At 69.5% G+C, this 648,923-nt stretch carries 501 protein-coding genes, 19 tRNA genes and 4 pseudogenes; 269 read left to right on the plus strand and 255 right to left on the minus strand.

The window, feature by feature from the left end; genetic code table 11:
* Positions 1-14,835 (plus strand): non-ribosomal peptide synthetase (locus tag HUA75_RS23450; protein WP_174487680.1); only part of this gene is annotated, 14,835 nt, incomplete at its 5' end.
* Here HUA75_RS23450 and HUA75_RS23455 read toward each other — a convergent pair.
* The 3 genes from HUA75_RS23455 to HUA75_RS23465 are packed head-to-tail and all read right to left on the minus strand — an operon-like array spanning position 14,801 to position 18,957.
* The gene (locus HUA75_RS23455) at positions 14,801-15,604 is read right to left on the minus strand and encodes an outer membrane lipoprotein-sorting protein (protein WP_141647753.1); all 804 of its coding nucleotides are present in this window, start codon (positions 15,602-15,604) and stop codon (positions 14,801-14,803) included. The two genes, HUA75_RS23450 and HUA75_RS23455, sit on opposite strands and share 35 nt — an antisense overlap.
* On the minus strand, positions 15,604-16,908 hold the full coding sequence (locus tag HUA75_RS23460; protein ID WP_174487681.1) for an ABC transporter permease: 1,305 nt from the start codon (positions 16,906-16,908) through the stop codon (positions 15,604-15,606). The genes HUA75_RS23455 and HUA75_RS23460 overlap by 1 nt, the downstream gene beginning before the upstream one ends.
* A gap of 3 nt (positions 16,909-16,911) precedes the next feature.
* Entirely contained in the window at positions 16,912-18,957 is a 2,046-nt protein-coding gene (locus tag HUA75_RS23465; protein ID WP_174487682.1) for an FtsX-like permease family protein, read from the minus strand.
* 189 nt (positions 18,958-19,146) lie between these two features.
* Between HUA75_RS23465 and HUA75_RS23470 the strand changes: the two genes are divergently transcribed.
* Positions 19,147-20,634: a class I SAM-dependent methyltransferase gene (locus tag HUA75_RS23470; protein ID WP_174487683.1), complete on the plus strand. Its 1,488-nt coding sequence runs from the start codon at positions 19,147-19,149 to the stop codon at positions 20,632-20,634.
* Positions 20,635-20,805: 171 nt separating this feature from the next.
* Positions 20,806-21,738 carry a fatty acid desaturase gene (locus HUA75_RS23475; RefSeq protein WP_371746177.1) on the plus strand — a complete coding sequence of 311 codons (933 nt, stop codon included), beginning with the start codon at positions 20,806-20,808 and terminating at the stop codon, positions 21,736-21,738.
* A 2-nt stretch (positions 21,739-21,740) separates the two neighbouring features.
* Here HUA75_RS23475 and HUA75_RS23480 read toward each other — a convergent pair whose 3' ends face one another.
* From HUA75_RS23480 to HUA75_RS23495, 4 genes are read right to left on the minus strand one after another with little or no spacing between them, the layout of a single operon-like run.
* A complete protein-coding gene (locus HUA75_RS23480; protein ID WP_141641571.1) occupies positions 21,741-22,907 on the minus strand; it encodes a pyridoxal phosphate-dependent aminotransferase in 1,167 nt (388 codons plus the stop codon).
* A 21-nt stretch (positions 22,908-22,928) separates the two neighbouring features.
* Positions 22,929-24,422, minus strand: a complete 1,494-nt coding sequence (locus tag HUA75_RS23485) for a class I SAM-dependent methyltransferase (RefSeq protein WP_174487685.1) — start codon at positions 24,420-24,422, stop codon at positions 22,929-22,931.
* 10 nt (positions 24,423-24,432) lie between these two features.
* Positions 24,433-25,461, minus strand: a complete 1,029-nt coding sequence (locus tag HUA75_RS23490) for an ABC transporter permease (protein WP_174487893.1) — start codon at positions 25,459-25,461, stop codon at positions 24,433-24,435.
* Entirely contained in the window at positions 25,461-26,411 is a 951-nt protein-coding gene (locus HUA75_RS23495; RefSeq protein ID WP_174456480.1) for an ABC transporter ATP-binding protein, read from the minus strand. Before HUA75_RS23495 ends, HUA75_RS23490 begins: the two co-directional genes overlap by 1 nt.
* Before the next feature lie 117 nt (positions 26,412-26,528).
* On the opposite strand from HUA75_RS23495, the gene HUA75_RS23500 reads away from it, so the two are divergent.
* The 10 genes from HUA75_RS23500 to HUA75_RS23545 all read left to right on the plus strand — a co-directional run bounded on the left by HUA75_RS23500 (position 26,529) and on the right by HUA75_RS23545 (position 39,385).
* Positions 26,529-27,332 (plus strand): lysophospholipid acyltransferase family protein, encoded by an 804-nt coding sequence (locus HUA75_RS23500; protein WP_217440436.1) that lies wholly within the window; start codon positions 26,529-26,531, stop codon positions 27,330-27,332.
* Positions 27,329-28,273 (plus strand): NAD-dependent epimerase/dehydratase family protein, encoded by a 945-nt coding sequence (locus HUA75_RS23505; RefSeq protein ID WP_174462793.1) that lies wholly within the window; start codon positions 27,329-27,331, stop codon positions 28,271-28,273. Before HUA75_RS23500 ends, HUA75_RS23505 begins: the two co-directional genes overlap by 4 nt.
* Positions 28,274-28,341: 68 nt before the next feature.
* Entirely contained in the window at positions 28,342-29,541 is a 1,200-nt protein-coding gene (locus HUA75_RS23510) for a cupin-like domain-containing protein (RefSeq protein WP_174487686.1), read from the plus strand.
* A 183-nt stretch (positions 29,542-29,724) separates the two neighbouring features.
* Complete coding sequence (locus HUA75_RS23515) at positions 29,725-30,987, plus strand: endonuclease domain-containing protein (protein WP_174487687.1); 1,263 nt, start codon at positions 29,725-29,727, stop codon at positions 30,985-30,987.
* Positions 30,974-31,978 (plus strand): hypothetical protein, encoded by a 1,005-nt coding sequence (locus tag HUA75_RS23520; RefSeq protein WP_174456485.1) that lies wholly within the window; start codon positions 30,974-30,976, stop codon positions 31,976-31,978. The genes HUA75_RS23515 and HUA75_RS23520 overlap by 14 nt, the downstream gene beginning before the upstream one ends.
* A gap of 21 nt (positions 31,979-31,999) precedes the next feature.
* Entirely contained in the window at positions 32,000-35,884 is a 3,885-nt protein-coding gene (locus tag HUA75_RS23525; RefSeq protein ID WP_174487688.1) for a helicase HerA-like domain-containing protein, read from the plus strand.
* Positions 35,885-35,929: 45 nt separating this feature from the next.
* Positions 35,930-37,375, plus strand: a complete 1,446-nt coding sequence (locus tag HUA75_RS23530) for an anthranilate synthase component I family protein (protein ID WP_174487689.1) — start codon at positions 35,930-35,932, stop codon at positions 37,373-37,375.
* Positions 37,372-37,941, plus strand: a complete 570-nt coding sequence (locus HUA75_RS23535) for an aminodeoxychorismate/anthranilate synthase component II (protein WP_174487690.1) — start codon at positions 37,372-37,374, stop codon at positions 37,939-37,941. The genes HUA75_RS23530 and HUA75_RS23535 overlap by 4 nt, the downstream gene beginning before the upstream one ends.
* A 21-nt stretch (positions 37,942-37,962) precedes the next feature.
* Positions 37,963-38,787 carry an aminotransferase class IV gene (locus tag HUA75_RS23540; protein ID WP_174487691.1) on the plus strand — a complete coding sequence of 275 codons (825 nt, stop codon included), beginning with the start codon at positions 37,963-37,965 and terminating at the stop codon, positions 38,785-38,787.
* A gap of 16 nt (positions 38,788-38,803) precedes the next feature.
* Entirely contained in the window at positions 38,804-39,385 is a 582-nt protein-coding gene (locus HUA75_RS23545; protein ID WP_174487692.1) for an alpha/beta hydrolase, read from the plus strand.
* 4 nt (positions 39,386-39,389) lie between these two features.
* Here the strand turns inward: HUA75_RS23545 and HUA75_RS23550 are convergent, their stop codons facing one another.
* Positions 39,390-40,202: a pseudouridine synthase gene (locus HUA75_RS23550; protein ID WP_174487693.1), complete on the minus strand. Its 813-nt coding sequence runs from the start codon at positions 40,200-40,202 to the stop codon at positions 39,390-39,392.
* A 149-nt stretch (positions 40,203-40,351) separates the two neighbouring features.
* On the opposite strand from HUA75_RS23550, the gene HUA75_RS23555 reads away from it, so the two are divergent.
* Positions 40,352-41,599 (plus strand): threonine/serine exporter ThrE family protein, encoded by a 1,248-nt coding sequence (locus HUA75_RS23555; RefSeq protein ID WP_141641586.1) that lies wholly within the window; start codon positions 40,352-40,354, stop codon positions 41,597-41,599.
* Between the two features lie 4 nt (positions 41,600-41,603).
* Here the strand turns inward: HUA75_RS23555 and HUA75_RS23560 are convergent, their stop codons facing one another.
* Positions 41,604-42,020, minus strand: coding sequence for a DoxX family protein (locus tag HUA75_RS23560; RefSeq protein ID WP_141641587.1), 417 nt, complete (start codon positions 42,018-42,020; stop codon positions 41,604-41,606).
* 120 nt (positions 42,021-42,140) lie between these two features.
* Between HUA75_RS23560 and HUA75_RS23565 the strand changes: the two genes are divergently transcribed.
* A complete protein-coding gene (locus HUA75_RS23565; RefSeq protein WP_141641588.1) occupies positions 42,141-43,319 on the plus strand; it encodes an AI-2E family transporter in 1,179 nt (392 codons plus the stop codon).
* A gap of 61 nt (positions 43,320-43,380) precedes the next feature.
* Here the strand turns inward: HUA75_RS23565 and HUA75_RS23570 are convergent, their stop codons facing one another.
* Complete coding sequence (locus HUA75_RS23570; RefSeq protein ID WP_246137050.1) at positions 43,381-45,093, minus strand: lamin tail domain-containing protein; 1,713 nt, start codon at positions 45,091-45,093, stop codon at positions 43,381-43,383.
* A gap of 159 nt (positions 45,094-45,252) precedes the next feature.
* Positions 45,253-45,723, minus strand: a complete 471-nt coding sequence (locus HUA75_RS23575; protein WP_141641589.1) for a YqaA family protein — start codon at positions 45,721-45,723, stop codon at positions 45,253-45,255.
* Positions 45,724-45,994: 271 nt separating this feature from the next.
* On the opposite strand from HUA75_RS23575, the gene HUA75_RS23580 reads away from it, so the two are divergent.
* Together HUA75_RS23580 and HUA75_RS23585 are read left to right on the plus strand one after the other, a co-directional pair.
* Complete coding sequence (locus tag HUA75_RS23580; RefSeq protein WP_141641590.1) at positions 45,995-47,146, plus strand: hypothetical protein; 1,152 nt, start codon at positions 45,995-45,997, stop codon at positions 47,144-47,146.
* A gap of 87 nt (positions 47,147-47,233) precedes the next feature.
* The gene (locus tag HUA75_RS23585; RefSeq protein WP_217446243.1) at positions 47,234-48,247 is read left to right on the plus strand and encodes a serine/threonine-protein kinase; all 1,014 of its coding nucleotides are present in this window, start codon (positions 47,234-47,236) and stop codon (positions 48,245-48,247) included.
* Here HUA75_RS23585 and HUA75_RS23590 read toward each other — a convergent pair.
* Together HUA75_RS23590 and HUA75_RS23595 are read right to left on the minus strand one after the other, a co-directional pair.
* The gene (locus HUA75_RS23590) at positions 48,231-48,905 is read right to left on the minus strand and encodes a hypothetical protein (protein ID WP_141641592.1); all 675 of its coding nucleotides are present in this window, start codon (positions 48,903-48,905) and stop codon (positions 48,231-48,233) included. The two genes, HUA75_RS23585 and HUA75_RS23590, sit on opposite strands and share 17 nt — an antisense overlap.
* Position 48,906: 1 nt before the next feature.
* The gene (locus HUA75_RS23595; protein ID WP_174462810.1) at positions 48,907-49,614 is read right to left on the minus strand and encodes a DUF2339 domain-containing protein; all 708 of its coding nucleotides are present in this window, start codon (positions 49,612-49,614) and stop codon (positions 48,907-48,909) included.
* 770 nt (positions 49,615-50,384) lie between these two features.
* Between HUA75_RS23595 and HUA75_RS23600 the strand changes: the two genes are divergently transcribed.
* Positions 50,385-51,548: a DUF2380 domain-containing protein gene (locus tag HUA75_RS23600; RefSeq protein WP_306440862.1), complete on the plus strand. Its 1,164-nt coding sequence runs from the start codon at positions 50,385-50,387 to the stop codon at positions 51,546-51,548.
* Positions 51,545-52,015, plus strand: a complete 471-nt coding sequence (locus HUA75_RS23605) for an NUDIX hydrolase (RefSeq protein ID WP_141641595.1) — start codon at positions 51,545-51,547, stop codon at positions 52,013-52,015. Before HUA75_RS23600 ends, HUA75_RS23605 begins: the two co-directional genes overlap by 4 nt.
* A gap of 51 nt (positions 52,016-52,066) precedes the next feature.
* Here HUA75_RS23605 and HUA75_RS23610 read toward each other — a convergent pair whose 3' ends face one another.
* Positions 52,067-53,431 (minus strand): MFS transporter, encoded by a 1,365-nt coding sequence (locus HUA75_RS23610; protein WP_141641596.1) that lies wholly within the window; start codon positions 53,429-53,431, stop codon positions 52,067-52,069.
* A gap of 70 nt (positions 53,432-53,501) precedes the next feature.
* On the opposite strand from HUA75_RS23610, the gene HUA75_RS23615 reads away from it, so the two are divergent.
* The 5 genes from HUA75_RS23615 (at position 53,502) to HUA75_RS23635 (ending at position 57,336) form a co-directional block, all read left to right on the plus strand.
* Positions 53,502-54,446, plus strand: a complete 945-nt coding sequence (locus tag HUA75_RS23615) for a LysR family transcriptional regulator (RefSeq protein ID WP_141641597.1) — start codon at positions 53,502-53,504, stop codon at positions 54,444-54,446.
* Positions 54,447-54,497: 51 nt separating this feature from the next.
* Positions 54,498-55,286, plus strand: coding sequence for an endonuclease/exonuclease/phosphatase family protein (locus HUA75_RS23620; RefSeq protein WP_141641598.1), 789 nt, complete (start codon positions 54,498-54,500; stop codon positions 55,284-55,286).
* A 63-nt stretch (positions 55,287-55,349) separates the two neighbouring features.
* Positions 55,350-55,871, plus strand: coding sequence for a hypothetical protein (locus HUA75_RS23625; RefSeq protein WP_141641599.1), 522 nt, complete (start codon positions 55,350-55,352; stop codon positions 55,869-55,871).
* A 22-nt stretch (positions 55,872-55,893) separates the two neighbouring features.
* On the plus strand, positions 55,894-56,691 hold the full coding sequence (locus HUA75_RS23630) for an AraC family transcriptional regulator (protein WP_141641600.1): 798 nt from the start codon (positions 55,894-55,896) through the stop codon (positions 56,689-56,691).
* Between the two features lie 108 nt (positions 56,692-56,799).
* Positions 56,800-57,336 (plus strand): TfoX/Sxy family protein, encoded by a 537-nt coding sequence (locus HUA75_RS23635; protein WP_141641601.1) that lies wholly within the window; start codon positions 56,800-56,802, stop codon positions 57,334-57,336.
* On the opposite strand, the gene HUA75_RS23640 is transcribed toward HUA75_RS23635, so the two are convergent.
* Positions 57,323-58,966: an AMP-binding protein gene (locus tag HUA75_RS23640; RefSeq protein ID WP_141641602.1), complete on the minus strand. Its 1,644-nt coding sequence runs from the start codon at positions 58,964-58,966 to the stop codon at positions 57,323-57,325. The two genes, HUA75_RS23635 and HUA75_RS23640, sit on opposite strands and share 14 nt — an antisense overlap.
* 304 nt (positions 58,967-59,270) lie before the next feature.
* On the opposite strand from HUA75_RS23640, the gene epsC reads away from it, so the two are divergent.
* On the plus strand, positions 59,271-60,116 hold the full coding sequence (epsC, locus tag HUA75_RS23645) for a serine O-acetyltransferase EpsC (RefSeq protein WP_141641603.1): 846 nt from the start codon (positions 59,271-59,273) through the stop codon (positions 60,114-60,116).
* Between the two features lie 50 nt (positions 60,117-60,166).
* The gene (gene cysK / locus HUA75_RS23650) at positions 60,167-61,090 is read left to right on the plus strand and encodes a cysteine synthase A (RefSeq protein ID WP_141641604.1); all 924 of its coding nucleotides are present in this window, start codon (positions 60,167-60,169) and stop codon (positions 61,088-61,090) included.
* Between the two features lie 6 nt (positions 61,091-61,096).
* On the opposite strand, the gene HUA75_RS23655 is transcribed toward cysK, so the two are convergent.
* Positions 61,097-62,233, minus strand: coding sequence for an aminotransferase class V-fold PLP-dependent enzyme (locus HUA75_RS23655; protein ID WP_174487694.1), 1,137 nt, complete (start codon positions 62,231-62,233; stop codon positions 61,097-61,099).
* A 148-nt stretch (positions 62,234-62,381) separates the two neighbouring features.
* On the opposite strand from HUA75_RS23655, the gene HUA75_RS23660 reads away from it, so the two are divergent.
* The 4 genes from HUA75_RS23660 (at position 62,382) to HUA75_RS23675 (ending at position 66,707) form a co-directional block, all read left to right on the plus strand.
* On the plus strand, positions 62,382-63,842 hold the full coding sequence (locus HUA75_RS23660) for a c-type cytochrome (protein WP_174487695.1): 1,461 nt from the start codon (positions 62,382-62,384) through the stop codon (positions 63,840-63,842).
* Between the two features lie 209 nt (positions 63,843-64,051).
* Complete coding sequence (locus HUA75_RS23665; RefSeq protein ID WP_174487696.1) at positions 64,052-65,338, plus strand: LamB/YcsF family protein; 1,287 nt, start codon at positions 64,052-64,054, stop codon at positions 65,336-65,338.
* Positions 65,335-66,225: a biotin-dependent carboxyltransferase family protein gene (locus HUA75_RS23670; protein ID WP_254627720.1), complete on the plus strand. Its 891-nt coding sequence runs from the start codon at positions 65,335-65,337 to the stop codon at positions 66,223-66,225. Before HUA75_RS23665 ends, HUA75_RS23670 begins: the two co-directional genes overlap by 4 nt.
* Before the next feature lie 5 nt (positions 66,226-66,230).
* A complete protein-coding gene (locus HUA75_RS23675; RefSeq protein ID WP_254623775.1) occupies positions 66,231-66,707 on the plus strand; it encodes a GNAT family N-acetyltransferase in 477 nt (158 codons plus the stop codon).
* Positions 66,708-66,710: 3 nt separating this feature from the next.
* Here the strand turns inward: HUA75_RS23675 and HUA75_RS23680 are convergent, their stop codons facing one another.
* Positions 66,711-67,937: a GAF domain-containing sensor histidine kinase gene (locus HUA75_RS23680; RefSeq protein ID WP_141641609.1), complete on the minus strand. Its 1,227-nt coding sequence runs from the start codon at positions 67,935-67,937 to the stop codon at positions 66,711-66,713.
* Between the two features lie 692 nt (positions 67,938-68,629).
* Between HUA75_RS23680 and HUA75_RS23685 the strand changes: the two genes are divergently transcribed.
* From HUA75_RS23685 to HUA75_RS23700, 4 genes are read left to right on the plus strand one after another with little or no spacing between them, the layout of a single operon-like run.
* Positions 68,630-69,127, plus strand: coding sequence for an RNA polymerase sigma factor (locus HUA75_RS23685; protein WP_254627721.1), 498 nt, complete (start codon positions 68,630-68,632; stop codon positions 69,125-69,127).
* A complete protein-coding gene (locus HUA75_RS23690; protein ID WP_371746179.1) occupies positions 69,124-69,858 on the plus strand; it encodes a hypothetical protein in 735 nt (244 codons plus the stop codon). Before HUA75_RS23685 ends, HUA75_RS23690 begins: the two co-directional genes overlap by 4 nt.
* Before the next feature lie 50 nt (positions 69,859-69,908).
* A complete protein-coding gene (locus tag HUA75_RS23695) occupies positions 69,909-70,448 on the plus strand; it encodes a hypothetical protein (protein ID WP_254627722.1) in 540 nt (179 codons plus the stop codon).
* Positions 70,423-73,362 (plus strand): CHAT domain-containing protein, encoded by a 2,940-nt coding sequence (locus HUA75_RS23700; RefSeq protein ID WP_174487697.1) that lies wholly within the window; start codon positions 70,423-70,425, stop codon positions 73,360-73,362. The genes HUA75_RS23695 and HUA75_RS23700 overlap by 26 nt, the downstream gene beginning before the upstream one ends.
* A gap of 5 nt (positions 73,363-73,367) precedes the next feature.
* On the opposite strand, the gene HUA75_RS23705 is transcribed toward HUA75_RS23700, so the two are convergent.
* The 3 genes from HUA75_RS23705 to HUA75_RS23715 form a co-directional block, all read right to left on the minus strand.
* The gene (locus HUA75_RS23705; RefSeq protein ID WP_174487698.1) at positions 73,368-74,447 is read right to left on the minus strand and encodes a hypothetical protein; all 1,080 of its coding nucleotides are present in this window, start codon (positions 74,445-74,447) and stop codon (positions 73,368-73,370) included.
* A gap of 92 nt (positions 74,448-74,539) precedes the next feature.
* A complete protein-coding gene (locus HUA75_RS23710; RefSeq protein WP_174487699.1) occupies positions 74,540-75,274 on the minus strand; it encodes an amino acid ABC transporter ATP-binding protein in 735 nt (244 codons plus the stop codon).
* An 8-nt stretch (positions 75,275-75,282) separates the two neighbouring features.
* Positions 75,283-76,752, minus strand: a complete 1,470-nt coding sequence (locus tag HUA75_RS23715) for an ABC transporter permease subunit (RefSeq protein WP_174487700.1) — start codon at positions 76,750-76,752, stop codon at positions 75,283-75,285.
* Between the two features lie 118 nt (positions 76,753-76,870).
* On the opposite strand from HUA75_RS23715, the gene HUA75_RS23720 reads away from it, so the two are divergent.
* Positions 76,871-78,229 (plus strand): hypothetical protein, encoded by a 1,359-nt coding sequence (locus HUA75_RS23720; protein WP_141641617.1) that lies wholly within the window; start codon positions 76,871-76,873, stop codon positions 78,227-78,229.
* Positions 78,230-78,268: 39 nt separating this feature from the next.
* On the opposite strand, the gene HUA75_RS23725 is transcribed toward HUA75_RS23720, so the two are convergent.
* Positions 78,269-79,873: a sigma 54-interacting transcriptional regulator gene (locus HUA75_RS23725; RefSeq protein ID WP_141641618.1), complete on the minus strand. Its 1,605-nt coding sequence runs from the start codon at positions 79,871-79,873 to the stop codon at positions 78,269-78,271.
* A 214-nt stretch (positions 79,874-80,087) separates the two neighbouring features.
* On the opposite strand from HUA75_RS23725, the gene HUA75_RS23730 reads away from it, so the two are divergent.
* From HUA75_RS23730 to HUA75_RS23750, 5 genes and pseudogenes are all read left to right on the plus strand, one after another.
* On the plus strand, positions 80,088-80,642 hold the full coding sequence (locus HUA75_RS23730) for a peroxiredoxin (RefSeq protein WP_141641619.1): 555 nt from the start codon (positions 80,088-80,090) through the stop codon (positions 80,640-80,642).
* A gap of 6 nt (positions 80,643-80,648) precedes the next feature.
* Positions 80,649-81,173: a carboxymuconolactone decarboxylase family protein gene (locus tag HUA75_RS23735; protein WP_141641620.1), complete on the plus strand. Its 525-nt coding sequence runs from the start codon at positions 80,649-80,651 to the stop codon at positions 81,171-81,173.
* Positions 81,174-81,269: 96 nt separating this feature from the next.
* Positions 81,270-81,782, plus strand: a pseudogene (dps, locus tag HUA75_RS23740) (DNA starvation/stationary phase protection protein Dps); the annotation flags it as partial.
* A 176-nt stretch (positions 81,783-81,958) separates the two neighbouring features.
* On the plus strand, positions 81,959-82,765 hold the full coding sequence (locus HUA75_RS23745; RefSeq protein ID WP_141641622.1) for a hypothetical protein: 807 nt from the start codon (positions 81,959-81,961) through the stop codon (positions 82,763-82,765).
* A gap of 46 nt (positions 82,766-82,811) precedes the next feature.
* Positions 82,812-84,077, plus strand: a complete 1,266-nt coding sequence (locus HUA75_RS23750; RefSeq protein ID WP_141641623.1) for a pyridoxal phosphate-dependent aminotransferase — start codon at positions 82,812-82,814, stop codon at positions 84,075-84,077.
* Between the two features lie 66 nt (positions 84,078-84,143).
* Here HUA75_RS23750 and HUA75_RS23755 read toward each other — a convergent pair whose 3' ends face one another.
* A complete protein-coding gene (locus HUA75_RS23755; RefSeq protein ID WP_174465846.1) occupies positions 84,144-84,296 on the minus strand; it encodes a hypothetical protein in 153 nt (50 codons plus the stop codon).
* Positions 84,297-84,506: 210 nt separating this feature from the next.
* Here HUA75_RS23755 and HUA75_RS23760 point away from each other — a divergent pair, with 210 nt between their 5' ends.
* A complete protein-coding gene (locus HUA75_RS23760; protein WP_141641624.1) occupies positions 84,507-85,781 on the plus strand; it encodes an MFS transporter in 1,275 nt (424 codons plus the stop codon).
* Between the two features lie 161 nt (positions 85,782-85,942).
* Complete coding sequence (locus HUA75_RS23765) at positions 85,943-86,722, plus strand: hypothetical protein (protein WP_141641625.1); 780 nt, start codon at positions 85,943-85,945, stop codon at positions 86,720-86,722.
* A gap of 7 nt (positions 86,723-86,729) precedes the next feature.
* On the opposite strand, the gene HUA75_RS23770 is transcribed toward HUA75_RS23765, so the two are convergent.
* The 6 genes from HUA75_RS23770 to HUA75_RS23795 form a co-directional block, all read right to left on the minus strand.
* On the minus strand, positions 86,730-89,024 hold the full coding sequence (locus HUA75_RS23770; protein ID WP_174487702.1) for a hypothetical protein: 2,295 nt from the start codon (positions 89,022-89,024) through the stop codon (positions 86,730-86,732).
* A gap of 156 nt (positions 89,025-89,180) precedes the next feature.
* A complete protein-coding gene (locus tag HUA75_RS23775; protein ID WP_174456520.1) occupies positions 89,181-89,573 on the minus strand; it encodes a hypothetical protein in 393 nt (130 codons plus the stop codon).
* A gap of 18 nt (positions 89,574-89,591) precedes the next feature.
* Positions 89,592-90,740 carry a zinc-dependent alcohol dehydrogenase gene (locus HUA75_RS23780; RefSeq protein ID WP_141641627.1) on the minus strand — a complete coding sequence of 383 codons (1,149 nt, stop codon included), beginning with the start codon at positions 90,738-90,740 and terminating at the stop codon, positions 89,592-89,594.
* Positions 90,741-90,850: 110 nt separating this feature from the next.
* Positions 90,851-91,522 carry a DNA-3-methyladenine glycosylase gene (locus HUA75_RS23785; protein WP_141641628.1) on the minus strand — a complete coding sequence of 224 codons (672 nt, stop codon included), beginning with the start codon at positions 91,520-91,522 and terminating at the stop codon, positions 90,851-90,853.
* Between the two features lie 68 nt (positions 91,523-91,590).
* Positions 91,591-92,079, minus strand: coding sequence for a hemerythrin domain-containing protein (locus tag HUA75_RS23790; protein ID WP_141641629.1), 489 nt, complete (start codon positions 92,077-92,079; stop codon positions 91,591-91,593).
* A gap of 54 nt (positions 92,080-92,133) precedes the next feature.
* Positions 92,134-93,645: an FAD-dependent oxidoreductase gene (locus HUA75_RS23795; RefSeq protein WP_174487703.1), complete on the minus strand. Its 1,512-nt coding sequence runs from the start codon at positions 93,643-93,645 to the stop codon at positions 92,134-92,136.
* Between the two features lie 448 nt (positions 93,646-94,093).
* Here HUA75_RS23795 and HUA75_RS23800 point away from each other — a divergent pair, with 448 nt between their 5' ends.
* From HUA75_RS23800 to HUA75_RS23810, 3 genes are read left to right on the plus strand one after another with little or no spacing between them, the layout of a single operon-like run.
* Positions 94,094-96,208 (plus strand): PAS domain-containing hybrid sensor histidine kinase/response regulator, encoded by a 2,115-nt coding sequence (locus HUA75_RS23800; protein ID WP_174487704.1) that lies wholly within the window; start codon positions 94,094-94,096, stop codon positions 96,206-96,208.
* Positions 96,205-96,615, plus strand: coding sequence for a response regulator (locus HUA75_RS23805; protein ID WP_141641633.1), 411 nt, complete (start codon positions 96,205-96,207; stop codon positions 96,613-96,615). The genes HUA75_RS23800 and HUA75_RS23805 overlap by 4 nt, the downstream gene beginning before the upstream one ends.
* A 9-nt stretch (positions 96,616-96,624) precedes the next feature.
* Positions 96,625-97,602 (plus strand): GvpL/GvpF family gas vesicle protein, encoded by a 978-nt coding sequence (locus HUA75_RS23810; protein ID WP_174487705.1) that lies wholly within the window; start codon positions 96,625-96,627, stop codon positions 97,600-97,602.
* On the opposite strand, the gene HUA75_RS23815 is transcribed toward HUA75_RS23810, so the two are convergent.
* From HUA75_RS23815 to HUA75_RS23835, 5 genes are read right to left on the minus strand one after another with little or no spacing between them, the layout of a single operon-like run.
* Positions 97,585-98,676: a hypothetical protein gene (locus HUA75_RS23815; protein WP_174487706.1), complete on the minus strand. Its 1,092-nt coding sequence runs from the start codon at positions 98,674-98,676 to the stop codon at positions 97,585-97,587. The two genes, HUA75_RS23810 and HUA75_RS23815, sit on opposite strands and share 18 nt — an antisense overlap.
* Positions 98,673-100,544, minus strand: a complete 1,872-nt coding sequence (locus HUA75_RS23820; protein WP_174487707.1) for a Gldg family protein — start codon at positions 100,542-100,544, stop codon at positions 98,673-98,675. The genes HUA75_RS23815 and HUA75_RS23820 overlap by 4 nt, the downstream gene beginning before the upstream one ends.
* Entirely contained in the window at positions 100,541-101,263 is a 723-nt protein-coding gene (locus HUA75_RS23825) for an ABC transporter permease (RefSeq protein WP_141642288.1), read from the minus strand. Before HUA75_RS23825 ends, HUA75_RS23820 begins: the two co-directional genes overlap by 4 nt.
* Positions 101,260-102,189: an ABC transporter ATP-binding protein gene (locus HUA75_RS23830; protein WP_141642287.1), complete on the minus strand. Its 930-nt coding sequence runs from the start codon at positions 102,187-102,189 to the stop codon at positions 101,260-101,262. Before HUA75_RS23830 ends, HUA75_RS23825 begins: the two co-directional genes overlap by 4 nt.
* A 52-nt stretch (positions 102,190-102,241) precedes the next feature.
* Entirely contained in the window at positions 102,242-103,660 is a 1,419-nt protein-coding gene (locus tag HUA75_RS23835; RefSeq protein WP_174487708.1) for a TIGR01777 family oxidoreductase, read from the minus strand.
* A gap of 31 nt (positions 103,661-103,691) precedes the next feature.
* On the opposite strand from HUA75_RS23835, the gene HUA75_RS23840 reads away from it, so the two are divergent.
* The 3 genes from HUA75_RS23840 (at position 103,692) to HUA75_RS23850 (ending at position 106,927) form a co-directional block, all read left to right on the plus strand.
* Positions 103,692-104,663 (plus strand): L-threonylcarbamoyladenylate synthase, encoded by a 972-nt coding sequence (locus HUA75_RS23840; protein ID WP_141642285.1) that lies wholly within the window; start codon positions 103,692-103,694, stop codon positions 104,661-104,663.
* A gap of 351 nt (positions 104,664-105,014) precedes the next feature.
* Complete coding sequence (locus HUA75_RS23845) at positions 105,015-105,596, plus strand: hypothetical protein (RefSeq protein ID WP_254627723.1); 582 nt, start codon at positions 105,015-105,017, stop codon at positions 105,594-105,596.
* 296 nt (positions 105,597-105,892) lie between these two features.
* On the plus strand, positions 105,893-106,927 hold the full coding sequence (locus HUA75_RS23850) for a hypothetical protein (RefSeq protein WP_217446262.1): 1,035 nt from the start codon (positions 105,893-105,895) through the stop codon (positions 106,925-106,927).
* Here the strand turns inward: HUA75_RS23850 and hemH are convergent.
* The 6 genes from hemH to HUA75_RS23880 all read right to left on the minus strand — a co-directional run bounded on the left by hemH (position 106,863) and on the right by HUA75_RS23880 (position 115,224).
* Positions 106,863-107,966: a ferrochelatase gene (gene hemH, locus HUA75_RS23855; RefSeq protein ID WP_141642283.1), complete on the minus strand. Its 1,104-nt coding sequence runs from the start codon at positions 107,964-107,966 to the stop codon at positions 106,863-106,865. The genes HUA75_RS23850 and hemH overlap by 65 nt on opposite strands.
* A complete protein-coding gene (apaG, locus tag HUA75_RS23860; protein ID WP_141642282.1) occupies positions 107,966-108,352 on the minus strand; it encodes a Co2+/Mg2+ efflux protein ApaG in 387 nt (128 codons plus the stop codon). Before apaG ends, hemH begins: the two co-directional genes overlap by 1 nt.
* Positions 108,353-108,417: 65 nt before the next feature.
* Complete coding sequence (locus HUA75_RS23865; RefSeq protein WP_141642281.1) at positions 108,418-109,368, minus strand: TerC family protein; 951 nt, start codon at positions 109,366-109,368, stop codon at positions 108,418-108,420.
* 111 nt (positions 109,369-109,479) lie between these two features.
* On the minus strand, positions 109,480-111,618 hold the full coding sequence (gene glgX, locus HUA75_RS23870; RefSeq protein WP_141642280.1) for a glycogen debranching protein GlgX: 2,139 nt from the start codon (positions 111,616-111,618) through the stop codon (positions 109,480-109,482).
* Positions 111,615-114,716 (minus strand): malto-oligosyltrehalose synthase, encoded by a 3,102-nt coding sequence (gene treY, locus HUA75_RS23875; protein ID WP_141642279.1) that lies wholly within the window; start codon positions 114,714-114,716, stop codon positions 111,615-111,617. The genes glgX and treY overlap by 4 nt, the downstream gene beginning before the upstream one ends.
* A gap of 190 nt (positions 114,717-114,906) precedes the next feature.
* The gene (locus HUA75_RS23880; protein ID WP_141642278.1) at positions 114,907-115,224 is read right to left on the minus strand and encodes an SWIB/MDM2 domain-containing protein; all 318 of its coding nucleotides are present in this window, start codon (positions 115,222-115,224) and stop codon (positions 114,907-114,909) included.
* A 385-nt stretch (positions 115,225-115,609) separates the two neighbouring features.
* Here HUA75_RS23880 and HUA75_RS23885 point away from each other — a divergent pair, with 385 nt between their 5' ends.
* The 5 genes from HUA75_RS23885 to HUA75_RS23905 all read left to right on the plus strand — a co-directional run bounded on the left by HUA75_RS23885 (position 115,610) and on the right by HUA75_RS23905 (position 124,413).
* A complete protein-coding gene (locus tag HUA75_RS23885; RefSeq protein ID WP_174487709.1) occupies positions 115,610-116,590 on the plus strand; it encodes an NAD(P)-dependent oxidoreductase in 981 nt (326 codons plus the stop codon).
* Positions 116,591-116,676: 86 nt separating this feature from the next.
* Positions 116,677-117,342 carry an HAD family phosphatase gene (locus HUA75_RS23890; protein WP_141642277.1) on the plus strand — a complete coding sequence of 222 codons (666 nt, stop codon included), beginning with the start codon at positions 116,677-116,679 and terminating at the stop codon, positions 117,340-117,342.
* Positions 117,343-117,356: 14 nt separating this feature from the next.
* Positions 117,357-118,967: a lactate racemase domain-containing protein gene (locus tag HUA75_RS23895; RefSeq protein ID WP_174456535.1), complete on the plus strand. Its 1,611-nt coding sequence runs from the start codon at positions 117,357-117,359 to the stop codon at positions 118,965-118,967.
* Between the two features lie 8 nt (positions 118,968-118,975).
* The gene (locus HUA75_RS23900) at positions 118,976-123,388 is read left to right on the plus strand and encodes an AMP-binding protein (protein ID WP_141642275.1); all 4,413 of its coding nucleotides are present in this window, start codon (positions 118,976-118,978) and stop codon (positions 123,386-123,388) included.
* Complete coding sequence (locus HUA75_RS23905) at positions 123,385-124,413, plus strand: NAD-dependent epimerase/dehydratase family protein (protein WP_141642274.1); 1,029 nt, start codon at positions 123,385-123,387, stop codon at positions 124,411-124,413. The genes HUA75_RS23900 and HUA75_RS23905 overlap by 4 nt, the downstream gene beginning before the upstream one ends.
* A gap of 48 nt (positions 124,414-124,461) precedes the next feature.
* On the opposite strand, the gene HUA75_RS23910 is transcribed toward HUA75_RS23905, so the two are convergent.
* The 3 genes from HUA75_RS23910 to HUA75_RS23920 all read right to left on the minus strand — a co-directional run bounded on the left by HUA75_RS23910 (position 124,462) and on the right by HUA75_RS23920 (position 127,437).
* A complete protein-coding gene (locus tag HUA75_RS23910; protein WP_217441794.1) occupies positions 124,462-126,048 on the minus strand; it encodes an MFS transporter in 1,587 nt (528 codons plus the stop codon).
* Between the two features lie 349 nt (positions 126,049-126,397).
* Positions 126,398-126,556: a hypothetical protein gene (locus tag HUA75_RS23915; protein ID WP_174487710.1), complete on the minus strand. Its 159-nt coding sequence runs from the start codon at positions 126,554-126,556 to the stop codon at positions 126,398-126,400.
* A 2-nt stretch (positions 126,557-126,558) separates the two neighbouring features.
* Positions 126,559-127,437 (minus strand): GGDEF domain-containing protein, encoded by an 879-nt coding sequence (locus tag HUA75_RS23920; protein ID WP_141642273.1) that lies wholly within the window; start codon positions 127,435-127,437, stop codon positions 126,559-126,561.
* A gap of 227 nt (positions 127,438-127,664) precedes the next feature.
* Here HUA75_RS23920 and glgC point away from each other — a divergent pair, with 227 nt between their 5' ends.
* Together glgC and HUA75_RS23930 are read left to right on the plus strand one after the other, a co-directional pair.
* Positions 127,665-128,894 (plus strand): glucose-1-phosphate adenylyltransferase, encoded by a 1,230-nt coding sequence (glgC, locus tag HUA75_RS23925; protein ID WP_141642272.1) that lies wholly within the window; start codon positions 127,665-127,667, stop codon positions 128,892-128,894.
* A 7-nt stretch (positions 128,895-128,901) separates the two neighbouring features.
* Entirely contained in the window at positions 128,902-129,435 is a 534-nt protein-coding gene (locus HUA75_RS23930; RefSeq protein WP_141642271.1) for a GNAT family N-acetyltransferase, read from the plus strand.
* On the opposite strand, the gene HUA75_RS23935 is transcribed toward HUA75_RS23930, so the two are convergent.
* The 4 genes from HUA75_RS23935 to add form a co-directional block, all read right to left on the minus strand.
* The gene (locus tag HUA75_RS23935; protein ID WP_141642270.1) at positions 129,428-129,895 is read right to left on the minus strand and encodes a hypothetical protein; all 468 of its coding nucleotides are present in this window, start codon (positions 129,893-129,895) and stop codon (positions 129,428-129,430) included. The genes HUA75_RS23930 and HUA75_RS23935 overlap by 8 nt on opposite strands.
* A gap of 124 nt (positions 129,896-130,019) precedes the next feature.
* Entirely contained in the window at positions 130,020-131,444 is a 1,425-nt protein-coding gene (locus HUA75_RS23940) for an RtcB family protein (RefSeq protein ID WP_174487711.1), read from the minus strand.
* A 278-nt stretch (positions 131,445-131,722) separates the two neighbouring features.
* Positions 131,723-132,502 (minus strand): SDR family NAD(P)-dependent oxidoreductase, encoded by a 780-nt coding sequence (locus tag HUA75_RS23945; RefSeq protein WP_141642268.1) that lies wholly within the window; start codon positions 132,500-132,502, stop codon positions 131,723-131,725.
* Between the two features lie 104 nt (positions 132,503-132,606).
* A complete protein-coding gene (add, locus tag HUA75_RS23950; RefSeq protein ID WP_141642267.1) occupies positions 132,607-133,770 on the minus strand; it encodes an adenosine deaminase in 1,164 nt (387 codons plus the stop codon).
* Positions 133,771-133,871: 101 nt separating this feature from the next.
* Between add and HUA75_RS23955 the strand changes: the two genes are divergently transcribed.
* Positions 133,872-134,915, plus strand: a complete 1,044-nt coding sequence (locus tag HUA75_RS23955) for a PQQ-binding-like beta-propeller repeat protein (protein ID WP_254625219.1) — start codon at positions 133,872-133,874, stop codon at positions 134,913-134,915.
* 221 nt (positions 134,916-135,136) lie between these two features.
* Here the strand turns inward: HUA75_RS23955 and HUA75_RS23960 are convergent, their stop codons facing one another.
* Positions 135,137-137,458 carry an ATP-dependent helicase gene (locus HUA75_RS23960; RefSeq protein ID WP_141642265.1) on the minus strand — a complete coding sequence of 774 codons (2,322 nt, stop codon included), beginning with the start codon at positions 137,456-137,458 and terminating at the stop codon, positions 135,137-135,139.
* Positions 137,459-137,572: 114 nt separating this feature from the next.
* Here HUA75_RS23960 and HUA75_RS23965 point away from each other — a divergent pair, with 114 nt between their 5' ends.
* The 4 genes from HUA75_RS23965 to HUA75_RS23980 all read left to right on the plus strand — a co-directional run bounded on the left by HUA75_RS23965 (position 137,573) and on the right by HUA75_RS23980 (position 140,554).
* The gene (locus HUA75_RS23965) at positions 137,573-138,058 is read left to right on the plus strand and encodes a PaaI family thioesterase (protein WP_141642264.1); all 486 of its coding nucleotides are present in this window, start codon (positions 137,573-137,575) and stop codon (positions 138,056-138,058) included.
* 123 nt (positions 138,059-138,181) lie between these two features.
* Positions 138,182-138,826, plus strand: coding sequence for an RNA polymerase sigma factor (locus tag HUA75_RS23970; RefSeq protein ID WP_254627724.1), 645 nt, complete (start codon positions 138,182-138,184; stop codon positions 138,824-138,826).
* Entirely contained in the window at positions 138,819-139,376 is a 558-nt protein-coding gene (locus HUA75_RS23975) for a zf-HC2 domain-containing protein (RefSeq protein WP_141642262.1), read from the plus strand. The genes HUA75_RS23970 and HUA75_RS23975 overlap by 8 nt, the downstream gene beginning before the upstream one ends.
* Positions 139,377-139,387: 11 nt before the next feature.
* The gene (locus HUA75_RS23980; protein ID WP_174456544.1) at positions 139,388-140,554 is read left to right on the plus strand and encodes an AraC family transcriptional regulator; all 1,167 of its coding nucleotides are present in this window, start codon (positions 139,388-139,390) and stop codon (positions 140,552-140,554) included.
* 54 nt (positions 140,555-140,608) lie between these two features.
* Here the strand turns inward: HUA75_RS23980 and HUA75_RS23985 are convergent, their stop codons facing one another.
* Both HUA75_RS23985 and HUA75_RS23990 read right to left on the minus strand, forming a co-directional pair.
* Positions 140,609-141,796 (minus strand): hypothetical protein, encoded by a 1,188-nt coding sequence (locus HUA75_RS23985; protein ID WP_141642260.1) that lies wholly within the window; start codon positions 141,794-141,796, stop codon positions 140,609-140,611.
* 46 nt (positions 141,797-141,842) lie between these two features.
* Positions 141,843-142,514, minus strand: a complete 672-nt coding sequence (locus tag HUA75_RS23990) for an RNA polymerase sigma factor (RefSeq protein ID WP_141642259.1) — start codon at positions 142,512-142,514, stop codon at positions 141,843-141,845.
* 428 nt (positions 142,515-142,942) lie between these two features.
* Between HUA75_RS23990 and HUA75_RS23995 the strand changes: the two genes are divergently transcribed.
* The 4 genes from HUA75_RS23995 to HUA75_RS24010 all read left to right on the plus strand — a co-directional run bounded on the left by HUA75_RS23995 (position 142,943) and on the right by HUA75_RS24010 (position 147,199).
* Positions 142,943-143,650, plus strand: a complete 708-nt coding sequence (locus tag HUA75_RS23995) for a metallophosphoesterase (protein WP_174487712.1) — start codon at positions 142,943-142,945, stop codon at positions 143,648-143,650.
* 340 nt (positions 143,651-143,990) lie between these two features.
* Positions 143,991-145,757 carry a VWA domain-containing protein gene (locus tag HUA75_RS24000; protein WP_174487713.1) on the plus strand — a complete coding sequence of 589 codons (1,767 nt, stop codon included), beginning with the start codon at positions 143,991-143,993 and terminating at the stop codon, positions 145,755-145,757.
* A 29-nt stretch (positions 145,758-145,786) separates the two neighbouring features.
* Positions 145,787-146,806 carry a hypothetical protein gene (locus tag HUA75_RS24005; RefSeq protein WP_174487714.1) on the plus strand — a complete coding sequence of 340 codons (1,020 nt, stop codon included), beginning with the start codon at positions 145,787-145,789 and terminating at the stop codon, positions 146,804-146,806.
* Positions 146,807-146,827: 21 nt separating this feature from the next.
* Positions 146,828-147,199 (plus strand): hypothetical protein, encoded by a 372-nt coding sequence (locus tag HUA75_RS24010; RefSeq protein WP_174487715.1) that lies wholly within the window; start codon positions 146,828-146,830, stop codon positions 147,197-147,199.
* Positions 147,200-147,206: 7 nt separating this feature from the next.
* On the opposite strand, the gene HUA75_RS24015 is transcribed toward HUA75_RS24010, so the two are convergent.
* The 3 genes from HUA75_RS24015 to nfi form a co-directional block, all read right to left on the minus strand.
* Positions 147,207-147,704 (minus strand): DUF2267 domain-containing protein, encoded by a 498-nt coding sequence (locus HUA75_RS24015; protein WP_141642254.1) that lies wholly within the window; start codon positions 147,702-147,704, stop codon positions 147,207-147,209.
* A 104-nt stretch (positions 147,705-147,808) separates the two neighbouring features.
* On the minus strand, positions 147,809-150,151 hold the full coding sequence (locus HUA75_RS24020; RefSeq protein WP_174487716.1) for a GMC family oxidoreductase N-terminal domain-containing protein: 2,343 nt from the start codon (positions 150,149-150,151) through the stop codon (positions 147,809-147,811).
* 194 nt (positions 150,152-150,345) lie between these two features.
* The gene (gene nfi / locus HUA75_RS24025) at positions 150,346-151,047 is read right to left on the minus strand and encodes a deoxyribonuclease V (protein ID WP_174462842.1); all 702 of its coding nucleotides are present in this window, start codon (positions 151,045-151,047) and stop codon (positions 150,346-150,348) included.
* Between the two features lie 299 nt (positions 151,048-151,346).
* Here nfi and HUA75_RS24030 point away from each other — a divergent pair, with 299 nt between their 5' ends.
* The 17 genes from HUA75_RS24030 to HUA75_RS24110 all read left to right on the plus strand — a co-directional run bounded on the left by HUA75_RS24030 (position 151,347) and on the right by HUA75_RS24110 (position 161,075).
* On the plus strand, positions 151,347-152,378 hold the full coding sequence (locus tag HUA75_RS24030; RefSeq protein ID WP_174487717.1) for a hypothetical protein: 1,032 nt from the start codon (positions 151,347-151,349) through the stop codon (positions 152,376-152,378).
* Between the two features lie 80 nt (positions 152,379-152,458).
* The gene (locus HUA75_RS24035) at positions 152,459-153,766 is read left to right on the plus strand and encodes a hypothetical protein (protein WP_254627725.1); all 1,308 of its coding nucleotides are present in this window, start codon (positions 152,459-152,461) and stop codon (positions 153,764-153,766) included.
* 89 nt (positions 153,767-153,855) lie between these two features.
* Positions 153,856-154,998 (plus strand): hypothetical protein, encoded by a 1,143-nt coding sequence (locus HUA75_RS24040; RefSeq protein WP_246137132.1) that lies wholly within the window; start codon positions 153,856-153,858, stop codon positions 154,996-154,998.
* A 152-nt stretch (positions 154,999-155,150) separates the two neighbouring features.
* Positions 155,151-156,440, plus strand: a complete 1,290-nt coding sequence (locus HUA75_RS24045) for a S8 family peptidase (RefSeq protein WP_246137131.1) — start codon at positions 155,151-155,153, stop codon at positions 156,438-156,440.
* 196 nt (positions 156,441-156,636) lie between these two features.
* Positions 156,637-156,885 carry a hypothetical protein gene (locus HUA75_RS24050; protein ID WP_141642248.1) on the plus strand — a complete coding sequence of 83 codons (249 nt, stop codon included), beginning with the start codon at positions 156,637-156,639 and terminating at the stop codon, positions 156,883-156,885.
* A gap of 9 nt (positions 156,886-156,894) precedes the next feature.
* Positions 156,895-157,476 carry a ThiF family adenylyltransferase gene (locus HUA75_RS24055; RefSeq protein WP_174487720.1) on the plus strand — a complete coding sequence of 194 codons (582 nt, stop codon included), beginning with the start codon at positions 156,895-156,897 and terminating at the stop codon, positions 157,474-157,476.
* A 71-nt stretch (positions 157,477-157,547) separates the two neighbouring features.
* Positions 157,548-158,441 carry a nucleoside hydrolase gene (locus HUA75_RS24060; RefSeq protein WP_246137130.1) on the plus strand — a complete coding sequence of 298 codons (894 nt, stop codon included), beginning with the start codon at positions 157,548-157,550 and terminating at the stop codon, positions 158,439-158,441.
* Between the two features lie 41 nt (positions 158,442-158,482).
* Positions 158,483-158,641 carry a hypothetical protein gene (locus tag HUA75_RS24065; protein WP_174487721.1) on the plus strand — a complete coding sequence of 53 codons (159 nt, stop codon included), beginning with the start codon at positions 158,483-158,485 and terminating at the stop codon, positions 158,639-158,641.
* Positions 158,642-158,736: 95 nt separating this feature from the next.
* Positions 158,737-158,822, plus strand: a tRNA-Tyr gene (locus HUA75_RS24070).
* A 47-nt stretch (positions 158,823-158,869) separates the two neighbouring features.
* Positions 158,870-158,940: transfer RNA gene (locus HUA75_RS24075), tRNA-Ile, on the plus strand.
* Positions 158,941-158,947: 7 nt separating this feature from the next.
* Positions 158,948-159,018 (plus strand) — tRNA-His (locus HUA75_RS24080).
* A gap of 79 nt (positions 159,019-159,097) precedes the next feature.
* Positions 159,098-159,168, plus strand: a tRNA-Lys gene (locus tag HUA75_RS24085).
* 20 nt (positions 159,169-159,188) lie between these two features.
* Positions 159,189-159,259: transfer RNA gene (locus HUA75_RS24090), tRNA-Gly, on the plus strand.
* A gap of 19 nt (positions 159,260-159,278) precedes the next feature.
* A tRNA-Gln gene (locus HUA75_RS24095) sits at positions 159,279-159,351 on the plus strand.
* A gap of 19 nt (positions 159,352-159,370) precedes the next feature.
* Positions 159,371-159,442, plus strand: a tRNA-Asn gene (locus tag HUA75_RS24100).
* A 468-nt stretch (positions 159,443-159,910) separates the two neighbouring features.
* Positions 159,911-160,108 (plus strand): two pore domain potassium channel family protein, encoded by a 198-nt coding sequence (locus HUA75_RS24105; RefSeq protein WP_174462848.1) that lies wholly within the window; start codon positions 159,911-159,913, stop codon positions 160,106-160,108.
* A 109-nt stretch (positions 160,109-160,217) separates the two neighbouring features.
* On the plus strand, positions 160,218-161,075 hold the full coding sequence (locus HUA75_RS24110; protein ID WP_174468728.1) for an SMI1/KNR4 family protein: 858 nt from the start codon (positions 160,218-160,220) through the stop codon (positions 161,073-161,075).
* A gap of 393 nt (positions 161,076-161,468) precedes the next feature.
* On the opposite strand, the pseudogene HUA75_RS24115 reads toward HUA75_RS24110, so the two are convergent.
* The 9 genes and pseudogenes from HUA75_RS24115 to HUA75_RS24155 all read right to left on the minus strand — a co-directional run bounded on the left by HUA75_RS24115 (position 161,469) and on the right by HUA75_RS24155 (position 170,468).
* Positions 161,469-162,940 (minus strand): annotated as a pseudogene (locus HUA75_RS24115) (IS66 family transposase).
* Between the two features lie 83 nt (positions 162,941-163,023).
* Positions 163,024-163,338, minus strand: a pseudogene (gene tnpB, locus HUA75_RS46905) (IS66 family insertion sequence element accessory protein TnpB); the annotation flags it as partial.
* Positions 163,338-163,694 carry a hypothetical protein gene (locus tag HUA75_RS24125; RefSeq protein ID WP_174487722.1) on the minus strand — a complete coding sequence of 119 codons (357 nt, stop codon included), beginning with the start codon at positions 163,692-163,694 and terminating at the stop codon, positions 163,338-163,340. The pseudogene tnpB and the gene HUA75_RS24125, both read right to left, overlap by 1 nt.
* Positions 163,695-163,785: 91 nt before the next feature.
* A complete protein-coding gene (locus tag HUA75_RS24130; RefSeq protein WP_174487723.1) occupies positions 163,786-164,175 on the minus strand; it encodes a hypothetical protein in 390 nt (129 codons plus the stop codon).
* Positions 164,176-164,623: 448 nt separating this feature from the next.
* Positions 164,624-164,938, minus strand: coding sequence for a transposase (locus HUA75_RS24135; RefSeq protein ID WP_371746180.1), 315 nt, complete (start codon positions 164,936-164,938; stop codon positions 164,624-164,626).
* A 415-nt stretch (positions 164,939-165,353) separates the two neighbouring features.
* Positions 165,354-166,592: a hypothetical protein gene (locus HUA75_RS24140; RefSeq protein WP_174487725.1), complete on the minus strand. Its 1,239-nt coding sequence runs from the start codon at positions 166,590-166,592 to the stop codon at positions 165,354-165,356.
* Between the two features lie 617 nt (positions 166,593-167,209).
* Complete coding sequence (locus HUA75_RS24145; RefSeq protein ID WP_174487726.1) at positions 167,210-169,084, minus strand: hypothetical protein; 1,875 nt, start codon at positions 169,082-169,084, stop codon at positions 167,210-167,212.
* A complete protein-coding gene (locus HUA75_RS24150; protein ID WP_141647606.1) occupies positions 169,081-169,902 on the minus strand; it encodes an anti-sigma factor in 822 nt (273 codons plus the stop codon). Before HUA75_RS24150 ends, HUA75_RS24145 begins: the two co-directional genes overlap by 4 nt.
* Positions 169,899-170,468: an RNA polymerase sigma factor gene (locus HUA75_RS24155; protein ID WP_174487727.1), complete on the minus strand. Its 570-nt coding sequence runs from the start codon at positions 170,466-170,468 to the stop codon at positions 169,899-169,901. Before HUA75_RS24155 ends, HUA75_RS24150 begins: the two co-directional genes overlap by 4 nt.
* Positions 170,469-171,719: 1,251 nt before the next feature.
* On the opposite strand from HUA75_RS24155, the gene HUA75_RS24160 reads away from it, so the two are divergent.
* From HUA75_RS24160 to HUA75_RS24240, 17 genes are all read left to right on the plus strand, one after another.
* Positions 171,720-174,635: a cell wall anchor protein gene (locus tag HUA75_RS24160; RefSeq protein ID WP_174487728.1), complete on the plus strand. Its 2,916-nt coding sequence runs from the start codon at positions 171,720-171,722 to the stop codon at positions 174,633-174,635.
* 478 nt (positions 174,636-175,113) lie between these two features.
* Positions 175,114-175,272: a hypothetical protein gene (locus HUA75_RS24165; RefSeq protein WP_174454832.1), complete on the plus strand. Its 159-nt coding sequence runs from the start codon at positions 175,114-175,116 to the stop codon at positions 175,270-175,272.
* A gap of 287 nt (positions 175,273-175,559) precedes the next feature.
* Positions 175,560-175,630, plus strand: a tRNA-Lys gene (locus HUA75_RS24170).
* Between the two features lie 91 nt (positions 175,631-175,721).
* A tRNA-Asn gene (locus HUA75_RS24175) sits at positions 175,722-175,793 on the plus strand.
* A gap of 19 nt (positions 175,794-175,812) precedes the next feature.
* Positions 175,813-175,882 (plus strand) — tRNA-Cys (locus tag HUA75_RS24180).
* A gap of 13 nt (positions 175,883-175,895) precedes the next feature.
* Positions 175,896-175,968 (plus strand) — tRNA-Phe (locus HUA75_RS24185).
* A gap of 100 nt (positions 175,969-176,068) precedes the next feature.
* Positions 176,069-176,142: transfer RNA gene (locus HUA75_RS24190), tRNA-Thr, on the plus strand.
* Between the two features lie 31 nt (positions 176,143-176,173).
* Positions 176,174-176,245 (plus strand) — tRNA-Ala (locus tag HUA75_RS24195).
* A 6-nt stretch (positions 176,246-176,251) separates the two neighbouring features.
* Positions 176,252-176,325, plus strand: a tRNA-Arg gene (locus HUA75_RS24200).
* Positions 176,326-176,346: 21 nt separating this feature from the next.
* Positions 176,347-176,421 (plus strand) — tRNA-Arg (locus tag HUA75_RS24205).
* Positions 176,422-176,440: 19 nt separating this feature from the next.
* Positions 176,441-176,511 (plus strand) — tRNA-Met (locus HUA75_RS24210).
* Positions 176,512-176,611: 100 nt separating this feature from the next.
* Positions 176,612-176,685, plus strand: a tRNA-Leu gene (locus HUA75_RS24215).
* 55 nt (positions 176,686-176,740) lie between these two features.
* Positions 176,741-176,814 (plus strand) — tRNA-Leu (locus HUA75_RS24220).
* 20 nt (positions 176,815-176,834) lie between these two features.
* Positions 176,835-177,377, plus strand: a complete 543-nt coding sequence (locus tag HUA75_RS24225; protein WP_141646017.1) for an HNH endonuclease — start codon at positions 176,835-176,837, stop codon at positions 177,375-177,377.
* A gap of 253 nt (positions 177,378-177,630) precedes the next feature.
* Positions 177,631-177,715, plus strand: a tRNA-Ser gene (locus tag HUA75_RS24230).
* A gap of 256 nt (positions 177,716-177,971) precedes the next feature.
* Positions 177,972-178,589: a cytochrome C gene (locus HUA75_RS24235; RefSeq protein WP_141646016.1), complete on the plus strand. Its 618-nt coding sequence runs from the start codon at positions 177,972-177,974 to the stop codon at positions 178,587-178,589.
* 123 nt (positions 178,590-178,712) lie between these two features.
* Entirely contained in the window at positions 178,713-181,532 is a 2,820-nt protein-coding gene (locus tag HUA75_RS24240; RefSeq protein ID WP_141646015.1) for an AAA family ATPase, read from the plus strand.
* A 63-nt stretch (positions 181,533-181,595) separates the two neighbouring features.
* On the opposite strand, the gene HUA75_RS24245 is transcribed toward HUA75_RS24240, so the two are convergent.
* Positions 181,596-185,642, minus strand: coding sequence for a CARDB domain-containing protein (locus tag HUA75_RS24245; protein WP_174487729.1), 4,047 nt, complete (start codon positions 185,640-185,642; stop codon positions 181,596-181,598).
* Positions 185,643-185,955: 313 nt separating this feature from the next.
* On the minus strand, positions 185,956-186,528 hold the full coding sequence (locus HUA75_RS24250) for a hypothetical protein (protein WP_174487730.1): 573 nt from the start codon (positions 186,526-186,528) through the stop codon (positions 185,956-185,958).
* Between the two features lie 223 nt (positions 186,529-186,751).
* On the opposite strand from HUA75_RS24250, the gene HUA75_RS24255 reads away from it, so the two are divergent.
* The 7 genes from HUA75_RS24255 (at position 186,752) to rimO (ending at position 197,299) form a co-directional block, all read left to right on the plus strand.
* Positions 186,752-187,966, plus strand: a complete 1,215-nt coding sequence (locus HUA75_RS24255; RefSeq protein WP_174487731.1) for a polysaccharide deacetylase family protein — start codon at positions 186,752-186,754, stop codon at positions 187,964-187,966.
* A 1,179-nt stretch (positions 187,967-189,145) separates the two neighbouring features.
* Positions 189,146-191,947: a tetratricopeptide repeat protein gene (locus tag HUA75_RS24260; RefSeq protein WP_371746181.1), complete on the plus strand. Its 2,802-nt coding sequence runs from the start codon at positions 189,146-189,148 to the stop codon at positions 191,945-191,947.
* 139 nt (positions 191,948-192,086) lie between these two features.
* Entirely contained in the window at positions 192,087-192,527 is a 441-nt protein-coding gene (locus tag HUA75_RS24265) for a hypothetical protein (protein WP_174487732.1), read from the plus strand.
* 58 nt (positions 192,528-192,585) lie between these two features.
* Positions 192,586-194,226, plus strand: a complete 1,641-nt coding sequence (locus HUA75_RS24270; RefSeq protein WP_174487733.1) for a ribonuclease J — start codon at positions 192,586-192,588, stop codon at positions 194,224-194,226.
* Positions 194,227-194,250: 24 nt separating this feature from the next.
* On the plus strand, positions 194,251-194,748 hold the full coding sequence (locus HUA75_RS24275) for a YajQ family cyclic di-GMP-binding protein (RefSeq protein WP_141646009.1): 498 nt from the start codon (positions 194,251-194,253) through the stop codon (positions 194,746-194,748).
* 8 nt (positions 194,749-194,756) lie between these two features.
* The gene (locus tag HUA75_RS24280; RefSeq protein ID WP_174487734.1) at positions 194,757-195,869 is read left to right on the plus strand and encodes a hypothetical protein; all 1,113 of its coding nucleotides are present in this window, start codon (positions 194,757-194,759) and stop codon (positions 195,867-195,869) included.
* A 32-nt stretch (positions 195,870-195,901) separates the two neighbouring features.
* On the plus strand, positions 195,902-197,299 hold the full coding sequence (rimO, locus tag HUA75_RS24285; RefSeq protein WP_217446266.1) for a 30S ribosomal protein S12 methylthiotransferase RimO: 1,398 nt from the start codon (positions 195,902-195,904) through the stop codon (positions 197,297-197,299).
* 103 nt (positions 197,300-197,402) lie between these two features.
* Here rimO and HUA75_RS46910 read toward each other — a convergent pair whose 3' ends face one another.
* The 6 genes from HUA75_RS46910 to rplU all read right to left on the minus strand — a co-directional run bounded on the left by HUA75_RS46910 (position 197,403) and on the right by rplU (position 203,138).
* Positions 197,403-199,238 (minus strand): hypothetical protein, encoded by a 1,836-nt coding sequence (locus tag HUA75_RS46910; protein ID WP_254627726.1) that lies wholly within the window; start codon positions 199,236-199,238, stop codon positions 197,403-197,405.
* Positions 199,210-200,106 carry an outer membrane lipoprotein carrier protein LolA gene (locus HUA75_RS24300; protein ID WP_174487736.1) on the minus strand — a complete coding sequence of 299 codons (897 nt, stop codon included), beginning with the start codon at positions 200,104-200,106 and terminating at the stop codon, positions 199,210-199,212. The genes HUA75_RS46910 and HUA75_RS24300 overlap by 29 nt, the downstream gene beginning before the upstream one ends.
* Positions 200,107-200,183: 77 nt before the next feature.
* Positions 200,184-200,864 carry an RNA methyltransferase gene (locus HUA75_RS24305; RefSeq protein ID WP_141646006.1) on the minus strand — a complete coding sequence of 227 codons (681 nt, stop codon included), beginning with the start codon at positions 200,862-200,864 and terminating at the stop codon, positions 200,184-200,186.
* 4 nt (positions 200,865-200,868) lie between these two features.
* Positions 200,869-202,389: a GTPase ObgE gene (gene obgE, locus HUA75_RS24310; protein WP_174454824.1), complete on the minus strand. Its 1,521-nt coding sequence runs from the start codon at positions 202,387-202,389 to the stop codon at positions 200,869-200,871.
* 129 nt (positions 202,390-202,518) lie between these two features.
* On the minus strand, positions 202,519-202,791 hold the full coding sequence (gene rpmA, locus HUA75_RS24315) for a 50S ribosomal protein L27 (RefSeq protein ID WP_141646505.1): 273 nt from the start codon (positions 202,789-202,791) through the stop codon (positions 202,519-202,521).
* Positions 202,792-202,829: 38 nt separating this feature from the next.
* Positions 202,830-203,138, minus strand: a complete 309-nt coding sequence (gene rplU, locus HUA75_RS24320) for a 50S ribosomal protein L21 (protein ID WP_141646506.1) — start codon at positions 203,136-203,138, stop codon at positions 202,830-202,832.
* 260 nt (positions 203,139-203,398) lie between these two features.
* Here rplU and HUA75_RS24325 point away from each other — a divergent pair, with 260 nt between their 5' ends.
* Positions 203,399-203,758 (plus strand): hypothetical protein, encoded by a 360-nt coding sequence (locus HUA75_RS24325; RefSeq protein WP_141646507.1) that lies wholly within the window; start codon positions 203,399-203,401, stop codon positions 203,756-203,758.
* A 38-nt stretch (positions 203,759-203,796) separates the two neighbouring features.
* On the opposite strand, the gene HUA75_RS46915 is transcribed toward HUA75_RS24325, so the two are convergent.
* Positions 203,797-206,400, minus strand: a complete 2,604-nt coding sequence (locus HUA75_RS46915) for a protein kinase (RefSeq protein ID WP_371746191.1) — start codon at positions 206,398-206,400, stop codon at positions 203,797-203,799.
* A 328-nt stretch (positions 206,401-206,728) separates the two neighbouring features.
* On the opposite strand from HUA75_RS46915, the gene HUA75_RS24340 reads away from it, so the two are divergent.
* Positions 206,729-207,691, plus strand: coding sequence for an isopenicillin N synthase family oxygenase (locus HUA75_RS24340; protein ID WP_174454823.1), 963 nt, complete (start codon positions 206,729-206,731; stop codon positions 207,689-207,691).
* Positions 207,692-207,753: 62 nt separating this feature from the next.
* A complete protein-coding gene (locus tag HUA75_RS24345; protein ID WP_174487737.1) occupies positions 207,754-208,818 on the plus strand; it encodes a carbon-nitrogen hydrolase family protein in 1,065 nt (354 codons plus the stop codon).
* On the opposite strand, the gene gatB is transcribed toward HUA75_RS24345, so the two are convergent.
* From gatB to HUA75_RS24365, 4 genes are read right to left on the minus strand one after another with little or no spacing between them, the layout of a single operon-like run.
* Positions 208,819-210,258 (minus strand): Asp-tRNA(Asn)/Glu-tRNA(Gln) amidotransferase subunit GatB, encoded by a 1,440-nt coding sequence (gene gatB / locus HUA75_RS24350; RefSeq protein ID WP_174487738.1) that lies wholly within the window; start codon positions 210,256-210,258, stop codon positions 208,819-208,821. It abuts the gene before it with no gap.
* A 29-nt stretch (positions 210,259-210,287) separates the two neighbouring features.
* Positions 210,288-211,748, minus strand: coding sequence for an Asp-tRNA(Asn)/Glu-tRNA(Gln) amidotransferase subunit GatA (gene gatA, locus HUA75_RS24355; RefSeq protein ID WP_174462891.1), 1,461 nt, complete (start codon positions 211,746-211,748; stop codon positions 210,288-210,290).
* A 20-nt stretch (positions 211,749-211,768) separates the two neighbouring features.
* On the minus strand, positions 211,769-212,056 hold the full coding sequence (gene gatC, locus HUA75_RS24360) for an Asp-tRNA(Asn)/Glu-tRNA(Gln) amidotransferase subunit GatC (RefSeq protein WP_141646512.1): 288 nt from the start codon (positions 212,054-212,056) through the stop codon (positions 211,769-211,771).
* 25 nt (positions 212,057-212,081) lie between these two features.
* Complete coding sequence (locus tag HUA75_RS24365) at positions 212,082-212,411, minus strand: zf-TFIIB domain-containing protein (protein ID WP_141646513.1); 330 nt, start codon at positions 212,409-212,411, stop codon at positions 212,082-212,084.
* A 203-nt stretch (positions 212,412-212,614) separates the two neighbouring features.
* Between HUA75_RS24365 and HUA75_RS24370 the strand changes: the two genes are divergently transcribed.
* From HUA75_RS24370 to HUA75_RS24380, 3 genes are all read left to right on the plus strand, one after another.
* Positions 212,615-215,686 (plus strand): DNA translocase FtsK 4TM domain-containing protein, encoded by a 3,072-nt coding sequence (locus HUA75_RS24370; protein ID WP_174487739.1) that lies wholly within the window; start codon positions 212,615-212,617, stop codon positions 215,684-215,686.
* Between the two features lie 105 nt (positions 215,687-215,791).
* A complete protein-coding gene (locus HUA75_RS24375) occupies positions 215,792-216,076 on the plus strand; it encodes an antibiotic biosynthesis monooxygenase (protein WP_141646515.1) in 285 nt (94 codons plus the stop codon).
* 51 nt (positions 216,077-216,127) lie between these two features.
* Positions 216,128-217,375 (plus strand): class I SAM-dependent RNA methyltransferase, encoded by a 1,248-nt coding sequence (locus HUA75_RS24380; protein WP_141646516.1) that lies wholly within the window; start codon positions 216,128-216,130, stop codon positions 217,373-217,375.
* On the opposite strand, the gene plsY is transcribed toward HUA75_RS24380, so the two are convergent.
* Together plsY and HUA75_RS24390 are read right to left on the minus strand one after the other, a co-directional pair.
* The gene (plsY, locus tag HUA75_RS24385; protein WP_141646517.1) at positions 217,292-217,870 is read right to left on the minus strand and encodes a glycerol-3-phosphate 1-O-acyltransferase PlsY; all 579 of its coding nucleotides are present in this window, start codon (positions 217,868-217,870) and stop codon (positions 217,292-217,294) included. The genes HUA75_RS24380 and plsY overlap by 84 nt on opposite strands.
* A gap of 9 nt (positions 217,871-217,879) precedes the next feature.
* A complete protein-coding gene (locus tag HUA75_RS24390; protein ID WP_174487740.1) occupies positions 217,880-218,311 on the minus strand; it encodes a DUF2752 domain-containing protein in 432 nt (143 codons plus the stop codon).
* Between the two features lie 89 nt (positions 218,312-218,400).
* On the opposite strand from HUA75_RS24390, the gene HUA75_RS24395 reads away from it, so the two are divergent.
* Both HUA75_RS24395 and HUA75_RS24400 read left to right on the plus strand, forming a co-directional pair.
* A complete protein-coding gene (locus tag HUA75_RS24395) occupies positions 218,401-218,979 on the plus strand; it encodes a DUF4920 domain-containing protein (RefSeq protein WP_174487741.1) in 579 nt (192 codons plus the stop codon).
* 3 nt (positions 218,980-218,982) lie between these two features.
* On the plus strand, positions 218,983-219,684 hold the full coding sequence (locus tag HUA75_RS24400) for a hypothetical protein (protein ID WP_254627728.1): 702 nt from the start codon (positions 218,983-218,985) through the stop codon (positions 219,682-219,684).
* Positions 219,685-219,960: 276 nt separating this feature from the next.
* Here HUA75_RS24400 and HUA75_RS24405 read toward each other — a convergent pair whose 3' ends face one another.
* The 4 genes from HUA75_RS24405 to HUA75_RS24420 all read right to left on the minus strand — a co-directional run bounded on the left by HUA75_RS24405 (position 219,961) and on the right by HUA75_RS24420 (position 226,620).
* The gene (locus HUA75_RS24405; RefSeq protein ID WP_174487742.1) at positions 219,961-220,878 is read right to left on the minus strand and encodes a hypothetical protein; all 918 of its coding nucleotides are present in this window, start codon (positions 220,876-220,878) and stop codon (positions 219,961-219,963) included.
* Between the two features lie 94 nt (positions 220,879-220,972).
* On the minus strand, positions 220,973-222,517 hold the full coding sequence (locus tag HUA75_RS24410) for a radical SAM protein (protein WP_174454815.1): 1,545 nt from the start codon (positions 222,515-222,517) through the stop codon (positions 220,973-220,975).
* Positions 222,518-222,654: 137 nt separating this feature from the next.
* Positions 222,655-223,371 (minus strand): hypothetical protein, encoded by a 717-nt coding sequence (locus tag HUA75_RS24415; RefSeq protein WP_174487743.1) that lies wholly within the window; start codon positions 223,369-223,371, stop codon positions 222,655-222,657.
* Between the two features lie 36 nt (positions 223,372-223,407).
* Positions 223,408-226,620 carry a TonB-dependent receptor gene (locus HUA75_RS24420; RefSeq protein ID WP_174487744.1) on the minus strand — a complete coding sequence of 1,071 codons (3,213 nt, stop codon included), beginning with the start codon at positions 226,618-226,620 and terminating at the stop codon, positions 223,408-223,410.
* A gap of 231 nt (positions 226,621-226,851) precedes the next feature.
* On the opposite strand from HUA75_RS24420, the gene HUA75_RS24425 reads away from it, so the two are divergent.
* From HUA75_RS24425 to HUA75_RS24445, 5 genes are all read left to right on the plus strand, one after another.
* A complete protein-coding gene (locus HUA75_RS24425; RefSeq protein WP_174454812.1) occupies positions 226,852-227,604 on the plus strand; it encodes an energy transducer TonB in 753 nt (250 codons plus the stop codon).
* A 68-nt stretch (positions 227,605-227,672) separates the two neighbouring features.
* Positions 227,673-228,356, plus strand: a complete 684-nt coding sequence (locus HUA75_RS24430; RefSeq protein ID WP_141647756.1) for a MotA/TolQ/ExbB proton channel family protein — start codon at positions 227,673-227,675, stop codon at positions 228,354-228,356.
* 128 nt (positions 228,357-228,484) lie between these two features.
* On the plus strand, positions 228,485-228,898 hold the full coding sequence (locus tag HUA75_RS24435) for a biopolymer transporter ExbD (protein ID WP_141647757.1): 414 nt from the start codon (positions 228,485-228,487) through the stop codon (positions 228,896-228,898).
* Entirely contained in the window at positions 228,898-229,404 is a 507-nt protein-coding gene (locus HUA75_RS24440) for a biopolymer transporter ExbD (protein WP_174487745.1), read from the plus strand. Before HUA75_RS24435 ends, HUA75_RS24440 begins: the two co-directional genes overlap by 1 nt.
* An 80-nt stretch (positions 229,405-229,484) precedes the next feature.
* Positions 229,485-230,108, plus strand: a complete 624-nt coding sequence (locus HUA75_RS24445) for a DUF2378 family protein (protein ID WP_174487746.1) — start codon at positions 229,485-229,487, stop codon at positions 230,106-230,108.
* On the opposite strand, the gene HUA75_RS24450 is transcribed toward HUA75_RS24445, so the two are convergent.
* Positions 230,009-230,599 (minus strand): hypothetical protein, encoded by a 591-nt coding sequence (locus tag HUA75_RS24450; RefSeq protein WP_254627729.1) that lies wholly within the window; start codon positions 230,597-230,599, stop codon positions 230,009-230,011. The two genes, HUA75_RS24445 and HUA75_RS24450, sit on opposite strands and share 100 nt — an antisense overlap.
* 285 nt (positions 230,600-230,884) lie before the next feature.
* On the opposite strand from HUA75_RS24450, the gene HUA75_RS24455 reads away from it, so the two are divergent.
* On the plus strand, positions 230,885-232,513 hold the full coding sequence (locus tag HUA75_RS24455) for a YifB family Mg chelatase-like AAA ATPase (protein WP_174487748.1): 1,629 nt from the start codon (positions 230,885-230,887) through the stop codon (positions 232,511-232,513).
* 12 nt (positions 232,514-232,525) lie between these two features.
* On the opposite strand, the gene HUA75_RS24460 is transcribed toward HUA75_RS24455, so the two are convergent.
* Complete coding sequence (locus tag HUA75_RS24460) at positions 232,526-233,908, minus strand: NAD(P)/FAD-dependent oxidoreductase (RefSeq protein ID WP_141647762.1); 1,383 nt, start codon at positions 233,906-233,908, stop codon at positions 232,526-232,528.
* 511 nt (positions 233,909-234,419) lie between these two features.
* Here HUA75_RS24460 and recA (HUA75_RS24465) point away from each other — a divergent pair.
* The gene (gene recA / locus HUA75_RS24465) at positions 234,420-235,448 is read left to right on the plus strand and encodes a recombinase RecA (protein WP_174487749.1); all 1,029 of its coding nucleotides are present in this window, start codon (positions 234,420-234,422) and stop codon (positions 235,446-235,448) included.
* Here recA (HUA75_RS24465) and HUA75_RS24470 read toward each other — a convergent pair.
* The 4 genes from HUA75_RS24470 to pssA form a co-directional block, all read right to left on the minus strand.
* The gene (locus tag HUA75_RS24470; protein WP_174487750.1) at positions 235,445-235,948 is read right to left on the minus strand and encodes a DUF1285 domain-containing protein; all 504 of its coding nucleotides are present in this window, start codon (positions 235,946-235,948) and stop codon (positions 235,445-235,447) included. The genes recA (HUA75_RS24465) and HUA75_RS24470 overlap by 4 nt on opposite strands.
* A 58-nt stretch (positions 235,949-236,006) precedes the next feature.
* The gene (locus HUA75_RS24475; RefSeq protein ID WP_174487751.1) at positions 236,007-237,473 is read right to left on the minus strand and encodes a hypothetical protein; all 1,467 of its coding nucleotides are present in this window, start codon (positions 237,471-237,473) and stop codon (positions 236,007-236,009) included.
* Complete coding sequence (locus HUA75_RS24480; RefSeq protein ID WP_174487752.1) at positions 237,470-238,732, minus strand: CinA family nicotinamide mononucleotide deamidase-related protein; 1,263 nt, start codon at positions 238,730-238,732, stop codon at positions 237,470-237,472. The genes HUA75_RS24475 and HUA75_RS24480 overlap by 4 nt, the downstream gene beginning before the upstream one ends.
* A 246-nt stretch (positions 238,733-238,978) precedes the next feature.
* A complete protein-coding gene (gene pssA / locus HUA75_RS24485) occupies positions 238,979-239,839 on the minus strand; it encodes a CDP-diacylglycerol--serine O-phosphatidyltransferase (protein ID WP_141647767.1) in 861 nt (286 codons plus the stop codon).
* A gap of 119 nt (positions 239,840-239,958) precedes the next feature.
* On the opposite strand from pssA, the gene HUA75_RS24490 reads away from it, so the two are divergent.
* The gene (locus tag HUA75_RS24490) at positions 239,959-241,083 is read left to right on the plus strand and encodes an alpha/beta fold hydrolase (RefSeq protein ID WP_174487753.1); all 1,125 of its coding nucleotides are present in this window, start codon (positions 239,959-239,961) and stop codon (positions 241,081-241,083) included.
* Here HUA75_RS24490 and HUA75_RS24495 read toward each other — a convergent pair whose 3' ends face one another.
* Positions 241,084-242,748: a proline-rich domain-containing protein gene (locus tag HUA75_RS24495; RefSeq protein WP_217446246.1), complete on the minus strand. Its 1,665-nt coding sequence runs from the start codon at positions 242,746-242,748 to the stop codon at positions 241,084-241,086.
* Between the two features lie 495 nt (positions 242,749-243,243).
* On the opposite strand from HUA75_RS24495, the gene HUA75_RS24500 reads away from it, so the two are divergent.
* On the plus strand, positions 243,244-243,513 hold the full coding sequence (locus HUA75_RS24500) for an HU family DNA-binding protein (protein ID WP_002635502.1): 270 nt from the start codon (positions 243,244-243,246) through the stop codon (positions 243,511-243,513).
* Between the two features lie 113 nt (positions 243,514-243,626).
* Here HUA75_RS24500 and HUA75_RS24505 read toward each other — a convergent pair whose 3' ends face one another.
* Both HUA75_RS24505 and ltaE read right to left on the minus strand, forming a co-directional pair.
* Entirely contained in the window at positions 243,627-244,535 is a 909-nt protein-coding gene (locus HUA75_RS24505; protein ID WP_217442604.1) for a M23 family metallopeptidase, read from the minus strand.
* 227 nt (positions 244,536-244,762) lie between these two features.
* A complete protein-coding gene (ltaE, locus tag HUA75_RS24510; RefSeq protein WP_174454803.1) occupies positions 244,763-245,788 on the minus strand; it encodes a low-specificity L-threonine aldolase in 1,026 nt (341 codons plus the stop codon).
* 48 nt (positions 245,789-245,836) lie between these two features.
* Between ltaE and nth the strand changes: the two genes are divergently transcribed.
* Entirely contained in the window at positions 245,837-246,559 is a 723-nt protein-coding gene (nth, locus tag HUA75_RS24515) for an endonuclease III (protein ID WP_246137809.1), read from the plus strand.
* Here the strand turns inward: nth and def are convergent.
* The 5 genes from def to HUA75_RS24540 all read right to left on the minus strand — a co-directional run bounded on the left by def (position 246,513) and on the right by HUA75_RS24540 (position 260,508).
* The gene (gene def / locus HUA75_RS24520) at positions 246,513-247,046 is read right to left on the minus strand and encodes a peptide deformylase (RefSeq protein WP_141648714.1); all 534 of its coding nucleotides are present in this window, start codon (positions 247,044-247,046) and stop codon (positions 246,513-246,515) included. The two genes, nth and def, sit on opposite strands and share 47 nt — an antisense overlap.
* An 88-nt stretch (positions 247,047-247,134) precedes the next feature.
* Positions 247,135-254,121 carry a DnaJ domain-containing protein gene (locus HUA75_RS24525; RefSeq protein WP_174487501.1) on the minus strand — a complete coding sequence of 2,329 codons (6,987 nt, stop codon included), beginning with the start codon at positions 254,119-254,121 and terminating at the stop codon, positions 247,135-247,137.
* A 15-nt stretch (positions 254,122-254,136) separates the two neighbouring features.
* Positions 254,137-256,530, minus strand: coding sequence for a primosomal protein N' (gene priA / locus HUA75_RS24530; protein WP_174462901.1), 2,394 nt, complete (start codon positions 256,528-256,530; stop codon positions 254,137-254,139).
* A 213-nt stretch (positions 256,531-256,743) separates the two neighbouring features.
* Positions 256,744-259,800, minus strand: a complete 3,057-nt coding sequence (locus HUA75_RS24535) for a sensor histidine kinase (protein ID WP_174487755.1) — start codon at positions 259,798-259,800, stop codon at positions 256,744-256,746.
* A 156-nt stretch (positions 259,801-259,956) separates the two neighbouring features.
* Positions 259,957-260,508 carry a GNAT family N-acetyltransferase gene (locus HUA75_RS24540; protein WP_174487756.1) on the minus strand — a complete coding sequence of 184 codons (552 nt, stop codon included), beginning with the start codon at positions 260,506-260,508 and terminating at the stop codon, positions 259,957-259,959.
* Between the two features lie 128 nt (positions 260,509-260,636).
* Here HUA75_RS24540 and HUA75_RS24545 point away from each other — a divergent pair, with 128 nt between their 5' ends.
* Positions 260,637-261,296 carry an N-acetyltransferase gene (locus HUA75_RS24545; RefSeq protein WP_174487757.1) on the plus strand — a complete coding sequence of 220 codons (660 nt, stop codon included), beginning with the start codon at positions 260,637-260,639 and terminating at the stop codon, positions 261,294-261,296.
* A gap of 68 nt (positions 261,297-261,364) precedes the next feature.
* Here the strand turns inward: HUA75_RS24545 and HUA75_RS24550 are convergent, their stop codons facing one another.
* The 3 genes from HUA75_RS24550 to galU form a co-directional block, all read right to left on the minus strand.
* A complete protein-coding gene (locus HUA75_RS24550; protein ID WP_174487758.1) occupies positions 261,365-261,991 on the minus strand; it encodes a glutathione S-transferase family protein in 627 nt (208 codons plus the stop codon).
* A gap of 182 nt (positions 261,992-262,173) precedes the next feature.
* A complete protein-coding gene (locus HUA75_RS24555; RefSeq protein ID WP_141648655.1) occupies positions 262,174-262,929 on the minus strand; it encodes a hypothetical protein in 756 nt (251 codons plus the stop codon).
* On the minus strand, positions 262,926-263,828 hold the full coding sequence (gene galU / locus HUA75_RS24560) for a UTP--glucose-1-phosphate uridylyltransferase GalU (RefSeq protein ID WP_141648656.1): 903 nt from the start codon (positions 263,826-263,828) through the stop codon (positions 262,926-262,928). Before galU ends, HUA75_RS24555 begins: the two co-directional genes overlap by 4 nt.
* 60 nt (positions 263,829-263,888) lie before the next feature.
* Between galU and HUA75_RS24565 the strand changes: the two genes are divergently transcribed.
* The gene (locus HUA75_RS24565) at positions 263,889-264,740 is read left to right on the plus strand and encodes a hypothetical protein (protein ID WP_141648657.1); all 852 of its coding nucleotides are present in this window, start codon (positions 263,889-263,891) and stop codon (positions 264,738-264,740) included.
* 3 nt (positions 264,741-264,743) lie between these two features.
* Here the strand turns inward: HUA75_RS24565 and HUA75_RS24570 are convergent, their stop codons facing one another.
* Together HUA75_RS24570 and HUA75_RS24580 are read right to left on the minus strand one after the other, a co-directional pair.
* Complete coding sequence (locus tag HUA75_RS24570; RefSeq protein WP_174487759.1) at positions 264,744-268,718, minus strand: lipopolysaccharide assembly protein LapB; 3,975 nt, start codon at positions 268,716-268,718, stop codon at positions 264,744-264,746.
* Positions 268,719-271,551: 2,833 nt separating this feature from the next.
* On the minus strand, positions 271,552-272,472 hold the full coding sequence (locus HUA75_RS24580) for an RluA family pseudouridine synthase (protein ID WP_174487760.1): 921 nt from the start codon (positions 272,470-272,472) through the stop codon (positions 271,552-271,554).
* Positions 272,473-272,646: 174 nt separating this feature from the next.
* Here HUA75_RS24580 and HUA75_RS24585 point away from each other — a divergent pair, with 174 nt between their 5' ends.
* Positions 272,647-274,167, plus strand: a complete 1,521-nt coding sequence (locus HUA75_RS24585) for a peptidase M3 (protein ID WP_141646489.1) — start codon at positions 272,647-272,649, stop codon at positions 274,165-274,167.
* An 18-nt stretch (positions 274,168-274,185) separates the two neighbouring features.
* Here HUA75_RS24585 and HUA75_RS24590 read toward each other — a convergent pair whose 3' ends face one another.
* The 3 genes from HUA75_RS24590 to HUA75_RS24600 form a co-directional block, all read right to left on the minus strand.
* Positions 274,186-274,530: a hypothetical protein gene (locus HUA75_RS24590; protein WP_141646503.1), complete on the minus strand. Its 345-nt coding sequence runs from the start codon at positions 274,528-274,530 to the stop codon at positions 274,186-274,188.
* Positions 274,531-274,676: 146 nt separating this feature from the next.
* On the minus strand, positions 274,677-275,204 hold the full coding sequence (locus tag HUA75_RS24595) for a hypothetical protein (RefSeq protein ID WP_141646490.1): 528 nt from the start codon (positions 275,202-275,204) through the stop codon (positions 274,677-274,679).
* A 388-nt stretch (positions 275,205-275,592) separates the two neighbouring features.
* Positions 275,593-276,630: a hypothetical protein gene (locus tag HUA75_RS24600; protein ID WP_141646491.1), complete on the minus strand. Its 1,038-nt coding sequence runs from the start codon at positions 276,628-276,630 to the stop codon at positions 275,593-275,595.
* A gap of 106 nt (positions 276,631-276,736) precedes the next feature.
* On the opposite strand from HUA75_RS24600, the gene HUA75_RS24605 reads away from it, so the two are divergent.
* Complete coding sequence (locus HUA75_RS24605) at positions 276,737-277,636, plus strand: DUF2058 family protein (protein WP_174462907.1); 900 nt, start codon at positions 276,737-276,739, stop codon at positions 277,634-277,636.
* A gap of 70 nt (positions 277,637-277,706) precedes the next feature.
* On the opposite strand, the gene HUA75_RS24610 is transcribed toward HUA75_RS24605, so the two are convergent.
* On the minus strand, positions 277,707-278,888 hold the full coding sequence (locus HUA75_RS24610; protein ID WP_174487761.1) for an acyl-CoA dehydrogenase family protein: 1,182 nt from the start codon (positions 278,886-278,888) through the stop codon (positions 277,707-277,709).
* Between the two features lie 109 nt (positions 278,889-278,997).
* Here HUA75_RS24610 and HUA75_RS24615 point away from each other — a divergent pair, with 109 nt between their 5' ends.
* Together HUA75_RS24615 and HUA75_RS24620 are read left to right on the plus strand one after the other, a co-directional pair.
* On the plus strand, positions 278,998-279,804 hold the full coding sequence (locus tag HUA75_RS24615; RefSeq protein WP_141646494.1) for a sterol desaturase family protein: 807 nt from the start codon (positions 278,998-279,000) through the stop codon (positions 279,802-279,804).
* Between the two features lie 51 nt (positions 279,805-279,855).
* Positions 279,856-280,617, plus strand: coding sequence for an SDR family NAD(P)-dependent oxidoreductase (locus HUA75_RS24620; RefSeq protein WP_141646495.1), 762 nt, complete (start codon positions 279,856-279,858; stop codon positions 280,615-280,617).
* Between the two features lie 298 nt (positions 280,618-280,915).
* Here HUA75_RS24620 and HUA75_RS24625 read toward each other — a convergent pair whose 3' ends face one another.
* The gene (locus HUA75_RS24625) at positions 280,916-282,742 is read right to left on the minus strand and encodes a methyl-accepting chemotaxis protein (RefSeq protein ID WP_174487762.1); all 1,827 of its coding nucleotides are present in this window, start codon (positions 282,740-282,742) and stop codon (positions 280,916-280,918) included.
* Positions 282,743-282,889: 147 nt separating this feature from the next.
* Entirely contained in the window at positions 282,890-283,636 is a 747-nt protein-coding gene (locus HUA75_RS24630; protein WP_174487763.1) for a PP2C family serine/threonine-protein phosphatase, read from the minus strand.
* 335 nt (positions 283,637-283,971) lie between these two features.
* Between HUA75_RS24630 and HUA75_RS24635 the strand changes: the two genes are divergently transcribed.
* Positions 283,972-285,129, plus strand: coding sequence for a hypothetical protein (locus tag HUA75_RS24635; protein WP_174487764.1), 1,158 nt, complete (start codon positions 283,972-283,974; stop codon positions 285,127-285,129).
* A gap of 70 nt (positions 285,130-285,199) precedes the next feature.
* On the opposite strand, the gene HUA75_RS24640 is transcribed toward HUA75_RS24635, so the two are convergent.
* The 3 genes from HUA75_RS24640 to HUA75_RS24650 all read right to left on the minus strand — a co-directional run bounded on the left by HUA75_RS24640 (position 285,200) and on the right by HUA75_RS24650 (position 288,717).
* A complete protein-coding gene (locus HUA75_RS24640; RefSeq protein ID WP_174487765.1) occupies positions 285,200-286,498 on the minus strand; it encodes a choice-of-anchor X domain-containing protein in 1,299 nt (432 codons plus the stop codon).
* Between the two features lie 21 nt (positions 286,499-286,519).
* Entirely contained in the window at positions 286,520-287,404 is an 885-nt protein-coding gene (locus tag HUA75_RS24645) for a hypothetical protein (RefSeq protein WP_141646498.1), read from the minus strand.
* A gap of 194 nt (positions 287,405-287,598) precedes the next feature.
* Positions 287,599-288,717, minus strand: a complete 1,119-nt coding sequence (locus HUA75_RS24650; RefSeq protein ID WP_174487766.1) for an aminotransferase class I/II-fold pyridoxal phosphate-dependent enzyme — start codon at positions 288,715-288,717, stop codon at positions 287,599-287,601.
* A gap of 165 nt (positions 288,718-288,882) precedes the next feature.
* Here HUA75_RS24650 and HUA75_RS24655 point away from each other — a divergent pair, with 165 nt between their 5' ends.
* Positions 288,883-289,359, plus strand: a complete 477-nt coding sequence (locus HUA75_RS24655) for a peroxiredoxin (RefSeq protein WP_174454787.1) — start codon at positions 288,883-288,885, stop codon at positions 289,357-289,359.
* Positions 289,360-289,380: 21 nt separating this feature from the next.
* Entirely contained in the window at positions 289,381-290,430 is a 1,050-nt protein-coding gene (locus tag HUA75_RS24660; protein WP_141646501.1) for an SDR family oxidoreductase, read from the plus strand.
* Positions 290,431-290,439: 9 nt separating this feature from the next.
* Here HUA75_RS24660 and HUA75_RS24665 read toward each other — a convergent pair whose 3' ends face one another.
* The gene (locus HUA75_RS24665; protein ID WP_141646502.1) at positions 290,440-291,549 is read right to left on the minus strand and encodes an MJ1255/VC2487 family glycosyltransferase; all 1,110 of its coding nucleotides are present in this window, start codon (positions 291,547-291,549) and stop codon (positions 290,440-290,442) included.
* Positions 291,550-291,612: 63 nt separating this feature from the next.
* Between HUA75_RS24665 and HUA75_RS24670 the strand changes: the two genes are divergently transcribed.
* Both HUA75_RS24670 and HUA75_RS24675 read left to right on the plus strand, forming a co-directional pair.
* Positions 291,613-291,906, plus strand: a complete 294-nt coding sequence (locus tag HUA75_RS24670; protein WP_174487767.1) for a hypothetical protein — start codon at positions 291,613-291,615, stop codon at positions 291,904-291,906.
* Positions 291,907-292,055: 149 nt separating this feature from the next.
* The gene (locus tag HUA75_RS24675; protein WP_174487768.1) at positions 292,056-292,961 is read left to right on the plus strand and encodes a LysR family transcriptional regulator; all 906 of its coding nucleotides are present in this window, start codon (positions 292,056-292,058) and stop codon (positions 292,959-292,961) included.
* 3 nt (positions 292,962-292,964) lie between these two features.
* On the opposite strand, the gene rsmB is transcribed toward HUA75_RS24675, so the two are convergent.
* The 4 genes from rsmB to HUA75_RS24695 are packed head-to-tail and all read right to left on the minus strand — an operon-like array spanning position 292,965 to position 296,829.
* The gene (rsmB, locus tag HUA75_RS24680; RefSeq protein ID WP_141648465.1) at positions 292,965-294,281 is read right to left on the minus strand and encodes a 16S rRNA (cytosine(967)-C(5))-methyltransferase RsmB; all 1,317 of its coding nucleotides are present in this window, start codon (positions 294,279-294,281) and stop codon (positions 292,965-292,967) included.
* Positions 294,278-295,234 carry a type II 3-dehydroquinate dehydratase gene (locus HUA75_RS24685; protein ID WP_141648467.1) on the minus strand — a complete coding sequence of 319 codons (957 nt, stop codon included), beginning with the start codon at positions 295,232-295,234 and terminating at the stop codon, positions 294,278-294,280. Before HUA75_RS24685 ends, rsmB begins: the two co-directional genes overlap by 4 nt.
* Positions 295,235-295,283: 49 nt before the next feature.
* A complete protein-coding gene (fmt, locus tag HUA75_RS24690) occupies positions 295,284-296,219 on the minus strand; it encodes a methionyl-tRNA formyltransferase (RefSeq protein WP_174454784.1) in 936 nt (311 codons plus the stop codon).
* Positions 296,220-296,247: 28 nt separating this feature from the next.
* Positions 296,248-296,829, minus strand: a complete 582-nt coding sequence (locus HUA75_RS24695; protein ID WP_141648463.1) for a signal protein — start codon at positions 296,827-296,829, stop codon at positions 296,248-296,250.
* Positions 296,830-297,080: 251 nt separating this feature from the next.
* Here HUA75_RS24695 and HUA75_RS24700 point away from each other — a divergent pair, with 251 nt between their 5' ends.
* Entirely contained in the window at positions 297,081-298,529 is a 1,449-nt protein-coding gene (locus tag HUA75_RS24700) for a HEAT repeat domain-containing protein (RefSeq protein ID WP_305794740.1), read from the plus strand.
* A 296-nt stretch (positions 298,530-298,825) separates the two neighbouring features.
* Here HUA75_RS24700 and HUA75_RS24705 read toward each other — a convergent pair whose 3' ends face one another.
* Positions 298,826-300,946 (minus strand): FUSC family protein, encoded by a 2,121-nt coding sequence (locus HUA75_RS24705; protein WP_174487770.1) that lies wholly within the window; start codon positions 300,944-300,946, stop codon positions 298,826-298,828.
* A gap of 22 nt (positions 300,947-300,968) precedes the next feature.
* Positions 300,969-301,685, minus strand: a complete 717-nt coding sequence (locus tag HUA75_RS24710) for a dienelactone hydrolase family protein (protein ID WP_174487771.1) — start codon at positions 301,683-301,685, stop codon at positions 300,969-300,971.
* Between the two features lie 310 nt (positions 301,686-301,995).
* Between HUA75_RS24710 and HUA75_RS24715 the strand changes: the two genes are divergently transcribed.
* Positions 301,996-302,199, plus strand: a complete 204-nt coding sequence (locus tag HUA75_RS24715) for a hypothetical protein (RefSeq protein WP_141648459.1) — start codon at positions 301,996-301,998, stop codon at positions 302,197-302,199.
* 75 nt (positions 302,200-302,274) lie between these two features.
* Here the strand turns inward: HUA75_RS24715 and HUA75_RS24720 are convergent, their stop codons facing one another.
* On the minus strand, positions 302,275-303,600 hold the full coding sequence (locus tag HUA75_RS24720) for a TerB family tellurite resistance protein (protein ID WP_254627731.1): 1,326 nt from the start codon (positions 303,598-303,600) through the stop codon (positions 302,275-302,277).
* A 225-nt stretch (positions 303,601-303,825) separates the two neighbouring features.
* Positions 303,826-304,686, minus strand: coding sequence for a metal-dependent hydrolase (locus HUA75_RS24725; RefSeq protein WP_141649427.1), 861 nt, complete (start codon positions 304,684-304,686; stop codon positions 303,826-303,828).
* 228 nt (positions 304,687-304,914) lie between these two features.
* On the opposite strand from HUA75_RS24725, the gene HUA75_RS24730 reads away from it, so the two are divergent.
* The 3 genes from HUA75_RS24730 to HUA75_RS24740 all read left to right on the plus strand — a co-directional run bounded on the left by HUA75_RS24730 (position 304,915) and on the right by HUA75_RS24740 (position 308,488).
* Positions 304,915-306,771: an HSP90 family protein gene (locus HUA75_RS24730; protein ID WP_174487773.1), complete on the plus strand. Its 1,857-nt coding sequence runs from the start codon at positions 304,915-304,917 to the stop codon at positions 306,769-306,771.
* Positions 306,771-307,889 (plus strand): hypothetical protein, encoded by a 1,119-nt coding sequence (locus HUA75_RS24735; RefSeq protein WP_174477383.1) that lies wholly within the window; start codon positions 306,771-306,773, stop codon positions 307,887-307,889. Before HUA75_RS24730 ends, HUA75_RS24735 begins: the two co-directional genes overlap by 1 nt.
* Positions 307,890-308,197: 308 nt before the next feature.
* Complete coding sequence (locus HUA75_RS24740; RefSeq protein ID WP_141649472.1) at positions 308,198-308,488, plus strand: hypothetical protein; 291 nt, start codon at positions 308,198-308,200, stop codon at positions 308,486-308,488.
* 98 nt (positions 308,489-308,586) lie between these two features.
* Here the strand turns inward: HUA75_RS24740 and HUA75_RS24745 are convergent, their stop codons facing one another.
* The 5 genes from HUA75_RS24745 to HUA75_RS24765 all read right to left on the minus strand — a co-directional run bounded on the left by HUA75_RS24745 (position 308,587) and on the right by HUA75_RS24765 (position 316,246).
* Positions 308,587-310,983, minus strand: coding sequence for a Tex family protein (locus HUA75_RS24745; RefSeq protein WP_174487774.1), 2,397 nt, complete (start codon positions 310,981-310,983; stop codon positions 308,587-308,589).
* Between the two features lie 45 nt (positions 310,984-311,028).
* A complete protein-coding gene (locus tag HUA75_RS24750; protein ID WP_174487775.1) occupies positions 311,029-311,574 on the minus strand; it encodes a GNAT family N-acetyltransferase in 546 nt (181 codons plus the stop codon).
* A 295-nt stretch (positions 311,575-311,869) separates the two neighbouring features.
* The gene (locus HUA75_RS24755) at positions 311,870-314,026 is read right to left on the minus strand and encodes an alkaline phosphatase (protein ID WP_246137822.1); all 2,157 of its coding nucleotides are present in this window, start codon (positions 314,024-314,026) and stop codon (positions 311,870-311,872) included.
* Between the two features lie 237 nt (positions 314,027-314,263).
* A complete protein-coding gene (recA, locus tag HUA75_RS24760; protein WP_141648877.1) occupies positions 314,264-315,355 on the minus strand; it encodes a recombinase RecA in 1,092 nt (363 codons plus the stop codon).
* 117 nt (positions 315,356-315,472) lie between these two features.
* Positions 315,473-316,246, minus strand: a complete 774-nt coding sequence (locus tag HUA75_RS24765; protein WP_174487776.1) for a hypothetical protein — start codon at positions 316,244-316,246, stop codon at positions 315,473-315,475.
* Positions 316,247-316,330: 84 nt separating this feature from the next.
* Here HUA75_RS24765 and HUA75_RS24770 point away from each other — a divergent pair, with 84 nt between their 5' ends.
* From HUA75_RS24770 to HUA75_RS24785, 4 genes are read left to right on the plus strand one after another with little or no spacing between them, the layout of a single operon-like run.
* Complete coding sequence (locus HUA75_RS24770) at positions 316,331-316,933, plus strand: RNA polymerase sigma factor (protein WP_246137821.1); 603 nt, start codon at positions 316,331-316,333, stop codon at positions 316,931-316,933.
* Positions 316,930-317,406, plus strand: a complete 477-nt coding sequence (locus HUA75_RS24775; protein WP_174487777.1) for an anti-sigma factor — start codon at positions 316,930-316,932, stop codon at positions 317,404-317,406. Before HUA75_RS24770 ends, HUA75_RS24775 begins: the two co-directional genes overlap by 4 nt.
* Positions 317,403-317,897: a DUF3106 domain-containing protein gene (locus HUA75_RS24780; protein WP_141648873.1), complete on the plus strand. Its 495-nt coding sequence runs from the start codon at positions 317,403-317,405 to the stop codon at positions 317,895-317,897. The genes HUA75_RS24775 and HUA75_RS24780 overlap by 4 nt, the downstream gene beginning before the upstream one ends.
* On the plus strand, positions 317,894-318,343 hold the full coding sequence (locus HUA75_RS24785; RefSeq protein WP_174487778.1) for a hypothetical protein: 450 nt from the start codon (positions 317,894-317,896) through the stop codon (positions 318,341-318,343). The genes HUA75_RS24780 and HUA75_RS24785 overlap by 4 nt, the downstream gene beginning before the upstream one ends.
* Positions 318,344-318,445: 102 nt before the next feature.
* Here HUA75_RS24785 and glmS read toward each other — a convergent pair whose 3' ends face one another.
* Together glmS and glmU are read right to left on the minus strand one after the other, a co-directional pair.
* Positions 318,446-320,281: a glutamine--fructose-6-phosphate transaminase (isomerizing) gene (gene glmS / locus HUA75_RS24790; RefSeq protein ID WP_141649119.1), complete on the minus strand. Its 1,836-nt coding sequence runs from the start codon at positions 320,279-320,281 to the stop codon at positions 318,446-318,448.
* A 109-nt stretch (positions 320,282-320,390) separates the two neighbouring features.
* Entirely contained in the window at positions 320,391-321,800 is a 1,410-nt protein-coding gene (glmU, locus tag HUA75_RS24795; protein WP_220137960.1) for a bifunctional UDP-N-acetylglucosamine diphosphorylase/glucosamine-1-phosphate N-acetyltransferase GlmU, read from the minus strand.
* Between the two features lie 551 nt (positions 321,801-322,351).
* On the opposite strand from glmU, the gene ggt reads away from it, so the two are divergent.
* The 3 genes from ggt to HUA75_RS24810 all read left to right on the plus strand — a co-directional run bounded on the left by ggt (position 322,352) and on the right by HUA75_RS24810 (position 327,077).
* Positions 322,352-324,061 carry a gamma-glutamyltransferase gene (gene ggt, locus HUA75_RS24800; RefSeq protein ID WP_174487900.1) on the plus strand — a complete coding sequence of 570 codons (1,710 nt, stop codon included), beginning with the start codon at positions 322,352-322,354 and terminating at the stop codon, positions 324,059-324,061.
* 4 nt (positions 324,062-324,065) lie between these two features.
* On the plus strand, positions 324,066-324,848 hold the full coding sequence (locus HUA75_RS24805; RefSeq protein ID WP_174454768.1) for a TatD family hydrolase: 783 nt from the start codon (positions 324,066-324,068) through the stop codon (positions 324,846-324,848).
* 333 nt (positions 324,849-325,181) lie between these two features.
* Positions 325,182-327,077, plus strand: a complete 1,896-nt coding sequence (locus HUA75_RS24810; protein ID WP_174487901.1) for a M3 family metallopeptidase — start codon at positions 325,182-325,184, stop codon at positions 327,075-327,077.
* A gap of 111 nt (positions 327,078-327,188) precedes the next feature.
* Here HUA75_RS24810 and HUA75_RS24815 read toward each other — a convergent pair whose 3' ends face one another.
* Positions 327,189-327,467, minus strand: a complete 279-nt coding sequence (locus HUA75_RS24815; RefSeq protein WP_141642683.1) for a hypothetical protein — start codon at positions 327,465-327,467, stop codon at positions 327,189-327,191.
* 296 nt (positions 327,468-327,763) lie between these two features.
* On the opposite strand from HUA75_RS24815, the gene HUA75_RS24820 reads away from it, so the two are divergent.
* The 4 genes from HUA75_RS24820 to HUA75_RS24835 all read left to right on the plus strand — a co-directional run bounded on the left by HUA75_RS24820 (position 327,764) and on the right by HUA75_RS24835 (position 331,067).
* Positions 327,764-328,006, plus strand: coding sequence for a hypothetical protein (locus tag HUA75_RS24820; RefSeq protein ID WP_141642684.1), 243 nt, complete (start codon positions 327,764-327,766; stop codon positions 328,004-328,006).
* A 141-nt stretch (positions 328,007-328,147) separates the two neighbouring features.
* The gene (locus HUA75_RS24825) at positions 328,148-328,525 is read left to right on the plus strand and encodes a response regulator (RefSeq protein ID WP_141642685.1); all 378 of its coding nucleotides are present in this window, start codon (positions 328,148-328,150) and stop codon (positions 328,523-328,525) included.
* Between the two features lie 71 nt (positions 328,526-328,596).
* On the plus strand, positions 328,597-329,415 hold the full coding sequence (locus HUA75_RS24830; RefSeq protein ID WP_141642686.1) for an ABC transporter ATP-binding protein: 819 nt from the start codon (positions 328,597-328,599) through the stop codon (positions 329,413-329,415).
* Positions 329,412-331,067 carry a hypothetical protein gene (locus HUA75_RS24835; protein ID WP_174454767.1) on the plus strand — a complete coding sequence of 552 codons (1,656 nt, stop codon included), beginning with the start codon at positions 329,412-329,414 and terminating at the stop codon, positions 331,065-331,067. The genes HUA75_RS24830 and HUA75_RS24835 overlap by 4 nt, the downstream gene beginning before the upstream one ends.
* 66 nt (positions 331,068-331,133) lie before the next feature.
* On the opposite strand, the gene HUA75_RS24840 is transcribed toward HUA75_RS24835, so the two are convergent.
* A complete protein-coding gene (locus HUA75_RS24840; RefSeq protein WP_174487779.1) occupies positions 331,134-332,381 on the minus strand; it encodes a VWA domain-containing protein in 1,248 nt (415 codons plus the stop codon).
* Positions 332,382-332,659: 278 nt separating this feature from the next.
* On the opposite strand from HUA75_RS24840, the gene HUA75_RS24845 reads away from it, so the two are divergent.
* The gene (locus tag HUA75_RS24845) at positions 332,660-333,364 is read left to right on the plus strand and encodes a hypothetical protein (protein ID WP_174466611.1); all 705 of its coding nucleotides are present in this window, start codon (positions 332,660-332,662) and stop codon (positions 333,362-333,364) included.
* 87 nt (positions 333,365-333,451) lie between these two features.
* Here HUA75_RS24845 and HUA75_RS24850 read toward each other — a convergent pair whose 3' ends face one another.
* On the minus strand, positions 333,452-334,147 hold the full coding sequence (locus HUA75_RS24850; RefSeq protein WP_141642689.1) for a pirin family protein: 696 nt from the start codon (positions 334,145-334,147) through the stop codon (positions 333,452-333,454).
* A 161-nt stretch (positions 334,148-334,308) separates the two neighbouring features.
* The gene (locus HUA75_RS24855; RefSeq protein WP_141642690.1) at positions 334,309-334,857 is read right to left on the minus strand and encodes a YceI family protein; all 549 of its coding nucleotides are present in this window, start codon (positions 334,855-334,857) and stop codon (positions 334,309-334,311) included.
* A gap of 256 nt (positions 334,858-335,113) precedes the next feature.
* On the opposite strand from HUA75_RS24855, the gene HUA75_RS24860 reads away from it, so the two are divergent.
* The 6 genes from HUA75_RS24860 (at position 335,114) to HUA75_RS24885 (ending at position 342,693) form a co-directional block, all read left to right on the plus strand.
* Entirely contained in the window at positions 335,114-335,488 is a 375-nt protein-coding gene (locus tag HUA75_RS24860) for a peptide chain release factor-like protein (RefSeq protein WP_141642691.1), read from the plus strand.
* Between the two features lie 212 nt (positions 335,489-335,700).
* The gene (locus HUA75_RS24865) at positions 335,701-339,942 is read left to right on the plus strand and encodes a hypothetical protein (RefSeq protein WP_174487780.1); all 4,242 of its coding nucleotides are present in this window, start codon (positions 335,701-335,703) and stop codon (positions 339,940-339,942) included.
* On the plus strand, positions 339,939-340,520 hold the full coding sequence (locus tag HUA75_RS24870; RefSeq protein WP_174487781.1) for a type II secretion system protein J: 582 nt from the start codon (positions 339,939-339,941) through the stop codon (positions 340,518-340,520). Before HUA75_RS24865 ends, HUA75_RS24870 begins: the two co-directional genes overlap by 4 nt.
* A gap of 14 nt (positions 340,521-340,534) precedes the next feature.
* A complete protein-coding gene (locus tag HUA75_RS24875) occupies positions 340,535-341,593 on the plus strand; it encodes a PilW family protein (protein WP_254627732.1) in 1,059 nt (352 codons plus the stop codon).
* 5 nt (positions 341,594-341,598) lie between these two features.
* Positions 341,599-342,216, plus strand: coding sequence for a hypothetical protein (locus tag HUA75_RS24880; protein WP_141642695.1), 618 nt, complete (start codon positions 341,599-341,601; stop codon positions 342,214-342,216).
* A 54-nt stretch (positions 342,217-342,270) separates the two neighbouring features.
* Entirely contained in the window at positions 342,271-342,693 is a 423-nt protein-coding gene (locus tag HUA75_RS24885) for an HD domain-containing protein (RefSeq protein WP_141642696.1), read from the plus strand.
* Positions 342,694-342,789: 96 nt separating this feature from the next.
* Here HUA75_RS24885 and acnA read toward each other — a convergent pair whose 3' ends face one another.
* From acnA to HUA75_RS24910, 5 genes are all read right to left on the minus strand, one after another.
* Positions 342,790-345,522, minus strand: coding sequence for an aconitate hydratase AcnA (gene acnA / locus HUA75_RS24890; protein ID WP_141642697.1), 2,733 nt, complete (start codon positions 345,520-345,522; stop codon positions 342,790-342,792).
* Between the two features lie 209 nt (positions 345,523-345,731).
* Complete coding sequence (locus HUA75_RS24895) at positions 345,732-346,982, minus strand: phosphatidylserine/phosphatidylglycerophosphate/cardiolipin synthase family protein (protein ID WP_246137169.1); 1,251 nt, start codon at positions 346,980-346,982, stop codon at positions 345,732-345,734.
* Between the two features lie 137 nt (positions 346,983-347,119).
* The gene (locus tag HUA75_RS24900) at positions 347,120-348,712 is read right to left on the minus strand and encodes an FHA domain-containing protein (RefSeq protein ID WP_141642698.1); all 1,593 of its coding nucleotides are present in this window, start codon (positions 348,710-348,712) and stop codon (positions 347,120-347,122) included.
* A 7-nt stretch (positions 348,713-348,719) separates the two neighbouring features.
* Positions 348,720-349,649, minus strand: coding sequence for a WYL domain-containing protein (locus HUA75_RS24905; RefSeq protein WP_174462931.1), 930 nt, complete (start codon positions 349,647-349,649; stop codon positions 348,720-348,722).
* A complete protein-coding gene (locus HUA75_RS24910; protein WP_174487782.1) occupies positions 349,646-350,674 on the minus strand; it encodes a YafY family protein in 1,029 nt (342 codons plus the stop codon). The genes HUA75_RS24905 and HUA75_RS24910 overlap by 4 nt, the downstream gene beginning before the upstream one ends.
* A gap of 247 nt (positions 350,675-350,921) precedes the next feature.
* Here HUA75_RS24910 and HUA75_RS24915 point away from each other — a divergent pair, with 247 nt between their 5' ends.
* Positions 350,922-351,386, plus strand: coding sequence for a hypothetical protein (locus HUA75_RS24915; RefSeq protein WP_141642701.1), 465 nt, complete (start codon positions 350,922-350,924; stop codon positions 351,384-351,386).
* Between the two features lie 22 nt (positions 351,387-351,408).
* Here HUA75_RS24915 and proB read toward each other — a convergent pair whose 3' ends face one another.
* On the minus strand, positions 351,409-352,536 hold the full coding sequence (proB, locus tag HUA75_RS24920) for a glutamate 5-kinase (protein WP_371746183.1): 1,128 nt from the start codon (positions 352,534-352,536) through the stop codon (positions 351,409-351,411).
* A 164-nt stretch (positions 352,537-352,700) separates the two neighbouring features.
* Here proB and hflX point away from each other — a divergent pair, with 164 nt between their 5' ends.
* Together hflX and HUA75_RS24930 are read left to right on the plus strand one after the other, a co-directional pair.
* Positions 352,701-354,353 (plus strand): GTPase HflX, encoded by a 1,653-nt coding sequence (gene hflX / locus HUA75_RS24925; protein ID WP_174454758.1) that lies wholly within the window; start codon positions 352,701-352,703, stop codon positions 354,351-354,353.
* Positions 354,354-354,405: 52 nt separating this feature from the next.
* A complete protein-coding gene (locus HUA75_RS24930) occupies positions 354,406-354,849 on the plus strand; it encodes a hypothetical protein (RefSeq protein WP_371745662.1) in 444 nt (147 codons plus the stop codon).
* Between the two features lie 75 nt (positions 354,850-354,924).
* On the opposite strand, the gene HUA75_RS24935 is transcribed toward HUA75_RS24930, so the two are convergent.
* Positions 354,925-358,938 carry a non-ribosomal peptide synthetase gene (locus HUA75_RS24935; protein WP_174487783.1) on the minus strand — a complete coding sequence of 1,338 codons (4,014 nt, stop codon included), beginning with the start codon at positions 358,936-358,938 and terminating at the stop codon, positions 354,925-354,927.
* Positions 358,939-359,042: 104 nt separating this feature from the next.
* Between HUA75_RS24935 and HUA75_RS24940 the strand changes: the two genes are divergently transcribed.
* Positions 359,043-362,807 carry a type I polyketide synthase gene (locus HUA75_RS24940; RefSeq protein ID WP_174487784.1) on the plus strand — a complete coding sequence of 1,255 codons (3,765 nt, stop codon included), beginning with the start codon at positions 359,043-359,045 and terminating at the stop codon, positions 362,805-362,807.
* Here the strand turns inward: HUA75_RS24940 and HUA75_RS24945 are convergent.
* The 3 genes from HUA75_RS24945 to HUA75_RS24955 form a co-directional block, all read right to left on the minus strand.
* Complete coding sequence (locus HUA75_RS24945; protein ID WP_174487785.1) at positions 362,804-377,662, minus strand: non-ribosomal peptide synthetase; 14,859 nt, start codon at positions 377,660-377,662, stop codon at positions 362,804-362,806. The genes HUA75_RS24940 and HUA75_RS24945 overlap by 4 nt on opposite strands.
* A 154-nt stretch (positions 377,663-377,816) precedes the next feature.
* Positions 377,817-378,083, minus strand: a complete 267-nt coding sequence (locus tag HUA75_RS24950; RefSeq protein WP_141642707.1) for a phosphopantetheine-binding protein — start codon at positions 378,081-378,083, stop codon at positions 377,817-377,819.
* Between the two features lie 30 nt (positions 378,084-378,113).
* Positions 378,114-379,799 (minus strand): AMP-binding protein, encoded by a 1,686-nt coding sequence (locus HUA75_RS24955; RefSeq protein ID WP_174487786.1) that lies wholly within the window; start codon positions 379,797-379,799, stop codon positions 378,114-378,116.
* A 174-nt stretch (positions 379,800-379,973) separates the two neighbouring features.
* Here HUA75_RS24955 and HUA75_RS24960 point away from each other — a divergent pair, with 174 nt between their 5' ends.
* The 8 genes from HUA75_RS24960 to HUA75_RS24995 are packed head-to-tail and all read left to right on the plus strand — an operon-like array spanning position 379,974 to position 387,401.
* Entirely contained in the window at positions 379,974-380,783 is an 810-nt protein-coding gene (locus HUA75_RS24960; RefSeq protein WP_141642709.1) for a 1-deoxy-D-xylulose-5-phosphate synthase N-terminal domain-containing protein, read from the plus strand.
* A complete protein-coding gene (locus HUA75_RS24965) occupies positions 380,780-381,820 on the plus strand; it encodes a transketolase family protein (protein ID WP_174466046.1) in 1,041 nt (346 codons plus the stop codon). Before HUA75_RS24960 ends, HUA75_RS24965 begins: the two co-directional genes overlap by 4 nt.
* The gene (locus HUA75_RS24970) at positions 381,817-382,668 is read left to right on the plus strand and encodes a RimK family alpha-L-glutamate ligase (protein ID WP_254614608.1); all 852 of its coding nucleotides are present in this window, start codon (positions 381,817-381,819) and stop codon (positions 382,666-382,668) included. The genes HUA75_RS24965 and HUA75_RS24970 overlap by 4 nt, the downstream gene beginning before the upstream one ends.
* Positions 382,665-383,705: an N-acetyl-gamma-glutamyl-phosphate reductase gene (argC, locus tag HUA75_RS24975; RefSeq protein WP_174487787.1), complete on the plus strand. Its 1,041-nt coding sequence runs from the start codon at positions 382,665-382,667 to the stop codon at positions 383,703-383,705. Before HUA75_RS24970 ends, argC begins: the two co-directional genes overlap by 4 nt.
* 17 nt (positions 383,706-383,722) lie before the next feature.
* On the plus strand, positions 383,723-384,721 hold the full coding sequence (locus tag HUA75_RS24980) for a sulfotransferase (protein ID WP_174487788.1): 999 nt from the start codon (positions 383,723-383,725) through the stop codon (positions 384,719-384,721).
* A complete protein-coding gene (locus tag HUA75_RS24985; RefSeq protein ID WP_141642713.1) occupies positions 384,699-385,478 on the plus strand; it encodes an SDR family oxidoreductase in 780 nt (259 codons plus the stop codon). Before HUA75_RS24980 ends, HUA75_RS24985 begins: the two co-directional genes overlap by 23 nt.
* Complete coding sequence (locus tag HUA75_RS24990; RefSeq protein ID WP_174487789.1) at positions 385,475-386,341, plus strand: [LysW]-aminoadipate kinase; 867 nt, start codon at positions 385,475-385,477, stop codon at positions 386,339-386,341. Before HUA75_RS24985 ends, HUA75_RS24990 begins: the two co-directional genes overlap by 4 nt.
* Complete coding sequence (locus tag HUA75_RS24995; RefSeq protein ID WP_174487790.1) at positions 386,328-387,401, plus strand: M20/M25/M40 family metallo-hydrolase; 1,074 nt, start codon at positions 386,328-386,330, stop codon at positions 387,399-387,401. Before HUA75_RS24990 ends, HUA75_RS24995 begins: the two co-directional genes overlap by 14 nt.
* Before the next feature lie 18 nt (positions 387,402-387,419).
* On the opposite strand, the gene HUA75_RS25000 is transcribed toward HUA75_RS24995, so the two are convergent.
* The 3 genes from HUA75_RS25000 to HUA75_RS25010 form a co-directional block, all read right to left on the minus strand.
* On the minus strand, positions 387,420-388,658 hold the full coding sequence (locus HUA75_RS25000; protein WP_174487791.1) for an MFS transporter: 1,239 nt from the start codon (positions 388,656-388,658) through the stop codon (positions 387,420-387,422).
* 77 nt (positions 388,659-388,735) lie between these two features.
* A complete protein-coding gene (locus HUA75_RS25005; RefSeq protein WP_141649486.1) occupies positions 388,736-389,737 on the minus strand; it encodes an NAD(P)H-dependent glycerol-3-phosphate dehydrogenase in 1,002 nt (333 codons plus the stop codon).
* A gap of 54 nt (positions 389,738-389,791) precedes the next feature.
* Positions 389,792-390,730: a hypothetical protein gene (locus HUA75_RS25010; protein ID WP_174487792.1), complete on the minus strand. Its 939-nt coding sequence runs from the start codon at positions 390,728-390,730 to the stop codon at positions 389,792-389,794.
* 186 nt (positions 390,731-390,916) lie between these two features.
* Here HUA75_RS25010 and HUA75_RS25015 point away from each other — a divergent pair, with 186 nt between their 5' ends.
* Positions 390,917-391,492 (plus strand): hypothetical protein, encoded by a 576-nt coding sequence (locus HUA75_RS25015; RefSeq protein ID WP_174462943.1) that lies wholly within the window; start codon positions 390,917-390,919, stop codon positions 391,490-391,492.
* Positions 391,493-391,499: 7 nt separating this feature from the next.
* Here HUA75_RS25015 and HUA75_RS25020 read toward each other — a convergent pair whose 3' ends face one another.
* The gene (locus HUA75_RS25020) at positions 391,500-393,494 is read right to left on the minus strand and encodes a c-type cytochrome (RefSeq protein WP_174487793.1); all 1,995 of its coding nucleotides are present in this window, start codon (positions 393,492-393,494) and stop codon (positions 391,500-391,502) included.
* A gap of 259 nt (positions 393,495-393,753) precedes the next feature.
* Between HUA75_RS25020 and HUA75_RS25025 the strand changes: the two genes are divergently transcribed.
* Both HUA75_RS25025 and HUA75_RS25030 read left to right on the plus strand, forming a co-directional pair.
* Positions 393,754-395,286 carry a cell wall metabolism sensor histidine kinase WalK gene (locus HUA75_RS25025; RefSeq protein ID WP_141649041.1) on the plus strand — a complete coding sequence of 511 codons (1,533 nt, stop codon included), beginning with the start codon at positions 393,754-393,756 and terminating at the stop codon, positions 395,284-395,286.
* Positions 395,283-395,975: a response regulator transcription factor gene (locus tag HUA75_RS25030; protein WP_174487794.1), complete on the plus strand. Its 693-nt coding sequence runs from the start codon at positions 395,283-395,285 to the stop codon at positions 395,973-395,975. Before HUA75_RS25025 ends, HUA75_RS25030 begins: the two co-directional genes overlap by 4 nt.
* A gap of 16 nt (positions 395,976-395,991) precedes the next feature.
* Here the strand turns inward: HUA75_RS25030 and HUA75_RS25035 are convergent, their stop codons facing one another.
* Positions 395,992-396,648, minus strand: coding sequence for a bifunctional 2-polyprenyl-6-hydroxyphenol methylase/3-demethylubiquinol 3-O-methyltransferase UbiG (locus HUA75_RS25035; RefSeq protein ID WP_246137849.1), 657 nt, complete (start codon positions 396,646-396,648; stop codon positions 395,992-395,994).
* A gap of 279 nt (positions 396,649-396,927) precedes the next feature.
* On the opposite strand from HUA75_RS25035, the gene HUA75_RS25040 reads away from it, so the two are divergent.
* Positions 396,928-398,508 (plus strand): hypothetical protein, encoded by a 1,581-nt coding sequence (locus HUA75_RS25040; protein WP_254627733.1) that lies wholly within the window; start codon positions 396,928-396,930, stop codon positions 398,506-398,508.
* Between the two features lie 78 nt (positions 398,509-398,586).
* On the opposite strand, the gene HUA75_RS25045 is transcribed toward HUA75_RS25040, so the two are convergent.
* Entirely contained in the window at positions 398,587-401,151 is a 2,565-nt protein-coding gene (locus HUA75_RS25045) for an amidohydrolase family protein (RefSeq protein ID WP_371746184.1), read from the minus strand.
* Positions 401,152-401,405: 254 nt separating this feature from the next.
* Between HUA75_RS25045 and HUA75_RS25050 the strand changes: the two genes are divergently transcribed.
* A complete protein-coding gene (locus HUA75_RS25050; protein WP_174454871.1) occupies positions 401,406-402,770 on the plus strand; it encodes a sigma 54-interacting transcriptional regulator in 1,365 nt (454 codons plus the stop codon).
* 3 nt (positions 402,771-402,773) lie between these two features.
* Here the strand turns inward: HUA75_RS25050 and HUA75_RS25055 are convergent, their stop codons facing one another.
* Entirely contained in the window at positions 402,774-403,607 is an 834-nt protein-coding gene (locus tag HUA75_RS25055) for a M15 family metallopeptidase (RefSeq protein WP_371746185.1), read from the minus strand.
* A gap of 138 nt (positions 403,608-403,745) precedes the next feature.
* On the opposite strand from HUA75_RS25055, the gene HUA75_RS25060 reads away from it, so the two are divergent.
* The gene (locus tag HUA75_RS25060) at positions 403,746-404,390 is read left to right on the plus strand and encodes a DUF3332 domain-containing protein (RefSeq protein ID WP_174487902.1); all 645 of its coding nucleotides are present in this window, start codon (positions 403,746-403,748) and stop codon (positions 404,388-404,390) included.
* A gap of 77 nt (positions 404,391-404,467) precedes the next feature.
* Here HUA75_RS25060 and HUA75_RS25065 read toward each other — a convergent pair whose 3' ends face one another.
* Together HUA75_RS25065 and HUA75_RS25070 are read right to left on the minus strand one after the other, a co-directional pair.
* Positions 404,468-405,022 carry a hypothetical protein gene (locus HUA75_RS25065; protein ID WP_141641906.1) on the minus strand — a complete coding sequence of 185 codons (555 nt, stop codon included), beginning with the start codon at positions 405,020-405,022 and terminating at the stop codon, positions 404,468-404,470.
* Positions 405,019-406,383 carry a hypothetical protein gene (locus HUA75_RS25070; protein ID WP_174487798.1) on the minus strand — a complete coding sequence of 455 codons (1,365 nt, stop codon included), beginning with the start codon at positions 406,381-406,383 and terminating at the stop codon, positions 405,019-405,021. Before HUA75_RS25070 ends, HUA75_RS25065 begins: the two co-directional genes overlap by 4 nt.
* An 81-nt stretch (positions 406,384-406,464) precedes the next feature.
* Between HUA75_RS25070 and HUA75_RS25075 the strand changes: the two genes are divergently transcribed.
* Positions 406,465-407,172: a gluconate 2-dehydrogenase subunit 3 family protein gene (locus tag HUA75_RS25075; RefSeq protein ID WP_254627734.1), complete on the plus strand. Its 708-nt coding sequence runs from the start codon at positions 406,465-406,467 to the stop codon at positions 407,170-407,172.
* Entirely contained in the window at positions 407,169-408,839 is a 1,671-nt protein-coding gene (locus tag HUA75_RS25080) for a GMC family oxidoreductase (RefSeq protein WP_141641908.1), read from the plus strand. The genes HUA75_RS25075 and HUA75_RS25080 overlap by 4 nt, the downstream gene beginning before the upstream one ends.
* On the opposite strand, the gene HUA75_RS25085 is transcribed toward HUA75_RS25080, so the two are convergent.
* Positions 408,836-409,324: a hypothetical protein gene (locus tag HUA75_RS25085; protein ID WP_246137092.1), complete on the minus strand. Its 489-nt coding sequence runs from the start codon at positions 409,322-409,324 to the stop codon at positions 408,836-408,838. The two genes, HUA75_RS25080 and HUA75_RS25085, sit on opposite strands and share 4 nt — an antisense overlap.
* 48 nt (positions 409,325-409,372) lie before the next feature.
* On the opposite strand from HUA75_RS25085, the gene HUA75_RS25090 reads away from it, so the two are divergent.
* A complete protein-coding gene (locus HUA75_RS25090) occupies positions 409,373-409,810 on the plus strand; it encodes a hypothetical protein (RefSeq protein ID WP_141641910.1) in 438 nt (145 codons plus the stop codon).
* Positions 409,811-410,144: 334 nt separating this feature from the next.
* On the opposite strand, the gene HUA75_RS25095 is transcribed toward HUA75_RS25090, so the two are convergent.
* The 6 genes from HUA75_RS25095 to HUA75_RS25120 form a co-directional block, all read right to left on the minus strand.
* Positions 410,145-412,550, minus strand: coding sequence for a hypothetical protein (locus HUA75_RS25095; protein WP_174487799.1), 2,406 nt, complete (start codon positions 412,548-412,550; stop codon positions 410,145-410,147).
* A gap of 14 nt (positions 412,551-412,564) precedes the next feature.
* Positions 412,565-414,313, minus strand: coding sequence for a VWA domain-containing protein (locus tag HUA75_RS25100; protein ID WP_174487800.1), 1,749 nt, complete (start codon positions 414,311-414,313; stop codon positions 412,565-412,567).
* Positions 414,310-416,298: a vWA domain-containing protein gene (locus HUA75_RS25105; RefSeq protein WP_174487801.1), complete on the minus strand. Its 1,989-nt coding sequence runs from the start codon at positions 416,296-416,298 to the stop codon at positions 414,310-414,312. The genes HUA75_RS25100 and HUA75_RS25105 overlap by 4 nt, the downstream gene beginning before the upstream one ends.
* 34 nt (positions 416,299-416,332) lie before the next feature.
* On the minus strand, positions 416,333-417,658 hold the full coding sequence (locus tag HUA75_RS25110; protein ID WP_174487802.1) for a thrombospondin type 3 repeat-containing protein: 1,326 nt from the start codon (positions 417,656-417,658) through the stop codon (positions 416,333-416,335).
* 170 nt (positions 417,659-417,828) lie between these two features.
* A complete protein-coding gene (locus HUA75_RS25115; RefSeq protein WP_141641915.1) occupies positions 417,829-419,424 on the minus strand; it encodes a thrombospondin type 3 repeat-containing protein in 1,596 nt (531 codons plus the stop codon).
* Positions 419,425-419,567: 143 nt separating this feature from the next.
* Positions 419,568-421,868: an MtsA protein gene (locus tag HUA75_RS25120; RefSeq protein WP_174487904.1), complete on the minus strand. Its 2,301-nt coding sequence runs from the start codon at positions 421,866-421,868 to the stop codon at positions 419,568-419,570.
* 294 nt (positions 421,869-422,162) lie between these two features.
* Here HUA75_RS25120 and HUA75_RS25125 point away from each other — a divergent pair, with 294 nt between their 5' ends.
* Genes HUA75_RS25125 through HUA75_RS25160 form a run of 8 tightly spaced genes read left to right on the plus strand, consistent with a single transcriptional unit; the run spans position 422,163 to position 433,508 of the window.
* Positions 422,163-422,564: a hypothetical protein gene (locus HUA75_RS25125; protein WP_254627735.1), complete on the plus strand. Its 402-nt coding sequence runs from the start codon at positions 422,163-422,165 to the stop codon at positions 422,562-422,564.
* Positions 422,565-422,603: 39 nt separating this feature from the next.
* A complete protein-coding gene (locus HUA75_RS25130; RefSeq protein WP_174487803.1) occupies positions 422,604-424,820 on the plus strand; it encodes an AgmX/PglI C-terminal domain-containing protein in 2,217 nt (738 codons plus the stop codon).
* 53 nt (positions 424,821-424,873) lie between these two features.
* On the plus strand, positions 424,874-425,509 hold the full coding sequence (locus HUA75_RS25135) for an outer membrane beta-barrel domain-containing protein (protein ID WP_141641918.1): 636 nt from the start codon (positions 424,874-424,876) through the stop codon (positions 425,507-425,509).
* A complete protein-coding gene (locus HUA75_RS25140; RefSeq protein ID WP_174487804.1) occupies positions 425,506-427,167 on the plus strand; it encodes a hypothetical protein in 1,662 nt (553 codons plus the stop codon). The genes HUA75_RS25135 and HUA75_RS25140 overlap by 4 nt, the downstream gene beginning before the upstream one ends.
* Complete coding sequence (locus tag HUA75_RS25145; RefSeq protein ID WP_174487805.1) at positions 427,164-430,439, plus strand: tetratricopeptide repeat protein; 3,276 nt, start codon at positions 427,164-427,166, stop codon at positions 430,437-430,439. The genes HUA75_RS25140 and HUA75_RS25145 overlap by 4 nt, the downstream gene beginning before the upstream one ends.
* A complete protein-coding gene (locus HUA75_RS25150) occupies positions 430,436-430,954 on the plus strand; it encodes a hypothetical protein (protein ID WP_141641921.1) in 519 nt (172 codons plus the stop codon). Before HUA75_RS25145 ends, HUA75_RS25150 begins: the two co-directional genes overlap by 4 nt.
* On the plus strand, positions 430,951-431,589 hold the full coding sequence (locus tag HUA75_RS25155) for a hypothetical protein (protein WP_174487806.1): 639 nt from the start codon (positions 430,951-430,953) through the stop codon (positions 431,587-431,589). The genes HUA75_RS25150 and HUA75_RS25155 overlap by 4 nt, the downstream gene beginning before the upstream one ends.
* Entirely contained in the window at positions 431,589-433,508 is a 1,920-nt protein-coding gene (locus HUA75_RS25160; protein ID WP_174454729.1) for a tetratricopeptide repeat protein, read from the plus strand. The genes HUA75_RS25155 and HUA75_RS25160 overlap by 1 nt, the downstream gene beginning before the upstream one ends.
* A gap of 60 nt (positions 433,509-433,568) precedes the next feature.
* Here HUA75_RS25160 and HUA75_RS25165 read toward each other — a convergent pair whose 3' ends face one another.
* From HUA75_RS25165 to HUA75_RS25215, 11 genes are all read right to left on the minus strand, one after another.
* Positions 433,569-434,417 carry an EamA family transporter gene (locus HUA75_RS25165; protein WP_254627736.1) on the minus strand — a complete coding sequence of 283 codons (849 nt, stop codon included), beginning with the start codon at positions 434,415-434,417 and terminating at the stop codon, positions 433,569-433,571.
* Positions 434,418-434,873: 456 nt separating this feature from the next.
* The gene (locus HUA75_RS25170) at positions 434,874-435,434 is read right to left on the minus strand and encodes a hypothetical protein (protein WP_174487807.1); all 561 of its coding nucleotides are present in this window, start codon (positions 435,432-435,434) and stop codon (positions 434,874-434,876) included.
* A 480-nt stretch (positions 435,435-435,914) separates the two neighbouring features.
* The gene (locus HUA75_RS25175; protein ID WP_254627737.1) at positions 435,915-437,582 is read right to left on the minus strand and encodes a hypothetical protein; all 1,668 of its coding nucleotides are present in this window, start codon (positions 437,580-437,582) and stop codon (positions 435,915-435,917) included.
* A 304-nt stretch (positions 437,583-437,886) separates the two neighbouring features.
* Complete coding sequence (locus HUA75_RS25180; protein WP_141641926.1) at positions 437,887-438,690, minus strand: heme ABC transporter ATP-binding protein; 804 nt, start codon at positions 438,688-438,690, stop codon at positions 437,887-437,889.
* On the minus strand, positions 438,687-439,784 hold the full coding sequence (locus HUA75_RS25185; protein WP_174487808.1) for an iron ABC transporter permease: 1,098 nt from the start codon (positions 439,782-439,784) through the stop codon (positions 438,687-438,689). Before HUA75_RS25185 ends, HUA75_RS25180 begins: the two co-directional genes overlap by 4 nt.
* Positions 439,781-440,698 carry a hemin ABC transporter substrate-binding protein gene (locus HUA75_RS25190; protein ID WP_174487809.1) on the minus strand — a complete coding sequence of 306 codons (918 nt, stop codon included), beginning with the start codon at positions 440,696-440,698 and terminating at the stop codon, positions 439,781-439,783. The genes HUA75_RS25185 and HUA75_RS25190 overlap by 4 nt, the downstream gene beginning before the upstream one ends.
* Positions 440,695-441,786, minus strand: coding sequence for a hemin-degrading factor (locus HUA75_RS25195; protein ID WP_174462958.1), 1,092 nt, complete (start codon positions 441,784-441,786; stop codon positions 440,695-440,697). Before HUA75_RS25195 ends, HUA75_RS25190 begins: the two co-directional genes overlap by 4 nt.
* Before the next feature lie 32 nt (positions 441,787-441,818).
* Positions 441,819-442,541 carry an HmuY family protein gene (locus HUA75_RS25200; RefSeq protein WP_174487810.1) on the minus strand — a complete coding sequence of 241 codons (723 nt, stop codon included), beginning with the start codon at positions 442,539-442,541 and terminating at the stop codon, positions 441,819-441,821.
* Positions 442,542-442,568: 27 nt separating this feature from the next.
* Positions 442,569-444,707 (minus strand): TonB-dependent siderophore receptor, encoded by a 2,139-nt coding sequence (locus tag HUA75_RS25205; RefSeq protein WP_254627738.1) that lies wholly within the window; start codon positions 444,705-444,707, stop codon positions 442,569-442,571.
* A 137-nt stretch (positions 444,708-444,844) separates the two neighbouring features.
* Positions 444,845-445,024, minus strand: coding sequence for a hypothetical protein (locus tag HUA75_RS25210; protein ID WP_174454862.1), 180 nt, complete (start codon positions 445,022-445,024; stop codon positions 444,845-444,847).
* A 112-nt stretch (positions 445,025-445,136) separates the two neighbouring features.
* Complete coding sequence (locus HUA75_RS25215) at positions 445,137-445,775, minus strand: hypothetical protein (protein ID WP_141641931.1); 639 nt, start codon at positions 445,773-445,775, stop codon at positions 445,137-445,139.
* A gap of 56 nt (positions 445,776-445,831) precedes the next feature.
* Here HUA75_RS25215 and HUA75_RS25220 point away from each other — a divergent pair, with 56 nt between their 5' ends.
* On the plus strand, positions 445,832-446,674 hold the full coding sequence (locus tag HUA75_RS25220) for an LEA type 2 family protein (protein ID WP_174487811.1): 843 nt from the start codon (positions 445,832-445,834) through the stop codon (positions 446,672-446,674).
* Positions 446,675-446,686: 12 nt separating this feature from the next.
* On the plus strand, positions 446,687-447,385 hold the full coding sequence (aat, locus tag HUA75_RS25225; RefSeq protein WP_174454721.1) for a leucyl/phenylalanyl-tRNA--protein transferase: 699 nt from the start codon (positions 446,687-446,689) through the stop codon (positions 447,383-447,385).
* A 2-nt stretch (positions 447,386-447,387) separates the two neighbouring features.
* On the opposite strand, the gene HUA75_RS25230 is transcribed toward aat, so the two are convergent.
* Positions 447,388-448,380 (minus strand): WD40 repeat domain-containing protein, encoded by a 993-nt coding sequence (locus HUA75_RS25230; protein WP_174487812.1) that lies wholly within the window; start codon positions 448,378-448,380, stop codon positions 447,388-447,390.
* Positions 448,381-448,438: 58 nt separating this feature from the next.
* The gene (locus HUA75_RS25235; protein WP_141641935.1) at positions 448,439-449,446 is read right to left on the minus strand and encodes a hypothetical protein; all 1,008 of its coding nucleotides are present in this window, start codon (positions 449,444-449,446) and stop codon (positions 448,439-448,441) included.
* Positions 449,447-449,690: 244 nt separating this feature from the next.
* Here HUA75_RS25235 and HUA75_RS25240 point away from each other — a divergent pair, with 244 nt between their 5' ends.
* Positions 449,691-451,250: an LVIVD repeat-containing protein gene (locus tag HUA75_RS25240; protein WP_254627739.1), complete on the plus strand. Its 1,560-nt coding sequence runs from the start codon at positions 449,691-449,693 to the stop codon at positions 451,248-451,250.
* On the opposite strand, the gene HUA75_RS25245 is transcribed toward HUA75_RS25240, so the two are convergent.
* The gene (locus tag HUA75_RS25245) at positions 451,247-452,032 is read right to left on the minus strand and encodes a pilus assembly protein N-terminal domain-containing protein (RefSeq protein ID WP_174487813.1); all 786 of its coding nucleotides are present in this window, start codon (positions 452,030-452,032) and stop codon (positions 451,247-451,249) included. The genes HUA75_RS25240 and HUA75_RS25245 overlap by 4 nt on opposite strands.
* A gap of 54 nt (positions 452,033-452,086) precedes the next feature.
* On the opposite strand from HUA75_RS25245, the gene HUA75_RS25250 reads away from it, so the two are divergent.
* A complete protein-coding gene (locus HUA75_RS25250) occupies positions 452,087-453,430 on the plus strand; it encodes a hemolysin family protein (RefSeq protein WP_174454716.1) in 1,344 nt (447 codons plus the stop codon).
* Positions 453,431-453,570: 140 nt separating this feature from the next.
* Here the strand turns inward: HUA75_RS25250 and HUA75_RS25255 are convergent, their stop codons facing one another.
* Genes HUA75_RS25255 through glgA form a run of 3 tightly spaced genes read right to left on the minus strand, consistent with a single transcriptional unit; the run spans position 453,571 to position 456,442 of the window.
* Entirely contained in the window at positions 453,571-454,056 is a 486-nt protein-coding gene (locus HUA75_RS25255) for an LEA type 2 family protein (protein ID WP_141641939.1), read from the minus strand.
* Complete coding sequence (locus HUA75_RS25260) at positions 454,056-454,973, minus strand: serine/threonine-protein kinase (RefSeq protein WP_141641940.1); 918 nt, start codon at positions 454,971-454,973, stop codon at positions 454,056-454,058. Before HUA75_RS25260 ends, HUA75_RS25255 begins: the two co-directional genes overlap by 1 nt.
* 35 nt (positions 454,974-455,008) lie before the next feature.
* Complete coding sequence (gene glgA / locus HUA75_RS25265; protein WP_141641941.1) at positions 455,009-456,442, minus strand: glycogen synthase GlgA; 1,434 nt, start codon at positions 456,440-456,442, stop codon at positions 455,009-455,011.
* Between the two features lie 77 nt (positions 456,443-456,519).
* On the opposite strand from glgA, the gene pdxH reads away from it, so the two are divergent.
* Complete coding sequence (gene pdxH / locus HUA75_RS25270) at positions 456,520-457,104, plus strand: pyridoxamine 5'-phosphate oxidase (protein WP_141641942.1); 585 nt, start codon at positions 456,520-456,522, stop codon at positions 457,102-457,104.
* 22 nt (positions 457,105-457,126) lie between these two features.
* Here pdxH and HUA75_RS25275 read toward each other — a convergent pair whose 3' ends face one another.
* Positions 457,127-457,825 carry an SDR family oxidoreductase gene (locus HUA75_RS25275; protein ID WP_254614616.1) on the minus strand — a complete coding sequence of 233 codons (699 nt, stop codon included), beginning with the start codon at positions 457,823-457,825 and terminating at the stop codon, positions 457,127-457,129.
* A gap of 97 nt (positions 457,826-457,922) precedes the next feature.
* Here HUA75_RS25275 and hemG point away from each other — a divergent pair, with 97 nt between their 5' ends.
* The 4 genes from hemG to HUA75_RS25290 all read left to right on the plus strand — a co-directional run bounded on the left by hemG (position 457,923) and on the right by HUA75_RS25290 (position 461,387).
* Positions 457,923-459,308: a protoporphyrinogen oxidase gene (gene hemG / locus HUA75_RS25280; protein ID WP_174454715.1), complete on the plus strand. Its 1,386-nt coding sequence runs from the start codon at positions 457,923-457,925 to the stop codon at positions 459,306-459,308.
* Between the two features lie 102 nt (positions 459,309-459,410).
* Positions 459,411-459,533 (plus strand): hypothetical protein, encoded by a 123-nt coding sequence (locus tag HUA75_RS47555; protein WP_256433504.1) that lies wholly within the window; start codon positions 459,411-459,413, stop codon positions 459,531-459,533.
* Positions 459,534-459,564: 31 nt separating this feature from the next.
* Complete coding sequence (locus tag HUA75_RS25285; protein WP_174487814.1) at positions 459,565-460,620, plus strand: sensor histidine kinase; 1,056 nt, start codon at positions 459,565-459,567, stop codon at positions 460,618-460,620.
* A complete protein-coding gene (locus HUA75_RS25290) occupies positions 460,617-461,387 on the plus strand; it encodes a response regulator (protein WP_174487815.1) in 771 nt (256 codons plus the stop codon). The genes HUA75_RS25285 and HUA75_RS25290 overlap by 4 nt, the downstream gene beginning before the upstream one ends.
* 151 nt (positions 461,388-461,538) lie before the next feature.
* Here the strand turns inward: HUA75_RS25290 and HUA75_RS25295 are convergent, their stop codons facing one another.
* The 3 genes from HUA75_RS25295 to HUA75_RS25305 form a co-directional block, all read right to left on the minus strand.
* A complete protein-coding gene (locus HUA75_RS25295; RefSeq protein ID WP_246137096.1) occupies positions 461,539-462,294 on the minus strand; it encodes a hypothetical protein in 756 nt (251 codons plus the stop codon).
* Between the two features lie 205 nt (positions 462,295-462,499).
* The gene (locus tag HUA75_RS25300) at positions 462,500-463,927 is read right to left on the minus strand and encodes a hypothetical protein (RefSeq protein ID WP_174487816.1); all 1,428 of its coding nucleotides are present in this window, start codon (positions 463,925-463,927) and stop codon (positions 462,500-462,502) included.
* A 285-nt stretch (positions 463,928-464,212) separates the two neighbouring features.
* Positions 464,213-465,703 (minus strand): glutamate--cysteine ligase, encoded by a 1,491-nt coding sequence (locus HUA75_RS25305; protein ID WP_174466111.1) that lies wholly within the window; start codon positions 465,701-465,703, stop codon positions 464,213-464,215.
* A gap of 164 nt (positions 465,704-465,867) precedes the next feature.
* Between HUA75_RS25305 and rlmN the strand changes: the two genes are divergently transcribed.
* Together rlmN and HUA75_RS25315 are read left to right on the plus strand one after the other, a co-directional pair.
* Positions 465,868-466,947: a 23S rRNA (adenine(2503)-C(2))-methyltransferase RlmN gene (rlmN, locus tag HUA75_RS25310; RefSeq protein WP_174462973.1), complete on the plus strand. Its 1,080-nt coding sequence runs from the start codon at positions 465,868-465,870 to the stop codon at positions 466,945-466,947.
* A 197-nt stretch (positions 466,948-467,144) separates the two neighbouring features.
* Positions 467,145-467,528: a hypothetical protein gene (locus HUA75_RS25315; RefSeq protein WP_141641950.1), complete on the plus strand. Its 384-nt coding sequence runs from the start codon at positions 467,145-467,147 to the stop codon at positions 467,526-467,528.
* On the opposite strand, the gene HUA75_RS25320 is transcribed toward HUA75_RS25315, so the two are convergent.
* Together HUA75_RS25320 and HUA75_RS25325 are read right to left on the minus strand one after the other, a co-directional pair.
* Positions 467,518-469,140 carry an adenylate/guanylate cyclase domain-containing protein gene (locus HUA75_RS25320; RefSeq protein WP_174462974.1) on the minus strand — a complete coding sequence of 541 codons (1,623 nt, stop codon included), beginning with the start codon at positions 469,138-469,140 and terminating at the stop codon, positions 467,518-467,520. The genes HUA75_RS25315 and HUA75_RS25320 overlap by 11 nt on opposite strands.
* A gap of 31 nt (positions 469,141-469,171) precedes the next feature.
* Positions 469,172-470,026 (minus strand): metallophosphoesterase, encoded by an 855-nt coding sequence (locus tag HUA75_RS25325; protein ID WP_141641952.1) that lies wholly within the window; start codon positions 470,024-470,026, stop codon positions 469,172-469,174.
* A gap of 194 nt (positions 470,027-470,220) precedes the next feature.
* Between HUA75_RS25325 and HUA75_RS25330 the strand changes: the two genes are divergently transcribed.
* Both HUA75_RS25330 and HUA75_RS25335 read left to right on the plus strand, forming a co-directional pair.
* The gene (locus HUA75_RS25330) at positions 470,221-471,288 is read left to right on the plus strand and encodes a hypothetical protein (protein ID WP_174487817.1); all 1,068 of its coding nucleotides are present in this window, start codon (positions 470,221-470,223) and stop codon (positions 471,286-471,288) included.
* Between the two features lie 418 nt (positions 471,289-471,706).
* Positions 471,707-472,561: a hypothetical protein gene (locus HUA75_RS25335; RefSeq protein ID WP_174487818.1), complete on the plus strand. Its 855-nt coding sequence runs from the start codon at positions 471,707-471,709 to the stop codon at positions 472,559-472,561.
* 7 nt (positions 472,562-472,568) lie between these two features.
* On the opposite strand, the gene HUA75_RS25340 is transcribed toward HUA75_RS25335, so the two are convergent.
* Positions 472,569-474,578 (minus strand): AsmA family protein, encoded by a 2,010-nt coding sequence (locus tag HUA75_RS25340; protein ID WP_254627740.1) that lies wholly within the window; start codon positions 474,576-474,578, stop codon positions 472,569-472,571.
* Positions 474,579-474,885: 307 nt separating this feature from the next.
* Between HUA75_RS25340 and HUA75_RS25345 the strand changes: the two genes are divergently transcribed.
* From HUA75_RS25345 to HUA75_RS46920, 8 genes are all read left to right on the plus strand, one after another.
* On the plus strand, positions 474,886-475,185 hold the full coding sequence (locus tag HUA75_RS25345) for a DUF378 domain-containing protein (protein ID WP_141649079.1): 300 nt from the start codon (positions 474,886-474,888) through the stop codon (positions 475,183-475,185).
* Between the two features lie 103 nt (positions 475,186-475,288).
* Positions 475,289-476,500, plus strand: a complete 1,212-nt coding sequence (locus HUA75_RS25350) for a PEGA domain-containing protein (RefSeq protein WP_217446248.1) — start codon at positions 475,289-475,291, stop codon at positions 476,498-476,500.
* On the plus strand, positions 476,497-477,444 hold the full coding sequence (gene gluQRS, locus HUA75_RS25355; protein WP_141649078.1) for a tRNA glutamyl-Q(34) synthetase GluQRS: 948 nt from the start codon (positions 476,497-476,499) through the stop codon (positions 477,442-477,444). Before HUA75_RS25350 ends, gluQRS begins: the two co-directional genes overlap by 4 nt.
* Before the next feature lie 135 nt (positions 477,445-477,579).
* Positions 477,580-478,524 (plus strand): hypothetical protein, encoded by a 945-nt coding sequence (locus HUA75_RS25360; protein ID WP_141649077.1) that lies wholly within the window; start codon positions 477,580-477,582, stop codon positions 478,522-478,524.
* Between the two features lie 188 nt (positions 478,525-478,712).
* Positions 478,713-480,551: a patatin-like phospholipase family protein gene (locus tag HUA75_RS25365; RefSeq protein WP_174487820.1), complete on the plus strand. Its 1,839-nt coding sequence runs from the start codon at positions 478,713-478,715 to the stop codon at positions 480,549-480,551.
* Between the two features lie 63 nt (positions 480,552-480,614).
* The gene (locus tag HUA75_RS25370) at positions 480,615-481,241 is read left to right on the plus strand and encodes an AgmX/PglI C-terminal domain-containing protein (protein WP_174487821.1); all 627 of its coding nucleotides are present in this window, start codon (positions 480,615-480,617) and stop codon (positions 481,239-481,241) included.
* A gap of 42 nt (positions 481,242-481,283) precedes the next feature.
* Positions 481,284-482,120, plus strand: a complete 837-nt coding sequence (locus HUA75_RS25375; protein ID WP_174454700.1) for a GNAT family N-acetyltransferase — start codon at positions 481,284-481,286, stop codon at positions 482,118-482,120.
* A gap of 42 nt (positions 482,121-482,162) precedes the next feature.
* The gene (locus HUA75_RS46920) at positions 482,163-482,786 is read left to right on the plus strand and encodes a tRNA-(ms[2]io[6]A)-hydroxylase (protein WP_141647126.1); all 624 of its coding nucleotides are present in this window, start codon (positions 482,163-482,165) and stop codon (positions 482,784-482,786) included.
* Here the strand turns inward: HUA75_RS46920 and HUA75_RS25380 are convergent.
* A pseudogene (locus HUA75_RS25380) lies at positions 482,787-484,598 on the minus strand (SLC13 family permease); the annotation flags it as partial.
* A 260-nt stretch (positions 484,599-484,858) separates the two neighbouring features.
* Here HUA75_RS25380 and HUA75_RS25385 point away from each other — a divergent pair.
* The 3 genes from HUA75_RS25385 (at position 484,859) to HUA75_RS25395 (ending at position 489,051) form a co-directional block, all read left to right on the plus strand.
* Complete coding sequence (locus tag HUA75_RS25385) at positions 484,859-486,652, plus strand: phosphoenolpyruvate carboxykinase (GTP) (protein ID WP_141647128.1); 1,794 nt, start codon at positions 484,859-484,861, stop codon at positions 486,650-486,652.
* 144 nt (positions 486,653-486,796) lie between these two features.
* Complete coding sequence (locus HUA75_RS25390) at positions 486,797-487,618, plus strand: tetratricopeptide repeat protein (protein ID WP_174454698.1); 822 nt, start codon at positions 486,797-486,799, stop codon at positions 487,616-487,618.
* Positions 487,618-489,051 carry an ABC transporter substrate-binding protein gene (locus tag HUA75_RS25395; RefSeq protein WP_141647130.1) on the plus strand — a complete coding sequence of 478 codons (1,434 nt, stop codon included), beginning with the start codon at positions 487,618-487,620 and terminating at the stop codon, positions 489,049-489,051. Before HUA75_RS25390 ends, HUA75_RS25395 begins: the two co-directional genes overlap by 1 nt.
* A gap of 10 nt (positions 489,052-489,061) precedes the next feature.
* Here HUA75_RS25395 and HUA75_RS25400 read toward each other — a convergent pair whose 3' ends face one another.
* From HUA75_RS25400 to HUA75_RS25425, 6 genes are all read right to left on the minus strand, one after another.
* Positions 489,062-490,228, minus strand: coding sequence for a pyridoxal phosphate-dependent aminotransferase (locus tag HUA75_RS25400; RefSeq protein WP_174487823.1), 1,167 nt, complete (start codon positions 490,226-490,228; stop codon positions 489,062-489,064).
* A complete protein-coding gene (locus tag HUA75_RS25405; RefSeq protein ID WP_141647132.1) occupies positions 490,225-490,503 on the minus strand; it encodes a hypothetical protein in 279 nt (92 codons plus the stop codon). Before HUA75_RS25405 ends, HUA75_RS25400 begins: the two co-directional genes overlap by 4 nt.
* A gap of 131 nt (positions 490,504-490,634) precedes the next feature.
* The gene (bioD, locus tag HUA75_RS25410; RefSeq protein WP_174462983.1) at positions 490,635-491,309 is read right to left on the minus strand and encodes a dethiobiotin synthase; all 675 of its coding nucleotides are present in this window, start codon (positions 491,307-491,309) and stop codon (positions 490,635-490,637) included.
* Between the two features lie 169 nt (positions 491,310-491,478).
* Entirely contained in the window at positions 491,479-492,690 is a 1,212-nt protein-coding gene (gene bioF / locus HUA75_RS25415) for an 8-amino-7-oxononanoate synthase (protein ID WP_174487824.1), read from the minus strand.
* Between the two features lie 10 nt (positions 492,691-492,700).
* Positions 492,701-493,735 carry a biotin synthase BioB gene (gene bioB / locus HUA75_RS25420; protein ID WP_174454693.1) on the minus strand — a complete coding sequence of 345 codons (1,035 nt, stop codon included), beginning with the start codon at positions 493,733-493,735 and terminating at the stop codon, positions 492,701-492,703.
* A 171-nt stretch (positions 493,736-493,906) separates the two neighbouring features.
* On the minus strand, positions 493,907-494,173 hold the full coding sequence (locus HUA75_RS25425; RefSeq protein ID WP_141647136.1) for a GlsB/YeaQ/YmgE family stress response membrane protein: 267 nt from the start codon (positions 494,171-494,173) through the stop codon (positions 493,907-493,909).
* A 225-nt stretch (positions 494,174-494,398) separates the two neighbouring features.
* Here HUA75_RS25425 and radA point away from each other — a divergent pair, with 225 nt between their 5' ends.
* Complete coding sequence (gene radA / locus HUA75_RS25430; protein WP_174487825.1) at positions 494,399-495,760, plus strand: DNA repair protein RadA; 1,362 nt, start codon at positions 494,399-494,401, stop codon at positions 495,758-495,760.
* 6 nt (positions 495,761-495,766) lie between these two features.
* On the opposite strand, the gene HUA75_RS25435 is transcribed toward radA, so the two are convergent.
* Positions 495,767-496,195, minus strand: a complete 429-nt coding sequence (locus HUA75_RS25435; RefSeq protein ID WP_174487826.1) for a helix-turn-helix domain-containing protein — start codon at positions 496,193-496,195, stop codon at positions 495,767-495,769.
* Positions 496,196-496,301: 106 nt separating this feature from the next.
* On the opposite strand from HUA75_RS25435, the gene HUA75_RS25440 reads away from it, so the two are divergent.
* Positions 496,302-496,715, plus strand: coding sequence for a DoxX family protein (locus tag HUA75_RS25440; protein ID WP_141647139.1), 414 nt, complete (start codon positions 496,302-496,304; stop codon positions 496,713-496,715).
* A gap of 65 nt (positions 496,716-496,780) precedes the next feature.
* Here the strand turns inward: HUA75_RS25440 and HUA75_RS25445 are convergent, their stop codons facing one another.
* Together HUA75_RS25445 and HUA75_RS25450 are read right to left on the minus strand one after the other, a co-directional pair.
* On the minus strand, positions 496,781-497,377 hold the full coding sequence (locus tag HUA75_RS25445; RefSeq protein ID WP_141647140.1) for a hypothetical protein: 597 nt from the start codon (positions 497,375-497,377) through the stop codon (positions 496,781-496,783).
* Positions 497,378-497,406: 29 nt separating this feature from the next.
* Complete coding sequence (locus tag HUA75_RS25450) at positions 497,407-498,099, minus strand: STAS domain-containing protein (RefSeq protein WP_141647141.1); 693 nt, start codon at positions 498,097-498,099, stop codon at positions 497,407-497,409.
* Between the two features lie 428 nt (positions 498,100-498,527).
* Between HUA75_RS25450 and HUA75_RS25455 the strand changes: the two genes are divergently transcribed.
* Both HUA75_RS25455 and HUA75_RS25460 read left to right on the plus strand, forming a co-directional pair.
* Positions 498,528-499,202: a hemolysin III family protein gene (locus HUA75_RS25455; protein ID WP_174487827.1), complete on the plus strand. Its 675-nt coding sequence runs from the start codon at positions 498,528-498,530 to the stop codon at positions 499,200-499,202.
* A gap of 173 nt (positions 499,203-499,375) precedes the next feature.
* Complete coding sequence (locus tag HUA75_RS25460) at positions 499,376-499,987, plus strand: ABATE domain-containing protein (RefSeq protein ID WP_141647143.1); 612 nt, start codon at positions 499,376-499,378, stop codon at positions 499,985-499,987.
* On the opposite strand, the gene HUA75_RS25465 is transcribed toward HUA75_RS25460, so the two are convergent.
* Positions 499,984-500,940 carry a YafY family protein gene (locus tag HUA75_RS25465; RefSeq protein WP_174487828.1) on the minus strand — a complete coding sequence of 319 codons (957 nt, stop codon included), beginning with the start codon at positions 500,938-500,940 and terminating at the stop codon, positions 499,984-499,986. The two genes, HUA75_RS25460 and HUA75_RS25465, sit on opposite strands and share 4 nt — an antisense overlap.
* A 449-nt stretch (positions 500,941-501,389) precedes the next feature.
* Here HUA75_RS25465 and HUA75_RS25470 point away from each other — a divergent pair, with 449 nt between their 5' ends.
* Positions 501,390-502,025: a LysE family translocator gene (locus HUA75_RS25470; RefSeq protein ID WP_141648468.1), complete on the plus strand. Its 636-nt coding sequence runs from the start codon at positions 501,390-501,392 to the stop codon at positions 502,023-502,025.
* A 10-nt stretch (positions 502,026-502,035) separates the two neighbouring features.
* Here the strand turns inward: HUA75_RS25470 and HUA75_RS25475 are convergent, their stop codons facing one another.
* Positions 502,036-502,305 (minus strand): GlsB/YeaQ/YmgE family stress response membrane protein, encoded by a 270-nt coding sequence (locus tag HUA75_RS25475; RefSeq protein ID WP_141648469.1) that lies wholly within the window; start codon positions 502,303-502,305, stop codon positions 502,036-502,038.
* A gap of 195 nt (positions 502,306-502,500) precedes the next feature.
* Here HUA75_RS25475 and HUA75_RS25480 point away from each other — a divergent pair, with 195 nt between their 5' ends.
* The gene (locus HUA75_RS25480; protein WP_174454687.1) at positions 502,501-503,811 is read left to right on the plus strand and encodes a chitosanase; all 1,311 of its coding nucleotides are present in this window, start codon (positions 502,501-502,503) and stop codon (positions 503,809-503,811) included.
* Between the two features lie 29 nt (positions 503,812-503,840).
* On the opposite strand, the gene HUA75_RS25485 is transcribed toward HUA75_RS25480, so the two are convergent.
* The gene (locus HUA75_RS25485) at positions 503,841-506,258 is read right to left on the minus strand and encodes a YfhO family protein (RefSeq protein WP_174487829.1); all 2,418 of its coding nucleotides are present in this window, start codon (positions 506,256-506,258) and stop codon (positions 503,841-503,843) included.
* A gap of 90 nt (positions 506,259-506,348) precedes the next feature.
* On the opposite strand from HUA75_RS25485, the gene HUA75_RS25490 reads away from it, so the two are divergent.
* Entirely contained in the window at positions 506,349-507,827 is a 1,479-nt protein-coding gene (locus tag HUA75_RS25490; protein ID WP_174459650.1) for an ATP-binding protein, read from the plus strand.
* On the opposite strand, the gene HUA75_RS25495 is transcribed toward HUA75_RS25490, so the two are convergent.
* From HUA75_RS25495 to HUA75_RS25505, 3 genes are all read right to left on the minus strand, one after another.
* On the minus strand, positions 507,811-509,601 hold the full coding sequence (locus HUA75_RS25495; RefSeq protein WP_174487830.1) for a methyl-accepting chemotaxis protein: 1,791 nt from the start codon (positions 509,599-509,601) through the stop codon (positions 507,811-507,813). The two genes, HUA75_RS25490 and HUA75_RS25495, sit on opposite strands and share 17 nt — an antisense overlap.
* Before the next feature lie 211 nt (positions 509,602-509,812).
* Complete coding sequence (locus HUA75_RS25500; RefSeq protein WP_141648474.1) at positions 509,813-510,589, minus strand: TenA family transcriptional regulator; 777 nt, start codon at positions 510,587-510,589, stop codon at positions 509,813-509,815.
* Positions 510,590-510,835: 246 nt separating this feature from the next.
* Positions 510,836-511,411 (minus strand): NUDIX hydrolase, encoded by a 576-nt coding sequence (locus tag HUA75_RS25505; RefSeq protein ID WP_141648475.1) that lies wholly within the window; start codon positions 511,409-511,411, stop codon positions 510,836-510,838.
* A 155-nt stretch (positions 511,412-511,566) separates the two neighbouring features.
* On the opposite strand from HUA75_RS25505, the gene HUA75_RS25510 reads away from it, so the two are divergent.
* On the plus strand, positions 511,567-512,973 hold the full coding sequence (locus tag HUA75_RS25510) for a sigma-54 dependent transcriptional regulator (RefSeq protein WP_141648476.1): 1,407 nt from the start codon (positions 511,567-511,569) through the stop codon (positions 512,971-512,973).
* A 173-nt stretch (positions 512,974-513,146) separates the two neighbouring features.
* Entirely contained in the window at positions 513,147-514,214 is a 1,068-nt protein-coding gene (locus tag HUA75_RS25515) for a TetR family transcriptional regulator (protein WP_174487831.1), read from the plus strand.
* Here HUA75_RS25515 and HUA75_RS25520 read toward each other — a convergent pair.
* A complete protein-coding gene (locus tag HUA75_RS25520; protein WP_141642235.1) occupies positions 514,211-514,750 on the minus strand; it encodes a hypothetical protein in 540 nt (179 codons plus the stop codon). The genes HUA75_RS25515 and HUA75_RS25520 overlap by 4 nt on opposite strands.
* A 99-nt stretch (positions 514,751-514,849) precedes the next feature.
* On the opposite strand from HUA75_RS25520, the gene HUA75_RS25525 reads away from it, so the two are divergent.
* Positions 514,850-515,920: a hypothetical protein gene (locus tag HUA75_RS25525; protein ID WP_141642234.1), complete on the plus strand. Its 1,071-nt coding sequence runs from the start codon at positions 514,850-514,852 to the stop codon at positions 515,918-515,920.
* A 36-nt stretch (positions 515,921-515,956) separates the two neighbouring features.
* Here HUA75_RS25525 and HUA75_RS25530 read toward each other — a convergent pair whose 3' ends face one another.
* Positions 515,957-516,268, minus strand: a complete 312-nt coding sequence (locus HUA75_RS25530; RefSeq protein ID WP_254613951.1) for a tetratricopeptide repeat protein — start codon at positions 516,266-516,268, stop codon at positions 515,957-515,959.
* A gap of 61 nt (positions 516,269-516,329) precedes the next feature.
* On the opposite strand from HUA75_RS25530, the gene rsfS reads away from it, so the two are divergent.
* The 4 genes from rsfS to gpmI all read left to right on the plus strand — a co-directional run bounded on the left by rsfS (position 516,330) and on the right by gpmI (position 520,243).
* Positions 516,330-516,908, plus strand: a complete 579-nt coding sequence (gene rsfS, locus HUA75_RS25535; protein WP_174454681.1) for a ribosome silencing factor — start codon at positions 516,330-516,332, stop codon at positions 516,906-516,908.
* Entirely contained in the window at positions 516,905-517,369 is a 465-nt protein-coding gene (locus tag HUA75_RS25540; protein WP_141642232.1) for a 23S rRNA (pseudouridine(1915)-N(3))-methyltransferase RlmH, read from the plus strand. Before rsfS ends, HUA75_RS25540 begins: the two co-directional genes overlap by 4 nt.
* Before the next feature lie 93 nt (positions 517,370-517,462).
* Complete coding sequence (locus HUA75_RS25545) at positions 517,463-518,614, plus strand: RNA ligase RtcB family protein (RefSeq protein ID WP_174478165.1); 1,152 nt, start codon at positions 517,463-517,465, stop codon at positions 518,612-518,614.
* A gap of 87 nt (positions 518,615-518,701) precedes the next feature.
* Positions 518,702-520,243: a 2,3-bisphosphoglycerate-independent phosphoglycerate mutase gene (gene gpmI / locus HUA75_RS25550; protein ID WP_174478166.1), complete on the plus strand. Its 1,542-nt coding sequence runs from the start codon at positions 518,702-518,704 to the stop codon at positions 520,241-520,243.
* A 3-nt stretch (positions 520,244-520,246) separates the two neighbouring features.
* Here gpmI and HUA75_RS25555 read toward each other — a convergent pair whose 3' ends face one another.
* A complete protein-coding gene (locus tag HUA75_RS25555; protein WP_174487832.1) occupies positions 520,247-521,173 on the minus strand; it encodes a LysR family transcriptional regulator in 927 nt (308 codons plus the stop codon).
* Positions 521,174-521,240: 67 nt separating this feature from the next.
* Here HUA75_RS25555 and HUA75_RS25560 point away from each other — a divergent pair, with 67 nt between their 5' ends.
* Positions 521,241-522,188, plus strand: a complete 948-nt coding sequence (locus HUA75_RS25560) for an NAD(P)-dependent alcohol dehydrogenase (RefSeq protein WP_141642228.1) — start codon at positions 521,241-521,243, stop codon at positions 522,186-522,188.
* Positions 522,189-522,298: 110 nt separating this feature from the next.
* Here HUA75_RS25560 and HUA75_RS25565 read toward each other — a convergent pair whose 3' ends face one another.
* Positions 522,299-522,775, minus strand: coding sequence for an NUDIX hydrolase (locus HUA75_RS25565; protein ID WP_174487833.1), 477 nt, complete (start codon positions 522,773-522,775; stop codon positions 522,299-522,301).
* Between the two features lie 164 nt (positions 522,776-522,939).
* Between HUA75_RS25565 and HUA75_RS25570 the strand changes: the two genes are divergently transcribed.
* From HUA75_RS25570 to HUA75_RS25585, 4 genes are all read left to right on the plus strand, one after another.
* A complete protein-coding gene (locus HUA75_RS25570; protein WP_174454675.1) occupies positions 522,940-523,641 on the plus strand; it encodes a ComF family protein in 702 nt (233 codons plus the stop codon).
* A 253-nt stretch (positions 523,642-523,894) separates the two neighbouring features.
* Positions 523,895-525,166: an SBBP repeat-containing protein gene (locus tag HUA75_RS25575; RefSeq protein WP_174487834.1), complete on the plus strand. Its 1,272-nt coding sequence runs from the start codon at positions 523,895-523,897 to the stop codon at positions 525,164-525,166.
* Positions 525,167-525,264: 98 nt separating this feature from the next.
* Positions 525,265-527,988, plus strand: coding sequence for a M1 family metallopeptidase (locus tag HUA75_RS25580; RefSeq protein ID WP_174487835.1), 2,724 nt, complete (start codon positions 525,265-525,267; stop codon positions 527,986-527,988).
* A 116-nt stretch (positions 527,989-528,104) separates the two neighbouring features.
* A complete protein-coding gene (locus tag HUA75_RS25585; protein ID WP_174487836.1) occupies positions 528,105-528,848 on the plus strand; it encodes an arylamine N-acetyltransferase in 744 nt (247 codons plus the stop codon).
* A gap of 13 nt (positions 528,849-528,861) precedes the next feature.
* On the opposite strand, the gene HUA75_RS25590 is transcribed toward HUA75_RS25585, so the two are convergent.
* Positions 528,862-529,833 (minus strand): DUF6624 domain-containing protein, encoded by a 972-nt coding sequence (locus HUA75_RS25590; protein WP_174487837.1) that lies wholly within the window; start codon positions 529,831-529,833, stop codon positions 528,862-528,864.
* A gap of 302 nt (positions 529,834-530,135) precedes the next feature.
* Here HUA75_RS25590 and HUA75_RS25595 point away from each other — a divergent pair, with 302 nt between their 5' ends.
* Positions 530,136-533,795, plus strand: coding sequence for a DUF3857 domain-containing protein (locus HUA75_RS25595; RefSeq protein WP_174487838.1), 3,660 nt, complete (start codon positions 530,136-530,138; stop codon positions 533,793-533,795).
* Between the two features lie 53 nt (positions 533,796-533,848).
* Here HUA75_RS25595 and HUA75_RS25600 read toward each other — a convergent pair whose 3' ends face one another.
* The 3 genes from HUA75_RS25600 to HUA75_RS25610 all read right to left on the minus strand — a co-directional run bounded on the left by HUA75_RS25600 (position 533,849) and on the right by HUA75_RS25610 (position 538,548).
* Positions 533,849-535,057 (minus strand): serine hydrolase, encoded by a 1,209-nt coding sequence (locus HUA75_RS25600; RefSeq protein WP_141642189.1) that lies wholly within the window; start codon positions 535,055-535,057, stop codon positions 533,849-533,851.
* 159 nt (positions 535,058-535,216) lie between these two features.
* A complete protein-coding gene (locus HUA75_RS25605; protein WP_174487839.1) occupies positions 535,217-537,385 on the minus strand; it encodes a bifunctional alpha,alpha-trehalose-phosphate synthase (UDP-forming)/trehalose-phosphatase in 2,169 nt (722 codons plus the stop codon).
* Positions 537,386-537,399: 14 nt separating this feature from the next.
* Positions 537,400-538,548: a hypothetical protein gene (locus HUA75_RS25610; protein ID WP_174487840.1), complete on the minus strand. Its 1,149-nt coding sequence runs from the start codon at positions 538,546-538,548 to the stop codon at positions 537,400-537,402.
* 144 nt (positions 538,549-538,692) lie between these two features.
* Here HUA75_RS25610 and HUA75_RS25615 point away from each other — a divergent pair, with 144 nt between their 5' ends.
* Positions 538,693-539,904 carry a PAS domain-containing sensor histidine kinase gene (locus HUA75_RS25615; protein ID WP_174454668.1) on the plus strand — a complete coding sequence of 404 codons (1,212 nt, stop codon included), beginning with the start codon at positions 538,693-538,695 and terminating at the stop codon, positions 539,902-539,904.
* Positions 539,901-541,253 (plus strand): sigma-54 dependent transcriptional regulator, encoded by a 1,353-nt coding sequence (locus HUA75_RS25620; protein ID WP_174487841.1) that lies wholly within the window; start codon positions 539,901-539,903, stop codon positions 541,251-541,253. Before HUA75_RS25615 ends, HUA75_RS25620 begins: the two co-directional genes overlap by 4 nt.
* A gap of 22 nt (positions 541,254-541,275) precedes the next feature.
* Here HUA75_RS25620 and HUA75_RS25625 read toward each other — a convergent pair whose 3' ends face one another.
* Positions 541,276-541,770: an SgcJ/EcaC family oxidoreductase gene (locus HUA75_RS25625; RefSeq protein WP_371746186.1), complete on the minus strand. Its 495-nt coding sequence runs from the start codon at positions 541,768-541,770 to the stop codon at positions 541,276-541,278.
* A 184-nt stretch (positions 541,771-541,954) separates the two neighbouring features.
* Here HUA75_RS25625 and HUA75_RS25630 point away from each other — a divergent pair, with 184 nt between their 5' ends.
* The 5 genes from HUA75_RS25630 (at position 541,955) to HUA75_RS25650 (ending at position 547,752) form a co-directional block, all read left to right on the plus strand.
* Complete coding sequence (locus HUA75_RS25630; RefSeq protein ID WP_174487842.1) at positions 541,955-543,412, plus strand: DUF6209 family protein; 1,458 nt, start codon at positions 541,955-541,957, stop codon at positions 543,410-543,412.
* The gene (locus tag HUA75_RS25635) at positions 543,409-543,720 is read left to right on the plus strand and encodes a hypothetical protein (RefSeq protein ID WP_174487843.1); all 312 of its coding nucleotides are present in this window, start codon (positions 543,409-543,411) and stop codon (positions 543,718-543,720) included. The genes HUA75_RS25630 and HUA75_RS25635 overlap by 4 nt, the downstream gene beginning before the upstream one ends.
* A gap of 233 nt (positions 543,721-543,953) precedes the next feature.
* Positions 543,954-546,632 (plus strand): hypothetical protein, encoded by a 2,679-nt coding sequence (locus tag HUA75_RS25640; protein WP_217446251.1) that lies wholly within the window; start codon positions 543,954-543,956, stop codon positions 546,630-546,632.
* 14 nt (positions 546,633-546,646) lie between these two features.
* A complete protein-coding gene (locus tag HUA75_RS25645) occupies positions 546,647-547,243 on the plus strand; it encodes a hypothetical protein (protein WP_254627741.1) in 597 nt (198 codons plus the stop codon).
* 170 nt (positions 547,244-547,413) lie between these two features.
* Entirely contained in the window at positions 547,414-547,752 is a 339-nt protein-coding gene (locus HUA75_RS25650) for a hypothetical protein (RefSeq protein ID WP_254627742.1), read from the plus strand.
* Positions 547,753-547,759: 7 nt separating this feature from the next.
* On the opposite strand, the gene HUA75_RS25655 is transcribed toward HUA75_RS25650, so the two are convergent.
* Positions 547,760-548,773: an NADP-dependent oxidoreductase gene (locus tag HUA75_RS25655; RefSeq protein ID WP_174487846.1), complete on the minus strand. Its 1,014-nt coding sequence runs from the start codon at positions 548,771-548,773 to the stop codon at positions 547,760-547,762.
* Positions 548,774-548,860: 87 nt separating this feature from the next.
* On the opposite strand from HUA75_RS25655, the gene HUA75_RS25660 reads away from it, so the two are divergent.
* A complete protein-coding gene (locus HUA75_RS25660; RefSeq protein WP_174487847.1) occupies positions 548,861-550,027 on the plus strand; it encodes an acyl-CoA dehydrogenase family protein in 1,167 nt (388 codons plus the stop codon).
* Positions 550,028-550,102: 75 nt separating this feature from the next.
* Here HUA75_RS25660 and HUA75_RS25665 read toward each other — a convergent pair whose 3' ends face one another.
* The 7 genes from HUA75_RS25665 to speD form a co-directional block, all read right to left on the minus strand.
* On the minus strand, positions 550,103-552,460 hold the full coding sequence (locus HUA75_RS25665) for an arylsulfatase (protein WP_141647616.1): 2,358 nt from the start codon (positions 552,458-552,460) through the stop codon (positions 550,103-550,105).
* Positions 552,461-552,648: 188 nt separating this feature from the next.
* Positions 552,649-554,280: an FAD-dependent oxidoreductase gene (locus HUA75_RS25670; protein ID WP_174487848.1), complete on the minus strand. Its 1,632-nt coding sequence runs from the start codon at positions 554,278-554,280 to the stop codon at positions 552,649-552,651.
* Complete coding sequence (locus HUA75_RS25675) at positions 554,271-555,767, minus strand: polyamine aminopropyltransferase (protein ID WP_141647618.1); 1,497 nt, start codon at positions 555,765-555,767, stop codon at positions 554,271-554,273. Before HUA75_RS25675 ends, HUA75_RS25670 begins: the two co-directional genes overlap by 10 nt.
* Before the next feature lie 41 nt (positions 555,768-555,808).
* Positions 555,809-556,036 (minus strand): DUF350 domain-containing protein, encoded by a 228-nt coding sequence (locus HUA75_RS25680; protein ID WP_141647619.1) that lies wholly within the window; start codon positions 556,034-556,036, stop codon positions 555,809-555,811.
* A complete protein-coding gene (locus tag HUA75_RS25685; RefSeq protein WP_174454657.1) occupies positions 556,036-556,197 on the minus strand; it encodes a hypothetical protein in 162 nt (53 codons plus the stop codon). Before HUA75_RS25685 ends, HUA75_RS25680 begins: the two co-directional genes overlap by 1 nt.
* Positions 556,198-556,226: 29 nt before the next feature.
* Positions 556,227-558,125 (minus strand): DUF4178 domain-containing protein, encoded by a 1,899-nt coding sequence (locus tag HUA75_RS25690; RefSeq protein ID WP_141647620.1) that lies wholly within the window; start codon positions 558,123-558,125, stop codon positions 556,227-556,229.
* Entirely contained in the window at positions 558,122-558,421 is a 300-nt protein-coding gene (gene speD, locus HUA75_RS25695; RefSeq protein ID WP_246137686.1) for an S-adenosylmethionine decarboxylase, read from the minus strand. Before speD ends, HUA75_RS25690 begins: the two co-directional genes overlap by 4 nt.
* A 326-nt stretch (positions 558,422-558,747) precedes the next feature.
* On the opposite strand from speD, the gene HUA75_RS25700 reads away from it, so the two are divergent.
* The gene (locus HUA75_RS25700) at positions 558,748-559,602 is read left to right on the plus strand and encodes a lipase (protein ID WP_254625019.1); all 855 of its coding nucleotides are present in this window, start codon (positions 558,748-558,750) and stop codon (positions 559,600-559,602) included.
* 16 nt (positions 559,603-559,618) lie between these two features.
* On the opposite strand, the gene HUA75_RS25705 is transcribed toward HUA75_RS25700, so the two are convergent.
* Together HUA75_RS25705 and HUA75_RS25710 are read right to left on the minus strand one after the other, a co-directional pair.
* Positions 559,619-560,707 (minus strand): peptidylprolyl isomerase, encoded by a 1,089-nt coding sequence (locus HUA75_RS25705; protein WP_174487849.1) that lies wholly within the window; start codon positions 560,705-560,707, stop codon positions 559,619-559,621.
* Between the two features lie 55 nt (positions 560,708-560,762).
* Positions 560,763-561,728, minus strand: coding sequence for a hypothetical protein (locus HUA75_RS25710; RefSeq protein ID WP_174487850.1), 966 nt, complete (start codon positions 561,726-561,728; stop codon positions 560,763-560,765).
* Positions 561,729-561,903: 175 nt separating this feature from the next.
* Between HUA75_RS25710 and HUA75_RS25715 the strand changes: the two genes are divergently transcribed.
* Genes HUA75_RS25715 through HUA75_RS25725 form a run of 3 tightly spaced genes read left to right on the plus strand, consistent with a single transcriptional unit; the run spans position 561,904 to position 563,765 of the window.
* Positions 561,904-562,602, plus strand: coding sequence for a peptidylprolyl isomerase (locus HUA75_RS25715; protein WP_141647427.1), 699 nt, complete (start codon positions 561,904-561,906; stop codon positions 562,600-562,602).
* Positions 562,602-563,348 (plus strand): alpha/beta hydrolase, encoded by a 747-nt coding sequence (locus tag HUA75_RS25720; protein ID WP_174468127.1) that lies wholly within the window; start codon positions 562,602-562,604, stop codon positions 563,346-563,348. Before HUA75_RS25715 ends, HUA75_RS25720 begins: the two co-directional genes overlap by 1 nt.
* Positions 563,349-563,351: 3 nt before the next feature.
* The gene (locus HUA75_RS25725; protein WP_174487851.1) at positions 563,352-563,765 is read left to right on the plus strand and encodes a secondary thiamine-phosphate synthase enzyme YjbQ; all 414 of its coding nucleotides are present in this window, start codon (positions 563,352-563,354) and stop codon (positions 563,763-563,765) included.
* A 3-nt stretch (positions 563,766-563,768) separates the two neighbouring features.
* Here the strand turns inward: HUA75_RS25725 and HUA75_RS25730 are convergent, their stop codons facing one another.
* Both HUA75_RS25730 and HUA75_RS25735 read right to left on the minus strand, forming a co-directional pair.
* The gene (locus HUA75_RS25730) at positions 563,769-565,535 is read right to left on the minus strand and encodes a L,D-transpeptidase family protein (protein ID WP_371746187.1); all 1,767 of its coding nucleotides are present in this window, start codon (positions 565,533-565,535) and stop codon (positions 563,769-563,771) included.
* 918 nt (positions 565,536-566,453) lie between these two features.
* Positions 566,454-567,086 carry a TetR family transcriptional regulator gene (locus HUA75_RS25735; protein ID WP_174487852.1) on the minus strand — a complete coding sequence of 211 codons (633 nt, stop codon included), beginning with the start codon at positions 567,084-567,086 and terminating at the stop codon, positions 566,454-566,456.
* A gap of 76 nt (positions 567,087-567,162) precedes the next feature.
* Between HUA75_RS25735 and HUA75_RS25740 the strand changes: the two genes are divergently transcribed.
* On the plus strand, positions 567,163-568,080 hold the full coding sequence (locus HUA75_RS25740) for an SDR family oxidoreductase (RefSeq protein ID WP_174487853.1): 918 nt from the start codon (positions 567,163-567,165) through the stop codon (positions 568,078-568,080).
* Between the two features lie 163 nt (positions 568,081-568,243).
* Here the strand turns inward: HUA75_RS25740 and HUA75_RS25745 are convergent, their stop codons facing one another.
* From HUA75_RS25745 to HUA75_RS25760, 4 genes are all read right to left on the minus strand, one after another.
* A complete protein-coding gene (locus HUA75_RS25745; protein ID WP_371746188.1) occupies positions 568,244-569,362 on the minus strand; it encodes a C39 family peptidase in 1,119 nt (372 codons plus the stop codon).
* 550 nt (positions 569,363-569,912) lie between these two features.
* Positions 569,913-571,253 (minus strand): sigma-54 dependent transcriptional regulator, encoded by a 1,341-nt coding sequence (locus HUA75_RS25750; protein ID WP_141647433.1) that lies wholly within the window; start codon positions 571,251-571,253, stop codon positions 569,913-569,915.
* Complete coding sequence (locus HUA75_RS25755; protein ID WP_141647434.1) at positions 571,250-572,683, minus strand: ATP-binding protein; 1,434 nt, start codon at positions 572,681-572,683, stop codon at positions 571,250-571,252. Before HUA75_RS25755 ends, HUA75_RS25750 begins: the two co-directional genes overlap by 4 nt.
* A gap of 48 nt (positions 572,684-572,731) precedes the next feature.
* On the minus strand, positions 572,732-573,181 hold the full coding sequence (locus HUA75_RS25760; RefSeq protein WP_141647435.1) for a hypothetical protein: 450 nt from the start codon (positions 573,179-573,181) through the stop codon (positions 572,732-572,734).
* 302 nt (positions 573,182-573,483) lie between these two features.
* On the opposite strand from HUA75_RS25760, the gene HUA75_RS25765 reads away from it, so the two are divergent.
* The 7 genes from HUA75_RS25765 to HUA75_RS25795 all read left to right on the plus strand — a co-directional run bounded on the left by HUA75_RS25765 (position 573,484) and on the right by HUA75_RS25795 (position 586,122).
* The gene (locus HUA75_RS25765; protein WP_174487855.1) at positions 573,484-573,732 is read left to right on the plus strand and encodes a hypothetical protein; all 249 of its coding nucleotides are present in this window, start codon (positions 573,484-573,486) and stop codon (positions 573,730-573,732) included.
* 301 nt (positions 573,733-574,033) lie between these two features.
* Entirely contained in the window at positions 574,034-574,624 is a 591-nt protein-coding gene (locus HUA75_RS25770; RefSeq protein WP_141647437.1) for a GAF domain-containing protein, read from the plus strand.
* A gap of 118 nt (positions 574,625-574,742) precedes the next feature.
* A complete protein-coding gene (locus HUA75_RS25775; RefSeq protein WP_174487856.1) occupies positions 574,743-576,596 on the plus strand; it encodes a serine/threonine-protein kinase in 1,854 nt (617 codons plus the stop codon).
* An 85-nt stretch (positions 576,597-576,681) separates the two neighbouring features.
* A complete protein-coding gene (locus HUA75_RS25780) occupies positions 576,682-580,461 on the plus strand; it encodes a DUF3858 domain-containing protein (RefSeq protein ID WP_174487857.1) in 3,780 nt (1,259 codons plus the stop codon).
* 181 nt (positions 580,462-580,642) lie between these two features.
* Positions 580,643-581,713 carry a YXWGXW repeat-containing protein gene (locus HUA75_RS25785; RefSeq protein WP_174454646.1) on the plus strand — a complete coding sequence of 357 codons (1,071 nt, stop codon included), beginning with the start codon at positions 580,643-580,645 and terminating at the stop codon, positions 581,711-581,713.
* 137 nt (positions 581,714-581,850) lie between these two features.
* Entirely contained in the window at positions 581,851-584,481 is a 2,631-nt protein-coding gene (locus HUA75_RS25790) for a PQQ-dependent sugar dehydrogenase (protein ID WP_254627743.1), read from the plus strand.
* A gap of 294 nt (positions 584,482-584,775) precedes the next feature.
* Positions 584,776-586,122 (plus strand): sorbosone dehydrogenase family protein, encoded by a 1,347-nt coding sequence (locus tag HUA75_RS25795; RefSeq protein ID WP_141644441.1) that lies wholly within the window; start codon positions 584,776-584,778, stop codon positions 586,120-586,122.
* A gap of 31 nt (positions 586,123-586,153) precedes the next feature.
* Here HUA75_RS25795 and HUA75_RS25800 read toward each other — a convergent pair whose 3' ends face one another.
* Complete coding sequence (locus tag HUA75_RS25800; protein WP_141644442.1) at positions 586,154-586,783, minus strand: TetR/AcrR family transcriptional regulator; 630 nt, start codon at positions 586,781-586,783, stop codon at positions 586,154-586,156.
* 117 nt (positions 586,784-586,900) lie between these two features.
* On the opposite strand from HUA75_RS25800, the gene HUA75_RS25805 reads away from it, so the two are divergent.
* Entirely contained in the window at positions 586,901-587,791 is an 891-nt protein-coding gene (locus HUA75_RS25805) for a DUF6463 family protein (RefSeq protein WP_174487859.1), read from the plus strand.
* Positions 587,792-587,814: 23 nt separating this feature from the next.
* Here HUA75_RS25805 and HUA75_RS25810 read toward each other — a convergent pair whose 3' ends face one another.
* The 3 genes from HUA75_RS25810 to HUA75_RS25820 all read right to left on the minus strand — a co-directional run bounded on the left by HUA75_RS25810 (position 587,815) and on the right by HUA75_RS25820 (position 590,939).
* Entirely contained in the window at positions 587,815-589,176 is a 1,362-nt protein-coding gene (locus HUA75_RS25810) for a S9 family peptidase (RefSeq protein ID WP_174487860.1), read from the minus strand.
* A 128-nt stretch (positions 589,177-589,304) separates the two neighbouring features.
* Positions 589,305-589,682 carry a hypothetical protein gene (locus tag HUA75_RS25815; RefSeq protein ID WP_174454641.1) on the minus strand — a complete coding sequence of 126 codons (378 nt, stop codon included), beginning with the start codon at positions 589,680-589,682 and terminating at the stop codon, positions 589,305-589,307.
* Between the two features lie 132 nt (positions 589,683-589,814).
* Positions 589,815-590,939, minus strand: a complete 1,125-nt coding sequence (locus HUA75_RS25820) for an isoaspartyl peptidase/L-asparaginase family protein (RefSeq protein ID WP_174487861.1) — start codon at positions 590,937-590,939, stop codon at positions 589,815-589,817.
* 196 nt (positions 590,940-591,135) lie between these two features.
* On the opposite strand from HUA75_RS25820, the gene HUA75_RS25825 reads away from it, so the two are divergent.
* Positions 591,136-591,834, plus strand: coding sequence for a type 1 glutamine amidotransferase domain-containing protein (locus HUA75_RS25825; protein WP_141644447.1), 699 nt, complete (start codon positions 591,136-591,138; stop codon positions 591,832-591,834).
* A 116-nt stretch (positions 591,835-591,950) separates the two neighbouring features.
* Here HUA75_RS25825 and sufT read toward each other — a convergent pair whose 3' ends face one another.
* Genes sufT through HUA75_RS25860 form a run of 7 tightly spaced genes read right to left on the minus strand, consistent with a single transcriptional unit; the run spans position 591,951 to position 598,266 of the window.
* A complete protein-coding gene (sufT, locus tag HUA75_RS25830; protein WP_141644448.1) occupies positions 591,951-592,493 on the minus strand; it encodes a putative Fe-S cluster assembly protein SufT in 543 nt (180 codons plus the stop codon).
* A gap of 18 nt (positions 592,494-592,511) precedes the next feature.
* Positions 592,512-592,973 carry a Fe-S cluster assembly sulfur transfer protein SufU gene (gene sufU / locus HUA75_RS25835; protein WP_141644449.1) on the minus strand — a complete coding sequence of 154 codons (462 nt, stop codon included), beginning with the start codon at positions 592,971-592,973 and terminating at the stop codon, positions 592,512-592,514.
* Positions 592,970-594,193, minus strand: coding sequence for a cysteine desulfurase (locus tag HUA75_RS25840; RefSeq protein ID WP_174487862.1), 1,224 nt, complete (start codon positions 594,191-594,193; stop codon positions 592,970-592,972). Before HUA75_RS25840 ends, sufU begins: the two co-directional genes overlap by 4 nt.
* On the minus strand, positions 594,190-595,524 hold the full coding sequence (gene sufD, locus HUA75_RS25845; RefSeq protein ID WP_174487863.1) for a Fe-S cluster assembly protein SufD: 1,335 nt from the start codon (positions 595,522-595,524) through the stop codon (positions 594,190-594,192). Before sufD ends, HUA75_RS25840 begins: the two co-directional genes overlap by 4 nt.
* Entirely contained in the window at positions 595,521-596,312 is a 792-nt protein-coding gene (gene sufC / locus HUA75_RS25850) for a Fe-S cluster assembly ATPase SufC (protein ID WP_141644452.1), read from the minus strand. Before sufC ends, sufD begins: the two co-directional genes overlap by 4 nt.
* A gap of 2 nt (positions 596,313-596,314) precedes the next feature.
* The gene (gene sufB / locus HUA75_RS25855) at positions 596,315-597,751 is read right to left on the minus strand and encodes a Fe-S cluster assembly protein SufB (protein ID WP_141644453.1); all 1,437 of its coding nucleotides are present in this window, start codon (positions 597,749-597,751) and stop codon (positions 596,315-596,317) included.
* The gene (locus tag HUA75_RS25860) at positions 597,748-598,266 is read right to left on the minus strand and encodes an SUF system Fe-S cluster assembly regulator (protein ID WP_141644454.1); all 519 of its coding nucleotides are present in this window, start codon (positions 598,264-598,266) and stop codon (positions 597,748-597,750) included. The genes sufB and HUA75_RS25860 overlap by 4 nt, the downstream gene beginning before the upstream one ends.
* Positions 598,267-598,449: 183 nt before the next feature.
* Between HUA75_RS25860 and HUA75_RS25865 the strand changes: the two genes are divergently transcribed.
* Entirely contained in the window at positions 598,450-599,691 is a 1,242-nt protein-coding gene (locus tag HUA75_RS25865; RefSeq protein WP_174487864.1) for an ABC transporter substrate-binding protein, read from the plus strand.
* Between the two features lie 21 nt (positions 599,692-599,712).
* Here HUA75_RS25865 and HUA75_RS25870 read toward each other — a convergent pair whose 3' ends face one another.
* The 10 genes from HUA75_RS25870 to HUA75_RS25915 all read right to left on the minus strand — a co-directional run bounded on the left by HUA75_RS25870 (position 599,713) and on the right by HUA75_RS25915 (position 610,120).
* A complete protein-coding gene (locus HUA75_RS25870; protein ID WP_174487502.1) occupies positions 599,713-599,895 on the minus strand; it encodes a hypothetical protein in 183 nt (60 codons plus the stop codon).
* Entirely contained in the window at positions 599,889-600,956 is a 1,068-nt protein-coding gene (locus HUA75_RS25875; protein WP_141644457.1) for a hypothetical protein, read from the minus strand. Before HUA75_RS25875 ends, HUA75_RS25870 begins: the two co-directional genes overlap by 7 nt.
* A 5-nt stretch (positions 600,957-600,961) precedes the next feature.
* Positions 600,962-602,521: a hypothetical protein gene (locus HUA75_RS25880; RefSeq protein ID WP_174487865.1), complete on the minus strand. Its 1,560-nt coding sequence runs from the start codon at positions 602,519-602,521 to the stop codon at positions 600,962-600,964.
* Positions 602,497-603,300 (minus strand): TadE/TadG family type IV pilus assembly protein, encoded by an 804-nt coding sequence (locus HUA75_RS25885; RefSeq protein WP_174466481.1) that lies wholly within the window; start codon positions 603,298-603,300, stop codon positions 602,497-602,499. The genes HUA75_RS25880 and HUA75_RS25885 overlap by 25 nt, the downstream gene beginning before the upstream one ends.
* 462 nt (positions 603,301-603,762) lie before the next feature.
* A complete protein-coding gene (locus HUA75_RS25890; protein WP_141644460.1) occupies positions 603,763-603,951 on the minus strand; it encodes a hypothetical protein in 189 nt (62 codons plus the stop codon).
* 20 nt (positions 603,952-603,971) lie between these two features.
* Complete coding sequence (locus tag HUA75_RS25895; RefSeq protein ID WP_174466480.1) at positions 603,972-604,823, minus strand: hypothetical protein; 852 nt, start codon at positions 604,821-604,823, stop codon at positions 603,972-603,974.
* Positions 604,823-605,887: a hypothetical protein gene (locus HUA75_RS25900; protein ID WP_141644468.1), complete on the minus strand. Its 1,065-nt coding sequence runs from the start codon at positions 605,885-605,887 to the stop codon at positions 604,823-604,825. Before HUA75_RS25900 ends, HUA75_RS25895 begins: the two co-directional genes overlap by 1 nt.
* A 56-nt stretch (positions 605,888-605,943) precedes the next feature.
* A complete protein-coding gene (locus tag HUA75_RS25905) occupies positions 605,944-607,512 on the minus strand; it encodes a hypothetical protein (RefSeq protein ID WP_141644461.1) in 1,569 nt (522 codons plus the stop codon).
* Positions 607,488-608,276 (minus strand): TadE/TadG family type IV pilus assembly protein, encoded by a 789-nt coding sequence (locus tag HUA75_RS25910; protein ID WP_141644462.1) that lies wholly within the window; start codon positions 608,274-608,276, stop codon positions 607,488-607,490. The genes HUA75_RS25905 and HUA75_RS25910 overlap by 25 nt, the downstream gene beginning before the upstream one ends.
* Before the next feature lie 299 nt (positions 608,277-608,575).
* The gene (locus HUA75_RS25915) at positions 608,576-610,120 is read right to left on the minus strand and encodes a DUF4388 domain-containing protein (protein WP_174487866.1); all 1,545 of its coding nucleotides are present in this window, start codon (positions 610,118-610,120) and stop codon (positions 608,576-608,578) included.
* A gap of 311 nt (positions 610,121-610,431) precedes the next feature.
* Between HUA75_RS25915 and HUA75_RS25920 the strand changes: the two genes are divergently transcribed.
* Positions 610,432-610,731, plus strand: coding sequence for a hypothetical protein (locus tag HUA75_RS25920; RefSeq protein ID WP_141644464.1), 300 nt, complete (start codon positions 610,432-610,434; stop codon positions 610,729-610,731).
* 72 nt (positions 610,732-610,803) lie between these two features.
* Here the strand turns inward: HUA75_RS25920 and HUA75_RS25925 are convergent, their stop codons facing one another.
* From HUA75_RS25925 to HUA75_RS25935, 3 genes are read right to left on the minus strand one after another with little or no spacing between them, the layout of a single operon-like run.
* Positions 610,804-611,637: a hypothetical protein gene (locus HUA75_RS25925; protein WP_174487867.1), complete on the minus strand. Its 834-nt coding sequence runs from the start codon at positions 611,635-611,637 to the stop codon at positions 610,804-610,806.
* A 33-nt stretch (positions 611,638-611,670) separates the two neighbouring features.
* Positions 611,671-612,876, minus strand: a complete 1,206-nt coding sequence (hemW, locus tag HUA75_RS25930) for a radical SAM family heme chaperone HemW (protein WP_174478192.1) — start codon at positions 612,874-612,876, stop codon at positions 611,671-611,673.
* A 13-nt stretch (positions 612,877-612,889) separates the two neighbouring features.
* Positions 612,890-615,607: a plectin 1 isoform 8 gene (locus HUA75_RS25935; RefSeq protein ID WP_174487868.1), complete on the minus strand. Its 2,718-nt coding sequence runs from the start codon at positions 615,605-615,607 to the stop codon at positions 612,890-612,892.
* Between the two features lie 195 nt (positions 615,608-615,802).
* Between HUA75_RS25935 and HUA75_RS25940 the strand changes: the two genes are divergently transcribed.
* Positions 615,803-618,403 (plus strand): pitrilysin family protein, encoded by a 2,601-nt coding sequence (locus HUA75_RS25940; RefSeq protein ID WP_141649113.1) that lies wholly within the window; start codon positions 615,803-615,805, stop codon positions 618,401-618,403.
* Positions 618,404-618,537: 134 nt separating this feature from the next.
* Here HUA75_RS25940 and HUA75_RS25945 read toward each other — a convergent pair whose 3' ends face one another.
* Both HUA75_RS25945 and HUA75_RS25950 read right to left on the minus strand, forming a co-directional pair.
* Positions 618,538-619,503: a hypothetical protein gene (locus tag HUA75_RS25945; RefSeq protein ID WP_174487869.1), complete on the minus strand. Its 966-nt coding sequence runs from the start codon at positions 619,501-619,503 to the stop codon at positions 618,538-618,540.
* Positions 619,500-619,862 carry a hypothetical protein gene (locus HUA75_RS25950; RefSeq protein WP_141649112.1) on the minus strand — a complete coding sequence of 121 codons (363 nt, stop codon included), beginning with the start codon at positions 619,860-619,862 and terminating at the stop codon, positions 619,500-619,502. Before HUA75_RS25950 ends, HUA75_RS25945 begins: the two co-directional genes overlap by 4 nt.
* 40 nt (positions 619,863-619,902) lie before the next feature.
* On the opposite strand from HUA75_RS25950, the gene HUA75_RS25955 reads away from it, so the two are divergent.
* Positions 619,903-620,769, plus strand: coding sequence for a 50S ribosomal protein L11 methyltransferase (locus HUA75_RS25955; RefSeq protein ID WP_141649111.1), 867 nt, complete (start codon positions 619,903-619,905; stop codon positions 620,767-620,769).
* A 420-nt stretch (positions 620,770-621,189) separates the two neighbouring features.
* Here HUA75_RS25955 and HUA75_RS25960 read toward each other — a convergent pair whose 3' ends face one another.
* Entirely contained in the window at positions 621,190-622,314 is a 1,125-nt protein-coding gene (locus HUA75_RS25960; protein ID WP_174487870.1) for a metal-dependent hydrolase, read from the minus strand.
* 138 nt (positions 622,315-622,452) lie between these two features.
* Here HUA75_RS25960 and HUA75_RS25965 point away from each other — a divergent pair, with 138 nt between their 5' ends.
* The 4 genes from HUA75_RS25965 to HUA75_RS25980 all read left to right on the plus strand — a co-directional run bounded on the left by HUA75_RS25965 (position 622,453) and on the right by HUA75_RS25980 (position 625,237).
* A complete protein-coding gene (locus HUA75_RS25965; RefSeq protein WP_141649109.1) occupies positions 622,453-622,968 on the plus strand; it encodes a DUF1993 family protein in 516 nt (171 codons plus the stop codon).
* A gap of 46 nt (positions 622,969-623,014) precedes the next feature.
* Positions 623,015-624,073 carry an AraC family transcriptional regulator gene (locus HUA75_RS25970; RefSeq protein ID WP_174487871.1) on the plus strand — a complete coding sequence of 353 codons (1,059 nt, stop codon included), beginning with the start codon at positions 623,015-623,017 and terminating at the stop codon, positions 624,071-624,073.
* A gap of 136 nt (positions 624,074-624,209) precedes the next feature.
* On the plus strand, positions 624,210-624,698 hold the full coding sequence (locus HUA75_RS25975) for a DUF962 domain-containing protein (protein WP_141649278.1): 489 nt from the start codon (positions 624,210-624,212) through the stop codon (positions 624,696-624,698).
* 23 nt (positions 624,699-624,721) lie between these two features.
* The gene (locus tag HUA75_RS25980) at positions 624,722-625,237 is read left to right on the plus strand and encodes an Mpo1-like protein (protein WP_141649277.1); all 516 of its coding nucleotides are present in this window, start codon (positions 624,722-624,724) and stop codon (positions 625,235-625,237) included.
* Between the two features lie 191 nt (positions 625,238-625,428).
* On the opposite strand, the gene HUA75_RS25985 is transcribed toward HUA75_RS25980, so the two are convergent.
* Positions 625,429-626,763 carry an adenylate/guanylate cyclase domain-containing protein gene (locus HUA75_RS25985; RefSeq protein ID WP_141649276.1) on the minus strand — a complete coding sequence of 445 codons (1,335 nt, stop codon included), beginning with the start codon at positions 626,761-626,763 and terminating at the stop codon, positions 625,429-625,431.
* A 248-nt stretch (positions 626,764-627,011) separates the two neighbouring features.
* On the opposite strand from HUA75_RS25985, the gene HUA75_RS25990 reads away from it, so the two are divergent.
* The 4 genes from HUA75_RS25990 (at position 627,012) to HUA75_RS26005 (ending at position 632,812) form a co-directional block, all read left to right on the plus strand.
* Positions 627,012-627,746 carry a 16S rRNA (uracil(1498)-N(3))-methyltransferase gene (locus HUA75_RS25990; RefSeq protein ID WP_141649275.1) on the plus strand — a complete coding sequence of 245 codons (735 nt, stop codon included), beginning with the start codon at positions 627,012-627,014 and terminating at the stop codon, positions 627,744-627,746.
* A 110-nt stretch (positions 627,747-627,856) separates the two neighbouring features.
* Positions 627,857-628,123, plus strand: coding sequence for a GlsB/YeaQ/YmgE family stress response membrane protein (locus HUA75_RS25995; protein ID WP_141649274.1), 267 nt, complete (start codon positions 627,857-627,859; stop codon positions 628,121-628,123).
* Between the two features lie 195 nt (positions 628,124-628,318).
* The gene (locus HUA75_RS26000; RefSeq protein ID WP_254627744.1) at positions 628,319-629,578 is read left to right on the plus strand and encodes an RDD family protein; all 1,260 of its coding nucleotides are present in this window, start codon (positions 628,319-628,321) and stop codon (positions 629,576-629,578) included.
* A gap of 51 nt (positions 629,579-629,629) precedes the next feature.
* Positions 629,630-632,812 (plus strand): FrgA protein, encoded by a 3,183-nt coding sequence (locus HUA75_RS26005; RefSeq protein WP_174487872.1) that lies wholly within the window; start codon positions 629,630-629,632, stop codon positions 632,810-632,812.
* A gap of 46 nt (positions 632,813-632,858) precedes the next feature.
* Here the strand turns inward: HUA75_RS26005 and HUA75_RS26010 are convergent, their stop codons facing one another.
* A complete protein-coding gene (locus HUA75_RS26010; protein WP_141647113.1) occupies positions 632,859-633,260 on the minus strand; it encodes a hypothetical protein in 402 nt (133 codons plus the stop codon).
* 237 nt (positions 633,261-633,497) lie between these two features.
* On the opposite strand from HUA75_RS26010, the gene HUA75_RS26015 reads away from it, so the two are divergent.
* Together HUA75_RS26015 and HUA75_RS26020 are read left to right on the plus strand one after the other, a co-directional pair.
* On the plus strand, positions 633,498-635,039 hold the full coding sequence (locus HUA75_RS26015; RefSeq protein ID WP_174459695.1) for a nitrogen regulation protein NR(II): 1,542 nt from the start codon (positions 633,498-633,500) through the stop codon (positions 635,037-635,039).
* Positions 635,036-636,445: a sigma-54 dependent transcriptional regulator gene (locus tag HUA75_RS26020; protein ID WP_174487873.1), complete on the plus strand. Its 1,410-nt coding sequence runs from the start codon at positions 635,036-635,038 to the stop codon at positions 636,443-636,445. Before HUA75_RS26015 ends, HUA75_RS26020 begins: the two co-directional genes overlap by 4 nt.
* A gap of 9 nt (positions 636,446-636,454) precedes the next feature.
* Here the strand turns inward: HUA75_RS26020 and HUA75_RS26025 are convergent, their stop codons facing one another.
* The 5 genes from HUA75_RS26025 to HUA75_RS26045 form a co-directional block, all read right to left on the minus strand.
* Entirely contained in the window at positions 636,455-637,831 is a 1,377-nt protein-coding gene (locus HUA75_RS26025; protein ID WP_174454613.1) for a wax ester/triacylglycerol synthase family O-acyltransferase, read from the minus strand.
* Positions 637,832-637,934: 103 nt separating this feature from the next.
* The gene (locus tag HUA75_RS26030) at positions 637,935-638,756 is read right to left on the minus strand and encodes a hypothetical protein (protein WP_371746189.1); all 822 of its coding nucleotides are present in this window, start codon (positions 638,754-638,756) and stop codon (positions 637,935-637,937) included.
* Positions 638,757-638,824: 68 nt separating this feature from the next.
* Positions 638,825-639,823, minus strand: coding sequence for a class I SAM-dependent methyltransferase (locus HUA75_RS26035; RefSeq protein ID WP_141647116.1), 999 nt, complete (start codon positions 639,821-639,823; stop codon positions 638,825-638,827).
* Between the two features lie 165 nt (positions 639,824-639,988).
* Complete coding sequence (locus HUA75_RS26040) at positions 639,989-640,792, minus strand: ABC transporter ATP-binding protein (RefSeq protein WP_174454612.1); 804 nt, start codon at positions 640,790-640,792, stop codon at positions 639,989-639,991.
* A gap of 314 nt (positions 640,793-641,106) precedes the next feature.
* Positions 641,107-644,190: an aminotransferase class I/II-fold pyridoxal phosphate-dependent enzyme gene (locus tag HUA75_RS26045; RefSeq protein ID WP_174487874.1), complete on the minus strand. Its 3,084-nt coding sequence runs from the start codon at positions 644,188-644,190 to the stop codon at positions 641,107-641,109.
* A gap of 207 nt (positions 644,191-644,397) precedes the next feature.
* Here HUA75_RS26045 and HUA75_RS26050 point away from each other — a divergent pair, with 207 nt between their 5' ends.
* A complete protein-coding gene (locus tag HUA75_RS26050) occupies positions 644,398-644,814 on the plus strand; it encodes a hypothetical protein (protein ID WP_174454610.1) in 417 nt (138 codons plus the stop codon).
* Between the two features lie 156 nt (positions 644,815-644,970).
* Here the strand turns inward: HUA75_RS26050 and HUA75_RS26055 are convergent, their stop codons facing one another.
* Complete coding sequence (locus HUA75_RS26055) at positions 644,971-645,312, minus strand: hypothetical protein (RefSeq protein WP_174487875.1); 342 nt, start codon at positions 645,310-645,312, stop codon at positions 644,971-644,973.
* A 310-nt stretch (positions 645,313-645,622) separates the two neighbouring features.
* Between HUA75_RS26055 and HUA75_RS26060 the strand changes: the two genes are divergently transcribed.
* Positions 645,623-647,011, plus strand: a complete 1,389-nt coding sequence (locus HUA75_RS26060) for a hypothetical protein (protein ID WP_174487876.1) — start codon at positions 645,623-645,625, stop codon at positions 647,009-647,011.
* 19 nt (positions 647,012-647,030) lie between these two features.
* Here the strand turns inward: HUA75_RS26060 and HUA75_RS26065 are convergent, their stop codons facing one another.
* Complete coding sequence (locus HUA75_RS26065; RefSeq protein WP_174487877.1) at positions 647,031-647,759, minus strand: double-CXXCG motif protein; 729 nt, start codon at positions 647,757-647,759, stop codon at positions 647,031-647,033.
* A gap of 447 nt (positions 647,760-648,206) precedes the next feature.
* Here HUA75_RS26065 and HUA75_RS26070 point away from each other — a divergent pair, with 447 nt between their 5' ends.
* The gene (locus HUA75_RS26070) at positions 648,207-648,776 is read left to right on the plus strand and encodes a carboxypeptidase-like regulatory domain-containing protein (RefSeq protein WP_174487878.1); all 570 of its coding nucleotides are present in this window, start codon (positions 648,207-648,209) and stop codon (positions 648,774-648,776) included.
* The last annotated feature ends 147 nt before the right edge of the window (positions 648,777-648,923 follow it).

The raw sequence follows: 648,923 nt of genomic DNA on the forward strand, positions 1-648,923 counted from the left end.
CAGCAGAACGTCGTCCACTGCTTCGACGCCTTCGACTCCCTCTACTCCACTTCCCCCGGCCACACCTGGGCCGCCTCCGGCAGCCTCTCCTTCGACATCCACCAGGAGGAAATCCTCTTCAGCCTCTCGCGCGGCGCTCGCGTCATCCTCCGCGACGTCGGCCCCCTCGGCCTCGCGCGCGACATCCTCCACCACCGCGTCTCCCACGTCGTCATCACCCCCTCCTCCCTCGCCTCAGCCCTCGAGGAGCCCGGTGCCTTCGACGCCTTCCGCTCCCTCTCCGTCCTCGTCACCGGCGGAGAAGTCCTCCCAGACTCTCTCGTCCAATCCCTCGCGCTGACTTCCACCCGTCTCGTCAACACCTACGGGCCCACTGAAGCCAGCATCAACGTCGCCGCCGAAATCTCCCTCCCCCACCGTCCCGTTCGTCTCGGCCGCCCTCTTCCTCGCTGCCGCCTCTACGTCCTCGACGACTCCCTCCAGCCTCTCCCCCCAGGCGTCCCAGGCAAGCTCTTCATCGGCGGCATCTGCCTCGCTCGCGGCTACCACTCCCTTCCTCACCTCACCGCTGAGCGCTTCATCCCAGACGCCTTCTCTTCCTCCCCTGGCTCCCGCCTCTACGACACTGGCGACAGGGCCCGCTGGAATGACGACGGCTCCCTCTCCTTCCTCGGCCGCTCCGACTTCCAGCTCAAGCTCCGCGGCGTCCGCGTCGAAGTCGAGGAAATCGAAGCCGCTCTCCTTCGCCTCCACGGTGTCCGTCAGGCCGCGGTCCTCCCCTTCCGCCCCTCTCGCGACACCTTCCTCGTCGCCTTCCTCGTCCTCGACGACTCCTCTCCCTCTCTCTCTTCTCTTCGCGACGCGCTGGCTTCCTCTCTTCCCGAAGCCCTCGTCCCCTCTCGCTTCCTCTCCCTCCCCTCTCTCCCCTTCACCACCAGCGGCAAGGTCGACAGGACGGCCCTCTCCTCCTTCGACATCTCCTCCGCTGTCGCCGCCGAGTCCTCTTCCGACTCCGCTCCTCGTGGCCAGGCAGAGGCCCTCCTCTCCCAGCTCTTCGCCGACGTCCTCTCCCTCTCCGTCGTCCCTCGCGACGCTGACTTCTTCTCCCTCGGTGGCCACTCCCTCTCCGCCACCCGTCTCGTCTCCCGCATCCGCCTCGCCTTCGGCGTCGAGCTTCCTCTCGCTTCCCTCTTCGCCTCTCCCTCCGTCGCGGGGCTGGCCGCCGCACTCGCTCAGCACCACGCTCCTTCCCTCCCTCTCCCCAACCCCACTCCCTCCTCTCTCCCTCCTCGCGCCTCCTTCGCTCAGGAGCGCCTCTGGTTCCTTCACCAGCTCCAGCCGGACTCCGCCGCGTATGTGATTCCCGAAGCGCTCGAGCTGACGGGCGCGCTGGACACCGAGGCTCTTGAGACAGCGCTGCGGCTGTTGCCGGAGCGCCACACGTCCCTTCGCGCCGTCTTCGGCTCGTCGGAGGGACAGCCTCGGATGGCGTTCCAGCCCGTGTCCGAGCGCGTGCTCGACGTGGAAGACCTGCGGGCGAGTGCTCGGGGTGAAGAGTCGTTGCGCGCACTGCTCACGCGGCGCCTGGAGGAAGAGAGTGCTCGCCCGTTCTCACTGGAGCACGGGCCGCTCTATCGCTTCCGCCTGTTCAGGCTGGCCGCTGACCAGCATGTGCTGTTGATGGTCATCCATCACATCGTCGTGGACGGCCTGTCCATGGATCGGCTCCTGGTGGAGCTGGCACAGGGATACTCGGAGCTGAGTCAGCGACGGTCTCCGGTGCTGCCCACTCCGCTCCTGTCGTACGCGGATGTCTCCGCGTGGCAGCGCGCGCCCGAGGTTCGTGCGCGTGAGGAGGTCCACCTCGACTACTGGAAGCAGCAGCTCGCTGATGCCCCGGCGTTGCTCGCGCTTCCCACCGACAAGCCTCGGCCGCCTGTCATCACGGACCAGGGTGGCTTCTCACGTCACCACGCCCTGCCCCGTGACGTCCGTCAGCGCCTGGAGGCCCTGTGCCGACAGCATCAGGTGACGCCGTTCATGGCGCTCTATGCCGTCTTCGCCACCCTGCTCCACCGCTACTCCGGTGAGCGGGAGCTGTGCATCGGCACGCCTGTCTCCGGCCGGACCCTCGCCGCCACCGAGGACATCGTCGGCCTCTTTCTCAACACGCTGGTCCTTCGAACCCAGGTCCCCGCGGGGATGACCTTCGCCGCGTTGCTGGCCCAGGTCCGGAGCACGTCGCTCGACGCCTTCAGCCACCAGGATGTGCCCTTCGAGCGGGTCGTCGATGCGCTCCACGTCGAACGCAGTCTGAGTCACGCGCCGCTGTTCCAGGTGATGTTCGACCTGCGCCGCGTCGACTCGGCCCTCTCCTTCTCCGGCCTGTCTTCGCAGCACGTCTTCGTCGACAACGGCACCAGCCAGCTCGACCTCGCGCTCACCGCCACCGAGCTGCCGGACTCCTCCCTCCAGCTCTACTTCCAGTTCCGCACCGACCTCTTCGAGCACGCCTCCGTCGAGCGGATGCTCTCCCACTTCGTGCTCCTGTTGGAGCAGGCCCTCGCCGCTCCCCAGCTTCCCCTCTCCGAGCTCTCGCTTCTCGACGCCGACGAGCGACGACGCGTCCTCCTCGACTTCAACGACACCGAGCGGGCCTTCGACGCAGACGGCACTGTCGCTTCTCTTCTTGAAGCCGCGTTCGCTCGCACTCCCGACGCTGTCGCGCTCGTCGCCCCGGATGCCACGCTCACCTTCGCGCAGCTTCACGCGCGCGCCTCGCGTCTCGCGTCCCACCTCGCCGCGCTGGGGGTCCGTCCCGAAGCCGTCGTCGGCGTCTGCGTCGAGCGTTCCTCCGAGGCCGTCGTCTCGCTGCTCGCCGTCCATCTCTCGGGCGCGACGTGTCTTCCGCTGGAGCCGTCTCATCCGCCAGCACGCCGGGCACTGCTGCTTCAACAGTCCCGAGCCTGCCTCGTCATCTCCTCGCCTTCGCTGTTCGAGGGAACGCAGCTTGGGATTGTGGTCATCGAGCCGGGCGCCGCGCAGCAGCCGCATGCCGCGCTGGCCGAGCCACTGCGCGCGCACCCGGACAACCTGGCGTACATCCTCTACACCTCGGGCTCCACCGGCGTGCCCAAGGGCGTCCTCTCCACTCAGCAGAACGTCGTCCACTGCTTCGACGCCTTCGACTCCCTCTACTCCACTTCCCCCGGCCACACCTGGGCCGCCTCCGGCAGCCTCTCCTTCGACATCCACCAGGAGGAAATCCTCTTCAGCCTCTCGCGCGGCGCTCGCGTCATCCTCCGCGACGTCGGCCCCCTCGGCCTCGCGCGCGACATCCTCCACCACCGCGTCTCCCACGTCGTCATCACCCCCTCCTCCCTCGCCTCAGCCCTCGAGGAGCCCGGTGCCTTCGACGCCTTCCGCTCCCTCTCCGTCCTCGTCACCGGCGGAGAAGTCCTCCCAGACTCTCTCGTCCAATCCCTCGCGCTGACTTCCACCCGTCTCGTCAACACCTACGGGCCCACTGAAGCCAGCATCAACGTCGCCGCCGAAATCTCCCTCCCCCACCGTCCCGTTCGTCTCGGCCGCCCTCTTCCTCGCTGCCGCCTCTACGTCCTCGACGACTCCCTCCAGCCTCTCCCCCCAGGCGTCCCAGGCAAGCTCTTCATCGGCGGCATCTGCCTCGCTCGCGGCTACCACTCCCTTCCTCACCTCACCGCTGAGCGCTTCATCCCAGACGCCTTCTCTTCCTCCCCTGGCTCCCGCCTCTACGACACTGGCGACAGGGCCCGCTGGAATGACGACGGCTCCCTCTCCTTCCTCGGCCGCTCCGACTTCCAGCTCAAGCTCCGCGGCGTCCGCGTCGAAGTCGAGGAAATCGAAGCCGCTCTCCTTCGCCTCCACGGTGTCCGTCAGGCCGCGGTCCTCCCCTTCCGCCCCTCTCGCGACACCTTCCTCGTCGCCTTCCTCGTCCTCGACGACTCCTCTCCCTCTCTCTCTTCTCTTCGCGACGCGCTGGCTTCCTCTCTTCCCGAAGCCCTCGTCCCCTCTCGCTTCCTCTCCCTCCCCTCTCTCCCCTTCACCACCAGCGGCAAGGTCGACAGGACGGCCCTCTCCTCCTTCGACATCTCCTCCGCTGTCGCCGCCGAGTCCTCTTCCGACTCCGCTCCTCGTGGCCAGGCAGAGGCCCTCCTCTCCCAGCTCTTCGCCGACGTCCTCTCCCTCTCCGTCGTCCCTCGCGACGCTGACTTCTTCTCCCTCGGTGGCCACTCCCTCTCCGCCACCCGTCTCGTCTCCCGCATCCGCCTCGCCTTCGGCGTCGAGCTTCCTCTCGCTTCCCTCTTCGCCTCTCCCTCCGTCGCGGGGCTGGCCGCCGCACTCGCTCAGCACCACGCTCCTTCCCTCCCTCTCCCCAACCCCACTCCCTCCTCTCTCCCTCCTCGCGCTTCCTTCGCTCAGGAGCGCCTCTGGTTCCTTCACCAACTCCAGCCGGAGCTGCGCGCCTACAACATCCCCGAGGCCGTAGAGCTGCGCGGTCCACTCGATGTGCCCGCGCTCGATGGCGCGCTGCGGTTGCTCCTGGAACGCCACCCGGTGCTGCGGACCACGCTCGTCGCGGAGGACGGACGACCGGTTCCTCGACGGGGCTCCATTCCCGTGGAGGTGCTCCAGGTCGAAGACCTTCCAGCGTCGGACGGTGACAGCCCCGTGCTCCATCAGCGGCTGCGCGAAGAAGCGACTCGCGCCATGTCACTGGAGCGGGGCCCGCTCTATCGCTTCCGCCTGTTCCGCCTCGCGCCGGAGCAGCATGTCCTCCTGCTCGTGCTGCACCACCTCGTCGTGGACGGACTGAGCATCGACATCCTCCTGAACGAGTTGTCCCAGGCCTACGCGGCCCTTGGTCAGCAGCAGGTGCCCGCGCTGCCCCAGCGCCAGCTCGACTACGCCGACGTCGCGGCCTGGCTGCACTCCGCACCTGTCCGGGAGCGCGAAGGCGTGCACCTCGAGTACTGGAAGCGCCAGCTCGCCGGTGCCCCAGCGTTCCTGTCCCTGCCCACCGACAAGCCCCGGCCCCCTGTCCTCGGAGACACAGGCGCACTCAGTCGCTTCCACCGACTGTCCCCCGCGCTGGAGCAGGCGCTCACGAAGGTGAGTCGCGAGCACCAGGTCACGCCCTTCATGGTCCTCGGCGCGGCGCTCAGCGCGTTGCTTCATCGGCACTCGGGACAGGATGACGTGTCCGTGGGCACGCCGGTCTCCGGTCGCCCCCATCCCGCGCTCGAAGACCTCGTCGGCCTCTTCACCAACACCGTCGTCCTGCGCACGCGGTTCTCTCCGGGGACGACCTTCGCGGAGTTGCTGGCGAGTACGCGGACCACGGCCCTGGAAGCCTTCACGCACCAGGACGCGCCCTTCGAGCGAGTCGTCGAGGCCCTCCAGGTCGAGCGCAGCCTCGCGCACTCCCCGCTGTTCCAGGTGGGCTTCTTCTGGGAGCGCTCGGAGAACACGCTCGCCGACACCTTCCCCGGGCTCCAGGTCCGCCCCCTCGTCGTCGACGGACTGAACACCCAGTCCGAGCTGGCCCTCACCGTCACGGAGAGCCCCCAGGGCCACGAGCTGTCCTTCCAGTACAGCACCGACCTCTTCGAGGCGCCCACCGTCGAGCGCCTGCTGTCCCACTATGTCCACCTGCTCGAGGACGCACTCGGGCTTCCGAGCCGGCGGGTCGCCCACCTCTCGCTCCTCGATGTCGAGGCACGCCGACAGGTGCTCCGCGACTTCAACGACACGCGGAGGGAGTACGACGCGAACGCGACGCTCGTCTCGCTCATCGAAGCCCAGGCGGAGCGTACTCCCGACCTGTGCGCGCTGAGCTTCGAGGGACACCACGTCACGTACGGCGAGCTGGAGGCGCGGGCCAATCAGCTCGCGCGGCACCTCCAGTCCCTCGGCGCGGGCCCAGAGGTCCTCGTCGGCGTGTTCCTGGAGCGCTCACTCGAGCTCGTCATCGCCCTGGTGGGCATCCTCAAGTCGGGCGCCGCGTACCTGCCACTGGACCCGGAGCTTCCTCGCGAGCGACTGGCCGGCATGCTCGAGGACGGCGCGGCTCCGGTCGTCATCACCCGCCAGGACCTCGTCAGCCACCTTCCGCTTCACGAAGGACACACGGTCCTCCTCGATGCGGAAGCCCCGCGGCTCGCGAGCCTCCCGAGCACGCGGGTCGCGAGCCGGCCGCACCCGGACTCGCTCGCGTACGTCATCTTCACCTCGGGAAGCACGGGCCGTCCCAAGGGCGCGATGAACGCGCACCGCGCGGTCGTCAATCGCCTGACGTGGATGCACCAGGTCCACGCGCTCGCCCCGGGTGACAGCGTCCTCCAGAAGACGCCGACCAGCTTCGACGTCTCGGTCTGGGAGCTGTTCTGGCCGCTCACCGTGGGCGCGCGGCTGGTGTTGGCGCGGCCGGGTGGACACCGCGAGCCCGCCTATCTCGCGCGGCTGCTGGCCTCCGAGCGCATCACCATCGCGCACTTCGTCCCCTCCATGCTCGGGGCCTTCCTCGAAGAACCCTGGCAGGAGTCCCTCAAGGACCTGCGCGTGCTGGTGTGCAGCGGCGAGGCCCTCTCCGCGGACCTGGTCCAACGCACACACGCGCGGCTGCCCGCGACGGAGGTCCACAACCTCTACGGCCCCACCGAGGCCGCGGTGGACGTGACGCACTGGAGCTGCCGCCGAGCCGACACGCGGACGAGCGTGCCCATCGGTCGCCCGGTGGCGAATACCCACCTCCTCGTCCTCGACTCCTCGGGACGGCCCGTCCCCGTGGGTGTGCAGGGTGAGCTCTTCATCGGCGGCCTCCAGGTGGGGCGCGGGTACTGGCGTCGTCCGGAGCTCAGCGCCGAGCGCTTCATCCCGGACCCGTTCAGCGACCTGCCCGGCGCCAGCCTCTATCGCACGGGAGACCTGGCCCGCTGGCGCGGCGACGGCACGCTGGAGTACCTCGGCCGCACCGACTTCCAGGTGAAGGTGCGCGGGCAGCGCATCGAGCTGGAGGAGATTGAAGCCACGCTGCGGCGGCTGCCTTCCGTGCGTGACGCCATCGTCCTGGCGCGGGCAACGGCGCAAAACGATGCGCGCCTCATCGCCTACGTCGTCGCGCGTGAGGGGCAAGCGGAGCAAGCCGCGGCGTCGCGCGCCGCGCTCAAGACCCTGCTCCCCGAGGCCATGGTTCCCTCGGTCTTCGTCGTGCTGGACGCGCTGCCGCTGACGCCGTCAGGGAAGGTGGACCGGAGGGCGCTCACCGGGCTCCCGATCCCGGAGACCGAGTCCACGAAGGGAGCCAACGAAGCGCCACCGAAGGGTCCGCTGGAGCAGCTGCTCGCGAGCTTCTTCTGCCAGGTGCTTGGCCTGGAGAGCGTCTCTCGCGACGCGGACTTCTTCGCGCTGGGAGGCCATTCGCTGAGTGCCACGCGGCTGGTGTCGCGAATCCGGAAGGCCCTGGGCCAGGAGCTGCCGCTCAAGGCCCTCTTCCTGGCACCCACGGTGGCGGGCGTCGCACGGGCGCTCTCGGAGCTGTCTCCGGGACAGACCCATGCGCTTCCCGAGCCCCTGCCTCGGACCGGTGATGCGCCCACCGTGTCGTCGTTCTCGCAGGAGCGCATGTGGTTCCTCCATCAGCTCATGCCCGACTCGGCGTCCCTCGCCATTCCGGAGGCCACCGAGCTGCGTGGGCCGCTGGACGCCGAGGCCCTGGAGTCCGCGCTGGTCTTCCTGCTCGAGCGCCACGCCGCGCTGCGCTCCACCTTCACCCCCGCGGAGGGTGGGCCGCGGGTGAGCTTCCAGCCCGTACCGCCGCGAGTGCTCGACCGTGAGGACCTGTCGACGGTGGCGGGCGGTGACGAGGCCACGCGCCAGGTCCTCCTGTCCCGATTGAAGGAGGAGTCGGAGCGACCCTTCCCGCTGGACACAGGGCCGATGTGCCGCTTCCACCTGTTCCACCTCGCGCCGGAGCATCACGTCCTGCTGCTGGTGTTCCACCACATCGTGGTGGACGGCCTGTCCATGGACATCCTGTTGCGCGAGCTGGCGGACGCCTACGCGGCCTTCGTCGAGAACCGCACGCCGACACCCCCTCCCCTCGCGCTCGACTTCGCGGACGTCGCGGCCTGGCAGCGTTCGCCCGCCCTGGTCGCACGTCAGGACGTCCACCTGGAGTACTGGCGGCGCAAGCTGGAGGGAGCCTCCACTGTCCTGGAGCTGCCCACGGATGTGCCTCGGCACCCCGGGCGCAGTCACGAAGGCGGCTTCACGCGGCACCATCCCCTGCCGGAGCACCTCGCCGAGGCGCTGCGGACGCTGTGCCGCGAGCAGCAGGTCACCCCCTTCATCGCGCTGTACGCGGCCTTCGCCGCCCTACTCCACCGGTACACCGGCCAGCTGGATTTGTGCGTGGGCACGCCCGTGTCCGGTCGGGTCCATCCGTCGGTGGAGCCCCTGGTCGGCCTGTTCATCAACACCGTGGCGCTGCGCACGGAGATCGCCCCCGAGGCGTCCTTCCTCACGCTGCTGAACCACGCGCGGACCACGGCGTTGGAGGCGTTCGCCCATCAGGAGGTTCCCTTCGAGCGAGTCGTGGATGCCCTCCAGGTGGAGCGCAGCCTCTCTCACGCGCCGCTCGTGCAGGCGATGTTCGAGCTGAACCCCAGTCCCCGTGTTCTCTCGGATGGCTTCCCGGGCCTGAAGGCGAACCAGATTCGACTCGGCTCGGCGGCCAGCCTCTATGACGTGATGCTCACCGCCGAGGAGTTCCGCGACCGCTTCGGCTTCTACCTCGAGTACCCCACCGCGCTGTTCGAGGCCGAGAGCGCGGAGCGGATGGTGTCGAACTACGTGAGCCTGCTCGAGGCCGCGCTGCTCGCGCCCACGACGCCCGTGAGCCAACTGTCGCTCTTCACGGAGGAGGAGCGCCGAAAGGTGCTCGTCGACTTCAACGACTTCGCACGCGCCCGGGACGCACACGACACCGTCCTCTCGCGGTTCGCCGCGCAGGTCTCTGCCACGCCGGACGCGGAGGCCCTCTGCTACGAGGACCAGACGCTCTCGTACCGGGAGCTGCATGTACGCTCCACCCAGCTCGCCCACTTCCTGAGGGAGCTCGGCGCGGGGCCCGAGGAGCGCGTCGCCCTCTGCCTGGAGCGCGGCCCCGAGCTCATCGTGTCCATGCTCGCCGTGCTGAAGGCCGGCGGAGCCTACGTGCCGCTGGACCCCGTGCATCCGCCGGAGCGGCTCACCCAGCTCCTCGTCGACTCGGGCGCGCGGGTCCTGGTGACGCGCGAGTCCCTGGGGCACGTCTTCTCCACCGTCCCCATCATGGCCGCGTACGTCGACACCGACGCGGCGGAGGTCTCCCGCAAGCCGGTGGAGGACCTGCCACCGCCCGTGTCGGTGGACCAGCTCGCATACGTCATCTTCACGTCGGGCTCGACAGGTCGCCCCAAGGGCGCGCTGCTGACGCACCGGGGCCTGTGCAACACCGCCCTCGCGTCGCTCGCCGCGCAAGGGCTCCGGCCCGGCCGGAGGGTCCTCCAGTTCGCCTCCGTCACCTTCGATGGGTCGGTCTGGGAGATCTTCCCCACGCTGCTCGCCGGCGCCACGTTGGTGATGGCCCCCCGAGAGCGACTGATGCCCGACCTGCCGCTGCGCACGCTGATGCGAGAGCAGCGCATCACCGACTGCGCGCTCACACCGACGGTCCTCGCCCAGCTCGAAACCGAGGGGTTGGAGAACCTCCAGTCCATCGTGTCCTGCGGCGAACCCCTGTCCGTCGACCTGGCCCGACGCTGGGCCCCGGGCCGCGCGCTGCTCAACTCCTACGGCCCCACCGAAGTCACCGTGGCCGCCACCATCACGACCTTCCCCGGCTTCGGATGTCCGTCCGGCGCGGCGGCGGAAATCGCGCGCGTCACCGTGGGCAAGCCCCTGGACAACAACATCCTCCTCGTGCTCGACGCGCGACTGGAGCTGAGTCCGATTGGCGTGCCGGGTGAGCTGTACGTCGGAGGCATCGGACTGGCGCGTGGCTATCTCGAGCGCCCGGACCTGACCGCCGAGCGCTTCATCCCGAATCCCTTCACCACCACTCCCGGCGAGCGGCTCTACCGCACGGGAGACCGCGTGCGCTGGCTCGGGGACGGCCAGGTCGAATACCTGGGCCGACTGGACACCCAGCTCAAGATACGTGGCATGCGCGTGGAGCCCGGCGAAATCGAGGCCGTGCTCGCGCGTCACTCGGACGTGCGTGAGGTCGCCGTGGTGCCTCGCGACGACCTGGGGGGCGGCAAGCGACTGGTGGCGTTCCTCGTGTCCGCCAGCTCCGGCACCATCGCGCTCGACGAGCTTCGCGCTTGGCTGCGTCAGCGCCTGCCCGAGCACATGGTTCCCTCGGCCTTCATCCCCCTCGACGCACTGCCCCTCACGACGTCGCGCAAGGTGGACCGCAAGGCGCTGTCACAGCGGGAGCTGCCTCGACAGGAGCTGTCCGCCCTGGGCGACGACGCGCCCCGCGGCGCCACGGAGCAACAGGTGGCGAGCATGTTCCAGGACGCGCTGGGACTGGAGCAGCTCTCCCGCGAGGGGAACTTCTTCGAGCACGGCGGACACTCGCTCTCGGCGACCCGACTCGTGGCGCGGCTGCGTCAGGCCTTCGGAGTCGAGCTGCCCCTGGGGGTGTTCTTCGCGAACCCCACCATCGCCTATGTGGCGGCGCTCATCGACGCGGCGCCTCGCGCGACGCAGCAGGGCCCCACCGTCGTCACCCGGCCGGAAATCCTGCCCCCGTCCCTCGTCCAGGAGCGGCTCTGGTACGCGCTCCAGCTTCCGCAGGCGCCTCCGTATGTCCTCACGCTCGGCCTGCTGCTGGAGGGCGCGCTGGATGCGGACCGGTTCGAGGAGGCTCTCGCGGCCGTGGTGGAGCGCAACGAGACGCTGCGCTCCACCTTCTTCCAACACGGCGATGCGCTGCGCATTCGCGTTCTGCCTTCGCGCGCCACGGTCCTCACACGCGTGGACCTCTCGCACCTGTCCGCCACGCACGCCCTGGAGTCCGCACGCGAGGCCGTGGTGCGACTGGACCGCGAGCACTTCGACCTGGAGCACGGCCCGCTGTATCGCTTCGAGCTGCTGAAGCTGGACGCGACGGGCACCCGCCACGCCGTGGTGTTCGCCTTCAGCCACACCGTGAATGACGGCGTGGGCCTGGGCACCTTCGCGGAGGAGCTGGCGACCGCCTGGAACGCCGCGGTCCACGGGCGCACCGTGGCGCTGGCTCCGCTGGAGCTCCAGTACACCGACTACGCCGTCTGGCAGCGGCAGCCCGAGCAACTGCGGCGACTCGAAGAAGGACTCGCGTCGTGGAAGCAGGCCCTGGCGAATGCGCCGCCGCTGTTGGACCTCCCGCTGGACTTCCCGCGCCGCGCGCCCGCGCTCAACGACAACATGCGCGCCGTGGCGGTGTCCCTCTCGGTGGAGCACTCGGACACCATCCGCGCGCTCGCCCGGAGCGAAGGCGTCTCCTCCTTCAGCGTCCTGCTCGCGCTGACGCAGGCGTGGCTGCACCGGCTCAGCGGACAGGCCCACGTCGTCGTCGCCACGCCCTTCTCCGGCCGGGCCACGCCCCAGGTGGAGAGGCTGCTGGGCTACTTCGCCAACGTGCTTCCGCTCTGCACGGACGTGTCAGGCGCACCGTCGCTGCGAGGACTGCTCGGCCGCGTGCGCGACGTCGTGGCCCACGCCACCACGCACCAGGAAGTGCCCTTCAAGCGCATCGCGGACACGGTGCAGCCGGATGGAGACCGGTCCGCACCCCGACTCGCGCAGGCGCTGCTCCAGGCCGAGCGTCCCGGCCTGCCCGAGCTGGAGGGACTGTCCGTGGCGGAGCTGGACGTCGACGGCGTCATCCCCGCGTATGACGTGGTGGTGAGCGTCACCCTGGGTGATTCGGGCGCGCTGGCGGGCTTCGTCGCCCTGGACGGTGCCCTCTTCACGCCGGAGACAGGGGAGCGCTTCGCGCGCGCCTTCGAGCAGCTCGCCGCCTCCGCCCTGAGCGAGCCGGATGTGTCGCTGCCCCGGCTGTCGATGCTGTCACCGGCCCAGCGCGCCGACGTGCTCGCCGCGCTGGCGGGCCCCTCGCAGGACATCGCGCCGGGCACCTGCATCCACACCCTGTTCGAGGCCCAGGTGCGCCGCACGCCGCACGCACCCGCTGTCGCGCACGGTGACGTTACGTGGAGTTATGCCCAGCTCAACGCTCGCGCCAACCTGCTGGCCTCGCGTCTGCTCGCGCGGGGACTGGTACCCGAGGAGCGCGTGGGCGTGGTGATGGAGCCGTCCACGCAGGCCATGGCGGTGCTGCTCGGCATCCTCAAGGCGGGCGGAGCCTACGTGCCGCTGGACGCGGACTGGCCGGAGCCTCGCAAGCGCGACGTGCTGGAACGCGCCGAGGTGCGCCGGCTGTGGGTGGATGAAAACGTGCTGGAGGCCCACGTGCCGCTCGTCGCGGATGTGGAGGTGGCGCCCCAGCCCGCGTCCGTAACGGATGACCTGGAGCCCGGGCCGCGTCGCGTCCTCGACTCGCAGACGGCGTACATCGTCTTCACCTCCGGCTCCACGGGCGAGCCCAAGGGCGTCATGGTGGAGCACCGCTCCGTGGTGAACCACAACGTCGCCATCGCCAAACGCTTCCGGCTGGTGGAGGGCGACCGGATGCTCCAGTTCGCGCCGCTCACCTTCGACGCCGCCGCCGAGGACCTGTACCCGCCCCTGGCCGTGGGTGGCACGGTGGTGATGCGCAGCGGGCTCGTCCCCGCGCACACGATGACGCCGTATCTGGAGGAGACGGGCATCACCATCATCAGCCTGCCGCCCACGTACATCGAGGAGTGGATTCGGCAGATGGAGGCGCTCGGCCAGCGCGTGCCCGCGCGATTGAAGCTGCTCGCTCCGGGCGGTGACGTCCTCAAACAGGAGACCTTCGAGGCCTGGGTGCGCGTGGGCGGTGGACACGCGCCGTGGGTCAACGTCTACGGCCCCACCGAGTGCACGATTACCTCCGCCACCTGCGACATCCCCGGTGAGGAGGGCCTGGGCACGGCGGCCACGTTCCCCATTGGCCGGCCCATGCCGCGCGTGTGCTTCTACCTGCTGGACGAGCACCTGGAGCCGGTGCCTCCGGGCCTGCCCGGCCGCGTGTACATCGGCGGGGCGGCGCTGTCGCGCGGCTACCTGCTCGCGCCGCACCTCACCTCCGAGCGCTTCCTGCCGGACCCGTTCTCATCCACGCCCGGCGCGCGCATGTACCACACGGGAGATTTGGCCCGGCTGCTGCCGGATGGACGCCTGCGCTTCCTCGGCCGCGCCGACCACCAGGTGAAGATTCGCGGCTTCCGCATCGAGCTGTCGGAGATTGAGAACTGCCTGCGACGCCAGCCCCAGGTACAGGAGGCCGTCGTCGTCGCGCGCGTGTCCTCCGCGGGCACGACATCGCTGTGCGCCTACGTCCAGGCGCCCGGCGTCACGCGCTCCGACGTGTTCCGGCAGCACGTCGCCTCCCAGCTCCCCGGCTACATGGTGCCCGCCACCTTCGTGGTGATGGACGCGCTGCCCATCAACGCCAACGGCAAGGTGGACCGCAAGGCGCTGCCGGACCCTGACGTGCTGGTGGCTCCCGAGTCGTCCGAGCCCGCCTCCGAATCGAAGCTGGAGACGCCCTTCCGCACCACGCTGGAGATGGTGCTCCAGCGACTGTGGAAGGAGGCGCTGGGGCGCGCCGATGTGCAGGCCAGCGACGACTTCTTCGCGCTGGGCGGAGACTCCATCCTGGCCATGCGCCTTTTGGCGCGACTGGAGGAGGAGCTGGGCCTGCCGCTGCCGCTGGCCACCCTCTTCCAGAGCCCCACATTGGGCGAGTCCGCCGAGGCCATCCTCGCGCTGATGCGTGAAGGCCCCCGGCGCACCAGCGCGGTGCGGCTGGCGAGTCCCCACGTGCCGGAGGGCACGCCGCTCCTGTTCCTCTTCCACGCGGGCGACGGCGAGGTTCACCACTATCGGGACCTGGTGCCTCGGCTGGAGCCACACTTCCGCTGCTACGGCATCCAGGCTCCGGAGACGCTGGCGTCAGGCCACGGCCACGCGACGATGGAAGCACGCGTGGAGGCCTATACCCGAGACATCCGCGCCCTCCAGCCTCAGGGCCCCTACCGTCTGGTGGGCTTCTCCTACGGCGGCTATCCAGCCCTCGGTGTCGCCGCCGCGCTGGAGGCCCAGGGCGAGACGGTGGAGCTGCTCGGCATGGTGGACACCGCCACGTCCGAGGCCATCCAGGCCGTGACGCCGTCCTCCGGCGAGGACCCGGTGCTCGTGCTGGCCAGCGAGTTCGGCGTAAGGGACGAGACGCTCGAAGAGGAGCTGTCCACGATGCCCCGGCCCGAGCAGTGGGAGCACGTGGCCTTGCGCGCCCGCGAACGAGGCACGGCGGCTCCGCACTTCCGGGGCAGTGACTTCGCTCGCATCTGGCGCGTGCTGGGCGAGGTGCTGACGCCTCAGGCCCGCGCGTGGAGCATCCCGCTGACTCGGGTGCGGCCGCGCCTGCTCACCAGCCGGGCCGTGCGTCAGCAGGTGGGTGACGTGTTCCTGGGTTGGACGCGCCACCTCCCCGCCGAGCACCTGGACGTCGTGGAGCTGGAGGGTGAACACGCCACGGTGCTTCACCCGCCAGAAGTGGACCTCCTGGCGGAGGGACTCCTCAGCGGAAGCGGCCTTCCAACCACGTCTTCGTGAAGATGTTGGGGCTGAGCGGCGCCAGCTCCACCTCGTCGTAGCGCACGGTGAGCTGGGTGCCCTCTGCCTCTTCCACCTCGAGCACCTCGCGCATCAGGAACACCGGCCGGTTGTCCGCGGCCGGATCCTTGATTTTCTGGTAGCCGCGAATGATGTCGGTGCGCAGGGTGCGGCCCGAGGGCGCGTAGCCCACGCGCTTGACGATGTTGAAGTCGGGGTCCACCCAGATGCGCAACTGCGGGAAGGACGCCTCCATGCCCGGCCGCACCTTGAGGAACAGCTTGCGGAACTTCGTGCCCGCCGCCGCCTCCTCGCCCTCGTCCTGCACCTCGTAGGTCTCCAGCAGGTGCGAGCGGTCGAAGTCCTCTTCACAGGAGATGGTGTTGACGATGTTGCCGCGCGACGTGGTGCGCTGCCAGTGGCCCACGGACGGGTCGTACTCCCACAGGTTGCGGCCGATGCGCAGGTATCCGCCACCCGCCATGTTGCGCGGCTTGGTGATGTAGATGAGCAGGTCCCGCGAGGAGTCGCGGCGGAACACCAGCATCTCCAGGAGCGCCTCCGAGCCGTCCTTGCGCTTCTCGCGCAGGCGCACCGTGCTCTTGAAATCGCTCTTGAGCGCCATGCGCTCGTCCACGCGACGAATCACGTCCTCCGCGGACAGGGCGGCCTTCGTCTCCGGCGGTTTTGGAGCCTTCTCCTCGGCCCCAGCCAGGGGGGCGAGCACGACGGCGAGCAGGACGGCGAGACGGCGGACGGACGTCGGCATCACAGGGCCTCCATGGCGGACCGCGGGGTCAGCGAAGCGGCACGCGCCGCGGGAACGATGGTGGCAAGCCCCGCGCCGAGGGTGACGAGCACCACCGACAGCAGGCCCAGGCCCAGACCAGGCGCCAGGGGCAGCGTGCCACTGAAGAACAGGTTGGAAATCTCACCCTGCAACGGCACCGCGCCGCGCAGCGCCACGCACAGGCCGGAGGCCAGCACGGCCCCCAGCGTCGAGCCCACCAGCCCCAAGAGCAGCCCCTCCATGAGGAACAGGGCCACCACGCTCCGGCGATGCATGCCCATGGCGCGCAGCGTCCCAATCTCCCGCGTGCGCTCCCGCACCGCGACGCTGAGCGCGACGAACAGGCCAATCACCACCAGCACCAGCACCACCGCGCTCACCAGCACCGCCAGCGCCGCCAGTCCCAGCGTGACGAAGGACAGGAAGGAGGACTCGTCCTCCCAGGTGCTGACGTCCAGCCGCTGCCCGCGCCAGCCCTCGCGCAAGAGGGGCATCTGCTTCTCCGCGTAGGATTCGTTCGTGGCGGGGAGCACGTCGAAGCCCGCGCCGCGCAGCGACTCGCGCAGCGTGTCTCCCAGCGCGTCCACGTCCACCGGCGTGTCGCCGCACACCAACTGCAACACACCCGCGGAGCCCGGCTTGTAGCCGTCCAGTTCGCGCAGCGTGTCGTTGGAGACGAGCAGGCCCGCGGACTCGCCCAAGAGGCCCGCCTTCTCGGTGATGGCCACCACCTCCACGTCCAGCGCGTTGCGGCGACCGCCGCCCACCGGCTGCGCGAAGAGGGTGGCGATGTCGCCTGGCTTGACCTGGAGGCGCTCGGCCAGCGTGGTGGAGATGGCCAGGGTGCGCGGCCGGGCCAGCGACTCCAGGCTGCCGGATGCCACCCGGAAGCGCTCCAGCGCCCCGCGCTCTCCCACGACGTCCATGCCCACCAGGAAGGAGCCCGTGCGACGACGGCCCGCGCCCGCCAGCGCGAAGCTGCGGCCACGCTCGCGCACGGAGCAGCCCTCCGGGACGCTCTTCGCCAGCACGCCCCGCACCTTCGCCGCGTCGCCCACCACCGGGGCGATGGAGTCCGGGTGCACCTTGAAGAAGCCACCGACATTCAGGTCGCCACTGATGAACGTGGTGATGGCCTCGCGCTGGGCCTCCGCCACACCGGCCGACAGCGACGACACGGAAACGATGACGCCGCTGGCCGCGGCGGCGATGCCCAGCAGCAGGAGCGCCCGCTCGCGGTGGGCGAAGAGGTTGCGCAGGGCGAGTTGGATGAGGGAGAGCATGGGTCAGTCCTCCCTCTTGCGCATCGCCACGGCGGGAGGCACCGAGCTGCCTCGCCACGCGGGCACCAGGGACGCCACCACCACCACGCCCACCACGCCCAGCCACACCGCCGCGCCCTGCCCCAGGGACAGCCGGGGCATCAGCACCGGGCCGCCCATGAAGAACTGGAGGGACTCATCCGTGACGCCGATGCCGTCTCCCATCATCCCGAACAGCAGCGCCGCGGCGATGGCCAGGCCCACGCCCGCGCCCAGCCCGCCCAGCAGCAACCCCTCGGTCAACAACGAGCCGAAGACGTCGCTCCGCTGCATTCCCACCGCGCGCATCGTCCCCACCTCACCCACGCGCTCCTGCGCGAGGAGCAGCAGCGTGCCGGCGGAGACCAGCACGACGAACAGACACAACATGACGGAGAAGCCGAGCAGCACCACCCGCGTCAGGCCCACCACCTCGCTGACGAAGCCGCCCGCCGCCTCCCAGTCCACCGTCGTCAGCGGCACCGACGCGCTCGTCGCCCGCTGGACGACGTCCAGGGCCACCGCCTCCGGGTTCGCCTCCGGCGTCACCACCACGGCGGCCTGGAGCACGCTGCCTCCGCGCAGCTCCGTCGCGGAGAACGTCTCCGGCCAGGCGCGGGCGCGCGGGAAGTCGGGCACCTCCGACGAGGGCTTCTCCGGCGTTTCGACCTCCACCACGGTGGCCGGCTTGAGCAGGTCCACCTCCGACTCCGGCAGGAAGTCCAGGCCGAGCGACTGGGCGTCGCGCTTCGCCTCCTCCATCAGCTCCGGCGACAGGCGGCCCGACAGGTAGCGCGCGCTCACCAGGTCCATGAGGCTGAGCGTGTTGACGCGGCTGGAGTCTCCGCCGAGCCCCCGGAAGCGGTACGTGCCCCAAATCTTGAGCGGCACGCCATTGACGAGTGAGTCCAGGCCCTTGAGCACCACGGTGTCCCCGGGCTTCACGCGGTACAGCGGCAACAGCGGCGCCAGCTCCGCGTAGAAGAGCTGGTGACGCGTGGCGAAGTTGGCGTCATCGAGTTGCAGGAATTCGCGCCACAGGGCCTCCGCCTCGCCAGGGTGTCCCAGCACGCGGGTGAGCACCGCGCGCGCGGCATCCGAGCGCTCCGCGTCCACGCGGGCCAGCAGGTCCGGCAGCTCCGCCGACGCGCGGTCCACCAGCGTGCGCAGCCGCTCGTCCTCCGCGAGCAACGCGCCCCGGTCCAGCTCCCGCTTCAGCTCATCCAGCCGCGCGGCGACCGGCAGCTTGAAGCGCTGCTCGTACAGGCCGTGCCCCAGGAGCAGGCCCCGGTGTCCCGGGGGTGGCAGCGTGCCCGTCACCAGCTCGAAGCGGGGGAAGGCGCGGACGAACTGATTCAAATCGCTGCCCAGGTACTCGATGTCGATGGACTCGCCCTCGCCCACCTGCCGCGCGACGTGGTTCTCCAGGTACTCGAGCGCGGCGAGCGGCTGGGCGCCAAAGCGCTCCCAGAACGCGGGCGTCGTCGCCGCCTCCAACGCCGCGCGGTCCATGCGCGCCTCGTCGGCGGTGAGGAAGGCCTCCGCCTGCCGGTCCGCGTCACGCGCCACGTCCCGCAGCGTGCGTTGCAGATCCGCCGCCAGCCTCGCCAGCCGCGCGTCGCGCTCCGGCGAGGGGGGCTGACGCGCCACGGCACGCGCGGTGGAGAGCTTGTCGTCCAGGTAGTTGCCCCGGAACGTGGCGCCCATGCCCACTTCCAGCGGCACGACGTCACTCACCCCGGGCGTCTCGCGCACACGGGCCTCGGTGGCGGGATAGTCCGGCAGGGGCACCAGCACGGGTGCGCCCGTGGGCCCCGTCACCACCACGGCGGACTCGGTGGACTGGGAGTTGTAGACGAGGAAGTGGCCCGCGCCACTCTCGATGACGCTGCGCTGGGTCCCCTCGGAGATGCCCGCCACCATCGCCAGGCCCAGGGTGAGCAGCAGCGCGGAGCCGAGCGCCAGCAGGGCCACCACCCAGCTCCGAGGTCGGGCCACGACGCTCTGGAGCGCGAACGACAGCAACGTCACTGGAGACTCCTCGCGATGCGGACCCTGCACACTCGCCCCGGCGGGGCGGGCGGCGTCCTCGACCGGACGTGGAGGCCGGACGATAGAGAACCCCTTCGAGCGATACAAGCCACACGCCCTGGATGGTTGCGCGACGCGAGAAGGACAGACCAAGCTGCACGCCGCCTCCTCCCTCTCCCGAGACAGCGCATGACGGCCTCCCCCAGCCCCTCCCTCGCGCAGTCACTCCACTTCTGGGCGCGCAACGCCGCCAACGAGTCCGCGCTCCTGCGAGCCTCCCTGCGCCTGGGCCTCTTCGACGCACTTCCGGTGCAGGGCAGCTCCACTCCGTGTTCCGTCGAAGCGCTCGCCACCGCGACGGGGACCTCCGCCCGAGGACTGAGGGCCCTGCTCGAGCTGCTGGTGTGTCTGGGTTACGTCTCCCAGGATGACGCGCGGCGCTTCGCCCTGACGCAAGGCGCGGCGGCGTTCCTGCGCGACAGCGCCTTCCTCCAGCGGCTCGAGGCCGAGCAGGAGTGGGGGGGCCCGGTGGCCCTGCTCGACGAGGCGGTGAAACACGGCGAGCCCGTGCAGCACGCGGGAAGGCGCTGGGACGTGCTCGGACACTTGCGCGCGCTGTTCCTGGAGGCCGCGGCGCCCGCTTCCAGCACGGAGGCGGAGGACTTCTTCGACCGCTTCGCCCGGAGCGGCGCGCGCACGCAGGTGCTCATCACCTCCGGGCGGCTGGGCCTGCTGGAGCTGCTCGCGTCGGCACCGCGCACGTTGCCGGAGCTGGGCGCGGCCACCTACCTGAGTACGGGCGGGCTGCGCGTCGTGGTGGAGGTGCTGGAGAAGCTGGGCCTCGCGACGCGGGAGGGCGAGGCCTTCGGGTTGAGCGCGGAGGCGCGGAGGCTGCTGGACGGCAAGGCGCTGGCGTACATGGTGCGCTCGCTGAGCGTGTCCGCGCAGTACACGGAGGCGCTGGAGCGACTGGACGAGACGGTGCGCGAGGAGCGCTTCATCCTGGACCTGAAGGACCCGGAGGTGAGCCGGCGCTTCTACGCGGACAACTCCAATCAGATTACGGCGGTCTTCGCGTCGCACTTCCAGCTCAGTCGCAAGGCGGCCACCACGCTCTCGAAAGCGCACCCGCTGGAGGGCGCGGCGGTGCTGGACATCGGCACCGGCTCCGGCGTGTGGGGCGCGGCCTTCGCGCGCGCGACGCCGACGACCCACGTCACATACTTCGACCAGGCGGTGGTGCTCGAGCAGGTGCGCGCAAACCTGGAGCGGCTCCAGGTGGCGGACCGGGCGCGCTTCTGGCCCGGGGACTTGTTCACCCACGACTTCGGGGAGGCCGCCTTCGACGTCATCATCCTCCCCCAGGTGCTCAACGTCCTGCGGCCGGAGAGCCTGCCCGGCCTGTTCGCGCGCGTGGCCCGGGCCCTCAAGCCCGACGGCGTGCTGCTCATCGCCGAGTACGTGCTCAACGAGCGCCGTGACGGCCCCCTGGACCACCTGTACTTCGGCCTGCGTCGGTTCATGACCAACGAGGGCGACCTGCTGTCCGCCTCCGAGTACGCGCGGCTGCTGGAGGTGGTGGGCCTGTCCTCTTCCGTCTGCATCCCCCTGCCCACGCAGGAGATGATTTTCGCCGCGCGCCCCGGGGTGAACCTGCCCACGCGGCTGGCGGACTGAGCACGCACCGCGTCACGGGCCTTCCTCCCAGGGCCTGTCCCCGTGGGAATCCGGGCCGCTCGCTTGCTCGTGGCGCGGCACCCCGACTAGCGTCGCTCCTCCCTCGCGTTCGAGTCAGACCCCTGAAAGGTCCCGATGCGCGCCGTGCCGAAGGTGGACAGTCCAGGCTCCGTGGCCTTGCCCGAAATGGGCGAGCGCGGCACGTCCATCGCCACGAAGCTGCGCGGTCGGTTCGCCCGGCGGGTCGCCGCGCTGGGCTACCACTCGCACTCGTTGCCGTCGGGCGTGGGACATCTCCTCTTGCACGTGGGCCTGGCGGCAGCCGCGGCCCTGGGCACGGCGCGGTTGATGGCGGACCACCCCTTAGCGGGCTGGGTGCTCTACCCGCTGGCGGCCTTCTTCATCGGCACGCGCTTCCGAGCGCTGGGCAACATGCTGCATGAGGCCTGTCACGGCATGTTCGTGCGCGGCAAGCGCCGCAACCGCGTCTTCGGCCACCTGCTGGCCGTCATCGACCTGACAGCGCTGGAGCCGTACACGCGCGAGCACTTCACGCACCACCTGCACCTGGGTGACGCACAGAAGGATTTGGACTTCGCTTCCCGGCGCCGCTTCGGCTTCGCGGAGGCGGACCGGCCGTTCGTGAAGGACCATCTGCTGCGGCCCCTGTCGCTGATGCACCTGCCCGCCTTCCTGCGGCCGGTGTTCTTCCACCGCACGGACCCGTGGGCGGTGACACTCACCCGGTGGGCCTTCCTCGCGGGGCTGGTGGCGCTGGCGCAGTGGGGCATCGGCTGGAAGGCGTTCGCCCTCTTCTACGCGCTGCCGTACCTGGTGCCGTATCAGGTCATCCGCTACTGGTCGGACGCGGTGGACCACGCGGGCGTCATCGGCTCGCCGGACGAGTTCCACCGCTCCCGCAACCACGTCTTCGCGTGGGGCTGGCTCAACCGGGTGCTGTTCCCCCGGCATGACCAGTACCACCTGACGCACCATCTGTTCCCCGCCGTGCCCACCGCGTTTCAGGGCCGCGTGCACCAGATGCTGCTGGAGGACGCGGACTACTCCGCCCGCGACCACTCCTTCGCCGCGCTGCTGCGGTAGCGCTACCGGGCCGTCGCCCGCTCAATCACCTCGAGCGCCTCCGCGAAGTGCGCCGGCGCCGCGCCCAACCCCAGCCGGAAGCCGTGCCCCCGCTCCAGGGGATGCGCGCCGTGGGGCTCGCCAACCTCCATGGCGCTCAGCGGCAGCACGAACACGCCCGCGGCCGCCAGGGCCTCCAGCCGGGCAGAAAACGCCGCCGGCTCCATGGCGTCCCGCACGCCGATGCAGGTGACGAGGCCGCCCTGCGGCGCGGTGCCGTACACGCCCCGCGAGCGCTCCAGGAACGCGGCCAGCGTGCGCCGGTTCTGGAGCCAGTCCTCCCGCGCGCGATGCAGCGCGGGGCTGTGCAGGTCCTTGAGGACTTCGTACGAAATCCACTCCGTCACCGGGTTCACCGTGTGCGTCGTGTAGTTCTTCTCGTTCTGCATCAGCGCCAGCATCTTCGTGTCGCCCACGCACCAGCCGATGCGCAGCCCCGGACACCCCAGGCACTTGATGAACGAGCCCGTGACGAACGAGCGCGTGCCCGGCCGCCAGACGGTGGGACCCAGCACCGCGTCCTCCGAGGACAAGAAGCGGTAGTGCTCGTCGCCCACCACCGTGGCGCCATGGGCTTCGGCCCACGCCGTCACCGCGCCCAGCAGGTCCGCGTCCAGCACCAGGCCGCTCGGGTTGTGGGGGGTGTTGATGATGACGGCGTCCGGGCGCTCGCGCTCCAGGCACTCCAGCCACTCGGCCGCGTCGATGGACGGCTGGCCCTGGGCGTTCCAACGCACGGGCAGCTTCACCCACTGCGCGCCCTGCTGCATGGGCAGCTCATAGAGGAGCTGGAACGCGGGCCACGCCAACGCCACCTTGCGCGGACGGAGCTGGCGGAACAGCAACAGCAGCGCCTCGCTGGTGCCGGTGGTGATGAGCACGTTGTCCCGCGTGGCACCCGGGTGCATGGCGGCCACCAAATCCCGCAGGTCCGCGCGCCCCCAGTTCGGACTGTCGCGCAGGAGCGTGGATAGGAAGACCTCCGACGCCTGGGCGGCACTCACCCCCGAGCCCGTCAAGAGCTCGCCCACCGTGACGGGACGGCCTCCGGACTCTCCCAGGTTGTAGCGCGCGGTGAACCGCGAGCCCTCCAGGTAGTCCTCCATGAAGAATGAACGCAGCGGTTCCATCTCGACTCCGGAAGTGAAGACTCAGGCGGCCGTCACGGCGGCGCTGGGGACCACGGGCCAGGCGACATCACCGCGATGGGCGACGACGACTTGCTGGATGGGCATGTCGAAGCCTCGCGCGGACGACAGTCCCACGGGCGTCAGGAGCGCGCGGAACTCCGGCAGGGACAACACGTCGCCCTCGTTGGACACGTAGCGCCGCAGCGAGAAGTAGAGCGCGTCGAGCGGCCCATCCCGCCGGTCCGTGAGCAGGTAGCCCGAGATGAGCAGCAGCCCTCCGGGCCGCAGCGCCCGCGCGAGCTTCGCGAAGAAGCCCGGCAGGGCCTCGGGCGGCAGCGCGGGGATGATTTGCGGCAGGAGGATGACGTCGTACTCCGCCTCGCCGTAGTCCACCGTGAGGCAGTCGCCCTCCCACAGCCGAGAGCGAGCCTCCAGCTTCAGCTTCGTCAGGTGCGGGCGCACCGCGTCCAGCACGTGGGGCGAGTCCAGGTACGTCACATGCGTCGTGGGCGCCGCCAGCCCGAAGGCCGCGCCCCACACGCCGGAGCCCGTGCCCACGTCCAGCACCCGCGCGCCCGCGAGCGAGCGCATGGAACCCACCAGCTCCGCCGCCTTGCGACTCAGCCGCAGATGCGAGGCGAAGATGCTGGAGATGCGCGACGCGTTCTCCTGGTAGATGCGGCGCGCCGTCTCGGGCTGCCTCAAGTCCAACCGGAAGCGATGCTCACGCACCGCCTCGTCCAGGTGCCCGAAGGCCTCCCAGTAGGCCATGGTCGCCGGCAGCGCGCGCTGGAAGTACGGCAGGCTCGTCGCATCCAGCATCCGCGCCGCGGACTCCGTGAAGCCCCAGCGGCCGTCCTCTTCGCGCGTGACGTCCAGCGTGGCCAGCACGCCCAGCAGCACACCCAGCCCCTCCGGATGCGCGCCCAGCTCGGCCGCCAGCGTGGCCTTCGGCGCGGATGACTCCACCAGGCGCGCCAGCAGGCCCAGCTCCGCCGCCGTCACCAGCGCCTGGGTGCGCGCGAAGTTGCGAGCGAAGCGGTCATGAAAGTCCTCCGCCTCCGGGCCGGGCGCGGGCGGCAAGGGCTCCAGGAACAGCGCGCGGTACCAGCCGAGCAGGTCGCGCCCATCCACCGGGCCACCCGTGCGCACCGCCTCCGGCAGCTTCGCCACCACATGCCACCAATCGAGGACGTTCCGCAGCCGCGCGGTGAAGGCGTCCTGCGCGAGGAACGCCGCGGTGGCATCCGCGAGCGAGTAGCCCCGCACCTCCTCCAGCCGCACGAAGCCCAGGCCCACCAGGGGCTCGATGACGGCGCGCACTCCGCGCGCGTTCGCTCCCAGCTGTCGAGCCAGAACGTCCAGCGACACGGGCACCGCGCCGGGTCCCCGGGGAAGCTTGTCGAGCAACCCGAGCGAGAATGCGGCCTGGAGCGCCGCGGACTCGTTGCTCGCGTCACGGGCCAGGAAGTTGAGCTGCTGGACGAAGGCGGGCGACACGGCGGGCTTCGACATGGACTCTCCTTCAGACCCAGCGGAACCAGCGCAGCGCGGCCACCATCGGAAGCACCGTCCAGGCGGCGAGCACCGCCATGGGCATGCCCAGCGTCATCAGCGACGTGCCTTCCAGCATGATGGAGCGCAGCGAGTCATTGAGCGCCGTCAACGGCAGCGCGCGGATGAGCGGCTGCATCCAGCCGGGGAAGTTCTCCGACGCGAAGAAGACGCCGGACAGGAACATCATCGGCATGGAGACGAGGTTGACGAGGCCGCCCACCGACTCCTCGTTGCGCGCCCGGATGGACACCAGCAGCGCCAGCGAGGCGAAGCACATGGCCCCCAGCAGCCCCACGCCCAGGAGCGCGAAGTAGCTGCCGAACATGGGCACGCCGAAGAGCCAGCGAGCGAAGGCGCAGAAGAAGGCGACCTCCAGCACCGCGAAGACCGTGCGTCCCAAGAGGAAGGCGAGGAAGAAGTGCGAGCGGGACATGGGCGTGCCCGCCAGGCGCTTGAGCAGCTTGCCGCCGCGCATCGACACCAGCGGCACCGCCAGCGCCCACAGGCTGGAGGACATCAACGACATGCCGAGCAGCCCGGGGATGAGGAAGTCGATGTAGCGATTGCCCGGCTCCGACACCGGCGTCGTCTTCACCGCCTCCAGTCGAGGTGCGTCCGGAGCCCGCGCCAGGGCCTGGGACACCAGCAGCCGCGCGGTGCGTCCCTCGGGCTGGCTGGGGTCCACCAGCGCCTCGGGACTCAAGTCACCGGGCACGAGCACCAGCGACACCCGCCCTCGGGCGAGCATGCGCCGTGCCTCGGCGGCGTCCAGGACCTGGGCCTCCAGCTCCGGCGTCCCCTCCAACCGGGCGAGCAGCGCCGGGGCCCCCGGCCCGCCGGTGACAGCCACGCGCACGGGCGACAGCGACTCGTTGCGGAAGGCCAGCCCCAGCACCAGCGTGGTGACGATGGGGAAGATGAACGTCCAGAAGAACACCTCGGGCTGGCGCCACAGCACCCGCAGCCGCATCAGCACCAGTTGTCCCAGCGAGCCCATCACGCCGCCTTCTCCTCGGTGCCCTCGCGAAGCGAGCGCCCCGTCAATCCGATGAACACGTCATCCAGCGTGGACCTGCGCGTGGACAGGTGCCGCAGCCGGGCGCCCGACAGCTCCACCTCGCGCAGCACCGAGGGCAGCGCCACATGCAGCTCCTTCACCCGCAGGGAGAGCCGGTCCGCGTGGAGCTGCGCCGAGACGACCGCCGGCAGCGGGCGCAGCCGCTCCAGGTCCAACGCGGGGTCCGCCTCCAGCTCGATGACCTGATCGGCCCCCAGCGAGGCGATGATTTCCCCGGGCGTCCCGCGCGTCATGACCCGGCCCTTGTCGATGATGACCAGCCTGTCACAGAGGACCTCGGCCTCGTCCATGTAGTGCGTGGTCAGCACCACCGTGCGGCCTCGCGCCTTGAGCGCCACCACCACGTCCCACAGCGCCCGGCGCGACTGTGGGTCCAACCCCGTCGTCGGCTCGTCCAGGAAGAACAGGTCGGGGTCTCCCGCCAGGCCCAGCGCCAGGGCCAGCCGCTGCCGCTGACCGCCTGAGAGCTTGCCCACCCGCGCCCCGCGCTTCTCGCCGAGCTGCACCATGCCAATGAGCTCCTCGACGGGGAGCGGGCGTGGATAGAAGGAGGCGAACATCTTCACCGTCTCCTCCACCGTGAGGTGTTCCACCAGCCGAGTCTCCTGGAGCGTCAGGCCGATGCGCTGGCGCAACTGCGTGGCGGAGCGCTTCCAGTCCAGGCCGAGCAGGCGCACGTGACCGGAGGTGGGCTCCTGGAGTCCCTCGAGGATTTCGACGGTGGTCGTCTTGCCGGCGCCGTTGGGGCCGAGCAGACCCACGCACTCGCCCCGGCGGATGTCGAGGTCGATGCCATCCACGGCGACGACGTCACCGAAGCGCTTGACCAGTCCCTTCACCTCGATGGCGAGTTCGTCTGGGGATGTCATAGGGGGGTGGCGGCAGTATGGCCCAGGCAGGGGTCGGGGCCCAATGCACTCGGCGCGGAATGCAGCGGGACTCATCCGGGGGTGCTACGGTCCCGCGCCGTGGCCCTGAGCGACGGATTGGAAGCGCGGGTTGACCGGCTGGAGTTGCCGTTCAACGAGTACGGCGTGGACCCGTACGGAATCTCCAAGAAGCACGTGAGGGACGCGCTGCGCCTCTTCACGCTCATCTACCGGTATTACTTCCGGGTGCGCTGCCATGGCATCCACCACATCCCCGCCCGAGGCCGCGGGATGCTGGTGGGCAACCACTCCGGCGGCGTGGCGGTGGACGGCGCCATGGTGCTGACGTCCACCATGCTGGAGATGGACCCGCCCCGCCTGTCGCAGGGCATGGTGGAGCGCTTCCTCCACAAGTTCCCCGTCTCCTCCCTCTGGGCCAGCCGCACCGGCCAGTTCACCGGCCTGCCCGAGCATGCGAAGCGGCTCTTGGAGGATGACCGGCTGTTGATGATCTTCCCGGAAGGCGCGCGCGGGACGGCCAAGCTGTATCCGGACCGGTACTCGCTGGTGGACTTCGGCACGGGCTTCGTGCGGCTGGCGTTGCAGACGCGCTCGCCCATCATCCCCTTCGCGTTCCTGGGGGGCGGCTCGGCCATCCCCACGGTGTTCAACGCATACACGTTGGGCAAGCTGCTGGGGGTGCCGTACATCCCGCTGACGCCATACCTGCTCCCGTTGCCGTTGCCGGTGCAGTTGGAGATTCACTATGGCGAGCCGCTCGTCTTCCACGGCACCGGGGACGAGGACGACCACGTCATCGAGGGGTATGTGGCGAAGGTGAAGGAGCGCATCGCGGGTCTCATCGAGCTTGGCCGGGCGGGGCGACAGCACCGCGGGCTGGCGAGGAAGCTGCTGCCATGAGGGTGCTCATCCCGGGTATCGCCGGAGGTATCGCGCGCAAGCTGGCGCTGCGGCTGAAGCTCGCTGGCCACGACGTGGCGGGGGTGGACATCCGCCCATGGGAGAACGCGCGGGAGGCGGGCATCGAGGTGTTCCGGGGTGACGTGCGCAAGCGCGTGGCCGAGGACGTCTTCCGCCGCTGGCGCCCGGAGGCGGTGGTGCACATGGCCACCGTCACGGCCTTCACGGTGCCGGGGGCGGAGCGGGGGCGCATCAACCTGGATGGCACCAAGGCGGTGTTCGACCACTGCGCGACGCACGGGGTGAAGCAGCTGCTCTTCGTGGGACGGCACACGTTCTACGGCGCGGCGCCGGACTCGCCGCTGTACCACTCCGAGGACGAGCCACCGCGCGCGCTGGAGGCCATCCCTGAACTGGCGGACCTGGTGGCCGCCGACCTGTACGCGGCCACGGCGCTGTGGCGACTGCCGGAGGTGACGACGGGGGTGCTGCGGCTGCCGTACACCCTGGGCGCGCCGGGCACGGGGACGCTGGCGTCGTTCCTGAAGGGCCGGCGGGTGCCGTTGGTGCTGGGGTATGACCCGCTGTTCCATGTGATGCAGGAAGAGGACGTGGTGACGGCGTTGCAGCTCGCGCTGGAGAAGAAGGTGCGGGGCATCTTCAACATCGCCGGGCCCGCGCCGATTCCGCTCTCCGTCATCGTCCGGGAGACGGGGCGCACGGGGGTGCCGTTGCCTTCGAGGGTGTTGTCGTTCCTCCTGGGGCGGGCGGGCTTCCCTCGACTGTCGGTGGGGGCCTTGGACCACCTGCGTTATCCCATCGTCGTGGACAACCGGCGCTTCCTGGAGGCGACGGGCTTCGAGTTCCAGCACAGCGTGGCGGACACGCTGCGCCTCTACCGCGAGGCGGCGCCGGTGCCCGTGTCGGGGGGACTGCTCTAAGGGGTGCTCCGGAGGGCTTCGGGAGACATGCTAGCGTGGAGGCCCCCTCGTGCCCCGAGTCGGAGCCCATGCCCCTGAAGCCCCTGCCCTTTTCCGCCCCATCGGTTCGCAGGTTGGAGCGACCTTCACTGGAGGAACTCCGGGAGTGGCATTACCGGGAGCCCGTCATCGTGCGGGGGTTGCTGGAGGACTCGGGGCTGCTCGGGGAGCTGCGCTCGCGGTCGACGTTGGACGGCAAGCTGGCGGCGCTGGAGGCGCAGCTTGGGGAGCGCCCGCACTACTTCTGCGTGTTGCCGCCGGAGTCGCGGGGGCAGTACCGGCCGAAGCTCGTCGAGAACCACGCGGATGGGGGGGCGGCGGCGGTGCCGGAGGGGGGCACGTTCGCGGACTTCGCGGGGCGGCTGAAGGCGGCGGTGGAGACGGGCGAGTACGTCTACATGCAGAACGGGATGCTGGAGCAGTCGCACGTCCGGGAGAAGCTGCGCTTCGACTTCCTTCGGTTCACCGAGCCGCGTGGGGTGGAGAGCAAGTTCTGGATTGGGTCGGATGGGCAGGTGGTGAACCTGCATTACGACGACTGCATCAACTTCATCTGCATGTTCGAGGGCACCAAGCGGGTGACGATGTTCCCGCCGGAGCAGTTGGCGAACCTGTACCACGCGCCGTTCGACGTGCTGGCGGGAGGCGCGCCCACGACGAGCGTGCAGTTGTTGAACATGGATTTGGAGCGGCATCCGAAGTTCCGCACGGCGTTGGAGCATGCGTGTGTCGCGGTCGTCGAGCCCGGGGATGCGCTGTTGATTCCGCCGTTCTGGTGGCACCACGTGGAGTCGTTCGGGGCGATGCATGTGATGGTGAACAGCTTCATCACGACGATTCCGTCCTCGGCGACGTTGGAGTTGTGGAAGGACCTGTCGGCGGGAATGAGGGCGCTGGCGAGGGCCACACCGGAGGAGCGGAGCCGGGAGCGGGACATCTTCCGGCGGCGCGTGTTCGGGAACGAGGAGGGTGGGGACACGTCACCGCTGGCGGAGCAGGCGCGCAAGACGTTCCAGGCACTGCCTCGCTCCTGGCGGGAGCACGTGGCCAGGTTGTGGGAGGCGTTCGCCTTCCAGGTGCATGGGACGCCGTTCGAGGCGACGCCGGGAGGGATTGAGGGACTCCTGGAGCGACAGGCGGGACAGCTCACGCTCTACCCGAACGCCAACATGCTCGCGGAGATGCCGGATGTGCTGGAGCTGCCTCAGGGAGACCCGGACCCGCGGTAGCTGAAGCGCATCCCGGCACAGCAACCGGCTAGATGACTGGGTATGGATGTCGTGTCCGACCCGGCCGCGCAGGTTGTGCGCCATTGGATGGAGCTCGGCCCCCCCTGGCTTGCCAGCGGTGTCTGTGCGGGAGCAGGCTTCCATCCCAGCGTGACGGGTCCAGCTCAGGAGACCCGTGGGGGAATGGCCTTGCTGTCACCGGCGGACACCGCGCTCCTGGACTCGCTGGACCGGCATGCCCGGCGGCGCGCGGAGGGTATCCCCACGCTGAGCGTCCTCGTCGGCCCTCAAGACCGCGCCCTCCTCCTCTGGGATGAATGGCTTCACCGCAGCGGATTGAAAGCCACCTCCTCGAGCAGCGAGGACCTTCGCACCACCGTCTCCGCCTGGGCCTCCGCCCTCGCCACCGAGCGCAATCTCTCTCGTGACGCGGAGAGCTACGTCGTCCTCTCCCAGCGAGCCTTCTCCCCTCGCGAGCTGCACTTCGAGGGCAAGACGCCTCACGAGCGCCACGTCCTCTTCGAGCGACTGGAACCTCCCCACTCAGAGCCCGTCACCTGGGCCCTGTGCCGACAGCTCCTCGTAGCCCCTTCGCCTGCCACCCCCGGCGAACTCTCGGCCGAGGTTCGCGAGGCCATCACTCGCGATCCGCTCCGCATCCTCCACGCCCTCCTCTGCCTCATCCCAGAGGGCCGCGCTCCCGCCCTCCATCTCCGCGTCTCCACTTCCGACCCGCGCAGCCTGCGCACGGCGACCGCCCTCTGCTCCGCGGCTCCGATGCTCCATGTCGCCTGCATGCTGCCCCCCGAGGCCCTCGGCGAACCGCGTGGCCGCAAGGAGTCTCATGCCCTCGCCATGCTGCGTGAGGGCCTGCTCGAACTCCCGGACCCCGGCAGCGTGTCCGCGCCAGTCGCAGTGACGTCCGACGCGGTGCCGCACCCTCCCGCGCTACCACCCCGCACCCCGCGCAAGACTCCGCGCGCGAAGGACGACGAAGCCGAGCCCGTCCTCCTCGAACGCTTCCGTGAAAGCGCGCAGGCCGTCCACGTCGCCCGACAGAAGGACGAAGCCCGCGCCCGCAGCAAGGCCGAGCGCTTCCTCTACAACAAGATCCTCCAGGTCCACCCCGCCACCCGGGGCCTCTTCGCCCTCAATGCCACCCTGGACCTCGGCGACGGCAGTCGCCCCCTCGAAGTGGACTTCCTCTGCCGTGAGCTCCGGCTCGCCGTGGAGATCGACGGCTACCACCACTTCCTCGACACCGAGCGCTTCCGCCGCGACAGACGCAAGGACCTCGCGCTCCAGCGCGCCGGGTACTGGGTCGTCCGCTTCCTCGAGGAGGACGTGGTGCCTCGCTACGAAGAGATTCTCAAGACAATCGAAACGCTGATGGCCGCCCGGCGGCAAGAAGCCGCCTCGCAGAGGACAACGCATGGACAGCGCTGACAACCGGTTGGCGGGACTCACTCTCACCTGGCTCGCTCCCCGTCCCCACCGCACCGGCACCCGAGCGGAACTCGACAAGGCCCTTCGCCCCTTCGTGGAACACCGACTCAGCCGCGCCGAGTGGAAGACTCTCCTCGACTCCGTGCTGGAGCACCTGCTCCAAGAACAGCTCGTGGCCCGGAAGAACAAGGCCGGCCTGGAGCTGACCAGCGCCGGCCTCACCCGCGTCCTCCAGTTCCTGCGCCTCGAACAGCTCCCCAAGGGCCTGACCTGGAAGAAGCTCAAGGCCACCTACCTGCTCGCCAACAGCCTGGAGCTCACTCCGTCCAAGGCCGTGCTGACCCGACTCGCTGACGCCGATGGCGTGCGCGCCGCCGTACTCGGCCGGCAGTACCCCGCCGTGAGCGCGGGAGACCCTTCCCTCCCCCAGCTCCGCGACCGGCTCCTCTGGCGACAGCTCGGCGTCGACACCGAGCGCCCCTTCTCCCTCGCCGCCGTACAGGCGCACCTCCTCGGCAAGCTGCTCGGCACGGAGGTGAAGGACCCTCGCAAGGCCGTGGAGCAGCTCACCGCCCGCGTCGCGGGAGCCACACGTGCCGACGCGGAAGCCGTGCGTCTGACCCTCCTGCGCAAGTGGTTCCTCCCCGAGCAGCCCGCTGTTCCCACCGTGGTGTCCACTGCGCCGACAACCCGGGACGCGAAGCCACCGGCCCCACGCACGGAGGACTTCGCCGACCACGTCCTCTCGGTGGCCCGAGCCCTGCCCACCGGCCGCTTCGGCCGCGACAAGGTGTTCATCTCCCACGTGTGGAAGGCCCTCCAGCCCGAGTGGCCCCACCGTGAGGCATTCGAGGCCGCTCTGCTGGAAGCCAACCGCACCCAGCGCCTGTCCCTGACTCGCGCCGACCTCGTCTCCGCCATGAACCCCACGGACGTCGCCGAGTCCGAGGTGCGCTCCTACGGCGCCAGCTTCCACTTCGTCGTCGTCTGATTCGCCCTTCCAGGAGCGCGCATGTCCAGCGACCCTCGACTCAAGGTCTTCCTCTCCGACAGCGGAGAGGTCTTCAGCGGCGTCCAACAGGGCCAGTACCTCTGGCAGCCCGACCCGTTCGACGTGGAGACGCTCAACGCGCCCGCGCGCCGCGCCTTCAAGCGCCTGCTGGACCGCGCGACGACCACCCCTCCTCCCGACACCGGCAAAATCCTCCTCCTGCTCGGCGAGTCCGGCAGCGGCAAGACGCACCTGGTGCGCGCCTTCCGCAACCACGCGCACGGACAGAAGCGCGGCTTCACCGGCTACATGCCGATGACCGTCGATGCCTCGCACTACGACCGCTACATCCTCTCCAGCCTCATCGACTCGCTGGACCACCCGTACGACGTGGCCCAGGGCGACGACAGCGGCCTGATGCACCTGTCCAACACCCTGATGAGCCAGTGCACCAGTCTCTTCGCGCCGCTCATCGAGCACGAACAGAAGATCCTCGAAGACGATGAACTGCACGGCACCGTCCGAGCCGTCGCGGACGAACTGCTCGCGGACGCGCGCTTCCGGAACGTGGAGGTGGACCTGCTTCGCGCGCTCATCTACTTCCAGCGCAGGGACCCTCGCATCAACCGCCGCATCTTCAACTGGCTGCGCTGCGAGGAGATTTCGACCGAGGACCGGAAGGTCATCGGAGAGCTCATTCCGCGCACATCAGATGACGGCCCCGCGCGGATGGTGGAGCACCTGGGCCGACTCATGGGCGCGCTGGGCCATGCGCTGGTGCTCTGCGTCGACCAGGTCGAGGACATCAGCGACTTCGACCAACGTCCGCAGATGGAGAACTCGTTCCGCCGGGCGATGAACACGCTGGCCGCCATCGCGGGCAAGGTGCCCAGGGCCGTGGTCGTCGTCTGCTGCCTCTCCGACTACTGGGAGAAGATGCGGCCCCTGCTGACGCGCTCCATGGTCGACCGCATCGAGACCGACCCGGAGCCCGGAACGCTGGAGCGCACCGTCACCGCGAGCACCGCGCGGGACATCGCGGCACGCAGGCTCCGCTCCCTTTATGAGCAGCGCGGCGTGGCCTTCGACCCCAGCACGCCTACCTATCCCATTCCTCCCGAGGGCTTCGAGGCACTCGGCGGCCAGCGGGCACGAGATGTCTTGAACGAGTGCCGCCGGTATCGAGAGCGGGCCATAGACCTGCAGCGGCTCCCGGATTCCTTCCCGCTCCCGTCTCCGAACAAGGGCCTGGGTGGGGACCTCGTGAAGCCTCCGGTTGGACCAGGCATTGACATGGACCAGGCGTGGACCGATTTCCGCGCCGCCTACAAGGAGAAGCTGCCCGAGGACCCGTCCGACGTGACGGCCCTGCTCGCCTGGGCCATCGAGATGGGCAGCGAGGAACTGAACGGCTCGCCCCGCTTCATGGTGAAGACGCGCAACGGCGACGACCTGCTGGACGTCGGCGTCCACCCGTCGGGCAACAAGCTCATCCTCGCGCTGTGTGAGCACAGCTCCCGAGGTGGTCATCTGGGTCGACAGATGGCGGAGGCCCTCAAGGCCGCGGCCGGCAAGACACCTGTCCTGGTCCGGACCTCCGAGTTCCCGGCCACGAAGGGGACCGTGGTGGAGGACCAACTGGGACATCTCTTCCGTCAGGGTGGGCGTCGCGTGGTCCTGGGAGACAGCGACCTGAGAGACCTGTCGGCCCTGCGAGACTTCCGCGCCCAGCACGTGGGGCAGGCGGCCCTCGCGGAGTGGAGTCGCACCGCGCGGCCCGTCACGCGACTGAAGTCGATGGGTGACATCCTCGGGCTGGAGCGACTCGGGCTCCCGCCTCCGCCCACGGGGCCCACACGTCCCAAGTCAGAGGGCGAGCCCACGAGCCGTGCCATGAAGAGCGCCGACGTCCCGCCCACTCCATCGCGCGCCAGGACGGAAAATGGATTCATTCCCAGGCAGGCAGGGTTCTTCGATGGCTCGGTGACTTCTCCCTTCGGGAAACCGCTTCGCGACGCCGCAACCGAGGACATCGCTTCGCCCCCTCGTTCGGAAGCCGCGCGTGGCACCACGGAGTCGCGCACTCCGGACAAGGCCGCATCGAGTCCAGCCACTAGCCCCAACGCACCGCACCCCCTGGACACCGTCTCATTGAGTCCAGCCACTAGCCCCAGCCCCACCGCACCACGCGCCCCGAGCCAGCCACCGGTCTCCGTGGGCGATGACGTCGAAAACGCCACCCAGCACATGGAGGCGGTGAGTGAGCTTTTGACCGGGCACGAGAGCCGGCCGGCCGCGCGGGCTCCCCTCGCCACCGTTCCAGGGCTCACGCGGAAGCCTCGCGTCACTCCCCCATCCGGCACTCCGGTGGCTCGGGTCGCGCCCCTGTCCGCTACCCCCGGGGCTCGCGTCACTCCCCCATCCGGCACTCCGGTAGCTCGGGTCACGCCCCTGTCCGCTCCCCCCGGGGCTCGCGTCACGCCCGCAGCCGGCACCCAGGTGCCTCATGTCACTCCTGACTCCGGCCCCCCAGTGCCTCGCGTCACTCACGCATCCCTCCCCCCAGTACCTCGTGTTGCTCCCGCATCAATCCCTCCAGTGCCTCGCGAGGTGCTCACGGGCCCCCTGGGAATAGGCGCGTCCGAAGGGCTCCTCACCCAGCCCATCTCCATCGACCCGTCCGAGCTGACGCGGCACAGCGCCTTCCTGGGTGGCTCGGGCAGCGGCAAGACGACGCTCGCGCTCAACATCTTGGAGCAACTCCTGCTGCGCGGCATCCCCGTCATCCTCGTGGACAGGAAGGGCGACCTCGCCACCTATGCCCGCCCCGAGTCCTGGAACGAGCCACTGGAAGATGCCGTGCTCCAGGAGCGGCGCCGGCTGCTGCGCGAGCGCGTGGACGTGGCGCTGTACACGCCGGGGCGCTCGGATGGCAGACCCCTGGCCATTCCCATCGTCCCTCACGGCATGGAGACACTGCCCGCCGAGGAACGCGAGCAGGGCGTTCAGCAAGCGGCGGATGCCATCGCCGGGATGCTCGACTATCGAACCAGCCCCAATGACAAAGCCGCGAAGGCCCTGCTCGCCCAGGCCCTCCGCCTGCTGCTGGGCCAGTCGTTCGGCAAGGAAGTCACCCTCGAACTCATCCAGCAGTTCGTCACCTCTCAGGACCCCGCGCTCCTGGAGGCCACGGATGGGATTCCCCAGAAGACCTTCGCGAAGCTCGCCCAGGACCTCAGCGTGCTGCGCATCAACCTGCGCTCACTGCTGACGTCCGGAGGCGAGCGGCTCGACCTGGATGAACTGCTCGGACGCGGCGTCCACGGCATTCCCGGGCGCACGCGACTGAGCATCATCAGCACGAAGTTCCTGGGGGACAATCCGCGCGTCCTCTTCTGGGTCTCCCAACTCCTGCTGGAGACCCACCGCTGGGCCAGTCAGCACCCCTCGCCCCAGCTTCAGGCCGTGCTCCTCTTCGACGAGGCGGACCTGTACCTGCCCGCGACGAGCAAGCCCGCGACCAAGGAGCCCATGGAGAGCCTGCTCAAGCGAGCGCGCTCGGCGGGCGTGGGCATCATGCTCGCCACGCAGAGCCCCGGAGACCTCGACTACAAGTGCCGGGAGAACGTGCGCACCTGGTGCGTGGGGCGGGTGAAGGAAGACAACGCCATCCGGAAGGTCAAACCCATGTTCACCGAGGCCCGCGTCGATGCCGAAGCCAGGCTCCCCGGGCAGAAGCCGGGACAGTTCCATGTGCTGCGCGAAGGCAAGGTGCAGCAGCTCAAGGCCGACCGCTCCGTCATGCGCACCGACCAGCTCTCCGAGGACGAGATTCTCCGGTTCGCTCGCCAGACACGCGAGCAGCAGGCCATGCCAGGTCCATCCAGGCCCACCGGGACGGACTGAAGTCCCGCGAAGGACTCTCGACTTCCTGCTAGGAAGCGCCCCGGAATGAGCACCCGGCCGCATCCACCTCCGCTGGACCGAGCACGCTTCGACGCGCTCGTGGCCCAGGGCTTCAATCAAGTCCCCGTGGTCCGACGGTTGGAGCCCGGCGCCCTGCGTCCCGTGGACCTGCTGCGCGCCCTGCCCTCCGGACATCGGTTCCTGCTGGAGAGCACCCGGGTCAGCGAGGAGGGGCGCTATTCCTTCCTGGGCTCGCGGCCGTTCCTCCGCTTCTCCGCCAAGGGTGACCAGTGCTTCATCAACGACGAGCCCCAAGTGGGCGCGCCACTGGACACCCTCCGCGCGCTGTTCAAGCAGTGGCGGGGGGTGAGCCTTCCCGGCCTGCCCCTGTTCCTCGGCGGCGCGGTGGGCTTCTTCGCCTACGAGGCCAATCACTACTTCGAGAAGCTCCCGCGACATCCCCACGATGACCTGAAGGTGCCGGACATCGCCTTGTCCTTCGTGGACACCTTCCTCGCGGTGGACCACCTCGAAGGACACCTGCTCGCCATCGCCACGGGCTCCGACTGGGTGGACTGCGCGCGACGATTGGACGCACTCGAAGCCCACGTGCATCGAGCCGTCCCCACCGAGCCCCCGTCACCACCGAGCACCTCCACCGTGGAGCCTCGCTCCAACTTCACGCAGCAGGGCTACCTGGACGCGGTGGAGCGAGTGCGCGAGTACATCCGCGCCGGGGACACGTATCAGGTCAACCTCTCGCAGCGCCTGGAGGTCGACTTCCCCGGCGACCCGCTCGCGCTCTACGAGACGCTGTCCGCCACGAACCCCGTCCACTTCGCCAGCTACCTCGAAGGCGACGGCTTCCACGTCGTGAGCGCGTCACCCGAGCGACTGGTCCGCGTGGAGCAGGGCCGCGCCATCACCCGCCCCATCGCCGGCACCCGACGCAGAGGCACACCCGAGGAGGACGCTCGCTTCGTTCAGGAGCTGCGCACCAGCGAGAAGGAACTCGCCGAGCACGCGATGCTCGTGGACCTGGAGCGCAATGACCTGGGCCGCGTCTGCGCCTACGGCTCCGTCGAAGTGACGAAGCTGATGGAGATCGTCGAGTACGCCCACGTCCTCCACATCGAGTCCGAGGTGACGGGCCAGCTCGCCCCGGGCATCGAGCCGCTCGACGTGGTGGGCGCGCTGTTCCCCGGTGGGACGATTACCGGCGTGCCGAAGATTCGCACCATGCAGCTCATCACCGAACTGGAGCCTCACGCGCGGGGCCTCTACACCGGCTCTCTCGGCTACGTGTCCTTCACCGGCGACCTGGACCTGAACATCGTCATCCGCACGCTGCTCGTGAAGGGCGGCCGAGCCTACGCACAGGTGGGGGGTGGCATCGTCCACGACTCGCAGCCGCGCCAGGAATACAAGGAGACGCTCAACAAGGCGCGCTCGCAGCTCCTCGCCCTCTCCGCGACTCGAGGCGCGCGATGATTCTCCTCATCGACAACTTCGACTCGTTCACCTTCAACCTCGTCCAGGCGCTCGGAGCCCAGGGCGCGCGACTGAAGGTGGTGCGCAACGACGCCATCACCGTGGCCGACATCGAGTCGCTCCAGCCCGAGCGCATCGTCATCTCTCCGGGCCCGGGCACTCCCGAGGACGCGGGCGTCTCCCTGGACGTCATCCGCGCGTTCGGTGGGCGCGTGCCGTTGCTCGGCGTCTGTCTGGGACACCAGTGTCTGGGGCAGGTGTTCGGCGCGAAAGTCGTGCGCGCCCCCGTGCCCGTCCACGGCAAGACGGCGGAGGTCGAGCACGCGGAGCAGGGCGTCTTTCATGGGCTGCCCCGGCCCTTCACCGCCGCGCGCTACCACTCGCTCGTGGTGGAGGGAGAGGGGCTCCCGGACTGCCTGGAGGTGACGGCCTGGCATGAAGGGCTCATCATGGGCATGCGTCACCGCACCCTGCCCGGGCTGGAGGGCGTGCAGTTCCATCCCGAGTCCTTCCTCACGACGCACGGCCCGCGGCTGCTCGCCAACTTCCTGGCGGCTCGACGCTAAGGCACGACGGAGCCCGCACGCATGTTCTCCACGGTGGCGGTGAATGGCGAGGTGAGGCGCTGGGAAGACCTGCCCCTGCACGACTTCGCGCAGGGCTTCTTCTTCGGCGCGGGCTTCTTCACCACCTTCCGCATCGACGACGGTGTCCCGCTCTTTCTCGCCCGGCATCTGAAGCGCCTCGCCGCGAGCGTCGCGTCCTTCCCCGAAACCGTCCGCGCGCCACCGTCCGAGCTGCTCCACCCCGACGCCATGCGCGAAGTCCTCCGTCGATGCCTGGAGTCAGACTCCGCGCTCGGTCCGCGCTTCACCGGCATCGGCAAGCTGACCGCGAGCGATGGCCGGCTCCTGCTCACCTTCCGGGCTCCCTCGCCGGACGCCGAGCGACTCCAGCGCGAAGGTCGCGCCGTGGACACCGTGGAGGCCGGTGCCTACCGCCACGGTGAGCCCATGCCGAACCACAAGGGCCTCTCATACTTCCGCCAGTACTCGCTCATGCAGCGGCTCCCAGTGCTGGCCAATGACCTGGGGCACGCGTGCGAGCTGCCCACCGCGAACCTCTTCGTGCTCCTGGACGGCGCGCTCGTCACGCCTCCACTGGATGCACCATGCCTGCCCGGCATCATCCGCGAGGTGCTCCTGGACGCGGGGCACCTCGACGACCTGCCCGTCGTGGAGCGCGCGCTCCCGCTCGCGCGCCTCTCCGAGGCTCGGGCCTGCGTCTTCACCAACTCCGCGGTGCTGGCCACCGGTGTGTCGAGCCTGCTGGGCCGCGCCCTCCCCGACAGCCTGTCACTGGCGGCGCGAATCCGGGAGCACGTCCTGGCCATGGCGTCGCGCGAGGGTTGAGGCAGACTGAGCGGCCATGAGCCGTTCCCTCGTCGTCGTTCACCGCTGGGCAGGACGTCCGAACACCGACTTCTATCCCTGGCTCGAGGAACGACTGCGTCAGCCCCCGGCGCCCTTCGACTCCATCGTCACGCTCGACATGCCCGAGCCCGCCGCGCCCACCATCGAAGGCTGGGGGGCCGCGCTCACGCAATCCCTGGGGCCGGTGCCTCCACCGTCCACGGTGTTCCTGGGCCACAGCGTGGGCTGTCAGACCATCCTCCGCTACCTCGCCGCGATGCCCGAGGGACACCGCGTGGAAGGCGCCGTCCTCGTCGCGGGCTGGTTCGAGGTGGACAAGACGTGGGGCTCGCTGCGGCCCTGGCTCGACACGCCCATCGACTTCGCTCGCGTCCGCGCGGCGATGGGCCACTGCGTCGTGGTCCTCTCGGACGGAGACCCGTTCACCTCCGACTGGCGCCGCAACCGTCAGCTCTGGGAGGAGCGCCTCGGCGCGGAGGTCCTCGTCGTCCCCGGTGGCCGTCACTTCAACAACCCGCGCGAGCCCGCGGTGCTGGAGGCGCTGCTGTCACGCTTCGGCACGCGCCCCACGCCGTAGTCACTCAGGCCACCTCGGGCGCCTCCGGACGAAAGCCCAGCCCCTCTGAGACCTCCTCGTCCCGCAGCGCTCGCCACGTGCTCTCGGCCACGTCCAGCACCACGGTGCCCACGGCCTCCCGGTGCAGCGCGAGCACCGGATGTCCCACGGCCGCCAGCATCCGCTTCACCTGGTGGTGCCTCCCTTCCGTCAGCGTCAGCTCCACCACGTCGGGCTCGAGCAGCCGAGCCTCCGCCGGACGCGTGAGCCCATCCTCCAGCTCCACGCCCTCTCGCAACCGCTGGAGCGCCGCCGCCCCGGGCCGCCCCGACACGCGCGCGACATAACGCTTGGGCAGGTGCGTCTCGGGCGCCGTGCCATGCCGCACGAACCGCTCGTCGTTCGTGAAGAACAACAGGCCCGTGGTGTCCCGGTCCAAGCGCCCCACCGCGTACCACTCGAAGCCTCGCAGGGACTCGGGCAGCACCGCGCGCAGCCGCTCGAACACCGTGCCCACGCCCTCCGGGTCCGAGCCATGCACCACCGGCCCCGCGGGCTTGTGAAACATCAACACCCGCGTCGACGCCGCGAGCGAGCACTCCCGCCCATCCACGCGCACCACCCCACCGGGCCGCACCGGCGCGAAGGGCTCCAGCTCCACGCGTCCGTCCACCTCCACCCGTCCGGCACGAATGGCCGCCTCCGCCTCGGCCCGAGGCAGCACCCCGGCGCGCCCCAGCGCCCGCGTCAGCCAGTCCGAGCGCCCGTCCTCCGACGCCTCCGCCCCCCTGCGCCGCGCCGCCTCCAGCCACCGGGGCGTCTTGCTCCTTCGCGCCATCCTCTCGCCTCCTCCCTTCGTCACCCCGACATCCCATGTCCACCTTGGAGAACCAACGAGCACCTTCTCCCGAGGGAGAGGCAGCGGACAGGCGCACGTCACGGCACCGCCATTTGACTCCACCCGGGCGCCTCTGCCATTGCGCCGCCGTGGCCGTCCCTCCCGAAATCGCCGCTTCGCTTCAACATTTCCCGCCGCCCCCGGGGCCTTCCGTCGCCTTCACGCTGCGACTGGCCGAAGCGCTGCACCGCTACGGCACCCCCGCGCACCGGCTGGAGGGGCTGATGCAGCGCGTGTCGGAGCGGCTGGGCCTGGAGGGCCGCTTCTTCTCCACCCCCACGTCCCTCTTCGCGTCCTTCGGGCCTCCGGAAGCGCTGCGCACCAGCCTCATCCGCGTGGAGCCCGGGGACATGGACCTGGAGCGGCTCACCCTGCTGGACGTGCTCGCCGACGACGTCATCCAGGCACGCCTCACGCCCGCCGAGGGCGCCCTGCGCGTGGAGGCCATCCTCGCGCGTCCGCAGCGCTTCGGGCCGGTGCTCCAGGTCCTCTGCTGGGCACTGGCCGGCGGGGCTGGCGCTCGACTCTTCGGCGGTGGGCTGAAGGAGATGGCGGTGGCGACGGTGAGCAGCCTGCTCATCGGCCTGTTGAGCGTGGTGACGCAGCGACAGCCCTCCACCGCGCGAGTGCTGGAGCCAGTCGCCGCCATCCTCTCCTCGGCGCTCGCCGTGCTCGCCGCGAGCGTCATCGGCCCGCTATCGATTCAGATCGCCACGCTGGCGGGGCTCATCGTCCTCTTGCCCGGCCTGACGCTGACGGTGGCCCTCAACGAGCTGGCCACGCGCCACCTCATCTCCGGCACCTCGCGACTCACGGGCGCGGCGGTGGTGTTCCTCCAGCTCGGCTTCGGTGTCGCGCTGGGCAGCCGACTGTCCGAGCTGCTTCCACCACCTGTCGCGCCGACGGTCGCCGCGCTGCCCGCATGGACGCAGGCCGCGGCCCTGGCCGTGGCGGGCGTGGCCATTGGTGTGCTGTTCCGCGCGCGCCCTCGCGACTGGGGCTGGATTGCCGCCGCGGGCACCTTCGCCTTCACCGGCGCGCGACTGGGCTCGGAGTTCCTGGGGCCGCAGCTCGGCGCCTTCGTGGGCGCGCTGCTCCTGGGCATCGGCGGCAACGCGCTGGCGCGACTGAGGAACAAGCCCTCCGTCACCATCGTCGTGCCGGGACTGATGTTGCTCGTGCCCGGCAGCGTGGGCTTCCGCAGCCTGTCCTCGCTGCTGGAGCGGGACGTGGTGGCGGGAGTCGACACGGCCTTCAACATGCTGATGGTGGCCGTGGCGCTGGTGGCGGGCCTCTTGTCCGCCAACGCGCTCGTCCCGCCACGCAAGGTGCTGTGAAGCCTCAGCCCAGGCGCGTGAAGTAGATGGCCGCGAGCGACAGCAGGAAGTACGGCACCAGCCCGCCCGCGCCCGCGTAGTCCTTGGCCATGCGCTGACCGAAGAACAGGCCCACCAGCGACACGGCGGACACCAGCGCGCCCCAGAAGGCCAGGGTCGCGCTGCCCGTGGCGACGAGCGCCACCAGTCCGGCGGCACTGAGCGCGCCCGCGGCCAGCTCCATCAGGGTGATGACACCGAGCATCAAGGGGACGACACCCCGCAGGGGGCTCTTGGCGAAGTGACCGGTGAGCCAACCCAGGTTGCCCTTCCAGTCGATGACCTTGTCGAGCCCGGACTGGAGGAACAGGATGGCGAGGAAGGCGGAGCACAGCGCCTGGAGCAGCCACGCGGTGAACTGAGTCGATTCGAAAGCCGGCATGGCGCGGCACTCTAGCCGCCTGGGGCCCGGGCCCAAGTCTTCTCCGCTGGAGACCGGGCGGGCAGCCATGGGGGCCGCTCCCCCCTTCCCTCCTGGGGAACCCGCCCTAACTTCACGGGTATGGCATCCGAGCAGACCGCCCGGCGCGTCTTCACCGGTCTCATCCTGCTGTCCATCGTGCTGCTGGCGCTGGTCATCCAGCCCTTCGCCAAGGGCATCTTCCTGGCCGCGGTGCTGGCCGGAGCGCTCTACGGCATCCACAGCCGGCTGACGCGCAAGCTGCGCGGGCGCAAGAACATCTCCGCCGGACTCATCTGTACGATGGTCGTCCTCGCGCTGCTGCTGCCCCTGGGAGGGCTCACGGCCTTCGTGGTCGCCGAGGTGTCGTCGGGTGCGCAGTTCGTCACCAAGACGGTGCAGCAGGAGGGCGTGGAAGGCCTGGTGCAGAAGCTGCCGGGGCCGGTCCGCAAGGGCGTGGAGCGCCTGATGGAGCGGCTCCCCCTGGAGGAAGCGCAACTGGACGAGAAGCTCCAGGAGCAGGTGAGCAGCCAGGGCGGAACGGCCGCGCGCGCGGTGACGGGAGCGGTGGCGGCCACGGGCTCCATCGCCTTCCAGACGGTGATGATGCTCATCGCCCTCTTCTTCCTCCTCACGGATGGGCGAGAGCTGGTGCAGTGGATAGAGAGCGTGTCCCCGCTCAGGCGCGGCGAGACGCTGGAAATCATGCGCGAGTTCCGCAGCGTGTCGGGCGCGGTGCTGCTGTCGTCGCTCGCCACCGCGGGCGTGCAGGCCTTCGCGGCGCTCATCGGCTTCCTGCTCGCGGGAGTGCCCGCGCCCCTGTTCTTCGCGGGCGTCGCCTTCTTCCTGGCGCTCATCCCCGCCGTGGGCGCCGCCCTCGTCGTGCTGGTGGCCGCGGCGTTGATGTTCTTCAGCGGACACCCTTGGGCCGCGCTGTTCCTGGCCATCTGGGGCACGGTGGTGGTGGGCCTGGTGGACAACATCGTCAAGCCGCTGCTCGCCAAGCGCGGCATGCACCAGCACGGGGCCATCGTCTTCTTCTCGCTGCTCGGCGGCCTGGCGGCGTTCGGCACGGTGGGCCTGCTGCTGGGCCCGCTCATCGTCGCCTTCTTCCTGGCCCTGGTCCGCATCCACGAGCGCGACTACGGCCGCAACCACCCAGGCCCCGACAGCCCGACGACGCCCGGCCCCAGCGATGGGCGCGGTCCAGACGCTGCACTGTCGACGAAGACCTCGAGCCCGGAAGGCGCGCTCACGTCGACGGTCCGCGAAAGTCACTGAGGCACCCGCGCCCCTGCCTCCCGCCTGAAGCAGGAGCCAGGAGCGCGGTGCCAGGGTTACATCAGAACGACGCGCCGCTCGCGCGCCGACCCGGCGAGGTCGACAGGCTGGACAGGCTGGTGTGCAGCACGAACGTCGCGCTCGAGCCCACGTCCGGGCTGCGGTTCGCGGAGACGCCGTCGGTGCCCGCCATGGAGGAAGACAACGTCGCCGTGTCCACCACCGTGCCGGACGCGTTCTTCACCGTCACGGTGTCACCGCTGTTCGACAGGCCCAGCGTGCCCGTGGTCGCGGCCACCGCACCCGGCGTGCCCGAGGGGATTCCCGCCGCGCCGCCGAACACCACCAGCACGCCGCCCGCGGGCACCGAGGTGCCGCTGGGGAACGTGTGCCGCACGCTGGCGGAGTCGGACACCGTCCACCCCGCCACGCTCAGCGCCGCCGTGCCCGTGTTCACCAGCTCCACGAACTCGCCATTCACATCGGAGCCGGCCTCGTTCACCAGCACCTCGTTGATGATGAGGGTGCCCGTGCCGCCACCGCCGCCCGTGGTAATCGAGAACGTCGCATTGCTGGTATCCGTGATGCTGGCGTCGGACGTGTCCGTCACGCGCACCCGCGCGGTGGTGCTCGCGGTGGCCGGCAGCGTCCACGACAGGCTCCCCGCCGAGGCGGGCGTGCTCGACGACAGCGTCGTCCAGGTGCTGCCGTTCAGCGTGTACTCCACCCGCACGTTCGTCACGTTCGACGACGTCCACGCAATCGTCCGCGCGCTGCTCGTCGTCCAGCTCTCACCACCGTTGGGCGACGTCACCGTCACGCTGGACGCCACCGCGTCCCCGGGAACGAGGAAGTCCTTGATGATGCCCATGTGCTGCATGCCGGTCGCGCCGCTGTCGCCCGCGAGCGCGGGGGACAGGTCGCCGATGGGCGAGTACACCCGCGTGTCCACGACGAGGCCGTTGGCGAACGAGCTGCTCCCGATGACGACCGACGTCTGGTACTGCCGCAAATCACTGTCCACCAGCACGTGGTCATAGGGGCTGTTGCGGCCCGCGTTGGTGTTGGTGTTGCCATTGCGGTCCGCCGGGTAGGGGCTGGCCGTGGAGACCACCTGCGAGAAGGTGCTGAAGCTCGCCTCGGAGCGGCTGCTGGTGTTGAAGTCGCCGCCGATGACCAGGTAGTCCCCCGTGGGGATGTTGGCCTGGATGCGGCTGACCAGGCTGGCCGCCTCCGTGTTGCGCGTGCTGGCGTTCGACGTCAGCAGGTGCACGCTCACCGCCCACAAGTCCCTGGGCCCCGGGATGTCGATGCGCGCCCAGGCGAAGTCGCGGTTGGTGACCTGCGGGTCATCCCACTCGCCCGAGGCGATGATGGGGTAGCGGCTGATGATGCCGTTGGGAATCTGCGCGCCGGCCTCGCGGTAGTACGAGAAGCCCGCGCCGAACGCCGTGTTCACGAAGCTCCGGATGTCCGCGGCGGAGTCCGTCAGGTAGTTGAACTCCTGAATCATCACGATGTCGGCGTCCGTGCCCTGGAAGATGCGGATGCCGTGGCCCGGGTCATAGTCCTGCCCGTTGCCACTGGAGATGTTCGCCGCCATGAGCCGGATGCGCACGTTGGCCAGCGAGTCCTGGCGCTCACCGAGCGAGGACTCCCCGGTGGTGGGCTCCACGCCCTCGCCACCGCAAGCTGCGAGTCCCAGGAAGAGCGCCACGAGCCATTGGCGCCACGACGACAGCACACGCGTTGGTACGGCGAGGTTGTTTCGCACGAAGTCCGGTCCTGCTCCCAGACGGGAGCTGTTGAGGTCGGCAACGACTGCTGAACGGGTGGTCCAGGCAATCCGCACCCAAATCCACAGCCTCAACTTATCCGGATGTCGCGCAAGGAAGGCGCGTGAAACACGATTGAAACATGACGCGGCATCGCCCTACAGGGATGCGGCAGTGGACAGGGCGACGAACACGTAGCGCAGGCCCTTGCCCAGCGTGACGAACACGACGAAAGGCAGGGGCTTCACGCCCACCACGCCTCCGGCGATGACGAACGCGTCACCGATGATGGGGACCCACGACATCACCAACGCGGGCGCGCCCCAGGTGCGAAGCCGCGCTTCGACCTTCTGCATGCGCGGGCCCTCGCTGGCGCGCCGCCGTGCATACCAGCGACCCAGCGGACCGCCTCCGCCGCGCGCCACCCACAGACCCAGCACGTAGAGCGACAGCGCGCCCAGCACGTTGCCCACGGTCGCCACGGCCGTGGCCAGCATCGGCGGCGTGCCGCCATAGATGAGCGCGGCGAGCAGCGCCTCGGACGGCACCGGCACCACGGAACCCGCCAGCATCGCGACGAGGAAGAGACCTGGGAGCCCCCAGGTGGAGAGAATGGCTGCGTCGGGCATGGTGGTGGGTGCGAGCGGCCCCAGCAGTGTGCCACGCGCCTGGAAGCGGACGCGCGAAAACCTCGAAGCCGCCTGCTCCCACCTCGCGTGCGAGCGCTCGATGCACCACGAGGCTCGCGGCCCCCCCGCATGAACTGCGCGGGCATGCCGCGGTGCGCAGACCTTGCGCGCGACGAGCGCCCACGCCACGCATGCCGAGGGGACACGGGCCGCGGCGCACCCCTTGCTATGGGCCGGGGGACCTCACTCCACCGCGAAGGACCTCCGCGTCATGAGCAGCAGCGACCTCCCCGCCCCGGGCCTGAGCAACGACCTCCGCATCGTTCCCGTGGAGATTGCCCCCGAGACGTTCTGGGTGGGCAAGCGAGAGCCCGGGAACATCTTCTACGCCAACCCCTACCTCCGACGGTTCCGAGGCACGGACACGAAGACGCAGCGGGCGTCGGAGTTCAACCTCCTCATCGACCCGGGCTCCAGCAGCGACTTCTCCACCATCCACACCAAGGTGACGTCGCTCATCGGTGGCATGGAGCGGCTGTCGGCCCTGTTCATCAACCACCAGGACCCGGACGTGGGCTCGTCCGCGAGCATCATCTCCGCGCGGTATGCGCCTCGTGCGGGCCTCTTGTGCTCGGAGGACACCTGGCGGCTCATCGTCCACCAGAACCTGCCGCGCAACCGCTTCATCCCCACGGAGAAGTTCGCGCAGGGACTGAGCGTGCCCACCGGGCACAAGCTGTTGCCGGTGCCCTCGCCCTTCTGCCACTTCCGGGGCGCGGTGATGCTCTATGACCCGCAGACGCGGGTGCTCTTCACGGGTGACTTGTTCGGCGGCCTCACCGACGCCAACGCGAAGGGCCTGTGGGCGGACGAGTCCGACTGGTCGGGCATCCGCGCGTTCCATCAAATCTACATGCCGGTGAACGCCGCCCTGGCCCGCGTGGTGGCCACCATCCGCAAGCTCACGCCGGCGGTGGAGATCATCGCGCCGCAGCACGGCCGCGTCATCCGAGGCCCGCTGGTGCAGCAGTTCCTGGAGCGCATGGAGAAGCTCCAGGTGGGGCTGGACATCATGGACGAGGCGCAGGACCGCACGCATCTCCAGGCGTGGAACTCGGTGGTGGACCGGGTGCTGGCGCTGGCGCGGGGCTACCTGGGCGACTCGGTGGACGTGAAGCTCGGGGCCAGCGAGGACCTGTCGGACACGTCGACGTTCGACGGGAATCGACTGGTCGTGAACCGGCTGGGCAAGTGGACCGTGGAGCACGTGGTGGACGTGTTGTGCAAAGGCGAGCCGCCAGAAATCGCGGGGCCCATCATGGTGGAGGCCACCAGCGCCGCCGCCGAGTACAACCTGCCCACGCCACACCTGGACATCGAAGGCGCGGGAGCGCCGTCGCACATCTCGCTGTTGGACCCCTGAGCCAAGAGCACGGGGCCAACGGACACCGAGGGAGGCGCGGTGGGCTCGACGGAAGAAGACTCCGGAGGCGTGGTGTACCTCGGAGGGATGTCCCTGGAACCCGCGGCGGTGGTGGCGCGGACACCGACTCCCGCGCCCGTGACGCCCCCGCCTCCCGTGTCGCTGGCGGAGACGCTGCGCGCGGTGACGCCCATGTCACCGCACGGGACGTGGCTGCAAGGCATCCCCACGCCCGCGCCTGCTCCGGCCGCGACGGTGCGCGGACTGGTGCCAGGACAGCTCGTGGGCGAGCGCTACCGGGTGGAGCGCTGGCTCGGCGCCGGAGGCAGCTCCACGGTGTACGAGGCGGAGGACCTGCGCCAGGGCCAGCGGGTGGCGCTCAAGGTGCTTGCGACACCGCATGCGGAGCCGTCGACGGTGGCGCGCTTCCGTCAGGAGGTGGAGCACGCGCGGGCGCTGGAGCACGTGAACATCCTGCGCGTCTTCGACGTGGGCCTGGATGGAGACCGGCACTTCCTCACCGTGGAGCTCCTCGACGGCATGGACCTGCGCCAGCGGATGCTGGAGCGACGGCCCACGCTCGCGGAGACGTTGCGCTGGCTCACGCACGCGGCCGTCGCGCTGGAGCACGCGCATGGCCGGGGGGTGCTGCACCGGGACGTGAAGCCCGCCAACCTCTTCATCACCCGTGCGGGCGTGCTGAAGCTGATGGACTTCGGCCTCGCCAAGAGCACCCATGTGGTGGGGACGACGGCGCAGGGCACGGTGCTCGGAACACCGGAGTACATGGCGCCCGAGCAGGTGATGGGCAGTCCTCCGCTGTCGCCCACCACGGACCTGTACGCGCTGGGCGTGGTGGCCTACGAGCTGTGCACGGGACAGCTCCCCTTCCGTCACACCGAGCCCGTGCCGTTGATGTTCCTGCACGTGCAACAGGCCCCGGTGCCGCCGACCACGTTGCGCCCGAGCCTGCCCGGCCCGTTCGAGCGCGTGGTGCTGAAGCTCCTGGAGAAGCGGCCCGAGGACCGCTACGCCAGCGCGGGTGAGCTGCGCTCCGCGCTGGCGAAGCTGTGGCCCTGGGCGCTCAAGGAGTCGGCTTGAGCGCGACGGTGACGAGTCGCAGTCCCAACTGGGGCCAGCGGGACGTGCGCGGGGTGAGGTCCGGTTGCTGGCACAGCGTGAGGACGCGGCCTCCGCCAGGGTGGAAGAAGTAGAGCGAGCGCGCGGCCTTGAACTCGCCGGGGAGCGCGGCATCCCGCTCGGGCCAGACGCGGCGGGTCGCCCACCAGGACTGAACCACGGGCCGATCGCGCAGGTGGTAGTGGACCTCCACCACCACCGCGCTCACCTCCTCCGAGCCCCACTCCAGCATGAGGCTTGAACCCGGGATGCGTCGCTCGTCGAGCAGGTGCAGGGGGCGAGGCCCCGCGTAGGCGGTGGCGTCCACCTTGGCGCCACGCAACGAGCCGAGGAAGTCCAGCTCCAGGCGCGTCGTGCCGGGCTGCACCTGGAAGCGGAAGGCCATGCGGCCCGTGCCCACGTGCTGGCCGCCGAAGTACGTCCCCACGTTGGCCACCCGGACGAGGACGGGCTCGCCCGAGCGGAACTGGTCCACGTCCGCCGGCGCGGCCAGTTGGGGCGCGGACGCAGGAAGCTCCACGCGCTTCCAGCCCGGAGTCGGGTCCTCATGCGACCAGCACGCCACGGGCGCCGCCTGCGTCAGCCACAGCGCGCCCATCCAGGAGAGCAGGGGCCCCATGTCACGAGCTCCGGGGAGTGGCCGGGGTCGACCGCGCCGAGAGCCACGCGGTGCCGAGCATCAGCGCACCGGCCGCGGCGAGCCCCGCCACGCGCAGGGAGCCGTCGAGGTGGGCGGTGTCATAGAGGAGCGTCTTGCCCACGGAGATGGCGACGAAGCAGAAGCCCGCGTCGCGAATCACGGGAGCGCCCCGCTTGCGGCCCAGGAACACGAGCACCACGCCGATGACGAGCCAGCCCAGCGTGAGCACGAGCCGACGCGCGATGTGGTCCTCCGCGACGCCCAGGGTGAGGAAGTGGAAGTAGAAGGTCCACGACGTGGCGATGGTCGCGGCGGTGAGGCCGAACCAGACGAGCACGTCACGGATTCGCTCCAGTTGCGTGTCACCGCGACGCAGCGAGCGCGGCAACATGATGACGGACGCGATGAACGTCAGCGCGAGTCCCACGAGCAACAAGGGTTGCTTCGTCGCCGCGTACCACAGGCCTCCTGTCACGGAGGTGGCGAGCACTGCGATGGGGAAGATCAGCAGTCCTCCGCGAGGAACCGCCAGGAAGCCCAGGGCCAGCGTCGCGACCGCCGCCAGAATGAGGAGCGCCTCCACGGGCATGTGGAGGTCCCGCCAGAGGAACACCGCGGCCAGGGCCAGCAATGCGCCGCCGAGCCCACCCAATACCTTCACGTCCCACTTCGCCATCATCTCCGTCATCGCCAATCCTCCACCGCCAACCCGTGGCGTGTGGGGAGGCTCCGATTGCATCGGACCTGCCAACCGCTGACGCACGGCATCACGCACGTTTGCGCGGTGGGGCGGGCTCACGGTGTGCAGCGCGCGGCACACCGTGGGGAGGCCGCTGCACAGCGCGCACGAGCGCTACCGGCTCACGGCTCTTTCCCTGAACTGAGTCTGCCCCAGTTCGGTGGCCCTCTTGCGCTTCGGTTTCATGGTTGTTGGACCCACCACGTCGTTCAAGTCCAGACGGGCTGGCAGTACCTTGAGTCTGCCTTTGCGCGAACCCCTCTCGCGCGGCGCTCGGAGATTCCTGCCCATGCCCCATCCCTCTGGGAGCGTTGTCCTATTCACGAATGGCGAGACCTCCTGCGAATTCTTCCAAGACTTGGGGAGGGACACGCTGCTGTTGCCCGCGCTGAAGGTCCCGTTGCGACCGGGGGCCTTCGCCTCGATGGGCCTGCGGGTGGACGATGCGCGTTGACGCTCTGCTCTGGGTCGTGGCGTTGCTGACCGCGGGATGCTCCTCGGTGACGCAGGTTCCCGGGCGTGGCGAAACGCTGAGCTACACACCCCGACAGTGGCGACACGCGACTCCACGAGCTGACGCGACGCGCGCGGGACCTGGCACAACCACGGGCGCCGTCGGGGGCGAAAGGCAAAGCGCTGAACGAACGCATCAAGCCCTCCTCGACTCCATCAACGAGGCGAAGGGCTCGCTGAAAGGAGTCGAGTCCGCGTTGTCCAAGATGGTGACGCGTCGGCCTGGCTTCGATGGCCGGAGCATCAACGGCGAGGTGTTCACGCGCTTTCTCCATCATGGCGACAAGCAGGCGACGTGGATTCGCGGCGCGCTCGAGAGTACGACCGGACTGACGGAAGTGGCCTCGGAGGTGGGGGATCCGGCCATGGAGCTGGGGATTCTTCGCATGACGGGGCCCAAGCTCCAGGCCGCGATGTTCGGGACGCTGCTGCTGGCAACCTGGGGCGACTTCCTTCAGCTCTCCGACGCCTTGCTCCGAGAGTGTTTCATGTGCGGCATCGAGAAGCAGTTCGTGGACCTCAACCGCGTTCGGGGCTTGATGGAGACCGCGCTGGCGGACCTCGCCTCCCAGGACCCTGACCGTGTCGAGGCGGCGGCCCTCGGGATGCCCGAACTGATGGGGACATTGACCCGGGAGTTCAACACGCTTCGTTCGGATGGACTGTCGGCCATAGAGGATGGAGGCAAGGTCCTGGTGGCCATGCAGGTGTTGGAGATGGTCACCCTGATCTCCTCGCTGAAGATGTCGCTGCCACGGCTGCCCCCGGCCACACCTGCGACGCTCGGCGTGGGCCTCACGATGAGTTCGGGGGGAGTCATGGCGGGCTCGCGAATCGTCGTCTCCGCTGAGTGGGTGGAGATGATGCGAAGGCTCGTGCAGGCGGGCGTCATCTCCGTTCCGGCAGTGAGCGCGGCCGTCCGCATCCACGGCGGTCAGGTCATGATGGCGCAGGCCCACCAAGGCCTACCCAAGGGTGTGCGCGACGCGCTGGGGGACAGTCCCGAGGTGCGCGGCATGCAGGTGACGGGCAGAGCGGGAGCGGGCATGTCCGAGGCTCCGAAGCACCACGTCATGCCCAAGGAGCATCGCGAGTGGTTCGAGCAGCGCGGCTTCAAGGGTGACCTGGACATCGACCAGTTCTGTGTTCGACTGGAACGGGCCCACCACGAGGCGATTCACGGCGGGGGGAACTGGAAGCTGGGGCGCATATGGCCCGACGAATGGAACAGGAGGATCATGCGCACCCTGAATGATGCGGAGTTGTCGGCAGGGCAGAAGTTGACGCGCAATGAGGTGCTGAGCATCGTCGCGGAGAACATGAGGCTCTACGACATTCCGATGAAGTTCACCAAGGGGCGCAGCCGATGACCGACGGACGTTCATGGCAGGGGGATTGGAAGGCCCGCCTCTATGAACGGGTCCGCGAGCGTGGCTTCGACTCGCTGACCGCCTTCGCGGATGCACGTCCTGCTGTCCCGCTGTACGCCCTGGCCGAAGAGCTTGGCAAGGATGACGTCGCAGGGGTGCAGGTGTTGACCGGGTTGCGCACTGAAGCGGAACGACGGAAGCAAGTCACACGACTTGTTCGAGACTTGCTCGCGCGGGAGTTGGCAGCAGGCCTTCCCAACGGGTGGCCAGCCGAACTTGATGATGTGACCCGCTTCCAGGTCGCCAAGGCGCTTGGCCTCTGGTCGGGCTCCACTCCAGAAGCCTATTCGGAGCGCACTCGACAGGTGATTGTCGCGCTCCGCGCGAATCCGCCCCCCGCGAGCTGGCGCCCGCTCGGCCCTGACGACGAGCTTCTCCGGGCGCTGCTGCCGGACGACGAAGCCTGAGCGGAACCAGCGCGTCCTGCTCCGGATTTTCGACCGCCCTATCAGGTGAACTCAGGGCTCGCTGGCCATCTTGCCGGGGGCGACCACGGCCAGCAGCAGCGCCACCGTTCCCGCGAGCGCACCCGCGATGGCGAACTGGAGCGCGAAGTGGCCTCGGGCGAGCGCCAGCGCGGCCACCGTCAGTGAGCCTCCCAGCAACCGCGTCGCATAGAGACTGCTGGTCACGATGCCCCGGTGGTGCCACGGCGCGCGTGACTGCGGGCCGATGAGCGACGTGCTCGCCGCCGGCCCCAATCCCATGCCGAGCACCGCGAGCGAGACGAGCGCCGGGAGCGTGCCCCAGTCATACGCGGCGGTGAGCGCCAGGAGCCCCGCCCCCGTCGCGGCCACCGCGAAGCCCACGCCCGCGCTCAAGCGCATGCCTCCGCGCACCAGCAGCTTCACGCCAAACGTGGAGCCCACCGACCAGCCCAGCAACATCGGCAGGAGCGTCAGCCCCGCGACGATGGGCGTCTGGCCGCCCTGCTCCGTCATCCACAGCGGCACCCACGCGGCCATGCTGTAGAGCAACGCCCCGCCCGCGATGCCTCCCGCCACGCCACTGAGCACGGTGCGGTCCTTCACCAGCTCCATCGGCAAGAGCGGCGCCTCCGACCGACGCTGCTGGAACACCAGCGCCGCGGCCCCCACCACCGCGCCCAGCAGGCACAGCCAGCGCAGCTCCGCGTGACCCGGCTCCAGCGAGAACAGGAGCATCGCCGCCGACGAACCCGCGAGCACCGGCCCCCAGCGGTCCAGCTTCACGTCCGTGCGACGCGGCGGGTCTCGATAGGAGAGGTACAGCAGCAGCGCGGCGAACAGGCCCACTGGCACGTTGACCAGGAACACCCAGCGCCACGAGGCGTGCATCACCAGCCATCCACCGATGAGCGGCCCCACCGCGTTTCCCGCACCCCAAGCACCGGTGAAGAGCCCCTGAACGGCGGCGCGCTCGCGCAGCGTGTAGAGGTCCGCGCTGATGGTGAGCGTGGTGGGCTGAAGCGCGCCCGCGCCCAACCCCTGCAACACGCGGAAGGCGATGAGCCCCTCCACCGAATGGGCGAGCCCGCACAGCGCGGAGCCGACAAGAAACAACCCCATGCCGGCGAAGAAGACGGGCTTGCGTCCCAGCCGGTCCGCCAGCTTCCCGGAGATGAGCACGCCCACGGTGGACGCGAAGAGGAACGCGGAGAAGACCCACGAGTAGAGGTGCTGTCCGCCCAGCTCCCGGGTGATGGTGGGCATGGCGCTGGTCACCACCGTGCCCTCGAAGGCACTGACCACCAGGGCCAGCAGCACCGCGCCAGTGGCCATCCGCCGCGCCGCTCCAGGCCGTGCGGAAGACACCGGCTCCACCGTCAAGCCGCTTCCATCCATGGCACACGTGTAACCGGGGGCTCCCCATGCGGAAATCGCAACTTCCGCATAGACTTCATGCGGAATCCGCATGACCCACGAACAGCTCCAGGCATTCCTCCGCGTGGCCCAGGAAGGCCGCCTCTCCAGGGCCGCCAAACGGTTGGGGCTGTCCCAGTCCGGGCTGTCCCGCCAGCTCCAGTCGCTGGAGGCGGCGCTGGGCACTCGCCTGCTCGTCCGCACGCCCGGGGGCGCCGTGCTGACGGACGCGGGAGAGCGGTTCCTGCCCCACGCACGGCGCGCGCTCGATGCCCTGGCGGCGGGTACCTCCGAGCTGGAGCGGCTGTCGAACACCCCTCGCGGGCCGGTGTCGCTCGGCACGCTGCACACCGTGGGAGCGTACCTGCTGCCGGACATCATCCCGGCCTTCGCGCAGCGGTTTCCGGACGTGCGTCCCCGGCTCAGCGAGGCCATGGCGTCGACGCTGGAGGAAGGCGTGGCCCGTGGCGCGCTGGACCTGGCCATCCTGTCGCTGCCCGTGCGACGGGCGGACCTGGTGTCGCAGAAGCTGTGGGAGGAAGTGCTGATGCTGGCGGTGCCGCGCGGACACCGACTCACGAAGAGCAGCCGGCCGGTGACGCTCGGAGACGTGGTGGAAGAGACGTGGGTGGTCATCCCCAGCATGAGCGGCACGCGCGCGCTGGAGGCGGAGTGCGAGGCGCGCGGGGTGACACCGAAGGTCGCGATGGAGACGGACAACGCGGAGGCGATGCGGCGCATGGTGGAGCGCGGACTGGGCATCGCGCTGGTGCCAGAGCTGATGGCCAGGGACCACGCGGCGCGCGGCTTCGACGTGGTGCCGCTGGCGAAGAGCGGCCTGAAGCGACAGGTGGCGCTGGTCCACCGGGGCGAGGGCTACCTCACGGCGGCGGCGCGCGAGCTCAAGTCCTTCATCGTGGAGAGCGTGCGCGCGATGCCGGAGCCCTGGGGAGCGGGCAGGCGTGGAGGAGCGCCCTCGGGGCAGCGGGTGCGGTAGCCTGTCGCGCGTGGGCGGATGACGGGAGCCCACGGGTGAGAGGGCTGTCGCATGTCGCTGAAGGTGATGACGTTCAACGTGTTGCAGGGAGGCGAGGAGCGGTTCGACGACATCGCCACCTTCCTCTCCCGGGCCTCACCGGACGTGCTGGTGCTCCAGGAGTGCCTGGGCTGGGAAGACGGCGGGCGCCTGCGTCGGGTGGCCGAGGCACTGGACGTGCCGCAGGACGACGCGCACGTGGTGCTGGGTCAGTCCCGCTCGCGCCCCAGTGGGCGCAGCTACCACGTCGCGGTGGTGAGCCGCCCTCCCCTGCGCTCGCTGCGCATCCACAATGACCGCCACTTCCTGGGCCACTGCATCGTCGAGTGCGAGCTGGAGGCCAACGGACCGGTGACGCTGTTCGGCACGCACTTCGACGCGCACCACGAGAGGCTCCGCTACGTGGAGGCGCGCTACCTGCGCTCGCTCATCGACCCGGCGAAGTTCCGGGACGGGCAGTACCTGCTCGCCGGAGACCTCAACTCGCTGTCGCGCAGGGACCCGTACCCGGTGGACCTGGAGGACAGGCTGCGTCGCGCGGGGACGGACAAGTACGGACACCCGCCGCGCTTCGACGTCATCGACGACGTGGAGGACTTCGGCTGGGTGGACACGCTGCCGACGCGGGCCGGGTCCACGAAGTGGGTGACGGCGCGGCGCAACCGGGGTGGCGTCACCATCGACTACCGCACCGACTACGTCTTCGCGTCACCGCGCATGGTGGAGCGACTGGTGTCCGCGGAGGTCATCGACGTGGGCGACACGTCCGACCACAACCCGTTGGTGGCCACGTTCCGCTGACACGCGGTCGTCCGCGCAAGATCCTGATAGCGCCAGCCCCGGGAGGACTCCGATGGTATGTCCATGCGAACCACCCTCCTCAGCCTGCTGCTCGCCCTGACCGCATGCGCCCATGCGCCGCCTTCCGTCCCCGTGGAGACGATTCCCGCCCGCCCCGAGGACGTGGCCTCCATCGATGGGGTGATGAAGGCCTTCTACGAAGTGGTGAACCTCGCCCCCGACGCACCCCGGCAGTGGGCACGCGACAGGACGCTCTACAGCCCATGGATTCACTTCGTGTCGATTGGCCAGAAGGTCTCCATCTGGGACCACCAGGGCTTCGTGGAGGCCACGGAGCCACTCGTCCGCGCCGGGTTTCGCGAATGGGAAATCAATCGCGTCACGCGCCGGTACGGCAACATCGCGCATGTGGCTTCGACCTACGAGACGCGGACGGGCCCCGGAGAAGGCTCGCTCTCGCGGGGCGTCAATTACCTCCAGCTCTACTTCGACGGCGCGCGCTGGTGGGTGACGAGCGTGGTGTGGCAGTCGGAAGACGCGGCGCATCCCATTCCACCGGAATTGCTTCCCGCCTCGAGTCCTTGAGCATGACCGCGCGGGCGAGAGAATGAGCTGGGACCTCCCCAGTCCGATGCGCCCGCTCGTCGAGGGAAACGAACTCTTCGTGGGCGAGTGGACGTGTCCCGGAGCGCGCCAGGCTCGGACGCTGGAGCAGGCGCACTACGTCGAGCTGGACCTGCTGCGCGCGGGGATGCATGTGCGGACCCTCGGTCGGCAACGGAGCGTGGTGGACCCGACGACCGCCGCGCTGCAGGTTCCGGGTGACGAGTACTGGATGGCCTCGACCGGGGAGCAGCCACAGCGCAGCACACTGCTGCTCCTGCGTGGCGCGCTGGCGGAGGAGCTGGGCCCGCACGTTCGAGCCCAGGTCCTCCAGGTCTCCGCGGAGGTGGCACGCCTGCACTTCAAGCTCTTGCGGGACACGGACCCGCTGGCGCGAGAGGAAGTCGCGCTGGCCCTGGTCCATCGCTTCGTTCGGGACGCCGTGCCCGAGCGGACGCGAGCAGCCTCCGTCACGCCCGCGTGGCGTCAACTCACGGAGGAGTTGCAACACCAGGTGGCCACGCGCTTCGCGGAGCGGCTGACGCTGGAGGCGCTCGCTTCAAAGGTCCACGCATCCCCCTTCCACGCCAGTCGCGTCTTTCACGCGGTGACAGGGGAGACGCTGCATCGACACCTCACCCGCGTGAGGCTGCGCGCCGCGCTGTTCGAGTTGGAGGAGGCATCAGGCCGCCTCACGGACGTCGCGCTCGGAGTGGGCTTCTCCTCGCACAGTCACTTCACCAGCGCGTTCCGGCAGGAGTTCGGGTGCACGCCCTCGGCGCTTGCACGCGGGCGCGGCTGAGCGCGCGTCACCTCCGCTACGCTCCCCCTTTCGATGCCCTACGACAAGACGCGCGGGGATGTTATCCCTCCAGCGTTTCATCGGGACGTGGTGCGAAGGAGGAGCAGCGTGGCTCGGACGGACAGCTTCGTGGAGTACGTGGTGGAGTTGCTGGAGAAGCTCGGACCGGTCCAGGCTCGGCGGATGTTCGGCGGGTGGGGCCTGTACTTCGGAGGGCGGATGTTCGGCCTCATTGGAGACGGACAGCTCTTCCTGAAGGTCGACGATGTCACCAGGCCCGACTTCCAGGCCGCCGGCTGCCGCCCCTTCATCTTCGAGGGCGGCGGGAAGACGGTGGCGCTGGGCTACTGGACGCCGCCCGCCGACGCGAGCGATGACGCCTATGAGCTGCTGCCCTGGGCTCGCCGTGCCGTCGACGCGGCGGCGAGGGCCGCGCTGAAGAAGGCTCCGAAGAAGAAGCCCGCCGCGGCAGCGAAGAAGGCCCCTGCCGAGAAGAAAGCGCCAAAGAAACAGGCCCCCGCGAAGAAGACCCCGGCCCCAAGCAAGCCGAAGCCGAAGTCCCTCTCGACGAGGTCGACGCCCCCGAAAAAGCCCGCCGTCGCCAAGAAGACCGCGCGCAAGAGCCCCCGCCTCAAGCGGTCTTGATGGACGAGGCCGACTCCAGGCCCAGCTCGGCCACGGAGACCTCCCGCATCCGGAACTTCTGCACCTTGCCCGTCACCGTCATCGGGAACGCGTCCACCAGCTTCCAGAAGCGCGGCACCTTGAACGTGGCGATGCGGCCCGTGCAGTGCTTCCTCAGCTCCTCGGGCGTGAGCGTCACGCCCGGCTTCGGCTTCACCCAGGCCATCACCTCCTCGCCGTACTTCGCGCTCGGCACACCGATGACCTGCGCCTCGCTCACGCCCGGGTGCGTGTGCAGGAACTCCTCCACCTCGCGCGGAGAAATGTTCTCCCCGCCCCGGATGATGAGGTCCTTGATGCGCCCGACAATCCGCACGTAGCCATCCACGTCCATCGTCGCCAGGTCGCCGGTGTGCATCCACCCCGCCGCGTCCACCGCCTTCGCCGTGGCCTCCTCGTTCGCCCAGTACCCCAGCATGACGCTGTAGCCCCGCGTGCACAGCTCTCCCGCCGCCCCGCGAGGCACCACCGCCCCCGTCTCCGCGTTGATGACCTTCACCTCCAGGTGCGGATGCACGCGCCCCACCGTGGACACCCGCTTGTCGAACGGGTCATCCAGCGAGCTCTGCGTGGACACCGGAGACGTCTCCGTCATCCCGTAGCAGATGGTCACCTCGCGCATGTTCATCCGCGATTGCACCTGCTTCATCACCTCCACCGGACACGGTGAGCCCGCCATGACGCCGGTGCGCAGCGTCGTCAAATCGAACTCACCGAAGCGCGGGTGGTCCAGCTCCGCGATGAACATCGTCGGCACGCCGTACAGCGACGTGCAGCGTTCCAGTTGCACCGCCTGGAGCACCGCCAGCGGGTCGAACGCCTCGCCCGGAATCACCATCGTCGAGCCATGCGACGTGCAGGCCAGGTTCCCAATCACCATTCCGAAGCAGTGATAGAAGGGCACGGGGATGCACACCCTGTCCTCCGGCCCGTAGCGCAGCGCCTCGCCGATGAAGTACCCGTTGTTCAGCACGTTGTGGTGCGACAGCGTGGCGCCCTTGGGGAAGCCCGTCGTCCCGGACGTGTACTGGATGTTGATGGGGTCGTCGAACTGGAGCGACGCCTCGCGGTCCTCCAGCGTGTGCTCGCTCACGTGCTTCGCGTTGGAGAGCAACAGTTGCCAGTCGTCGTCCAGCACCAGCGCCACGCGGAGCTGAGGACAGCGGGGGCGGACCTCCTCCAGCATCGCCCGGTAGTCCGTCTGGCGGAAACCCCGCGCCAACAGCAGCACGCTGGTGCCCGACTGGTTGAGCGAGTACTCCAGCTCCGCCGTGCGATAGGCCGGGTTGAGGTTCACCAGGATGGCGCCAATGCGCGCCGCCGCGTACTGCGTCACCACCCACTCGAAACGATTGGGAGACCAGAGGCCCACGCGGTCCCCCTTCTCCACGCCCATCGCCAGCAGGCCCTTCGCCACCTGCGTGGTGGTTTCCCACAACTCGCGGTACGTGGCCCGATACCCCTGCGAGACGACGACCAGCGCCTCGCGGTCCCCATGGCGCTCCACCGTTCTTCGCAGGTTCTGCCCGAGGGTCTCACCGAGGAGCGGCGTGGCACTGGTGCCATGGACATACGAGGGAGCCTGGCTCATGCACCCATCGTCACGCCGTCAAGAAGGTCGAGCAAGCGCCCCTGGGGCGAGTCCGCTGTGGAGCGCCCGCCCGACAAGCGGTCCTAAACCCGGGCGACCCGGTGGATGCTGTTCCCTTCAGGCCCCCCGTTGGGTCACCGGAGGCCACTCCCCGCGCCCTCGGGCCCCCCCCGGCCGGCGCCAGCCAGGGCAGCCCCTGGGCATCCCCCGCTGTCCACTTGTCCCACACTCACCCGAACTTCCGAGCCATCCAGGGATTCAGGTGGTGCGGCCCCACCACGCACCGCATTAAATGGAGGGGTTCATGGATGATTCCAACGCCAGGCTGGTCGCGGCACTGCTGGAAGCCCGACAGCGCCACTGCTTCCCCCCGGACGTGCGCCGGGCGGCCCCCGAGTTCGTCGCACAGGTCCTCGGGCTGCTGTTCCCTCACTTCGCGGAGCGCCTGGAGTGTACCGCCGCCGCTGTCCGCCGGGACGTCACCACCGTGGAGGCCAGCCTCCACCGGCTGCGCGAGACGCTCGCGCCCCTCTACCCGGACATCAACGCCAGCATCCCCGCGCGCTTCATGGAACGGCTGCCGGAGCTCTACGACTGGCTCCGTCAGGACTCGCAGGCCATCTTCGACGCGGACCCCGCCGCCCGCTCCGTGGACGAGGTCATCCTCACGTACCCGGGCTTCCAGGCCATCGCCATCTTCCGCGTGGCCAATGCGCTGCACATGCTCGGCTTACCGCTCCTGCCACGGCTGCTCACCGAGTTCGCCCACCAGCGCACCGGCGTGGACATCCACCCCGGCGCCACCATTGGCCGGCGGTTCGTCATCGACCACGGCACCGGCGTCGTCATCGGTGAGACGACGCTCATCGGCGACAACGTGAAGCTCTACCAGGGCGTCACGCTGGGCGCCCTCATGGTGGAGAAGGCCCTGGCGGACAAGAAGCGCCACCCCACGATTGAGGACGACGTGGTGGTGTACGCCAACGCCACCATCCTCGGAGGGGAGACGGTGGTGGGCCACGGCAGCATCATCGCCGGCAACGCGTGGCTCACGCAGAGCATCCCTCCGGGTTCCGTCGTCACCCGACGCAGCGAGATTCGTCCCCGTGGAGCCGACGGCGTGCTGGACGCCATCGAGTTCCACATTTGATGACGCCTTTGCGAAGCACCTACCCCGCGCAGCCCCCGACGAGGCCCGACATGAAGGTCAACAACATCCTCGAGACCATCGGCAACACGCCGCACGTACGCATCAACCGGCTGTTCCCGTCGCGCGTCACGGTCCATATGAAGCTGGAGCGCGCCAATCCGGGCGGCAGCATCAAGGACCGCATCGCCCTCTCCATGATTGAGGACGCGGAGAAGCGCGGCATCCTCAAGAAGAACAGCGTCATCATCGAGCCCACCAGCGGCAACACCGGCATCGGTCTGGCCATGGTCGCCGCGGTGAAGGGCTACAAGCTGGTGCTCGTCATGCCGGAGTCGATGAGCGTCGAGCGCCGCCGCCTGATGGCCGCCTATGGCGCGACGTTCGAGCTCACCCCGCGCGCCCAGGGAATGAAGGGCGCCATCGCCCGCGCCAACGAACTGCTCTCCCAGGTGCCCGACTCGTGGATGCCCCAGCAGTTCGAGAACGAGGCCAACATCGAGGTGCACAAGCGCACCACCGCCCAGGAAATCCTCAAGGACTTCCCGGACGGGTTGGACTACCTGATTACCGGCGTGGGCACCGGCGGCCACATCACCGGCTGCGCCGAGGTGCTCAAGCAGCACTGGCCCAAGCTGAAGGTCCTCGCGGTGGAGCCCACCAAGTCGCCCGTCATCAGCGGCGGCCAGCCCGGCCCCCACCCCATCCAGGGCATCGGAGCGGGCTTCATCCCGAAGAACCTCCACACCGAGGTGCTGGACGGCACCGTGCAGGTCACCGAGGAAGACGCCTTCGAGTTCACCCGCCGCTCCGCGCGCGAGGAGGGCATCTTCGTGGGCGTCTCCTCCGGCGCCGCGCTGTCCGCGGTGAACCAGAAGCTGGGTGAGATGTCGGATGGCAGCCGCGTGCTGTGCTTCTGCTACGACACCGGCGAGCGCTACCTGTCCATCGACACGCTCTTCTCGCCCCAGGGCTGAGCGCCGTCAGCCGCCGTATCCCCGCACCAATTCCACCAGCCGGTCCATCTCCTCCGGCAGGTTGTAGAAGTGCGGGGACAGGCGGATGCGCCCCCGGCGCACGGAGTGGGCGACGTGGTGCTCGGACAGATACGCCCCGAGCGCCCGCGCCTGCGCCCCGGGCGGCAGGAAGGTGAGGATGCCCGCGCGATGCTCCGGCGCGGGCCCCACCTCGCAGCCCAGCGCGAGCAGGCCCTTCTCCAGATACGCGAGCAGCTCGCGGATGCGCGCCTCGATGTTCTCCACGCCCACCTCCTGCAACAGCTCCAGCGCGGCGCCCAGCGCGTAGAGGCCCGGGTACGCGGCGCTGCCCTCCTCGAACTTGCCCGCGTCGGCGCGCAGCTCGAAGTGGGTGCGGTTGAAGTTCCACGCATCGGTGGTGCTGCGCCAGCCCACCAGCACCGGACGCAGCCGGGGCAGCACCTCCTTCGCCACGTACAACAGGCCAATGCCGGAGATGCCGAGCATCCACTTGTGACTGTCCGCGCTCAGGAAGTGGATGCGACACTTCTTCACGTCCACCGGCACACAGCCGACGCTCTGGATGCCGTCCACGCAGAAGAGGACGCCCGCGCGCTCACACACCCGGCCCACCGCCTCCAGGTCCGTTCGGTGCCCCGTGGCGAACTGCACGGAGGACACCGCCACCAGCCGCGTGCGCGGCGTCAGGGCCTGCTCCACCGCTTCGGGGGTGACACCTCCGGAGGGCACCTGGATTTCGCGCACCGCGACGCCTCGGTCCTTCAGGTGCAGCCACGGGTAGACGTTGGAGGGGTACTCCAGCGACGTGGCCACGGCCACCTCGTCCCCCGGCTTCCAGTCCAGGCCCTCCGCCACCAGACCCAGGCCGTGGCTGGTGTTGCGCACAAAGGCCACCTCGCCGGGCTCGGCATGGAGCAGGCGCGCCGCCAACGCGCGGATGCGCTCGCAGTGGGCCTCCCAGCCTCGCTCGTGGCGGATGCCATGGTAGACGAGGTCGTCCATCCACTCGCGCACGGCCTCGGCGGCGCGCAGGCTGGTGGGCGCGACTCCGGCATGGTTGAAGTAGAGCTGCTCTTGCAGCACCGGGAAGAGGGCGCGGTAGGACTCGAGGGAGCGCGTCATGCGTCCGAGTCTAGCCACCCGCTTCCCAGTCAGGCGGACGACGTGTGCGGGGAGGCGTGCCCGCGTTCACCCGCCATCAGGGGCCCCCTCCCCTGACGGTGAGCGGATGGGCTATACCTCCGGCCCTCATCAGCGGGGAGCGCAGTGCATGCGTCGCGAGGTTCGCGGTTCCGTGAGGAGCACGTTGCTGCTGGGCCTCCTGTTGGCGGGCTGTGCCGGCACCGTCAAGGCCCCCTATCCGCCCATTCGCGCGGACACCTCTCCAGCGGCGCTCGCGCGCGGGGCGGTCATCTTCCATGCGAGCTGCGAGGCGTGTCACCGGAGCGGTGACGCGGAGACGGCCTCCGGCGCGCCGCTGCACGAGCTGCCGTCGTACATGGGCGACTTCCACTCGTCCAACCTCACCGCGCACCCCACGGCGGGCATCGGCGCGGCGACGGACGAGGAGCTGGCGCGCGTCATCCGCTACGCGGTGAGTCGAGACGGACGGCTGATGGTGATGCCCAGCTATGGCATGGGGGACAAGGACCTGGCGGCGGTGCTGGGCTTCATGCGTTCGGGGCATCCGCTCTTCACGCCGGACGCGACTCCCGCGCCGCGCTCCGACTTCAGCTTCATTGGCGGACTGGGCTTCCGCGTCATCACCGGCAACGAGCCGGTGCAGCGGCCCGTCGTCGGCATCCCCGTGCCGCCCAAGGGCCCCACGCTGGAGTACGGCCGGTACATGGCCCAGGACGTCTACGACTGCGCCTCCTGTCACACGCCGGGCTTCAGTCCGGACAAGACGCAGGGCGATGACGTCTTCTCGGGAGGAATGTCCTTCAAGGACCCGGAGGGCCAGGAGGTCCACTCCAGCAACATCACCTTCCATGAGACGGGGCTCGCCCACTGGACGCGGGCGGACTTCATGCGCGCGGTGCGGGATGGGATTGCGCCGGATGGCTCCGCGCTGCGCTCGCCCATGCCCCGCTTTCGCGGCATGGATGAGGAGGAGGCCCAGGCCCTCTATGACTATCTGCGCTCGATGCCGCCTCGGAAGAACGCCGTGGACGGAGCACGGCCCCGACTCACCGCCACGACGCCCCGCCCGGAATGGGTAGCGCCAGTCTCGTTGACCGAAGACGTCCGTGAAGTGGAAGCGCCCGAGGAGGCCGCACCGACGGGCGAGGTCGCCCACGCGCCCGCTCCAACGAGCGGACACGGCGTTGTGACTCCGGCCGAGGCCACCTCGGCACCAACAAACGTCGCGACCACTGGAGCCACGGCGGCGCCGAGCAGCAGTGCCTCCGCATCGGCGCCACCGAAGGTCGCCACGCCCGCGCCGCGCAAGCCCCGAGTCGTGCCGGCCCGGGTGGATGCGCCCAAGCTCTTCACGCAACTGGGTTGCGCGGGCTGTCATGCGCCGGGGGCCCGCTACCATGACCGGATCGCGCGCGCCTCCCGACGAGGCGACGCGGAACTGGTGCGCTGGGTGCGCAACCCGGAGCAGTTCCAGCCGGGGACGACGATGCCCACCTACGCGGAGCTGCTCGACGTACCGACCGCGCTGGCGCTCGTCCGCTGGGTGAAATCCGGAGGCCCCGCGACCCTGCCTCCCGTCTCCCACTGACCCGCTGAAATTCGCGGGAAATGACCGGAGAAAGGGAGCCCCCACGTATCTGGGGTGGAAGTTCCTCGGGGTGTCCTTCGACACGCCGGGGCACGTGCCACCCCGGTGCCAACCGGCCCCTGCCCCGGGGTGGTGCGTGTAATCTTCCAAGCCTTCCGCCCCGTGGGGAGAAGGCTGCGTCCGGGACGCGGCTCGCATAGCGTGGACGCATGACGGAGTGCCTCCTCAACATCGACCTGGGTGAGCTGCCCGACGAGGACGCGCGGCTCTATGCGCTCGCCCAGGTGGCCAACATCGCCTGTGGTGGACACGCCGGAGACGACGCCTCCATGCGCCGAGCGCTGGAGCTGTGCGCGCGCCATGGCACCCGGGTGTGCGCGCATCCGTCCTACGAGGACCGCGAAGGCTTCGGACGGAGAGCGCTCGACGTGACACCGGACGTCCTGCACGGACAGGTGGCGAGCCAGTGCGCGCGCCTCTCCAGGCTGGCGCAGGAGCAGCGGGTGCCTGTCGTCTACGCCAAGCTTCACGGCGCGCTGTACCACGCGGCCAACACCTCGCCCGTGCTGGCGCGCGCGGTGGTGGAGGGAATCGTCGAGGCGCTCGGCACGGGCGTCACCCTCATCGCTCCCGCCGAGGGCTCGCTGCGAGACGCGGCGAGGAACGCGGGGCTGGCCCATGCACGCGAGGGCTTCGCGGACCGGGGCACGCTTCCGGATGGCTCGCTGATTCCCCGGGGGCAACCGGGCGCGGTGCTCACGGAGGCTGCGAAGGTGCGGGAGAACACCGTGCGGCTGGCGACCCAGGACACCGTCGACACGGTGTGCGTGCATGGCGACACGCCCGGGGCGGTGGAGCTGGCCCGCGAGGTGCGCGCCACGCTGGACGCGCTGTCGCTCCACGTGGAGCCGCTGGGAGACGGCGCGCTGCGGCTGACGCTGCCCGACAGCCTGGAGCGGCGGGCGGCGCGCGAGGTGCTGCGGGCCCTGCCCGGTGTGGTGGACGCCGTCGTCACCGAGGAACACGCCTGCGTGTACTTCGACCCCTCCGCGCCTCCCGATGAACCCCGCCTGGCGCTGGCGCGACTGCTGCGCGAGACGGTGGCCCCGCCGGAGCAGACGCTCATCACGTTGCGCGTGCGTTACGACGGGCCCGATTTGGAGAAGGTCGCCACGCGCGCGGGCCTGTCCGTGGACGAGGTGGCCCGGCTCCATGCGGCGCGCGAGTACTCGGTGCGCTGCGTGGGCTTCCTCCCGGGCTTCGCGTACCTGGGCGAGTTGGACCCCCGCATCGTCGTGCCGCGCCTTCCCACTCCGCGCATGCGCGTGCCGGCGCTCGCGGTGGGCATCGCGGGAGGACGCACGGGCGTGTATCCCTTCGCGTCACCGGGGGGCTGGAACCTGATTGGCACGGCGCTGGACTTCACGGCCTTCCACCCGGACCGGGGCGCGGTGTTGCAACTCGGTGACCGGGTGCGCTTCGAGCGGGTGGGATGATGGCGGGCTGGCTGGAAATCGTGGGGATGGGAGGGCCCGCCACGGTGCAGGACGGCGGGCGGCCGGGGCAGATGCACCATGGCGTCCCACCCGGTGGCGCGCTGGTGCCGGAGCTGCTGGCGCTGGCCAACCGCGCCGTGGGCAACGCCTGGGACGCGGCGGCGCTGGAGTGCCTGGGGTCCCTGGAGCTGCGCGCGCGAGGCAGGCCCTTGCGCGTCTCGGTGGATGGGAGAAGCGCACAGGTGGTGTCCGACGGGGAGAGCCTCCGCGTGCCCGCCCCGGAGCACGCCAGCATCCGCTACGTCGCGGTGGACGGTGGACTGGACGTGCCGGAGGTGCTGGGTGGGCGCGGCACGCTGCTGGTGGCGCGACTGGGTGGACACGAAGGGCGCGTGCTGCGCCCCGGGGATTCGCTTCCCGTGGGAGCGCCGCGAGGGCCCTCGGAGCAGGTGGACGCGGAAGGCATCTGGGATGACACGGCACCCATCCGGCTGATGCTCGGACCGGACACGGAGAGCTTCGACGCGCTGATGGCGGCCTCGCTGCTGGGCAGCACCTTCACCGTGTCGAGCGCGAGCGACCGCGTGGGGATGCGCCTGCAGGGTCCCGCGCTGGCGCATGGCGATGAGGGCGCGAGCACGTCGCGGCCCATGGTGCGCGGCGCCATCCAGGTGACGCTGTCGGGTGAGCCCATCATCCTCGGGCCGGACCACCCCACCACGGGCGGTTATCCACTCATCGCCACCGTCATCCGCGCGGACTGGGGTCGGCTCGGAGCACGGCGCCCCGGAGCCACCGTCGAGTTCCACGCCGTCAATCCAGACGAAGCACGCGAGGCCTGGCGACAGCACCTGCGGCGCTTTCGTGGCGGAGCCCGAGCAGGGTGAACCGCATGGAGCTGCGCACCGAACGGCTCGTCCTCCGGGACTTCCAGCGCGAAGACACCCCGAGCGTCTTCGCCTACCACTCCAAGCCCGCGTACCTGGAGCACTACCGCCAGCCGCCACCGACCCAGGAGGACGTACGCGCCTTCGTCGCCATGCTGTGTGGCTGGGCGCAAGAAGTCCCCCGGGCGAAGTACCAGCTCGCCATCACCCTGGACAGCCGCGTCATCGGCACCTGCGGCGTGCGCAAGCAAGCGCCCGAGGACACCTCCGCGGAATACGGCTGCGAGCTCGACCCGGCCTTCTGGGGTCACGGCTACGCACGCGAGGCGTCGCGGGCCCTGCTCGAGTTCGGCTTCCAATCGCTCGGCCTGAAGAGGCTGTTCGCCCTCACCCAGCCCGGCAACCTCGGCGCCATCCGGCTCGCGGAGTCACTCGGCTTCCACCGCGTCACCGAAGGCCGCTACGAGCGACTCCACCCCTGACGCTCAGCCCTCCATCGGCAGCGTGAAGGTGAAGGTCGTCCCCTGCCCGAGCTCGCTGCGCACGCGCACCGCGCCACCGTGCGCCTCGACGATGCCTCGGGTGATGGAGAGCCCCAGCCCCACGCCACTCCCAGGCACTCGCGTCGGCCGCTGGAGCCTGTCGAACAAGACGGGCAAGACCTCCGGCGCAATCCCCGCCCCCGTGTCCTCCACGCTCAGCTCGACCCAATCCGCATGGACCTCCGCCATGACGGTGATGCGCCCACCCGCGGGCGTGAAGCGGACGGCATTGCCCACCAGGTTGGAGAACACCTGATGGATGCGGTCCGGGTCACATCGCACGTCGACATCCCGCTCGGGCACGCGCAGCTCCAGCCCGATGCCCCGCTCCTGTGCCAGCGGCCCCAGCTCCGACGCCTGCTCCAACAGCCGCGAGAGCGCCAACGGCACGCGGCTCACCCGGAAGCCCCCGCCCTCGATGGCCGCGAAGTCGAGCAGGTCATGGATGAGCCGCTCCATCCGCAGCGCCGAGCGGTTGAGCGTGTCCAGATGATGCCGCGCGCGCCCGTTGAGCGGAGACAGCAGCGGCGCCAGCAGCGATGACGTCATGGCGATGACGCCCAGCGGATTGCGCAAGTCATGGGACACCATCGCCAGCAGCTCCCGGCGCAGGCGCGTCTCCGACTCGGCGGCCCGCCGCGCCGCGCGCTCCGCTTCGTACAGCCGCCCGTTCTCCACCGCGACGGCCGCGGAGTCCGCGAGCGACTGGAGGAGGGACACTTCCCGAATCCCCGGCACCCGGCGCTCCGCCCAGTACGCGCCAATGGCCCCCACGGGGTCCGCGCGACGCACCGGCACCATGACGAGGCTCTTCACGAACGTCGCGCGGTAGACGTCGTGAGGGATGCGGTCATCCGCGTAGATGTCCTCGATGACCACGGGCTCCCGGTTCAAGATGGCCCACCCGGAGATGCACGACTCGATGGGGAACCGATGGCCCTTCCATAAGGGGGCAATGGCCTCCTCATCCGCGTAGTGCACGAGGTTGCCTTCGCGCAGGACGAACGTGACCCCATCCGCGCCACTGAGCTGTCGTGCCGCCCGGCGCACCAGCGCCATGACGTCTTCCAGCGTCCTCAGGTGCGCCAGCTCCTGCACCACGTCCAGCAAGACCAGCGCGTCGTCGAATGTCAGCGCCTCCAGTGGCAGGCGCTCCTGAAACCTTCGCAAGGGACGGCCTCCTTGTGAGAAGGACTCAGCCAACACACCTGGGAAACAGGACGTTCATTCGCTCGTCGTGTCCGCCCGGAGAGCATCCTGGCGACCTGCCTCCTGTCGACCTCATCTAGATATAGGAACCCGCGACCCGCCCGGCCACGCCGCGCGCCCAGGGAGCACCCGACGTCACGGGCTTTGCCCACGCGTCGACATCCGCCCACCACCTGGCGTTTCCACCTGAATGGAAAATAGCACCCGCTCGCCCCTTCAGGTGGGAGGCGCCGGTGTGGGTGCGTGCCCCTCCCGAAAAATCAGCGCACGGGGGTGAGGGGAAAAAAGCGCGGGGGCCGTCCCGGAAGACAGGCGCGCACCAGGAACCGTCATGTCGACGGACTCGCGCCACCTCCGAGAGACGCCTTGCGAAAGACCGAGGACAACACGGGGCTGAGTTCGTGGCGAGGCCGCCCGGTCAAGAAGTCGCTTCCCGTGGCGCACGACAGCTCACGAGGCGTGTCCTTGCCGGAGTCGTCCGCCATCCCAGGAAGGCACCGAGCCTTCGTTGCCAGCGAGATACCCATCGAACAGAGCGTCACACTTGCCGGGGGAGGGACCTTTCGATGACCATGAGCGCTTCCTGGAGGACCTTCCGCGTGGAGTCGCAACCAAGGCCAACCCTGGCCGCGAGTCCTCTGTCAGGTCACGAGTTGGAGAAGCTCCGCAGGGAGCTGACCCAGGCCGTCGCCCGCGTGTGTCCCCCGCGCCTGGCCAACCGCCGTGATGACCTGGTGCAGACGGCGATGATGCGCGTCATGGAGCTCCAGCGCCGCGAGCCCGACCGCTCCCGGCTCTCCCCCTCCTACCTGTACCGCGTCGCGTACACGGCGCTGGTGGACGAGCTGCGCAACGTGGATCGCCGCCGCGAGGTCCCCATCGAAGAGGTGGAGTCGCTGCCTCAACAGCCGGTGGCGTCGGGAGACCCGGAGAAGTCCGCGAGCGCGTCGCAGATTGCCCGGGCGGTGCGCGACTGCCTGCGCCAGCTCGCACAGGACCGCAGGCTCGCGGTGACGCTGTACCTCCAGGGACACACCGTGCCGGAAGCAGGAGAGCTGATGGGCTGGGACGGCAAGCGGACCGAGAACCTCGTCTACCGCGGGCTGAGCGCGCTGCGCGTCTGCCTCTCCACGAAGGGATTCGAGCCGTGAGCGAGCATCGACGCGACGACGAAACGAAGCCCGATGAGGCCACCGTCGAGCGCCTGCGCGCCGCGGTGCGCGACGAGGAGCTGGTTGCGGGAGACGAGCCGGTGGACGCCGACCTCGTGTGGCGAGCGGTGAGCGGGGAGCTGCCCATGGAGGAGCGGAAGGCCGTCGTCGCTCGCGTGGCGGACGACCCCGCATGGGCCGCCGCGTGGCGACTGGCCCTGGAGCTGACGCGCGCGGCCAGGGAGGCCGAGGCACCCGAGCGTCCCGAGGCGGCGGGCCCTCACGCGAGGAGGCAGGCCGACGAGGCGCGGGAACGGCGGCGGTTCCGCTTCGCCTGGAGCCGTCCCCTGCTGGGCGCGGCGGCGACGGCGGCGCTGGCGCTGGTCGTGGTGGGGGTCGCGATGAGGGAGGACACCTTGTCTCCCAGGCTGCGCGGAGCGGACCCGTCGGGGCTGGTGTCCCAGGTGCCAGAGGACGCGCCGCTGAAGCGGGAGGATTGTGTCTTGCGCTGGAGCGGAGGCCCCGCCGGCACGCGCTGGTCGGTGCGGTTGTCCACGGAGGACCTGAGCTGGGTGCACCGCTCGGACTCGCTGGAGCAGAGCGAGTACCGGGTTCCCGCCTCCGTCCTCGCGCCGTTGGAGTCGGGAACGAAGCTGCTGTGGCAGGTGGAAGCGCGGTTGCCGGACGGACAGGTGCTTCGCGGCATCACCTTCGTCAATCGGTTGGAGTGAGGCATGGGGAGCGAAGTCAGGGGAGGAACGTCATGAAGGCAGGCATTCAAATGAAGACGCAACGATGGATGCAGGGGGGGCTGCTGGCGCTCGCGGTGCTGGTGGGCGGATTTTCTGGAGCGGCGGGAGCGCAGGCGCCTCCACCGGTCATTTCGGTGGTGCGGTCCACGCCCGTCGAGGGCGAGGCGCGCGACCTGGTGGTGGCCTCGGTGGTGGAGAACGGCGTGCGCACCAGTGTCAATCAACTGGTGACCCTCCAACTCGTCAACAGTGTCACCGGAGTCGTGGTGGCGCAGACCCACGGCGTGCTGACCGAGACCACGCCCCTGAGACTGAGCTACCGCGCGCCGGTCGCCGACACATTGTACGCGCGCGCCATCGCCTATCAGAGCAGCACGCCACGCTCGGTGGCCATCCTCACCGTGGAGCGCTGGTCTCCCGTGGCGCCATCCCCGTGGACCGAGCCGGGCGTCTGCCGCTGGGTGCTGGAGGAGATGGAAGAGAGGGAGATGCCCGAGCCGAGCCGGCCGACGGGGCCGACAACGGTGCGGGTGCTCAAGTGCGATGTCGAAATCCAAGCGCCGCACTGATATCCCCGACGTGACGTTCCGGAAGCGACGACCCGAGGGCTGTCACTGGAGCATCCTCGCCCTCGCGGCGGGGGTGCTCCTCGTCGTGTGTCCGGACGATGCTTTCGCGACGGGGGCGGAACTTCCCCCGCCCCCCACGCTCGTGGAGTGCCGGGAGCGATTCGAGGCCCACCCGGAGGAGCAGTCCTCCGCGATGTGCTTCTACCAGTGCGCGCAGGCCGCGCCCGCGCGCGACACCGTCCGGCGCGAGCTGAAGGCCCTGATGGAGCGCCATCCCGACAACGGCTGGCTGGCCCTGGTGTCCGGACACGTGGAGTACCTGGCCGACGGGAAGGCCGCGGAGGCGCCCTATCACCGTGCCGCATTGACCTTCCGTCGACTCAAGAACGCGGAGGGCGAGGTGCTGGCGGGTATCAACCTGCGCTCCATCCTCCTGCTGAAGGGGCGCGGCAGCGAGGCCCAGGAGTGGACGCGACGCGTGGTCGAGGTGGCCCAGGCCTCCGGGCGGGCGGATCTCCACGCGCGCGCGCTCCTCGTCGAGGCCAGCCAACTCTACGAGGTGGAGCACGACCTGGGCCGGGCCTTTCGCGTCCTCAAGCGCGCCGAGCCGCTCACCTTTCCGGACGGCAGCCCTGGGCTGAAGGCCCAGTACCTGACCGTCATGACCGGCGTCAGCGAGCGGCTGGGCCGGCTGGAGGAAGCCACGGAGGCCAACCGCCGCCTGGCGGAGCACGCCCACGGCACGCGAGGCCTCGCCCTGGAGGCGCAGGCGCGGTTCACGCTCGCCAACCTCGCGCTGCGGCGGCTGGATAGGGACCGCGAGCCGGGCGGCAAGGTGCGGGTGCTGGCCCTCGCCCGCGAGGCGCTGGTCGCCGCGGAGAACACGGGGAGCAAGGAGCTGGTGAGTCGCGCGCTGCGCCTGGTCGTGGACGTGCTCGGCCCATCCCCGGAGGAGCAGCTCGAGGCCGAGGCGCTGCTGGAGCGTTGCATGGAGCTGGCGGAGGAGCTGGACTCCAACCAGCGGCGAATCGCCTGTCTCTGGACGCGCGCGGAGCGGCGGGCCGGCCAGGACCCCGCCGCCGCGCTCCGGGACTCCGACACTTCGCTGCGACTGGCCTACGCGCATGGCGAGCCGCAGTACCTGGCCCTGGCCCTGCGCGGCCGAGGCACGGTGGCCTACCGGACACAGCCCCTGCTGGAGGCACTGGTGCATGTCGAGCGGGCCCTGGACGCGGTGGAGGCCCTCCGCCAATCACAGACCGATGCCTCCAGCCAGGCGGAGCTGTTCTCGAACTGGGCACGCGACTACCACCGCCTCGCGGGCTGGACGCTGGAGGCGGGCGGCGCGACGGGAAATGCCGCTGTGTTGCCCGAGCGGGAGGCGCTGCGCAGGGCCTTCGGGGTGAGCGAGCGCCTGCGGGCGCGGACGCTGCTCGACGCCCTCATGGCTTCCCGTGCGTTGTCTCCGTCCAAGCCCACACCCGAGCGCCAGGAGGTGCAACGGCGACTGACGGCCGTGCAGCGACGACTCCTGGAGCCGAACCTCTCCGCCCCGGAGCGCGAGAAGACCCTGCGTGAGCTGCAGGCGCTGGAGCACAGCGAGCGCGACCTGCGTCCCGCGCCGCGACACGGCGCGACGGAGTTCGCATCACTGGAGGCCGTCGAGCAGGAACTGGCCGAGGACGAGGCCCTGCTGGCCTTCCTCGTGGGCGACGACAAGAACCTGTCCGACGTCTCGGGGGGCGGCGCGTGGGTGCTGGTGGTGACACGGGGCGGGGCGCGCGCGCACCGCATCCCCGAGCGCGCGCGGCTCGCGCAGGCCGTCACGCTGTTCTCCGGTCTGCTCGAGCGGCGCGACGGCTCAGAGGTCGGCGCGGCGGCGGCCCTCCACGCGCAACTGATTGGCCCGGCGCTCGCGGCGCTGCCTCCGGGCGTGCGCAAGCTATTGCTGGTCCCGGATGGACCGCTGCATGACCTGCCCTTCGCCGCGTTGCGGGAGCGTCCGGGCGACGAGCCCCTGGTGGCGCGTTACGAGCTGGCCCTGGTGCCCTCCGCCAGCCTGTGGCGGCACTGGCGTCTGGAGTCCCCGCACGACCCCGGGGGAGAAGCCCTGGTGCTGGCGGACCCCGACCGCACCAAGTCTCCCCTGGATGGAGCCATCGCCGCGGCGACAGAGCGCGGCGGCGTCTTCGCGGAGGCGGCGCGGCTCGGAGCACTTCCCGAGGCCCGGCGCGAGGGGCATGCGGTAATGGAGGCGCTGCGCACCACCCAGGTGACACCCCACCTCCTGGTGGGCACCGAGGCCTCCGAGCGCGCCCTCAAGAACACCGACCTCGCGCGCGTGAAGGTGTTGCATCTGGCGGCCCATGCCGTCGTCGACGCGGAGGCTCCCGAGCGCTCCGCGCTGGTGCTCGCGCCGGGCTCCGACGAGGAGGACGGCATCCTCCAGCCCCGTGACATCGTCGACCTGCCCCTAAAGGGCGCGCTGGTGGTGCTCTCCGCCTGTCGGAGCGCCTCTGGAGCGGTGCTGGCCGGAGAAGGGGTGCTGAGCCTGGCGCGCGCCTTCTTCGAGGCCGGCTCGCGCGCGGTGGTGGCCAGCTTGTGGCCCCTGCAGGACGCGGAAGCCGCGGACCTGGTGGAGCGCTTCTACCGGCACCTGGCCACGGGGGCGAGCACGTCGGCGGCGCTGAGAGCCGCGCAGTTGGAGGCCATCGATGACGGGCTGCCCCCGGCCGCGTGGGCAGGACTGGTGGTGCTGGGAGATGCGTCGCTCGTGGTCACCTCGCCGCGCGAGGCCCCGGCCCGCTTCCCAGTCGGAGTGGGAAGCAAGGCGGTGCTCGTCATCGCGACGGCGCTCCTCATCGGCCTCGCGCTCGGGGCCCGCCATCGAACTCGCGGCGGGCCCCGTCCCTGACGGGCTCAGCAGCCGAACGGCGTCCCGTTGCCGCCCGCGCTGAAGGGCGTCCAGATGTAGTTCGGGTCCAGCCCCTCATACGACTGCGAGTTGCAGTACAGGTTCGTCTGCTGGAAGTTGATGAAGCAGCCGCCAGCCAGGCTCGACAGCCAGTTGGTGCGCGTCTTCCAGTCGCTGCACGTGGACACGTGGTGCTGGTGGACACCGTTGTTGTTGAGCGTGGTGGCGCGGCTGTGGGCCTTGAAGTCGTTGTTCACGTTCACGTAGGGGAAATACCAGACGTGCCCCTGGGGAATGGTCTTCTTGAAGAGAACGCCCCAGTCGCACCAGCTCTTCAGGCAGTTGCGCTTCTGGATGTCCCAGAAGACGCCGCCGTTGATGGCGCGCACGTAGGCGCCATACCCAATCATGTCCGTTGAAATCCACTCGGTGACCTCGTCGATGTCCCGGTGCCAGTCCTCGCAGCGGCCCGCGTTGTCGTGCATGGTGCCCTGCCCACCGGCCTTCAAGCCGCCGCACGTGCCCAGGGAGCGCGGTGCACCCGAGCCGAGGGCCGGCTCGGAGACGGACGGCGACGTGCTGCCCTGCTTCCAGTTGCCAGCGGCGACGACCACGTCGCTGTGGGCCTGGAGCGTGCGAGGCACCATCGTGCCCGTGGGAGACAGCGCGAGGTAGAGGGCCGCGGGGCTCGCGGCGGCGGACATCTGCGTCATCACCCGGTTGATGGACGTGGTGGACGTCTCGGGCCCGCCCACTGCGACGGCGATGGACTCTTCGTCCACCCGGATGAACTCGACGGTGACGTCATCGGGGGCCCGGAGCGTGGTCAGCACCGGCGCGGTGACGGCGTCGCCCGCGGGGCTCTGCACGACGGCGAGCGTCAGCGGCGGCAGACCATCATCCGGGTATTCCGGCTCGGGCGGGTTCGTGACGGACGACGCACTGGCACTGTCCAGCGCGGGCGGTGACTCCTCCACGCTCGAGGTCGGGGAATCACAGCCGACGGAAAGAGACCACAGCAGACACAGGGGAGACAGACGCACGCCCCAGGACAGGGGGCGACGCGACACGAAGCGAGGGGACATCGAGGCTCCACCACGGGCGCCCGGTCGCCATCATGGCGAGCCAGCCAATCGCGCCAGTGCCTCCACCCAACGTCCCCCGCGGGGGAATCCCCTCACCGATTGAGCAGCCGCGCGAGGAACTCACGGGTGCGCGGGTGCTGGGGCTCGCGCAACACCTGTTGAGGCGGACCCTCCTCCACCACCTTCCCCGCGTCCATGAACACCACGCGGTGCGCCACGTCCGCCGCGAAGCCCATCTCGTGCGTCACCACGCACATCGTCATGCCCTCGCGCGCCAGCTCGCGCATGACCTCCAGCACCTCGCCCACCAGCTCCGGGTCCAACGCGCTGGTCGGCTCGTCGAAGAGCATCAACTCCGGCTTCATCGCCAGCGCCCGGGCAATCGCCACCCGCTGCTGCTGCCCACCGGAGAGCTGTCCCGGGTACGCGTCCGCGCGCGAGTCCAGCTGGACCATGGCCAGCATGCGCCGCCCCAGGGCCTCCGCCTCCGCGTCCGACAGCCCCAGCACCTTGCGCGGCGCTAACGTCACATTCTCCAGCGCGCTCAGGTGGGGGAACAGGTGGAAGCGCTGGAACACCATGCCCACGCGTCGGTGCAGCGCCTGGAGCGCCTTGGGCTCATCGCTCACCTGCGTGCCCCCGACGACGACTTCGCCCTCGGATGGGACTTCCAGGCCGCACAGGCACCGCAGCAGCGTGGACTTGCCACAGCCGGACGGGCCCACGAAGACCACCACCTCTCCGGGCTGCACCGTGAGGTCCACGCCCTTGAGGACCTCCAGCGCCCCAAAACGCTTGTGCAGATTGCGAACCTCGACGAGCGCCATGGCTTTCCTCACCCCTGACGGTGGAGGCGCTTCTCCAGCGCCGAGGCCAGCCGTGTCAGCGGCAGCGTGGCCAACAGATAGAACAACGCGACGAGCGGCCAGACAGCCAGCGGCGCGGCGAGCTGGCTCGCCAGCTCCTGCCCCGCCCGCGTCAGCTCCGCCATGCCGATGATGGACACCAGCGAGGAGTCCTTCAGCAGCGCGATGCCCTCGTTCGTCAAGGGCGGCAGCACGTTGCGCACCGCCTGCGGGAGGATGACGTAGCGCATGACCTGCGCGCGGCCCATCCCCAGCGCCCGCGCGGCCTCCTCCTGCCCCGCGTCCACGGAGGCGATGCCCGCCCGGAAGATTTCCGCCACGTACGCGGCGCTGTTGAGCGTCAGCGCCAGCACCGCCGCCAGCATCGGCGCCAGGTCCACGCCCAAGAGCTGCGGCAGCGCGTAGTAGATGAAGATGATTTGCACCAGCAACGGCGTTCCACGAAGTCCCTCGACGTACGCGGCGCACAGCCACGCCAGCGGGCGGAAGCGCACCCGCCGCCCCAGCGCCACGGCCAGTCCCAGGGGCAGCCCGGAGATCAACGCCAGCACGGTGAGCCCCAGCGTCAGGCCCAGGCCCTGAACGAGCCGCCAGGTCACCTTGCCCCAGGGCACGGCCTGCGGCGTCGCCTGGGCCTTCTGGGCCGCCTCGCCGAAGTAGCGCTCCTCCAGCGCGGCGAACTTCCCGCTGTCGCGCAGGCGCTGGAGCGCGGCGTTGACGGCCTCGCGCAGCGCGGGGTCATCCGGCCGCATCGCGATGCCGTAGTGCTCCTCCGTCAGCAGCCCGCCCGCGGCGCGCAGCCCCTGGAAGCCGTGGGCCAGGAAATAGCGCAGCGTCGGCCCATCCCCCACCACGCCCGCCAGGTTGCCGTTGCGCAGGTCCTGGAGCGCCAGGTCGATGCTCGGGTACTGCCGCACCTCGATGTCCGGGAACTTCTCCAGCACCAGCGAGGCACTGGTGTTGATTTGAATGCCCGCCGTCTTCCCGCGCAGGCTCTCGATTCCGGTGACGGCCGTGTCCGCCTCCCGCGCCACCACGAGCTGTCCCGCCGTGTAGTACGGCGCGGAGAAGCCCAGCCGCTGCTGGCGCTCGGGGGTTATCGTCACGGCCGAAATCACCAGGTCGAACTTCCCCGCCATCAGCGCGGGAAACACCCCGTCGAAGGACGTGTTCGTCCACGCCGCCTTCGCGCCCAGCTCTTCCGCGATGAGCGCTCCCAGCTCGATGTCGAACCCCACCAGCTCGCCGTCCTTCACGGACTCGAACGGCGGGTAGGTGGCATCCGTCCCGATGCGCAGCGTCCGCCCCTTCCAATCCCCCCGGGAGCCCGGCGCCTCACCCCGGCCACAGCCGAGCAGCACCAGCACCCCCCACACGAGGCACAGCAAGGCCAGCCCGGGAGTGTGGGCCTGGCGACACGAAAGGCGGCGGCGCGACATGGAACGAACAGCTCCCATGCCCAACTATCCCTGAGGCATCAAGGGTTTCCACCGGGACCGGACAACCCGTGACAGCCACGCAACTTCCGCCCTCTCCGGGCCGATACTCTTCCACACCATGAAGACCCCCAGCTCCGGCCCCCGCGTCCAGCCCCGTCCGCTCGAGACCCCCGCCACCCCGGCGCCCGTCCGCAACGAGGTGAAGCCCCAGGCGCCCGTGGTGCGCGGTGACGCTCGCGACGTGTCCCTGTTCGACACGGGAGCCGCTCGCAAGCCGACGGTGGCGCTGACCACGCCCGTCGCCCCCCAGGGCACGAACGTCGCCCCGGGCACCTACCCCAGCGTCGCGGACGTGAAGGCCATTGCCTCCATCCAGGACCCGGTGGCGCGCAACTACGCGATTACGCAGGGCTACGCGGACCTGTCCAACGGCCTGGGTCAGATGCTTGGCAAGGAGAACGCCAACTGGTCCACCTTCGCGACGTGGGCGTCCAAGCAGGCGGGCGTGAGCATCCGCAACGAGGACATGCCCAAGTTCTTCACCGACGCGCTCAAGGGCGCCGGTGACATGGCCGGTCCGCTGAAGAAGGTGGACGACGTGCTGCGCAAGGTGGGCCTGCCCGCGCTGCCACTGGCGGACATCGCCGCCGCGGGCAGCGAGGCGCTCAACAACGTCAGCAAGTCGATTGCCGACGGCAACCAGTTCGTCTTCAACGAGGTGGGCCAGGAGTTCGCCCGCTTCATCGAGACCTTCCAGGGCGACACGTCCTACGACGCCGCCAAGACGCAGAAGTACCTGGACGGCTTCGGCAAGGACAAGCCGCTCCTGAAGGAGGCCTTCGGCCACTACACCAAGGCCATGTTCGAGAAGGACCCGAACAAGAAGGCGGAGCTGATGCTGCTGGCCAATGACCAGATTGGCCTGCACGAGCAGACGCAGCTCCAGCAGCACGTGGAGAAGGCGCTCAACGCGCCGGTGAAGGACACCTTCCGGAGCATCCTCAAGCAGAGCATCGAGTCCGGCATCAACGCGCTGCCCTTCCCCGCCAACCTCGCGGGCAAGGCCGCCCTGAAGACGGGCCTCGTGGACGCGGCGCTCAACCCCCTGGTCGACGCGACGGCCTCCGTGTTCCGCCGGCTCGCCACCGAGCACATGATGAAGCTCGCGGTGCCGGGCGGCGCGCTGAAGCTGGGCAACGACCTGCCCCCGCCTCCGGGGATGGAGAGCACGCTCTTCCCGCCGCACCTGCGCGCCATCGAGAACCCGGAGCTGCGCGCCCTGCTGGGCAAGCTGGACTCCAGCTCCGACAGCCTCAAGGGCACCGCGGCCAAGGACTGGAGCAAGCTGGACCAGCGGATGAACTACATCATCGACCTGTTCCGCACGCGTCAGTCGGACCCGCACCTGTTCGACGCGCCGTTCGGCAAGACGGGCACCACCTACCCGCTGCCGGCCACCCAGCAGCGCGCGGGCTGAAGTCCCTCGGGGCGCCGTCACCTCGGCGCCCCGTCGTCGTCACACCTCGTCCACCACGAACTGCTCCTGCCGGGCGATGCCCAGCTTCTTCATCCGGCTCTGGAGCGTGGAGGGCTTGAGGCCCAGGAGCGCCGCCGCCCCACCCGGCCCGTAGACGCGCCCCCGCGTGAGCGTCAGCACCCGCAGGATGTGCTCCCGCTGCACCGCCGCCAGCGTCAGCACCGAGCCGGGCTTCATCGTCGCATCCAGCACGCTCGGCACCGCCGGCTCCACCTGCGCCGCCGGGTGAGCGCTTCCACCGTGCGCCACCACGTCGAACGAGGAAGGACCCAGCTCCGTGCCCTTCGTCAGGATGGTGGCGCGCTCCAGCGCGTTGCCCAGCTCGCGCAGGTTGCCCGGCCAGTCATACGACTCCAGCCTGGCCAGCCCCGCCGGCGACACGCGCATGCCGCGCCGACCCGTGCGCCGCGCCTGCTCCTCCAGGAGGAACGTGCACAACTGCGCCAGGTCCTCGCGCCGCTCGCGCAGGGGCGGCAGCCGCAACGGGAAAACACTCAGCCGGTAGTAGAGGTCCTCGCGGAAGCGCTTCTCGGCGATGGCGCGGTGCAGGTCCACGTGCGTGGCCGCGAGGATGCGCACGTCCGAGCGCACCGTCTTGTCGCTGCCCACCGGCTCGAAGGCCTTCTCCTGGAGCGCGCGCAAGAGCTTCGCCTGGAGTTCGACGGGCAGCTCGCCCACCTCGTCCAAGAGCAGCGTGCCTCCGCTCGCCATCTGGAAGCGGCCCGCGCGGTCCTTCGTCGCGCCGGTGAACGCACCCTTCACGTGGCCGAACAACTCGCTCTCCAGCAGGCCCGCCGGAATCGCCGCGCAGTTGAGCGTGACGAAGGGCTGGTCCGCGCGCGAGCTCCACTTGTGGATGGCCCGCGCCAGCCGCTCCTTGCCCGTGCCCGTCTCGCCGGTAATCAGCACCGGCGTGTCCGTCTCCGCCACCTGCCGCGCCCGCCGCGCGAGGTCCCTCATGACGGGGCTCAGCGACGCCTCGAGGATGCCCTCCGACTCTCCGCTGAGCTGCGCCTCCAGGAGCTTCGCGTGCTCGTGGTCCTGACGGTGCAGCCGCTCGAACGTCGCGCGCTGCTCGGCCGCCTGGAGCGCCGTCGCCAGCATCTGGCCGTACACCTCCACCAGGTCCACCACCGGCTGCGGGTACGTCTCGCACTCGGCGCGGTCCAACGTGAGCACGCCATAGGTGCGCTCGCCCGCGCACAGCGGCACCACCATGCACGCGTGCCCCGGCGGCAAATCCAGCACGCCGTCGAACGGGTCTCCGTCACCGTGCGAGTGGTCCTCTTCCGTGAAGGCTCGCGCGCGCCGTGTCTCCAGCGCGTGACGCAGCGAGGGGAACTCCGACAAGGTCAACGCGTGGTGGCGCACCTTCGCGTTCGCCAGCGGACCACGCGCCGCCACCGACACCAGCTTGCCGTCCCTCAACAGGAACAGCGTCGCCAGGTCGAAGCGCACCACGCGCGTCAACCAGTCCAGTCCTCGACGAAGCAGCTCATCCACCGAATCTTCGGTGGTTGCCAGCTCGACCAGGTCCCGAGCATCCTTCGCGCCCTCGGTTGGCGCTGACAGTTCATCCGACATGAGGCATGAATAATAGCGCTCCACCGAAATTGCAGTGGCGGTCGTCACCGATATTTCGTTATTCACCGTCCCAGCAACACCGGCCAGTGGGGGCCTGAAGTCAAGTCCCTGGAATCATTGAAGTCGATTGACTGGCACGAGGTCTGCTGTAGCCGTTAGCAGAAGACACCTTCCCAGGGGCCCCCCGCGGGTCCCTCAACCCAAGGAGCAGTACATGCTGACCGTTGGCGACAAGATTCCGAGCTTCAAGGTCAAGGCCACCGTGAGCCTGGAGAAGGGCAAGGAGTTCCAGGAGATCACGAACGAGACCTACAAGGGCAAGTGGCTGGTGCTGTTTGCGTGGCCCAAGGACTTCACGTTCATCTGCCCCACGGAGATCGCGGAGTTCGGCAAGAAGAACAAGGACTTCAATGACCGTGACGCGCAGGTGCTGGGCCTGAGCACGGACAGCGAGTTCGTGCACCACGCGTGGCGCACGCACCACCCGGACCTCAAGGGCCTGCCGTTCCCGATGCTGGCGGACCTGAAGCACGAGCTGTGCAACGCGCTGGGCATCCTCCACAAGGAGGAGGGCGTGGCGCTGCGCGCGACGTTCATCGCGGACCCCGAGGGCATCATCCGCCACGTGACGGTCAACGACCTGTCCGTGGGCCGCAACGTCTCCGAGACGGTCCGCACCCTGGACGCGCTCCAGACGGACGAGCTGTGCCCGTGCAACTGGAGCAAGGGTGAGGAGACCCTGACCCAGAAGCTGGCGAAGGCGGGGTAACGCGTCATGGCCTCGCTCGAAGTCGTCCGCTCTGAACTCGCGGACGCCCACAAGGACACCCGCCTCAACCTCCAGGCAGTCCTGGAAGGTGGCAGCCTCACCCCCGAGCAGCGTTGGGGCGTGGCTGTCGCGTCGGCCTACGCCGTTCGGAATGACCGGCTGAAGGAAGCGATGCTCAACGAGGCGCGGAAGGCACTCGCGAACCCCGAGCCCATCATCGAGGACGCGCGTGCTGCGGCGTCGCTGATGGCGATGAACAACGTGTACTACCGCTTCCGGCACATGATCGGGAAAGAGTCGTACTCGACCAAGCGCGCCGGACTGCGGATGAACAGGCTCGCGCAGGTGCTGACCAACAAGGTGGACTTCGAGCTGGTCTGCCTCGCGGTCAGCGCCATCAACGGCTGCGAGATGTGCATGCAGTCCCACGAGAAGGTCGTCCTCGAGGGCGGCCTCTCCGAGGACCAGGTGCACGACGCGGTGCGAGTCGCGGCGGTCATCCACGCCGCGGCGGTGGGCCTGGAGTCTTAAGCCTCGCACCCGCGAGTCATTCACTGTGCTTCACCCGCGCCCTCCGGTGGAAACACCGGGGGGCGCTCCATTTGTGGGCGACGCGCATCTGAATGAGCGTCCGCACCGCTTAAGAACGAAAGGAAGTCCCTCATGTACAAGAGCCCCAGCCCCCTCCCCGAGAAGACCCGCGCCTCCCTCGTCGAATCGCTCAACGCCCGCCTGGCGGACGGCCTGGACCTGCACTCGCAAATCAAGGTGGCCCACTGGAACATCAAGGGCCCGCAGTTCGCGGCGCTGCACCCGCTGTTCGAGACCTTCGCCGTCAGCCTCGCCAACCACAACGACTCCATCGCCGAGCGCGCGGTGACGCTGGGGGGCAAGGCGTTTGGCACCACCCGCCATGTCAGCAAGTCCAGCCGCCTGCCTGAGTATCCGCAGGAGACGACGCGTGACATGGAGCACGTGAAGCTGCTCGCCGAACGCATCGAGGTCTACCTGGGAGGCCTGCGAGACAGCCGCAAGCTCTTCGTCGAGGTGGATGACGCGGATTCCGAGGACCTGGCCACCGGCATCATCGTGGAGTTCGAGAAGCACGTCTGGTTCCTGCGCGCCTCACTGGAGACCTGAGGCCGGCGACACCCGGGGCGAAGGCGCCGTGAGTGTGCATGGCGCTATACGCTCCCGGCACGTTTGCCGGAGCCCTTGTGCCTGTTTTCGCCACGTTGCGAAGGGCACGAGGGTTGCTCTACCAGGGAGCACCCCGCCCGCGACGATGCGGTCCGGGAATCCCTGGAGAAGTCCCCGTGCGAACCCTCATTGGCCTGTCTCTCTCCGCCCTCCTCGTCGCGTGTGGCCGCGACGTGCCCCCGGATGAAGTGATTGAAGCCGCCAAGGCGCGCGTGGAGCGCGTCGTCGCGGCGGGGCACCTGACGCGGGGCGCGCTGGAGGTGCTCGGGTTCATGCCCGTGTACACCTGTGGCGAGCCGCGCCGGGCGTTCCTGGATATCGCGGCGCCCGACGTGAGCGCGCGCCTGTCCTGCGCCACGGCCACGGTGGAGCAGCTCGACGCGGTGACGGATGGCGTGGTGCTGAGCTTCAACGGGCCGGACTGCGAGGTCCACGGCCTGCGGCTCGAAGGCCGTGCCTTCTTCAAGTACAGCGGCGGTGTGGACCGGATGGACGTCTCCGTGGACCTGCGCCAGCTGCGCGTGGACGGCGCGGTGCTGCCCGCGGAGGTCGGCTATGGCACCTGTGGAGACCAGACGAGCGTCTGGGCGAAGGCGGCCGGCGACGTCCCGGGGCGCCCGGGCCACACGCTGCGCGTGGATGCGCGGGTGGGCAAGCGCGCGGGCCTGCCGCTGTTGGGTGGCTCCTCGCTGGTGCTCGACGGTGAAGGGGAGCTCACGGGCCCCGACGGCGTGGACACGATGACGCTCGACACCCTCCAGTACGAGGTGGGCGAGTACCTGCCCAAGGAGGGCACGGCCATCCTGGAGACGTCGGACGGACACCGCGTGGAGGCGAACTTCCAGCCGGGCCTGTGGCGGCTGGGCAAGGTGGAGGTGACTGTGGATGACCACGCCTCCGTGACGGTGCCCATCATCCGGTAGCAAGGGATTGCGCGCGCGTCGTCGCTTTCCGCTAGGGTTCCCGGCCGTGAGCGACGACGTCACGATTCCCGCATTCCGCTCCGTGCCCCGCACGGGCGTCATCTACGTCACCGCCGAGGCCACGCGCCGAGGCTACCGTTCCAGCGACCCCGACTGGTGCAACCTGGGCCAGGGGCAGCCGGAGACGGGAGATTTGCCCGGCGCACCGGCCCGCCTGAACACGGTGAACATCGACGTGGCGGACATGGAGTACGCGCCGGTGGCGGGGCTGTGGGACGTGCGAGAAGCCATCGCCAGTCTCTACAACCGCCTCTACCGCAAGGGGCTGCCCAGCCAGTACAGCGCGGAGAACGTGTGTCTCTCCGGTGGCGGGCGAGCGGCCCTCACCCGCGCCGCGGCGAGCCTGGGCTCCATCAACCTGGGCCACTTCCTGCCGGACTACACGGCCTACGAGGAGCTGCTGGACGTCTTCAAGGCGTTCACCGCCATCCCCATCCTCCTGGAGGGTGAGCGCGGCTACGCCTTCACCCACGAGGACCTGCGCCGCGAGGTGCAGGGCCGCGGGCTGTCCGCGCTGCTCTTCTCCAACCCGTGCAACCCCACCGGCAAGCTGGTGCAGGGGGACGAGCTGGCGCGGTGGGTGGGCGTGGCGCGTGAGCAGGAGTGCGTGCTGCTCATCGACGAGTTCTATTCGCACTACATCTGGACGGGCCGCCCCGGGCACCTGCCGGTGGAGAGCGCCGCGCGCTACGTGGAGGACGTGAACCGCGACCCCGTCGTCCTCTTCGACGGCTTCACCAAGAACTGGCGTTATCCGGGCTGGCGCATGACGTGGACGGTGGGGCCCAAGCAGGTGATTGAAGCGGTCTCCAGCGCGGGCAGCTTCCTGGACGGAGGAGGCAGCCGGCCCTTGCAGCGCGCCGCCATTCCCCTGCTCCAGGAGGAGCCCGTCATCGCGGAGACGCTGGCCATCCACACGGCCTTCCGCGAGAAGCGGGACAAGTTCCACTCGCGCCTGGAGCGGCTGGGCATCCGCACGGACCGCGCGCCGGATGGGACGTTCTATGTCTGGGGCAACGTGTCCGGACTGCCCGCGCCGCTCAACGACGGCATGGGCTTCTTCCGCGCCGCGCTGGAGCAGAAGATCATCACCGTGCCGGGTGAGTTCTTCGACGTGAATCCAGGCAAGCGCCGCGCGCGGCCATCCCGCTTCCGCGGCTACGTGCGGCTGTCTTTCGGGCCGTCCATGGAAGTGCTGGAGAAGGCGCTGACGCGACTGGAAGCCATGGTGCTGCAGCACAGCCGCACCTGACGCGCGCAACCACCTTCCGGAGCCGACGCGTCCCTGGCGGCTCCGGAAGGCGATGACACGCATCCGCTAGAAAATCTCCGCCAGCCCTTCCGCGCCCAGGGTGTTCCACTCCACCTCGAACTCGACGGGCGCGCCCACCAGCTCGTTGAACTTCTGCTGCCACATCAGGAAGACGCTCTGCTGATACAGCGCGATGGCCTTCCGTTCCGGCAAACCCATGCATGCCCCTCGGATGTGATTCCAGTGATTGGAATTGAAGGGCGACACGACTCTACTGAGAGAACGAGCTTTCAAGCACTCCGAGTCTCAAGAAACGAGACACGCCTGTCTTGAAATGACTCACCAGACCTGGAGGCCGAGCGACAGGTCCCGGAACGACCCGGGGCCCCGCGTGACGCGCGCCTGGAGGCCGTATGCTTCCCGGCGCCCATGAAACTCCCCTCCTCCCGGCTCGCGCTGCTCGGCGTCCTCTACTTCGTGCAGGGCCTGCCCTTCGGTTTCCAGGCCACCGCGCTGCCCGTGTATCTGCGGGAGCAAGGGGTGTCGCTCACCGCGCTGGGCTTCGCCGGGGTACTCGCGCTGCCCTGGGGGCTCAAGGCGCTCTGGGCGCCGCTGGTGGACCGATATCACTCCGCGCGGCTCGGGCGTCGCAGGTCATGGATTCTGCCGATGCAAGCAGGCCTGACGCTCACCTGCGCGGCGGCGGGGTTCATGGTCTCCGAAGGGGGTTCGCTGAAAGTCCTCCTGGGACTCATCCTGGTGATGAACCTCTTCGCCGCCACCCAGGACATCGCGGTGGATGGGCTCGCGGTGGACACGCTGAGGCCAGAGGAGCTGGGCCTGGGCAACTCCGTGCAGGTGGTGGGCTACAAGCTGGGGATGCTCACGGGCGGCGGGCTCCTGGTCTGGGCCAGCAAGTCCATTGGCTGGTCGGGGCTGTTCCTGTCCATGGCCGCGCTGTGCGCGGGCGCGCTCGTGGTGACGCTGCTCACCCGTGAGCCACCTCCGCGTGAGGATGCGAGCGGACGCGACACCGCGTCGCCCCCGGAGACACGCCTGAGCTGGCGGCAACTGCGCGAGCGCTTCGCTTCGGTGATGATGAAGCCGGGCACGCTCTGGCTGCTGCTCTTCATTGGCACGTACAAGTTCGGCGAGACGATGGCGGACGTGCTCTACAAGCCCTTCCTCCTCGACGCGGGCATCCCCGCCTGGCAGATAGGCCAGTGGGTGGGGACGTGGGGGAACGTGGCCTCCATCCTCGGCTCCCTCGCGGGAGGACTGCTCGCCACGCGCCTGCCCATCGTCGGAGCCCTGACGCTCACCGCCTCGCTTCGCGTGCTGCCGCTCATGGGCCGCTGGTGGCTGGCGACCCACGGCGTCAGCGACGCGGGCGTCATCGGCGTCACGCTCGCGGAGGAGCTGGTGGGCGGCGCGCTCACCACGGTGATGTTCGCGTTCATGATGTCTCGCGTGGACCGGCGCATCGGCGCCACGCACTACACGCTGCTGGCCAGCCTCGAGGTCTGGGGCAAGGCCCCCGCGGCGCCACTCGCGGGGTGGCTCGCGGACCCGGCTCACGGACTGGGACTGGGCTATGCGCCGGTCTTCCTGCTCGGTGCCGCACTGTCCGTGGCCTTCCTCGCACTGCTGATTCCCATCCGCCACCAGCGCACGAGTCCCACCTCCGTCGCCTCCACCGGCTGACGCGCGCGGGCGCACGTCACGATTCCGTAACAGCCGCATTTCCTCGATTGGCTGTACTCATTTGTTATCAAGACAGATGTGTCAGACGCGCGTGTTAAGTGCGGAGCCGCAGTTCCCCCCTTCTCACGCGCGGGAGAAGTTGCCCGCGAGAGGTCCACCCTTTGTTTTCTACATCCCTGAAGTCGTTCCTGGGCGGCGTCGCGCTGTTGGCCGCGCCCCAGGCCCTCGCGGACAGCACCACCACGATTCCCGCCTTCAACGCGGCGATTGCCACGGCCCGGACGTCGAACAGCCCCGGTGGCACCACCGTGCGCCGTGCGGAGATGAAGAACGCGGTCAACCTGTTCCTCTACGACGACGGCCGCGTGGACGCCGCCGAGCGCACCTTCCTGGGCGCGCGCATCAACGACCTGGTCTTCAACATCGGCGTCACCGCCACCGCCAAGAAGTACATGATTGATGTCCACGAGCTGAACGACGGCGCCACCACCTATGCGCCGCTGTGGCTCGACGACATGGCGCAGACGCCCGAGCAGCTGTTCGGCGCGACCGGGCCGCTCACCACGTCCTCCTCCATCAAGGAGGGCTACATCCCCAACGGGCAGGGCGTGGCGAACCAGGAGACGCTGTCCTACAAGGCCGCCGCGGCCTTCGGGCTGCGGGGCGTGGGGGCGTTCACCCCCATCACCGTCCAGGAGCTGCTCGCGAAGCTCTCCGCACAGGTCATCAGCGGCACCCCGAACTCGGATGAGGTGGATGGCGCGCTGGCGCTCATCACGCAGGTTTCGCGCAACAGCAACCGGCTCTACACCACGGGCTGGTCGTGCCAGACGTACTGCGGCGGTGGCGGCCCTGGGGACATGGGTGGCTACTTCATCGCCGCGGTGAGCACGGACCGCCAGTTCGTGCGCATGGTGCGCGTGACGACCTGGTCGGACTAATCGTTCCTCAGCGCCGTGCGCGCAGCTCGAGCCCCGCGGGAGGGAAGGTTCCTCCCACGTGGGTCCACTCGAGCCGGACCTGACGGCGGCCCTCGGGCGGAAGCTCGAGGACCGCCAGCACCCTGCCCTCTCCGCGCTGGTTGACGCGGACGTCCACGCGTTGGCCGTCGACCTTCATCGCCAGGTTCAGCACTCCGGCCTGTGGGAAGAAGCGTTCTGAGGGATGGAGTCGCGGCGAGGTGAGCAGCAATTCCACCTCGCGCGGCTCGCTGTCCTCGTTCTCCAGCGTGTACGTCAGCTGGTACGAGACGCCCCGGGCACCGTCGTGCGTCCTGTCGTCCCGAGCGGATGCGGCGCGCGAGGCGGAGGTCCCCGAGGTCGGCGTCAACGTCGGCGCGTCAGGCCCCGTGCCCGCGCGCCTGCGGGGCATGGACATGACGAGGTCGCCCGCGAGCGTTCCTGGAGACAGGCGCAGCGTGCGCTCACCCACGAAGAGGCTGCCTGCTTCGCTCACCCCCTGGAGTGAAGGGAAGGCCGTCGTGCCCGCATCCCCGGCGGTGGCCAGCGGATGCTCGCTCCGGGAGATGGCGGCGAGCTCGTCGGGAGTGAGCGGCAGGGGGCTGGACACGGTGGCCAGACGGAACCGCGCGCCGGGGTCCACATGTCCCTTCGAGTCCAAGGCCGTGAAGTCCAGGAGGGCGCAGAGCGTGCCCGACTTTTCGTGACGCGCATCCAGGACGACCACCGTCGCGCCAGGCGGCACGGTGAGAGAGCCCTCGAAGGCGCCCCGGGTTCCCAGGCGCACGTCGTCCAGGTGGGACAGGTCGAGGTCGTCACGGACGAGCGGACGGGACTGGCGCTCTGATTCGTCACGGGCATCGAGAACGGCATCGAGGAGGCCCGAGGCGAGGACCGCATGCGGTCCTCGGAAGAACAGGCCCTCTGGGTCTGGTTCCTTGCCTTGCCCTGCCTGCGCGTCGACCAGTCCCGTGAGGTCCTCGTCGATGGGCTCCTGGCTCAACGGGTTGAAGGGCGCGCCCGTGGTGCTCGGCGGGAACTGGGCCGTGAGGTACTTGGAGAAGAGGCCACCCTTGACCTGGAGCTGGATGGGACGCCCCGACGTGTTTCGCAGCACGACGGAGCAACGCCCGGTTCCCTCGGAGGCTGCTTCCACGCGGTTGATGGCGCGCACGTACAGCCGGGCCTGACCGGAGAAGGTGTAGCCGCCCTCGCTCTTTCCCGGCACGAGCCGACTCATCGTGGAGCCGAGGACACCCCAGGTCCGAATCGTCTCGGGGTTGGAGTGGACAAGGAGTGGCGCGCCCGTGAAGGCGCCCTCGATGGGAGCGAGGGCGGAGATGGGGAGCACCTCCGAGTCGAGGTCACCCACGGACAGCGGCGGTCGCGTGTGCGGGCGCGCTTCGTAGCGAGGAAGCGGGGCTTCGTCCTCGATGGGGGGCACCTCCGCGATGATCACATCGTCCGAGGAGGACTCCTCCGACTCCACGCTGGGTTCCCGAGATGAAACCAGCGTGAGCCCACGCCGCGAAGGAGGCTTCGCGGGAGCTTCGGACGGGGGACTCGCGACGGAGTTCGCCCGTGGCTTCGCCGCGTGAGTCGCCTCGACGACCTTCACGTGCGACTTCGCCTCATGCGCTGTCTCGATGGGCGTTGCTTGCGGATTCGTCTCTTGCGCGGTCTCGATGGACGTTGCTTGCGGCTTCTTCTCTTGCGCTGTCTCGATGGGCGTTGCTCGCGGCTTCGCCTCGTGCGCTGTCTCGATGGGCGTTGCTTGCGACTTCACTCCCTCGACACTCTTGAGGGACATCTCTTGCGGCGTGACGTCGGCGGAGCGTTCAGCGGACTTCGCCTGTCCCTTGCCCACGGGCTTCGCTTGGGGCTTCGCGGATTCAGAAGTCCCGGTGGCCTTCGGCTGTCCCTTCAGGGCCTGCGCATCTCCCGCCGACTTCACCTGTGCCTTCGATGCCTGCGTATCTCCCGCCGAGTTCCCCTGTGCCTTCGTCGCCTGCGCATCTCCAGCCGACTTCGCCTGCGCCCTTGGGGCCTGTACATCGCCAGCAGCCTTCGCCTGTGCCTTCGAGGCCTGCGTATCTCCCGCTGACTTCCCCTGTGCCTTCGAGGCCTGAGCATCTCCAGCGGCCTTCGCCTGCGCCCTCGGGGCCTGAGCATCTCCAGCGGCCTTCGCCTGCGCCCTCGGGGCTTGTGCTCCCCCCGCCTGCTTCGCCTGTGCCCTCGGGGCCTGCGCGGCTCCAGGCGACTTCCCCTGCGCCTTCGGAGCCACGGCGGGCTCCGGCTTTCGTGCGGGCTTCTTCGCGGACTCCGCCCCTTGCCCCGCAGAGGGCTTTCCCCCGGCGGACGCCCCACGGGTCGTCGGAGGGGCGGGTTTCGAGGACGAACGTCTGGGCGGCGGCTTCGGGGGCGGCATGGAGAGATCCTCTCACGCCCGCGACCACTTCCTCCAGGCAAGGCCCGTCAAGGCGAGCACCCCGACGGTGGGCACGGCCCACGGCCCCACCCTCGCGAGCCGGTGCTCCCAGACATCCACCCGGTCCGCCAGGAGCAAGATCATCCAGTGGCGCGCCAGGTGGTCCGGGTAGCCATAGGCCACCTTGCGCAACAGTCCGCTCACCCCGTGAGGCGGCTGCGCGGTGCCGAACACCGGGGGGAACCCGGCACGGCCCTTGTGCTTGAACACGCGCACGTCCGAGTGCTGCACACGGATGGGCACGCGCGCCCCCGGCATGGGTTGAGGCGTTCTCTCCATCGGCACACCCGGACGACTGGAGGGTTCCAGGTCCACCGCGGCGTCAGGAATGGGTCTATCCGGCATGGTTCGGCTCCTTGCTCGTCACGCGTGCCCAGGGGTGAGGACGCACTTGACGCAGCCGTCCTGCTTCTGGGCGAACAGGTGGTACGCCTTGGGTGCCTCCTCCAGCGGGAAGCGGTGGGTGATGATGCCCTTCGCGTCGATGCGGCCCTCACGGATGTGCTGGAGCAGATGCGGCATGTAGCGACGCACGTTGCACTGGTTCATCCGCAGCGTGAGTCCCTTGTTCATCGCGGTGCCAATGGGCATCAGGTTCCACGGCGGGCCGTACACCCCGACGATGGAGACGTTGCCACCCTTGCGCACGACGTCGATGCACCAGGTGAGCACCGTGGGCGCGCCCGCCTCCAGCTTCAACCCCAGCCCCAGCACGCGCTGCCCCAGCGAGCCCTCGGCCTCCATGCCCACCGCGTCGATGCACACGTCCGGCCCGCGCCCCTCGAACAGCTCCTTCAGGTAGAGGACGATGTCGTCCACCTCCCGGAAGTTCACCGTCTCCACCTTCGCGTACCGCTCCGCGAAGTCGAGCCGGTACTGCACGCAGTCCACCGCGATGACCCGGCCCGCGCCCATCAGCCACGCGGACCGCATGGCGAACAGGCCCACCGGGCCCGCGCCGAACACCACCACCGTCTCGCCGCCCTTGATTTCACCCATCTCCGCGCCCATGTAGCCGGTGGGCAGGATGTCTCCGAGGAAGAGCGCCTCCTCGTCCTCCATGCCGTCGGGAATCTTCAGTGGCCCCACGTCCGCGAAGGGCACGCGCACGTACTCGGCCTGCCCGCCGTCGTAGCCGCCCGTCGTGTGCGAATAGCCATACACGCCGCACGCCACGTCGCTCGATGGGTTGCTGTTCTCACACGAGGCCGTCAGCCCTCGCTGACAGTAGAAGCAGGTGCCACAGGAGATGTTGAAGGGCACCACCACCCGGTCGCCCTTGTGCAACTGGCTCACCTCGGAGCCCAGCTCCTCCACCACACCGGTGAACTCATGACCGAACGTGTGGCCCACGCGGGTATCCGGCACCAGGCCGTGCAACAGGTGCAGGTCCGAGCCACAGATGGCCGTGCGGGTCACCTTGAGGATGACGTCCTGCGGGTGCTCCAACCGAGGGTCTGGCTTGTTCTCCACCCGGACCTTGAACGGCCCCTGGTACGTCAGTGCACGCATGTGAGTCCTCTCCCGTTGCACATACGGGTGAGGACTCCGACGCCTCGCGGCAAGACGCTCGACAGCGAGCCCCTGCCTGCCATGCCGCCTTGTGGCGCGGACACCGCCGCTCAGCCGACCACGGGCTCCACGGGAAGCTCCGTCGCCCGCCAGAGGTACCAGCTCACCACGGTGCGCCAGGGCCGCCAGCGCTCACCGTATTCCAGCAGCGCCTTGGGGCGCGGCATCTCCGGAAGCCCATACGCGAGCATGAAGCCCTTGCGCACGCCGAAGTCGTCCACCGGCAGCACGTCCGGCCGACCGAGCCTGGAGATGAGCAGCATCTCCACCGTCCACTGACCGATGCCTCTCACCTGCGTGAAATGCTCGATGAGCGAGGCGTCGTCCATGCGCCGCACGCGGGACAGGGGAGGAACGGTGCCGTCCAGTGACTTGCGCGCCAGGTCCTGGAGCGCGGCCAGCTTGTTGGCGGACAGGCCCGCCTCGCGCAGCACCGGCTCCGACACGGACAGCAGGGCCTGGGGCGTGAAGCGGCGGCCCTTGCCCACGCGCTCGCTGACGCGCTCGAAGATGGCGGCGGCGGCGCGGCCGTGGAGCTGCTGATAGACGATGGACTCCGCCAGCGCGGCGAAGGGACTGTGCAGGGGGCTCAACTGGAGGCGGAAGGAGCCCACGCGCTTCATCAGCGCGCCCAGCTTCGGGTCCTCGCGCGCCAGGGCACGGCGGACCTCGGGAGTGAAGGCTTCGGGCAGGCGCGGGGCGGTGGGAGCAGGACGCGGCATGGGAGGGGTGACATGCTGCCGCTCCCAGCGCCCCGCGCAACCCGATTCTTGTCACGAAGAACCGAGACTCAGAGTGGCGCGGCCTTGTCCGTCTCGGAGGGCACCTGGCGCCGGGGCTCGCCCTCCATCAGCTCGTCGAACTCCTCCTCCATCTGGAGGCCCAGGTCCTCGAGCTGCTCCTTGGAGACGAGCTTGCGGACCTTCTTGAAGAGGTCACCCTCCTCTTCCTCCACGTGGTGCTCTATCTGCTCCTGGAGCACCTTCATCTTCGCGTCGAAATCCTCGTCGTGCGGCTCCATCTCCATCAGGTCGGCGATGATGCGCTTGGCGGACAGGTGCTCCTCCACGGCCTCGCGCAGCAGGTCCTCGGTGTCGTTGGCCTTGGACGCCGGATAGAAGTACTGCTCCTCGATGGTGGTGTGCGCACTGAGCCGGTCGGCGATCATCTCGAACAACTCCCGGCGTTTCGCATCGGCGTGGTCCGGGAGCTTGCCGTACTGCGTGAAGAGCTTCTTCACCTCGGCGTGTTGCTGCTTCAGGAGGTCCAACGCGTTCATGGGTGTATCTCCGTGTCCGACGGGGTTCTTGTCATCAAACGAAGAAGCCGGGGCTCAGCGGGGCAGCTTGCGGGAGGGCAGGTCCTTCACCGCGGGCCCATTGAGCACCTTGCCGGTGGGGCTGTAGCGCGCGCCGTGACAGGGGCAGTCCCACGAGCGCTCCGCGCCGTTCCAGTGCACGTGGCAGCCCAGATGCGTGCACACCGGAGACACCGCGTGAGAGGTTCCGTCCGCCTCGCGGTAGACGGCCACCTTCTGCCCTTCGACTTCCAGAATCTTCGCCTCGCCGGGTGCCACCTCGGACAGGTGCTTGCCCTCGGGCTTCGCCAGCCGGTCCGCGACGAAGCGGAAGGCCGTCTCCGCGTTCTCCTGGATGAAGTCCTTCGCGCCCGCCAGCGGTTTGACGCGCGTGGCGTCATACAGCGCGGCATAGGGACTCTGCCGACCCAGGATGAGGGCGCTGATGAGCATCCCCGCCAGCGTGCCGAACGTCATGCCCGTCCCGGAGAAACCCGTCGCCACGTAGACATGGCGGCTGGCGCTGTTGCGGCCGATGTACGGCAGCCCGTCCGTGGACTCGATGACCTGACCGGACCAGCGATACGTGAGCTGCTTCACCGGGAAGTGCTTGCGCGCATAGTCCTCCAGCGCCGCGTAGCGCCGCCCGGTGTCCTCCTCCGCGCCGACCTTGTGGTCCTCGCCACCGACGATGACGTACGCGCGGCCCTCGACGGACTGCGTGCGGATGTAGTGATAGGGCTCCTGCGAGTCGTAGTACTGCCCGGGCTCCAGCGGACCTTCGAGCGGACCCGCCACCGTGTAGCTGCGATACGCGGACAGCTTCGTCTGCAGCAGCACCCGGTTGAGCGGCGAGTGGGTGGCCTCCACCACGGCCGCGGCGGTGACGGTGCCCCGGTCCGTGACGATGCGACAGGGCGCGCCGTCGTGGACCTCCGTCACCCGCGTGTTCTCGAACAGGAAGCAGCCCTCGCCTATCAGCGAGTCCACCAGCCCGAGCAGGTACTTGCGCGGATGGAACAACGCCTGGTCTTCCACGCGCAGCGCGCCCTTCACCGGAAAGGGCAGCGGCACCGCGTGGGTGAGGGAGGCATGAAGGCCCGCGTCGCGCGCGGCGGAGAGTTCCTGCTCCAGCGACGCCCACTGACGCGCGGTCTCCGCGTAGCGGAACGAGGGGACGCGCTGGAAGTCACAGTCCAGGGAGAGTTCCTGGACGAGCGAGGCCACCTGCTCCATCGCCGCGCGGCTGGAGGACGCCGCCAGTCGGGCACCCTTCTCCCCGAAGTCTCGCCGCAGCGTGGCGTAGGGCGTGTCGAGCAACTCCGTGAGGTGGGCGGTGGTCTGCCCCGTCTGGCCCGACAGGATGCGGTTCATCTCCAGCACCGCCACCCGCTTTCCCGCGCGCTTCAGCAGCCATGCCGTGGTGAGTCCGGTGATGCCCGCACCGATGACGACGACATCCACCACCAGGTCGCCCGCAAGCGCCGGGAAGTCACGCGGCGGGGCAGTCAAGGTCCAGAGCGACCGGTTCGTCCGCGTCTCATCCATGTCCTCAACCTAGGAATGCGCCGGAGGTGCGATAACCCGCCGAGTCGAAGCACGGGCCTGCCCGGCTGCCCGGCTTGGGAGTCACTCGGGATGTGCACGAGCGGACAGAGCCGGGGGCCGGGTGTTGGCAAGTCACGTCGACGAGGAAGCGGTTCTGGGGTGGGCAGACCCGCCGCGCTAGAAAAGGGCTGGGTCGGCCCCCCCGAACCCTGCCGAAAGACCAGGGAGCCACAAAGGATGCCCGTGGAAAGAATGGCTGGGAGCACCAGCCTCGTCGATGTCATGGACCGGGTCCTGGACCGCGGCCTTCGCTGGGACGATGTCGTCCACGCGGACCGCCTCTCTCCCGAGCATGCCGCCCGTGTCGTGGTGACCTACCTGGAGGTTCGGACCGACGACACCCCGCGCCCTGGCGAAACACCTCGTCCCACTCCTGGAGCCTGACGCATTGGCCTCTCCCGTCCCTCTCGCCCTGGACCCCACCTCCTCCGCCGATGCACGTCTGGCCCTGGCCGAGCAACTGCTCGCCTGCGACACGGCACGCGCCTGCGCCGAGGCCATGGTGGAGTGGCTGCCCCGGCATGCCCAGGCCGCCGCCGCGGCCTGTCTGGCGCGCGAGGAGCCCGGTGGAAGGATGAGCTGCCTCGCCGCGAAGGGGCTGTCCGAGGCGCAGCACGCCGCGCTGCAGGCGTGGTCCGATGACGACAAGGCCCACCCGCTGACGGACGCGCTGGCCCAGGCCGCGCCGCGCTTCTTTCCGAGTGCGCGCGCGCCCCTGCCCGCGCAAGGCACGGGAGGCCTGTTCGCGGTGCCGCTCGGACGCGCCGACGCGCCTCCGGTGGGGCTGTTGCTCGTCTGGGCGAGCGGACCCACGCTCCCCCCGGAGGTGACGTGGGTCGCGGGACACGCGGGGCCCTTCCTCGCGCGGCAGGCCACGTCGGGGCCGCTGGGCACGACGGGCAGCGCGCTGCTTCGCCGCATCATCGACGCGGTGACGGACCCGGTGCTGCTGACGGACCTGAGGGGACGTCCGCGACTGGCCAACGCGCGCGCGGAGGCCCTGTTGGTCGCCCATCCCGACGCGAGCCACGGCCACCGGCGCGCCGTCCACCTCAACCAGAGCGTGTTCGCCACCGCGGTGGCCAGCACCGCCAGCGGCGGCGCGCCGGGTGTCAGCTGGCGCGAGATACCGCTGGTGGACCCCATGGAGGGGATGGACCTGCTCTTCGAGCTCGTCAGCACCCGCGTGTACGAGCCCGACGGCCGCGAGGCCATGGTGAGCGTGCTGCGCAACGTGACGGACCTGGGACGGGCGACCCAGGCGCTGGGAGAGAGCTACCGCCGCCTGCGCGCCACCGAGCGAGAGGCGCGCAGCGAGCGGCACCGGTTGGACCGGGTGCTGGACTCCGTGGCGGACCCCATCATCCTGTCGGACCCTTCCGGCGGCACGGTGATGATGAACGAGCCCGCGGAGAAGCTCTTCACGCCGCCTTTGGATGGAGGCCGCGCCGCGCAGCGCCGCGTGCGCTCCAACCACGCGACGTTCGCCTCGTTCCTCGCGCACCTGCTGGACGCCGGGGGCAGCCTGCGCTGGCGCGGGCAGCTCAGCCTGATGGACCCGGCCAGCGGCGACACCCTCCCGGTGGAGGCGGTGGCCAGCAAGGTGCTGGGAGAGAGCGGCGAATTGACGGGCATCGTCACCCTCTTCCGCGACAGGGGCGAGGCCCTGGCGAAGGCGCGGCTGTTGGAGCGGCTCAAGGAGGTCTCCACGCTGCTGGAGGCGCGCGTGCAGGTGGCCACCGCGGAGCTGGCGGAGCAGAACGAGAAGCTGCGCCGGCAGGCCATCCAGTTGGAACAGGCGAGCGCGGCCAAGTCGCAGTTCCTGGCCAACATGTCCCACGAGTTCCGCACGCCGCTCAACGCCATCCTCGGCTACACCAACATGCTGCTGCAGGGCGTGTCCGGTGAGCTGACGCCGCCGCAGAAGCGCAACCTGGCGCGCATCGACTCCAACGGGCGGCACCTGCTGGAGGTCATCAACGAAATCCTGGACATCACCCGCATCGAGGCGGGGCGGATGCCGTTGCATCTGTCGGACTTCGGAATCGCCGAGCTGCTCCAGGAAGTCATGGCGGAGATGGACCCCATCATCGCGCGCAGCAAGCTGACGGTGACGACGCACCTGGGCGCGAAGCTGCCGCCGGTGCACAGCGACCGACAGAAGGTGAAGCAGGTCGTCCTCAACCTGCTGTCCAATGCCCTGAAGTTCACGCACGAGGGCGTTGTGAAGGTCCTGGCGGAGTACGTTCCGTCGACCTCCATGCTCACCATCTCCGTGGAGGACTCCGGGATTGGCATCGACCCGGCCTACCAGGAGAAGATTTTCGAGGACTTCCAGCAGGTGGATAGCTCGCCCACCCGGGCCTATGGCGGCACCGGGCTGGGATTGTCCATCTGTCGCCGTCTGGCCGACATGCTGGGGGGACGCGTCTCCCTCCAGAGCACCCCTGGGCAGGGGTCGACCTTCACGTTGCACTTTCCACGACGCCCGAGGCGGACATGACGAATCCCTCCCCGAACCTCAAGCCGCTCGTACTCGTCGTGGACGACTACGACGACGCGCGGGAGATGTACGCCGAGTACCTGGAGTTCTCCGGGTTCCGCGTGGCGCAGGCGAGGAACGGCCAGGAGGCACTGGACCAGGCCTTCGCGCTCACACCGGACATCATCCTGATGGACCTGTCGTTGCCCATCATCGACGGGTGGGAGGCGACGCGGCGGCTGAAGAACGATGACCGCACGCGCACCATCCCCGTCGTCGCGCTCACCGGCCATGCGATGACGGGCCAGTCGGACGAGGCGAAGGGCGCGGGGTGCGACTCCTTCGTCACCAAGCCGTGCCTCCCCGACGAGCTGGTGGCGGAGGTCCGGCACATCCTCGCTCAGCGCGGAGCCGCCGTGTCCCACTGAGACGTGCCCATGCCACGGACCTCTCGCCCTCCCAACAAGTCCAAGGCCTCCGGTCGGCGCGGCGCCCCGGCACGCAAGAGTACTCCCGCGCGCAAGGCGCCCCGACGCACGACCTCCGCCGAGGAAACCCGTCCCCCCACCCCACCCCCGCCCCGGGAGGGACGCGGCAAGCGCAACACGGTGAAGAACACTCCGAAGGGCAAGCCCCGGGCGCGCATCACGCGGACGCCGGAGGAACTCGCGGGTCCGCACTACCTCTATGGCGTGGTGCGCACCGAGGGCCCGCTGGACTTCGGTCCCATCGGCCTGGGGATGCCGCCGGCCCACGTCCACGCGGTGCGCGAAGGAGCGCTCGTCGCGCTGGTGTCGTCAGCCCCCGCGCGCGTGGTGGACCCGACGAGAGCCAACCTGCTGGCCCACCAGCGCGCCGCCGAGGTGATGCTGCGTGAGCACACGCTGCTGCCCGTGGCCTTCGGGACGGTGCTGGGCTCGGAGGCCGAGGTGCGGCGGTTGCTCCGCTCCGCCCAGGACGCGCTCACCCGGACCCTGGTGGCACTGGAGGGCAAGGTGGAGCTGGGGCTCAAGGTGCTCTACCACCGCGAGCACCTGGCCCGACGCATGGAGTTCGAGGACGCGGGCCTGCGTCGCCGGGAGAACGAGCTGGAGACCGAGCACGAGCGACGGCTGGGGCAAGCCGTGGAGCTGCGCGCGTCGCTGGACATGGCCGCGATGCTGGAGGGCCTGCACCCGCTGGCCAGCGCGACACGCACGGACGCGCCCGTGGGCGAGCGGATGCTGCTCAACGCGGCCTTCCTCGTCGCCAGGGACGCGGTGCCCGACTTCGAGGCGAGGGTCCGGATGCTCGCCGCGCGCTCGGACCTCTACGCCTTCCGCTTCACCGGCCCCTGGGCGCCGTACAGCTTCGTCGACGTGCGACTGGGGCTGGATGACAGCCCCGAGCCGCCCGATTCACGGCGCGCCCGCTGACGACACCGGCGTCGTCACACGCGCGGCCTCCGCGGCCAACGGGTCCACGCCCGCGTGGAGGCGGACCCAGCCGGGGGTGTGCTCGGTGCGCGCGAAGAAGCCGTCCGTGCCCCGCGCCACCGTCAGCTCGCCCACGGACTTGCCGCCGCGCCGGTACTCCACGCGGAAGGCCTCCTTGGGCTCGCCTCCCGTCGGCTGCTCGTCGCGGCCCAGCAGGTCCAACGGCATCAGGCGCCACACGCGGTCATGCCAGTTCCGGGTGAACTCGTCCGGCTTGTCCGGCGCCTCTTCTGGCGCCAACGCGACGGGGTTGGGTGCCTTGCCGGTCGCCGTGAAGGTCCGCGACGCGCCCCCGGAGGAGATGACCACCGCGTCGAAGTCACCCAAATCAAACGTGTGCAGCCGCCGGTCCACCAGCCGGCTGGTCGCGTTCTCCAAATCGGGCAGCAGCGCGGGGCCCAGCAGGAACACCTGGCCGTCCGACTCGCGACGCAGGTAGGGCGTGCCCCAGCCTCCCGTCGTCGAGGCGAGCGTGAAGGTCTCCACCTTGCCCCCCAGCGTCAGCGTCAGCTTGCGCTGCGACGTGGTCAGCCCCACCTCTTCCACCTTCTTCGCCTCGAGCACGCCGAGCGCCCGCGTGGCCCGCAGCGGGGCGAAGCGCGGGAAGAGCTTCGCCGCCACCTCGTTGGCCCGAAGCTCGCGCGGAGGCGGCTGCGGCGGCGTGGCGGCCAGGGGCGGCGTACCCGCGTCCTGTCCACCTTGAGCCACGGTGCCGGAAGCCCCGCCATCCGTGCCCGGCGCGGAGCCCGCATCCGTGCCCTCCGCCGCGGGGAGGCCCTTCGAGGGCTTGTAGCCCAGGCGGACCCACAGCATGTCCCGCGACTGCGCGTCGCGATACAGCTCCACGTAGCGCGCCTCATCCTCGTAGCGCACCTTGTCCAGGGCGCGTGCCGGCAGCTCCACCACCGTCACGTCACCGGGAGCACCCGAGGGCGCCCGCTGCCACACGAGATAGGCGGCCACCAGCGCCACCACCGCGAGGGCGCCCTGGAGCGCCAGGTCCCGCGCCTTCATTGCTCACCTCCCGCCGCCACCGGGGCGCGCGGAGCACGACGGCCTCGCCGCCGCGTCGTCACGAAGCCCAGCGCCAGCACCAGCGCCGGGGCCACGAACACGGTGGCGTAGAACCACGCCACGTCCTGCTCCCGCGTGTGCTGGATGGGCACGTCTTCCTCCGAGGACACCGCGCCGGACACGGACTCCTCGCCCGTCAACCACCGCAGCGTGTCCACCGCGAGGTAGGCATTGCCCATGTTGGACAGCACCACGTCGCTCACCACGTCCGCGTCCGCCATGACGACGGCGCGCATCGACTCCTTGCCGGCAGCCGCGGGCTGCTCCACCGCCACCACCAGCGGCCACGTGCGCCGCGTCTCTCCGGCGTCCGGGGTGAAGTTCCCGTTGGCGTCGGCGAACGTCGCGCCATGCGCGCGCACGGAGATGTCGTGCATGACGCCGTTGGGCAGCGGCTGCACCTGGTCCAACGCGCCCGCGCCCAGGAAGGCCACCGGCGACTGGCCGCCCATCGCCGACAGCGACGTGACGGACGGATGGGAGCTGAACGTCGCCGCGCCCAGGTTGCCCCGGTCGCTCTGCTGACGCGTGGTGCGGAAGTACACCTGGTCATTCGCCAGCGGCGTGCCCGCGTACTTCAAGCCCAGGGGCTCCAGCAGCTTCTCGAAGCGAGGGCCCTCCGGCTCCAGCGCCACCCACAACCGGCCGCCACGCTCCAGGTATTCGCGCACCGCCGCGAGCTCCTCGGGGAGGAAGTCGCGCGTGGCACCCACCACCACCAGCGCCCCCGCGTCGCGAGGCACCTCACGGCCCAGTCCCTCCGCGACCCCCAGCGACCGCACGTCCACGTTCTGCGCGCGCAGCAACTCCTTGAACTGGGCCACGGACGGCTGCGGCATCTCACCGGGCACCGGACGCGTCTCCGCGCGCTCGCCATGGCCCGCGGTGAAGTAGACGACGCGTTGGGGCTTCGCCACCGTCAGGAGCCGCCGTTGGACCTCCTGGTCCAGCCGCTGGAGCTGCCCTCGCGCGCGGTCCAGCTCCAACCCCACCGTGAAGGGCTCCTTGCGCTCACCCCGGGCCACGACGACAGTGCCGTTGTTGTGCACGCCCAGCGTCCTCGCGCGAGCGGGCTCCACCGCCTGGTCCAGCCGCTCCACGTTGAGCAGCTCCGGGCTCTCCACGGACAGGTCCTGGAAGTACTGGCGCACCGCCTCTCCCACCTCGTTCGCGGGCGGGAAGAAGAGCGTCACCTGCAGCGGCTCGTTGAGTCCGCGTACCACCTTGCGCGTGGAGTCGCCGGGCTTCGCGGTGCGGAAGTACGACAGGTCCCACGTCGTGTTCGCCTGCGTGACGATGTACATGGTCGCGAAGGCGAAGATGAGCACGAAGGACAGGCCCAGGCCGGAGAACAGCGCGCTGCGAGCGCGGCCCGTCTCCAGCACCGGCGCCCGCGTCATCGCCTGCGCCGCCGTCTCCACCAGCGCCAGCGGCACCAGGCAGCACGTCAAGAGCGCGGGGAACAGCGCCGCCAGCATCACCGCCAGCTTGGGCGCCTTCTGCGACAACGGCCCGCCGAAGAGGGCCGTGCCCACATCGGACTGGAGGAAGTAGAGCGCCAGCGCGAGCAGGCCCAGGCCATAGAGGCCCAACACCCAAACATCCACCGTGCGCCGGTCCGCGCCCGTGCCACGGGAGCGCGCGAAGCGCCAGATGACCGCGCCCACCGCCGCCACCGCGCCCAGCCCGGAGAAGGCCGCGCGGCCCGTCCCCACGCCCAGGATGCGCTCGCCGATGAAGACCGCCACCAGCCCCGCCACGAAGACCAGCGTCGCCGCCAGCCCATTGCCCACCGGACGGGTGCTCATCGCCACCTCCGCGCTTCGAGCACCCGGGTGGCCGCGAACAGCGCCACGTAGGTGACGACCAGGTAATAGACGACGTCACGCACGTGGATGAGCCCCGATTGGAACGGCGGGAAGTGCTGGTTCCACAGGGACATCGCGCTGAAGACATCCGACAGCGGCTGCTCGGTGATTCGCGCCAGCAGCCAGCAGAGGATGAGCGCCACCAGCATCACCGCGGAGGTAATCGCCGCGAGCAACTGATTGCGTGCCAGCGCCGAGCCGAACGTGCCGACGGCGAGAGAAGCACTGCCCAGCAGCAGCAGTCCCAGATAGCCCGCCGCCACGTGGCCGAAGGACACCTTGCCGTTCACCAGCACCAGCACCGGCATGTACAGCGTGCACAACACGTACAGCGACAGGAAGGCGAGCCCCGCCAGGAACTTGCCCAGCACGATGTCGCGGTCTCGCAGCGGCGACGAGTACAAGAGGGGCAGAGTGCCCGTCTGCCGCTCCTCCGCCAACAGCCGCATGGAGATGAACACCGAGGCGACGATGGTGAAGCCGCTCGAGTAATAGAAGAACTGCGACAGCACCTCGGCGGAGCGCTTGCTCGCGCCGCCCAGGGCGTACGCGTTGAAGAACAGGCCGTTCAACGCGAGGATGACCGCGATGACGACGTAGCCGCTGAGCGTGCGCAGGTAGCCGGACAGCTCGCGACGGGCGATGAGCAGGGCCTTCACGCGCGCACCTCCTGACCGTGCGTCAGCCGCAGGAAGATGGACTCCAACTGGCCCGCGCCCTGGTCCAACCGCAACAACTCCAGCCCCGCGCCCACCACCGCCTGCGCCACGCGCGGACGCTCGTCCGGAGAGGCCCGCAGCGTCAGCGACACCACGCCGTCCGCCGCCCGGTCCACGTCCACCGCGCCAAACGGCTTGAGCACCTCGAGCGCACGCGCCCGGTCTCCCCGCACCTCCACCTCGATGGAGCCGCCGCCGCCCATCTTCCGTCCCAGCTCCTCCTCCGTCCCCTGCGCCACCAGCGTCCCCTTGTGGATGATGAGGAGCCGGTCACACGTCTGGGAGATTTCCGGGAGGATGTGGCTGGAGACGAGCACCGTGTGCGTGCCCTTGAGCCCGCGGATGACGTCGCGCATCTCGACAATCTGCCGAGGGTCCAGGCCGCTGGTGGGCTCGTCGAGGATGAGCAGCGCGGGCTTGTGCACCAGCGCCTGCGCCACGCCCACGCGCTGACGGTAGCCGTGGCTGAGCGTGGAGATGAGCTCGCCGTCCACCTCGCGAAGGCCCGTCTTCTCCTCCGCCTCGCCCACGCGCGCGGTGGTGTCCCGGGCCGTCACGCCGCGCAAGCGCGCGACGTAGGCCAGGTACTCGCCCACCGTCATCTCCTCGTAGAGCGGCGGCACGTCCGGGAGGTAGCCAATGCGCTGCCGCACCTCGTGGGCGTTGCTCACCACGTCATGGCCGTCGATGACGACACGGCCGGCGGTCGGCAAGAGCACGCAGCCGAGGACCTTCAACGTCGTCGACTTGCCCGCGCCATTGAGGCCGAGGAAGCCGATGACTTCACCCTGGCCGATGGTGAAAGCCAGGTCCCGGATGGCCGCATGCTCACCGTAGTACTTGGTCAGCCCTTCGACCTGAATCATAGGGGGCCATTCCATCAGTCCCCCCAGGGGGCATTGTCAAGCGCCGAACCGCTCAGTCATGGCGGAACTCCGGCCCCGCCGTGGTGCGGCCGAGCGTGAAGCGCAGCGCCCCTTCCAGGTCCGGCAGGAGGAAGGAGTAGCCAAGCCGCTCGGCGGTGGAGGGAAGCACCCGGGCACCCGCCAGCAGGGCCTCCTGCCCCATCTGCCCGAAGAGGGCGCGGATGACCGCGGCGGGCATCGGCAGGAAGGCAGGCCGTCTCAGCACCCGACCCAGCGTCTTCGCGAAGTCCGCCTGTCGCACCGCTCCCGGCGCCACGGAGTTGATGGGGCCACGCGCCGCCTCCGTGAAGAGGCTGAAGTGGAAGAGCCCGAGGATGTCCTCCATCGACACCCAGCTCATCCACTGGCGACCGGAGCCGATGGGTCCACCGCCGCCCGCGAGGAAGGCGGGCAGCATCTTCGCCAGCGCGCCATCGCGAGCGTCCAGCACGGGGCCGATGCGCAGGTGCACCACGCGAATGCCAGCGGCCTCCGCGGGCGCCGTGGCGGCCTCCCAGGCGCGGCACACGTCCGCGAGGAAGCCGGTGCCCGGGGCGCTCTCCTCGGTAAGCGGCTCGTCACCCCGGTCGCCGTAGATGCCACTGCCCGCCGCGCACACCAGCACCCGAGGCTTGCGCTTCATGCGCGCCAGCGCCTCCGACAACGTGAGCGTGCCCTCGGTGCGGCTCTTGAGGATGGCGTCCTTGTAGTCGGGGGACCAGCGCTTGCCCGCGACATTGGCGCCCGCCAGATGCACCACCGCGTCCACGCCTTCCAGCGCGGCGGTGTCCACCTCTCCCTTGTCGGGAGCCCAGGACACTTCGTTCCGGGAAGCATCGGCGCGGCCGCGCACCAGGCGCTTCACGCGATGGCCACCGGTGGAGAGGAACGGCACGAGCGACGAGCCAATCGAGCCCGACGCTCCGGTGATGGCCACGGTGAGGGGGCCAGCGTGCGCGAAGGCGGCGTGGCGCCGCAGGTCTTCCAGTGTCACCCGGTGGCGATAGGCGAACATCCGCTCCAGCGTGCGACGCGCGGTGCCTCCACCGAAGAGGCCGCCCAGCGGGCCCATGGGCAGGACGTACTCCACCTCGTCCTCCAGGACGGAGGAGTTCGTCGCGGGCTCGGGCCACATCCGGTGGGTGTGGACCCACTTCGAGAACGGGCCGGACACCTGCGTGTCCTGGAAGAGCGAGTCCTGCACGTACGCCGTGTGCTCGGCCACCCAGCGGCGGGGGAAGGGGCCCAGGCGCATCCGCATGGTGACGCGGGCGCCGGGGTGGATGCCGTCGCCCGAGCGCTCCAGCAGCTCCATCCGCTCCCAGGGGGGCGTCAGCCGTGCGAGCGCCCCTTCCCGGGCATGCCAGGCGAACAACTCGGAGGCCGATACCGGCATCCGACTGCGCGCATCGAAGACGTGCGACTTGCCCATGCTTCCTCCCGGCGCGACAGTGCGGCCACGCATGCTAAATCCGGAGCTCGTCGAGCGCGCGGTGGAATTGCTGCGGCACGGCGGTGTCATCGCCCTGCCGACGGAAACGGTGTACGGCCTCGCGGCCAACGCCGAGGACGAGCTGGCGGTGCGCCGTGTCTTCGCCATCAAGGGCCGCCCCGCCACCCACCCGCTCATCGTCCATCTGTCTGGCGCCGAGCACCTGTCTTCCTGGGCCCGGGACATCCCCGACGCCGCGCACCGTCTCGCCGAGGCCTTCTGGCCTGGACCGCTCACGCTCGTGTTGCCTCGCACGCCCCGGGCCACGGACGCCGTGACGGGCGGCCAGGACACGGTGGCGCTGCGCGTGCCGGGACATCCGGTGGCGCTCGCGGTGCTGAAGGCCCTGGGCGGAGGCGTGGCCGCGCCGAGCGCCAACCGCTTTGGCCGGGTGAGCCCCACCACGGCGGAGCACGTGCGCGCGGACCTGGGCGCGGACGTGGATCTGGTGCTGGACGGTGGACCGAGCACCGTGGGCGTGGAGTCCACCATCGTCGATTTGAGCTCCGGCGCCCCCGCCATCCTGCGCCCTGGTGGCCTGTCCGCCGAGGACGTCGAGCGCGTGCTGGGACATCCGGTGCCCGTGCGTGCCGTATCCAAGGTCCGCGTGTCGGGCTCGCTCGCGTCGCACTACGCGCCGCGCGCGGGCGTGGTGCTCGCCGAGCCGGGAGAGGCCGGAGCACGCGTGCGGGCATTGAGGGAGCAGGGCCTGCGCGTGGGCGTGCTGGGACCGGAGAGCCTGGAGCTGCCGCCGGACGTGCCTCGCTTCGACGTGCCCGAGGACCCGACCGGAGCCGCGCGCGTGCTCTACGCGAGGCTGCGTGAAGCGGACGAGCGGGGACATGACGTGCTCGTCGTCTGTCTCCCCGCCGCCAGTGGGCTGGGCATCGCGGTGCGAGACAGACTCTCCCGCGCCGCCGCGCCTCGCGACCCTCAGCCCTGAACAGCAACGGAAGGCGAGGTATCGCGTCGAGGGGCCCGCCTCCCGAGCCTCCACGCGAACACGGAGTCTCGCGGGCCCCCATCACCGAGCAGCAACGGCCGCCGAGCAATCGGCTCGAGTTGGGTCCTTCTCGCGCGCCCAACGCTTGAGCGACATGCGCGGTGGAGGTGTCGCGACGCCAGCCGCCGGCTGGCATGCACCGAAGGGGAGTTACCTCGTGACTCCAGGCACCACGCGGCAACGAGTGCTCGCCCAAGGCGATATGCCCCGAAACATCCCTCGTTGTTTTCGCTGCACCGCGCGCACGACTCCCTTTGCGTCGCGCGGTCCACTCCAGCGGACGAGGCGACGATGATGGTGCGGAAGCAATGGCTCGCGGCAATGACGAGCATCGTGGCGGCGTTGTGCTTCGCGGGATGCGCCGCCCCCCAGAAGGTGCTGTTGGAGCGGACCAGCAGCCTCGTCGTGTATGACCTGCCGGCCATGGAGGTCATGAAGGCCGCCGAGAAGGTCATCGCGGACCGTGGCTATGACCTGCTGCCGAGCACCGACCCCTACTTCCTGCTGACCCCCTGGAAGGTGACGGGCAGCTTCGACATCGGCACGCGCTGGTCCCGCCTGTACGTCGAGGGGCACATCCGCGCCGATGGCCGCTTCTCCGTGCGCGCCTATGAGATGGCCGCCACGACCTTCGGCCGGACCCAGGCCCTCCCCGGCCTCGTCCACACGGGCTACGACACCGTGCACAACACCCCCAACGCCACTCCCGCCGCCCTGGTGGGGACGGAGCCGGAGATGCAGACGCGCTCCGCCCGCCCCAACATCCGCAGGCTCCTGGAGCTGGAGTGGAACATCCTCGAGCGCCTCAACCCAGAATTCGCCGGGCGCGTGAAGGAGCAGGTCGACTTCTACGTGGCGCACGCGCCCCAGTGAGCACCCGGGCGCGACGGACCTGAGTGCGCCGGCGCGCCCCTCGACTCCACGACCGCGAGGAGTCCCGGGGCGCCAGCCACCTCGCATGACGCACCCGGCCACAGAACGCGATGCAAGGAGTTGGTGCTGCAAGGGATGAGGCCGGGCACCGCAACCCCGACTTCATCGGGCGCGTCAAGCGAGCCCGTGGAGGAAACTCACGCAAGCATTCGACAGACGCGGCCGGGTGACGGACTTGAAATGCCCTCCTGGGCTCCGGTATCCCGCATGTCCTCGCAGAGGAGCGTCCCCGCGTGATGCGAAGCCTGTTCGGCCTGGTCGTTGCCCTGTCTTTGTTCGCCTGCAAGGAAGAGCCCCGAGGGCAGCTCGAGCCCATTCCCCGGCCTCCGGGCCTGAAGGACACCCCCAAGGAGGCGGGTGCCGCCCAGCCCGCGGCCGCGCCCACGGCGGACCCGTCCAAGGTGGTGTTGCGCTGGAAGCCCGCCGCCGGTGCGCCCGTGGCCTACCGCCTCACCCTGGACCGAGCGGGCTCCGCGCCCGCCGCCGTCGAGGAGGTGGAGGAGGCCAAGCCCGCCAAGGGCAAGAAGGGCCGCGACAAGGAAGCGCCGAAGCCCGAGCGCGCCGCCGCCCCCTCCCCCGCGTTCCCCAGCGCCTTCACCTATGTGCTGGAGCACGGCGACTCGGGTGACTTCCGGCTGCGTGTCATCCCGGAGGGCACCAACGCCGCCGAGGACACCGGCACCGTCAGCGAGCGCGGCTTCGTGCTCGACGGCCTCCAGGGCATCACCCGCAACACGGCCTCGCTGGTGCTGGAGCTGCCCCTGTCGGCGGTAGGCCCCAACGACACCTGGGCGCTGGGCACGGAGCTGCTGACGCACGACGCCCTGGGCCCCACGTTCACCATCGTCAAGACGGAGCGCCGCAACCGCGTGAAGCTCACCGCGCTCACCCCCGCGGACGGCGGCGAGCAGGTGGCCACGCTGGAGTATGACTTGCTGGACCAGCTCGCGGGCAAGGTCGCCACCCGTCGCGCGATGCCCGCCGTGCCCGCGCGCGCCGCCATCCCGGAAGAAGGCGGAGACGAGCCGGAGGGCGCCCCGCCCACCGCGACGGACGCCAGCGCGGAGGTGCGCATCGTCGGACGTGGCGAGTTCCTGGTGAAGGCTGGCAAGTGGCGCTCGTGGGAGGGCAGCATCACCTCGTCGACGCGAGGCACCGTCTCCCCCACCGCGCTCCAGGTGCCGCCCGGCACGGTGAAGCTGAAGCTCACCGCGCTGGAGTCGGCTCCCGCTCCGGCCGCGCCCCAGCCGACGGCGAAGCCGCAGCAGTAGGCGCTCCGTCGGACTCGCGCACCAGCCGCACCACGGCGTCCACCCAGGCCGGGTGGGCGTTGAGCGAGGGGACGAGCGTCAACGACTCGCCCCCCGCCTCGACGAACTGCTCGCGGGCCCGCAGGCCCACCTCCTCCAGCGTCTCCAGGCAGTCCGCGACGAACGACGGGCACATCACCGCCAGCCGCTTCACGCCCTGCTTCGCCAGCTCCGGCAGCACCAGGTCCGTGTAGGGCTTCACCCACGGCGTGCGCCCCAGCCGCGACTGGAAGGACACCGTCCACCCGCTCGCGGGCAACCCCAGGCGCTCGGCCAGCCCTCGCGCGGTGGCGAAGCACTGGGCCCGGTAGCAGTGCCGGTTGGCGTCCGTGAGCGCGTCACAGCAGCCCGCGGAAGCAAAGCAGTGCTGGCCCGACGTGTCCGTCTTGCGCACGTGCCGCTCCGGCACGCCGTGGAAGCTGAACAGGACATGGTCCGCGCGCGCCTCGGCAATCACCGGCCGGGCCACCACGGAGAACGCGTCCAGGAAGGACGGGTGCCCATGAAACGCGGGCACCGCGCGCACGTTGGGCACGTCCCAGCCCTCCGTCATCACCTCGTACACCCGGGCCAGCGACGAGGCCGAGGACGACGTGGCCTCCTGCGGGTACAGCGGCAGCACGGTGAAGTCCGTCACGCCGCGCGCGCGCATCCGAGCCACCGTGTCGGGGATGGACGGGCTGCCGTAGCGCATGGCGAGTTCCACGTCGTACTCCCCCGCCAGCTTCTCGCGCACCGCCGCCTCCAGCTCCCGGCTGTACACCAGCAGGGGCGAGCCCTCCTTCATCCACACCTTGCGGTACGCCTCCGCGCTCTTCGCGGGCCGCGTCGGGAGGATGAAGAGGTTGAGCAGCAGCCAGCGCCCCACCGGGTGGATGTCCACCACGCGCGCGTCACTCAGGAACTCGCGCAGGTAGCGCCGCACCGGCCCGGACTCGGGCGCGTCCGGCGTGCCCAGGTTGATGAGGAGCAGCCCCCGCTTCGGGTCCGGAGTCATCATCAGTGCAGGGCGTTGGGCAGGGTGAGGGCGAACTCCGCGATGCGCGCCTCGAAGTGCGTACCGTCCGGCCGCTCCATCTCATAGCTGCCGCGCATGGTGCCGAACGGCGTGCGCAGCATGGCCCAGCTCGTGTACTCGAAGCGCTCGCCCGGGGCCACGCGGGGCTGACGGCCGACCACGCCCTCCCCCTTCACCTCTTCCACCTTCCCGGTGGCATCGGTGATGACCCAGTGCCGCGACTTCAGCTGCGCGGGCGCCTCGCTCTCGTTGACGATTTCCACCGTGTACATGAAGGCGTACTGCCCCGACTCGGGCGAGCTTCGCTCCGGCCAGTAGGCCGGCTTCACGGTGATGCGGAGGCCATCAGTGGTGGCGCTGGAAGACATGCCTCCACATTTGAAGGCAAGGCCCCCGGGTTGCAAGGAAAACCCCGGAGGCCGTCCGTCTGGGTTCAGGTTTTCGCGCTCTCCCGGTCATGACCGGGCTCCGGGCTCTTGGGCCAGATGAGCGACGCGACGATGGCGGCCAGGAGGATGCCGCCAATCACACCCAGCGACAGGGCGATGGGGAGGTGGATGTCAAAGTACGTAATCAACATCTTCACGCCCACGAAGGCCAGGATGCCGCTCAGCCCCAGCTTCAGGAAGTGGAACTTGTCCATCAGGCTGGCCACCACGAAGAACAGCGAGCGCAGGCCCAGAATCGCGCACACGTTGGACGTGTAGATGATGAACGCGTCCTGGCTGATGCCCAGCACCGCGGGGATGGAGTCCAGGGCGAACAGCAGGTCCGTCGCCTCCACCACCAGGAGGACGATGAACAGCGGCGTCACCTTTCGGCGGCCATCCTCGGTGAGGAAGAAGCGGCTGCCCTCGCCCAGCCGGGCCACCGGCAGCACCCGGCGCGCCAGCTTGACGATGCCCTTCTGCTCCGGGTCCATCTCCTCGTCCTTGGAGACGAGCATCTTCACCGCGGTGAAGACGAGGAAGGCGCCGAACAGGTAGATGAGCCAGTGGAAGCGCTGCACCAGTGCGGCGCCGGCGATGATGAGCACCGCGCGCATGATGAACGCGCCGATGATGCCCCAGAACAGCACCCGGTGCTGGTGCTCCGCCGCCACCCGGAAGTAGCTGAACACCATCAGGAAGACGAACAGGTTGTCGACGGAGAGCGAGTACTCCACGACATACGCCGTCAGCCACTGGAGCGCCGGGGTGCTCCCCGAGAAGTGCCAGATGCCCCCGCAGAACGCGAGGCTGATGGAAATCCACACCAGCGTCCAGATGCCCGCTTCCTTGGGCGTCACCGCGTGGTCCTTGCGGTGGAACAGACCAAGGTCCACGGCGAGCATCGCCAGGACGAAGAGGTTGAAGCCCACCCAAAGCGCGACTTGCGTATTCACGTATGAATCCTGTTTCAGAAACAGCCGGCGCACCCTAGCGGTGGCGCGTCCGGGCGTCGACACTTCCGTACAACCAGGGCCCCTCCCACCTTCAGGGGCCCGGCCACCCCATCACTCCGTCGCGGGTCGGCGCAGCACCATCAGCGAGCGCCCCGCCACCTGCACCTTGCCGCCAGCGGGTGTGTGTGTGTGCTGGGACTCCGCCGCCGTCGAGGTGTCCACCACCTGCTCCCAGTCGGCGCCCCACTCCAGGGCGGGCAGGAGGAAGGAGATGGGCTCGTGGTGCGCGTTCATCAGGACGAGCACGGTGTCGCCGACAATCCGGTTGCCCTCGTCATCCGGCGTGGCGATGGCGTCGCCGCCCAGAAGGAAGGCGAGGGAGCGGACGTAGGGCTTCTCCCAGTCGTCCTTCTTCATCTCCTTGCCGTCGGGGCGGAACCACGCCAGGTCCTTCAGCTCGCTGTCCCACATGTGCGCGCCGCGGAAGAAGCGGCGCTTGCGCAACACGGGCTGCTCGCGGCGCAGGCGGGTGAGGCGGCTGGTGAACTCCAGCAGGGAGCGCTGCGTGTCGTTCAGCTCCCAGTCCACCCACGACAGGGCGTTGTCCTGGCAGTAGGCGTTGTTGTTGCCCTTCTGGGTGCGGCCCATCTCATCGCCGGCCACCAGCATGGGCACGCCCTGGGACACGAAGAGCGTGGCCAGGAAGTTGCGCTTCTGCTGCTCGCGCAGGGCGTTGATCTTCGCGTCGGTCGTCTCGCCCTCCACCCCGCAGTTCCAGGAGTGGTTGTCGTTGGCGCCGTCGCGATTCTCCTCGCCGTTGGCCTCGTTGTGCTTGTCGTTGTACGTGACGAGGTCGTGCAGCGTGAAGCCGTCGTGCGCGGTGACGAAGTTGACGCTCGCGGTGGGCTTGCGGCCGGACAGCGCATACAGGTCCGAGCTGCCGGTGAGCCGGTAGCCAATCTCCGCCGCCTGCCGGTCGTCACCCTTCCAGTAGCGGCGGATGGTGTCGCGGTACTTGCCGTTCCACTCGCTCCACAGCACCGGGAAGTTGCCCACCTGGTAGCCGAAGTCGCCCACGTCCCAGGGCTCGGAGATGAGCTTCACCTGGCTGAGCACCGGGTCCTGGTGGAGAATCTGGAAGAAGGCCGCGCGCGTGTCGTAGCCGTGCCTGTCGCGGCCCAGCGTGGTGGCCAGGTCGAAGCGGAAGCCATCCACGTGCATCTCCTCCACCCAATAGCGGAGCGAGTCGGCGACGAGCTTCAGCGCGTACGGGTGCGTGGCGTTCCACGAGTTGCCCGTGCCGGTGACGTCCAGGTAGTAGCGCGGGTCCTTCTCCGTGAGGCGGTAGTACGCGCCGTTGTCCACGCCCTTGAAGGACAGCGTGGGGCCCAGGTGGTTGCCCTCGCAGGTGTGGTTGTAGACGACGTCGAGGATGACCTCGATGCCGGCGCGGTGAAGCGCCTTCACCATGGCCTTGAACTCGTCCACCTGTCCGCCCCGGGAGCCCGCGGCGCTGTAGCGCGAGTCCGGCGCGAAGTAGCCCAGCGTGCTGTAGCCCCAGTAGTTCGTCAGCTTCCGCTCGGCGAGGAAGGGCTCGTCGACGATGTGGTGGATGGGCAGGAGCTCCACCGCGGTGACGCCCACCTTCTTCAGGTGTTCGATGACGGCCGGGTGGCCCAGCCCCGCGTAGGTGCCCCGGAGGTCCTCCGGCACGCGCGGGTGCAGCTTGGTGAAGCCCTTGACGTGCAGCTCGTAGATGACCGTCTGGTGCCAGGGCACGCGGGGATGGGTGTCGCCTCCCCAGTCGAACGAGTCCGCCAGCACCACGCCCTTGGGCACGGCCGCGGCGTCGTCCTGCTTGTCCTGGACCAGGTCCTCTTCCTTGCCGCCGGCCACGTACCCGTAGATGGCGCCGCGGTAGTCCACGCCGCCGTGGATGGCGCGGGCGTACGGGTCCACCAGCAGCTTGTGCGGGTTGAAGCGCAGGCCCTTCTTGGGCTCGAACGGCCCGTGGACCCTGAGGCCGTAGAGCGTCCCCGGCGTCAGGTCCGGCACATAGCCGTGCCACACCTGGTGCGTGTTCTCCAGGAGCGGGAAGCGGCGCGTCTCCTTCGACGGCTCGTCCGCGTCGTAGAGGCAGATCTCCACCTTCTTCGCATGCTCACTGAAGACCGCGAAGTTGACCCCATGCCCGTCGTACGTGGCGCCCAGGGGGAACGGCTTCCCTGGAAGCACCTCGGCCCTCCTCATCCAGTGCTCCTCTCCAGCAGCACCACCGGGAACCCCGACAGGAGCGGCGCGAGAGGCAGCACCACGCCACCCGACCCACGCTCGGGCCGTACCTGTCGCCCGGTGAAGACATCGCGGAACATCATGCCCGCATATGCCTCCGGAAGGTCGAGGAACGTGTTCTCATACGCACCGGCCAGCCCCTCGGAGGACTCCAGCGCGGACAGGGTGTAGCGCGGCGAGCACACCAGGATGACGGAGTCCTCCAGCTCACGCACGAAGGCCACCGCCGCCTGGGCCCGGGGCCCGGACAGCTCCAGGGCCTTGTAGCCTCCGTTGCGGAACAACTCCGCGTGACGCTGTCGCAGCCGCAACACGCGCGACAACAAGAAGAGCTTCGCCTGGCCGTCGTCCAGGGTCTCCACCAGTCGCGCGCACAGCCCCACCCGGTCCTCCTTCGCCCGCGCGTCCAACGCGTCCAGCAACTGAGCGCGCACGGCGAAGTCCACCGGCCGGCGGTTGTCCGGGTCCACCAGCGACAAGTCCCACAGCTCGCAGCCCTGGTAGGTGTCCACCACGCCGGGCGAGGCCAGCTTCAAGAGCAGCTGGCCCAGGGCGTTGTGCTGTCCCGCGCGCTCGATGCGGCGCTTGAAGCGGCGCACTTCCTCCAGGAAGGTGGCGCCCTTGTCCCCGTCGAAGCAGGCGTCCACGAAGCCGGCCACCGCGTCGTCATAGGCGCCGTCCGGGTTGGTCCACGAGGTGCGGACCTTGGCCTCCTTGATGGCCTTGGCCATGTACTCGCGCACCCGGCGGTGGAAGTCCTCCATCGCCTCCGGCGACTGGGACTCGCCCATGGGCCACGCGCCCACCACCGTCTGGAGGAAGAGGTAGACGTCATTGGGGCTGGGCGCGGGTCCGGAGGGCAGCGGCGTCACGAACTTCTCGGTGAGGCGCATCCACCGCCGCGCCAGCTTGCGCCAGTCCTCGGGCACCTCCGTCACGACGTTGATGCGGGCGCGCACGTCCTCGCTGCGCTTGGTGTCGTGGGTGCTGGACGTGAGCTGGCTCGCGGGCCAGTGCTCCGCGCGCTCCTGGTTGCGCAGGTGGAAGGTGTTGGCGCGCACCCCGAAGCGCTCCGGCTCGCCGCCCACCTCGTTGAGGCTGACCAGCCGGTTGTAGATGTAGAAGACGGTGTCCTCCAGGCCCTTGGCCATGACCGGCCCCGTCACCTGCTGGAGCTTCATCGCGAAGCGGAGCATGACGGCGCGCTCGCGCTCGTCGGACTGCTCCGGGTAGCGACCCAGGATGATGTCGCGCAGGAAGTCGAAGATGGAGGCGTTGGTGGTGGCGTTGCGCTCCTTGGCGCGCTGAATCGTCCACTCCACGTACTGCACGTCGCGCGCGTCCAGCCCCGGCCGCCAGCCATCCACGTAGGTCCGGTACACGGGAAACAGCGCGACGAACTCCACCAGCGCGCGCCGCAGCGAGTTGAGCGTGAAGTCGCGCGTGCGCCGGCTCATCTCGGAGATGCGGTTGAGCTCGTGGGCCAGCACGTTGATTTCACTGGCCATGGACACGCGCATGATGAGGAGCTTCTTCTGGTAGACGAGCTCCGCGAAGTCGCCCTTCTCCCCGGTGAGCCGCTCGTACGTCTCCGTCAGGTGTGTCTCCGCCGCCGGGTGCACGAAGAGGCCGCTCACCGCGTTGGCGAAGCGGTAGCCGGTGGTGCCGTGCACCGCCCACGCCTCGGGAATCCGCTCGCGACCGCCTTGTATCTTCTCCACCACCACGTACAGCGCCTTGCGCAGGGGACTGGACGGGTTCTCCGTCACCTCCGCCCGCCAGCGCTCGCGCAGCGCGGCCTCCACGCCGGGCCAGCGCGTGTCGTCCCCCGCCTGCTCCTGGAGGAACAGCGCGTGCGCGCGCTCCACGAAGTAGCGCTCCTGCAAGTCCAGGAAGTACGCGGTGGGGTCGAACAAACCGTCCGGATGGTCGATGCGCAACCCGGTGACGCAGCCCTCGCGCAGCCAGCGGAAGATGAGCGCGTGCGCCTCCTGGAAGACCTCCGGGTCCTCCACGCGGATGGCGGCCAGCCCGTTGATGTCGAAGAAGCGCCGGTAGTTGATCTCCTCGCCCGCCACCCGCCAGTGCGCCAGCCGGAAGCTGCACGAGGCCAGCACCGCGTCCAGCAGGTCGAACGAGCGCGGGTTGCCCGGCTCCCCGTTGAACACGCGGACGTTGTCCTCGATGTACAAGAGCGCCTCTTCGCTGGACGCCGCCACCGCGGCCAGGCGCCGCTTGATGACCTCCTTCTCGCGGTGCCGCTCCACGACGCGGGCGCGCTCAATCTCCGTGCGCAGCGGCAGGTGGTCTATCGCGGTGAGGATGGAGAGCAGCTCCACCATGGGCGCGGCCTCGGTGCCCAGCCGGGCCTCCAGTCGCTCCAGGCCGTGGCGGAGGATGCGGCCGTACTGCCGGGGCGCCACCGGCAGCAGGTGGTCGTAGTAGTGGATGAAGAAGGCGCCCTCGCGGAAGGACAGCTTCAGCTCCCCGCGCTCCAGGACGATGCCGTACTGGTCTCCCAGAATCGGCAGCAGCACCTTGTCGTGCAGCTCGTCCTTCACCGGCGACCAGTCGATGTCGAAGTACTTGGCGTAGACGGACGAGGGGCCGTTCTCCAACACGTCGAACCACAGGCGGTTGTCGCGCTCGATGCCCATGTGGTTGGGCACCACGTCCAGCACCTGCCCCAGGCCGTGCTCACGCAAGCTGGCGCACAGGGCCGCGTGGTCCTCCGGCGAGCCGACCTCCGGATTGAGCCGCGTATGGTCCACGCAGTCGTAGCCGTGGGTGCTGCCCGGCGTCGCCTTGAGGTAGGGCGAGGCGTAGAAGTCGCTCACGCCCAGGCGGGCGAGGAACGGCACCACCTCGCGCGCCTGCTGGAAGGTGAACCCTCGGTGCAGCTGGACCCGATAGGTGGACAGCGGCGTGCGGGGACGCGGCCCCAGCTCCTGCTTCACGCGAGCGAACAGTCCCTCCGCCAGGGACTCCGCGCTCAGGGTGGCACCCGACGCCCCCGTGGGAGCGGTTCCCTCTTCTTCCAGTCCGTCGAGCAACATGGGGACCAGAGGTAGGGCTCCCGCGCGCCTGACGCCAGCGTGGGGTGTGACTTCCGCCCTCTATCCAACGCTCCAAGAGCCTGGATTGACGTGCGCACGGCACACGCGCGCGCGCCAAAAAGCAGAGGGCTCGCCGAAACTTCCGGAGAGCCCTCGGGGATGCAACTGCCGGGTGGCCCCGGCGACGGTGTCAGCTCAGCTGCTTGTTCACCAGCGAGGTCATCTCGAACATGGTGACGTTCTTCTTGCCGCCGAAGATCGGCTTGAGCTTGTCGTCGGCGTTGATCTGCCGCTTGTTCTTCGCATCCTGGAGGTTGTTCTTCTTGATGTAGGCCCAGAGCTTCTTGACGACCTCGGTGCGCGGCAGCGGCTTGGCGCCGACAATCTCAGCCAGGGCGGCGGAAGGAGTCATCTCCTTCATGAACGACGCATTGGGCGCACGCTTCTTGGCAGCAGGGGCCTTCTTGGCGGCGGGAGCCTTCTTCGCAGCAGCTTTCTTGGCGGCCATTCGTCTTGAGTCTCCTCCCCTCCGAAGGGGACGTTGTGCGGCCTCGCTTGATTTTAAGCCAGTGCCGGTGGGGCGTAGGTAGCACGCCCAAGCCCGAAAAACAGCCCTCTCCTGCGTTTTTCCCTCTAGAAACGCCCTACGCAACGCGTTTCATGCCCGAGAAACCGGCTCCGCAACACGGTTCTCGCTCGGACGGCCCCCTCTCGCGGCGCATCCCGCCCCGAGAATCCGGCCCCAGCGCCACTTTTCCCTCGGGAAGAGCCTCGCGGGACGACTCCGGAGGCCGACCATCCGGCCTCGCGCAGTGCCCTCCCTCGCGGGTTCGCGACAGGGGACGTGGGATTCCTCTTGCGGACGAGGTGTACTTTTTCGGATGAAACGACCCATGCGAGCCCTCATCACCGGAGCCGGTGGCTTCCTTGGAATCTGGTTGGCCCGTGCCCTGGCGGCACGCGGCGACACCGTGACGTGCCTCTTGCGCCCTCGGGGAGACGCCTCGGGACTGGCCGGCATCTCCTATAAGCGCGTGGAGGGAGACGTGACGGACGCGGCCTCGCTGCGCCCCGCCGTGGAGGGACAGGACGTCGTCTTCCACCTCGCTGGAGTTCGCCGCGGCGCGACACGCGAGGACTTCCTGCGCGTCAACGCGGAGGGCACGCGCCTGTTGTGCGACGCCATGGTGGCCTCGGGGCACCGTCCGCGCCTGGTCCTGGTCGGCTCGCTGGCGGCCATGGGGCCCTCCTCCCCCACCCGCCCGCACGTCGAGGAGGACGCCTTCCAGCCGCACGAGTGGTACGGCGAGAGCAAGGCGGAGGCGGAGCGCATCGCCTTCTCCTATGGAGACCGGCTGCCGGTGACGGTGTCCCGCCCGCCGCGCATCCTCGGCCCCGGTGACCACGAGAACCTCACCTTCTTCAAGCTGGTGAAGAAGGGCATCCGTCTGGAGCTGGTGGGCGGCCCCCGTCCCCTCACCATGGTGGACGTGGAGGACGTGGTGGACGCGCTGATTCTCCAGGCCGAGCACCCCAACGCCGTGGGCCAGGCCTTCTTCTGCGCGGGCCCGGGCGCTCCTCTTTCCCTGGAAGCCGTGCAGGACCTGGGAGCGAAGGCGCTGGGGCTTCAACCCCGCACGGTGCGCGTGAGTCCCTGGGTGCTGAGCGCCCTCGCCTCGGCGGCGGACGGCGTGTCGCGGGTGACGGGCAAGATGCTCCCCCTGAATCGGAAGCTGGCCCGACAGCTCCTCGCGCCCGCCTGGACCTGCTCCAGCGCGAAGGCCGAGCGCCTTCTGGGGTTTCACCCTCGGAGGGATTTGGAGGACTCCATCCGCCGCAGCGCCGAGTGGTACCGCGAGCAAGGCTGGCTCTAGCCATGCTAGCAGGGGTGGGGGAGCCTTCCCCCGTCCCAGCGTCGTTGACCTCACCCCCCTTGGAGTGTCAGGAAGCCCGCTGCCACATGCCCTCGAAAGCCGCCTTTTTCGATGTCGACGGGACGCTCGTGAAGACGAACGTCGTCCACGTCTACGCGTACTACGCGATGAACCGGGGCTCCGTGCTGGGCATCGCGGGACGGACCTTGAGCACCGCCCTCAGCGTGCCCCTCTTCGGTGCCATGGACACGCTGGACCGCAAGACGTTCAACGAGTTCTTCTACCGTTATTACGCGGGGTTGACCGAGGACCGCCTCGTCACCATCGCCGAGGACATGTTCGAGGACGTGCTGCAGCCCGCGCTCTTCGAGCAGTCCCAGGACCTCATCGACCAGGCCCGCCGCAGCGGGTGCAAGGTCGTGCTGGTGACGGGGGCGCTGGACTTCACCATGCGTCCGCTCGCCCGGCACCTGGGCGCCGATGACCTGATCGCCAACAAGATGCAGTTCGTGGGCGGCAAGGCCACCGGCAAGGTGATTCCGCCCATCATCGAAGGCGCGAACAAGGCCAACTCCATCCGTGCCTATTGCGCCAAGGAGGGCCTGACGCTGGACAAGTGCCACGGCTACTCCGACAGCGCCTCCGACTACGCCATGCTCGCGGTGGTGGGTCGTCCCACCGCGGTGAACCCGGACCTGCGGCTGCGCTCCATCGCGCGCGCCTACAACTGGCCCATCCTCGACCTCAAGTAGTCCCCTTGCCCGCCATGCGCCCGTTCAAGACGCTCCAGAAGCTGTACGACGAGGAAAGCCAGGTCGTCATCACCGAGAAGGGCAGCCCTCCGCGCGCCCTCTTCTACGGTGAGGGCTTCCTCCAGGAAGACCTGCCCGTGGGTACCCGGGTCATCTTCCCCCGCCCCCCCATGGCCGGCGTGCCCAACGTCAAGGCCGCCATCCGCTGGGCCATCAACCACCCGGACGGGATGGACCCGCTGCACGCGCTGCTCAAGCCGGGCATGCGACTGACGTGCGTCATCGACGACATCAGCGTGCCCCTGCCGCCCATGGTGACGCCGGACGTGCGCCAGTCCATCCTGGAGGTGGTGCTGGAGCTGGCCGCCGACAGCGGCGTGGATGACGTGCACCTGGTCATCGCCAACGCGCTGCACCGTCGCATGACGGAAGCGGAGATGAAGCGGATGGTGGGCGAGAAGATCTACGACGCCTACTACCCGGACCGATATTACAACCACGACGCGGAAGACCCGGACGGCATCGTCGCGCTGGAGCGCACGTCCCACGGCGAGGAAGTCTCCGTCAACCGCCGCGTCGCGGAGAGCGACCTCATCGTCTATGTGAACGTGAACTTCGTGCCCATGAATGGCGGGCACAAGTCCATGGGCACCGGCGTGTCCAACTACGCGTCGCTGCGCCACCACCACAATCCGAAGACCATCCGCGAGTCGGACAGCTACATGGAGCCGAAGGCGAGCGCGCTGTACCGCAGCAACGAGCGCATCGGCCGCAACATCGACAAGCACCTGAAGGTCTTCCACATCGAGACCACGCTGAACAACCGCATGTTCGGCGCGCCCACGGACTTCCTCGCCAAGCGCGAGGAGGACTACACCGAGGGCGACCGGCTGAAGTTCCAGGCCATGCGCTACGCGTTGTCCAAGCTGCCGCGCGCGGCGGCGCGCAAGATTCTCAACGCCGTCCCCGCGCCCTACGACGTCACGGGCGTGTACGCCGGGGCCACCGAGCCCGCGCACGCCAAGACGCTGGAGACCAGCTGGAAGCAGTACGTGGTGCCGGTGGAGGGGCAGAGCGACATCGTCATCTTCCCCATCCCCTTCGTGTCTCCGTACAGCGTCAACTCCATCCTCAACCCGCTGCTCGTGCAGGTGATGGGGCTGGGCTACTTCTTCAACCTGAACCGCGGCGTGCCGCTGGTGAAGAAGGGCGGCGTGCTCATCCTGCTGCACCCGGCCTACGACGAGTTCGACCCGGAGCACCACCCCAGCTACATCGAGTTCTTCCACCGGCTGCTTCCCGAAACGCGTGACTCCATGAAGCTGGAGCACAAGTACGAGAAGGAGTTCGCGGAGAACCCCAGCTACGTGCACCTGTACCGCAAGAACAACGCGTACCACGGCGTTCACCCCTTCTACATGTGGTACTGGGGCGAGAACGGTCGTCAGCACGTGGGCAAGGTCATCGTCGCGGGCGCGGAGAACAACCACGTCCCCGCGCTGCTCGGGTGGGACCGCACCGACACGCTCACCGAGGCCATCGAGGAAGCGCGCGGCTTCATGGGCCGCTCGGCCACCATCAGCCTGTTGCGCATTGCCCCCACGGTGATGGTGGACGTGAAGTGAGGCCGGACATGTCACCGCAACCCGAGCTGAACGTCTCCCAGGTCTTCACCGGCAAGCGCCTCTTGTTCGCGGGCGCCACGGGCTTCGTGGGCAAGGTGACGCTGTCCATGCTGCTGCACCGCTACGGGCAGGAGCTGGAGCGGGTGTACGTGCTCGTCCGCAAGGGCAGCGCGGCCTCCGCCGAGCGTCGCTTCTTCGACAAGGTCGCCACCAGCGAGCCCTTCCAGCCCCTGCGCGACACGTATGGGGAAGAAGGCGCGCTCGAGTTCCTGCGCAAGAAGTGCCACGTCCTCGACGGCGACATCACCGACCCGTGGGTGGGCCTGGAAGAAGCCCAGGTGGCGGAGCTGACGGGCAAGGTGCACGCCTTCGTCAACTGCGCGGGCCTGGTGTCCTTCAACCCGTCGCTGGAAGTGGGCCTCAACGTCAACACCCACGGCGTGAAGTACGCGGTGGAGCTGGCGCTGCGCTGGGCGGTGCCCCTCATCCACATGTCCACGTCCTTCGTCGCGGGCAACCGCAGCGGGCTCGTGTTCGAGGACGAGGAGGTCCGCGGCTACTTCCCGAAGAAGGAGGAGCTGGACGGGCGCGACTTCAGCCTGGAGCAGGAGCTGAAGGACGCGGAGCGCATCGTGGCGCGGCTGCGCGAGCAGGCCGACGACCGGGCGCTGACGTCCACCTTCCGCAAGAAGGCGTTGGACCGGCTGGCCGAGGAAGGCCGCGACGTCAACGACGAGAAGACGCTGCGGCTCGCGGTCGGCCGTGAGCGCAAGCTGTGGCTGAGCGGCGAATTGGTGCGCGCGGGCATGGAGCGCGCGGCGCACTGGGGCTGGCCCAACACGTACACGTACACGAAGTCCCTGGGCGAGCAGGTCATCGCCGGTACGCCGGGGCTGCGCTACGCGATTGTGCGGCCCTCGATTGTGGAGAGCGCGCGGCACTTCCCGTTCCCGGGTTGGAATGAGGGCTTCACCACGTCCGCCCCGCTGGCCTTCGCCGGCATCAAGGGCCCGGGTGGCATCCCCGCGGGCGAGAACACCATCCTGGACATCATCCCGGTGGACCAGGTGGCGGGCGCGACGATTGGCATCACCGCGCAGTCCATCGACGTGGAGGAGCGGCGCGTCTACCAGCTCGCCTCGGGCGACGTGAATCCGTTCTACGCCAGCCGCTCCGTGGAGCTGGTGGGCCTGTACCGGCGGCGCTACTACCGGAACAAGGAGTCGGGCAACAAGGTGCTCAACTCGCTGCGCTCGCGCCTGGAGCCGCAGCCGGTCAGCAAGCTCGAGTTCGAGTGGATGAGCGCGCCCATGCTCGTCCGGGGCGCCAAGTTCCTGAGGAAGGCCATCGACGAGGTGCGGCCCGCGTGGGGCGCGCCCGCCGTGCAGGCGATGCTGGACAAGGCCAAGGTCTCGCTCGAGGAAGTGGAGACGAGCAACGCGGGCCTCATCGCGATGACGGACCTGTTCCTCCCCTTCCTCTACGAGAACCGGTACGTCTTCCGCTGTGACAACACGCGCTCGGTCTACACGCGCATGGTGCACTCGGACCGGCTGAAGATTCCGTGGGACCCGGAGCACATCGACTGGCGCGCGTACTTCATGGAGACGCACCTGCCGGGCCTGGAGAAGTGGGTGTTCCCCGGCCTGGAGGAGGAGCGCGAGAAGCGCACCGTCATCCCCGCGCACAGAGACTTGCTGGAGCTGTTCGAGGCGACGGTGCATGCGTACCGGCACCGGGTGGCCTTCCGGATGGTGGCGGGCGAGAAGGAGGAGCGCTTCACCTTCGGCGAGGTGCACCGCTATGCCGCGCGCGTGGGCAGCTTCCTGGTGCGCTCGGGCGTGAAGCCTGGAGACCGGGTGCTGCTGGTGTCGGAGAACCGGCCCGAGTGGGGCACGTGTTTCTTCGGCATCCTGCGCGCGGGCGCGACGATGGTGCCGGTGGACCCGGGGCTGAGCGAGGCGGAGGTCATCAACATCGCGAAGCGGGCGGAGGCGAAGGTCTGCCTGATGTCCGAGGACGCGACGCGGGACTTCTCCGGCCTGCTCGGCGCGCTGGGTGACAACGTCATCATCGCCAGCCTCGCGGAGGCGATGACGGGCGACCCGGCGTACCCGGAGGACCGCATCGGGCCGGTGCGCAAGTCCGCGTCGGCGGATGACCTGGCGAGCCTCATCTTCACGTCGGGCACGACGGGCACGCCCAAGGGCGTGATGCTCACCCACCGCAACTTCTCCTCGCTGGTGGCGAAGCTGGCCGGCGTGTTCAACGTGGGCGTGGGCGACGGCGTGTTGTCCGTGCTGCCCCTGCACCACACGTTCGAGTTCTCCGCGGGTTTCCTCACCCCGTTCTCACGGGGCGCTGAAATCACGTACATCGACGAGCTGACGTCGGACCGGCTGGGCGAGGTCTTCGAGACGGGCCGCATCACCGCGATGATTGGCGTGCCGGCGCTGTGGCAGCTGCTGCACCGGAAGATGACGCAGGAGTTCGCGAGTCGTCCGCCGCTGGTGGAGCAGGCCATCAAGGCGATGATGGCCACGCACGGCGAGCTGCGGAACCGCGCCAACGTCAACCTGGGCAAGCTGCTGTTCTGGCCCGTGCACCGCAAGTTCGGCGGGCGCATCAAGGTGCTGGTGTCCGGTGGCTCGGCGCTGCCCGAGGAAGTGCACAAGGCCTTCCACGAGCTGGGCTTCAACATCACGGAGGGCTACGGCCTGACGGAGGCCGCGCCGGTGCTCGCCGTCGCGTCGCCCGGCAACAAGCGCACGCCCGGCTCGGTGGGCAAGCCGCTCACGGGCATCGAAGTGCGCATCCTCCATCCGGACAACGACGGCATTGGCGAGGTGCTGGCCAAGGGCCCCAACGTCATGGCGGGCTACTTCGGAGACCGCGAGGCGACGGAGGCGGTGCTGAAGGAAGGCTGGCTGCACACCGGCGACCTGGGCCGCGTGGACGCGGAGGGCCGGCTGTACCTGGTGGGTCGAGCCAAGGACGTCATCATCGACCACAACGGGAAGAACATCTACCCGGACGAGTTGGAGGAGCTTTACCAGGAGCACCCGCACGTCAAGGAGCTGTCCATCGTCGGGCTGCCGGACGACGCGGGTGGCGAGAAGGTGGCGTGTCTGTGCGTGCCGGACTACGGCGACCGCCCCCGCGAGGAGGTGCGCCGCGACCTGGAGGAGCACTTCCGCAAGGTGGGCGCGGGCATGCCCTTCTACCGGCGCATGAAGGTGCTGCGCTTCTGGGATGGCGAGCTGCCGCGCACCTCCACGCGCAAGGTGAAGCGCAAGCAGGTGGTGGAGGAGCTGCAGCGGCTGGAGCGCGTGGCGGCCAGCGCCACCAAGGCGCGTGAGAAGGTCGCCGCCACGGTGGCGGGCACCGGCGGCGCGTCCGAGTGGCTCTACCCGCTCATCGCCGAGGTCTGTCACAAGCCACTCGCGGACGTGCGTCCGGAGACGCACCTCACCGGGGATTTGGGCTTCGACTCGCTGATGCTCACGGAGCTGTCGTCCGCGCTGGAAGGCGCGGGTGTGCCGCTGCCGGCGATTGAGGATTTGACGCAGGTGCAGACGGTGGAGGACCTGCGCAAGGTGGTGGTGGCGTCGGGTCGCAGGCCGTCCGCGGAGACCCGGGCGAAGGAGATCTCCAAGGAGAACGCGAAGGCGGAAGAGGTGGAGATTCCGGTGCCGGACGTCGTCGCGGACGTGGGCCGGCAGTTGCTGTCCTTCGGACAGAAGGTCCTCTACGGCGGCGTCTTCGACGTGAAGGTGACGGGCCGTCCCTTCATCCCGATGAACCGCAACTTCCTGGTCATCGCCAACCACGCCAGCCACCTGGACGCGGGGCTGGTGCGCGTGGTGCTGGCGGAGCAGGGAGACCGGCTCGTCTCGCTGGCCGCGCGCGACTACTTCTTCGACACGCCGCTCAAGCGCGCGTGGTTCGAGAACTTCACCAACCTGGTCCCCATCGAACGGCACGGCTCGCTGCGCCAGTCGCTGCGCCAGGCGGGCGAGGCGCTGCGTCAGGGCTTCAACGTCCTCATCTTCCCGGAGGGCACCCGCTCACCCACCGGAGAGCTGCAGGAGTTCAAGTCCACGCTGGGCTATCTGGCGTTGACGTACCGGGTGGACGTGCTGCCGCTCTACATCCACGGCGCCTTCGACGCGCTGCCCAAGGGGAGCGTCTTCCCCAAGTCCAAGGACCTCAAGGTGAGCATCGGCCCCGCGCTGGGACACGAGGCGCTGCGTGCTCGCACGCAGGGCATGGCGCGCTCGGAGAGCTACCGCTACGCCACCCGCATCGCCGAGGACGCGGTGCGCGAGCTGCGTGACGGACGCGTCCTCAACCTGGGCGGACCGCCCTCGACGGACGTGGATGTCCTGCCCGCGCTCCCCTCGGGAGGGAAGAACTCGTGAAGCTGCTCGTCACTGGAGGCACGGGATTCCTGGGCACGCATCTGGTGCCCAAGCTGGTGGCGGCGGGCCACACGGTGCGCCTCATCGGGCGCTCGCGTCCGACGGGGCCGGCGTATGCGGGCACGGAGTACGTCGCGGGTGACTTGAAGGACCGGGACGCGGTGCGCCGCGCGCTGGACGGCGTGGAGGGCGTCTATCACCTCGCCGGGCTCGTCTCCTTCCAGCCGAAGGACGCCCGGAAGATGTTCGAGCTGCACGTGGACAGCACGCGAGAGCTCTTGCGCGACGTGCGCGAGGCGGGCGTGAAGCGCGTCGTCCTCGCGTCCACGTCCGGCACCACGGCGGTCTCGAAGGAAGAGGCGGTCTTCGACGAGTCCGCTGACTATCCGATTACCGTGGTAGCGCGGTGGCCGTACTACATCTCCAAAATCTACGAGGAGAAGCTGGCGCTGGAGTACTGCCGCAAGCACGCCATTCCGCTCGTGGTGCTCAACCCCAGCCTGTTGATGGGGCCGGGAGATGACCGGCTGTCGTCGACGTGGACGGTGGTGAAGTTCCTCAACCGGGAGATTCCAGCGATGCCGGGTGGCGGCATCTCCTTCGTGGACGTGCGCGACGCCGCGGAGGCGTTCCACCAGGCGCTCACCCGGGGCGAGCTGTACGGCCGCCACCTGATGGGCGTGAACATGACGACCCGGGAGTTCTTCCAGCGGCTGGAGCGCCTCACCGGCGTGCCCGCGCCCCGGCTGCGGCTGCCCGCGCAGATGAACATCCTGGGCGGCCAGTTGCTGGAGCGCTGGGCGAAGCTGCGCGGCACGCCCGCGCCGTTGGATCCGCAGGAAGTGGAGATTGGCGAGCACTACTTCTGGCTGGACGCCGGCAAGGCGGAGGCCGAGCTGGGCTTCCGCGCGCGCGACGTGCAGGAGACGCTGGTCGACACCGTGAAGCACATCTACGGGAAGCTGCCGCCCGGGAGCCTGCCCGGCACCAAGGGCCGGCTCGGCGACCTGCGCGAAGGCACCTGAGCGTTTCGCGCACGGTGAGGAGCGCCGCCCCACACGAAGGGCGGCGCTTCACCCATCTCCGGTGTGGTGCCCCGGACGGACGTTCCGCAACGTCACGGCCGCGAGCACCGAGAGCGCGAGGAAGACCCCCGCGCCAATCGCCGCGGCGGTGTTGAGTCCCACGGTGAAGGACTCCCGCGCGGCCCCCAGCAGGGAAGCCTGGAGCAACGGTGGGAGCGAGGGCACCACGGCCGCCGTGCCAATGAGGCTCTCTCGGACGCGGTCGGCGACCTCCATCGGGATGTCGGGCATCACCACCGTGTCCATCCGCTTCCGGTAGATGAAGGTGCCCAGGCTACCCATCAGCGCGACGCCCAGGGCGAAGCCCAGCTCATTGGCGGTCTCCGAGGCCGAGGCCGCGGAGCCTGCCTTCTCCGGGGGCGCCGAGCCCACCACCAGGTCCGTGCCCAGGACGGCCATGGGCGCGAAGCCGATGGCCGCCACGACGGTGCCGACCACCAGCAACATGCCTCCACCCACGCTGTCCGCCTGGGTCATCACCGCATAGCCCAGGCTCGACAACATCAGCCCCGCGGCCATGATGAAGCCCGGGCGCATCCGCCGGATGATGAAGGGCCCCAGCAGTGAGCTCGCCATCATCCCCACCATCTGCGGCACCATCCGCAGCCCTGCGTCCAGGGGCGACAGCCCCGCCACCAACTGGAAGTACATGGGGACGAGCAAGGCCATCCCGCCCGAGCAGATGGCCATGAACAGCATGATGACCAGCGTCGCGCTGAACGCACGGTTCGCGAACAGCCGGGGGTCCAACAGGGGATGGGCCAGCCGCCCCTGACGCCGGACGAACACCACACCCAGGGCGAGTCCTCCCAGCAGCACGGCGGCGGGCAGCGGATGCCAGCCATATCGGGCCAGCTGCTTGAGGCCGTAGACGGTGGGGAGAATCGCGGCCAGCGACAACACCACGCTGGTCAGCTCCACACGGCCTCCCGCGGGGTCCTTGTACTCGGGGAGCAACAGCGGCGCCGCCACCAGCAACACCCCCATCACCGGGACGCCCATCAGGAACGCGGCGCCCCACCAGAAGTGTTGCAACAGCAGCCCGCCGAGCAGCGGCGCGACGACCATGCCCAGGAGGAAGCAGTTGAGCCACACGGCGATGGCCAGCGAGCGCTGCCGTGGCACCTGGAACATGTTGCTGATGAGCGCCAGCGTGGAGGGCATCAGCGTCGCGCCAGCCATGCCCAGCGCGGCACGCGAGGCGATGAGCATCTCCGGAGTGCGGGAGTACGCCGCCGCCACCGACGCGAGACAGAAGGCCGAGGCCCCTATCAGCAGCAGCTTGCGCCGGCCGATGCGGTCTCCCAGCGTGCCCATCGTCACGAGCAGGCCGGAGAGCATGAAGCCGTAGATGTCCATGATCCACAGCTGCTGCACGCTGCTCGCCCCCAGCTCCGCGCTCAGGTGCGGCAGCGCCAGATAGAGCACGCTGACATCCACGGAGATGAGCAGCGTGGGGAGCGCGAGCACCACCAGACCAATCCACTCCTTGCGTCCCGCCAGGGGAGGCGCTCCGCCCACCGCATCCTGGGACTTCATCATCACGTCACCCTCTCCCACTTTCAGTGCTTCCATCCAGGGGACTCACGCTTCCCCATCGTCGATTCCAACCCGTGGAGCCCAGACGCCATGCACGTGCGTCCATGACACCGGGGTGGCCTACCAGGCACAGGGGGCTGCCTGCCTGGAGCGTCGTCGCCGCACACCAGGCGCACGCCTGCGTGACACGCCGGCCACGGCGCATCATCCACGGGCGTGCCGTCTCGACCTCAGCGCTCTCTAGCGCGCCTGACACCTGGACGGGCCCGAGCACGCCGTGACGGCGAGCCAGGGCACACTCCAAGCCTCGCACAGCGGCCGGGGCTCCGAGCCGTCAGCAGGGAATCGGGAGCAACCGGAGCCGCGTCGCGCGATTGAGGCGGACCTAGCGTTGCCCCACCGACTCGCGGGCGCGGTCCACCATCTTCCCCGCCCAGGGCTCCGAGCGGTGACTCCACACCCACGCGGCGCCCAGGAAGCTCAACCCGAGCAGCACGAGCACCAGCCGCGCCAGCTTGGAAGGTCCCTGTTCGCCCTGCGCCATGACTAGCCCACCACCCGGTTGCGGCCCGTCTTCTTGGCCTTGTACAGGTTGGCGTCCGCCACCTTGATGAAGTGGGTGGGCTCCGTCATGTCCACCGCCATCTCCGCCACGCCGATGGAGATGGTCACCGGAATCTCCTTCTCGTCGTAGACGAAGGACTTCTCCGCGATGAGCTTGCGAATCTTCTCCGCGAACAGGAGCGCCTTGTCCGGCCCGTCCTCGGGCATGACCACGGCGAACTCCTCGCCGCCGTAGCGCGCGAAGCACTGCTCACGGCGCACCAGCCGCTTGACGGACTGAGCCAGCTCCCGCAGCACGTAGTCCCCGGCCAGGTGCCCGTGGACGTCGTTGATCTGCTTGAAGTGGTCGATGTCGAACATCATCAGCGACAACGTGCGCTGGTACCTGCTGGAGCGGCCCATCTCCCGCTCGAGGTACTCCAGGAAGAAGCGCTTGTTGTTCACGCCGGTGAGGCCGTCGGCGATGGTCAGCGTGTAGATGGTCTCGTGGTACTGGGTCTCGATGTTGTCGCCATCGAGGAACTTGAAGATGGAGCCCCCTACCTTGATGAGGTCGCCGCTGCGAAGCGGCTGGGCCTGGAGCACTTCCTGGTCGTTCAGGTAGGTGCCGTTGGTGGAGCCCAAATCCTCCACCAGCATCTTCCCGCCTCGCCCCAGCACGCGGGCGTGCCGACGGGAGACGTTGTCCAGGTCCACCACGATGTGGTTGTGCTGGTCCCTGCCAATGGTCAGCTCGGAGTCGACAAGGTACTTCTTGCCGAGCTCCGGGCCGTGAATCTGGACGAGGCAGCACTCGGTGCTGCGCTCAGAGCGCAGATCCAGGGAGGAAATCTTGGTGACGCGCGTTTCGTCGCCTGACATCGCCGCCAAGGCTATCACGACCCCCTTTTCGGAAGCCAAGTAACCCCTGCGGGAACCGTGCTTCCCGTCGCTCCCAGGAAGACCCCGACGGCGACCATGTCCCACATCTGGGGAGTCCGGCCCGGAGTGGAGGACGTGGGCGGGCGGTTGGGCACTCAACGAAGGCAACCGAGCAGGCCTCGGCGGCCTTGTCGCCCGAGGGGGGCGGACTAACGTCCGGCCCAACTATGTCCAAAGTCCTGGCGATGATTCTGGCGGGCGGCGCGGGTACGCGTCTGGAGCCCCTCACCCGTGAGCGGGCCAAGCCCGCCGTCCCCTTCGGGGGACGCTACCGCATCATCGATTTCGCCCTCTCCAACTTCACCAACTCGGGTGTCTACCGGGTCAAGGTGCTCACCCAATACAAGAGCGATTCGCTCAACAACCACCTGTCCCGCGCCTGGCGGATGTCCGCCTTCCTGGGCCACTACGTGGAGGCGGTGCCCGCGCAGATGCGCACCGGCGTGGACTGGTACAAAGGCAGCGCCGACGCCATCTACCAGAACCTCAACATCATCACCGACGAGGAGCCGGACTTCATCTTCGTCTTCGGCGCGGACCACGTGTACCGGATGGACACGCGGCAGATGCTCGACTTCCACATGTCCAAGCGGGCCGCGTGCACCGTGGCGGCCATCCCCGTCCCGATTGAGCAGGGGCGCGAGTTCGGCATCATCGACGTGGGCCCCGACGGGCGCATGCGCGCGTTCCTGGAGAAGCCCAAGGACCCGCCGCCCATGCCGGGCAACCCGAAGATGTGCCTGGCCTCCATGGGCAACTACCTCTTCACCACCGAGGTGCTGGTGCAGGAGGTGGTGCGCGACGCGGCCAACGAGACCAGCGCGCACGACTTCGGCAAGTCCATCATCAGCCAGATGTACAAGACGGCGCCGGTGTACGTGTACGACTTCGCGCAGAACGAGATCGCCGGGCAGGAGGGCAAGGAGCGCGGCTACTGGCGGGACGTGGGGAACATCGACGTGTACTACCAGTCCAACATGGAGCTGGTGGAGGTGGACCCCGTCTTCAACCTGTACAACGACCGCTGGCCCATCCACACGCAGTCCAACAACTACCCGCCGGCCAAGTTCGTCTTCGCGGACAAGGACAACCAGCGGGTCGGCCACGCCACGGACTCACTGGTGGCCGAGGGATGCATCATCTCCGGCGGGCACGTGAATCGCTCCGTGCTGTCCCCGAAGGTGCGCGTCAACTCGTACTCGGAAGTGGAGGCGTCCATCCTCTTCGAGAACGTCACCATCGGCCGCCGCAGCCGCATCCGGAAGGCCATCATCGACAAGAACGTGGAGATTCCGCCGGGGACGACCATTGGCTACGACCCGGTGGAGGACAAGCGGCGCTTCCACGTCACACCGGATGGCGTCGTCGTGATTCCCAAGGGCATGAAAGTGGTGTGAGGCGACCATGGGCTCATCGGGGGGCCTTCACCTGCGGCCAGCGCGCGACTCGGACCGTCGCGCGCTGTGGCGTGTCCACACCGAGGCGGTGGAGACGCTGTGCCAGGGTGTCTATGCCCCCGATGAGCTGAACACCTGGGTGAGCCTGCTGCGGCCAGAGGGTTACCTCCGGCCGGACCGGCCTCGCACGGTGCTGGTGGCGGAGCGAGGCCGACGGCTGGTGGGCTTTGGCCAGCTCGATTCCCGCGCCGGAGAGCTGGAGGCCCTCTACGTGGTGCCAGACGAGGTGGGCCACGGCGTCGGCTCCCGTCTGCTCGCCGCGCTGGAGTCGGTGGCCTGGGGGGGCGGCACGCCGCTGTTGGGCCTGGATGCCAGCCTCAACGCGGAGGACTTCTACCGGCACCGCGGCTACGTGTCGCTGCACCCGGCCAAACGGCCGTTGACACAACGGGTGCAGCTGGCCTGCGTGCGGATGCAGAAGCGCAGGCCCATGCTCTCCTCGCGACGCGAGCCAAGCGCCGGGGCGATGACGTCTACCTGAAGGCGGCCTTGACCTCGGGCTTGGCCAGCACCACCAGCGCCCAGATGCTGATGGGCAGGGCAAGACAGCCGCAGGTGCCACAGCATGGCACGAGCGACGCGATGGCACCCGCCATGGCCAGTCCACGGCTCTGGAGCTGCCGCATCTTGAACGCACCGAAGAAGGTGAGCGCATTGAGGAGGACGACGGGGCCGAACGTCGCCAACCGGCCGCCCATGGAGACGAACCATTCGATGGTCTCCCTGTTCTGATCAATCGCGTCCCGGTAACGCGCCAGGTTCGGGTCGTTGTAGATCTGGTCCAGTTGCTCCGGGCCCACGGGCGTCGCCATGTTGGTGAGCGCCCACAGGAACGTCACCGCGGAGGTGACCATCAGGAGGATGGCCGGCAGGGACACGGCCTCTTTCGGGTTCGTGCCAGGGAAGCCGTCTCCCGCGGGGGCTCCGTATACGTTCTCCATGTTTCCAGCTCCCATGACACGTGAAGGGTGCGCGGGCCCACGGCCCGGGACGGCGCGCATTCCAACCAGGAGGCGGTGCGGGCACCAAGCGAAATGGCGCCGCACCGTCCCCCAGTCGTCATGCTCACGCCTTGAAGGTGAGCAGGGGCGCCAGCCGCGCCACCTCGCGGACGATGCCCGCCTTCACCTGCGAGTCCACCACCGGACGGATGGGCTTGTAGGCGGCCGGGGCCTCCTCCACCCGCCGCTCCGAGCGCAGGGTGATGCAGTCCACGCCCTTGAGCCCCAGCGCCGCCTCGCTCTGGTCCGCCCCGCCGCGAGACAGGGAGAAGCGCGAGCGCGCCCGCCCCGCCCCATGTGACGCGGACTCCATCGCCCGCGCATCGCCACACCCCACCATGAGGAAGGACGTGGCGCCCATGGAGCCGGGAATGATGACAGGCTGTTCGGCGCCCGCGGGGCAGGCCCCCTTGCGCGCCAACCAGCCCCCCTCGTACGGGAGGGTGAGGTTGTGCGGAACGTCGTAGACGAGCGGTGCCTCCACGTCTCCGAACAGCTCGCGCAGCGTCTGTCGCAGAAGCTCCGCGAGCAGCAGGCGGTTGAGGAAGGCGTAGTTGGCGGCCGTGGCCTCCGCCTCCAGGTAGCCGGAGACGAGCGCCTCGTCGGCCAGGGGGAGGATGCCGCTCTCCGGAAAGGGAGCCCCTTGTGGCCACGCCTTGCGGGTGCGCTCACGCCAGGCGACCCCGACGTGTTTGCCCACGTCGCGGCTGCCGGTGTGAATCATGAACGCGAGCTGCCCCTCTCGCACGCCCCACTCCCAGGCTCGGGCCCGGTCCTCGACGGCCTCCACGCGCTGCACCTCGACGAAGTGGTTGCCTCCGCCAATGGTGCCCAGGCCCGCGTCGCGCACCACGCCCTCACGGGTGAGTGCGTCCGGTGCCCAGCTCGGGTTTCCTCTCAGCGCGCCGCCCAGGTGGATGCGGCCCACCTCCTCGTCGAGCTGCCCCAGGTCCGCCGTTCGCGCGCAGCCCAGCGGTGCGTCCAGCGTCTCCAGGAGCCAGCCTGGGATGCCGTCGCGCAGCAGGGCCGTGGACGCACGCGAGGACATCGCCACGTCCCTCGTGCCGAAGAAGTAGTGGCCCTTCATGCGCTCGACGAAGTCGTCGCGTCGAGCCAGGAAGTCCTCCACGGAGAGGTCCGCGACGTGCAAGCGCATGCCGCAGTTGATGTCGGTGCCCACGGCGCCCGGGACGACGAGACCCCGCGTGTGCAGCACCGAGCCGATGGCCACACCGGCGTCGCCCGGGTGGAAATCAGGGGTGGCGCGCACGCGCAGCACCTCGCCACCGCCCGGGTGCTTCAGGGCCGCGAGCTGTGCGAGTTGTTGGAAGGCCTTGCCCTCGACGGGCAGGTCCGAGGGAAGAAGCACCTCGGCGGGTGGCGCGTTCGCGTCACCGTGGAGGCGCACGGTGTAGAGGTGACCGTCATAGGTCACCTCGAGCCCCTCGCGGGCAAGCGCCCGCAGGAGCCGATTCAGTTTCGGCTGCATGACCCAACTCAGGGAATGCCCCGGTGCTCGCATGCGAGCGGCTCGGGGAGACGTGGCGAAGAGAGATGGTGGACCTTGGGTCAGCAGCCGCGGTCGCCGGACGGCTCGAAAGCCATCCTCACCGCGCAGGGACGCAGGGCGCCCCGGGGCCTGACGAAACAGTCCACCGGAGCGGCCACGCCTCATCCAAGGTCGCGGCTCTCTTCACAGGACGGCCTTGCCCGCGCGACGAAGAGCCATGCGGCCGCGAGCAGCACGTCGCCGTCACTCCGTCGGGACTACACCGCCCCGGACAGGCCACCGTCGACGTTGATGGCCGCGCCACTGATGTAGCCGCCCCGAGGCGACAGCAGGAAGGCGACGACGTCCGCGAACTCCTCCGCGCGGCCCACCCGCCCCAGGGGAATGCCCGCGTTGCGCGCCATCTCCGCCTGGAACGACTCCACCGACTTGCCCAGCTCCTGCGCCCGGCGCACCCACTGGCCACTCTCGATGATGCCCACGAGCACGGCATTCACGCGGATGTTCTTCGCCCCCAGCTCCTTCGACAGCGCCTTCGTCAGCGCCATGCCCGCCGCGCGCGAAACCGAGGACGGCGTGGACTGCGCCCCCGGAGACTTCGCGCCAATCGAAAGCACGTTGACGATGGACCCTCCCCCGGACTCGCTCAGGTGAGGCAGCACGTGCCGCGACGCTCGCACCGCCGCGAACAACTTGAGCTGGAGGTCCGTTTCCCACTCCGCGTCCGTCACCGAGGAGAACGGACGGGCCGAGGCGGTGCCGGCGTTGTTCACCAGCGCGTCCACCCGCCCCCACCGCGCATGGGCCGCATCCACGAAGTGCTCGACCTCCCACGCCTTGGACACGTCCGCCTGCACCGCGAGGACATCGCCACCCTCCGCGCGCAGGGCCGTGGCCGTGGCCTCCAGCCGCTCCGCGCCCCGGGCACACAAGGCCACTCGCGCCCCTTCCCGGACGAGCCGTCGGGCCACCGCCGCCCCCAGCCCGTCCGAGCCGCCCGTCACCAACACCACCTTGCCACCCAGCTCCAGGTCCATGTGCGCCTCCTTCGCGGTCCACGGCACCGGAGGCTCGCGAGAGCCTCCGGTATGGACACCGGCGCGCGACCGATGACGCCGCGCACGCAGCGGAGGCTACGCCATCACGCGGGCTGCTTCACGGGCACATGCCGCTTCTTGTCGAAGGCGGCCAGCGTGGTGGCGATTTCCTCGTTCACCAGCCGCAGCATGTCCTGCTTCTCGCGGAAGGGGAGGAAGGCGCTCTTGAAGCCGGAGACGATGATGGTGGCCAGGTCATCGAGCGACAGCCCGAGTTCCTTGTGCGCCACCCACAGCTCCTTCGTCACCGTGGTGTCGGTGATGAGGCGGTTGTCGGTGTTGATGGTCACCCGCAGGCCGTAGTCGAAGTAGAACTTCAACGGGTGCGCTGCGAGGCTCGACACCGCGCCCGTCTGCACGTTCGACGTCGGACAGACCTCCAGCGGAATCCGGTGGTCGTTGACGTAGTTGAGCAGGTCCCCGTCCTCGCGCAGCCGCGTGCCGTGGCCGATGCGGTGCGAGCCCAGGTTGTGGATGGCCTGGGAGATGGACTCGGGGCCATACGCCTCGCCGGCGTGGGCGGTGCAGTTGACGTTGTTCTTCAGGATGAGCTGGAAGGCGTCCTTGTGGTCCTTGGCCGGGAAGCTGGCCTCGGCGCCCGCGAGGTCGAAGCCGATGACGCCCCGGTTCTTGTAGGCCACCGACAGCTCCGCCAGCCGCATGGACGTCTGCGGATTGATGTGGCGGATGCCGCAGACGATGACGCCGCACTTGATGCCCGTCTCGCGCTTGGCCACCCTCAGGCCCTCGAGCACCGAGTCGATGACGGTGGTCATCTTCAGGCCCTTCTGCAGGTGCAGCGCGGGCGAATAGCGCACCTCCAGCCACCGCACGTTCTCCGCCGCCGCGTCCACCGCCAGCTCATAGGCCGCGCGGTAGAGGGCATCCGCCGTCTGGAGCACGGAGAGCGTCACGTCGAACGCGACGAGGTACTCCTCCAGGCTCTCGCAGACCTCACCCATGTGGATGGCCTTGGCCAGTCCGTCCACGGTGTCCGAGGGCAGCTTGACCTTCTGCTGCTCGGCGAGCTCGAGAATGGTCTTCACCCGCATCGAGCCATCCAGGTGGCAGTGCAGGTCCGTCTTCGGCAAAGCGTGCAGCAGCTCTTCGGTCACCGCCAGCGTGGGGGGCGGGACGAAGTCCGTCCGCCGGGCTCCAGAAGGGATGCCGGTGGCGCTGGGAATCTCGTCGTCACGAATCGTAGGCATGGTCGAATTTCCTTCCTTACGCCATCCTCCAAACCATGTCGCCCCGCGCGTGTCCATGCAGGCACCTCGCCCTCGCCCTCACCCTGACACTGGTGACGGCCATGGGGTGCCGGGAGCCCGCGGAAACGGTCTTCCGGTACTCGACGGATGCATCCTCCCGCGCCGGGCTGACGCCCCTTCCGGACGGGGTCCTCACCGGGAACGAGGCCGGCGCCGTGGTGCGGTTGGACAGGACGGGGGCGCTGGTCTGGAGGGTGGCGCTCGGACGGGAAGTGGCGACGCGGCCCGTCGTGGCCGGAGACAGCGTCATCGTCGGAACGGTCGCTGGAGACCTGGTGCGTCTGGCGCTCGCGGACGGGGCGGAGCGCTGGCGACTCACCGGCGAGCCCCCGGTCCTCACCCCCCTGGTCCCCGCCCCTGACGGGGCGTCGGTCTACGTGGTGGCCCCGGATGGCGCGGTGCGTTCCCTCGCGGTGGACACCGGGAAGGTCCGGTGGAAGACCCCCGCCCCCAAGCCCGATGAGGCCCACCTGGACGCCGGTCGCGGGCTCCCCTCCCCCGTTCTCGTGGACGGGCGGCTCGTGGTGGCGCTCGGCGACGTGGGGCTGGTGGCCCTGTCCACCGCGGATGGAGCCCGGGTCTGGCGGCAGGAGGTCCGGGGCGTTTTGGGACTGGAAGTCAGAGGGGAGGCCCTCTTCGCCAGCACGCGAGACAAGCGTGTCTGGGCCTTGCGGACCCAGGACGGCGCGCCGCTGTGGGAGCAGAGCCCCGCGAAGGACCTCACCAGCCCTCCCTCCCTGGCCCTGGGTCTGCTGTGGGTGGGGGCGCGCGTCGAGGACGCACCGGTGCTGGTGGGGCTTTCGCCCGAGGACGGGAAGGAAGTGGCGCGGGTGGGACTGCCGGACGTGCTCACCACCCACGTAGCGGAGGCCCCTGGCGACGTGCTGCTGGTGCCCACGCACGGGAGACAGGGACGGCTCCTGGCCTTGAAGCAACCCACGTGGGAGCGCGCGTTCTCCCTCCGCACGGACACCGCGCTGCGCTCGCGGCCAGTGGTCCTGGGTGAGCAGGTCTTCGTGCTCGGTCAGGACGGGCGGGTGCTGTCGTGGAAGCTGCGCCCACCGGAGCCTGAGCGCCGGCCGTGAAGCTTCCCGACGCGACGTTGTCAGGCGGCCCCGTGGACAGGCGTCCTCTTCCCGCGCCCGGCAGAAGAGGCCCTACACGCTCTCGGACTTCGCTGGTTCGAATCCAGCTCCCTCCGTCACAGGAGGGATAGCCAAGCGGTCAAAGGCACCAGATTTCCATCTGGCGGTTCATCCTCACGGCTTCCTCACTCGGGCGCGGAAGAAACCCCGCGCGTCCCTCGCTAGCCTGGCATCAGGAAGCGGGCAATGACGCGCTTGAGGCCCACGGCGCCGCCGAACTCCACCGTCACCTTGGCGTTCGGCCCCGAGCCATCCGTGGCGACGATGCGGCCCACGCCGAACTGCTCGTGTCGCACGCGCATGCCGCGCACGTCTCCGCTCACCGCGTCCATGTCCGACGCCTGCGAATAGGAACGGTCGATGCGCGGCCCGTCGTCCTCGTCCCAGCTCCGCTTGCGCGGGGCCACGGGAGCGGGCCGAGGCGGCTCTGGCACATCCTGCTCGCTGATGCCGAACAACTTGGGCGGCACGTCTCGCAGGAAGCGGCTGGGCGGGTTGTAGCGCAGCTCACCGAACAGCGAGCGGCACTGCGCCAGGCTCACGAAGAGCCGCTTGCGCGCTCGGGTGAAGCCCACGTAGCAGAGGCGCCGCTCCTCGGCCATCTCCTCCCCGTTGTCCGGGTCCTCGCCCTTCAGCGCGCGTGAGTGCGGGAAGACGCCGTCTTCCAGACCCGTGAGGAACACCGCGTCGAACTCCAGGCCCTTCGCCGCGTGCAGCGTCATCAGCGCCACCCGGCCCTCACCGACCTCCGCGTCCGCATCACCCACCAGCGAAATCTGCTCGAGGAACGCCTGGAGCGGCGGCGTGTCCGCCGACAGCGGCGCGGCATCCACCTCGGGCGGCACCTCTGGAGGAGGATGGGCCGCGGCGGCCACGGCGGCGGCCGCGCGGTTCAGGTCGAACTCCTGCGCGGCGCCCAGGAACTCGCGAAGGTTCTCCGCGCGTGTCGTCGCCTCGTCGCTGCCCTCCGCGACGAGCGTCTCCACCAGCTTCGTCTCGCGCAGCATCTCGTCCACGGCGCTCGCCGCGTCCGTGGTTCCCTGCGCATAGACGTTCAGCGACTTCAGCAGCGCGTGGAACGTGCGCAACCGCTTCACCGCCGTGGAGTTCAGCGCGGGGATGCGCTCCGGCTCGGCAAGGACCTCGAAGAGGCTCTGCCCCTGGGTGTTGGCGTGGTCCGTCACCCGTTCGACCGTGGTGTCACCGATTCCGCGCGCCGGGGTGTTGATGATGCGCAGCAGGTCCGCGTCCGAGCGCGGGTTCACCATCAACCGCAGATACGCGGAGGCGTCCCGCACTTCCGCGCGGTCATAAAAGCTGCGTCCGCTCACCAGCGTGTACGGCACGCGCGCCAGGCGCAGTCCCTCTTCGAGCACGCGGCTCTGCGCATTGACGCGGTAGAAGACCGCCATGCTGGAGTACTTGATGAAGCCCTCGCGCTGGAGCGCCAGAATCTGGCGAGCGACTTCCTGCGCTTCCATCCGCTCGTCGCGGTTGAGCATGAGCTGGAGCGTCTGGCCCGCGGGCCGGTCGGACCACAGCTTCTTCTCCATCCGTCGCGTGTTCTTCCGGATGACCTCGTAGGCCGCGTCCAGGATGTTCCGGTCCGAGCGGTAGTTCTGCTCCAGCTTCACCACCTTCGCGCCCGGGTACTCGCGGGGGAAGTTGAGGATGTTGTCCACGTCCGCGCCGCGCCAGCGGTAGATGGACTGGTCGTCGTCCCCCACCACCACCAGGTTCGCCGACGGCGGCGGCGCCAACTGCTGAAGGAGCGCGTACTGCACGGGGTTGGTGTCCTGGAACTCGTCCACCAGCACGTGGTGGAAGCGGCGCCGGTAGTTCTCCAGCACCTCCGGCCGCTTGCGGAACAGCGTCACCAACAGGAGCAGCAGGTCTCCGAAGTCCACGGCGTTGGCCGCGCGCAGGCGGTCCTGATAGGCGCGGTACACCTTGTGGACCAGCTGGCCGCGCTCGTCACCGGGCGCCACCTCCATGTCCTCGGGCAGCCGGGCCGCGTTCTTCTCCTGGTCGATGCGGCTCAGGATTTCGCGCGGTTGCATGGACTGCTCCAGCCCCGCCTCCCGCATGGCCCGCTTCACGACGTTGAGCTGATCCCCATCGTCGTAGATGACGAACGAGCGGGTGAGCCCCACGTGCTCCGCCTCGCGCCGCAGAATCATCGCCGCGGCCGAGTGGAACGTGCTCACCACCAGGTCGTTCGCCTGACGCCCCAGCAACTGCACCAGGCGCTCGCGCATCTCCCGCGCCGCCTTGTTGGTGAAGGTGACGGCGAGGATGCGCCACGGGAAGACCTCTTGAACCTTCACCAGGTGCGCCACCCGGCGGGTGATGACGCGCGTCTTGCCACTGCCGGCGCCCGACAGGACGAGGAGCGGGCCCGTCTGGTGGAGCACGGCCTCGCGCTGGGGAGGGTTCAGGTCTTCGAGGAGGGCGGATTCGTGGGCGTTCACGGTGGGACTCAAGAGGGGGCCTGTGCTTCTAACGTCTTTCTCCGTCCGGTGGGCGGCCTTCCACCACCCCCGGACGCCCGGCCGGTCCCCTGGCTTTTCGCCCTCGGGTATAAAGGGCGAAACACCATGTCCGACTCCCCCTCAGGTCCTCCGTCGCGGCCCACCCAGGCCGCGCTGGACCGCTACGCAGAGCTCTTCAACCAGAGCCTGACGATGCGTCACTTCGGCGCCGTCGTGTCCTTCCCCGAAGGCCGCAAGGTCGTCGTCTCCCTACCCGAGCTGCGGCCAGAGCACCGAGGGGGCGTGGGCAGCGCCGCCGCCGTCAACGGCGGCATCCTCGCCGCGCTCTTCGACCTGGCCATCGGTACCTGTGGCGCGCTGGTGGACCCCAGCCGCCGCTGCGCCACCGTGCAGCTCTCCATGAGCTTCGAGCGGCCCGTCACCGGCGACCACATTCGCGTGGAGGCCGAAATCGACAGCCAGGGCCTCACCCTCCTCTTCGCCACCGCCCGGGTGTACGACGAACAGGGGCGGATGTGTGGGCGGTGCCAGGGCGTCGTCCGCCTCTCCAACCTCCCCTGGTCCTCAGGGGAAAGCCCCGCCATCAACTGACCCTTGACTACCCCTCCGCACACCCTCCCGGCATCCGACGATATGTCCGCCTCGGACACACGTTACCCGGGCACCGGGGAGCGGCCACGTCCCGGAGACGCTTCAGAGCGACGGGAAGACGGCATGAGTGCAGCCGTGCAGGGCCTGCGGATGACGACGATTCGACTACCGAGGGAAGCCGAGGAGCCGATGGAGGCGTCGCGCGGGACGGACGAGGAGTCCCTGTCGCGCAAGGCCCTCGCCGGGGACAGGGGCGCGTGGGACGCACTGGTTGCGCGCCACCACCGCCGCGTCGTGGTATCGCTCCTGGCCCGAGGCGTCCGGGTGGACCGGGCGCACGAGCTGGCCCAGGAGACGTGGGCCCGGCTCATCCAACAACAGCAGCGAGGGCTGCTGACGGAGCTGCGCCTGCCCAACCTCGCCCTCACCCAGGCGGCCTTCCTGGCCGCGGACGATGCCCGCCGCGTCCGGCGAGAGTCCATCTCCGGGGCGGTGGAGGAATTGCCCGAGCGCCAGCATCCGGTGGACCCCTCCGTGTCCGCCGAGCGTCGCCTGCTTTCCGAAGAGCAGCTGTCCCGCGCCCATGCCGCGCTCGCCCAGGTGTCGCCGAGCGCGCGGAGCGTGTTTCTCCTGGCCTGTGACGGCCAGGAGCTTCCCCATGCCGAAGTCGCCGCGAAGGTCGGTCTCTCCGTCCAGCGCGTGCGGCAGATCCTGTGCGAGGTCCGAAAGAAGCTGCGGACCGCGCTCGAGGAGGAGACCCATGCTTAAGCCCCACCTGACCCGCGACTCCGCGGAGCAATACATCCTGGGCGCGTTGGCCCCGGAGAAGGCGGCGGCGTTGGAGGCCCACACGTTGGAGTGTGAGCCTTGCGCCGTGCTGCTGCAGGAAGAGGCCCTCCTGTCCGAGCAGCTCACCGAGGCGGCCAGCACCTTCCCCCAGGAAGAGCGCGTCATCCGTCCCGCCGCGTGGCACGCGCGACGCGCGGTGACGGGCGCGGCCATCGCGGCCCTGGCGGCCGCCGCCTCGCTCGCGCTGGTGCTGCTGACCGGCGACAAGGCGCCCCATCCGTCGCTGCCCGACAGCCTGGATTCACGGCCACCCATGGTGGCGGTGGACCTGGATGACGGCGACTCCCCGACGAAGACGAACGTCGTCGCCTGTCCGGACCTGGCCACGCAGGACTTCTGCACGCGCAAGGCCGCCGAGCGCGGCCTGCTGGTCATGAATCCCGGGGGCACCGCCGAGGTCCCCCGCTACGAGGCCCACACCGGCCTCCCCGAAGGCGCGCTGAGCGCGCGCCAGCCCGTGTCGCTGTGAGGACGCCCGCCATGGACTTCCGGAAGAAACTCGTCGCCCTGCTGCTCGCCCTGGCCGCTCCGGTGGCCCTGGCGCAGCCGTCGGGCGGCGCCCCGAAGCTGCCAGTCGGCTGGTACGTCACGGAGAGCGCACCCAAGCGCTACGAGGCCGGCGTGGACAACAGCGCGCCCTGCGAGGGCGCTCGCAGCGCGTACCTGCGCTCGCTGTCGCTCGACGAGGCGGGCTACGGCACCTTCATGCAGGCCTTTGGCGCGCAGGACTTCCGCGGCAAGCGGCTGCGCTTCTCCGCCGCCGCGCGCGTGAAGGACGTGGACGGCTGGGCCGGCCTGTGGATGCGCGTGGAGGGGCCTGACCCGAAGCAGCCCCTCGCCTTCGACAACATGCAGTCGCGCGCGCTGGTCGGCACCCGTGGCTGCAAGCGCTACGAAGTGGTGCTGGACGTCCCCAAGGAGGCCACCACCATCATGGCCGGCCTCATCATGAGCGGCACGGGGCAGGCGTGGCTGGACGGCGTGCGCTTCGACATCGTGGACAACACGGTGCCCGTGACGGATCTGCTCGCCGCGCGCCCGGTGGTCGCCTCCACCGGCCCCGCCGGGCTGGACGAAGTCGCGCCCGTGGCGAAGAACGACCAGGTCCCCCTGGGCCGCGTGGGCGACGTCTGGTTCAACCATGGCCGCGTCGCGGCGGACAAGCCGTACACCCGGCGCACGGATGGCGTCTGGGTGAGCATCCTCTCCGAGGAGATCTACGAGCACGGCATCGAGGTGACGGGCACCTTCGGCCAGCGTCAGCTCGACCTGAAGGTGCGGGCTGGCACCTCGAAGACGCTCATCGACGGCACGTGGGGCGGAGAGCCCGTCAGCATCATGCTCTCTCCGGACACCCTCACCATGAAGTGGGGCCGGCTGACGCGCGAGCTGCAGCGGGACAAGAACGCCGCGGTGGACAGCACCTGCAACCGCTACCAGGTCAACGAAGGGCCGCGCATCATGGACCAGATCGACGTGTGCGGCGCGGCGCTGGGCACCCGGCCTCCGCCGGCCCAGCTCGTCACGGCCTTCCTGGCCAACGGCTTCCGCCGCTCCACGCCGGCTCGCAACTTCCCCATTCCGCAGCCGCCCGTGCTCAGCCGGGAGGCGCTCGACACGCAGCGCACCGGCACTCCGAATCAGTAGCAACCCGGGAACAGTGGGGCCCCGCGCTCACCGCGAGGGCCCCGTCCCGCGAAGTCAGAAGGCGAAGTCGCGCTCCAGCGTCTCGCCGCCAGCCTGCACCGTGAGGTGGGCGGAGCGCGCGCCGGTGGAAGACGCCGTGGACAGGTCGAAGGCCAGACCCTCCGGCCCGGACGTGGGCTTGAGCGAGGGACGGCCGGGACTGAGGAACACCGCCGCCGTCACCGTCCGGCCCGCGAGGGGCTGCACGAGCAGCTTGACGCGCTGACGCTCGCGAACCAGCACCACGCGGAACTCCCGGCGCTCTTCCAGAATCTCGCGGTGCTCCGGGTGGCGCGCCGCGGAGGGGCGCTGCGACACCGGCTCGCGAGAGGAGCGCGCGGAGCGGGCCATCGTCCCGTCCCCCTCCTCCATCTCCAGGGCTTCCTCAATCGCGTCGTCACCCTCGCCCAAGGCCAGCACCGCCTGGGCGCACTCGCCACAGCGCGCGGTGTGCGCATCCATCCGCTCGCGCTCGTCCGAGGACATCATCCCCATGTCGAAGCGCCAGAGGTCATCTTGCGTGAGATGGCGACGCGGGGGCGCGTCCACGGGCGCCGCATCCGCGATGTCCGCGCGGCACTCGGCACAGCCCTGGATGTGGGGGGTGGGCGATTGGGGCGCGCCTGTCCAGGTGGCCACCAGGTCATCGCAGCCGGCCCGGGAAGCGAACCACCAGGCCTTGTCCTGCTCCGCCGAGTCGAGGAGTTCGAACTCCTGCCGACGCTGCGGGTTGAGGGGAATGAACCAACGCGCTCTGGGACGAAGCGACGAATCCAGGCTCCCGAGCGACTCCAGATAGCGGTCTCGATTTCGAGCGGCCTCACCGTCCAAGGAACCGTGGAGGGCCTCCCAGGCGGCCAGCGCAAATGCGGCGGAGGCGGCCCTGTCCCGAGCGGCAAGTCCCTCCAGCGCCGAGGCCCGCCACACTTCCGCCTCGTCCCCTCCATCCAGCGCCACTTCCATCGCTTCTTCCGCGGCCCTCAACAGCACGGGCTGGAGCGCCTGCGGTTTCTGCGCTTGGAGCCAGGTCTCCACCCCCGGTCGACCGAGGCCGCGAAGGGCGGCCTCCACACCTTCTGTCCCCAGCCGGGTCGCCCTCCTCAACAAGTCCCCCGCGGCTTCGAGGACGACTCCTGGTGAGGTGGACCCGGCGGTGAGAACAGAACGACGGGCGGCGTAGCGAGACATGGCATCGGTCTTCATGACTTCATTCCTCCTGAATACCCCGGGGTGTGACCGGGAAGGAGGCTCACGCTTCCTCCCCTCGTGGCGACTCGCGCTGGAGATCCAGCAGGTAGAGCTTCAAGTAGGCCTGGGCGCGACTGACGCGCTTGTAGGAATTGACCACGGTGATGTTCAAGCGACGCGCGCATTCCTCGTGATCCTCCACGTCCTCGTGGTGATACAGCTCCCATGCCGAGGCTTCCTTGGGGTGCTCCTGCTGGAGTCGTGCGAACGCGGCCCAATACAGCTCCTGGGCGTCCGCCCGCTCCTCGGTCCTCCTGCCCATCTCCACGGCACGAGACCGCTCGGACGGAGACTCTTCCATGGCGTCATCGGGGTCCGACGAAGGCGCCGCGAGCTCCTCGCGGTGCCGCCGGTAGAAGTCGATGGCCACGTGCTTGACGATGCGCAGGAAGAACGTCTTGGGAGACGCGCTCCGGCCCGGCATCTGCTGGGAGATGCCACGGAACTGATCCAACCCACGGTCGAGGAACTTGCCGACCGCGTCCTGGAAGAGCTCGTCCGAGTCCGCTGGGGACCCACGGCCGTAGCTCGCCTGAATCTTGCTGATGACATACCGGGCAGGCCGGTTCCATCGCTGAACCAACGTACCGAGCGGGCCTCCAATGGGCTCGCCCGTGGCGCGGCGGCGGACCACCTCCGCGAACAATTCGTCATCCGTGAGCTGCTCGAACACCGGAAGGACCTGAGGGCTGTGCCCGGAGAACCGCCCCGGGAGATGGGGTTACAGGGATGTGGCGCGGCAAGGTACCACGTTGGCATCCGCAGGCAGCCTCCGAGTGGAGCAGAGGACCCCGGCCACCCGGACGACCGGACAGACGGAGCACCCAGGGAGGCCCGACCCGCGGGGCGCCGGTTTCCTGACAAATATCCCCCAAGAGAATGCGGGGAGGGGAGCGGGAATTTCCTCGTCAGGAACCCGGAAAGGCCGCGTCCCTGGCCGCAACGCTTTCGAGCGCCCGGCCCGAGAGGCCCTACACGCAGTGGTTCGACTCCACGCACCCGCCACCCGGTGGGTGACGCCGGCGGTCCGGCACTGAACTCCAAACTCAGCCCACCGGCCTCTCGACTCGGGCGCTCACTCTTCTTTCAAGGAACCCTGTCATGTCCCCCCGCACCATCGTCATCGGAGATCTCCACGGCTGCCACGACGAGGCCCTGGAGCTGCTCGCCAAGGTGGGGGCCACGTCCAGCGACCGGGTCATCTTCGCCGGGGACCTGGTGGACCGGGGCCCCAAGCCCCGCGAGTGCGTGGAGCTGGCGATGCGGCACGAGGCCATCCTCGGCAACCACGAGGAGAAGCACCTCCAGCAGCGCCACCGCGAGGATGACCGGCTGCTGCCGGACCACCTGGCGACGCGCCAGGCGCTCGACACCGAGCACTTCGACTGGATGGCGGGGCTGCCCCACTACCTCCGGTTGCCCGAGCACAACGCCATCGTCGTGCACGCCGGCATGCTGCCCCACCTGCCCGTCGAGAAGCAGGACCCCTACCACCTGCTCCACGCCCAGTGCATCCAGCCGCCCGGCAAGAAGAGTTGCTGGCCGTCCAAGGCACCGGCGGGCTGGAAGTTCTGGACCCATCACTGGACGGGGCCAGAGCGGGTCATCTTCGGACACACCGTGTTCGACCAGCCGCTCGTCACCGAGCACGCGGTGGGTATCGACACCGGCTGCGTGTATGGCCGCTCACTGACGGCGGTGGTGTTGCCCACGTGGGAGTTCGTCTCGGTGCCCGCCCGGAGAAGCTACAAGGGTGGCAAGGACGTCGCGCGGTTCCCCATCCACGGCGACGTGTGCGTCTACTCCTGAGCACCCGCGCCTGACCGCCACCCGGTGGCGGTTGCGCATACAGCTTCGCGCCCGGCCGACGGGGTCAGACACGCCTGAGAGATGCGGGTTCGAGTCCCGCCGAGGCCGTCAGGCCTCGTAGTTCAACTGGCAGAACACTGGACACTCAATCCAGCAACACAGGCCTCGTCACTCGGGCGCACCCTCTCTCTCCCTCTCATCCCAGCTTCGCGCGGGTGGCCGTGCCTGGTGCACGAAAGGCCCCCGTGCGTTCCACGCGCGGTGCACTCCCCTCACGCCCTTTTGCGCCTGGGGTCCGCCCCGCGCCTGACCCGCCGCACGTCCCGAAAGGTGGCACCCCATGACGACCGCGAACCAGAACACCCCGCTGCTGCCCGAGACGCAGCGTGGCCCCGCCGAGCGCCTGCTGGACCTGGTGCTCAGCGGCTCCGCGCACCTGTGGCACAACCGGCCGGGGCTGGACGTGAATGGCACGTGGGTGGCCGCGGCGCACGCCACCCCGGCGCAGCGCACGCTCGGCAAGCCCGTGAAGCCGGGCCTCTTCGTGCCCGCGGCGGTGCGGCTCTACCGGCAGCTCCTGGACATCCACCGACTCAACTCGGAGCTGATGGCGCACTTCGCGTCGTACGCGCTGACGCAGACGGACTGGCGTGACCTGAAGGTGGCCACGTGCGCACTCATGCTGGTGCAGGAGCACGCGGGTCAGCCCGTGGTCGGCGAGGACGGGAAGGTGGCGTTCCACGACGACGACTGGCGCGCCATTGGCGAGGCCATGGTGCTGCACTACGAGCGCAAGTCCACGCGCATGCTCACGCCCAAGGCGGTGCTGCGGGTGGCGGAGCTGCTCGAGCTGCCGGACATCGCGCGCCTCAACCGCGAGGCGGGCTTCGGAGACCCTGCGTCCCGCAAGGCGCCCATGGGCCGCTGGAAGCGCGTGGCGTCCCGGTGGCTGGCGGCGCGTGAGGCCAACCTGCCCATGCTCCAGGGCCTGGTGAAGGCGGGCTACAAGGAGACGCTGAAGAAGCTGGCGCGCAAGGCGGGGTACAAGCCGCGCGCGCAGGGCTTCTTCGAGGTGCTCGGCTGGAAGCAGAAGCAGTCCGAGGGCGGGCACCGCACGGTGGGCCTGAACGGGCTGACGCTCGTGAAGAGCCAGCGCTTCGACGGGTTGTCGGAGGCGGAGATCTGCGAGTGGATCGAGCTGGAGCGCCTCTCCTACAAGGATGTGGTGGGCCGGCTGCCGAAGGACCTGGGCATGACTCCGGCCATCATGGCGGCGCTGCTGCCCTCGTTGTCGGACAGGGACTTGCGGCTGATGACGCCGACGCTCGAGGAGCTGGGGCTATTGGCGGAGCCCTCCGTGCGCGGGCGCTGGGAGCAGGCCGTCCAGACGGCGACGGACCAGCGCGCGCTGAACATCGCGAAGAACGTGCGCAGCGAGGTGCTGCGCCAGAAGCTGGAGGAGGCGAGCGACAACGCGGCACGACAGGCGGTGGCGGAGGCGACGGCGGAGACCGACGTGAGGGTGATGTTCCTCATCGACAAGTCGGGCTCCATGGAGGGCGCCATCGAGAACTCGAAGGAGGCGCTGGCGCGCATCCTCGCGGGCTTCCCGATGGAGAAGTTGCACATCGCGGCGTTCGACACGATGGGCACCGTCCTCAAGCCGAAGGCGTCCAACCGCACGGCGGTTCAGCACATGCTCGAGCGGCTCAAGGCGTCGGGCGGCACGACTCACGCGGCCGGGGTGCATGCCCTGCACCGCGACGGCGTGAAGGTGCCGGAGGGGGCGAAGCTGGTGGTCATCGTCGTGGGCGACGAGGCGGGCGAGGCGGGAGACCAGTTCGCCCGGGCGTTCCGTGACTGCGGCTACACGGTGGCGGCGCTGGCGTTGCTGGTGAGCGTGGCGGGGGGCCGTGGCAACACGGTTCGCACGTGCGCGAGCTTCATGAAGGTGCCCTTCAGCGAGGTGAACGTGGACCAGTTCGCGGACCCCTACCAGGTCCCCCGGGTGCTCAAGGCGCTGCTGGATGCGCCGACGCAGCCTGGTGCCAGCCAGTCCGGCTGGGTGGAGCGGGTGATGCGCACGCCGCTGTTGAAGGTGGCGTGAACCCGAAGTCGTGGTGACAAGGAGGCGGCGTGGACTACCGGAAGTTTCTCGGAAAGGTGGAGTCGGCGGTGCTGCCGTATCTGGGCGGCGGCACCGTGGACACCGCTTCGCGCCGCCTCCGTGTCACCTCCCCCGTGGCGCCGGGGTGGTGGCGCTTCGAGGTGAAGGGGCGGGAGGCCACGGCGCGTGAGCCTGCCAGCCCCGAAGGTCTGGACAGGCTGCCGCGCGTGCGAGGCCACATGTGGGGCGCTCGGCTGGTGCGCGAGGGCGCGGTGGCCGAGCCCCTGGAGTTGATGCCGGAGGAAGAGCCCGCCGTGCTCGCGCCCGTGAGTGCCCGGCGCTGGCATGACGGTTCGCTGCTGTTCGACGGCGTGGACTTCGAGGGCGAGGCGGAGGACCAGGCACGTCGAGCCCTGGAGGAAGGCCAGCCGCTCTCCACCGTGAAGGGCGTGAGCGCGCCGCTGCGGGCGGCCTATGGCTATGCGCTGCTGGAGTCGGCGTCGCGGACGCTCGACATCCGCTTCGCGCCAGCGGAGACGCGCGGCCGGGTACTGCGGGTGGCCGAGCAGGGCCGGGTCGAGGCGGAGTCCTGTCTGCGGGCCCTCGTCGCGGAGCGAGAGGCTCATCGGCGCGCGCTCGCGGCACGTCTGCTCACGGCGAGCGTGCAAGCACAGGCGGCGCAGACAGTGGAGGCAGCGCGGGCGCGGGCCGTGGAGTTGGCGGAGCGGGCTCGGCGGCAGGTCGAGTTCACGGGGGCTCGACACGGGCGAGGCGCGCCGGTGGGCGACCACTCGCGCGCGGAGGTCGCGCTCCAGGGCGCGGGGGCGCGGTTGCTGAACCATCGACGGATGGGGGGACATCAACTGGAAGTGACGTTTGCCTTCATGGGGGAGCGCTTCATCTCCGTCGTCGACGCGAACACGCTTCAGGTGGTCGACGCGGGCGTGTGTCTGGCGGGAGCGGACAGCAAGGTGACGCTGGAGAGCCTTCCCTCGGTCATCCGCGAGGCCATCGACACGGATGTCCTGGTCATCACCCGGCACGCGTGACGTGCGGAGAGGAGGAGAATCATGTCGACGCAAGAGGTCTGTCTGCTCATCGGCCAGGACGAGGAGGTGCTGTGGTGCGAGACCTCCGACAGTCCCGTCCTGCTGCCGGACTCCCGCACGCGGTGGGAGGCCATCTGGTACTGGCGTCACGAACTGGTGGAGGTGGCGCACAGTCATCCCGAGGGGCCCCTCGGCTTCTCCTCCGAGGATGAGACGACGATGACCGCGCTGACGGAGGCGCTCGGGCGCGCACCGCGCTTCTCCGTCGTGGCCCCCGGCGGCATGGTCGCCCGCGTCGAGGGCCGCGATGTCTGGGTCTCCGACGAGCCCTGGTGGGCCGAGCCCCTGCGGGAAGTCTCGGGCATGGCTCACGCGCCCATGGCACGCGCGTGAAGCCCGCTCAGCTCGGGCGGCGCCACAGCTCCTTGAGGTCCTCGGGGAGCTGGTCCATGACGTCCTCGGCTTCCCCTTCGCTGATCTGATCTCTCACGGCGTTGAGGACCGCGCGCACCACGGGCACCACCGCGTCCGGGTTGAGCGCCAGGTCCTCCCCTACGCGCTTGAGCAACTCCTCGCGCCCGAAGCCCCCCGGCAACTCGTCCTCGTGGCGCTCGCACCGGTGCAACAGCTCCGCCAGCTTGCTGGGGAGTTGCGCCTCCAGGTCCTCTGTCTCTTCGCTGTTGATGCGCTGCTCCACCGCGCAGAGCACGGACACCGCGGCCTGCTCCGCCACCGCGGGCGACATGCCACCGCGCTCGCACAGGTGCTTGATGAAGGCCCGGTAGGTCTGGCTCGCGTGCGCGGCGCTTCGCCGGGCACGACGGGCCTCGATGGGTAGCTCGCCGGGCGCGCCTTCTCGTGAAGCCCGCCGGCCCTCTTGCTCCCGCTTGTCCGCCATGACCTGTCCTCCCGATGTGCCTTCGTGGGCATCAGGTTGCCCACGGCCCACCGGAGGAGCATCACTCGACCTGCATGGAAGGCGGGCCGCCGCCTCCCCGCCCGCTACGCGGCTTTACGCACGTAGGTGTCGTAGAGCGCGCCGAAGAAGAACCGCCCGAAGCGCAGCAGCGTCGACAGCCGACGCGAGGTGTCTCGGGCACTCGGCACACGCAGCGTGGAGAGCTGCACGGCGAAGTCCTTCGCGTTCAACCGCAAGAGCCCCCGGGCGATGCAGGGCCCCGAGGCGTCATTCCCCCGGTGTACCGACACGAGCAGCCGCGTCGTGTCCACCCAGAGGTCGAAGCCCGCGTCGTCGTGGACGTCTTTGTAGCCGTCGAGGAAGAAGCGCTCGCCCGACTCGGCCACCAAGGGGAGCTGGTAGTGCATCCGCCGCCCGCCCGGTCGCGCCGCCTCCCGCGTCATCAGATGCAGCTCGCCTCGCTCCACGGTCAGGGGCCGAGGAGACAATGACAAGGCCTCCACCACGCCGGAGAGTCCCAGGGGATGCAACGGGTCCTCCAGCGTCCGCTCCAGGTCCAGCGTCTCCACCGTCACGATGAAACGCAGGTGGGTCGCATCGATGCGCTTCGGGTCTCCCGCGACGAGCGAGTTCTCCTCCACCGCGCCCGAGATGGAGCCGTACATCGTCTCGGTGAAGCGCACGCCCACTGGCACTCGCGCTCCCACGTCCGGCTCCTCCGTCGCGGGCGTGTAGTCGATGGTCCACCCGTGCCGCTTCGCCATCAGCGCGGCGCAACGCTCAGCCACGGCGGAGAGGGTGAAGAGGGGGTTGGTCCCCAGCGGCCTTGGAATCACCGAGCCGTCACTGACATAGAGCCCGTCGTGAACCTCGGTGCCTTCCTCGCGGGAGAAGACACGCCCCTCATGGTCCACGACACCCGCGCTGGCGTCCTCGGCCATGACACAGCCACCGAGCGGATGCGTGCAGAGGACCTCATGTCCGGTGAGTCGATTCCACAGCGGGTTGCGCACGAACGTCCCGCCCAGGGCCGCCGTGGCTTCGCGCAATCGACTGTCCACCCGCGCAAGCTCCGGCTGCGTGCCCACGTCCGGCCAGTTCACCCGAACCCGGTCGCCCTCCAGCCGCAGCTCACCGACACCCGCGTCGTGAGACATGACGAGGAAGGTCTGCGTGTGGCGCATGGCCCCATGGTACGGCCCGCGCACCGCGCTCTCCGCCACGCGAGCAAGCTCCTCCAGCTTGTCCTTCAGCCCCTCGTCCGTGTCTTCCCCGCCCACCGCGGCCGCGGCGGCGAGCAGCCCCAGCATCGGCCTTCCGAACGCCCCCGGCATGGCACCATTCTCGATGACCATGCCGTCCTCCTGTCGGGACGTCGCACGCGCGTCGATGATGCCGCTGATGGTCGGCCCCACGGGCTCGCGACCTTCCGCCGGATGCGTCCCGTGGCCCACGCCATTGATGGGGACGTCCGTGTTGTAGCCAAAGGCCATCACATCGCCATTGGCGCTGAAGCGTTGGCCCAGCATCCCCGACAACGGCAGGCCCAGCGCTCGGGAGCGCAGCAGGATTTCCGCTGTGCCCATGGTCCCCGCCGCGAGCACGACCATGTCCGCTGTCACCCACGGGTCCGGCGCCTCGAAGCGCTCACGGCCGCTGTTCATCGGCCGGTAGTAGATGCGCCAGCGTCCGCCGTCGCGCGCCAGGTAGCGCACCCCTACCTCGGTGAAGAGCTTCGCGCCGTGGCGGTGCGCATCCGGCAGGTAGTTCATCAGCACGGAGTTCTTCGAGCCCTGGTTGCACCCGGTGAGGCAATCCCCGCACAGCGTGCAGGCGCCCTGTCGCACGCCCGCTTCATTCACTCCGCCCTCGAAGGAGACCGCCAGCGGTGGACGCCGGAAGGTGCCCCCCAGGTGACGAGCGGCCCGCTCCATGGCCTCCAGCGAGGCCAGGGGCGGCGACGACTCGGGATAGGGAGTGGGACGCAACATGCGCTCGGCCCATGTGAAGCCGTCCTCAATGAGGCCGGGCACATCCGCGCGCAGCGCCTCGGGCCAGCGCGCATCCTGGAACACGCGAGGGTCTGGCCGCAGCGTGACTCCGGCGTTGATGAGCGATGTGCCGCCCAGGCCACAGCCCGTCACGACAGCCACGTCCCCACCCCGGTGCAGCTCGAACAGGGCCGTGGAGCGACCCAGGTCGACGCCGCTCTCCGCCTCGAGGTGGATCTGGAACTCCTTGGCGAAGTCCGCCTCCGTGCGCGGGTAGTCGCCCGGCTGCAGCTCGCGCCCACGCTCCAGCACACACACCTGGCGACCTGCGCGTGCGAGCCGGCTGGCGGTGATGGCACCCCCATAGCCCGACCCCACGACCACCACGGAGTAATGGGACTCCAGCTCACTCCACCGTGACGACAGCCTCCGCATCGACACTCCCAATGGCGACCCCCGCCCTCGCTTCACCACCTCAGGGGTACGGTGCCAATGCCCTGGCACTCCTTCCCGTGAAGGCGGCCGGGGTGACGTCCGCCCGGGCAGTCCAGCGCCAGGACCACGACCCCGTCATGAGGACTCCGGACATAGAGGGGGACGGGCCGGCGGTCAAATCCATGGGAGTCGCCTCACTCCAGCTCCGCTGCCTCACCGTCCGCGCGCCTCAGCGCATTCACCAGCCGATGTGCCTGGCGCGTGGTCTCCGGCTCGCGGTACTTCGGGCTGGCCCGCAGCACCAGCTCCACCGCCGTGGGCAGGTCCATCAGGTGACCCGGTGACACATAGACAGGCTGCACCGCCTTGCGCGTGCGGACCGCCATCCCCACGACCTCGCCCTTGTGGGTGATGGGTGACGTGGCACCTCGCGCCTCTCCCAGCTTGCCGTGCGTTCCCACCAGCAGGGACTTGCCACAGCCGATGGAGGGAATCCCGAACAACAACCCACCATGGCTCGCGATGCCCAGCCTGCGCGGATGCGCGATGCCGTGCCCGTCGAAGATGAGCACGTCGGGCTTCACCGTGAGCCGCTCCCAGGCGACCGCCACCACGGGCAGCTCGCGAAAGGACAACAGGCCCGGCACGTACGGAAACCCGAGGGTCACCGCGGAGCCAGCCTGCGCCACCGGAGAGAGCGTGGCCGCGTCCAGCACGACGATGCCGCCGAACCCCGTGTCATTCCCCTTCTCCGTGGACACATCAGCGCCCGCGATGCGCTCCACCCGAAGTCCCGCGGGCGGATGAAGCACCACGCGCTCCTTGAGCTGACGCTGAAGCGCCACCGCCTCCGTCGGCGTGACATCCCAACGATGCATCTCCGGCTGAAGCTCCATGCGGGGTCCGCCTCCTCGTGCGCCCCAAGTCTGCGAACCCGCACCGCTCCGGCAACCCGCCACGGCACTCGCGAGCGCCTCCTGCGTGAACCATCCAACGTCCACACGGCCCCGGCGGGCTGACCACGTGTCCCCTGTCACACTGCCCTCCGGGTCCGGCCTGGAATGCCGAGACACCGTGCGTACCCTGCTCCCTCCCAGGCATCGGTGAAGCCCGCTCCCATGGACCTCTCCCCGAGTCACGCCTGGGTCGCCAGAGGGGCCGGCCCACGGGAGCGTCGCATGTCCGGGAGTATCTGATGCGTCGAGTCCTCGCAGGCTGTCTGGCCGTATCCGCGCTGGGAACCACCTCCCCCGCCGCCGCGTCTGAGTGCGGCTACACCGCTGCGGGCTGGAACGCCCCCAACGGAGCGGTGGTGTTCAGTCGCAGTGATGAAGGTCCCATCCGCAATGTGATTGATGCCATTGGCGAATTCCGCACGCACTCCATGCTCTCACATGGCGCCACGGGAGGCGTGACTCACGCCACCATGAGGGACCCCGACCAGAACTCGTGGCCCACCGTCTGCGGAACACCGCTCAACATCAACCAACTCCGGGACGGCTACCCGGGGCTGGAGCAGATCAACCAGGGCGGCATCTACCATTACCTGTACGACGCGAATGGCCATGGCCCCGACTGGACCGCGTGGCAACTGGGAGACGCAACGGGCGCGGCGCGCATCGCGGACAGTCTCTGGTTCAACCACCCGTATGCCAGCGATGTGTCCCGCGTCGACGGCAGCCAGCTCATCGACCGGCCCCTGTGGAACGGGGCGCGCGTGCCGTATTCGTTGTTCCAGTACAGGGACGTGGAGTCGGCGCACCAGATTCCCGGCGGCGCGGCCAACAACGGAATGATGTGCTCGAGTTTTCTCGCCTACGCCCACAACTACGCGGGCAGGGGCCTCGTCACCACGCACACCTATCCGCACGAGGTCATCGCCAACGCGTCCAATACCATCCACTGGGGCGTGCATGGCCAGTGCAAGGAGTCGCTCGGCTGGTTCGAGAACGCCGCGCTGACCGTCATCTGCCCCGTCTTCTGGAACGTGTGCACCAACGCCGGCAACCAGGTGGCCAACTGCATGTCCGCCAATCGCTGCGACACGAGCAGCAGCGTCATCTGGAAGGGCGTGCGCGACGACCCCAACGCCACCGCCACCTCTATCAGCCCGGACCGCATCGGCGGCTGGAGCGTGCACCCCGTCTCCACCACGCTGTGGGCCTCCGACTACTCCCACCAGCTCCAGTGGAACTCCGGCGGCAACGTCTACGGCTGCTGGCAGTAAGCGCACTTCCCCACTGAATCGACAGGAGCCCCCGGATGAACCCCTCGGAACCGCCCTGGTGGCGCCGAAGACTCACTTTCATGCTCGGTCTCGGAATCGCGGCGCTGGTGGCCGGCGGGTTGCTCTCCCTGGAGCCACCCGCTCCGCCAGATGCCACGCCTGTCGCCGCAGCGGCCCCTCGTCCTCCACCCACGCCCACCAGCACCGCTCCGGTGCTGCCCACGAAAGTGGAACCCGTGGTCCGCCCCGCACCGAAACCCGCGCCCGCACCCATCATCGACAGCGTGACGGTGGAGAAGCAGGAGGTCTGCTCCGGCGAGGACAACCTCATCAACGTCCGGGCGCACTCGCCGGACGGCAATGACGCCTATCTCCACACCACCATTGGCGCGGGCATTGGCATGCGCGTTCCCCTGCGTGTCTGGCGCGAGCCAGATGGGACGTACGAGCTGCCCACAGTGACGGTGTTCGGCAAGGACAACGTCGCCACCACCGTGCAGGTGCCCCGGTACACCGTGAAGGACTGCGAGCCCGAGCGACTGGTCGAGGTCTTCTCCCGGCGAGCCCCCAACACCGAGGAGGACTTCGAGTTCCTCGCGCGCATCCTCGAACCACCGCGAAGGGACAAGGCCGCACGGGCTCCTTTCACGCCCGTGCGGTTCGTCTGGACCTTCGACGACCAACACACGGTGACGACGAGCACGCCCATGGTGACCCAGACGTTGAGCCCCGACGTCACGCGTCCCCGCTCCATGTACGTCCAGCACCTCGTCCGGGTGGACGTGTTCGATGCCACGGGCAAGAAGGTGACGGGCCGCTCGTCGCTTCAGCTCCTCGACAGCACCTTCGAGAACTTCGACAAGAAGGGCGTCGTCACAATCCTGGCGGTGGGGACCCCACGATTCCCCGTGGAGGATGCGGACGGCGTGGTCCGACAGAGCTTCCGCCTGTCCCACCGATGGAAGGGACCCGTGCGACTGGAGCGCGTCACCGCGCTGCGCGCGCGCACACCGGAGCCCGATGCCCCGCCCCTGCCCGAGGACACCGAGGAGGTGAATCTGGATGTGGACACCCTCCCTGAAGGCCGGGGCGTGGACATCCCTGCCTCCCTGGACACACGGTCCGAGTCGGGCGTGACGCAAGTCACCTACCTGCTGGAGGGCACCACCGCGGACGGGCACCCCGCGCGCGGAACCTTCTCCGTGATGCGTCCCCCTCCCCGCCCCACCCGGGAGAACAGCACCCCGGTGACGGACCCGCTGCTGCTGGCGAAGGTGAAGCGGGCACGGGAGCTGCTTGGCCAGCCCTTCGTCACTGACGAGGACCTCTGGCGACTGGAGCGAGAGGGACGCTTCAAGGACCTCAAGGTCCAACGCGACACACCGTGAGCACGCTCCATCCACTGGGCGGGAGCGACCACTCCCGCCTGGCTGGCGACCACTGAGCGTCACGCGGGGGCCCGGGCATGGAGGGCGTGATGTCCTTCCGGCCCATGCCTCGCGCCCTCCTCCGTACCCTGCCTCCACTGCTGGTCCTGCTGATGTGGAGCACCGGCACCATCAACTCCGCCGCCGCGCCGCCGGCCACGACGACGCCTTCCTCGACTGACCTGGACGTCCCCTCGGTCCAGGCACTCGAAGTCCTCGAGCAGCGAATCCTCGGGCTCGGCTGCGAGCCCAAGCTGCTGGGCGATGCGAACCGCCGCTTCTCCGAGGCCCAGCTCCTGTGTGCCGCGCACCTGTCCTTCATCCTCGTCCAACTGTCACTGGATGGCGCCCCCCTGCCAGAGACACCTCGACGCGTGAAGGCCCTGCTCGACGATGCCCTGACGAAAGGACGTGGGCCCTTCCTTTCCGACGGCAGCGCACGCGTGGAGGAACACCTCCTGCCCCACAGCGTGCTCTACCGAGGTTATGTGCTGTTGATGCTCGCGGGAATCGAGCGCGCGGGGCTGGCCGACCCGGCATCGACGGCACTCTTCGACGCCCTGGCCGAAAAGCTCGTGGAGGCACTCTCGCGGCAGCTCCTGCTGCCCTCGTTCGGCAAGTCCATCTGGCCATGTGACAGCGCCCCCGCCGCCGCGGGCCTGTTGCTGCATGGGCGACTGCGCGGCAATGCCGCGTCTCTCGCCATGGGCGAGCGCCTCACGGCCCGACTGGTGGAGCTCGCCTCCCTGCCCTCGGGGTTTCCCACCCGGGTGAACGCCAAGGGGAAGCTCGTCGAGTCCACGCCGCGCGGCACCACGCTGGCGTGGACGGGCGCCTTCCTTGCCATGGGCTCACACCCCGCCGCGTCCACCTTCACCACTACCCTGGTGAAGGGCTACTGCGACCGTCCCGGAGGAAACCTGCTCCCCTTCGCCGCCTGCCGGGAATGGCCCCGGGGCGTGAAGGGCCGCGAGGACGCCGCGAGCGGCCCGCTCCTGCACGGCGGCTACTCCGTGGGCGCCAGCGCCCTGGCCATCGCCGCCACCCGCCTCTCCCCGGAACACCGCGCCTGGCACCAGGACCTGCTCAATACCGCGCGAGAAATGGGCATCCGACCCATGCTCGAAAAGCCACACAAACACCCGCTGGAGACCGCGCTGTTCTGGTGGGGAGCCAACGCTCGTCCCTGGTAGGCAATGCGCCCGCATGTCGGCGAACACCCAGGACGTTCAATGACGAACCGCTGTCTCATCCCAGAGGGCTAAATCAGGATTAAGCCGAATTTAAAGTCCATCCGTATCATTCCGCGTAACCCATTGCAGGGGGATGAGACATGAATCGACGGATGACGAAGCTGACCCTGGCCATGGGTGGACTGGCGCTGCTGGGCGCCTGCTCGAGCAGCCGGCCGGCATGCAAGGACCCGTCGGCCACCGCCGCGCTCCTCGCGCCACCGACGGAGAAGTTCCTCACGGTTCGCAAGAACGTGCCGGGTGAGTACGTGGTGGTGCTCAAGGCGCCCGAGCCGGGACTGCAGGCGCTCGCCGTCACCCAGGCCACTCTGAACCTCACGCAGAAGTACGGCGGCACCGCTTTCGCGGTGTACGAGCACGCGCTGCGCGGCTTCGCCAGCCGGATGAGCGAGGACCAGGCGCGCGCCCTCGCCGAGGACCCCTCGGTCGCCTACGTCCAGGAGAACGGGGTGCTGTCCATCCGGGAGAGCCAGCCAAGCCCCACCTGGGGCATCGACCGCGTGGACCAGCGCACGCTGCCGCTGGACAAGCTCTACATGTACAACGCCACGGGGTTGGGGGTGCACGTGTACATCCTCGACACGGGCGTGCGGTTCTCCCACCGTGAGTTCGGTGGCAGGGCGTCTGTCGGGTTCGACGCCATTGGCGACAGCATGAAGGGCAATGATTGTCATGGCCACGGAACCCACGTAGCGGGCACGGCGGCGGGCAGCACGTATGGACTCGCCAAGAACGCCACCGTGCACTCCGTCCGGGTACTCGCGTGCAACGGCTCGGGCTCCACGGCCCAGGTCATCGCGGGCATTGACTGGGTGACGAAGAACCACCAGGCCCCGGCCGTGGCGAACATGAGCCTGGGCGGAGACTCGGATCCGGCCATCGACGAAGCGGTCCGCCGCTCCATCGCCTCGGGCGTCACCTACGTGCTCGCCGCGGGCAATGAGTCTGGCGATGCCTGCAAGCACTCCCCGGCACGGACGGCGGAGGCCATCACCGTCGCCGCCACCGACACCAGCGACAAGCGTACGTCCTTCTCCAACTACGGCGACTGCGTGGACGTCTTCGCCCCCGGCAACAAAATCACCTCCGCCTGGCACTACGGCGACAGGGAGTCGCGAGAGATGAGCGGCACCTCCATGTCCGCACCCCACGTGACGGGGGTGGCCGCGCTCTGGCTGGAGCTGAACCCCAATGCCACGCCCGATACCGTCGCCAGCGCGCTGTTCGACAACGCCACGCTCGACAAGGTGCGTAGCCCCGGCGAGTGCACGCCCAACCGCATGGCCTACTCGGGCTTCATCGGCGCCGTGCCGGTGCTGCCCACCGTGAGCACGGAGCCCGCGACGACGCCGGCACCCGTGAGCGGCGAAACCTCGAAGTAAGCGTCCGGCCGCGAGGACCCCTCCCCCTCGCGGCCCCCGAGGGCCGGACTCCGTCATCACGACGGAGCCCGGCCCTCGTCTTTTCACGCAGCGCCTGTCCCGAGTCAGGACGCCTGGCGCGCCTCCGTCCCGCGAGGTGCCTGGCCGGCCGCCCTTTTCGCGGCCCCTGGCACGCGCGAGGAGGCGCGAGACGACCATGGCGACCCTGAACATCACCTATGACGGCATGTCCGCGGATGTGCCGGTGGAGCTGGACCGGCCGGTGTCGGACTCCGACGTGCGCCGCATCGCCGCGGAGCTGATTCGCGCGGGCGGAGTGCCGGGCCTCCATCTGGCCCACCTGCGCGACGACGCGTTCCAGCACTTCGTCGTGGACCGGTTCCGGGGTGCGCGCGGCGACGAGCGCATCTACCTGCGCCCCAAGGTGCCCTTCGGGGCCCGCTGAGGAGCCGCCATGCGCATCCTCTTCTGCGGCGTGGGCGCCATCGGCTCCCAGGCGGCCCTCCTGTGCCGCAACCTGGAGGCCACCCTGGTCTTCGTCGACTTCGACCGCGTGGAGTCCAAGAACCTGCTCGCCCAGGCCCACGTGAAGCCCTCCCTGGGAAAGAACAAGGCCGAGGCCCTCAAGCTCCAGCTCCTCAACCTGCACGGCGTGAAGACGGAGTCCTTCGGCGTGCGCGTCACCCGCGACAACGTGGCGGCGTTGTGTGGTGGCGCGGACCTGCTGGTGGACTGCTTCGACAACCAGGACAGTCGTCGGCTCCTCAGCGACTTCGCCCGAGGAGCAGGCAAGCCCCTGGTGCACGGCGCGGTGAGCGCTGACGGGACGTTCGGTCTGGTCCGCTGGGACGAGCGCTTCGTCCCGGACGCGGAGGACACTGCGGGCCAGGCCACCTGCGAGGGGGGCGCGCACCTGCCCCTCCTGGGATTGCTGGCCGCCACGCTCGCCCGCTCCGTGCAGGACTTCATCAAGCAGGGGGTGAAGCGGGACGCGTTGGTGAATCTCTCCTCCGTCGTCCCCACCACCCACCACTGACCCCAATTTGACGGGGACACCCCGCCTCTCTCTACTCAGGGACGCCAATGGCCCAGGACATTCTCTTCGACATGGAAACGAGCGATCCGGACGACGCGCTCACGCTCTGCCTGTTGGCCACACATCCCGCCGTCGCGCTGCGCGCGGTGACCGTGACACCCGGCACGCTGGCGCAGGTGGGAATGGTGCGACACCTGCTCGCGCGTGCCGGCAGGAGTGACGTGCCCGTGGGCGCGCGCAATCCGGCGGCGGAGAAGGAGAGCCTTTCGGCCTTCCACACCCAATGGCTGGGGCCACTGCCTCCCTCTGCTCCGGATGCCCTGGCGCACGAGGTGCTGGCGCTCGTGCTCGGGCGGTTCCCCGAGGCAACACTGCTCACCGGTGCGCCGCTCCAGAATCTGCGACTGCTGCTGGAGCTTCACCCGGACATCAAGCTGCACCGGTGGGTGGCGCAGGGCGGCTTCGCGGGCGACAACGTGGTTCCACCCGAGCACCGGCTGCCCAAATTCGAGGGCCGGCGAACCTGTCCGACCTTCAACTTCAACGGAGACCCCAAGGGCGCACTGCTGGCCCTGTCCTCGGACCGCATGGGCCGACGCGAGCTGGTGTCCAAGAACGTCACCCATGGCCTGGCCTACGACGGCCCCTTTCACGAGCGCATGCGGCCTTATGCCTCGACGACACCGGGGCTCGGGCTCATCTTCGAGGCCATGGAGCGCTACCTGGCGCAGCGCCCCGAAGGCAAACTCCTGCACGACCCCATCGCCGCATGCGCGGCCATCGACCCCGAAATCATCACCTGGGCGGAAGTGGAGATGGTGCGCCAGCGAGGAGAGTGGGGAGCCGAGCTTGCGCAGGGTACCCATACGTTCATCTCGGTGGCCCTGGACTCCGAGCGCTTCTTCCAGACGCTCGTGGGAATCGGCGCCGCGACAAAAAACAATCGCGGCGCTTGTCAGGGATGAAAATCAACCGCCGTAGATTCCGCCAGAAAGGAGCGGTGACCATGAAGACGGTGACGATGCAGTCGAGCAAGGCGAAGCACAGCTATCGAAACAACCTCTGGCCCCAGTTCGACGCCGCCTCCTGCTCCTTCTCGCGCACCGGCTCGATTCGCAACGTGGGATTCGGCCACCTTCACGGCCATCCGCCCGTACCCTGCTGACGCTCGCGCTTCGTCATCGACGCGCCAAGCCACGCAGAGGCCGGGCTCCCATCCAGGGGACCCGGCCTTTCGGCTTTCGGGCCTCCGCTCCTCCAGGGGACGTAGAGCGTTACGGCAGACGCGCGGGCCTGTAGAGCCCGAGCCCGACAGGGCCTGCTGGGTTCAACTCCCAGCGTCCCCATGCTCCATACGAGCAGGGTCCGCCTCACCCAAACCCAGACATCTTTCAGGGGTATAGCTCAAAGGCAGAGCACTCGCTTGATAAGCGGGTGATCCCGGTTCGACTCCGGGTACCCCGACTCCATGTTGGCCGAAGGCGAATGGTGAGCCACCGGGACGTGACCCCGGGGAAGAGGGTTCGAATCCCTCCGGTCAACCTGACATTTCCAGCTCCCAGACAACTGAATCGTCGTGGTGAATGCACGCCACCTGCTCGCATGGGGGTGGCGGCAATATGCCTCCGTAGCTCATTGGAAGAGCATCCGCCTCTTAAGCGGACGGCGAGGGTTCGAATCCCTCCGGAGGTACTCGAAGCAGCGGTAGCAACGCGGGTGTCGTCCAGCGGCAGGATGGCGGTTTCCCATACCGTCGACACGGGTTCGAATCCCGTCGCCCGCTTCACATGTGTCACTTTCATACCGGAGTCGTCTAATGAGCGAGGATGGCGGATTCTGACTCCGCAGGTGCAGGTGCAATTCCTGCCTCCGGTTCTCTCTTCACGCAGCACATTCCCCGGTAGCTCAATGGCAGAGCGCGCGGCTGTTAACCGCGAAGTTGAGGGTTCGAGTCCCTCCTGGGGAGCTACTTGAAAGGCCCTACCAACCGGTAGGGCCTTTTTTGTTTAACACGGGCCTCGCGATGACATCGTGGGGTCTTCGTGTTTAAGCCCCTGAATCCCAAGGGATTTTTCCTCGCGGGTCTGAAGCGGGCGCTCTCGGCCCTCTACCCCGCAGAGCGAGATACCCGCGCTCCTCAGCCGCCGATTGGGCTCTCTGGAGCGCTCTTTCACCCGTTTTGGGGAGAGAGAGGCCGAGAGTGGTTAACAGGTGCTGTTAACCATTGGGGATGCGGTTAACAACATTCTCCTGGAGATCCTCTCCTTCCGCTTTCAGGTTTCTGGGAAGGCGACTCTCTCTGTTTTCAGGTTTCATCTCTTACCTGTTTTGCTGGTCACCGAGAGGGTGACGCAAGGCCAGCAGGGACCCTCCAGACCCATACTCGAAGTGAGGGCGTCTTAAGGAGGCTTCTGATCCAGCCGCCTCCGCCGCGTTGTTCTACGCGGCGGAGAAGGGCCACAACGAGAAGGTCGAGACCCTCGACGACGCCCTCGTCTTCTGCTCGACGTGTCTCTCGGTCGGCTACGACCGGACGTTCCCGGTGACGCCCACGGGCAAGCGGATCGCCGCCGCGCTCATGGCGCTCGGCCCCGCGATGGCGGCCAGAGCGCTCGACGACCCCGAGCGCTGAGCCGCCTGCACACCCGAAGGCCCGCGGTGATCGAGAGGTCGCCGCGGGCTTTCGCGTCTGGTTCGCGGAGATCGTTGACGCGGCGTCCCTCCGGTGGTGACGTCGTTCGATGCCGCAGCCTCCCGAGGATCTCGCCCGCGCTCTCGAACGCCTCGATGTGGCCATCCGCCGCGCCGACCCCGGGGGGCACGCCTCGTTCCTACCGCCGGCTGCGCCCGAGCAGCTGGCCGGGCTCGAGGCCGAGATCGGGACGGCGCTGCCAGGCGACCTTCGCGCTCTGTTCAGCTGGCACGATGGGACCGCGCGGGTGTCGTTCGATGGCTCGAGCGTTTACTCGATGATGGGCTGCGTCGAGGCGATCTCGACCCGTCGGTTTCTCCTCGGGCCCGACAGTGACGGTGCGCGGTTCTCCGAACATTGGGTTCCCGTGCTCACGAAGGGCAACGGCGACCACGTCGCGTATGTGCTGTCGGGAACCGAGGCCGGCCCGCTGGTCGAGTACCGACACGACGACGCCTCGCGCCCCATTTGGGCGCCCTCGCTCGCGGCACTCGTGGCCCGCGCACTGCGCACCTGGGAGAGCAAGCCGGTTCGACAGCAGGGGGCGCTGATGCGGATCGGCGGGTGGAGCCGAGAGTGCGCGGTCCACGTGGGGGCGCTGGGGGTCGGCGACGCCATCGTCGTGTGCACCCTCGGCGCGGCGATGCGCCCATTCTGGAACCTCTATGTTCAGGTCGACGCCAATCGGTGGGTGTGGGGATTCTCAGGAGCAGAAGATTGGGAGCCGGAGGCGCTCGCGGTGGCCTCGCGGGCCATCGGCGGCCCGCTGAAAGACACGAGCACCGTCGCATCCAGCGTGGACGGCCTCTTGCTCGACAACGCATGGACGCTCGAGGACCGCCCGCCGCGCGCCCCCGACGACTTGAGCATGCTGGGCGTGTACCGAGGCCGCGTCGTTCGCGCCTGACGTCGGCGGCTCGATGACAACCACCACGGTTCACCGGTAGCCTCGGTCCATGGGCCTTCGCACCTGTGCTGGTTGCCAACGTCACATCCGATGCGCGTCCACCGCGTGCCCGTTCTGCGGCCTCGCGTGCGAGCCGGTCGCGGGAGCTACTTGAAAGGCCCTACCAACCGGTAGGGCCTTTTTTGTTTAACACGGGCCTCGCGATGACATCGCGGGGCCTTCGTGCTTAAGCCCCTGAACTCCAAGGGATTTTGCCCAGCAGTGCTGAGAACGGCGGTAACCGACCGACGGCGGGCGTTCTGGGGGCACACCACCTCCCCTCGCGGTGGCCCATGGCCCTGGTCGCCGCGCCGACTTGAGCGATGTCTGCGAGCACCAGACGCAGGCGGCCATTCAGGATGAGTCGGCTGGCGCCGGTGACCAGCGGTGCGGAAGCAGTTCGTCCCGGAGGAAGCTGGATGCGAGCCGAGCTGCGGCAGCACATCAGCCAGGTACGCCTCGGGGTTGACGCCGTTGGCCTCGCACGTGGCGACGAGAGACGCGAGCCCCGCGAGGTGCTGGCCAGCCTCGTCGCTGCCGACGAAGAGGTAGTTCTTGCGGCCCAAGGCCATCGCCCGCAGGGCCCGCGCGGAGGCGTTGTTGTCGAGCGGCAGCGAGGCGTCCTCGAGGAAGCGTGAGAGGGCCGCCCACTGGCCTTGGGTGTAGGGCAGTGCGAGCCCCATTGGCCCCCGCGGCGGGTGCCGCGGCAGTTGCTCCGCGAGCCACGCGGCGAAGGCTTCGAGTACCAGCGCACTGCGCTCACGACGCAGCGCCAGGTGATTGGGCCCTCCCAGCACGCCGCGCTGCATGGCCTCGTGCTCGACGCGGTAGAGGGCCAGGATGAAGTCGAGCGCGTGCCTGGCCTCGGGCGCGGTGGCTTGCGCGTCGAAGAATTTGCGGCGCACGTGCGCCCAGCACGCCACGCGCGTGCGGCCCTCGGGCAGGGTGACGCGGTTGTAACCCGTGTAGCCGTCGACGAGCAGGTAGCCGCGCGTGCCGCCCAGGACGGCCTGGGGCGTCGCACCGCTGCGACTGGGACTGTGCACGTAGGCGATGAGGCGCTCGGTCCGGAAGGTCCAGACGTAAGCCCGGCGCGTCTTGCCCTCATCGAGCACGCGCTGCGGCGTCTCGTCCGCGCGCACCAAGGGGGCCTGGCGCACCAGGGCGAGCAGTCGCGCCGACAGCGGCGCGGTGGCAGCTGCAACGGCATGAAAGAGGTCACACAGCGTCGTGCGCGCAATAGGGGCACCCGCGCGTGCGAGCGCCTTCGCCTGGCGGTAGAGGGGAATCGCGTCGCACACCTTCGCAGTCACCAGGTGGGCCAGCAGCCCGGGGCCGTAGTGGCCCTGCTCGAGGGCCTTGGGCGCCATGGCCGTGACAATGCCCTGCCCACACCGGCATACGAGCGTCTCCTGCACGTGCACCTGTCGCTCGAGGCGCGCCGGGACGTACTCGAGGACGCCCGTCCGCTTGCCGGGGCCCAGGCGCCTGAAGTCCGTGCCGCCACACGCCGGGCAGCGACGCTCGGCGGCAGGGACTCGATGGTGGACGATGCGCTCGGGAAGGGAGGCGCGCGCCTGGCGCCGCTGCTCGCGCAGCTTCAGCGTCGCGGCCCGCGCCCCGGCGCAGTCACCTGACGCGAGCCGGAGCTCGTCCTGGATGCTCGCCATCTTCTCGCTCCGCTTGCCGAAAAGGGCACGCTGGAGCTGAGCAAGCTGGGCTTCGAGTCGGGCGACACGCTCCCGGAGGTGGGCGTTCTGAGCCTCGAGCCGCTCGGCTCTCTCTCGCCAGTCGCACCTGTGCGCCTCCTGGGGCTCTTCTGCCATCGCTCCGGGGAAACAAGCTGCCCGGTGGAGACCTTCTCGACGCTCTCTGGAGGCGCCCACCTGGCTGGCCTGCGGACGTGCGTGACGTCCAGGCCGTCCAGCAGCATCGACAGCTGGGTGGCATCGAGCTGGGCGCCGAGCAACTCCTCGCCGATGGTTGGCACCTTGAAGCGGCCCTTCTCCAGTCGCTTGTACGTCAGCACGAAGCCGCCCGCGTCCCAGCTGAGGACTTTCACCCTGTCTCCTCGGCGCGACACGAAGACGAAGAGGTGGCCCGCATAGAGGTCCTCCTGCCACGCCATGCGCACGACGGCCGCCAAGCCATCGATGCTCTTGCGCATGTCGACGGGCTCTCGCGCCAGCAGGATGCGCACCGTCCGAGGAAGCCGTAGCAACATCAGGTGCTCGCCGCCGTGCCCGCACTCGCGAGGGTTGCGAGGAGCCGCGCGACGTAGGCCGTGTCCGCGCCCACCGGGAAGCGCAGCACGAGGCCGCCCACGGTGGCGACTTCAAAGAAGCTCTCCCGCGCCTGCGGCGCGGGCGACGCTACAACCTCCAGAGGGAGAAAGGCGGCGACCGATTCGGCAGCCAATTCTGACGCCCGGAGGCCCCGCTTCTTGCGCTTCTTGTAGAGCCAGTACTGCAGCGTGCCCAAGGGCAGGTCGTGCTTGGCCACGAATTCCTTCTGCTGCAGCCCACCCGTCTCGAATTCCTCCACCAACTTCGGCCACTCATCCGGATTGGGTCGTCGCATGCCCCAAGAACCCGCAAGGCGCGCTCAACTCAGGACGCCCGCCGTCGGTCGGTTACAAGGCGTCTCATTTCAGCGCCAATCTCAGGCGAAATCATCGCTGCTGCCCCGTCGCCGCGCGGGTGAGCAACCGCCGGGCCGACGCAAAGCCTTCCCACTCGAGAAACCTGTCACGGGGCGGGGGTGGGCACTGCAGAGACGTCCACTCGACGGCGATGTTGGGGTTGAAGGCCAGGTCTCCCAACAGCTTCGCCCACAACCCAGCCTGGAGGCGGGCCTCCTGCGCGTCCGCATCGACGACAGCGTAGAGGGGCATGCCGTACCAGGCACTGAGAGACTCCACCAGCAGGGACACGGCTGGAGTCATCGCGGGTACGGGTGGCAGGCGGGCCTTGAGGACGGTGCCCCGCTTGGGCACGGAGAGAAGGATTTGGATGTATGGGGTATGCGCCTCGAGCGTCAGCCACAGCGGCGGTGAAGACATAGAGAGCCACCTCCAGACGGCGCCTGGCGGCCGGCGCATCCGGCTCGCGGGGCACACGTGCGGCTTTTGTTACGCCCGCCTCCGTTTGGCTTGAACCTGGATGTGTGACTTTCCGCGCTCGCTGCCGTGCGCGTTGTGCTGCTTTGCGGGCCGCCGCATCACGGCGCACCTCAGAAGGGTTGAGGCTCGCCCGATAGGCACGGCTCGCATTGCGCCACTGCGCTCTGCGGGCCAGCGTGCGGCACCTGTCGTGACAGTAGGCTTGGCCCCTGTCGCACCTCCGACAGAGCCAGAACAATTCCCCGCAATGACAGCACTCTCGCTCTCGAAGCTCGTGCACCCGGGCCTCCGGGTGGACGCTTTCGTGACACGGGCGCCTCTTGTTGCTGTCTGTCGCGGAGAGGTGGCGACTCCATTTGTCCGGCGGCCTGGCCTTCCTCCAGGTCGCTCATCTCGTCCACTTCTGCCGCCCAGCGTGGCTCAAGGCTCCCCTGCCGCCAGTTTTCGGCACCTCGAGCGTTGATGCGCGGCCCTCCAATCCCGCGCTTCTCCGCGCTCGGGTGGATCGAAGACCCGCGCTTCTTGAAGGTCGCACTTCAAGGTGCCCCATGGACGTCAGCAGGCCTCGCAGGTAGCTGCCGTTGCGTTGGTCCTTGCGCCCCGCCACCTGTTGCCAGCGCCCCGCGCCCACCAGGCCTCGAATCTCCTCCTCCAGCAGCATCTCCAGCGTCATGCGGATGGCTCCCAGGAAGAGGGCTCGCACGTCGGTGCGCACCTCCTCGTGCGAGGGCGCGGCAAAGTCTGTATCGTCCGCGGCGGGGAACTTCTCGGCCTCCTCGCCAAAGGAGGACCGTCTCGGTTGGTTTCACCGAGGAGCTTCCCTCTTTTCCGCTCGCCCCTGCTCGACATCTACACACTTATAGGGACACGACCCAGAGAAGTATTGAGGCGTCTGAGCCGGGCGCAATTCCGACCTCTATCAAAGGGAAAAGAGGACCCAGCGGCTCGTCATGCGCATCGCTCACGTCATGACGCACATTTTGACGCACTCATGACGCAGCGACCGAATTTGGGGTAGGCACACCCATCGCACGCTCGGAGGCGTGCTCTCGGATTCGCCTGTCCCGGTGGTGCGGCGCGGGCGATGGTGCTGGGCCCGGCATCCGCCGGAGCCTCTGTCACAGCGCCGCAGCGACGGCCCGGCGGTCCGCTCGCGCCGCGGGGGCCAGGAAGCTCTCGAGCTCCTGGTCGAGGCAGACCGTTCGAACGGCACGCAGTATGTCCTGTTGCACAGGGGTGTCCGCCGCGAAGCCGTCCGCAAACAGCCGCTCCCAGCGCTGGACGGCGCCACAGCGCATGAACCTGAGCATGTATTCATCGAAGGTCAGGCGTATGCGATGAAGCGACCGTTCGGAGTAGTTCCAGTGATACAGCGGATAGAGGTCCAGGGCCGCCATATCGATGAAGATTGGGTATTCGCCGTAGACGAGCACCCGGTACTTTCCCTCGGGGCGCCCGTTCAGCCGACTGTCTCCGAGGTATTTGGCGACGAGAGACTCCTTGCGCCAGAACAGGTCCATATAGCCGGAGATGCGTGAGTCCGCGAACAGGCCGTCTCTGCGCCACGAGAGGACGGTCCCGTCGAGCTGCCGATAGAAGTTCAGCACACCCGCCGGTACGGGATGACCGAGAATCAGGTGCGCAGCGATCATCTCGCTCGACATCGGCGCGCCGCCATCCACGAGCAGCCGCCCCTTCCCAGGCCTTTCCGGTCGCATCCATGCTCGGCCGGCCACGGCCTGTGCGAGTTCGGCGTGCCAGTCGACCCCCGGCGAGGTCGCCACCAGGAGCCCGGCGACCTCTCGCTCGAGCGCTTCGAATGATCCGGTCAGTCCGAGCTCGCGGCGAGCGGCCTCGGCGACGAGTAGCGGCCATAACGGCGCCCCGGCGCAACGAATCGCCAGCGCGAGGTACTCCTCCAGCCGAAACGGCAGCGTCCAGCGCTTCGTGTCCAGCGCGAGCACGAGCTCATAGCTGCCCTCCACGAATCGCGCGCACGTGTGCACATGGTGCCCACGATGCGAGGTGCACGCGAGCGGGAGCAGTCCTTCGCGAAGCAGCGGGTCCTGCGTCGGGTGCGCGACGTGCCGGACCAGCGCGTCCACCAGCGCCTTGATCGCCTGGAGCTGAATCTGACCGCCGGGCCAGCGCAGTCGCATGCGATTGACGGCGACGAGGCCGTCGCACAGGTCGTCGGGCAGCGCGGGCAGAAGGTCGCGCAGCGCCTGCAGATCGGCACGCGCGACCTTCTTCGGCGGGAGGTACTCACAGCCGGCCACCGCCGCGAGCGCGACTCCCGGCGGCGGGCCGAGGCCCGAGGGACCACGAAGCGCGGTAAGTAGATCGTTCAGTGACATCGAAGCGAGATTGTGTGCGTGCTGGCTGTGGTGGGGTCAAGTCCCAAGGCGAACGCATCATGCGTCACTGAAACTAAAGGAATTTGCGTGCGAGGGGTCGGTGGCGGAGGGTGGGACACCATGCTCGCCCAGCCCCCCAAGTCAGCCCAGTGGAGTATGCGCAAGCGGCCTCACAGCGGAAGTTGGCTGCACAAACCACCTGTCCACCGACTCGGCTCTCCCGCACTTCGTGTGGGTCCCCGCTGGAGAGCAGGCAGGCGCGGCAAGCTGGCAATGGGGCGAATACACCCTGGAAATGGAAACGCTGTACCCGCTTCCAGGGTGTCGGGTGGACTGAGATGTATGGCCTCGCCAACTTCGACCTCCTGCGTCTTCGAGTGCTGCTCACCGTCTGAACCTACGGTCCACACGAAGTGCGGGAGAGCCACGAAACCGGGGCAACTTCACTTCGAACCATCGGTCGGGCTCCGGGTCGCGAAACAAGAGAAGAGGCTCAGGGGTGCAGTCGCGAACAAGGCGTCATCTATCTTTGGCAGAAGCAGGGAGCAACCCACGCCGTCCACTCGTATCGGCACCAGCCATGGGCACGTCGAGCGGCACGACAGGTTTTGAGTGACTCAGAATTGGCCCGACATCCCCATCATGGCCCCACCCTCGGGGAGCAGCGAGATGGACATCCGCGGCACTTCGCGAGGTGCGCGGTCGGAGCGCCAGGCTTCGAGGACATGCTCGGCGGGTGACCGTTGCAGGAAGGCGTCCAGCAGGAAGCCCGTCCCAGCAATCATGAAGGCCGGCCCTGCCAGCCGATTGAGGGCGCGACCATAGTTCTCCGGCAACGGGGGCTTCGCGTCCTCCATCCACACCGTGAGGGCAGCACCTGTGGCGAATACGAAAGCGCCCGTCAACTTGAGAGCAAACCTGTTGCGCTCCTCGGTGACCGCGATGCTCCGGAGGCGCTCTTCGGTGCGCGCAACCACCGAGGCGTGGTCCTCCTGAGTCAAGAGCGCCCGCCGATATTCCGCTTCCACCTCCTCCCCCTCCGTGCTGCTCAGCAGCGACCATGTACCGGCCCCAAGGAGGAGCGCGCTTGCCCCCAGATAGCTCCAGTTCGCAGCCTTGTACCCGCCCGCCCTCAGGTTGAGCCCTCCCGCGAGAGCCAATGCCGCGCCACCCGTGAGCCGGAGCGCACCTTCGACGTGTCTGCTCTGGCGCTGCTGTCGTCCCAGTTGCCCCAGAAGCAATCCCATGCGTTCACCGTCCTCGCGCGAGATGCCGTACACGGGAGTGGGGGTCGCCGCTTGTGCACTGCGGAAGTCAGCAAGCGCCTGGGGGCCAAACGGCTGAGCGAAGAGCATGCGCAGTGGGTCCGTGACTCCCCGCGCCTCCAGCACGCGCTCGACGGAGACGAGTGAGGAGAGGGTCCCCTGTTCCGCAGGCAACCCGAAGCGCTCGGAGCTCCCATCCGCGAGCACCCGCTCGACGCTCCCACCGCGAATGGCCTGGGGCAGGCGCAAGTGGACACGATGGCCCGCCTCGCTGTGGCTGTCTATCCAGCGCAGCCCCTCCGCATCCCGCACAACGAGCCGGACGGGCTCTGTCTCACCCACATCGAGCACCGCGCCGTTCGCGACCCCGGACTCCATCAGATGGACCTGGTTGTCGCCCGAGGGACCTCGGGCAAACACATGCGGGCGGAAGGCGGGATTCTTCACTTCGTGGCTGGCGGTCTCCACGAAGGCAGCCAGCTCTTCGTAGGAGACCGCCCCGTCCCCGTCCCCGTCCGCCGCGCCGAGCAACCCCGAGCGGACCGCATGACTGAAGATTCCGGACTGGAGCTCCGACCACTCATACACCTCCGCCTCCGCGCTCGTGGAGAGTAGCACCCCGACATTCTGGAGCCTGCGCCCCATGGCCTCCGCGGAGTCCACGGGCGTGGCGTAGCGCCGGCCGCCGGGCTTGCGCGGGTTGAGCATGAAGAACGAGTTGCAACTGTCGAGGACCACGTGGGCCCGTTGAACCGGAATCCTGGACAGCGCCTCCTCGAGCGCGTCGGACGTGAAGGCGCCATCGGAAAGCTCGAGGAAGCCCTTTCCTTGCTCGACATCCCCGTGACCGGCGAAGAGGACGTACAGCTCACTCTCCCGTCCCTGGCGCGTGTTCTCTCGGACGCGCCGCGAGATATCCTCGAAGGCCTCCTGAAGCCGTGCGAGGGTGGGTGGCTCCGCCCGCTGCCGCACCTCCGGAAACAGCCGCGCGGTGTCCTTGTCGAGTTCCGTGAGCACGCGCACATATGCCCCCGGGGCGAGCACCCGAAAGACGGTGTCGTACTTGGCAGCGTCATCGTCCGCGAACTGGAGCCGGGGGCGTCCGAGGGTGGCACTCGTGTTGTTGCCGACAATCAAGACGAAGCGCTCGCGCGTTTCGGCCAAACAGAGCATGGGGAGGAAGAGCAACGTGTACGTGAGCGACTTCATGGCCGTGGAGAGATTCATGGCGCTTTCTCGAGCATCAACGTCCAGTGGGTGAGTGCGGCCTCCGGCCAACGCGCGCGGAGGAGTGGTTCCAGGTTCGGGCTCTTCTCGAGCGCCTCCACGTCGAGGACGCGGAGGGGCTCGGACGTCACCAGCGCAAAGACTTGCAAGGGGCCCAACGCGGGCTGGTCGAGCAGCACCGCCTCCGGCATGGGGGTGTCGCGTACCGAGGGCGACAGCTCGACCGAGCGAGGGTCCTCCCCCGGCGTGAGGTACGCGGGGTAGAGCCAGTGAAGCTCGCCGGCTGCGTCCCTGGCGAAGAGGAGGAGAAAAGCGGGCGTCTCGCCCAGGTTGCGGAAGCGCGCGAAGAGCGGGGTCGACGGCGAGAGGACCGCTCCGGGACGAAGCAGCACGGGTGGGCTGCCGGCGGAGAGCAGGTCCACTCCAACATACCGTTGGAGTGGCGCAACGAATTGCCCGCCACGCGCGGCGAACTGCGTTCGGAGGGGAGAGAACTCTTGCACCGCATATCCACACAAGACGCCTGTCACCGCCAGGCATGCCGTGGCGAGTCCTGCGCGCCAGCCCGGTGCCCACCAGGCCACGGGGTGGCGGAGGGGCTTGTCCTTGAGACGGGCCATGAGGGCTTGGACGTCGCGCTCATCCACGGGAGGCGGTGGCGCGCTCAGGCGGGCCACCAGCTGCTTCTGTGCGTTCAGCTCTCGGCGGCAGGATGCGCAGCCGGACAGGTGTCCTTCGAGCCACCGGGAACGATGGAGGGTGCTCTCGCCATCCAGCCATTCCAGCAGCTCCATGGGGTCGGGACAGGGGGCGCTCATTCGCCATCCTCCTGGGTGTGCGCGCGCAGTTGGCGGATGCCGAGAAACACGCGCGAACGGACGGTGCTGACAGGCACATCGAGGATCCGAGCAATCTCGGGGTAGTCGAGCCCCTGGCTGAATCGCAGCAGCACGGCCTCCTTCAGTTTGGGAGACAGCTCGTGCAGGGCCACCAGGGTGCGGCGGCGGCGCTCGACGTCGAGGAGGGTGTCGAGGGGGGAGTGGGCAGTGACGCCCTCCTCCTGAGTGAGGTGCCGCTTGCGGCGCACGCGGTCGCGATACTGATTGCGACAGAGGTTGCGCACCACCGTGTAGAGATAGACGGAGAAGGGACGCGCTGGCCGGAACTCCCGGCGCGCATGCCAGACCTTGAGCAGGGCCTCTTGCGCGGTCTCCGCCCCCGCGGCGGCGTCGCCCAGATAGCGGGTCGCGAACTGCTGAACCTGCGCCAGGTGCCGCCGGACGAGGGCCGCGAAGGCGTCCTCTGCCCCCGCACTGGCCAGGAGCATCAGCTCCGCGTCAGTGCGCTCCTCGACCGGCCTGTCTGGAGGCGGCACGACGAACATTCTCGGATTTCGCTCGGACATCGGCAGGAGAACACCGTAGAGCGAAGTCCGTTGAGTCCCTAGATGCGGTTTTCTCCAAGAGGAAGAGGGGCCGCGCCACCGGAGCGCCGCAATCAGACCGCAGGTGTCTCACCGGGGCAGGTTGGGAGCAGACTCTGCCGCCCCGAAGCCCGGGCACTGAGTCACTCGTGCGTCGACCCATAGTCGCCAGGGCGTCAAGGTGAGTCGGCGAGGCGCACAAGGGCGTCGTCAGCGCAGACCATCCGCCGAGGCTGGGCTCCAATCCAAGGGACCCCGCATTTCGGCATTCGGGCCCACTTCTCTTCAGGGGACGTTGAGCGTTAGGCAGACGCGCGGGCCTGTAGCGCCCCCGACAGGCTCAACGCCCAGCGCCCCCATCCAGCCTGAGCGCGGCCCGCCACACCCGTCGCACAAACATAGCGGGCTCTCGCTCAAGGGTTGGAAGTTCGTAGCGACTCAATCGGACGCGGTTAACAGGTGCTGTTAACCGTTGGGGCAGCGGTTAACACCATTTCCTGAGACTCTCAATTCTCCGCTCCAAGGTCTCCAGGAAGGCTGCTCTCTCTGCTCTCCGGTTTCATTCCTTACATGCTTTGCAGGCTTCCACAGGGGCGTCGCGAGGCGGGCACTGCCCCTACGGAGGGCCGGCCTGCGCGCCCCAGGCTGAAGCGGGTAGCCGATGAGCCGCGCCCCCGGCGCCGGTCAAGTCCCGAATCGTGTGTAGTTGGTTCGGAGGGGGAACGGGGGAGGAAAGCTCCTTGGCTGCATCATTCAGCGGTGTCTGGGGTTGAAGTCAGAGGGGCCATGTCCAGGTAGCGGCGGTCGTCCCAGATGCCAGTGACTTCAAGGGCTTCGTGCCCCACGAGCTCGACGAAGCCCACAGTTCCAGGCACGCTCCAGATCACAGGATGTCAGCACCGTTCTGCTGATGTCACGAGCCGGTCACGGCCACGGTCACGAGGCTTGCCTGGAGGCCCACCCCTCGGGGTGCCGACCGCCCTTCGGCCCTTGCACCGTGCGCAGATATCTTTGGGCTTCGCGTTCTCAAAGGACTCCGCGTGACCGCATGGACAGGACTGCCACCTTTTTTCGATGACACCCGACGATCCAAACTATTTCACGGTAGCTTTCCCGTGTCATGACAGTCGATTGCGCTTCGCACTGCGGGGTCCTTCACATGGCCGATTCCCGGACCTCCAGTCCAGTGAGTCGACACCCGATCAAAACCCCATGACCCCAATCCGAAGTCTGTGGCTCGCGGCCGCCCTACTGATGGCCGCCTGTGGAACGACTGAGATCGCGCAGCCCGACGACGTACAGGATGCGACGACGACCCAGGGCCTCTCCACCCTCTCCGTGCGAGGAACCACCAGCGCGAGCGGCCTGGCCACCACCACCCTCTCCATTCCCACCCCCGTCGGTACGGCCGCCGGAGATGTGCTGGTGATGCAGCTGAGCAATCGCGAGGCCGTCACAGCCGTCGCTACCCCACCCGCTGGCTGGACGCTGCTGCGCTCCGAGCAGAGCGCCTCGGCCATCAAGTCCTGGCTCTTCCTCCGCGTGGCCAGCGCGGCCGAGCCGAGCAGTCACACCTTCACCCTCGACCTCGCCAGCGCCATGGCGGCCACCCTGGTCGCGGTGTCGGGCGCGGATCCGCTCCAGCCGATCGACGTGCACGTGGGCCAGAAGAATGGCAACAGCGCGAGCCTCGCGCTGCCCGTCGCCGCCACGTCGTCCGCGAACGGCCTCGCAGTGTGGTTCTCGGCCCAGGTCTGGGGAGGCGCCGCGTGCCCCGCGGTCCACACCCCGCCGACGGGCTTCACCGAGCAGCTCGACACCTGCCTCGTCTCGTCGTCGCACGGCGTGCTGCACAGCGCCGCCACCTCGGAGCTCGGGGCCGCAGGTGCCCAGCCCGCCTTCACCGGCAGCTCCACGCTCCCCAACACCAACATCACGCACGCGGTGGTGCTGCGCCCCCTCCAGCCGCCGGCCACCAAGGAGATCTCCCTCGTCGGCACCACGCACGCGAGCGGCAAGACGGTCACCAGCCTGACCCTCTCGAGCCCTCCGGGCGTCGCCGCCGGTAACGTGCTGCTGGCGCACCTTGCGAACCGGAACCAGATCGGCGCCGAGCTCACCCCGCCTGCAGGTTGGACGCTGGTGCGCACCGACATGAGCACCTGGAGCATCCGCGGCTGGGTCTTCGTCCGCGTCGCCACCGCCAGCGAGCCCGCGAGCCACACGTTCCAGAGTTCCATCGCGAGCTACCTCGTCGGCAACCTCGTGGCGTATGCCGGCGTCGATCCGGCCAACCCGATCGACACGCACGCCGGCAAGAGCAACAGCGGCTCGACGGCCTTCACGACGCCGCAGCTGAGCACCTCGACCGCGGGCGGGGCTGCCGTCTGGTTCGGCGCGCAGACGTGGACCGGCGCCGCGTGTCCGACCCCGGCGATCGAGCCCCCCGTGGGCTTCGCCGAGACCTACGACACCTGCCTGGTGTCCTCGTCCCAGGGCCTCATCTTCAACGCCGCCTTCATGCCCCTCGCCGGTGCCGGCCTCCAGGGACCGTTCAACGGGAGCTCGACGTTCGCCGAGACCAACGTCGCGCAGGTCGTCGCCCTTCGCCGCGCCGAGGTCGCGCCGTCCTCGGGGGTCTCGTTGCGTGGGAGCTCGCACCACAGCGGCCTGTCGCTCGCTTCGCTGTCGATCCCCAAGCCGTCGGGGACCGCGGCCAACGACGCGCTCATCGCGCGGGTGACCGTGCGCAACAACATCTCCGCGACCGTCACGCCGCCCGCCGGCTGGACGTTCCTGCGCTCGGAGCAGAGCGCCTGGGCCATCCGCACCTGGATCTTCTACCGCGTCGCGGGCGCCTCCGAGCCTGCGAGCTACACGTTCGGACTGGACGCGAACACCCACATGGCGGGGAGCGTGGAGGCCTTCAGCGGCGTCGATCCGGTCCAGCCAATCGACGTGCACGCAGGCCAGAAGAACGGCGACTCCGCGTCGTTCACCGTGCCCGACGTGGTGACCGGCAGCGCGGGTGGACTCGCCGTCTGGTACGGCTCACAGGTCTGGCCGGACGCCACCTGCCCTGCCACCGGCATCGAGCCGCCGCTCGGCTTCACCGAGGCCTTCGACGCGTGCCTGGGTCACGCCAACGGACTGCTCTTCAATGCGGCCTACCGGTCGCTCACCGCGCCGGGCCTCCAGACGGGCCTCTCCGGCAGCTCCGCGTTCGTGCAGACCAACACCGCGCACGTGATCGTCCTGCGCGCCGCCAACGCCCCCGCCTGCATGGTCGGAGACACGTACGCGAGCACCTTCACGCTCCAGGGCACCGTGACCGCGCCGGAAATCGTGGAGCCCTCGGGCCTGGCCGCGAGCCGCGTGGTCGGCAACGCGCTCTACGTACACAACGAGGACACCACCGCGATCGTCGCGATCAACACGCTCAACGCGAGCACGATCGGCACGTTCAACGTGACCAACGTGACGCCGGCCGACTGGGAGGACCTCGCAACCGGGCCCTGCCCGAGCGGCTCGTGCATCTTCATCGGTGACATCGGGAAGTGGAGCGCCAACTTCCCTGCGGGTGGCAGCCCCACGTCGTTCACGATCTACCGCGTGCCCGAGCCGAATCTCGCCAACGGCCAGACCTCGGGGGGGCTCGTCGCCGAGGCCTTCCCGTTCGTCTATCCGGACGGCGCGAAGGACGCGGAGTCGCTGATGGTGCACCCCACCACCGGGGACATCTACGTCGTCACCAAGAACGGGGGCACGGGGCAGAGCGGCGTGTACAAGTTCCCCCAGCCGCTGACGCCGGGTGTGCAGGCCACGCTGATCCACGTCCACACGATCCAGCTGCCGCTGAACGGAGACGCCAACTTCTCGGCCGCGACCGCGGCGGCGATCCACCCATGCGCGGATCGCTTCCTCCTTCGCACCTACCGCACTGTCTACGAGTTCCGTGCGACGCCGGGACTTGGCTTCGAGTCGGCCGTCTTCGCGACGCCCGTCACGCTGACCGACACCACCGAGGGCCAGGGTGAGGCGATCGAGTACGAGGCCAACGGCGCGAGCTACTTCACGATGAGCGAGAGCCCCTCGCCCTTCAAGCTCAAGCGCGTGCCCCTGCAGTAGGACCGCGTCGACACGCCGAGGAGCAAGGCCGGTCGTGGGGCACGTCCCCATGGCCGGCCTTGCTGCTCCGAGTTGGGAGCTCGCGCTCGGTGCCGCCGTTCACGCGGTCGTACACACGGCGTCCCGCTTGAAGCCCAGGCACACCCGCGGGCCGGAGCATGAGCACCGGCCCCCGCGCGCATCGCCGGGCCAGATGCCTCTCCTCGGACGCGCCGTGCGGCACGGAGGTCTCCGCGTCAGACTCCTTGCGAACCCGCGGGGCAGCTGCGCCCGCTGCGAGGGAGTCCACGCGATGGAGACCATGGCCACGGCGCTGCGTCCTGCCTGCTCTCGCCCCCAAGGCGTCATCAACTCGGCACGTCAGCCGAGGCGACAACTTCCCTGAAACAGGGGGCCACGGCCGTGAAGCTCAAATAATCGGGCCTTGTCAGGAACGAAAGTCACCCGCCGTAGAGTCTCCCCGAAAGGAGCGGCGACCATGACGACGTTGACGACGCGGACGAACCCGATGAAGCGCAGCTATCGCAACAACCTCTGGCCCCAGTTCGGTGCCGCCTCCTGCTCCCTTGTGAGCTTCGCCTCGAAGTCCCTCGTGGGATTTGACCGGCTTGGCGGCCCTCCGCCCGTACCCTGCTGACGCTCGCGCTCCTTCACTGGCGCGCCAAGCCACGCAGAGGCCGGGCTCCCATCCAGGGGACCCGGCCTCTCGGCTTTCTGGGCTCCCAGCGTCCCCATTCAACACCGGCGTGGCCAGCCACGCACAGCCACACCGCATCACGAGTTACAGCTCGAGGGCCGGACTCGCGTCCGTGCGCCAGGAATCCTGGCTCACGTTCGAGTACCCGACAGCCTCAAGGTCTCTGACAACTGAATCGTCGTGGTGAATGTATGCCGCCCGCGCGCATCCGGGGCGGCAAACAATCTGCCTCCGTAGCTCATTGGAAGAGCATCCGCCTCTTAAGCGGACGGCGAGGGTTCGAATCCCTCCGGAGGTACTCATACCGGGGTCGTCTAACTAGCAAGGATGGCGGACTCTGACTCCGCAGATGCAATTCCTGCCTCCGGTTCTCTCTTCACGCAGCACATTCCCCGGTAGCTCAATGGCAGAGCGCGCGGCTGTTAACCGCGAAGTTGAGGGTTCGAATCCCTCCTGGGGAGCTTTGCGACACACACGAATGGCCAGTTCCGCCCGGGGTGGCAACGGTCTGCAAAACCGTTTGGGACGGGTTCGACTCCCGTACTGGCCTCATCTCCATCATTGCCGACCTGGCGTAGGTGGTCCGCGCGCCCGTCTGAAGAGCGGGAGGACTCGGTTCGATTCCGAGGGTCGGCACTTGGCAGCACGCTTCATCTTCATAGGCCGCGCTCCGGGAGCAGCTTGGACTCCAAATCCGAGCGCGCGGGGTTCAACTCCCTGGCGGCCTGCTCGTTTCGCCCCTGTAGCTCAACTGGTAGCAGCACCGGTTTCGTAAACCGGGGGTTGTCGGTTCGAACCCGACCGGGGGCACTTCACGCAACACGCAGTGCAGTCGTCACATGGGTTCGTGGCTCAATGGGAGAGCACTCGGTTTGCACCCGAGGGGTTCCGGGTTCGAGTCCCGGCGGATCCACTTCATGCCCTTGTAGCTCAGTGGATGAGAGCGCACGGTTCCGAACCGTGAGGTCGCAGGTTCAATCCCTGCCAGGGGCACTCGCTTCATTTGTGCCATCCGCTTCCGTAGCTCAGTGGATTCAGAGCAGGCGCGTCCTAAGCGCACGGTCGCAGGTTCGAGTCCTGCCGGGAGCACACACGTTTCACATTTTTCTGCGGGGAGAGGCTGGTGCCTCACCGGGCCTCATAAGCCTGGCCTCCAGGGTTCGACTCCCTGCTCCGCAACTCTTCCTGCACGCCGAGCCAGCTGGAGACGGCGACGGTCCCACACACCGTTTTCGCCGGGTTCGATCCCCGGGGCGTGCACTCGTATCCCCGCAGTCTTGCCGGTGTAGCCCAATAGGTAGAGGTGCCAGGTCGAGAACCTGGAGGTTGCGGGTTCGACTCCCGCCACCGGCACTGTCGTCGCAGTCCGTAGCCCGCAGTCGCAAGTCAGCAGGAACTCCCGAAGTCCGTCCGCGTAGCCCAAACGGGAGAGGCCGCCGGCTCAAACCCGGCCCAGTGCGAGTTCGAATCTCGCCGCGGATACAACCGAAAGGCGTTGCGTCATGGAGACGCTGGTTCTCAGTCAGTCCTTCGAGCCCGTCGCGCGGATTCCCTGGCAGCGCGCGGTGATGCTCATCTTCCAGGGCAAGGTCGAGGTGGTCGAGGAGTACGAGGACCGCTTCGTGCGCTCGGTGACGGTGGAGATTCGCATGCCCTCCGTCATTCGCTTCTTCCGCGGGCTGCGCAAGGGCCCCAAGGGCGTGAAGTTCAGCCGGGAGAACGTCTACCTGCGAGACCGCTGCCGCTGCCAGTACTGCGGCTTGAAGGTGTCGCGCGCGGAGGCGACGTATGACCACGTCCTGCCGCGGGCCCAGGGTGGCCGGACGTCCTGGGACAACGTCGTCATCGCGTGTGTGCCCTGCAACCAGCGCAAGGGCAACCGGACTCCGGAGCACGCGAAGATGGCGCTGCGCTGCGCCCCGGTGAAGCCCAAGAAGCTGCCGGACGCGATGCACCTGACGTTCGTCTTCGAGCAGGGCATGCCCATGTCGTGGGCCAAGTTCTTGAGGGACGTGGCGTACTGGCATGGCGAGCTGGAGGCATGAGGTTCCAGGTGAAGGGGGTCCACCGGAGGTGGCCCCCGTCCCCGCCCATCCCAGGACAGTGCGCCTGGAGGGGATGAGGAGGTCCGCCAGAGGCGGCCTCCCGCCCGTGGACCTCCCCGCGAGCCGGCAGGCGGGTGCGCTGCTGCCGGCGACTTTCTGGAAGACCGACGCCGGAGGCCGGCGGCCCGTTTCGAAAGCGGTGCGGGTGCATGACGCGCTCGGGGTTCGAGTCCCCTGTCTTCCGTTGTGTCTTGGAGCATGCGGGCCGGGTGGCCGGCCGCCTGGCTGGAAACCAGGAGGGCCCTTCGGGGCTCGTGGTTCGACTCCACCGTGTTCCGTTCGCTTCACCTGTCTGATTGGAAGTTGGACTGGCGATGGCGCCAGGCCCCGCTGCTACCGGGTGCGAGCCGGCCTTCCGGCTTGAGGTTCGAGTCCTCCGACTTCCGCTCTCGCTGCCCCCCAGGGCAGCCTTTGTCCCGACCTGTGCACGGGGCAACGCCGGGCTGACACCGGCACGCAGCATGGCCCCTCGCCCCAGCGTCCCTAGCCTCCATCCCGACCGGGACATCCGGTGAAGGGAAAGGAAGCACACACATGAAGGATTTCAGGACGGGGCGCCGCGTGGCGAGGGGGTGGGCCCTCTTCGCGCTCGCGGGTGTGTTGGCGGGAGGGTGTGGGTCGAGCTCCTCGTCGGACTCGCAGAACCAACAGACCCAGACGCCCGTGGGCTCCGAGGACCAGGAGCGCATCGAAAAGGGCCTGGTCATCTCCCCCGTGACGCTCAACCTCACGGGCCTGGACCGGAACCTCGTGGGCCTGGGCAGCTACATCGTCAATTCCCAGGGAGGATGCACCGACTGCCACACCTACCCACCCTACTCGGCGGGTGGGGACCCCTTTCAGGGACAGCCAGAGCAGATCAACACCGCGAACTTCCTGGCGGGGGGGAGACCCTTCGGCACGGGAATCGTCTCGCGGAACATCACCCCGGATGCGCAGGGGCTGCCGTCGGGCCTCACGTATGAGGCCTTCCTGGCGTTGATGCGCACGGGCCGGGAGCCTGGCGGCGCGCTGCTGCAGGTAATGCCCTGGCCCATCTTCGCGAAGATGCGGGACGCGGACCTGAGGGCCGTCTACGAATACCTCCGGGCCATCCCCGCGGCTCAGCCCGGGAGTGTGCCCACGCCCGTGCCGCCTCAGCCGTATCCCTGACGCGCACGTCGCGTCCGTCTGGCCCCGCGCTCCAGGGGCTTCCGGCTGCTCGCCGGGATTGCGCGCTCACCTCGGCGGTTCAGCGGTTAGAGTGCGTGCTCCGGCGAGGGGGCGGTTGACGAGATGGCGACGAGGAAGAGCGAGGACCAGGAGCGACTCATCGACCGGGACCTGACCGCGATGGCCCGAGAGGGCCGGCTGCCGGCCGCGCATGGCGTGGACGCCGCGGTGACGGAGGTTCTGGGACTGCTGACGCGCGGTGGCAAGCACCCGCTGTTGGCGGGAGACCCCGGCGTGGGCAAGAGCGCGCTCGTGCAGGAAGTGGCGCGCCGCATCGCCGAGGGGCGCGTGGACGCGGAGCTGGCGCAGTCGCGCCTGGTGGAGGTGTCCATCGCCAACATCCTGGCGCGAAGCACCCACCGCCAGGCCGCCGAGAGCTTCGAGGAGCTGCTGGCCCACCTGGCGCGGCACCCCTGTCCCATCGTCTACATCCGAGACCTGCCAGCGGCGCTGGGCGGGCCCCTGGCCCCCGTGGCCGTGCGCGCGCTGCGCACCGGCGGCATGCGCTTCATTTTCGAGACGGAGCCCAAGCGCGTGCAGGAGCTGCTGCGCTCCGACGAGGCGCTGGCGGAGCGACTGCACCTGCTCCCCCTGCACGAGCCTCCCCTGGAGAAGGCGCGCTGGGTGCTGGGCCGGGTGGCGGAGGAGCTGGAGCGCGAGCTGCGCCTGCCCATCGACCCGGCCGCGTGTGACCTGGCCCTGCGCCTGTCGGCCAAGTTCCTGCTGGCGCAGCGCATGCCGCGCAAGGCCATCGAGCTCTTGAAGGAGACGGCGGCGGAGGCCGCGGGCGCGGCCAAGGACCACGTGGGTCCGGAGGACGTGCTCACCCGCTTCTGTGCCGCCACGCGCCTGCCACGCTTCGTGGTGGACGACGCGATGCCGCTGGACCTGGAGGAGACGGAGCGCTTCTTCGGAGAGCGGCTGCTCGGCCAGACGGACGCGGTGGGCGCGGTGCTGCGCTCGGTGGCGCTGCTCAAGGCGGGACTGAACGACCCGCGCCGACCGCTGGGCGTGTTCCTGTTCGCGGGCCCCACGGGCGTGGGGAAGACGCAGCTCGCGAAGCTGCTGGCCGAGTACCTCTTCGGCTCCGCGGACAGGCTGGTGCGCCTGAACATGGCGGACTATCCCAACGACGGCGACGAGAGCGTGCCCTTCGGCGCGTCCTGGGCGCCAGCGTTGGAGACACGTCGCGGAGAGCTGAGCGCGCTCCTGGATGGCAAGGTGTTCTCCGTGCTGCTGCTCGACGAGTTCGAGAAGGCCGCGCGCAGCGTGCATGACCGATTCCTCCAGCTCTTCGATGAGGGCACGTTCGTCAACGGCGCGGGCGAGGTCGTCTCGTGCAACAACACGCTCATCGTCGCCACGTCCAACGTGGGCGCGGAGGTGTACCGGGAGCCCGCCATGGGTTTCGCCGGCACCAAGCGCGCGGACGAGATGGTGTCGGAGGTCGACCGCCGCATCGGCGAGGCGTTCCGGCCGGAGTTCCTCAACCGCTTCGATGCCATCTGTCACTTCCAGCCGCTGTCCAAGGTGGACATCCGGAAAATCGCGCAGCGCGAGGTGGGCCGCGTGCTGGAGCGCGAGGGCATCCGCGCGCGCTCCCTGGACGTGGAGGTGACACCCGAGGTCGTCGACCGCCTCGTGGAGCGCGGCTATTCGCCCCAGTTCGGCGCGCGCTACCTCCAACGGGAAATCGAGAAGACGCTCACCGCGGCGCTGGCCGTGGAGATTGCGCGCAAGCCCCTGCCTCCTGGCACGCCCGTGCGCGTGGAAGCACGCGTCGGAGGCCGGGTCATCGCGGTGGCCGAGCCCGCAGCGCCGCCGCCCTCGCCCACCGCGCAGTTGCTGCTGCCGTCCGCGCGCGCCGCACCGGTGAAGCGGCGGTTGGACCGCAAGTCGCTGCTCGTGGAGATGGACCGGCTGGTGGGCAAGGCCCGCTCGCTGGCGGCCTCCGCGGGACGGCCGGAGATGGAGGATCGCCGAGCCGCCCTGCTGACGGAGACACAGGCGCCCAACCTCTGGGACGACCCCACGCACGCGGCGGATGTCATCCGGGCCTTCCGGACGGTGGAGGCCCACCTCAACGAGCTGGAGCGCCTGGAGGCCGCGTGTCTCTTCGGGCGACGCCTGGTGCGCGAGGCGAAGAACGAGGTGCAGCTGGCCTCCGCGGCGCGACAGGTCGAAGACGTCGCGCGCGAGGTGCAGATGGCCGAGGCACTCCACGCGTCCGGCGCCACCACCCAGGACACCGAGGCCCTGGTGGACATCTGCGCGAGCGACTCGGCGGAGACGCAGGAGGCGTGGGTGCAGGAGCTGGCCACCATGTACCTGGGCTGGGCGCAGCGTCGCGGCTACGAGGCCGTGGCGGTGGCGGAAGCCGAGGAGCCGGCTCGCGTGGTGGTGCGCATCGCCGGCCCCGGGGCCTACGGCTTCCTCGCGGGTGAGGCGGGCCTGCATCGACGGCTGGAGGACGAGAAGCGCCAGCGCGCCTATGTCCGCGTGCACCGGGGCGGCGCTCTCTCCGAGGAGGAGCTGGAGCTGCTGGAGGTGCTCGGCCGACCGGTGAAGAGTCACGAGGGCGCCTACCTCCAGCGCGTGCGTACGGAGGTCACGGTGAAGGATGAGTCCACCGGACGCGTGCTGACGCTCACCGGCGCGGGCGAGCTGGACGAGCTGAAGGACATCGCCGCGCGCGTGGTGGCCGGACAGGGCGGCAGCACGGACGAGGCGCGGCGCTACTACCTGGGCCGCAGCGCCCGGGTGGAGGACCCTCGCACCGGCGCTGGGACTCCGCGCGTGAAGGACGTGCTGCGCGGCGAGCTGGACGTGTTCATCGCCGCGTGGATTTCGCGCCCCCCGACGGAGCCACCGCTGGGGAGCTGAGCGGCTGGAAGAAGCGAGGGGACGGGCCATCCCGCCCCGTCCCCTCCAATGACTGTCAACGAGCTACAAGGTGACCTGGAGCGCGAGGGTCCTGGAGTTGTTGTCCTCGCGCAGCTCCGGCTGTGACTGGTACGGGTCCGCGTAGGCGCCCAGGAAGTAGGAGCCACCCTGTCCCATCGCGTCCTGCGGCAGGTGGGCCGTCACGTTCAGGCTCTGGGTGATGCAGTCGCCCGGGTTCAGGGCGATGACATTCGCGCCCCCCAGTTCACGCTGGTCCATGTTGGCGCTGCTCCCCGGCCCCGGCATGGAAGGCTCCGGAGCGAGGCTCGTGTCGACGGACAGGTAGAGCGACACCCAGCCAGGGCTGCTCGCCTGCGTGCCCTGGTTGCAGACCCTCACCGTCGAGGTGAGGGTGTTGCCCACGAGGATGGAGACAGGCCCCGTCAGCGACGTGATGACGAGGTCCGGCCTCGTCCCCACGCCGATAAGGCCCTTCACGAAGGTGTTGTTGTCCTCGCGCAGCTCCTGCACTCCGCCACTCGAGTCCACGAGCGCGCCCAGGTAATAGGCAGTGCCCTCACCGGCCGGGGGCGCATAGGCGTTGACGCTCGCGCTGCGCGTCACGCACTGGGCCGCGAGCAGGGCTGGCACGTCCACCGAGCCAATCGCCACCTGGTCCAACGCGGGCGGCGACACCGACAGGGACAGCGCGTCATCCAGCGACAGGACCAGTTGCGCACTCGTGGAGGTGCTGGACTGGGTGCCCTGGTTGCACACCGTCACCGTCGCGGTGAAGGCCTGCCCCTGAGTCACACTCGTGGGCGAGGTCATCGCGGTGATGACCAGGTCCGAGCGACTGCCCACGCCGATGAACCCCTTCACGAAGGTGTTGTTGTCCTCGCGCAGCTCCTGCACCGAGGCCGGGTCATCGACGAGGGCCCCCACGTAGTACGCACCGTCACCCTGCGCATCTGGCGGCAGCCACGCGGTCGCGCTCGCGGAGCGCGTGGCGCACTGTCCCACCGCCAGCGAGGGGATGCTCACGTTCGCGACCTCGGACTGGTCCGCGGCGGGAGAGCCGGGTGCCGACATCGACGTCAGCGCGGCGTCCATCGACAGGAAGAGGCGAGCCGCCGTCGAGTTGCTGAGCACCGTTCCCCGGTTGCATACCGTCACGCCGAGGGTGAACGGCTGGTTGATGGACGCGCTCGTGGGCGCGGTCATCGCGGTGATGACCAGGTCCGGCCGATTGCCAATGCCGATGGGGCCCTTCACGAAGCTGTTGTTGTCCTCGCGAAGCTCCTGCACCGAGGACGGGTCATCGACGAGGGCTCCCAGGTAGTACGCCCCATCGCCCTGCGCGTCCGGCGGCAGCCCGGCCCAGCCCGTCGTCGAGCGCGTGGCGCACTGTCCCGGATTCAGCGACGGCACGGAGACACCTCCCACCGGCGACTGGTCCGTCGCAGGGGAGCCACCGGGCCCGTACGGCATCGGCGTCAACACCGTGTCCATCGACACGTAGATTTGCGCCTGCGTCGACGTGCTCGCCTGCGTGCCCTGGTTGCACACCGTCACCGCGGCGGTGAAGGACTGACCATTCTGGAGGGCCTGCGGCACGTTCAGCCCGGTGACGACGAGGTCCGGCCGGTTGCCCACGCCGATGAGCCCCTTCACGAAGGCGTTGTTGTCCTCGCGCAACTCCTGCACGGAGTTCGGGTCATCCACGATGGCCCCCAGGTAGTAGGCGCCGTCCCCCGCCCCGTCCGGCGGCGGGCTTCCATAGAATGAGCCGCTCCGCGTCAGGCACACCCCTGCGTTCAGCGAGGGCACGGACAGGGAGCCCAGCGGCATCTGGTCCGACGGCGGACCACCAGGGCCAGACGACAGCGGCGTCAGCGACGTGTCCGTCGACAGGTAGAGCTGCGCCTGGGTCGAGGGGCTGGACTGGAGGCCCTGGTTGCAGAACGTCACCGTCGCCGTGAAGTTCTGGCCGGAGGTGATGCTCGCCGGTCCAGTCATCGCGGTGATGACGAGGTCCGCTCGGTTGCCCACGCCGACGAGGCCCTTCACGAAGGCATTGTTGTCCTCACGCAGCTCCAGCACGGAGCCCTGCTCGTCCACGATGGCCCCCACGTAGTAGGCCCCTTCGCCTTGCCCATCCATGGGGTAGTTCACCCAGGCAGACGTGCTGCGCGTCGCGCACTGCCCCGTGCTCAGCGGGGGCACGCTGACCATTCCCACCGGAGCCTGGTCCGTCGGAGGCGAGCCCCCTGGACCGACCATCATCGGCGTCAGCGACGTGTCCATCGACAGGTAGAGCTGCGCCTGCGTCGCGTTGCTGGAGAGGGTGCCCTGGTTGCACACCGTCGCCGTGGCGGTGAAGGACTGGCCGGGCGAAAGGGTCGGCGGCACGCTCAGCTCGGTGACGACGAGGTCCGGGCGGTTGCCCAGGCCCACGAGGCCGTTCACGAAGATGTTGTTGTCCTCGCGCAGCTCCTGCACGAAGCCGGACTCGTCCACGATGGCGGCCAGGTAGAACGCGGTGGCATTCGTGGGAATCGGCGGAAGCGAGGGCCAGAAGCTGTCGCCGCGCGTCACGCACTGCCCGGGATTCAGGGACGGAATCTGGAGTCCGCCCAGCGGCGACTGGTCATTCGCGGGGGGGCCCATGGGGTTCATGGGCGTCAGCACCGCATCGAGCGAGAGGTACAGGTTGGTCCACGACGAGTTGCTCATCGTCGTGCCCTGGTTGCAGACCGTCACGCTGACGGCGGTGGCCTGCCCCGTGTTCATGCTCGCCGGCGACGTCATCGCGGTGACCACGAGGTCCGGCCGACTGCCCACGCCGATGCGCTCCTTCGCGTAGCTGTTGTTGTCCTCGCGAAGCTCCTGCACGGAGGACGGGTCATCCACGATGGCCCCCAGGAAGTAGGCGCCCGCGCCCTGCCCCGCGGGAGGCAGCCATGCCTGGGCGGCCACGGTGCGCGTCACGCACTGCCCCGGGTTCAACAGGGGGAGCTGCACCGAGCCCACGGGCGACTGGTCCATGGCGGGAGCACCCGGGCCGGTCGGCGTCAGCACGTCGTCCGTCGACAAGAAGAGTCGCGCCGAATGCCCCGGGGCATAGGTCGTCCCCTGGTTGCAGACCCGCACCTGGACGTCGAAGCCCTGGTTGTCCAACACGCTGGCGGGCCCGCGCAGCTCGGTGATGATGAGGTCGGGCTTGTTGCCCACGCCGATGCGCTCCTTCGCGTAGGCGTTGTTGTCCTCGCGCAGCTCCTGCACCGACGCCGGGTCATCGACAATGGCGCCCAGGTAGTACGCCCCGTCACCCTGTCCCGCGGGAGGCAGCGACGCCCAGACAGAGACGCTGCGACGGACACATGCGCCCGCGTTCAGCGGCATCTGGGTTTGCACTTCACCGATCGGCGACTGGTCCAGGGCGGGAGCACCCGGGCCGGTCGGCGTCAGCACGTTGTCGGTCGACAGGAAGAGCTGGGTGCGGACCGAGGGGACGCTCGCGGTGCCCTGGTTGCACACCGTCACCGCCACGGTGAAATACCCGCCTTGCGGCACGCTGGGAGGACTCGACAGCTCGGTGATGACGAGGTCCGGCCGGTTGCCCACGCCGATGCGCGTCTGCGCATTCGCGTTGTTGTTCTCGTTGACCTCCGCCACGGACTGATTCGCGTCGACGATGGCGCCCAGGAAGTAGGCCCCATCGCCCTGCGCCGCCGGAGGCAACCAGGACGTGCCCGTCACGCGGACGTCCGCGCACTGGCCCGCCTCCAGCGTCTCATGGAGCGTCTCCTGACCCACCAGGGACTGGTCCGCCGGAGGAGGCATGGTCGTCAGAGGGGAGAGCACGTTGTCCAGGGACAGCAACACCGCCACCGTGGAGCCACGGTTCGCGTATGTCGTGCCCTGGTTGCAGACCGTCACCGTCGTGGTGAACGAGTCAGCCGCGAAGACGCTCGCGGGGCCTCGGACTCCCGTCACCACCAGGTCAGGCCCGGGGTTCAGGGGGCTCGACGCCGTCTCCAGTGTGGGCTGCTCCTGGGCGGGCTCTCCGCCCGAACATCCCGCGCTCACACCGACAAACAAACCCATGACCAGCCACCTCGTGGCGGTCGCGCTCCACTCCGGCCTCTTCATGAAGTCTCCCGTTGCTTGGCATGCGGAGCGACGCGGCGGACGCCGCTTCATGCTCCAGGCACGCGCTGTAAGTGCGTAGCAGGAAGACTGAAAGTACCGGAAGTGCCTGGGAGGTATTACTCCCAGGGGAACCTCATGAAGTCCGAAAAGACTCCGTCAAACCCAACCTTCTCTCGGAGCTTGAGGTTTCATGAAACAAACGGGGCGAAGTCGACACCTGAATGTTTCCAAATGTGTCGTGTATCGAATCCACGAGGGCTTCAGCGTGTCAGCGAACCACGCCCGCCAGCCGTGCGGGCGCGGGCGAGGTGGGCGAGACGGCCACGGCCCTGCCAAGCGTGCCCGCGCTTTGGGGGAAGGGACCGCGCGCCAGTTCCTGACCCGCGGGGTCCAGCACCTGCGCGTAGACCGTCTTGAAGCCCTTCTTCAGCCCCACCGACTGGTGCGGTTCTCCCTTGCTGTCGGCGACCATGAAGAGTGAGGAGTCGAGCTCGGGGGGCGGCGACTCGCCGTGCTGCTGGAAGAGGTCGCGCATGAGGCCGAGCGACTCCGCGTGGCTCTTGCGAATCTCCCCCTTCGCCATGCCCTTGAAGAGGCCGGGGACGTCCCGCAGGTCCACGCGGACCACGACGATGGGTTTGACCGCTCGCACGTCGTAGACGAACTGGTAGGCGTGCTCTCGCAGCTCATCCCGGGTGCCCTTGTTGGCATACAGCACCACGGTAGGCCGCCCCTTTCCGATAGGGACTTCTTTTCCAAACACGTCCTTGAGCTCGGCGGCATGCGCGGGCAGGACTCCCAGGACGCCCAGCAGACCTACGAGCGCGGCGAACTTCTTCATGTGACGTGTCCTTTCAAAAGACGCTGTCGGGGGTGCGGCGGTATCTACGAACACATCCCGAACACCACCGCCTCCGGCCCGAATCCCTGGCGGCGTCCGCCGTTGGCTCCACGGCACAGCCGCTCACCAGGCCACACGACTCGTGTGTGCCTGCTCGGTTGCCTGGCATCACGGACCTCTGCTATCGCCCGCACCGCGCCGCATGAGGCGCGGGGGGATGTCCATGATTGAGCAGTTCCCGCTGTTGCGATTCATTGTCGTACTGTTGGTGGTGACGTTCCGTACGTCCGCGTTCGCGGCCCAGCCCTTTGAGCAGGGCATGGTCACCATCACGCTGGATGACGGCTGGTCCACGCAGTACGACAAGGCCCGGCCCGCGCTCAACGCGAGGAACATCCCCGCCACGTACGCCCTCATCACCCAGGCGCTCGCCCAGGGATGGGGTGGATACATGAGCACCGCGCAAGTACAGACGCTCGTCGCCGAAGGCAACGGCATTGCCAGCCACACGTTGACCCACCCGGACCTGACCACGCTTTCCGCGCCGGAGCTCCTCTCGGAGCTGCGGGACTCGCGGGACTGGCTGGTGGACAATCTGGGATTGGCCTCGGTGCCCGACTTCGTCATCCCCTACGGGCGCTATGACTCCACCGTGCTCGCCGCCATCCGGCAGCAATACTCCAGCAGCCGCACGGTGAACGCCGGGCGCAACTTCCGCGACACCATCGTCTACGAGCTGCGGGGCAACGACGTGGCGCGCAACATTCCGGTGAGCACGGTGCGAGGCTGGATTGACCAGGCGCTCGCGGAGAAGAGCTGGCTCATCCTCGTCTTCCACGAGTTCGTCGACGGCACTCCCACGCGCGACACGCAGTACCGGACATCGAGCTTCACGGCCATCCTGGAGCACATCCGCCTGCGCGGCGCGCGCACCGTGACGCTGTCGCAAGGCCTGGCGCTGATGGAGGGCCGCACCACGCCGGAGCCGTCCGCGGGACTGTCCATCTACGGCGATGCCCTGGAGAGCGGCTTCGCGGATTGGAGCTGGGCGGAGCATTCGCTGGACGAGACGGGCATCGTCCACGCGGGCTCGGCCTCCATCCGCTTCGAGCCGGACACATGGGCGGGTGTGCTCCTGCATCACTCGGGCGTGGACATCGCGGGTTACCAGTCCATCGAGCTGTGGGTCCACGGCGGTACCACCGGAGGACAGTCGGTGAGAGTCCTGCTGCATGACGGCACGGACGTGCTCGGGACGGCGCGGCTGGATGCCGCCCTGGGCGGGCCGCTGGTCGCGGGCGAGTGGCGGAAGGTGACGCTGTCGCTCGATGCGATGGGGGCGACGTCGGGCACGCTGCGCGACCTGTACTTCCAGGACGACTCTGGAGAGGACCAGGCGGCGGTGTACCTGGATGACATTTCGCTCATCCCCAGGTGAAGGGATTCGGGGCGTGGCGGAGAGGCTTTCCGCCGCGCCGCGGCACGTTCGGGCTGAATCGTTGCAAGCCCAGGTCAAAACCTACCGGGCCACTTGAGGAGGCCCCCTTCTCAGGGACCTGCCGCGTGGTGGAACATCCCGGTCGTGTCCTGCTTCGATGAGAAGACCGCGCGGGCGCTGGCCACCGGAATGCTCTCCGCCGTGGACGCACAGCGATTGCGGCGCCATGCGGAGGGCTGCCGCCAATGCGCGGCGCTCCTGGGTCGCGTGACACCGCCCGGCACCGCCGCTCATCGAGTCACTCCGCCCCAGGATGAGGCCACGGACCTGGCCATCCCTCGCGCGGCGCTGCTCGGAGAGGTCTCCGACCTCGACCTGCCCACCGAGCCCATCCGGACCGCTCGTGCCGCTCGCGTGGCCAATGACAGCACAACGGTGGACAGGCCCGCTCCGCTGCCCTCACCCGCGTCCGGAGTCTCCGCGGAGACCCGCGAACACGAGGCCTCCGTTCCGCTCCTCCCCGCCTTGCCGTCGCCCTCCGCGCACAGGGCCAGCACGCTGGTGGACTCCGACCTTCGAGGCGCGATGGAATCGGGCCTTGGATTCACATCCCAGGCTTCGACTGACGAGGAATTCCATCACCGCGAGGGTCCGCAATTCCTCACGGATGAGGCCTCTGCGAGCGAATCCGAGCCGCAGTTACCCCCCGATGCGGGGACACTGATTGCGCCACCCCCACGGCGTCCTTCCGAGGCGGGGACGCCGGTGGCACCGATTCAAGCCTCGGCTGGCGCGAGGACCTCCACGCCGCCTCAAACATCCGCTGGAGCGCGCGGGCGCGCAGCGACTCCACAGTCCTCCGCCAGCACCTCGGGAAAATCGGGTGCAGCGACACAGCCTCCCGCCAGCACGAGCCCTCAGGCAGTTGCTCCTGCATCCGTCGTGGCGGGCTCTCGTGGCAGGTCCTCATCGGCGGCCTCGAACGAGAGCCCACAAGGCGCTCCTCCTCCCCGGTCTTCCATCGGAGCGAGTTCGCGCGCGCAATCCTCGTCTGCGCCCAGCAACGCAACGCCACAGGCCGCACCTTCGGCCGTCGCGGCGAACCCGCGCGCTCCTGTCGCCGCCCCAGGAACCTTGATTGCGCCACCGCCTCAACCACCCGTGGGCGCGGGCACATGGGTGGCACCCCCTCCCGCCCCACCACTGGGCTCGAGCGTCCGCATCCCTCCGCCCGCGCAAGGCGCACCAGGGCGGTCCAGCCCTCCCTTCAATGACTCCGCTCGCAAGGGCGACGCCGCGGAGACGTCATCGCGCGCCTCGGTGGGCCGCTACCACATCCTCGACAAGCTGGGCTCCGGTGGCATGGGCGTCGTCTACAGCGCCTATGACCCGGATCTGCATCGCCGAGTGGCCATCAAGCTGCTCCACCCGGACGCCAACACCGTGGTCCGCACCGACGGCGCCTCTCGCCTGCTGCGCGAAGCCCAGGCCATGGCCCGCCTCTCCCACCCCAACGTCGTCTCCGTCTACGACGCGGGCACCTTCGCCGGTCGCGTCTTCATCACCATGGAGCTGGTCGAGGGCCTGTCCCTGCGCCACTGGCTGCGCGCCGAACACCGCTCGTGGCGCGAGGTGCTCGACCTCTTCCGTCAGGCGGGACGCGGACTCGCCGCCGCTCACGCGGCCGGACTCGTCCACCGCGACTTCAAGCCCGCCAACGTGCTCGTCAACCGGGACGGCCGCGCCCAGGTGACGGACTTCGGTCTGGCTCGCAACACCGCCGACCTGGACGCCATGGAGGAAGGGCGTGCCACCAAGCCCTCACGACTCGCGCTGCGCGATGACGACCTGCTCGAGTCTCCGCTCACCGAGGCGGGCCTCGTCATGGGTACCCCCGCGTACATGCCGCCCGAGCAACACGAGGACGGCCGCACCGACGCACGCGGCGACCAGTTCAGCTTCTGCGCCTCGCTCTACGAGGCCCTCTACGGCCAGCTCCCCTTCGAAGGGAAACAAGCCACCGCCTACCTCCAGGAGTCCCTCGCCAACCGCGTGCGCCAACCCCCACGCGGCTGCCACGTCCCCGCCTGGCTGTTCCGCGCCATCACCCGAGGCCTCTCGCCCACGCCCGACGAGCGCTACCCGTCCATGGAGGCCCTGCTGACCGAGCTCGGCAAGGACCCCTCCGTGGCGTGGCGACGCCGGAGCATCCTGGCCGCCGGATTCCTCCTCATCTACGGCTTCATGGGCGTCACCTGGTGGATGGGCAACCGTCGCCACGCCCCATGTCTCGGCGCCGAGGCGCGACTGGCCGGCATCTGGGACACCTCACGCAAGGACACCGTGAGCCGGGCCTTCGCCGCCACGAACAAACCCCAGGCCCCCGAGTTCTTCTCCCGCGTGGCACAGAGCCTGGACGCCTTCGCCCAGGAGTGGGCCGGCATGCATCAGGAGGCCTGCGAGGCGACGCGCGTGCACGGCCACCAGTCGGACGCCGTGCTGTCGCTGCGCATGGCCTGCCTGGAGCGCCGTCGCTCCACGCTCGACGCCGTGGTCGGCGTGCTCGCGCAGACCGACGCGGAGTCGCTCACCACCTCGCTGGACGCGGCCCAGCGCCTGCCCTCCGTCGCCGACTGCGCGAACGTGGATGCCCTGCGCCTGGGGCTCCCCGAATCTCCCGAGCAGCGCCAGCGCGTGGAGAAAATCCGCGCCGGCCTGGACCGCACCACCGCGCTCGTCGACGCCGGCCGATATGAGCAGGCCAACGAGGAGCTGAAGGCGACGCTGGAGCAGGCCCGCGCACTCGACTACCGGCCGGTGCTCGCGGAGGCCCTGGAGCTGGAAGGCCGGCTCGGACTGGTGCTCGGAGACGAGCCTCGCGCGCAGAAGGCCCTGCGCGAAGCCCTGCTCACCGCGCAGGCCACGCGCCACGATGAAGTGGCCGCACGTGCCGCCGCGCGACTGGTGACTACTCTGTCCCAGACGCCCGCGATGGAGGAGTGGAGCATCGCGCAGGCGAAGTCCTGCATCGAGCGCGCGGGTGGCACCCCGGACCTGGAGGCCCTGCTCCAGACGAGCCTCGCGCGCAACGCGTTCCTCCGAGGCCAGTACGCACAGGCCGCCGAGGCCTTCGGCCGCTCCGCCATGCTGCGAGAGCAGGCCCACGGCGCCGTGCACCTGCTCACGCTCGAGTCCCTGCGCAACCAGGCCGCCTCCCTCTCCCGCACTCCCGAGGCCGAGCACACCGCGCGACTGCTGCGCCGCGTGCTGGAGACGACAAAGGAAGTGATGGGCCCAGACCATCCCCAGACGGCGATGGCCGCCAACGCGGTGGGCTACCATCTGACGGTCAGCCGCCGCTTCGAGGAGGCCATTCCCTTCCTCGAGCAGGCCGTCGCCCTGGAGGAGCGGGCGATGGGCGCGAACAGCGCCACGCTCAGCTATCCCCTCAACAATCTCGCCACCGCATTGGAATCGCTCCGTCGCTACGCCGAAGCGCGGAAGCTGCGTGAGCGGGCCCTCGCGCTGGACCTGGAGACCCATGGCCCCTCGCATCCGGAGACCGCCTCGGACCAGGCCCTGCTGGCGGAGCTTGCCCTGAGCGAGGGCCGCACCCGCGACGCCATGGACCTGGCCCAACGCAGCACCCTGGCCTACGAGGCCTTCCAGAAGGGCCATCCCGACCAGGCCGCGCCGCTCACCACGCTCGGACTCGCCCAGCTCGCCCTGGGCAAGCCGCGCGAGGCTCGCGCCACCCTGGAGCGCGCGTTGGCCCTGCGCACCGCCACCCCCGGCCCGGGCGACGGACTCGCCGCCACCCGCTTCGCCCTGGCCCGCGCCCTGCCCACCCACGAAGCCTCCCGCGCACGTGCCCTCGCCCAGCAGGCCCTGGGCTTCTACGGCGCGGAGCCCGCTGGCTGGTCCACCGAGGCCCAGCGCGTCAAGACGTGGATGAGCGGGCGCTCCACTCCGGCCCCCTGAATCCCCAGGACGCTCCGCGTCATGTCTCCTGTTCATCAGGGACGTCCCCATCACGTCGGAGCGAAGCACCTTCGCGCCGCATCCGCCGATACTCCAAGTGCGGGCCTTTTCACGTCGGTACCGCGCACGGGGGTGCGTCATGCGCATCGAGTCTTCGCCGAAGTCCGCCGCCAGAACCGGTCCGCGTCCAGCCTCTCCCCTGTCCGCGGCCTCGGCTCGCACGGCGAGCTTCAAGGCGCTCTTTCCGCAGTTGAAGCTGCTCGGACGCCTGCTCCGCGAGCCCTCGTTGCTGAAGCAGTGGCCGGCGGCTCCCAAGCCGGGCACCCGACGGGACGGTCCCCAGGCCGACAAGTTCGTCGGGCCTCAGCCCACGGGTTCGGGACTGCCCATTCGCATCACCAGCCGGCCCCGACCACCCTCCCGCCCGCTGGGCCTGGCGCCTTGGGTTCCCAAGACGAAGCTGGAGCCCTGGACCGGCACCCGCATCAAGCCCTGGCTCCACCGCCCGGACATCTTCGGAACCCCCGGCTGTCCCACAGGGGCGGTGCGCGGCTGCGGCCTGCCCATCCGCATCACCTAGCCAGTCACCGCGCAACTTTCCAACGCGCGCGACGGGGGGAGTCTTTAGACTCTTCCCAATGCTTCAAGTCATTCCCCTGGGCGGCCTGGGAGAAATCGGCCTCAACTCCCTGGTCATCGCCTGTCGCGGGGAGATGCTTCTCATCGACGCCGGCCTGATGTTCCCCTCGGAGGGGATGCCGGGTGTCGACATCATCATCCCGGACTTCACCCACCTGAAGCAGAACGCCGCCCAGCTCAAGGGCGTGGTGCTCACCCACGGCCACGAGGACCACCTGGGTGCGCTTCCCTACCTGCTCGGCGAGGTGAACGTCCCCGTCTACGGCACGCGCTTCACACTGGCCATGGCGCGCCATCGCTTGAGCGAGCTGGGCATCGAAGCGGACCTGCGCGAAATCGAGCCGCGCGAGCCCTTCGCCGTCGGCACCATGTTCAAGGTCGAGGCCAGTCGCGTGACGCACACCGTGCCGGACGCGGTGGGCTTCATCATCCGCACGCCCGAAGGCACCTTCATCCACACGGGTGACTTCAAGCTGGACCCGGACCCCATCGACGGGCTGCGCACGGACCTGGAGCGCTGGGGCGAGACGGGCGAGGAAGGCGTGCTGTGCCTCCTGTCGGACTCCACCAACTCCGAGCTGACGGAGGAGACCGGCAGCGAGCGCGTCGTCGAGCAGACCTTCGAGCGCCTCTTCAAGGACGCCACCGGCCGCATCGTCGTCGCCCTCTTCTCCTCCAACCTGCACCGCGTGCGGCACCTGTTGGCCCTCGCCGAGCGACTGGGCCGCAAGGTCGCGCTCCAGGGCCGCAGCATGGTGCGCAACGTGGAGATGGCGCGCGAGCTGGGCTACCTGGACGTGCCCGACTCGCTCTTCGTGCACCTGGACACGGTGCCGCAGCTGCCCCAGCAGCGCGTGCTGGTCCTCACCACCGGAGCGCAGGGCGAGCCGCGCGCGGGCCTGTCCCAGCTCGCCGCCGGTGATGGCCCGTTCAAGCTGGGCCCGGGTGACCTGGTCGTCCTCAGCTCGCGAGCCATCCCCGGCAACGAGCGCGGCGTGGGCGCCCTCATCGACCAGCTCCAATGGCGCGGCGCGCGCGTCGCCTACGCGCAGGTGGAGCCCGGCGTCCACGTGTCCGGCCACGCCAGCCGCCCCCAGCAGCAGCGCGTGCTGGAGCTGGTGAAGCCGCGCCACTTCATCCCCGTCCATGGCGAGGGCCGCCACCTCCACCGACATCTGGCCACCGCCCGGGAGTCGGGGATGGAGCCCGCGCAGTGCCTGCTGGCCCAGGACGGAGACATCGTCGGCTTCGAGGAGGGGCGCGGCCGCTTCACCGGCAGCGTGACCTCCGGGCGCATCTTCAAGGACCGCTTCGGAGGGGGCATGGTGACGGCGGACACACTCCATGAGCGGGTGCGCCTGTCCGAGACGGGGCTGGTGGCCGCCGTCATCGTGCTCCAGCGCGACACCCAGAAGCTGCTGGGTGGCCCGCAACTCTCCGGCCAGGGGCTGTCACTGGACGAACAGGTGATCCTCCCCCGGGTGGCCCAGGAGGCCCGGACGCTCTTCGAGGAGCTGTCCGTCCAGCTCCGAGGTGACGACGCCCTGGTGAGAGAGGAACTCACCCGGGTGGTGCGCCGTGCGTTCCGGCTGTACACCTCCAAGCGCCCCCTGGTGGTGCCCATGGTCGTCAGGGTGTAGGTATGTTAAGGGCCGCTGCTGCCCATGCCCTCGTTCGATGTCGTCTCGAAAATCGACCTCGCCGAGCTCGACAACGCGGTCAATCAGACCAAGAAGGAGCTCAGCACCCGCTATGACTTCCAGGGCACCCAGGCGGACGTCCTCGTCGCTCCGGACCACACGGCCATCACCGTGAAGGCCAACAGCGAGGAGCGCGTCCAGGCCGCCAAGGAGGTCCTCCTGGTGAAGCTGGCCAAGCGGAACATCAGCCTGCGCGCGCTCGAGTACGGCGACATCGAGAAGACGGGGCTGCACAACGTGAAGCAGGTCATCAAGCTCCAGCAGGGCATCCCGGTGGAGAAGTCCAAGGAGCTGGTGAAGCTGTTGAAGGATTCGAAGATGAAGGTGCAGGGCTCCATCCAGGCCGACCAGCTGCGTGTCACCGGCAAGAACCGGGATGACCTCCAGGCCGCCATCGCCCTGTTCCGTGGGGAGCAGGACCGACTGAAGCTGGACATGCAGTTCACCAACTTCCGCGATTGAAGAAGCCCATGCGAGCCGCTGCTGCCCTGTCCCTCTGCTGGATGCTCTGCGTTCCGGCCATCGCCTCCGCCCAGGAAGAAGCGCCCCGTCCGTCACGGCCGGTGCCCAACATGACCAAGCCGCCGCGCTTCCAGGGAGGCCTCAAGGGCTTCACCTCGCCGCTGGCGCTCAAGTCCCTGGACACCGAAGGCGCCAGCGCGTCCTTCACCGCCAAGGTGGGCTTCCGCAAGGACACGCTCTACGTGGGCGTGGACGCCAAGGATGATCAGCTCCTCGCGGGCGATGTGCTCACGTTGTCCATCTACTTCCCGGACACCGGGCCACTGACGACGGGCTACACGTGGCGCTTCGGCTTCGACGGCAAGCGCGCGTCGGGTGCGGACAGCGGCACGCCGGAGTTCGCTCAGCAGAAGGTGAATGGCGCGGTGGAGCGTCGGGGCAACACGCTGTCGCTGGTGGCCGCGGTGCCGGTGCGCGCGCTGCCGCGCTTCTCCGCTCGGGACCCGATGGTGATGGACGTGTGCATCACCTACGAGGACCAGGACGGCGCGGGCACCAAGGCGGTGCCTGTCTCCAACTGCCAGAGCGGCACCATGGTCGGCGACGCGCTGAGGCTGCCGGACGAGCCACGCAAGGCGCTCAAGCTCAAGCCGCCGGAGCACGTCACCGCGCTGGAGCCCGCGGCCACGGGCTGGCTGGGCTGGGACCTGCTCAGCTATCCGGCCTGGGCGCAGGGCGACGAGGAGCTGACGCCGGAGACGCTGCGCGAGCTGGTGGTGACGGATCCGCTGAAGGCCGCGTCGGTGAACGTGAATGTGCCCGACACGTTGAGCCTGCCGGACGGGCGACCGGTCGTTACGGTGCTCTCCGGGAAGAATCCCTATGCCGTCGCGGGTCAATGTGACGCCGAAAAGGAGCTTCGACTGGGGTTTTACATCGTGACGGGGAAGACGGCGGCTCGAGTGCTCGAGTGGCCGGCTGCTACGTGCGCCCTGGGGCGAGCCTCCTCGGTGGAGCTGGATGAAGAGGACGGGTTGACCATCCGTTACTCGAACGGCGCGACCATGAACTTTGCCTGGAGTGGTGACCACTTCACGCGAACCGAGCTTGGAAATAGGTAGACGCGGTGGAACCAACCAAGAACCTGTACATGATGACCCTCGGCTGCCCGAAGAACCGGGTGGACTCCGAGGTGATGCTCGGCACGTTGAAGCACCGCGGATACACGCTGGTGCAGGAAGCGTCCGAGGCCCAGGTCATCGTCGTCAATACCTGTGCCTTCATCGGTCCCGCCAAGCAGGAGTCGGTGGACTCCATCCTGGAGATGGCCGAGCTCAAGAAGTCGGGCAGCTGCAGCACCCTGGTGGTGACGGGGTGTCTGTCCCAGCGCTACGGCGAGGAGCTGGCGAAGGAGATGCCGGAGGTGGACCACTTCCTGGGCACCAGCGCCTATGCCCAGATTGGCGACCTGCTGGCGGCCGAGGCCTCTCCGCGTCAGGTGATTCCGGACCCCGACTACATCCACGACGCGAACACTCCGCGCATCAACTCGATGCCGAAGTACACCGCGTACCTCAAGGTGTCCGAGGGCTGCGACAACGCCTGCGCGTTCTGCATCATCCCCACGCTGCGCGGTGGACAGCGCTCGCGGCCCATCGACGACATCATGATCGAGGCCCGGCGGCTGGCGGACAGCGGCGTGCAGGAGCTGAACCTCGTCGCGCAGGACCTGACGGCGTACGGGCATGACCTGCCGGGCCGTCCGAAGCTGCATGACCTGCTCAAGGCGCTGGTGCAGGTGGACGTGAAGTGGATTCGGCTGCACTACGCCTATCCGCGCGTGTTCCCGGACGAGCTCATCGACGTGATGGCGTCGGAGCCGAAGATTGCCCGCTACCTGGACATGCCGGTGCAGCACGTCAGCGACAAGCTGCTCCTGTCGATGAAGCGTGGCCGCAACTCGGAGTTCCTCAAGGGCCTCTTGACGAAGCTGCGCGAGCGCGTGCCTGGGCTGGTGATGCGCACCTCGCTCATCGTCGGTCTTCCGGGCGAGACGGAAGAGGACTTCGAGATGTTGAAGGAGTTCGTGAAGACGCAGCGCTTCGAGCGCCTGGGCGTCTTCCAGTACTCCGACGAGGAAGGCACGGCGGCGTTCGACCTGCCGAACAAGGTGCCGCAGAAGACCATCGAGCGCCGGTGGCGCGAGGTGATGGCCATCCAGAAGCGCATCAACCGCGAGCAGAACAAGAAGCTCGTCGGCAAGCGGCTGGAGGTGCTGGTGGAAGGCCCCGCGCCGGAGACGGAGCACCTGCTCGTGGGTCGGCACCAGGGTCAGGCGCCGGACATCGACGGGCTCGTCTACATCAACGACGGCCTGGCGTACCCGGGTGAGCTGGTCACCGTGGAGGTGACGGAAGCGCACGACTACGACCTGGTGGCTCGCGTGGTGGAGCGCCCGGACCCGAAGCAGCGTCAGCACACCGCTCGCGACGCGCACCCGGCGCCGGTGAAGCTGGTGCCCGCTCCCCGGCCTGTGAGCCGGCTGGAGTAGGTGGTTCTTCCCGGGCCGCCGCCCGTGTTGTCGTGAGCGCGGCCCGGGAGTTCGTCGGAGGTACCCAGCGGAGTGTTGAACCGCAGGGTGTGGAGCGCTGGAGCTACCGGGGATCTTCCGGCTCCAGCTCGCGCTCCTCGCGCGGTGGTTCGCGAGACGGTGCCTTGAGGGATGGCGCGGCGACCCCTTCTCCCAGGGGCGTGGGCTGGCACTCGCACACCGTGCGGCGCGAGGACGTCTCGGTGACGAAGGCGCACGCCGTGGGGCACTCGGGCTGACTGCCCTCTTCGAAGAGCGCCAGGTTGAAGCCTCGCGCCTGAACGAGCGCCGCGCGGCACACGGGCAGGGATTGTGCGAGCGACGGCCACGGCAGGCGGTGCTGAGTCGTCAAACCGCGACTGGTAGCCGGGAAGCTCAGGCCGATTCCGCACCCGGATTCCAGGCGCCGGCCATCCGGGCCGACAGGTTCCAGGTGCAGGCGTCCGCCTTCGGGCAGGTCGCGGAACACCGCGCCCACCACGGAGATGCCGCCCTCGGGTTCCTTGCGCACGTGCAGGCCGTAGCAGGCCTCTTCGCTGAAGACGCCGTGCGCATCGGTGCACTGCTGTCGCCTGGCGACGGGGCTCGGAGTCGCCGGACGTGCCGGCTCCGACGAGGTTGAGGGCGAGGTGTCACCAGGAGCCTGCACCGTGGGGCCCGCCGACGCCGTGGGCCGTGCTGGTGACTCGGGCGAAGGTGAAGCGGTGCCCGAAGCCTCTGGTGCAGTGCCGGCTGTCGCTGCAGGGGTTGTCGTGGAGCGTGACGGAGACGAGGCAGTGCTCCCTGAAGGCACTGGTGCGGCACCGACTGTCCCCGCGGGCGGCGGCGAGGATGCACTCGCTCCCATCCATCCTGCGCCGTCTGTCGTCGTGGACCGTGGTGAAGTCGCGGCCGCATCGGGTCCCTCCGCCCTCCCCGCTCGTGGTGATGACACCGAGCCCACGTCAGTCTCGTCCACTGCACGGACTCGCGGACGCCGCAGCACCAGCACCCCGCCCTTCGCATCCAGCGTCGCGGTGAAGCGCCCCCACACGTCAGGCCCCAGCCGTCCCAGGCTGCTCGGCGAGTCCCATCGTCCCGCCGCCTCCACCACGAGCGGCCGCGCGCCCACGCCCTCCGCCACGTCCACCGAGTCCACCGCGAAGGTGCGCGGCGGCAGATGCGCGACCGTCTCCAAGGGTTGCAGCCCCTGCGCCTCGGCGGGCCCCACCGCGATGCGCGAGAAGGGCTCGCGCGTGGTGAGCACGAAGGGTCCGGTGAGTTCCGCCTCCCCCTGAGATACCCGCACCGCCAGGAGGGGCCAGTCGCCCACCGGCTCGCGACTGAGCTCCACGCGGTGCACTTCCCGCGCGGCATCCGAAGCCACCTCCGCCGCCGGTTGCGCCTCACGCGGACGCGACGCGGTGAAGGTCACCTCTCGCCGCAGCGGATCCACCGTGAGCGCATAGGGCTCCAGCACGTCCGAACCCAGCGTCAATGAGCAGGGCTTCTCACCCGACAGCCCCGCGGTGCGCAGCGGCACCGAAGCCCCTCCCACGGTGAGCACGGGCAGCGGCACCACCGGCCAGGCCCTGAAGCCTCCCGCGATTTCAGGTGCGCGCACGGTGCCCTCGGGCGCGGGAGGACCTCCGTCGAAGCACTCCTGGGAGACCATCGACAAGGGCCTCGCCACGTCCAGCACCACCGGGACGACACGAGTCCCGAGCCTCCCCGCGACGGTGAGGCGCAGCGCTGGCGACGCCAGCAGCGGCAGCGTCCGCCCCGTCAGTCCCTCGGAACGTGAAGGGCCGGACGCCACCTCCCGGTGACACCCAGCCCCCACCACACTCAAACCCACCCAGAGCAGGAACGCGCCGCGCACGGCGCGCAGGTTACTGCTTCTTCTGCTTGGTGAAGTCATCCACGCGAGTGTCGTCCGGCACGTCCATCTTGAAGCTGTCCGCAGAGATGCCCACGTTCGTCTTCAGGTCCAGGAAGGAGATGGTGTTCTCGCTGCCGTCCGGATCCACCACGGTGCTCTTCAGCACCTGCGCCGACGCGGGGTCCACCTCCAGCCGGACCTGCTTGAAGCGGGGCTCCACCTTCAGCGGATCCAACACCAGCAGCGTGCCCTTGCAGTCCTTGCAGGCCCCCTTGCTGATGGCGAACTCGTCCGCGAGCTTCCCCTGTCCGAAAAGGAACGTCACCGAGGCGGAGAGCTGGCTCGTGTCCACGTTGGCCACCGTGAGCGACTGGGCCGTCGGGTCGTACGCGTAGATCTTGTTGCCGGCGAGCACGAAGGTGCGCACGGAGGGCTTCTGGTACTCCCACCGCATCAGCCCGGGCTTCTTGTAGGACACGACGCCCTCGGACGTCTGCGTGCGCTTGAAGGTCTTGTACTTGTAGTCCTGCCGGAAGCCCGCCTTGAAGTCGCCGGTCTTCTCGTAGAAGGCCTGCATCCGGTCCACCAGGGACTTCACCTCGGGCGTCATCGGCGCCGTGGCCTTCACGGCGGGCTTCGTGTCCGGCGCGCTCTGAGGGGGCGTCGTGGCCGGCTTGCCTGACTCGGTGGCGGGCGGCTTCGCGGCGGGCGTCACCAGATTCACGCCCTGCTGGGCAGCGGGAGCCTTCGCCGCGCCGCCCGTGGGAGGCGGCACCGTGGGCTTTCCAGCACCCGCCGGCGCGCCCTGGGCCACCAGGACGGGCTGCGTGGGGACGGCCTGCGCGGAGGAGGTCTGGGGCACCGCTTGCGCGGACAGGAGCGTGGCGAGCAGGGTTTCCAGGAACATGGCGTGCGTCTCCAGGGGGCCGGGTAGGCCCACGGCGTCCATCTACCCCATACCGACGCGCCCCGGGGGGCCGGCATTCATGGCTGCTTCTTGAAGATCCGCTTCCTCTGTTTGATGGCCAGCACGTAGAAGCGCTCGCGGAGCTCCTGCGCCTCGTCCGGCGACAGGTCTCCAGAGCCCCCCGCCAGGTGCTCATCCCGCCAGGCAATCGCCCGGCTGACACACGCCGAGGCAGCGGCGGAGATGTTGAGGCTCTGGCTGAAGCCCCGCATCGGAATCCAGAACGTCCCGTCCACGGCGTTGAGCACGTCGTCGCTCACCCCGTAGCGCTCGTTGCCGAGGACGATGGCCACCTTCCCGTCGAAGCGCAGCGAATACAGGCTGGTGGCACCGTCACGGATGGCGGCGGCGTACAACTGGAAGCCCCGCGACTTCAGGTGTTCGCGACACTCGCCGAAGGACTTGTAGAGCTTCACGTCCAGCCACTTGTCGCAGCCCTGAGCCACCCTCGAGTTCGGCAGGAAGGGTGCCTCCGGGTTGATGACGACGTGGACTTCCTGGACCCCCATGGACTCGCAGGTGCGTAGCACCGCGGCCATGTTGAAGCTGTCCTCCAGCCGGTCCAGGACGACCGTGAAGTTGCGCGTACGCTGGCTGACGACGCGGTCGATCTTCTCCTTGCGCACATCGAGAAGGAACTGCTCCGGCTCCAACTTGTCCTTCTCGAAGCGCTCGTACCGAGGACCGCCGCCAGCCATCGTCTCAGCCCCTTCCGCCTGACTTGCGCGACGCGGGCTTCTTCGCGGCAGAGGCCCTCTTCGCCGAGGTGCCCTTCTTCGCCACGGCCTTCGTCGTCGACTTCTTCGCGGCAGCGGCCTTCTTCGCCGGAGCCTTCTTCGCCGCGGACTTCTTCGCGACAGCGGCCTTCTTCGCCGGAGCCTTCTTCGCGGCAGCGGCCTTCTTCGCGGGGGCCTTCGTCGCCGCCGCCTTCTTCGCCCCAGCGCTCTTCTTCGCCGAAGCCTTCGTCGCCGCCTTCGCCACCGCGGCCTGCTTCACCAGAGTCGTCTTCACATGAGCTCCCTTCGCACTGCCTTGCTTCGTGGGAGCACTCTTCACAGCAGCGCTCTTCGCCCGCCCCAGCTTCGCGGCGGTCGCCTTCACCACGGCGGCGGTACCCTTGGAGAGGGTCTCGCGCACCTTGGCAATCGCGGCCTTGGCCACGGACTTGCTGCTCGCGCCCTTCGCTCGGGGCGGAGCCTCGACATGCAGCTTTTCGGTGCGACCGGTGAACAGCACCTCCGCCACCGAGTCCATCAGCGCCGGCATGCCCTCGCCCGTGGCGCAGGACACCGGGTACACGCGGATGCCGCGCTCGCGCAGCGCCTCGCGGAACGCCTCCAGACGCGCCTGCGCATCCGGCAGGTCCAGCTTGTTGGCGGCGACCACCTGCGGCCGGCTCGCCAGCTCCGCGCTGTACTTCGCCAGCTCACGGTTGAGCACATCGAAGTCGTGCAGCGGCTCGCGGCCCTCACCCTCCGCGCCCATGTCGATGAGGTGGATCAACACCTTGCACCGCTCGACGTGGCGCAGGAACTGGTGCCCCAGACCCACGCCCTCGCTGGCGCCCTCGATGATGCCGGGGATGTCCGCCATCACGAACGACAGGTCGTTCTTGTACTGGACCATGCCCAGGTTGGGGACCAGCGTGGTGAACGGGTAGTCGGCGATCTTCGGCCGGGCCCGGCTCACCCGCGAGATGAACGTGCTCTTGCCCGCGTTGGGGAAGCCCAACAGGCCCACGTCCGCCAGCAGCTTCAGCTCCAGCCGCAGCGTGACTTCCTCGCCCTTCGTCCCGTCCTGGGCGAAGCGCGGCGTCTGCCGCGTCGAGGTCGCGAAGTTCATGTTGCCCAACCCACCCCGCCCGCCCTTGGCCGCCACCCAGCGCTGGCCCGGCTCGCTCAGGTCCACCAGCAGCTCTTCGGTGTGGTGGTCCTTCACCAGCGTGCCCACCGGCACGCGGAGGATCATGTCGTCGGCCGCGCGACCGTTGCAGTCGCTGCCCATGCCGTGCTCGCCATTCTTGGCGCGGTGGTGCTGCTGATAGCGGTAGTCCAGCAGCGTGGTGAGCTGCGGGTCTCCCACGAAGATGACGGAGCCACCGTTGCCGCCGTCTCCTCCATTGGGCCCACCGCGCTCGATGAACTTCTCACGCCGGAAGGACACGGAGCCGTTACCGCCATCGCCCGCCTTCACGAAGATGCGGACCTCATCGACGAACTTCATGAAAGCGTCTCCTGAAAAACGCAGAGCGGGCCGCCTCGCGTCCTGGGCGCCTGAAAGGGCGCGTGGACTGGAGAAGCGACCCGCTCGTGGATGCCTCGCGGCGACCGGCCCTGTGAGGCCGGGTTACCGTCAGGCGCTGGCCTGCTCGGCGGCCGGATAGACCGAGACCTTCTTGCGGTCGCGGCCCAGGCGCTCGTACTTCACGATGCCGTCCACCACCGAATAGAGGGTGAAGTCGCGGCCGAGCTTCACGTTCGACCCCGCGTGGATGACCGTGCCGACCTGGCGAACCAGGATGCTGCCAGCCGAGACTTCCTGGCCGCCGTACACCTTCACGCCGCGGTACTGCGGGTTGGAATCGCGACCGTTTCGCGAAGAACCCTGTCCCTTTTTATGGGCCATGACACCTTGCTCCTGAAGTTGAGGTGAAACCGTCCGGACTAGCCGGAGATGGAGGTGACCTTCACCTCGGTATACGGCTGGCGATGGCCACGGCGACGGGTCCAGCCCTCCTTCTCCTTGCGGAAGTGGAGGACGCGGCGGTGCTTGTCCTGCGCGAGCACCTTGCCCACGACGCGAGCGCCGGAGACCGTGGGACGGCCCACCTTGGGGCTATCCGTGCCGCCCAGCAGCAGGACATCGGTAAAGGACACCTCGGCCCCGATGTCGCCGGTAATCTTCTCGATCCGGAGGACATCGCCCTCGGCGACGCGGTACTGCTTTCCGCCCGTGCGAATCACTGCGTACATCGTCTAACCCCTGTCAGCTTCGGGTTGGGTCAACCCGTGGAATCGGCCGCGCATTTCGGACGGACGGACCGCCCTGTGGCGCAAAGGACGGCCGGATTTACGGGAGATGCCCTGGGGAGTCAAGACGGTTGCTGGATCATCTCGTCCGGCAGTCCAGATTGCCCCTGGGAAAGGGCGACCCTACCTGATGGTCCGGCCAGAGCAAGCCCGGCCGATCACCGTCCAACCAATCTGACTGTCCCCCGGGGGGGAATTCCACAATGAAGAAATTCATGTTCGGCCTGATGGCCGCCGTCACCCTTTTGTTCGGCGCCGGCTGCGGCGGAAACGCCTGCGATGACCTGGAGGACGCGAACAAGGCCCTGGAGGAGAAGGTGTCGGCCTGCGGCACGGATACGGGGGGTGAGGAGGAGGACACCTTCGACAAGGGCGTCTGCGAGGACGCGCTGGATGCCTGCTCGGACAGCGACAAGGACCGGCTGAGCGACCTGGCCGACTGCATCCAGGATCTGCCGGACTGCAGGGTGGGCAGCGAAGTGGAGTGGATTGACCAGTTCAGCGACTGTTTCGACCGCACCGAGGGCATCAGCGCCACCTGCGCCGCCGCCGCTGGCGGGTAGTCGCCCGCTCCTTGCGCTTCACCGGGCCCGGTCTTCCGTCAGGAAGGTCGGGTCCTGTCGTTGGTGCGCTCCGAAGCGCCGCGAGCATCCAGCGCCCGGCGGACGGTGCGGTATCGGTGGTGGAGGCTCGACTCCAGCGGGTCCAGCGCCAGCCCCCGCTCGTAGGTCTCCAGGGCACGCGACAGTTGCCCTTCACGCTCCAGCGCGGAGCCGGAGAGATAGTGCACACGCGCCATCCCCGCGGACTGGGGCCTGCGCGCGAGGAACTCCCGCCGGAGGGAATCGAGCTGCTCCGACGTGAGCCCCGCCTCCAGACATCGGGCGACACCTCGGTGATTGCCCCGCCAGGCGTCATACAGCGCCCGTTGCGTCACCGTGCCCAGGACGTCTCCGGCCTCATGCAGCCGGCCCAGCACCGAGTCGAGCAGCAGGCACTGCGAGGGTGATAAAGGCCGCTGGCGCAGCGACTCCAGGGAGCCACGGGCCTCGCGTGTGCGGGTGCGCAGGGCGCCCATTTCCAGGTCAGGGGGCACGGCCAGCACCGCATAGTGGTCCCCGGCGAGCCGCGTCCGGTACGACTCCAGCACGTGCGCGGCTTCCGCGTCGTCCGCCATGGGCACGAGTGGAGGAGGTGGACGGCGGTTGGGACCTGCTCGCAGGAGCGCGTCCACGGAGGCCTTGAGCGCCAGCGTGGCTTCGACGAACTGGACGCCGAAGCCGGTGGCCATGCCCCAGACGCGAGCCTGTTCCTCCGGAACGTGGCGCACCACCTCGCAGACGACGGACTGCGGCCCGGAGTCCAGCTCCAGCACCATGGGCAGCCGCGCGAAGATGGGTGGCAGCACCCCCTCGCTGCGCAGGAACAGCCCTCCGCGTGACAGGTCCGAGCCCGTCAGCCAGACCGGCGTCTCCCCGGGCCGCAACACCACGCGCACCGGCAGCTCCACCGTGCGTGCCCTCGATAAAGGAGTCCCACTCCCGAGGGCTGCGCCCACGCTCGGAACACCGCCACGACTCGCGACTGACATCGGCACGAGAGCCTGCGCGGACGGTGCCCCCATGCCGACAGGGTCGCCCACGCGCGGAGCGCCCTCTCGGCTCGCGATAGCCACTGGCGCAGGTGGCGTCCCCATGCCGACGGGCATGCCCGCGCGCGCGGCGCCCTCACGACTCGCGATGGCCACTGGCGCTGGTGGCGTCCCCATGCCGAAGGGCATGCCCGCGCGCGCGACGCCCTCACGACTCGCGATGGCCACTGGCGCAGGTGGTGTCCCCGTGCCGACGGGCATGCCCGTGCGAGGACCAACCTCACGACTCGCGATGGCCGCTGGCGAAGGCGGTGTCCCCACGCCGAACGGCATGCCAACGCGAGGACCAACCTCACGACTCGCGCTGGCCGCTGGCGAAGGCGGTGTCCCCGCGCCGAACGGCATGCCCGCGCGAGGACCAACGTCACGACTCGCGATGGCCGCTGGCGAAGGCGGTGTCCCCGCGCCGACGGGCATGCCCCCTCGCGGAGCACCCTCACGACTCGCGATGGCTACTGGCTCAGGTGGCGTCCCCATGCCGACGGGCACACCCGCGCGCGCGGCGCCCTCACGACTCGCGACAGGCCCCGGAGGAGCCAGACGCGGAGGCGCTACCGGCGCACTCCGCGGAGGCGACGAGGCCCACCCCGGAGACACGGGCCGAGGCGCCGGCGACCAGGGCGCCATGGCGTCCTCCATCACGACGATTTCCGGTGAGATAGCGGGAGGAACCGTCCTGACGGGCGCTGGCGGAGTCCCGGGAGGACGCGCCGGCTTCGTGCGCGCACGCGCCTCTTCCGCCAGCGCTCCCTCCAGGGCCGCGCGCAGGATGGCAGCCGTCGCGTACCGCTCCTCGGGCGCCTTGGCCAGGGTCCGCAGGATGACCCGCTCCAACGCCACGGGGACCGCCGCATGCACCGAGCGAGGCGGCGGCGGCGCCCGCATCTGATGGGCCACGAGCTGCGCCGTCAGCCCCTCGTCCTCGAAGGGCAGGCGCCCGGTAACCAGCTGATAGGCGATGACGCCCAACGCATACAGGTCCGCGCGCCCGTCCACGCGACGACTGAGTGACTGCTCCGGGGCCATGTACTCGGGCGTGCCCACGATGATGCCGGCGTGGGTCTGCGGCATGTTCGCATCCGCCAGCTTCGCGATGCCGAAGTCGAGCACCTTCACGAAGGGCGTGCCCCGCCCGCGCCGCACCAGGAAGATGTTGTCCGGCTTGAGGTCGCGGTGGACGATTCCACTCAAGTGCGCGGCCTGGAGCGCGTCGCACACCTGCGAGAGCACCGACACCACCGCCGGTGCGGGCAGCGGCGTGCCCACCCAGGCCGACAGCGGCGCGCCGTCCAGGTACTCCATGATGAGGTACGGCCGGGGCGGCCCCGCGTTCAGGTCGAAGATGCTGACGATGTTCTCGTGGCCGATGACATTGACGGCCCGAGCCTCCGCGTGAAAGCGCTGCACCAGCTCCGGGTACATGGCCAGGTGCTCGTGCAGGACCTTCACCGCCACCCGACTGCCGATGGACACGTGCTCGCCCAGGTACACCGTCCCCATGCCGCCGCGCCCCAATCGGCGCACCAGTCGGAAGCTGCCCAGACGAGCGCCCACCAAGGGGTCTGCTTCCTCGCTCGCCACGGGGCACCTCGGCCTGGGCGCCGGCCCCTCTCCTTCCGCGCGAACCAGTGTCGAGCAAGACGTCGCCGACCCATGTCGCTGGCCGCACGCCTCGCACGCATCACCGCTGCTCACCTCGGCCATGCCACTCCCCCGGGCCTGCCCTGCTAATCTGGACATTCTCGTCCCGAGCTGACCACTGGCGGCCCGCGAGGATGTCGGCTGGTGTGACGCAAGCCAGCGCCGCGGTACATGAAGACGGTCCGCCGGCCGACGCTGTCGATGCCGACAATCCATCACGCTCGATTAGAGTGCGCAGCCCATGTCCGGAACCTCACGCCGCATCCCCCTCCTCGACCTGTCCCACTACCGAAGCGGCACACCCACCGAGCGCGCTCGTTTCGTACAAGTCTTCGGTGAGGGGTTGAGGGAGTTCGGCTTCGTCTCCATCGTCGGCCATGGCATCGACGATGCGCTCATCCGCCGCACCTACTCGGACGTGGAGCGACTGTTCCAGCTCCCCGAGGACGTGAAGACGCGCTACGCGGTGCCGGAGCTGGCGGGCCAGCGCGGCTACACCGGCTTCGGCAAGGAGCACGCGAAGGACCGCAAGGTGGGGGACCTGAAGGAGTTCTGGCACGTGGGCCGCGAGCTTCCGGCCGGCCACCCGTACCTGAAGGACTACGGCGCCAACGTGTGGCCCGGAGAAGTGCCCTCCTTTCGCGAGAACACCCTGTCGCTCTTCCGCGAGCTGGATGGCGCCGCCGGCGTCATGCTCCAGGCCCTGGCGGAGTTCTTCGGCGTGGCGCGCACGACGTTCAGTGACATGGCCACCGACGGAAACTCGGTGTTGCGGCTCATCCACTATCCGCCGCTGCGCGAGCGCTTCATCCCGGGTGGAGTCCGCGCCGCCGAGCACGAGGACATCAACCTCATCACCCTGCTGTGCGAAGGCACCGCGTCCGGCCTGGAGCTGCTCACGCGCGACGGCGAGTGGCTGCCCGTGGACACGCTGCGCGGGCAGATTGTCGTGGACTCCGGCGACATGCTCAGCCGCGTGACGAACGAGGTCATCCCCGCCACCACGCACCGGGTGGTGAATCCGAAGAGCACGGACGAGGACACCGTCCGCTACTCGCTGCCCTTCTTCGTGCATCCGTTCTCGGACTGCGTGCTCAAGCCGCTGCCCAGCACCGAGACGCCGGACAACCCGGCCCGCCACGCGCCCATCACCGCGGGCGCCTTCCTGCAACAGCGTCTGCGGGAGAACGGACTCTTGAAGTAGGCACACGCTTCCGCCCGGTGGACGGCGCGAGCTCGCGCCCCACCGGTTGCCCTGGCCCATTCGTGGACGACGCCCTCTCCCCCACGCACGTCGAGCTGTTCGCCCTCCAGCCCCGTATCGCGCTCGAGGACTACGCGTCCCCCGCGGCCTTCACCGCGAAGCACCGTGCGCTCGCGGCACGAATCGATGGCCTGCGGGCGCGTGACACCTCTGGCCGTCCCCTTCATCCCGCCCTCGCGGTGTGGCCAGAGCTGGTGGGCGCGCCCCTGGGGATGATGGGCCACCTGCCCCGCGTGCGGCGCCACACGACGACTCGAAGCGCCATGCGGCGAGTGGCGCTGGCCGAGTGGGGGCCAATGTGGCGCGCCTGGAGAACACTCCAGCCTCCGACGCGAGAAGAGTGCCTCTACGCCGCGCTCGCCTCCCGAGTGCATCGCGTGGTGCACGAGACGTTCTCCGGCATCGCCCGGGACTTCGGCCTGTGGGTGGTGGCGGGCAGCGCGTTGCTCCCGGACAACAGGCGAGGATTCGGCACCCCGGACTTCGAGCCCCGAGGCGCGCGCACGTACAACACCAGCCACACCTTCAACCCCGAGGGCCACTGCGTGGCGGTGACGCGCAAGGTGAACCTGGTGCCCGGGCGCGAGGACGTGCTGCACCTGAGCCCCGGACGGCCCGAGGACCTGACCGTGCTCGCCACACCCTTCGGCCGACTGGGAACGCTGTTGGGCTACGACTCCTTCCGAAAGCCCCACACCACGAAGGAGCCCTGGTTCGTCCCCTGCGCGCAGTACCTGGACGCCTTGGGTGCGGACATCCTCGCCCACCCATCCGCCAACCCGTGGCCGTGGGACTCACCGTGGCCCTTCGACTCGACGGGAGACAACCCACGCACGGGAAGCGAGCAGTGGTTCGACGAGGGCCTTGCCTCCCAGCTCTCCAGCTTCCGCCGGGTCCGCTACACCGTGACGGCCCAGCTCGTGGGAGACCTGTTCGACAACCACTTCGAGGCGCCCTCGCTCATCCTCGAACGCACGGACGATGCACAGCCACGGGTGCTCGCCCGCTCGGCGCATCCACAGGACGAGGACGTGCTCCACGTCACAGTGCCCGCGTGTCCCGCGTAATCAGTCGCCGAGCTTCTTCTTGAGCAGCTCGTTGACGAGCGCGGGGTTGCCCTTGCCCTTCATGGCCCGCATCACCTGGCCCACGAAGAAGCCGAACACCTGCTTCTTGCCCGCGCGGTACTTCTCAATCTCGCCCGCGTTCTTCGCGAGGATGTCGTCCACCACGGCCTCGATGGCGCCCGTGTCGCTCACCTGAGCGAGGCCCTTCTCCGCGATGATGTCCGAGGCCGAGCGGCCCGTGCGGAACATCTCCGCCAGCACGTCCTTGCCCGCGTTCGCCGACACCGTGCCCTGGTCCACCGCGCCCAGCAGCTCCGCCAATTGCACGGGCGTGAAGCGCACCGAGGTCACCGTCGAGCCCTCTTCCTTCAAGAGCCGCAGCAGCTCCCCGAGGAACCAGTTGGAGAGCTTCTTCGCGTCGGGGTAGCGCTCGGCGCACGCCTCGAAGAAGTCCGCGAGCGGGCGCTCCGCGGTGAGGATGCGCGCGTCATACGCGGGCAGGCCGTACTGACTCACGAAGCGCTGGAGCTTCGCGCGAGGCAGCTCCGGTAGTTCGTGGCCCACCGCCTCGATGACCTCCGTCGTCACGTGCAGCGGCGGGAGGTCCGGCTCCGGGAAGTACCGGTAGTCGTGCGCGTCCTCCTTGCTGCGCATGGAGCGAGAGACGCCCTTGTTGACGTCCCACAGGCGCGTCTCCTGGTCCACCTTCCCGCCGGACTCGATGACATCCACCTGCCGCGAAATCTCGTACTCGATGGCCTGCTTCACGAAGCGGAACGAGTTGAGGTTCTTCAGCTCGCAGCGCTGGCCATAGGTGTCGGAGCCCTTGGGCATCACCGACACGTTGGCGTCGCATCGGAAGCTGCCCTCGTCCAGGTTGCCGTCGTTGACGCCCAGGTACACGAGCACGTCGCGCAGCGCCTTGAGGTACTCCACCGCCTCGTCCGCGTCGCGCAGGTCCGGCTCGCTGACGATTTCCAGGAGCGGCACGCCCGCGCGGTTGAGGTCCACCAGGCTCTGCCCCCCGCCCGCGTCATGCACGCTCTTGCCCGCGTCCTCCTCCATGTGGATGCGGCGCACGCGGATGAGCTTTTCGCCATGAGGCGTGTCGATGAGCAGCTTGCCGTACTCGCAGATGGGCAAGTCGTACTGCGTAATCTGGTAGCCCTTGGGCAGGTCCGGATAGAAGTAGTTCTTCCGGCTCCACACGCTCTTCGCGTTGACGCGGCACTCGAGCGCCAGGCCCGTGCGGATGGCGAAGTCGACGACGCGCTCGTTGAGCACGGGCAACACGCCGGGCATGCCCAGGCACACCGGACAGGTGTTGCGATTGGGCTCCGCGCCGAACGCGGTGGAGCAGCCGCAGAAAATCTTCGACTGCGTGAGGAGCTGCGCGTGGACCTCGAGGCCGATGACGGGCTGGAAATCGCTCACGGGCATGGCGGTGTCACCGATGCGGACCTCGTGCCCTAGACGGGCGCGAGGCGGCGGAAGAAGTCGTGCTCGCGCTCGAAGGCCCGAGCGATGCGCAAGAGGAGGGCCTCGTCGAAGGCCCGTCCCAGAATCTGGAGTCCCACCGGCAGCCCCGCCTTCGTGAAGCCGCAGGGCACCGACAGGCCCGGCACGCCCGCCAGGTTGCAGGGCAGCGTGTAGACGTCCATCAGGTACATGGACAGCGGGTCATCCACCTTCTCGCCCAGCTTGAACGGCGCCACTGGGGAGATGGGGGCCACCAGCGCATCCACCTCCTGGAAGACGCGCGTGAAGTCCTCGCGGATGAGGGTGCGGACCTTCTGCGCGCGCAGGTAGTAGGCGTCGTAGTAGCCGGCGGACAGCGCGTAGGTGCCCAGCATGATGCGGCGCTTCACCTCCGGCCCGAAGCCCCGCTCGCGCGTCAGCGAGTACAGCTCCTTGAGGCCGCGCGCGTCCTTGGCCCTGAGGCCGTAGCGCACACCGTCGTAGCGGGCCAGGTTGCTGGACGCCTCGGCGGGAGCGATGAGGTAGTACGTCGCCAGCGCGTACTTCGTATGCGGCAGCGACACGTCCACCAGCGTCGCGCCCAGGCGCTCATACTCGCGCAAGGCCGCGCGCACGGAGGCCTCCACTTCCTCCTCCATGCCCTGGGCGAAGTACTCGCGCGGCACGCCCAGCTTCAGCCCGCGCACGCCCTGCTCCAGCTCCGCCGAATAGTCCGGCGTCTTCACCGGCGCGGACGTGGAGTCCCGTGGGTCATGCCGCGCCAGGATTTGAAGCAGCGCCGCCGCGTCCGACACCGTGCGCGTCATCGGCCCGGGCTGGTCCAGCGACGAGGCATAGGCGATGACGCCGTAGCGCGACACGCGCCCATACGTGGGCTTGAGGCCCACCGTGTTGGTGAAGGCCGCGGGCTGGCGGATGGAGCCACCCGTGTCCGTACCCAGCGCGCCGAACACCTCACGCGCGGCCACCGCCGCCGCCGAGCCTCCCGAGGAGCCTCCCGGCGTGCGTGTCACATCCCAGGGATTGTGCGTGGGGAAGTAGGCACTGGACTCATTGGAGGAGCCCATCGCGAACTCATCCAGGTTGAGCTTGCCCAACAGCGGCAGGCCCGCCTCGCGCAACAGGCGCACCACCGTCGCGTCCAGCGGCGGCACGAAGCCCTCCAGCACGCGCGAGCCGGCGGTGGTCTCCAGCCCCTCGGTGAGGAAGAGGTCCTTGAGGCCCACGGGCACGCCGTCCAGGGGACTTGCCGGAGTGCCCGCATTGCGGCGCGCATCACTGGCCTCGGCGGCGGCCAGGGCACCGGCCTCGTCCACGCGCAGGAAGGCGCGAATCTTCGGGTCCACCCGCTGGATGCGCTCCAGACACGCGCGGGTGGCTTCCACGGAGGACACCTGACCCGCGGCCAGCTTCTCCGCGAGCTCCAGCATCGTCAGGTCCGTGAGCTGCATGACGTGGGGCTCCCCTCGGACTACTCGATGATTTTGGGCACCGCGAAGGACGTGCCCGACTTCGCCGGGGCGTTGGCCAGCGACTTCTCGGGAGGCAGCGAAGGCCGCGTCACGTCCTCCCGCAGGAGCGAGGCCGTCAGCGTGGCGTGCGACGTGGGCTCCACGTTCTCCACATCCAACGACTGCAACTGCGTCACCGCGTCCAGCACCGCCGACAGCTGCGTGGACAGGCGCTGCTCCTCCTCGGGAGTCAGCGCCAGCCGCGCCAGCGTGGCCACATGTCGCACCTGCTCGAGCGTGAGGGCCATGCGTGGAGCCTCCGACCGCGAGTGACTACTTGCGCTTGAAGAGGTTCAGGATGGCGCCCATCACCTTGCCACTGCCCTCGTGGCCGTGGTGCGCCATCAACTGCTCCAGCTCACCGGAGTCCAGGAAGACGCCGCCGCAGTTGAAGCACGTCTCCAGCTCGATGTTGCCCTGCTTGAGCGTCTGGAGGTCCATGCCGCACTTGGGGCACTTCATCCAGTGGAGCTTCTTGAGGTCCTCGCGCTGCTTCTCCGCCGTCTCCGCGGCCTGCTGGAGCGCCAGCTTGCGCTTCTTTTCGATGTCCTCCCGGGCGAAGTACTCTTCCTCGCTCGAGGACGGCTTGTCGGTGTCTGCCATGGCGATGCTCCTCCAAGAAATCGTGGCGGCACCATACCCCCTCTGGTGGAGGGTGCAGCCGAAATGTAGGCCCCGTGTCCGGCACCTTCCGCCCGGGCTGGAGCGACTGCCGGAAAATTGACCAGACCCCCTCCCTCCCTACACTCGCGACGGGCATTGCTACAGCCCGCTACGCGGCTGAGACGCGCAGAGGGAAGAAGGTCATGACGGCGAAGAAGGGTCGGGCGGAAAAGGCGGTACTCTCCCGTCAGGAGATCGCGACGCGTCGCAAGGCGCTCGCGGACAAGCGACGGAAGGCGGGCGCCGAGGGAGGCGACGGCAGCGCGGGGCGTGCCATCACCGGCGTGTTCCTGCTCGCGGCGTCGCTCTTGTCCCTGTTGGCGGTCGCCACGTTCGACGCCCATGACAGGGTCGGACCGGGCTTCCGCAACGCGGTGGGCCCCATGGGCCACCTCATCGCGGAGACGCTGCGAGGGATGCTGGGCGTGTGCGCCTACCTGGCCCCCGTAGGTGGGCTCTACACGGCCATGGTGCTCTTCGTGGGCAGCCGCGAGCGCAAGCGGGGTCCTCAAATCATCAGCCTCGTGCTGCTGACCGTGAGCATCTCCGTCCTGGCGCAGCTCATGTTCGCCGGGGACAAGGGCTGGGCGCACCCGCCGGGTGGCGCGCTGGGCGCCGGCCTGGGTGGGGTGATGGAGGGACTGTTCTCCACGGTCGGCACCGTCATCCTGGTGACGGCCATCAGCGCCGCCGCCCTCATCGTCGGAACGCAGTACACGTTCTTCAAGCTGTGCTCGCTGGTGTGGGCCGGCCTGAGCGTGCTGGGCCGCCGCGTCGCCGAGTCCGCGAACGTCTTCTGGGAGGCCCAGAAGGCGTCCTACAAGGTCCGTCAGGAGCGCGCCGCGGAGGAGAAGCTGGAGGAGGCCGCGTTCCTCGCGCAAATCGAAGCGGATGAGGAAGAGCTGGCCGAGGCCGAGCGCGCCGCCGAAGAGGCCGAAGCCGCCGAGGCGGAGGCCATGGCCGAGGAGGCCGTGCGCCTGGCCCGGCAGAACGAGAAGGAGCAGGCCCTCGCCGCGAAGCTGGCTCTCAAGGACGGTCGCGAGAAGGGGGAGAAGCGCAAGGCACTACCGCTCCCCGCCGAGACGGACTCGCTGCCGCCCACGTCCTCGCCGGCCCTGCCCGCCGACAACAGGCTCGCGCTGCGCGCCGAGAAGCGTCCCGCGCCCGGAGCGGACCCGGCCTGGGCCGCGTCGTTCCTCGCGCCCGCGCCCCACTCCACCCCGATTGTCCCCGAGGGTGTCGAGCCCCCGAGGAGCCGCCGGAAGACTCCGAACATCGTCACCGGTCCGGGCACGCCGCCCGTCGCCGCGCTGCCGGAGAGCCACGAGCCCGCGCCCGCGGCCCCCATCATCGCCGCGCCGGCGCCTCAGCCCGTCGCGCAGGCCCCTGCCCCGGCTCCCGCGCCCGCCACCCCGGCGGCGGCGCGCATGCCGCTCATCGTCGCGCCCAAGGCGCTGGCCGCGCCCACCGGGAAGAAGGCCCAGGACCAGTTCGAGTTCGTGGGTGACCGCAAGAGCTTCTCGCTGCCGCCGCTGGACGTCCTGGAGTGCGACAAGCAGGAGCGCTCCGAGCTGGACAAGGACGCCTTCCTCTCCACGGCGGAGAAGCTGCGCGCGAAGCTGGCCGACTTCGGCATCGTCGGCGAGGTGGTGGAGATTCGTCCCGGCCCCGTCGTCACCATGTACGAGTTCCTGCCGGGACCGGGCATCAAGGTGAGCAAGATCGCCGCGCTCGCGGACGACCTGGCCATGGCCATGGAGGCGATGCGCGTGCGCATCGTCGCGCCCATCCCCGGCAAGGGCGTGGTGGGCATCGAGGTTCCCAACAAGGACCGGGAGACCGTCTACCTCAAGGAGATCGCCGAGCAGGACGCCTTCATCAAGAGCGCCAGCAAGCTGACCATGTGCGTGGGCAAGGACATCGAGGGCATGCCCTATGTCTTCGACCTGGCCAAGGCGCCCCACCTGCTCATCGCCGGCACCACCGGCTCCGGCAAGTCGGTGGCCGTCAACTCCATGATCATGAGCATCCTCCTCAAGTCCACACCGGAGGAGGTCCGCTTCATCATGGTGGACCCGAAGATGCTGGAGCTCTCCATCTACGAGGGCATCCCGCATCTGCTCCTGCCCGTCGTGACGGACCCGAAGAAGGCGGCGCTCGCGCTGCGCTGGGCCGTGGAGGAGATGGAGCGTCGCTACCAGCTGCTCTCCGAGGCGGGCGTGCGCAACATCGCCGGCTACAACAAGCTGGTGGAGAGCTCCGCCACCGAGGTGAAGGGCGCGTCGGGCACTCCCGAGGCCGCCCCGAAGAAGAAGTCGAAGCCCAAGAAGATGCTCGTGCTCGACGTGGAGGGCGGCGACAAGCCCGCCTCGAGCGGGGACGGGCTGGGCGTGGCCGTGCCTCGGGACGACGACGAGCTGCACGAGGCGCAGGGGTCCGACGCGCCGGACGAAGTGCCCGAGGTGGAAGCCGAGGCCGACGACGAGTCGGACGTGCCCTTCGTCTCGGCCAGCGACAAGCCGGAGAAGAAGGAGCTCAAGAAGCTGCCGTACATCGTGGTCATCATCGACGAGCTGGCGGATTTGATGATGGTGGCCAGCCGCGAGGTGGAGACCTACGTGGCGCGCCTGGCGCAGATGGCGCGTGCGTCCGGCATCCACCTGATGGTCGCCACGCAGCGTCCGTCCACGGACGTCGTCACCGGCGTCATCAAGGCGAACTTCCCCACGCGCATCAGCTTCATGCTGCGCTCCAAGCCGGACTCGATGACGATTCTGGGCACGGTGGGCGCGGAGGCCCTGCTGGGCATGGGCGACATGCTCATCATGCCGCCCACGAGCGCGCACCTGCAGCGCGTGCACGGCGCCTACGTGTCGGAGAACGAAATCAAGAAGGCGGTGGACCACCTCAAGGCCCAGGGCAAGCCCGTCTTCGACGAGTCCATCCTCAAGCCGCGCGACGAGGACGTGGAGTCTGGTGGCGAAGAAGACGAGCTGTCCGACGAGCTGTACGATCAGGCGCTCGCGACGGTCAGCGAGATGCGGGCCGTCTCCATCTCCATGCTCCAGCGCAAGATGCGCATCGGCTACAACCGCGCGGCTCGCATGATTGAGCGCATGGAGCGCGACGGCGTGGTGGGCGCGGCGGATGGCGCCAAGCCCCGCGAGGTACTCATCCGGGGTGTGGGCGACATGCCCGGCGCCGGAGCCATGTAGGGCCGCCAGGAAAGCGGCCCCGATTGTTCATCGTGGGGGTGTCCGGAGCGGTCCGGGCGCCCCCTCTTCGTTTCCCCCACCTCACGACATCCCAGGTGAGCGCCCATGATTGTCGCCATCTCCCGCTTCCGCCCCGCACCCGAGGAGGCCGAGCGCCTGATTGCCCGCTTCCAGGAGCGCGCGCGGCGGGTGGACACCCATGACGGCTTCCTGGGGCTGGAGGTGCTGCGGTCCTTCGAGCGCTCGCCGGAGCTCCTGCTGGTGACGCGCTGGCGGGACAAGGAGGCGATGCGGAGCTATTTCCAGTCGGAGGACTTCCGGCGCGCCAAGGAGGCCAGCGCCGAGCAGGACGGGGCGACGTTCGCCATCTACGAGGTGGTGGGTACCTGAGGCGTCTTGTGGGTTCCCAAGCAGTCCCAGGTCGTCTAAGGGCGGTGTCTTATGGCTGAACGCATCGCCCTTTTCGCCACCACGGCTCGCGGCACCGAAGACCTTCTCGCGGACGAGCTCAAGGAGCTTGGCGCGCGCCGCATCCGTCAGGACCGCGGTGGAGTCCGCTTCATGGCCTCGCTGGACGAGGCCCTCATGGTCTGCCTCTGGTCCCGCATCGCCATGCGCATCCTCTACCCGCTGGGCACCTTCGAGGCCCACGGCGCGGAGGGCCTGTACGAAGCCGCCGCGAGCGTCCCCTGGGAGGAGCACCTGACGCCCACCACGACGTTCGCGGTGGATGCCACGCTGAAGGACAGCGAGCACAGCCACTCGGGCTTCGTGGCGCTCAAGGTGAAGGACGCCATCGTCGACCGGATGCGCACCAAGGTCGGCACGCGTCCGGACGTGAACACGAAGAACCCGGACGTGAGCGTGGTCGCGCACCTGTCGCGCGAGACGCTGTCGCTGTCGTTGGACCTGTGCGGCGACGCGTTGAATCGCCGGGGCTACCGCGTGCGGCCCACCGTCGCGCCGCTCAAGGAGACGCTGGCCGCCGCCGTGCTGCGCGCCGCGCACTACACGGGCGAAGAGGCGCTGGTGGATCCGATGTGCGGCTCCGGCACGTTGCTGATTGAAGGCGGGATGATGGCCCGTCGCCGAGCGCCCGGACTCAACCGCGACTTCGCGGTGGAGCGCTGGCCCGTCATCGGCCCGCGCGCGAAGGAGCTGCTCGTGGACCTGCGCGCGGATGCCCGCCGCAACGAGCGCAAGGTGGAGGTCCCCATCTGGGGCTTCGACAAGGACCCGGAGGCCCTGGAGGCCGCCCAGCGCAACGTGCAGGCCGCACGGCTGTCGGAGGAAATCATCCTCGCCGAAGCTGACGCGACAGACCTGCCGCACCTGCCCGCCGCCAGTGGCCTGCTGCTCACCAATCCGCCCTATGGAGACCGGCTCACGGGCTCCGGCGGACAGAAGGGCATGAAGAGCTTCTATTACAAGCTGGGCGAGTCCCTGCGCGTGCCCGGCTGGCGCGTCTGGGTGCTCTCCGGCAACCCGGCCTTCGAGAGCGCGTTCCATACGCGTCCCTCCGCGCGCCGGGAGATGTGGAACGGCCCCATCGAATGCACGTTGCTCGGCTACCGGGCCGCGGGCAGCAGCCACCTGGACGAAAACTCAGAAGCGCCGCTCCGTGCGCCGAAGCAGCCGGCCAATGTTGCTCCGGTGCGTCCACAGCATGAGGGCGAAGAGGACAGCTGAGAGGCCGGTGTACTCCGGAGCCCGGGCAGTGAAGGCCGACGTGCCCACCGCCGTGGCTCCGGCCGCGAGCGAGCCCAGGGAACTGACCCGCCACACCGCGAAGAAGGTGATGTACGCGGCGCCCGCGGCCAGCGCGGCCAGCGGAGCGAGCACCAGCAGCACACCCAGCGCGGTGGCCACGCCCTTGCCGCCGTGCAGCTTGAGCCACACCGGATAGACGTGGCCCAGCACCGCGGCCAGGCCCACCAGCACGTGCACCGTGGGAAGGTCCGGCACGAGCTGCAGCGCGAGCGCGACGGGCAGCGCGCCCTTCACCGCGTCCAGCACGAGCACCACCGCGCCCAGCTTCTTGCCTGCGACGCGGGTGACGTTGGTGGCGCCGATGTTGCCGCTGCCGCTCTGGCGCACGTCCACGCCACGCAGCCATCGCGTCAGCAGGACACCGAAGGGAATGGAGCCGGCGAAGTAGCCCAGCAGGACGAGCGCGAAAGTCACGACCCCACGCTATAGCAGCAGGTGGGGGAAGCGCGTCTTCACCACCACGTAGGCGTAATTCACCAGGAGGATGGCGGGCATCACCATCTGGAACACCTTCCACTCCCGGGGCGAGAGTCGGATTTCGGGGACGGGGACGGCGAAGACGAGGTGCAGCACCGTCACCACGACCGCCAGGGCGAACAGGAAGGCGGCCACCGTCCCCAGGGGGTTGGCCTCCCAGGCCCCCTCGAAGTTGAAGTGGGCGAAGCGGTCAGCCGCGCGCGTCAGCCCACAGCCGAGGCAGGGCCAGCCTGTCCGCTCGCGCAGCACACAGCCCCAGAAGGGGATGAGCTTCGCCACGGGGATGTACCGGGCCACGAGCAGCCCCACGAGGCCGATGAGCCCCAGGTAGTCCACGGTGCCGAGGCGTCGATTGCGAGGAGGGAGGAAGACCTTCATGCGCGCCTCGCCCAGAGGTGTGCGGGAGTCCCACTCTAGTACGGGCGCCGCCTTGCCGGGGCAACGAGTTTTGGCTAAGCGAGCGAGTCATGAACTCGCTCCGCACGTCCCTGATGCTGCTGGTCGCTGTTCCCCTGATTGCGTTCGCCGGCGACAAGACGCCCGCCAAGGACAAGGCTGCGGCGGCCGACTGTCACCACCCCGCCGAGGCCGCCAAGGCAGCGCCGAAGCCCCAGGCGACCGCCGCCGCGGCGCCTGCCGCCGCGCAGGAGAACTGGAAGCTCACCCGGGGCGAGGCGCTCAAGGGCGCATCTCCCGTGAAGCTCGCGGACCTGCTGGCGAAGCCCCAGCCCCATGACGGGAAGACGGTGCGGCTCGAGGGCACGGTGCGCAAGGCGTGCGAGAAGAAGGGCTGCTGGATGGAGCTGGCGACGGACCCCCAGGCCAAGGGGCCGGGCGTGCGCGTGACGTTCAAGGACTATGGCTTCTTCGTCCCGCTGGACTCGGCGGGCTCGCAGGCGCGCGTGGAGGGCGTGGTGAAGGTGGCGGAGCTGAGCGAGGGCCACGCGTCGCACTACGAGGCGGAAGGCGCCATCGTCCCGCGTGGCGCGGACGGCAAGCCGCGCGAGGTTCAGCTCGTCGCGACGGGCGTCGAGCTGCGCCGCTAGGACATGGCGCGCAGCTTCAGCATGAGGGGCGTGCAGGGCGCGGCGGACCGCGCCGTGCAACACGCTCGGACGTGGTTGCTGGAGACGGAGCCGGGCTCGCGCGTGCATGACGTGCAGTCAGACCCCCGCTTCCAGCACCGTGGCGTGGACCTCCTCTGGGAGCTGCCGACGGGAGAGGTGCGCGGCATCGAGGTGAAGGGCGACCGCAACGCCACCCGACGCCGCTACTTCTTCGAGCTGGTCTCCAACCTGGAGAAGGACACGCCGGGCTGCTTCCTCTACAGCGGCGCGGACCTCCTCGTGTACGTCTTCCTCTCGCAGGGAGAGCTGCACGTGATGCCCCTCAAGGCAGTGCGTGACTGGTTCCTGCCACGCGCGAAGGAGTACACGCTCAAGCACGCCTTCACCCAGACAGGCGCCATCCGCTACACGACGGTGGGCGCGGTGGTGCCCACGCGAGACGTCGTGGAAGGCGTGCCCCGGGTGCTCAAGATTCCGTTGAAGCGCTCGACGCCCCTGGCGACCCAGGAAGTCGCCGCGCTGGATTCACCTCCGACGACGGCGCTGACGGAGGGCGGCGGCGAGGCCTCCGCCGAGCAAGCGACCGCGCGGGCCGCGGAGGCCACGACCTCTCCCAAGAAGAAGGCGCGGCGGAAACAACCGGCGCGTCAGGCGCGGAGCACAGGCTCGAACACCGCCGAGTAGGGCCTCTCCAGGGCACATCGACGGTCGCGAGCTCGCCCGTTCGCCTGAGGGACTTCGCGGGGCAGTATGACGCGAGCAATTCCTCGTCGCATGCGCCTCGCGAGCCCACCACGTTCGCTGGAGGCGCCTCGCGGGGAAGTGCGCAGCGAGCGACTCCTCATCGCATGCGCCTCACCGTCTTCGCGTTCAGGGGCGCCTCTGGAAGCGCCGGTGGCGCGCCCTGCCCTTCTGGACGCGACGCGCGAGCACTCGCCCGCGCGCCGCCAGGTGCTGGCTTCAGCGCCCGTGACGGTGACGGGTGTGGCCGGGGTGGATGCGGTCGTGCTCCGCATTGAGGCGGTCGGCCGTGCGCACCAGGTCCAGCAGGGAGACGCGGTCGTTCTGCGCCTTGTAGACGTGCTCCAGACGGGGAACGAGGTCCAGCGCCAGGTGCAGGTCCTTGGTCGACTCGGCCCACTCCAGCAGCATGCGGCCAGCCGAAGCGGCGGGACCATTCGCCTTCAGGTGGATGAGGCCGTCCACGGCCAGAATCCGAGCGATGGGCGTACGCGCCGTGTCCTCGGTCAGCTTCACCAGGTCCGACACGGCCGCGTCCTGCTCGCCGCGCGCCGCGCGCACCATGGCGCGGGAGATGCCCTTGCGGTCCGGCAGGAAGAACTCCTCCAGGTCCGCGAACGACTCCGCGTGGTCCGGGTGGCCGGAGCGGGCGAGCGTCTCTGCGAGGCTGTCGAACAGCTCCGCGTCCTTCTCCGAGAACGGAGCCAGCGCCTCCTGCATGAAGCGCTCCTGGGGCCCGCCGTTGTCATCCACGGGAAGTCGCGCGCGCAGGCCGTTCATCTTCTCGAAGGCCGGAGCCACCGGAGCGTCCGCCGCGCCGTTGAGCAACTGGAGCAGCGACTTCATGAGCGAGGCGAGCGTATCCGTCAGCTCGTACGGCGCCACGCGGTCCGGCAGCCAGCGGCGCCACAACTCCACCGGCGCCGCCACCACGAAGTCCTTGAAGGGGCCCGTGCCCTTCCACTGGGCCTTCCACTGTTGGGCGATGCCCAGCGGGAAGGTCGTCTCCGAGAGCTTTCGGAAGTCCTCCTCGGCCACGGGAATACCGTAGTGACCGAGCGTTCCGACCAGGGCCTCCGTCGAGTACTCCTTCAGGCCCTTCTGCTGCCACGCCTTGTCCACACGCTGCGCGCTCACCTGGTTCTCCGCTGCCCCTGGGCGCCGGCCATCGGCGCATGCGGACTTCTAGCGGAAGCGGAGCCCGCAGTGCAGCGGCACTTGCACATCCCCGTCACGCGGCGGACGCGGGGGGCGCCATCTTCGGGACGGTGGGCCAATGGACGGGGTTGCGCCGCCCGTCCTCCACCCGACGCGCCAGATAGGGCTCACAGCCCCGGGCCTCGAAGGCCTTCTTCCAGGCCGCGAAGCTCCCCCCGGCACGCCAGGCGTCCATCGCCGCCAGCCCACCCTCCGGGCCACATTGGGCCAGCATGTACTCCACCCACGCCCACCGCGCGGAGGTGGGACGCACCTCGGCGCGTCCACGCAGGCCCTTGCGCAGCCTCTCCAGCCGGTTCTCGACCTCCTTGATGCCCGCGAAGGGTGCCCCGTCCAGTGGCGTGTTCCGCTTGGCCACGAAGGGTGCCACTCCCAACGCCACGGGAAGGATGCGAGACAGCTCCGCGGTGAAGCGGATCAACTCGTCGATGTCCTCGTCCCCTTCGAAGGGAAGCCCCACGACGTTGTAGACCTTGAGCTGCTTCATGCCCGCCGTGCGGGCGTACCCCGCCGCACGGACAATCTGTTCCTCCGAGTGCTTGCGGTCCACCATGTCCCGCATGCGCTGCGAGGCCCCGTCCGCCGCCACCGTCAGGTTGGTCGCCCCACCCCGGCGGAGCTGATCCACCAACTCCTGTGTCAGCCGATCCGCCCGGAGTGACGACACCCCGACTTCCTTCCCCGCGTCCACGAGCGTGCGGAGCAACTCGACGATACGCGGATGATCCGTCACCGCCGCGCCCACCAGGCCCACCCTCCGGGCGTGCGCGGGGATCAGCGACAGCACCCGCTCTGGAGGCACCGTGCGCATGCCCCCGTTCGTCGTGCGGCGCATGACGCAGTAGTGGCAGCCGCGCGAGCACCCCCGCTCCGGTTCGATGAGGAACATCGAGCGCAGCTCGGTATGCGGGGTGATGATCTGCGTGCGGGCAGGCAGCCGCGAATCCGTGGCCCGAGCCACGTGGTAGCGCTGGCCTCCGCGCCCCGGCACACGAAAGCCAGGGATGCGTGCCAGATGGTCCAGCAGGGCCTCGCGCTCCATCGTGGCCGCCGCCTCCACCAGCACGTGCATAAGGTCTTCCGCCTCGCCCTGGACCAGCACGTCCACGAAGGGCTCCAGCGGATCCGGGTTGGAGAACGTCAGGGGCCCTCCCGCCACCACCAGGGGATGGCGCCCATCCCGGCGCTCCTCCGCCAGCACAGGCAGCCCCGCCAACTCCAGCATCGTGAAGAACCCCGTCAGCTCCAGCTCATACGCCACGGAGAACGCCAGCATCGCGAAGCTGGAGACGGGAGCCTGGGACTCCCACGTGAACAACGGCGTCCGGGTGCGCTTGAACGCCTCCACGTCATCCGGAAGGAAGGCGCGCTCGGCGGTGGCACCCGGGTGCTCGTGAACCTCCCGGTAGATGGCCTGGAAGCCCAGCGAGCTCATCCCCACGTGGTAGGGGCTCGGGTAGCAGAGGGCCACGCGGAAGGGAGCCTCCTTGTAGAGGGTGCCTTCTTCGTCGTCCAACAGCGAGCGGACGTGGTGGATGAGTGAGTAACGGCCCTCCATGTTCCTCCAGACAGAAACAACCCTGACAGACAGGTACAGCCCATCAAACACCGCGGCCCCGTCAGTCCACTCCTTGAGGAGGGCTGGCGGGGCCGCGAGGCGCCACCTGTCAGGTGGCGCTGTTCAGCGTTGAACGACTACCTGAAGGACGGAATCTGCTTCGAAGGAACGCAGTACGACGCCGCCGGCGTCCCATCCGCGTTGAACCGAATCGTGAGGCACTCCGCCGCGAAATCGGGGTTCAGACCCGAGTCCGGACCGCAAGCAGTCGCATCCGACGGACTGCACGCAATCGCGGGCCACAGGGCACGCATGGTGTAGTTCGAGGCGCAACCATCCTTCGTGTACTTCAGCTCACCCTTCAGCTGGGTGCCGGGCGCGAACGGAGCCGCGTAGACATCCACGTTGGTGAATTCGTAGCGGAGCGTCGTCGCCGCGGCGGTGCTGGTCGCCGCTGCATTGACGGTGGCCGCCGACAGCGAGGGGGCCGCGCAGAAGTCCTTGTCATCAGGCTCCGTAGCGAGCGCACCCAGCGCCGTCTGCTCCGAGGGGGCCCCAGGATCCCGGCTCGCGATGCTCGCCAGGCCGTTGGGACGAATCGTGAGCAGCGAGTTGTTCAGGTTGTCCGGGTCATTGAACTTGAAGACGCCGAGCAACTCTCCAGGGGGAGCAACGATGGTGCAAGCACCACCACCGTTGACGAGGGTGGGGGAGTCCACCGCATCGTACTTGACCACCCAGTTGGCGTTGTCCTGCACGAAGCAGGGCGCCTCTGGCTGGTCGAAGTTGCAGCCCGTCAGCACGCTCGCCGTGCCAACAAGGACCATCGCAGCATTGAAAATGTTCTTGGTCATGTGACTTGAAATCCCGGTTCCGTGAGTGGCCAGAGACTAGAACGTGTACCGGACGCCAAGGCGCATCTGCCGCGGCGGCTGGTAGCTGGTCGGGTTCTTGAAGTTGGGGTTGACGTCTCCGTCCACGCTACCGAACGGCTCCGTGCGCTCCTCGCCTTCCTGCCACGTCACGTTGCCCGGCAGGTCGCTGGGCTTGCCGTTCGGGATCGGAGCGACGCTGAGCAGGGTGTACGTCTGGTCCACCGTGCTGACGCCCTGGAAGTTGAAGAGGTTGAAGACGTCGAGGGTGACGGAGATCACGCTGTCCTTGCTGACGCGGTAGTTGACGCCAATGTTGGAGTCAATGACGTTCAGCCAGGGCGTACGGCCACCCGCGCCACGGGGGAGGACGAAGGACTCGTCCGAACCGTAGAGAGCGTGCGCACCGAAGTAGTTGATCGGCGTGCCGGAGTTGCCGCGGTAGGACAGACCGATGCTCGCGGAGAGCTCGTTGGTGAAGTTGAACTCCTTCGCGCCGAACACCTTGATCTGGTGGGTACGGTCGAACGGGAGCAGACCCGTGCGGTTCGCCAGGAGGCTGATGAGGTCGAAGTCCGACAGGATGTTCGGGTCGAGCTGAGCCGTCTCCGGACGGAACAGACCGGGGTAGTTACCGTACAGACGGGACCAGGTGTAGTTCGCCTGGGCCAGCCAGCCGTCCGAGAACGTGCGGTTCAGGTAGACGGTGACGTTGTCGTAGTTACGCTCCGGCTTCGGGAACTCCTTGGCGAAGCCGCTGCCCGGGTTGCCGAGGAAGTACGAGCGACCGTCATCGCGGCTCATGTCCTCGATGACCATGTTCATGTCGCGGTGGGTGTAGCTGGCGCCCACGCGGGTGTTCGCGATGAGCTCGTACTCGCCGCCGACGACGATTTCGTCGGACGACTGGGGGTTGATGTCCGGGTCGATCGGCTCGTTCTCCACCTTGCCGCCCGTGAAGAGGCGGTTCGGGTTACGGCTGCTCTCCGGCTGACCGAGGACGTAGTTGGGATCCCGGCACTCCGTCTCCTGGCTCTCGCGGCTGGACGGGTCGCAACCACCCGACTCACCCGGCTCCACCATGGCGCGGCGGGCCTCGTAACGACGCTCACCCGGGAACGCGCGGTCGAGCATGTTCAGAGGAACCTGCTCGTAGTACCGGGCGAAGTTCACGAAGAACTTCGTGCGGCCGTTGGCGAACGGGTCGACGATGGCGCCGATACGGGGCGACCACTGGTTGCCGAGGATGAGGGCCAGATCGCCATCACCGCCGTACATCGCCTGCACGTCGTAGCGCACGCCGAGGTTCAGCGTGACGCGGTTGGCGATGGACCAGGAGTCCTGCAGGAAGCCACCGACCGTGGTGCTGGTGGTCTTCGACTGCTGGGTCAGCTGGGTGATGGGGCTGTCAGGGGACGCCTGGTAGCCGTAGCGGCGGTAGTCATGAACCGCGATGCTTCCCGTGTAGGGCTGCCCGTTGAGGGTCGCACCCGTGTACGGGAAATTCTCCTGGAAGTACACGCCACCGCCATACGCCTTGAGCTGGTCGTACGACAGGAACTCGGTGTCGACACCGGCCTTCAGCACGTGGGTGCCGAGCGCGTTCAGCAGGTACGTGGCCTTCGCGTTGATCTGGTAGCGGTCCAGCTTCGCGTCGGACATCAAGCCGGGACCACCCAGCGTGTAACCTCTCACGGGGCAACGCTCGACCGAGACCGGGTCGCCGTTCTCGTCGACCGTCTCCAGCGGATCGCACGCCGATTCCTGGCCCGCGGGCAGGTTCTCGAACACCGTCAGCCGGCGCTCGAAGTTGTAGAGCATGCGGGAGTAGCCCGCGAGGCCCTGCGACGAGCCGATCTTGCTGCCGTCCGCCGGAAGGGTGGACGCCGTCTGGTGGAACCAGCCGAGGTTCGCGTCGACCAGGACCTTCTTGTCCATGAACGCGCCCGCGTACTTCAGGGCCAGCGACGTGGCGTTCGCGTTGGTCTCCGTGAAGGCGAAGTCGCCCGGGCGGGAGGCCAGCGCGCCCGGCAGACCACCGGACTGCGGGTTGATGCTCAGCTTGCCCATGCCACCGGTCGTCGTCGGGGTGCCGTTGAGGGCGATCGAGACGTTGTGGTCCTGGTTGATGAGGTACGTCAACTTGCCCATGTACTGCACGGTCCGGGTGTCGGCGTAGTACTGACGGTCAGAGCCCGCGATGGGGTCGACGACGGTGAAGCCCTCGTCGTTGGTCACCGAGGTGCCGTCCGCGTTCAGCCGGATGGCGTTCAGCGTGCGGGTGTGCTGGTAGCGCGTGAACGACGGCGCGAAACCGGCGAAGAACCACAGCTTGTCCTTGAGGATCGGGCCACCGAGGGTCGCGCCGAAGTCACCCAGGTTCTGCAGCTCGTTGAGGCCACTGATGACAGTGCCCTCTTCCTGGATCAGCTTGCGGGTGCCTTCGAAGGTTCCCGGCGTCCAGTTCGCGAACACGGAACCGTGGAACTCGTTGGAGCCAGACCGGGTCACCGCGTTGATGACACCGCCCGTGGAGCGACCGAACTCCGGCAGGTAACCGCCGGTGATGATGTTCACGTCCTGCACGAACTCGATGCTCATCGGGCTGGCGTTCACGCCGTAGGCGGGGTCGTTCGTGGACAGACCGTCCACCACGTACCCGTTCTCAGGCGAGGTCGCGCCGTTGATGGACACACCGTACTGGTCGTTCTGGGCGCCAGGCGCCAGCTCGGCCAGGGACTCGAAGGAGCGAGCTGCTCCTCCCTTGCCACCCGGACGGGCCACGGCGATGCGCTTGATGAACTCCTGATCCACGTTGACGCCCGTGGTCGTGGAGCCCACGTCGATGGTCGGCGGCGCGCCGACGATCTCCACCACTTCACCGAGGGACTCGGGGAGCAGCTCGACGTTGACGCGGATGGTGCGGTTCAGACGCAGCTGGACGTCAGAACGTGCGTACGGCTTGAACTGCTCTTTCTCGAACCGCAGGGTGTAAACACCAGGCGGCAGCTGGGGAATACGGTAGTTGCCCTGAGCGTCGGTAACCACGGTCTGCTCACCCTGAAGGTTGGGCGAGGTCGCGGTGACAACAACGTCAGGAACAGGCTGCCGGCTTTGAGCGTCGATGACAGTACCGATCATCGTGCTCGACTGCGCGAAAGCCGCCGATCCATAAAGCAGACCTGCGGCCAGGACAACTCCGGTTTCCCGGAGCACTCGGTTCAAGTGCATACCAGACCCCTCCAAGGTGGGCTGCAACCGAAAATGACTGGGGAAAATATCCGAGGTCAAGCAGTTGTCAATAGACCGTTGCTTTTTGGTAACCAGTGGGGCAATTGCGCGATCACGTCAGTTACCCTTGACCGTGCTTGCTTGAACCCGGAACGCGTTTCTGTATGGTAGCGCGCCCTTTCAGCCGGGCGGGGCGTGGTGGGTGTCCACTGGTGATGAGGAGTCTAGTACATGTTTGATTCAGTCCTTGACCGCGGTCAGGCGCCCAGAGCGCGGTTCGGCGTGGGGACCACCATCTCCGTGATCCTGCACGTCGCTTTGTTCGGCGTGGCCTACTTCCTGTCGACGAGGGAACCGGTCGAGGAGGAGAAGGAGATCGAGGTGACGCTGAAGGCCACCATGGCCCCGCCGCCTCCTCCCCCGCCGCCTCCTCCCCCGGCGGCGAGCACCAAGCCGAAGACGACGCCCAAGAAGCCCAAGAAGCCCGACACCATCGTCCAGCCCAAGGAGATCCCGAAAGAGGTCCCCAAGGAGGCCGAGCCGGCCGAAGAGCCGGAAGAGGCTCCCGAGGAGGCCAGCGAGGAGCAGGTCGAGGGTGGCGTCGAAGGCGGTGTCGCCGGCGGTGTGGTGGGCGGCGTCGTGGGTGGCGTGATTGGCGGCGTGGTCGGCGGGCAGCTGGGCGGGACGGGGACGGAAGTGCTGCCGTTCGGTGCGGGCATGACGCGTCCGGAGAAGGTCTCGGGCCCGCAGCCCGAGTACACGCGTGAGGCGCTCGAGTCCCGCGTGCAGGGCACGATGATCGTCAAGTGCGTCATCACCGTGGAAGGTCGAGTGGAGCGCTGCCGAATCATCAAGCCCCTGCCCCACATGGAACAGGCCGTCATGGACGCCCTGACCTCGTCACGCTACAAGCCCGTCACGTTCCAGGGCCGTCCGGTCCAGGTGGATTACACCTTCACCCTGAATCTGAAGCTTCCGCGCTGATCCGGGCGCGCCGTAGAGAAGCACCGCCGACCACCCCGCGCTCGTGAGGAGGAGCGCTTAATCAAGCCATGCAATTCACTCTCATCGATATTTGGCACCACACGGGCACCTTCGCCCGTATGATCATCTTCACCCTGGCCATCATGTCGGTGGCGTCCCTGGTCGTGATGGCGGAGCGGATGATCGTCTTCCGCAAGACCCGGTCCGACAGCCGCAACTTCGCCGCCAAGATGGGTGCCATCCTGGCGAAGGGCGACCTGACCACCGCGGCCAACACGAACCTGGGCAAGGACGTGGGTCACCTGGGTCGGGTGATCAACTCCGGCCTCACCGCGTACCGCATCAGCCCCAACAACAAGGACATCGCGGTGGAGTCGGTGGCGCGGGCGCTCGAGCGCCAGGCGCAGCGCGAGGTTCAGAGCATGAAGCGCGGCCTGGGCCTGCTGGCCACGGTCGGCTCCACGGCTCCGTTCGTGGGTCTGCTCGGCACGACGATGGGTATCGTCAACGCCTTCCAGCTCATGGCGGCTGCCGGCTCCGGCGGTCTGGGCACCATCTCGGCCGGTATCGCCGAGGCGCTCATCACCACGGCCTTCGGTCTGTTGGTCGCCATCCCCGCGGTGATGGCCTACAACTTCCTGCAGGGCTGGGTGGATGCTCGCTCGGTGGACATCTCTGAGTCCTCCAACGAGTTCCTCGACGTGGTCGCCCGCCACATGGGCGGCGGCGCGCACTCCTCGCACGCGGCCTGAGCAGTCACCGGCGAGCCCGGGGACGACCCGAGGCCCGCCTCCCGACGTGAACGCGGCCCCTGAAATCTGGGGGCCTGCGACGCCACCCGGGACGGCGGGCTTCCACCACCTGGAAGCAGGTTAAACGCATGGGAATGTCAGCTGGCCCCAAGGGGGGCATCAAGAGCGAGATCAACGTCACGCCGCTGGTGGACGTGGTGTTGGTGCTCCTCATCATCTTCATGGTCGTCACTCCCATGCTCCAGCGCGGCAAGTCCGTGGAGCTGCCGAAGGCCACCGAAATCGAGAAGGAGAAGGGCAAGGACTCAGACCCTCTCTACGTCTCCATCACTCCGGACAAGAAGGTGTTCCTGGAGAATGACCAGGTGGACGAGCAGGCACTCCAGGATCGACTGACGCAGGAGCTGGCGAAGGACCCGGGCAAGAAGATCCTGCTCAAGGGCGACAACACCGTGAACGTGGGCGACGTGCGCAGGGTGCTGGACGTGGCCCGCAAGGCCAAGGCCAAGCAGATCGCGCTCGGCGTCGAGGAGAAGAAGTAATGGCGGGCCACAAGCAGCGTCAGTGGGTGAAGCCGCAAACGCCGCCCAACTCGGAGATCAACGTCACGCCGCTGGTGGACGTGGTGTTGGTGCTCCTCATCATCTTCATGGTCGTCACGCCCCTCCTGGAGAAGGACATCCTGGTGCGCGTGCCGGACACCGAGGTGGAGGATCAGCCGCCGCCGGAAAACCAAGATGACCAGCAGCTGGTGGTCCTGCTGGACAAGGATGGTGGCTACTCCATCAACACGGAGAAGGTGCCCACCGCCGACTACGTCAACCGGCTCAAGCGGATGCTCGCAGCGAAGAAGGCGGACGAGAAGGTCGTCTTCTTCATGGCGGACGACGCGACGAACTACGGCCGGCTCATCCTGGCCATGGATGGCGCGAAGGGCGCCGGCGCGAAGGTCCTCGCCATGGCGACCGAGCTGCCGTCGAACGCCATCATCCAGGGTACGCAGGTGGACACCGGCACTCCGGCGCCCGCTCCGACGCCGACTCCCTGAGAACCTCCGCCCGGAGCCCTACGCTCCGGGTTGGAGTCGCGGTTCACAATCAGAAGCTCGTCGGCTAGAGTTCACTCCTCATGGCTGACGAGCTTCTCGTCTTTGAACAGACCATCGAAGCCCTCTTCCTGCGCGCGCTGCACGGGCGGCTGACGCCCGCGTGCAAGAGTCGCCTGCGCCAGGCGGGGCTCGACGTGGACCAGAAGCTTCGTCCCGCCTACGCCTTCCCGTCGTGGATGGCCTTCCTGCGCATCGCCGCGGAAGAGCTCTTTCCCCAGGAAGCCATCGGCCCCGGTACATGGAAGCTCGGCGAGGCCTATATCGAGGGCTTCCGGGAGACCATGCTGGGCCGCGCGGTGCTGTCGCTGCTGCGCGTGCTGGGGCCTCGCCGGACGCTCATGCGGGCCACGCAGAACTTCCGGGCGGGCAACAACTACACCGAGTCGAAGCTGGTGGAACTCACCCCCACCCAGTTCGAGTTGTGGATGAACGAGGTGGGTGACTACCCGGACTTCACCGCCGGCATCATCCACGCGGGACTGCGGGTGGCCGGCGCACAGGACGTGAAGGTGGAGCCGTCCGGCTACGACGGCCACGCCTGCACCTACCGCATCAACTGGAAGGAGGCCTCGGTCTCCTCTGGCGTCGCGGGCAGCGGGGACTCCAAGGCCGCCATGAGGTCCGGGTCCATCAGCTCCCGGTAGATGAACTCGGCGATGAGCCCGGTCACCATCCAGATGGGCAGGATGTAGAGCGACGTCATCTCCCAGAAGATGGCGCCCGCGTCGGCGTAGTACCAGATGCGGTAGCCCGTGAGCCGCTCCAGCATCAGCCCACTGAAGGCCTCGAAGAGCAGGATGCCGACGCCGTAGACGACGGCTCGCAAGCTCGCGTGCTGATAGAGCATCCAGCGGTAGACGGGCTCCACGAAGCAGAAACACGCGACGCCGTAGATGAGGAACATCCAAAGCGAGCACTGGCCATAGGCCGTGATGTTGGGCGTGTTCCAGATGGCGTTGAGTCCCAGCCGGTCGTCCACCTGCCACTGGAACTGGAACAGCGTCCCGAGGATGGGCACGTCCCGGGAGATGCGCACCAGGTTGTAGAAGAAGATCTCCGAGCTGAGTCCCACCATGCCGTAGAGGCAGAAGCGGAACACCGCGAAGGCCACCTTCATCCGCTGGCCTCGCTTCATGTCAGCCCGACGGATACGGACCGGACGGCGCCGATGAATGACCTGCGACCCCATGCGCGTCATCTCCCCCATGCATTCCCCAGATACCCGCCAAGGTACCCAAGAGGCACCCGCCCTGGCTAGACCCACCTTCACTAATCCAGTGCATCTGGAATCGTGACGGGCGGGCCCGCGGGATGGGCATCCGCCTGGGGAGATTGGATTGGAGGGGCCGTCGCCTCGGGATGCCGTCGGTACGCGGGTTGCTCCGCGAAGGTCGCGACGTCTGAGGGAGAGGGCGGGGACATGCTGGCGAGGGTGCGGTCGGGGGCGTTGATGGGTATCGACGCGGTGGTGGTGGAGTGCGAGGTCGACATGGCGCTCGGGCTTCCCTATTTCAACGTAGTGGGGCTGCCAGAGGGCGCGGTGCGGGAGTCGAAGGTGCGCGTCGTGTCCGCGCTGAAGAACACGGGCTTCGAGCTGCCTCAGAAGCGCATCACCGTGAACCTGGCGCCCGCGGACTTGCGCAAGGACGGTGTGGCGTTCGAGCTGCCCATCGCCCTGGGCGTGCTGGCGGCGGCGAAGCTGCTCGAGGACGGGCCCCTGGCTCGCTACCTCTTCGGTGGAGAGCTGTCGCTGGACGGCTCGCTCAAGCCCATCAAGGGAGTGTTGCCACTCGCGGTGGCGGCGAGGGACCGGGGCTTCGAGGGAGTCATGGTGCCAGCGTCCAATGCGGCCGAAGCCGCGCTCGTCGAGGGACTGACGGTGCTCCCGGTGACGAGCCTGCGCGAAGCGGTGGACCACCTCGCGGGCACCCACGTCATCACGCCCTTCCGCCGCGAGGGCCCTTCCGCCGCCGCGCCGCAGGGGCGGCCCGAGCCCGACATGGCGGACGTGCGGGGACAACCCGAGCTCAAGCTCGCCCTGGAGCTGGCGGCCGCGGGTGGGCACAACGTGCTGATGTGCGGACCACCGGGCTCCGGCAAGACGATGCTCGCACGGCGCCTGCCCAGCATTCTTCCGGCGATGACCTTCACCGAGGCGCTCGAGGTGACGAAGGTCTATTCGGTGTTGGGGCTGCTCAACGCGGGACACTCACTGGTGCGAGCACGGCCCTTCCGCGCGCCGCACCACACCCTCTCCGATGCGGGCCTCGTCGGCGGAGGACCCCTGGCGCGCCCCGGCGAACTCTCCCTGGCGCACCACGGCGTGCTGTTCCTGGACGAGCTGCCGGAGTTCCGACGAAACGTGCTGGAGGTGCTGCGCCAACCGCTGGAGGAAGGGGTCATCCACCTCGCACGGGCGAACCAGAACATCAGTTATCCGTGTCAGGTGATGCTGGTGGCGGCGATGAACCCCTGCCCGTGCGGCTACTTCAACGTGCCGGGCCACACCTGCACGTGTCCCGAGCATCGGGTGTTCGACTACCACGCGCGAGTCAGCGGACCTCTTCTGGACCGTGTCGACATCACGCTGCAGACGCGCCCGGTGGAGTACCACCACCTGGCGCGCGCGGAGCCGAAGGAGACCACGAGCCGCCACCACCGGGAGCGCGTGGAGACCGCGCGGCAACGCCAACGGGAACGCTACCGTGACGAGCCCAGCGTGCACTGCAACGCCCAGCTTCCCTCACATCTGCTGCGACGCCATTGCGTCCTGAGCCCGCGAGCAGAGCGGATGCTCGAGCTGGCGGTGCGTCACCACGGCCTGTCCGCACGCGCGCATGACCGGCTGCTCAAGCTCGCCCTGACTCGGGCGGACCTGGAAGGACACGGGCGCATCGAGGACGTGGACATGCAGCTCGCCATTGACTGCAGGGCACTGGACCGGCGTGGGTGGCTGCACGCCAACACGCACGGCGGCACCCCGCCCTCCCGTTCCGGTTCCCGCTGGCCGGTGACTCCTTCCGGAACGGGGCCACCCGAGCGCCCCTAACGCGGCGGAGGCTCAGTGCGAGGACGGAGGAGCCAGCCCCCGCGAGGATGCGGCGCCGTGTGTCGAGGGCTCCGCGTCCGTCAGCAGTATCTGCTCGCCGCGGGTGGTCGAGCTCGGGAGACGGAGCTGATCCAACCGAGGCGCGGGGCCCGTGATGATGCGGGCCGACTTGTTGAACGTCAGATACGAGTAGGCCCAGTCGAGCATCACCGCCAGCTTGCTACGGAAGCCGATGAGGAACATCAGGTGGATGAAGAGCCAGGCCGACCAGGCGAGGAAGCCTGACTGCTTGAAGCGGCGGAAGGCGATTCCCACCGCGTGGCCACGACCAATCACCGCGTAGGAGCCCCTGTCCCAGTACTTGAACGGCACCATCGGCTGGCCCCGGAGCCGACGGACGATGTTGTGGGCCGCGTGCTTGCCTTCCTGCATCGCCGCGGGCGCGAGCCCCGGCACAGGCGTGCCATCCGCCTGTTTGAGCGAGGCGAGGTCTCCCACGACGAAGACATCCTCATGCCCCGGCACTGTCAGCTCGGGCGTCACGTTCACCCGGCCCGCGCGGTCCAGCGGAGCACCCAACGAACGCGCCACCGGCGAGGCGGCGACACCCGCGGCCCAGAGCACCGTGCGGGCCGCGATGTGTTCCGTGCCGATGTAGACGCCTGACTCGTCGATGTTCGTCACCCGAGCGCCCGTGCGGACCTCCACGCCCAGCTTCTCCAAAGTGCGACGGGCCTGCGCGGCGAGGTCGTCGGGATACACGGGCAGAACCTTGCCCAGCCCCTCGATGAGGATGATGCGCGCGTCGCGCGTGTCGATGTTCTTGAAGTCTCCCGTCAGGGAGCTCCGACTTATCTCCGCCAGCGAGCCCGCCATCTCCACGCCCGTGGGCCCCGCACCGATGATGACGAAGTTGAGCAGCGCCCGGCGGATGCTCGGGTCCGTCTCCCGCTCGGCCATCTCGTAGGCCAGCAGGACGCGACGCCGAATCTCCACCGCATCCTCGATGGACTTGAGGCCCGGGGCGAAAGGCGCCCAATGGTCATTGCCGAAATACGAGTGCGTCGCCCCCGTGGCGATGACGAGGTAGTCGTACTTCAGTTCGCCATCCGACAGCAGCACCCGCTTGCCCGCGGTGTCCACACCCGTCACGTCCGCCAGCACCACCGCCACGCCCTTGGGACCCAGGAGCCCGCGCAGGGGTGCGGCAATCTCGCTGGGACTCAACGTCGCCGTGGCCACCTGGTACAGCAGCGGCTGGAAGAGGTGGTGGTTGTGTCGGTCCACCAGCGTGATGCGGACAGGCGCCTTGACGAGCTGCCGCGCGGCACTGAGCCCGGCGAACCCTCCACCGAGGATGACCACATGAGGCAGGTCTTCGCGTTGGGTTTTCACGAGGGAAAGGTCATGCCGCCCCCTCCAAACTTCAACGCAAAGCGGCGTGCCCCCGACGAGCAACCGAGCGCCCCCCTGCTCCAGATGAATCGCGCGATAATGCGAGGCATTAAGCGAAAGACTGGGAGCCCCCACAGTCTCATCTGCAAGCCCATGCAGTCCCCGCTCACCGCGGCTTTCGCGGGGGGTGTAGGGCGACGCGCGTGTGGCTCTCCCGCGATGGCACCGCGACATCGGCGGTGCAATGGAGGTGTCCGCACCGGAGACGCGCGCCGAGCCTGTCGGGGCCGTGCTGAGTCACGGCCCGACTGAAGGACATGTGCGGGCTCGCCGCGCGCACCCTCCAACATCCGGGACACTCCACCGGCCTCGCGGACACCTCGTCACGCGCGCTCCAGGGGAGCACGCCCCGGCATGCACGTTGCTCATCCCCACGCCGATGCGTCCGTCACCTCCATCCGGAGGAGAAGGAACGCAGCACAGTCACAAGGACAGGGCGGCGAGGGTGTCGATGAGCAAGCTGACGGAGAAGCTGAAGGCAGTGGCGGCGGCGGTGGCATCCATCGAGAAGCAGTTCGGGCGAGGCTCGGTGATGACGCTGGGGGCTGACGCGCACGAACAGAAGGTCGCGGTGATTCCGACGGGCTCCGTGGGACTGGACCGGGCCCTCGGTGTGGGCGGCTATCCCCGAGGGCGCGTGGTGGAGGTGTTCGGCAACGAGTCGTCGGGCAAGACGACACTCACCCTGCATGCGATTGCGCAGGTCCAGGCGGCGGGAGGCGTGGCGGCCTTCATCGACGCGGAGCACGCGCTCGACATCCACTACGCGCGCAAGCTGGGTGTGCGCGTGGAGGAGTTGTTGGTCTCACAGCCGGATACCGGTGAGCAGGCGCTGGAAATCACCGAGCAACTCGTGCGCTCAGGAGCCGTGGACCTCATCATCGTGGACTCGGTGGCGGCGTTGGTGCCCCGCGCGGAAATCGAGGGGGAGATGGGAGACGCGCACATGGGCGTGCAGGCGAGGCTGATGAGCCAGGCCCTGCGCAAGCTCACGGGCGCGGTGAGTCGCTCGGGCACCTGCATCGTCTTCATCAATCAGATTCGCATGAAGATTGGGGTGATGTTCGGCAACCCGGAGACCACCACGGGCGGCAACGCCTTGAAATTCTACTCCTCGGTTCGGCTCGAGATTCGCCGCACGGGCAACATCAAGGACGGAGACGCCGTGGTGGGCTCGAGGGCCCGCGTGAAGGTGGTGAAGAACAAGGTCGCCCCGCCCTTCCAGGAAGCGGAGTTCGACCTGCTGTACGGCAGCGGAATCCACCGCACAGGCGAGGTGCTCGACCTGGGCGTGGCCTCGGGCCTCATCGACAAGGCCGGCAGCCACTTCAGCCTGCGGGGAGAGCGCATCGGACAGGGACGGGAACGCGCGGTGGAGTGGCTGCGTGAGCACCCCGACGCCCTGGAGACACTGGCCCGGGAACTGGTGGGTACGCCGCCCCTCCCCTGCCCCACCGCGCCCGTGGAGGCAGCGGCCTAGCCAGCCAGCTCATCCAGGGTGAGGGCCACGGGATAGCGACGCTCACCCGCGCACAACAGCAACCCACCCTCGGGAGCCAGCTCCAACAACTGGCCGAGTTGGTACTGCGCGTCCCGGGAGAAGCGCGCCTTGGCCCTGCCCTGCTTCACTCGACAGGTCAGGACGCCATCGGACTCCGCGGCCAGGGTGGAGAGGTCCAACACCTCGGCGGTGCGGTCACTCAACCGGATGGACACGCGCTCCTCCGGCGTGACGTCGACGGTCCGCACCTCGTACGCGGCATCCGCCACCTGCACGAAGCACCAGTCATTGCCGATGCGGAGCTGGTAGCGGCCCGTGTCGTCCAGGATGAGGGAAGCATTGAAGAGCTCGATGATTTTCGGATGTTCGATGGGCTCGTCGTCGTGCCACCAGCGCAGGCGGGCATCGAGGCGGATGCCGCTGTCCTCGCGGGTGTGCCAGCGCTTGCCGGCAGGAGGCTGTCCGGTGGGAGGTTGCATGGCCTCTTTCTATCTGCGCGCGGAGCCTGGGGGATTCAAGCCCTCGGGCTCCACTGCCCTACCAGTTCCGGACAAGCTCCGTGTAGCCCCGGAAGGCCACCGCGCCCCAGAAGTTCACCAGCACGCCCAGCGCCAGCGTCGCCAGCACCACGCGCTGGCGCAGGGACCAGCCGCCAATGGCGAAGAGCAGCAAGAGATAGGGCGTGTAGTCCAGACTGAAGCGGAAGCCGAACTGCATGTAACCCGTGTTCTGGTAGAAGAGCCCTGGCAGCGCGCACACGGCCACGGTGAGCCACAGCGGCCAGTGCAGGCGCGGTCTCAGCTTCGGAGTCAGCAGGAAGACGAGCAAGGGCAGCGTCAGCAACAACGTGAGCCCTCGGGGGTCATAGCCGAGCTTGAGCGGCGCCAGCGACAGCGACGGCCACTTGAGGAAGGCGGCCTCCAGGTTGCGCCCCAGGTATTCCCAGTGGAAGAGGCCCCACCGGTCGATGTCCACGTTGACGCGGTTGTTGAAGAGGAAGGCGTGGCCGAACTCGCTCAATCGGCCGAAGCGATACACGTTGTAGCCAGCGGCCAGCAGCCCCAGCGGTGCGGCGCCCAGCGCGAACAGGCCCACCTTCCGCGCCGCCGGCTTCCAGTTGCGCCCCAGGGCCTTGAGTTGCTCCAGCCGAGGCTCAGGGCCCGGGCACAGCGCCTCCAGCACGAAGAAGAGACCCGCGAAGAACAGCGGCGTGCGGGTGAGCGTCGCCATGGAGAAGAACACTCCGGCCAGAACAGGCCGGTGGGCACGCAGGGCGTTGCGCACGTAGAGGCAGGTGAGGGCCACGCCCATGACCTCGGCGCTGAACCACACCTCGCCACGTATCGCGCAGTAGAAGAACAACGTGCCGAAGGCGAGCGTGAGCGCGAGCACGATGTTCTCATCGCGGGTGCGCGCCGTTTCACCTTCCTTCGCCAGGAAGCGCAGCAGCGAATAGAAGAGCGCCACCGCCAACGCGCCAACGATGACGCCGAACGAGGTGTCGTTGAACTGGTACCCGTGCAGCGCGACGAAGGGCAGCATCGCCACGGCGGGGAAGGATGGGAAGCTCACGAACCAGCGGTCATCGGGAAGCGGCCGGCCCTCGCAGCGGACCTTCTCGCCACCCATCTGACGCACACAGGCCCAGTCCTCCAGATTGGGGAGGACCTGGGGGTCCACGTCCAGCCGCCCCTCCAACCACGACTGGGCCTGGTAGATGAAGTGCGGCGCCGCGCTCTGGCGCAGGAAGCGCTGGGAGCTGAAGCTCGAGAGCACGACGAACGCCACCACGAACAGCAGCACCTCCACGCGGTAGGCGGCGAACCACACGCGAAGCATGGCACCGGGCGCGCCTCCCGACAGCGAGGGCGCGCTCTGCGTGGAGGGGGCAGTGGCCTCCGCGGGCGACTCGGGAGCTGGGATGGCCGACTCCTCTGGGGCCGGGCCCGTCACACCGGGCTCGGGGGTGGATGGCTCTTGGCGCTTGGACTTGGAGCGACTCATGGGCGGGCGGCGGACAGCAGGTGCTGTCGCAGCATCTCCAGCGTGTGGGAGGCAGCGAAGAGCCGCACGCGCTCTCTGTCTCCGGAAAAGGACATGCGCTCACACCGGGTCACCAGGTCCGGGCCCGCGAGCGCGCAGTACACGGTGCCCACGGGGTCCTCGGGAGTTCCTCCCCCAGGCCCCGCGTACCCTGTCACGGACAAACCATATGTGGTGCCGCAGGCGGCACGCGCGCCCTCGGCCATGGCGATGGCCGTCTGGGAGGACACGGCGGAATGACGCTCGAGAATCTCGGGTGGAACACCCACCCATGCGGACTTCATCTTCTCCGAGTACACCACCGCCCCTCCGACGAAGACGGTGCTGGCTCCCGCCACCGCCGTGAGCCACTGGGCGATGAGGCCCCCCGTACAGCTCTCCGCCGTCGCCAGCGTGGCACCCGCGCGGCCCAGCACGTCCAGCAGCACCGGGGCGTACTCGTCCCCGTCCGCGCCGAAGACGCGGGCACCCAACACCCGTCGGCAGTCGACCTCGGCGGCCGCCAGCGCACCATCAGCCTCGGCCTGCGAGGGCGCCTCCGCCATCAGCTTGAGGTGGTTCTCCGGTGCGTGCGTTCGGAAGCCGAACACCACCCGGGGGTGGCTCGAAGCCAGGGGCGCCACGGCGAGGTCCATCTCCGACTCGGGAAGCCCCACCGTGCGCAACAGGCGGAAGGCACGGAAGACTCGACCGGGTCTGGCCTCCAGCTCCGCCTGGATGCGTGGCAGCACCTCTCCATCCAGCAGGGCGCGGAACTCGCGCGGCACGCCGGGCAGGAAGAACAGGCGACAACGTCCCAGCGTGAGGATGACGAGGGGCGCCGAGCCCACCAGATTGCGTACCGGCTCGCTGCCGCGAGGGATACGGGCCATGCGCAGCGCGCTCGGGTTGATGGGGAGACCCCGGGCCGCATAGCGCTCTTGCAGCCAGCCAAGCACCCGTGCGTCCTCCTCGAACGGGACACCCGCGGCGGCGGCGGCGCACTCCAGCGTGAAGTCGTCCGCGGTCGGTCCCAACCCGCCGGAGACCACCACCACCTCCGCCCGGGAAGACGCCTCCAGCAACGCCTGGGTGATGTCGGGGCGGACGTCGCCCACCAACACCACCCGCTCCACCTTGACGCCCAAATCGAAGAGACGGGCCTCCAGGTATGTGCTGTTCGTATCCGTGATGAGGCCGGTGACCAGCTCGTCACCAGTGCACAGCAACTCGACGCGCATGGGTCGCGCATCCTAGCGGCACCTGTCAGCCTCGGCACGGACGGAAGCATCTCCGCGCTCGCTCACCCGCCAGGACCGCGTCCGGACGCCCGCCTTCCCTCGGCGCGGGCTCGTGCCTGCTTCCTCGGTGCCGGGCACGTCTGCACGGCGAGGGCCGCCTTCGGGCGAGGTCTCGGCACTCGCGCCGTGACGTCGTCGAGCGGGTGTCGGCCGCCCAGAAGGGGGGCTCCGACTTCGCTCGTTCGGTCAGAGGAAGGCGGGCCCGTCGTTGCCCGGACCGGTACCGTCCTCGGCCTCTTCGTCATCATCTTCGTCGTCGATGACGGCGGCGACAGCCGTGGAGCCGGCGGCCACCTTGCGCGCGGCCAGATGCGTGCGCACCTGCACCGCGGACTCCACCAACCCCAGCGCGAGGTACGCACCACAGCAGGCCACCAACAACCACGCGGGATGGTACTGCGTCGCGATGGCCACACCGCCGACCACCATCAACGTGAACACACCCGCGCTCTTGCGACTGGGACGGGTGTCCTTGAAGGTGCGGTAACGCACCGTCGACACCATCAGCAGCGCCAGGCCCACCACCGCGACCGCCACCGGGACAACGGCCGACTCGTGCAGCGGCTCGCCTCGCGAGGCCACGTGGTGGGAGATGATGACCGAGACGAGCATGCCCGCGGCCAGGGGAATCGGCAGGCCCACGAAGAAGCGCCCACCCCCGCCATGCGGATTGCGCGCCGCCAGCACGTTGAAGCGCGCCAGCCGCAGCGCGCCGCACGCGGCGAACGCGAAGGAGATGAACAGCCCCGCGAAGCCCAGCGGCGCCAACGCCCACTTGTAGACCAACAGCGCCGGAGCCGCCCCGAACGAGACGACGTCCGCCAGACTGTCGAGCTGCACACCGAAGTCGCTCTGCGTCTTCGTCAACCGGGCGACGCGACCGTCGAACCCGTCGAAGAACATCGCGAAGAAGATGGCCAGCGCGGCCTGGTAGAGCTGGACGGGACCCGCTTCACCCGCGCACAGCGTGATGGCATAGAAGCCACAGAAGATGGACGTGACAGTGAAGAGGTTCGGCAGCACGAACATCAGTTTCCGTAACTTCATCGCTCCCTCGACTTCCTCTGATGCCCGTGAGTTCCTGGCAACAGGACGGCGGGTGAACGGACCTTAGCAGGGTTTTATTCGAGGCACCGTCAGACCGAGGGGTCATCCAGGAGGGCAACATGGGAGACTGGCGATGGGTCGTGTGGGTGCTGGTCGCCAGCCTGGTCGTGGTCATGGGCAATGTCCTGTGGGTGGCGCTCGTGCGGCGGTGGTACCGGCTGCGCACCCCGCTGCCCCAGGCCCTCAAGGCCCAGTGCGCGGATGGATGGGAGCTGGCGGTCCACGCCCGGCGCGCTCCCGTGCGGCGCTTCGAGGAACCGGTGCTGCTGTGCCATGGACTGGCCGCCAACCGGTACACCTTCGACTTCGAGCCCCCCTATTCCGTCGCCCACTATCTGGCGGAGGCGGGCTTCGACTGCTTCAGCGTCGAATGGCGCGGCACCGGGCACTCGCGCCTGCCCCCCCGTGGCCGGCGGTACACGGACTTCACCATCGATGACCACATCCTCCAGGACGGCCCCGCACTGGTGGAGTTGGCCCTGAAGGAGACGGGCGCGAAGCGGGCCTTCTGGCTCGGGCATTCGCTGGGAGGGCTCGTGGGCTATGCCCTGGCGCAAGGCCCGGAAGGGGCGAAGCTGTCGGGACTGCTCACGCTCGGCGCCCCCGTGCACTTCAAGTCGGAGCCCTTCCTGCGCACGCTCATCTCGCTGGGCGTCCGCGCGGCATGGCCCGCGCGCTTCCGGCAGGAGTGGATGAGCGCGAGCCTCGCGCCCTTCCTCGGCTACGTGACGCTCCCGCTGTCGGACCTGGTGGTGAATCCCCTGCACATCCCTCCGCGCATCCAGCGGCAGGTCTACGCGAACATGATGTCGTCGATGAGCCGCAAGGTGCTGCTCCAGTTCCAGGACTGGATTGAGCATGACGCGTTCCGCTCGTTCGACCGCACCCGTGACTGGCGCGCCGGCATCTCCCGCCTCCAGCTCCCCATCCTCGTCATGGGCGGGAGCGCGGACCGGCTGGCCACCGCCGAGAATGTGGAGAGCCAGTTCGCCCTCGTCACCTCCGAGGACCGCACGCTGCACGTCTTCGGCAGGGACCGGGGCGACGCGCTGGACTACGGGCACGGAGACCTCGTGTTCGGCAAGGGCGCGCCCCAGGAGGTGTATCCCGTCATCCGCGAGTGGCTGGAGAAGCACGCCACGCCCCTGGATTCGGCCGACGCGCCCGCGCCGCCTCCCGCGTGATCAGCGCGGGCCGGGCCGAGGCTCGGCGAGGCGCTCCACACACGACGCCTCCTCTCCCCTCCGGTCCTCCGTGCGGATGCGCCCCAGTCTCACCCGTGTGTCTCCCGTGCACTCGGCCCAGATGAGCCCCTGGCTGGCCCCCCGTACGAGGAGCGCGTCCACGCGCAGGTCGCCATCACCCATCGCCGCCAGCACCGTCTCACCGCTGTCTCGCGCTTCCACTCCCGTGGCGTCCAGCCTCGCGAGCGTGTCCACCAGCAGCGCCGCTTGCCCGCACTGCTCCAGTTCCGCGTCGCGCAGGTACACTCGCGCGTTCTGCGCCGCGAGGACGCAGGCCCCCGTGGTTCGCCGAATCACCACGCCCTCCACGTCCGCGCGCACCTGACGCAGGTGCAGTCCGTCTCCGGTGATGCCATCCACCGCGCGCACGCCCACCACGGTGCCGCCCGTGAGCCTCAGGCTTCCGCCGACCGCCACCACTCCGTACTCGGCGGCATCCTCCACATGGAGGCGCCGCGCCTCCACCTCCGAGCCCGTGAGCTGGAACGCACCGTGGCTGCCACTGCCGCGCACCACCACGTCCTCCAGCAGCACGCCGCGCGAGGCGACCACGCCCAATCCCGCCCGTTCGGCGCCCACTGAGAAGAGCCCCCGCACCTCCAGACGCAGCGCACGCATGGCGGAGACCGCGAGTTCGTGCCCCCGCACTCGCACGTCCTCCATCACCAGGCTGCCCTCCACCACCGAGAAGGCCGCGCCTCGGCCGCCTTCCGACACCGCACGGCGAACCTCCGCGTGCCCACCATCCATCCCCACCGCCGTCACCGGCCCCGTGAAGCGCACGTCCTCCAGCAGCACCCGAGACTCGGCACCTCGGACGCGGACCGCGCGACGGAAGGGGCCCGTGAAGGAGGTTCCTCGCAGCCACGCGTCCCGGGATGACGGTGGAGACGGAGCCTCTTCGGGCGCGTCGAGCAGGACACCCACGGTCTCCGACACGGTGGCCTCGAAGCGTGCATCCACCGCGTCGAACCTTCCGGATGTCACCCGCACCGCGCCCTGGCGCTGGCCGCTGAAACCCACGTTCTCCACCAAGACGCGCCCGCCACCCGTCACCTCCAGGCCCCAGGTTCCGCCCCGCACCTCCAGGTTCCGCAACAGCACTCCCCCCGTTCCCGGGGCTGGCGACGAAAGGCCCTGAGGATCCGTGGCTTTCAACGGAGATCCACTCAACACCGCGACCAAGCCCCGCGGGCCCAAGGGGCTCAACGGGAAGCCACCATGCCCCACGGACTGAGACGGCACGCCCTGCTGCCCTGGGGAGGTCCACGGGAAGCCACCCTGCCCCGCGGGCCGAAACGGCAAGCCCTGCAAGCCTGGAGAAATCGGCGGGAGCACACGCTGCCCATTACTCGCAGGCCCTTCCGCCCCACGCGATGGCCCGGCGGCGCTCGGCACCGGCGCCTCGGGTCCTTCCGCCCCACCCGATGGCCCGGCGGCGCGCAGCACCGTGCCCTGCGGGGTTTCCACCAGCAGCACCGTGCCGGGTCCCTCGCCCTCCAGCCGGACATCCTCGGGCAGGGTGAAGGGGCCCCGGTACGCTCCCGCCGCCAGGTGCACCGTCAGCGGACCCGGCCGGGCCAGCGCCTCCGCCAGCGACCTCAAGGGCCTCTCCCTGGAACCATCCCCGGGCCGCCACCACGCCGCGTCCACCCACACCTCGACACGGACCTGCTCCCGTCCAGGGGTGGCCCCTCCGCCCACGGGGAGCCCCGGGCCCCGGCAGGCGCCCAGCGTCAGGATCATCAACGTCGGAAACGTTCGGAAGCGCACGCAGGTGGAAACCCTAGTCCATTCCCGCCCACCCCGACCCAGGCGCGATCAGCAACACACGCCAAGTGATCGAAATCTCAAAGACTTTCTTCAAATCACGATCAACCCAATTGTTTTCGACACCCTGATTCCACACGGTGTGTCGGTGTCTCGGGTGCGGATTTCTCCCTCTGTCTACGCCCGGTGTTTCACCGAGCCAACTTTTCGTCCGGAGGCCGATTTTCCGGCCTCGGAGCGCGGTCAGCATTGACAGGGAAAAGAGCGATTTGTTACCACCGGTTGGCTTACGCGCATTCAAGGCCAGACAACGCAGGACGGAGGGGCGTAATGACCAAGGCAGAGCTCGTCGAGGTGGTGGCGGCGCAGACACGTCTCACCAAGAAGTCGGCGGCGCAGATCCTCGACATCGTCTTCACCAACATCGGCAAGGCGGTGAAGAAGGACGCGCGATTCAGCTACCCCGGCTTCGGAACCTGGTCGGTGCGTTCCCGCAAGGCGCGGAAGATTCGCAACCCGCAGACCAACGAGATGATGAAGCTGAAGGCCTCGAAGACCATTGGCTTCCGTCCGGCCAAGGAGCTGAAGAACTCGCTGTGAGTCGCTGACGCCACCCCGGTTCATGCCGTGGCGTCCCAGGGACTCGCGATGGACCGGGCACTCCCCTCAGGGGCGCTACCTCAAGCCGGTGGCGCCCCTGATGCGTTGCGGGCTCACAAGCCCGCACCACCCCGCGCCATCGGCGGCGCCTCCAGACGCCCTTCACCCTCGTCACCGAGCGCGTCCAGGGGGTCCATCACCTCACCATCCCGCCACAGCTCGAAGTGCAGGTGCACGCCCGTGGCCAGCCCCGTCTCGCCGGCCAGCCCCACCGCGTGGCCCCGCTCGAGAATCTCCCCCGGCTCCACCAACACCCGGGACAGGTGGCTGTAGCGCGTCAACCAGCGCCCATCGTGCTGCACCTCCACCTGGAGGCCGTGGTCGCCGTTCCACCCCGCACGCAACACCACACCCTTCGTCGCCGTGTAGACGACCTGACCCTGCTTCGCCGCCAGGTCCACGCCGAGGTGGCGCCGCTGCTCGCCCAGGATGGGGTGCCAGCGCTGGCCAAAGACGCTGGTGATGGTCACCGGATCCACGGGCCAGGCCAGTCGGGGCAGTCCGTTGACCTCCTCCGGATGCTCCAGCCGCCGCAGCTCCGCCATGCGCACCGCGAGCCGCCCGACCCTCAGCACCACGGCCTCCGCCAGGGCTCCAGGCATGTCGCCATACGTCCTGCCGTCCTGCTCCAGTTCGGCCTCCAGGACGCCTCGGGCTCGCTCCACATCACGGGAGTCCGTGCGCTCCACCGCGCGCGCCAGGAACGCATCCAACATCCCGTTCATCAGCTCCCAGCTCTCCACCTGACCCAACGGCATGGGCCCACCCCTCGCCACCTTCCGACGGTGCCCACGGGCCCGCTCCCTGAAGGACTCCAGGGCCTCCTGGAGTTCCATGGAGGGCTCGGGCGCGGCCAGGCGTACACGTCCACCCGGCGGGGCGGGGACACCCTCGGGGACAGGGGACGAGGACGGCTCCGCGGAGGACCGCTCCGGGGTCTCGTAGACCTCATCGAAGCTCATCTTCTGCTCCGACCGAGGGGTGGAGCAGGCGCAGACGCTGACGAAGGCGAGGAGGCGGAGTCGACGCACGGCCCGGCGAGCCTACCACGCTCCGCTCGGTGCCTTCCCTCGCCCAGCAGCCACGGCTTCGCCCGGAGCGGAAGCGAGCAAGCAACCCCGGGGGACGGGCAGATTCGCTGCCCGGAAAACCTCGCCCCCTCGTTGAGCCCCGCGTGGCGACCGACGGCCTACGCCAACGCTCGCCGGATGCGCGCGACCGATTCGTCGATGTCCGCCGCAGACAGGTCCAGGTGCGTCACCAACCTCACCGAGCGCGGTCCCCCCGCCGGGTTCGTCAGCACGCCGTGTCCCCCCAGCAGCGTCACCATCTCCAGGGCCGGGCGGTCGAACTCCGCGAACACCATGTTCGTCTCCACCCGCGCTGTGTCCACCTTCACTCCCGGCACCTCGGCCAGCGCCGCCGCGAGTCGGCGCGCATTCGCATGGTCCTCGGCGAGCCGCTCCACATGGTGGTCCAGCGCGTACAGCGCCGCCGCGGCCAGGATGCCCGCCTGCCGCATGCCTCCGCCCAGCCGCTTGCGCAGCCGACGCGCCTCCTTGATGAGGTCCGCGCGGCCCGCCAGCGCCGAGCCCACCGGCGCCCCCAGCCCCTTCGAGAAACACACCGACGTCGTGTCCGTCAGCCTCGCCCACGTCGACGCGGGCACGCCCGCCGCCACCTCCGCGTTGAACAGGCGCGCACCATCCAGGTGCACCGCCAGCCCCGCCTTGCGAGCGACCTCCACCACCGCGCGGAAGCGCTCCACCGGCCACACCGAGCCCCCGCCGCGATTGTGCGTGTTCTCCAACGACAGCAGCCGCGTGCGCGGGTTGTGCATGTTGTCCTCGCGCACCGCCGCCGCCACGTCCTCCGGCGTCAGCAAGCCCCGCTCACCCGGCAGCGGCTGCGGCTGCACACCCCACAGCGCCGGCACCGCGCCGCCCTCGTAGTGAAGGATGTGACTGCCCGCCTCGGTCAGCACCTCGTCCCCTGCCCGGCAGTGCGCGCCAATGGCCACCTGGTTGGCCTGCGTGCCCGAGGGTACGAAGACGGCCGCCTCGAGCCCGAGCCGCTCCGCCACCCGGGCCTCCAGGCGCAGCACCGTGGGGTCCTCGCCGTAGACGTCGTCCCCCACCTCCGCTTCCGCGATGGCTCGGCGCATACCGGCGGTGGGCTTGGTGACGGTGTCGGAGCGAAAGTCGATGGGCTTCATGGTTCTCCCGCGGGGTGGCGACAGCCAGGACTTGGGGGCACGACAGGGGTGACATACAACGGCCGCGTGCCCGGACGTGAGACAACGGCGGCGAAGCGTGAGCGCGCGGTGAAGGTCATGGAGCGGCTGGAAGCCTCCATGCCCGATGCCCACATCGAGCTGGATTTCCGCTCCCCCCTGGAGCTGCTCGTGGCGGTGATGCTCTCCGCCCAGTGCACCGACAAGCGGGTCAACATGGTGACCCCCGCGCTATTCCAACGCTTCCCCAACGCCCACGCCTACGCGGAGGTCCAACCCGCCGACGTGGAGCCCTTCATCCGCACCTGCGGCCTGTACCGCGCCAAGGCGAAGAACATCGTCGCGGCGGCGAAAATCCTCGTGGGGGAACATGGCGGGCAGGTGCCGCTCCGGCGCGACACGCTCGCGGAGCTGCCCGGCGTGGGCCGCAAGACGGCGGGCGTCGTGTGCATCCACCTGGGCGGCGACGATGCCTTCCCGGTGGACACCCACGTCAAGCGGCTCGCGTACCGGCTCGGCTTCACCACGCACGAGGACCCGGACAAGGTCGAGACGGACATGCGGTCCGTGCTGCCCATCCCCTGGTGGACGAAAGGCCACCAGCTCCTGGTGTGGCACGGGAGGCGGACGTGTTTTGCCCGCTCCCCCGAGTGCGACCGGTGCGTCGTGGCCGAGCTGTGCCCCAAGAAGGGCGTGGCCCGAGCGACTACCGAGAAGCCGAAGGGTTCAGCTCGCTCTCGCGCGAAGCCTTGAGCTTCTTCATCCGCTTGCGGATGAACTCGCGCTTCAGCGTGGAGACGTGGTCCACGAAGACGGTGCCATTCAGGTGGTCCGTCTCGTGCTGCACGGCGATGGCGAGCAGCTCGTCACAGCGCAGCGTCTGCTCCTGACCGTCCACGTCCAGGTACTTCACCGTGACGACGGCGGCGCGGTCCACGTCCTCCGACTCACCGGGGAGGGAGAGGCAGCCCTCGTTGTAGGTCGTCTCACCCTCGAGCGCGACGAGCTCCGGGTTGATCATCGCCAGGGGCTTGGACTCGGGCTGACGCGGCGTGGTGTCCAGGACGATGACGCGCTGGAGCACGCCAATCTGCGGCGCCGCGAGTCCCACGCCGTCGGCGGCGTACATCGTCTCGAACATGTCCTTCACCAGCGCGCGGGTGGAGTCGTCCACCTTCGTCACGGGCTTGGCCTTCTGCTTCAGGATGGGGTCGGGCCAGATGAGGATCTCACGAACCATGGAGGCCCTCTTAACTCCCCCCGCGCGCACGGGCAACCCCGTGCGGGCAGCCCTCCCCCGCCCCGGCGCACGGGACGTCCACCCCCTGTCAGTCGAGCAGGCTGCGTGCGTACTCGGAGCGCAGTCGGTCATCCCCCAGGGCCTGGGCGGCTTCGGACAACACACCCCGAATCTGCTGCGCGCGGTGCTGGAGCGCCGGGTCCGGATGCCCCGCGAAACGCAGCGGGTGGAACTCGGCGGCGAGCAGCTCGTAGGCCCGCTTGACCTCCTCGCTACCCGCCGTGCGTGCCAGCCCCAGCACGGTGAAGTAGTCTGCGTCCTGAATCTCCTCGAACTTCGCTTCCAGCCGACGGACGTCCAGCTCGGGCGGTAGCTCTCCGGAGTCATCCGCGTCCGCGGGCCGCAGGATGATGAGCCCCAGCGTCCTCGCCACCGAGAGCGCCTTCAAGGCCGAGTCCTGCGGCACACCCGCCCCCAACAACAGCGCCTCCACCGTGTGCTCACCATCCACCTGGGACAGCAGCTGCAAGTCCTTGGGAGGCAGGCCGAAGTCGTCGGGCGCGAGGTGCAGGTCACCTCGGGCGACACGGGCGCGGAGTCCGCCAGCGGACGCCAGCAGGGACTCGGCGGTCAGCGTGTTGCGCAGGGCCTCCGCCAGCAGGAACAGCGGCGGGCGCGTGGCGGCGGCGAGCGCCACCTCGTGCGGCGCCGGCTCCTGCACCAACCGGTACAGCGTGGAGGGCTCGGCCAGGGCATCCAGGAAGACCTGCTCCGTGTAGCGCTGCACCAGAGGCACGGACTCGGACTCGCGCAGATAGCCTCGGCCTCGGAGCGCGTCGAGCAGCGCGCCGGTGGTGGCGCTGCGCACCAGCCGCAGCTCGCCCTCCTGCCGCGCGTCGATGAGGCCATCCGCGCGGGCACGGTCGATGAGCGACTCACCCGACGCGGAGGAGACAGCCCCCACGAGCGAGCCATCCCGGAGCCACAACACGCGCAGCGCGTTCATCACCTTCAGCTCCAGGCGCACCTCCATGCGCGCCTCGCAGAGTCGGAGCACCAGTCGGGACAAGCCCTCCTGGGTGACACTGCCGCTGCGGGACACCGCGAGTTCGGGGCGCCCCGGTGGGGCCTCCAGGGGGAGCAGGGCCGCACGGGCGTGCGCGGCGGCCTCCTCGGCTTCGCGGTGGCCTCGCTCCTCCAGCTCCAGGCGCTCGCGCTCGGACCGGGCTCGCTCTTCCGCGGAGTCCGCTTCCAATCGAGCCTTCTCCGCGTGCAGTGCCTCCAAGGACTGGCGCGCTTCCTCGCGCTCGGTCCGCACCTGGGACAGGTCCGCTTCCGTTTGCTCCAGGCGAGATTGGAGCTGGGCGAGTTGCTCGGCGAGGCGAGCGGACAGCGACTCGGCTTCGGTTCGCGCCTGGGTCTGTTCCTCGATGCGGGTCTCGATGGCTTCGCGCTGACGCGCTTCGGCGTCCAGGCGTACTTCCAGCGCGGTGCGGTGACGGCCCTCGGTCTTGGCGCGCGCTTCCGCATCGGTCAGCGCCTGTGCGGCCTTCTGGGCGCGAAGCTCGGCCTCCGCTCGGACCTCGGCTTCGGCCGCGGCGCGGGACTCCGACTCCGCGCGCTGCCTCGACTCCGACTCCGCTCGCGTCTCCGCGACGACACGTTGCTTCGCATCGGACTCCGCTCGCGCCTCGGCTTCTGCGCGCAGGCGTGCTTCCGTCTCCGCACGGGCCTCGGCTTCGGCTCGCTGCTTCGCTTCGGACTCCGCTCGGGCCTCGGCTTCGGCTCGCAGCCGTGCTTCCGACTCCGCTCGAGCCTCGGACTCCGCTCGTTGTCTGGCCTCGGACTCCGCCCGCGCCTCGGCTTCCTCGCGCTGCTTCGCCTCGGACTCCGCTCGCGTCTCGAGCTCCGTGCGCTGCCTGGCTTCGGCCTCCGCATGGGCCTCGGCGGCCTCGCCCTGCTTCGCCTCGGCTTCGGCTCGGGCCTCGGCCTCCTCACGCTGCTTCGCTTCGGACTCCGCCCGCGCTTCGGCTTCCTCGCGCCGCTTCACTTCGGACTCGGCACGCACCTCGGCTTCCTTGCGCTGCTTCGCTTCGGACTCGGCACGCGCCTCGGCTTCCTTGCGCTGCTTCGCTTCGGACTCGGCCCGTGCCTCGGCTTCCTCGCGCTGCTTCGCCTCGGACTCCGCCCGTGCCTCGGCTTCCGCTCGGTTCTGAGCTTCAATCTCCGCGCGTGCCTCGGCCTCCGCGCGGTGCTTGGCCTCGGATTTCGCTCGGGCGTCCGCCTCGGCTCGGGCCTGGACCTCTTGTTCGAGACGCTCCCTCGCCTCGGTCGAAGCCTGGGACTCCAGCTCCGCGAGCGCGAGGACCTCCGCCTTCGTCCGGGACTCCAGTTCCTCGCGAGCACGGGTCTCGGACTCTGCTCTCACCTCGGCTTCGTTCCGCGCCCTGGAATCCAGCTCCGCCTGGGCCTCCGCCTCCGCGCGCGCACGCGATTCCATCTTCGCGCGCGTCTCCGCTTCGATTCGCTCCGCATCCGCCGTCGCCGCGCGGGCCTCTGCCTCCGCTCGCGCCAGGGCCTCTGCTCCCGCCCGGGCCTCCGCTTCGACCAGGGCCACCTCCGCGGACTTCACGCGCGCTTCCAGGCTCCGACGTGACTGCGCCTCCGTCTCGGCACGCGACTCGGACTCGACCCGTCCCGCCGCCTCGGATTCGAGCCGAATCTCGATTTCCTTCAGCGCCTGCGCCGCCGCCGCCTCTCGCGTCTCCGTCTCCTGAAGCCTCGCCTCCAACTCCACGAGACGCGACTGGACATCGGCTCGTGCCAGGGATTCCTGGTCGGCACGCTCCTGCGCATCGTCCCTCGCGTGGAGCGCCTCCTTCGCCCTGGCCTCCACTCGCGCGAGGTCTTCCACCCTCAACCGAGTGAGCTCTCGGGCTTCCGTCGCCGCGGCATCCAGCAGACCCCGCAGCTCGATGAAGTCCTGCTCGCGCGTCTCGATGCGCGCCAAGGCCGCCTTCGCGGCGGCGTCCACCGTCGCACGCGCCTGGGCCTCGGCTTCCGCTCGAGCCTCCGCCGCGTCCAGACGCTCCTGGAGGTCCGCGAGCTCCGTGCGGAGGGACTCCACCTCGGAGCCACTCCGAACGTCCTGCTCGGACTCTCGCCGCCGCGACAGCTCCAGCTCCGCTTCGAGCTCTCGCCGCTGGCTCGCTTCTCGAGCCTGGGCCGTCGCGAACTCCGACTCGCGCGCACGAGCCTCGTCGAGCTGCTGCTCCGCTTCCGCGCGCAGCGTGGCCTCTCGCGCGTGCTCCTCTTCCAATTCGGCGAGACGTGCCTGAAACGACTGGAACAGCTCTCCGTTCCGGTCGCGCACGGCCTCGGCTTCCACTCGCAGGGCCGCTTCGCGATCCAGGACACCTCGCAGGGACTCGCTCAGTTCGCGCGACTCCTCGATTCGACGCTCGGCGTCCTGACGAAACGCGAGTTCCTGCTCCAGCGAGGCCCGCAGTGAGCGGACGCGCTCATGCGCTTCCTCAAGTTGCTTCTCGAACTCCTCCGGCCGGGCGTTCGACTCGGGAAGGGACGAGTCCTCCACGGCGCCTTCAGGCTCCGTGTCCGCCCTGTGTACCGACTCCGATTCGGTGGATGCGGGCCAGTACTCGGCCCCCGGCGCCGTCGTGTGCTGGCTTGCCTGGCCAGACACGTCCGAGGCGGTGTCCTCCGTGTTCGAGTCGAACCACACAGAGCCAGGGGACGAGTCGACTGGCGCGGCGCCCTCCGGCTCGGAGTCGAACCATCCCGCCGAGGCGTCCGACGCCGTCGCCGTGACACCGTCGGCCGCGAGGACAGCCGCATCCGCGGCGTGATGACTCGCATCGAGCGACGCGACGCCTTCGACTTCCGTGGGGAGCGAATCGGAGACAGTGCCCGTCGGAGACTGCACGTCACCTGTTTCAGAATCGAACCAGCCCCCGGCCACATCCGCGCTGGAAGGCTCGGATCCGGGTTCCGCTCCAGACCAGTCCGTCGACTCGTTTGCGCTGACAGCCTCGGGCTCCGCTCCGGACCAGTCCGTCGAGTCGTTTGCGCCAGAGGCCTCGACTCCGGGCTCTGCTCCGGACCAGTCCGTCGACTCGTTCGATCCGGCAGCCTCGGCTCCGGGCTCCGCTCCGGACCAGTCCGTCGACTCGTTCGCTCCAGAGGCCTCGGCTCCGGGCTCTGCTCCGGACCAGTCCGTCGACTCGTCCGCTCCGGCAGCCACGACTCCGGGCTCTGCTCCGGACCAGTCCGTCGCCTCGTTCGCTCCGGCTGCCTCTGGCTCCGCGCCAGACCAGTCCGTCGCCTCGTTCGCTCTGGCGGCCTCGGCCCCTGGCTCCGCGACAGGCCTTTCCGCCGATTCATCGGTGGCCTCGGCCCGTGATTGCCCTTCGGGCTCGCTCGCCAATGCGTCCACCGAAGCTGCGTCAGTGGGGGCACTCGCTACCGCCGCAGCCTCCGCACCAGCCGGCTCCGAGTCAAACCAGTCAGCGCCAACACTGGCGGCCGGGGGTTCAACGGGGGCACCTTGCGGGTCATCCTGTCGAACCTTGGCCTGAAGCTCCGCCTCCAATACGTCCCACGGTGAGGCGGGCAGGCTCTCCTCTTCCGCCCCGTCAGTGGGCGCGGATTCGATTTCGGTCGACGCCTCCGCGACTGGCTCTCCCTTCGGCGCCTGAGACACCTCGTCGACTTCGGCGAATCCCTTCGCGGAGTTCTCGACCTCGGGGTCCGGTGGCAGCTCCGTCCACGGCGAGGCCTCGAGCGGCACGGACGGCCGTGCTCCCACATCGCGCATGGCGGCCAGCTCTGCTTCGGCCGCGGAGAGCGCATCTCCCTGCGAGGACGCTGGAGTGTCGACGTCGAAGAACCCCTCGTCCCCGAGCCGAGGCGCCACCGCCACCGGCCGTGACGCCGGCGCGGAAACGGCCTCCTCTGTCCAGGCGAGTCTCCCCAGTGGCGGAGAGGCTTCGACCTCACCTCCCGCATCCGGCTGTGCTGCCGTCCAGTCCGTCAGAGCCCCAGCTTCTGGAGTACTCACGCCATACAGGACCGTGGGCGGACCACTCACTCCACCCGAGCTCCCGTCACCCGTCACCGCGCTTGCGAAGCCCTCGGAGAACGCATCATCCAAGCTCCCGGGGGTCGCGACATTTCCCTGCCCGGACTGCCCGCCCCACCCTTCGAGTCCCAGCGATGATGCGCCTTCGCTCGCCAGAGCAATGTCCGCGCTCGGAGCAGTCGACGCTTCGTCGGTCCCGTACGCCGCGTCCATCGCCGCTTCATCCAGCGCATCCGTCGCGGCACCATCCAGGTCCTGCCCACCGGCCGCGGCCAACGCGTCCGGGCCCAGCGTGCCCTCCGCGAAACTCGCGCCTCCGTCCTCGTAGGCACTCGCCGTCGAGCCATCCGCGCCGTAGGACTCCGCGGCCCCGGATGGCTCAGTGGAGTCGTATCCCGTCAGCGAGTCTCCGCCATACGCACCCGCCTCGTACCCCTCCGCGCCATAGGGCTCCGAGCTTGTTCCATGCGCCGGGGAGTCGTAGCCAGTCGCCGTGCCCGCCTCGTATACGCCGGGGGCATGAACCTCCGAGGAGGCACCACCAGGGTCGTAGCCCTCGGGGGAAGCACCACCGTATGCACCAGAGTCATGCCCCTCGGGGGAGGCCGCCCCGGGGTCATATCCCTCGGGGGAAGCACCACCGTACGCACCAGGGTCGTAGCCCTCGGGGGAAGCACCACCGTATGCACCGGAGTCAGGCCCCTCGGGGGAGGCAGCCTCGGGGTCATATTCCTCGGGGGAAGCACCACCGTACGCACCTGCGTCATGACCATCAGGTGAGGCACCACCGTATGTGCTGGGGTCATGACCCTCGGGAGAGGCACCACCTCCGTACGCCCCTGCGTCATAACCCTCGGGAGAAGCACCACCGGACGCACCGGGGTCATAGCCCTCGGGAGAAGCACCACCGGACGCACCGGGGTCATAGCCCTCGGGAGAAGCCTCACCGTACGCCCCTACGTCACGACCATCAGGTGAGGCGCCACCTCCGTACGCACTGGGGTCATAACCCTCGGGAGAAGCACCCTCTCCGTACGCACCGGGGTCATGGCCCTCGGGAGCGGCACCACCACCGTACGCCCCTGCGTCATGCCCCTCGGGTGAAGCACCATCGTAGCCCTCGGCGGAAGCCCCGCCATCAGCGCCAGTTGCATACGCATCAGCGGCAGCACCTGCGTCGGCGCTCGCCACGGCCCCGGCGCCCGCGTCATCCCCTTCCGCCCGGAACACCTCGCCCGCGGACAGCGCACCCTCATCAAAAGCCTCGCCCTCGCCGCCCGCCACGGCCGCGCCCCAGTCCTCGCCTCCTCGCGCGGATTGGATGGACGCCATCGCCGCGGCCTCCACCTCCTGGTGCGCCTGCTCCAGCGTCGCCTGCACGTCGAGCGGCGAGCGATGCTCACGCTCCTCGGCGCGCGCCGTCCGCTCCTCGCGCGTCATCGCCGCCAGTTCCCAGTCCGTCTGGTGCAGCGGCGCCAGGTCTCCGAACAACGCATTCGCCAGCGTGGGGTCCCCACCCACCGACCCCGGCCCCGTCACGTGCCACGCCTCCGAGCCCTCCCCGCCTCCCACCCCATCCCCTCGGACTCCCGGCAGGCTCCGGTTCTCCAGCACATGCCACGCGTCCGCCTCCGACGGCGCGCGGATGAGCGTGTCCACCTGCGCCACGAAGCTCGTCCCATCCAGGGGCAGCGGCGCCACCGGCGCACTGAACCCCTCGATGGCCTCGCCCAGGAGCAACACCCGGGCGCCCTTCCCATCCGGATGCTGGAGCAATTCCTCCAACACCAGCCGACCCCGGCCACTCTCCACGCCAGGGGCCAGCACGATGAGCGCCGGCAGGTGATGCCCGTAGGCAATGAGCGCATCCGCGGCGGACGTGGCGAGGATGACCTCGTGCCCGTCACGGGTGAGCAGACGCCGCACTGCGGCGATGGTGGCGATGTCGTCGTGGACGAGGAGGACCGGTGCGCCCATGGGGGGGCACCGAGTCTACAGCATGGCCCCCGGATCCACGTCGATCACGACCTTCACCGCCGAAGGAACGTCAACCAGGGCCGCCTCCACCCTGGCGAGCAGCGGGGCAAGCGCCACATGCGTCGGCCCCTTCAGGAGCAACTGCCAGCGCGTCTTGCCCCGGATTTTGGCGATGGGCGCCAGGGCCGGCCCCAGAAGCCGCACCCCCACCGACGCCGGAGGCATGTTCTTGGTGACGAGGTTCCCCAGGTGCCGGGCCACGCTGGCCGTCTGCTCCGGGTGCTCCCCCTCCAACCGGATGGACGCCATGCGCGCGAAGGGCGGATACGCCAGCGCCTTGCGCCACTCCAGCTCCTGCTGGGCGAACCCATCGAAGTCATGGGCCAGCACCCGCTTCACCGGCTCCGCGTCCGGGTTGTACGTCTGCACCAGCACCCGACCCGGGTCCTTGCCCCGCCCCGCCCTCCCCGACACCTGGGTCAACAGGTGGAAGGTCCGCTCGGAGGCTCGAAAGTCGGGAATCGCCAGGGAAGTATCCGCCATGACGACACACACCAGCGTCACGCCCGGGAAGTCGTGCCCCTTGGCCACCATCTGCGTGCCCACCAGCACGTCCAGCTCCCGCCGGGCGAACGACGCGAGCATCTCCGTCAGCCGCTCCGCGCTCGTCGCCGAGTCCCTGTCCAACCGCGCCACCCGCGCCGTGGGCATGCGCTCCAGCACCTCCGCCTCCACCCGCTCGGTGCCGATGCCCAGCTTCAGCATGGGGCCCGTGCACTCCAGGCACCGCTCCGGCACCGGCATCGCCAGCCCGCAGTAGTGGCACACCACCCGGTTCTGGGAGCGGTGATGCGTGAGGCACACGTCGCACGCGCTGCACTTGAGCGACAGCCCACACACCTCGCACAGGAGCACCGTGCTGTGCCCCCGGCGGTTCAGGAAGAGGATGACCTGCTGCCCTCGCCCCAGCGTCTCCTCCATCGCCGCCAGCAGCGGCGGACTCAGGATGGGCGCCTCCTCCGTCACCATGCCCTCGCGGGGCCGCTCCTGACGCAGGTCCACCAGCTCGATGGTGGGCATGGGCCGGTCATCCACGCGGCGCTTGAGCTCCAGGAGCCGGTAGCGCCCGCGCTTCACGTTCTCCAGCGTCTCCAGCGCCGGCGTGGCCGAGCCCAGCACCACCACCGCCCCGGCCTGCTTGCCGCGCACCACCGCCAGGTCGCGCGCCTGGTAGCGAAGGCTGTCGTCCTGCTTGAAGGACGGGTCATGCTCCTCGTCCACGACGATGAGCCCCAGGTTCTCCACCGGAGCGAACACCGCCGAGCGCACGCCGACGGCAATCTTCACGTCGCCCCGGCGCAGCGCCTGCCAGTGGAACAGCCGCTCCCGGTCCTTCAGCGCCGAGTGCAGCACCGCCACCTCCGCGCCGAAGCGGCTGCGGAAGCGCCCCACCAACTGCGGCGTCAGCGCGATTTCCGGCACGAGGATGAGGCTGCCCTTGCCCAGGGACAGCGCATGCTCCGCCGCGCGCAGGTACACCTCCGTCTTCCCGCTGCCCGTGACGCCGTGGAGCAGGAACGGCTGGAACACCCCTGTGTCCAGGGCCCCACGCAGCTCGACACCCGCCGCGTCCTGCTCCAGCGTGAGGCGGTCCGGCCGGCCCTGAATCAGGCCTTCCTTCACCCCCGCCTCCAGCTTCTTCTCGTCGATGCGAGCCAGCCCCTTCTTGGCCAGGCTCTTCAAGAGTTCTCGTGCGCCCGGGATGGCGTGGCTCACCTCCTCCAACGGAGCACTGCCCCCCACGGCCAGCAGATACGCGAGCACCGCGGACTGCGCATGCGCGCGAGCGAGCGCCGGCGGCACCTCGCTCACGAGCGCCACCGCGAACTGCTGCACGTCCGGCTTCGCTTCCTTCTCGTCCAGGGGCTTCGACAGCCCGGGAGGAAGGGCGCCGCGGATGACCTCGCCCAGCGGATAGCGGTAGTGCTCGGCCGCGAAGCGCAACAGCGCGATGAGGTCCTTCGGCAACGAGGGCGAGTCCTCCAGCACGCGCTGGATGGGCTTGAGCCGGACCTTCTCCCCCAGGGGCTTGTTCGCGGGCCCCAGGTAGAAGCCCAGCGCGGTGCCTCGGCCGAAGGGCACCAGCACGCGCTGCCCGGGCGCGAGCTGGCCCGTGAGCGCCTCCGGCACGGAGTACGTGAATTCACCCCGGACGGGGCGAGCAACGGCGACGGACGCCAGGACGGGAGGACTCTCGCTCACTGCGGGCGGCACTGTAGCGGCCTGTTCCGGTTGGGACAGTTCCCGGCGACGCCTCGCACCCGAGGTACGCACCGCCATGGAACCCGTGGTGGAGGGTGCCTCCGCCGCGCTCTCCGTCGGCTCTTCCCACAAGGGTCGCTGCTCCATGGCACTCCCTTCAACCACCGCCCCTGCCCCGTCCGTCCTGCTACCGGGAACCACAGTGCCAGGGCTGTCTGACATGGCCCGGCCCCCAGGTCCACGGCTCCGCGCGTGGGGCTCACGAGGCCACGGCGCCACCCCCGGGGGAGGCCTGCTCGCACGCCACCCGCCCGGGCGTGCGAAGGACGAACGCAAAGCACCGCTTCCGAACGAAGTCCGTCAGCGACGGCCCGACCACGGGCGCAACAGGCGACGCCAGCCCTCCAGCGGGTGGCGCAGGTAGGCACGGTCCGCGCGCACCGCGACGACGATTTCCGTGCCGGCACCTTCGCGGCTGACGATGTCCAGCCGACCGCCCACCTTCGCGGCCCGCTCCCTCATGCCGCGCAAGCCCCAGTGGCCCGCCCGGCCACCCTGGTCCAGGGTGGCGGAGTCGATGCCACTGCCGTCATCGCGCACGCACAGCCGCAACTCCGGGGGCTCGAACAGCAGGCTGACCTCCACCTCGCGCGCGCGGGAATGCACGAAGGCGTTGCCAATGGCCTCGCGGCCGATGCGGTAGAGTTCATCGGCGACCAGCGGTTCCAGCGTGCGCGCGGCGCCCTTGACCACCATGCGCAGTTGGGGCCCTTCCCGTTCGTCGAAGTCACGCATCAGCGACGTGAAGGCCGCGGCCAGGTCGTCCTGGCCCTGACGGGTGTCGCGCAACGCGCTGACCCTGTCGCGTCCCTCCGTCAGCATGTCGTCCGCCCGGTCCAACGCGCTCTGGAGCCCAAGGCGCATCTCTCCCGCCGGCAACCGCGACGTCACCACGTGGACGTTGAGCACGAGCGCCTGGATGCCTTGCAACAGCGTGTCGTGCAGCTCCCGGGCGATGCGCTCGCGCTCCGCGTGCCGTTCCTCCAGTCGCATCCGCAGCCGCCGCGTCACCTGCCACAGCCGCAAGGCATACAGGAGCCACAGGGCCACCAGGGTGCCCAGGACACACAGCGCGATGAACGCACCCGTCTGGAAGAAGGTCGGCTCGATTTCGAAGTCGAGCGTGGCGCCCTGCTCGTTCCAGACGCCGTCCTCGTTGGCCGCCATCACCTGGAAGCGATACGGGCCGGGGCCCAGGTTCGTATAGGTGGCCTCCCGTCGTTGGCCCGCGTCCTTCCAGCCGTCATCCACGCCGTGGAGCCGATAGCGGAACACCACGCGCTCCGGCATCCCCAACGCCAACGCGCTGTAGGCGATGCGCAGCTCCCGCGTGCGCGGCGGCAGATGGAGCGTGGGCGCCGACGCGTACGTCGCATCCCCTGTCGCCACCGAGCGAATCACGACGGGAGGCGCCACGGAGTTGCGCTGGATGTGGCTCGGGTCAATCCAACCCAATCCGTTGGCGGCGGCGAACCAGAGCCTGCCGTCTCCACCCTCCACCAGGGTGGGCAGTGGACGGACCTGCTGCGCGCCGCCCGGCATGCCGTCGTTCATGTCGAAGAGCTCGACGGGCATCGGATACGCCGAGTCCTTCAGCGCCCGCCGCAGGTCTTCCGCCGCGATGCGCACGCCGCCCGCATGGCCGTTGAGCCACAGCGTGCCGTCCTTCGTCTCCAGCAAGCCGGTGATGCCCGTCAGCGCCTCCGGCCGGGTCGCCTGCAACGGCCGGAACCGCTCACCATCGAACGCGGCCAGCCCCAACGCGCCGCCCACCAGCGTGGTCTCCCCCGGGAGGATGGCGGTCACCGTGCCCGTGCGCAGGCCGTGCGCTTCCGTGAACGTGCGGACCCGCGGGCCCTCCATGATGGCGAGCTGGTTGGCGCTGTAGCCGAACCAGACACGCCCCTGGCCATCGAGCACCGCGCGAGCAGGCGGCAAATCAGGGAGCGCCGCGATGCCGCCCTTCGGAGTCCACGTGTCGCCGTCCAGCCGGTACACCGTCGAGGCACGGAACGACACCCACAGCTTCCCCGCCGCGTCGCGCACGATGGCCTGGATGCGCTGCTCCTGCTCCTTCTCGGGGCGGGACAGGGACTCGATGCGGCCCAGGTTGAAGCGCCAGAAGCCCTCGGAGCCGCCCAGGAGGAGGCTGCCGTCCGTGTCCAGCGCGGTCGCGGTGATTTCACCTTCGATGCCGGGAACCAGGACCGGCTCGGCGTCCAGCCGCCACCACTTGTCCAGGGTCTTCAGGCGCGTCGCGCTGCCCGTCCACATCCCGCCGTCGCGGTCGGCGATGAGCGCGAAGTAGTTGACGTGGGTGGGGAAGCGGACAGCCGTCACATCGTTCCGGCGGAAGCGGTCCAGCCCCAACTGGGAACCCACCCAGATGTTGCCCTCGCGGTCCTCGAGCAGCGTCATCGCCGCGTCGGACGAGAGCCCGTCTCTCGCGCCGAAGACATCGCCCGTCACCACCCGGCGCTGGAACGGTTTGCCAACCGCGGAGGGCTTCGCGTCGCGACAGATGCCGGCATTGACGCAGCCACACAGCCACATGGCGCCGTCCCGGTCGAACAGCGTGTCCTGGGAGGTCGCCCCCTGGAAGGGACTGACGGGAGCGGAGCCCGAGGGCTCGGGCAGACCCGGGCCGCGCAGGGGACTGAACCCCTGGTCGTCGGCCTTCCAGAAGGTGCCGTCATGAACCAGCCACATTCCCCACAGGGTGGGCCCAGGCGTCTCCACCCGCTCGAAGCGGCGAGCCCCCGGACGAAGCACGTACGTGCCACCGTCGCCCGTCACCCACAGTCCGCCGCTCCGGTCCCGCGTGAGCGCGTTCCAATAAATCCGGGCCAGCCCCCAGCCGAGGTCCCCGGGTGACCACGCGCCCTGCTCGAAGACGTAGAGCCCCTGAGGGGTGATGGCCCACGGACGCCCGTCCCCATCCTCCTCGAAGGTCTCCACGGGCGAGCCCTGGGGCAAACCTCCCGGGAAGAACTGGAGAATCTCCCCGGACGCCTTGCGGACACTGGCGCCGCCGAAGGAGTACGCGACCCAGAGGTCCCCGTTCGTGGTGGCTTGCAACACGCTGATGGAGCGCGACGCGGTGCTGTCCGGGGGCAACAAGTCGTGACGTTCGAACCGGACACCGTCGAAGCGGTACAGGCCCGACGCCGTCCCCAGCCACAGCCAGCCGTCGACCGTCTGGGCCATGGCCCAGATTCCGGAGGGGGCTCCATCCTTCTGCGTCCACGCGGTGTGGTGGAAATCCCGGAGCGTCGTCATCCGGGCAGGAGGCTCGGCGGACGCGATTCCGGGTCCGCCCAGCACGAGCGCGAGCAGGAGGCCGCACATCAATCCCATCCGACTTCCACTTCCGACCAGGCCCCGAATGGCCCGTCCTCGCCCTTGCCACGTTCGAACGCACATCTCGCGGGCCACCATAGAACGAGTCCCCGCATCATGGCGCCGCCGAGCAGGCGAGTACGCACGCGTCCAAGCAGCGCGGCGCACGAGTCCTCAGTCCACCATCACTCGCGGGTCGAGCCACAGCGCACAGCGCCGCTCTCGCGGCAGGCCGGCCCTCGCTTCGTGCTCCAACACTTCCTTGAGCCGGTCATCCAGTGCGTCGTCCGGAATGCGGGTGAACCCGAGCCCGACATAGAAGGGCTCGTTCCAGGGCACGTCGCGGAACGTGGTCAGGGTGACGGTGGACAGACCCGCCTCGCGGGCATGCGCGGCGGCGGACCGGAGCAACGCGCGGCCCAGGCCCCGCCGCTGATGAGAGGGGTGCACCGCCATCTGCCAGACATGCAGCGCGGAGCCCACCGCCTGCGCGGTGAGGAAGCCCACGACGCCCGCTTCCGCGTCCCGGGCCACCCACACCGTGCGCGCCAGGATGAACGGGCGGTGGTCGGCCTCCTCCATGACGTCGTCGTCGGCAATCCAGGCCAGGTCGTCGAGCTGACGGAACAGCTCACCAGAGGCCCGTTCGAGCGCGGCGAACCGCGCGCCGTCCTCCAGCGTGGCGGGGAGGATGGCGACGCGGGAGTGGGAGTCGGAGGAAGACATGGGCATCGGCTCGACGGCGCGCGCCCGACGGCAGGACCTCGGTCGGAGTTCAGCGAGGCGCGACTCGCGCGGGTCATTGTCCGCGACACGGGCGGGCATGCCCAGGGTCGGTCTACAGTTGCTCCATCATGACGGTGAGCGTCCAGAACCTCGGGCCGGAGTTGCTGGAGCAGGTGGGGCCGCTGTGCGCACGGGCCTTCGATGACTACCCCTTCCTCGCGGAGCTGTTTCCGGGCCCCTCGGAGAAGCGAGCGCGGGTGGCCTCGGCCTTCTACGTCGCCACGGTGCGCGACTGTCTGGAGCATGGCGTGGTGCATGCCACCGTCGAGGACGGACGGCTGACGGGCGTGGCCGCGTGGCTGCGGCCGGGGGCTTTTCCCCAGTCACTCGGCAGACAGGCGGGCTTCCTGCCCACTGTCTGGGCGGGCCTGCGTCACTTTCCGGGACGCGCGCGGCTGGCGCTCCAGGCGCTGGCGAGGCTGGAGCGCTACCACCCGCACACGCCCACCCACTGGTATCTGGCCACCATCGCCGTGGACCCGGCGCATCAGGGACGCGGGCTGGGCGTGCGCTTGATGCGCGCGGGCCTGGCGCTGGCCGAGGAGACGCGCGCGCCGTGCTTCCTGGAGACGGCCAAGGCGGCCAACCGCGACTGGTACCTGGGCTTCGGCTTCGACCTGCAGCGCACCGAGCCGTGCTTCGACGGAGGACCGCCCCAGTGGTTCATGTGGCGTCCCCCGGAGGCGCGCTCCGGCATGGGGCCCGAGGAGACGGCGCGCACGGCGTAGGCCGTCGGAGCACGGGCCCGCGCACGACGAGCGCGTGCGGGCTTGTCCCTCGCCAACACGGACGAGGCCTATCCGTGGGCGACCTTCTTCCACGAGGGCCGGCCGCCGATGCGCTTCCACCACGCGGCCACGCTCGGGTGCTTGTCGAACAGTCCCTGCTCACCGGCCGCGACCAGGAACTCCAGCTCCGGCATCCACGACACGTCCGCGAGCGAGAAGCTGTCTCCCGCGAGATAGGGCTGCTTCGCCAGCATCGGCTCGAGGATGCCGAACACCTTGTCCACGCCCGCGCGGCCCTCCTGCACCCGGGACTCATCCGCGGCGCCGCCACCCATGTGTGGCTTGAAGACGCGCTCCCAGATGACCTTGAAGGCGGCGGGGCTGAAGTAGCTCTGCTCCACGCCGATGAACTGCTCCATCAGCCCATAGGCATGCGGCTGGGACGGCGTGAGCGAGGCCCCCGGCAGCTTGCGGTCCAGATAGCGGATGATGGCGCGCGACTCATAGAGGACGAAGCCGTCGTCGTCCTCGAAGGCGGGCACGACACCGAAGGGATGGCGCGCCAGGTGCGCGGGGTGCTTCTGCTCGCCCTTGCCCAGGTCCACGAGGACGAACTGCGCCTCATGACCCTTCTCCAGCAACGTGGTGAGGACCTTGCGCGTACAGATGCTCATCGGATGGCCGTAGACCTTCATGTGCATTCTCCCTCTGTCGGCGTCCAGGGCCGCGAAGGCCCCGGCCGGGCGGCGCGACTCTTCATCGCGCCCCCTGACGTCGCAAGCGAATGAGGAAGGAAGGTCCGCGCCGTGAACACCGCCGCTCCACCGCCGTGACGCGTCAACGCCCCGGCGGAAGTGTCGGCGGTGTTCCTGTGTGACTACGGCGTGAAGAGCTTGTCGGGCACCGTGGCCCGGGTGTCGCCCTTCAGCGCGGTGAAGCGCACGACGCGCTGGTCACCGCGCCACACCTCGATGCTGCGCGGCATCGCCTCACCCACCGCGGGCGAGTTGTAGTCCAGGAAGCGCACGTCCCACGCGACCTTGGCGGAGTCCGTGTATCGCAGCCGCGCGGGGCGGAAGGAGTCCTTGTACACCCAGAACTGGGGACGCCCCTCGGCCTGGTCGCCCAGCACATACGCGACCTCTCCACTGAAGCGCGCCAGGCCCGTGCGGGACGTGTCGACACCCAGCCCCTGGAGGTACTGCTGCACCGACTCCTTGAGCTGCTGCACCGGCCCACCGCCCGCGGCGAAGAGCGGGCACACCTGCGCGACGAGCACGGAGAGCGACGGGATGTCATTGCCCTCCAGCCGGCGACGCCCCGCCACCTGCACCACGGCGGTGCGCGCGTTGCCGTCCGGCACCGAGGCCTCGAAGCGGCAGCGGCCCGGCATGCGCAGGTACAGCACGCCGTCGCCCTGCACGTCGGGACGGTCCGTCGCGGTGCCCAGCGCCGAGCCCGCCTCCTTCACCCCGGGGCCACTGAAGCTCAGCGAGCCTTCCACTCGCAGCCCGGAGAGCTTCAGTTCGTCCCGCTCCCCCACCATGCGCCGGAGGATGGAGCCTCCCGGCAGCACGTAGGCGGCAGCGGTGAAGGACAGCAGGACTGCGACGAGTGCGACGATGCGCTTCACGGCTTCTCCGTCTTCACGACCTCACGCATGTACTCGAGCAACCCGCCCCGCAGCTCGGGGCGCTTGAGGGCGTAGGCGATGTTCGCCTTCAGGTATCCCACCTTGTCGCCCGCGTCATAGCGCTGACCCTTGAATTTGTACCCCAACAGACCGTGCGACTGCTGGAGCGTGGCCAGGCCGTCGGTGAGCTGGATTTCCCCGCCCACGCCCGGCGTCTGCTTCTCCAGGATGGGGAAGATTTCCGGGGGCAGCACATAGCGGCCGATGACGGCGAGGTTGGAGGGCGCGGTGCCCTTCTTCGGCTTCTCCACCACGCGGTCGATGCGGATGACGCCGTCACCCAGGTCCGTGCCGGCGGCGATGCCGTACATGTGCGTCTCGTCATCGGGCACTTCCATCAGCGCGATGACGGCCTGGTTGTGCTGGCGGAATACGCGAGCGAGCTGGCGGATGCCCGGCTCCTCGGCGTCAATCATGTCGTCGCCCAGCAGCACGCCGAAGGGCTCGTTGCCGATGGCGCTCTTGGCGCACAGCACCGCGTGGCCCAGGCCCTTGGGCTCCTTCTGGCGGATGCTGACGACCCGGACCAGGTCGGCGATGGCGCGCAGCTTGTCCGCGTCCGCCGTCTTGCCCCGGGCGCGCAGCGTGGTCTCCAACTCGAAGGCGATGTCGAAGTGGTCCTCGATGGCGCCCTTGCCGCGACCATTGATGAGGACGACATCCTCGATGCCGGCGGACACCGCCTCCTCCACGATGTACTGGAGGGTGGGAGTGTCGACGATGGGCAACATCTCCTTGGGCACGGACTTCGTGGCGGGAAGAAAGCGCGTGCCCAGCCCGGCTGCCGGGATGACACACTTACGGATAAGGGGCTCTGCCTTCGGTGCGTTGGCGGACATGGGGCCAGGGAATCTATTGGCGCCCACCCACCCCATCAAGCTGGTTAGGATGATGGCCCCATGTCGCTCCGCCCCGTCGTGCTGCTGTTCGCCGTGTGTGTCTCCACCGCCGCCCTGGCCCAGCCCTCGGAGGACCTGAGGGACGTCATGAGCGCACGCGCCTATGGCATGGGCGGCGCCTACCGCGCCCTCGGCCTGGGCACGGAGGCCATCCTGGGCAACCCCGCCGCCATGGCCCTGTATCCGGCCTACCGCGTCGAGGGGACAGCGGCCTGGGACCACCGCATCAAGGAGGGCGTGCTCGGCGTCTCCGTCATCGACGGCGCCACCAGCAAACTGGCCATGGGGATGGACTACCACTGGGTCAGCCTGGGACGCGGCGGCGCTCGCACCACCGCCCATCTCAGCTCGCTGGGCGTGGGGTTTCCATTGACCCCGGGCATCCTGATTGGTGCCGCGGCGCGCTACCTCCGGATGAGTGGCATGGACCGATATGCCAACTCGGTGACAGTCGACACGGGCCTGCTGTTCCGGCTGTCCCAGTCACTGGTGGCCGGGGTGTCCGGACACAACCTCATCAACACCAACAACGTGGAGCTGACGCGGTACTACACGGGTCATCTCGGCATCAACTCGGGGATGTTGACGGTGGCCGGTGACGTGCGCGCGGACTTCGAGACGAACGACAAGACGACGCTCACGTACAGCGGTGGCCTGGAGTACATCCTCGGGATGCAGGTTCCGCTGCGCGCGGGCTATTCGTATGACGGCTTCACGCGCACGTCGCGGCTGAGCACGGGCCTGGGCTTCATGACCGAGACGGGCGGCGGTCTGGACTTGGCGTACCGGTACGAGATGGGTGGCGAGAAGAGCCGCATGCTGGCGCTCACCATCCGCATGCAGATGAACTGAGCTTCAGCGGGGAGCGCGCAGGGAGAGGTAGCGCTCGGACGCGGCGAAGCGCAGCAGCTCCACCAGCTCCGAGTCCTGCGAGCGACGGGAGCGAATCACCGTCACCGCCGGCCCCACACCACCGCAGGCCACCAGGCCCGCGCGGTTGGCGGAGTCTCGCGCGGCGTCCGCGAGGGACGAGGCGTTGAAGTCCCGGGTGCCGGAATCCAGCAGCTCGAGGGTGCGCTCCAGGGCGCGCGGGGACAGCGTTTCGCGCACGAGCCGGGCGTCCGCGCTGGAGTCCTTCGGGTTCTTGAGGACGGTGGACAGCAGGGCCAGGGCGCGCAGGAGCTGGGCGCCCTTGAGCGCGCGCAGGGCGAGCAGATCGGGTGACAGCGACAGCAGGGCACGGCCTGCGTGGAAGCGCAGCTCGGCGGCGGGCAGGGCCTGGCGAATCACTGCGCGGCCCACGAGCAGGCGAGGCTTGTCGGTGTGGACGGCGGTGAAGGGCGGACCATCGTCCTCGGCGAGCACGAGCTCCGGCAGGTTCACCGCGAGCACTCGCGCGGAGGTGTGCAGGGCGTCGAGGACGGCGGGAGCGCCCGGGCCCGCGACGGCGCGCAGGGGTTCGGAGGCGTCCGCGGCGCGGCCCTGGGCGGGGAAGAGGCGACAGAGGGCGATGCCCGAGCACGCGAGCAGTTCACCCGAGGAGGTCCGCAGTCCGGGGTGACGCAGGCCCGCGCGCTCGTCGGCGGTGAGGGAGGGCCGCTGGAGTCGAGACACGGGGACGTCGCGGCCGGCGAGGGCCTCGACGATTTCGCGCATGAGGGCGGCACGCGGGGCGTCGCCTCGGGTGTCGAAGAAGTCGGCGAGGTTCGCGTAGGAGACGGTGTCGAGGGGGCGCTCGCGGAGCTGGCGGAAGACCTCGGGCTCGGTGTCGGCTGGTGGAGCGGGCTCGGGGACGACGATGGGGTTCTCGCGCGTCTCGGCGGCGCCCACGGAGGGACGCTCGGATTGCGCGGGGGGCTTCGAGATGAAGGTGCGGCCCGGCGCGGGACCGGCCGAAGTGCCCTCGGGGCGAGAGCCACGGAGGACGCGGCGCACGGGGTCCATGCGTCCCGGCGGGGCTTCCCAGGAGATGACTCGCGTCTCGGGGACGGACGCGGCATCGAGGTCCATGGGCTTGCCGCTCATGAGGTCGATGGCCTTGCCGCCTCGGGGGGATTCTGGAGGGCTCGCGGGACGCGAGGTGCCCTGTGCGCGCGCGGGAGGAGCACTGTCGGCCGGAGGGGCCGGGGGCGCGGGGGGACGCTCAGCGCGAGGTGCGGGGGCGCGCGGTGGTGGGGCGGCGGGGGCTTTTGCTTCGGCGGGCTTGTCCGCGCGCACGGGGACATTCGCGCCGAAGGCCACCGTCGACCCCGACGGCGCGGGTCTGTCGAGCTCCGGGCCCAATGAGCCCAGCGGATCCTCGCGCGACCCTTGCGCGCGACCCGGTGCGCGCGCGGGTTTCTCGGTGCGCGCGGCGGGCTTCTCGGCGCGCGCTCCCGTGGCCCCGGCAGGTGCCGGATTCTCGGCGCGTACGGCGGGTTTCTCGGTGCGCGCTCCCGTGGCTCCGGCTGGTGCCGGATTCTCGGCGCGTACGGCGGGTTTCTCGGTGCGCGCTCCGGTGGCCCCGGCAGGTGCCGGATGCTCGGCGTGGTAGCCCTCGCCCTGGGCAGGTGCGGGCTTCTCGGTACGTACGGCGGGCTTCTCGGCGCGCGCTCCCGTGGCCCCAGCAGGTGCGGGCTTCTCGGCGCGTGCGCCATCGGCCCGATAAGACGCGGGCCTCTCGGCGCGGGCACTGGACGCGACGGGATGCTCGGTGCGTTCGCCGGACGAGGCAGGCTTCTCGGCGCGTGCGCCGGACCCGACGGGCTGCTCGGTGCGTTCGCCGGACGGGGCAGGCTTCTCGGCACGCCCGCCAGACGCGGCGTGCTTCTCGATGCGCTCGCCGGACGCGACAGGCTGCTCGGCGCGGCCGCCAGACGCGGTGGGCTTCTCGATGCGTTCGCCGGACGCGACAGGCTGCTCACCGCGTGCACCAGACGCGGCGGGCTTCTCGGAGCGAGAGCCCTCGGCCCGAGCAGGTGCTGCCCTCTCACCCCGGGCGCTCGCTGCATCACTTTGCGCGGCGGCTGCACTCACAGGCGCCGCCAACCTCGTGCCTTGCTCAGCGACAACCCCCGACACGGAGGAAGTGCCAGAAGGCGGCGGCGACTTCTCCGCGCGCGCTCCTCCTGCACTGCCCTGCGCGGTGGCTCCACCTGCGAGCACAGGCCCCTTCTCACCGCGCGCGACCGAAGCGCCTTGCCCTCCTGATGGCGATCCGCCCCGCTCCTCGCGAGCGTCGGACGCGCCACCTCGAGCAGAAGCGGCCCCCTGAGGAATCGTCGCCCTCTCTAGCCGCTGAGCCGCGCCCGGTCCCTTGTCCCCGCGCGCCGCCGAAACACTCGCAGCCACGGAGGCTTGTGAGGCGCCGCCCTTCTCACCACGCGGCCCCGATGAACGCTCCGAGCCTTCGACCGCGGCCCCACCAGGAGAAACACTGGGGTCGGAGGTCGACGTAATCTCTTCGGACAAGTCATCGCGCCCTGCCGCGACAAGAGACGTCGTCGCCACGGGCAACGGAACGAGCGGTGACTTGGGTCCGCTCGGCTCACGGCGAGGTGTCGCGCTGCGAGGTGGTTCGGGGGGAGCCGCCTCCCGCTCCTCACGCGCGAGCCTCAGCCCTTCCGCGCGCCTTGCATAGACCTGCGCGCGCTCGGGATTCCGGAGCGACTCACGCCACATGCGCGCCAGCCTGTCCCAGGTCTGCTCGCGTTCGAGTTCGTCCTCCGTCGCCGTGGCCGCATTCTCAAGCGCCCAGGCCGCCTCACCCTTGTTATCGCGCGCAAGCAAACGCTCCACGAGCAGCAGCCACGCTTCCTTGTGCCCTGGCTCGAAGCGCACCGCCTGACGCAGCTCGTTCAGCGCGGCCTCGCTGTCTCCCGACGACTCCAGCGTGGCCACCAACTCCAGGCGGGACTGCCGCGCGACGGGCCCCCGCGACTCTCGCGCAATCTGGGCGCGAAGAAGCTGCCCGAGCGCCGCCATGTCCCCCAGCTCTCGCGCGAGCCACAGGAGCCGCTCGCGGGCCTGCTCACTGTCGGGAATCTCGATGAGCACCTCGCCCCAGGCCCACTGAGCCAGGCGCGAATCATCGAGCTGTTCCTCCGCCGTACGCGCGAGCACCCGGAGCGCCTCCGCGCGGTCAGCCGCCCGGCGCGGCGTGGTGGCGAGCACCGAGCGAAGGCGTGTCGCGATGACTGAGCGCTCCGCGTCCTCGACGCACAGCAGAAGGCCCGCGAGCGCGGGAATCAGCCCCGGCACAAGCGCCTCCGAGGCCTCGAAATCCGCGCGGGCCTTCTGCGGCTCCCCCATGTGGAGCCAGCGCTCTCCTCGGGTCAGCAGGGCCGTGGCGCGTGCGCGGCCCGTCTTCGCATGCTGAATCGCCTCATCGAGCGCACGCCGAACCAGCGACGCGTCGTCACGCGAGGCCAGCAACCGCACCTGCTCACGCAGCGCGGCCCGGTCACCGGTCAGTTCGACGATCTCCCGGTACATGCGCGCCGCGCCAGCGGGGTCCTGGAGCTCGGTCTCCATCACCTCCGCGAGCCGCGTCAGCGCCTCCGCCCGCGCCACGGGGTCCTTCGCACGGTCCGCGCGCTTGAGGTACAGCTGGGCCAGTTCACGCCAGGCCCGACGCGCGACGAACTGCGCCTCCAGCTTCTGCGAACGCGCCAGTTCCTCCGCGTCCTCGCCAGGAGTGGACTCCACGGGCCCAGGTCGCCCCGTTCGGGACGGCGGCACCGTGGCGGGGCTGCCCATGTTCCGGGGCACGGGCTCCGCGCGGACCGGTGCCGACATACCGGGCGGTGCGCCGCCCAGTGCGGCGAAGAGGTCGGCGAGAGGAACCTCCATCGTCTCCGAACGCGGAGCCTCTTCAGCTCTCGTGATGGATGGCGCTGGCTGCGCCCTGGAGCGAGCGGGCTCCGTGCCCACCGGGTGAAGCACGGGGGGCGGGCTGGAGGGGGCGGGCTTCCCCTTCGAGGAGGGGCCTGGGCTCACAGCAGCGGAGCGCGCCGGTGGCGGCGCCTCCTGAGGGGACACATCCCAGGGGAAAGCCAGGTCTTCGACCCTGACCGCCGGCATCTCCACCTGGGTCTTCGCGTGGAGGTCGGCTTCGGTCGGGGACGCGTCCGCCATGGCCCGAGTGGCCCCAGGGGCCGCATCCGCCGGAGGAACATCCTCATCGCTCGACACGGCACGAGACGACGAAGCCACCTCATCAGTCAGGTTCGCGCCTGACGGGGACGGACTTGAGGAAGCCACCGTGTCAGCGCGGCCCGCGCTGGACTCGGCATCGAGAGGCAGAGCCAATGCATCGGTCCGACTCACGCTCGGTTCGGTACCGACAGGCAAGGCCAACGCATCGGTCTGGCTCGCGCTCGGCTCGGCGTCGATGGGCGAAGCCGTCGGAGCGGTCAACTCCAAGCTCGACGCGACCTGTGCCGAGGCGCGTCCTACGCGAGGCTGTGCATCACTTGATGCCGTGCGGGCTGGCGAAGCGACCGAGTCCGTCGGCTTCGCACCCGCCACGACCTGATGCTCGGGTTGCCCTGCCACTGCGCGTGCCTTCGTTGCGACGGCGGCACTACTCGAGGAGGTGGGGGAAGACACCTCCGGCAGAGGGGCTTCCACTTCACTCAGCCCGACACTCGATGCGGCTGCGGTCGGCAAAGCGTCCGCGCCACTCTGCCGGGTTGAAGCAGCCTTGTTGGGCGGGACCTCCGCATCGCGAGTTCCAGTGGAAGCCGACTCGCTCGACAGAGGCGCTGCGCCACTCTGCGCGGTTGAAGCCAGCCCGCTCGCCGGAGGCGCTGCGTCACTCGGCCCAGGTGAAACCGACTTATTGGGCGTGTCCGCTGTGTCGCTGGGTGCTGTTGAAGCCGGCTTGTTGGGCAAGGCCGCTGCGTCGCTGAGCCCGGTTGACGCTACCTCGCTCGGCGAAGCCTCCGCACCACCTGGTCCACTCAGAGCTCCGTTGTTCGACAGTGCCTTCGAGACATCTGCCGCAGCCTCCCGCTCACCTTGCCCAGCACGCGGAGCCGGTTCGGTCGGCAACGTCCCCGTGGCACTCGCCTCCGCGATGGAATCCGCCTCGGTCGGAGAAGCCTCTTTGTCGAGCCGCTCCATCGCCGGAGCCGCATTCCGCAACGCACCCGGCGCATCACTCCCCGCCACGCCTCGCACAGCTCCGGGACCTGCGTCCCTCGACAACGACAGCCCCGCCGAAGCCTCCGTGGCGGGAGCATGAACCACCCCACTCGCCACAGCCTCCGACTTCGCACGTGACGGCGCGGACTCCACAGACAGGCCGCTGTCGCGCAGCCCCTGCTCCGAAGACTCTTGCCCCGACGAGGCCCCTGCGCTCGGCACCGACTCGGTCGGGTCCACATCCCACGGCACCACCGGCGCACTCGCAGACGACGTGGGCGCCTGCACGGAACGCGCTGAAGACGCGTCCTCCCGCGACACGGCCTCCGCCGCGCGCGGCACCACGGTGGTTGGAGCCTCCGACATGCTCCCAACCTCGGGAGGCTCTCCCCGACCGGAGCCCACTCCAGGCGACGCCTCCACCATCGACAACCCGAGGGGCGGGCCCTCCACCTGGAACTGCACCCGCGCCAGCTCCATCGTGAGCGTACGCGGCAGCGAAACCACGGCAGGCGGACCCGAGGTCGCACCCGAGGCATCGACCACCGTCGCCGCGTGGTAGTCGACCTCGTCCTCTTCCCAGACCGCCATGGCCTGCACGCCCGACTTCTTCGTGGGCAGCTTCTCCAGCACCGCGCTCGTCGGCGACGGTGCGCGCCCTCCGCTCGCCCCACCCCTGGCGCGGAGCACCTCGAGGACCCGCAGCGCGCGGCGCTCCTCGGGGAACTCTCCCACCAGGGCCTCCAGCACCAAGACCGCTCGGGGCGCCTGGTTCGTCTTGCGCAACACCCGCGCGAGCTGACGCCGTACAGCGCGACGCACCTCGGCGGATGCGGTGGCGGGAACGGAATCCAGCAACCCGATGGCAACAGCCTCGACACCCGCGAGTCGCGCGAAGCGAACGAGCCCCGCGGCCAGGCGCGGCGACATGGGAAGCGTCCGGCTGGCGTTCTCCAGCTCCTCGAAGGCCCGCGAGGGAGCGCCTTCGCGCAGCCAGCGCACAGCGGCACCAAGGTGGCGAGCCACCCCGACTTCCGCATCGTCCGTCGACCCGACCTCGAGCATGCCGGTTCGCGGCACCTCCTGTCGGACGGCCGCGGGCTCCGGCGTGCCGGCGTCCTTGCCGTTTCTCACGCCACCCATGGGTGCGGCAGTCTACACAACGACGGCCATCCCGGTTGTCACCGTCATTCTTCCCGCCCGAAATGCCGAGGCCCCCGTGGCCCGAGCGACGGCGAGCCTCCTGAAAGGCACTCTCCAGGACCTTCGGCTGCCTGCTGTCGACAGTGGCTCGGCGGGCACCCTCACCGTCCTGGCTGACTGGCCGCCCACGACCCAGGGATGGAGCAACTTGACGGCGGCGGCCCAGGTCTGGTGGCGGACCTGAACCGGGCGCTCCGGGAAGCCCTTGACCTCGCCCGGATGGATACGGACGACGACGCCCTCCCCCACCGCCTGATGCCAGGTGTGGCCACCCTGGAGGCCGAGCCCGACCTGACCCGTGTGGCCCGGCAGGACGAAACCCCGGTGAGCCCCTTCACTTCTCGGGCACGGTCCCCTGGGGAACCACGACTCCCGCGAGGGTGAAGAAGCGCAGCAGGTCCTCGGGCACCGGAGCCTCCACGCGCAGCGGCGTTCCCGTGCGCGGATGCGCCAGCTCCAGCGCCTGCGCATGCAACAGGCAGCGGGCCGCGTCGACGCCTCCCGCCTGCTCCGCGCCGCCATAGCGCGAGTCCCCGAGAATGGGCGCACCGAGCGCCGTCAGGTGCGCCCGCAGTTGGTGCGTGCGTCCCGTCTGGGGCAACAGCTCCACCACACAGAACTCCGGCCCCGCGTACAGCGTGCGGAAGTGCGTCAGCGCGGGCACGCCGTTCGCCGCGCGAGTCGCTCGCCAGCGCCCCGGACGCGACGGGTCCTTCGACAACGGCAGGTCCACCGTCCCCGACGCGGGCAGCCCAGGGCCGGTGGCCGCCACGTAGCGCTTGCGCGCCCGGCCCTCCCGGAACTCCGCCGCCAGCGCCGACGTCGCCTGGGGCGTCTTGCCGAACACCGTCACCCCCGAGGTCTCCCGGTCCAACCGGTGCACCAGTCCCGCCTCGCGTCCCAGGTAGCCACTCACCTGGTCCACCAGGCTGCCTCCCACGCGCGCCTCCGTGGGCTGCGCGGGGAGCCCCGGTGGCTTGTCCACGGCGAGGATCTCCGCGTCCTCATGCAACACGCGGAACGTGGGGGCGTCGGGGGCCTTCTCCAGCGGGCTCTGCCCTCCCTCCTCCAGCACCACCGCCACCACCTGCCCGGGGGCCAGCCGCGCCTTCACGTCCCGGCAGCGCCGCCCGGCCACGTACACGGCGCCCACCTCCACCAGCCCACGCGCCTGCTCCACGGGCAAGCCGAGCTCCGCGGCCACCGCCTCCACCACCGCCCGCGCGCCTTCCGCCCGGAATGTCCGACGCTTCACGGCCCACCTCACACGCGTCCAATGCCGGGCTGCTCGCTACAGAAAGGCACGGCGAACCACAAGCCGGAGCCTGCTCGCTCGCTGGGATTCACCTGTCCTCCAGGGGCCAACAAGCGACGGAGCATCCCACCCTCGGCCCTTTGTGCCCGCCAGCCCTGGTACGGTCCGCGCCCCATGGACCGCCCCCTACACGCCGTCCGCACACGGCTGGACGATTTCCTCGCCGAGCTGGCCACCCTTCAGTACCGGCATGGTGCCGGCCTCGCGCGAGAGCTTCCCATCGCGAGCCTCCACGCCTCCTTCCCGGAGCTGTCCGCCCCGGACACCTTCGTCGCCGCCAGTGAGGCGCTCGCCAAGGCCCGAGCCAAGAACGACGTCCTCGCCGCCCGCCGCATCCAACTCGTGCGCGAGCTGGTGGCCACCCAGGTGGAAGAGGCCCTCGCCGCCCGTGCCGCCCAGGCCATGGCCACCGTGGAAGCCAACGCGGTGCTCAACGTCGACGACGAGTCCTTCAACTTCACCGGGGCCATGGGGCGACTCCCCCACGAACCGAATCGTGCCCGCCGCGCCGGCCTGGAGCGCGCCGTCGGCAACTACCTCTGGGAGCACCGAAGCCCCTATGGCGACCGTCGCGAAGCCGCCCTGCTCACCGCCGAGCGACTGGGCGCCCAGGACTATCCGTCCCTGCGCGAGGACGTCACCGGCATCGCCTACGCGAAGCTCGCCGAGGCCGCCGAGCAGACGCTGAAGCGCACCGAGGACGCCTACCGCGACGTGTTCGCCTACGTGCTCAGGAAGACGGACCCGCAACTGCGGCCCCTGCCTGGTGGTGATGCGCGTCGGCATGACGTCCAGGCCGCGCTTCAGGCGCCATGGCTGGACGAGCACTTCCGCCGCGAGGATGCGTGGCCCGCGGTGCGCCAGTGGATGGGCGAGTGGGGCTTCACGCCCAACGCCGGAGGCCGCATCCACCTGGACGAGGAGGACCGCCCCGGCAAGTCACCCCGCCCCTTCGTCGTCACCATCCGCGTGCCGGACGACATCCGGCTGGTGCTCCAGCCGCGCGGCGGACTCGATGCCGTGGGCAGCCTGCTCCACGAGCTGGGCCACGCCCACCACCGCGCGCATGTCTCGGAGGACCTGCCCATGGAGCTGCGCCGCCTGGGCGATGCGGCCGTGACGGAAGCGCACGCCGCCGTCTTCGAGCGACTGCTGTTGTCCTCCGATTGGCTCAAGCGCTACCTGGGCCTCGCCACGATGCTCGCGCGCGACACGGCGCGGATGGCCGCGTTCCAGTCGCTCAGCGTGCTGCGCCGCCACTGCGCGAAGCTGTCCTATGAGCTGTCGCTCTGCAGGAAGGGCCCGTCCACCGAGCGCGCCGACGAGTACGCCGACGGCCAGCGCCGCGCCCTCTTCGCGGAGCCACATCCCGGGTTCTACCTGTACGACGTGGACCCCCAGCTCTACGTGGCGCACTACCTGCGAGCCTGGGCCCTGGAGGCCCGACTCACCACGCGCCTCACCGAGCGCTTCAACGAGGACTTCTGGAGGAACCCGAACGCCGCCACCTGGCTGAAGGGGCTGTACGCTCGGGGTGGAACGGATGACGCGGAAGGACTGGCCACGGAGGTGTCGGGCACGCCGCTGGCATTGCCCGAGGCGGGGGAGCGCCTCGTGGCCATCCTCAACCGGTAGTGGTGGCTGCGCGAGCGACTACTTCTTCTTGCGCAGCGCCCGGACGATCTTGTCCTTCGTCGGGTTGGCGGCCGTCTCGCGAGCACGGGGTGCTTCGGGCGCCGCCGCCTTGGTGGCCGGCGTCTTGGCCGCGGCGCGAGCGCGCATGGCCTTCATCAACTGCATCTCGATGACGAGCAGCTCGTCGCCCAGCTCTTCGTTGTCACCGGCAGCGCGCGGAAGCGGGGCTCGCGTGCTGGAAGCGCCGGCGCCATGCCGCATGCGCAGCGCCTTCTCCTCCTCGGCCGTGAGCGTGCGCGTCTTCTCCAGCGCCGCCTTGACCTCCTTGGCCGTCACCGTGCTACTCCCGACCTTGCGCTCCATCTCCGCTCCCTTGTTGTGCAGTCCGCTGAACATCCGAGCATGTCGGACGCGTCCGAGCCGCAACCGTCGGGGATTGTAGAGGACGCAAGAGTTGGCGCAAATTTTCTTCCAACAGGTCGCTCCCGCCCTGTAGCGCCAGAGGGTGCCTACAGGTGCATTCCCAGTCCCAGGAACGCGGTGGAGAGCGCCTGGCGCCGCCCGGAAAAGGGAGACCCGCTGGCGGAGAAGTTCTGGTAGCGGGCCTGGGCGGACAGGAAAAGCCGGCGTCCCAGCTCCACGTCCATTCCCCCGCACAGCTCCGGCCCCAATTGGAGAACACGCGGCGGCTCTTCCCCTTCCCGGCCGTGGGACACCAGGAGGCTCACCCCCAGCCCCAGGTACGGGCGGACCCGGCGTGCTTCGGGAATCGTGATTCGCAGGGACATGGGGGTCGCCTCGGTGAGCCGGCGGTTGGAGGCCACGTGTCCGCCCACCTCCAGGAGGGACTGCTCCCGGCGATAGCTCCAGGCCAGCCCCGCGCTGTAGCCCACCTCCCGCCGCCCGTCCGGGTCCTTCAGGACGAACGCCCCCACCGGGAACACGGTGACGCCCAGACTGCGAGAGGGAGGCTCCGCCCTCGCGAGCGGCGTGACGAGCCCGCACAGGCACAGGAGCAGGAGGCGGAGACAGCGCATGGGCCCAGGGAGAGCAAGGCACACGCCACCCGGAATCCCACGTGAATCCAGGGGCTTGAGAGGCGCGTTGGCGCCCCTGCCACGGGTGTCCGGGCGATGGGGTCAGGGCAGGCGGCCTGGCTCGGACGACCCGCGCGCCTGGCTCCCATGACTCGCTTGTCCGGCTCGAAGGAGGCCTCCTCGGGAGGAGGCCCACTCGTTCAACGGACGGCTCCGCCGGGACCGCTCCGGGTGGGCGCTCACCCAGGCACCCCACCTGCTCGACGAACGACTCCGGCGCGGCGGCATCAGTAGGGCGCCCACCCGGGCGCCCCACCCGCTCGACGAACGACTCCGGCGCGGCGGCATCAGTAGGGCGCCCACCCGGGCGCCCCACCCGCTCGACGAACTACTCCGGCGCGGCCTCGTCCTCGGGCTCGGGCGGCGCCTCACCCGGCGTCGTGCTCTTGGCACCCTCGGGCTTCGCGCGCTCGATGCCGAAGCGGTCCAGCGCGTCGGCGATGCCCTGGGGCTTGTCCGCGTCGGGGAGGAACTCCTCGGGCGGCGCGAGCCTCGGGTCCTTGCCCAGCTCCGACAGGGACGCCTCCAAGGTCAGCCGCAACTCCGCCGCCTCGGGCGTCTTCTCCGACGGCACCCCGACGCGCCCGTCCAGCCGCGCCTTGAGGACCACGGAGGTGGCCGCGTCCACCAGCACCTCGCCATCCAGCGAGCGCGGCAGCCGGTGGGCGAAGAAGTTCGCGCGCCGACGCGTCGTCTCGTCCGAGCCCCCCTTGGACTGGAACAGCGCTGGCAGCGGTCGGGACGCATCGCCCTCCGTGGCCGGGGCCAGCGTCACCACGTAGCGCCACGCCGTGCGCCCTTCATAGGTGACGGTGCCCTGCGGGGCGAGCTTGAGCCGCCCCTGGAAGAGGATGTCGAAGTCGCGGATGGCGCCGGTCAGCTCCGTGCGGGTGCGCTCGGCCATGCCGCGGTCACGAAGGCGCTGACGGAACGGGCCATACCGGTTGCGGGCGAACACCTGTCCCCCCACGCGCATGACCTCCAGGCCCTGGTCCCTCGAGTTCTCCAGCACGCCGTGGAAGTCGCCGCTGACACCCCCGGGCCCCGCGCGGAACGTGCGCGTCTCGGTGAGCTTCACGGGGTTGGACTCGGCGGAGGTCCACTCGTAGCCGAGGGTGGCCTGGTAGCGGTGGGGACCCAGCCGCTCGGTGATTTCGGCGGCGTCCATGCCGAGGATTCGGCGGGCCACCTGAGGGTTTTCCGCGACATCCTCCGGCGGGAGCTTCTGCTGGGCGGAGGCGACCACCTTGGGAGGGTCCTCCGGCGAGAAGATGCGCGCCTTGGCCGCCTTGTCGACCGGGTCCGAGCAACTGGCGGCGGCCAGCGCCAAGGCGAGGGTGACGGCGGACTTCTTCAGACGGCTCACGACTCCTCCGGAGGGGGTACCACGGGGGCGGCAAGTTACGTGGCGCATACAAGAGCGGCAAGCAGCGGCTTGCGTGCGGCCGTGCAAGGGATAGAACGCCCTTCTCATGCAGAACCTGCGCGACAAGTTGTTGAAGGCGGGCCTCGTCACCGAGGAACAGTCCAAGAAGGCTGATGCGGCAACCAGCCAGACGGAAGCCCGGAGGCCCCAGCCCCAGGAGGGCGGACGTCCAGGCGGCAACCGTCCTCCGCCCCGGCGTGACGAGAACCGGACATCCGGTGGCCCGTCACCCCGGAGCGAGGACCGTGGCCCCGGCCCCCGAGAGGGTGGCGGACGTCCCGGTGGTGGCCGCCCTGGTGGTGGCGGTGCGCCCCGTCATGGTGGCTCGTTCCGGCCCGGTGGCGGTGGCGGAGGTGGAGCGCCCCAGCACGGGCGTCCCGCCGCCGTGGCCGAGAAGCCCATTCCCAAGCTGCCCCCCATGCCCGGCTCCAAGGCCTACCAGCGCGCCGAATCCAAGCGCCAGGTGGAGCTGGACAAGGCGCTGCGCGAGCTCGTGCTGGGCTCGCAGGTGCCGCTGGAGCCCGGGGAGACGGCGTTCTACTTCATGACCCGCAAGGGCAAGCTGCGGCGGATGGAGTTGACGCCGGAGCAGGCCAAGCGGCTGGAGGACGGCGAGCTCGGCGTGGTGGAGCGTCCGGACCCGGCGCAAATCGAGCACTCGCTGGTGCCCGCCGCGGCGGCCGAGCAGATGTTCGCGCTCTCGAAGAAGGCGGTGCGCTTCTTCAACCGGAAGGACAACCCCGTCGGCTTCATGAACGACGAGGAGCTCAAGGCGCAGCAGGCGGCGGAAGCCGCTGGCACCGCGCCGGAGCTGTCCGACGAGGCCTCGGCGGAAGGCACGGAGACCGCCTCGGAGGAAGGCGCCGAAACGTCCGCTCCGACCGAAGCCGAGGCGACGACGGCCGAAGAAGCCCCGAAGGCCGAGGGCGGCGAGAGCCAGGGCTGACCTCGGCTTCGCCTGTGATGGCCCTCCCCTCTTCCGCTCGACTGGGATGAGGGGAGGCATCACGCGGGCGTCAGTCGAAGGCGTCGATTCCGGTGATGGCCTTGCCGAGCACCAGCGTGTGCACCTCGTGGGTGCCCTCGTAGGTGAAGACCGATTCGAGATTCAGCATGTGGCGCACCGGTGGGTACGCATCGGTGATGCCATTGGCGCCGTAGATGCTCCGCGCCACGCGGGCGATGTCGAGCGCGCTCTTCACGTTGTTGCGCTTGGCCAGGCTCACCATGACGGGCGTCACCTTGCCCTCGTCCTTGAGCCGCGCCACGCGCAGTCCCACGAGCTGCGCCTTGACGATGTCCTGGAGCATGTCCGCCAGCTTCTCCTGCGTGAGCTGGTAGCCGGCCACGGGCTTGCCGTTGAACGACGCGCGGGACAGGGAGTACTCGCGAGCGCCCTCGAAGCAGGCGATGGCCGCGCCGGTGACAGCGAAGGCGATGCCCAACCGCGCGTTGTTGAGACAGGACAAGGGGCCTCGCAGGCCCACCACGCCGGGCAGCACGTTGCGCGCGGGCACCCGCACGTCCTGGAAGGACAGCTCGCTGGTGATGGACGCGCGCAGGGAGAACTTGCCGGGGATGTCCCGCGCGGTGAAGCCGGGCATGCCCTTCTCCACCAGGAAGCCTCGGACGGACTCGGGGCCGCCGTCGTCCGTCTTCGCCCACACCACCGCGACGTCGGCGATGGCGCCGTTGGTAATCCACGTCTTGGTGCCGTTGAGGACGTAGTCCTCGCCGTCCTTGCGCGCGCGGGTGCGCATGCCTCCAGGGTTGGAGCCGAAGTCCGGCTCGGTGAGGCCGAAGCACCCGATGACGCGCCCTTTGGCCATGCCCGGCAGGAAGCGCTCCTTCTGCTCATCGCTGCCATACGCGTGGATGGGGAACATGCAGAGCGAGCCCTGCACGGAGGCGAAGGAGCGCAGCCCCGAGTCCCCCCGCTCCAGCTCCTGGAGGATGAGGCCGTAGCTGACGGTGTTCATCCCCGCGCAGCCGTAGCCCTGGAGGTTGGCTCCCAGCACGCCCATCTCCGCGAGCTGGGGGACCAGGTGGAATGGGAAGGTGCCATCGCGAAAGTGCCCGCCGATGATGGGCAGCACTTCGCGGTCCACGAAGGCGGCCACCGTGTCGCGAGCGGCCTTCTCCTCGGGGGACAGCAGGTCGTCCAGCCGGAACAAGTCAGTGATGTCCGCGCGTGCCATGGCGCCGTCCTAACGCCCGCCTCCAGGAGCGTCAAACGCCCCCGCAACCGCGCCTGCCTCCGGGGGGTTAACATGGGGTGTCGGCGGCAAGGGCCGGAGGTGGAGCACGATGGTGCACGCATTCATGGCGCTGTTTCCCCTCGTCCTGGGCGTGTCGGGGACGCTGAAGGTGTCGATGGTGGGCCTGGGATGGTGGGCGGCCGGGCTCCAGGCCGGGGCGCGGCGGCGCGTCTACCGCAAGCCGCTGGCGCCGGGACAACTTCGCAGCGAGGCGTGGGCGGCGGTGCGGGTGTTGGTCTTCGACGCGGTGCTCGTCGCCGCGTTCCGCGTCGTGTACCAGTCGCGACTGGCGCCCTTCAGCGTGGGCGCCACGGTGGCGACCTTCGCCTTTCTCTTCGTGGGCTTCGAGGTGTGGTTCTACGCCACGCACCGCCTGCTGCACACCCGCGCGCTCTACCGGTTCCACGCGCAGCACCATGTGGCACAGGTGACGAATCCGCTGACCTCGCTGTCCTTCTCGTTGGTGGAGCGCGTGGTGCTGCTGGCGGGCAACTTCGGCCTCGTCATCCTGGCGTTGGAGGTGATGCCCGTCACCCAGGCGGGGGTGATGCTCTACATCCTCGCCAACTACGTGCTCAACGTGGTGGGCCATGGGAACACCGAGTGGCTGCCGGAGCGCTTCGTGTCCACGTGGCTCGGGCGACAGGTCCTCACGCCCACCTTCCACGCCATGCACCACGCCCGGCACCAGGGCCACTACGGCCTGTACACCACGGTGCTGGACCGGTGGCTGGGCACGGCGTTCGACGACTATCCCCAGGTGCATGCCCGCGCGCGGGCTGGCGAGGGGCTGGAGCGCGTGGGGGAGCGGCTGCGGCCCCAGGCGCCCGTCGCGGTGCTCGCCCCCACCGCGTGAGTCGTGTCGTCGGGCGTGCCCGTGCCGGCCTGGGGCGCTAGGCTGCCGCGCATGACGACGATCCAGAAGACCGTGGTGGTGACGGGCGCGAGCCGAGGCATTGGCCGCGCCGTGGCGTTGACCTTCGCGCGTGAGGGCTATCGCGTCTGGGCCCTGGCCCGCGCCGCGGATGCGCTCGCGGTGCTCGTCAAGGAGGGCGGAGACAGCATCCGGCCCCTCGTCGTGGACGTGGCGGACGAGGCCGCGCTGGTCGCGGCGACGAAGACGATTCTCGCGGAAGGCGCCCCGGGCGTGCTCGTGAACAACGCGGGCATCACCGTGTCCGCGCCGCTGACGAAGACGAGCACCGCGGACCTGGCGCGGGTGATGGCCATCAACGTGACGGCCCCCTTCCTGCTTTGCCGCGAGCTGATGCCCGCCATGGCACAGGCCGGAGGTGGCCGGGTCATCAACATCGGCTCCATGGCCGCCGTGCGCGGGATGAAATACACGTCCGCCTACTGCGCCTCCAAGCACGCGCTGCTGGGCCTGACGCGCGCGCTGGCGGTGGAGTACGCGAAGAAGCAGGTGACGGTGAACGCGGTGAACCCGGGCTGGGTGGAGACGGACATGTTCTCCAACGCGACGGCGGCGATTTCACACACGACGGGCCGCACCGGAGAGCAGGCGCGCGAGGCCCTGGCGTCGATGAACGCCATGGGCCGCATCGTCCAGCCGGAGGAGGTGGCGGCGCTGTGCCTCTTCCTCGCGTCGGACGCGGCGGGCGCCATCACGGGCGCCGCTCACGCCATCGACGGTGGCGAGCTGGGCTGACGTGCTTCGGCGTACGCGCGGCCCCGGGAGGCGTCGCGCGTACGCGCTCCCGAGGAGCGTCTCGAGGGGCTGACTCACGCGATGCCTCGCAGGGCATCGCGGCGTCAAGTTCGTCCGAGGCGAGACACCCCCGCGGAGCTGATAGCGGCCGACGATGGCGCTCAGCTCGCCCGAGGAGCGACACCCCTCGGAGCTGGTAGCGGCCGACGATGGCGCTCAGCTCGCCCGAGGCGAGACTCCACCTCGGAGCTGGTAGCGGCCGACGATGGCGCTCAGCTCGCCCGAGGCGGGACACCCCTCAGAGCTGGTATCGGCCGACGATGGCGCTCAGCTCGCCCGAAGCAGCGGAGAGCTGGATGGCGGCCTGCTCACTGGCCGCCATGCGGTCGACAATCTGGTCCGCCACGTCCGCCATGGAGCTGAGCGCGGCGAACAACTCCGCGATGCCCGCGTCCTGCTGGCGCACGGCATCGGAGATGCTCCGCACCGTCTGGCCGTTGCTCTGGATGATGCCAGCCAGCGAGCGCAGGCTCTCACCCGCCGCCTGCACCTGCTCCAACCCGCCCTCCACTTCGCGCGCCCCACCCTCGCTGATGCGCACAGCTTCGGAGATGGCCCGGCCGATGTCGCCCAGGATGCCCTGCACGCGCGTGGTGGCGCCCGCGGACTGGTCCGCCAGTGAGCGCATCTGCCGCGCCACCACTGAAAAGGCCCGCCCCTGGTCCCCACTGCGCGCCGCCTCGATGGAGGCGTTCAGCGCCAGCACATTGGACTGGTCCGCCAGGTCCTTCACCGTGCGGGTGATGTCGCCCACCAGTCGCGTGCGCTGATGCAACACGGTGATGGTGCGGCCAATCTGCTCGACGTGCGAGCGGATGTGCGTGAGTCCCCCCACGCTGCCAGACACCGCCGCCTCGCCGGCCTGACCGAAGCCGCTCGCCTTCTCCGCCTCGCGCTGGATGGTCTCCACGCGCCTGGCCGCCGCCCGGGAGGACTCCTGGAGCTGCTGCGCCGCCATCTGCGTCTCGTGCAGCGCCACCGCCTGCTGGGACACCGCCTCGTTCTGTATCGACGCGGAATCAGTGAGCTGCGCGGCGGCGGACTCGAGCTGCTCGGCCGAGCCCTTCAGCGCCATCAGCAGCGAACGCAGCTGCACCATCATCTCCGCGAACGACGCGGCCAGCCGGCCAATCTCGTCTCGCGAGTGAACCTCCAGCGTGCCCCGGAAGTCGCCCTCCGCCACCACCCGCGCCGCCGCCGCCGTCAGCTCCCGCAGGGGGCTCGTCATCCGTCGCACGAGCAGGAAAATCACACCGCCCGCCGCCAGCGCAGTGAACAGCCCCAACCCGACGATGAGCAGCACCGCCGTGCCGAAACGCGACGCCTCCGTCTTCTCGTCCCGCGCGAGCACCAGCTCCAACCCCTGCCCCACCGGCAGTCGCACCACGCGGAACGACGAGTCCTCCACGTCCACGCGCCCCTCTTCCACGTCCGCGTCCACCGCCGCCAGCAAGGCCTCCGGGGCCACGACGTCCACGGACCGGGCCACCAACCTCGGGCCCACGCGCAGCAGCAGCTCCACGCCCCGCTGATTCCTCAAGTCCTTCAGCGGCGCATCGTCGAACCGACTCCCCAGCACCAGGTGCCCCACCGCGCGTCCGTCCACCTCCACCGGGCGGGACACCGTCCAGTAGGCCGCCTCGCCCACGAAGAGCACCCCAGGCACACCGCTCCGCACCAGTTGCGCGAGCGCGGGCAGCGACTCCCGGTACGAGCCTGCCAGCAGCCCGCCCTCCGGCGTGGTGATGAGCAACAGCTCCACCGACACCAGGGCCTTCTGCTCCTCGGAGAACGCCTGGAGCGCCTTCGCGTCCACCGTCGCGCCGGAGAGCAGCGCTCGAAGCTGGGCATTCGCCGCGGCGCTGCGCAGCAGGACCTTCAGCGTCCGAGCCTCCTGGGCCACCAACCGGCTCCAGGCGGACTCGTCATGGGTAAGCGCCTGGGCCAGCTCCGTGTCCATCCGGGAGCGCAGCACGACGCCCGTGAACGTCACGCAGAGCGCGGTGAGGGCCAGGATGACCAGGGTGATGGCGATGGTCAGACGAGCGGCGAGGCTGTGCGTCATGCGCTGCGGTGTCGGACGTGAGGGGAAATGACCAGGGTGGGGGAACCCCAGAAGCCACACCCTACCCCAAGCTTCCAGGCTTGAGCAGTAAGGCGTGGATGACCCGGCGCCCTCCGGCTGACCCTCCCACCTCCACTGACCTGCGCCTCAAGCGTCGGCGACGCGCAACACCACGGCGGTGATGTTGTCCTTGCCTCCGGCCTCGAAGGCATCCGCCACCAACGCATCGCAGACCTCACGCGCGGAGGTCAGCGACAGGCGCCGCGCCAGCCCGTCCATCCCCAGCGGCTCGTAGAGGCCGTCCGAACACAACAGGAAGACGTCCCCAGGCTCCGCGTGAAGTCGCTGCAGCGTGGGCTCCGCGTTGTCCGTCCCGAGCGCGCGGGTGATGAGGTGCCGCCAGTTGGAGGCGCCCCCCGGAGGCTCCATGCCCACGTCCTTCAGCTCCTCGATGAACGAGTGGTCCCGGGTCAGCGACTCCAACCTGCCGCCCCGCAGCCGGTACAGCCGGCTGTCCCCTACATGGGCCACCGCCGCGCCCTCCTGCCCCAGCGCCAGCGCCACCACCGTGGAGGCCATCTCGCTCAGCCGGCCCACGCGCTGGGCCTGGAGGTTTCGCTGGGCCAACTGCGAGCACGCCGCCAGCAGGTTCTCCTCGCGCGTGCGGCGGGGGTCGGCGACTTCCGGCCACACCGCCTCCCGCTCGCGCTCCCACCGATGCCCCAGGCCCGCGAAGGTGTCCACGACACAGCGGCTCGCCACCTCGCCGCCCTCCTGCCCACCCAGCCCATCCGCGACCACGTACAGCCCCAGCTCCGGCAGGACACAGTAGGAGTCCTCGTTGTGGGGCCGGCGACCGATATGGGTCTGTCCCGCGCTTTCGATACGCAGCATGACACCGCCTCCTCGAGCCTCTCCCCAGCAAGCGGGAGGCCAGCGCCCATCCCCAGGCGAGCGCCCACTACGGATACCTCTCTTTTTGCGGTGTCTGGAGCGTGAGTGCCAGCCGACCTCGGCGCCCGCCCCGCACTCGTTCGGTGGCGGACGTTGCAAGCGCCCTGCATCCGGAAACGTTGGCCAGTGGGAGGGGTGGCGACCCCACAGGTGATGGGTGCGGACTCCCCTCTTTCAGGGTGGGTGGGGACCCCACGCGGGGCCCCTGGCAACTTTCACCCGGGGACGACGACAATGACGATGATGTCCGACGTGTGCGCCCCGGGAGGTGTCCGATGACTTCCATCCGCCGTTTGTCCTCGAGCATCCTGTCCTCGCTGCGGCGCACCTCGCTCGACGTGGACACCAGCGTGTCTCCGCTCACCCAGAGCGAGTCCCTGGACCCCGTGTCGAAGATCCGCCGGGGCTACTCCGACGAGAGCGACTTCCAGGCGGACGGCGCGGATGGCGCCGATGCCCTCTTGTCTTCGTTCGACCCGGACGAGGCGGAGGAAACCGGCTCGGCGCGCAACCTGGATCATGCGTCGCTGCGCGTGTTCTCCGGCGAGAGTTCGTTCGAGCCCGCCGCGCCCCGCTACGCGCAGGTGCTCGGCTCCCAGCTGCCTTCCGCGCTGGGTGCGCCGCGTGACACGGGCGGCGCAGTGGGGCGCGCGTCGAGGCGCGGGGGCGCGGACGCGCCGGATGCTTCCGACATCCTCTCGCCCGACGAGGCGGCGTGGGAGCTCCACAACCTGGACACCTCCTCGCCCAGCGTGGATGCGCCGGAGGATCTGCTGTTCATGATGGACCCTCCTGGCTCCTCGGGGCGGGCGGACCCCATGCTGGACCTGAACCTGGACCTGGACTCGTTCGAGGACAGCCCCTCGGCCATCGGCGGCGTGATGCCGGGTGGAAGCGCGGTGGAGGGCCTGTCGGCGGCGCGGTATGCGTCCGGGGAGTTGATGGGGGCGTCCGTGCGGCCCGCGGGACCGGAGGAGTTCCTCGCGGACCTGAGCGACCTGGGCGACCTGGTTCCGGAGGAGGAGTTTGGCCCGGCGGACGCGGCCCTCGCGGGGGTGCTCGGCTCGCTCGCGGCCAACCCCGTCGCGGCCAGTGTCCCCGTGGTCTCCGCGCTCGGAGCGCAGGGTGTGGACGTGGTGGCGGACGCCGTGGAGCTCCAGCCCGACGCACAACCGGCGGAGCCGGCCTCGGTGCTCGGGCAGTTCCTCACGGAGCAGAGCGCGATGGTGGGCGACAGCTTCGAGGAATCGGTGGCGGTCGCCCCGTCCAACACGGAGCAGGCCTCGGCTCCGGGTGAGACCTTCGCGGAGCAGGCCGCGCCGCAGGAGCAACTGCTGGCGGAGCAGCGGGGTGCGACGTCCACCGAGCCCGAGGTCTCCGCTGTCTCCACGGAGCCCACGCCCGTGGACTCGAACGAGCCGAGCGTCGCCTGAAGCGCGAGCCGTGCCGCTCCACGACGGCCCCAACAGGCGTCACCGTCACGTCGGAGGACCCACCCGCGACTCAGGGACGCTTTTCCTCGCCGAGCGTCGCGTCGAGTTGCCGCTGCGCCTCCTCGACGTCGCGGATGAACTCGTTCCGGTTGCGACTGCGCTCCTCGCTCTGCCACTCATCGGGCGAGAAGGACGTCGCCGGATATTCCTTCGTGGTGTGGACATAGCCACGCATCGTGGTCATCAGCTCGCGGTCCGGGTCCCCTGACTCCTTGAGCAGGAAGCCCTCCACGTCGCGCAGCTGCAGGGGGAAGGTCGGCGCCTCGTCGAGGACGAGCTTGCCGAAGACGGTGAGCTTCACCTCCTGCACCCCCTCCTTCAGCTCCTCGTTGAAGGAGACATGCGCGAAGGGCTCGCCGCTCTCGTTGTCGATGCGTCCGGCCACGACATACCGCCCCGCCTTGCGCACGTGGATGCCCAGGTAGAGCAGCAGCGAGCCGTCCGCCAGCGCCTCACGCACCCTGCCCGTGAAGGTCGCTGGCGGAGAAGGCGTGTACAGGATGTCCAGGAACGCCATGCCCTCGGCCTTGTCCGAGCGCACCCGCACGTCCACGCGCAGCGTGCCCGAGTACAGCGGGAAGCCCTGCTTCGACGGCTGGAACCGCCCCGTGAAGATGCCGTCCCCCGCGAGCGCGTCACCCGCGGCGCCATCGTCCGTGAAGGCCACGGGCACGGCGGGCACGCCCCCCGCGCCTTGCACGTGTTCGGCCTCGTGCGCGGACGCGGACAACACCTGACAGGGCCTGGGCGCGCGCTGCGAGTCCTCACACGAGACGAAGAAGTGCACCGCCTCGTCGCTCACCACGAAGACCCGGTCCTGCTTCAACCGGAGCTGCACGTCCGCGTGCTCGCGACTCAACGGGCGCGTGCGCTCCGGCTCCGCGAGCACCACCTGGTCCGGATGCTCCCGGATGGAGCGGGACTGCGGCGGATAACGCGTCGCTGACACGTAGGACTCCAGCGTCTGCTTCGCCCGCTCCAGCCGAGCCGTCCACAGCTCCCGCCGCTCCAGGCGCTCGCGCTGCTCGGGGCTCAGCACGGAGACCCGCATGTCCTCCGTGCCCGGCGACGAGCGTCGCTCCAACGCCGCGCCGCGCCCGACGAGCCCCGACTTCGGCGGGGCTTCTCCAGCCTCGCGATTCTGGCCCTCCGCCAGGACAGGAGGCTCGCCCGGAGCCTCCTCCTCGCCAGCCTCCCGGCTCCAGCTCCACCACCCCAGCCCACCCACGGCCAGGGTCATCACCAGGAAGACCCACCCGAGACGGCGCGGGCGGGAGACAGGAGCAGGAGCAGGGCTGTTGGGCGTCATGGCTGCATCAGGGGGACAGACTCAGTACGCGTACTTCACCACGTCCTCGCGGACCTTGGCGACGATGCCACCCCAGTTGCCGTTGGCGTAGTGGTTGAACGACTCGCCGTCATCGCGCAGCGACACGGTGTGGAAGCTCCACTTCGCGCGGCCGTCGCTCGTGTTCGCGGTGCCGGTGTTCAGCGTGCCGCCACAGAACCAGTCGCCCGGGTTGCACTGCGAGCTGCCGGAGCTGCCCGACACGCCGCCCGTGGAGTGGTACGACACCGCCTCGTCGTCCTGCCCGGGGAGGATGCCCGAGTAGAGCGTGCCCTTCGCACCAGCGAACATGTAGAACCAGACGCTGCGCGTGGTGTTGTGGTTGTACATGGCCCGCGACGTGGTGGTGACCAGGTCACTCACCAGCGGCTCGCCCACCGCCCACTCACCCACGTCCGCCAGCTCGCTGCCGCCGCCAGCGCCGGACGCCACGTTCACCCACTTGATGTTCCAGCCCGTCTGCGTGCTGCCATCCGTGTTGCCACACACGCCGCTCGCGTTGGGCGTCGCGTTCTTCTTGCTGCGCGCCGAGCCGCCATACAGCGACAGCGCATAGCCAATCTGGAGATTGCCCGCGCTGTGCGAGGCGATGTAGCACCAGTTGTTCCCCGTGCAGTAACAGTCCAGCGCGTCACGCACGCGCGCGTTCTGCCCGCCGATGCGCTCCTTGCCGTTCCAATTCACGGCCTTCTTGTTCACGCCCGCCGCGGTACCCGCAGGGCCCCAGTAGCTGAAGTCGCCGTAGTTCCCGGCCTGCGTACCGCCGCCGTTCCGACCGTGAATCCACAGCGTGTAATTGGTGGCGGCAGCCTGCGTGCCAACCAACAGCGTGGCCGCGGCAATCGCCGTACCCATCAGCTTCTTCATCGTGAACGCCTCCGCTCGGGAGTAGGGGGAACAGCTCTCGCCAGGTGGGGGACCCGACGGGGAAGCGCTCACTCTAGAGTCTCGGGGTGTAAAAGGTCGAGAACACGGAAACCAGGAAGCCGGCGCAAAACCTGACGCAATGCGTCGCCCTCTGGCGTGAGGCGTCAGTCGCCCTGGCCCATCGCGTCATCGCCTCACCGGGTGTCGGTGACGAAGCGCTCCAGGCGTGTCAGGGCTTCCGGCAGGCTGGTGCGACCCAACCCCAGACGGAAGTGATTGCCGGGGAAGTCGTAGACGTCACCGGGTAGCAACAGCACGCCTTCTCGTTGCACGAGCGCATCGGTGAATCGGGCCACGTGTTGCTCTCGCAGCAGGCGCGGAAAGGCCACACTTCCGGCGCGCGGACGCACCCAGTGGAAGGTGTCCGCGTGGCGCGCGAAGAACGCGTCCAGCAGGGCCAGGTTGGAGGCGAGCAACGCGCGGCTTCGCGCCAGCACCCGCTCCTTCGCGCGCAGGGCGATGAGGGCGAGCACCTCGCTGGGGGCGCTGTTGCAGATGGTGGTGTAGTCCTTGTACGCCATGCACCGGCGCAGCACGTCCTCGTCGCGACAGACCAGCCACCCCACGCGCAGCCCCGCCAGCCCGAACGCCTTGGACATGACGCCCAGGCTGAAGGCGCGCGGCGACAGCTCGACGGCGGCGGGCAGCAGGTCCTCCGGGTCATGCTCCAGCAGCCGGTACACCTCGTCGGACAAGAGGTAGATGCCTCGCTCGTCACACAGCGCGCACAGCGCCTGGAAGGTCTTCCGGTCCGGCAGCGCGCCCGTCGGATTGTGGGGGAAGTTCACCACGACGATTCGCGTCTGGGGCTTGAGCGCGCGGCGCAGGGCGTCCACATCCAATGCCCAACCGTCCTCCTCGCGCAGCGGCAGCAGCGTCACGTCCGCGCCGGTGGCGCGCGCCACTTCGTGCAGGGACTGGTAGCCGGGCCAGGTGACGACGGCGTGGTCTCCGGGGCCCAGCAGCACGTTCATCAGGATGAAGACGGCCTCCTGGGCGCCGGCGAAGGTCAGCACCTGTTCGGGCGCCACGCCCTGGTAGAGCGCGGCGATTTCCAGCCGCAGCGCGGGCAGGCCCGGGGCCTCGGTGTAGCCGAGCGTCAGCTCCTCCCAGCGGGCCAGGGCGTCCGGCTCGGCGAGCGCCAGCAGCTCCCGCATCTTCCAGCCCTCGATGTCCGAGGAGCACAGGGTGTAGGGCGCGGCGAACTCCCAGCGCGCGAAGTACCGCTCCAGCTTGAAGTCGGGGATGCGCATGAAGCGACTGTCTGCCCTCTTGGCCGCCGTCCGTCCAGCGCCACCCGCCTCGCGCGCCCTCCTCCGGCCAGGCAGTCGACACCCCGGTGCAAGCCCTGGAGGACTCCCCCGGATGCATAGCTTGAGGGGCGACCTTCAGACGCAGGCCCTATCGCGGGAGCCCGAATGCCCACGCCAACGCACGACATCCCCCTCACGCTGCTGGACCCGGATGGAGGGTGGATCAACGCCCCCGTCCATGTCTCGGAGCTCGACGAACTGCCCGTGCTCCTCCACTTCTTCTCCATGGCCTCGGACGCCCACGCCAATGACTTCGCGGCGCTCAAGCGCTTCCTCGCGGAGTTCGGTCCTCGGGGCCTCAAGGTCATCGGCGTGGACGTCACCCACTCCGCCAGGGAGCTGCGCGACACCAACGCGGTGGAGGCGTTCGCGCGCGAGCACGGGCTCGTCTATCCCATCGCCGTGGATGACGGCTCCATGGCCCAGGCGTACGGCGTGAAGCAGACCCCCGCGTGGCTCGTCTTCGACGCGGACCGCCGGCTCCGCCACCACTTCGCCGGCAAGGACGCGGCACGCAAGGTGCGCCCCGTGCTGGACCGCTTCACCCAGTACGACACCTCGGCCGGCGCTCCCGCGCCCTGAGGCCTTCCGGAGGGCTCCCACATGGCTGACTGGCGCAAGGACAGGCAGGCCCCCCGCTTCACCCCGGGCACGCTGGCGGCGGCGGGTATCGGCGCGGCGCTCGGGCTGCGCAAGGCGCTGCTGCGCATCCGCTACTCGTTCAACGGGCGCACGGTGCTCATCACCGGCGGCTCGCGCGGTCTGGGCCTGGTGCTCGCGCGCAGGCTGGTGAAGGCGGGCGCGCGCGTGGCCCTGTGTGGCAGGGATGAGGCGTCGCTGGAGCGGGCCCGGGAGGAGCTGGAGCGCGGCGGCGCCCAGGTGCTCGCCCTGCCCTGTGACGTGAGGGACCCGGTGCAGGTGGAGGCCACGGTGAGCGCGGTGCACGAGCGCTGGGGCGCGGTGGACGTGCTCATCAACAACGCGGGCGTCATCCAGGTGGGGCCGCTGGAGTCCATGACGGTGGAGGACTTCCAGGACGCCATGGACACGCACCTGTGGGGTGCGCTGTACACGACGCTGGCGGTGCTGCCGGAGATGAAGCAGCGCGGCGAGGGGCGCATCGTCAACATCGCCTCCGTGGGCGGCAGGCTCAGCGTCCCGCACCTCATGCCCTACTCGGCGAGCAAGTTCGCGCTGGTGGGCCTGTCGGACGGCCTGCGCGCGGAGCTGCGTCAGGACGGCATCTTCGTCACCACCGTGTGCCCGGGGCTGATGCGCACGGGCAGCCCGCGCAACGCGCGCTTCAAGGGCCAGAACGAGGCGGAGTACGCGTGGTTCGCCGTGGGCGACTCGCTGCCCGGGCTGTCGGTGAGCGCCGAGCGCGCCGCGCGCCTGATTCTGGACGCCTGCCGCCGGGGTGACGCGGAGCTGCTGGTGGGCCTGGCCGCGAAGCTGGGCGCGGTGGGACGGGTGCTCGCGCCCGAATTGACCGCGGCGCTCCTGGCCTGGACCAACCGGCGGCTGCCCCAGAGCAGCGGTCAGGACTCGCACACCGGCGCGGACAGCGAGACGCCCCTCACCCGCTCCTGGCTCACGGAGTTGTCACGCCGCGCGGCGGAGCGGAACAACGAGATGGACGTCCCGCTCCACTAGGCGGGCACCTCAGTCCTGCGCCATCTCCATGGCCCAGTGGCCCCGGTGCTCGTACGCCAGGGCCAGTTGCTCGCGCAGGGCGGCAATCATCTTCGTGTTGCCCTCCTGCTCGTAGCCCTTGAGCGCCTCCTCGCAGCGCGGCACCCGCGAGAGGAACTCCTTGAGCGCGTCCACCGTCAGCGCCTTCACGTACATCCCGTACCCCAGCTGCTCCAGATACAGGGCGTTGATGACCTGCTCGAACTGGCCCTCCAGCGGGATGCTGAGCATGGGCTTCTTCAAGTAGACGGCCTCGCTCATCAGCGTGAAGCCGCCGCTGGCCACCACGCCGCGCGACGTGCGCAAGTCGTCGATGAAGCCCTTCTCGCTGAACGGCCGGTACGTGAGGTTGCCGTCCACCAGGTCCTCGGTGATGTCCCGACGCAGGCCGTACACCCGGCAGGGGATGCCCGCGGCCTTGAGGATGTCCGGCAGCGCCGTGTTCGTCGTGGACGTCTGGTACACCAGCAGGTGCTCCCCCGGCTCCGACTTCGCCTCGATGATTTCCGGGCGCAGAATCGACGGGGCCAGCGTGGTGCGCCGCTTGCGCAAGGGCGGATAGAAGAACGTCGTGACGAGGTAGTGGAAGGCGCCCGGCAGCTTCGCCTTCACGATGGCGCGCGACGTCTCGTAGCTGTCCTCATATCCGGCCAGGAGCGCGGGCTCGTGCTGGCAGCGGTTGATGACCTGCATGTTGTCCACGCTGATGACGGGCAACCGGTGCGTCTTCGCGAACAGGTAGCTGAACGTCTCGAAGTCGCTGACGACGACGTCCGGCTTGAAGTCGTCCACCAGCTCGAAGTACTGGCGCACGTTCTGCGGGAAGCCCTTCACCGCGCCCGTCAGATTCTGCAACACCGTCTGCCACTTCTTCACGGAGTTGCCTTCGTACGCCAGCGTCAGGCCCCAGATTCCGTGCACGTTCTGGAAGCGCTTGGCCAGGTAGTCCTGGGCCCGGCCGGAGACGACGATGTGGACCTCGTGCTCCTTCGTGAGCGCCTCGAGCAGCACCCGGGAGCGCGTCGCATGGCCCATGCCTTCGCCGACGACACCGTAGAGGATTCGCATGCGCGGAAGCATACGCGCCCCCGCCCGCCCCCGTTGAGCCCGCCCTGCCCCCGCGGCTATAGCTACCCACCCACCATGCCCTCCTCCCCACCTCCGCCCCCGAAGCCCTCCCTCCCGCGCGCCGCCGCGCTGGGACTCGCGGGCGGCATGTTCCTGGGAGGACTCGGGCTGCTCGCCGCCGGAGTGAAGGGGGTCTTCGGCACCCTGGACTGCACCCAGCTGTCCGGCCCCGAGTGCGAGCTGCTCCAGCAGGCCGCCCATGAGATGGGCCGCTTCCAGACCCGCTTTGGCGGCGCGCTGGTGGCCCTGGCCGCCGCCCTCTTCGTCCTGGTGCGTCGGCGCCCGCCCACCCCTCCCGACGCGCCCTGAAGCCCTCGGACGGCCACTCGGCACAAGGCCCTCTTCCGTCCTCCGCCGGGCAACCGGCCTGGCCGAGGGGTTAGAGCATTTGGCGGCGTGACGTAGGCTGACTAATTAATAGTGGCCTGGCCATTAGGTTTGGGAGTAGGGAGCGGCCCATGCAGCTCGAGTCCCTGAAAATGTTCTGTGACGTGGTGGAGACGGGTTCCTTTTCGCGAGCGGCCCAGCTCAACCACGTGACGCAGTCGGCGGTCAGTCAGCAGATTCGCGCGTTGGAGAACCGCTACGAGCAGAAGCTCCTGTCGCGCAGTGCCCGGCAGGTGACGCCGACGCCCGCGGGCGAGCGGCTGTTTCGCGGGTGCAAGGAAATCCTCGCGCGCTTCGCGGAGGTGGAGCAGGAGATTCGCGAGCAGGCCACGGAGGTCGCCGGCACCAGCACCGTGTCCACCATCTACTCGGTGGGCCTGCACGAGCTGAACGCCGTGCAGAAGCAGCTGCTCAAGGCGCACCCCAAGGTGAACATGCGCCTGAACTACCGGCGCAATGACCAGGTCTACGACGACGTGATTCTGGGCGCGGCGGAGATTGGCATCGTCGCCTATCCGCAGCCGCGCGCGGGCGTGGACATCCTCCCGTTCCGCGACGACAAGCTCGCCATCGTCTGCGCCCCCAACCACCCCTTCGCCACCAAGCAGAAGGTGAGCCTCACCGCGCTGTCCGGCGTGCCCTTCATCGCGTTCGACCGCGAGGCGCCCACGCGCAAGGCGTTGGACAGGCTCTTCCGCGAGAAGAACATCGACATCAACCCGGTGATGGAGATGGACAACGTGGAGACCATCAAGCGGGCGGTGGAGATGGGTCTGGGCGTCGCCATCCTCCCCGTGTCCACCGCGCAGGGCGAGGTGAAGGGCGGCTCGCTGGTGGCCAAGCCCTTCGCGGAAGGCCCCGTGTCGCGCCCCATCGGCCTGCTCATCCGCAAGGGCAAGTACCTGGACCGCGCCTCGGCGGCGGTGTTGGAGGCGTTCAAGGCCGCCGCCAACCTGCCGGTCGCCGAGGACACGTAGTCGCTAGTACATCTTCCGGAGGCGCGCGGCGAAGAACCCGTCGAAGCCCTCCGGACCTGGCAGGGTCCTCAAGTACGCCTGGGTGAGCGGCAACTTGAGGCCCGGCAGCACGGGCGGCTCGGCCGTCCACTCCGGGTGGCTGCGCAGGAACATCTCCACCTGGTCCTGCCCCTCCTGCGGTTCCAGCGTGCACACCGCGTAGACGAGCAGTCCGCCGGCCGGCACCGCCTCCTGGCAGTTCTCCAGGATGCGCCGCTGGAGCGCCGCCAGTCGCGAGACGTCCTCCTCCTTGCGGCGGTAGCGCAGCTCCGGGTGTCTGCGCAGCGTGCCCAGCCCCGAGCACGGCGCATCCACCAGCATCGCGTGGAACTCGCCCCAGGCTTCCGGGAAGGGCTCCGAGGCGTCGTGCGCGTAGGCCTTCAGACGCGACGTCAGGCCCAGGCGCTTCACCTCCGACTCAATCTTGCGCAGCTTGTGGGCGTGCAGGTCCACGGCGACGACGTCGTGCGACTGCGCCTGGTGGCAGGACTTGCCGCCCGGGGCCGCGCACACGTCGAGCACGCGCGCGTTGTCGGGAATGGCGCCGTACACGCCGACGAGCTGGGCGGCCTCGTCCTGCACCTGCCACAACCCCTCCGAGTAGCCGTACACATCCTCGATGCGGCCCACCGGCGGCAGGATGATGCCCACGGGTGAAATCGTCGCGGCCTTCGCTTCGACGCCCACTTCCTGCAACTGCGTGAGCAGGGCGTCGCGCGTCACCTTGGACGTGTTGGCGCGAATCACCACCGGCGGGGACTGGTTGTCCGCCACCAGCATGGACTCGGCGCGCTCGCGGCCGAACTGGCGCAGCCAGCGCTCCACCAGCCACTGGGGATGACTCTCACGCACCGACAGGTGGTGGGCGACGTCCGTGGGCGAGGGCAGCGGCGGCGCGGGCAGCTCCGCGAGCTTGCGGAGGATGGCGTTGGTGAAGCCGGCGGCGCGGGTGAGTCCCACTTCCTTCAGGGCCTGCACCGTCTCCGCCACGGCGGCGCGCGCGGGCACGCGGGTGTGGAATATCTGGTACGCGCCAATGCGCAGGGCCGCCAGCACGCGGTCCTCCATGGCTTCCAGCTTGCGGTCGGCGAAGCGGGTGATGGCGTAGTCCAGCGCGAGCTGCCGGCGCGTGGTGCCATACGCCAGCTCCGTGGCGAGCCCCGCGTCACGCGGGTCCTTGGGAGGTGACTCCGACAACATCGTGTCGAGCACCACGTTGAGATAGGCGTCCGTTGCTCGGACGCGCGCCAACACGAGGATGGCGAGTGCGCGGGGATTCATCCTTCGTCGAGCCGAGTCATCAAGTCCACGAGCTGCTCATCCGAGAGCTTCGTCGAGGGGAGGTGGGACAGCGTGAGGCGCTGGAGACTGTCTTCCAGCAAGTCCCTCTGGCCATGCTCGGCGGGCGAGCCGCCTTGGATGGCCTCGTATCGCGAGCGCGCCCAGGTGGACAGCTCGGAGGCGGTGAGCTTTCCGGAGAGCCGGTCCGAAATCTTCTGGCGCACCAGCACCCGCGTGAGCAGGTCCGTCGTCGACGCCACCGACTTCGACCCGCGTCCCAGCGTCTTGCCGGACTTGGAGGACTCCGCGGCGTCGGACTTCGCGGCGGACGGCTTGCGTCCAATCGACTTGCCAGAACCGGAAGCGCCCTGCCCCGACGGGAGGGCCAGCGGCTTCGCGGGGACTCGCACGAGCGCGGACCCCGTCGTCTCCGAGGCACCCTTGCGGCCCATCGACTTGCCTGCACCGGAGGTGGAGGACTTCGCCGCCGCCGGGCTTTCGCCCTCCTGCTTGCGGCCCAGGGACTTCTTCGGCTCCGGCTTGCCGGGGGTGAAGACGCCGCTGGCGAAGGTGTCCAACGCCTCCAGATAGGGCTCGAAGCCACCGCCGGCTCCGTGCACCTGGAGGACACACGCCTCCCCGACGACGGACTCGCGGGCAGGGGGACGCAGCAGCACCTCGATGGCGGGCAGGCCCACCGCCTCCAGCCCTTCCTTGAGGGCGTACGAGCCGAAGAGGCTCGCGGGGTTGATGAGGATGCCCTCCACCGCCTCGCGCTCGGCGGCGAGCGTGTCCAGCAGCACGCCCTCGTGGTTGGACTGGACGATTTTCAGCGTCAGTCCCAGTTCCCTGGCCCGCGCGCGCAGCGCGGTATCCAGGTCCGACAGCCCGCGCGTGCCATCGCGCACACCCAGCAGGTTCAGGTTCGGCCCATGCAACACCAGCAGTCTCATGCCCATCCGCCTGTACTCGAAAAAGCGCGTCCCGTCCGCGACATATCCCCTAGGTGCCGAACGGTTGGCTGCCCACGGCCAGCTTGTGGCCCATGAGGAACTCCGCCGCCTTCATCACCCGCTTGCCCTCCGGCTGGATGTCCAGCAGCACGAGCGAGCCCTCGCCGCACGCCACCTCCAGCCCCTCCGGCCCCGCCGCGAGCACCGTGCCCGGCGCGCCCTGACCTTCCGCCACGCGCACGCGGTGAATCTTCACCAGCTTGCCGCCCAGCGTGGTGAACGCTCCCGGCCACGGCGTGAAGGCGCGCAACCGCCGCTCCAGAGCGATGGCGGGACGGTTGAAGTCCAGCTTCCCCTCGTCCTTCTCGATGATGGGCGCCAGCACCATGCCCTCCGAGGGCTGGGGCACGGGCTTCAGCTCACCGCTCAGGTACGCCGGCAGCGACTCGCGCAGCAGCGCTCCGCCCAGCGCCGCCAGCTTCGGGTACATGGTCGCGCTCGTGTCCTCCGGGCCAATGGGCAGCCGCTTCATCGCGAGCATGGGGCCGGTGTCCAGGCCCTCGTCCATCACCATCAGCGTGACGCCCGTCTCCGTGTCGCCGTAGGCAATCGACCACTGAATGGGCGCGGCGCCCCGGAAGCGCGGCAGCAGCGAGCCGTGCACGTTGACGCAGCCCATCCTGGGCAGGTCGAGGATGTCCTTCGGGAGGATGCGACCGTAGGCCGTCACCACGCAGACGTCGGCCTCGAAGCGGCGCAGCTCCTCGGCGAACGGGGGCGTGCGCAGCTTGACGGGTTGGAACACGGGCACGCCTCGCGCCAGCGCCAGCTCCTTCACGGGCGGCGCCGTCAGCGTGTTGCCCCGGCCCTTGGGCTTGTCCGGCTGGGTGACGACAGCGACGACTTCGCCCAGGTCGAAGCAGGCTTCGAGCGAGGACACGGCGAAGTCGGGCGTGCCCATGAAGATGATGCGGGGTCGGCTCATGGTGTTGCGGTTCTCCTGCGGCGACGCTTCAAGCCACGGACTTGAAGGTGCCCCCGGTGGGATTGTCCACTGCTTGACGTTTGCGCGTGTGCAACTGGTTCAACGTCTCCAGCGCCTCGCGGGCCTCGGGGGTGGTGGCCACGGGCTTGAGCGCGGCCAGCGCCACCTCCAGGGCATGCGCCTCGTCGGCCTCGCGCTGGCGGATGCGGTCCACCGCCTCGCTGAACCGGTCGAAGAAGCGCTTCAGCTCATCCTTCTTCCGCAGCGGGCGCAGCCGGGGGTAGCGCCCGGCGGCCAGGGCCGCGACATAGAGACTCATCACATGCACGGGGCCGGCGACCCGGTGGGTGAACAGCAGACCGAACAGGCCCAGCAGCACGCCGAGCCCCGCGGAGCCCAACGCGGTGAGCCATAGAAGCGACGGCCCGCCGTCCACTCCCGCGCTCACGGAGGACACGTGGAGCCGGTAGGCCAGCGCTCCGAACACCCCCAGGCTGCCCGCGCCCATGCCGGCCAGTAGAAGGATGTACTTGAGCTGGAACTCCCGGTCGAGCAGGTACGTCCGGCGGGTGTAGCCCGGGCGCGACGCGTTGTGAATGTCGTCGGACATGTCGTTGACCAGCGTACCCCAGGTGCCGCGGCTGATTTGCTTCCTTCGTGACAGGAGGTTTACGACGGCGGACAGGACAACCCCGCAGACGTCCAGGAGCCTGCATGAGCCGCCCCATCGCAGCGTGGTGTGTTGCCGCAGCAATCCTCTGTCTCACAGGGTGCAAATCGGACCCCAACACGCCCGAGTACTGGGAAGGGACGCTGCAGCAAACGCGGCGCGCTGAAGATCGGGTACGCCTCATCGAGGCGATGCGTTCGAAGACGAAGGTCACTGAAACCTTCCTGCCCATGCTGCACGAAGCGCTGTCGCAGGAGCGCAAGCCGGAGGTGAAGGCGGCGCTGGCCCGGGCGATTGGCGACGTGCACCACGCCTCGTCGGTGGAGCCGCTGTCGGCAGCCATCGACCCGGCGGCGGGAGACATGTCCGCGCAATTGGCCAACAAGGCGATGGTGACGGCGCTGGGTGCCATCGGTGACGTGCGCGCGGTGCCCGCGCTGGTGCCGCTGCTGCGCGCGAAGGACACGTATGCGCGCATCGAAGCCATCCAGGTGCTGGGGACGATGAAGGCGAAGGAGGCGGTGGAGCCGCTCATCGTCCTGGCCACGGACGAGGGCGTGGAGCCCTTCCTCAACAAGAAGGCCATCGAGGCGCTGGGCCACATCGGCGACGGCCGCGCGGCGCCCGCGCTCATCCGGATGCTGACGAAGGAGCGCAAGGGCAAGTCCTTCTACGTGGAGAGCAGCTTCGCGCTGTACCAACTGGGCCAGCCCGCGGCGGATGCGCTGCTGCCAGCGCTGGAGGGGCGGGACTCGGAGCTGCTCGCCTGGGCGAAGACGAACGGCGTCAACCCGGCCAGCTACCCCATGAAGGCGGCGACGGTGCTGGGAGACTTGCGCGAGAAGCGCGCGGTGGAGCCGCTGCTCAAGCTGCTGACGTTCTCGCACTCGGACGTGCAGATTCAGTCGCTGGTGCGGATGCAGGCGGCGGATGCGCTGGGCCGGCTGCGGGCGCCGGAGGCGGTGAAGCCGCTGTCCACGCTGGTGCTGGAGACGGACCCGACGGTGCGTGACGCGTACGTGCGCGCGCTGGTGCGCCTGGGCGGACGCGACGCGCTGCCCGCGCTGGAGAAGGCCGCGGGCACGGGCGACTGGTACTCGCGTGAAATCGCCGTGAAGGGCCTGGCCATGCTCGGCGATGCGCGCGAGCTGCCGCTGCTCCAGAAGATCGCCGCGGCGGAGCCGGCGCGCACCGCGGCCGACTGCAAGGCGACGGGCGAGGAAGGCTGCGACGACGCGGCGGCGCTGGGCAAGAAGCGCGCGGACCTCGTGACGGGGCACGCGGCGCTGCTGGAGGCGGGGCAGGCCTGTTCGGGCAACGCGGGCTGCTGGGTGCAGCGCATGGACAAGGCGAGCAAGCCGATGCTGGAGCGGGCCGCGCTGGAAGTGGGCCGCACGGGCTCGGGCGAGCACGTGCCCGCGCTCGCCGCGAAGCTGGGAGAGCGCGACACGGAGGTGCGGCTGGCCTTCATCCTCGCGACGGGGTGGCTGCTGGACGGCTCGAAGGACGCGGCGAAGAAGGTGCGTGACACCACGCTGCCGGACCTGCGCAAGCAGCTCCAGGAGGAGCAAGGCGTCACGCAGCTCGCCAGCGTCAACGAGGACCTCCGTCGCCTGCTGATGCGCATCGAGCGCACCTGAGAGGTCATGAGCAGGGCCATCGAGCGGCGCTCTCCGCGATGAGGCGTCGCTCGACGGAGCACACTCGACGCCACGCATCACCAAGCGGCGCTCTCCGCGATGAGGTGTCGCTCGACGGGAGCACACTCGACGCCACGCATCACCAAGCGGCGCTCTCCGCGATGAGGTGTCGCTCGACGGGAGCACACTCGACGCCACGCATCACCAAGCGGCGCTCTCCGCGATGAGGCGTCGCTCGACGGAGCACACTCGACGCCACGCATCACCAAGCGGCGCTCCCCGCAACAGGCGCCGCACTACGGAGACAACTGGGGCGCCGCGCGCACCGTGGCATGGTGGAGCACGGTGAGCTGGCGCACCAGTCGGTCCATCTGGGTGCGAGACAGCACATCCATGCTCTCGTGCGTCGACGCGGTCCGAGGCAACGGGGACGGCTCGCGGCGGTGCTCCACCGCGAGCGCCAGGTCCTCCAACACGCTCCCCGCGTAGCTCGCCACGGGGGACAAGTCCTGCTTCGCGTGCCACTGGCGGCTCGCGGCCAGCGCCGTCACGGCGGCGCCGAAGCGGCGCGCATACGCGAGCAGGGCCATCGCCGGCTCCAACTGCCTCGATGAGCCCCGGTACTCGGTGAGCAGCCGCTGGAACGACGCCTCGGCGGACAGCAACTGCAAGCCCAGCTTGCGCCGTGCCTCGCGCACCTCCGGCTCCGCGTCCGAGCGCGCGGAGGCCACGCTCAACAGATACTCGCGGTCGGCGCGCAGTGCGTTCGCCACCTGCTCCGGGAAGCGCACGTGCTCCGGACTGGGCCACAACAGCCGCGCGCCCACGAGCGCGATGGCACCGCCAATCATCGTGTTGGCGATGCGCACCCCCGCCAGCTCCCAGTCACCCGTCTGGATTTCGGCCAACAGCACCAGCGCGGGGGCGAGCAACACCTGGAAGAAGGAAAGACTCATCGGCTTCACCGCGATGGCCACGGCGAAGAACACCATGATGGCCCCCAGCAGCACGGCCGGGTCCCTGACCAGCGCGACGAGCCCCGCCGCAAGCGCCCCACCCAACAACGTCCCCGCCGCGCGCTGCAACCCGCGCTGGAACGTCATCCCCGAATAGGGCTGGAGCACGACGATGACGGTGATGATGACCCAATAGCCATGGTCCAACCCCAGCCCCCGCACGAGCGCGGTGGCGAGCGCGGCTGTGACGCCCAGCCTCAGCGCATGGCGGAAGATGACAGAGTCCGTGCCCAGATTGTCCCGCAACGGCTCCAACAAGGGACGGCCCTTCAGCGAGGCGGGATGAGGCCCCATGGGCAGGTCCGACTCGACGGGGCGGCCGTCCTCCAGGTGGTTGGCCACCTCCAGCAGAGCCTCCGTGTACTCCCGCAACCGGACCAGCAACGCCTCCGCATGCGAGTACGCCGCGCGAGCCGAGTCGGACAGACCGCCCTCTGCCACCTGCGCCGCCAGGGCGCGCCGCACGCGCTCGGCATTCCACGTCGAGGGCTCCGACTCCCCCTTCTCCTGTTCCAGGGCGCGAGCGATGTGCCGCAAGTCCCGCGAGTGCTCCGAGAGCGCGCGCTGCACCTCCGCGCGCAGGGCGTGGTAGCGCGACTCGCGAGGCGCCACCTCCAGCGTCTCTGGCAGCGCCACCAGCAACGTGAGCACCGCGTCCGCGCCTTCCAGCAGCACCAGCAGGTGTTCACCCCGGTCGCTCTCCCCTGCTCGCTCGCGACGAGTGGACGCCAGCACGCCTCGGGCCTCCTCCAGCGACTGGCGCACGCGAGACTCCCAGTCGACGACCTCCACCAGATTGGGCGGCGCGGTGGGGCCCTCGAGCGGCCACTTTCCGACCGACTCCGCGCGGTCCGCCAGGTCGCGATAACAGCGGGCGATGGCGAAGCGCGCGGGGCGATAGGGCCGCAGCGGCCACAGCACCAGCGCCAGCATCATCGCCCACAGGCCCCCCAGGATGAACAATCCGGAGCGGGACAGCGCGGCGGCGAAGTCATGCGCCGGCAGCGCCAGCGACACCACCGTGTAGTTGGCGAGCACCACGCCCATCAACCCGGGGGTGTCTCCATACGAGCGCGCGAAGCCGCACGCCGTCACCCAGGCGAAGGTGAACAACACGGCGGCCCATGACGGCAGTGGCCAGGCGGAGACGAGTCCCATCACCGCGCCCAACAACGTCATGGCCCCCATGGTGACGGCCCTGTCGCGATAGGGGCCACCCCGGTCCACGAGCGTGACGAAGAGGCCCGCCATGCCCACCCAGGTCGCGGCGGGCAGGTGCTGCGTCGCGGCGACCACCATGGGCACACCGACGGCGAGCGCGGCGCGAAGGCCCGCTCCCAACGCGGGACGCGCGGGCTCCAGTCGGACGAACGACTCGACGTGACGCCTGAGCGAGTTCATGGAGCGAAGAAGGTCCCCTTCGTCACACGGCTCCGTCCTGTTCGCCCGTCCACTCCAGGACTCCGGGGCCCGCCGCGGCGCGGAAGCAGTCGGAGAACCAGGCCGTGGCCATGCGCCCAGCGGAAGCGAGCGGGACTGGCTCGGGAAAACCTCGCGAGGCGCCGTCGAGCAACTGGAGCGCCTTGCATGTCTTCGGAGGGAGCCTGTCGAACACACCCCGGACCAGCGACACCCGGTCCGCGTCGTCGCCCGCACCGATGAGCAACGTGGGCACCCGCACGTCCGCGAGGAGCGCACCGGCCTTGTCGGGTCGGCCGCCCAACGTCACCACGGCCTGCACGCCTCCGGGCTGATGCGCGGCGGCCACGAGCACGGCGGCCGACCCCAGACCCGTGCCGAGGTAGCCCACCGGAAGCAACGAGAGGCTCTCGTCACGCTGGAGCCAGTCGCGAGCCACCTCCAACCGGTGCGCGATGAGCTCCACGTGAGAGCCCTGTCGCAGCGTCCAGTCCTCGGCCATCTCCTCGTCCGCGGTGCGCAACTCCAGCCACAGCGTCGCGAGCCCCGCCGCATGCAGGACACCCTGGAGACCACTGCCGCCGCCGTTCGCGTCGGCTCGCGGCGAGTCCGCATCTCCCGCGAGGATGACGAGCCCGCTCGCTCGCTCGGGAACGATGAGCCGCCCCGAGAGCAGACGTCCGCCCACGCCCACCTCCACGTCACGCTGGTGTACGCGCATCGACACGCCTCCCGCGAAAAGCAGGCCACCGCATGGGCCCGGGTCCGCCCGGTAAAGCTGGGACCCGTCCGCGCTTCTGGCAGCACCCTCTCTCGAAGAAACAGGGCAGCCCGGCGGGCGGGCGCTCGACGTGTCCCAGGCCCCGACAAGGTGAACGGCCGTTCCCCGAGGTCTCGCGACAACCATTCCCGAGCGGCTCGGATGGCATCGAAAAGACAAACATCCCTGACCGCCTGTATCCGGCCGGAAATGAGCCCCCGGTCAACCGGGTAGCCCTCCCGCGCGGAACCCTCCGCGCATGGGAGGAAACATGCGTCGAATCATGATGAGCGCGGCACTGATGGTGGGACTGGGCGGAGGCTTCAGCGTGGGAGCAAACCCGTTGCCGACTGAATCCGCGGGACCGACCCTCCCGGGCATCTGCAGCAGGAGCTTGTGCCAGCACCAATGCAGCCTGTCGGGAGCCACCGGCACCTGCTTCAACGGGATGTGCATCTGCACCATCGACCTGTAGCGGGCCGGGCCCTCCGCACCGTTGAACACGGAGTCCGCAGCCAGGGCGTCGCCACCTCGCGCCCTGGTGCAGTCCCTACCCTGCTTCGCGCTCCGGCCCGTAGTCCTCCGCGTCGTCGGGGAAGGGCACGGGCGCCTCGTCCTGGAACGAGCTGGGCAGCAGGCTGAACGGCAACAACTTGGCCAGCGCGGCCAGGAGCAGGAAGCCTCCAGGCGCCGCGAAGATGGCGAGCGCGGGAATGGCCTTGGCCACGTCGATGAGCTGCGCGCGCATGCGGTGCCGCTCGTCCTCCGTGAGCTTCTGCCGCCGCGCCAGCTTCGCCACCAGCACCGCCAGGTCGCCCGTCTCGCGGACCTCCTGCATCAGCCGGTAGAAGTTCTTCTCCAGCGTCTCCTGCATGCCGGCGACCATGTCGTCGCCCATGGCGCTCGCCGCGTCCCTCACGGTGAACACATCCACGATGGAGCGGTGGCGCGCATAGAACTCCGCCATCTCCAGCTCCAGCCGCCGCAGCTCCTCCTTCGGCACGTGCAGCGCGTCCGCCAGCTCGTCGATGAAGGCCCGCTCGCGACGCGTGCGCCGGCCATCCACCAGCGCAGCCAACAACGTCTGCTCCAGCAGGAAGTGCCGCATGTCCACGCTGCGCACCTGGCGCACCACGTCCCGCACGGAGCGCCGTCGCTCGAAGGACTGCTTCACCGCCGCCTTCAGCTCGGAGGCCATCGCCGCCGGCAGCTTCAAATCCTCCACCTGCTTGAGGATGGCCCGCCGAGCGGGTGTGCCCGGCTGCCGGTCCACACACGCCAGCCCCGTCAGCACGTCCACCAGCAGCGCCTTCTGCTTCGCCGCGAAGTCGGAGCGCCGCCGCACCTGCTCCTTCAACAACCGCCCGCTCGCGAAGTAGTCGATGGCCTGCCGGCAGAACAGCTGCGCGTCCGCGTACTGCGCGCCGTTGTGCAGCACCAGCCCATACACCGGGTCTCCGGCCAGCGTGGGCTCGCGCTTGCGCAGCGCCACCTCCACCTTCGCCACCTGGCGCTTCGTCACCGGCTTGCCCGCCGCGAGCTGCTCGGCCAGCGTCGACGCCAGCTCCAGCTCGCCGGACAACACCGCGAAGAGGACCAGCAGCTGCTCGCCCCGAGGCCCGGCCGGCGCGCCCACGTGCCGCGCCAGCTCCAGCGCCAGCGTCGCCAGCGTCCGCACCACCGCGTGGAAGAGCTGATCCTCCAGCGCCCGGGCATGCAGCTCCGTGTCCGGACCCGCCTCCAGGGACTCGGGAGGGTCCGCCGGCGTGCCGTACAAGAGCCCACTGGCGCGAAGGGTGCGCCGAAGGTACGCCCGGGCACGGGCGCGGCCCGAGCCCAGATGCAAGGCGGTCTCCTCCGAAGCGGGCGTGCCCATGTGAGCGGCGACCGCTTCATTGAGGAGCGGAGTGAGCCACCCCGCCTTGCTGAAATCCAACACCGGAACACCCCCGGACCCGCCTCGTGACGGTCCGGCGGATGTAACCCACCCGCCCCCGGGATTCCACCCACCCTTCGGGGGATTGACCGCCCGGAGTCAGCGGCCTCAGAACCGGGACTTCTACGGTCCCGGAAGAGTGCCGCCCCGGACGAAAAGCCCGGCCTACAGCGCGGTGGACTTCCCGGGCTCCAGGTCCATCACCTTCGCTGCGCCGCGCAGCTTCTTCAGCTCGCCCTTGAGCGCGTCCGGGTTGCCCTGGAGCAGCGGGAAGGTGCCGTAGTGCATGGGGACAATCGTCTGCGCCTTCAACAGCCGCGCCGCCTGCGCCGCCTCCGCGGGGCCCATGGTGAAGTGCCCGCCGATGGGCAGCATCGCCACGGTGGGCTTGAACTGGGTGGCGATGAGCTCCATGCCCGCGAAAGGACCGGTGTCACCCGCGTGGTACAGGGTGGGACCCTTCTCGATTTGAATCACGTACCCCAGCGGCGCGCCCGCGTAGTGCGACGGGCCCTTGGGGTCCGACTGGTAGCTGCTGGAGTGCACCGCCTGCACCAGGTGGATGGTGGCGTCCTTCACCTGGAACGTCCCGCCCGCGTTGGCGCCCACCGACTGCGCTTCCGGCAGGCCCAGCAGATTCACCAGCTCGAACGAGCCGAACACCTTCGCGCCCGTCTTCTGCGCCAGCGCCTTCGTCTCGCCCACGTGGTCGAAGTGTCCGTGGCTGACGAGGATGGCGTCGAGCGCCTCCGGCTGCGCGGTGTCCTTGGGCGCCTTGGGGTTGGTGAGCCACGGGTCGATGGCAATCACCGCTCCCCCCGGGGTGCGGATGACGAACGCCGCGTGGCCCCACCACGTCACCTCCGTCTTGCCCTTCGCCACGGCCGGAGCCTTCACGGCCTCCGCCTTCTTCGGCGCCGCCGCGCCCTGGGCCGGGGTGCCCTGCGCCGGAGCGCCCTGTGCTTGGGCCACCCCCGCGAACGTCACCAGCGCACCCACCGCGACTGCCACGAGCTCGTTCCGCATGGTTGTCCTCTCTCGGGTCGAAAAATCACGACGTGACGCCGGGGGCCCTCACGGCACGCCCCGGCCGAGCCGCCGCTTGGCACTGTCCGGGCGGCCATTCAAGGGCCTGGGTGAATCGCCTGCCCCTGGGGCGACAGATGCCTCGGCGGCCGGGTCGCCGCAATCTCGAAAACCGCAGGAGGTTCCTTCCCCGCCCGGGCCGTCCCCTGGGCTAACGTCGGGACAGCCGTGGACCACCGATTCCAAGTCAGCCTCCGCGGGGTCATCGACCTCCTGTCCCACCACCTCTACAGCTCCCCGGGCGTCTACCTCCGAGAGCTGCTCCAGAACGCCACCGACGCCATCCGCGCCCGGCAGCACCTGGAACCGGAACACCAAGGCACCGTCCGCCTCGAGTTGGTGGAGAAACAGGACGGCGGGCCTCCCACCCTCGTCTTCAGCGACGACGGCGTCGGACTGACGGAAGAAGAAATCCACCGCTTCCTGGCCACCATCGGCGAGTCCTCCAAGCGCGAGGCCCTGGAAGACCGGCGCAAGGACTTCATCGGCCAGTTCGGCATCGGCCTCCTGTCGTGCTTCATGGTCTGCGACGAACTGCTGCTGGTGACTCGCTCCGCGCGCGGGGACGGACGCACGCTGGAGTGGCGCGGCCGGCACGACGGCACGTATGCCGTGCGGGTATCCGAGCACCCGCTGGAGCGGCCGGGCACCCAGGTGTTCCTCGTCGCTCGCGCGGACATGGTGGAGTGGTTCGCCCCGGAGCGGCTGCGCCAGCTCGGCCGGCACTACGGCGGCCTCCTGCCCTTCCCCATCCAGCTCACCGTGGGCGCGGAGCAGGAGCGGCTGGACCTGGATGGCGCGCCCTGGCGCCGCGACTACGAGAGCGCGAGCGAGCGGCGCAAGGCGATGCTGGAGTACGGGCGAGAGGTCTTCGAGACGGACTTCATCGACTGCATCCCGCTGCGCTCGCAGGCGGGAGACGTGGACGGGGTGGCCTTCGTGCTCCCGGCCTCTCCGCACTTCAACTCCAAGCAGAAGCACCGTGTGTACCTGAAGCACATGCTCTTGTCGGAGAGCGCGGAGAACCTGCTGCCGGAGTGGGCGTTCTTCGTGAAGTGCGTGGTGAACGCCAACGCGCTGCGCCCCACCGCCAGCCGCGAGTCCTTCTACGAGGACGGCGCGCTCGCCCAGGCGCGCGAGGCCCTGGGCCACGGGCTGCGCAAGTACCTGGTGGACCTGGCGCACGAGGACCCGCGCGCGCTGCAGCGGCTGATTGGCCTGCACGGGCTGAGCATCAAGGCCCTGGCGCTGGACGATGACGACTTCTACCGGCTGGTGATTGGCTGGCTGCCCTTCGAGACATCGCTGGGGGTGACGACGCTGGCGGAGTACCGGCGCGCGTACCCGGTGGTGCGCTTCACGGCGACGCTGGACGGATTCCGTCAGGTGGCGCGCGTGGCGGGGGCGCAGGGGCTGTGCATCATCAACGCGGCGTACACGCACGACGCGGCGCTCCTGGAGAAGCTGCCGCACGTGGTGGAGGGCGCGCAGGTGGAGCCCTTCTCCGCGGCGGACCTGCCGCAGAGCTTCGAGGAGCTGACGATGGACGAGCGCGACGCGGTCTTCCCGCTGTTGCGCACGGCCGAGCAGGTGCTGTCCCCGTTCCACTGCGGCGTGGTGGTGAAGAAGTTCTTCCCGGCGGAGGTGCCCACGCTCTACAGCGCCGACGAGGAGGGCGCCTTCCGACGTGACGCCGAGCGCGCGCGAGACGAGTCCGACGACCTCTACGCGAGCGTGCTGGAGGGGGTCATGGCGGCGGCGGGCGGCGAGCCGGCGCAACTGTGCTTCAACCTGCACAACCCGGTGGTGCGGCGGCTGGCGGCGGTGACGGACCGGAACATGATGAAGCTGTCGGTGGAGATGCTCTACGTGCAGGCGTTGCTGCTGGGTCAGCACCCGTTGAACGCGCAGGAGATGACGCTGCTCAACCAGGGGTTGCTGGGGCTCATCTCCGCGCAGCTCGGCACGGGGGGCTCGGGCGGCGGAGAGGGTGACGGGGGCGTGGGCTCGGGAGGGCTGCACTGATGGCCGGCGACTGGCGCGAGGAGGCCCAGGCGCTGTGGGACCGGGCGGGCAAGCAGAAGTCGAGCGAGAGCAAGGTGAAGCTGCTGGAAGAGGCGGTGCGGATGGCCGACTCCCACGGCGACGTGGACATGGGCTATCAGCTCCGCGACGACCTCATCGACGCGGCGACCTTCGGCGGCTACCCGGACAAGGCGCTGGTGGCCTTCGCGTGGTGCCGGGGCCAGCAGAAGAAGGACCCGGAGCGCTTCGAGCCGGAGGGCCTGCTCTGGAAGCAGAAGTGGGTGGTGGGGCGCATCAAGGAGTTCCCCCACATCTCGCGCAAGCAGATTACGGACGCGCTGGACGACATCGAGCAGTGCTTCACCAAGGTGGATGCCGGCAAGCGCTCGGTGCTGAAGCTGCGCTACCAGACGGCGCGGGACATGGGCGACGACGCGGCGGAGGTGGACCGGTTGTGGGCCTCCTGGCTCGCGACGCCCAGGGACCACCTGACGGACTGCCGCGCGTGCGAGCTGGATGACGAACTGGACCACCACGTCGAGAAGGGCGAGTGGGAGCAGGCGCTGCGCAAGGCGAAGCCCATCCTGGAGGGGCGGGTGAAGTGCGCGGAGATTCCGCACCTCACGCTGGGCACGCTCTTGTATCCGCTGTTCAAGCTGGGCGAGCTGGAGCGGGCCGCGGAGATGCATCGCCGGGGCTACAGCCTGACGTCGAAGAACCGCGACTTCCTGGCCACGGTGGGCGACCACATCGAGTTCCTCACGCTGACGGGGAACCTGGCGCGCGGGCTGGCGCTGCTGGAGAAACACCTGGAGTGGACGCTGGACCACGGGAGCTTCAACGACCGCTTCATCTTCCTCGTGGCGGCGACGTTCCTCCTGGAGCGCGTGAAGGCCACGGGAGACCGGGACGTGGTGAGCCTGCGGCTGACCAAGGCATTCCCGGAGCACCGCGCCGACGGCGGGTACGAAGTGAAGGCGCTGCACGCGTGGATGCTCAAGCAGGCGAAGGACATCGCCACGCGCTTCGACACGCGCAACGGCACGGACCGCTACGCGCGGCGGCTCGCGCGAATCCAGCGGCTCGCGGAAGAAGTGCGCGAGTTCCCGCTCGATTGACGCACGGCGTGACGCGGGCTGCCCTTAGGGGGCCCGCGGACGCGCACGCGGCCCGAACCGGAATTGACCGAAATCCGGATTTTGCCGCGTTGCGTCTGTGAATAAAGCATCAGTCCTTGCGAGTCATTGCGGACTTCGCACTTCCATCCCATGGACTTTCACATATCAATAGCGCGCGCCCATCCCAGGCGCCCCGACGGATGCTTGCCATTCCGCCGGACCCTCGAAGTCAGACAGGACGCACCATGCATCTCGTAAGGCTTTCCCTCCTGACGGTGTTCGCAGTGGTCGCTACGGCTTGTGGTGGTATGGAGTTGGACGAGGGAGGCACGACGGAGCCCGTCACGCCGCCCGCCCAGGAGCAGGTGTCGCCCGACACGACGTCGGAGGACGGCAACAACGTCAGCGCGTTCGCCGCGTGTAGTGGCTATGACGGCAACAACTACTGCTTCGCGGAATGCAACGACACCATCAACTACTGGTACGTGGTTGGGCATGTCTCCACGGTCGGCTACGGCAACTGCGCCTCGGCGGCGTTCGCCTTCTGCAGGTCCATTGGCTACAACGGCCACAATGGCGCCTGCTGGGGTTACCCCTAGCCGTCAGCCATTGACGCCGCACTCATAGACAGACGTCACGCCCCGCCAAGGTCCACCGGCGGGGCGTACTTCCAGGCGTCTCGACAGCCCCTCGCCACTCAGCGCTTGAGGTTCTTGAACGGGTTGTTGAACGGCTCCGGGCCCTTCTTGTCCTTGTCGCTCCCGCCCGAACCCGGCCGCTGACCTCCAGACTGCGAACCCGCGCCCTGCCCGCCCGGACGCGCACCGGAAGCCCCCTTCCCTCCGCCACCCGAGCCCGAGGTCCGTTCTCCGCCCCGGTCCGTCATCCGCCCCGCGCCCGACGCGCCACCCACGGCGGGTCGGCCCGAAGGCTGCGGCGTGCCGCCCTCCTGCGCCGCGCGCACCGACAGCGCCAGTCGCTTGCGCTGCAAATCCACGGTGAGCACACGCACCGTCAGCCGGTCCCCCACCTTCACCACCTCGGAGGGGTCCTTCACGAACTTCGTCGAAATCTGGGACACGTGGACAAGGCCATCCTGGTGCACGCCCACGTCCACGAAGGCGCCGAACGCGGTGACGTTCGTCACCACCCCCTGGAGCACCATGCCCTCCTTCACGTCCTCCAGCGTGCGCAGGTCGTCCCGCATCACCGGCGCGGTGAAGTCGCCGCGAGGGTCCCTGCTCGGCTTCTCCAGCTCCGCGAGGATGTCCTTCAGCGTCAGCTCTCCCAGGTCCGGGCCCAGGTAGCGCTTGGGGTCGATTTTCCGCACCAGCGCGGCGTTCCCCACGAGCGAGCCCACCTCCACGCCCAGGTCCTTCGCCATGCGCTCCACCACCGAGTAGCGCTCCGGATGCACCGCGCTCGAGTCCAGCGGCTCCGGCCCTCGCACGCGCAGGAAGCCCGCAGCCTGCTCGAACGTCTTGGGCCCCAGGCCGCTCACCTTCAGCAACTCGCGCCGCGTGGTGAAGCGCCCCTTCGAGGCCCGGTGCGCCACCAGCTTCTTCGCCAGCGACGGGCCCACGCCGGACACGTGCTCCAGCAACTGCGGTGAGGCGGTGTTCACATCCACGCCCACCGCGTTCACGCACGAGTCCACCACCTCGCCCAGCTTCTTCTTCAAGAGCCCCTGGTCCACGTCGTGCTGGTACTGCCCGACGCCGATGCTCTTCGGGTCTATCTTCACCAGCTCCGCGAGCGGGTCCTGCAAGCGCCGGCCAATGGACACCGCGCCCCGCAGGCTGACGTCCATTTCCGGGAACTCGTCACGGGCCACCTCGGACGCCGAGTAGATGGACGCGCCCTGCTCGCTCACCGACACCACCGGCACCTGCGAACCCAGGGCCTTCAGCGTGTCGCGAACGAAGGTCTCCGCCTCGCGGCTGCCCGTCCCGTTGCCTACCGCGATGAGCTCCGGCTTGTGCTTCTGCACCACGGCCGACAGCAGCTTCGCCGCGCGCACCCGCTCGTCCGCGCCGCGCTCCGAGTAGAGCGTCACCGTCTCCGCCACGCTGCCCGTGTTGTCCAGCATGGCCAGTTTGATTCCCGTGCGCAGGCCCGGGTCCAACGCGAGCACCGCGCGCGCGCCCGCCGGAGCGGTGAGCAGCAGGTGCCGCAGGTTCTCCCCGAAGACGCCAATGGCGCCCTTGTCCGCGCGCTCCTTCAGCTCCGCGCGCAGCTCCGACTCCAGCGACGGCCCCAACAGCCGCTCCCAGCTGTCATCCACCGCGGCGCGCAGCTCCGAGGCGAAGAGGGACTGTGGCTTCGTCACCACGCGCCCACCGAGCAACGCCTTCACCTCGTCATCCGGCATGTTGAGCTTCACCTTCAACACGCCCTCCTCCTCACCGCGCAAGAGCGCCAGCACGCGGTGCGACGGGGCCTGGGACAGGGGCTCCTCGTGGCCGTAGTAGTTCTCGAACTTGGTGGGCTCGTTCTTCTTCGCGGGCACCACGTCCGAGCGCAGCGTGCCCCGCTTCGCGCACACCTCGCGCGTCGCGCGGCGCAGCCCCGCGTCCTCGCTCACCCGCTCCGCGCAGATGTCGCGCGCGCCCGCGAGCGCCGCCGCCAGGTCCGGCACCTCCTTCTCCGCGTTGACGAAGGGGCGCACCTTCGCGTCCGCGTCCTCGCCCCGCTTCCCCTCCTGCTTCCACAGGAGGTCCGCCAGGGGCTCCAGCCCCTTCTCCCGAGCGATGGCCGCGCGCGTGCGGCGCTTGGGCTTGTACGGAAGGTACAGGTCCTCCAGCTCGGTGCGCGTCTTGGCCGCCTTGAGCGCCTTCGCCAGCTCCGGCGTCAGCTTCCCCTGCTCCTCCACGGAGCGCAGAATCGTGTCGCGGCGCGAGTCCAGCTCGGTGCGCTCGGAGGCCTTGTCGAGGATGGTCTGGATTTGAACCTCGTCCAGCCCTCCCGTGACTTCCTTGCGATAGCGCGCGATGAAGGGAACGGTGGCTCCGTCGGCGTTCAGCGCCAGGGTGCGGTCCACCTGCTCGGGCCGGAGCCCCAGCTCCTGCGACAACTCAGCGGCGTAGGCGTGCATGACGCCCCTTCTATAACCCGGTCCCCACGCGGCTCCCAGCGCACGTCACCCGCGCTGTCGGGACTCCCACTCAGAGCGCAACAGTCCCCAATATTGCTGGTCCTTGCGCTCCCCGCGCAGCATGCAGTGCCCGCGCATCGTCCCCTCCAGCGTGAAGCCCAGCTTGCGCGCCACGCCCTGGGACGCCAGGTTCTCCGACAGCGTCGTCAGCCACACCCGCTCCAGGAAGGGCAAGGTGAAGAGGCGCTCCAGCATCATCCCCACCGCGCGCGAGCCCAACCCGCGCCCGTGGTACGCCTCCGACAACATGTAGCCCAGCTGCGCCCGACCATGCTCCCGGGACACGTCCCGAGCGGACACCGTGCCCACCCACGCGTCCTGGTACCGCACGAACCAGCGAAACCCCTTCGCCCGAGGCTCCTCCAGCGAGCTCGCCTCCAGGATGCGCTTCACCAGCGTCTCCGGTGAGTCCTCCTCGGTGGCCACGTAGCGCCGCGCGGCGGCTTCCGCGCGCAGCGACATCCAGAAGTCCACATGCTCGGGCCGGGCGGGAACGAGGTGGAGGTCCGAAGCCGAGGAGCCAGTCGTCATGGCCCGACTTCTAACGCGTTCCACCTCGGAGGACTGCTTCCACGGCGGCGCCCCTCGCTCCGCCGGAGAGCCGCCGACCTCAAGGCCAGCGGCGCTCGTGCCTCGAAGGGCCCTACGGAGTCACGCCGACGTCAGTCGGTCGTTTCGGAGACGATGGGGCTGGTGGGCGTAGTCCCGCGCACCTGGGTGCGAGACCCTCACGCCCGAGACGCAACGAGGGCCGCCACCGGAGCGTCCTGGCTCCCGGCGCGGCCCTCGTCACTCCCCTCGCGTGGCGAGGGTGAGTGTCACGTCATCAGAGTTTGGTAATCGTCCCGTTCTCGATGCGGAAGTCCACGCGCGTGAACTTCGCCGCGAGCTCGCTGTCCGTCTTGAACGAGTAGTCCTTGGCCACCTCGGAGCTGGGGATGAGGTGGTAGGAGGCCAGCGCCTGCGTGCCCTTGAGCTCCATCACCACGAAGCCGTGCTCGTCACCATTGACGTAGCGCATGCCCGGGTTGGAGGCCATGAGCGAATCGTTCAACTGCGTGACGACGTACTTGTAGATGGGGCTGTTGGGCGCGTAGCCCGCGCCGAAGACGGCCAGACCCGCCAGCTCCTTGATGGAGCCGGAGGTAATCGCGGGCGCAGTCAGCGTGGGCACGCCCGACTCCTCCGACGCGAACGACGCGTGGATGTCGCCGGAGATGAACATCGCGTTCTTCACCTGGTTTGCCCGGACGAACGCCAGCAGCTCCTCCTTCTTCGTGGGGAAGCCGTCCCACTGGTCCACGCTGAAGTAGAACGCCTGACGCAGCGTCGCTTCACCGATGTCCGGCTTGTCGGACAGGTCGAACACCATGGACGTCATCGACACGGAGCTGACGACAATCTTCCAGGTGTTGGTCGACTGCAGCTGCGTCTGGAGCCACGCCTGCTGCGCCTGGCCGAGCACGTCCTCCGTGGCTCCCTGCGAGGCCCCGTAGGTGAGGCGCGAGAACAAGTCATAGATGGGCTTCACCACGATGTAGCGCGAGCCCTGGATGCCGAACAGGCCCGCCTTGCCCATGTGCACGTAGGCCAGACCCCGGGGCGCGCCCGTCGCGGAGAGCAGCGGAATCGCCGGCTGCTGCGCCGCCACACGCGCGGTGTTCACCGCCGTCAGCACCTGGTTGACGTAGAAGAGCGACTGGCCGCCCTTCACCCATGACCCGGCCTTCTCCGTGGCCTCCGCCTGGGTGAGGCCCGCGCCCATCGCCTGCTGCACGTACGCGCCCTGCAACACCGCCTTCTGCACGGCGTGCTCCGCCGCGTCGATGTCCACGTAGGCGAACGTCTCCGACTGGAGCAGCGCCTGCACCGGCGCGGGCAGGTTCGGCAGCGCCACGGCCAGCAGCTGCGCGGGCACCGCCACCCGGCCCGGGTACGCGTCCTCGGGGATGAGGTGGTCCGGACGGAAGGTGCGGTAGTCGGCCACCGCCAGCTTCAGCGCCTTGCCGAACTCGAAGTCACGGTAGACGCGCGTGTTCGGGTACACCGGCGCGGCCGCCGGGTCCATGGCGCCCTCCGCCGAGTTCGTGTTGTCCAGTGGGATGTACTCGAAGAAGGCCCGCTCCGAGTTCTGCTTGCGCTCCAGTTGCAGCTCCGACGCGCGCCCATCCAGGTACGTCGCGTTGGGCCCCCAGCTGTCGTCGGAGAACTCGTGGTCGTCCCAGATGACGATGAACGGGTAGCGCTCATGGACCTTCTGGATGATTTTGTCCGTGCGCAGCGTCTTGTAGAGGTCGCGGTAGTTGGACAGCGAGTTGGCCGCGAAGAAGGCCCTCAGCCCCGTGCCCACCTTCAGCGCCTTCTCCGGCTCGCTGAACTTCACCGTCCGGGTGTCGCCGCCCGACTGGAAGGACGGGTCGCCCGTCGTCTCGTAGACGTAGTCGCCGAGGAACACGACGAAGTCCAGGTCCTCGTCGAGCTGCAGCAGCCGCTGCCACGCGTTGTAGTAACGGCCGATGTAGTCCTGGCAGCTGGCGAAGGCGAACTTCACCGCCACGTCGTCCCCGGCCGCCGGCGCCGTGCGGGTGCGGCCCGTCGCCGTCGTGTACTTCTGCCCGCCCGTCTCGAAGGTGAAGCGGTAGTAGTACGTCGTGCGCGGCGACAGGTTCGTCACCTTCACCTTCAGCGCATGGTCATTCGCCACCAGCGCCGTGAAGCTCCTGTCCAACACCAGGCTCGAGAAGCTCTCGCTCGTCGACACCTCCAGCCGCACCGGCGCATCCGCGCCCGCGTTGTCGGGGTTCACCGCGCGCACCCACAACACCACGCTGTCCGGACGCGGATCTCCCGAACAGATGGACTGAGGGAAGTACTTCGCACCGTCATGGGTCTGCGTGTCGTCGTCGGAACAGCCGAATGAGGTGCTTGCCGCGACGGCAACCACGGCCTGCAGGAAGCTGCGACGCTTCAATCTGTCGAACAAGGCGGGACTCCCGAAATGGAGCGCGGGTGAAGGACCAGCGCGCGCGAGTCTACGGCCCTCGTCCATCACTCCGGAAACATCCCCGCCACGCCTCCGACACAACGCACCGTGTCAGCACTCCGCGACGCATGCGACTCACGCGGCCCGCATGAAACACGACGGGGCTGCCCTCGACTGGAGAGGACAGCCCCGAACGGCGTGTCGAGAGGCGGCTCGCGAGGAGCCGCCGTCACCAACTCACTTCACGGCCTTCACGCGCGGGCGCTTCTCGGTGGTGGCCTCGGCGGGAGCCTCCTCCGCGGCGGGAGCGGCGGCGGCGCCCGGGCCCTTCGCGATGCCGTACTTCTCCAGCACGCGCGCCTCAATCTCCTTCGCCACCTCCGGGTGCTCCCGCAGGTAGTCCTTCGCGTTCTCACGGCCCTGGCCGATGCGCTCTCCATTGAAGGAGAACCAGCTGCCGCTCTTCTCCACGATGTTGTCGTTGGAGGCCAGGTCGATGAGGTCGCCCTCACGGGAGATGCCCGAGCCGTACATGATGTCGAACTCGACCTCCTTGAACGGAGGGGCCACCTTGTTCTTCACGACCTTCACGCGGGTGCGGCTGCCCACCACGTTATCGCCGTTCTTGATGGCGCCGATGCGGCGGATGTCCATGCGCTGCGACGCGTAGAACTTCAGCGCGTTGCCGCCCGTGGTCGTCTCCGGGTTGCCGAACATCACGCCAATCTTCATGCGAATCTGGTTGATGAAGATGACGCACGTCTGGCTCTTGGAGATGGTGCCCGTGAGCTTGCGCAGCGCCTGGCTCATGAGGCGCGCCTGCACGCCCATGTGCGCATCGCCCATCTCGCCCTCGAGCTCCGCCTTGGGGACGAGCGCGGCCACCGAGTCCACCACCAGCACGTCGATGGCGCCCGAGCGCACCAGCATCTCCGCGATTTCGAGCGCCTGCTCACCGGTGTCCGGCTGGCTCAGGAGCAGGTCGTCGGTGCGCACGCCCAGCTTGCGCGCATAGCCCACGTCCAGCGCGTGCTCCGCGTCCACGTAGCCGCAGATGCCACCGCGCTTCTGCGCCTCCGCGACGATGTGGAGACACAGCGTCGTCTTGCCGGAGGACTCCGGTCCGAAAATCTCGATGATTCGGCCCTTCGGCACGCCGCCCACGCCCAAGGCGATGTCCAAGGAAATCGAGCCCGTCGAAATGGCCTGCACGTCGTGCATCAGCGGCTCGTCGTTGCCGAGCCGCATGATCGAACCCTTACCGAACTGGCGCTCCACCGCGGACATCGCCAGCTCGATCGCCTTTTCCTTCTCCTGATTCACGGCCATTTGACTTGAGCTCCTTGTATTGGCGAGCCACCCCGGCTCACCTGAACGCGCTTTTAGTACGCGATGGGTAAACCCTAGTCCACCCCTCTGACATCCGTGTTGCATCCTGTCGGTCAGCTAGCTCTCGCGGAGGGCAGCCAGGAGGACGGCGACCGCGCCTGCCACACCTGCCCACAGCCCCCCGGCGTGGCCGGCCGACCCCAGGGCCAACAGCAGCCCGTAGCCCGACACGAGGGCCAGCAGGCCCAGGCCCAGCCGGTACACGGGACTGCGAGGCGGGGCAAGCCACAAGGCCATCATCGCCAGCACGCTCAGGCCCACCTGCAAGGTCACCGTGCCTTCGACGGTGCCCGGCCGCAGCAGCTCCTCGAGGACCTGGGCCAGCAGCCCGCCGGTGAGCACCGTGGCGGGCACTCCGGCCCCGAAATCGAAAACGCTCTTGCGGCCGCCGGGCCGGGCCGCGGTGTTGGCGCGCAGGTGCTTGAGGTCGTCGGGCTCGACTTCCAGGGCGTAGGGAAAGCCCAGGGACAGCAGCGCCTCCACCGCCACCGCGCGGCAGGAGCGCCCGTCGGCGTCCACCAGTCCGTCCAGCCTTCCGCCGTCGAGCAGCCGGTGCAGGGTGTCCGCCACCTGCCGCTCCCCGCCGCCGGTCCCCAACTGCTTCAGGACTTCATTGAGGCGCGCGGCCGCCGCGGGCCGCTCCGCCTGGGAGGCCCCCACGGCCTGCTCCACCCGCACCAGCACGGGCAGGGGCAGCTCCACCGGAGGCGTGGGCCGTCCGGCCGCCTCTGACGGAGGAGGTGCCCAGGCGGCGAGGTCCGCCAGACGCTCCTCGTCCGCGCCCTCCTCGGGTCTGGAGCTGGGTGGATGTGTGCGCGTGGCGTCCGACACGGGGAGACTGTATCCACGGAGGCCCGCGCGGTTCAAAGAGACGGTGTCCGCAACTTCTTGCGGGTAACGGGGTTGAAGTCGACCGTGGACGTGGATTCGGACGCACAGGCGATGCTGAAGGTGGCCGCGGGGGACCGTCGGGCGTTCGCCTGGCTGTTCGACCGCTACCATGCGAGCGTGGCGCGTTTCGCCTTCCGCTTCGTGGGAGACAGGGAGCGCGCGGAGGAGCTGACGCAGGACATCTTCGTGAAGCTCTACCGCAACGCGAAGGCGTACCAGCCCACGGCGCGCTTCAAGACGTTCCTGTTCCGGGTGGCCACCAATCACTGCCTCAACGAAGTACGGCGCGGGGAGTACCGCGTGGCCCACACGTCCACCGAGGCGCCGGACGGCGAGGAGACCGGAGGCGTGGAGATGGCGGGGCCGGACGGCGACAGGCCGGACCAGGCGCTGGCGGGACGGGAGCTGGAGCAGGCGGTGGGCGACGCGCTCCGCGACATGAGTGACCGGGAGCGCGCGGCCTTCACCATGTGCCGCTTCGAGGGCATGGCCTACCGGGACATCGCGGAGGCGCTGGAGGCGAGCGAGTCCGCCGTGAAGAGCCTCATCCACCGGGCGACGCTGGCGGTGGCGCGCAGGATTGAAGAGCTGCAGGCGGGCACCGTGCCCGCGAGGAGCAGGGCATGAGCTGTCATTTCGAGGAAGACCTCACGGCCTACGTGGACGGCGAGCTGCCCGCGGCCCGCCGCGAGCAAGTCGCATCCCACCTGGTCGGCTGCACCGGGTGCCGCGCGACGGAGGCGCTCCTGCGCCACACGGTGGCAAGGGTTTCGGAGTTGCCGGACTTCGTGCCGTCGGCGGACACGAGGCGCGCGGTGCTGGCGAAGCTGGATGCGCTGCCGGTGCCGTGGTGGGAGCGGCTGCGGACGTTGCTGCGCCCGGCGGTGCTGGTGCCCTCGGCGGGGCTGGCCGTGGCGGTGGGGCTGGCGCTGGTGGTGGTGGGGCCGGGCCCCGAGGCACCCGAGGAGCTGGAGGACCCGGCGGTGATGGAGCTGGCGGCGAACCTGGAGCTGGTCGAGGACTACGAGCTGTTGGGGCTCGACAGTCCCGAGGACCTGGAGGTCGTCGCGAGCCTCCACGAACTGGAGGTGGCGCAATGACGGGCCGGACGTGGATGGCGCTGGGCCTGGGGGTGGCGCTGCTGACGGGCGCGGCCGCGCGCGCGGAGACGGAGCGTCCGGCGACGGCCGCCGAGCGCTTCGAGAAGATGACGCCGGAGCAGAAGCAAGCGCTGCGCGGAAAGCTGCGCGAGTTCAAGTCGCTGCCGAAGGACGAGCAGACGCGCATTCGGGGCAACCTGGAGCGCTGGCGCAAGCTGCCCCCCGAGGAGCGCGAGCGGCTGCGCGCCAACCAGCGGGAGCTGCGCAAGCTCAACGTCGCCGAACGGCAGGCCCTGCGTGAGCAGGCGCGCGAGCTGAGGAAGATGGACCCGGAGCGGCGCGCCGCGATGCGCCAGCGGATGAAGGCCTACCTGCGGGAGAACCCGGAGCGGCGCGAGCAGCTCATGGAGAACATGCGCCGCTGGCGGCAGATGACGCCCGAGCAGCGCCAGGAGATGCGGGAGCGCGTGCGCGAGAGGCGGCGCCGGTGAGCCCCGCCTCGCCGCTCGTGTTGTTCATGATGCTCCTGGCGGCCCCGTTGGCCGCCGCGCGGTCGGCGCCGACGCCGGAGCGAGACGCGAGGCCCCTCGTCGGCACCGCGCGCACTGTCTCCACGCGCCCGACACCCACGATGAAGCGTGACGCGCGGCCCTTCGTCGGCACCGCGCTCGCCTCCTCCGCCTCCGCGCGCTCGGACCCCACTCCTGGACACGCGGGAGCCCCGCGCACCCTTGGCGCGAGCCCGTCGGAGACTCCTCGCACCGAGGAAGCTCCCCTCCCCCCGGTCCCCGCCAGGACGCCGTCGCGTGAGCCCACCCGACCCGCGACAGTCCTGTCAGAGGAGGACCGCGAGGTGGTGGAGAACCTGGAGCTGCTGGAGAGCATGGACGCCGCCGAGGACCTGGAGCTGCTGATGGAGCTGGCCCAACAGGACTGAGCGCTCCCCGCGCGGCACGAAGTCCTCTCGAGAACGACGAAAGCCCGAGTTCCCTCGAGGGGAACCCGGGCTTCGCGTACGTCAGGGACGCTCGAGCGGCGGCTACTCCACCGTCACGCTCTTGGCGAGGTTGCGCGGCTGGTCCACGTCATTCCCGCGCATCTCCGCCACGTGGTACGCGAGGAGCTGGAGCGGAATGGTGGCAATCACGGGCGCGAGCAGCGCGCACGCCGCCGGAACCCGGATGACGTGGTCGGCGAGCCCGCCCACCTGGTCGTCGTCCTCGTCGATGACGGCGATGACCTTGCCGCCGCGCGCGCGGACCTCCTCGATGTTGCCGATGATCTTCTCGTAGGCCACGTGCGGCTTCTTCGGCGCGATGACCACCACCGGCATCTTCTCGTCGATGAGCGCAATCGGGCCGTGCTTCATCTCGCCACCCGCGTAGCCCTCCGCGTGGATGTACGAAATCTCCTTCAGCTTCAGCGCGCCCTCCAGCGCCACCGGGTGCATGGGGCCGCGGCCGAGGAAGAGGAAGTCCTGCGAGTTCATGAACTCACGGGCCACGCGCTTCACGGCCGGCTCGCACTTGAGCACCTCTTCAATCATCTTCGGGATTTCCGTCAGATGGGTGAGGTGCTCCTGCGCCGCCGCCACGGACAGCGTGCCGCGCATGCGGCCCAGCTTCACCGCCAGCAGGTAGAGAGCGACCAGCTGCGTGGTGAACGCCTTGGTGGACGCGACGCCAATCTCCGGACCGGCGTTGGTGAGGACGGAGAACTCCGCCTCGCGCGTCATCGCGCTGCCAATGACGTTGCAGATGGCCATCGCCGTGGCCCCGCGAGCCTTGGCCTCCTTGAACGCCGCCAGCGTGTCCGCCGTCTCACCCGACTGGCTGATGGCGATGGCCAGGTGTGAGGACTCGACAATCGGGTCGCGGTAGCGGAACTCGCTCGCCAGCTCCACTTCCACCGGGAGCCGCGCCAGCGTCTCAATCATGTGCTTGCCGGCCACGCCCGAGTGCCACGACGTGCCGCACGCCAGGATGGTGATTTTCGTGAGCGAGCGGACCTTCTCGGGCGTCATGTTCCAGCCCTCGAAGTGGACGTCGCCCTCGGTCAGGAGCATCCGGCCGCGCAGCGTGTCCGCGACGGCGCGGGGCTGCTCCCAGATCTCCTTGTGCATGAAGTGCTTGTAGCCGCCCTTCTCCGCCATCATCGGCGTCCAGTCGATGCGGCGGGTGGCGCGGTTCACCGGCTGACCCTGGCGGTTGAAGATGTCCACCTTGGCGGCGGTGACGATGGCCAGGTCACCCTCCTCCATGTAGACGATGTCGCGCGTGTGCTCGAGCACCGCGGGCACGTCGCTGGCGATGAAGTTCTGCCCCTCGCTCAGCCCCAGCACCATGGGCGACGCGTTCTTCGTGCAGACGATGCGGTGGGGGTCCGTCGCGCTCACCACCGCCAGCGCGTACGTGCCCTTCACCTGGTCAATGGCCCCGCGCACCGCGTCCGGCAGCTCCTTGCCGGCCTCCAGCTCATCCGAGATGAGGTGGGCGAAGACCTCCGTGTCCGTCTCCGACGAGAACACGTGGCCCTTGGCGCGAAGCTGCGCCTTCAGTGACAGGTGGTTCTCGATGATGCCGTTGTGGACCACCGCGACGTTCTTGTACGTGTGCGGGTGCGCGTTCTCGTCCGAGGGACGGCCGTGCGTGGCCCAACGGGTGTGGCCAATGCCGATGTTGCCTTGCGGCTGGTCCGCCACCACCCGGTTCTCCAGGTTGCGCAGCTTCCCCGTGGCGCGCACCACGTTGAGCTGGTTGCGATTGACCACCGCGACGCCCGCCGAGTCATACCCCCGGTACTCGAGCTTCTTGAGCCCGGACACCAGGATGGGAGCCGATTCCTTGTCACCGACGTAACCAACAATCCCGCACATATTCAGACCTCTCTCTCACGCCCACGCCCGCCGGAGCAAACCGAGGGATACCCATACTTCTCTGGGAGTGGCTGTCAGGCCGCTCCCCAAGCAAGAGCCACGCCCGCGCTCAACCGCCCTTCGCCGCGCGGCGCGCCTTCTTCGCGGCCACCCAGCCTTCCTTCGTCACCTGTGGCGCGCGTGACACAGCGAGGCTGCCGGGCGGCACATTTTTCGTCACCGTGGTGCCCGCCCCCACGTAGGCGCCGTCCCCCACCTTCACGGGAGCGACGAGCTGCGTGTCGGAGCCGATGAAGACGCCGTCTCCCAGCTCCGTGAGGCTCTTGTTCACCCCGTCATAGTTACAGGTGATGGTGCCCGCGCCCACGTTGCAGCCCGCGCCAATCTTGGCGTCACCCAGATAAGTCAGGTGGTTGGCCTTGGTCCCCTTGCCGATCTGCGCCTTCTTCGTTTCCACGAAGTTACCCAGATGCACATCCTCGGCCAGCTCCGTCCCGGGACGCAGGCGAGCGAACGGGCCAATGACGTTCCGCACGCCGACCTTCGCCTCCTCCAACACGGAGTAGGGCTTGAGCACGGAGCCGTCCGCCACGGTGGAGGCGCTCACCACACAGCCGGGGCCGATGGTGACGTTCTCCCCCACCACGGTGCCCGCCGTCAGCACCACTCCGGGGCCCACCTCGCTGTCGGCGCCCACCACCACGTCCTCTTCGATGAAGGTCGTGTCGGGGTCCAACAAGGTGACGCCGGCGCGCATGTGCGCCTCGTTGATGCGGCGCTGGAGCACCCGCGCCCGCGCCGCCAGCTCCACCTTGTCATTCACGCCCGCGGTCTCCGTGGCGTCCACGTCCACGGTGCCCACGCGCCCCTGCTTCGAGGCGAGCTCCACCAGGTCCGTCAGGTAGTACTCGCCCTGCGCATTGTTCGGTTTGATTTCGGCCAGCGCCTTCCAGAGGAAGGCCGCGTCGACGGAGTAGATGCCCGCGTTGCACTCCTTCACCGCGCGCTGCTCGGCGGTGGCGTCCTTCTGCTCCACCACCCGCACCACCCGACCCCCCTCGCGAAGGACGCGGCCGTAGCCGGTGGGGTCGTCGAGCATCGTCGTCACCATCGCCAGCACCCCGCCCGCCTCGTCGTGCGCGGCGAGCAGCGCCGCCAGCGTCTCCCGACGGAGCAGGGGCACATCCCCGTACAGGATGAGGACCCGGCCGGAGAACCCCTTCAGGGCCTCTTCCGCCGAGCGCACCGCGTCCGCCGTCCCGCGCTGCTCACGCTGGAGCGCGAAGCGCAGGGGCGCGTCCGGAAACAACGCCCGGACTTCCTTCTCCACGCTCTCCGATTGATGGCCCACGACGGGCACCACCGTGGAGGCGCCAAGCTCGAGCGCTCGCTTGAGGGGATATGCGCACAGGGGCTTTCCGAGGATGGCGTGAAGGACTTTCGCCTTCTTCGACTTCATCCGCGTGCCCTTGCCCGCACACAACACCACCGCCGACAGAGCTGTCATGCGGCGGAGAATTAGGGACAGGGAATCGAGTCGTCAACCGCGCGAGGCTCCGAAGTCTCGGAGGTGTTGTCAGGTCGCGGCTTCGCGCTCACGGCCACGCACAGCGCGTTGCTCTTCACCGTGATTCCGAAGCTCGGCTTGAGAAAGAGCGTGACCCGCCCCGAGGGCGGAACAGACCCGGACCGGGTCGGTTTCTCAGGTGTGACCGGTGCGCTCATTTGCTCCCCCAGTCGCGACTCATGACCGGGGAAGGATGCACCCTCTTGAAAAACAATCCAAGAGGAAAATTGTTGCTGAGTTGAAATCATGGTCCGGTGCGGACAGTTCGTGCATACCGGGAGAGGTGTAGTCGGTGCGGCGCCCCCGAGTCCCGGCCCCCAGGTGTGGGTGAGTGTCCGCCGGGTAACACAACATCCGCGACGAAGGCCAGCCACAAGGTATTGATTGCGCCCCCAGGAGGGGACTTTCCCGTGAACGACACGAGCTTCGAGAAGCAAGCCCCGCGCACGAGCGCGAGGGTGCTGGAGGCGACGGTGCGAGGGCTGGCGGTGGCGCTCGTATTGATGGCGTGTGTGGCGCACGCGGCGCGGCCGTACCGGGGCGGCGCGGTGGCCACGGCGTATCCGCCGGCCAGCGAAGCGGCCTTGAAGATGCTCGACAAGGGCGGCAACGCGGTGGACGCGGCGGTGGCGGCGGCCTTCGTGGCGGCCGTCGTCGGGCCGTACCACTCGGGGGTCGGCGGAGGCGGCTTCGCGCTGGTGCACGACGCGAAGTCCGGCGCGACGCGGGTGCTGGACTTCCGCGAGGTGGCGCCCAAGGCGGCCACGCGGGACATGTTCCTGAAGGACGGCAAGGTAGTGCCGGGGCTGTCCACGGACGGCGTGCTGGCCGTCGCCGTGCCGGGCGCGGTGGCGGGATATCTGGAGCTGCTCAAGACGCACGGCACGCTGCCTCCGTCCGTTGTCCTGGCGCCGGCCATCGAAGCGGCGCGCAAGGGCCTGTGGGTGACGCCGCGCTACCGCAGCATGGCCGAGGGCCGGCTGGAGTGTCTGCGCAAGGACCCGGAGGCCACCCGCGTCTTCCTCGTCAAGAACGAGCAGGGCGAACACGTCGTCCCGCCCATCGGCCACCTGCTGCGCCAGCCGGACCTGGCGCGCACGCTCACGAGCATCGCGAAGAGCGGCCCCAAGGGCTTCTACTCGGGCGCGGTGGCCAAGGGCATCGTCGACACGGTACAGGCGGGCGGTGGTGTGCTCACGATGGAGGACCTGGCGTCCTACAAGACGCGCAAGCGCGAGCCGCTGGAGGGCAGCTACCGCGGCCACCGCATCCTCACCATGCCTCCGCCGAGCGCGGGCGGCGTGGCGGTGCTCCAGGTGCTGGGCGCCATGGAGCAGCTGCGGCCCCAGGGCTTCGGCTTCAGGGACCCGGAGGCCCTGCACCTGTACGTGGAGGCGCTGCGGCGCGCGTACGTGGACCGCGCCAAATACCTGGGGGACCCCGACTTCGCCGACGTGCCCACCGCGCGGCTCATCTCCAAGGGGCACATCGCGGACCTGGCGGGCTCCATCGACCCGAAGAAGGTGACGTCCAGCCTGGCGCTCCTGCCCCAGACGGCGGGCACGCAGGGCTCCACGCTGACGGACAAGCCCGTGACGCTGACGCCGGAGCCGGAGCGCAAGAACACCACGCACATCTCCGTCGTGGACAAGCAGGGCAACACGGTGGCGCTGACGGCCACGGTGAACTACGGCTTCGGCTCGTGCGTCGTCGCCAAGGGCACCGGCGTGCTGCTGAACGACGAGATGGACGACTTCGCCGCGCAGCCCGGCGTGCCCAACGCGTATGGACTCGTCACCGGCGAGCCCAACGCGATTCAGCCCGGCAAGGTGCCCCAGTCTTCCATGTCGCCCACGCTGGTGTTCTCCAAGGAGGACCCCAAGCGCGTCATGCTCGCGGTGGGCAGCCCGGGCGGGTCCACCATCCCCACCACCGTCATCCAGGTCATCAGCAACATGGTGGACAGCGGCATGGACGTGGCGCGCGCGGTGAATGAAGGCCGCGTCCACCACCAGTACCTGCCGGACGAGTTGTGGGTGGACAAGTGGGGCCTGGAGCCGGCCACACTGTCGGCGCTGGAGGCCAAGGGGCACAAGGTGCGACGCGTGGACCAGTGGGGCGACGCGGAGGCGGTGTTCATCGACCCGAAGACAGGACTGCGCTTCTCCGCGAGCGACCCGCGCAACGAGGGCCTCTCCCTGGGACAGGATTGAGACCGTGCCCGAGCCCCTGCCCATCTTCGACGCGCACCTGCACCCGGAAGGCCTGAGCGATCAGGACCTCGAGTCGATGCGTTTCTTCGGAGTGGAGCGGGCGCTCGTGGTGGCGCACCACTTCCCGGAGCCCACGTCCAAGGCCCTGCTGCGCCACTTCGACGACGTGGTGGAGCGGCAGCTCCCCCGGCTGGAGAAGGTGGGCATCCGCGCCTATGCCGCCCTAGGCGTCCATCCGCGCTGCATCCCCCGGCGCGGCCTGTCGGAGGTGCTCTCCGCGCTGCCCGACTACTTCCAGGGCGGCCGCGTCGTCGCCCTGGGAGAGACGGGGCTGCACGCGGGCGGAGAGGAAGAAGAAGAGGCCTTCCTGGAGCAGCTCGCGCTGGCGCGAAGCCTCAAGCTGCGCGTCGTCGTGCACACGCCCCTGGCGGACAAGGAGCGCCACACGCGCCGCATCCTGATTCTGCTGCGCCAGTCCGGCGTGCTGCCCTCGCGCGTGCTGGTGGACCACGCCACCGCGCGCACCGTGCGCACCATCCTGGAAGTGGGCCACTGGGCCGGACTCACGCTGCACCCGGAGGCACTCGCCGCCGAGCGCGCCGTCGCGCTGGTGCGCAAGCTGGGCAGCGAACGACTGGTGCTCAACTCCGACGCCGGTGACGGCGCCGGTGACATCCTGGGCCTGGCCCGCGTGGCCAACCTGCTCTCCAAGGCCCGCCTCTCCGAACGCGTCGTGCGCCGCGTCGCCCGGGACAACGCCGCCCGCTTCTTCCAGGTGGGCACCTGAGCCACACACGTCTGTGCCGCCCTTCACACCGACTCACACTTCAGGGCAGGTCGATTCACTTCCTGACTCCAGTCGGGTTGAATTTTTGCAACAAAAGACACCCCAATCCGTCCTCATTGGCGAGAGCGCATACGGGGAAGCCCCAGGCTCCGCCGCTGCTTTCACACTCCGGTTCGGGAGGGCCCTTTGCGTTCCACGTTCGTCATCGTCGCCGCCGTCATGTTCGTGGGGTGCGGGGGTGCGTCGACCCGGCCCTCCGTTCGCACGGGCGACACGCGGGGGGCGCCCGCGCCGGAAGCCGGCCGTCTGCTCGCCGCCACACCCGAGCGCTTCATGGAAGCGTGTCGGCGCGACATCCAGGAGGCCCGTGGCGCGGTGGCGCGACTGACGGCGCCCGGCGCCCGGCGCCTGGCGACCCATGCCCTGCTCACCACCTATGACGACGCCGTGGCGCTCCTGGACGACGCGGTCGGCCGGTCTGGCATCGGCGCCAACGTGCACCCGGACGGCGCCTTCCGGGCCGCCGCGGAGCGGTGCGAGCAGGCCGTGGAGCGGGTGCGCACGGACATCTCGTTGGACCGCCGCGTCTACGACGTGCTGGCCTCGTTGGAGTTGGAGGGTCAGGACGCGCTGACCCGTCGCTGGGTGGCGCGGGTGCTCAAGGGCTTCCAGCGCGCGGGCGTGGACCGGGACGAAGCCACGCGGGAGCGGGTGCGCGTGCTCCAGGAGGAGCTCATCGTCCTGGGCCAGGAATTCAGCCGCCACATCCACGAGGACGTGCGTCACCTGGACGTGGCCCCGTCGGCGCTGGCGGGCCTGCCGGAGGACTACGTCCGCGCCCACCCGCCCGGCCCCGATGGCCGCGTGCGCCTGGCCACGGACTCCTCGGACCTGGGGCCCTTCATGACGTATGCGCGCGACACGGCCGCGCGCGAGGCGCTGTGGCGCCTGGGACGGCGCCGGGGACATCCGCGCAACCTGGACACGCTCGCGCGGATGCTCCAGGCGCGCCACGCGCTGGCCACGCTGCTGGGCTACCCGAGCTGGGCGGCCTACGCGGCCGAGGACAAGATGGTGCGCCGACAGCAGGTGGCGGCGGACTTCATCGAGGAGCTGGCCGCCGCCGTCGACGGCCGCATGCGCGGGGAGTACGCCACGCTGCTCGCGCGCAAGCGTGAGCAGGTGCCCGACGCCACCCGCGTGGAGCCCTGGGAGCAGGCGTGGCTGGAGGACCGGGTGCGCGCCGAGCAGTACCGCTTCGACTCGCGCGAGCTGCGGCCCTACTTCGAATACACGCGCGTGAAGCAGGGCGTGCTGGACCTCACCGCCAGCCTCTTCGGGCTCACCTACCGACGCGTGCCGGACGCCCCCGTCTGGCACCCGGACGTGGAGGTCTGGGACGTCTACGAGGGCACCGAGCGCCGGGGCCGCTTCTACCTGGACATGCACCCGCGCCCCGGCAAGTACACCCACGCCGCGCAGTGGGACCTGGCCATGGGCCGCGCGGGCAGGTCCCTGCCGGAGGGCGTGCTGACGTGCAACTTCCCCCGCCCCGGCACGCGGCCCGCGCTGCTCCAGCACTCCGAGGTGCGCACCTTCTTCCACGAGTTCGGCCACCTGCTGCACCACGTGCTGGGCGGCCGCGCCCGCTGGGCCGGGCTGTCCGGCACGCGCACCGAGGTCGACTTCGTGGAGGCCCCCGCGCAGGTGCTGGAGGAGTGGGCCTGGAGCGTGGAGTCACTCCAGCGCTTCGCCCGCCACATCGACACGGACGCGCCGCTGCCCGCCGACCTCATCTCCCGCATGCGCCGCGCGGACTCCTTCGGCAAGGGGCTCTGGGTGCGCCAGCAGCTCTTCTACGCCGCCGTCAGCCTCAACCTGCACGCCGGCAACCCCGAGGGCACCGACTCCACCGCGAGCGTCCTGGCGCTCCAGGAGCGCTACCTGCCCTTCCGCGCCGTCAACGGCACGTACGCCCACCTCGCCTTCACCCAGTTGGATGGCGACTACTCGGCGCTCTACTACGCGTACCTCTGGTCGCTCGTCATCGCGAGGGACCTGCTCACGCCCTTCGAGGAGCACGGGCTGATGGACGTGGAGACCGCCCACCGCTACCGCGACACCGTGCTGGCGCCGGGGGGCTCCAAGGACGCCGCGGACCTGGTCCGGGACTTCCTCGGCCGGGGCTACGACTTCGGGGCGTACTCGCGCTGGCTGGAGGGTCGCTGACGCAGCCCGCCGGGGGCTGTAAATTCAAAGGGCCCCGCGATGTGAATCGCGAGGCCCCTTGTGTTGTGAATCCGTCAAACCCGCACCGGCGCGCTCACGGGGAGCGCGGCATCAGTGCACGGCGGGTACGGATGCGGCCACTTCCGGCTGAAGGGTGATGGCCTGCGCGTCCGGATCCAACCGGACCTGCACGGGCACGCCCTGGTAGCGGTACTGGGCCAGGGAATCCGCCGCCCCGTCGAGGAGGAGCTGGTAGCGCTCCTCGAGCTCCACGGCGATCAGCAGCATCGTCTCGCCAGCGTCCGCCACACCCGGGCGGTACACCTGGCACCGCTGGAACCGCGCCCAGCGACCGTTCTCCATCTTCACCAGCTCGCCGTCGTAAGCCATGCGCGTCTCCTCCGCAGCAATGAGACGAGAAGCAATGTAAGGACGAATTAACTCGATGTCATCCCCCCACTTGAAAATTCGTTAAGCCCTTTGAATTCCCGTGGGTTACACGACAGTTCCGGGGCTGGAGAGGGTGTCGCCGGCGAGGTCTGCTCAAAAATGTAAATTTGCCAGCCGGTCAATCCTGTCAAGGGAGCGAGGTGGCGCCGAGTCCGAGGCCGGGACAGGTCCCTGGGGGGCGGAAGGGGCCCCAAGGGCGGTGGCGCCTGACGGCGGGGTCTCCTAGATTCGGAGGGATGAAGTTGCCAGGGCTGTTCCGCAAAGAGCGAACCACCATCGCCGCCGCCGACGCCCAGGACCACGCCGAGAAGCTGCTGGCGGAGTCCTTGCGCCTGCTGGGACAGGTGTGCACGAAGGTCGCGGACGCCATCGAGTCGCAGCGGTTGTCGCGCCAGGGCTATGCGCACAACACGTATCTGCGGCGGACGGACCACGGGGCAGACGGGTCCGGAGACCTGGAGAAGAAGCCCCAGGAGTAGCCGCGAAGCGGGTTGCATCGCGAGGGTGGTTGGCTGTTGAAAAGTGGGGCGCCCCCTTCCGGAATGAACTCCCCGTTCCCATCTTGCCGCCCATAGAATCCCGCGGTCCGAGACGCCGCAGCTCCCCTCTGAGGCCCTGCCATGTCCCACATCCTGGTCGTCGATGACGACGCGAGTCACCGCACGCTCATCTGCGATGCCCTCGAGGAGATGGGTTACCGAACCGTTCAGGCCGCCAACGGCCGCGAAGCGCTGGACCATCTGGAGGGCGACATGCCCGCCGCCGTGTTGCTCGACCTGCGCATGCCGGTGATGAGCGGGTGGGGACTCCTGGACGCGCTGAAGAAGATGCCGCGTGCCCGGGGGCTGCCCATCATCATCATCTCCGGCTACGGCTTCGAGTGGGAGGCGGAGCTGGTGGGCGCGGCCGGCTACATCTCCAAGCCCGTGGACCTGGACAAGGTGCGGATGACGGTGCAGCAGATTGTCGGCCCGCCGGAGATGGCCTTCGTCCACTGAGGATTCCGTGCCCGGCGCGCCGGGTGGGGATTGTCGCCGGGGGCCGGGCTCGGGTGTGATGGCGTCACTTCATGACGCCCTCCCCTTCCGATGACCTCGCCGTCGACGCGCGCGGGCTGATCAAGCGCTTCGGTGGCTTCACCGCGCTCAACGGCCTGGACCTCCAGATACCCAAGGGGGCCTTCTATGCGTACCTGGGCCCCAACGGCGCCGGGAAGTCCACCAGCATCGCGCTCCTGACAGGCGTGTACGGCCCCGACGCGGGCTCCATCCGCATGCTCGGCGTGGACGCGGTGCAAAAGCCCATGGAGGTGAAGCGCCGCGTGGGCGTGGTGCCGGAGGAGCTGAGCCTCTTCGAGCGGCTCACCGGCCGGCAGTACCTCACCTTCTGCGCGCGCATGTACGGCCTGGACGGCGACGAGGCCGGGGCGCGGGCCACGGAGCTCCTGGAGCTGACGGAGCTGACGTACAAGGCGGGCTCGCTCGTCTCCGAGTACTCCAAGGGCATGCGGCGGCGGCTTGCCATCGCCGCGGCGTTGATCCACGCACCGGAGCTGGTGTTGCTGGACGAACCCTTCGAGGGCATCGACGTGCTGGCGGCGGGCGTCATCCGCGAACTCTTGCGCGAGCTGAGCCGGCGCGGCGTCACGCTGCTGCTCACCACGCATGTTTTGGAGATCGCGGACCGGCTGGCCACCCACGCGGGCATCATCCAGGCCGGACGCATGCTGGACCAGGGACCGGTGTCCTCCTTGCTCCAGCGCTACGACTGTTCTTCGTTGGAGGCGGTGTTCGAGAAGCTCATCGCAGTGCCGTCGTCGCGCAACGCGCGGCTGTCGTTCTACGGCGAGGCCCCCGCTCCCGTCGTCCCGCTGCGGGAGCCGGCATGAGCCGCCCCGCCGTTCCCGGCTTCTTCCGGCACCTGTGGCTGTTGTGGGGGCTGCGCTTCAACATCGGGTTGAACCAGGGGCCGGGCAAGAGCCGCCTGCTCGCGGTGGGTTCGTTCGTCGCGTCGAGCGCGCCGGGCCTGTTCTTCGGCCTGTTCTTCTTCGCGCTGATGCGGCTCAAGCCCGTCGTGGAAAGCGACGTCTGGCCCTACTTCATCCTCAACCTGCTGTGCTTCGTCACCTTCTCCGTGTGGGTGACCTGGCCGCTGTTGTCCGCCGGCGTGGATGACCACTCGGAGCTGAGCCGGTACGCGGCGTTTCCGATTTCTCCCTTCCGCCTGCTCATCGCCTCCACGGTGGCCAGCCTCTTCGAGCCGCGCGCGCTGGTGTTCTACGCGCCGCTCACGGGCGCCGCGCTGGGCTTCGCCTCCGTCTATCCCTTGTGGGCACCGTGGCTGGCGGTGGTGCTCTACGTGCTGTTCGCGTTCCTCTGCGCCGCGTGGAGCCGCGTGGCGCTGTACGCCGTCATCAACGTGCTGCGAGAGAAGCGCAGCGCGGAAATCATGGGCGGCGGCCTGCTGGCGTTCCTCATCGCCGCGTCGTTCATTCCGCCCATCGACACCTCGTGGCTGACGGCGGTGGGCGAGGACGGCGTGGACGCGCTGGACATGTCGCTCATCATCAACGCGGCGGTGGCGCTGGGCCGCGTGCCTCCGGGTTTCTTCGGAGACGGCCTGGGGCAGCTCGCCTGGTTCCGCCCGCGCGTGGCGATGGCGGAGGCGTTGGGCCTGCTGTTCTTCGCGGCCGTGGGCATGGCGGTGGCGTACGCGCTGCTGATGCGCTTCCACCGGCAGTCGGGCCGCGCGGGGCCGCAGATGAAGGACGCGAAGGACAGCAACCCGTTCGAGCGCACGCGCACGCGCTTCTCCACGCTGGTGACGCGCGAGGCGCTGGACTTGTGGCGCAACCCGCGCGCGCGCCTGCTCGCGTCGGTGCCCTTCATCCTGGCCATCCTCCTGAAGCTCCTGTCCGGGCGGGACTTGTTCGTCTTCCTGCTGGGTCGCTCCGCGGACGCGTGGCTGATGGGCGGCCTGTGCATCTATGGCGCGGTGGTGATTGCGTCGACGTTCTCCCAGAACACCTTCGCCTATGACGGACAGGGCTTCGCGGCGTTCCTCGCGGCGCCGTTGGACCTGGCGGACGTGCTGCGCGCGAAGAACCAGGTGCAGGCGGCGGCGGCGCTCGGCATGGCGCTGATGGTGGCCGTCTTCTACCGGGTGTACTTCGGCTTCGGGACGGCGGTGGACATCGCGTGCGCCCTGGCCGCGGTGCTGGGCGTCGTGCCCGTGTTGATGGCCGCCGGCAACTTCCTATCGCTCTATTTCCCGGTGAAGTTCCACGCGAGCCTCAAGCGGCGCGACAAAGTGCCGCTGACGGCGTCCATGCTGGGCATCGTCGCGGCGAGCGTCGGCTGCATGCCCTTTGGCTGGGCACTGAAGCTGGCGGGGAAGGACGGCCCTTCCTGGCAGTCCGCGGCGATGATTGCCCTGTGCGCGGGCCTCAACCTGGTCATCTACCGGGGCTCGCTGCCCCTGGCGCTGCGCCTGCTGGACCGGCGCCGCGAAGTCATCCTCCAGGCGGTGACGCGCGAATAGCGAAAAGGGCCGTGGCCGCCTGGGAAGGCGAACCACGGCCCCTGGGTGTCTCGAGCGAAGCGCGGCTCAGTACGCCACGCCGTGCCTGGCGGCCTGGGCCTTGACGCCCTTCATCACGTTGGCGTCGAAGGCGTCCTCCTTCTCCGGACGGTTCTTCGCGAGCCACGCCTCGCGCTCGGCGGCGAGCTTGGACGCCTGCGTCTCCAGGTCCTTCTTCTCGTCGGCGAGCTGCTTCACCTTCTTCGCCCGCCCCTCCACGCTCAGACCCTTCAGCTCCGAGGGCAGCTCGTCGTCACGCACGCTCGCCAACGCCGCGGGCGCGGAGACCAGGTCCACCGCTCCGCCCACGGCCTTGGGCGCGCTGCTCGGCGCGGGCGCACCGGGCGAGCCGCTGCCGCTCGTCTTGCGCATGTAGCTGATGCGCTCGGCCGCGGCCTCCGGAGCCAGCTCCGCCATGGCCTCGGCTCGGGCCTTGTTCGCCGTCTGCACCTCCGCCTTGCCGGTGTAGAGCGTCTTCGACGCCAGCGCCGAGTTCACCTTCGCCAGCTCCGCGTCATACGGCGTCGCCACCGCCACCATGCCGCCCGACTGGTCGATGGAGTCGAACGTGCCGTCCGTCAGCTTCGCCACGTACTTCCACGCCGCCTGCGTCTCCTCGTCCGAGCCGCAGCGCACGGTGTTCACCACGATGTGCTGCTCGCGGGCGCGCTTCGCCCAGTGCTTGAAGTCCCAGTCGTCGTTGTGCTTCGCCGGAGGCGCGTCGCCCACCAGGAAGATGGCCTTCATCACCGACCGGTCCTGGTTCCACGACAGCTTCGACACCGCCTCGCCCAGCCCCCGGCCCACGTGCTCGGGCGTGTCGCCTCCGCCGCCCGCCTCGAAGCGCCGCAGGTTCGCGAACACCGTGTCCAGGTCGTCGCTCAGGTCGAACCGCTTCGTCACGTAGTCGTCCCCCACGTCGCGGTACGCCACCAGGCCGACCTTCAGGTGCGGCGTGGGCCGGCCCTGCGCGATGCGAGACGCGATGGAATAGATTTTCGCCTTCGCGCCCTCCAGCAGGCCGCTCATCGAGCCCGTGGTGTCGAGCACGAAGACCACCTCGATTTCAGGGCGGGGCGCCTTCACCTTCGCGTCCTGGGCCGGAGCCTCCAGGGTGGGCTTCACCGCCGGGGGCTGCTCCTGGGAAGGCTTCACCGCGGGGGGAGCCTTGCCAGGCCGCACGGGGACGGCGGACTCGGCCAGGGCGGGGGCAGCGGACAAGCTGGTGGCGAGCGCGGCCGACAGCACGGCCCGCGACAGGGACTTGAGGTCCATGAAGTACTCCGGGAATGGAAGGGGTCTGTTCGTCTCAGTGAACGAACCACCCCGCCCGAAGTTCTACGTCCCCGACACGAGGCCTCCGGTCCCCACACCTCGCCCCAAGGAATGTCCGGCCCCAGCGAGGGTTGGACGTCGTCACTTTCCCCACGAAGCCCCTCACGTCTTTTCCAGAGCGCACGGCCGGTGTCGCTCCGCGCACGCTGGCCTTCCAGCCGGCTTGCCCGACGGAGACGGGGGTTTCATGCTGCGACGACCCCGGGAGATCCACGACCATGATGCCCGTCATCCGCCGAAGCCTCTTCATCCTCGGCTGCCTGTTCGCCGCCTCCTGCAACAGCAACTCGCCTTACTACCGGGTCCAAATCACCGCGCCTGAAGCGGTCAGCCTCATGCCAGGTGAGTCCGCGCAGTTCGACCTGACGCTGGACCGCGTGGGAGACCAGCCCGGAGAGCTCCGGGTGAATCTGGAGTCCCAACCCGACGGCATCACCCTCACGCCAGAGGTCGTGCTCCCCGAGGGAGAGACGACCATCACCACGCCCGTCACCGTCGCCGTCGCCCAGGACATCCAGGTCACCGGCACCCAGCGGATGCTGCTGCTGGCAACGGACAGCGTGAAGGACTTCGCGTCGGGCGCCACGTTCTACGTCGTCGTCCTTCCGCCGACCGTGGCGCAGCCAGACTTCTCCATCACCCTGGAGCCCCGGCAGATCACCGTGCTCGCGGGCGCGAACGAGTTCGTCGGAGTCACGGTGAACCGGATTGCCCCGTTCGCCGGTCCGGTGACGCTCACCGTCGAGTCGCCCACCCGGAGAATCTCCGCCCAGCCCGTGGTCGTCGCCGCGGACCAGACCACCGTCAACTTCCTCATCTACACGCAGAGCAGCCTCACGCGACTCCCCGTGCCCATCACCGTCATCGCCACCAGCGAGGACGGACGCCAGGCCAAGACGGGCCTCACGCTCAACATCCGCTAGTCGGAGGGCACGCGCGCCCCTCGAAACGCACGAGGGCCGGGGAGCAGGGGCTTCTCAGCCCTCGCCACCCGGCCCCGATTCGTACGCTCAGGCCATGTCGAACAGCAGGGCCTCCACCGGCGCCTCGGCGGTGAGCACCAGCGTGTCCTCGGCCGACACCGCCACCCCGTCGCCCGCCTTCACCTTCACCCCGTTGAGGGTGCCCGAGCCCCGCGCCACCTGCAGCCACGCGTGCCGTCCTGGAGCGAGCGCGTACTCCGCCTTCTCACCCGCGCCCAGCAGCGTGCCGTGCAGCACCAGGTCCTGGTGCACCGTCAGCGAGCCCTCCCGCCCATCCGGCGACGCCACCACCCGGAAGCGGCCCTGGCGCTCCTTCACGTCGAACGCCTTCTGCTCGTAACCCGGCTTCAGGCCCTTCTCGCTCGGGACGACCCAGATCTGCAGCATGTGCAGCGGCTCCGAGAAGTTGTTCATCTCGCTGTGCACCACGCCCGTCCCCGCGCTCATCCGCTGCACCTCGCCGGGCTTGATGACCGCCTCGGTCCCCATGCTGTCGCGGTGCTCCACCTGACCGCCCAGCACGTAGGTGATGATCTCCATGTCCCGGTGCGGGTGCATCCCGAACCCGCGGTTGGGCGCCACCGTGTCCTCGTTGATGACCCTCAGCGTCCTGTACCCCATGAAGTCCGGGTCGTAGTAGTCCGCGAAGGAGAACGTGTGGTGCGTGTCCAACCAGCCGTGGTTGGCATGGCCTCTTTCCTCTGCATTTCGAACGAAGATCATCGCCTGCCTCCCTTTCCTTTCAAACTGCAACTCAGATGCATCAACCCCACCCCGCGTTGCGGGGCGCGACAGGAGCCCGCCACCCACGAGGCCCGAAGCACCGACCACCAACCCGCCCGCCACGGACCTTCGGGTGAGCGGGCGTCCCGCCGTCGGCTTCTTCACGCCGCCTTCTCCGCCGCCACCGCCACCGCCTGCACGTCCAGGGTGATATCCACACGCTCACCCACCAGCAGCCCGCCTGCCTCCAGCGCCTGGTTCCATGAGAGGCCGAAGTCCTTGCGGTCGATGCTGGTGCTCGCCTGGAAGGCCAGTCGCTCGTTGCCCCACGGGTCCTTCACCTTCCCGAGCAGCTCCGTCTCCAGCACCACTTCGCGCGTGACGTCCCGAATCGTCAGGTCACCCACCACGCGGTAGTGGCCCTTGCCCGCGTCCTGCACGCGCTTGCTGCGGAAGATGAGCTTGGGGAAGGCCGCCGCGTCGAAGAAGTCCGGCGAGCGCAGGTGGTTGTCACGCTGCTCCACGCCCGTGTCGATGCTCGACACGTCGATCTTCACCTCGGCCGAGCCCTGCGCCAGGTCATCCCCATTCACCTCCACCTTGCCCTCGAACCGCGTGAAGCGGCCGTGCACCTTCGCCACCACCATGTGGCGAACCATGAAACCCACCGTCGTGTGCGTCGTATCCAGCTGCCAGGTCTTGATGGCCATGTTCGTTTCTCCTGTGCTTACCGCGTCTGGCCACCCATAGAGCAACAGCCGGGCCACGCCTCAACCCACTGGAATTACTTGAGAACGCCTCGGAAACGTCCACCGTCCATATCAATTTGATGCAATCGCCCTCTCAAGAAGAGAGCACCCCCGGGAGGATGGAAACCAGGGGGCCTCCGAGGGCCCGCGTACGCGCCGGGCGGGAGCAGTCAGTCGGTGCACGGCACGGGCGTCGAGGGCTACTTTGAGAGACGCCATGACCACCTCACCGATACGCCGACAAGCCGCGCTGGACGCCCTGGCGCTCGATGACGAGGCCCTGCTGAAGGCGTGCGAGGTGGACTACTTCATCGCCTCCGGTCCGGGCGGCCAGCACCGCAACACCACCGCCAGCGGCGTGCGCCTCACCCACGGCGCCACGGAGCTCTCCGTCACCGCCACCGAGCGCCGCAGCCAGACCCAGAACAAGGGCGTCGCGTTGGACCGACTCCGAGAGGGCCTGCGCGCCCTCACCTTCGTGCCCAAGGTCCGCAGGGCCACGCGCCCCACCGCAGGCGCCAAGCGCCGACGCCTGGAAGGCAAGAAGCGCACGTCGGAGAAGAAGACGCTGCGGGGCAAGTCGGACTGGTGAAACCAGCCCCGCACCCCTGAAGGCGCTGCTACGCAAACGATTGCGGACTCGCAAACTTTGCATAGCCGCACACCTCCCAGGCGTACAGGCGCACTGGCAATTTTTCGAGGCGGTCCTCGGGGCGAGCGCGCGGCGCACCTGGGCATATGGCGTGCAGAGAGGTGGCGAAGCTGACCCGGATTGGGTCGGTTCACCCCCGGTGGGAGCACCCCATGACTCCTCGGCCCCCCTCTTCCACGCTGTGGCGCGCGCTCGTCGCCATGTCCTTGCTGGTGGCACTGCCCGCCTCGGCGACGGACCTCGTCACCTTCAGTCGCGGCGCGCTCATCATTCCCGAGCAGGCCACCTTCCAGCGGGGCTGCGGCTCGCTGTCCGCGTACGGACTGGTGTGGCGCATCCTCCAGTCGAACCAGCCAGGAGGCGCCAACGCCAGCCACCCGGTGACGGTGTATCTGGCCATCAATGATTTGAAGGCGTCGCCCAACCGGTGCGTGCCCACCAACCGCCACACGCCGCCGGCGCCCGTCAACGACACGCGGTGGAACGACGGCTGCGACTTCACCATCACCAACACCGCGGAGCAGCCCGTGGTGCCGGTGAACTACGCCAGCACGTTCCCCACCACCGGCATCTATCCGTACGGCGCCATCGATAACTTCACCACCACGGCCGACACCGCGCGCCCGTTCTTCACCGCCGCGACGCTGAACAACACCGTCACCAGCCCGCGCTTCAGCACGGTGCGGTACATGGGCGGCGCCTTCATCATCGACGCGGCGGATGCCAAGTACGTCATCGACTTCATCCGCTCGGGCACCGGTGACCTGTCCCCGGAGAAGTTCCGCACCACGTGCGCGAACGACTGCTCCACCTTCAAGAACAACAGCGGCTGCCACCACGTGCGCATGCACCAGTCCACCATCGAGTTCACCGCGCCGGTGGCCCGCCGCATCAACCGCGTCCCGCCGAAAATCGCCCTGCTGGACTTGTCCGACGGCACGAACAGCGACGGTGACCCCCTGGTGAAGGGCGGAATGCTGGACGACTACCTGCGCAACGCGGGCCTGGACTTCCCGGGAGCCGGTGGCTGCCCCGAAGGGACGACGTCGGGCTGCACGCTCAACAGCAAGAAGCCCGGCCTCATCTACGACGCGCTCCACGCCAACGTGGACCTCATCTCCACGGCCAGCTTCACCAAGGGGTTGATCAACGCGGTGGACCCCGTCACCCAAAAGCCTCGCTACAAGGTGTTCTGGGCCCCCCACTGGGAAATCGGCAACATCCCCCGCACCGAGTACGTGGCCAACGGCGACGGCGCGACGACGCAGCGGGAGAACGCCCTCAACAACATCGCGCACTTCACCAACCAGCGCGGCAACGGCCTGTTCGCCGAGTGCGCGAGCATCTGGTCCTACGAGACGACGAAGCGCCCGGACAACACGCCGGTGCTCAGCTCCCGGTTCCAGGGGGCGAGCGGATTCCAGTACAACAAGCTCAGCGGAGGCAATGACTGGGACGGGCGCAACTGCACGGACCCGGACTACATGGCCCAGTCGCTGAGCAACCGGAAGGCCTGCATCCTCTACCCCAACGCCGGAGACCCGTTCTCCCAGATGGGGGACTTCCGCTTCAAGAGCGTGGTGGGCCACACGGAGAACTACCGTGTGACTTACAAGGACGGGGTGCGCCGTCTGGCGGTGAGCTGGTACGGCCACAAGGACGAGCACGTCTTCGACAACGCCGCCCAGGTCGCGGAGGACAACCGGCGCGGGCACGACTTCTTCAGCTTCAACCAGAAGGACAATGACCCGAAGAAGGCGACCATCGTCTATCTCGCGGGCCACGACTTCAAGTCGAGCGTCCCCGGCACGCGCATCGTGCTCAACACGCTGCTCAACCTGGGCTCCGAGCCCCTGAGCAGCGAGCGCGCCCTCTCCGCGCCCGTCGCCTTTGACGACACCAACGGCAGCGACTCCGACGGGTCTCGCGCCCTGGTGTTCGCGGCCACCTACGACGCGGTGTCGGGTTATCCGCCCGGCGTGGACACGTACGTGCACGCCCAGGGTTCGCAGTGGGTGTTCCCGTACTTCCCGGGCCACCTGCGCGCCCACTCGCTCATCGGCGGCGACGCGCTCGCCACCGGCGAGAGCAACCTGGACTCCTCCACCCTGTGGGACGCGGACACCGCGCTGCCCCGCCCCGGCGAGCGCAACCTCTTCACCTACTTCGGTGGACAGGTGCGGACCAATCCCTCGCTGGGCGCCGGCCTGCGCGCTCCGCGCGGGGTGCTCCAGGTGGGCTGGAAGCCGCAGAACGTGGACGGCACCGACATCAACGCCAACTACGGCACCGCTCCCAACTCGGGCTGCGTGGACGTGCTGAAGCTGGGCGAGGCCCAGAACCCCGACGGCACGTCGCGCTTCGACTTCATCACCACCCCGACGGGCGATGGCGTGTGCGACTTGCAGCAGGCGGTGCAGTACTCCCCGCAGCTGCCGGGCACCGACTTCGGGCAGAGCACGGAGGCCGTCAACAAGGCGAAGCACGCCGCGGACTTCGACGCGGTGGCGCAGCTGATCCAGCGCGTGCGCGGCTTCTGCATCGCCACCAGCTCGGGGCACGACGCGTCGGGCACGCCCATCCTCGAGCCCTCCGACAGCCAGTGCAACAACGACGAGGCGGACAACCGCGCGCATCTGGGCGGCTTCGTCCACTCCGCGCCCGCGGTGGTGAAGGCCAGCGCGAACATCCCGGACGAGGGCGCGCCCCGCCCCACCGTGGCGTACGCGGCGGGCCTGGATGGCCAGCTCCACGCCTTCTACGTGTCGGGCGGCGCTGGCTACGACGGCCCGGCGGAGACGCTGTCCTTCCCGAACGTCAGCCCCGCGGCCTCCGCCTTCCCGAAGAACTGGAGCCAGAGCTTCCTCGGCGGCGCGACGCCGGCTCGGGGCACGGAGCTGTGGAGCTTCCTGCCGGCCACGCAGATTCCGTGGCTGCGCAGCAACAACGCGCGCGTCAACAGCGCGCCGGTGGTGATGGACGTCTTCGCGGACTTCGTGGGCAGCGGCAAGCGCGAGTGGCACACGGTGCTGGTGGCCAACGTGGGCAACCCGGGCCGGGACTTGTTCGCCATGGACATCACCAACCCGCTGCGCCCGGTGCTGCTGTGGCACCTGGTGGGCAGCCACGCGCAGACGGGCGCCGTCCCGGCGTTCGCGCCGGTGGAGCTGGCGGACCGCGACACGGGCGGCACGCAGTGGGCGGTGAAGTGGAAGGAGAAGGACGCGCGCTTCCTCATGGCGCCCCAGGCGGACCCGGGCCGTGAGCCCTCCGGCCTCTACAACTACGGGGGCCTGGGCGGCACGCGCGGTCTGTCCGTGGGCGTGGTGCGCCAGGGCCTGGAGCCCGTCTATGCAGTGTTCGTCGCCTCCAGCAGCTCGGGCGCCTCCGGCGCGCCCGCGTTCGGCATGGAGGTCTTCGCCATCGACGCCGCCACCGGCCAGAAGCTGTGGCAGTGGGAGCAGGACTACACGCAGAGCTGGGTGGACAACACCTCTCCCACCGCGCCCACCGTGCTGACGGACACAGGCGGCGCCTCGCGCCTGTACGTGGGCGACATGGAGGGACGGCTGTGGGAGCTGGACGGCGCCACCGGGCAGAACTCCAACGTGCTGCGCCTGGGCCCCTCGTGCTCGGAGACATCGCCGTGCAAGTACTCCGCGCTGGACACCGACTCCACCGACACCGAGCGCCGGCCCATCACCACCAACGTGGCGCTGGCGCGGCTGCCGCAGGACATCACCACCGGCACCGCCCTGAAGGGCTACGAGGGTGAGCTCATCGCCATGGTGGGCACGGGCGGCGTGGACTGGGTGCAGCCGGGTGCCGCGGGCCAGGTGCACCTGGCGATGCTGGACCGCAAGCGGCGGCTGCCCATGGGAGTGGACGGCTTCAAGCTGAACAACGCCCCGATTACGGCCTCGAGCGCGCACACCCTGGCCGAGAACCAGGGCGTGCTCCAGGAGCCCGCCCCCTTCCCCCTGTCCTTCGCGGGTCCCCGACACATCTACGGCAACATCACCGTGGCGGGACGCACCGCGTACTTCAGCACGGCCAACGGGAAGCTGGGCGACCTGATGGCGCTCGACGGGATGATGTCCGGCAACACCTGGAAGCTGGATTTGGGCAACACCGCCACCTCGGCCAGCGCCGCGGCCACGAACCTGTCCGGCCTGAACCTGGCCAACTTCGGAGGCGTGACGGTGTACCACCGCGAGAACGGCGCCTCGTCGCAGGACTACGTGGTGGGGCTGGAGGTCAGCCGCATCACCAACACGCGCATCGACAACTCCGGCGCCAAGGGCCCCTCCAGCCCGAACGAGGAGCTGCGCGTCAACGGCCAGGGTGGCTTCATCTTCCGGCTGCTCAACTGGAGCCAGAGGTTCTTCGAATGAGCTTGCATCCTCGCGCCCCTCGGGGCTCCAGTCTCATCGAGGTGCTCATCGCGATGATGGTGTTGGCGCTCGCCGCCACCGGCGCGGTGGGCGGGATGGTGTTCGCCTCGCGCGACGTGCACGACGGGCAGTTGCTCCAGGTGAAGCGACACCTGCTCGAGGCGAGCACGCAGCGGCTGTGGCTGGCCGCCAAGGGCCCGCTGCTCGCGCAGGCGGTGGCGCGTCCCACGCTGGCTCCCACCAAGATTGCTCCCGGCACCGCGCCGTGGCGGGCGGACCCGAGCGTGCCCGTGGCCGGTGACCCCAGCTCCGGGGCGTACTTCAAGCTGTCCGCCACCGGCCAGGTGGAGCCGCTGGCGGGCATCCCCGCCAACACGGCGTGCAACGACGCCTCGCTGCCGGACGGCACGTACTGCCGGGAGATTCTCGTGACGACCGGCCTGCCGCTCGACGTGCCCACCGCGGCCTCCGCGCTCCTTCCCGCGGGCTCGCGGCCCGTGACGGTCTGGACCCGCGTCGTGCGCAAGGGCGACACCGCGGAGCGCGCCCAGTTCCACAACGAGGTGTTCGTCCAATGAGAGCCCGGCGAGGAATGACCCTGCTGGAGACGATGGTCGCCCTGGCCCTCACGGCCATCATCATCGCGGCCGCGGCGGCGCTGATGATGGCGGGCAGCCGCATCGTCCACAACACGGAGCACACGGCCGACAGCCATGACGCCTCCCGGTTCGCCGGCGAGGCCATCATGAGCATGGTGCGCCAGGCCGGCGCGGGCGCGCCCGGCGGCATCTGGGTGCGCCAGGCCGGTGTGCCCGTGCGTGTCAGCGCCATCTTCGGCCGCGACGGCACCACCGGCCTGGGCACCACTCCCAACACGCCCACCGCCAACGGCAGCGACGACTTGTGGCTGGTGGTGCCGGACCGCGACTACCTGGGCGAGCCCTGCGTCACGCCCGGCGCCGCGGTCTCCGTGGTGCGCCCCGGCACGGGCGCGCTCCAGGTGACGTGCACGCAGAGCCTCAAGCCGACCTCGCTCCACCTGGTCAGCAACATGACGAGCGCCGCGCTCATCTCCAACATCGTCGTCACTCCGCCGTCTCCAGGCGTGCCGGGCCAGGTGAACTACGCCGAGGCGGGGACGGTGGGCTTCTCCAACGCGCCGGAGAAGGGCGGCTACCAGAGCGGGGACCTCGTCTACCCGGTGCGGCTGGTGCACTTCTTCATCGGCCCCCACCCCACGTCGGGACGGCCGTCGCTCTTGCGCACGGAAGGCAGGCTGGTGGCGGATGCGCTGGGCAGGCCCTTCTCGGAGCCGGCGGCGACTCCGCCCTTCGTCGTGCAGGAGAACGTGGAGGACCTGCAGGTGGCCTTCGGCTTCGACGCCTCGGGCCAGGAGGACCCATCCCAGTACACGTGGCGGCACGGGCTGGGCTCCGGCTTCGAGCCGGGCCTGCGCACGGTGCGCGTCAGCGTGGTGGCCACCGGCCGCAACCCGCGCCGCAACACGCAGAGCACCGCGGTGCTGGCGGACGACAAGCCCATCACCACGGAGAACCACGTGCCGCCGGCCGCCGTCGCCGCGGATGGCTTCTACCGCAGCCTCTACACCCGCCGTCTGGAGCTGCCCAACCTGGCGGCCGCCAACCTGTGAGCGCCATGAGCCCCAAGTCGCGCAAGCCCTTCCACCGCGCCGCTCGCGGCGCCACGTTGATTGTCGTGGTCATGCTCGTCACCGTGCTGCTGGGCCTGGTCGCCAGCCTCATGGTGTACGCGGGCGGTGAGCGCGTGCGCGCCGTCGCCAGCAGCCGCACCGGCCAGCGGCAGAGCTGCGCGGAGAGCGGTCTCCAGCTCGCGCGCAGCTACTACGGGCGCAACTACTCGAGCTGGAACACCTACCTCGCCGCGCCGACCATCCACGACCCGGTGCGCTCCACGTTCAACCCGACGCCCGCGGACCCGTTCTCCACCGCGCTGCGCACCGCGAACCGCGCCCTCTTCGCCGACGTGGACGGTGACGGCGAGGACGACGTGTACCTCTACATCCGCGACAACGAGGACGAGTTCGACCCCGTCGCCCCCAACTGGCGGCGCGACAATGACCAGGTGGTCGTCGTTGGCGCGGTGTGCATCTCCAAGACGCTGCGCCCCCGCCGCAGCGACGGGACGCAGAGCCCCACCACCCTCGCGCTCGAGGGACTGCTCAGCTACAACGGCGGAGGCGGCGCCAACACGTCCCAGGGCACCACGGGAACGGGCTCCGGCAACCACAACTGACGCGGCCCTGACTTCCGCTGGCCTCGACGCCGCGCCTCACGAAGGACACCTGGAATGCCCACCCTCGAAGACGCGATTGCCCTCGCCGTGGAGGCGCACCGCGGCCAGCGGGACAAGGCGGGCCAGCCCTACATCCTGCACCCGCTGCGGCTGATGATGCGGCTGGAGACGGAGGAGGAGCGCACCGTCGCAATCCTTCACGACGTGGTGGAGGACACGCCCTGGACGCTGGAGCGGCTGCGGGAGCAGGGATATCCGGAGCAAGTGCTGCGCGCGCTGGAGGGCCTCACGCGGCGGGAGCACGAGACGTACGAGGCCTTCATCGAGCGCCTGCGTCCGGACGCGCTGGCGCGGCGGGTGAAGCTCGCGGACCTGGAAGACAACATGGACGTGCGCCGGCTCACCGCGGTGACAGCCAGGGACACGGAGCGGCTGGCCCGCTACCGCGCCGCCTGGGCCCGGCTCAAGGAGCTCTGAGACACGACGGCCCGGAGCGCCACATGGGCACTCCGGGCCGCTGTGCGAGTCCCGCACCCGCCGAGGAAAGCGGGTGCCGGTCTCTGTCTTCCGGGACTACGCCTTCGCCAGCTGGCGAAGCACGTACTGGAGGATGCCGCCGTGCCGGTAGTAGTCGAGCTCGTTCGGCGTGTCGATGCGGCACACCGCGGTGAACTCCTTGGTGCCGCCCTCACCCGTGGCCTTCACGGTGAGCTTCTTCTGCGGCGCCAGGTCCTGGGCAATCCCCGTGATTTCGAACGTCTCGTGGCCGGTGAGGCCGAGCGACTGCGCGTCCTGGCCCGCCTCGAACTGCAGGGGCAGCACGCCCATGCCCACGAGGTTGGAGCGGTGGATGCGCTCGAAGCTCTTGGCGATGACGGCCTTCACGCCGAGCAACTGCGTGCCCTTGGCCGCCCAGTCACGGCTGGAGCCCGTGCCGTACTCGGCGCCGGCCAGCACCACCAGCGCGGTGTTGTCCGCCTGGTACTTCATGGAGGCGTCGTAGATGCTCATCCGCTCGCGGGTGGGGATGTGCACGGTGACGCCACCCTCCACGCCGGGCACGAGCAGGTTCTTCAGGCGGATGTTGGCGAAGGTGCCGCGCACCATCACCTCGTGGTTGCCGCGACGCGCGCCGTAGGAGTTGAAGTCCTTGGGCTCCACGCCCTCCGCCATCAGGTACTTGGCGGCCGGGCTCGTCTTGGCGATGTTGCCTGCGGGCGAGATGTGGTCCGTCGTCACGGAGTCACCCAGGAGCGCCAGCACGCGCGCGCCCTTGATGTCCTGCGTGGCCTTGGGCTCCTTCGGGAGGTTCTCGAAGAAGGGCGGCTTGCGCACGTAGGTGGACTTGATGTCCCACTGGAACGTGGAGCCCTTGCCCACGGGCAGCTGCTGCCAGAGCGCGTCGCCGTCCATGGCGTTGGCGTACTGGCTGCGGAACTGCTCGGGCTTCACCGACGCGCGGATGACCGTCTTGATTTCCTCGTTGGTGGGCCAGATGTCCTTGAGGAACACGGGGCGGCCATTGGGGTCCAGGCCCAGCGGCTCCTTGTCCATGTCCAGCCCCACCTCGCCGGCGAGCGCGTAGGCCACCACCAGCGGAGGGCTGGCCAGGTAGTTCATGCGCACGTGCGGGTTGATGCGGCCCTCGAAGTTGCGGTTGCCGGAGAGCACCGCGGCGACGACGAGGTCTCCCTCGACGACGGCGTTGGCGACGGGCTCCGTCAGCGGACCGGAGTTGCCGATGCACGTGGTGCAGCCGTAGCCCACCACGTGGAAGCCGACGGCCTCCAGGTAGGGCAACAGGCCCGAGTCACGCAGGTACTCGGTGACGACGCGGCTGCCCGGCGCCAGGCTCGTCTTCACCCAGGGCTTGGGGTTGAGGCCCTTCTCCACGGCCTTCTTCGCGAGCAGGCCCGCGCCCACCAGCACCGCCGGGTTGGACGTGTTGGTGCAGGACGTAATCGACGCAATCACCACCGCGCCGTGGCCCAGCTGGTAGCTCTCCCGGCCCTGCTTCACGGTGACGGTCTGCGCCAGCCGCTCCGGAGGGACCTGGGCCGCGGGGGCCTTGGCCTTGCCGCCACCCTCGTCGTCCTCGCCCTTGCTCTTGCCGGCCGCGAGCATCTCCACGAGCGACTTCTCGTAGCCGGACTTCATGTCCGTCAGCGGGACGCGGTCCTGCGGACGCTTGGGGCCCGCGAGGCTGGGCACCACCGTGGCCAGGTCCAGCTCCAGCGTGTCGGTGAAGAGCGGCTCCGGCGCGTCATCCTTGCGCCACAGGCCCTGCTCCTTGGCGTAGGACTCCGTGAGGGCGACGACGGCGTCGGGACGGCCGGTGAAGCGCAGGTAGTTGAGGCTCTCCTCGTCCACGGGGAAGAAGCCGATGGTCGCCCCGTACTCGGGCGCCATGTTCGCGATGGTGGCGCGGTCCGGGAGGGACAGGCCCTTGAGGCCGGTGCCGAAGAACTCCACGAACTTGCCGACCACGCCCTTCTTGCGAAGCATCTGCGTGACGGTGAGCACCAGGTCCGTCGCGGTGGCGCCCGCGGGCAGCGCGCCGGTGAGCTTGAAGCCCACCACCTGGGGGATGAGCATCGTAATCGGCTGGCCGAGCAGCGCGGCCTCCGCCTCGATGCCGCCCACGCCCCAGCCCACCACGCCCAGGCCGTTGATCATCGTCGTGTGGCTGTCGGTGCCCACCAGCGTGTCCGGGTACACCGTGGTGCCCTGACGGAACGTCACCTGCGCCAGGAACTCCAGATTGACCTGGTGGCAGATGCCGATGTCCGGCGGGACGACGCCAAAGCCCTTGAACGCGCTCTGTCCCCAGCGCAGGAAGGCGTAGCGCTCGCGGTTGCGCTCGAACTCCAGCTCCGCGTTCTCCTTGAAGGCCGCCGTCGTGGCGAAGGAGTCGATCTGCACCGAGTGGTCGATGACCAGGTCGGCGGGGTTGCGCGGATTGATTTTGGCGGGGTCGCCACCCATGGTGGCCAGGGCCTCGCGCATCGCCGCCATGTCCACCACGGCGGGCACGCCGGTGAAGTCCTGGAGGAGCACGCGCGCGGGGTGGAAGGAAATCTCCACGTCCGGGGTGGCCTTGGGGTCCCACGCCAGCATCTTCTCGACGTGCTCACGCTTGACGACGCGGCCATCCTCGTTGCGCAGCAGGTTCTCCAGCAGCACCTTCAACGAGAAGGGAAGGCGATCCACCGAGGGATGTGCCTTGGCCAGCTTGCTCAGGCTGAAGTAGTCATAGGTGGCCGAGCCCACCTGGAGCTTGGACTTCGTGCCGAAACTGTCGGTCATGTGCGGTGCCCTTCCGTGCGCAGGATGTGGGGACTTCTAGGATCGCCTTTGACGCGTTGCAAAGGGTTCCTGCACGCGCATCCGGCGATGGACTGTTGACCCAGCAAGAGTCCAGCCCCGCTCATCGGAACCATGCGTCCCCCTGGGGAATGTCGTCTGAGACACCCTGTCCGTAACGGCGCGGCGGGCCGGGGACAAGACCGCGTCCCTCAGAACACCTTGCGCAGGCTGTACAGGGCGCGCTCCAGCAGCTTGCGCCAGAGGGGCCGGCGGCGGAATTCCGCCAGCGTCACCTCGCGGCAATCACCGCAGTCCGCTCGGAAGGAGTCCTCCAGTTCCTGGCCCAGCTTGGGGTCGGCGAACACGGCGTTCACCTCGTGGTTGAAGGCCAGGCTCAGCCGCTCCAGGTTGAAGGAGCCGATGGTGCCCCAGGCCCCGTCCACCACGGCCGTCTTCGCGTGGAGCACACCGCGCTGCCACTCGAAGATGCGCACCCCCGCCCCCAGGAGCTTCTCGTAGAAGGCCCGGGTGACGAACTCCAGCAGGGGGTGGTCGCTGCGGGCGTTGAGGAGCAGGCTCACCTCCACGCCCCGCCGGGCCGCGTCGCGCAGGGCGGCGACGAGCTTGCGGTCCGGCACGAAGTACGCCGCGGCGATGAGCACGCTGCGCCGGGAGCGCTGGATGGCGTGCAGATAGGCGCGGTGGATGCTCCGCCGGCTGGACAGCACCGCCAGCCCCGTGGCGCCTCGCGGGGACGCGGCCCGACGCCGGCGCAGGCGGTGCTGCAGCCCGGACGCCCAGCGGTGGATGCGGTTCTGGAACATCATCCGCCAGGTGGCCAGGAAGCGCCGCTCCAGGGCGTGCACCGCGGGGCCCTCGATTCGCAGCACGTCGTCGCGCCACCCGGCGCCCTCCCCTTCCGGGGCCCAGTGCGCGGAGATGTTCACCCCGCCGGTGAAGGCGACCTCGCCGTCCACGACGAGGATTTTGCGGTGGTCCCGGCGCAGCAGGTGGCGCCAGCCGTGCGACAGGTTGAAGGGCTTGAAGGGGCGGATGTCCACGCCGCGCTGGCGCAGCTCCTCGAAGTAGCCCTTCCGGCTCGTCCAGGAGCCCACCGCGTCGTAGAGCACCTTCACGTGCACGCCGCGCTCGGCGGCCTCCGCGAGCGCCGTGCCGAACAGCTCACCGACGGCGTCGGTGATGAACATGTACGTCTCCAGGCGGATGTAGCGCCGGGCCCGCCGGATGGCCTCCAGCATCGCGGGATACGCCTCCACGCCGTCGCGCAGGAGCACGCACGCGTTGCCCCGAGTCACCGCGTGGCCGCGCGGCAGGTAGTAGCGCGCCAGGAGCAGGCCGGAGACACCGGGGCTCCAGACGGGCGCTCGCTCTGGCAGGGGGCTCTGGGCACAGCCGGGCTCGGGAAGCGCCTCTCCCGACACTCCCGTCCTCTCGCTCATCACCTCCAGGTCGCGCATGGTCCTCACGGTGAGGACGGCGCCACGGAGCGGCAACCCGAAGGGCCGCCTGAACGGCCCTCCAGGGTGATGCACCGTCCGGTGCGGGACGGTGCAAGCTCGCGAAAGCTGGGGGGCGGCTACAGCCCGTACTCTCCGCGCTTGTTCTCGGCGCGGGTGGCACACGGCTGGTCAAACTCCGGGAAGTACTGCTTCACGTGGTCCAGGGTGGCGGAAGCGGCCTTGTAGTTGCCCTGGTTGTAGTAGCCCTCCACCTCCAGCAGCAGCTTGGCGCACGTCCTGTCCAGCTCCTGCTGCGCCACCTTCATGCGCTCCTGGGCCTCGTAGTAGAGGTCCGGCTTGGGCTCCGGGTGGGCCTCCAGCATCAGCCACGCCTCGCGGAAGGACTTCCACGCCTCGTAGCGGTTGCGGGCGCCAATGTCCGGCGTGTCGTTGTTCTTCCGGCCGCGCTTGTAGGACTCGGTGGCCTGACGCAGCAGCTCCTCGGGCAGCAGGTCCGGCAACAGCGCGCGCTCGACCCACACGTTCCAGATGCGCCAGGGGTCCTCGCCCGGCGGATTCTTGGTGTTGTCGAAGACGATGCGGTTGGGCTCGCCCTTCTTCAGGTGCTGGGATGGAATCATCAGCTCCAGCGAGCGGTCCTGGCTGGCCAGCGTGTCCGGGGGCACCTTGCCCACGTCCACGCCGTTGACGCTGACCATCACCTCGTCCTTGGAGATGCCCTGCGACTGGTAGTGGAGGATGACCACGGCCTTGGTGGCGGCGGTGTACTCCCACTCGAAAATCTTCATGTCCGCCCGGGCCCACGTCACGTCGGGCCCCAGGCCGAACGAGTCACGGATGGGCTGCTGGGTGAGCACCGAGGGCTCTTCGCCCACCGGTCCCGTGTCCGCGCCGCTGAGCACCAGCCAGTACAACAGGCCGAAGAGTCCCAGCACCACGGTGACAGCGCCGCCCACCAGGCCGCCGCGCACCATGTTGCTCGCGTCCGCCCAGAACAGCTTCGCGCTCGCCACCAGGCCCGGAGACTCGCGGCGGATGCGGGCGCGCTCGGCGGCGGACAGGCCGCTGCCCGCACCGGCATTGGAGGACGGCCGCGCGCGCACCGGCGCGGAGGAAGTCGCCGGCGGACGGCGAGGCACGGGGGCCGACGAGGGTGCCTTCTCAATGGCCGCGGGCTCCGACGACGCGGCCAGCGCCGCGCGTGCACCACTCTGCCCCGCGGGCCGCAGCGCTCTCAGGTTGTTGCGCGTGGCGCCCTGGCGCATCTCCTCCAGGGCCTCCTCGTCAGCGCCCTCGGGAGCCAGGGCCACGCCCTTGTTGCGCTGACGCTTCAGCGCGTCCACGGAGACGATGCGGGTGCTGTTCGCGCCGTCCTCCGCCCCCGCGGGCACTTCCTCCTCGCCGGTGGAGGGCTCATCCGTCATCAGGGCGAAGACGAACGTCACCGGCCCCAGGGTCAGCTTGTCGCCGTCCTCCAGGGCCTGCGTCTGCACCGCGGTGCCGTTGAGCAAGGTGCCGTTGGCGCTGCCCTGGTCCTCGACGCTGTAGGCGTCGCCGTCGAGGAACAGGCGGCAATGTTTGCGGGACACGCCCGGGTCGTACAGCACGACGTCACATTCGGACGTACGACCGATGAGCACGGAGTCCTGGTCGAAGACGAACTCCTTGCCGGCGTCTTTTCCCTCGGAGATCGTCAGCTGGAAAGGCATGGGGGCCCTACAATCCTATCGAGGCACGCGCCGCTCGGGCAACGGCCGCTCGCGCGGAGACCGGTTCCATCACCTCCGCCTCGCCGCCAAACGACAGCACCCACTGCGTGAGCCAGCGCTCGCTATCACCGGCCACGAGGACTTCCACGCCCCCATCGGCCAGCGGGCGAGCGTCCTGGCCGAAGCGCTCCTTCACATAGGGCGCCGCCACGGGCGAGAACCGCACGCGCACGGACGCCTCGGAGCTGCTCCGGGCCGGGTTGGGAACGTCCGCCCGGGCGTCGGGCGGGGGGAGAAATGGCGTTTCAGTAACGGTGAGGTCTTCCATCCGGTCCAGCCGGAACAGGCGAGCGTCCTGCCGGGTGTGGCAGAAGCCCTGGAGATACCACTGTCCCCGGTGGCTGAGCAGCTCATACGGACGCACCCGGCGCGGCTCGGCGGCACGCCCCGGGCTGGCATAACCGAACGTGACTTCTCGTCTTTCGAGAATGGCGCGGGTGAGCGGCCCCAGCGCCTGGGGCGCCTCCGTGGAGGCGTCAATCTTCCGGTACATCTCCCGGTAGCGCTCACGCACCTGGGGTGGGAGCACATGCTCCAGCTTCTGGAGGGCGCTCTGGAGCGCGTCGCCGGAGGCCGGGCGCAACAGCTCCGCCGAGGCGGCCAGCGCGGCGGCCTCTCCCGCGGTCAGCCGGGGCGGCGCGAACAGGCGCTGGTCCAGGTCCACGTAGACGCGGTCATTGTCCACGTAGATGTCGATGTAGTCGTCCGGGTTGAAGGGAGGCCGGCCCACGCACGTGAGCAGGTCCAGCTCCTCCAGCAGGTCCTCGCGGCTGATGTTGAGGGCTCGCGCGAGCGCCTCCACCGTGACGCCGGGGTGCTTGGACACATACGGGACGAGGAACAGCAGGCGGCGGAGCCGCTCGTGGACGTTGCTCATGCGCTCACCTTGTCTTCCAGCGCGTCCGCGTGACGGTTGGCGACGCGCGCGGCCATCTCCCGCAGCCGCGACCGGGCACTCTCCGGCCCCTCCACGACACAGTCCGCCCCCAGCGAGAGGCAGAAGCGCGTGAGCCCATCCAGGAAGCTCACCCGCAACCGCGCGAGCGTGACACCGCCCTCCGCCACCGGCTCCAGCACCGCGCCCGGGAACAGGCCCGAGGCACGCGACGCCAGCGCACCCGACAGCCGCAGCACGACCTCCAGCGGCTCGTGGAAGCGGTGCTGCCACGGGAAGTACGCCACGTGGTTGTCGAGCGAGAAGTCCTCCGGCACCTGGAAGTCCGGCGTGCGAGGACGCGCGGTGTTCGCCTTCAGCTCGCGCACGCGGTGGACATGGAACGTGCGCAGGCCGCCGCGCAGGTGGCAGTGGCCCACGAGCGTCCAGACGCCCCGCCGCAACGCGAGCCCGTAGGGGTCCACCTTGCGCTGCGTGGTGCCCGGGTGCTTGGGGCTGGCGTAGGACATCTCCACCCACTTGCGCGAGGCGCAGGCGTCCCAGAGCTGCTCGAGGCGGGCGGAGACCTCCTTCTCCTGTCCCGCCTGGGTGGCGCCCAGTTCCATGCGGACCCTGGGCGTGGGCAGCGACTCGCCCGCGAAGAAGCCAATCTTGCGCAGCGCGTGCGCCAGGTCATCCCTGCCGGGGAAGACGCCGGACGCGAGCGCCGCGGAGCCGGCGGCGTAGAGCACGGCCAGCTCCTCCTTCGTCAGGTCCGCCTCCGGCAGGTAGTAGGCGTCACGGTCCACGATGTAGCCATCGCGGCGCTCGTCATCGCCCTGGACGTAGGTGAGCGGAAAGCCCAGTTCCACCAGCTCCGCCTTGTCGCGCTCGAACTTGCGCTCGGCGGCGTCGTCCGAGCCTCCGTAGTCTGCGGGGAAGTGCTCGCGCAGCTCCGCCCATGAGATGGGCTCGCGGGCGTCGAGCAAGAGGGCTACGAGGTCGAGGATGCGTTCGGTGCGGTCCATTCGGGAAGATCGGCGACGATGCCGGGCGGACCCCGGGGGGTCAAGGAAGGGGTACGTGACAGTGGGAAACAGCGGCCCGGTCGGCGAGGGGGGCAGGCAGTTAGCTGGCCTTGACTGAACAGGCAAGCAGGTATTCATCTGTGTGATATTTGTCATTCGGGTAGGAACCCGAAGACCTCCCAAGGAGGGCTCGCACTACGGGCGCGACTTGGGATATTCCTGCGCCAGCTTCAGAAGGGACCTCACCATGTACCGCACCTTCCGTAACGTGGTTGCCGGGCTGGCACTGCTGTTGGGGCTGGCCTGTGGGGTGATGCCTTCGTCCGCTGGAGCCGAGCCTCTCTACTTCGCCGTGGAAGTCTGGCGCGAAGGCCGACTGGTGGCCCAGCCCAAGCTCCTGGGAGAGACGGGTCGCACGCTGCGCGCCGAGCGCCGCCGGCCTGGAGCGCCGCTCGCCGACTACCGGCTCGTACTGATGCCCCGCGCGGACGGCGAGTCGTTCCTCCTCCAGTTGGACCTGCTCCTGCCGGAAGCCAAGGGCCACTCCGAACTCGCGCTCCTCCACGGGCAGCAGCGCAAGCTGCAGCTCGGCCGCGTGCCCGGGGAGCTGGAAGTGTCGCTGCTCCTGATGAAGGTGGACTCTCCGGAGTTCCGCGCGCTGATGCAGTTGGGCACGGATGGCGGCAACGGCTCCTCCGCCTGCTCCATCTGACCCGCGTCCCTCCCGTCCAGCGCTAGAGCACCGCCAGGTCGTCGCGGTGCACGGCTTCGTCCAGGTAGCGGTAGCCCAGCACCGACTCGATGTCGGACGTCCGCCGTCCGGCGATGCGCCTCAGCTCCTGGGCGTCGTACGAGGCGAGGCCCCGCGCGAACACCGCTCCCGACTCGTCCGCCAGATCCACCGGGTCGCCCCGGTCGAAGTCCCCCTCCACGCCGCGCACCCCGCTGGGCAGCAGGCTGCGCTTGCCCTGGACGATGGCCTCGCGTGCCCCTGCATCCACGGTGAGTGTGCCCAGCGGGCGCAGCGCATGGGCAATCCACGCGGCACGCGAACCCCGGCGCGCTCCCGTGGGTTCGAAGAGGGTGCCCACGGGCTCGCCCTCCAGCACGGCGCGCAGGCGACCGGGCACGGAGCCGGAGGTGATGACGCCCCGGATGCCCTGCTCCGCGGCGCTCGCGACGGCGCGGACCTTGGTCGCCATGCCGCCCGTGCCCACGCCGCTGGAGGTGCCTCCGGCGAGTGCCAGGACCTCGGGAGTCACCGCCTCCACCGTCTCCAGCAGGCGGGCCCCCGCGTCCCGTCGCGGGTCGGCGGTGTGAAGGCCGTCCACGTCGGAGAGGAGGACGAGGGCATCGGCCTCCACCACGCCCGCGACCAGTCCCGCGAGCGTGTCGTTGTCGCCGAACTTCAGCTCATCCACGGAGACGGTGTCGTTCTCGTTGATGACGGGCACCACACTGGCGGACAGCAGGCGCTCCAGCGTGTGCTTCACGTTGAGGTAGCGCCGCCTGTCGCGCATGTCCTCGTGGGTGAGGAGCACCTGAGCCACCACCTGCCCCTGCCCCCCGAAGACGTCCTCGTAGGCCTGCATGAGCCGGCTCTGTCCCACCGCGGCGCACGCCTGCTTGCCTGGGATGTCCCTTGGCCGAGCGGACAGGCCCAGTCGCTCCACGCCCAGGGCGATGGCGCCGCTGGACACCACCACCAGCTCGCGGCCCTGGGCCGCCCACAGCAAGTCCCTGCCCAGCGCCACGAAGTGCTCGCGGTTGAAGCGGCCGGTGGCATGGGTGAGGGCGTTGGTGCCGATCTTCACGACCACGCGCTTCGCGGCGCGCAGGGCGTTACGTCCCGAGTGACTCACGCGCGGCAGCCTAGGACGGAAATGGAAACAGCGCGCAAGGGCCGTGTGTTCACTACGGTTCCGGCAATCCGGCCGGCAACGGCGGTGTCAGCCACCCGGACGCGGCGCCGTATACAGTGCCGGGAAGGACGAGGACGGCCGGTCCTCGTCAGAGGAGCAAGCGTTTGAAGGAAATCTTCGGCAACACCCTGGGCCTCAAGGCGAACGAGCAACACCGGCTGCGCAACACCTTCCGCCGGCGCGTGTCTCCACACGAAATCGTATCGCCCGAGCTCGCCCGCCACCTCACCGAGCTGTCCCACGAGACGAACCGCCAGGTGGGCGTGCTCATCAACCGCAAGGGTGAAATCGAGCACGTGGTGGTGGGCAACGCCCACAAGCTCGAGTTGCCCGACATTGGCCGTGCCCGCGCGGGCCAGGTGCGTCTGCGTGGCCTGCGGCTGGTGCACACGCACCTCAAGAGCGAGCCGCTCACCAAGGACGATCTGACGGACCTCGCGCTCCTGCGCCTGGACTGCGTGGCCGCCGTGGGCGTGGGCCAGGAGGGCCTGCCGGGCGTGCTGCACTACGCCTATCTGGTGCCGGAGAACGGCACCGGCGAGTTCTGGCACGTCTCCACCCTGCCCTCCGTACACGGCGAGCAGCCGGACCTGACGGACACGCTGGGCGCGCTGGAGGAGGAGTTCAGCCGCAAGGCGGCGGCGCGCGCGGTGGGAGGTCGGGAGAAGGCCATCCTCGTCGCGGTGTGCCTGGACGGGAACCGGGGGCGGGCGGAAGCGAGCCTCGCGGAGCTGCGGGAGTTGGCCCGCACCGCGGGGGTGGAGGTCGTCGACAGCGTGCTCCAGGTGAAGCGCGAGGCGGACCCTCGCTACCTCATCGGCCGGGGCAAGTTGGAGGACCTGAACCTGCGCTCCATGCAGTCCATGGTGGACCTGCTCATCTTCGACAAGGACCTCACCCCCTCGCAGGGGCGCCACATCGGCGAGGCCACCAGCCTCAAGATTCTGGACCGCACGCAGCTCATCCTCGACATCTTCGCGCAGCGGGCACAGAGCGCGGAGGGCAAGCTCCAGGTGGAGCTGGCGCAGCTGAAGTACCGGCTGCCCCGGCTGGTGCAGAGCGACGATTCGCTCAGCCGGCTCGCGGGTGGAATCGGCGGACGAGGCCCTGGCGAGACGAAGCTCGAAATCGACCGACGCCGGGTGCGCGAGCGCATCACCCATCTGGAGAAGCGCATCGACGCGATTGGCAAGGAGCGCAGCGTGCGGCGTGCACAGCGCAACCGGCGCGAGCTGCCCGTCATCTCCATCGTCGGCTACACCAACGCGGGCAAGTCCACGCTGCTCAACGCGATTACCAACGCGCAGGTGCTGGCGGAGAACAAGCTGTTCGCCACGTTGGACCCGACGAGCCGCCGGCTGCGCTTCCCTCAGGAGCGCGAGGTCATCATCACCGACACGGTGGGCTTCATCAGGGACCTGCCCAAGGACCTGGTGGCGGCCTTCCGCGCCACGCTGGAAGAGCTGTACGACGCGACGCTGCTGCTGCACGTGGTGGACGCGGCGGACCCGGCGCGGGACGAACAGGTGGAGGCGGTGGAGAAGATCCTCTCGTCGCTGGATTTGATGGAGAAGCCCCGGTTGATGGTCTGGAACAAGGCGGACCTGATGCCGGCGGAGGAAGTGGAGGCGCTGCTGCGCTCGCGGGGCGGGGTGGCCATCAGCGCCCAGTCGCGAGAGGGGCTCGCCACGTTGTTGGCCAAGGCGGACACGACGCTGTTCGCCGAGGGCGCCTCCGAGGCCATGGGCGTCATCTGACGCGGCGTGCGAGTTGCGGGGCAGGCGCGGCTCCCCCTAGAGTTGGGGAGCCGTGGCGACCTTTCCCGCATTGTCCTTGCAGCTCTCCGGCCTGCTCGCGCAGATAGTTCCGGACTACACCCGTCCTGTCTCCTCCATGTCTCCGAAGTACTTCGAGATTCTGGAGCAGAACAGCCACATCATCTACCCGCTGGTGGCGGTGCTGACGCTGGTGCTCATCACCGCGGGCGTCCTCCAGGCGTGGAAGACGCAGGACCTGGACGGCCTGCAGAAGAACGAGTTCAAGAAGGCCATCGTCAACGAGCTGCGCCGCAACATCACCGGCCTGCCCGGTGACGTGCTGGCGAAGGCCGTGGGCCTGGACCGCCTGAAGACGAACCGCCTGCTGGAGCAGATGCAGCAGGACGGCATGGTGGTGAGCCACACCAACTCGCAGCGCCTCACCGTCTGGCGCATCCGAGGCTCCGGCCCGGAGCCGAGCGTCCGCCGGTACTGAGCAGTCTGGGGTTGCTTCGAGCATCCAGCGGCGTGCCATTCGAGCCTGGGATGCAATTCCGGGGTGCCGCCATCCTCACCGCGTCGTGAGGTCTCGAGCCCGCCCGAGGTGCTCACGAAGCAGTGACGCGAGCCGTGTCACGTCGGGGCCGCGCAAGATGGAGTAGTGGTCACCGGGAATCGCGTGGACGATGAGTTCGCCCGTCGCCACCTGCTCCCAGCCGTGCACACGCGTGGTGCCCGTGGCCTCGATGGAGAGGACAGGCCCCGAGTAGGGAGCCGGCACGTAGCTCCACGCCGCCAGGAGGTTCACCTCGAAGACCCGGCGCAGGGCTTCGAGTGACTGGACTCCGCTCGGGTTCGCCGCCGCCAGGGTGCGCATCAGCGTCTCGGGGTCCTCTCGGACGAGTTCCTCGTCGGTCATCGCGACAGCGTTCCCCGCCGCGCGCATCAGGTCCGTGTAGAACATCGCGCCGAAACGCCGGGCCTCATCGTGCCCAGGCGCCGCGCCCTCTCCATCGAACGGACGCACGAAGCCGTCGATGAGCGCGAGCACCTCTGTCCGCTCGCCTTGCTGTTGGAGCTGGTGCGCCATCTCCCACGCGATGCTGGCCCCCATCGACCAACCTCCGAGCCGATACGGCCCGCGTGGCTGCACCTCCCTCATCGCTGAGAGATAGAGGCTCGCCATCTCCGGGATGAGCTCGCACGGAGGCACATCTCCCTCCAGCCCCCGCGACTGGAGCCCGAAGAACGGCTGCTCGGGCCCCAACGACTTCGCCAGCTCCGCGTAACTCAGGACCGTTCCGCCCACCGCGTGCACACAGAAGAAGGGGCGCTGTCCCTGCCCTTCCTGGAGTCGCACCAGCGGACTCCAAGCGGACATCGCGGACTCCCGACGCAACACGGACGCGACATGTTCCACGGTCGCGCGATGGAAGAGCGTTGCCACCGGCAGAATCCTGCCCACCGCGCCCCGGATGCGTGCGAGCAATCGAATGGCCATCAGCGAGTGGCCGCCCAGCGCGAAGAAGTCCTCTGTCACCCCCACGGGGCTCACGCCCAGCACCTCTTCCCACACGCGCACCAGCATCCGCTCCAGCTCGTCGCGCGGACCTTCGTGCGCCCTTCGTGACGCGAGCTGATGCCGTCCCGGTGCGGGCAGCGCCTTGCGGTCCACCTTGCCCGTGGGAGCCAGCGGCAGGGCCTCCAGGCGCACCAGGACACTCGGCACCAGGTACTCCGGCAGCCGTTGCTCCAGTCGCGACCTCAACGCCTCCGCGTCCCACGGCTCCGCGTGCACCACGTAGCCCACCAGTCGCTTCTCCCCACCCTCCTCCTGCCGCACCACCACCACCGCGTCCTTCACCCCCGGCAGCGCCTTCAGCGCCACCTCCACCTCGCCCAGCTCCACTCGGAAGCCGCGCACCTTCACCTGCCCGTCCACCCGCCCCAGGAACTCCAGATTCCCATCCCCCAACCACCGCGCCTTGTCCCCCGTGCGGTACAGCCTCGCGCCCGGCTCGTCACTCAGCGCATCCGGAATGAACCGGTCCGCCGTCAGCTCCGCCCGCTCCCAGTACCCGTGCGCGAGACTCGCGCCCCCGACGTACACCTCTCCCACCACACCCACGGGACTCAGAGCCCCCCGCTCGTCGAGCACGTACACCTTCACGTTCGAGATGGGCACGCCTACCGGAGGCAGCGCGGGCCACGTCGCGGGCGGTCCATGCGCCCTCCAGGCCGTGACGACGTGGGCCTCCGAAGGGCCGTACTGATTCTCCAGCACGCACCCCGGCAGCCGCTCGAAGAAGGACACCAGCGCGGGAGTCACCTGCAGTTGCTCACCCGCCGTCACCACTTCGCGCAGCGGCGGCAGCACGGCTTCGTGTTGCGCCACCTCGCACAACGCCTGGAGCGCCACGAAGGGCAGGTACAACCGCCCCACGCCGTGCGTCACCATTCGTCGCAGCAAGGCCACGGGGTCCCTTCGCTCCTCCTCCCCCACGAGCAGCACGGTGCCTCCCAGGCACCACGTCCCGAACAACTCCTGGAACGACACATCGAAGTTCAGCGAGGCGAACTGGAGCGTCGTCGCTCCCGCGTCCACGGTGCGCGCGAGCAACCAGCGCAGCATGTTCCCCACCGCGCGATGGGACATGAGGATGCCCTTGGGCCGCCCCGTGCTCCCCGACGTGTAGACGAAGTAACAGGGAGTCTCCGGTGAGAGCGAAACGGCCGGAGCGTGCACAGGCCTCGCCTCGATCCGTCCCGCATCCTCTTCCAACCGGACGCGCCGCGTCCCCGTGCGCTCGGGCAACGCGCGCTCCAGCGCACCGTGCACCAGCACCACGGGCGCACCCGTGTCCTCCAACATCTGCTCCAGGCGCTGTGACGGATAGCTCGGGTCCAACGGGAGGAAGGCCGCGCCGGCCTTCAGCGTCGCCAGCACCGCCACCGGCATCTCCAGGGAGGCCCGCTCCAGGCACAGGCCCACCGTGCCTCCGGGCCGTACGCCCAACGCCAGCAGGTGATGCGCGAGCTGATTCGCACGCCGCTCCAGGCTCGCGTACGTCAGCGACGACTGTCCGTCCGTCACGGCCACCGCGTCGGGCGAGCGCATCATCTGCGCCTCGACCCACGCGTGCATCAAGCCGGGCACGGCGCTCGAATCCGCGCGTCCACTCCACTCACGCAGCAACGCGCGCCGCTCCGCATCGTCCAGCAACGACACATCGCCGACGCGTCGCCCCGGGTCCGCGAGGAGTCCCTCCATCAACGTGACGTAGTGACCCGCCATCCGCCGCAGGGTCGCCTCGTCGAACAGCGCCTTGTTGTACTCCCAGATGCCGACCCAGCCCTCGGCCGACTCTCGCAGGAAGAACGTGAGGTCGAACTTCGCCATGCCGGAGTCGAAGACCACCTGGCTCGCCGTGAGCCCGGGCAGGGACGGCAGGGCGCGCGGTCCCTCGATGACGAACATCACCTGGAACAACGGTGAGCGACTCAAGTCCCGAACCGGCCGCATCGCCTCGACCACCGTCTCGAACGGGACGTCCTGATTCGCGTAGGCCCCCAGACACATCCGACGCACCCGTCCGAGCATCGCCCGGAAGGACTCCTCCCCATCCACGTCCAGCCTCGGCGCGAGCGTGTTGACGAAGAAGCCGATGAGGCTCTCCAGCTCGCGTCGGTTCCGCCCGGAGATGGGCATCCCCACCACCACGTCCCGTTGGCCGCTGTACCGGGACAACAACACCTGGAAGCCCGCCAGCAACAGCATGAACGGCGTCACACCCTCGGCGCGGCCTCGCGTCTTCACCGATTGCGAGAGCGACGGCGAGAGGGGCATCACCACGGTGGCCCCCTGAAACGTCTGCACCGACGGCCTCGGCCGGTCCACGGGCAGCTCCAGCGCGGGCGAGGCTCCTGACAGCAGCGCCTTCCACCACGCGAGCTGCGACTCCAGTACTTCCCCCTTCAGCCACTCGCGCTGCCACAGCGCATAGTCCGCGTACTGCACCGCCAACACGGGCAACGTCGGCGCTCGGCCCTCGGTGAAGGCGCCATACAACTCTCGCAGCTCGCGCTCCATCACCCCCATGGACCAGCCGTCACACGAGACGTGATGGAGCATCAACATCAGCACGTGCTCGTCTTCGCTCACCCTCAACAACCGCGCGCGCAGCATCGGCCCGGCGCTCAGGTCGAACGGGCGACGCGCCTCTGCCTCGGCGTGGCGCAGGACCTCGTCCTCTCCGGCCACGGGCTCCACGAGCAACGTCACCGCGACCTCGGGCGCGATGCGCTGCACCGGCCGCCCCGCCTCTTCACCAAACGTGGTGCGCAGGACTTCATGCCGCATCACCAGCGCCGACAGGGCACGCTCGAGCGCCGCCACGTCGAGCCGTCCCTTCAGGCGCGCGAAGAAGGGCACGTTGTAGGAGTAGCCACCCGCGTCCACCTGCGCGAGGAACCACAGGCGCTGCTGGGCGAAGGACAACGGCGGAGGCGAGTCCCTCGGCACGGGCACCAACGGGGGCAGGCCACGCACCTTCGTTACCTCTCGCTTCACCTCGGGCGCACTCATGGCGGACCCTCCGCAGCGACTGTTATTCCAGCTTAAATCAGTTTTATCAGCGTACGAGGCCATCCACGTTCAACTCGCGCATCCAGCCATGCTCTAGTCCGGGGATGGGTGAGAACGTGTCTCATGAGCCGCCCGGCCCGACGGCCATCGCCATCGTCGGGCTGTCGCTGCGCTTTCCGGGCGCTTCGGACGCACGGCGATTCTGGTCCAACCTCATCTCGGGCGTTGAATCCGTCACGGTGCTGGATGCCAAGCAGCGCGCGAAGGCCGGCCTTCCCTCGGACGAAGGCTGGGTCGCGGCGGCGGGTGTCATCGCGGATGCCGACCTCATCGACGCGCGCTTCTTCGGCTACTCCCCTCGCGAAGCCGAGCAACTCGACCCCCAGCAACGCCTCTTCCTCGAGTGCTGCTGGGGGGCGCTCGAGTCCGCGGGATATGCCGCGCGGGCCCGGCCGCTGCACGTGGGCATCTATGGCGGCGCTTCGCTCAGCACCTATCTCCTGACGAACGTCCTGCCGAGCATGGAGCGGCGCTCCAGCGACTGGACGGAGAGCATCCTCGGGACGCACAGCGACTTCCTGGCGACGCGCGTGGCGTACAAGCTGAACCTCACCGGGCCCGCGATGACGGTGCAGACGGCGTGCTCCACATCGCTGACCGCGGTGCACCTCGCCTGTCAGGCGCTGCTCGCGGGGGAGTGCAACCTCGCGCTCGCGGGAGGCGCGGCCGTGCGCTCTCCTCAGCTCGTCGCCTACCCCACGCAGGAGGGGGGCATCTCCTCACCTGATGGACACTGCCGCGCCTTCGACTCCCAGGCGGCGGGCACCGTGCCGGGCAACGGTGTCGGCGTGGTGCTCCTCAAGCGACTGGAGGACGCGCTCGCGGATGGAGACCCGATTCGCGCGGTCATCCTCGGCTCCGCCGCCAACAACGATGGCAGCAGCAAGGCGGGCTTCACCGCGCCGTCCGTCTCCGGGCAGGTCGCCGCCATCAGCGATGCGCTGGCCCTGGCCGGAGTCGAACCCCGCTCCATCTCCTTCATCGAAGCCCACGGCACGGGCACGCCGCTGGGAGACCCTGTCGAGGTCACCGCGCTCAAGCAGGTCTTCCAAGGCGTGGCCCCCGGCACCATCGGCCTGGGCTCGGTGAAGAGCAACCTGGGCCATCTCGACGCGGCGGCCGGAGTGTCCGGACTCATCAAGGCGGTGCTGGCGCTGGAACACCGACAGCTTCCGCCCACCGTCCACTTCCGTCAGCCCAATCCCCTGTTGGAGCTGGCGGGCAGTCCCTTCTACGTCGTGGCCGAGCCTCGTCCCTGGAACAGCGCGGGCCCTCGACGCGCGGGGGTGAGTTCGTTCGGCATGGGCGGCACCAACGTACACGTCGTGCTCGAAGAGGCCCCCACTCCGGTGAGTGACCCGCCTCGTGCGGAACAACAACTGGTGTTGCTGTCCGCCAGGTCCGAGGCCGCGCTGGAGCGGATGACCATGGAGCTGTCCGAGCACCTGGGCCACACCCAGGCCGCGCTTGCTGACGTGGCCCACACCCTTCAAGTCGGACGCAATCGCTTCGGCTGGCGACGCTTCGTCACCGCGAGCACGCTCTCGGAGACCTCCGCGCGCTTGAGTCACCGGGACGACCCACTTCGACCTCGCACCGCCTTCGATGAAGCAGAGCGAAGAAGCGCCGTCTTCCTGTTCCCGGGCGGAGGCACGCAGCGGGTGAACATGGGCGCGGAGTTGCTCGGTGAGCCCGCGTTTCGCGAAGCCGTGGACCGATGTGCCGCGTTGCTGCGTGCCCCGCTCGGTGGTGACCTGCGCGAGGTGATGTTCGCGCCCCCGGAGCGCTACGACACGGCGGCTCGTGAGCTGGCACGTCCGGTGTGGACCCAGGCGGCGCTGTTCACCTGTGACTGGGCGCTGGCGCAGCTCTGGATGTCCCGGGGTGTCCAGCCCGAGGCGCTGTTCGGCCATTCCCTGGGCGAGTACGTCGCGGCCTGTCTGGCCGGAGTCTTCACGCTCGAAGAGGCGCTGGAGCTGGTCACCGCGCGCGGCAGAATCATGGAGCGGCTCCCTCCTGGCGGGATGACGGCGGTCCTCGCGCCGCTGGACCAGGTGGAGCCCCTGCTGAATCCCCTGCTGTCCGTGGCGGCCATCAACACACCCTCCGACTGCGTCCTCTCGGGCCCGCTAGAGGCGCTCGATGCCCTGGAGACCGCCCTCGCCACGCAAGGCGTCGAGACGCGGAGACTGCATATGAGTCGCGCGGCGCATTCGGTGATGCTCGAACCACATCTGGCGGACTTCGCGCGCGTGGTCTCCCGATTCTCCCCCCGTGCCCCGAAGTTGCCCGTGGTGTCGAGTCTCACCGGGCGGTGGCTTGGCGAGCGCGAAGCAGCGGATCCCCTGTATTGGTGTCGCCATCTGCGCGAGACAGTCCGCTTCTCCGACGGACTTCACCTGCTGCTCTCCACGGGAGACCGCGCGTTCATCGAAGTCGGCCCGGGCACGGCGCTGTCTTCGCTCGCGCGACGACATCCGACCCGCACCTCGCAGCCCATCCTCTCCACGTTGGCGTCCGCCTCCGCCAAGCAGCCCCCGCATCCACTTGCGTCACTCGGAGAGGCCTGGCTCGCGGGCATCACCATCGACTGGGAGCGCTTCCGCGCCGGAGAGCGGCGCCGACGCGTCGCACTGCCGGGCTACAGCTTCGACCGGGAGCGACACTGGATTGAGCCCGCGACGGCTCCCACGGCGCCCTCGACCACTCGTGCCGTGGAAGCACGCGAAGAAGTGCGGCCCGCCATGGGTCGCGACGAGGGCCCGCGCGCTTCGGCGCCTCGCGATGCCACGGAGCAGGTGTTGCTCGAGTGCTTCCGGCTCACGTTCCACCTGGAGAACATCGGCATCCATGACGACTTCTTCGCGCTGGGTGGCGACTCCCTCCTCGCCTTGAGATTGAGTGCCCGCATCGAGGACCGACTTGGAGCGCGGCTTCCCCTGAAGGCCGTGCTGGAATCTCCCACCATCGCGCGACTCGCCGCGCGCATTGGAGAAGGTGCTCGCGACGCCGCGCCCATGGCCCCCAGTTGCCTCGTGCGACTCCAGGAGGGAACTCACGGGGTGCCCGTCTTCTTCGTGCATGCAGCCGGTGGACAGGTGCTCTTCTACCGTGAGCTGGCGAGACACCTCTCTCCCGAGCGGCCCATGTACGGCTTCGAGTCGGTGGGACTCAACTCGGGCACCTCGTGCCACACCACCGTGGAGCAGATGGCGGAGCACTACCTCACTGCGCTTCGCACCGTACGGCCCCGAGGTCCCTATCTGCTCGTGGGTGCATCCCTGGGTGGCACCATCGCCTACGAGATGGCGCGCCGACTGTCGGCTGAAGGCAACAGCGTGCCCCTGTGCGCGCTCCTGGACACACCGCCACCTGGGCACGTCTCCGCGGAGCTCGCGGACCAGGTCTCGCTGCTGACCTTCCGCGCGGGGAAGACGTTCACACCTTCCGCCGAGTGGCCGAAGGACTTGCCCGTCGAAGAGCAGTTCCGCCTGCTCCAGGAGGAAGCGGCGCGGGACGGTATCGAGCCCCACTTCTCGGAGTTCGAAGCGGCCCGCAGACAACTGGACGTGCTGCGCGCGAACACGCGGGCATTGAGTCTCTACGTGCCGCCGCGATGGAGCGAGGGCGAGTTCCAATACTTCCGCGCCCAACAGCCACCTCCCGGCTTCCCACCTCACCCGGAGCTCGGCTGGTTGGACCTGGGCGCGGCGGCGCGCGTGGAGGTTGTCCCTGGCGATCACCACACGATGCTGCAAGCACCCCATGTCGAGGTGCTCGGAGCGAAGTTGGCGCGCTTGCTGCGTTAATCCGAGCCCGGTCGGCGCCGCCGCTGCTGCGCCAGCCGCTGGAGTCCCTCACGCCTGTCTCCGGAAGTCGCGGGCTGGCGAGGCGCCTCCGGCTCCGGGGCGGGCCCCAATTGAGCGGCGAGCGTGCGCACGGTGGGGAACTGGAGCAGCGACACCAACGGCACCTTGCGCCCCAGTCGCTCCTCCAGCTTCATCTGCAACATCTGGAGCAGGAGCGAGTTGCCACCCAGGTCGAAGAAGTTGTCGTCCGCGCCCACGCGGTCCAGCTTCAGCACCTCCGCCACCAGTTGGGCGATCACCTGCTCCAGGCCTTCTTGAGGCTCGACGTAGCCACCGCTCAGCTCTGGCCGGTGCGCCTCGGGTGAGGGCAGCACCTTCCAGTCCACCTTCCCATTCGGCGTGAGCGGCAACTCGCGCAGCACCACGAACACCGACGGAATCCACGGCTCCGGCAACGAGCGCTTCAACCACGCGCGCAGCACATCGGCCGTCAACGTGGCCTCCTCCGTCGGCACCACATACGCCACCAACCGCATGTCTCCCGGCGTGTCTTCCCGGCCCATGACCACGGCGGACCGGACCTCCGGATGCGCCGCGAGCGCGGCACTCGCCTCCGCGGGCTCGACGCGCACACCGCGCACCTTCACCTGGGCATCGGCGCGGCGCAGGTACTCGAACCTTCCATCTTCGAGCAGCCGCACCACGTCACCCGTTCGATACAGCCGTCCCCCTTCACCATACGGGTCCGGGACGAAGCGCTCGGCCGTCAGGTCCGGACGCCCCAGGTACCCTCGCGCCAGTCCCACGCCACCAAGGTACAGCTCGCCCCAGACTCCCGTGGGAGCCAGATTGCCCGCGTCATCCATCACCCGCACCACCACGTTGCGCAACGGCCTGCCAATCGTGGGACGTGTTCCCGGGAAGCACTCGCCCCAGGTCGCGGCCACCGTTCCTTCCGTCGGGCCATAGCCATTGATGAAACGTCGCCCCGGGCTCCACCGCGCCACCAACTCCTCGGTGCAGGACTCGCCGGCGGAGAGCAGGACTCGAAGCCTGGGAAGCTCGACCACCGGCATCATCGCCAGGACCGACGGCGGCAGGGTCGCCACGGAGATTCGCTCGCGCGCGAGCAACTCCGTCAATGGCCTTCCAGGCGCCATCTGCGCGCGCCGCGCCAGGACCAGCGTCGCCCCGTTCAGCAGTGCGGGGAAGACCTCCGCCACGGAGGCATCGAAGCTCACCGTCGCGAACATCAACGTCCTGTCGCCCGGGCCAAGACCGCCGAGCACCGAGGGGAAGGACTCAGCCAGGTTCGCCGCGCCCCGGTGCGCAAGCAGCGTCCCCTTCGGGCGCCCCGTGCTCCCCGACGTGTAGATGACATACGCGAGGTTTCGCGCCGTGACTTCGGGCGCCAGCGACTCCGCGCCCACCAGGTCATCGAGTTCACCGATTTCATCCAGCAACACGGTGGCCCCCGAGTAGGCGAGTTGCGACGCCTCTTCCGAGCGCGACACCAGCAGCGCGACCTTCGCGTCATCCAGCATGTACGCGAGGCGCTCCGGTGGATGCTCCGGGTCCATCGGCAGGTAGGCGCCGCCCGCCTTGAGGATGGCGAGCATCGCCACGACCCAGTCGAGGCTCGGCCCCAGGCACAGGCCCACCACCACGTCGGGCCTCACGCCCCACGTGCGCAACACCGTGGCCAACTTGTGGGCTCTCCGGTCGAGCTGGGCGTAGGTCAGCGTCTGCCCCTCCATCTCGACCGCCACCGCCTCGGGCGTTCGCGCGACCTGGGCCTCGAACAACCGGTGCAGGCACTCACCCTCGAAGGGCGCTTCGCTGCCACCCCGCGCCAGCAGCGACTGCCGTGAGGACACACTCAGAAGCGGAAGGTCTCGCAGTCGCCGGCCCGGCTCGGTCACCGCGCCTTCCAGCAGGCGCTCCAGGTGTTCTCCGAAGCGCTCCATGGTCGCGACGTCGTACAGGTCGCTGCTGAACTCGAGTCCTCCCTCGATACCGTCGGCGGTCTCTCTCAGTCCCAGCGCGAGGTCGACCTTGGCGGCGCGAAGACCCAGGTCCAACGGGCGTTGCGTGAGACCGGACAACGACAGGTCTCCCGACGGCGTGTTCAAGAGCTGGAACACCACCTGGACCAACGGCGCGCGACTCATGTCGCGCTTCAGGCTCAGGGCCTCCACCAGCTTCTCGAACGGCACTTCCTGGTGCCCGAAGGCCCCCAGCACTGACTCCTTCACACGCCCCAACATCTCCCGGAACGTCAGCTCACCCGACGATTCCGTCCTCACCACCAGCGTGTTCACGAAGAAGCCAATCAGCCCCTCCACCGCCTTCGTCGTCCGCCCAGACACCGGTGAGCCCACCACCACGTCCCACTGTCCGCTGTAGCGCGCCAGCAGCACCTGGAAGCCCGCCAGCAGCGTCATGTACAGCGTCACGCCCTCCCGCAGGCTCAGTTGCTTCAACTTCTCGCTCAGCTCCGAGGACAGCTTCACCGCCACGCTCGCGCCCTGGTACCCCTGCACCGCCGGCCTCGGCCGGTCCGTGGGCACCTCCAGCGCTTCGGGGACTCCCGCCAGCTTCGTCCTCCACCACGACAACTGCTCCTCCAGCACCTCCCCCGTCAGCCACTCCCGCTGCCACACCGCGTAGTCCACGTACTGCACGGGCAACTCCGGCAGCGTCGCGGCCTCGCCCTTCACGTAGGCGCCGTAGAGTGTCTCCAGCTCCTTCGTGAGCACCCACGTCGACCAGCCATCGGACACGATGTGGTGCAGCACCAGCACCAGGACGTGCTCCTGCTCGCTCAGCTTCAGCAGCGTCACTCGCAGCAGAGGGCCCGCGCTCAAGTCGAACGGACGCCGTCCTTCTTCGGCACCCAGTCGGAGGGCCTCTTGCTCTCGGGTTTCGACGGGGAGGCCACTCAGGTCCACCACGGACAACGGCAGGGATGCGGCGGCGTGGATGCGCTGCACGGCCCCCTGCGCATGCTGATGGAAGGTCGTCCTCAGGGTCTCGTGACGACGGACCAGCTCATTGAAGGCACGCTCCAGAGCCTTCACGTCGAGCACGCCCTCCAGCTTCATCGCGAGCGCGATGTTGTAGAGCGAGCCACCCGGCTCCAGCCGGTCGAGGAACCACAAGCGCTGCTGCGCGAAGGACTGAGGCAGTGCCTCCGTCCGTTCCGTGCGGACCAACTCTGGACGACCTGTCCTGAGCCCGTCCTTCAAGAGTTCATCCAATCGAGAAGCCAGCGCGGACACCGTGGGTGCCTCGAAGAGCACCCGCACTGGCACGTCGCGGCCCAGCAGCTCGCGCAACCGCGAGGCCACCTGCATCACCAGCAGCGAGTGCCCTCCTCGCTCGAAGAAGTTGTCCTCCGCGCCAACGCGCTTCACGCCGAGCAACGGAGCCCAGATCTCCGCCACCCGCTCCTCCATCGCCGTCCTGGGCGCGATGAAGGACTCCGACATCTGCTCGGAATCCCGCCGCTCCGTGCGATGGGCGTGGATGCGAGCGGACGGAGTCCTCTCCGGCACTTCAATGTGCCCAGGCATCCCGAGCGCATCCAGCCGCGCTTCGGGCATCGCCACGGCGGACTCCAGCAACCGCTCGTAGTGGATGGCCAGGCGCTCCACGGTCTCCGTGTCGAACAGGTCCGTGTTGAACACCCAGTACCCCGCCATTCCCTCCGCGTCCTCTCGCACGGACAACGCGAGGTCGAACTTCGCCACCTGCGTCCCCAGGTCCAGCGCACGCAGCACAAGCCCTGGCAACGACAGGTCCCCCGACGGCGCACTCTGGAGCGCGAAGGACACCTGCACCAACGGCGAGCGGCTCAAGTCGCGAGACAACTGCAACGCGTCCACCAGCTTCTCGAACGGCACCTCCTGATGCGCGAAGGCGCCCAGCACCGACTCCCGGACCTGAGCCAGCAGCTCCCGGAACGTCAGCGCACGTGACGCCTCCGTCCTCACCACCAGCGTGTTCACGAAGAAGCCAATCAGGCCCTCCACTTCCTTCGTCGTCCGCCCAGACACCGGCGAACCCACCACCACGTCCCACTGTCCGCTGTAGCGCGCCAGCAGCACCTGGAACACCGCCAGCAGTGACATGTACAGCGTCACACCTTCCCGCCGGCTCAACTGCTTCAGCTTCTCGCTCAGCTCGAAGGACAGCCTCACCGCCACGCTCGCGCCACGGTGCCCCTGCACCGCGGGCCTCGGTCGGTCGGTCGGCAGCTCCAGCGCTTCGGGGGCACCCTCCAACCTCGCCCTCCACCACGACAACTGCTCCTCCAGCACGTCCCCCTTCAGCCACTCTCGCTGCCACACCGCGTAGTCCGCGTACTGCACGGGCAACTCCGGCAACACCGCGTCCCCGCCCTTCACATGGGCGGTGTAGAGCGCCTCCAACTCCTTCGTGAGCACGCCCATCGACCAACCGTCGGACACGATGTGGTGCAGCACCAGTACCAGCACATGCTCCTGCTCGCTCAGCTTCAGCAGCGTCACTCGCAGCAAGGGGCCCGTGCCCAGGTCAAACGGACGCCGTTCCTCCTGCATCCCGAGCCTCAAGGCTTCATGCGCCCGGGCCTCCACGGGCAGCCCGCACAGGTCCACCACGGGCAGCGGTACCGCCATGGAAGGACTGATGTGCTGGACCGCACCGAGCGCAACCTGTCGGACCGTCGTCCTCAGGGACTCGTGGCGGTGAACCAGCGCATGGAACGCCTTCTCCAGCGCGCCAATGTCGAGCACGCCCTCCATCGTCACGGCCAGGGCGATGTTGTAGAGCGGGCTGTTCGGCTCCAGCCGGTCGAGGAACCACAAGCGCTGCTGCGCGAAGGACAGGGGCGGTGCATCCACCCGCGATGCGGGGCGCAGCGGCGGACTCCGAACCCCGAGCCCACCCCGCGCCAACACGGACAGACTCGCGGCCAACGAGGACACCGTGGGTGCCTCGAAGAGCATGCGCACCGGAACCTCGTGCCCCAGCGCCGCTCGCAGCCGAGACGCGGCTTGCATCACCAGCAGCGAGTGCCCTCCCCGTTCGAAGAAGTTGTCCTCCGCGCCCAACCGCTTCACGCCCAGCAGCGGGGCCCAGGTCTCCGCCACCAACTCCTCCATCGCGGTCCTGGGCGCGATGAAGTCCTCCAACCCCTGCTCCGGAATCACGCGCTCGCCTTGGCGTGACTGGATGCGGGAACCGACAGCCTTCTCCTGCACCTCGCGATGCCCAGGCATCGGCAGCGCACGCAGGGTCGCCTCCGGCACCTCGACGACCGCCTCCAGCAACCGCTGGTAGTGCGTCGCCATGCGCTCCACGGTCGCCGTGTCGTACAGGTCCGTGTTCAGCTCCCAGGTGCCTGACAGTCCCTCCGCGTCCTCTCCCATGGACAACGCGAGGTCGAACTTGGCGGTCCTCGTTCCCAGGTCCATCGGCTGCTGCGTGAGCCCCGGCAACGAGAGGGCCCCCGACGGCGCACTCTGGAGCGCGAAGGACACCTGCACCAACGGCGAGCGGCTCAAGTCGCGAGACAACTGCAACGCGTCCACCAGCTTCTCGAACGGCACCTCCTGGTGCGTGAGCGCTCCCAGGACCGCGTCCCGGACACGCCTCAACATCTCCCGGAATGTCAGCTCGCTCGACGCCTCCGTCCTCACCACCAGCGTGTTCACGAAGAAGCCAATCAGCCCCTCCACTTCCTTCGTCGTCCGCCCAGACACCGGCGAACCCACCACCACGTCCCACTGTCCGCTGTAGCGCGCCAGCAGCACCTGGAAGCCCGCCAGCAACGTCATGTACAGCGTCACGCCCTCCTGCCGACTCAAGCGCTTCAGCTTCTCGCTCAGCTCCGAGGACAGCTTCACCGCCACGCTCGCGCCTTGGTACCCCTGCACCGCCGGCCTCGGTCGGTCCGTCGGCACCTCCAGCACCTCAGGGGCTCCCGCAAGCCTCGCCCTCCACCACGCCAACTGCTGCTCCAGCACCTCTCCATTCAGCCACTCTCGCTGCCACACCGCGTAGTCCGCGTACTGCACCGGAAGCTCCGGCAACGTTGCTTCGCGGCCCTTCACCTGCGCGCTGTAGAGCGTCTCCAGCTCCTTCGTGAGCACGCCCATCGACCAGCCGTCCGCGACGATGTGGTGCAGCACCAGCACCAGCACGTGCTCCTGCTCGCTCAGCTTCAACAGCGTCACTCGCAGCAGCGGGCCCGTGCCCAGGTCGAACGGGCGCCGTCCTTCCTCGCCCCCCAGTCGGAGCGCCTGTTGCTCTCGGGTCTCGCTAGGGAGGCCACTCAGGTCCACCACTCGCAGCGGTACTGGCGCGAAGGGATGGATGTGCTGCACCGCCCCTTGGTCGCCTTGCTCGAAGGTCGTCCGCAGGGACTCGTGGCGACGGACCAACGTGTGGAAGGAGCGCTCCAGGGCCGCGACGTCCAGCGCCCCCGTCAGTCGTATCGCGAGGGGGATATTGTAGAGCGGGCTGTTCGGCTCAAGCCGGTCCAGGAACCACAGGCGCTGCTGTGCGAACGACTGGGGCGGAGCCTCCGTGCGAGTCGTGGGCATCAGCTCCGGACGTCCCTGCCCGGTACCACCGCTCTCCAGGCTCTTGGCCAGCGTGGCGACAGTGGGCGCCTCGAAGAGCGTCCGCACCGACACCTCTCGGCCCAACACCTCGCGCAGCCGCGAGGCCACCTGCATCACCAGCAGCGAGTGCCCTCCCCGCTCGAAGAAGTTGTCTTCGGCCCCCACGTGCCTCACTCCCAGCAGTGGAGCCCAGACTCCCGCCACCAGCTCCTCGATGGCCGTCCGCGGAGCGATGAATCCCTCCGGCACGACCTCCGGAGCCAGCCGGTCCAACCGCCGAGCCTGGAGACGAACAACCGGCACCTTCACCGGCACTTCGCGATGCCCTGACATCGGAAGCGCGTTCAGCCTCGCCTCCGGATTCTCCACCGCCGCCTCCAGCACTTGCTGGAAGTGGGCCGCCATGCGCTCCACTGTCGCAGCGTCGAACAGGTCCGTGTTGAGTTCCCAGAAGCCCGTCAGGTCCTCCGCGTCCTCACGCACCGACAGCGCGAGGTCGAACTTCGCCATGCCCGGCTCATACGTCAGTTCAGACGAGGACAGCTCCTGCAGCGACGGCAACTCAGCGGGCCCGTTCAAGCCAAAGGCAATCTGGACCAGGGGCGCGCGACTCAAGTCACGGCTCGACTGCAGCGCCTCCACCAGCTTCTCGAACGGCACCTCCTGGTGCCCGAAGGCTCCCAGCACCGACTCCTTCACACGCCCCAGCATCTCGCGGAACGTCAGCTCGCTCGACGCCTCCGTCCTCACCACCAGCGTGTTCACGAAGAAGCCAATCAGCCCCTCCACCTCCTTCGTCGTCCGCCCAGACACCGGCGAACCCACCACCACGTCCCACTGTCCGCTGTAGCGCGCCAGCAACACCTGGAAGCCCGCCAGCAGCGTCATGTACAGCGTCACGCCCTCCTGCCGACTCAAGCGCTTCAGCTTCTCGCTCAGCTCCGAGGACAGCTTCACCGCCACGCTCGCACCGCGATACCCCTGCACCGCCGGCCTCGGTCGGTCCGTCGGCACCTCCAGCACCTCAGGAGCTCCCGCCAGCCTCGCCCTCCACCACGACAACTGCTCCTCCAGCACCTCCCCCTTCAGCCACTCCCGCTGCCACACCGCGTAGTCCGCGTACTGCACGGGCAACTCCGGCAGCGTTGCTTCGCGGCCCTTCACCTGCGCGCTGTAGAGCGTCTCCAGCTCCTTCGCGAGCACGCCCATCGACCAGCCGTCCGCGACGATGTGGTGCAGCACCAGCACCAACACGTGCTCCTGCTCGCTCAGTTTCAGCAGCGTCACTCGCAGCAGCGGGCCCGTTCCCAGGTCGAACGACTGCTTCGATAGCGTCTCCACCTGGCCGCGCGTGGCGTCCTCCGTCACCTCCACCACGGACAGCGGCGCCGCGACATCCGAAGCGATGCGCTGCACCGGCTCGCCTTCCACTTCCTCGAACGTCGTGCGCAGCGCCTCGTGTCTCCGCACCAACACCGCGAGCGCCTGCTCCAGCGCCTTGAGGTTCAGGGCGCCTCGCAGTCGGACGACGAACGGCAGGTTGTACGAATACCCTCCGGCGTCGAGCTTCCCGAGGAACCACAGACGCTGCTGTGCGAACGACAGCGGCATCGCGGAGTGTCTCGACACTCGCACCGGCACAGGGGTGCTCACGCGCTGCGCACTTGCCTTCACGACTTCGAGTCGCTCGGCCAGTGCCTCCACGGTGGGCGCCTCGAACACCAGTCGCACCGGCACATCACGACCGAGCGCCGCCCGGAGCCTCGACACCACTCGGGTCGCCAGCAACGAATGACCACCGAGCGCGAAGAAGTCGTCCTTCACGCCCACCCTCGCCACTCCGAGCAGCGGCATCCAGATGCGCGCCACCAGCGACTCCATCACCGTCCGAGGCCCCTGCATCGCCTCCACGCCCGACCCCTCCTGCTCCGGTGACGGCAGGGCCTTTCGGTCCACCTTCCCGTTCGCCGTCAGCGGGAGCGCCGCCAGCTTCACGAAGGCCGAGGGCACCATGAACTCGGGGAGCTTCTGCTTCAGCCAGTCGCGCACCCGAGGTGCCTCGGGCGCCTGCGCGTGCTCGACGTAGTACGCGACCAGTCGCTTGCCTCCCGCGCCGTCCCGCACCACCACCAACCCGTCCTTCACCGCTGGATGCGCGAGGAGCGACGCCTCCACCTCCGCCAGCTCGATGCGGTAGCCCCGCACCTTCACCTGGCTGTCACGCCGCCCCAGGAACTCCAGCACCCCGTCCGGGCGAAAGCGCGCCAGGTCTCCGGTGCGATAGAGCCGCTCCCCTGGCACCGCGCTGAAGGGATTCGGAATGAAGCGGTCCGCCGTCACATCGGGCTGGCGCAGATACCCTCGCGCGAGGCCATCACCCCCGATGAACAGTTCGCCCGCCACGCCCACCGGAACGGGCTCCATCCCCGCATCCAGCACGTAGACCTGCGTGTTGCCGATGGGCCGACCAATGGGCACCGACGCGCCCACGTCCTCCACTCGCGTCATCCGATGGACCGAAGTGAAGAGCGTGCTCTCCGTCGGCCCGTAGCAGGCCGTCACCGGAATCTTCAACTCCTCCAGCACGCGCTTCACGTGCGGCGCGGACACCACGTCTCCACCCGTCAGGAGCTGGCGCACGCCCTTCAACCCGTCCATCCCCAGCTCCACCATCTGGCTGAACAGTCCCGCCGTCAGGTGCAACAACGTGACGGAGTGCCGATGGAGCACGTCCGTCAGCAGGTCCAGCTCGCTGGGCGAGCGCGGTGGGAAGACCACCAGCCTTCCACCCAGGCACAGCGGTCCCCACACCTCCAACGTCGACGCATCGAAGGAGATGGGCGCGATGAGCAGGAACGTCTCCTCCGGCCCCAGTCGCGCGTACGGCGCTCCGTACAACAACCGCAGCACGCCCCGGTGCTCGACGGCCACGCCCTTGGGGCGCCCCGTGCTCCCCGACGTGAAGTCCACGTACGCCAGGTTCCGCCCTGAGACGGGCATGCGTGGCGCCGCCGTCGGCAGGTCCGCCAGCCGCTCTTCCTCCAACAACATCAACTCCGGGCGTCCCTCCTGGGGCAGTTGCTCCAGCAAGGCGCGCGTGGTGATGAGCAGCCGAGGCGTCGTGTCCTCCAACATCTGCTCCAGCCGCCGCGCCGGATAGCTGGAGTCCAGGGGCACGTACGCACCACCGGCCTTCAGGATGGCCAGCAGCGACACGATGAGCTCCACCGAGCGCTCCAGGCACACCGCCACCAGCACATCCACGCCGACGCCACGCGCCTTCAGCGCCCACGCCAGTTGATTGGCCCGCGCCTCCAGCTCCCGGTAGCTCAGCCGCTGCGCACCGAACTCCAGCGCCACCGCGTCCGGACGCAGCAACACCTGCTCCTCGAAGAGGTGATGGACGCATCCCTCTCGCGGGAACTCCACCGCCGTCTGGTTCCACGCCTCCAGCACGCGCTGGCGCTCGGCCGCGGGCAGGAGCGGAAGCGCCGACAGTCGCGCCTCGGATCGGCCGGAGAGGTTGCGCAACAACTCCAGGAAGCACTCCGCGATGCGCTGGACGGTGGGCGGTTCGAAGAGGTCCGCGTTGTAGATGAGCTGGCCTTCGACAGCCGCTCCCGGTGCATCGACGAGCAACAGCTCCAGGTCGAACTTGGCGATGGTGCTCGCGAAGTCCCAGGGGCTCGCGGTGACACCCGACAGGGTGAGCAGCGGCGCGGCCTCCTGCAACGTGAAGAGCACCTGGAACAACGGCGAGCGGCTCAAGTCCCGCTCCGGGCGGAGGTGCTCCACCAGTCTCTCGAAGGGCACGTCCTGGTGCGCGAGTGCCCCCAGTACCGTCTCCTTCGTCTGACGCAGGAACGCCTGGAAGGAGGACGCTGCATCCGGCTGTGCGCGCAGGGCCAGCGTGTTGACGAAGAAGCCCATCAGCCCCTCCGTCTCCCTCGCCGTCCGCCCCGACACCGGTGAGCCCACCACCACGTCCCACTGTCCGCTGTAGCGCGCCAGCAACACCTGGAAGCCCGCCAGCAGCGTCATGTACAGCGTGGCGCCCTCTCTCCGGCTCAACTGTCGCAGCGCCTCGCTCAGCTCCGAGGACAACCGCACCGGCACGCTCGCGCCTCGGTACCCCTGCACCGCGGGCCTCGGCCGGTCCGTGGGCAGCTCCAACACCGGAGGTGCTCCTGTCAGCGCCTCGCGCCACCAGGAGAGCTGCGCTGCCTCCACGTCTCCCTTCAACCATTCGTGCTGCCACACCGTGTAGTCCGCGTACTGCACGGGCAGCTCGGGCAACTTCGCCGCCTCGCCTTTCACGGCCGCGCCATAGAGCGCATCCAGTTCGCGGGTGAGCACGCCCAGCGACCATCCATCCGCGACCAGGTGGTGCAGCACCACCACAAGCACCTGCTCCTCGCCGCCCGTTCGCAGCAACGTCGCGCGGAGCAAGGGCGCCCGCGCCACAGCGAACGGCGCCTGGACCTCCCTCACCACGCGACGCCGCACGGCCTCTTCCACGTCGTCGGCGCCCTCCACCGACTCCACCTGCAAGGGCACGCCGACATCCACGGCGACGCGCTGGACGGGCTCACCACCCACTTCCACGAAGCTCGTGCGCAGCGCTTCGTGTCGGCGGACCACCTCCGCGAGTGCCCGCTCCAGGGCCTCCACCTTCAACGCACCGTGGAGTCGGACGACGAAGGGCAGGTTGTACGAATGTCCTCCCTCGTCGAGCTGCGCGAGGAACCACAGGCGTCGCTGTGCGAACGACAGGGGCGGGTCCACGAGTCGCTCGGCTCGCGTCAGCACCGGCAACCGCGCGTGTCCTCCCTGCGCCCCCAGTCGCTCGGCAAGGGCCTCCACCGTGGGCGCCTCGAACAGCAGTCGCACGGGCACGTCGTGGCCCAGGGCATCCCGGAGCCGCGACACCACGCGCGTCGCCAGCAGCGAGTGCCCACCGAGCGCGAAGAAGTCATCCCTCACGCCCACGAGCGGGACACCCAGCACCTCCTGCCAGACCTCCGTCAGCGTCCGCTCCAGCGCGTCACGCGGCGCCTCGTAGCGGGCTCCCTCCTCCGCTCGTCGCGAGTCCACCTCCGGCAGCGCGCGGCGATTCACCTTTCCGCTGGGCGTCAGCGGAAGCGCCTCCAGCCGAACCAGCACGCCCGGCACCATGTACTCGGGGAGCCGCTTCGCCAGTCGACGCTTCAGGTCCTCCGCGTCCCAGTGCTCGGGCAACTGATTCGCGAGCCGGCGCGTCAGAGCCTCCGCGTCCCAGGACTCGGACAGCTGATTCGCCAGCCGGCGCGTCAGTGCCTCCGCGTCCGAGGACTCAGGCAACTGATTCGCCAGCCGGCGCGTCAGTGCCTCCGCGTCTGAGGACTCGGGCAGCCGATTCGCCAACCGGCGCGTCAGTGCCTCCGCGTCCGAGGACTCGGGCCGCACGACGTAGCCCACCAGTTGCTTCTCTCCCCCGCCCGTTCGCCGCACCACCACCGCCGCGTCCGTCACGCCGGGAAGTTCCTTCAGCGCCACCTCCACCTCGCCCAACTCCACGCGGAAGCCGCGCACCTTCACCTGCTCATCCGCGCGACCCTGAAGCTCCAGGTTCCCATCCGCCAGCCACCGCCCCCGGTCTCCCGTGCGGTAGATGCGGTGTCCGTCCCGGCCCTTATCCAGGATGTTCGGAACGAAGCGCTCCGCCGTCAGCTCCGGCCGTCCCCAATAGCCGTGCGCGAGGCTGCGCTCTCCCACGCACACCTCTCCCGTCACGCCGATGGGGCATGGGGCGCCCCACGCATCCAGCACCAACACCGTCGCGGGGACGATGGGCATGCCCACCGGAGGCAACACCGGCCACGTCGAGGGCGGACCCTTCGCTCTCCACGCCGTCACCACATGCGTCTCCGTGGGGCCGTACTGGTTCTCCAGCACGCACCCCGGCAGGCGCTCGAAGAACGACACCACCGCGGGCGTCACCTGCAACGGCTCGCCCGCCGTCACCACTTCGCGCAGCGGCGGCAACTCCGTCTCATGTCGGGCCCGCTCACTGAGCGCCTGGAGCGCCACGAAGGGCACAAAGAGCCGCTCCACGCGGTGCTCCCGCAGGTACGCCATCAACGTCGCGGGGTCCTGACGCGTCGCCGCCGAGACAAGGACGAGCGTGCCGCCCTCGCCCAGCGTGCAGAACAGCTCCTGGAAGGACACGTCGAAGCTCAGCGAGGCGAACTGGAGCGTCCTCGCCCCAGGCGCCGACGAGCTCGCCAACTGCCAGTTCACCAGCGTGCCGAACGCACGATGGGACATCGTCACGCCCTTGGGCCTTCCCGTGCTCCCCGATGTGAAGAGGACGTAGCAGGGAAGCTCGGGCGACAACACCCACCCGGGTGCCACGGTGGATTGCTCCGCGATGCGCGCTGCCTCCTCCTCCAGTCGCACCCTCCGCGCCGTGCCCTCCTCGGGCAACGCATGCTCCAGCGAGGCATGCACCAGCACCACCGGCGCGGCCACGTCATCGAGCATCCGCGCCAGTCGCGACGGCGGATAGCCCGGGTCCAACGGAAGGCACGCCGCTCCTGTCTTGAGCGTCGCCAGCACCGCCACCGGCAGGTCGAGGCTGCTTCGCTCCAGGCACAGCCCCACCACGCTTCCAGGGCGAACCCCCAACGCCATCAAGTGGTGCGCGAGCTGATTGGCCCGCTGCTCCAGTTGCACGTACGTCAGGGAGCCGCCGCCATTCGTCACCGCCACTGCCGAGGGCGTGCGCGCCGCCTGCGCCTCTACCCGCCGATGCATCAACCACGATGGGTGCTGGTGCTCCTCCTGCCACGACCACTTCTCCAACACCTTCCGCCGCTCCTCCTCATCCAGGAGGTCCACCTGCCCGACCTTGCGCTCCGGGTCCTCCAGCACGCCCTTCAACAGGGCCACGTGGTGGCCGGCGAGCCTGCGCACCGTCGCCTCATCGAACAGCGCCGTGCTGTACTCCCACAGCGCGACCCAACCCTCCGGCGTCTCGCGCACGAAGAGCGTAAGGTCGAACTTCGCCACGCCCGGCTCGAAGTCCACGTCGCGCGACTCCAGCCCCGCCAGTCGCACCAACGGCGGCGCGCTCTGGAGCACGAGCAGCACCTGGAACAACGGCGAGCGGCTCAAGTCCCGCACCGGCCGCAGCGCATCCACCAGTCGCTCGAAGGGCACGTCCTGGTGCTGGTACGCCCCCAGGCACGCCTGACGCACCCGTCCCAAGAGCGACTTGAAGGACTCGTTTCCATCCACGTCCACGCGCAGCGCCAGCGTGTTGGCGAAGAAACCGATGAGCCCCTCCACCTCGCGCCGGTTGCGCCCCGCGATGGGCGTGCCCACCACCACGTCCGGCTGTCCGCTGTGCCGCGACAGCAACGCCTGGAGGCTCGCCAGCCACAACATGAACGGCGTCACCGCCTCCTGCTTGCACCGCTCGTGCAGCGCCTTCATCAGCTCGGCGGGCAACGGCATCCCCAGCACCGCGCCCCTTGCCGACTGTACCGGCGGCCTCGGTCGATCCGTCGGCAGTTCCAGCGCGGGCGAGGCTCCGTCGAGGTGCTTCTTCCACCACGTGAGCTGCTCCTCCAGCACCTCCCCCTTCAGCCACTCGCGCTGCCACACCGCATGGTCCGCGTACTGCACCGTCAGCGCGGGCAGTGTCGCCACGCGGCCATCGAGGAAGGCGCCGTACAGCTCGCGCAAATCCCGCTCCAGCAACGACAGCGACCAGCCGTCACACGAGATGTGGTGCAGCGTCAGGAGCAACACGTGCTCCTCTTCCTCCAGGCGCAACAGCCGCGCGCGCAGCATCGGCCCCGTGCCCAAATCGAACGGACGCCGTGCCTCCTCCTCCGCGAGTCGCCGGGCCTCGTGCTTCCGCTCCGGCCCCTCCAGCCGCTCCACGGTCAGCGACACCGACGCGTCGGGCGCGATGCACTGCACCGGCTCGCCTTCGACTTCCGTGAAGGTCGTCCGCAGCGCTTCGTGCCTGCGCACCACCTCCGTCAGCGCGCGCTCCAGCGTTGATACATCGAGACATCCCTTGAGCCGCGCGAAGAAGGGCGCGTTGTAGGCGAAGCCCGACGGGTCCAACCGCGAGAGGAACCACATGCGACGCTGCGCGAAGGAGAGCGGCGGTGGCCCCTCCCGATGAACGGGCACCACGGGGGGCGGCCTGCGAACACGAGGGCTCGCGGGCTTCGGCTCATTCGCGGACATGTCGACACCTCAAACTCAAGAAGACGAATCTCGGAAGACACGAAGGCCCGCGTCGGTGAGACCGACACCTGGTGCTTCGTGAAGGCGTGAAGCTTGAGTCCCCGAACAGTCACTCGGAGACGATGGCGGGAGAAGGCCCGCCTCCTGGACGACTTCAGGCCGCGGGGAAGGTGCGGCCCTGCTCGCGCAGCTGCTCCTCGCAGACGGCGGCCACGTGCTCCAGCGTGTTGAACAGGTCCACCATGGAGAGCTGGATGCCCAGCTCCTCTTCGATTCGGTTGGCCAGCATCGTCGCCATCAGCGAGTTGCCGCCAATCTCCAGGAAGTGGTCCTCCGGCTTCACGACTTCCGCCCCCAGCAGCTCACGCCAATACCCGGCGAGCTGTCGCACCAACGGCGTGGTGCTCGACTCAGTGCTCACGTGTGCTCCTCATCATGTTCGGGGACATGCTCAGCCCACCTTCGCGGTGGGCCCCTTCAAACGCTCGCGCAGCAGGTACTTGCGAATCTTCCCCGACGGCGTCTTGGGCATCTCCTCGACGACCTCCAGCCTGTCGGGCCAGTACTGATTCGACATGCCCAGGCCCTTCAGGTGGGCGCGAAGCTCATCCAGCGTCGGCGTCTCGTCGCGCGGCACCACCACGGCGCAGACGCGCTCACCGCCGATGCGGTCGTCCGAGTGACCGATGACGGCCACCTCCCGCACCTTCGGATGCGAGTACAGCGCGGACTCCACCTCCACCACGGGCACCTTCTGGCCATAGCGGAAGATGACGTCCTTGAGCCGCCCGACGATGCGGATGCCCCCGCGCCCGTCATCCCGCGCCAGGTCTCCCGTGTCGAACCACCCCTCTTCGTCGACACACGCGCGGTAGATGTCCTCGCGCTTGAAGTAGCCCAGGCACTGGCTGGCTCCCCGGACGAGCAGTCGGCCGGTGCCCTCTGGATAGGGCGAGCCGTCTTCCGCCAGCGCGGGAACAATCTTCACCTCCATCCAGTCCACGGGCCTCCCGTCGCTGTTGGAAGGCCAGTCCGGCGGATCCTCCCGTCGCGTAATCGTCACCGCGCCGTTCTCCGTCATCCCCCACAGCGTGTGCAGCGGCACGCCGAAGCTCTCGCGCACCGCGGCGATGAGGTGCGGAGGCACGGGGATGGAGCCGGTGGACAGCCGCCGCAACGACGAGGTGTCACCTCCCCGCTTCTTCTTCGCGGCGATGACATTCATCACGTACGTGGGAATCCCATACATGAACGTGACGCCGTGCTCCTCGATGCAGCGCAGCGTCAGCTCCGGGTCCCCCACGTCCATGTAGACAGCCGTCGCGCCCAGCAACACCGGCATCAAGTACAGGTAGGTAAATCCGCTGGAGGCGGTGAGCAACGAGGGCAGACACACCACGTCGTCAGCGCCCAGCGCCATGGTTTCGACCAGCGCGCGGGTGATACCGAAGTTGGTGTTGTGCGAGTGGATGACGCCCTTGGGCTCGCCCGTCGTCCCCGACGTATAGAGGACGTTGCACACGTCGTCCGGGCGCGCCGAGCGCGCGTCCAGTTCCGCCTTCGACGTCGAGTCCTCCCAGTGCCTGGCGACGAAGTACGCGTCGAAGTCCAGCTCGCCCGCCTCCGACGCCTGCTCGCCCGCCCCGATGAAGACGCGGTGCTTGAGCGACGGCAGCGCGCGCGCCGCCTCGCGCAACATGTCCCGGTGCGAGTGCCCGCTCCAACTCAGGGGTCCTACGTAGACGGATGACTCCGTCCTGCCGAGGATGAACTCCACCTCGCGACGCCGGTAGTCCGGGGGAATGGGCGCGACGACGGCGCCGATGCGCGCGCACGCCAGCGCCAACGCGGTGAACTGCCACCAGTTGGGCAACTGCACCGCCACCAGCTCGCCCCGACCCACGCCCAGCGACACGAGCGCGCCCGCGAAGCGCTCCACGTAGCGCCCCAGCTCCGCGTAGCTCAGCCGCGTGACGTCCTTGGCGAAGTAGCGGGCCGCGACGATGGCCGTCTTGTCCGGGTGCGTCCGCACAGCTCGACGCAAGTCGTCGAGCACCGTCTCGTCCCGCCACCACCCCTTGCTCCGGTACAGCGCCGCCTGCTCAAACGAGGGGCCGCTTCCGAACCGTGCGTCCATATCCGCACCCTCCGTGCACCGTGAGACCGTCCTCGACCGCGTGGGACCATAGCGATTCGCGTGTAAAACCAGCAAGACAGCGAAAGCTCACATGTCTACACCCCAAGGTCGCATCACTCACATTGACGGGCGCGCTCCTGGTTTCCTAGCTTGGAATGAAAGGCGCAGAAATCCATGGTCCAGGTACCTCTCGAGGAGCGCGCCAGACGCATTCGCCGGACCATCCTCCGGCTCGCCGCCACGTCCGTCGGCTGCCACCTCGGTGGCTCGCTGTCGATGGTGGAGCTGTTGGTGGTGTTGCTGGGACGGGTGATGAAGTTCCGTCCGCGAGAGCCCCGCTGGGAGGAGCGCGATTCGCTCATCCTGTCGAAGGGCCACGCAGCCGCGGGCCTCTACGCCGCGCTCGCCGAGTTCGGCTTCGTCGACACTGAAGACCTGGTGCAACGATACAACGCTGACGGAAGCCCCTTCACCGGACACGTGAATGCGGCGGTGCCGGGCGTTGAGTTTCCCACGGGAAGCCTGGGGCATGGCGTGGGGCTGGGCGTGGGGCTGGCCCTGGGATACCGGCTGCGGCAGCGTTCCAACCGAGTGTTCGTCGTGTGTGGAGACGGGGAGATGGGCGAGGGCTCCAACTGGGAGGCGATGCAAGTCGCCGCGCAGCACCGCTTGTCGCAACTCACGGTGCTGGTCGACCGCAACGGCGGACAGAACGACGGCCCCACGGAGGCCATCCTGTCCCAGGCCTCCCTGGTGGAGCGGCTGCGCGCCTTCGGAATGAGCACCGTCGAGGTGGACGGGCATGACCTGGAAGCGCTGGGGGCCGCGCTGGAGGAGCCTTGTGACGGGCCTCGCGCGATTGTCGCCAACACGCAGAAGGGCGCGGGTGTGCCCATGCTGCGCGGCAAGGGACCGCACTACGCGACGTTCAACGCCGAGCAGCTTCGCCGCGCGCTCGCCTCGCTGGGAGAGGTGACGCCATGACGAGCTCCACGACGTCCAGCGGCGCCGACCTTTTGACGTCACCCCAGGACTGGCTGCGCGAGCAACCGTCCCTGGCCAACCGACAGGTGTTCCGACACACCCTGGCGCGACTGGCGGACGTGGAGCCGCGCGTCGTGTTGCTGGAGGCGGACCTCGCGGGTGGAGGAGACCCGTTCGCCGCGCGGCACCCGGGACGTTTCATCAACCTGGGCATCTGCGAGGCGGCGATGCTCGATATCGCGTGCGGCATGGCCGCCACCGGGCACGTCGTCTTCGCCCACACCTTCGCGCCCTTCGGGGCGATGCGTGCGTGCGAGCAGGTGCGGCTGGGGCTCGCCTATGGGCGGGCGAACGTGAAGCTCGTCTGCGACTACGGCGGTCTGTCCGGCGCGTTCTTCGGGCCCACGCACCACGCCATCGAGGACCTGGCGATTCTTCGCGCCATGCCGGGCATGACGGTGGTGTCTCCGGCGGACGGGCTGGAGACGATTCAGGCGACGCGCGCCCTCTTGGAGATGGAGGGGCCGGTGTACCTGCGGCTCGGCCGCAACCGCGTCTCCCGGCTGGACGTGGCGCGGCCCGCGTTCGCGCTCGGGCGCGCCATGTGCCTGCGTGAAGGCAGCGACGTCGGCATCATCGCCCATGGCGAGGTCGGCGTGAGCGTGGCGCTGGACGTGGCGACGCGACTGGAGACGCAGGGGGTGTCCGCGCGCGTGGTGAACCTCCACACGCTCAAGCCCTTCGACGAAGAGGCGATTCTGGAGACGGCCGAGCGCACGCGGCTGCTCGTCACGGTGGAGGAGCACTCCATCCTCGGAGGACTGGGCGGCGCGGTGTGCGAGAGCGTGGCCACCCACGGCCTGGGCCGCCGCGTGGTCCGCGCGGGAATCCAGGACCGCTACGACTCCACGGCGGGCACGCACGAGGCCTTGCTGCAACGACATGGGCTGGAGAGCGCCGCCCTGGTCGACTCGATTCTCACCGCCCTGCCCCGCCCCCGGCTCACGGCGCTGGCACCCGCGGCCAGGAGGGGATGATGCGTCGCCACGAGGTCCACCTCGTCTACACACGGATGCGCACCGAGGAGCGGATGCTCGTCGACGCGCTTCGCGGACGCGGCTGCTCCGTGGAGACCCACGCGGACACGGACCTGGTGCTCCCGCTGAACCGCGAGCCGTGGAAGGACGGAGGCCCGGTGCTGATGCGCAGCATGTCCTTCACCCGCGCGCGCTACCTGTCCTCCATCCTGGAGGTGAAGGGGGCCCGCGTGTTCAACACCGCGCGCTCCATCGCCACGTGCGGCGACAAGGCGCTCACCACGCTCGCGCTGGCGGAGCACGACGTCCCCATGCCCTGGTCCTTCCTGGGCTTCGAGCAGGACGCCTGCGTCGCGGAGATGGAGCAGCGCGGCTATCCCTGCGTGACGAAGCCCGTGCAGGGCTCCTGGGGCCGCATGGTGGCGCGCGTGGACAACAAGCACGCGGCCGAGGGGATGATGTCCATGCGCTTCGAGATGGGCGGCGCCCAGGACCACGTCGCGCTCGTCCAGCAGTACATCGACAAGCCCGGCTACGACTTGCGCGTGTACGTCATCGGAGGCGCCGTCGGTGGCATGCGCCGCCGCTCCGAGCACTGGGTGACGAACACGGCCCGGGGCGCGGTGCCGGAGCGCTACGACGTCCCCGAGTCCCACGCGAAGCTCGCCGAGCGCGCGGCCAAGGCGGTGGGTGGGGAGATGGTCGCGGTGGACCTGCTGGAGACGCGAGATGGCGCGATTCTCGTGAATGAAATCAACCACTGCGTGGAGTTCGCCCGGAGCATCGAGTTCACCGGCATCCCCCTGCCGGAGCTGATGGCCGGCTACCTGGTGGAGGCCATGCGATGACGCGCGTCGCGGTGCTCGGAGCGGGAGGTTATGCCGGCGGCGAGGTGCTGCGACTGCTGCTCGCCCACCCGGCGGTGGAGGTGGTCCAGGCCACGTCCGAACAGCACGCGGGCAAGCGGCTCGACTTCCCACACCCTCACCTGAGAGGACTGGCCACTCCGCGCTTCTCACCGCATGACGCGCTGGAGCCGTGCGACGTGCTCTTGTCCTGCATGCCCTCCGGCGAGCTGATTCGCCGCTGGCCGCAAGTGAGCGCGCGGGCCGGTCGCATCATCGACCTGAGCGCGGACTTCCGCCTGGAGTCCGCCGAGCACGCGCGCTGGTATCCCCGCGCGCCCCGCCCCCTGGACATGCCCGAGTTCGTCTACGGCCTGCCGGAGTGGACGGGCGCTCGACTCAAGGACGCCCGCTTCGTCGCGGTGCCCGGCTGCATGGCACACGCGGCCCTGCTGGCCCTGCTGCCGCTGGTGCGCGCGGGGCTGGTGCGGCCCGAAGTCGTGGTCGACGCGAAGACGGGCTCCTCCGGCGGCGGCGCGACACCGGACCGCTCCTCGCATCATCCCGAGCGAGCCTCCGCCCTGCGCTGCTACCGCGCGGTGGGGCATCGACACACGGGCGAAATCGAGGGCGCCACCGAGCGCCTCGCCGGCGTGAGGCCCGTCGTCCACTTCAGCGCGACGGCCGTGCCCAGCGTGCGCGGCGTGCTCGCCACGGTGCATGCCTTCGCGGCGCGCAAGCTGGAGGACGCGTCCGAGCCGCTGCGAGCCCTGGCCTCCACCTACCGCGAGCACCCCTTCGTCCACGTGCTGCGCGCCAACGCGAGCGCGTCTCCCTTCCCGGAGCCCGCGCCCCTGGCTGGCACCAACCACTGCGACCTCGCGGTGGAGGTGGACGCGGAGCGCGGGCGCATCGTCGTGAATGCCGCGTTGGACAACCTGGTGAAGGGCGCGGCGGGCACGGCCGTGCACGCGCTGAATCTCATGCTGGGCAGACCTGAAACGGAGGGCCTCGGCTTCCGGGGCCTCCACCCCCTCTGACGCGAAAGGCTCCCCCCATGAGCGCCCTCACCGTCCTCTACATCACCGGTTGGTGCCGCAGCGGCAGCACCATCATCGGCAACGTGCTCAACGAGGTGGAGGGCTGCTTCCACACCGGTGAGCTCAGCTTCCTGTGGAAGAACGCCTACGGGAACGGCTCCAACACCCTGTGCGGCTGCGGCACGCACCTGGTGCAGTGTCCGCTCTGGTCCAAGGTGCTGGAGCAGGGCGCCCTCCCTGGCGAATCCCCCGAGGCCCACGCTCTGCGCGTGGTGCGCAGGCAGCAGGACACCGTCCGCACCCGGCACACGTGGCGCGTGCTGCGCCAGGACACGCCTTCAACCGAGCTGTACGAGCACGCGCAGCTCCTCGCGAAGACCTACCGCACCATCGCCGATGCCACCGGCAGCCACGTCATCGTCGACAGCGGCAAGTTCCCCTCGGAGGCGGCGCTGTTGCCGCACGTGAGCGGAATCTCACCGTACTACCTCCATCTGGTACGGGACCCTCGCGCCGTCGCGCACTCGTGGACGAAGACGAAGCAGTACGTCGTCCCCATGTCCGCCGCGCGCAGCACCGCATACTGGTTCGGCTTCAACGTGGCCTCGGAGCTCGTGACGCGGCGCCACCCGGAGCGCTCGCTGTTCCTGCGGTACGAGGACTTCATCGCCTCACCTGCCGCCACCATCGACTCGCTCTTGAAGCTCATCCAGGAGGACCGCGCCGTCAACCCGGTGAAGGGCCGCACGGTGGTGCTCGGGCGCAACCACACCGTCACCGGCAACCCGGACCGCTTCCTGAGCGGCTCCACGCTGCTAAGGCCCGGTGACGATGCGTGGCGCAAGGAGCTGGCGCCTCGGGTGAAGGCCCTGGTGTCCGCGCTCTCGTGGCCGCTGACGGGGCGGTATGGCTACAGGGGACCTCCGGCGCCCGCGCAGGTCGTTCCAGGGCCGGAGCCCGTCGTGAACGCTGGTGACGCAGGGAGGGAGACACTTGGAACTGGGACTCGCCAATAAGGTCGCGCTCATCGCCGGGGGTTCCAGTGGCTTGGGGCTCGCCGTGGCCGAGGAGCTGGTCAAGGAAGGCGCGCACGTCGCCATCGGCGCGCGCGACGCGGACCGGCTCGCTCGCGCAGAGCAGCACCTGCGCGGACTGGCTCGTGGCAACAGGGTCCTGGCCACTCGGGTGGACCTGCGTGAACACGGCGCCACGCGCGCCTGGGTGGAGGACGTGGCCGGCAAGCTGGGCGGTCCCCACATCGTGGTGACGAACAGCGCGGGCCCTCCGCCGGGCCCCGCCACGAAGTTCGACATCGTGGCGTACCAGGAGGCCATCGACACGGTGATGCTGCCGGCCATCAACCTGGCGCTGGCGGCGCTGCCGTACATGAAGGCCGCGCAGTGGGGACGGCTGCTGCTCATCACCTCGGAGACGGTGGTGCGGCCCGTCGCGCGCTTCGCACTCTCCGGTACGGCGCGGCTGGGCATCGTCGGCTTCGCGTCCGCGCTGGTGCAGGAACTGGGCGACTGCGGCGTCACCGTCAACGTGCTCGCCCCCGGCTACACCCGCACGCCTCCGGTGGAGCGCACGGCGGGCACGGGCGGCGCGGACGTGGAGGCCAGCCTGCGGGCCATGGCGGCGCACATTCCGCTGAAGCGCGTGGGGCTTCCGGAGGAGTTCGCGGCGGCGGCGGCGTTCCTCGCGAGCGAGCGCGCGTCGTTCATCACCGGCACGGTGCAGCTCGTCGACGGCGGCGCGAGCGTCATCGGATGAGCACCGCGTCCCAGGTCGATGAAGGCCGCGCGCCGCTGGTGGTGAAGATAGGCGGCGCCGCGGGAGTGGACCTGGACAACGTCTGCGCGGACGTGGCGGAGCTGCGGCGCCAGGGCGAGCGCGTCATCGTGGTGAATGGTGGCTCCGAGGCCGGTGATGCCCTGCTGGCCTCGCTGGGCATGGCGCGCACCGAGGCGTTGACCGCCTCCGGCAACGTGGTGCGACTGACGAACGAGGCCACGCTGCGCGTGCTGACGATGGCGTGGGTGGGCGACGTCAACAAGCGCGCGGTGCTCGCGCTGCTGGCCCGGGGCGTCTCGGCGCTCGGCCTGTGCGGCGCGGATGGACGGGTGCTCGTCGCCCGACGACGGCCTCCGCTGAAGCTCCAGGACGGGGAGCGCACCCGCATCGACCGGAGCCACCTCGCGGGGGAAATCAGCGAGGTGAATGCGCGGCTGCTGAACGTGCTGCTGGAGGCGGGACAGACGCCCGTCGTGTGCCCTCCCGCGGTGACGGAGGAGGGGACGCTGGTGAACGTGGACGCGGACCAGGTGGCCGCGGCCATCGCCGCGGTGATGGGGGCTCGGGCGCTGGTGATGCTCTCCAACGTGGCGGGCCTCCTGGAGGACCCGGCCAACGCATCGACGCTCATCCGCACGAGTGACGACGTCGAGGGCGCCATGCGCTTCGCCAGGGGGCGCATGCGCTACAAGCTGGAAGCGGCTCGGCGCGCGCTCGCGGCGGGCGTGTCCGCCGCCTATGTCACCGCCTCGGGCACCCCGCGCCCCGTGTTGTCCGCGCTGGCGGGCGAGGTCGGGACGAAGCTGACTTCTTCCGGGAAGGTGACCCATGCGAGCCCGTGAGGCGAGTCCGGAGCTGTTGCGGTGGATGCTTGAGCACTACAGCCCCAGCCACCATGAAGCGGACTTCTCTCGCGCGCTGGCCGGGCGACTGGAGCAGCGCGGATGGAAGGCCCACGTGGACCCGGTGGGCAACACCGTGGCCAGCATGGGTGACGGAGACACCTGCATCGCACTGCTGGGCCACATCGACACCGTGCCGGGCGAAGTCCCCGTGCGACTGGAAGGCACGCGCCTCTTCGGACGCGGGGCGGTGGACGCCAAGGGCGCGCTCGCGGCCTTCATCGAAGCCGTGGAGTTGCTCGACGACGCGGAGCGCGCTGGCAAGCGCTTCCTCCTGCTGGGCTGTGTCGAGGAGGAGGTGGCCATCACCCGGGGCGCGCTGCATGCCCGCGAGCACCACCGGCCGGACTTCGTCGTCAATGGCGAGCCCAGCGGCGCCCACGGCATCACCCTGGGCTACAAGGGCCTCTTGCGCCTGGAGCTCGAGTACCGCGCCAGCCGGCGTCACACCGCCAGCCGTGGCTACCGCGCGCCCGCGGAGCATCTCGTCGACGCGTGGAACGGGCTGCGTCGTCGCTGCGACGAGCGCAACAAGGGGTGCACCCTCTTCGAGCAGGACCTCCCCGCGCTGCTCTCCTTCCAGACGGGCACCGGTGAAGACACGGAGTGGGCCACCGCCCACGTCAACGTGCGCACGGGGCCGACCAGTGACGTGGACGCGCTGCTCGCCTGTCTCGCAGAGGTCCCCGAGGTGGCGGTGAAGACGGTGTCGCGCAAGCAGGCCGTCTCCGCCGAGGGCAACGACGCCCTCACGCGCGCCTTCAAGCAGTCCATCCGAGAGCGCGGCACACGTCCGACGCTTCGAGTGAAGACAGGGACGTCCGACTGGAACACGGTGGCGGACACGTGGAACGTGCCCACCGTCGCATATGGCCCGGGTGACTCATCGCTGGACCACACGCCAAACGAGCACATCGAGCTGCCGGAATACGAAGAGGGTGTCGCCGTACTGGCTCGCGTGCTGGCACTGCTCCCACTCAAGTCCGGTGGCGCGGGCTGAAGCACACGTCCCTGGACGTCACGTACTCGCGACATCCACGGTCCGAGGCCGCTGCAGGCGCAGCCCCACCATGGCCACGAGGAACAGCGCCGCGGAGCTGGCGGTGACAGCGCGCACCCCTACCCGGTCCGCGAGCGCCCCCTGCGCCCAGACGCCCACGGAGTACCCGACGTTGATGAGCAGCATCGCGAGGCTGCTCACCCGCCCCTGAAGCTCCCTGGGCGTGCGCTCCTGATAGCGGGTGCTCAACCCCGTCATCACCACCAGGTACACCGCGCCCAGCACGAACATGGTCCCCATCGCCACGGGCAGCGTCGGGGACAGCCAGTAGAAGACCGTCACCGGCCCCATCACGAGCACGGCGAGGTCCACCACGCGCTCCCGGCCCCAGCGGACCGCCAGCGCGCCCACCACGCCCGAGGCCAGCAGCGCCCCCATGCCCTGCATGGAGATGAGCGCGGAAGCGGCGGACGCATCCGAGCCGAACACCTGGAGCGCGAACACCGGCACCAACGCGATGAACGGCGAGATGAACAGCGCCAGGGCGAACAGCGACACCATCGCCATCCGGATGCCCGGCTCCCCTCGCGCCATGCGCGCGCCTTCGACGATGTCCGCCCACAGGCCCTTGGGCTCGATGGGCCTGACCACGGGCGGCTCCGCGTGCACCCGGGACACCGCCAGCAGCACCGCCATGAAGGACAGCGTGTTGAGGAACATCACCCACGCGACACCACCGAAGGCCAGGAGCGCCGCGGCGAACACCGGCCCCAGGATGCGGCCCAGGTTGAACTGCGCCGACATCAGCGTCATCGCGCTGTGCAGGTCCTCCTTCGGCACCAGCCCTGTAATCAGCGCCGTGTAGGCCGGCCCCGACAGCACGTGCACGCAGCCGTTGAGCAGGGAGATGACGGCCACCGCATGCACGGTGAGGTGTCCGGTGAAGGCCAGCCCCGCCAGACAGGCCGCCAGCAGCGCCTGCGCCACGGCACACAGCGAGATGAAGACACGCCGGTCGAAGCGGTCCGCCAGCGCGCCGCCCAGCGGGGACAACACGAGCGACGGCAGGTACGTCAGCGCCGCCACTCCGCCCGTCCACTCCGCTCGGCCCGTCACCTCCGTGACGAAGACGCCCAGCGCGAGCACCTCCATCCACGTGCCGACGTTGGAGACGAGCGCCCCCAACCACACGGCCACGAACTGCTTGTGACGCAAGGCACGGAAGGACGACAAGCTCGCCAGGTGCGGGGTGGACACGGGAGCCCGCTTCTAGCAGCCCCCCACCCCGCGCTGGAACACCGCCCCCGGCCCACACTCGCCAGGCAGCCCGCGCGTCAGACGAGCTCGGACTTGGGCTGGCGCGTCATCAGGTCCACCACCGCCATCTTCGCGTTCTTGTCCTCGTAGGCAATCAGGTAGACCTGCTGGCAGATGGGCAGCTCCACGCCCGTCTTGAGCGACAAGTCGCGAGCGCTGCGCGCCGTCTTCACGCCCTCGGCGACTTCCTTCATCTGCCCCAGGATGTCCGGCAGCTTGCGGCCCTTGCCCAGCTCCATGCCCACGTGACGGTTGCGGCTCAGCTCGCCCGTACACGTCAGCACCAGGTCCCCCATGCCGGACAGGCCCGACAGCGTCAGCGGGTTTGCGCCCTTGCGCACCGCCAGCCGGGTGATTTCCGCCAGGCCGCGGGTGATGATGGCCGCTCGCGCGTTGTGGCCCATGCCCAGGCCGTCCGCCATGCCCGCGGCAATCGCGATGACGTTCTTCAGCGCGCCGCCGTACTGCACGCCCACCACGTCCGTGGACGTGTAGCTGCGGAAGGTCTCCGTCTGAAGCGCCTTCTGACAGCGCACCGCGACCTTGTCCCAGTGGGACGCAATGGTCACCACCGTGGGCATGCGCCGCGCCAGCTCCTTGGCGAAGCTGGGGCCCGACAGCACGGCGATGTACGGATGGAACTCCTCCGGGAGGCAGTCCTCCAGCAGCTCCGTCATCGTCAGCAGCGTCTCGTTCTCGATGCCCTTGGACACGGTGATGATGGGCACGTTGCGCGGCAGGAAGGCCTTGGCGCGGGCCAGCACCTCGCGCGTGGCGTGGCTCGGCGTGGCGAGCACCACCATCTCCGCGCCGGCGAGCGCCTCTTCCAAGTCCTGGGTGGCGCGTACGCGCTCGGAGATGGGGATGCCGGGAAGATAGGTGGGGTTCTCGTGCCGGGTGTTGATGGCCTCCACCACCGTCGGCTCGCGGCCCCAGAGGCGGACCTCCTCACAGTTCACCGCCAGCACGTTCGCCAGGGCGGTACCGAAGGAGCCGGAGCCGATGACACTGCCACGCATGAAGACCTCGCTCGAGGGGGTGGAAAGGGCACGTTGTCGTGCCAGTTGCCGGTGCTACAGACCGGTGACGATGCCGATGGAGACCACCGGCATGAAGGCGGCGTCCTCGGCACGGGTGCGGAAGTCGCCGCCCAGGGAGACAGAGTAGGACGTTTTCTCGCTCAGCGGCACTTCGGCGCCCACGCGCACGGGCCACGCGCTGGAGGCCACCAGGTCCGGTGGCAGGCCGCCCAGCGGCGTGCGTTGGATGGGCTCCGTGTCCAGGGCCACCAGGTAGCGCACGTCGATGAAGAGCCTGGACGCGCGAACACCCTGGCGCTGGAAGGAGCCGACGATGCCGGGCATCACGTTCCAGTTGCGCCGGCCGGTGAGGTAGCGCGCGCCCCGGTCCTCCAGGCTCGCGGACCGGAGGAAGAATGCGTGACTGCCCTCCATCACCAGCCCCAGGCTCCAGCGCGCGCCTCCGTCCAGCACCCGCCACCGCCAGCCCAGCCGCGCCTCGTTCATCATCCCGTAGAGGCTGTCGAGTCCCACCAACACATCGACCTGGGGCAGCACGCCCACGGCGGCGCGAGCGGACAGCGTGGGGAAACCCAGCGAGAGGCCGACCGCCACCCCGCCTGTCCTGCCCACGGTGTGTGCACCGAGCAGGCTGACGCGGTTCGGCACGGGGGGAGGCCCCGGAGGCGGCGCGGGCGGGCGGGCCTCCGTGACTCCGGGGGTGCCGTCATCATCCAGGGGGATGAGGGGAGGCACTTCCGGCAGCCGGGGCAGCGATGCGGCGTCCGCGTCCGGGGGCACCGTCGTCCGGCCGGGGAAGTCGGTCCACGCGGCGTCGTCCGGGGTGTCGCTCCTCCGAGGGGCGTCCACCTGGGTGGGCGTGGTCCAGGACTCGTCGGGCGCGGGGTTGCGCGCCGCGGGGGCCGGCTGGGCCCGGGCGGACGTGCCCAGCACGAGGGCGAGCGGCACCAGGATGAGGCGGACGGGGGGCATGAAGACGGCTGGCAGCTTAGTCCACGGAGAGGGAAGGAGACGAGCCAGGGCCGGCTGTTCCCCCACCCTGCGTGCGCCCCGTCAGGTAGCGGGCAGGAGGCGATGGGAAACGTGTCACCGACGGCGGCGCACCGGACTACCATCCGCCGCGCGACCAGCGGCGGGCGCCTGAGGAGAGACCACGGGATGAGGGCAGGAGGAGGGCGCGCGGCGCTGTTGGTGACACTGGCCCTGGGGCTTGGGTGTCGCTCCCGTCCGACGGAGACGGGGACGGACGCGGGTCCGGCGCGTGCGCCCGTCGCCAACGCGACGCTGCCCGCGTGCGAGGCGCTGCTGCCCACGGACGTGCGCGAGTCGATGCTGCCCGGCTTCACGATGAAGGAGGAGCGCGCGTGTCCCTCCTGCGGGCCGCTGTGCACCTTCCGCTCCGCGTCGGAGAAGGACGTCACGGTGTCGGTGACGTGGGACTGCCAGCCGCACTACGCACAGGTGGACACGCATGCCCTGCTGTTGCCGTCGCTGAACATGGGCGGCGAGGAGATTCCCGCGCTCGGCCGGGCCGCCGCGCGACGTGCTCCCGCGCAGGGCATGTTGCAGGTGATGGCGTGGGACGACGACACGCCGTGCGCGCTCGTCGTCACGTGGCTCGGAGGAGACCCGGAGCAGGCGCTGGACGTGACGCGCCTCGCCCTCACCTCCACGCGACCGGAGACGGTCCACCCCACCGTGGTGCCGACGGAGCCCGACGCGGGCACGCCGTGACTTCACGTCACAGCGTGCGCAGGTAGTCCACCAGGTCGTCGACCTCGGTCTCCGTGAGGCTCGCCGTGGTGCCGTGCTTGTTGGACTGGCTGTTCTGCATCAGCCGCCCCTTCAGCGACAGCGCGCTGCCGTCGTGCAGGTACGGCGCCGTGCGCGCGAGCCCCAGCAGCGACGGCGTGTTCAGCCCCTTGGCGACCACGTTGCTGTCGTCCCGATTCGCGCCCGTGGTGATGAAGGTGCCCACGTCGGCCAGCGTGTTGTTCGTGAAGTGCGCACCCGCGTGACAGCTGTCACACGCCGCCTTCTTGAACACCTGCGCGCCACGCGCCTGCGACTCGGTGAGCGCCACGCGCTTGTAGGGATTGTCCGGCGTGGGAATCACGTCGATGAACGCGGACAACTGCGCCACCATCACCCCATCCAACGCCGTGCCGCCCATGCGCCCACGCACCGTGGCGTCCAGGAAGTCCCTCATCGTGGGGAACTCGCCGCTCCAGTGGAACGGCCCCGTCTCCGTCACCTTCCGCCCCGCCAGGCTCGGCGTCTGGCGCGGCCCATCCGGGAAGCCCCACACGTGGCCGTCGTCACGACCATCCAGATGGCATGACGCACAGGACGCCGCCACGCCCGCGCTCGTCATGCGCGAATCCAGCGCGGAGTAGAACAGCTTGCGCCCCGCCACCTGCTGCGGCGACAGCACGTCTCCCACCACTCGCAGGGGCACTCCCGCCGCGCGCACGTTGGCCACGTTGCCAGAGGCGTCGTTCACCAGCGTCGTCACCGTGTGGTCGAACGCGTTGTAGACGTACGCCTTGCGCCCGTCCCGCGTCAGCGCGATGCCGCTGGGCCCCGAGCCCACTCGCACCAACTGCCGCACCGTGCTGCCCTTCACGTTCACCAGGTCCGCGCCCTCGCGACGATTCGTGGGGATGACGGCCACGTTGTCCGTCTCGCGGTTCACGACAAAGAGCCACAGACCCGACGGGTCCACCACCGCCGCCACAGGCCCCTGGATGGGATGGCTCGCCTCCGGGCTGACGATGGTGGACGGAGGGAAGTCAGGGTCCTCGCGCGGCGGAGGCCGGCACCGGTCCAGGTCATCCACCCGGGGCGTGCCGTCTTCCGTGTTGAACGTCACGATGCCCGGCGCCACCACGCCCGCCGTGTTGCAGGGCCCTCCGCCCCCATACAGCGACCCACCGCCCCCAGGGCTCGAGCCAGAACCGGTGAGCGGATCCTCGCGCGCCCACAGCGTCGGCGAGTAGGCATGCTTGCCGTCCGGAGACACCACCACGTCCGACATCCCGCGAGGCCGGAAGGACACGCTCGTGGAGGGGAACGGAAACGGCTCGTCGTCGGCGAAGCTGTCGTCCGTGTTGGCCCGCGCGTACAAATCCGTGCCCTCGCGCTGCATGCGCGGCTGGTGCGCGTCCGCCAGGTCCACCGTCACCAAATCGCTATGCCGGAAGAGGCTGACGAGCGCCCGTCGCCCATCGTCCACCAGGGCGATGCCGCGCGGCTCCTCGCCCACCGGCAGCTCCCAGCGGACCTCCAGCGAGCGCGTGTCCACCGCCATCAGCGTGCCGTACGTGGTGGAGTCCAGCGCGGTGCTGTTCACCACGTAGAGCGTGTCGCCCTTCGGAGACACCGCCAGCCCCATGGGCTCCACGCCCACCGCCACGCGCGCCGCCTCGCTCCAGTCACCCCGGCGGATGACGGACACGCTGCGCTCGGCCCGGTTGGAGACGTAGACGGTGTCGTCCGGCCCCACCACCACGCGCTCCGGGCCCGCCCCCACCTTCACCTCACCCACCTTCTCCCCACGCGCGGTCTCCACCACCGCGAGCACCCCGGTGTCCGCGTCCACCACGTACAGGAAGGCATCATCCCGGCTGAGCGCCACCGAGCCCGACGCGTTGCTCCACCCGCCACCCGTCGACGAGTCCTCGCAAGCCATCAGCCCGAGCGCCGCCACCACACCGGCCAGAACGTGCCGTCTCATGAAGTGTCCTCCTCGCGGTTCCCGACGAGAATGCCGCCCACTGCTCTCATCGCTGGGAAATGCCGCGCCGTGTCGTGGAGGGGAAATGGCGCCCGGCCCTGGTCGCTCGCCGCCCCCACGAGCCGGCCATGCTTGCATCAGAAGGCCTCCGAAGTCGATTCCTTCCCCTCCCTGGGTGCGGGTGGCGAACAGTCGAGCCCCTCCGCCCGGGCGAAACGCCACGAGCGTGTAGCGCCGGGTGGGAGTAAAGGAGAGGGGCGTGTCCCGCTCCCCCTCCGTCATCCTCAGCTTTCGACGCACCTTCGCGCTGCTCATCATCCTGGTGGTGCTGCCGTCCGCGGGCCTGTCCGGCTTCGGCGTGGTGGCCATCATCAATGAGCGCGCCGCGGTGGAGAAGCGCCTGGAGTCCGCGTGGCGGGGCACGCTGGAGTCACTGTCCCAGGAGCTGCCCAAGGAGCTGTCCGCCGCGAAGCTCGCGGAGGAAGGCGGCAGGCTCCAGTTGCTTGCGCCGGATGGACGCATCCTGTCGGAGCCCGACGGCACCTTCCAGCTCGAGGGAGGCCGCACCTTCACGGAGGACCCGCTGCTGATGGAGGCCCTGGGCGCGGTCATGCCAGAGGTTGGCTCGCTGCCTGAAGTACCCACCGTCTTCTCGCTGTCCGCCGGAGGCCGCTCCGTCGTCGTGGTGGCCGAGCGCAAGGGCGACATCGTGCGCGGCGTGCGCCTGTCCGTGCGCGCCCTGGAGCTGCTGCTGACGGAGCGTGTGGAGCCCCGCGCGGTGTCCAGCGAGCCGGTGCGCTTCGCGCTGATGCCCGTGCCCCGCGAGAGCAGCGAGGGCGGCGGATTGATGGGCAAGCTGGTGTCGGAGGTGGCGCAGGCTCGCGCCAGCGCGCTGGGGCCGCAAGTGCTGGCCGAGCGCGTGCTGTCGCCTCCACTTCAAGACTTCCGTCTGGTGGTGCTGCCCACCGGCGAGGACCCCGTCGCCCGGGCCTCCGCGCGCAACCGCGCCGTGTACGGCGTGCTGCTGGGGTTGTTCTACCTGACGCTGACGTTCGGAGTCGTCTACACGGGCCGCGTGCTCTACCGCGAGGCGCGGCTGTCGCGCATGAAGACGGACTTCGTGTCGCTGGTGAGCCACGAGCTGCGCACGCCGCTCACCTCCATCCGCATGTTCATCGAGACGCTCGCCCTGGGGCGGCTGAAGGACCCGGCGCAGATGCAGGAGGTGCTCACCCTGCTGACGCGAGAGACGGAGCGGCTGTCCGTCTTCATCGAGCGGGTGCTGGACTGGTCCCGCATCGAAGGCGGTCGCAAGGTGTACCAGCGCGAGCCGATGCCCGTCATGGACGTGGTGGACACGGCCGTGGCCGCCTTCCGCGCGCAGCGTCTGGAGGGCGGCGTGGACCTGAAGGTCGACGTGTCCGAGGGGCTGCCGCGCGTGGACGTGGACAAGGAAGCCGTCGCGGGAGCGCTGCTCAACCTGCTCCAGAATGCCTACAAGTACAGCGGGCCAACAAACCGACGCATCGAGCTGAGCGCACGCCGCTCGGGCCGATGGGTGGACCTGGCGGTGGAGGACAACGGCGTGGGAATCGCTCCGAAGGAACGCAAGCGCATCTTCGAGCGCTTCTACCGGGTGGACAATCTGCTGACCCGGAAGACGGAGGGAAGTGGGCTGGGGCTGGCCATCGCCCGGCGTATCATCGAGGCTCACGGCGGACGCATCGCCGTGAAGAGCGAGCCCGGCCGCGGCAGCCGGTTCACCATCCACCTGCCGGTGCAGAAGGCATGAGCGAGACGACCCGCCGCATCCTGGTGGTGGAGGATGACCTGTCCATCCTCGCCGGCCTGTCCATGAACCTGCGCTTCGAGGGCTACGAGGTGCTCCAGGCCCAGGACGGGCGCACGGGGCTCCAGCGCGCGCTGGACGAGGCCCCGGACCTCGTCGTGCTCGACTTGATGCTGCCGGAGCTCAACGGCTTCGAACTGCTCAAGGAGCTGCGCCAGCGCGGCCGGGACACCCCCGTCGTCGTGCTGTCCGCCAAGGGCATGGAGACGGACAAGATTCTGGGCCTCAACCTGGGCGCGGATGACTACGTGGTGAAGCCCTTCGGGCTCCAGGAGCTGCTGGCGCGAATCAAGGCCGTGCTGCGCCGGCGCTACCCGACGCTCGGGGCCGCGCCGCCGGTGACGTTCGGCGACGTCAGCGTGGACATGAACGCGCGCACGGTGGCCAAGGCTGGCACGTCCGTGGAGCTGACGGCGCAGGAGTTCAAGCTCCTGGCGCACTTCCTCGCGCACCCGGAGCGGACCTTCACCCGCGAGGAGCTGTTGTCCGGCGCGTGGGGCTACCACTACGAAGGCAGCGCGCGCACGGTGGACAACTTCATGCGCCAGCTGCGCCTCAAGTTCGAGCCGAACCCGGAGGAGCCCCGCCACTTCGTCACCGTGCGGGGCCTGGGCTACCGCTTCGAGAAGTGAGCACTCCGGCCCGTGCTCACGGGCCGGCGACGCCGATGTGGCGCGAGTCTTCCAGGTCGAAGGGCTTGCCGTCGAAGCGGCCGTAGCGCTCGCGCGGGATGAAGCCCGCGCCGGTGAGGGCCGCGTCCAGCTCCTCCGGAGAGAAGTGCCGCAGCTTGAGGCGGCGGATGGGGCTGGGCACGCCCGGCTGCTTGCGCTCGCGCAGGTGGAGGGCGAACAGGGGCCGGCGCGGCTCCAGGCCCGCGTTGGGCTCCTCGTCATCGCGCGGCAGCACCGGCTCGCGGGGCGTGTTGAGCACGTCGTACACGAAGGTGCCCCCCGGGGTGAGGTGGTGGCGCACCGTGGAGAGGAACGCCTCCAGGTCATCATTGCCGGGCATCAGCCCCAGCGCGTGCTGCGGGGCGAGCACCAGTGGGAAGTGTTCCTGAAGGCGGATGGAGCGCAGGTCCGCGACGAGGAAGCGGGCGCGGCTGGCGACCTCCGGAGGCTCCGAGGCACGGCGCTCCTCGGCGGAGCGAATCATCACCTCCGAGGGGTCCACGCCCACGGCGGTGAAGCCGTGCTCGGCCAATGCCCAGACCACCCGGCCGTTGGCGGCGCCCAATACCAACACGGGCGCACCGTGCTCGGTCGCCTGGCGTGTGTAGAACAGGAGGTCCGGCTCCTGCCCCACCAAGGACAACGGTGTGCGACCGCGTGCGTCGTTCCCACCCATTTCCGGAAGGCACTAGCACGAATGAGGGGGTCTTCGGGACAGCGACTTTCCCAGACTGGGGATTGTGCTTCCCACTGGCTGTCCGGGACCGGACGGAGTCCCGCTTGGAACGGCAGCCAACCCTGGCATCGGCCTTGCGATGCAGAGGCCCTGGAAGGCTGCCCATCCGGGGCGGCCCAGGTTTTCGTGGGGTGAGTTCGGATGACGCGGGGATGGCGCTGGGCAGGAGCGCTCGTCATGGCGGGCGCGATGTGGACCGTGGTGGGCTGCGGCTCCAGCAAGAGCGGCGACGATTCGGAGCAGGACAACCCGGGCATGGATGACCCGGGCCCTCCGCCTGGACGCCCGGGCCCGCCGGAGGAGATCCCCGACGCGGGGACGCCAGACTCGGGCACGCCCACGGAGCCTCCCGACTCGGGCACGCCCACGGAGACGCCGGACTCGGGGACTCCGACGGACGGCGGCACTCCCACGGACGGCGGGACTCCGACGGACCCTCGCCAGGACGTGGAGATTCCGCCGCTGCCGACGCCCGCGGGCTGGCGCTTCTACGGCGCGGACCAGGGCGGCCCCGTCACCGTCTACGGCGTGACGGCCGACGAGGGCGGCAACGTCTGGGTGGCCGGCGGCGAGGAGGGCCTGTTCCTGCTCAAGCGCGGCGCGGAGAGGCTCGTGCGCTACGGCATGGAGAACGGCCTGCGCCCCTACGGCTTCATGGCGGATGGCAGCACGCCCCCGGGGGCCAAGTACCTGAAGGTCATCTCCGTGGCGGGCGGCAAGTCGGGCACCGTCTTCGTGGGCTACGAGGGCATGCCGGGCAAGGGCTTCGAGCACTGCGAGAACAACTGGGACGGGCCGAGCCCGGACCCGGCGCGCTACAAGAGCGGTGACGCGGACAAGGTGATGCTGAACTCGGACGGCACGCTGGACGTGGTGCACTACGACATCTTCTCCGGCCCCAACGTGGTGGCGGCCGAGCCCCGAGGGCGCGAGAAGATCTGCAACGTGCTGCGCATCCGCTACGACAAGCACGCGCTGGGCAACAACAAGGCGAGCGTGTGGTTCGGCGGCAACCACGGCTTCGCGCGCGGCAACGCGGAGTTCGACGGCGCGCCCATGTGCAACGGCCAGCTCAACTGCTCCGGCGTCTTCGAGCACGTGCACCCGCACATCAACGCGTACAACGCGCAGGGCGGCGTGATTCTGCTGACGGACGCCTACTACGGCGTCGCGGTGGACCCGAGCGGCGACGTCTGGTTCGGCGGCTCGGACCGCACCACGCGCTTCCGCTACGGCACCAACGGCGGCAACTTCTGGCGCTCGCAGACGGGTTCGGAGAACGACAGCAGCAACAAGCTGGACCTGTGGCCGGACGCCAAGCCCGAGTACTCGAAGCCCAATGAGCGCGTGCCTGACAACATCTCCGGCGCGGTGGTGGCGCGTGACGGCACGGCGTGGCTGAGCTCGTTCGGAAACGGCCTGGTGCACATCGACGCGAATGGCACCGTGCTGGGCCACATGGGCGCGGGCTCGGGGCTGGTGGACAAGCACCTGTCCGCCATCGGCCTGGACCCGTCCGACGGCAGCATCTGGGTGGGCGCGTCGTGGGGCGGTGGCCTGTCGCGACTCAAGGGCGGGAGCATCATCAACTACGGCCTGACGGACTTCGGCCGCAAGTACGGCATGTCCCGCATCAGCGACATCCAGGGAGATGCCTCGGGAGACGGCCGGCGGATGCTGGTGGGCTTCATGGGCTACCAGGACACCACCACGAAGAAGTGGGTGGCGGGCGCCATCGGGGTCTTCGAGGGCAACTAGCGCCCCCCGGGTCCATGGATTTGAACGCGGCGGCCGTCCTCACCTGGGGGCGGCCGCCGTCGTACGTCCAGGCCCGCGCTACTTCGCGGGCAGCACGCGGTGCTTCTCGAACAGGGCCTGCTGACGGCTGACGAGCGGCACCTGCCGTCCGGCCAGCCACATGCCCACGGGCCGCGACGCGGACTCCAGCGGGTCGCCGTTCCACAGCACCACGTCCGCCACCGCGCCGGGAGCAAGCTTCCCCACCGGCAGGCCGAACGCGTCCGCCACGCTGGAGGTCATCGCGCGCAGCGCGTCCGTGTGCGGCAGGCCCCAGGCCACCGCGTTGCCCGCCTCCTGTGCCAGCGTGCGCACCATCGCGGGCTCGCCCAGCACGGAGAACAGCACCCTCACGCCCGCGCTGTTCAGGAGCGCCGCGGAGTCCAGCCGGCTGTTGAGCCGGTCGAAGTCCATGGGCAGGTTCTGCGTGGGCTGGAGAATCACCGGCACCTTCGCCGCGGCCAGCTCCGACGCCACCATCCACGCCTCGCTGCCTCCGGCGATGACGAGCTTGAGGTTGTACTCGCGCGAAAGCGCCAGCGCCGCCCGGATGTCCGACGCCTTCTGCGCCGTCACCACCACCGGCAACGTGCCCGCGAGCACCGGCTGGAGCGCCTCCAAATCCAGCCGGCTCGCCGCCACGTCCCGCATGCGCCGCTGCTCGAAGTCACCCTTGCGGCGGCCGTACTCACGCGCGTCGGAGAAGACCTCGCGCAGCCGCTCCAGCACCAGCGCGCGCGAGCCCGATACGGCATCCCGTCCGCCCATGCCCAGGTTGACGTGCATCGCCAGCGAGGCGCGGCGCACCGAGCCGTCCGTCGCCACGAAGGCGCTCTGCCCGGCCACCAGCCCTCCGTGCTGCACCGTCACCGCGCTGGTGACGCCGCCCAACCGCGTCACCGGGAACACCGCCGAGGCCGGATTGAAGCTGTCCGCCGACACCAGCGCCGCGCGCACGTCCCGCTTCGCCGCGTCTCCGCGCAGCCCGTCGTCCTGCGTCGACACCTCCGCGCCCACCTCCACCAACCCCAGCGAGGTGAGAGGGTCCACCAGGCCCGGCGTCAACAACCGCCCCTTGCCGTCCACCGTCCGGCAACCCGCGGGGAGCGCGCCGCCCTCGCCCTGCGAGCGCACGCTCGACACCTTGCCGCCCTCCAGCACCACCGTGGCGACCTTCACCCAGGCCGAGCCCGTGAAGGCCGTCACGCCCTGGAACACCGTGCAGGCTTCCTGCCCCTGCGGCACCAGCTCCGCGCACGCGCGCTCCTTCGAGACATCACAACGCGCGACGAGGCCCAGGTCGGCCAGGGACGGCGTCGGCGCGGGAGCGGCCACCAGCTTCGCGGCGCTCGCCGCCAGCTCCCCCACCTCGAAGTCGCTCGCCTCCACCGCGCCCGCGCCCGCGTCGAACGTCACCACGCCATCCGCCCACACGCGCTGCGCCCTCGCATAGACGCTCAGCGGGTGGTTCTTCCACAGCACCACGTCCGCCATCTTCCCCGGCTCCAGCGAGCCAGTGACGCCCTCCACGCCCATCACCCACGCGGCGTTCAGCGTCACCCAGCGCAGCGCCTCTTCCTCGGGAATGGGGACGCCGGACTCCCTCGCCCGCCACATCGCCTTGCCGGCCTCCTGGTTCAGCCGCTGGATGCCAAAGCCCGAGTCCGAGTGGATGACGGCCTTGCCCCCCGCCTGCGACACCAGCCCGGCGTTCTCGGGGATTCCGTCCCATGCCTCCAGCTTGAAGCCCCACCAGTCCGCCCAGGTCGCGACGGCGACACCCTTCGCGGCCAGACTGTCGCGGACCTTGTAGGCCTCCAGCGCGTGGTGGAAGGCCCGAATCGAATAGCCGGCTTCCTCCGCCACCTGGAGCATCACCTCCATCTCGTCCGCGCGGTAGCAGTGGTTCTGCACCAGGATGTTGCCGCGCAGCACCTCCGCCAGCGTCTCCAGCTTCAAGTCGCGCAGCGGCGCGGGGCCCGCGTCGTCCGGCGTCTTCTCCTTCTTCTTCGCCCACTCCTCCAGCTTGGACATGTACTCGCGGGCCTGGGCGAACGCCTGCCGGTAGCCCGCCACGTTGGCCATGCGGGTGGACGGCGCCACGTTGCGGCCCTCGCCGTAGACGCGCCGGGGGTTCTCACCACACGCCATCTTCAGCGCGTCCCTCGCACCCGGGAAGCGGACTTCCGCCGCCGACCGTCCGAAGTGCAGCTTCACCGGGAAGCCCCGGCCACCAATCAGGTTGGCGCTACCTGGTAGCACCAGCAGCGCCGTGACTCCACCCGCCGCCGCGCGCCGCAGGCCCGGGTCCTGCGGCCAGAACGAGTGTTCGGCGGAGACCTCGGCCGTCACCGGCGCCGTGGCCTCGTTGCCATCGCCCGTGGAGAACGTCTCCGGCGTCGCGTAGACGCCCAGGTGGCTGTGGGCGTCGATGATGCCCGGGGTGACGTAGAGGCCGGTGCCATCCACCTCCTCCGCGCCCGGAGGTGTCGTCACCTCCGCGTTACGCCCCACCGCCGTCAGCTTGCCGTCCACCCAGGCCACCGCGCCATCCTCGATGGCCGGGCCGGTGGCGGGCATCACCGTGGCATGACGGACCACCACCGCTCGCGGCTGCTTCCAGACACGTGTCGGAGCGGGGGGCGCCAAAGAGGGGGTGGTGGGGGCGGAAGCCTGCGGGACAGTGGCGCAGGCGGAGGCCAGCATCAGGAGCAGGAAGCGGGTGCGCATAGGGGTTGCCCGTCGTATCACGCTCCGCTGGGGCTCCAACCATGCCCGGTCGGCCGGAGGGCGGGCGCCACCCCACCCGACAGGAAGTCACCTCGCGGCGAGAAGCCGTCTACAATCCCCACCCGGTCATGCCCCCTCTCCCCCCAGCCCCCATCCCCGCGCACACGGTCATCAATGCACGGGCACAGGGTGAGCGACTCTCCGCGCAACAGTTCCACCTCGTCCTGTTGGATACCGAGCGTGCCGGCACCGTCTTCCCGCTCGCCAACGAAGCGCTTCGCGTGGGCAAGGCGCCCGACAACGACGTCGTCATCGACCACCCCACGGTGAGCCGCAATCACCTGGTGGTGCGCCGCCAGGGCGACCGCTTCCTCGTCCAGGACCTGGGCTCCACCAACGGCACCTTCCTCGACGGCGCCCAAATCCGCGAGGCGTACCTGCGCCCCGGCGCCCTGCTCGAAGTGGGCGACGTGCGCCTGCGCTTCAGCCCCCAGCTCGCCCCCGTCCAGGTGGAGCCCACGCTGGAGGACCGGCTGGGAGACCTGGTGGGCCGCAGCCTGCCGATGCGGCAGATCTTCGCGCTGCTCCAGCGCATCGCCCCCACCGACTCCACGCTCCTGCTCGTCGGCGAGACGGGCTCCGGCAAGGGCGCCGCCGCCAAGGCCATCCACAAGCTCAGCCCGCGCGCACCCGGGCCGCTCGTCGTCTTCGATTGCGCCAGCGTCTCCGACTCCCTCATCGAGAGCGAGCTGTTCGGCCACGAGAAGGGCGCCTTCACCGGCGCCGTCAGCCAGCGCATCGGCTGCCTGGAGCGCGCCAACGGCGGCACCCTCTTCCTCGACGAAATCGACGACCTGGCGCTGGACCTCCAGCCCAAGCTCTTGCGTGCGATTGAGGACCGCGAGTTCCGCAGGCTCGGCGCGTCCACGCCCATCTCCTTCGACGCGCGCATCGTCGTGGCCAGCAAGAAGGACCTCTGGTCTGAGACGCAGGCGGGCCGCTTCCGCGAGGACCTCTACTTCCGCCTCTCCGTCTTCACCGTCAACCTGCCGCCCCTGCGAGACCGCAAGGAGGACATCCCCCTCCTCGTGGACGCGTTCGCCGGCGAGGGGCTGTGGCTGCGGCTGCCGGAGAAGATTCGCGAGCAGTTCAACGGGCACACCTGGCCGGGCAACGTGCGCGAGTTGCGCAACGCGCTCGAGCGCGCCCGGCACATGGTGGATATCCCGGAGCTGGCCGGGGACACGCTGCTGCGCGAGTTCACCCGCGAGCCCCCCGCCCCCGCGGGCGACTTCCTCCCCGCCGAGTTCACCGGGCCCTTCAAGGTCTGCAAGGACGAGCTCATCCGCGCCTTCGAGCGCGAGTACCTCACGCGCCTGCTCGGCCGCGCCAAGGGCAACATCGCCCGCGCCGCTCGCGATGCCGAGCTGGACCGCAAGCACCTCTACTCCCTGCTGCACAAGTACGGCCTCGTGCAGAGCGAGGGAGACTGAGCGTCACCGCGCCGGAGCGCACGCGGCGTCGAGCAACTCCGGCCGGTATTCGAAGTGCATCGTGTCGTAGTGGTACCAGCGACCGCCCCAGATGAAGCCCTCCGCCTCGAAGGCGTCCACCAGCGCCTGGGGCACGGCGTTGCGCCAGCGCACCGGCGTCCGGGGCCGCTGCCATTCCCAGTAGTGCGAGCGCGCGGTGTTCAGGTCGATGGAGACGCCGTAGGAGTGCGCGCTCCGGCGCGTCGTGTGGGCGATGTTGCGCCAGACGAACGTCCCGCCCACGCCCTGGAGGAAGGGTTTCAGCGAGGCGTCCTTCGCCACCAGCGACTCCAGCCGCGCGGCGACGCGCTGGAACGCAGGCGCCACCTTGCGGTGCACCTTGAGCCGCTGACCGAGGAACACGAGCGGCACCACGTCCACCTTCTCCTTCGCATCGCCGTACATGGCCTCGAACAGTGGCTCGAAGCGGATGCGCCCGGGGTCCTCGTCCTCGCGAGTGACCGGAGCGATGGGGCCCGCGACATAGGCAATGGAGAGCGTGTCCTCCAGGTCCGGGGCCTCCAGCTTTCGAGGGAACGACTTCCGCTGGCCGTCGTCGAACGGATGGGCGCGTCCATCCGGCAGCGTGAAGCCCCAGCCCGCGTCGAGGCGCACCGGCGTCAGCACCGGATACCACTTCGCCAGACAAGCCAGCGCGAATGGAGGTGCGCCAGGGGCATCGCGCACGGCGCGCGGAGCTTCGACAGACGGACCCGCGTCGGGCGGTGTCGCGGCGAGCGCGCCTTGGGACAGCAGACACAGCACCCAGGCGCGCGTGAAGAAGCGGACGGGAGTCACCCGCGCATCCTCGCACCCGGGGGATGTTCGAGTGGTGAGCATTGGACTGGGAGGCGAACGAAGTGTCGCCGGGAAGATCCACCGTGGCATGGTGGGTCCGCCTCCGCAGTCCTTCCATCCTCCCAAGGAGGGCCCATGATGAAGCGTCCGTCTCCGTGGCTCGCTGTGCTGTGCGCCGGTTTCATCTCCATGCATGCGACCGGGTGCTTCGGCAGTTTCAAACTCACGCAGAAGATCTGGCAGTTCAACAAGAACATCTCCGGTGAGAAGTTCGTGCAGTGGTTGATGTTCCTCGTGCTCGTCATCGTCCCCGTCTATGAGATTGGCGCGCTCATCGACGCGCTCATCATCAACAGCATCGAGTTCTGGAGCGGCAACAACCCCGTGTCGAGCGCGGACGGCACCGACGACGGCACGCGCGTCGTCCGCCTGAGCCCCACGGACGTGCTGCGCATGTCGCGCGACGCGGAGAGCGGCGTCATGAAGCTGGAGCTGGAGCGCGCGGGCCAGGAGCCCGTCATCCGCTACTTCGAGCCGCTGGAGAACGGCATGGCCGTGCGCGACGACGCGGGCGCGCTGCTCGTTCGCGCGGAAGGCGCGGCGGACGGCGCGGTGGCGGTGACCGACGCCTCGGGTGCCACGCTGACGGTCCACGGCGCGGAGGCCGTGGCGCTCGCCCGGCGCGTGTACGAGGACGGTGGAGTGCTGGCGCTCGCCCGGCACACCGTGGCCCGGTCCACCGTGTCGAATGGGCTCGCGCTCAACACCTGCGCCACGCCGTAGCCCCAAGTCAGTCTCCTGCTGGAGCGCGGTGACGCCCGAGCGTCCGGGCGTCACCGCTGGCTCACGGCGAGCCTTCGCTACGGGATGATGACACTCCCGTCGAGCGGCTCACCCTCTTCCGGACCGAAGCCCGCATCCAGTGCTTCCGAGGAGAAGGTCCCCTCCAGGCTGCGACCGGCGCCGTAGCCGTCGCCCTTCTTGAAGGACATGGAGAAGTCCCCGCGCGTCTGCTCGCCCGGGTTGCCTCCGGACTCCAACTGCAAGTCCCCCTTCTCCACCGGCGCGAAGACGCGCGACGGCTCGCCCGCGTTGAGGTGCACCACCGTGGCTCGCGCCAGTCCCGAGGGCGTGTTGCCCGCCAGGTTGATTTTCGCGCCCGGCCGCAGGTCCAACCCTTCCGTGGACACGGTGAGCCGCACCACCAGGTCCACGTCCAGGTCGTTGTTGCGGAAGTAGCTCACCTGGAGCGCCTCCGCGTTGCGGAGAATCTCCACGCGCGACACCTCCAGCGGGAAGAGCTCCGACACGCTTCCGGACAGCGAGTTGTCCGGACGGCTGCACGCCACCATGCCGGCGCCGGACGCAATGCCCGCCAGTGTCAGCGCCGCCAGGGCGCGGACCGCACTTCTCATTGCTCCACCGCGAGGTTCAGGACGCCCTTCTTCGTGAGCGCCGCCACCGGCGTGCGGTAGAGCACCACGCGCTTGCCCGTGGAGAGGAACGCCAGCTTCGGGGACCAGCCGCCGTTGGCGTCGACCAACGTCTCACGCCAGTTGCCCGCGATGCGCGCGCTGATGATGAGCTGGTCCTCGTTCGGGTTGCAGCTCGTGTCGTTGCGGCCCGTCTCCGACGAGCAGACGTAGTGGGCGATGTGCGGCTCGTGGTTCGCCGCGTCGAACGCGAGCGACGGATACCAGCCGCCCGTCCCCCGGCCGAACACCGGGTCCGGCGTCGACCATTCGCCCGTCGTCGCGCAGCTCGTCGCGCTGGGGCTCGGGCAGTCGTAGTACTGCAACACGTCGCCTCGCGAGGAGCCGCGGTTCTGCACGGCGATGCCGAAGCCCGCCACCGAGTCGTACGCGATGGACGGCCCCAGCTGCGTGTTGCCCACGCTCTCCGGCGTGGCCACCAGCACCGGCGCCGTCCAGGCCGCGCCATCCGCGTTGCGCCGCTGGAAGACGATGCCCGCGCCCGTCGCCTGCGCGGCTTCCTTCACCAGGTCGTGCACCACCGCGGGCTGCGCGCCCGCCATGATGAGACCGATGTGGCCGCCGTAGCCCGCCTTGGTGTCGCCCGACGAGGCCAGCATGCGGAACGTCCAGCTCGCGGGCCCGCCGCTCGCCAGCTCCAGGTCCGCCGACTCCCAGTCCTGACGACCGAAGTTGCCGTTGTGTCCGTCGCGATACGCGACGAGGGCCTGACCGCCGGAGAAGACCATGGACGGGTTGAGCCCGATGAGGAAGCCCACGTCGCTCAGCGGGTTGCCGATGGCCGCCGCGTTGGAGCGCGTGCCGACGACCCGCTGCGTCCACGCGCCCGCCGACGAGCGATAGGACACCGCCACATCACTCTGGAGCCAGAACGTGGAGTCGTCGCTGCCGCCACCCAGGTAGGCCACCGCCGGCTGTCCATCCGGACCGAAGGCGATCGACACCCCGTACACACGCTGCACGGTGACAATCTTCTCCGCCGGCCCGAGCACGCCCGCGTTGAACTCGCGGTAGCGCAGGTCGTAGTTCACCACGCTGCCCGTCGTCGTCCCGTTGTTCACGAAGTACGCCATGCCGATGCGGTCCTCGGGACCGACGGCCATGGCGATGTTGGAGATGGGGTTGAACTCGCTCGGGTCCGAGTCCACCTCCAAGCGGGTGAAGGGTGAATCCGAAGGTCCCGGCCCGCCATCCGGGCGCCCCGCGTCCGGATTGTCCGGATTGGAATCCTTCCCGCATCCCAATGCCAGCGCCAATCCCAGTGCCCAGACATGCCGTCTCATCTTCTGTCTCCTTGCGTTGTCGGCCCTGCACATCGTCGTTTCATCCTACGTCACCACCACGCCCGAGGAAGCAGGCGAGCCATGCATCCCGACGCGGCGAAGCGCCTCGCGCTGGGTTACGCTCGCGCACCTATGCCCCGTGCGCGTTCCCCTCGTCAGCGCCTGTCGCGGCGCTCCTTCATCCGGCGGCTGACCTTCCTGGGCGGCGGCGTCGTGCTGCTCGGACCGCTGGCCTGCAAGCGCTCCTCCGAGGAAGCCCCCAAGCCCGCCACGGACCCCGGCCCCCTGGGCACCGCGCCCGGTGGGCAACACCATCGCACCTTCTCCTCGTTCGAGCTGGCCGTCGTCACCGCCGCCACCGAGCGCATCCTCCCGCGCGACGAGGACCCCGGCGCGCTCGACGCCGACGTGCCTGTCTACCTCGACCGCATCCTCCAGACACCCGAGATGAAGCCCATGCGCGACGACTTCCTGGAGGGGCTCGCCGCGCTGGAGCGCCGCTCGCAGCGCATGTTCCAGAAGGGCTTCTCCGCCATCACCCCCGCGCAGCAGGACGAGCTGCTCACGCTCTTCAAGGACAGCCCGCCCCAGAGCGGCGAGGCGCACTTCCTGGAGCTGCTCACCGTGCTGACGTTGGAGGGCTTCCTGGGTGACCCGTCCTACGGGGGAAACAAGGGCAAGGTGGGCTGGAGGCTGATGGGGTTCGACGCCGTGGGCACCATCGCCATGGCGCCGCCCGAGGGCTACGACGGACCGAAGTGCCTGCGCGAGTGCGGGGTTCACAAGTGAGCCTGCCCGAAGTCGACATCTGCATCATCGGCAGCGGCGCGGGCGGCGCGCCCATGGCGCTGGAGCTGGGCCGCGCGGGCTTCAAAGTCGTGGTGCTGGAGAAGGGCCCCCACTACCGGCCCCAGGACTTCGTCCACGACGAAATCCTCAACAGTCGCCGCAACTTCTTCATGCCGTTGCCCTGGGAGGAGCCGCACCTGCTGCGCAAGGGCGCCAAGGGCAAGTACGAGCGCAGCTCCGCGGCGTGGACGGCCAACTGCGTGGGCGGCGGCACCGTGCACATGAGCGGCTTCTTCTACCGCCTCAAGCCGGTGGACTTCCGGCTGCGCAGCACGCTGGGCGCGGTGGCCGGCAGCACGATTGCCGACTGGCCCATCTCCTACGAGGACCTGGCGCCCTTCTACGACAAGGCCGAGCAGGAGCTGGGCGTGTCCGGACAGGCCGTGGCCCACCCCTTCGCCGAGCCGCGCAGCGCGCCGTACCCGCTGCCGCCCCTGGACGTGCACCCGGTGGCGGGGGAAATCGACAAGGCGTGCAAGGGGATGGGCTGGCACTCGCTGCCCACCGCGCGCGGCATCATCAGCCGTCCCTACAAGGGCCGGGCGCCGTGCGCGTACTGCGCGCTGTGTGGCAGCTACGGCTGTGAGATGGGCGCCAAGAGCGGCACGAACGCAAGCCTCATCCCCGCCGCCGTGGCCACCGGCAACGTGCAGGTGCGGCCGGGCTGCATGGCGCGCACCGTGGAGGTGGACAAGAAGGGACGCGCGCGCAGCGTCATCTACCTGGACGCGGACGGCGTCACCCAGGAGCAGCCCGCCAAGGTCATCGTCGTGTCGTGCACGGCGGTGGAGAGCGCGCGGCTGTTGCTCAACTCCACATCCAGCCGCTTCGCGAGCGGACTGGCCAACGGCAGCGGGCTGGTGGGAAAGAACCTCATCTTCAGCTCGTTCGGTGAGTCCCAGGCGACGTTCCGACTGTCGAAGCAGGCCGAGAAGCGCCCGTGGCTCAAGGACCCGGGCCCCTTCGTCAACCGCAGCATCCAGGACTTCTACCTGATGCCGGATGAGCGCTTCGGCTTCCGCAAGGGCGGCACCATGGGCTTCATGTGGGCACATCCCAATCCCATCCATGCCGCCACGGGGCTTGCCGGCAGCGGCTCCTCGGCCGTCTTCGGCAAGGAGCTGAAGGACAGGATGCGGGCCTACCGGGACTCGCGCATCCTCCTGTTCGAGGTCTACGGGGAGTTCCTCCCCACGCCCGGCAGCTACGTGGGCGTGGAGAGCGCGGTGAAGGACAAGCACGGCATCCCCGTGGCCGCCATCACCGTGGAGCGACACCCCACGGACCTGGTCGCCACGCGCTTCCTCGTCGAGCGCGGTGAAGAAGTCCTGCTGCGCCTGGAGCCAGATGAACTCAAGCGCACCACCACCGCCGGAGAGACGACCATCCTCCAGCACGGCACCTGCCGCTTCGGTGACGACGCGGCCACGTCCGTGCTGGACAGGAATTGCCGCGCGCACGAGGTGCCCAATCTCTATGTCGTGGACGGCAGCTTCATGCCCACGGGCGGCAGCGTGCCCTCCACGCTGACCATCGCCGCCAACAGCTTCCGGGTGGCGAGCCACCTTGTTCGAACGTTGAAGCAAGGCGTCGCCTCCGGCGGTTAGCGATTGCGCAGGGGCGTCACGTCGACCTTCACGGCGTAGCGCGCCTGCATGTCGGACTCGAACTCGATGAGGTGGTCGCCCACTCCGGTGACGTCCGCCTCCTTCGTGAAGACGCTGAACTTCTCCATCGAGTCGAGCACCGCGCGCCCATCCGCCGCCAGACGCGTGCGGGCCCGGCACCCCTCCTCGTGGAAGATGACCACCGTCTCCTCTCCCGCGGCGGTGACCTCGTCCAGGTAGAAGCTCACCTTGACGTGAGACGCCTCCGGCACCTGGACGATGAACTTGCTGCGACCAGGGAAGCGACCCTCCGCATAGCCTTCCGCTCCGAGAATGCAGCCCGCGACGCTGCCACACACGGGCCACGTCTCATCACACGCATCCTTCACACGCGGACCGATGAAGTCGTCGCGCGTGTCGCCACAACCCACCACCAACAACATGAGCAGGAATGCACCGGCGCTCTGGGCCTTACGACAGAACACTGTTACAACATTCATCATCATCGACCCTCTAGCGAGGAGTGAACGTCCATGCGACTGCACACCCCGTGGCTCCCTATTCTCTTCTTCTCACTCGCGGCCTGCGGTGAGAGCGCCGAAGAACTTCCCAAGACCCCGCAGCTCGTCTCGGACCGCGACGAGATGGCATTCGACCGCGAGTTCAACGCGGGCACCTTCGTCGGAACCAGTGGCTTCAACTCGGTCATGGTGACGAACATGGGGGAGGATACGCTGGAAATCACCGACATCACCCTCAACGCTCCGTCCGTGTTCACGATGAAGGTCTCCAATGACTACACGGCCGGCACGCCCCTGCAGCTGCCCTCGCTGAAGCACGTCTTCATCGAGGTGACGTTCAAGCCGCGCGAGGCCCAAGTGTACCAGGGCACCATCACCATCAAGTCCAATGCGGCGAACCTTCCAGAGAAGGTCATCGCCCTCAACGGACAGGGTATCGCGCCTCCCTGAGCCTCCCCGAGGGTGAAGGGTGACGGGCACCACCCGCCACCCCACCCAGGTGGGTGTCATTCGCTCGCCCGCCCGCCGTGGCACACCTCGCGAAGTCGCTGGCCCACACCGCGCGCCAGGCCTCGCGACAATCACACACATTCCGCCGGACACCGGGTGATGGCCTCGCGAAAGCCAGGTCTCCCCGCATGAGCGACGGCTTCGTCGCCCCTTGTTCCATCCACCCTGCCTCGGCAGCCGCCCCGCCTCGTTGAAGCCGGGTCAGACACATCGCGAGACACCGCATCGAACCAGGTGACTCCGCTGGGAGCGAGTCACCCGGCCCGGCTCCCACTCACGGCTGACGGGTGAAGGCACAGCCCCCGCGCGGCCCGGGAGCGCCACCGTCTGGCGTACCCGCGTCTTCCAGCCCCGGGCACTGCGTCGTCACGCCGCCATCCCGCGTGTACGACTGGGGATAGTCGCCGTAGCCGGTGCGCAGCGTGTACTCCACCTGCTCGTAGGACGTGCGCTCGGCCGCCGACACATCCACGCGCATCTTCCCGCCACGAATGAAGCGCGGCTCCAGACAGCCACACGCGTACGGGGCCAGGGTGACGACGGTGGAGTCGGGGCGCTCCTCCAGGTTGAACAGCGGCTGGAAGCTGCTCAGCGGAGCATTCGCCGGCGTGTGCCACGCCCGCAGCGCGTCCGAGCGGTAGCCCAGCGTCAGCGCCTGGTTGCGGCTGCCCGCCCTCACCGCCACGCAGCCATCGCCCATGCCACTGTCCGGCACCGTGCCTCCGTCGGCGCCCGCGACGGCGTCGCCGTCACAGAAGGTCAAGTCCAGCGCGAGGCCGTGCACCGAGCCACCGTCCTGCTGCTTCGCCACCTCCCACTGCACCAGCCACGCGCGGTCTTCCGGCGGCGGCACGGCGGGGAGCTGGAACATGAAGGAGTCCACGTCGGACGGCACCGCGTCGTAGTCCATGGGGCCGCGCACGCCCCGGCCGTTGATGCGGTCATCGCCGTTGCGCAGCCGTCCATAGCCATGCGACAGCCGGCCGGTGACGGTGTACTCCGCCGTGTCCGGCGGCGCGGGGAAGGCCGTGGTGGAGGCCAGGGGCTTGGACACCGCCGACTCCGTCGACGTCCCGCCGTAGCGGCTGACCTCGTCCGCGTCTTCCGCCTCCCACGTCACGTCCAGCCGGTAGTCCTTGTCATCCGCCCAGTTGGTGCCGTCGTCCTGGACGTTGAAGTAGTACAGCTCCGAGGCCGCGCGCGGGGGCACCGGGATGACGCCCTCGAAGTTGCTCAGGTTGGTGAAGCGCGGGTTGTTCGACGTCTCCTCGCGCAGCGAGTGCAGACACATGGGCGCCGGCAGGTCCGTGCGCTGGCAGTACCCCCGCACCAGCGCGACGATGTCCGGATTCTCTCCGTAGCCCTTGGGGCACGCCGTCGCGTCATCGGTGCATGCGGTCCGCCACTCATCCACGTTCACCCCCTTCGACACCAGGGTGAACACGAGCACCTGGCGGTCCGGCGTGTCCGGCAGCGCGGGGAAGCGGCCCCCGGTCGCCAGCGGCACCACGCGGTAGCGCAGCCGCGTGGGCACGGTGGAGGCCGGCAGGCGCACCCCGTACCAGTCCTGGTCGCCGATGTAGCCGATGCGTCCGGTGAAGGCCTTCGACGACGCGGGTGACGGTGAGGCCAGGTCCCACAGCAGCGCGTCGCCGACCTTGTCGTTGCCGAGCTGCGTCTGGTCCTGGGGGTCCGCCTCGTCCAGGACGCGGATTTCCACGTCGTACCCCTGGCGCACATCACCCTGTGACGTGTCCCGGTCGCTGATGCCGCGGTAGCCGCGCACCACCAGCATCCACTTGCCCGCGTGCTCCGCCTTCACCTTGCGCGCCGTCGCCAGCACGCCCGGGCGCACCTGCGGACGAACCTCGCCCTCGTCCTCCTTCTCCTCCTTGGTGAGGAAGCCGGGGCGCAGGAGCTGGTACGACAGCCGCCAGTTGGGCACGAAGCCCAGGTCCGGCGCCGTCACGCTCACGTACGCCACCTTCCCCACGGGCAGGTCGAAGGTGTAGCGGTCCACATCGTTGTCCGTGGCCAGGAAGCCCGACACCGTCCCCACCTGCACGCCCGCGCCCTGCGACACCAGCGACAGCGGCGTGGCGGCGGCAAGGGCGTCGTTGGGCTCGTGCGTGTCCGGGTTCTCGGTGATTTGCAGCGTCAGCCGGTAGGGGTTGCGCGCATCGAACTTGGGCTGGGAGACGACGTCCGGCGCGTCCTGCACCAGCACCAGCAGCGTCTTGCCCTTCAGGTCGTCGCGCAGCGGCACGACCATGTCCACCGGCTTCGGCGCGCCCTGGCCATGCTTGTCGTCCTTCTTCGCCAGCGAGCTTTCCGCCCCGTCAGGCAGCGTCTCCAGCACGCTGATGGACAACTGCACCGCGGTGCTGGAGGCCACGTAGAGCCCGTTGAGGTTGAGCAGCGTGCGCGCGCTGGTATTGGCGGGCAGGACGATGCGGTACCAGTCCTGGTCGCCTTCGCGCGTCGCCCCTTCCTTGACGAGCAGGCGCTCCAGCGGTTCACCGGGCTTGAGCTCGCACTCGGCCAGCGTCAGCGCCTCTTCCCGGCTGTTGCAGAGGTCCTGCACCTGGGGAGTGCCCGCGTCCTCCTTGTCACCGCCCCCAGAGGAGCAGGCAGTGAGGGCGAGCAGCGCGAGCGACAACAGTCGGACTTGGGTCTTCATGGGAGCGTCGATTCTCACGGCGTCGGAGGCGAGACGTCGGCGCGGCCGGGGCAGCCGTCGACGAAGTCCTCGGGGGCTACGCGGATGATGCCGTCGGCGGGGGACTTGATGCCGCCCACCGGGTAGCGCACGGAGTCCACGCGGAAGGTGCGCACCTGGGTGCGCGCGGTCGGGTCGTCCGCGGGCACCATCGCCACGGACAACGCCACGTTGTTGAAGCCCGCGCCGCGCGTGACGACGCCCGCGTCATCCGCGGCGGCCACGGTGGGCGCCAGGAGCACGTTGCCCACGCTCAGCGTGTAGCACTGACGGCCCAGCTCATCCGGCGGACCGTCCGCCTCGAACGAGTACCGGTAGCCCTCCGCCGCCAGGTGGGCGGTGTCCACCTCCAGCGGGCGGGTGTGCAGGCGCAGCTCCGCGCGGCTCGTGAGCCCGTCGTTGTCCGGGTCCTCGTCCAAATCATTGCTCGCGCCCTGGGTGCCGCCGCGCCATTCGATGCCATCCGGCACGCCGTCGCGGTCGCTGTCGGCCAGCGTCGCGTTGGTGCCGATGAACTGTTCGTCGCAGTCCAGCAGCCCGTCACAGTCGGTGTCCGAGGCGCGCAAGAGCGGAGGACAGCCCTTGTCCAGGCCGCCACCGTCCGGGTCCGCCACCTGGATGGGGTCGAAGTCCACGCCGCGGTCGCGGAAGTACACCTCCACGCCGTCGCTGAAGCCGTCACCGTCGGTGTCCATGAGGTTGGGGTTCGAGCCCACCTCCGCCTCGCGCGCGTCCGACAGACCGTCTCCGTCCGTGTCCGCCGCGTCCAACGGACTGCCCGGCGGCGCGGAGAAGTTGGTCGCAATCACTTCCTTCACGATGAAGGTGCGCCGCACCTGCCCGAAGGAGAAGTCCAGGAAGTTGATGGGCTCGTTGTTGCGGAAGTCGCGGAAGTTGCCGCCGCCCAGCTCGGCCATCTTATCCAGCCGGTCCGCGTTCTGGTTGATGATGAGCAGCGGGCAGCCGCCGTCGCCCGACAAGTCACACACCGACGACACCGGTTGCGTGGGAGTGAAGACGTGCACGGTGTTGACGCGCACGTCCTCCACCAGGTCCCGGAGCTGACGGATGCGCACCACCGCGTCACCCTGGAGCAGCTCGTCGTCCTGGTCCAGGGTGGGCTTGCCGTCCGACAGGAACACGAGCGAGTAGCGCGCCTGCGCAAGCGCCTGCGCCCCACCCGGCTCCAGCCGGCTGCGCGCGATGTCCGTGTTGATGAGCGAGTAGATGTCCGACAGCGGCTTGACGAAGTCCGTCGAGTCCCGGTTCGGTGAGTTGTCCGGGTTGCGGAAGGTCAGCAGTTGCTCGGTGAGCTGGCGCATCCGGGCGTCGTCCATGCTGGACACCTGCATGAAGCCGTCCTGAGGGGGGTTGCCCGGCGCCTGGGTGAGGAACGCCGTGGTGCTGCCGGCGAAGACCACCACCGCCAGGTAGACCTCCGGGTCCTTGGGCAGGTTTTCAATCAGCTCCACCAGCGCGGTGGCGCGCGTGCCATCCGGGTCGCTGACGCGCATGGACTGCGAGGCGTCCATGGCGATGATGAGCTTGATGGGGCGCACCACCTCGTTGGAGCCGACGGTGCAGAAGCGGCCCTGCATCGAGATGGCCCGGTCCACGGGGACATCCACATCCCGGCGCGGGTCATACAGATACGAATCGGAACAGGCCACCACCAGCACGAGCGCGACAATCAGGCCCGCCAGGATACGTCCAGCCACACTCACGGGTTGACTCCTCCCTGCTGACCCGCCGGCGTCGTGCCCACACACCGCCCCTGGTTCTCCCAGGGATTGCTCAGGTCCGTGGGAATCATGAAGTTGTCATTCGTCAGCGTCAGCTCCGGACCCACCGGCACGCGCACGCTCGGCGGCGCGTACTGGGACCAGGCACAGGCCGAGCGCCAGACGCCGTAGTCGGTGGCCACGCCGCTCTCGGGGGCCTCCGCGAACCACAGCTTGAAGAGGTTGAAGCCCTGCTTGGCGCCCACCCGGTCCGGGGTCGTCACCATCTGGAGATTGGAGACGGTGTAGTCGTAGCAGACGCTCCCGTTGGACAGCACCTCCGCGATGCGCGTCTCATACTGGAAGCCGTTCTTCTCGAAGAAGGCCCTGTCCCGACGCGTGGGGTCCGTGCCCGCGCGCAGCTCCACCTCGTCCGGCAGGCCGTCACCGTCCGTGTCCAGGCCCGCGACGCTGGGCTCCATCGGGTCGAGCCCCCAGCGCGCCTCGAGGCTGTCCGGAATGCCGTCGCCGTCGCTGTCGACGATGGTCTCCCGCGTGCGCAGGTACGACTCCGCGAACTGCGACAGGCCATCTCCATCCGTGTCGCGGCAGGTGCAGCGCGGCGTCAGCGGAGAGTCCGGGTCACACCCGCGCGCGTCCAAGTCATTGGCCGCCTTGAAGCCCTGGTCCTCGCGGCGCTGCTCGAAGCCGTCGTTCAGGCAGTCCCGGTCGCTGTCGGCGTTGAACGGGTTGGTCTTCAGCGTGAAGGAGTTGTCCGCGTCGTCCGGCACGCCGTCGCCGTCGCTGTCCACGATGCGCGACTCCAGCCCCGGGCCGGAGCTGAGCGGCTCCACCAACAGCGTCTTCATCACGTTGCGCGAGGCGAAGGACGAGTAGTCCAGCGCGCCCAGGCCCAGGTTGGAGATTTCAGCGGTGTCGTTGAACTCCTGGTACACGCCGTTGCCCATCTCCGCGAAGCGCGTCAGCAGCCAGGCGGCGATCTTCTTCGCCGCCGCCGGGTACTCGGCCGGCGCCACGCCCGGGTAGACGCCGTAGATCTGCTCGCAGATGGTGCCGCAGGCGCGCACGGCCTCCTGGTTGAACAGCAGCACCGTGTGCATGCGCACGTCGCCCACGTTGTACTGGTCCTTCAACTCCATCAGCCGGCGCACGTAGCTGAAGAGCTGGTAGTTCTGGTTGCGGTCCGTCCCAATCTCGAAGCCGTCAATCCGGTCCGTCGTGCTGGTGGCGTTGCAGAAGCTGATGAGGGAGTCCGCCCACGTCAGGTCCGGGCTGTCCGGGCTGGCGTAGACGCTGAGGTTGTCGGTGGCGGAGCAGCGCGGGTACGGCGTGCCGTCGGTGAGGAAGACGACGACGTAGCGGGTGCGCGGCAGGACTTCCGGATTGGACAGCGCGACGGCGTTGATGTCGCTGGCGATGAGGCTGTAGGCGTACGACAGGGCGCCCTGGTAGTCGGTGCCCTTGCCCAGCTGGCTCTGCAGGCCGTCGATATAGGTGTCGATGTTGGTGTCCGGCCGGGCGAAGCGGTCGCCCGTCGTCGCCGGGGGCCAGACGTTGCGGACGTTGGTCTCGAACGGGGCGACGGACACCTGCACGTTGCCGCCCGCCGCGTTGACCTGCCGGAACTGCGCGACCAGGCGCTTGAGGGCGCGCACGCGCGCGGGCTCGGTGACGCCGGGCGGGATGATGGCCTGCACCTCGGCCTGCTGACAGAAGCCGCTGTCCAGCTGCGCGCCAGGCGGGTCGGAGATGCACATGCTGCCCGACTCGTCGATGACGACCACCACCTTCACGGGGAAGCCGGCGGGGTTGGGCGGGCGCGTGCAGACGCGCCCCTGGAGCATCACCCTGTCATCGACATGGGACTGCTGTTCCGTTCGAGGCTCGAGCATCGAGTCGGTACAGGACAGCAGTCCCGTGGCCAGGAGGCCCGCCGCGAAGAGCGGGAAACGAAGAAGGCGGCGCATGGGGAAACGACCTCCTGGCAACAGACGATGAGATTTACTGCTCGCGGCGGCGGCGGCGCATCAGGACGCCCAGCAGCGCGGCGCCCAGAGCCGTGGCGCTGAAGCCCGCGGGCACGGAGTTGCAGTTCGGACCGTCTTCGTCACCCTCGCCCACCGTCAGCACCAGGGTGGACGTGGCGACGCGGCTGTCCGGGAAGACGCGGTCGGCGAAGGCCAGGCGAGCCTCCACGGTCAGCTCGTACGTGCCCTCGGTGTCCGGCACGAAGTTGGGAACGCTGCCGTCCACGTAAGAGTACTGCCAGTTGCGGCTGAGCGTCACCGCGCCCTGGGGGTTCTCCACCACGGCGTTGGAGCCATCGGGGCGCCGGGTCACCGTCCAGCGGTACTCCATGGCCGCGCCGTTGCGGTTGGCGAACAGCGGCGGACGCAGCGTCTCACCCGACTTCGACAGGCGCATGGTGCCGCCGGCGCTGACCGTGAAGGGGGACTTCGGGTCCAGGCACTTGTCCTTCTGGGTGGGGTCCACCACGAGGCAGTAGAGCCGGTCGCACGCGTCGCCCAGGCCGTCGCGGTCGTCGTCCGCCTGCTCGCGGTTGGCGACGTCACGGCAGTTGTCGACCTCGTTGAGGATGCTGTCGTCGTCGGCGTCCGGGTCGCACGCATCGCCCAGGCCGTCGTTGTCCTTGTCGGACTGGTCGGGGTTGGCGAGCCCGGGGCAGTTGTCGCCGTTGTCGGAGATGTTGTCAGCGTCCGCGTCCACGCGGCACTGGCTGCCGTCCGTCGGCATCACCTGGTCCGGGTTGGACCGACGCGGGCAGTTGTCCGCGCCATCCGGCACGTTGTCGTTGTCATCGTCCGAGTCACAGACGTCGCCGGCGCGGTCGGCATCCAGGTCGGACTGGTCCACGTTCGGAATCAGCGGGCAGTTGTCCTGCTCGTTCGCCACGCCGTCGTTGTCCCGGTCCGTGTCGCAGTCATCGCCCTGGCCATCACCGTCGGCGTCGCGCTGCTGGAAGTTGGAGAGCGTGGAGCAGTTGTCGCAGACGTTGCCGACGCCGTCGCCGTCGCCGTCCGTCTGGTCACGGTTGGAGGCGAACGGGCAGTTGTCCCGGTCGTCCGCGCGGCCGTCGCCGTCCGCGTCATCCGTGTACGACAGCGTGTCGCCGTCATCCGTGTAGTTCACCCACACAGAGCCGCAACCACAGCCACAACCTCCACCCACCTCCTGTGGGCGGCCGCAGCTATCGCCGAGGCATTCCGGGTTGTCAGGGTTGTCGTTGTTCTGCGCCTGGGCAGTGCCAGGGTTCACGACGAGGAAGGCCCCGAGCAGCAGCGCGGGAGCGAGACGAACGAGTGTCATGGTGACTCCTTTCAGCCCCGGGCCATTAGCAAGAGACGATCCGCACCCTTGCCTGAAGTAAATTCCAACAGTTTCAGGCACTTGTGCGCGGCGCATCAGGCTGTGGACCGGAGAGTGTGGGGGGCACTCCCCAGTCCGAACGAGGGGTAGACCCCTCATTCGCGGGTGGATCACGTTCCGAGGATGAAGGCCTCTGGGTCGAGGGGGAGGATGCCCGAGGGGGTACGTCCCTCGTCCTTGTCGTACTGGATGGGCTGGATGAGCAGCGAGCCGATGCCCGCGCCGCGCGGGTCATTGTCCCGGCCAGCCTGGAGGTAGAGGTACACCTCGTTGGTGCCCGCGGGGATGACCTCGCCGGGGATGAGCGGGTGGGGCCGCTCTCGCGTCGCGACGAGGGAGATGTTCTCCACGCGCGTCGCGTAGCAGATGCGGCCATCGACGGTGGGGTCCGTCTCCACCAGGTCGTAGCCGTAGCCGCGCTCGCGGTGGAAGTCGAGGTCGGCGCTGAGCGGGTCTCCGTGGGCTTCAATCTCCGCGATGTTCGTCAGCCCGTCGCGGTCCGAGTCGAGCAGGTCCTCCGGCACGAGCGGGTTGGTCTGCGACAGGGCCTCCACCAGGTCCGGAAGGGTGTCGCCGTCGGTGTCGCCGATGCAGGGGTTGGTGCCCAGCACGCGCTCCTCGCAGGTGTTGAGCCGGTCGCCATCGTCGTCCAGGGAGATGCTGCAGCCGTTGATGACGTCGGGTATCAGCGGATCCAACCCGACGCGCACCTCCAGGCCATCCATCAGTCCGTCCTGGTCCGAGTCGAGCTGCAGCGGGTCCGTGCCGAGCGCGTCCTCGTCCACGTCGGGCAGGCCGTCACCGTCGCTGTCGGCGAGCACCTGGCCGGCGCGCACCGCCACGTTGCGGTTGAAGGCGAGGAAGCGCTTGAGCTTGAGGGTGTTCGTGCGCGCGGCGTACTTCAGCCCGGTGAGGGTGCCGGGCAGCCCCGCGGCGTCCGTCTCGATGGGCTCGGTGCCGCCAGCATGGGCGATGGCCGCGACATGCGCGCGGGTGGCGGGGTCCGGCACGGCGCCTCGGACATAGATGGGCTGCACCACCACCTCGCCCGCGCCGTACTGCTGGGCCAGCGCCTTGATTTCGCCGGTGACGGCGGTGAGCTCGCACTCGCTGCAGGCGACCTTGTCCGTCAGCGCGTTGCAGGCCGCGTCCAGGCCGATGTTGAAGGCCGGGTTGGAGCAGCTCGTGTCCTGGCTGCGCACCACGATGACCACCATGTAACGCGTGCGGGCCACCTCGCCGCGACACGCCGTCTGCATGTCGCCGGACAACAGCGTCTTCCCCAACCGCAGCGAGGAGCGGACGCTGATGGGCCCCGACTCTTGATAGGTGGCGTAGCGCGGGAGCGCGGCCTGGAAGTCCGCCGCGTCGGAGAAGCCGCCCAGGATGCCGGTGGCCACCGAGTGGTAGGCGACGAGGCCGAACTTCACGAACGGGCCGGAGAAGCGGCTGGAGAGCGTGGACAGGCCGTCGGTGGCATAGCCCACGATTTCGGTCTCCACGCCCTCGCCTCCCTGCAGCGCGAAGACGACCTTGGTGGGAAACGCGTCGCCGCCCGCGAGCGGAACACAGACGGTGCCGGAGAAGTTGGCGCGGTCACCTTGGTTGGCCCCACGCCCGTCGATGGCATAGAGACCCGCGTCGGAGCAGGACAGGAGCAGAATCGGGAGTAGCAGCGGCCACGCGGAGCGCGGAAGGGGGCGCATCGGATGGATTGTAGACCCCAGCCCCCCACGGCAACGCAAGTGACAGCGGTGTCCGCGTCGAATTCTTCAGACGCCTGCACACACCGCGGGCCGTAATTTCGCCCCGCCACGGAACGCCGGACGCGCCGCGTTCCGACGCGTGCTCACAATGTGAGCAGGAAGGCGAGCACGTCGTCCCGCTCCTCGGAGCTGAAGGCGCGCGCATCACCGTGTGCGGGCCCGGCCGTCTCCAGCACCGTCCTCAAGGGGAAGCGCGTGTCCACCACCAGCCGGCCATCCTTCACCGCGTAACCCGCCGTGGCGCTCGTGAGCAGCGGCCACATGTCCCACGTGCCCACCAGCGACGGCGGCGCCGCGCCCACCACCAGGTCCTGCTGCTCGATGCGCAGCGGCAGGGCCACGGGTGTGCCCACATCCAGGTACTGGCCTCGCGTCCGGGCGTCCTGGTCCAACGTGTAGAGCGGCGCGGGATGGCACGCCAGACAGCCGCCCCGCCCCTCGAACAACGCGCGCCCCCGCGCGGGACGGCCCACGTGTCCATCCGGGAGCGTCACCGACTCCAGCGGCGCGCCATCCTCGCCCCGGTACGGGTTGGGTGGCGTCACCATCAGCGACGTATAGAGGGTGAGCGCCTCGACTTCGGAGGGGGACGGGTCCGGGTTGTGGAAGCGGTTGCGTCCGCCCACGAAGCTCGCCGTCTCCGCCAGGTTGTGCTGGCTGGCGGGCGTGAAGAAGGGCGGCGTGTCACGGCTGCCCAGCACGGTGGGCGAGCGGTAGATGCGATTGGGCCGCGTCTTCTCGTAGAAGACCCCGCCGGTGTGTCCCTCGATGTGACAGCCGTCGCAGGTGATGCCGGTGCGTCCCAGGTCCGCGTAATAGAGGACCTGACCCAACCGGCGCTTGGCCTGCGCGCGCGTCACCACCACCGGGAGCCGCCGCGTCACCACCCCCTGCCGCCCCTTGCGCGCGTCGCGCACGTCCACCACCGCCACCTCGCGGGTGAAGCGGTTGAGGACATAGAGGGTGGCGCCGTCGGGTGAGAGCACCAGCGAGCGCGGCCCGGAGTGCAGCTCCTCGCCCGCACGTCCCTTCGTCGAGAAGTCCCCGGCCGGACGGATGCGCGGCATGTCCTGGGGCGGCGTCAGCGAAACCTTCTGAAGCACCGCGCCGCGCGCCACCGTGTCGTCGCTGGAAACCAGCGCCCGGGCGTCAATCACCCGCACCCAGCCGATGCCCACGTCCGCCGCGTAGAGCAACTCCGTGGCCTCGTCGAGCGCCAGGCCCTCCGTCACTCCCGCGCCGAAGCCCCGGTGTCTCACATAGTCGCCACGCGCCGGGTCGATGACGGCCACGCCGCTGTTGTTGCTCACCTCCATGCGCTGGGGATTGGGCCCGACATTGGGGCCCAGGCTCGCCATGAAGAGGCGGCCCAGCTTCTGGCTCGCGACGAGCGCGCGAGGCGCCTTTCCCCCCATCACCTGCGCGCGGAAGCGCTCCGTATTGCCGCCGACGATGGCCACTCCCGGCCCGGGCACCACGGTGAACGCGCGCGCGCCGTCCTCCTGACGCAAGAGCTCCAGCTGCCCCGTCTGGAGGCTGCCCACCGCCAGCAGGTCCTTCCATCGGGCGAGCGCGCGCGGATTGGGGTCCACCGGCGCGGCCCAGCGCTCGCGTCCATCCTTGAGCGAGACAGCCCGCACCGTGTCCCTCACCTGCTCCGCGATGAAGGCCACGCCACGCGCGCCATCCACCTCCAGACCGGAGGCCCCCAGGGGCGCGGGCAACACCCGAGGCTCGCTTTCAGAGTCCAGCGCGAACACGCGCAGCTCCGGCTGGTAGCGATGGACGACGCCGAGGAAGGACCGGCCGCGCGCATCCTTCCACGTCGCCAGCGCGGAGGGCCCGTCCCCCACCGCCAGCCGCTCCACGCGACCCGAGCCCACGTCCAGGGAGTACACCGTGTCCGTGGGCGGCGAGACGACGAACAGCGTGCGCCCATCCGGAGACGCCACCATCCCCATCAGGTCGGGAAAGGCGCTGTCATTCACCAGCGTGAGGGGGGCGCTCCCCTCGACAGGCGCGCCCCCGTCCGCCACCAGCCGGGCCTCCACCACCACCTGGGGCAGGTCCTCTGGCAGCGCCAGCCCCGCGGGCAGCCGGGCGAAGGCATGGCCCGAGTCGACCACCGTCAACGGCAGCTCGCGTGACAGTGGTGGACCGAGTGACAGACGCAATCCCGCTACCAACCTCGCGCCCTGGATGGACAGGGGCTGGGAGGTCTCATTGCTGGTGAGCCGGGGGCCCACCGAATCGAGCCTCGGCGCCGTTCCCGAGGAGGGGGGCGCGGAGGACCCGGGAGGCGCGGATGTGCGCTCGCCCCGCGTGCTCAGGCGGTAGCCCACAAACCCGGCGGCGCTCCACAGCGCCACGCCCACCGCCAGCATTGCCCACTTGCGCGCCGCGCTCGTCACGTCGTGTCCCGGTGCCTTTCGCGAGAAAGCATCCTCCCTCCTCTCGCGCGAGGCCACGAGGATTCTCCCCGTGCCCGCCCGGTTGGACAGCGACTTCAGACACGGAGCGGCACGACATCTTTCCGCTCGGCCGGCAACGAGCAAGTGCAGTCGTGGAGCACGCGCCCCACATGGGGTGGAGTGCCCCCCACACCTGTTGACCGACGTCTCACGAACAGCCCTGGAGTGTGCGTTGACAGGTCCATACACGCATCGCTTAACCTGTTGATGATGCGACGCTTCCTCCTCTGCATGGCCGTCGCCCAGCTCCTCGGCATCGGTACGCTGTTCATCCCGAGCGACGCCTGGGCCCAGGGCCGCGGCCGTTCCGCGAAATCGGCGAAGTCGAAGGCTGGCAAGAAGTCCAGTGCCAAGGCCCCGCCGAAAATTGAAACCAAGAGCGCGCCCGTGACGGACCCGGTGACGGGCGAGTCGGAGGCCGCCACTTCCTCGGCGCCGCCGCAGCGCGGCCCGTCCCGCATCGACTTCGACGACCGGCTCATCCAGGGCCAGACGAACAAGTCGGGCGCCGTCTATCTCTATGACCGCAAGGAGCTGAAGACGCGGTCGATGATCCGCGAGCGCGACAGCTTCCGCGCCGAAACGCTCGCCACGGTGTACGACCAGTAGGGCAGCACCGCCCACCAGCCCTTGAAGGGAGCGTCACCGTTGAGCGGCCAGCCCAGCGTCCTGCAAGTCGTCATCCTCCGCGACGGACTCCTCGTTGGGACGGAAGTCTTCGTCCCCGGCACGTATGCGCTCGGTTCAGACCCGTCCGCGGACCTGAGGCTGGAAGACCCGGCCGTGGAGCCGCGCCACGCGCTGCTCTATTTCCAGAACGGACGCGCGGCCATCCAGGACGCGGGCACCGCCACGGGCCTGTTCGTCAACGGCCACCGCGTCACCGCGTGCGAGATTCGCTCCGTGGACGAGGTGCTGTGCGGACCGTTCGTCCTCAAGACGCGCGTGCTGGCGCAGAAACCCCACGAGGCCAAGCCGCAGCCTCCGCCGGAGGTCGCCGCGCTGTTCGGCACGCCGCAGCCCGCGCCGCCTCCCCCCGCGCAGCAGGCCGCGCCCGTGCGTCAGCTCCGCCCCGCCACCGCGCCCGCGCAGCCGCTGGCCACCACCGTGCCCGCGATTCGCGCCGTGCCGCAGCAGCAGGCCCATCCGGCGCAAGCGGCGACGCAGGCCATCTATCCGCAGCAGTCCGCCGCGCCCGCCATGGTCCCCATGCCGGCGCCCGTCGCGCACGCGCCGCAGGCCTCCATCAACGCCCAGGCCCACGTGGCCGCCGCCGCGCCGCAGCCCGTGCCGCTGCAGGCCCCCCACCAGCCCGTGCCCGCTGGCACCGTGCCGTCCGTGCGCCGCCGCGTGACGCAGGAGCCGCCGCAGGCCGCGAACACGGGCATGCTGTTCGCGGATGATCTTCTCGCGGACGTCGCGTTGGAGCCGCTGCCCGCGCCGCAAGGGCCGCTGCTCCAGGAGCCACGCGTCACCGCGTCCAGGCCCACGCACGCGCCGCGCCTGGACCCGGGCAAGGGCACGCCCCAGCTCTACCTGGAGCTCTACTGGGGCACCATCCGCCGCGACGCGCGCCGCTTCAAGCCGGACAAGAAGCAGCCGGTGAAGGCGTCGCTGGACCTCCCCGACGCGATGCCGCTGTGGGGCTTCACGCTGCCGGAGAGCACCGGGCCCTTCACCCTGGCCGAGTCGGCCAACGGCGCCTTCCGCCTCTTCGTGCCTCCCGGCACCGAGGTGGAGAAGAGCGGCAATGACGGCCGCTTCACCCCCGTCACCGGCGCGGCGCTGGAGTCCGACGGCAGCCGCCGCTTCATCACGCTGCGCGAGGGCGTGGGCGCCCGGCTGACGCAGGGTCAGATGTCGCTGGTGGCCTACGCCGCCCCCATCCCCACGCGCGTGTTCGTCAACCCGCTCAAGGGCCTGCCGTGGCTGGCGATGATGTGCTTCCTGCTCTTCGCGTCGGGGATGGGCGCCTTCATCGCGCTCAAGCCGCCCACGCCGGAGACGGCGGACTTCACCCAGAAGAGCCTGCCGCCCGTCGCGCTGCGCCTCATCGCCCCCGAGCCGAAGAAGAAGGAAGAGGCGAAGCAGAAGCTGGAGGCCATCAAGAAGAAGGCCCCACCGAAGGAGAAGGTCGCGGAGAAGGCGCCGCCCAAGCCGGTGGAGAAGGCACCACCTCCGCCCAAGGAGCAGCCCAAGGCCGTGGCCGCCGCGCCCGCGGAGAACAAGGCGCTCAAGGCGCTGGCGAAGCTGTCCGCCGCCGGGCCCGCCACCAATGACCTGCTCGCCGCCGTGGACAAGCTGGGCAGCGGCCCGGGCAGCAAGAACGTGAAGAACTCCAACTACAAGCTGTCGGGCCTCATCGGAAAGGCGCCCATCGCCAACGCGGGCCTGGGCACGTTCGGCCTGGGCGGCGGCGGCAAGGGCGGCGGCGCGACGCTGGGCGCGGAGCTTCTGCGCGGCAAGGGCGGCGGCGGCATCGGCGCGCTGGGCGCGGGCTCGGTGGGCAAGGGGAAGGTCGGCGGCACCGTCACGCGCGCCACCGCGCGCAGCATCGCCTCCACCCAGGGCACCGTGGACCGCGAGGCCGTGGCCCGCGTCATCAACAGCCACCTGAACGAAGTGCACGGTTGCTATGAGCGCGCGCTGCTCAAGGATCCGGGCCTCGCCGGCAAGGTGGTGCTGGAGTGGACCATCGGCGCCAACGGCCGCGTGGCCGCGGCGAAGACGAAGTCCTCCACGTTGCGCAATGCCTCCGTCGAGGCCTGCATCCTCACCAATCTGAAGTCCTGGACCTTCCCCGCCCCCAAGGGCGGCGTGGTCATCATCACCTACCCGTTCCTCTTCAACTCCGTCGGCTACTGACGCGGGCCCCCCACCCGCGTTTCGTTCCGCTCATCCGCCAGGAAGCCCCCACCGTGCGATACGCCCTGCTCATTCTCTTGTTCCTGGCGCCCGGCCTTGCCCGCGCCCAGGCCGAGGCGCTCGAGAATCCCGGCGCCGTCTCCGCCATCCAGGAGCGGCAGTACCGGATGAACCACGAGCTGTACCTCGGGGTCGGCGTGCTGCCGGCCGACGCCTTCTACAAGGGCCTCACTGGAAGCGTCTCGTACACGTACCACTTCAGCGACACGTTCGCGTGGCAGGTGGGCCGCGGCACGTACAGCTACAACATCCAGACGTCGCTGCGCCGGCAGCTCGAGCGCGACTTCGACGTGGCCCCCACCGCCTCCGCGTTCGAGGACCAGGTGCAGTGGATGGTGGGCTCGGACCTCGTCTGGAGCCCGCTCTACGGCAAGACGGCCGTGCTCAACAGCTCCGTGCTGCACTTCGAGGCGTTCCTGCTCGGCGGCGGCACGGTGGTGAAGATTGACCGGCAGGACGGCTTCCGCCCCGCCATCAACCTGGGCCTGGGCGTGCGCATGTTCTCCGGCAAGACGCTGTCGTTCCGGCTCGACGTGACGAACAACGTCGTGTTCGCGGGTGCCTCCCGCATCATCAATGTCCCCGTGGTCCAGCTCGGTACCGCGTTCAACTTCGGCGCCACGGAATGACCCCCCGCTCACTTATCGCCGCGCTCGCCAGCGCCGCGCTCGTCGTGTCTCCAGCGACGGCTCCCGCCCAGTCTGGCGGTGGCTCGCTGCCCATGCCGCCACCTCCTTCCGGCGCGAAGGCCACGCCCGGCGCCGCCGCCAAACCCGCGACGGGCTCCCCCGCTCCGGCCGCGAAGCCCGCCGAGTCCGGTGCACCCGCGCCGGCCGCCGGCGCCGAGGGCGCGCCCGCGGCTGCCGCGTCCGACAAGAAGCCGGAGGCCGCCGCCGAGGCGCCGCCGCCCGTGCCGCAGAAGGTGGACCCGGCCATCTTCGACCAGGCGCTGCAGGACTACTTCGACGGCAAGCCGCGCGACGCCGCGGGTCCCCTCTACGCGTGGCTCCAGGCCGCGCCCAAGACGGACGACAACTACGCCTGGGCGCAGTACTTCCTCGCCCGGAGCCTCATCGACCTGGGCCTGACGCACGCGGGCGCGTCGTATCTGGCGCGCATCGCCCGTGAGCGCTCCAACCCGAACGTCATCCCCCGCGCGCTCGACACGCTGAAGGAGCTGACGGACCGGCCGCACGACGACGTGATGATCGACGAGCAGGTCTTCGGCGCGCTCGACCTGGGCTTCCTCCCGGAAGACACGGGCGCGTACGCGCACTATCAGCAGGGCCTCGTCGACCTGCGCGTGGGCAACGAGCGCTGGGCCAACACGCACTTCGCCAAGCTGTCGGAGACGAGCGCCGAGGCCAGCCGCGCGAAGTTCGCGCTGCTCGTCACCCGGCTCAAGCAGGTGAAGGAGCCCTCCGAGGAGCTCATCGCGGACTTCCTGGGCCTGTCCAAGGACGAGAAGCTCACGCGCGAGGCGCGCAACGAGGCGGCGCTCGCGGTGGCCCGCCTGCGCTACGAGCGGCTGGACTACACGGGCGCGCTGGAGGCGTACAACCTGGTGAAGCTGCCGGAGCTGGACCCGGGCCGCGCCAGCCTCTACCTGGAGGAAGCGTGGACCCGCTACAAGCTGGGTGAGCCGCGCGCGTCGCTGGGCATCCTCACCACCCTGGACGCTCCGTCGTTCCGCGACGAGTTCCTGCCGGACAAGTACCTGCTGCGCGCCCTCATCTACCGCGACCTCTGCCACTACCTGCCCGCCAAGCGCGCGGCGAAGGAGCTGACGCGCAGGTTCGCGGACTCGCTGGAGGCGGTGCGCAACCGCGACGACCTCACCCAGGACCTCCGCCTGCGCCGCGCGGCCAACTCGCACGGTGGCACCCAGCGCGCCTCGCGCTTCGTGGAGACCCTGGACCTGGAGGGCGAGCGCCTGGGCCGCTACGCCGGCAGCTTCGGCGACCGGCTCTTCTCGCACCTGACGAAGCTGTACGACTTGTCTCGCGCCGAGGCCGTGCGCGTGTACGACGCGCGACTGGCGGAGGCCGTGCGCCAGGAGGCGGACACGCTCCTGCGCGCCGCGGAGCAGGTGCGACTGATGGAATACGAAGTGGGACTGAAGCTGTACGAGCGCGTGAAGAAGGGCGCGAAAATCGTGGCGCCCGAGGATGAACAACTCCTGACGCCCGACAGCGTCGCCTTCCGCTTCGACGGCGAATACTGGAACGACGAGCTCAAGTCGTACCGGGTCAGCATCGAGAGCCGCTGCATCGAGGAGACCCCATGACCGGCCCCCTGACCGGCCTGATTACCGCCGCCCTGCTCGCGGCGTCCCCCGGAGGCACGGGCCGCGCGGCGGGCCCCGGCCTCAATCCGATGGTCTCGAAGGCGAAGGAGCGCGACGAGTTCATCGCCAAGCTCAAGCGAGACATCTTCAAGGTCGACCGCGCCATCGGCGAGACAGAGAAGCTCATCTCCAAGAGCCGCAACGCGCCGTACCTGCCGGACCTCCAGTTCCGGCTCGCCGAGCTCTTCGTGGAGAAGAGCCGCTACGTGTACTACCTCCAGGCCGAGTCCCGGCCAGAGGGAGCCTCGGGCGCCATCGTCTCTCCCGAGACGCGGCTGATGAAGCAGAAGGCCGTGCAGATGTACTACCGCCTGCTGCGCGAGTACCCGGACTTCAAGGACGGGGACCAGGTGACGTTCTACCTGGCGCACGAGCAGCGAGAACTCGGGCAGTTCGACGAGATGCTCAAGACGCTCGGCGACCTGACGCGCAAGTTCCCCAACAGCCCGCTGCGGCTGGAGTCGGAGCAGATTCTCGGCGACCACTTCTTCGACAAGGCGGACCTCGTCGAGGCCGAGCGCCACTATCAGGCCATCCTGGAGGCCCCGCCCTCCCCCGTGCACGACCTGGCCCGCTACAAGATGGGCTGGATTCGCGTCAACCAGGCCAAGCACGCGGAGGCCGTCACGTTCTTCGAGGCCGCGGCCGCGAGCGCCCCCCTGCCGGGCATGGACGTGAAGAAGGCGCTCAACGTGAAGCGCGAGGCGCTGCTTGACCTCGTCTACAGCTACACGGAGGCGAAGCCGCCCAAGGGCGCGCTCAACTACTTCGAGAAGCTCAGCGAAAGCCGCGCCACCTACGCGCTGGCGCTCGACAAGCTGGGCAACCGCTACTTCATCAAGCAGCAGTACGAGTGGGCCATCCCCGCGCTGCGCAAGCTGATGGAGATTCAGCACGACCCCGAGCTGGATTTGGAGCGCGGCCAGAAGCTCTACGACGCGCTCAAGGCGTCCAAGGGCAAGGTGCTGCCGGAGCCGGAGGACCTGCGCATCCTCGTGCGCGCGGCGGTGCAGTCCAAGACCGACCCGGAGCTGTCGGAGGTCGACCGCAAGAAGCAGCTCGTGGAGCTGGAGGAGATGGGGCGCGACCTGGCCACCCTGCTCCACCTGGCGGCGCAGAAGAAGGAGGAGAAGGAGCTCTACCTGAGCACCGCCGAGGCGTACGAGGCGTACCTGAGCCTCTTCCGTCCCGACCAGTACGTGCGGCCGATGATGAAGAACCGCGCGGAGGCGCTCTTCTCCGCCAAGGACTACACGCGCGCCGCGCGTCAGTTCGAGGAGCTGGCCCGCTACGAGTCGAAGGCGAAGGACGCCAAGGGCGAGGAAGAGGCCCTCTACGCCGCGCTGCTCGCGCACTTCTCCACGCTCAAGCCGGAGGAGGCGCTCAAGCGCAACGCGTATGAAGTCGCGGACGCGCGTCAGGCGATGAAGCTGCTGGGCGCGGAGTACGTGTCGCGCTACCCCAAGAGCCCCAACGTCCTGGACGTGAAGTTCAACATCGCGCGCGCCTTCTACGAGGACGGCGACTACCCCAAGGCGGCGGAGCTGTTCACCGCCTTCGCCCTCACCCATCCGCAGCACAAGGAAGCCACCGTCGCCGGCAACCTGGCGCTGGACAGCTTGCGGCAGGTCAACGACTTCAAGGGCCTGGACGAGACGGGCAAGAAGTTCCTCACCTCGCCCCTGCCCGGCAACTTCCGCGCGGAGGTGCAGAAGATTCTCACCCAGAGCCGCGCCGAGGCGCTGGACGAGCTGGCGCTGCAGAGCGCCCAGGAGACGGGCGACGTCATCCAGGGCCTCGTGAAGGTGGCCGACGAGAACAAGAACAGCGACATCGGCGAGAAGGCCCTGTACGGCGCCTTCACGGCGGCGCGCGAGAAGCGCGACCTGCAGGCCGAGCGCGACCTGGGCGCCAAGCTGGTGCAGGACTACCCCAAGAGCCAGTACCTGTCGGACGTGCTCCTGACGCTCGGCCGGCACGCGGCGGAAGCGGCGGCGTTCGGCGAGGCGGCCACGTGGTTCGAGCAGGTGGGCCAGAAGCTGGGCGCGGACATCGCCGGCGTGGACGGGTGGCTTGCCGGCGCGCGGCTGCGCATGGCGCTGGGTGAGTACAAGGAAGCGGCCCGCAACCTCGAGACGGCGGCGGAAGTGTCGGGCGCGCGCAAGTCCGAGGTGCTGGTGCTGCTGGCCGAGGCGCGGCTGAAGGCGAAGGACTACTCGCGCGCGAAGCTCGCGGCAGACTCGGCGCTGAAGCTGGACCCGAGGAGCGCGGGCGCGGCGGCGGTGCTGGCGGAGGTGCAGGCAGTCACGGCGCCCACGGCGTCCGCGGACGCGCTGGTGGCCACGCTCACCACGGCGGTGCAGGGCCCCAACGGCCAGACGGAAGAGGCGGCCAGGGGCCTGTGGTTCCTGGGCGAGATTCTCTACCGCGGCTACAAGGACCTGCCGGCGGACAAGGTGGAGGAGAAGGTCGCCGCGCTCCAGAGCCTGGAGGGCATCTACACGCAGGCCGCGTCGCTGGGTTACCCCGAGTGGGCGGTGGCCTCGCTGTGGCGGCTGGCGCTGGCGTACGGGCACATCGCGGACGTCGTCGAGTCCACGCCGGTGCCGGGCGGCCTCTCCGCTTCGGAGTCGCAGCAGTTCCAGGCGGCGGTGAAGGAGCAGGTCGGCCCGCTGAAGACGCGCTCGGAGGAGGCGTTCAAGGCGTGTCTGTCCCGCGCGGAGTCGCTGGAGGTCTTCAGCGCGGCGGTGGTGGGTTGCCGCTCGCGCGCCGAACAGGCCGCGCTGCCGGTGCCCCAGCCGGGTGCGCCCACGCAGTTGGCCGCGCTGGATGACCTGCGCAAGAAGGCCGAGCGCACGCTCAGCGTGGAGTCGCTGGAAGCGCTGGGCATGGCGTACCTGGAGGCGCGCCAGTTCGGCGTGGCGCAGCTGACGTTCGGCCGCGTCACGGAGCTCCAGGACACCAAGGCCTCGGCGCACTCGGCGCTGGGCTGGGCGCTGCTCAACATGGGTGACGCCATGGGCGCGCGCGCCGCGTACGCCAAGGCGATGGACTCCGACCCCACCTACGACAAGGCGCGCCTCAACCTGGCCGCGCTGCGCTGCCGCTTCGGCGACGTGGACGGGGCGCGGCGAGACCTGGCCGTCCTCAAGGACGTGGGCTCGCTCAACGGCGCCGACGTGGACACCGCGGGCTGGAAGGCGTGCAAGTGAGCCCGCGTCTCCACCCGACGCACTCGCACGGCTTCCGGACCCTGGCGCTCGTGGCGCTGGTGGCCGGGCTGTGCGCGTGTAGCGACGAGGGCGGCGCGCTGGAAGGCAGCGTGTCGCCGTTGTTGGACCTGAAGTACAAGCGCGCGGAGGCGGTGCTGGCCGAAGGAGAGCTGTCCATCAACTTCGTCTCGCCCCAGGGCTCCGGGGTGAACACCGTGCTGAAGGTCAGCGCGCGCGTGGGGGACATGATTCCCGAGGGCTACACCGGCGGGCTCACCATCAACCTGGCCGAGGCCCTGGAAGGCGGCGCGCAGCGCGGCGTCATCGGCCGCAGCGTGCTGGACGAGCCGGCGCGCGTCTTCCCGCAGTTGGAGCGAGGCTCGCTCGTGGTGGACAACCTCCCCACGGCGCAGGGCCAGCGTGTCACCGGTGACTTCCACGTCACCTTCGTCAACGGCATCGACATCTATTCCGGCCGCACCATCTTCGGCAGCTTCGAGGCGACCGTTCCATGAAGCACATCGTCCTGCTCACCCTCCCGCTCTTCCTGGCCGCGTGCGGCCCCAGCTACGGCATGAAGGTGCCTGGCTCGCTGGTGAAGAAGCTCCCGTTTGAAGTCCGCATCGAGCTGCTGGAGGCGGAGAACGAGCTGGCGCTCGCCGTCGACAAGGTGGACGAGAACAACAACGAGATTGACCGCGCCCGCGACAACATCCGCCGCGCCCGCTCCCGCCAGGAGGCGGCGGAGGACGAGGTGGACCGCGCGACGGACGAAGTCTCGCGCGAGGTGGCGAAGCTGGCCATCGAGGAGTCCGAGGCTCGCGTGGAGTACCTGCGCGCGAAGCAGCGGCTGTCGGTGGGGTTGCGTGACGTGTCGGAGCTGGCGCGCAACTGCGCCTTCGCCAAGTTCGAGCTGGCCAAGCTGACTGCGGCCCGCAAGGCGAAGGTGGAGGGCAGCGAGGAGCTGGACCCGAAGGAGTTCGAGGAGCAGGTCGCCGAGTGCGAGGCGGAGGTGAAGGAGGAGCTCGCCGACCTCTCCGAGGACCAGAAGGAAGAGAAGACGGCGCGGGAGGCTTGGGAGGCGAAGAAGACGGCCCTCGCCAAGAAGACGTTCGACGCGCGTGCCAGTCCCTACGTGGAGAACCTGTGATGACGAAAGCCGGCGTCCTAGTCCTCCAGCTGCTCACCGCCCAGACGCCTCCACCCGACGCGGCCGCGCTCGAGCGCACCGCGGCGGTGGAGAGTGCCCGGCTGCGCGCGTCTCCGGACGACGCCGATGCGCTCTATCGCCTGGGCACGGCCTTCCTCGCGCTGAACAAGCCGAAGAAGGCGGTGGAGCCGCTGAAGAAGCTGGTGGAGGTGGAGCCGGACCTGATTCCGCCCCGCCTGGCACTGGGTCGGGCGCTGCGGCTCGCGGGCGACGCGGAGGCCGCGCGCACGCTGCTGGACCAGGCCATCGCCGCGTTTCCCGAGGATGCGTCGCTGCGCTCGGAGCGGGGCCTGCTGGCCCGCGTGCTGGACGAGACGGACGTGGCCATCAGCCAGTACTCGATGGCGGTGGAGCTGGCGCCGAAGGACGCGGAGCTGCGCTTCAACCTGGGCGAGGCCCTGCAGCGCGCCAACCGCACGGACGACGCCATCGAGGCGTACCGTGAGGCGCTGAAGCTGGACTCCAAGCTGAACGTCGCCCGCGTCAACCTGGGCAAGGCACTGGCGGAGAAGGGGCTCAACGGCGAGGCCAAGGAGACGCTGCGCGAGGCCACGCGCGAGAAGCTGGGCGACGCGGAGGCGCACTACAACCTGGGCGTCCTGCTGCTGCGCGAGAACGACTTCGACGGCGCCATCGCCGAGTACCAGCGCGCCATCGCCGCGGACCCGAAGCACGCGCGCGCGCAGAACAACCTGGGCGTGGCGCTCAACGAGAAGGGCGACCCGCGCAAGGCCACCGAGGCGTTCCTCAAGGCCATCGCCGCCGACTCGAAGTACGCGGAGGCCCACTTCAACCTGGGGCTCGCCTACTACCAGTTGGGCGACAACGTGCGCGCCACCAAGTCCTTCGAGAAGGCGCTGGTGCTGGAGCCGCGTCGGGCCAGCGGGCCGTACACACAGTTGGGCCACCTGTACCTGGAGCAGGGCAAGAAGAAGCAGGCGGTGGAGGCCTTCAAGAAGGCCATCGAGAAGAGCACCGACGACGGGAAGAAGACGACGGAGGCGTACCAGGGCCTCGCGCGCGCGTACCTGTCGCTGGGCAAGGCCGAGGAGGCCGTGGCCACGCTGAAGACGGCGGTGGAGGCGTTCCCCAAGGACGCGGCCGCGAGGGCGGGCTACGGCGAGGCGCTGAAGGCCAAGGGTGACTTCGACGGCGCGATTGCCCAGTACGAGGAATGTGTCGCGCTGTCGCCCACGGTGGAGAACCGGTTGGCGCTGGCGGACACCTACGCGAAGAAGCGCGTGTCGGCGAAGGCGCAGCCGCTCTACCTGGCGGTCCTCAAGGAGGACCCGAACCACCGCGTGGCGAAGCTGGCCCTGGCGGACCTCCTGATGGCCATGGGGGACTACGCCGGCGCGGAGACGTACCTGCGGCCCAAGGAAGGCGAGGAGGCGGACACGGCGGCGCTGGCGCGGCTGGGCATCGTCCACTCGCGGCGCGGGCGTCCGGACCTGGCGGTGACGGAGTTGGAGGAAGTGGTGGCGAAGGACCCGGCGCAGATTGAAGCGCGGGCCGAGCTGGGCTTCCTGTACCTGCGCGGCGGCGACGGTGCGAAGGCGCGCAAGGTGCTGACGGACGCGCTGGCGGTGGAGCCTCGCAACGCGCTGGCGCTGCTGTACCTGGGCCACGCGCTGTACCAGCAGGGCAACGCGAAGGACGCGGAGAAGTCCTTCCGGGGTTCCTCTCAGGTGGACCCGACCTTCGCCGAGCCGCACAACGCGCTGGGCCAGTTGCTGGAAGCGTCGAAGCGGCTGGATGAGGCGAAGCAGGAGTACGAGACGGCGCTGAAGCTCCAGCCCAACCACGAGGACGCGCAGCTGTCCTTGAAGCGGCTGGGTGCATCGGCCAAGGCGGAGTAGGCGCGACGGCTCCGCCCCGTCTGGCGCGGAGCCTCGGCCCAGGCGGACGAGGCTGGGCGGCTACGCGGGCATGCCGAGCAACACCGCGCCCACGGAGACGAACGCCGCGCCCACGAGTTGGCGGCGTCCCAGCCTCTCTCCCTGAAGCGCGGCCAGGGCCAGCGCGAAGGCGATGGACGTGTTGCGCAGCGTGAGCACCGCCCCTGCCCCACTGTCGCTCAGCGCCGAGAGCAGCAGCGCGAAGGACAGCATGCTGATGGTCCCTCCGAAGAGCACCAGACCGGGACGGCTCCACGCCTCTCGCTGGAGGGTGGCCCACCCCATCTGCCGGCTCCGCTCCAGCACCAGCATGGGCAGCGCGACGAGCAGGCCCGTGGTGAAGAGAGCCGGTGGCTGCGCACCGTCCGAGAGCGCCATCTTGTAGCTCAGGTGATAGCCGGCGATGGCCACCGCCGACAGCGCGGCCCACGCGACTCCGGACGCAGCGGGCCCCGTGGGACGCGACAGATGCATCACCGCGAGCCCACCGCCCAGCACCACCGCGCCCGTGACGGTCCACGCGGAGATGGGCTCACCCAGTGCCAGCACGGACACCGGCCAGACCAGGAGCATCGCGCCACCTCGCGACACCGTGTACGCGAGGCCCAACGGTGCGCGGTGCAAAGCACGGGACAGCGCCGCCAGATAGACGCTCTCACAGACGCCTGCCCCGAGCGCCCATGCGAGCCCCCGCCAGGAGGGGAACGCTTCCCCTTTCATACCGAGCGACCACAGACCACCGCCCACCACCGCCACGGTGATGACGCCCACCACGCCTGCCTCGGGATTCGGATGCTTCTTGAGCATCGCGTTCCAGGACGCGTGAAGGAACGCGGACACCAACACCAACCCCAGCGCGACGGTCTCCAACGGGCGAGGCTCCTGGACAGCGGCGAAGGCCTGTATCTAGCGCGTCGCCGCGCGCCTCGCAGTCCTCATGCGAGGGAGGCACACTCCTGGTCATGCGAGGGGAGCACAGTCCTCCTCGGAGTTCGCCAGCACCGTCGGTGCGTCGGCCGCGGACAAGCGAGCAGACAGGGAAGGCTCGGCAGGCGACTGGTACCGCGTGGCGTGAGGTGCTCACCGCTCGGGAGAGAGGCGCACCGCTCCTTCCGCGAGACCTGGAGCGCGGAGCATCAGTCCACTCGAAGAAGCCGTGCCTTCTCGGGGAGCGGTGCTTCGCGCGCGGCGAGGACACGCAAGCCACTCGCTCCACTCCCGGGGCGACGAGCACCCCACGAGGAGGTTTCGCATCTCCCGCAAGGGCTTGAGCAGGGTGCGCCTGTCGGAAGTGCGACAGGCTTCGCTCGCCTCATCGCCGCTCACTCAGGGAGCATCATCCTCACCGGAGTCCTCGGAGTCCCCCGACACGTCGCCCGAGAGGAAGCGCGCTGGCAGGACAGGCCCCGTGGGCGAAGGCCTCCGCTCGACGAGGTGCTGTCGACCGAAGGTGTAACGCGCCTCCGCATGGGCTCCGAAGGCCGAGCCTTCCGCATGAGCCACCATCACGAGGTCCGTCCGCGGCACCACCCCCGGCGTCACGCTCACCACACACGGCACCGCGCGCACATCCTCACCCTCACCTTCCGGCAGCACGAAGTCCGTCGTCCCCTCGATGAGCCGCGCCTCCGGAGGCAGCACGATGCTCACCGCGATGGGCACGTTGAAGCCCGCCCTCCGCTCGACTTCGGCCACGAGCCGGAGTCCTCCGCCCTCGGCGTCCACCACGCGCCAGTTCACGCGCATCGGAGCGGGCACTCGCGTGGTGAGCCCCGCCAATGAACCTCCGCTCAACGCGGTGGCCGCGCTGTCGTCCGAGGACTCCTCCGTGTGCTCCTCGCCAACCGCCACGCCTCGCGGATGCACGCGGTGGACCGCATCGCGCACCAGACCGGCGCCTCCAGACCTCCCCTTCGGCGGTGACGCGGTCGACATGCGTACCGCCGCCACAGGCCTCGATGCGGACACCGAAGCTCCTTGAGTCCGCGTCGAGAGGCGCGAAGCCTCCTCCCCGTGCACGGGACCACTCAACGGGACCTCGTCTCTCTGGGAGAAGGGAGGTCGAGGTTCGGGAGGCTTGCGCAGTCGGCCTCGGGCTCGCTCCACCCCCGAAGCCACTCCCGCCGCAAGTGCTCCAATCAGCGCCAGGGCCAACACCGCGCCCGCGATGCGTCGTCGCGACGTCATGGGCACGCTCCCCGAATGGCACGCCCCACGCGCGCTCGGGCAACGAGCCCCACCACGTCGAACACCGACACAACATCAGGGCGAACGAGGGCCTCCCGGCCATCCCGCCGGACACGTTCCATCATCGACACCGCGGACTCCAGAACTGGCCCCTGCCGCTCCAACTTGCGCATCACAGCCTCACCGGCACAGGGGCTCATGGCTGGGATACGGATACGCCAGGGTCGGCTCGGTGGCCGCGTCCATCAATGCCCGCGGGTAGCCCTTGCACATCAATGTGTCCAGGAAGTCCGCGAGACACGGCGCGGCCTCCGTCGTCTCCACCACGTCCACCTGCCTTCCCTCCACCATCCTCCACGTGTGCTTGCGATACCCCCGCGCCCACGGCGCCAGGTTCATCGCCGGAGCCGCGAGCGCTTCGTACAAGACCTGCCGCGACGGCGTACCGGTGCCCAGCCGATAGAGCATGGCGGCCACCTCGTTCTCCTCGATGGGCTGGAGCAATCCGTCCTCGGGCTTCGGCCGAGACCACGCGACCAGCTCTGGTGAACGCGTCTCCAGGTCCAGCCAGAACATCGTCCCGCCCTGCCTGTCGTAGTAGCGGGGATTGCCGCGCGTGTCGGAGCTGAACCACGTGGCCCAGCCCTCACTCCAGGCCTGACCCGGGAAGGTGGGCACCCCGACATAGTGAGGTCCACCCTCGGAGGGGCTCGTCCCGTGGCTGGCCATCGCCCAGTGCCCCAGCTCGTGGAGCACCATCGCCTCGGACCACCACGCCGCGTCGGAGTCTCCCGGCAGCCAGAGCTGCGCGCCCCAGCGCCGCCCCGCCGCCGTCACCTGCCACGGCGCGAAGCACGCCCCACACGACCACGTCGTGCCGAAGCCCAACCACGCCACCACGGGCAACCCCGTCCGGCCAAACCGCTCCCGCGTGCCATTCCACGCCGCGCTCAGCGCCTCGAAGACCGCCGCCGCGCCCGAGCCCTCCGACTCCTCGATGGCGACCACGGGCGCGTCCATCAACTCCCGCGTCGGGCGCGCCCAGCTCCACAGCCGCGCGGAAGCCCCCAGCGTCACGGGCAGCGTCTGTGGCCCAGACAGGCCCGGGTCCGCCACCGCGTAGTCCACCGTGCCGGGCTTCCCCTGCCCCGCCGCGTACACCACGACGAGGTCCTCCGGGCCCACCTCGGTCGGCAGGCGCACGGTGAAGCGCCCCACTGAGTCCGTCACCCCCAGGTCGATGAGCGTGCCCGCCTGGAAGGACGCGACGAGGAAGCCTCGGGCCGGCACCCACTCCGTCTCCGGCGTCCAGTCGTGGAAGGCCGCGTCGGGCAAGCGGCGCTCGTAACGCGCGACACCGCTCAGCGTGCGCCCGGGCGCGCCGCACCAGCCCCGGTTCCCTTCCGCGACACAGCCCGCCTCACATCGCTGTTCGAGCCAGCGCCCCGCCGAGCACCGCTCCAGCGCGCCCATGTCCGAGCAGCGCGTGGTGCTCTCCACACAGGCCGCGCCTGGCTCGCAGTGCGCGCCATCGGAGGATTGCGATTCGACGCAGGCCTCGCTCACCGCGCAGTCCTCGCGCGCGAGCTGTCCGTCGTGACAGCGCTCCACCACGCGAGGCCCCAGACACCGTCCTCCGACAGGAAGCGCGCCGCAGTCGACCTGGGCCCTCACGGCTTCCTCGGGCCCGGTGGAGCACGCGCTCATCCGGCAGGCTTCGTCGGAAGCCTCGCACGCGGCATCACACGGAACGGCTCCCGAGCCCGCGCCACACGCCAGCAACCCCACGCCCAGCGCCCAGTACACGAGCGCCCACCCACTCGCGCGAACAGCCGACTCGAAGCCCAACGCCGTCCCACCTCCACGTCCGCCACACTGGTGACGAGTGCGCGGCAGGACAACATGGTGCCCTCGAAGAACAGCATGAGCAGGAGACGCGGGGGTCCCCTGCTTGCCCGCATTCACCGTGTCGCAATGTCAGACATCCGACACGACAGGCTCTGTTTCCAGCCTGCTCGTCTGCTCAGGGGCAGGCAGGCCCATCGACAAACACTCCTCGCGGGGGCGGGCGCCCGGCGGTGCGACATGGAGGGAGGCCGGGTTCGCCGCACACCCCCGCGAGAAGCAACTCACGAAACTTGAAGACACCCGCTCATGGATGATGCGGGGCCCGGCCCGAGGGAATGATGAAAGGCGCGGGTGAGTCTGGATACTCGACGAGACGGACCTGCAGACCGAAGGTGCTGGCGATGAGTTCCGGACGGAGAACCTGGGCGGGAGACCCCAGCTCCACCAGCTTGCCGTCCGCCAGGACCGCGATTCGATGCGCATAACGCGCGGCCAGATTCAAATCATGGAGCACCGCGAGCACCGAACCTCCGTCCCGCGCGAAGTGCGTCGCTTCCTCCAGGACGAGATGCTGATGCGAGAGGTCCAGGCTCGACGTCGGCTCGTCGAGCAACAGATAACGATGACCGTGCTCGGGCGCCTCCCAGAGTTGCGCGAGCACGCGCGCGAGCTGCACCCGCTGACGCTCTCCTCCCGAGAGAGAGGTATACGGCCGCGACGACAGGTGCCGGATGTCCATCACCTCCAGCGCGGCCTGCGCCGCATCCATGTCCGCGCTTCCTTCGCCCCGCGTGGCGTGAGGGCTGCGTCCCAGCAGCGCCACCTCCAGCACGGTGAAGCCGAACCCGAGTGACGACTCCTGGGGAAGCACGCCCAGCCGCAACGCGCGCTCCCGGGGAGGCCACTTCAACAGCGGGCGCCCATCCATCAGCACCTCGCCCACGGTGCAGGGAAGTTCCCCGGAGAAGGCCGAGAGCAGCGTGGACTTGCCCGCGCCGTTCGGCCCCACCACTGCGAGGACCTCGCCAGGCACCAGGTTCAGCGACACCGGTCCCAGCGCGCGACCCCGGCCTCGCCACACCTCGACTCCCCGTGCCTCCAGGCTCATGACATCCCCTTGCCGCGCGCCAGCATCGAGATGAAGACAGGAACGCCCAGCATGGACGTGAGCGCACCGACGGGAAGCTCCTGGGGCACCGCCGCCGTGCGAGCGAGCACATCCGCGGCGACGAGCAACGCCGAGCCCAGGAGCGCCGAAGCCCCCATCAACCGCCGGTGGTCCGGCCCGAGCGCGAGCCGCAGCAGCGCCGGAACGAGCAACCCCACGAAGCCGATGATGCCCGTGACGGACACCGCCGCGCCGACGCCCAGCGCCGCCGCGAGGATGAGCCGTCGCTTCAGCTTCTCCACGTCCACGCCCAGGTGCCATGCCTCGCGCTCTCCCAGGAGCAGCAGGTTGAGCGAGCGTGAATCCCTCAGCAGCAACACCAGCGCGATGAGCAGCGGCACCGTGGACGCCACCACCACGCTCCAGGAGGCGCCGGCCAGGCTGCCCCAGGTCCAGAAGGTGATGGTGCGAAGCTGCGCGTCGGTGGCCATTTGCGTGAGCAGGCCAATCCCCGCGCCCGCGCCCGCGCTCACCGCCACGCCCGCCAGGAGGATGCGCGCCGTCTCCGTGCGCCCACCACCCCCGCCCAACCTCTGCGCGAGCAACGTGGCGCTCAGCGCGCCCAGGAACGCCGCGCCCGGTACCACGAGCAACCGGAACGGCCCCAGCCGCGAGCTGAGGGCCACGTCCATGACGATGGCGGCCACCGCGCCCAGGGCCGCGCCGCTGGAAGTCCCCAGGAGGCCCGGCTCCACGAGCGGGTTGCGGAACAACGCCTGGAGCGCGGCGCCGCTGGTGGCCAGCACCGCGCCCACCATCACCCCGAGCACCACGCGAGGCAGACGGATGGACAGCAGCACCGCCTGCTGCATCGGCTCCAGCCGATATCCCGTCTCCAGCCCCAACGCCTCCAGCGCACTGCCGAACAGCCCCAACAGTGGCACCCGGTACGAGCCCACCGAGAGCGACGTGAGCGTGACGACCACGAGCGCGGCGCCCAGCACGAACCACGGGCGAGGACGGCCACCAGGCCCCCTCACCTGCTCCCGCGCCGGATACGTCGCGGGAGCGGGAGCCACGTCCGAAGCGCTCATGTCCCGTCCTGCGCCGGAAGTCCCATGCCGTCCTGCAAGCGCTGCACGGCCTTGCCCAGCTTGGGCCCCAGGCTCATGAAGTGGACGTCCTCGATGGTGGTCAGCTTCCAGCCCTGCACTTGGGACAGGCCAGGGACCAGCCGAAGTCCCGCCTCACCTCCAACGGCCTCCAGCGAGCTGCCGGGAAGCAGGATGATGTCGGGCGCCGCGCCAACCACGGCCTCGGCCGTCAGCGGCCGGTGACCGGTGTAGCCCGTCACGGCATTCACACCCCCCGCCAGCCGGATGAGTTCATCGGTGGCCGTGTCCTTGCCCGCGACCATGAGGGCGTTGGCGCCCCGGGCATACAGCGCGAGGATGCGCTTGGGCTTCGCCTGCTTCGCCGACGCGGCACGAGCAGCGGCGCGCTTCAGGTCTGCCTCCAGCTCCGCGACGAGCGCCTCACCCTCGGACACCCGGCCCAGCTTCGTCGCGAGCGTCCGGATGCGCTGCCGTGCCGCATCCAGCGTGGGCAGGTTGGACAGCACCACGACTTCCATTCCCGCCGTGCGAAGCTGCTCGAGGACACCAGGAGGTCCCGCCTCCTCCGACGCCAGCAGCCACGCCGCGCCGAGCGCGAGCAGGGGCTCCGCGGCCAGCGCGCGCTGGTAGCCCACCTTCGGCCGGCTCCGGGCCACGGGCAGCGCCAGGCTGGTGTCGTCCACGCCCACCACCTGCGCTCCCGCGCCGAGCGCGAACACCGTCTCGGTGACAGCGGGCCCCACCGTCACCAGCTTGGGTGCGGCGGAAGCCGGGGCCGTCTTCGCCACAGCGGGAGCAGGTGCCGCCTTCGCGGCGGCGGGTGCGGCCGGAGCAGCGGCCAGCGCGGACTGCGACAGCAGCAGCGCGGCCAGGAGCACTGTCACGCGCTTCATGACGCCACCCCGGTCGCGGGCAGCGCGGCGATCAGCTCCTCCATCAGCGCCCGCCATTCAGGCTGCTCGGGGATGCCGGGCTTCCGCTTGCCGAAGAGCAGCGCGATGTTCTCACCGGCCGCGTCGAACAGCTCCAGCGAGGTGACGACGCCGTCACGCGTGGGCTTGCGGACAATCCAGGCCGTGTGGACGTGGTCCGTGCGCAGGTGCAGGTTGAAGCTCGGGTCCAACACGTTCATCCACGGGCCCATGGCGCGCACGGTGTGCACGGGGCCGGTGTGAATCTGGATGGCACCCGGGTTGCCGACGAACACCATGATGGGCAGGCCCGAGGCCGCCACCTTCTCCAGCACCCACGTCAGCGAGGAGGTCGCCACGGGCGTGGTCAGCTCGTTCCCCACCAGCCGGAGCGCCTGGGTCCGCGCCACCTTGAAGCGGCGCAGCAACGGGAAGAAGTCGTGCGTGTCCTGGAGCGCGCGCCAGCCGGACACCAGACCCTCCACGTCGATGTCGCCATCGGGCCGGGGAGCCTCCGCCGCGGTGGCAGCCTCCACCGGCACCCCGCGCGACTGCTCCGCGTGGGTGTAGTCCTCCACCAGTCGCTCGAACGCGCTGACGCCGGACTCGTCCTCCAGGTAGACCTTGTGAACGGCCATGCCCGTGCCGTCGAAGAAGTGCAGGCTGCGCCGCGTGCCCTCTGGACGGACCTCTCTGAACGCGAAGCCGAAGCGCCAGCGCGTGAGGAACAGCCGCAGGTCGATGTTCTCGTCCAGCACCAGCGCGACGGCGCCGTTCACCTCGACGTTGCGGTACAGGCCGCGCTTCTCGTGCACGGCGCTCTCGTTGCGCGTGAGCGTCATCACCTTGCCCAGCGACTCCAGGCGCGGCAACAACGTGTCGAGGCGCAGGTCCAACCGGACGACGTCTTCACCCACACCGGTGGCGAGCAACTGCGCCTCGCTCACGCCAAGTTGCTCCGCCGCGTCACGAATACGGGTGCGCGGCTGTTCCTCGCGCAGCGACTGCCAGCGCTGACGGAGGGCGGTGGGCTCGAGAGAAGACGCCGGCGAAACAGGTTGGGAAATCATGGCAGACACCAGGGGAAAGGAAGACTTCGACTTCAGTGAGACGCTTCGACAGGGAGACCGCTGGGAGAGACGCCATCCTCGAGCGCGCCAGCCGAGACGGGCGCCGTCACCTTCGTCCAGCGCAGCTTGAGCATCGCGGGCGTGCCGGCGTCGTCGTAGTAGGACAGCATCTCCACCTTGAAGTACGCCTTCGAGTCGGAGCGCACGACGTACACCTGCGCGCGCGGGGACAGCTTGTGCGTCGACACGTCGTAGGCGTACCAGGCGCCGTTGGCCTGGAAGACGGTGTCCGGGTCCACGCCCTCGTCGTCGCCGTCATCCGCGTCGACCGAGTAGCCACCCGCGGGCGCCTGCGCGAGCTGGGCGAAGTCCTGCGAGGGCAGCACCGCCACCTCCACGCCGCCCGTGCCATTCACGCCGCCGCGCGAGCGGATGCCAAAGCGCTGGAACGACAGGTCCCACGTCGCGTCCGCGCTCGCGCTCACCTGCAGACCGGTGTCCAGGTCCAGGCCCACCCAATCCGTCTTGCTCGTGGCGTCGACGACGGTGGTGATGGAGCCGTCCGTGTTGCCCACGTGGCGCACGTGCGTGCCGTTCGCCGGCACCTCGACGCCCGGCTGCTCCGGCGTGTTGTCATCGTCGTCCCCAGGCGTGGGGACCAGGTCGTCACCGCAGGCGGACAGCAGGCCAGACAGGCACAGGACCGCGGCGGCGCGGCCGAAACGAGACACGGAGAAGAAGGTGGGGCGGGACATTCAGGCTCCTTGAAGGTTTGGGGTGACTCACAGCCGGAACGAGAGGCCGGCCTGGAAGGTGCGTGGCGGAATGGGCAGGTCCGTGGGATTGCCCGCGTCGGCGAGGTTGGAGCCGAGCACGAAGAACTGGAGCGACTCGCGCGCCCTCCAGGCGATGCGGGCGTCCACCGTGACGTAGGCCTCCGACTTGTAGGGATTGGCGAGGCCGTCACCATCCGTGTCCGGATAGAAGGGACGCTTGCCCACGAGCGCCGCGCGGACCCACGTCTCCAGGCCCCACTCGCGGTGACGCCACGTGGCCTGCGCGGTGAGCCGGTGGAGCGCCTGACCTTCCAGCGCCCGGTCCAGCTCCTCGTCGTGTCCGTCGGTGAGCGTGTAGGCCACCTCGCCGGACAGGCGCCACGGGAAGCGCTGCCGCAAGCCCAGCTCACCGCCACGCACGCGCGCACGCGCCACGTTGACGTAGGTGAAGAGCTGCTGCTCTCCGCCCTGCTGGAGCGTGGTGCCAATCATGTCGCGCAACGCGTGCTGATACGCGCTCACCCAGATCAGCGAGGCATCCGACGGCCGAACCTCCGTGGACACACTGAAGCTGCGCGAGCGCTCCGGCTTCAGGTCCGGATTGCCGCGCACCGAGTAGCCGACGCTGGGGTTCTCGAAGTCGAGGAGCAGCTCCTGGAAGCCCGGCGCCCGGTAGCCCCAGCCATAGCTGCCTCGCACGGTGAGCCAGGACAGCGGGTCCACCTTCGCCGCGAGCCGAGGCGTGACGGCCGTGCCGAACTGCGTGTCCACGTCCACGCGCGCGCCCGGGACGACCACCAGCTTGGGGCCCGTCGCCAGCGTCCAGCTGTCCTGCGCGTAGAGCGACGCGCGGCCCCGGTCACCCTCGCCCGTCTCCAGTCGGTCCGCCACCAGCCACTCGCCCAGGAGCTCCGCGCCGACGACGAACGCGTGACGCTCGCCCACGCGCGCGTCGAGCTGCGTGCCCAGTCGGCCCTGCTGCTCGCGCGTGTCCTCCACCGTGTCCAGCGCGGAGGCGCGGCGCTGGTCTCTCAGGTAGCGACGCTGGAAGTGGGAATACGAACCCTCCACCCGGAGCGTCGCGCCGCTGTTCAACTTCCAGGACGGCGCCAGCCGCGAGTTGATGGACGTGTCGCGGCTCGCCCTGTCGAACACCGCGCCCGCGACGCCCAGGTCGACGCCGCGCTGGGTGCGTCGGGAGAAGCCGGCGGACCCTTCCAGTGACAGGGGACCTTCGCCCTTCAGGTCTCCACTGGCGGAGACGTCGAAGCCCTCCAGGCTGCTGCCCGTGGTGCCGACATCCGCGGGCTCCAAATCGTAGGACGCACGGCGCTGCAAGCCACCGCTGAGCCGCAGGCCCCAGCTCTCGCCCCGCGCCTCGCCCGTCGCGTCCAGGTCCAGCCGCTCCAATTCGCCATAGGCCACACGCAGCTCACCGCCGAGCGGCTTGCGAGCCCGTCGCGTGATGAAGTTCACCACGCCGCCCACGGCGTCACTGCCGTAGAGGACCGATGACGGCCCCTTGACGATCTCCACCTGCTCCACGTCCTCGAGCGACAACCGGGACAGGTCCACGCTGCCAGCGACACGGCCCGCGACGCGCTCTCCATCCACCAGCACCAGCACGTACTCGGGCCCCAGGCCCTGCACCTGGAGCGACGCTCCGGCGAAGGTCTGCACCACCTCCAGGCCCGGATGCGCGGCGAGCAACTCCGACGCATCCCGCGCGCCGCTCGCGACGATGTCCGCGCGAGTGATGACCTCGGTGGCCACGGGCGTCTCGCCCAGGCGCTCCTGGGTGCGCGACGCCGTCACCACGGTGCGCGCCACCGGCACCTCGTCTTGCGAGGCCTCGGCGGGTGTCGAAGATGCCGAGGTCGTCGAGGCCCCTGGACCCGCGACGACCTCGGCCTGCTTCGACACTTTTGCCGCATCCTCGGAGGCGCTCGACTCGGCGGAGACAGGCTCGGCCGCGACAGGCGCTTGCTCATTCAGGGACGGATTCGACGCGGGAGAGGGCTGCTCCGCCTCGGCGGACACCGCTTCACCCGGGGCCGCGGCCTGCGCCAGTTCGGGCGACGCGCGGCCCCACGCCACCTGGGGGGCGGCACAGGCCAGCACGAGGAGACACCAACTCCCACGCATTCAACGTCCTCCGGCTCATGGCCGGTGGGACTCCACTTCCGGATGGAATCCCCGCGGGGCGCTGGGCTCAAGGGCCTCTGGCCTCAGTCAACTCTCGAACACGCCGGGCCTGGTCACGCCCGGGCACTCCCACCTGCTCAGCCGCCCGTGTTCGGCGCGCTCCCACCACCCGGCGGTCGCTCCAGCGGCACCACTCGCGTGCGGTGGCAACGACGGCACTTCAGCTCCACACCCTCCGGCACCAACCTCGCCAGCAGACTCCCGCACAGGCACCGCAGTTCGTCCGCTCCACCGCCCTGCTGGCACCCGTCGCTCATCACCGCTCCGCTGTCTGAAACGCAACGGACGATATTGATACTCATTATCAAAGTCAAACCATTCAGACGGGCAGTGTCCTGGGGTGTACAGGGGCGGCCAGGAAGCGGACTGCTAGTGGACTTTGAGGCGGACGGCGGCTTCGCGAGGGACGCGGGGCTTGGGCGTCACCATGCGCGCGATGCCGTAGTACAGCTGGTCCTCGGTGTAGACCTTGCGCACACGTCGGTGCGTCCCCGGGACATAGGCGGGACCTGGGCGCTCCAGCCACTGGAGCACGCGCACCTCGCCGGTGAGGGCCAGGGCGGACAGAAGCTCCGGAGGGCACAGCTTGAGGTAGCGGCGCACGAGCGGGCGCAGCTTCCGGGAGAAGTCCTTGCCGAGCACGGCGTGGCGCCGGCCCGAGTGCAGGGTGCCGTCGAAGCGGCGCGACAGGTGGAAGAGCTCGTGCAGCACCGTCTCCAGGCGGGCCTGGGCGGTGGAGCCCCTGAAGAAGAGGGGTCGCAGGGTGATGCAGTAGAGCATCCGCCGGCCGCGAATGCGGATGACGGGCTTGCGCCGACCCGTGCGGTCCGTGGACTTGCCGCCCCGGAAGCACAAGGGCTTCACGGTGCCACGGGAAGCGCGGCGCGCCTCACCGGCCACCACCAGGATGCGGCCCGCCTTCACGTGGGCGAACTCCGGCAGCTTCGTCGCGATGTCCCTGATGAGGGAGCGAACCGTCTTGTTGAAGTTGGGGCGGCGTCGGACCACGAGTGGTGGACAGTCTAGCGGAAAAGCCCTTGGGGGCGGCTTCCGGGGTGCACACAATGTCTAACGTGATGCGCTCGACTTCGCCCGTCGTCCAGCTTGCCGCACTGCTCCTGGTGGGTCTGGGGTGTGCCTCGTCCTCCACCCGGCCGGCTGGTTCCGCCACCCTCACCGCGCAGGACACATCCGTCGTGTCGCAGGGCCTGACAGAGGCCACCCTGCGCTACAGCGCCCAGGTGTCCAGCGCCGCGCCCGGCGTGGTGGAGCGCGCCGACTACGAGCTGGTCTCCGAGGGGAAGGTGCTGAAGAAGGGCACGATGAAGCTGGAGACACGGCTTGCGCCCGGCGCTCCGGGCGACGTGTCCTTCGAGGAGCGCGCGGCCTACGTGCAGAGCGCGGAAGACCTGGCGCGGCTGAGCGCCCAGGGTGGCACGGTGCTCCTGGCGCTCAGGGGTGTGCTGGTGGTGCGCTCGGGTGACTCCGAACAACAGATTCCGTTCGCCGCGAGTCGCGCGGTGCGCGTGCCCCGGCTGCCCACCATCGTCGTGGAGGAGCTGGATGGGGCGCGCTATTCCGCCGAGGAGGTGCAGCTCAACCTCCGGCTGGGTATCCAGAACCCCAATCCCTTCCCGCTGAAGCTCAGCGGGCTGACGTGGCAGATGGCGGTGGCGGGCAAGGCGCTGGACAGCGGAACGCTGGCCCAGTCGGACAGCGTGGATGCGTCCGCCACGGGGGTGTATCCGGTGGAGGTGGCGGTGACGAAGGACTCGTGGGGGCCGGAGGTGAAGGCCCTCATCTCCCGGGGCGTCTTGCCCTATGGGGTGACGGGGGAGCTGACCGGTCCACTGATGCGGGTGCCGTATTCACTCTCGGGCGAGGTGAAGCTGAACGTGTCCCGGTAGAGTGGGCGGTGCGTGCCCATCTATCTGTTGAGTGACGAGCACCCGGAGCTGTTCCCGCCTCCGGAGCGCGCTGACAAGAGCGGAGTGCTCGCCGTGGGCGGGGACCTGAGCCCGGAGCGGCTCCTGGCCGCGTACTCGCGCGGCATCTTCCCTTGGTTCAGTGAAGGGGACCCCATCCTCTGGCACTCGCCGGACCCGCGCTTCGTGTTGACGCCGGACACGCTGCACGTGGGCCGCAGCCTGCGCAAGACGATGGCTCGGGGTGAGTACGAGGTGCGCTACGACACGGCCTTCGCGCGCGTCATCACCGAGTGTGGCCGCGTGACGCGTCCCGGGCAGAACGGGACGTGGATTACGGACGAGATGCTGGGGGCGTACGTCGAACTGCACGAGCGGGGCTTCGCGCACTCGGTGGAGGCGTGGCAGGACGGCGAATTGAAGGGCGGCCTGTACGGCGTGTCGCTGGGCGCGGCGTTCTTCGGTGAGAGCATGTTCGCGCTGGCGCCGGATGCGTCGAAGGTGGCCTTCGTGTCGTCGGTGGAGCGATTCAAGGAATGGGGCTTCCAGCTCGTGGACTGCCAGGTGGAAACCGAGCACCTGGCGAGGTTCGGCGCGGAGTCGTGGCCGAGAAAGCGCTTCCTCGCCGCGCTCCACAAGGCCCTGCGCGAGCCGACGCGGCAGGGGAAGTGGACGGAAGCCCCCAAGCAGTGACCTCAGTCGGTCACCGCCCAAAGGTCCACGGCGCCATCACCCCGCCCCCAGGCGACGAGCCGGCCATCGGGCGAGAAGAGCGCATCGCTCGTCTGCAGGGAATCCTGGTCGCTGATGCTGAACAACTCTTCCCCCGTATCGAAGTGATGGACACCGAAACCTTGTCCATCACGTGAGGCCGCGAGCAGGTCACCCTGGGGATTGAAGTTGAGGTTGCACGCATAGCCGCTGAAGCCATGAAGCGTCCTCACCAGCCGACGCTCGCCCACGTGCACCACGGCAACATCTTCCGTGTTGCCACCCACGACGAGAAGGGACTCCGTCGGATGGAAAGCGAGGCTCCACGTCGTCGGCGCCTCGATGGACAGCGCCACCGGGCGCGCCCCGTCGGCGATGTCCCAGAGCCAGAGGTTCTCCTTCCGCTTGTCGTCCGGGGTGACGGTCGCCGCCGCGAAGCGCCCATCCGGAGACAGCGCGCACGCCGTCAGGGACACGCCCGTGTCCAGCGGCGCGAGTTCGCAGTGGGGACGCCAGGACTTCACGTCCCAAATCAGGGGCGCATCGCCATCCAACGGAATCAGCAGAGCCCGCTCCCCGCCCGGAGACATGGCGAACAGGGTCACCGCATGGGCCAGGTGTTGCTCACGCATCAGCGACCCATCCTTCGTGGAGAGGAGCACCAACCTCGGGCGCCAAAGCCCCGAGGGCGAGCGGTTCGCGGGAGCGACGGCCAGGACGCGCTCGGCGTCGAGAAACATCGCCGCGTTCCCTTCGAGCCGCTGCTCGTGGGCATGCAGCGGCCCCTCCGACGGCGCCCTCACGTCCCACCACCGAAGCAGTGCTCCCCTGTTGCTCAACGCGAGGAGCGCGGTGCCGCCCGGCTCGAAAGCGAGCTTCTGGCCCGAGGTGTAGGACGGAAGCGCGGGGCCGAGTTGCCCCACCTGCTTCAACCGCGAGACGTTGGCCGGAGTGATGACCTGGAAGCGAGAGTCCATGATGGCGCTGACCGAAGGCGGCGCCATCACGGCCTGACAGGCCCCGCGAAAATCGAGGTCAGCGCTTCACCTTGCACGGAGACAGGGTGCGCTTGGTGAGGATGAGGTCCTCTTCCGTCGGACTCCCATAACGCACGGCTTTCGGTGCGGCCTTCGGCTTCGCGGCCTCGTGCATATAGAGCGAGCCCAGGTCTCGACTGAGCACGAACCTCAGCCCCGCACTGTCGTGCAAGCCGCCGAAGAACTGCGTGCCCCCGTTGCGCAACAGCGCCGGGGTGAGTGCCCCTGGAGGACGGTAGAGCAACAGCGAGAGGTCCTCGGTGGGCCAGTCGCATGGGTCCTTCTTCCCCTTGCGCTCCATCCACGACACCGTGAAGTCACCCACCGTGGTGCTGTCATCCCAGCTCGCGCCGATGCGTTCCCACAGTCGCATGCACTCCGGCGACTCACAGTCGCGCGCGGGGATGAACTCCAACACATCCGGCGGCAGGCCTTCTCCATCCTTGCCCGTCTCGCGCTCGGTGGGCCTGCGCAGCTTGCACCCCGTGGGCTCATCCTTCTGCCGCAACGCCACCGGCGTGCCGGACAGACGCCCGGGTGGCAGCACGTCGCAGTCCACTTCAATCTCCGCCATGAGGAACGTCTTGCGGTCCACGTCCGTCGCCCCCATCCGCGCCGCCCACCAGCTGACGGGCACCGCGCGACAGGCCGCCGTGTCCGCCTTGCCGAACACCCACAGCGGGATGGTCGGGTCCGGCGCGCCGAGCCGCCGCACCTCCTCCTCCGGCACCCGCTTCACCCCCGAGCGCTCCCGCTCGCGGCCCTTGAAGAAGGTGTCCTTCGATTCGGGGATGATGGCCTGATGCACCAGCCAACCCGAACCCTCCATGCCCACCTGCGCGCGCGGCGTGAAGGGCACCAGGTCCGGGCGCTTCGGACAGCCCCGCTCCGGCTCGGTGGGCGCGGTGAGCACCACCTCGCCATCATCGAACTGGGCGCTCGCCCCCAGCGGCGCGAGCAGCGTCAGGCTCAGCACCAGTGAAGTCGACCGCATCTTGAATCGCATCGGCTCCTCCAGAAGACCCCGGCGCCGTGACGCACGAACCCGCCACGCCCGGGCCGGAAACACGCGACGTCATACCTCATGCCGGCCTCCTCACGGCACACCCTGAAACGTCCCCAGCGTCGACCCTTCCCACGCGGATACCTGCCGCATGCGGACGCGACAGGCGAAGCGCCGGCCGTCGCGATATGAACACCTCCGCGTCCCTCCGACGCGGACACACCCCACCCCCATCAGGATGAGCTCCATGCGTGCCCTGTTGACGCTGGCCGCGGTGACCCTGGCCCTGACGGCCTGCAGCAACGACAAGCAGACACCAATGCCCGGCCCCTCGGGCGGCTCGGACGAGGGCGACTGGAAGGACAACGGCGCCTTCGCCGCATGCAAGGTGGACACAGCCTCCAATGCCTGCGGAAGCCAGGGCAGCTTCGATGCGAGCGGCTGCACTCCGGGAGGGCTCGCGACGCTGGAACTGGACGGCGTCTATACCCTTCACGTCCGCGCGAGGAATCCTCGCTACGGAAACACCTACAGCTTCGCGCCCCTGTCCATGAGGCTGGCCTCCACCGGCACCCAGTCCGCAGGTGGACTGAACCTGGACACGCGACTGGTGGGTGTGGCTGGCGGCAACATCTTCCTCTCCGCCTCGCGCACGGAAGGCACGAACGGTGTCCGTCGCCGCTCGTTCCTGGGCTGCCAGTCTCCAGAGCCCGGACGGCTGCAGGGTTGCTTCGTGGAATGCCTCAACGGACGAGTGGAGGGCGAGGGAACCTTCGACGCGAAGAAGGTCACCGTCCCCACGGACGAACCGGAGTCCTCCGGTCTGGAACGGGTGTCCGAGACGCCTGTGACACCGGGACTGCCCGTCGACGTGTACGTCACTCACGGGCACGCCTACGTCGTCTCGCTCGGCGGAGGCCTCTTCGTCTACGACGTGAGGGACCCGGCGCGCCCCGTGCTGACCGAGCACATCCAGCGCACCAATGACACGTACTGGAACGGCGTCTGGTCCCACGGCGATGCGCTCTATGTCGCCAGCGGCGTGCGTGGGGTCATCGTCTTCGACCTGACCGACCCCGCCCATCCCGTGGAAGCGTTCGCGACGGGAGGCACGCGCACCAACGTGCACACCGTGTTCGTGTACGAGAACACGCTGCTCGCCGCCTCGCCCGCGCCCACCGGAGAGGTGCTTGTCTACGACGTCACCACCCCCCTGTCTCCACGGCTGACGGGCGCCTTCCAGGCCGCGGGCTTCGACGCCGCGAGTTCCTACGGGCCGCACGACATGTTCGCCTTCGAGGGGAGGCTCTACGTCAACTTCTGGCGCGCCGGCTATGTCATCGGCGCGCTGGAGCAGAGCGGGACGCCCCGGCAGCTCGGCTCCTACCGCTACGCGCACTCCACCAGCCACGCGAGCGCCGTCGCGCGCTACGGCGAGCGCATCATCGCCTTCGAGGGCGGCGAGGACTGGGGCGCGCATCTGCGCGTGCTCGACGTCACGGACCCGGCCTCCGTGAAGCTCCTCGGCGAGCACCGGATGCGGGAGCACATCTCCATCCACAACATGGTGCTGTCCGGGACGAAGCTCTACGTCGCCTGGTACCACGAGGGCGTGCGCGTGCTGGATGTGTCCACTCCGGAGGCTCCGCGCGAGGTGGCCCACTACCGCACCTTCCGGCCGGACGACGCGGGACGGGGAGAGAGCTTCTACGACGGCGCCCTCGGCATCCGCGTGCCGGGCGACGGCTACATCTACACGGTGGACTCGTCGCGCGGACTCATCATCCTGCGAGAGACAGCGCCCTAGCCCCCGCGCTTCTTGCGCGGCGGCTTCTTCGGAGGCGGAGAGAGAATCTCCACCTCCACCGGCGGTTCCACCTGGACAGCGGGGCCAGGGTCCGGCACCGCCGCGGCCGGCTCCGGAGCCTTCAGCTCCACCCGGTCTTCCAGTGGCACGCGGCCCACCGAGCGCCGGAACAGCTCCCACAGCGCCCGGTGCCAGTCCTCGCGACTCGCGGTGCCCGTCACCACCAGGCCCGCGCCGCTGTAGTTCGCCGTCAGGCCCAGCGGCTGGAGCGCGGCGACCACCGAGGACAGCTGCTCCTGAAGCGCCGGCACCTCGAAGGTCAGCTCCAGCTCGCGGGCCACATACGCATCCGTGCGCAGCATCTCCAGCAGCGCCGCGCGGCATGAGGCGTCCTTCACCGTGGCCGTGAGCGAGCGCTCCGCGCCTTGCGTCGCCTTCAGGTCCGGACAGGCCTTGCGCGCGGAGGTCAGCTTGGACGAGACGTCCTCCGGCGGCGGATTTCCCACCGTGAGGCGCCACACCGCGAAGCGCCCCTCCGCGAACAGCAGGAGGAGCGTGCGCCCCTCCTTCTGACCGGTGAGCAACAGTTCGTTGGTGCCCGGGAGCACCTCGGCGGTGGCGACGGAGGCGTCCTCCACCTCCACCCAGTCCACGGCCGCCAGCTTCTGGAAGCGCTCCTTGCCCGCCTCCAGGGGTAGGACCATGTCCACCGGCCACGCGCCAGCCACGGCGGGGACGAGAAGGGCCAGGAGTGCGCCAAGGAAATACATGCGAGCGGGCATGAGGGCTCCGGCGGGGTGGAACGGACCCTTAGCACGGGATAAGAACGGGCCTCTATGCCTACCTGGGCCCTCTGGGTCGCCTGCCTGGCGCTGTGCTTCGTCAGGTCTTTGGTCGCCGCGGCGGAGTCCGCGCTTTACGGAACCTCCGACCTGCGCGCCCAGGAGTTGGCGGAACAGCACAAAGGCGCGTCGAGCCGACGCGTCCTCCGCCACAAGACGGAGCGCGAGGCCACCGCCACCGCGCTGCGGCTGGGCACGTTGCTGAGCGGATTCCTGGCCGCCGCCATTGGCGCCTTCGTCCCGCCGCGCATGCTGGACTTGACGCGCTACGGCGAGGCCGCCTGGTTGCCGGTGGCCACGGTCGCCGCGGGCGCGCTCTTCGTCGGTGTGCTGGCAAGCCTCATGGAAGTCACCATGCGCGGGCTCGCCAATGCCAACCCGGAGCGTTGGGCGCTGCGGCTGTCCGGCGTCGTGTCGCTGCTGGTGGCGGTGCTGTATCCGCCGATGCGCTTCGTCTTGGGGGTGCTCAACCTGGTGGCCCGCACGTTCGGCCGCACGCTGCGCTTCGAGCCCCCTCCCCCGCCGCTGGAGGAGCTGGAGAAGCTCCTGGCCGCGCAGGCGGCGAAGAACGAGGTCGACAAGAGCGCCCCGCAGCTCATCCGCTCCATCTTCGAGCTGTCCGACAAGCGCTGCCGCGACGTCATGGTGCCGCGCACGGAAGTCGTCACGGTGGACAGCACCATCTCCTCCGAGGACCTGCTGCGGCTGCTCGCCGAGGAGAACCACTCGCGCATCCCCGTGTACCGGGACGACGTGGACCACATCATCGGCGTACTGCACGCGCGCGACATCATCCCGCTGCTCCAGCACCCGGAGCTCATCGTCCTGCAGGACATCATCCGCCCCGCGCACTTCGTGCCGTGGATGAAGCCCATCGGCGACCTGCTGCGGGACATGCAGAAGCGCAAGATTCACATGGCCATCGTCGTCGACGAGTACGGCGGCTTCATGGGCATCGTGACGCTGGAGGACATCCTGCGCGAAATCGTCGGCGACATCGGCGACGAGTTCGAGGTGGAGGAGAAGCTCGTCGAGAAGATGGCGGACGGCAGCTTCATGGTGGACGCCGCGATGGAGGTGGACCGCTTCACGCAGGCGTTCGGCTTCCCCCTGCCCGAGGGCGACTTCGACACGCTGGGCGGCTACCTGTCGTCACTGGCCGGGCATCTGCCCGACGTGGGCGAGCGCTTCACCTACAACGGCTGGCAGTTCGTCGTCGCCAACAAGGAAGGCGCCCGCATCGACCGCGTGCGCATGTCCCGGCTCAAGAGCAGCACGCCCGGCAAGGAGCCCCGCGCCAAGGAGTCTCGCGCGGAGTCGCCGGCCGCCAAGTCCTGAGCGCACGGCGCAAGCACCTCAGTCGCTCGCGCCCTCGAGCGACGGCACGGGCACCCGTCGCTGCGAGCACCGCGTGTTTCAGTCGGCCGCGCCCTCGAGCGGCGGCACATGCTACCGCTGCGGCGAACCCGTCGCGTGATTCAGTCGCTCGCGCCCTCGAGCGGCGGCACATGCGTCAGCTTCTGCGAGCCCTGCACCCGGAAGGGCGCGCGCCGCTCGGTGCGCCCGAAGCGCAGCACCACGCCACCGCGCACGCGCACCGGCACCGGCGCTTCTCCCGTGACGGCGATGACGCGCTCGGCGGCCAGTGGGAAGAGCACGCGCAGCGGAGCCTCCCCATCGGGAGGCAGCGCCGCGTCCACGTGCTGCTGCCCCGAGGCCACCCGCCGTCCGTCCACCCACAGCTCGAAGTCCACCGACGTGAGGGTGGCCGCGTCCGAAGACGGGTTCTTCACCTGGAGCCCCACGTCGAGCACCCCCGAGCCGTCCGCATGGAAGTCCACGCTCAGCGACTCGACCCTCACCGCGTCGTCATACGCGCGCGGCTGGAAGGGCACCGAGCCCAGGCACCCCGAAGACAGGAGGGCGCCCGCCAGCAGCGCCAGCAGCTCGCGACGCTCTCGCATCAGCCGCCCAGCAGGGGCTGGAGCGCCTCCACCGTGAGGGGCCAGCCCGCGCGGCGGGACAGCGCCTCCAGCGCCTTGATGAACTCCGCCGCCGACTGGAAGCGCCGCACCCGGTCCGCGAAGAGCGCCTTGCGCACCACCTGCACCGCGTAGTCCGGCAGGTCCGACGTCACCGACGACAAGAGCGGCACCCGCGCGTCGCGCACCTGGTGCATCAGGTCCGACTCGTTCTCCCCGGAGTGCAGCCGCCGGCTGGCGAACAGCTCCCACAGGATGACGCCCACCGCATACAGGTCCGTGCGCGCATCCACCGCCTGCCCCAGCACCTGCTCGGGGCTCATGTACGGCAGCGTGCCGCGCAGCGCTCCGGAATCACCGCGCATCATCCCCTCGACCTCCGCCACGCCGAAGTCCGTCACCTTCACGTCGCCGTTGATGCCCAACAGCACGTTGGCCGGATTCATGTCGCGGTGGACGATGGTGGCGCCGTTCTCCCCCACCTTCGCCCGGTGGATGTAGTCGAGCGCCTTGAGCATGCACCAGGCGATGTAGCAGGCGGACTCGGGCGGCATCGCCGCGCCGGCCTTGAGCAACAGCTCCTGCATGTAGCCGAGCGTCCGGCCACTCACGAGCTCCTGCACCATGAGGTAGTCCGGCCCCGCCTTGAACAGGCGGAACGTCCGGACGATGTGCGCGTGCCGCAAGCGCACCGTCAGCTTCGCCTCGTCAACGAAGGCCTTCACATAGGCCGTGTCGTTGCGAAACGACGGATGCAGTCGCTTGATGACGACTTCGTCCGGCTCGCCCGGCGAGCGCTGCGTCGTGGACCGGGCTTTCGCCTGGTACACCTCCGCCATGCCGCCGACAGCCAACCGGCCGACTACCTCATAACCACCCAGGTCCGGAGCTTCCGCCACGGCACAAGCCTACTGCGATTTTCCGTCCGCACCCATTATTCAGCAACGAGGGCTGAATACAGCGCCTCGTACCGGGTGGCGGACGCATCCCAGGAAAAGTCCTTCTCCATGCCTCGACGCCGGAAATCCCCGAGCCGGAGCGGGTCCGCGTAGAGGGAGAGGGCCCTGCGGAAGGCGGCCAGGAGGGCGGCCCGGTGGAAGGCCTCGAAGAGGATTCCGTTGCCGTCCAGCCCCCCCTCCACGGTGTCCACCAGCCCTCCGGTGGCCCGGACGATGGGCACCGTCCCGTAGCGCAGGGAGTACATCTGATTCAGGCCGCACGGCTCATACCGGCTGGGCATCAGGAAGAAGTCCGCCCCGGCCTCCACCAGATGTGACAGCGCCGGGTCGAAGCCCAGGTGTACGGACACCTGCTTCGGGTAACGCTCTTGCAACGCGCGCATCCCCTCTTCCAGGGGCCCCTCGCCGCTGCCCACACCCACGAAGCGGATGTCCGCCTGGAGCGCGGTGGGCAGCGCGTCCAAGAGCAGGTCCATGCCCTTCTGCCACGCCAGCCGGCTGACGATGGCGAACACCGGCGCATCCCCCTCCGGCAACCCGAAGCGCCTGAGCAGCTCGCGCTTGCACACCGCCTTGCCCGCGAGCTCCCGAGGGCCGAAGCGCTCCGGGAGGAACGGGTCCGTGGCCGGGTTCCACTCGTGGGTGTCCACCCCGTTGAGGATGCCGTGCAGCCGATGGGAGCGGCGGCGAAGCAGGCCGTCCAGCCCGTAGCCCTGCTCGGGCGTCTGGATTTCACGCGCGTACGTGGGGGACACCGTGGTGAGCGCGTCGGCGAAGACGAGGCCGCCCTTGAGCAGGTTGACGGTGTCGTAGAACTCAAGCCCCCCCTCGGAGGTGAACAAGTCCCACGGCAACCCGAGGTCCGCCATCACGCCCTTGGGGAACTGGCCCTGGTACGCGAGGTTGTGGATGGTGAACACGCTCCTGGCGGAGGCCAGCGCGGTGGACTGGAAGCCGCGCCGCAGCGCCACCGGGACGAGCCCCGTCTGCCAGTCGTTGGCGTGGATGATGTCCGGCACGAAACCCAACCGCTGGGCGGCCTGGAGCGCGCCCACGGACAGGTAGGCGAAGCGCCGGGCGTTGTCGCCGAACTCGCCCCACGCATCGCCGTACAGGCCGTGGCGGTTGCCGAAGAAGAACTCGTTCTCCAGGAAGAGGACCTCCAGTCGCTCCGACATCCGCGCGGAGAGGATGGGGCCGCCCTGCTCTCCGAAGGGGAAGCGAAGCTGGAGCGACTGGCCCGTGGGAGACAGGCGCCCAGCGTCCCGCAAATCCCGGTAGCGCGGGGTGACGACCTTGACGTCATGGCCCAGCGACGCGAGCGCGACGGGCAGCGCGCCGGCCACGTCCCCCAGCCCTCCCGTCTTGGAGAAGGGCGCCACCTCCGAGGAGATGAAGAGAATCTTCATGTGGCAACCATGACGGTTGCACGGGATGAGTCAACCGCGAACGTGCGCGCCCTTTCCCCGTCCCTTATGTTGCGCCCGTGCTGATACCTCCCGACCCCATCCAGCGATTCTCGGACCTGTTCGAGCGCGCCAAACAGGCCATTCCGGTGGACCCCAACGCGGTGGTGGTGGCCACCGTGGGCGCCGACGGTCGCCCCAGCGCGCGCGTGGTGTTGCTCAAGGACTTCGACTCGCGCGGCTTCGTGTTCTTCACCAACCACGAGAGCCGCAAGGGCCGCGAGCTGCTCGCCCATCCCTTCGCCGCGCTGTGCTTCTACTGGCAGCCGCTGGAGGAGCAGGTCCGTGTGGAGGGCCGCGTGGAGGTCGTCTCCGACGAGGAGGCGGACGCGTACTTCAAGAGCCGCGCGCGCGGCAGCCAGGTGGGCGCGTGGGCCAGCCTCCAGAGCCAGCGGCTCGGCTCGCGCGACGAGCTGGAGACGCGCGTGGAGGACGTGGAGAAGCGCTACGCCGGAGCCGAGGTGCCCCGGCCTCCGCACTGGTCTGGCTTCCGCGTGGTGCCGGACCGCATCGAGTTCTGGCACTCGCGCCAAAGTCGCCTGCATGACCGCCACGTCTACCTGCGCGAGCCGGATGGCTGGCACGCGCAGATGCTCTATCCGTGACGCGTCCGGCGTCCCGCGTCGGTTACCAGGGCACCTCTTCGCCCTGGTAGTCGAAGAAGCGGCCACTGTGTTCGGCGCGCAGCCCGTCGATGATGTTCAGCATGCCGCGCACCGAGTCGCCCGGGGGCAGCGGCGCGTCCGGGCCGCCCATGTCCGTCTTCACCCAGCCGGGATGCAGCAACACGGAGACGATGCCCTGGCCTCGCAAGTCATTGGACAGGTTGCGCACGCCCATGTTCAGCGCGACCTTGGACATCCGATAGGCATACGCGCCGCCCTCGCTGTTCCCCGCGAGCGAGCCCATGCGAGACGTGACGTGCGCCACCTTGCGCGCGACACCACGCAGCAGTGCGGGCAACAACGCGCTGGTGACACGCAAGGGCCCCAGCGCGTTGACGGCGAACGTGCGCACCACGTCCGCGTAGTCCACGTCCGTCAAGGCGCACCACAGCCCCGGGACTCCCGCGTTGTTGATGAGCACATCCACCGGCTCGGCGCACACCGCCGAGGCGAAAGTCCTGACGCTGCGCTCCTCGGCCACGTCGAGCGGATGAAGACGCAGGCGCCCCGCACTGCCCCGTTTCAAGGGCTCCAGTCGCTGAAGTCCCTCCTCGGTGCGCACCCCGGCGTCGACGATGTCGCCGCGCTCGAGGAGCTGGTGGACAAACTCGAAACCAATGCCCCTGCTCGCTCCGGTGATGACGTAGCGCATACCCTTCATTAACGCGCCGAATGGTTGTCCTTGGCAAAACACGCGATGTTGTCGAGCACCGAGTGCACGCTGGTCACCGGAAAATTTGATTCAGGAGGGACAACCGATGACTGTCGCCGTCGTAGGAGGTGGGATTTCAGGTCTGGTCGTCGCCTGGCGATTGCGCTCACGCGGTAGGGCTGCCGTTCTCCTGGAGACATCCACCCGGCTCGGCGGGGCAGTGGGTACCCGACAGCACCAGGGATTCCTCCTCGAAACAGGCCCCAACAGCTTCCTGGACCGCGAGCCCGCCACGCGAGAGCTGGCATCCGCGCTGAAACTGGAAGACAGGATTCGCGCCGCGGACCCGGCGGCGAAGCGACGGTATGTCTACACCCGAGGCCGGCTGCGCTCGGTGCCCGCGTCTCCGCCCGCGTTCCTCGGCTCGGACATCCTCCCGCTGGGCGCGAAGCTGCGCGTCATGGGGGAGCTGTTCAGTGGACGGGCGGCGGCGGGCGCCGATGAATCGCTGGCGGACTTCGGCAGGCGGCACCTGGGGCACACCGCGACGCGGGTGCTGCTGGACGCGGTGCAGACGGGCATCTTCGCTGGAGACGTGGAGCGGCTGAGCGTGGGCGCCACGTTTCCGCAGCTCGTGAAGCTGGAGCATGAGCACCGCAGTCTCATCCTGGGCGCCATCCGAGCACAGCGCGCCCAGCGCAAGGCCCTGCCCGCGGGCGGGACTCCGGCGCCGAAGTTGAGCGGCGCGCTGAGCACCTTCGAGGGCGGGTTGGGGACACTCATCGACACGCTGGGCACCTCGCTGGGAGACGCTGTGCGCGTGGGCGCCACGGTGGAGGGCCTGACGCGCGTGGACGGCGGCTGGCGGCTGGCGGTGAGCGAGCAGGGACGGCGCGCGGAGCTGGACGCGAGCGAAGTCGTGCTGGCGGCGCCCGCATATGTGACACAGGGGCTGCTGCATCCCCTGGACGCGGAGCTGGCGGCGCGCGTGGGCGGCATCGAGTACGCGCCCATCGCCGTGGTGCACCTGGGCTTCGACGCGGGGACGACGCCCGCACCGGACGGCTTCGGCTTCCTCGTCCCTCCCACCGAGGGACGTCGCTTGCTGGGCTCCATCCACGCCTCCACCGTGTTCCCCTTCCGCGTGGAGGCGGGCCGCGTGCTGTACACCTGCATGGTGGGCGGCGCGAAGCGGCCGGACCTGGTGGGGCTGGACGAGCCCGCGCTGGTGGCCCTGGCGCGCGAGGAACTGAAGGCGCTCGCGGGTGTCACGGCGACGCCGTCGCTCACGCAGGTCTACCGCTGGCCTCGGGGCATCCCGCAGTACACGGTGGGACACCTGGAGCGGATGGCCGCCGTGGACCAGGGGCTTGGCCGCTGGCCCGGGCTCCACCTGGCGGGCAACGCCTACAAGGGCGTGGGACTCAACGACTGCATCCGCAACGGTCTCCAGCTCGCGGACGCGTTGCTCGCGGCGAGCCCCCGGGGATGACCGTTCGGCCCCGGGTGGCGACCGTCCAGCCCGGGGCCGTCAGCGCGGAGCGGGCGCCACGTCAGACTGGGCGTGCATGCTGCCAAGACTCAGGAGCCCGCAATGCTCACCTTGCCCACCCCCCTCCTCGTCTTCGCGGCCATCCTCCTCTTCCCCGTCGTCCTCGTCGGCAGCATCCTCGTCGACGCCTTCGAGCTGGAGGTGGAGGAGCAGCCCGCGCGGTGATGACTCCGAGGGTGTAGGCTCCCTCCGGAGCATGTCGGAGAAGCCAGAAGGGTCCATCGTCCGCGCCACGCTGCGGGCCCTCGCGGAGCCCCGCAGGCTCGTGCCCATCCTCCTGGTGTCCGCGCCCCTGGTCGCCGCGCAGACGCGCTTCAGCCACGAAGCGCTCGCGCCCCACCTGGGCGTGCTGATGTGCCTGCTCTTCGTGGCGGTGGCCCCCGTCTCCTACCGCGTCCTCTTTCCCGGCGGGCTCGACTTGAGCCACGGCGGCGTGCGCGTGTTGATGTACGGCACGGTGGGAAGTGGCGTGGTGCTCACCTCCGGCTTCGTGTTGCCGAAGCTGCTGGGCATGGGGCCCACGTTCCTGACGCAGCCCACCAACCTCATCGTGTGCAACGCGCTGTTCCTCGTGGGCGGTTGGGGCCTGGGGCGGGACATCGGCTTCGAGGAGACGCTGGCGAAGGAGCGCGCCCGCGCGACCCGCTTCGCGCTGGAAGCGGAGCAGGCGCAGTTGCTCGCGCTGCGCAGCCACCTGGACCCGCACTTCCTCTTCAACACGCTCAACGCCATCGCGGAGTGGTGCCGCGAGGACGGCGCCGTGGCGGAGGCCGCCGTGCTGCGGCTGTCCACCATGCTGCGCTCGGTGCTCGCCGGCGTGCGCAAGGCCACCTGGCCGCTGTCGGAGGAGCTGGCGCTGATGCGCACCCTCTTCGACCTGCACCTGTTGAGAGACCCGGAGCTGTTCCAGCTCGCGCTGGACGTCGCGCCGGGCGCGGAGGACGTGCCCGTGCCGCCGCTCGTGCTGCTGCCCCTGGCGGAGAACGCGGTGAAACACGGCCCGGCCGCGGGACACCGGGGGCTCCTGTCGCTGGGCGTGCGCGTGCGCGAGCGTGAAGTCGAGGTCGCGATAGAGAACCCCGGAGCGTCCAAGGGCCCGCGCGAAGGCAGCGCGGGATTGCCCACCGTGGAGCGGCGCCTCGCGCTGGCCTATGGAGACCGGGCGCACCTGTCCCTGAGTAGCGAAGCGGGCCGCACCCGCGTCACCGTCACCCTGCCCCGCTCGGGCCCCTTGCATGGAGTCGTCACGTGAGCCCACCGCTGCGAGTCCTCATCGCCGATGACGAGCTGCTCGCCCGCAAGCGGCTGTCGCGCCTGCTGGGCGCCCTGCCCGACGTGGAGGTGTGCGGCGAGGCCTCGGATGGGGAGGCCGTGCTCGCCGCGGTGCGCGCGGGCGGCGTGGACGTGGTGCTGCTGGACATCCACATGCCCGGCCTCAGTGGCCTGGACGCGCTGGCCCTGCTCCCCGAGGGACGCCCGCGCGTCATCCTCTGCACCGCGCACGCCGAGCACGCCGTGGAGGCCTTCGAACACGGCGCCGTGGACTACGTGCTCAAGCCCGTGGAGCCCGCGCGACTGCAGAAGGCCCTGGAGCGCACCCGGGCGCGAATCGAGGCGGACACCCGCCCGCGCGACACCCCGGCTCCGGAGAAGACCGCGCCCCGAGCACTGGCGCGGCTGCCCATCCCCACGCGCCAGGGCATCGTCCTGGTGGACCCGGAGACGATTTCCCACGCGTCGCTCGATGACGAACTGGTGACGGTGTTCACCACGCAGGGCGAGTTCCTCACCGACTTCACCCTCAACGAGCTGGCGGAGAAGCTGCCCGAGGAGCTCTTCCACCGCGTCCACCGCAGGGCGCTGCTCAACCTGCGTCACGTCGCGCGACTGGAGCCCCTGGAGACGGGAGGCTACCTGGCACGAACGGCACGGGGACACGCGGTGGAGATCAGCCGTCAATCCGCGCGGGAGCTGCGGCGGATGCTGGGATTGCGCCGAGGCGCCGAGGACGAAGGCTGAAGTCCTTCGCGAGGTTTGCCGCGGCGAGAGAGGGCCTCCGTAGCCCCTCGTCTCCGCGCGCGGCCATTCAACCTCGTCGAAGCTCACTGCATGACTCCCACTTCGGAGTCATCCCTGCTCGCGGCGCGCCCAGCTCACGCCGCGTTCCGGACTACTGAACGCTCACTTCGACTTCGACGCTGCCGCCGTTCACCGTGCGCAGGAAGGTGACGGTGCCGCGCTCGGTCCACTTCGGAGAAGTGCCCTTGCCCAGGCTGTACGCGGAGGCGACGCCGAGGTTCTGGTTGAAGCTCATGACGCGAACCTCGCTGTCGCTCGTCTGCGACGTGAAGTAGACGATGATGCGGCGATCATTCGGCGCCCACTGCACGCCGGTGCTGCTCGCGGGCGTGGGGACGAAGGCCGGGTCATTGGTCCGGGTGCAGCCCGCGTTCGTCAGCTGATCCAGGTCCTTGCCATTGGCCTTCACGCTCCAGAACGAGGAGAGCCCCGAGCGCTTCTTCGACTGGAACAGGATGCGCTTGCCATCCGGCGTCCACGACGGGTCCTGGTCGTCATGGCCCGACGTCAGCTTGTCGTCCTTGCCGTTCTTCACGTTGTAGACGTGCAGCTCCGTGCGCGTCACCTCATCGCCCGCCTTCCACGAGTCGGGCAGCTTCGCGTAGACCACTTCACGGCCATCCGGAGACACCGACGGCGCGCCGCTGCGCTGGGCGATCATCGTCGGCTTGCCATCCTGCACCGCGTACAGCGACTGGCTGCCGGTCAGGTAGACGATGATGCGACGGTCGGCGACGAGTCCTTCCACTTCCAGGGCGCCGGACTGCTCCACCACGACAACGTCTTGCGTGGAAGCGGCTTCCAGGTCCGCGTCTCCGCACGCGGTCAGCGCCAGGGAAGAAGCCATCCACATCACGAGGGTCCCACGACGGGCGAGGCTTCGGACTTCATTCGGATGCATACGGTCCTCTGAGTGAAATTTCCGCTGCTGAGTACGAATAGTGACAAACCAGTCTGACCCGCACTCACAGGTATTTCACGTCAATAGGCGTGAACAATCCACCCAGTCTCAATTGACCCGCTGAGTACCTGACGCGGCCTCTCGCACCGCGTCACCGCGTCACGAACAGCGACGGCACACGCGCTGCGTCGTCACCGAGGACCTCAGAGAGAACCTGGTATGCAGGAGTAGGAAGCGTGGCACCGGCGCGTGCACAGCGGGCAGCCTCGTCCAATGTGCGTGCGGGCGTGGTGCAGTAGGACTCGCGCCAGTGTTCCTGGAGCGTCTGGGCGAAGCGCGCGCTCATCTGTTCCACGCGCTCCTCGAGCCAGGACTCCGGCGGAGTGAAATTCGCGCGGCGAGGGGACACGTCGCCGGGGCCGAAGGTGACGTCGTGCTCGTACGCGGACTCGGACAGGTGGTCCTGGAGCACCGCCGACATGGGCCCACGCCGGGCATCCAGTACGCCTGAAGACGACAAGGTGAGCTCGTGTTCCACCGACAGACGCAGTGCGTGGAACTCGAAGGTGCGAGCTACATCTCTGTAGCGCGTCACGGCGACGGTGAAGCTGCGGGTGTACGTGTGCACCTTGGTCACCTTGCGCGTCTTCTTCTCGCCGTTCTTGTCCGTGTACTCCTCTTCCACGTCATAGGGCACCTCCACCGTCTCCGTGCGCTCCTCGTGGTCGGTGTAGGGGACCTTCTCGGTATAGGGGGCGGTCAGCTCGACGGAGCGGCTGTCGCGGAGCGTGGTGAAGCGGCCGGCCAGCGACAGCTCGGGATGGTGGCTCGCGGCGGGAGAGAACCAGGGCGAGGACTCGAAGGCGCGCGTGAGGCGGGTGCGCAAAAGCTCCATGCGCGCGGAGTCCAGGCCGCCCACCTGGCCCGTCCATGACGGCGCCGCGGTGAGTTCGGGCGCTGGCGGCGGCTCGGGAGCGAACTCGCGCCAGTGACGGCAGTAGCGCGACACGAGTTCCCGCCAGTGGGGCGCGTCGTCCGAGGGCACGTCGCGCAGCCGCTGGCATACCTCCTTGCCGCTCTGGAGCACCGCGGACTCCATCTCCCGCTGGATGACGACCATCTCCTTGTGTGAGAGCAACGGCCGCTTGCGCACGAGCGTCTCCTCCGCCGTCAGCGCGAGCCCCAGCTTCGCGGGACTGCTGATGGTGAGCCGCAGGTGTTTGTGCGTGCCCTCCATCTCCTCCAGCAGCGAGCTCTCCAGGCCACCGTTGAGCTTGGAGTTCCACTGCGCGCGGCGGTCGAGGAAGCGCAGGAGGTCGTCCTCCGCCTTCTCGTCGATGCCCTCCAGGCGATAGCGCCGGGCGTTGCCCAGCAGCTGTCCCAGTGCCTTGCCGCGCAGGCCGTCGCGCTCGGAGACGAGTTCCTTCTCGAAGGGGTTCTTGGTGACGAGTTCGTCGTAGATGGCGGCGGCCTCCACGAACTGGCCGTTGCGCGCCAGCTCATCGGCACGACCGCGCAGGGTGGCACAGGCACTACCGAGAACGACGAGCAGCAACAGCGGCGGAAGGAGTCTGAACATGAGCGCGGAGGCAGGGGTGCTCGGCCGCTGACGCGGCGGGCAGCCGGATATTCAACCCGAGCCGGGCCTGCTCGCAATGCACAACCCGCCGAACGACGGCCCGGCGGGTCTCACGCCCTGTGCGCTGGAGATGAGGTGAGTGGAGCTTCCGCGGGCGTCAGCCGCTTCGGGCCTCACGCGCCGGGCGCTGGAGGCGAGGACACGAAGGGTGTGGCACCGAAGGGCGTCAGCCGCTTCGGGCCTCACGCGCACCGCCAGGCAGGCGGCAGCTCCGTTCGAGCGCGCTCACCCCACGGGCCATTCGTGTACGGGGCGCCCCGAGGCGGCGTGCTCCAGGTAGCGCTCCAGCATCGCGGCCAGCGCATCCTGTCGTGGCATCTGCGCCTCCAGGTGGGTCAGCATCTGTCGCTGCCAGCGCGCGCCCGTGCGCCGCAGGTCCACGCGATGAGAGATGATGTCGAGCATCCGGTTCGCCTCGTCGACCTCCACGCCCGCCGACAAGAGCCCCCGTCGGGCCACCGGGATGAGCTGGCGCAGCAAGTCCACCACGGGCACGACGCGGGGGCTCGGCGCGGACTCGCCCGGCCACAGCAGCTCCGCGTCCAGCCCCCGCCGCGACGCACGCATGAAGTTCCCCGCGGCATGCGCGAAGGGCAGCGCCGGCAGGAGCGCATCCATTCGCTCGGCCAGCCCGAGCGTCAGCCCCAGCAGGAAGGCGCCATTCGCCACCATGTCCACGACCGTCGGGCCCGCGGGCAACGCGCGCAGCTCGATGCGCAGGTGGCCCTCGTCCTTCGGGTCATAGACCGCGCGATTCCAGGTCCACACGGTGCCCTGGTGCAGCCGCAGCTCCTCCAGGCCGGGCACGCCCCCCGCCGCCACGCGCTCCAGCGGAGACTCGTGCCCCACGACAGGCAACAGCGGCGCATGCAACGCCACGGCCTCGGCGAACAACTCGTACGCGCCCTCGCGAGCCCACCCGTGTCCGAATGTCACGCGCGCGTGGGGTTGGAAGCCGCCCTCTCCCGGCTCGCCCCGGTCATCCACCGCCTGACGGAACAGCGCCACCCGCGTCTCGTCCCAGAGCTTGCGCCCCAGGAACAGCGGCGAATTTCCGGAGACGGCCAGCGCCGGCGCGGTGGCCAGCTGCGCGGCGTTGTACAGGCGCGCGAAGTCCTTCGGCGTCACGCGCAGGTGGAACTGGAGCGACGTGTTCGCGCCCTCCAACGTCACGTCGTCCCACGCGAGCTTCAGCGCCTCCTCTTCACCGGTGATGGCCACCTGGAAGGGCGCCGCGCGCCGCTGGCGGATGGCCGCGTTGAGCGCGTGGTAGCGCGGCTGGGCGGTCAACGCGTTGGGGCCCAGGTCCGCCTCGCGCAGCGTGGGGAGGATGCCAATGGCCGCCACCCGCGCCCCCTGCGTCGCCGCCGCGCGTCGCACCTCGGCGAGCGAGTCCTCGAACTCCGCCTCCAGCGCGGTGAAGGGCCTGCCCGCCAGCGGACCGGGGCGCAGGTTCACCTCCAGGTTGAAGCGGTCCATCTCCAGCGTCACGCGCGGGTCCACCGTCTGCGCGAGCACCTGCCGGTTCACCGGCAACGGAAAGCCCCGGGCGTCCACGAGGAACAGCTCCAGCTCCGCGCCAATCGTCGTCGGCCCCTCACCGAAGCCAGGCCGCGCCAGGAGCACACGCAGCGCCTCCAGGTTCTCGTCGAGCCGCCGCGAGAACCGCGCGTAGTCTCCCGGAAGAAATTCCTCCTGCTCAATCGCGAGCCCCATGGCCGGACAGGATGTGCACGGTCGCCCGCACCGGCAGCACGCTCCGGGGGCTCGCCGGGTCGCCCGCCGGGCGTGCCGGGTGGGAGTCTTCACGCGTCCCGTGCCCAGCGGCCCGCGCGGCCCCGGGTGACGCCGGCCCGGGTGTGTTATCTGGGGCCCTGGCCATGCCGTCCGACACGCCCACCAACCTCTACGATTTGACGCGGCCCGCGCTGGGCGCGCTGCTGTCCGACTGGGGCTTCCGACCCCACCACCGCGACGTGCTGTGGTCCGGGCTGTACCGTCAGCAGGCGCAAGCGCTCGACGAAGTGGAGGGCCTGCGCTCCGACTTGCGCGACACACTGCGTGAGCGCACCCGCTTGAGCCACCTGGCCACGCACCACGAGGCCTTCAGCTCCGACGGCTTCACCCACAAGCTCCTGCTGCGCCTGGAAGACGGCCAGACGATTGAAACCGTCCTCATGCGTTTCAAGGGACGTGCGACGGTGTGCATCAGCACCCAGGCCGGGTGCGCCATGGGCTGTGTCTTCTGTGCCACGGGACAGATGGGTCTTTCGCGCCACCTCACCCCCGGCGAAATCGTGGGGCAGATCCTCCACGTCCAGCGCATCCTCCGCGCGTCCGGCGAGTCGCTGCGCAACGTCGTCCTCATGGGCATGGGCGAGCCGCTGCACAACTACGACAACACCCTGGCCGCGGTGGATGTCCTGGTGGACCCGTTGGGCCTGGCGCTGGCGCCGCGCTTCATCACGCTGAGCACCGTGGGCGTAGTGCCCGGCATCCGCCGGCTCGCGGACGAGGACCGTCCGGTGCAGCTGGCCGTCAGCCTCCACGGCGCCACCGACGCGGAGCGCGCCGCGCTGGTGCCCGCGGGACGTCGCTGGCCGCTGGCCGAGCTGATGGACGCGTGCCGCTACTACATCGCCCGACGCAAGCGCCGCATCTTCTTCGAGTGGACGCTCATCGCGGGCCGCAACGACACGTCGGAGCACGCGCACACGCTGGGCGCGCTGCTGGGCGGCATGGACGCGCACGTCAACGTCATCCCCCTCAATCCCACCGTGGGCTACGACGGTGACCCGAGTCAGCCCGCATCGGTGCGCGCCTTCCAGGACGTGCTGATGTCGCACGGTGTCCCCAGCACCGTGCGTCAACGCCGGGGCATCGACATCGACGCGGGTTGTGGTCAGCTCAAGTCCGCCGTGGAGCGACGCTCCCGCCGTTCACTTCCCACCAGCCCGTGAGCAGGTGGCGGGTTGGGCGCGCGCATGTCAGGCGCCCCCGTTAACGTGCGCCGCCGGCGAATGCGGTCCCGGTCCCACACCAGATTTCGCAAGCTTGTGTCGTTGGAGGACACCCGCGAGGTTTCCGTGGGGGGCCTCTTGCACGCTCCATGGCCGTGGGCACATTCTTTCCATCGGCTTCCCAGGGGAGGTGGGCGATGCTTTCCATCCAGGAGCACGCAACGACGGAAGAAGCGAGCAGCGACCTGCTCGACTTCATCCTCCAGCCGTCCAACTGGCTCGCGGTCATTCGTCGGGAGACAGACCCCGCCGCGTGGCCCGGGCAGAACACGCTCTATCAACGACGCGTGGGTGCGCTGCGCATCTGCGCTTCCGTCGACGTCTCCGACGGACTCGAAGTCTCGCTCCACATCGCGTTCCGCGCGCCGGGCCTCACGCCGGTGAAGGCCGCGGACCATCTGGAGAGCTTCCTCAAGCAGCGGCTGCCGCTGACACCCAACTCCGAGTGGCAGGTGGAAGTGGACGAACGCCGGTGGATTCACTTCTCCCGGCGCTACGCGGCCTCGCACCTCACGGCGTGAGCGGCTCCAGGCGGTAGTGGCGCAGGGGCTGCGCCACGTTCTTCACCGGTGTCTCCGCGAGCGCGCCGAAGCGCAGTCGCTGGACGAACGGCTCCCGCGAGCCCACCAGTGCCTCCCGCGCGCTCGCCATCACCAGCGTCTCCCGGAAGCCCGCGAGCGACTGGAGTCGCGCCGCCTGGTTCATCCCACTGGAGAACGCCGTGTACTGCCGGTTGGGGCCGAAGAGGCCGCAGTTGGCGTTCGCCAGGTTGACGCCCACGGCGACGCCCAGGCCCGGCAGCTTCACGCGTTCGCACAGCGCCATCACTTCCTCGCGAGCGCCCAGCGCGGCGGTGAGCGCCTGGATGTCACACGCTGCGCGCACCGCGGCCTGCGAGCGCTCCACGCGGCTGGACTTGAAGAAGGGCGGGCCGAAGAGGCCGATGACGCAGTCGCCCACCATCTTGTCGAACACACCGCCGTGCTCCCAGATGCAGTCCACGGCGCGCGCGCTCCACTCGTCCACGAAGCGGGCGATGCTGCGCGGGCTGTCGAAGCCGTGTTCGCAGATGCGGGTGAAGCCGTTGATGTCCGCGAAGAGGATGCCCACTTCCTGGTCCTGCGCGCGCAGGTGCTGGGCGTAGTTGGGGTCCTGCAACAGCGCGTCGATGATGGCGTTGGGGAAGAACTGCGACAGGTGGATGCGCTCGCGGTTGTAGTCGAGCAGGCGCTGGCTGAGCGTGGAGGCCAGGACGCGGATGAGGTCCATGGCGTAGGCGGAGAAGCCCTCGTCGCAGGAGACCGCGATTTTGCCCAGGGGCTCGCTGGTGGCGGCGCCGGAGATGAGCACCGCCTCGGTGGTGCGGCCGGGGAGCAGTTGGCGCAGCGCGGAGACCTCGGCGGCCAGGAGCCGGTGGCCGTGCTGACGCAGGGCCTTCTCCAGGTCCGGACTGGGCTGCTCGCCGCTTTCGAACTCCAGGTGGCCGTGGCGGTACATGCGGTAGTGCAGCACCTGCGCCCGCACCGCGTCGCGATAGAGCAACAGGAAGGTCGGCAGGCGCACGCGCTGGGCCAGCGTCAGCACCGCCTGGTCCATGCCCACCTCGAACACGGGGTTGGCCAGGTGCGCGTTGCACTGGATGATGAGCTGGTGCTTCTCCGACGCGGTGTGGACCATGCACAGCACCGTGTCGAGTTGCTCGGCGATGGTGTCCAGCACGCGCAGGACTCGCGCCGAGGCCTCCGGTGACGCGTGGTCACCGGTGAAGAGCAGCCCGAAGGAGCCCACGCGGTCTCCAGCGACGTCGAGCGGCTGGGTGACGAGCGTCGCTTCTCCCAGGCGTCGGACGCCGGAGGGGCCTTCCAGCAGGGGCCCGGGGAAGTCCTCGCCCCAGTCGCCCTCGCACCAGGTCTGCACTCGCAGGTCCTCGTCACGCGTCGTCAGCGCCACGGCGCGGGCGCCGGTCAGGGCGAGGATGGGCGGGAAGCAGCGGCGGAAGGACTGGGTGAGGTTCTCTCGTTCCCGGAGGCTCTCTTCCAGCAGGTCATCCACGGCGCGCTGAAGGGCGCGCAGCGCCTTGTACTCTTCCAGGCTCAAATCCGTGGACGGCGGTGCGTGCGGCGGATGCGTCATGAGCGGGTTCTACCGCCATGGACGCTGGCTGTCACAGGGCCGGCGTCTGGGGCTGCCCGCCCAGCACCTGTCCCCCGGCCACCTCGATGAGCCAGTAGCCCTCGTGACCGGCCTCGGTGGAGGAGCCCGCGCCGAAGATGTGGGGGCGCTCGGCGGTGGCGGGGTGGTGGTAGCGCTGGTGGATGTGGCCGTGGAGCACCGCGTAACGCGGGCCGGGGAGCAGGCGCAGCAGGGCCTGGGCGTCTCGCAGGCCGTGGTGCCAGTGGTCCGCCTGCCCCTTGCGCGTGAGGGGCGCGTGGTGGACGACGACGAACACGGCGCGCCCGTCCAGCCGAGGGTCCTTCAGCAGGGCCGCCAGCCCCTCGAGCTGAGCGTCGCCGATGACGCCGTAGGACAGGCCCGGGGTCAGCGGGACGCGAGCGGACAGCAGGCCCACCACGGCGGCCTCGGTGCCCACGAGGCGCACGAAGGGGAAGGCACCTTCGCGGCGATACTCTGGAAGGTCGCTCTCCAGCAGGTGACCGAAGTGGCTCGCGAAGCGACCCTTCTGGTGACTGCCCGGCGTGTAGACGTCGTGGTTGCCGGGGATGATGGTGCAGCGGCGCGGGTCGTCCGCCAGGGAGCCCAGCGCTTCGCGCGCGCCTCGGAACTCGCTGTCGAGCGCGTAGGCGGTGAGGTCACCGGAGAGGATGAAGTGGTCGGCCGTGTGGCGTTGCACCTCGCGGGCGATGGCGGAGAGGGCGTGGGGGGCGCGAGCGTAGCGCTTCGCGCGGCCACCCACGGTGAGCTCGGCCAGGGCGACCCAGCGACGCCAGCCGAGCCGGCGCAGGGGCAGCGCGAAGTAGTCGTCGGTGATGTGGACGTCGGAGCAGTGGATGAAGCGCATCGAATCTCCCGCCCGGGCAACGGCCGGCCGGGTGCCGGCATTCTCCCTGGATGCGGATGGAGGGGAAGCGACAACTGTGTGCGAGCAGGCGGCCCCGGGCGGGCTTGTGACGGAACCATGATGGAGACATGGACCCCAGTCGGCCTCCGGGTCGATGCGGGTTGGGATGCTTCTCCTCCTCAGGAGGAACGTCCATGCGTGAGCAGCCCCCCGACCCGGTTCTCGCAGCCACTCCCACGCGCGGCGTCTGGTGGCCCGGCTCCGAGGCAACACGCGGACTGCTGGCGCTGACCCTGGTCGGATTGCTCATCCACGTCCCGCGCGCCGAGGCCTATCCCATCCCACCCGTGACGCTGTGGCCTTTGACGCAAGAGGCGGAGCTCATCGTCTGGGCGGACGTCGAGCGAGTGCGCATCGCGCCAAGAGACCGCGATGAACAAGGGATGCCATGGGACGACGACGAAATCGCGACGCTGAAGATAAGGGAGACGTGGAAGGGTTCGGTGCGTCCCGGGGAGCGCGTCGAGGTGCTGTTCTCCTCGGACATCCTGTGCCCGGCGCCACCTCGCTACGAACCCGGGCGCTCGGTCATCGCGTTCCTGTCCAACGGGAACGGTCGATGGTGGACCGTGGGCATGTCCTACGGAACGCGCCATCCGACGAACCCCGCCGATGTCGATGCGTATCGGCGGGTGGTGACAGCCGCCCGGGATGCGCAGGCCCGCTCGGCACCGCCCCAGCGCAGGGAGACTGCCAACAGCGAGCAGGAACACCTGGACTGGCAGGTACGCGCCGCGCTTCATCCGGCGACACGCTGGGATGGACTGTACGAACTGTCACAGGGAGCCGCTGCGCTGACACGAGCCCAGCGACAGCAACTGGCGCACGGCTTCACGACACAGCCGTCATTTGACCTTACGGTGGCGCAGATGCTCACCACCATGCGTGGCTTCCCCAACAGGGATTTCGACCGGGCCACCGCGAATGTCCTCGAGACAGTCTTCGTGGAGCAGGGGGCGCCCCCCTGGATATCCAAGGCCTTCGACCTGCTGCGCGAGCGTCACGGCGAGAAGCCCGAACCACGGACCCCTTGGTACAAGAGGGTGCCTTCGAAAAGCCCCATTGAAGCCAAGGCGGAACAAGCCAGGGCTCTCGCTCGGGACTGGCTGAGCTTCAAGAAGCGTCATGGACTGAAGCCCCGACGGCTCGTGTTTCTCGCCGCGCCCCTCGTCGACGAAACAGGGGGAACCCTCCCCTTCTAGTGGCGGACGGTACCCTCCGTGCGCGACGCGCGCGCATGGCCCCGACCCTCATTCTTGCCGCGTTGGTGGAGGCCGTCGCGCGTGCGCGGAGGCTGCAACCAGGGCGGCCTCGTGATGAAAGCATGATGCAGCGATGGAGTCCGCGTGAGCGACCTCCATGCATGGAACGGGATGCTCCTGCTCCACAGGAGCTGCCCTCATGCGTGAACAATCGCCCCTCTCACTTCGAACCGCGCCATCCACACTCGCTGCTTCTCGGTGGACAGCCGCCAGAGCGACACATCAACTTCTCGCCCTGACACTCGTCACGGTGCTCAGCCATGCACCCCAAGCCAGGGCCTCATTTCCCGCTCCGCCGCATACGCTTTGGGAGCTGGCGCACGAAGCCCAGCTCATCGTCTGGGCAGAAGTCGAGAGCGTGCGCGAGCGGCCAAATGATCCGGAGGACTACGTGGGGTTGGGATACGTCGCCAGCGTGACCCTGGAGGTTCGTGAGACCTGGAAAGGCTCGGTACGCACCGGAGAGCGCGTCGAGACATTCATCCTGTCCGCGAGCCCATGCGACACGAATGTCCAGGTAGGGCTTACGGTCGTCGCGTTCCTCAACAAGGAGGATGGCCAATGGGTGCCCGTGTGGCCGTTCTGTGGGACGCGCTTCGCAGCCAGCGACTCGGATGTGGAAGCCTACCGACGGGTGATCACAGCGGCCCGGCAGGCACTGGACCGATGGATTCAGGCACGACTCGCTGGGGAGACACCCGACTTCGAGGAGGCGCACTCGGACTGGAGGGTGCTCGCCGCCATCCATCCCGTGACACGCTGGGATGGCGTGTCCGGCCTGGGGTCCGAAGAGTTCGATGCGGTCCATTCAGTCTACGACCCACGAGCGCCTCCCGACAGGTCGCGGGTCCAAGGCTATCGCGACGAACTGGCTCGCGACGTCGTCGCCTATCCCTCCTTCGACAACACCTTCGCGCTGTTGCTCAAGCTCCTTCGCGGCTTTCCCAACAAGGACGTCGACCGAGTGGTCGCGAATGTCCTCGAGACGGTCGTCACCGAGAACCCTCCACCTCACTGGGCCATCTTCGCCTTCGACCTGCTGCGCGAACGAATGGGTGAGCACCCTTCGCCACGTCCCCGTTGGAGCTACTCGTCGGAGAAGAGCTTCTCCGAAATCGAAGCCGGGAACGCCCAGGACTTCGTGCGCGAGTGGCCGGACTTCAAGCAACGTCACGGCCTGAAGCCCCAGCCCATCCAGCCCCCCGCGAAGTAACCCGTCCCTACTTCTTGCCGGGGCGCTTCAGGAGGTCGCCCAGACTCTTGCGCGCCTGATTCACCGGGTCCTGGATGCTCTTGGGCACGGGCAGGGCCGGCAACAATCCCTTCGCGATATCCGTCGGGCTCCCCGCGTTCACCTTCGGCGACTTCAACGTTCCAGTGATGGTGAGCGGAATGGACACCGGCTCTTTCACCGGAACAGCCCCGCCGGTGAGTCCCGAGACGAAATCCTTGGACGCCTCAATCGTGCCCTTGAGCGCCAGCCGTTGATCCAACCCCACCCTGCCATCCAGCGTTCCGTTTCCCAGGTCGGTCTGGAACGCCATGGGCTTGGTGAAAGAAACCCAGCCGTTCCTGACGCTGAACCGCGCGTTCAAGTCCTTCAACTGCGTACCCTTCCCCGCCTTCTCCACCGTCCCCGCCGCCCCCTTCTGCCCCAGCGCCGAGAGTCCTTGCGACAGGGCCGGAGCCAACGCGCCCCCCAGGTCCGCCGTCGTGAGCGCGCCGTCGCGAAGACGCACGCTCCCTCCCCCCGTGACGCGGTCGCGCACCTGCGTCCAGTCCAGGCCACTTCCATTGAGCTGCAGCTCCCCACTGGCGAGACCTTGCAGCGACGACTGTCCGGACAGCGCCTGGAAGGCCTGCGCGGTGTTCATCCCGTCCAGGTTCGCCTTCAGCGTCCACGCGGGCTGCGACTTCGTGAGGTCCACCTTCGTCCCCGTGAGGTCCGCGCGCCCGCCATAGACTGTCGCCCCTCCTCGCTCGATGAGGAGCACCCCGTCATCCAGCTTCGCCTCCGCGTCCACGTTCGTCGCCTGGAGCGTCCCGTGACGAAGGCTCGCGAGCTTGAGCGTCCCATCCACCTCCACCTTCCCGAGCCTCGCGCGCACAGTGGCGGGAAGCGCGGTGGTCGTGTTGGAGGACGCCTCCTTCTTCGGCTCGTTGGGAAGCGCCCCCAACAGGTGCTGCAAATCGAGCTCCTTCCCCTCCAACGCGAACCGCACGCGCGGAGGCGCCATCTGCACCGAAGCCGTCCCGCCCAAATCGACACCTGGACCAGCGAGCGCGAGGCGCGTGAAGTTCACCTTCGCAGCCTTCGCGTTGGCGGGGTCGATGCGTGAGTTGAAGTCGAACGAACCACTCGCCGGGTCCCCTCTCAGCTTCAGCCCCTTCGCCGCTCCATGGCCCGTGAGCACGTACTGTCCCTGGTCCGTCTTCACCTCCGCGTCGACATCCACCAGCCCTCCCGTGAAGTAGGCGGTCGCCGAGGGCGGAAGGAAGTCGCGAATCTCGCTCACGGAGAAATCCCTTCCGCGCAGCTTCATCGTCACCGTGGGCCAGGGCTGACCGGGCGCGGGCTTGCCGGTGGGAAGTGGGTCCACCTTGAAGTCCGCCTCCACGTTCTGCTTCGAGGCCGCGACCGCCGCTTTCATCGAGCCCTCGAGCGGCAGGCCCGGCCCCACGTGCTTCAAGTCCACATCGAGGTCCCGGAGCGCGGCCACGGCCGTGCCCCCTGCCGCCTGCCTGTCCGTCACCTGAACGACGCCATCCTGAATCCGAAGGCTCTCGATGGAGGCCTCCGTGGAGGCCCCTGTTCCAGACTCACCGCTGGAGCTGCCCGGAGCACTCCCGACGGACTCGTAGTTCCACGTCCCGTCAGCGCGCCGGACCAGGTTCACCCGAGGCTCCTCCAGCTTCACCGCCCCCACGCGCACGTCCTTGCCGAGGCTCCGGATGAACGGCCACAACCGCACGGTGGCCGTCGCACGCGAGGCCTCCAGGAAGGGCGGCTCGTCGCCTTCACCCTCGGCCCGGAAGTTCGTCATCGTGGCGCCAGGCTTCGGGAACCACTGCGCATCCAGCTTCTCCAGAGTCACCTTGTGGCCAAGGGCCCGGGTGGCGGCCGTCTCGACCTGTCCGCGCAGACGCTGCGCGAGCCAGGAAGGATTGAGCGCCAACACGCCGACGACCAGCACCAACGCCATGGCCACGACGCCGAGCGCGACCTTCAAGGCGCGATGCCGGGAGGGGTCTTTCCTGTTCCTCGCATCCTGTTTCATCGCCCCAACGATGGGCAGTCCCTGGCTTCGAGACGCCCCTCGGGAACTCGTGCCTCCGGTGGAACGCTCCCGTCCTCGTTGAGCATGGACAGGACACCTCGGCCGCAGCGCCGCGAACCACGAGGGCGGCCGGGCCATCGCGTCGAGCGCTCCAGGTGCTCCATAGATTGAAGACCGAGGGATACCGACGGTCCCCGCCCTCGATGAGAGGCACCGAGCACCTTCGGCTCACACTCTCGACAACACGAGGAGACAGGCCATGGAACGACTGGAAGCAGACCGACTGAAGTCAGTGCTCGCCAAGGTGATGGCCGTGCTCGCCATCATCGGCGCCATCAACTGGGGCCTGATTGGCTTCTTCAACTGGAACCTCGTGAACGCCATCTTCGGTGGCGACACGCAGGGGCAGGCGAGCGCCCTCTCGCGCCTCATCTACTGCATCGTGGGGCTGGCGGGCCTTGCGCTCGCGCTCACCTTCCCATGGCGTCGCATGGAGGCGACCACGACCACCACGACGACCACGATGACAGGCAGGAGGACCATGAGCGGAAGGACCTGACATCATCGCGGCAAGACGAAGCCCCCGGCCCGCCCATCGGCCGGGCGGAGCGCGGCTCGCGGCTCCGTGCTAGGAATTCGGACGGTTCCTCCCCGCTCCGACCATGACGCGACTCGCGCTCCTGCTCTGCCTCCTCCTGGGTGCCTCTTCCATCGCCGCGCCACGACGCGCGCCTCGGACGAAGGTGGCCGTGTTGCCCTTCCAGGCCGTCTCCGGAGACGTGCCCGCGCGCGCAGGTCCTCGACTCGCCGCGCGACTGGCCTCGGAAATCCACGGCATGGCGGGGCTCGCCCTCGCGGAGCCTCCCGTGCCGTCTCCCACCGACGTGAAGACGGACGCACTCGCCGCCGCCCAGGCCGCCGTGCAGGAGGCCACCACCGCGCGCGCGGCCCGCGACTTCACCCGCGCGGAGAGTGCCCTCGGACGCGCCCTGGACGCCTACGCCGCGAATGCCCCCCACCTCCAGGACGGCGCCGAGCTCGCGGACACGTATGCCCTGCGCGCCGCCGTGCGCTACGCCATCGGTCGCGATGACGAAGCCGCGAGCGCCCTCACCCACGCGCTGGCAATCGCTCCAGGTCGTCCGCTGCCCCTCGCCGCCACCTCGCCCCTCTTCGCTCACACCGTCGAGCGCGTCCGCGCGGCCCATGCCACCCAGCCTCGCGGCGTCCTCCGCTTCGAGTCGTTTCCACAGGGCCTCGAAGTCACGCTCGATGGGTCCTCCGCGGGCACCACGCCCGTTCGTGTCACGCAGGTGCCTCCCGGTGCGCACCTGTGGCGCGCCACCCTTCCCTCCGGTGAGTCCGTAGGCGGCGTCGTGGAGGCACTCCCCGAGCGCGAAGTCACCTTCACGATTCAACCGACCGGCACCGGCGCCACGGCCGCGCTGGCCCTCGCCCTCTCGGGCAATCGGCTCGACACCTCCGCGCTCCAGGCCGCATCGACGCTGGGACGCGAGGCGAGCGCGGACCTCGTCGTGTTCGGCACCCTGTCTCGCTCAGATACCGGGCTCGCGCTCGATGCCTTCGTGTTCGCTCCTGGGGACGCGGCTCCGCGCAGGCTGCCTCGCCTCGCGATGGACCTGGAGCTGCTCGACGCCGGTGAGCCCCTGCGCGCGCTCGCGGCCCAGCTGGCTTCACGAGGTGTGGAGGCAGGGCTCACCGAAACACTGCCCCTGTCGCCCACGCCGGGTGCCTCGCGCGTCACTCGCGCCGCACAGAGCGTGTACGCCGTCCCCTTGTCGAACCCGGTGAAGCCCACGGCGCCCACCCGGAAGCCCGTGGACCCCATCCGCAGACCGCTGGTCCGGCCATGAGCGGCTTTCGCGGGCGCTTCGCCCCCAGCCCCACCGGGCGCATGCACCTGGGCAACATCCGCAGCGCGCTGCTCGGCTGGCTCCAGGCTCGCGCCGCCGGGGGCCGCTTCCTCTTGCGCATCGAGGACCTGGACCGCGCGCGCTGCAAGCCCCAGTACGTCGAGGACTTGATGGCGGACCTGCGCTGGCTCGGCCTCGACTGGGACGAGACGCCCCTGGTCCAGAGTCAGCGCGATGACATCTATCGCGAGGCGCTCGCCACGCTGGAGAACGAGGGCCTCGTCTATCCGTGCTTCTGCACCCGGGGCGAGATTGCTCGCGCCGCCAGCGCGCCCCACGGCCTGTCCGAGGAAGGCCCTCGCTACCCGGGCACCTGCGCCCATCTCACCGTCGACCAGCGGGCCGAGCGCGCGAAGACGCGAGCCCCAGCCTGGCGCTTCCGCGCGCGGCCTGGAGAGGTGCGCTTCGTCGACGCGCTCATGGGGCCCTACTCGCAGGACGTGGACGCGGTGGTGGGTGACTTCGTGGTGCGCCGCAATGACGGCGTCGCCAGCTACCAGCTCGCCGTCGTCGTGGACGATGCCGCCACCGCCATCACCCACGTGCTGCGCGGCGATGACCTGCTGTCGTCCACGCCCCGCCAGCTCCAGCTCTACACGGCACTGGGTGAGCAGGCGCCCGACTTCCTCCACGTCCCGCTCGTGAATGGAGAGGATGGCAAGCGCCTCGCCAAGCGCGAGGGTGCCTTCGCGCTCGCGGAGCTGCGCGAGCGCGGACTTGCTCCCGAGCGGGTGCTCGGCCTGCTCGCCGCATGGAGTGGCCTGGGCGATGGGAGTCCCAGGACACTCGACGCGCTGGTGCGCGCCTTCTCGCTGGAAGCCCTTCCCCGCTCGCCGGTGGTGGCGCGTGAAGCGGTGCTCATCGAGGCACTCGGCCTGCGGTGAGCCTCTGCCGTCTCCCTCTCACCGAGGGGGCGTCCTTGGGGTGAGGAATCGTCCGTTGCCCGACGATGCCCATGTTTGCCGCGGACCCGAGCACGCCCGTCCCTTGGGTGCTCACCGCGGCAGGAGGCCCGGCCCATGGCAACCACCATCGTGGAGAACGAGAAACCTGGCGTCATCGGCGCCAGCGCGGGAACGCCTTTCAAGTTGAGCTGGGGCGCCATTCTCGGCGGCACCGTCGTCGCGCTCGGCGTGCTCATCCTCTTGTACTCGCTGGGCCTCGCGCTCGGCCTGTCCTCCGTGGACCCGAGCAACCCCGACAGCGCGCGCTCCGCGGGCATCGGCACCGGCATCTGGGGCCTCATCGCGCCGCTCATCGCCCTCTTCATCGGCGGCTTCCTGGCCGCGAGGACCGCGGGCGTGGTGGACAAGGCCGGCGGCGCGATGCACGGCGCGGTGATGTGGGGCCTGACGACGATTGCCGGCGTCGTCCTCATGGGCATGGTCGTGTCCACCGTCGTCGGCACGGCGTTCAAGGCCACCACGGGCGTGGTGGGTGCCACCGGCGCGGCCGTGGCGGGCGCGGCCTCCCAGGGTGGAAACGCGGCCCAGGCGTTCGGCCTGGATGCCAACGATGCGCTCGGTCCGGTGAACGAGCGGCTCAAGGCCGAGGGCAAACCGACCATCACCGCCAATCAGCTCGAGGCGGCCACCAAGGACATCGTCACCACCGCGGTGCGCACGGGGAACGTGGACCGCGAGCTGCTCGTCACCTCCATCGCGGAGAACACGCGGCTGTCGCGGCAGGACTCGGAGGACGTCGCCAACCGCGTCCAGATACAGATTGACGGCGCCAAGGCGAAGGTGGGGCAGGTGGGTGAGCAGGTGCAGCAGGGCGCGCTCCAGGCCGCCGACAAGACGGGGCGCGCCTTCTGGGGCGTCTTCGGCGCGTTGCTCCTGGGGCTCGTCGCTTCGGTGCTCGGCGCTGGGCTGGGGGTGAGCAAGCGCCAGCGTGTCCACGCGGAAGGGGCCATCTCCCCCACGCCGCGCACCACGACGACTCGCCGCGAGGTGTACCCGTAGGGCCCCTCGCCCTCCCGGGCCATGAAGTCCAGGAGCAGCGGGCCCACCTCTCCCCAGGGGTGGGCCTTTCGTTTGTCGCCCCTCTCGCGTGGGCCGCATGCGCTAACGTCCCCTTCGCGATGTGACGAAGGGGTGCCCCGCCGTCCGCTTCCCGGGCCCCCGCCATGCGCTCCTTGACGGGGGACCTCGTGAACCGAAGTAGCACGTACCTGCTGTGCCTCGCGGCGATGGCCGCCCTGTCGAACGGCTGTTTCCTGCGAACCGGCTACATCCTCGATGAGCTCAACGCGCCCTCGGAGCCCAAGACGCCGCCGCTGCCCGTGTCCCTCCGGGAGCGCGTGGGGCGCCTGACGCGCTCGCACCTGGTGGACGCCTACGCGGACCCGGCGGAAGCAGCGAAGTGGATGTCCGCCCTGGGCGGCGCGTCCGAGGTCATCGCGGAGCAGGTGGAGTGTCTGCGAGCGAATGCGGGAGGCAGCAACTCCGCCTGTTACGACACCTTCTTGAAGAAGACGGTGGCGGGAGGAGTGTGGGGCCTGCCGGCGATGCCGGGCACGGTGGACCCGACCCGTCCCACGGCCGCCGAGGTCGACGCGCAGCGCTTCATCGGCAACGCGATGGGCATCGCCGCGTCGCTGGCCGCGCTGGGCGACTCGCTCCAGGACCCGATGAATCCCTTCCTGCTCAAGCAGGGCCTGCGTGAAGGCGCCGAGTCCGCCGCCCAGTACGTGAGCGCCCGCCGCTGGAGTCGCAAGCTCGGGCGTCCATCCAACGCGGTGGTGCTCAGCGGCGGCGGAGCCAATGGGGCCTTCAGCGCCGGCATCATGTGGCGGCTGCTCGGGGTGATGGAGCAGTGCCGGGGCAAGCCCGAGCCCGAGGGGTGTGGTGACGCGCGCATCGACCTGGCGGCGGGCACCAGCACCGGCGCGCTCATCGGCACGATGGTGGACCTGTTCCACACGCCCGGCCAGGAACAGAAGGCGCGGGACATGCTCCTCGGCAACTACACGTGCTCGGTGGAGTCGGACCTCTACTGCGTCAACTCGACGTGGATTTGGAAGATTGCCTCGGACCTGAAGGGGCTGGTCCGCTTCGACGGGGTGCAGGACAAGCTGCGCGCCGCCGTCATCCCCGCGCAGCTCACCAACGGCACGGAGCTGGTGGCCGTCTCGGTGGACTTCAACACCGGAGATGTCTTCGGCGTCAGCGACCAGGACCCGGCGGACTTCCCGCCGACGGCGACGGACGCGCAGCGCGTGGACGGCCTCATCAACGCGGTGGTGGCGTCCATCGTCGAGCCGGTGCTCGCGGAGCCGGTGCCGTGGATTCCCTCGCGCTCGGGGCGCTACCAGGGCACGTTCCTGGACGGCGGAGTGCGTTCGGGGCTGCCGCTGCTCCAGGCCGTGCAGCGCGGCGCGGAGCGGGTGCTCGTCGTCTCGACGGGCGGCCTGGAGCCGACGCCCGAGCCTCCGCCGGAGAACGCGGTGAGCACGCTGCTGCGGACCATCGACCTGTTCGTCGCGCAGCCGCGCGTGGGCGAGGTGCAGCAGGCGGAGCTGGCCGCCGTGGGCCGGCGCTTCGCGGAGTACAACGTCTGCACGCTGCGGCTGGCGAACGTGGAGGACCCCACCGCGGTGCCCACCTACTGCCGTCGCACGGGCACGGGCTTCGTGCCGACGGAGCCGCGCTCGCTCCAGGCCGCCACGAGCATGTGGATGGGGCCGGCGCGCTTCGAGCAGGTGGCGTCGAGCTGGCGCTCCTCGTGGATGTTCCGTCCGGAGTCCTCGCTGGCGACGGCGAGCGGCTACGCCTTCTCGCCTCGGGTGATGCGTCCGCTCTTCAAGGACGGGGTGAAGACCTTCCAGCAGCGGTGCGCGGAGGTGCTGCGCCTGTTCGAGATTCGCGGCACGCTCGCGGAGGCCGAGTGCGCCCGGCCCGTGGACGAAGTCGTCGCGGAGGCCGAGTCCCGCTTCGCCCCCGTGGGCCAGTGCACGGACGGCAAGCCCGACCAGCGCTCCTGCGACTGAGCGCCCACGGGCGTCGCCCCCCGGCATATCCTCCCCCGCCCTTCCCGCACCCCAAGAGCATGTATGTCCCAACAGCGTTCCGTCACCCGCTGGGTCGTCGTCCCCCTGGTCTGCCTGGGCATCCTCGTGCTCCTGGCCGCCCTGGCCTTCTGGCTTACCCAGCCCGGTGACGCACCGCCTCCGGACGAGCCCCCTCCGCCCGTCGAGGCCCCCGTCCGCCCGGAGCCCACTCCGCCCGCGCGCCGGCCGCCCCCGGTGGTGCCGCCCCCCGCCTTCCCCTCCCCTCAGTCCGCCGTGCCCGTCCTCCCCGGCCCCGACCAGCCGGACCTGCGCCGCGTCATCACCACCGAGCCCGTCATCGAGTCCGTCGATGGTGACCTCCGCCCGGAGGACATCGAGGCCGCCATCAAGGCCGTCACTCCGCTCGTGCAGCAATGTTTCGAGGATGCCGCACAGCGGAACCGGGGCCCACAGGCCGTGAAGCTGCGTTTCATCGTGGAGGCCCGGGGTGGGGGCACCGGGGAGATGAGAGGGGGCGAGCTGCTGGTGAGCACCATTCCGGACCCGATGGTGCAGGCGTGCGTCGTGGATTCACTCCTGGACATCGGGTTCCCCACCCCTTCCCGGGGTGGAAAAGCGACGGTGGTGTATCCCTTCGAATTCCGCGTACCCATGGAGGCTGGCCCGTGAGCCCCGGTTTTGCGTATGGTCCCGAGGCCCTCACGCCCCTCAATGCCCGTCTCCGTCGAACAGCTTGGCCCCCAGGACGCGGACGCCCTGCGGGCGCTGCTTTCGAAGGACCCGGTCCACAACCTCTACCTGCTGGGGTTGCTGGAGGAGTTCGGCATCGCCGCGCGAGGCCGCATCCCCTTCGCCTTCTACGGCCGCTTCGACAACCAGGCGCTCACCGCCGCGGTCTTCGTGGGGGGTGAAGGGGGCCTCGTCGTCCCCAGCGCCAGCGACGCGGGCGCCACCAGCGTCATCGCGGACGCGTTGGCCTCCTCGCTGCGCCTGAGGGCCACCGTGGGCGACAAGTCCGCCGTGGACGCGCTGTTGCGCAGCCTGTCCCCCGGCAAGCCAAGGCTGTCTCGCACCCAGCGGTTGTTCTCCGTGTCCGCGGATGACCTGGGGCCCTTCACCAATCCCCTCTTGAGGCTGGCCCGGGAAGAGGACCTGCCCCGCCTGCTCCCCCTCGCGCAGGGCTACGTACGCGAGGCGCTGGAGAGAGACCCGCTGTCGGAGGACCCGAGCGGCTACGAGGCGCGCGTCGAGCAGCGCGTGCGCCAGCGCCGCACGTATGTGCTGGAGGAGAACAACGCGCTGGTGCTCAAGGTCGACATCGGCAGCCGCTCCCAGTACGGCGCGGAGCTGGAGGGCCTGTACACCGTGCCCGCCGAGCGAAAGAAGGGCCACGCGACGCTGTGCCTGGGACAGATTTCCCGGCACCTGCTGTCCTCGCTGCCCCGGCTGACGATGCGAATCGACGAGCGCGACGAGAGCACCGCGCGCATCGCCCGCAAGGTCGGCTACCTGGCCGGCCGCACGTGGCGCCTGGTGCTGGTGGAGTAGCTCGCGGCCCCAGCTCCGGATGCGGTACGGTCCGCGCCCTCCATGAGCCGTCCCACGCCTTCCCGCCGTCCCCTCTCTGGAGAGGGCCCCGTCATCCTCCACCGCGCCACGGACCCCCGCTGGCTGCCGCTGGCGCTCGAGCACTTCGACGCGGTGCTGGTGGACCACGCCCACTGCGAGAAGAAGGCCGCGGCCAACGCCCTCTCCATGCTCCAGGCGTACCCAGACCTGCCGGGCCTGCCGGCGCAGATGGCTCGGCTGGCGCGCGAGGAGAGCGCGCACCTGGCCCGCGTGCTGGACTTGATGGAAGCGCGGGGGCTGACGCTCACGAAGGACGCGGGAGACCCCTACGCCCAGGGCCTCCAGAAGCTGGTGCGCACGCCCGCCCTGGAGCGCAGGTTGGACAGGCTGCTCGTCGCCGCCGTCATCGAGGCGCGCTCCTGCGAGCGGCTGTCACTGCTCGCCGAAGGGCTCACGGACCCGGCGCTCGCCCGCTTCTACGGAGAGCTGGCCCAGTCCGAGGACGGGCACCAGTCGCTCTTCTTCCGCCTGGCCGTCACCGCCAACGGAGGCGACGAGGCCGCCGTGCGCGAACGACTGGAGTGGATGCTCGGCCACGAAGCGCGCGTGCTGGACGAGGTCGGCCTTCGCGCCGCCATCCACTGACGCCTTCGCGGCCTTCCCCTCGAACGGCCACACCCACGGCACCGCCACCGTCAGCACGCAGAGCAAGAGCGCGGTGAGCGGCGTGCCCAGCCGGAAGAAGTCCGTGAAGCGGTAGTGCCCCGGCCCGTAGACGAGCACGCAGCTGGGCTCCAGCGGGGTGATGAACGAGCAACTGGCCGCCAGCGTCACGCCCATGGCGAAGGGGCGCACGTCCACGCCCAGCTGGGTGGCCGCGTTGAGGGCCACTGGCAGCACCACCAGCGCCGCGGCCTGGTTGGACATGGGCGCGGACAGGAGGATGGTGAGCAGCATCAGCGCCACCAGCACCGTGCGGGGCCCGCCGAAGTCGCCCAGCTCCGCCACGTGCCGCCCCAGGTACTTCCCCGCGCCGCTCACCTCCATGGCGAGCCCCAGCGCCATCATCGACCCGATGAGCAACACCACGCGCCAGTCCACGCGGAAGGCGTTGCGCGCGTCCACGCAGCGGGTGGCAATCATCGCCAGCATGCCCGTGAGCCCCGCCACCGACAGCGGGACGATATCCAGCGAGCCCGCGGCCAGCGCGCTCAGGAAGAGCACCACCGCGAGCAGCGCCTTGCCATAGCGCGGCGGTTGGTAGTCATGGCCCCCGAGCACCACCAACTGGCCCCCTTCCGCCAGCTCCGACACCTTCTGCCGGGGCCCGCGCAGGAGCAGCACGTCCCCCACCGCCAGGGGCAGCAGCGACATGCGCCGCTCGCCGAAGATGCGGCCCAGCAGTTGGAGCTTGGTGACGCGCTGGATGCTCGGGTGACGGTGCAGCGCCAGCGCCACCAGCCCGTAGCGCTCCACGAAGAGCGACTCCCTCAAGCTCCGGCCCACCAGCGCGCTGCCCGGCGGCACCGTGGCCTCCACCAGCGCGGTGTCCTTGTCGAGCTGGTCCTCATCCGCCAGCCGCAGGTCCGGGCGGATTTCGATGCCCCGCAGGTCCTTCACCCGGAGGATGTCCTCGCGACTGCCCTCCACCAGCAGCCGCTCGTCGCCGCGCAACAACTGCGTGGGCTCGGCCGACGCCGCGCGCCCGTCCCGGACGATGCCGATGACGCGCAGCCCCAGGCCCTCGGTGATTTCCGCCAGCGGCTTGTCGATGTAGCGCGAGCCCTCCGGCAACACCGCCTCCGTGAGGTAGTCGCGCAGCACCCACTCCTCCTCGCCGGCCTTGCCCTCGCGCGAGGGCAACAGCAGGGGCCCCAGCACCACCACGACGAGGATGCCGATGACGGCCACCGGCAGGCCCACCGGCGCCAGCTCCGCCACGCCGATGCCGCGCATCCCCATGCGCTCCAACGCCGCGGACATCACGAGGTTGGTGGACGTGCCGTAGAGGAACACCATGCCGCCCAGCATCGACGCGTACGCCAGCGGCAGCAGCACCTTGCTCTTGGGCACCTTGGCCCGGTTCGCCGCGCCAATGGCCACCGGCAGGAACGCCGCCGTCGTCACCGTGTTGGAGATGATGGAGGAGAACACCGCCACCACCGTCATCATCGCCATGACGAAGGTCTGGTGGCCGAAGCGCGCGAAGAAGGCCAGCCGCTGCCCGACGAGCTGCACCACGCCCGTGGAGGCGAGCCCCTGCGTCATCGCCAGCAGGGTGAAGATGAAGATGACCGTGTCGTTGCTGAAACCCTCGAACGCCTGCGCGGGTGTCAGCACTCCCGTCAGCGCCAACAAGCACACCACCACCAGCGAGCTGACCTCGATGGGAATGGTGTCGATGGAGAACAGCACCAGCGCGACGACGACGATGCCCAGGACGATGGCGATGGTCATAAAACCCGGAGGGGCCCCAACCTGTACCCTCCGGGTGCGGACGGTGAGTCCCTGCCGCACCGCGCCGTCAACTACTAGATGCCCGGCCGCTGATAAGTGGAATTAGTAGAGCCCCGCCTGGGGGGGCGGTTGACTGCCGGACGCCAGTTGCTTTTGGGCGCCCCTTCCAGAAGTTTTGACCTTTCTCCCGCTGGTAGGGTGCTCGCCCTTTTTCACCAGGATAGGGAGCCCCTCTCTTGAGACAACACAAGGAAACTTCCATGGCTTCAACGCAAGTGGCGGCGGCGGCCTCTGTGGCCCCCACGAAGAACCCCACGCTGCTGGCCTGGGTGGCCGAGATGGCCAAGATGACCCAGCCGGACAGCATCGTCTGGTGCGACGGCTCCGAGGCCGAGAAGAAGCGCTTCACGGAGCAGGCGGTGCAGGAGGGCATCCTCATCCCGCTGAACCAGGAGAAGCGGCCGGGCTGCTATCTGCACCGCTCCAACCCGAACGACGTGGCGCGCGTGGAGCACCTCACGTTCATCTGTACGCCCAACAAGACGGACGCGGGCCCCACCAACAACTGGATGGAGCCGGAAGAGGCGTACACGAAGCTGGAGCAGCACTTCGCCGGCAGCATGAAGGGCCGCACCATGTACGTGGTGCCCTACGCCATGGGCCCCATCGGCAGCCCCTTCACGAAGATCGGCGTGGAGCTGACCGACAGCGTCTACGTGGTGCTGAACATGCGCATCATGGCGCGCATGGGTAAGCAGGCCCTGGACATGCTGGGCGACAGCGACGACTTCAACCGCGGCCTGCACAGCACCGGCGACGTGAATCCGGACCGCCGCTACATCTGTCACTTCCCCCAGGACAACACCATCTGGAGCTTCGGCTCGGGCTATGGCGGCAACGTGCTGCTGGGCAAGAAATGCCTCGCCCTGCGCATCGGCAGCTACCTGGGCCGCGAGGAGGGGTGGCTGGCCGAGCACATGCTCATCCTCGGCGTGACGAGCCCCAAGGGTGAGACGACCTACGTGGCCGCCGCCTTCCCGTCCGCGTGTGGCAAGACGAACTTCGCGATGATGATTCCGCCCGCCGAGTACAAGGGCTGGAAGGTGGAGACGGTCGGCGACGACATCGCCTGGATGCGCCCGGGCCCGGATGGCCGCCTGTACGCCATCAACCCGGAGGCCGGCTATTTCGGCGTCGTCCCCGGCACCAACTACAAGACGAACCCCAACGCCATGGAGACCATCTCCAAGGACACCCTCTTCACGAACGTGGCCCTGACGGCCGACGGCGACGTGTGGTGGGAGGGCAAGGACGGCGAAGTCCCCGAGGAGCTCACCGACTGGCAGGGTCGCCCCTGGAAGAAGGGCAGCCCGGAGAAGGCGGCGCACCCCAACAGCCGCTTCACCGCGCCCATGTCCAACAACCCGGCGCTGAGCCCCAAGGCCAATGACCCGACGGGCGTGCCCATCTCCGCCCTCATCTTCGGCGGCCGTCGCTCCACCACGGTGCCGCTGGTCATCCAGGCCTTCAACTGGACGCACGGCGTGTTCCTGGGCGCGACGATGGGCAGCGAGACGACGGCCGCGGCCACCGGCAAGGTGGGCGTGGTGCGCCGCGACCCCATGGCCATGCTGCCCTTCTGCGGCTACCACATGGGCGACTACCTCCAGCACTGGCTGGACATGCAGAAGACCATTCCCCAGCTGCCGAAGATCTTCCAGGTGAACTGGTTCCGGCAGGACAAGAACGGCAAGTTCCTGTGGCCGGGCTTCGGCGACAACATGCGCGTGCTGGAGTGGGTGGTGAACCGCGTGCATGGCCGCGTCCCCACGAAGGAGACGCTGCTGGGCTGGGTGCCGCGCGCCGACGAGGGCCTCAACCTCAAGGGCCTGGACGTCCCCGCGGACGTCATCGCGGAGGCCACCTCCATCAAGGAGGACGAGTGGAAGACCGAGCTGAAGAGCCAGGAGGTCTTCTTCGAGCAGTTGGGCACCAAGGCCCCGGAGGCGCTGACGCTCCAGCGCAAGCTGCTGATTTCGCGGCTGGAGAACTAGTCGCCCGCCTGTAGCGTCCTGAATCACCCGTCGGGGCCGCTTCCTGACCCATTCACTGGGTGGGAGCGGCCCCGACTCGTTTCACGAAGAGTGAGGTCGCCCTCTTCGACCGAAGGCCGGCTTAGCGATAGGCTTGTGTCCATCATGAGACTGGTCTTCGTTTTGTCGGCGGCCCTTGTGCTGTCGCCCCCGGTGGCGCTCGCCCAGCGCGGCGCCAAGAATCCAGCGGCCCTCATCAAGGACGGCGAGCGGCTCTACCAGGCAGGCAAGTACGCCGAAGCGGCGGACGTGCTGAAGAAGGCCCACGAGGCCCAGCCCAACCCGCGCCTCATCTTCAACATCGCCGTGTCGTTGGAGAACGCGGGCGAGCTGAAGGAGGCCCTCTCCTGGTACCAGCAGTACGTCGGCAACACCGAGGGCACGGACCCGGCGCTGCTCAAGCGCAGCGCGCGCAGCATCGACAAGCTGCGGCTGCTGCTCGACAAGGAGAACCAGGCCCAGGCGTCCGCGGACGCCGAGCGCCAGAAGCTCCAGGAGGAGGCCGAGGCGGCCCGGCGCCGCGCGGACGAGGAGCAACTGGCGACGAAGCGCGCGGAGGAGGAGAACGAGCGGCAGCGGCAGGCCGAGTTCGCGCGCGCGATGAAGTCCTACCAGCGGCAGAAAATCGCGGCGTTCGCCATTGGCGGCGTGGCCGTTGTGGGCGTGGGCGCCGGCGTGCTCTTCGGCATGCAGGCCTCCGACGAGCGGGAGAAGTTCGACGCGGCGCGCACGGAAGACACCAAGCAGAGCTTCGCGGACAGCACCAAGAGCAAGGCGCTGCTCGCGGACATCGGCTTCGGCGTGGGCCTGGCCGGCGCCATCACCGCCATCATCCTGTATCCGAAAGACGGCCCCCCCGTGGAGGGCGAGGTCCGGCTGACGCTGGCGCCTCGCGGTACCGGCGCGGGCCTGGAGGTCAGCTTCTGATGAAGACCCTGGGACTCATGACGTGCTGCGCGGCGCTGCTGGCCGGCTGCAGCTTCACCACCGCGAGCGGCCTCACCGAGTGTGAGTCGAGCGCGGACTGCGACACCAATCAGGTCTGCTCGGCGTCCGGCTTCTGCCTGCCCCAGCCGGAGGGCTGCGGCGAGGTGGTGGGCACCACCACCGGACGGCCCATCCTCCTGGGCGCGGCGCTGCCCCTGACGAACTCGGGCGGCCCGGACGAGTCCGAGGTCCAGGCGCTCAACGCCATCAAGCTGGCGCTCGAGGAAATCAACCAGCGCGAGGGCATTGGCGGCCGGTTCTTCAACCTCCTCATCTGCGACACCCGCTCCGACCCGGCGCGGGCCAAGACGCAGGCGGAGTGGCTGGTGACGGAGAAGGGCGTGCCGGCCATCTTCACCTCCGGCAGCGCGCAGACCATCGCCGTCAGCAGCGTCGCCATCGCCAACAACGTGTTGTTGATGACGCACACCTCCACCAGCGCGGACATCGCCAACCTGAGCGACAAGACGGCGGCGTCCGGAGACGTGGGCCTCGTGTGGCGCACGGCTCCCTCGGACCTGCTCCAGGGCCGCATCATCGCCGACCTGGTGCGCAACGCCCGGCCGTTGGCCGACAGCAGCCGGCCCTTCGCCACGGTGAGCACCGTGAGCCTGGTCTACGTGGACGACGCCTACGGCCAGGGCCTGTTCGACACCATTCTCACCCGGTTGGGCACCGACCGGGTGCCGTCCTCCGCGCCGTACCAGCGCAACGGGGACGTGAGCGCCGCGGTGACCCGCATCGTCGACGGCAAGCCCGACGTGGCGGTGATGGCGGGCTTCTCCGAGGACAACGCCAAGATCATCAGCCAGGCCGTCACCCGGGGCCGCACGGGGCAGATGTACTTCTTCACGGATGCCAGCAAGGACTCGGGCCTCTTCACGGCCCTGGGCGCGGCGCGCACCCAGATTGAAGGCGCCTACGGCACCTCCCCCGCGCAGGCCCGCCTGGGCGACACCGTGTACAACACCTTCAAGGAGCGCTTCCGCTCGGCCAACAACAACACCGACCCGGGCCAGTTCTCCTTCACCGCGCACGCGTACGACGCCATGTACCTGGTGGCGCTGGGCGCGGCCTACGCCGCGGGGGCGGACGTCAACAACCCGCAGCCCATCACCGGCGACCGCATCGCCGTGGGCCTGTCGAAGCTGACGCCGCCCTCGGGCACGCAGGCCACCACCTACCCCCTGGGCTTCAGCCGCTTCACCGACGCGCGCAACGAGGTCAGCACCGGCAAGGTCATCAACGTGCAGGGCGCCAGCGGCGCGCTGGATTTCGACGCCACCGGCGAGGCCCCGTCCGAGTACGAGCTGTTCCGCGTGGAAGGCGGAGCGTTCAAGACGGTGGAGCTCATCACCCCGCCGCAGACCTGAGCCGCGCGCGCTACTCCGCCGCCCCCAGCACCCGCGTGAGCGGGCCCAGGGCGGCGGAGAACACCTCGGGCGGCGGCAGCAGGGACAGCACCAGGAACGCCCCCGAGTCGAAGTCGTAGAAGTAGCCGGGCTGCGCGAGCACGCCCGCGTCCAGGAGCGCGAGGCACGTCGCCTCGTCTCCGGGCTCCCTCGGAATCCGCACCACCGCGCTCCACCCTCCGTGCGCGGGCACCACGTCCCACGGAGCACCGGGGGGACGCGCGGCGACGAGGCGACGGCGGTGGCCCCTCACCCGCTCCAGCAGCGCCTCCTGGAAGACAGGCGCGTGGGCGAGCAGCGCGGGCAGGGCCAGTTGCACCGGGGTGCCCACGGACAGGTACGTGTCCGCCACCCACTCCAGGCGCGCCAGGGCCTCGTCACGCGCGGCGGGAGGGCCGCCCACGTGTGTCCACCCCAGCTTCAGGCCGGGCAGGCCGCAGACCTTGGAGAGGCCGGAGAGGCTGAAGGTGAGCATGGGCAATTCGCGCCCCGCCACGCTGGCCACGCGGTGCGACTCCACGTCCCAGCCGTAATCGGAGAACACCTCGTCGCAGAGGAGGGCCAGGCCGTGGCGCGCGCAGACGTCCGCCAGCGCGGCCAGCTCCCCCTCGTGCAGGAAGTGGCCGGTGGGGTTGCCGGGATTGACGACGAGCACGGCGCGGGTGCGCGGGCCGAGCGCGGCCTCCACCGCGCCCGCGTCCAGGCCGAAGCCATGCGCGAGTGGCAGGCGGTACGGACGCGTGCCCACGCCCTCCAGCCGGGCCAGGTGCTCGAAGAGGGGGTAGCAGGGGGCCGGGACGAGCACGTCGTCACCGGGCTCGCACAGCAGCTTGAAGAGCCAGCTGTACGACTCACTGGTGCTGGCGGACAGCACCAGGTGCCCAGGGGAGATGACGGGCCCCCGGGAGGAGAGGTGGGCGGCCACCGCCTCGCGAGCCGAGGGGAGGCCGAGCGCTTCCGGCGCGTAGTCCAGCGCGCCGGGAGGGTGGAGCAGTCCGGCGTCAGGCGCCGGGAGCCCCACGCGGGTGGGGTTGGAGACGGTGAGGTCCAGCGGAGGGAGGCCGCGGTGTCGAGCGAGCGCCTCCGCCAGGGGATTGGGGGTGCGGGAGAAGTCGGTGCGGAAGGAGAAGCGGCTCACAGCCCCGTCTGGAGCATGGCGTTGGCGACGCGGCGGATGAGCTCGCGGCGCACTTCCTTCCTGCAATGTTCAATGGCCTTGTCATGAGGCCTGGGAAGCTCCGGGTCCCTGGCTCGCAGGGCGGTGCGGAGGACGAGCTCTACCTTCGTAGGCTCGATGTGGAACAGCCGGGCCCCGTCCTTCTGGAGGAAGTAGGACAACCCTCTCTGGTCGAGGAGCTTGTGGAAGAAGCGTCGGACGTCCGCGAGGAACGTGAGGTCGATGATGTCCGCCATTCGTGAAGGCGTTCTCGCGCGGAAAAAACGGCGCGTCCATTTCACGGCCGCGTCACCCGAAAACTTGCGCGACCTGTAGCACTCGCGTGGAAGGCGGAACGCGCGGGAGGCCGAATTCTCGGCCTCGGCGCTCACGGCACCAGAGGGCGCAGGGCGCGGCGGAACGCGGAGTGCCGGCGCCGGGCGTCGGCCTCGAACGGCACCGGGCCGAGCACGGGAACGCCATGCCGCGCCTCCAGCAGCGCGCGGTTGTCGCGCTCGGAAGTGTCCCGTTCCTGGGAAGAGCGCGACAGCAGCACGGCGCGCACCGGGATGCGGCGGGCCGCGAGCGCCTGGAGCGACAGCGCGGTGTGGTTGAGCGTCCCCAGCCCCGCGCGCGCCACCAGCAACACGGGCAGGCGCAGGGTCTGGATGAGGTCGATGACGTCGTGGCGGGAGTCCAGGGGGACGAAGAGGCCGCCAGCCCCCTCCACCACCGCCGGCCCGTGCTTCAAGCGCGCCCAGGCGGCCAGGGTGACGTCCCAGTCCGGCTCCCGGCCCAGGCGAGCGGCGGCCACGCCCGGCGCCACGGGGGCGCGGAAGCGGTGCGGACAGAGGACGTCCAGGGGCAGCGTGCTCCTGGCGGCCTCGCGCAGGGACAGCGCATCCGCCGGAGCCCGAAGGGAGGCGCATCCGCTCTCGTAGGGCTTGAAGCCCTCGGGGGCGAGGCCCGCGTCGACCAGCAGGGACAGCAGGGCCCGCGACGTCTGCGTCTTGCCAACGCCCGTGTCGGTACCGGTGACGAAAATCTGGAACGGCTTGGACATGACGTGCTCACCAGGTCATGGGAAGAAGGATGCGCGGGCCCATCCATCGGCGCCGCGACCTCGGGGTGTCGCGAGAACGAGCCACCCCGAGGGCCGAGCCCTTCGCCGGGGCAACTTCCGTGAGAGGCGCGGGCGTCGAGCGTGCGCCACGGCACAGGCCCGTGAGGGCCTACTCCTCGCCACGCTGGTGCACTCCCACGCCGCGCAGGGACTCCAGCGCCAGGTCCACGTGGCCCAGCGTGTGCGCCGCCGACAGGCAGAAGCGCAGCCGGCTCGTGCCCTCCGGAACCGTGGGCGGGCGGATGGCCTTCACCAGCACCCCCGCCTCGCGCAGCTTCCTCGCCGCCTCCAGCGCGCGCTCGGGCCCGCCGAGCACCACCGGGAACACCGCGCTGCGAGGCTCGGCGCGCAGGCCCATGGAACGCAGCCCGTCCGAGAAGCGCCGGATGTTGCGCCACAGCCGCTCGCGCAGCTCCGGGTCCTTCTCCACGGCCTCCACCGCCGCCTCCGCCGCCGCGCACATCGCCGCCGGCAGCGCGGTGGAATAGATGAACGGCCGCGCCCGGCTGATGAGCAGATCCGCCACCGCGCGCGACGTGGCCACGTACGCGCCCTGCCCTCCCAGCGCCTTGCTCAGCGTGCCCATGCGCAGGTCGACCTGGTCCTCCAGGCCCAGCTCCTCGCACAGCCCCGCGCCTCGCGCCCCCAGGACGCCCGTGGCGTGCGCCTCGTCCACCATCAACGCGGCCCCGTGCGCCCGGCACGCGGCGACAATCTCGCGCAGCGGCGCCACGTCCCCATCCATGGAGAACACCGTGTCGGTGACGACGAGCTTGCGCCGCGCGGGCGTTTCTTCCAACGCCTTCGTCAGCGCCTCCACGTCCGCGTGCGGATAGACGACGACGCGGGCGCGCGACAGCCGGCAGCCATCCACCAGCGAGGCGTGGTTGAGCGCGTCGGAGAACACCGCGTCCCCCGGCCCCACCAGCGCGGGCAGGATGCCGGTGTTGGCCGCATAGCCGCTGTTGAAGAGCAGCACGGCCTCGGCCCGCTCGAAGGCCGCCAGCCGCGCCTCCAGCCGGTGATGCACGGCGGTGTCACCCACCACCAGCCGGCTGGCACCCGTGCCCAGCCCGTACCGCTCCACCGCGGCGATGGCGGCGGCCCGCACGGAGGCGGAGGCCGCCAGGCCCAGGTAGTCGTTCGACGAGAAGTTGACGAGCGTCTCGCCGCCGACCCGCACCACCGGGCCCTGCGGCGAATCCAGCGGCTCCAGGTAGCGGCGCAGGCCACGAGCCTGGAGCGACGCCAGTTCCTCCCGCGCCCAACCGGACGCCGGCGCCGACGAGGCCCCGACGCCCTCCTGCTTCACGTCACTCACGAGCGCCGCCCTACCCCTCTTGCCGGGGCTCCAGGGGGCGGATGCCCGCCTTCTCCAAGAGCGCCATGTCCTGGGTGTACTGGGGGTTGCCGGTGGTGAGCAGCTTCTCGCCGAAGAACAGCGAGTTGGCGCCCGCCATCATGCACATGAGCTGCGCCTCCTCGTTCATCTGCTGGCGGCCCGCGGACAGGCGCACCATGGACTGGGGCATCAGGATGCGGGCGGTGGCGATGGTGCGCACCATGTCCACCGTGTCCACGCGGGGCTGCTCGGCCAGGGGCGTGCCCTCCACGGCCACCAGCGCGTTGACGGGCACCGACTCCGGGTGGTGGTCCTGGTTGGCCAGCGTGCGCAGCAGGTTGCAGCGATCATCCACCGACTCGCCCAGGCCGATGATGCCGCCGCAGCACACGGAGATGCCCGCGTCGCGCACGCGGCCCAGCGTCCGCAGGCGATCATCGTAGAGCCGGGTGGAGATGATGTCGCCGTAGTGCTCGGGCGAGGTGTCCAGGTTGTGGTTGTACGCGGACAGGCCCGCTTCCTTCAGCCGCTTCGCCTGGTTGTCGGTGAGCATGCCCAGCGTGGCGCACGCCTCCATGCCCATGGCCCGCACGCCCTTCACCATCTCCAGCACGCTGTCGAACTGCGGGCCGTCCTTCACCTCGCGCCACGCGGCGCCCATGCAGAAGCGGGTGGCCCCGGCCGAGCGCGCCTTCTTCGCGGCGTCCAGCACCTCCGGCACCGCCATCAACTTCTCCGCCTTCACGCCCGTCTTGTAGCGGGCCGCCTGGGGGCAGTACGCGCAGTCCTCCGAGCAGCCGCCCGTCTTGATGGACAGGAGCGAACACAGCTGCACCTTGTTGTCCGTGAACACGGCGCGGTGGACCGTCTGCGCGCGGTGCACCAGGTCCAACAGGGGCATGGCGTAGATGGCGCGAACCTCGGCCAGCTCCCAGTCATGGCGCACGGCGACGCCCTCGGGCGCGGGCGCGGCATGGTGGGCATGGCCGTGAAAGGACTCGCTGGAAGCGGCGGTGTCGGACATGGGCTCCTCGAAATCGTGAGGAGCGCGAAGCTGCGCGGGCGGCGGAAACTTGTCAACGCCTCAGCGCGGACAGGTTGACAACATCCCACCCGTCCCTCTGAAAAGACGACCGGCGCCCACGGGAGACCCGGAGCGCCGGCCGTGACCCTTCCCTAGACGGGAAGGGGTGCGTCAGACATGGACGCGACGCCGACCGGCCAGTCCCACCAGGAACAGGACGGCGATGGCACCCAGCACGGAGAACAGCAGACCGGACGGGTGCAGGTCGAAGATGCGGCCGTCACTGCGGAACAGCGAGCCGATGAAGCCGCCCACGAAGGAGCCGACGATGCCCAGCAGCGTGGTGGCCACCAGCCCCATGGACTGATTCCCCGGCATCAGGGCGCGAGCAAGAAGACCAGCGAGAAGGCCAATGACCAGGAAAGCGATAATCCCCATGACGGACCTCACTATGAGTGGTGAAGGGGGCGCACGGAGCGGCGCCCACCTGGCTTGTGATTGAGCCAGCGCGTCTCCGCGCCGCCCGTGGGAATGAAGCTGGGTCGCCCCTCCCTTTCGTACAACTCGCTGGCATGGGGATTGACATCGCGCCTGCCTGCTCACCAATCGTGCCTGCTCGACAGCCCGCCGGAACGTCAGGGTTCCGAGATACACACACAACCCATGGCGAAGGCGAAGACGCACTACACCTGCCAGGCTTGCGGGTACCAGACGGCGAAGTGGCTGGGGAAGTGCCCGGACTGCGGCGCGTGGAGCTCGTTGCTGGAAGAGGCCGGGGCGAAGCAGGACGAGAAGCGCCCGGCGTGGGGAGCCTCGGGCGGCGCGGCGAAGCCCATGCTGCTCAAGGAAGTCAGCGGCGAGACGGAGGTGCGCCGTCGCACGGGAATCGCCGAGTTCGACCGCGTGCTGGGCGGGGGCGTGGTGAGCGGCTCCGTCGTGCTGCTGGGCGGAGACCCGGGCATCGGCAAGTCCACGCTGCTGCTCGCCGCACTGGACAGGCTGGCCCGCCATGGCCCCGTGCTCTATGTGTCCGGTGAGGAGAGCCTGCGCCAGACGAAGATGCGGGCGGAGCGGCTGCGCGTGGAGGGAGACGCCATCCACCTGTTCGCGGAGACGGACGCGGAGCGGGTGCTCGCGGCCACCGAGGCGCTCAAGCCGCAGGCGCTCGTCGTGGACTCCATCCAGACGATGTACCTGCCGGAGCTGGGCAACGCGCCGGGCAGCATCACCCAGGTGCGCGAGGTCGCCGGCCGGCTGATGGCCTACGCCAAGCGCACGGGGGTGCCCACCTTCATCGTGGGCCACGTGACGAAGGAGGGCTCCATCGCCGGCCCCCGCGTGCTGGAGCACATGGTGGACACCGTCCTCTACTTCGAGGGCGAGCGCGGCCACCCCTTCCGAATCCTGCGCGCGCACAAGAACCGCTTCGGCTCCACCAACGAGATTGGCGTCTTCGAGATGAAGGGCGCGGGCCTGGTGGAAGTCTCGGACCCCTCCGCCCTCTTCCTGTCCGAGCGCCCCGTGGGCAAGTCCGGCAGCGTCGTCACCAGCACGCTCAACGGCACCCGACCCCTGCTGGTGGAGGTGCAGGCGCTGGTGGCGCCCACCGGCTACGGCACGGCGCGGCGCACCGCCATCGGCGTGGACGGCAACCGCGTGGCGCTGCTCGCCGCGGTGCTGGAGAAGAAGGAGGAGATTCCGCTGGTGGGCTGCGACCTCTTCGTCAACGTGGCGGGCGGCATGCAGCTCAACGAGCCCGCCTGTGATTTGGCCGTCTGCGCGGCGCTGGTGAGCAGCCTCCAGAACCGGCCCATGGACCCGCACACGCTGGTGCTGGGGGAGGTGGGCCTCGCGGGCGAGGTGCGCGCGGTGGGGCAGATGGAGCCCCGGCTGGTGGAGGCCGCGAAGATGGGCTTCCAGCGCGTGGTGATGCCCGCGGGCAGCGCCCGGCGCATGGAGGGCACGAAGCTGAAGGTGGTGGGCGTGGAGACGCTGGGCGACGCGCTGCGCGCGATGTTCGACTGAAGGCCCCTACTTCTTGCCGATCACCGTGAAGGGCGCGGGCTGCGGGCGCGCGTCGTAGCTGCCGCGCGACGCCTGGATTTCCGCGCGGTGCTGGACGGCCCACTGGCCCAGCACCGTGACGGGCTCGAGCAGCGTCCGGCCGAGCGGCGTCAGCGCGTACTCCACCCGGGGAGGCACCGTCGGGTGGACGGTGCGGGTGACGAGCCCGTCGCGCTCCAGGCCGCGCACGGTGAGCGTCAGCATCCGCTGGGAGATGCCCTCGATGGCCCGCTTCAAGTCGCTGAAGCGCAGGGGCCCCTCCCCCAGGCTCCCCACCACCTGGACGCTCCACTTGTCGCCCACCCGGGTGAGCACATCCCGGACGGCCAGGCAGGACTCCGACGCTGGATCAGGCCTCGAGGCGGGCTCCAAAGACTTCACGGTTCCTGGTGACATGGATGTGCCTCCTTGTGGAGAAATGCGCGGACCGTTACTGGTTCGCCGGTTACCTGTTGTAACCGACGCACCTTTCGGAACCCACTTCCCTTTCAGGGAGTCCCCCATGACGACCGCCGCCGCCTCCACCGCAGTGTCTACCCTCTCCAAGCCCTGGGCTCTCTGGCTGGGCCGCGTCTTCTCCGCGCTCACCGTCGCCGGGCTCGGCTTCAGCGCCGTGATGAAGGTGAGCCAGTCGCCCGACGTCCTCAAGGGCTTCGAGCACTTCGGCTACCCCGCGTCGGTGATTGTCACCATCGGGGTGGTCGAGCTCCTGGTCGCGCTGCTCTACGCGGTACCCCAGACGGCGGTGCTCGGCGCCATCCTCGTCACCGGCTACCTGGGCGGCGCGACGGCGACGCACGTGCGCGTGGCGGACCCCTTCATCGCGCCCATCATCCTGGGCGTCCTCGCCTGGGCGGGCCTGTTCCTGCGGGACGCGCGCCTGAGGGCGCTGCTGCCCCTGCGCCGCACCCCCTGAAGCACGCCCCTCCCGCGCCCCTTCCAGCTTCGAAGGGGCGCGAGGCTCGGGCAGTCACGCGCGAACTACCAGCTGACGACGAAGGTGCAGGAAGCCCCGCCCTTCTGCCGACAGCCGTGCGTCGGGTCGTGCGTCACCGTGGCGTTGGGCATGAAGCGCTGGGCCATGCCCTTGACCAGACCCTGGTCGAACCGACACGGATAGGGATTGCCACACACCACATAGCCCTCGTTCTTCCCGGCGATGGCGGTGTAGGCGTAGTGGCCAATGCCCTCCAGCATCTCCCCCGTGGCGGGGTTGAACATGTCCTTGCCGTTCTTCCGGTGGTTCATGTGGAAGGCCACGTCGATGGAGGCCAGGGCCTTGTGGATGTCGGTGATGTCCGGAGGGAACACGGCGTTCTTCGGAATCATCGACCCGACCTTCTCCAGGCCGCGCCCGCCCAGCAGCGTGTCGATCTTCTTGTACGCCAGCAGGTAGTCCTCGATGGGGTACCAGGCGCTGGGGTCGAGCGCTCGCTCTCCCCCGGCGCCGCGCGCCTGGACCTTCATCACGTCCAGCAGGGCATTCACCAGCACGGAGAAGGACTGGATGGCCTCGACGATGGAGACGACACTCGCGCCCGTGACGGTGATGCCGGGCTCATAGGAAGCTTGTGACATGTTGATGAGGTTCCTGAGAGGGTTCGGCCTTACCGACCGTTGGACTCGAAGGCACGGTGGGCGGTGTGGTTGCGCAGATACATGAAGCACTCCTTCAACCCATCCCGCAGGCTGCCGAGCGTCTTCACATCACGCAGGTCCACGCCAATCTGAGTCAGCGTCTGCGCGATGACGGGGCTGATGCCCGTGACGACGCAGTAGGTGCCGAGCAGGCGGGCGGCGTTGACCATCTTCACGAAGTGGTTCGCGGTGGAGGTGTCCACCACCTCCACGCCCGTGATGTCGATGATGGCGCACCGGGCCTTGCCCTGGGAGATGCGGTGCAGGAGCCGCTCGGTCATCTCCAGCGAGCGCTGCGTGTCCACCACGCCGACGATGGGGAGCGTCAGCACGTCCTCCCACAGCTCGATGATGGGCGTGGAAAGGTCTCGGATGGCCAACCGCTGCCGCTCGATGGTGGAGAGCTTCTCCTCCAGCTCACGCCGCGCGACGTCGAGCTTCCGGATGGACTGCTCGTTCTCGTGCACGGACGCGTGGAGCTGGCGCGCGAAGAGGTTGATGGTTTCCTCGAACGAGGAGAACGCATCGTCGTTCTCCAGCGGGATGAGGTGCTGGTCCGGGTTGAACTCCCCGAGCGAAATCATCGCCAGCACGTCTCGGATGCGCTCGAGGCGCTCGAGGTTGACTTCGACGACCTGGGACTGCGGTTGCGACTGATTCATGGGGCGAGGAGGCCCGGACCGTGTGTCAGGGAGAACAGCGTGAACGGCCCGATACCGGAGCTTTTCGAAAGGATATGCCCAAATCCTCACATGGCTTCAAATGGGTGGAGGCAGACCCGGATGAAACACCGAATTCACCGTCTACACCGCTCGAAGCCGGATACCCCTGCAAACATCGCGAACCCTGGGGCGGCGGGCAATTCCTCATCAATCCAGACATGAACCCTGGCAATCAACCGAGCGCTCGCACCCCAATCCCATATCAACCGTGCCGGAAGCGACATCCGGACGCGCTCGTGGGCTCGCGGGCACCTTCGCGTCACACGATTGAGGAGCAGTCGACGCTTGCGGCGGGAGTCCCGTCCACGGGCTGACGCGACGCCTCGCGCGCTGACGCGGCGATGACCTGCCGTGACTAGGACAGGGGCATGGCGTCCATCGACCCACCCGAGACCCGCACCCTCCTGGCGGACGTGAAGCCCCGACTGCGAGGCGTGTCCCATGCCCTGGCCTTCCTGGCCGCGCTGTGGGGCTGCTTCGTGCTCGCCATCGCCCCCGCCCAGGGCACGCAGCAACTGGCCGATGGGGTCTTCGGCTTCTCCCTGGTCCTGATGTTCGGCACCAGCGCGGCCTATCACCTGCCCACCTGGAGCCCTGTCGCGTACCAGCGCCTGCGGCGGATGGACCACGCGGCCATCTACCTGCTCATCGCGGGGACCTTCACCCCGCTGGCCACGCTCGACGCCCCGGGCGCCTGGACGGAATACCTGCTCGGGGTGATGTGGGCCTGCGCGCTCACGGGCGCGGGGCTCTCGCTGCTGGGCATCTCCGGGCCACGCGGCGTCCGCTCGGTGCTCTACACCCTCCTGGGCGCCATGGCGGCCCCGGTGATGCTGCGGCTGCCCGGCGTGATTGGCGCCGAGCGGGCCTCGTGGCTCCTCTTCGGCGGCGCCCTCTACGCCGTGGGCGCCGTCGTCTACGCGCGCAAGTGGCCGGACCCCAGCCCCGCCGTCTTCGGCTACCACGAGGTGTTCCACATCCTGGTCATCGCCGGAGCCAGCACGCACTACGCCGTGCTCGTCGACTTCCTCTGGAACCGCTGAAAACGTCGCGCGTCCGCGACCGGGGCGCCCCACTTCGTCAGCCCGCAAGCACCCTACGTGCGACTCGTCGGCTAGACACAGCAACCCCATTGACAGGTTACGAACTTCGAGCGTGCTTCCGCGCCCGTTCCATATAACTTGTCAATGTGGTTTCGAACTTCACCGAGGTCCCCATGGCCGCCAGGCATCGCCCCACTCCCGCGCATCCCCCTGTTCCGAAGGGAGAGCTGAGGGACGGGTTCAAGTTCCGCTCGGGGCGGCTGTCGTTGGACCTGCCGGCCACCCTGGCCGGGCGACTCCAGGATGTGCCGAGGGACTTGCTCCAGGCACCGGCGGACCTGGGACGGTGGCTGGTGGCCGCGGGACTGGCCACTCAGATGCAGGAGCCCTCGGCGGAAGAGCTGACGCAGGCGCGCGAGCTGCGCGAGGCCATCTACCGGCTGGGCATGGCGCGCGCGCGGGGCGAGAGCTTCTCCGCCAGGGACCGCGCCATCCTCAATCGCTGGGCCGCGGAGCCGCCTCCGGCGCCGCAGTTGGGGCCTCGGGGCCTCTTGTGGACGGGCGCGGGCGTGAGGGGACAGCTCGCGGCGGTGGCACGCGACGCCGCGGAGCTGTTGGGAGGTCCGTTCGCGGAGCGCATCCGCAACTGCTCGCAGGAAGGCTGTGCCCTGCTCTTCGTCGACACCTCCCGCTCCGGTCAGCGGCGCTGGTGTTCCATGGCGGGCTGCGGAAACAAGGCCAAGGTGGCGGAGTTCCGTCGGCGCCAGCGCGCGGACACCCGCTAGGTCGCCCGAGCCAGCGCCAGGAGCCTGCGGGCCTGGGCCTCCAGCGCGGCACGCATCTCCTCGGGCTGCTGGACGTGAAAGGCGAAGGGCAGCCGCGACAGCTCGCGGGCGAACCAGTCCAGGTCTTCGGTCTGTCCGAGCAGCCGCACGCCGCCTCCGTCCATCGGCTCCAGCACGCCCAGCGTGGCGAAGATGGCTCGCCGCGCGGTCGCCAGGTCCGTGTCGAGCCGCACCTCCACCGCGTGCGCGCGCGGCAGGCTGGCCACCGCGAGCGTCACATGCGCCAGCGCATCGAAGCCGTCGGGCCGCTCGAAGCTCATGTCGAGCGACTGCACGGCGCGCACGCGGTCCAACCGGAACGTGCGCAGCCCCTGGCGCAGGTGGCAGACGCCCACCGCGTACCAACGTCCGCCGCGCCAGACGAGGCCATAGGTGTCGAACTCGCGTTCGGTGTCCTCGTCCCGTGCGGCGCGGTAGGACAGGCGCACGCGCTGCCGCTGCTGCGCCGCGGCGCTGAGCGCGACGAGCGCGGTGTTGTCCAGCGTCGCCCGCGAGCCGGAGATGTCGAGCGTCACCGACTCGTCCACCGCCCGCACCCGCCGCTTGAGCGGCGCGGGCATCACCCGCTCCAGCTTCGCCTGGGCGCTGGCCACCGCGGGTGCCGCTTCCGCCAGCCCCATGCCCCGCGCGGCCAGCAGGCCCACGGACAGCGCCAGGACTTCGTCATCGGTGAACATCATGGGCGGCAGCTTGAAGCCCGCCACCAGCATGTAGGCGCCGTCGCGTCCGCGCTCGGCGGTGATGGGGATGCCCAGCTCCTCCAGCTTCAGGATGTAGCGACGCACCGTGCGCCGGTCCACCTCCAGCCGCCGCGCCAGCTCCGAGCCGCTCATCCGCCCATGCGTCTGCAACAGCTCGAGCACGGTGAGCACACGCGTGGTGGGACGGGACATGGGGCGCGAACCTAATGCCCATGGCGCCAGATGTCCGACGAAGCCCGCTCGCATTCACTCCAGGTGAATAGAAACCAGAAGTGTCCCGGGTCGGTGTCCCACACCTACCGTGAAGGAACTTCGCTCCCACCCGTCACGGGCCGGGAGGACCGCCGCAACTGGCCCTCCCTGACGGGCCGGGCTCCGGGAGCAGCAACGACGGGCTGGGCTCCGGGAGCAACGACAACGGGCTCTGGAAGCAGCGACAACGAGCTCCGGGAGCAGCGACAACGGCCAGGCGTCACCCCGATTCGCGGCACCGCTGGTCCGAGCAGGGACGGACTTCGGCTTCACGCTGGAGCCCTGTCCGAATCAGGACCGATTCCGCCCTACATGCCCCGTACGGTGCCATTCATGGCCTCGCCCCAGTCCGGGCGCGCTGGCGCTGACGGAAAGGCTCGCGGAATCCGATGACGCAGACCTCGCACCTGTGGCTGTTCTTCGTGTTGGTGTTTGGCATCGTCATCCTCCCGGGGCTGGACATGGCGTTCGTCCTGGCCAGTTCCCTGGTGGGAGGCCGTCGCGCGGGGCTGTCCGCGGTGGGCGGCATCATCGCCGGGGCCGCGTGCCACGTCCTGGTCGGCGCGACGGGCGTCGCAGTGCTGCTCACCGTCATGCCCGCCGCGTTCAATGCCCTCTTGTGGGTGGGCGCGCTGTACGTGGCCTGGATGGGCCTGTCGCTCGTGCGCAGCCCGGCCGCGTTCTCCGCGTCGTCACAGTCAGGGCAGCGCTCGGCGGCGGCGACGTTCCGTCAGGGAGCCCTCACCAACCTGCTCAACCCGAAGGCGTACGTCTTCATGCTCGCCGTCTTCCCGCAGTTCCTGCGGCCGGAATATGGGCCCATCTGGCTCCAGGCCCTGGCGCTCGGCGCCATCATCGCGCTCACGCAAGCCGCGGTGTATGGCGCCGTCGCGCTCGCCGCGGACCGCGCACGCGGCTGGCTGGAGTCACGTCCCTCCGCCAGCGCGCGCGTCGGTCAAGCCGTGGGTGGCCTCATGATGCTCGCCGCCGTCGTCACCGCCATCGAAGGCTGGCGCAGCACCTGACACCGCCCACTCATGTTCTGCGGACGGTGCTCGAACGAATGGCTCTCAAGATGAGCAGCAGGACGACGGCTCCGATGAAGGCCACGAAGATGGTCCCCGCGATTCCACCGAAGGGCTGCCCCGCCCCCAGGGCGCGGAAGATGAAACCACCCAGGAACGCGCCCACCACACCCACCACGATGTCTCCGATGATGCCATAGCCACCACCCACGACGGCCGACGCCAACCATCCGGCGATGAGGCCGATGACCGCCCACACTAGAATCGTCTCCAAAGACATCACGTCCCTCCTCGCGCTGAAGTGACCTGAAGACAGGATAAGCACGCCGGTTCGCGCTCGGCTGGAAGCCAGGTCGTTCGCAAGACAAGCAAGAAGGCGTCCGACCGGATTTAACTGACTTTCTGCTCTTCCAGAGGTAGCTGAAGCTTCAGCCGCTCCAGGTGTCGGAGCCGGCCGAAGCCAAGGAGAGCGCGCATGGGACAGCGTCGGAATGATTCATTGTGGATGAAGTGGGGAATGCTGGTGTGGGTGGGAGCGGCGGTCGCCGGCTGCGCACCGGAGGCGGGTGAGGACGGGGCGGAGGTGGGACAGGCGGAGCAGGGGCTTGCGGCCTGCTCGTATGTGATTACGACGAACACCTACGTGGGCGCGGACTGGTGGGGCACCCTGGTGTTCCAGAACACGGGCACCAGCGCGATGACGAGTCCGACGATTGCGTTCGGCGTCCCCAGCGGCGTGACGTGTGACCACGACGAGCCGGGCTGGACGCACACGCAGAGCGGCTCCACGTGTACGTACTCGCGGACGTCGGGGCTCACCGTGGGCGTGAATGCGTCGTACACGTTCTACTATTCGACGAACACGAACACGTCGTTCACCGCGACGAACGTCGTCATCAGCGACCCGAGCTGTGGGGGCACCGTGCCGCCGGTGACGGGGCTCACGGCGAACCAGAAGAAGGTGGCGGAGGCGCTCACCAGCATCTGGGAGAACGACACGCCCACCATCGACTATGCGTACTCGGAGAACATCCAGGACGGGCGTGGCTACACGAATGGACGCGCGGGCTTCTGCACGGGCACGGGCGACGCCATCCAGGTCATCCAGTGCTACAACGCCCGGCGCAGCGCGGCCAACGGCAACATCATGGCCAAGTACATGCCGGGGCTGACGACCATCAACAACCGCTTCCTGTCCACGGGTCAATCCCAGCCATCCACGTCGGAGCTGGATGTCATCGGCAATTGGACGGCGGATTGGGCCACCAGCTACAACAACACGACGACTCGCGCGGACTTCAAGGCATGCCAGGACCAGGTCAGCGACCAGTTCTATTACACGCCGGCGATGAACGAGGCGAACAAGTGGGGCGCCACCCAGGCCCTGTCGAAGATGGCGCTGTATGACGCGTACATCAACCACGGCGAGTCCGGCGTGAAGAGCCTGACGCGCGCGACGAACATCGCGCTGGGCAACACCGGGCAGGTGGCGCCCTCGGTGGGCTACAACGGCATCACCGAGTCGGCGTGGCTCCAGAAGTTCATCGAGAAGCGCCGCGACGTGCTGGCCGCCGACTCCACGTGGGTGGACGCCATCGACCGAATCGCCGCGTACGAGAAGCTGCGTCGCAGGGGCAACTGGGACCTCTCCGCCGCCGTCCGCAACGACGTGCGCGCTCGCGACTGCTGGACCACGACGTATCCGTTCAGCGGCTACACCGTGCGCAACATCAACGCGGACGGCACCTGGAGCACGCCAGCCACGTACACGTTCTCATGTAACTAGCGGCACCCTGACGCCCTGGTGTGAGTGCGTCAGGGCGTCGTCGCCGCGCGCGGGGGCTCGGAGGATGCGGGCCCTTCGCGACGCAGCCGCCTGCGCAGTGGCGCGGCCACCCAGGTGAGCAGACAGAGCAGCAGGCCCAGTCCGCTCACCGCCAGGGAGGCCGCTTCACCGGGAGGGGCATACCGCCACACCACGCGGTGTGCTCCCGCGGGGACGGCCACGGCGCGCAGCGCGTGGTTCGCGGGAAGGACCTCCGTCGGGACCTCATCCACGGTGGCGCTCCAGCCCGTGAAGTACGCGTCCGACAGCACCAGGACGGAGGGACGCGTGGCATCGACCTCCACCTCCACTTCGTCCACTCCGTACCGCGTGAGCGTGGCCTTCCCGGAGTCACCTCCCGGAGGCGCCGTGGGCAAGGGCTCGCGACACTCGACGACGGCCTGCTGGCCGGGGACGAAGTCGGGCGAGGCAATGACGGCCAGGCTCTCCTCCGGGCCCGACACACACCGAGGCGGGGCGAGGTAGACGCGCGGCAGGGGTCGGGGATGCGCGAGCAGGGAGACCTTGAAGGGCTCGCTCGTGGACAGCACGTTGTTCCGCAGCCGGCGCTCCTCCACCTGGGTCTCATCCGCGACGAAGTAGCCCACGCCCGCGAGCGGCCCATACCGGTTCCACCACTGACGCTGATCCTTCAGGAGGTCCGCCACGCGAGCGGACAACGCGGGCAGGTACCAGTTCGCGCTCTCCACGCCCCACGCCGACGCGCTGTCCGCCGCGAGCACCATCCGCGTGCCCGCCACCTGCGCCTCATCCGGAGTCAGCCCTTCCACCGTCTCCGGCAGGGCGATGCCCGACGCGGTGTAGACGCGCGCGCGGCCTGGCAGGGACGGGCCCTCGCGCCGCTGGAGCTCCTCCACGAACGGCGGCGCCGTGGTGAGCAGCCGCTGGTCACACGAGACATAGATGGGCTCGCTGACGCGATACAGGTCCGCCGCGAGCAGCAACACCCAGCCCAGACCCACCTGCCTCGGGTGTGCCGCGAAGAGGGCGAACAGGCCCATCCCCACACAGGTCACCGCCACACAGGCGGCGTCCACCGTGAGCCGCTCCCCGACCTGACGCGACAGCTCCGCCCAGGACGCGTCCGGCCCCGAATAGAAGCCTCGCAGCGCCTGCGCCAGCCACAGCCCCGCGCCCGTCAGCGCCAGCAGCAGCATCCCGGCGCCCAGGCCCACCAGTCCCCAGCCCGCGCGACGACGTCCGCCCCTGGCGCGGTCCAACAGGTCCTGGGCCCCCCACGCCGCGAGCACCGCCAGCCAGAAGGTCACATGCACCGTGAGCTTCTCCGGATAGCGGAAGGCCCGCCACGGAGGAACGAGGTCATAGACAAAGCCATACAGAGGCGTGTGTCTGCCGAACATCAGCAACAACCCCAGCACCGAGAAGCCCACCGCCACCTGCACCCAGCGCTCCCGGCGACGCGCCACTACGCACACGCCCGCCAGGAACAACACCGGCAGCCCGACATAGAGCGAGCGCGCCCAGAAGTCCGTCGTCTGCATGCCCAGCAGTCCCTGGGCGACGGGGCCGCGAAGAGGCGGCTCCAGCGCGAAGACATTGCCCACCGCCAGGTCGAGCAACCGCAGCGGATGCACCGACCAGAGCTGCGCGGACTCGGCGGTGCGGCGCTCCGCGAAGGTCTCCCCCAGCACGGACGCGGAGGCCCAGAGCTGCGCGGTGGCCACCAGCGCCGCGAGCAGCAGTCCCGTCCCCGTGACGAGCAGCACCCGACGACGCGTCACACCAACACCGAGCGGACACAGCACCACGACGAGGAGCACCGTGGCGCCGCACACCGTGAAGCCCTGCGGGTCTCCCGCGAAGAGGACCGTCGGAAGGACACATCCCAGCGCGCCCGCCATCGACCAGGAGCCGCGTGCCAGCACCGAGTCCGCGATGAGCAGGAGCCAGGGCAAGGCGGTGGCGGCCTGGAGGTACAGCAGGTTGTTGGTGAGGCTGACCAGGTACCCACTCAGGGCGAAGGCCAGGGCGCCCAGCGCGGCGGCGAAGGGGAAAGCATCACGGGCCCGCAGGAAGAGGTACGTCCCGGTGGCGGCCAGCGGGTAGCACAGCAGCGCCATCGCGGTCAGCGCGCCGGGCCCGTCGAACAGCAGCGCCAGCACGTTGGCTGGATGGAAGACCCCCGTGACGGTGGCGCCCGCGAAGGGCTGTCCCAGCGCGTTGAAGGGATACCAACCGGGCCAGACGCCCTGGCTCACCGCGTGCGCCCAGTACGCCTTGGCCGGGGCGAACACCCGCAGCATGTCCCGCTCGCAGAGCGCGCCTCCCGTCGAGAGGAGTCGGTGGAAGAACAGCAGCGTGGCGACGACCGACGCACCCAGGACGACCAGGGGCTCACGGAGACGGGGCGAAGAAGGAGAGCGCATGCGGGGGTGCCTCGGGCTTCTACCAGATGAGGGACGTCCGCTCGAAGACGGACCGCGCACGGGGGCGCTCGGCTAGAGTCCGCGCCACGCATGAGCGCGGAGCGACGAAACGCCTTCCCGTGGAGAGAGCTCCCCAGCCTGCTGTCGACGCGGCTGCTGGCGGCGTTCCTCGTCCCCACCCTGCTCTTCGTCGCGGTGGCGGGCACGGCCGTCTACCAGCTCGCGCGCTCCATCCTCGAGGAGGAGCTGGGCACCAGCCTCTCCAACATCGCCGCCGCCACCGCCAGCCAGCTCAACGGCGAGCGCATGCTCACGATTGAGGCCGGCGACGACTCGGGCGGCACCCGGACGTGGCGCAACCTGGTGCGCCTGCTGGAAGGCGTGCGCGAGGCCAGTGGCGCGCGCCGCGTCTTCGCCGTGGACGTCCAGGGTCGGGTGCGCGCGGACGTGGGCGGCGGCCTGCCGGTGGGCTCGGAGGTGCCGGAGCTGGCGCGCGACAGGCTGGAGCTGGCGCGGGTCTTCGCGGGCGAGCACGCGGCCAGTCAGGTCCTCTTCACCGGCTCGGATGGGCGGCTGTACAAGACGGGTTATGCCCCCATCGTCCACGCCGGGAAGGTGGTGGGCGCGGTGGGCGTGGAGGGCAGCGCCGCGTTCTTCGGCCCGCTCCAGCACCTGTCGCGCACGTTCGTCATCATGGGCGCGCTGGCCCTCACCGCGCTCGCCATCATCGCGCTGCTCACCGCCCGGGGGCTGGCGCGTCCGCTCGGCCGGCTGATGGACTCCGCGCTGAGAATCGGCCGGGGAGACCTCACCACGCCCGTGCCTCCGGAGCCCACGCGCGAAATCGGCGTGCTCGCCCGTGAGCTGGAGGTGATGCGCGGCGCGCTGGAGAGTCGGGACCGACAGTTGAAGATGATGCTCGCGGGCGTGGCCCACGAGGTGCGCAACCCCCTGGGCGGCATCGCCCTGTTCTCCGGCATCCTCCAGGAGGACCTGCGCGCGGGCGCCCACGAGGAGGCCCAGGAGCACGTCGAGCGCATCCAGCGAGAGGTCGCCTTCCTCCAGCGCATCGTCGAGGACTTCCTCGCCTTCGCGCGCGAGCAGCCCCTGGCCCGCGCCCCCGTGGAGGCCCCCGCCCTGCTCTCCGTCGTCCAGGAGCTGTCCTCCGCGGAGGCCAGCATCCGCGACGTGACGCTGGAGGTGGACGCCACGCCCGCCGTGCTGGAGGCCGACGGCAGCCTGCTCACCGCCGCGCTGCTGAACCTGGTGAAGAACGCGGTGCAGGCCTCCGCCTCCGGAGGCCGCGTGCGCATCTCCGGCGCCGAACACGACGGGCGCTATGCCATCCGCGTCCACGACGCCGGCGCGGGGGTGCCGGAGGCCGAGCGCGAGCGCATCTTCGAGCCCTTCTTCACCACCCGCGAGAAGGGCACCGGCCTGGGCCTGCCCCTGGCGCGCAAGATTGCCCGCGCGCACGGGGGAGAGCTGCACCTGACGTCCGCGCCGGGCGACACGACGTTCACCCTGACGCTGCCCTTGAGGCCCTCGGGCGTCAGCTCGCCACGTTGAACTGACGCGCCATCTGCCCCACCTCGCCCGAGACATGGGCCAGCGAGCGCGTGGCCTCCTGCGTGGACTCCAGCCGCTTCATCGTCGCGTCCATGATTTGCGACAGGTCGGCGATGGCGATGGAAATCTGGGAGATGCCGGCGTTCTGCTGCGTCACCGCGGCGGCGATCTGCCGAGCCGCGGCCGAGTTCTCCTGGGACATGAGCGACAGCTCCCGCAGCGAGTCTCCCGAAGAGCGCATCTGGTCCAACCCCGTGCCAATGGTGCGCACGCCCTGCTCACCCATGCTCGCCGCGTCCCGGATGCCCTCGGTGATTTCCTGGAGGATGCGCCGGATGCGCTGCGTGGACTGGATGGACTGGTCCGCCAACGCGCGGACTTCCCGGGCCACCACCGCGAAGCCCTTGCCCTGCTCGCCAGAGCGCGCCGCTTCGATGGCCGCGTTGACGGCGAGCAGGTGGGACTGGGCCGCCAGGTCCTTCACCGTCTCGGTGATGTCGCCAATCTGCGTGGTGCTCTCCGCCAGCTTCGCCAGTCGCTGCTGGATTCCGTCCACCGCGCCGCGAATGTCCGCAAGCCCCGCCACGCTGAGTTCCACCGCTGCCTCGCCCTTGAGGCCCAGCTCCTCCGCGCGCTTCGCCACCTGGAGCACCGCCTCCGCCCGGTCCGCCGCCATGCGCGACGTGCGGCGAATCTCCTCCGACGTCACCTGCGCCTCATGCAGCGCGGCGGCCTGCTTCGTGAAGCTCTGCTGTTGCTCATCGTTGGCCGTGCGCAGGTGGCTGCCCGCCTCGCCCAGCCGCGCGGCCGACGCCTGGAGCGCCAGCGGAAGCTGTCGCAGCCGGGCCAGCACCGCGTTCATCCCCGCCGCCAGGTCTCCCACCTCGTCGGTGGACACCCACGCGGGCGCGACGACGCGTCCCGCCGCCACGGACTCGATGGCCTGTCCCACCGCCTCCGCCGCCCGCGCCTGACGCCGCGCCAGCATCCACGTGGTGATGCCCGGCAACAGCAGCAGCCCACCCACCCACGCCAGGCTGAAGGCCAGCTCTCCCGCCAGCACGCCGCCCAGCTCCATCAGCATCCGCGCCGAGCGCTGCGCGCCCTCCGCCACCAGCTCCAGATGAAGCGTGTCGCGGATGCCCTCCAGCTTCACCATCACCACGCAGCCGCTGAGCACCAGCGCGGCGACGATGGAGCCTCCAAAAGTGAAGGGCAGGAACCACGCCTGTCGGGGCCACGAGAAGCCGCCGCCCTGGAGCACCACCGTCGGGTCCTTGCGCTGCTCCTCGAGCGCCAGCGGCAGCAGCATCCGCTCCAGCGAGACGCTGATGGGAAAGCCCAGCAGCACGCCGCAGCACACGCCGATGATGGTGCCCAGCACGACGAGGCCCAAATCCTTGTGCCAGGTCAGACACACGTGGAGGCTGAACCAGAAGCCTCCCAGCGTCCATCCGACCCAGGACGTTCCCACCGCCACGCGCCACGGGAGTCGGAGGATGCGCTCCAGCCGCGCACCCGGCCTGTCACCCGCGTACGTCCGCAGCGCGCTGCCCACCAGCCACCGCATGAATACAGCGGGGTAGATCATCCCCAGGCCCACGAGGATGGGCGGCAACACCCACGCCACCGCCTTCACACCCTCCCAGCCCGCCACCCCCATGGACATGCCATTGAGGTACGCGGCGATGGGCGCGGCTGGCACCACCCACGCCATGAACACCTTGAGCGCACGCCACCGATACTCGCGAATCACCTTGTCTTCGATGCTCATACCGGTCGCTTTCCCGCGTCATGCGGCCACGAAGAATCCATGCTGACGGGATGGCTCCAGACACCATTCTCCGCACGTCATCGAGTGGAAAGCGAGAGGGCCCCGCCCGGTTCCAGACACTGCACAACCGTCATGCCAGAGCTTGTTGAAAGACATACACATCCAGGAAAACCACCTCCCCAAGCAAACAAGGGCGAGGAGGCGGCCGAGGTCAGTCCGCGCAGCAGGCGCGAATGGCCGCCGAGTACAGGCGCAGGGACTTGCGCGCGGCGGCGGCGACACGGGCGGGCTCGGTGCTCTCCGAGTCCACGGAGAGCTTGAGGATTTCGAGCGCTTCCACCGGGTGCAGGTCGTCGTAGCGGGCGTGGGCCTTGAGCCACATCATGGCGCTCGCGTCGATGCGCGCTCCATCCGAGGCGTAGCCCCGGAAGGGCTCCACCACCTCCTTGGTCCACACACCGGTGATGCCCTCGATGGCCCAGTTGGACGCGGCGATGCCCTCCGCCAGCGTGCCGCGCGCGCAGGTGTCGCGCAGGTGCGCGTGCAGCGCCTGGATTTCCGGCAACGGGCGCACGGAGAAGAGCGAGTCGGGCTCCATGCCGATGGCACGCACCCAGTCGATGAACCACTCCGCGTGTTTCGCCTCGACGCCCAGGTTCTGCAGGAGCCAGCGCCGGATGCTCGCGTCCCCTTCATGCCGCCCATACGTCGTCTTCGCGAGCGACAGGCCCATGTATTTGGGGAAGGACTCGACGATGAGGAAGAACTGCGACAGCACGCGCCGCCAGTACCCCAGCGGCGGGCGACGTCCCTCCGCCGTGTCGCGAAACAGCGGAGGCCAGCAGGCCGCGTTCCAGTCCGCGCGCGTCGACTCCAGCATCGACTCCAGCCAGCGCGGATGCGGCGAGGGCTTCAGGGGCGGAGGCCCATAGCGACGCACGAGTGGCTCGAACGAGGGAACATTCACTTCCAGGCTGGTCGACGACATGGCTCCAGGACGCTCCTTTTCGCGGCGGGTGCCAGACCGACATGGCCCCCCCTCACCCGCCGGAGCGGCCCATAGTGGTGACAGCACCTGCACGCGGCCATGCAACTGTTCGCATGCGACGCTTTTCTCACCGCCATGTTTCAGAATTCGCTCTGGAGCACCCCGAGGGGTCTGTCGCACCGCGGCGTCTGTGTTTCCCCTTCCACACGCGAGGCCGCCCGCATGTCACGGGCGGGCGAGCACGGCTCACGGCGTGCGGGCCACCGCGTGGCGTGCCTTCTCGAGCATGCGGCGAAGGGGCGCTTCATCGGCGCGGGCGAGCGCTTCGTCCCAGGTGAGCCACTGCGCGCCGGTGGACTCGTTGGGGTCATGCGCGAGCGACGCGGGGTCCTCCGCCACGACGAGGTAGCGCACGTCCAGGTGCTGGTGCTCGGGCTCATCGCGCCGGGCGGGGATGGTGTGGATGTCCACGTCGAGCGGCCGGGGCGCTCGGGGGTGGAGCGTGACGCGGCAGCCGGTCTCCTCGCGGGCCTCGCGCAGCGCGGTGGTCTCCATCAGGCCTGCGTCCACGGCGTCCGCATGCCCGCCTGGTTGCAGCCAGCGCTTGAGCTTGCCGTGCAGCACCATCACCACGCGCTCGCCCTCCGGGTCCACCACCACGGCGCTGCCGGTGAAGTGCGCTTCGGGCTGCGCGCGGGAGAAGGGAGACGGCAGCGTGGCCGCGTGGTGGCGCATGCGCTCCAGATCTTCGCGCTCCTTGTCGTCCTGGGGGACATGACGCGCGAGCAATTCACGCAGGGCGGCGGCGTTCGGGGATTCCATGCGCGCCCACGTACCCCCGGGGAGCCCTCGCGCGCCAGCGCCTTCTGGAAGCGGCCGACCGCCACGGTCCGGTGTAGGGTGCCGCCCCGGGTGTGCTCTCATGCGGACGCACCCGGGCGGCCGGCGCCCTCGTGGCATGAGGAAATCGAAACACCATGGCGCGCATTCTCGTCATCGACGACCACGACACGCTGCGCGAGGGGATGACCGTCACCCTCACGCGCTCCGGCCACGCCGTGTCCGCTGTCCGAGGCGGGGCGGACGGCCTGGCCGCGTACCGCAAGGCCCCCTTCGACCTGGTCGTCACGGACCTCAAGATGGACGGCCTGGACGGCATCGCCGTCACGCAGGCGCTCAAGGCGCTGGACGCCTCCGCCGTCGTGATGGTGGTGACGGCCTTCGGCACCATTGAGACCGCCGTGCGGGCGATGCAGGAGGGCGCCTACGACTTCATCACCAAGCCCTTCACGCCCGACGTGCTGCGCGCCAAGGTGGACAAGGGCCTGGAGCTGGCCAGCACCCGGCGCAAGGTGGAGAAGCTGGAGGCGCGCACCGCCGCGCATGACGCGGACGCGGCGCTCTCCCACGGCAGCATGGTGGGCGACAGCGAGCCCATGCAGCGGCTGCTCAGCCAGGCACGCAAGGCGGCGCACAGCAACGCGACGGTGCTGGTGCGCGGCGAGAGCGGCACCGGCAAGGAGCTCATCGCCCGCATGCTGCACCAGGAGTCCCCGCGCAAGGACGGCCCCTTCGTCGTCGTGCACTGCGCGGCGCTGGCGGAGACGCTGCTGGAGAGCGAGCTGTTCGGCCACGAGCGCGGCGCCTTCACCGGCGCGGTGAAGCGCAAGCTGGGCCGCTTCGAGCTGGCCGACGGCGGCACCCTCTTCCTCGACGAAATCGGAGAGATTCCCCACTCGGTGCAGACCAAGCTCCTGCGCGTGCTGCAGGAGAAGGAAATCCAGCGCGTGGGCGGCGAGGAGACCCTCAAGGTGGACGTGCGCGTGGTGAGCGCCACACACCGGGACCTCCAGGCCGAGGTCAAGGCGGGCCGCTTCCGCGAGGACCTCTACTACCGGCTGCACATCGTCCCGCTGATGCTGCCGCCCCTGCGCGAGCGCCCCGAGGACATCACCTCCCTGGCCCGGCACTTCGTGGCCAAGCACGCCCCCCGGGTGAACCGCCGGGTGACGGGCATGGATGAAGGCGCGCTGCGCGCCCTGGCCCGGCATGTGTGGCCCGGCAACGTGCGTGAACTGGAGAACGTCGTGGAGCAGGCGCTCGTCTTCGCCGAGGGCGACGTGCTCACCGTCACGGACCTGCCCTCGCACCTCACCGGCGCCGCGCCGCGCATGGACGCGGGGCTGCCCGTGCCCCATGGAGACCGGCCCCTTCCAGACATCCTGGAAGATTTGGAGCGGCAGCTGATCGCCCGCGCCTACGAGAAGGCGGGGGGCGTGAAGACGGAGACCGCCCGGTTGCTGGGCATCAAGACGTCCGCGCTGTACTACAAGCTGGAGAAGTACGGCTTCCTCCCCAAGGGCACGCCACCCGACGAGGGGTAGTCTCGAAAATCCGTGACCCAGGGTCCCCTCCCCGTGACTTTCCACCGCCACCCCTCCCCCACCTGCCCCCACCTGGTGTGTCCAGGCGCCTGGAATCCCAGGGCTTTTCCCAGGCTCCGGTGGAGGAGAGGACAGAGCAGGCTGGCATCCGCTTTGCTCAAGGGAGGCCGCTGATGAGTCCCCGCCCCCTCGCGCTTTTGCTGTGCCTGCTCTGCGCCGTGCCCGTCTGGGCCGCGTCCGGGCTGGAGGCGGCGCGCTCGCGGGCGCAGGCGGCGAGGACGGAGGCGCGCTCGCTGCGCACCCAGCAGCAGGCGCTGCGGGACGAGCTGCAGGGCGTGGCCGCGCGAATCGAGGCGCTGAAGGCGGAGCGCAAGGGTCGGCTGACGACGGGCACGGAGCTGGAGGCGGCGCTGCGGCGCTCGCAGGAGCTGAGCGGCTCGCTCACCGGACTGGCGCAGGCGGTGTCCACGGCGGAGGGCGAGTCGGAGCGCGCGCACCTGGCGCTGCATCAGGCGCTGTCGGACGAGCTGGCGCGGCTGCGCGGCGCGTGGGACCAGACGGCGGACCGGGGCCAGCGCGCCACGCTGTTGGAGGCGCTGCGCACCACTCGCACGGAGCGGGACGCGGTGCGCGCGGCGCTGCCGGCCTCGCGGGTGCCCATGATGGACAAGGCCACCGCCGGCGGAGATGACCCCGAGGACCTGCTGGAGCAGGCGGACACGCTGCGTGACGCCGAGGACAAGGTGCGCGAGCGCCTCAAGTCCCTGCGCGCGCGCATCACCGAGGTGCGCGAGGAGAAGGACCTGGACCGGCGCATGAGCGACTTCCTCGGCGAGGAGTCCATGTTCGACGAGCAGGACCGTCGGCTGCGGCTGCGCATGCGCTCGGGGAACCTCCGCGTGGCGCCCAGCGACCGGGGCGGAGGCATGTTCGCCGGAGAGGCGGATGTCTCCGGGGGCCCGCCGCCAGGGGAGGGCACCGACAACCCGGGCATTCCCACCACGCCCCAGCCTGGCACAGGCACCGGCAGGGACCCCGCGCTTCCGGAGCCCGAGCCCGCGCGTGCCACGGACCGTCGCCCGCAGGTGGACGGCGTGCGCGCCCAGACACTCGCGGCCGGCGGCCCGGTGGACCTCGCGGCGATGGAGGCGGAGGCGAAGCGGCTGGAAGCCCTCGCCCACGAGCTGGACGGCCGGGCCGGCGCGCTGGAGCACCGCGCCCAGGAACTGGCGACGCCCTAGAGCAGTCCGGACTCGACTTCCAACCGCACCACCGCGCGCAGGCGGACTTCCCGCTCCGGCGTGCGGCCCTTGCCGCGGATGATGATGCTCATCGTCGGCGCGGACACGTAGGGCTGCATTTCCACGTCCCCCAAATCCAGCCTCAGCGTGGGGTTGGGCGGACGGAGATTCGAGCGCGCCAGATCGTTCTTCCAGGCGATGCGCGACTCCCGGTCTCCCGCCCGGACGAAGAACTCCACGTTGTCCAGGAAGGTGAAGTCCACGTCGTTGGGGCTGAGAATCTGGAGCGACAGGGAGTCGACGTGGACGGACGTCACCTCGTCCTTGGAAAGCCCCTGGTTCTTGAAGTCCTGGTTCTGGTCGAAGTCCATCCCCGCCAGGCTGCTGATGGGGGGAAAGGCGTTGAGCTCCGTGCTTCCGCCGGGCAGGGTCGCGGGCACGGTGGTTTCGCCCCTCACCTCGGTGATGAACGAGGACTGGGCGCAGGCGGCGAGTCCCAAGCCGACCGCCGCCGCGAGAAGTGAGACAGGGCGCATTCCACCAATGTACCGGGCGGCCGGCGTGACGTCACTGCCGCCAACCTGGCGAACGGGCCCGCCCTCCCGCGAGTGGGGCGTGCAGGCACGAGGCCGGCTATGTTGCCCGGCGTCGTGTCCCGCTCCCGCCCTACCCTCCTGGTCCTCCTCGTGTTGCTCGCCGCTCGGCCCGCGTCCGCGGTCGAGTGGGAGGGCGCGCTGAAGGGCACCGCGCGGCTGCTGGTGGACACCAACGCGCCACGCGACTTCTCCGACGGGAGCACGCCCTCGCCTGGAGCGGACCCGGCGCTGAGCGTGCTGGGCTCGGCCGAGGGGCGCGCGACGTTCGAGCGCACCCAGTTGGTGGGCCGCTATGAGCTGGGCGCGCGCAAGTACGTGGGCTTCTCGGATGAGGACACGCTCATCCAGACCGGGGCCCTGGAGGCCTCGCTGGCGCTGGGCACCGAGTTCGGCCTGGGGGCGGAGGGACACGCGAAGGACCGGCGGGGCGGCACGCGGGCGTACTCGGACCTGGGAGCAAGCGTGTTCGCCGAGTACGCGCCGGACGTGCGACTGGCGCTGCGGGTGCGGGCAGGCGCGCGTCGCTTCGTGTATCGGCCGGATAAGACGGCCAACTTCGGCGGCGCGGAGCTGGGCGTGGTGGGCCGCTACCGCTTCGACCGGCGCCACAGCCTGTCGCTCTTCGGTGACTGGGGCGCGCGCCGCTACGGACCCCTGGCGCGGCCCAGGCCCGGCGCCTCCGGTGCTTCGTCCCTGGGCCGGCGCGAGGATGGCGCGCTCACGGCGGGCGCCAGCTACAACTACCGGGGCCCGGTGACGCTGGGGCTGACGTACGCGTACCAGGAAGTCACATCCAACAGCTTCGGGGAGACGGTGCTGCGCCACCGCGTGACAGGCAACGCGGGGGTGCGCCTGCCCTGGAAGGTGACGCTGCTGGCGCAGGGTTCACTGGGCATCACCCGCTATCCGGATGGCATCTACCTGTCGCCCGAAATCATCCTCGTCGAGGAGGACGAGGGACAGAACTCCCTGTCCCTGAAGCTGGCGCGCCCGGTGTCGGAGCGGGTGGACCTGGAGGTGTCCTGGGGCCTGTGGAGCACCCGGCTGCCCCGCAATCAGCTCTCCTACTCGCGACAGGTGTTCGGCGTCGGCTTCACCTGGCGGGACTGAGCAGGCACGGCGAGGACTCGAAGGCCCTCGTGTTCATCACAGGTCGGAGATGCGCTCGTCGATTTCCTCGGCGAGTCCCGGGTGGCCCTGGGCCAGGGCGTGCTCACGGGCCTGGGTGAGCACCTCGCGAGCCCGCTCCACCTGCCCGGCCCCGGAGAGCGCGTCCCCCAGGGAGACCAGGGCCGCGGCGTAGGTCGGGTCCAGGCGCACGGCCGCCTCCAGGGCAGACGCCGCCTCGGCGTACTGCTTTCGCTCCAGGTACAACTTCCCCAGGGAGAAGTGGCTCATGGGGGAGTCCGGGAAGTCAGCGGCCATCTTCTTGAACTGTTCCAGGCGGGCGTCGCTCATGGACAACACCCCATAGAGGACCCATGCCGTGTTGCCAAGGGTGCGGTAGGGTGCGCCGCACATGGCAACGAAGAAGAAGACGACCCCACGAAAGAAGAGCGCGACCAAGGCCAAGGCCCCGGCGCGGAAGCAGAAGAAGACGGCGACGGGCAGGACGGCCCCCAAGGGCAAGGCTCCCGCTCCCAAGAAGGCGCCGGCTCGCAAGAAGACCCCGGGCAAGGTCCCCCTGAGGGCGAAGAAGAAGGCGAAGCTGCCAGGCGCCGCCCAGCAGAAGGCGGGCCCGGCGGAGAACCCGCAGGCGCAGGCGCTGGCGCGGCGCATGGCCCAGCTGCTGCTCGACAAGAAGGCGCTGGACGTCGTCATCCTGGACGTTCGGGGCATGACGTCCTACGCGGACTACATCGTCATCGCCTCCGGCGAGAGCGACCGTCAGGTCAGCGCCATGGCGGAGAACGTCCACGTACAGCTCAAGCAGGGCGAGCAGCCGGTGCGCGCGCTCGGCACCGAGGGCGTCGAGACGGGCCAGTGGGTGTTGCTCGACTACGGCGAGGTGGTGGCGCACCTGTTCCTCGCGGACCTGCGCGCGCACTATGACCTGGAAGGTCTCTGGGCGGACGCGAACCGGGAGAAGGTCTCCTGAAGGTCCGCCTCCTGACCATCGGCAAGGACCGCTCGGGTCTCTACGAGCCGGCGGTCCAGGAGTACGCCCGCCGCCTGGGCCACTACACCCGCTTCGAGCTGGTGGAGCTGACCGAGGCGAGCGGCAAGAAGCTCAAGCCGGGCGACGCGAAGGCCGCCGAGGCGGAGGCGATTCTCTCCAAGCGCAAGCCGCAGGACTGGGTCATCGCGCTGGACGAGCGTGGCTCGCTGCTCGACTCGGTGGAGCTCAGCCGCTACGTGGGCAAGGCGCAGACGGGCGCCAAGGACCTGCTCTTCGTCATCGGTGGTGACGAGGGGCTGGACTCGAGCGTGCGGGACGCGGCGAACCTCACGCTGTCCCTGTCGAAGATGACGCTGCCCCACCGGCTGGCGCGCGTGGTGCTCGTGGAGCAGCTCTACCGCGCGTTCACCATTCTCAAGGGCGAGCCGTACCACAAGTAGCCCACCAGGCGAGCAGGCGGCGGGAGCGGGACTCCGGTCCCTGCCGCGCTCGCCTGCGTCAGGCCCACCAGACAGGGGGCGTCAACGGGCCTCATGAGCACCGCCGGCACCCAGGCCCCCCTGACGTCTCCACCCGCGACCGTCCGCATCATCGCCTCGCCCCAATCGTGGGTGGAGGGAGAGGCGGTGCGGCAGTTGGAGGCCGTGGCGCGCCTGCCCGGCATGAGGCACGCGGTGGGACTTCCGGATTTGCACCCCGGCAAGGGCGCGCCGGTGGGTGCCGCCTTCACCTCGGAAGGCATCCTCTATCCATACCTGGTGGGCAGCGACATCGGCTGTGGCATGGGGTTGTGGGACGTGGGGATGTTGGCGCGCAAGGCCAAGGCGGAGCGTTGGGCGGCGAAGCTGGACGTCGAGGGGGCCTGGAGCGGAGACGCGGAAGGCTTCCTGGCGGAAGAAGGCGTGAAGGCCTCCGGGTTCGAGGCGGCGCTGGGGACGGTGGGCGGCGGCAACCACTTCGCGGAGGTGCAGCGGGTGGACGCGGTGCATGACGCGGAGGGCTTCGCGGCGCTGGGGCTGGCGGCGGACCGGTTGCTCCTGCTGGTGCACTCGGGCTCACGTGGACTGGGCGAGGCGATTCTCCGGGCCCACGTGGACCGGCATGCGGCGGGCGGGTTGGCGGAGGACTCGGACGATGCGCGGGCCTATCTGACGCGGCATGACCACGCGGTGGCGTGGGCTCGGGCGAACCGGGCGCTGGTGGCGCGGCGGGTGCTGGATGGGATTGGCGCTCCGGCCCGTCGGGTGTTGGATGTCTGCCACAACAGCGTGACGCCTCGGCGGGACGCGGGTGGCACGCGGTGGCTGCACCGCAAGGGCGCGGCGCCCTCGGACGAGGGGCCCGTGGTGATTCCGGGCAGCCGTGGCGCGCTGAGCTATCTGGTCGTGCCTCTGGGCGATGGGACGGGCAGCGCGTACAGCCTGGCGCATGGCGCGGGCCGCAAGTGGACGCGCACGGCCGCACGCGAGCGCATGAAGGAGCGCTTCACCGCGGAGTCGCTCACGCGCACCCCCTTCAAGAGTCATGTCGTCTGCGAGAACAAGGACCTGCTCTTCGAGGAGGCGCCGCCCGCGTACAAGCCGATTGACCGCGTGGTGACGGACCTGGTGGAGGCGGGGCTGGTGCGGGTGGTGGCCACCCTGGCGCCGGTGCTGACGTACAAGACGCGCTCCCGCGAGGAGTAGCGCGGCCCCGAGCCCGGAGCCCGGAAACGGGGTGGTCCGGTGCTTTTTGCCCTCTCCGTCCGGCGCCTGCGTGGTTAGGGTTCGGGCATGACTGCCGCGCACAAGGTCCTGCTCTGCATTTTGGATGGCTGGGGCATCCGTCACGAGCGAGAGGCGAATGCCATCCTCCTGGCCGGAACCCCGCACCTCGACAAGCTGACGAGCCCCTACCCGTTCACCGAGCTACAGACCTCGGGACTGGCCGTGGGCCTGCCCGAGGGGCAGATGGGCAACTCGGAGGTCGGCCACACCAACATCGGCGCGGGCCGAATCGTCTACCAGGACCTGGTGCGCATCAACCGCGCGGCGGAGTCCGGGGAGCTGGCGCGAAACCCCGTGCTGCGCGCCGCGATGGACGGCGTGAAGGCGGACGGCAAGGCGCTGCACCTGTTGGGGCTGGTGTCTCCGGGCGGCGTGCACTCGTCGATGGAGCACCTGTACGCGCTGCTGAAGGCCGCGCGTGAGCGGGGCGTCGCGCACGTCTACGTGCATGCGTTCCTGGATGGGCGCGACACGCCGCCGCAGAGCGCGCTGGGCTACGTGGAGGAGCTGGAGCGCTTCCTTCACGAGACGCACACGGGGCGCATCGCCACGGTGAGCGGGCGCTATTACGCGATGGACCGCGACAAGCGCTGGGACCGCGTGCAGCTCGCGTACGAGGCGCTGGTGTACGGCAGGGGGCCCAAGGCTCCGGACGCGCTGAGCGCGATTCGCGCGTCGTACGCGGAGAAGGTGACCGACGAGTTCGTGAAGCCCACGGTGCTGGCCAGTGGGGACGGCACTCCCGTGGGCCGCATCCAGGATGGGGACACGGTGCTGTTCTTCAACTTCCGCGCGGACCGCGCGCGGGAGCTGACGCAGGCGCTGGCGTACCCGAGCTTCAAGGACTTCGACCGGGGTGGGCTGCGGCTGGGGCGCTACGTCTGCATGACCCAGTACGACGAGACCTTCGATTTGCCGGTGGTCTTCGCGCCGGACCAGCCGCAGGACATCTTCCCGGAGCTGCTGTCGCGTCAGGGCTTGCGCCAGTTCCGCACGGCGGAGACGGAGAAGTACGCGCACGTGACGTTCTTCTTCAACGGCGGGCGCGAAGTCGTCTACCCGGGAGAAGACCGGCACCTGGTGCCCAGTCCGCGTGACGTGAAGACGTACGACTTGAAGCCGGAGATGTCGGCGCGCGAGGTGACGGCGGAGCTGGTGCGTCGGCTGGACTCGGGCACGTATGACTTCGCGCTGGCGAACTTCGCCAACCCGGACATGGTGGGGCACAGCGGCCGGCTGGACGCGGCGATGCAGGCGGTGCGCGTGGTGGACGAGTGCCTGGGCGTGCTCGGCAAGGCGTGCGAGCGCAACGGCTGGGTGATGGCCATCTCCGCGGACCACGGCAACTGCGAGCAGATGGTGGACCCCATCACCGGCGAGCCGCACACCGCGCACACGCTCAACCCGGTGCCGTTCCACCTCATCCATCCCGCGTTCCGGGGGCAGAAGCTGCGCCCCGGCATCCTCGCGGACATCGCCCCCACGCTGTGCAAGGTGATGGGCCTGCCCCAGTCCAAGGAGATGAACCGGCAGGGCGTGCTGCCGTGAGGCCTATCGCGTCGCGGGGCGCGGGAGCTCCGAGACGCGCACGGCTTCCTGCAAGAGGGCCCGAAACCAGACGTGCTTCGGGTCCCGCTCGTGCCTCGGGTGCCACGACAGCTCCATCTCGATGGTGGGCAGCTCGAAGGGAAGCGGTCTCACCACGATGCCCCACTCCCGGGCTCGCGCCTGGGCAAAGCTGCGCGGCAGGACGGTGATTCGGTCCGAGGCGGCGAGCAGGGGCATCGCCAGCGCGAACGAATTCACGACGCGCGCTATCCTCCGGGTGAGTCCCTGCGTTTCGAGCAGCGCGTCCACCGCGCCCCGCTGAGTCCGCCCCAGGGGCGCGACGAGGAGGTGCTCGGCCGCCGCGAAGCGCCGAATCGTCCACGGCCCCTTGAGGAGCGGATGCCCCTTGCGGAGCACGCAGACGAAGTCGTCCAGGAACAGCTTCTCCGACGAGAGTCCCCGCTCCCGGGCAGCCCCCGGCATGATGGCCAGGCCGTCGTTCTCTCGCAGGAACGCCGCGAGGTCGACCGTCATCGTGTGGACGGAGAGACGCGCTCGTGGAGCCCGCGCGGTCAGCAACCCATCGAGCGCTGATAGCAGGACCTCCGCCACGCGGTCCGAGGTCGCGAGGATGAGCTCGCCGTCGTACGCGCTCGGCTCGAATGGCACGCCCACGACGAAGAGGCGCTCCGCGGCGGCCAGGACTTCACGCGCGGGCCCGCGAAGCTGCTCCCCCAGAGCGGTCCTCGTGAGCGTCCGCCCTGTCCGGACCAGCAGCGCGTCATCGAAGTCACGGCGCAGACCTCTCAACGCATTGCTCGCCGCCGCGGGCGTGATTCCCAGTCTCCGCGCGGCCCGGGCGACATGGCCCTCCTCCAGCAGGAAGTGGAGTGCACGCGCGTGGTTCAGGTCGAACGTCGAGACATTCATTTCATGAAGCATAAGCCTTCCGAACATCAAGTTCCGCGAATGGCTCAGTGGACTTACTCCTTTCCGCATGAAAACCGTGACCTACGAACGCTTTGGTGGTCCTGACGTCCTGACCCTCTCCGACGTGGCCCCGCCGGCTCCTCGCGCCGGGCACCTCGTCGTGCGCGTGCGTGCCGTGTCCATCAACCCGCTCGACGGAAAGATTCGGCGCGGCGATGCCCGGCTGCTCAGTGGCACGAGGTTCCCGAAGACCCCGGGCCTCGATTTCGCGGGTGTGGTGGAGCAGGTGGGCGAGGGCGTGTCCGGCTTCCGCGTCGGGGACGACGTCTTCGGCGGCATGGGCTCCTTCAAGGCGGGCTACCTCTCCGAGCACATCTCCGTCCCGGCGCGAGTCGTCGCGAAGGTGCCCAGGTCGCTGGACGCCGTGCAGGCCGCGGCCGTCGCGGTCGTCGGACTCGCGGCCCGGACCGCCGTGCGAGCCGTCGCGCGCGTCAAGGAGGGTGACCACGTGCTGCTCAACGGCGCCAGCGGAGGGCTGGGGCCGTACGCCCTCCAGCTCGCCAGACGGGCGGGGGCACACGTCACGGCGGTCAGTGGCACCGACGGCGTCGCGTTGGCTCACGAACTCGGCGCTGACACGGTCATCGACTACCGGCGCGACTCCATCCTGGCGTCAGGGAAGACCTTCGACGCGGTGCTCGACCTCTCCGCGCGGCTTCCCTTCAGCGAGGCTCGCGCCCTCCTGGAGCCCCACGGCGTCTACGTCGACTTCGAGCCGGGCCCCGCGAAGCTCGCCAGCGCCGCCGTCCAGAACCCGTTCCGCGCCCAGAAGCACCGCTTCGTCATCACCCAGTCCACCACGGCCGCCCTCGAGGAACTGGGCCGGCACTTCGACGCGGGCGAGCTGACTCCTGGCCCCACGCAGGTGTTCGAGCTCTCCGACCATCGGCGCGCCTTCGAGGTCGCCGAGAAGCGTGGACTCGTCGGCAAGGTCGTCATCCGGCTCGGTGACTGAGTCAGGGGCAGTCCGTCACCGCGGCGGGTCCCCGGACAGAAAGGCCCTTCGACCGCGAGCCCCCCGTGGATGGCACCGAGCGTCGAACCAGACGCTGGCCGTGGGCTCGCTCACCCACGCGCTTCGTCATCGGGCAGCAGCGTGCATAGCAGCGAGTCGTCGGGCCCGAGAGGGCGCCAGCCAGAGGGCGGTGGAGACGTCCGAAGCGAGACGCGGGCGTTCTCGACGCGCTTGCGGTGCGTCTCCGGGATGTCGGTGGACCAGAAGGTCAGCAGCTTGGCGACCACGAAGCGGGACTCGTCGTCCATGACGGCGGGCCAGCCGTTCGGAAGGTACTCGGCCATGTTGCGCACCAGCGCATCACGCACGAAGCGGGTGACCTGCTCGCGGGACTCCGCCTCGGAGCGCAGCACGCTCAAAATCTGGAGGCCGGCGACCTCTCCCTTCCCGAGCTCATCCGCCAGTCCCATCAGCGAGACGGCGGGCCGTGCATCGGCGAAGGCGGTCAGCGAGTCGTAACCCCGCTCGCGGACCCGCGCATACAGGCGAACCCTCCAGTTCCCCTGCCAGACCCGCCCACCGCTCATCTGCGTCTCCCTGGGATGAAGTTCATCGGGACGCCGTGGAACGTCATGCGCTCCGCAACGATGTCGAGGAACCCGGTGACACGTCAACATCCCCCCGGGTGCGGGAGCATCACCGCCAACTCCTGACTCGACAGCGTGGCATCCCCGCTGCAAGCCCCCCCCGCATGCTCAGAGCCCTGCTGGACGTCCTCTACCCTCCCGCATGCATCGCCTGCGCGAGAGTCCTTCCCGGTCCCGGGGCCTTCTTCTGCGAGACGTGTGACACGGCCCTGGAGCGCTTGCCTCCCGGGTGCTGCCGCACCTGCGCCGAGCCCGGCACCTTCCCTGGCGGCTCATGCCCGCGCTGCCGGGCCCACCCCCCACCCTTCTCCCGCGCCTGGGCCCCCTTCGCGCACGAGGGCCCCCTGGCGCGAGCCATCCACCGCTTCAAGTACGAGGACCATCCGGAACTCGCCGAGCCCCTCGCGGAGTTGCTTGCGGACGAGGCGAGGAGCTTCCTCTCCCGGGCTCCGGACCGCGTGGTGGCCCTCCCCCTGCACACGCGCCGATATCACTCGCGCAAGTACGACCAGGCCCAGCTGCTCGCGGGCTCGCTGGCGAAGTGCGTGGGCCGACAAGCCCCGGTGGGTTGGCTCATACGCACGCGAGAGACACAGCGACAGGTGGGTCTCACCGAAGCAGAGCGCGCCGACAACGTCGCGGAGGCCTTCACCGCGTCGTCCGACGTCACGGGACATGACGTGCTGCTGCTCGACGATGTCTTCACCACTGGCGCCACGGCCCGCGCCGCGGCCATCGCCCTGCACGCGGCTGGCGCCACCCGCGTCGAAGTGCTGACGCTCGCGCGCGCCTTCACCCTCACCTGAGCGAGCCGCCCGAAACCCACGTGTCACGTTGAGACACCCGCACGTCACCAGACCACCCCGTGCTGAAGCTGTCACACCGCGTCATCTGCAACGGGGTCAACAACAACTCACGCCCGGGTCAAACACAGCTTCGGGCTGTCTTTCATTACCCATCTTCCACGCGCACGCGTCCCGTGGTCTTGCATACTTGCCGTGGTGACAGATTTCCCATCCGATCCACGGCTCAGTTCCCCCACTGAGAATGGAGTCCGAGATGAAACACCCCCTGTTGAGCACGTTCGCCGTGGCTGGTGCCGTCTGCGCGCTGGGCGCCCCCTCCGCCGCCGAGGCCCAGGTCCCTCCTCCGAGTTGGGTCCGCCAGCTCGGCGCCAACATCGATGAGCAGGCCCAGGCTGTCGCCGTCTCTGGCAACAGCGTCTACGTCGTGGGCCACACCTCCAGCCAGCTTGGCCCGGAGCCGAAGGCCGGTGGCCTGGACGTCTTCCTCGCGAAGTACGACACCGCCGGCACGCTGCAGTGGGTGCACCAGCTGGGCACCGCGCAGGATGACCGCGCCACGGCCGTGGCCACCGACGCGGCCGGCAACGTCTATGTCACCGGCCACACCTTCGGCGGCTTCGGCTTCTACGTGAACGCGGGCGGGCTCGACTACTTCGTCACCCAGTACGACGCGCAGGGCAACCAGCAGTGGCTGCGGCAGAACGGCACGCAGATGGATGACTTCGCCACCGGCATCGCCGTCGCCGACAACGACAAGGTCTTCATCTCCGGCTACACCGGCGGCAGCTTCGCCAACGGCGGCAACCCCAACAACTACGACATCATCGTTGCGCTCTACGACGACGGCGGCAACCCGTACTGGCTCCAGCAACTCGGCTCGCCCAGCAGCGACATGGCGCGCGGCATCGCCGTGACGTCCACCTATGAAGTCTACGTGGTGGGCAACACGTTCGGCAGCCTCGACGGCGTCACCACGCCCGTGGGCACCGACATCTTCCTCATGAAGCTCGACATCCTCGGCACCCAGCAGTGGGTCCGCCAGGTCGACAGCTCCGACCTCGACGACGCCAAGGGCGTCGCCGTGAGCGCGGACGGCGGTGTCTACATCGCGGGTGAGACGTTCGGCACGCTCGACGGCAACACCAACAATGGCCTCATCGATGTGCTGCTCGCGCGCTATGACGCCTCCGGCAATCGCGAGTGGAGCCGCCTGCTCGGCGGGACGCAGACCGACTACGCGTTCGGCGTCGCCGTCGCCCCCAATGGCACCGTGCAGGTGACGGGCTACACGACCGCTTCACTGGACGGCAACGCCTACGCGGGCTCCCAGGACGTGTTCCTCTCCCGCTTCGACGCCCTCGGCAGCAAGATTGGCACCCGCACGCTCGGCACGAACCGCTCGGACATCGGACGGGGCGTGGCCGTGGATGCCTCGGGAAACGCGTACGTCACCGGATTCACCTTCGGCGGCCTGGCGGGCAACCCCAGCGCCGGCGGCTACGACGCGTTCCTCTGCCGCTTCTGAAGGAATCCGGCTCTGCCGGAACCCACGCGGAATTCATAGACACGCATCGCCGTGCCCTTCTCGGTAGCCAAACGCGAGGGGCGCGGTAGCCTCGCGGCATGCGCAGGCACCTCCTCCTCCTCGTCCCCGCGTTGGTCTCGCTTCACTGTACCCACGCCACCGAGACCACCGTCCCCTCCAAGCCCGAGGCCACGGCGGCGGCGACGCCCGAGTGGCCCGAAGCCCAGCCCCCCGCGCTGCGGCTCCCGGACACCGTCCAGCCCACCCACTACACGCTGGACCTGAAGCTGCTGTCCTCGGAGCCGACGTACTCGGGCACCGTCACCATCGACGTGGACGTGCGCGAGCCGGTGCGCCAGGTCTGGCTGCACGGACAGGATTTGGACGTGAGCGCGGCCCGCGTGGAGAAGGACTCGCGCACGCTGGAGGCCCGGGCCGTCACCGCGAGCGACGGACGACTCGGCCTGCTGCTGCCGGAGACGCTGGCGCCCGGACGCGCGCGCATCGTCATCACCTTCTCCGGCAAGGTGGATGCCGAGCGCAGCCGGGGCATCTACTCGCAGGAGGAAGGCGGCAATAACTACCTCTACACCTTCTTCGAGCCGGTGGACGCGCGCCGCGCCTTCCCCTGCTTCGACGAGCCGACCTTCAAGGTGCCCTGGCGGCTGCGCTTCACCGTGAAGGCCGGTGACGTGGCGCTCGCCAACCACGCCATCGAGGCGAAGGAGACGCTGCCCGACGGGCTCCAGCGCATCACCTTCCGCGACAGCAAGCCCATGCCCAGCTACCTCGTGGCCTTCGTTGTGGGGCCCTTCGACGTGGTGGACGCGGGCACCACTGGCCGCAACAAGGTGCCGCTGCGCTTCATCGTCCCCAAGGGTCGCGGCCCTGAGACGGCGTACGCGGCCAGCGTCACCCCGCGCATCGTCACCGTGCTCGAGGACTTCTTCGACCAGGCCTACCCGTACGAGAAGCTCGACGTCGCGGTGGTGCCTCGCTACTGGGGCACCATGGAGCACCCGGGCCTCGTCGCCCTGGGCCAGCCCCTGACGCTCATCCGCCCCGGCGAGGAAACGCTCCAGCGCCGCAAGTGGTACGTCAACATCGCGGGCCATGAGCTGGGCCACTACTGGTTCGGCAACATCGTCACCTGCCGCTGGTGGGACGACATCTGGCTGAACGAGTCGCTGACGTCGTGGCTGGACCGCAAGCAGATGGACGGGTTCGACCCGAGCTGGGGCTTCGGCCAGGACGCCAGCACCCACGCGCTGTCCGGAGCCATGAGCGCGGACGAGCTCGCCGCCGCGCTGCCGGTGCGCAAGCCCGCGACGACGCATGACGAGGTCATCGGCTCCTTCGACAACTCCACCACCTACGCCAAGGGCTCGGCCATCATCGGCATGTTCGAGTCCTGGCTGGGACCGGACAAGATGCGCGACATGCTGCGCACCCACGTGCGCAAGCACGAGTGGGGCACCGCGACGTCCGACGACTTCGCCACCACGCTCTCGGAGACCGCGGGCCCCGACGTCGCCCGCTCCTTCCGCAGCTTCATCGACCAACCGGGCGCCCCCCGCGTCTCCGCCCAGGTGCAGTGCGACGCCGGCAAGCGGCCGAAGCTGAAGTTGTCCCAGGAGCGCTACCTGCCCGCGGGCTCCAACGCCTCCAAGGACCAGACCTGGTCCGTCCCCGTGTGCGTGCGCGCGGGTGTCGGCGCGGAGGACGTGCGCGTCTGCCAGCTGCTCTCCGAGAGCACGGGAGAGCTGGAGCTGCCGCTCGAGAAGTGTCCCCAGTGGGTCCTGCTCAACGCGGGCGGCATGGGTTACTACCGCGCGGGCTACTCGTCCCAGCAGCTCACCCAGGTGCTCGCGGCGACGCAGAAGACGCTGTCGGTGCCGGAGCGGCTGGCGCTCCTCGCGGACGTGGAGGCGTCGGTGCGCCGGGGTGACCTGCCGCTCGGCGAGGCGCTGAAGATGGTGCCGGCGACCGCGTCCGATGCGAGCCGCTCCCTCGTCATGGGCGGCGCCCGCCTGCTCTACCTGGTGAACGAGGACCACCTCACCCCGGCCGAGCGCGCGCGCTTCCGCACCTGGGTGGGGCAGCTCTACGGCGCTCGCGCCAAGGCGCTGGGCTGGCTGCCCAAGAAGAACGACAGCGACGAACTGAAGCAGACGCGCTCGCTGCACCTCGCCCTGGCGACGATGACGGGACACCACCCCGCGCTGGTGCGCGAGGCCCAGGGCCTGGCGACCCAGTGGCTCGCCAAGCGCGACAGCGTGGACCCGGAGGCCGTGCCGCTGGTGCTGTCGGTGGCCGCGCGCAACGCCGACCGCGCCCTCCACGACACGCTGCTCGCCCGCGCGCGCAAGGCGGAGGACCGCAACGAGCGCAGCCAGATGATCAACGTGCTCGCCAGCTTCCGGGACCCGGCCCTGGTGAAAGAGAACCTGACCCTGGCCATGACGGAGTTCGACGTGCGCGACGCGCGCCCGCTGTTCGCCGGCGCCTTCTCCGAGCCGGAGACGCGCGAGGTGGCGTGGAGCTTCTACCGCGAGCACTTCGACACGCTCGCCACCCGCGTCCGCTCGGACGAACTGGGCTGGCTCATCGCGATGACGGGCTCGCTCTGTGACGACAAGCACCGCGCGGAGCTGGAGTCCTTCCTCGGCCCCCGCGTCGACAAGCTGGAGGGCGCGCCGCGCGCCTACGCCCGGGCGCTGGAGTCCATCCGCCTGTGCGTGGAGTCGGACCGCCTGCAGCTCGAAAGCGTGCGGTCCTTCCTGCGCCGCCCGCCTCCCGTCACCAGCACCCCGGCGAAGTAGGATTCAGCACAGAGGCTCCCTCGTCGGTGGAGGGAGCCTCCCGCCGCGTCAGGCCGACAACGCCCCGTCCGGAAAGCCCGTTCCACCCACCGGGTGGACCGCGCTAGACATGCGCCATGTTCGACGCCGCGCGATACATGGAACGCATCCAGGCCCCCGCCGACGCGTCGCTGGCCACGCTGCACCGGGCGCATCTTGAGTCGGTGCCGTTCGAGAACCTGGACATCCACCTGAGCCGCCCCATCCGGCTCGACACGGACGCCCTCTTCGACAAGGTCGTCACCCGCCGCCGCGGCGGCTTCTGCTACGAGCTCAACGGCCTGTTCTCCCGGCTGCTCACCGCGCGTGGCTACCGCGTCACGCCGCTGTCCGCGCGTGTCGCCTCCGACGCCAGGGACGGGACGTTCGGCCCGGAGTTCGACCACCTGACGCTCCAGGTGGAGGACGGGGGCGAGCAGTGGCTCGTCGACGTCGGCTTCGGAGAGGGCTTCCTGGAGCCCTTGCGCCTGGACGAGCGGGGCGTGCAGACACGCGCCGGACGCGACTACCGGCTGGCCGCCGACGGCGCGGGGCTCTTGCTGTGGCGCGACTCGGAGCAGGGCTGGGAGGTGCAGTACGCGCTCTCCCTCGTCCCGCGCGCGCTGGAGGACTTCACCGGCATGTGCCACCACCACCAGACTTCGCCGGAGTCCATCTTCACGCAGCGACGGCTGTGCACGAAGGCGACGCCGAAGGGCCGCGTCACCCTCAAGGAAGGCGCCCTCGTCATCACCGAGGGGAAGGAGCGCCGCGAGCTGACCGTGCTGGACGAGGACTCCCGCCGGCGGGCGCTCGCGGAATACTTCGGCGTCGTGCTCTAGGGCCCGCGCGCGCTCACGGCTTGCTCATCGCGGCCTTCATCCGCTCGACGCTCTGGATGTACTCCTCCACCGAGTCGAGGCCCACGGCGGCGCGACGCGCGTTCACGTTCGCCGGGTCCTCCAACTGCTTGGGCACCATCTTCCCGTCCACCGGCTCCAACTGGGTGCCGTAACGCTGCGGCTTGTCGGTGTTCACCAGCACCCGGTCGGTGAGGTACGCGAGCTCCTTGGCCGACCCCTCGCCTCGCGCCACGGCCTGCTCCAGCATCGGCAGGACCTGCTCCTGGAACGCCACGTCCTGGTCCGCGTGCTGCACCATCAGCCACGCGCTGAAGGTGGCGCGCGCGCCCACCAGGGCCTTGCCCGGCCAGCCCCGCTTCGCGATGACGTCCTTGAGGAAGGCGGTGTTGCTGGCGTCGACCTCGCGCATCTTCGTCTTGACGGCCTCGTCCTTGAAATTCGAGGCCACGAGGAGCTTGCGCACGTCCTGGTCCTCGTCCGCGCGCTTCAGCAGCTCGTCGCGCAGCGCCGGGTCCGCGGCCTCGTACTGCTTCGCGTCGGCCGCGGCGACTCGCTGTGCCAGCGGCGCGAAGCCAGGCAGGCTCCGGATGTTGTCCAGGTCCGGGTCCTTCGCGAGGTGCTTCGCGTCATTGAAGCCCTCGTCCACGGCGCGCTCCAACCAGACCAGCCCCTCCTCGTTCACCTTCGCGAGGGAGGCCACGCAAGCCGCGGTGTAGGCCAGGCTCTTGCCCCGCGCCCCGCCCTCCCAGGCCGTCCGGAACAGGGCCAGCGCGCCCGCGTTGTCGCCCTTCCGGGACAGCGCATACCCCTCGGAGGCCGCCTTCATCGCCTCCGGCGTGGCGACGGGCTTGGGTGCCGGGGGCTTCGCGGAGGCGGCCTCCGGAGCAGCAGGCTCCGAGGCGCTCCCTCCGTGGGCACAGGCCATGAGGTTCAGCGCGGTGAGCAGGATGACGAGACGACGCATGGGGCTCCGGGGGGTGTGAGGACGAAGTCGGGCGCTCCAGGGGCTTCCTCGGGGGCGCCGGGAACCGCAGTGTAGGCGGGGTTTTCGAGACCCCAAGCCCCTGACTTGCCCCGCGCCACTCCAAACCCACCCGCACCTACCCCGTTCCCCTCCGCACGCCGGGTGACGTTTTCGGTTGCCTGTCCGCCATCCAGGGCCGCATGCAGGGGAAGGCCCCAAAGGGCCCGCCTGTTCATCGGCGTCGGCGGCCCCGGAATGCGCGGGGCCTTCGCCCTACACGCATGTCGCACCGAGGAGAACGGATGTCCCGCTTCACATGGCTGGCCGCAGTCTTCGTGCTCACCTGCCCCCTCTGGGTGCAGGCCCGGCCCGCGGCGGACGAGACGGCCCGCTTGTACGCGGCCGAGGCGCTGAAGCAGGCCTCCTCGCCCCGGGGCGCCGCGGGTCTCCTCCGGCTGCACTCGCTGGTGGACGAGGTGGAGGACCTCACGCCGCTGGTGAGCACCTACTCCTACGTGGCCTCGCGGCGGCAGTTCGACGCGAACACGCGCGCCACCGCGCAGCTGCTCCTGCTGGACACCGAGCGCGCCCGGGGCCGGCTGACGCGCGCGGGCGAGGTGAAGCAGTGGATGGGCTTCCTCGGCGACTACTACGTCGTCGGCGGCTTCGACAACGAGGGCAAGTCCGGGTGTGACACGGACTTCGGCCCGGAGGCCGCCAACCTGGACCTGGCCGCCAACTACGCGGGCGCCAAGGGCCGTCAGGTGTCCTGGCGCAAGCTGACCGCGACAACCGCGGACGGCTACGTGGACCTGGCCACCGCCGTGCGCCCCAACCGCGAGGCCGTGGCCTACGCCGTCACCTGGCTGGAGTCCTCACAGGAGACGCGCGTGGCGCTCGGCCTGGGCACCTCCGGCGCCTTCCGCCTGTGGGTGAACGGGCAGCTGGCCGCGAAGGAGGACCGCTACAACCTGCCGCGCCCGGACCAGTCCCGCGTGTCCGTGAAGCTGCGCAAGGGCCTCAACCGCGTGCTCCTCAAGGTGTGCCAGGAGACGGGCCCGCTGGGCTTCTACCTGCGCCAGGAGTCGCCGTCCGTGCGCGCGTCGCTGCCGGCCAGGGCGCCCGCCATCGAGCGCGGCGCGGCCCCCGCTCCGCAGACGCTGCCCACGCTGACCTCCGCGCTGCGCACCCTGGTGGAGAAGAACCCCAACGACGCCACCCTGCACGGGGACTACGCGCGGGTGCTCGGCTTCTACCGGGGCTTCGATGACCGCGAGCACACCGCCACGGTGGAGGCCACGCGCGCCGCGGAGCTCGCGCCCAAGGACGCGCGCCTGCAGATGCTCGCGGCGAGCCTGCAGCGGGATGACCTGAACGAGCGCCGCCGCTTCCTGGAGGCCGCCGTGGCCGCCGACCCCACGCTGCCCGAGGCCCGCGTGGCCCTGGCGGACCATGAGATGGAGCGCGGACACCCGGAGCGCGTCATGGCGCTGGTGGCGCCCGTGCTGGAGAAGACGCCCGAGGAGTCCTCCGCCCGGCTGGCGCTGGCCCGCGCCTACGAGGCCCTGGGTGAGCGTCCGCGCGCGCACGCGCTGGTGGAGGAGGCCTTCCGCCATCAGCCCCGGCAGCCGCGCGCGGTGCGGACCGCGGCGCAGATTTCCCGGCAGCTCGGCCGCCATCGCGAGGCCATGGACCGGATGCGCGTGGTGCTGGCGCTGCGCTTCGACGACACCGGCACGCGCCGCGCGCTGGCCGCGCTGCTGGCGGACTCCGGTCAGGTGGAGGCCGCCGAGCGCGAGTACTCGCAGCTGGTCGCCCTCAACCCGTTCGACAACGGCGCCCGCGTGAGGCTCGCGGAGCTGAAGGCCAGCAACGGCGCGGTGGAGCCGGCGGTGGCCCTGTTCGCGGAGGCCCGTGCCCTGTCCCCGGATGAGCCGGAGGTCTACGAGCGCGAGGGTCGCGCGCTGCTCGCCGCCGGCCGCCGGGAGCCCGCGCTGGCCGCCTTCGAGCGCTCGCTGGTGCTGCGTCCGCAGAACCCCGGCCTGAAGGAGGCCCTGCGCGCCCTCAAGGGCGAGGGCGCCGGCGCCGGCATGCAGCACGTGGTGGACGCCAGGCCCCTGGCGAAGGAGGCCGAGGCGTACGTCCACGAGGACGCCATCTACCTGGTCGACAACACCTTCGTGCACGTCCAGAAGAGCGGCCTGTCCAGCCGGCTGATGCAGATGGTGGTGAAGGTGCAGAACGCGCGGGGCGTGGACGCCTTCCGCACCATGCCCATCACCTACTCGCCGGACCGCCAGGAGGTGCGCGTGCTGCGCGCCCGGGTGACGAAGACGGACGGTTCCGTGGTGGAGAGCTACGGGGAGAACGACCGCAACATCAACGAGCCGTGGACGGGCATGTACTACGACGCCCGCGCCAAGGTGCTCTCCTTCCCGTCCCTGGCCGCCGGCGACACGCTGGAGGTGACGTACCGCCTGGACGACACCGCGCAGGAGAACCTCCTGTCGGACTACTGGGGTGACGTGGAGAGCGTGCAGGGCGTCTATCCCAAGCTGCGCTTCCAGTACCTGGTGGAGATGCCCAAGGAGCGCCCGCTCTACTGGAACAAGAGCCGGCTGCAGGGCGTGGAGAGCGCGCAGGAGTCGGTGGACGGCGGGCGCGTGCTGTACCGCTGGAACGCGAAGCACGTGGCCAAGGTGGTGCCGGAGCCGGGCATGCCGGGCTGGGCGGAGGTCGCGCAGAACCTCCACGTCTCCACCTACCAGACGTGGGACCAGGTGGGCCGCTACTGGTGGGGCCTCGTGAGGGACCAGCTCCAGCCGAACTCGGAGCTGAAGCAGACGGTGGACCAGGTGCTCACGGGCGTGGACCGGAAGAACGAGCTGGCGGTGGTGCGCGCCATCTACAACTTCGTGGTGACGAACACGCGCTATGTCGCGCTGGAGTTCGGCATCCACGGCTTCAAGCCGTACCGCGTGGACCGGGTGCTGTCGCGGCGCTTCGGTGACTGCAAGGACAAGGCGAGCCTCATCCACGCCATGCTGCGGGTGGCGGGCGTGGACAGCCGGCTGGTGCTCCTGCGCATGCGCAACCTGGGCGCGCTGGACGCGGAGCCCGCGAGCCTCGCGGCCTTCAACCACGCGATTGCGTATGTCCCCAAGTTCGACTTGTACCTGGATGGCACGGCGGAGTTCCACGGGGCGAAGGAGCTGCCCAGCGCGGACCGCGTCGCCAACGTGCTGGTGGTGGAGCCGGACGGCAAGAGCACCTTCCTCACCACGCCGGAGGCCAGGGCGGAGGACAACGCCACGGGCCTGAAGATGGACGTGGCGCTGCGCGCGGATGGCAGCGCGGAAGTGACGGGCGCCAGCACGGTGAGCGGCCAGAGCGCGCCGGAGTACCGCCGGGCGTACCGTCCGGAGGCCACGCGCAAGTCCACCTTCGAGCGGGCGTGGGCGCAGAGCTTCCCCGGCCTGACGGTGAACGAGGTGTCGCTGAGCGACACCACGAAGCTGGACGATGACGTGTCCATGGACTTCCGGATGAGCATCCCCCGCTACGCGGAGGTGATGCCCAACGCGGTGCGCTTCCTGCCCTTCGGCACGGGCCGCACCTACCAGCAGGCCTTCGCCCCGCTGGCGGAGCGCCGGTTCGACCTGGTGATGCAGAGCCCGTGGGTCAACAGCTTCAACCTGCGCTACACGCTGCCCGCGGGCTGGTCCGTGACGGAGCTGCCGCAGGCGGTGGAGGAGACGAACGCGTTCGGCCGCCTCAAGCTCACCTACCGCGTGGAGGAGGGCAAGCTCGTCGCCGAGGGTGAGGTGAAGCTCTCCGTCGCGCGCGTGAAGGCGGACGAGTACCCGGCGTTCAGGGACTTCCTCGGCCGCGTGGACCGTGCCTTCGCGCGCCGGGTCATCATCCAGGGCCCCGGCGGTCGCACCGCGTCCCTCGTGCGGTAGTCATTCGACGCGGCCTCCGCTCGCTTCACGCGCGCGGAGGCCGTGCGCTTCGTTCAGGGACGGGGGGAACGGGCGGCGAAGGTGGTGGCGACGATGCGGTCGGCGATGGCCGGCCGCTCCTGTCCCATGTGCAGCGTGTTGACGGAGTAGACCAGGCGCCGGCGCAAGTCCCGCGTGGCCCCCATGCCGTTGTTGTAGCCGTGCCGGTCTCCGCTCTTGCCCCACAGCGTCAGGCCGTTGACCTCGAAGCGCGTCAGGCCCGCGCTGTAGCTCGCGCGCCCTCCGCCCAGGGTGGGCACGTCCGGCACGGTGAAGAGTTCCTGGAGCTGCGCGGGTGGCAGCAGCCGGCCCCGGAAGAGCGCGGAGAGGAACGTGTCCAGGTCGGCCGTGGTGGAGATCATCTCCCCGGCGGCCCAGGGGATGGACTGGTTCGCCTCGGTGATGTCGACCAGGTGCACCGTACCGTCGGCCTTGGTGACGGCCTCGTAACCCCTGGCATGAGGGCCGGGAATCGTCGGGTCATTGCCGGGCACGGACGTGTCCCGCAGGTCGAGCGGCGCGAGGATGCGGTCGCGCACCGCGTGGCTGTAGGGCCTGCCGGTGACCTTCTCGATGAGCAGCCCCGCGACGAGGTAGCCGATGTTGCCGTACTCCTGCTGGGTGCCCGGCACGAAGCGGGGCCCGGGTGGCAGCGCCAGCGCGACGAGCTCGCGGGGCGACCAGCGGCGGAACCGGTTGTCGAAGAACCACTCCGGGTCCTTGGACGGCAGCGGGACGTTGGGCAGGCCGTGCGTGTGATTCAAGAGCTGACGCACGGTGATGAGGCCGAAGTTGGGAGGCAGCAGCCCGGGCAGATAGTGCTGCACCGGGCGGTCCAGGTCCACGCGGCGCTCCGCGGCGAGCTGCAACACCACGGTGGCGGTGAACGTCTTGGTGATGCTGCCGATGCGGAAGCGCGCATCCGTGGGCACGGGCGTGCCCGCGTGGACATCCGCGACACCGGACGCGCCGAGCCAGCGTCCCGCGGTGCCATTGATGCGGACCTGCGCCGCTGTCGTCTTCGCGTCCGGCAAGCCGGCGATGGCTTGTCGCAGCGCATCCCGGTCCAGGGGGGCCAGGAGCGACTGCTCCCAGTCCAGGCCCTGTTCACTGGTCTCCACTTCGTTGGCGACGGCATCGTCACCCGGGCCACATCCCGCCCCGGAGAAGCTCACCACCAGCACCGCTGCACCCACCCGCAGACCACGGCGCGGGACATCCATGTTCCATCTCCCCGTGAAAATCCGGCCCGGAAGCAGAACACCAGCGGAGAGGGAGCCTGTCACCCGACTCCTCGGCATTTCGTGGAATGTCCTACGACTCGTCAACGAAACCGTCGAGCCCCGGCCTCGACGTCGCCCCCGGGTGCGGAGGATGCGCGGTCAGGTCTCCACGAGCGCGGCCAACAACTTGCGCACTTCCTCCGGGCCGCTGACGCGGTACGTGGCGCGCGAGGGTTTGTTGCCCGCGTGAATCGTGAGCCCGCCCTCGGGCATGGCCGCGAACATGTCCTCATCCGTGCGGTCATCACCCACGGCCACCACCAGCGTGCCGGGCGACAACTGGCGAGTCACCGCGTCCACGACCCGGCCCTTGTTCACGCCATGAGGCCGCACCTCCACCACCTTGTCGCCGGGGAGGATGTCCACGGGCCGCCGGGCGAAGGTCTCCGCCAGCTTCAATCGCAGCTCGCGGGATTGGAGCGCGCCGAACTCCGGGTCCACCTGGCGGTAGTGCCACGCCAGCGACGCGGACTTCTCCTCCACGAACGAGCCGGGGACGCGCGCGGCGAACTCGTCGAGCATGGGGCGCGCGGCGTCCTTCCACTCCGCCGTCACCCCGTCGAGCATCCGCCACGCATCCCCCGGCCTCGAGCGGGACCACAGGCCGTGCTCCGCGTGCAGCCCCATGGGCAGCGTCCCGAACCACGCCTCCAGCGTCTCCTTGGGCCGGCCGCTGACCACGCTCACCGTGGTGTTCGGCCTCGCCACCAGCTTCGCCAGCAACTCCCGCAGGGCATCATCCGGCGCGGCCAGCTCCGGCCGGGGCGCGAAGCCCACCAGCGTCCCGTCATAGTCGAGCATCAGCGACAGGCGCTCCGCCGACTTCAGCACCTCCAGCGCCTCATCGCCGCCCTTGACGTCACGCACGGAGACCGAGGGCAGCCCCTGGAGCCGGCCCAGGAAGTGGGACACCCACCAGTGCACGTCGTGGGCCTTCACCTGCGCGCGCAAGGCGCGCATGCGCTCGCGGCGCTCGTGCTCGCCCATCTCCAGCGCCTGCTCGATGGCGTCCGCCGTCGACTCCACGTCGTACGGGTTGACGGTGAGCGCCTTGTTCAGCTCGTCGGCGGCGCCGGCGAGTTCGCTGAGCACCAACACGCCGTCCTCGTCCGGCCGGGAGGCACAGAACTCCTTGGCCACCAGGTTCATGCCATCCCTCACGGGCGTCACCAGCATGACGTCCGCGGCGCGGTACAGCCCGGCGAGCTGCTTCTCGTTGAAGGAGCGGTAGAGGTAATGCACCGGCACGTTCTGCACGCTGCCGTACTGGCCATTGATGCGGCCCACCAGCTCGTTCACCTGCTCGCGGTACGTGGCATACGCCTCCACCTGGGTGCGGCTGGGCACGGCCACCTGGATGAACCGCAGGCGTCCGCGCCACGCGGGCTCGCGCTCCAGCAGGCGCTGCACCGCCAGCAGCCTGCGGGGGATGCCCTTGGTGTAGTCGAGCCGGTCGATGCCCAGCAGGATGCGCTGTCCTTCCGCGGTGCGCCGCAGCGAGGCCACTTCCTCCAGCACGCTTACCTCCTTCGCGAGCGAGTCGAAGGAGTCGGAGTCGATGCCCATGGGGAAGGCGCCCACCCGCACCTGCCGCCCCTGCCACATGATGCTGTCGACATCCGTGTCCAGGCTGAGCTGCCGCAACAGCGAGCCGGAGAAGTGCCGCACGTAGCTCACCGTGTGGAAGCCGATGAGGTCCGCGCCGAGCAGGCCCTTCAGCAGCGCCTCCCTGCGGGGCAGCGTCCGGAAGATTTCCGACGAGGGGAACGGGATGTGGTGGAAGTACCCGATGCGGGCTTCGGGGAGCCGCTCGCGCAACATCCCCGGCACCAGCATGAGCTGGTAGTCATGCACCCAGATGGTGTCGCCCGGCTGGTACTGCTTCGCGGTGAGGTCCGCGAAACGTTCGTTGACCTTGCGGTACACCTCCCAGTCACGGTCCTGGCGGGGGATGCGGTCCAGCATGTAGTGGCACAGCGGCCAGAGGACCCGGTTGGAGTAGCCCTCGTAGTAGCGGCTCACCTCGCTCGCGGTGAGGTGGATGGGCACGTAGCGCTGCTCGGCGAACTGTTCCTCCACGCGCGTCCGTTGGCTTTCCGACAGCCGGGACATGTCCCCGGGCCAGCCAATCCACTGGCCGCCGGAGCGCTCATGGGGTCGGCGCAATCCCGTGGCCAGTCCGCCGGCACTGCGCACCACGGCGACGCTGTCCTTCTCCACCTTGACGGTGACAGGGAGACGATTGGAGACGAGCAGGAGTCGAGGCATAGAGCCTCTGACCCTTATTCACTCCCTCCGCGAATGACCATCGTCGAATCGCGCGAGGTGGCGATTGGTGGACCCTCTTGCACGGAGCGCGGCGCCCAACCGAGCCGGGCCAACAGCGCGGGCTGGCGGCCCGGTTTCCAGATGAACGCATCCAGCACGTAGTGCGTGGCCTGCGGCAACGCGAGCAGCGGCACCACCAGCGCCAGCAGGTCCGGCGAGAGCCCCACGTCCGCGCCTCCGAAGAAGCCGGGGCGGTCATGCCAGATGAAGCGGTCCCACAACAGTTCCTCGGTGAACGCCAGCGCCACGAGGAACAGGAGGAAGCCGGGCAGCCCCGCACGCAGCACGGTGCCCGCGGCGCCATATCCGCCCTCCTCTCCGCGCCCGCGTGAGTAGCGGAACAGCAGCGCGAAGTACGGCACGCCGTGCAGCACCACGTTCATCACCGTGAATGTGAAGTCATCGCGCGCGAGGACGATGCCGCCGAACCACGTCACCCACGTGGCGCCGACGAGGAGCACCTTGCCGACCTGGAGTCCCTCGCCGCGCGCCACGCGCAGGCCCTGGAAGGCGACCCACGCCATCAGCACCGCCGCGTGCAGCGCGAGCGCGAGCGTGCCCATCCATGCGGGAAGGCCCGGGAGGAAGTCGCCCTCCACGAACCACCAGAACGCGCGCGGCAGGTTCGCATGCCACCACACGACGGGGCCCACGGTGGCCGCGTAGATGGCGGCGGCGTCCAGGCGACGCTCGACGTCGGAGGCTCGCGCCTTGCGCGTGTACAGCGCGACCCAGCCGTACTGCTGACGGACGAAGTGGAACAAGGCCACGTAGGCGAACAGCGTCCAGAACGCGCCCGGTGACACGTGGTGGGCCAGCACGCCCACCACCCAGGCGACGAGGGGGGCGCCCAGATACAGGCCGGGCCGCTGGCGCAGTTCGTTCGGGTCCAGGTAGGTGCGGAACAACGTGGACCAGACGTGGGCCACGTCCACGCAGACGACGAGCAGGAGCCACGCCCAGAGAGGCGTGTCACCCACGGCCCCCAGCCAGGGCGCGGCGAGCACCATGGCCACGGAGACGAGCGCACTGCCGGCGAAGACGGCGAGGTCCACGCGCGGACCGAACAACCAGCTCTGAGAGGGCGCGAGGAAGCGGGGCATCCGGCCCGTGAGGCTATCAGCACTCAAGCCCAGGTTGGGCGACGGGCCGCCGGAGCGGTACAACCCGAGGCAAGCGCGGCGCGCGGCGCGCGTCCCGCGTAGTGCGCCTGTCGCCCTCTTGCCGTGAGCCCACCCGCGTCCGCCATGTCCTCGACTCCCCCGCCCCCTCGCTTCCGTCGCCGGCTGCTGGCGGTGATGCTGCTCGCGGGGCTCGTCCCTCTCGTGCTCCTGGGCATCGTGGCCCAGGGCGCGCTGGAGCGGGTGCTGTCCGTCTCCGTGGCTCCCGTGGAAGCAGTGCTGGATGACGTGTCCCTGGACCTGGAGCGCCGGGGCCTGCCTCGCGGCTCCCTGGATGAAGCGCGGCTGCATCTGGCCCAGGCGGAGCTGACACGTCGGGCCCTGGTGCGGCGAGTGCCCGCGTTCATCACCCTCCTCGTCCTCGTATCGGGCGGCGTCCTGGCGGTGGCCGCCGTGCTGCTCGGCCGTGCGCTGACCCGCCCTGTGACGACACTCACCGAGGGCATGTGGGCCTATGCACGAGGCGACCTCTCCGTGCGACTGCCCGCCACGGACCCACCTCGCGACGAACTCCAGTTCCTCCTGGGCCAGTTCAACCGCATGGGCCAGGAACTGGTCGCCCAGCGCGAGCGGCTCAAGTCCGCCGAGCAGATCGCCGCGTGGCAGGACGTCGCCCGCTCACTCGCCCACGAGCTGAAGAACCCGCTCACCGCGATGAAGCTCTCGCTCGCAAGGCTGTCTCGCGCGGACACAGGCTCGCCCTCTGACGCCACGCGCGTCACCGAGTCCGTCGCCCTGCTCCAGGAGGAAGTGGATCTGCTGATGCGGATGACGCAGAGCTTCTCCACCTTCGCGCGCCTGCCCGCGCCGCGCTTCCAGGACGTGCCCCTGCGCCCGCTGCTCTCGGAAATCTGCGCGCTGTACGCGGAGACCTCGCCCGTGCCGGTGGAGCTGCTGCCCGGTCCAGATGTCTCGCTGCGCGCGGACCCGGACGGCTTGCGCCGGCTGTTCGGCAACCTCGTGAAGAACGCCACCGAGGCCTCCCCCGAAGGCGCGCCACCCGTCCGTGTCGCGCTGGAGCCCGCGACGGAGAGCGCCGTGCGCATCACCGTGACCGATGGTGGCAGCGGCGTGCCCACCGTGCTGGAGGGAGCGGCCCTCACGCGCGGTCTCTTCAGCACCAAGCCCGAAGGCAGTGGGCTGGGGCTGCCCATCTCCCAGAAAATCACCCACGAACATGGCGGCACGCTCCGACTGGAGCCCGCGCCCGGCGGCGGTACGCTCGCGCGCGTGGAGCTGCCCCTCCTCCCTCCTTCGTCCCCCGTGCCCACGACATGAAGCCCGGCCCCCGAATCCTCGTCGTCGACGACGACCCTGGCGTCCTCAAGGCCCTGCGCGGCCTCTTGAGCGACGAGGGCTTCACCTCCGTGGAGGCCCGCTCCGCCGCCGAGGCCACCCGCGTCCTCGAAGCCCCCGAGGGCCTCCCCGCGATGATGCTGCTCGACCTGCGCATGCCGGGCGAGACGGGCCTGGAGTTCCTCGCGCGGCTGCCGCGTCCGCTGCCCGTGCCCGTCGTCGTGCTGTCGGGCGAGGCGTCACCATCAGAGGCCGCACAGGCCCTGAAGCTTGGCGCCACGGACTTCGTGGAGAAGCCGCCGTCCCCCGAGCGACTCGTCACGGCGCTGCGCAATGCCCTGGCGCTCGGCGCGCTCCAGGAGGAACGCGAGCGACTGCTGGATGCGCTCGCGCGCCCCGGTCATCTCGTGGGCGACAGCCCCGCCATGGGGGCCTTGCGGCAGCTCATCACACGCGTGGGTCCCAGCGACACGGCGGTGCTCATCACCGGCGAGACAGGCACGGGCAAGGAGCGCGTCGCGCGGGCGCTGCACCTGGCCTCGGGACGCAAGGGCCGGCTCGTCGCCGTCAACTGCGCCGCGATTCCCGCCACGCTGCTGGAGAGCGAGCTGTTCGGTCATGAGAAGGGCGCGTTCTCCGGCGCCGTGAGTCGACGCGCGGGGCGCATCGAGCAGGCCCACGGCGGCACGCTGCTCCTCGACGAGATTGGAGACATGCCGCTGGAGCTCCAGGCCAAGCTCTTACGCGTGCTGGAGACGCGCGAAGTGGAGCGACTCGGTGGCTCGGTGCCCGTGCCCGTGGACGCGCGCATCCTCGCGGCGACACACCAGGAGCTTGCCCGCGCGGTGAAGGAGAGCCGCTTCCGTCAGGACCTCTTCTTCCGCCTCAACGTCATGCCCCTGCACATCCCTCCCCTGCGCGAGCGCCCCGAGGACCTGCTCCCGCTGGCGCGCGCCTTCGCGGCCGAGTTCGCAGGACCGGAAGCCCCGCTGGTGCTGGCTCCCGGCGCGGAGACCGCGCTGCGTGCGTACCCGTGGCCGGGCAACGTGCGCGAGCTGCGCAACGTCATCGAGCGGCTCAACCTGCTGCGAGGCGGCGGCCCGCTGACGCTCGGCCCCGAGTCCGTCTCCGCGCCCCAGGCCCCCGCGACAGCCGCGCGCCCCAGCCTCGGAGAGAAGAGCTACCGCGAGCACGTGGAGGACTTCGAGCGGGACCTCATCCGCGCCGCGCTCCTCGAAGGCGAGAGCATCGCCGGGGCCGCGCGGCTGTTGCAGGTGGACCGGGGCAACCTCTACCGACGCATCAAGGCGCTCGGGCTCCCCGTGAGCTGAGCGCCTCGACACCCTGCCCGCGCTACGGCCGGGGCTTCACGTCGGTGTTCTGCGCCGCGACGATGCGCCACGTGCCGCCCACGCGATTCATCACGTACCGCATCTGGGTCCGCAGCAGTCCTGGCTCCGTGTTCTGCACGCCGGGAGGCAGGCCCTGATGCCCCGTCACCTCGTGCGTGGTGTCCACCACGGCCACGTCGCTCGCGGGGAAGGCGACCCGACGAATGGTGACCTTGCTCTGACTGCCCTTGAAGAGCGTCTGGAAGATGGCCGCGTGGCGCTCCTGAATCTGCGGCTGGCCCTCGTACAGCGTCCCGACGATGTTGATGAAGTCCGCGTCGGGCGCGAAGTCCTGGGACCACACCACCGCGTCCTGGCGGTTCCACGCCTGGGTCTGCACGTCCACCATCTGGCGGATGGCCTGCTCGTCCCTCGCATGGTCGACATGCGCACAGCCCAGGGGCATGAGCAGCAACGCGCACGCCAGGGCCAACCGGGTGGGAACACTGCGATTCACGGTGAAGCTCCTTGCTGGAAGAGGGCCCGGCAGCCTGCCACAAGCCCGAGTGAAGCCGGGTTCCAGAGTCACCCACACCCACACTCCCCGCGCGATTCTCAGCGAGCAGGAAACCCCGAAAGCCCTGGGTGCGATAATCCCTCCAGACCCACCCCCAGGTCGCCCCTTCAGGAAGAGCCGCCCCATGTCGAACCGCATCGGCCGCCCCACCTTCGTCCCCGCCACCCAGCCTGGAATCAGCGCGGAGCGTGAGCGAGCGGCCCGCCCCTCGGGCGAGAAGGCGAACCAGGGCCACTCGCAGGTCGACCAGTTCGAGTCCCGCGCCACGCGCCCCCACGTCAGTGCATCCCTCCTGAGTGGACCCGCCGCGACGACGGCCGTGAGCGCGAAGTCGCTCGACCTCCAGCCCCAGTTGCACGAGGCCACGGGCTACGAGGCCCGCTTCGAGCAGGGCGGTCGGAAGGCCACCGCCTTCGTCGAAGGCCAGGGACAGGTGAACCTGCCCACCGGTCCGGGCAGAGGCCCGTCCTTCCACGCGGAGGCGGGCAAGCCGCTGACGGTGACGGCGGACCCGGCGCGCTTCTCATCGCAGACCGAGAAGGTGGAGCTGGTGTGGCGGCTGGTCCCCGGAGGCACGGAGACGGCGATTCCCCTCACCGACGGCAGCCGCGATGCGAATGGCCGGCTGAACATCCAGCCCGGCACGTTCGACCTTCCTCCCGACGCCACGGGTCTGGTGCGCCTGTCGTTCCGCACCACGGGCGCCGACGGGCGCGTGAGCAACCAGTGGGACCCGAGCAACGACGCGTCGGTCGCCTCGAAAGAGGGCGCGACGGTGTCCTTCACCGAGGACTTCAAGACGCAGGTCGACGGCACGCTGCGCGCCGGTGACAAGCTCCAGCTCGCGTATGACCAGGACCGCCTCAAGGCGCTCGCGGGCGGCAAGACGCCCTCCGACGTCGTCGCCTGCGTGTCCTTCAATGGCGGCCCGCCCCTGGAGTTCCCGCTCGACCTCCAGCCAGGGCAGGCCGGCAACGCGGGCGGCGACTTCCTGCCGTCGGTCCGCGTGCCCTTCGAGGCGACGGATGTGCAGGTCTGGTTCCGGGGCAAGGCGGACGACAACACCACGTGGGACTCGGCCAACGGGCAGAACTTCAAGTTCCCCGTCGGCGTCACGCGCGACGACGCCGAGCCAGGGTGGAAGAACGAGCTGCTCAAGAGCAAGAGCTTCCCCAACCTGAGCGCGGACAAGTTCGTGGGCATCGGCCCCGCGTCGGAGCGCTACAACTGCATCGCGTGGACGGTGGGCAAGCGCGACGAGTGGGTGTGGCCGGGCACACGCGTGGAGGACTTCGACAAGCTCTACGCGACGCAGGGCTACAAGCCGATGGACTCGTTGGACCTGAGCAACGACCCCAGCCTGGAGAAGGTGGTCATCTACGGGCGCAAGCCGATGACGGGCAACGGCCCCCTCGAGGTGACGCACGGCGCGCTGATGGACGAGCAGGGCCGCTTCACGAGCAAGATTGGCACCCAGCCGCTCATCCGGCACAACAGCGCTGACGACCTCACCGGCCCTTCGTATGGTGAACCCGTGCGAGTCTACGTGCGTCCCCGTCAGTCCCCCGTGAGTGCCTCATGAGCGAGCCTGTCGCCCGCTTCGACTCCCTCGCCGAAGAGTGGGAGCGGCACTGCGAGGAACACCGGGAGTCATCCAACCCCTACGTGTTCCTGGACCATCCGTCGTTCGACGCGCTCGTCGCGCTGGGACGGCCCGCGGTGCCGCTCATCATCGAGCGCTATCGCGATGGCAGCGTCTTCTGGGGCGCGGCGCTGCGACGCATCACCGGCGTCACCACGTTCGGTGACGGCGTGGTCGGCAACCTGGAGGCGAATCGCCAGGGATGGCTGAAGTGGTGGAGCGAGAACCAGGCCGCCTGGCCCGGCTGAGCCCGCGTTGCCTCCCTGGGGCGCCTCACTGAGCTGAGGCCAGCCCGCCAGCAGCACGGGCCGCCCGGACACGGAGTGCCACTTCGAAGGGACCCGGTGGCTCGCGGCAATCGCCGGGCTCGATGTCAGTATCACATCTCGATTCGACATCAGGATGTGTCCATGACATCGGCACGGCTGGACGGCTCTCGTCCTTTCAAGCACTTGCCCCGACGCGGCGGCTGGAACGCAGCGTGCTCTGTCCCATGCGCATGAACCGCTTCGCGCTTCTCTTCTGCTTCGTCTCCCTCCTCGCCGGTGCGCAGCCCGTGCCCGACGCGGGCGTGCCCGACCCGACCCGCGTTGTCGGCGCGCCCCCCACCCCCGTGGCTCCCGTGGCCCCCGCCGAGGAGGAGCACGGCCTGCCCCTTCCGCTCCCCCAGGGCACGAAGACCTCGCCCGCGCGCGAGGAGGAGACACGGGACGAGACTCGCAACAAGCGGTCGGAGCGCTGGCGGAGCGAGGAGGAGGAAGACTCGCGAGCCGAAGCCCGGAACGAGCGGGCGGCGAGTCGGCGCGAAGAGGACGCTCGGACCGAGGCTCGCAACGAGCAGGCGGCGGACGAGCGCGAGGAGGAGGAAGAGGACGCCCGGGCAGCGGCTCGAACGGAGTCGCGCAACGAGCGGGCAGCGGACCGGCGCGAGCGCGAGCGCAGGCGCGAGAAGGAGAAGTGCGACGAGGACTACCTCGACGAAGAGGTGGAAGACCTCGCCATCCTCCATCCGCTGGAGCTCAACGTGGATGGCCGCGCGCTCACGCCGGAGCGCGTCGAACTGCATGGCCTCAAGCGGCTGACGGAGGACCAGGTGCGCGCCTTCATCGGCTCGCCGTCCACCGAGCCTGGTGCGCCCCTTCAGACCCGCGACCTCCAGCGGATGCTGCGCCGCCTGGCGCACACCGGCCTGTTCGCCCGTGTCGAGCCGCGCCTGCGTCTCCCCGAGCAGGGGCCCGTCGTCCTGGAAGTGCATCTGGAAGAGAACCCCATCGTCACATCGGTGGAAGTGGAAGGACTCCAGGACCTGCGGCGCGCCGAAATCCTCGAGGAGGTCTTCCGTCTCCCGCGCCGCTTCCCCGATGAGGACGAAGACGAGGATGAGGAGTTCACCGCCACCCTGCGCGTGAATGGCGCGCGTGGGACGCTGACCGTCGTCAGCACTCCGTGCCCGCCGCAGCGTCCGCCTCGTGAGTGGCTGGCCCGGATGGAGCGCGAGGAGTACCGCCCCGGTCTCGTCCTCGGAGGGGTGTCGGCCGCGCTGCAACGCGCGCTGCGAGACTTGCGCGGCGACGGCTACATGCTCGCGAGCCTGTCCGGCACGCTGACGCCGAACGGCCAGCTCACCATCATCGTGGACGAGGGCCGCCTGGAGGGCGTGGACGTGGTGGGCGTGGACGGCCCTGTCGCGGACCGGGTGCGCGAGGCGCTGGACCTGAAGGCCGGAGACGTCTTCCTCCGCAGCGACGCGCGCCGCGCCATGGAGCGACTGGAGTCGCGCCTTCCCTTCCTGCAAGCGTCGAGCGTGGACACGGACTCCGACGAAGCCGCGCGCCGACGCGATGCGCGCATCGTCGAGGAGCGCGCGGCCGACGGCGTGCGCCACTACCGGACGGAGGAGCAGAAGCGCAGGGAGCGCCGTCGCCGTGAGCAGGTCGAGTTCGACCTGAGCTGGGGCGAGCTGTTCGAGTCCTGGCGGCATGGCCACGATGGCGAGGGAATCACGCTGGAGGGACGGCGCCTCGTGGTGCACGTGCGCACGCGTCGCCCGGACCTGGACCTGGATCTGCTGCCCATCCACACGCAGGTGACGGGGTTCGCTCCGGGCCTGGCGGGCTCGCTGCGCATCTGGGATTCGAAGGACCGCCTCCACACCACGCTGGACGCCGCCGCCTTCATCCCCCTTCGCTGGGGTGGGCAGCGCCTGCCGGATGACCCCGAGGGCACGAAGCGGCAGCGCGAACTCAACCTGCTGGGCGGAGCGCGCGTGGAGGTTCCGGCGGTGGGGCTCGCGGAGCTGGGCGGACAGGCGCACGACTTCACGGACACGCTGGACCGGTGGCGGATGAGCGACATCGACTCGTCCATCTATTCGGCCCTCATCAACCGGCCGGACCGCGACTACTTCCGCCGCAAGGGTGTGGCGGCGTTCGCGACCTTCCGCTGGTCCGAGGACTGGCTCGCGGGCGTCGAGTACCGCTCCGACCGCTACGAGACGCTGCGCAGCTTCACCCCGCCGCTCTCGCTGTTCCGCCGCGACTCGCCTCCCTTCCCCAACGCACCGGTGGACGAGGGCCGCTTCCAGTCCGTCATCGCCCGGCTGGAGTACGCCAGCGGCAGCCCTCGCAACGCGAAGGTGGGCTCGCTGTTCCGCACGCCGGAGACGCCCCTCTTCCACGTGGACAAGGACTGGGGACGCAGCCCGTTCCTGCACGGGTTCGTCACGCTGGAGGTGGGCGAGGGTCCCGCCGCGACGGGTCCGGACGAGCGCTTCTGGAAGCTCCTGGGTGACGTGACGATGGTGGTGCCCACGGGCTGGGAGACGGGCCTGCGGCTGCGGCTGCGCGGCGCGGGCGGCGACAACCTCCCCGAGCAGAAGCGTGAGGCGCTGGGTGGCTGGAGCGCGCTGCGAGGCTTTGGCTTCAAGGAGTTCAAGGGCGACGTGTCGGTGCTGGGGACGGCCGAGTACCGGTGGCATTCCTTCGGCGTCTTCGCGGACCTGGGCACGGTGCGCGGTGCCGGTGAGTGGCAGGACGCGCGGCTGGGCGTCGGTGGGACGTTCCACTTCAGCGACGACGTGCGCGTGGATGTCGCGTGGCGCACGGACGAGAAGGCCACGGCCACGCCCGAGGCCCGCCTGTTCTTCGTGCGGACTTTCTGAGGCCCATGAAACGAATGGGGACACGGACAAGACGCACGCTCGGCGCGGCCCTGGTGGCCGCGGCGGCACTGTTCGCGCCCGGGGCCTGGGCGGAGGAACCGCGCGTCACCTGCACCGCCACCCTCTCCGGGCGGCGCGTGCTGGCCCGCTCGGAGGCCTTCTCCTTCCTCTCGGCGGAGCTGGACCGGCTGGTGCGGCTGGGCATGGCGGGGAAGCTGGAGGTGGAGCTGACGCTGTGGAAGCGCCGCGCGCTCTGGTTCAACACCCGGGTGGACGGCGCCAGGCTCACCCAGGTGATTGCCTTCACCCGTGAGGGCTACATGCTGGATGGAAGGCCGCTCCCGGAAGGGCCCGCCACGCTGGAGCTGGACCGCGTTGCCTGGACGCTGGAGGCGCGCCCCGAGGACGGTGAGCGCCTCATCGTCCAGGTGGAGGTGAAGCTGAATGTGGTGACGGCGGCCAGTCTGGGGCGCATGGCCTCCTGGCTCTCGCGGACGGAGGGGACGGGAGAAACAGACCGCTCCGCCCTGACGGGCACGCTGCTGCGCACCGTGGCGGAGGACCTCTCCCAAAGGGCCTCGGGGCGCTGCGACGTCGCGCCGCCGACCTGAAGCAACGACAGGACCTGGGCGCTCCGGCTGGAAGTCTCTCGGCCGGAGCGCCACGCGGCGCGGCTGAGTCCAGCGCGCGCGCCTGAAGCACGACCTTTCAGTGCCCGCGAGTCGCGGGCCTCATGAAGCCAATCGCGCCCGGCGCCCCCGCCGAGGCCAGGAGGACCGTCATGCGTTCATGGATGCTTCCGCTGCTGCTCGCCCTGCTCACCTCGTGCGGACCGCGCTGGGAGTCCCTGTCGAACACCGTGCACGTCTTCGTCCCCACCGACGCGGAAGCCCAGGGCACCCGCGTCCCCGTCCTCTATCTCGAGAGTGACTACGCGCTCTTCTTCCCCGAGGGCGTGGGTGGGCGCTCGCGTCCGGTGGAGCCTTCGCCCAGTGAGCTGGTCGCGCTGGGACAACGCCAGGACATCATCGTCATCGCGGTGGACTCCGAGCCCTCGCCGCGGACGGAGACACTTCCCGACGGGCGGATGCACTACACCACCCATCCTGGAGGAGACTGACTTCGCATCAAGAGACGCGCACCACCGCGCGGCCGAAGTTCTCGCCCCGGAACAGGCCGGCGAACACGGCGGGCGCGGACTCCAGTCCCTCCACGATGTGCTCGCGGTGACGGAGCGAGCCGTCCTGGAGCCACGCACGCAGCGCCGCCCGCGCCTCACCGAAGCGCGCGGCGTAGTCGAACACCACGAAGCCCTCCATGCGCAGCCGCTGGATGATGAGGAACGGCGTGTTCTTCAACCCCGCGCGAGCCTCCGGCGGAACGCCGTAGTCCGCGACGAGCCCCGACACCACCACGCGGCCCTTCAGCGCCATGCACGTGAGCGCCGCGTCCAGCGTGGAGCCGCCCACGTTGTCCAGGTACACACCCACGCCCTGGGGACACTCCCGTCGGATGGCGGCGGCCAGGTCCTTCTCCGCGCGGTAGTCGAGGCAGGCGTCGAAGCCCAGCGCCTCCACCACCCAGCGACACTTCTCCGGGCCGCCCGCGATGCCCACCACGCGAGCGCCCTGACGCTTCGCGATTTGTCCCGAGATGGAGCCCACCGCGCCCGCGGCGGAGGACACCAGCACCGTCTCCCCAGCCTGGGGACGCCCCAGCTCCAAGATGCCGAAGTACGCCGTCAGCCCGGGAATGCCGAGCACGCCCAGCTCCGCCGAGGCGGACTCCGGTCCAGGGTCCACCTTGCGAAGTCCCCGCGCGCTCACCACCGCGTGCTCCCGCCAGCCCCAGCCTCCCACCACCACGTCGCCCACGGCGTAGCGCGTGTCACGGGACGCCAGCACCTCGCCCACCGTCGCACTGCCGATGACCTCACCCAATTCGAGGGCCGGTGCGTACGAGTCCACGCCCCCCAACCGGGCCAGCGTGCCCGGGTCCACGGACGCGAACAGCGTCCTCACCCGCAGCTCTCCGTCCCGCGGCTCGCCCACGTCCACGCGCTCCACGCGGAAGTGCTCCGGCTCGGGCAGTCCGGGGATGTGGCGCGCGAGGACGACTTGACGGCTCGGGAGGGTGCTCATCGGCGGCTCCGGGTTCGAGGCGCCCCACCATCTTCCTTCCACCTCCCCGCTGGCAACCAGGAGTCAGGACTTCCTAGGCTGTCGGCCATGACGAGTTCCTTCCCACTCCCCGCCCATCCCCTGCTCGCCACCGCCGTGGAGCTCGCGCCGCGCCTGTCCGCGCGCTCCGCCGAAATCGAGACCGCGCGCCGGCTGCCCGAGGACCTCGTCGCGGAGCTGACTCGCGCCGGCATCTTCCGGATGATGATTCCGGAGACGTACGGTGGGCTGGAGCTCCACCCCGCGCTCTCCTTCCAGGTCATCGAGGCCCTCTCGCGCGCGGACGGCGCCACCGGCTGGTGCGCGATGATTGGCTCCGCCACCGCGCTGACGGCGGCGTGGCTCCCGGAGCCCGTGGGCCGCGCCATCTTCTCCGCGCCGGACATCATCACCGGAGGCGTGGCCGCGCCCCTGGGCCGCGCCGAGCGTGTCGAGGGTGGCCACCGCCTCACCGGCCGATGGGCCTGGGCCAGCGGAAGCCAGCACTGTCACTGGCTCGTGGGCGGCGCGCTCGTCACCGAGGGCGGCAAGCCGCGCATGGTGCGCGAGGGAGTGCCGGAGACGCGCCTGTTCTTCCTCCCCGCCAGGGACGTCACGCTCCACGACACGTGGTTCGCCTCCGGCCTGTGCGGCACCGGCAGCGGCGACATGGAGGTGAAGGACCTCTTCGTCCCGGACGACCACGGCTTCTCGTTCTTCGCGCCGCCCCACGTCGCGCGCCCGCTGTATGGCTTTCCCTTCGGCCTCTTGGGCCTGGGCATCCCCGCCGTGGCCCTGGGCATCGCCCGGCGCGCCATCAATGAGCTGACCGCGCTGGCCCGACAGAAGACGGTGGTGGTGGAGCGCAGGCTGCTGGCCGCGCGGCCCGCCGTGCAGGAGGCCGTCGCCGAAGCGGAGGCCGAGGTGCGCGCGTCCCGCGCCTTTCTGCTGGAGACGATTCACGCCCTCCATGACGAAGCCACCCGAGGCCCCGTCTCCGTGCGTGGCAGGGCCGACCTGCGCCTGGCCATGACACATGCCACGCGAAGCTCCGCGCGCGCGGTGGACCGGATGTACGAGGCCGCGGGCGGCCCCGCCGTGTTCCACACCAGCGCGCTCCAGCGCTGCTTCCGCGACGTCCACACCCTCACCCAGCACGCCATGGTGGCCCGGCCCACGCTGGAGCTCACCGGCGGAATCCTGCTGGGCTTCGACCCGCCCACCCCGGTGCTCTGAAGAAAAGAGGGCCCGGCCTCCCTGAAGCGCTGGGAAGAGGCCGGGCCCCATCAGGCGACGACGTGTCGCCTCCCCCTACTGCCGAGCCATCACCGTCTTGCGCTCCTTCTGCTCGTCGTGGAGGTGCTCACCGGATACGTCCACGACCACCTCGCGCAACGTGCCGCCCCGGAACGTGAAGGGTGGGCGGTACATCGTGCTCACCGACGAGTTGTCATCCCGCCCGCACGTCAGCCCCTCACCCAGGCTGATGAGCAGCGGCATCGTCGAGGAGATGTCGCTCTGGGCGACCAGGTCCCCGTCGATGAAGAGCTTGCCGCGTCCCGGAGCGCCCTTGCCGGCGTCGAGGTCCGGCTCACCCGTGGGCTCGAACTCGAAGCGCAGCTCCGTGCGGCCGGCGGGTATCTCCATCGCCGACTCGATGTGGAACTCCCGCTCGCCCACGAAGTTGTAGACGTAGTGCAGCTTCCGGTCCTGGATGAAGAAGGTGTAGCCGCCCGTAATCCCGCCGTGGCTGAGCAGCACGCCCTCCGCGTCTCCATCCACGTCCACCTTCGCGGTGATGGAGTGCGGCCGGTTGAGCACATGCACCGCCACGTTCTCCGGCGCGGGTGAGGTGTGCGGCCGGTAGACGTAGCGCTTGCGGTCCTTGGTGATTTGCGGACGCTCCGCGGCGAACACCGCGCGGTCCAGCGCCGCGAGCGGGAGGACCTTGTAGCGGCCCGCCTCCACGTACCAGAGGGCAATCATCTCGATGAGCTTGCCCCGCTCTTCTTGCGCGAGGTTCTTCGTCTCCGAGCAGTCCTCCGCCACGTGGTACAGCTCCCACCCCTCCGCGTCGAGCTTGCGCAGCCGCTCCTCGGTGATGGCCGACTCGCCGAACGCCTCGCCCGCCTCCGTGAAGGACGGCCCGGGGAAGGGGCACACCGCCCGCCAGCCGTCATGGTAGATGGCGCGGCTGGTGAACATCTCGAAGTACTGCGTGTGGTGGTGGCTCTCCGCGCGCGCGTCGTCGAAGGAGTGGCGGAAGCTGACACCCTCGATGGGCGACTGCGTGACACCCCGGATGTCCTGGGGCGGCTCCACGCCCAGGCAGTCCAGCACCGTGGGCACCATGTCGATGGCGTGGCAGTACTGCGTGCGGACCTCGCCCCGCGCGCGGATGCCCTTGGGCCAGTGGACGATGAACGGGTCCGTCGTGCCGCCCCGGTACACCTCGCGCTTCCACCGGCGGAACGGCGTATCCCCGGCCCACGCCCAGCCCCACGAGTAGTGATTGAAGTACTTGGGCCCACCCAGGTCGTCCATGGCCGCGATGTTCTGCTCCAGCGACTCCGGCGTGTTGTTGAAGAACTTCAGCTCGTTGACGGAGCCATGGGGCCCGCCCTCGGCGCTCGCGCCGTTGTCGGAGATGACCATGATGAGCGTGTTGTCCAGCTCACCGCTCTCCTCCAGGGACTTCAGCAGCCGGCCGATGTGATGGTCCGTGTGCTCCAGGTAGCCCGCGAAGACCTCCATCATCCGCGCATAGAGGCGCTTCTCCTCGGGCGGCAGGCTGTCCCACTCCGCCACGTCCGGGTCATGTCGGGACAGCTTCGTGCCGGGAGGGATGACGCCGAGCTTGAGCTGACGCTGGAACACCTTCTTCCGGAACTCGTCCCAGCCGTCGTCGAACTGGCCCTTGTACTTGTCCACCCACTCCTTGGGGACGTGATGCGGGGCGTGCATCGCGCCCGTGCAGAAGTACATGAAGAACGGCTTGTCCGGCGCCACCTGCTTGGAGTCCGCGATGAAGTCCACGGCGCGGTCCACCAGGTCCTCGGTGAGGTGGTAGCCCTCCTCGGGAGTCTTGTGTGGCAGCACCGGGTGGTTGTCGTGGACCAGGTCCGGGTAGTACTGGTGCGTGTCGCCGCCGAGGAAGCCGTAGAACCGCTCGAAGCCACGACCCAGCGGCCAGCGGTCATAGGGCCCCGCCGCGCTCGTCTGCTCCGTGGGCGTCAGGTGCCACTTGCCCACCGCATACGTGTTGTAACCCTGTTTCGACAGCATCTCCGAGAGGAAGCCGTTCTCGAAGGGGATGGTGCCGTTGTAGCCCGGGTAGCCGAGGGAGACCTCGGTGATGGTGGCCATGCCGTTGGAGTGGTGGTTGCGGCCGGTGAGGATGCACGAGCGCGTGGGCGAACACAGCGCGGTGGTGTGCATGTTGCTGTAGAGCAAGCCGCCCTTCGCCAGCTTGTCCAGGTTCGGCGTGCGGATGGGCGAGCCATAGCAGCCCAGGTGCCCGAAGCCCGTGTCGTCCAGGACGATGAAGAGGACGTTGGGTGCGCCCGCCTTCGCGCGCAGCGGTTGGGGCCACGCCGGAGACGACTGCTCCCATGTCCGGCCGATGGTGCCAGGGAAGGTGCTGCCGGGTTTGTATTCCTTGAGCGACATGGTGTGCCTCCGCGAAGTCGTGCCCGTGGGGCCACCGTCGCGCGTCCTCGGATGTTCCAGACGGACACGTCCCGACCCCGAGGGTCAGAAATGGGCACACCCCCGGACACTGACCGCTGCCCCCGGGACGGACCCGAGCAGGCAAGGCCCGGCCCGCCAGCCCCTGGCACCTCGCGGAAGGAGGGAGGCTAGAGCCAGCTCGCGGAAGCCTGCCCCAGCTCTGCCAGGACGCGCTCCGCGGCCTTCACTCCGAACCAGTTGGCTTCCTCGAAGAGGGCCAGCCCACCCAGGTCCGTGTGCGCGAAGTGCAGATGGCGCCCCACGCTCTCCTGCGCGGCCCGGCGCTCCGGTCCCCACATGAAGCCCGGCGTCGGCCGCACCATGGCGTGGCCCCAGCGCTGCACCTCCAGGCGCTGCGCCTGCTGGGCGATGCCCGGGTGCGCGGGACGCATGTCCGCCATGACGAGCGCTTCCCAGTCCGCGTAGCTGGCGGAGAGCGCCTTGGTGCGCTCGGCCTTCACGTCCGCGCCGGCCATGGGCAGGTACCACGTGAGCACCGTGGGGCCGTTCTCGTCCTGCCGCAGGCGCTGATGCGTGGCCACCACGTAGCCCAGGCTGTTGCTCTCCTGGAACACGTTGTCCCAGGCCAGCGGGAAGCCTCTCGACACCGGCGGCGACGACAGCGTCAGGTTGGCCACCACCCACGGCGCGTAGGTGAAGGCATCCAGCCACGCCGGCCGCGCTGTCCGCCACGGCGCCACCAGGTGCGCCGCGAGGAAGCGCGGGCACGCGAGCACCACCTGTCGCGCCTGGAAGGAGCGAGGCTTGCCCGTGCGAGCATCCAGCGCGTCCACCCGGCAGCCCTGCTCGCCCGGCTCCACCGTGTGCACCAGCACGTCGCGCTCCACCGCGCGGGGAGGCAGCGCGGAGAGCAGTTGGTGCACCAGCCGGCCATTGCCCTCGGGCCAGCTCAGGAAGCCCTCGCTGCGCTCGCCCTGTCCGTCCTGGCGCGCGGCGAAGTACCAGATACCGGCCCACGCGGAGATGTGCTCGGACGTGGCGCCGTAGTCGTCGCGGCACGCGTAGTCCACCAGCCACTTCAGCCGCGTGGAGCGGAAGCCCTCGCGCGCAAGCCAGGCCGCCATGCTCAGCGTGTCCAGCGCCGTCCATTCGGCGTCGTCGCTGGAGCGCGCCGTCGGCACCGCGAACGCCTTGCGTCCCTTCGCGTCCCGGGCGGCGGCGAAGGCATTCATCCGCGCATCGAAGCGCTCCAGCTCCACCAGGTCCTCCGCCGTCGCGCCCACGCGCAGGTAGAGCCCGTCGTACCAGTGGCCCCGGTAGAAGTGGCGCTCCTCCGGCTCCTGGATGAGCAGCGTCTCCTCGAAGGTCGGCAGGCCCTGCGCGTCCACGCCGGACACCGCGCCCATCTCGCGAAGCAGCCGCACCACCGGGCCCCTGTCCTCCAGCGGCGCCGGCAGGTAGTGCGCGCCCCAGGGGAAGGCGGACACGGAGTTGCGCCCGGAGCGCGACGTGCCCCCGGCCTCCGACTCCAGCTCCACCACGCGCACGTCCTTCACGCCCGCGCCCGCCAGCCGCCACGCGGCGGACAGGCCCGCCACGCCCGCGCCCACCACCAGCACGTCCACCGTTTCGAGCGTCTCCGCGCGAGGCAGCGGCCCTCCGCGCAGCCGGTGCCCCACCTCCACCGCGCGGTCGACGACAGCGCCCGGAATGGGGGCCCGGGGCTGCTCGCGCTTGCACCCGCTCGCCACCGCCGAGCCGAGGAACGCGGCGACCAGCTCTCGCCGCGTCAGTTCCACCGCCGCCACTCCTCCTCGTAGTAGTGCACCAGCACCTGGTTGTTCAGCCGGTTCACCTCCACGGGCAGGGGGCTCATGTCCGGAGGGAACAGCGTCAGCGACTCCAGCGTGGGCAGGTCCAGGAAGCGCAGGCCCTCCGGCAGCGGCCGGTGGTGGCCGGGGGCCTCGTGGGACACCAGCACGTAGCCCCACTCGCCGAACGAAGGCACCAGCGCGTGGTACGGCTGCGTCCAGAAGCCCGCGGCCTTCAGCGTCGTCTCCACGCACCAGAAGGAGCGCCGGGCGAACAGGGGGCTGGTGCTCTGCACCACCGCCACCCCGTCCTGCGCCACCCGCTTCTTCAGGAGCTTGTAGAAGCCCGTGGTGTACAGCTTGCCCAGCGCGAAGTTGTTCGGGTCCGGGAAGTCCACAATCACCACGTCGTAGCGCTGGTCTCCCTCCATCAGGAACTGCATGGCGTCCGCGTTGACGACGCGCATGCGCGCATCCGTCAGCGCGTTCCCGTTGAGCTTCGCCAGTTCGCCGTAGCCCATGGCCAGGCCGGTAATCGCCGGGTCCAGGTCCACCAGCGTGACGGAGCGGACCTCCGGGTAGCGCAGCACCTCGCGCGCGGCGAGCCCGTCGCCACCGCCCAGGATGAGCACGTGCTCGATTCTTCCCGCGCGCACCATGGCCGGGTGCACGAGGGACTCGTGGTAGCGGTACTCGTCCACGCTGGCGAACTGGAGGTTGCCGTTGAGGAACAGCGAGAAGCCCCGCTTGCCACGCGTGAGGATGATGCGCTGGTAGGGGGAGCTGGACGCGTGCACCACGTCGTCCGCGTAGAGCTGGTCCTCGTAGAACGTCGTGAGCCGGTCTCCGAGCACGAAGCCCACCACCAGCAGCACCGTGAGCAGCACCGCCTTGACGCGCAGGCGCAGCGGGTTGCCCAACAGCGGCGCGAGCAGCCACGTGCTCCACAAGCCCACCGCCGCGTTCAGGATGCCGAACAGGAGCGAGGTGCGCACCAGCCCCAGCTTCGGCACCAGGAGCAGCGGGAAGGCGACGCTGGCGGCGAGCGCGCCCAGGTAGTCGAGCGACAGCACCTGGCTGACCAGGTCCTTGAACTTGAGCTGGTCCTTGAGGATGCGCAGCAGGAGGGGAATCTCCAGCCCCACCAGCGTGCCGATGATGATGACGCTGCCGTACAGCGCCACCTGGAACAGGTCCGTCAGCGTGAAGGTGAGGAACAGCACCGGCGCGCACAGCCCGCCCAGGAGCGCCACCGCCAGCTCCACCTCCACGAACCGCTGCGCCACCCCCTTGTCGATGTAGCGCGACAGGTAGCTGCCGATGCCCATCGCGAAGAGGTAGCCACCGATGACGGTGGAGAACTGGGTAATCGAATCACCCAGCAGGTAGCTGGCGAGCGCCCCGACGACGAGCTCGTAGACGAGCCCGCACGTCGCGATGACGATGACGGTGATGTACAGCAGCGTCTTGTTCACGTCGTCACTTCACTTCTTCTTCGAGCGGGAGTCCCCGCCCCTCAACCACCGATGGCCGCGGCCACGATGATGGACAGGCCGAGGATGAAGGAGCCGATGACGATGCCGACCGCCGTGTTCTGGTCGACCTCCAGCTCCTTGTGCACGTCGAACGGCATGATGAGGCGGATGACGAAGAAGCCCGCCACGAACACCGCCAGGCCAATGAGCGAATAGATGACGCTCGCCAGCACACCCTGCCAGCTCACGACGACGCCGAGTAACAGCATCACTTCCCTCCCTGAAAACCACCGGTCCACAACAGGATGCCACCCGGGCCTCGGCGCACGTTGCCCGGCACACGGTCCCTCTCCTCACTGGTGAAGGGCGACCACCCGGACATCATCATGGCCGTGTAACCCAGCAGCACCAGTCCACCGAACCACTTCATGCCGCGCCTCCGTGTCGTGCCATGCGCGTCTATTCCGTCAGGTTGCTGTCCGCCCACCGGCGCGTCTCGAAGCCGTGGGAGCGGACGAAGGCGAACACCGGCGCCAGCAGCATCAGCACCAGCGCCACGCAGAGCCAGGTGCCATTGGGCGTGTCGTGCACCAGCTTCACGCTGTAGTTGCGCACGCTCGGCCGGGGTGACGCGTCGAAGGCCGCCGTGGTGCGCAGCACATACTTGCCCGCAGGAAGCGCGGACAGGTACAGGCTGTCGCTCGGGCTGCCCTCGCTCCAGAAGCCGTCGCTGTCGTTGCCCTGGTAGTAGCTGAGCTCCTGGTAGAAGCTCACCACGTCACCCGTCTCCTGGTTCACCAGGTCGCCCTGCACGCCCATCCAGGCGTTGCTGAGGCCCGCGGCGACCTCCACCTTCATGTTGCCGCGCTTGGTCAGCTCGAAGGGCGCGCTGAACTTCATCGCGGCGGGCGTCCCAGAGGCCGCGTCCGCGGGCACCGTCACGTTCTCCTGGAGCACCACCTCTTCCCTCGAGTTCACGGAGAAGATGCCCGACAGCACCAGCAACCCCAGAAGCCAGAGGAAGGACCACAGCATGGTGGAGCGCATGCCCGCCGCGTAGGGATTGGGCTGGCTGGGGAGGATGCCGTACGTCGGCCCCACCTCCTTCAGCTTGAACGCCTCCTTCACCACCTCGGGCTGCAGGTACTCGCCATACGTGTACGTCACCTCGTCCTCGGTGGCGTCCACGTTGATGGAGTACGGCGGGGACACGTACTCGGCGGCCTCGGCGTACTCGCCCGCCGTCACCTCCCAGTAGAACTCGCCCTGCACGTTCTCCGTGACGGCGTGGACGTTCTGGAAGGCCTTGTAGCGGCGGCCCTCGAAGTACGCGGACGACAGGGGCGACAGCTCCACGTCACCGGCCGCCAGCGGCTCCAGGAACACCCAGTGGCCGTTGGAGAGCATCAACCAGACGAAGCCCTTGGACTTGTGGAAGAGCAGGTACTCTTCCCACGGGTAGCGCACGCCCTCCACGGTGCAGGAGCGCACCAGGAAGCCGATGCACATCCACTCGGTGTTCTTCAGCGTGCCCTTCGCCCCCAGGGGGATGATGGGCGCGTGGTCCGGCTTCTCCAGGAGCCGCAGGAAGGACAGCTTGCCCTTGCTGACGTCCAGGAGCGCGCCGCAGAACGGGCAGCCCACGCGCAGGGACTTGTCCGGGGCCCGCAGCTCCAGGGGGCCGTTGCACTCGGTGCAGCGCGCCTGCTGGAGGTCCACCTTGCGGCGGGCACGCGGGCGGAGCTGGTCGACGGGAATCCCGAGCTGCTCCAGCTTGAGCCGCTCGCCGATGAAGACTTCCGGGTCCTTGTTCCGCGTGCCGAAGTCGAGCGTGACGAAGGCGCCCTTGGAGCCGGTGGCGTCGACGTAATAGGAGTCCTGCGTGGGGTCCACGTCGCTGGGGAGCTGCCCCTCGGCGGCCACCACCTTGCCGTGGCCGCGCTCCTCCACCACCCAGACGCGGTTGCGCAGGCGCAGCCGCTCACCGGGGTGCAGGTCCGACAGCGACACGCCCTCTTCCACGCCCGCTTCCAGCAGCAGGTGGAAGGCGCCCTCGGACTCGCTCACCCACGCGGTGCGGCCGTCGGAGAACTCCACGTACCATTCGTCCCACGGGCCCGCGCCATGGTCCTTCTGGAGGTGGCCCACGACCTGGAACGCCGTGCGCGCGTAGCGACCCTCCGCGCCCAGTTGGAGCGGCGAGTCAGTGACGACGACGCGGCCAATCTTCCCGTGCGCCTCGAAGTCAGCGCCCTTGCGAGCCACCACCGTCTGGCAGTGGCCACACACCACCACCTGCGCCGAACCGGCGGTGAACTCCACATCCGCGCCGCACGACGGACACCTCCCCTGACTCACGCCATCACCCCCCGCTTCAGCTCCCGCACCTCGCAGGAGGCCGCCTTCAGGTGACGCGCCAACAGCGACTCGAAGTCGGGGCGCGTCCTGGGGCGGCAGCAGTAGACATTGAGCGCGGCGAAGCCATGCTCGGGGAAGGTGTGGATGGCCAGGTGACTCTCCGCAAGCAGCGTCAGTCCGGTGATGCCACCGGGCTCGGGGAATACATGCCACTGCGGCTGGCCCACGACCTTCAAGTCGAGCAGGACGAGGAGCTCCTCGAAGAGCGCCGCCAACGCCGCCGCGTCCTTGAGCAATCCAGGCGAGCAGCCGCTCGCATCAACCAGCCACTCCTGTCCGGTGGTCAGCTTCGAAGTCCTCCCGCCTCTGCTGGACTACTTAGCACGAGAGGCGACGCACGAAAGCCGCTCGCGCCAGGGCCCCGGATGTTGGCGCCGCGCCACCCCTTGCCGGTACGCTTCCGCGTGAAATGACGCAGCGGTCCTCCCCCGAAGTCCCCGCGCCCCCTCCCCCCATTTCCACGCCCTCGCCGCCTCGCGAGCCGGGTGCCATCGCCCGGCTGACGCGGGGGCTCCGAGGACTGCCCGCGGCGCCACGCTGGTGGGGCCCTGGCTGCGGCGGAATGGCCGGCTGGCTCAAGCGCGTGCCCGCGGGGATGACTCCACCCACGGTGGACCTGACCCGCCGCTTCCACGACCTGCTGCGAGCCGTGCGCGAGGGCGAGCCCGTGCTCCCGGACGAGGCGCGGCGCCATCAGTACGTGCTGGTGCGCGGGATGCTGGGGGACGAGCTGCCCGGCTACCTGCTGGACAACGTGCAGCGGCTGGAGCGCCGGGGCCTGGACGTGCTCGAGGCGTCGGTGGACACGGAGGGGTTGCTGCTCGACAACGTCGCGGTGCTGCGCGAAGCGCTGCTGGACGCGGAGCACTTCGGCCGCTCGGTGGTGCTGGTGGGCCACAGCAAGGGCGGCGTCGAGTGCACCGCCGTGCTCGCCCTGTACCCGGAGCTGCGCCGGGTGGTGCGCGCGGTGGTGACGCTCCAGGCGCCCTATGGCGGCTCGTCCATCGCCCATGACCTGGCCTCGACGCCGGACATGCGCAGGCTCATCGACTTCGCCTTCCCGCTGCTGTTCCACGGGGTGTCCCGCTCGGTGGAGGAGCTGTCCTATCCCCAGCGCATGGCGTTCATCCGCCAGCACCCCTACCCGGCGGACATCCCTACCGTGTCGCTGGCCACCTCGCGGCTGTCCCGCCTGTCGTCGCTCTATCCGCTCCAGCGCTACCTGGACGAGCGCTACCGCTACGCGTCCGACGGCATGGTGACCGCGCTGGACGCGGAGGTGCCCGGCGCGCGCGTGGTGCGACTGGACGACATGGACCACGCGGAGGCCGCGCTGCGCGCCTTCCCGGGACTGGGCCGCTACCACCCCGGCGACGTCACCGAGGTGATGGTGGCGCTGGCGCTCCAGACGCCTTGAGCCCGCCGCCGCGACGTCAGGTCGGCGGCGTCAGCGACACGCGCCGCATCACGCTGTCGATGGTGGCGAAGTGCAGCGCCAGGTCCTCCACCCGCTTGGCCAGCAGGGTGTCTTCCTTCATCGCGCGGATGAGGTCCTGGCGGGAGACGCCGGACAGCCCGGCCAGGTCGGCCACCAGCGCGTCCACGGCGCCCTTCGCGAGCTTCACGTGGTCGCGCGCGGCGATGGCCCGCAGCGCCAGCGCCAACGTCAGCCGACGCTCCGTGTCCGCGCGGGTGAGGGGCTCCCTGAGCCAGCCCTCCAGCGCCTCCTGAAGCTCGTTCGGCTGGAAGTCCTTGCGAATCAGCAGGGGCCGTTCGGTCTCCGCCCAGCGGCGGCGAATCTCCTCGTCCACCAGCGCGGGCGTCAGCGTCACCTTCGTGCGCGACACCACTTCGTCCAGCACGCGCTCCTGGGTGAGCCGGTCCATCTCCTCGGTGCGCTCGCGGGCGAGCGTGTCACCGAGGTGGGCCATCACGTCGGTGAGGGTGCCCAGCCCCAGGCGCTTGAGCAGCTCCGGCGAGTCATCCTCCAACAGCTTCAACTCGGAGGCCGCCTTCACGTCGAGCAGGAAGCGCGCCGTCACGCCGCGCAGCGACTCCACCACGTAGGTATCCGGCAGCTTCAGCTCGATGCCGAAGGACTGGCCCACCTTCGCGCCCACCAGCGCCTCGAAGAAGCCGGGCAGCAGCGCGTCTGGCGCGACCTCCGCGCGCCAGTTCTCCCGCGCGGAGTAGGGGATGAGCCGACCGTCGGCGAAGCCGAGCACGTCCAGCAGCACCTCGTCGTCGGGCCCCACCGCCTCGCCCGCCAGTCGCTCACGGCGGTCGGCATGCTGGCGGCGCAGCGAATCGAAGCGCTCCACCAGGGACTGCTCGTCGATGGGGCCGGGTGCGACCACGGCCACCGTCAGCCCTTCCAGGGACGGCGCCTGCACGGTGGGGAGGGAGACAGGCTCGGTGCTGCCCAGCGACAGCGACGCGGGCATGCGCTTCATGATTCCGAGCGCGTGCAGCTCGGCCAGCGAGCGCGCACCGCCACCCTTCGGGTCGTTCTGGGACGTCATGCTTCCTCCGCTCCGGAAGCTCCGGATAACACAGAGCGGAGGAGGCGCGCGGTGCCTAGAAGAACGCGCCCACGAAGCTGGACACCGTCGAGACGACGGCGCCCGCCTGGCTGACCACCGGGATGTTGGTGGCCGCGGCGATGGAGCCCAGCGCGGTGACGCCGGCGGTGACCTTCTTGCCCGCCGCGGCGTTCGGGTCCGCGAGCGTGCTCGCGGCGGCGGCGGTGTCCGCGGCGGCGATGGCGACGTTGAGGCCCGGCGCGAAGCGGCCCGCGGCCCTGGCCACGGCCGTGCCGCCCCCCTGCAGCGCGGTGCGAGCGGCGTTGGCGCCCAGACGGCCCGCGTCCTCCAGTCCCTCGCCCGCGGCGCGAGCGGCGGCGTGACGCGTGACCTGGCGGGACGAGCCCTGCGCGGCCTCGGACGCGGCGGAGGTCGCCACGCGGTTCGCCACCGCGCCCGTGGCCTCCGGCGCGGCCTGCGTGAAGGCGGTGCGCGCCGCGTTGGCCGCCGCGCGGAAGTTGCTCACGTTGCCCGCGAGGTCCAGGCCCCCCTTGGCCACGTTGAGGCCGGTGGACGCGAGGCCCGACACGGAGCCGAGCGCCCTGTTGGCGGACTCGCCGGACGGGTTGCGGAAGGCATCGCGCACGTCGCGGAACGACAGGTAGGCCGCGCCCGGGAGCTGCGCCACGCTGGCCGCCGTGGACACGCCGCCGGCCCAGCGGGTGCTTCGGGTGTTCACGCCTTCCACGGTGGTGCCGGTGAGGCCCGTCTCGAGCGGTCCGAAGCGGATGGGGCCCTGCGTGCGACGCACCTGGGTGGCACCCACCGCGTCGGAGAACTGCCTCACCCCGTTGGTGCCCCGGGCCACCTCGTTGCCAAGCTGCTCCCAGCGGTCCGACCTCGCGGCGGGCGGCGCCAGGACATCAGCCCGGGGCGCCGGAGGCGGCGCGGCCGACGGCTGTGCGGGCCGAGCGGTGGGAGCGGAACTCGGGGCGGTGGGACGAGGCTCGATGGGCGCCAACTCAGGACTCCAGACGCAATTCAGGGTGTTCTGTGGGGATCATCGTGCCCTGTTTCCAGATGTTGCGTCGACCCGGGTCGCTGGCGGGCGATTTTGCCTCCCAGACAACGCCCTGCCCGCGCGGGACGACGTAACCCCCTGTAATCCGGCGGAGGTCGGGTAATCTGCGCGCCCCATGAACATCCGAATCCTCAGCGCCCTCCTCCTGTGCCTCACCGTCGCCGCCTGCAAGGACTCCGAGAAGAAGGAATCCACGGGTGGTTCTACCCCCGCCTCGGCCACCCCCAAGGCCCCCGCGCCCGCCGCGGAAGGCCCGGGCGAGTGGATGAAGAAGGCGTACGGCGGCCAGGACATCCAGGCCACGTTGGAGACGAACCAGGGCCCCATCGTCGTGCGGCTGTTCTCCAAGGACGCGCCGAACACGGTGTCCAACTTCGTGGGGCTCGCCACGGGGGAGAAGACGTGGACGGACCCTCGCAACGGTGAGCGCGTGACGGGCAAGCCGCTGTACGACGGCGTCGTCTTCCACCGCGTGATTCCGGGCTTCATGATTCAGGGTGGAGACCCCACGGGTTCCGGCCGGGGTGACCCGGGCTACCGCTTCGCGGACGAGTTCCAGAGCGGCCGCACGTTCGACAAGCCGGGCCTGCTGGCCATGGCCAACGCGGGACCGGGCACCAACGGCAGCCAGTTCTTCATCACCACGTCCACGCCGAGCTACCTCAACAACAAGCACACCATCTTCGGCGAGGTGGTGAAGGGTTATGACGTCGTGGAGAAGATCTCCAAGGTCGCCACGGGCCCGGGAGACCGCCCGGTGGACCCCGTCATCATCCAGAAGATTACCCTCGCGGACGCGGCCGGCGCGCAGTGATGGACCGACGCAACCTCCGACTCGTGTCCACGCGCCTGGGCGAGCTGGACTGCCAGGTGGTGGACGGGCTCGCCGAGGGCACCGTGCCGGACCTGGCGGTGATTCTCTGCCATGGCCTCGGCGCCGCGGGGACGGACCTGGTGTCGCTGGTGCCGGAGCTGATGGCCATGGAGCCGGTGCTGGCGGAGCGCGTGCGCTTCGTCGTTCCCGCAGGCCCCCTGACGATGGCCCAGTGGGGCATGCCCCAGGGGCGCGCCTGGTTCCACCTGCCCGAGGCCTTCATGCGCGGACAGATGCGGGATTGGGAGGCCTACTCGAAGGAAGTGCCCGAGGGGCTTCCCGCCGCCCGTCGAGCCCTCATGTCCGTGGTGGACGCGTTGTCGACCACGTCGAAGCTGCCCTATGGACGCATCGTCCTGGGCGGCTTCAGCCAGGGCGGCATGGTGACGACGGACGTGGCCCTGCGGCTGGAGGAACGGCCGGCCGGGCTGTTCATCCTGTCGGGCACACTCATCGCGGAGGCGGAGTGGAAGCAGAAGGCCCAGGCCCGGCAAGGGCTGCCGGTGTTCCAGGGCCACGGCCGTCACGATGACGTACTGCCCTTCGCGACGGGCGAGCGGCTGCGCGACGCGCTGGTGCAGTCGGGGCTGTCCGTGGACTTCTTCCCTTTCGATGGACCGCACACGCTGGACGTCGAGGAACTGGAGCGGCTGGCCGCGTTCCTGAAGGCGCGGCTGGGGGACTGAGGCATGTACCACGCGAAGGAGTTCACGGTGCCCACGCAGGGGCGCGGCTTCACGGACATCACCCGGGACGTGCAGCAAGCGGTGGCGGACAGCGGCGCGAAGCAGGGCCTGTGCACCGTGTTCCTCCACCACACGAGCGCGTCCCTGATTCTGTGTGAGAACGCGGACCCCGACGTGCGCCGGGATTTGGAGTCCTTCTTCGCGCGGCTGGTGAAGGACGGGGACCCTCTCTTCGTGCACGACGCGGAGGGGGCCGACGACATGCCCGCGCACGTGCGCACGGTGCTCACGCAGAACTCGCTGAGCATTCCGGTGAAGGACGCCGCGGCGAGCCTGGGGACGTGGCAGGGCGTCTACGTCTGGGAGCACCGCGCCTCGCCCCACCGCCGACGCGTCACCGTGTCGGTGGTGGGCTGAGCGTCAGCGCAGGCCGCGCGTGCTGGCGACGACGCGCACCTTGCGCTCCTTGAGGGGGATGCGCGCCTGCCCCCGGATGCGCACCCAGGAGCCGGGCGACTCGGGCGTGGCGTGCACCATGGACCAGCCGGTGGGGACCTCCGGCGCGGCCCAGCCGTAGAGGGCCCGAGCGTCCCTGGGCGCGAGGTTGACGCAGCCGTGGCTCATCGGCTCGCCGAAGCGGTCATGCCAGTAGGCGGTGTGCAGCGCGTAGTCCTCCTCGAAGAACATGGTCCACGGCACGGTGGCCACGCGGTAGGTGTCATTGCCCGCGGTGCCGTTGCCCGTCATGTCGGCCTCCGCGAATTTGATCCACACGCGGTAGAGGCCCTCGGGTGTGTCCGTGCCGGGCTTCCCGGAGGAGATGAGCGTGGCGTAGACGGGGCGCTCGCCCTCGTACGCGACGAGCACCTGGGCATCCAGGTCCACGTCGAGCCAGCGCGCGCCGGGCTCCACACCGGGGGGTGCGTGGGTGAACCAGGCGACGTGGAGGTCCTCGCGCGCCACCCAGTGGTCCTCCGCGATGAGCACCCAGTTGCCATCGGGAGACAGCTCGCGCACGGCCACCAGGGTCCGAGGGGGCAGCACCGTCTCCCGAGCGGCCTTCGCGTCAGGGGCCACCTTCACCTCGATGGGCGCCGTGGGCTTCACGCGCGACTGGGCCCAGGCGAAGGGCGAGGACAGCTCCGACAGCTGGTCCGCGTCCACGCCGACGAAGGCGGAGGGCCGGTACTCGCGCAGGACGCGGGCCTCCAGGTACTGGCCATCCGTCGTGCGCCAGAAGGTGCGTCGACCCACGCGCACCTGTCCGCGCAGCTGCACCGTCACCGAGCCTTTCAGCAGCACACCCCTTCTGCGCGAACGGGCCAGGGCGAGGCTCGGGTACGCGCGCACGCGCTTGCCCACGACGCGGGCATAGGTGCCGGGTGTCAGCTCGCCTTCGCGCAGGCGGGGCAAATCCCTGACGCGAGGCTCGCGGAAGTTGCGCTCCAGGTAGCGCTCGCAGACCCAGCCACGGGGCTGGATTTCCACCCAGGTCTCGCACTCGGGGCCACGCATGGCCGTCTCGCCCTTCCAGAGCACGCGCATGTCCTGGGCCACGGTGCCCAGGGGAGGCGCGTCCTGACGAGGAGCGGAGCGGACCGCGATGGAGCGGCGCACGCGCAGCGAGCCCGCGTCGGGCTGATAGGGAATCGCGACGGGTTCGGTGCCCGCGTCCGCGCCGCTGGCAGTGGGGGTGCCGGAGGTGTCTTCGTCGGGCTCCAGGGACGGGTCGTCGAGCACGAGGCTGGTGTCTTCCAGCGGCTCACCATCCGGGCCGAGCACCAGCTCCACGCCCGGGTTCCGCTTGTCGGGGATGACGACGAGCTGCTCGGCGGGTGGAGGCGGTGACTCCTCGGGGTCCACGACGGGGGCGTCCTCGTGGCGCTCGGGCTTGGGCATCGCGCTGAGCGCGGGGTCGATGGCGAGCGAGGGCTCGTCGTGCGCGGAGGAGTCGTCCTCCGAGTCGCGGGAGTCCGAGCCTGGACGCGCGGCAGAAGCCGGACGCGAGGGGCCCCCATCCGTGTCGAGCACGGGCGCGGTCCGATTCCAGGCGGCGAGCAGGTCTCCCGGAGTGGAGGCCACGGGAGCCTGGCTTCCCGCCACTCCGGACCGTGGCGTGCCACCGTCTTCCGAGCCGACTGTCTCAGCGGAGGTGAGCCCGTTCGGCACGGGGCTATGAGCGGGCACGGCGGCATCTCCCGCGGGAACCGTCGCGCCCGCGACCTGAGCACCGTTCGCCACCGTGGGGGGCGACACCACACCGGGCCGAGCCTCTGCCGTCGGAGCCGCTGGACTGCTTGGGACAGTCGCTCCCGTGGGAGGCGACACCGTGCTTCCAGCGACGGTCGGAACCTCCGTCAGGGGAGACACAGCACTCCCTTGGATGGTCGCGCTCGACGTCGGAGACATCGAGCTTCCCGCGACCGACGGAGGCTGAGCCGAGGATGCCTCCGGAGTCGCTTGAACACTCCCGCCCAAGATCGGAGACACCGAGCTTCCCGCGACCGTCGGAGGCTGAGCCGACGGCGCCGCTGGACTGTCTTGGACACTCCCGCCCGAGGTCGGCGCGCCAGCGCCTCCCGCCACGGTCGAGGGCGCCACTGGACTCCCCTGGACGGTCGCATCCGTAGGAGGCGACACCGGGGTTCCCGCCACGGTCGGCGCTTCCGTGGGGAGAGACGACGGGACTGCGTGCTTCCCTCCTCCCTCTTGGACGAACTCCGTGGGCGCGGAGGGATTGCCTGTCGTGGGGAGGGACGGGCTCGGCGCTACACCTTCAGCGGGAGAGGGGGAATCCTCCGTCTTCGACGAAGGCGTGCAGGCGATTCCAGGCAGGAGAAGGGCGAGCTGAAGCCAACGTCGCATGTGGACGACACGGTACGAGGGCTCGCCCGCTTGCTCAACGTCGTCCGAGGTGGGGCCGCCTGCGCGCGACTCCGCGCGGGTGCGTAATCCGTGCGGTCCTGACGGTGGATGTCACATGCAACGGAATGGAGGGGCCCTGCCCGTCTCCCGCACGAGAGGAATCCCCTATGGCCCCGGATACCCCGAGACATGTCTCACGTGAGACATATCCCGCGTCACTCGGCCCCGCGCTCCTCGAGCCTACCGGGAGGTGGAGCGGCTGCGTCGCGGTGCCTTCCTGGTCGGGAGTGGCGAGGAAGGAGCCACGCTCGCTCCGGCGGTGATGAGCCGCAGCTCCGCGAGTGCCACGCGCACATGATGCGCGAGCTCGTGCTTCTTCGTGTCCTCGACCCAACGCTCGAACGCGCTCTTGAAGATGGCGATGCCCGCTTCGGCGACCAGGTTGGCCACCGTCTTCTCGACGCCACGTCCCCGGAGGCTCTCCGCCATCGCCGAGGCGAGTGACGCGAGTTTGATCAGCTCGCGCTCCCGCAGCTCCGCGTGCGCCAAGATGAGCGGTTGTCGCTTGGATGCGTGCGCACGGCGCTCCTCGAATCCCGGCGAGAGGGCCTCGAGCGCGGCGGCGACAACATCGATGGGAGCCATCTCTTTCGGAGCATCCGCGATGGCGTTGACGATGAGCGCCTCGAGTTCCTTCGAGCGCGAGAACAGGACCTCTCGCTTGTCGGCGAAGTAGCGAAAAAATGTCCGCTCGGTGAGCCCCGCACGCGCGGCGATCTCCTCCACCGTCGTGCGGTCGTACCCCCGCTCCTGGAACAACTGCATCGCGGCGTCTTGCAGGCGTTCGAGCGCGTTCGGTTCCCAACGACCCATGGCGCCACCCTACCTGATTGCAGCGACTGACATCAGGTGTTAGAAGTCATGTCAGTTTCTGACATCGGAGGTTCACATGCGCGTCTTTGTCACGGGTGCATCGGGGCACATCGGCTCCGTGGTCGTCCGCGAGTTGCTCTCGGCCGGACACCAGGTCGTCGGGCTCGCCCGCTCCGACTCCTCGGTCGCCGCGCTGAGGTCCGCTGGCGCGGAGGTGCGGCGAGGCAACCTCGATGACCTCGAAGGTCTGCGGGAGGCCGCTGCCACCGCGGATGGCGTCATCCACCTCGCGTTCAAGCATGACGTGGCCTTCACCGGCGACTACGCGGGTGCGGTGATGGCCGACCTCCGCGCCATCGAAGCGATGAGCGCGGTGCTCGAGGGCTCTGGCAAGCCGTTCGTGGGCACGGCGGGGACGCTCGCGCTGGCCCATGCCGTGCTCGGTCGCCCTGGCACAGAACATGATGCGCTCGCGGGCGGCCCCCGCATCGACGCGGAGAATGCGGTGGTCGCGCTCGGAAAGCGCGGCGTCCGGTCCTCCGTCATCCGCCTCGCGCCGACGGTGCACAGCTCGCTCGACCATCAGGGCTTCGTCCCGTCGCTCATCGCCATGGCGCGAAAGAACGGCTTCGCCGCCTACGTCGGGGACGGCGCCAACCGCTGGCCGGCGCTGCACACGCTCGACGCGGCGCGACTCTACCGACTGGCGTTGGAGGTCGCGCCCGCGGGCTCTCGCATCCACGGGGTCGCCGAGGAAGGCATCTCTTTTCGCGACATCGCCGAGGCCATCGGCCGTGGCCTCGGATTACCGGCCAGGAGCGTCTCCCCTGAAGAGGCGAGCAACTACCTCGGCTTCCTCGCCGCCTTCGCCCAGCTCGACAACCCCACGTCCAGCGCGCACACGCGCGACCTCCTGGGCTGGCAGCCGACGCATCCGGGGCTGCTCGCCGACCTCGCCGAGCGCCACTACTTCGAGCCCGCGCCCTCCGCGTGACACGAGGCGCGATGAGCGCGAGCCCGGCGCGATGAACGCGAGCCCGGCGCGATGAGCGCGCGCCCGGCGCGATGCGCGCGCGCCCGGCGCGATGAGCGCGCGCCCGACGCGATGAACTCTCGGTGCCCCGGACCGTGGCGTTGCCCGGAACGGGGTCACCGGTTCAGCGCAGCAGTCCGATGACCTCCGCGGGGAACGCCGTGCCGGAAGGCCAGAGCACGTAGGCCGCGCCCCGCGAGTGCTGCCACGCGCGCCAGAGTTCGTCGCGCTTGTACGTCACAGACACCGTCTCGTCGGTCTTGAACGCGGGGTCATTGCACACGACATCGCCTTCGGGAGTGAAGCCCTTCAGGACAATGAGATGCCCATCCGAGCTGCGCACGGGCGAGCCGGTGAGCTCCCCCTCCTCGTAGGCGATGCTGATGCTGACCGGAATGCCCGCGGAGATGAGCCGCTCCACCTGCGCGAAGCCATCCAGGCGCAACACCGCGCCGTGCAGCGCCCCGTCACCGATGGCGGAGGCATACGCCGTGTTGAAGGCCCAGTTGCCCGTCCCCTTGTAGACCCAGTCAAAGGTCCGGTCGGCGGACGACGGCACCGTCGTGGTCAGCTCGGGCCGCCCCAGCTTCCGCCCCCAGTACCCGAGCAACATCGTGGTGGACGTGGGCGAACACCACACGGGGCCACCCTCGGGGTACAGCATCTGCGAGTGGCCGGGCACCTCCAGCACCGTGCCCCAGGCCGCCCGGTCCGACGACGCATCCGCGACGACACCTTGCTTGTCGCTCACCGCCGCCGTCAGCGCGCGAACCCGAGGCGTGGCCTCCGGCTGCGACGAGAACAGCCACACCGTCATCCGCAGCGCATCCGCGCGACGCTTGAGGTTGAGCGTGTCCGTGTACACCTGACCGTCCGCGTCCCCCTGCCCGTCCACGCTGTGCCGGGCCACGGGCACCTTGTCGAAGGCCCACACGCCCAGCTCGTAGTCCTTCGTCCAGGCGCCCTCGATGCGCGCGGCGAGCGTCACCTTCACCCATGTGCCAGGAGGCGTCTGCGCATCGAAGGACGGCACCACGCTGGTGAAGCCGCCCGGCACGAGCTGGACCTCGGAGACGGCGCTCCCCAGCCGGTAGGTTGCCTCGTGATAGCGCGTGCCACCGTCCTCGTTACGTCCCGTGGGAACGGGCACGCTGTCCGTCCGCGCCGACGCGTCCAGCACCAACGCTCCATCCCCGGTGAGCGCGGTGCCCTCGCGCGTGAAGCGCTCGAAGTCGCGCTCCACGGCGCTGCGCCGCCACAGTCGAGCCGGGGGTCCCGGCTCGTCCGAAGGTGAGTCCTCACGACCTTTCTGCTGCGAGACACAAGCCGTCTGCGTGGAAGCAAGGAGAAGAGCCAGCGTCGACAGGGAGCGCGCGTTCACGGCGCGGAGTCTGCGAAACCGGCCCCACCCAGCACAAGGCGCATCGCAGCGTTGGCGCACTCCACCGACGTGAAGTCATGCGCCCACGACGTTCATTCTCAGGCGCAGCGGAATGACACGCACCGAAGGGTCCTCGTCTGAACGGTGACGAACCAGGCGGTCGCCACGGCACGCAAGGCACCGCTCCGACTCCCTCAGGCAGTGTCGAAGCCGCGCATCCCGCTTCGCCTCTCACGAACGCTGCCCCCGAGCCATGCGCGGCACCGCTCCGACTCCCTCAGGCAGTGTCGAAGCCGCGCATTCCGCTTCGCCTCTCACGAACGCTGCCCCCGAGCCATGCGCGGCACCGCTCCGATTCCCTCGGAGGCAAAGCACCGCCGACTCAGCCAGACGGCGGCGACGCCTCTCTACCCTACGACTCCGCCTCCGCGCCCGACGCCTCCAGCAGCTTGTAGAGCGTCTTGCGGTCCACATCGAGCAGCCGCGCCGCCTCGCTCTTGTTGCCACCCACCGCCTGGAGCACGTGCGCCGCATACCGCCGCGACAGCTCCGCGAGGCTCGGCATGTCCCCCGCCAGCCCCGTCAGTCGCTTGGGCGCATCGCCAATCGGCTCCGGGAAGTCCTGTGGCCCCAGCACGCCCGTCACGTTGAGCGCCAGGGCCCGCGCCACCACGTTCTCCAACTGCCGCACGTTGCCCGGCCAGTCGTAGGCCGTCAGCCGCGACATCGCCTCCGACGTCACCACCGGGCTCACCCCGCCCCGCGCATGTCGCGACGCGAAGTGCACCACCAGCGCCGGGATGTCCTCGCGCCGCTCGCGCAAAGGCGGCAGGTGCAGGTGCACCACGTCCAGCCGGTACAGCAGGTCCTCGCGGAACACTCCCTCCGCCACCCGCTCCTTCAAGTCCCGGTTCGTCGCCGCGACGACGCGCGCGTCCACCTTCACCGGCACGCTCTCACCCACGCGCCGGATTTCGCCCTCCTGCAACACGCGCAGGAGCTGCGACTGCACCTTCATCCCCACGTCGCCAATCTCGTCGAGGAACAGCGTCCCGCCATTCGCCTCCTCGAACACCCCCCGCCGCGCGCCCGACGCGCCGGTGAAGCTGCCCTTCGCATGGCCAAACAGCTCGCTCTCCATCAGCGATTCGGTGATGGCGCCGCAGTCCACGGGGATGAACGGACCGTTGGAGCGGGGCGAGCGATTGTGCAGCGCCCGCGCCACCATCTCCTTGCCCGTGCCCGTCTCGCCCGTAATCAGCACCGGCACGTTGCTCGCCGCCGCGCGGGCCACCTGCTTGTACACCTCCAGCAGCGCCGGGCTGCGCCCCACCAGCGCGCTGCGGTCCACGTGCTGGCGCAGCGAGCGGTTCTCCTCCACCAACCGCTTCTGCTCCAGCGCCCGGCGCGCCACGCGCAGAATCGCGTCCACGTCGAAGGGCTTGGCCAGGTAGTCGAAGGCCCCCAGCTGGATGCTGTCCAGCGCGCCCTCGATGTTGCCGAACGCCGTCACCACAATCACCGGCGTGTCCGGAAGGTGCGCCTTCACCTCCTGCAACACCTTGAGGCCATCGCCCGGCTCGGGCATGGCCATGTCCGTCAACACCAGGTCGAACGAGCCCTCCGCCAGCTTCTCCTGCGCCGCCTTCGGGTGCGCCGCCTGCGACACCGCGCCCAGGGGCCCCAGCAACCGCTGGAGCAAGTCCCTCGCCTGAGGGTCATCGTCCACGACGAGGATGCGGGATGTACTCATGAGGCCACCTTGCGATTCGCGGAAGCAGTGGACGACTCCACGGACTCGACGGTGCTCCCCACCGGCGGCCGCGTCACGCGCGCGAAGCGCACCACCACGCGCGTGCCCTTCCCCTCTTCCGAACGCACCGTCAACGTCCCACCGTGCGCCTCCACCACGCGCTTCGTGGTGGCCATGCCCAACCCATGCCCTGGCAACGAGCGGACTTCCGGCGCGCGGAAGAACGGCTGGAACAGCGAGGCCATCGCCACGGGCCCCATGCCGATGCCGTTGTCCACCACCTCCAACACCGCGTCCGTCCCCTCGGTGGACACACTCACCGTCACCCGAGGCTCCGGCCGGCCCGCCGTGTACTTCACCGCGTTCGTCAGGAGATTGCGCGCCGTGACTTGCAGCAACTGCCCCGGACAATCCACCGCCACCCCCGCTTGCAGCGTCCGCTCCAGCGCCACGCCCTGCGCCGCCGCCGTCTGCGCTACCTCCAGCAGCACCGTCGTCACCGCCGTGTCCAGCTCGCCCACGGTGCGCTCACCGCGCGTGCCCGCGCGACAGAAGCGCAGCAGCGCTTCAATCAGCTCACCCATGCGCACCGCGCTCGACTCGCACTGCGCCAGCATCTCCAACGCGCCCGCGTCCTTCACCGCGCCCGTGCGACGGATGAGCGTCAGGTAGCCCTTGAGCGGCGCCAGCGGACTGATGAGGTCATGCGCCACGCGACGCGTGAAGGAATCCAGCTCCTCGTTGTGCCGCCCCAGCTCCGTGAGCTGCCCCTGAATCGTCGCGTCCTGGCGCTTGAGCAGCGTGGTGATGTGCCACCCCACCAGCATGGACAGCAGCATCGCCAGGAGCGTGGTGCCCGCGCCCAGCGCCGTGTTGCGCACGCGCAGGTCCGCCAGGCGCCCCACCAACCGGCGCGCCTCGTTCGCGTTCTCCTCCGACAGCGAGCCGCCCAGCGCGTCCAATTGCGCGGCCACCGGACGGATGCGCTCGGCCAGATGCCGGCGCGCCCGGTCCGCCTCGCGCCGCTGGGAGAACACCGCCGCCGCGCGCACCTGGTCCGCCAACCCCTGGCAGGCCGCGTTGAAGCGCTCCCACACCGCCTTGTCGCCCGGCGGCAGGTTGCGCGTGTACGCCTCCGAGGCGAAGCGGATGTCGGTGAGAATCTCCTCCATCACCGCGTCCGCGGCCTTGCGCTCGGCGTCGTCCGTGGCGCGGATGTGCGCCTCGATGGCGGACTCCAGCGACAGCGCGTCCACGCGGATGCGGCCAATGAGGCTGGCGCGCTCGAGCGCCTCCTGCACCAGCGCGTCCACCTGCGTGCCCGTGCGGACCTCCGTCCACAGCGTGAAGGCCGTGACGGCGGACAGCAGGGCCACCACGAAGAAGAAGCCTGCGCGATAACCGCGAATGGACGTCCGGGAGCTCACCAGGGTCCGACCTCTACCACGGCGGCACGGGCCCGAGGACCCAGCCCTCCGTCAAGGCACCGCCGTCCCGTCGCCTGCTTCAGGGGCGTCCGGCTGCCGGGCCGACGGCAGCCGCCGCCGTGCCCGCTCCAGCGCGGACTCATAGAAGACATCGGAGAGCTGTTCGTGCATCTCCCGCAGCTCGTTCAGCTCCCGCTCGCGCGCGAGCAACTGCGTGTTGTGCTCCTCCAGCGCGTGCCGGTCCGCCTCCGTGCGCACCAGCTCCTCCATCAGCGCCAGCCGGCCCTGCTCCACCTCGGCGCGCTCCTGCGTCAGCCGCTCGATGGTCGCCTCCAGCGCCGCCAGTCGCATCGCCACCGCTTCGGTGCGCTCCCGCTCCACCTGGTACTCGCGCTGCCAGCGCAAGGTCTCCTGGACCTGCGCCTCCAGGCGCTCAGGCGTGATTCGCGCGCACCCCGTCGCCAGCCACGCCACAGCCGTCGCGAACCACAGGAACCGCATACACCGTCTCTCCCGCGCCGCGGTCGCGAGAGATTCGCGACGACGCGGTGCCACGGGCCCATACCCTCTCGCCGAGGATGGCCGCGAAGCTTGCTCAAGTGCCCCGGTGTCGTCAAAGCGACAAGTGCCTGTCTGGGGAGCAAGCCCCCAATGTTGGAGCTTCAACTGAGGAGTTTCTCCCCAGCGTCCGGCCCGCGAGCGCCGCGCCTCACTCGGAAGAGGCCGCTGGCACGCGTGCTGCTCAAGCGCCTGCCCGCTGATACGGCGCAATCTCGCGTCGTCCCCCCTCAACGGAGCTTTCCATGAAGACCGTGTTCGCCGCCGCCCTGCTCGCCGCCGCCACCGCGTTTGCCAACACCCCGGCTCCCGCCGCCGCCCCCGCCGCCGAGGCCAAGCCGGCCGCCGCGGCTCCCGCCGAGGCGCAGCCCGCGCCCGCCGCCGAGGTGAAGGCCGAGGAGGCCAAGCCCGCCGCCGCCGAGGCCAAGCCGAAGGCTGGCAAGAAGGCCAAGAAGGCGGCCCCCAAGGCCGAGACCGCCGCCGAGACCAAGTAGTCTCGACTTCCTCGTTCTGAGGAATCCACACGAGGGTGCCCTTCCAAGGGGGCGCCCTCGTGGCATTTTCAGGGTCTGTCCTGCCCCGGACACTCCGTCGCCGGCCCAGCCTGCTCGGAAAAGCACCTGTGTCATCTACACCCCTCCTGGGTCATTGTCTGCGGCACGAACTCTTGACTTTCAGTAAAACTGGGATTTGACAGAAACACAGTAATCGCGCTTAATGTGACTTCAGAGGATGACAGTCCGTTCCGGATACTTGCGGAACCCGTTGCAATTCGTCTTTTCCTGGAGTCACCCCATGGTGGAAGCCTTCTCGAAGGTGTCGGAAGCCTCGAAGCTCTTGCTGGAGAAGGGGCTCGGGCCCAGCACCGCCGTCGAGTCCCTGGGGATGGTCGGCCATGCGCTGGGCGTGGACCGGGCGTACATCTTCGAGAACCGCACGCAGCAGACATACGGCCGGTTCGTGACGGACCTGCGCTACGCCTGGGCGGAGCCGCCCACCGCGTCCGCGCTGGCCAACCCCGTGCTGCGCGCCTTCTCCTTCCGGGACTTCGCGCCGGGCTGGGTGGACATGCTGGAGGCGGGAATGGTGGTGGCGTGCCCCACCCGTGACGCGCCGCCCATGATGCGGGACTTGTTGGAGCGCCAGGGAACGCAGTCGATCCTCCTGTGCCCCATCAACCCCTCGCGCCAGCAGTGGTGGGGGGTGGCGGTCTTCGAGGACTGCCGCCGTCCCCGGGCGTGGAAGCCCGAAGAGGTATCGCTCCTGAAGTCGCTGGCGCGGGCGGTGGCGGCGTCGGTGCGCCACGGGCAGATGCGCTCGTCGTTGGATCAGGTCCGCACCAGCCTGCGCGCGGCGGTGGGTCGCACTCCGGCTTCGGGGCACTGAGACTCGAAGTCGCTCCCCTGGTCGCCGGGCAGCCTGGGCATCGGCGACCCCCTCTCTCGCGCGTGGACACCTCCGCCGAGCGTTTCTGTTACCCTGGCGGCCCCCCTGCCCTACCGCCATGTCCTCCATTGACCCGACGGCGATAAGCCGGACCCGTTCCCCGGATCTCATCAGCGGTTACCGCCTCGAAAAACTCGTGGGTACCGGAGGCATGGGAGAGGTCCACAAGGCCACCCAGTTGTCGCTGGGCCGCACGGTGGCGGTGAAGCTGCTCAACGCGGAGCTGGCCAAGGACCCGTCCTTCATCGCGCGCTTCCAGAAGGAAGCCGCGGCCCTCGCCGCGCTGAGCCACCCCAACGTCGTCTCCATCGTCGACAAGGGGAAGACGGACGTCACCTACTACCTGGTGATGGAGTTCGTGGACGGGCCGTCGCTGCGCGAGTTGATCCGCGCCCCCCAGCTCGACATCTTCGGCGCGCTGCGGCGGATGCTCGAAATCTGCCGGGCGATTGAGTACGCGCACGGCCGAGGCGTCATCCACCGCGACCTGAAGCCGGAGAACATCCTGCTGGACCAGCAGGCGGGTGGCATCGCCAAGGTGTCCGACTTCGGGCTCGCCTCGTTCCTGGACGACGCGAGTCCCTCCTCGCGCTACGCGCTGACGTCCACGCACGTGTCCATGGGCACGCTGTCGTACATGGCGCCGGAGCAGCGGGTGGACGCGAAGAACGCGGACGCGCGCGCGGACATCTTCTCGCTGGGCGTCATCCTCTACGAGTGGCTGACCGGCGAGGTGCCGCTGGGCACGTTCGACCCGCCGTCCCAGCGCAAGCCGGGGCTGGACCCGCGCGTCGACAGCATCGTCACCAAGTGCCTCAAGCCGGACCCGGAGGACCGCTACCCGTCGGTCGCGGCGCTCATCGCGGACCTGGAGCTGCTCGTCCCCGGCAGCCTGCCGTCGATGCTGCCGGTGAAGCTCACGCGCGTGCAGCGCGTCAAGGCGGGCGTGCGCAAGGTCGTGCGCGTCGTGATGCAGACGGTTGCCGTGCTGATGGTGCTGGCGGCGAGCTTCGTGCTGGGCACCGCGTTCTACCTGAGCGGCGAGCGGCGCGTCCCCACCTCACCGGGCGCCACCATCATGGCGTACCTGGGCGAGCCTCGAATCCAGCCCGTGCCCGGGCGGGAGGAAGCAGGTCCCGAGCGCCGCAAGGTGACGCTGGGCGAGGGCCTCGCCGAGCAGAGCCTCGTGGTCGCCGGCAGGCCGGTGAACCTCGAGGACAAGACGCTCGTGTTCCCCTGGCAGGACGACACGACGGGCGTGGGGCGGGTGCGCGTGGACGTCACGCGACGGGAGGGAGACATCCTCAGCCTGACGGGCCAACTGCTCACCGAAGCGCCGCCGCCCACCTGGGAGCGCCGCCTGCGCGACATGTTCAGCCTGTACCAGCCCTCGGCGCCCCCCACCGTGGCCATGCTGCTGACGGGAAGCACCGGCCGCTACGTGGCGCTGGTGCACAACGGAGTGGGCGAGCCCTTGCGCCTGGAGTGGGCGCTGGGTGAGCGCCGGGGCGCGATGCTGGGCATGGAGTCGCCCCGAAGCGGCCCGGTGTCGCTGGAGCTGGCGGTGGACGCCGAGGGCCGGCTGGAGGCCTTCATGGGCACCGGCAAGGACCGTCGGGCCATCTTCGAGCCGCTGGTGCTCGGCATCGGCTGGATGGACCAGTTTGGCGACGCGCCCTTCCCCGGCTTCGGCTGCATGGAGGCCACCTGCCGCGTCGCCGGCATCACCTACGTGCTGAAGCAGTCCCCGCCCGGGGGAACCACGGCCCCGGTGCCCACCCCGCTGCCCCCGCCGGTGAAGACGGTGGCCGTCGCGGTGCCCGCCAAGGCGGTGGTGCCCAAGAAGGCGCCGCCCCCTCCCCCCAAGAAGCAGCCCGCCAGGCCCGCTCCGAAGAACGGCAAGCGCCGCTAGCCCCCTTCCGAGCACTCGAAGCGGACAGAGACTCGCAGGGGAATATGGCCAGTGACGGGGGATTGCATTATCCCTCGACCCTCCTATGCGCACCTTCCGCCGCGGCCTGACCGCGTTCGCTCTCGTCGCCGGCCTCTCGGGCTGCTCCCACTCCCCCTCCTCCGCCAGCATCGCGCCGCGCGTGCTGGAGTCCGCCGCGGAGAAAGCCCAGTCCGGTTCGGACGAGGCGCGCACGCTCGCGTTCGCCGGCTTCCACGCGCACCTGCTCGCGGGCGACTCCGTCCAGGCGCAGCAGCGCTTCGACGCGGCCATCGCCAAGGACCCGGGGGACCCGTACGCGCTCATCGGTCAGCACCTGCTCGCGCGGCGCGCGGGACGGCCGGACCGGGCCCTCACCGCCGCGCTGGAGCTGGTGACGCGCGCGCCCACCCACCCGCTGGCCCTCATCGCCGCGCGCTACGCGCTGGACACCGTGGGCACCGCGCCGCCGCTGGATGACGCCATCCTCAAGGCCGCGCAGCAGGCGCTCGGCGCGGGCGCCACCGGAGAGACGGCCTACCTGCTGCGCGGCGCGCGGCTGTCCGTCGCCGTGGCGCGAGGGGACACGAAGGCGCGCGACGCGGTGCTGCGGGAGCTGGGCGGCGTGTCCGAGGCGACGCTCGTGGGCCCCTTCTCCGCCTTCCACGTCCTGTCCTGGGATGAGCCGTTCCCCACGAAGCAGGACGGCTCGCTCGCGGGCCCCTTCACCGGCGCCTTCGGGACGGTGACGCCGCGCAAGCTGCTCGCGCCGGACGGACGGCTGGACCTGGCGGGCGAGCCCGGCGAGGGCGACGTCTACCTCATGGCCTTCGACGCGGAGGTGCCGGAAGCGGCCACCTACGTGGCGCGCTCGGTGAGCGCCGCGACCCACCAGCTCCTCTTGGACGGCGCGCCGCTCATGGAGCGCCGGGGCTGGGAGCGTGCCACCAGCACCGTCACCACCCGCGCCGTGGCGCTGCCCGCGGGCAAGCACCGCTTCATCGTCCGCCAGCTCAAGGGCGCGACCTCCGGCGTGCTGTCCTTCTCGCTGATGCGCGCCGACGGCCGGCCCTCCAACGTGCGCTTCACCGCCGCCACGGGCGCGGCCCCCGCGTCCTGGGGCAGCGCGCCGAAGACGTCCGAGGCCGTGGGCGTGTACCCCACGACGCAGAGCCTGAAGGACGCGCTGTCCGGTGAGGCCGGAGACCTGCTGTCCACCGTGCTCGCGGCCCGCGACGGGCTGTCGCGCGACGCGGACGGGGCGCGCCGGTTGATGGCGGACGTGGAGGCCACGACGCCCGCGCTGCTGTCGCTGCGCGCGGAGCTGGCGGCGGCGGACCGCACGGTGCCCGCCAAGGTGGCGCGCGGTCGGGCCACGCGAGACTTGGAAGCGCTCCTGCCCAAGGACCCGGGCAACGTGGGCGCGCTGCTCCTGCGCGCGGACCTCTTCATGGACGACGGCCAGGCCGCCTCCGCGCTGGAGACGCTGAAGACGGCGAGCGAGGCCGTGCAGCCCCCGGGCTTCCCGCTGTTCCTGATGCGGGCGCGCGCGGCGCTGACGCTGGACGTGGACGCGCTGGCGGAGGAGTCGCTGGCGGCGGCGCTGCAGATTCAGCCCAACCTGTGTGAGGCGCTGGGGCTCCAGTACAACCTGGCGCGGCGGCGCGACGCGGTGGAGCGCTCGGACGCGCTCGTGGAGGCGCAGCAGAACTGCCCCGGCGTCCAGGCGCGGCGGGCCGACCACGCGCGCACGCGCGGCGATTTGGAGACGGCCTCGCGCGCCTTCGCGGAGATGCTGGCGCGAGACCCCACCAGCGTGAGCGCGGGCACGTCGCTGGCCACCCTCTACGTGGGGCTGCGCCGCCACGACGACGCGCTGGCGGTGCTCCAGGCCCTGACGGTGACGTGGCCGCGCAACGCGGAGCTGCTCAAGCGCATGGCGGACGTGCGCGAGTACGCGGGACAGAACGCGGAGGCGCTCGCGCTGCGGGAGAAGGCGCTGGCGCTGGAGGGTGAGGACCTGTCGCTGCGGCGCGCGGTGGAGCGCGCGAAGACGGGCAAGGAGCTCTTGCAGGAGCACGCCATCGATGGACGCGAGGCGATGCGCGCGTACGACGCGGAGCCCGTCACCGGCGGCGCGGCCGTGTTCGTGCTGGATGCGGCGGCGGTGCGCGTGTACCCCGACGGCAGCATCGTCAACCGCATCCACACCATCCAGAAGGCGCTGGAGCAGTCGGGCGTGCAGGAAATCGCAGAGGTGAACGTGCCGCGCGGCGCGCAGGTGCTGGCGCTGCGCACGCTGAAGGCGGATGGGCGCGTGCTGGAGCCGGAGAACATCGAGGGCAAGGACACGGTGAGCCTGCCCGGCGTGCAGGTGGGCGACAGCGTGGAAGTGGAGTACCTGCTCGCGGAGAGCCCTCGCGGCCCCGCGCAGCCGGGCTTCACGGCGTCCGCGTTCTACTTCCAAATCGCCAACCAGCCCAACGCGTGGACCACGTACACGGTGGTGGCGCCCAAGGGCTCGGGCATGAAGGTGGACGCGCACGGGATGAAGGCGCCCCCGCCGACGGTGAAGGGCGACGAGGAGGTCTTCCACTACGAGGCGCGCCGCGTGCCGCCGTTCATCCCCGAGCCGGACGCCCCTCCCTCCGGCAACGAGTATCTGCCCTTCGTCATGGTGGGCGCGGGCGCCACGGGCAACGAGGGCCTGATTCGCGTCTACGGCGACGCCTTCCAGGACCGCTGGCTGCGCACGGCGGAAGTCGTGGACTTCACGCGCAAGGCCACCCAGGGCAAGCAGGGCCTGGACGCGGTGAAGGCGCTGCACGCGGCAGTGATGCAGCGCTTCTCCGGACGGGACAACGGGCTGGGCCAGTCCGCGGCGTCCACGGTGGCGCAGGACCGGGGCAGCCGGCTGGCGGTGCTGAAGGCGGGCCTGGAGGAGCTGGGCATCCCCTCGCGCGTGGCGGCGGTGCGAACGTTCAACGTGGACCCCAACGACTACCTCTTCCCCAACGACAGCCTGCTGCCCTACGCGGCGCTGCGCGTGGAGGTGCCGGGCAGCGAGCCGGTGTGGGTGGATACGTCGGTGCGCTTTGGCCCCTTCGGCGAGCTGCCGGAGTTCGCCATGGGCGGGCGTGACGCGTACCTGGTGCCGGAGCCGGGCCGGAAGCTGGAGGTGGTGAAGACGCCCGCGATGAAGGAGTCCGCGGGCAAGCAGGTGCGGCTGACGCTGTCGCTCGACGCGGAAGGCAAGCTCAGCGGCAAGGGCGAGGAGACGTACCTGGGGTTCGAGGCGGCGCAGCTGGCCGAGGCCTTCAACCAGCTGTCCGCGGAGAGCCGCAACCAGGCGCTCCAGGGCGCCGTGGCGCGGTACTTCGGAGGCGCGGCGCTGTCGAGCGTGAAGCTGGACCACGAGGACGTGGTGGGCGCGCCCTTCGTGCTGCGCTACGAGTTCACCGTGCCGCGCTTCGGGCGACTGGAGGGCGACAAGCGCATGGCGCTGGGGCCCCTCACCTTCCCCGCGCAGCTCGGCCGGCGCTACGTGCAGCTCAGCTCGCGCCGCACGCCGCTGTACATCGACAACACGGAGGCCAGCAGCACGCAGGTGACGGTGGCCCTGCCCTCCGGCTGGAAGCTGCCGGACCCGCAGCCGGCGCTCGACGTGAAGAATCCGTTCGGCCGCTTCACCCGCACGGAGAAGCAGGAGGGCTCGACGCTCACAATCACGGAGTCGCTGCGGCTGCCCCGCGCACGCGTCGCCCCGCGCCAGTACGAGCAGTTCTCCGGCTTCACCGGCGACGTGGACCTCATCCAGACGCGCGAGATGTTCCTCGTGAAGCCGTAGTCCAGGCCGAGCTGGCCAGCGGGAAGCGGACGCTCCGTCGCCCGCCTGGCCACCCGGCGTCCCACCCTTTCAGGCGACTTCGGCGGGCCTCCCGGGTTGAATACGGGGGGCCCGCTCGCGTCTGAAGGCCCATCGAAGTCCCTCGCGAGGGGGATGGCATTCTCAACACGGAGACGACGTCATGAGTCCTCGAAGCTGGCTCTGGATGGTGGCCCTGCTGTCGGCCCCGGTGGTGCAGGCGCAGACAGCCCCGGTGCCCTCGGACACGGGTTATGCCGACGACGGCCGCGAGTACGCCGACGGCGACTACGACGAGGACTCCGACGAGGAGATGGCGCCCATGGCCCCCCAGCCTCCTCCGTCGCTGCCCACGGAGCGGCCGTCGCGGCGGCCCTACGCCGGCGCCGTGTGGGCCTCCGGTCACTGGTACTGGGACGGCGGCGAGTGGCGCTTCAACCCCGGCACCTGGGTGGCCCCCATGGCGGGCTACCAGTTCGTCAACGGCTACTGGGAAGAGGACCGGGGCTCCTGGTACTGGGTCTCCGGCGGCTGGGCGCGCCAGGGCACCACCGAGGTGGAGATTCCCATCGCCGTCTCCGCGGAGACGCTCTCCACCCAGCAGGCGCCTCCCGCGCCTCGCCAGGAGATGCGCCCGGCGGCGCCCTCCGCGAACCTCGTGTGGGAGCCCGGCTATTGGTACTGGTCCGGCAACAACTGGGACTGGGTGGACGGCACGTGGGCCGCGCCGCCGCGAGCCGACCTGGTCTTCGTCTCGCCCCGCTGGGTGCAGCGCGGACTGGCGTGGCACTTCCTCGGGGGAGGCTGGGCGCCTCGCGGCTCCGTGAATGTCACCATCCCCGTCTTCCGCCACGCGCGCGTCACCGTGGGCTGGGGCCACCCCAATTACTTCGCCCACACGTGGTACCGCGCGCCGGCCGTCCGCTACTACTACCACCGCCCGTGGCGGACCTCCGGCCACTACTACCGGAATGACCGCGTCTGGCGCTCGCCGACCTACCACAGCTACTGGAGGGACCGCGGCGGCCCCCGCCACCACGACCGCGATGACTCCTGGCGCAACCGTGGCAATGACCGCTCGCACCGCGATGACCGCTGGAAGGGTCAGCAGCCGTCGCGACGCCAGGACCGCTGGCGCGCGCCCAGCCAGCGCTCGCGCACCCATGACGCGACGCCCGTCGGCGGTGGCTCCCATGGCCATGGTCGCGGCCGGGGACGTGGTGACCGCCACTGAACATCGCCCGGCACCCAAGGCGGAGGCACCCCGGCCTCCGCCGTTCACTGGCTGACAGGAGCCTCGTTCAGACTCGCGAAAATCAAGATTAAACAGCAAATCCAAGGTGCTTCATGACCCTCCCCCTGGAGTGCTCCATGACATCCTGGATTCGTGGTTTCGCGTGGTTGGTACCCCTGTGTTTGCTGGCCGTGGCGTGTGAGCCCGAGCCCTCGCTCGAAGCGGCGGAAGCCCCGAGCGAGGTCGGCACCACGAGCGCCGCCATCACCCTGCCGCCGTCGTATGCCGATGCGCTGGTGACGGCTGTCTCCCAGCCCACCGCGCTGGCCTTCACTCCGGATGGGCGGCTGCTCATCACCACCCAGGGAGGCCAGCTGCGCGTCTTCGCGGGCGGCGTCCTGGTGGCGACCCCGGCGCTGAACCTCGCCGCCAGGCTGTGCACCAACTCGGAGCGCGGGCTCCTGGGCATCGCGGTGGACCCGGACTTCAGCAGCACCGGCCATCTGTATCTCTATTACACATTCAACAAGTTCAACACCTGCACCACGAACATCACCAACGTCGCGGTGAACCGCGTCTCGCGCTTCACGCTGTCGACGGGGAACGTGGTGAACCCGGCCAGCGAGCTGGTGGTGCTGGACAACATCCCCTCCACGGCGGGCAACCACAACGGAGGTGATTTGCACTTCGGCGCGGACGGGTTGCTCTACGTCAGCGTGGGTGACGGTGGCTGCCAGCTCGGGGACCCGAGCCGCTGCGCGGGCCAGAACACCACCGCGCGCCGCCTGGACGTCCTGCTGGGGAAGATGCTGCGCATCCGCAAGGACGGCACCATCCCCACGGACAACCCCTGGTACGCGGCCTCCGGCAGCCGTCGCTGCGGCAACCCCACGGGCGTGCCGACAGGCACCGGGCCGTGCCAGGAGAACTACGCCACGGGCCTGCGCAACCCGTTCCGCTTCGCCTTCCAGCCGGGCACCAACACCTTCTTCATCAACGACGTGGGCCAGGGCGTCTGGGAGGAAATCGACGAGGGCATCAAGGGCGCGGACTACGGCTGGAACACGCGCGAGGGCCACTGCGCCAACAACTCCACCACCAGTTGTGGGGCGCCTCCCGCCGGGATGACCAATCCGCTGTTCGACTACAAGCACGGCACCAACCCCACGGGCTCGCCCTTCCAGGGTTGCAACTCCATCACCGGTGGCACCTTCGCGCCTCCCGGGGCCTGGGCCTCCTCGGATGACAACGCGTACTTCTTCAGCGACTACGTCTGCGGCAAGGTGTTCAAGCTGACGCGAGGCTCGGGGGGCGCCGTGACGGTGGACGCGTTCGCCACAGGCCTGGGGGGCAGCTCCGCGGTGACGCTGCGCTTCGGCCCCGCCGGTACGGGCCAGTCGCTCTACTACACGACGTACGCGGGCGGTGGAGAGGTCCGCCGCATCGACTTCACCGGCACGCGCAACCGGGCACCCACGGCCGCGCTGTCCGCGAGCCCCACCGCGGGCGCCACGCCCTTGACGGTCAATTTCAACGGCGGCGCCAGCAGCGACCCGGACGGGGATGCGCTGACGTACGTCTGGAACTTCGGGGACGGCAGCGCCGGAGTGGAGACGACCACCGCCACCACCAGCCACGTCTACACCGCGAGCGGCGCCTTCACGGCCTCCCTCTCGGTGCGCGACGCGCGCGGCGCCACGTCCGCGCAGGCGGCCTCGCTCCGCATCGACGCGGGCAACACCGCGCCCGTGCCCGTCATCACCGGTCCCCTGGAGAGCCTGCGCTTCTACGCGGGCCAGCCGCTGGTGCTGACGGGCAGCGCCACCGACGCGGAGGATGGCACCCTGCCGGCAACGCAGCTCACCTGGCGCGCGCTCTTGCACCACAACGAGCACACGCACCCGCTGCTCGCGGCGACGAGCGGCAACAACATTCCCCTCACCGCGCCCCAGCCGGAAGACCTGCCCGCGGTGCTGACAAACTTCGTGGAAGTGCAGCTCACCGCCACCGACTCCCAGGGCCGCACCACCACGGTGTCGCGCAACCTGCTGCCCCACATCGTCGACGTGGCGCTGGACTCGGTGCCCTCGGGGCTGACGCTGGAGGTGAATGGCACCTCCTTCACCACGCCCACCATCATCAAGTCCTGGGAGCGCTACACGCTCAACGTGGCGGCACCCTCGCAGACCGACTCCAGCGGGGCGTGGAAGGTCTGGGCCTCCTGGTCCGACGGCGGCGCGCTGGCGCACGGCTACCTGACGCCCGCGTCCAACTCCAGCCTCTCCGCCACCTATCAGAACGGCTTCGCGGCCCGGGTGGACTTCCTGCCCGCCACCTCGACCGTACCTTCCGGCTACGTCGCGGACACCGGACTGACATTCGGTGACCGGGGCAACGGGCTGTCCTACGGATGGAACACCGACAACTCCACGCAGACCCGCGCGAGGGGCAGCGCGGCCTCGCCGGACGCGCGCTACGACACCTTCACGCACCTGCAGAAGACGGAGAACCCGAACGCGGTGTGGGAGCTCGCCGTGCCCTCCGGCCAGTACCGCGTGACGATTGCCGCTGGAGACCCGGACCACGTCGACAGCGTCTTCTCGCTCGCGCTGGAAGGACAGCCCGCGCTGTCCGGAACGCCCACCGCCACCACGCACTTCTTCACCACGACGACCACCGTCAACGTCTCCGACGGCAGGCTGACGCTCACCAACGGCAGCGGCGCCGCCAACAACAAGGTCAACTTCGTGGACGTGGAGCAGCAGTAGTCCAGGACACACCTCGCCCGGGACAGCGCTGTCTCCCGTACGGAGTCAGTCGCGCCCGGGCGAGGCGTACCCCGCCACCGCCTTCGTGCACAGGACACGACGCCCGCCGGCGGCGGCGCGCAGGACAGGAACGACGCCCCGGCGACCACCACCACTGAGCGCCGGCGGACAGCCACGGTGGAGGCCCCAGGCATCCCCGTTCACCCACCGACAAGGAGCCTCGTTCCAGCTCGCGAAAAGTCGGCGCCGGCGCCAAGGGCCATGGCGCCTCACGCCCCTCTTTCGGAGTCTCCCATGCCCCCCTGGCCCTGTCGTTTCGCGCGGGTACTGCCCCTGCTCCTCTTGTCCGTGGCTTGCGCGCCCGAACCCTCGTCCGACATGGCCGAAGCCCCTGACGAAGTCAGTGCCACGCGCGCCGCCGTCACCCTGCCGCCGTCGTATACCGACGCCCTGGTGACGAACATCCCGGAGCCCACCGCGCTCGCCTTCACGCCGGATGGGCGGCTGCTCATCACCACACAAGGGGGACAGTTGCGAGTGTTCACCGGGGGCGTGCTCTTGCCGACGCCGGCACTGAACCTCTCCGCCAGGCTGTGCAGCGATTCGGAGCGAGGCCTCCTGGGCATCGCGGTGGACCCGAACTTCATCAACACGGCCCACATCTTCCTCTATTACACGTTCAACAAGTTCAACACCTGCGGGACGAACATCCCCAACGTGCCGGTGAACCGCGTCTCGCGCTTCACGCTGTCGGATGGAAACACCATCAATCCCGCCAGCGAGGTGGTGCTGCTGGACAACATCCCCTCCACCGCGGGCAACCACAATGGAGGGGACCTGGCCTTCGGCTCGGACGGGCGGCTCTACATCAGCGTGGGTGACGGTGGCTGCCAGCTCGGGGACCCGAGCCGCTGCGGCGGACTGAACAACACGGCGCGCAGGCTGGACGTGCTGCTGGGAAAGATTCTGCGCGTCCGCAAGGACGGCAACATGGCCCCGAACAACCCCTGGTTCGACGCGCCAGGAGCCCGACGCTGCGGCAACCCCGCGGGCGTTCCGCCAGGCACCGGCCCCTGCCAGGAAATCTACGCCACGGGCCTGCGCAACCCGTTCCGCATCGCGTTCCGTCCCGGCACGAGCAGCTTCTTCATCAACGACGTGGGCCAGAGCGTCTGGGAGGAAATCGACGAGGGCATCGAGGGCGCGGACTACGGCTGGAACACGCGGGAGGGGCACTGTGTCACCGCCTCCGCCACGAACTGTGGAGCACCTCCCGCCGGGATGACCAATCCGCTGTTCGACTACAAGCACGGCGCCAACCCCGGGGGCTCCCCCTTCCAGGGCTGCAACTCCATCACCGGGGGCGCCTTCGTGCCGCAGGGAGCATGGGCGTCCAACGATGACGACGCGTACTTCTTCAGCGACTTCGTCTGCGGCAAGGTGTTCAAGCTGACCCAAGGCCCTGGCGGCGCCGTGACGGTGAGCGCGTTCGCCACGGGCCTGGGCAGCGGCTCCGCGGTGTCGCTGCGCTTCGGCCCCTCCAGCACCGGGACGTCGCTCTACTACACGACGTACGAGGACGGCGGAGAGGTCCGCCGCATCAACTACATCGGCACCGTCCATCAACCGCCGTCGCCGTAGTCACCGCCAGCGCCCCTCCACCTGCCAGGCCTCACGTGGAGGGCATCAGCGCCCGGGCGAGGTGCTTGACGTAGTCGGAGCGCTCCCGCGCGGAGCGCAGCGTGTCCGGGCTGGCGATGGACAGGTGCAGCAGGCCCACGTAGGTGGAATACGCCTGGAGCGCCCACGCGCGAGCGTCCCGAAGTGGCATGCCCATGGCGCGGTACAAAGACACCAGATAGTCGATGCGCCGTCGGGACACGCGCGCGAGCACCGGCTGGATGAGTGGATTCGCGGCGGCGGCGGCGATGGCCACCTCGATTCTGCCCGCGGGCTCGGGCTCGAACGTCACCACGAGCAACTGACGCAGCCGCGCCTCGGGCGTCGGCAGGGCGTCCAGGCGAGTGATGACATCCTGGGTGGCCAATTGCTCCCACCGCTCGAGCGCGGCCCGCACCAGCGCCGGGCGCCCCTTGAAGTGCCAGTAGAAGCTGCCCTTCGTCACCCCCAGCTTCCCGGCCAGGCGCTCCACCGACAGCGCATCCACGCCATCGACGAGGCTCCACAGCGCCGCGTCCGCCCAGTCCTCGGCCGTCAGCCCAGGGCCCCGGCGCCGGGCGCGAATCTCCTCGAAGGTCCGAAAGGTGGAAGGGCTCGGCGGGCGGGAAGAAGCGCGGCTCATCGCCCCTCGAAGTCTGGCGGACCGCGCCGCTGGCGTCCAGGACCCTCTCCTTGTTACGTCTCCTCCATACGGTACCGTATGGACATGCGGAGCCGTATGTCAGAGGGGAGGCCGCGCATGCGAGTGACGACGGGGACGCTGCTGATGGTCGTCGGAGGGCTGCACCAGGTCGTGGGGCTGGTGCTCTACCGGGGGCCCTTGTGGGAGATGGCGAGCGCGGGAGTCCTCGCCAGCGTGCCGGAGGACATGGGCGCCCGTGCGGCAGCCTTCTGGTTCCTCGTCGCTGGCTGGGGAATGATGCTGCTGGGTGCCCTGGCGCGCTGGGTGGAACGCGAGATGGGCCGCCCGCCCCCGGCGAGCTTCGGCTGGGGACTGCTGGGCCTTGGCGTGTTCTTGGTGGTGCCCATGCCGGTGACAGGGGGCTGGGTGCTGCTGCCGCTGGGCCTGCTCGCGCTCCGGCGGGCGCACCGCTTCGTGAAGGCGCTGCCCGGTGTGCCGCCCGAGTTCCTGGAGGGCGCCCACCACGTGGACGTGAAGACGGTGGAGTCGGAGCTCTCCCTGCGCGAGTTCGTCGCCCGGCTGATGTCGTATCAGCCCGCATGGGTGACCGCGCTGTTCAGGGTGCGCGGAGTCTTCGTCCGCCTGCTCGGCCTGCGACAGGTCGGCGTGCCCCAACCCCGGCGTCTGCGCGCGGAGGACGTGCCCATGAGCCGGGGCGCCACGGCCGCCTTCTTCACCGTGCGCCACGCGGAGGAGGAGCGCGCCTGGGTGGTGGGCGCGGAGGACTCGCACCTGGATGCGGTCCTCGCCGTCTGCGTGGAGCCCGGCCCCACCCTCCCGCGCCGATTCCATGTCGTGACGGTGGTGCGCTACCGGAACTGGGCGGGGCCGGTGTACTTCAACGTCATCCGGCCCTTCCATCACCTGGTCGTCGGCGCCATGGCGCGAGCGGCGGCCGGAACACTCGGCTCCGTGGCCACGTCAGGCGCTCCAACGGCGCATCGGTAGCAGCGGGACTTCGAGCCGTCCCCTCAGGGAGGCAGTCCGGCGGACAGCGCCTCGCGGATGTTGGCCGCCGTGTACTGCGTTCCCCAGAGGGCGTTCACCGCCAGGGCCACCCACTCCGCGCCGAGCACGACCCCACCCGTGGTCAGCTCGAAGAGCGCCACGCGCGGGTCCGCCAGTTCGCGCAGGCGGGGGGCCACCGCGGACATGTCCCGGCCGTAATACTGGAGGACGCGCACCTCCCACAGCCAGGCCACCAGCGTGTCCTGCACGAAGGGGACGAAGAGCACCTGTGAAGGGCCCCCCAGATTCGTCAGCAGATGCCCCAGCGTCACCGTGTTGACCGCGTGGCCGTACTGGCCCACCAGCAGCCCGTGGTCCAGCCCTCGCGTGTTCCAGTCCGGCGCGTCCAGGTGCAAGAGGTACAGCGCCGTCAGGCTGGGGCCGACGAGGGATGCCAGCGTCTGCGTCTGCTCCACTGGCACGAGCGTGTCCCAGTCCTCGTGGATGACGAGGAACGGCGTGGAGAGCTTCGGTGCCAGGTGCTCGCGCGTCCACCGGCTGTAGTCCGCCCCCGCCGTGCCTGGAGCGCCTCCCGTGGTGGCGTTGATGCGGCGCAGGTAGGGCTCGAAGAAAGTGGCGTACTGGTTGCGCACCACCGGGTCCGACACCCGCGCGGGGATGACGGACGTGAGGTATTCGTACTGGCGCGCGAAGTCGGACAGCGGAAAGAGCGCCACGCCCACCTTCGGCCGGGCCTCCGCCGGAGCATCCGCCGCGGCGTAGAGCGCCTCGAAGCCGCCCCATGAGCCGCCATGGACACCGATGCGCGAGCGGTCCACGCCGGGGGCCTGCGCGAGAAAGCGCATGCCCGCGTGCATGTCGTCCCGGTCGTTCTGGATGTCGCCGCCCGCATAGAAGCGACCGAAGACGTTGAGCACGCCGAAGTCGTGGAACAGATAGAAGAACGACTCCGCGGCGATGAACTCAGGCGGGCTGATGGAGAAAGCGATGGCGGACGAACCCGCGTGGTGGTGGGGCTCGCTGTCGTCTGGATGGATGCCCGGCCCTCGCAGGGCCCACTTCTGGTCCACCACCTCGCCCGTCCACGTGATTCCGTCATAGGGACGGGTGAGCATCATCGTGGGCCACAAGCCCGGGTTCCGGGGCGGGAACCACTGGGCATAGGTGGGCGCCTTGCCGGCCTCCTGGAGCCGCAGCAAGTGGTACTGCCAGAGCTGACCTCCAGCCTCCGCCTGCCCGGACCCCAGCACCGTCACCGACAAGGCGGGATTCGCGAGCTCGGTGGTGTCGGGAGACACGCTCTCGACGTCCGAGGCGGAGGCGGAGCATCCCAGGAGGGCCAGTGCGAGCAGTATCGTGCGCATGTCCTCCAAGACACCGCGCTCGGACTTTTCTGAAAAGGGTCCGCGGCGATTTCGTCGCGGACCCGACAGCGGACGCAGGCGCCCTGAGAGGCCACGCAAGGCGCCTCTCGAAGGCCCCTCTCAGCGCGTCAGAAGTAGCAGGTGCTGTCGGCGCCGCAGAAGCCCTGAGCGTTGTTGCACACGCACTGGGAATCCTCGGAGCAGAACTGCTGGTGGCAGAGAGGGCCACCACCACCGCCACCCCCGCTCGGATACGTGTACTCGCACGCACTTTCGACACAGGCCGCCGTCCGTGCGTTCGGACACGCCTCCCAGCAATCACTCACGTCGGAACAGAAGGACTGGTGGCAGATGGCGAGCGAGGCACGCTCCGCCTCCTGCTCACCGCCGATGCAGACGGCCTCCTCCGTGGATTCCGCGTGGGCGGGCAGCGCGGAGAAGACTCCCGCGAAGAGGGCGAGAAGGGCCGCGACGCTCCACGGCAGGTGCTTGCGAAGTGACACCATGAGGATGCTCCTTTCGACTCACACACAGGCCGCGCGGCATTGCGCGGACCTGGATACAGTCTACAGGAGCAACTCGATTGCACTCCAGGCGCGCTTCCCCGTCACGCGCCCACCCAGACCGACAACGGCGGCCTACTTCGACGCGGGAGGCGCCGGGTCCTTGAAGATGGCCACGTGCGGCTGGCCGTCCTGTCCCACATAACCCCGGTACATGCCTGACGAGTTGAAGGGCATGGCCACGTTGCCTTCGCGGTCCATGGCGATGACTCCGCCTTCGCCTCCAGCCTTCACCAGCACGTCATGGACGACGACGTTGGCGGCCTCGGGCAGGGGGAGCTCCTGGTACTCGACGCGCGCGCAGATGTCGCGCGCCACCGTGTAGCGGATGAAGAACTCACCATGGCCGGTGGCGGAGACCGCGCAGCGCGGGTCCGCGTAGGTGCCTGCGCCGATGATGGGGGCGTCGCCCACGCGGCCGTAGCGCTTGTTCGTCATGCCTCCGGTGGACGTGCCCGCCGCGAGGTTGCCGGCCTGGTCCAGCGCCACCGCGCCCACGGTGCCGAACTTGTGGTCGCCCGTCACCGGGTCGTAGCCGGGACGCAGCGACGACGAGGGCTGTCCCGGAGCGGGCGTGGCGCGCTCCTTCTCCAGCGCGCGCTGGAGGCTCTGCCATCGCTCCTCCGTGAAGAAGTACTTCGCGTCGACCAGCTCCACGCCCTGGGCCTTCGCGAAGGACTCCGCGCCCTCTCCCATCATCATCACGTGTGGCGACTTCTCCATCACCCGGCGCGCCAGCTCGATGGGGTTCTTCACGTGCCGCAGGCCCGCCACCGCGCCCGCCGCGCGCGTCGTTCCGTCCATGATGGCGGCGTCCAGCTCGTTGATGCCGTCATGGTTGAAGACCGCGCCCTTGCCCGCGTTGAAGTGGGGCGAGTCTTCCAGGATGCGGATGGCCGCCGTCACCGCGTCCAGGCTGCTGCCGCCCTGAGCAAGGACCGAGTGCCCGGCCTGGAGTGCCTGCTGGAGCACGGCGCGAACCTCGGCCTCGCGCTCCGCGGAGAGATTCTCCCGGGAGATGACCCCCGCGCCTCCGTGGATGACCAGACCCCAGCGCGGCTTGCGAGCAGCGGAGCCTTCCTGGGTGAGCCGGGCGTCATCGACGCGCGCGGACTCCGCGCTGGTGCAGCCCATGGGGATGAGGAGCAGCGCGGTCCCCGCGACGAGGCTCCGGGGAAGAGAAGGGAGCGAAGCGAACATTCGGCGACCTCCAGCGGCAGCCGGGAGACGAGGCGTGTGTGGCACCAACACCCGACGTCCCGGACAGGGTGTCGGGTCGGTAGCACGGCGACCCGGGAGGCACAACGACGCCTGGCCGCCTGCCTGCTCCATCCCGTCATGCACGGACGCACCACCATGCACAGAGTCCGGAGCGTCCAGGGGACAGGAGCGCGCGATGAAGAAGCTGAAGGGCTTGCGGGTGGCGGTGCTGGCGACGAGCGGCTTCGAGCAGGTGGAGCTGACGCGGCCAGTCAAGAAGCTGGAGCGCCAGGGCGCGGAGGTGACCCTCGTGTCGCTCCTGCCCGGCCACATCCGAGGCATGAACCACATGCTCCCCGGCAAGAAGGTCCGCGTGGACGCGACGCTGAAGGACGTGAAGGCGGCGGACTTCGACGCGGTGCTCCTGCCCGGAGGTCTCATCAACCCGGACACGCTTCGGCAGAGCGCGCTCGCGAAGGACTTCATCCACGACGCGGATTCGCTCAACCTGCCCATCGCCATCATCTGTCACGCGCCGTGGCTGCTCATCTCGGCGGGGCTCACCGAGGGGCGCACGCTCACCTCGTGGCCCGGCATCCGCGACGACGTGAAGAACTCCGGCGCGCAGTGGCGCGACGAGGCGATGGTGCGCGACGACAACTGGGTCTCCAGCCGGGGGCCGCAAGACCTGCCCCTCTTCGAGCGCGCCATGGTGGAGCTGTTCGAGGAGAAGATGCCGGAGGTGCGCGAGCGCATCCGCCACGCCGGGGAGCACCCCGCGCCCGCGCGCTACCATGCTCCGACGGAGCCGACGCGCCGCTGGCCCCGGCTGCTCGCGGGGAGCCTCGCCACGGCGGCCTTGAGCTTCGGCGTCCGCAGGCTCGCGTCACGCTGACGCGCCTCATGCACAGCGGGGACCTCACGAGGGTACCCCGGGCGCACGCCTGAGCCGCGTGCGGGGGCACACGGCTCGGCGACGACGACTTCACACGCGCACAGCCGCTCCGCGCGTCACATCCAGCCGAGCTGGAGCCGCGCCACGTCCGTCATCCGGCCCTGGTCCCAGGGCGGGTCCCAGACCAGCTCGACGTTGGCTTCCTTCACACCCGGCACCGAGCCCACCTTGGTGCGCACGTCGTCCACCAACACCGGGCCCATGCCACAGCCGGGCGCCGTCAGGGTCATCTGGATGTCCACGCGCTGACCGCCTTCCGGCAGCGGCTCCGCCTTGCACGCGTACACCAGGCCCAGCTCCACGATGTTCACCGGAATCTCCGGGTCATACACCGTGCGCAGTTGCTCCCAGACCTGCTCCTCGTGGAAGGCACTGGCGTCCCCGGCGGCCTTCTCCTGCGGCGCATACTCCGCGCCCAGCGCCGCGCCGTCCTTCTCGTCGATGCGGAAGAGCTGCCCGTAGGGGTCCTGCACCGTGATGTTGCCGCCCAGGGTCTGCATCACCCGCAGCTCCGCGCCCTCCGGCAGCACCACCCTGTCACCACTGGGAATGATGGTCGCGGGAACCTCCCGCTCCAACATCGCCGTCACGCCTCGCATGGTCCGCTTCCTCCTTCCCTACTCCGTGGAAACCGCTTCATCTCGCCCTTCCAGCGCCGCGCGCATCGTGTGCCACGCGAGGCTGGCGCACTTCACCCGGGCGGGGAACTCGCTCACGCCGGACAGCACCGCGAGCTTGCCCAGCGCCTCCACGTCCACCGACTCCGGCCCCTCCGTCACCAGCTTGTGCACCTTCTCGAAGAGGGCCTCCGCCTCCGCGCGCGTCTTGTCCTTCACCACCCCGGTCATCAGCGACGCCGACGCGCGGGAAATCGCGCACCCCTGCCCCTGGAAGCCGATGTCGCGGATGACGTCTCCATCCACCTTCATCGTCACGGAGAGCTGGTCGCCGCACAGCGGGTTGTGCCCCGCCGCCTCGTGGTTGGCGCCCTCCACCACGCGGTAGTTGCGCGGCCTCTTGGAGTGCTCCAGCACGACCTCCTGGTAGAGGTCCTTCAAGTCGTCCGAGCCCGAGCTCATCGGAACACCTCCCTCACCTTGTGCAGTCCCCGCACGAGCGCGTCCACATCCTCGCGCGTGTTGTAGAGCGCCAGGGACGCCCGCGCCGTCGCCGGCAGCTTGAAGTGCTGCATCACCGGCTGCGCGCAGTGGTGGCCCGTGCGGATGCAGATGCCCTCGCGGTCCAGAATCGTCCCCACGTCGTGCGGATGGATGTCCTCCAGCGTGAAGGACAGCACGCCCGCCTTCTCGCGCGCGGTGCCCACCAGTCGCAGCCCCGGCACCGACTCCAGCGCCTGCGTGGCGTAGGCCATCAGCGCCCGGTCATGCTCGGCGATGGCGTCCAGCCCCAGGTCCTGGAGATAGCGGATGGCCGCCGCCAGCCCCACCGCGCCCTCCAGGTTCGGCGTCCCCGCCTCGAACCGGTGCGGCACGCGGTTGTACGTAATCTTCTCCATCGTCACGGAGAGAATCATGTCGCCGCCGCCCTGATACGGAGGCATCGGCTCCAGGCGCTCCAGGCGCCCGTACAGCACGCCGATGCCCGTGGGGCCGAACAGCTTGTGCCCGCTCAGCGCATAGAAGTCGCAGCCCAAATCCTGCACATCCACCGGGAAGTGCGTGACCGACTGCGCCCCATCCACCAGCACGGGGATGCCCTTGGCGTGGGCCCGGCGCGTCAGCTCCTTCACCGGATTCACGGTGCCCAGCGCGTTGGACACGTGGGTCACCGCGAGGATGCGCGTCTTCTCCGTGAGCAGCGCGTCCACCGCGTCGAGCACCAGCTCGCCCCGGTCATCCACCGGAATCACCCGCAGCGTCGCCCCCGTCTGCTCGCAGAGCATCTTCCAGGGGACGATGTTCGCGTGGTGCTCCATCTGGGTGATGAGGATTTCATCCCCGGGCCCCACGTGCTTGCGGCCATACGTCTGCGCCACCAGGTTGATGGCCTCGGTGGTGCCGCGCACGAAGACGATTTCCCGCGCGTCCCGAGCGTTGAGGAAGCCACGCACCGTCTCACGCGCGCCCTCGTAGGCCTCGGTGGCCCGCTCCGAGAGGACGTGGACCCCCCGGTGCACGTTGGCGTTGTCGTGCTGGTAGAAACGGACGATGGCGTCGATGACGGCTTGCGGCTTCTGCGCCGTCGCCGCGCTGTCCAGGTACACCAGGGGCCGGCCCCGCACCTCCTGGTGAAGCAGGGGGAAGTCCTGACGGACGCGCTGCACGTCGAACGTGCTCATGCCGTCACCTCCGTCCGGGGTGCACCCGGAAGCTTCGGGGCGAGCAGCCCTTCCACGCTCGCGCGCACCGGCCCTTCCGGCACCGCATCCACCAACTCCCGAGCGAAGGCATACGTGAGCAACCGCTCCGCCTCCGCGAGGGGAATGCCTCGCGAGCGCAGATAGAACAGCGCCTGCGCGTCCAGCCGCCCCACCACGGCGCCGTGCGCGCACTTCACGTCGTCCGCCAGGATTTCGAGCTGCGGCCGGGTGTCCGCCTGCGCGTGCTCCGACAGGAGCAGGTTGCGGTTCTGCTGCCGCGAGTCCGTGCGCTGCGCGTCCTGCCGCACCTTCACCAGTCCGTGGAAGGTGCCTCGCGCGCGGTCATCCAGCACGCCCTTGTACAGCTCGCGGCTGGTGCAGCGGGGCACCGCGTGGTCCAGCGCCGTCCGCTGGTCCAGGTGCTGCGTCCCGCGCCCCACGTACAAGCCATTGAGGGTGGCATCGCCGCCCTCGCCCGCGAAGGTGACATGCACCTCGTTGCGAGCCAGCACGCCGCCAAAGGCGAAGGTGTGCGACACGAAGCGGCTGTCACGGCCCTGCCGCACGTGCAGACCTCCCACGTGCACCGCCGCGTCACCCTCCGCCTGGAGCCGGTAGTGCTTCAAGCTGGCGTTGTCGCCGAGCGTCACCTCCGTCACCGCGTTGGTGAAGCCCTGGCCCGAGCCGCCGCCCGTCGCGCTGGCGTACGTCTCCACCAGCGTCGCCTCGCTGCCCTCTCCCGCCACCACGAGGATGCGCGGACTGGCCAGCACCGGCGCGTCTCCCCGGGTCAGGAAGACGAGCTGCACGGGCACCTCGCTCAGCGCCCCCGGCGCCAGGCGCAGCACGGCCCCGTCCTCCAGCAACGCCGCGTTGAGCGCCGTGAAGGCATGCTCCGCCGCGAGCGCCCGCTGCCCCAGCTCCGCCTCCAGGAACGCCCCGTCCTCCACCAGCGCGTCGCGCAGTGGCTTCAGCGTCAGGCCCCGCGGCAGGCCCGCCACCGACGACAGCTCTGGCGACAGCCGACCATCCACGAACACCAGCCGGGGACCGGGCAGCGCGAGCCGCGCCACCACCGCCGCCAGCTCCGCCGTGCTCCCCGCCGTCGCGGAAGGCACGAAGGCCCCGTCCGCGATGGGCGCGAGGTTCGTGTACTTCCACGCCTCGTCACGCGTCGTGGGCAGGCCCAGCCGCGCGAAGTGCGCGAGCCCCTCCTGCCGCACGCGCTGGAGCCACGCGGGCGTGGTCGCCGTGTCCCGCGCCTGGAAGCGCGAGGCCACGTCCACATAACGAGTCAGCCCCGGCGTCATCGCCGTGCCTCCCCGCCCTTCGTCGCGGCACCCTTGCCGTCCTGAAGCCCCAGCCAGCCGTAGCCCTTCTCCTCCAGCTCCAGCGCCAGCTCGCGTCCACCGGAGCGGATGATGCGCCCGCCCGCCATGACGTGGACCTTGTCCGGGACGATGTAATCCAGGAGCCGCTGGTAGTGCGTAATCACCACCATGGCGCGCTGGGGCGAGCGCAGCCCGTTCACCCCACCCGCCACCGTGCGCAGGGCGTCGATGTCCAGCCCTGAGTCCGTCTCGTCGAGGATGGCCAGACGCGGCTCCAGCACCGCCATCTGGAAGATTTCGTTGCGCTTCTTCTCGCCGCCGGAGAACCCCTCGTTCACCGAGCGGTTCATGAAGGCCGCGTCGAGCTGCACCAGCTTGGACTTCTCCTTGGCCATCTGGAGGAAGTCCATCGCATCCAGCTCCTCCAACCCCTTCACCCGGCGCTGCGCGTTGAGCGCGGTGCGAAGGAAGTGCAGGTTGCCCACGCCCGGAATCTCCACCGGGTACTGGAAGGCGAGGAACACACCTTCGGCGGCGCGCGCCTCGGGGGCCAGCTCCAACAGCGGCTTGCCGTCGAGGAGGACCTCGCCCTTCGTCACTTCATAGGCATCCCGCCCCGCGAGCACGCTCGCCAGGGTGCTCTTCCCAGAGCCGTTGGGCCCCATGATGGCGTGCACCTCTCCGGCGCCCACCTCCAGGTCGATGCCCTTGAGGATGTCCTTGTCGCCCACACGGGCGTGCAGATTCCGAACGGACAGCAAAGCCATACCTACCCCACGCTCCCTTCCAGACTCACTCCGAGCAGCTTCTGTGCTTCCACCGCGAACTCCATGGGGAGCTCCTTGAACACCTGCCGGCAGAAGCCATTCACAATCATCGACACCGCGTCCTCTTGAGAGATGCCGCGCTGCCGACAGTAGAAAAGCTGGTCCTCGCCAATCTTCGACGTGGACGCCTCATGCTCCACCTGCGCCGACGCGTTCTTCACCTCGATGTACGGCACCGTGTGGGCGCCGCACTTGTCTCCGAGGAGCAACGAGTCGCATTGCGTGTAGTTGCGCGCGTTCTCCGCGCTCTTGAGCACCTTCACCAGCCCGCGGTACGTGTTCTGCCCGCGTCCCGCGGAGATGCCCTTGGACACGATGGTGCTGCGGGTGTTCTTCCCCAGGTGCACCATCTTCGTGCCCGTGTCCGCCTGCTGGAGGTTGTTGGTGAGCGCCACCGAGTAGAACTCGCCCACCGAGTCATCCCCCTTGAGGATGACGCTCGGGTACTTCCACGTAATCGCCGAGCCCGTCTCCACCTGCGTCCACGAAATCTTCGCGCGCTTGTGGGCGATGCCGCGCTTGGTGACGAAGTTGTAGATGCCGCCCTTGCCCTCCGCGTCACCCGGGTACCAGTTCTGCACCGTGGAGTACTTGATGGTGGCCCCCTCGAGCGCCACCAGCTCCACCACGGCCGCATGCAACTGGTTGGTGTCGCGCTGGGGCGCGGTGCAGCCCTCCAGGTAGCTCACGTACGAGCCCTCGTCGGCGACGATGAGGGTGCGCTCGAACTGGCCCGTCTCCGCGGCGTTGATGCGGAAGTACGTGGACAGCTCCATGGGGCAGCGAACGCCCTTGGGGATGTAGACGAACGAGCCGTCGCTGAACACGGCCGAGTTGAGCGCCGCGAAGAAGTTGTCCGAGTGCGGCACCACCGAGCCCAGGTACTTGCGGAGCAGCTCCGGGTGCTCGCGCACGGCTTCGGAGAACGAGCAGAAGATGACGCCCGCCTTGGCCAGCTTGTCCTTGAACGTCGTGGCCACGGACACCGAGTCGAACACGGCATCCACCGCGACGTTCTGCAGCCGCTGCTGCTCCACCAACGGGATGCCCAGCTTCTCGTAGGTGCGGAGAATCTCCGGGTCCACCTCGTCCAGGCTGTCCTTCTTCGGTTTGAACCGGGGCGCCGAGTAGTAGCTGATGGCCTGGTAGTCGATGGGCTTGTACGTGACGGCCTGCCACGTGGGCTCGCGCAGCGTGAGCCAGTGACGGTAGGACTTCAGACGCCACTCGAGCAGGAAGGGGGGCTCGCCCTTCTTCTCCGACAGCGCGCGGATGACGTCCTCGTTCAGCCCCGGCGGGAAGGTGTCCGCCTCCACCGCGGAGACGAAGCCGGCCGCGTACGGGCGGCGCGTCAGTTCCTGGAGGGTGTCGGTGGTCATGAGCGAACTCCTGTCGTGGCGGAAGATGTCGAGGTGTTGGCGGCGGCTGCCGGGGCGGCCCGCGCGGGGATGCCCAGGCCGATGAGGCGCTCGGGCATGCGCGGCGCCGGGGCGATGAGGTCCGCCAGCGTCAGGCGCCCCAGGGCCTCCTGAATGGCCTGATTGATGAGCCGCCAGTGGCCCCGCACCTGGCACACGGCCTCCAGCTCACAGGGCGCGCCGCCGGTGGTGTGGACGCCACACTCCGTGAGCGAGACGGGGCCCTCCAACGAGGCCACCAGCTCCGCCAGGGAGAGCGACGCGGCGGGATGCGCCAGCCCGTAGCCGCCGTTGGCGCCCCGGTGCGACACCACGAGCCCCGCCTGCAGCAGGCCCTTGAGCACCTTGCTGGCCGAGGGCAATGGCACACGGGTGCGCGCCGCCAGCTCGCGAGTGGTGCGGGTGCCACCCTCCGCGCGAGCCAGCTCGGTCATCAGCACGATGCCGTAGTCGGTCATCTTGCTCATCCGGAGCATGCGGGACGCCTCTCCTCTCTGGGTCCATTCCCACGGGGCCTCATGGCCACCGGGCGCGTCATATGTAATCTGGACCGATTTAGTCCACATTGCATTTTGGGCCGCGTGCTCAAATGCGCCGGGTTGGAGGGCAAGGGGGAGAGGGCTAGGGTGGGAGTCCTGATTTCCGGAGGGAATCCGCTCATGCGTTCACTGCTGCTGCTCGCCACGCTGGCCCTGGCCCTGGCGGGCTGCGAGAAGAAGTCCGCCCCCACCGAGACTCCGCCCACCGGGCAGGCTGGCGACACGCAGGCCGCTGGCACCCAGGCAGGCACACCCGCGCAAGCGCCCGTGGGTTCGGACGCACAGGCCGCGGCTCCTGACTCGAAGGGGGCCATCCTCATCGGCGAGGTGGGCAGCCTGACGGGCAGCGAGGCGACGTTCGGCGTCTCCGCGCGCAACGGCATCGAGCTGGCCCTCAACGAGGCGAACGCCGCGGGCGGGGTGCGGGGCCGCCCGCTGGCGGTGCGCGTGTACGACAGCCAGGGGCGTCCGGAGGAAGGGGCGCAGGCGGCGACGCGGCTCATCACCCAAGACAGGGTGGTGGCGATTCTGGGCGAGGCGGCCTCCTCCGTCTCCATGGCGATGGCGGAGAAGGCGCAGGTGGGCAAGGTGCCGATGATTACGCCCACCTCGACGAGCGCCGAGGTGACGAAGAAGGGCGACTACATCTTCCGCGTCTGCTTCATCGACGAGTTCCAGGGCCTGGTGATGGCGAAGTTCGCACGGGAGAACCTGAAGCTGTCGAAGGTCGCGGTGCTGACGGACAACAAGAGCGCCTTCTCGATAGGACTGGCGGAAGTCTTCACGGCGAAGTTCCAGGAGTTCGGCGGGACGATTGTCGGCAACGAGAGCTACTCGAAGGGCGACACGGACTTCCGCGCGCAGCTGACGGCGCTCAAGCAGGTGAAGCCGGAGGCGGTGTTCGTGCCGGGGTACTACACGGACGTGGGCATCATCGCGCGGCAAGCGCGCGAGGTGGGGCTGAAGGTGCCGCTGCTCGGCGGTGATGGCTGGGACTCCGACAAGCTGTTCGAACTGGGCGGGTCCGCGCTGGAGGGCAGCTACTTCTCCAACCACTATTCGCCGGGCAACCCGGACCCGGTGCTGCAGTCGTTCCTCGCGCGGTACAAGGAGAAGTACGGCAGCGTGCCGGACAGCGTGGCGGCGCTGTCGTACGACGCGGCGCGGGTGCTGGTGGAGGCGCTCAAGCGCGCCCCGGACACGAGCGGCCCGGCGCTGCGCGACGCGATTGCCGCGACGAAGGACTTCCCGGGCGTGGCGGGGCGAATCACCCTGGATGCGAACCGTGATGCCGTGAAGGAAGCCGTCGTCCTGAAGGTCGCCGGCGGCAAGGCGGAGTTCGTCACCACGGTGAAGCCGTAGTGACGCCCCGGTCCCCCGTCCTCAAGGGATGGGGGACTGGATGACGTAGTAGACGGAGCTGAAGTACCGCTGGAGCGCGTTGAGCAACTGCACCAGGAACGGCCAGCCCATCACCGTGAAGCCCATCAGCGCGGCCGTGACGGTGGCGTACTCCACCATCGATTGGCCGCGCGGCCTTCGACGCGACAACGACGCCATCAGCACGCCCCCGGCTTCTTGCAGCCCATGTAGTAGTCGCCACGCTTCTGCTGCGTCTTCTCGTTGTTGTTCGCGTCCCAGTCACGCCACTCGTTGTTGAAGTAGGTGCCCTGGCCCTGGCCCTGGTTGATTCGCTGGGTCGGCGCGCCACCGTTCTGGGGCTGGATGGACATGCTGACCCGGGTCGGGTCATCACCGGGCTTCGCGCCGCTGAGCACCAACGTGGGAGAGAGCAGCTTGTTGCTGATGCCCTGCGTGACGAGCGTCTGGGCAGCGGTCTGCATCTGCGTGTAACCCGCGTTCTCGCCGTTCGTGTACACCTGCGCCACTCGTGCGTAGAGGTCACCCGCCTTCTTCTGCGAGTCGCCGGGCTGGAAACTCTGGCTCTCGGTGAGGGCCCAGGTGTCCGTCACCAGCGCGATGTACTCCCACGGGAGCAGGTAGGTGTCCTGCTCCACGTCACGCTTCTTCTGGGCGTTCCCGTGGACGTCTTTCGCGCCCCGGTCCTTCGGCTCCTTGGCCAGGTCGACGTCGCTGAACTCCGAGAAGAGCGTCTTGGGGAGCAGGTAGTTCTGCACGCCGCTTCGCGCCGAGCATCGGATGAGCCCACCCCGGTTGAACTGGCTCATGTACGACCCGTGCAGCGTGACGCCGTAGCTGCCCACCGCCTGCTGATTCAGCGTGCACTCCACCTGCTGGGCGCCTGGGTGCAGCCAGCACGCGTGGGCCACCAGCTCCTGGTGGTGGCTCACGTCGTCCTTGCACTCGATTCCCTTGTCGGGTCCGTAGCTGTCGAGGCCCGACTCATGGTCGCAGTACATCTGCCGGGCCAGACCCTGCGTCTGGGAGAAGCCCGCGAAGGACTCGCCCCCCTTCGGCTCCGCCGCGTAGTCCGACACCGCGTAATCCCAGACGGTGGAGAGCGCGGTCTCCTGCGCGTCCAGCACGTGGCGCAAGAGGTCGTCCAGGAAGATGGCGTACATGAACACGGGGATGATGACGAGCATGCACAGGGCCGTCTCCACCGCGGCGGCGCCCCGAGCGATTCGCGTCCCAGCTCTCTTCATGGGCCTCACAGCGACACCTCCGGTGCCTCGGCGATGGTGGCCGCGTCGCTGTTGCCCGCGTCCTCCAGCACCTTCTTGGCCTCCTGCGGGGTGAAGGGATGCAGCTTCACGCGCCAGTAGGGGGCGAAGAGGTTGGGAGGCTCCGACCAGCCGCCCTGCTTGAAGCGGTGGTAGTAGACCAGGGACTTGGACAGGCTCATGCCCTCGCCAGCGGCCAACGTCAGGTCCCCCGAGCCCTGGGCGCCGTGCTCGAACTTCACGCGCCGGGAGTTGTTGAGCTCCCACGGGGCCTTCTTCGGGTCACCGACGTTCAGCTTCATCGTGTAATAGCTGTAGACGCGCGGTTGGCCCCAGTCCCGTCCCTGATCCGGGTTGGCGCGGTACTTCATGAAGCAGTTGCCCGAGCCCGCGCACGCCATGAGCGCCCGCACGTTGGTGCCCTCGAAGCGATGCTGGCCCCGGTGCGCCCCACCGACGGAGTGACCACCGCCTCCTGAGTCACTCCAGATGGAGGCGTCATAGGGCCACGGCACCGGAGTCGCGTCGTACCAGGTGACCTGGGTGAAGAGCCCTGACTCGGCGGCGGCCACGGTGGAGCCCTGGTTGCCCGAACTCTGACCGCCTCCGTAGACCTTGTTCTTACTCTGCACCGTCTTGGAAGAGCCCTTGTGGAGGGTCAGCGTGTTCGCCCCCGTGCCGGGAATATCCAGGACCTCCTTCACGAACTCAGGATGAAGATGTGTCGGAAGCCCCCCCATGATGTTCCGGTTCGCGGGCCATCCCGAACGGCTCGCATTGCCAATCTCCGTCACGACGCGCGCACGGGCCTCGGGCGAGGAGTTCGGCACGCTGCCCTGGCATTGCATCCCATCCACGGCGCAATTGAACTCGTTGGCGTTGAGGGCCCCCACCGCGGAAGACAGGTCGCTCACGTTGGGAGCGGTGTCGGTCTTGAGCCGGGACAGGCCATGGCTGGAGCCGTCCTTCACCGCCTGCACGGTCTTCTCATGGACCGAGCGCTGCGAGGTGTGGATGTTGTCCACCATGAGGTCCAGTCCCGTCATGGCGGTCCTGAAGTTCCCCTCCAGCCCCCGGACGCTCCGGTCGTACATATCGCCCTGCTTCCTGAACTTCGCCAGGACCTTCCCCGCCTCCACCGCGTGCTGGCAGCAAGGGCTCGTCCCCTTACTGGCGATGCACTTGGCGGTCTCCTGCGCGAGAATCGGTATGAAGGTCTTTTGCCCTGCCCGCATGATTTCGCCGGTGATGCTCGCGGTGGCCATGTACGCGTGAAGGCTGTTCATCGCGACGTAGGAGCCCGCGATGGCCCGGTTGGTCACCGCGTAATAGTTGAGTGCCCGCGCCTCCAACACGCCCATGGAGAACGACATGGCATCGCCATGTTGCTGCAGGCTCATCTTCTGGCGCAGCGCGTGGCTCAGGTTGAAGCTCAGCGTCACCATCAGCGCGAGCACCAGGAACGACAGCGAGCCCAGGACAATGGCCTGTCCGCGCTGGGAGCGGCGACGCCGGCTCAGTATCAGTAGGAGAACGGGAAGAGGCATACGTTGCTCCCTGGAAGGTCGCTGGTGTTGAGGTAGAGATTCGACTGCATCCGCATCGTGTACGTGGCGCGGATGGGCGCGATGTAGATGCCCTTGGAGGCGGCGCTGTCGTAGGGGCTCTCGCCCTTGCCGGCGCTCCCGAACCTGCGCCCGGAGGCCTTGCTCTTCTCCGCCGCCTTCACCTCGCCCATGCGCACCACCATGGGCATGTCGCGGGCGCGCGCGGCGTTGTAGATGACCCAATCCGCGAACGGGATGACGAGCCGGTAGTTGAACGTCACCTGCACACGCAGCTTGGTGCGGTGGCTCTGCTTCCAGTCGTCGGAGGTCGCGTTGTCTGGGTCGTCGAAGTCCAGCTCACCACCGCCGCCGCCCACGTCCGCCTTCGTCGGCCCGCAGATGGTGACCTCGGCGTACTTCAAGTCCGTGTCCGCCATCTCGTTGCTCTTCAGCTCGCTCCACTTCGTCGTGAAGTCCTGCCCGCTGTTCACCGGGCGGACATATTCGATGCCGTCCGGCCCCGAGGAGCGCTTGGCCAGCATCGGCAGGAGCACGGCGACCGCCGCCCGCTCCATCTCCTTCACGCTCGCGTTGTGGATGGAGCCGGCCCGCACCGCTTTATAGGCGGCGTACTTCGTCAGGAGCCGCGCCTGGTGCATCAACCCCAACTGCAGGATGCCCAGGATGAGAAAGACGAAGAGCGGCAGGACAATCGCGGACTCCACCGCAGCCTGTCCAGACTGTGCCCTTGCAAGGCGAAAGCAGAGGCGACATCGCATACACCAATCACTACCACACCCACAGCGCCCCCCTCAAAATCCCTGGGAATCAAAACCTCCACTCAAAACCCGCAATGTTGCCCCCTGCACATGAATGACAATCATTCCCCACGAGGCGTTGCCTTCGTCACAATCGCGTCACCTCGGCCGCTTGCCCTCACATGCACCGGACAAATACAGCCATGCTCCATGGTGGGAACCCACGACACGGAGATATGACAAACACCCGACATTGCTGGGAGGCATGAGAGGCCATGCACTGCCTGCTGGCCCGTGGGGCAGCCAGGCCTCCCTCGCACGCTTGAGCACATGTTTCGGGGGAAACACGTAGGTGGCGCGGTTCCGGTGCGCTCACGTACGGGAAAGCCCGCGTGGCCTCACTCACGGCATCCGCGAGTCACGACTCCGTCCTGGCCTCGATGCCACGGGCCCCGCCCCCATGCCGGGGGCGACTCCATGCCCCTACGGGATGGGCGACTGGATGACGTAGTAGATGGAACCGAAATACCGCTGCAGCGCGTTCAGCAACTGCACCAGGAACGGCCAGCCCATCACGGTAAAGCCCATCAGCGCCGCGGTGACCACGGCGTACTCCACCATCGACTGACCGCGCGCCCGAACAAGCCCCAGCCTCCGGGGTGACTTCGCCATCGCTGTATCCTTCCTGTCGTTCACGGAGCGGCACCTCGCTGGAGCAGCGAGACCTGAAGCTCCACCCCTGGCGCCTCCGCGCGCGTGCGCAAGGTGGCCCGCCCCAGGGTGGTGCCCTTCATCAACTCGAACGCGATGCCGTTCGCGTCCACCGGCTCCACGGCCCCCACGTCCCAGCCCTGCTGCGTGAGCAGGCTCCGGTACCGCTCACCCACCGAGGTCGGAGAGCCCTCCGGCAGTTGGCCGGAGACGACGTGGTGCGAGGCCCCCTCCATGGAGAAGGAGAGCGTGACGGGTTGACCCAGCTCGGGCGGCAACGGAATCCAGGGCGGCACCCGCGAGGCCCGCTTCAACAGCGGCGCCACCTGCCCCGCCGACACGAAGCCCAGCGTCTCTCCTCCCTGCGCCAGCACGGAGACGAGCCGCATCTCCTCCGTCGCCGGACTCCAGTACCCCACCCAGCCCCCGTGCTCGCCATGGCGCTCGCCGAGCACCGGCAGCCCATTGTCCAGCAGCACCTGCCGGTAGTGGGAGAGGACCTGCTCCGGCGTGTCCTTCGTGGAGAACCACGCCACGGCGATGGGCACGTCCGGGCCCAGGTAGTCCACCGCGAGCAGTTCCGCGCGGCTCGCCCGGGGATACGCGGGGAAGTGCACCAGCGCGCGCTTCAGCGCGGCCTCCTCCTCGGGCGAGCGCCCCGCGGGCTTCGCGGGGGGCGCATCATCGAGCGAGGGCGGAGGAGCCCACTCCTCCGTCGCGTCGCGCCGCCCGTAGACGGCGCCCTCCCAGGCAAAGCCAATCAACGAGCCCACCACGGCCACGGAGAACAGCAGCGCCGGCACGCGGATGACCAGGCTCGAGGCACGCGACATCAGCAGCTCTCCGCCTGGGCACAGCCCAGGTAGTTGTTCCCCCGGGCGTCGTGCGTGGCCTCGTTGTTGTCCTTGTCCCAGTCCTTCCACTCGCTGTTGAAGTAGCTGGCGCTTCCGCCGTTCTGATCCAGGGTCTGCACCGGCCCGCCGCTCGACGGGAAGGGCTTGATGGAGAGGCTGGGCTCGCGCGGGTCATCCCCGGGGGGCATGGAGTCCAGGCGAATCGCGCTGTTGAGCACTTCCTGCGTGGCCTGGCTGACGAGCGCCTCGGCGGCCGAGGACATCTGGGTGTACCCCGCGTTGTCCTGGTTCTTGTAGACCTGCGCCAGCCGCACGTAGAGGTTGTCCTCTTCGCCGTTCGTCGTCCCCGGCCCCTGGTTCGCGGCCTTCGTGAGCGCCCACGTATCGGTGACGATGGCGATGCGCTCCCAGGGCAGCAGGTAGACGTCGCCCTCGAGCCCGCGCGGGTCGTCCTGCAAGTCGCCCCCCGTCGCGTTGCCGTGGATGCCATCGGAGCGCTTCTTCGTCTGCCGCGCGAGCCCCACCTGACTGAAGTCCTGCAGGAAGGACTTGGGCAGCAGGTAGTTCTGCACGCCCAGGCGCGCCGAGCAGCGGATGACGCCGCCCTTGCCGAACTGGTCCATGTACGACTGGTGCAGGTCCACGTTGTACGCGCCCGCGGGACCGCCACCACCGCCGCCATTGGGGTCGGCCTGGTTCAGCGTGCACTGCACCTGCTGCGCTCCCGGGTTGAGCCAGCACGCATGCGCGGACACCTCCGCGTGGTGGCCCTCGTCGTTCTCACACTCGGGACCCTTGCCAGGGCCGAAGCTGTCGAGGCCCGACTCGTGGTCGCAGTACATGAGCCGCGCGAAGTACTGCGCGCCGGTGAAGCCATTGAAGGGCTCCGGGCCGGACTCGGGCGGGTCCTTGGGCGGGGTCGGATAGTCCTGCACGGCGTAATCCCAGACAGTGGACAGCGCCGTCTCCTGCGAATCCAGCGTGTGCCTCAGCAGGTCGTCCAGGAAGAGCGCGTACATGAAGACGGGGATGATGACCAACATGCACAGCGCCGTCTCCACGGCGGCGGCGCCCCTGGCCGCGCGATGTCTGGAAGTCCTCACAGCGCAACCCCTTCCACCTGCGACATCTGGGCGGCTTCCGAGTTGCCCGCGGCCTCCAGCACCTGCTGCGCATCTCCCTTGGTGTAGGGGTGCAGCTTGGCGCGCCAGTAGGGCGCGAAGAGGTTGGGGGCCTCCTTCCAACCGTCGTCGCCGAAGCGGTGGTAGTAGACGAGCGACTTGGACATGGCCATGCCCTCGGTCGCCGCGACGGTGAGGTTTCCATCGCCTTGCTGGCCATGGGTGAGCTTCACCTGCGCCGAGGAGTTGAGCTCCCAGGGCGCGCGCTTCGTGTCGCCCACGCGGAAGCGCATGGACAGGTAGCTGTAGACGCGCGGCTGGCCCCAGTCCCGGTCCGGGTCCGGGTTGGCGCGGAACTTCATGAAGCAGTTTCCAGAGCCCGCGCAGCCGGTGAGCGCCCGGACGTTGACGCCCTCGAACCGATGCTGGCCCGAGTGTGCGCCATCACCCTTGTGGTCGCCGCCGCTGTCGTCGCTCCAGATTTCCGACTTGAAGGAGCTGAACCCGAAGCCGTGCTTCCATTGGTGGGTGATGTTGCCCTCATCCTGCGCCGCCACCATGGAGCCCTCGTTGCCCCCCTCCCGGCCGCCCTGGGTGAGCTGTCCATTGTCCTTCACCGTCTTGGCCGTCCCCCGGGTGCCGTTGATCATCTTCTGGGCTTCGTTGTTCGGGATGTCGTCCATCTCCTGGAAGAACTGGGCGTTGAGGTACTTGGGCTTGTTCATCGGGGAGCCCATTCCCGGGCTCGTCCGGGTCGCGGGCCATCCGGAGCGGGTCGCGTTGGCGATCTCCGTCATCACCCGCGCGCGGGCCTCCGGTGAGGAGTTGCTCTCGCTGCCCTGGCACTCCATCCCATCCACGGCGCAGTTGAACTCGTTGGCGTTGATGGAACCCACCGCCGACACGAGCTCGCTCGCGTTGGGCGCGGTGTAGCTCTTGAGCTGGGACAGGCCGTGGCTCCTGCCATCCTTCACCGCCTGAAGGGTCTTGTCGTGGACCGAGCGCTGGGCGGTGTGGATGTTGTCCACCATCAGGTCCAGCCCCTCCATGGCCGTGTTGAAGTTGGACTCGAAGTCCTTGACCTTGTCGTCGTAGTCGTCGCCGGCGTCACTGAAGTCGTTGGCGATCTGGATCGCCTCCGCGATGTGCTCGCAGTGGTCGCACATGAACTCGCACGCGACACACAGACCGAACTCGATGAGGGCGATCTGCATGAAGTTGTTGGACGAGGCCCGCATCATCTCGCCGGTGAGGCTGGCGGCGGACATGTATGCGTGCAGGCTGTTCATCGCCACGTAGGAGGTGGCGATGGCCCGGTTGCTGACCGCGTAGTAGTTGAGCGCGCGCGCCTCCAGCACCGCCATGGAGAACGACAGGGTGTCGCTGTGCTGCTGCAGGCTCATCTTCTGGCGCAGCGCGTGGCTCAGGTTGAAGCTCAGCGTCACCATCAGCGCGAGCACCAGGAACGACAGCGAGCCCAGGACGATGGCCTGCCCCCGCTGGATGCGACGGCGCGTCCGGCTCAGTAGGAGAACGGGAAGATGCATGCGTTGCTCGCTGGCAGGGCGTTGGTGTTGAGATAGAGATTGGACTGCATCCGCATGGTGTACGTGGCGCGGATGGGCATGATGTAGATGCCCTGGCCGGCGGCGCTCTCGTAGGGGCTCTCACCCGTGGCGGCGCCTCCGAAGCGGCGGGTGGAGACCTTGGCCTGCTCCGCCGCCTTCACCTTCCCCATGCGCATCAGCATCGGCATCTCGCGGCCGCGCGCGGCCTGGTAGATGACCCAGTCCGCGAAGGGAATCAGCAGCCGGTAGTTGAGCGTGAGCTGGATGCGCAGCTTGGTGCGGTGGTTCTGCCGCCAGTTGGCCGGGCTGGTGTTCTTGGGGTCGTCGAAGTCGAACTCCGCCCCTCCGGAGACCTCTTCCTGCGTCGGGCCGCAGACGGTGACCTCCGCGTACTTCAGGTCCACGCCGGGCATCTCGTTGCTCTTCAGCTCGTTGAACTTGGTCTCGAACTCCTGCGCGCTGCCCACCGGGCGGGTGTACTCGATGCCACCCGCGCCACCGGCCCGGCTGCTGAGGATGGGCAGCAGCACCCCGAGCGCGGCGGCCTCCATGGTCTTCACGTTGGCGTTGTGGAGGGAGCCGGCTCGCACCGCCTTGTAGGCGGCGTACTTCGTCAGGAGCCGGGCCTGGTGCATCAGCCCGAGCTGGAGCGTGCCCAGGATGAGGAACACGAAGAGCGGCAGGACGATGGCGGACTCCACCGCGGCCTGGCCTGATTGGGTCGCTGTGGTGAGGGAGCGCATCCAGCCTCGCGAAAGGGCGCTGGGGTACCGCACGCCCCGAGCACCACGAAGTTACACTGACAATCTGATCTCGCGATTCACGACCCTAATGTTGCCGGCGCGGAGACGAAAACTTCGCGGGCCGTCATCGCAGGCTCGAAGCATCCCTCTCCCTGGGAAAAAAGCCGCGCCAGAAGACTCCCGGCGGCCACATGACCGATGGGTCGCGCCAAAACTCTCAACGGTTGCAAAAGCAAGTGACGCGGATGGCCATGGGCGCGCCCGCATGGCGGGCGGATGAGCGAGTCCCGTGCCCGGGTTCAGCGCCGTCGGGCGATCTCCTGGATGAGCTCCACGTAGCGGCGGTTCTTGGGGTTGAGCTTGAACGCCTTGCGGAAGGAGTCCTCCGCCAGGGCCCACTGCCCCTCGCCCTGGGCCACCTCGCCCAGGAAACCCCAGCCGTCCTCCAGCCCGGGTTCCTGGCGCACGACTTCCTGGAGTTCCTGGAGTGCCAGGCGGCCGTGGGCCTCCGGCTTCATGAGGTAGCGAGCCCAGGCGCGCCAGGCGTGATGCAGCGGCTTGGGTTCGATGTCGCAGGCGTATTCGAAGTACTCGAACGCGCCCGCGTAGTGCTTCGCGGCGAGCCGGCGTCTGGCTTCGTCGAACTGGGTGGTCGCATCCAGCAGGTCGGTGCGGATGCGGAACTGTTCGGCGGTGCTGGGGCGGCCCGTGGTGGCGCGCTCCTTCTCGCGGTGCGCCGCGCGGCGCTTGCGCCACAAGAGGTTCTGCTCCGCGTCCGACAGCACGCCGTACGCCTTCGCGGAGGCCGCCAGCAGGGCCTCCGCCTTCTCCTTCAGCTCCGGCGTCTGGAAGCGCAGGGGCGAGTACCGCTCCGCCCACGCGAGGAAGGCGCGGCGCAGGGGCAGGGGCTGCACGTCCTCGGAGACCTCCAGCAGGGCGAACGGGTCCTTGCTCCGGTGCGCGAGGAAGGCCGTCACCAGGGCGTCTCTGGCGGCCACGTCCTCGTCGGAGAACGGCGTGCCCCGCGCGGCGACGGGCTCCGGGGCAACGGGGGGCGACGGGGGTGGCGCCACGGGCACCGGCGCGGCGCGAGCGGACAGCTCCGCCGCCTTCGCGTCCGCGTCCTCCACGAAGCCCGCCACGCCCAGCAGGCACAGCGCGTAGAGCCGCCGCAGCACCGTCTCCGTGTCGAAGCCCGTGCGCTCCTGGAGTTCGTTGAACGTGGGCCGCTGCCGGAGTTGCTGCAACAGCCGCGCGTCCTTGGATGACAGCTTGGGCCCGGACTCCACGCCGGGCATCTGCCCGAATCTCCGCTCGTCCGTGAAGGTGAAGTGGGTGGCCACCGCGTCGAAGGGCATCACCCCTTCCACGCCCGTCAGGATGAGCTGCGCGGGGTTGGTCCGCACGCTCGCGTCCGGCGTCTCCGCGTCCGCGATGAGGCGGTACTTCGCGTCCACCCACCGGAAGCAATCCAGGAGCTTGTGGGCCAGGTTCGCCTGGAGCTGCTTGTACAGGTCAAAGGGACTGATGAGCCCCTTCTGCACCAGGAGCCCGCCCATCTGCATGCCCGTGGACACGCTCTCCGCCAGCGACTTCTGGTAGTCCGCCTCCGTCAGCCGGCCCTTCTCCACCAGGTACTTGCCCAGCGTCTCGTGCAGCAGGTTGGACTGGCACGCCACCGGTGAGCCGTCCTCGAAGAGGATGCGCTTCTCGCGCTGCCGCACCTTCAGCTCCAGCGTACAGGTGCGCTCCTCCACCATCAGCGCATGCACCAGCAGAGGGAACGGTGTGTCGGCGAGCAAGCCCTCGCGCTGGCGGAGCACCTGCGACGGGGTGGGAAACATGGAGCGGTGCCTCGGCTGTGGACGCGAGAAGGGCTGGCCCCGGAAGCCTACGCTCCCCCTCGCTCCCCCTGTCCAGTGACTCCAGACATGTTCCAGGGAGTCGTACTTTCACGGAGAGATTCGAACAGCGAGCGAAGGTGGATTCACTCAGGGTGCGAAGCCTCACATGCAACCGTTGACGGCTCGCACGGCCAGGTGCGCCCGGGGCACCACGGTGACGCGGGGCGACGGCCCCTTGTGTCACTCGAACACGGCGCGGGCACCGCCCCGGAGGGGTCTAGGATGGGGCTCCACACCCCTGGAGGACGCCCATGAAGTCACTCTCACGCAGCATCGCGGTCACGCTGCTCTGTCTCACCGCCGCTTGTGGAGGCTCGGTGGAGGACCCCGGTCAGGAGCTGGGCACGACGGAGCAACACAGCCGGCCGTGCACGCACGAATCTCAATGTCCCAGCACCCAGACCTGCGTCGTGGGCACCTGCGTTCCAACGTGTGACCTCGCCGCGCCCACCGTGGTCTGCGGCAGCGTGCAGTGCTGCCCCGGGTACCTGGCGCCCAACGGCAACCAGAGCAAGCCGTACTGCAACTTCGCTTGCTACGACGGGCCCTGAACCCGGGCCCTCGCTTCACGAGCCGCGCGCCCGGGTCTGTCATTGCAACGCGGGCCTGTGGCGACCTCCAGGCTAGTCCACGTCCTCTTCCAGGCCGGTGGCCGAGGGCATCTCGCCGGAGTACCGGTCGCCGTAGTACCCGTGGCGGCCGTGCGCGCGCGGGGCGAACAGGCCCAGCTGGTTCGCCACCGCCGCGCCCGTCCCCAGCACCAACGCCAGCAGCACCGCGTAGGTGAGCGGCCGGCTGGGGCGCGACAGCCACGCCCACCGGCGCTCGCGGCGACGCTGGAAGCCCGGCGCCGCCACGTACTCGCCCCACGCCAGCTCTCGCATCCGCGCCGCGTCCGCCGCGCGCCCGTCCTTCGCCAGCGCGCGCGCCAGCAGATAGCGCCCCTCCACCGAGCCCAGCCGCGTCGCGCAGAAGCGCTCCAGGGCTTCAATCGCGCCCTTCACCTCGCCGCGCTTCAGCCGGAAGCGGCCTCGCTCCAGGTCGATGGCGCCCTGCCGGTAGCCTGCGTCCAGATTGGCCGCTTCGTCCAACAGCAGCTCACCGCGGCGCGCGTCCCCGGAGCCCAGGTACGCCACGCCGAGGAGGTACAGGGTGTCCACATCCTCGTCGCCCGCCTCCAGGTTGGGCTTGAGGATGTCCACGGCTTCGTCGTACCGCTTCTGCTCGACGCGGATGTCCGCCAGCTCGTGGCGCGCGCGCCGCTCGTGAGGGTTGGTGAGGATGGTCCCCGCCAGCTCGCCCGCGCGCTGGAAGCGCTTGAACATGCGCACCGGGCTGGGCAAGAGCCGCCACGTGAAGCGGTCCGCCACGAAGATGAAGACGATGACCAGGCCCAGCGACAGCAACGGGCTGCCGGTCAGCAGGGTCAGGAACATCCACAACATCCACTTGCTCATAAGCTCCTCGACATCCCTCGCGCGCGCCGCTGACTAGAGCAGCCGCGCGCAGACGGCGCTGTGTACGTCCGCGCCCTTTTCCGTCAAAGCCAGCCGCCCACCCGTGAGCGTCGCGAAGCCGTGCTCCACCAGCCGCGCCACCTCCACCCGCCGCGCTTCCACCGACTGCCCGTACCGCTCGCACACCACTTCCCAGTCCACGCCGGACACCAGCCGCAAGCCCATGGACAGCCGCTCCGCGAACAGCTCCTCCGGCCCCAGCGCCTCCCGCCCCTCCTCCGGCAAGCGGCCCGCCTCCACCTCACCCAGGTACTTCTCCGGGCTGCGCACGTTGACGTAGCGCGAGGGCTCGGGCGTCAGCAGCATGCCCGTGGCGCCCACGCCCAGCGCCAGGTACTCGCCCCCCGTCCAGTAGAGCGCGTTGTGCCGGGAGCTGAAGCCCTCCCGCGCGTGGTTGGACACTTCATAGCGGCGCAGACCCGCCGCGCCATACACCTCGCGCACCACCCGGGCCATCTCCACCACGTCGTCGTCCGCGGGCAGCTCCAGCTCGCCGCGCTTGAGGCGCTTGGACAGCGGCGTGTCCTCCGCCAGCACCTCGCGCTCCACCGTCAGCGCATACGTGGACAGGTGCTCCGGCGCGAGCGCCACCGCCCGCCGCGCGTCCTCCTCCACCTGCGCCACGCTCTGCCCGTGCACGCCGTAGATGAAGTCCATGGACACCACCGGGAAGCCCGCCCGCCGGGCCAGCTCCACGGCGAGCTCCACCTGCGCCGCGTCATGCGCGCGGCCCAGCGCCTTGAGCGTCTCCGGGCGGAAGGACTGCACGCCCAACGACAGCCGGTTCACCCCCGCGGCCCGATATCCCGCGAAGCGCTCCGCGTCGGCGCGCTCCGGGTTGCCCTCCAGCGACACCTCCACGCCGGGCGACACCGTCAGCCTGGCGGCGATGCCCTCCAGCACGCGGGCCACGTAGCGGGGGTGCCACAGCGAAGGCGTGCCGCCGCCCAGGAAGATGGACTCCAGCGGCTTCGAGCGCAGCTCGGGCGACGCCGCGAGCCGCGTGTCGAGCTCCGCGAGCACCGCGTTCGCATAGCGCTCCTCGGGCACCTGCTTCGCTACCGCCACCGCGAAGTCGCAGTACGGGCACTTCGCGAGGCAATAGGGGAAATGCAGGTACAGCCCGAAGCGGGCCGCGGCCATCCCCGTGAGCGGGTCCACTGGTGCGTCGAACGGCATGAGGGGCAAACCTTTACTTCCGGCCCTTCAATTGCGCTTCGAGCTTCGCGATCTTCGCCTTGTAGCCAGCCGCCGCTTCGAGCGCCGTCTCGGCCGCCATCAGCTTTCGCTTCAGGTTCGCCGCGTCCGCCTTGAGCCCCTCCCGCTCGGCTTCCCAGTCGCCGGAACCGCCAGCGGGCTTTCCGCTCGCCTGCTTCTCGAGCTGGGCAAGCTTCGCTTCCAGTGCCGCGCGAGCCTCCTGCTCCGTCCTGAGCGAGGACTCCGCGCGCGTCAGCTTCGCCTCCACCGCCGCTCGCGCCGCGTCCGAGTCCTTGGCCTGTCCCGCCTTCGCACCGCGCGACTCCTCCAGCGCGGCCTCCGCCCGAGCCAGCTTCGCTTCGAGGTCCTTGAGCTTGCCCGCCTGCGAAGACTCCGCCTGAGACAGCTTCGCTTCCGTCGCGGACCGCGCGGCGTCCGCATCCTTGAGCTTGCTCGCCTGCGCGGCCTCGACCTGCGACAACTTCGCTTCGGCGTCCTTGAGCTTGCTCGCCTGCGCGGCCTCGGTCTGCGTCAGCTTCGCTTCGAGGTCCTTGAGCTTGCTCGCTTGCGCGGCCTCGGTCTGGCTCAGCTTCTCAGCGGCTGCCTTCAGCGCGCTCGCTTGCGCGGCCTCGGCTTGCGCCAGCTTCTCGGCGGCCTCCTTCAAGGCACTCGCCTGCGCCGCTTCGACCTGCGCCAGCTTCGCCTCGGTCTCCTTCTGCTTCGCGGCCTGCGCGACCTGGGCCGCCTGCGCCGCCCGGGTGGCCTCCGCCTTGGCCGACTCCAGCGCACCCTCCAGCATCTTCAAGCGCTGCTGGAGCCGCTCCGCCTTGTCCGCCTCCGCGCGCGTGGCCTCCAGCTCATCGCGCAGCTCCGCCAGCTCCGCTTCGGTGCCGCCCTTCCCCGCCGCCAGCGAGTCCGCGCGCGCTTCTTCTTCCGCGGCCCGCACCTGTGCGTCCGCGCGCTCGGCTTCGGCCGCCTCGCGACGCACGCGCTCCAGCGACACGTCTTCCTTCGCCTGCGCCAGCACGCCCTGCACCCGCGCCAGCTCCGCCTCACGCTGCCCGGAGGCGGTCTCCAGCATCGACACGCGCGCGGCCAGTCCCACGCGCTCGGCGTCCGTGGTCGCCGCCTTCATCTCCGCCGCGCCGACCTGCTTCTTCAGCGCCTCGCGCTCGACCTGCGCCGCCTCCAACGCCGAGGTCAACTCGGCCACCTTGGCCTCGGCCTGCTGCGCCGCTTCGCCCAGCGCCGCCGCGTCCGCCTCCATCCTGTCGCGCAGCGCCACCTGCTCGACTTCCAGCGCCTCCAGCGCCTCCTTCAGCGCCGCCGCCTCCCCTTCCGCCACCGACGCCCGCTCACCGGCCTGCGACAGCCCCTCTTCGAGCGCCTGCGCACGCTCCGTCGCGCGCGCCTCCTCCGCCTCCAGACGCGACGTCAGCCGCGCCAGCTCCGAGGCGCGCCCCTCCAGCGCCTGCCGCAACACAGGCACCTCCGCCGCTTCCGTGGTGCGCGCGGTGAGCGCCGCTCGCAGCCCGACGATTTCGGCGTCCTTCAGCGCCAGCGCCTTCTCCAGCTCGGCCGTCTGGCCCTGGAGCGTGCGCAGCCCTTCCTCCACCACCGCGAGCTGACGGCGCGCCTCGTCGCGCTCCTGCTCCAGCGTCTGCGCGCGCCCCTGCGCCTCCTCCAGCGAGCTCTTGGACCAGTCGCTCTCGCTCTCCACCGCGCTCAGCGCGCCCTGCGCCTCCGCGAGCGCCGTCTCCAACTGCCCGGCGCGCAGGCTCAGCGAGTCGCGCTCGCCCGTCATCTCCTCCAGCTCGCCGCCCAGCCGCTCCACGTCCGCGACGACCTGCTGGTACTGCTCCTGGACGGCCTCCAGCGCGCCCTGCGACTCGGACTTCTCCGCCGCCAGCTCCGCCACGCGGTCCTGCGCCAGCGACAGCGCCTCCTTGGCGCCCACCAGCTCCTCGGCCACCGCGCCCCGCGACTCGCGCTCGTCCTGGAGCTCCGCCGTCAGCCGGGGGATCTCCGACTCCACCTCCGCCAGCGCGCGCGACAGGTCCTTGCGGTCCGCCTCCAACGAGGCCAGCTCCGCCTCCAGGCCGGCGAGCTTCGCCTCGGCCTCGGCGGCGCGCTTCTCCGCGCCCGACAGCGCCTCCGACGTCTGGACCAGCTTCGCGGGCGAGTCCTTCACCGCCAGCAGCTGCGCCTTCGCCTCCGCCGCTTCCTTGCGCAGTTGGGTGAGCGACTGCTTCAGCCCGTTCACCTCCCCGTCGCGCTCCGCGTACAGCGTGCGGGCGCGGGCCAGGGTCTCCGTCTTCTGCCGGACCACCGCCCGGAAGTACTCCAGCTTGTCCTCTGGCGAGCCCCCCATGGGCATCCGGGGCTCGGACGCCTCGTTGAAGGGGTCATTGCCGGGCACCCGCACCGCCCGCGAAACCGGGGCCGGGGTGGCCGGGGCGATGGGGGCTGGGGTGGCCGCGGGCTTGGACGCACCCGTGCCCACCGACGCGGAGACCGCGGAAGCGGCCGGACGGCGAGGGGGCAGAGGGGGCGGGGCAGCGGGCGGTGGCGCCGAGGGCGGGGGCTTGGGCTGGGGCCTGGAGGGGGCAGCGGCGGTGGGGGCGGGGGGGGCCGCTTGGACGCCAGTGTCCTCCAGGTCCAGGCTGTCGCGCAGGTCCGCGAGCGGATCCACCTCTTCCGGAGGTGACGGCATGGGCATTCGCAGGTTACCGCCCGGCGGCGCGGCCTACCAGGGACGCGTGACGAGACAGGTCGGTTCGGGCTCCTGGACGCTGGGAGGCCGCACGGACCCCTCGACGCCGGGGCTCCCGGGCGTTAGCCAGTGGGGGAAACATCACACCTCGCCTTGCCCTCCTGGGGGGCGAGTGCCAGCTTCGGACGCTCCTATATGGCCATCCGCTACGCGCTTCCCAACGGGCTCACCGTCGTCTTCGACGAAAACCACGCCGCCAAGGTCGCGGCATTCCAGGTCTGGGTCAAGGTCGGCAGCGCCGACGAGCGCCCCGACCAGGCGGGCCTGGCCCACCTGCACGAGCACATGCTCTTCAAGGGCACCGAGCGGCGAGGCCCCGGCGAAATCGCCCGCGACGTGGAGGCCCACGGCGGCGAAATCAACGCCTGGACGTCGTACGACCAGACCGTCTACCACATCGTCATCGCCAGCCAGTTCGCCCGGACGGGCCTGGACATCCTCGGGGACGCGGTGCGCCGCTCCTCCTTCGACGCCGAGGAGCTGGCGCGCGAAATCGAGGTGGTGTGCGAGGAAATCAAGCGCAGCCAGGACACGCCCTCGCGGCGCGCGTCGCGCGACTTGTTCTCCACCGTGTTCCAGACGCATCCGTACCGGTTGCCGGTGCTCGGCACGGCGGAGAGCGTGCGGAGCTTCACGCGGGAGAAGGTGCTGGAGTTCTACCACCGCTACTACACGCCCAAGAACCTGGTGCTCTCCGTCTCCGGAGACCTGAGCGAGGCGGAGCTGCGCGGGTGGGTGGACGAGATTTTCGGCGGGGACTGGGGCCGTCCGTACGAGGGCGCGGGGAAGCGTCCCGAGGAGCCCACGCCCACCGGCCGCCGCGTGCTCTTGCGCCCGGACGAGGTGAAGGAGGCCTGGCTGCACATGGCCTTCCCCATCCCCGAGGCCTCGCACGCGGACACGCCCGCGATGGACGTGCTGGCGATGATTGTCGGCCAGGGTGACGCCTCCCGCCTGACGCGCGAGGTGAAGCGCAAGCACAACCTGGTCAACGACATCCACGCGTTCTCCTACACGCCGCAGGACCCGGGCCTGTTCTCGATGTCAATGACGCTGCAGCCGGGCAACCTCGAGCGGGCGCTGGAGGAGGCCTCGAAGGCGCTGGCCACGCTGCGCGTGACGCCGGTGGCCGCGGACGAGCTGTCCACGGCGAAGGCGCTGCTGGAGGCGGAGGCCGTCTACCAGCGCGAGACGGTGCAGGGCATCGCCCGGAAGATGGGCTTCTACCAGTCCGGCATGGGCAGCCTGGAGGCGGAGGCGCGCTACTACGAGGGCATCCGCTCGCTCACGGCGGAGCAGGTGCGCGCGGCGGCGGAGAAGTACCTGCGCTTCGACCACGCCACCGTCACCGGGCTTCTGCCGCACGGCACGACCTTCACGGAGGAGCAGGTCCACGCGGTGTTGGACCGGGTGGAACGCGGCCCCGTCGCCGCGCCTCCGGAGCGCAAGGCGAGCAAGGTCTCCGTGGGAGAGCCTTCGCTGCGCCTGGGCGCCAAGACGAAGGGCCCCAGCGAAATCATCACGGAGAAGCTGCCCTCGGGCGCGACCATCATGGTGCGCGTGGAGCCCGCGGTGCCGCTGTTCGCCATGCGCGCGGCCTTCATGGGCGGCCTGCGCTACGAGACGTCCGCCGACAACGGCCTCACCACGCTGCTGTCGCGCAGCCTGACGCGAGGCACGCCGACGCGGGACGCGGAGGAGATTTCGCAGCTCGTGGACATCTACGCGGGCAGCATGGGCGGGTTGAGCGGGCGCAACTCGGTGAACCTGCGGGGCGAGTTCCTCTCGCGCCACTTCGAGTCGGCCTTCCGCCTGTTCGCGGACACGCTGTCCAACCCCTCGTTCCCCGAGGTGGAGGTGGCGCGCGAGCGCGCGCTGATGCTCCAGGACATCCTCACCCGCGAGGACAAGCCGTCCAGCCTCGCGTTCGACCTGTTCAACCGGACGCTGTACCGGACACATCCGTACCGGCTGCCGACGCTCGGGGAGAAGGAGTCCGTGGAGGCTTTGGGGCCCGAGGCCCTGCGCGCGTATCACGCTCGCTACATGGACCCGTCCCAGCTCACGCTCACCGTGGTGGGTGACGTGAAGGTGGACGAGGTGCTCGCGCTGGCGCGGGAGTACTTCGGCGCCTCGCGAGGCAAGGCCGCCGCCGCGCCGAAGGTCACCGCCGAGGGTCCGCTGGAGGCCGCGCGCCAGGAGAAGCGCGTGCTGGCCAAGGCGCAGTCGCATCTGGTGATGGGCTTCCGGGGGCTGCGCATCAACGACCCGGAGCGCCACGCGCTGGAGACGTTGTCGGGCGTGCTGTCCGGGCAGGGCGGCCGGCTCTTCGTGGAGCTGCGCGACAAGCGCTCCATGGCCTACAGCGTGAGCAGCTTCGGCGTCGAGGGCATCGAGCCGGGCTACTTCGCCGCGTACATGGGCACGAGCCCCGAGAAGGTGGACGCGGCCCTGGACGGCATCCGCGCGGAGTTGAAGCGCATCCGTGACGAGCGCATCCCCGAGGAGGAGCTGGAGCGGGCGAAACAGAACCTCATCGGCACGCACGAAATCGCGCTCCAGCGGAACGGCGCGCGCGCGGGGATGATGGCCATGGACACCGTCTACGGGCTGAACCTGGACAACTTCCTGCACTACGCGGAGCACATCGCCGCGGTGACGTCGGACCAGGTGCTCGAGGTGGCGCGTCAGGTCATCGACTTCGACAAGAGCGTGCTCACCGTCGTCGGTCCGTGAGTCGCGGGCCCGCCCTCTTCCACGAGGGTGGGCCCCACGCACGCTGAACTCATCGAAGCCTCAGGGGCCCGCTCTCTCGCGAGGGTGGGCCCTTTCGCATTCTCGCTCCGGGCTCGCGGGTGGCCCGCGCTGACTCAGAGGTCGGTGCCGGGCATGGGCGGAGGAGGCGAAGGCTTCGCTTCCGGCTCGACGCCTGTCCCCAGCGAGAGCGCGGAGTCGATGGCCTCCAGCAACGGCCCCGCCGGAGCCCCCGGCAGCGTCGTGCAGGCCCGGACCAGCTCCCGCTTGGTGCGAAGCCGGTTCGGATGCGTCTTGGCCTCGCGGGCCAGTGCCTCCGGGTCCACCGGCGCGGCCAACAACGAGGCGCAGGTGCGGAAGGTCTCCATCCGTGAGCGGTCCTCGTCATGGAGCAGCACCGGGGCTCCGTCCAACAGCAGGCCCGAGAAGCTCATCGTCCGCATCTCGTCGGCGCTCAGCACCAGCGTCCCATTCAGCGTGGCGCGCGGCTCGGGCGGAGGGCCATTGCCGCCCGCCAGCTCCACCACGCCGTCCGCGGGCTTGGGCTGACAGGGCACCTCGCGCAACGCCACCATCTCGTCGGCCTTGCGCGTCTCCTTCGTCTCGCCGCCCCGGTGGAGCTGGATGATGCCCGCCACCACCGCGGGCACGCCCAGTGACAGCAGCACCACGCCCCACGTCGTCGCCACCTCGCGGCTGGGGGCACCGTAGTGGCCACTCCGGTCGATGGAGTCCTTGTCCGGTGTGTTGGAGAAGAGCGTGCGCCCCAGCACCAGGAAGCCACCCACGGCGGTGAGGACACCCCCCGAGCTCACCGCCCCCGCCGCTCCCGGTACGGAGCGGGTGGTGATGATGTCCTCGGTGTACTCGGCATGTTGTTCGGTGCGGCAGATGTCCGCCGTCAAGAAGCGCAGGGAGAGCTGGGGCCAACGCACCTCCGTGCGCGCGAAGGGCATGCGCTCCCCGAGCTGCGTCTCCTGGAGGTACGTGCGCAGGACGGGGCCTCGCTCGGTGCGCCGCTCCATGTCCAGGGGCGTACACCCCACCGAAAGCACCAACGCCGACGCCACCCACCGCTTCATGGCACTTCCCCCCGGAAAAAGGTCGTCACGTCCGGACAGTCCACGAGGAACCGGGCCGAATCCCCACAAGTGGGCGTGCGCCCCGGGGTGGTCCCCTCCCGGATGAGCGGCACCCGGCAGTCCAGGACCCGCTCCCGAGTGGGTACGGAGAAGGTGAAGTCCTCCGAGCCGCAGCCGGTCCGCTCCAACAGGGTGGCCTCGCAGCGGGTGTCCACGGCGAGCTGCTCGGCCACGCCGGGACAGGCCGACGTCTCGCAGAGGCGGTTGACGACATCCCGACAGACGGCGGCGTCGGGCGCTTCCGGGCCGGAGCAGGCGGTCAGCCAGGCCAGCGGCCACAAGATGAACAGGTGTCTCACGGCGCTCCCACGCTACGCACGGCGCGGTAAAAGGGCCCGCATGTCCCAGACCTATCTGTCACTCACCGTGGAGTTGCCCGAGGAAGCGTCCGAGGCCGTACAGGACCTCCTCCACGAGTCCGGTGCGCTCGGCCTCGAGGTACGAGACCGGGAGACTCCCCCCATGCCCGGCGTGAAGGCTCCGCCGGTGGGCGAGAACATCATCATCGGCTACTTCGAGGACCGCGAGACGGCCGAGGCCGCCCGCGAAGAGGTCGCCGAGTCCTACCCCTCCGCCCGGCTCAGCCTGGACGAGCAGCCCCAGCAGGACTGGAGCAACGAGTGGAAGTCGCTCATCAAGTCCGTCCATGTGGGCCGGCTGTGGGTGGGGCCGCCGTGGGACGTGGGCAATGCCCCCGCCGGGGCGGTGCGACTGGTGATTGAGCCGAAGATGGCTTTCGGCACGGGCGACCACCCCACCACTTCGCTGTGTCTGGCGGCGGTGGATGCGTTCATGGCGGACCATCCGGGCGCGAGCGTCCTGGACGTGGGCACCGGCACGGGTGTGCTCGCCATCGCGGCGAAGAAGCTGGGCGCGGGGCGCGTCGTCGCCACGGACAACGACCCGACGTCGGTGGAGCTGGCGCAGGAGAACCTGACGGACAACGGCACGCCCGACATCGACGTGTCCGGCAAGGAACTGACGGCGGTGGAAGGCACCTTCGACCTGGTGCTGGCCAACATCCTCGCCAACACGCTCATCGAGCTGGCGCCGCTCATCGCCCTCAAGGCGAAGGACCGGTTGGTGCTCGCGGGCGTGCTGTCTCATCAGCGCGCGGACGTGGAGGCCGCCTACCGCAACCAGGGCTTCACCGTGCTGCCCGGTGCGACGCAGGGCGAGTGGGTGCGCATCGATTTGAAGCGCTGAAGTGCCCGAGCGAGGGCTCGCGTGCGGCGACCACGCGAGCCCAGACGTACGGCGCCCGCGATGCTCCGCCTCGGGGATGCGGCTCGCGCGGCGCCCCCACAGGCGAGTGGGCGCCTTCGGGGATGCGGCTCTCGCGACGCCTTGCCGGCGAGTGGGCGCCTTCGGCGATGTGGCTCGCGCGACGCCCTCACCGGCGAGTGGGCGCCTTCGGCGATGTGGCTCACGCGGCGCTCCCACTGGCGAGTGGGCGCCTTCGGGGATGTGGCTCACGCGGCGCCCTCACCGGCGAGTGGGCGCCTTCGGCGATGAGGCTCACGCGGCGCTCCCACCGGCGAGTGGGCGCCTTCGGCGATGTGGCGAGACTCCTCGATGCGGCGTGCGCACGACAGCGTGTGGCCATGCGCCCGCGTGCGCGGAGAGTTACTCGACGTTCGGGCGCTTCACGAGCCGCAACTCCTTGTCGAGCTCCACCACGGCGGAGCCAAGTCCTCCGCTCTGCGAACGTGAGTAGCGCACGTCATCAATCGTGACGCGCCACCCCGCCTCCGTCTGTGCCACCTGATACGTGGGCAGACGCAGCCAGTTGGCGAGGCCGCGCAGATGCGGCGCCGCGAGCGCGGCCTGGATGACGGGACCAGGGTTGGGCTCGCGAGGAAGCGTCGGCCCGCTCATTTCAAGGTGCGCGTCACCGCCGCTCAGGAAGTCCGCGCGGACGAAGTGGTAGCGGTCCGGCCCCAGGGCGATGAGGTCTCGCACGAAGGGATTCGCGGGCACCGGCCCCGCGATGACGCGCTCCACGGAGTGCCCCTGCGCCTTCAGCCACTCCTGGGCCCTGGGCGCGGCGACCTGCGAGCCCAGCAGGATGGCACCCAGATAGAGCACCAGTCCCACGCCGCACACCGTCGCCACGCGCTGGGTGGACACCACATGCGTGCCCTTCAAGCGCAGCCAGAGGATGGCCACCACTCCCACGGCCCAGAGCACCTTCGCGGGCCAGGGAACGAAGCCAGGAATGGTGACGAGCGCGGTCGTGGCCACGCCCAACACGAGCCAGCCCGCGACGGACTTCCGCGTGCGCGCATCCGCCATGATGACGGCTGCTCCCGCGAGCAGCCAGACCCACGGGTCGACGATGAACAACGTGTCGCCGTAGAACCACGTCCCGTCGAACGGCATCAACAGCCGCACTCCATAGGTGTTGAGCCAGTCCAGCGCGGGATGACTCAGCACCGACACCGTGGACAAGAGCAACAGCGGCCCCGCGCGCGCGGGTGCAAGGTCTGGCTGCCGGCGCCTTCGCACGCAGCGGTCCCACAACAACATCAACCCCGTGAGCACGAAGGGCCAGAGCGATAGCGCGAGCACCCCATGCGTCCAGCCTCGACGCCAGTACAGCGACGCGTCCGAGCCCGCGAGGGCGAAGACAGCATCCACGTCCGGGAGATTCGCGCCGATGACGAGCGTCGCGGTGGCCAGCGGCGTGTAGCGCTTCAGCCCCGCCTCCGCCATCCAGGCTCCGACCAGCGAGTGAGCGAGATTGTCCATCCGTCTTGAGGGTACTCCACTCCCACATGGACCTCGACACCTCGCGTCACCTTCTCTGCCCGGCACGAAAATGAGGGACGCGTTAGACAGTCGCGCCTCGAAGAACCGCCGTCCGCCCGTGACGGCCTGGAGCCTTCCATGTCCATCTCGATGTACCAGGCGTCGATTCCCGTCTTCATCCGAGCCCTCAACGTGCTCTCCACCCTGCTCGAAAAGGGGGCCCAGCACGCGAAGGAGAACGGCGTCGATCCGCAGACCCTGCTCGACGCGAAGCTGGCGCCGGACATGCTCAACCTCGTGGCCCAGGTGCAGCGCGCCAGCGACACCTCGAAGGCCACCGCCGAGCGCCTGAGCGGCGTGCCCGCCCCGCGCATGCCGGACACCGAGAAGACCTTCGACGAACTGCACGCGCGCATCGCGAAGACCGTCGCCTTCCTGAAGTCCATCGACGCCTCGACGCTCCAGGGCAGCGAGAAGCGCACCGTCACGCTCACGGCGGGGGACTACAAGCGCGACTTCCAGGGAGACGACTACCTGTTCACCTTCGGCCTGCCGAACTTCTATTTCCACGTCACCACGGCCTACGACATCCTCCGCCACAATGGAGTGCGCATCGGCAAGCAGGACTTCATCGGTCCCTTCGAGCCGCGCTGAACGTCTCTTGGGCTCCACGCTCCGAACGCGCTAGCGTCCCCGCCGCGTGGAGCCCCCACCCGTTCATCCGCCGCCCAAGCCCCCGGACGAGGTCCGCTCCCAACTCGTGGGCCCGCTGCTCGCCTACCTGCGCGCCACGGGCCTGGACCCGACGCCCCTGGTGGAGCGCTTCGGCCTGCCGCTCGACGCTGGCACCCTTCCCGAAGTCAGCCTCCCGCTCCCCACCCTGCACGCCTTCCTGGACGCGGCGGAGGCCCTCTCCCAGGACGCCTTCCTCGGACTCCACGTCGCCCAGCGCGTGCCGCGCGGCAACTACGGGCTCGTCGAGTACATCGCCCGGGCCTCGCCCACGGTGCGCGACACCTTCCGCTCGCTCGCGCGGTACATGGCGCTGCTGGAGCCCGCGTGGCTCGCGTCGTTCACCGACGACGCGGACGGCGGCGGCACCTTCGCCTACGGCATCGCCGGAGCCCCGCTCGCGTACGGCCGTCACGCCAGTGAGTACGGCCTCGCCCTCTTCACCCACGTCGGCCGCCAGCTCACCGAGCGCCCGTGGAAGCCTCGCGCCGTCGCGTTCGCCCACCCCGCGCCTCCGGACATCGCGCCGCTGGTGGAGCACTTCGGCGTCACCCCGACGTTCGGCGGAAGACGCAACGCCCTCTCGCTGGACGCCGCCGCGCTCGACCTGCGCGTGGTGGGCGCGGACCCCGCCCTCCTCTCCGTCCTGGAGCGCGCCGCCAGTGGCGTCAGCGCACCCACGCCCCCGGCTCCCCCGGACGCGCCCGGCTTCGTCCAGGCCGTGCGCGACGTCATCCGCGCCTCGCTGCGGGACGGGGCGCCCCAAGTCCGTGATGTGGCCAAGGGACTCCACGTCAGCCCCCGCACCTTCCAGCGCCGACTCACGGAGCTCGGGACGTCCTTCCAGGACGAGGTCGACGCGGTGCGGCGAGAGCTGGCCTTCCAGTACCTGCGCGACGCGAACCTGGGAGTGAGCCAGGTCGCCTTCCTGCTGGGCTACTCCGAGCTGAGCACGTTCGACCGCGCCTTCAAGCGGTGGACGGGAATGACGCCGCGCGTCTGGCGCGAGAGCACCGAGCGGCCCTGAGTCCCGCGCGGTGGGAGGGGTGCGGGGCAGCCGACCCGTGGCGTCTTCGGCCAGGAGATTGGCGTGCGCCGCCAGGACACCCGTCACGACTTCACCTAACTTCCCAAAAAGCCCCTGCCCCCGTCCGGAGGACGTCATGCTCAAGCCCCAGGTCGCCGCCCTCTTCGATGATTACTACTCGTCGCATCAGCACCCCATCAACCGGCTGACGCACAAGGTCGCCATCCCCGTCATCGTGCTGCACATCATCGCGATGCTGGACTGGGTGAAGCTCGTGGCCGTTCCCGTGCTGCCCGGTGGTGTGTTGACGCTGGGCATGGTGGCGCTGGCGCTGACGGCCATCTGGTACCTGCGCGCGGACGTGAAGCTGGGCCTCGTGGTGGTGGCGTTCATGGCGGCCTGTTTCCCCATCGGCCGGCTGATGCCCACGTGGAGCGTGGTGGCCATCGCCGTGTTCGGCTGGCTCATCCAACTGGCGGGCCATGCCGTCTGGGAGAAGAAGTCCCCGTCGTTCCTCACCAACCTGGTCCACGCGCTGGTGGGTCCGCTGTTCTTCGTCGCGGTCCTCTTCGGCGACTACGTCATCAAGCCCCAACCCCAGGCCGGCGCCCCGGCGCGCGCCTGAGTACCGCTGTCCCCACGCCCCCCATGAGCTTCGCCGACAAGCTGCGCGTCTGGATGCCCCTGCACGAGAACCGCGTCAGCCGCGCGGTTCACTTCCTGGGCGCGTACATGTTCATCTTCGCCCTGCTCGTGCCGCTCGGCCTCGTGCGGTTCTCGGTGGGAGGCACGGAGCTGTCGGCGGCGCATGTGCTGGTCGCCGCCGTGGCGCTCTACGCCGTCTCGCTGGAGTGGACGGCGGGCATCCTTATGAGCCTGCCGCTCATTCCCACGCTGAACGCCGCGCTGGGCGTGGGCCACCTGCCGGGCCCCACCGTCGCCATCGTCGCCGTCTCCGTCATGGTGGTGCGCTTCGCGCTCGTCGTCGGCGCGCACATCGTCCTCGAGAAGAAGACCCACGGCCTGTCCCTGGGCGGCCCGCTGCTTTTCTTCATCGAGCCCGTCTACCTGCTCACCCTTGTCCTCTTTGGGATGGGGCTGAAGCGCGGACTGCACGCCCGCGTCACGGCGGGCGGACCTCAGCCAGCAACGCTCACGGCGTGAAGCACCACCGCCGGGGCGGCACCTCGCCGGCCTCGGCACCGCGTCGCACGACGTGAAGCACCCAACGACGGAGCGGCGTATTCGCCAGCCTCGGCACCACGTCGCACGACGTGAAGTCCCCAACGGCGGAGCGGCGTGTCGCCGGCCTCGTACTACGTGAACACAGGCGACCGGCGCCGCTTCGTCGTCGACTATGAGCCGCTGGCGATGCGCGCGGGCGGCGGCGGCGCCTCGACGGGCGCACCCGATACGTGGCCGTGCAGCGCGTGCACCACCACCGCCTCGCGCCGCCCCTTCACGTGAGTCTCGCCCAGCCGCCTGCCGGTGAAGTCTCCTCCGCCTCGCAGCCAGGTGCTCTCGCTCACCAGGATATCCACGCCGTGCACCTTGGTGAGCCCTTCCACCCGTGAAGCCAGGTTCACCGCGTCACCAATGACGGTGTACTCGTGCTGCTCCGCGCCCCCGAGCATGCCCGCCGCCACCACCCCTGTGTGCAGCCCAATCCCGATGCGCAGCGGTGACAGGCCCTGCAGCACCCGACGCGCGTTGAGCTCGCCCAGCTTCTCGCGCATGTCCAGCGCCGCGCGCATGGCCCGCTCCGCGTGGTCCTCGCTCGAGTCCGGCACGCCCCAGCACGCGAGCATCCCGTCCCCCAGGAACTTGTTCACGATGCCCCCTCGCGTCATCACGATGTGGGTCATCTGACCGAAGTACTCGTCGAGCAACTCCAGCACCTCCCTCGGAGGGAGCGTCTCGCTCAACATCGTGAAGTCGCGGATGTCACTGAAGAGGATGGTGACCTCGCGCTGCACGGGCTGGAGCGACGTGTCCCCCGACTGCATCACCCGCTCCACCACCTGCTTCGGCAGGAAGCGCGAGAGCCCATCACGGCGCCGCAGCCGGAGGAACATGCTCCCCACCTCCGCGTTCGTCATCGCGATGAGCAGCCCCAGCGTCACGTAGCAGAAGACGACGAAGCTGGTGCTGGACGACGTGCCGTGTCCGGACATGCCCGCGACGAGCGCATAGCCCACCGACGACAGCGTCGTGGACAGCAGCACGTGCAGCCACGAGAAGCGCGCCACGGAGAAGACCAGCACCATGCCCATGCTCGCGCCCAGCATCCCGGCGTCGAACTGGCCCGTGCGCGCCCACGCATGCCATCCCATGAAGGCGAAGAAGCTGGTGTCCGCCACCGTGGTGGGAACCGGCAGCCACCGCGCATGACGCAGGTGCGGACGCTGTCGGCGCAGCACGAGCAGCGCGACGACGGAGAACAGCCCGTACAACACGATGGCCAGCACGCGCTGGAAGTCGTGCGGCGGAAGCGGCTCCCCGGTGACGTGGGCGATGCCGCCCTGGCTCAGCGACAGCAACGCCATCAGCGCGAGCCGCACCCAGGCCACCCGCCGCTCGCCCCGGAGCGAGCTCTCCGCCAGCACCAACTCCTCGTTGGCGCGGCTCAACGCGAAGCGGGCCACCGCGGTGTCCCTGCCTGGCACGAGGACCTCGTCGCTTCGGCCCATGAATGCGAGTCCCTTTCCTTCCGCTTCAAGGCCAGGGGCTCGCGCTCCCGGTCCACCCGTCGTCACGTCGGTGCGTCCTCCCCCACACCCGACGGGCCCGAGGACTCGCCGCGAAAGCGCGGCTCACCCATGGTGCCTCAAGTTGGAAAGCCCAGCGAGCCCTGGCGTCGGACGGCGGCTTGCTGTTGAAGTCGCCGCCTTGACGCGGGGCCTCGAGACACTCACCTCGCCCCGCTGGAGAACACCCCGTGGTCCGCCTCTTCGCCCCCATTCCGGAACCCGCGCCCGCCGAAGTGGCGCTGACGGGTGACCGCCGCCACTACGTCGTTCATGTCCTGCGGCTGGGCGTGGGCGATGCGCTGGAGGTCTTCGACGGCAAGGGGCGCTCCTTCGACGGACAGGTGACGGGCGTGGACGCGGAAGCCGTGCGCGTGCGGCTGGGCACCATGCGGCAGGCCCCCGCGCGCCGCGCCGTGAGCGTGCTCCAGGGGCTCCCCAAGGGCGACAAGCTGGAGTGGGTGCTGCAAAAGGGCACGGAGCTGGGCGCCGCCGCGTTTCTTCCCGTGGACACCGTGCGCAGCGTGGTGAAGCTGGAGCCCCGTCGGGCCCAGGAGCGCACCGCGCGGTGGACGAAAATCGTGGAGGAAGCCGCCAGGCAGTGTCGCCGCGACGACGTGCCCACCGTGGACGTCCCTCGCACGCTCACCGAGGCCGCGAAAACGCTGGCCCCGGGCACGGTGGTGCTGGTGCTGGACGAGGAGGAGTCCGCGGTGCCACTGGGCGAGGCCTTCCGCGCGGCGGGCGCGGGCACGCCGGTGGCGCTGGTGGTGGGCCCCGAGGGCGGACTGGCGCGCGAGGAAGTGGAGGCGCTGAAGGCGCTCGGCGCCCGGCCCGTCACGCTGGGCTCGCGCATCCTCCGCACGGAGACGGCCGCCCTGGCCGCCCTGGCGGTGATGATGCACCTCGACGGTGAGCTTGGTTAGCAGGGGGCCAGTCGAGCGCCCGTTCCACACGGGTTCCCACCTTCGGTTGCCGGTTCCTACGTTTGTGCCGTCTGGGACCTCTCGGGTCCCCACAAACAGGAGAAGGGTTCATGGGGATCATCGCATTCATCATCATCGGCCTCATCGCGGGCCTCATCGCTCGCGCCATCCTCCCCGGCAAGCAGAGCATGGGCCTGCTGGCGACGACGCTGCTGGGCATGGTGGGCTCGCTGCTCGGCGGTTTGATTGGGTCCCTCTTCACGCGGGATGGCCGCCTCTTCGATTTGCGCCCTTCAGGCATCATCATGTCGGTGCTAGGTGCCATCGTCGTGCTCCTGATTGTCGGGGCAGTGGGACGGCGCCGCGTCCACGCCTAGCGTGAGGCGCTCCACACTTGCCGTTCCCCAGGGGACAGGTGGGCGCCTGCGTTGACGAGCCCCTGACGGTTCCTCGACCAAGGGACCTCGGGGGCTCGCCACTTTTCTTGCTCCTCGCGTGCGGACGTCTTTTCATGGCACCCGCCGTAGTCAGCCCGGAGGAGTCCGTTGTCCAAGTGCATGAAGTGCGGTGCCATGCTGCCGCCCGTCGGAGAGTGCCCAGCCTGCGCCACCGCCAAAGCTCGTCCGCCCGCGGTGCCCGCGGTGCCGAGCCTGCTGGACCGTGACCTCCGCCTCGACCGCCGAGCCGCCGAGCGCGACGAGGCGCCCACCATCCGGGACGCCGATTTCGTCCCGCCCTCGCCGCCGCCGTCCGTGGCGCCCCTCGCCGGCCCGCTCCCGCCTCCCGCCGCGCCCCGTGCCGCCGCGCCTCAGCAGCAGCCAGGCGTCAAGCGCCCCACGCCTCCGGGCATGACGCCCGCCGCCCGGCCCGCGCCCGCCCACCCGGCTGTCGCCGCGCCTCGCGCCGCACCTCCTCCGCCCGCCGCCCAGCCCGCGTGGGCACAGGGCGGTGGCGCGTTCGCCGCGGACGTGCCGCCCCCGCCTCCTCCGGCGCAGCCCTCCCTGTCCCCCCTGACGCCCGCGTACGGCACGCCGCCGGCGGCGCGCGCACTGGCGGCGCACCCCCTGCCTGGCGTGGCCTCTCCGGCCCCCGGCCTGCCTCGGACGGCGGCTCCGGCTCCCGCGCCGGGCCTGCCTCGGATGGAGTCGGCGGCCCCCGCCCCGGGTCTGCCTCGGATGGAGTCGGCGGCTGCCGCCCCGGGCCTTCCCCGGATGGAGTCCCCGGCCGTGGCTCCCGTCAGCCTTCCTCCTCTGGAGTCCGTGGATACCCTGCCAGGGCTTCCGGTGATGGCGGAGAGCGCGCCTCGCGCGGAGAAGCCGCGTCCCCCGTCGGTCCGGACTCCTTCTCAGCCGGGTGTCGCGGAAGTGCATGCCCGTCCCGCGTCGCTGTGGCGCCGGCTGCTCTCGTTCACCATCGACACGGCGGCCATCGCTGGCGTGGCGGCGCTCTACATCACCCTCGCCTCGTCGGTGACGGGGACGAAGGCGCCCGTGGCCGGGCTGACGGGCCTGGACGGCTTCGTCGCGTGGCTGCGCGCGCTGCACACGGTGTTGCTGCCGGGCTTTTTCCTGGTGCTGATCCTGGCGCTCGTGTACTGCGCGGTGGCGGCCTTTCTCTGGAATGGACGCACGCTGGGCCGGCTGCTCCTGGGCCTCCGCCTGGTGGACACGCATGGACTGGCGCCCGCTCCGGGTCGGGCCATCGTGCGGGCGCTGCTCGCCAGCGTCTCCTTCGTCCTGTTCCTGGGCGGATTCTGGATGGCGCTCTTTGATCGCCGCGGACAGACGCTCCATGACAAGCTGACGTCCACTTTCGTCGTTCAACCCAGCTGATTCACCGCTTCATTGTGCCTTGCGGCCGCGGCCGTAAGATGCCGCGCCTACATGCCCGCCCGCCTCGCCCAGCTTCTCGTCTCCCGCACGCTCCTTTCCCAGGAGAAGGCGGGAGAGTTGTTGCGAATACAGCAGGCTCAGGGCGGGCACCTGGACACGGTGTTGCTGGAGCAGGGCCTGGTGAGCGAGACGGATGTGCTCGCGCTGCTCGGGGACGTCGCCGGCTTCAGACCGGTGAACCTGGTCGACTTCGAGCCGAACGCCGAGGTCGCCTCCTTCATCCCGCCGAAAATCGCCGAGCGGCTCAGCGTGGTGCCGCTCTCCCTGGATGGGCAGACGCTGCACGTCGCCTGCGCGTATCCGGTGCCGAAGAAGGAGCTCGACGAGGTCGGCTTCCTGTTGGGCAGGCCGCTCGAGCTGTGGGTGGCCGCCGAGGTGCGAATCCGCGAGTGGATTTCCACCATCTACCGCCAGCCCCTGGCGCCGCGCTTCGTCCAGCTCGTCGCCGCGCTGGACCCCGAGAAGCAGCTTCCCGTCACGCCCCCGCCGCCTCCTCCGCCGGATGAGTCCCTCACGGTGGAGATGGTGGAGCGGCTGGCCCGCTCGGTGGCGAGAGAGCCCCTGACCACCGAGGCGAGGCCCACGCCGAAGGCGCCGCCCGCGTCCCAGCGGCCTCCGCCGCCTCCTCCGCCCGACACGGCGGCCGCACCGCCTCCCGCGTTCGTCCGGGCGCCCCTGCGCCTGAACATGCCCGCGGCCGAGCACCCCGCCACGGCGACGCCGTCGAGGCCCGACACGCGTCCGGCCCAGCCCCCCGTCCTCACCGCGACGCCCCCCATGGGCGCACCGACCCGGCCATCCGTCGGTGCACCGGCCCAGCCCCCTGTCCTCACCGCGACGCCGCCCGCCGGAGCACCGGGGCCGCGAGGCGCTCCTGTCGCGCCGCCGACCCGAACCACGGAGGCCACGCCCTCGACGCGTGTCGCCTCCACCACGACACCAGCGGCCCCGTCCGTCGCGGCGCCTCCGCCCGCGCGTCCCGCTGACAGCGCGCGGTCCGCGTCTCGTCCCGCTGACGGCGCGCAGCCCGCCTCTCGTCCCGCTGACAGCGCACAGCCCGCCTCTCGTCCCGCTGACAGCGCACAGCCCGCCTCTCGTCCCGCTGACAGCGCGAAGCCCGCCTCTCGTCCCGCCGACGGCGCGCAGCCTGGTTCGCGTCTCGCCGATGGCGCGCAGCCCGCCTCTCGTCCCGCTGACGTCGCGCAGTTCGCGACGCGCCCCGCTGACACCTCGCAGCCCTCGACCCGTCCCGCGACGGCGCCGCCCACGGGCACGCAGCCCGCTACCCGGCCGGCGACGAATCCCGCTGGAGCGCAGACGGGAGCCCCGCAGGTGTGGCCCCCGGCGCCGCCCGCGCAGCCCGGTACGGCGCCCCAGGTCTGGCCTCCGGGCCCTCCCGCGCAGCAGTCCGCGGCGGACGCGCTTCCGCCGCCCACGCTCCGCTTCGGCTCTCCGCTGTCGGGAACGCGTCCGGACGCCCCCGTTCCGCTCCAGCCGCCGCGCTCGAATGAGCCCGCGTTCATCGTCTTCCCCAACCCGGGCAAGCCGTCCGCTCCGGCGCAGGCGCGTCCTCGTCAGGCCGAGCCGGAAGCACGGCCGCCCGCCTCGCCCGCCAGCCAGGACGTTCCGGACTGGACGCTGGCCCAGGCGCGCGCGGCGCTGAAGGAGTCCACCAAGGACCGCGACCGGCTGATGGACGTGGCGCTGCGCTTCGGCCGGCGCACGTTCGACTATGTGGCGGCCTTCGCCGTGCTGCGTGGCGCGGCGGTGGGCTGGGACGGTCGTGGCGAGGGCATGACGGGTGAAGGGCTCGCCCAGGTGTCCGTGCCGCTCGACGCGAGCAGCGTCTTCCGCACCGTGGCAGTGACGCGGGGAAGCTACGCGGGCCCGTTGCCTCCGGACGCGCTCACCCGACACTACCTGGAGCTGTTCGGTCGGCAGACGCCGCGCACCGTGTTCCTGTACCCGGTGGAGGTGAAGGGTCGGCTGGTGGCCATCCTCTACGGGGATTGCGGCCAGAAGCCGATGAGCCAGCGCCGGCTGTCGGACTACATCCTGTTCTGCCAGGACCTGTCCTCGGCCTTCCAGGAGCTCATCCTGTTCCGCAAGCAGCGCGTCACCGCGGAGCCGCGCGCGCCGGAAGAGGACATCTCCATCGACGTGGACGTGCCGGTCGCCGCAGCTCCTGTTCCCGCGCCCGCGGTGGTGGCGGGACTGGGCTGGGGCCCCTTCTTCGGCCGAGGCACCTCCGGCACCATGGGCCGCGCCGCCGCGTTGCCGCCGCGCGCGCAGTCGCAAGAGGAGCGCCCGCCTCCGGACTTCGCGCCGCTGCTGCGCCGACTCACCGGCCCGGACGCCGCGCAGCGCTCCAACGCGATGGTGGAGCTGGCGCGCTCGCCCGAGGCCAGCGCCCGAGTGCTCGCCCAGCACTTCCCCGGCCCCACCGCCTGGAGCCGGCTGCCCGTCGTCGAGCTGCCCGAGGCGGACGAGCTGGGACCGATTCCCGCCGCGCTGTCGCGCCTGGGGCGTCCGGCGGCGCAGGCCCTGTCGCCGCTGCTGGATTCACAGGACGCGGACACGCGCTACTTCGCGCTGCTCACGGCGGGCAACCTGCCCTACGTGGAGCTGGTGGATGGCGTGCTGCGCGGGCTGTTCGACCTGGAGCCGGATATCTCCAGCGCCGCGCGCGTGGCCGCCGCCGCGCTCAAGCAGTTGCCCCGCCTGGACGCGGCGCTGCGTGAGCTGCGCCAGGAGCTCACGAGCCGGGACATGATGCGTCGTGCGCTGGCCGCGAGGGCGCTGGGCAGCCTGCATGACCGCGAGGCCGTCGAGGGCCTCATCCAGCTCACGAGCAGCGACGACGAGATGTGCGCCCAGGCCGCGGCGGAGGCGCTGCGTGAAGTGACGCGCATGCCGCTGGGCCTCAGCCCGAAGCAGTGGGCGACCTGGTGGCTGGAGAACCGCAGTCGCCGCCGCGCGGACTGGCTCATCACCGCGCTGCGCCACCGTGAACTCGACGTGCGCCTTGCCGCCATCGAGGAGCTGAGCCGCGCGCTCAACGACACGCTCGGCTACTACGCGGACGCCCCCGAGGCGGAGCGCGAGGTGGCCGTGCGGCGATGGGAAGCCTCGGCGGTGGACCCAGCCAACGCGCGCCGGCTCGGAATGCTCTGAGCGGGCCTGACCAAACAGGCGGGGAGACCGGCGGAGCGAGAGCTGCTCAGCGGTCCTCGGTCGCCCACCGCGCGCGGAGGTTGGCGGCCATTTTCAAGGCATCGGCATCAGAGGCGGACTGAGCCATGGACTCGGCTCTTGCCAGGCACGAACGCGCGCTGTCCGCTTCACCTGACCGCCAGCGGACGTCCGCCAGGGCGAGCAGCAGGAGTGGCTCTCCTTCCGCGGTAGCAACTGCTTCTTCGTAGTAGAGCGCTGCCTGCGAAAGCCCGCCGACTTCCTCGCAGAGAAGGCCCGCTGTTCGAGCCAGGATGGATGCATTGGCGGGCCTTTCCTTATCCGGCCGAGTCCGAGCCAGCGCGGATTCCAGGCACGCGATGGCCTCGGCCGTCCTGCCTGCCTGGGCGAGAGCGGACGCGGTACGAAGGGGGTTCTCGTCATTCACCATGACTTTCTCCTCATCAACACGGGCATCGAGTGGGAAGCCCTGCCGCAGGACGTGCTCGACGTCTCGGGCATGACGTGTGGGCGCGGGCTCCGCGACCAGGAGCCAGGACGTGCTCGGGTGGCCCCGCACCCGTGACGAACACGGAGTCGACTCGGAGCCAGGACGCCTGCCCGCTCCGAGCCGACCGCCATCCCGGACTATGCTGACGTCCGTGACACGGGCACGAGACAGAGCGTCATGACGAGCGGGATGTGGATCAGCATCATCGCCTGCGCCGGGCAACTCGCGCTCGCGGGTCTGGCGCTCGCGCGCGTGGGGCGCAGCCCGTTGGCGCTGCCCCTGTCCCTGCTGTCCATCGCGCTCTCCACCTGGAACTTCACCGGCTTCGCGCTCGAGCGTTCGGGCGAGCCGGGATGGAGGCTGGTGGGCTTCGCCGCCGCGCTGATGACGGTGCCGTGCACCCTGCACTTCGCCCTCGCCTTCGTGGGACGACGTCGCCGCTCGGCCTGGGCCATGTTCGGCACCTACGCCATCTTCGGCGCCCTGGCGATGACGATGCTCGCGTCGCTGGGGGCGCCCTCGCTGGCGGCGCGGCTGTTGACGTTGCGCTTCGGCATCTTCGTCACCGTGCTGGTGGCACCGCCCCTCAGTGCCGGCTTCGCGCTGCTCGGATTCCATCTGCGCGAAGCACGTCACTCCGACGAGCGGGCCCGCGCGGGGCTGATGGTGCTCGGCCTGACGCTGGTGGTGGCCCTGCTGCTGACGGAGCTCGCGGTGGAGCTGGGCCTGCGGCAGGTGCCTCGCCTGGGCAGCCTGGGCACGCTCCTGGGCCTGCCGGTGATGGCCACGGCGTCGCTGCGCTTCGGACTCTTCGGTCGAGACCAGGGAGAAGGCGCTCCGCGCATGGCCCTGCATGCGGCGGCCCTCGCGGGCGTGGGCGTGCTGGCGTACCTCACCGTCTTCCGCCTCTTCGCCGCGCAGGTCGGCGCCCTCGTCGTGTTCACCACGGCCATCACCTTCGCGCTGCTGGCCGCCACGCGCCGAGGTGTCACCGCGTTCGTCACGCGCGCCGAGCGCATGGAGCGCCTGGCCACGCTGGGCCGCTTCTCCGCGCAGATGGCGCACGACTTGAAGAACCCCATCGCCGCGCTGAAGGGCGCCGCGCAGTACCTCAAGGAAGAGCACGCGCGGGGCCAGTCGTGGGCCAGCCACGGTGAGTTCCTGGACCTGATGCTGGAGCAGGTGGAGCGGCTGGGCCGCGTGGTGGACACCTACCAGCGGCTGGCACGCGTGGAGCCCCTCCCCCACCCCGTGGACCTGGGGCGACTGGTGGAGGGCGTCCTGTCGCTCCAGGCCTTCGCGAGTCCGGGGCAGGTCTCCATCGTCCGCGAGTTGGAGGCGGGCCTGCCGCCCTGCTCGGGAGACGCCGACCTGCTGGCCAACGCCGTGGAGAACCTGGTGCGCAATGGCGTCGAGGCCATGCCCGGAGGTGGAACCCTCACGGTGCGCACCCTGCGGGACGGCCCCGGCGTGGCGGTGGAGGTGGAGGACACGGGCGAAGGCATGGACGTGCGCACCCGCGAGCGCGCCTTCGACGACTTCTTCACCACCAAGGCCGCGGGCAGCGGGCTTGGCCTGGCCTTCGTGCGGCGGGTGGTGGAGGCACATGGCGGCACGGTGAGTCTGACAAGCCGCGAGGGGCACGGTACGGTGGTGCGCCTGAGCCTGCCGATGGAAGTCCGGCAGGCCGGGAGTGGGACTGAAGGAGAAGCCGCGTGAGCGAGGCGTTGAAGGGGACCGTGCTGCTGGTGGACGACGACCCGGCGGTGGCCAAGGTGCTGGGAGCGCTGCTGTCCCAGGCGGGGCTGACGACGCACGCGGCGCGCGACGGGAAGGAAGCGCTCTCCATGCTGGAGCGCAAGCCCGTGGACGTGGTGGTGAGCGACGTGCGCATGCCGGGCATGGACGGGATGCAGCTCTTGAACGAGGTGGCGAAGGGCTGGCCCGACGTCCCCGTCATCCTGCTCACCGCGCACGGCACCGTGCCGCTGGCGGTGGAGGCGATGAAGGCGGGCGCGGCGGACTTCGTGCTCAAGCCCTTCGACCGGGAAGAGATTCTCTTCACCATCCGCAAGGCGCTGCTGCGAGCGCAGGGCGAGGCGGCGCACGAGCCGCTGCGGACTCCCAGCGCCTTCGTCGGTGGCAGCCAGAAGATGGCGGAGGCCCAGGCCTTGCTGGCGAAGGCAGCCACGGGCATGGCCACCGTGCTGCTGCGGGGCGAGTCGGGCACGGGCAAGGAGCTGGCGGCGAAGGCGGTGCATGACGGCAGTCCGCGACATGCGGGCCCCTTCGTGAAGCTGCACTGTGCGGCGCTGCCGGACACGCTGCTGGAGAGCGAGCTGTTCGGCTACGAGAAGGGTGCCTTCACCGGGGCGGCCACGCGCAAGCCGGGCCGCGTGGAGCTGGCCCATGGGGGCACGCTGTTCCTGGACGAAGTGGGAGACATCTCGCCCGCCGTGCAGGTGAAGCTGCTGCGAGTCATCCAGGAGCGCGAGCTGGAGCGACTGGGCGGCACGCAGACGGTGAAGGTGGACGTTCGCTTCGTGGCCGCCACGCACCAGCCGCTCGAGGACCTGGTGAAGGCGGGGCGCTTCCGCGAGGACCTCTTCTACCGACTCAACGTGGTGCCGCTCTGGCTGCCCGCCCTGCGCGAGCGACCCGAGGACATCGAACCCCTGGCGCGACACTTCCTGGACGTCCATGCGCGGACGAACGGGAAGCCGCCCTTCACGCTCACCGCCGACGGGCTCGCGGTGATTCAGGCCCAGCCCTGGCCGGGCAACGTGCGCCAGCTCCAGAACTTCCTGGAGCGACTGGTGGTGCTCTCGGATGGACAGACGCTGACGGGTGAAGACGTCTCGCGCGAGCTGGCTCGCCAGCCCGGCCTCTCCGCCCCCGTCCTCACGCCTTCCCAGGGCACCACGGCCGTGCCTACGACTTCGAGCGCGCAGCCCGCGGGCGCCGAGTCTGGACGCACGCTGGAGTCCCAGCGCAAGGACACGGAGCGGCAGGCCATGGTGGATGCGCTGAAGCGCGCGGGAGACAACCGCACGCTGGCGGCGCGGCTGCTCGGCATCAGCCGCCGGACGCTCTACAACAAGCTGGAGGAGCACGGGCTGGTGTAGCCCACCGGCTCACGCCTGCTGGGCGGCGGCCTCGCTCAGCGAATCCAGCTCCTCGTGGAAGTTCTGGATGAGCACATGCGGGTCGGGGACGCGGAGGACATCCGCGGCCACGCCCACCGTCACCTGGCCCGCGTAGCTGAAGAGACTCACACCCAATCCGAGGTGCCCCGCCTGCGGCACCCAGAACGTCAGCTCTCGCAGCGTCACGCCCGCCAGGGACACCGGCTGTCGGGGGCCGGGCACATTCGTCGCCACCAGCGAGGCCTTCGTGCCGAAGGCATCCACCACCGCCCGCTCCACCGGGGCCGGCGTGTACCCCAACAACCCCAGCGCGCCGAAGGTCACCACCGCCTCCGGTGACTTCTTCACCAGGCCCATGCGACGTGACAGCTCGTGCAGCCGACGACGCGGGTCCTCGATGTGTACGGGCAGGCGCAGGAACACCAGACCGAAGCGATTGCCCAGCTCGCGAGGCACCGGCTCATCCATCGGCCGCAGGTTCACGGGCACCAGCGCATGCAGGTCCTCGGGAGGAACGTTGCGAGCCTCCAGGTAGCGCCTGAGCGCGCCCGTCAGCACCGCCAGCAGCACGTCATTCACCGTGCCGCCCAGCGCACGGCCCACGACCTTCACGCGCTCCAACGGAATGGGCGAGGACCACGCCGCGCGCTTCTGCGTCCCCAGCGGCCCTCGCAGCGGCGTGCGCGGGTCCGGAGTAATCACCATCAGCTTGCCGAGCGCCGCCGCGCTGAGCGCCCCCTGTCGCAGCAGGTCTCCGGCCAGGATGGGCTCGGCCGCCAGCTCCGCGCCCTTACGCAACACCGTCCGCGCCGTCCCCGCCGCCGCGCGCGCGCCGCGCACCCACCGCGCAAGCCCGCCCGACGAAGCCCGCGTGTGCTCGCGCGGAGGCTCGGTGTTCGTCGCGTCGCCATCCGTGAGCGACAACAACAGGCGCGCCAGGGCGATGCCGTCGGAGATGCAGTGGTGCAGCCGCGCCAGCAGGATGTCTCCGCCCTGCGCGCCCTCGAGCACGTGGAACTGCCACAGGGGCCGCGAGCGCTCCAACGGAGTGCTCATCCACTCGCTCACCAGCGCCTCTTGCGCGGCGCGGTCTCCGGGCGCGGGGACAGGCAGGCGCAGCAGGTGCGCGTCGAGGTCGAAGTCCGGCGCATCTTCCCACTGAGGAAGGCCCAACCGTCCCAGCACCACGCGCTGTCGGAAGCGCGGATAGCGGTCCACCAGTCGCGTGCGGGTCTCCGTACGCAGGCGCTCGAAGTCCACCCGCCCCTCGAAGAAGAGGACCGCCGTAATCATCATCAGATTGGCGGGCTCCTCCATGTGGAACCACAGCGCATCCACGCTCGCCATCCGCTCCTGTGTCGCCATCGCCTCGCGTGCCTCCCAGTGCGCTCAGACCGCGTCCCAGGACTCCGGGACACGCCATGATGGCGCAGGTTGACCTCGCGTGGTGGGTGGACTTTCAGGAGCGCTACGGCGCCACGCCCTCTTCGCGCTCGAACTGGAAGGTCTGCTTCGTCGCATCATCCAGCGTCAGCGTGAGCGCGCCCTGCTCGAAGTCCCACCGGTACGAGCCGCCCCGGAACTTCACCTTCGAGCGTGCCAGGGGGATGACCCGTTTGGCGCCGCAGACCGGCCCCACGGCCTGGCCGTCCCGGGCCAGGAGCTTCACGTGGTGCTCACCCAGGACCTCCACCATGCCCCAGGCGCGAACGACCAGCGCGTTGCCCTGTCCCAGCGTCGCGTCCTTCAGCGCGGTGCGCAGCACGAAGCACCCCTCGGGCGTGATTCGCAGCGTGCGCGCATAGTCGGCGCGGGGCTGGGGCTCGATGCGCGTGAAGCCTCCGTCCGTGATTTCGGGCAGGCTGGCCGCGGTCAGCCGCCACTCTCCCACCAGCTTGCCGGGCACGGTTTTCGTCGAGCCCGTCTGGCCCTGGCAGGGGTCCTTCAGCTCCTTCTCCGGACTCGGAGGCGCGGGCTCGAAGGCACGCTGACACGTGGGGCCGCACGTGCGCGCCGCGCACTGGGTGTCGTCTTCCGCACACCCCGCCTTCAAGGTGCAGGACTTGAGTCGGTCCAACGCCTGCTCACAGCCCTCGCGCAGACACCGGTCCACGCATTCGGGCTCGATGCACTCGGCCACGCACACCCAGTTGGCGCTGCCACAGACACCCGCCACGGTGCGAGGACGCTCGGAAGCCCCCTGTGCCAGCGCGGAGAAGGAGAAGCCCAACAGACTCGCCAGGAAGAAGAACCCACGAAAGGAGCGCATGCCGTGGAGCAAACTAGGCACGGCCCCTTCGGGGCGAAGCCCTCGCGTCGGGTGGGCTGTCCACCCGAGAGCAATGCCTGCCTGGGGCCTCAGCAGAAGTGCCAGCGCCAGGTGCGCACATCCCCGGGGTCCACCAGCTCCAGCTCGAAGGCGAGTGTTTCGTAGCGAGCGAACTCACGGGGGTCCACGCGCAGCAGCGTCATGCCCGCGGGGTTCTGACCGCGCAGTGGCGACACCGTGAAGGACAGCTCCGCGTCGAAGGCCACCTTGTAGAAGAGGCAGAAGCCATCCACGCGCCCCTCCTCCATCACCGGGCGCTCGAAGCGCACGCGGTGCGGCAGCCCATCCGCCGCCATCGTCTCCAGGTCGAAGGCGAACGCGGGCTCCGGGTCACACAGCAGGTGGTCCACTTCGTACGAGCGGACAACGCGCGTGAAGTACGACGGGTTCATCGCCTCGCGCAGCGTCTGCAGGCAGCTGTAGTCCACGCTGGGGAAGCGCTGGCTCCAGATGAAGGGCAGGCACGCCTCGTCGCGAAGCTGCACTGGCTCGATGAAGACCTCGAAGCGGTTGGGCAGGATGCGCCCGCCAGGCCGCAGCAGCCGGGAGCGCAGGTCCAACATCCTCGGCACCAGGCCCGCGTCGAAGAGGGCCTCGCCCAGGAGGTCGTGCAGCAGCACGTCCACCTTCTCCGGGGCCTGGAAGTTCCACGGGTGCGAGCGCACGAAGTCGATGTGCTCCAGCCCGTTGCGCCTCGCCACCCACTGCGCGGTGTCCAGCAGTCGCGAGCCATCCACCGCGTACAGCCGCCGGGGATGTCGGCTCGCCGCCAGGAAGGTGCGCAGCCCCGTCCCCGAGCACACGTCCATCACCACCTGGCCGGGCTTCACATAACGCTCACACGCCTTCTGCCAGGCCAACACCCGTGCCGGGTCCGCCAGCGCCGAGTCCTGCGGCGTGGGACTCGACAGCGACAGGCTGTCCGGCACCACGTTGCGCAGCGGCAGCTGGGACATCAGTGGCAGGTGGCTCAAGCGAGAACGAAGGTCCATCAACGCCTGCCGAGGCAGGTCGAGCAGATTGGGCATGACACCCCCCGAGATGTGAGTCGTATCCACCGTGCTCCAGGCAGCCCCCCGGAACCGGGATTACCAACCATGCGGGACAACCCATGCTCCGGCCCATCCAGCGAAGGGGCTGGGTCTCTGTCCCCGCTTGAACAGGCATTCGGGTTCAGCAGCGAACAGAGCGCGTCAGCCAGGGATGGGCGCGTCCGCGCTGGAGGGGCCCGCATGTCGGGAGCGGCGCGCGAGCCAGTCGTGAAGGAAGGCGCGAACGGCGGGGTGGCGCGAGTCCCGGAAGGCCTCGGGTGTCGTGTGTTCGACGATGCGGCCCTCGTGCAGCAGGGCCAGGCTGTCGCCCACCTGGAACGCGGTGGCCACGTCCGGGGAGATGACGAGGGACGTGGCGTGCAGTTGGTGTTTGCCGGTGAGGATGACCTCCGCCACGGACTGCGTCTTCAGCGGGTCCAGCCCCGCGGTGGGGTCGTCGTAGAGGAGGATGCGCGGCTCCATGACGATGGCGCGGGCGAAGGCGGCGCGCTTGAGCATGCCGCCGGACAGCTCCGCGGGCAGCTGCGTCGCGGCGTCCTCAAGTCCCACCAATGCCAGCACGCGGCCTACCCGCGCGCGCACCTCGCGCTCGGGGAGTCGGGTGAGCTCCCGCAGGGGGAAGGCCACGTTGTCCTCGACATTGAGCGAGTCGAAGAGGGCGCCTCCTTGAAACAGGATGCCCAGCTTCCGGCGCACGCGCGCCATGCCTTGCGTGTCCAGGTCCGCGAGGTTCTCGCCGTCCACGCGCACGGTGCCCCGGTCTGGCGACAGCAAGCCGTCGACGTGCTTCATCAGCACGGACTTGCCGGAGCCGGACACGCCCATCAGCACGCAGGTCGTGCCTTCGCGCACCACCAGGTCGACTCCGCGCAGCACCTGCTGCGGGCCGAAGGACTTGTGCACGTCCACCAGCTCGATGACCGCGCGCGGCGCAGGCTCGCTCATTGTCTCGCCCCCCGTGCCGCCGACAGCCGGGAGGACCGGGCGCGGCGTCAGGAGCGGGCAGTGTCGCCGCCCACGCCCCTCGCCGCGAGCCACCTTCCAGTCTGGGAAGGACGCTCTCCGCTCGACACAACGGGAAGCGGAAGGACTCAGACGTTGGCGCGGAGCTTCGTGCTGAACGCCCTCAGGCGAGGACGCGCACTCCCCGCTCGGCTCAGCGGGACCAGATGACTCAGTTGTCGGCGAGGAGCTTCGCGCCGAACGCACTCAGGCAAGGACGCACACTCCCCGCTCGACACAGGGGGAAGCGGAACGTCTCAGACGCCGGCGAGGAGCTTCGTGCCGAACGCCTTCAGTCGCTCGCACGCCTTCACCAGCTTCTCCCGGGGAATGGAGAACACGGCGCGCACACGCTCGGGGTCCGAGCACCAGGGCCCGCCGTTGAGCACCACATGCGTGTGCTCGTACACGATGCGCGGCAGGTTCTCCGGCGTGAGCTTCTCGCCGTCCACCTCGCGTCCCAGCCAGGACGTCATGCGAGGCGCGAGGAAGAGCCCCCCCGTGTCTCCCGTGTCCGAGCGCCCGTCCGCGGGCAGCGCTTGCACCAACAGCTCGCGCTTCTCCGCCAGCTCGCGCCGCATCTTCGTCAGGAAGGTCCGCAGCGAGCGGTGCCGCGCTCCATAGAGGAGCTGTCCATCCGGGCTGCGTGCATAGGCCGCGTACAGGTACGCAGCCGCGCGAGCCGTGACGAGGTGCAACACCCCCGGCCCCCCTTCCCTCATCGCCGCGGCCAGCGCCCTGTCTCGCGTGGCCAGCCACCCCACGCGCAGCCCACCGGCGGCGAACTCCTTGGACAACCCACCCAGCACCACGGTGCGCGCGCCCACGCCAGGAACCGCGCCCTCCAGCGTCACCGGGCTGTGCACCGTCTCCGCCGTGGGGCTGGTGAGGTTGACCAGTCCGAAGATTTCATCGGACACGAGCAGGCACCGCTGCTCCACCACGTAGTTGGCCAGCGCCACCAACTCCTCGCGCGCCACGTAGACGCCCGTGGGGTTGGACGGCTGGGAGATGACCACGGCGTCCGGACCACTCGCGCCCTGGCCTCGTCGCGCCAGCAACTCCGCCAGCGTCCCTTGTTCCACCTCGCACCCCGCCGAGACGAACGTCGGCGGCAGCACGCCGTAGCAGGGCGTCACCACGAAGACGCGGGGAGCTCGCCCCAGACGCTTGCGCAGGGCCACACCCAGGTGATGGATGAGCGGCCAGACGCCCGGCGCCATGACCAGCTCCTCGGGCGAATACCGCGCGGCGCGCGTCTCCAGGAGGAAGGCCGCCACCGCCTCGGACAATCCCGTCTGCGCGCCCGTCTCGCGCGGCGCGGCGGCGGCGGCGATGAGCCCCTCCACCAGCGGCTGCGGCAGCGGGCCTTCATTCTCTCCGTAGTCCAACCGCACCAACTCCGCGTCGTCCTCGCGGAACACCTTGGGCGCGAAGGCGGGGAAGCCCGCCAGCGCATGGACGCGCGAGGAGCGAGGCAACGGAGCCACCGGCGCGCGGCGCGGACCGGGCGGCTCCGGCTCCGCGAAGGAGATGCGGAACGACAGCAGGTCCGCGAACGTGCGCTCATAGAACCACTGCGCCAGCGTGCTGATGCGCGAGTACGTCACCTCCGCCGCCACCTCCAGGTCTCCGCGCAGCGGCTCCGGCACGGGGAGCAGCAGCGTCAGCTCCAGGTCCGGCCACACCGCGTTCTTCACCAGGCCGTAGAGCACGACGAGGTTGGGCGAATACGGCTCGCGCGCCAGGAACTCGAACAGCGTGAGCGGCTCCACCTCACCGGTGATGTTGAAGAAGGCGCTCTCGTCCAGCACCACCCAGATGCCCCGCCGCGCCGCCTCCGCGATGATGTCGCGCAGCACGGAGAGGTTGGTGCGCTCGCCCTTCTCCACCGTGAGCAGCACCATCTTCACGTCGAACGCGGACAACAGCCGGCGAATCTCCTCCAGCGTCGTGTGCGTCACCGTGGCGCGCACGCCCGCCTTCTCCAACGCCCGCGCGTAGAGCGGATGGAGGTTGCGCGACACCAGCACCTCGTCGCCCACATCACACGTGGCGAGCAGCAGCGAGTACACCGCCTGCTCCCGCTCGGGCGCGACGAACAGCTCCTCCTCCGCGAGCCTCAGGCCGAAGTAGCGCTCCAGGTAACGCACCACCTGGCCTCGGAACGACACGTCTCCGGCCTCGTGCGCGTAGGGGAGCAGCGGACCCTTCGCCAACCGCTCCGACAGCGCGGAGACGAAGCCGAGCTGCTCGGGCGACGCGGCGCCCAGGTCCAGTTCTTCCTGGAGCGTGGGGATGCCCAGCTCGCGCAGGGACTGACGCAGGGCCAGCGTCTCGCGCGGGCGCGACAGGTGCGCCTCCCAGACGGCCACCTCGTGCCACACCGCGTTCCCGGACTGGAGCCAGCCCAGCGCCGTGGCCGCGCGCAGCGGCTCCGGACTGCGAGCCTCCATGAAGAACTCGAACTCGCGCCCCGTGCGCTGCTCCAGCGCCACCAGCGGACGGATGTCCGTGTCCGCCGCCTGCCGCACCCGCCGAGCCACCCGCACCCGCGTGGTGAAGCCGCGCCGGGTGAACATGCGCTCGATGATGGGGCGACCCGGACGGCCCGCCAGGTTGAGCAGCAGCTTGCCCGTGGGCGCCAGTCGCTCCGGGGCCTCGTCGAGCAGCCGGGCGATGAGCCCCAGGCCGAAGTGGTCCTCGTACACGTTCTGCAACGTGCAGTAGTTGGAGAGGTCATACAGCGCCTGCTCATCCGCCTGAGACAGCTCGCCGGGCAGCTCCTCCGTGCGCAGCACCTGGGGGATGCAGCCCACCACGAAGTCCCACGCGGGCTCCGCGGGCACGCCGCGCAGCAGGTCGCTCTCCGCGAAGGAGAGGCGGGACACGAGCGACTCGTCGCCGTTGAGCCACGCATTGCAGCGCGCCACGACGGGCGAGTGCGGGTTGAGGTCCGCGCCGTGGATGTGCGCCAGCCGGGTGAACTTCGCCAGCGCGATGCAGATCCACCCCGAGCCCGCGCCCACCTCCACCAGCCGCTTGCCGGCGTACTCGTCCAAGGGAACGCTGAGCAGCCCCTCCATGAAGGTATAGGCCCAGGACTCGGGCGCGAAGATGGAGGGGAGCAGGAAGAGTTCCAGGCGCTCCTGGGACGCGCCCGCCACCACCGTCACCGTCACCAGCCGCAGGGGGGCCGACTCGGGCTGCTCGCGCGACAGCTCCGCCAGCTCGCGCAGCTCCACCCGGGCCCGGGCGCGCCGCTCCGGGTGCCCCAGGTCCTCCGACAGGGCGCGCAACAGGTGGAAGGCCTCTCGGGGGGAGGAGGGATAGGTCGGCATGGCGCGCGGACTGTCCCGGGCTCACCGCCCTGTGTCAACGCACCCGTGGCGTGCGCACGCAACCCTTTGGCGCCGTGGCTCCAATCAAGTTTTGAGCCCTCGGCCGTAATAGGGATGCGGTGGGTGGGTTGGAACGGGAAGGGACGGCTGGAGACGATGAACTCGGTCACGCTTGTGGACAGACCCCGTAGTGGAGAGGGGGCACTGATGGAACTCAGCTTCTGGTCGCCGGCCAGGCCCGGCATGCAGGGGATGATGAGCGCTCAGCCGATACGAAACCGGGTCCTCCGAGACCCCGTGCGTGTCCGCTGGGAGTCGCAGCCCTGGCGGCGTCAGCTTCGCAATCCGGAGGAGTTCGAGACGCCGGTGTCGCGCTCGGCGCTGGTGAAGGCGCTGCTGGACGAACAGTTGGAGGTGGACGCGGAGGTCGCGCGCTTCGCCGGGGCGGCGGAGGACGCCGACTGCATCAGCATCGCGCAGGTGGTGCGTTTCGCGGATCTGCTGATGCGGCGCATGACGCTGGCGGAGTCGGATGACCAGATGCTCCAGCTGGCGCACCTGCGCCGCAACGCCGAGGACCTGGCGGAGCGGATGACGGAGTGGGCCAACATCGGCCGGCTGTAGCGCAGCACACGAGGCATTCCCGTCTTCGCTCGACGAAGAGGACGGGAGGGGGGACCGGTGGAGCAGCGGGGCGGACTGGCTTTCGCGCCTCTGCTCCACCGGCGCTTTACGAAGAGGCTCCAGTGGACGAGCGACCCGAGCGACTTCCAGCCTGACTCACGGAGGACCGAGCACGCTCTGGGAACAGGCGCCCTCGCAGGCCAGCAAGCGAGTGCTGTCATCCGAGTAGCTCAGGGTCGCGACCAGGAACGGGTTGATTGCGAAGCGAACCTGCTGCCCGTCCTCGAAGACGAGCCGCCCGGTGACGAGACAGGGCGCGAAGCCCAGGTCCTCCGAGTCGTGAATCTCCCGCCAGGTGACTTCGCGCGACTGCGCGAAGAAAGCGCGGACCTGCGGTTCCGTGAGCACGAAGTCGGCGCAGTTCTGGTCCTCGCGGCGTCCTTTCGTGGACTCACTGAGCCCCAGGCCCAGACTCTCGATGCGCACTGAAGCGGGCACGAGGGAAGTCGTGGAGGCCCTGGGACTCGCGGAGGACGACGCCTCGGTCGGAGTCGAATGAGCGCACCCTTGAGCCACGATGATGCTCAGCCAGCCGACGACTCTCATGCGCCAACGAAGGGACATGAGCCCACGTTAGCGGGGCCCGCCGCGACATCAAGCCAGGCGAGCAGGCACGCCGGAAGCGCCCTGTCACCAAGGGGGCCATCGTCCACCACTGGCCGTTAGGCCGGGGGCCCGCCCTGTTCCGGCCCGCGTGAGCGCGCGAGTGTCTTGACAGGGGTGGAGGAGCGCTGTTCTCACGGGGGACATGTTCTCCTCGCTCGTCCTCGCCGCCACGCTGGCGGCTGCTCCTGCTCCTCGCTCCGCCGCGTCGGCCCAGACGGTCGTCCACGTTCCCAAGCTGGATGCGTTGACGGGGCTCTCCGCCTTCCTGGAGCGCGCGGGCACGCACGCCGCGCTGCTGCGTCCCTCGGCGTGGCGCGCGGAGCTGCACCCCTTCCTCACCATCGACCCCACGCGTCCGGAGACGCTCACGGCGGTGGGCCTGGATGCGACGGGGCCGGCCACGGTGTCGCTGCGCGAGGACGGCCGCGTGTCCTGCATGCGGGTGTCGGACGCGAAGGTGTTCCAGCAGAAGGCGGCGGAGGCCATGACGGAGGCGGGAGGCGCGGAGGCGAAGCCCGTCACGTCGAAGGGTGTGACGACGGTGAGCACGACGCGCGCCGCGGGCGGGGCGATGGGCTACGCGCTCAAGGGGCAGGAGGTCTGCGCCTTCGGGGCCACGGATGAAGGTGGCGCCGTGTTGATGAAGGAGTCCGTGAAGCTGGTGGGCAAGGCGCCCGCGCCGGATGCGCGACTGAGCAAGGTCGCTGGGGTCGCGTTCCTCGCCACGGGCGGGACGGTGGTGGGGTTGGACGGCACGGCGAGCGGGCTGAAGGTGGATGGCACGGCGATGAAGCTGCCGCTGCCGCCGTTCCAGGCCAAGAGCAACAGTCCCTATGGGGCGATGAAGCCGGAGGGGTTGCTGTTCTCGCGCGTGGCGGTGGCGCCGGCGGGAGTGTCTCAGGCCGTGGGCTCGCTGCGCGCGAGCATCCAGGCCCTCTGCCCGACGTGTCCCAAGGAGCAGGTGCAGTCCTCGGCGGACGCCGTGGCGAAGCAGCTCACGGGGAACATGTTGGTGAACATGAGCAACGTGCAGGTGCGTGGCTCGCTGCGGACGCGGGAGGCGCGCTTCTTCGCCGTGAAGCAGGCGTTGGCGGCGGAGGTGAAGGACGCGGCGGCGGTGAAGAGCGCGCTGGCGCCGCTGGGCACGTTGCCCGGAGCGAAGGCGCTGGAGGACGGCTGGGCGCTCACGGTGAAGGGCGGCAGCGTGCTCGTGCGACAGAAGGGCAAGCACCTGGTGGTGGGCAACGACGAGACGGTGATGCAGGCGACGATGGCGGCGCTGCCGGAGACGACGGCGAAGCAGGAGCGCGCGGCGGAGTTCACGTTGGACCCGAAGCTGCTCGCGCGGGGACTCTCCCAGGTGTCGCTGTCGGACGTGCTGTCGGACGAGCAGCTCGCCGCGCTCTTCGCTGTCAGCTCGGAGCTGGGCCCGCTGCTGGCGCGCAGTGAGCGAATCACGGGCTGGATGGACAGCGCGCCCGGAGGCGCCCACCGCTTCGTCTTCGACTGGACGCTGCCGGAGTCGAAGTAATGCGCGGCAGGGACGGCGGCTAACGCGCCTCCACGCCCCGGAACACGGCGCCGTCCAGCGACAACCGTGTTGCCGCATCCACCAGTTGCTCCGTGGCGATGATGATGCCCGGGGCATCCGCCAGCCGGAACAGGTCCACGTCCACTGGAAGCGTCGCCGCGTCGAGAACGATGGGCGCTGGAAGGGGCCCCTCCGCGTCACTGATGCCGCATCGAGGACACGGCGGCTTTCGCGTCCAGGTCAAAGCGTCGGGATGAAACCGGCCCTGCACATCCAGTTGCAGGTTCAGCAGCATCGGTGGGCTCTTCGTCCTGAAGCGCACCGAGACCTCGCTCCCCTGGAGCCCCCGAGCGCCCGCCTCGCGGAGCCAAACCAGCGCGTCCTTTCGAATGCACAGGGACCAGCTCGCGGGCAGGAAGAACGGGCCGAAGCTTCCCGAGCCAGTTCCCGTCAACGGGCCCAGCTCCGTTCCGGCATCGAGCACCGCATTCACGGGAGCCAGCGGGCGCACCAGCTCACGCAACCGCTCGAGTTCATCCAAGGGGACAGGAGACGGGTCAGACAACCGCTCCTGCTCCGCAGGTGGAAGACTCGACAGGTCGACGCACGGATATTCGAGACCCAGCGTTGCGCCGCTCAGGCCGCACAACGGGCAGGGCTCCACGCCCGGGAGTCCCCACCGATGCGTGGCGTTCAGCTCGCCTGAGTAGCGCGACGACAGGTCCTGCTCGACTCGGAAGTACTTCATTCGCTCTCGCCGACCTCGGGTCACGGCTCAGGGGTCCGTGAAAAGCTGGGGCCCCGGTGGCGCAATGGGATGCCCGTAGTAGGGCACGATCTGAGGCATCCCCTCATTTGGCAAGCTGGCGAGGACGCCGCAGGTCGGCCGGTTCGAGCGAAAAGCAGGGCACCCTCGACACCACGTACCGGGTGAGAACTCCCCCCATCAATGAAAAGAAGGTGCATGCCTTCCTCGACGGACTCGTCGTGGACGACCTGCATGCCGAGAGGGTCTTGTCGCTTTCACTGGCGACGCGGGGCGTGGTCCCTGCGGCCAGCCTGCCATGATGCCTGAGGCCCCGTTGCGACCACTGATTCGCGAGCAGCCCGTTTTCCGCGAAGCCTTCGGTATCAAGTGAGGGATGCCTCAGGTCAGTCCCAGCAAGTACATTCCGGCGGATGGGGGGTCGCTGTCATGTCGCAACCAAGTAGGGAACGCCGGTGGACGTTGCCGGCCCGAGGCTCGGACTGGGTCGTCGTCCTATCCGCCAGCCGCGAGGCACAACGGAACCGGGTGCCGGACGTCTTCGTCACGTCCGCTCTCGACCACTGGCTGACGACGCCCACGGCGCGCACGCTGCATGCCATGGACGAGGCGCTCGGCGGCGGCCCGCCACTGGGGCAGTCCCGACTGGAGCGCGGCCAGTACGAGCGGCGCCTCAAGCAGCGGCTCGCCGACGCCTTCACCCGCGGCGAGCTGGTGGCGCTGGAGGTGGAGCGCCCCGTGCTCGTGCCCCCGCCCTGGCCGGATACGTTCATCCAGAAGCCCGCGGAGGCGTCCATCGAGGAGCCGACATGGCTGGTCATCGAGTTGACGGACGAAGGGGGCAAGCCCGTCCCCAACGCGCACTACAGGGTGACGCTGCCGGACGGCACCACTCGAGAGGGCACCCTCAACAAGAACGGCTACGCCCGCGTGGACGGCGTGAATCCGGGGGAGAGCCAGGTCTCCTTCCCCGACCTGGACGGAAGCAGTTGGAGATGAACTACCAGTCGACAAGACTCGAGGAGGGGGAGATGCCCACCACCCACGTCGTCACGCAGGGCGAGTGCCTCCTGCTCATCGCGCGGCGCCATGGCTTCGCGGACTTCAAGCGCCTCTACGAACACCCGGACAACGCGGAGCTGCGCG

Origin of the sequence: Myxococcus sp. CA040A, from assembly GCF_013336725.1 — a bacterium.
GTDB classification, from domain to species: domain Bacteria; phylum Myxococcota; class Myxococcia; order Myxococcales; family Myxococcaceae; genus Myxococcus; species Myxococcus llanfairpwllgwyngyllgogerychwyrndrobwllllantysiliogogogochensis.

Excerpts from the sequence above, each read along its gene's own strand:
- HUA75_RS23540 (WP_174487691.1), top strand. The coding sequence starts at position 37,963 with ATGTTCTCCACGGTGGCGGTGAATGGCGAGGTGAGGCGCTGGGAAGAC.
- glgX (WP_141642280.1), bottom strand. The coding sequence starts at position 111,618 with ATGAGGAGGGCCGAGGTGCTTCCAGGGAAGCCGTTCCCCCTGGGCGCC.
- HUA75_RS25575 (WP_174487834.1), top strand. The coding sequence starts at position 523,895 with ATGAAACACCCCCTGTTGAGCACGTTCGCCGTGGCTGGTGCCGTCTGC.
- ggt (WP_174487900.1), top strand. The coding sequence starts at position 322,352 with ATGGCGTGTGTGGCGCACGCGGCGCGGCCGTACCGGGGCGGCGCGGTG.
- HUA75_RS25725 (WP_174487851.1), top strand. The coding sequence starts at position 563,352 with ATGTACCACGCGAAGGAGTTCACGGTGCCCACGCAGGGGCGCGGCTTC.
- HUA75_RS24700 (WP_305794740.1), top strand. The coding sequence starts at position 297,081 with ATGCGTTCGAAGACGAAGGTCACTGAAACCTTCCTGCCCATGCTGCAC.
- HUA75_RS25555 (WP_174487832.1), bottom strand. The coding sequence starts at position 521,173 with ATGAATGTCTCGACGTTCGACCTGAACCACGCGCGTGCACTCCACTTC.
- HUA75_RS24270 (WP_174487733.1), top strand. The coding sequence starts at position 192,586 with ATGCTTCAAGTCATTCCCCTGGGCGGCCTGGGAGAAATCGGCCTCAAC.
- HUA75_RS25825 (WP_141644447.1), top strand. The coding sequence starts at position 591,136 with ATGAAGAAGCTGAAGGGCTTGCGGGTGGCGGTGCTGGCGACGAGCGGC.
- HUA75_RS24050 (WP_141642248.1), top strand. The coding sequence starts at position 156,637 with ATGGCGACCCTGAACATCACCTATGACGGCATGTCCGCGGATGTGCCG.
- HUA75_RS24150 (WP_141647606.1), bottom strand. The coding sequence starts at position 169,902 with ATGAGCGCCCCCTGTCCCGACCCCATGGAGCTGCTGGAATGGCTGGAT.
- HUA75_RS24000 (WP_174487713.1), top strand. The coding sequence starts at position 143,991 with ATGACGACCGCGAACCAGAACACCCCGCTGCTGCCCGAGACGCAGCGT.
- HUA75_RS25360 (WP_141649077.1), top strand. The coding sequence starts at position 477,580 with ATGGCAACCACCATCGTGGAGAACGAGAAACCTGGCGTCATCGGCGCC.
- HUA75_RS23835 (WP_174487708.1), bottom strand. The coding sequence starts at position 103,660 with ATGGGCAAGTCGCACGTCTTCGATGCGCGCAGTCGGATGCCGGTATCG.
- HUA75_RS24480 (WP_174487752.1), bottom strand. The coding sequence starts at position 238,732 with ATGCGCGTCGAGTTGCTGTGCACTGGTGACGAGCTGGTCACCGGCCTC.
- HUA75_RS23945 (WP_141642268.1), bottom strand. The coding sequence starts at position 132,502 with ATGGACCTGGAGCTGGGTGGCAAGGTGGTGTTGGTGACGGGCGGCTCG.
- HUA75_RS25120 (WP_174487904.1), bottom strand. The coding sequence starts at position 421,868 with ATGCTGGCGGTGGGCGTGGCGCTGTGGAGCGCCGCCGGGTTTGTGGGC.
- HUA75_RS25580 (WP_174487835.1), top strand. The coding sequence starts at position 525,265 with ATGCGCAGGCACCTCCTCCTCCTCGTCCCCGCGTTGGTCTCGCTTCAC.
- HUA75_RS26005 (WP_174487872.1), top strand. The coding sequence starts at position 629,630 with ATGCCCGCCCGCCTCGCCCAGCTTCTCGTCTCCCGCACGCTCCTTTCC.
- HUA75_RS25480 (WP_174454687.1), top strand. The coding sequence starts at position 502,501 with ATGGGACAGCGTCGGAATGATTCATTGTGGATGAAGTGGGGAATGCTG.
- HUA75_RS25370 (WP_174487821.1), top strand. The coding sequence starts at position 480,615 with ATGTCCCAACAGCGTTCCGTCACCCGCTGGGTCGTCGTCCCCCTGGTC.
- HUA75_RS24410 (WP_174454815.1), bottom strand. The coding sequence starts at position 222,517 with ATGGAGGGCCGTTACTCACTCATCCACCACGTCCGCTCGCTGTTGGAC.
- HUA75_RS25030 (WP_174487794.1), top strand. The coding sequence starts at position 395,283 with ATGAGCGAGACGACCCGCCGCATCCTGGTGGTGGAGGATGACCTGTCC.
- HUA75_RS25070 (WP_174487798.1), bottom strand. The coding sequence starts at position 406,383 with ATGAGACGGCATGTCTGGGCACTGGGATTGGCGCTGGCATTGGGATGC.
- HUA75_RS25590 (WP_174487837.1), bottom strand. The coding sequence starts at position 529,833 with ATGCGTCGTCTCGTCATCCTGCTCACCGCGCTGAACCTCATGGCCTGT.
- HUA75_RS25965 (WP_141649109.1), top strand. The coding sequence starts at position 622,453 with ATGTCCATCTCGATGTACCAGGCGTCGATTCCCGTCTTCATCCGAGCC.
- HUA75_RS25525 (WP_141642234.1), top strand. The coding sequence starts at position 514,850 with ATGTTGCCCGGCGTCGTGTCCCGCTCCCGCCCTACCCTCCTGGTCCTC.
- gluQRS (WP_141649078.1), top strand. The coding sequence starts at position 476,497 with ATGAGCGGCTTTCGCGGGCGCTTCGCCCCCAGCCCCACCGGGCGCATG.
- HUA75_RS23590 (WP_141641592.1), bottom strand. The coding sequence starts at position 48,905 with ATGGGGCCCCTGCTCTCCTGGATGGGCGCGCTGTGGCTGACGCAGGCG.
- HUA75_RS25720 (WP_174468127.1), top strand. The coding sequence starts at position 562,602 with ATGGACCGACGCAACCTCCGACTCGTGTCCACGCGCCTGGGCGAGCTG.
- gatB (WP_174487738.1), bottom strand. The coding sequence starts at position 210,258 with ATGCCCGTGAGCGATTTCCAGCCCGTCATCGGCCTCGAGGTCCACGCG.
- HUA75_RS24065 (WP_174487721.1), top strand. The coding sequence starts at position 158,483 with ATGAAGACGGTGACGATGCAGTCGAGCAAGGCGAAGCACAGCTATCGA.
- ltaE (WP_174454803.1), bottom strand. The coding sequence starts at position 245,788 with ATGAAGCCCATCGACTTTCGCTCCGACACCGTCACCAAGCCCACCGCC.
- HUA75_RS25140 (WP_174487804.1), top strand. The coding sequence starts at position 425,506 with ATGACCCCCCGCTCACTTATCGCCGCGCTCGCCAGCGCCGCGCTCGTC.
- HUA75_RS24395 (WP_174487741.1), top strand. The coding sequence starts at position 218,401 with ATGAACTCGCTCCGCACGTCCCTGATGCTGCTGGTCGCTGTTCCCCTG.
- add (WP_141642267.1), bottom strand. The coding sequence starts at position 133,770 with ATGCCTACGATTCGTGACGACGAGATTCCCAGCGCCACCGGCATCCCT.
- HUA75_RS23660 (WP_174487695.1), top strand. The coding sequence starts at position 62,382 with ATGCGTCGCGAGGTTCGCGGTTCCGTGAGGAGCACGTTGCTGCTGGGC.
- HUA75_RS24605 (WP_174462907.1), top strand. The coding sequence starts at position 276,737 with ATGCAGAACCTGCGCGACAAGTTGTTGAAGGCGGGCCTCGTCACCGAG.
- HUA75_RS25210 (WP_174454862.1), bottom strand. The coding sequence starts at position 445,024 with ATGAGCGACGGGTGCCAGCAGGGCGGTGGAGCGGACGAACTGCGGTGC.
- HUA75_RS23630 (WP_141641600.1), top strand. The coding sequence starts at position 55,894 with ATGAGCTGGGACCTCCCCAGTCCGATGCGCCCGCTCGTCGAGGGAAAC.
- fmt (WP_174454784.1), bottom strand. The coding sequence starts at position 296,219 with ATGAGCCGACCCCGCATCATCTTCATGGGCACGCCCGACTTCGCCGTG.
- HUA75_RS24110 (WP_174468728.1), top strand. The coding sequence starts at position 160,218 with ATGCCGCAGCCTCCCGAGGATCTCGCCCGCGCTCTCGAACGCCTCGAT.
- HUA75_RS24635 (WP_174487764.1), top strand. The coding sequence starts at position 283,972 with ATGACTTCCATCCGCCGTTTGTCCTCGAGCATCCTGTCCTCGCTGCGG.
- HUA75_RS25635 (WP_174487843.1), top strand. The coding sequence starts at position 543,409 with ATGAGCGAGCCTGTCGCCCGCTTCGACTCCCTCGCCGAAGAGTGGGAG.
- HUA75_RS25505 (WP_141648475.1), bottom strand. The coding sequence starts at position 511,411 with ATGGAATCCCCGAACGCCGCCGCCCTGCGTGAATTGCTCGCGCGTCAT.
- HUA75_RS24655 (WP_174454787.1), top strand. The coding sequence starts at position 288,883 with ATGCCCACGCCAACGCACGACATCCCCCTCACGCTGCTGGACCCGGAT.
- HUA75_RS24505 (WP_217442604.1), bottom strand. The coding sequence starts at position 244,535 with ATGAGCTTCGATGAGGTCTACGAGACCCCGGAGCGGTCCTCCGCGGAG.
- HUA75_RS23490 (WP_174487893.1), bottom strand. The coding sequence starts at position 25,461 with ATGGGCTCGCTGGGACAACTGGTGCTGATGCGGCTGCGGGTGCTGTGG.
- HUA75_RS23760 (WP_141641624.1), top strand. The coding sequence starts at position 84,507 with ATGAAACTCCCCTCCTCCCGGCTCGCGCTGCTCGGCGTCCTCTACTTC.
- HUA75_RS25235 (WP_141641935.1), bottom strand. The coding sequence starts at position 449,446 with ATGCGATTCAAGATGCGGTCGACTTCACTGGTGCTGAGCCTGACGCTG.
- HUA75_RS24815 (WP_141642683.1), bottom strand. The coding sequence starts at position 327,467 with ATGGCTTACGACGGCGAGCTGGTGAAGATGGAGAACGGTCGCTGGGCG.
- HUA75_RS24365 (WP_141646513.1), bottom strand. The coding sequence starts at position 212,411 with ATGGCAGACACCGACAAGCCGTCCTCGAGCGAGGAAGAGTACTTCGCC.
- HUA75_RS25925 (WP_174487867.1), bottom strand. The coding sequence starts at position 611,637 with ATGAGCAAGTGGATGTTGTGGATGTTCCTGACCCTGCTGACCGGCAGC.
- HUA75_RS24835 (WP_174454767.1), top strand. The coding sequence starts at position 329,412 with ATGAGCCGCCCCGCCGTTCCCGGCTTCTTCCGGCACCTGTGGCTGTTG.
- HUA75_RS25750 (WP_141647433.1), bottom strand. The coding sequence starts at position 571,253 with ATGAGTACATCCCGCATCCTCGTCGTGGACGATGACCCTCAGGCGAGG.
- sufC (WP_141644452.1), bottom strand. The coding sequence starts at position 596,312 with ATGGCTTTGCTGTCCGTTCGGAATCTGCACGCCCGTGTGGGCGACAAG.
- rpmA (WP_141646505.1), bottom strand. The coding sequence starts at position 202,791 with ATGGCCCATAAAAAGGGACAGGGTTCTTCGCGAAACGGTCGCGATTCC.
- HUA75_RS26025 (WP_174454613.1), bottom strand. The coding sequence starts at position 637,831 with ATGGCGACACAGGAGCGGATGGCGAGCGTGGATGCGCTGTGGTTCCAC.
- HUA75_RS24940 (WP_174487784.1), top strand. The coding sequence starts at position 359,043 with ATGGGTGAGAACGTGTCTCATGAGCCGCCCGGCCCGACGGCCATCGCC.
- HUA75_RS25740 (WP_174487853.1), top strand. The coding sequence starts at position 567,163 with ATGCGCGTCTTTGTCACGGGTGCATCGGGGCACATCGGCTCCGTGGTC.
- HUA75_RS25890 (WP_141644460.1), bottom strand. The coding sequence starts at position 603,951 with ATGGCGAAGTCACCCCGGAGGCTGGGGCTTGTTCGGGCGCGCGGTCAG.
- HUA75_RS25020 (WP_174487793.1), bottom strand. The coding sequence starts at position 393,494 with ATGAGACGGCACGTTCTGGCCGGTGTGGTGGCGGCGCTCGGGCTGATG.
- glmS (WP_141649119.1), bottom strand. The coding sequence starts at position 320,281 with ATGTGCGGGATTGTTGGTTACGTCGGTGACAAGGAATCGGCTCCCATC.
- HUA75_RS24020 (WP_174487716.1), bottom strand. The coding sequence starts at position 150,151 with ATGCGGAGGCTGTCGTCACGGTGGAGTGAGCTGGAGTCCCATTACTCC.
- HUA75_RS23710 (WP_174487699.1), bottom strand. The coding sequence starts at position 75,274 with ATGGCGCTCGTCGAGGTTCGCAATCTGCACAAGCGTTTTGGGGCGCTG.
- HUA75_RS25685 (WP_174454657.1), bottom strand. The coding sequence starts at position 556,197 with ATGAAGTGGTTCGGTGGACTGGTGCTGCTGGGTTACACGGCCATGATG.
- HUA75_RS23910 (WP_217441794.1), bottom strand. The coding sequence starts at position 126,048 with ATGGAAGCACTGAAAGTGGGAGAGGGTGACGTGATGATGAAGTCCCAG.
- recA (WP_174487749.1), top strand. The coding sequence starts at position 234,420 with ATGAGCAAGCTGACGGAGAAGCTGAAGGCAGTGGCGGCGGCGGTGGCA.
- HUA75_RS25060 (WP_174487902.1), top strand. The coding sequence starts at position 403,746 with ATGAAGCGTCCGTCTCCGTGGCTCGCTGTGCTGTGCGCCGGTTTCATC.
- HUA75_RS26045 (WP_174487874.1), bottom strand. The coding sequence starts at position 644,190 with ATGCCGACCTATCCCTCCTCCCCCCGAGAGGCCTTCCACCTGTTGCGC.
- HUA75_RS25665 (WP_141647616.1), bottom strand. The coding sequence starts at position 552,460 with ATGTCGCTCAAGGAATACAAACCCGGCAGCACCTTCCCTGGCACCATC.
- HUA75_RS24900 (WP_141642698.1), bottom strand. The coding sequence starts at position 348,712 with ATGCCTTTCCAGCTGACGATCTCCGAGGGAAAAGACGCCGGCAAGGAG.
- HUA75_RS24060 (WP_246137130.1), top strand. The coding sequence starts at position 157,548 with ATGGAAACGAGCGATCCGGACGACGCGCTCACGCTCTGCCTGTTGGCC.
- HUA75_RS23495 (WP_174456480.1), bottom strand. The coding sequence starts at position 26,411 with ATGACATCCCCAGACGAACTCGCCATCGAGGTGAAGGGACTGGTCAAG.
- HUA75_RS24140 (WP_174487725.1), bottom strand. The coding sequence starts at position 166,592 with ATGTCACTGAACGATCTACTTACCGCGCTTCGTGGTCCCTCGGGCCTC.
- HUA75_RS24595 (WP_141646490.1), bottom strand. The coding sequence starts at position 275,204 with ATGCGCTGTCTCCGCCTCCTGCTCCTGTGCCTGTGCGGGCTCGTCACG.
- sufT (WP_141644448.1), bottom strand. The coding sequence starts at position 592,493 with ATGCGAGGCGTGACGGCGATGTTGGAGCGGGAGGTTCCCGCGACCATC.
- HUA75_RS25735 (WP_174487852.1), bottom strand. The coding sequence starts at position 567,086 with ATGGGTCGTTGGGAACCGAACGCGCTCGAACGCCTGCAAGACGCCGCG.
- HUA75_RS24955 (WP_174487786.1), bottom strand. The coding sequence starts at position 379,799 with ATGGACGCACGGTTCGGAAGCGGCCCCTCGTTTGAGCAGGCGGCGCTG.
- HUA75_RS23585 (WP_217446243.1), top strand. The coding sequence starts at position 47,234 with ATGTCCCTGGAACCCGCGGCGGTGGTGGCGCGGACACCGACTCCCGCG.
- HUA75_RS24695 (WP_141648463.1), bottom strand. The coding sequence starts at position 296,829 with ATGTCCGACGACATTCACAACGCGTCGCGCCCGGGCTACACCCGCCGG.
- HUA75_RS24535 (WP_174487755.1), bottom strand. The coding sequence starts at position 259,800 with ATGGGATTGATGTGCGGCCTCCTGCTCGCGCTCGTGCTGGGCGGACCC.
- HUA75_RS26065 (WP_174487877.1), bottom strand. The coding sequence starts at position 647,759 with ATGAAGTACTTCCGAGTCGAGCAGGACCTGTCGTCGCGCTACTCAGGC.
- HUA75_RS25500 (WP_141648474.1), bottom strand. The coding sequence starts at position 510,589 with ATGTCGTCGACCAGCCTGGAAGTGAATGTTCCCTCGTTCGAGCCACTC.
- HUA75_RS25605 (WP_174487839.1), bottom strand. The coding sequence starts at position 537,385 with ATGCCTCGACTCCTGCTCGTCTCCAATCGTCTCCCTGTCACCGTCAAG.
- HUA75_RS25010 (WP_174487792.1), bottom strand. The coding sequence starts at position 390,730 with ATGCCCCCCGTCCGCCTCATCCTGGTGCCGCTCGCCCTCGTGCTGGGC.
- HUA75_RS25185 (WP_174487808.1), bottom strand. The coding sequence starts at position 439,784 with ATGAGCGCTTCGGACGTGGCTCCCGCTCCCGCGACGTATCCGGCGCGG.
- HUA75_RS25255 (WP_141641939.1), bottom strand. The coding sequence starts at position 454,056 with ATGCGAGAGCGTCGCGAGCTGCTGGCGCTGCTGGCGGGCGCCCTCCTG.
- HUA75_RS25940 (WP_141649113.1), top strand. The coding sequence starts at position 615,803 with ATGGCCATCCGCTACGCGCTTCCCAACGGGCTCACCGTCGTCTTCGAC.
- HUA75_RS24415 (WP_174487743.1), bottom strand. The coding sequence starts at position 223,371 with ATGACCAAGAACATTTTCAATGCTGCGATGGTCCTTGTTGGCACGGCG.
- HUA75_RS25250 (WP_174454716.1), top strand. The coding sequence starts at position 452,087 with ATGCCTACCTGGGCCCTCTGGGTCGCCTGCCTGGCGCTGTGCTTCGTC.
- HUA75_RS24370 (WP_174487739.1), top strand. The coding sequence starts at position 212,615 with ATGACGGCGAAGAAGGGTCGGGCGGAAAAGGCGGTACTCTCCCGTCAG.
- HUA75_RS23675 (WP_254623775.1), top strand. The coding sequence starts at position 66,231 with ATGGAGCTGCGCACCGAACGGCTCGTCCTCCGGGACTTCCAGCGCGAA.
- HUA75_RS23915 (WP_174487710.1), bottom strand. The coding sequence starts at position 126,556 with ATGGCGCAGGGCGAACAGGGACCTTCCAAGCTGGCGCGGCTGGTGCTC.
- HUA75_RS25620 (WP_174487841.1), top strand. The coding sequence starts at position 539,901 with ATGAAGCCCGGCCCCCGAATCCTCGTCGTCGACGACGACCCTGGCGTC.
- HUA75_RS26040 (WP_174454612.1), bottom strand. The coding sequence starts at position 640,792 with ATGAGCGAGCCTGCGCCGCGCGCGGTCATCGAGCTGGTGGACGTGCAC.
- HUA75_RS23980 (WP_174456544.1), top strand. The coding sequence starts at position 139,388 with ATGGACTTCCGGAAGAAACTCGTCGCCCTGCTGCTCGCCCTGGCCGCT.
- HUA75_RS24910 (WP_174487782.1), bottom strand. The coding sequence starts at position 350,674 with ATGGACCGCACCGAACGCATCCTCGACCTCGTAGCCCTCTTGCTCGAC.
- rsfS (WP_174454681.1), top strand. The coding sequence starts at position 516,330 with ATGGCAACGAAGAAGAAGACGACCCCACGAAAGAAGAGCGCGACCAAG.
- HUA75_RS25680 (WP_141647619.1), bottom strand. The coding sequence starts at position 556,036 with ATGCTGTTACTCGGCGTCGTCGTGAGCTGGCAGGGTGTGCTGGCGAGC.
- HUA75_RS25200 (WP_174487810.1), bottom strand. The coding sequence starts at position 442,541 with ATGTCCCGCCCCACCTTCTTCTCCGTGTCTCGTTTCGGCCGCGCCGCC.
- HUA75_RS25770 (WP_141647437.1), top strand. The coding sequence starts at position 574,034 with ATGGTGGAAGCCTTCTCGAAGGTGTCGGAAGCCTCGAAGCTCTTGCTG.
- HUA75_RS25475 (WP_141648469.1), bottom strand. The coding sequence starts at position 502,305 with ATGTCTTTGGAGACGATTCTAGTGTGGGCGGTCATCGGCCTCATCGCC.
- HUA75_RS25600 (WP_141642189.1), bottom strand. The coding sequence starts at position 535,057 with ATGGATGTCCCGCGCCGTGGTCTGCGGGTGGGTGCAGCGGTGCTGGTG.
- HUA75_RS25935 (WP_174487868.1), bottom strand. The coding sequence starts at position 615,607 with ATGCCGTCACCTCCGGAAGAGGTGGATCCGCTCGCGGACCTGCGCGAC.
- HUA75_RS25105 (WP_174487801.1), bottom strand. The coding sequence starts at position 416,298 with ATGCGCCGCCTTCTTCGTTTCCCGCTCTTCGCGGCGGGCCTCCTGGCC.
- HUA75_RS24425 (WP_174454812.1), top strand. The coding sequence starts at position 226,852 with ATGTTTGATTCAGTCCTTGACCGCGGTCAGGCGCCCAGAGCGCGGTTC.
- HUA75_RS24640 (WP_174487765.1), bottom strand. The coding sequence starts at position 286,498 with ATGACGCCCAACAGCCCTGCTCCTGCTCCTGTCTCCCGCCCGCGCCGT.
- HUA75_RS23705 (WP_174487698.1), bottom strand. The coding sequence starts at position 74,447 with ATGTCCCCTCGCTTCGTGTCGCGTCGCCCCCTGTCCTGGGGCGTGCGT.
- HUA75_RS25595 (WP_174487838.1), top strand. The coding sequence starts at position 530,136 with ATGTCCCGCTTCACATGGCTGGCCGCAGTCTTCGTGCTCACCTGCCCC.
- HUA75_RS24880 (WP_141642695.1), top strand. The coding sequence starts at position 341,599 with ATGAGCCCCAAGTCGCGCAAGCCCTTCCACCGCGCCGCTCGCGGCGCC.
- HUA75_RS25220 (WP_174487811.1), top strand. The coding sequence starts at position 445,832 with ATGTCTAACGTGATGCGCTCGACTTCGCCCGTCGTCCAGCTTGCCGCA.
- HUA75_RS25305 (WP_174466111.1), bottom strand. The coding sequence starts at position 465,703 with ATGGGGCTCGCGATTGAGCAGGAGGAATTTCTTCCGGGAGACTACGCG.
- HUA75_RS46910 (WP_254627726.1), bottom strand. The coding sequence starts at position 199,238 with ATGACTTCACCAAGCAGAAGAAGCAGTAACCTGCGCGCCGTGCGCGGC.
- HUA75_RS25160 (WP_174454729.1), top strand. The coding sequence starts at position 431,589 with ATGACGAAAGCCGGCGTCCTAGTCCTCCAGCTGCTCACCGCCCAGACG.
- HUA75_RS25565 (WP_174487833.1), bottom strand. The coding sequence starts at position 522,775 with ATGAGCGGTGGGCGGGTCTGGCAGGGGAACTGGAGGGTTCGCCTGTAT.
- HUA75_RS25655 (WP_174487846.1), bottom strand. The coding sequence starts at position 548,773 with ATGAGCACCCTCCCGAGCCGTCAAGTCGTCCTCGCGCGCCACATCCCC.
- HUA75_RS23935 (WP_141642270.1), bottom strand. The coding sequence starts at position 129,895 with ATGGAGAACGTATACGGAGCCCCCGCGGGAGACGGCTTCCCTGGCACG.
- HUA75_RS25110 (WP_174487802.1), bottom strand. The coding sequence starts at position 417,658 with ATGACACTCGTTCGTCTCGCTCCCGCGCTGCTGCTCGGGGCCTTCCTC.
- HUA75_RS25455 (WP_174487827.1), top strand. The coding sequence starts at position 498,528 with ATGGCGTCCATCGACCCACCCGAGACCCGCACCCTCCTGGCGGACGTG.
- HUA75_RS24055 (WP_174487720.1), top strand. The coding sequence starts at position 156,895 with ATGCGCATCCTCTTCTGCGGCGTGGGCGCCATCGGCTCCCAGGCGGCC.
- HUA75_RS24860 (WP_141642691.1), top strand. The coding sequence starts at position 335,114 with ATGACCACCTCACCGATACGCCGACAAGCCGCGCTGGACGCCCTGGCG.
- HUA75_RS23605 (WP_141641595.1), top strand. The coding sequence starts at position 51,545 with ATGACCGACGGACGTTCATGGCAGGGGGATTGGAAGGCCCGCCTCTAT.
- HUA75_RS24145 (WP_174487726.1), bottom strand. The coding sequence starts at position 169,084 with ATGAATCTCTCCACGGCCATGAAGTCGCTCACGTACACGTTGCTCTTC.
- HUA75_RS23965 (WP_141642264.1), top strand. The coding sequence starts at position 137,573 with ATGTCCGACTCCCCCTCAGGTCCTCCGTCGCGGCCCACCCAGGCCGCG.
- HUA75_RS23595 (WP_174462810.1), bottom strand. The coding sequence starts at position 49,614 with ATGACGGAGATGATGGCGAAGTGGGACGTGAAGGTATTGGGTGGGCTC.
- HUA75_RS25230 (WP_174487812.1), bottom strand. The coding sequence starts at position 448,380 with ATGGACTCTCGCTTCCAGGTCATCACTCCGGCCAACGTCTCGCGGTTG.
- HUA75_RS24300 (WP_174487736.1), bottom strand. The coding sequence starts at position 200,106 with ATGTTCCTGGAAACCCTGCTCGCCACGCTCCTGTCCGCGCAAGCGGTG.
- gatA (WP_174462891.1), bottom strand. The coding sequence starts at position 211,748 with ATGCAGCTCACGGACCTGACGATGCTGGAGCTCGCGGAGAAGCTGGCC.
- HUA75_RS24475 (WP_174487751.1), bottom strand. The coding sequence starts at position 237,473 with ATGAGTCGCTCCAAGTCCAAGCGCCAAGAGCCATCCACCCCCGAGCCC.
- gatC (WP_141646512.1), bottom strand. The coding sequence starts at position 212,056 with ATGGCCCTCACGCTCGAGCAGGTGCGACATGTGGCCACGCTGGCGCGG.
- rsmB (WP_141648465.1), bottom strand. The coding sequence starts at position 294,281 with ATGAATCCCCGCGCACTCGCCATCCTCGTGTTGGCGCGCGTCCGAGCA.
- HUA75_RS23655 (WP_174487694.1), bottom strand. The coding sequence starts at position 62,233 with ATGACGCGCTCCCTCGAGTCCTACCGCGCCCTCTTCCCGGTGCTGCAA.
- HUA75_RS23665 (WP_174487696.1), top strand. The coding sequence starts at position 64,052 with ATGACGGAGTGCCTCCTCAACATCGACCTGGGTGAGCTGCCCGACGAG.
- HUA75_RS25700 (WP_254625019.1), top strand. The coding sequence starts at position 558,748 with ATGGCCGGCTGGCTCAAGCGCGTGCCCGCGGGGATGACTCCACCCACG.
- HUA75_RS25995 (WP_141649274.1), top strand. The coding sequence starts at position 627,857 with ATGGGGATCATCGCATTCATCATCATCGGCCTCATCGCGGGCCTCATC.
- HUA75_RS24540 (WP_174487756.1), bottom strand. The coding sequence starts at position 260,508 with ATGTCTTCCTCCGACTCCCACTCCCGCGTCGCCATCCTCCCCGCCACG.
- HUA75_RS25820 (WP_174487861.1), bottom strand. The coding sequence starts at position 590,939 with ATGTTCGCTTCGCTCCCTTCTCTTCCCCGGAGCCTCGTCGCGGGGACC.
- HUA75_RS24840 (WP_174487779.1), bottom strand. The coding sequence starts at position 332,381 with ATGGACCTCAAGTCCCTGTCGCGGGCCGTGCTGTCGGCCGCGCTCGCC.
- sufD (WP_174487863.1), bottom strand. The coding sequence starts at position 595,524 with ATGACGCCGGGGCTGACTCGTTATGTGGACGTGGCCTCGCGCTTCCAG.
- HUA75_RS25765 (WP_174487855.1), top strand. The coding sequence starts at position 573,484 with ATGAAGACCGTGTTCGCCGCCGCCCTGCTCGCCGCCGCCACCGCGTTT.
- HUA75_RS24390 (WP_174487740.1), bottom strand. The coding sequence starts at position 218,311 with ATGAAGGTCTTCCTCCCTCCTCGCAATCGACGCCTCGGCACCGTGGAC.
- HUA75_RS25495 (WP_174487830.1), bottom strand. The coding sequence starts at position 509,601 with ATGAGCATCGAAGACAAGGTGATTCGCGAGTATCGGTGGCGTGCGCTC.
- HUA75_RS24810 (WP_174487901.1), top strand. The coding sequence starts at position 325,182 with ATGGAAGCGTGTCGGCGCGACATCCAGGAGGCCCGTGGCGCGGTGGCG.
- HUA75_RS23780 (WP_141641627.1), bottom strand. The coding sequence starts at position 90,740 with ATGCGTGCACTGACGTACCAGGGGCCGTTCAAGGTCCGGGTGGAGAAC.
- HUA75_RS24165 (WP_174454832.1), top strand. The coding sequence starts at position 175,114 with ATGACGACGTTGACGACGCGGACGAACCCGATGAAGCGCAGCTATCGC.
- HUA75_RS24570 (WP_174487759.1), bottom strand. The coding sequence starts at position 268,718 with ATGGAGGTTCCTCTCGCCGACCTCTTCGCCGCACTGGGCGGCGCACCG.
- hemW (WP_174478192.1), bottom strand. The coding sequence starts at position 612,876 with ATGCCGTTCGACGCACCAGTGGACCCGCTCACGGGGATGGCCGCGGCC.
- HUA75_RS25785 (WP_174454646.1), top strand. The coding sequence starts at position 580,643 with ATGAGTCCTCGAAGCTGGCTCTGGATGGTGGCCCTGCTGTCGGCCCCG.
- rplU (WP_141646506.1), bottom strand. The coding sequence starts at position 203,138 with ATGTACGCAGTGATTCGCACGGGCGGAAAGCAGTACCGCGTCGCCGAG.
- HUA75_RS25485 (WP_174487829.1), bottom strand. The coding sequence starts at position 506,258 with ATGCGCTCTCCTTCTTCGCCCCGTCTCCGTGAGCCCCTGGTCGTCCTG.
- HUA75_RS23880 (WP_141642278.1), bottom strand. The coding sequence starts at position 115,224 with ATGGCCGCCAAGAAAGCTGCTGCGAAGAAGGCTCCCGCCGCCAAGAAG.
- HUA75_RS25115 (WP_141641915.1), bottom strand. The coding sequence starts at position 419,424 with ATGCGCCCCCTTCCGCGCTCCGCGTGGCCGCTGCTACTCCCGATTCTG.
- HUA75_RS23720 (WP_141641617.1), top strand. The coding sequence starts at position 76,871 with ATGAAGACCCCCAGCTCCGGCCCCCGCGTCCAGCCCCGTCCGCTCGAG.
- glgA (WP_141641941.1), bottom strand. The coding sequence starts at position 456,442 with ATGAAGATTCTCTTCATCTCCTCGGAGGTGGCGCCCTTCTCCAAGACG.
- HUA75_RS23525 (WP_174487688.1), top strand. The coding sequence starts at position 32,000 with ATGTCCAGCGACCCTCGACTCAAGGTCTTCCTCTCCGACAGCGGAGAG.
- HUA75_RS25815 (WP_174454641.1), bottom strand. The coding sequence starts at position 589,682 with ATGGTGTCACTTCGCAAGCACCTGCCGTGGAGCGTCGCGGCCCTTCTC.
- HUA75_RS24455 (WP_174487748.1), top strand. The coding sequence starts at position 230,885 with ATGCTGGCGAGGGTGCGGTCGGGGGCGTTGATGGGTATCGACGCGGTG.
- HUA75_RS24855 (WP_141642690.1), bottom strand. The coding sequence starts at position 334,857 with ATGGCCATCAAGACCTGGCAGCTGGATACGACGCACACGACGGTGGGT.
- HUA75_RS25300 (WP_174487816.1), bottom strand. The coding sequence starts at position 463,927 with ATGTTCAGACTCCTTCCGCCGCTGTTGCTGCTCGTCGTTCTCGGTAGT.
- obgE (WP_174454824.1), bottom strand. The coding sequence starts at position 202,389 with ATGAAGTTCGTCGATGAGGTCCGCATCTTCGTGAAGGCGGGCGATGGC.
- HUA75_RS23610 (WP_141641596.1), bottom strand. The coding sequence starts at position 53,431 with ATGGATGGAAGCGGCTTGACGGTGGAGCCGGTGTCTTCCGCACGGCCT.
- HUA75_RS24585 (WP_141646489.1), top strand. The coding sequence starts at position 272,647 with ATGGACCGCCCCCTACACGCCGTCCGCACACGGCTGGACGATTTCCTC.
- HUA75_RS26010 (WP_141647113.1), bottom strand. The coding sequence starts at position 633,260 with ATGGTGAATGACGAGAACCCCCTTCGTACCGCGTCCGCTCTCGCCCAG.
- HUA75_RS23480 (WP_141641571.1), bottom strand. The coding sequence starts at position 22,907 with ATGGAACCGCTGCGTTCATTCTTCATGGAGGACTACCTGGAGGGCTCG.
- HUA75_RS25900 (WP_141644468.1), bottom strand. The coding sequence starts at position 605,887 with ATGTTGGTCATCATCCCCGTCTTCATGTACGCGCTCTTCCTGGACGAC.
- HUA75_RS25795 (WP_141644441.1), top strand. The coding sequence starts at position 584,776 with ATGCCCCCCTGGCCCTGTCGTTTCGCGCGGGTACTGCCCCTGCTCCTC.
- HUA75_RS47555 (WP_256433504.1), top strand. The coding sequence starts at position 459,411 with ATGCTCACCTTGCCCACCCCCCTCCTCGTCTTCGCGGCCATCCTCCTC.
- HUA75_RS24440 (WP_174487745.1), top strand. The coding sequence starts at position 228,898 with ATGGCGGGCCACAAGCAGCGTCAGTGGGTGAAGCCGCAAACGCCGCCC.
- HUA75_RS24660 (WP_141646501.1), top strand. The coding sequence starts at position 289,381 with ATGGCTGACTGGCGCAAGGACAGGCAGGCCCCCCGCTTCACCCCGGGC.
- HUA75_RS25245 (WP_174487813.1), bottom strand. The coding sequence starts at position 452,032 with ATGCCCGCTCGCATGTATTTCCTTGGCGCACTCCTGGCCCTTCTCGTC.
- HUA75_RS25705 (WP_174487849.1), bottom strand. The coding sequence starts at position 560,707 with ATGACGTCCCAGAACGACCCGAAGGGTGGCGGTGCGCGCTCGCTGGCC.
- radA (WP_174487825.1), top strand. The coding sequence starts at position 494,399 with ATGGCGAAGGCGAAGACGCACTACACCTGCCAGGCTTGCGGGTACCAG.
- apaG (WP_141642282.1), bottom strand. The coding sequence starts at position 108,352 with ATGTCTTCCAGCGCCACCACTGATGGCCTCCGCATCACCGTGAAGCCG.
- priA (WP_174462901.1), bottom strand. The coding sequence starts at position 256,530 with ATGGAGCAGCGACCCTTGTGGGAAGAGCCGACGGAGAGCGCGGCGGAG.
- HUA75_RS24745 (WP_174487774.1), bottom strand. The coding sequence starts at position 310,983 with ATGCACGCCTACGCCGCTGAGTTGTCGCAGGAGCTGGGGCTCCGGCCC.
- HUA75_RS24550 (WP_174487758.1), bottom strand. The coding sequence starts at position 261,991 with ATGAAGGTCTACGGCCATCCGATGAGCATCTGTACGCGCAAGGTCCTC.
- HUA75_RS25985 (WP_141649276.1), bottom strand. The coding sequence starts at position 626,763 with ATGGGCCGAAGCGACGAGGTCCTCGTGCCAGGCAGGGACACCGCGGTG.
- cysK (WP_141641604.1), top strand. The coding sequence starts at position 60,167 with ATGAAGGTCAACAACATCCTCGAGACCATCGGCAACACGCCGCACGTA.
- HUA75_RS25760 (WP_141647435.1), bottom strand. The coding sequence starts at position 573,181 with ATGCGGTTCCTGTGGTTCGCGACGGCTGTGGCGTGGCTGGCGACGGGG.
- HUA75_RS24035 (WP_254627725.1), top strand. The coding sequence starts at position 152,459 with ATGCTCGGTCTCGGAATCGCGGCGCTGGTGGCCGGCGGGTTGCTCTCC.
- argC (WP_174487787.1), top strand. The coding sequence starts at position 382,665 with ATGACGCGCGTCGCGGTGCTCGGAGCGGGAGGTTATGCCGGCGGCGAG.
- HUA75_RS24255 (WP_174487731.1), top strand. The coding sequence starts at position 186,752 with ATGATTGAGCAGTTCCCGCTGTTGCGATTCATTGTCGTACTGTTGGTG.
- hemG (WP_174454715.1), top strand. The coding sequence starts at position 457,923 with ATGACTGTCGCCGTCGTAGGAGGTGGGATTTCAGGTCTGGTCGTCGCC.
- HUA75_RS23510 (WP_174487686.1), top strand. The coding sequence starts at position 28,342 with ATGCCCCTGAAGCCCCTGCCCTTTTCCGCCCCATCGGTTCGCAGGTTG.
- HUA75_RS24875 (WP_254627732.1), top strand. The coding sequence starts at position 340,535 with ATGACCCTGCTGGAGACGATGGTCGCCCTGGCCCTCACGGCCATCATC.
- HUA75_RS25650 (WP_254627742.1), top strand. The coding sequence starts at position 547,414 with ATGCGTTCATGGATGCTTCCGCTGCTGCTCGCCCTGCTCACCTCGTGC.
- HUA75_RS24915 (WP_141642701.1), top strand. The coding sequence starts at position 350,922 with ATGTACCGCACCTTCCGTAACGTGGTTGCCGGGCTGGCACTGCTGTTG.
- HUA75_RS25375 (WP_174454700.1), top strand. The coding sequence starts at position 481,284 with ATGCCCGTCTCCGTCGAACAGCTTGGCCCCCAGGACGCGGACGCCCTG.
- HUA75_RS24825 (WP_141642685.1), top strand. The coding sequence starts at position 328,148 with ATGTCCCACATCCTGGTCGTCGATGACGACGCGAGTCACCGCACGCTC.
- HUA75_RS25050 (WP_174454871.1), top strand. The coding sequence starts at position 401,406 with ATGCCCCCTCTCCCCCCAGCCCCCATCCCCGCGCACACGGTCATCAAT.
- HUA75_RS23985 (WP_141642260.1), bottom strand. The coding sequence starts at position 141,796 with ATGAAGACCGATGCCATGTCTCGCTACGCCGCCCGTCGTTCTGTTCTC.
- HUA75_RS25390 (WP_174454698.1), top strand. The coding sequence starts at position 486,797 with ATGAGACTGGTCTTCGTTTTGTCGGCGGCCCTTGTGCTGTCGCCCCCG.
- HUA75_RS24775 (WP_174487777.1), top strand. The coding sequence starts at position 316,930 with ATGAGCTGTCATTTCGAGGAAGACCTCACGGCCTACGTGGACGGCGAG.
- HUA75_RS24620 (WP_141646495.1), top strand. The coding sequence starts at position 279,856 with ATGACGACGATCCAGAAGACCGTGGTGGTGACGGGCGCGAGCCGAGGC.
- HUA75_RS23930 (WP_141642271.1), top strand. The coding sequence starts at position 128,902 with ATGGGCTCATCGGGGGGCCTTCACCTGCGGCCAGCGCGCGACTCGGAC.
- HUA75_RS24225 (WP_141646017.1), top strand. The coding sequence starts at position 176,835 with ATGGAGACGCTGGTTCTCAGTCAGTCCTTCGAGCCCGTCGCGCGGATT.
- HUA75_RS25350 (WP_217446248.1), top strand. The coding sequence starts at position 475,289 with ATGACGCGACTCGCGCTCCTGCTCTGCCTCCTCCTGGGTGCCTCTTCC.
- HUA75_RS24015 (WP_141642254.1), bottom strand. The coding sequence starts at position 147,704 with ATGGCGGACAAGCGGGAGCAAGAGGGCCGGCGGGCTTCACGAGAAGGC.
- HUA75_RS24895 (WP_246137169.1), bottom strand. The coding sequence starts at position 346,982 with ATGAGCGAGAGGACGGGAGTGTCGGGAGAGGCGCTTCCCGAGCCCGGC.
- HUA75_RS25860 (WP_141644454.1), bottom strand. The coding sequence starts at position 598,266 with ATGCTCCGGATGAGCAAGATGACCGACTACGGCATCGTGCTGATGACC.
- HUA75_RS24420 (WP_174487744.1), bottom strand. The coding sequence starts at position 226,620 with ATGCACTTGAACCGAGTGCTCCGGGAAACCGGAGTTGTCCTGGCCGCA.
- HUA75_RS46920 (WP_141647126.1), top strand. The coding sequence starts at position 482,163 with ATGAGCCGTCCCACGCCTTCCCGCCGTCCCCTCTCTGGAGAGGGCCCC.
- HUA75_RS26015 (WP_174459695.1), top strand. The coding sequence starts at position 633,498 with ATGACGAGCGGGATGTGGATCAGCATCATCGCCTGCGCCGGGCAACTC.
- HUA75_RS26000 (WP_254627744.1), top strand. The coding sequence starts at position 628,319 with ATGCTGCCGCCCGTCGGAGAGTGCCCAGCCTGCGCCACCGCCAAAGCT.
- HUA75_RS25885 (WP_174466481.1), bottom strand. The coding sequence starts at position 603,300 with ATGCGATGTCGCCTCTGCTTTCGCCTTGCAAGGGCACAGTCTGGACAG.
- HUA75_RS25980 (WP_141649277.1), top strand. The coding sequence starts at position 624,722 with ATGAGCTTCGCCGACAAGCTGCGCGTCTGGATGCCCCTGCACGAGAAC.
- HUA75_RS24305 (WP_141646006.1), bottom strand. The coding sequence starts at position 200,864 with ATGGCTGGCGGCGGTCCTCGGTACGAGCGCTTCGAGAAGGACAAGTTG.
- HUA75_RS24240 (WP_141646015.1), top strand. The coding sequence starts at position 178,713 with ATGGCGACGAGGAAGAGCGAGGACCAGGAGCGACTCATCGACCGGGAC.
- HUA75_RS25945 (WP_174487869.1), bottom strand. The coding sequence starts at position 619,503 with ATGAAGCGGTGGGTGGCGTCGGCGTTGGTGCTTTCGGTGGGGTGTACG.
- HUA75_RS23515 (WP_174487687.1), top strand. The coding sequence starts at position 29,725 with ATGGCCTTGCTGTCACCGGCGGACACCGCGCTCCTGGACTCGCTGGAC.
- HUA75_RS24030 (WP_174487717.1), top strand. The coding sequence starts at position 151,347 with ATGCGTCGAGTCCTCGCAGGCTGTCTGGCCGTATCCGCGCTGGGAACC.
- HUA75_RS24720 (WP_254627731.1), bottom strand. The coding sequence starts at position 303,600 with ATGGGCACGCCCGCTTCGGAGGAGACCGCCTTGCATCTGGGCTCGGGC.
- HUA75_RS25295 (WP_246137096.1), bottom strand. The coding sequence starts at position 462,294 with ATGGCTTCTTCCCTGGCGCTGACCGCGTGCGGAGACGCGGACCTGGAA.
- HUA75_RS25440 (WP_141647139.1), top strand. The coding sequence starts at position 496,302 with ATGACGACCGCCGCCGCCTCCACCGCAGTGTCTACCCTCTCCAAGCCC.
- HUA75_RS25645 (WP_254627741.1), top strand. The coding sequence starts at position 546,647 with ATGGGGACACGGACAAGACGCACGCTCGGCGCGGCCCTGGTGGCCGCG.
- HUA75_RS23995 (WP_174487712.1), top strand. The coding sequence starts at position 142,943 with ATGTCCCCCCGCACCATCGTCATCGGAGATCTCCACGGCTGCCACGAC.
- HUA75_RS25630 (WP_174487842.1), top strand. The coding sequence starts at position 541,955 with ATGTCGAACCGCATCGGCCGCCCCACCTTCGTCCCCGCCACCCAGCCT.
- HUA75_RS25040 (WP_254627733.1), top strand. The coding sequence starts at position 396,928 with ATGGCGGGCGCGATGTGGACCGTGGTGGGCTGCGGCTCCAGCAAGAGC.
- HUA75_RS25435 (WP_174487826.1), bottom strand. The coding sequence starts at position 496,195 with ATGTCACCAGGAACCGTGAAGTCTTTGGAGCCCGCCTCGAGGCCTGAT.
- HUA75_RS25345 (WP_141649079.1), top strand. The coding sequence starts at position 474,886 with ATGGAACGACTGGAAGCAGACCGACTGAAGTCAGTGCTCGCCAAGGTG.
- HUA75_RS24450 (WP_254627729.1), bottom strand. The coding sequence starts at position 230,599 with ATGAAGCGAGGCCAGCGGATGAAGGTGGCCTTCGCGGTGTTCCGCTTC.
- HUA75_RS24645 (WP_141646498.1), bottom strand. The coding sequence starts at position 287,404 with ATGAAGAAGCTGATGGGTACGGCGATTGCCGCGGCCACGCTGTTGGTT.
- HUA75_RS24650 (WP_174487766.1), bottom strand. The coding sequence starts at position 288,717 with ATGCGCATCCCCGACTTCAAGCTGGAGCGGTACTTCGCGCGCTGGGAG.
- HUA75_RS25545 (WP_174478165.1), top strand. The coding sequence starts at position 517,463 with ATGAGCACCGCCGGCACCCAGGCCCCCCTGACGTCTCCACCCGCGACC.
- HUA75_RS24500 (WP_002635502.1), top strand. The coding sequence starts at position 243,244 with ATGACCAAGGCAGAGCTCGTCGAGGTGGTGGCGGCGCAGACACGTCTC.
- HUA75_RS24610 (WP_174487761.1), bottom strand. The coding sequence starts at position 278,888 with ATGGCACGCGCGGACATCACTGACTTGTTCCGGCTGGACGACCTGCTG.
- HUA75_RS25790 (WP_254627743.1), top strand. The coding sequence starts at position 581,851 with ATGACATCCTGGATTCGTGGTTTCGCGTGGTTGGTACCCCTGTGTTTG.
- HUA75_RS25915 (WP_174487866.1), bottom strand. The coding sequence starts at position 610,120 with ATGTTTCCCACCCCGTCGCAGGTGCTCCGCCAGCGCGAGGGCTTGCTC.
- HUA75_RS24275 (WP_141646009.1), top strand. The coding sequence starts at position 194,251 with ATGCCCTCGTTCGATGTCGTCTCGAAAATCGACCTCGCCGAGCTCGAC.
- HUA75_RS24685 (WP_141648467.1), bottom strand. The coding sequence starts at position 295,234 with ATGAGACTGCTGGTGTTGCATGGGCCGAACCTGAACCTGCTGGGTGTG.
- HUA75_RS25490 (WP_174459650.1), top strand. The coding sequence starts at position 506,349 with ATGAGCGCGGAGCGACGAAACGCCTTCCCGTGGAGAGAGCTCCCCAGC.
- HUA75_RS23520 (WP_174456485.1), top strand. The coding sequence starts at position 30,974 with ATGGACAGCGCTGACAACCGGTTGGCGGGACTCACTCTCACCTGGCTC.
- HUA75_RS23670 (WP_254627720.1), top strand. The coding sequence starts at position 65,335 with ATGATGGCGGGCTGGCTGGAAATCGTGGGGATGGGAGGGCCCGCCACG.
- HUA75_RS24675 (WP_174487768.1), top strand. The coding sequence starts at position 292,056 with ATGCAGCTCGAGTCCCTGAAAATGTTCTGTGACGTGGTGGAGACGGGT.
- HUA75_RS25715 (WP_141647427.1), top strand. The coding sequence starts at position 561,904 with ATGAACATCCGAATCCTCAGCGCCCTCCTCCTGTGCCTCACCGTCGCC.
- HUA75_RS25520 (WP_141642235.1), bottom strand. The coding sequence starts at position 514,750 with ATGCGCCCTGTCTCACTTCTCGCGGCGGCGGTCGGCTTGGGACTCGCC.
- treY (WP_141642279.1), bottom strand. The coding sequence starts at position 114,716 with ATGTTGCTCGACGGACTGGAAGAAGAGGGAACCGCTCCCACGGGGGCG.
- HUA75_RS24400 (WP_254627728.1), top strand. The coding sequence starts at position 218,983 with ATGGCGCGCAGCTTCAGCATGAGGGGCGTGCAGGGCGCGGCGGACCGC.
- HUA75_RS23815 (WP_174487706.1), bottom strand. The coding sequence starts at position 98,676 with ATGAAGGCGCGGGACCTGGCGCTCCAGGGCGCCCTCGCGGTGGTGGCG.
- HUA75_RS23600 (WP_306440862.1), top strand. The coding sequence starts at position 50,385 with ATGGTGACGCGTCGGCCTGGCTTCGATGGCCGGAGCATCAACGGCGAG.
- epsC (WP_141641603.1), top strand. The coding sequence starts at position 59,271 with ATGGATGATTCCAACGCCAGGCTGGTCGCGGCACTGCTGGAAGCCCGA.
- HUA75_RS23505 (WP_174462793.1), top strand. The coding sequence starts at position 27,329 with ATGAGGGTGCTCATCCCGGGTATCGCCGGAGGTATCGCGCGCAAGCTG.
- HUA75_RS24965 (WP_174466046.1), top strand. The coding sequence starts at position 380,780 with ATGACGAGCTCCACGACGTCCAGCGGCGCCGACCTTTTGACGTCACCC.
- HUA75_RS25065 (WP_141641906.1), bottom strand. The coding sequence starts at position 405,022 with ATGAGAAGTGCGGTCCGCGCCCTGGCGGCGCTGACACTGGCGGGCATT.
- HUA75_RS25320 (WP_174462974.1), bottom strand. The coding sequence starts at position 469,140 with ATGACGCATCCGCCGCACGCACCGCCGTCCACGGATTTGAGCCTGGAA.
- HUA75_RS23890 (WP_141642277.1), top strand. The coding sequence starts at position 116,677 with ATGCCCTCGAAAGCCGCCTTTTTCGATGTCGACGGGACGCTCGTGAAG.
- HUA75_RS23900 (WP_141642275.1), top strand. The coding sequence starts at position 118,976 with ATGTCACCGCAACCCGAGCTGAACGTCTCCCAGGTCTTCACCGGCAAG.
- HUA75_RS23575 (WP_141641589.1), bottom strand. The coding sequence starts at position 45,723 with ATGCCCGACGCAGCCATTCTCTCCACCTGGGGGCTCCCAGGTCTCTTC.
- HUA75_RS24725 (WP_141649427.1), bottom strand. The coding sequence starts at position 304,686 with ATGCGGAACGAGCTCGTGGCAGTCGCGGTGGGTGCGCTGGTGACGTTC.
- HUA75_RS25005 (WP_141649486.1), bottom strand. The coding sequence starts at position 389,737 with ATGCGTGGCAGTGTCATCGGCTCCGGCTCCTTCGGTACCGCCCTGGCG.
- hemH (WP_141642283.1), bottom strand. The coding sequence starts at position 107,966 with ATGATGACTCCGGACCCGAAGCGGGGGCTGCTCCTCATCAACCTGGGC.
- HUA75_RS24155 (WP_174487727.1), bottom strand. The coding sequence starts at position 170,468 with ATGTTCGTCGTGCCGCCTCCAGACAGGCCGGTCGAGGAGCGCACTGAC.
- HUA75_RS25145 (WP_174487805.1), top strand. The coding sequence starts at position 427,164 with ATGACCGGCCCCCTGACCGGCCTGATTACCGCCGCCCTGCTCGCGGCG.
- HUA75_RS25075 (WP_254627734.1), top strand. The coding sequence starts at position 406,465 with ATGCATCCCGACGCGGCGAAGCGCCTCGCGCTGGGTTACGCTCGCGCA.
- HUA75_RS24885 (WP_141642696.1), top strand. The coding sequence starts at position 342,271 with ATGCCCACCCTCGAAGACGCGATTGCCCTCGCCGTGGAGGCGCACCGC.
- HUA75_RS24435 (WP_141647757.1), top strand. The coding sequence starts at position 228,485 with ATGGGAATGTCAGCTGGCCCCAAGGGGGGCATCAAGAGCGAGATCAAC.
- glgC (WP_141642272.1), top strand. The coding sequence starts at position 127,665 with ATGTCCAAAGTCCTGGCGATGATTCTGGCGGGCGGCGCGGGTACGCGT.
- HUA75_RS24590 (WP_141646503.1), bottom strand. The coding sequence starts at position 274,530 with ATGGAGCGCAAGGTCGGGAGTAGCACGGTGACGGCCAAGGAGGTCAAG.
- HUA75_RS24850 (WP_141642689.1), bottom strand. The coding sequence starts at position 334,147 with ATGATCTTCGTTCGAAATGCAGAGGAAAGAGGCCATGCCAACCACGGC.
- HUA75_RS23955 (WP_254625219.1), top strand. The coding sequence starts at position 133,872 with ATGGGGTGCCGGGAGCCCGCGGAAACGGTCTTCCGGTACTCGACGGAT.
- HUA75_RS23830 (WP_141642287.1), bottom strand. The coding sequence starts at position 102,189 with ATGATTCAGGTCGAAGGGCTGACCAAGTACTACGGTGAGCATGCGGCC.
- HUA75_RS23940 (WP_174487711.1), bottom strand. The coding sequence starts at position 131,444 with ATGCAGCCGAAACTGAATCGGCTCCTGCGGGCGCTTGCCCGCGAGGGG.
- HUA75_RS24045 (WP_246137131.1), top strand. The coding sequence starts at position 155,151 with ATGACGAAGCTGACCCTGGCCATGGGTGGACTGGCGCTGCTGGGCGCC.
- HUA75_RS25875 (WP_141644457.1), bottom strand. The coding sequence starts at position 600,956 with ATGAAGAGAGCTGGGACGCGAATCGCTCGGGGCGCCGCCGCGGTGGAG.
- HUA75_RS25395 (WP_141647130.1), top strand. The coding sequence starts at position 487,618 with ATGAAGACCCTGGGACTCATGACGTGCTGCGCGGCGCTGCTGGCCGGC.
- HUA75_RS24160 (WP_174487728.1), top strand. The coding sequence starts at position 171,720 with ATGACCCCAATCCGAAGTCTGTGGCTCGCGGCCGCCCTACTGATGGCC.
- def (WP_141648714.1), bottom strand. The coding sequence starts at position 247,046 with ATGGTTCGTGAGATCCTCATCTGGCCCGACCCCATCCTGAAGCAGAAG.
- HUA75_RS23700 (WP_174487697.1), top strand. The coding sequence starts at position 70,423 with ATGTCGAAATCCAAGCGCCGCACTGATATCCCCGACGTGACGTTCCGG.
- HUA75_RS23795 (WP_174487703.1), bottom strand. The coding sequence starts at position 93,645 with ATGGATGAGACGCGGACGAACCGGTCGCTCTGGACCTTGACTGCCCCG.
- HUA75_RS25840 (WP_174487862.1), bottom strand. The coding sequence starts at position 594,193 with ATGAGCACGTTCGACGTGCAGCGCGTCCGTCAGGACTTCCCCCTGCTT.
- HUA75_RS24665 (WP_141646502.1), bottom strand. The coding sequence starts at position 291,549 with ATGCTTCCGCGCATGCGAATCCTCTACGGTGTCGTCGGCGAAGGCATG.
- HUA75_RS25810 (WP_174487860.1), bottom strand. The coding sequence starts at position 589,176 with ATGCGCACGATACTGCTCGCACTGGCCCTCCTGGGATGCTCCGCCTCC.
- HUA75_RS23810 (WP_174487705.1), top strand. The coding sequence starts at position 96,625 with ATGCCACGGACCTCTCGCCCTCCCAACAAGTCCAAGGCCTCCGGTCGG.
- HUA75_RS25775 (WP_174487856.1), top strand. The coding sequence starts at position 574,743 with ATGTCCTCCATTGACCCGACGGCGATAAGCCGGACCCGTTCCCCGGAT.
- HUA75_RS24820 (WP_141642684.1), top strand. The coding sequence starts at position 327,764 with ATGAAGTTGCCAGGGCTGTTCCGCAAAGAGCGAACCACCATCGCCGCC.
- HUA75_RS24325 (WP_141646507.1), top strand. The coding sequence starts at position 203,399 with ATGAAGAAATTCATGTTCGGCCTGATGGCCGCCGTCACCCTTTTGTTC.
- HUA75_RS25905 (WP_141644461.1), bottom strand. The coding sequence starts at position 607,512 with ATGCATCTTCCCGTTCTCCTACTGAGCCGGACGCGCCGTCGCATCCAG.
- HUA75_RS24470 (WP_174487750.1), bottom strand. The coding sequence starts at position 235,948 with ATGCAACCTCCCACCGGACAGCCTCCTGCCGGCAAGCGCTGGCACACC.
- HUA75_RS25895 (WP_174466480.1), bottom strand. The coding sequence starts at position 604,823 with ATGTCGCGTGCCTCGAGCCTGGTCATCCGCGTGCCGGCGCTGCTGTTC.
- HUA75_RS24845 (WP_174466611.1), top strand. The coding sequence starts at position 332,660 with ATGATGCCCGTCATCCGCCGAAGCCTCTTCATCCTCGGCTGCCTGTTC.
- HUA75_RS23775 (WP_174456520.1), bottom strand. The coding sequence starts at position 89,573 with ATGCCGGATAGACCCATTCCTGACGCCGCGGTGGACCTGGAACCCTCC.
- HUA75_RS25610 (WP_174487840.1), bottom strand. The coding sequence starts at position 538,548 with ATGCCCCGCTTCCTCGCGCCCTCTCAGAGCTGGTTGTTCGGTCCGCGC.
- HUA75_RS24265 (WP_174487732.1), top strand. The coding sequence starts at position 192,087 with ATGCGCATCGAGTCTTCGCCGAAGTCCGCCGCCAGAACCGGTCCGCGT.
- HUA75_RS23735 (WP_141641620.1), top strand. The coding sequence starts at position 80,649 with ATGGCCTCGCTCGAAGTCGTCCGCTCTGAACTCGCGGACGCCCACAAG.
- HUA75_RS25405 (WP_141647132.1), bottom strand. The coding sequence starts at position 490,503 with ATGGCGGACATCATCGACCTCACGTTCCTCGCGGACGTCCGACGCTTC.
- HUA75_RS23485 (WP_174487685.1), bottom strand. The coding sequence starts at position 24,422 with ATGTCGAAGCCCGCCGTGTCGCCCGCCTTCGTCCAGCAGCTCAACTTC.
- HUA75_RS26050 (WP_174454610.1), top strand. The coding sequence starts at position 644,398 with ATGGAACTCAGCTTCTGGTCGCCGGCCAGGCCCGGCATGCAGGGGATG.
- HUA75_RS24995 (WP_174487790.1), top strand. The coding sequence starts at position 386,328 with ATGCGAGCCCGTGAGGCGAGTCCGGAGCTGTTGCGGTGGATGCTTGAG.
- sufU (WP_141644449.1), bottom strand. The coding sequence starts at position 592,973 with ATGAGCTCGGGCTCGGACGACTTGAAGGACCTCTACCAGGAGGTCGTG.
- HUA75_RS23545 (WP_174487692.1), top strand. The coding sequence starts at position 38,804 with ATGAGCCGTTCCCTCGTCGTCGTTCACCGCTGGGCAGGACGTCCGAAC.
- HUA75_RS25865 (WP_174487864.1), top strand. The coding sequence starts at position 598,450 with ATGCGTTCACTGCTGCTGCTCGCCACGCTGGCCCTGGCCCTGGCGGGC.
- HUA75_RS26070 (WP_174487878.1), top strand. The coding sequence starts at position 648,207 with ATGTCGCAACCAAGTAGGGAACGCCGGTGGACGTTGCCGGCCCGAGGC.
- HUA75_RS25190 (WP_174487809.1), bottom strand. The coding sequence starts at position 440,698 with ATGAAGCGCGTGACAGTGCTCCTGGCCGCGCTGCTGCTGTCGCAGTCC.
- HUA75_RS24340 (WP_174454823.1), top strand. The coding sequence starts at position 206,729 with ATGTCCGGAACCTCACGCCGCATCCCCCTCCTCGACCTGTCCCACTAC.
- HUA75_RS25285 (WP_174487814.1), top strand. The coding sequence starts at position 459,565 with ATGTCGGAGAAGCCAGAAGGGTCCATCGTCCGCGCCACGCTGCGGGCC.
- recA (WP_141648877.1), bottom strand. The coding sequence starts at position 315,355 with ATGGCCGTGAATCAGGAGAAGGAAAAGGCGATCGAGCTGGCGATGTCC.
- HUA75_RS24935 (WP_174487783.1), bottom strand. The coding sequence starts at position 358,938 with ATGAGTGCGCCCGAGGTGAAGCGAGAGGTAACGAAGGTGCGTGGCCTG.
- HUA75_RS25615 (WP_174454668.1), top strand. The coding sequence starts at position 538,693 with ATGTCCTCGACTCCCCCGCCCCCTCGCTTCCGTCGCCGGCTGCTGGCG.
- HUA75_RS23615 (WP_141641597.1), top strand. The coding sequence starts at position 53,502 with ATGACCCACGAACAGCTCCAGGCATTCCTCCGCGTGGCCCAGGAAGGC.
- HUA75_RS24870 (WP_174487781.1), top strand. The coding sequence starts at position 339,939 with ATGAGCTTGCATCCTCGCGCCCCTCGGGGCTCCAGTCTCATCGAGGTG.
- HUA75_RS24710 (WP_174487771.1), bottom strand. The coding sequence starts at position 301,685 with ATGCGCGTACACCAGCGTGACGTGGAGGTGGGCGTGGGCGGACGTCTG.
- HUA75_RS24615 (WP_141646494.1), top strand. The coding sequence starts at position 278,998 with ATGGTGCACGCATTCATGGCGCTGTTTCCCCTCGTCCTGGGCGTGTCG.
- HUA75_RS24670 (WP_174487767.1), top strand. The coding sequence starts at position 291,613 with ATGCCCTCCTCCCCACCTCCGCCCCCGAAGCCCTCCCTCCCGCGCGCC.
- nfi (WP_174462842.1), bottom strand. The coding sequence starts at position 151,047 with ATGGAGCTTCAGCCGGAGATGCATCGTTGGGATGTCACGCCGACGGAG.
- HUA75_RS25585 (WP_174487836.1), top strand. The coding sequence starts at position 528,105 with ATGTTCGACGCCGCGCGATACATGGAACGCATCCAGGCCCCCGCCGAC.
- rlmN (WP_174462973.1), top strand. The coding sequence starts at position 465,868 with ATGCCGTCCGACACGCCCACCAACCTCTACGATTTGACGCGGCCCGCG.
- sufB (WP_141644453.1), bottom strand. The coding sequence starts at position 597,751 with ATGACCACCGACACCCTCCAGGAACTGACGCGCCGCCCGTACGCGGCC.
- HUA75_RS25975 (WP_141649278.1), top strand. The coding sequence starts at position 624,210 with ATGCTCAAGCCCCAGGTCGCCGCCCTCTTCGATGATTACTACTCGTCG.
- HUA75_RS25090 (WP_141641910.1), top strand. The coding sequence starts at position 409,373 with ATGCGACTGCACACCCCGTGGCTCCCTATTCTCTTCTTCTCACTCGCG.
- HUA75_RS23460 (WP_174487681.1), bottom strand. The coding sequence starts at position 16,908 with ATGCTCTCCCTCATCCAACTCGCCCTGCGCAACCTCTTCGCCCACCGC.
- HUA75_RS24235 (WP_141646016.1), top strand. The coding sequence starts at position 177,972 with ATGAAGGATTTCAGGACGGGGCGCCGCGTGGCGAGGGGGTGGGCCCTC.
- HUA75_RS25445 (WP_141647140.1), bottom strand. The coding sequence starts at position 497,377 with ATGTCACAAGCTTCCTATGAGCCCGGCATCACCGTCACGGGCGCGAGT.
- HUA75_RS23885 (WP_174487709.1), top strand. The coding sequence starts at position 115,610 with ATGCGAGCCCTCATCACCGGAGCCGGTGGCTTCCTTGGAATCTGGTTG.
- HUA75_RS26060 (WP_174487876.1), top strand. The coding sequence starts at position 645,623 with ATGTTCTCCTCGCTCGTCCTCGCCGCCACGCTGGCGGCTGCTCCTGCT.
- HUA75_RS25460 (WP_141647143.1), top strand. The coding sequence starts at position 499,376 with ATGGCCGCCAGGCATCGCCCCACTCCCGCGCATCCCCCTGTTCCGAAG.
- HUA75_RS24715 (WP_141648459.1), top strand. The coding sequence starts at position 301,996 with ATGCGTCGAATCATGATGAGCGCGGCACTGATGGTGGGACTGGGCGGA.
- HUA75_RS24010 (WP_174487715.1), top strand. The coding sequence starts at position 146,828 with ATGTCGACGCAAGAGGTCTGTCTGCTCATCGGCCAGGACGAGGAGGTG.
- HUA75_RS23640 (WP_141641602.1), bottom strand. The coding sequence starts at position 58,966 with ATGAGCCAGGCTCCCTCGTATGTCCATGGCACCAGTGCCACGCCGCTC.
- HUA75_RS25800 (WP_141644442.1), bottom strand. The coding sequence starts at position 586,783 with ATGAGCCGCGCTTCTTCCCGCCCGCCGAGCCCTTCCACCTTTCGGACC.
- HUA75_RS25515 (WP_174487831.1), top strand. The coding sequence starts at position 513,147 with ATGAGTCCCCGCCCCCTCGCGCTTTTGCTGTGCCTGCTCTGCGCCGTG.
- HUA75_RS25205 (WP_254627738.1), bottom strand. The coding sequence starts at position 444,707 with ATGCGTGGGAGTTGGTGTCTCCTCGTGCTGGCCTGTGCCGCCCCCCAG.
- HUA75_RS25805 (WP_174487859.1), top strand. The coding sequence starts at position 586,901 with ATGCGAGTGACGACGGGGACGCTGCTGATGGTCGTCGGAGGGCTGCAC.
- HUA75_RS25155 (WP_174487806.1), top strand. The coding sequence starts at position 430,951 with ATGAAGCACATCGTCCTGCTCACCCTCCCGCTCTTCCTGGCCGCGTGC.
- HUA75_RS23620 (WP_141641598.1), top strand. The coding sequence starts at position 54,498 with ATGTCGCTGAAGGTGATGACGTTCAACGTGTTGCAGGGAGGCGAGGAG.
- HUA75_RS24630 (WP_174487763.1), bottom strand. The coding sequence starts at position 283,636 with ATGCTGCGTATCGAAAGCGCGGGACAGACCCATATCGGTCGCCGGCCC.
- HUA75_RS23625 (WP_141641599.1), top strand. The coding sequence starts at position 55,350 with ATGCGAACCACCCTCCTCAGCCTGCTGCTCGCCCTGACCGCATGCGCC.
- HUA75_RS25465 (WP_174487828.1), bottom strand. The coding sequence starts at position 500,940 with ATGTCCCGTCCCACCACGCGTGTGCTCACCGTGCTCGAGCTGTTGCAG.
- HUA75_RS24750 (WP_174487775.1), bottom strand. The coding sequence starts at position 311,574 with ATGACGACTGGCTCCTCGGCTTCGGACCTCCACCTCGTTCCCGCCCGG.
- HUA75_RS23550 (WP_174487693.1), bottom strand. The coding sequence starts at position 40,202 with ATGGCGCGAAGGAGCAAGACGCCCCGGTGGCTGGAGGCGGCGCGGCGC.
- HUA75_RS24375 (WP_141646515.1), top strand. The coding sequence starts at position 215,792 with ATGATTGTCGCCATCTCCCGCTTCCGCCCCGCACCCGAGGAGGCCGAG.
- bioD (WP_174462983.1), bottom strand. The coding sequence starts at position 491,309 with ATGTCCAAGCCGTTCCAGATTTTCGTCACCGGTACCGACACGGGCGTT.
- HUA75_RS25325 (WP_141641952.1), bottom strand. The coding sequence starts at position 470,026 with ATGCGCTTCATCCACTGCTCCGACGTCCACATCACCGACGACTACTTC.
- HUA75_RS23535 (WP_174487690.1), top strand. The coding sequence starts at position 37,372 with ATGATTCTCCTCATCGACAACTTCGACTCGTTCACCTTCAACCTCGTC.
- HUA75_RS23565 (WP_141641588.1), top strand. The coding sequence starts at position 42,141 with ATGGCATCCGAGCAGACCGCCCGGCGCGTCTTCACCGGTCTCATCCTG.
- HUA75_RS24380 (WP_141646516.1), top strand. The coding sequence starts at position 216,128 with ATGGCTGAACGCATCGCCCTTTTCGCCACCACGGCTCGCGGCACCGAA.
- HUA75_RS24905 (WP_174462931.1), bottom strand. The coding sequence starts at position 349,649 with ATGAGCAACGTCCACGAGCGGCTCCGCCGCCTGCTGTTCCTCGTCCCG.
- HUA75_RS25510 (WP_141648476.1), top strand. The coding sequence starts at position 511,567 with ATGGCGCGCATTCTCGTCATCGACGACCACGACACGCTGCGCGAGGGG.
- HUA75_RS25470 (WP_141648468.1), top strand. The coding sequence starts at position 501,390 with ATGACGCAGACCTCGCACCTGTGGCTGTTCTTCGTGTTGGTGTTTGGC.
- HUA75_RS25425 (WP_141647136.1), bottom strand. The coding sequence starts at position 494,173 with ATGGGGATTATCGCTTTCCTGGTCATTGGCCTTCTCGCTGGTCTTCTT.
- HUA75_RS24780 (WP_141648873.1), top strand. The coding sequence starts at position 317,403 with ATGACGGGCCGGACGTGGATGGCGCTGGGCCTGGGGGTGGCGCTGCTG.
- HUA75_RS23470 (WP_174487683.1), top strand. The coding sequence starts at position 19,147 with ATGACGGCCTCCCCCAGCCCCTCCCTCGCGCAGTCACTCCACTTCTGG.
- HUA75_RS25910 (WP_141644462.1), bottom strand. The coding sequence starts at position 608,276 with ATGCGCTCCCTCACCACAGCGACCCAATCAGGCCAGGCCGCGGTGGAG.
- HUA75_RS23455 (WP_141647753.1), bottom strand. The coding sequence starts at position 15,604 with ATGCCGACGTCCGTCCGCCGTCTCGCCGTCCTGCTCGCCGTCGTGCTC.
- HUA75_RS23785 (WP_141641628.1), bottom strand. The coding sequence starts at position 91,522 with ATGCCGCGTCCTGCTCCCACCGCCCCGCGCCTGCCCGAAGCCTTCACT.
- HUA75_RS23850 (WP_217446262.1), top strand. The coding sequence starts at position 105,893 with ATGCGAAGCCTGTTCGGCCTGGTCGTTGCCCTGTCTTTGTTCGCCTGC.
- HUA75_RS25015 (WP_174462943.1), top strand. The coding sequence starts at position 390,917 with ATGAGGGCAGGAGGAGGGCGCGCGGCGCTGTTGGTGACACTGGCCCTG.
- pssA (WP_141647767.1), bottom strand. The coding sequence starts at position 239,839 with ATGAAGTTACGGAAACTGATGTTCGTGCTGCCGAACCTCTTCACTGTC.
- HUA75_RS25660 (WP_174487847.1), top strand. The coding sequence starts at position 548,861 with ATGACGAGTTCCTTCCCACTCCCCGCCCATCCCCTGCTCGCCACCGCC.
- HUA75_RS24740 (WP_141649472.1), top strand. The coding sequence starts at position 308,198 with ATGGAGTTGGACGAGGGAGGCACGACGGAGCCCGTCACGCCGCCCGCC.
- HUA75_RS23920 (WP_141642273.1), bottom strand. The coding sequence starts at position 127,437 with ATGTCAGGCGACGAAACGCGCGTCACCAAGATTTCCTCCCTGGATCTG.
- HUA75_RS24970 (WP_254614608.1), top strand. The coding sequence starts at position 381,817 with ATGATGCGTCGCCACGAGGTCCACCTCGTCTACACACGGATGCGCACC.
- HUA75_RS24040 (WP_246137132.1), top strand. The coding sequence starts at position 153,856 with ATGTCCTTCCGGCCCATGCCTCGCGCCCTCCTCCGTACCCTGCCTCCA.
- HUA75_RS25330 (WP_174487817.1), top strand. The coding sequence starts at position 470,221 with ATGCGTGAGCAGCCCCCCGACCCGGTTCTCGCAGCCACTCCCACGCGC.
- HUA75_RS24705 (WP_174487770.1), bottom strand. The coding sequence starts at position 300,946 with ATGAACTCGCTCAGGCGTCACGTCGAGTCGTTCGTCCGACTGGAGCCC.
- HUA75_RS25125 (WP_254627735.1), top strand. The coding sequence starts at position 422,163 with ATGATGCGACGCTTCCTCCTCTGCATGGCCGTCGCCCAGCTCCTCGGC.
- HUA75_RS25315 (WP_141641950.1), top strand. The coding sequence starts at position 467,145 with ATGCTTTCCATCCAGGAGCACGCAACGACGGAAGAAGCGAGCAGCGAC.
- HUA75_RS23580 (WP_141641590.1), top strand. The coding sequence starts at position 45,995 with ATGAGCAGCAGCGACCTCCCCGCCCCGGGCCTGAGCAACGACCTCCGC.
- galU (WP_141648656.1), bottom strand. The coding sequence starts at position 263,828 with ATGTCCGCCAACGCACCGAAGGCAGAGCCCCTTATCCGTAAGTGTGTC.
- HUA75_RS25095 (WP_174487799.1), bottom strand. The coding sequence starts at position 412,550 with ATGAAGACCCAAGTCCGACTGTTGTCGCTCGCGCTGCTCGCCCTCACT.
- HUA75_RS23790 (WP_141641629.1), bottom strand. The coding sequence starts at position 92,079 with ATGAACGCGTTGGACCTCCTGAAGCAGCAACACGCCGAGGTGAAGAAG.
- HUA75_RS24830 (WP_141642686.1), top strand. The coding sequence starts at position 328,597 with ATGACGCCCTCCCCTTCCGATGACCTCGCCGTCGACGCGCGCGGGCTG.
- HUA75_RS24735 (WP_174477383.1), top strand. The coding sequence starts at position 306,771 with ATGGCCGGCGACTGGCGCGAGGAGGCCCAGGCGCTGTGGGACCGGGCG.
- HUA75_RS25195 (WP_174462958.1), bottom strand. The coding sequence starts at position 441,786 with ATGATTTCCCAACCTGTTTCGCCGGCGTCTTCTCTCGAGCCCACCGCC.
- HUA75_RS23530 (WP_174487689.1), top strand. The coding sequence starts at position 35,930 with ATGAGCACCCGGCCGCATCCACCTCCGCTGGACCGAGCACGCTTCGAC.
- acnA (WP_141642697.1), bottom strand. The coding sequence starts at position 345,522 with ATGACCGACAGTTTCGGCACGAAGTCCAAGCTCCAGGTGGGCTCGGCC.
- HUA75_RS24280 (WP_174487734.1), top strand. The coding sequence starts at position 194,757 with ATGCGAGCCGCTGCTGCCCTGTCCCTCTGCTGGATGCTCTGCGTTCCG.
- HUA75_RS25960 (WP_174487870.1), bottom strand. The coding sequence starts at position 622,314 with ATGGACAATCTCGCTCACTCGCTGGTCGGAGCCTGGATGGCGGAGGCG.
- HUA75_RS25880 (WP_174487865.1), bottom strand. The coding sequence starts at position 602,521 with ATGCCTCTTCCCGTTCTCCTACTGATACTGAGCCGGCGTCGCCGCTCC.
- HUA75_RS24545 (WP_174487757.1), top strand. The coding sequence starts at position 260,637 with ATGACGGTGAGCGTCCAGAACCTCGGGCCGGAGTTGCTGGAGCAGGTG.
- HUA75_RS24990 (WP_174487789.1), top strand. The coding sequence starts at position 385,475 with ATGAGCACCGCGTCCCAGGTCGATGAAGGCCGCGCGCCGCTGGTGGTG.
- HUA75_RS24980 (WP_174487788.1), top strand. The coding sequence starts at position 383,723 with ATGAGCGCCCTCACCGTCCTCTACATCACCGGTTGGTGCCGCAGCGGC.
- HUA75_RS25385 (WP_141647128.1), top strand. The coding sequence starts at position 484,859 with ATGGCTTCAACGCAAGTGGCGGCGGCGGCCTCTGTGGCCCCCACGAAG.
- HUA75_RS23695 (WP_254627722.1), top strand. The coding sequence starts at position 69,909 with ATGAAGACGCAACGATGGATGCAGGGGGGGCTGCTGGCGCTCGCGGTG.
- HUA75_RS25530 (WP_254613951.1), bottom strand. The coding sequence starts at position 516,268 with ATGAGCGACGCCCGCCTGGAACAGTTCAAGAAGATGGCCGCTGACTTC.
- HUA75_RS24490 (WP_174487753.1), top strand. The coding sequence starts at position 239,959 with ATGGGAGACTGGCGATGGGTCGTGTGGGTGCTGGTCGCCAGCCTGGTC.
- HUA75_RS25240 (WP_254627739.1), top strand. The coding sequence starts at position 449,691 with ATGCGTGCCCTGTTGACGCTGGCCGCGGTGACCCTGGCCCTGACGGCC.
- HUA75_RS24625 (WP_174487762.1), bottom strand. The coding sequence starts at position 282,742 with ATGACGCACAGCCTCGCCGCTCGTCTGACCATCGCCATCACCCTGGTC.
- HUA75_RS24945 (WP_174487785.1), bottom strand. The coding sequence starts at position 377,662 with ATGTCCGCGAATGAGCCGAAGCCCGCGAGCCCTCGTGTTCGCAGGCCG.
- HUA75_RS24125 (WP_174487722.1), bottom strand. The coding sequence starts at position 163,694 with ATGCGACGACCCAATCCGGATGAGTGGCCGAAGTTGGTGGAGGAATTC.
- HUA75_RS24245 (WP_174487729.1), bottom strand. The coding sequence starts at position 185,642 with ATGGGTTTGTTTGTCGGTGTGAGCGCGGGATGTTCGGGCGGAGAGCCC.
- HUA75_RS24565 (WP_141648657.1), top strand. The coding sequence starts at position 263,889 with ATGTCGCTCCGCCCCGTCGTGCTGCTGTTCGCCGTGTGTGTCTCCACC.
- HUA75_RS25780 (WP_174487857.1), top strand. The coding sequence starts at position 576,682 with ATGCGCACCTTCCGCCGCGGCCTGACCGCGTTCGCTCTCGTCGCCGGC.
- HUA75_RS25920 (WP_141644464.1), top strand. The coding sequence starts at position 610,432 with ATGAAGTCACTCTCACGCAGCATCGCGGTCACGCTGCTCTGTCTCACC.
- HUA75_RS25955 (WP_141649111.1), top strand. The coding sequence starts at position 619,903 with ATGTCCCAGACCTATCTGTCACTCACCGTGGAGTTGCCCGAGGAAGCG.
- HUA75_RS23755 (WP_174465846.1), bottom strand. The coding sequence starts at position 84,296 with ATGGGTTTGCCGGAACGGAAGGCCATCGCGCTGTATCAGCAGAGCGTC.
- HUA75_RS25560 (WP_141642228.1), top strand. The coding sequence starts at position 521,241 with ATGAAAACCGTGACCTACGAACGCTTTGGTGGTCCTGACGTCCTGACC.
- HUA75_RS23725 (WP_141641618.1), bottom strand. The coding sequence starts at position 79,873 with ATGTCGGATGAACTGTCAGCGCCAACCGAGGGCGCGAAGGATGCTCGG.
- HUA75_RS24130 (WP_174487723.1), bottom strand. The coding sequence starts at position 164,175 with ATGTCTTCACCGCCGCTGTGGCTGACGCTCGAGGCGCATACCCCATAC.
- gpmI (WP_174478166.1), top strand. The coding sequence starts at position 518,702 with ATGACTGCCGCGCACAAGGTCCTGCTCTGCATTTTGGATGGCTGGGGC.
- HUA75_RS23715 (WP_174487700.1), bottom strand. The coding sequence starts at position 76,752 with ATGTCGCGCCGCCGCCTTTCGTGTCGCCAGGCCCACACTCCCGGGCTG.
- HUA75_RS24430 (WP_141647756.1), top strand. The coding sequence starts at position 227,673 with ATGCAATTCACTCTCATCGATATTTGGCACCACACGGGCACCTTCGCC.
- HUA75_RS25570 (WP_174454675.1), top strand. The coding sequence starts at position 522,940 with ATGCTCAGAGCCCTGCTGGACGTCCTCTACCCTCCCGCATGCATCGCC.
- HUA75_RS24865 (WP_174487780.1), top strand. The coding sequence starts at position 335,701 with ATGACTCCTCGGCCCCCCTCTTCCACGCTGTGGCGCGCGCTCGTCGCC.
- rimO (WP_217446266.1), top strand. The coding sequence starts at position 195,902 with ATGACCCTCGGCTGCCCGAAGAACCGGGTGGACTCCGAGGTGATGCTC.
- HUA75_RS23895 (WP_174456535.1), top strand. The coding sequence starts at position 117,357 with ATGCGCCCGTTCAAGACGCTCCAGAAGCTGTACGACGAGGAAAGCCAG.
- HUA75_RS26035 (WP_141647116.1), bottom strand. The coding sequence starts at position 639,823 with ATGCCCAATCTGCTCGACCTGCCTCGGCAGGCGTTGATGGACCTTCGT.
- HUA75_RS25275 (WP_254614616.1), bottom strand. The coding sequence starts at position 457,825 with ATGAAGGGTATGCGCTACGTCATCACCGGAGCGAGCAGGGGCATTGGT.
- HUA75_RS23970 (WP_254627724.1), top strand. The coding sequence starts at position 138,182 with ATGAGTGCAGCCGTGCAGGGCCTGCGGATGACGACGATTCGACTACCG.
- HUA75_RS24525 (WP_174487501.1), bottom strand. The coding sequence starts at position 254,121 with ATGGGCGCACCGGTCCTCCTCGTCCACGACGACATCGCCACCATCGCC.
- HUA75_RS25180 (WP_141641926.1), bottom strand. The coding sequence starts at position 438,690 with ATGAGCCTGGAGGCACGGGGAGTCGAGGTGTGGCGAGGCCGGGGTCGC.
- bioB (WP_174454693.1), bottom strand. The coding sequence starts at position 493,735 with ATGTCCGACACCGCCGCTTCCAGCGAGTCCTTTCACGGCCATGCCCAC.
- HUA75_RS24250 (WP_174487730.1), bottom strand. The coding sequence starts at position 186,528 with ATGAAGAAGTTCGCCGCGCTCGTAGGTCTGCTGGGCGTCCTGGGAGTC.
- HUA75_RS23975 (WP_141642262.1), top strand. The coding sequence starts at position 138,819 with ATGCTTAAGCCCCACCTGACCCGCGACTCCGCGGAGCAATACATCCTG.
- HUA75_RS23560 (WP_141641587.1), bottom strand. The coding sequence starts at position 42,020 with ATGCCGGCTTTCGAATCGACTCAGTTCACCGCGTGGCTGCTCCAGGCG.
- HUA75_RS23730 (WP_141641619.1), top strand. The coding sequence starts at position 80,088 with ATGCTGACCGTTGGCGACAAGATTCCGAGCTTCAAGGTCAAGGCCACC.
- HUA75_RS23840 (WP_141642285.1), top strand. The coding sequence starts at position 103,692 with ATGCTAAATCCGGAGCTCGTCGAGCGCGCGGTGGAATTGCTGCGGCAC.
- HUA75_RS23820 (WP_174487707.1), bottom strand. The coding sequence starts at position 100,544 with ATGAGCACCCGTCCGGTGGGCAATGGGCTGGCGGCGACGCTGGTCTTC.
- HUA75_RS24445 (WP_174487746.1), top strand. The coding sequence starts at position 229,485 with ATGGCTGACGAGCTTCTCGTCTTTGAACAGACCATCGAAGCCCTCTTC.
- HUA75_RS25450 (WP_141647141.1), bottom strand. The coding sequence starts at position 498,099 with ATGAATCAGTCGCAACCGCAGTCCCAGGTCGTCGAAGTCAACCTCGAG.
- HUA75_RS23805 (WP_141641633.1), top strand. The coding sequence starts at position 96,205 with ATGACGAATCCCTCCCCGAACCTCAAGCCGCTCGTACTCGTCGTGGAC.
- HUA75_RS24960 (WP_141642709.1), top strand. The coding sequence starts at position 379,974 with ATGGTCCAGGTACCTCTCGAGGAGCGCGCCAGACGCATTCGCCGGACC.
- HUA75_RS23845 (WP_254627723.1), top strand. The coding sequence starts at position 105,015 with ATGATGGTGCGGAAGCAATGGCTCGCGGCAATGACGAGCATCGTGGCG.